Origin of the sequence: Ancylobacter koreensis, assembly GCF_023016525.1 — a bacterium.
GTDB lineage: Bacteria > Pseudomonadota > Alphaproteobacteria > Rhizobiales > Xanthobacteraceae > Ancylobacter > Ancylobacter koreensis.
Map to the genome: position 1 here is coordinate 284,298 of NZ_JALKCG010000001.1, position 907,709 is coordinate 1,192,006.

General features: G+C 69.6%; 823 protein-coding genes, 12 tRNA genes, 1 other RNA gene, 6 pseudogenes, 1 CRISPR repeat array and 2 riboswitches (2 of these 845 cut by a window edge). Of the genes and pseudogenes, 448 read left to right on the forward strand and 394 right to left on the reverse strand.

Features of this window, described 5'->3' with window-relative positions:
• Positions 1-3,565, forward strand: the 3' portion of a protein-coding gene (locus MWN33_RS01290; protein ID WP_247198266.1) for an autotransporter domain-containing protein. Its footprint begins 1,328 nt before the window's first position; only the last 3,565 of its 4,893 coding nucleotides appear in the window; its start codon lies beyond the left edge, outside the window; its stop codon occupies positions 3,563-3,565.
• Between the two features lie 162 nt (positions 3,566-3,727).
• Positions 3,728-4,513 (forward strand): annotated as a pseudogene (locus MWN33_RS01295) (recombinase family protein); the annotation flags it as partial.
• Between the two features lie 576 nt (positions 4,514-5,089).
• On the opposite strand, the gene MWN33_RS01300 reads toward MWN33_RS01295, so the two are convergent.
• Positions 5,090-5,179 (reverse strand) — tRNA-Ser (locus MWN33_RS01300).
• A gap of 338 nt (positions 5,180-5,517) precedes the next feature.
• Here MWN33_RS01300 and MWN33_RS01305 point away from each other — a divergent pair.
• On the forward strand, positions 5,518-7,863 hold the full coding sequence (locus MWN33_RS01305) for a putative bifunctional diguanylate cyclase/phosphodiesterase (RefSeq protein ID WP_247198267.1): 2,346 nt from the start codon (positions 5,518-5,520) through the stop codon (positions 7,861-7,863).
• 124 nt (positions 7,864-7,987) lie between these two features.
• On the opposite strand, the gene MWN33_RS01310 is transcribed toward MWN33_RS01305, so the two are convergent.
• Positions 7,988-8,064, reverse strand: a tRNA-Arg gene (locus MWN33_RS01310).
• A gap of 13 nt (positions 8,065-8,077) precedes the next feature.
• Here MWN33_RS01310 and MWN33_RS01315 point away from each other — a divergent pair.
• On the forward strand, positions 8,078-9,298 hold the full coding sequence (locus MWN33_RS01315) for a hypothetical protein (RefSeq protein ID WP_247198268.1): 1,221 nt from the start codon (positions 8,078-8,080) through the stop codon (positions 9,296-9,298).
• Positions 9,295-10,800, forward strand: a complete 1,506-nt coding sequence (locus MWN33_RS01320; protein WP_486187713.1) for a M48 family metalloprotease — start codon at positions 9,295-9,297, stop codon at positions 10,798-10,800. Before MWN33_RS01315 ends, MWN33_RS01320 begins: the two co-directional genes overlap by 4 nt.
• 99 nt (positions 10,801-10,899) lie before the next feature.
• Here MWN33_RS01320 and MWN33_RS01325 read toward each other — a convergent pair whose 3' ends face one another.
• From MWN33_RS01325 to MWN33_RS01350, 6 genes are all read right to left on the reverse strand, one after another.
• Complete coding sequence (locus MWN33_RS01325; RefSeq protein WP_247198269.1) at positions 10,900-11,778, reverse strand: RNA polymerase factor sigma-32; 879 nt, start codon at positions 11,776-11,778, stop codon at positions 10,900-10,902.
• Between the two features lie 211 nt (positions 11,779-11,989).
• The gene (locus MWN33_RS01330; RefSeq protein WP_343312264.1) at positions 11,990-12,586 is read right to left on the reverse strand and encodes a CarD family transcriptional regulator; all 597 of its coding nucleotides are present in this window, start codon (positions 12,584-12,586) and stop codon (positions 11,990-11,992) included.
• Between the two features lie 385 nt (positions 12,587-12,971).
• Entirely contained in the window at positions 12,972-13,307 is a 336-nt protein-coding gene (gene fdxA / locus MWN33_RS01335; RefSeq protein ID WP_247198270.1) for a ferredoxin FdxA, read from the reverse strand.
• 146 nt (positions 13,308-13,453) lie between these two features.
• Positions 13,454-13,789 carry an RNA-binding S4 domain-containing protein gene (locus MWN33_RS01340; protein ID WP_247198271.1) on the reverse strand — a complete coding sequence of 112 codons (336 nt, stop codon included), beginning with the start codon at positions 13,787-13,789 and terminating at the stop codon, positions 13,454-13,456.
• Between the two features lie 7 nt (positions 13,790-13,796).
• Entirely contained in the window at positions 13,797-17,246 is a 3,450-nt protein-coding gene (locus MWN33_RS01345) for a helicase-related protein (RefSeq protein ID WP_425531948.1), read from the reverse strand.
• Between the two features lie 127 nt (positions 17,247-17,373).
• The gene (locus MWN33_RS01350) at positions 17,374-18,216 is read right to left on the reverse strand and encodes a DUF3108 domain-containing protein (protein ID WP_247198272.1); all 843 of its coding nucleotides are present in this window, start codon (positions 18,214-18,216) and stop codon (positions 17,374-17,376) included.
• Positions 18,217-18,483: 267 nt separating this feature from the next.
• On the opposite strand from MWN33_RS01350, the gene rpmB reads away from it, so the two are divergent.
• Positions 18,484-18,777: a 50S ribosomal protein L28 gene (rpmB, locus tag MWN33_RS01355; RefSeq protein ID WP_247198273.1), complete on the forward strand. Its 294-nt coding sequence runs from the start codon at positions 18,484-18,486 to the stop codon at positions 18,775-18,777.
• 5 nt (positions 18,778-18,782) lie between these two features.
• Entirely contained in the window at positions 18,783-19,403 is a 621-nt protein-coding gene (locus tag MWN33_RS01360) for a queuosine precursor transporter (protein ID WP_247198274.1), read from the forward strand.
• Positions 19,404-19,416: 13 nt separating this feature from the next.
• Here the strand turns inward: MWN33_RS01360 and MWN33_RS01365 are convergent, their stop codons facing one another.
• Together MWN33_RS01365 and MWN33_RS01370 are read right to left on the reverse strand one after the other, a co-directional pair.
• Positions 19,417-20,421: an esterase-like activity of phytase family protein gene (locus tag MWN33_RS01365; RefSeq protein WP_247198275.1), complete on the reverse strand. Its 1,005-nt coding sequence runs from the start codon at positions 20,419-20,421 to the stop codon at positions 19,417-19,419.
• A 15-nt stretch (positions 20,422-20,436) separates the two neighbouring features.
• Positions 20,437-20,934, reverse strand: a complete 498-nt coding sequence (locus tag MWN33_RS01370) for a cytochrome b (RefSeq protein WP_247198276.1) — start codon at positions 20,932-20,934, stop codon at positions 20,437-20,439.
• Between the two features lie 306 nt (positions 20,935-21,240).
• Between MWN33_RS01370 and rutR the strand changes: the two genes are divergently transcribed.
• The gene (rutR, locus tag MWN33_RS01375; protein WP_281493599.1) at positions 21,241-21,918 is read left to right on the forward strand and encodes an HTH-type transcriptional regulator RutR; all 678 of its coding nucleotides are present in this window, start codon (positions 21,241-21,243) and stop codon (positions 21,916-21,918) included.
• A 28-nt stretch (positions 21,919-21,946) separates the two neighbouring features.
• Entirely contained in the window at positions 21,947-22,633 is a 687-nt protein-coding gene (locus MWN33_RS01380; protein ID WP_247198277.1) for a DsbA family protein, read from the forward strand.
• 12 nt (positions 22,634-22,645) lie between these two features.
• On the opposite strand, the gene MWN33_RS01385 is transcribed toward MWN33_RS01380, so the two are convergent.
• Positions 22,646-24,202, reverse strand: coding sequence for a bifunctional aminoglycoside phosphotransferase/ATP-binding protein (locus MWN33_RS01385; protein ID WP_247198278.1), 1,557 nt, complete (start codon positions 24,200-24,202; stop codon positions 22,646-22,648).
• A gap of 201 nt (positions 24,203-24,403) precedes the next feature.
• Here MWN33_RS01385 and MWN33_RS01390 point away from each other — a divergent pair, with 201 nt between their 5' ends.
• Positions 24,404-25,462: a threonine aldolase family protein gene (locus tag MWN33_RS01390; protein WP_247198279.1), complete on the forward strand. Its 1,059-nt coding sequence runs from the start codon at positions 24,404-24,406 to the stop codon at positions 25,460-25,462.
• 110 nt (positions 25,463-25,572) lie between these two features.
• Here MWN33_RS01390 and MWN33_RS01395 read toward each other — a convergent pair whose 3' ends face one another.
• Positions 25,573-26,958, reverse strand: coding sequence for an aminotransferase-like domain-containing protein (locus MWN33_RS01395; protein ID WP_247198280.1), 1,386 nt, complete (start codon positions 26,956-26,958; stop codon positions 25,573-25,575).
• A gap of 409 nt (positions 26,959-27,367) precedes the next feature.
• Between MWN33_RS01395 and MWN33_RS01400 the strand changes: the two genes are divergently transcribed.
• The 10 genes from MWN33_RS01400 (at position 27,368) to MWN33_RS01445 (ending at position 35,442) form a co-directional block, all read left to right on the forward strand.
• Complete coding sequence (locus tag MWN33_RS01400) at positions 27,368-27,850, forward strand: MSMEG_0572/Sll0783 family nitrogen starvation response protein (protein ID WP_247198281.1); 483 nt, start codon at positions 27,368-27,370, stop codon at positions 27,848-27,850.
• A gap of 65 nt (positions 27,851-27,915) precedes the next feature.
• Positions 27,916-28,974, forward strand: coding sequence for a Nit6803 family nitrilase (locus tag MWN33_RS01405; protein WP_247198282.1), 1,059 nt, complete (start codon positions 27,916-27,918; stop codon positions 28,972-28,974).
• Complete coding sequence (locus tag MWN33_RS01410) at positions 28,892-30,034, forward strand: MSMEG_0568 family radical SAM protein (RefSeq protein WP_247199757.1); 1,143 nt, start codon at positions 28,892-28,894, stop codon at positions 30,032-30,034. Before MWN33_RS01405 ends, MWN33_RS01410 begins: the two co-directional genes overlap by 83 nt.
• Complete coding sequence (locus MWN33_RS01415; RefSeq protein WP_247198283.1) at positions 30,031-30,585, forward strand: MSMEG_0567/Sll0786 family nitrogen starvation N-acetyltransferase; 555 nt, start codon at positions 30,031-30,033, stop codon at positions 30,583-30,585. Before MWN33_RS01410 ends, MWN33_RS01415 begins: the two co-directional genes overlap by 4 nt.
• A gap of 1 nt (position 30,586) precedes the next feature.
• Positions 30,587-31,606 carry a sll0787 family AIR synthase-like protein gene (locus MWN33_RS01420; protein WP_247198284.1) on the forward strand — a complete coding sequence of 340 codons (1,020 nt, stop codon included), beginning with the start codon at positions 30,587-30,589 and terminating at the stop codon, positions 31,604-31,606.
• On the forward strand, positions 31,603-32,772 hold the full coding sequence (locus MWN33_RS01425) for an MSMEG_0565 family glycosyltransferase (RefSeq protein ID WP_247198285.1): 1,170 nt from the start codon (positions 31,603-31,605) through the stop codon (positions 32,770-32,772). Before MWN33_RS01420 ends, MWN33_RS01425 begins: the two co-directional genes overlap by 4 nt.
• A complete protein-coding gene (locus MWN33_RS01430) occupies positions 32,765-33,052 on the forward strand; it encodes an MSMEG_0570 family nitrogen starvation response protein (protein ID WP_247198286.1) in 288 nt (95 codons plus the stop codon). The genes MWN33_RS01425 and MWN33_RS01430 overlap by 8 nt, the downstream gene beginning before the upstream one ends.
• A 16-nt stretch (positions 33,053-33,068) precedes the next feature.
• Positions 33,069-34,334 carry an MSMEG_0569 family flavin-dependent oxidoreductase gene (locus MWN33_RS01435; RefSeq protein ID WP_247198287.1) on the forward strand — a complete coding sequence of 422 codons (1,266 nt, stop codon included), beginning with the start codon at positions 33,069-33,071 and terminating at the stop codon, positions 34,332-34,334.
• Complete coding sequence (locus MWN33_RS01440; RefSeq protein ID WP_247198288.1) at positions 34,331-35,221, forward strand: Pnap_2097 family protein; 891 nt, start codon at positions 34,331-34,333, stop codon at positions 35,219-35,221. Before MWN33_RS01435 ends, MWN33_RS01440 begins: the two co-directional genes overlap by 4 nt.
• Positions 35,222-35,367: 146 nt before the next feature.
• Positions 35,368-35,442, forward strand: a tRNA-Gly gene (locus tag MWN33_RS01445).
• Positions 35,443-36,089: 647 nt separating this feature from the next.
• Positions 36,090-37,114: direct repeats of the CRISPR family, unit length 32 nt; unit sequence GTTTCGATCCACGCCCCTGCGTGAGGGGCGAC.
• A gap of 183 nt (positions 37,115-37,297) precedes the next feature.
• Here the strand turns inward: MWN33_RS01445 and cas2 are convergent.
• From cas2 to MWN33_RS01520, 16 genes and pseudogenes are all read right to left on the reverse strand, one after another.
• Complete coding sequence (cas2, locus tag MWN33_RS01450; protein ID WP_247198289.1) at positions 37,298-37,588, reverse strand: CRISPR-associated endonuclease Cas2; 291 nt, start codon at positions 37,586-37,588, stop codon at positions 37,298-37,300.
• A 3-nt stretch (positions 37,589-37,591) separates the two neighbouring features.
• Positions 37,592-38,233 carry a CRISPR-associated endonuclease Cas1 gene (gene cas1 / locus MWN33_RS18980; protein ID WP_343312670.1) on the reverse strand — a complete coding sequence of 214 codons (642 nt, stop codon included), beginning with the start codon at positions 38,231-38,233 and terminating at the stop codon, positions 37,592-37,594.
• A gap of 65 nt (positions 38,234-38,298) precedes the next feature.
• Positions 38,299-38,631: pseudogene (locus tag MWN33_RS18985) on the reverse strand (CRISPR-associated endonuclease Cas1); the annotation flags it as partial.
• Positions 38,632-38,638: 7 nt separating this feature from the next.
• Positions 38,639-39,292 carry a CRISPR-associated protein Cas4 gene (gene cas4 / locus MWN33_RS01460; protein WP_247198290.1) on the reverse strand — a complete coding sequence of 218 codons (654 nt, stop codon included), beginning with the start codon at positions 39,290-39,292 and terminating at the stop codon, positions 38,639-38,641.
• Between the two features lie 9 nt (positions 39,293-39,301).
• A complete protein-coding gene (gene cas7c / locus MWN33_RS01465; RefSeq protein ID WP_247198291.1) occupies positions 39,302-40,243 on the reverse strand; it encodes a type I-C CRISPR-associated protein Cas7/Csd2 in 942 nt (313 codons plus the stop codon).
• Positions 40,233-42,050 (reverse strand): type I-C CRISPR-associated protein Cas8c/Csd1, encoded by a 1,818-nt coding sequence (gene cas8c, locus MWN33_RS01470; protein ID WP_247198292.1) that lies wholly within the window; start codon positions 42,048-42,050, stop codon positions 40,233-40,235. The genes cas7c and cas8c overlap by 11 nt, the downstream gene beginning before the upstream one ends.
• Positions 42,047-42,724, reverse strand: a complete 678-nt coding sequence (cas5c, locus tag MWN33_RS01475) for a type I-C CRISPR-associated protein Cas5c (RefSeq protein WP_247198293.1) — start codon at positions 42,722-42,724, stop codon at positions 42,047-42,049. The genes cas8c and cas5c overlap by 4 nt, the downstream gene beginning before the upstream one ends.
• A 160-nt stretch (positions 42,725-42,884) precedes the next feature.
• Entirely contained in the window at positions 42,885-45,215 is a 2,331-nt protein-coding gene (locus MWN33_RS01480) for a CRISPR-associated endonuclease Cas3'' (protein WP_247198294.1), read from the reverse strand.
• Positions 45,216-45,352: 137 nt separating this feature from the next.
• Positions 45,353-46,312, reverse strand: a complete 960-nt coding sequence (locus tag MWN33_RS01485; protein WP_247198295.1) for a LysR substrate-binding domain-containing protein — start codon at positions 46,310-46,312, stop codon at positions 45,353-45,355.
• A 21-nt stretch (positions 46,313-46,333) separates the two neighbouring features.
• Positions 46,334-47,239: an HpcH/HpaI aldolase/citrate lyase family protein gene (locus tag MWN33_RS01490; RefSeq protein WP_247198296.1), complete on the reverse strand. Its 906-nt coding sequence runs from the start codon at positions 47,237-47,239 to the stop codon at positions 46,334-46,336.
• On the reverse strand, positions 47,239-48,438 hold the full coding sequence (locus MWN33_RS01495; protein WP_247198297.1) for a CaiB/BaiF CoA transferase family protein: 1,200 nt from the start codon (positions 48,436-48,438) through the stop codon (positions 47,239-47,241). Before MWN33_RS01495 ends, MWN33_RS01490 begins: the two co-directional genes overlap by 1 nt.
• An 11-nt stretch (positions 48,439-48,449) precedes the next feature.
• Positions 48,450-49,580, reverse strand: coding sequence for a zinc-binding dehydrogenase (locus MWN33_RS01500; protein ID WP_247198298.1), 1,131 nt, complete (start codon positions 49,578-49,580; stop codon positions 48,450-48,452).
• Between the two features lie 14 nt (positions 49,581-49,594).
• Positions 49,595-50,878 (reverse strand): TRAP transporter large permease, encoded by a 1,284-nt coding sequence (locus MWN33_RS01505; protein ID WP_247198299.1) that lies wholly within the window; start codon positions 50,876-50,878, stop codon positions 49,595-49,597.
• Positions 50,869-51,453, reverse strand: coding sequence for a TRAP transporter small permease (locus MWN33_RS01510; RefSeq protein ID WP_247198300.1), 585 nt, complete (start codon positions 51,451-51,453; stop codon positions 50,869-50,871). Before MWN33_RS01510 ends, MWN33_RS01505 begins: the two co-directional genes overlap by 10 nt.
• Before the next feature lie 6 nt (positions 51,454-51,459).
• Positions 51,460-52,464 (reverse strand): TRAP transporter substrate-binding protein, encoded by a 1,005-nt coding sequence (locus tag MWN33_RS01515; protein ID WP_247198301.1) that lies wholly within the window; start codon positions 52,462-52,464, stop codon positions 51,460-51,462.
• Positions 52,465-52,526: 62 nt separating this feature from the next.
• Positions 52,527-53,975 carry an aldehyde dehydrogenase family protein gene (locus MWN33_RS01520; protein WP_247198302.1) on the reverse strand — a complete coding sequence of 483 codons (1,449 nt, stop codon included), beginning with the start codon at positions 53,973-53,975 and terminating at the stop codon, positions 52,527-52,529.
• A 267-nt stretch (positions 53,976-54,242) separates the two neighbouring features.
• On the opposite strand from MWN33_RS01520, the gene MWN33_RS01525 reads away from it, so the two are divergent.
• Positions 54,243-56,264, forward strand: coding sequence for a glycosyltransferase family 39 protein (locus tag MWN33_RS01525; RefSeq protein WP_247198303.1), 2,022 nt, complete (start codon positions 54,243-54,245; stop codon positions 56,262-56,264).
• Between the two features lie 73 nt (positions 56,265-56,337).
• Here MWN33_RS01525 and MWN33_RS01530 read toward each other — a convergent pair whose 3' ends face one another.
• From MWN33_RS01530 to MWN33_RS01540, 3 genes are all read right to left on the reverse strand, one after another.
• The gene (locus tag MWN33_RS01530) at positions 56,338-61,113 is read right to left on the reverse strand and encodes a Calx-beta domain-containing protein (RefSeq protein WP_247198304.1); all 4,776 of its coding nucleotides are present in this window, start codon (positions 61,111-61,113) and stop codon (positions 56,338-56,340) included.
• Positions 61,114-61,271: 158 nt separating this feature from the next.
• Complete coding sequence (locus MWN33_RS01535) at positions 61,272-62,588, reverse strand: HlyD family type I secretion periplasmic adaptor subunit (protein ID WP_247198305.1); 1,317 nt, start codon at positions 62,586-62,588, stop codon at positions 61,272-61,274.
• Positions 62,585-64,315, reverse strand: coding sequence for a type I secretion system permease/ATPase (locus tag MWN33_RS01540; RefSeq protein ID WP_247198306.1), 1,731 nt, complete (start codon positions 64,313-64,315; stop codon positions 62,585-62,587). Before MWN33_RS01540 ends, MWN33_RS01535 begins: the two co-directional genes overlap by 4 nt.
• A 135-nt stretch (positions 64,316-64,450) precedes the next feature.
• Here MWN33_RS01540 and MWN33_RS01545 point away from each other — a divergent pair, with 135 nt between their 5' ends.
• Entirely contained in the window at positions 64,451-65,542 is a 1,092-nt protein-coding gene (locus MWN33_RS01545) for a sensor histidine kinase (protein ID WP_247198307.1), read from the forward strand.
• Complete coding sequence (locus tag MWN33_RS01550) at positions 65,527-66,237, forward strand: LytR/AlgR family response regulator transcription factor (protein ID WP_247198308.1); 711 nt, start codon at positions 65,527-65,529, stop codon at positions 66,235-66,237. The genes MWN33_RS01545 and MWN33_RS01550 overlap by 16 nt, the downstream gene beginning before the upstream one ends.
• A 9-nt stretch (positions 66,238-66,246) precedes the next feature.
• On the opposite strand, the gene MWN33_RS01555 is transcribed toward MWN33_RS01550, so the two are convergent.
• Positions 66,247-66,930 (reverse strand): YoaK family protein, encoded by a 684-nt coding sequence (locus MWN33_RS01555; protein WP_247198309.1) that lies wholly within the window; start codon positions 66,928-66,930, stop codon positions 66,247-66,249.
• A gap of 183 nt (positions 66,931-67,113) precedes the next feature.
• Here MWN33_RS01555 and MWN33_RS01560 point away from each other — a divergent pair, with 183 nt between their 5' ends.
• From MWN33_RS01560 to MWN33_RS01570, 3 genes are all read left to right on the forward strand, one after another.
• Positions 67,114-68,640 (forward strand): MFS transporter, encoded by a 1,527-nt coding sequence (locus MWN33_RS01560; protein ID WP_247198310.1) that lies wholly within the window; start codon positions 67,114-67,116, stop codon positions 68,638-68,640.
• Positions 68,641-68,796: 156 nt separating this feature from the next.
• Complete coding sequence (locus MWN33_RS01565; protein ID WP_247198311.1) at positions 68,797-69,942, forward strand: catalase family peroxidase; 1,146 nt, start codon at positions 68,797-68,799, stop codon at positions 69,940-69,942.
• Positions 69,943-69,944: 2 nt separating this feature from the next.
• The gene (locus tag MWN33_RS01570; protein WP_247198312.1) at positions 69,945-70,493 is read left to right on the forward strand and encodes a cytochrome b; all 549 of its coding nucleotides are present in this window, start codon (positions 69,945-69,947) and stop codon (positions 70,491-70,493) included.
• A gap of 111 nt (positions 70,494-70,604) precedes the next feature.
• On the opposite strand, the gene MWN33_RS01575 is transcribed toward MWN33_RS01570, so the two are convergent.
• Positions 70,605-71,486: an AraC family transcriptional regulator gene (locus MWN33_RS01575; protein ID WP_247198313.1), complete on the reverse strand. Its 882-nt coding sequence runs from the start codon at positions 71,484-71,486 to the stop codon at positions 70,605-70,607.
• 339 nt (positions 71,487-71,825) lie between these two features.
• Between MWN33_RS01575 and MWN33_RS01580 the strand changes: the two genes are divergently transcribed.
• The 6 genes from MWN33_RS01580 (at position 71,826) to MWN33_RS01605 (ending at position 77,952) form a co-directional block, all read left to right on the forward strand.
• Complete coding sequence (locus MWN33_RS01580) at positions 71,826-72,989, forward strand: HlyD family secretion protein (protein ID WP_247198314.1); 1,164 nt, start codon at positions 71,826-71,828, stop codon at positions 72,987-72,989.
• 11 nt (positions 72,990-73,000) lie between these two features.
• Positions 73,001-74,575 carry a DHA2 family efflux MFS transporter permease subunit gene (locus MWN33_RS01585; RefSeq protein WP_247198315.1) on the forward strand — a complete coding sequence of 525 codons (1,575 nt, stop codon included), beginning with the start codon at positions 73,001-73,003 and terminating at the stop codon, positions 74,573-74,575.
• A gap of 212 nt (positions 74,576-74,787) precedes the next feature.
• Positions 74,788-76,218: a sensor histidine kinase gene (locus MWN33_RS01590; protein WP_247198316.1), complete on the forward strand. Its 1,431-nt coding sequence runs from the start codon at positions 74,788-74,790 to the stop codon at positions 76,216-76,218.
• Positions 76,215-76,871 (forward strand): response regulator transcription factor, encoded by a 657-nt coding sequence (locus MWN33_RS01595; protein ID WP_247198317.1) that lies wholly within the window; start codon positions 76,215-76,217, stop codon positions 76,869-76,871. Before MWN33_RS01590 ends, MWN33_RS01595 begins: the two co-directional genes overlap by 4 nt.
• Positions 76,872-76,977: 106 nt before the next feature.
• The gene (locus MWN33_RS01600; protein WP_247198318.1) at positions 76,978-77,364 is read left to right on the forward strand and encodes a response regulator transcription factor; all 387 of its coding nucleotides are present in this window, start codon (positions 76,978-76,980) and stop codon (positions 77,362-77,364) included.
• 60 nt (positions 77,365-77,424) lie between these two features.
• Positions 77,425-77,952, forward strand: coding sequence for a hypothetical protein (locus MWN33_RS01605; protein ID WP_247198319.1), 528 nt, complete (start codon positions 77,425-77,427; stop codon positions 77,950-77,952).
• 5 nt (positions 77,953-77,957) lie between these two features.
• On the opposite strand, the gene MWN33_RS01610 is transcribed toward MWN33_RS01605, so the two are convergent.
• Positions 77,958-79,217, reverse strand: coding sequence for a lipase family protein (locus MWN33_RS01610; protein ID WP_247198320.1), 1,260 nt, complete (start codon positions 79,215-79,217; stop codon positions 77,958-77,960).
• A 336-nt stretch (positions 79,218-79,553) separates the two neighbouring features.
• On the opposite strand from MWN33_RS01610, the gene MWN33_RS01615 reads away from it, so the two are divergent.
• Positions 79,554-79,745, forward strand: a complete 192-nt coding sequence (locus MWN33_RS01615) for a hypothetical protein (protein ID WP_247198321.1) — start codon at positions 79,554-79,556, stop codon at positions 79,743-79,745.
• Positions 79,746-79,879: 134 nt separating this feature from the next.
• Here the strand turns inward: MWN33_RS01615 and MWN33_RS01620 are convergent, their stop codons facing one another.
• Entirely contained in the window at positions 79,880-80,953 is a 1,074-nt protein-coding gene (locus MWN33_RS01620; protein ID WP_281493554.1) for an AraC family transcriptional regulator, read from the reverse strand.
• 82 nt (positions 80,954-81,035) lie between these two features.
• Here MWN33_RS01620 and MWN33_RS01625 point away from each other — a divergent pair, with 82 nt between their 5' ends.
• Positions 81,036-82,304, forward strand: coding sequence for an MFS transporter (locus MWN33_RS01625; protein ID WP_247198322.1), 1,269 nt, complete (start codon positions 81,036-81,038; stop codon positions 82,302-82,304).
• 21 nt (positions 82,305-82,325) lie between these two features.
• On the opposite strand, the gene MWN33_RS01630 is transcribed toward MWN33_RS01625, so the two are convergent.
• Entirely contained in the window at positions 82,326-82,955 is a 630-nt protein-coding gene (locus MWN33_RS01630) for a TetR/AcrR family transcriptional regulator (RefSeq protein ID WP_247198323.1), read from the reverse strand.
• 117 nt (positions 82,956-83,072) lie between these two features.
• Between MWN33_RS01630 and MWN33_RS01635 the strand changes: the two genes are divergently transcribed.
• Complete coding sequence (locus tag MWN33_RS01635; RefSeq protein ID WP_247198324.1) at positions 83,073-84,044, forward strand: alpha/beta hydrolase family protein; 972 nt, start codon at positions 83,073-83,075, stop codon at positions 84,042-84,044.
• Here the strand turns inward: MWN33_RS01635 and MWN33_RS01640 are convergent.
• Positions 84,023-85,042: a GDP-mannose 4,6-dehydratase gene (locus MWN33_RS01640; protein ID WP_247198325.1), complete on the reverse strand. Its 1,020-nt coding sequence runs from the start codon at positions 85,040-85,042 to the stop codon at positions 84,023-84,025. The two genes, MWN33_RS01635 and MWN33_RS01640, sit on opposite strands and share 22 nt — an antisense overlap.
• 95 nt (positions 85,043-85,137) lie before the next feature.
• Positions 85,138-86,508, reverse strand: a complete 1,371-nt coding sequence (locus tag MWN33_RS01645; RefSeq protein ID WP_247198326.1) for a phosphohexomutase domain-containing protein — start codon at positions 86,506-86,508, stop codon at positions 85,138-85,140.
• Positions 86,509-86,641: 133 nt separating this feature from the next.
• Between MWN33_RS01645 and MWN33_RS01650 the strand changes: the two genes are divergently transcribed.
• Together MWN33_RS01650 and MWN33_RS01655 are read left to right on the forward strand one after the other, a co-directional pair.
• Positions 86,642-88,090, forward strand: a complete 1,449-nt coding sequence (locus tag MWN33_RS01650) for a mannose-1-phosphate guanylyltransferase/mannose-6-phosphate isomerase (protein ID WP_247198327.1) — start codon at positions 86,642-86,644, stop codon at positions 88,088-88,090.
• Positions 88,091-88,139: 49 nt separating this feature from the next.
• The gene (locus tag MWN33_RS01655; protein WP_247198328.1) at positions 88,140-89,294 is read left to right on the forward strand and encodes a glycosyltransferase family 4 protein; all 1,155 of its coding nucleotides are present in this window, start codon (positions 88,140-88,142) and stop codon (positions 89,292-89,294) included.
• A gap of 18 nt (positions 89,295-89,312) precedes the next feature.
• Here MWN33_RS01655 and atzF read toward each other — a convergent pair whose 3' ends face one another.
• Positions 89,313-91,070 carry an allophanate hydrolase gene (gene atzF, locus MWN33_RS01660; RefSeq protein ID WP_247198329.1) on the reverse strand — a complete coding sequence of 586 codons (1,758 nt, stop codon included), beginning with the start codon at positions 91,068-91,070 and terminating at the stop codon, positions 89,313-89,315.
• Positions 91,071-91,205: 135 nt separating this feature from the next.
• Here atzF and MWN33_RS01665 point away from each other — a divergent pair, with 135 nt between their 5' ends.
• Positions 91,206-92,117, forward strand: coding sequence for a LysR family transcriptional regulator (locus MWN33_RS01665; RefSeq protein ID WP_247198330.1), 912 nt, complete (start codon positions 91,206-91,208; stop codon positions 92,115-92,117).
• 2 nt (positions 92,118-92,119) lie between these two features.
• On the opposite strand, the gene MWN33_RS01670 is transcribed toward MWN33_RS01665, so the two are convergent.
• Positions 92,120-93,106, reverse strand: a complete 987-nt coding sequence (locus tag MWN33_RS01670; RefSeq protein ID WP_247198331.1) for a GlxA family transcriptional regulator — start codon at positions 93,104-93,106, stop codon at positions 92,120-92,122.
• A gap of 108 nt (positions 93,107-93,214) precedes the next feature.
• Here MWN33_RS01670 and MWN33_RS01675 point away from each other — a divergent pair, with 108 nt between their 5' ends.
• On the forward strand, positions 93,215-94,012 hold the full coding sequence (locus MWN33_RS01675; RefSeq protein ID WP_247198332.1) for an SDR family NAD(P)-dependent oxidoreductase: 798 nt from the start codon (positions 93,215-93,217) through the stop codon (positions 94,010-94,012).
• 48 nt (positions 94,013-94,060) lie between these two features.
• Here the strand turns inward: MWN33_RS01675 and MWN33_RS01680 are convergent, their stop codons facing one another.
• Positions 94,061-94,576 (reverse strand): flavin reductase family protein, encoded by a 516-nt coding sequence (locus MWN33_RS01680; RefSeq protein WP_247198333.1) that lies wholly within the window; start codon positions 94,574-94,576, stop codon positions 94,061-94,063.
• 364 nt (positions 94,577-94,940) lie between these two features.
• On the opposite strand from MWN33_RS01680, the gene MWN33_RS01685 reads away from it, so the two are divergent.
• Positions 94,941-96,428, forward strand: a complete 1,488-nt coding sequence (locus tag MWN33_RS01685) for an aldehyde dehydrogenase family protein (RefSeq protein ID WP_247198334.1) — start codon at positions 94,941-94,943, stop codon at positions 96,426-96,428.
• 75 nt (positions 96,429-96,503) lie between these two features.
• Here the strand turns inward: MWN33_RS01685 and MWN33_RS01690 are convergent, their stop codons facing one another.
• Positions 96,504-97,682, reverse strand: a complete 1,179-nt coding sequence (locus tag MWN33_RS01690; RefSeq protein ID WP_247198335.1) for an MFS transporter — start codon at positions 97,680-97,682, stop codon at positions 96,504-96,506.
• A 328-nt stretch (positions 97,683-98,010) separates the two neighbouring features.
• Between MWN33_RS01690 and MWN33_RS01695 the strand changes: the two genes are divergently transcribed.
• The 10 genes from MWN33_RS01695 (at position 98,011) to MWN33_RS01740 (ending at position 109,998) form a co-directional block, all read left to right on the forward strand.
• The gene (locus MWN33_RS01695; RefSeq protein ID WP_247198336.1) at positions 98,011-99,618 is read left to right on the forward strand and encodes a GMC family oxidoreductase; all 1,608 of its coding nucleotides are present in this window, start codon (positions 98,011-98,013) and stop codon (positions 99,616-99,618) included.
• Between the two features lie 205 nt (positions 99,619-99,823).
• A complete protein-coding gene (locus MWN33_RS01700; RefSeq protein ID WP_247198337.1) occupies positions 99,824-100,996 on the forward strand; it encodes an ABC transporter substrate-binding protein in 1,173 nt (390 codons plus the stop codon).
• A 34-nt stretch (positions 100,997-101,030) separates the two neighbouring features.
• Positions 101,031-101,903 carry an ABC transporter permease gene (locus MWN33_RS01705; protein WP_247198338.1) on the forward strand — a complete coding sequence of 291 codons (873 nt, stop codon included), beginning with the start codon at positions 101,031-101,033 and terminating at the stop codon, positions 101,901-101,903.
• 31 nt (positions 101,904-101,934) lie between these two features.
• The gene (locus tag MWN33_RS01710; RefSeq protein ID WP_247198339.1) at positions 101,935-102,729 is read left to right on the forward strand and encodes an ABC transporter permease; all 795 of its coding nucleotides are present in this window, start codon (positions 101,935-101,937) and stop codon (positions 102,727-102,729) included.
• Positions 102,726-103,820, forward strand: coding sequence for an ABC transporter ATP-binding protein (locus tag MWN33_RS01715; RefSeq protein WP_247198340.1), 1,095 nt, complete (start codon positions 102,726-102,728; stop codon positions 103,818-103,820). The genes MWN33_RS01710 and MWN33_RS01715 overlap by 4 nt, the downstream gene beginning before the upstream one ends.
• Before the next feature lie 269 nt (positions 103,821-104,089).
• Complete coding sequence (locus MWN33_RS01720) at positions 104,090-105,196, forward strand: LLM class flavin-dependent oxidoreductase (RefSeq protein WP_247198341.1); 1,107 nt, start codon at positions 104,090-104,092, stop codon at positions 105,194-105,196.
• Positions 105,197-105,276: 80 nt separating this feature from the next.
• Positions 105,277-105,639 (forward strand): RidA family protein, encoded by a 363-nt coding sequence (locus MWN33_RS01725; RefSeq protein ID WP_247198342.1) that lies wholly within the window; start codon positions 105,277-105,279, stop codon positions 105,637-105,639.
• 51 nt (positions 105,640-105,690) lie between these two features.
• The gene (locus MWN33_RS01730) at positions 105,691-107,133 is read left to right on the forward strand and encodes an NAD(P)/FAD-dependent oxidoreductase (protein WP_247198343.1); all 1,443 of its coding nucleotides are present in this window, start codon (positions 105,691-105,693) and stop codon (positions 107,131-107,133) included.
• Between the two features lie 10 nt (positions 107,134-107,143).
• Positions 107,144-108,736, forward strand: a complete 1,593-nt coding sequence (locus tag MWN33_RS01735; protein ID WP_247198344.1) for a GMC family oxidoreductase — start codon at positions 107,144-107,146, stop codon at positions 108,734-108,736.
• Positions 108,737-108,744: 8 nt separating this feature from the next.
• On the forward strand, positions 108,745-109,998 hold the full coding sequence (locus MWN33_RS01740) for an NAD(P)/FAD-dependent oxidoreductase (RefSeq protein WP_247198345.1): 1,254 nt from the start codon (positions 108,745-108,747) through the stop codon (positions 109,996-109,998).
• A 4-nt stretch (positions 109,999-110,002) separates the two neighbouring features.
• Here MWN33_RS01740 and MWN33_RS01745 read toward each other — a convergent pair whose 3' ends face one another.
• Positions 110,003-111,907: a sigma-54-dependent Fis family transcriptional regulator gene (locus MWN33_RS01745; protein ID WP_247198346.1), complete on the reverse strand. Its 1,905-nt coding sequence runs from the start codon at positions 111,905-111,907 to the stop codon at positions 110,003-110,005.
• A 570-nt stretch (positions 111,908-112,477) separates the two neighbouring features.
• On the opposite strand from MWN33_RS01745, the gene MWN33_RS01750 reads away from it, so the two are divergent.
• From MWN33_RS01750 to MWN33_RS01785, 8 genes are all read left to right on the forward strand, one after another.
• Complete coding sequence (locus MWN33_RS01750) at positions 112,478-114,061, forward strand: GMC family oxidoreductase (RefSeq protein WP_247198347.1); 1,584 nt, start codon at positions 112,478-112,480, stop codon at positions 114,059-114,061.
• Positions 114,062-114,063: 2 nt separating this feature from the next.
• Complete coding sequence (locus tag MWN33_RS01755) at positions 114,064-115,335, forward strand: NAD(P)/FAD-dependent oxidoreductase (RefSeq protein WP_247198348.1); 1,272 nt, start codon at positions 114,064-114,066, stop codon at positions 115,333-115,335.
• A 186-nt stretch (positions 115,336-115,521) separates the two neighbouring features.
• Positions 115,522-116,631, forward strand: a complete 1,110-nt coding sequence (locus tag MWN33_RS01760; RefSeq protein WP_247198349.1) for an LLM class flavin-dependent oxidoreductase — start codon at positions 115,522-115,524, stop codon at positions 116,629-116,631.
• A gap of 17 nt (positions 116,632-116,648) precedes the next feature.
• Positions 116,649-117,917: a D-arabinono-1,4-lactone oxidase gene (locus MWN33_RS01765; protein ID WP_247198350.1), complete on the forward strand. Its 1,269-nt coding sequence runs from the start codon at positions 116,649-116,651 to the stop codon at positions 117,915-117,917.
• 162 nt (positions 117,918-118,079) lie between these two features.
• Positions 118,080-120,167: a sigma-54-dependent Fis family transcriptional regulator gene (locus MWN33_RS01770; protein WP_247198351.1), complete on the forward strand. Its 2,088-nt coding sequence runs from the start codon at positions 118,080-118,082 to the stop codon at positions 120,165-120,167.
• Between the two features lie 371 nt (positions 120,168-120,538).
• On the forward strand, positions 120,539-121,642 hold the full coding sequence (locus MWN33_RS01775) for an ABC transporter substrate-binding protein (protein WP_247198352.1): 1,104 nt from the start codon (positions 120,539-120,541) through the stop codon (positions 121,640-121,642).
• 39 nt (positions 121,643-121,681) lie between these two features.
• Positions 121,682-122,761 carry an ABC transporter ATP-binding protein gene (locus tag MWN33_RS01780; protein WP_247198353.1) on the forward strand — a complete coding sequence of 360 codons (1,080 nt, stop codon included), beginning with the start codon at positions 121,682-121,684 and terminating at the stop codon, positions 122,759-122,761.
• Entirely contained in the window at positions 122,754-124,481 is a 1,728-nt protein-coding gene (locus MWN33_RS01785) for an ABC transporter permease subunit (protein WP_247198354.1), read from the forward strand. Before MWN33_RS01780 ends, MWN33_RS01785 begins: the two co-directional genes overlap by 8 nt.
• Before the next feature lie 25 nt (positions 124,482-124,506).
• On the opposite strand, the gene MWN33_RS01790 is transcribed toward MWN33_RS01785, so the two are convergent.
• A complete protein-coding gene (locus tag MWN33_RS01790) occupies positions 124,507-125,934 on the reverse strand; it encodes an aminotransferase-like domain-containing protein (protein WP_247198355.1) in 1,428 nt (475 codons plus the stop codon).
• Between the two features lie 129 nt (positions 125,935-126,063).
• Between MWN33_RS01790 and MWN33_RS01795 the strand changes: the two are divergent.
• Positions 126,064-126,921 (forward strand): annotated as a pseudogene (locus MWN33_RS01795) (DMT family transporter); the annotation flags it as partial.
• A gap of 38 nt (positions 126,922-126,959) precedes the next feature.
• Here the strand turns inward: MWN33_RS01795 and MWN33_RS01800 are convergent.
• From MWN33_RS01800 to MWN33_RS01810, 3 genes are all read right to left on the reverse strand, one after another.
• Positions 126,960-127,046: transfer RNA gene (locus MWN33_RS01800), tRNA-Leu, on the reverse strand.
• A 71-nt stretch (positions 127,047-127,117) separates the two neighbouring features.
• The gene (locus MWN33_RS01805) at positions 127,118-127,582 is read right to left on the reverse strand and encodes a hypothetical protein (RefSeq protein WP_247198356.1); all 465 of its coding nucleotides are present in this window, start codon (positions 127,580-127,582) and stop codon (positions 127,118-127,120) included.
• A 43-nt stretch (positions 127,583-127,625) separates the two neighbouring features.
• Entirely contained in the window at positions 127,626-127,925 is a 300-nt protein-coding gene (locus MWN33_RS01810; protein ID WP_247198357.1) for a hypothetical protein, read from the reverse strand.
• 320 nt (positions 127,926-128,245) lie between these two features.
• On the opposite strand from MWN33_RS01810, the gene MWN33_RS01815 reads away from it, so the two are divergent.
• On the forward strand, positions 128,246-128,578 hold the full coding sequence (locus MWN33_RS01815; protein WP_247198358.1) for a hypothetical protein: 333 nt from the start codon (positions 128,246-128,248) through the stop codon (positions 128,576-128,578).
• Between the two features lie 142 nt (positions 128,579-128,720).
• Here MWN33_RS01815 and MWN33_RS01820 read toward each other — a convergent pair.
• Both MWN33_RS01820 and htpX read right to left on the reverse strand, forming a co-directional pair.
• Positions 128,721-128,796, reverse strand: a tRNA-Thr gene (locus MWN33_RS01820).
• A 77-nt stretch (positions 128,797-128,873) separates the two neighbouring features.
• Positions 128,874-129,908: a zinc metalloprotease HtpX gene (gene htpX / locus MWN33_RS01825; RefSeq protein WP_247198359.1), complete on the reverse strand. Its 1,035-nt coding sequence runs from the start codon at positions 129,906-129,908 to the stop codon at positions 128,874-128,876.
• 168 nt (positions 129,909-130,076) lie between these two features.
• Between htpX and MWN33_RS01830 the strand changes: the two genes are divergently transcribed.
• Together MWN33_RS01830 and MWN33_RS01835 are read left to right on the forward strand one after the other, a co-directional pair.
• On the forward strand, positions 130,077-130,283 hold the full coding sequence (locus tag MWN33_RS01830; RefSeq protein ID WP_247198360.1) for a DUF1674 domain-containing protein: 207 nt from the start codon (positions 130,077-130,079) through the stop codon (positions 130,281-130,283).
• A gap of 132 nt (positions 130,284-130,415) precedes the next feature.
• Complete coding sequence (locus MWN33_RS01835; protein ID WP_247198361.1) at positions 130,416-131,147, forward strand: nucleoside deaminase; 732 nt, start codon at positions 130,416-130,418, stop codon at positions 131,145-131,147.
• Positions 131,148-131,149: 2 nt separating this feature from the next.
• Here the strand turns inward: MWN33_RS01835 and arfB are convergent, their stop codons facing one another.
• From arfB to MWN33_RS01850, 3 genes are read right to left on the reverse strand one after another with little or no spacing between them, the layout of a single operon-like run.
• Positions 131,150-131,578 (reverse strand): alternative ribosome rescue aminoacyl-tRNA hydrolase ArfB, encoded by a 429-nt coding sequence (arfB, locus tag MWN33_RS01840; protein ID WP_247198362.1) that lies wholly within the window; start codon positions 131,576-131,578, stop codon positions 131,150-131,152.
• Positions 131,579-131,602: 24 nt separating this feature from the next.
• On the reverse strand, positions 131,603-132,088 hold the full coding sequence (locus tag MWN33_RS01845) for a cyclic nucleotide-binding domain-containing protein (protein ID WP_247198363.1): 486 nt from the start codon (positions 132,086-132,088) through the stop codon (positions 131,603-131,605).
• Between the two features lie 42 nt (positions 132,089-132,130).
• Entirely contained in the window at positions 132,131-132,817 is a 687-nt protein-coding gene (locus MWN33_RS01850; protein WP_247198364.1) for a response regulator transcription factor, read from the reverse strand.
• Positions 132,818-132,999: 182 nt separating this feature from the next.
• Between MWN33_RS01850 and MWN33_RS01855 the strand changes: the two genes are divergently transcribed.
• Complete coding sequence (locus MWN33_RS01855) at positions 133,000-133,596, forward strand: L,D-transpeptidase family protein (RefSeq protein WP_425531963.1); 597 nt, start codon at positions 133,000-133,002, stop codon at positions 133,594-133,596.
• 6 nt (positions 133,597-133,602) lie between these two features.
• On the opposite strand, the gene MWN33_RS01860 is transcribed toward MWN33_RS01855, so the two are convergent.
• Positions 133,603-134,289, reverse strand: coding sequence for a YggS family pyridoxal phosphate-dependent enzyme (locus tag MWN33_RS01860; RefSeq protein WP_247198365.1), 687 nt, complete (start codon positions 134,287-134,289; stop codon positions 133,603-133,605).
• A 274-nt stretch (positions 134,290-134,563) separates the two neighbouring features.
• On the opposite strand from MWN33_RS01860, the gene MWN33_RS01865 reads away from it, so the two are divergent.
• The 4 genes from MWN33_RS01865 (at position 134,564) to holA (ending at position 140,524) form a co-directional block, all read left to right on the forward strand.
• Complete coding sequence (locus MWN33_RS01865; RefSeq protein WP_247198366.1) at positions 134,564-136,240, forward strand: sensor domain-containing diguanylate cyclase; 1,677 nt, start codon at positions 134,564-134,566, stop codon at positions 136,238-136,240.
• An 87-nt stretch (positions 136,241-136,327) separates the two neighbouring features.
• Positions 136,328-138,937, forward strand: coding sequence for a leucine--tRNA ligase (leuS, locus tag MWN33_RS01870; protein WP_247198367.1), 2,610 nt, complete (start codon positions 136,328-136,330; stop codon positions 138,935-138,937).
• Positions 138,924-139,490 (forward strand): LPS assembly lipoprotein LptE, encoded by a 567-nt coding sequence (locus MWN33_RS01875; protein WP_247198368.1) that lies wholly within the window; start codon positions 138,924-138,926, stop codon positions 139,488-139,490. The genes leuS and MWN33_RS01875 overlap by 14 nt, the downstream gene beginning before the upstream one ends.
• Before the next feature lie 8 nt (positions 139,491-139,498).
• A complete protein-coding gene (holA, locus tag MWN33_RS01880) occupies positions 139,499-140,524 on the forward strand; it encodes a DNA polymerase III subunit delta (protein ID WP_247198369.1) in 1,026 nt (341 codons plus the stop codon).
• Positions 140,525-140,536: 12 nt separating this feature from the next.
• Here holA and MWN33_RS01885 read toward each other — a convergent pair whose 3' ends face one another.
• The 5 genes from MWN33_RS01885 to mnmE form a co-directional block, all read right to left on the reverse strand.
• Positions 140,537-141,448, reverse strand: coding sequence for a ParB/RepB/Spo0J family partition protein (locus MWN33_RS01885; protein ID WP_247198370.1), 912 nt, complete (start codon positions 141,446-141,448; stop codon positions 140,537-140,539).
• Positions 141,449-141,458: 10 nt separating this feature from the next.
• Positions 141,459-142,310: a ParA family protein gene (locus MWN33_RS01890; RefSeq protein ID WP_281493556.1), complete on the reverse strand. Its 852-nt coding sequence runs from the start codon at positions 142,308-142,310 to the stop codon at positions 141,459-141,461.
• Positions 142,307-143,002, reverse strand: a complete 696-nt coding sequence (gene rsmG, locus MWN33_RS01895) for a 16S rRNA (guanine(527)-N(7))-methyltransferase RsmG (RefSeq protein ID WP_247198372.1) — start codon at positions 143,000-143,002, stop codon at positions 142,307-142,309. The genes MWN33_RS01890 and rsmG overlap by 4 nt, the downstream gene beginning before the upstream one ends.
• A 23-nt stretch (positions 143,003-143,025) precedes the next feature.
• Positions 143,026-144,882, reverse strand: a complete 1,857-nt coding sequence (gene mnmG, locus MWN33_RS01900; protein ID WP_247198373.1) for a tRNA uridine-5-carboxymethylaminomethyl(34) synthesis enzyme MnmG — start codon at positions 144,880-144,882, stop codon at positions 143,026-143,028.
• A gap of 252 nt (positions 144,883-145,134) precedes the next feature.
• Complete coding sequence (gene mnmE, locus MWN33_RS01905) at positions 145,135-146,514, reverse strand: tRNA uridine-5-carboxymethylaminomethyl(34) synthesis GTPase MnmE (RefSeq protein ID WP_247198374.1); 1,380 nt, start codon at positions 146,512-146,514, stop codon at positions 145,135-145,137.
• Positions 146,515-146,578: 64 nt separating this feature from the next.
• Between mnmE and MWN33_RS01910 the strand changes: the two genes are divergently transcribed.
• Positions 146,579-148,597: a thioredoxin domain-containing protein gene (locus tag MWN33_RS01910; RefSeq protein ID WP_247198375.1), complete on the forward strand. Its 2,019-nt coding sequence runs from the start codon at positions 146,579-146,581 to the stop codon at positions 148,595-148,597.
• 332 nt (positions 148,598-148,929) lie between these two features.
• Here MWN33_RS01910 and MWN33_RS01915 read toward each other — a convergent pair whose 3' ends face one another.
• The 4 genes from MWN33_RS01915 to hemE all read right to left on the reverse strand — a co-directional run bounded on the left by MWN33_RS01915 (position 148,930) and on the right by hemE (position 152,325).
• On the reverse strand, positions 148,930-149,298 hold the full coding sequence (locus MWN33_RS01915) for a hypothetical protein (protein WP_247198376.1): 369 nt from the start codon (positions 149,296-149,298) through the stop codon (positions 148,930-148,932).
• A 21-nt stretch (positions 149,299-149,319) separates the two neighbouring features.
• On the reverse strand, positions 149,320-150,585 hold the full coding sequence (rho, locus tag MWN33_RS01920; protein WP_247198377.1) for a transcription termination factor Rho: 1,266 nt from the start codon (positions 150,583-150,585) through the stop codon (positions 149,320-149,322).
• A 242-nt stretch (positions 150,586-150,827) separates the two neighbouring features.
• Positions 150,828-151,253: a protoporphyrinogen oxidase HemJ gene (hemJ, locus tag MWN33_RS01925; protein WP_247198378.1), complete on the reverse strand. Its 426-nt coding sequence runs from the start codon at positions 151,251-151,253 to the stop codon at positions 150,828-150,830.
• 16 nt (positions 151,254-151,269) lie between these two features.
• A complete protein-coding gene (gene hemE / locus MWN33_RS01930) occupies positions 151,270-152,325 on the reverse strand; it encodes a uroporphyrinogen decarboxylase (RefSeq protein ID WP_281493557.1) in 1,056 nt (351 codons plus the stop codon).
• Between the two features lie 302 nt (positions 152,326-152,627).
• Here hemE and MWN33_RS01935 point away from each other — a divergent pair, with 302 nt between their 5' ends.
• The 5 genes from MWN33_RS01935 to dnaQ are packed head-to-tail and all read left to right on the forward strand — an operon-like array spanning position 152,628 to position 156,291.
• The gene (locus MWN33_RS01935; RefSeq protein ID WP_247198379.1) at positions 152,628-153,494 is read left to right on the forward strand and encodes a pyruvate, water dikinase regulatory protein; all 867 of its coding nucleotides are present in this window, start codon (positions 152,628-152,630) and stop codon (positions 153,492-153,494) included.
• An 8-nt stretch (positions 153,495-153,502) separates the two neighbouring features.
• Positions 153,503-154,135 (forward strand): Maf family protein, encoded by a 633-nt coding sequence (locus MWN33_RS01940; protein WP_247198380.1) that lies wholly within the window; start codon positions 153,503-153,505, stop codon positions 154,133-154,135.
• Complete coding sequence (locus MWN33_RS01945) at positions 154,132-154,977, forward strand: shikimate dehydrogenase (protein WP_247198381.1); 846 nt, start codon at positions 154,132-154,134, stop codon at positions 154,975-154,977. Before MWN33_RS01940 ends, MWN33_RS01945 begins: the two co-directional genes overlap by 4 nt.
• The gene (gene coaE / locus MWN33_RS01950) at positions 154,974-155,600 is read left to right on the forward strand and encodes a dephospho-CoA kinase (protein WP_343312268.1); all 627 of its coding nucleotides are present in this window, start codon (positions 154,974-154,976) and stop codon (positions 155,598-155,600) included. The genes MWN33_RS01945 and coaE overlap by 4 nt, the downstream gene beginning before the upstream one ends.
• Positions 155,593-156,291: a DNA polymerase III subunit epsilon gene (gene dnaQ / locus MWN33_RS01955; protein ID WP_247198382.1), complete on the forward strand. Its 699-nt coding sequence runs from the start codon at positions 155,593-155,595 to the stop codon at positions 156,289-156,291. The genes coaE and dnaQ overlap by 8 nt, the downstream gene beginning before the upstream one ends.
• Before the next feature lie 56 nt (positions 156,292-156,347).
• Here the strand turns inward: dnaQ and secB are convergent, their stop codons facing one another.
• Positions 156,348-156,812: a protein-export chaperone SecB gene (gene secB, locus MWN33_RS01960; RefSeq protein ID WP_247198383.1), complete on the reverse strand. Its 465-nt coding sequence runs from the start codon at positions 156,810-156,812 to the stop codon at positions 156,348-156,350.
• Between the two features lie 391 nt (positions 156,813-157,203).
• Between secB and MWN33_RS01965 the strand changes: the two genes are divergently transcribed.
• From MWN33_RS01965 to MWN33_RS01980, 4 genes are read left to right on the forward strand one after another with little or no spacing between them, the layout of a single operon-like run.
• Positions 157,204-157,941, forward strand: a complete 738-nt coding sequence (locus tag MWN33_RS01965; RefSeq protein ID WP_247198384.1) for a Tim44/TimA family putative adaptor protein — start codon at positions 157,204-157,206, stop codon at positions 157,939-157,941.
• 12 nt (positions 157,942-157,953) lie between these two features.
• Positions 157,954-159,213, forward strand: coding sequence for a murein transglycosylase A (gene mltA, locus MWN33_RS01970; protein WP_247198385.1), 1,260 nt, complete (start codon positions 157,954-157,956; stop codon positions 159,211-159,213).
• Positions 159,210-159,803 (forward strand): Smr/MutS family protein, encoded by a 594-nt coding sequence (locus MWN33_RS01975; RefSeq protein ID WP_247198386.1) that lies wholly within the window; start codon positions 159,210-159,212, stop codon positions 159,801-159,803. Before mltA ends, MWN33_RS01975 begins: the two co-directional genes overlap by 4 nt.
• Positions 159,800-160,165 (forward strand): helix-turn-helix domain-containing protein, encoded by a 366-nt coding sequence (locus MWN33_RS01980; protein ID WP_247198387.1) that lies wholly within the window; start codon positions 159,800-159,802, stop codon positions 160,163-160,165. Before MWN33_RS01975 ends, MWN33_RS01980 begins: the two co-directional genes overlap by 4 nt.
• Before the next feature lie 216 nt (positions 160,166-160,381).
• Here MWN33_RS01980 and hslU read toward each other — a convergent pair whose 3' ends face one another.
• The 3 genes from hslU to MWN33_RS01995 all read right to left on the reverse strand — a co-directional run bounded on the left by hslU (position 160,382) and on the right by MWN33_RS01995 (position 163,234).
• Positions 160,382-161,692, reverse strand: a complete 1,311-nt coding sequence (gene hslU, locus MWN33_RS01985) for an ATP-dependent protease ATPase subunit HslU (protein ID WP_247198388.1) — start codon at positions 161,690-161,692, stop codon at positions 160,382-160,384.
• Between the two features lie 136 nt (positions 161,693-161,828).
• Entirely contained in the window at positions 161,829-162,374 is a 546-nt protein-coding gene (gene hslV / locus MWN33_RS01990; protein ID WP_247198389.1) for an ATP-dependent protease subunit HslV, read from the reverse strand.
• A gap of 107 nt (positions 162,375-162,481) precedes the next feature.
• A complete protein-coding gene (locus tag MWN33_RS01995) occupies positions 162,482-163,234 on the reverse strand; it encodes a sulfotransferase domain-containing protein (protein ID WP_247198391.1) in 753 nt (250 codons plus the stop codon).
• Between the two features lie 130 nt (positions 163,235-163,364).
• Here MWN33_RS01995 and hisB point away from each other — a divergent pair, with 130 nt between their 5' ends.
• The 9 genes from hisB (at position 163,365) to MWN33_RS02040 (ending at position 169,776) form a co-directional block, all read left to right on the forward strand.
• The gene (gene hisB, locus MWN33_RS02000; protein WP_247198392.1) at positions 163,365-163,958 is read left to right on the forward strand and encodes an imidazoleglycerol-phosphate dehydratase HisB; all 594 of its coding nucleotides are present in this window, start codon (positions 163,365-163,367) and stop codon (positions 163,956-163,958) included.
• 30 nt (positions 163,959-163,988) lie between these two features.
• On the forward strand, positions 163,989-164,483 hold the full coding sequence (locus tag MWN33_RS02005; RefSeq protein ID WP_247198394.1) for a DUF2628 domain-containing protein: 495 nt from the start codon (positions 163,989-163,991) through the stop codon (positions 164,481-164,483).
• Positions 164,483-165,142, forward strand: coding sequence for an imidazole glycerol phosphate synthase subunit HisH (hisH, locus tag MWN33_RS02010; protein WP_425531964.1), 660 nt, complete (start codon positions 164,483-164,485; stop codon positions 165,140-165,142). The genes MWN33_RS02005 and hisH overlap by 1 nt, the downstream gene beginning before the upstream one ends.
• The gene (gene hisA, locus MWN33_RS02015; RefSeq protein WP_247198404.1) at positions 165,139-165,873 is read left to right on the forward strand and encodes a 1-(5-phosphoribosyl)-5-[(5-phosphoribosylamino)methylideneamino]imidazole-4-carboxamide isomerase; all 735 of its coding nucleotides are present in this window, start codon (positions 165,139-165,141) and stop codon (positions 165,871-165,873) included. Before hisH ends, hisA begins: the two co-directional genes overlap by 4 nt.
• Positions 165,870-166,697: an imidazole glycerol phosphate synthase subunit HisF gene (gene hisF, locus MWN33_RS02020; RefSeq protein WP_247198406.1), complete on the forward strand. Its 828-nt coding sequence runs from the start codon at positions 165,870-165,872 to the stop codon at positions 166,695-166,697. The genes hisA and hisF overlap by 4 nt, the downstream gene beginning before the upstream one ends.
• Positions 166,697-167,044 carry a phosphoribosyl-ATP diphosphatase gene (locus tag MWN33_RS02025; protein WP_247198407.1) on the forward strand — a complete coding sequence of 116 codons (348 nt, stop codon included), beginning with the start codon at positions 166,697-166,699 and terminating at the stop codon, positions 167,042-167,044. Before hisF ends, MWN33_RS02025 begins: the two co-directional genes overlap by 1 nt.
• A gap of 120 nt (positions 167,045-167,164) precedes the next feature.
• On the forward strand, positions 167,165-168,124 hold the full coding sequence (gene coaA, locus MWN33_RS02030; RefSeq protein ID WP_247198409.1) for a type I pantothenate kinase: 960 nt from the start codon (positions 167,165-167,167) through the stop codon (positions 168,122-168,124).
• Positions 168,125-168,137: 13 nt separating this feature from the next.
• Positions 168,138-168,779, forward strand: coding sequence for an alpha-ketoglutarate-dependent dioxygenase AlkB family protein (locus MWN33_RS02035; RefSeq protein ID WP_247198411.1), 642 nt, complete (start codon positions 168,138-168,140; stop codon positions 168,777-168,779).
• Positions 168,780-168,831: 52 nt separating this feature from the next.
• Positions 168,832-169,776 carry a hypothetical protein gene (locus MWN33_RS02040; protein WP_247198412.1) on the forward strand — a complete coding sequence of 315 codons (945 nt, stop codon included), beginning with the start codon at positions 168,832-168,834 and terminating at the stop codon, positions 169,774-169,776.
• A 53-nt stretch (positions 169,777-169,829) separates the two neighbouring features.
• Here MWN33_RS02040 and grpE read toward each other — a convergent pair whose 3' ends face one another.
• Both grpE and hrcA read right to left on the reverse strand, forming a co-directional pair.
• Positions 169,830-170,450, reverse strand: a complete 621-nt coding sequence (gene grpE / locus MWN33_RS02045; RefSeq protein WP_247198414.1) for a nucleotide exchange factor GrpE — start codon at positions 170,448-170,450, stop codon at positions 169,830-169,832.
• Between the two features lie 93 nt (positions 170,451-170,543).
• Positions 170,544-171,644 (reverse strand): heat-inducible transcriptional repressor HrcA, encoded by a 1,101-nt coding sequence (gene hrcA / locus MWN33_RS02050; protein WP_247198416.1) that lies wholly within the window; start codon positions 171,642-171,644, stop codon positions 170,544-170,546.
• Positions 171,645-171,786: 142 nt separating this feature from the next.
• Between hrcA and rph the strand changes: the two genes are divergently transcribed.
• From rph to hemW, 3 genes are read left to right on the forward strand one after another with little or no spacing between them, the layout of a single operon-like run.
• Positions 171,787-172,500 carry a ribonuclease PH gene (gene rph, locus MWN33_RS02055; RefSeq protein WP_247198417.1) on the forward strand — a complete coding sequence of 238 codons (714 nt, stop codon included), beginning with the start codon at positions 171,787-171,789 and terminating at the stop codon, positions 172,498-172,500.
• A complete protein-coding gene (gene rdgB, locus MWN33_RS02060) occupies positions 172,497-173,150 on the forward strand; it encodes an RdgB/HAM1 family non-canonical purine NTP pyrophosphatase (RefSeq protein WP_247198418.1) in 654 nt (217 codons plus the stop codon). Before rph ends, rdgB begins: the two co-directional genes overlap by 4 nt.
• A complete protein-coding gene (gene hemW, locus MWN33_RS02065; protein WP_247198419.1) occupies positions 173,143-174,345 on the forward strand; it encodes a radical SAM family heme chaperone HemW in 1,203 nt (400 codons plus the stop codon). Before rdgB ends, hemW begins: the two co-directional genes overlap by 8 nt.
• Positions 174,346-174,502: 157 nt before the next feature.
• On the opposite strand, the gene MWN33_RS02070 is transcribed toward hemW, so the two are convergent.
• Entirely contained in the window at positions 174,503-175,723 is a 1,221-nt protein-coding gene (locus MWN33_RS02070; RefSeq protein WP_247198420.1) for a penicillin-binding protein activator, read from the reverse strand.
• 165 nt (positions 175,724-175,888) lie between these two features.
• Here MWN33_RS02070 and rsmI point away from each other — a divergent pair, with 165 nt between their 5' ends.
• The 3 genes from rsmI to gshB all read left to right on the forward strand — a co-directional run bounded on the left by rsmI (position 175,889) and on the right by gshB (position 178,337).
• Entirely contained in the window at positions 175,889-176,884 is a 996-nt protein-coding gene (gene rsmI / locus MWN33_RS02075) for a 16S rRNA (cytidine(1402)-2'-O)-methyltransferase (protein WP_247198421.1), read from the forward strand.
• Positions 176,877-177,263: a YraN family protein gene (locus MWN33_RS02080; RefSeq protein WP_247198423.1), complete on the forward strand. Its 387-nt coding sequence runs from the start codon at positions 176,877-176,879 to the stop codon at positions 177,261-177,263. The genes rsmI and MWN33_RS02080 overlap by 8 nt, the downstream gene beginning before the upstream one ends.
• 129 nt (positions 177,264-177,392) lie before the next feature.
• Positions 177,393-178,337, forward strand: a complete 945-nt coding sequence (gene gshB / locus MWN33_RS02085; RefSeq protein WP_247198425.1) for a glutathione synthase — start codon at positions 177,393-177,395, stop codon at positions 178,335-178,337.
• Between the two features lie 42 nt (positions 178,338-178,379).
• Here gshB and MWN33_RS02090 read toward each other — a convergent pair whose 3' ends face one another.
• From MWN33_RS02090 to MWN33_RS02110, 5 genes are all read right to left on the reverse strand, one after another.
• Entirely contained in the window at positions 178,380-179,030 is a 651-nt protein-coding gene (locus MWN33_RS02090) for a VOC family protein (protein ID WP_247198427.1), read from the reverse strand.
• A 101-nt stretch (positions 179,031-179,131) separates the two neighbouring features.
• Complete coding sequence (locus tag MWN33_RS02095) at positions 179,132-179,416, reverse strand: BQ00720 family protein (protein ID WP_247198428.1); 285 nt, start codon at positions 179,414-179,416, stop codon at positions 179,132-179,134.
• 46 nt (positions 179,417-179,462) lie between these two features.
• On the reverse strand, positions 179,463-179,885 hold the full coding sequence (locus MWN33_RS02100) for an Hsp20 family protein (protein ID WP_247198429.1): 423 nt from the start codon (positions 179,883-179,885) through the stop codon (positions 179,463-179,465).
• Positions 179,886-180,151: 266 nt separating this feature from the next.
• Positions 180,152-181,024 (reverse strand): l-ornithine N(alpha)-acyltransferase, encoded by an 873-nt coding sequence (olsB, locus tag MWN33_RS02105; RefSeq protein WP_425531965.1) that lies wholly within the window; start codon positions 181,022-181,024, stop codon positions 180,152-180,154.
• Between the two features lie 931 nt (positions 181,025-181,955).
• Entirely contained in the window at positions 181,956-183,488 is a 1,533-nt protein-coding gene (locus MWN33_RS02110; RefSeq protein ID WP_247198432.1) for a YifB family Mg chelatase-like AAA ATPase, read from the reverse strand.
• Between the two features lie 273 nt (positions 183,489-183,761).
• Here MWN33_RS02110 and MWN33_RS02115 point away from each other — a divergent pair, with 273 nt between their 5' ends.
• The 6 genes from MWN33_RS02115 to MWN33_RS02140 all read left to right on the forward strand — a co-directional run bounded on the left by MWN33_RS02115 (position 183,762) and on the right by MWN33_RS02140 (position 191,881).
• Positions 183,762-184,235 (forward strand): formate dehydrogenase subunit gamma, encoded by a 474-nt coding sequence (locus MWN33_RS02115; RefSeq protein WP_247198434.1) that lies wholly within the window; start codon positions 183,762-183,764, stop codon positions 184,233-184,235.
• The gene (locus MWN33_RS02120) at positions 184,232-185,794 is read left to right on the forward strand and encodes a formate dehydrogenase beta subunit (RefSeq protein WP_247198436.1); all 1,563 of its coding nucleotides are present in this window, start codon (positions 184,232-184,234) and stop codon (positions 185,792-185,794) included. The genes MWN33_RS02115 and MWN33_RS02120 overlap by 4 nt, the downstream gene beginning before the upstream one ends.
• Before the next feature lie 12 nt (positions 185,795-185,806).
• Positions 185,807-188,662 carry a formate dehydrogenase subunit alpha gene (gene fdhF / locus MWN33_RS02125; RefSeq protein ID WP_247198438.1) on the forward strand — a complete coding sequence of 952 codons (2,856 nt, stop codon included), beginning with the start codon at positions 185,807-185,809 and terminating at the stop codon, positions 188,660-188,662.
• A 12-nt stretch (positions 188,663-188,674) separates the two neighbouring features.
• Positions 188,675-189,523 carry a formate dehydrogenase accessory sulfurtransferase FdhD gene (fdhD, locus tag MWN33_RS02130; protein WP_247198439.1) on the forward strand — a complete coding sequence of 283 codons (849 nt, stop codon included), beginning with the start codon at positions 188,675-188,677 and terminating at the stop codon, positions 189,521-189,523.
• Positions 189,513-189,803 (forward strand): formate dehydrogenase subunit delta, encoded by a 291-nt coding sequence (locus MWN33_RS02135; protein ID WP_247198441.1) that lies wholly within the window; start codon positions 189,513-189,515, stop codon positions 189,801-189,803. Before fdhD ends, MWN33_RS02135 begins: the two co-directional genes overlap by 11 nt.
• Positions 189,804-190,051: 248 nt before the next feature.
• Positions 190,052-191,881, forward strand: a complete 1,830-nt coding sequence (locus MWN33_RS02140) for a monovalent cation:proton antiporter-2 (CPA2) family protein (protein WP_247198442.1) — start codon at positions 190,052-190,054, stop codon at positions 191,879-191,881.
• Positions 191,882-191,894: 13 nt separating this feature from the next.
• On the opposite strand, the gene MWN33_RS02145 is transcribed toward MWN33_RS02140, so the two are convergent.
• The 6 genes from MWN33_RS02145 to MWN33_RS02170 all read right to left on the reverse strand — a co-directional run bounded on the left by MWN33_RS02145 (position 191,895) and on the right by MWN33_RS02170 (position 200,204).
• Positions 191,895-192,767, reverse strand: a complete 873-nt coding sequence (locus MWN33_RS02145) for a Cof-type HAD-IIB family hydrolase (RefSeq protein WP_247198443.1) — start codon at positions 192,765-192,767, stop codon at positions 191,895-191,897.
• Entirely contained in the window at positions 192,764-194,308 is a 1,545-nt protein-coding gene (gene zwf / locus MWN33_RS02150; RefSeq protein ID WP_247198444.1) for a glucose-6-phosphate dehydrogenase, read from the reverse strand. The genes MWN33_RS02145 and zwf overlap by 4 nt, the downstream gene beginning before the upstream one ends.
• A gap of 18 nt (positions 194,309-194,326) precedes the next feature.
• Positions 194,327-195,376, reverse strand: a complete 1,050-nt coding sequence (gene gnd / locus MWN33_RS02155) for a phosphogluconate dehydrogenase (NAD(+)-dependent, decarboxylating) (protein ID WP_281493559.1) — start codon at positions 195,374-195,376, stop codon at positions 194,327-194,329.
• A 77-nt stretch (positions 195,377-195,453) separates the two neighbouring features.
• Positions 195,454-196,485 carry a cytochrome d ubiquinol oxidase subunit II gene (gene cydB, locus MWN33_RS02160; RefSeq protein ID WP_247198448.1) on the reverse strand — a complete coding sequence of 344 codons (1,032 nt, stop codon included), beginning with the start codon at positions 196,483-196,485 and terminating at the stop codon, positions 195,454-195,456.
• 2 nt (positions 196,486-196,487) lie between these two features.
• Positions 196,488-197,900: a cytochrome ubiquinol oxidase subunit I gene (locus MWN33_RS02165; protein WP_247198449.1), complete on the reverse strand. Its 1,413-nt coding sequence runs from the start codon at positions 197,898-197,900 to the stop codon at positions 196,488-196,490.
• Positions 197,901-197,903: 3 nt separating this feature from the next.
• The gene (locus MWN33_RS02170; RefSeq protein WP_247198451.1) at positions 197,904-200,204 is read right to left on the reverse strand and encodes an FdhF/YdeP family oxidoreductase; all 2,301 of its coding nucleotides are present in this window, start codon (positions 200,202-200,204) and stop codon (positions 197,904-197,906) included.
• 330 nt (positions 200,205-200,534) lie between these two features.
• Between MWN33_RS02170 and MWN33_RS02175 the strand changes: the two genes are divergently transcribed.
• Positions 200,535-201,683, forward strand: a complete 1,149-nt coding sequence (locus MWN33_RS02175) for an efflux RND transporter periplasmic adaptor subunit (RefSeq protein WP_247198453.1) — start codon at positions 200,535-200,537, stop codon at positions 201,681-201,683.
• Between the two features lie 17 nt (positions 201,684-201,700).
• Positions 201,701-204,868 carry an efflux RND transporter permease subunit gene (locus tag MWN33_RS02180; protein WP_281493609.1) on the forward strand — a complete coding sequence of 1,056 codons (3,168 nt, stop codon included), beginning with the start codon at positions 201,701-201,703 and terminating at the stop codon, positions 204,866-204,868.
• A gap of 8 nt (positions 204,869-204,876) precedes the next feature.
• Here MWN33_RS02180 and MWN33_RS02185 read toward each other — a convergent pair whose 3' ends face one another.
• A complete protein-coding gene (locus tag MWN33_RS02185; protein ID WP_247198454.1) occupies positions 204,877-206,550 on the reverse strand; it encodes a Na+/H+ antiporter in 1,674 nt (557 codons plus the stop codon).
• 362 nt (positions 206,551-206,912) lie between these two features.
• Here MWN33_RS02185 and MWN33_RS02190 point away from each other — a divergent pair, with 362 nt between their 5' ends.
• From MWN33_RS02190 to MWN33_RS02240, 11 genes are all read left to right on the forward strand, one after another.
• On the forward strand, positions 206,913-208,100 hold the full coding sequence (locus MWN33_RS02190) for a glutathionylspermidine synthase family protein (protein ID WP_247198455.1): 1,188 nt from the start codon (positions 206,913-206,915) through the stop codon (positions 208,098-208,100).
• 28 nt (positions 208,101-208,128) lie between these two features.
• Positions 208,129-208,755 carry a hypothetical protein gene (locus MWN33_RS02195; protein ID WP_247198457.1) on the forward strand — a complete coding sequence of 209 codons (627 nt, stop codon included), beginning with the start codon at positions 208,129-208,131 and terminating at the stop codon, positions 208,753-208,755.
• Positions 208,755-209,003: an acyl carrier protein gene (locus MWN33_RS02200; protein WP_247198458.1), complete on the forward strand. Its 249-nt coding sequence runs from the start codon at positions 208,755-208,757 to the stop codon at positions 209,001-209,003. The genes MWN33_RS02195 and MWN33_RS02200 overlap by 1 nt, the downstream gene beginning before the upstream one ends.
• Positions 209,004-209,046: 43 nt before the next feature.
• Entirely contained in the window at positions 209,047-209,967 is a 921-nt protein-coding gene (locus MWN33_RS02205) for an alpha/beta fold hydrolase (RefSeq protein WP_247198459.1), read from the forward strand.
• Positions 209,968-210,037: 70 nt separating this feature from the next.
• Entirely contained in the window at positions 210,038-210,994 is a 957-nt protein-coding gene (locus MWN33_RS02210) for a hypothetical protein (RefSeq protein WP_247198460.1), read from the forward strand.
• A 375-nt stretch (positions 210,995-211,369) separates the two neighbouring features.
• The gene (locus MWN33_RS02215; protein WP_247198461.1) at positions 211,370-212,749 is read left to right on the forward strand and encodes a site-specific integrase; all 1,380 of its coding nucleotides are present in this window, start codon (positions 211,370-211,372) and stop codon (positions 212,747-212,749) included.
• A 642-nt stretch (positions 212,750-213,391) separates the two neighbouring features.
• Entirely contained in the window at positions 213,392-214,210 is an 819-nt protein-coding gene (locus tag MWN33_RS02220; protein ID WP_247198463.1) for a helix-turn-helix domain-containing protein, read from the forward strand.
• 344 nt (positions 214,211-214,554) lie between these two features.
• Positions 214,555-215,031, forward strand: coding sequence for a hypothetical protein (locus MWN33_RS02225; protein WP_247198465.1), 477 nt, complete (start codon positions 214,555-214,557; stop codon positions 215,029-215,031).
• Positions 215,021-215,356, forward strand: coding sequence for a hypothetical protein (locus tag MWN33_RS02230; protein WP_247198466.1), 336 nt, complete (start codon positions 215,021-215,023; stop codon positions 215,354-215,356). The genes MWN33_RS02225 and MWN33_RS02230 overlap by 11 nt, the downstream gene beginning before the upstream one ends.
• On the forward strand, positions 215,349-216,008 hold the full coding sequence (locus tag MWN33_RS02235) for a hypothetical protein (protein WP_247198467.1): 660 nt from the start codon (positions 215,349-215,351) through the stop codon (positions 216,006-216,008). The genes MWN33_RS02230 and MWN33_RS02235 overlap by 8 nt, the downstream gene beginning before the upstream one ends.
• A complete protein-coding gene (locus tag MWN33_RS02240; RefSeq protein ID WP_247198468.1) occupies positions 216,005-216,691 on the forward strand; it encodes a hypothetical protein in 687 nt (228 codons plus the stop codon). Before MWN33_RS02235 ends, MWN33_RS02240 begins: the two co-directional genes overlap by 4 nt.
• Positions 216,692-216,935: 244 nt before the next feature.
• Here the strand turns inward: MWN33_RS02240 and MWN33_RS02245 are convergent, their stop codons facing one another.
• The 4 genes from MWN33_RS02245 to MWN33_RS02260 form a co-directional block, all read right to left on the reverse strand.
• Positions 216,936-217,178: a hypothetical protein gene (locus MWN33_RS02245; RefSeq protein WP_247198470.1), complete on the reverse strand. Its 243-nt coding sequence runs from the start codon at positions 217,176-217,178 to the stop codon at positions 216,936-216,938.
• Positions 217,165-220,509, reverse strand: a complete 3,345-nt coding sequence (locus MWN33_RS02250; protein ID WP_247198472.1) for a type ISP restriction/modification enzyme — start codon at positions 220,507-220,509, stop codon at positions 217,165-217,167. The genes MWN33_RS02245 and MWN33_RS02250 overlap by 14 nt, the downstream gene beginning before the upstream one ends.
• A gap of 265 nt (positions 220,510-220,774) precedes the next feature.
• Positions 220,775-220,850: transfer RNA gene (locus tag MWN33_RS02255), tRNA-Ala, on the reverse strand.
• Positions 220,851-221,004: 154 nt separating this feature from the next.
• Positions 221,005-221,409, reverse strand: a complete 405-nt coding sequence (locus tag MWN33_RS02260) for a TIGR02300 family protein (RefSeq protein ID WP_247198474.1) — start codon at positions 221,407-221,409, stop codon at positions 221,005-221,007.
• Between the two features lie 260 nt (positions 221,410-221,669).
• On the opposite strand from MWN33_RS02260, the gene aroA reads away from it, so the two are divergent.
• From aroA to rpsA, 6 genes are all read left to right on the forward strand, one after another.
• Positions 221,670-223,034 (forward strand): 3-phosphoshikimate 1-carboxyvinyltransferase, encoded by a 1,365-nt coding sequence (gene aroA, locus MWN33_RS02265; protein ID WP_247198476.1) that lies wholly within the window; start codon positions 221,670-221,672, stop codon positions 223,032-223,034.
• Positions 223,031-223,660, forward strand: coding sequence for a (d)CMP kinase (gene cmk / locus MWN33_RS02270; protein WP_247198478.1), 630 nt, complete (start codon positions 223,031-223,033; stop codon positions 223,658-223,660). Before aroA ends, cmk begins: the two co-directional genes overlap by 4 nt.
• Positions 223,661-223,669: 9 nt before the next feature.
• The gene (locus tag MWN33_RS02275; RefSeq protein WP_247198479.1) at positions 223,670-224,092 is read left to right on the forward strand and encodes a carboxymuconolactone decarboxylase family protein; all 423 of its coding nucleotides are present in this window, start codon (positions 223,670-223,672) and stop codon (positions 224,090-224,092) included.
• A gap of 11 nt (positions 224,093-224,103) precedes the next feature.
• Positions 224,104-224,907, forward strand: a complete 804-nt coding sequence (gene cobF, locus MWN33_RS02280; RefSeq protein ID WP_247198480.1) for a precorrin-6A synthase (deacetylating) — start codon at positions 224,104-224,106, stop codon at positions 224,905-224,907.
• A 136-nt stretch (positions 224,908-225,043) separates the two neighbouring features.
• Positions 225,044-226,447 (forward strand): hypothetical protein, encoded by a 1,404-nt coding sequence (locus MWN33_RS02285; protein WP_247198481.1) that lies wholly within the window; start codon positions 225,044-225,046, stop codon positions 226,445-226,447.
• 438 nt (positions 226,448-226,885) lie between these two features.
• Positions 226,886-228,592: a 30S ribosomal protein S1 gene (rpsA, locus tag MWN33_RS02290; RefSeq protein ID WP_247198483.1), complete on the forward strand. Its 1,707-nt coding sequence runs from the start codon at positions 226,886-226,888 to the stop codon at positions 228,590-228,592.
• Between the two features lie 132 nt (positions 228,593-228,724).
• On the opposite strand, the gene MWN33_RS02295 is transcribed toward rpsA, so the two are convergent.
• The 4 genes from MWN33_RS02295 to MWN33_RS02310 form a co-directional block, all read right to left on the reverse strand.
• The gene (locus tag MWN33_RS02295) at positions 228,725-229,309 is read right to left on the reverse strand and encodes a sugar O-acetyltransferase (RefSeq protein WP_247198484.1); all 585 of its coding nucleotides are present in this window, start codon (positions 229,307-229,309) and stop codon (positions 228,725-228,727) included.
• A gap of 153 nt (positions 229,310-229,462) precedes the next feature.
• Positions 229,463-230,551, reverse strand: coding sequence for a ferrochelatase (hemH, locus tag MWN33_RS02300; protein WP_247198486.1), 1,089 nt, complete (start codon positions 230,549-230,551; stop codon positions 229,463-229,465).
• Between the two features lie 136 nt (positions 230,552-230,687).
• Positions 230,688-231,392 carry a glutathione S-transferase N-terminal domain-containing protein gene (locus MWN33_RS02305; RefSeq protein WP_247198487.1) on the reverse strand — a complete coding sequence of 235 codons (705 nt, stop codon included), beginning with the start codon at positions 231,390-231,392 and terminating at the stop codon, positions 230,688-230,690.
• A 168-nt stretch (positions 231,393-231,560) separates the two neighbouring features.
• Entirely contained in the window at positions 231,561-232,988 is a 1,428-nt protein-coding gene (locus MWN33_RS02310) for a homospermidine synthase (RefSeq protein WP_247198488.1), read from the reverse strand.
• Positions 232,989-233,134: 146 nt separating this feature from the next.
• Between MWN33_RS02310 and MWN33_RS02315 the strand changes: the two genes are divergently transcribed.
• On the forward strand, positions 233,135-233,470 hold the full coding sequence (locus MWN33_RS02315) for a GIY-YIG nuclease family protein (RefSeq protein ID WP_247198489.1): 336 nt from the start codon (positions 233,135-233,137) through the stop codon (positions 233,468-233,470).
• A gap of 173 nt (positions 233,471-233,643) precedes the next feature.
• Here MWN33_RS02315 and MWN33_RS02320 read toward each other — a convergent pair whose 3' ends face one another.
• Positions 233,644-234,864, reverse strand: a complete 1,221-nt coding sequence (locus MWN33_RS02320; RefSeq protein ID WP_247198491.1) for a polyhydroxyalkanoate depolymerase — start codon at positions 234,862-234,864, stop codon at positions 233,644-233,646.
• Between the two features lie 255 nt (positions 234,865-235,119).
• Here MWN33_RS02320 and MWN33_RS02325 point away from each other — a divergent pair, with 255 nt between their 5' ends.
• Together MWN33_RS02325 and MWN33_RS02330 are read left to right on the forward strand one after the other, a co-directional pair.
• Positions 235,120-235,890, forward strand: coding sequence for a glutathione S-transferase (locus MWN33_RS02325; protein WP_247198493.1), 771 nt, complete (start codon positions 235,120-235,122; stop codon positions 235,888-235,890).
• 210 nt (positions 235,891-236,100) lie between these two features.
• Positions 236,101-237,735, forward strand: a complete 1,635-nt coding sequence (locus MWN33_RS02330; protein ID WP_247198495.1) for a hypothetical protein — start codon at positions 236,101-236,103, stop codon at positions 237,733-237,735.
• A 39-nt stretch (positions 237,736-237,774) separates the two neighbouring features.
• On the opposite strand, the gene polA is transcribed toward MWN33_RS02330, so the two are convergent.
• Positions 237,775-240,729: a DNA polymerase I gene (polA, locus tag MWN33_RS02335; RefSeq protein WP_247198497.1), complete on the reverse strand. Its 2,955-nt coding sequence runs from the start codon at positions 240,727-240,729 to the stop codon at positions 237,775-237,777.
• Positions 240,730-240,959: 230 nt separating this feature from the next.
• On the opposite strand from polA, the gene truA reads away from it, so the two are divergent.
• On the forward strand, positions 240,960-241,712 hold the full coding sequence (gene truA / locus MWN33_RS02340) for a tRNA pseudouridine(38-40) synthase TruA (protein ID WP_247198498.1): 753 nt from the start codon (positions 240,960-240,962) through the stop codon (positions 241,710-241,712).
• On the opposite strand, the gene MWN33_RS02345 is transcribed toward truA, so the two are convergent.
• The 3 genes from MWN33_RS02345 to MWN33_RS02355 all read right to left on the reverse strand — a co-directional run bounded on the left by MWN33_RS02345 (position 241,702) and on the right by MWN33_RS02355 (position 244,764).
• Positions 241,702-242,112 carry a RidA family protein gene (locus MWN33_RS02345; protein ID WP_247198499.1) on the reverse strand — a complete coding sequence of 137 codons (411 nt, stop codon included), beginning with the start codon at positions 242,110-242,112 and terminating at the stop codon, positions 241,702-241,704. The genes truA and MWN33_RS02345 overlap by 11 nt on opposite strands.
• A gap of 13 nt (positions 242,113-242,125) precedes the next feature.
• On the reverse strand, positions 242,126-243,499 hold the full coding sequence (locus MWN33_RS02350) for a dihydroorotase (protein WP_247198501.1): 1,374 nt from the start codon (positions 243,497-243,499) through the stop codon (positions 242,126-242,128).
• Positions 243,500-243,612: 113 nt separating this feature from the next.
• Complete coding sequence (locus MWN33_RS02355; RefSeq protein WP_247198503.1) at positions 243,613-244,764, reverse strand: sensor histidine kinase; 1,152 nt, start codon at positions 244,762-244,764, stop codon at positions 243,613-243,615.
• 204 nt (positions 244,765-244,968) lie between these two features.
• Here MWN33_RS02355 and MWN33_RS02360 point away from each other — a divergent pair, with 204 nt between their 5' ends.
• Entirely contained in the window at positions 244,969-245,787 is an 819-nt protein-coding gene (locus MWN33_RS02360) for a Crp/Fnr family transcriptional regulator (protein ID WP_247198504.1), read from the forward strand.
• A 14-nt stretch (positions 245,788-245,801) separates the two neighbouring features.
• Here the strand turns inward: MWN33_RS02360 and MWN33_RS02365 are convergent, their stop codons facing one another.
• Positions 245,802-246,434 carry a MarC family protein gene (locus tag MWN33_RS02365; RefSeq protein WP_247198505.1) on the reverse strand — a complete coding sequence of 211 codons (633 nt, stop codon included), beginning with the start codon at positions 246,432-246,434 and terminating at the stop codon, positions 245,802-245,804.
• A 203-nt stretch (positions 246,435-246,637) separates the two neighbouring features.
• Between MWN33_RS02365 and MWN33_RS02370 the strand changes: the two genes are divergently transcribed.
• The 8 genes from MWN33_RS02370 (at position 246,638) to MWN33_RS02405 (ending at position 257,629) form a co-directional block, all read left to right on the forward strand.
• Positions 246,638-247,531, forward strand: coding sequence for a TIGR01459 family HAD-type hydrolase (locus MWN33_RS02370; protein ID WP_247198506.1), 894 nt, complete (start codon positions 246,638-246,640; stop codon positions 247,529-247,531).
• Between the two features lie 106 nt (positions 247,532-247,637).
• A complete protein-coding gene (locus MWN33_RS02375) occupies positions 247,638-248,606 on the forward strand; it encodes a bifunctional riboflavin kinase/FAD synthetase (protein ID WP_247198507.1) in 969 nt (322 codons plus the stop codon).
• A 379-nt stretch (positions 248,607-248,985) separates the two neighbouring features.
• Positions 248,986-252,057 carry an isoleucine--tRNA ligase gene (ileS, locus tag MWN33_RS02380; RefSeq protein WP_247198509.1) on the forward strand — a complete coding sequence of 1,024 codons (3,072 nt, stop codon included), beginning with the start codon at positions 248,986-248,988 and terminating at the stop codon, positions 252,055-252,057.
• A 34-nt stretch (positions 252,058-252,091) separates the two neighbouring features.
• Positions 252,092-252,580, forward strand: a complete 489-nt coding sequence (lspA, locus tag MWN33_RS02385; RefSeq protein WP_247198510.1) for a signal peptidase II — start codon at positions 252,092-252,094, stop codon at positions 252,578-252,580.
• An 82-nt stretch (positions 252,581-252,662) separates the two neighbouring features.
• Positions 252,663-253,313, forward strand: coding sequence for a hypothetical protein (locus MWN33_RS02390; RefSeq protein WP_247198511.1), 651 nt, complete (start codon positions 252,663-252,665; stop codon positions 253,311-253,313).
• Positions 253,314-253,614: 301 nt separating this feature from the next.
• Positions 253,615-255,030: a M16 family metallopeptidase gene (locus MWN33_RS02395; RefSeq protein WP_247199763.1), complete on the forward strand. Its 1,416-nt coding sequence runs from the start codon at positions 253,615-253,617 to the stop codon at positions 255,028-255,030.
• Positions 255,031-255,134: 104 nt separating this feature from the next.
• Complete coding sequence (locus MWN33_RS02400) at positions 255,135-256,439, forward strand: M16 family metallopeptidase (protein ID WP_247198512.1); 1,305 nt, start codon at positions 255,135-255,137, stop codon at positions 256,437-256,439.
• Between the two features lie 197 nt (positions 256,440-256,636).
• Positions 256,637-257,629, forward strand: coding sequence for a hypothetical protein (locus MWN33_RS02405; RefSeq protein WP_247198513.1), 993 nt, complete (start codon positions 256,637-256,639; stop codon positions 257,627-257,629).
• 68 nt (positions 257,630-257,697) lie between these two features.
• Here the strand turns inward: MWN33_RS02405 and MWN33_RS02410 are convergent, their stop codons facing one another.
• Positions 257,698-259,023 carry a DUF3422 family protein gene (locus tag MWN33_RS02410; RefSeq protein ID WP_247198514.1) on the reverse strand — a complete coding sequence of 442 codons (1,326 nt, stop codon included), beginning with the start codon at positions 259,021-259,023 and terminating at the stop codon, positions 257,698-257,700.
• Positions 259,024-259,333: 310 nt separating this feature from the next.
• Between MWN33_RS02410 and MWN33_RS02415 the strand changes: the two genes are divergently transcribed.
• Entirely contained in the window at positions 259,334-260,158 is an 825-nt protein-coding gene (locus MWN33_RS02415; protein ID WP_247198515.1) for a hypothetical protein, read from the forward strand.
• Positions 260,159-260,274: 116 nt separating this feature from the next.
• Here MWN33_RS02415 and MWN33_RS02420 read toward each other — a convergent pair whose 3' ends face one another.
• Positions 260,275-260,685 carry a hypothetical protein gene (locus tag MWN33_RS02420; protein WP_247198516.1) on the reverse strand — a complete coding sequence of 137 codons (411 nt, stop codon included), beginning with the start codon at positions 260,683-260,685 and terminating at the stop codon, positions 260,275-260,277.
• 300 nt (positions 260,686-260,985) lie between these two features.
• Here MWN33_RS02420 and MWN33_RS02425 point away from each other — a divergent pair, with 300 nt between their 5' ends.
• The 6 genes from MWN33_RS02425 (at position 260,986) to MWN33_RS02450 (ending at position 268,019) form a co-directional block, all read left to right on the forward strand.
• Complete coding sequence (locus MWN33_RS02425; RefSeq protein WP_247198518.1) at positions 260,986-262,482, forward strand: FAD-linked oxidase C-terminal domain-containing protein; 1,497 nt, start codon at positions 260,986-260,988, stop codon at positions 262,480-262,482.
• Positions 262,483-262,505: 23 nt separating this feature from the next.
• Entirely contained in the window at positions 262,506-263,927 is a 1,422-nt protein-coding gene (locus tag MWN33_RS02430) for an 8-oxoguanine deaminase (RefSeq protein WP_247198520.1), read from the forward strand.
• Between the two features lies 1 nt (position 263,928).
• Positions 263,929-265,161 carry an FAD-binding protein gene (locus MWN33_RS02435; protein WP_247198523.1) on the forward strand — a complete coding sequence of 411 codons (1,233 nt, stop codon included), beginning with the start codon at positions 263,929-263,931 and terminating at the stop codon, positions 265,159-265,161.
• Between the two features lie 3 nt (positions 265,162-265,164).
• Positions 265,165-266,508 (forward strand): glycolate oxidase subunit GlcF, encoded by a 1,344-nt coding sequence (gene glcF / locus MWN33_RS02440; protein WP_247198525.1) that lies wholly within the window; start codon positions 265,165-265,167, stop codon positions 266,506-266,508.
• A gap of 31 nt (positions 266,509-266,539) precedes the next feature.
• Positions 266,540-266,893 (forward strand): antibiotic biosynthesis monooxygenase family protein, encoded by a 354-nt coding sequence (locus MWN33_RS02445; RefSeq protein ID WP_247198526.1) that lies wholly within the window; start codon positions 266,540-266,542, stop codon positions 266,891-266,893.
• Positions 266,894-267,017: 124 nt separating this feature from the next.
• Positions 267,018-268,019 carry an asparaginase gene (locus MWN33_RS02450; protein WP_247198527.1) on the forward strand — a complete coding sequence of 334 codons (1,002 nt, stop codon included), beginning with the start codon at positions 267,018-267,020 and terminating at the stop codon, positions 268,017-268,019.
• A 4-nt stretch (positions 268,020-268,023) separates the two neighbouring features.
• Here MWN33_RS02450 and mbfA read toward each other — a convergent pair whose 3' ends face one another.
• The 5 genes from mbfA to MWN33_RS02475 form a co-directional block, all read right to left on the reverse strand.
• Positions 268,024-268,980 carry an iron exporter MbfA gene (mbfA, locus tag MWN33_RS02455; protein WP_247198528.1) on the reverse strand — a complete coding sequence of 319 codons (957 nt, stop codon included), beginning with the start codon at positions 268,978-268,980 and terminating at the stop codon, positions 268,024-268,026.
• 154 nt (positions 268,981-269,134) lie between these two features.
• A complete protein-coding gene (gene pnp / locus MWN33_RS02460) occupies positions 269,135-271,291 on the reverse strand; it encodes a polyribonucleotide nucleotidyltransferase (protein ID WP_247198529.1) in 2,157 nt (718 codons plus the stop codon).
• 252 nt (positions 271,292-271,543) lie between these two features.
• The gene (gene rpsO / locus MWN33_RS02465) at positions 271,544-271,813 is read right to left on the reverse strand and encodes a 30S ribosomal protein S15 (protein ID WP_247198530.1); all 270 of its coding nucleotides are present in this window, start codon (positions 271,811-271,813) and stop codon (positions 271,544-271,546) included.
• 247 nt (positions 271,814-272,060) lie between these two features.
• The gene (locus MWN33_RS02470) at positions 272,061-272,843 is read right to left on the reverse strand and encodes an SDR family oxidoreductase (protein ID WP_247198531.1); all 783 of its coding nucleotides are present in this window, start codon (positions 272,841-272,843) and stop codon (positions 272,061-272,063) included.
• Positions 272,840-273,166: a nuclear transport factor 2 family protein gene (locus MWN33_RS02475; protein ID WP_247198532.1), complete on the reverse strand. Its 327-nt coding sequence runs from the start codon at positions 273,164-273,166 to the stop codon at positions 272,840-272,842. The genes MWN33_RS02470 and MWN33_RS02475 overlap by 4 nt, the downstream gene beginning before the upstream one ends.
• A gap of 81 nt (positions 273,167-273,247) precedes the next feature.
• Here MWN33_RS02475 and MWN33_RS02480 point away from each other — a divergent pair, with 81 nt between their 5' ends.
• Complete coding sequence (locus tag MWN33_RS02480; RefSeq protein ID WP_247198533.1) at positions 273,248-273,634, forward strand: winged helix-turn-helix transcriptional regulator; 387 nt, start codon at positions 273,248-273,250, stop codon at positions 273,632-273,634.
• Between the two features lie 77 nt (positions 273,635-273,711).
• On the opposite strand, the gene truB is transcribed toward MWN33_RS02480, so the two are convergent.
• The 6 genes from truB to rimP all read right to left on the reverse strand — a co-directional run bounded on the left by truB (position 273,712) and on the right by rimP (position 281,416).
• Entirely contained in the window at positions 273,712-274,707 is a 996-nt protein-coding gene (gene truB / locus MWN33_RS02485; RefSeq protein WP_247198534.1) for a tRNA pseudouridine(55) synthase TruB, read from the reverse strand.
• A complete protein-coding gene (rbfA, locus tag MWN33_RS02490; protein WP_247198535.1) occupies positions 274,704-275,129 on the reverse strand; it encodes a 30S ribosome-binding factor RbfA in 426 nt (141 codons plus the stop codon). The genes truB and rbfA overlap by 4 nt, the downstream gene beginning before the upstream one ends.
• 156 nt (positions 275,130-275,285) lie before the next feature.
• Positions 275,286-278,060 (reverse strand): translation initiation factor IF-2, encoded by a 2,775-nt coding sequence (gene infB / locus MWN33_RS02495; RefSeq protein ID WP_247198536.1) that lies wholly within the window; start codon positions 278,058-278,060, stop codon positions 275,286-275,288.
• Positions 278,061-278,183: 123 nt separating this feature from the next.
• Complete coding sequence (locus MWN33_RS02500; protein WP_247198537.1) at positions 278,184-278,900, reverse strand: RNA-binding protein; 717 nt, start codon at positions 278,898-278,900, stop codon at positions 278,184-278,186.
• A gap of 48 nt (positions 278,901-278,948) precedes the next feature.
• Entirely contained in the window at positions 278,949-280,565 is a 1,617-nt protein-coding gene (nusA, locus tag MWN33_RS02505; RefSeq protein WP_247198539.1) for a transcription termination factor NusA, read from the reverse strand.
• Positions 280,565-281,416, reverse strand: a complete 852-nt coding sequence (gene rimP / locus MWN33_RS02510; RefSeq protein WP_247198540.1) for a ribosome maturation factor RimP — start codon at positions 281,414-281,416, stop codon at positions 280,565-280,567. The genes nusA and rimP overlap by 1 nt, the downstream gene beginning before the upstream one ends.
• A 228-nt stretch (positions 281,417-281,644) precedes the next feature.
• Between rimP and MWN33_RS02515 the strand changes: the two genes are divergently transcribed.
• Positions 281,645-282,559, forward strand: a complete 915-nt coding sequence (locus tag MWN33_RS02515; RefSeq protein WP_247199764.1) for a 4-(cytidine 5'-diphospho)-2-C-methyl-D-erythritol kinase — start codon at positions 281,645-281,647, stop codon at positions 282,557-282,559.
• The gene (locus MWN33_RS02520) at positions 282,559-282,882 is read left to right on the forward strand and encodes a YnfA family protein (protein WP_247199765.1); all 324 of its coding nucleotides are present in this window, start codon (positions 282,559-282,561) and stop codon (positions 282,880-282,882) included. Before MWN33_RS02515 ends, MWN33_RS02520 begins: the two co-directional genes overlap by 1 nt.
• A gap of 13 nt (positions 282,883-282,895) precedes the next feature.
• Here the strand turns inward: MWN33_RS02520 and MWN33_RS02525 are convergent, their stop codons facing one another.
• Positions 282,896-283,882 carry a polyprenyl synthetase family protein gene (locus MWN33_RS02525; RefSeq protein WP_425531966.1) on the reverse strand — a complete coding sequence of 329 codons (987 nt, stop codon included), beginning with the start codon at positions 283,880-283,882 and terminating at the stop codon, positions 282,896-282,898.
• Between the two features lie 262 nt (positions 283,883-284,144).
• Here MWN33_RS02525 and MWN33_RS02530 point away from each other — a divergent pair, with 262 nt between their 5' ends.
• From MWN33_RS02530 to MWN33_RS02565, 8 genes are all read left to right on the forward strand, one after another.
• Complete coding sequence (locus MWN33_RS02530) at positions 284,145-284,369, forward strand: putative signal transducing protein (RefSeq protein WP_247198542.1); 225 nt, start codon at positions 284,145-284,147, stop codon at positions 284,367-284,369.
• A gap of 8 nt (positions 284,370-284,377) precedes the next feature.
• Positions 284,378-285,151: a tRNA1(Val) (adenine(37)-N6)-methyltransferase gene (locus MWN33_RS02535; RefSeq protein ID WP_247198543.1), complete on the forward strand. Its 774-nt coding sequence runs from the start codon at positions 284,378-284,380 to the stop codon at positions 285,149-285,151.
• Between the two features lie 33 nt (positions 285,152-285,184).
• Entirely contained in the window at positions 285,185-286,081 is an 897-nt protein-coding gene (locus MWN33_RS02540) for a S49 family peptidase (protein ID WP_247198545.1), read from the forward strand.
• Between the two features lie 34 nt (positions 286,082-286,115).
• Entirely contained in the window at positions 286,116-286,310 is a 195-nt protein-coding gene (locus MWN33_RS02545) for a hypothetical protein (RefSeq protein ID WP_247198546.1), read from the forward strand.
• Between the two features lie 144 nt (positions 286,311-286,454).
• Positions 286,455-287,654 carry an efflux RND transporter periplasmic adaptor subunit gene (locus MWN33_RS02550; protein ID WP_247198548.1) on the forward strand — a complete coding sequence of 400 codons (1,200 nt, stop codon included), beginning with the start codon at positions 286,455-286,457 and terminating at the stop codon, positions 287,652-287,654.
• Positions 287,655-287,663: 9 nt separating this feature from the next.
• A complete protein-coding gene (locus tag MWN33_RS02555; RefSeq protein ID WP_247198549.1) occupies positions 287,664-289,658 on the forward strand; it encodes a MacB family efflux pump subunit in 1,995 nt (664 codons plus the stop codon).
• A gap of 145 nt (positions 289,659-289,803) precedes the next feature.
• Positions 289,804-291,069, forward strand: a complete 1,266-nt coding sequence (gene purD / locus MWN33_RS02560) for a phosphoribosylamine--glycine ligase (RefSeq protein ID WP_247198550.1) — start codon at positions 289,804-289,806, stop codon at positions 291,067-291,069.
• 203 nt (positions 291,070-291,272) lie between these two features.
• Positions 291,273-292,190, forward strand: coding sequence for a patatin-like phospholipase family protein (locus MWN33_RS02565; protein WP_247198552.1), 918 nt, complete (start codon positions 291,273-291,275; stop codon positions 292,188-292,190).
• A gap of 11 nt (positions 292,191-292,201) precedes the next feature.
• Here the strand turns inward: MWN33_RS02565 and MWN33_RS02570 are convergent, their stop codons facing one another.
• A complete protein-coding gene (locus MWN33_RS02570; RefSeq protein WP_247199766.1) occupies positions 292,202-292,645 on the reverse strand; it encodes a nucleoside deaminase in 444 nt (147 codons plus the stop codon).
• A 141-nt stretch (positions 292,646-292,786) separates the two neighbouring features.
• On the opposite strand from MWN33_RS02570, the gene MWN33_RS02575 reads away from it, so the two are divergent.
• Positions 292,787-295,159, forward strand: coding sequence for a pseudouridine synthase (locus MWN33_RS02575; protein WP_247198553.1), 2,373 nt, complete (start codon positions 292,787-292,789; stop codon positions 295,157-295,159).
• A 13-nt stretch (positions 295,160-295,172) separates the two neighbouring features.
• Entirely contained in the window at positions 295,173-295,730 is a 558-nt protein-coding gene (gene rsmD, locus MWN33_RS02580; RefSeq protein WP_247198555.1) for a 16S rRNA (guanine(966)-N(2))-methyltransferase RsmD, read from the forward strand.
• 31 nt (positions 295,731-295,761) lie between these two features.
• Here rsmD and MWN33_RS02585 read toward each other — a convergent pair whose 3' ends face one another.
• The gene (locus tag MWN33_RS02585) at positions 295,762-296,565 is read right to left on the reverse strand and encodes an alpha/beta hydrolase (protein WP_247198557.1); all 804 of its coding nucleotides are present in this window, start codon (positions 296,563-296,565) and stop codon (positions 295,762-295,764) included.
• A gap of 300 nt (positions 296,566-296,865) precedes the next feature.
• On the opposite strand from MWN33_RS02585, the gene infC reads away from it, so the two are divergent.
• Together infC and MWN33_RS02595 are read left to right on the forward strand one after the other, a co-directional pair.
• The gene (infC, locus tag MWN33_RS02590; RefSeq protein WP_247198558.1) at positions 296,866-297,390 is read left to right on the forward strand and encodes a translation initiation factor IF-3; all 525 of its coding nucleotides are present in this window, start codon (positions 296,866-296,868) and stop codon (positions 297,388-297,390) included.
• A 199-nt stretch (positions 297,391-297,589) separates the two neighbouring features.
• Positions 297,590-298,375 (forward strand): hypothetical protein, encoded by a 786-nt coding sequence (locus MWN33_RS02595; protein ID WP_247198560.1) that lies wholly within the window; start codon positions 297,590-297,592, stop codon positions 298,373-298,375.
• A gap of 80 nt (positions 298,376-298,455) precedes the next feature.
• Here MWN33_RS02595 and MWN33_RS02600 read toward each other — a convergent pair whose 3' ends face one another.
• From MWN33_RS02600 to MWN33_RS02620, 5 genes are all read right to left on the reverse strand, one after another.
• The gene (locus MWN33_RS02600; RefSeq protein ID WP_247198561.1) at positions 298,456-299,805 is read right to left on the reverse strand and encodes a bifunctional folylpolyglutamate synthase/dihydrofolate synthase; all 1,350 of its coding nucleotides are present in this window, start codon (positions 299,803-299,805) and stop codon (positions 298,456-298,458) included.
• A 22-nt stretch (positions 299,806-299,827) separates the two neighbouring features.
• Positions 299,828-300,763 (reverse strand): acetyl-CoA carboxylase, carboxyltransferase subunit beta, encoded by a 936-nt coding sequence (gene accD / locus MWN33_RS02605; RefSeq protein ID WP_247198562.1) that lies wholly within the window; start codon positions 300,761-300,763, stop codon positions 299,828-299,830.
• Between the two features lie 176 nt (positions 300,764-300,939).
• Positions 300,940-301,779: a tryptophan synthase subunit alpha gene (gene trpA, locus MWN33_RS02610; RefSeq protein WP_247198563.1), complete on the reverse strand. Its 840-nt coding sequence runs from the start codon at positions 301,777-301,779 to the stop codon at positions 300,940-300,942.
• Positions 301,776-303,008 carry a tryptophan synthase subunit beta gene (gene trpB / locus MWN33_RS02615; RefSeq protein ID WP_247198564.1) on the reverse strand — a complete coding sequence of 411 codons (1,233 nt, stop codon included), beginning with the start codon at positions 303,006-303,008 and terminating at the stop codon, positions 301,776-301,778. Before trpB ends, trpA begins: the two co-directional genes overlap by 4 nt.
• The gene (locus tag MWN33_RS02620) at positions 303,005-303,718 is read right to left on the reverse strand and encodes a phosphoribosylanthranilate isomerase (protein WP_247198565.1); all 714 of its coding nucleotides are present in this window, start codon (positions 303,716-303,718) and stop codon (positions 303,005-303,007) included. The genes trpB and MWN33_RS02620 overlap by 4 nt, the downstream gene beginning before the upstream one ends.
• A 313-nt stretch (positions 303,719-304,031) precedes the next feature.
• Between MWN33_RS02620 and cysP the strand changes: the two genes are divergently transcribed.
• The 3 genes from cysP to cysW all read left to right on the forward strand — a co-directional run bounded on the left by cysP (position 304,032) and on the right by cysW (position 306,992).
• A complete protein-coding gene (gene cysP / locus MWN33_RS02625; RefSeq protein ID WP_247198566.1) occupies positions 304,032-305,066 on the forward strand; it encodes a thiosulfate ABC transporter substrate-binding protein CysP in 1,035 nt (344 codons plus the stop codon).
• A gap of 212 nt (positions 305,067-305,278) precedes the next feature.
• Complete coding sequence (gene cysT / locus MWN33_RS02630) at positions 305,279-306,100, forward strand: sulfate ABC transporter permease subunit CysT (protein WP_247198567.1); 822 nt, start codon at positions 305,279-305,281, stop codon at positions 306,098-306,100.
• A 4-nt stretch (positions 306,101-306,104) separates the two neighbouring features.
• Positions 306,105-306,992: a sulfate ABC transporter permease subunit CysW gene (gene cysW / locus MWN33_RS02635; protein WP_247198568.1), complete on the forward strand. Its 888-nt coding sequence runs from the start codon at positions 306,105-306,107 to the stop codon at positions 306,990-306,992.
• A gap of 40 nt (positions 306,993-307,032) precedes the next feature.
• Here cysW and lhpI read toward each other — a convergent pair whose 3' ends face one another.
• From lhpI to MWN33_RS02675, 8 genes are all read right to left on the reverse strand, one after another.
• A complete protein-coding gene (gene lhpI / locus MWN33_RS02640; protein ID WP_247198569.1) occupies positions 307,033-307,995 on the reverse strand; it encodes a bifunctional Delta(1)-pyrroline-2-carboxylate/Delta(1)-piperideine-2-carboxylate reductase in 963 nt (320 codons plus the stop codon).
• Between the two features lie 2 nt (positions 307,996-307,997).
• Entirely contained in the window at positions 307,998-308,363 is a 366-nt protein-coding gene (locus tag MWN33_RS02645) for a lipopolysaccharide assembly protein LapA domain-containing protein (protein WP_247198570.1), read from the reverse strand.
• Positions 308,364-308,382: 19 nt separating this feature from the next.
• Positions 308,383-308,676 (reverse strand): integration host factor subunit beta, encoded by a 294-nt coding sequence (gene ihfB, locus MWN33_RS02650; protein ID WP_091439795.1) that lies wholly within the window; start codon positions 308,674-308,676, stop codon positions 308,383-308,385.
• A gap of 76 nt (positions 308,677-308,752) precedes the next feature.
• A complete protein-coding gene (sppA, locus tag MWN33_RS02655) occupies positions 308,753-309,733 on the reverse strand; it encodes a signal peptide peptidase SppA (RefSeq protein ID WP_247198571.1) in 981 nt (326 codons plus the stop codon).
• Positions 309,734-309,829: 96 nt separating this feature from the next.
• Positions 309,830-310,447, reverse strand: a complete 618-nt coding sequence (locus MWN33_RS02660; protein ID WP_247198573.1) for a DapH/DapD/GlmU-related protein — start codon at positions 310,445-310,447, stop codon at positions 309,830-309,832.
• A gap of 2 nt (positions 310,448-310,449) precedes the next feature.
• Positions 310,450-311,151 (reverse strand): DUF1045 domain-containing protein, encoded by a 702-nt coding sequence (locus tag MWN33_RS02665; RefSeq protein WP_247198575.1) that lies wholly within the window; start codon positions 311,149-311,151, stop codon positions 310,450-310,452.
• Positions 311,151-312,290, reverse strand: coding sequence for an alpha-D-ribose 1-methylphosphonate 5-triphosphate diphosphatase (locus MWN33_RS02670; protein ID WP_247198577.1), 1,140 nt, complete (start codon positions 312,288-312,290; stop codon positions 311,151-311,153). Before MWN33_RS02670 ends, MWN33_RS02665 begins: the two co-directional genes overlap by 1 nt.
• A gap of 64 nt (positions 312,291-312,354) precedes the next feature.
• The gene (locus tag MWN33_RS02675) at positions 312,355-313,923 is read right to left on the reverse strand and encodes a gamma-glutamyltransferase family protein (RefSeq protein WP_247199767.1); all 1,569 of its coding nucleotides are present in this window, start codon (positions 313,921-313,923) and stop codon (positions 312,355-312,357) included.
• A 154-nt stretch (positions 313,924-314,077) separates the two neighbouring features.
• Between MWN33_RS02675 and MWN33_RS02680 the strand changes: the two genes are divergently transcribed.
• The 3 genes from MWN33_RS02680 to MWN33_RS02690 all read left to right on the forward strand — a co-directional run bounded on the left by MWN33_RS02680 (position 314,078) and on the right by MWN33_RS02690 (position 316,852).
• Positions 314,078-314,317, forward strand: coding sequence for a hypothetical protein (locus MWN33_RS02680; protein WP_247198579.1), 240 nt, complete (start codon positions 314,078-314,080; stop codon positions 314,315-314,317).
• Between the two features lie 633 nt (positions 314,318-314,950).
• Positions 314,951-316,081 carry a type III PLP-dependent enzyme gene (locus tag MWN33_RS02685; protein WP_247198580.1) on the forward strand — a complete coding sequence of 377 codons (1,131 nt, stop codon included), beginning with the start codon at positions 314,951-314,953 and terminating at the stop codon, positions 316,079-316,081.
• 174 nt (positions 316,082-316,255) lie between these two features.
• On the forward strand, positions 316,256-316,852 hold the full coding sequence (locus tag MWN33_RS02690) for a GNAT family N-acetyltransferase (protein WP_247198582.1): 597 nt from the start codon (positions 316,256-316,258) through the stop codon (positions 316,850-316,852).
• Between the two features lie 158 nt (positions 316,853-317,010).
• On the opposite strand, the gene MWN33_RS02695 is transcribed toward MWN33_RS02690, so the two are convergent.
• The gene (locus MWN33_RS02695) at positions 317,011-317,427 is read right to left on the reverse strand and encodes an Ohr family peroxiredoxin (protein WP_247198583.1); all 417 of its coding nucleotides are present in this window, start codon (positions 317,425-317,427) and stop codon (positions 317,011-317,013) included.
• Between the two features lie 232 nt (positions 317,428-317,659).
• Between MWN33_RS02695 and ygfZ the strand changes: the two genes are divergently transcribed.
• From ygfZ to MWN33_RS02715, 4 genes are read left to right on the forward strand one after another with little or no spacing between them, the layout of a single operon-like run.
• Positions 317,660-318,520 (forward strand): CAF17-like 4Fe-4S cluster assembly/insertion protein YgfZ, encoded by an 861-nt coding sequence (ygfZ, locus tag MWN33_RS02700; RefSeq protein WP_247198585.1) that lies wholly within the window; start codon positions 317,660-317,662, stop codon positions 318,518-318,520.
• Complete coding sequence (locus tag MWN33_RS02705; protein ID WP_247198586.1) at positions 318,517-319,101, forward strand: DNA-3-methyladenine glycosylase I; 585 nt, start codon at positions 318,517-318,519, stop codon at positions 319,099-319,101. The genes ygfZ and MWN33_RS02705 overlap by 4 nt, the downstream gene beginning before the upstream one ends.
• 10 nt (positions 319,102-319,111) lie before the next feature.
• Positions 319,112-319,798, forward strand: a complete 687-nt coding sequence (locus MWN33_RS02710; protein WP_247198588.1) for an HD family hydrolase — start codon at positions 319,112-319,114, stop codon at positions 319,796-319,798.
• A complete protein-coding gene (locus MWN33_RS02715; protein WP_247198589.1) occupies positions 319,795-320,301 on the forward strand; it encodes a tyrosine phosphatase family protein in 507 nt (168 codons plus the stop codon). Before MWN33_RS02710 ends, MWN33_RS02715 begins: the two co-directional genes overlap by 4 nt.
• A 16-nt stretch (positions 320,302-320,317) precedes the next feature.
• Here MWN33_RS02715 and MWN33_RS02720 read toward each other — a convergent pair whose 3' ends face one another.
• A complete protein-coding gene (locus MWN33_RS02720) occupies positions 320,318-320,995 on the reverse strand; it encodes a L,D-transpeptidase (protein WP_247198590.1) in 678 nt (225 codons plus the stop codon).
• A 315-nt stretch (positions 320,996-321,310) separates the two neighbouring features.
• On the opposite strand from MWN33_RS02720, the gene MWN33_RS02725 reads away from it, so the two are divergent.
• From MWN33_RS02725 to MWN33_RS02735, 3 genes are all read left to right on the forward strand, one after another.
• Entirely contained in the window at positions 321,311-322,549 is a 1,239-nt protein-coding gene (locus MWN33_RS02725; RefSeq protein ID WP_247198592.1) for an MFS transporter, read from the forward strand.
• A 213-nt stretch (positions 322,550-322,762) separates the two neighbouring features.
• Positions 322,763-323,269, forward strand: a complete 507-nt coding sequence (locus MWN33_RS02730) for a hypothetical protein (RefSeq protein ID WP_247198593.1) — start codon at positions 322,763-322,765, stop codon at positions 323,267-323,269.
• A gap of 237 nt (positions 323,270-323,506) precedes the next feature.
• Positions 323,507-323,932: a DoxX family protein gene (locus tag MWN33_RS02735; RefSeq protein WP_247198595.1), complete on the forward strand. Its 426-nt coding sequence runs from the start codon at positions 323,507-323,509 to the stop codon at positions 323,930-323,932.
• A 79-nt stretch (positions 323,933-324,011) separates the two neighbouring features.
• Here MWN33_RS02735 and MWN33_RS02740 read toward each other — a convergent pair whose 3' ends face one another.
• From MWN33_RS02740 to MWN33_RS02825, 18 genes and pseudogenes are all read right to left on the reverse strand, one after another.
• Positions 324,012-325,835 (reverse strand): tetratricopeptide repeat protein, encoded by a 1,824-nt coding sequence (locus MWN33_RS02740; RefSeq protein ID WP_247198596.1) that lies wholly within the window; start codon positions 325,833-325,835, stop codon positions 324,012-324,014.
• A gap of 146 nt (positions 325,836-325,981) precedes the next feature.
• A complete protein-coding gene (locus tag MWN33_RS02745) occupies positions 325,982-326,437 on the reverse strand; it encodes a hypothetical protein (protein ID WP_247198597.1) in 456 nt (151 codons plus the stop codon).
• Positions 326,437-326,784 (reverse strand): hypothetical protein, encoded by a 348-nt coding sequence (locus tag MWN33_RS02750; protein ID WP_247198598.1) that lies wholly within the window; start codon positions 326,782-326,784, stop codon positions 326,437-326,439. Before MWN33_RS02750 ends, MWN33_RS02745 begins: the two co-directional genes overlap by 1 nt.
• 84 nt (positions 326,785-326,868) lie before the next feature.
• Positions 326,869-327,606: a tRNA (guanine(46)-N(7))-methyltransferase TrmB gene (gene trmB / locus MWN33_RS02755; RefSeq protein WP_247198600.1), complete on the reverse strand. Its 738-nt coding sequence runs from the start codon at positions 327,604-327,606 to the stop codon at positions 326,869-326,871.
• Between the two features lie 95 nt (positions 327,607-327,701).
• Positions 327,702-328,892, reverse strand: a complete 1,191-nt coding sequence (gene metK, locus MWN33_RS02760) for a methionine adenosyltransferase (RefSeq protein WP_247198602.1) — start codon at positions 328,890-328,892, stop codon at positions 327,702-327,704.
• A 131-nt stretch (positions 328,893-329,023) separates the two neighbouring features.
• Positions 329,024-329,434, reverse strand: coding sequence for a helix-turn-helix domain-containing protein (locus tag MWN33_RS02765; protein WP_247198604.1), 411 nt, complete (start codon positions 329,432-329,434; stop codon positions 329,024-329,026).
• Between the two features lie 99 nt (positions 329,435-329,533).
• Entirely contained in the window at positions 329,534-331,135 is a 1,602-nt protein-coding gene (gene lnt / locus MWN33_RS02770; protein WP_247198606.1) for an apolipoprotein N-acyltransferase, read from the reverse strand.
• Positions 331,136-331,204: 69 nt separating this feature from the next.
• The gene (locus tag MWN33_RS02775) at positions 331,205-332,470 is read right to left on the reverse strand and encodes a hemolysin family protein (RefSeq protein ID WP_247198607.1); all 1,266 of its coding nucleotides are present in this window, start codon (positions 332,468-332,470) and stop codon (positions 331,205-331,207) included.
• Positions 332,471-332,477: 7 nt separating this feature from the next.
• Positions 332,478-332,999, reverse strand: a complete 522-nt coding sequence (gene ybeY / locus MWN33_RS02780; RefSeq protein ID WP_247198609.1) for an rRNA maturation RNase YbeY — start codon at positions 332,997-332,999, stop codon at positions 332,478-332,480.
• The gene (locus MWN33_RS02785) at positions 332,996-334,033 is read right to left on the reverse strand and encodes a PhoH family protein (RefSeq protein ID WP_247199768.1); all 1,038 of its coding nucleotides are present in this window, start codon (positions 334,031-334,033) and stop codon (positions 332,996-332,998) included. Before MWN33_RS02785 ends, ybeY begins: the two co-directional genes overlap by 4 nt.
• Before the next feature lie 116 nt (positions 334,034-334,149).
• Positions 334,150-335,586: a tRNA (N6-isopentenyl adenosine(37)-C2)-methylthiotransferase MiaB gene (gene miaB / locus MWN33_RS02790; protein WP_247198611.1), complete on the reverse strand. Its 1,437-nt coding sequence runs from the start codon at positions 335,584-335,586 to the stop codon at positions 334,150-334,152.
• Positions 335,587-335,849: 263 nt separating this feature from the next.
• Positions 335,850-336,629 (reverse strand): lyso-ornithine lipid O-acyltransferase, encoded by a 780-nt coding sequence (olsA, locus tag MWN33_RS02795; protein ID WP_247198613.1) that lies wholly within the window; start codon positions 336,627-336,629, stop codon positions 335,850-335,852.
• 4 nt (positions 336,630-336,633) lie between these two features.
• Positions 336,634-337,122: a Fur family transcriptional regulator gene (locus MWN33_RS02800; protein WP_247198615.1), complete on the reverse strand. Its 489-nt coding sequence runs from the start codon at positions 337,120-337,122 to the stop codon at positions 336,634-336,636.
• 92 nt (positions 337,123-337,214) lie between these two features.
• On the reverse strand, positions 337,215-337,724 hold the full coding sequence (locus MWN33_RS02805) for a GNAT family N-acetyltransferase (RefSeq protein WP_247198617.1): 510 nt from the start codon (positions 337,722-337,724) through the stop codon (positions 337,215-337,217).
• The gene (tsaB, locus tag MWN33_RS02810; protein WP_247198618.1) at positions 337,721-338,404 is read right to left on the reverse strand and encodes a tRNA (adenosine(37)-N6)-threonylcarbamoyltransferase complex dimerization subunit type 1 TsaB; all 684 of its coding nucleotides are present in this window, start codon (positions 338,402-338,404) and stop codon (positions 337,721-337,723) included. Before tsaB ends, MWN33_RS02805 begins: the two co-directional genes overlap by 4 nt.
• Positions 338,405-338,490: 86 nt before the next feature.
• The gene (locus MWN33_RS02815) at positions 338,491-339,045 is read right to left on the reverse strand and encodes a NifU family protein (protein ID WP_247198619.1); all 555 of its coding nucleotides are present in this window, start codon (positions 339,043-339,045) and stop codon (positions 338,491-338,493) included.
• A gap of 121 nt (positions 339,046-339,166) precedes the next feature.
• Positions 339,167-339,419 (reverse strand): annotated as a pseudogene (locus MWN33_RS02820) (hypothetical protein); the annotation flags it as partial.
• A complete protein-coding gene (locus MWN33_RS02825) occupies positions 339,416-339,937 on the reverse strand; it encodes a universal stress protein (RefSeq protein WP_247198620.1) in 522 nt (173 codons plus the stop codon). The pseudogene MWN33_RS02820 and the gene MWN33_RS02825, both read right to left, overlap by 4 nt.
• A 432-nt stretch (positions 339,938-340,369) precedes the next feature.
• Here MWN33_RS02825 and MWN33_RS02830 point away from each other — a divergent pair.
• Positions 340,370-341,478, forward strand: a pseudogene (locus MWN33_RS02830) (sensor domain-containing phosphodiesterase).
• Between the two features lie 11 nt (positions 341,479-341,489).
• On the opposite strand, the gene trpS reads toward MWN33_RS02830, so the two are convergent.
• Positions 341,490-342,521 carry a tryptophan--tRNA ligase gene (gene trpS / locus MWN33_RS02835; RefSeq protein ID WP_247198621.1) on the reverse strand — a complete coding sequence of 344 codons (1,032 nt, stop codon included), beginning with the start codon at positions 342,519-342,521 and terminating at the stop codon, positions 341,490-341,492.
• A gap of 96 nt (positions 342,522-342,617) precedes the next feature.
• Positions 342,618-344,153 carry a lipid II flippase MurJ gene (locus MWN33_RS02840; RefSeq protein WP_247198622.1) on the reverse strand — a complete coding sequence of 512 codons (1,536 nt, stop codon included), beginning with the start codon at positions 344,151-344,153 and terminating at the stop codon, positions 342,618-342,620.
• A 177-nt stretch (positions 344,154-344,330) separates the two neighbouring features.
• Between MWN33_RS02840 and MWN33_RS02845 the strand changes: the two genes are divergently transcribed.
• A complete protein-coding gene (locus MWN33_RS02845; RefSeq protein ID WP_247198623.1) occupies positions 344,331-345,329 on the forward strand; it encodes an adenosine kinase in 999 nt (332 codons plus the stop codon).
• A gap of 164 nt (positions 345,330-345,493) precedes the next feature.
• Here MWN33_RS02845 and MWN33_RS02850 read toward each other — a convergent pair whose 3' ends face one another.
• The 4 genes from MWN33_RS02850 to MWN33_RS02865 are packed head-to-tail and all read right to left on the reverse strand — an operon-like array spanning position 345,494 to position 348,429.
• The gene (locus tag MWN33_RS02850; RefSeq protein WP_247198624.1) at positions 345,494-346,291 is read right to left on the reverse strand and encodes a DUF2076 domain-containing protein; all 798 of its coding nucleotides are present in this window, start codon (positions 346,289-346,291) and stop codon (positions 345,494-345,496) included.
• Positions 346,292-346,320: 29 nt separating this feature from the next.
• Entirely contained in the window at positions 346,321-347,043 is a 723-nt protein-coding gene (locus tag MWN33_RS02855; protein WP_247198625.1) for a Bax inhibitor-1/YccA family protein, read from the reverse strand.
• A gap of 26 nt (positions 347,044-347,069) precedes the next feature.
• Entirely contained in the window at positions 347,070-347,876 is an 807-nt protein-coding gene (locus MWN33_RS02860) for an anti-sigma factor family protein (RefSeq protein ID WP_247198626.1), read from the reverse strand.
• Positions 347,860-348,429 (reverse strand): sigma-70 family RNA polymerase sigma factor, encoded by a 570-nt coding sequence (locus MWN33_RS02865; protein WP_247198627.1) that lies wholly within the window; start codon positions 348,427-348,429, stop codon positions 347,860-347,862. Before MWN33_RS02865 ends, MWN33_RS02860 begins: the two co-directional genes overlap by 17 nt.
• A gap of 155 nt (positions 348,430-348,584) precedes the next feature.
• On the opposite strand from MWN33_RS02865, the gene MWN33_RS02870 reads away from it, so the two are divergent.
• Positions 348,585-349,901, forward strand: a complete 1,317-nt coding sequence (locus tag MWN33_RS02870; RefSeq protein WP_247198628.1) for an ROK family protein — start codon at positions 348,585-348,587, stop codon at positions 349,899-349,901.
• A gap of 41 nt (positions 349,902-349,942) precedes the next feature.
• Here MWN33_RS02870 and MWN33_RS02875 read toward each other — a convergent pair whose 3' ends face one another.
• The 4 genes from MWN33_RS02875 to MWN33_RS02890 all read right to left on the reverse strand — a co-directional run bounded on the left by MWN33_RS02875 (position 349,943) and on the right by MWN33_RS02890 (position 351,955).
• Entirely contained in the window at positions 349,943-350,482 is a 540-nt protein-coding gene (locus MWN33_RS02875) for a low affinity iron permease family protein (protein WP_247198629.1), read from the reverse strand.
• Positions 350,483-350,563: 81 nt separating this feature from the next.
• The gene (locus MWN33_RS02880) at positions 350,564-350,755 is read right to left on the reverse strand and encodes a DUF3008 family protein (RefSeq protein WP_247198630.1); all 192 of its coding nucleotides are present in this window, start codon (positions 350,753-350,755) and stop codon (positions 350,564-350,566) included.
• 97 nt (positions 350,756-350,852) lie between these two features.
• On the reverse strand, positions 350,853-351,359 hold the full coding sequence (locus tag MWN33_RS02885) for a YciE/YciF ferroxidase family protein (RefSeq protein WP_247198631.1): 507 nt from the start codon (positions 351,357-351,359) through the stop codon (positions 350,853-350,855).
• A 140-nt stretch (positions 351,360-351,499) separates the two neighbouring features.
• Positions 351,500-351,955 carry a hypothetical protein gene (locus MWN33_RS02890; protein ID WP_247199813.1) on the reverse strand — a complete coding sequence of 152 codons (456 nt, stop codon included), beginning with the start codon at positions 351,953-351,955 and terminating at the stop codon, positions 351,500-351,502.
• Between the two features lie 220 nt (positions 351,956-352,175).
• On the opposite strand from MWN33_RS02890, the gene MWN33_RS02895 reads away from it, so the two are divergent.
• Positions 352,176-353,327 (forward strand): M20 aminoacylase family protein, encoded by a 1,152-nt coding sequence (locus MWN33_RS02895; protein WP_247199769.1) that lies wholly within the window; start codon positions 352,176-352,178, stop codon positions 353,325-353,327.
• A 1-nt stretch (position 353,328) separates the two neighbouring features.
• Positions 353,329-354,561 (forward strand): MFS transporter, encoded by a 1,233-nt coding sequence (locus tag MWN33_RS02900; RefSeq protein WP_247198632.1) that lies wholly within the window; start codon positions 353,329-353,331, stop codon positions 354,559-354,561.
• Here the strand turns inward: MWN33_RS02900 and MWN33_RS02905 are convergent, their stop codons facing one another.
• Together MWN33_RS02905 and tal are read right to left on the reverse strand one after the other, a co-directional pair.
• Entirely contained in the window at positions 354,562-355,320 is a 759-nt protein-coding gene (locus MWN33_RS02905; protein ID WP_247198633.1) for a sulfite exporter TauE/SafE family protein, read from the reverse strand.
• A 38-nt stretch (positions 355,321-355,358) separates the two neighbouring features.
• A complete protein-coding gene (tal, locus tag MWN33_RS02910; protein WP_247198634.1) occupies positions 355,359-356,330 on the reverse strand; it encodes a transaldolase in 972 nt (323 codons plus the stop codon).
• Positions 356,331-356,548: 218 nt separating this feature from the next.
• On the opposite strand from tal, the gene MWN33_RS02915 reads away from it, so the two are divergent.
• The 3 genes from MWN33_RS02915 to MWN33_RS02925 are packed head-to-tail and all read left to right on the forward strand — an operon-like array spanning position 356,549 to position 358,605.
• On the forward strand, positions 356,549-357,391 hold the full coding sequence (locus MWN33_RS02915; protein ID WP_247198635.1) for a hypothetical protein: 843 nt from the start codon (positions 356,549-356,551) through the stop codon (positions 357,389-357,391).
• 33 nt (positions 357,392-357,424) lie between these two features.
• A complete protein-coding gene (locus MWN33_RS02920; RefSeq protein ID WP_247198636.1) occupies positions 357,425-358,057 on the forward strand; it encodes a chromate transporter in 633 nt (210 codons plus the stop codon).
• A complete protein-coding gene (locus tag MWN33_RS02925; protein ID WP_247198637.1) occupies positions 358,054-358,605 on the forward strand; it encodes a chromate transporter in 552 nt (183 codons plus the stop codon). Before MWN33_RS02920 ends, MWN33_RS02925 begins: the two co-directional genes overlap by 4 nt.
• Before the next feature lie 6 nt (positions 358,606-358,611).
• On the opposite strand, the gene MWN33_RS02930 is transcribed toward MWN33_RS02925, so the two are convergent.
• A complete protein-coding gene (locus MWN33_RS02930; RefSeq protein WP_247198638.1) occupies positions 358,612-359,307 on the reverse strand; it encodes a TIGR00266 family protein in 696 nt (231 codons plus the stop codon).
• Positions 359,308-359,481: 174 nt separating this feature from the next.
• Between MWN33_RS02930 and MWN33_RS02935 the strand changes: the two genes are divergently transcribed.
• Positions 359,482-359,844 carry a hypothetical protein gene (locus MWN33_RS02935; RefSeq protein WP_247198639.1) on the forward strand — a complete coding sequence of 121 codons (363 nt, stop codon included), beginning with the start codon at positions 359,482-359,484 and terminating at the stop codon, positions 359,842-359,844.
• Positions 359,845-359,914: 70 nt separating this feature from the next.
• Here the strand turns inward: MWN33_RS02935 and MWN33_RS02940 are convergent, their stop codons facing one another.
• Entirely contained in the window at positions 359,915-360,262 is a 348-nt protein-coding gene (locus MWN33_RS02940; RefSeq protein ID WP_247198640.1) for a hypothetical protein, read from the reverse strand.
• 13 nt (positions 360,263-360,275) lie between these two features.
• The gene (locus MWN33_RS02945) at positions 360,276-360,866 is read right to left on the reverse strand and encodes a DUF6101 family protein (RefSeq protein ID WP_247198641.1); all 591 of its coding nucleotides are present in this window, start codon (positions 360,864-360,866) and stop codon (positions 360,276-360,278) included.
• Positions 360,867-361,107: 241 nt separating this feature from the next.
• Between MWN33_RS02945 and MWN33_RS02950 the strand changes: the two genes are divergently transcribed.
• The 5 genes from MWN33_RS02950 (at position 361,108) to lpxK (ending at position 365,349) form a co-directional block, all read left to right on the forward strand.
• Positions 361,108-361,944 (forward strand): 3'(2'),5'-bisphosphate nucleotidase CysQ, encoded by an 837-nt coding sequence (locus tag MWN33_RS02950; RefSeq protein WP_247198642.1) that lies wholly within the window; start codon positions 361,108-361,110, stop codon positions 361,942-361,944.
• Between the two features lie 71 nt (positions 361,945-362,015).
• Positions 362,016-362,264: a DUF4170 domain-containing protein gene (locus MWN33_RS02955; protein WP_247198643.1), complete on the forward strand. Its 249-nt coding sequence runs from the start codon at positions 362,016-362,018 to the stop codon at positions 362,262-362,264.
• A 9-nt stretch (positions 362,265-362,273) separates the two neighbouring features.
• Positions 362,274-363,020, forward strand: a complete 747-nt coding sequence (locus tag MWN33_RS02960; RefSeq protein WP_247198644.1) for a lysophospholipid acyltransferase family protein — start codon at positions 362,274-362,276, stop codon at positions 363,018-363,020.
• An 8-nt stretch (positions 363,021-363,028) separates the two neighbouring features.
• A complete protein-coding gene (locus MWN33_RS02965) occupies positions 363,029-364,324 on the forward strand; it encodes a 3-deoxy-D-manno-octulosonic acid transferase (protein ID WP_247198645.1) in 1,296 nt (431 codons plus the stop codon).
• Between the two features lie 5 nt (positions 364,325-364,329).
• Complete coding sequence (gene lpxK / locus MWN33_RS02970) at positions 364,330-365,349, forward strand: tetraacyldisaccharide 4'-kinase (protein WP_247198646.1); 1,020 nt, start codon at positions 364,330-364,332, stop codon at positions 365,347-365,349.
• Between the two features lie 14 nt (positions 365,350-365,363).
• On the opposite strand, the gene MWN33_RS02975 is transcribed toward lpxK, so the two are convergent.
• A complete protein-coding gene (locus MWN33_RS02975) occupies positions 365,364-365,582 on the reverse strand; it encodes a DUF2093 domain-containing protein (RefSeq protein WP_247198647.1) in 219 nt (72 codons plus the stop codon).
• A gap of 82 nt (positions 365,583-365,664) precedes the next feature.
• On the reverse strand, positions 365,665-367,236 hold the full coding sequence (gene xseA, locus MWN33_RS02980) for an exodeoxyribonuclease VII large subunit (protein ID WP_247198648.1): 1,572 nt from the start codon (positions 367,234-367,236) through the stop codon (positions 365,665-365,667).
• A gap of 233 nt (positions 367,237-367,469) precedes the next feature.
• Between xseA and MWN33_RS02985 the strand changes: the two genes are divergently transcribed.
• The 4 genes from MWN33_RS02985 to MWN33_RS03000 all read left to right on the forward strand — a co-directional run bounded on the left by MWN33_RS02985 (position 367,470) and on the right by MWN33_RS03000 (position 372,357).
• Positions 367,470-368,411: a glycine--tRNA ligase subunit alpha gene (locus MWN33_RS02985; protein ID WP_247198649.1), complete on the forward strand. Its 942-nt coding sequence runs from the start codon at positions 367,470-367,472 to the stop codon at positions 368,409-368,411.
• 82 nt (positions 368,412-368,493) lie between these two features.
• The gene (locus tag MWN33_RS02990; RefSeq protein ID WP_247198650.1) at positions 368,494-369,657 is read left to right on the forward strand and encodes a Fic family protein; all 1,164 of its coding nucleotides are present in this window, start codon (positions 368,494-368,496) and stop codon (positions 369,655-369,657) included.
• Positions 369,657-371,927 (forward strand): glycine--tRNA ligase subunit beta, encoded by a 2,271-nt coding sequence (gene glyS / locus MWN33_RS02995; protein WP_247198651.1) that lies wholly within the window; start codon positions 369,657-369,659, stop codon positions 371,925-371,927. Before MWN33_RS02990 ends, glyS begins: the two co-directional genes overlap by 1 nt.
• A 271-nt stretch (positions 371,928-372,198) precedes the next feature.
• Entirely contained in the window at positions 372,199-372,357 is a 159-nt protein-coding gene (locus MWN33_RS03000; RefSeq protein ID WP_247198652.1) for a DUF3096 domain-containing protein, read from the forward strand.
• Positions 372,358-372,435: 78 nt separating this feature from the next.
• On the opposite strand, the gene MWN33_RS03005 is transcribed toward MWN33_RS03000, so the two are convergent.
• Entirely contained in the window at positions 372,436-372,834 is a 399-nt protein-coding gene (locus MWN33_RS03005; protein WP_247198653.1) for a DoxX family protein, read from the reverse strand.
• 288 nt (positions 372,835-373,122) lie between these two features.
• Between MWN33_RS03005 and ppdK the strand changes: the two genes are divergently transcribed.
• Both ppdK and MWN33_RS03015 read left to right on the forward strand, forming a co-directional pair.
• A complete protein-coding gene (ppdK, locus tag MWN33_RS03010; RefSeq protein ID WP_247198654.1) occupies positions 373,123-375,801 on the forward strand; it encodes a pyruvate, phosphate dikinase in 2,679 nt (892 codons plus the stop codon).
• A 240-nt stretch (positions 375,802-376,041) separates the two neighbouring features.
• A complete protein-coding gene (locus tag MWN33_RS03015; RefSeq protein WP_247198655.1) occupies positions 376,042-376,377 on the forward strand; it encodes a GIY-YIG nuclease family protein in 336 nt (111 codons plus the stop codon).
• A 63-nt stretch (positions 376,378-376,440) separates the two neighbouring features.
• Here the strand turns inward: MWN33_RS03015 and mutS are convergent, their stop codons facing one another.
• The 3 genes from mutS to MWN33_RS03030 all read right to left on the reverse strand — a co-directional run bounded on the left by mutS (position 376,441) and on the right by MWN33_RS03030 (position 381,347).
• A complete protein-coding gene (gene mutS / locus MWN33_RS03020; protein ID WP_247199770.1) occupies positions 376,441-379,107 on the reverse strand; it encodes a DNA mismatch repair protein MutS in 2,667 nt (888 codons plus the stop codon).
• 174 nt (positions 379,108-379,281) lie between these two features.
• A complete protein-coding gene (locus tag MWN33_RS03025; RefSeq protein ID WP_247198656.1) occupies positions 379,282-379,782 on the reverse strand; it encodes an MmcB family DNA repair protein in 501 nt (166 codons plus the stop codon).
• A 56-nt stretch (positions 379,783-379,838) separates the two neighbouring features.
• Complete coding sequence (locus tag MWN33_RS03030) at positions 379,839-381,347, reverse strand: MATE family efflux transporter (RefSeq protein WP_425531950.1); 1,509 nt, start codon at positions 381,345-381,347, stop codon at positions 379,839-379,841.
• Positions 381,348-381,570: 223 nt separating this feature from the next.
• Here MWN33_RS03030 and argB point away from each other — a divergent pair, with 223 nt between their 5' ends.
• The 4 genes from argB to dapE all read left to right on the forward strand — a co-directional run bounded on the left by argB (position 381,571) and on the right by dapE (position 385,458).
• Complete coding sequence (argB, locus tag MWN33_RS03035) at positions 381,571-382,464, forward strand: acetylglutamate kinase (protein WP_247198658.1); 894 nt, start codon at positions 381,571-381,573, stop codon at positions 382,462-382,464.
• A 10-nt stretch (positions 382,465-382,474) separates the two neighbouring features.
• Entirely contained in the window at positions 382,475-383,188 is a 714-nt protein-coding gene (locus MWN33_RS03040) for a pyrimidine 5'-nucleotidase (protein WP_247198659.1), read from the forward strand.
• 66 nt (positions 383,189-383,254) lie between these two features.
• Positions 383,255-384,097, forward strand: coding sequence for a 2,3,4,5-tetrahydropyridine-2,6-dicarboxylate N-succinyltransferase (gene dapD, locus MWN33_RS03045; protein WP_247198660.1), 843 nt, complete (start codon positions 383,255-383,257; stop codon positions 384,095-384,097).
• Positions 384,098-384,261: 164 nt separating this feature from the next.
• Entirely contained in the window at positions 384,262-385,458 is a 1,197-nt protein-coding gene (gene dapE / locus MWN33_RS03050; RefSeq protein ID WP_247198661.1) for a succinyl-diaminopimelate desuccinylase, read from the forward strand.
• A gap of 16 nt (positions 385,459-385,474) precedes the next feature.
• Here dapE and MWN33_RS03055 read toward each other — a convergent pair whose 3' ends face one another.
• Complete coding sequence (locus MWN33_RS03055; protein WP_247198662.1) at positions 385,475-385,744, reverse strand: hypothetical protein; 270 nt, start codon at positions 385,742-385,744, stop codon at positions 385,475-385,477.
• Between the two features lie 143 nt (positions 385,745-385,887).
• Between MWN33_RS03055 and MWN33_RS03060 the strand changes: the two genes are divergently transcribed.
• The 3 genes from MWN33_RS03060 (at position 385,888) to MWN33_RS03070 (ending at position 387,281) form a co-directional block, all read left to right on the forward strand.
• Positions 385,888-386,340, forward strand: coding sequence for an NUDIX hydrolase (locus tag MWN33_RS03060; RefSeq protein ID WP_247198663.1), 453 nt, complete (start codon positions 385,888-385,890; stop codon positions 386,338-386,340).
• A 76-nt stretch (positions 386,341-386,416) separates the two neighbouring features.
• On the forward strand, positions 386,417-386,854 hold the full coding sequence (locus tag MWN33_RS03065) for a TIGR02301 family protein (RefSeq protein ID WP_247198664.1): 438 nt from the start codon (positions 386,417-386,419) through the stop codon (positions 386,852-386,854).
• A gap of 154 nt (positions 386,855-387,008) precedes the next feature.
• Positions 387,009-387,281: a hypothetical protein gene (locus MWN33_RS03070; RefSeq protein ID WP_247198665.1), complete on the forward strand. Its 273-nt coding sequence runs from the start codon at positions 387,009-387,011 to the stop codon at positions 387,279-387,281.
• Between the two features lie 204 nt (positions 387,282-387,485).
• On the opposite strand, the gene rpsU (MWN33_RS03075) is transcribed toward MWN33_RS03070, so the two are convergent.
• The 10 genes and pseudogenes from rpsU (MWN33_RS03075) to MWN33_RS03120 form a co-directional block, all read right to left on the reverse strand.
• Positions 387,486-387,725: a 30S ribosomal protein S21 gene (gene rpsU, locus MWN33_RS03075; RefSeq protein WP_247198666.1), complete on the reverse strand. Its 240-nt coding sequence runs from the start codon at positions 387,723-387,725 to the stop codon at positions 387,486-387,488.
• A gap of 158 nt (positions 387,726-387,883) precedes the next feature.
• Entirely contained in the window at positions 387,884-388,150 is a 267-nt protein-coding gene (locus MWN33_RS19190) for a DUF1330 domain-containing protein (protein WP_247199771.1), read from the reverse strand.
• Positions 388,151-388,201: 51 nt separating this feature from the next.
• Positions 388,202-388,504, reverse strand: a pseudogene (locus tag MWN33_RS19195) (DUF1330 domain-containing protein); the annotation flags it as partial.
• 20 nt (positions 388,505-388,524) lie between these two features.
• On the reverse strand, positions 388,525-389,241 hold the full coding sequence (pyrF, locus tag MWN33_RS03090; protein WP_247198667.1) for an orotidine-5'-phosphate decarboxylase: 717 nt from the start codon (positions 389,239-389,241) through the stop codon (positions 388,525-388,527).
• 17 nt (positions 389,242-389,258) lie between these two features.
• Positions 389,259-389,840, reverse strand: a complete 582-nt coding sequence (locus MWN33_RS03095) for an NADPH-dependent FMN reductase (RefSeq protein ID WP_247198668.1) — start codon at positions 389,838-389,840, stop codon at positions 389,259-389,261.
• Between the two features lie 50 nt (positions 389,841-389,890).
• The gene (locus MWN33_RS03100) at positions 389,891-390,532 is read right to left on the reverse strand and encodes a class I SAM-dependent methyltransferase (RefSeq protein ID WP_247198669.1); all 642 of its coding nucleotides are present in this window, start codon (positions 390,530-390,532) and stop codon (positions 389,891-389,893) included.
• 237 nt (positions 390,533-390,769) lie between these two features.
• On the reverse strand, positions 390,770-391,903 hold the full coding sequence (gene dnaJ / locus MWN33_RS03105) for a molecular chaperone DnaJ (RefSeq protein WP_247198670.1): 1,134 nt from the start codon (positions 391,901-391,903) through the stop codon (positions 390,770-390,772).
• A gap of 224 nt (positions 391,904-392,127) precedes the next feature.
• Positions 392,128-394,023, reverse strand: coding sequence for a molecular chaperone DnaK (gene dnaK, locus MWN33_RS03110; protein ID WP_247198671.1), 1,896 nt, complete (start codon positions 394,021-394,023; stop codon positions 392,128-392,130).
• 259 nt (positions 394,024-394,282) lie between these two features.
• Positions 394,283-395,224, reverse strand: a complete 942-nt coding sequence (locus MWN33_RS03115; RefSeq protein WP_247198673.1) for a sugar phosphate isomerase/epimerase family protein — start codon at positions 395,222-395,224, stop codon at positions 394,283-394,285.
• A gap of 157 nt (positions 395,225-395,381) precedes the next feature.
• Entirely contained in the window at positions 395,382-395,723 is a 342-nt protein-coding gene (locus tag MWN33_RS03120; protein ID WP_247198675.1) for a VOC family protein, read from the reverse strand.
• Positions 395,724-395,924: 201 nt separating this feature from the next.
• Here MWN33_RS03120 and MWN33_RS03125 point away from each other — a divergent pair, with 201 nt between their 5' ends.
• Genes MWN33_RS03125 through MWN33_RS03135 form a run of 3 tightly spaced genes read left to right on the forward strand, consistent with a single transcriptional unit; the run spans position 395,925 to position 398,646 of the window.
• A complete protein-coding gene (locus tag MWN33_RS03125) occupies positions 395,925-396,614 on the forward strand; it encodes a glutathione S-transferase family protein (protein ID WP_247198677.1) in 690 nt (229 codons plus the stop codon).
• Positions 396,590-397,774, forward strand: a complete 1,185-nt coding sequence (gene queG, locus MWN33_RS03130; protein ID WP_247198679.1) for a tRNA epoxyqueuosine(34) reductase QueG — start codon at positions 396,590-396,592, stop codon at positions 397,772-397,774. Before MWN33_RS03125 ends, queG begins: the two co-directional genes overlap by 25 nt.
• A complete protein-coding gene (locus tag MWN33_RS03135; protein ID WP_247198680.1) occupies positions 397,771-398,646 on the forward strand; it encodes an NAD-dependent epimerase/dehydratase family protein in 876 nt (291 codons plus the stop codon). Before queG ends, MWN33_RS03135 begins: the two co-directional genes overlap by 4 nt.
• On the opposite strand, the gene MWN33_RS03140 is transcribed toward MWN33_RS03135, so the two are convergent.
• Positions 398,643-399,305 (reverse strand): TetR/AcrR family transcriptional regulator, encoded by a 663-nt coding sequence (locus MWN33_RS03140; protein WP_247198682.1) that lies wholly within the window; start codon positions 399,303-399,305, stop codon positions 398,643-398,645. The two genes, MWN33_RS03135 and MWN33_RS03140, sit on opposite strands and share 4 nt — an antisense overlap.
• Positions 399,306-399,875: 570 nt before the next feature.
• On the opposite strand from MWN33_RS03140, the gene MWN33_RS03145 reads away from it, so the two are divergent.
• Entirely contained in the window at positions 399,876-401,759 is a 1,884-nt protein-coding gene (locus MWN33_RS03145) for a potassium transporter Kup (protein WP_247198684.1), read from the forward strand.
• 247 nt (positions 401,760-402,006) lie between these two features.
• Entirely contained in the window at positions 402,007-403,095 is a 1,089-nt protein-coding gene (locus tag MWN33_RS03150; protein ID WP_247198686.1) for a putative bifunctional lysylphosphatidylglycerol flippase/synthetase, read from the forward strand.
• A gap of 21 nt (positions 403,096-403,116) precedes the next feature.
• Here the strand turns inward: MWN33_RS03150 and MWN33_RS03155 are convergent, their stop codons facing one another.
• Together MWN33_RS03155 and ppk2 (MWN33_RS03160) are read right to left on the reverse strand one after the other, a co-directional pair.
• Positions 403,117-403,725, reverse strand: a complete 609-nt coding sequence (locus MWN33_RS03155) for a hypothetical protein (RefSeq protein WP_247198688.1) — start codon at positions 403,723-403,725, stop codon at positions 403,117-403,119.
• A 9-nt stretch (positions 403,726-403,734) separates the two neighbouring features.
• Positions 403,735-404,748 carry a polyphosphate kinase 2 gene (ppk2, locus tag MWN33_RS03160; RefSeq protein WP_247198689.1) on the reverse strand — a complete coding sequence of 338 codons (1,014 nt, stop codon included), beginning with the start codon at positions 404,746-404,748 and terminating at the stop codon, positions 403,735-403,737.
• 134 nt (positions 404,749-404,882) lie between these two features.
• Here ppk2 (MWN33_RS03160) and MWN33_RS03165 point away from each other — a divergent pair, with 134 nt between their 5' ends.
• The 7 genes from MWN33_RS03165 to phoB all read left to right on the forward strand — a co-directional run bounded on the left by MWN33_RS03165 (position 404,883) and on the right by phoB (position 411,717).
• Positions 404,883-406,181, forward strand: coding sequence for an ATP-binding protein (locus MWN33_RS03165; protein ID WP_247198691.1), 1,299 nt, complete (start codon positions 404,883-404,885; stop codon positions 406,179-406,181).
• A 165-nt stretch (positions 406,182-406,346) separates the two neighbouring features.
• The gene (gene pstS / locus MWN33_RS03170; RefSeq protein ID WP_247198693.1) at positions 406,347-407,387 is read left to right on the forward strand and encodes a phosphate ABC transporter substrate-binding protein PstS; all 1,041 of its coding nucleotides are present in this window, start codon (positions 406,347-406,349) and stop codon (positions 407,385-407,387) included.
• A 169-nt stretch (positions 407,388-407,556) separates the two neighbouring features.
• A complete protein-coding gene (gene pstC / locus MWN33_RS03175) occupies positions 407,557-408,525 on the forward strand; it encodes a phosphate ABC transporter permease subunit PstC (RefSeq protein WP_247198695.1) in 969 nt (322 codons plus the stop codon).
• Between the two features lie 17 nt (positions 408,526-408,542).
• Entirely contained in the window at positions 408,543-409,376 is an 834-nt protein-coding gene (gene pstA, locus MWN33_RS03180; protein ID WP_247198697.1) for a phosphate ABC transporter permease PstA, read from the forward strand.
• A gap of 8 nt (positions 409,377-409,384) precedes the next feature.
• Entirely contained in the window at positions 409,385-410,206 is an 822-nt protein-coding gene (pstB, locus tag MWN33_RS03185) for a phosphate ABC transporter ATP-binding protein PstB (RefSeq protein ID WP_247198699.1), read from the forward strand.
• Positions 410,207-410,231: 25 nt separating this feature from the next.
• Positions 410,232-410,945: a phosphate signaling complex protein PhoU gene (gene phoU / locus MWN33_RS03190; protein WP_247198700.1), complete on the forward strand. Its 714-nt coding sequence runs from the start codon at positions 410,232-410,234 to the stop codon at positions 410,943-410,945.
• Positions 410,946-411,015: 70 nt separating this feature from the next.
• A complete protein-coding gene (phoB, locus tag MWN33_RS03195; protein WP_247198702.1) occupies positions 411,016-411,717 on the forward strand; it encodes a phosphate regulon transcriptional regulator PhoB in 702 nt (233 codons plus the stop codon).
• 75 nt (positions 411,718-411,792) lie between these two features.
• Here the strand turns inward: phoB and MWN33_RS03200 are convergent, their stop codons facing one another.
• The gene (locus MWN33_RS03200) at positions 411,793-412,557 is read right to left on the reverse strand and encodes an SDR family oxidoreductase (RefSeq protein ID WP_247198704.1); all 765 of its coding nucleotides are present in this window, start codon (positions 412,555-412,557) and stop codon (positions 411,793-411,795) included.
• Positions 412,558-412,677: 120 nt separating this feature from the next.
• Between MWN33_RS03200 and MWN33_RS03205 the strand changes: the two genes are divergently transcribed.
• Complete coding sequence (locus MWN33_RS03205) at positions 412,678-413,580, forward strand: LysR family transcriptional regulator (protein WP_247198706.1); 903 nt, start codon at positions 412,678-412,680, stop codon at positions 413,578-413,580.
• Between the two features lie 9 nt (positions 413,581-413,589).
• Here the strand turns inward: MWN33_RS03205 and MWN33_RS03210 are convergent, their stop codons facing one another.
• Positions 413,590-414,942 (reverse strand): polyhydroxyalkanoate depolymerase, encoded by a 1,353-nt coding sequence (locus MWN33_RS03210; protein ID WP_281493563.1) that lies wholly within the window; start codon positions 414,940-414,942, stop codon positions 413,590-413,592.
• A 207-nt stretch (positions 414,943-415,149) separates the two neighbouring features.
• On the opposite strand from MWN33_RS03210, the gene MWN33_RS03215 reads away from it, so the two are divergent.
• From MWN33_RS03215 to MWN33_RS03225, 3 genes are all read left to right on the forward strand, one after another.
• The gene (locus tag MWN33_RS03215; protein WP_247198708.1) at positions 415,150-416,523 is read left to right on the forward strand and encodes an ActS/PrrB/RegB family redox-sensitive histidine kinase; all 1,374 of its coding nucleotides are present in this window, start codon (positions 415,150-415,152) and stop codon (positions 416,521-416,523) included.
• A gap of 189 nt (positions 416,524-416,712) precedes the next feature.
• Positions 416,713-417,261 carry an ActR/PrrA/RegA family redox response regulator transcription factor gene (locus MWN33_RS03220; RefSeq protein ID WP_281493564.1) on the forward strand — a complete coding sequence of 183 codons (549 nt, stop codon included), beginning with the start codon at positions 416,713-416,715 and terminating at the stop codon, positions 417,259-417,261.
• Positions 417,262-417,373: 112 nt separating this feature from the next.
• The gene (locus tag MWN33_RS03225; protein ID WP_247198711.1) at positions 417,374-420,103 is read left to right on the forward strand and encodes an HAD-IC family P-type ATPase; all 2,730 of its coding nucleotides are present in this window, start codon (positions 417,374-417,376) and stop codon (positions 420,101-420,103) included.
• 24 nt (positions 420,104-420,127) lie between these two features.
• On the opposite strand, the gene MWN33_RS03230 is transcribed toward MWN33_RS03225, so the two are convergent.
• Positions 420,128-421,387 (reverse strand): Zn-dependent hydrolase, encoded by a 1,260-nt coding sequence (locus MWN33_RS03230; RefSeq protein WP_247198713.1) that lies wholly within the window; start codon positions 421,385-421,387, stop codon positions 420,128-420,130.
• Between the two features lie 289 nt (positions 421,388-421,676).
• Here MWN33_RS03230 and hydA point away from each other — a divergent pair, with 289 nt between their 5' ends.
• Positions 421,677-423,128: a dihydropyrimidinase gene (gene hydA / locus MWN33_RS03235; protein WP_247198715.1), complete on the forward strand. Its 1,452-nt coding sequence runs from the start codon at positions 421,677-421,679 to the stop codon at positions 423,126-423,128.
• A gap of 2 nt (positions 423,129-423,130) precedes the next feature.
• Here hydA and MWN33_RS03240 read toward each other — a convergent pair whose 3' ends face one another.
• A complete protein-coding gene (locus MWN33_RS03240) occupies positions 423,131-423,886 on the reverse strand; it encodes a FadR/GntR family transcriptional regulator (RefSeq protein WP_247198717.1) in 756 nt (251 codons plus the stop codon).
• Positions 423,887-424,011: 125 nt separating this feature from the next.
• Here MWN33_RS03240 and MWN33_RS03245 point away from each other — a divergent pair, with 125 nt between their 5' ends.
• Positions 424,012-424,548, forward strand: a complete 537-nt coding sequence (locus MWN33_RS03245) for an ureidoglycolate lyase (RefSeq protein WP_247198719.1) — start codon at positions 424,012-424,014, stop codon at positions 424,546-424,548.
• 5 nt (positions 424,549-424,553) lie between these two features.
• On the opposite strand, the gene MWN33_RS03250 is transcribed toward MWN33_RS03245, so the two are convergent.
• Together MWN33_RS03250 and MWN33_RS03255 are read right to left on the reverse strand one after the other, a co-directional pair.
• A complete protein-coding gene (locus MWN33_RS03250) occupies positions 424,554-425,333 on the reverse strand; it encodes an aspartate/glutamate racemase family protein (protein ID WP_247198721.1) in 780 nt (259 codons plus the stop codon).
• 12 nt (positions 425,334-425,345) lie between these two features.
• Positions 425,346-426,092, reverse strand: a complete 747-nt coding sequence (locus MWN33_RS03255; RefSeq protein WP_343312311.1) for a GntR family transcriptional regulator — start codon at positions 426,090-426,092, stop codon at positions 425,346-425,348.
• Positions 426,093-426,674: 582 nt separating this feature from the next.
• Between MWN33_RS03255 and MWN33_RS03260 the strand changes: the two genes are divergently transcribed.
• The 5 genes from MWN33_RS03260 to MWN33_RS03280 all read left to right on the forward strand — a co-directional run bounded on the left by MWN33_RS03260 (position 426,675) and on the right by MWN33_RS03280 (position 431,931).
• The gene (locus tag MWN33_RS03260; RefSeq protein WP_247198723.1) at positions 426,675-427,733 is read left to right on the forward strand and encodes an ABC transporter substrate-binding protein; all 1,059 of its coding nucleotides are present in this window, start codon (positions 426,675-426,677) and stop codon (positions 427,731-427,733) included.
• 107 nt (positions 427,734-427,840) lie between these two features.
• Positions 427,841-428,746, forward strand: a complete 906-nt coding sequence (locus tag MWN33_RS03265) for an ABC transporter permease (protein ID WP_247198725.1) — start codon at positions 427,841-427,843, stop codon at positions 428,744-428,746.
• Positions 428,743-429,531, forward strand: coding sequence for an ABC transporter ATP-binding protein (locus tag MWN33_RS03270; protein ID WP_247198727.1), 789 nt, complete (start codon positions 428,743-428,745; stop codon positions 429,529-429,531). The genes MWN33_RS03265 and MWN33_RS03270 overlap by 4 nt, the downstream gene beginning before the upstream one ends.
• 6 nt (positions 429,532-429,537) lie before the next feature.
• On the forward strand, positions 429,538-430,380 hold the full coding sequence (locus MWN33_RS03275; protein ID WP_247198729.1) for a carbon-nitrogen hydrolase family protein: 843 nt from the start codon (positions 429,538-429,540) through the stop codon (positions 430,378-430,380).
• Positions 430,381-430,389: 9 nt separating this feature from the next.
• On the forward strand, positions 430,390-431,931 hold the full coding sequence (locus tag MWN33_RS03280; protein WP_247198731.1) for an amidohydrolase family protein: 1,542 nt from the start codon (positions 430,390-430,392) through the stop codon (positions 431,929-431,931).
• A 111-nt stretch (positions 431,932-432,042) separates the two neighbouring features.
• On the opposite strand, the gene MWN33_RS03285 is transcribed toward MWN33_RS03280, so the two are convergent.
• The 8 genes from MWN33_RS03285 to MWN33_RS03320 form a co-directional block, all read right to left on the reverse strand.
• Positions 432,043-433,356, reverse strand: coding sequence for an aspartate aminotransferase family protein (locus MWN33_RS03285; protein ID WP_247198733.1), 1,314 nt, complete (start codon positions 433,354-433,356; stop codon positions 432,043-432,045).
• On the reverse strand, positions 433,353-434,384 hold the full coding sequence (locus MWN33_RS03290) for a phosphotransferase enzyme family protein (RefSeq protein ID WP_247198735.1): 1,032 nt from the start codon (positions 434,382-434,384) through the stop codon (positions 433,353-433,355). The genes MWN33_RS03285 and MWN33_RS03290 overlap by 4 nt, the downstream gene beginning before the upstream one ends.
• Positions 434,381-435,274 (reverse strand): proline iminopeptidase-family hydrolase, encoded by an 894-nt coding sequence (locus MWN33_RS03295; protein WP_247198737.1) that lies wholly within the window; start codon positions 435,272-435,274, stop codon positions 434,381-434,383. Before MWN33_RS03295 ends, MWN33_RS03290 begins: the two co-directional genes overlap by 4 nt.
• A gap of 5 nt (positions 435,275-435,279) precedes the next feature.
• Entirely contained in the window at positions 435,280-436,089 is an 810-nt protein-coding gene (locus MWN33_RS03300; RefSeq protein ID WP_247198738.1) for a DeoR/GlpR family DNA-binding transcription regulator, read from the reverse strand.
• Positions 436,086-436,880, reverse strand: a complete 795-nt coding sequence (locus tag MWN33_RS03305) for an ABC transporter permease (RefSeq protein ID WP_247198740.1) — start codon at positions 436,878-436,880, stop codon at positions 436,086-436,088. The genes MWN33_RS03300 and MWN33_RS03305 overlap by 4 nt, the downstream gene beginning before the upstream one ends.
• A gap of 1 nt (position 436,881) precedes the next feature.
• Entirely contained in the window at positions 436,882-437,787 is a 906-nt protein-coding gene (locus MWN33_RS03310) for an ABC transporter permease (RefSeq protein ID WP_247198742.1), read from the reverse strand.
• A 3-nt stretch (positions 437,788-437,790) separates the two neighbouring features.
• A complete protein-coding gene (locus tag MWN33_RS03315) occupies positions 437,791-438,915 on the reverse strand; it encodes an ABC transporter ATP-binding protein (protein WP_247198744.1) in 1,125 nt (374 codons plus the stop codon).
• A gap of 67 nt (positions 438,916-438,982) precedes the next feature.
• The gene (locus tag MWN33_RS03320; protein ID WP_343312319.1) at positions 438,983-440,137 is read right to left on the reverse strand and encodes an ABC transporter substrate-binding protein; all 1,155 of its coding nucleotides are present in this window, start codon (positions 440,135-440,137) and stop codon (positions 438,983-438,985) included.
• A 259-nt stretch (positions 440,138-440,396) separates the two neighbouring features.
• On the opposite strand from MWN33_RS03320, the gene fabG reads away from it, so the two are divergent.
• Positions 440,397-441,176: a 3-oxoacyl-ACP reductase FabG gene (gene fabG / locus MWN33_RS03325; protein WP_247198747.1), complete on the forward strand. Its 780-nt coding sequence runs from the start codon at positions 440,397-440,399 to the stop codon at positions 441,174-441,176.
• Between the two features lie 13 nt (positions 441,177-441,189).
• On the opposite strand, the gene MWN33_RS03330 is transcribed toward fabG, so the two are convergent.
• The 10 genes from MWN33_RS03330 to MWN33_RS03375 all read right to left on the reverse strand — a co-directional run bounded on the left by MWN33_RS03330 (position 441,190) and on the right by MWN33_RS03375 (position 452,174).
• Positions 441,190-442,461, reverse strand: a complete 1,272-nt coding sequence (locus MWN33_RS03330; RefSeq protein WP_247198748.1) for a porin — start codon at positions 442,459-442,461, stop codon at positions 441,190-441,192.
• Positions 442,462-442,536: 75 nt separating this feature from the next.
• Entirely contained in the window at positions 442,537-444,258 is a 1,722-nt protein-coding gene (locus tag MWN33_RS03335) for a nitrilase-related carbon-nitrogen hydrolase (protein WP_247198750.1), read from the reverse strand.
• Between the two features lie 192 nt (positions 444,259-444,450).
• Complete coding sequence (locus MWN33_RS03340) at positions 444,451-445,443, reverse strand: acetamidase/formamidase family protein (RefSeq protein WP_247198751.1); 993 nt, start codon at positions 445,441-445,443, stop codon at positions 444,451-444,453.
• 26 nt (positions 445,444-445,469) lie between these two features.
• Positions 445,470-446,183, reverse strand: a complete 714-nt coding sequence (locus MWN33_RS03345; RefSeq protein ID WP_247198753.1) for an ABC transporter ATP-binding protein — start codon at positions 446,181-446,183, stop codon at positions 445,470-445,472.
• Positions 446,176-446,931, reverse strand: coding sequence for an ABC transporter ATP-binding protein (locus MWN33_RS03350; RefSeq protein ID WP_247198755.1), 756 nt, complete (start codon positions 446,929-446,931; stop codon positions 446,176-446,178). The genes MWN33_RS03345 and MWN33_RS03350 overlap by 8 nt, the downstream gene beginning before the upstream one ends.
• The gene (locus tag MWN33_RS03355) at positions 446,931-447,995 is read right to left on the reverse strand and encodes a branched-chain amino acid ABC transporter permease (protein ID WP_247198757.1); all 1,065 of its coding nucleotides are present in this window, start codon (positions 447,993-447,995) and stop codon (positions 446,931-446,933) included. Before MWN33_RS03355 ends, MWN33_RS03350 begins: the two co-directional genes overlap by 1 nt.
• A 20-nt stretch (positions 447,996-448,015) precedes the next feature.
• Positions 448,016-448,888, reverse strand: coding sequence for an ABC transporter permease subunit (locus MWN33_RS03360; protein WP_247198758.1), 873 nt, complete (start codon positions 448,886-448,888; stop codon positions 448,016-448,018).
• Between the two features lie 208 nt (positions 448,889-449,096).
• The gene (locus tag MWN33_RS03365) at positions 449,097-450,347 is read right to left on the reverse strand and encodes an urea ABC transporter substrate-binding protein (protein ID WP_247198760.1); all 1,251 of its coding nucleotides are present in this window, start codon (positions 450,345-450,347) and stop codon (positions 449,097-449,099) included.
• Positions 450,348-450,366: 19 nt separating this feature from the next.
• Complete coding sequence (locus MWN33_RS03370) at positions 450,367-451,023, reverse strand: ANTAR domain-containing response regulator (protein WP_247198762.1); 657 nt, start codon at positions 451,021-451,023, stop codon at positions 450,367-450,369.
• Positions 451,023-452,174, reverse strand: a complete 1,152-nt coding sequence (locus MWN33_RS03375; protein ID WP_247198763.1) for a transporter substrate-binding domain-containing protein — start codon at positions 452,172-452,174, stop codon at positions 451,023-451,025. Before MWN33_RS03375 ends, MWN33_RS03370 begins: the two co-directional genes overlap by 1 nt.
• 375 nt (positions 452,175-452,549) lie before the next feature.
• On the opposite strand from MWN33_RS03375, the gene MWN33_RS03380 reads away from it, so the two are divergent.
• Entirely contained in the window at positions 452,550-454,580 is a 2,031-nt protein-coding gene (locus tag MWN33_RS03380) for an NAD(+) synthase (protein ID WP_247198765.1), read from the forward strand.
• 125 nt (positions 454,581-454,705) lie between these two features.
• Positions 454,706-455,383 carry an LOG family protein gene (locus MWN33_RS03385; RefSeq protein WP_247199774.1) on the forward strand — a complete coding sequence of 226 codons (678 nt, stop codon included), beginning with the start codon at positions 454,706-454,708 and terminating at the stop codon, positions 455,381-455,383.
• Positions 455,384-455,389: 6 nt separating this feature from the next.
• On the opposite strand, the gene MWN33_RS03390 is transcribed toward MWN33_RS03385, so the two are convergent.
• The 5 genes from MWN33_RS03390 to alr all read right to left on the reverse strand — a co-directional run bounded on the left by MWN33_RS03390 (position 455,390) and on the right by alr (position 460,039).
• Positions 455,390-456,265 carry a PfkB family carbohydrate kinase gene (locus MWN33_RS03390; RefSeq protein WP_247198767.1) on the reverse strand — a complete coding sequence of 292 codons (876 nt, stop codon included), beginning with the start codon at positions 456,263-456,265 and terminating at the stop codon, positions 455,390-455,392.
• 33 nt (positions 456,266-456,298) lie between these two features.
• The gene (locus tag MWN33_RS03395) at positions 456,299-456,742 is read right to left on the reverse strand and encodes a DUF3775 domain-containing protein (protein WP_247198769.1); all 444 of its coding nucleotides are present in this window, start codon (positions 456,740-456,742) and stop codon (positions 456,299-456,301) included.
• Between the two features lie 74 nt (positions 456,743-456,816).
• Positions 456,817-457,485, reverse strand: a complete 669-nt coding sequence (gene pncA, locus MWN33_RS03400) for a bifunctional nicotinamidase/pyrazinamidase (protein WP_247198771.1) — start codon at positions 457,483-457,485, stop codon at positions 456,817-456,819.
• A gap of 139 nt (positions 457,486-457,624) precedes the next feature.
• Positions 457,625-458,878 carry a D-amino acid dehydrogenase gene (locus MWN33_RS03405; protein WP_247198773.1) on the reverse strand — a complete coding sequence of 418 codons (1,254 nt, stop codon included), beginning with the start codon at positions 458,876-458,878 and terminating at the stop codon, positions 457,625-457,627.
• A gap of 39 nt (positions 458,879-458,917) precedes the next feature.
• Complete coding sequence (alr, locus tag MWN33_RS03410; protein ID WP_247198775.1) at positions 458,918-460,039, reverse strand: alanine racemase; 1,122 nt, start codon at positions 460,037-460,039, stop codon at positions 458,918-458,920.
• Between the two features lie 145 nt (positions 460,040-460,184).
• Here alr and MWN33_RS03415 point away from each other — a divergent pair, with 145 nt between their 5' ends.
• Positions 460,185-460,643: an Lrp/AsnC family transcriptional regulator gene (locus tag MWN33_RS03415; protein ID WP_247198776.1), complete on the forward strand. Its 459-nt coding sequence runs from the start codon at positions 460,185-460,187 to the stop codon at positions 460,641-460,643.
• Between the two features lie 9 nt (positions 460,644-460,652).
• Here MWN33_RS03415 and MWN33_RS03420 read toward each other — a convergent pair whose 3' ends face one another.
• From MWN33_RS03420 to glpD, 10 genes are all read right to left on the reverse strand, one after another.
• Entirely contained in the window at positions 460,653-461,435 is a 783-nt protein-coding gene (locus tag MWN33_RS03420; RefSeq protein ID WP_247198778.1) for an SDR family NAD(P)-dependent oxidoreductase, read from the reverse strand.
• Position 461,436: 1 nt separating this feature from the next.
• Entirely contained in the window at positions 461,437-462,414 is a 978-nt protein-coding gene (speB, locus tag MWN33_RS03425) for an agmatinase (protein WP_247198780.1), read from the reverse strand.
• 115 nt (positions 462,415-462,529) lie between these two features.
• Positions 462,530-464,032, reverse strand: coding sequence for a glycerol kinase GlpK (gene glpK, locus MWN33_RS03430; RefSeq protein ID WP_247198782.1), 1,503 nt, complete (start codon positions 464,030-464,032; stop codon positions 462,530-462,532).
• Between the two features lie 346 nt (positions 464,033-464,378).
• On the reverse strand, positions 464,379-466,136 hold the full coding sequence (locus MWN33_RS03435; RefSeq protein ID WP_247198784.1) for a type 2 periplasmic-binding domain-containing protein: 1,758 nt from the start codon (positions 466,134-466,136) through the stop codon (positions 464,379-464,381).
• A gap of 57 nt (positions 466,137-466,193) precedes the next feature.
• Positions 466,194-466,499: a DUF2160 domain-containing protein gene (locus tag MWN33_RS03440; protein ID WP_247198785.1), complete on the reverse strand. Its 306-nt coding sequence runs from the start codon at positions 466,497-466,499 to the stop codon at positions 466,194-466,196.
• 11 nt (positions 466,500-466,510) lie between these two features.
• Positions 466,511-467,332, reverse strand: a complete 822-nt coding sequence (locus tag MWN33_RS03445) for a carbohydrate ABC transporter permease (RefSeq protein WP_247198787.1) — start codon at positions 467,330-467,332, stop codon at positions 466,511-466,513.
• Positions 467,329-468,231 carry a carbohydrate ABC transporter permease gene (locus MWN33_RS03450; RefSeq protein WP_247198789.1) on the reverse strand — a complete coding sequence of 301 codons (903 nt, stop codon included), beginning with the start codon at positions 468,229-468,231 and terminating at the stop codon, positions 467,329-467,331. Before MWN33_RS03450 ends, MWN33_RS03445 begins: the two co-directional genes overlap by 4 nt.
• Positions 468,231-469,319 carry an ABC transporter ATP-binding protein gene (locus MWN33_RS03455; RefSeq protein ID WP_247198791.1) on the reverse strand — a complete coding sequence of 363 codons (1,089 nt, stop codon included), beginning with the start codon at positions 469,317-469,319 and terminating at the stop codon, positions 468,231-468,233. Before MWN33_RS03455 ends, MWN33_RS03450 begins: the two co-directional genes overlap by 1 nt.
• 10 nt (positions 469,320-469,329) lie before the next feature.
• Positions 469,330-470,451, reverse strand: a complete 1,122-nt coding sequence (locus MWN33_RS03460) for an ABC transporter ATP-binding protein (RefSeq protein WP_247198792.1) — start codon at positions 470,449-470,451, stop codon at positions 469,330-469,332.
• Positions 470,448-472,010, reverse strand: coding sequence for a glycerol-3-phosphate dehydrogenase (gene glpD, locus MWN33_RS03465; RefSeq protein WP_247198793.1), 1,563 nt, complete (start codon positions 472,008-472,010; stop codon positions 470,448-470,450). Before glpD ends, MWN33_RS03460 begins: the two co-directional genes overlap by 4 nt.
• 461 nt (positions 472,011-472,471) lie before the next feature.
• Between glpD and MWN33_RS03470 the strand changes: the two genes are divergently transcribed.
• From MWN33_RS03470 to MWN33_RS03535, 14 genes are all read left to right on the forward strand, one after another.
• On the forward strand, positions 472,472-473,794 hold the full coding sequence (locus MWN33_RS03470; protein ID WP_247198795.1) for an ABC transporter substrate-binding protein: 1,323 nt from the start codon (positions 472,472-472,474) through the stop codon (positions 473,792-473,794).
• Between the two features lie 222 nt (positions 473,795-474,016).
• A complete protein-coding gene (locus MWN33_RS03475; RefSeq protein WP_247198797.1) occupies positions 474,017-474,985 on the forward strand; it encodes a carbohydrate ABC transporter permease in 969 nt (322 codons plus the stop codon).
• Complete coding sequence (locus MWN33_RS03480; protein WP_247198799.1) at positions 474,982-475,935, forward strand: carbohydrate ABC transporter permease; 954 nt, start codon at positions 474,982-474,984, stop codon at positions 475,933-475,935. The genes MWN33_RS03475 and MWN33_RS03480 overlap by 4 nt, the downstream gene beginning before the upstream one ends.
• Positions 475,932-476,162: a hypothetical protein gene (locus MWN33_RS03485; RefSeq protein ID WP_247198800.1), complete on the forward strand. Its 231-nt coding sequence runs from the start codon at positions 475,932-475,934 to the stop codon at positions 476,160-476,162. Before MWN33_RS03480 ends, MWN33_RS03485 begins: the two co-directional genes overlap by 4 nt.
• Before the next feature lie 4 nt (positions 476,163-476,166).
• Complete coding sequence (locus tag MWN33_RS03490) at positions 476,167-477,279, forward strand: ABC transporter ATP-binding protein (RefSeq protein WP_247198802.1); 1,113 nt, start codon at positions 476,167-476,169, stop codon at positions 477,277-477,279.
• Complete coding sequence (locus tag MWN33_RS03495; protein ID WP_247198804.1) at positions 477,272-478,279, forward strand: ABC transporter ATP-binding protein; 1,008 nt, start codon at positions 477,272-477,274, stop codon at positions 478,277-478,279. Before MWN33_RS03490 ends, MWN33_RS03495 begins: the two co-directional genes overlap by 8 nt.
• A 53-nt stretch (positions 478,280-478,332) precedes the next feature.
• Entirely contained in the window at positions 478,333-479,964 is a 1,632-nt protein-coding gene (locus tag MWN33_RS03500) for a dihydroxyacetone kinase subunit DhaK (RefSeq protein WP_247198806.1), read from the forward strand.
• A 45-nt stretch (positions 479,965-480,009) separates the two neighbouring features.
• On the forward strand, positions 480,010-480,624 hold the full coding sequence (dhaL, locus tag MWN33_RS03505) for a dihydroxyacetone kinase subunit DhaL (RefSeq protein WP_247198808.1): 615 nt from the start codon (positions 480,010-480,012) through the stop codon (positions 480,622-480,624).
• Entirely contained in the window at positions 480,621-481,031 is a 411-nt protein-coding gene (dhaM, locus tag MWN33_RS03510; RefSeq protein ID WP_247198809.1) for a dihydroxyacetone kinase phosphoryl donor subunit DhaM, read from the forward strand. Before dhaL ends, dhaM begins: the two co-directional genes overlap by 4 nt.
• On the forward strand, positions 481,031-481,399 hold the full coding sequence (locus MWN33_RS03515; protein WP_247198811.1) for an HPr family phosphocarrier protein: 369 nt from the start codon (positions 481,031-481,033) through the stop codon (positions 481,397-481,399). The genes dhaM and MWN33_RS03515 overlap by 1 nt, the downstream gene beginning before the upstream one ends.
• On the forward strand, positions 481,383-482,951 hold the full coding sequence (locus MWN33_RS03520) for a putative PEP-binding protein (protein ID WP_247198812.1): 1,569 nt from the start codon (positions 481,383-481,385) through the stop codon (positions 482,949-482,951). Before MWN33_RS03515 ends, MWN33_RS03520 begins: the two co-directional genes overlap by 17 nt.
• 1 nt (position 482,952) lies before the next feature.
• Positions 482,953-483,363: a hypothetical protein gene (locus tag MWN33_RS03525; RefSeq protein WP_247198814.1), complete on the forward strand. Its 411-nt coding sequence runs from the start codon at positions 482,953-482,955 to the stop codon at positions 483,361-483,363.
• Between the two features lie 114 nt (positions 483,364-483,477).
• A complete protein-coding gene (locus tag MWN33_RS03530) occupies positions 483,478-484,467 on the forward strand; it encodes a dihydroxyacetone kinase subunit DhaK (RefSeq protein ID WP_247198816.1) in 990 nt (329 codons plus the stop codon).
• Between the two features lie 70 nt (positions 484,468-484,537).
• Positions 484,538-485,776 (forward strand): CaiB/BaiF CoA transferase family protein, encoded by a 1,239-nt coding sequence (locus MWN33_RS03535; protein WP_247198818.1) that lies wholly within the window; start codon positions 484,538-484,540, stop codon positions 485,774-485,776.
• Between the two features lie 30 nt (positions 485,777-485,806).
• On the opposite strand, the gene MWN33_RS03540 is transcribed toward MWN33_RS03535, so the two are convergent.
• The 9 genes from MWN33_RS03540 to MWN33_RS03580 all read right to left on the reverse strand — a co-directional run bounded on the left by MWN33_RS03540 (position 485,807) and on the right by MWN33_RS03580 (position 496,471).
• Positions 485,807-486,688, reverse strand: coding sequence for an efflux RND transporter periplasmic adaptor subunit (locus MWN33_RS03540; protein WP_247198819.1), 882 nt, complete (start codon positions 486,686-486,688; stop codon positions 485,807-485,809).
• Positions 486,689-486,693: 5 nt separating this feature from the next.
• Positions 486,694-486,924: a DUF1656 domain-containing protein gene (locus MWN33_RS03545; protein WP_343312333.1), complete on the reverse strand. Its 231-nt coding sequence runs from the start codon at positions 486,922-486,924 to the stop codon at positions 486,694-486,696.
• Between the two features lie 2 nt (positions 486,925-486,926).
• Positions 486,927-489,071, reverse strand: coding sequence for an FUSC family protein (locus MWN33_RS03550; protein WP_247198821.1), 2,145 nt, complete (start codon positions 489,069-489,071; stop codon positions 486,927-486,929).
• A 208-nt stretch (positions 489,072-489,279) separates the two neighbouring features.
• Positions 489,280-490,245: an ABC transporter substrate-binding protein gene (locus MWN33_RS03555; protein ID WP_247198823.1), complete on the reverse strand. Its 966-nt coding sequence runs from the start codon at positions 490,243-490,245 to the stop codon at positions 489,280-489,282.
• A 25-nt stretch (positions 490,246-490,270) separates the two neighbouring features.
• Entirely contained in the window at positions 490,271-491,308 is a 1,038-nt protein-coding gene (locus tag MWN33_RS03560) for an ABC transporter permease (RefSeq protein ID WP_247198825.1), read from the reverse strand.
• Entirely contained in the window at positions 491,301-492,869 is a 1,569-nt protein-coding gene (locus MWN33_RS03565; RefSeq protein WP_247198827.1) for a sugar ABC transporter ATP-binding protein, read from the reverse strand. Before MWN33_RS03565 ends, MWN33_RS03560 begins: the two co-directional genes overlap by 8 nt.
• Positions 492,866-494,017 carry a Gfo/Idh/MocA family protein gene (locus MWN33_RS03570; RefSeq protein ID WP_247198829.1) on the reverse strand — a complete coding sequence of 384 codons (1,152 nt, stop codon included), beginning with the start codon at positions 494,015-494,017 and terminating at the stop codon, positions 492,866-492,868. Before MWN33_RS03570 ends, MWN33_RS03565 begins: the two co-directional genes overlap by 4 nt.
• A complete protein-coding gene (locus MWN33_RS03575; protein WP_247198830.1) occupies positions 494,014-495,072 on the reverse strand; it encodes a sugar phosphate isomerase/epimerase family protein in 1,059 nt (352 codons plus the stop codon). Before MWN33_RS03575 ends, MWN33_RS03570 begins: the two co-directional genes overlap by 4 nt.
• A gap of 385 nt (positions 495,073-495,457) precedes the next feature.
• The gene (locus MWN33_RS03580) at positions 495,458-496,471 is read right to left on the reverse strand and encodes a zinc-binding alcohol dehydrogenase family protein (protein WP_247198832.1); all 1,014 of its coding nucleotides are present in this window, start codon (positions 496,469-496,471) and stop codon (positions 495,458-495,460) included.
• A gap of 167 nt (positions 496,472-496,638) precedes the next feature.
• Here MWN33_RS03580 and MWN33_RS03585 point away from each other — a divergent pair, with 167 nt between their 5' ends.
• Positions 496,639-497,514 carry a LysR substrate-binding domain-containing protein gene (locus tag MWN33_RS03585; protein WP_247198834.1) on the forward strand — a complete coding sequence of 292 codons (876 nt, stop codon included), beginning with the start codon at positions 496,639-496,641 and terminating at the stop codon, positions 497,512-497,514.
• Positions 497,515-497,518: 4 nt separating this feature from the next.
• Here the strand turns inward: MWN33_RS03585 and MWN33_RS03590 are convergent, their stop codons facing one another.
• A complete protein-coding gene (locus MWN33_RS03590) occupies positions 497,519-498,586 on the reverse strand; it encodes a dipeptidase (RefSeq protein ID WP_247198835.1) in 1,068 nt (355 codons plus the stop codon).
• 251 nt (positions 498,587-498,837) lie between these two features.
• On the opposite strand from MWN33_RS03590, the gene rpsU (MWN33_RS03595) reads away from it, so the two are divergent.
• From rpsU (MWN33_RS03595) to MWN33_RS03605, 3 genes are all read left to right on the forward strand, one after another.
• The gene (gene rpsU / locus MWN33_RS03595) at positions 498,838-499,113 is read left to right on the forward strand and encodes a 30S ribosomal protein S21 (RefSeq protein ID WP_247198837.1); all 276 of its coding nucleotides are present in this window, start codon (positions 498,838-498,840) and stop codon (positions 499,111-499,113) included.
• A 191-nt stretch (positions 499,114-499,304) separates the two neighbouring features.
• Positions 499,305-499,514, forward strand: coding sequence for a cold-shock protein (locus MWN33_RS03600; RefSeq protein ID WP_247198839.1), 210 nt, complete (start codon positions 499,305-499,307; stop codon positions 499,512-499,514).
• 106 nt (positions 499,515-499,620) lie between these two features.
• Positions 499,621-499,881 carry a hypothetical protein gene (locus MWN33_RS03605; protein ID WP_247198840.1) on the forward strand — a complete coding sequence of 87 codons (261 nt, stop codon included), beginning with the start codon at positions 499,621-499,623 and terminating at the stop codon, positions 499,879-499,881.
• 163 nt (positions 499,882-500,044) lie between these two features.
• Here MWN33_RS03605 and MWN33_RS03610 read toward each other — a convergent pair whose 3' ends face one another.
• From MWN33_RS03610 to MWN33_RS03630, 5 genes are all read right to left on the reverse strand, one after another.
• Positions 500,045-500,968 (reverse strand): acetamidase/formamidase family protein, encoded by a 924-nt coding sequence (locus MWN33_RS03610; protein WP_247198841.1) that lies wholly within the window; start codon positions 500,966-500,968, stop codon positions 500,045-500,047.
• A 41-nt stretch (positions 500,969-501,009) separates the two neighbouring features.
• Positions 501,010-501,873, reverse strand: coding sequence for an ABC transporter permease (locus tag MWN33_RS03615; RefSeq protein ID WP_247198843.1), 864 nt, complete (start codon positions 501,871-501,873; stop codon positions 501,010-501,012).
• Between the two features lie 10 nt (positions 501,874-501,883).
• Entirely contained in the window at positions 501,884-502,666 is a 783-nt protein-coding gene (locus tag MWN33_RS03620) for an ABC transporter ATP-binding protein (protein WP_247199776.1), read from the reverse strand.
• Between the two features lie 41 nt (positions 502,667-502,707).
• Positions 502,708-503,730, reverse strand: a complete 1,023-nt coding sequence (locus tag MWN33_RS03625; RefSeq protein WP_247198845.1) for an ABC transporter substrate-binding protein — start codon at positions 503,728-503,730, stop codon at positions 502,708-502,710.
• 287 nt (positions 503,731-504,017) lie between these two features.
• The gene (locus MWN33_RS03630) at positions 504,018-504,392 is read right to left on the reverse strand and encodes a transposase (protein WP_247198846.1); all 375 of its coding nucleotides are present in this window, start codon (positions 504,390-504,392) and stop codon (positions 504,018-504,020) included.
• Positions 504,393-504,845: 453 nt separating this feature from the next.
• Here MWN33_RS03630 and MWN33_RS03635 point away from each other — a divergent pair, with 453 nt between their 5' ends.
• From MWN33_RS03635 to MWN33_RS03660, 6 genes are all read left to right on the forward strand, one after another.
• On the forward strand, positions 504,846-506,087 hold the full coding sequence (locus MWN33_RS03635; RefSeq protein WP_247198848.1) for a transporter substrate-binding protein: 1,242 nt from the start codon (positions 504,846-504,848) through the stop codon (positions 506,085-506,087).
• 73 nt (positions 506,088-506,160) lie between these two features.
• A complete protein-coding gene (gene urtB / locus MWN33_RS03640) occupies positions 506,161-507,783 on the forward strand; it encodes an urea ABC transporter permease subunit UrtB (RefSeq protein WP_247198850.1) in 1,623 nt (540 codons plus the stop codon).
• Entirely contained in the window at positions 507,780-508,877 is a 1,098-nt protein-coding gene (gene urtC, locus MWN33_RS03645; protein ID WP_247198852.1) for an urea ABC transporter permease subunit UrtC, read from the forward strand. Before urtB ends, urtC begins: the two co-directional genes overlap by 4 nt.
• Positions 508,874-509,602 carry an urea ABC transporter ATP-binding protein UrtD gene (urtD, locus tag MWN33_RS03650; RefSeq protein WP_247198854.1) on the forward strand — a complete coding sequence of 243 codons (729 nt, stop codon included), beginning with the start codon at positions 508,874-508,876 and terminating at the stop codon, positions 509,600-509,602. Before urtC ends, urtD begins: the two co-directional genes overlap by 4 nt.
• A gap of 1 nt (position 509,603) precedes the next feature.
• On the forward strand, positions 509,604-510,296 hold the full coding sequence (urtE, locus tag MWN33_RS03655; protein ID WP_247198856.1) for an urea ABC transporter ATP-binding subunit UrtE: 693 nt from the start codon (positions 509,604-509,606) through the stop codon (positions 510,294-510,296).
• Between the two features lie 35 nt (positions 510,297-510,331).
• Entirely contained in the window at positions 510,332-511,267 is a 936-nt protein-coding gene (locus tag MWN33_RS03660; protein WP_247198857.1) for an acetamidase/formamidase family protein, read from the forward strand.
• A 70-nt stretch (positions 511,268-511,337) separates the two neighbouring features.
• On the opposite strand, the gene MWN33_RS03665 is transcribed toward MWN33_RS03660, so the two are convergent.
• On the reverse strand, positions 511,338-511,961 hold the full coding sequence (locus MWN33_RS03665; RefSeq protein WP_247198859.1) for a pyridoxamine 5'-phosphate oxidase family protein: 624 nt from the start codon (positions 511,959-511,961) through the stop codon (positions 511,338-511,340).
• A gap of 227 nt (positions 511,962-512,188) precedes the next feature.
• On the opposite strand from MWN33_RS03665, the gene MWN33_RS03670 reads away from it, so the two are divergent.
• From MWN33_RS03670 to MWN33_RS03685, 4 genes are read left to right on the forward strand one after another with little or no spacing between them, the layout of a single operon-like run.
• Positions 512,189-515,665 (forward strand): response regulator, encoded by a 3,477-nt coding sequence (locus tag MWN33_RS03670; RefSeq protein ID WP_247198860.1) that lies wholly within the window; start codon positions 512,189-512,191, stop codon positions 515,663-515,665.
• Between the two features lie 13 nt (positions 515,666-515,678).
• Positions 515,679-516,518 (forward strand): CheR family methyltransferase, encoded by an 840-nt coding sequence (locus MWN33_RS03675; RefSeq protein WP_247198862.1) that lies wholly within the window; start codon positions 515,679-515,681, stop codon positions 516,516-516,518.
• The gene (locus MWN33_RS03680; protein ID WP_247198863.1) at positions 516,515-517,081 is read left to right on the forward strand and encodes a chemotaxis protein CheB; all 567 of its coding nucleotides are present in this window, start codon (positions 516,515-516,517) and stop codon (positions 517,079-517,081) included. The genes MWN33_RS03675 and MWN33_RS03680 overlap by 4 nt, the downstream gene beginning before the upstream one ends.
• A 6-nt stretch (positions 517,082-517,087) precedes the next feature.
• Positions 517,088-518,206, forward strand: coding sequence for a response regulator (locus MWN33_RS03685; protein WP_247198865.1), 1,119 nt, complete (start codon positions 517,088-517,090; stop codon positions 518,204-518,206).
• 40 nt (positions 518,207-518,246) lie between these two features.
• Here the strand turns inward: MWN33_RS03685 and bhcD are convergent, their stop codons facing one another.
• Genes bhcD through bhcB form a run of 3 tightly spaced genes read right to left on the reverse strand, consistent with a single transcriptional unit; the run spans position 518,247 to position 521,358 of the window.
• The gene (gene bhcD, locus MWN33_RS03690) at positions 518,247-519,209 is read right to left on the reverse strand and encodes an iminosuccinate reductase BhcD (RefSeq protein WP_247198867.1); all 963 of its coding nucleotides are present in this window, start codon (positions 519,207-519,209) and stop codon (positions 518,247-518,249) included.
• Positions 519,209-520,384: a 3-hydroxy-D-aspartate aldolase BhcC gene (gene bhcC, locus MWN33_RS03695; RefSeq protein WP_247198868.1), complete on the reverse strand. Its 1,176-nt coding sequence runs from the start codon at positions 520,382-520,384 to the stop codon at positions 519,209-519,211. Before bhcC ends, bhcD begins: the two co-directional genes overlap by 1 nt.
• A gap of 23 nt (positions 520,385-520,407) precedes the next feature.
• The gene (bhcB, locus tag MWN33_RS03700; protein ID WP_247198870.1) at positions 520,408-521,358 is read right to left on the reverse strand and encodes a beta-hydroxyaspartate dehydratase BhcB; all 951 of its coding nucleotides are present in this window, start codon (positions 521,356-521,358) and stop codon (positions 520,408-520,410) included.
• Positions 521,359-521,726: 368 nt separating this feature from the next.
• Between bhcB and MWN33_RS03705 the strand changes: the two genes are divergently transcribed.
• The 7 genes from MWN33_RS03705 (at position 521,727) to MWN33_RS03735 (ending at position 531,342) form a co-directional block, all read left to right on the forward strand.
• Complete coding sequence (locus MWN33_RS03705) at positions 521,727-523,118, forward strand: ABC transporter substrate-binding protein (protein ID WP_247198871.1); 1,392 nt, start codon at positions 521,727-521,729, stop codon at positions 523,116-523,118.
• Positions 523,115-525,061, forward strand: coding sequence for an ATP-binding protein (locus MWN33_RS03710; protein WP_247198873.1), 1,947 nt, complete (start codon positions 523,115-523,117; stop codon positions 525,059-525,061). Before MWN33_RS03705 ends, MWN33_RS03710 begins: the two co-directional genes overlap by 4 nt.
• The gene (locus MWN33_RS03715; protein ID WP_247198874.1) at positions 525,058-526,404 is read left to right on the forward strand and encodes a sigma-54-dependent transcriptional regulator; all 1,347 of its coding nucleotides are present in this window, start codon (positions 525,058-525,060) and stop codon (positions 526,402-526,404) included. The genes MWN33_RS03710 and MWN33_RS03715 overlap by 4 nt, the downstream gene beginning before the upstream one ends.
• Positions 526,405-526,598: 194 nt before the next feature.
• Positions 526,599-527,918, forward strand: a complete 1,320-nt coding sequence (locus MWN33_RS03720; protein WP_247198875.1) for an ABC transporter substrate-binding protein — start codon at positions 526,599-526,601, stop codon at positions 527,916-527,918.
• A gap of 84 nt (positions 527,919-528,002) precedes the next feature.
• Complete coding sequence (locus MWN33_RS03725; RefSeq protein ID WP_247198877.1) at positions 528,003-529,727, forward strand: ABC transporter permease; 1,725 nt, start codon at positions 528,003-528,005, stop codon at positions 529,725-529,727.
• On the forward strand, positions 529,727-530,848 hold the full coding sequence (locus tag MWN33_RS03730) for an ABC transporter ATP-binding protein (protein ID WP_247198878.1): 1,122 nt from the start codon (positions 529,727-529,729) through the stop codon (positions 530,846-530,848). Before MWN33_RS03725 ends, MWN33_RS03730 begins: the two co-directional genes overlap by 1 nt.
• Positions 530,849-530,886: 38 nt before the next feature.
• On the forward strand, positions 530,887-531,342 hold the full coding sequence (locus tag MWN33_RS03735; protein WP_247198880.1) for an NUDIX hydrolase: 456 nt from the start codon (positions 530,887-530,889) through the stop codon (positions 531,340-531,342).
• 30 nt (positions 531,343-531,372) lie between these two features.
• On the opposite strand, the gene tehA is transcribed toward MWN33_RS03735, so the two are convergent.
• The 5 genes from tehA to MWN33_RS03760 form a co-directional block, all read right to left on the reverse strand.
• Positions 531,373-532,326 (reverse strand): dicarboxylate transporter/tellurite-resistance protein TehA, encoded by a 954-nt coding sequence (gene tehA, locus MWN33_RS03740; protein WP_247198882.1) that lies wholly within the window; start codon positions 532,324-532,326, stop codon positions 531,373-531,375.
• A gap of 119 nt (positions 532,327-532,445) precedes the next feature.
• Complete coding sequence (locus tag MWN33_RS03745) at positions 532,446-533,495, reverse strand: XdhC family protein (RefSeq protein ID WP_247198884.1); 1,050 nt, start codon at positions 533,493-533,495, stop codon at positions 532,446-532,448.
• A complete protein-coding gene (locus MWN33_RS03750) occupies positions 533,488-535,713 on the reverse strand; it encodes a xanthine dehydrogenase family protein molybdopterin-binding subunit (protein WP_247199777.1) in 2,226 nt (741 codons plus the stop codon). The genes MWN33_RS03745 and MWN33_RS03750 overlap by 8 nt, the downstream gene beginning before the upstream one ends.
• Positions 535,714-535,775: 62 nt before the next feature.
• A complete protein-coding gene (locus MWN33_RS03755; protein ID WP_247198886.1) occupies positions 535,776-536,222 on the reverse strand; it encodes a (2Fe-2S)-binding protein in 447 nt (148 codons plus the stop codon).
• Between the two features lie 210 nt (positions 536,223-536,432).
• Positions 536,433-536,663 carry a hypothetical protein gene (locus tag MWN33_RS03760; protein WP_247198887.1) on the reverse strand — a complete coding sequence of 77 codons (231 nt, stop codon included), beginning with the start codon at positions 536,661-536,663 and terminating at the stop codon, positions 536,433-536,435.
• Between the two features lie 250 nt (positions 536,664-536,913).
• Between MWN33_RS03760 and MWN33_RS03765 the strand changes: the two genes are divergently transcribed.
• From MWN33_RS03765 to MWN33_RS03780, 4 genes are all read left to right on the forward strand, one after another.
• Positions 536,914-537,225, forward strand: a complete 312-nt coding sequence (locus MWN33_RS03765; RefSeq protein ID WP_343312350.1) for a hypothetical protein — start codon at positions 536,914-536,916, stop codon at positions 537,223-537,225.
• A gap of 4 nt (positions 537,226-537,229) precedes the next feature.
• A complete protein-coding gene (locus MWN33_RS03770; protein WP_247198889.1) occupies positions 537,230-538,354 on the forward strand; it encodes a metallophosphoesterase family protein in 1,125 nt (374 codons plus the stop codon).
• Positions 538,351-540,975, forward strand: a complete 2,625-nt coding sequence (locus MWN33_RS03775; protein ID WP_247198891.1) for an AAA family ATPase — start codon at positions 538,351-538,353, stop codon at positions 540,973-540,975. Before MWN33_RS03770 ends, MWN33_RS03775 begins: the two co-directional genes overlap by 4 nt.
• Before the next feature lie 300 nt (positions 540,976-541,275).
• Positions 541,276-542,946, forward strand: a complete 1,671-nt coding sequence (locus MWN33_RS03780; protein ID WP_247198893.1) for a diguanylate cyclase — start codon at positions 541,276-541,278, stop codon at positions 542,944-542,946.
• A gap of 51 nt (positions 542,947-542,997) precedes the next feature.
• Here the strand turns inward: MWN33_RS03780 and MWN33_RS03785 are convergent.
• Both MWN33_RS03785 and MWN33_RS03790 read right to left on the reverse strand, forming a co-directional pair.
• A tRNA-Ser gene (locus tag MWN33_RS03785) sits at positions 542,998-543,087 on the reverse strand.
• A gap of 327 nt (positions 543,088-543,414) precedes the next feature.
• Positions 543,415-543,783, reverse strand: a complete 369-nt coding sequence (locus MWN33_RS03790) for a hypothetical protein (RefSeq protein ID WP_247198895.1) — start codon at positions 543,781-543,783, stop codon at positions 543,415-543,417.
• Positions 543,784-544,272: 489 nt separating this feature from the next.
• On the opposite strand from MWN33_RS03790, the gene MWN33_RS03795 reads away from it, so the two are divergent.
• The 6 genes from MWN33_RS03795 (at position 544,273) to MWN33_RS03820 (ending at position 557,418) form a co-directional block, all read left to right on the forward strand.
• Positions 544,273-545,553 carry an efflux RND transporter periplasmic adaptor subunit gene (locus MWN33_RS03795; protein WP_486187714.1) on the forward strand — a complete coding sequence of 427 codons (1,281 nt, stop codon included), beginning with the start codon at positions 544,273-544,275 and terminating at the stop codon, positions 545,551-545,553.
• A 116-nt stretch (positions 545,554-545,669) separates the two neighbouring features.
• Positions 545,670-548,840 carry an efflux RND transporter permease subunit gene (locus tag MWN33_RS03800; RefSeq protein WP_247198897.1) on the forward strand — a complete coding sequence of 1,057 codons (3,171 nt, stop codon included), beginning with the start codon at positions 545,670-545,672 and terminating at the stop codon, positions 548,838-548,840.
• A 262-nt stretch (positions 548,841-549,102) separates the two neighbouring features.
• Complete coding sequence (locus MWN33_RS03805) at positions 549,103-552,414, forward strand: transglutaminase family protein (RefSeq protein WP_247198899.1); 3,312 nt, start codon at positions 549,103-549,105, stop codon at positions 552,412-552,414.
• A gap of 123 nt (positions 552,415-552,537) precedes the next feature.
• Positions 552,538-555,051 (forward strand): circularly permuted type 2 ATP-grasp protein, encoded by a 2,514-nt coding sequence (locus tag MWN33_RS03810; RefSeq protein WP_247198901.1) that lies wholly within the window; start codon positions 552,538-552,540, stop codon positions 555,049-555,051.
• A complete protein-coding gene (locus MWN33_RS03815) occupies positions 555,048-555,953 on the forward strand; it encodes a transglutaminase family protein (RefSeq protein WP_247198903.1) in 906 nt (301 codons plus the stop codon). Before MWN33_RS03810 ends, MWN33_RS03815 begins: the two co-directional genes overlap by 4 nt.
• Positions 555,954-556,050: 97 nt before the next feature.
• On the forward strand, positions 556,051-557,418 hold the full coding sequence (locus MWN33_RS03820) for an AmpG family muropeptide MFS transporter (protein ID WP_247198905.1): 1,368 nt from the start codon (positions 556,051-556,053) through the stop codon (positions 557,416-557,418).
• A 37-nt stretch (positions 557,419-557,455) separates the two neighbouring features.
• On the opposite strand, the gene recR is transcribed toward MWN33_RS03820, so the two are convergent.
• Positions 557,456-558,061, reverse strand: coding sequence for a recombination mediator RecR (gene recR, locus MWN33_RS03825; RefSeq protein ID WP_247198907.1), 606 nt, complete (start codon positions 558,059-558,061; stop codon positions 557,456-557,458).
• A gap of 207 nt (positions 558,062-558,268) precedes the next feature.
• Here recR and MWN33_RS03830 point away from each other — a divergent pair, with 207 nt between their 5' ends.
• Positions 558,269-559,699 carry a sodium:proton antiporter gene (locus MWN33_RS03830; protein ID WP_247198909.1) on the forward strand — a complete coding sequence of 477 codons (1,431 nt, stop codon included), beginning with the start codon at positions 558,269-558,271 and terminating at the stop codon, positions 559,697-559,699.
• A gap of 4 nt (positions 559,700-559,703) precedes the next feature.
• Here MWN33_RS03830 and MWN33_RS03835 read toward each other — a convergent pair whose 3' ends face one another.
• The 3 genes from MWN33_RS03835 to MWN33_RS03845 form a co-directional block, all read right to left on the reverse strand.
• The gene (locus tag MWN33_RS03835) at positions 559,704-560,225 is read right to left on the reverse strand and encodes a DUF3016 domain-containing protein (RefSeq protein WP_247198911.1); all 522 of its coding nucleotides are present in this window, start codon (positions 560,223-560,225) and stop codon (positions 559,704-559,706) included.
• Positions 560,226-560,267: 42 nt separating this feature from the next.
• A complete protein-coding gene (locus MWN33_RS03840) occupies positions 560,268-561,896 on the reverse strand; it encodes a phosphoenolpyruvate carboxykinase (ATP) (RefSeq protein WP_247198913.1) in 1,629 nt (542 codons plus the stop codon).
• Positions 561,897-562,024: 128 nt separating this feature from the next.
• Positions 562,025-562,777, reverse strand: coding sequence for a HugZ family pyridoxamine 5'-phosphate oxidase (locus tag MWN33_RS03845; protein ID WP_247198915.1), 753 nt, complete (start codon positions 562,775-562,777; stop codon positions 562,025-562,027).
• Positions 562,778-562,976: 199 nt separating this feature from the next.
• Here MWN33_RS03845 and MWN33_RS03850 point away from each other — a divergent pair, with 199 nt between their 5' ends.
• The 6 genes from MWN33_RS03850 to ahcY all read left to right on the forward strand — a co-directional run bounded on the left by MWN33_RS03850 (position 562,977) and on the right by ahcY (position 568,411).
• Positions 562,977-563,675 carry a response regulator transcription factor gene (locus MWN33_RS03850; RefSeq protein ID WP_247198917.1) on the forward strand — a complete coding sequence of 233 codons (699 nt, stop codon included), beginning with the start codon at positions 562,977-562,979 and terminating at the stop codon, positions 563,673-563,675.
• A 7-nt stretch (positions 563,676-563,682) separates the two neighbouring features.
• Entirely contained in the window at positions 563,683-565,515 is a 1,833-nt protein-coding gene (locus MWN33_RS03855; RefSeq protein WP_425531951.1) for a stimulus-sensing domain-containing protein, read from the forward strand.
• 2 nt (positions 565,516-565,517) lie between these two features.
• On the forward strand, positions 565,518-565,979 hold the full coding sequence (locus tag MWN33_RS03860; protein WP_247198919.1) for an HPr kinase/phosphorylase: 462 nt from the start codon (positions 565,518-565,520) through the stop codon (positions 565,977-565,979).
• Positions 565,980-566,177: 198 nt separating this feature from the next.
• On the forward strand, positions 566,178-566,579 hold the full coding sequence (locus tag MWN33_RS03865) for a PTS sugar transporter subunit IIA (RefSeq protein ID WP_247198921.1): 402 nt from the start codon (positions 566,178-566,180) through the stop codon (positions 566,577-566,579).
• The gene (locus MWN33_RS03870) at positions 566,576-566,860 is read left to right on the forward strand and encodes an HPr family phosphocarrier protein (RefSeq protein ID WP_247198923.1); all 285 of its coding nucleotides are present in this window, start codon (positions 566,576-566,578) and stop codon (positions 566,858-566,860) included. Before MWN33_RS03865 ends, MWN33_RS03870 begins: the two co-directional genes overlap by 4 nt.
• Before the next feature lie 144 nt (positions 566,861-567,004).
• Positions 567,005-568,411 carry an adenosylhomocysteinase gene (ahcY, locus tag MWN33_RS03875; RefSeq protein WP_247198925.1) on the forward strand — a complete coding sequence of 469 codons (1,407 nt, stop codon included), beginning with the start codon at positions 567,005-567,007 and terminating at the stop codon, positions 568,409-568,411.
• A 160-nt stretch (positions 568,412-568,571) separates the two neighbouring features.
• Here ahcY and MWN33_RS03880 read toward each other — a convergent pair whose 3' ends face one another.
• Positions 568,572-569,060, reverse strand: coding sequence for a GNAT family N-acetyltransferase (locus MWN33_RS03880; protein ID WP_247198927.1), 489 nt, complete (start codon positions 569,058-569,060; stop codon positions 568,572-568,574).
• Positions 569,061-569,177: 117 nt separating this feature from the next.
• Between MWN33_RS03880 and MWN33_RS03885 the strand changes: the two genes are divergently transcribed.
• Positions 569,178-569,489, forward strand: coding sequence for a hypothetical protein (locus MWN33_RS03885; RefSeq protein ID WP_247198929.1), 312 nt, complete (start codon positions 569,178-569,180; stop codon positions 569,487-569,489).
• Between the two features lie 24 nt (positions 569,490-569,513).
• On the opposite strand, the gene MWN33_RS03890 is transcribed toward MWN33_RS03885, so the two are convergent.
• Positions 569,514-570,287, reverse strand: coding sequence for a ferredoxin--NADP reductase (locus MWN33_RS03890; RefSeq protein ID WP_247198931.1), 774 nt, complete (start codon positions 570,285-570,287; stop codon positions 569,514-569,516).
• A gap of 177 nt (positions 570,288-570,464) precedes the next feature.
• Here MWN33_RS03890 and MWN33_RS03895 point away from each other — a divergent pair, with 177 nt between their 5' ends.
• Positions 570,465-570,890, forward strand: a complete 426-nt coding sequence (locus MWN33_RS03895; RefSeq protein WP_247198933.1) for a VOC family protein — start codon at positions 570,465-570,467, stop codon at positions 570,888-570,890.
• Positions 570,891-570,900: 10 nt separating this feature from the next.
• On the opposite strand, the gene MWN33_RS03900 is transcribed toward MWN33_RS03895, so the two are convergent.
• On the reverse strand, positions 570,901-572,373 hold the full coding sequence (locus MWN33_RS03900) for a sensor domain-containing diguanylate cyclase (protein ID WP_247198935.1): 1,473 nt from the start codon (positions 572,371-572,373) through the stop codon (positions 570,901-570,903).
• 19 nt (positions 572,374-572,392) lie between these two features.
• Between MWN33_RS03900 and MWN33_RS03905 the strand changes: the two genes are divergently transcribed.
• Both MWN33_RS03905 and MWN33_RS03910 read left to right on the forward strand, forming a co-directional pair.
• Entirely contained in the window at positions 572,393-572,635 is a 243-nt protein-coding gene (locus MWN33_RS03905; RefSeq protein ID WP_247198937.1) for a hypothetical protein, read from the forward strand.
• Between the two features lie 19 nt (positions 572,636-572,654).
• Entirely contained in the window at positions 572,655-574,040 is a 1,386-nt protein-coding gene (locus MWN33_RS03910) for an aldehyde dehydrogenase family protein (protein ID WP_247198939.1), read from the forward strand.
• On the opposite strand, the gene MWN33_RS03915 is transcribed toward MWN33_RS03910, so the two are convergent.
• Entirely contained in the window at positions 574,003-575,289 is a 1,287-nt protein-coding gene (locus MWN33_RS03915; protein WP_247198941.1) for an Hsp70 family protein, read from the reverse strand. The two genes, MWN33_RS03910 and MWN33_RS03915, sit on opposite strands and share 38 nt — an antisense overlap.
• A 450-nt stretch (positions 575,290-575,739) precedes the next feature.
• On the opposite strand from MWN33_RS03915, the gene MWN33_RS03920 reads away from it, so the two are divergent.
• Complete coding sequence (locus tag MWN33_RS03920) at positions 575,740-576,318, forward strand: exopolysaccharide biosynthesis protein (RefSeq protein ID WP_281493630.1); 579 nt, start codon at positions 575,740-575,742, stop codon at positions 576,316-576,318.
• Between the two features lie 26 nt (positions 576,319-576,344).
• Here MWN33_RS03920 and MWN33_RS03925 read toward each other — a convergent pair whose 3' ends face one another.
• Positions 576,345-576,557, reverse strand: coding sequence for a hypothetical protein (locus tag MWN33_RS03925; RefSeq protein ID WP_247198944.1), 213 nt, complete (start codon positions 576,555-576,557; stop codon positions 576,345-576,347).
• A 254-nt stretch (positions 576,558-576,811) separates the two neighbouring features.
• On the opposite strand from MWN33_RS03925, the gene MWN33_RS03930 reads away from it, so the two are divergent.
• Complete coding sequence (locus MWN33_RS03930) at positions 576,812-577,243, forward strand: DUF983 domain-containing protein (RefSeq protein ID WP_247198945.1); 432 nt, start codon at positions 576,812-576,814, stop codon at positions 577,241-577,243.
• A gap of 4 nt (positions 577,244-577,247) precedes the next feature.
• Here the strand turns inward: MWN33_RS03930 and MWN33_RS03935 are convergent, their stop codons facing one another.
• Positions 577,248-578,132: a ChbG/HpnK family deacetylase gene (locus tag MWN33_RS03935; protein ID WP_247198947.1), complete on the reverse strand. Its 885-nt coding sequence runs from the start codon at positions 578,130-578,132 to the stop codon at positions 577,248-577,250.
• A gap of 133 nt (positions 578,133-578,265) precedes the next feature.
• On the opposite strand from MWN33_RS03935, the gene MWN33_RS03940 reads away from it, so the two are divergent.
• The 7 genes from MWN33_RS03940 to MWN33_RS03970 all read left to right on the forward strand — a co-directional run bounded on the left by MWN33_RS03940 (position 578,266) and on the right by MWN33_RS03970 (position 588,338).
• On the forward strand, positions 578,266-579,336 hold the full coding sequence (locus tag MWN33_RS03940) for a glycosyltransferase family 2 protein (protein WP_247198949.1): 1,071 nt from the start codon (positions 578,266-578,268) through the stop codon (positions 579,334-579,336).
• Positions 579,333-581,093 carry an ArnT family glycosyltransferase gene (locus tag MWN33_RS03945; protein WP_247198951.1) on the forward strand — a complete coding sequence of 587 codons (1,761 nt, stop codon included), beginning with the start codon at positions 579,333-579,335 and terminating at the stop codon, positions 581,091-581,093. Before MWN33_RS03940 ends, MWN33_RS03945 begins: the two co-directional genes overlap by 4 nt.
• A 10-nt stretch (positions 581,094-581,103) precedes the next feature.
• Complete coding sequence (locus MWN33_RS03950) at positions 581,104-581,574, forward strand: GtrA family protein (RefSeq protein WP_247198953.1); 471 nt, start codon at positions 581,104-581,106, stop codon at positions 581,572-581,574.
• A 126-nt stretch (positions 581,575-581,700) separates the two neighbouring features.
• Positions 581,701-582,546, forward strand: coding sequence for an ImuA family protein (locus tag MWN33_RS03955; RefSeq protein WP_247198956.1), 846 nt, complete (start codon positions 581,701-581,703; stop codon positions 582,544-582,546).
• Between the two features lie 136 nt (positions 582,547-582,682).
• The gene (locus MWN33_RS03960) at positions 582,683-584,128 is read left to right on the forward strand and encodes a Y-family DNA polymerase (RefSeq protein WP_425531967.1); all 1,446 of its coding nucleotides are present in this window, start codon (positions 582,683-582,685) and stop codon (positions 584,126-584,128) included.
• A gap of 171 nt (positions 584,129-584,299) precedes the next feature.
• Entirely contained in the window at positions 584,300-587,761 is a 3,462-nt protein-coding gene (locus tag MWN33_RS03965) for an error-prone DNA polymerase (RefSeq protein ID WP_247198958.1), read from the forward strand.
• A 298-nt stretch (positions 587,762-588,059) separates the two neighbouring features.
• On the forward strand, positions 588,060-588,338 hold the full coding sequence (locus MWN33_RS03970) for a hypothetical protein (RefSeq protein ID WP_247198960.1): 279 nt from the start codon (positions 588,060-588,062) through the stop codon (positions 588,336-588,338).
• A 69-nt stretch (positions 588,339-588,407) separates the two neighbouring features.
• On the opposite strand, the gene MWN33_RS03975 is transcribed toward MWN33_RS03970, so the two are convergent.
• On the reverse strand, positions 588,408-588,920 hold the full coding sequence (locus MWN33_RS03975; protein WP_247198962.1) for a YidB family protein: 513 nt from the start codon (positions 588,918-588,920) through the stop codon (positions 588,408-588,410).
• 115 nt (positions 588,921-589,035) lie between these two features.
• On the opposite strand from MWN33_RS03975, the gene MWN33_RS03980 reads away from it, so the two are divergent.
• The gene (locus MWN33_RS03980; protein WP_247198964.1) at positions 589,036-589,290 is read left to right on the forward strand and encodes a GlsB/YeaQ/YmgE family stress response membrane protein; all 255 of its coding nucleotides are present in this window, start codon (positions 589,036-589,038) and stop codon (positions 589,288-589,290) included.
• A 13-nt stretch (positions 589,291-589,303) separates the two neighbouring features.
• Here the strand turns inward: MWN33_RS03980 and MWN33_RS03985 are convergent, their stop codons facing one another.
• Positions 589,304-590,638 carry an NAD(P)H-dependent oxidoreductase gene (locus tag MWN33_RS03985; protein WP_425531952.1) on the reverse strand — a complete coding sequence of 445 codons (1,335 nt, stop codon included), beginning with the start codon at positions 590,636-590,638 and terminating at the stop codon, positions 589,304-589,306.
• 125 nt (positions 590,639-590,763) lie between these two features.
• The gene (locus MWN33_RS03990) at positions 590,764-591,786 is read right to left on the reverse strand and encodes a sugar-binding transcriptional regulator (RefSeq protein ID WP_247198968.1); all 1,023 of its coding nucleotides are present in this window, start codon (positions 591,784-591,786) and stop codon (positions 590,764-590,766) included.
• A gap of 191 nt (positions 591,787-591,977) precedes the next feature.
• Between MWN33_RS03990 and MWN33_RS03995 the strand changes: the two genes are divergently transcribed.
• A complete protein-coding gene (locus MWN33_RS03995; protein ID WP_247198970.1) occupies positions 591,978-592,427 on the forward strand; it encodes a MarR family winged helix-turn-helix transcriptional regulator in 450 nt (149 codons plus the stop codon).
• On the opposite strand, the gene MWN33_RS04000 is transcribed toward MWN33_RS03995, so the two are convergent.
• Positions 592,417-593,397, reverse strand: a complete 981-nt coding sequence (locus tag MWN33_RS04000; protein WP_247198972.1) for a LysR family transcriptional regulator — start codon at positions 593,395-593,397, stop codon at positions 592,417-592,419. The genes MWN33_RS03995 and MWN33_RS04000 overlap by 11 nt on opposite strands.
• A 192-nt stretch (positions 593,398-593,589) precedes the next feature.
• Between MWN33_RS04000 and MWN33_RS04005 the strand changes: the two genes are divergently transcribed.
• From MWN33_RS04005 to moaB, 4 genes are all read left to right on the forward strand, one after another.
• Positions 593,590-594,522, forward strand: coding sequence for a ring-cleaving dioxygenase (locus tag MWN33_RS04005; RefSeq protein ID WP_247198974.1), 933 nt, complete (start codon positions 593,590-593,592; stop codon positions 594,520-594,522).
• 70 nt (positions 594,523-594,592) lie between these two features.
• Positions 594,593-595,225 (forward strand): alpha/beta hydrolase, encoded by a 633-nt coding sequence (locus MWN33_RS04010; RefSeq protein WP_247198976.1) that lies wholly within the window; start codon positions 594,593-594,595, stop codon positions 595,223-595,225.
• 91 nt (positions 595,226-595,316) lie between these two features.
• Positions 595,317-596,258, forward strand: a complete 942-nt coding sequence (gene ypfJ / locus MWN33_RS04015) for a KPN_02809 family neutral zinc metallopeptidase (protein ID WP_247198978.1) — start codon at positions 595,317-595,319, stop codon at positions 596,256-596,258.
• Positions 596,259-596,308: 50 nt separating this feature from the next.
• The gene (moaB, locus tag MWN33_RS04020) at positions 596,309-596,869 is read left to right on the forward strand and encodes a molybdenum cofactor biosynthesis protein B (protein WP_247198979.1); all 561 of its coding nucleotides are present in this window, start codon (positions 596,309-596,311) and stop codon (positions 596,867-596,869) included.
• Between the two features lie 15 nt (positions 596,870-596,884).
• Here the strand turns inward: moaB and MWN33_RS04025 are convergent, their stop codons facing one another.
• Positions 596,885-597,469, reverse strand: a complete 585-nt coding sequence (locus MWN33_RS04025) for a glycosyltransferase family protein (protein ID WP_247198981.1) — start codon at positions 597,467-597,469, stop codon at positions 596,885-596,887.
• Positions 597,470-597,822: 353 nt separating this feature from the next.
• Here MWN33_RS04025 and MWN33_RS04030 point away from each other — a divergent pair, with 353 nt between their 5' ends.
• Positions 597,823-598,902, forward strand: a complete 1,080-nt coding sequence (locus MWN33_RS04030; protein WP_247199781.1) for a PA0069 family radical SAM protein — start codon at positions 597,823-597,825, stop codon at positions 598,900-598,902.
• Positions 598,899-599,510: a VOC family protein gene (locus tag MWN33_RS04035; RefSeq protein ID WP_343312383.1), complete on the forward strand. Its 612-nt coding sequence runs from the start codon at positions 598,899-598,901 to the stop codon at positions 599,508-599,510. Before MWN33_RS04030 ends, MWN33_RS04035 begins: the two co-directional genes overlap by 4 nt.
• A gap of 1,511 nt (positions 599,511-601,021) precedes the next feature.
• Here the strand turns inward: MWN33_RS04035 and MWN33_RS04040 are convergent.
• Both MWN33_RS04040 and MWN33_RS04045 read right to left on the reverse strand, forming a co-directional pair.
• The gene (locus MWN33_RS04040; RefSeq protein ID WP_247198983.1) at positions 601,022-601,699 is read right to left on the reverse strand and encodes a DsbA family protein; all 678 of its coding nucleotides are present in this window, start codon (positions 601,697-601,699) and stop codon (positions 601,022-601,024) included.
• Between the two features lie 100 nt (positions 601,700-601,799).
• Positions 601,800-602,333 carry a DUF721 domain-containing protein gene (locus MWN33_RS04045; protein WP_247198984.1) on the reverse strand — a complete coding sequence of 178 codons (534 nt, stop codon included), beginning with the start codon at positions 602,331-602,333 and terminating at the stop codon, positions 601,800-601,802.
• A gap of 80 nt (positions 602,334-602,413) precedes the next feature.
• Here MWN33_RS04045 and mutY point away from each other — a divergent pair, with 80 nt between their 5' ends.
• On the forward strand, positions 602,414-603,493 hold the full coding sequence (gene mutY / locus MWN33_RS04050) for an A/G-specific adenine glycosylase (protein ID WP_247198986.1): 1,080 nt from the start codon (positions 602,414-602,416) through the stop codon (positions 603,491-603,493).
• A 70-nt stretch (positions 603,494-603,563) separates the two neighbouring features.
• A complete protein-coding gene (locus MWN33_RS04055; RefSeq protein ID WP_247198988.1) occupies positions 603,564-603,752 on the forward strand; it encodes a CsbD family protein in 189 nt (62 codons plus the stop codon).
• A 68-nt stretch (positions 603,753-603,820) separates the two neighbouring features.
• Here MWN33_RS04055 and MWN33_RS04060 read toward each other — a convergent pair whose 3' ends face one another.
• Positions 603,821-604,996 (reverse strand): site-specific DNA-methyltransferase, encoded by a 1,176-nt coding sequence (locus MWN33_RS04060; RefSeq protein WP_247198990.1) that lies wholly within the window; start codon positions 604,994-604,996, stop codon positions 603,821-603,823.
• A gap of 140 nt (positions 604,997-605,136) precedes the next feature.
• On the opposite strand from MWN33_RS04060, the gene MWN33_RS04065 reads away from it, so the two are divergent.
• Positions 605,137-606,213: an FUSC family protein gene (locus MWN33_RS04065; RefSeq protein ID WP_247198992.1), complete on the forward strand. Its 1,077-nt coding sequence runs from the start codon at positions 605,137-605,139 to the stop codon at positions 606,211-606,213.
• 7 nt (positions 606,214-606,220) lie between these two features.
• On the opposite strand, the gene MWN33_RS04070 is transcribed toward MWN33_RS04065, so the two are convergent.
• Positions 606,221-607,192: a DMT family transporter gene (locus tag MWN33_RS04070; protein WP_247198994.1), complete on the reverse strand. Its 972-nt coding sequence runs from the start codon at positions 607,190-607,192 to the stop codon at positions 606,221-606,223.
• Positions 607,193-607,320: 128 nt separating this feature from the next.
• A complete protein-coding gene (locus MWN33_RS04075) occupies positions 607,321-607,869 on the reverse strand; it encodes an Lrp/AsnC family transcriptional regulator (protein WP_247198996.1) in 549 nt (182 codons plus the stop codon).
• 195 nt (positions 607,870-608,064) lie between these two features.
• Between MWN33_RS04075 and smc the strand changes: the two genes are divergently transcribed.
• The 6 genes from smc to MWN33_RS04105 all read left to right on the forward strand — a co-directional run bounded on the left by smc (position 608,065) and on the right by MWN33_RS04105 (position 614,549).
• Complete coding sequence (gene smc, locus MWN33_RS04080) at positions 608,065-611,517, forward strand: chromosome segregation protein SMC (protein ID WP_247198998.1); 3,453 nt, start codon at positions 608,065-608,067, stop codon at positions 611,515-611,517.
• Positions 611,518-611,803: 286 nt separating this feature from the next.
• Positions 611,804-612,187, forward strand: a complete 384-nt coding sequence (locus tag MWN33_RS04085; RefSeq protein ID WP_247199000.1) for an AtpZ/AtpI family protein — start codon at positions 611,804-611,806, stop codon at positions 612,185-612,187.
• Positions 612,188-612,321: 134 nt separating this feature from the next.
• Complete coding sequence (locus MWN33_RS04090; protein WP_247199783.1) at positions 612,322-613,071, forward strand: F0F1 ATP synthase subunit A; 750 nt, start codon at positions 612,322-612,324, stop codon at positions 613,069-613,071.
• A 64-nt stretch (positions 613,072-613,135) separates the two neighbouring features.
• Positions 613,136-613,363, forward strand: coding sequence for a F0F1 ATP synthase subunit C (locus tag MWN33_RS04095; RefSeq protein WP_247199002.1), 228 nt, complete (start codon positions 613,136-613,138; stop codon positions 613,361-613,363).
• Positions 613,364-613,446: 83 nt separating this feature from the next.
• Complete coding sequence (locus MWN33_RS04100; RefSeq protein ID WP_247199003.1) at positions 613,447-614,055, forward strand: F0F1 ATP synthase subunit B; 609 nt, start codon at positions 613,447-613,449, stop codon at positions 614,053-614,055.
• 11 nt (positions 614,056-614,066) lie between these two features.
• A complete protein-coding gene (locus tag MWN33_RS04105; RefSeq protein WP_343312391.1) occupies positions 614,067-614,549 on the forward strand; it encodes a F0F1 ATP synthase subunit B family protein in 483 nt (160 codons plus the stop codon).
• A 600-nt stretch (positions 614,550-615,149) separates the two neighbouring features.
• Here the strand turns inward: MWN33_RS04105 and MWN33_RS04110 are convergent.
• Together MWN33_RS04110 and MWN33_RS04115 are read right to left on the reverse strand one after the other, a co-directional pair.
• The gene (locus tag MWN33_RS04110) at positions 615,150-616,451 is read right to left on the reverse strand and encodes a cell wall hydrolase (protein ID WP_247199005.1); all 1,302 of its coding nucleotides are present in this window, start codon (positions 616,449-616,451) and stop codon (positions 615,150-615,152) included.
• Between the two features lie 214 nt (positions 616,452-616,665).
• Complete coding sequence (locus MWN33_RS04115) at positions 616,666-617,658, reverse strand: L-threonylcarbamoyladenylate synthase (RefSeq protein ID WP_247199785.1); 993 nt, start codon at positions 617,656-617,658, stop codon at positions 616,666-616,668.
• 255 nt (positions 617,659-617,913) lie between these two features.
• On the opposite strand from MWN33_RS04115, the gene MWN33_RS04120 reads away from it, so the two are divergent.
• From MWN33_RS04120 to MWN33_RS04130, 3 genes are all read left to right on the forward strand, one after another.
• The gene (locus MWN33_RS04120) at positions 617,914-618,843 is read left to right on the forward strand and encodes a histone deacetylase family protein (RefSeq protein WP_247199007.1); all 930 of its coding nucleotides are present in this window, start codon (positions 617,914-617,916) and stop codon (positions 618,841-618,843) included.
• Between the two features lie 67 nt (positions 618,844-618,910).
• Entirely contained in the window at positions 618,911-619,156 is a 246-nt protein-coding gene (locus MWN33_RS04125) for an exodeoxyribonuclease VII small subunit (protein WP_247199009.1), read from the forward strand.
• A 28-nt stretch (positions 619,157-619,184) separates the two neighbouring features.
• Positions 619,185-619,607, forward strand: a complete 423-nt coding sequence (locus MWN33_RS04130) for a DUF1284 domain-containing protein (protein ID WP_247199010.1) — start codon at positions 619,185-619,187, stop codon at positions 619,605-619,607.
• Between the two features lie 3 nt (positions 619,608-619,610).
• On the opposite strand, the gene MWN33_RS04135 is transcribed toward MWN33_RS04130, so the two are convergent.
• The 3 genes from MWN33_RS04135 to MWN33_RS04145 are packed head-to-tail and all read right to left on the reverse strand — an operon-like array spanning position 619,611 to position 621,760.
• Positions 619,611-619,862 (reverse strand): DUF1272 domain-containing protein, encoded by a 252-nt coding sequence (locus tag MWN33_RS04135; RefSeq protein ID WP_247199012.1) that lies wholly within the window; start codon positions 619,860-619,862, stop codon positions 619,611-619,613.
• 32 nt (positions 619,863-619,894) lie between these two features.
• Positions 619,895-620,482: a protein-S-isoprenylcysteine O-methyltransferase gene (locus tag MWN33_RS04140; RefSeq protein ID WP_247199014.1), complete on the reverse strand. Its 588-nt coding sequence runs from the start codon at positions 620,480-620,482 to the stop codon at positions 619,895-619,897.
• A gap of 15 nt (positions 620,483-620,497) precedes the next feature.
• The gene (locus MWN33_RS04145; protein WP_247199016.1) at positions 620,498-621,760 is read right to left on the reverse strand and encodes a hypothetical protein; all 1,263 of its coding nucleotides are present in this window, start codon (positions 621,758-621,760) and stop codon (positions 620,498-620,500) included.
• A gap of 213 nt (positions 621,761-621,973) precedes the next feature.
• Here MWN33_RS04145 and dxs point away from each other — a divergent pair, with 213 nt between their 5' ends.
• Together dxs and MWN33_RS04155 are read left to right on the forward strand one after the other, a co-directional pair.
• On the forward strand, positions 621,974-623,896 hold the full coding sequence (gene dxs, locus MWN33_RS04150) for a 1-deoxy-D-xylulose-5-phosphate synthase (protein WP_247199018.1): 1,923 nt from the start codon (positions 621,974-621,976) through the stop codon (positions 623,894-623,896).
• Between the two features lie 18 nt (positions 623,897-623,914).
• Positions 623,915-624,667: a TlyA family RNA methyltransferase gene (locus MWN33_RS04155; RefSeq protein ID WP_343312398.1), complete on the forward strand. Its 753-nt coding sequence runs from the start codon at positions 623,915-623,917 to the stop codon at positions 624,665-624,667.
• A gap of 38 nt (positions 624,668-624,705) precedes the next feature.
• On the opposite strand, the gene MWN33_RS04160 is transcribed toward MWN33_RS04155, so the two are convergent.
• Positions 624,706-625,242 carry a DUF1097 domain-containing protein gene (locus MWN33_RS04160; protein ID WP_247199020.1) on the reverse strand — a complete coding sequence of 179 codons (537 nt, stop codon included), beginning with the start codon at positions 625,240-625,242 and terminating at the stop codon, positions 624,706-624,708.
• A 214-nt stretch (positions 625,243-625,456) separates the two neighbouring features.
• Between MWN33_RS04160 and MWN33_RS04165 the strand changes: the two genes are divergently transcribed.
• A complete protein-coding gene (locus MWN33_RS04165; RefSeq protein WP_425531968.1) occupies positions 625,457-626,707 on the forward strand; it encodes a class I SAM-dependent RNA methyltransferase in 1,251 nt (416 codons plus the stop codon).
• Positions 626,708-626,725: 18 nt separating this feature from the next.
• Here the strand turns inward: MWN33_RS04165 and MWN33_RS04170 are convergent, their stop codons facing one another.
• The 3 genes from MWN33_RS04170 to aroC form a co-directional block, all read right to left on the reverse strand.
• Positions 626,726-627,547 carry a DUF1194 domain-containing protein gene (locus MWN33_RS04170; RefSeq protein WP_247199024.1) on the reverse strand — a complete coding sequence of 274 codons (822 nt, stop codon included), beginning with the start codon at positions 627,545-627,547 and terminating at the stop codon, positions 626,726-626,728.
• A 148-nt stretch (positions 627,548-627,695) separates the two neighbouring features.
• On the reverse strand, positions 627,696-628,997 hold the full coding sequence (gene ribB, locus MWN33_RS04175) for a 3,4-dihydroxy-2-butanone-4-phosphate synthase (RefSeq protein WP_247199026.1): 1,302 nt from the start codon (positions 628,995-628,997) through the stop codon (positions 627,696-627,698).
• Between the two features lie 84 nt (positions 628,998-629,081).
• Positions 629,082-630,194, reverse strand: coding sequence for a chorismate synthase (gene aroC, locus MWN33_RS04180; protein ID WP_247199028.1), 1,113 nt, complete (start codon positions 630,192-630,194; stop codon positions 629,082-629,084).
• Positions 630,195-630,351: 157 nt separating this feature from the next.
• Here aroC and MWN33_RS04185 point away from each other — a divergent pair, with 157 nt between their 5' ends.
• Positions 630,352-631,671: a hemolysin family protein gene (locus tag MWN33_RS04185; RefSeq protein ID WP_247199031.1), complete on the forward strand. Its 1,320-nt coding sequence runs from the start codon at positions 630,352-630,354 to the stop codon at positions 631,669-631,671.
• 15 nt (positions 631,672-631,686) lie between these two features.
• On the opposite strand, the gene MWN33_RS04190 is transcribed toward MWN33_RS04185, so the two are convergent.
• The 3 genes from MWN33_RS04190 to aptA all read right to left on the reverse strand — a co-directional run bounded on the left by MWN33_RS04190 (position 631,687) and on the right by aptA (position 636,199).
• Positions 631,687-631,905 (reverse strand): hypothetical protein, encoded by a 219-nt coding sequence (locus MWN33_RS04190; RefSeq protein WP_247199032.1) that lies wholly within the window; start codon positions 631,903-631,905, stop codon positions 631,687-631,689.
• 201 nt (positions 631,906-632,106) lie between these two features.
• Positions 632,107-634,581, reverse strand: a complete 2,475-nt coding sequence (gene hrpB / locus MWN33_RS04195; protein ID WP_247199034.1) for an ATP-dependent helicase HrpB — start codon at positions 634,579-634,581, stop codon at positions 632,107-632,109.
• 283 nt (positions 634,582-634,864) lie between these two features.
• A complete protein-coding gene (gene aptA, locus MWN33_RS04200; RefSeq protein WP_247199036.1) occupies positions 634,865-636,199 on the reverse strand; it encodes an omega-aminotransferase AptA in 1,335 nt (444 codons plus the stop codon).
• A gap of 266 nt (positions 636,200-636,465) precedes the next feature.
• Here aptA and MWN33_RS04205 point away from each other — a divergent pair, with 266 nt between their 5' ends.
• From MWN33_RS04205 to hisG, 6 genes are all read left to right on the forward strand, one after another.
• The gene (locus MWN33_RS04205) at positions 636,466-638,403 is read left to right on the forward strand and encodes a tetratricopeptide repeat protein (RefSeq protein ID WP_247199038.1); all 1,938 of its coding nucleotides are present in this window, start codon (positions 636,466-636,468) and stop codon (positions 638,401-638,403) included.
• A 99-nt stretch (positions 638,404-638,502) separates the two neighbouring features.
• Positions 638,503-639,618, forward strand: a complete 1,116-nt coding sequence (locus tag MWN33_RS04210) for a TIGR03364 family FAD-dependent oxidoreductase (protein ID WP_247199040.1) — start codon at positions 638,503-638,505, stop codon at positions 639,616-639,618.
• Positions 639,619-639,838: 220 nt separating this feature from the next.
• A complete protein-coding gene (hisS, locus tag MWN33_RS04215) occupies positions 639,839-641,467 on the forward strand; it encodes a histidine--tRNA ligase (protein ID WP_247199042.1) in 1,629 nt (542 codons plus the stop codon).
• Between the two features lie 9 nt (positions 641,468-641,476).
• Positions 641,477-641,701 (forward strand): hypothetical protein, encoded by a 225-nt coding sequence (locus MWN33_RS04220; RefSeq protein WP_247199044.1) that lies wholly within the window; start codon positions 641,477-641,479, stop codon positions 641,699-641,701.
• Between the two features lie 816 nt (positions 641,702-642,517).
• Positions 642,518-643,636 carry an ATP phosphoribosyltransferase regulatory subunit gene (locus MWN33_RS04225; RefSeq protein ID WP_247199046.1) on the forward strand — a complete coding sequence of 373 codons (1,119 nt, stop codon included), beginning with the start codon at positions 642,518-642,520 and terminating at the stop codon, positions 643,634-643,636.
• Positions 643,633-644,619, forward strand: coding sequence for an ATP phosphoribosyltransferase (hisG, locus tag MWN33_RS04230; RefSeq protein ID WP_247199048.1), 987 nt, complete (start codon positions 643,633-643,635; stop codon positions 644,617-644,619). Before MWN33_RS04225 ends, hisG begins: the two co-directional genes overlap by 4 nt.
• A 163-nt stretch (positions 644,620-644,782) precedes the next feature.
• Here hisG and cysG read toward each other — a convergent pair whose 3' ends face one another.
• From cysG to MWN33_RS04255, 5 genes are all read right to left on the reverse strand, one after another.
• Positions 644,783-646,282, reverse strand: a complete 1,500-nt coding sequence (cysG, locus tag MWN33_RS04235; RefSeq protein WP_247199050.1) for a siroheme synthase CysG — start codon at positions 646,280-646,282, stop codon at positions 644,783-644,785.
• Positions 646,283-646,386: 104 nt separating this feature from the next.
• The gene (locus MWN33_RS04240; protein ID WP_247199052.1) at positions 646,387-646,884 is read right to left on the reverse strand and encodes a TIGR00645 family protein; all 498 of its coding nucleotides are present in this window, start codon (positions 646,882-646,884) and stop codon (positions 646,387-646,389) included.
• Between the two features lie 125 nt (positions 646,885-647,009).
• Positions 647,010-647,726, reverse strand: coding sequence for a hypothetical protein (locus MWN33_RS04245; RefSeq protein WP_247199054.1), 717 nt, complete (start codon positions 647,724-647,726; stop codon positions 647,010-647,012).
• 171 nt (positions 647,727-647,897) lie between these two features.
• Positions 647,898-648,551: a peptide-methionine (S)-S-oxide reductase MsrA gene (gene msrA, locus MWN33_RS04250; RefSeq protein ID WP_247199056.1), complete on the reverse strand. Its 654-nt coding sequence runs from the start codon at positions 648,549-648,551 to the stop codon at positions 647,898-647,900.
• 88 nt (positions 648,552-648,639) lie between these two features.
• Positions 648,640-648,939 (reverse strand): hypothetical protein, encoded by a 300-nt coding sequence (locus tag MWN33_RS04255; protein WP_247199058.1) that lies wholly within the window; start codon positions 648,937-648,939, stop codon positions 648,640-648,642.
• Positions 648,940-649,283: 344 nt separating this feature from the next.
• Between MWN33_RS04255 and ccoN the strand changes: the two genes are divergently transcribed.
• The 11 genes from ccoN (at position 649,284) to MWN33_RS04310 (ending at position 663,066) form a co-directional block, all read left to right on the forward strand.
• Complete coding sequence (gene ccoN, locus MWN33_RS04260) at positions 649,284-651,002, forward strand: cytochrome-c oxidase, cbb3-type subunit I (protein ID WP_247199060.1); 1,719 nt, start codon at positions 649,284-649,286, stop codon at positions 651,000-651,002.
• Positions 651,003-651,013: 11 nt separating this feature from the next.
• On the forward strand, positions 651,014-651,775 hold the full coding sequence (gene ccoO, locus MWN33_RS04265) for a cytochrome-c oxidase, cbb3-type subunit II (protein WP_247199061.1): 762 nt from the start codon (positions 651,014-651,016) through the stop codon (positions 651,773-651,775).
• A 10-nt stretch (positions 651,776-651,785) separates the two neighbouring features.
• On the forward strand, positions 651,786-651,941 hold the full coding sequence (locus tag MWN33_RS04270) for a cbb3-type cytochrome c oxidase subunit 3 (RefSeq protein ID WP_152304052.1): 156 nt from the start codon (positions 651,786-651,788) through the stop codon (positions 651,939-651,941).
• 4 nt (positions 651,942-651,945) lie between these two features.
• Positions 651,946-652,845, forward strand: coding sequence for a cytochrome-c oxidase, cbb3-type subunit III (ccoP, locus tag MWN33_RS04275; protein ID WP_247199064.1), 900 nt, complete (start codon positions 651,946-651,948; stop codon positions 652,843-652,845).
• Positions 652,846-653,027: 182 nt separating this feature from the next.
• Positions 653,028-654,494, forward strand: coding sequence for a cytochrome c oxidase accessory protein CcoG (ccoG, locus tag MWN33_RS04280; protein ID WP_247199066.1), 1,467 nt, complete (start codon positions 653,028-653,030; stop codon positions 654,492-654,494).
• A gap of 27 nt (positions 654,495-654,521) precedes the next feature.
• Positions 654,522-655,025, forward strand: coding sequence for a FixH family protein (locus tag MWN33_RS04285; protein WP_247199068.1), 504 nt, complete (start codon positions 654,522-654,524; stop codon positions 655,023-655,025).
• Positions 655,026-655,037: 12 nt separating this feature from the next.
• On the forward strand, positions 655,038-657,296 hold the full coding sequence (locus MWN33_RS04290) for a heavy metal translocating P-type ATPase (protein WP_247199070.1): 2,259 nt from the start codon (positions 655,038-655,040) through the stop codon (positions 657,294-657,296).
• Complete coding sequence (ccoS, locus tag MWN33_RS04295; protein ID WP_247199072.1) at positions 657,296-657,475, forward strand: cbb3-type cytochrome oxidase assembly protein CcoS; 180 nt, start codon at positions 657,296-657,298, stop codon at positions 657,473-657,475. Before MWN33_RS04290 ends, ccoS begins: the two co-directional genes overlap by 1 nt.
• Entirely contained in the window at positions 657,472-658,662 is a 1,191-nt protein-coding gene (locus MWN33_RS04300; protein ID WP_247199074.1) for a hypothetical protein, read from the forward strand. Before ccoS ends, MWN33_RS04300 begins: the two co-directional genes overlap by 4 nt.
• 391 nt (positions 658,663-659,053) lie before the next feature.
• Positions 659,054-662,464, forward strand: coding sequence for an acyl-[ACP]--phospholipid O-acyltransferase (locus tag MWN33_RS04305; protein ID WP_247199075.1), 3,411 nt, complete (start codon positions 659,054-659,056; stop codon positions 662,462-662,464).
• The gene (locus MWN33_RS04310; protein ID WP_247199077.1) at positions 662,461-663,066 is read left to right on the forward strand and encodes a TetR/AcrR family transcriptional regulator; all 606 of its coding nucleotides are present in this window, start codon (positions 662,461-662,463) and stop codon (positions 663,064-663,066) included. The genes MWN33_RS04305 and MWN33_RS04310 overlap by 4 nt, the downstream gene beginning before the upstream one ends.
• 261 nt (positions 663,067-663,327) lie before the next feature.
• On the opposite strand, the gene MWN33_RS04315 is transcribed toward MWN33_RS04310, so the two are convergent.
• The 6 genes from MWN33_RS04315 to MWN33_RS04340 all read right to left on the reverse strand — a co-directional run bounded on the left by MWN33_RS04315 (position 663,328) and on the right by MWN33_RS04340 (position 669,369).
• The gene (locus MWN33_RS04315; RefSeq protein ID WP_247199079.1) at positions 663,328-663,648 is read right to left on the reverse strand and encodes a YbaB/EbfC family nucleoid-associated protein; all 321 of its coding nucleotides are present in this window, start codon (positions 663,646-663,648) and stop codon (positions 663,328-663,330) included.
• A 13-nt stretch (positions 663,649-663,661) separates the two neighbouring features.
• A complete protein-coding gene (locus MWN33_RS04320; RefSeq protein WP_247199080.1) occupies positions 663,662-665,683 on the reverse strand; it encodes a DNA polymerase III subunit gamma/tau in 2,022 nt (673 codons plus the stop codon).
• Between the two features lie 135 nt (positions 665,684-665,818).
• Positions 665,819-665,916: signal recognition particle sRNA small type (ffs, locus tag MWN33_RS04325), an RNA gene on the reverse strand.
• A 56-nt stretch (positions 665,917-665,972) separates the two neighbouring features.
• A complete protein-coding gene (gene ampC / locus MWN33_RS04330; protein WP_247199082.1) occupies positions 665,973-667,145 on the reverse strand; it encodes a class C beta-lactamase in 1,173 nt (390 codons plus the stop codon).
• Between the two features lie 18 nt (positions 667,146-667,163).
• Positions 667,164-668,120, reverse strand: coding sequence for a prolyl aminopeptidase (gene pip, locus MWN33_RS04335; protein WP_247199084.1), 957 nt, complete (start codon positions 668,118-668,120; stop codon positions 667,164-667,166).
• Positions 668,121-668,154: 34 nt separating this feature from the next.
• Positions 668,155-669,369 carry an MFS transporter gene (locus tag MWN33_RS04340; protein ID WP_247199086.1) on the reverse strand — a complete coding sequence of 405 codons (1,215 nt, stop codon included), beginning with the start codon at positions 669,367-669,369 and terminating at the stop codon, positions 668,155-668,157.
• A 201-nt stretch (positions 669,370-669,570) separates the two neighbouring features.
• Between MWN33_RS04340 and MWN33_RS04345 the strand changes: the two genes are divergently transcribed.
• Both MWN33_RS04345 and nudC read left to right on the forward strand, forming a co-directional pair.
• Complete coding sequence (locus MWN33_RS04345; RefSeq protein ID WP_247199088.1) at positions 669,571-669,990, forward strand: HIT domain-containing protein; 420 nt, start codon at positions 669,571-669,573, stop codon at positions 669,988-669,990.
• Complete coding sequence (nudC, locus tag MWN33_RS04350; protein ID WP_247199090.1) at positions 669,990-670,952, forward strand: NAD(+) diphosphatase; 963 nt, start codon at positions 669,990-669,992, stop codon at positions 670,950-670,952. The genes MWN33_RS04345 and nudC overlap by 1 nt, the downstream gene beginning before the upstream one ends.
• 315 nt (positions 670,953-671,267) lie before the next feature.
• Here nudC and MWN33_RS04355 read toward each other — a convergent pair whose 3' ends face one another.
• Complete coding sequence (locus MWN33_RS04355) at positions 671,268-672,386, reverse strand: 2'-deoxycytidine 5'-triphosphate deaminase (protein ID WP_247199092.1); 1,119 nt, start codon at positions 672,384-672,386, stop codon at positions 671,268-671,270.
• A 104-nt stretch (positions 672,387-672,490) separates the two neighbouring features.
• Positions 672,491-672,571, forward strand: a riboswitch (SAM riboswitch).
• A 44-nt stretch (positions 672,572-672,615) separates the two neighbouring features.
• On the opposite strand from MWN33_RS04355, the gene MWN33_RS04360 reads away from it, so the two are divergent.
• From MWN33_RS04360 to argE, 4 genes are all read left to right on the forward strand, one after another.
• Entirely contained in the window at positions 672,616-673,824 is a 1,209-nt protein-coding gene (locus MWN33_RS04360) for an O-succinylhomoserine sulfhydrylase (RefSeq protein ID WP_247199094.1), read from the forward strand.
• A 155-nt stretch (positions 673,825-673,979) separates the two neighbouring features.
• Positions 673,980-674,372 carry a Co2+/Mg2+ efflux protein ApaG gene (gene apaG / locus MWN33_RS04365; RefSeq protein ID WP_247199096.1) on the forward strand — a complete coding sequence of 131 codons (393 nt, stop codon included), beginning with the start codon at positions 673,980-673,982 and terminating at the stop codon, positions 674,370-674,372.
• Positions 674,373-674,509: 137 nt separating this feature from the next.
• Positions 674,510-675,961 (forward strand): TrkH family potassium uptake protein, encoded by a 1,452-nt coding sequence (locus tag MWN33_RS04370; RefSeq protein ID WP_247199098.1) that lies wholly within the window; start codon positions 674,510-674,512, stop codon positions 675,959-675,961.
• A gap of 54 nt (positions 675,962-676,015) precedes the next feature.
• The gene (gene argE, locus MWN33_RS04375; RefSeq protein ID WP_247199100.1) at positions 676,016-677,179 is read left to right on the forward strand and encodes an acetylornithine deacetylase; all 1,164 of its coding nucleotides are present in this window, start codon (positions 676,016-676,018) and stop codon (positions 677,177-677,179) included.
• Between the two features lie 64 nt (positions 677,180-677,243).
• Here the strand turns inward: argE and MWN33_RS04380 are convergent, their stop codons facing one another.
• From MWN33_RS04380 to MWN33_RS04400, 5 genes are all read right to left on the reverse strand, one after another.
• On the reverse strand, positions 677,244-678,272 hold the full coding sequence (locus tag MWN33_RS04380; protein WP_247199102.1) for an Hsp33 family molecular chaperone: 1,029 nt from the start codon (positions 678,270-678,272) through the stop codon (positions 677,244-677,246).
• A 101-nt stretch (positions 678,273-678,373) separates the two neighbouring features.
• On the reverse strand, positions 678,374-679,288 hold the full coding sequence (gene argF, locus MWN33_RS04385; protein WP_247199104.1) for an ornithine carbamoyltransferase: 915 nt from the start codon (positions 679,286-679,288) through the stop codon (positions 678,374-678,376).
• A complete protein-coding gene (locus MWN33_RS04390; RefSeq protein ID WP_247199106.1) occupies positions 679,285-680,493 on the reverse strand; it encodes an aspartate aminotransferase family protein in 1,209 nt (402 codons plus the stop codon). The genes argF and MWN33_RS04390 overlap by 4 nt, the downstream gene beginning before the upstream one ends.
• A 194-nt stretch (positions 680,494-680,687) precedes the next feature.
• Positions 680,688-681,224: a Spy/CpxP family protein refolding chaperone gene (locus MWN33_RS04395; RefSeq protein WP_247199108.1), complete on the reverse strand. Its 537-nt coding sequence runs from the start codon at positions 681,222-681,224 to the stop codon at positions 680,688-680,690.
• 25 nt (positions 681,225-681,249) lie between these two features.
• Positions 681,250-681,567, reverse strand: a complete 318-nt coding sequence (locus MWN33_RS04400; protein WP_281493640.1) for a GCG_CRPN prefix-to-repeats domain-containing protein — start codon at positions 681,565-681,567, stop codon at positions 681,250-681,252.
• Between the two features lie 484 nt (positions 681,568-682,051).
• Here MWN33_RS04400 and MWN33_RS04405 point away from each other — a divergent pair, with 484 nt between their 5' ends.
• The gene (locus MWN33_RS04405) at positions 682,052-682,552 is read left to right on the forward strand and encodes a GcrA family cell cycle regulator (protein ID WP_247199111.1); all 501 of its coding nucleotides are present in this window, start codon (positions 682,052-682,054) and stop codon (positions 682,550-682,552) included.
• A gap of 94 nt (positions 682,553-682,646) precedes the next feature.
• Positions 682,647-683,411, forward strand: coding sequence for a M48 family metallopeptidase (locus MWN33_RS04410; RefSeq protein ID WP_247199113.1), 765 nt, complete (start codon positions 682,647-682,649; stop codon positions 683,409-683,411).
• 182 nt (positions 683,412-683,593) lie between these two features.
• Here the strand turns inward: MWN33_RS04410 and MWN33_RS04415 are convergent, their stop codons facing one another.
• The 7 genes from MWN33_RS04415 to MWN33_RS04450 form a co-directional block, all read right to left on the reverse strand.
• On the reverse strand, positions 683,594-685,834 hold the full coding sequence (locus MWN33_RS04415) for a transglycosylase domain-containing protein (protein ID WP_247199115.1): 2,241 nt from the start codon (positions 685,832-685,834) through the stop codon (positions 683,594-683,596).
• Between the two features lie 182 nt (positions 685,835-686,016).
• Entirely contained in the window at positions 686,017-686,442 is a 426-nt protein-coding gene (locus MWN33_RS04420; RefSeq protein ID WP_247199117.1) for a hypothetical protein, read from the reverse strand.
• 94 nt (positions 686,443-686,536) lie between these two features.
• Positions 686,537-689,329, reverse strand: a complete 2,793-nt coding sequence (locus MWN33_RS04425) for a [protein-PII] uridylyltransferase (RefSeq protein WP_247199119.1) — start codon at positions 689,327-689,329, stop codon at positions 686,537-686,539.
• A 291-nt stretch (positions 689,330-689,620) separates the two neighbouring features.
• Positions 689,621-690,193: a PRC-barrel domain-containing protein gene (locus tag MWN33_RS18990; protein WP_281493567.1), complete on the reverse strand. Its 573-nt coding sequence runs from the start codon at positions 690,191-690,193 to the stop codon at positions 689,621-689,623.
• 142 nt (positions 690,194-690,335) lie between these two features.
• Positions 690,336-690,779 (reverse strand): hypothetical protein, encoded by a 444-nt coding sequence (locus MWN33_RS04440; protein ID WP_247199121.1) that lies wholly within the window; start codon positions 690,777-690,779, stop codon positions 690,336-690,338.
• Positions 690,780-691,069: 290 nt separating this feature from the next.
• Entirely contained in the window at positions 691,070-692,395 is a 1,326-nt protein-coding gene (locus tag MWN33_RS04445; protein ID WP_247199123.1) for an HWE histidine kinase domain-containing protein, read from the reverse strand.
• A gap of 9 nt (positions 692,396-692,404) precedes the next feature.
• Positions 692,405-693,208, reverse strand: coding sequence for a response regulator (locus MWN33_RS04450; RefSeq protein WP_247199125.1), 804 nt, complete (start codon positions 693,206-693,208; stop codon positions 692,405-692,407).
• 200 nt (positions 693,209-693,408) lie between these two features.
• On the opposite strand from MWN33_RS04450, the gene MWN33_RS04455 reads away from it, so the two are divergent.
• Both MWN33_RS04455 and MWN33_RS04460 read left to right on the forward strand, forming a co-directional pair.
• The gene (locus MWN33_RS04455; RefSeq protein WP_247199127.1) at positions 693,409-693,648 is read left to right on the forward strand and encodes a NepR family anti-sigma factor; all 240 of its coding nucleotides are present in this window, start codon (positions 693,409-693,411) and stop codon (positions 693,646-693,648) included.
• A complete protein-coding gene (locus MWN33_RS04460; RefSeq protein WP_247199129.1) occupies positions 693,645-694,196 on the forward strand; it encodes a sigma-70 family RNA polymerase sigma factor in 552 nt (183 codons plus the stop codon). Before MWN33_RS04455 ends, MWN33_RS04460 begins: the two co-directional genes overlap by 4 nt.
• A 221-nt stretch (positions 694,197-694,417) precedes the next feature.
• Here the strand turns inward: MWN33_RS04460 and MWN33_RS04465 are convergent, their stop codons facing one another.
• The 3 genes from MWN33_RS04465 to MWN33_RS04475 all read right to left on the reverse strand — a co-directional run bounded on the left by MWN33_RS04465 (position 694,418) and on the right by MWN33_RS04475 (position 696,922).
• Positions 694,418-694,597, reverse strand: coding sequence for a DUF1328 domain-containing protein (locus MWN33_RS04465; RefSeq protein WP_247199130.1), 180 nt, complete (start codon positions 694,595-694,597; stop codon positions 694,418-694,420).
• 135 nt (positions 694,598-694,732) lie between these two features.
• Complete coding sequence (locus MWN33_RS04470; protein ID WP_247199132.1) at positions 694,733-695,632, reverse strand: LysR family transcriptional regulator; 900 nt, start codon at positions 695,630-695,632, stop codon at positions 694,733-694,735.
• A 96-nt stretch (positions 695,633-695,728) separates the two neighbouring features.
• Entirely contained in the window at positions 695,729-696,922 is a 1,194-nt protein-coding gene (locus MWN33_RS04475; protein ID WP_247199134.1) for a DNA recombination protein RmuC, read from the reverse strand.
• Positions 696,923-697,044: 122 nt separating this feature from the next.
• Here MWN33_RS04475 and def point away from each other — a divergent pair, with 122 nt between their 5' ends.
• Genes def through MWN33_RS04490 form a run of 3 tightly spaced genes read left to right on the forward strand, consistent with a single transcriptional unit; the run spans position 697,045 to position 699,017 of the window.
• Positions 697,045-697,599 (forward strand): peptide deformylase, encoded by a 555-nt coding sequence (def, locus tag MWN33_RS04480; protein WP_247199136.1) that lies wholly within the window; start codon positions 697,045-697,047, stop codon positions 697,597-697,599.
• A gap of 48 nt (positions 697,600-697,647) precedes the next feature.
• The gene (fmt, locus tag MWN33_RS04485; RefSeq protein WP_247199138.1) at positions 697,648-698,565 is read left to right on the forward strand and encodes a methionyl-tRNA formyltransferase; all 918 of its coding nucleotides are present in this window, start codon (positions 697,648-697,650) and stop codon (positions 698,563-698,565) included.
• The gene (locus MWN33_RS04490; protein ID WP_247199140.1) at positions 698,562-699,017 is read left to right on the forward strand and encodes a GNAT family N-acetyltransferase; all 456 of its coding nucleotides are present in this window, start codon (positions 698,562-698,564) and stop codon (positions 699,015-699,017) included. The genes fmt and MWN33_RS04490 overlap by 4 nt, the downstream gene beginning before the upstream one ends.
• A gap of 170 nt (positions 699,018-699,187) precedes the next feature.
• Here MWN33_RS04490 and MWN33_RS04495 read toward each other — a convergent pair whose 3' ends face one another.
• The gene (locus MWN33_RS04495; RefSeq protein ID WP_247199142.1) at positions 699,188-699,823 is read right to left on the reverse strand and encodes a peroxiredoxin; all 636 of its coding nucleotides are present in this window, start codon (positions 699,821-699,823) and stop codon (positions 699,188-699,190) included.
• 300 nt (positions 699,824-700,123) lie between these two features.
• On the opposite strand from MWN33_RS04495, the gene MWN33_RS04500 reads away from it, so the two are divergent.
• Positions 700,124-700,381, forward strand: coding sequence for a YMGG-like glycine zipper-containing protein (locus MWN33_RS04500; RefSeq protein WP_247199144.1), 258 nt, complete (start codon positions 700,124-700,126; stop codon positions 700,379-700,381).
• A gap of 74 nt (positions 700,382-700,455) precedes the next feature.
• Here the strand turns inward: MWN33_RS04500 and MWN33_RS04505 are convergent, their stop codons facing one another.
• The gene (locus tag MWN33_RS04505) at positions 700,456-701,082 is read right to left on the reverse strand and encodes a helix-turn-helix transcriptional regulator (protein ID WP_247199146.1); all 627 of its coding nucleotides are present in this window, start codon (positions 701,080-701,082) and stop codon (positions 700,456-700,458) included.
• Between the two features lie 152 nt (positions 701,083-701,234).
• Here MWN33_RS04505 and MWN33_RS04510 point away from each other — a divergent pair, with 152 nt between their 5' ends.
• The 3 genes from MWN33_RS04510 (at position 701,235) to MWN33_RS04520 (ending at position 704,180) form a co-directional block, all read left to right on the forward strand.
• On the forward strand, positions 701,235-702,677 hold the full coding sequence (locus tag MWN33_RS04510; protein ID WP_247199148.1) for a pyridoxal phosphate-dependent decarboxylase family protein: 1,443 nt from the start codon (positions 701,235-701,237) through the stop codon (positions 702,675-702,677).
• A gap of 69 nt (positions 702,678-702,746) precedes the next feature.
• Positions 702,747-703,097 carry a DUF952 domain-containing protein gene (locus MWN33_RS04515; protein ID WP_247199150.1) on the forward strand — a complete coding sequence of 117 codons (351 nt, stop codon included), beginning with the start codon at positions 702,747-702,749 and terminating at the stop codon, positions 703,095-703,097.
• A gap of 3 nt (positions 703,098-703,100) precedes the next feature.
• Positions 703,101-704,180, forward strand: a complete 1,080-nt coding sequence (locus MWN33_RS04520) for a quinone-dependent dihydroorotate dehydrogenase (protein WP_247199152.1) — start codon at positions 703,101-703,103, stop codon at positions 704,178-704,180.
• A 6-nt stretch (positions 704,181-704,186) separates the two neighbouring features.
• Here MWN33_RS04520 and MWN33_RS04525 read toward each other — a convergent pair whose 3' ends face one another.
• From MWN33_RS04525 to MWN33_RS04540, 4 genes are read right to left on the reverse strand one after another with little or no spacing between them, the layout of a single operon-like run.
• Positions 704,187-705,512, reverse strand: a complete 1,326-nt coding sequence (locus MWN33_RS04525; RefSeq protein WP_247199154.1) for an MATE family efflux transporter — start codon at positions 705,510-705,512, stop codon at positions 704,187-704,189.
• 4 nt (positions 705,513-705,516) lie between these two features.
• Positions 705,517-705,792: a DUF6460 domain-containing protein gene (locus MWN33_RS04530; protein WP_247199156.1), complete on the reverse strand. Its 276-nt coding sequence runs from the start codon at positions 705,790-705,792 to the stop codon at positions 705,517-705,519.
• 3 nt (positions 705,793-705,795) lie between these two features.
• On the reverse strand, positions 705,796-707,490 hold the full coding sequence (locus MWN33_RS04535; RefSeq protein WP_247199157.1) for a cisplatin damage response ATP-dependent DNA ligase: 1,695 nt from the start codon (positions 707,488-707,490) through the stop codon (positions 705,796-705,798).
• Positions 707,487-708,563 carry a ligase-associated DNA damage response exonuclease gene (locus MWN33_RS04540; protein ID WP_247199788.1) on the reverse strand — a complete coding sequence of 359 codons (1,077 nt, stop codon included), beginning with the start codon at positions 708,561-708,563 and terminating at the stop codon, positions 707,487-707,489. Before MWN33_RS04540 ends, MWN33_RS04535 begins: the two co-directional genes overlap by 4 nt.
• A gap of 73 nt (positions 708,564-708,636) precedes the next feature.
• Between MWN33_RS04540 and MWN33_RS04545 the strand changes: the two genes are divergently transcribed.
• The 3 genes from MWN33_RS04545 (at position 708,637) to pdeM (ending at position 712,981) form a co-directional block, all read left to right on the forward strand.
• Complete coding sequence (locus tag MWN33_RS04545) at positions 708,637-709,563, forward strand: class I SAM-dependent DNA methyltransferase (protein WP_247199159.1); 927 nt, start codon at positions 708,637-708,639, stop codon at positions 709,561-709,563.
• Positions 709,564-709,755: 192 nt separating this feature from the next.
• Positions 709,756-712,302, forward strand: coding sequence for a ligase-associated DNA damage response DEXH box helicase (locus tag MWN33_RS04550; protein WP_247199789.1), 2,547 nt, complete (start codon positions 709,756-709,758; stop codon positions 712,300-712,302).
• Positions 712,303-712,312: 10 nt separating this feature from the next.
• A complete protein-coding gene (pdeM, locus tag MWN33_RS04555; protein WP_247199161.1) occupies positions 712,313-712,981 on the forward strand; it encodes a ligase-associated DNA damage response endonuclease PdeM in 669 nt (222 codons plus the stop codon).
• A 51-nt stretch (positions 712,982-713,032) separates the two neighbouring features.
• On the opposite strand, the gene MWN33_RS18995 is transcribed toward pdeM, so the two are convergent.
• The gene (locus MWN33_RS18995; protein ID WP_281493569.1) at positions 713,033-716,440 is read right to left on the reverse strand and encodes a hypothetical protein; all 3,408 of its coding nucleotides are present in this window, start codon (positions 716,438-716,440) and stop codon (positions 713,033-713,035) included.
• 488 nt (positions 716,441-716,928) lie between these two features.
• Between MWN33_RS18995 and MWN33_RS04565 the strand changes: the two genes are divergently transcribed.
• From MWN33_RS04565 to MWN33_RS04575, 3 genes are all read left to right on the forward strand, one after another.
• Positions 716,929-717,360 (forward strand): MerR family transcriptional regulator, encoded by a 432-nt coding sequence (locus MWN33_RS04565; RefSeq protein ID WP_247199163.1) that lies wholly within the window; start codon positions 716,929-716,931, stop codon positions 717,358-717,360.
• A gap of 194 nt (positions 717,361-717,554) precedes the next feature.
• Positions 717,555-718,169 carry a 2-hydroxychromene-2-carboxylate isomerase gene (locus MWN33_RS04570; RefSeq protein ID WP_247199165.1) on the forward strand — a complete coding sequence of 205 codons (615 nt, stop codon included), beginning with the start codon at positions 717,555-717,557 and terminating at the stop codon, positions 718,167-718,169.
• A gap of 38 nt (positions 718,170-718,207) precedes the next feature.
• Positions 718,208-718,753, forward strand: a complete 546-nt coding sequence (locus MWN33_RS04575) for a hypothetical protein (protein ID WP_247199167.1) — start codon at positions 718,208-718,210, stop codon at positions 718,751-718,753.
• A gap of 12 nt (positions 718,754-718,765) precedes the next feature.
• Here MWN33_RS04575 and MWN33_RS04580 read toward each other — a convergent pair whose 3' ends face one another.
• A complete protein-coding gene (locus tag MWN33_RS04580) occupies positions 718,766-719,764 on the reverse strand; it encodes an alpha/beta hydrolase (RefSeq protein WP_247199169.1) in 999 nt (332 codons plus the stop codon).
• Between the two features lie 117 nt (positions 719,765-719,881).
• Between MWN33_RS04580 and MWN33_RS04585 the strand changes: the two genes are divergently transcribed.
• On the forward strand, positions 719,882-720,346 hold the full coding sequence (locus tag MWN33_RS04585) for a secondary thiamine-phosphate synthase enzyme YjbQ (protein WP_247199171.1): 465 nt from the start codon (positions 719,882-719,884) through the stop codon (positions 720,344-720,346).
• Between the two features lie 152 nt (positions 720,347-720,498).
• Positions 720,499-721,167, forward strand: a complete 669-nt coding sequence (locus MWN33_RS04590; protein ID WP_247199173.1) for a response regulator transcription factor — start codon at positions 720,499-720,501, stop codon at positions 721,165-721,167.
• A 341-nt stretch (positions 721,168-721,508) separates the two neighbouring features.
• On the opposite strand, the gene MWN33_RS04595 is transcribed toward MWN33_RS04590, so the two are convergent.
• Positions 721,509-725,048 (reverse strand): PAS domain-containing hybrid sensor histidine kinase/response regulator, encoded by a 3,540-nt coding sequence (locus MWN33_RS04595; RefSeq protein WP_247199175.1) that lies wholly within the window; start codon positions 725,046-725,048, stop codon positions 721,509-721,511.
• A 173-nt stretch (positions 725,049-725,221) separates the two neighbouring features.
• Here MWN33_RS04595 and mscL point away from each other — a divergent pair, with 173 nt between their 5' ends.
• The 10 genes from mscL (at position 725,222) to MWN33_RS04645 (ending at position 733,688) form a co-directional block, all read left to right on the forward strand.
• Positions 725,222-725,650 (forward strand): large conductance mechanosensitive channel protein MscL, encoded by a 429-nt coding sequence (gene mscL / locus MWN33_RS04600; protein WP_247199177.1) that lies wholly within the window; start codon positions 725,222-725,224, stop codon positions 725,648-725,650.
• 137 nt (positions 725,651-725,787) lie between these two features.
• Complete coding sequence (rfbC, locus tag MWN33_RS04605; RefSeq protein ID WP_247199178.1) at positions 725,788-726,363, forward strand: dTDP-4-dehydrorhamnose 3,5-epimerase; 576 nt, start codon at positions 725,788-725,790, stop codon at positions 726,361-726,363.
• 4 nt (positions 726,364-726,367) lie between these two features.
• Positions 726,368-727,459, forward strand: a complete 1,092-nt coding sequence (gene rfbB / locus MWN33_RS04610; RefSeq protein WP_247199180.1) for a dTDP-glucose 4,6-dehydratase — start codon at positions 726,368-726,370, stop codon at positions 727,457-727,459.
• Complete coding sequence (rfbD, locus tag MWN33_RS04615) at positions 727,456-728,364, forward strand: dTDP-4-dehydrorhamnose reductase (RefSeq protein WP_247199182.1); 909 nt, start codon at positions 727,456-727,458, stop codon at positions 728,362-728,364. The genes rfbB and rfbD overlap by 4 nt, the downstream gene beginning before the upstream one ends.
• Positions 728,361-729,233, forward strand: coding sequence for a glucose-1-phosphate thymidylyltransferase RfbA (gene rfbA, locus MWN33_RS04620; RefSeq protein ID WP_247199184.1), 873 nt, complete (start codon positions 728,361-728,363; stop codon positions 729,231-729,233). Before rfbD ends, rfbA begins: the two co-directional genes overlap by 4 nt.
• A gap of 129 nt (positions 729,234-729,362) precedes the next feature.
• Positions 729,363-730,571, forward strand: coding sequence for a pyridoxal phosphate-dependent aminotransferase (locus MWN33_RS04625; protein ID WP_247199186.1), 1,209 nt, complete (start codon positions 729,363-729,365; stop codon positions 730,569-730,571).
• 61 nt (positions 730,572-730,632) lie between these two features.
• The gene (locus MWN33_RS04630) at positions 730,633-731,784 is read left to right on the forward strand and encodes a two-component system sensor histidine kinase NtrB (RefSeq protein ID WP_247199188.1); all 1,152 of its coding nucleotides are present in this window, start codon (positions 730,633-730,635) and stop codon (positions 731,782-731,784) included.
• 11 nt (positions 731,785-731,795) lie between these two features.
• Entirely contained in the window at positions 731,796-732,413 is a 618-nt protein-coding gene (locus tag MWN33_RS04635; RefSeq protein ID WP_247199190.1) for a response regulator transcription factor, read from the forward strand.
• Between the two features lie 144 nt (positions 732,414-732,557).
• On the forward strand, positions 732,558-732,893 hold the full coding sequence (locus MWN33_RS04640; RefSeq protein WP_343312681.1) for a response regulator: 336 nt from the start codon (positions 732,558-732,560) through the stop codon (positions 732,891-732,893).
• A 153-nt stretch (positions 732,894-733,046) separates the two neighbouring features.
• Positions 733,047-733,688 carry a Crp/Fnr family transcriptional regulator gene (locus tag MWN33_RS04645; RefSeq protein ID WP_247199193.1) on the forward strand — a complete coding sequence of 214 codons (642 nt, stop codon included), beginning with the start codon at positions 733,047-733,049 and terminating at the stop codon, positions 733,686-733,688.
• 173 nt (positions 733,689-733,861) lie between these two features.
• Here the strand turns inward: MWN33_RS04645 and hemN are convergent, their stop codons facing one another.
• Positions 733,862-735,181: an oxygen-independent coproporphyrinogen III oxidase gene (hemN, locus tag MWN33_RS04650; RefSeq protein WP_247199194.1), complete on the reverse strand. Its 1,320-nt coding sequence runs from the start codon at positions 735,179-735,181 to the stop codon at positions 733,862-733,864.
• A gap of 189 nt (positions 735,182-735,370) precedes the next feature.
• Here hemN and MWN33_RS04655 point away from each other — a divergent pair, with 189 nt between their 5' ends.
• Positions 735,371-736,486: an AbrB family transcriptional regulator gene (locus MWN33_RS04655; protein WP_247199196.1), complete on the forward strand. Its 1,116-nt coding sequence runs from the start codon at positions 735,371-735,373 to the stop codon at positions 736,484-736,486.
• Positions 736,487-736,496: 10 nt separating this feature from the next.
• On the opposite strand, the gene hemA is transcribed toward MWN33_RS04655, so the two are convergent.
• The 4 genes from hemA to upp all read right to left on the reverse strand — a co-directional run bounded on the left by hemA (position 736,497) and on the right by upp (position 740,722).
• Positions 736,497-737,723, reverse strand: a complete 1,227-nt coding sequence (gene hemA, locus MWN33_RS04660; protein ID WP_247199197.1) for a 5-aminolevulinate synthase — start codon at positions 737,721-737,723, stop codon at positions 736,497-736,499.
• Positions 737,724-737,871: 148 nt separating this feature from the next.
• Positions 737,872-738,396, reverse strand: a complete 525-nt coding sequence (locus MWN33_RS04665) for a hypothetical protein (RefSeq protein ID WP_247199199.1) — start codon at positions 738,394-738,396, stop codon at positions 737,872-737,874.
• Between the two features lie 134 nt (positions 738,397-738,530).
• Positions 738,531-739,736: an agmatinase family protein gene (locus tag MWN33_RS04670; protein ID WP_247199201.1), complete on the reverse strand. Its 1,206-nt coding sequence runs from the start codon at positions 739,734-739,736 to the stop codon at positions 738,531-738,533.
• Positions 739,737-739,841: 105 nt separating this feature from the next.
• A riboswitch (guanidine-I (ykkC/yxkD leader) is annotated at positions 739,842-739,963 on the reverse strand.
• A 93-nt stretch (positions 739,964-740,056) separates the two neighbouring features.
• Positions 740,057-740,722 (reverse strand): uracil phosphoribosyltransferase, encoded by a 666-nt coding sequence (gene upp, locus MWN33_RS04675; RefSeq protein ID WP_247199203.1) that lies wholly within the window; start codon positions 740,720-740,722, stop codon positions 740,057-740,059.
• A 216-nt stretch (positions 740,723-740,938) separates the two neighbouring features.
• On the opposite strand from upp, the gene MWN33_RS04680 reads away from it, so the two are divergent.
• Both MWN33_RS04680 and MWN33_RS04685 read left to right on the forward strand, forming a co-directional pair.
• Entirely contained in the window at positions 740,939-742,207 is a 1,269-nt protein-coding gene (locus MWN33_RS04680; RefSeq protein WP_247199205.1) for a GTP cyclohydrolase II, read from the forward strand.
• Between the two features lie 168 nt (positions 742,208-742,375).
• Entirely contained in the window at positions 742,376-743,617 is a 1,242-nt protein-coding gene (locus MWN33_RS04685) for a URC4/urg3 family protein (RefSeq protein ID WP_247199207.1), read from the forward strand.
• A 17-nt stretch (positions 743,618-743,634) separates the two neighbouring features.
• On the opposite strand, the gene MWN33_RS04690 is transcribed toward MWN33_RS04685, so the two are convergent.
• The gene (locus tag MWN33_RS04690) at positions 743,635-744,600 is read right to left on the reverse strand and encodes a Bug family tripartite tricarboxylate transporter substrate binding protein (protein WP_247199209.1); all 966 of its coding nucleotides are present in this window, start codon (positions 744,598-744,600) and stop codon (positions 743,635-743,637) included.
• A 189-nt stretch (positions 744,601-744,789) separates the two neighbouring features.
• Entirely contained in the window at positions 744,790-745,764 is a 975-nt protein-coding gene (locus tag MWN33_RS04695; RefSeq protein ID WP_247199211.1) for a Bug family tripartite tricarboxylate transporter substrate binding protein, read from the reverse strand.
• A gap of 372 nt (positions 745,765-746,136) precedes the next feature.
• Between MWN33_RS04695 and MWN33_RS04700 the strand changes: the two genes are divergently transcribed.
• The 5 genes from MWN33_RS04700 (at position 746,137) to MWN33_RS04720 (ending at position 750,921) form a co-directional block, all read left to right on the forward strand.
• On the forward strand, positions 746,137-747,231 hold the full coding sequence (locus MWN33_RS04700; RefSeq protein WP_247199213.1) for an ABC transporter ATP-binding protein: 1,095 nt from the start codon (positions 746,137-746,139) through the stop codon (positions 747,229-747,231).
• A 78-nt stretch (positions 747,232-747,309) separates the two neighbouring features.
• Entirely contained in the window at positions 747,310-748,641 is a 1,332-nt protein-coding gene (locus tag MWN33_RS04705) for an ABC transporter substrate-binding protein (RefSeq protein ID WP_247199214.1), read from the forward strand.
• A 127-nt stretch (positions 748,642-748,768) separates the two neighbouring features.
• A complete protein-coding gene (locus MWN33_RS04710; protein ID WP_247199216.1) occupies positions 748,769-749,620 on the forward strand; it encodes an ABC transporter permease in 852 nt (283 codons plus the stop codon).
• 2 nt (positions 749,621-749,622) lie between these two features.
• The gene (locus tag MWN33_RS04715; RefSeq protein WP_247199218.1) at positions 749,623-750,453 is read left to right on the forward strand and encodes an ABC transporter permease; all 831 of its coding nucleotides are present in this window, start codon (positions 749,623-749,625) and stop codon (positions 750,451-750,453) included.
• A gap of 159 nt (positions 750,454-750,612) precedes the next feature.
• Entirely contained in the window at positions 750,613-750,921 is a 309-nt protein-coding gene (locus MWN33_RS04720) for a hypothetical protein (RefSeq protein ID WP_247199219.1), read from the forward strand.
• Between the two features lie 93 nt (positions 750,922-751,014).
• Here the strand turns inward: MWN33_RS04720 and MWN33_RS04725 are convergent.
• Positions 751,015-751,089: transfer RNA gene (locus MWN33_RS04725), tRNA-Thr, on the reverse strand.
• Between the two features lie 260 nt (positions 751,090-751,349).
• Between MWN33_RS04725 and MWN33_RS04730 the strand changes: the two genes are divergently transcribed.
• The 9 genes from MWN33_RS04730 (at position 751,350) to MWN33_RS04770 (ending at position 757,465) form a co-directional block, all read left to right on the forward strand.
• Positions 751,350-751,535, forward strand: coding sequence for a hypothetical protein (locus tag MWN33_RS04730; RefSeq protein ID WP_247199221.1), 186 nt, complete (start codon positions 751,350-751,352; stop codon positions 751,533-751,535).
• Between the two features lie 223 nt (positions 751,536-751,758).
• The gene (gene murA, locus MWN33_RS04735; RefSeq protein ID WP_247199223.1) at positions 751,759-753,048 is read left to right on the forward strand and encodes a UDP-N-acetylglucosamine 1-carboxyvinyltransferase; all 1,290 of its coding nucleotides are present in this window, start codon (positions 751,759-751,761) and stop codon (positions 753,046-753,048) included.
• A gap of 116 nt (positions 753,049-753,164) precedes the next feature.
• The gene (locus tag MWN33_RS04740) at positions 753,165-753,647 is read left to right on the forward strand and encodes a DUF2948 family protein (protein ID WP_247199224.1); all 483 of its coding nucleotides are present in this window, start codon (positions 753,165-753,167) and stop codon (positions 753,645-753,647) included.
• Positions 753,648-753,823: 176 nt separating this feature from the next.
• On the forward strand, positions 753,824-755,116 hold the full coding sequence (gene hisD, locus MWN33_RS04745; protein WP_247199226.1) for a histidinol dehydrogenase: 1,293 nt from the start codon (positions 753,824-753,826) through the stop codon (positions 755,114-755,116).
• Between the two features lie 10 nt (positions 755,117-755,126).
• Positions 755,127-755,621, forward strand: a complete 495-nt coding sequence (locus MWN33_RS04750; protein WP_247199228.1) for a UPF0262 family protein — start codon at positions 755,127-755,129, stop codon at positions 755,619-755,621.
• A gap of 83 nt (positions 755,622-755,704) precedes the next feature.
• Complete coding sequence (locus MWN33_RS04755) at positions 755,705-756,112, forward strand: arsenate-mycothiol transferase ArsC (RefSeq protein WP_247199791.1); 408 nt, start codon at positions 755,705-755,707, stop codon at positions 756,110-756,112.
• Between the two features lie 120 nt (positions 756,113-756,232).
• Entirely contained in the window at positions 756,233-756,856 is a 624-nt protein-coding gene (locus MWN33_RS04760) for a Maf-like protein (protein ID WP_247199230.1), read from the forward strand.
• Positions 756,853-757,068, forward strand: a complete 216-nt coding sequence (gene yacG / locus MWN33_RS04765) for a DNA gyrase inhibitor YacG (RefSeq protein WP_247199231.1) — start codon at positions 756,853-756,855, stop codon at positions 757,066-757,068. Before MWN33_RS04760 ends, yacG begins: the two co-directional genes overlap by 4 nt.
• A 321-nt stretch (positions 757,069-757,389) precedes the next feature.
• A tRNA-Phe gene (locus tag MWN33_RS04770) sits at positions 757,390-757,465 on the forward strand.
• A gap of 357 nt (positions 757,466-757,822) precedes the next feature.
• Here MWN33_RS04770 and MWN33_RS04775 read toward each other — a convergent pair.
• The gene (locus MWN33_RS04775) at positions 757,823-758,848 is read right to left on the reverse strand and encodes a 4-hydroxythreonine-4-phosphate dehydrogenase PdxA (protein ID WP_247199233.1); all 1,026 of its coding nucleotides are present in this window, start codon (positions 758,846-758,848) and stop codon (positions 757,823-757,825) included.
• Between the two features lie 12 nt (positions 758,849-758,860).
• A complete protein-coding gene (locus MWN33_RS04780; RefSeq protein WP_247199235.1) occupies positions 758,861-760,336 on the reverse strand; it encodes an NAD(P)H-dependent oxidoreductase in 1,476 nt (491 codons plus the stop codon).
• Positions 760,337-760,543: 207 nt separating this feature from the next.
• On the opposite strand from MWN33_RS04780, the gene MWN33_RS04785 reads away from it, so the two are divergent.
• Positions 760,544-761,257, forward strand: a complete 714-nt coding sequence (locus MWN33_RS04785) for a GntR family transcriptional regulator (RefSeq protein WP_247199237.1) — start codon at positions 760,544-760,546, stop codon at positions 761,255-761,257.
• Between the two features lie 6 nt (positions 761,258-761,263).
• Here MWN33_RS04785 and MWN33_RS04790 read toward each other — a convergent pair whose 3' ends face one another.
• From MWN33_RS04790 to MWN33_RS04825, 8 genes are all read right to left on the reverse strand, one after another.
• Positions 761,264-762,046: an enoyl-CoA hydratase gene (locus MWN33_RS04790; protein ID WP_247199239.1), complete on the reverse strand. Its 783-nt coding sequence runs from the start codon at positions 762,044-762,046 to the stop codon at positions 761,264-761,266.
• On the reverse strand, positions 762,046-763,233 hold the full coding sequence (locus tag MWN33_RS04795) for a CaiB/BaiF CoA transferase family protein (RefSeq protein WP_247199240.1): 1,188 nt from the start codon (positions 763,231-763,233) through the stop codon (positions 762,046-762,048). Before MWN33_RS04795 ends, MWN33_RS04790 begins: the two co-directional genes overlap by 1 nt.
• 219 nt (positions 763,234-763,452) lie before the next feature.
• A complete protein-coding gene (locus MWN33_RS04800; RefSeq protein WP_247199242.1) occupies positions 763,453-764,238 on the reverse strand; it encodes a GntR family transcriptional regulator in 786 nt (261 codons plus the stop codon).
• 127 nt (positions 764,239-764,365) lie between these two features.
• Positions 764,366-765,874 (reverse strand): NAD-dependent succinate-semialdehyde dehydrogenase, encoded by a 1,509-nt coding sequence (locus MWN33_RS04805; RefSeq protein WP_247199244.1) that lies wholly within the window; start codon positions 765,872-765,874, stop codon positions 764,366-764,368.
• Positions 765,875-765,892: 18 nt separating this feature from the next.
• Complete coding sequence (locus MWN33_RS04810) at positions 765,893-767,116, reverse strand: iron-containing alcohol dehydrogenase (protein WP_247199246.1); 1,224 nt, start codon at positions 767,114-767,116, stop codon at positions 765,893-765,895.
• A gap of 61 nt (positions 767,117-767,177) precedes the next feature.
• On the reverse strand, positions 767,178-768,707 hold the full coding sequence (locus MWN33_RS04815; RefSeq protein WP_247199247.1) for a tripartite tricarboxylate transporter permease: 1,530 nt from the start codon (positions 768,705-768,707) through the stop codon (positions 767,178-767,180).
• A 28-nt stretch (positions 768,708-768,735) separates the two neighbouring features.
• Positions 768,736-769,242 (reverse strand): tripartite tricarboxylate transporter TctB family protein, encoded by a 507-nt coding sequence (locus MWN33_RS04820; RefSeq protein WP_247199249.1) that lies wholly within the window; start codon positions 769,240-769,242, stop codon positions 768,736-768,738.
• A gap of 99 nt (positions 769,243-769,341) precedes the next feature.
• Positions 769,342-770,361: a Bug family tripartite tricarboxylate transporter substrate binding protein gene (locus MWN33_RS04825; protein WP_247199251.1), complete on the reverse strand. Its 1,020-nt coding sequence runs from the start codon at positions 770,359-770,361 to the stop codon at positions 769,342-769,344.
• Between the two features lie 435 nt (positions 770,362-770,796).
• Here MWN33_RS04825 and ytfQ point away from each other — a divergent pair, with 435 nt between their 5' ends.
• From ytfQ to mmsB, 16 genes are all read left to right on the forward strand, one after another.
• Positions 770,797-771,762, forward strand: a complete 966-nt coding sequence (gene ytfQ, locus MWN33_RS04830) for a galactofuranose ABC transporter, galactofuranose-binding protein YtfQ (protein ID WP_247199253.1) — start codon at positions 770,797-770,799, stop codon at positions 771,760-771,762.
• A 94-nt stretch (positions 771,763-771,856) separates the two neighbouring features.
• Positions 771,857-773,422 carry a sugar ABC transporter ATP-binding protein gene (locus MWN33_RS04835; protein ID WP_247199255.1) on the forward strand — a complete coding sequence of 522 codons (1,566 nt, stop codon included), beginning with the start codon at positions 771,857-771,859 and terminating at the stop codon, positions 773,420-773,422.
• An 11-nt stretch (positions 773,423-773,433) separates the two neighbouring features.
• Positions 773,434-774,438 (forward strand): ABC transporter permease, encoded by a 1,005-nt coding sequence (locus tag MWN33_RS04840; RefSeq protein ID WP_425531953.1) that lies wholly within the window; start codon positions 773,434-773,436, stop codon positions 774,436-774,438.
• Between the two features lie 49 nt (positions 774,439-774,487).
• Entirely contained in the window at positions 774,488-775,468 is a 981-nt protein-coding gene (gene yjfF / locus MWN33_RS04845; protein WP_247199792.1) for a galactofuranose ABC transporter, permease protein YjfF, read from the forward strand.
• A complete protein-coding gene (locus MWN33_RS04850) occupies positions 775,465-776,187 on the forward strand; it encodes a FadR/GntR family transcriptional regulator (RefSeq protein WP_247199259.1) in 723 nt (240 codons plus the stop codon). The genes yjfF and MWN33_RS04850 overlap by 4 nt, the downstream gene beginning before the upstream one ends.
• Positions 776,188-776,199: 12 nt before the next feature.
• Positions 776,200-777,966, forward strand: a complete 1,767-nt coding sequence (locus MWN33_RS04855) for an IlvD/Edd family dehydratase (protein WP_247199261.1) — start codon at positions 776,200-776,202, stop codon at positions 777,964-777,966.
• Between the two features lie 8 nt (positions 777,967-777,974).
• Positions 777,975-778,907: a dihydrodipicolinate synthase family protein gene (locus MWN33_RS04860; RefSeq protein WP_247199263.1), complete on the forward strand. Its 933-nt coding sequence runs from the start codon at positions 777,975-777,977 to the stop codon at positions 778,905-778,907.
• Between the two features lie 13 nt (positions 778,908-778,920).
• Complete coding sequence (locus tag MWN33_RS04865; protein WP_247199265.1) at positions 778,921-780,507, forward strand: aldehyde dehydrogenase (NADP(+)); 1,587 nt, start codon at positions 778,921-778,923, stop codon at positions 780,505-780,507.
• Positions 780,504-781,430, forward strand: coding sequence for a Gfo/Idh/MocA family protein (locus MWN33_RS04870; protein WP_247199267.1), 927 nt, complete (start codon positions 780,504-780,506; stop codon positions 781,428-781,430). Before MWN33_RS04865 ends, MWN33_RS04870 begins: the two co-directional genes overlap by 4 nt.
• Before the next feature lies 1 nt (position 781,431).
• On the forward strand, positions 781,432-783,246 hold the full coding sequence (locus MWN33_RS04875) for an IlvD/Edd family dehydratase (RefSeq protein WP_247199268.1): 1,815 nt from the start codon (positions 781,432-781,434) through the stop codon (positions 783,244-783,246).
• A 37-nt stretch (positions 783,247-783,283) separates the two neighbouring features.
• Positions 783,284-784,159, forward strand: a complete 876-nt coding sequence (locus MWN33_RS04880) for an SMP-30/gluconolactonase/LRE family protein (protein ID WP_247199269.1) — start codon at positions 783,284-783,286, stop codon at positions 784,157-784,159.
• Positions 784,159-785,088, forward strand: coding sequence for a 2-dehydro-3-deoxygalactonokinase (locus MWN33_RS04885; protein WP_247199270.1), 930 nt, complete (start codon positions 784,159-784,161; stop codon positions 785,086-785,088). The genes MWN33_RS04880 and MWN33_RS04885 overlap by 1 nt, the downstream gene beginning before the upstream one ends.
• Complete coding sequence (locus MWN33_RS04890; RefSeq protein WP_247199271.1) at positions 785,085-785,759, forward strand: 2-dehydro-3-deoxy-6-phosphogalactonate aldolase; 675 nt, start codon at positions 785,085-785,087, stop codon at positions 785,757-785,759. The genes MWN33_RS04885 and MWN33_RS04890 overlap by 4 nt, the downstream gene beginning before the upstream one ends.
• A 93-nt stretch (positions 785,760-785,852) precedes the next feature.
• Positions 785,853-786,923 (forward strand): multiple monosaccharide ABC transporter substrate-binding protein, encoded by a 1,071-nt coding sequence (gene chvE, locus MWN33_RS04895; RefSeq protein ID WP_247199272.1) that lies wholly within the window; start codon positions 785,853-785,855, stop codon positions 786,921-786,923.
• A gap of 79 nt (positions 786,924-787,002) precedes the next feature.
• The gene (gene mmsA, locus MWN33_RS04900; RefSeq protein ID WP_247199273.1) at positions 787,003-788,553 is read left to right on the forward strand and encodes a multiple monosaccharide ABC transporter ATP-binding protein; all 1,551 of its coding nucleotides are present in this window, start codon (positions 787,003-787,005) and stop codon (positions 788,551-788,553) included.
• Complete coding sequence (gene mmsB, locus MWN33_RS04905; RefSeq protein WP_247199274.1) at positions 788,550-789,743, forward strand: multiple monosaccharide ABC transporter permease; 1,194 nt, start codon at positions 788,550-788,552, stop codon at positions 789,741-789,743. Before mmsA ends, mmsB begins: the two co-directional genes overlap by 4 nt.
• A gap of 18 nt (positions 789,744-789,761) precedes the next feature.
• Here the strand turns inward: mmsB and MWN33_RS04910 are convergent, their stop codons facing one another.
• From MWN33_RS04910 to MWN33_RS04925, 4 genes are read right to left on the reverse strand one after another with little or no spacing between them, the layout of a single operon-like run.
• Positions 789,762-791,351 (reverse strand): gamma-glutamyltransferase family protein, encoded by a 1,590-nt coding sequence (locus tag MWN33_RS04910; RefSeq protein ID WP_247199275.1) that lies wholly within the window; start codon positions 791,349-791,351, stop codon positions 789,762-789,764.
• A 15-nt stretch (positions 791,352-791,366) separates the two neighbouring features.
• Positions 791,367-792,692, reverse strand: coding sequence for a TRAP transporter large permease (locus MWN33_RS04915; RefSeq protein ID WP_247199276.1), 1,326 nt, complete (start codon positions 792,690-792,692; stop codon positions 791,367-791,369).
• Positions 792,682-793,236 (reverse strand): TRAP transporter small permease subunit, encoded by a 555-nt coding sequence (locus tag MWN33_RS04920; RefSeq protein ID WP_247199277.1) that lies wholly within the window; start codon positions 793,234-793,236, stop codon positions 792,682-792,684. Before MWN33_RS04920 ends, MWN33_RS04915 begins: the two co-directional genes overlap by 11 nt.
• Positions 793,233-794,327 carry a TRAP transporter substrate-binding protein gene (locus tag MWN33_RS04925; protein ID WP_247199278.1) on the reverse strand — a complete coding sequence of 365 codons (1,095 nt, stop codon included), beginning with the start codon at positions 794,325-794,327 and terminating at the stop codon, positions 793,233-793,235. Before MWN33_RS04925 ends, MWN33_RS04920 begins: the two co-directional genes overlap by 4 nt.
• A 302-nt stretch (positions 794,328-794,629) precedes the next feature.
• Here MWN33_RS04925 and MWN33_RS04930 point away from each other — a divergent pair, with 302 nt between their 5' ends.
• From MWN33_RS04930 to MWN33_RS04965, 8 genes are all read left to right on the forward strand, one after another.
• Positions 794,630-796,978, forward strand: a complete 2,349-nt coding sequence (locus tag MWN33_RS04930; RefSeq protein ID WP_247199279.1) for an acetamidase/formamidase family protein — start codon at positions 794,630-794,632, stop codon at positions 796,976-796,978.
• Positions 796,979-797,154: 176 nt separating this feature from the next.
• The gene (locus tag MWN33_RS04935; RefSeq protein ID WP_247199280.1) at positions 797,155-799,662 is read left to right on the forward strand and encodes a glucan 1,4-alpha-glucosidase; all 2,508 of its coding nucleotides are present in this window, start codon (positions 797,155-797,157) and stop codon (positions 799,660-799,662) included.
• A 10-nt stretch (positions 799,663-799,672) separates the two neighbouring features.
• Positions 799,673-800,395 carry an ROK family protein gene (locus MWN33_RS04940; RefSeq protein WP_247199281.1) on the forward strand — a complete coding sequence of 241 codons (723 nt, stop codon included), beginning with the start codon at positions 799,673-799,675 and terminating at the stop codon, positions 800,393-800,395.
• Between the two features lie 127 nt (positions 800,396-800,522).
• Complete coding sequence (locus tag MWN33_RS04945; protein WP_247199282.1) at positions 800,523-801,014, forward strand: hypothetical protein; 492 nt, start codon at positions 800,523-800,525, stop codon at positions 801,012-801,014.
• A gap of 152 nt (positions 801,015-801,166) precedes the next feature.
• Positions 801,167-802,225, forward strand: a complete 1,059-nt coding sequence (locus tag MWN33_RS04950) for an Ldh family oxidoreductase (RefSeq protein ID WP_247199283.1) — start codon at positions 801,167-801,169, stop codon at positions 802,223-802,225.
• A gap of 79 nt (positions 802,226-802,304) precedes the next feature.
• Positions 802,305-803,060 carry a 5-oxoprolinase subunit PxpB gene (gene pxpB, locus MWN33_RS04955; RefSeq protein ID WP_247199284.1) on the forward strand — a complete coding sequence of 252 codons (756 nt, stop codon included), beginning with the start codon at positions 802,305-802,307 and terminating at the stop codon, positions 803,058-803,060.
• On the forward strand, positions 803,060-804,091 hold the full coding sequence (locus tag MWN33_RS04960) for a 5-oxoprolinase subunit C family protein (RefSeq protein ID WP_247199285.1): 1,032 nt from the start codon (positions 803,060-803,062) through the stop codon (positions 804,089-804,091). Before pxpB ends, MWN33_RS04960 begins: the two co-directional genes overlap by 1 nt.
• A 12-nt stretch (positions 804,092-804,103) precedes the next feature.
• Positions 804,104-804,874: a LamB/YcsF family protein gene (locus tag MWN33_RS04965; RefSeq protein ID WP_247199286.1), complete on the forward strand. Its 771-nt coding sequence runs from the start codon at positions 804,104-804,106 to the stop codon at positions 804,872-804,874.
• Between the two features lie 85 nt (positions 804,875-804,959).
• On the opposite strand, the gene MWN33_RS04970 is transcribed toward MWN33_RS04965, so the two are convergent.
• From MWN33_RS04970 to MWN33_RS04995, 6 genes are all read right to left on the reverse strand, one after another.
• Positions 804,960-806,354, reverse strand: coding sequence for an FGGY family carbohydrate kinase (locus MWN33_RS04970; protein WP_247199287.1), 1,395 nt, complete (start codon positions 806,352-806,354; stop codon positions 804,960-804,962).
• Positions 806,354-807,595, reverse strand: coding sequence for an NAD(P)/FAD-dependent oxidoreductase (locus tag MWN33_RS04975; protein WP_247199288.1), 1,242 nt, complete (start codon positions 807,593-807,595; stop codon positions 806,354-806,356). The genes MWN33_RS04970 and MWN33_RS04975 overlap by 1 nt, the downstream gene beginning before the upstream one ends.
• Positions 807,592-808,998: an NAD(P)/FAD-dependent oxidoreductase gene (locus tag MWN33_RS04980; RefSeq protein WP_425531954.1), complete on the reverse strand. Its 1,407-nt coding sequence runs from the start codon at positions 808,996-808,998 to the stop codon at positions 807,592-807,594. The genes MWN33_RS04975 and MWN33_RS04980 overlap by 4 nt, the downstream gene beginning before the upstream one ends.
• A 130-nt stretch (positions 808,999-809,128) precedes the next feature.
• Entirely contained in the window at positions 809,129-810,241 is a 1,113-nt protein-coding gene (locus MWN33_RS04985) for a type 2 periplasmic-binding domain-containing protein (RefSeq protein ID WP_247199290.1), read from the reverse strand.
• 38 nt (positions 810,242-810,279) lie between these two features.
• Positions 810,280-811,617, reverse strand: coding sequence for a TRAP transporter large permease (locus MWN33_RS04990; protein ID WP_247199291.1), 1,338 nt, complete (start codon positions 811,615-811,617; stop codon positions 810,280-810,282).
• Positions 811,617-812,165 carry a TRAP transporter small permease subunit gene (locus MWN33_RS04995; RefSeq protein ID WP_247199292.1) on the reverse strand — a complete coding sequence of 183 codons (549 nt, stop codon included), beginning with the start codon at positions 812,163-812,165 and terminating at the stop codon, positions 811,617-811,619. Before MWN33_RS04995 ends, MWN33_RS04990 begins: the two co-directional genes overlap by 1 nt.
• Before the next feature lie 628 nt (positions 812,166-812,793).
• Here MWN33_RS04995 and MWN33_RS05000 point away from each other — a divergent pair.
• The 4 genes from MWN33_RS05000 to MWN33_RS05015 all read left to right on the forward strand — a co-directional run bounded on the left by MWN33_RS05000 (position 812,794) and on the right by MWN33_RS05015 (position 815,786).
• Entirely contained in the window at positions 812,794-813,585 is a 792-nt protein-coding gene (locus MWN33_RS05000) for a DeoR/GlpR family DNA-binding transcription regulator (protein WP_247199293.1), read from the forward strand.
• A gap of 477 nt (positions 813,586-814,062) precedes the next feature.
• Positions 814,063-814,347 carry a PqqD family protein gene (locus MWN33_RS05005; RefSeq protein WP_247199294.1) on the forward strand — a complete coding sequence of 95 codons (285 nt, stop codon included), beginning with the start codon at positions 814,063-814,065 and terminating at the stop codon, positions 814,345-814,347.
• A gap of 7 nt (positions 814,348-814,354) precedes the next feature.
• The gene (locus MWN33_RS05010; RefSeq protein ID WP_247199295.1) at positions 814,355-814,789 is read left to right on the forward strand and encodes a lasso peptide biosynthesis B2 protein; all 435 of its coding nucleotides are present in this window, start codon (positions 814,355-814,357) and stop codon (positions 814,787-814,789) included.
• Positions 814,773-815,786, forward strand: coding sequence for a serine kinase (locus MWN33_RS05015; RefSeq protein WP_247199296.1), 1,014 nt, complete (start codon positions 814,773-814,775; stop codon positions 815,784-815,786). The genes MWN33_RS05010 and MWN33_RS05015 overlap by 17 nt, the downstream gene beginning before the upstream one ends.
• Here MWN33_RS05015 and MWN33_RS05020 read toward each other — a convergent pair.
• Together MWN33_RS05020 and MWN33_RS05025 are read right to left on the reverse strand one after the other, a co-directional pair.
• Positions 815,783-816,772 (reverse strand): nucleotidyltransferase family protein, encoded by a 990-nt coding sequence (locus MWN33_RS05020; RefSeq protein WP_343312684.1) that lies wholly within the window; start codon positions 816,770-816,772, stop codon positions 815,783-815,785. The two genes, MWN33_RS05015 and MWN33_RS05020, sit on opposite strands and share 4 nt — an antisense overlap.
• Positions 816,773-816,887: 115 nt before the next feature.
• The gene (locus MWN33_RS05025; RefSeq protein WP_247199298.1) at positions 816,888-817,925 is read right to left on the reverse strand and encodes a trans-3-hydroxy-L-proline dehydratase; all 1,038 of its coding nucleotides are present in this window, start codon (positions 817,923-817,925) and stop codon (positions 816,888-816,890) included.
• A 65-nt stretch (positions 817,926-817,990) separates the two neighbouring features.
• Here MWN33_RS05025 and MWN33_RS05030 point away from each other — a divergent pair, with 65 nt between their 5' ends.
• The gene (locus MWN33_RS05030; RefSeq protein ID WP_247199299.1) at positions 817,991-818,221 is read left to right on the forward strand and encodes a hypothetical protein; all 231 of its coding nucleotides are present in this window, start codon (positions 817,991-817,993) and stop codon (positions 818,219-818,221) included.
• Here the strand turns inward: MWN33_RS05030 and MWN33_RS05035 are convergent.
• From MWN33_RS05035 to MWN33_RS05070, 8 genes are all read right to left on the reverse strand, one after another.
• Entirely contained in the window at positions 818,218-819,318 is a 1,101-nt protein-coding gene (locus MWN33_RS05035) for a cis-3-hydroxy-L-proline dehydratase (RefSeq protein ID WP_247199300.1), read from the reverse strand. The genes MWN33_RS05030 and MWN33_RS05035 overlap by 4 nt on opposite strands.
• Positions 819,319-819,329: 11 nt before the next feature.
• Positions 819,330-820,331 (reverse strand): 4-hydroxyproline epimerase, encoded by a 1,002-nt coding sequence (locus MWN33_RS05040; protein ID WP_247199301.1) that lies wholly within the window; start codon positions 820,329-820,331, stop codon positions 819,330-819,332.
• Between the two features lie 29 nt (positions 820,332-820,360).
• The gene (locus MWN33_RS05045; protein WP_247199302.1) at positions 820,361-821,599 is read right to left on the reverse strand and encodes an NAD(P)/FAD-dependent oxidoreductase; all 1,239 of its coding nucleotides are present in this window, start codon (positions 821,597-821,599) and stop codon (positions 820,361-820,363) included.
• 149 nt (positions 821,600-821,748) lie between these two features.
• Entirely contained in the window at positions 821,749-822,645 is an 897-nt protein-coding gene (locus MWN33_RS05050; protein ID WP_247199303.1) for a dihydrodipicolinate synthase family protein, read from the reverse strand.
• A gap of 38 nt (positions 822,646-822,683) precedes the next feature.
• Complete coding sequence (locus MWN33_RS05055) at positions 822,684-823,409, reverse strand: amino acid ABC transporter ATP-binding protein (protein WP_247199304.1); 726 nt, start codon at positions 823,407-823,409, stop codon at positions 822,684-822,686.
• 9 nt (positions 823,410-823,418) lie between these two features.
• On the reverse strand, positions 823,419-824,072 hold the full coding sequence (locus MWN33_RS05060; protein WP_247199793.1) for an amino acid ABC transporter permease: 654 nt from the start codon (positions 824,070-824,072) through the stop codon (positions 823,419-823,421).
• Positions 824,073-824,095: 23 nt separating this feature from the next.
• Positions 824,096-824,758, reverse strand: coding sequence for an amino acid ABC transporter permease (locus tag MWN33_RS05065; protein ID WP_247199305.1), 663 nt, complete (start codon positions 824,756-824,758; stop codon positions 824,096-824,098).
• Positions 824,759-824,930: 172 nt separating this feature from the next.
• Positions 824,931-825,743, reverse strand: a complete 813-nt coding sequence (locus tag MWN33_RS05070) for an ABC transporter substrate-binding protein (RefSeq protein ID WP_247199306.1) — start codon at positions 825,741-825,743, stop codon at positions 824,931-824,933.
• Between the two features lie 289 nt (positions 825,744-826,032).
• Here MWN33_RS05070 and MWN33_RS05075 point away from each other — a divergent pair, with 289 nt between their 5' ends.
• From MWN33_RS05075 to MWN33_RS05110, 8 genes are all read left to right on the forward strand, one after another.
• Entirely contained in the window at positions 826,033-826,719 is a 687-nt protein-coding gene (locus tag MWN33_RS05075) for a GntR family transcriptional regulator (RefSeq protein WP_247199307.1), read from the forward strand.
• 398 nt (positions 826,720-827,117) lie between these two features.
• Complete coding sequence (ppk2, locus tag MWN33_RS05080) at positions 827,118-828,029, forward strand: polyphosphate kinase 2 (protein WP_247199308.1); 912 nt, start codon at positions 827,118-827,120, stop codon at positions 828,027-828,029.
• Positions 828,030-828,119: 90 nt separating this feature from the next.
• Entirely contained in the window at positions 828,120-829,076 is a 957-nt protein-coding gene (locus MWN33_RS05085) for a LysR family transcriptional regulator (RefSeq protein ID WP_247199309.1), read from the forward strand.
• A gap of 117 nt (positions 829,077-829,193) precedes the next feature.
• Positions 829,194-830,549 carry an aminotransferase family protein gene (locus MWN33_RS05090; RefSeq protein WP_247199310.1) on the forward strand — a complete coding sequence of 452 codons (1,356 nt, stop codon included), beginning with the start codon at positions 829,194-829,196 and terminating at the stop codon, positions 830,547-830,549.
• A complete protein-coding gene (kce, locus tag MWN33_RS05095) occupies positions 830,546-831,463 on the forward strand; it encodes a 3,5-dioxohexanoate:acetyl-CoA acetone transferase (protein ID WP_247199311.1) in 918 nt (305 codons plus the stop codon). Before MWN33_RS05090 ends, kce begins: the two co-directional genes overlap by 4 nt.
• Before the next feature lie 9 nt (positions 831,464-831,472).
• Positions 831,473-832,531 (forward strand): histone deacetylase family protein, encoded by a 1,059-nt coding sequence (locus MWN33_RS05100; protein ID WP_247199312.1) that lies wholly within the window; start codon positions 831,473-831,475, stop codon positions 832,529-832,531.
• Positions 832,528-832,947: an acyl-CoA thioesterase gene (locus MWN33_RS05105; protein ID WP_247199313.1), complete on the forward strand. Its 420-nt coding sequence runs from the start codon at positions 832,528-832,530 to the stop codon at positions 832,945-832,947. The genes MWN33_RS05100 and MWN33_RS05105 overlap by 4 nt, the downstream gene beginning before the upstream one ends.
• Positions 832,944-833,423, forward strand: a complete 480-nt coding sequence (locus MWN33_RS05110; protein WP_247199314.1) for a GNAT family N-acetyltransferase — start codon at positions 832,944-832,946, stop codon at positions 833,421-833,423. Before MWN33_RS05105 ends, MWN33_RS05110 begins: the two co-directional genes overlap by 4 nt.
• Positions 833,424-833,432: 9 nt before the next feature.
• On the opposite strand, the gene MWN33_RS05115 is transcribed toward MWN33_RS05110, so the two are convergent.
• Positions 833,433-834,509, reverse strand: coding sequence for a tartrate dehydrogenase (locus MWN33_RS05115; protein ID WP_247199315.1), 1,077 nt, complete (start codon positions 834,507-834,509; stop codon positions 833,433-833,435).
• A gap of 172 nt (positions 834,510-834,681) precedes the next feature.
• Here MWN33_RS05115 and MWN33_RS05120 point away from each other — a divergent pair, with 172 nt between their 5' ends.
• Positions 834,682-835,596: a LysR family transcriptional regulator gene (locus tag MWN33_RS05120; protein ID WP_247199316.1), complete on the forward strand. Its 915-nt coding sequence runs from the start codon at positions 834,682-834,684 to the stop codon at positions 835,594-835,596.
• Here the strand turns inward: MWN33_RS05120 and MWN33_RS05125 are convergent.
• From MWN33_RS05125 to MWN33_RS05180, 12 genes are all read right to left on the reverse strand, one after another.
• Positions 835,578-837,281, reverse strand: coding sequence for a SulP family inorganic anion transporter (locus MWN33_RS05125; RefSeq protein ID WP_247199317.1), 1,704 nt, complete (start codon positions 837,279-837,281; stop codon positions 835,578-835,580). The two genes, MWN33_RS05120 and MWN33_RS05125, sit on opposite strands and share 19 nt — an antisense overlap.
• 54 nt (positions 837,282-837,335) lie before the next feature.
• Positions 837,336-838,250, reverse strand: a complete 915-nt coding sequence (locus MWN33_RS05130; RefSeq protein WP_247199318.1) for a DUF2950 domain-containing protein — start codon at positions 838,248-838,250, stop codon at positions 837,336-837,338.
• 10 nt (positions 838,251-838,260) lie between these two features.
• The gene (locus tag MWN33_RS05135; RefSeq protein ID WP_247199319.1) at positions 838,261-839,661 is read right to left on the reverse strand and encodes a DUF3300 domain-containing protein; all 1,401 of its coding nucleotides are present in this window, start codon (positions 839,659-839,661) and stop codon (positions 838,261-838,263) included.
• A 92-nt stretch (positions 839,662-839,753) separates the two neighbouring features.
• The gene (locus MWN33_RS05140; RefSeq protein WP_247199320.1) at positions 839,754-840,989 is read right to left on the reverse strand and encodes an HlyD family secretion protein; all 1,236 of its coding nucleotides are present in this window, start codon (positions 840,987-840,989) and stop codon (positions 839,754-839,756) included.
• The gene (locus MWN33_RS05145) at positions 840,982-841,398 is read right to left on the reverse strand and encodes a hypothetical protein (protein ID WP_247199321.1); all 417 of its coding nucleotides are present in this window, start codon (positions 841,396-841,398) and stop codon (positions 840,982-840,984) included. Before MWN33_RS05145 ends, MWN33_RS05140 begins: the two co-directional genes overlap by 8 nt.
• A 73-nt stretch (positions 841,399-841,471) precedes the next feature.
• Positions 841,472-841,972, reverse strand: coding sequence for a hypothetical protein (locus tag MWN33_RS05150; RefSeq protein WP_247199322.1), 501 nt, complete (start codon positions 841,970-841,972; stop codon positions 841,472-841,474).
• A gap of 39 nt (positions 841,973-842,011) precedes the next feature.
• On the reverse strand, positions 842,012-842,869 hold the full coding sequence (ppk2, locus tag MWN33_RS05155; protein WP_247199323.1) for a polyphosphate kinase 2: 858 nt from the start codon (positions 842,867-842,869) through the stop codon (positions 842,012-842,014).
• A gap of 194 nt (positions 842,870-843,063) precedes the next feature.
• On the reverse strand, positions 843,064-843,696 hold the full coding sequence (gene otnC, locus MWN33_RS05160; protein ID WP_247199324.1) for a 3-oxo-tetronate 4-phosphate decarboxylase: 633 nt from the start codon (positions 843,694-843,696) through the stop codon (positions 843,064-843,066).
• Positions 843,693-844,979: a 3-oxo-tetronate kinase gene (gene otnK, locus MWN33_RS05165; protein ID WP_247199325.1), complete on the reverse strand. Its 1,287-nt coding sequence runs from the start codon at positions 844,977-844,979 to the stop codon at positions 843,693-843,695. The genes otnC and otnK overlap by 4 nt, the downstream gene beginning before the upstream one ends.
• A gap of 72 nt (positions 844,980-845,051) precedes the next feature.
• Positions 845,052-845,792, reverse strand: coding sequence for a GntR family transcriptional regulator (locus tag MWN33_RS05170; protein ID WP_247199326.1), 741 nt, complete (start codon positions 845,790-845,792; stop codon positions 845,052-845,054).
• 86 nt (positions 845,793-845,878) lie between these two features.
• A complete protein-coding gene (locus MWN33_RS05175) occupies positions 845,879-846,847 on the reverse strand; it encodes a D-2-hydroxyacid dehydrogenase (RefSeq protein ID WP_247199327.1) in 969 nt (322 codons plus the stop codon).
• A gap of 78 nt (positions 846,848-846,925) precedes the next feature.
• Entirely contained in the window at positions 846,926-847,747 is an 822-nt protein-coding gene (locus MWN33_RS05180) for a sugar phosphate isomerase/epimerase family protein (protein WP_247199328.1), read from the reverse strand.
• A gap of 295 nt (positions 847,748-848,042) precedes the next feature.
• On the opposite strand from MWN33_RS05180, the gene MWN33_RS05185 reads away from it, so the two are divergent.
• The 6 genes from MWN33_RS05185 (at position 848,043) to MWN33_RS05210 (ending at position 854,195) form a co-directional block, all read left to right on the forward strand.
• On the forward strand, positions 848,043-848,984 hold the full coding sequence (locus MWN33_RS05185; protein ID WP_247199329.1) for an NAD(P)-dependent oxidoreductase: 942 nt from the start codon (positions 848,043-848,045) through the stop codon (positions 848,982-848,984).
• 61 nt (positions 848,985-849,045) lie between these two features.
• Complete coding sequence (locus MWN33_RS05190) at positions 849,046-850,023, forward strand: tripartite tricarboxylate transporter substrate binding protein (RefSeq protein WP_247199330.1); 978 nt, start codon at positions 849,046-849,048, stop codon at positions 850,021-850,023.
• Between the two features lie 26 nt (positions 850,024-850,049).
• Positions 850,050-850,568, forward strand: a complete 519-nt coding sequence (locus MWN33_RS05195; protein ID WP_247199331.1) for a tripartite tricarboxylate transporter TctB family protein — start codon at positions 850,050-850,052, stop codon at positions 850,566-850,568.
• 19 nt (positions 850,569-850,587) lie between these two features.
• Entirely contained in the window at positions 850,588-852,096 is a 1,509-nt protein-coding gene (locus tag MWN33_RS05200; protein ID WP_247199332.1) for a tripartite tricarboxylate transporter permease, read from the forward strand.
• 20 nt (positions 852,097-852,116) lie between these two features.
• Positions 852,117-853,040 (forward strand): beta-keto acid cleavage family enzyme, encoded by a 924-nt coding sequence (locus MWN33_RS05205; RefSeq protein WP_247199333.1) that lies wholly within the window; start codon positions 852,117-852,119, stop codon positions 853,038-853,040.
• 69 nt (positions 853,041-853,109) lie between these two features.
• A complete protein-coding gene (locus tag MWN33_RS05210) occupies positions 853,110-854,195 on the forward strand; it encodes an AbrB family transcriptional regulator (RefSeq protein WP_247199334.1) in 1,086 nt (361 codons plus the stop codon).
• A 41-nt stretch (positions 854,196-854,236) separates the two neighbouring features.
• On the opposite strand, the gene MWN33_RS05215 is transcribed toward MWN33_RS05210, so the two are convergent.
• The gene (locus tag MWN33_RS05215; protein WP_247199335.1) at positions 854,237-855,235 is read right to left on the reverse strand and encodes a LacI family DNA-binding transcriptional regulator; all 999 of its coding nucleotides are present in this window, start codon (positions 855,233-855,235) and stop codon (positions 854,237-854,239) included.
• Between the two features lie 117 nt (positions 855,236-855,352).
• Here MWN33_RS05215 and ltnD point away from each other — a divergent pair, with 117 nt between their 5' ends.
• The 5 genes from ltnD (at position 855,353) to MWN33_RS05240 (ending at position 861,225) form a co-directional block, all read left to right on the forward strand.
• Positions 855,353-856,249 (forward strand): L-threonate dehydrogenase, encoded by an 897-nt coding sequence (ltnD, locus tag MWN33_RS05220; protein WP_247199336.1) that lies wholly within the window; start codon positions 855,353-855,355, stop codon positions 856,247-856,249.
• Positions 856,250-856,562: 313 nt separating this feature from the next.
• Positions 856,563-858,281, forward strand: coding sequence for a toll/interleukin-1 receptor domain-containing protein (locus MWN33_RS05225; RefSeq protein ID WP_247199337.1), 1,719 nt, complete (start codon positions 856,563-856,565; stop codon positions 858,279-858,281).
• A gap of 159 nt (positions 858,282-858,440) precedes the next feature.
• Complete coding sequence (locus MWN33_RS05230) at positions 858,441-859,304, forward strand: hypothetical protein (RefSeq protein ID WP_247199338.1); 864 nt, start codon at positions 858,441-858,443, stop codon at positions 859,302-859,304.
• Positions 859,305-859,312: 8 nt separating this feature from the next.
• Complete coding sequence (locus MWN33_RS05235; protein ID WP_247199339.1) at positions 859,313-859,708, forward strand: hypothetical protein; 396 nt, start codon at positions 859,313-859,315, stop codon at positions 859,706-859,708.
• A 308-nt stretch (positions 859,709-860,016) separates the two neighbouring features.
• Positions 860,017-861,225, forward strand: coding sequence for a tetratricopeptide repeat protein (locus tag MWN33_RS05240; protein WP_247199340.1), 1,209 nt, complete (start codon positions 860,017-860,019; stop codon positions 861,223-861,225).
• Positions 861,226-861,354: 129 nt separating this feature from the next.
• Here MWN33_RS05240 and MWN33_RS05245 read toward each other — a convergent pair whose 3' ends face one another.
• From MWN33_RS05245 to MWN33_RS05260, 4 genes are all read right to left on the reverse strand, one after another.
• A complete protein-coding gene (locus MWN33_RS05245) occupies positions 861,355-862,011 on the reverse strand; it encodes a Thoeris type III anti-phage system protein ThcA (protein WP_247199341.1) in 657 nt (218 codons plus the stop codon).
• A complete protein-coding gene (locus MWN33_RS05250) occupies positions 862,008-863,195 on the reverse strand; it encodes a Thoeris type III anti-phage system protein ThcB4 (protein WP_247199342.1) in 1,188 nt (395 codons plus the stop codon). Before MWN33_RS05250 ends, MWN33_RS05245 begins: the two co-directional genes overlap by 4 nt.
• 11 nt (positions 863,196-863,206) lie before the next feature.
• Positions 863,207-863,806: a TIR domain-containing protein gene (locus MWN33_RS05255; protein ID WP_247199343.1), complete on the reverse strand. Its 600-nt coding sequence runs from the start codon at positions 863,804-863,806 to the stop codon at positions 863,207-863,209.
• A 415-nt stretch (positions 863,807-864,221) separates the two neighbouring features.
• Positions 864,222-864,298 (reverse strand) — tRNA-Arg (locus tag MWN33_RS05260).
• 148 nt (positions 864,299-864,446) lie between these two features.
• Between MWN33_RS05260 and MWN33_RS05265 the strand changes: the two genes are divergently transcribed.
• Positions 864,447-865,304: a HesA/MoeB/ThiF family protein gene (locus MWN33_RS05265; protein ID WP_247199344.1), complete on the forward strand. Its 858-nt coding sequence runs from the start codon at positions 864,447-864,449 to the stop codon at positions 865,302-865,304.
• A 12-nt stretch (positions 865,305-865,316) separates the two neighbouring features.
• On the opposite strand, the gene MWN33_RS05270 is transcribed toward MWN33_RS05265, so the two are convergent.
• Entirely contained in the window at positions 865,317-866,318 is a 1,002-nt protein-coding gene (locus MWN33_RS05270; RefSeq protein WP_247199345.1) for a 2-hydroxyacid dehydrogenase, read from the reverse strand.
• 256 nt (positions 866,319-866,574) lie between these two features.
• Between MWN33_RS05270 and MWN33_RS05275 the strand changes: the two genes are divergently transcribed.
• Positions 866,575-867,120, forward strand: a complete 546-nt coding sequence (locus tag MWN33_RS05275) for an SH3 domain-containing protein (protein ID WP_247199347.1) — start codon at positions 866,575-866,577, stop codon at positions 867,118-867,120.
• A gap of 2 nt (positions 867,121-867,122) precedes the next feature.
• Here the strand turns inward: MWN33_RS05275 and MWN33_RS05280 are convergent, their stop codons facing one another.
• The gene (locus MWN33_RS05280) at positions 867,123-867,557 is read right to left on the reverse strand and encodes a tautomerase family protein (RefSeq protein ID WP_247199349.1); all 435 of its coding nucleotides are present in this window, start codon (positions 867,555-867,557) and stop codon (positions 867,123-867,125) included.
• Positions 867,558-867,651: 94 nt separating this feature from the next.
• Here MWN33_RS05280 and MWN33_RS05285 point away from each other — a divergent pair, with 94 nt between their 5' ends.
• Entirely contained in the window at positions 867,652-868,500 is an 849-nt protein-coding gene (locus MWN33_RS05285; protein ID WP_247199351.1) for a LysR family transcriptional regulator, read from the forward strand.
• 7 nt (positions 868,501-868,507) lie between these two features.
• Here the strand turns inward: MWN33_RS05285 and MWN33_RS05290 are convergent, their stop codons facing one another.
• The gene (locus MWN33_RS05290; protein ID WP_247199353.1) at positions 868,508-868,891 is read right to left on the reverse strand and encodes a hypothetical protein; all 384 of its coding nucleotides are present in this window, start codon (positions 868,889-868,891) and stop codon (positions 868,508-868,510) included.
• A gap of 188 nt (positions 868,892-869,079) precedes the next feature.
• Positions 869,080-869,610 (reverse strand): iron response transcriptional regulator IrrA, encoded by a 531-nt coding sequence (gene irrA / locus MWN33_RS05295; protein WP_281493571.1) that lies wholly within the window; start codon positions 869,608-869,610, stop codon positions 869,080-869,082.
• Between the two features lie 446 nt (positions 869,611-870,056).
• On the opposite strand from irrA, the gene fabA reads away from it, so the two are divergent.
• From fabA to fabI (MWN33_RS05310), 3 genes are all read left to right on the forward strand, one after another.
• Entirely contained in the window at positions 870,057-870,563 is a 507-nt protein-coding gene (gene fabA, locus MWN33_RS05300) for a 3-hydroxyacyl-[acyl-carrier-protein] dehydratase FabA (RefSeq protein WP_247199795.1), read from the forward strand.
• 90 nt (positions 870,564-870,653) lie between these two features.
• The gene (gene fabB / locus MWN33_RS05305) at positions 870,654-871,880 is read left to right on the forward strand and encodes a beta-ketoacyl-ACP synthase I (RefSeq protein ID WP_247199355.1); all 1,227 of its coding nucleotides are present in this window, start codon (positions 870,654-870,656) and stop codon (positions 871,878-871,880) included.
• 26 nt (positions 871,881-871,906) lie between these two features.
• A complete protein-coding gene (fabI, locus tag MWN33_RS05310; RefSeq protein WP_247199357.1) occupies positions 871,907-872,743 on the forward strand; it encodes an enoyl-ACP reductase FabI in 837 nt (278 codons plus the stop codon).
• 118 nt (positions 872,744-872,861) lie between these two features.
• Here fabI (MWN33_RS05310) and MWN33_RS05315 read toward each other — a convergent pair whose 3' ends face one another.
• Both MWN33_RS05315 and MWN33_RS05320 read right to left on the reverse strand, forming a co-directional pair.
• On the reverse strand, positions 872,862-873,713 hold the full coding sequence (locus tag MWN33_RS05315; protein WP_247199359.1) for a prephenate dehydratase: 852 nt from the start codon (positions 873,711-873,713) through the stop codon (positions 872,862-872,864).
• The gene (locus MWN33_RS05320; protein ID WP_247199361.1) at positions 873,710-874,474 is read right to left on the reverse strand and encodes a 3-deoxy-manno-octulosonate cytidylyltransferase; all 765 of its coding nucleotides are present in this window, start codon (positions 874,472-874,474) and stop codon (positions 873,710-873,712) included. Before MWN33_RS05320 ends, MWN33_RS05315 begins: the two co-directional genes overlap by 4 nt.
• Before the next feature lie 221 nt (positions 874,475-874,695).
• Here MWN33_RS05320 and MWN33_RS05325 point away from each other — a divergent pair, with 221 nt between their 5' ends.
• The 7 genes from MWN33_RS05325 (at position 874,696) to MWN33_RS05355 (ending at position 884,388) form a co-directional block, all read left to right on the forward strand.
• Positions 874,696-875,469: a c-type cytochrome gene (locus MWN33_RS05325; protein WP_247199363.1), complete on the forward strand. Its 774-nt coding sequence runs from the start codon at positions 874,696-874,698 to the stop codon at positions 875,467-875,469.
• A gap of 334 nt (positions 875,470-875,803) precedes the next feature.
• Positions 875,804-877,600 carry an extracellular solute-binding protein gene (locus tag MWN33_RS05330; protein ID WP_247199796.1) on the forward strand — a complete coding sequence of 599 codons (1,797 nt, stop codon included), beginning with the start codon at positions 875,804-875,806 and terminating at the stop codon, positions 877,598-877,600.
• Positions 877,601-877,716: 116 nt separating this feature from the next.
• Positions 877,717-879,618, forward strand: a complete 1,902-nt coding sequence (locus MWN33_RS05335; RefSeq protein WP_425531969.1) for an extracellular solute-binding protein — start codon at positions 877,717-877,719, stop codon at positions 879,616-879,618.
• 225 nt (positions 879,619-879,843) lie between these two features.
• Complete coding sequence (locus MWN33_RS05340; protein WP_247199367.1) at positions 879,844-880,950, forward strand: microcin C ABC transporter permease YejB; 1,107 nt, start codon at positions 879,844-879,846, stop codon at positions 880,948-880,950.
• A gap of 2 nt (positions 880,951-880,952) precedes the next feature.
• Positions 880,953-882,116: an ABC transporter permease gene (locus tag MWN33_RS05345; RefSeq protein ID WP_247199368.1), complete on the forward strand. Its 1,164-nt coding sequence runs from the start codon at positions 880,953-880,955 to the stop codon at positions 882,114-882,116.
• A gap of 11 nt (positions 882,117-882,127) precedes the next feature.
• Complete coding sequence (locus tag MWN33_RS05350) at positions 882,128-883,744, forward strand: ABC transporter ATP-binding protein (protein ID WP_247199370.1); 1,617 nt, start codon at positions 882,128-882,130, stop codon at positions 883,742-883,744.
• Entirely contained in the window at positions 883,741-884,388 is a 648-nt protein-coding gene (locus MWN33_RS05355; RefSeq protein WP_247199372.1) for an NUDIX domain-containing protein, read from the forward strand. The genes MWN33_RS05350 and MWN33_RS05355 overlap by 4 nt, the downstream gene beginning before the upstream one ends.
• On the opposite strand, the gene MWN33_RS05360 is transcribed toward MWN33_RS05355, so the two are convergent.
• The 8 genes from MWN33_RS05360 to MWN33_RS05395 form a co-directional block, all read right to left on the reverse strand.
• A complete protein-coding gene (locus tag MWN33_RS05360; protein WP_247199374.1) occupies positions 884,385-885,248 on the reverse strand; it encodes a C40 family peptidase in 864 nt (287 codons plus the stop codon). The two genes, MWN33_RS05355 and MWN33_RS05360, sit on opposite strands and share 4 nt — an antisense overlap.
• A gap of 37 nt (positions 885,249-885,285) precedes the next feature.
• Positions 885,286-885,636, reverse strand: a complete 351-nt coding sequence (locus MWN33_RS05365; RefSeq protein ID WP_247199375.1) for a MarR family transcriptional regulator — start codon at positions 885,634-885,636, stop codon at positions 885,286-885,288.
• 317 nt (positions 885,637-885,953) lie between these two features.
• The gene (locus MWN33_RS05370) at positions 885,954-887,330 is read right to left on the reverse strand and encodes a leucyl aminopeptidase family protein (RefSeq protein WP_247199377.1); all 1,377 of its coding nucleotides are present in this window, start codon (positions 887,328-887,330) and stop codon (positions 885,954-885,956) included.
• A 23-nt stretch (positions 887,331-887,353) separates the two neighbouring features.
• Entirely contained in the window at positions 887,354-887,941 is a 588-nt protein-coding gene (locus MWN33_RS05375; RefSeq protein ID WP_247199379.1) for a histidine phosphatase family protein, read from the reverse strand.
• Complete coding sequence (locus tag MWN33_RS05380; RefSeq protein ID WP_247199380.1) at positions 887,938-888,549, reverse strand: hypothetical protein; 612 nt, start codon at positions 888,547-888,549, stop codon at positions 887,938-887,940. The genes MWN33_RS05375 and MWN33_RS05380 overlap by 4 nt, the downstream gene beginning before the upstream one ends.
• A gap of 26 nt (positions 888,550-888,575) precedes the next feature.
• Positions 888,576-889,391 carry an enoyl-ACP reductase FabI gene (gene fabI, locus MWN33_RS05385; protein ID WP_247199797.1) on the reverse strand — a complete coding sequence of 272 codons (816 nt, stop codon included), beginning with the start codon at positions 889,389-889,391 and terminating at the stop codon, positions 888,576-888,578.
• 240 nt (positions 889,392-889,631) lie between these two features.
• Positions 889,632-890,579 (reverse strand): DnaJ C-terminal domain-containing protein, encoded by a 948-nt coding sequence (locus MWN33_RS05390; protein WP_247199382.1) that lies wholly within the window; start codon positions 890,577-890,579, stop codon positions 889,632-889,634.
• 87 nt (positions 890,580-890,666) lie between these two features.
• Positions 890,667-891,071, reverse strand: a complete 405-nt coding sequence (locus tag MWN33_RS05395) for an RT0821/Lpp0805 family surface protein (protein ID WP_247199384.1) — start codon at positions 891,069-891,071, stop codon at positions 890,667-890,669.
• Between the two features lie 144 nt (positions 891,072-891,215).
• On the opposite strand from MWN33_RS05395, the gene pdxH reads away from it, so the two are divergent.
• Both pdxH and MWN33_RS05405 read left to right on the forward strand, forming a co-directional pair.
• Positions 891,216-891,842, forward strand: a complete 627-nt coding sequence (pdxH, locus tag MWN33_RS05400) for a pyridoxamine 5'-phosphate oxidase (protein ID WP_247199385.1) — start codon at positions 891,216-891,218, stop codon at positions 891,840-891,842.
• A 70-nt stretch (positions 891,843-891,912) separates the two neighbouring features.
• Complete coding sequence (locus MWN33_RS05405; protein WP_247199387.1) at positions 891,913-892,656, forward strand: SDR family NAD(P)-dependent oxidoreductase; 744 nt, start codon at positions 891,913-891,915, stop codon at positions 892,654-892,656.
• A gap of 38 nt (positions 892,657-892,694) precedes the next feature.
• On the opposite strand, the gene MWN33_RS05410 is transcribed toward MWN33_RS05405, so the two are convergent.
• Positions 892,695-893,672 (reverse strand): magnesium transporter CorA family protein, encoded by a 978-nt coding sequence (locus MWN33_RS05410; protein ID WP_247199390.1) that lies wholly within the window; start codon positions 893,670-893,672, stop codon positions 892,695-892,697.
• 244 nt (positions 893,673-893,916) lie between these two features.
• Positions 893,917-894,150, reverse strand: a complete 234-nt coding sequence (locus MWN33_RS05415) for a hypothetical protein (RefSeq protein WP_247199391.1) — start codon at positions 894,148-894,150, stop codon at positions 893,917-893,919.
• A gap of 293 nt (positions 894,151-894,443) precedes the next feature.
• Here MWN33_RS05415 and MWN33_RS05420 point away from each other — a divergent pair, with 293 nt between their 5' ends.
• Complete coding sequence (locus MWN33_RS05420) at positions 894,444-895,046, forward strand: L,D-transpeptidase (protein ID WP_247199393.1); 603 nt, start codon at positions 894,444-894,446, stop codon at positions 895,044-895,046.
• A 195-nt stretch (positions 895,047-895,241) separates the two neighbouring features.
• Here MWN33_RS05420 and MWN33_RS05425 read toward each other — a convergent pair whose 3' ends face one another.
• Entirely contained in the window at positions 895,242-896,624 is a 1,383-nt protein-coding gene (locus tag MWN33_RS05425; protein ID WP_247199395.1) for an aminotransferase, read from the reverse strand.
• A gap of 91 nt (positions 896,625-896,715) precedes the next feature.
• Positions 896,716-898,074, reverse strand: a complete 1,359-nt coding sequence (locus MWN33_RS05430) for an extensin-like domain-containing protein (protein ID WP_247199397.1) — start codon at positions 898,072-898,074, stop codon at positions 896,716-896,718.
• Positions 898,075-898,119: 45 nt separating this feature from the next.
• Between MWN33_RS05430 and MWN33_RS05435 the strand changes: the two genes are divergently transcribed.
• Both MWN33_RS05435 and MWN33_RS05440 read left to right on the forward strand, forming a co-directional pair.
• Complete coding sequence (locus MWN33_RS05435) at positions 898,120-898,839, forward strand: HAD family hydrolase (protein WP_247199399.1); 720 nt, start codon at positions 898,120-898,122, stop codon at positions 898,837-898,839.
• Between the two features lie 28 nt (positions 898,840-898,867).
• Positions 898,868-899,653 (forward strand): DUF1499 domain-containing protein, encoded by a 786-nt coding sequence (locus tag MWN33_RS05440; RefSeq protein ID WP_247199401.1) that lies wholly within the window; start codon positions 898,868-898,870, stop codon positions 899,651-899,653.
• Positions 899,654-899,662: 9 nt separating this feature from the next.
• Here MWN33_RS05440 and MWN33_RS05445 read toward each other — a convergent pair whose 3' ends face one another.
• The gene (locus MWN33_RS05445; protein ID WP_247199403.1) at positions 899,663-900,589 is read right to left on the reverse strand and encodes an MBL fold metallo-hydrolase; all 927 of its coding nucleotides are present in this window, start codon (positions 900,587-900,589) and stop codon (positions 899,663-899,665) included.
• Between the two features lie 120 nt (positions 900,590-900,709).
• Here MWN33_RS05445 and MWN33_RS05450 point away from each other — a divergent pair, with 120 nt between their 5' ends.
• A complete protein-coding gene (locus tag MWN33_RS05450; RefSeq protein WP_247199405.1) occupies positions 900,710-901,324 on the forward strand; it encodes a carbonic anhydrase in 615 nt (204 codons plus the stop codon).
• Between the two features lie 82 nt (positions 901,325-901,406).
• On the opposite strand, the gene MWN33_RS05455 is transcribed toward MWN33_RS05450, so the two are convergent.
• Together MWN33_RS05455 and MWN33_RS05460 are read right to left on the reverse strand one after the other, a co-directional pair.
• Complete coding sequence (locus MWN33_RS05455) at positions 901,407-902,321, reverse strand: amidoligase family protein (RefSeq protein ID WP_247199407.1); 915 nt, start codon at positions 902,319-902,321, stop codon at positions 901,407-901,409.
• Between the two features lie 134 nt (positions 902,322-902,455).
• Positions 902,456-902,532: transfer RNA gene (locus tag MWN33_RS05460), tRNA-Pro, on the reverse strand.
• A 213-nt stretch (positions 902,533-902,745) separates the two neighbouring features.
• Here MWN33_RS05460 and MWN33_RS05465 point away from each other — a divergent pair.
• Together MWN33_RS05465 and MWN33_RS05470 are read left to right on the forward strand one after the other, a co-directional pair.
• Positions 902,746-902,820: transfer RNA gene (locus tag MWN33_RS05465), tRNA-Gln, on the forward strand.
• Between the two features lie 49 nt (positions 902,821-902,869).
• A complete protein-coding gene (locus tag MWN33_RS05470; RefSeq protein ID WP_247199409.1) occupies positions 902,870-903,610 on the forward strand; it encodes an aspartate/glutamate racemase family protein in 741 nt (246 codons plus the stop codon).
• Between the two features lie 11 nt (positions 903,611-903,621).
• On the opposite strand, the gene MWN33_RS05475 is transcribed toward MWN33_RS05470, so the two are convergent.
• From MWN33_RS05475 to MWN33_RS05495, 5 genes are all read right to left on the reverse strand, one after another.
• Complete coding sequence (locus tag MWN33_RS05475; protein WP_247199411.1) at positions 903,622-904,083, reverse strand: MarR family winged helix-turn-helix transcriptional regulator; 462 nt, start codon at positions 904,081-904,083, stop codon at positions 903,622-903,624.
• A gap of 92 nt (positions 904,084-904,175) precedes the next feature.
• On the reverse strand, positions 904,176-904,892 hold the full coding sequence (locus MWN33_RS05480; RefSeq protein ID WP_247199413.1) for an ABC transporter ATP-binding protein: 717 nt from the start codon (positions 904,890-904,892) through the stop codon (positions 904,176-904,178).
• Entirely contained in the window at positions 904,889-905,659 is a 771-nt protein-coding gene (locus tag MWN33_RS05485) for an ABC transporter ATP-binding protein (RefSeq protein ID WP_247199415.1), read from the reverse strand. The genes MWN33_RS05480 and MWN33_RS05485 overlap by 4 nt, the downstream gene beginning before the upstream one ends.
• On the reverse strand, positions 905,656-907,542 hold the full coding sequence (locus MWN33_RS05490) for an ABC transporter permease (protein ID WP_247199417.1): 1,887 nt from the start codon (positions 907,540-907,542) through the stop codon (positions 905,656-905,658). The genes MWN33_RS05485 and MWN33_RS05490 overlap by 4 nt, the downstream gene beginning before the upstream one ends.
• Before the next feature lie 30 nt (positions 907,543-907,572).
• Positions 907,573-907,709, reverse strand: partial view of an ABC transporter substrate-binding protein gene (locus MWN33_RS05495; protein ID WP_247199418.1) — the end only. It continues 1,102 nt past the right edge of the window; the window shows 137 of its 1,239 coding nt (coding positions 1,103-1,239); its start codon lies off the right edge, out of view — the gene reads right to left on this strand; its stop codon occupies positions 907,573-907,575.

Consider the following 907,709-nt stretch of genomic DNA (forward strand, 5'->3'; position numbering starts at 1 on the left):
CGGCGAACTGCCGACGCTGCAGGTAACCGGAGTGCTGTCTCTCAACCCCGGGACCGACAGGCCGATCGCGATCGGTGATGGGCAGGCCGGTACGATTCGCCTGGAAGGCGACGATGCCGCGCTGACCATGTTCGGCTTCCCCATCAGCGGAACCGACAGTGCCATCAAGGTCGGGAGCGGCGGCGTGCTCGATCTCGGCGTCGGCGAAGGCCAGGTTCTGGGCTATGTCTTCGCCGAGAACCACGCTGACACGGGAGGGGCGCTCTACAACGCATCCGGAACGGTGAGCATCGCCCACGCGAACTTCACCGGAAATTCGGCGGCGACTTCCAGCGGCGCCATCCTGAATACGGGCGTCATGACGCTGTCAGACAGTGCCTTCTCGGAGAACTCTGCTGACTATGGAGGGGCCATCGGCCAATTTGGCACCCTTCTGGTCGAACGCAGCACCTTCACGGACAATGACGTCCAGTCGGTGGGCGGGGCGATCTACATCTCGGGCGGATCCCCAACCACGGTTATTGCAAGCAGCTTCTCCGGCAACAGCGCGGGGGAGCAGGGCGGCGCGATCTCTGCTGAAGGGGCATATATTCCTGTCGTTTTGAGCGTCGTCGACAGCGATTTCACCGGCAACAGTGCGGGGTCGGTAGGCGGTGCGATCGCGCTGCAAGGCGGCACGCTTAACCTGACGGTCAGTGCTGGCTCCGGCAGCCTGTTTTCCGGCAATACGGCCGGCGGTCAGGCCTCGGCGATCCATGTGGGGACTGGCGTCCGCATGAACGTCTCTCCGTCGTATTTCGTCTACACGGCGTCCACGCTCAATGTCGACACGGGTACAGGGGCGCTGCTCGACATGCGCGACCCGATGAGCGGCTACGCCGACAACGTCACCAACACCGTGGCGAAGACCGGGGCCGGCACCTGGGCGCTGGGGGGCGGGAGTGTGCTCGCCGTATCCGGCACTGGCGCCACTGACTTCTCGGTCTCGGAAGGCCAACTCTATCTCTACGCCGCCGGCGAGGTCGACAACCCGACCACGGACGACGAGGACGCCGTGGTTGGCGCGGGCACGATCCAGCTCGACGGCGCGACGTCCACCTTCACGGTCGGGGCCGACGGCACGCTAGTCGCCGGCGGCGCGAACAGCGTCACGACGGCCGGCATCATCACCTTCGAGGATGGCGCCACGCTGCGCGGCGGCAATGCCGACACCGCCATGGGCGGCACCGATCCCACCTTCATGGAGAAGGGCGGCGCCACCTCGCTGAGCCTCACCGCCACCGGCGGCATCACGCTGGAGGGCACGCTCAACGTCGCGGCGCTCGGCGCCACCGACAGTTTCACCCTTGATGGCGCACTCGGCGGGGAGCACGGTGCGCTCACAAAAACCGGCGCCGGCACGGTGGTGCTGACAGGTGCCAACACCTATGCCGGCGGAACCAGGATCGAGGCCGGTACGCTCAGTGTCTCGTCCAACGCCAATCTTGGCGCGGCGGCGGGCGGTCTCGCCTTCGACGGCGGCACTCTGGCGACCACGGCCAGTTTCGACAGCGCTCGCGCTATCACCCTGCTCGCCAGCTCCAGCATCGACGTGGCCGCAAGTACCACGCTTGGCCTTTCGGGGGCGGTGACCGGCACGGGTACCCTTACCAAGCAGGGTGGCGGAATACTGGCGCTGTCGGGTGTCTCCTCGGTCGACTGGAGCGTCGAGGCGGGCCGGCTTTCGGCCGATGCCGCCGACTTCAGCGGCGCTGTCGCCCTGGCCGCCGGCGCGCAGTTGGATCTTACCGCCAGCAGCGCGTCCACCTATGCCGGCACGCTGTCGGGCGCCGGCACTTTTGTGAAGGATGGCGCGGCGCTGCTAACCTATTCGGGCAACGGCGCTGCCTTTACCGGCCTCACCGAGGTCGCCGAGGGACGCCTGGCGGTCGACGGCGTGCTCGGCGGACGCGTGGATGTGCTCTCGGGCGGCATACTCGGCGGCACAGGCACCGTCGGCGCGCTCGACGCCGCATCGGGTGGGCGGGTCGGGCCCGGCAATTCCGCCGGAACCCTCACCGTCACCGGCGACGCGAGCTTTGGCGCCGGTTCCGTGTACGAGGTGGAAATCCACGGCACTGGCGTGTCCGACCTGCTTGCCGTCCAGGGTACGGCCTATCTGAACGGCGGCCTCGTGGAACTGACGGCGCTCGATCCCGAAGGGAGCTACCGCACGGGCCAGATCTACACCATCCTCACGGCCCAGGACGGGGTTATCGGATCCTTTGACGGCCTTGAGGTGCTGTCGCCGTTCCTGCGTGCGAAGCTCGGCCAGAGTTCCAACGCGGTCGATGTGACCATCGCGGTGGAGCATGACTTCACGACCGTCGCCGTGACGCCCAATCAATACGCGACCGCGGCGGCGCTCGACACGCTGGGACACCGCGGGGCGTCGCTCGAGCTCTATAATGCGCTGCTGTTTCTGCCCACCGGCAGCCAGGCGCGCGGCGCCTTCGACCAGCTCTCGGGCGAAGTGCACGCCTCGGCGCAGAGTGTGTTCATGGAGCAGAGCGGGCTGATCCGCGGTGCGCTGAACGATCGCCTGCGGGCGGCGCAGGCTGGGGTCGGCGCGGCGGCGGGAAGCGTCGTCAGCGGCGTCGAGACGGCGGACGGCGCGCTCGCCTATGCCGTACCCTCGAAGGTGCAAATGGCGGCCGAGATGAGCCTGCCGCTCAAGGCGGCGCCCGCCCCGCTCCCGGCGGAAAGGTTCGCGCTGTGGACCACGGGCTTCGGCAATTGGGGCGCGTTCGACAGCACTGCCAACGCTACCGGCATTACCGACAGCACCGGCGGTTTTCTGATCGGTGCCGACACCCTCGTCGGCGATGTCTGGCGGGTCGGCATTGGCGGCGGCTACAGCTCCACCAGCTTCTCGGCGGCCGGCCGCGCCTCTTCCGGCAACAGCGACAACTGGCACGCCGCCCTCTATGCCGGCGGGAACTGGGACGCGCTCGCCGTGCGTACTGGCCTCGCCTATACGTGGCAGGACGTCGCCACCAGCCGCTCCGTCGCCTTCCCCGGTTTCGCCGACCGTCTCTCGGCCGACTACAGCGCCGGCACATTGCAGGCCTTCGGCGAACTCGGCTACCGGATCGACACGGCCTTTGCCGCCTTCGAGCCCTTCGCCAACCTCGCTTATGTCAGCCTCGACACATCGGGCTACACAGAGACCGGCGGGGCGGCGGCGCTGCAGTCGAATGGCGTCGACATGAACACCGGCTTCGCGACGCTGGGCGTGCGGGTGGCGAAGGAACTGACATCCGGCGTGCATGCGACAACGCTGCGCGGGGCCATCGGCTGGCGTCAGGCCTTCGGCGACATCACGCCGGCGATGAGCGAGGCGTTCCAGACCTCCAGCGTCTTCACCGTCACCGGCACGCCGATCGCTGAAACTGCGGCGGTGCTGGAGGCCGGGCTGGACATGCGCCTCGGCACCGGCGCGACGCTCGGCATCGCCTATACTGGCCAGTTCGGCGATGGCGTCGAACAGAACGGCTTCAACGCAACCCTCAAGGCCAGCTTCTGAAAGCCGCCCACACCGCACCCCGCGCCGGCCGCAGGGTCAAAACAGCCGCCTGAGTGTTGTCCTGCCCGAGGGACCACTCCATGCCCCACTCAGCCAGGGCGTTGAAACGCTCCAGGGTCATGCGTCGGAACGCTGAAGCCGGCGCCGTTCGATGTCGTCGTGGTGCACAGCTTCTCGCGCTTCTTCCGCGATCACTTCGAGCTGGAGTTCTATGTCAGGAAGCTCGCCCGTAACGGCGTGCGACTGGTGTCGATCACCCAGGAAATGGGCGACGATCCGATGCACGTCATGATGCGGCAGATCATGGCGCTGTTCGACGAGTACCAGTCCAAGGAGAACGCCAAGCACGTCCTGCGGGCCCAGAAGGAGAATGCACGGCAGGGCTTCTGGAACGGTGCTCGCCCGCCGATCGGCTATCGCGTGGTCGAGGCCGAGCAGCGCGGCGCCAAGGTTAAGAAGAAGCTGGAGATTGATCCGCTTCACGCCGACACCGTGCGGCTGATCTTCGATTTGGCCCTGAATGGCAACGGTCGCTCCGGCCCTATGGGTGTGAAGGCGATCGTCAGCCATCTTAACCGCAACCGGATTTACACCCGCGAGGGCGGGCGCTGGGGCATCGGTCAGCTGCACAGGGTGCTGACCCGCCGGACCTATGTCGGCGAGCACCAGTTCAACAGCCGCTCCAAGAGCAAGCAGAAGAAGCCGGAGAGCGAGGTAGTGGTGGTCGCCGTGCCGCCGCTCATCGACACGAAGGTCTTCGACGCCGTGCAGGAGCAGCTTCAGGCACGCAATCCCAAGATCGTCCCGCCGCGCGTGGTGAGCGGCCCGACGCTGCTGACTGGCATCTGCTATTGCGCGCAGTGCGGCGGGGCGATGACCATCCGCACCGGCAAGAGCGGGCGGTACCGCTACTATGCCTGCTCGATCAAGGCGCGACAGGGCGAGACTGGCTGCGCCGGCCGCGCCATCCCGATGGAGACACTCGACACGTTGGTGGCCAGCCACATCGAGCAGCGCCTTCTTCAGCCCGAGCGGCTGCAGGAAATCCTCGCTTCCATGCTCAGTCACCGCCAGGAGCGACTTGAGCGCCGCCGCGAGCACATTGCCGAACTCAACAAGCGCGGGACGGAGGCGGATCAGCGGCTGCGCCGTCTCTATGACGCGATCGAATCAGGCGTCGCCGATATCACCGATCCGGCGCTGAAAGAGCGTATCGACGGACTGAAGGCTATCCGCGATCAGGCGCAGGCCGATGTCGCCCGAGCTCAGACTTCTCTCGCGACGTCAGGCGAGGAATCCGTCACGCCCGCGATGGTGGCACGTTTTGCTGACATTGCCCGTAAGCGCATGCGCCTCGAAGGCGGCGGCTACCGGCGTGATCATTTGCGCGCCTTTGCTCAGCGTGTCGAGGTCGGAACGAAGGAAGTCCGCATCATCGGATCGAAGGGAGACCTGCTCCGAACGCTGGCTGCCGTCTCAGGAGGGAAATTGGCGGCGCGCGACGTGCCCAGTTCGGGACTGAAATGGCGGAGAGGGTGGGATTCGAACCCACGGTACGCTTGCACGCACAACGGTTTTCGAGACCGCCCCGATCGACCACTCCGGCACCTCTCCGCACGTGGCGCGGGGGTCAGCCGCGCCGGGAGCGGAGGGCTCAATAGCCGAGCGCGGGCGCCCGCACAAGTCCGCCCGTTCAATATTGGCACCGCGCCGGCTTCCGCCGCCGGTCGCCGGAGGCCGGCGCGAACCCGGCCGTCCGCCGCGCCGCCCCCTAGGGGCTCCCCACACCGGCGCCACACCGCCGCCAAGTGTCGCCTGGTAGGGAGAATAACGTATTCCCGGCTCAGCATAGTCATTGTGTTAAGCAGAATGGATGCTGAGCCGGCATCCGACCATTGTCTTTGCCTTCCGGCACCGGCGATACTGGGCAGCACGCTGGTGCGGGAGTCTTCATGTCGGCCGATGCGGTCCGCCATTCCGTTCGCGTCCTTGCCGATGGACTCGAACGCAACCTGCTGCTGCTCGTTCTCGCGGCGCTCATCATCGCGCTGTGCGGAAACGTGCTGCGGGCGATGCCGCCGCTGCGCCGCGCCCTTGCCGGCGGCACGCTGGTCGGCGGCACGGCGGCCGCCAGCCTCTTCTTTCCGATCTGGGAGAGCGGAGCGGAGCTGTTCGACCTCAAGATCGTCCCGCTGACGCTGGCCGCGCCCATTTTCGGGCCGCTCGCCGCGCTCCTCGCCGGCGCCATCGCCCTCGGCGCACGCGCCATGGCGCACAGCTTCGCAGTGCCCTGCGTGATCGGCGTCGGCGGCGCCGTGGCTGCCGGCACGCTGGTGGCCGGCCGACTGGGCTGGCGGCTCGACCCGCGGCGCGTGGCGGCGCGCCCGCTCACGGCCGGCCATGCGGTGGTGCTCGCCCTGCTGGCCCTGCTCGTCGCCGGCGCGACCTATGGCTACCGCTACGGCGAGACCTCATTGACCGGCGAGGGGGCCCTCGCGCCCTTCCTCTTCATCGTCCTGGCGGCGCCGGCGGTGACGCTGGTCTTCGCGTTGCTCTACGCCTTCGACGAGCAGCAGCGGCACACGCGGCTGACGCTGGCAGCCACGCAGGCGCGCCTCTCCACCATCGGCAACAACCTGCCCGGCGTGCTCTACCAGCGCGCCACCGGGCCGAATGGCGAGCTGGTCTTCACCTATGTGAGCGCGCGGGCGAAGGACGTGCTCGGCGTCCCGGCGGAGGAACTCGTCGCCAACCCCGCCCGGCTGCTGGAGCTGGTTCATCCCGACGACATCCACATCGTGCGGGCCGCGATGGCCCAGGCAAGACGCGGCGGCGCCGAAGCGCTGGAGAACGAATACCGCATCATCCGCCCGGACGGCGAGGTGCGCTGGCTGCATGTGCGCTCGCAGCGCACCCATCGCGACCAGCTTTCCGCCGATCACGGGATGGTCGCCGAGGGTATCGCCTTCGACGTCACCGCGCAGAAGGAGGCAGAGCAGGCGGCGCAGGAAGCGCGCCAGCGCCACGAATGGCTGTTGTCGCACGACATGATGACGGGCCTGCTCAACCGCCATGCCCTGCTGCAGATGATCGACGCGCATCTCGCCTCGCCCGCACCCGGCGCCGCCCTGCTGCTGATCGACCTCAGCCAGAGCGCGCTGGTGAATGAGTTCTTCGGCGCCGAGGCCGGCGACGAGCGCCTGAAGGAAGCGGCCAGCCGCCTCGCCGCCATCACGCCCGGCGGAGCCGCCGTGGCCCGCACCGGCGGCGACAGCTTCGCCGTCTTCGTCCCGGCATCCGACAGGGAAGCCGCCCGCCGGCTCGCCATGCGCATCGCCGCCGTCATGGCGACGCCGCTGGTACGGGACGGACAGGACATGCCGATGGCCGCGCGCGTCGGTATCTCCTATGGGCCGGAGCAGGGCGCGGACGGGCAGGGCCTCGTGCGCGCCGCGTCCGTCGCGCTGGAATCCGCGCGCGACGCGCCGGACCGCGTCGTGGCCGAGTTCACCCCCGACATGGCACGCCTGCGTGCCGAGCAACGCCATTATGACGAGGAGCTGCGCCGTGCTGTCACGGGCGGCGAGCTCACCCTTGTCTACCAGCCGGTGGTACGCACCGACGGGCGAATCCTCGTCGGCTTCGAAGCGCTGGTGCGCTGGAACCATCCGGTATTCGGCGACGTGCCCGCCGGTGAGTTCGTCGCCCGCGCCGAGGCGACCGGGCTGTGGGCGGCACTGGACCGCTTCGTGCTTCTGCGCGCCTGCACCGAGGCGCGCCACTGGGCGGGCGAGCCGTGGCTGTCGGTCAACCTGTCTGCCGCCTGGTTCCAGATCGGCGACGTCGTCGCGGCGATCCGGCAGGTGCTGGACGCCACCGGCTTTCCCGCGCGGCGGCTGCAGGTGGAAGTGACGGAGCGCATCCTCATCGAGCGGTACGACGCCGCCATCCGCATCATCGACGGGCTGCACGATCTCGGGGTCGCCGTATCCATCGACGATTTCGGCACCTTCTACTCCTCGCTCGGCTATCTGCACCGCCTGCCCATCGACAAGATCAAGCTCGACCGCAGCTTCGCGCTCGACGTCGACCATAGCGAGCGGGCGCAGGCGGTGGTGGAATCGGTGCTGGCGCTGTGCGCCCGGCTCAGGATCGAGGTGGTGGCCGAGGGCGTGGAGACCGAGGCGCAATATGCCTGGCTGGCCGCCCATGGCTGCCCGCTGGTGCAGGGCTTCCTCACCGGCCACCCCGGCCCCGCGCCGGCCGGCGAACGCGACGCCGACAAAAGAACCGCTTAGCCGTCGGCGCGCGCCTCGTCGCGGCTGCCCGAGGCAAAGACAGAACCGACCTTTGCCGCTTCGGGGCGCCCGAGAACGAGCCGACAAGACGAGCGAAAACGCTTCCATTTCAACGAAGCGGGCATGGCCTCCCGGAAGGGAATCGAACCCCTGACCCCAGGTTTAGGAAACCTGTGCTCTATCCTGCTGAGCTACCGGGAGTGACCGCGCGTACATGAACCCAATCGCCCGCCCGGATCAAGAGGGCCCGCCGGTGGACGAAGGAGGTCTGCCGCGCGGTCCGGCCCTCAACGGCTGTGGCAGGCCGGCGCCATCCCTCCGTCGCCGCACGCCACACCATGGCGCGGGTGGGCGGCGCGGCCGCTTTACGCTAGGATGGGCGACCACGATGATCAGCGATCGCGACGATCGGGAGCGCCGCGGCCCGGATGGAGGCTTCCGGGCAGAGGACGGTGCTTTCCGGTCCCGATGGCCGGAGACGATCATGCCGGGAAGCGTGAGCGTGCCGCCTGCCCTGTCCAGCATGCCGAGCCACGGCTTCCGGCATCGCCTGGCCGTGCGCATTTTTTGCGGGCCTATTGCCGCGCTTCTCCTTGTTGCCACCCTGCTGCCCGCCGCGCCGGCGAGTGCGGCGCCGGGCGATGATGTGGCGACGCCAGAGCCCTGTCCGGACGCCTTCGTCCCGGCGGGCCGGGTCGTCGCGGTGGAGGCCGCCGACCTCCGGCTTGCCGATGGCGGCGTCCTGCGCCTCGCCGGCGTCTCGCGCGCCGGGGAGGCGGAGACGCCGGCGTTCCGCGCCGCCCTGACGGAGGCGCTCGCCGGGCGCGAGGTCGCGTTCGCGCCCTCCGCTCCGCCCGACCGCTACGGCCGCCGCGCCGGCCTCGTGCGCGCCGCCGGCGACACCGCCGCGCTTCAGGAGGCCCTGATCGCGCGCGGCCTGCTTGCCTGGCGGCCGGAAGCCGGCGTGCGTGGATGTCTTGAGAAATGGCGCGCGGCGGAAGCCGGAGCGCGCCGTGCCCGGCTGGGAATCTGGCGCTCGCTACCGCTTGCCGCGCGCGATGTCGCCGCCATCCGGGCCCGGCAGGGCCTGTTCACGATTGTCGAAGGCCGGATTCTCTCGGTTGGAAACCGCCGCACGCTGGATTACCTCAATTTCGGCCCGGTTTGGCGGCAGGACTTGACCGGACAGGTGACGAGCGCCGCGCGCGCCGCGCTGGAGGCCGCCGGCACGCCCGCGACGGTTTTGGCGGGGCGGCGCGTGACGCTGCGCGGCACGGTGTTCGAGGCCGGCGGGCCGGCCATGGAGATCGTGCTGGCGGACCAGATCGTTCTGGCCGACCAGATCGGCCGTGGCGGGCCAGGCGGGGATTTGGGCGCCGTCATTCCGGGTGGACCATCCGGAGAGGCGGCGATGAGGCAGGCGGGAGACGAGTGAGCACGCGGACGGGCACAGGGGGCCGGCAGGGCATCGCGACGGGCACGTTCGCGGGCGCGCTGCTGCGCGCCTGCGCGCTCGGCGGCGCGCTGCTGCTCGGCGCCTGCGCCGCCCTCAACGAGCCCCGCAGCGCCAGCGCGCCGACGCCCCCGCCCCGACTGGAAGAGCAGCTCACCCCCGCCCAGCGCCAGGAGCATGAGCGGCTCGTCGCCTCCTATGGCGGCGCCTATACCGACCCCAAGCTGCAGAAGCAGATCGAGGAAGTGGTCGCGCGCCTGGTCGCCGCCTCCGAGCGGCCGGACCTGCATTACCGCGTCACCATCCTCAATTCGCCGGCGGTCAACGCCTTCGCCCTGCCGAACGGCTCGCTCTATGTGACGCGCGGCCTGCTGGCGCTCGCCTCGGACAATTCCGAGCTCGCCTCGGTGCTGGCGCATGAGATGGCGCACGTCATCGCCAACCACGCGGCGACCCGCGAGGACCAGATGAAGCAGGCGGTACTCGTCAGCCGCGTCATCTCCGATGTCGTCAACGATTCCGATCTCGGTGCGCTGGCGCTGGCCAAGAGCCGCATCTCGCTCGCCAGCTTCTCGCGCGGGCAGGAGCTGGAGGCCGACGCGATCGGCGTGGGCATCAGCGCCCGCGCCGGCTTCGACCCCTATGGCGCCGAGCGTTTCCTCACCACCATGGGCCGGCAGGCCTCGATCCGCTCCACCTCGATGAGCCAGAGCGCCGGTACCGAGGCGACGGATTTTCTCGCCAGCCATCCCGCGACGCCCGAGCGCATCTCCATCGTGATGGCCAATGCCCGCGAATACGCCGCCCCCAACAAGCCGGGCGAGCGCGAGCGCGGTCCGTATCTGACCGCCATAGACGGCCTCGTCTATGGCGACGACCCCAAGGAAGGCTTCGTGCGCGGGCGGCGCTTCTTCCATCCCAAGCTCGGCTTCACCTTCACCGCGCCGGAAGGCTTCACGCTGGAGAACACCTCGCAGGCGGTGCTCGGCGCCAGCGGCTCGGGACGCGAGGCGCTGCGCCTCGACGCGGTGCGCGTCGCCGGCGACCAGTCGCTGGCGCAGTATCTCTCCTCAGGCTGGATCGAGGGCGTCGAAATCTCGACGGTGGAGAGCCTGGTGCTGAACGGCTTCCCCGCCGCCACGGCGGTGGCGCGCGGCGAGCAATGGTCGTTCCGCATGTTCGCCATACGCTTCGGCAGCGACGTCTACCGGCTGATCTTCGCCGCCCGCCAGCTCACTCCCGAGCTCGACCGCTCCTTCCGCGAGGCGGCGGAAACCTTCCGCCGCGTCTCCATCGAGGAGGCGGACAATGTGAAGCCGCTGCGGCTTCGCGTCGTCACCGCCGGGCTGACCGACACGCCGGAAAAACTGGCCGGCAAGATGGACGTGCAGGACAAGGCGCTGGAGCGCTTCCTGATCCTCAACGGCCTCAGCCGCGGCGACAAGCTCGCCTATGGCGAGCGCTACAAGATCGTCGCGGAGTAAGGCGCCGGTATCGTGCCCGGTTGCGCGCGGACGATCCTGGATCGGCCTCTCGCGGCCGTCCGGGATGACGATCTGTCATTTGACGCCGGATCTGTCATTTCACGCCGAGAAGACGCCCGCCGGCACGTCCGGGCCGCGGGTCAGCGCGATGCGCAGCTTCTCGATGGCGCGGCTCTCGATCTGGCGCACGCGCTCCTTGGAGATGCCGAGCCGCGCGCCCAGCGTCTCCAGCGTCTCGCTCTCCTCGTCCAGACGGCGCGCCTTGATGATGCGGAACTCGCGCTCATTGAGCCCGCGCAGCGCGCCCGCCAGCCAGCGCCGGCGCCGCTCGCCGTCGATTTCGCGCGAGACCTCCTCGTCCGGCAGCGGCTGCTCGGCCACCAGCAGGTCCATCCGTTCGGCGCCCTCCTCGTCGTCGAATGCGAGCGGGGCGTTGAGCGAGAGATCGGGCACGCCGAGCCGGGCATCCATGCGCGCCACCTCGATGGCGCTGACGCCGAGGCGGGCGGCGATGGCGTGGTGCATCTCCTCGCGGCTCGTCGGCTCGCCGGCGCCGGCGCGTTCCAGCCGCGCGCGCACGCGACGCAGGTTGAAGAAAAGCGCCTTCTGGCCCGACGAGGTGCCGCCGCGCACGATGGACCAGTTGCGCAGCACATAATCCTGCACCGCAGCGCGGATCCACCAGGTGGCGTAGGTGGAGAAGCGCACCTCATGGGTGGTCTCGAAGCGCGAGGCCGCCTCCATCAGCCCGACATGCGCCTCCTGGGCGAGATCGGACATGGGCAGCCCGTAATTGCGGAAGCGGCGGGCAATGGCGATGGCGAGCCGCATATGCGCGTGGATGAGCTCGTGGAGCGCCTTCTCGTCGCCCTCGCGCGACCAGCGGCGCGCCAGCTCATATTCCTGCGCGCGGTCGAGGAGCGGCGCCGCCCTCGCGGCGCGCGACAGATGGGTGTAGCCGCCAGCCTCTTCGCTCATGCGCCATTCCCCCGGGACAGCAGCGGGAACCACGCGACGCATGCCTTGCGCATGTCTGCGCGGACCCGGACCGGAGAGAAACGCGATCGGGCGCGGAAAGTTCCGCGTGTGAAAGAGTATGGCCGCCGCCCGGACGGCAAACGGGCCTTTAAACGAAAAAGGCCCGGCTACGCGCCGGGCCTTTTCGTATTCGTCGAGGCGCATGCACCGCTCAGGCGGCGGCTTCCTCGGTGTCGGTCTCGTCCTCGGCGGCGACCGCCTCGTCATCGGCCTTGCCGGTGCGGCGCGGGCCCTTGAGCAGGTTCTGCTCGATCAGCTTGATCGCCTCGGTCTCGGTCAGGTTGTCGACGGCGGCGAGTTCGCGGGCCATGCGGTCGAGCGCGGCCTCGTAGAGCTGACGCTCGGAATAGGACTGCTCGGGCTGGGCCTCGGAGCGGTAGAGGTCACGCACCACCTCGGAGATGGCGACGAGGTCACCCGAGTTGATCTTGGCCTCATATTCCTGCGCGCGGCGGCTCCACATGGTGCGCTTCACCCGGGCGCGGCCCTTGAGGGTCTCCAGCGCCTTCTTGAGAATTGCGGGCTCGGAGAGCTTGCGCATGCCGACCGAGACGATCTTCGGGACAGGGACGCGCAGCGTCATCTTGTCCTTCTCGAAATGGATGACGAACAGCTCGAGCTTGAAGCCGGCGACCTCCTGTTCCTCGATCGCCATAATGCGTCCGACGCCGTGGGACGGATAGACGATGTGCTCGCCCGTCTTGAAACCCTGGCGGATATTGTTGGACGGCTTCTTGGTCGACGTCATGCTGTGCCTGCTCCTGGGTCTCGGTTCATCCGGCGCCGCGTCGCCCTCGGCGCGCTGCCGCCCGCGGCTCGGCCGCAGGGAAAAGAAACACCCCGGCTCCAACGGGTGAGGGAGCCGTACTTCAGCCGTCGACGGAAAACTCAGGGAAGCCCATCGCGCGGTTCTCGCGCGACGAACGAAGGCCCGACATAAATTCCGGGAGGGGCGCTCCGGTACGGGAGCGTTGCGCCATGGCAAACCCAATCGACTGCACGAAGGGCCTTATAGCACAAATCCTGTGAGAATCAAAATGCTGCCGCAATGCAGCGCAAACCGCGCCGCCGCCGCTGAATCGTTCAGCGGCCGGCGTCGGTTCCGATTCGGGCGTTCCCCAAGGGGACGCCGGTCAGTCCTGCTTACCCGGTTCGGGCGACAGATACTGTAGCTTGTCGGGCACACCGTCCCATTCCTTGGCCTCCGGCAGCGGATCCTTGCGGTCCGTGATGTTCGGCCAGACCTTGGCGTAGTCGGCGTTGAGGGTGAGCCACTTCTCCAGCCCCGGCTCGGTGTCCGGCTTGATGGCCTCGGCCGGGCATTCCGGCTCGCAGACGCCGCAGTCGATGCACTCGTCGGGGTGGATGACCAGGAAGTTCTCGCCTTCGTAGAAACAGTCCACCGGGCATACGGAGACGCAGTCCGTGTACTTGCACTTGATGCAATTATCCGTGACTACGTAGGTCATTCTTGCGATCTCCGTGCGGAACACGTGAATTAGGCGCAGACCAAGGCTTCCGCGAGGCTCCCGTAGCGCACCTGCCGCCGGGGCGCAACACGCATCGCGCCGGCGCGGGCCGCCTGACGCGCAGGGCTGCCTAACGTGAAGGCTGCCTAACGTGAAGGGCTGCCCGGCGCATCCGTCGGCCCGACCTCCACATAGGTGGCGGCAGCGGCGGCCGCATCCCCCCGCCGCTCGATAAAGCCGGTGACCCGCCAAAGGCGCACGCCGGCATTCAGCGCGAGGGTCAGCACGTCGCCGGGCCGCACCGGGTGGGCGGGCGACGTGAGGCGGACGCCGTTCACCCTGACATGGCCGGCCCGGATGAAATCGGCGGCGGCGGTGCGGGTGCGCACGCAGCGCGCATGCCAGAGCCAGACATCGAGCCGCTGCCGGGCGGGCGGCGCGGCAGAGTCCTCGGCGGGACCGCGCGTCGTGATGCGCGGCATGGCGCGCTCAGCCGCCGTTCTTCTCCGCCTCCATCCGCGCCTTCAGCGCGAGCAGGGCGGCGAAGGGCGAATCCGGGTCCACCGGCTTGTCGCGGCGCGGCTCGTTGCGGGGCTCGTGACGCGGCTCGTGGCGCGAATCCTGACGCTGGAAGCGTTCCTGCCGGTCGCCGCGCTCGGGACGCGGACGATTGCCGTGGCGGTTGTCACCGCGGCTCTCGCCACGATTGTCGTCGCGGCGCGGCGGGCGGGCGTCGCCTTCCGGTCGGTCGGCGCGCGGCGCGCGGGCGTTCTCGTCGCGGCGGTTCTCGTTCTGCGGACGGCCGCGCCCGCGCTCGCCCTCGGGACGGTCGCGGCGGGCATCCGGGCGGGCGCCCTCGGCCGGCGCGTCGCCGCGCGCGGCGGGACGGTTGCTGTCGCGCCCGGCGGGCGCGCCGCTGCGGCGGTTCTGGTGCGCGGGGCGATGCTGGCCCGGCGGACGGCCGGGACGCCAGATTTCGATCATCGCCGGCTCGGCGGGAGTCGCTTCGGCGGGAGTCGGTTCGGCTGCAGCCGTCTCGACGGCGGCTTCGACAGGCTCGGCCTCGGCAGTCACAGCCTCGGCTGCAATCTCGGTTTCACCGGCGCTCTCGGGCGCGGCGGCCTCTTCCAGCGCCGGCTCGACCGTGTGGTCGAACACCGGATCGGTGAACACCTCACCACTGACGGCGGAAACGTCGACCGCCACCGTCTCTGCCGGCATCGCCGGCGCGGGGGCGGGCACCTCCTCCAGCGCCGGCTCGACGGTCTGGTCGAAGGCGACATCGGTGCCGGTCGGCACGTCCACCGCGACGGCCTCAGCCGCCACAGCTTCGGCGGCAGAGGCGGCGTCGACGGGCGCGGCTTCCACCGGCGCAGTCTCAGCGGAGGTGGTCTCGGCGGAAGTAGTCTCCACCGGCGCGGGCCGGCGTTCCATGCGGTAGCCGAGCGAGCGCAGGATGGAGGCGAAGTCCTCGCCCGCGCAGCCGGCTAGCGAGGTCATCGCCACGGTGGCGACGAAGCCGGAGCCGTCGAAGGCGCCGGCCGGCTTTTCGCCCGACGTTCCCGGCCGCCAGGCCAGCGCCGGCCGGATCAGGTCGGCGAGGCGCTCCAGAATGTCGACGCGCACCGCGCGGTCGCCGGCGACGCGGAAACCCACGGCGCGATAGAGCCCCTTCTGGATCTCAGGGTCGACCGGGATCGAGGTGCGGCCCGAGGCGGCCAGATGCGGCAGCTCGTCGAGCCCCTTCTGCTGCAGCCCGCCATGCTTCAGCGCCCATAGCTGGGCCGCCAGCGAACGCGGCGCCGGCTTCAGCAGCGTCGGGATGTAGATGTGATGCGCGCCGAAGCGCACGCCGTGGCCGCGCAGCACGGCCCGTGCTTCCTGCGGAAGGCTCTTCATCTCCTCCGCCACCTTGTGGCGCTCCAGCACGCCGAGCGACTCGACGAGCTGGAAGGCGATGCCGCGCGCGATGCCGGAGACGTCCTCGGCCTTGCCGAGGGCCAGCAGCGCGCCGAGCAGCTTCTCGACATGCGACTTCAGCCAGAGGTCGATGCGGGCCTGCACGGAATCCCGTGCCGGGCCGGTGAGATGCTCGTCGGCGATGACCTTGAGGCGGGGGGTGAGCACCTCCTCGCCGGGGATCAGCTTGGCGACCGGATCGCCGATCCAGCGCAGCGTGCCGTCGGCCGAGAGCACGAAGGCATCGTCGCCCGCCTCGGAGAGCCGCGTGGCGCGCGCCTCGATCTCGCCGGCCAGCGCCTTCTGCGCCGTCGCGCGCAGCGCTTTCGCCTCGGGACCGCCGGCGGAAGCGTCCGCCGCGAACTGGAAGCCGAGCAGATGGCCGATCACGTGGCCTTCCACGACAACGTCGCCGGTCTTGGTGATTTCAGTTTCGAGCATCGCGTTCTCTCGCAGGCGCCTCATCAGCACGCTGGTCCGGCGATCGACGAAGCGGTGGGCCAACCGCTCGTGAAGCGCATCGGAAAGCCTGTCTTCCACACGTCGCGTGACGCCTTGCCAGTGTTCCGGGTCGTCGAGCCAGTCCGGCCGGTTCGCCGCGAAGGTCCAGGTGCGGATCTGCGCAATGCGTCCCGACAGCGTGTCTATGTCACCTTCCGCTCGGTCCGCCAAGGCCACTTGTTTGGCGAACCAGTCGGTGGAGAGCCTTCCGAGCCGCATCAGGTCGTCATAGACGGTCGAAACGAGGTCGGAATGGGAGGCCGGGGATACCTTCCGGTAGTCGGGAAGCTGGCACGCCTCCCACAACCGCTCCACCGCCCGCGCGCCAGTGGCGTGGCGCCGGATCGCCGGATCGTTGCCCACCCGCTCCAGCACCAGCACGTCGTCGGCGGTGGGCGCGCGGGTCAGCCCGTCCTCGCGCGGGGGCACGGCGAGCGAGCGGTGCAGCGTTTCGATCGAGGTGAAGTCGAGCGCGGAATTGCGCCATTGCAGCACGCGGTGCGGGTCGAAGGCATGCGCCTCCAGCCGCTCGACCAGCTCGGCGTCGAAGGGCGTGCAGCGCCCCGTGGTGCCGAAGGTGCCGTCGCGCTGGGCGCGGCCGGCGCGACCGGCGATCTGCGCCAGCTCGCCCGGATTGAGCTTGCGGAACTGCCAGCCATCGAACTTGGTGTCGCCGGCGAAGGCCACGTGGTCGACGTCGAGATTGAGACCCATGCCGATGGCGTCGGTGGCGACGAGGTAGTCGACGTCGCCGTTCTGGTACATCGCCACCTGCGCGTTGCGGGTGCGCGGGGAGAGCGCGCCGAGCACCACCGCCGCCCCGCCCTGCTGGCGGCGGATCAGCTCGGCGATCGCGTAGACCTCGTCCGCCGAGAAGGCGACGATGGCCGAGCGGCGCGGCAGGCGGGTGATCTTCTTCTCGCCGGCGAAGGTGAGGTTGGACAGGCGCGGGCGCACGAGAATGCTCACGCCCGGCAGCAGTTTCTCCACCAGCGGGCGCATGGTGGCGGCGCCCAGCAGCAGCGTCTCCTCCCGCCCGCGCCGGTTCAGCAGGCGGTCGGTGAAGACGTGGCCGCGGTCGAGATCGGCGGAGATCTGGATTTCGTCGAGCGCCACGAAGGCGACGTCGAGGTCGCGCGGCATGGCCTCGACGGTGGAGACCCAGTAGCGCGGATTGGCCGGCTTGATGCGCTCCTCGCCGGTGATCAGCGCCACATTGTGCTCGCCGGCGCGCTCCACCAGCTTGCCATAGACCTCGCGCGCCAGCAGGCGCAGCGGCAGGCCGATCAGCCCGGAGGAATGGCCCAGCATGCGCTCGATGGCGAGGCTCGTCTTGCCGGTATTGGTCGGCCCGAGCACGGCGGTGACGCCGCGCGCCCGCAGCGAGGGCGGCAACGGTCCGGAAGCGGCGCGGATTTCGGGACGGCCATCCGGGCGGCCATCGGGGCGGCTTGGGCCCGGCGGTGTGGCGATGTTCATGAGCCGATCAACGGGTGGGGCCGGCGGGGGACGGCCCTTGTAGCACAGGAAACCCCGATATGGGGACGCCGCCCGCACTTTGCCCGCGCCGCCGGGAAATGCCCGAGGGCGACTAGGGCACACCCGCCTATGGCACGCCGGCCTTGGAGGGGGTGGCGCGCCGGCCGATCATCGGCTCCGTCTCGAAGCTCTCGGCGTCGAGCCGGGCGACGCCGATGGCGGTGGTCACGGCGGCGCGGAACGGCACCATCACCTTGGTGCCGGCGACCGGCACCAGCCAGACGAACATGTCGCGGTTCTTCATCATGTACTTCACCGCGCTGCGGCTCGGCCGGTGGCCGGAGACCGGGCGGTAGGCGATGCGGCAGACCACGGAGGGGCCGCTATAGCCCTTCTCCGCCTTCACGTCCTCGACACGCTCGAAGCTGAGTTCGAGGTCGTAGCGCTGGCGCCCGTCATAGATGGAGAGCACGCGCTCGCAGGCCTTGGCCGAGAACGGGTCGGCCCCGGCCGGCACCGCGATCAGCGCCGCCGTCATCGGGTCGAGCACGCCCTTGCGGTCCTTGTCGGTGATCGGCACCCGGTCCGGCGCCGGGTTGATCGGCGGCTCAATGCGCGTGTCGGTGACGCCGGAGGCGTTCATGACGATGCGGATGGCCTCGGCCTTCTTGTCGGATTCGGCCTGCATGGCGAAGCTGCGCGGCGCCGGCGCCCCGCGTTCCATCACCCCGCGCGCGCCTGCCGTGCCCTTGCCCGGCGCCACCGCCTGCGCGACGCCGGTGAGGCGCCCGCTGCCCGAGGCGATATAGGACTTGTCGTCGATCTCGATGATCAGCGCCGCGCGGCCGAGTTCCAGCCCGCCGAGCGACATCAGGTAGCGCGCTTCGAGACGGCCATCCGCGCGGGCGTCCGTCATCGCCGCGCCCGCCCCGCCAAGCGCCAAAACCGCCGTGAGGCAGAACCTCAGCATGAAGGCAACAATCCCGAATCGCCTGCGCGCCATCGCAGGAGCGCCCTTTATCCGTGTTTTCGGATGAGCTTGGAAGGCGGCGGAACTGTGACTCGCTTCCCTCACGAAAACGCCAGCCCGGCGGCGCGCAGCCTGCGCCGGCAGCCTTGACGGCACGGGGGCGGTTCCTTATAGGAGCGCACTCTTAATTTCCACGGATGCCGCATGCGGGATCGTCGGGCACTTCGTCCTGCGACGCACCGGCTGCGAAGAATAAGGAAGTCCACGATGTCCCGTCGGTGTGAACTTACCGGGAAGGCGGTTCTGACCGGCAATCTCGTGAGCCACTCGAACCGCAAGACCCGTCGGCGCTTTCTGCCGAACCTGGTGAACGTCACGCTCACCAGCGACGTGCTGAAGCGGTCGGTGAAGCTGCGCGTGAGCGCCAACGCCCTGAAGACGGTCGACCATCGCGGCGGCCTCGATGCGTTCCTGATCAAGGCCCGCACCGAAGAGCTGTCGCCGAAGGCGGCCGAGCTGCGTCGCGCCCTCATCAAGGCGAACGAAGCCGCCGCCGCCTGAGCGCGATGAAGCTCGCCGGCACCGAGATCGCGATTTCGAGGCTCGCTCTCCCCGTCATCTCCATGATGGCGGTGGTGGCGGCCTCGAATGTGCTCGTGCAGTACCCGGTCGAGCATTTCGGCCTGCAGGAGGTGCTCACCTGGGGCGCCTTCACCTATCCGCTGGCCTTTCTCGTCAACGACCTGACCAACCGCCGCTTCGGCCCCGCCGTGGCGCGGCAGGTGGTCTATTTCGGCTTCGCGCTGGCGGTGCTGCTGTCGATCTATCTGGCGACCCCGCGCATCGCGCTCGCCTCCGGCACCGCCTTCCTGTTCGGCCAGCTGCTCGACATCGGCGTGTTCAGCCGTCTGCGCCGCAGGAGCTGGTGGCAGGCGCCGCTCGCCGGCAGCCTGATCGGCTCGGCGCTCGACACGGCGCTGTTCTTCTCGCTCGCCTTCGCGGGCGATGCCGACATGTCCTTCCCCGTCACCTACGCCTCGACCGGCATCACCGTGCCGCTCTGGATGGGCCTCGCCTGGTTCGACTTCCTGGTGAAGGTCGGCTGCGCGCTCCTTGCCCTGCTGCCCTATGGCGCGCTGATGGGCTGGCTGCGGCCCTGGACCACCACCGGCGCTACCGCGCGCTGACGCTTCCTTATTCCTATTCGACGACCACGAAGCGCAGCAGCAGCGTGCGCTGCAGGGCGGAGAAATTGTCGTCCGAGATCAGGGTGAGGATCAGCTCGCCCGCCGCGTTGCGGTGCAGGGCGAGCCCTTCCATGTTGTCGATGGCGGCGAGACGGTTGGCGGTGATCAGCACCTCGCCTTCGATCAGCGCGCCCGGCCGGATCTCGGCGAGCGGGAATCGGCGGATGCGCATGGCGACGCCGCGCAGCAGGTCGAAACGGCGCTCCAGCAGATAGACCCTGCCATCATCGGCGAGCGCCGCATCGGTGGCGCTGAATTCGTCGGTGCGGAGAAGCGCGAAGCGGCCGGTCAGTACCGGCTTCGTCAGCGGCGCGAACAGAAAGCCGGGCAGGCGCGCGGGGTCGGTCGGGCTTTCCTCGGCGATCACGATCACCGCCGCCGGGTCGCCGCCCGGCGGCGCCAGCATCGCTTCCGGCCCTTCATTGGAGCCGAGTTCGGCCAATGCCGGATCGGCAATCAGCCGCCGGCCGGCAGCCGCCGTGGGGTCCGGGCCGGGAAACAGCCAGACCTCCTGCCGCCGCTCGATGCCGACCAGAGTGCCCGCCGGGGTGCGCACCAGCGATTCGACGTCGCCGCGCCCGCGCGCCGCCAGCGTGCGCCCATCCGCCCCGCGCATCGGCAGCAGCCGGGCATCGGCGACGCCGGTCGGGCGGTCGCCCTCGGAGAGGAGGCGGCCGGTGAGCCAAAAGCCGCGGTCGGTCACGGCGAGGAAGCCGGCACCGTCCGGGTCGATGCTGAGGCCGGACAGGCCGCCGAAATCCGTCGCCGTCGAGTTCAGCACCAGCCCGCCACGAAATTCCAGCGGCCCGAACCGCGTCGCGCCACCGCCGTCGAAACGCTCGATGGGGGTCGCGGTGACGACGATGGAATCGGTGGGCGTGGAGGGGGTGGTCTGCGCGCCGGCCGTCACCGGGGCGAGCAGCACCAGGCACAGAAGGAGCGCGCGGCGGGAGACCATATCCGGGCGTTCCGTTCAGCGGCCGGGCGGCAACATGCGCGCCATCAGCCCGTCGCGCCGCACGAACTGGTGCCACAGCGCCGCCGCCACGTGGAGCACGACGATGCCGGCGATGACATAGGCGAGCGCGACATGCACCTTGCCGGTGCCCAGGCTCTTGCCAAGGGCCGTGGTGGTCACGGCGCCGAGGATCGGCTGCACGAGAATGGCAAGGTAGAGCAGCCCGTGCGTGGCGTGCGCGGCAATGGCGGTGAGCCGACCCATCCCCTCCGGCAGCGGCGGGGCGGCGTGGGTCAGCCGCCAGCCGATGCGCAGCACCGCCAGCGCCAGCACCGCATAGCCCGCGAAGAGATGGACGCGGAACAGGTAGAAGCGCGGCGGCGATCCGCGCTCGAAGAAGCCCCAGCTCCAGCCGGTCGCGAACTGCACCAGCACCAGCGCCGCCACCGACCAGTGCAGCAGGCGGGCGATGCGGTCGTAGCGGCTCGGCACGAGGGCGGCGGAAGCGGGCATGGTCGGCGGAACCTTTCGTCGGTCGAAACGCGATGTCGAATCGGACGGCGCGAGCACTGCGCATATTGCGGCGCGTTTCGTTTCCATGCCATGTCATTGATAGGGCGTTGACGGGACGAATGTCGGGAGCGGGCGTTGTCGCAGGCGGATTCCACCAGCCGACGCGCGGCCCGCGCGGGGCGCCCGGCTGAGCCGGGCGCGAAGGTTGCGAAGGCCGCCGTCATCAGGCCGGTCACTCCCAAACAGGTCACGGGCAAACAGATCGCGGGCAAACAGATCGCGGGCAAGCAGATCACCGGCAAGCGGTTGCCCGCGCCGGGCGGCGCGGCTGCCGAGGGCACGCGCCACGGCCGCGCCAAGACGCCGACGCGCCTCAAGCGCATCGAGGCCAAGCGCAACGCCATCCTCGACGCCGCGCTGTCGCTGTTCTCGCGCTACGGCCTGCACGGCACCACGGTGGAGGAGATCGCCCGCACCGCCGGCGTCTCCAAGACCAACCTGTTCTACTATTTCGCCTCCAAGGAGGAGGTCTATGTCGGCGTGCTGAGCCGCCTGCTCGACCAGTGGCTGGACCCGCTGCGCGAATTGCAGCTCGACACCGACCCGATCAAGGGCATCGGCGAGTATATCCGCCGCAAGATCCTGTTCTCGCGCACCCATCCGGAAGCCTCGCGGCTGTTCTGCCTGGAGATGGTGCAGGGGGCGCCGCTGCTGCGCCACGAGCTGGAGACCTCGCTGAAGGAGCTGGTCGACGCCAAGGCGCAGGTCATCCGCGCCTGGACCGCCGCCGGCAAGCTGGGGCCCATCGACCCGCACCACCTCATCTTCTCGATCTGGGCGACCACGCAACACTACGCGGATTTCGCCTCGCAGATCGACGCGCTGCTGAATACGGGGCTGGACGACGAGCGCTTTGTCGAGGAGGCTACGCGCAACGTGCAGCGGATCATCCTCGACGGGCTGCGCGTCAGGCAGGGCGGCTGAGCCTTCGCCGCCGATAAGGATACATCCTATGAAGCGCCGCGCGCTGCTCCTCTCCGCCGCCGGCCTTCCGCTTGCCGCCGCGCTGCTTTTCCTGAGCCTGCTTGCCGGCCCGTTTGCCGCCCCGCTGCGCGCGGCGACGCCCGACGTGCCGGCCGACACCATCCGCCAGCCGCGCCCGCTCGATGTCGAGGCTCTGCTGAACGACCCGCAGGCGCCGAACACCGGCAACCCGAAGGGCGACGTCACCATCGTCGCCTTCTTCGACTACAATTGCGGCTATTGCCGCAAGTCGATGCCCGCGCTGGAAAAGCTCGTCGCCGAGGACGGCAATATCCGCCTCGTCTACAAGGACTGGCCGATCCTGTCGAAAGGCTCGGTCACCGCCGCCCAGCTCGCCCTCGCCGCCGGCTACCAGGAGAAATATGTCGCGGCCCACAAGGCGCTGATGAAGGTGCCCGGCAACGCTTCCACCGAGCGCATGAGCGAGGCGCTGGCCGACGCGGGCATCGACCGCAAGCAGCTGGCGAAGGATCTGAAGACCCACGCCGCCGACATCGGCGCCCTGCTCGGCCGCAACAATGACCAGGCCGAGGCGCTCGGCCTGCCGGGCACGCCGGTCTATCTCGTCGGCCCCTACAAGGTCGCCGCCGCGCTGGATTACGAAGGCTTCAAGCAGGTGGTGCAGGACGCCCGCGAGCGCGCCGCCGGGCGCTAGCTTCCCGCACCTTCACCCTTCCGCGTCCAGCCGCGCCGCCGCCCGCGCCAGCACCGCCGCGCGCGGGCCGGAACTGTCGAGCGTCACCCAGTCGAGCGGGCCGATCTCGCGCCCGGCCTGCCAGCGCACCACCTCCGGCGTCGCGTCGGAGGCATCCCCCCGGCGTCCGGCCACCCGCTCCTCAAGCGCCGCGACGGGCGCCTCCAGCCAGAGCCCGAGAAAGTCCACCCCGCTCTCCCACGCCACCTCGGCGATGGCCGCGCGCTCGTCGGCGCGCTGGTGCACGGCGTCGACGATCACCCCGTGGCCGATGGCGAGGATCGCCTCGGCGCGCGCCCGAAGCGCCGCATAGACCGCCTGCGTCGCCTCCATGGAATAGGCATCGGGCGGCAGGCGCTCCAGCTCCGGCGTGCCGTGGAGCCGCTTGCGCTCGACATCCGAGCGCAGATGCACCGCGCCGGGCAGCGGCCCGACGCGCGGGGCAAGATGGGCCGCCAGCGTGCTCTTGCCGGTGCCGGAGAGCCCGCCCACCGCCACCAGCCGCACCGGGCGCGGCGCCAGCGCGGCCTCGGCATAGGCGAGATAGGCCCGCGCCTCCCGCGCGGCCTCTTCCCGCGCCGCGCCGGTCCGCTGCGCCCGCGCGGCGACCGTCACCTGCGCACGGATCGCCGCCCGCAGCGCGAGGAAGAGCGGCAGCGCGGCGAGCCCGTCATAGGGCGGGGTGTCGCCGCAGGCGATCAGGTAGCGGTTGAGCAGAAAATTCGCCTCGAAGGCGAGACCGCGCACGCCGATATCCATCAGCAGGAAGGCGAGGTCGTAGAGACGGTCGGTGGTGGCGAGAGCCTCGTCGAATTCCAGCGCGTCGAACAGCACCGGCCGGCCGTCGATGAGCGCGATGTTGCGCAGATGCAGGTCGCCATGGCAGCGCCGCACCTCGCCGGCCGCCGCCCGGCGGGCGAGCAGCGGCTCCAGCCGGTCGAACGCCTCGGCGAAGGCGGCGTCGAGCGCGGCCACGCGGGCGGGCGCCAGCACGTCGGGCGCCTCTTCCAGCCCCGCGATCACGTTGCGGACGACGGCGCGCAGCTCGCGCCCGGTCTGCCCCCGCGCCGGCACAGCCTGCCGGTGCGCCGCCTCGATGCTGGCCGCCAGCGCCGCCAGCAGCGACGGTGACAGCCCCCCGCGCGCAGATACATGGTCCAGCGTCGCGTTCTCGTCGAAGCGGGCCATATGCACCGCCCATTCGACGATTTCGCCCTCCCCGCCCAACGCCAGCACGCCGTCCCGGCGCGTCACCGGCACGAGGCCGAGATAGAGGCCGGGCGCGCTCGCCCGGTTCAGCTCAACCTCGCGCGCGCAGGCGTGCCGGCGTTTTTCGGGGGTGGAGAAATCCATGAAGGAGAAGCGCACCGCCCGCTTCACCTTGTAGACGTCCGGCCCCGCGAGGAAGACGGCGGCGCCGTGCGTGTCGATGCGCCGGACCTCGCCCTCCCCCAGCCCGTAGGTAGCGGGGTCGGCCAGCAGGCGGAACACCGGCTCCTGGTCGGCGACGACGTGATCTGCGGTAGTCATGCTGCGCACCTGTGTGCCGCCAATCTACAACAGCCCCGCCGCCCCGCCATACGGCAAGCAGCGGAGGCGGGCGTCATATTCGCGTCTCCGGGCAGGTAGCGGGCCGGCGCATTTGAGGATGGGAGCGCGCGCGGATTCGCCGTAAAGGGAAGCCTCAACAGGCATCCGCCGCCCCCTCCGCCGCCCCCGACAGGACATCCCGTGACCGCACCCGCGCCCCCCAACCGCCGCCCGCCCGGCTTCGGCAGCGACAATGTCGCCGGCGTCTCCCCCGCCATCCTCGCCGCGCTCGCGGCGGCCAATGAAGGACCGATGCCTTCCTATGGCGCCGACGAGATTTCCGCGCGCGTCGAGGCCCGGCTTTCCCAGCTGTTCGAGCGCGAGGTCGCCGTCTTCCTCGTCTCGACCGGCACGGCGGCCAACGCGCTGTCGCTCGCCGCGCTCACCCCGCCCTGGGGCGCCGTGCTGTGCCACGCGGAGAGCCATATCGAGAACGACGAATGCGGCGCGCCCGAATTCTTCAGCGGCGGGGCGAAGCTCATCCACGTGCCGGGCGCCGAGGCGAAGATCGACCCGCAGGCGCTGGCCGAGGCGGCCCGTCGCAATCGGGGCGACGTGCATTGCGTGCAGCCGGCGGCGGTGTCGATCACGCAGGCGAGCGAGCTCGGCACGCTCTATTCGGTGGCGGAGACCGCCGCCATCGGCGCGGTGTGCCGGCAGGCCGGCCTGCCGCTCCACATGGACGGCTCGCGCTTCGCCAACGCGGTGGCGGCGCTCAGTGCCAGCCCGGCGGAGATGACGTGGAAGGCGGGAGTGGATGTGCTCTCCTTCGGCGCCACCAAGAACGGCGCGCTCGGCGTCGAGGCCATCGTGCTGTTCGACCGCGAGCGCGCGGGCGAGCTTGCGTTCCGCCGCAAGCGGGCCGGCCACCTCTCCTCCAAGATGCGCTTCCTCGCCGCGCAGATGGAGGCCTATCTCGCGGACGACCTGTGGCTCGCCAATGCCCGGCAGGCCAATGCCATGGCGGCGCGGCTGGATGCCGGGCTGCGCGCGCTGCCCGGCGTCACGGTGCAGGGCCGGGTCGAGGCCAACATGCTGTTCGCTCAGCTGCCGCAGACGATGATCGAGGGCCTGCTGGCGCAGGGCTTCCGCTTCTACACCGACCGCTGGGGCGCGGGCGTGGTGCGCCTCGTCACCTCCTTCGCCACGCGCGAGGAGGACGTCGACCGGCTCCTCGAGGCGGCGGCGAAGCTGGGGTAGCTCCCATCGTCATCCCGGCCGAAGCGTAGCGGAGAGCCGGGATCGCTCGCCGACTTCACGCGATCCCGGATCGGCTTGCGGCCGTCCGGGATGACGGCTTGCGCGCGGCCTCACATCACCGAGGAGACCACCTCGGGCGATTCCTCCAGCGCGTGGGCAATGTAGTCGAGCGCCGAGCGGATCTGCGCGCGGCTCGACGGGCCGCCGAGGCACACGCGCACCGCCTCGCTCGCCGGCCCCGCCACGGTGAAGGCGTCGCTCGCCACCACGCCGATGCCCGTCGTGCGCATGTGGCCGACGAAGGCCGAGCGCGTCCACGGCGCGGGCAGCTCGATCCAGAGATTGAAGCTCAAGGGATCGGCGCGGAATGAGCCGGCGGGCAGCAGCTCGGAGGCCAGCGCCTGCCGCGCCGCCGTCTCGGCGCGGATGAAGCGCAGCAGCGTGTCGGCGGTGCCGTCCTCGATCCAGCGGGTGGCGAGCGCCGTGGTCAGCGGCGAGGCCATCACGCTCGCCGTGCGCAGCGCCGCCGCGAAGGGGTAGCCCGAGCGGGCATCCGGCACCACCACATAGGCGGCGCGCAGGCCCGCGCCGATGCATTTGGCGAGGCCGGCAATGTGCCAGGTCAGATCCGGCGCGATGGCGGCGAGCGGGGGCGGGCCATGCGCGGGAATGAAGCCGTAGGCGTCGTCCTCGACGATCGGCACGCCGAAGCGCCGCGCCACCGCCGCGATGGCCGCGCGCCGCCCCTCGGGGATTGTCAGCGTGGTCGGGTTCTGCAAGGTCGGGTTGAGGTAGAGCGCCTTGGGCGCGTGCGTGCGGCAGGCGTCGGCGAAGGCATCCGGGTCGATGCCGTCGGCGTCCATCGGCAGGCCGACCAGCTTCAGCCCCAGCTGGGCGGCGACGGCGCGCGCGCCGGGATAGGTGATCGCCTCGCTCAGCACCACATCGCCGGGCCGGGCCAGCAGGCCGAGAATGCCGAGCAGCGCGGGATGCGCGCCGGGCGTGACGAAGACGCGCTCCTGCGCCGGCACCAGCGCGCGCCGGCTCAGCCATGCGGTCGCCGCGTCCTTGTCGGCGCGGGTGCCGCCGAAGCCCTGGTAGCGCAGCAGGCCGACGAGATCGCGCCCGACCTCGGCGAGCCCCTCCTGCATGCGCTCGATCAGCGCCGGGTCGTCCGGCTCGGGCGGCAGGTTCATCGAAAGGTCGACGCCGCCGGCGCGCGGCGCGGTCGCCGGGCGCGGCCGGGCGCGCGGGGCGCCGGTGACGAAGGTGCCCTGCCCGACGCGCGATTCCACGAGGCCGCGCTTCTGCGCCTCGACATAGCCGCGCGCCACGGTGGTGAAGTCGATGTCGAGCTTCGCGGCCAGCTTGCGCTGCGGCGGCAGCCGGTCGCCCACGGTGAGCCGCCCGGCCCGTATGTCCTCGGCGATCAGATCGGCGATGGCGAGGTAGCGCGGCTTGTCCGAGCGGGCGAGGTCGGGAATCCAGTCGGCCATCGGTCGTCACTCTTCTCGTCGTCATCCCGGGCGGCCAAAGGCCGATCCGGGATCGTTCCCCACCCGGCACGCCGCCGCGCTTACCCCTGCTATAGCACGGCTGAATTGACTGTATAATGTTGCAAAGGTGGCGTGTCACCACTGGTCCACAAATTGCTGCATACGTTGTTGTGCGTAGGCCGGTGCGCCGCCTGCGCAGGAAGCGGGCATTTTCCTGCCCTTCGACTAAGCGTCAGCCTGTGTTTTCAACAGATCCGCAACGCTCTGACTCGTCTGATTGAATGTATTATTGAATGTAAAATGACTGTTTTGCTGATTCTTTGTTCATTCCATCAATTGGCACATTGATTGCAATTCCCTCTGGCACGGACCGGCACGCCGCCGGATCCATCCAGTCAAGGAGAGCGACATGGCCACCATCACCGTGCCGGCCCACCAGAAGGGCGACGTCCTGGTCGATTACGAGGACAAGAAGTTCGAGGACGTGAAGGCCGCACCCGGCGAGAAGGCGCTCGTCACCTTCCACACCGTCGCTTTCGAGGGCTCCATCGGCCTCGTCAACCTGCTGCAGGCCTCCCGCCTCATCCAGAAGGGCTTCGAGACCTCGGTGCTGCTCTACGGGCCCGGCGTCACGCTCGGCGTGCAGCGCGGCTTCCCCAAGATCGGCGACGAGGCTTTCCCCGGCCATCTCAACTTCAATGGCCGCATCGAGAAGATCATCAATGACGGCGGCAAGGTCTATGCCTGCCGCTTCGCCCTGCAGGCGCTCTACGGCCATGGCGAGGGCGCGCTGATCCCCGGCGTCATCCCGATCTCGCCGCTCGACGTGCTCGACATCGTGCTCGTCCACCGGCGCGACAACGCCTTCATGCTCCACACCTGGACGCTGTGACGGGCGCTCCCGGACCGGCGGCGCCGCCGCCGGCCGGGACGCGACCAAAGCCGACGGAGGCCGCCATGGCGGAAAAGAGAATTGTCCGTGTCGGCGCGGTGCAGATCGCGCCTGACCTCGACAGCCTGGAGGGCACGCTCACCCGCGTGCTCGCCGCGCTGGAGGAGGCCGCGGGCAAGGGGGCAAAGCTCGTGGCCTTCCCCGAGACCTTCCTGCCCTGGTACCCCTATTTCTCCTTCGTGCAGCCGCCGGTGCTCACCGGGGCCGAGCACATGCGGCTTTACGAGCAGGCGGTGATCGTGCCCGGCCCGGTGACGGAGGCGGTGTCCGCGAGCGCCCGCCGGCTCGGCGTGGTGGTGGTGCTCGGCGTCAACGAGCGCGACCACGGCTCGCTTTACAACGCCCAGCTCGTCTTCGACGCCGACGGCAGCCTCCTCCTCAAGCGCCGCAAGATCACCCCGACCTTCCATGAGCGGATGATCTGGGGCCAGGGCGACGGCGCCGGCATCCGCGCCGTCGACACCGCCGTCGGCCGGGTCGGAGCACTCGCCTGCTGGGAGCACTACAACCCGCTCGCCCGCTACGCGCTGATGACCCAGCACGAGGAGATCCACGTCGCCCAGTTCCCCGGCGCGCTGGTCGGGCCGATCTTCGCCGAGCAGATCGAGGTGACGATCCGCCACCACGCGCTGGAATCGGGCTGCTTCGTCGTCAACTCCACCGGCTGGCTCACCGAGGAACAGGTCGCCCGCCTCTCCCCCGACGAGCGGCTGCGCAAGGCGCTCACTGGCGGCTGCATGACCGCGATCGTCTCGCCGGAGGGCAGCCATGTCGTGCCTCCGCTCACCTCCGGCGAGGGCATCCTCATCGCCGATCTCGACATGGCGCTCATCACCAAGCGCAAGCGGATGATGGATTCGGTCGGCCACTACGCCCGCCCGGAACTGCTCAGCCTCAACCACGACACCCGGCCCGCCGTGCCCGTGCACATGCAGGCCGCTCCCTCCTTTGCCAGCTACGGGAGTGCTTCCGATGAAACCGATGGACCCGGCGACCGAGCTCAGGCCGCTGCCGACGGAGCACCTGATCAACGAGTTGCAGTCCTACGGGGTGCGGCTCGTTGATCCCCGCGCCGGCGCCGATTCGCGCCGTGGCGGGGCCGGTCCTTCCGACCACAAGGCGATGACCATCGACGGCATGACCGTCATGGTCCCCGTACACACGGCGCCGGCCTTCGAGAGCCCCTATCTCGTCGAGAAGCCGGACGCCTATGGCCGGAGCCGCATCAGCCGGGACGGGCTGGTGCTCGGCGAGGTGTCCTTTCCGCTCCAGCCGAAATTCTACGGCCTCTCCACGGCGGACGGCATTCCCTATTCCAAGATCGCCGTGCTGCACGGGCGCGACGTGCTGGCGACCACGGTGCTGCAGAGTTGCATCCGCTACCAGAGCCGCACCAAGACCTGCCAGTTCTGCGCCATCGGCCAGTCGCTGGCCGCCGGCCGCACCGTCGAGCGCAAGACGCCCTCCCAACTCGCCGAAGTGGCGAAGGCCGCCGTCGAGCTCGACGGCGTGAAGCACATGGTGATGACCACCGGCACCCCGCCCGGCAAGGATCGCGGCGCGGCCATCCTCGCGGAGAGCGCGCGGGCGGTGAAGGCGGCGGTGGACCTGCCCATCCAGGTGCAGTGCGAGCCGCCGGACGACGATGCGTGGTTCGCGAAGCTGCACGCCGCCGGCGCCGACGCGCTCGGCATGCATCTGGAGGCCTGCACCGAGCCAGTCCGCCAGAAGATCATGCCCGGCAAGGCGCAGGTCTCGGTGGAGCGTTATTTCGAAGCCTTCGCCGCCGCCGTGCCGGTGTTCGGGCGTGGGCAGGTCTCGACCTACATCCTCGCCGGCCTTGGCGACAGCGCGGAGGACATCCTCGCCGTGTGCGACCGGCTCACCCGCATGGGCGTCTATCCCTTCGTGGTGCCCTTCGTACCGATCTCCGGCACGCCGCTGGAAAGCCACCCCACGCCCTCGCCGGCCTTCATGAATTCCATCCTCGGCCCGCTGTCGGGAATGCTGCTGGCGACCGGGCTGAAATCCATCGAGGTGAAGGCGGGCTGCGCCAAATGCGGCGCCTGCTCGGCCCTGTCGACCTATGAGCGGCGCACCCGCGCGCCGGGGGGCTGCGCATGATCTTCGAGCCCTTCCGCCCCTTCCTCGCCTCCGACTTCCAGGTGAAATTCGCCACCCAGACCTGGGAGCGGCGCTGCGCGGGCGCGCTGCGCCGTCGGGTGTTCTGCGAAGAGCAGGGCCTGTTCGGCGGCGACGACCGCGACGGCATCGATGAGGTGGCGATCCCCATCGTCGCGGTCTCCATGCTCGGTCTGCTGGCCGACGACGTGGTCGGCACGGTGCGCGTCCACGAGGCCGAGCCGGGCGTGTGGTGGGGCTCGCGTCTCGCCGTGGCGGAGGAGTACCGCAAGGTCGGCGCGCTCGGCGCCGCGCTCATCCGCCTCGCCGTCTCCTCCGCCCATGCGCGCGGCTGCACACGCTTCCTCGCCCATGTGCAGGCGCAGAACGGCCTGCTGTTCCGCCGCCTCCACTGGCACATCGTCGAGGAAAAGGAGTTGCACGGCCGCCCGCATTATCTGATGCAGGCCGACCTCGCCCATTACCCCCCCATCCACGACGCCGAGACCGGGCTGCGCGCCTTCCCGCGCAGCGCCGCGCGGAAGGCGGCCTGACATGGCCGGGCTCGCCCTCCCCACCGCCGCCTTCGAACAGGTTGCAAGCCGGCTACGCGCCTCGGCGGGACTGGCGGCGAAGGCCGACATCGCGCGTGCCGCCGCCCGCCTCGGCCTCGACGGGCGCGAGGCGGTGCGCGTGGGCGACGACTGCGCGGCAATCCCGGACGGCGACGGCTTCCTGCTCCTCGCCATCGAAGGCTTCATGAACGAGTTCGTCGCCGGCGACCCGTGGTTCGCCGGCTGGTGCGGCGTGATGGTGAACCTCTCCGACATCGCCGCCATGGGCGGGCGCCCGACCGCTGTGGTCGACGCCGTCTGGGCGCATGGCGAGGCCGGCGCCGCGCCGGTGCTGGAAGGTCTGCGCGCCGCCTCGCAACGCTACGGCGTGCCCGTCGTCGGCGGCCACACCAATCTGACGTCCGACCGCAGCCAGCTCTCGGTCGCCGTGCTGGGCCGGGCGAAGCGGCTGCTCACCTCCTTCGACGCGCGCCCCGGCGAGACGCTGATCGCCGCCATCGACCTGCGCGGGCGCTACCGTGAGCCGTTCTCCAACTGGGAGGCGGCGACCGATGCCCCGGCCGCCCGGCTGCGCGGCGATCTCGACGTGCTGCCCTTCATCGCCGAGGCCGGCTTCGCGCGCGCGGCGAAGGACATCAGCCAGGGCGGGCTGGTCGGCACCGGCGCGATGCTGGCGGAAGGCTCCGGCGTCGGGCTGCGCATCGAGCTCGGCAAGGTGCCCGCCCCCGAGGGTGTCGACCCCGCGCGCTGGCTGATGAGTTTCCCGAGCTATGGCTACCTGCTGACCGCGACGCCAGAGGCGGTGCCGGCGGTGCTCGCCGCCTTCCTCGGCCGCGGCATCGCCGCCGCCGCCATCGGCTCGGTGACGGCCGACCGCCGGGTGCGCGTCGGCGCCGGCCCGCTGGAGGAGACGATCTGGGACTTTTCCCGCGCGCCGCTGATCGGCTGCGGCCCGCCCGCCCCGGCGGACATGACGGCAACGACGGAGGACGCGGCATGAGCCTCGCCCCGGATCGCCCGCTGCGCATCGCCGTCCTCGCCCATTCCACCAATCCGCGCGGCGGGGTGGTGCACGCGCTGGAACTCGGCGACGCCCTCGCCCGGCTCGGCCACGAGGCCGTGGTCCACGCGCCCGACCCGAAAGGCGCCGGCTTCTTCCGTCCGACCCTGTGCGCCACGAAAAGCGTGCCGGCCTCTCCGGTCGGCACGGACGTGGCCGAGATGGTGCGCATCCGCGCCGCCGATTACGTGAGCCATTTCGGGAACCCCTCGCATCGCCGTTTCGACGTCTTCCACGCGCAGGACGGCATTTCCGGCAATGCGCTGGCGACGCTGCGGGAGCGTGGGCTGATCGCCGGCTTCGCCCGCACCGTCCATCATGTCGACGCCTTCGCCGATCCGGCGCTTCAGGCGCTCCAGCGACGCGCCATCGTGAGCGCCGACCGGCATTTCGTGGTGAGCCGGATGTGGCGCGACCAGCTCGCGGCCGAATATGGGCTGGAGCCGGTCATCGTCGGCAACGGCGTCGACCGCGCCCGCTTCTCTCCCGTGCCGGACGGGCGCGAGGCGGGCCTGGCGCAGCGTCTCGGCCTCGGCCCGGGGCCCATCGTGCTGAGCGTCGGCGGGGTGGAGGAGCGCAAGAACACACGGCGCATCCTGGAGGCCTTCGTCCAGCTCCGCGCCCTGCATCCGCGCGCGCAGCTCGTCATCGCCGGCGGCGCCACCGTGCTGGATCACCATGTCTACCGGGCCGGCTTCGCCGCCGCGCTCGATGCCTCCGGCCTGCCCGCCGACGCGGTGGTCCGCACCGGCCCGCTGGCGCAGGAGGACATGCCCGCCCTCTACCGTCTCGCCGACGTGCTGGCCTTCGCCTCGGTGAAGGAAGGGTTCGGCCTCGTCGCGCTGGAGGCGATGGCCTGCGGCGTGCCGACCGTCGTCTCCGCCATCGCCCCCTTCACCGAGCATATCGGCGCCCGCGAGACGGTCTGGTGCGACCCGTTCCATGCCGCGTCCATCGCCGATGCGCTCGTGCTGGCGCTCAAGCCCGAGAACACGGCGCGGCTTGCCGCACGCGGCCCCAGGGTCGCTGCCCGCCACGGCTGGGCGGAGACCGCGGCCGCGCATCTGCCGACCTATCGATACCTCGCGGAGACCGTCCATGCCTGAAATGCGCTTCACCGTCCGCTGGCCGGACGGCACGCGTGAGGGCTGCTACTCGCCCTCACTCGTCATCAAGGACTATTTCCGGCCCGGCGAGAGCTACCCGCTGGCCGATTTCCTCACAATGAGCCGCGAGGCTCTGACCATCGCCAGCCAGCGCGTCGAGGCGCGCTACGGCTTCCCCTGCTCGCGCGCCATGGGCCAGCTCGCCCGCATCGAGGCCGTGGCCCGCACATTCTCAGCCTTTCCCAATGCCCGCGTCGCCGTCGAAACCTTCGACGCGTGAACCCCGGAGACACGACATGAACGAGAACCGCGTCCAGCACTACCCGGTGGTCATCGTCGGCGGCGGCCAGGCCGGCCTGTCGACCAGCTATCACCTCACGCAGCAGGGCATCGGCCATCTCGTGATCGAGAAGAACAAAGCGATGCACGCCTGGGCAACCCAGCGCTGGGACAATTTCTGCCTCGTCACGCCGAACTGGCAGTGCGACCTGCCCGGCCATCCCTATGACGGGCCGGAGCCGGACGGCTTCATGGTGAAGGAGCAGATCCTCGCCTATCTCGACGGCTTCCGCGCCAAGGTCGATCCGCCGATCCGCGAGGGCGTGGCGGTGCGCCGGGTGACGCCCCGCGCGGAAGGCGGTTTCCACGTCTCCACCACCTCGGGCGACATCAGCGCCGACCATGTGGTGGTGGCCTCCGGCGGCTATCACGAGCCGGTGGTGCCGCGCATGGCCGAGCGCCTGCCGCCCGCCATCGCGCAGATCCATTCGGCGCAATACCGCAATGCCGGTCAGCTTCCCGAAGGCGCGGTGCTCGTGGTGGGTTCGGGCCAGTCCGGCGCGCAGATCGCCGAGGACCTGCACCTCGCCGGCCGCAAGGTCTTCCTCGCCGTCGGCAACGCGCCGCGCTGCGCGCGCTTCTACCGTGGCCGCGACGTCGTCACCTGGCTCGCCGACATGGGCTATTACGACATGCCGGTGGAAGAACATCCCCTGCGCGAAGGCGTGCGCGACAACACCAACCATTACGTCACCGGCCGTGACGGCGGACGCGACATCGACCTGCGCAAGTTCGCGCGCGAGGGCATGGAGCTCTACGGCGTGCTGCGCGACTATGACGGGGCGAAGCTCGTCTTCGACACCAACCTGAACGCCGCGCTGGACGAGGCCGACCGCACCTATAACGGCATCAACGCCGCCATCGACAGGCACATCGCCGAGAAGGGCATCGAGGCGCCGCCGGCCTCGCGCTACGAGCCGGTCTGGCAGCCGGCCGGCGAACGTCCGACCCTCGACCTCGCCGCCTCCGGCATCGCCGCCATCGTCTGGTGCATCGGCTTCCGGCCGGATTTCCGCTGGCTCGACGCGCCGGTGTTCAACGGCGCCGGCCACCCCCAGCACCGGCGCGGCGTGACGGCGAGCACGGGCGTCTACTTCATCGGCCTGCCCTGGCTGCACACCTGGGGTTCCGGCCGCTTCGGCAGCGTCGGGCGCGACGCCGCCCACATCGTCGACCACATCGCCGCGCGCCTCGCCGGCGCCGGGCGGGAGAGCGCGGCATGAACATGGCCCTGCCCAATGCCGCCTTCGTGCCGGACCTGCCGCTCGACGGCGGGACGGTGCCGGCGATGGAAGGAACGGTCCGCCTCGGCATGCCGCAGCTCGCGCTCGGCGGCCTGTCGGAAAGCTGGCTGCTGAAGGAGCTCGGCGACCGCCACTGGATGCTGCTGGCCCGCATGGCAGGGCGCGACGTGCCCGATTTTCGCGATGCCGACGGCGCCCCGGTCTATGCCGCCTTCTCCGCACTCGCGGTGAAGGACGCCGATTTCGCCGCGCCCGGCGAGAACGACCGGCTCACCATCCGCTCCGACATCGCCCGCGTCTCGCGCACGCAATGCGCCAGCCGCCACGCCTTGAGCCTCGCCGGCCGCCCGGTGGGACAGGTCGAACTGGTCTCCGCCTTCGTGCGCCGCGCCACCGGCGGGGGCAACCACACAGTGGCGCGCGTCGCGCTGGAAGGCTTCCCCCCGCCCCCCGCGCCCGTGCCCGACGGGCTGGCGGGCCGGGCGGCAGCGCTGCGGGCCGGCCGGCTCGCCGTGCCGCCCGGCTTCGCGTTCGACAGCGCGGCGCAAGGGGGCAGCTTCGAGATCGACCCCTGCCCGGTGCAGGATTTCAACGGCGCCGGCTTTCTCTATTTCGCCAGCTTCGTCGCCTTCGTGGACCGCGCCGAATGGCACTTCGACGGACGGCGCGCGCCACGCGCGACAACGCTGCGTCGCGAGGTGTTCTTCTCCGGCAACATCGACCCCGGCGAGCGGCTGCGCGTGCGCTGGCTGGCGGCGCGGCGCGCGGAGGGGCGCGCGGAGGGGCGTCTTGCCCATCATTGCCGGCTGGAGCGCGCGGGCGACGGCGCCCGCCTCGCCGATGCCTTCACGCTGCGGGCGGTGTAGCGGCGCGGCAGCGAGAACGCCCGGCTATCGCCCGTGTCATCGAGCTGTGAGAAAAGCTGCGAAAGCCCGTTGCATTCCCCGCGAGGCTGGGGCATAGAGACGGCCCGTTCGGGAGCGGCTGTCAACGCCGCCCGGACATGGAGCGAGCGGGTGTAGCTCAGGGGTAGAGCACAACCTTGCCAAGGTTGGGGTCGTGGGTTCGAATCCCATCGCCCGCTCCAGATTTTCCCAGATGAAGACAGATTCCTTGCGCACCCCTTCTAGGGGCGGCGCACACCGTGCGATTGACGCCCCTACGTGAGGGGCGACGCTCCAGCGCCTCGCGAGTCGTCTCGATAGGCTGGTTTCGATCCACGCCCCCGCGTGAGGGGCGACCTGGCTTCCCCGGCGTCTTCGCGGAGCTTCAGGCGTTTCTATCCACGCCCCTGCGTGAGGGGCGATGTGGTGATAGCCGTAGAGCTTCATGGCGGCCTCAGTTTCGATCCACGCCCCTGCGTGAGGGGCGACGCTGCTGCTGCCGGGCAAGGTCGTCGAGGCCACGGTTTCGATCCACGCCCCTGCGTGAGGGGCGACATCGCGCCGGCCGAAGGCCGCGTCGTCCATGGCGTTTCGATCCACGCCTCTGCGTGAGGGGCGACCATCGAGGCAGCGGGCGGCGCCTGCCTCTGGCCGGTTTCGATCCACGTCCCTGCGTGAGGGGCGACCGCTGCCCGTACTCGCCGACGCGCCGACGAACAGGTTTCGATCCACGCCCCTGCGTGAGGGGCGACGACCGGGATGCAGCGTTGCTCGCCATCCCACAGGTTTCGATCCACGCCCCGCGTGAGGGGCGACTGGATGTCATAGCCGAGCGAGGCGAGGTTCGCCTGTTTCGATCCACGCCCCTGCGTGAGGGGCGACGTCGGCGCGGCCGTGGTGGACACGTAGCGCCGCACGTTTCGATCCACGCCCCTGCGTGAGGGGCGACGTGGCCGCGATCTGCTCCGAGCGGCTGGCCTTCCTGTTTCGATCCACGCCCCTGCGTGAGGGGCGACGGGCGACGTGGCTGCGGCAAGGGCGATGGGACGATGTTCGATCCACGCCCCTGCGTGAGGGGCGACATGGCGTCGCCTACATCCAGGCGGCATGGATTCGCGTTTCGATCCACGCCCCTGCGTGAGGGGCGACACTTCAGAGCGTCGCCGCCAACGCCGAAGCGCTCGTTTCGATCCACGCCCCTGCGTGAGGGGCGACACCTGCCGCTGCACCGCGCCGCCATATTGGCGTTCGTTTCGATCCACGCCCCTGCGTGAGGGGCGACATAATGACACCGCCGGTCGGAATGCGCGGCAGCTGTTTCGATCCACGCCCCTGCGTGAGGGGCGACGCCTCGTCCCCAAGGGCCTGCTCATAGGCCTCCATGTTTCGATCCACGCCCCTGCGTGAGGGGCGACTCGGAATACGCGGCAGCTGGATCGACATATCCACGTTTCGATCCACGCCCCTGCGTGAGGGGCGACGGCGTTCCTCGTCGGGTCGGTCCAAGCGCAACCCGTTTCGATCCACGCCCCTGCGTGAGGGGCGACAACCGACTGTGAAGGCCATCAGCTCCGGCCGCACGTTTCGATCCACGCCCCTGCGTGAGGGGCGACGTGCGCATCTGCTTCACTCCGCAGCAGCGCTGAAGTTTCGATCCACGCCCCTGCGTGAGGGGCGACCGGCGCCGGCACCGGCGGCGGTACGCTGCCGGGTGTTTCGATCCACGCCCCTGCGTGAGGGGCGACAAGAGCCGCGTGGCTCACATACTCGGACGTTCAGTTTCGATCCACGCCCCTGCGTGAGGGGCGACATCTACCGACGGTTCCCACGTGCCCCACTGCTTGTTTCGATCCACGCCACTGCGTGAGGGGCGACGGCTCCCTCACTAACACGCTGGCGATAAAAGGAGAAAACCGCTGATCGCGCGATCCTCGGCGCGTGGGGGGTGACGCCGGCGGCGGAACCGGGTTTTGAGGAGGGTTTTCGAGGGGCCGCAACGGTTTGCGGGCTGCGCGAACCGCCTGGGGCCGGCATGTGCGCTCGAGGTTCGCGCAGGGCTCAGAACAGCAGCGGCCCGTCGAGATCGAGGGTCCGCTTGGCCCCGACATGCTCGACGCGGCGCCTGCCGTCCGCGCCGAGCCGATAGAAGCGCAGGCTGTCGGTCGTCTCCTCGATCTCGGCGATGAGCCGCGCCCGCAGCGCCACCCATTGCGACGGGTCGACCTCGCATTCGAACACCGAACTCTGCACACGCTGGCCATAGTCGAGGCAGGCCCGCGCGACACGGCGGAGCCGGCGGCGGCCGGCAGCCGTCTCGGTCCGCACATCATAGGCGACCAGCATCAGCATGCATCATTTCCACACAAAGCCGGGATAGCCGTCGAGATCGCCGCGCAGATGGCGGGCCAGAAGCTGCGCCTGGGCGTGGGCCACAAGGCCGAGCGGCATCGTCTCGCCGAGGAAGGGGTGGGTAAGTTCGTCGCGCTTGCGCTCCTGCCAGGCGACGAGAACCTGCTTGCGGGCGGCGTCGGTCAGCCGGACCCCGCCCGCGTCCTCGACGATGAAATCGCCCGGCGCGAGCTGCCGGCGATTGATGAGGCTCAGCGCCAGCCGGTCCGCGAGGACGGAGCGCAGTTCCTCCATCAGGTCCAGCGCGAGGCTGGCGCGGCCCGGCCGGTCGGCGTGGAGGAAGCCGACCTGCGGGTCGAGGCCGTGCGCCTCCAGAGCGGAGCGGCAGTCATGCCCCAGCAGCGCGTAGAAGAACGACAGCAGCGCGTTCACCCGGTCCAGCGGCGGGCGGCGCGAGCGGCCGCCGAAGACGAAGGCGGGATCACCGGACCGCAGGAGATGGTTGAAGCAACCGAAATAGGCCTGCGCCGCCTCCCCCTCCAGCCCGCGCAGAAGCTCGACGCCCGGCGCGCCGAGGGTGCGGCGGGCGACATCGGTGAGGCGCCGTTCGGCGGCCTCCAGCGCCTCCCGGCCGGCGGCCGGCAGGGTGCGCCATGGTCGCGCAGCGCCCGGCGGATGACGGTGCGCTGGTTCGCGGCCTTGGCGGCGACGATGCCGCGCACGATGGGGACGCCGCGTGCGGGATCGTCGACGGCGCGAAACTTTGCGCGGCGCAGCAGGACATTGCCGGTGCGCGGCCCCTCGACGCGGGCGAGGAAACGTCCGTTGGGGTCGAGATGCGACAGCGTGATTCCGGCTTCCGCGCAGGCGGCGAGCAGCGCCGGCGAGGCACCCGGCCGGCCGAAGCTGACCACGCCCTCCAGCATGTGCAGCGGCGCGCGTCCGCGCTCCGTGCCGTCGACCTCGACGACCAGATTGGCGCCGTCCTTGCGCAGCCAGGCGTCTTCGCTGGTGACGTAGATGGTGTTGAGCATGCGCCGCATGGCCGCCTCACGATCCGATCTGCGCGGCGAGCCAGCGCGCCACCGAAGGCGGCCTTTCCAGCCGGGCCGGCTGGCACAGGGCTTCGAGCGAGCAGCGCCGGCAGGCCGGCATATGGACCGGCGGCGGCGTCACCTGGGCACCGATCATCGTGCGCGCGGCGGCAGCGGTCTGGAGCGTGAGCGACCGAAGCGCATCGTCGAAGAGCACCGGGAGGCGGCGGCGGGTTTCACCATAGAAGAGGGCGCCCTCCGTGACCGGCACGCCGAACGCCTCTTCAAGGCACATCGCCTGCGCGCAGAGCTGCACCTCGTCGGCGCGGTGCGCCTTGGGCTTGCCGCGCTTGTATTCGACCGGGAAGGGAATGCCGGGTTCGCCGCGCCGGCCGCCGTGGAATTCCACCACATCCGCCTTTCCGGTCACGCCGAGCGCCACGGAGCGCAGCGCCACGCCGCGTGCGGTGCGCACGCCCGGCCGGGCCTCGGCCCGACCGGAATCGGCCTTCTCGTGCAGCAGCCGGCCTTCGGCCGTGGCGACATCCTCAGCCCAGAGCTGCTCGACATGGATCAGCGCACATTGGCGCGGGCAGAACAGATAGTGCTGCAGCGCCGAAAGCGGGATCAGCGCCTCCTCCGTCTCGCGGTCGATCGGGGAGGCGGTCATGGCGCGGTCCTACCGCTCGATGATCTCGATGCCTTCGGGCAGGCCGTCCCGGTCGATGGTGATCGCGTAGTCCTCGAAGCTGCGGGCCGGCGGGGCGTTGTCGAGCCTCTCGTCGCCGGGCTTGTGCTGTTCTCCCCGGAACACCCGCCACGTCTTCACGCGATCGAACAGCTCGTTCGCCTTCGCGTTGCCCAGCGCCGACGCATGGCGGAAGACGATCAGCTTGCGCGTCGCCATCTCGCCGCGCGCGGCGGAGCGATCATGCTCGAACATGTTGGCGAGCGCTTCGAACAGGAGTTCGAGATCGGCGTCGGAGAAGCCGGTCCCCTTGGTCGGGTGCGAGGCGAGCGGCGCCGAGACATAGCCATGCGCGCGGTAGAGCCCGTAGGGCACGATGTGCTTGCGGCCCATGGTGCGCCCGCCCTTGGCGTCGGCATCGGCCTCCGTGGTCGCGGCGAGGCGGGTGATGGAGATTTCCAGCGGCAGGATCGGCTCGACCGAGCGGGCGAAATTGATCTGCACCGGGCCGCGCACCTGCCCGGCATTGACGCCGGTGGTCATCACCGCGCCGAAGCTGCGGATGTCCCAGAAATTGGCGCACATCCAGGCGGTGAGTTCGCGGGACTTCGCCTCGTCCTTCGGCCCCTTCTTGAGTTCGTCCGCCTTGGTGACGTCCGGCAGCACCGCCGCCCAGGCGCGCTTGTGCTCGTTGTTGAGCGTGGCGCCGTCGCGCATGTAGATCTCGTGGCCGGGCGCGTCGGGGCGGGCCAGCGCGACGTAATTGCGGATCTTGCGCTTCAGCGCGACGTCGGAGACGAGCCCCTGATTGGTCTCGGGATCGAGGCGCGGCATGTTGCCGGCATCGGGGTCGCCATTCGGGTTGCCGTTGACGACGTCAAAATACAGGACGAATTCGTGCCGGCGCGTGAGGGCGTTCGATTCACTCGTCATTGTCGTGTTCCTCTGCGTCGGCGGCGGCGAGTTCGGCCTCGGCTTCGCGGCTGACGAACTGGCCCTTGCGCTGGTGGTAATAGCCGAGCACGAAGCGGCCCTGCGCTTCGAGCGGGAGCGAACGCGGCAGGTGGTCGTCGAGGCGGTTGGTGATTTCCTCGATCTCGCGCTCCAGCCAGACGCCCTTGCCGCTCTTGCGCAGCTTGCCGAGATGGTTCTGCACGCCGCGCATGAGGATCGGGAAGACGCTGGCCGGCGTTGCCGAAGCGGCGCCGAAATAGCGGTCGCGAATGGTGGCGTTGACCTTGCCGAGCGCCATGCGCTGCGCCGTCTCGTAGGCGGCAAACAGGCGGCCGAGCTGATAGGCCGGGTCGGCATTCTCCCTGTGGAGACTCACGGGCAGTTCCTCCTTGGCGCGGTCATGGCTTTCGGGCGCGTGCGGGTCCGGCAGTTTCAGGCGGAAATCGCGGGCGAGCACCGCCCGGATGACTGCGGCGTGCCAGCCGGTGGCGGGGTCGTCGCCCGCGCGCAGCCGCATGATCGCCGCCGCCAGCAGCGAGCGCGGATAGCGCGTGCCTTCCAGCACCGCGCGGGCGACCTCACCGGCCAGCAGCGGCGGGATGTTGTCGTATTTCTCCAGCATGGCCGTGGTCTTGAGCAACAGCCAGGAGATGGAGGGCGGCCGCTCGCCCCAGGGCGTCGGCTCGATGGTGAGGTCGCGGTAATGCGCGGCCAGACGCTGCGCGAACGCGCCGAAATCGTCGCTCAGCCAGTAGCGTACCGAGAGGCGGGCAGCGTTGGGCGCGAGGCCGAGCACGTGGAAGCGGGTTCGCGCATGCAGCCGGGCATCGATAGCCTCGACCGGGCGCCCCTCCATGACGAGTTCCAATTGTTCGCGAATATTTCGCGCCTGATCGGCATCGTCGGGCGGCTCGATCGCCGTGGCGAAAAAGTTCTCCGCCGCCTGCGCCGCCGCCTCGTCGGCAACTTCCGAGGTGTCCGCCCAGAACACCACCGTCGCGTCGCCGATGCCGCGCGACAGGCGGTTGCGGCTGGCGCGCTCCAGCATACCGTTTAGCGCGGCGCCGTAGCGGAAAGCCGCAGCCTCGGAAGTCGGGGCGTTGTCGCCCTGCTCTTTGCCGTAGGAGGTGAAGGCGTCGAGATTGAACGACACCAGCGCGGCGCCCGAGGATTGCGCGCCATTGACGCCCTTGATGGTGGGGTGAAGTCGCCGCGCGACGGCCGTATTTCCGGTGACGAGGCAGGCCACGCGCGCCCCGTCGCCGCCTGTCCGTCCGTCCAGAAGGGTGCGCGCTGCCTCGCGCTCGTGAAGGAGGCGCATGTCTCCCCGCAGGCGGAAGACCAGGTTGGCATCGAGCATGTCGGGATGGAAGGGCGGGGCGTCGAAGCGTTCCGGCGTCCAGCCTTCCAGGAAGCGACGCAGCGCGACGAGGCCGGGATCGGAGGCGGCGGCGAGCAAGTCGAGATGTGCGGTCCTGAAGGCTTCGTGCTCCAGCGCCGTGCGGTTGCTCCCGCTCGCCGTGCGGCCGAGCACATAGGCGCTCTTGTCCCAGAACAGGTTGGGCAGGATACCGGCGGTCCGCTTGACGGCTGCCGGGACGGACAACAATTGCGGCACCAGCTTCTTGCCGCTCGACGCCCGCAGGTCGATGACCGCGAGGGGCGCGCCCTCTTCCGAAATTTCGATCGCGAAGCCGATCTTCTCGCGCGAGAAGCCCGGCGGCTCGGCCTCCCCCCGCGCGGCCATCCGTTCATAATAGGCGTCGAGCGACTGCAGGATCGTCACGCCACCGTCCCCCCGGCGAGGCAGGCGTTGACGTCCAGCACGCCGTCGGCCAGCCGGGCGTGGAAGAACCGCGAAGTATTGCCGTCGGAAAAGTCGATGTCGTGCAGCATCCAGCCGAGATCGCGGTTGCGCTGGTCCTCCGGCAGCCGACTCTCGGGCAACGGGGCGCCGGGGGCGATCAGCTCGAAGTCCGCCACGCATTCGCGGGTGCCGAGGCAGGGGCGGTGAAAGCACTGTCCGGCCGCCGCCCGGCGGTTGAACATGCTCAAATGCTTGGCCTCGCTGTCCTCCGGGCCCGCCTTTGCCGTCAGCTCGAAATGCGCCTCGATGACATAGGCGACGTCGTTGAGGAACATGGTGGCGCGCTGCTGGCGATTGTCCTCGACCACGAGGCCGAGGCCCGCCGTGCTGCCGGCGCGCATCGCCGTGCCGGCCGACGCCGCGCTGGCCTTGGCGCCGACCTCGTTGCGGCGGAAGGACTGGAACCGGATGGGTTTCAGCACATGAATGCGATCGATGACCCAGAGGATAGCCGGCTTCCAATGGATGGCTTCGAGAATGCCCCGCGCCGCCGAGGGGGTCATCACGTCATAGGAGACGCGCTCGACCTTCATTTCCGGCCGGGTGAAACACGCCCGCTCTCCCCAGACGTGAAGCCTTACCCCGTAGGACATCGACTAACCTCGGCTGGGACACGGAACCGGCTGTACCAAGGCACCTCAATCCAGATGACCGGGCGGCGCAATTGCCGCTAGGAAAGGCAGCAGACTTTTCCACCGATGATTGCAGTGTGAGGCCCAGCATTGTCGGCCGCGAGCTGTTGGTAGCGCCTATTCAGATGTCGTTCAGCGTGACATCCCGATACATCATATTGGCGAGGTCCACCCCCGTCTCCGGCCGGTAATGCGCATCATCGGCAAAGCGCAGCATCGCCTCGCCGAGCGAGCGGTGCACCGGCGTCAGCACGCCGCGCAGCAGCCATTCGTCGCGCGCCTTCTTCGGGATCGGCACCACATATTGCTGCAGGCGCCGCAGGTCGGCGGTGCGCGGCAGTTCCGCCGCCGCAATGCGCGCCAGCAGGCTTCTCGCATCGTCATCCTGCGGATCGGCCTTCCACGGCACCACCACCGGTTCCATCGCCTCCTCGTCGATCATGCGGAACGCTTCGGCGATGGAGCGGAAGGGAGAATCCAGGCCGCTGGCCGCGTCGCCGATGGCGGGAAGAATGCCGGGATAGGCCTCCACCTTCGCGGCGTCGAACGCCTTTGCAGCCTCGCCCTTCTGCCAGTACAGCTCGGCGAAATACTGCTTCACCGCATCGAGGCCGAGCGGGTCGGCGTGCTTGTCGAACACCGGCTGCGCCGCCTGCCAGCGCAGCCGGATGTCATGCTGCAGATGGCCCTCCGCCGGTTCGAACACCACGACGCGCCCCAGGCCGGGCGTGCCGGCGGCGTCCTTCAACTCGCCCTCGCGATTGCAGCGTCCGGCGGCCTGCGCGATGGCGTCGATTCCCGCTGCGGCACGCCACACCTCGGGAAAGCTGATGTCGACCCCCGCCTCGATCAGCGAGGTCGCGACCAGCCGCACGGGCTCGCGCGCCTTCAGCTTCGCCCGCAGATCGGCCAGCACCCGCCGGCGATGGCGGGCGCACATCAGCGTGGAAAGATGCACCGCGCCGGGCAGCGCGCGGATGGCGTCGAACAGCGCCCGCGCGTGCCCGCGCGTATTGACGATGCACAGCATCTGCGGCTGCTCGGCGAAGCGCGCGGCGATGGTCGCGTCCGGGACGGGGTCCGTCCGCCTTTCGACCGCCACGCGCCGCAGCCGGGCATAGAGTCCGGCCGGGTCGGGCGCCAGTTCGCGCGCTTCCGGCAGATCGAGCCCGAGGGGCACGCGCTTGGCGTCGAGCAGAGCGCCGTCGATCCTGCGCAACGCGGGCTGCGTTGCGGTGCAGAGGATCACGCTGGTGCGATAGTTCAGCGCCAGTTGCTCGATCGCCGCGAGGCTCGGCAGCAGCAACGGCAGGGGCAGGGTCTGCACCTCGTCCAGCACCACCACGCTGCCGGCGATGTTGTGCAGCTTGCGGCAGCGCGAGGTGCGGTTCGCGAACAGACTCTCGAAGAACTGCACCGCCGTGGTGACCACGATCGGCACGTCCCAGTTCTCCGCCGCCCGCTGCAGCTTGGCGAGTGCGTCGGGCGCTTCGTCGTCCGCCGCACGCCGCCCCCGCGCCGCCTCCCAGTCGAAGCTGGCGTGGTGTTCGAGGACGTCGTCCTGCGCACCGAGCGCCTCGCGGAACACCTGCGCGGACTGCTCGATGATCGATGTGTAGGGGATCACGAGAATGACCCGGCGCAGCCCGTGGCGGACCGCGTGCTCCAGCGCGAAGGAGAGCGAGGCGAGCGTCTTGCCGCCGCCGGTCGGCACGGTCAGGCTGAACAGGCCGGGCGGCAGCGCGGCCTTGGCCATGGCGTGGTCGAGAATGCCGGCACGCAGCGCGTTTAGCGGCGTGGACGGCGCGCTGGCGCGCTTCTCCGCCATGAAGGCGGCGAGCCGGTCGCGCAGCACGACGAGATCGGTGTGGTTGCCCCGCTCGATCCTCTCGCCCGTCGCTCGCGCATAAAAGCCTTCCGTCGCGATGAAGTCGGCATCGACGAGGCAGGAGAACAGCATCCGCAGCAGGAAGGCCCAGGCGAACCCCTTCGGCCCTCCCGCCGGCGGCGGCGCGCGCGGCGTCAGCGCTGCGGCGTCCGGCAGGGCCCCGGCATGATGCTGCCAGTCCGCCGGCACCAGATGATGAGCCGCCTCCATGCGGCGGTTCAGATCACTTCCGTCGGCGAGGCCCGCATGGTGGGCGGCGATGATGGCGGCGAGGAGCGTGCCGAGCGCCCGGCCGGGGCCCTTGCCATAATGGTCGAGCGCGATGCGTGCCCCGGCGGAGGAATGGTCGCCGCCGGAGAAGCGCTCGCCGGCGATATAGGCCTGGAACTCCGGCGACGCCTTGCCGATGTCGTGCAGGGTCGCGGCGAGTCGCAGGACCTCCGCCCATCCCAACGGCTCGGCGAAGCTGGCGGCCAGCGCGCCGACAGCCGCGCTGTGCTCGGCAAGCGTCTCCCACTCGTCGCGCGGGCGACCGGCAAGCGAGTGTGCGTGGACGGCGGCCATGCGCGGGACCCCCTGATGAAGCTCTCGACGGGCGCAGAGCCGACGCCGAGATGCTACCGCAAGGTGTACCGCATCGCCAGCGCCCGCCGGCCCTTCGGCGCGGGGATGAGGCCTTGCCGGCCCCGGAGACGGGCCGTCTACCGCAGGCGCCGCGCCTTCCACTCGTCGGTGGCGGCCAGCGACAGCAGGGTCTCCACCGCCGCCTCGGCCACCGCGATGGTGGCGCGGGAGGACGGCCGGTTGAGCGGCGTCGCCAGATAGACCGTCCGCCGGAATCCGGGGTCGACGATGCGGAAAGTATGGACCGGCGACTGACCGGCGAGGCTTGAGATCGAGCCGGGGTGACGCGCCGCCAGCGAGCAGATGGTGGCGCCGTGGCCGCGCCGCACCAGCTCGAAGATCTGCGGCGAGGCATCGACCTCTATGGCGATGTTGAGCGGGATGGCGTGGCGCCGCGCCGTCGCCTCCACCAGCACGCGCAGCCCGTGCTCGGGGCCGGGCATCACCAGCTTCAGCCGCTGCACGTCGCGCATGCGGATCTCGTCGCGCTCGTTCAGATAGGGCGCCACCACGGTCCGGTCATAGGTCGCGATGTAAAGCTCCTCCTCGGCGATGGGCCGCAGCGAGGCGGAACGGTCGGTGGCGGCGCCGCCGCCGAACACCACGGCCGCGTCCAGCGTGCCCTCGCGCAGCCAGCTCGCAATGTAGCCGGACATGCTCTCCACCACGCGCAGGCGCACCTGCGGGAAGCGGGCGAGACAGGTCTCGACCAGCTGGGCCGTCAGCAGGCCGACCAGCGAGCCGGGCACGCCGAAGCGCACCGTGCCGACCGGCGGCTTCTCGCGGCTCAGCATGCTCGCCTTGGCGTCCTCGGCCTGCTTGAGGATGGCATAGGCGTGGGAGAGGAACTCGCGCCCCTGCTCGGTGAGGATGAGCCCGCGCGCCCAGCGCTCGAACAGCGCGGTGCCGAGCTCGTCCTCAAGGTCCTTCAGCCGCGCGCTGAGCGAGGGCGGGCTGCTGTGCAGCACCTTCGCGGCGGCGGCCAGCGAGCCGGTCTCGGCAATCGCCACGAAGGCCCGCAGATCGCGAAGGTCCATCTCGCCCCAGCCCGTGTCGCGCTAGGCGACGCGCGCCCGCTGGGCCCTCATATCGGCCAGCTTGGCGGCGCGGGCAAGGATGGCGCGCGCCCGGTCGGCCACCGGCAGGTCGACCATGGCGCCGCGATAGGTGACGGCGCCGAGGCCCTGCGCCAGCGCCTGCTCGAACGCGCCGAGCGCGCCCTGCGCCCAGTCGATCTCGCCGGGCGAGGGGGCGAACACCTCGTTGAGGATCGGCACCTGGCTGGGATGGATGCAGAAGCCGCCGGTGAAGCCCATCTCGCGCGCCTGCTCGATGGTGCGGCGGAACTTCGCCTCGTCGGCATAGTCGGCCACCGTGCCCACAAAGCCGATCGGCTGGATGCCGGCGCTGCGGGCGGCGACGACCGCCTGCGCGTTGTGGATGTAGAGCGTGTCATAGGTCGGCGAGGCGCCGAGCGAGACCGCAAGATCCTCCGCCCCGACGATCATGCCGGCGACGCGCGGATGGGCGGCGGCGATGGCGGGCATGTTGAGCAGGCCCTCGGCGGTTTCGATCATCACCACGAAGCGCGTATGGCCGAGCTCCATGCCGCGCTCGCGCTCCAGCTCGTCGACGATCTCGGCGATGGCGCGCACATGCGAGGCGTCGGGCACCTTGGGCAGGGTCAGGCAGCACACCTGCGGGCAGACTGACGCCTCGATATCGGCCGTCGCCTGCCGCCAGGGCCGGTTGATGCGCACCACCACGTCGAGCCCCTGCGCCGCGAGCCGGGCGGCGGCGGAAGCGACCGCGCGGCGCGCCTCGTCCTTCTGGCCGGGCGGGATGGCGTCCTCCAGATCGAGCTGGATGCAGTCGGCATCGCGCTCGGCGGCGCGGGCGAGGAAGCGCTCGTTGAGCACGGGAATGAACAGCATGGAACGCCATGCCGGAGTGGGACGGGTCATCAGGAAACCTCTGCCGGCTGCGGATGCGCCATGCCGAGCTCACGGCGGAGCTCCTCCGTATGCTCGCCGAGCGCGGGAGCCGGGCGGCGGAACGGGGCGGGCGTGGCGGAAAAGCGCGGGATGATGTTGGGCATCGGCATCGAGCCGAGATCCTCGTCCGGCACCTCGACGATGGCCTGCCGGCCCTCCACGAAGGGATGGTCGAGCAGGTCGAGCACCGAGCAGACGGGTCCGACGGTGACGCCGGCCGCCTCGAACAGGGCGAGGTTGTCGGCCTGGCTGCGGGTGGCGATGAAGGCGCCGATGAGGGCGTCGAGCTCATCGCGATGGGCGACGCGCGCGGCGTTGTCGACGAAGCGCGGGTCGCTCTTCAGCTCCGGCCGGCCGATCGTGTCGAAGATGCGCTCGGCCATGGACTGCATGGAGCCGGACATGGCGACATAGGCGCCGTCCGCGCATTCATAGACGTTGCGCGGCGCGGTGTGCGAGGACTGGTTGCCCGCGCGCGGGGTGGGCGCGCCGGTGAGGCGGATCTGTGCCGCCTCGGCGCCGATCAGCGAGTGGATCGGCTCGAACAGCGAGAGGTCGAGCACCTGCCCCGGCGCGCCGCCCTGCTCCACCGCGCGCAGCGCCGCCAGCACGGCGGCCGCGCCGTAGAGCCCGGCCACCATGTCGGCCATGGCGAGCGGCGGCAGGGTCGGCGGCTTGTCGGCATGCCCGTTCATGAACGCCCAGCCGGACATCGCCTCGACCAGCGTGCCGAAGCCCGGGCGCAGCCGCCACGGGCCGCTCTGGCCCCAGCCGGAGACGCGCAGGATGACGAGGCGGGGATTGCGGGCCAGCAGCTCGTCCGGCCCCAGCCCCCAGCGCTCCAGCGTGCCGGGCACGAAGTTCTCGACCAGTACCTGCGCGCTGTCGACGAGGCGCAGCAGCAATTCGCGCCCCTCCGCGTCGTGAATGTCGACCGCCACGCTGCGCTTGTTGCGCGCATAGACCTTCCAGAACACCTCGACGCCCTCGACGCGCCAGCTCCGCAGGTCGTCGCCCTTGCCGGGCCGCTCGATCTTGATGACGTCCGCGCCGTAATCGGCGAGCACATGGGTCGTCATGTTGCCGGCCACGAGGCGGGACAGGTCGACGACGCGCACGCCGTCGAGCGGGCCGCGGCCATCGGGGGTGAAGGAGAGGGGATGGGGCATGGCGGGCCTCCTCATTCCATCACGATCAGCGGCTTGATCTCCTGCAGCGCGTGCATGCGCTCAAGCGCCGTGTTCACCTCGTCGAGGCTGAAGCGGCCGGTGATCATCTTGCCGAACGGGATGCGATCGATATGGGCGGAGGCGAATTGCAGCGCCTTCCAGTAGGATTTCACGTCGCCCGAGAACGAGCCGATGACGCGGATGTTCTTCTTGACGAGGGTGGAGGGCGAGAAGGTCGTCGTGCCGCTGCCGAGCTGGCCGACGGTGAGGTAGCGCCCGCCCCTGCGCACGATGTCGAGCCCCTCGCCGAAGGCGTCGGGGTGGCCGGTGAACTCCATCACGATGTCCGGCCCGCGCCCGTCGGTGATCTCGCGCAACGCGGCGAGGCGCTCCTCGTGGCGGGCGCCCTCAATGGAGAAGGTGTGCGTCGCGCCGAAGTCGCGGGCGAGTTCCAGCCGTGCCGCCGGCGCGCCGATGACGCTGACCGTGCGGGCGCCGTTGACGCGGGCGACCGCCGCCGCCAGCACGCCGAGCGGGCCGGCGCCCTGGATCGCGACATGCTCGGAGGGCTCGATGCCGCCCAGATTGTCGAAGGCGTTCATCACCGAGCGGAAGGCGCAGCTGCACAGGCTGGCGACGCCGTCGTCGAGATTGTCAGGCACCCGCACGCGGCCCGATTCCGGCAGCACATAGCCGTATTCGGAAAAGCCGCCGAGCAGATAGGGCGGCTTCTCGATGTTCTCGTACATATAGGCGCGGCGGTTCTCGCACAGCGTCGGCTGGCGCGCGACGGTGCAGAAGAAGCAGTGGCCGCACGCCGTGTGGGTCCACAGGATGCGGTCGCCGATGGCGAGCTTCTGGCCGGCGCTGTCGCGCTCGGCGCCCTCGCCGATGGCCACGACCCGGCCCACCATCTCGTGGCCGAGGATCACCGGCAGGTCGACGGCGAGCGAGAGGTTGCCGCGCGACAGATGCACGTCGGTGCCGCAGATCGAGCAGGCCGTCGTCTTGACGATCAGCGCGCCGGGCTCGGGGCCCGAAGGCACCGGCACGCATTCGATCTTCACCGGCTGGCCGAACTGGCGGACCACCGCCGCGCGGGAGAATTCGGGAAGCCTGACCTTGTCACCGGACATGAGCATGGAATTCGGGTCTTTCACAGGTAGCGGAACCAGAGGGTCGCGAACGGCACGAAGGTGATGATCGCCTGGCCGAGCAGGGCGGCGCCGAAGAACCAGCCGAGATAGGGCACCATGTCGGCGAGCCGGGCATTGGCGGCCCGCGCCGCCACGTAGAGATTGGCGGCCATCGGCGGGGTGAGCAGGCCGATTTCCAGATTGGTCGCGGTGATGATGCCGAAATGCACCGCGTCGATGCCGAATTTCTCCGCCGCCGGGGCCAGCAGCGGCCCCATCAGCAGGATGGAGGCGTTGGTCTCCATGAAGGTGCCGACCAGCAGCAGCACGATGTTGACCATCAGCAGGAAGGCGATGGGGCTGTCGATATAGGTCGCCACCCACAGGGCGATGTCCTGCGGCACCTGGTTCAGCACCATGGCGCGGTTGAACACGCCGGTCATGGCGATGACGATGAGGATGCCCGAGCCGGTGATCGCCGCCGAGCGGAAGGCGCGGGTGAAGTCGCCCGCGGTCATCAGCCGGCGCACCAGCGAGACGCCGACCGCGTAGAGACAGCCGATCGCCGCCGCTTCGGTCGGGGTCATGATGCCCCCGTAGATGCCGCCGAGGATGACGACCGGCAGCAGGAGCGCCGAGGAGGCCTCCAGCAGCACCAGCCGCTTCGGCTTGCCGGCGGCCACGAGGTCGGCGCCCTCGGGCCGGTTCTCCTGCCCGTCCTTCAGCAGGCGGCGGGAGAGCGCGTTGTGCACGACGAGGAACAGCACCGCCATCAGCACCGCCGGGATGAGCGTCGCGATGAAGAGCTGCGAGATCGAGACGCCCACCGTCGCGCCATAGAGGATGAGCGGGATGGAGGGCGGCACCAGCACGCCGAGCAGGCCGGCGGAGGAGGTGAGCGAGGCGATGTAGCCCTTGGGGTAGCCGCGCCGCGCCATGACCGGGCTGACGATGCCGCCGATGGCCGCGACGGTGGCCACCGAGGAGCCGGTGATGGCGCCCATCATGGCGGAGGCCGCGATGGTGATGTAGCCGAAGGCGGCGCGCACCCGGCGCAGCGCCAGCTCGGCCAGCGCGATCAGCTCGGCGGCCATGCCGCTGCGGTTCATCAGCTCGCCGGTGAGCATGAACAGCGGAATGGCGACGAGCGGATAGCTCGAAATCTCCTCATAGGGAATGTTGCTGAGACCGGCGATGGAGAGGCCGTAGGCGCCCATCTGCAGGAAGATCACGAGGCCGAAGGTGACGGCGAGCGGGGCGCCGAGCACAAGGAACAGGGCCATCAGGCCGAAGGTCAGCGCCATGGGTTGTAGCCTCCCGGTTCGCGCCCTTCCAGCGCGCGCCAGATGTCGAGCACCGCGTGGAAGGTCATCAGCGCCGCGCCGGCCAGCACGAAGCCGGCGGGGATGGCGATCGGCGTGCCGAGGTCGATGAGCCGTTCGCCCGAGGAGCGGGCATAGTCGAACAGGTCCCAGGCCAGCGCGATGAAGAACAGGCCGAAGACCAGGCAGAGCACCGCCGCCACCGCGTCGAGCGAGCGCCGCAGCCGCCCCGGCGGCAGCATCTCGACGATGTCCGCCGTCAGGTGCCGGTGCAGATGGCTGCACAGCGCGCCGCCGATGAAGGTGAGCGGCGACATGGCGACCATCGCCCATTCCCCGGTGTCGGGAATCGGCAGGTTGAAGAAGCGGATCGCCACCGACATCGCCACCGCGAGGATGGCGACCGCCATCGCCGCGATGACCACCGCGTTCTCCATCCGCGCCAGCACCAGCTCGACGCGCATCAGCGCATCGAGCACGGAGCCGGCGGCGCGGGCGGCCGCCGGGCCGCTCCGCGTCTCGTGGCCGTTCATGGGCGTGATCTCGTCAAGGGCCATGGCCGGTCACTCGCCGCGCGCGGCGGCGATTTCCTTCTTCAGCTCGGCGATACGCTCGGCGCCGTAGACGGATTCGAGCTTCTGCCAGCCGATCTGGCCGATGCGGGCGAACTCGGCCATCGCCTCGGGCGAGGGCACGATCACCTCGACGCCGCCGGCCTTGATCTTGTCGAGGAAGGCGGCATTGGCGGCGCGGTTGAGGGCGATGCCCTGGCTGGCGGCTTCCTCGGCGGCCTTCTTGACGATGGCGCGCTGGTCCTCGCCCAGCCCGTCCCAGAAGCGCTTGCTCACGGTGACGGCGCCCATGGCGTAGACGTGGTTCGTCAGCGTCATGTATTTCTGCGCCTCGAACAGGCGCGAATTGTAGGTGATGCTCGCCCCGTTATCCTGGCCGTCCACCGTCCCCTGCTGGAGGGCGACGAACAGGTTCGGCATCGGCATGGTGACGGCCTGCGAGCCCGCCGCCTCGAAGAAGGAGCGGATCGAGGCCGAGCCCGGCACGCGGATCTTCAGGTCCTTGAGGTCTTCGGCGTTGCGCACCGGATGCTTGGAATTGGTGACCGCGCGGAAGTCGAGCTCGAAATAGGCCAGCGCCACCATGTTGTGCTTGGCCAGCGTCTGCCCGAGCGTGCGCTGAAGAATGCCGTTCGGGTTGTAGAAGATCTTGTCCACCTCCTGATTGTTGGTCGCGATGTAGGGCAGGTAGTGGATGTCGAGCAGCGGATCGAGCCCGGTCAGCGAGCCGATGTTCAGGAAGGCGAATTCCACCGCGCCGCGGCTGAGATCGCGCCCGAGCGCCTCGTCGCCGCCGATCTGGCTGTTCGGGAACACGGTGATGTCGATCGCGCCGTTGGTGCGCTCCTTCACGAGTTTCGCGAAGATCTGGCTGGCCTCGTCGGCCGCGTTGCCCTGCGCGAAGACGTGGCCGAGGCGGGCCTTCTGCGCCACCGCCGGCTGCGCGATGGCCATGATCGAGACGGCCGCGAGCGCGGCCAGAATCAGCTTCTTCATGTTTTCCTCCCGGGGAAAGGGCCGTTCCCGTGTTTTTCTCGTTGGGGGAACGGCCGTTATCGTCAGTTGCTGTGGTCGATGACCACCGTCTTGGCGACGGTGTACTCCTTCAACGCTTCGAAACCTTTCTCGCGGCCATGGCCGCTCTTGCGGAACCCGCCGAAGGGCAGCTCGATGCCGCCGCCCGCGCCATAGCCGTTGATGTAGATCTGGCCGGCGCGGATGCCCTTGGCCATGCGCATCTGCCGCCCGCCGTCGCGCGTCCAGACACCGGCGATCAGCCCGTAATCGGTGCCGTTGGCGAGGCGCAGCACGTCGTCCTCGTCGTCGAAGGGCAGCGCCGCCAGCACCGGTCCGAACACTTCCTCGCGCGCCAGCTCATGCTCGCGCGGCACGAGACCGAACAGGGTCGGGGGCACGAAATAGCCGGCCTTGCTGGCGTCCGGATGGATTTTCCCCTGCGCCACCACCTCGACCTTGTCCTGCGCGGCACGTTCGAGAAAACTCATCACCCGGTCGCGCTGCACGGCGTTGATGACCGGCCCGGAATCGAGGTCCTGCTCGGGATAGCCCACCCTCATCGCGGCCATGCGGTCGGCAAGCCGGCGCATGAACGGCTCGTAGATCGCGCGCTCGATGAGCACGCGCGAGCCGGCCGAACAGGTCTGGCCGGCATTCTGCACGATGGCGCCGACGATCACCTCGCAGGCGCGGTCCTGATCGGCGTCGGCGAAGACGATCTGCGGCGACTTGCCCCCGAGCTCCAGCACACAGGGCACGTGGTTCTTGGCCGCCGCCATCTGCACCAGCGTGCCGACCTCCGGCGAGCCGGTGAAGGAGAGGAAATCGATGCCGGCATGGCTCGACAGCGCCGCGCCGGCCTCCTCGCCAAGCCCGGTGACCACGTTGACGACGCCCGGCGGGAAGCCGATCTCCTCGGTGAGTTCGGTGAAGCGCAGGCAGGAAAGCGAGGCCTCCTCGGCGGGTTTGAGAATGGCGGCGTTGCCGGCGGCGAGCGAGGCGCCGAGGGTGCGGCCGAACATGGAGGCGGGGTAGTTCCACGGGATGATGTGGCCGGTGACGCCGCGCGGCTCGCGCAGCACGATCACCTGATAGCCGGGCAGGAACGGAATGGTGTCGCCATGGATCTTGTCGGCGGCGCCGCCGTAATATTCGAAATAGCGGGCGGTCACGCGGATGTCGTTGCGCGCCAGCTTCATCGGCTTGCCGGTGTCGGCGGCCTCGATCTCGGCCAGCTCCTCCAGACGGTCGAGGATCAAGAGGCCGAGCCGGCTGAGGAGGCGGCCGCGCTCCAGCGCCGCCATCGCCCCCCACGCGCCCTCGAAGGCGTTGCGCGCGGCGCTGACGGCGCGCTCGACATCGGCGCTGCCGCCACGGGCGATGCGGCCAATGATCTCGCCGGTGCTGGGGTTCACCACCTCCAGCGTGGCGCCGCAGGCCGGCTTCACCCAGCTTCCGTCGATGAAAATCTCGTCGCGCCCCATCGGCATCCTCCGCACTCCTTTTTTGCGTTTGAGGAGATGCTCGTACGGGGGATTGCCCTTCGACAATGCCGAAAAAAGATAAGCTGCGTTCGGATTTCCCGAAGCCTGCACGCCTTCACCCGCGCCGGGGCGCCATTTGCCACCCATCCGGGGCGCCACTTGCCACCCGCCCGGGGCGCGACTTGCGGAGAGCGGGGGCGCCATGTCAGGTTCGCCGCCGCTCGCCGGCCCCCGGCCCGTCGCCGTGGGCGCGCGCGCACGAGACCTGTAGACATGCCCAACACCTTCCCGGACCGCGCCGGGGACCTGCCGAGCACGGCAACCGCGCGGGGACCGGCGCGGATGCGCCGCGGGCTGCTGCTCGCGGACGGCGCGCTGACGGCCGCCGGCACCGCCCGCTTCGTGAGCGTCGGCCTCGCCGGCCTGGCGGTCGATTTCCTTGCCTTCGAGGCACTCCGCTTCCTCGGCATCGGCACCACGCCCGCGCAGCTCGTGAGTTTCACCCTCGCCGCCGCGCTGACCTATCTGGCGAATGCGCGGTGGAGCTTTGCCGGCACGGCATTTCCCCGCGCGGGCGAGCACGTCACGCGCGTGATCATCGTCTATCTGCTGGCGGTCTCGCTGCGCAGCGGCGTGCTGGGCAGCCTCGCCCTGATCGGCGTGCCCGATCATGTGGCGATCCTGTTCGCCATTGGCGGCGCGGCGCTGGTCGCCGCCCTCGGCTCGGCCTTCTATGCCTTCCCGCCCGCCGGCGCGCAGGTCTCGGCGGCGCTGCGCTGGCGAACCGCGGCGGTCGCGATCGCCCTCTATACGGTGGTGCTGCGCCTCGCCTTCATCGGCGTCATCGACCTGATGCCGCAGGAGGCCTATTACTGGGACTACGCCCAGCATCTCGACATCGGCTATCTCGATCACCCGCCCATGGTGGCGTGGATGATCTGGGCCGGCACGCGGCTGTTCGGCGAGACCGAGTTCGGCGTGCGCGCCTTCGCCTGGGCCGGCTGGTTCGTCACCGCCTTCTTCAGCTTCGCACTCGCCAAGCAGCTCTTCGGCCGCACGGCCGCCTATGTCACCCTGGCGCTGGTGGCGGCGCTGCCGTTCTATTTCGCGACCGGAACGGTCGTCACGCCGGACGCCCCGCTCACCGCCTTCTGGGCCGGGGCGCTTTATTTCCTGGAGCGCGCGCTGCGCGGCGGGCAGCGGCGGGCTTGGTGGGGCGTCGGGCTGTTCATCGGCCTCGGCCTGCTGTCGAAATACACCATCGCGCTGCTCGGCCCGGCGGGGCTGCTCTACATGCTGCTGGACCGCCGCTCGCGCGCCTGGTTCGCCCGGCCCGAACCCTATCTCGCCGGCGCCGTCGCGCTCGCCGTGTTCTCCCCGGTCATCGTCTGGAATGTGCGCAACGGCTTTGCCTCCTTCGCCTTCCAGACCGCCGACCGCATCGCCGAGCCCTTCGCCTTCTCGCTGCCGGCGCTGATCGTCGGCGTCGCGGCCCTGCTCGCCCCCACCGGCCTCGCCGCCGTGCTCGTCTCGCCCTGGCTGCGCGGGCGCCCGCCTGCCGATATCCCCGGAGCTGCGGCGCGCGACGGGCATCGCGACACCGCGCGCTTCATCGCCATCTTCACGCTGGTGCCGCTCTCGGTCTTCGTCTTCTTCAGCCTGTCGCACAATGTGAAGCTGAACTGGACCGGCCCGCTCTGGCTCGCCACCCTGCCCGCGCTGTCGGCTTCCATATTGTGGGCGGGGGGGCAGGCGCCGGGAGCCATGGCAAGCATCCGCCGACGCGTGCGCGAGGCCTGGGCGCCGACGCTGGCGATCTGCCTCGCGGTCTACGGCCTCGGCTTCAACTATCTCGCCATCGGCGTGCCGGGGCTCGGCTATCCGCTCGGCCTGCCGGCCATGCCGGCCGGATGGGGCGCCTTCGGGCGCGAGATCGCCGACATCACCCGCGAGGTGCGCGACGCCACCGGCAAGGAGCCGGTGCTGGCGGGGCTCGACGACTACAAGATCACCAGCGAGCTCGCCTTCTATGGCAGCGGGGCGGAGGGCGTGCGCTCCGAGGCGGTCGGGCGCGGCGTGCTCGGCCAGCCGAGCCTGATGTATGGCTACTGGTACCCGCCCGAGCCGCTGAAGGGCCGGCCGGTGGTGATGGTCGGCTTCTCCCGCAACCAGCTCCTCAACCCGTTCCTCGCCTATCGCTTCGGCAGCCTCGGCGAGCCGATGGAGCGGGTGGTGACGAAGGACGGCCATGTCGTCGGCCGCATCCATTACCGCGTCGGCTACGACCTCAAGTGACGTCGAGGGGACGGCGCGGCGAACCGCGACCCGTCCCCTCCCGCCCCCCGTTCCGGGTGGCCCCGGACCCTCGCTAGATCACGAAGTGGAACTGCGAGGGATCGAAGCTGCCGAGCCCGACCAGTTCGAACTCCACCGTGCCGCCGGCCGCGAGCCCGGCATTGCCCGCAAGGTTGCGCACGACATAGCCGTCCTCGCTGCGCGAGACGATCTCCGCGCCGTGGATCTGCGCGATCTCGTAGGAGGTGTCGATCTCCAGCGTCCAGCCCTGCCGGGCGGGGCCATCATTATGCAGCACCACCTCGGCGGTGAAGCCGTCGGCATGGCTTTCGACCAGCGCGATCGAGGCGTCGATCACGTCGTCGGCAAGGACAGCGCGCGCACTCAGGAGCGAGGCGCCTGCATCGTCGCCGCCCACGGCGCGGCCATTGACGACGAAATCGTCGGCGACCACCGCCGCGCCGCCCGGCGAGGCCTGGAAGCCGAACTCCACCGTGCCGTTCGCGGCGACCTTGCCGTTCCACGCCGCGTTGCGGATCACATAGTGATCGCCGACATGGCTGACGATCTCGGCATTCCAGATGTTGGAGATGTCGAAGGACGCGTCGAACTCCACCGTCCAGCCGTTCAGCGCCGCCTCGGGCGTCAGCTTCATCGCGCCGACGAAACCGGCGCCCCAGTTGTCGTTGACCTTGAAGGCCACCTCGTCGCCGCCCGCCGGGGGTGCCGCGTCGTCGTTCTGGATCGTGCCGGTGGCGCGGCCATCCGCCAGCGTCGCGCCCGAGGGGCTGGAAAGGGCGAGCGTCAGCGTCTCGTTGCCTTCCAGCACGCTGTCGCCGATCAGCGCCACCTTGACGGTCTTGGCCGTCTCCCCTGCCGCGAAGGTGAGCGTGCCCGACAGCGCCTGGTAGTCCTGCCCGGCCACGGCGGAACCGTTGGCGGTGGCGTAGGCGACGCTCACCGGACCGTCGGCGGCCTCCGACAGGCTCACCGTGAAGGTGAGGAAGCCGGGCGCCGCAGTGCTGCCCTCGGCGGCGCTGGCATCCGCCACGCTGAGGGTGGGCAGGACCGGGGCGGGCACGTCGTCGTCCTCGATCACCGCCGCCGCCTGCGCCACCCCGAGCACGGCGCCCTGCGGGCTGGTGAGCAGCAGCGAGAACCGCTCGTCCGCCTCGGCGAGGTCGTCGCCGGTGATGGCGACGCGCACGGTCTTCACCGTCTCGCCGGGCTGGAAGGTCAGCGTGCCGCTCACCGCCGTGAAGTCGTCCGCGCCGGCCTCGCCCGCCACGGTCTGGAAGTTCACGCTCACCGCCTGCGTGGCGGCGGCCGAAAGGCTGATGGTGAACACCGCATAGGCCCCGCCGTCGCCTTCGACATCCCCTTCGAGATCGAACTGGATCGGTTCGAGATAGGCGAGCTTGTCGGTGTAGACCGTGCGCCAGTCGTCGGCGAGGATGCCGCCGGTATCGGTCGAGTTCGGGTTCCACGACCAGTAGGTCCAGCTTATCCCCTGCTGGCCCGGCGCGAGGTCGATGGTGCCGTCATTGTCGAAATCGCCGGCCATGTAGGAGGTCAGCGCCTCCAGCCACGGCGTGTCCTTGGGGTCCTGCAGCTTGGTGCCGAACTCGCCGATGAACACCGGGGCGATGCCTTCGCGGTAGATATAGCCCCACATCTCGTCGAACTTTGCCGGCAAATCATCGGCGAAGCCGGGGCTCTGGAACCAGGGCTGGGCATAGACCGAATTGCCGTAGTCATGCGCGGAGTAGACGAGCTTGTTCGGCACGTCGAGCGCGATGGGCCGGTCGCGCACGCCCATGAGGTTGCCGCCCCACCAGTAGTTCTCGCCCTGATAGGAGCCGACGCCCTCGACGAAGATCAGCCAGTTCGGGTTGACCTCGCCGATGGCGTTGCCCGCCCGCTCGGCCGCCGCCGCCCAATCGGTCGCCCCGCCGCCGCCCCAGGTGCCGGCATGCGGCTCGTTGTGCAGGTCGGCGCCGACCACAGTCGGATCGTCGGCATAGCGCTGCGCCAGCATCTGCCAGTCGTCGATCCACTGCGATTCGGGATGGGCGGAATCGTACCAGAGCCCGTTCTCCGAGGCGCCGCCGCCGAAGGAGGAGCGGTGATGGTCGAGGATCACCTTCAGCCCGATCTCGCCGGCATAGGCGATGATCCGGTCCATGATCTCAAGCGGCGTCAGGCCCTGAAGGTCCGGGTTCTGCGAATAGTCGATGCCGCCGGCGGTCGCGGCGTGCAGCATGTCGGTGGAGAAGGGCAGCCGGATGGTGTTGAAGCCGAGCTCCACCATCTGGTCCATCATGTCGGTGTAGGGGCGCGTCCACACGCCGTGCGGCGAGGCGTTGGAGGATTCGAAGCCGAACCAGTTCACCCCCGCGATCACCACCGGATTGCCGGCGGAATCGACGATCTGGTTGCCGGAGGTGGAGAACCAGCCCTCCGCCGCCCCGCCCGATCCGCCGCCCGCATCGCCCTCGATCACCGTGGTGCCCGACACCGACACCACCGGCGGCGGCGCCACGTCGTCGTTCAGAATCGTCCCCGTCGCCGCGCCGTCGGCGATGGTGGCGCCGGTCGGCGCCGAGAGGGTCAGCGTCAGCGTCTCGCTCGCCTCCACCACCGTGTCGCCGTTCACCGGCACGCGCACCACCTTGGTGGTCTCCCCGGCCGCGAAGGTGAGCGTGCCCGACAGCGCCTGATAGTCCGAGCCGGCGCTCGCCGTGCCGTTGGCGGTGGCGTATTGCACCGTCACCGGCCCGGCGGCGGCCTGCGAGAGCGTCACGGTGAAGTCGAGATAGGCGGTGCCGCCATTGCCCTCCGCCACGCTCGCATCGGCGACCGCGAGGGTCGGGACGATCGGCTCGGGCTCGCCCGGCTCGCCGACCGGGCGGCCGTTCACCGCGAAATCGTCGGCGACGATGGCCGCCCCGCCCGGCGAGGCCTGGAAGCCGAATTCCACCGTGCCGTCCGCCGCGACCTTGCCGTTCCACGCCGCGTTGCGGATCACATAGTGGTCGCCGACATGGCTGACGATCTCGGCATTCCAGATGTTGGAGATGTCGAAGGAGGCGTCGAACTCCACCGTCCAGCCGTTCAGCGCCGCCTCGGGTGTCAGCTTCATCGAGCCGACGAAGCCGGCACCCCAATTGTCGTTGACCGTGAAGACCACCTCGTCGCCGCCGGCGGGCGGGGCCGCCTCGTCGTCGTTGAGGATGGTGCCGGTGGCCTGCCCGTCGGCGATGGCGGCGCCCACCGGGTTCGAGAGCGTCACGGTGAAGCGCTCGTCCGCCTCGGCCACAAGATCGCCGACCACGTCGACATGGAGCTGCTTCGATGTCTCGCCCGGCGCGAAGGTGATCGTGCCGCTCGTCGCCGCGTAATCGGCGCCGGACAGCGCCGTGCCGTTTGCGGTCTGGTAGCTCACCGTCACCGGCACGGTGGAGGCCTTGTCGAGCGTCACCGCGAACATGAAGTGCACATGCGTGCCGTCGCCCTCGGCGATGGAAAGATCCGCGATGGAGACCGCCGGCAGCACGCCGGGCGCCTGCGCGTCGTCATTGAGGATGGTGCCGCTCGCCCGCTCATCCGCCAGCCGCGCGCCGGCGGGCGAGGACAATACGAGGTCGAAGCGTTCATCGAACTCGAAGCCGGTGTCGCCGTTCAACGCCACCTGAACGGTCTTCACCGTCTCGCCCGGCTGGAAGGTCAGCGTGCCGAGCGCCGCCTGATAGTCGGTGCCGGCCAGTGCCGCGCCGTTCAGCGTCGAATAGTCCACCGTCACCACGCCGGCGGCGGCACGCGACAGGGTGACGGTGAAGCTCATCAGCGCCTGCCCGCCATCGCCCTCGGCGAGGCTCGCATCGGCGACCGAGAGCGCAGGCTCGTCGACCTGCGCCGCCTCGATGAGGCCGCGCCATTTCTGGTAGGTCGCGTCCTCCACGGCAATGACATTGTTGTAGTCGAGCTCGCCCAGCGAGACGCCGCGCAGCGTGTAGGTCTGGTTCTGGCCGACGATGGCGATGACGACCGAGCCGTTCACCTCCGTCACGGTGAACTCCGCCGGGCGGAAATAGCGGAAGTCCAGCCGGTCGGTCGCGGGATCGAAGTCCAGCACGACATTGGCGCCATAATCCCAGTCGATCTCGTAGGTGGTGCCGGTCGCCCCGCTCGGCGGCGCGCCGGAGCCGGCGGCGGTCGGCCAGGCATTGGTGCCGACGGTGGGGATGTCGTCGCGACCGATTACCTGCGAATCCGGCACCTGGTCGAAGCCGAGCTGCAGCCACAGCCTGTCCTCGCGGGCCTGCGCGAAATGGAACAGGAAATTGTCGGGCGAAAGCTCGGCGATGCTCGTGTCGAGCAGGATCAGGGTCTGGCCGGTGGTGTAGTTGCCGATCACCACGCCCTCAGCGCCGTCGACCATGTAGAGCTGCTCGCGCGTGCCGTAATAGCGGAAGTCGACGACGTCCGTCGCCGGGTCGAAGGCCACGCGGTCGATCTGGCCGACCTCGTGCGAACGGGCATAGACCGTGTGCGGCGCCGTGACGATGCCGTGCTCCCAGGCCAGCGCCCCGCTCAGGTCCTGCCGCAGATGGTCGTTGGCGACGGGCACGAAGCTGTCGACGGTGAGCTGGCCGAGCGACACGCCGACGATCAGCGTCTGCTTGCCCGACCACGGGTCCATGAAGGCGACGCCCTCGGGCGTGTCCACCACGATGAAGGCATGCACCGAGTTGTCGCCGAGATCGAGCTTGTCCGTCGCGGGATCGAAGCCCTCGATCCGCCGCTGACCCGAAGAAGGCAGTTCCGCTGAATAAAGGGTGCCGGCCATGTCCTGTGCCTCACGCTGAGCGCCACGATCCACCCGTTGCCGGGCATAAAAGGGATGCCACGCAGCACCGTCATCATCACCTTGGGTGAGCGGCCAAGTCGATGAACCCGGCCGGGAAATCGACGAGCGCGGCGGCGGGCATGCGGGCCGGCACGCCGTCAGCGCTCGCGGAAGGCGCGGGCGACCTGATCGCGCAGCGGCTTGACGAGATATTCGAAGGGTGTGCGGTCCAGCGTGCGCACGAACACCTCCGCCTGCATGCCCGCGCTCACCTGCTGCGGGGCGAGGCGCGCCAGCTCCGCTGCGGGAAGCGCCACGCGGATCGTGTAGAACACTGCGCCGGTCTGCGGGTCGCGGCTGGTGTCGGCGGAGACGCGCGTCACGGTGCCGGCAAGCTGGGGCGTGGTGCGCTGGTTGAAGGCGTGGATGCGCACCTCGGCGGCGTGGCCGAGGACGATCTGGTCGATATCGGGCGGCAGCACCCGCGCCTCCACCTCCAGCGCTTCGCCGGCCGGCACGATCAGCATCACCGGCTCGGCCGGGGTGATGACGCCGCCGACCGTATGCACCGCGAGCTGGTGGACATGGCCGGCACTCGGCGCGCGTATGTCGACGCGCCGGAGCTGGTCCTGCGCGGCGACGCGGCGCTCGGCCAGTTCGGCGGCCTTCGCCCCGATCTCGGCCAGCTCCTTCATCGCCTCCTCGCGCAGCCCCTCGTCGATGCCGATGATCTGCAGCCGCGTCTCGGCGACGCGGCCCTCTGCCTGCGCCAGCGCGGCGACGAGGCGGCCCTTCTCGCCGTCGAGCTCGGCCGCCTCGCGCTCCAGCGCCGCCTTGCGGCTGAGCACCACGAGGTTCTTGGCATAGAGGTCGCGCACCCCCTCCAGCTCCTCGGCGATCAGCACCGCCTGCCGGTCGCGCGCCGCCTGCTGCGCCCGCAGCCCCGCCATCTCGTCCTCAAGCTGGCCGATCCGCGCGGAAAGCTGCGCCTTGCGGCCCTCACGGGCGGCGCGGCGGGCGCGGAACTGGTTCTCCTCGGTGCTGAGGAGGCCTTCCACCTCGCTCTCCCCGCGCCGCGAAGCGAATTCCGGCGCCGGCGCGATGACCGCACTGCCATCCCGCTCGGCGACCAGCCGGCCCCGGCGCGCGGCGAATTCGTCGAGCTGCCGGGCGATGACCTGGAGATTGGCGCGGGTGAGGGTGTCGTCGAGCCGCATCAGCACGTCGCCCGCCGCCACCGCGTCGCCCTCGCGCACATTGAGCTGGCCGACAATGCCGCCGGTGGCGTGCTGCACCTTCTTCACATTGCCGTCGACGACGAACTGGCCGGGGGCGACGACGGCCCCGCCCAAGGTGGCGCTCACCGCCCACACGCCCACCGTTCCGGCGAACAGCAGAACCGCAGAACCGCCCGCGAGGGCGAGCCGGCGCAGCGGCGCGGCGAAGGAGGAGGGCGTGTCCGCGCGCGCATTCATGACGCCACCGCCGGGCGCGGAATGCCGGGCAGGCCGTTCTGCCGCGCCAGCTTCGAGAGCACCTCCTCCTTCGGCCCGAACGCCTGGAGGCGTCCCTCCGACATCACCGCCACGCGGTCGAGCCCCGCCATCGCGCTCTGCCGGTGGGTGACGACCACCGCGATGCCGCCGCGTGCCCGAACGGCCTCGATGGCGCAGGTCAGGGCGGCGTCGCCCTCGCTGTCGAGATTGGCGTTCGGCTCGTCGAGCACGACGAGGAAGGGGTCGCGGTAGAGCGCCCGGGCCAGCGCCACGCGCTGGCGTTGGCCACCCGAGAGCGCCGCCCCTCCGGCACCGATGCGCGTGTCATAGCCCTCCGCCAGCCGCAGGATCAGCTCATGCGCGCCGGCCGCCTGCGCCGCCGCGACGATGGCATCGCCCGGCGCGCCGGGCTCGAAGCGGGCGATGTTCTCGCCCACCGTGCCGTCGAACAGTTCGACATCCTGCGGGAGATAGCCGACATGCCGGCCGAGCGCGTCCGGCGGCCACTGGTCCAGCGCGGCGCCGTCGAGCCGGACCTCTCCCTTGAGCGGGCGCCAGACCCCGACAAGGGCCCGCGCCAGCGTCGACTTGCCGGACGCGCTGGCGCCGATGACGGCAAGCCCCTGCCCGCGCTCCACCCGCAGCGTCACACCGTTGAGGATCGGCACCTGCAGGCCCGGCGCGGCGACGATCAGGTTCTCGGCGGCGAGCGCCTGCCGGGGTGCGGGGAGCGGAGTGAAGACGCGCTCGGCCAGCGCGGGCATGGCGAAGAGCTGGCGCAGCCGCCCGAGGCCGAGCCGGGCCGCCAGAAACCCCTTCCAGTTCGCCACCGCGATCTCGATGGGCGCCAGCGCGCGCGACGTCATGATGGAGGCGGCGATCATGGCGCCGCCGGAAATCTCGTTATGGATGGCGAGATAGGCGCCGAGCCCGAGCACCGCCGATTGCAGCACCATGCGCAGGATCTTGGCCACCGCGCCGCTGGTGCCGGTAACGTCGGCTCCCGCCAGCCAGTCGCGCAGATGGGCGAGATTGGCCTCCTGCCAGCGCGCACGCAGGGGATCGGCCATGCCCATCGCGGCCACCGCCTCGGCATTGTGCCGGCTGGCCTCGGCAATCGCCTCGCGGCGGGCACGGCTCGCCGCCTGCGCCCGACCCGCCGTCCGGCCCGCAAGCTCGGTGAGGCCGGTCAGGGCGAGGATCAGCACGCCCCCGCCGAGCGCCAGCCAGCCGAGCCAGGGGTGCAGCAGGAAGCAGCCGGCGAAGAACAGCGGCATCCACGGCATGTCGAACAGCGCGGTCGGCCCGAGCGAGGAGAGGAAGGCGCGGATCTGGTCGAGGTCGCGCAGCGGCTGCAGCGCCTGCTCCGGCCGCCAGCCAAGAAGCGGCAGGCGCTGGGCGGCGGCGAAGGCGGCGGGCGAGACCGCCTCATCGAAGCGCGCGCCGACCCGCGCCAGCATGCGCACGCGCACGGCGTCGAGAAAGCCCTGCAGCGCATAGGCGGCGAGCAGCAGCGCCGACAGGCCGACCAGCGTCGCCACGCTGCGCGAGCTCAGCACGCGGTCGTAGATCTGCAGCATGTAGAGCGAGCCCGACAGCATCAGAACGTTGATCACCGCCGAGAACGCACCGACGGCGAGAAGCGCGCCGCGGCAGGCGGACAGGGCACGCGCGACGGGCGAAGCGACGGAGGAGGCGACGGCCATCGGAAGAACCCTGCGGCGGGAGGCTTTGCGCGGCGCGCCCGGATTCGCATGGCAGCGCCGGGCGGGCGGCTAGGCACGACGGCGGAAAGATGCCATTGCCTAGCCTCCCCCTTCCCGCGCGGCAGCACCAACTCGATGAACGGGTCGCAGAAATCGACGAAGCCGGCGCAGCTCTGGTCCGGCCTCTCGCCGTTCCTGCGGCTGCAGATCGTCGGCTGGGCGATCTTCGCCCTGGTCGACCTCGTCAACCGCCAGCTCGCCTATCTCGATCTGTCGGTCGCGCTGGCGCTGACCGCCATCGTCTACCCCACGATGATCGCGCTTTCCCTCGCGCTGCGCCGCGTCTATGAGCGCCGCTTTCCCGGCAGCGGGCTCAATCCACGAGCGGTGCTGGCCATGGCGCTGCTCTCCTGCACCGGCGCGGCGATCGTCGTAGCGATCCTCGCGGCGGCGCGCGGCGCCTTCGGCTGGAGCGTCCCCAACTGGCGGCCGCTGGAGGAAGTGGCGCTGCCCTTCATCCACTACGCCATCTGCCTGTTCGGCTGGAGCCTGCTCTATTTCTGGATTCGCGCCGACCGGCTCCGGCGGGCGGAGCATGAGGCCGCCATCACCGCGCAGGCCGACGCGCTGCGCGCCGAGATCCAGCAGCTCCGGCTGCAGATCAACCCGCATTTCCTGTTCAACGTGCTCAACGGCATCGCCGAGGAGGTGCCCGAGCATCCGGCCATCGCGCTCGACATGCTGCGCGACCTCACCGCCTATCTGCGCCATGTGCTCGCCGGCATCCGCACGCCCGTCGTGACGGTCGAGGCGGAGGTCGAGGCGCTCGCCGCCTATCTCCGCATTCAGGAGGCGCGCTTCGGCGCGCGGCTGCGGGCGCAGGTGACGCTGGACCCCGCCGCCACCGGCCGGCGCATCGCCAACAGCCTGCTTCAGCCCCTGCTCGAGAACGCCGTCGAGCATGGCGACCGTTCGGAGATTCTCGAGGTGACGCTGCATATCGGGCAGGAGGACGGCGGGCTGCGAATCGCAGTGGAAAACACGGGGTCGCTGACGCCGGCCCATCGCAGCCGCTCCTCGCACGGCATCGGCCTCGCCAATCTGCGCCGCCGGCTCGCCGTGCACTATCCCGGCCGCCACAGTTTCCGTCTCGATGAGAGCACCGCCGGCCCCGGCCGCGTGGTGGCGAGCCTGCTGCTGGAGGGGGAGCCGTGCTCCGCATCCTGATCGCCGATGACGAGCCCCTGGCCCGCCGCGCCCTGCGCCGCCTGATGGAGCCGCATGCCGACCTCGCGCTGGCGGGCGAAGCCGAGAGCCTCGCCCAGACGCTCGACCTCGTCGCCCGGCTGCGTCCCGATCTGGTGCTGCTCGACATCGAGCTGAACGACGGCGACGGCTTCAAGCTGTTCGCCGGCACGCCGGCCCCGCCGCCGGTGATCTTCGTCACCGCCTATGCCGATTACGCGGTCGACGCCTTCGAGGTGGAGGCCATCGACTATCTGCTCAAGCCCGTCGCCCAGCCGCGCTTCGATCTGGCGCTTGAGCGCGCACGGCGCCTCATCGTGCGACCGGACCGGTCGAACGAGGTCATCGAGCTGCGGGCGCCCAGCCGTACCGTGCGCGTGCAGCCGGCCGACATTCTCGCCGTGCGCGCGGAGGGCGATTTCAGCCATGTCCATTTCGCCAGCCAGCCGCCGCTGATGATCCTGCGCAGCCTTGCGCAGTTCGAGGCGCAGCTTCCCTCCCCACCCTTCCTGCGGCTGGGGCGTTCGCTCATCGTCAATTGCGACCGCGTGCGCGCCATCGAGGCCCGCTCGCGCGACGCGACGCGGCTGACGCTGGACGGACTGGCCGAGCCCATCCCGCTCGGCCGCGCCGCCGCCCAGCGGCTGCGGCAGGCGCTGGCGGCGGGGCAAGGCTGAGCGGTCGTGTCAGCGTCCGGCCGGCGCCGGAGCCGGCGGCAAAGTCAGGATCTCGGCCAGCGCCACCAGCGGCGGCACGAGGAAGCACCACACGCCGGCGACGAGATAGAGCACGGCCGCCGCCGCGCAGCCCGCCGAGAAGCTGGCGAGGAACAGGCCGAAGCGCCGCAGCCGCTGGCGCACCATCGCCGGGTCGGCCCCGGCCTGCGGCTTCCAGACATGGGTGGCGTCGAGCAGGAGCTGGGTGATCGTGCCGGTCATCACGGTAGAGGGCGGCGCGTCCGCGAGATGGGTGCGGTGGAGGGCGTTCTGCAGCGCCATGGCGCTGACCAGCGTCATCCCCATCATCACCGCATCGGGCGAATCGGCGAGTTCCGGGACGCCGAGCTGGATCGCCACCAGCGCGGCATGGGCGAGCAGCACCAGCTTGGCCGCCATCAGTATGCGGAAATCGTCATAACCCCGCGCCGCCATGGCCTGCCCGAGCAGCCGTGCGCAGACCACCACGACGCAGAACACCGGCACCGCGACGATCTTGGAGAGGGAGGGCATGCGCCCTTCCGCGATGGCGGCGGCGAAGGTCACGAGGTTGCCGGTTACATGGGCGGTGAAAAGCCCGTGCAGCGTGACGAAGCCCGCCGTGTCCACGAAGCCCGCATTAAAGCAGAGCAGATTGGGCAGCAGGGGTTTCATGGCGAATCTACCGGTATCGGGACGCTGCGACTGCTTAGCCCGGATGCGCGATGTTGCAAGTTAGCCATGGGTCGGCCCCATAGTGCCGCATTCCGCACCCGAGGCTCGCCCGACCCGCCGGCATCCGCTATCCAGCCCTCCCGCTGCGGAATCCGCAGCAAGCGTGCGCAGGAGAGGCGGCAGATGCACACCGGATCGGAAGCCGCGACGATCTCCCACCTCCGCGCGACGCCGCGCGACTGGCTGGCCCTCGCCGTCATCGCGCTGCCCTGCCTGGTCTATGCGATGGACCTGACGGTGCTGAACCTCGCCGTGCCGCATCTGGCGCTCGATCTCGCGCCGTCGGCCTCGCAGCTCCTGTGGATCATCGACATCTACGGCTTCATGGTCGCCGGCACGCTGATGCTGATGGGCACGCTGGGCGACCGCATCGGCCGGCGAAAGCTGCTGCTGATCGGCGCGGCGGCGTTTGCCTGCGCCTCCGGGCTGGCCGCGCTCGCCCGCACGGCCGAGCAGCTCATCCTCGCCCGCGCCCTGCTCGGCATCGCCGGGGCGACGCTGGCGCCCTCGACGCTCTCGCTCATCCGCAACATCTTTCTCGACGACCGCCAGCGCACCTTCGCCATCGGCGTGTGGATCGCCTGCTTCTCCTCCGGCGCGGCGCTCGGGCCGCTGGTGGGCGGGGTGATCCTCACCTATTTCGCCTGGAACGTGGTGTTCCTCGCCGCCATCCCGGTCATGATCGGCCTGCTCGTGCTCGGCCCGGTCCTGCTGCCGGAATTCCGCGACGAGGAGGCCGGGCGGCTCGATCTCCTGAGCGCGGCGCAGTCCATCCTCGCCGCGCTGGCGCTGATCTACGGCATGAAGCACATCGCCGAGCATGGCGTCGGCGGGGAATCGCTCGCCGCCATCGCGCTCGGGCTGATCGTCGGCGCCTTCTTCGTCGCCCGCCAGAAGCGCCTCGCCGACCCGATGATCGACCTCGCCCTGTTCCGCAATCCCGGCCTCGGCGCGGCGCTCGGCATCAACGTGACGGCGATGCTCGGCGCCATGGGCATCTTCGTGTTCATCTCGCAATATCTCCAGCTCGTGCTCGGCATGTCGCCGATGGAGGCGGGGCTGTGGACCGCTCCGTCGGGCCTGTGCTTCGCCATGGGATCGATGGCCACCCCCGTGCTGGTGCGGCGCTGGCGGCCGGTCGACGTGCTCTCCACCGGGCTCATCCTCGCCACGCTCGGCTTCGCGCTGCTCACCCGGCTCGACGCCGGCGCACCCCTGCCGGTGCTCATGGGCGCCATCCCGCTGATCTGCCTCGGCCTCGCGCCCGTCGGCACCATCACCACCGACCTCGTGATGCGCCTCGCCCCGCCGGAACGGGCGGGCGCGGCCTCGGCGGTGTCGGAGACCAGCTTCGAGTTCGGCGGCGCGCTCGGCATCGCCGTGCTCGGCAGCCTCGTGGCGGCGAGCTACCGCGTCGCCATGCAGGATGTCGCGCCGCCCGGCATCCCGCCCGAGCTGCTCGACCCGGCACTGCGCACGCTGGACGCGGCCGTCATCAACGCGGCGAAGCTGCCGGAGGCCGTCGCCGCGCCGCTGCTGGAGGCCGCCCATGCCGCCTTCGGGCGGGCGCTCGACCATGCGGCGCTGGCCTGCGTGGCGGCGACGCTGTTCGCCCTGCTCATCGCCCGCGCCCGGCTGCGGCGCGCCTGAGCGAAGGCAAGCCCGACCGACGGGCGTTCAAAGCCGATAGACCCCGGCGGCGAACGAACCTTTCCTGTGACATCGTCGCGCCGGCCCTCGGCGCGGCGCGAGGGCCGGCGCCCGAGGCGTTCCCGGGCACGGCTTCTCCCACAGGAGTCCAAGTCCATGAACCCTCCCCTTCCCCCTTCCTCACGCTACCGGCTGTGGCCGCCGCGACCCGCCCTGCTCGCAGGGCTCGGCGCCACCGGCCTCGTGCTGGGCGTCACCGCCGGCGCCTTCGCCTATGCCGGCGGCTTTCTCTCGCCCGGCCGGCTGACGCAGACCCGCATCGTCGACCGCTTCGAGGCGATCAACGGCCTGCATCCCGGCTTTCGGCGCAACCACGCCAAGGGCGTGTGCGTCACCGGCACGTTCGAGAGCAACGGCGCGGGCGCCCGGCTGTCGCGCGCCGGCGTCTTCGCGCCCGGCACCGTTCCGGTGGTCGGTCGCTTCGCGGTCGGCATCGGCAAGCCCTTCCTGCCGGATAACGAGACCGAGGTCCGCAGCCTCGCGCTCAGCTTCCGCCCCGCTGGCGGCGAGGAGTGGCGCACCGGCATGAACGACATCCCGGTGTTTCCCGTGAACACGCCGCAGGGCTTCTACGCGCTGATGGCGGCTTCCGCCGCCGATCCGGCCACGGGCAAGCCCGATCCCGCACGGCTGAAGGCCTTTCTCGACGCGCACCCCGAAAGCGCCCGCGCGCTCGGCCTGATCAAGGCGCGCGCCGTCTCCTCCGGCTTCGCCGATGCGCGCTATAACGGGCTCGACGCCTTCCGGTTCATTGACGCCGCCGGCCGGTCGACGCCGGTGCGCTGGTCCATGGTGCCGCTGGACCCCGTCGTCGCGCAGGCCCCGCCGCCCGCCGGCGCACGCGATCCCAACTATCTCTTCGACGACCTCATCGCCCGCATGGCGACGGGCCCGCTGCGCTACCGGCTCGTCGTCACCGCCGCCGCGCCGGGCGACCCGACGGACGACGCCACCGTGGCCTGGCCGGAGGGCCGCGAGCAGGTCGATGCGGGCACGCTGACCCTCGACCATGTGGAGGCGGAAGGGCCGGGCAATTGCCGCGACATCAATTACGACCCGCTCGTGCTGCCCGACGGAATCGCGCCTTCCGACGACCCGCTGCCGGCCGCTCGCTCGGCGGCCTATTCGGTCTCCTTCACCCGCCGGGCCGGCGAGGAGAAGACGCCGAGCGAAGTGACGGTGCCGCCCCGCCCGCCGGGCGCGGCATCCTCCGAAACCCCTCGACCCGCCACGGGAGGCTGACCATGAACGCCCCGCGCTTCGCCTTTCTCTCGCGCCTTCTGCACTGGCTGATGGCGGCCATGATCCTCGCCATGCTGTTCATCGGCATCGGCATGGTGTCGTCGTTGGCCGATTATCACTGGCTGCTGTCCATCCACCGCCCGCTCGGCATCGCCATACTGGCGCTGGCGGCGCTGCGGCTGGTCAACCGCCAGCTCAACCCGCCCCCGCCGCTGCCGGCCGACATGCCCCGCGCCATCCGGCTTGCCGCGCACGCCTCCCATGTCGCGCTCTACGCGCTGATGTTCGCCGTGCCGCTGGTCGGCTGGGCGATGCTGTCGGCCGGCGGCTATCCGGTGGTGCTCTACGGGACGCTGCAGCTGCCGCCGATCCTGCCGCTGGACGTGGCGCTCTATGCGGTCCTGCGGACGGCGCACACGGTCCTCGCTTTCGCGCTGTTCGCCGTTTTCCTGCTGCACCTCGCCGCCGCGCTGATGCACGCCCTCGTCTTCCGCGACGGTGTGCTGGAGAGCATGGCCTCGCTGCGGCCGGGCCGGGGCGGGCAGGGCTGACGCGGCGCGCCAAAGAAAAAGACCCCGGCTCGCGGGAGCCGGGGTCGAGTGAGGCTCCGGGGAAAGAGCCTTGGGGAAGAGGGAGAAGGCCGAAGGAAGAAGGGCAACCGCTCAGTTGCGCGCGCGGTTGGCGCAGCGCCACTGGTAGGGCGTGTCGCCGACGAAGCGGCGGAACACCGTGGTGAAGTGCGCCTGCGTCTGGAAGCCGACCGCCAGCGCGATCTCGACCAGCGGGTCGCGGGTCTCCAGCAGCATCTGCTGGGCGCGCTCGATGCGCCGGCGAAGCAGGAATTCGTGCGGGCGCAGCCCGGTGGCGACGCGGAACTGGGCGGCGAAGTGCATGCGGCTGAGACCCGCCGCCTCCGCCATGCCGGCCAGCGTGACGCTCTCGCCCATATTCTCCTCGATATAGGCGAGCACGCGCTTGAACCGCCATTTCGGCAGGCCGGACTTGGGCCGGCGCGGCGCGGTGGCGGGCGTGTCGGCGGGGGCCTCGGCAGGCGCCTCGATCGGCGCGATATCGCCCACGGTGAAGGGGGCTTCGGGCAATTCGACATCGGCGAGAGCCGGCGTCGAAAGGAGGCGGGTGACGATGGCGAGGCGCAGCGCGTCGGCATAGAGGCCGCCGAATTCGCGCCCGTCATGCTCGGCCGCCTCAAGGGCACGGGAGAGCCGGCGGACCACCGGGTCGGCGGCCTGCGTCACCGCCTCGCGGCCCTTGCCGTCGAGCAGGTCGGCGCAGCGGCCGAGCCCGTGGCGGTCGGCGTCGAGGCGGATGGTCTCGCTGTCCTCGGGGAAGCGGACATCCGTGGCCGGGGCGGCGCCGATGGCGATGACGACGCCCATATGGCCGAGCCGCACCGAGAAGCCGTCGTCCGGCAGATCGGCCGTGCGGGTCTGGCGGGCCGGCGCGGCGAGCGAAAAGGCGGAAGCCGTCGGATCGGCACGGCGCGACTGGAAGCGGGCGGTGGTCGGCGAAACGTGGATCGACATGGCCTTGACTCCATCATCCTCGGAGCGGGAGCGAACCGGCCGGCGTTCCGTTCGAAGAAGTGTCCCGCCTGGGCCGGGCACCTTCTCCTGCGGCCCGTCCGGGCAGCGGCTGGTGATGGGGACAGAGTAGCGACGGCGGGGAATGCCTCCATTCTACGTGGGTTTCGCCCCTTATATGATGAGTTTGCACGGCCCATACCTTGGTATGCCGACGCCCCGGCGGCCGGGCCGGCCCGGTCCGCCGCCGATGCGAATTGGAAAGCCGCGTGGGGTTCGGGAAGATGCCCGGGCGGCAGCGGCGCAGCCTTTGGGGAGACACCGTCCCCAGGGAGCGCCCCGATGAACGCAGCGACCGATCCGGCAAAACTCGACGCCCGCCCGCTGGCGACCCCGCCCGCGGATCTGGCTGCCGCCATCTCCCCCCCGACCGCCGCGCCGCCGGCGCCACCCCGCCACCGGCTGCGGCGTGCCTTGACCGGCGTCGCCCTGCTGGCGCTGGTCGCGGGTGCCTCTTTCGCCGGCTATGAATACTGGACGAACTGGCGCTTCGAGGAATCGACCGACGACGCCTATGTCGAGGCGGACATCGTGCCGATCGCGCCGCAGGTCTCGGGCTACCTGACCACGGTGAACGTCACCGACAACCAGCCGGTGAAGAAGGGCGAGGTTCTCGCCGTGATCGACCCGCGCGACTATCAGGCGGCGGTCGATCAGGCGAGTGCCGACGTCGCCGAGGCCCGCGCCAGCATCGACGACCGCGCCGCCCAGCTCGACGAGCAGCAGGCGGTGATCGCGCAGGCCCGGGCGCAGATCGAATCCGACAAGGCGGCGCTCACCTTCGCGCAGCAGAACAACGAGCGTTTCACCAAGCTGGCCAGCGACGGCTTCGGGCCGGTCCAGACCGCGCAGCAGACGGTGGCGCAGATCGGGCAGGCACAGGCCCTGCTGGCCCGCGACACCGCCGCGCTGGACGCCGCGCAGAAGCAGATCGCGACGCTCGACGCCCAGCTCGCCGAAGCCCGCGCGACGCTCGCCCATAACCAGGCGGCGCTCGACACCGCGAAGCTGAACCTCGGCTACACCGTGCTGCGCGCCCCGGTCGACGGCGTGGTGGGCGCGCGCACGTTGCGCGTCGGCCAGTTCGTCGAACCCGGCAACCAGCTTCTCGCCGTGGTGCCGCTGCAGGCGACCTACATCGTCGCGAACTACAAGGAGACGCAGCTCACCGACGTGAAGCCGGGCCAAAAGGTGACCGTCTCGGTCGACACCTTCCCCGGCGTCGGCGTGCGCGGCTTCGTCACCAGCCTCGCCCCTGCCAGCGGGCAGGAATTCGCCCTGCTGCCGCCCGACAACGCCACCGGCAACTTCACCAAGATCGTGCAGCGCATTCCCGTGCGCGTCGACCTCGACCCGACCGACCCTCTGGCCGGGCGCCTGCGGCCCGGCATGTCGGTCACCACCACCATCCGCGTCGACGGTGCCCCCGCCGACCCCGCCGGCTGAGGAGGCCCGCCATGGCCAACGCCGTTGCCCTTCCCGCCGGCGCCGTGCCGGTGCCCGCCCGCCCGCAGGGCGCGAGCCTCACCACCTGGGTCGCCGTGTGCGGCTGCATGCTGGGCGCGCTGATCGCGGTGCTCGACATCCAGATCACCAATTCCTCGCTGCCGCAGATCGAGGGCGGCATCGGCACCGGCTCGGACAACGGCACCTGGATCTCGACCTCCTACCTGATCGGCGAGATCATCATGATCCCGCTGACCGACTATTTCACCCGGGTGTTCGGCTTCCGCCGCTTCATCCTCGGCGCGACGTGCCTGTTCCTTGTCTTCTCGGTGGCCTGCGCCTTCGCCACCACGCTCAACCAGATGATCGCCTCGCGCGGTCTGCAGGGCTTCTTCGGCGGCTGCCTCATCCCGCTCGCCTTCACCAGCGTGCTCACCCGCCTGCCGGCGCACCAGCGCCCCATCGGGCTGGCCGCCTTCGCACTCACCGCCACCTTCGGCCCGGCCATCGGCCCGACCATCGGCGGCTATCTCACCGAGCAATATGGCTGGCCGACCATCTTCTTCATCAACCTCATCCCCGGCGCGGTGATGCTGGGCCTGCTCATCCCCACGCTGGAGAAGAGCCCGATGCGGCTCTCTCTGCTGCGCGAGGGCGACTGGTGGGGCATCGCCTTCATGGCGGTGGGCCTCGCCTGCCTGCAGACCGTGCTGGACGAGGGCAACAAGGACGACTGGTTCGGCTCGCCGCTCATCGTGCGGCTGTCGGTCGTCGCCGCCCTGTGCCTCGCCATCTTCATCGTCATCGAGTTCAAGGTGGAAAAGCCGATCCTCCAGCTTCGCCTGCTGGCGCGGCGGAACTTCGCGCTCGGCATCGTCGCCAACACCATCGTCGGCTTCGCGCTGTTCGGCTCGGTCTATGTGCTGCCGACCTATCTCGACGCGGTGCAGGGCTACAGCGCGCAGCAGATCGGCGCCGTGCTGGGCTGGGTGGGGCTGCCGCAGCTCCTCATCATCCCCTTCGTGCCGGCGCTGATGAAGCGGATCGACGCCCGGCTCATGGTGATGATCGGCCTCGCCATCTTCGCCGCGAGCTGCTTCATGAACACCCATCTGAGCTTCGACGACGGCGGGGACCAGCTCATGACCACCAACATCGTGCGGGCGCTCGGCCAGGCCATCGTGCTCTCGCCGCTCGCCAACATCACCATGTCGGGCATGCCGGCGGAATTCTCCGGCCAGGCCTCGGGCCTGTTCAACATGATGCGGAGCCTCGGCGGCGCCATCGGCACCGCGATCCTCGCCACCATCATCACCAAGCGCGAGCAGTTCCACTCCAACATCATCGGCCAGTCTGTGACGCCCTATGGCGACACGGTGCGCGACTTCCTCGCGCGCACGCAGCATTATTTCATGAGCCGGGGCATGACCGACCCGGCGAGCGCCTACCACCAGGCGCAGGTCCTGCTCGGCCAGGAGGTGCACCAGCAGGCGCTGATCATGGGTTTCTCCGACACTTTCGCCGTGCTCGGCGCCGTGCTGCTGGTCGCCGCCCTCGCTGTCGCCTTCACGCGCCGTCCGGCCTGACGGCCGCCGCAGCGTCGGCACAGCGTGCGAAACCGCAATCGCACGGCGCTGCGGAAAGACCGCGCGATCCCCGGCCGGCAATCTCGCACCGTCGCCCGTGCTCGCCTAAAGTAACCCCTTCCGGAAACGCCGGAGAGGGCGCTCGCGCGGGGGAGGCGATGTTCAGCACGAGAGGCGTCAACGTGGACGACAGGCCGACGAACCGATGGTTGATGCCGGTCATCGCCGCCCTGCTTGCGGCGGCGATCTTCATCATCGACACCTTCTCCTCGCTCGACATGGCGATCGCCGTTCTCTACGTGGTCGTCGTGCTGCTGTCGGCGACCTATTCGGACCGGCGCGGGCTGCTGGTCATCGCCGGCCTGTGCGTCGGCCTCACCATCCTCAGCTTCCTCATCATGCACGCCGACGATGTCGATGTGGGATCGACCATGCGCGCGCTGGTGTCGATCTCCGCCATCACGGTGACGACGCTGCTGTGCCTGGAGAACCAGGCCGCCACCCAGTCGCTGCGGGCGCAGGCGGACCTGCTCGACCTTACCCATGACGGCATCTTCGTGCGCGACATGGCCGACACCGTGCAGTACTGGAGCCACGGCGCCGAGCAGCTCTATGGCTGGAGCCGGCAGGAAGCCCTTGGCCAGCCGGCGAGCGCGCTGCTGCGCACCATCTTTCCCGTTCCCGCCGAGGAGATCCGCGCCGAGCTTCTCGCCGCCGGCCGCTGGGAGGGCGAACTCCTGCACACCCGCAAATCCGGCGAGAAGGTCGCGGTGATGAGCCGCTGGTCGCTGCAGCGCGACGAGCGCGGCCGCCCGCTCGCCGTCATGGAAACCAACAGCGACATCACCGGGCGCAGGCAGGCCGAGAATGCACTCCACCAGACCCGCACCGAGCTCGCCCACGTCACCCGCGTCACCATGATGGGCGAGCTCACCGCCTCCATCGCCCATGAGGTGAACCAGCCTCTGGCCGCGGTGGTGACGAATGGCGAGGCGTGCCTGCGCTGGCTCGGCCGCGCCGAGCCCGATGTCGGCGAGGCCAGGGCCTCGGTCGAGCGCATGATCGCCAATGGCCGGCGCGCCAGCGAGGTGGTGGCGCGGCTGCGCGCGCTTGCCCGGCGCGACGAGCCGGAGAAATTCCCCGTCGACCTCAACGAGATGATCGACGAGGTGCTGCCGCTGCTGGAGCGCGAGCGCGCCGCGCAGGGCGTTGTGCTCGATCTCGCGCTCGGCGAGAAGCTGCCGCCCGCCCTCGGCGACCGCGTGCAGCTTCAGCAGGTCGTGCTCAACCTCGCGCTCAACGCGGTGCAGGCGATGGCCGCCGTGCCAGAGGCGCGACGCCGGCTCTTCGTCTGCACCCGCGCCGAGGAAGGGTCGGACAGGCCGGGCCTCCTCATCGAGGTGCGCGACAGCGGGCCAGGCGTCGACGCGGCGAACCTTTCCAGGCTTTTCGACGCGTTCTACAGCACCAAGAAGGACGGCATGGGGATGGGCCTTTCCATCTCCCGCTCGATCATCGAGGCGCATGGCGGGCGCATCTGCGCCATTTGCCCCGAGGAGGGCGGCATGCTCTTCACCATCACGCTTCCCGCGACCGGCGACGCTCCGGCGCAGGCAAGCCGGCCCAGGGAAGCCCTCACGTGAACAGCCGCGCGCCCGTCCGCCCCGCCCCGCCTTCGACGGATCCCCTCGTCATCGTCGTCGACGACGATCCCGGCCTGCGGGAGGCGCTCTCCAGCCTGTTCCGCTCGGTCGGCATGAAGGTCGAGACCTTCGCTTCCGCCGCCGAGCTGCTGGCCGCGCGCCTGCCGGAGGTGGCACGATGCCTCGTGCTCGACATAAGGCTTCCGGGCATGAGCGGCCTCGATTTCCAGGCGCAGCTCGAACGCTCCGACATGGACATGCCGATCATCTTCATGACCGGCCACGGCGATATCCCGATGACCGTGCGGGCGATGAAGGCGGGAGCGGTCGACTTCCTCACCAAGCCGTTCCGCGACCAGGACATGCTCGACGCGGTAGCCGCCGCCCTCGCCATCGACCGCGAGCGGCGCGAGGCACGCAAGGCAGTGTCCGGCGTGCAGGCGCTCTATGAGACGCTGAGCCCGCGCGAGAAGCAGGTCATGGCGCTCGTCACCTCGGGCCTGATGAACAAGCAGGTCGCCGCCGAGGTGGGGCTCAGCGAGATCACGGTGAAGATCCATCGCGGCCACGTCATGCGCAAGATGGGCGCCCCGTCGCTGGCCGATCTCGTGCGCATGGCCGAGACGTTGGGTCTTTCGAGCCCAAAGAAATAGGCATGCAAACCTGCGTATAATTCGAAAATCGGAATGTTGGGTCTATAGATCAGGACAGCCCGGCAGCGCAGCGTCGCCCCGGATATTCCAGACGAGGTAGGCTGAAGTGTCCTCCACCCCGATGATCACGATCATCGACGACGACGAGTCCGTACGGGTCGCCACCGAGAGCCTCGTGCGCTCGCTCGGCTTCGCGGCCCGCACCTTCGCCTCGGCCGAGGATTTCCTGGCGTCGGAGGCGAGGACGACGACGGACTGCGTGATCACCGACGTGCAGATGCCCGGCATGGGCGGCGTCGGGCTGCAGAGCCATCTGCGCGCGCAGGGCGACGCGACGCCGCTGATCTTCATCACCGCCTTCCCCGAGGAGCGCATCCGCCGTCAGGTCAGCGCGGGCGGCGCCATCGGCTTTCTCGCCAAGCCGTTCGACGGCACCGCGATGATCGACTGCATCGACCGCGCACTCGGCGCGCGCGACGGGGTGGACGCCTGAGCCGGATCCGTCGCGGCGGCGGATGACCGCGCCGCCCCGCCCGTGCATCATCGCCCCGACATGCCCGCTCCCCCCTTGCCTTCCCGCCCGCCCCGGCGGCGCCTGCTGCTGGCGGTGCCGGCCTTCCTGTTCCGGCTGGTCTGCGCCCTCGTCATCATCCTCGACGAGTTGGTGCGCCCGATCTATCGCCCCCTGCTCGCGCGGCTCGCGGCGCTGCGCCTCATGCAGGCCTTCGAGCGCCGGGTGGCGCGGCTGCACCCCTTCGCGGTGCTCGCCCTGCTGGTCATTCCCTATGCCCTCGTCGAGCCGCTGAAATTCGTCGGCCTCGTATGGATCGCCAATGGCTGGGAGAAGCGCGGCACGCTGCTTTTCCTGTGTGCCTATCTGGTCAGCTTCGTGGTGATCGAGCGCATCTTCACCGCCGGGCGAAGCCAGCTCATGACCATCGGCTGGATGGCCTGGGTGATCGATACCGGCGTCGCGGTGCGGCGGCGGATCTATGATCGGCTCCATCTCGACGCCATCAAGCGGCGGATCGCCCGGCAAGTCCGGCGCCTGCGCGCCAGGCTGCGCGCGCTTCGGCGCTGACGGCCTCAGCGCCCGGCCTCCATCCCGGCGCAATCGCTGACCGGCCGCGCACCCGACAGGCGCGCCCCGATCCAGCCCGCCGCCGCGCCGGCGCTGGCGGTCTCCGCGCCGCCATGCGAGGCAAAGGGCACCTCGCGATAGTCGAGCGCCACGCCGTCATGGCAGAGGGTCCGGGCGAAGTCGCGCGTCGCCGCCGGCGCGACGAGATCGTCCGCCTCGCCTTGGGCGAGGAACACCGGGGCAGGTTCGCGCGGGCGCACCGAATTGGCGGCGATCAGCCGGCTCCAGTCCGCCTTCTGCGCGGCGCCCGGCTCCAGCAGGCCGTTCGCGCCGCCGAAGGACAGCGCGGTCAGGCCGAGGCCGATGCGCTCGGGTTCGTCGAAGCTGCATTGCGAGGCGAGGCTGTCCAGGATCGCCAGCGCCTGCGGCCGGACGACCTCGGTCACCGGCAGGCGATAGGTCCGGCTCCAGGACTCGGCGGCGAAGGAGGCGACGACCTGCCCGGCCAGCGAGCCGATGTCGGCGTGCAGCAGCCGGCGCAGGTCGGTCGGCGCGGAGACGGCGGCGACGCCTTCCAGGCGGAGCTCCGGCGCATAGCGGTGCGCCAGCGCGCCGGCGAACAGCGCCGCCTGCCCGCCTTCCGAAAAGCCCCAGCTCGCGAAGCGGTTGCCGGCGTCGAGCCCCGGCAGATGGCGCGCGGCGCGCACCGCGTCGATCATCGCATGCGCCTCGCTGGCGCCGACGAGATAGGGATGCACCCGCCCGGCGCCGAGGCCCTGATAATCCGTGGCGACCACGACGTCGCCCTCGTCCAGCAGTTGCTTCAGCCCGGCAATGTCGGAGAAGTCGCGGGAGGGCGAACGCGAGGGCGCGCAGGCCGGGGCGATGCCCGTGGTGCCGTGGCCCCAGGTGACGACCGGGCGGGAGCCCGTGCCGGCCGCCGGGGCGGCGACGACGCCCGACACCGCGACCGGCTCGCCGGCGGCGCCGCGCGAGCGGTAAAGGATGCGGTAGGCGGCGGCCGCGCCCTCGGGCGGAGCGACCGGCTCGGCGCGGATCAGCGTGCCCGGGGGTCCAGCGATCTCGCGCGGCGCCACGCTGTAGAAATCGGGTGCAGCGTCCGCCGGCACCGTGCCTGCCGGCATCGCGTCCGCGAAGGCCTGCGCCGGAGCGGCGAAGGCGAGCGCTCCGGCACAGAGCAGGGCCAGCCCGGCGCGGGCGCGTCGGGAACAGGCTTGCGGGGAGAAGATCAGGTCGCGCGGCATGGCGTTTCCTCGCCTTGAGGTCGGCGGCATCGCGCCGGTCGCACCGCCCCATCGGCGGCGGGAGGATCGGACGTCATCGCCGGACGCACGTCTTTTCATTCCGCAGCGTCAGTATCGTGCCCGCCCGGCGGCGCCCGGAAACCGCCCGCATGCCTGCCGCATCGGAAGCAAAATCGGGCAAATCATCCAAAGATATGAGCCGGGCATCTCAATTCATCATCCGGCTAAGCATCCGGATAATGTCGCCGCCGGGGGTCGACGCCTAGCTTGGTGACACGACCGGGACGCCTTCCCACCCCCCAATCGCTGCGCCCCGGCGATGCACAGGAGACCATCATGAACAAGTTCGTCGCTCTCGCCATCGTGTCCGCCGCCGTCGCCACCGGCGCCCTGTCGGGCGTCGCCGAGGCCGCGACCTACCAGCCCGCGAAGGTCTATGAGGGCCGCAACGCGACCGTCGTCACCACCGACAACTCGGCGACCGCGATCCGCGAGCAGGTCGAGGGCAACGCCCGCTCGACCAAGTGACACCGACCGCGTGGCATCGCCACGCACGGTGACGCAGCTTCCCCGGCGCCCCCCCCCCCCGCGCCGGCGGCGGTCTATCGGCCCGGTCTCCCCCGACCGGGCCGATTGCGTTTCGGGGAATTGCGTTTCAGGCATCAGCCCGCCGCGACACCCGCCCGCAGCGCGCCGGGCGCGTGGCCGGTGACGCGCTTGAAGGCCCGGCTGAAGGCCGCCTGCGAGGCATAGCCCAGCCGGTGTGCCGCCACCTCGATCGGCACGCGGTCGCGCCCGATCCACTGCACGGCGAGGCGCATGCGCAGCTCGGTGAGATAGCGCAGCGGCGTCATGCCGGTGACGGCGAGGAAACGCTCGGCGAAGACCGAGCGCGAGGCGCCCATCTCGCCGGCCAGCTCGGCCACCGTCCAGTCGCGGCCGGGATCGCGGTGCACGGCGAGGATGACGCGTCCGAGGCGCGGGTCGCGCAGCGCCGACACCCAGCCCGCCGCGTCGCCGCAGCCGCATTCGACCCAGGCCCGCACGATGAAGGCCGACACCACATCGGCGAGCCGCGCCAATATGCCGGCAAAGCCCGCGCGCTCGCCGCGCGTCTCCCGCTCCATCGCCTCCAGCATCGGCAATATCTCGGGATAGCGCGCCAGCAGCGTGCCGGCGAACATCACCTCCGGCATCAGCCCGACCAGCGCGTGCATGCCGCCGAGGTCGAACTCCATGCCGCCGGTGAAGATCAGCACGCGCTCGGGGCAGGCGCCGTCGGCGCAGGCGGTGATCGCCTGCACGCTCGGGCAGAGCGGGGCGGCGGCGAACTCGGCGAGGTCGCGCCCCGGCAGATCCGGCCGCGAGACGAGATCATGCGCCCCGCCGCGCGGCAGCAGGACGGCATCGCCGGTCTCCAGCACATGCAGCCCGCCATCGGCCCGGCGCAGGAACACCGGGCCGCGCGCCACGAAATGAAAGCGCGCCCGTCCCGGCGCGGCGCCCAGATGCAGACCGAAGGGCGGGGAAAGCTCGATGCGGCGGTACTCCACCCCGATGAGACGCATGCCCAGCAGCAGCTCGCTCACCAGGTCGGGCGCGGGCGCCGGGTGTTGGGCCTCGCCCACTTCGCGCGCGGGCGTGCCGGCGGGTGCGAGCCCGGCCGAAACCGTGCAGCCCTCACTGGCGGGTAACTCGGCGGCTGGTGAATGGATATCGGACGAACGATCAATCATATCGGAGTTGATGACATGGATCGTCCGGCGAATCCAGCCTATCCATGGTGCAACGCACCATGCTCCTCCGAAAGGACCCCTGATGAGCGATACCCTGCCCTGGCAGGAGGACGCCGCCGAGGCGGGCGCCCTCGCCCTGCCGGCCGCCTTCGATGCCGCCTCCCCCGCCGTGCCGCCTCCTGCGGAGGCTTCCCCCGTCGCGCCCGCCTGGGCGGCCGTCGGCTCGCTGACGCTCGGCGTCTTCGGGCTGGTCACGGCCGAATTCCTGCCCGCCAGCCTGCTGACCCCGATGGCCGCCGATCTCGGCATCACCGAGGGCACCGCCGGCCAGGCGGTGACGGCCACCGCCATCGTCGCGCTGGTGGCGAGCCTTCTGGTCTCGGCGGCGACACGTGGCATCGACCGGCGGCTCGTGCTGTTCGCCTTCTCCGTGCTGCTGATCGTCTCGAACCTGATGGTCGCCTTCGCGCCGAACCTCACCCTGCTGCTGCTCGGGCGCGTGCTGCTCGGCGCCGCCATCGGCGGTTTCTGGGCGATGTCGGCGGCGCTCGCCATGCGCCTCGTGCCGGAGGAGCAGATCCCGCGCGCGCTGTCCTTCCTGTTCAGCGGCGTCTCGGCGGCGACCATCTTCGCCGCGCCGCTCGGCAGCTATCTCGGCCATCTCCTCGGCTGGCGCGCCGTGTTCCTGCTCGCCACCGGGCTCGGGGTGCTGGCGCTGGCGGTGCAGCTCGTGAGCCTGCCGCGCCTGCCGCCGACGGGCGAGGCGAAACTGCGCACGCTCATCGACGTGCTGCGCCGGCCGGGCATCGCCATCGGCATCGCCTGCGCCATGCTGGTCTTCGCAGGCCATTTCGCCTTCTTCACCTATATCCGTCCCTTCCTGGAGACGGTGACGGGCGTGGGCATCGGCGCCGTCTCGGCGATCCTGCTCGGTTTCGGCGTGGCGAACTTCGCCGGCACGCTGCTCGCCGGACCGCTGCTGGAGCGCGGGCTGCGCGCCACGCTGATCGCCATGCCGCTGCTGATGGGCGCGCTCGGCCTCGGCCTCGTGCTGATCGAGAGCACGCCGGCGGCGGACACCGCCATGGTGGCGCTGTGGGGCCTCGCCTTCGGCGCGGTGCCGGTGGCATGGTCGACCTGGCTCACCCGCACCGTGCCGGACCAGGCGGAAAGCGCCGGCGGCCTGCTGGTGGCCTCCGTCCAGCTCGCCATCTCGGTGGGCGCGGCCGGGGGCGGGCTGATCTTCGATCTCGACGGCGCCCCGGCCGTGTTCGCCGCCGCGAGCGCCGTGCTGCTGGCCGCTTCGCTCGTCATCCTCGTCGGCGTGCGCACCCGCCGCACCACCGCGTGACGGCAGCCCGGCGGGCGGGAATCACGCCGCCCGCCGGGCCGTTACCAGCGCCGCCCGCACCAGCGTGGCAGCCGCGCGGCCGGCGCTGTGCATATACTCCGTGTCCCGGTTGAGCAGCACGACCGCGAAGGCGCCGTCGATCAGCAGCATGACCTGCCGCGCCAGCTCGCGCGCCGCCTCGGGCGCAAGGCCCGCCTCCGGACCTTCGAAGACCTCGCCGAGCCACTCCTCCACCCGTCGCTTGTGCGCCCGTGCCGCGTGCAGGGCGGGATGGCCGGGCAGGTTCACCAGCTCCACCGAGGTGCGCAGGAAGCCGCATCCCTTCCAGCGCGCGTTGCGGGCGGCGACGGCCAGCGCGGCGAACAGCGCCTCGATGCGGGCGGGCGCGTCGCCTTCGGCCTGCGCGTAATGGCGGCGAAACCAGGCGAGGTTGGGCGGGTCGCGCGCCTCCAGATAGGCGGCGATCAGCTCGTCCTTGCTGCGGAAATGATAATAGAGCGTGCGCTTGGTGACGCCGGCCTTCGCCGCCACCGCGTCGACGCTCACCGCGCGGATGCCCTCGCCGTGAAAGAGCTTGGCCGCCGCGCCCAGGATGCGCTCACGGGTGGGGAGTGGGGCGGGGGCGGGGGCGGGGGCGGGGGCGGTTTCCATGCCCCATGATACCCGCATGTATACCGGCCAGTGAATATACAGCGGCGCGGCGCGGCTCTAGAGAGGAAGCCGCCCGGGACGGCGCGGATGCGCCGGCCGGCGGGGCGGGAGACGGCCATGGTCGCGCAGGCGCCCGAGCACATCGCGGTTGGCGAGATCGCCATTCCCTGCGCCGACGGCGTGGTGCTCGGCGGGCATTTCTGGCCGGGCGCGGGAAGCGTGAGCGCCGGCGCGGTGCTGGTCAACCCCGCCACCGGCGTGCTGGCGCGCTATTACCACCGCTATGCCCGCTTCCTCGCCGGCCACGGCTTCGACGTGCTGACCTTCGACTATCGCGGCATCGGCGCCTCGCGTCCGGCGCGCCTGCGCGGCAGCCCCTATCGCTGGCGCGACTGGGGCGAGCGCGACGTCGAGGCGGCGCTCGGGGCGCTCGCCGCCCGCGCCCGGCCGGGCCCTCTGATGGCGGTCGGCCACAGCATAGGCGGCTTCCTGCCGGGGCTGGCGCCCTCCGGCCGCCGGCTGGAGCGCCTCCTCACCATGGGCGCGCAATATGCGTGGTGGGCGGACTACGCGCCGCGCCGGCGGCTCGGCCTGTTCGCCCGCTGGCACCTCGTCATGCCGGCCGCCACGGCGCTGCTGGGCTATTTTCCCGGCCGCCGTCTCGGCTGGCTGGAGGATCTTCCCGCCGGTGTCGCCCGCGAATGGGCGTCTCGCGGCCCCCGCTTCGAAACGAGCCATCCTCCCGGGGAACGCGTGGCCGTCGTCGCGCGCATGGGCCGCGTGCGCGCGCCCATCCTGGCGGTCGGGGTGTCGGACGACCCCTTCGGCACGGTGCCGGCGCTCGCCCGAACGCTCGCCTATTACACCGGAGCGGAGCGCACGCAGGTCGAGATCGCCCCGGCCGATTACGGGCGCGATTCGATCGGCCATTTCAACCTGTTCCACGACAGCCACGCCGCCGGCTTCTGGCTCGACACGTTGATCTGGCTGCGCGACGGGCGCAACCCGTGGCCGGACCGCGTGGTGGCGCGGATGCCGGGCGCGAATCCTGCGCAGGAAGCCTCGGCTCAGCCGCGCCAGTCGTCGTAGTCGGCCTGCGCCATCATGGCGGCGAGCGCCTTGACGTCGACCTTCGGCGCCCAGCCGAGCTTTTCGCGCGCCTTGGAGGCGTCGCCGACGAGCAGGTCGACCTCGGCCGGGCGGTAGAAGGCGGGGTTCACCCGCACCACGACCTTGCCGCTGCGCCGGTCCACCGCCTGCTCGGAAAGTTCCTCGCCCGACCATTCCAGATCGAGCCCCAGCGCGGCGGCGGCGAAGCCGGCGAAATCGCGGATCGGCGTGGTGACGCCGGTGGCGAGCACATAGTCGTCCGCCGCCTCCTGCTGGAGCATGTGCCACATGCCCTCGACATAATCGCCGGCAAAGCCCCAGTCGCGCCGGGCGTTGAGGTTGCCCAGCTCCACCGGCACAGGCTCTCCGCGCGCGAAGCGGGCGAGGCCGAGCGTGATCTTGCGGGTGACGAACTCGTTCCCCCGCAGCGGGCTCTCGTGATTGAACAATATGCCCGAGGAGGCGTGCAGCTCGAAGGATTCGCGGTAGTTCACCGTGATGTAGTGGCCGTAGACCTTGGCCACGCCATAGGGCGAGCGCGGGTGGAACGGGGTCAGCTCGTTCTGCGGCACCGCGCGCACCAGCCCGAACATCTCCGAGGTCGAGGCCTGGTAGAAGCGGGTGTGCGGCGAATAGGTGCGGATGGCGTCGAGCAGCCGCACCACGCCGAGGCCGTTGACGTCGGCGACATAGACCGGCTGCTCCCAGGACGAACCGACGAAGCTCTGCGCCGCGAGGTTGTACACCTCGTCGAATGCGTTGCCGCGGATCAGCCGGGTGATGTTGTTCGGCTCGCTGAGGTCGAAGTCGACCGTGCGCAGCGCGGCGGCGATGCCAAGCTTTTCGAGCCGGATCATCTCCGGCTGCGAGTTGCGGCGGATGGCGCCGGTAACATCGTAGCCTTTTTCAAGAAGAAGCCTGGCGAGATAGGCGCCGTCCTGGCCGGTTGCGCCGGTAATCAACGCCGTCTTTGCCAATGCTTCCCCCAGACTCGCGCCCGTTTCGACGTCGCGATTGGTAAACACTGCGGCGATTCGTGTCCATGCACGCGCAGGCAGGCGGGATCGGGCCGTTATTGCGGCTCGCCCGCCCGGATGAGAGCGCTCAGTTCTTCCACCCGGCGGCCGATCTCGCCATTGCCGCCGCGCGCCTCCACGTTCAGCCGCAGCAGCGGTTCGGTGTTGGAACGGCGCAGGTTGAGCCGCCAGTCGGCGAAGACGAGCGACAGGCCGTCCATCTCGTCGCGCGACGGCGCCTCTCCCGCGAAGGCCGCCTCGACGCGGGCGATAGCGGCGGCCGGATCGACGAGGCGGAAATTGATCTCGCCCGAGGAGGGAAAGGCCGCCATCCGCTCGGAGACGAGTTCCGACAGGCTCGCCCCGGTGCGGCCCATCAGCTCGGCCACCAGCAGCCACGGGATCATGCCGGAATCGCAGGCCATGAAGTCGCGGAAATAATGGTGCGCCGACATCTCCCCGCCATAGACCGCGCCGGTGTCGCGCAGCGCCTGCTTGAGGAAGGCATGGCCGGTGCGCGCCTGCACGGCGTGTCCGCCGGCCTTTTCCACCACGTCCTGCGTGTTCCAGACCACGCGCGGGTCGTGCACGATGGTGGCGCCCGGCTCCTTGGAGAGGAACACCGCCGCCAGCAGGCCGACGATATACTCGCCGGGAATGAAGCGGCCGGACTGGTCGAACAGGAAGCAGCGGTCGAAATCGCCGTCCCAGGCGACGCCCATATCGGCGCCCGTCGCCACCACGGCCTCGCCGGTGACGGGCTGGTTCTCCGGCAGCAGCGGGTTGGGGATGCCGTTCGGGAAACTGCCGTCCGGCTCGTGGTGCAGCCGCACGAAGCGCAGCGGCGCGCCGCGCTGTTCGAGCGCGGAGGCGATGGCGTCGAAGGTCGGCCCGGCGGCCCCGTTGCCCGCATTGACGAGGATGGTGAGCGGTCGCAGCCGGGAGAGGTCGATGAAGGACAGAACGCGCTCGACATAGGCCGCGCGGGCGCCGGGCGCCGGGCGCACCGATCCGCCGGCGCGGGGGGCGGGCTCGTCGCCCTCCGCCAGCGCCTGCACCGCGGCGAGCCCCGTGGCGGTGTCGAGCGGCGCGGAGCCGGCGCGCACCAGCTTCATGCCGTTATAGTCCATCGGGTTATGCGAGGCGGTGACTTCGATGCCGCCGTCGGCGCCGAAATGGGTGACGGCGAAATACATCTCCTCGGTGCCGCACAGGCCGAGATCGAGCACCTCGACGCCGCCCGCCAGCAGCCCCTCGATGCAGGCCTGCGCCAACGCCTGCGAGGAGGCGCGGCAGTCGCGCCCGATCGCCACGCGTTTCGCGGAGAGCGCCTCGACGAAGGCGCGCCCGATGCGGCGGGCGATGTCCTCGCTCAGCTCGGCGCCGAGACGGCCCCTTATGTCATAGGCCTTGAAGCAGGTCAGCATCGCCCGATCCCCGATAGGCCCCAGCGGCTACCCCCGGCGGCGCGGCGCGGTCAAGCCAATTCGCGCGGCCCGCTTTTCCATTGCGGCGCGGCGCGTTAGCTTGCGGCTCCTTTTTCAGCCGGCGAATCCTCCCGTGAGCGTCTCCCATCTCTACCCGGTCATCCTGTGCGGCGGCTCCGGCACCCGGCTGTGGCCGCTGTCGCGCAAGAGCTTCCCCAAGCAGTTCGTCAAGCTCGGCGAGGGCGAGACGCTCTTCCAGGCGGCGGCGCGCCGCACCACCGGGCCGAAGACGCAGCCGCCGGTGATCATCACCAATTCCGATTTCCGCTTCATCGTCACCGAGCAGCTCGACGAGGCCGGCATCGAGCCGGGCGCCATCCTCATCGAGCCGAGCCCGCGCAACACCGCCCCCGCCATCCTCGCCGCCGTGCAGTATCTCGCGGCGCGCGATCCCGACGCGGCGCTCCTCGTGATCCCCTCCGACCAGGTGATGCCGGACCGCGCGGCCTTCGCCGCCGCCGTCGAGGCGGGGCTGGAGGCGGCGGCGCGCGGGCGCATCGTCACCTTCGGCATCCACCCGACCCGGCCCGAGACGGGCTATGGCTGGCTGGAGCTGGCGCACCCGCCCGAGGACGCGCGCCCGGCCGCCATCCCCCTCGCGCGCTTCGTCGAGAAGCCGCCGGCCGCGCGGGCCGAAGCCATGCTGGCGGACGGGCGCTATCTCTGGAACGCGGGCATCTTCCTCGTCACCGTGCGCACCGCGCTCGCCGCCTTCGAGGCGTACGCCCCCGGCATGCTCGCCCCGGTGCGGCAGGCGGTGGAGGAGGCGGGCGAGGATCTGGGCTTCCTGCGCCTCGCCGCCGGGCCGTGGCAGCGGGCGGACGAAATTTCGGTCGACTACGCCATCATGGAGCGGGCCGACAATCTCGACGTGGTGCCCTTCGCCGGGGCGTGGTCGGACCTCGGCGACTGGGCGTCGGTGCTGCGCGAGGGCGAGAGCGACGCGGCGGGGGTCGGGCGCTTCGGCCATGCGACGGCGATCGACTGCACGGGCACGCTGCTGCGCTCGGAGGCCGAGGGGCTGGAGCTGGTCGGCATCGGACTGAAGGACACGCTGGTGGTCGCCATGCCCGACGCCGTGCTGGTGGCCGATCGCAGCCGGGCGCAGGAGGTCAAGCAGGCGGTCGCCGCGCTGAAGGCGAAGGGCGCGCGGCAGGCCGAGCATTTTCCCCGCGACCACCGGCCCTGGGGCTGGTTCGAGACGCTGGCGCTCGGCGAGCGCTTCCAGGTCAAGCGCATCGTCGTGCATCCGGGCGCGGCGCTGTCGCTGCAGAGCCACTTCCACCGCGCCGAACACTGGATCGTGGTGTCGGGCACGGCGCGGGTGACGGTGAACGAGGAGGTGCGGCTCGTCGCCGAGAACCAGTCCATCTACGTGCCGCTCGGCGCCGTCCACCGCATGGAGAACCCCGGCAAGGTGCCGATGGTGCTGATCGAGGTGCAGACCGGCACCTATCTCGGCGAGGACGACATCGTACGCTACGAGGACGTCTACGCGCGCGGACAGGGAGCGAAGGGCTGATCGCGATGCCCGGCACCCGCGCACCGGCCGGGGGGCGCCGATGCGCAGGATGAGGCGACGCCTCGCCCGGCTGCTGTGCCGGCGCGCGAACTGCCCGCCGGGGCAGGTCGTGCCGTGCTGGCTCTACCGCCCGCGCCGGCCGGCCGGCCTCGACGTCGTCGGCTATCTGCGCTCCGAGATCGGGCTCGGTGAGGCCGCGAGGCTGATCGTCGGCGCACTCGACGCTGTGGCCATGCCCACGAGCCTCATCGACATCCCGCTGCCCGGCCGCGATTCGGAGCACGCGCTCGACGCCCGCATCGGCGCGCCGGAACGGCACGCGGCGGCGCTGTCGATCTCGGGCCTCAGCGAGATGCCCTCCTTCGCGGCGCGGCTGTGCCGGGCGCAGGCGAACATCCTCTACCCGTTCTGGGAATTGCCGACCTTTCCGCCGGAGTGGCTGCCGGCCTTTTCGCGTTTCGACGCGCTGTGGGCACCCTCGCGCTTCGTACGCGATGCGCTCGCCGCCGGCCAGCCGCGCCCCGTCGCGCTCGTGCCGCAGCCCGTGGCGCTGCCCGACGAGCCGCCGCCGCCAGCCGCTTTCAAGGGGCCGCTGCGTATATTGACCTTCTTCGACTACGAATCGGCAATGGTGCGCAAGAACCCGCAGGCCGCCATCGCCGCGTTCCGCCTCGCCTTTCCCGCCGGAACCGAGGATGTGCGGCTGATCGTCAAGACACGCGGCGCCTCCGAGCCGCAGCCGCGCGCCGAGCTGGCGGCGCTGGCGGCGCGCGATCCCCGCGTCGAGATCATCGACGGCACCATCGCGCGCGCGGCGATGGACGCGCTGCTCCACAGCTGCGACGTGTTTCTCTCGCTGCACCGCTCGGAAGGCTTCGGCCTCGGCGCGGCGGAGGCACTGGCGCGGGGCAAGGCGGTGGTGACGACCGATTTCGGCGGCACCTGCGATTTCATCACGCCGCAGACCGGCTATCCCGTGCAGTTCCGCACCATTCCCGTGCCGCCGGAGGCCTATTTCAGCACGCAGGGCAGCCACTGGGCCGACCCGTTCCCCGAGCATGCCGCGCAGACGCTGCGGGCCATCCACGACGACCCCGCCGCCGCCGCCGCCAAGGCGCGGGCCGGCTACGCGCTGCTGCGCGAGAACCACTCCTTCGCGGCGGTCGGCGCGCGCATCGACGCGCTGCTGAAAACGCTCGGCTGAGACCCCGCCCGGTTCCGTTCAGACGGCGGCTGCCAGCGCCGCCCGCCAGCCGCCCTCGCCGGTGATGTCGCGCGCGCCGACCAAGGCATGCGGCTCGCACAGGAAGCCCTTCACCATGCTGCCATCCTCCAGCGTCACCGTGCCGATGGCGAGCGGGGCGGGCACCCCGGCCATGAAATCGCCGAAGGCGGCACGCGGCAGCGCCCACACCTCCACCGCGATGGCGGCGCCCCCCTCATGCGCCCGCACCAGCCCCGGCCGCGCCGGCGGCCCGCCGGGCAGCGCGTAAAGACGGTAGCAGGGCGCCGTGCGGACGCTCGCCAGAAACCGCCCGCCGCGCGCGGAAAGCTCGTGATTGAGGGGCAGGCCGGACATGTGGGCGCCGCAGACGGCGAGGGCGATCTCGTCCGGCCCCGGCCCCTCGCTTTCCTCCCGTTCCGCCGTGCCACCCCTCTCTATGGCGCGTGCGAGGGCGGCGGCGCGGGCATCCTCGCCCGCGCGGGCCAGCACGGTGAGGCTGCCGGGACGCCCGTCGCCGCGCGGGCCGGTCGGCACGGCGATGCCGCACAGGTCGAGCAGGTTGACGAAATTGGTGTAGGTGCCGAGCCGGGCGTTCGGGCCGATGGGATCTGCGGCGATCTCCGCCAGCGTGACGAAGCAGGGCATGGTCGGCACGCAGACGAGCGAGGCCGCGCCCAGCACCCCCGCACACCGGCGCCGCAGTTCCTGCAGCCGGTAGAGGCCGCGAAAGGCGTCGACCGCGCTCTTCTTCACGCCGCCGGCAAGGATGGCGCGGGTGACGGGATGCAGCGTCTCCGGCGCGTCGAAGAACCGCTCGCCCACGGCGGCGAGGCGCTCGGCCACCCACGGGCCGGCATAGAGCATGTCGGCCACGGCATAGAAGGGCGCGAAGTCGACGCGGCGGACCTGCCCGCCGAGCGCCGCGACGCGCTCCAGCGTCTCCTCGAAATACGCCGCCTGCGCGGTGTCGCCGAAGGTGCGCAGGCTCGCCGCGTCGGGAGCGACGACCTCGAAGGCCGGCGGCAGCGGCGAGAGGCGCCGGCGCGGCAGCGGGCGCGACCACGGGTCGGCCGGATCGTAGCCGGCGGTGAGTTCGAACAGCTCCCACGCCTCCGCGACGCTGGGGGCGAAGATCGAGATCGTGTCGAGGGTCCGGCAGGCCGGCACCATGCCCGTGGAGGACAGCGCGCCGAGCGTGGGCTTCAGCCCGACAATGTCGTTCAGTGCGGCGGGCACGCGGCCGGAGCCCGCCGTGTCGGTGCCGAGCGCGAAGGCGACAAGGCCGCGCGCCACCGCCACCGCCGAGCCGGAGGAGGAGCCGCCCGGCACCAGCGCCGGGTCTATGGCGTTGCGCGGCACCGGATAGGGCGTGCGCACGCCGACGAGGCCGGTGGCGAACTGGTCGAGATTGGTCTTGCCCAGACAGATCGCCCCCGCCGCGCGCAGCCGCGCCACCGCCCCGGCGTCGGCTTCCGCGACATGGATGAAGTCCGGGCAGGCCGCCGTCGTCGGCATCAGTGCGACGTCGATATTGTCCTTCACCGCATAGGGAATGCCCCAGAGCGGACGGCCGTCGGGAGTGCCGAGGGCGCGCGCCTCGCCGAGCGCGGCATGGCGGGCCTCGTAGAGGAAGATGCCGGGATCGGCGAGAGCGTCCAGCCGGCGGAACGCCTCCTCCACCACCGCCTCGGGGGTGATGCCGCGCGCATAGGCGGCGCGCAGGGACTCCAGCGTGAAGGCGAGGTCGGCGAGCATGGCGGGCCTTGCGGGTTAGAGCCGGGGAGCGGGCGTATGAGGCCTCCCATCCTGCCCTTGCCGCTGCGTTCGCGAAAACTGCTATGATTTCACCGATGCGGTGCAGGAAATGCACCGGGCAACCGGGAGCCTCGCATGCGCCACCTCTACTCGCTGCGGCTGATCGAGGCGGTGGCCCGCGCCGGCTCCATGCGCCGGGCGGCGGAAGACGCCAACATCACCGCCTCGGCGCTGAACCGCCGCATCCGCCGCTTCGAGGCCGAGTTCGGCGCCGAACTGTTCGAACGCCTGCCCGGCGGCGTGAGGCTCAACCCGGCCGGCGAGCTGCTGCTGCAGCACTACCGCGCAACCCAATCGGACCTTGCCCGCGTGCAGGGGCAGGTGGCGGACCTCTCAGGCGAGCGGCGCGGCCATGTCTCGCTCGCCTGCTCGCAGGCGCTGCTGCCCTATTTCCTGCCCGAGCAGATCGCCGCCTACCGCGCCGACCATCCCGGCGTGACTTTTTCCGTCAAGGTGCGCGACCGCGCCGAGGCGGAGGCCGAGCTCGCCTCCTATGCAAGCGACCTCGCCCTCGTCTTCGAGCCGATCTATCTCGTCGACTTCGAGGTGATCGAGACCGTGCCGCAGCCGGTGCACGCCATCATGGCGGCCGACCATCCGCTGGCGGCCAAGGTCGAGCTCCGGCTGCGCGACTGCCTGGACGGGCCGCATGTGGCGCCGGCGGCGCGCTATGGCGTGCGGCATCTGCTCGACTTCGCCGCCCGCCGGGGCGCCCGAAGGGTGGCCCCCATCGTCGAGACGGAGAGCTTCGAGCTGATCCGCCACTACGTGCTGCACGAGCGGGCGGTGGGCTTCCAGATCCCCATCGGGCTGCGCGACACGCGCGACGGCACGCTGGTGTTCCGCCCCATCGCCGAGCGCGACGTCCCGGTGGGCAACCTCTTCCTCGGCCAGATGCGCGGGCGCGCGCTGCCGGTCGCCTCGGCGCGCTTCGCCCGCCGCCTTGCCGCCGCGCTGAAGGCGCTGCCGGAACCACCGGCCGGCTAGCCTCAGGCGTCCTCCATCTCCTCGCCGGCAGGGACGGGCGGCTCGCCCCTTTGCCCGCGCGCCTGCCGGCGGATCACCTGCGGCGGCTGGCCGAAGGCGCGCAGGAAGGCGCGGCGCATGCGGTCGCGGTCGGCGAAGCCGGTCTGGCGCGCCACCGTGTCGATCGGGTGGGAGGTGTCCTCCATCAGGGTGCGCGCCGCCTCCAGCCGCAGATTTTCCACCGCCTTGGCCGGCGACTGGCCGGTCTCGGCGTGGAAGGCGCGGCTGAACTGGCGCGGCGAGAGATGGGCGACCTCGGCGAGGTCCTCGACGGCGAGCCGGCTCGACAGGTTCCGCCGCGCGAAGGTGAGCACCTTCTGGATGCGGTCGGAGCTGGGCTCCAGCTCCAGCAGCGAGGAGAACTGCGACTGCCCGCCGGCGCGGCGATGATAGAGCACCAGCTTGCGGGCGATGCTGCGCGCCACTTCCGTGCCGAGGTCCTCCTCGATCAGCGCGAGGGCAAGGTCGATGCCCGCGCTCATGCCGGCGGAAGTCCACACCGGGCCGTCGGCGATGAAGATGCGGTCCTCCTCCACCTTCACGGCGGGATAGCGCTGCTGGAGCTCGCGCGCGCGCATCCAGTGCGTCGTGGCGCGCCGCCCGTCGAGCAGGCCGGCGGCGGCCAGCGTGAAGGCGCCGAGGCAGGGCCCGGCGAGGCGACGCGTCTGCCCCGCGAGGCGGCGCACGAATTCGACCGTCGCAACCTCCGCCTCCTCCATGCTGGCGCCGACGACGAGGAGATCGAAGCGTCCCTCGCCGGGCGGCGCGGTCATCACCGAGAAGCCCTGCGAGGTGAGCACCGGCCCGCCCTGCCCGGACACGAAGTCGAGCGCGTAGGGCGCGGGCTCGCCGCGGTAGGCGGCCTGCGCATTGGCGATCTCGAAGGCGGTGCTGATGGCGAAGCCCATCGGCGAGTAGCCCGCGCTGATGATGAAACCGACGCGGCGCATGGCACGCTCCCGAATGTCCTTAATTGCCGTATATATGACATTCGAGACGCGCTTCGGCAAGCCTATGTTCCCTGCAACGCCCGCTGGCGGGCCAGATGGAGAACGACCATGAGCATTCACAAGGGCATCGCCCTCGTCACCGGCGCCTCGGGCGGCATCGGCGCCCTCTATGCCGAGCGGCTGGCCCGGCGCGGCCACGACCTCATACTGGTGGCGCGCAATGTCGAGCGCCTTCAGGCGGTCGCCCGGCGCATCACCGACGACACCGGCCGGTCGGTCAATGTGATCGGCGCGGATCTCGGCAAGGCCGAGGATCTGGCCGGCATCGAGGCGCTGCTGCGCGAGAATGCCGGCATCGAAGTGCTGGTCAACAATGCCGGCTTCGGCTCGGCCGCCCCGCTGCTCGACGCCGACGTCGCGCGCATGCAGGAGATGATCGACCTCAACGTGACGGCGCTGACACGCCTCACCTATGCCGCCGTGCCCGGCTTCGTGGCGCGCGGCCATGGCGCGGTGATCAACATCTCTTCCATCGTGGCGATCGCCCCGGAACTGCTGAACGGCGTCTACGGTGCCAGCAAGGCCTATGTGCTGACGCTCACCCTCTCGCTCCAGCACGAGCTGGCGGGCAAGGGCGTGCGCGTGCAGGCCGTTCTGCCCGGCGCCACCGCCACCGAGTTCTGGGACGTCGCGGGCATTGGCGGCCATGGCAACCTGCCGCAGGACTGGGTGATGAGCGCGGCCGATCTCGTCGACGCGGCGCTGGCCGGCTTCGACGCCGGCGAGGTCGTCACCATCCCGCCGCTGCAGGACGGCGGCGAATGGGACGCCTATGAGGCGGCGCGCCGGGCGATGTCCGGCCATCTCAGCGTCGCCACCCCGGCGCCGCGCTACAAGGCGGCCTGACCCGTCTTCGATGAGGGGCGGATGCACGGGCACCCGCCCCGCCGGGATTTACGGCGCGCAGCCCTGCAGCGCCCGCGCCCGCGAGCCCAGCGTGTCGAACTGGCCGCCGGCATAGATCAGCGGGTGAAGCGGGCCCTCCGGCAGATGGATGGCCACCACCCGGCCGAGGAAGATGGTGTGGCTGTGCACGCTCACCTTCTCCGCCAGCTCGCAGTCGAAACTCGCCAGCGCCCCGACGAGGGCCGGCGCGCCGGTCGTGAGCGCGCGCCACTCATGGGTGCTGAAGCGCGCATGGCGCAGCGCCGAGGACGAGAACGCCTTGGCCAGCTCCACCTCCGGTTCGCCCAGCAGGTTGACGCAGAACGAGCCGGAACGGTCGATGACGTCGTGGCACGACACGCTGCGGTTCACGCAGACGAGCAGCGTCGGCGTCGGGTCGGCCGCGACCGACGTGACCGACGTGGCGACGAAGCCGTGCGGCTGGCCCTCGTCGAGGGTGGTGATCACGGACACGCCGGCCGCGAGGCGGCGCATGCCCTGTTTGAAATCGGCTGGATCGATCATGACGAACTCCACGTCGCGGCCCACCGGCCGCATTGGGGCCGTCCTGTGCGGTCGGCCCCGTGGCGGGTCCTTGCGCAAGTCGCGTGCCAGCGGCTCCGGCACGGGAAATCGCCCGTTTTCCGGCGCCGCGTCTCGCCGCCGGCTGCGACAATGTCGCTGATGTGAGACGCGCGGACCCGCTCGGCGGGCGCGCCGCGCGACCCCGGAGCCGCGCCGGAAGACGCCGCCGCGCGCGCGAATCCAGCGCCCATGCGGGCTCCCGCCCGCCCCGCTTCCCCGGGCCCACGCGGGCATGCTTCGCGCGGGCTGGTGGCATGGCTCTTGCGGTCTGTTCCCATCCCTTTCGTTTTCCGAAAGTACGGTCATGACCATCAACGTGAATCCCGTCGCCGACATCATCACGCCGCTTCCCAAGCAGCTGCTGATCGACGGCAAGTTCGTCCCCTCGCTCTCCGGCAAGACCTTCAAGACCTTCAACCCGGCCACCGGCCAGGTGCTGGCCGAGGTGTCCGAGGGCGACGCCGCCGACATCGACCTCGCGGTGGCCGCGGCGCAGCGCGCCTTCAACGGCCCGTGGAGCCGCTTCACCCCGTTCCAGCGCCAGGCGCTGCTGCTGCGCTTCGCCGATCTCGTCGAGAAGCACTTCGAGACGCTCGCCCATATCGACGTGCTCGACATGGGCGCGCCGATCACCTCCATGTATGCCCGCCGTCAGCGCGCGCTCGGCCTGCCGCGCTTCTATGCCGGCATGTGCACGGTCATCGCCGGCGGCACGCTGCCCAACTCCATGCCCGGAGAGGTGTTCACCTACACGCTGAAGGAGCCGGTCGGCGTGGTCGGCGCCATCACGCCGTGGAACGCCCCGCTCACCTCGACCATCTGGAAGATCGCCCCGGTGCTGGCCACGGGCTGCACCATGGTGCTCAAGCCCGCCGAGGACGCGCCGCTCACCGCGCTGCGGCTCGGCGAACTGCTGCTGGAGGCGGGCGTGCCGGAAGGCGTCGTCAACATCGTGCCGGGCTTCGGCCACATCGCCGGCGACGCGCTGGCCCGCCACATGGACGTCGACAAGGTGGCCTTCACCGGCTCGGACGTCACCGGCCGCAAGGTCATCGAGGCCTCCAAGAGCAACATCAAGCGGGTGACGCTGGAGCTCGGCGGCAAGTCGCCGGACATCATCTTCGCCGACTGCGACATGGACGCCGCCGTCGCCGGCGCCGGCATGGGCGTGTTCGCCAATACCGGGCAGATCTGCTGCGCCGGCACGCGCCTGCTGATCCAGCGGCCGATCTACGAGGAATTCGTCTCGCGGGTCGCCGACTACGCGAAGTCGCTCAAGGTCGGCAACGGCCTCGACCCGGCGACGCAGATCGGCCCGGTGGTCAACGCCAAGCAGCTCGACCGCGTGTCGGGCTATATGGAGATCGGCCTCGGCGAGGGCGTCACCGCCGCCACCGGCGGCAAGCGCATCACCGAGGGCGCGCTGAAGGACGGCTATTTCTTCGAGCCGACCGTGCTTTCGGGCGTCACCAACGACATGCGCATCGCGCAGGAGGAGATCTTCGGCCCGGTCGCCGCCGCCATCCCCTTCGACACGCTGGAGGAAGCCGCCGCCATCGCCAACGACACGGTGTTCGGCCTCGGCGGCGGGGTGTGGACCTCGAACGTCACCACCGCCCATCGCATCGCCAAGGCGATCCGCGCCGGCACGGTGTGGATCAACAATTATGGCGGGCTCGACCCGGTGGTGCCGTTCGGCGGCTACAAGACCAGCGGCTACGGGCGCGAATCCGGCGTCGAGCATCTCGACGCCTATCTCGAAACCAAGTCGGTGGTGCTGAAGCTGGGCTGAGCGCCCGGCGCACCGCCGTGGGACCGAAAGGCCCGGCAGGCGCGACGCCCTGCCGGGCCTTTCCATATCGAGACGTCAGTGGCGGACGCCGCGCGGGATGACGAAGCGCACCGCCGCCGCGATCAGCAGCGCGCCGACGGTGAGCATGAGGAAGGCGGTGCGCATGCCGTGCGCATGGGCCACGAAACCGATGACGGGTGGGCCGAACAGGCCGCCGCCATAGGCGATGGTCACGGTCATGGCGATGCCGGCATTGGGCGGGATGCCGGGCATGCGTCCGCTCAGCGAGAAGAAGATCGGCACGAGATTGGCGATGCCGAAGCCGGCAATGGCGAAGCCCGGCAGCGCCGCCAGCGTGGTCGGCGCCCAGACGACGATGCCGACGCCCACGAAGGCGATGACGCCGGAGATCTGGATCGTGGCCACCGCGCCGAGGCCGCGCACGATGCGGTCGCCGAACAGCCGGCCGATGGTCATCGCCACCGAGAAGGAGGCGACGCCATAGGCGGCGAGCGCCGGCGCCGTGGCGGTCGTCTGCACGAGATAGAGCGCGCCCCAGTCGATCAGCGCCAGCTCGATGACGAAGGACAATACGGTCAGGATGCCGATGCCCAGCATGGTGAGGTTGGGAAGCTGGAAGATCGTCCCGCCCGTCACCTCGCGCACATGCGCCTCCGGCAGCCAGAGCCACGGCACGGCGGCGAAGGCGAGCAGGCAGAGCACGAGGCTGGCGAGGCCGAGCCCGGCGGAAACGCTCAGCCCCAGCCCGATCAGCGCCCCGCCCGACAGCGCGCCGACCACGTTGCCGAGGCTGAAGAAGGCGTGCGCCGAGGACATGATCGGCCGGCCGAGCTCGCGCTCCAGCGCGGAGACGTGCGAGTTCATGCACACGTCGAGGAAGCCGAAGCACAGGCCGATGAAGAAGCCGGAGGCCGCCAGTATCGGCATGGTGACGCCGAGCGCCGGGCCGAAGGCGGCGGCGGCGAAGGCGACGCCCGACAGCGCGCCGGACCGCAGCGGCCCGAGGCGCGGGCGGAGCACCCCGGCCAGCGGCATGCCGCACAGGCAGCCGAGCGAGACGCACAGCAGCACGAGGCCGACCTGCGCGTCGTCGAGCCCGGCGCGGGCCTTGAGGATCGGGATATAGGTGGCCCAGACCGTCAGGCCGGAGCCGCCGACGAAGAAGATCAGGCTCACGGCAATCCGCGACGCGGCGAGCGCACGCTGCTCCCGCGCGGCGACCAGTTCACTCATTCTGCTTCCCAACCGACTGCGCGGGCGGCGATGCCGCCCCTTCTTCCGCCCGCACCGGCACAATGCATGCCAGCCCGGCGCCGACGCGGCGAGCGGCATGCCTACACCATCGCCGGCGCCGGGGAAGCCTGCGGAAACCCATGGGCGGGAGTTTCGTCTCGCCACGCGTCGCAGAATCTCAACCCGCGACGTGAGATCGGCCGGGGAATCGCGGAACGGCGCGGGCCCACCGGCACGGACCGGAACTTGCTACGGGCCGCCGCACCCGCTCCCCGGTCCCGTTGACGGGCGAGCGCGGACCTGACGGCGGTGCGTGGCGGAGAAGAAGATGCGTGAGCGCGGCTATGACTATGTGATCGTCGGCGGCGGCTCGGCCGGCTGCGTGCTCGCCGCAAGGCTGTCGGAGGACCCCGCCGTCTCGGTGCTGCTGCTGGAGGAGGGTCCCCGCGATCTCTCGCCCTACATCCACATCCCCGCCATGGTCTACAAGACCGCGACCGGCGCGCTGCTCCAGCGCGTGCCGTGGGAGCCGGCGAACGGCGCCTCGGGCGGCGTGGCGGCGCCGCACATGGTGCAGGCGCGCGTGCTCGGCGGCGGCTCCTCGGTCAACGGCATGGTCTATGTGCGCGGCATACCGGGCGATTTCGACGCCTGGGCGGCGCAGGGGGCGGAAGGCTGGGACTATGCCGGCGTGCTGCCCTACTTCAGGCGGGCGGAGAGCAATGACAGCTTCGGCGGCGCCGCCCACGGCACGGAAGGTCCGCTCTGGGTGTCGAGCCAGCCGGCGCCGCACCCGTTGACCAAGGCGTGGCTGAAGGCCTGCCAGGAATTCGGCATCCCGCCGGTGGTCGACTTCAATGGCGGCGTGCAGACCGGCTGCGGCGTCTACCAGATCACCGCCCGCAACGGCCGGCGCGCCTCCACCGCCGTCACCTATCTCAGGCCCGCGCGCCGACGGGCGAACCTCACCGTCCGCACCGGCTGCCGGGCGAGCCGCGTGCGGATCGAGAAGGGGCACGCCGCCGGGGTGGACTATGCGCGCGGCGCCCGGCGGGAGAGCGTGCGAGCGCGCGAGGTGATCCTCTGCGCCGGCGCCATCCAGTCGCCGCGCCTGCTGCTGCAATCGGGCATCGGCCCGGCCGATCATCTGCGCCGGGTGGGTGTCGAGGTGGCGCACGACCTGCCCGGCGTCGGGCGTGGTCTGCAGGACCATATGGACGTCTATCTCGTGCACGAACTCGCCGGCACGGAGAGCTACGACGTCTATCGCCGATTCCACCGCAAGATCGGCGCCGGGCTGCACTGGCTGCTGTTCCGGCGCGGGCCGCTGTGCTCGAACCTGATCGAGGGCGGCGCCTTCTGGTGGGGCGACCGGGAGCTGGCCGACCCGAACCTGCAGTTCCACTTCCTGCCCGGCACCGGCATCGAGGAGGGCGTGCAGCCGGCCGCCAGCGGCTGCGGCTCGACGCTGAACATCTGCCTGACGCGCCCGCGCTCGCGCGGCGTGGTGGAGCTGACGTCGAGCGACCCCTTCGCGCCGCTGCGGGTGGCGCCGAACTATTTCGGCGACCCCTACGACCTCGACTGCATGGCGGAAGGCATTCGGCTCGGTCAGGAGATCATGGCGCAGCCCTCCATCGCCCGCTTCGTCGCCCGCGAGCAGCTTCCCGGCGCGCCGCTGCGCACGGCCGAGGAGCGCCGCGCCTATGTGCTCTCCCGCGCGCAGGGCGCGCTGCACCCGGTCGGCACCTGCCGTGTCGGGGCGGACGCGATGGCGGTGGTCGATCCCGCCCTGCGGGTGCGCGGCATCGAGGGGCTGCGCGTGGCCGACGCCTCGATCATGCCCTCCACCCCCTCGGGCAACACCAATGCGGCCACCATCATGGTGGCGGAGAAGGCGGCCGACCTGATCCGCGGCCGGCAGCCGGCGGGCTGATGCGCGGCCGCCCGCGTTTCACGTCTGTCCGTCGCGCCGTGAGACTCCCCTGCGACAGCAATCTCAGCGGCGGCGGGGGGTAATATGCTAAGGCATTGATCCTGATATGAAATATATCGATGAGCGGCGCTGGCATGCCTCTTGCTGACCCATCACCCGAAAGTCGCGGCCCGAAATCACGCAGGCTCACAGCAAGGGGAACAGCATGGTCGACAAGCCTATCGCGCGCCCGTTCGGGAGTGCCAATATCCTTCGCAACGACATCCTGTCCCGCCGCGACTTCCTCGGAACGTCGCTGGCGCTCGGCGCGGGCGTCGCGGCCGGCGCCACGCTGGGCGCCTGGCCGGGACCGGCGGCGGCCGCCGGCGGCGACCTCAAGATCATGGCCTGGGAAGGCTTCACCCTCGACAACGAGCTCAAGGGCTGGCGCGAGAAGAACGGCGTGCAGGTGGACGCCGCCATCATCAGCACGCAGGACGACGTCCACGCCAAGCTGATCGGCTCCAACCCGGTGCGCCTCGACCTCGCCGAGTACTCGCAGGGCTTCGAGAAGTTCTATGTCGACGAGCTGAAGATCGTGAAGCCGGTCGACATTGCCAAGGTGCCGAACTTCACGCCCGCGAACATCTATCCCGAATTCTACGAGGCGCCGACCTGGTACTGGAACGGCACCCATTTCGCCGTGCCGTGGATCTGGGGCCTCAACGCCCTCGTCTACAACCCCGCGATGACCAAGCCGATCACCTCCTACAAGGACCTGCTGGCGCCGGAGCTGAAGGGCAAGCTGACCTTCTGCGACGACACCATCGCTACCTGGCCGATGATCGCCCGCCTCGCCGGCTTCGGGCCGAAATTCCCGAACCTGACCAAGGAAGAGTTCAAGACCGCCTTCGAGGGCCTCGGCCCCTATCGCGACCAGTGCCGCGTCTTCGGCTCGTCGAACGGCGACGTCATCTCGCTCTTCGCCTCCGGCGAGATCGCCGCCTGCTTCTCCGTGTGGAGCGGCACGCCGGTGGAGACCGCCAAGCGCGGCGTGAAGACGGTCTACACCGTCCCCGCCGAAGGCGCGGTGATGTGGTGCGACGCCTGGTTCATCCCGATCAGCGTTGGCAACCTCGACGCCGCCTACGGCTTCATGAACGAGGCGGTCGCCGCCAAGCCGCAGGCCGAGGTGGCAAAGGCGGTCAATGGCGGCGCCGTCAACAAGCACGCGCCGGCCCTGATGGATGCCGACACCAAGGCGCTGTTCGATTACAGCAACCTGCCGCAGGTCTTCGCCAAGTCGCCTCTGCAGGGCCAGCCGCCGCGCGTCTCGGACACCTACGCCACCTATGACGAGTGGACCCAGGCCTGGACCGACTTCAAGTCCTCGTTCTGACCCGCGCCGGCGCCTTTCGGAGATTGTGTTGGGAATGATGAAGATCAGCCGTCAAGAACGGATGGGGCTCGGCCTTGTGGCCCCGTCCTTCTTCTTCCTCCTCGTCTTCTTCATCATTCCCGCCATCCTTCTCTTCGTGTGCAGCTTCTGGATGGCGCAGGCGTTCCGGCTGATCCCGGCCTTCACCTTCGACAATTACGCCCGCGCGCTGTCCAACACGGGCTTCTATTTCCTGACGTGGAACGCGCTGAAGAACGGGCTGTGCACGGCGGTGCTCACCGTCGTGCTCAGCTTTCCCGCAGCCTATTTCATCGTCTACCGCACGCGCGGGAACCTGCTGTTCTACCTGATCCTGGTCTCGTGGTTCTCCAGCTACCTCGTGCGCATCTATGCCTGGCGGGTGATCCTCGGCTCCAACGGGCTGATCAACACCACGCTGATGCAGCTCGGGCTCATCGACCAGCCGCTCGAAATGCTGCTGTTCAGCCCCTTCGCGACCATCGTGACGCTGACCCACATCATGCTGCCCTTCGGCCTGCTGCTGCTGGTCTCGGCGCTGCGCGACGTGAAGAAGGAATATGTCGAGGCGGCGCGCGATCTCGGCGCCAGCCAGACCGAGGTGCTGACCCGGGTGATCCTGCCCATGTGCTACAAGGGCGTGGTCGGTGCCTTCATGTTCACCTTCGTGATCTCGGCGGGCGATTTCGTCACCCCCCAGTTGCTGGGCGGGCGCGACGGCATGACGACGGGCATTCTCATCGCCAACCAGTTCAGGACCGCCGGCAACTGGCCGTTCGGCGCCGCCATGGCCTTCCTGCTGCTGGCCGCCTTCCTCGTCGTCTATCTCGGCTTCGTGCGCCTGCTCGATCTTCTGCGGCTCGCCCCGGGCCGCCGGTTCCACGATTGAGACGCGCCGTCTCGCCGCGCACGGAGGTCTCATGCTGAGATTCTATGTCTGGCTCTATGTGGCGTTCCTCTACGCGCCCATCGCCATCATCACCCTGTTCAGCTTCCACTCCTCCGCCAGCCTCACCTTTCCCTTTGAGGGGGTGAGCCTGCGCTGGTACGCCAAGATCTTCTCCGACACGACCTTCCTGAACTCGCTGACCAACAGCCTGATCGTCGGGGCGAGCACGGCGGCCGTCACCACCGTGCTCGGCTCGCTGACCGCGCTCGGCCTCGCGCGGCTGAAGGGGCGCATCCAGACCGTGTTCGGCCTGCTCGCCTTCGGCCCGGTGGCGCTGCCGGGCCTGTTCCTCGGCATCGCGCTGGTCATGCTGTTCTCGCAGGTCGGGCTGCAGCGCTCGCTGGTCACGGTGACCATCGCGCATGTGCTGTTCACCCTGCCCTTCTTCATCGAGGCGGTGCGCTCGCGCATCGAATATTTCGACCTCTCGCTGGAAGAGGCCGCGCGCGATCTCGGTGCCACGCCCCTGCAGAGCTTCCGGCTGGTGACGCTGCCGATCATCGGCCCCACCATCGGCGGCGCGGCGATCCTCTCCTTCGCGCTCTCCTTCGACGAGTTCATCATCACCGTCTTCGTCAGCGGCAACGAGACCACCCTGCCGCTCACCATCTGGTCGATGATGCGCCGCGCCGTGAGCCCGGACATCAACGCCGCCTCCGTCATCTCCCTCGGCCTGTCGATCGGGCTGATCCTGATTGGCGGCCTGCTGGTCTGGTACCAGCGCCGCCTCGCCCTCAGCGCCCGCGCGAAGGACCTCGAAACATGAGCACCCCGAACATCGTCGAACTGTATGGAGTGACCAAGGCGTTCGGCGCGCTCACCGTCCTGCACGACATCGACCTCGGCATACGCGAGGGCGAGATCCTGACGCTGCTCGGCCCTTCCGGCTGCGGCAAGACCACGCTGATGCGCATCATCGCCGGCTTCGAGGCGACCACGCACGGGCGCGTCACCATCAAGGGCTCGGACGTCTCCTACCTGCCGCCGGACAAGCGGCCGGTGAACATGGTGTTCCAGCGCTACGCGTTGTTCCCCCATCTCGACGTGTTCGACAACGTGGCCTTCGGCCTGCGGCTGAAGAAATGGCCGAAGGAGCGGGTGCGCGAGGCGGTGCAGCACATGCTGCATCTCGTGCAGCTCGACGACTATGGCAGCCGCTGGATCCACGAGCTTTCCGGCGGGCAGGCGCAGCGCGTGGCGCTGGCGCGCGCGCTGGTCAACGCGCCTTCCGTGCTGCTGCTCGACGAGCCGCTGGCGGCGCTCGACCTGAAGATCCGCCACCACATGCTGGCCGAGCTCAAGCGCATCCACCAGGAGACCGGCACGACCTTCATCTACGTCACGCACGACCAGGACGAGGCGACCATCCTGTCCGACCGCATCGTGCTGATGAACAAGGGCTGCATCGAGCAGATCGGCACGCCGGAGGAGATGTACGCCCATCCCGGCTCGCTGTTCTGCGCCCGCTTTCTCGGCGAGACCAACATCCTCTCCGGCGCGGTGAGCGCCACCGATTCCGAGGCGACCTTCGTGAATGTCGGCCCCGGCACGGCCAAGGTGCCCGCCAACGGCACCGCCGTGCTGCTCGGCCAGTCGGTCTCGCTCGCCATCCGGCCGGAGGCGCTGCAGGTCGCCCGCATCGGCGCCGGGGAGGCCGCGCCCGAGGGGGTGAACGCGCTGGAGGGCGTGGTCGACGACGTCGTCTTCATGGGCAGCCGCGTCGTCTATTCGATCCGCACCCCCATCGAGACCATCAAGTACCAGGAAACCCGCTCGCTCGACGGCAGCATGCTGGCCAGAGGCGAGCGCGTGCGGGCGAGCTGGCGGCCGGAAGCGGCGGTGCTGCTCACGCGCTGAGTGCGCGCCGGGTCGCGACGGCCCGCGCGCTCGCGCGGTCTCACCGGCGCGAAAAATCTCACGCGCCGGACGTCTCAACGTCCCGGCGCCGGAAGCCTGACTATCCTGAAATATCGTTGATTCTAAAGATTTTTCGGCGCTGGCACGGCGATTGCGCAAACAGGAGGCGGCTTCACGAGCCGCAGGGCCGGCCAGCGGATCGGCCTTGGTGAAACAGCAGCGATACCGCCGTTCCCCTGATTCGGGCGGAACGCGCCAGGGAGAGACAGATGGACCTCGGCCTTTTTATGCAGCCGCTTCACAACCCGGAGCGGAGCATCACCGACATGCTGGAGGAGGATCGCCAGGCCGCCATCCTCGCCGACAAGCTGGGCTATGCCGAGGTCTGGGTCGGTGAGCATTACTCGTCCAGCATCGAACCCATCGTGAATCCGCTCCAGTTCTTCGCGACGCTGATCCACCAGACCGAGAAGATCAAGTTCGCCACCGGCGTTCTGGCGCTGCCGCAGCACCACCCCGCCAACGTCGCCGGCGACGTCGCGCAGTTCGACCATCTCAGCAAGGGCCGCTTCATAATGGGCATCGGCCCCGGTGGCCTCGCCAGCGATTTCGAGCTGTTCGACATCATGGACAAGAACCGCGCCGAGATGCTGGTCGATTCCATCGACCTCATTCACAAGATCTGGTCGTCGGACGCGCCCTACAACATCAAGGGCAAGTACTGGCACATCAAGATCGAGGACACGGTGATCCCGAAGCTCGGCTTCGGGCCGATGGCCAAGCCGTACCAGAAGCCGTTCCCCGAGGTCGCCATCTCGGCGATGACCCCCAATTCCGGCAGCGCCCGCCAGGCCGGCCTGCATGGCTGGGGCTTCGCCTCGGCGAACTTCATCCAGGAATGCTGGGTCAAGTCGCACTGGGAGCAGTACGCCATCGGCGCCGAGAAGGCCGGCCGCCGCCCCGACCGCAACAAGTGGCGCGTCGCCCGCTCGGTCTTCGTCGCCGAATCCGACGCCGCCGCGCAGGAGTATCTGGCGCGCGAGGGCAATTCCCACGCCTGGTACTACGACTTCGTGCTCGACGACATGCGCACCTACAACATCCTGCCCGTGCTGAAGCACGACCCCTCGGTCACGGACGACGAGGTCACGCTGAAATACTGCATGGACACGATGATCATCTCCGGCTCACCGAAGACCGTGCTCGACAGGCTCGTCGCCCTCGTCGACTACCTCGGCGGCCCGTTCGGCACGCTGCTGCAGACCTTCAAGGAATGGGACGACCCGGCGATCCAGCAGGGCTCCATGCGCCTGCTGGCGCAGGAGGTGATGCCCAAGCTCAACGCCTATTGCAGCACCAAGGTCGCCGCCGAGTGAGGCCCTGTCCCCGCGCAACGGCGCGCGGGGACATCTCCCCCTAGGCCGCCCGCGCGGCGGCAAGTGAACGCAGGACACACATGCCCTCCGACAGCTCCATCCAGCGCTACGAGTCCAACGGCCGTCTCACCCGCGTCGTCGTGCATGGCGGCGTCGCCTATCTCTCCGGCATCACCGCCAAGGAGAAGACGCCCGACGTCGCCGCCCAGACCGCCGACGTGCTGGCGCAGATCGACGCCCATCTCGCCAGGCTCGGCACCGACAAGAGCAAGCTGCTGCGCGTCAACATCTGGCTGCACGACATGGGCCATTTCGACGCCATGAACCGCGTCTGGGACGGCTGGGTCGACACCGACAACGCCCCGGCCCGCGCGACGGTGGAATCGCGCCTCGCCGGCCACGGCACCAACCTCGTGGAGATGATGGCCACCGCCGTCCTGTAAACCGAACCGCGGCGCCGCCCGTAAAAGGCAGGCGTCGTCGGGGAGCCCGCGATGACAGACGTTTCCGGCATCGGCGCCACCTCCTGGTGGCTGTCCGAGGCGCTCGCCAGCGAGGGGGAAGCCCGCCCAGCCCATCCCCTCGCTGGCGAGGTGCGCTCGCACATTGCCATTGTCGGCGGCGGCTTCACCGGACTGTGGACCGCGCTGTCGCTGCGCCGCCGCCGGCCCGACCTCACCGTCACCCTCATCGAGCGCGACATCTGCGGCGCCGGCGCCAGCGGCAAGAACGCCGGCAAGGTGCACGGCTACTGGACTTCGCTGCCGCGCCTCGCCCGCCTCCTCGGCCCGGATGCCGCCTGGGAGATGGCCCGGCTCGGCCAGCAGGCGCAGGCCGCGATCGCCGCCTTCGTCGCCCGGTGCGGGCGCGACGTCTGGTGGGCGGAGGGCGGCGGGCTCAAGGTCTCGGCCGCTCCGGCGCAGGACGCCGCCATCGACGCCGCCGCCCGCGCCATGATCGCGCTCGGCGCCGCCGACAAGGCGCAGCGCCTCTCGCGCGCCGAGGTCGCCTCCCTCTGCCGCTCGCCGGTCTTCCGCACCGGCATCCGCTATCCCGAGGAGGCGACGGTGCATCCTGCCCGCCTCGCCCGCGCCCTGCGCGAAGCGGCGATGGAGGCCGGCGTGCGCCTGCACGAACGCACGCCCATGCTGCGGCTCGCCGACGACGATGCCGGCGGCTGCCGCATCGCGACGCCCGAGGGCGCGCTCACCGCCCGCCACGTCGTGCTCGCCACCAATGTCGGGCAGATCGCCCTGAGCGGGACGAGCGGCGGCGCGATCGGCCGGCGCTTCATGGCCTTCTCCAGCTACGCGCTGATGAGCGAGCCGGCGCCCGAGCGCCTCGCCCGTATCGGCTGGACCTCGCCCACCAGCCTCGTCGACGCCCGCTCCTTCCTCCATTATGCCCGCCGCACGCCGGACGGGCGGGTGCTGATGGGCACGGGATCGGGGCCCATCGCCTATGGCGCGCGGGTCGAGACGCCGGCGATGACGCGCGATCCCGCCTCCTTCCGCCGCGCCGAGCGCGGGCTCGCCCGGCTGTTTCCCGTGCTGGCCGACACGCCGGTGGCGGGGCGCTGGGGCGGCGCCATCGACGTCTCCTCCGACCGCTTTCCCTATGCCAGCCTGCTGCCGGGCGGGCGCGTCGCCTATGCGCTCGGCTATTCCGGGCACGGCGTCAATCCGAGCTGGATCGTCGGCGAGTGCCTCGCCTCGCTGGTGCTGGGCGTGAAGGACGCGTTCACCCGCTCGCCCTTCTGCACCCGCACCCTGCCGGCGCTGCCGCCCGAGCCGGCGCGCTATCTCGGCGGCGCGGCGATCCGCAGCGCGATTCTTGCCTGCGAGGAGGCGGAGGAGAGAGGCGCGCGCGGCCCGGCCGCCGCCCGCGCGCTCGCCGCCCTGCCCGGCCTGCTCAATCTCACCATCGGAACGCGTTGACGGAGCCAAGATGACCATCAGCTCATGCGACTACATCGTCGTCGGAGGCGGCTCGGCGGGGTGCACCATCGCCGCGCGGCTCTCGGAGGATCAAGGCGCCTCGGTGGTGCTGTTCGAGTCCGGCCCCTCCGACCGCAACCCGTTCATCCACATGCCCGTCACCTACTACAAGACCCAGCGCATGCTGCGCCGGATCCAGCTCGAACCGCTGAAGCACCAGTTCAACATGGCGCCCGACACCGGGCAGGCGCGGGTGCTGGGCGGCGGCTCCTCGGTCAACGCCATGGTCTATATCCGCGGCAACCCGCAGGACTACGACCGCTGGCAGGAATCGGGGGCGGAGGGCTGGTCCTATCGCGACGTGCTGCCCTATTTCCGCAAGGCGGAATCCAATGAGAGCCTGTCCGGCGAGGCGCACGGTACCGAGGGCCCGCTCTCGGTCTCCGACCAGCGCTACACCAGCCCGCTGACCAAGGAATGGCTGAAGGCCTGCCAGGAGGCGGGGCTGCCCTACAATCCCGACTTCAATTCCGGCACGCAGGCCGGCTGCGGGCTCTATCAGGTGACGATGCGCGACGGGCGCCGGTGCAGCGCGGCGGTCGCCTATCTCAAGCCCGCGCGCGGGCGGAAGAACCTGACCGTGCACACGGCCAAGCCGGTCCTGCGCATCCTGATCGAGAACAATCGCGCCGTCGGCGTCGAATATCGCGAGGGGAGCGAACGGAAGATCCTGCGCGCCGAGCGCGAGGTGGTCGTCTCCTCCGGCGCCATCGGCTCGCCGCGCCTGCTGTTGCTCTCCGGCATCGGCCCGGCGGCCGATCTCAAGAGCGTCGGCGTCGAGGTGAAGCACGACCTGCCCGGCGTCGGCCAGAACCTGCAGGACCATACGGACTGCTTCCTGATCTACGACCTCAACGGCCCCTACAGCTACGACAAGTACAAGAAGCTGCACTGGCAGGCGGCGGCGGGGCTGGAATACGCCCTGTTCCGCTCCGGCCCGGTGGCCTCGAATGTCTGCGAGGGCGGCGCCTTCTGGTGGGGCGACGCCTCCGACCCGCTGCCGGACCTGCAATACCACTTCCTCGCGGGCGCGGGCGTCGAGGTCGGCGTCGACGGCACGCCGAGCGGCAATGGCTGCACGCTCAACGTCTATGGCTGCCGTCCCCGCTCGCGCGGCTATATCAGCCTGCGCTCGGCCGATCCTTCCGTGCCGCTGAAGATCGAGGCCAACTATCTCGCCGACCAGCACGATGTCGACGTGCTGATCGAGGGCGTGAAGAAGGGCGAGGAGATCATGTCGAAGCCCTCCATCGCCAAATACATCGCCGCCTCGCACAAGCCGTCCAAGCCTCTCAGGACCCGCGCCGACTACGACGAATATGTCCGGCGCGAGACGCAGGGCGCGCTGCATCTTTCCGGCGCCTGCAAGATGGGGACGGACGACATGGCGGTGGTCGACCCGCAGCTGCGCGTGCGCGGCGTCGACGGCCTGCGCGTCGCCGATTCCTCGATCATGCCCTACGTCGTCTCGGGCAATCTGAACGGCCCGACCATCATGATCGGCGAGCGGGCGGCGGACTTCATCCGCGGCAACAGGTTCTGAGGCGCGCCATGACCACAGGACCCGAGGCCGATATCGTCATCGTCGGCGCCGGCATCATCGGCCTTTCCGCCGGGCTGCTACTCCAGCGCGCCGGGCGCGCCGTCACCGTGATCGACGCGCTGCCGCCGGGCACCGCGACCTCGGCCGGCAATGCCGGGCTGCTCAGCGCCGGCACCAACATGCCGGTGGCCCTGCCCGGCTTCTGGCGCAACGTGCCGGGCTGGCTGACCAAGCCGGACGGCCCGCTGGCGCTGCGCTATTCGTATCTCCCGACCGCCGCACCCTGGCTGGCACGCTGGATCCTCGCCAGCCGCACCTCGACCGTCTACGCCGCCTCCGACGCGCTGCGCGCGCTCCACCGCGACACCATGGACGGCTATCGCGAGATGCTGGGGCCGGCGCCCTTCGCCGACCTGATCCGCACGCAGGGCAGCGTCAACGTCTTCTACAACGAGACGCCTGGCCGCAACGAACCGTTCATTCGCCACCTCATCGAGCGGCATTCCATCGTCGTCGAGGATCTCGACCGAAAGGCGCTGGTCGACCTGTTCCCCGGCATCGGCCCGATCGCCCAGCGCGGGCTGTTCTTCCCGCATAATGGCTGGACGGTGAATCCGGGCCGGCTGACGCAGGCGGTGGGGCGGCTCTTCGTCGAGGCGGGCGGTACCATCGACCATGAGCGCGTCCTGTCGGTCAGGCCCGTCTCCGGCGGCTTCGAGCTGTTCGGCAATCTCGGCGACCGGCGCGCCCGCACGGTGATCCTCGCCGCCGGGGCCTGGACCGGCCGGCTGCTCGCGCCGCTCGGCGTGAAGCTGCCGCTGGAGACCGAGCGGGGCTATCACCTGATGCTGGAGGACGCGAACATCAGCCCGACGCTGCCGCTGCTGCTGCGCGACGGCGGCATGGCGATCACCCCGATGGAGGAGGGCCTGCGCCTCGCCGGCACGGTGGAGATCGCCGGGCTGGACGCGCCGCCCGACGAGAAGCGGGCGCGGCAGCTGCTGGACCGCGCGCGGCTCGTGTTTCCGGAACTGCAGGCCACGCGCTGGCGCAAATGGCTCGGCTTCCGCCCCTCCCTGCCGGACAGCGTCGCCGCCATCGGCCCGGCGCCCGGCGTGCCGGGGCTCTATGTCGCCGCCGGGCACGGCCATACCGGCATGGTGGGGGCGAGCACGACGGCGCGACTCATCCGCGACCTGGTGACGGGCGCGCCGCCCGCCATCGACCCCGCGCCCTACAGCCTGTCGCGCTTCAACCGCTGAAGCCTCAGCGCCGGGTGATGCCGTGCGCCTTGAGCCGGCGGTAGAGCGTTGCTCGGCTCATGCCGAGATTGTGCGCGGCGGCGGCGATGTCGCCGTGGCAGGCCTCGATATTGTCGAGGATCGCCGCGCGCTCCACCGCGTCGACGCGGGCGCGCACGCCGGCGGGACCGACCCGCGCGGGCGCCTCGGCGGCCGGCGCCCAGCCCGACGACGCCGGCGTAACCGTCGGCGCCATGGCCACCGGCAGCAGCAGGTCGTGCGGCTCGATCACCCCGTTCTCGGCCAGCGAGGCGGCGCGGTTCACCACGAGATAGAGCTCGCGCAGATTGCCCGGCCAGTTGTGGCGCAGCAGCAGCGCGCGCGCCGCCGGCGCGACCTTCAGGCCGAGCCGCCCGGCGGTACGGGCGATGCAGGCATCGATCACCGCCTCCTTGTCGGCGCGCTCGCGCAGCGAGGGCACGTTGATGACCACGCCGGCCAGCCGGTAGTAGAGATCGGCGCGGAAGGCGCCCTGTGCGATGCGCGGCTCCAAGGGCTGGTTGGTGGCGGCGATCACCTGCACGTCGACACGCTGGATCTTGCCCGAGCCGAGCGGGGCGACCTCGCCCGATTCCAGCACGCGCAGCAGCCGCGTCTGCAGATGCAGCGGCATGTCGCCGATCTCGTCGAGAAAGAGCGTGCCGCCATGCGCCTGCACGAAGCGCCCGGCCGAGCCTTCCTTGCGCGCGCCGGTGAAGGCGCCGCCGGCATAGCCGAACAGCTCCGATTCGATCAGCGTCTCTGGCATGGCGGCGCAGTTGAGCGCCACGAAGGGCTGGGCCGCGCGCGGCGACTGGGCGTGGTAGGCGCGCGCCAGCGTGTCCTTTCCCACGCCCGTCTCGCCGAGCACCAGAATCGGCAGGCCGGTATGGGCGAGGCGGCGCAATATGTGAACGTTGCGCGTCATGCGCGGCTCGGCGCCGGCCCACTGGTCGAGGCCGACCGGGGCCGGCTCGCCCGCCACCGACACGGCAGGGGCGCTGCCGGGAGCGGCGGACGCCGAGGCCGCGCGGGCGCGCGGGGCGGCGGGCGCGATCTCGCGCTGGGGGCCGTAGGCGTAGCCGCGCAGCGGCGAACCGTCGAGCCGGATCAGCTCCAGAGGCAGGGTCGGGCCGGCGCGGTCGCGCAGGGCCGAGGGATCGCGGGTGAACAAGCGCCACAGCGAGAAGGGGGTGAAGTCGGTCTTCGGCAGGCTGAGGAGCTGGCGGGCGGCAAGGTCCGCGCCCACCACCGCGTGGTCGGCATCGATGGCGAGCAGGCAGGGCTGCCCGTCCGGCCGCCACAGCTTGAGGATGGTCCGGTTGGCATAGGTGCGGCGGAACACCGCTTCCGACAGGCGCTCGGCCGATTTGCGCACCACTTCCAGCGCGATCTGGTGCGTCTCGCGCTGGAGGTTGGGATTGCGCACGGTGATGTTCATCGCCGCCCAGAGCGAGCAGTCCGGCGCGAAGAGTGGCACCGCCGCGCAGGACATCTCGATGAAGTCCTCGAAGAAATGCTCGTCCTGGAACACCGAGGTCACGCCGGCGTCGCGCAGGCACGTGCCGACCCCGTTGGTGCCGGCATGGCGCTCGCTCCACACCGAGCCGGGGCGCTCCGTGTCGGAATAATAGCGCGAGGAGCGGTCGGCCCGCTCCGCCACCGTCACGCCGTCGGCATTGGTCAGCGTAACGCAGTATCCGATCCGGCCGACGATGGAATAGAGGAAGTCCACCTCCTCATAGGCGAAGATCAGCTTGTCTTCGAGGGCCTCGCGGGCGACGTTGATCTCGCGATGGCTGACATAGGGAATGGTGCCGCAGCGGCCCGGCTCCAGCCCGTATTCCTCGACGCAGCGGGACCAGGAGCGATAGGGGAACGCCTCCGCCACCGGGAGCACTCCCGGTCCGGACCGCACGGCGGACATTACCTTTCGACTATGCTCCAACATAGCGCGGGATCCCGTTCTTCATGTGAGACCGGCTCGATAACGGCACGCGCCGCGCGGCCGGCCGGCTCACTTCCGAATGCTGCACCACAAGCACATAACGCTTTGGCAGATAACTCGAAATTATCCAAGCGACGCCACGCGCGCCATCGAACTGATCCATGATGCGGCACGCCCATTTTTTTGGCAAGCCGTATTGTATCCGCCACTGAACCACACCGTGCCCTGTCGCCGGTGCCGGCAGGGTACGACGGCGACGCGACACCCGCCGGCACCGCCGCGGACAAGATCCCGGGTTCCGGAGGCGAACTGCCGGGCGACATCCCGGGCTGCTCCGCGCGCCCGGCGCGGCGGATGAGGGTGGCGCGCCAATTCTCAGCCGTGAGAATAGAATGTCTCACCTCTGAGAATTCGGCAAATATACATTTCAAACTATACTTCACGTGTCGGGTGCAATATGGAATCGACTGGCGAAAGCGATCCCCACCCTCGGTTTCGGACGACGTGCCCCCCATGCAATTCGATTATATCGTGATCGGCTCGGGTTCGGGCGGCAGCGCCGTCGCCGGGCGGCTCGCCGAGGACGGCCGGTCCCGCGTGCTGGTGCTGGAAGCCGGCGGTTCCGACCGCCGCCTGCCCGTGCTGATGCCGGCCGCCACCTATCTCTACGCCATCGGCAATCCGCGCTTCGACTGGCGGCTGAACTCGCAGCCCGACCCCTCGCGCGGTGGGCGCACCGACTACATGCCGCGCGGCAAGGTGCTCGGCGGCTCCTCCTCGATCAACGGCATGCTCTATGTGCGCGGCCAGCCGGAGGATTTCGACGGCTGGGCCATGCAGGGCTGCGCGGGCTGGGAATTCGAGCGCGTGCGCCCCTATTTCCGCCGCGCCGAGGACAATGAGAACGGCGCCGACGAGGACCACGGCACCGGCGGGCCGCTGAGCGTGCAGAACCTGCGCACCTCGCACCCGCTCTCCGACGCCTTCCTGCGCGCTGGCGTCGAGGCGGGGCTGGAGGCGACGCCCGATATCAACCGCCCGCCGCAGGGCGGCATCGGCTATCTCCAGGCGACGCAGAAGAACGGCTGGCGCTGCAGCGCGGCGCGCGCCTATCTCTGGCGCAGACGCCCGAACCTCACCGTGATGACGCACGCGCAGGCCCGCCGCATCCTGTTCGACGGCACCCGCGCCAGCGGCGTGACGTTCGACCATAAGGGCAAGACCGTCACCGCCCACGCCGCCAAGGCGGTGGTGCTGAGCGCCGGCGCCTTCGGCTCGCCCCAGCTCCTCATGCTGTCGGGCGTCGGCCCGCAGGCGCAGCTTCGCGAACACGGCATCGATGTGGTGCACGACCTGCCGGGCGTCGGCGAGAATTTCCACGACCACCCCGGCACCAGCCACATCGTCTGGGTCGACCAGCCGACCTACAACGTCCAGCACACGCTCCGGCACGCCCTGCTCTACGGAGCGATGTGGCTGTTCGCCGGTCGCGGGCCGGGCACCACGCCGGATGCCCATGTGATGGCGTTCACCCGTTCGTCGCCGGAGCTGGCGCGCTGCGACCTCGAATTCCACTTCACCCCGGTCGGCTACGACCTCACCGAGACCGGGCCGATCCTCTTCGACAAGCCGGCGGTGACGGCGCTCAACAACATCCACCGGCCCCATTCGCGCGGCCATGTGCGGCTCGCCTCGACCGATCCCTTCGCCGCCCCGGCGATCCAGCCCAACCTGCTGGGCGACGCCCGCGACGTCGACACGCTGGTCGCCGGCGCCAAGCGGCTGCGCGCCATCTTCGAGGCGCCGGCCATGGCGCGCCACGTGCTCGGCGAGTTCAAGCCGGGCCGCGAGGTGCAGACCGACGACGAGTGGGCCGGCTATGTCCGCGAAAGCGCGATCGGCATCTACCACCCCGCCGGCACCTGCAAGATGGGCGTCGACCCGATGGCGGTGGTCGATCCCACGCTGAAAGTGCGCGGCCTCGACAACCTCTATGTCGCCGACGCCTCGATCATGCCGGTCATCGTCAGCGGCAATCTCAACGCGAACTGCATCATGATCGGCGAGCGTTGCGCCGACTTCATCAAGGCGGCCTGAGCATGGCGACTTCTTCCACTCCCGCGCGGCGCACCGTCGCCGTCATCGGCGGCGGCGCGGTCGGCGTCGCCACGGCGAGCTTCCTGCTGCGCGACGGCCATGACGTGGTGCTGATCGAGCAATACGGCCTCGGCGAGGGCGCCTCCTTCGGCAATGCCGGCGTCTTCGCGCCCTCCTCCATCGTGCCGATGTCGATGCCGGGCACGCTGGCCAAGGTACCGGGCTATCTTCTCGACCCGCTCGGCCCGCTGTCGATCCGCTGGCGCTACGTGCCGACGCTGGCGCCGTGGCTCATGCGCTTCGTGAAGGCCGGCACGCAGGACGGCGTGCGCGCGCAGGCCCGCGCCCTCACCCCGCTGCTGCACGATTCCTACGGCGCCTGGCTGCCGCTGGTGCGCAATGCCGGCGGCGAGGACCTTGTGCGCCGCGACGGCTTCCTCGCCGTCTACCGCACGCAGGCCGATTTCGAGGGCGACGCGCTCGGCTACCAGCTGCGCCGCGACAACAACGTCGCCTTCGAGGTGATGCGCGAGGACGAGCTCTGGCAGTTCGAGCCGAGCGTCTCGCACGACTACACGATCGGCGTGCTGTTTCCGCAGGCCGGCAACACGGTGAATCCGAAGCGGCTGGTGCGCACGGTCGGCGAGCAGTTCCTGCGCGACGGCGGGCGGCTCGTGAAGGCGCAGGCACGCGGCTTCGCCCGCGAGGGGGCGCGCCTGAAGGGCGTCGAGACGGATGCCGGGCTCATTCCCGCCGACGCCGCCGTGGTGGCGGCGGGGGCCCATTCGCGCAACCTGTGCGCGGCGCTCGGCGACGACATCCCGCTCGACACGGAGCGCGGCTACCATGTGCTGATCGCCGATCCCGATACGATGCCGCGCCGGCCGATCCTCGACGCCAGCGCCAAATTCGTCTCGACGCCGATGGAGACCGGGCTGCGCATGGCCGGCACGGTCGAGTTCGCCGGGCTGGAGGCGCCGCCCAACTGGACGCGCGCCGACTACCTGCTGACCCTCGGCCGGCGGCTGTTCCCCGGCCTCGCGCCGGCCTATCCGGAATCGCGCGTGTCGCGCTGGATGGGCTTCCGCCCCTCCATGCCGGATTCGCTCCCCGTTATCGGGCGCGCGGGCGCGACGCCGGACGTGGTCTATGCCTTCGGGCACGGCCATGTCGGCCTCGCCTCGGCGGCGCGCACCGGCATGACGGTCGCCGACCTGATCGCCGGCCGGCCGCCCGCCTTCGACATCGCGCCCTTCGCGCCGACCCGCTTCTGAGGTCGCCGGACAAAGCGGGCGCGGGCGCCGTCTCGCGCCCTTTCTCCGCAATGAGACGGGCGGTCACGAGCGGACACCGAGCCTTGCGTTATTATCGTTCATTCACAAAGCGTTGAAGGTCTGGCACGGGCCTTGCCCAAGTCCCTTTGCCGGCGGCGCGCCGGTCGCAGTCTAGGGAGTCCGGTCGTGCTGCTTTCCTTCTTCATGATGCCGCTTCATTCGGTCAATCGACACTACCCCACCGCGCTGGCCGAGGACGTCGAGGCCTTCAAGCTGGCCGACGAGCTCGGTTTCGAGGAAGCGTGGATCGGCGAGCACTACTCCGCCGATATCGAGCAGATTTCCTCGCCGCTGATGTTCCTGGCGCACATGGCGCCGCAAACCAAGCGCATCAAGCTCGGCACCGGCGTGCTGCCGCTCCCGCTCTACCATCCGGTGATGGCCGCCTCGCACATCGCTCTGCTCGACCACCTCGCCCCCGGCCGCCTGCTGCTCGGCATCGGCACCGGCGGCCTCGGCTCGGACTTCGAGGTGTTCGGCATGGAGAACGCCGACCGCACCGCGATGATGCTCGATTCCATCGAGATCATGAAGAAGATCTGGGCCTCCGATCCGCCCTACGACATCCCCGGCAAGTTCTGGGACGTGAAGCTTTCCAAGAGCTACTGGCCCGATCTCGGCGTCGGTATCCTGCCGAAGACGCTGACCAAGCCACATCCGCCGCTCGCCGTCTCGGTGTCGAGCCCCTATTCCGGCTCGATGCGCGTCGCCGCGCGCAACGACTTCATGCCGATCTCGGCCAATTTCGTCGCCTCCTGGGTGGTGAAGACCCATTGGGAGACCTATTGCGACGAGCTCGCCAAGCTCGGCAAGACGCCGGACGGCTCCAAGTGGCGCGTCGCCCGCTCCATCCACGTCGCGGACACCGACGAGGAGGCCGAGCGCCTCGTGAAGACCGCCGGCGGCGCCTATGACTGGTACTATGACTACATGTACCAGGTGTATGAGCGCATGGGCGCCGGCGCCCTGCTCGCCCCGTTCCGCGACACCGATCCGGCCACCATCACCCATGAGATGGTGCGCGACAATTTCGTGATCTATGGCAGCCCGGAGACCGTGACCCGCAAGATTCTCGCGCTCCGCGAGGAAGTCGGCCCCTTCGGCACGCTGATGATGACCTCGCACGAATGGACGGACAAGCCGGCCATGCGCCGTTCGATGGAACTGCTTGCCAAGCGCGTCATGCCCGCCGTCAATGCGGCGCTGGGCGAGAACATGCCGGCGATGGCGGTCTGAGCGAGGGAAGAGCGAAGATGCTGAGCGTCGACAAGACGGGCGTGCTGCAGCCCGGCAAGCTGTGGTGGAACTGGTTCGGTGAACAGTATTTCGTGCCGCGCTACACGGCGCGCCCGACCAGCGAGGAGGAGGTCTGCGCCATCGTGCGCGAGGCCCGCAAGCTCGGCCTGCCGATCCGTGCCAGCGGCGCGGGCCATTCCAACCCGGCCATCGTGCCGACGCCCGGCGTCCATGTCGACTTCGACGATTTCAACCAGGTCGTCGCAGTCGACAAGGAGAAGCTGCAGGTCACCGTGCGCCCCGGCATGCGCATCAGCGCGCTGACCAAATATCTGCGCGAGCAGGGCATGTCGCTCAACAACCAGGGCGACATTGACCGGCAGGCGGTGATCGGCGCGATGATGACGGGCACCCATGGGGCGGGCAAGAAACTGCCCTGCCTCTCGGCGCAGCTCATCGGCGCGCGCATCGTCACGGCGGAGGGCGAGCTGCGCGACCTCTCGCCGGCCGATGGCGAGCTTTTCAAGGCGTTCCGCACTTCGATCGGCATGTTCGGGCTGGTGGTCTCGGTGACCCTCCAGGCGGTGCCGTCCTACAATATCTACAAGCGCTCGTGGAACACCGACGCGGAGGACTGCCTCGCGAACCTGCACGAACTGCTCGACGCCAACCGGACCTTCTGGTTCTTCTGGCTGCCGCGCAAGGAATCGGCCGATCTCTACGAACTGCCGGGCGGCAAGGTGCCCTCGAAGGCGACGCGCGACTACGACATCTGCCACATGCGCACCTACAACGCGGTGCCGGTGGCCGAGCCCGCGCCTGAGATCGGGCCGGGCGAGGAATTCGACCATTCCTCGATCATCTACCCCAACGACTACATCCCGAACTTCCGCGAGATCGAATACGCCGTGCCGTTCGGGCGCTTCGAGGAGTGCTTCGCCGAGGTGCGGCACATGTTCAAGACGAAGTACCCGGAGGCGATCTACCCGGTCGAGTGCCGGGCGGTGAAGGGCGACGACACCTACCTCTCCGCCTATTCCGAGCGCGACGGCTATGCGCTCTCCATCTCCGGCCCGCTGGAGGAATGGACCTGGGGCATGCTGCGCGACGCCGACGCGATCCTCGACCGCTACGACGCGCGCCCGCACTGGGGCAAGCACCACTTCATGACGCCGGAGCGGCTGGAGCGGATTTATCCTCGCTACGACGCCTTCCGGAAGCTGCGGCGGGAGATGGACCCCGACGGGGTCTTCCTCAACGACCATCTGCGCATGCTGTTCGCCTGAGGAAGCGGGCCGGCCCAGCCGGCCCGTTTTCGCAAGGCGTCCAAATTTTCGTAAGGCGTCCAAGAGTCCCGCGGAGCCGGGCCGGGCGGGAGGGAATTCGGGTTGACGACTAAAGTTTGTGCTGCGCAGAATTTCAGCGGGGGGCAGGAACCGGAGCCCGCGATGCTGGATCTTCGCAGTCATGTCTCGCGCATCGTGTCGAGCGCGAACCAGCTTGCGCTCTCCCCCGGCGACTTTCATTCCCCGCGGGCCGCCGACACCATGGCCGCCTCCTGGCGGCGCTGCATGGAGGGCTACCGCTTCGACCCCGCCGCGAAGTTCCGCATCGAGGCGGTGAGCGACGCCGAGCTGAAGCTCCAGCGTGAGGCGCATGACGAACTGATCCAGTTCGCCCGGCCGGAGATCGACGCCATGTTCGGCGCCGTCTCGCTGTCCGGCTTCTCGATCAGCCTCGGCAGCCTCGACGGCTACATCATCACCGAGCGCGCCAACTACAATCCCGAATTCTACAGCGAGGTCGAGCGCGCCGGCACCGCCTGGGCCGAGCAGTCGGCCGGCACCAACGCCATCGGCACCTGCCTCATCGAGCGCAAGCCGGTCGGCGTGTTCACCAACGACCATTTCTTCTACGAGTTCTCCGCGCTCTCCTGCGCCAGCGCGCCGCTGTTCAGCCCCGACGCGGAGCTGGTCGGCGCCATCAACATCTCGATCCGCAATCCCGAGCTCCAGCGCGAGACGCTCAAGGTCGTGCTGGGCCTGACCACCGGCCTTGCCGACCGCATCGGCGAGCGCATGTTCCGCCAGGCCTTTCGTCGCAACTACATCCTCAAATTCGCCATCGGCCCGGTCGATCACGGGCTGATCGCGGTGGACGAGGATTTCCAGCTCGTCGGCCTCAACCATGCCGCCCGCGAATTGCTGCGCGACCGGCTCCAGCTCGCCCGCGTGCGCAGCCTGTGGGCGGTGTTCGAGCGCGACCACCGGCTGATCGACCTCGCCCGGCTCGCCGGTGCCGAGCTGACGCTGCATCTGCAGAAGGGTGGCGACGCGCTCAGCGTCACCCTGTCCGCCCCGCTGGAAGGCCCGGCCACCGCGAGCCGCCATGCGGGCGCTTCCGCCGACGCCGCCCCCCAGTCCCCGCCGCGCGCCCGGCCCGCCGCGCCGACGCCGGCCGCTCCGCCGCGCCTGACCGCGCGCGGCCTCTCGCTCGACGACTGCGCCGGCGCCGACCCGCGCATGGCGACCAATGTGCGCTTCGTGCGCCGCGTGCTCGGCGGCTCGCTGCCGATCCTGCTGCTCGGCGAGACGGGTGTCGGCAAGGACGCCTTCGCCCGCGCCGTGCACGAGGAGAGCCCGCGCCGTGGCGGCCCCTTCGTCGCCTTCAACTGCGCCTCGGTGCCCGACACCCTGATCGACAGCGAGCTGTTCGGCTACGGCAGCGGCGCCTTCACCGGCGCGCGGCGCGAAGGCAGCCCCGGACGGCTGGTCGAGGCCGATGGCGGCACGCTGTTTCTCGACGAGATCGGCGACATGCCGATCAGCCAGCAGACGCGCCTGCTCCACGTGCTCGAATCCGGCGAGGTGATGCCGCTCGGCTCCGGCCGCCCGCGCCGCATCGACGTGCAGGTGGTCGCCGCCACGAATCAGGATCTCGAATCGCGCATCGGCCAGGGCCTGTTCCGGCAGGACCTCTTCTACCGTCTCGCCGGCGCCGTCATCGACATTCCGCCGCTGCGCGAGCGCGCCGACAGGCGCGAGCTGATCGAAGCGGTGCTCGCCCGCCTTGCCGAAGGCAAGCGGCTGGAGATCGCGCCGGACGCCATGGCGCTGCTCATGCAGCACGACTGGCCCGGCAATGTGCGCGAGCTGCGCCATGTGCTGAACCGGGCACTGCACATATGCGAGGGCAACGTTGTGACCGCGCGCGATATCGCCCTGCGCACCGGCGGGCGCATGCCGGGAAGCCAGGCCTCCTTCGGGCGCCCGCCCTTCGCGCCTGCTCCCGCCGCGTGCATGGCCGGGACGGGTGCCGCGCTCGGCGGGCCGCTCGACTCCGGCACGGCCGTCGGCGATACCGGCGCGGAAGTGGAGGCCGGCAGCGCGCGCCACGCCATCGCCTCGGCCGAGCGCGACGCCATCACCGCGACGCTGGCGCGCTGCGGCGGCAATGTGAAGGCGGCCGCAGCCGCCCTCCAGCTCAGCCGCGCCACCCTGTACCGCAAGCTCCAGCGCTACCAGATCGTCCACTGACATTACCGCGCGGCGATCTTTCCGGGGCGCCTGCGCCCCGGCCGCGTACGGGGCGAAGCCATGCCCGACGCGGTTCCGGGTCTTTCTGTCGCGCATCTGCGACAGGCTGTGGCTCAGTTGTGAAACTCCCCGGCCACGTCGCGACTGTCTCATCCATGTTCGTAGATGCGAACATGTCTCAGCGATGAGGCCGCAGATTTTCCACTCAAGGTAGTGTCTATAGTGACGGATATCATATGGAATATTTCATCTTCCGGATCGTTCATCCCCGGATGATCCGATATCATCTTGGAGGACAAGAATATCTTGGTCTGGCACGATAGTTGCCGAACCGGAGAACGGCCAGAAAGGTCCGAACACAGGGGATAAAAATGACCTTCCAGAATGGAACTCCGGCGCCGTCGCGGCGCAGCGTCATGAAAGGCATGGGCCTGGCGGCCGCCACGCTGGCGGCTCCCGGCGTGATCCGCCGCGCCTATGCCGAAGAGCCCATCGTGCTGCTCACCTGGGAGACCTATCACGACCCGGCATGGTGCAAGGAGTGGAGCGAAGCGAACGGCGTCGAGGTGAAGCCGGTGGTCATCGGCTCGGTCGACGAACTGTTCTCGCAGCCCTTCTCGGGCGCCGTGCAGCCCGACATCATGTACATCGAGACCGGCTCGCTGCCGCGCTTCAAGGAAGCCGGACTCATCGGACCGCTCGACATCTCGAAGTTGCCGAACATCAAGAACATCACGCCCAATCTCGACTGGAAGAAGTACACCAATGTCGGCGGCGAGGTGGTGGGCGTGCCCTACAACTGGGGCACCCAGCCGCTGATGTACAATGCCGACCTGATCAAGTCGCCGGACAGCTGGGCGGCGCTGTGGGACGAGAAGTACCGCGGCAAGGTCAATGTGTTCGACGACTGCACCATCGTCTTCCCGATGATCGCGCTCTATGTCGGCGCCAAGGACCCGTTCAACCTGACCGATTCCGACTTCGAGAAGTGCGAGAACGCGCTGCGCGAGCTGCGCAAGCAGGTGCGCACGATCGCCCGCGGCTTCGACGACGCCGTGACCATCTATGCCGCCGGCGACGCGGTGATCGGCTACTGCCAGAACATCGCCGTCGTCACCTCGTTGCAGGACAAGGGCAAGAACTTCAACTATTCGCTGCCCAAGGAAGGCACCCCGACCTGGATCGACTGCACTGGCGTCTCCAAGAAGGGCAATCGCGACATCGTCTACAAGTTCATCAACGACAACCTGTCGGTGAAGTGGCAGGCCCGCTTCATCGAGGCCTCGACCAATAACGGCGTGCTCGACCTCGCCGAGGCCAAGGCGGGCGGCGTGACCGAAGCGACGCTCAAGCGCACCAATATTCCCGATTCGCAGGCCGGCGATTTCTGGAACAAGCTCGTCATCCTGCAGAAGCCCGAGGACTTCGAGCGCCGCCTGCAGATCTGGAACGACTTCAAGGCCGGCACGCTCTGACGGGCGGGCCTGACTGATGCGATTATCGGAGCACGAGTGATGGCGAACGCTTCGCAGACGATTCTCACCGTCGCGGGGGTCGACAAGACCTATCCGGGAGCGACACGACCCGCCCTCGACCGGATTTCCCTGACGGTCGGGGCCGGCGAGTTCTTCTCCATCCTCGGCCCGAGCGGCTCGGGCAAGACGACGCTGCTGCGCATGATCGCGGGGTTCGAGCGGCCCGATGTCGGCCGCATCCTCATGGACGGCGAGGACATCACCCATGTCCCGCCGTTCCGCCGCGATGTGCGCACGGTGTTCCAGTCCTATGCGCTGTTTCCGCATATGAGCGTCATCGAGAACGTGGCCTATCCGCTGCGCATGGCGGGTAGCCGCAAGGCCGAGCGCCTCGCCAAGGCGCGCGAGTGCCTCGATCTGGTGAGCATGGGCGACTTCGCCGCCCGCCTGCCGCACCAGCTCTCCGGCGGCCAGCGCCAGCGCATCGCGCTGGCGCGCGCCATCGTCTGCCGGCCGCGCATCCTGCTGCTCGACGAGCCGCTGGGCGCGCTCGACCTGCGCCTGCGCCAGCAGATGCAGCACATGCTGGTCTCGCTCCAGCGCGAGCTCGGCATCGCCTTCGTCTATGTCACCCACGACCAGGGCGAGGCGCTCTCCATGTCCGACCGCGTCGCGGTGATGAGCGAGGGCCGCATCGCCCAGCTCGGCACGCCGCGCGAGATCTATTTCGACCCCTCCTCCGAATTCGTCGCCCAGTTCGTCGGCCGCTCCAACCTGCTGCCGATCGACTGCCAGACGCAGGGCGGCACGCTCACCGCCGTGCTCGGCGGCCAGCCGCTGCCCGGAGTTGCGGTACCGCGCTCGGGCCCGGCGCGCATGGCCATCCGCTTCGAATGCGTGCGCCTCGCCGATGCCGGCCAGCCCGCCGAGGGCGCCTGCAGCGTGCCCGGCACGGTGGAGGACGTGCTGTTCCTCGGCAACGCGCTGGAGGTGAATGTGCGCTGCGGCGGCCACAACATCATCGCCGCGGTGCCCGCCGCGGGAGGGGAGGGCTATGTGCCCGGCCGTCCCGTTCAAGTGCTGTTCGACGCGGGCCACGCGACGGTGTTCCATGGCTGACATCGCCTCCGACATGACGCTGCCCGCCACCCGCCCCGTCCGCCTGCGCTCCTTCAGCGTGCTCGGCTGGCCGGTCTATGCCTGGTTCATCGCCCTCGTTCTGGTGCCGAATCTGCTGCTCATCGGCACCAGCTTCCTGCGCACCTCGAACGGGTTGATCGTCTTCGATCCGAGCGTCGCTTCCTATCTCCGGCTGTGGAAGTCGGGCAGCTTCCAGTTCCTGCTCTTCAAGACGCTGGCGACCAGCTTTGGCGCCGCCGCCATCGGCTGCCTGATCGCCTATCCCATGGCCTATTACGCCGCGCGCGTGGTGCAGAAGAACCGCTCCATCCTCGTGCTGCTGGTCATCATCCCGCTGTGGATCAGCCTGCTGATGCGCGTCTTCGCCTGGCGCATGATCCTCGGCCAGAACGGCATACTGAACTCGACGCTGGTGGGCAGCGGCATTCTCGACCAGCCGAGCGAGGCGTTCCTCTACACCGGCTTCTCGGTGCTGCTGGCCTACACCTACATCTCCATCCCGTTCTGCTTCGTCGCCATCTTCACCGCGCTGGAGAAGATACCGCACGCGCTGATCGAGGCCTCGCAGGACAGCGGCGCCTCCTCCTGGCAGACCTTCCGCCATGTGGTGTGGCCGCTCTCGCGGCCGAGCGTCGCCATCGGCTTCTCGCTCGCCTTCCTGATGACGGTGGGCGACTACATCACCCCCTCCATGGTCGGCGGCATCGACGGCACGATGATCGGCATGGTGATCGCCTCGCAGTTCGGCATCGCCAACAACTGGCCCTACGGCTCGGCCATCGCGGTCTGCCTGATGGTGAGCGTCGGCCTCGTGCTGGCGCTCGTCATGTGGGCCGGCCAGACGAAGGGCGTGCTGATGGGGGACGAGGGCGCCCGCGCCCCGGTGCCGACGCACGCGCTCACCACCGGCCAGCGCCTGCTGCGGGCCGGGGCGGCGGCGGCCTTCGCCCTGCCCTATCTCTTCCTCTACGCGCCGCTCGCCATCATGGTGCTGATGTCGTTCAACGATTCCTCGGTGCAGGCCTTTCCCCTGCAGGGCGCGACGCTGCGCTGGTACACCGAGCTCGCCGACAACAGCGCCATGCTGGAGGCGGTGCAGCGCAGCCTGCTGGTCGGCTTCGGCGTGGTGCTGGTGTCGACCGTGGCGGCCATCGGCTTCGCCTTCGCGCTGCATTACGGGCGGGTGCGGCAGGCGCGCTTCTTCGAGTTCGCGCTTGCCATTCCGGTGGCCATACCCGGCGTCGTGCTCGGCATCGTCATGGTGCTGGCGACACAGCTCGTGCAGATCCCCTCCGGCATCGGCCGGGTGGTGATCGGCCAGGCGAGCTTCGTCATGCCGGTGATCCTGATGATCATCCTCGCCCGGCTGCGCCGGCTCGACGGGGCGCTGCTGGAAGCCTCGATGGACGCCGGCGCCAACCACTGGCAGAGCTTCGTCCACGTCATGTTCCCCTCGATCCGGGGCGCGGTGATCGGCGGCGCGCTGCTGGGCTTCACCCTGTCGGCCGACGACGTGATGGTGACGCTGTTCCTTTCCGGCACCTCGCCGACCCTGCCGATCTGGGTGTGGAACCAGATGCGCTTCGGCTTCACCCCCTCGGTCAACGCCATCTTCACGCTGGTCGGGGTCGGCTCGCTGCTGGTGATCCTGGTCTGCAACAAGCTGGTGTTCCGCGAGGCCCCACGCTCAGACGCCTGAAGACCGCCGGACGCCTGATCTCGCCCTACGCTGGCGCCCGCGACGGCGCCAGCGTGTCGAGCGCGCGCGCCAACACCTCGAAGAGGCGCGGCTCCAGCGACTGGGCGACGTTGAAGCGCATGAAGCCGCCGGCCGTGCCGGACGGGCTGAAGGCGTTGCCCGGCGCCAGCACCACGCCCTCGGCCAGCGCCGCGCGGGCGAGTGCCGCCGCGTCGATGCCCGCCGGCAGCCGGCACCACAGAAACATGCCGGCCCTCGGCTCCAGCCACGGTTCGATACCGAGTGGGCGCAGCCGCGCCGCCGTCGCCTCCATCGCCCGGGCGAGGCGCTGGCGCACGCCTTCCATGTGCCGGCGATAGCCGCCATCGGTGAGCGCCGCCTGCACCAGCGCGGCATCGAGCCGCCCGCCGCCGAAGGAGGTGGCGATCTTCAGATCCGTGAGGCTCTCCACCCAATCCGCCCGCGCGGCGATGTAGCCGCAGCGCGCGGCGGCCGAAAGCGACTTGGAGAAGCTGCCGATCTGCACGACGCGCGAGAGCCCGTCGAAGGCGGCGAGGCGCGGCGCCGGCACGGTCTCGAAATCGGCGAAGATGTCGTCCTCGACGATGACCAGCGCCGCCCGCTCGGCGAGTTGCAGCAACCGGTGCGCCACCGCCGGCGAGAGCGTGGCGCCGGTCGGATTCTGGATCGCCGAATTGGTGATGTAGAGGCGCGGGGCATGCCTCTCCAGCGCCGTCGCGAAGGCGTCGAGGTCGGGGCCTGTCGGCGTCCAGCGCACGCCGACGACCTTCGCTCGGTGCGCCTTCAGCAGAGCGTGGAAATTGAAGTAGCAGGGATCGTCGACCAGCACCGCGTCGCCCGGCTCCAGGAGGAAACGGCAGACGAGATCGATGGCGTGGGTGCCGGATTCGGTGAGCAGGAGGCGCTCGGGCGCCACCTCGACGCCATTGCCCGCGAGCCGGCGCGCCAGCACCGCGCGCAGCCCGGCAGGACCGCGCGGCGTGGCGTAGTCGGTGAGGTCCGGCGCCGGCGCGCGGGCGAGCGTCCGCAGCCCCCGGCGCAGCCCGGCCTCGAACATCCAGTCGGCCGGCAGCCAGCCGCAGCCGGGCTTCAGCGCCTCCCCTCCCGCCTCCAGCGACTGGCGCGAGATCCACAGCGGGTCGACGGCGCGGTCGAGCCGGGGCCCGATCTCGGCCAGCGCCAGCGGCGCCGGCGGACCGGCGACATAGAAGCCGGAGCCGGGACGCGCGCGGATGGCGCCCTCCGCCGCGAGCCGCTCATAGGCCTCGACCACGGTGGAAACCGAGACCCCCATCGCCTTTGCCTGCGCTCGCACCGAGGGCAGCCGCGCGCCGGCCGACAGCGCGCGTGAGGCAATGCGGGCGCGGACCGCCGCCATCACCGCCTCGATGCGGGTGGCGGGCTGGGTAGCGGTGAGGGCGCGAGTGTCCATCCGTATGGCTCATCCGGGCATAACAGTTACCACCAATTGTACTGGTCCGTATCTGGCGCGTCGAGCGGCGCCCGGCGAGAAGGTGGTTTCGCGTCGTGACGCATCCGGCGCGCCGATCGGAGGAAGCGGATGAACAGGTCGACAGGCGGCTGGATCAGCGGCTTCATCGGGGTGGCGATCTTTTCCGGCTCCCTGCCGGCGACGCGCGTCGCGGTGGCCGGTTTCTCACCGCTCTTCCTGACCGGCGCGCGTGCGAGCATCGCCGGCCTCATCGCCCTCGCGCTGCTCGCCCTGATGCGCCAGAAGCGGCCCGCGCGGGCGGACATCCTGCCGCTGATCGTCGTCAGCCTCGGCGTGGTGGTCGGCTTTCCGCTGCTCACCGCGCTGGCCTTGCAGCGCGTGACCTCGGCCCATTCCATCGTGTTCATCGGCCTGCTGCCGGTGGCGACGGCGATCTTCGGCGTGCTGCGCGGTGGCGAGCGCCCACCCATGGCGTTCTGGGTGTTCTCGCTGCTGGGTAGCGCGCTTGTGGTTGGCCACGCGCTCGGACAGGGGCTTGCCGCCTCGCCGGCGGGCGATCTCATGATGCTCGGCGCGGTGCTCGTCTGCGGGCTCGGCTATGCCGAGGGCGCGGTGCTGTCGCGCCGGCTCGGCGGCTGGCAGGTGATCTCATGGGCGCTGGTCATCGCGCTGCCCCTCATGGTGCCGCTGACGCTGCTGGTGCCCACCCCGCCGCTCGCGCAGGCGAGCCCGCCGGCCTGGACCGGCCTCGCCTATGTCTCGCTGTTCAGCATGCTGATCGGCTTCATGTTCTGGTATCGCGGCCTGGCGCGCGGCGGCATCGCGGCGGTCGGCCAGCTTCAGCTTCTGCAGCCCTTCCTCGGGCTCGGCATCGCGGCGCTGCTGCTGGGCGAGAGCGTGAGCGCGGCCATGCTGGCGGTGACGCTCGGCGTGGTCGCCTGCGTCGCCGGCGCGCGGCGCTTTTCCGCCCCGGCGGGCGGCGGCACGGGCGCGGTCGGGACAGATGGTGCGGGTGGTCGGACTCGAACCGACATATCCGTGAGGACGGCGGATTTTGAGTCCGCTGCGTCTACCAGTTCCGCCACACCCGCGCGGTGAGCCTGTCTATAACGGATGGAAGACGCCGCCAAGCCGGGACGCCAGGCGGGTGGGGCGCGCCCGCTCAGGGCGCCGGCGTGCAGGTGCCGAAGGCGCTCAGCGCCTTGCCTCCCGCCACCGTCATCAGCGTGGCGTCGGGCTTCGAGGCGGAGAGCTGGATCGCCCAGGCCGTCATGTTGTCGTTGCCGTCGATGACATAGCTCTCGCCGTCGCCGATCACGCTCTGGATCGAGCTGATATGGGGCAGCTTGTCGTCGGCCGTGCTGGCGATGATCTGCTCGCCGAAATGGACGAGTATCTTCGCCGGCAGGTCGATGGTGCCGAGCTCGGCGGAGGGCGCGCAGCCCTTGGCCTCGCAGACGAACACCTTGTCGAAGCTGCAGGCCAGCGGCGGGGGCAGCGTGTCGCCCGGACCGGCCTGTTCGGGCTGCGCGGCGGAAGGATTGGCCGCAGGGGCGGCGGCGTCCTGCGCCTGCGCGCCGGCGAGGCCCAGCATCAGGCAGAGCGCGGTGGCGGTGGTCTTCAGCATCGGTCGGGTCCTGGTGCTTGACCGGAAGGGATAAGGCGCGGGCTCAGTAGACCGGCGTGCGGCAGGGCGGGTAGGGCGGCGCGCCGCAATAGCCGGGGCCGTAGACCGGACGCGGCGGAGGCGGCGGCGGGTAGTAGGCCGGGGGCGGGGGCGGCGCGTAGTAATAGGTCTTGGGCTGGGTCGCGGCGGTGACCGCCGAACCGACCAGCGCGCCGGCCACAAGGCCGCCGATCAGGGCGCCGGTGGAATTCCCGGCCCTCGCGGGCAGGCTGGCAGCGGTGAGGGCCGGCAGGGCGATGGCCACGGCCAGCGCAAGGCGCAGCGGCGTTCGAAGAAGGCTCATCTTCCACCTCGTGCGAATCGACACACTGACTATCGCCCAGCCCGCACGGCCGGACAAGGTGGTGGAACCTTGGGCCCGCAGCCGACGAGCCGGCGAGGCAAAAATACGGCGCCGGCAGGGCAACGCGCTCCAGCATCCGCACAAGTATTTGTAATATAAAGTCTATTCGCTGCGCGCCAATATCGGGCGCCGCAAGGTAATGCGCCATTTTAGCCGCGTTCGCGCGCGATCATCGTCTCCGGTTGGCGAACCATACCGCGCGTGGTGCATTACCACGGCGGACCCGCCGCGCAGGCGAGCGGGAGACAGTGGAGGTTCTAGTGGACAGACGAGGTTTTCTGCTCGGTCTTGCCGGTGTCGCCGGTGCCGGTGCCGCCGCCAGCCTGATGCTCTCGCCGGCGCAGGCGACCGTTCTCGGCCGGCTGCGTGACCTGCCCCCCGCCGCGCGTCCGCCCATGCCGTCCGAGCCCGACGCCGATCTCGACACTCTGGCCGAGAACGGCGAAGGAGCGGCCGGCATGACGCCGGATGGCACGCCCGTCGACAGCGTGCAGTACTGGCGCCGTCCGCCCCGGCGTCGCCGGCGCGTCTGCGGCTGGCGCCGCAACCGCTGGGGCCGTCCGATCCGGCGCTGCTGGTATGTCTGGCGCTGACGCAGCCCGCCGCTGAACCGACGAAAGGGCGCGGATCATTTCCGCGCCCTTTTTCATCGGCGACCCTGTGGATGAGGCTTCGACGCCTGCGCCTTGGGAGAGGCGGGCGATGAGGTTCAGGGACAGCGCGGCGTGGAGGGGATGGTGCCGCTTGTCAGACTCGAACTGACGACCTCCGCATTACGAATGCGATGCTCTACCAACTGAGCTAAAGCGGCACGCGCGGCTCTGATAAACGCGAAGGCCCTTCATTTCAAGCATTGCCTCGAAGGAGCTGTGCAGCCGCCTCCCGGCCTCAGCCCCATGGCCCGCGCCGCGTGCCGCCCTCGCGCTCGCCTGGCCGGCCGCGACCCCAGACATTGCTGGAAGGACGCGCGCCCGCCACCGGGCCGCGATCCCACGCCCCGGAAGTCGCACCAGAAGTCGCCCCCGCGCTCGCGCCGGCAGCCGGAGCGGACGCGCCGCCGGCCCATCCGCCAGCCGCGCCCATCTCGCGGGCCAGCGCCTGCAGCGCGGCGATGCGGTTCTCGGTTGCCGGGTGGGTGGAGAACAGACTGTCCATCCGCTCGCCGGACAGGGGGTTGATGATGAACATGTGCGCCGTCGCCGGATTGTGCTCGGCCGGCATGTTAGGGATGGCGTGCGCGGCGTTCGAAATCTTGGCCAGCGCCGAGGCGAGCCAGAGCGGCTGGCCGCAGATCTCCGCGCCCGTGCGGTCGGCGACATATTCGCGCGAACGCGACACCGCCATCTGCACCACCATGGCGGCGAGCGGGGCGAGGATCATCATCGCGATGGTGCCGATGACGCCGAACGGATTGTTGTTGTTGCGCCCGCCGCCAAAGAACATGGCGAAATTCGCCAGCATCGAGATGGCGCCGGCCAGCGTCGCGGTGATCGTCATGGTCAGCGTGTCGTAATGCTTGATGTGGGCCAGCTCATGCGCCATCACGCCGGCCACTTCCTCGCGCGACAGCGAATTGATGAGGCCCGTGGTCGCCGCCACCGCCGCGTTCTCGGGGTTGCGACCGGTGGCGAAGGCGTTGGGCTGCGGGTTCTCGATGATGTAGACGCGCGGCATGGGAAGCTCCGCGCGGGCGGCCAGCGCCTCCACCATGCCGTAGAAATCCGGCGCGCTGGTCCGGTCGACCTCGCGGGCGCCGTACATGGACAGCACCATGCGGTCGGAATTCCAGTAGCTGAACAGGTTCATGCCGGCGGCGACCAGCAGCGCCACCACCATGCCGGTCTGGCCGCCCAGCATGAAGCCGACACCCATGAACAGCGCGGTCATGCCAGCCAGCAGGATCGCCGTGCGGAAATAGTTCATCGTTCCCTCGTGCCCGGCCGCGCCTGCGGCCTGTTCACGCTACGAAATGGGAAGCGGGTGCGGACCCTTCAAGTTCGCCGCGCGCACGCGGCGTGCCTGACCCGCGCCGCGCCGCCTTGACGGGCACGGCCGGGCGATGGTTCCAATGCGCAGATGACGAAGACGGACATGACCACCGCTGCGGGCACGCCGGCGCCTGCCACCACGTCCGGCCGCCCGCTCAGCCCGGCGGCCCAGCGGGCGCTCGCCGAAGCGGCCGAGCGCCGCGCCGCCAGCCAGCCCTTCGCCGGGCCGAAGGAGATCGACGGCCGCGACGGGCCCGAGCCGGTGCGCTACGGCGACTGGGAAGTGAAGGGCATCGCCTCGGATTTCTGATGGCGTGGCAGCTAATTACCTGTCTGGAGTCGCGAATCTTTTTGCGGGTTCTTCCCTTTGGCGTTCCGTGCTCTTCTGCGGCGGGTTCGCAGCCTCCGCTGGGTGGACGCGCGGTACCTAAGGGAGGGCAAGATGCCGACAAGGCTCGACTGCTGCTGCGCCACCGCGCATGAAGGCGACTGCAACGAAGCGCGGGGCATCAACCGGCGCCTGTTCATGGCCACGGCGGTCGCGGCCGGAGTGGCCGGCCCGGCCGGATTCTCCCTTTCCTCCGCCCAGGCGGCCACCGGCCTGCCCGAGGGCAAGGCCGCATTCATGGAGGAGGCGACGCGCCTTGCCATCGAATCGGTCGAGAAGGGATGGGGCGGTCCCTTCGGCGCCGTGATCGTCAAGGACGGCGAGATCATCGGCCGAGGCCAGAACCGCGTGCTGCTCACCGGCATTCCCGTCTTCCACGCCGAGATCACCGCCATCATGGACGCCTCGGCCCGCCTCAACCCCAAGGCGCTCCTGGGCAGCGACTATGGCGCCGGCACCATCCTGGAGATGATCCCCCGCGAGCCCGGCTCGCCCGACCCCGTGCCGGAGCGGGCACGCATGCTCAAGGGCTGCGAGATCTACATCAACGGCGCCCCCTGCCCGATGTGCATGAGCGCGATCTACTGGTCCCGCATCGACCACGTCTATTTCGCCGCGAGCCTGAAGGACACCAGCGCCATCGGCTTCGACGACGCCTTCCAGTACGAGGACTTCGCCAAGCCGTGGGGCGAGCGGCGCATCGCCGTCACCGAGAATTTCGAACGCGAGACCGGGCTGAAGGCCTACAAGGCCTGGATGGACAAGAAGGACCGGCACCCCTACTGAGCCTAGTCCTCGGGGGCGCCCGGCCTGTCCCGGCGCAGCGCCTTGACGCCGGAACGCTTGGCCTTGCCCTCCAGCCGCCGCAGCTTCGAGCCCAGCGTCGGGCGCGTCGGGCGGCGGACCACCGGCACGATGGCGGCCTCCTGCACCATCTCGACGAGGCGGGCGAGCGCGTCGGCGCGGTTCTGTTCCTGCGTGCGGTAGCGCTGCGCCACCAGCACGATGACGCCTTCCTTGGTGAGGCGGCGCCCGGCGATGCGCTCCAGCCGTTCCTTCACCGCCTCGGGCAGGGTCTTTGAGCCGCGCACGTCGAAGCGAAGCTGCACCGCGCTCGACACCTTGTTGACGTTCTGCCCGCCGGGGCCGGAGGCGCGCACGAAGCTTTCGACGATCTCCTCCTCGTCGAGCCAGAGGCGCGGCGTGACCGGGATCATGGCCGGCCTGTCACACGGGCGCGGTCATGGCGGCGCCCCGCCGTCGATGGCGTCGAGCCGCTCGCGCACGCGGTCGAGTTCGACCAGCGTCGCCGAGATCTGCGCGCTGAGCTCCTTCGTCAGCCGCCGCGCCGCGTCGGGATAGCTCTCCAGCGTGCGCAGGAACACGTTGCGCGGCACGCGCAGCACCTCGGCGGCGGTGATGGCGGTAGCGGTCGCCGGGCGGCGCGTCTCGGTCAGCAGCGCCATCTCGCCGAGCAGCGTCGCCGGGCCGACCCGCGCCGCCTGGCCGGTCCGGCGGGCGAGCCGGGGATCCTCGCGCCCGACCGCAAAGGCCCCGCTGCGCACGACATAGGCGCAATCGGCCACCTCGCCCTCGCGGAACAGGGTGTCACCCGAGCCGAGGTGGAAATGCTCCACGCTGATCGCGATGACGCGCAGCGCCTCACGGCCGATCAGGGCCAGAGTCGGTACACGTTCCAGGAAGGCGATATCGTCCTCGATGGACATTCGGCAGGCGAAACTCCACGGCGGGACGAATCATCGCCCCGCTCAGGGCAGCAATTTGTAGCCTCCGGCCTCCGTGGCAAGGAGGTTGGGATGCGAAGGGTCTTTCTCGATCTTCTGACGCAGGCGATAAATATGCGTCTCAAGCGTATGCGTCGTCACGCCCGAATTGTAGCCCCACACTTCCTGCAGAAGTATTTCCCGCGCGACCGGCTTCTTGCCAGCGCGATACAGGTAACGAAGTATGGCCGTCTCCTTCTCGGTGAGGCGTATCTTCGAGTTGCGCTCCGTCACCAGCAGCTTGGCGCCGGGGCGGAACGTGTAGGGCCCGATGGTGAACACCGCGTCCTCGCTCGCCTCGTGCGAGCGCAGCTGGGCGCGGATGCGCGCCAGCAGCACCGCGAAGCGGAAGGGCTTGGCCACATAATCGTTGGCGCCCGCCTCCAGCCCCATGATGGTGTCGCTGTCGGTGTCGTGGCCGGTCAGCATGATGACGGGGGCCTTGAAGCCGCCCTGCCGCATCACCCGCACCGCCTCGCGCCCGTCCCTGTCGGGCAGGCCGACATCCATCAGAACGAGGTCGACGCGCTGGCCGTCCACCGCCTGGATGGCGGCCTGCGCGGAATCGGCGGCCACCACCTCGAACTCGTCGTAGAGCGAGAGCTGCTCGACCAGCGCGTCGCGCAGGTCCTTGTCGTCGTCGACCACCAAAACCCGCTGAGCGTTCGCCATGTCGCCTTCCCGAATTACACTTCCGCCGATGCGCGGTCGCGAGGCACGTGATCCGTGATCCGCCCCGCGTCCACTCTCGCGCGGCGTTGGATGGAACTGCCGCGTGTCCCGGAGTAGGCAGGCGGGGCGCGTTCGGCAAGAGTCGGCGGAGCCGGGCGAAGAGATAGGTGCCGGTTCGTGACGTGATCGTGAATGGAAATCGCGTGAAGAAGAAGCCCTTTCCCGCCGGAGGCCGTGCGAAATCCCCCGGCCCGCGCGCGATGGCGGGCCGGCTGCGGGTGATCGCCCGCACCGGCGACCGCCGGCGCGGCTGGCTGATTCTGGACGGGCGCGCCATGCCGGTGGCGCTGGGACGCGGCGGAATCCGGGCCGACAAGCGCGAGGGCGACGGCGCCACGCCGCGCGGCATCTGGCATCCGCGCGAATTGCGCTACCGCGCCGACCACGGCCTGCGCCCGGCCACCCATCTGCCCGTGCGGCGCACGCGGCGCGAGGACGGCTGGTGCGACGACCCCGCCGACGGACGTTACAACCGCCCGGTGCGCCTGCCCTTCCGGGCCTCGCATGAGGAAATGTGGCGCGCGGACGCGCTCTACGACCTCGTCGTCGTGCTCGACCATAATGAGCGGCCCCGGCAGGCGAAGCGCGGCTCAGCCGTGTTCCTGCACCTCGCGCGCCCCGGCTTCGAGCCGACCGCCGGCTGCGTCGCCTTCCGCCGCGCCGACCTGCGCCGCCTGCTCGCGCGCCTCGGGCCGCGCACGCGGATCGAGATCGTCTAGGAAGGCTCAGCGCCCGCCGAAGATGGCGCTGCCGACCCTGACAAAGGTGGCACCGAGCGCGATGGCGGTCTCGTAGTCGCCACTCATGCCCATGGAGAGCACGTCGAGCCCGTTGCGACGGGCGATCTTGGCCAGCAGGGCGAAATGTGGCGCCGCCGGTTCGTCAGCGGGCGGGATGCACATCAGGCCTTCTATGACGAGCTTGTGCTCCTCGCGGCAGGTCGCGATGAAAGCGTCGGCCTCCTGCGGCACGACGCCGGCCTTCTGCGGTTCCTCGCCGGTGTTGACCTGCACGAGAAGGCGCGGCGGCCGGCGGGCGGGATCTCGCGCCAGCTCCTTCGCCAGCGCGGCGGCGAGCGAGGGCCGGTCCACCGTGTGGATGACGTCGAACAGCTCCAGCGCCTCGCGCAGCTTGTTGGTCTGCAGCGGGCCGATGAGATGCAGTTCGATATCGGGGAAGCGCTCCCGCAATGCCGGCCATTTGGCCTTCGATTCCTGCACCCGGTTCTCGCCGAACAGACGCTGCCCGGCCTCGATCGCCGGCAGGATGCTCTCCGGTCCGAAGGTCTTCGACACCGCGACGAGCTTTACCGAGGCGGGGTCGCGCCCGGCGTCGGCACAGGCCCGAGCAAGGTTGGCGCGCACCTGCGCGAGATGAGCGACCGTTCCGGCAAGAGGCTCCGAGAGTGTCATCGACGACCATTCCATTCCGGCATGCAACGGCATCAAGGACCAACCTTGGCTTGCACGCAGCTTGCAGCCCACTCCGATTTGAGCGTCCGCCGCCGCTCATTTCCTTGCGGCAGCCTTCGCCTTATGGCTAGTTGATGATCGAATACGACATTAGAGCTCCGTCGTGAACGACATCGTTGCCGGTGAGGGGCAGCCTGCGGCGCCACCCCCTCGAAATCCAAAGTTACAGACGGTCAGTCTGCGTGTCCGCCTTCTCGCCATCGCGACGCTGGCCATGGCGTTGCTGATTTCCGAGCGCACCATCAGCCTGGTTCATCTGCACTACGACAACATAGAAGCCGCCCGCGACCGGGTCATGCAGATGCTCGAGACGAGCGTCCAGCACTATGTGGCGACGATCGAAAACGCGCAGTCGGTCATGCAGACGCTCGTCATCGCGGATTCCATCGTCAACGATGTGCTCGTGACGGCCGATGCGCGCGCCACAGAGAACGGCTCCGACCCGAGGGAGGCCGATCCCTCGCTTACCCCCGCCCTGCCGGGCGGATGCCGCGGCTTCGGGCGGGTGACGGAGAGCATACCGGCGATCGATTCGCTGGCCATCGTCGCCCGCAACGGCGTCATCATCTGCGGCACGACACCGGGCAGCGCGGGTCTCGACCTCTCCAGCCGCGATTATTTCCGGATCGCCCTGCGCGGGCTACCCTCGGTGGAGCCGGTCCAGCGCAGCTTTGTCACCGACAGGCCGACCCTCTACGCCGCCCTCCCGATCACCTCGCCCGACGACACGGGCATATCGGGCGTCCTCGTCGCCCGGCTGGGCTCGGACGCGCTGTTCCCTGCGAGCGTCTTCGCCGAGCTCGGCACGGGGACGCAGGCGATCGTCGTCAGCCCGCAGGGCACCGTGGTACAATCCTATCCCGATGGGCTTTACGGGCTCGGGCTCGATCTCAGCAGCGCCACGCCGGTGGCGCGCGCGCTCTCGCGCACGCGCGGAACCGTGCTCGCGCCCGGCCCGGACGGCGTTCAGCGCATCTATGCCTATGCCCGTCTGCCCGGCACCAACATGCATCTGCTGATCGGACTTGATCAGACCCTCGTCCTAGGTCCGGTGGAACGCGCAACCTGGAGCGCCGGCCTGACCATGCTGGCCGCGAGCCTCATCATCCTGCTCGGCCTCGGCCTCGTCGGCGAACGGCTGATCGTGCGGCCGATCCAGTCGCTGTCCGAACGGCTGGTGCGTTTCGGGCGCGGGGAGACCGAGGAGCCCCCGGTGGGCCATTCGCTCATCGTCGAGCTCCAGCCGCTGGTGGCCGCTTTCGAGCATATGGCGCGCGAACTCACCCGGCGCGAGGCGGCGCTGCGCTACGCCAACCGCCGGCTGAACTCGCTCGCCAGTCTCGATCCGCTCACCGGCATACCCAACCGTCGCAGCTTCGACGCCGCGCTGTCGCTGCAATGGAACTCGAACGAGCGGCTGGCCATGCTGATGGTCGACATCGACCGCTTCAAGGCCTTCAACGACCTCTATGGCCATCAGGAGGGCGACCGCTGCCTGCGCCTCGTCGCCCAGGCCTTGAGCTCGACCGTGCGCGGCTCCGACATGGTGGCGCGGCTCGGCGGCGAGGAATTCGCCGTGCTGATGCCCGGCGCTACCCTGCGGGCGGCCGTCGACGTCGCCGAGCGGCTGCGGCAGGCGGTGGAGGGCCTCGCCGTGACGCACCGTGACGGGATGGCGGGCGTCGTCACTGTCAGCATAGGCGCCGCCACCGGCGAGCCAGGTGGCGCGCGTGCCGCCGCCGACCTGGTGGCCGCGGCCGACGACGCGCTCTACGCCGCCAAGCGCGCCGGCCGCAACACGGTGCGTCCGCTGTGCCCGCCCGCCGCCCTCATTGCCGACGCGGCCGAGCGAACGGCCGGCGCGCCTCGCCGCAGTGCAGCGGAAGGTTGACCGGACGCGCGACTTGGTGCCTAGTCCCGCGCCATCAATCCTTTCGCGGCCTCGCTTTCGACGTCCGCCTATCCAAGAAGCCTGTCCATGAGTACCGAGCGCTACAACGCCCGCGAGGCCGAGCCCCGCTGGCAGAAGATCTGGGACGAGCGCGGCATCTACCGCACGCGCAACGACGACACGCGTCCCAAATACTATGTGCTCGAGATGTTTCCCTACCCGTCCGGGCGCATCCACATCGGTCATGGCCGCAATTACGTGATGGGCGACGTAGTGGCGCGCTTCAAGCGGATGAAGGGCTTCAACGTCCTGCACCCGATGGGCTGGGACGCCTTCGGCCTGCCCGCCGAGAACGCCGCCATCGAGCGCAGGACGCATCCCGGCAAGTGGACCTACGAGAACATCGCCACCATGCGCGAGCAGCTCAAGCTGCTCGGCCTGTCGCTGGACTGGTCGCGCGAGATCGCCACCTGCGACCCCGATTATTACGGCGAGCAGCAGCGCATCTTCCTCGACTTCCTCAAGGGTGGCTTCGTCTACCGCCGCGAGAGCGAGGTGAACTGGGACCCGGTCGACAACACGGTGCTCGCCAATGAGCAGGTGATCGACGGGCGCGGCTGGCGCTCCGGCGCGCTGGTCGAACGGCGCAAGCTGGCGCAATGGTTCTTCCGCATCTCCGACGCCTCCGAAGAGCTGCTCGCCGGGCTCGACACGCTGGAGCGCTGGCCCGACAAGGTGCGCCTCATGCAGCGCAACTGGATCGGCCGCTCCGAAGGGCTGCATGTGCGCTTCACGCTGGCCGATGCGCCCGCGACGCTGCCGAGCGAGATCAAGGTCTACACCACCCGGCCGGACACGCTGTTCGGCGCCTCCTTCCTCGCCCTGTCGGCCGGACACCCGCTGACCGAGGCGCTCGCGGCTTCTAACCCGGCGCTCGCCGCCTTCGTCGAGGAATGCCGGCGCGGCGGCACCTCCACCGCCGAGATCGAGACGCAGGAGAAGATGGGCTTCGACACCGGGCTCAAGGTGCGCCACCCGCTCGGCGGGGCGGACCTGCCGGTCTACGTCGCCAATTTCGTGCTGATGGAATACGGCACCGGCGCCATCTTCGGCTGCCCGGCGCACGACCAGCGCGACCATGACTTCGCCAGCAAATACGGCCTTCCGATCACCCCGGTGGTGCTGCCGCCCGATGTCGATCCGGCCGCCTTCTCGGTTGCCGACGCGCCCTATGACGGCGACGGCGTGCTGTTCAACTCGCGCTTCCTCGACGGGCTCACGGTACCTGCCGCCAAGGAGAAGGTGGCGCTGACGCTGGAGAACCAGATCCTCGGCAATGCGCCGGTCGGCGAGCGGGCGGTGAATTACCGCCTGCGCGACTGGGGCATCTCCCGCCAGCGCTACTGGGGCTGCCCGATTCCAGTCATCCATTGCGACGGCTGCGGCCCGGTGCCGGTGCCGGAGGACCAACTCCCCGTGCGGCTGCCGGAGGACGTGACCTTCGACCAGCCCGGCAACCCGCTCGACCGCCATCCCACCTGGAAGCATGTCGACTGCCCGAAATGCGGGGCGCCCGCCCGGCGCGAGACGGATACCATGGACACCTTCGTGGATTCCTCCTGGTACTTCGCCCGCTTCGCCTCCGAGCCCGGCACCGCGCCGCTGCAGAAGACCGCCGCCGACCAGTGGCTGGCTGTCGACCAGTATATCGGCGGCATCGAGCACGCGATCCTGCACCTGCTCTATTCGCGCTTCTTCGTCCGCACGCTGAAGAAGCTCGGCCGCGTCTCGGTCGCCGAGCCCTTCGCCGGCCTGTTCACGCAGGGCATGATCGTCCACGAGACCTACAAGGACACGGAAGGCCGCTGGCTGTTCCCCGAGGAGGTCGAGCGCGACGGCGAGGGCCGCCCGGTCAAGGTCGGAACCGGCGAACCGGTGACCATCGGCGCGCCCGAGAAGATGTCGAAGTCCAAGAAGAACGTGGTGCCGCCGGAGATCGTCGCCGACACCTACGGCGTCGACTGCGCGCGCTGGTTCATGCTCGCTGACACCCCGCCCGAGCGCGACAGCGAGTGGACCAGCGCCGGCATCGAGGGCGCCTGGCGCTTCGTGCAGCGCATCTGGCGCCTCGTCGGCGAGACGGTCGCGCTGGCGCCGGAAACGGTGGCGCGCCCCGCTGATTTCGGACCCGAATCGACGGCTCTGCGCCGCGCCGCGCACCGCCTCGCCGCACAGGTGGAGGAGGATGTCGAGCGCCTGCGCTTCAATGTCGCCGTCGCCCGCGTGCACGCCTTCGCCAATGTGTTCGGCGACGCGCTGGTCGCCGCCCGAAAGGGCGAGGTGACACCCGATATCGCCTTCGCGCTGCGCGAGGCCGCGATTTTCCTCGTCGGGGTCGTGGCGCCCATGGTGCCGCATCTGGCGGAGGAATGCTGGACCGTGCTGGGCGGCGAGGGCCTTGTCGCCGAGGCACGTTGGCCCTCCGTCGAGCCGGATCTGCTCGCCGACGACACCGTTACGCTGCCGATTCAGATCAACGGCAAGCGGCGCGGCGAAATCGTGGTCCCGAAGGAAGCCAGCCCCGCCGAAGTCGAGAAGGCCGTGCTCGAACTCGAACTTGTGGCGCAGGCACTCGACGGACGCGCTCCAAAGCGTATCATCGTGGTGCCGCAGAGGATTGTGAATGTCGTCGCCTGACCGGATGAACCCGATGCACTCCCGCCGCCGCCTTCTCGGCCTCGCCTGCGCGGGGATGCTCGCCATCTCCACCGCCGGCTGCTTCCAGCCCATGTATGCGGAGACCACGCCGGGCGCGGGCCCGGTGCTGGATCAGCAGTTCAAGGACATGGAGATCGCCTTTGCCGAGGGACGCGTCGGCAACGAGGTCCGCAACGACCTGATCTTCGCCCTTACCGGCGGCTCCGGCAATCCGGTCGGCGCACCCTACCGGCTGCTGCTCAACGTCTCCAGCACCACCAGCGAAGCTGCGGTGGTGAGCCCGCTCACCGGCCTGCCGGAAGTCGAGCTCGTCACCGTCGATGTCGGCTGGCGGCTCTACGACGTCGGCAATCTCAAGACGCCGGTGGCGAGCGGCAAGGCGGTCGGCAAGGCCTCGCTCGACAGCGGCTATCAGCGCTTCGCCCGCGCCCGCGCCATTCGCGATGCGGAGAACCGCTCCTCCGGCGTGGTCGCCGAGCAGATCCGCACCCAGCTCGCCTCCTATTTCCTGACCCGCGCGCCGAAGAGCTGATCCGCGCCATGGTCGCGGTCCGGCCCGGCGACGTCGAGGCGACGCTCTCCCGCATCGACCCGCTGCGTCCGTTGCTGCTGCTGTTCGGCCCGGACAGCGGACTGGCGCGCGAGCGCGCCCGCGCCTATCTCGCGCGCGCCGCGCAAGGATCCGACGACCCGTTCGGCATCGTGCGGCTCGACGGCGACGAGATCGCCGGCGACCCCGGCCGCCTCGTCGACGAAGCCGCCACCCTGGCGCTGTTCGGCGGCCGGCGCGTCGTCTCGCTCCGGGTCGGCTCGCGCAATGTCGCCCCGGCGGTGGAGGCGCTGCTCGCCGCCCCGCCCTCCGGCGCCGTGGTGGTGATCGAGGCCGGCGACCTCAAGCGCGGACAGGGTCTGCGCGCCCTGTGCGAGAATTCGCCCCATGCGCTCGCCATCGCCTGCTACGCCGACACCGACCGCGACCTGACCCGGCTGATCGACACCATGACGGCGGAGGCCGGCATCGCCATCGACCGCGACGCGCGGGCCGAGCTGATGGGGCTGCTCGGCAGCGACCGCATGGCCTCGCGCGGCGAGATCGGCAAGCTGCTGCTCTATGCCGCCGGCGAGCCGCGCGTGACGCTGGAGCACGTACGCGCCATCGTCGGCGACGCCTCCAGCCTCGCTTTGGACGAGATCGCCGATGGCGCCTTCGCCGGCCAGCCGGAGGAGACGGCCGGCGCCTTCGCGAAAGCCACCGGGGAAGGCATGCGCGCCGACATTATCCTCGGCTCGGTGTGCCGGGCGGCGCAGACGCTGCACGTCATGCGGCTCGGCATCGAGGCCGGTGGAAGTGTCGAGCGGGCGATAGAAGGCACCCGCCCGGCGATCCATTTCCGGCGCAAGCCTTTGATTGAAAAAGCACTTCGGGGTTGGACGGCGGCCCGGCTGGAAACCGCCCTGCTGGCGCTCGACGACGCTCTGCTCGCCGCACGTCGCAACGCGACGCTGGGGCCGGCCATCGCCGAGCGGGCACTGCTGCAGGTCGCCGGGCAGGCGCGGCGCGGCTGAAACCCGAAAGCTTCAGGAACCCGCGAGCTTCCGACACACCTCGTCGAGCTGGTCGAGCGAGGAATAACGGATGCGCAGTTCGCCCGCCTCGCCCTCGTGCTTCAGCACGACCTGGAGGCCGAGCGCGTCGGAGAGCTTGCGCTGCAGCGCCGCCGTGTCGGCGTCGAGGGCGGCCGGCACCTTCGCCTTGCGCGCCGGCTTGCCGGCGGCTTCCGCCTTGGCGACGTTCAGCTCCTGCGCCAGCGCCTCGATGGCGCGCACATTCATGCCCTGCTCGACGATGGCGCGCGCCAGCGTCTCGGGATCGTCCTGGGTCAGCAGCGCGCGGGCGTGGCCGGCCGAGAGGCGGCCGTCGGCGAGATAGGTCTTCACCGTTTCCGGCAGGCGCAGCAGGCGCAGCGTGTTGGCGACATGGCTGCGGCTCTTGCCGATGACGCGGGCGAGGTCGTTCTGCGAATAGCCGAACTGGTCGGCCAGAGCCTGATAGCCGGCCGCCTCTTCCAGCGGATTGAGGTCGGCGCGCTGGACATTCTCGATGATGGCGATCTCGAGCGCCTCGCGGTCGTTGACCTCGACGACGACGATCGGCACCTCGTGGATGCCGGCGCGCTGGGCGGCGCGCCAGCGGCGCTCGCCGGCGACGATCTCATAGGCGTCGCGCTCGCCCGCCACCTGGCGCACGACGATGGGCTGGATGATGCCGCGCTCGTGGATGGACGCGGCGAGATCCTCGAGATCCTGCTCGCCGAAGCTGCGGCGCGGGTTGCGCGGATTGGCGCGCAGGAAGGCCAACGGCACCTTGCGGGCGCCGAAATTCGAGCGGCCGCGATCGTTGGCCGCCGAGCTATCCTCGCCCATGTCACCGATCAGCGCCGCCAGACCGCGCCCGAGCCGCGAACGTCCGCCATCTTCCGCCATCGCCATCACGGCTCCCTTATGCCGCCCGCAGCGCGCGCTCGCGCTGGATTATTTCGGATGCGAGACGAAGATAGGCCTGCGAGCCCACGCATTTGAGATCGTAAAGCAGCACCGGCTTGCCGTAGGACGGCGCCTCGGAGACGCGCACATTGCGCGGGATGATGGTCTCGTAGACCTTCTCGCCCATGAACTGGCGCACATCCTCCACCACCTGGGTGGAGAGGTTGTTGCGGGCGTCGAACATGGTCAGCACGATGCCATGGATGGAGAGCTGCGGATTCAGCGTGCTGCGCACCTGCTCGACGGTCTTGAGAAGCTGCGACAGACCCTCCAGCGCGAAGAACTCGCATTGCAGCGGCACGAGGATGGCGTTCGACGCCGCCATTGCGTTGACCGTGATCAGGTTCAGCGAAGGCGGACAGTCGATCAGAACGTAGGTGTAATCGATTTCATTCCGGTTCCGATCCGAACTCGGTGCGTTGAGTGCCCGGATGGCGTCGCGCAGCCGATAGGCGCGATCGCGCTCGCCGGCGAGTTCCAGCTCAAGGCCGGATAGGTCCATGGTGGACGGCGCGATATGCAGCCGGGGCACCGCCGTCTCGAGGATAGCCTGACGAAGGCTGACATCGCCGGTCAGCACGTCATAAGTCGAGACGCGCCGGCTGCGCCGGTCGATGCCGAGCCCGGTCGAGGCGTTGCCCTGCGGATCGAGGTCGACGATCAGCACGGTCTCGCCGATGGCGGCCAGCGCGGTGCCGAGATTGATCGCCGTCGTGGTCTTGCCGACGCCGCCCTTCTGGTTGGCGAGCGCGAGAACGCGGGGCACGGGCCGCGGCGCGTTCGGTACGAGCGAAGCCTCATCCGTCATGGTGTCGACCCTGCTGGGTTGGGCGTCGCGCCCGATGATGTCGGTCTCAGCGGCTCAGCCGCCCGAACGATCAGGACATGGCCGTTTCTGTCGGTCCAGCTGCCCTTGATCTCGGTTTGAATCTTCCAAGATTTAGAGGCTTCGGTCAATTCGTTATCAACATCTTGTCCCTTGAGGAACAGGCCCATTGCTCCCTGCGCAAGGAAAGGGGCGGCCAGTTCCAGCAGTCTGGGGAGAGGTGCAAGGGCGCGGGCGGAGACGATCTCGACACCTGCTGCGATCCGCGGCCCGACCTGCTCGATCCGTGCCGGCAGCACCGTCACCGGCAACTCCGCGATGCGCGCCGCCTCCCGCAGAAAGGCCGCCTTGCGGCTGTCGCTCTCCACCAGCGTGATGTCGGCGCCCGGCCGCTCGGCGAGCGCCGCCGCCACGACGAGACCGGGAAAGCCGCCGCCCGAGCCGAGATCGACCCAGCGCGTCGCCTCCCCCGCGAGCGGCACGAGCTGGAGCGAGTCGGCGACATGGCGCGTCCACAGCACCGGCAGCGTGGCGGGGGCCACCAGATTGATGGTGCGCTGCCATTTGCGCAGCAGGGCGACGATGGCGTCGAGCCGCTCCGCCGTTTCACGTGAAACAGGGGCGAGCTTCAGCGCTTGGGCGCGGTCTTCGGCAGACGAATCGGCGTCGGTCATGTCGCATCCTAGCGCGGCGCGGGTCAACGCGCGCGGCGGGCATGGGCGGCCAGAAGCGCCAGCGCGGCCGGCGTCATGCCGTCAATGCGGCTCGCCTGGCCAACGGTACGGGGCCGAATCGATTCCAGCTTCGCCTTGATCTCGTTCGAGATACCGGCGAGGTCGCGGTAATCGACCTCCGGCAACTCGGCCGCCTCATCCCGGCGGAAGGAAGCGATGTCGGCCTCCTGCCGATGCAGATAGACCGCATATTTGGCGTCGATCTCCACCTGCTCGCCGAGCCGCGCCTCTTCGCCCGCCACCTCCGGCCAGATACGGGAGATATCGGCCCAGCCGACATGCGGGTAGGACAACAGATCGAAGGCGGTGCGGCGCTGGCCGTCACGATTGAGCTTCAGCCCGTGCCGGTCGCCCTCGTCCGGCGTCAGCGATACCGAGCGCGCCCAGCCGCGCAGCCGCTCCAGCGACGCCCGCTTCTCGCCGAAGCGCCGCGCCCGCTCCGCCCCGACGAGGCCGAGCGCCTCGCCCTTCCCGGTGAGGCGCTGGTCGGCATTGTCGGCGCGCAGCGACAGGCGGTATTCGGCGCGCGAGGTGAACATGCGGTAGGGCTCGCTGACCCCGCGCGTGACAAGATCGTCGATCATTACGCCGATATAAGCCTGCGCCCGATCGAAGGTTGCGCCCTCCTGCCCGGCCGCCCGGCGTGCCGCGTTCAGCCCGGCGACCAGCCCCTGCGCCGCCGCCTCCTCGTAACCGGTAGTGCCGTTGATCTGGCCGGCGAGGAAAAGCCCCCTCGCCTTGCGCAGCTCCAGCGTCGGCTCCAGCTCTCGGGGATCGACGTGGTCGTACTCGATGGCGTAGCCTGGCCGCAGCATGCGCACCCGCTCCAGCCCGGGGATGGTGGCGAGCAGCGCGAGCTGCACCTCTTCCGGCAGCGAGGTGGAAATGCCGTTGGGATAGACGGTGGGGTCGTCGAGCCCCTCCGGTTCCAGGAAAATCTGGTGCCCCTCGCGCTCGCCGAAACGGACGATCTTGTCCTCGATAGACGGGCAGTAGCGCGGGCCGACGCTGCGGATGTTGCCGGAGTACATGGCCGAGCGTGCGATGTTGGCGCGGATCACCTCGTGCGTCGCGTCGGTCGTGCGGGTGATGCCGCACTTCACCTGCGGGTTGGTGATCGCCTCGGTCAAGGTCGAGAATGGTTCCGTCGGCGAATCGCCTTCCTGCATCTCCAGCCCGGCCCAGTCGATCGTGCGCCCATCGAGGCGCGGTGGCGTGCCGGTCTTGAGGCGCCCCAGCGAGAGGCCCAACGTGGCGAGCGAGCCGGACAGGCCCCGCGCCGGAGCCTCCCCCATCCGCCCCGCCGGCATCTGGCGGTCGCCAATATGGATCAGCCCATTGAGGAAGGTGCCAGTGGTAATGACCACGGCACCCACGAACACGACCCGCCCGTCCGCCAGCACAAGCCCGGTGACGCGGCCGCCGTCGAGAATCAGCCGGTCGGCCTCGCCCTCCAGCACCGACAGGTTCGGCTGCGAATCGATCTCCTGCTGCATCGCCTGCGCGTAGAGGCGCCGGTCTGCCTGGGCGCGCGGGCCGCGCACGGCCGGGCCCTTGCGCCGGTTCAGCACGCGGAACTGGATGCCTCCCCGGTCCGCGACGCGGCCCATCAGCCCGTCCAGCGCGTCGATCTCGCGCACGAGATGGCCCTTGCCGAGCCCGCCAATCGCCGGGTTGCACGACATCGCCCCGATGGTCGCGCGCGCGTGGGTGACGAGCACGGTGCGTGCACCCAGCCGCGCGGCGGCGGCGGCGGCTTCGGTGCCGGCATGGCCGCCGCCGATGACGGCGACATCGAAGGAAAGATCAGGTGTGCTCATGCGGAGGGCGGACCGGAAATGAGGGAGCGGGGGGCGCCGGCGCTTTACGATGCACGGGCGGCGCCCTGTTGAAGCCATCCTATCGCCGCCCCGTCAAGCGTCGCCGCCTCGGGCACGAAGAGGTCATCCCATCGGCAGACCCGCCGAGCCTGATTCACGTGAAACATTTCGTTTACGAATCGGAGCCCGCCGGTCCGATGTTTCACGTGAATCCTCCCTCGACGGACGGGCCGGCACGATCGGCGCGACGGTCTATTTGCCGATGCAGAATTCGCGGAACACCACGTCGAGCAGATCCTCGACGCCGATGCTGCCGGTCATCCGTCCGAGGGCCCGGCCGGCGAGACGCAGCTCCTCGGCGATGAGCTCGTCGTCGAGCGTCGCCCATTCGGCAAGCGCCGCGCGCAGATGGCCGGCCGCCTCCTGCGCGCTGGTCCGGTGCCGCTCGCGGATGAGCGCGGGATGCTCGGCACCCCGCGCACGCTCCGCCACGAAGACGGCGAGCGCTTCGGTGAGCCCTTCGAGCCCCAAGCCGTCGCGGGCCGAGACCGCGAAACGACGCGTCGCCCATTCGGCCTCCGGCGCGACGCCAGGTGAGGCCGCGTCGATCTTGTTCGCCAGCAGCCAGAGCCCGGCGCCCTCCCCCGCGTCGATATCCGGTCGCGCTTGAGGCGGCGCGCCGGTCGACACGTCGTGCACCCACAAAACGAGGTCCGCTTGCGCGATCCGGACGCGGGCGCGGCGGATGCCTTCGGCCTCGACCTTGCCCTCGGCCTCGCGCAGGCCGGCTGTGTCGATCAGCGTCACCTTCTGGCCTCCGAGATCGAGCGCCACTTCCAGCACGTCGCGCGTGGTGCCCGGTTCGTCCGAGACGATGGCGACGTCGCGCGCCGCGAGCGCATTGATGAGCGAGGACTTGCCGGCATTGGGACGCCCGGCGATGGCAATGGCCGCGCCCTCGCGCACCATCGCGCCGCGCCGGTCAGCCAGAGCCGCCTCGAGCGCGCCGAGCAGCGCCTCGACGTTCGGCCGCGCCAGCGCGCGGGCTTCCGCCGGCACGTCGTCCTCATCCGCGAAGTCGATCCCGGCCTCCACCAGCGCCATGGCGCGGATGAGCCGGGCGCGCCACCCCTCCACCTGCCGGCCGAGATGACCAAAGGCATGCGCGAAGGCGAGGCGGCGCTGCCCCTCCGTCTCGGCGGCGATGAGATCGGCAAGACCCTCGGCCTCCGTCAGGTCCATCCGCCCGTTAAGGAAAGCGCGCCGGGTGAATTCGCCCCGCTCGGCGGGACGAACCCCCGGCACCGCGAACAGCGCCGCCAGCACGGCGGCAACCGTGGCACGCCCGCCATGGATCTGCAGTTCCGCCATGTCCTCGCCGGTGGCACTGCGAGGTCCGGGAAACCAGAGCGCCAGGCCCTCATCCAGCCGCTCGCCCGTCCGGGGATCGGCGAGGCGGGCAAGGCTGGCGCGGCGCGGTTCCGGCAGCCGCCCGGTCAGCGCACGAACCGCCTCCCCCGCCGCCGGGCCGGAGATGCGGATCACCGCCACCGCCCCACCCGATCCGGAAGAGACCGCCGCTATGGTGGCGTCGGCGACGCGGGAGTTTGTGCTTTCCTGCTGCGAACTCACGAGCTACGCCCTATCTGCCTGTCGAGCCGCTTCGCCCGACCCGATCCCTCACCGGAGAGACGCCTTGACCAACCGCCTCGCCGACGCTGCCAGCCCCTATCTTCTCCAGCACAAGGACAACCCCGTCCACTGGTGGCAATGGGGTCCCGAGGCTTTCGAGGAGGCCCGGCGCAGCGGCCGGCCGGTGCTGCTCTCCATCGGCTATGCCGCCTGCCACTGGTGCCACGTGATGGCGCATGAGAGCTTCGAGGACGAGGCGACGGCCGCCGTGATGAACGAGCTGTTCGTGAACATCAAGGTGGATCGCGAGGAGCGGCCCGAGGTCGACCAGATCTACATGGCGGCGCTCCAGCAGCTCGGCGTGCAGGGCGGCTGGCCGATGACCATGTTCCTCGATGCCGAGGGCGCGCCCTTCTGGGGCGGCACCTATTTCCCGAACGAGGCGCGCTACGGCCAGCCGGCCTTCGCCGATGTGCTGAGGACGATGGCGAACGCCTACGCTTCGGGCGATCCGCGCATCGCGCAGAACCGCGTCGCCCTGCTCGACCGGCTGCGCCGCAAGGCCCGCCCGGAAGGCCAGGTGACCATCGGCATCAACGAGCTCGACGACGTCGCGGGCCGCATCCTCGGCATCATGGACACCGAGCATGGCGGGCTGCAGGGCTCGCCGAAATTCCCCAACACGCCCTTCCTCGAACTGCTGTGGCGCGGCTGGGAGCGCACCGGCCGCCAGCGCCTGCGCGACGCCGCCCTGCACGCGCTCGACGGCATGAGCGAGGGCGGCATCTACGACCATATCGGCGGCGGCTATTCCCGCTATTCCGTCGACGACCGCTGGCTGGTGCCGCATTTCGAGAAGATGCTCTACGACAATGCACAGATCCTGGAGCTGCTCGGCCTCGCCTATTCCGAGACGCTCGCCGACCTGTTCCGCGCCCGCGCCGAGGAAACGGTCGGCTGGCTGGAGCGCGAGATGCTCACGACAAGTGGCGCCTTCGCCGCCAGCCTCGACGCGGATTCGGAAGGGCATGAGGGCCGCTACTATGTCTGGACGCTGAAGCAGGTGCTCGACGCGCTGGGCGCCGAGGATGCCGAGTTCTTCGCCCGGCACTACGACATCGCCCCCTTCGGCAATTGGGAAGGCGTTTCGATCCCGAATCGACTCAAAGAAGTCGAGCGCTCCGGCGCCGACGAGATGCGCCTCGCCCTGCTGCGCGACAAGCTACTTGCCATTCGCGCCGCTCGGGTGCCGCCCGGCCGCGACGACAAGGTGCTGGCCGACTGGAACGGGCTGATGATCGCCGCCCTCGCCAACACCGCGCCCCGCTTCGGCCGGCCGGAATGGGTCGAGCTGGCGGCGCGCGCCTTCCATTTCATCGCCGAATCGATGACCCGCGACGGGCGGCTCGGCCATAGCTGGCGCGACGGGCGGCTGGTGTTTCCGGGCCTTGCCTCCGACTACGCCGCGATGATCGGCGCCGCGCTGGCGCTGCATCAGGCGACGGGCGAGGCGCCCTATCTCGAACGCGCGCGCGCCTGGCAGGAGAAGCTGGAGGCCCATCACACCGCAGACGATGGCGGCTACTATCTCACGGCGGATGACGCCGAAGGGCTGATCCTGCGCCCGGAGGCTACGGCCGACGACGCCGTGACCAACCCGAACGCGCTGATCGCCCGCAATCTCGTGCGCCTCGCCACGCTGACCGGCGACGAGGCGTGGCGCGCGCGGGCCGACCGGCTGTTCGATGGGTTGCTGCCGCGCGCGGCGCCGAGCCTCTACAGCCATGCCGGCCTGCTCAACGCGCTCGACAGCCGGCTGCGCGCGCCGGAGATCGTCATCGTCGGCGCGGGCGAGGTGGCAGACGCGCTGTTCGACGCCGCCCGCCGCCTGCCGCGGGTCGACGTGACGGTCCAGCGCGTCACCGATCCCGAGACTTTGCCCGCCGATCATCCCGCCCGTGCCAAGGCGCTGGCGGTCAAGGGCGCCGCCGCCTTCGTCTGCGCCGGCGCGGTGTGTTCGCTTCCTGTGACGGAATCGACGCAACTGGCCGAGACGATGCGTTCCTCGGTCGGGCCCAGCTAGCGGAGCGGTGGGATTTCCCTGTTCGACGGTCGGTGGACAACCCTGTGCGCCGTCCTGTGGATAAATAGGGGAGCAAAAAGGCCCAAGCCCATCCGGAGCCCAGAAATGCCCGCTGGCGGCCGCACGGCTTTTTATGACCAATGTATCGAGAGAGAGTCGAGATTGCCGCCCTGAGTCAATTCTGGAGGCCATCGTTTCGTGCACGAAATGACGCTATTTCCGGCGATTTCGCATATGAAATCCGCCGTGGGGAATATTTTTCCGGCAATTCCGCAAATAACAACGGCGAAGGCACGGCCCCGCCTCGTCCGAGCCTTTCCTGGCCTCGCCGCTCAATCCTTACGGCTGAACTGTATGTTCGCAAACATCAGCGGCACGACGAGCATCAGCGCGCCGGCAAGGTCCGCCTGGAAAATGTAGGTCAGGCCCAGCTCCTCGCGCACCGCCGGCCCAATGACCGGATCGGCGAAGTCGGCGACGAGGCTGGCGATGAAAAGCGCGGCCGGCAGCCAGACCGCCATGGGCAGCCACCAGCGCCGGCAGGCCATCACCCAGCTCAGCGCCGCGATGCCGATGACGAAGAGCCACAGCACGGCGGAAGGCGGCTCGCGCTCGGCCATGCCGGCATGAGCGGGCATGGCGAGCAGCAGCGCGGTCGCGGCGGCGGAGAGGAAGACCGGGAAGTGACGTCCTGCCTTCATGCCCGCCTCCCGCGGCCCGGTTCAGGTGTTCATCGAATCGAAGAAGTCGCCATTGGTCTTGGTCTGGCGCAGCTTGTCGACGAGGAACTCGATGGCGTCGACGGTGCCCATCGGGTTCAGGATGCGGCGCAGGACGTACATCTTCTTCAAAACGTCGGCCGGCACAAGCAGCTCTTCCTTGCGGGTGCCCGAACGGGTGATGTCGATCGCCGGGAAGACGCGCTTGTCCGAGACCTTGCGGTCGAGGATGACCTCGGAATTGCCGGTGCCCTTGAACTCCTCGAAGATCACCTCGTCCATGCGCGAGCCGGTCTCGATGAGCGCGGTCGCGATGATGGTGAGAGAGCCGCCTTCCTCGATGTTGCGTGCCGCGCCGAAGAAGCGCTTCGGCCGCTGGAGGGCGTTGGCGTCGACACCGCCGGTCAGCACCTTGCCGGAAGACGGCACCACCGTGTTGTAGGCGCGGCCGAGGCGGGTGATCGAATCAAGCAGGATGACGACGTCGCGCTTGTGCTCGACGAGGCGCTTGGCCTTCTCGATGACCATCTCGGCGACCTGCACGTGGCGCTGGGCCGGCTCGTCGAAGGTGGAGGACACCACCTCACCCTTCACCGAGCGCTGCATGTCGGTGACTTCCTCCGGCCGCTCGTCGATGAGCAGCACGATGAGATAGCACTCGGGATGGTTGGTGGTGATGGACTGCGCGATGTTCTGCAGCAGCACCGTCTTGCCGGTGCGCGGCGGCGCGACGATGAGGCCGCGCTGGCCCTTGCCGATCGGCGCCACGATGTCGATGACGCGGGCGGAAAAATCCTTGCGCGTCGGGTCTTCGATTTCGAGCTTCAGCCGCTCATCGGGATAGAGCGGCGTCAGGTTGTCGAAGTTGATCTTGTGCCGGATCTTGTCCGGGTCCTCGAAATTGATCGTGTTGACCTTGAGCAGCGCGAAGTAGCGTTCGCCATCCTTCGGGCTGCGGATCTGGCCTTCCACCGTGTCGCCCGTCCGCAGGCCGAAGCGGCGGATCTGGCTGGGCGACACATAGATGTCGTCGGGACCGGGCAGGTAGTTGGCATCCGGCGAGCGCAGGAAGCCGAAACCGTCGGAGAGGATCTCGACCACGCCCTCGCCGATGATGTCGGTGTCCTTGGCGGCGAGCTGCTTGAGAATGGCGAACATCAGCTCCTGCTTGCGCAGCGTGCTGGCGTTCTCGACCTCAAGTTCCTCCGCGAACACGAGAAGTTCGGCGGGATTCTTGGACTTGAGGTCCTGGAGCTTCATTTCCCCCATGGGAAAGGGCCTCGAATAGGAATTGGAGTGACCCGGCCAAGCCAATGAACCTGCCGGGACTGGATAAGGTGGGAAGCGCTGGTCTGCGGACCCGGCCGAAAGGATCGGTCGTTCGTCCGGCACACCGGGCGGCACCGGGGAGATGCCTGCCAAAGCGGAGCGTCAGCCAGCTTCGTGGAGTAGGCGCACCATAGGCAAAGCCACGATTCGGCGCAAGCCTGCCTAAGACAGCTTAAACACCCTCAAAACGGCTTAACGATGACCATGACGACGATGCCGATCATCAGCAGCGTCGGCACCTCGTTGGCGATCCGGTAGAAACGCGCCGGCCGGACGTTGCGGTCGGCCGCGAAGTCCTTCACCCAGGCCGACAGCGCGCCATGGAAGCCGCTCAGCAGCAGCACGAGCGCCAGTTTCACGTGGAACCAGGGCGCGGCATACCAGCTGCCCTGCCAGGCGAGCCACAGGCCCGCCAGCCAGGTCACAGCCATCGCCGGGTTGATGATCGCCTTCAAAAGGCGCCGTTCCATCACCTTGAAGGTCTCGGACTGGCGCGTGCCGGGCGGTGCGTCGCAGTGATAGACCATCAGGCGCGGCAGATAGAGCATGCCCGCCATCCACGAGATGACGGCGATGACGTGCAGCGCCTTGATCCAGTCATAGAGCATCGAAATTCCGCCCCGCTCACGAGCCCCGCACCCGTGCAATCATCCGCTCGACATGGGAAATCGGCGTCTCCGGCCGGATGCCATGGCCGAGATTGAAGATATGCGATGCGCCGCGAAAATCCTCCACGATGGAATCCACCGCCGCATCGAGCGCCGCGCCACCGGCGATCAGGGTGAGCGGGTCGAGATTGCCCTGCAAGGCACATTTCGCCCCTAGCGCGTAGCGCGTCGCCCGCCGTTCCGCCGTCCAGTCCAGCCCGACGCCGTTGACCCCGGTCGCCGCCACCAGCTCGGTGAGGCCGGACAGCGTCGCTCCCTTCGGGAAGGCGATGATGCGGGCGCCCGGCACCTGCGCCCGCACCCCGGCGACGATGCGGGCGATGGGCGCGATGCTCCAGCGCCTGAAGGCTTCCGGGTCGAGCACGCCGGCCCAGCTGTCGAAAATCTGCACCGCATCCGCCCCGGCGCGGAACTGGCCGACGAGATAGCCTATGGACGCCTCGACGATGCGGTCGATCAGCGCGCCGAAGAAGGCGGGATCGCGCAGCGAGGCGAGACGGGCCGGCGCCTGATCCGGCGTGCCACGCCCGGCGATCATATAGGTGGCGATGGTCCACGGCGCGCCGCAGAAGCCCAGAAGAGCCGTCTCCTCCGGCAGCTCGGCACGGATGCGCGTCACCGCCTCGAACACGCGGTCGATCTTCGAGGCATCGAGACCCTCGCGCAGCCCGGCAAGCTCATCGCCGTTCGTCACCGGACGCAGACGCGGCCCTTCGCCCGCTTCGAAGGTCAGCGGCACGCCCAGCGCATGGGGCACGACAAGAATGTCGGAGAACAGGATCGCCGCGTCGAAGCCGAAGCGGCGGATCGGCTGCAGCGTCACCTCCACCGTATAGTCGGGCGTGTAGCACAGGGTCAGGAAGTCTCCCGCCTTCTCGCGCACGGCGCGGTATTCCGGGAGATAACGCCCGGCCTGGCGCATCATCCAGATCGGCGTGCGTTTCGGCACATGCCCATCGAGCGCCTGCAGCACGATCGGCAGGCTTGCTGCCTTATCCCCCGGCCCATTCATACTTCTTTAATCTCTTTTGAAGGAGAGTCGTCTTTGTTTAGGCAAGGGCATTAGACGGGTTCCTCGCCCATCACAACCTGCCCCCAGGCAAGCCGCCGTGACGACGTTTGCGCGTTTGGCACAAGCCCTTGCCCATCAGTGGCTTGGGCGGGGCCGAGGCATTTATCCACGCTGTTCGGAAATGCCGCCTTGATTCGAATCACAGGCCGAGCCCTGTGGAGGACGCCGCCCGGTTTCAACAGGCGCCTCTTGCGAACGCCGGAATGGCGTGTCTTGTTCCACCCCTATGCACAGGCCTGTGGATGACCGGCGTGACTGACGCTTCCCGCCCGGCGGAGAGCTACTACCACCTCCATCTCGTCTCGGATTCCACCGGCGAGACGCTGATGAGCGTCGGCCGTGCGGCGGCGGCGCAGTACAATCTCAAGCCCATCGAGCACATCTATCCGCTGGTGCGCGCGCACAAGCAGCTCGACAAGGTCATCCAGGCCATCGAGGAATATCCCGGCATCGTGCTCTATACGCTGACCGACCGCGAACTGCGCAACCGGTTGAAGACCTATTGCCGCGACAACAGCATCCCCGTGCTCTCCGTGCTGGCGCCGGTGGTGCAGCTCTTTCAGGCCTATCTCGGCGGTGCGCCGGAGCCGCGCGTCGGCGGCCAGCACCAGCTCGACGGCGAGTATTTCCGCCGCATCGACGCGATGAACTTCACCGTCATGCACGATGACGGCCAGCATGTGGACGGGCTGGAGGCGGCAGACGTGGTGCTGCTCGGCATCTCGCGCTCCTCCAAGACCCCGACCAGCATTTATCTCGCCAATCGCGGCATCAAGACCGCGAACATTCCGCTGGTGCCCGGCCTGCCGGTGCCGCCGGGCCTCTCCGAGCTCAAGCGCCCGCTGGTCGTCGGTCTGCTCGCCAGCGCCGACCGTGTGGTGGAGATCCGCCGCAACCGGCTGCTGGGCCTCAACGCCGCCCAGCCGGCGGACGCCTATACGGACCGCGAGCGGGTGGCGGAGGAGATCGCCTTTTCCCGCCGGCTCTGCGCCCGCCATGGCTGGCCGATGATCGACGTCACCCGCCGCTCCATCGAGGAGACCGCGGCGGCCATCATCGGGCTTTTGCAGGAACATCGTCGCAAACTGGCCGAGCAGGCGCATGGTTGAAAAAGCTCGTGGCTGACAACGCTCGCGAAAACCCGCTCTGGCGCGGCAATGCCCCGCTCGTGCTGGCCTCGAAGAGCGCCGCCCGGCGCGCCCTGCTGGAAGCCGCCCGCCTGGCCTTCGAGGCGACAGGCGTCGATGTCGGCGAGCGCGCGCTGGAGGCGCAAGCCGTTGCCGCCGGCGCCGATCCGCGCGAGGTCGCCGCTATCCTTGCACGCGCCAAGGCGCGGACGGGCAGCGCCCTTCATCCCGGTCGGCTGGTAATCGGCGCCGACCAGACGTTGGCGCTTGGGGACGAGGCCTTCCACAAGCCGGCCGACCTCGGAGCGGCCCGCGCGCAGCTCACCCGGCTCGCCGGACGGACACACCACCTGCATTCCGCGTTGTGCGTGGCGCGCGACGGTGCCGTGCTGTTCGAGACGGTGGAGAGTGCGGCGCTCGCGATGCGCCCGCTCGCTGCGCCGGCACTCGACGCCTATCTGGCGGAGGCTGGCGAGGCCGTGCTGTCGAGTGTCGGCGGCTACCAGCTCGAAGGGCTGGGCATCCATCTGTTCGAGCGTGTCGAGGGCGACCATTCGGTAATCCTCGGCCTGCCGCTGCTGCCGCTTCTCGCCTTTCTGCGCCGCCAGGGAGTTCTGCTGTGACACGCCATGCCGCCGTGATCGGCCATCCCGTCGCCCATTCGCGCTCGCCGCTGATCCATGGCTACTGGCTGAAGCAGCACGGCATCGACGGCGAATACGGACTGCGCGACGTGGCGCCCGACGCCATCGAGGACTTTCTGGCCGATTTCCCCGCCGCCGGCCTCGTCGGTGCCAATGTCACCGTGCCGCACAAGGAAGCCGCCTTCCGTGCCGCCGCCTCTCGCGATCCCGTGGCGCAGGCGCTGGGGGCGGTCAACACGCTCTGGCTGGAAGACGGCCGGCTGCACGGCGCCAATACCGACGTTTACGGCTTCCTCGCCAATCTCGATGCGGCCGAGCCGGACTGGGCGCGGGCGCTGGGCGAGGCAGTGGTGCTCGGCGCCGGTGGCGCCGCGCGTGCCATCGTCTACGGGCTGATCAGCCGCGGCATCGACCGTGTGGTGGTGGCGAACCGCACCCGCGCGCGCGCCGAGGCGCTGCGCCACCAGTTCGGGCCTGCCGTGCTGCCGGTGGACTGGCGCGACCTCGCCGGTCGGCTCAATGGCTGCCGGCTGCTCGTCAACACCACATCGCTCGGCATGAAGGGCCAGCCGCCGCTCGACATCGACCTTGCCGCCCTCTCCCCGGACGCGCTGGTGACCGACATCGTCTATGTGCCGCTGGAGACGCCGCTGCTGAAGGCGGCGAAGGCGCGCGGCCTCGCCACCGTGGACGGGCTCGGCATGCTGCTGCATCAGGCGGTGCCGGGCTTCGAGCGCTGGTTCGGCGTGCGCCCGCAGGTGACGCCGGAGCTGCGGGCGCTGGCGCTCGCCGATCTCGCCGCCAAGGGGCAGCTGACGTGACGCCTCCCCGCCCCTTCCGGCTCGGCCTCACCGGCTCCATCGGCATGGGCAAGTCGACCACCGCCGCGATCTTCCGCGAATTCGGCGTGCCGGTGCACGATGCGGACGCGGCCGTGCACGCACTCTATGGCGCGGAGGGCGTTGCGTCGGTGGAAGCTGCTTTTCCCGGTGTGGCGGATGGCGGGCGGATCGACCGCGCGCGCCTTTCCGCACGCGTGCTCGGCGATGACGCCGCGATGAAGCGGCTGGAGGCCATCGTGCACCCGCTGGTGCGCGCCCGCGAGCAGGATTTCCTTGCCCGCGCGGCGGAGGCGGGCGAGGACATCGCCGTGCTCGACATACCGCTGCTGTTCGAGAACGGCCCGCAAGGCCGCGTCGACGCGGTGCTCGTCGTCACCGCGCCGGAAGCTGTGCAGCGCGCGCGCGTTCTGGCCCGACCGGGCATGACGGAGGAGAAATTCGCGGCGATTCTCTCCCGGCAGGTGCCCGATTCGGAAAAGCGCCGGCGCGCCGACTATGTGATCGACACCGGCCACGGGCTCGACCATGCCCGTGCCGAAGTGGCGGCTCTGCTTGCCGGGTTGCGCGACAGGATCGAAGACAGGGGGAAGCCGGATGCGTGAGATCGTTCTCGATACCGAGACCACGGGCCTCAACCCGCTGACCGGCGACCGGCTGGTCGAGATCGGATGCGTCGAGATCCTCAACCGCATCCCGACGGGTCAGGTCTACCACGTGTACCTGAACCCCGAGCGCGACATGCCGGTCGAGGCGTTCAACGTGCACGGCCTGTCCGCGGAATTCCTCGCCGACAAGCCGCTCTTCGCCCATGTGGTGGAGGATTTCCTCGCCTTTATCGGCGGCGATCCGCTGGTGATCCACAACGCGGCCTTCGATATCGGCTTCATCAATGCCGAGCTCGCCCGGGTTGCGCGTCCGGCGCTGACCTTCGACCGTGTGATCGATACGCTCTCGCTCGCCCGCCGGCGTCATCCGGGTGCGTCGAATCGTCTCGACGACCTGATGGCGCGCTACGGCATCGACAGCTCGCGCCGCACCAAGCACGGCGCGCTGCTGGATTCGGAGCTGCTGGCGGAGGTCTATGCCGAGCTGTGCGGCGGCAAGCAGACGGCGCTGAGCCTGACCGTCGCGGAAACCGCCGGGGCGATTGCCGCCGGCGGCGTCGCGGTGCCGCTTAGGCGTCCGCGCCCGCTGGCCCCGCGCGTCAGCGCGGAGGAGGCCGCCGCGCACGCGGCCTTCATCGCCACGCTGGGTGAAAACGCCATCTGGAAAGATTACGCGGCCGGAAGCTGAGGCTGCCGGCCGCGTCGGAATGCTTCGGTGTCGAAAGCGCCTTGGCGGCGCGCCGCTCAGGACGCGAGCACGCCGCTCGGCGCGGTCTGCGCCATGCGCTGGCGGTAGAGGCTCACGAAGTCCACCGGGTCGATCAGCAGCGGCGGGAAGCCACCGTTGCGCACGGTGTCGGAGACGATCTGCCGCGCGAAGGGGAACAGCATGCGCGGGCATTCGATCAGGATGAAGGGGTGGATGGTCTCCTGCGCCACGTTCTGGGCGCGGAAGATGCCGGCATAGGCCAGTTCGAGGGCGAACAGGGTCTTGTTGCCGAGCTCGGCCTTGGCCTCGATCTTCAGCTCGACCTCGTACTCGCTGCCCTCGCGCACCGGGCGGGCATTGACGTTGATCTGGATGCCGATCTGCGGCTGGCCCTTGACCACCAGCGATTCCGGTGCGCCCGGATTCTCGAAGGACAGGTCCTTGGTGTACTGCGTCAGCACCTGCAGCGTCGGCAGCGTGGCGTTCTCGGTCTCGGCCATTGAAATCTCCGTGGGGTCCGCCGGCCGGGCCCGTCGGGCGCCGGCATGGGGTGCCGCTGGGTCGGTCAGCCGCCTCAGACGGTCTTTGGCATTCGGGCGGGTGTCGCTAACACGGTTGATCGCCGCTCACAAGCGGAGCGCCCGGCGCGCCGCCGGGTTGGCGCTGCGCCGTCGCTTGCTCTACTGTTCACCTACGGTGATCGGCCGAACGCCGCCGGACGTGATGACCCTGCGTCATGGAACGGGGTGGCGAAATCGGCCGGACGTCGTAAATAGGTCATGCGGGGTGCGGGGCCGGGCCGTCTTGGAACGGGCGGCGCGCGCACCACATGTCAGTCAACGAAGCACCGGATGACGGTTCCGGCGGCGGTACAGAACGGCGAAGTGCGACGTGTTCGATATCTATACGATCATCTTCCTGGCCCTCGCCGTGTTCATCTTCATACGGCTGCGCAGCGTGCTGGGACAAAGGACGGGGCGGGAGCGGCCGCCCTACGATCCCTATTCGCGCCGTGACGCCGCCAAGGCGCCGGCCGGCGCCTCCGACAAGGTGGTGAATTTCCCCGGCACCGCCGAAAAGCCGGCGCTTCCCGAGCCGGTCGAGCCGGTGGAACCCGCTGCCGAGAGCGACGAGCCCGCGCCCGCGCGCTGGGCCGGCGTCGCCGAGGTGGGCTCGGCGGTCGCCAACGGGCTCGACGCCATCGCGGCGCAGGAGCGCGGCTTCGACGCCAGGCACTTCCTCACCGGCGCCCGCGCCGCCTATGAGATGATCGTCGTCGCCTTCGCCAATGGCGATCGCGCCAGCCTGCGCGACCTGCTGGCCCGGGACGTGTTCGACGGCTTCGCGGCCGCCATCGGCGAGCGTGAGCAGCGCGGCGAGACGATGACGACGCAGTTCGTCGGCATCGAGAAGGCGGAGATCGTCGAGGCCGGCGCCAAGGGCCGCTCTGCCCAGATCACCGTGCGCTTCCACTCGCAGCTCATCTCGGTGACGCGCGACCGCGCCGGCCGGGTGATCGACGGCGATGCCGAGCAGGTAGCCGACGTCACCGATGTGTGGACCTTCTCCCGCGAACTCGGCGCCCGCGACCCGAACTGGAAGCTGGTCGCCACCGAAGCGGCTTCGTGAGAAGATGACGGGGTGCGCGCTCCCCTCGTCATCCTCGCCTGTGCCGGTCTGCTGACCGGAACGCCCGGCCTTGCCGCGGCGGCCTCCGGGGCTTCCGCCGCGGCGGCGCTTTTCCCACAGGCGTCGCTCGAGCCCGTGAGCTTCGACGCCCTGCCGGGCTGGGCGGGCGACGACCATGCCAAGGCATTGGCGGTCTTCCGCAAAAGCTGCACGCGCATCCTCGCCCGGCCCGATCTCGTCGCCCCGCCCCGCCCGGTCTTCACGGCGCTGCGCGGCGTCTGCTCCCGCGCCGGGCATCTACCGGCGAAGCCCTCCGAACGGCAGGCCCGCGCCTTCTTCGAGAAGGAGTTCCGGCCTTTCCGCATCGCCGCGCTCGATCAGCCGACCGGTTTCCTCACCGGCTATTACGAGCCGGAGGTGGAGGGCGCCCGCACGCCCTCGGCGGAGTTCGCCACCCCGCTCTATGCTCGCCCATCCGATCTGATCGTCGAGGCGCCGCCAAAGGACGGGCCGCCCGCCAATAAGGGGCAGGCCTTCCGCAAGGTCGACGGCACGCTGGTGCCCTATTTCGACCGTGCCGCCATTGAGGACGGCGCGTTGGCCGGCAAGGGGCTGGAGGTGGCCTGGATCCGCGATCCCGCCGATGCCTTCTTCGCCCACATACAGGGCTCGGTTCGGGTTCGCCTGCCGGACGGCGAGGTGCTGCGCCTCAACTATGACGGCCATAACGGCCAGCCCTACACGCCGGTGGGGCGCCTGCTGATCGAACGCGGGCTGGTGCCGCGCGAGAAGATGTCGATGGACGCCATCCGCGCCTATATCGGGGCCCATCCCGACGAGGGGCGCGAGCTGATGCGGCAGAACCGCTCCTATGTGTTCTTTCGCGTCGCCCATGAGCTGAAGGGCGACGACGGCGCGGTGGGCGCGCAGGGCCTGCCGGTGACGGCGGGCCGCACCATCGCCGTCGACAAGGCGATCCATGTCTATGGCACGCCCTTCTTCATCGATGCCGCGCTGCCGACCGGCCCCGGCGGGGCGGTCGAGCCGTTCGAGCGGCTGATGATCGCGCAGGACACCGGCTCGGCCATCATCGGCCCGGCGCGCGCCGACATCTTCTTCGGCGCGGGGGCCGAAGCGGGCGCCATTGCCGGGCGCATCCAGAATCCCGGCGACTTCTTCGTCCTGCTGCCGCGCGCGCTCGATCCCTCGCGCCGGCACGTGCCGCCGCCCCCCGCGCGGCCGCCGCTGCCCGCTGCCGTGGCGACTCCATGACGGCGGGAGACGGCACCGGACGCCCGCGCCGCCGCCGCCCGCTTCATGCGGAGGAAAAGGCGCTGTGGGATCATGTCACGCGCTCGATCCGGCCGCTGCAGCCGCTGCCGCGCCTCGCCGAAGCGGCGGAGCCGCCGCCCGAACCCGCCCCGCCCGAGGCGGAGAAGCCCAAGCCCGCTCGCCCGCTCGCCGCGCCTCCCGCGCCGAAGCCGCGTCCCGGCCCGCCGGCGCTGGCGCCGCTGGAGCCGAAGCTGCGTCGCCGGCTCTCGCGCGGCGCCGAGGTGGATGCGCGGCTCGACCTGCACGGGCTGACGCAGGCCGCGGCGCATGGCCGGCTTATCGCTTTCCTGCGCGGGGCGCAGGGGGCGGGGCACTCGCTGGTGCTCGTCATCACCGGCAAAGGCGGCGAGGGCATGCAGGTGCTGGCGGGCGAAGGCGGGCGCGGCGTGCTGCGGCGGCTGGTGCCGCAATGGCTGGCGGCGCCGGAACTGCGGGCCGTCGTGGTCGGCTTCGAGACCGCCGGGCGCGGCCATGGCGGGGAGGGCGCGCTCTATGTGCGGGTGCGCCGCGTGCGCGAGGGGCGGCCATGACCCCCTTCGGCCGCCGCATGCGCGAGATGCGCGCCGAGCGCGGTGTGACGCTGTCGCAGATGGCCGAGCAGATCGGCGTCTCCGCCGCCTATCTCTCGGCGCTGGAGCACGGCAAGCGCGGCCAGCCCACCTTCATGCTGCTCCAGCGCATCATGGCCTATTTCAACGTGATCTGGGACGAGGCGGAGGCGCTGCGCCTGCTGGCGGAAATCTCCGACCCGCGCGTCGTGGTCGACACGTCGGGCCTCTCGCCGGAAGCGACCGAGCTCGCCAATTTGCTGGCCCGCGAGATCGGAACCCTGCCGCCCGAGGCGGTGGCCGAGCTGCTCGGCCGGCTCAAGATCCTCCGCCGGCCGGGCTGAGGCAGGGCGCTGAAGGATCGGTACTGCCGATCACAGACCGTCATGGCCGGGCTTGGCCCGGCCATCCATGTCTTTCGCGGGTGCCGGTGAGAATGAAGACGTGGATCCCCGGGTCGAGCCCGGGGATGACGGCATGCCGGCCAGGATGGCGGCCGTCCGGTCTTCCCGCGTTTCACGTGAAACCGTCAGCCGGCTCAGAATCGTTACGGAGCCGATTCAGAGAATGTAGCGGCTGAGATCCGTGTTGCCGGCGAGGTCCGCGACGCGCTCGCGCACATAGGCGCCGTCGACAACCACCATGTCGCCGGAACGGTCCGGCGCGGTGAAGGAAAGTTCGTCCAGCACCCGCTCGATCACCGTCTGCAACCGCCGCGCGCCGATGTTCTCGACGCTGGCATTCACCTGCACGGCAATGTCGGCGAGCGCCTCGATGGCGTCGTCGGTGAAGGAGAGCGTGACGCCCTCCGTGCCCATCAGCGCGACTGACTGCTTGACGAGGCTTGCCTCGGTCTCGGTGAGGATGCGCCTGAAATCCTCGCGAGTCAGCGCCTCTAGCTCGACACGGATCGGCAGCCGGCCCTGCAGCTCGGGCAGCAGGTCGGAGGGCTTGGAGACGTGGAAGGCGCCCGAGGCGATGAACAATATGTGGTCGGTCTTCACCGGCCCGTGCTTGGTGGAAACCGTGGTGCCCTCGATCAGCGGCAGCAGGTCGCGCTGCACGCCCTCGCGCGAGACGTCGGCGCCGCCGCGCCGCTCGGAGCCGGCGATCTTGTCGATCTCGTCGAGAAAGACGATGCCGTTCTCCTCCACGGAGCGGATCGCCTCCTGCACGATGGCGTCCTGGTCGATCAGCTTGTCGGCTTCCTCGGAGAGCAGCAGCGGGTGGGCGTCCTTCACCGTCACCCGGCGCGGCTTGGAGCGTCCGCCAAAGGCCTTGCCCAGCATGTCGCCAATGGAAATGGCGCCCATCTGCGCGCCGGGCATGCCAGGCACCTCGAACATCGGCATGCCCTGATTGCCGCCGCCGGAAACCTCGATCTCGATTTCCTTCTCGTCCATCAGCCCGTCGCGCAGCTTCTTGCGGAAGCTCTCGCGGGTGCCGGGCGAGGCGGTGGCGCCGACCAGCGCGTCGAGCACGCGCTCCTCGGCGGCCAGATGCGCCTTCGCCTCGACGCCCTTGCGCCGGACCTCGCGGACGAGCCCGATGCCGACCTCGACGAGATCGCGGATGATCTGCTCGACATCGCGCCCGACATAGCCGACCTCGGTGAACTTGGTGGCCTCGACCTTGAGGAAGGGCGCACCGGCGAGCCGCGCCAGTCGGCGCGAGATTTCCGTCTTGCCCACACCGGTGGGGCCGATCATCAGGATGTTCTTGGGCATCACCTCGTCGCGGAGCTGCCCTTCGAGCTGCTGGCGCCGCCAGCGGTTGCGCAGCGCGATGGCGACCGCCCGCTTGGCCTTGTGCTGGCCGACGATGTAGCGGTCGAGCTCGGAGACAATTTCGCGGGGCGAGAAGCTGGTCATCGGAACGGTCTTCTGGTTTGAGCCGTCATCCCGGCCGGAGCCCGAAGGGCGCAGAGCCGGGATCGTCTGAAGGGAAAGAGCATCACGCGGTCCCGGCTCGGCCCTGCGGCCCGTCCGGGACGACGGAGAGCGGAGCCTAGCCGATGGTTTCCACCACGACGTTCTGGTTGGTGTAGATGCAGATGTCGGCGGCGATGGAGAGGCTTTTGCGCACGATGGCCTCGGGCTCCTGCCCGCTGTCGGCGAGCGCGCGGGCGGCCGCCAGCGCATAGCCGCCGCCCGAACCGATGGCGGCAATGCCGGCCTCCGGCTCCAGCACGTCGCCGGTGCCGGTGAGCACCAGCGTGACGTTGGCGTCGGCAACGATCATCATCGCCTCCAGCCGGCGCAGATAGCGGTCGGTGCGCCAGTCCTTGGCAAGCTCGACAGCGGCGCGCTGGAGCTGGCCGGGATACTGCTCCAGCTTCGCCTCCAGCCGCTCGAACAAAGTGAAGGCGTCGGCGGTCGCGCCGGCGAAGCCGCCGATCACGTCGCCCTTGCCGAGCCGGCGCACCTTGCGCGCGTTCGACTTCATCACCGTGTTGCCGAGCGTCACCTGCCCGTCGCCGCCGATGGCGACGCGCCCGCCGGAGCGGACGGAGACGATGGTGGTGCCGTAGATCGTATCGGGGGAATGGCTCATGCGGGCTCTGATGTCGGGGCGATGAGGCTCGGAACGTTCGAGAGCGTTACTTAATCCCTCCCCGCCCCAGCGCAACCGAGCCGGCCCCGCCGAACCTGCGCGCGCCCTCAGGCGGGGCGCGATTCCGGGTAGTAGCGCTCCATCAGCGGGGTGAACTGCGCCCACACATACTCCACGACGGCCGGCGGCAGTTCGGCGCGCCAACCCTCGGCATCGCCCGAGCGGTAATGCGACGATTCGTTCACCTCGCCGACCCGATGCCCGGCGATCGCCTCGAAGCTGAACTCGTCGGCGGCCGGCAGGGTCAGATCGTCGCCCAGGCGCTCGCCCAGCAGCTTCAGGAAGCCGGGTATGTCCTTCACCATGTCCTCCATGCGCACCGTCGTGATGCGCGGATCGTCGAAGTTCCAGCTCCGCAGCCCGTGCAGGGGGCCAGGCGTATCGGGATAGAACTCGGCGGATTCGAGGAAAGCGAGGGTCAGCAGCATGCCGGTCGTCTTGTCGACCGACTGAAGAAGCGTCCGCTGCTTCTCCAGCACCTCCCAGCCATCGGTCGGGTGCGTCTTGCGGTGGGAGAAATAGGCTGAGGAGATGATGCTCAGCGGGTTGCGGATGATGTGGATCGAGGGCACGTCGAGATGCGGCGCGATGGTGGGATAAATCGCGTTGATCAGCAGCGAGATGTGATGCCTGCGCGAGGGAAGCGCCGAGCCGTGGTGCAGCGACACGTATTTGAGGCTGTTCTGTCGGGCGACACGGTCGACGAGGCCGAGAAGCCATGTGCTCGCGCATTTATGGTGCGTGAGAAGATTGATGCGGTGTTTCCGCACCAGGAGATCGTACTTCGTACGCAATCCCATAATACCACGAGCTCCCGGCCGGCTTCTCTATTTTACGATTGTTCTAAGTGATTCGGCGAGCCTCCTACAGCGATATGGCATCGCAACAGGTTAGCTGCTAAGACGCGCGCTCTTCCGGGAGCCTCTCGCCATGCGCACGGCCAGCATCACCCGCGCCACCAAGGAAACGCAGATCCGCCTCGCCATCGATCTCGACGGCACGGGAAAGGCGACGATTGCGACCGGGGTCGGTTTCTTCGATCACATGCTGGACCTGCTTGCCCGCCATTCGCGGATCGACATGGAGATCGAGGCGAAGGGCGACCTGCACATCGATTTCCACCACACGGTGGAGGATGTCGGCATCGCGCTCGGCCAGGCGGTGAAGACGGCGCTGGGCGACATGCGCGGCGTCACCCGCTATGCGAGCCTCCATTTGCCGATGGACGAGACGCTGACCCGCGTCGCGCTCGACATTTCCGGCCGGCCGTTCCTCGTCTTCCGCACCGAATTCGCCGCGCCCAAGATCGGCGCGTTCGACACCGAGCTGGTGCGCGAATTCTTCCAGGCCTTTGCGATCAACGCAGGGCTGACCCTGCATGTCGAGACGCTGTACGGCGTCAACGCGCACCATATAGCGGAGAGCTGCTTCAAGGGGCTCGCCCGCGCGCTGCGCGCGGCGGTGGCGATCGATCCGGCGGCGGCGGGCGAAATTCCCTCCACCAAGGGCAGCCTTGGTGGCTGATTCCAGCGGCTGAGAGCGGACGGGAACGACATGGCGGTCTGGACGGTCTTCGAGCCCCCGGGGGCGGACGAGGCGGCTACCACGCTTCGCTGGGCCGAGGGCTTCGTCTTCGTGCCCGAGCGGACGGCATGGAGCGCGCTTCTGCTCGCCCCGCTTGTGCTGCTGCGCCACCGGCTGTGGGCGGCGTTCATCGTCTACGCGCTCGTTCAGGCGGGGGTGGCCGCTGCCGTCTTCGCGCTCGATCTCGGCTCCAGCGCGCTTGCGCTGCTGCTCGTCGCCAATCTCGCGGTGGCGGTGCAGCTTGCCGGGCTGCGCTCCGCCAAGCTTGCCGCGCGCGGCTATGAGGAGGCCGGCACCGTGGTCGCGCCGCGTCTCGACGCCGCCGAGCAGCGTTATTTCGATGCCCGGCTCGCGGCCCCCCGCAGTACGGCATCGACCCACTCCACCGTCCGCGCGACAGGGTCCTATCCGCTGCGCCGAGCGGAGCCCGCCGTGCTCGGCCTGTTCCCGGAGGCCGGAAGATGATGCCGCCCGCCCCCGTCGCCCTCATCGACTACGGCTCCGGCAACCTGCACTCGGCGGGCAAGGCGCTGGAGCGCGCCGCCCGCGAGAGCGGCAGCGGCAAGACCGTGCTCGTGACCGCCGACCCCGAAGTGGTGCGCCGTGCCGACCGCATCGTGCTGCCCGGCGTCGGCGCTTATGCCGACTGTCGGCGCGGGCTCGACGCCGTGCCGGGCATGGTGGAGGCGCTGACCGAGGCGGTGATCGCGCGCGGCCAGCCCTTTCTCGGCATCTGCGTCGGCCTGCAGCTCATGGCGACGCGCGGGCTGGAGCATGGCGAGACCGCCGGCCTCGGCTGGATCGCCGGCGACGTGGTGAAGATCGCGCCCTCCGACCCCACGCTGAAGATCCCCCATATGGGCTGGAACGCGCTCGACGTGGCGCGCGCCCACCCGATCCTCGACGGCATACCGACGGGGCCCGGCGGGCTCGACGCCTATTTCGTCCACTCCTACCATCTCGACGCCGCCCATCCGGACGAAGTCATCGCGACCAGCGACTATGGCGGCAAGATCACCGCCGTGGTCGGGCGCGACAACCTTGCCGGCACGCAGTTCCATCCCGAGAAGAGCCAGCGCCTCGGCCTCGCGCTCCTCGCCAATTTCCTGAAGTGGACGCCGTGATCCTTTTTCCCGCCATCGACCTCAAGGAAGGCAAGTGCGTGCGCCTGGTGCAGGGCGACATGGCGCGCGCCACCGTCTTCAACCACGATCCCGCCCAGCAGGCCGCGCAGTTCGAGAGCCAGGGTTTCCGCTACCTGCACATCGTCGATCTCGACGGCGCCTTCGCCGGCAAGCCGGTGAACGCCCATGCGGTGGAGCGCATTCTGGAAGCGGTCGGCATGCCGGTGCAGCTCGGCGGCGGCATACGCGACCTCGCCGGCGTCGAGGCGTGGCTGGAGAAGGGCATCACCCGCGTCATTCTCGGCACGGCGGCGGTGCGCGACCCGGGCTTCGTGAAGGAAGCGGCGCGCCGCTTTCCGGGCCGCGTGGCGGTGGGCATCGACGCGCGCGACGGCCGCGTCGCGGTGGAAGGCTGGGCGGAAACCTCGGATCTGGAAGCCGCCGAACTCGCCCGCCGCTTCGAGGATGCCGGCGTCGCCGCCATCATCTACACCGACATCGCCCGCGACGGCCTGCTCAAGGGCCTCAATCTCGACGCCACCATCGCGCTGGCCGATGCCGTCTCCATCCCGGTCATCGCCTCGGGCGGGCTCGCCTCGCTCGACGATGTGAAGGCGCTGCTGGAGCCGCGCGCGCAGAAGCTGGAAGGCGCCATCACCGGCCGGGCGCTCTATGACGGGCGGCTCGATCCCCGCGCCGCGCTGGCGCTGGTGGCGGGGCTGCCGGCATGAAGGACGCATCCGCTCGCGGGGATTCCCGGCTCAAGGTCCGCGTCATCCCCTGCCTCGACGTCAAGGACGGCCGGGTCGTCAAGGGCGTGAAGTTCGTCGATCTGCGCGATGCCGGCGATCCCGTGGAGGCGGCCAAGGCCTATGACGCGGCGGGCGCCGATGAGCTTTGCTTCCTCGACATCACCGCCAGCGTCGAGGCCCGCTCCACGCTGATCGACGTGGTGAGCCGCACCGCCGAGCAGTGCTTCATGCCGCTCACCGTTGGCGGGGGCGTGCGCACGGTGGAGGACATCCGCACGCTGCTGAACGCGGGCGCCGACAAGGTGTCGATCAACACGGCGGCGGTGAACCGGCGGGAGTTCGTGCGCGAGGCGGCCTCGAAGTTCGGCGAGCAATGCATCGTCGTCGCCATCGACGCCAAGAAGGTGTCGGGCGAGGGCGAGCCCGACCGCTGGGAGATCTTCACCCATGGCGGGCGCAACCGCACCGGCATCGACGCGATCGAATACGCCAAGGAGGTTGTCGCGCTCGGCGCCGGCGAAATTCTCCTCACTTCGATGGACCGCGACGGCACCGGCGAAGGCTTCGACCTCGCGCTCACCCGTGCCATCTCCGATGCGGTGATCGTGCCGGTCATCGCCTCGGGCGGCGTGGGCACGCTCGACCATCTCGTCGAGGGCATTCGCGAGGGCGGCGCCACCGCCGTGCTGGCCGCCTCGATCTTCCATTTCGGCACCTTCACCATCGGCGAGGCCAAGCGGGCCATGGCCGAGGCCGGACTTCCCGTGCGTCTCGGCGGCAGCGATTTCGAGGAGAGGCCCTGATGGCGAAGGACGCGAAGCCGGACGCGGGCCGCATCGACCTCGACGAGCTCGCCGCCATCGTCGCCCGCCGCGCGGCCGGCGAGGGCGAGGCGTCCTATACCCGTTCGCTGATCGCCAAGGGCGTCGCCAAATGCGCGCAGAAGCTCGGCGAGGAGGCGGTGGAGACGGCGCTGGCGGCGGTCGGGCCCGATACCAAAGCCGTCGTATCGGAGGGCGCCGATCTTCTCTACCATTTCGTCGTGCTGCTCCAGGCGCGCGGCGTGTCGCTGGAAGACATCTATGCGGAACTGGGTCGCCGGACGAGCCGTTCCGGCCTCGAGGAAAAGGCGTCCCGTCCCAAGGGGTGAGGACGAAGCGGGTCGTCATCCGGTCTCATGGCCGGGCGGTATCACCGACGGCCGAAAAGTGGTATACGGTCGACCAACGCCGGGCGCCCATAATGTCCAGGCGAGCCGGGAAACGCTGCCATGGAACTGAAGCTCGACCGCGTGGGGCTGTCGCCCTTCCGCAATTTCAGCCGCGCCGAATGGGCCGCGCTGCGCGCCGACACGCCCCAGCCCCTCAAGCCGGAGGAAATCCAGCGCTTGCAGGGCCTGAACGACCGGCTGTCGCTGCCGGAAATCGAGGAAATCTACCTGCCCCTCTCGCGCCTGCTGTCGATCTATGTCGGCGCGACGCAGAAGCTGTTCCGGGCGATGGAGAAGTTCCTCGGCCCCGAGCAGGACGGCAAGATGCCCTACATCATCGGCGTCGCCGGCTCGGTGGCGGTGGGCAAGTCCACCACCTCGCGCGTGCTGCAGGCGTTGCTCGGGCGCTGGCCGAACACGCCCAAGGTGGCGCTGGTGACGACGGACGGCTTCCTGCTGCCCAACGCCGTGCTGGAGCAGGAAGGGCTGATGGGCCGCAAGGGTTTTCCCGAGAGCTACGACCTGCCGGCGCTGCTGCACTTCCTGACCGACATCAAGGCCGGGCGCCGGCCGGTGCGCGCGCCGGTCTACAGCCATTTCAACTATGACGTGACGCCGAACGCCTCGGTCGAGGTCGACCAGCCCGACATCCTCATCGTCGAGGGGCTGAACGTGCTGCAGACCAGCCGCCCGCCCAAGGACGGCCAGGGCATTCCCTTCGTCTCCGACTTCTTCGACTTCAAGATCTATATCGACGCCGACGAGGCGATCCTCGAGCGCTGGTATGTCCAGCGCTTCATGCGGCTGCGCGAGACCGCCTTCCGCGACCCGAAGGCCTATTTCCACCGCTATTCCAGCCTCTCCGACGCCGAGGCCGACGCCACGGCGCGCTCGATCTGGCGCTCGATCAACCTCGTCAACCTCACCGAGAACATCCTGCCCACCCGCCAGCGCGCCGACCTCATATTGCGCAAGGGCGGCGACCACGAGATCGAAGCGGTCTCGCTGCGCAAGCTCTGACGGCGTCAGCGGCATGAGCGCCCCCGTCGAGATCGTGCCCGGCTGCCTCTACTGGCCCGGCTGGCTGGACAGGGCGGGGCAGGAGGCGCTGGCGGAGGAGCTGCGCGTAGTGCTGGCGCGGGCGCCGCTCTTCGCCCCGCGCATGCCGCGCACCGGCAAGCCCTTCTCGGTGCGGATGTCCAATTGCGGGCCGCTCGGCTGGGTGTCGGATAGCGACGGCTATCGCTACCAGCCGACCCATCCCGAGACCGGCGAGCCGTGGCCCGCCATGCCGGACGTGCTGCTGAAGGCGTGGGACGCCCTCGCCGGCGCGTCGCTCGCTCCCGAGGCCTGCCTCATCAACTGGTACGGGCCCGGCGCGCGCATGGGGCTGCATCAGGACCGCGACGAGGAGGAGTTTTCCGCGCCCGTCCTTTCGCTGTCGCTGGGCGACACGGCCCTGTTCCGCATCGGCGGCACGGCGCGCAAGGACCCGACGCGCTCGGTCCGTCTCGCCTCCGGCGACGCGCTGCTGCTGTCGGGCCCGGCGCGGCTCGCCTTCCACGGCATCGACCGCATCCTGCCCGATACGTCGACGCTGTTGCGCCAGCCGGGGCGGATCAATCTGACGTTACGCCGGGTGCGTCCGGGCGGCGCCAGCGAAATTCCGCCTTGATGGCCCCGCAGAAAAGGCCAAGTTGCGGTTTGTGAAACCTGAAGGATTGCGAATGCGCCGTTTGCTGCCCGTTGCCTTTGCCGCCCTGTCGCTCTCGCTGATGCCGCTTCCCGCCGCCGCGCAGGCCGTGTTCCCCGGCCAGGGCACGATCGGTCTCGTGCCCCCGCCGGGAATGGAGGAGATTCCGGGCGTTCCCGGTTTCCAGGACCGTTCCACCCGCGCCTCCATCCTCGTGCGCGAAATGCCCAAGCCCGCCTATCAGGAGATCGTTTCCACCTATGCGCCGGAGGAGCTGCAGAGCCAGGGCGTGACGGTGGAGGAGCGGCGCGACATCGATCTCGCCGACGGCGTCAAGGCGATCGTGCTCAAGGGCTACCAGACGGTGGGCGCCGCAGCGCTGAAAAAGTGGATTCTCATTGCCGGCGGCAAGGAGCAGACCGGCATGGTGACGGTGCAGTTCCCCGAGGCGGCCTCCAGCCGCTATCCCGACGCGACCGTCGAGGCCGCGCTGCGCAGCGTCGTCTTCCGCGCCCCGCCCACCACGCAGGAGCTGCTGGCCCGCCTGCCCTTCCAGCTTGAGGAGCTGGAGGGCTACCGTGTGCTCAAGGTGCTCGGCGCCAGCGCCGTGCTGCTCACCCGCTCGGACTCCGGCAAGCCGGAGCTGGGCGACGACCCCTTCTTCATCGTCGCCGCCGCGCAGGGCGAGATTCGCGAGGACGACCGCGAGAGCATCGCCAAGCGCGCCATCGCCTCGGTGCCGGGCATCAAGGAGCTGCGCGTCGACCGCGGCGGCCCGCTGCGCATCGGTGGCCAGCCGGGCTTCGAGCTGGTCGGCAGCGCGGTGGACGCGCGTTCGGACAAGCCGGTGAAGGTGGTGCAGTGGCTGCGCTTCGGGCGCACCGGCTATCTGCGCATGGTCGGCGTGGCGCCGGCGGACAGCTTCGAGGCCGAGTTCGGCCCGATGCGCGGCCTGCGCGACGGCATCGAACTGCGCTGAGCCATCGAAGCTTTCCGGCGGAGGTCTCCTCCGCCGGCTTTTGGTCGCGAGCCTCAGCCCTCAGTGGCGGGCGTCTCGGCGGGGGCCGCCTTCGGCCCGCCTTTCGACACCCCGACCAGCGCCGGGCGCAGCACGCGCTCGCCGATCTTGTAGCCCGGCTGGATCACCTGCACGACCGTGCCCGAGGGGAGCTCGGCATTGGGCACCTCGAACATCGCCTGATGCAGGTTCGGGTCGAATTTCGAGCCCTCCGCCTCGATGCGCGCGACGCCGTGCTTGGAGAGCGTCTGCGTCAGCGCGCGGGCGGTGATGTCGATGCCGTCCAGCACCGTCTTCAGCACGCCCTCGGCCTTCGCGCTTGCCTCCTCGTCGACGGCGCCGAGCGCCCGCTCGAAATCGTCGGCCACGTTGAGGATGTCGCGGGCAAAGCCGGTGATGCCGTAGACCTTGGCGTCGGCCACCTCGCGCTCGGCGCGGCGGCGCACATTGTCTGCCTCGGCGAAGGCACGCAGGAACTTGTCCTTCAGGCTGGCGATCTCGGCCTCCAGCCGCTCCTTTTCGGCCGCGAACTGGGCGGCGAGGTCGTCCGGCGCGGCCGCGGCGCCGGAGGCGGCGTCGACAGTCTGATCGGCCGTTTCGGGCTGGTCAGCCGGAGTGCGGTTCTCGTCGCTCATGAATACCTCGTCGAAGAATGGATTTGCCATGCTGGGCGCCCCGTGGGGCACACCGCGCGGACGCCCGCCATATCGGGTCGCGCGGCGGAAAAATCAAGCCGCGTCAATCCCCGGGCCGGCCAGCACGCGGCTCACCACGCGCGCGGTGAAGTCGACCATCGGCACGATGCGGGCATAGTTCAGCCGGGTCGGGCCGATCACCCCGAGCACTCCCACCACACGGCCCTGCCCGTCGCGATAGGGCGCGACGATGGTGGAGGAGCCCGACAGCGAGAACAGCTTGTTCTCGGAGCCGATGAAGATGCGCAGGCCCTGCGCGTCCTCGGCGCGTCCCAGAAGGTCGACCACTTCCTGCTTGGCTTCGAGGTCGTCGAACAGCAGGCGCACCCGCTCCAGATCCTCTATGGCGCGCAAATCGTGCAGCAGCCGCGTCTGGCCGCGCACGATGAGCCGCCGCTCGGCCTTGTCGCCGCCCGACCAGCTCGCCAGCCCGGTCTCCACCACGCGGGCGGTGATCTCGTCGAGCTCGGCGCGGCGTGCGCTGAGCGTGCGCTCCACCTCGCTGCGCAGCTCGGCGATGGTGCGGCCTCTCGTGAGCGAACCGAGAAAGTTCGTCGCCTCGGTCAGCGCCGAGGCCGGCAGCCCCTTCGGCAGCGGGACGAGGCGGTTCTCCACCTCGCCATCGTCTGAAACGAGGATGAGCAGCGCGCGGCTGGCGTCGAGCGGCACGAATTCGATGTGCTTGAGCCGCACATCGGTCTTGCCGGCGGTGACGACGCCGGCGCCGCGCGACAGGCCGGAGAGCAGGTTGGAGGCTTCCGCCAGCACGCCGTCGACCGTCTGGGCGCGGGCGGCGGCGCGCACCTGCGTCTCGATCGAGTTGCGCTCGTCCTCCGAGACGTCGCCGATCTCCAGTAGCGCATCGACGAAGAAGCGCAGCCCCCGCTCGGTCGGCAGGCGGCCGGCGCTGGTGTGCGGCGCGAAGATGAGCCCGGCGGCTTCGAGGTCCGCCATCACGTTGCGCACGGAAGCGGGCGAGAGCGTCATCGGAATGAGGCGCGAGATATTGCGCGAGCCGGCCGGCTCGCCGGTCGCCAGATAGGTCTCGACGATCTGCCGGAAAATCTCGCGCGAACGCTCGTCGAGCCGCGCGAGCGAGGGGGCGGTGGAAGCGAGCAGGGAATCGAATGCCATCGGAAGCCTGTCTCTCCTGTGGTCCGCGTCGGACCGGCCTCCATTATCTCGGCAACCGCGCCCCATGTTCAAGCGACCCCGCCGATTGCGCCCTTGGCGCCCGCCCCTTACAAGGGCGCACCCTGTCGTTCCGGAGATTTCCATGCGCCCTTCCCGCCGCCAGCCCGACGAGATGCGTGCCGTCAGCTTCGAGCGCGGCGTGCTGCGCCACGCGGAAGGCTCCTGCCTCGTGAAGTTCGGCGAGACCCATGTGCTGGTCGCCGCCACGCTGGAAGAGCGCCTGCCGCCGTGGCTGAAGGGGCAGGGCCGTGGCTGGGTGACGGCCGAATACGGCATGCTGCCGCGCGCCACCCATGAGCGCACCCGGCGCGAGGTGACGTCCGGCAAGCCTTCCGGCCGCACGCAGGAAATCCAGCGCCTGATCGGCCGCTCGCTGCGCGCGGTGGTCGATCTCGAAAAGCTCGGCGAGCGCCAGATCACCGTCGATTGCGACGTGATCCAGGCCGATGGCGGCACCCGCACCGCCTCCGTCACCGGCGCGTGGATCGCGCTGCACGACTGCCTGAGCTGGATGAAGTCGCGCGGCATGATCCCGACCGTTCCGCTGCGCGATCAGCTCGCCGCCGTCTCCTGCGGCATCATCGACGGCGAGCCGCGCCTCGACCTCGACTACGCCGAGGATTCCGAGGCCCATACCGACGTGAACTTCGTGATGACCGGCTCCGGCGGCTTCGTCGAGGTGCAGGGCACCGCCGAGAAGACGCCCTTCAGCGAGGACGAGTTCAACGCCATGCTCTCCCTTGCCCGCAAGGGCATCGGCAAGCTGGTCGACCTGCAGAAGCTCGCCGTAGCATGACGACGCCCGCGCCCCGGCGGCTGGAAGGCCGCATCGTCATCGCCACGCACAATCCCGGCAAGCTGGAGGAGATGCGGGGCCTGCTCGCGCCTTATGGCGTCGAGGCGGTCTCGGCCGGCGATCTCGGCCTGCCGGAGCCTGAGGAGACGGGGCTCACCTTCGGCGAGAACGCCCGCATCAAGGCGCTGGCGGCGGCGACCGCCTCCGGCCTGCCGGCCTTCGCCGACGATTCGGGCCTCTGCGTCGAGGCGCTGGGCGGCGCGCCGGGCCTCTATACCGCCCGCTGGGCGGGGCCGGAGAAGGACTTCATGGCGGCGATGACCCGCGTGGAGGAGGAGCTGCGCGCCGCCGGCGCCGAGCTGCCGGACCTGCGGCGCGGCTTCTTCATCTCCGCCCTGTGCCTCGCCTGGCCGGACGGCCATACGGAGGATTTCGAGGGCGTGGTGAACGGCACGCTGGTCTGGCCGCCGCGCGGTCCGGCCGGCTTCGGCTACGACCCTATGTTCCAGCCCGATGGGCACGAGCGCACCTTCGGCGAGATGACCGGCGCCGAGAAGCACGGCCTGCCGCCGCTCGGCGACGGCCTGTCGCACCGTGCCCGCGCCTTCATGGCGCTGGCGAAGGCCTGCCTCGGGGCGACGTTTGACTGACGGCGCCCATAGAACGGCCGGGCGGACCGCCCTCGCGGCGCCCCCGCCGGCCGATCCCGGCTTCGGCGTCTATGTCCATTGGCCGTTCTGCAAGGCCAAGTGCCCCTATTGCGACTTCAACTCGCATGTCCGCCATTCCCCGCCGGATCAGGCCCGCTTCGTCGCCGCGTTCAGGGCGGAGATCGCGCACACCCGCGAACGCATCGGCCAGCGGCGGACGCAGAGCGTGTTCTTCGGCGGCGGCACGCCCTCGCTGATGGAGCCCGGCACGGTTGGCGCTATTCTCGACGCCATCGACGCCGCCTGGCCGCTCGACGCACGCGCCGAGGTGACGCTGGAGGCCAACCCGACCAGCGTCGAGGCCGGGCGTTTCCGCGGCTACCGTGCGGCGGGCGTCAACCGGGTCTCGCTCGGCGTTCAGGCGCTGGACGATGCGGCGCTGAAGGCGCTGGGGCGCATGCACACGGCGGAGGAGGCGCTGGGCGCGGTGGCGGTCGCCCGCGCGGCCTTCGAGCGCGTGTCCTTCGACCTCATCTATGCCCGCCCGGACCAGAAGCCGGAGGACTGGGCGCGCGAGCTTTCCCGTGCCATCGGCGAGGGCTGCGAGCACCTCTCGCTCTACCAGCTCACCATCGAGGAGGGCACGCCCTTCGCCGCCCTGCACCGCGCCGGCCGCCTCATCGTGCCGGAGGGCGAGGTCGCCCGCGCGCTGTGGGACGTGACGCAGGAGACGACGGCCGCCGCCGGCCTCCCGGCCTACGAGATTTCCAACCATGCGAGGCCGGGAGCGGAGAGCCGTCACAACCTGCTCTACTGGCGCTATGGCGAATATGCCGGGATCGGCCCCGGCGCCCATGGGCGGCTCGACACGCCGGAAGGCCGCGTCGCCACCTCCACCGAGCGCGGGCCGGAGGAATGGGTGGCTCGCGTCGAGGCGGCCGGCCACGGCGTCATCGCCGACGAGGCGCTGACGCGCGCCGAACAGGCCGACGAATACCTCCTGATGGGGCTTCGCCTTTCCGAAGGCATCGACCGCGCCCGCTTCGCCCGCCTCGCCGGGCGGGATTTCGACGCCGCGCGGCTGGCGGCGTTGCTGGCGGAAGGCATGGTGGAGGCGCTGCCCGGCGAGCGCCTGCGCGCCACCGAGGCCGGGCTGCCGGTGCTCGACGCCATCGTCGCCGATCTGGCGGCGTAGACACCCCGACTCTGCCGGCACCGCCCTCACACCGTCATGGCCGGGCTTGACCCGGCCATCCACGTCTTCCGGCCGGACACCGGTGGGGGTGAGGTCATGGATCCCCGGGTCGAGCCGGGGATGACGTTCTGAAGGTCGGAGCGATCGCGCCCGCCCCTCACCCCTGCGCGAAGCTGCGCGGAGCCGGGCTGACGATGCTGGTCGTGCCGCCGGAAATCTGCATCACCGCGAGGCCGCGCTGGTTGGTGCCGTCGGCGCGGAAGCGGAAGATGCCGTCGACGCCCGAGAAGCCCGACGGGTTCTGGATCGCCGCGTCGGTGATGCCGGCCTCGCCGAAGGAATTCACCAGCGCCGCCATCAGCGACACCGCGTCGTGCGAGAGCGTCGCGGTGCGCACCGGCTCGCGGCCAAAGCGGGCGCGGTAGCGGGCGGCGAAGGCACGGAAGCCGGCCGGGTCGGGCGCGGCGAAGATGCCCCCGTTCACCGCCGGATTGGCGAACAGCGTGGGCGAATCCCACAGGCCGGTGCCGATGAGCTGCTTGCCGTTGAGGTTCACCCCGGCGGCGGTCATCGCCTGCAGCACCTGCGGCACGGCATCGGCGGCGTCCGGCAGGAAAACCGCATCCGCCTGCACCAGCGAGCCCGCGACCCGCCGCGCGGCTTCGGCATATTGCCCGGCGGCATAGCGCTCCAGCCCGACGACGCGCCCGCCGGCCTGCGGCACGGTCTCGCGGAAGGCGGCTTCCACCACCGAGCCATAGGCATTGTCCGGCACCAGCCCGACGAAGGAGCGATGGCCGGTGGAGGCGGCGTAGCGCACGGCGCGCTCGACATCGGTCTGCGGCAGGAAGCTCAGCAGATAGACGCCCTGCGTCGCCACATTGGTGTCGGTGGAGAAGCCGACGAGCGGCACGTTGCGCTGGCGCGCGACCTGGCCGGCGGCGGCGACGGAATGGGCGAAGAGCGGGCCGATGATGGCACGCGCGCCCTCGTCCAGCGCCTGGCCGGCGGCGGCCTGCGCGCCCGGCCCGGTGCCGCCATCGTCCTTGACGATCAGGCGTATGCGCGCGCCGGAGAATTCGGTGAGCGCCATCTCGGCGGAATTGCGCAGCGCCTGCGCCACGGCGGCGGCATTGCCGCTGGCGCCGAGCGGCAGGATCAGCGCGATGGGCGTGCCGTTGGCGGCGACCGGCGCGCCCTCGGGCGGCATCTGAGGGGCCGGCAGGCCTGCCTGTGGGGGCCCGAGATCGCTGCCGCCCGAGCAGGCCGCCAGCGTCGCCGAGCCGGCCAGCGCGAGAAAGCCGCGCCGCGTGGCGCGCAGTGCATGGCGCGGCGGGCGGGCGAGGTCGGTCGGCGCGGAAGGGTTCCTGTCGCTCATCGCGGCGGTTCGGCCCGGAATCTGCGCCGGCCACCCCGGCCGGCATCGTTCCTTTTTAGGACGCGGGCGGCGGCGCTGTCACCTCGCGCCGCCGTGCGGGGCGGTGAAAGCCCGACATATCCACGCGATAGGCCGCGCGGCACGTGGACCGGGCGGTGTCGAGGCATGACGGCGGCGCCGGCCGGCTCTACACTGTCGGCCATGAACGCCTCATCCTCCGCTACCTCGCCGGCCTCTTCCGCCCTTCCCGCCGGGACGGCGCGCCCGCGCGGCTTTCGCATCGGCGCGCATGCGCTCCCCGCCGCCCGGCCGGAAGGCGGGCTCTACATCGTCGCCACGCCGATCGGCCATCTCGGCGACGTGACGCTGCGGGCGCTGGAAACGCTGGCGGGCGCGGACGTCATCGCCTGCGAGGACACCCGCGTGACACGGCGGCTGCTGGATCGTTACGGCATCGAAACGCCGCTCGTCGCCTATCACGATCACAATGCCGGGCAGATGCGCCCACGCCTTCTGGCGCGCCTCGCGGAAGGAGCGGTGGTGGCGCAGGTGTCGGATGCCGGCACGCCGCTGGTCTCCGATCCCGGCTTCAAGCTGGTGGAGGCGGCCATCGCCGCCGGCCATCGCGTGGTGCCGCTGCCGGGCGCCTCGGCCAGCCTCGCCGCGCTGGTCGCCGCCGGTCTGCCGACCGATCGCTTCTTCTTCGAGGGCTTCCTGCCGCCGAAAAGCGGCGCCCGGCGCACCCGCATCGCCGAGCTGAAAAGCCTGCCGGCGACGTTGGTGGTCTATGAGAGCGGGCCGCGCCTGCCGGAAAGCCTCGCCGACCTCGCGGCGGGGCTGGGACCGCGCCCGGCGGCGGTGTGCCGCGAACTCACCAAGACCTTCGAGGAGGTCCGCCGCGACCGGCTCGATGCCTTGGCCGCCCATTACGCGGAAAGCGGCCCCCCGCGCGGCGAGATCGTGCTGGTGATCGGCCCGCCGCAGGCGGAGGAGGCGAGCGAAGCCGATCTCGACGCCGCGCTGCGCGCTGCGCTGGCCAGCCTTTCGGTCAAGGACGCGGCGGCGGCGGTGGCCACCGCCACCGGCCTGCCGCGCCGCGCCGTCTATGCCCGCGCGCTGGCGCTGCAGGCCGGCGCTGCGGACCGGACGGGCGATGACTGAGCGGCCGCGCCGCGCCCCCAGCCCGGCCCGCCGGGCGGCCTTCGCGCGCGGCGTCGATGCGGAAGCCGCCGCCGCCGCGCTTTTCGAGGCGCAGGGCTTCGCCATCCTGGCCCGTCGCGTGCGCACGCCGCGTGGCGAGATCGACCTGGTGGCGCGGCGTGGCGATCTGCTCGTCTTCATCGAGGTGAAGGCGCGCGCCTCGCTTCGTTCCGCTGCCGAATCGATCCTGCCGCGCCAACGCAAACGCATCGCCGGCGCGGCGGAGATCTTCCTCGCCGATCACCCCGAGCTCGCCCAGCTCGACATGCGGCTCGACGTGGTGCTGGTGGCGCCGGACGGCCCGCCCGTGCATCTGGCCGGCGCCTTCGAGGCGGAGTGAGGGGCAGCTGGCGGCCGGCGGTTCGCGCCGCGGTTCCTGCGCAATGGCGCGGTGCCGCGCGAGGGATTAAGAAGAGGCCAACGCCGCCGCGCGCGCCCGCGCGGCCCCCTCTTGCCTGAGACGGATTCCATGAGCCTCACCATCGCCGTCCAGATGGACCCGATCGACCGCATCAACATCGCGGGCGATTCCGGCTTCGCCCTGCTGCTGGAAGCGCAGGCGCGCGGCCACGCGATCTCCTATTACACCACCGACCGCCTCGCCATGCGCGACGGCGAGGTGTTCGCCACCGTCGAGCCGCTGGAAGTGCGCGACGTGAAGGGCGACCACTACACGCTCGGCGAGCCCCGCCGCGTGCGACTCGACAGCTTCGACGTGATCCTGATGCGGCAGGACCCGCCCTTCGACCTCAACTACATCACCGCCACGCATCTTCTGGAGCGCATCCACCCCAGGACGCTGGTGGTGAACGACCCCGCCCATGTGCGCAACGCGCCGGAGAAGATCTTCGTCACCCATTTCCCGGACCTGATGCCGCCGACGCTGATCACCCGCGACCTCGCCGAGATCAAGGCGTTCCGCGAGGAGTTCGGCGACATCGTGGTGAAGCCGCTCTACGGCCATGGCGGCGCCTCGGTGTTCCGCCTCACCCGCGACGACCTGAATTTCGGCTCGCTCTACGACCTGTTCGCCACCACGATGCGCGAGCCCTGGGTGGTGCAGCGCTTCATTCCTGAGGTGAAGCACGGCGACAAGCGCATCATCCTGGTCGACGGCCTGTTCGCCGGCGCGGTCAACCGCGTGCCGAGCGAGGGCGACCTGCGCTCCAACATGGTGCGCGGCGGCGCGGCGGCCGAGACCGATCTCACCGCGCGCGAACGCGAGATCTGCGAGCGGCTCGGCCCGGCGCTGCGCGAGCGCGGCCTGTTGCTCACCGGCATCGACGTGATCGACGGCAACCTCACCGAGATCAACGTGACGGCGCCGACCGGCATCCGGGCCATCCGCCGGCTCGGCGGGCCGGACATTGCCGCCACCGTGTGGGACGTGATCGAGGCCAAGCGGCGGGGTTGAGACGAGGGGGTTCGAGACGGCGGCGGGCTGGCCGGCGCGCCGTCAGGTCAGCTCGCGCAGGCCGTCCGCCGTCTCGATGAGCGCCCGGTAATGGACCTTCGGCCCGTGGACGATGGCCGGCGGGCGGTCGATCTCCAGCCTGCGGTAGAGCGCGCCGATGCCGTCGGGATCGGGATGTTCGAGCACAAGCGCGTGAAGCTGCGCCCCGAGATCGGGGATCGACGCGATGTAGCCGGCATCGCCCCGATGGTCGATCAGCGAGGGGACGGCGCCGTCCAGCGGCAATGAGCCGTCCGCCGGAATGGAAAAAGCAAAGCTCGGCTCATCCTGGGGCAATGCGATCTTCTCGCCGAAGAGCGAACCCGCCGGTCCCCTCGCAAGGTCGAGCGAAGCGTCCATCGCCTCGGTGCCGGCGACCCAGCCGCGCAGGCGCCGGCCCTCCTCCCAGTCGGCCCGGACCTGCGCGTGGTCGTCAAGGCCGAACCAGCGCGGACGGCCGGGATCGATGCCCTCAGGGTCCAGCGCCACGATTTCCAGATAGACCTGTTCGCCCAGCCGAAGCCGGTGGTTATGGGTGCCCATATAGAGGTGGCGCATGCCGAAGGGCACCTCGATGCCGAGGCAGGCGCGGACATGAGCGACCCCTTCCGCGAGCGAGGGGGCGATCACGGTGAGATGATCGAGCTTCAGCATGCGCGGTCCCCGTTCGTGGCCGATGGCGTTCCAGTATGCGGCAAGGAAAAGGCCCGGCCGTTGCCGACCGGGCCTTCTCGATTCATGCGCGAGGCGCGCGTTCAGTGAACGCTGAGCGTCACGAGCTCGTTCTGCTGCGCGCTGGCGATGGCCGCCTCGCGACTGTCGGTCAGCATCATCGGCGTGCCGTCGGCCGAATGCAGCGTGTAGAGCTTCAGCCCCGGCGCGAGGCGGGCCTGCGGGAACATCTCCGCCGCCTCCTCCGAGCGGATCGAGCGGACATAGGCGATGTGGCCGTCGCCGAGGCTGGCGAAGGCTTCCGGCGAGAGACCCTCGGCCAGCGCCACGCCGGCCGGGCCGGTATCGATGTTGAATTCGTTGGTCATGTCGAACACTCCTCGAATGCGCCGTCGAGACCGGCTTCGGGTTTCGTCATTCCTCGGTCGCTATGGCGATACGCCGGACGATGCGTTCCGGTTCCGGCCGGACCAGATCGACCGACAATAGCCCGTTCTTCAGCTCCGCGCCGAGTACCCGCATCCCGTCGGCCAGCACGAAGGTGCGCTGGAACTGGCGGGCGGCGATGCCCCGGTGGAGATAGAGCCGCTCGGGCTCCTCGCCCTGCCGACCCCGTATGACAAGTTCCTTCTCCTCCACGGTCACGTCGAGCTGCTCACGGGTGAAGCCCGCGACGGCAAGCGTGATGCGGAGGCGCTCCGGCTGGCCCGCCTCGGCCACCCTCTCCACATTGTAGGGGGGATAGCCGTCCGAGCCTTTCATGACGCGATCGAGCGCCCGCTCGATCTCGTCGAAGCCGAGCAGGAAGGGGCTCGACAGCGAGGGAATGCGCGACATGTTCCCAAAGTCCTCGTCCAGAAGCGACTTTGCGTGATGGGACCCTGTGAAGGCATCCCGTTGCATCAGCATATGGGCGGGCGGGGGGAGCAGCGCAAGACGGGCTTTGCCGGGCGAGGGCGTGCCAGCGCCCCAAGGCGACGCCGGCAGATGAGGCCGGCGCTCGCGGGCCGGAGGCCGTGGTTCTTCGGACGATGACGGCACGCGCGGGGGCGCGGACCGGAACGACCGCGAAAGCAGCGGCCGGACCCTGCGCGCGGCCGTTCTCAGGCGGCGTGGCGCTCGCCGTTGACGCCGAAATGGTCGAGATAGCGCGGGTTGATCTTCTCGACCGGCAGCACGATCAGCACGTCGGTGGTGCCGAACTGGTGGTCCACCACCGCGCCGCGTCCGATCTGCGCACCGAGCCGCAGATAGCCCTTGATGAGCGGGGGCAGCTCTATGAGGGCGGCCTTGGGGTCGACCGCCTCGGCCGGCATCAGGTCCATGCCGGCGGCGTGGGCCGGCAGCGCGCTCGCCGCCCATTCCGGGTCGGTGGGCGCGAAATGATGCAGGAAGGCGAGCGGCCGGGCGAGGCGGGCGGGATCGGTGCCCTCGATGCTGGCGCAGCCGAACATCACGTCGATGCCGTGCCGGCGCACATAGGCCCAGATGCCGTGCCAGAGCAGCTCCACCGTGCGCTTGTTGCGGTAGGAGGCGAGCACGCAGGAGCGTCCGAGCTCCAGGAAGCGCCGGTGCGGGTGGCGCGCCAGCAGCGGGGCGATGTCGAACTCGCTCGCCGTGTAGAAGCCGCCATGGCGGGCGGCGATCTCCTGCCGCAGCAGCCGGTAGGTGCCGACCACACGCGGCACGCGGCGCCCGCGCACCGTGCGCACGCTGTCATGGTCGAGCACGAGAAGATGGTCGCAGAAGCCGTCGAAGGCGTCGAAGTCGCGGCGGGCGAGGCGCATGGCGGCGGCGGGGGCGGCCGACATTTCCTCGTAGAACACCTCGTAGCGCAGGCGCTGGGCGCGGCGCACATCGGCCGCCGTGACGGCAAGGCGCACCTCCAGCGACCCGATGCGCCCGAGCGTGACCGGGCCGGGCTCGCCCCGGCTCTCGCGGTGGCGCAGGCCGGAGTAGGAGCGCAGCGCCGGCATGAATCGCGAGGGCGCGAAGGCGGCCGGCACCAGACGCAGCGGCGCGTCGGGTTTCGGCACGAAGGGCCGGCCGGCGAACGGCATGAACGGCATGGAGAATACGGGCTTGAGGAAGCTGCGCAGCGCGGAGACGCCGCCGGCCGGAGGCGATTCGACAGTCCTGTCGGCGAGCAGATGCGTCATGGCCGGCCCCTCACGAAGTCGCATTATAGCCTTTTGTGACAAGAATCACATTTCTCGGACGCCCATGTGACAGCGCGAATGCACGGCGGAACCGCCAAGTGACTTTACGGCAGGTCGCGGCTGTGCGTGAGGGGGGCGTCGCTAGAGGGGCGTCGTTAGAAGGGCCTGGGGCGTGGAGAAGGCGTCTTGCCGATCCATTCGGACGAGGTGTCGCCACCCCGCGCCTGTTCCACGAGCTATGGCGCCAAGTAATGTCGGCCAAGAGACCTGCCCGAATGGACCTGCCCGTATGGGACCTGCCCGAAGCGATCTGCCCGAAGCGATCTGCCCGAATTGATCTGAACCAAGATGAGCGCGAAGCGATCCCGGCCGCTCTCTCTCTCTCTCGTTCCCGAATGACCCACTCATCTGCTCGCCCGCTCCGCTGGACCCTCCCGCGTGACCCCGTCCGTGGTCGGACGCGACTCCACGTTCTCTCGCGGCCGCGCAGGCGAGGCGTCTCGTCAACTCGTTCGGGGAGTGGGGGGAGGAGGCACCTCCACCACAAACCATTCCGCCAACCGATAGCGGCCGCCCTCGCTTGTGGGCCCGAACGGTCCCCGGATCCGCTCGACCACCCGGCCGGACGGGCTTTCCGGTTGGCACGTGGCCTCCTCGCCTGTTCCCTCCGTCCGGGCCTGGGGCTAACGGACGTGCGCGCCAATGCCCGCCTGCCGAACGCCCCGCTCCGCCGCCGCGCTCCCGCCCTTCAGGCGGCGGCCGCCGCACGGTCGGCGGCGGCGCGGTAGGCGAGCGCTTCGGCCAAATGCGCGCGGCCGACCGATTCGGCGCCGGCGAGATCGGCCAGCGTGCGCGCCACCCGCAGCACCCGGTGATAGCCGCGTGCCGAGAGCCGCATCAGCCGGGCCGCATCCGCCAGCAGCGCGGTGCCGGCGGCGTCCGGTGAGGCGATGTCCACCAGTATGGGCCCGCTGGCCTCGGCATTGGCATAGAGGTCCGGTCGGCCGAGCGCCAGGAAACGCTCGCGCTGGAGCTGGCGGGCCTGCGCCACCCGGGCGGCGACCACGGCGCTCGGCTCGGAAGGGCCGGGGCGCACCAGATCGACCGCCGCCACGGCCGGCACGTCGAGATGCAGGTCGATGCGGTCGAGGAAGGGGCCCGACAGCCGGGCCTGGTATTCGGCCGCGCAGCGCGGGCCGCGCCGGCACGTATGGCCGGGTTCGCCCGCCCGCCCGCAGCGGCAGGGGTTCATGGCGGCGATGAGCTGGAAGCGGGCGGGGTAGGAGATGCGGTGATTGGCGCGGGCGATCACCGCCTCCCCGGTCTCCAGCGGCTGGCGCAGCGAATCGAGCACGGCGGGGGCGAATTCCGGCAGCTCGTCGAGGAACAGCACGCCATTATGGGCCAGCGAGACCTCGCCCGGCCGGGCGCGCATGCCCCCGCCCACCATGGCCGCCATGCTGGCGGAATGGTGCGGCGCGCGGAACGGCCGGCGGCTGGTGAGCGCGCCGCCCTGCAGCGTGCCGGCCACCGAAGCAATCATCGACACCTCAAGCAATTCGGCGGGCGTGAGCGCGGGCAGGATCGACGGCAGGCGCTGCGCCAGCATGGACTTGCCCGCGCCCGGCGGGCCGCTGAGCAGCAGATTGTGGCGGCCCGCGGCGGCGATCTCCAGCGCGCGCTTGGCGGTCTCCTGCCCCTTCACCTCGGCGAGGTCGGGCAGGGCGGCGGCGCCGCTCTCCAGACGCGGCTCGGGCCGGCCGAGCGCCTGCCGGCCGGCGAAATGGTTGACCAGCTGGATCAGCGAAAGCGGCGCCAGCACCGGCATGTCCGGGCTCGCCCAGGCGGCTTCCGGCCCGCAGGCCGCCGGGCAGATGAGGCCGTGGCCGCGCGCATTCGCCCCCATGGCGGCCGGCAGCACGCCGGCGACCGGGGCGATTCGCCCGTCGAGCGCCAGCTCGCCCACCACGGTGAAGCCTTCCAGCGCGTCGGCCGGCAGGGCGCCGATCGCCGCCATCAGCCCCAGCGCGATCGGCAGGTCGTAATGGCTGCCCTCCTTGGGCAGATCGGCGGGGGCGAGGTTGACGGTGATGCGGCGCGCCGGCAGCGCGAGGCCGGAGGCGATCAGCGCGGCGCGCACGCGCTCCTTCGCCTCGGTGACGGCCTTGTCGGCAAGGCCGACGAGGTTGAAGGCCGGCAGGCCCGGGCTCACCTGAACTTGAACGTCGACGGGGCGGGCTTCCACGCCCTCGAACGCCACCGTTGCCACGCGCTGGACCATGCCGCCCCCCGACGATCCGTTCCGCCGATACCGTCCGCGATGCCGACTGCGTGCGGCGCCGCACGCGCCACGGCACCAGATTACGGTGCCGGCGCGGCACGTCAAGAACATTTAGAGAACGAACGGCCGGAATGTGCCCTTGGGGCAGGAGGCGATGCCGGATGAATCTGATGATAGAAAAATTCTATCAAGGCACGAAACACCGGAATTGATTTCAATGGTCCCGCATACCATCCTTCTCTTTGGAAAAGTCTAAAAGAAGGTTCGGGAGAAATGCCGCATTACGAGCCCTGGAGCGAGGAGCGCGCCCGCGCGGTGATCGGGGAGTATTCGCACCTCGAAGGCCCGCTGATGCCGATGCTCCACGCGGTGCAGGAGACCTTCGGCCATGTGCCGGATGCGGTCGTGCCGATGCTCGCCGAGCTTCTGAACGTGTCGCGCGCCGAAGTTCACGGCGTGGTGACGTTCTATCATGATTTCCGCCACGAGCCTGCCGGCCGCCACGTGCTGAAGCTGTGCCGCGCCGAAGCCTGCCAGGCGGCGGGCGGCGACGCGCTGGCCGACCATGCCGAGCACAGGCTCGGCTGCAAGCTGGGCGAGACCACGGCGGACGGGCGCGTCACCGTTGAGCCGATCTACTGCCTCGGCCTGTGCGCCACCGCGCCTTCCGCCATGCTGGACGGCAGGATCGTGGCCCGCCTCACCGAGCGTCGCCTCGACGCGCTGATCGCGGAGGCCCAGTCGTGAGCACCGTTCGCATCTACGTTCCCAAGGACGCCTGCGCCATCGCCTGCGGCGCCGACGAGGTGGTCGCCGCCATCGAGGCCGCCGCCCTGAAGCGCCGCCAGCCGGTCGAGATCGTGCGCAACGGCTCGCGCGGCATGCTGTGGCTGGAGCCGCTGGTCGAGGTGGTGACGCCGGAAGGCCGCATCGGCTACGGCCCGGTGGCGGAAGACGATGTCGAGGCCCTGTTCGAGGCCGGCCTGCTCACCGGCGGCGACCATGCGCTGCGCATCGGCAAGCCGGAAGAGCATCCTTTCATGGCCAAGCAGACGCGCCTCACCTTCGCGCGCTGCGGCATCGTCGATCCCGCCTCGCTCGCCGACTATCGCGCCCATGGCGGCTATCGCGGCCTCGAGCGTGCGCTGCAGCTCGGTCCGGATGCGATCATCGAGGAAGTGAAGAAGTCGGGCCTGCGCGGGCGCGGCGGCGCGGGCTTTCCGACGGCCATCAAGTGGAAGACCGTGGCCGATGCCAAGGCCGACCGCAAATACATCGTCTGCAACGCGGACGAGGGCGATTCGGGCACCTTTGCCGACCGCATGATCATGGAGGGCGATCCCTTCGAGTTGATCGAGGGCATGACCATCGCCGGCATCGCGGTGGGCGCCACCAAGGGCTACGTCTACACCCGCTCGGAATACCCGCACGCCATCTGGGCGATGGAGAAGGCGATCGAGGTGGCCCGCGCCGGCGGCATGCTCGGCGCGAACATCTCCGGATCGCCCTACAGCTTCGACCTCGAAGTACGCATGGGCGCGGGCGCCTATGTGTGCGGCGAGGAGACGGCGCTGCTCGACAGCCTGGAAGGCAAGCGCGGCACGGTGCGCGCCAAGCCGCCGCTGCCGGCGCACAAGGGCCTGTTCCAGAAGCCGACGGTCATCAACAACGTGCTCTCGCTGACCGCCGTGCCGCATATCCTGGCCGATGGCGGCGAGTTCTACGCCAATTTCGGCATGGGCCGCTCGCGCGGCACGATGCCGATCCAGATCGCCGGCAATGTGAAGTTCGGCGGCCTGTTCGAGACCGCCTTCGGCATCACGCTGGGCGAGCTGGTCAACGACATCGGCGGCGGCACCGTCACCGGCAAGCCGGTCAAGGCGGCCCAGGTCGGCGGCCCGCTCGGCGCCTATGTGCCGACCTGGCAGTTCGACCTGCCCTTCGACTACGAGGCCTTCGCGGCCAAGGACGCGCTGATCGGCCATGGCGGCATCGTCGTGTTCGACGAGAACGCGGACATGGCCAAGATGGCGCGCTTCGCGATGGAGTTCTGCTCCGTCGAGAGCTGCGGCAAGTGCACGCCCTGCCGCATCGGCTCCACGCGCGGCGTCGAGCTGATGGACCGCATCATCGCCGGCGAGCGGGTGGAATCGAACCTCGCGACGCTGACCGACCTCTGCCAGACCATGAAGCTTGGATCGCTTTGCGCCCTTGGCGGGTTTACCCCCTATCCGGTGCTGAGCGCGATGAACCATTTCCCCGAAGAGTTCGGTGCGCCGCCGCGCCGTCTCGAAGCCGCCGAATGAGGAGGACGCATCATGTCACTCGTCCATGAGATCGACTACGGTACGCCCGCTCCCAGGACCGACAAGATGGTGACGCTCACCATCGACGGGATGGAAGTCTCTGTGCCGGAAGGCACCTCCATCATGCGCGCGGCCATGGAGATGGGGACGCAGATCCCCAAGCTCTGCGCCACCGATTCGCTGGAGGCCTTCGGCTCCTGCCGCCTCTGCCTCGTCGAGATCGAGGGCCGCAACGGCACCCCGGCCTCGTGCACGACGCCGGTGGCGCCGGGCATCAAGGTGCACACCCAGACCCAGCGCCTCGCGCAGCTGCGCAAGGGCGTGATGGAGCTCTACATCTCCGACCATCCGCTGGACTGCCTGACCTGCGCGGCCAACGGCGACTGCGAGCTGCAGGACATGGCGGGCGCCGTCGGCCTGCGCGAAGTGCGCTACGGCATGGAGGGCAAGAACCACTTCGCTCCGTCCTCCGAGCTGGTGATGCCGAAGGACGAATCGAACCCCTATTTCACCTACGACCCGGCCAAGTGCATCGTCTGTAACCGCTGCGTGCGCGCCTGCGAGGAAGTGCAGGGCACCTTCGCGCTGACGATCTCGGGCCGCGGCTTCGATTCGCGCGTCTCGCCCGGCCAGTCCGAGCCGTTCCTTACCTCGGAGTGCGTGTCCTGCGGCGCCTGCGTTCAGGCCTGCCCGACCGCCACCCTCTCCGAGAAGCGCCTCATCGAGATCGGCACGCCCGAGCATTCGGTGGTGACGACCTGCGCCTATTGCGGCGTCGGCTGCACCTTCAAGGCGGAGATGCGCGGCCAGGAAGTGGTGCGCATGGTGCCCTGGAAGGACGGCAAGGCCAATCGCGGCCATAGCTGCGTCAAGGGCCGCTTCGCCTGGGGCTACGCCACCCATCGCGACCGCATCATGAAGCCGATGATTCGTGCCAAGGTCACCGACCCGTGGCGTGAGGTGTCGTGGGAGGAGGCGATCTCCTACACGGCTTCCGAGCTCAAGCGCATCCAGGACACCTATGGCCGCAAGTCGGTCGGCGGCATCACCTCTTCGCGCTGCACCAACGAGGAAGCCTACCTCGTCCAGAAGATCATCCGCGCCGGCTTCGGCACCAACAATGTCGATACCTGCGCGCGAGTCTGCCACTCGCCGACCGGCTACGGCCTGAACCAGGCCTTCGGCACCTCGGCGGGCACGCAGGACTTCGATTCGGTCGAGGATTCCGACGTCATCCTGGTCATCGGCGCCAACCCGACCGACGGCCACCCGGTGTTCGGCTCGCGCATGAAGAAGCGCCTGCGCCAGGGCGCCAAGCTGATCGTCGTCGATCCGCGCCGCATCGACCTCGTGCGCTCGCCGCACGTCCAGGCCGATTTCCACCTGCCGCTGCAGCCGGGCACCAACGTCGCCATCGTCACCGCGCTGGCCCATGTCGTCGTCACCGAGGGTCTGGTGAACGAGGAATATGTGCGCCAGTTCTGCGACTGGGACGAGTTCCAGGACTGGGCCGAGTTCGTCGCCGACGCGCGCCACTCGCCCGAGGAAGTCGAGAAGCTTTCCGGCGTGTCGGCCGAGCTGATCCGCGGCGCCGCCCGCCTCTACGCCACCGGCGGCAACGCGGCCATCTATTACGGCCTCGGCGTCACCGAGCACTCGCAGGGCTCGACCACCGTCATGGCGATCGCCAACCTCGCCATGGCGACCGGCAATATCGGCCGCCGCGGCGTCGGCGTGAACCCGCTGCGCGGCCAGAACAACGTGCAGGGCTCGTGCGACATGGGCTCGTTCCCGCACGAGCTGCCCGGCTACCGCCACATCTCGGATGATGCCACCCGCGCGACGTTCGAGGCCATGTGGGGCCGCCCGCTCGATGCCGAGCCGGGCCTGCGCATTCCCAACATGCTGGACGCCGCCGTCGACGGCACCTTCAAGGCGATCTACATCCAGGGCGAGGACATTCTCCAGTCCGACCCGGACACCCACCACGTCGCCTCGGGCCTCGCGGCGATGGAGCTGGTCATCGTGCAGGACCTGTTCCTGAACGAGACCGCCGCCTACGCCCATGTGTTCCTGCCGGGCTGCACCTTCCTTGAGAAGGACGGCACCTTCACCAATGCCGAGCGCCGCATCCAGCTCGTGCGCAAGGTGATGGCGCCGAAGAACGGCTATGGCGACTGGGAAGTCACCCAGCTCCTCGCCCGCGCCATCGGCCTCGACTGGAACTACACGCATCCCTCGCAGATCATGGACGAGATCGCGGCGCTGACCCCGACCTTCGCCGGCGTGTCCTTCAAGCGGCTCGACGAGATGGGCTCGGTGCAGTGGCCCTGCAACGACGCCAATCCCGAAGGCATGCCGATCATGCACATCAACGGGTTCGCGCGCGGCAAGGGCAAGTTCGTCGTCACCGAATACGTGCCGACCGACGAGCGCACCGGCGCCCGCTTCCCGCTGCTGCTCACCACCGGCCGCATCCTCAGCCACTACAATGTCGGCGCGCAGACCCGCCGCACGGAGAACGTGGCCTGGCATCCGGAAGACGTGCTGGAGATCCACCCGCACGACGCCGAGCAGCGCGGCGTGCGCGACGGCGACTGGGTGCGCATCGACAGCCGCGCCGGCTCGACCACGCTGCGCGCGGAGATCACCGACCGCGTGGCGCCGGGCGTCGTCTACACCACCTTCCACCACCCGACGACGCAGGCCAACGTCGTGACCACCGACTTCTCGGACTGGGCGACCAACTGCCCCGAGTTCAAGGTCACGGCCGTGCAGATCGCACGTTCGAACGGCCCGTCGGAATGGCAGGAGGACTATGACGAGTTCACCCGCCAGAGCCGCCGCATCGCCGTCGCGGCGGAGTGATCGGGGGCCGCGATGATCCCGCCCGTCGCCCGGGTCGCGCGTGTCGCCGTCACCCCTTCGGGGGCGGCGGCGGGCGAGCGGGCCATCCCCGAGGAGACGCCGGTCGCCATCGTTCATAACGGCTCCACCTATGCCGTGATGATGGCGACGCCGGCCGATCTCGAGGATTTCGGCTACGGCTTCAGCCTGACTGAGGGTGTCATCGGCGCGCTTTCCGACGTCGAGCAGATCGAGACGCTGGAATTCGACGAGGCGGACGGCGCGGTCGGGGTCGAGATTCGCCTCTGGCTCAACGAGGCGCGCGCCGGCGAGCAGATCACGCGCCGCCGCCAGATCGCCGGCCCCACCGGCTGCGGCCTGTGCGGGGTGGAGAGCCTGGAGCTGGCGGTGAAGCCGGCCCGCGCGGTGCCGGAAGGCCGGCGCTTCACGGCGGCGGAGATTTCCCGCGCGGTCGCCTCCCTCCCGCCGGCGCAGCGTCTCAATCATGAGACGCGCGCCGTGCACGCCGCGGCCTTCTGGACTCCGGCGGACGGGCTGGTGGCAGTGCGCGAGGATGTCGGCCGCCACAACGCGCTCGACAAGCTGGTCGGCCATCTGGTTCGCGGCGGGCGCGATGCCGGCCAGGGACTCGTGCTGCTGACCAGCCGCGTGTCGATCGAGATGGTTCAGAAGACCGCCATGCTCGGCGCTTCGGTGCTGGTGGCGGTGTCCGCCCCCACGGCGCTCGCGGTGCGCACGGCGGAAAAGGCGGGCGTCACCCTGGTGGCCATCGCGCGCGACGATGGATTCGAAGTGTTTACCCATCCCCATCGCATCGAGTTCGGCGGGGCAGAACAGGAGCTAGTCGCCCATGTCGGCTAACACGATGGACCGGCTCGTCTACATGGCGAACCAGATCGGCACGTTCTTCTCGTCGCAGAAGCACGACAAGGCGGTGGTCGGCATCGCCAAGCACATCAAGGATTTCTGGGACCCGCGCATGCGCGCGCGGATGGAAGACCATCTCGCGGCGGGCGGCGCGGGTCTTCTGCCCATCGTGTTCGAGGCGCTGAAGACCCTGCCGCCGGTCAAGCGCGACACCATCCCCGCCGCGCACCCGACGCTTCACCCGCCCGGCCCGACGGCTTCGCACCAGCACTGATGAGCGACCTGCCATCTCGAACGGACGGGGCCGGAGCCGGTGCGTCGGCCCCGTCCCTGTTCCCGGCAGAAACTTCCCCAACGGCACCTGCTGCCAACGATTTCAGGCACGGAAAATTCTTCGCAATCGCCCGCCAATGGCGCGATTCTTTTGCGTGCGATCACGCTTCCGCCACGTGGCGGCGGCATCCGATCCTGTAGCATGGTCCCGGCGCGGGACCTCTCTCGCGGGCAGGAGGCGGCCGGTCGATGCACGAGGACGGACACGGATTGCTGCTCGGGGCGCTGGTGTTCCTCGCCACCGCCGTCATCGCCGTCCCCATCGCGCGCCGTCTCGGCCTGTCACCCATCGTCGGCTACATTCTCGCCGGCATCGCCATCGGCCCGTCCGGCATCGCCGTCTTCGACGATCCCGAACGCATCATCACCGTCGCCGAGATCGGCGTGGTGCTGCTGCTGTTCATCATCGGGCTGGAGCTGCAGTTCAGCCGCCTGCTCGCCCTGCGCCGCGCCATCTTCGGGCTGGGCACGGCGCAGCTCGTCTTCAGCGGCGGCGCCATCGCGGTGCTCACCCATTACGCCGGCAACGGCTTCGACTGGCGCGCCTCGCTGGTTGCCGGCCTGGCGCTCGCCCTGTCGGCGACCTCCATCGCGCTGCAATTGCTGGAGGAGAAGAGCGGCCTCACCCAGCCCTATGGCCAGCGTGCCTTCGGCGTCCTGCTGTTCCAGGACATGGCCATCGTGCCGCTGCTCGCCCTGCTGCCGCTGCTGGCGCCGAGCGGCCATGCCGAGAGCACCTTCCTCGAATCGGTGCGCCACGTGGCGCTGATCATCGGGGCGCTGGTGCTCATCGTCGCCATCGGGCGCTACATGCTCACGCCCTTCTTCCGCATCCTCGCCCATTCCGGCGCGCGCGAGGTGATGACCGCCGCCGCGCTGCTCGTGGTGCTGGGCGCCGGCACGCTGATGGCGGCGGCCGGCATGTCGATGGCGCTCGGCGCCTTCCTCGCCGGCGTGCTGCTGTCGGAATCGAATTTCCGCCACGAGCTGGAAGCCAATATCGACGCCTTTCGCGGCCTGCTGATCGCGCTGTTCTTCATGGGCGTCGGCATGTCGATGAATCTCGACGTGGTGCTCGCCAACGCACCGCTGCTGATCGCCGGCACGCTGCTGGTCACGGTGGTGAAGGCGGTTTCGGTCTGGGCGGTGTTCCGCTTCTCGGATGGCACGCGGGCGGACGCCATCCGCTCGGCCTCGGTGCTGACGCCGGCCGGCGAATTCTCCTTCGTGCTGTTTCCGCTGGCGCTCGGCCTCGGGCTGATCGACGCGCGCCAGTCCGACATGCTGGCGGCCTGCGCGGCGATGACCATGCTGCTCGGCCCGCCCATCGCGCTGGTCGGCGAGCGCCTTGCCCGCCGGGTCGACCGCCGCCCCGCCAGCCTGCCGATGGACGATTTCAGCGACGCTAAGGGCTCCGTGCTGGTGGTCGGGTTCGGCCGCTTCGGCCAGATCGCCTCGCAATGCCTGCTGGCGCAGGGGCTCGACGTCACCATCATCGACAATGACGTGGAGATGATCCAGAGCGCCGGCCGCTTCGGCTTCCGCATCTATTACGGCGACGGCACGCGGCTCGACGTGCTGCGGGCGGCCGGCGCCGAGCGGGCGCGGGTGGTCGCCATCTGCGTCGACCGGGCCGAGACGGCGGACCGCATCGTCGACATCATCCGCGCCAACATGCCGGACGTGCGCCTGCATGTGCGGGCCTATGACCGCAACCACGCGGTCGGGCTGCGGGCGCGCGGCGTCGATTACGAGATTCGCGAGACCTTCGAGTCGGCCCTCGCCTTCGGAGAAGCGACCCTGCGCGCCAACGGCTTCGACGCCGCCACCGCGCAGGCGACCATCGACGACGTGCGCGCGCGCGATCTTGAGCGCCTGCTGCGCCAGCTCGCGGAGGGCGAGGATCGCGGCCCCCTGCCGCTCGAGCCCGAGCCGCTCATGGTGCCCGGACGCACCGCCCGCCCGCTCAATCCCGAGGCGGAGGACGCGCTCAAGCACGAGACCGAGTTCTCGTCCTGAGCGCGCCCGGCGCTCAGGCGCCGGCGGCGCGCGGCAGCACGAAGCGCTCGATGGCGGCAGCGACGCCGTCCTCGACATTGCTTAGCGTCTCGAAATGCGCCCGCGCCTTCACCTCGTCGGCGGCATTGCCCATGGCGACGGAGAGCCCCGCCACCTCGAACATGGGCAGGTCGTTCGCCATGTCGCCGATCACCGCCACCTCGTCGAGCGCCACGCCATAGAGCCGGGCGAAGGCGCGCACCGCATAGCCCTTGTCGGTGCCGGGAGGGGTGAGGTCGAGATACTTCGCCTGGCTGCGCCGCGCCGTGGCGCCCGCGCCGACCAGCGCCTGCAGTTCCGGCTCGCTCGCCGCCAGCATGTCGAAATCGGTGGAGGAGAACACGATCTTGCCGGCGCGGGTGATGTGGTCGCCGAAATCGCTCACCACGGTCGGCTCGAAGGCGACGGTGCGGGTCTCGCGCGCGACATAGGGATTGTCGGGATTGGCGATGTACCACTCATTATCGGCGAACACCCACACATCGGCGCCGCGCGGGGTCATCATGGCAATGCCCGCGCGCACCGCATCGGTGGCGATCAGGTGTTCCTCCAGCAGCGTGAAGTCGCCGCGCAGGATCGAGCCGCCATTGAAGCCGCCGAACAGGTCGAGCCCCAGCGCATCGACGATCAGCTTCATGCCGCGCGGCGGGCGCGCCGAGACGGCGGCGAAGGCGACGCCGGCCGCGTGCAGGCGGCGCACCGCCTCCACCGTGGCCGGGGCGACCTGCTTCTCGCCGTTGACCAGCGTGCCGTCGACATCCGACACCATCAGCCGGATGCGCGAGGCGGGTGCCGCTTTCGCGGGAGTGGCGGCGGGGGGGGCGGCTTGGGAAACGGTGTCGGTCATCGCGCGCGGTCCCTTTCGAGCGGCAGCCACTGGAAGCCGTCCTGCGCCAGCATGACGTCGGCCATGGCCGGGCCGCTGGAGCCGGCGGAATAGAACTGCACCTCGTCCTCGCCGCCGCTGACCGCCTCCAGGATCGGCTCCACCGCCTCCCAGCCGGCCTCGATGGTGTCGGCGCGCTGGAACAGCGTCGGGTCGCCGCACAGGCAGTCATAGATCAGCGTCTCGTAGCCGGTGCTCGGCGCCGCCTTGAAGTAGTCGGCATATTTGAAGTCCATCTCGACGTCGGAAAGCCGCACCTTGCGGCCGGGCACCTTGGCGGCGAAGCGCAGCGAGACGCCCTCGTCCGGCTGCACGTGGATGACCATCAGGTTCGGCTTGAGCGCGGTCGGCAGGTGGCGGAACAGCACGCCGGGCGCCCGCTTGAACTGGATGGCGATCTCGGTGCGGCGCACGGCGAGCGCCTTGCCGGTGCGCACATAGAAGGGCACGCCGTTCCAGCGCCACGAATCGACGAAGCACTTCAGCGCCACATAGGTCTCGGTGCGGCTGTCGGGGGCGACGTCCTTCTCGTCGCGATAGTCCTTCACCGGCTGGCCGTTGACGAAGCCGGCGCGGTACTGGCCGCGCACCGCCGCGCCGATGGCGTCGTTCGGCTTCATGTGGCGGATGGCCTCGATCACCTTGGTCTTCTCGGTGCGCACCGCGTCGGCGTCGAAGGAGTTGGGCGGCTCCATCGCGGTCATGGCGAGGAGCTGGAACATGTGGTTCGGCACCATGTCGCGCAGCGCGCCGGTGGCGTCGTAGAAGCGCCCGCGCTGCTCCACCGTCACCGTCTCGGCGGCGGTGATCTGGATATGGTCGATGTACTCCTTGGTCCAGATCGGCTCGAAGATGCCGTTGCCGAAGCGCAGCGCCATCATGTTCTGCACCGTTTCCTTGCCGAGGAAATGGTCGATCCGGTAGATCTGCCGCTCGTCCGCCACCGCCAGCAGGCGGCGGTTCAGCGCCCTGGCGGAGGGCAGGTCGGTGCCGAAGGGCTTTTCCACCACCACATGGCGGAAGGCCGAGTCTTCTTCCTTCAGCAGCCCGGCGGCGCCGAGCTGCTCGGAGATGGTGGCGAAGAAGCGCGGCGACACGGCGAGATAGAACACCGCGTTGCGGGTCTGCTGCGCGCGGGCGCCGAGCCGCTCGCGGATCCGCCCGTAGGTGGCGGGATCCTCGAAATCGCCCGCGACATAGCCGATGCGGTCCATCAGCCAGCGCCAGGTCGGGCCCGACGTGTCGAGCGAGCCGGGAAGCTTCGACACCTCGTCGGTGAGATAGGCCCGATAATCCTCCTCGCTCTGCTCGATATGGTCGACGCCCACGATGGCGAAGGCGTCGTCGAGCACGCCCTCATGGGCGAGGTTGTAGAGCGAGGGCAGCAGCAGGCGCTTGGTCAGGTCGCCGGAGGCGCCGAAGATGAAGAAGGTGGAGGCCGGTGCGGGCGCCGTATCGGGCGCCAGCACCTTCTGGCCGAGGACGACGGTCTCGCTTCCCATGGAACGCTGGCCCGCCCGTCACTTGTTCTTGAATTCGGTGTGGCCGCCGAACTGGAAGCGCATCGCCGAGAGCAGCTTCTCGCCGAACGTATGGTCCTGGCGCGAGCGGAAGCGGGTGTAGAGGGCGGCGGAGAGCACCTCGGCCGAGACCGCCTCCTCGATCGCCGCCATCACCGTCCAGCGGCCTTCGCCCGAATCGGCGACCTCGCCGGGGAAGTCGCTCAGGCTCTCGTCCTTGGTGAGCGCGATGGCGGAGAGGTCTAGCAGCCAGGAGGAGACCACGCTGCCGCGCCGCCACACTTCCGCGATGTCGGCCATGTCGAGGGTGAAGCGCTCATTCTCCGGCAGCGCCTCGGAATTCTTCTTCTTCAGGATCTCGAAGCCCTCGGCATAGGCCTGCATCAGCCCGTATTCGATGCCGTTATGGACCATCTTGACGAAGTGGCCCGAACCGGCCGGGCCGCAGTGCAGATAGCCCTGCTCGGCGCGCGGGTCGCGGCCCTCGCGGCCGGGGGTGCGCGGGATCTCGCCGATTCCGGGCGCCAGCGCGGAAAGGATCGGGTCGATGCGGTCGACCGCCTCCTTCGTGCCGCCGATCATCATGCAGTAGCCGCGCTCAAGGCCCCACACGCCGCCGGAGGTGCCGACGTCAACATAATGGATGCCCTTCGGCTCCAGCTCGGCGGCGCGGCGGATGTCGTCCTTGTAGAAGGTGTTGCCGCCGTCGATGACGATGTCGCCCGGCGAGAGCAGGCCGGCGAGGGTGGCGATAGTGCTCTCGGTCGGGCCGCCGGCGGGAAGCATGACCCACACGGCGCGCGGCGCGTCGAGCTTGGCCACGAGGTCGGCGAGGTCGCCGGCCGGTCGGTTGCCCTCCGCGCCGAGTTCCTTCACCGCGGCCTCGTTGCGGTCCCACACCACGCAGTCGTGGCCGGCCTTGGTGAGGCGGCGCGCGATGTTTCCACCCATGCGGCCGAGGCCGATGATTCCGAGCTGCATCAGTTCTCTCCCGAACCCGCGCCGGCGGCGTGGGACGGGAGCGTCCCTGCCGGCGTCCGTTGCATTCATGCGAATGTCTACGCCAAGCCTATGCCGGGCATGCGACAATTGGAACGGGTCGTGAGCGGCCTATTCGCACCGCGCTGTCAGTGCGGGGCGCCGTAGCCGGAGGCGTGCACCGTCGTCTTGCCGCGGAACACCCAGTAGGCATGCGCCTGATAGGACAGCACGACCGGCAGGATGATGACGAGGCCGACGGCGATGAAGGCAAGCGTCTGCGGATCGGCGGCGCCGTCCCACACCTTCACTGTGCGGGGCACCACATAGGGCCACAGGCTGACGACGAGCCCGACCAGCCCCAGCGCGAAGACGGCGAGCGCCAGCAGCAAGGTGCGTGGCTCGGGCCCCTCCCAGATGCCGCGCCATAGCGCGACGAGCACGAAGGCGGTGAGCAGCGGCACGGGCGCGAGCAAGGCGAGGTTCGGCAGCGCGAACCAGCGCGCGGCGACCTCCGGCACGGCGAGCGGGCTCCACGCGCTCACCAGCGCCATCATCACGGCGGTGAGGATCACCGCCGCATGGGCGATCTCACGGGCGAAGACCTGCGTCGGCCCCTGCGTCTTCCAGATCAGCCAGCCGGCGCCGATCAGCGCGTAGCCGCCGACGAGCCCGACGCCGCACAGCAGGCCCAGCACGCTGAAGAAGCTGAACGGCCCGCCGGCGAACAGCCCGTCCTTCACGGGCACGCCCTCGATGAGCCCGCCGAGGATCAGCCCCTGGCAGAGCGTCGCGAGGAGGGAGCCCGCCGAGAAGGCGATGTCCCACAGGAAGCGGAAGCGCGTCGCCTGCAGGCGAAACTCGAAGGCGATGCCGCGGAAGATCAGCGCGAACAGCATGAACATGATCGGGAGGTAGAAGGCCGGCAGCAGCACGTAGTAGCCGGCCGGGAAGGCGGCGAGCAGCAGCGTGCCGCCCATCACCAGCCAGGTCTCGTTGCCGTCCCACACCGGCTCGATGCTGGCCATCATCAGGTCGCGGTCCTCCTCGCGCGGGGCGGCGAGGAAGACGATGCCGACGCCGAGGTCGAGGCCGTCGGCGAGCACGTAGACGGTGACGCAGAAGGCGGCCACCGCGGCGAAGACGAGCGGCACGTGCGGGCCCTGCATGAGCTCGATCATGGTCAGGCTCCCGCCTGTTCGAAGGCGCCGGCGGCGCGGGGAAGGGATTCGACATTGGTGCGGTCGAGGCCGCGATGCTCGCGGGTCGGCGGCGAGGTATCGGCCGGACCCTTCAGCGCCACGCGGGCGGCGAACCACAGGAAGGCGAGCAGCAGGATGTTGTAGACGGCGAAGAAGATAAGGAGGCTCGCCGTCACCGCCCCGGCGCTCACCGGCGACACGGCGTCGGCGGTGCGCAGATGGCCGTAGACGATCCAGGGCTGGCGCCCCGCCTCTGTCACCGTCCAGCCGGCCAGAACGGCGAGGAAGCCGAGCGGCGTGGTGGCCATGGTGAGGAACTGGAACCACCGCGCCGCGTAGAGCCGGCCGCGCAGCCGCAGCACCAGCCCGGTCAGGGCGGTGGCGAGCAGCACCATGCCGATGCCGACCATGATGCGGAAGGCGAAGAAAACCACCGGCACGTTGGGCTGGTCGGCCGGCGACACGGCCTTCAAGCCCTGCACCTCGCCGTTCCAGGAATGGGTGAGGTAGAGGCTGGCGAGATGGGGGATGTCGAGCGCGTAGAGGTTCTTCTGCGCGTCCTGATCCGGCCAGGCGATCACCGTCATCGCGGGGCCCTTCGTGGTGTCCCACAGGCCCTCCATGGCGGCGAGCTTGACCGGCTGCTCCTTCAGCGTGTTGCGCCCGTGCAGGTCGCCGAGCGCGATCTGCGTCGGCGCCAGCACCAGCGCCAGCCATAGGGCCAGCGAGAAGGCAGTGCGCGAGGCGATGAGGTGCTGCCCGCGCCAGAGATGGAAGGCGGAGACCCCCGCCACCACGAAGGCGCCGGTGAGGAAGCTCGCGCACACCATATGGGCGAGCCGGTAGGGGAAGGAGGCGGTGAACACCGCCTGCCACCAGTCGGTGACGTGGAAGATGCCCCGTGCGTCGGCCACCGCCCCGCCCGGCGTCTGCATCCAGCTGTTGGCGGCGATGATCCAGGTGGCGCTGAACAGCGCGCCGCAGGCGACCATCAGGCAGGCGAAGCTGTGCGCGCCCTTCGACACGCGCCCCTCGCCGAACAGCATGATGCCGACGAAGCCGGCCTCGAGGAAAAAGGCGGTCAGCGCCTCGTACATGAACATCGGCCCGAGCACGTTGCTCACCGCCCGGGAATACAGCGCCCAGTTGGCGCCGATCTCGTAGCTCAGCACGATGCCGGTGATGACGCCCATGCCGAAGCCGAGCGCGAACAGGCGCATCCAGAAGCGCATCAGGTCGCGATAAACCGGCTTGCCGGTGCGCCACCACAGCACGGACAGCAGGGCGACGAACCAGGCGAGGCCGATGGAGAGCGTCGGCCACAATATGTGGAAGCCGACGGTGAAGGCGAATTGCGCGCGGGCGAGGCCGACGGCGAGAGCGGAGGTTTCCATGGCTCAGAGCGCCCCCGTCGCGACGCTGGAGCGGGTGAGGCGTACCGGCACCGCCTTGTAGGAGGGGGTGAAGCTGTCCGGGTCGTGGGCATAGAGCGGCACCAGAGGGTTCACCTCGGGGTAATAGGCGGCGCAGCTCCCTTCCGGGAAGGCGTGCGACACCACGCGGAAGCCGCGCACCACGCGCTCCACCCCGTCGGTGGCGAGGGTGGAGATGTCCACCCGGTCGCCGTCCGCGAGGCCGCGCCGCGCCATCTCGGCCTCGTCGAGGAACAGCACGTCGCGCTGGCCATAGACGCCGCGATAGCGGTCGGAGAGCGAATAGAGCGTGGTGTTGTACTGGTCGTGGCTGCGCACCGAGGTGAGCCACAGCACGTCGGGATCGGCGATGGCGGGGTCTTCGCACAGGCCCTCGCAGACGAGGAAATTGGCCTTGCCGGTCGGCGTCGCCCAGATGCGCTCGCGCGCCAGCGAGGTGAGGTGGAAGCCGCCGGGCTCCCTGATGCGTTGATTGTAGCCGGCGAAGATCGGGAACACCGCCTCGATGTCCTCGCGGATGAGCGCGTAATCGGCGATGCGGGCCTCCCAGTCCACCGTCGAGCGCGCGCCGAGCGTCGCCCGCGCCATGCCGGCGATGATCGCCGGCTCGCTCATCAGCTGGTCGGAGGCGGGGGCGTTGTGGCCGGTCGAGGCGTGCACCATCGACATGGAATCCTCCACCGTCACCGCTTGCGGGCCGTCCGCCTGCAGGTCGATCTCGGTGCGCCCGAGACAGGGCAGGATCAGCGCCTCGCGGCCGTGCACGAGGTGACTGCGGTTGAGCTTGGTGGCGATGTGAACGGTGAGGTCGAGCCGGCGCAGCGCCGCCTGCGTCGTCTCCCAGTCGGGGATGGCGGCGGCGAAATTGCCGCCCAGCCCGATGAAGACGCGCACCTCGCCGCGCACCATCGCCTCCAGCGCGGTGACGACGTTGTGGCCGGGCCTGCGCGGCGGCTCGAAGCCGAAGCGCGCCTTCAGGCCGTCGAGCAGCGCGTCGTTGGGCACCTCGGTGATGCCGACCGTGCGGTCGCCCTGCACGTTGGAATGGCCGCGCACCGGACACAGGCCGGTGCCCTCGCGCCCGACATTGCCGCGCAGCAGCGCGAGATTGGCGAGCTGCTGCACGTTGAGGGCGCCGTGCCGGTGCTGGGTCAGCCCCATGCCGAAGACGAGAATGGCGCGCTCGGCCCGCGCATAGGCCTGCGCGGCGAATTCGATGTCGGCGCGGGCAAGTCCGGACCTGCGCTCGATATCCTCCCATCGCGTGGCGTCGAGATCGGCGGCCAGCTCTTCGAAGCCGTGGGTGTGGCCGCGGATGAAGTCGCGGTCGAGCACCGGCCCGCCATGGTCGCGCGCGGCGGCGCGGTCGGCCTCGACGAGCCACTTCATCATGCCCTTGATGACGGCGACGTCGCCGCCGACCTTGAGCTGGAACAGGCGGGAGGAAATCGGCGTCGAGGTCAGCGTCGCCATCTCGACCGGATTCTGCGGCGCCTGGAAGCGCTCCAGCGCCCGCTCGCGGAACGGGTTGAAGGAGAGGATGGTGGCGCCGCGCCGCGAGGCGTTGCGCAGGTCCGTCATCATGCGCGGCGAATTGGTGCCGGGGTTCTGGCCGAAGATGAGGATGGCGTCGGCCTTCTCGAAATCCTCCAGCAGCACCGTGCCCTTGCCGACGCCGAGCGCGGGCGGCAGGCCGACGCTGGTGGCCTCGTGGCACATGTTGGAGCAGTCGGGAAAATTGTTGGTGCCGTATTCGCGGGCGAAGAGCTGATAGAGGAAGGCCGCCTCGTTGGAGGCGCGGCCGGAGGTGTAGAACTCCGCCATGTCGGGGTCGGGCAGCGCGTTGAGATGGCGCGCCACGGTGGCGAAGGCCTCGTCCCAGCTCACCGGCAGATAGCGGTCGGAGGCCGCGTCGTAGCGCACCGGGTGGGTGAGGCGGCCGATCATTTCCAGATCGAAATCGCCCATCGCCGCCAGCTCGCTCACCGTATGGGCGGCGAGGAATTCCGGCGTGCAGCGCTTCGCGGTCATTTCCCACGCCACCGCCTTGCCGCCGTTCTCGCAATATTCGAAAGGCGAGGTGTGCTTCGGGTCGGCCCAGCCGCAGCCGGGGCAGTCGAAGCCGCCGGGCTGGTTCATCCGCGCCAGCGTCGCCATGCCGGACATGAGCACCTCCTGCCCGGCGAGCGCCGTGCCCATGGCTTTGAGCGCCCCCCAGCCGCCGGCCGGCGCGTGATAGGGGCGGATCGACTTGAGGACGGTCATGTCAGGCTCCCGAGATGTTCCGGTGACGGTCGAGGCATGGCCGCCGCATGCCGGTGGGTCCGGGCATCGCGGGCGTCGATCACAGGATAAGGAGCGGGTGGCGGGCCACCATTCTACGTCGGTGTGCCCGGCTGTATGATGGGTTTGGGAGCGGCATACCTTTGTATTGCGGACCGGCCACCGGCGGCTGGCATTCGCGAAAGACGCCGGCCCGGCGCGGGCGGAAGCTGAGGCAGACATGTCACTCCGGAGGCCGCCATGACGCGCCCCAGCCTTCCCGCACGCGATCCGCTCCCCGCTCCCCTTCCCGGCCCACCGGGAGGCCGCGCCGTGCGCCGTCGTCTCCCCGTGCTGGCGCTGGCCCTTACCGTTGCGCTGTGCGCCGGGGTGGCGGGCGCCTATGTGCTGCATGGCCGGCCGGCATCCGCCACCTCGCCCGCCTCCGCCGGTCTTTCGCAATCGCCCGTCGCCGTCCCGGTCGGCATCGCCGTGGCGAGGGCGCGCGATGTGCCGGTGCGCGTCACCGGCATCGGCACGGTGACGCCGTTCAATACGGTGACGGTGCGCTCGCGCGTCGACGGCGAATTGCAGCAGGTGCTGTTCCACGAAGGGCAGGACATCCACAAGGGCGACCTGCTGGCCGTCATCGATCCGCGCACCTTCCAGGCGGCGCTCGACGAGGCCAAGGCGCGGCTGCAGCAGGACCAGGCCGGCCTCGCCAATGCGCGGCTGATCCTCGACCGCGATTCGCGGCTGGGCAAGGACGCCTTCGCCAGCCAGGAGACCGTGGACACGCAGGCCAGCACGGTCGCCGGGCTGGAGGCGCAGGTCGCGCAGGACGAGGCGCAGATCGCCAGCGCGCAGACCGAGCTCTCCTACACCCGCATCGTCTCGCCCATCGACGGGCGCGCCGGGCTGCGCCTCGTCGACGAGGGCAACATCGTGCATGCGAGCGATGCCGGCGGGCTGGTGGTGATCAACCAGATCCACCCGATCAGCGTGCTCTCCACCGTGCCGCAATCCGACGTGCCGGCGATCCGCCGGGCCCTCGCCGCGGGCACGGTGGAGGCGCGGGCGATCTCGCGCGAAGATTCCAGCGTGCTCGACACCGGTACGCTGGAGCTGATGGACAACCGCATCGACCCGCAGAGCGGCACGCTGGAGCTGAAATCCGTGTTCGCCAATTCGCAGGACCGGCTCTGGCCCGGCCAGTCGCTGCGCGTCGACGTGACCACGCAGACGCTGCATGACGCGCTCACCGTGCCCTCCGGCGCCGTGCAGCGCGGGCCGGACGGCGCTTTCGTCTACACGGTCGGCGGCGACGACAAGGTCGCGGTCACGCCGGTGAGGCTGGGGCCGATCGCCTCCGGCTTCGCGGTGGTGGAAAGCGGCCTGGCCGCCGGCCAGCGCGTCGTCACCGACGGCCAGTATCGCCTCGCGCCCGGCGTGCGGGCCGCCGCCGCCACGCCGGCCGGTTGAAGGCCATCCCCATGCCGATGCCCGTTCCTCCCGCCGCCCCGCCGGTCGCCTCCCCGCTCGCGCCTTCGGTGTCGCTGTCCTCCTGGTTCATCCGCCATCCCGTCGGCACCTCGCTGCTGATGGCGGGGCTGCTGGCGCTCGGCCTCGCCTGCCTGCCGCTGCTGCCGGTGGCGCCGCTGCCCGAAGTGGACTTCCCCACGCTTCAGGTGTCGACCCAGCTTCCCGGCGCCAGCCCGCAGATCATCGCCTCCTCGGTGACGCAGCCGCTGGAGCGGCAATTCGGCGAGATTCCCGGCCTGGCGCAAATGACCTCGGTGTCGACGCAGGGCAATTCCTCGATCACCCTGCAATTCGACCTCGCCACCAATATCGACGCCGCCGCGCTCGACGTGCAGACGGCGATCAACGCCGCCGGCGGGCAACTGCCGACCAACCTGCCGGCCCCGCCCACCTACCGGAAGGTGAACCCGGCCGATCCGCCCATCCTCGTGCTGGCCCTCACCTCGCAGACCCTGCCGATCACGCAGGTCGACGATTTCGCCGAGAACGTGCTGGAGCAGCATGTCAGCCAGATCGACGGCGTCGGGCAGGTCTCGGTGTTCGGCCAGCAGAAGCCGGCCGTGCGCATTCAGGTCGATCCGGCGCGGGTGGCCACTCTCGGCCTGTCGCTGGAGGACATCAGGCAGGCCATCGTCTCCACCACGGTGAACGGGCCGAAGGGCGCGGTGCAGGGCGGCCGGCGCACCTTCACCCTCTACGACAACGACCAGCTCACCGCCGCCGGCCCGTGGCTCGACGCCATCCTTGCCTGGCGCAACGGCGCGCCGGTGCGCGTGCGCGACATCGGCACCGCGCTCGACGCGCCGGAGAACGCCCAGCTCGCCGCCTGGGCGAACGGAAAGCGGGCGATCCTGCTGCCGGTGTTCAAGCTGCCGGGCGCCAACGTCATCGACACGGTGGACCAGATCAAGGCGCAGCTCCCCGGCCTGATGGCGAGCGCGCCGGCGGGCCTCGCACTGGAAGTGGTCAGCGACCGCACCGGCACCATCCGCGCGTCGGTGGACGATGTGGAGAAGACGCTCGTCATCACCGTCGTGCTGGTGGTGGCGGTGATCTTCGTCTTCCTGCGCAACCTGTGGGCGACGCTCATCCCCTCCATCGCCGTGCCGCTCGCCATCATCGGCACCTTCGCCGCCATGTACGCCTTCGGCTTCAGCCTCGACAACCTGTCGCTGATGGGGCTCTCCATCGCGGTGGGCTTCGTGGTCGACGACGCCATCGTGATGCTGGAGAACATCGAGCGGCATCTGGAGATGGGCAAGACGCCGCTGCAGGCGGCGCTCGACGGCTCGGCCGAGATCGGCTTCACCATCCTTTCCATCAGCCTGTCGCTCGTCGCCGTCTTCATCCCGCTGCTGCTGATGGGCGGCCTGGTGGGCCGGCTGTTCCGCGAATTCGCCATCACGGTGACGATCACCATCGCGGTTTCCGCCTTCGTCTCGCTGACGCTGACCCCGATGCTCTGCGCGCTGTTCCTGAAGGCCAAGCCGCGCGACGGCGCGAGCGAGGAGCGCCACGGCGCGCTCTACCGCCTCTCCGAGCGCGGCTTCGAGGCGCTGCTGGCGGGCTACCGGGTGACGCTCGACCTCGCGCTGGACCATGCCCGCATCACGCTCGCGGTGTTCCTCGCCTGCGTGCTGGCGACCGGGGCGCTGTTCTACTTCATTCCCAAGGGCTTCTTCCCCTTGCAGGACACCGGCCTCATCGTCGGCGTGTCGGAGGCGGCGCAGGACATCTCCTTCGCGCAGATGGTGAAGCGGCAGGAAGCGCTCGGTGCCATCGTCGCCGCCGACCCGGATGTGGCGAGCGTCGGCATGGGGGTGGGCGCCGGCGCCGGGCAGACGGTGAACAACGGGCGCATGTTCATCACCCTCAAGCCGCGCGACGAGCGCGAGGCCTCGGTCTTCGAAGTCATCGCCCGGCTGCAGAAGAAACTCGCCAGCGTGGAGGGCGCCGCCCTGTTCCTGCAGGCGGCACAGGACCTCAATGTCGGCGGGCGCGTGGCGCGCACGCAGTTCCAGTACACGCTGCAGGACGCCGACATCGGCGAGCTGGAGAGTTGGGCGCCGAATCTGCTGGCCAAGCTCAAGTCGCTGCCAGAGCTTACCGGCCTCGCCTCGGACCAACAGCAGGGCGGCGCGACGCTGACGCTCACCATCGACCGCGAGCAGGCCTCCCGCCTTGGCGTCAGCCCCGCCGACATCGACGCCGTGCTCTACGACGCCTTCGGGCAGCGGCAGGTGACGCAGTACTTCACGCAGCTCAACAGCTACCACGTCATCCTCGAAGTGCTGCCGGCGCTGCAGAATTCGCCGGCCGCGCTCGACCAGCTCTATGTGAAGTCGGCGAGCGGCACGCAGGTGCCGCTGAGCGTGGTGGCGAAATGGACGAGCCTGCCGACCGGCGTGCTCTCCATCAACCACCAGTCCCAGTTCCCCTCGGTGACGCTCTCCTTCAACCTCGCGCCCGGTGTCGCGCTGGGCGAAGCGGTGGCGGCGATCCACCGCGCGGAGGCGGATCTGGGCACGCCGAAGACGCTGGTCGGCAGCTTCCAGGGCAATGCGCAGGCCTTCCAGTCCTCGCTCGCCAGCGAGCCGGCGCTGGTGCTGGCGGCGCTCCTCGTCATCTATGTGATCCTCGGCGTGCTCTACGAGAGCTACATCCACCCCATCACCATTCTCTCGACACTCCCGTCGGCGGGGCTCGGCGCGCTCATCATGCTGTGGCTGTTCGGCTTCGACTTCTCGATCATCGCGCTGGTCGGCGTGCTGCTGCTGATCGGCATCGTGAAGAAGAACGGCATCATGATCGTCGACTTCGCCATCGAGCGGGAGCGCGTCGAGGGCCTGCCGGCGCATGAGGCGATCCGGCAGGCGAGCCTGCTGCGCTTCCGGCCGATCCTGATGACCACCTTCGCGGCGCTGCTGGCCGGCGTGCCGCTGATGCTGGGCACCGGCACCGGCGCGGAGCTGCGCCAGCCGCTCGGCTACGCCATCGTCGGCGGGCTCCTCGTCAGCCAGGTCCTGACCCTCTACACCACGCCGGTGATCTATCTCTATCTCGACCGGCTGGGCGCGCGCCTCGGCCGCCGGCGTCGGGCGGAAGCCGCCCGGGCTCCGGTCTGAATGCCGGGCTATCCCTGCTTGGCGGCCTCGAAGGCGGTCTCGGCGAAGTCGATCTCGCGCAGCAGCTTGTGGGCGAGGTCGGTGGACAGGCGCCGGCCCCGCGTCAGCGACACGATGGCGCCCCGCTCGGCGCGCAGCGCGGCGATGTGCAGCTTCTCCTCGCCATGGGGAATCGCCGGGGCCGGCGAGGCGTCCGTCGACGTGGCCTTGCCCGCCGTCGCGGCATCGGGCGTCGGCGGCTGGAGCTGCGCCAGACGGTGCTCGTACTGGCCGGCGACCAGCACATAGGTGTCGAGGTCGACGCCACCCTTCTCGCGTGCCTTGTCCAGCGCGGCGATGGCCGCCTTCGTCGCGGCGATGCGGGCGGCGATCTCCTGCGCCTCGCGCGCCGGCGCGGGCGGCAGGCGGATGCCGGCCAGCAGCCGGGGCAGGGCGAGGTTGGCGATGGCGAGCGAGAGCAGGATCACCCCCGCCGCCAGACAGATCACCAGATCGCGCGAGGGGAAGGGGGCGCCGTCCGGCAGGAACAGCGGCAGGCTGAGCGCGCCGGCCAGCGTCACCGCCCCGCGCACGCCGGCGACCGACAGCGCGCTCACCAGCCGCCACTCCGGCAGGCGGCGGCCGTCGGGCGCGGCGGGGTGACGGCGCAGCCAGATCATGGCCGACACCCACACCCAGCCGAAGCGGAAGGCGGCGAGCGCGAGGAGGAGGACGAGCGTGTAGAGCGCCAGCCAGCCGAGAGCCGCCGGCCCGCCTTGATGGCCGCTCTCCGCCGCCCCGGCATGCACCGCCCGCAGAATGTCGGGGAGCTGTTCACCGAGCAGCAGGAAGATCGAACCGTTGAGCGCGAATTGCAGCGTCTCCCACACCGCGTTGCGGCGGATGCGGGTAACCGCCAGCGTCTCGCCGCCGACCTCGATCCAGCTCATCGTCATGCCGGCCGCCACCGCCGCCAGCACGGCCGAGGTGCCGGCCGCGTCGGCGAGCAGATAGGCGCCATAGGGGGTGAGCAGGCTGATGAGGATCTGCGAGGAGGTGTCCTCGCCGATGCGCCGCGCCACCTGCCGCTTCACCGCCGAGATCGCAAAGCTGAGGGCGATGCCGAGCGCGATGCCGCCGCAGGCGCCCCAGGCGAGCCCGGCCAGCGCCGGCCCCGGTGAAAAGGCGCCGGTCATCGTCGCGGTGACGGCGAGCCGCAGGCAGACCAGCCCGGAGGCGTCGTTGAACAGCGCCTCGCCCTCCAGCACGCCGAGCAGGCGCGGGGGAATGCGGCTGCCGGTCGTGATCGAGGTCGCCGCCACCACGTCGGTCGGCGAGAGCACGGCGGCGAGCGCGAAGCACACGCCGAGCGGCGTCGCCGGCAGCAAGATGTGCAGCAGCAGGCCGAGTCCCAGAACGGTGAAGAACACGAGCCCGAAGGCCAGCGACAATATGGTCGCGGCATTGTCCTGCAGGGCGCGCTTGGGCACGCGCCAGCCGTCGAGGAACAGCAGCGGCGGCAGGAAGAGCAGGAAGAACAGTTCCGGTTCGAGCCGCACGCCGAAGCCGGTGGTCATGCCGATCGCCGCGCCGGCCGCCACCTGCAACAGTGGCAGCGCGATGCGCCCGCCCAGCGCGCGCGAGGCCCAATGCGTCGCCACGACGCCGGCCAGCAGGACGAGGATGATGGAAAGCGTGTTCATGGGGCGCATCCGTTCGGCGGCGCCGGCCGCCGGCGCCATCGGGCCATGCCGGGGCCGCCGCCTCTTTCCGATCCGCACCCGGGCTGCGCGAAGGCCCGGTGGCGGCGCCGCACCCCTGACCCGGAGGCAACTGGACTTGTGATGAGAGTCATTCTAAACCAGTTGTCGCGGGTAGCATTATGGGGCATGGGTGGGTGCAGGCCGGGCTGAGCGGTCGCACCTTGCGTTCGTAGACATACGAACGACTTGCGGTTTCGACAGGCCGAACGACGCTCATCTTGCCTCATCAGGCGCGACCCGCGCCGGTCTGCCGGTTTTTCAGGGTCCAAGATCGTTTTTCTTAAGGTCATCGAAGGCCTTCCATGCGCCGCCATGCCTGTGCTGAACATCCGGCGCTGAACGCCCTGCTTCCCACGATCATCGAGCAGCACTCCGCCAATCGGGACTATTGGGGCGTCGACCATTACTACGAGCTCGACGGCGAAGCGGTGGAGACGGTGCTTTCTCCCGCCGCCGAAGAGCTCTGGGCGTTGTGCCTCGACTTCGTCGCCCGCGCGGTGGACGACGAGCGCATCCTCGAGTCGCTCGGCATTCCCGGCCTCGCCTGGGACGCCGTGCGGGCAAGCTGGCGCCGCGCCGACCCGCTGCTGTTCGCCCGTTTTGACCTGAGCTTCGACGGGCATACCCCGCCCAAGCTGCACGAGTGCAATGTCGACGTCGTCGGCCTGCTCTATGAGACGGCGGTGTACCAGGCCAACTGGCTGCGCCGGCAGCAGGCCGAGGCGCGCCTCACCGCCTCGGCGCGCCAGATGGCGGATCTCGAAGGCGCCGCCGGGCGCATGGCCGCGCGCCGGTTCGGCGATCGCCCGGTCGAGCTGGTCTCGCTGGACGACGACCCCTATGACGAGCTCTGGCAGTACACGCTGTTCCGGATTCTCGACGGCGCCGGCATCGCCTGCGATGTGCGCAACTACACCTCGCTGGAAGCCTTCCTCGCCTCCCTGCCCGCGTCGGCGGGCAGCGCTGTGGCGCCCTATGTGGTGAAGGGCTTTCGCTGGGATCATCTCATCCGGGACAGCGCGCTCGCCTTGCATGTCGGCGCCCTTCCCGCCGGCATTGCCGCGCCGCTCTGGTCTGCGCTGCTCAGTTCGAAAGGCTCGCTCGCCTGGCTGTGGCACTTCAACCGGGGCCATCCCAATCTGCTGGCCAGCTTCTTCGAACCGGCCCGGCTCGACGATGCCGACGGCTATGTCGCCAAGCCGCTCTTCTCCATCCAGGGCCAGGGCATCGAGCTGCGCGACCGCCGCGCCCCCGGCCGCAATTGCGTCACCCGCGCGCCCGGCCCCGTCTGCGGGCGGGTCTATCAGGACCTGCACTATCTCCCGCGTCCCGCCGGACCGGTTCACGCCAATGGCGGGGCGGGCGGCCCCTGGGCCTCGACCGGCGTCTGGATGGTCGAGGGCAGGGCGGTCGCCCTCGGCATGAGCGAATGCGACAGCCCGATCATCACCGACGACGCCATGCGCTTCGTTCCCCATGTTCTCGCCTGACACCATGATGCTGCCTGACACCACGTCCTTGCCTGACGACACGATCCCTCTCGCCGCCTCCCTCGTGCTGCGCCCGCCGCTCAGCGACCTGCGCGCCTATATCCACGCCGCCGACCTGTTCGACGCGCTGGCCGTGGCGACGGGCGCCGCCGGGCCGACCTTTCTGCGCCTCAGCCGCATTTCCGACGAGGCGGTCGAGCTGCGCCACGACGCCCCGCGCCCGGGCGATCCCGATTTCTGCGGCCTGTTCGGCCATGCCGCGCCCGGCCGCCCGCTGTCCGGCTGGCTGCGCCGCCTGCCGGGCGAGGTGGTGCGCGCGCGGGCGCCGCTGATGGATGCCGAGGTGATTCCCGGCGCCGAGTTCGGCATGGATGGCGCCCGCGTGCGCCGCCGTCCCGGCTGCAGCGTCGCGCGCACCGCCGTCCTGCTGGCGGTGGCGCTGCTGGAAGAGCTTTTTCCCGACGACACCTGGAACCTCGCCGAGATCACCGCCGAGCGCGGCGAGGAGACGGGCGCCGATATCGGGGGCGAGCCGGTCGCGGTGCGCATCGCCCGGCAGATGAGCCGTTTCCTCGTCGTCGAGGTGACGGCAGACGAGCGTTACTGGGGCCGGTTCACCCTGGCCGCCACACCCCTCCGGAGCGGAACAGTCTGATGGACGATCTCGACGCGCGGATCCTCGCCGTGGCGCGCGGCGCCAACGCCAAGCTGGGCAATGTCGACATCGACCCGTTCGAGGATTTCTACACGCAGGGTCTCGATTCGCTCGACCATGTGCAGATTCTGATGCGGGTCGAGGAAGCCTTCGGCGTGACCATCGCCGACAGCGATTACGACCTGTGCACATCGCTCGCGCGAATCCGCGACTTCATCCTGCGCGAGCGCCACGGCGCGGCGGCCTGACGCGTCGCCCGCCCTTGATATCGTGCCCGATCAGGACATGCCGATGGACAGCGAAGAGCCGTTCCGCCACCTCGCCGCCGCCTTCGCGCGGGCGGTACAGCACGGTGGCCGGCCGACCCCGCAGAAGGGCAACATCTTCCAGCATCTCTCGGTGCTCAACCAGCTGGCCCGCAGCCATCCTCTGGAGGCGGCCCGGCTCTATGCGGCCTCCGCCGAGATCCCGTGGGGACGCTTCGCCTCGCTCGACGCGCTGCGCCAGGTGATCGTGCAGGCCCCGAGCAGCGGCGACGACGCTGTGGACGGTTTTCCGCCCCTGCGCCCCGATATCGACTATGTGACCCTTCCCTATCCGGGCGCACGCAAGGTGCTGTTCGTCTTCACCGGCGCCGCCCACCAGTTCGGCGCGCCGCTGCGCGTGATGCACCAGTGGTTCCGGCGGCTCGGCGTCTCGCTGGTCTATGTTTTCGACATGGACTGGAACTACTATCTCGGCACGGTGCGCGGGCTCGGCGGCAGCGTCGGGGAGACCGCCGCCGCCCTTGCCGCGATCCGGGACGAGCTGGGCGCCACCTCCTGCTACTGCGCCGGCAATTCCGGCGGCGGCTTCGGCGCGCTGCTCTACGCGCCGCGGCTGGGGGCGCGGCGCAGCCTCGCCTTCTCCCCGCCGACCGCCATCCGCGAATCGCTGGAGAGCGTGCGCCGCAAGGGCGCCCGGCTCGACGGGCTGGTCTCGCCGCGCGGCGAGGTGGAGCTGCGCGCCTTCTATCTCGACGCCGCCGAGGCCCCGCCCGCGCGGGTCCATTTCGCCGCCAACAACGCACATGACCGCGACGAGGCGGAAAACCTCGCCGGCCTGCCGGGCATCGAGCTGCTGCCGCTGCCCGACACCAACCACAATCTGATCCCCTCCTTCATCGCGCGCGGCCTGTTCATGCCGGCGCTGGAGTGGCTGGTGGCGGACTGAAGCGTTGTGGACTGACGTGTGCCGTGCCGATCCGACCCCGCCCCGCGCCCCTTTCCAGGAGGATGGCCCTATGAATGCCCTCATGAACGGCCCCGCGCGCTGCCTTGCCCGTGCCCTCCTGCGCCTTCCCGCCGCGCTCGCGGCGGCCTTGATTGCCGCCGCCCTCGCCTCGCCTGCGGCGGCAGATGCGCTGGCCGACTACGTCGCCGCGCGCGACAGCGCCATCGCCGAATCGCTGGCCGCGGCCAAAGCGGGGACGGGCGGCGAGGAGGCGGTGATCAAGCGGGAGGACGCCGCGCTGGAGGACCTGTCCAGGCGTCTCTCCGCCGCGCTCGGACCGCTGAAGGTCAAGGGCCTCGGTGCGCCGGGCTACTCGCTTTACGGCTTCACCTATGACGAGAACACGCCGACGCGCCAGCTCGACGGCCTCGCCTTCGCCAACAAGGACCTGACGATCCGCCTCGTCGTCACCCCCGAGCCGGTCTTCCAGTCCTGGCTCGCCGCGCGCGGGAAGGACGAGGGCGCGCCGGCCGCGCTCGCGGGCGGCATCGAGGCGGCGATGACGACGAATGAATTCTACGGCAGCGCGCTTCTCGTCGAGGGCGGTTTCTTCCAGCCCTACATGACATTGCCGGTTACCGCCGTGCCGGGGGAGACCGCCTTCGCCGTGCTCGGCGTTCTGGCCGACGAGCCGCCGGGCAACACCCCGCCGGACCAGATCGTCATCGTCCGCCTCGCCGGCGGCAAGGCGATGGTGGGCGGGACGCTGGTGAAGCTGCCGATCAAGCCCATCGCCGCCTGCGACGCGCTGTGGAAGCCCTTCAAGCAGAAGGCCGACGCGCTGGCCGCCGAGATCGAGAAGGCGGGCAATATCGAGGATCCGCGCTGGGAGTCGCTCTATGCCGGCCTCGACGCGGGCGGGGCGGCCTACCGTGCCTGCTTCGCCAGGGAGGCGCCGAACCAGCCCTTCTTCGCCGCTGCCCTCAAGCGCGCCGAAGCCTTCCTTCAGACCGCGCGCGGAAACTGAGGGCGCCGCCGATTCGGCTGCAGGCTTTTCGCTGCAGGCCTTTCGCGGTGGGCCGGCGACGGCCTCGCGGCCGGCGTATGGCCTGCGCGGAACGCACGCGTCGCTCTGCGGCGCCGCTCGGCGGGGAAGAAGATGCAGGAGAGAATTGGTGGAGCCAGGCGGAATCGAACCGCCGACCTCTTGAATGCCATTTAGGGGAAATGGCTTGCCTCGGCTTTCCTCGACTTGCCGCTAGTTTCCTAACTCGTTGATATCGCGTCGTATGGCGTAGTAGGGCGGTTCCTTTCGTGGCGTCAAGTTTCCGTTCTCGTGCTTCCTATGTGCTTCCGGTCCTGCTATCCGTGCTTCCGGTCGAGAAAACAACCGGGTCGTGCCATGGCAGCAAAGCTCACGAAGAGGATCGTCGACGCGGCAAAGCCGAAGGCGAGCGAATATTTCATTTGGGACGCAGGTGATGGGTCTCTGAAGGGCTTCGGACTGAGGGTGTGGCCTTCCGGCAAGAAGACGTACGTTGCGCAGTTCCGAATTGGCGGCGGACGCGGCGCTAAAAGTCGGCGCGTCACCATTGCGGCCTGGGGCGGCGGATGGACCGTTGAACAGGCCCGCGCGGAAGCCGAGCGGCTGATCCGTGAAGCCGACAAGGGCATCGACGAGAAGGCCCTTCAGGAAGCCGCCGAGGCGGCCCATAGAGCCGCTCAGGAGGCCGCAGAGGCCGAACAGCGCCGCGCCGCCGAGATGCGCCTGTCGGTTCTCGCAGAACGCTTCATGTCTGAGCACGTTGCTCTCAAGCGCAAGGGAACCACAGAGGCGTTTTATCGGATCGTGCTCGACAGGCACATTCTCCCAGCCCTCGGCGACAAGGATGCGCGGCACATTACCCGCCAGGACGTGGCGAGGATGCACGCACGCCTCGCCGATAAAGCAACCATGGCGAACCGCGCCGTTGCGGTCCTTGGCGCGATCTATGGATGGGCGGAGCGGCTGGAAATTCTGCCGGAGGGCACGAGGAACCCGACTACGAAAATCGAGAAATTCCGAGAGCAGGGCCGCGAGCGATACCTCACCGTCGAGGAGCTTGCCCGGCTGGGCGAGGCGATTCGTATTGCTGAGACTGTCGGTATCGAATGGGCGCCACGCGAGGGGGCAAATGCCAAGCATGCGCCAAAGGCCGAGCACCGCCGCGTCGTCATCGCGCCTGAGACTGCCGCCGCTCTGCGGCTGCTCATATTCACCGGCGCTCGCCTTCGGGAAATCCTTCACCTTGAGTGGAGCGCCGTCGACGTGGAGCGCGGTCTACTCCGCCTTAGAGACAGCAAAACCGGTCCGAAGGTTATCGTTTTGAATGCACCGGCTCGCGCAGTGCTCGTCGGTTTGCCGAGAGTTGGGCGCTACGTGATCCCCGGCGATATCAGCACCGGACCGGATGGCAGAACTATCGAGAAGCCGCGCGCAGACCTCAAGCGGCCTTGGGCGCTGGTATGCAAGGCGGCGGGCCTCTCCGGGCTTCGTATCCATGACTTGAGGCATTCCTTCGCCTCGGTCGGAGCTGGCGAAGGTCATGGTCTCGCGATCGTCGGCAAACTATTGGGCCACGCGCAAGCTAGGACAACCCAGAGATATGCCCACCTTGACAATGATCCGCTTCGAAAGGCGAGTGATGCAATCGCGTCTCGGATCGCGGCGGCGATGGGCGAAGCGCAGCGGGAGAGCACGGCGGAGGTTATCGAGATCGCAAAAGGGCGCATCGGCCGATGATGCGCGTCCAACGCTGTGCCACGTCATTTTGTCACTTTGGCGTGAAGAGAGCCCGAAATTCGTCTGTCATTTCAATGCCGCTCCCGCTTCGTTTGAACTTTCTCGATTGACGGGGGGCACAAATTCATGCGTTTCTTCGCATGAGGTGGCTGCAAATGCGCTCAGTTGCGCGGAGCGACCTCTTCTCACCTCCCGTGTGATATCGAACCCGGTCCATTGGCCGGGTTTTGGTTTTCTGCTTCATGACCCGCCCGCCAGCATGGCCGGCGGGTTTTTCATTTTATCAACCCAGCAACGTCGACAGAGCCCGCCGTAAGGCGGGCTTTTTGCGTTGTCAAAGAGGACTGAAAGATGAGCTCTAGCGACGACGAGTACGTGAATGTAAAGGGCGCGTCGGCAATCTGCGGCCTGAGTGTGTCGAGCTTGAACAAATATCGCGTGCATGGTGGTGGCCCTAAGTTCTGCCGGGCAGGCCGCCTTGTTCGCTATCGGGTGAGCGATGTTCGCGCTTGGCTCGAAAGCAGCCGTGTCTCCTCGACCTCTGAATACCGTAAAGCTGGGTGAGCTATGCTTGCCCGATACAAGGCCGTAGGGGCCGCTGACGTGTCCGCGTCAGCGGCATTTTTTATAGCACGCGCCGGCTTGCACCAACTCCGCCGCGAGCCCGCACCGCCATCGCCGGCCATCAAAACCGGATCGATCCGCGCGCGAGCGTTGGATACGATCCCGGATCGGGGCAGGTATCGGCCGCCGATCGTGCCGCCTGAGCGTCCCGCTGCGCGCCTGTTCGGCGGAAAGCTGCGTGGTGCACGGCGCCTCGTGGAGCTGGCGCAACTCGCCCGCCTTCGGCGTCGCCTGGGCGCGCCGCTGCACGCGGGTGCTGCCCTCTCGGTGGCGTCCGACGCGCTGTGGGTGCTCGACGGCGCCGGATGGCTCGATGCGAACGTCGACCACCTCAGTCGACAGTTGCCCCCCGGCATCGAAGCCGAGGAGCCGTATATCGCGGCGGTGCTGAACGCCCGGTCGGGTCGCCGGAACCGATTGAGCTTTTCGCCGGGAGTTGCGGGCGACCTGCTCGACTTCACGGCTGAAGAGCGCGACCTGCTAGCCGCTGATGGCTTCGCTTTCGTCACCCTGACGCCGTGCGATGAAAGCGCCGAAGACCGGTTGACGCGGCGCGCAGAGCGCCGCCGCGAGGCGAACGGGCGGCAGTCTGCAAACGTGACATCGAAGGCTGGCAGCTTATTTAAAAATAAAGCCGCCAGCGAAAATGTCACAAACTCCGGGCGGCTTCTCGACGCCATCGCAGCAGGGCTTTCGTCGGCTCACGACATCGCCGAACGGCTGGGCATGTCGAGCGCGGCCGCGCGACAAGCTCTCAAGCGACTTGTCGACGCTGGGCTAGTGCGCCGGATCGGCCGAGGGCGCTATGCGCCCGTATCTCGCGAGGGCGAGCCGTGACGCCGTTCGAGCCCGCGCCACCTCCGCCGCCTATCCGCGCTGATAGCATCCGAGCACGCGCCCTGGCGCTCATAGACGTACCGATCGGCCTCGAAGGCCGGATGGTCGATATCATCGAAGGCCGCGGGGGGCGTCAGCACGGCGCCCAACGGGCGCCGCGCCATCGGCAGCCGGCACGCCGCACCGCCGCGTGGCTCGCCGACGCGAGATAGCGACATGCCCCCTCCCCCCTTTGGGTCCTTCGGGAGGGGTGGCGGGCTGTACGGCGCGCGGCTCCGCGCAAAAAGAGCGTTTTCCTGTCCGTGAAAATCCAGTTTCAATTTCCAATATGGAGATGTGAAATAATGAAGACCGTTGTGCCGGAGGCGGCATCCGCCGACGAGATCAGCAACCTCCTCGGCTGCACTGCGCGACGCGCTCGCCAGATCGCCGCTGAAGCGAATATCAGGCCCGCCGGTCGTGGTGCGTTCCCCGTCGCCCTTGTCGTCCAGGCCGCCCTCGCTGCCGCACGCCGCGAGCGCGGCGGAAGCGACGAAAGCCGCGCCCGCGCGGAATTTGCGAAGACGCGGACTGCCGAAATCGCGCAGCGGCGCGCCGAGCGCGCCCGCGAACTGATCCCCGTCGAAGACGCTATCGCAGCCGTCGAGCACGTCGTCGCCGTGGCTGTTTCCGAATTGGTGGGTCTGCCCGCCCGCCTGTCGCGTGACCGGGCCGAGCGGCGGCGGATCGATGATGAGTGTCGCGGAGTGCGGTCGCGGATCGCCAAACGCCTTGCCGCCGAAACGGTGCGGCTAAAGACAGGAGATAGCGATGAACAGTGAAACGCTCGCGGCGCTGCTGGCGCGCGCCGCCGACACCCTCGCCGTGCCGCTCGATTTCCCTGATGACGCTGAGATGGCGGCGGCCGAAGCGGCTGCCGCGATCGATCGCTTGAGCCGCGCTCTCGATCAGCTCGACGAGAACGGCCGCGCGCCCGCATCGCTCGTGATCCGTGTTCGCGATGCTGTCCGCAACCTCGCGTCAGCTATGGAGGCGCTGCGGGCACTCGACGATGCCGCATGGCGCGAAGCCCTGGCGGCCGAGGGTCGAATGTTTGCCCGCGCCGCCACGTCGGCAGCAGAGCGGAGGCGTCGGCTCCATGGGTGAGTTGTTCGCCGTCGTGAGATGCCCGGCCGAGCTATGTGGCGAAGGAACTGGCTTCATTGAGCCTGTCGCCCTGCCGGCCGGGTGCGAGACCATGGCGCGCTCGACGGTTCAGCGCATCGTCGAGATGCCGCCCCCGCCGCGCGAACGCGCGCGGGCGGTGCATGAAGCAGCGCACGCCGTCACTCATCACATGGCGGGCGAGCGGATCGAATTCGTGCGCGTTGATGCACCCGCCATGGTCCGGATCACGCCCGGCCGGATCAGCAATGCGACCCGGCTGCTCTCCTTAATGGTCGGCGTCGCGGCGGAACAGCGCCTCGTTCGGATGACCTACCGGACCCCAGACGCCGCACTGACGCCATATGTCGAAGCGGTCAAGGCCCTCGCCATGGGAGGGTGCGACAAGTGTCGCGCGTTGACGATCATAGCGGCGGAGATCGGTGTTGATGCCGCTGCTGAAACATACGCCACGCGGTTTCGCAAAGAAGAAGATCGGGCGGAAACGTTCGTTCGTGAACCCGTCGTCTGGTCCTCGATCGTGGAGATCGCGGATGAACTCATGAAACACGGCCGGATCGACGGTGAACGCGCGCATGAAATCGCTGCGCGTCACGTGCCGTTCGGGTCGATTGAAATCGGAAACTTGAAATGATCTCGGACATCCTTAAAAAACTGAAGAGCCGCAAGGCGCCGACTTCGCAGGAACTCGAAGCCGCGATTGCCGCGATCGATCTCGACGCGGCGGGTGAGCGCGTGCGCGCCGCTGAGAGCGTGCGTCGCGCTGCCCTTCTCGATGGCGCGGATGATGCGACCCTTGCGCGGCTCGAAGGGGCCACTGCCACCGCTCGCCGTGATCAGGAGCGGGCCGAAGTGGCGCTGGGCGCTCTTCGCGCCCGGCTCGCAGAGACCATCGAACGGGAGGCTCGCGCCGCTCTCGACGCCGCCCGTGACGAGGCGGAGCGTGAAGCCTCGGCCGTCGCGGCGGTGCTGCGGGCGGAATGGCCGGACGCGCAGCGCCGTCTCCTCGATCTCCTCGCCCGCCTTGCGGCTGCCGAGAGCAAGGTGTCGGTCGTGAATGCCCGCCTCGCTGAAGCCGGGCGCGATGATCTCGTGAAGAATGTGGAGTTCGGCCGCGCGAGGCCGGTTCCGCAATTCGTGCTTGAGGCCGCCGTGGCCTTGCGCACGACGGTGGTGCTGCCCGCCGTTCCCGAATGGAACGTGGAAGGCCATGGCGTGGTGGCGATGCCCGCCGCCTTCTGGGCTGGCGGCGCGCCTGCGGCGCCGCCGGCTGAGCCCCGGCCGCACGCAATCGGCAGTGGCGTCGTCTGGTCCTAGCAAGCTTCCGCGCGCATCTCCGAGCGGTCGCCTAGTCGCGAAGCCCATTTGGAAGCGCGCGGACATTCTTCGGACCAAATGAGCAAAGGCCGTGTACCGCAGCGTCATCGCGGGAGGTGAGATCGACACCGAGCGCCGCCCTCGTCAAACGGTGGGCGGCGCCTTCCTTTACAATGAAATTTTGCCCTTCAAGGGTGATGGTGAGGCGCAACTCAGGTCCTTCCGCGCCACTTAGCGACTTCAGTCAGTCCGACAATGCGTCGAGGAAGTCGCGCTGAACACGGCTTGCCTCGTCATCCGGCAGCCAGCGCGTCATCTGCGGCACCAGCGTTTCGATGAGACGGCGACGGCCGTAGGGAAGGCCCTCAGCCCCCGCTTCCTGCGCTTCGCTCAGGAGCGCGCCGAGCTTGCGGCGCACCCGGTCCGGATCGGCGGCAATGCTCGGCTCCGGCAAGGAATCCGCCGCGAACATGTCAAGTTGCGCCATCGTCGCCCTCCTTGCTCGAATCGCCGCCATTGTCCGGGGCAAGGCCGAGATCAGCAATGCCGAGCAGAGGTTGTCCCATGATCTCCTCCAGGAGCGCCGCCTGACGCGGTTCCAGCAGCACCAGCCGCCCGAGCACATGGAGAAGGTTCATCAGATCGGTGGTGTATTCGCCGAGCCAATGGTCGGGCTGGATGGAATCGAGGGGGGAAGGGGGGCGGCGATCGCCGATCACAGGCTTGGTCCGGTTGCGGCGGCGAGAGCTGAACCATTGCCAGACGACCTTCTTGCCCGAGACCTCGTAGTTCCAGACCTCGGGCATGACATTGTCGACATGCCCCTTGCCGACGGTGAGACGCCGCGTCGCCGGGTCATAATCCATCGTCTCCGGCAGGGGCTCCGGCGCGCCGGGGATCGCACCGCCGACGGGAATGGTGGGCGCGTGTGCCTTGTCGAGCCGGGGGGCCTGGCGCGGCCGGCCGGCGGCAGCATCGTGGAAGCGGTCGCCATAGGTATGCAGCGAGATCACCTCGCGCCCGATCTCGACGGCCTTGGCGAACAGCCCCGCATCGGCCGTCACCGGCACACGTAAGCCAGGCTGCTTGAGGTCCTTGGCGAAACGCGCCGTGAAGGCGGGGTGCGCCAGAACCGCAGCGATATAGGCCATCAGGTCAGGCGGTGAGACAGCATGGCCATAAAGGTCGGCGAGATTGGCGAGGACATGGGGATTGATGTTGGGTTGAGTCGCCACTGCGTCCGCCCACAGCGGGAAGACGCGGCCGCCGAAGGAACCTTTGTAATGGTGCTGATCCGGAACGTGTGCCGAAAACGTAACGGCAGGCCCATTTGTCGGGGAGTGAGCTTCGAGATTGGTTAGGTATATTTGCTCTTGGCTATTTGATGCCCAAAGTTTTTGTCTAGGATCGTTAATTAAACGAGCGTCCGCAATTATCCATTGCGGATCAAATGATCGAAAACCAAATTTAACTAAATTAACATCCAATGATTTTACTGAAATGATAGGCTCCAAGTTGGGTTGAATTGCTCCAATGCCCTCCTTCACAATCTTTCTGATATGGCGGCTCGCAACGTTTCCATCGCGAAGCTGCGGATGAAACAACTGTTCTTTCTTATTCAGGTCGACTTCTTCAATGAGCCGCCGCCAGCGAGCTTCCAAGGAACTCCTGTCCGGCGCAATAACCCAGGTTCTTCCGGGCATGACGCCGGGACCGCTGAAGTTGAAAAAGCGATTAAGCGACGGAAACTCGGCCCACGCGCCCGACGCTTCCGGCAGGAACGGCCCCCTCCACTCATCTGGGCCGTTAGCCCACTCGGAATCATAGAGATTGAGGGTTGTCAAAGCCTTGAACTTCTCCTCCCGCCGTCCCTCCGGCAAGGCGCGGAAACGCACCCGGCCCGGCTTTGCGACGTCCTTCCCCTTGCGACGCGCGGCCAGCACAATGCAGACGGGCTGCTGCACGCCCTGAAAGATACGCGTGGCGACTTCCGGTTGGTGCCCTTCCGGCGAACAGTCGATGATCCAGATTTCCGAGCAGCTTGCGCGCAGGTCCGCCCGCATCTTCTCGAAGCCCGGCCCGTTCAGGAAGCCGGCCACCGTGATGAAGCAGACGATGCCTTCCTCGTCGCCATCGGCCAAACCGGTCGCTGCATGCCAGCCCGCGCCGAACACCTTCAGGCTCGCCCAACGCCAGAAATAGACGTAGAGGTTCTTGAGGTGCTTGGCATGTGCGCCCACCCGCCAAGCCGCCGGCGGACGCCAGCGTTCAAGTGGCGCAGGACGGCCGTTGGAGCCATGCTCGATCCAGCCGCCGCGTCCTTCGGCTTTCTCCTTATAGGGCGGATTTCCGATGACGACGGTGATCTTCTCGTTCTTCTTGATCTGGTTGGCCGCCCGGCGCGACTGCGCCACCGGCTGCATGATCGCGGGAATGTACTCGTCCTCGACGAACGGGTTGCCCAGCGTGTCCGTGATGAAGAGCCTGAGCGCGGGCAGCGCGCCGGCCGCCCCGGCATCGTCCATCAACTCGCGATATTCCGCGAGAAGGCGAAGCTGAGCCACAGCGAACGGGCCGAACTGTAGCTCGAAGCCGATCATGCGGCTCGCCGCGCTTTCCAGCGCGCCCGGTACGCTGCCGGGACCGAGGTCGTCGCCGACGCTCCGGGCAATCTTGCGCAGGACGCCGAGCAGAAATGTGCCGGTGCCCACCGCCGGGTCGGCGATGGTCACATCCTGCGCCGCGAGCCCGTCCGGTCTGCCAAACAGCGGCCCGCGCAAGGCCTCGTCCACCAGACGGACCATCGAGGTGACGACTTCCGGCGGGGTGTAATAAGAGCCGGTGCGCTTGCGCAGGGTGTTGTCGTAGACCTCCAGGAAGTGTTCATAGAAATACAGCCACGCGTCGGCGTCCCCTTTGGTCAGCTTCGTCCAGTCGACCGCATCGAACACGCGCGTCATGGTCCCGAGCGACGTTTCCAGCGCCTTCATGTTGGCGGTATCGTCGGTGAGCAGACGAAGCGCCGTGCCAATGAGTGAGTTCGACTGACGCAGGAGGTTGGCCGCCTGGTCGATGCCCTTGTCGAGCGGAATGTTGCGGGCGCGTGCGATTAGAAGCCCGAAAGTGACCGCCTGCGCGTAGCCGTCGGCGAAGCTCTCGTCGCTCGCATCCGGGAACAGGAGCTTGCGCCAGTCATTGGCAAGATCGGTCAGGCCAGCGTTGCCCTTGGCCAACTGCTCCGTCACCTCCTCGCGTAGCAGCCGGCACAGGCGTGCGCTGACCTCGGCGAGACGCTTGGGATTCTTCGGCGAAATTGGCTGCCAGGAAAGAAAATCCTCAACCAGTGCCAAGAGCGCGGGAGGCGAGGTCAGGGCGGCGCCGGAGCTTTCGACATCGCCGATCAGGCGAACGACATCGCCGACCCTCTCGCCGTCCCGCCACAGCGCGAAACTGTTGCCGTCGGTGTAGAGAAGGTTGGGAAGCGATTTAAGCCGCTCCCATTGGGCCTTGTCGTGCTTGTCCTTGAACAGCCGAGGATTGGCGCCCTTGCCCGGTGCCTTGACCTCGACAAACCCCACCAGCGCGTTGTTGATCGAGACGGCATAGTCCGGCCGCGTGCGGTCTTCAGCGAGAGTGGTTTCGCCAACCAGCTCAACGCTATCCTTCGCGTGGCCGACAAGGAGCGCCAGCTCGCCGATGAAAATTTCGAGAGGCCCGCGCAGCTGATCCTCGGGAGCGCCGGTGATGGCGACATTCGAGAGCTTCGCAGCGGTGCGTTTGCCAAACGCCGAGACGACGTCATCAAAAATTGCTGCCACGACGCCCGCCCTCAATCAGAGATTCGCTGACTTCATCAAGGGGTACCGGGAGGCGTGGCACTCCACAACCGGTGTGGCGAACGGGACATGCGTGTCATCTGACAGAAGTGTCGCGCGAACGATGAGATCGCCAGCAGGCGGAGCGCCAGCAGCGAAATGGCGTTCCGTGCTTCCGATGTGCTTCCGAATGGGAGAATGATGACACGTCGAGTTAGCGTCCGACCGCTTCCTCACGTCTATCTATTTGATTTTATTAGGAGAGAATTGGTGGAGCCAGGCGGAATCGAACCGCCGACCTCTTGAATGCCATTCAAGCGCTCTCCCAACTGAGCTATGGCCCCACCGGGGGTGCCGGATGCGCGGGACGCCGGGGCGCCTCGCCTTGGGTTCTCATCCGGTCTTCCGCCCCAGGCAACCGGGGCGGACGGTCGTAAAGCACATGGCGGAACGGACTGCAAGCCTCGACTTCACATCGGGCGATCTGTCCCCAGGGCTTTAGCCTTCCTCGTCATCCTCGAGGCCGTCGCCGATCAGGTCGGAGACGTCGTCGTCGCCGTCCTCGTCCTCTTCGAGGAACACGTCCTCGTCATCGTCGGTCGCGACATCCTCGTCGTCGATGTCGATATCGTCGTCGGCGGCGGCGGTCTTCGAGGTGCCGGCGGCTTCCTCGTCGGCGTCCTCCAGCGAGACCAGCTCGACCTCGGCGTTCTCCTCCAGCTCCGCATCCGGCTCGACCGGCGCGGGCCGGGGAGCCTCGACGCGGCCGCGCGAGGAGACGGGGGCGGTGATCGGCACGATCTGACCCGTATAGGGCGAGATCACCGGATCCTTGTTCAGGTCGTAGAACTTCCGCCCGGTGACGGGGCAGATGCGCTTGGTGCCCAAGTCAGGTTTGACCACGGTTTCAAGCCTCGGGTGGTGATGGAAAGGGTGCTCCCATTGAACCGCTGGCGAAGCGGAGTCAAGCCGCATCTGCGTGCGTGGCGGCCGGCGAATGGCCAGCCGACGGCCTCCACCGTGGCGGGGCGTGCGCCCGCGTGCTAGGACGGGCGCCCGTCGCGGCGGCGCGCGCCGGGTCCCGCGCCCTCCACGCGCCCCGCGTCCGATACCGCAGCCCCCGCCGCGCCGCGCGGCGCCACGTACGACAAGGCCTTTCCGTCATGAGCAGCCATGGTGCCACCCCCGTTCCCGCCCTCGCCCGCCGCTCGGCGGCGCTGAAGGGACGGGTGCGCGTGCCGGGCGACAAGTCGGTCTCGCACCGCTCGCTGATCTTCGGCGCGCTCGCCGTGGGCGAGACCCGCATCTCCGGCCTGCTGGAAGGCGAGGACGTGCTCAACACCGCGAAGGCCTGCGCCGCGCTCGGCGCCAGCGTCACCCGCCTCGGCGAGGGCGAGTGGAGCGTGCACGGCGTCGGCGTCGGCGGCCTGCGCGCGCCCGAGGGCGTGCTCGACTTCGGCAATGCCGGTACCGGCTCGCGGCTGATGATGGGCATGGTGGCGGGCAACCCGATCGCCGCCACTTTCGACGGCGACGCCAGCCTGCGCCGCCGGCCGATGCGCCGCATCCTCGATCCGCTGGAGAAGATGGGCGTCGAGGTGCTCGACGCCGCCGAGGGCGGGCGCCTGCCGCTGACCCTGAAGGGCCCGCAGGAACTGGTGCCGATCACCTATGAGAGCCCGGTCGCCTCGGCGCAGATCAAGTCCGCCGTGCTGCTCGCCGGCCTCGGCGCGCCCGGCGAGACCACGGTGATCGAGAAGGAGGCGAGCCGCGACCACACGGAGCGCATGCTCGCCCATTTCGGCGCCGAGGTGAGCGTCGAGCCCTATGGCGCGCACGGCCGCAAGGTGACGCTGAAGGGCCGGCCGGAGCTGAAGCCGGCGCCGATCCACGTGCCGGCCGACCCGTCCTCCGCCGCCTTCCCACTGGTGGCGGCGCTCATCGTGCCGGGCTCGGACGTTCTCATCGAGGGCGTGATGACCAACCCGCTGCGCACTGGGCTGCTCATCACGCTGAAGGAGATGGGCGCCGACATCGCCTTCGAGAACGAGCGCGTCGAGGGCGGCGAGAGCGTCGCCGACATCCGCGTGCGCGCCTCCACGTTGACGGGCGTCGACGTGCCCGCCGAGCGCGCGCCCTCGATGATCGACGAATATCCCGTGCTGGCGGTCGCCGCCACCTTCGCCACCGGCGAGACGCGGATGAACGGGCTCTCCGAGCTGCGGGTGAAGGAATCCGACCGGCTGCAGGCGGTGGCCGACGGCCTGGCGCAGGCCGGTGCCCGCTACCGCATCGAGGGCGACGACCTCATCGTCACCGGCACCGGCACCGGCGGCGCGGCGGGCGGCGGCACGGTCGCCACCCATATGGACCACCGCATCGCCATGAGCTTCCTCGTCATGGGGCTCGCCACCGACACGCCGCTGAAGGTGGACGACATCTCCTTCATCGCCACCAGCTTCCCGAGCTTCCTGGCCCAGATGCGCGACCTCGGCGCCCTCATCGAGACCGAGGCCGTGCCGGCATGATCATCGCGATCGACGGGCCGGCCGCCTCGGGCAAGGGCACCATCGCCCGCCGCCTCGCCACGCATTACGGCCTGCCGCATCTCGACACCGGCCTGCTCTACCGGGCGGTCGGCGCCGCCGCGCTGGAGCGGGGCGTCGATTTTGCCGACGAAGCCGCCCTCGCCGGCATTGCCGCCTCCCTCGACGTTGCCGCTCTCGATGCCGAGGCGCTGAAATCCGGCGCGGTAGGGGAAGCCGCCTCGCGCGTTGCGGCGCTGCCGGCCGTGCGCGCGGCGCTGCTCAGGCTCCAGCAGGATTTCGCCCGCCAGCCCGGCGGTGCGGTGCTCGACGGGCGCGACATCGGCACCGTCATCGCCCCGGAGGCGCCGGTGAAGCTGTTCGTCACCGCGACGCCGGAAGCGCGGGCCGTCCGCCGCCACCGCGAGCTGGCGGCGCGCGGCGAGGCGGTGGGCTTCGAGGAGGTGCTGGCCGACATCCGCCGCCGCGACGAACGCGACAGCGGCCGCGCCAGCGCCCCGCTGGTGCAGGCGGCGGACGCGCAGGTGCTGGACAATACGACGCTCGGCGTCGAGGAAAGCTGGCAGGCGGCGCTGGCGCTGGCCGAGCGGGCGCGGGCGGGCAGATAGGGGGCAGGCATGGCGGACGAGGAATCGCAGAACGGGAACCCCGACTCCGACCGCCTCGCGCGCGGCAAGGCGCGGCTTGCCGAGATCACCGGCCGCTCCGGCGCCGAAGTGATGGCGGCGCTGGGCGAGATCGCGCCCGATTTCGCCCGCTACATCTTCGAGTTCGGCTATGGCGACATCTATTCGCGCCCCGGCCTCGACCTGCGCACCCGCATGCTCTCCACCGTCGCCGGCCTCGTTGCGCTGGGTCATGCGGAGCGCGAGCTCGAAGTGCATATCGGCTCGGCGCTGAATGTCGGCGCCACCCGCGAGGAGGTGGTGGAGGTCATCATGCAGATGGCGCTCTATGCCGGCTTCCCCGCCGCGCTCGACGCGCTGTTCATCGCCCGCAAGGTGTTCGCCGAACGCGGGCTCACCCCGCCGCAGGGCTAGCGGACGCCGCCATGCGCAGCGTGCTCGTCATCGGCATCGGCATGGGCGAGCCCGACGGGCTCACCGCCCGCGCGGCGGCGGCCATCGGCCAGGCTGAGGTGTTCTTCCTGCTCGACAAGGGCGAGGGCGCGGCCGAGCTCGTCGCCGCCCGCGAGGCGCTGATCGCCCGTTTCGGCAGGCCCGGCCACCGCGTGGTGCGCGCGCCCAGCCCGCCGCGCCGTCCCGCATCCCTCGCGGCAGCCTGCGACGACGGCGCCCGCGCGCTCTACGAGGCTGCGGTGGCCGACTGGCACGCGGCGCGGGCCGCGCTGCTGGCCGGGCTCATCGCCACGCGGATCGGGGAAGACGGCACCGGCGCGCTGCTCGTCTGGGGCGACCCGATGCTCTACGATTCGACGCTGCGCGTGCTCGACGCCGCGCGCGCCCATGCGCAGGCGGCCGGCGGGCCGGGCTTCGCCGTGCGCGTCGTGCCCGGCATCACCGCGCTGCAGGCGCTGTGCGCGGCGCACGCCATCCCGCTCAACGCCATCGGCGAGGCGGTGACGCTCACCACCGGCCGCAATGTCGCGCAGGCAAAGCCGGGCTCGCTGCCGGCCACCTTCGCAGTGCTGCTCGACGACGGCACGGGGCTCGCCGCGCTGCTGGCGCAGGGCTGGCCCGGCCATGTCTGGTGGGGCGCCAGCCTCGGCACCCCGGCCGAGAAGCTGCTGGCCGGCCCGCTCGCCGAGGTCGGCGCGGAAATCCTGCGTGCGCGGGCAGAGGTGAAGGCGGCGCGGGGCTGGGTAATGGATGTGTGGGTGGGTTGTTACAACTAGTGACTACGTGATTGGGATTTGTTCCAATAATAGGGGGACATTGATTCCATCCCACCAGCGGTCCTGTTGCTCTTCAGTCTTCGAGGGGTATCGGATCGCGACATGACGCACTTAGGACCCAACCGTCGGGCTAGCCATGCTGTCTTTCGCGACCGAGTTTCCTGTTTCGCCTGATGGCGTTGAGACGATTTTTGTCGACACGGTCCGGAGGTGGGTGCTCGATTCGCCATATACCGTCTTTTCCGAAGCTGATTTGGCGCATTTTTGTCTAGACGGTGAATTCAATACCAAATTGAACGGCCAGTTTCTGTCGTCTGTATACATACGTCAATCAGAAGAAGTGGTATTGGGCGCGCAGCTTATCACAATCGATAAGGATATTGAGTGGAACACAAGTATAGTTTTATCAAAAAACTCAGATGATTGTTGGATAGGCATAAGAACTTCTAGAGAAGCGGTAAGCCCGGCAGTCAATCTACCGAAGGCAAAAAAGCCTGTGGTTGTTCGATCAATTCTCGGTGCGCTGAGCGGATCTTTAGATGGAGATTTCGAAGTTCAAGACAAGCCTCATTTTCTTACCAATAATGATATTATATTGGCATCAAGAATTATTTCCGGAGATACGGGTTCACGGCTCCCGATTGTTTACATAAGCGTTTCCTACAATGGAAGATTATTAGTGGACGCTGGATCGTTAGCTCAGAAGTTATCGGGCATGGCTCATGTGGTTGTCGAGCCAAACCGACCTTTCTCACAGCGATTACAAATTGAGGTTAATTCATCAAACGTTTATGGAGGAGCACTTGGTGTTTACTGGCCGGATGCTGCTGCGCGCAGAATGGTTATTATACCTACAGATTATGACAGAGTCTCTGAGTTACGCGATGATATATTTGAATCGATAAGAAGCGCTCTACTGAATAGACAGCCGTTGTACCGTTGCACATGGGCGGCGGTTAGAGAGGCATTATCTAGGAAGATTATTGAAGATCTTAAATCTAGCGGATCCAAAGAAATTAATGATTACATAGAACAATTTGATCAAGAACAATTATCTATTAAACAAAATCTGTCAGATGCGGAAAGAGAAATCGCTAGATTAAGAAGTGAAATCAAAAAATACAACGCTATTAGCGCTCCTGGCGCAGGAATAAGTATAAAAAACGTTGCAGAGCAAGAATTATACCCAGGTGAAATATTTGATGTTATTATAGAGTCCCTCGAAGACGCCATTAATAACACAGTTCCTAATAGTCGAAAAGTACATATTTTGAGTTCGTTGGTAAAATCGAATAGTGTTTCATCTCATAGAGGTGATGATAGATCACGATTGAAGGCTGTTTTGCGCGATTACAAGAGAATGGATGGAAAAACACGATCAGAACTATTAGATTTGGGATTTTCCATCACCGAAGATGGTAAGCACTACAAGCTTATATATAAAAATGATCCGAGATATACATTTGCGTTATCAAAGACGGGTAGTGATGTGAGGGGCGGACTTAATTCTGCGAGCGACATCGCTAAGCGCCTTTTCTGATATCAGGCGCTGCAACGGCCCGGGGCCACACACCAATAAGCTACGGACCCCCCACCGCTTGCCCTTCCCCGCCCCATGCGCTATTGCACGCGGCGTTCGGGACACCATTTATCGAGGCGGTCCATCGGGAGGGCCGGGGATGCGGGATGCGCGTCTCCGTTGCTTGGAGGCCAGCCCTCCGGTCCCGCCTCGCGGCAGAGCCCGCTCATTCGCATCATTCGTGCGTGTCGTGCCCGATTCCGTGCCGGCTCCCTCAAGGGGTGGCCCGCGGCCTCGGGCGCGTGGCGTTTAAAGAGTTCCGACAGTCTCGTCCGTCACGGCCAGCGCGCCGGGCCCGTTCGTGAGAGCGGGCAGCGCCGGGCCCGCCAGTCCCGGCGCCCGTGGTGGAGAAGAGGCTCACATCAACCCGTCCGGCGCAGATCCTGGCAAGGAGCATACATGTCCGCTACTCAAACCCTTTCCGCCGCGCGAGACGATTTCGCCGCGATGCTGGAAGAGAGCTTCGGCCAGTCCGAGCTCGCCGAAGGTTCCGTCGTCAAGGGTATCGTGGTCGCGATCGAGAAGGATCTCGCGATCATCGACATCGGCCTGAAGACCGAAGGCCGCGTGGCCCTGCGCGAGTTCGCCGGCCCCGGCCGCGACCAGCAGATCAAGGTCGGCGACGAGGTCGAGGTCTATCTCGAGCGTGTCGAGAACGCGCTCGGCGAAGCCGTGCTGTCGCGCGACAAGGCCCGCCGCGAAGAGAGCTGGGTCCGCCTCGAAAAGGCGTTCAACGCGCAGGAGAAGGTCACGGGCGTGATCTTCAACCAGGTCAAGGGCGGCTTCACCGTCGACCTCGACGGCGCCGTGGCGTTCCTGCCGCGCAGCCAGGTCGACATCCGTCCGATCCGCGACGTCGGCCCGCTGATGCACAACCCGCAGCCGTTCCAGATCCTCAAGATGGATCGCCGTCGCGGCAACATCGTCGTCTCGCGCCGCACGGTCCTCGAAGAGACCCGCGCCGAGCAGCGCCACGAGCTGGTGCAGAACCTCGAAGAGGGTCAGGTCATCGACGGCGTGGTCAAGAACATCACCGATTACGGTGCGTTCGTCGACCTCGGCGGCATTGACGGCCTGCTGCACGTCACCGACATCGCCTGGCGCCGCGTGAACCACCCGACCGAGGTGCTGAACATCGGCCAGACGGTCAAGGTGAAGATCATCAAGATCAACCACGAGACGCACCGCATCTCGCTGGGCATGAAGCAGCTCCTCGGCGATCCGTGGGAGGGCATCGAGGCCAAGTACCCGGTGCAGGCCCGCTTCAAGGGCCGTGTGACCAACATCACCGACTACGGCGCGTTCGTCGAGCTGGAGCCGGGCATCGAAGGCCTCATCCACGTCTCCGAGATGAGCTGGACCAAGAAGAACGTCCACCCCGGCAAGATCGTCGCCACCTCGCAGGAAGTGGAAGTGGCGATCCTCGAGGTGGATCCGGTCAAGCGCCGCATCTCGCTGGGCCTCAAGCAGACCCTGCAGAACCCCTGGGAAGCCTTCGCCGAGAAGTACCCGGCCGGCTCCGCGGTCGAGGGCGAGGTCAAGAACAAGACCGAGTTCGGCCTGTTCCTGGGCCTCGACGGCGACGTCGACGGCATGGTGCACCTGTCCGACCTCGACTGGAACCGTCCGGGCGAGCAGGTCATCGACGAGTTCAAGAAGGGCGACGTCATCAAGGCGGTCGTGCTCGACGTGGACGTCGACAAGGAGCGCATCTCGCTCGGCGTGAAGCAGCTCGGCGGCGACCCCTTCCAGGATTCGGGCGAGCTCAAGAAGGGCGCGATCGTCACCTGCGAAGTGATCGACGTGAAGGATGGCGGCGTCGACGTGAAGATCGCCGGCACCGACATGACCACCTTCGTGAAGCGCTCGGAACTGGCCCGCGACCGCGGCGACCAGCGTCCGGACCGCTTCGCGGTCGGCGAGAAGTTCGACGCCCGCGTCATCCTGTTCGACCGCAAGGCGCGCAAGGTGCAGGTGTCGATCAAGGCGCTGGAGATCGCCGAGGAGAAGGAAGCCGTGGCCCAGTTCGGCTCGCAGGATTCCGGCGCCTCGCTGGGCGACATCCTGGGCGCCGCGCTGAAGAAGGCGTCCGAGAAGGCCGAGTGATCGGCCTCTCCGGGGAAGGCCGGCCGAGGGCTCGCGCCCTCGCCGCCTGAACGGCGACAATAAGAACGGCCGGCGTGGCGACACGCCGGCCGTTTTGTTTTTTGGCGATGCTCGCGGCCCGGCGCGGGCCGCCTACCGCACCCGCGCCGGGTTGCCGACCGCCGTGGCACCCGCCGGCACGTCGCGTGTCACCACCGCGCCGGCGCCGATCACCGCGTCGTCGCCGATGGTGACGCCCGGCAGGATGATCGCCTTGCCGCCGATCCAGACATTGCGGCCGATGCGCACCGGCCGGCCATATTCGAGGCCGGCGCGGCGCACCTCCGGGTCGCGCGGGTGGTCGGCAGTGTAGATGTGGGTGCCCGGCCCGATTTCGGTGCCGTCGCCGATATGCACCGGCATCACGTCGAGGATCACGCAGTCGAAATTGAGGAACACGCCGGTTCCGAGGTGGATGTTGAAGCCGTAGTCGCAATGGAAGGGCGGGCGGATGCCGGTACGCGCCCCGGCCGACCCGACGCCCTCGCGCACCAGCTCGCGGCGCTCCTCGCGCGAGAGGGTGAGCGAGGCGTTGAAGCGGGCGAGCCAGGCGAAATTGGCGCGCTGCGCCGCCTGTATCTCGGGATCGCCGGCGCGGTAATAGTCGCCCGCGAGCATCTTCTGCATCTCGCTGCGGGCGTCGGCGGCGATGGGGTGTGCGGGGGTCGGGTCGGACATGAAGACGGCTCCGAGGATCGGGACCGCCCTTCCATCGGCGAGACGCGGCGCGCGCGCAAAACACGTTCGGTTTCGCGCGTGACAGGTCGACGCCCGGTGGCGCGCGCTCCCGGGATCGGCCTATGGCCGTCCGGGATGACGGGGTGGCCCGTGTCAGCCCAACTCCGCCCAGCCCTTCAGCTCGCGGCGGATCACCGCCTCCAGCACCTTGATGCCGTCCGGCGTGTCGTTGAGGCATTCGATGAAGTGGAACTTCTCGCCGCCATTGTGGTGGAAGATCTCGGCATTCTCGCCGCCGATCTCCTCCAGCGTCTCCAGGCAGTCGGCGACGAAGCCGGGGGTGATCACCGCGAGCCGCTTCACGCCGGATTTTGCCAGCGCCTCCACCGTCTTGTCGGTGTAGGGCTGCAGCCATTCCGCCTTGCCGAAGCGTGACTGGAAAGTGAGCTTCAGCCTGCCCTCCGGCCAGCCGAGCCGCTCGCGCAGCAGGCGCACCGTCTTGTAGCAGTAGCAGTGATAGGGATCGCCCTTCTCGAAATACTCCTTCGGGATGCCGTGGAAGGAGGCGAGCACCAGCTCCGGCTCCCAGTCGAGCGAGGCGAGGCTGCGCTCGATGGAACTGGCCAGCGCCTCGATATAGGCGGGCTCGTCCGGCCAGTGCGGGGCGACGCGCAGCACCGGCTGCCAGCGCATCTTCTTCAGCGCGTCGAAGGCGGCGTCGCAGACGGTCGCCGAGGTGGCGGCGGCATATTGCGGATAGAGCGGCACCAGCAGGATGCGCTCACAACCCTGCGCCTGCAGCGCCTCGATGCGCGAGGCAACGGACGGATTGCCGTAGCGCATCGCCCAGTCGATCACGAGCCGGTCGTCCAGCGGGCCAAGGCTCTGACCGAGCTTTTCCGACTGCGCGCGGGTGATGGTGCGCAGCGGGCCCTCATTGCGCTCCTTGTTCCAGATCGTCGCGTAGTCCTTGCCCTTGGCCTGCGGGCGGCGGGAGAGGATGATGACGTTGAGCAGGAACCACCACAGCACGCGGTTCACCTCGATGACGCGGCGGTCGGAGAGGAACTCCTTGAGGTAGCGGCGCATCGACCAGTAGTCGGTGCCGTCGGGCGTGCCGAGATTGACGATGAGCACGCCGATCCTGCCATGGGGGACCGGCGGGTGACCGGCCGGCAACCCGCCGCCGGGCCCGGGGCTGAGCGCCACGGACGCCTCGTTGACCATGACGGCCTTGTTCATCGCCCTGCCTCGCCTGCCCACATGTCGGATAGCGCCGAGCTTATAGGCGAATTCCGCCCGCCTGCCAGCGCGTTGCCCTTGTCGCAGGCGGGGGCGGCGCACGGCGCGCCGCATCCCCGCCCGCGCCTTGTACGGATCAGGGACGCGCCGGGATCTCCAGCCCGCGCTGCACCGCCGGGCGAGCGAGGCCGCGCTCCAGCCAGGCCGGCACATGCGTCAGCTCGTCATAGCCCACCAGAGGGCCGGCGCCGTAGAAGCCGACGAGGTTGCGCACCCAGCCGAGCGTGGCGATGTCGGCGATGGTGTAGTCCGCGCCCATGATCCAGTCGCGCCCGTCGAGCCGGTCCTCCAACACGCGCAGCAGCCGGGCGCTCTCCTTCGCGTAGCGGTCGCGCGGGCGTTTGTCCTCATAGTCCTTGCCGGCGAATTTATGGAAGAAGCCGAGCTGGCCGAACATCGGCCCGATGCCGCCCATCTGGAACATCACCCACTGGATCGCCTCGTAGCGCCCGGCCGGGTCGGCCGGCAGGAACTTGCCGGTCTTCTCGGCGAGATAGATCAGTATGGCGCCGGATTCGAACAGGCCGAGCGGCGCACCGCCGGGGCCGTCCGGATCGAGGATCGCCGGGATCTTGCCGTTCGGGTTGAGGGCGAGGAATTCCGGCGTCCAGCTCTCGTCCTTGCCGATATTGACGGTGTGCGCCTCATAGGGGAGGCCGGTCTCCTCCAGCATGATCGACACCTTCACCCCGTTGGGCGTGGGGAAGGAATAGAGCTGGAGACGGTCGGGGTGCTGCGCCGGCCAGCGGCGGGCGATGGGGAAGGCGGAAAGATCGGTCACGCGGGGGCTCCGGATGGCAGGGTTTGGCTCCTAGTTATGAAGCCGCGCCCGCATTGCCAGAGCGGCGCCGGACATAAGAGCCCCGGAAGCAATGGCCGACGGTAGGGCTGCGGCGCGCGGACGATCCGCCCGCGCGCCGCAGCCCGCCTCAGAGGGGAAGCGAAAGTCTCAACGCACCAGTATGTTGCGGAATTGCCAGGGGTCGCTTTCGTCGATGTCCTCGGGGAACAGGCCTGGCCGGCCGTCGAGCGGCGTCCAGTCCGTGTAGTAGCCCTTCAGCGTGCCCAGATACGGCCGCTGGATTTCGAGGCAGCGGCGGTAGTCCATCTCGTCGGTCTCGACGATGCCGGCCTGCGGGTTCTCCAGCGCCCACACCATGCCGGCGAGCACGGCGGAGGTCACCTGAAGTCCGGTCGCGGTCTGGTAGGGGGCGAGGTTGCGCGCCTCCTCGATGGTGAGCCGCGAGCCGAACCAGTAGGCGTTCTTCTCATGGCCGAACAGCAGCACGCCCAGCTCGTCGCGCCCGTCGACGATCTCGTGCTCGGTCAGGATCGACCAGTCGCCGAGCGGCTTGCCCTCGGTGCCGAACATCTCGTGCCACGACAGCAGCGCGTCGTTGCAGGGGTGGTAGGCGTAGTGGCAGGTCGGACGGAAGGCGACCTGCGCGCCGCTGCGCACCGTGTAGTAGTCGGCGATCGAGATCGACTCGTTATGGGTGACGAGGAAGCCGTGCTGCGGGCCGAGGCTCGGGCACCAGGTGCGCACCTTGGTCGCCGCGCCCGCCTGCATCAGGTAGATCGCCGCGCCGGAGCCGAAATTATGGGTGTGGCCGTTGGCCGGCATCCATTTCTCATGCGTGCCCCAGCCGAGCTCGGCCGGCTGCAGCCCCTCCGAGACGAAGCCCTCCACCGACCAGGTGTTGACGAAGGTGCCGAAGGGGCGCGGGTCGCGCGCCCGCTGGGTGTCGCGCTCGGCGATGTGGATGCCCTTGACGCCGACGCGGCTCATCAGCTCGGCCCACCCCTCGCGGGTGGCGGGCTCCTCGAAATCGAGCCCGGTGTCGGTGGCGAGGTCGACCAGCGCCTGCTTGACGAACCACGACACCATGCCCGGATTGGCGCCGCAGCAGGAGACGGCGGTCGGCCCGCCCGGATTCTCGCGCTTGGCCTTCAGCATGGATTCGCGCAGCGCGTAGTTGGAGCGGCTGGCGGGGCTGGCGTCCTTGTCGAAATAGAAGCCGAGCCAGGGCTCGACCACCGTGTCGATATAGAGCGCGCCGCAGTCGCGGGCGAAATTCATCAGGTCGACCGAGCCGGTGTCGACCGACAGGTTCACCACGAAGCCGCGCCCGCCGGAGGTGAGCAGGGGCCCGAGCACCTCGCGGTAGTTCTCCGTCGTGATGGCGAGCTGGAGGAAGGCGATGCCGCGCTCGTCCAGCAGGGCGCGATGGTCGTCCACCGGATCGATGACGGTGAACCGGTCCTTGTCGAAATCGAAGTGGCGCTCCAGCAGGGGAAGCGTGCCGCGACCGATCGAGCCGAAGCCGATCATCACGATGGGACCGTCGATTTTTCCATAGATCGGCCATACCGACATTCTCGGGGACACTCCTTTGGTTCCGAAGGGAAAAGTTGCGCGGGCACCATGGGCCGCGCCAGCCTGCCGCGTCAATGATGACGTGTGCGTGACGGGGCGGGCGGAGGGGCGCCGCTCTCGTCCACCTCCTCTCGCCGTCCGTCGTCATGGCCGGGCTTGTCCCGGCCATCCACGACTGCCAGGCTTCCGCAATGAGAGGCGGCTTCGTCTACATCCTGACCAACCGGCCCAACGGCACGCTCTATGTCGGTGTAACGTCTGATCTCCTGCGTCGAGTCTGGGAGCACCGGGAGGGAGCCGTCGACGGGTTCACCCGGCGGTATGGGCTGAAATCGCGGGCCCATTTCGAGAGTCACGACGCGATCGCCGCCGCAATCCAGCGCGAGAAGACCATCAAGCACTGGCCGCGCGCGTGGAAGGTGCGGCTCATTCACGCCGACAATCCTGAATGGCGAGACCTTTACGACCAGATCACGCGCTGACGGGGCACGCGCGACGTCGTGGATGCCCGGCCCAAGGCCGGGCATGACGGCGGTCCTTATGACGCAATGTCCCAAGGCGCGTCGTGGCAGGGCTTGTCGTGGCAGGACTTGTCTTGGCCGGGCTCGTCACGGCCTTCCCTGTCCTTGTCCGGGCCGCTGCCCTGCGATCCCGCTCAGGCGTCGCTGGCGAGGATGTGGTTGCGCACGAGGGGGTAAACCTGCCCCTTCCAGCGCCGGCCCGAAAACACGCCGTAATGGCCCACCCCGGCCTGCATGTGGTGGCGGCGCAGATGCGGGCGCAGCGAGGCGCAGATGTCCTGCGCCGCCACGGTCTGGCCGACCGCGCAGATGTCGTCGCGCTCGCCCTCGACGGTCAGCAGCGCGGTGCGCCGCACGGCGCGGAAGTCGATCGTCTCGCCCCGGAAGGTCAGCACGCCGCGCGGCAGCTCGTGCTCCTGGAACACCTTGGCGATGGTCTCCAGATAGAATTCGGCCGCAAGGTCGAGCACGGCGAAATACTCGTCGTAGAAATGCTTGGTCGTGCGCGCCTTCTCGTGCTCGCCCATGGCGAGGTTCTCGAACAGCTCCATATGCGCCTTCACATGGCGCTCCATGTTCATCGCCATGAAGGCGCCGACCTGCACGAAGCCGGGATAGACCCGCCGCCCCGCGCCGGCAAAGCCGGGCGGCACGGTGGCGATGAGGTTCTGCTCGAACCATTCGATGGGTTTCGAGGTGGCGAGCTCGTTCACCTTGGTCGGGTTGACGCGGGTGTCGACCGGCCCGGCCATCAGCGTGACGGAGAGCGGCTGGGCGGGATCGTCGCGCTGCGCCATCACGGCGGTGGCGGCGAGCACCTGCACGCAGGGCTGGCAGACGGCGAGCAGGTGCCCGCCCGGCCCCATGGCGCGGGTGAAGGCGATGACGTGCTCCACATAATCGTCGAAGCCGAAGGCGCCGTCGGCGAGCGGCACGTCGCGGGCATTGTGCCAGTCGGTGATGTAGACGTCGTTCTCCGGCAGCAGGGTCTTCACCGTGTCCAGCAGCAGCGTGGCGAAGTGGCCCGACAGCGGGGCGACGACGAGCACGCGCGGCTGCGGCTGGTCGATGTCCTTGGCGAAGTGCAGCAGCGAGCCGAAGGGCAGCGCCAGCGCCACCTCCTCGCGCACCTCGACCTCGCGGTTGCCGACCGTCACCCGGTCGATGTCGAAGGCGGGACGCCGGTGGCTGAGCCCGGCGCGCTCGATCATCTCGCAGGCGGCGGCGAGGTTGCGCAGCATCGCGCTGTCGCCAAAGCCGGCCTGCGCCGTGCCGATCATCCGGCGCGAGAAGCGGGCCGCCATGCGGACGGGATCGAACAGGTCGGCCTGGGCCTGGTACGCGGCATAGATCATCGGCGGCGGAGGGCCCAATGGGAAAGGCGGGAGAGGCGGGACGGAAGCGCGGGCGCGCCGGGGAACCGGAGGCGCAAGGAGTGAGCGTATGCGCCCGCGCCCGGCTTTGCCAAGCGAAGAGATGGCGGTTGCGTGACGGCGCGCCGGCATTGGCCCGGAAAGGCGCGCGCGGGCGGCTCATCGGGGATGGCACGAATAGTGTTTGCTCCGGCCCGACCGATCATCATCGCCTTCCGCACCACAGGACGCATGGCCATGCCCGCCCCGACCTCGAAGTCCACATCCGCGTCGTCCCGCACGGCGTCCGGCTCGGGGACGAAGAAGGCCGCCAGACCGGCGGCGGCCGGTTCGGCGAGCCCACCGGCCACGAAGGCCGAGGCGGTCCTCACCCTCAGTAGCAAGAACTATTCCTCGTGGTCGCTGCGCGGTTTCCTGCTGTGCCGGCTGGCGGGGCTCGACATCGAGGAGGCACGCGTCTCGGCGGACGATCCCTCGATCCGCGCCGAGCTGCTGCTGCAGTCCTCCTCCTTCCTGGTGCCGCGGCTCGACCATGCGGGCCTGCGCATCTGGGACACGCTGGCCATCGCCGAATACCTGCACGAATTGAAGCCAGAGGCCGGGCTTCTGCCCAAGGACAGTGCAGCGCGCGCGCATTGCCGCTCGATCTGCGGCGAGATGCATTCGGGCTTCGCCAATCTGCGCTCGGCGCTGCCGATGAACATCAAGGCCAGCCACCCCGGCTTCAAGGTGTGGACCGGCGCGATGGGCGACATCGAGCGCATCCTCGCCATCTGGCGCGACTGCCTGAAGACCTATGGCGGCCCCTACCTGTTCGGCGCCGCCCCGACCATGGCCGACGCCATGTACGCCCCGGTCTGCTCGCGCTTCACCACCTATGACGTGAAACTGGAAGCGCCGCTGCGCGCCTATGCGAAGACCGTGCTCGCGCTTCCCGCCATGAAGGAATGGACCGCCGCCGCGCTGACCGAGCCCGACGAGATGGAGGAACTCGACGTCGAGTTCTGAGGGGGGCACATACGCCGCGCGGCGAGCCGCTCCACGCCCATCGCCAGAAGATGTTTCTTCTGACAATACAATCTTGACGCGAATACCGTTTCGGCGGGATGATGGCCGGGCGTAGGGCACGCAGGCTGTTTCTGCGTCGGCCGGGCGGGCGGGCGAGCAGAAATCCGGTCCGCCGCGCAAGCGTTCCGCCTTGCGTCAGGGGGGCCGGCGATGTCGGGCATCTTCAGGGAAAGCAGCGCACCCTACGTGCTGGCAATACTTGTCGGCGCGCTGAGCTGGCTGTTGAACTCGGCCATCTCCGAGCTGAAGAACACGCGCTACATCGAATACTCCATCTCCTACACCGGTACGGGGAAGGACCGCGAGGCGACCGTGACCTTGCTGAACAGGTCCATGAGCCAGCCAATCGACTTTGGTTTCTTCGGCTTCGAATGTCTGCGCGCAACGGATGCCGCCGGCCCGTGTTTCCGGCCGCTGCCGGAATCGGGGCAGATGGTCGAGTTCGTACGAAGCGGCTCGATCTGGATGAATTCCCAGCCAAGAAGCGTGGCAACCGATACCTTCAACGTCGATGCGGTCATCCCGCCCCAAGCTCAGGTGAGCTATCTCATGGGTCTCACCGGCGACGATGCACATGTTCGCGTGGGCTACGACCTGACAAGCCTCAAAATCGAGGAGGTACGTTCGTTGAAAGCGACCATTCTTGTGCGTGGCCCGACATTGGAAGGGTTCATTCTCGCGAATTACCTGAAGATTATCATAATAGCGACCATTGCGTCCGCCGGTCTATTCGGTCTTTGGCTTCTTCTGGAAATTGTCGGGAGCTTGCCGCAACGAATTGCCACTGCAATAAAAGACAAGACGATCAAGCTGATCGGATATCTGCGCGAGAAAATAGCGACGTATCGTTGGAAAAACGGGCGTCGGACATTCGCTTTCCCATTTGCATTCCTTCTAACGTCGATGACTGTTTTGGCATCGCTCCCGACGGAGGCCGGGGCAGAGGAAATCGAGATAATTACCAAGACAAATCGAAATATACCTGTCGAAGCAGCGATATTTAGACGAATACAAGGCAGCGACTGGCATCCGATAAGTGAATATCGGCGTGATTCGACAGGAATATATAAAGTCAAGGAGCCTATTTGTAACGAGTCCGTCGAATACAGAGTCGATGTCATACAGGAAAGCGCCTACGTCGTAATGAATGAATCCGTTTCAAAAACATGCACGACACCGCAGGTCGTATTTACGAATTTCCGAATGGTCAAATTCGTTACGGTTAAAATTCTGAACCATAAAAGAGAGCCGGCAGACGAGAAACGTATTGATCTTGAAAAGTTCACCGAGAAGGACATCTGGTTGACGGCGTTCGGTTCCTCGAACGAGGCGGAAATTAATGCCGAACGCTTTTCCGCTCAGCTTGCCAGCGCGATTGGCAATGCCGACTACGGCAAGATCGCCATCCTCGGGAGCGAGATCGCAAGCCAGTTGAGGGATGCCGGGAAGCCACAGGATGCCGAGGTCTTCGCGGCCCTGTCCTTCGACGCCACGGCCCGAGGCGCCGCCATTCGCCAGAATGTGGATACGAGCTCGGTCGAGTTCCTCGTCTTCGATCCCTTGAGGGGCAGCGTCGTTCTTTCCGAGCAGGGGAAGGCCCTTGTCCGCGACTATCAGGCGGGCCAGCTCGGCTTCGAAGCATCGAGTCCTGCGCTCGGCAAGGCGGATTGGAAGACGATGCGCAGCCTGGATGGCGGGCAAGACGTGGTCAGTTCCCGGGTGCGCCTGCCGGAGGGAGCGGTCACCGAGTTCCGGACCGAACCCTTCCTGTCCGGCATGAAATAGCGCGGTCGCGGCGGCGTCTGGAACGCCGCCGTCCCCCGCTCAGTGCGCCTCGTCCCAGTTCTCCGCCGCGCGGGCGTCGACCTTCAGCGGCACCTTCAGCGCCACGGCGGGGAAGGGCGCCAGCTCCATCACCTCGCGCACCACGGGGATGGTGGCGGCGACCTCCTCGTCCGGCACCTCGAAGATCAGCTCGTCATGCACCTGCAGCAGCATGCGGGCGGAGAGCCTCGCCTTCTCCAGCGCCCCGTCCATGCGCGCCATGGCGCGGCGGATGATGTCGGCAGCCGAGCCCTGCAGCCGCGCATTGATCGCCGCGCGTTCGTTGAAGGCCCGGATCGAGGGGTTCTTGGCGTTGATATCAGGGTAGTGGCAGCGCCGGCCGAACAGCGTCTCCACATAGCCGTGCTCGCGCGCGAAGTTGCGCGTCTCGTCCATATAGGCGCGGATGCCGGGGAAGCGCTCGAAATAGCGCTTGATGTAGGCGCCCGCCTCCTCGCGCGGGATCGAGAGCTGGTTGGCGAGGCCGAAGGCCGAGATGCCGTAGATGATGCCGAAATTGATCGCCTTGGCGCGCCGGCGCACCTCGCCCGGCATGCCTTCGATCGGCACGCCGAACATCTCCGAGGCCGTCATGGCGTGGATGTCCAGCCCGTCCTGGAAGGCCTGGCGCAGCGAGGGCGTGTCGGCGATCTCGGCGAGCAGGCGCAGTTCGATCTGCGAATAGTCGGCCGAGATCAGCTTGTGCCCGCGCGCGGCGATGAACGCCTTGCGGATGCGCCGCCCCTCCTCGGTGCGCACCGGGATGTTCTGCAGGTTCGGCTCGGAGGAGGAGAGCCGGCCCGTCGTGGTGGCGGCCAGCGCGAAGGAGGTGTGCACGCGCCCGGTCTCGGGGTGCACATAGGTCGGGAGCGCATCGGCATAGGTCGATTTCAGCTTCTGGAGCTGGCGCCAGTCGAGGATGCGGCGGGGCAGCGCATGGCCCTGCTCGGCCAGCTCCTCCAGCACGTCGGCGCCGGTCGACCAGGCCCCCGTCGGTGTCTTGCGCCCGCCGGGGATCTGCATCTTGCCGAACAATATGTCGCCGAGCTGCTTGGGCGAGCCGGGGTTGAAGGTCTCGCCGGCCATTTCGGAGATTTCCGCCTCCAGACGGCCCATCCCTTGAGCGAACTCGCCGGAGAGGCGCGAGAGCATCTGCCGGTCGATCATGATGCCGCGCGCTTCCATCCGCGCCAGCACGGCGACGAGCGGGCGCTCCAGCGTCTCGTAGACATTGGTCTTGCCCTCCGCTGCGAGGCGGGGCTTGAGCACCTGCCACAGGCGCAGCGTGACGTCGGCATCCTCGGCGGCGTATTCGCTTGCCTTGTCGATGGCGGCGCGGTCGAAGCAGATCTGCCCCTTGCCCTTGCCGCAGACCTCCTCGTACTTGATCGGCGTGTGGCCGAGCCAGCGCATGGAGAGCGGGTCCATGCCGTGCGGCGAGGCGCCCGCGTCCAGCACGTAGGAAATCAGCATCGTGTCGTCATAGGGCGCGACCTCGATGCCGAGCCGGCGGAACACCAGCCAGTCATATTTCAGGTTCTGCCCGATCTTCAGCACGGAAGCGTCTTCGAGCAGCGGCTTCAGCGCGGCCACCGCCTCATTGAGGGGGATCTGGTCCGGCAGCAACCCCTCGCTGAACAGGCCCTCGTCGCCGCCCTTGTGGGCGAGCGGCACGTAGCAGGCCTCGTTCGGCGCGGTGGCGAGCGAGAAGCCGACGATTTCCGCCTGCATCGGGTCGAGGCCCGTCGTCTCGGTGTCGACCGCCACGATACCGAGGTCGATGGCGCGGGCGATCCATTCCCGCAGCCGCGCCGGCGTCGTCACGGTCTCGTAGCGCGAGCGGTCCACCGGGGTGGCGGTGGCGTGCGCGATGCGGGCCGCCGAGAGCGCCTGCGGGGTGAGCGCGGCCTCGCCGTCGGGCGTCGAATCGACGTCGCCCGGCGCGGCGGGCTGGCGGGTCTCGGGGTCGAGCCCGGCGGTCAGCAGCGCGGTCTCCTCGCCGCCCGCCTTCAGGCCCGGATCGGGCTCGACGGCGGCGATGTCGATCTCATAGGCCTCGCCCACGCGGCGGGTCAGCGTGGTGAATTCCATCGCCTTGAGGAAGGCGACGAGGCGCTTTCCCTCGGGCTCCACCACCGCGATGTCGTCGAGCGGCACGTCGAGCGGCACGTCGCGCTTGAGCGTGACGAGCTGGCGCGACAGCCGGGCCTGATCGGCGAATTCGATCAGGTTCTCGCGCCGCTTGGTCTGCTTGATCTCCTCGGCGCGGGCGAGCAGCGTGTCGAGGTTGCCATACTCGGCCAGCAACTGGGCGGCGGTCTTGATGCCGATGCCCGGCACGCCCGGCACGTTGTCCACGGAATCGCCGGCCAGCGACTGCACGTCGACCACCTTTTCAGGCGCGACGCCGAACTTCTCGAACACCTCCTCGGCGCCGATGGCGCGGTCCTTCATCGGGTCGTACATACGCACGAGGTCGTCGACGAGCTGCATCAGGTCCTTGTCGGAGGAGATGACGGTGACGCGCGCGCCCTTGGCCTTGGCCTGCTCGGCATAGGTGGCGATCAGGTCGTCGGCTTCGAAGCCGGCCTGCTCGACGCAGGCGAGGTCGAAGGCGCGCGTCGCCTCGCGGATCAGCGGGAACTGCGGGCGCAAATCCTCCGGCAGCTCCGGGCGCTGCGCCTTGTAGAGCGGGTAGATGTCCTTGCGGAAGGTCTGCTCGGACTTGTCGAACACCACGGCGAGATGGGTGGGCTTCGGCTCAAAACCCTGCGCACGCACGAGCTTCCACAGCATGTTGCAGAAACCGGCCACCGCGCCGACCGGCAGCTTGTCGGAGCTGCGGGTGAGCGGGGGCAGCGCGTGGTAGGCGCGGAAGATATAGGCCGAGCCGTCGATCAGGACGACATGGTCGCCGGCATCCACGGTGTCGTGATGGGGGTCGTTCGCGGGCATTGCAGGCTCCGGTGAGGCGCGCACGATGCCCCCGGCGCCCGGCGGGGGCAAGGGGGCGGGAGCGGTCGGAGGCCCGTTGCGGGTCGTCATCCTGGCCGAGCGCAGCGAGAGCCGGGATCGTCCTCCAAACCGGCGTGGCGGTCCCGGATCGGCCTGCGGCCGTCCGGGATGACGAACACGATGCGTGACGCCGCGCCCGTCCGGCGCTAGAGAGCCGGCAGGAAACCCCCATGCCCCGCTACAAGCTCACCATCGAATATGACGGCACCCCCTTCATCGGCTGGCAGATCCAGGCGGCGGGGGAGAGCGTGCAGGGCGTGCTGGCGCGGGCGGTCACCGCCTTTTCCGGCGAGGAGGCCGCCGTGCACGGCGCCGGGCGGACGGATGCGGGCGTGCACGCCTCGGGCCAGGTTGCCCATGTCGAACTCTCCCGCGACTGGAAGCCCGACACGGTGCGCGACGCGATGAACGCGCATCTGCGCCCGCACCCCGTCGCCGTGCTCTCCGCCGAGCGGGCAGCGGACGATTTCCACGCCCGGTTCTCGGCGACGGGGCGGCGCTATCTCTACCGCATCATCGCCCGCCGGCCGGACCTCGTGCTGGAGCGCAACCGCGCCTGGCGGGTGCTGCGCCCGCTCGACGCCGCGGCGATGGCGGAAGGCGCCGCGCGGCTCGTCGGCCGGCACGACTTCACCACCTTCCGCGCCATAGGCTGCCAGGCCGCCTCGCCGGTGAAGACGCTGGACCGGCTGGAGGTCGAGCAGGTGCCGCTGGAAGGGCCCGGAATGGAGATTCGCGTGCATGCGCAGGCGCGGTCCTTCCTGCACCATCAGGTGCGCTCCATGGTCGGCACGCTGGTGAAGGTCGGCGAGGGCGCGTGGACGCCGGACGACGTGTCGGCCGCGCTGGAGGCCGCCGACCGCACGCGCTGCGGCCCGATGGCGCCCTCGGCCGGGCTCTATCTGGCGGAAGTCACGTATTAGGGACGACCGCCACCGCGTCGACCTCGACGAGATATTCCGGCTGGGCGAGCGCCTGCACGCCGAGCCATGTCGAACTCGGCGGGTTCTCGCGGCCGAAGGTCTCCACCAGCACCCGCCCGACGAGATCCGCCTCGGTGCCCGGCTCGAAGCCCGGCATGTAGAGGCGCAGCATCTGGATGTCGTCGGCATTGCCGCCGGCGGCTTCCACGGCGAGGATGACCTGCGCCAGCACCTGCCGAAGCTGCGCCTCGCGCCCGACGGCGCTCACCCGGCCCTCGGCGTCCCACGCCACCTGCCCGGCCACGTGGACGATGGCGCCGGGTGGCGAGACGCTGACCTGCGAGAAGCCCCAGGGGCGGCTGTCGAAGAGTTGCGGCGGCTGAAGCGTGCGGCGCGGCATGGCGGCACAGGCCCTAGCCCAGCCGCTCGAACAGCGTTGGCGTGCGGGTCGGCGCCGGGGCCTTAAGCGCGTCCATGAAACGCACCGGGGCGCCCTGCGCGGGCGTCGTCAGCTCGCCCTCCCACATCACCTTGCGGCCGCGCACCAAGGTTCCCACCGGCCAGCCCGTCACTTCCACCCCGTCATAGGGCGTCCAGCCGGCCTTGGAGGCGATCCATTCATTGCGGATGGTCTCGCGCCGCTTGAGGTCGACGACGGTGAAATCGGCGTCGTAGCCCACTGCGATGCGGCCCTTGGTGGCGATGTTGAAGATGCGGGCCGGCCCGGCGCTGGCGAGGTCGACGAAGCGCTCCAGCGTCAGCCGGCCGGCATTCACATGGTCGAGCATGGTGGGCACCAGCGTCTGCACGCCGGTCATGCCCGAGGGGCTGGCGGGATAGGTCTTGGCCTTCTCCTCCAGCGTGTGGGGGGCATGGTCGGAGCCGAGCACGTCGACCACGCCCTCGGCGAGGCCACGCCACAGCGCGTCGCGGTGGCGGGCGGCGCGCACCGGCGGGTTCATCTGCACCAGCGAGCCGAGCCGGCCGTACCAGCTCTCGTCCATGGTGAGGTGATGCGGCGTCACCTCCACCGTGGCGACGTCCTTCTGGGTGCGCAGATACTCGATCTCCTCCTGCGAGGTGATATGCAGCACGTGGACGCGCTTGCCCTCCTCGCGGGCGAGGTTGACGAGGCGGGTGGTGGCGGTGAGCGCGGCGACCTCGTCGCGCCAGACCGGGTGCGAGGAGGGGTCACCCTCCACGCGCAGGCCCTTGCGCTCGTCGAGGCGGGGCTCGTGCTCGCAATGGAACGAGGCGCGCCGGCGGATCACCTTGAGGATGGCGCGCACGCCTGGGTCGTCCGCTACCAGCAGCGAGCCGGTGGAGGAGCCGATGAACACCTTGATGCCGGCCGCGCCCGGCAGCATCTCCAGCTCCGGCAGGTCCTTCACATTCTCATGCGTGCCGCCGACGAAGAAGGCGAAGTCGCAATGCATGCGCCCGCTGGCGCGGCGCACCTTGTCGGCCAACGCGTCGCCCGAAGTGGTGAGCGGGTTGGTGTTGGGCATCTCGAACACGGCGGTGACGCCGCCCATGACCGCCGCGCGGGACCCCGATTCCAGGTCTTCCTTGTGCTCCAGGCCGGGCTCGCGGAAATGTACCTGCGTGTCGATCACGCCGGGCAGGATGTGCAGCCCGGTGCAGTCGATCGTCTCGCCGGCCTGTTCGGGCGCGAAGCTGCCGATGCCGGCGATGCGGCCCTCGCGCACGCCGACGTCGCGGGCGCCGATGCCGTCCTGGTTCACCACCGTGCCGCCCTTGAGGAGAAGATCGAACGTCTGCGCCATGTGCTGTCCTCCGCCGGGTGGCTTTGCTCCGTTGCCCCGCTCTTACGCCATATGGGGCGGCAGGCAAGCGGGCAAAGCCGACGTCGAAAGCCGTTCTCGAAAGCCCCGCGCGTTCAGCCGACGCTCATCACCACCCGCACCGCCGTGCCGTGCCCCTGCGAGGGGGCGAGCTCGGCCTGCCCGCCGAGCTGGGCGGCGAGGCCCTGTATGATGCGCCAGCCGAGCCCGCGCGAGCGGCTGAGGTCGAGATCGGCCGGCAGGCCGCGCCCGTCATCGGCCACGGTGATCTCGTAGCGGCGCTCGCCGGCCGGGCGTACCGTCACCGCGATGGTGCCCGCCTGGCCGGGCCCAAAGGCGTGCTTGAGGGAATTCGTCACGATTTCGGCCACCAGCATGGAGAGGGTGGTGAGCTGCGTCACGTTCAGCGGCAGGTCGGGCGCCGAGACCGCGCAGGCGATGCCCTCCGCCCCCGAGGCCTCGACCAGATCGCTGCACAATTCGCTGAGATAGCCCTCGGTTGGCATGTCGAGCCGCTCGGGCGCATGCAACCGCCGGTGGATGCGGGCGATGGTGTCGAGCCGGTCGCGCGCCTCGTCGAGCGCGGCCACGGCGAGGGCCGGCTCGTTCTCCGCCTTGCGCTTCTGCAGCGTCAGCAGCGCGGCGACGAACTGCATGTTGTTGGCGACGCGGTGCTGCAGCTCCTGGAACATGGTGCGCTGGCACTCGTAGAGCCGGGCGGTCGTCTCCTTCTCCGCCCGCAGCCGGTCGGCCGCGCTGAAGGTGAAGTGGATCAGCACGATGTCGATCGCCGCGATGGCCACGAAGAAGGCGAGCGCCAGCAGGGCCTGCCCGGTCAGCCGCATGCCGGAGGCCGGGCCGATGAAGAAATACCACGCGGCGGCGGTGGACAGCACCGCGCAGGTGATGCCGGGCCGCAGCCCGCAGAAGAAGGTGGAGAGGATCACCACCGGAAAGAAGGTGAGGAAGGGAAAGCCCGGGGGCAGCACCTCGTCGACCGCGAAGCGCAGGGCGAGCGCGGCGGCGAACATCGCCACCCCCACCGCATCGGCCAGCCAGGGGTGCCGGCGCAGCGGCTCGGCCGCCTGCACCAGCCGCCAGAAGGAGAGGCCGCCGAGCGCCTTGTCGCCGCCGGTGGGGGAGGGATCGCCCGAGGCGGCGTATGCCGGCCGGCCGGCGTCCGCAGGCTCGCGCGCAGCGCGCCCGGGGGCGGCCGGGGGGCCCGCCTGTGCCGAAGGCTCAGCCATGGAAGGCGATGGGTGCGGGCGTGGCAGGCCGGACGGGGTTTCCTCGCGCATCCGTGGCGGTCGCATCCGTCACACCAACTCCTGGCCGCCGCGGCTCACACCATTGTGAGTGTGCCCTGTTGTAGGCAAACCGTCACGTCCGTTCTGTCCGCTTGTGAACATTTGGCCGCCTGCCGCGTTGCCTGCCGGGAAAGGGAGGATGCGATGGGTTTCGAGGGCGGTGGAGAGCGCGAGCAGACGGGCGTTGACGAGGAGACCTCGTCGGGCGGCAACAACCTTCTCGGCGCCTTGCGCCCCGCCGATTTCGGCCTCCTGCGCGCGCATCTGCGGCGCACCGACCGTGCCGCCGGATCGGTGCTCTACGAGCCCGGCGACGATGTGCGCCACGTCTATTTCCCCTGCGGGCAGGCGCTGGTCTCCTTCATGGTCCCGCTCGACGACGGGCGGCAGGTCGAGATCACCACCATCGGCCGCGAGGGCGCGGTGGGCGGCATCGTCAGCCAGGGCCGGCTGCCCGCCTTCGCCCGCGCCGTGGTGCAGGTGAGCGGGCCGCTCCTGCGGCTCGAATGCGCCGAACTCGACCGCGCCAAGGCGGCCTCGCCGCCTTTGCGCAACCTGTTCGCCCGCTATGCGGACTGCCTGCTGGCGCAGGTGTTCCAGTCGGTCGCCTGCAACGCCATCCACGACATCGAGCAGCGCACCGCCAAATGGTTGATCGCCGCAAGGGAGCGCACCGGCGAGCAGGACCTGCGGCTCACCCAGGAGCAGCTTGCCGGCATGATGGGCGTGGGACGCTCCTATATCAGCCGGGTCATCCGCCAGATGCAGCAGGCAGGCGCCATCGAGCCGCACCGGGGCCGGCTGCGCATCGCGGATGGCGAGAAGCTGGGTGCGATGAGCTGCAGCTGCCACCAATCCGTGCGGCGCCACTACGACGACGTACTCGCCGGCGTCTATCCCAATGGCAACGAGGTGGTCGGCCACGGCGCCATCGTCACCAACGGCCCGTATTTCCGTCCCTGACGGCCCAAGCGCCGTCAGACGAGCCCCGGAAACAGCGAACGCAGGCTCGCCACCAGCATCTCCATGGCGATGGCGGCCAGCACCATGCCCATCAGGCGCTTGGTGACGCTCATCACCGTGGGCGAGAGGATGCGGGAGATGAAGGGGGCGCCGATCAGCGTGACGGCGAGCAGCGCCAGGAAGGCGGCCATGCCGGCGCCGAGGGCGAGATAGCCGCCGGTGCCGGACGCGTCGTGGGAATAGACGATCAGCGCCGAGATGGTGCCGGGCCCGAGCAGGATCGGGATCGCCATCGGGTAGAAGGCGACGTTGCTCGCGTTGTTGAAGCCGGCCTTCTCCTCGCCCGAGCCGCCATGCGTCGCGCTCTCCCCGCCATGCAGCATGGACAGCGCGATCAGCAGCACGATCAGCCCGCCGGCGAGGCGGAAATGATCCACGTCGAGGCCGAAGAAGGCGAGGATGGCGCTGCCGGCCACCGCCGACACGAAGCAGCCGACCGACACGGTGGCGACGACGAGCACGCCGGTGCGGCGCTGCTCCTGCTGGCTCATGCCGGAAGTCAGCGACAGGAAGATCGGCAGGTTGGCGATCGGGTTCATGATCGCGAACAGGGCGGCGAACACCTTGGCGGCGAAGGCGAAATCCATTCCGGTGCGGTCTCCCTCTCGGCGCGACGGCTCCCCTGTCCGCTCCGCCGCCCCGTTGTAGCAGGAACCGCGCCGCCGGGAACCGTGGCCGCCGACCGCAGGCCGGGAACGCCGCGCGCCGCCGCCTGCGCAGGGCGCGCCTGCATGCCATGTCCGCCCGTGCGGGCCTTGTGCGGCGCGCGCAGGCGTGGCAAGCCCCGGCTATGTCCCGTGATGCCGCGCTCCTCGCCGCCCTGCCGCCCCTCGCGCCCTCCTTCGCCGCGCTCGCGCCGCGCTACGACCTTGTACTCTGCGACGTCTGGGGCGTGCTGCACAATGGCGTCGCCGGCGCGCCGGCCGCCGCCGATGCGCTGGTTCGCGCCCGCGCCGGCGGCGCCACCGTCATCCTCGTCTCCAACGCTCCCCGCGAGCCCGAAGGCGTGGCGCGCATCCTCGACGGCTTCGGCATCCCGCGCGAGGCCTATGACGCCATCGTCACCTCGGGCATGGTGACGAGCGCGCTGCTGGCGAAGCGGCCGGGCGTGAAGATGTGGCATCTCGGCCCCGAGCGCGACCTCGGCATCTACGCCGGGCTCGACCTGACGCTCACCGGCCTCGAGGAGGCCGAACTCATCGTCTGCACCGGCCTGTTCGACGACACGGTGGAGACCCCGGCCGACTATGCCGACACGCTGAAGACTGCCCGCGCCCGCGCCCTGCCCTTCATCTGCGCCAACCCCGATATCGTGGTGGAGCGCGGCGGCGAGCTGATCTGGTGCGCCGGCGCCATTGCCGAGGCCTATGTCGAACTCGGCGGCGAGGCGGTGTTCTGCGGCAAGCCGCACCGCCCGATCTACGAGACCGCCTTCGCCACCGCCGGAACGCTGCGCGGCGCGCCCGTCGATCCCTCCCGCGTGCTCGCCATCGGCGACGCCCTGCGCACCGATCTGGCCGGGGCGCTGGGCATGGGCATCGACTGCCTGTTCGTGGCGGCCGGCATCCATGCCGGCGAGCTTGGGCTGGAGCATGGCGCCGACGTCGATCCCGCCGCGCTGGCCCGCCTGCTGGAAGACGGCCCCGGCCGTCCGGCGGCGGTGACGACGCGCCTCGCCTGGTGAGCGATAACCCCGATTGACGCCGCGCCGGGGCGGGGCCACTTAAGTGCCGCGCCGGCCTGCGGCGTCGCCCCATTGTCCCGCGTCCCATCGTCCCGCGTTTGGTGACATGACCCACGCCGCTGCCTCCCCCGACACCGCTCCTCCTTCCTTCGCCGTGCTGCGCAACGGCGACGCGCTTCGCCCCGCCTTTGCCGGGCCGGTGGTTGCCATCGGCAATTTCGACGGCGTGCATCGCGGCCATCGCGCCGTGATCGCCATCGCCGTGGAACGCGCCCGCGCGCTGGGCCGGCCGGCGCTGGCCGTGACCTTCGAGCCGCATCCGCGCGCCTTCTTCCGCCCCGACGAGCCGATCTTCCGCCTCACCCCCGAGCCGATGAAGCTGAAGCGCCTTTCCGAGACCGGGCTCGACGGCGCGGCGGTGCTGGCCTTCGACGCCGCGCTCGCCGCCAAGGACGCCGAGAGCTTCGTCGCCGACATTCTCGTCGGCCGGCTCGGCGTCTCCATGGTGGTGGCGGGCTACGATTTCCATTTCGGCAAGGGGCGCGGCGGCTCGCCGCTGTTCCTGCGCGAGGCCGGTGCCCGGCACGGCTTCGCGGTGGAGATCGTGCCCCCGCTGCTCGACGAGGGGGCGCAGGTCTCCTCCAGCGTCATCCGCGCCGCGCTGGCGCAGGGCCGCGTCGAGCAGGCCGCCCATATGCTCGGCGCGCCCTTCGAGATCGCCGCCGAGGTGATCCATGGCGACAAGCGCGGGCGCGACCTCGGCTACCCCACGGCGAACATGCGGCTCGACCCGGCGGTGACGCTGGCGCATGGCATCTACGCGGTGACGGTGGAGATCGACGGCGTGCGCCACAAGGGCGTGGCCAGCTTCGGCCGCCGCCCGACTTTTGATGACGGCGCGCCGCGTCTGGAGACCTTCGTCTTCGACTATGCCGGCGACCTCTACGGGCGAACGCTCACCGTCGCCTTCCACGCCTGGCTGCGCCCGGAGCTGAAATTCGACGGCATCGACGCGCTGGTCGCGCAGATGGACATCGACAGCGCCAACGCGCGGGCGGCGCTGGCGGGCGCGTAGGGCGCCCGGCCTGTCGGGTGCGCACTTTACGCCTCGCGCACTGTCATGGCCGGGCCTGACCCGGCCATCCACGACCTGGCTCCGAGATGGCATGTCAGCGGGTTGAAGAAGGTCTTTGCAGAAGGGTTTTCGCTGGGTCCCGGAGCGGCGCCGCGCGCTGCGCGCCTTGTCCGGGAAAAGCACGCGTGTGTCCCGGACAAGCGAGGCCGCAGGCGGAGCGCCGATCCGGGACCCAGGAGACACCCGCGAAGCGGCCGCACATGCTCCGGCGTGCCGTGACTCCCGCCCAGCCCTGCTCTTCAAAGCCCCGCCTTCCCCGCCCATCCCTTGCACCCGCCTGCCGCTGCGCTTAAACCGGGCGCGAGCGAAGGAGCGCGTGATGACGAGCCGCAACAGCGATGGTCGCAACGAGAACGGGGCCGCCGGGGATGGCGCGGGCGCGGGCGCCGCGCATGATTATTCCTCGACCCTGTTCCTGCCGCAGACCGAGTTCCCCATGCGCGCCGGCCTGCCGCAGCGCGAGCCGGAACTGCTGGCACGCTGGGAGCGCATCGACCTCTATGGCCAGCAGCGCAAGGCCGGAGCCGGGCGCCCGCGTTTCGTGCTGCATGACGGCCCGCCCTACGCCAATGGCAACATCCATATCGGCCACGCGCTCAACAAGATCCTGAAGGACGTGGTGGTGCGCTCGCAGGGCGCGCTCGGCCACGATTCCAACTACGTGCCGGGCTGGGACTGCCACGGCCTGCCGATCGAATGGAAGATCGAGGAACAGTATCGCGCCAAGGGCCGCAACAAGGACGAGGTGCCGGTCGTCGAGTTCCGCCAGGAATGCCGCACCTTCGCCGAAGGCTGGATCGACGTGCAGCGCGCCGAGTTCAAGCGGCTCGGTGTCGAGGGCGACTGGTCGCACCCCTATGTGACCATGAGCTACGACGCGGAAGCGCAGATCGCCCGCGAGATCATGAAATTCGCGGGCAACGGCCTGCTCTATCGCGGCTCCAAGCCGGTCATGTGGTCGGTGGTCGAGCGCACCGCGCTGGCCGAGGCCGAGGTCGAGTATCACGACCACCAGTCGACCACGATCTATGTGAAGTTCCCCGTCACCGGCTACCGCAAGAGCGCGGCCACCGCCGGCGGGCTGCCCAAGGGGCTGGAGCCGGCCAGCGAGGCCGCCGACATCCATTTGTTCCCTTCCTATGAGGGCGCCTCCATCGTCATCTGGACGACGACGCCCTGGACCATCCCCGGCAACCGCGCCATCGCCTTCTCGCCGGACGTGACCTATGCGGTCTACGAGGTGACGGAGGCCCCGCACGACAACTGGGCGAAGGTGGGCGAACATTTCATCGTCGCCGACAAGCTGGCGGAAGAGGTGTTCAAGGCCGCCCGCGTCACGGCTTACGAGCGCCACAAGGAGGTGGACCCCACCCATCTCGTCTGCGCCCATCCGTTCAAGGGCGTGGAGGGTGCGCAGGGCTATTTCGACTTCCCCGTGCCTGTCGTGGCCGGCGACTTCGTGACCGACGACACCGGCACCGGCTTCGTCCACATGGCGCCCGGCCACGGCGCGGACGACTTCAACCTGTTCATCGCCGAGAAACTCGGCGAGGTGCCCCACACGGTCGGCCCGGACGGGCGCTATTACGACCATGTGCCGCTCTTCGCCGGCCATCGCGTGATGGACGACAAGGGCAAGGACGGCGACGCCAACGACGTGGTGATCAAGGCGCTGATGGCGGCCGACAAGATCATCGCGCGCGGCCGGCTGAAGCATCAGTACCCGCATAGCTGGCGCTCCAAGGCGCCGGTGATCTTCCGCAACACGCCGCAATGGTTCATCGCGATGGACAGGGACATCGCAGCGGCGGACGGCTCATCGACCAAGGGCGACACGCTGCGCGCCCGCGCGCTCGGCGGCATCGCCGGCGTCGACTGGGTGCCGGCCTCGGGCCAGAACCGCATCACCGGCATGATCGAGAACCGCCCGGACTGGGTGGTCTCGCGCCAGCGCGCCTGGGGCGTGCCGATTGCGGTCTTCGTGCGCGACAAGGGCGACGGCACGGTCGAGATCCTGCGCGACGAACAGGTCAACGCGCGCATCGCCGCCGCCTTCGAGGCCGAGGGCGCCGATGCCTGGTACAAGGAAGGCGCGAGCGCCCGCTTCCTCGGCAACGACTACGACCCCGCCGAGTGGCGCAAGATCGACGACATTCTCGACGTGTGGTTCGACAGCGGCTCCACCCACGCCTTCACGCTGGAGGTGCGAGAGGACCTGAAGGTCAACCGCGCCTTCTCCGGCGGGCCGGACCGGGTGATGTATCTGGAAGGCTCGGACCAGCACCGCGGCTGGTTCCATTCCTCGCTGCTGGAGAGCTGCGGCACGCGCGGGCGCCCGCCCTATGACGTGGTGCTGACCCACGGCTTCGTGCTCGACGAGCAGGGCCGCAAGATGTCGAAGTCCATCGGCAACGTGGTCGCCCCGCAGGAGGTCATCAAGTCCTCCGGCGCCGATATCCTGCGCCTGTGGGTCTGCGCCTCCGACTATTCCGACGATTTGCGCATCGGGCCGGAAATCCTCAAGACCACGGTCGAGACCTACCGCAAGCTGCGCAACACGCTGCGCTGGCTGCTGGGCTCGCTGCACCATTACCGCGAGGCCGAGCGCGTTGCCTATGCCGACATGCCGGCGCTGGAGCGCATGGTGCTGCATCGCCTCGCCGAGCTCGACGCCACGGTGCGCGAGGCCTATGCCGCCTTCGACTTCAAGCGCGTCAACGCGGCGCTGACCGCGTTCATGACCAGCGAGCTCTCCGCCTTCTACTTCGACGTGCGCAAGGACGCGCTCTATTGCGACCCGCTCTCCTCGGTGACGCGCCGCGCCTGCCTGACCGTGCTCGACGAGGTGTTCGCCCGCCTCGTGGTGTGGCTGGCGCCGATCCTGCCCTTCACGGCGGAGGAAACCTGGCTCGCCCGCTTCCCCTCCGAGACCGGCTCGGTGCATCTCGAGACCTTCCCGGAGACGCCCGCCAAATGGCGCGACGCGGCGCTGGCCGACGAGTGGCGCAAGATCCGCCTCGTGCGGCGCGTCGTGCTCGGTGCGCTGGAGATCGAGCGCGCCGCCAAGCGCATCGGCTCCAGCCTGGAGGCGGCGCCGGTGATCCATGTCAGCGACCCCGCCTTGTTCGCGGCGGTGAGCGCGGTGGACCTCGCGGAAGTCTGCATCACCTCCGACGCGCATCTGATGCCGGACGAGGGTCCCTCGGGCGCCTTCCGCCTGCCGGAAGTGCCGGGCGTCGCCGTCGTGCCGGCGCGCGCGGTCGGCGAGAAATGCGCCCGCTCGTGGAAGATCTCGCCGCTGGTCGGCACCGACCCCGACTATCCCGACGTGACGCCGCGCGACGCGCGCGCGCTGCGCGAGCTCGCCAGCGCCCGCCGGGCGGCCGAGTGAGCGGGTACGCGACGAGGAGAGGGCCGCCGCGCCGATGAAACTGCGTCTCGCCGGCCCGCTCACCCTCTATGGCGGCCTCTACGCGCTCGCCGCGCTGGTCGTCGACCAGGGCTCCAAGCTCGCCGTGCTGCATGGCGTCGATTTCGGCGACAGCGGCTTCGTCACCGTGCTGCCCTTCCTCGATCTGGTGCGCATCTGGAACACCGGCATCAGCTACGGCCTGTTCTCGCAGGGGTTGGACGGCTGGTGGCTGCTCGGCGGCTTCAAGCTGGTGGCGGCGCTGTTCTTCTGGTTCTGGCTGGCGCGCGTGGACCGGCGGCTGGAGGCGGCCGCGCTCGGCCTCCTGATCGGCGGGGCGCTCGGCAACGCGGTCGACCGGCTCGCCTATGGCGCGGTGTTCGACTTCGTGTCGCTGCACGCCTTCGGCTTCTACTGGTACGTGTTCAACCTCTCCGACGTCGCCATTGTTGCCGGCGTGGGACTGCTTTTGTATGATTCATTTTTGGGCGGCGCCGCAAAATAGCCGCCCTCCAATGACATCGGACCTTCCGCACGCTTGAGCGGAGCCCGTCCCTCGCGCCGGGCAGACCGCAGGAGACGACCGGATGACGACAAAGCCCCGTTCGACCCGCGCCGCGATCCTCGCCGGCGCCGCGCTGTGCGCCCTCGCGCTGGCCGCGCCGGCCTCCGCGCAGGAAGACATGAACCTCACCGGCCAGCTCCTCACCGGCCTCGGCCTGGTGGCGCCGATGACGCCGGACATCGACTATCGCGAGCGTGCCCCGCTGGTGGTGCCGCCCACCGGCGACGTGCTGCCCCCCCCGCGCGACGCGTCCGCCATCTCGCAGAACCCGGCCTGGCCGAAGGACCACGACGTGGTGGCGCGCGAGAAGGAGAAGGCGACCACGGTGGTCGACATGCGCACGCTCAAGGACACCGCCTCGCGCAAGCTGACCCCCGCCGAGCTGGAGCGCGGCGGCAAGGCCGGCGCCTATGCGCCCGGCGCGCGTGCCTCCGGCCGCAGGAACGACGACAACCGCCTGTCGCTGAACCAGCTCGATTTCTTCGGCTGGGGCAACAAGAAGGACACGGCGCTCAAGTTCGAGGGCGAGCCCGAGCGCGAGGCGCTGATCCAGCCGCCGCCGGGCTACCAGACCCCGGCGCCCGGCGCCGCCTACGGCGTGGTCGCCGACCGCGCCGAGGAAAAGGAATGGAAGCTCAAGAGCTGGTTCGACCGTACCCAGTCGAACAAGTGAGCACCGGCCCGGAGCCGGCGTTTGCGCACGATTCCCGCTCGGTGCGTGAGCCGCCCCGGCGGGACGAAGCCCCGGCTTAACGTCCCGTAATGTCTCACTTCGCGGTGATAGGGCCTCGCCGCGCTTCGCATCGGCGCCGCCCCGTCGCTACATTGCGCCTGAACGTTCCGCTCCGCGCCGTCCGATCCCGGCGGCGCTCCCGATGCCCGAGACGCCCCGACGCTTCCAGCGTTCACCGGGCGTGCCTGCGGTGCCGGGCCGGACGGACGCCGAAACGGATGCCGCTGTGACTGGAAGAATGATGCCCGCTCTGATGCTGATCGCCGGCGCCGCCGCCGGCCTCGCCACCGCCCCCTCGCGGGCCGATGCCGCCGACGTGTCCGAGTTCACCCTCGACAACGGCATGCAGGTCGTGGTGGTGCCCGACCATCGCGCCCCGGTCGTCACCCACATGGTGTGGTACCGCGTCGGCTCGGCGGACGAGCAGCCCGGCAAGTCCGGCATCGCCCATTTCCTTGAACACCTGATGTTCAAGGGTACGGACAAGCATCCCGCCGGCGAGTTCTCGCAGGTCGTGGCCAAGCTCGGCGGGCAGGAGAACGCCTTCACCTCGCAGGACTACACCGCCTATTTCCAGCGCGTCGCCAAGCAGAACCTCGCCACGGTGATGGGCTTCGAGGCCGACCGCATGACCGGCCTCGTTCTGACCGACGAGGTGGTGCTGCCCGAGCGCGACGTGGTGCTGGAAGAGCGCCGCATGCGCACCGACAACGACCCCGCCTCCCAGCTCTCCGAGGCGGCGCAGGCGGCGATGTATGTCAACCATCCCTACGGCCATCCGATCATCGGCTGGGAAGACGAGATCAAGAAGCTGAACCGCGAGGACGCGCTCGCCTTCTACCGCCGCTTCTACACGCCGAACAACGCGATCCTCGTGGTCGCCGGCGATGTCGAGCCGGAGGAGGTGAGGAAGCTCGCGCAGGAGACCTATGGCAAGGTGGCCCGCCGCGCCGAGACCGCCGAGCGCGTGCGTCCGGCCGAGCCGGCCCCGCGCGCCGAGCGCCGCCTCGTGCTGGCGGATGCCCGCGTCGGCCAGCCCAGCCTGTCGCGCAGCTATCTCGTGCCCGCCTACCGCGCCGACCCGAAGGAGAGCGTCGCCCTCGACGTGCTCGCCCAGGTGCTGGGCGGCGGCTCGACCTCGCGCCTCTACCGCACGCTGGTGGCGCAGAAGGGCGTCGCTGCCAGTGCCGGCGCCTGGTACCAGTCGACCTCGCTCGACGACACCCGCTTCGGCATTTCGGTGACGCCGCGTCCGCAGGTGACGATGGAGGCGCTGGAGGCCGCGCTCGACGAGGTGATCGCCGACTTCGCCGCCAACGGCCCGGACGCCGCCGAGCTGGAGCGCGCCAAGACCCGCCTCGTCGCCGAGGCGATCTACGCGCAGGACAACCAGGCGACGCTGGCGCGCATCTACGGCGCGGCTCTGGCCACCGGCTCCACCGCCGAGGACGTGCGCATCTGGCCGGACCTCGTGAAGAAGGTCACCGCCGACGAGGTGCGTGAGGCCGCCCGCCGCTGGCTGGTGCCCGCGCGTGCCGTGACCAGCCAGCTTCTGCCGGCCAAGCCCGCCGCTGTTGCCCCTGTCGCGGCGCCGGCCGCCGCGCCCGTTTCTGCCCCCGCCGCCGCCGGCGCCAACCGCCCGGAGGACCGCTCGTGAGCGGCGGGCGCTGCGCGTCGCGGCCCGCGCGCCGCTTCAACCCCTTTGCGTCCCTCGCTGCCGGTTCTATTGCCGCCCTTCCTCTTGCCGTTCTGGCCACGCTCATGACCATTGCCCTCGCTCCCGTTTCCCCCGCCCAGTCCGAGACCACGCGCATCCAGCGCGTCGTCAGCCCCGGCGGCATCGAGGCCTGGCTGGTGCACGACACCACGCTGCCGCTGGTGGCGGTGGAGATCGCCTTCCTCGGCGGCGCCGCGCAGGACCCGGTGGAACGGCCCGGCGTCGCCAACCTCGCCGCCTCGCTGCTCGACGAGGGCGCCGGCCCGCTCGACGCCACCGCCTTCCAGGACCGGATGGCAGAGAAGGCGATCGAGCTGCGCTTCGACGCCTCGCGCGACATGGTGGGCGGCTCGCTGCGCACTTTGTCGGAGAATGTCGACGACGCCTTCGAGCTGCTGCGCCTTTCGGTGAACGAACCGCGCTTCGACGACGAGGCGGTGGAGCGCATCCGGCAGGCCCAGCTCGCCGCCCTGCGCCGCCGGCAGAACGATCCCTCCTCGCTCGCCAGCCTCAACTGGTCGGCGCGCGCCTTCCCCGGCCATCCCTATGGCCGCCCGGTCTCCGGCACGCTGGAGAGCGTCGCCGCCATCGGCCCGGCCGACCTGCGGACGTTCGTCGACCGCAACCTCGCCCGCGACAATCTGAAGATCGCGGTGGTCGGCGACATCACGCCGGAGAAGCTCGGCCCTGCGCTCGACCGCGTATTCGGCGCGCTGCCGGCGAAGGCGCAGCTCACCCCGGTGCCGGATGTCGAGCCGCAGGGCCTCGGCACCGACGTGGTGCAGCAGCTCGATGTGCCGCAGACCTCCATCGTGTTCGGCGGCATCGGCCTCAAGCGCGACGACAAGGACTTCATCCCCGCCTTCGTGCTCAACCACATGCTGGGCGGCTCGGCCTTCTCCTCGCGGCTGTTTAGGGAAGTGCGCGAGAAGCGGGGGCTGGCCTATTCGGTCTACAGCCACCTCGCCCCGCTCGACCATGCGGCGCTGATCCTCGGCGGCACCGCCACCAAGAACGACCGCGCCGGCGAGTCCATCGAGCTGATCCGCGCCGAATATGCCCGCCTGCTGAAGGAGGGTCCGAGCGCCGAGGAGCTGGAGGACGCCAAGAGCTATCTCATCGGCTCCTTCGCGCTGCGCTTCGACAGCTCGGCCAAGGTGGCGAGCCAGCTCCTGCAGATCCAGATCGACAATCTCGGCATCGACTATATCGACGTGCGCAACGATCTGGTGGCGGCGGTGACGCTCGGCGACATAAGGCGCGTGGCGGCGCGGCTCGACGCCCATCCCGCGCTGCTGTTCAGCCTCGTCGGCAAGCCGGCCGGCCTCCCCCAGGGCAATGGCGGCTGAGTTCGGGCCCCATTGTGCCGGCGCGGCGGCGATCGCCACAGGCCATGTTCCCTGCCGGCCATCGCCTGCTATAAGAGCGTCCGGGAATTTTACCGGAATTTCACCGCCGGAGCGCAATCTGGCGGGGCCATTCGGCGTGCCGGTGCATGGAGATCGACGGGGCGGGCCGGCCGGCCGGTGAGGCGTGGGAGTTGCGTATGGGTATCGGGGACGTGTGGAACGGGACGGAAAGCTTTGCCGGGCGGCGCCTTCGCGCGCCCGCGCTGGCGCTCGTTCCCATGCTCGCGCTGCTTCTGGCGGGCTGTGCCGGCAACGGCATCGGCGGCGGCAACGGAAATGAAGGCCCAATGGGCGTCGGCAATGCCGACGGGCAGGGCGCCTTCGGCTCCTCGATGGAGACCACCACGGTGGCGGCGCCCTCGGGCGGCGATTCCGCGGCCGATTTCACCTGTCCGCCGATCCAGGTGCGCGGTGGCGCCGCCGCCTGGCAGGTCACCGATCCCGGCGACGGGCGCGTGCGCTACCAGGCGACGCTCGGCCAGTTCTCGCGCGAATGCCACTTCACCGCGCCCGACATGAGCATGCGCATCGGCATTCAGGGCCGCGTGCTGCTCGGCCCCAGCGGCGGTCCCGGCAAGCTCACCGTGCCGATCCGCCTCGCCGTGGTCGAGGAAGGCCCGGTGCCGAAGTCGGTATGGACCAAGTTCTATTCGGTGCCGGTGGAAGTCGGCGCGGGCGTGATGCAGGTGGATTTCGGCCTCGTCGCCACCGACGTCGTGTTCCCGCGTCCCAGCCCGGCGGCGTCCGAGCGCTACATCGTCTATGTCGGGTTCGATCCGCAGGGCAGCGAGGAGAAGCCGCAGCGCCAGCGTCCGCCAGCGCAGGCGGCCCGTCCGCGCCCGCAGACGCCGGCAGCCCAGTCTTCCGCTCAGCAGGCGCCGAAACCGCGCCAGACGGCGCCGGCCGCTGCCGCGCCCGCCGCCACCTCGCCTGCCGCGTCGAGCCCGGCCCCGCGCGCCGCAACCGCCGCCCCGACCCCCGCCGTGCAGGCGGCGCCCGCCACCCCCGCGCCGGCGCCGGCCGCTCCGGCCCCTGCGGTGGTGCGCACCCAGCCGGCCCCGGCCCCGGACGATACCCAGACCCAGTGGATCGGCGCCCCGGCCCCGAGCACCGGCACCTTCGCGCAGTAGCGCATCTTCTCGCGATCGATTTCCTGCGGCGCGCCCGTTACGCGCGCCGCGCCGGACAGGCCGCGGGCTCAGCCCTCGTCGAAATGGCCCTTGCGGATGCGCCGCACCACCGCCCAGATGGTGAGCGCCACCACCGGCACGGAGAGCGCCGTGGTCACGCCGACATCGTAATGGAGGCCCGCCGCCTCGGCGCGCCCGTGCAGCCCCTCCAGCGCGTAGTGCAGCAGGCTGATCACGTAGTAGGAGATCGCCGCGACGGAGAGGCCCTCGACCGTCTGCTGGAGGCGCAGCTGCATGCGCGCGCGCTTGTTCATGCTGCTCAGCAGGTCGCGGTTCTGCTGTTCCAGCTCGACGTCGACGCGTGTGCGCAGCAGGTTGGCGGCGCTGGTCAGCTTGACCGAGAGATTGGCCTGCCGCTGCTCGATGGCCTGGCAGGTGCGCATGGCCGGCTGGAGACGGCGCAGCAGGAATTGCTGCCAGGTCGGATAGCCCGACACCGCCCGCTCCCCCACCGCCCGCAGCCGGGCGGCGACGATCTCCTCATAGGCGCGGGTGGCGCCGAAGCGGAACAGCGAGGCGGCGGCGTCCGCCTCCAGCTGCGCGGCGAGGGTGGTGAGGGCGTCCAGCAGCTTGTTGTTGGCGGCGAGCCCCTCGGTCTGGCGCATCTCCTCGGTCAGCGCCGACAGCTCGGTCTCGATATGGGCGACGGTGGGGGCGAGGCGCTGGGCTTCCGGCAGGCCGAGCAGGGCGAGGGTTCGGTAGGTCTCGACCTCCATCACGCGCTGCACCAGCGCGCCGGCGGCGTCCGGCGCCATGCCGCGGTCGCGCACGAGGATGCGCACGAAGCCGGCGGGGTCGGGCTGGAAATCGGTGGCGATCTCGGCGAGGCCGTCCTCGACATCCGAGCGGGCGAGGCTGGCGCGGTCGAACAGCCGGTCGAGCGGCAGGCCGTCGGCGGTGTCGGTCACGAGATGCAGGTCGACGGCGACCAGCAGCGGGCCGGGCTGCGGCACCTCGGCCAGCACGCCGGCGAGGCTCGCGGAGGAGGGCTGGAAGGGCAGGCCGCCCTCCGTCACATCCTCGGCCGGCAGCTCCCACGTATAGGTGGTGAATTCCGCGTGGCGCTCCCAGCGCAGCACGGCGCCGCCGAAGCCGACGCGGTGCTGCTTGGCGTCGCGCGCCGGCTCCGGCTGGCCGCGCGCCGCGCACAGGGCGGCGAAGGCGGCGCGGTCGGCGAGCGCCTGCCCGCGATCGACCAGAAAGGCGACGTGCAGGATGCGCGCGGGCGTCGAGACGGGCGCGAATGGCCGGGCATGCAACTCGGCCAGCACCGCCGCGCGCAGCGGGTGATCGTAGAAGGCCCGTCCGGGCTTTGCGTTCTCGATGGCTGTCACCGGCCCTCTCCTTCAGCGCCGCCCGCCGGGGCCGGCCGGGCGACGGAACTCCGCGCGGTCGAAGCGGTTGCATGATGACGGTGCGCTGGCAAGTGCCGCGTGCCGGCCGGGAAGCGGGCAGGTGCGGCGTGTTGGCCTTATCGGGATGTTCGCCTGCGAACGAAAGATCCGCGCCACGGATCGCAGGACGGTGCGTCACCTGTTGCGCCTGAGCATCAGAGCACGGGCAAAGCAGGAACGATCTAGAATCTGTTTGCAAGGGTTGAGGGCCAAGAGCATGAAGTTAGATGGTCATTTCGGGAAATGTGACATGAAATTCGCGCGGGTCTGGGCCCTCTGCCTCACCGTCATTGCCGTGTTTGCCGTCGCCCTCGCCGCTCCGGCCCAGGCTCAGTCCTCCAAGTCGCAGCAGCCGCGCGTCTACCTGCTGCGCGGCCTCGCCAACATCTTCTCGCTCGGCATGGACGACCTCGCCGCCAAGCTCAATGCGCGCGGCATCAAGGCCAGCGTGCACTCCTATGTCGACTGGGAGGCGCTGAGCGGCTACGCCGTCGAGCAGGCCGCGACCGGCAAGCGCCCGACCCCGGTGATCATCATCGGCCATTCGCTCGGCGCCGACGCCGCCATCTATATGGGCAACAAGGTGAGCGCCGCCGGCGTCCCGGTGCCGCTGGTGGTGACGTTCGACCCCGTCAACATGACCACCGCCTCGGCCAAGATCGGCAAGGTGGTGAACTATTATCAGGCCGGCGGCTCGGGCAAGCCGGTCTCTGGTCCGCGCGTCGACAATATCGACCTCACCGGCTCGGGCCAGCTCAGCCATTTCAACATCGAGAAGGCGGTCGACCTGCATAACCGCGTGATCGCGATGATCGTGCGCCCCGCGGCCCGCCCGGTCGCCGCCAAGCCCAAGCCCAAGCCGGTGGAAAGCACCGCGGGCGCGGATGCGGCCGCCAGCCCCGCCGCCGCCCCCACGGTGACGCCGGCCGCCACCCCGGTCTCGGCCCCCGTTCCGGCCCCGGCCGCGACGCCCGCCTCTTCCTCCTCCAGCTCGGCCGCGCCGGCGAGCGCCGGCACCGAGACGGCGGCCGCCAGTGCGGCGTCGAGCCCGGCGGGTTCCGGCACCTCGAACTGATCCTCCCGCCGGACGAGTGTCCGGTGCGGCTATACGCATGACAGAAAGGCGCGGAACCTTGCGGTTGCCGCGCCTTTCGCTTGTCGGGGGCCGGGGGACCGCCGTGCGGCGGCCCGTCAGGCCGGAAGCACGGAGAACACGATGAAGGTGTGCATCTCGCCGTCCTCGTCGCGCAGTGAGACATATTCGCCCGGCGCGAAGACGTGATCGCCGAAGCGGTAGCCGGTCTCGTCGTCCTCGCTGGCGCCCGCCTCGTAATCGAACACCCAGCTCGCCCCGGCGACGCCGCCGGCGCGGTGTACCAGCAGCCCGTGTTCGGGTGCGTCATTGCCCCAGAAGCGGGTGACGTCCGTCCGCTCGCGCACCGCCTTCCAGGCCTCGGCGTCGATGCGCCCGTCCGCGTCGAGGGGAGCGACGAATTCATAGCCGTGCCGGGCGCTTCCCTCGGGAAATTCCTTCGAGCGGGCGAGGTGCAGCCGGATGCGCTGAAGATTTGCGGACGGCGCGTCGTCGCGGGTCTCGGTCATGGGTGTCTCCCTCGATGTTGGTCCGCGCGGGCGGACGGCGGTCATTCTACGCGACGCCGGCCGGCGTCGTCTCTTCCATGCGGAGGACTTAGAAGGCGACGCGGCGCACGGCCTTGATCCGCCGCAAGGCGGGGATTGGTGCCGTGCCGGCACCGGGTTTCGCGCGGCCACGCAGCGAGCGGAATTCTTCTTGGTCTAGTTTTTTTACCATAGGCGCGCGCGGCGCTTTTCCCTAGAATGGCTCGAAAGCAAGAAACGTCACAAAGCAAGAAACGTCACCGGGTCTCAAGGAGGAACGCCATGTCCGGTCTCGTCATGCCGGCGCCGAACGCCGACGTGCTCGCGCGCCGCGCCCAGATCGTCGCGGACCTGCGCGCCATCGTGCCGGGCGAGGGGGTCATCGACACCGAGACGGAGATGCGTCCCTTCGAGAGCGACGGCGTCACCGCCTATCGCCAGATGCCGCTCGCCGTGGTGCTGCCCTCCACCACCGAACAGGTCTCCAAGGTGCTGGCCTATGCCAATGCCAACGGCATTCCCGTGGTGCCGCGCGGGGCGGGCACCTCGCTGTCGGGCGGCGCGCTGCCGCTCGCCGACGGCATCCTGCTCGGCATGGGCAAGTTCAACCGCATCCTCGACATCGACTTCGAGAACCGCGCTGTCGTCACCCAGCCCGGCGTCACCAATCTCGGCATCACCACGGCGGTGGCGCATAACGGCTTCTATTACGCGCCCGACCCGTCCTCGCAGATCGCCTGTACCATCGGCGGCAATGTCGGCGAGAATTCGGGCGGCGTGCACTGCCTGAAATACGGCCTTACCACCAACAACGTGCTCGGCGTCGAGATGGTGCTGATCACGGGCGAGATCATCCGCCTCGGCGGCAAGCACCTGGATTCCGGCGGGCTCGACCTGCTCGGCCTCATCGTCGGCTCGGAGGGGCTGCTCGGCGTGGTGACGGAAGTCACCGTGCGCATCCTCAAGAAGCCGGAAACCGCGCGCGCCGTGCTGCTCGGCTTCCCCTCCTCGGAGGCGGCGGGCGCGTGCGTGGCCGCCATCATCGCCGCCGGCATCATCCCCGGCGGCATGGAGATGATGGACCGCATGATGGTCCACGCCGCCGAGGCTTTCCTCGGCGCCGGCTATCCGCTCGACGTCGAGGCGCTGCTGATCGTCGAGCTGGACGGGCCGGAGGCGGAGGTGAACCACCTCATCGAGCGCGTCGCCGAGATCGGCAACGGGCTCGGCTGCATGACGCTGCGCGCCTCCACCAGCGAGGAGGAGCGCGTCGCCTTCTGGGCCGGCCGCAAGGCCGCCTTCCCGGCGGTCGGCCGCATCTCGCCCGACTATCTCTGCATGGACGGCACCATTCCGCGCAAGGCGCTGCCGCTGGTGCTGAGCCGCATGGAGGAGATGTCCGAGAAATACGGCCTGCGCTGCGGCAACGTCTTCCACGCCGGCGACGGCAACCTGCACCCGCTGATCTGCTACGACGCCAACAAGCCGGGCGAGCTGGAGAAGGCCGAAGCCTTCGGCGCCGATATATTGCTGCTCTGCGTCGAGGTGGGCGGCGTGCTCACCGGCGAGCATGGCGTGGGCGTCGAGAAGCGCGACCTCATGCCCTCCATGTTCGACGAGACCGACCTCGCTCACCAGCAGCGGCTGAAATGCGCCTTCGATCCCGACGCGCTGCTCAACCCCGGCAAGGTGTTCCCGGTGCTGCACCGCTGCGCCGAGCTGGGCCGCATGCATGTGTCGGGCGGCAAGCTGCCCTTCCCGGACATTCCCCGGTTCTGAGGCGAGGTGTCGAGCGTCCGCCGATGACCACATTGCTCGTCCGAAACGCCACGGTGCTCGTCACCATGGACGGCGCGCGCCGCGAGATCGCCGGCGGCGGCCTGTTCGCGCGCGACGGGATGATCGTTGAGGTCGGGCCGAGCGAGAGCCTGCCGGCTTCCGCCGACACAGTGCTCGACCTGTCCGGCCATGTGGCGCTGCCCGGCCTGGTCAACGCCCACCACCATCTCGACCAGACGCTGACCCGCAGCCTGCCCGCAGCGCAGAACGTCAACCTGTTCCGCTGGCTCCGGGCGCATTACCGGCTCTGGGCGGCGCGCACGCCGGAAGCCTCGCGCACGGCGACGCTGGTGGGTCTCGCCGAACTCGCTTTGTCCGGCTGCACCACCTGCTTCGACCACGCCTATGTGTTCCGCAACGGCTGCGCGGTCGACGACCAGATCGGCGCCGCGCGCGAGATCGGGATGCGCTTCATGGTATCGCGCGGGTCGATGTCGCTCGGCGAATCGAAAGGCGGCCTGCCGCCGGACGACTGCGTCGAGGAGGAGGACGCCATTCTCGCCGACAGCGAGCGCGTCATCGCCCGCTATCACGACGCCGCACCCGGCTCGATGTTGCAGATCGCGCTTGCCCCCTGCTCGCCTTTCTCGGTGACGCCGGGACTGATGCGCGACAGCGCGGCGCTGGCGCGGGCGAAGGGGGTGCGCCTGCACACCCATCTCGCCGAGACCATCGACGAGGAGCGCTTCACGCTGGCGCGCTTCGGCAAGCGCCCGGTCGCCTATATGGACGAGCTCGGCTGGCTGGGCGAGGACGTGTGGTTCGCCCATGCGGTGCATGTGAACGCGCACGAGATTTCCTGCTTTGCCGGCGCCGGGGTGGGCGTGTGCCATTGCCCCTCCTCCAATATGCGCCTCGCCTCCGGCATCGCGCCGGTGAAGGCCTATCGGCGTGCCGGCGTGAAGGTCGGGCTCGGGGTGGACGGCTCGGCCTCCAACGACGGCAACAACCTGCTCGCCGAGGCGCGCCAGGCCATGCTGCTCGCCCGGTTGCAGATGTCGCTGCGCCCGCCCGAGGGGCCGGACACCGAACTCTCCACTTCCGATCCCTCGCGCGACGTCGAATGGATGACCGCGCGCGAGGCGCTGGAGCTGGCGACGCTCGGCGGCGCGGCGGTGCTCGGGCGCACCGACATCGGTTCGCTGGAGCCGGGCAAATGCGCCGATTTCTTCGCCCTGCGGCTGGATGAGGTCGCCTTCGCCGGCGGCCTGTCGGACCCGGTCGCCGCCGCCCTGTTCTGCACGCCGGGGCGCGCCGCCTGGACGGTGGTGAACGGCCGCCCGGTCGTGGCGGCGGGCGAGGTCGTCACCATCGATCTGCCGGCGGCAATCGCCGAGCACAACAAGCATGCCGCGCGGCTCGCCGCGCTTTCGGGAGGCGTCTGAAATGAGCGAGAGGCTGTGTCCGCGCGACGAGGCCGAGGTGGTGGAGGCCGTGCGCTGGGCGGTGTCGAACGAGCGCACGCTCGACGTCGCCGGCACCGGCTCGAAGGCCGCGCTCGGGCGCCACATCCAGACCGACCTCACGCTCGACCTCGCCGCGCTCGCGGGCGTGACCCTCTATGAGCCGGAAGAGCTGGTGCTGAGCGCGAAAGCCGGCACGCCGGTGGCCGAGATCGAGGCGCTGATCGCCGCCTCGAACCAGATGATGGCCTTCGAACCGATGGATTTCGGCCCGCTGCTCGGCGTCGCGCCCGGCGGCGGCACGCTGGGCGGGCTGATGGCGACCAATCTCGCCGGGCCGCGCCGCCCGAGCGCAGGCGCGGCGCGCGACCATGCGCTCGGCGTGCGCGCCGTGTCGGGGCGCGGCGAGGCCTTCAAGGCCGGCGGGCGCGTGGTGAAGAACGTCACCGGCTACGACCTGCCGCGCGGCCTCGCCGGCTCCTACGGCACGCTGGCCGCCTTCACCGAGCTGACCATCAAGGTGCTGCCGCGCCCGGAGACGGTGGAGACGCTGCTCGTGCTCGGCCTCGACGACGCGTCGGCGGCGGGTGCCATGAGCGCGGCGGTCGGCTCCTATTACGACGTCTCGGGCGCCGCCCATGTGCCGGCCGACATCGCCGCCCGCATACCCGCCGTGGCGGGGGCGGGACGCGCCGTCACCGCCCTGCGGCTGGAGGGCGTGAAGCCCTCCATCGTGCACCGGCGTGGCAAGCTCGAAGAAATTCTTCGCGCGCGGGGCGCGCTGTCCTTCCTGGGAGAAGCGGATTCGCTCGCCTTCTGGCAGGCGGTGCGCGACGTCGCGCCCTTCGCGCTGCCGGAGGGCGGCAGCGTCGACACCGCCCGCGCGGTGTGGCGCGTCTCGGCGGCGCCGATGGCGGGCGCGCAGATCGGCGCCGCGCTGCGCGAGGCGGGCGCCGCCAGCTTCTACGACTGGGCCGGCGGCCTCGTCTGGAGCGAGATGGCGGATGGCGAACCGCACACCGCGCTGGTGCGCGAGGCGGTGGCCCGCGCCGGCGGCGGCCACGCCACGCTGATCCGCGCCGCCGCGCCGGTGCGCGCGGCCGAGGAGGTGTTCCAGCCGCTCGACGCCATAACCGGCGGGCTGATCCGGCGGATGAAGAGCGGTTTCGATCCCGGGCGCGTGCTGAGCCCCGGGCGCATGTATGCGGGAGTGTGAGCGATGCAGACCAATTTCTCCCTGGCGCAGCTCGCCGACCCGCAGACCGCCCGCTCCGAGCAGGTTCTGCGTGCGTGCGTCCATTGCGGCTTCTGCACCGCCACCTGCCCCACCTATGTGCTGCTGGGGGATGAACTGGATTCCCCGCGCGGAAGAATCTACCTGATCAAGGACATGCTGGAGAACGACCGTCCCGCGACAGTGGAAGTCGCAAAGCATGTCGACCGCTGCCTGTCGTGCCTCTCCTGCATGTCGACCTGTCCCTCGGGCGTGCACTACATGCACCTGATCGACCATGCGCGCGATCACGTGGAGAAGACCTACCATCGCCCGCTGATGGACCGGCTGACCCGCGCGCTGCTGGCCCGCGTGCTGCCGAACCGGGCGCTGTTCCGCCTCGCCATCGGCGGCGCCATGCTGGCGCGGCCCTTCGCCGGCCTGTTCGAGGCCATTCCGGGCATGAAGCCCGTCGCCGCCATGCTCCGTCTGGCGCCCGCGCGTCCTGCCACGCGCTCGGCCAACGAGAAGGTGCGCCGCTTCGCGCCGCAGGGCACCCGCCGCGCCCGCGTCGCGCTGCTCGACGGCTGTGCCCAGCCGGTGCTGCGGCCGGAGATCGACGAGGCGGCGATCCGCCTGCTCACCCGCCTCGGCGTCGAGATCGTGCGTCCGGTCGGCGGCGGCTGCTGCGGCTCGCTCACCCACCACATGGGCAAGGAGGAGCCCGCGCTCGCCAACGCCCGTGCCAATGTCGACGCGTGGTGGCGCGAGATCGAGGGCGAGGGCGGAGACGGTCAAGGTCTTGACGCCATCATCATCACCACCTCGGGCTGCGGCACGACGATCAAGGATTACGGCCACATGCTGCGCAGCGAGCCGGCCTATGCCGAGCGCGCGGCCAAGGTCTCGGCGCTGGCGAAGGATGTCAGCGAGTTCCTCGCGGAGCGCGAGCTGCCGGTGCCGGTGATCCCGGCGGGCATCCGCGTCGCCTATCACTCGGCCTGCTCGCTGCAGCACGGCCAGCGCGTGCGCACCGCGCCGAAGACGCTGCTCGCCAGCGTCGGCTTCACCGTGCTGGAACCGGCGGAGGGGCATCTGTGCTGCGGATCGGCCGGCACCTACAATATCCTGCAGCCGGAGATCGCCGGGCGCCTGCGCGCCCGCAAGGTCGCCAATATCGAGCGCACCGACCCGCAGATCGTCGCCGCCGGCAATATCGGCTGCATGACGCAGATCGGCGGCGGCACGGCGCTGCCGGTGGTGCACACGGTCGAGCTGCTGGACTGGGCGACCGGCGGCCCGAGTCCGGCGGGACTGGAGCGCCTGAGCTTCGCCGTCGCGGCGGAGTGACGAAGGACAGACGCGGCAGAGGAGGCGCGGGATGATCGCCGTCATCTTCGAGGTGTGGCCCGCCGAGGGCGAGCGCCAGCATTATCTCGACCTCGCCGCCGCGCTGAAGGCCGACCTCGAAGGGCGCGACGGCTTCGTCTCGGTGGAGCGCTTCGAGAGCCTCACCGAGCCGGGCAAGCTGCTGTCGCTCTCCATCTGGCGCGACGAGGAAGCCGTGCGCGCCTGGCGCGGGCTGGACACGCATCGCGTCGCCCAGGCCAGGGGGCGCGGCGGCGTCTTCGCCGATTACCGGTTGCGCGTGGCGAGCATCCTGCGCGACTACGGCATGGAGGCGCGCGAGGAGGCCCCTGCCGACAGCCGCGCGGTGCATCCCGCGCGCGACTGATGCCGGCGGATGCCGCGCCGCCGGATGCCTGCCGAGGGTCTGCCGGGTGGTGGTCGCGTCATGGGCGCCGCGATAGGATCGGCGCCCCACCATGCCTCACCATGTCCCACCCGCCGGATATTTCATGTCTCACACCGCCCTTCCCCGCCTCCTCATCCTGTCTCTCGGCGGCACCATCACCATGACGGCGTCGCCGGACGGCGGCATCGCGCCGACGCTTGGCGCCGCCGAGCTGGTGGCGGCGGTGCCGGGACTGGAGAAGGTGGCGCTGATCGAGGCGCGCTCGCCCTTCCGGCTCGGCAGTTCCTCGCTCACGCCCGAGCACATCGCCGGCATCGCCGAAGACATCCGCGCGGGGTTCGAGGCCGGCTTCGACGGCGCCGTGGTGATCCAGGGCACCGACACCATCGAGGAGACCGCCTTCATCCTCGACCTTCTGGTGCGCGACGCGCGCCCGGTGGTGGTGACGGGCGCCATGCGCGGGCCCCAGCAGCCGGGCGCTGACGGGCCGGCGAACCTGTTCGCCGCCGCAACCGTCGCCGTCTCGCCTGCCGCGCGCGGGCTCGGCACGCTGGTGGTGCTGAACGACGAGATTCACGCCGCGCGCTTCGTGCGCAAGGCGCATACGGCGCTGACCTCCGCTTTCGTCTCCGACACCGCCGGCCCGCTCGGTCTGGTGGCGGAGGGGAGCGTGCGCCTGTTCTCCCGCGTCGACCCCGCGGAACTGCCCGCCTCGCTGGCCATGTCGGGCAGCGACGTGCCGAAGGTGGCGCTTCTCAAGATCGCCATGGGCGACGACGGCCGGATGATCGAGGCGGTGCCCGGCCTCGGCTTCGCCGGTCTGGTGATCGAGGGCGCCGGCGCCGGCCATGTGCCGGGCGTCGTCGCCGAGACGGTGGGCGCGGTGGCGGCGCGCATCCCCGTCGTGCTGGCGAGCCGCACGCTGGCGGGGCCGGTCTTTGAGGCGACCTATGGCTATCCCGGCTCGGAGATCGATCTGATCGGGCGCGGGCTGATCCCGGCCGGCCTGCTCACCGGCGTCAAGGCGCGGCTGCTGCTCGCCTTCGCCCTGCGCGCGGGATGGGACGGCGCGGCGATCCGCGCGGGGCTTGCCGCCTACGGCTGAGCCGTCACGAACTGCCGATGAAGATGCCGGTGGCGAGCACGAGCAGCCCGCCGAGCACCACCTGCACGATTGCCGAGCCGAACGGCGTCTCCATGTAGCGCATGCGCACATAGGCGATGGCGGCGAGCTCGATGGCGACCACCGCCCCGGCGACCGCCGTCGCGGTCCAGAAATCGGGAATGAGGTAAGGCAGGGTGTGGCCGAGCCCGCCCAGCATGGTCATCACACCACAGGCGATGCCGCGCGGCCACGGGCTGCCGCGCCCGGTGATGGCGCCGTCGTCCGAGAGGCCCTCGGTGAGGCCCATGGAGATGCCGGCGCCGATGGAGGCGGCGAGGCCGACGAGGAACGCGGCCCAGCTATCCTGCGTGGCGAAGGCGGCGGCGAAGATCGGCGCCAGCGTCGAGATCGAGCCGTCGATCAGTCCGGCGAGGCCCGGCTGGACGATCTGCAGTACGAAGATGCGGTGGGCGGCGTCCTCCTCCGCCTCGCGGGCACCGCTGGCGACGATCTGGCCGCCCAGCTCCTGTGCCAGCGTCTCGTGCGCGCTCTCGGCCTCGGCGAGGTCGGAGAGAAGCTGGCGCGTGTCGGCGTCGCGGGCGCGGGCGGCGGCCTTGATGTAGAATTGCTGCGCCTCGACCTCCATTACCTCCGCCTGCCGGCGCACGGCGTCGATGCGCAGCGTCTCCAGGAGCCAGATGGGGTTGCGCCGGAGGAAGCCCCTCACGTCCTGCCGGGTGATGTAGGGCAGCTCCCCGCCGAATTTGCGCGTGAACATCTCGTGGAGCGCGTGGCGGTGGCCGTGCTCCTCCTGTGCCATGCGCTCGAACATCGCCGCCGTGGCGGGATAGTCGGCCCTCAGCCGGCCGGCGAACTGGAGGTAGATGCGCGCATCCTCCTCCTCGTTGGAGATCGCGAGCGCGAGGATTTCCGGCTCGGTGAGATCGTCGAAGCGTTTCATGCCCGTCGCCCGAAGAATTTAGATCGGTTCTAAATTACTGGGACGTAGCTGTCGATTGGCTGACAGGTCCGGTCAGCCATGTGCCGATGACGGGGGCCCGAAACGAAACGGGGCGCCCGAAGGCGCCCCGCTGGATAGTAGGAAAAGCGGCCGATCACTCGGCGGTGCCGGCCTCGGCGTCCTCACCCTTGGCCCTGGCTTCCAGGTCCTCGCCGGTCGCCTGGTCGACGACCTTCATGGACAGGCGGGTCTTGCCGCGCTCGTCGAAGCCGAGCAGCTTGACCTTTACCTTGTCGCCTTCCTTGACGACGTCGGAGGGCTTGGCCACGCGCTCCTTGGCGAGCTGCGAGACGTGCACGAGGCCGTCCTTGGCGCCGAAGAAGTTCACGAAGGCGCCGAAATCGACGACCTTCACCACCGTGCCCTCGTAGATCTGGCCGACTTCCGGCTCGGAAGCGATCGACTTGATCCAGTTCAGCGCCGCCTTGATCGACTCGCCCGACGCCGAGGCCACCTTCACGGTGCCGTCGTCCTCGATGTTGATCTTGGCGCCGGTCTTCTCGACGATCTCGCGGATGACCTTGCCGCCCGAGCCGATCACTTCACGGATCTTGTCGACCGGGATCTGGATCACCTCGATGCGCGGGGCATGCTCGCCAAGTTCGGCGCGGGCGCCGGTCAGCGCCTTGCTCATTTCGCCGAGAATGTGGAGACGGCCTTCCTGAGCCTGGGTCAGGGCGACCTTCATGATCTCCTCGGTGATGCCGGCGATCTTGATGTCCATCTGAAGGGCGGTGACGCCCTTGTCGGTGCCGGCCACCTTGAAGTCCATGTCGCCGAGATGGTCCTCGTCGCCGAGGATGTCGGAGAGCACGGCGAACTTCTCACCCTCGAGGATGAGGCCCATGGCGATGCCCGCCACCGGACGGCGCAGCGGTACGCCGGCATCCATCAGCGCCAGTGAGGTACCGCAGACGGTGGCCATGGAGGAGGAGCCGTTCGACTCCAGGATCTCCGAGACGGCGCGCAGCGTGTAGGGGAACTCGTGTGCCGGCGGCAGGACCGGGTGCACGGCGCGCCAGGCGAGCTTGCCGTGGCCGATCTCGCGGCGGCCGGGCGAACCCATGCGCCCGGTCTCGCCGACCGAGAAGGGGGGGAAGTTGTAGTGCAGCAGGAAGCGCTCCTTGTAGGTGCCTTCCAGGCTGTCGATGTACTGCTCGTCCTCGCCGGTGCCGAGGGTGGCGACCACGAGGGCCTGCGTCTCGCCGCGGGTGAACAGCGCCGAGCCGTGGGTGCGCGGCAGCACGCCGACCTGCGAGAGGATCGGGCGGACGGTGCGGGTGTCGCGGCCGTCGATGCGCACGCCGTCGTCGAGGATGGTCCAGCGGACGATCTTCGCTTCCAGCTCCTTGAGCACCTCGCCGAGCACCTGCGCGTCCGGCACGTCCTTGCCCTCGGCGGCGAGCGCGGCGTAGTGCGCCTTGGCCTTGGCCTTGGCATTGCCGACCGCCTCGTAGCGGTCCTGCTTGCGGACGATCTTGTAGGCGGCGCGCAGATCGGCGTCGATCAGGGCGCGCACCTCGGCCTCAAGCGCCGAATGGTCGGGAGCGGCGAAGTCGCGCGGCTCCTTGGCAGCCTTCTCGGCGAGGCGGATGATCGCGTCGATGACCGGCTGGAAGTGGCGGTGGCCGAACATGACGGCGCCCAGCATCACTTCCTCGGAGAGCTCCTTGGCTTCCGATTCGACCATCAGCACGGCGTCGGCGGTGCCGGCGACCACGAGGTCGAGGGCGGATTCCTTCACCTCGTCGACGGTCGGGTTCAGCACGTACTCATTGTCGATGAAGCCGACGCGGGCGGCGCCGACCGGGCCGAGGAACGGCACGCCCGACAGGGTGAGCGCGGCCGAGGCGGCGACCAGCGACACGATGTCGGGATCGTTCTCGAGGTCGTGCGAGAGCACGGTGACGACGACCTGGGTGTCGTTCTTGTAGCCGTCCGCGAAGAGCGGGCGGATCGGGCGGTCGATGAGGCGGGAGACCAGCGTCTCCTTCTCGGACGGACGGCCCTCGCGCTTGAAATAGCCGCCGGGGATGCGGCCGGCCGCGTAGGCCTTTTCCTGGTAGTTGACGGTCAGCGGGAAGAAGTCCTGGCCGGGCTTCGGCGCCTTGGCGGAGACGGCGGTGGCGAGCACCGTGGTGTCGCCATAGGAGGCGAAAACGGCGCCGTCGGCCTGGCGCGCCATGCGGCCGGTCTCGAGGACGAGCGTGCGCCCGCCCCAGTCGAGTTCCTCGCGGTGGATGTCGAACATGTCTGTCTCTGGCTTTCCGAAGCGGGGAGCCATGGGCAAGACGGCGAGAGGTTCGGGCCGGAGCGCCTCAGGCGAGGCGGCGTCGCGGACCCCGAGCCCCCGGCGATCCTGCCATGGCGCGCCGCTTCTCGTCGGTCGCGGCGAGCCCCATGCCCGCCGCCTTGCGGTATCGGCGCTGCAGACCATCCGCGCGCGCCGTCTTCGAAACGGCAAAGGCCCGCACCGTGCCGGCGCGGGCCTCCACCACGTGGATCAGCGGCGGATGCCCAGCCGCTCGATCAGGGACTTGTAGCGCGACTCCTCGGTCTTCTTGAGATAGTCGAGGAGGCCACGGCGCTGGGACACCAGCTTGAGCAGGCCGCGCCGGGAATGGTTGTCCTTGGCGTGGCTCTTGAAGTGCCCGGTCAGGTTCACGATGCGCTCGGTCAGGATCGCGACCTGCACCTCGGCCGAGCCGGTATCGCCCGGCTTGGTGGCGTATTCGGTGATGAGCGCCTGCTTGCGCTCGGCAGTGATCGACATCGGACGGTCCTTTCGTCATGGTCGGTGGGTGCGGCGCGGGGCTCCGGCCTTCTCGGCCGTCCGCCACAGTGCTCGCCGGTTCCGCAGTTCGGCCGGGCCGGGATGTCGTCCAGCGCGGTCGAATGGCTGCGGGTCGCGCGGACAGGGGTCCGCGACGCGGGCGCAACATACACGAAAACGCCAGCCTGGCTAGCGCGATGATCCGCCCCTGGATACGGCGCGCCACGCGGCGCGAGGGGGCGCCCGTTCAGGCTGTCGGCACAGTGCCGCCGTCGATGCGGAATTCGGCGCCGGTGATCGCGCCGGCGCGCGGCGAGGCGAGAAAGGCGATCAGCTCGGCGACCTCGCGCGGCCGGGCCGGGCGGCCGAGCGGGATGCCGCCCAGTGCGCGCATGACGATCGCCTCGCCGCCCTCATAGTCGGTGCCGGCCTCCGCCGCGAGCCGTTCCGCCAGCGCGACGGATGCCTCGGTCTCGACCCAGCCGGGCGAAACGCGCACGACGCGCACGCCCTTCGGCGCTACTTCCTTCGACAGGCTCTTGGAATAGGTCGACAGCGCCGCCTTGGCCGCCGCATAGGCTGTGGTGGCATCGGGCAGCGGCAGTTCGCGCTGGATCGAGGTGACGTGGATCACCACGCCGGAAGCCTGCGCGATCATGCCCGGCACGAGGGCGCGGTCGAGCCGCACCGAAGGCATCAAGTTGAGGTTCAGCTCGCGGAACCATTGCTCGTCGCCGAGCGCGGCGAAGCCACCGGCGGGCGCGGACGATCCGCCGAGCACGTTGACGAGGATATCGACGCCGCCGAGACGGGCCTGCCCCTCGTCGGCCACGGCAGCGCAGCCCTCCGCCGTGGTGATGTCGGCGGCGATGTAGTGGACCCCCATGATCCGCGCTCCAGGCACGGAGCGCGCCGTGGCGGCGACACGGGCACCCGCTTCAATCAGGGTCGCCACCACTGCGGCGCCGACGCCCTTGGTGCCGCCGGTGACGAGAGCCCGCTTGCCCGAAAGGCCGAGATCGAAGCTCATGGCACGATCTCCAGCGCGGCAATCCTGTCGCCGTCGAGCGTGAAGGCGTAGCGCAGCTGTACCGGGCTGCCGGGAAAGTCGCCGGCGACGCGGGCGGTCACGAGGATGCGCCCGTCCTCCCCGACGAACGAGACCGGTTCGCTGGTGTAGCGGTACTTCGCTGAGGCCATCGCCTTCCATCTGCGGATGGCGTCGTGGCCGGCATGACGAGACTTTTCGTCCGTCACCGTGCCGTCCGGCGTGAAGCAGCGGGCGACGGCGTCGGGGCCGAGCCGGTCGGCCTGGAAATAGGCGGCGACGGGGCCGGGGAGATCGGGAATCATCTTTCTATCCTGAAGCGGTAAAGTCAGCCGGAAGGCGGCGTCCACATTGTCCGCAAGCATAGATCGTCCTATCGTCGCGCCATGACAAGAACGCACGAAGATGTAAGCCGCTTACCAGAAGGTAAGCCTGCCGATGAGGGGCAGGCCTATACGCGCGAGACCGGCGCAGTCGCGGTGGCGCAGGCGCTGGAATTGCTGGGAGGGCGCTGGAAGCTGGAAATCCTTTTCCAGCTCTTCGGCGGGAGGGTACGGCGCTTCTCGGACCTCGAACGCGCGATTCCCGCCGTGTCGCAGAAGATGCTGGCCCAGCAGCTCCGCCAGCTGGAGCGCGACGGGCTGGTGCATCGGGTCGTCCACCCGCAGGTGCCGCCCCGCGTCGACTACGCGCTGACCGAGTGGGGGCAGGCGCTGTGTCCGGTGCTCGACGCGCTGCTGCGCTGGCAGGCGGGGCGGAAGGTGGAGCGGTAAGGCCGCCTACGCTCATCCCGGCCGGAGGGCTGTCCGGGATGAGCGATGCGGGGCGTCGGGATGAGTGTCGCGTGGCGTCACTTGCCCGAATGGAAGATCCGCTTGGGGTGGATTTCTCCTGCTTCGGCCTCGCCGAGCGCGACGAGGCGCCCGCCGGCGGTGATGGCCACCGGGCCTTCGAGGATCGGCGCGTCGCGCCCGCGCAGGATGATCGGCTGGCCATGGGCGAGACGCGAGGCCTCGGCCGGGCTGACCCGCAGCGAGGGCAGCGTGTCGAGGCCGATCTCCACCGGGCGCAGCGCGTACAGGGGCGGAGCGTCGTCCATCGCCTCGGACACCTCGCGCAGCTTGGCGAGCGGGATCAGCTCCTCCTCGGCGAAGGTGCCGACGCGGGTGCGGCGCAGCGCCGAGATGTGGCCGCGCGCGCCGAGTGCCCGGCCGAAGTCGCGGGCGAGCGAACGCACATAGGTGCCCTTGCCGCATTCCGCCTCGAACACCGCATGGTCGGCGTCGGGCTGCTCGACGAGTTCGAGCGAATGGATGATGACGGTGCGGGCCGCGAGTTCTACCTCGATGCCGTCGCGGGCGAGGTCGTAGGCGCGCTCGCCATTGATCTTGAGCGCCGAGTAGGCCGGTGGCACCTGCTCGATCTCGCCGCGGAAGCCCGGCAGGAGGGCGAGGATATCCTCGCGCGTCGGGCGGGTCTCGGAGGTGACGACCGGCTGGCCCTCGCTGTCGTCCGTGTCGGTCTCGATGCCCCAGCGCACGGTGAAGCGGTAGACCTTGCGCCCGTCCATGACGAAGGGCACGGTCTTGGTTGCCTCGCCCAGCGCGATCGGCAGGCAGCCGGAGGCGAGCGGGTCGAGCGTGCCGGCATGGCCCGCTTTCTTGGCCTGGAACAGCCACTTCACAGCGCCGACCGCCTGCGTCGAGGTCATGCCGACCGGCTTGTCGAGCAGCACCCAGCCGTCGACGTCGCGCTTGGGGCGGCGCTTCCTCGGCGCCTCCCTGGGCGCCTCCTGCTCGGTCCTGTCGGCCTGGCGGAGCGCGTCCTGATCGAGCGGGGCGTTCATGTCTCGTCCTCTTGGTCGTGATCGGTGTCGTCGCTGTCGAGGTCGCGCTGGACCTGCGGCGAGCGCAGCAGCGCGTCGATGCGCGCGCCTTCCTCGAAGGAGGTGTCGATGCGGAAGCGCAGCTCGGGGACGTATTTCAGCTCGACCCGGCGGGCGATCTCGCCGCGCAGCGGCTTGGCGTTGGTGGCCAGCGCGTCGATCGCTGCCTTCGGGTCCTTGCCGCCGAGCGGCATGACGAAGCAGGTGGCGATCTTGAGGTCCGGGCTCATGCGGACCTCAGGCACGGTGATCAGCACCTTGGCCAGCGCCGGATCGGACAGGTCCCCGCGCGCGAGAATGTCGGCGAGGGCGTGGCGCACCAGTTCGCCCACGCGAAGCTGGCGCTGGCTCGGGCCGGAGCCCGAGGCCGCTTTGTTCTTCATGATGTACAAACCTTCATGGCCCCCGCCGGCGAACCGGGGCGAAGGGGCCGGCCTCGACCGGAGCGAGCGGGCTTGGACCGCTCGTTCCCGTGGATGGGCGTCCCGCATGCGGGCGCCCGAAACGTTCCGGCTCCCCGCAGCGGGGAGCCGGCTCGATCACAGCGTGCGCTGCACGACCTCGACGCGGTAGCACTCGATGACGTCGCCCGCGCGCATGTCCTGGTAGTTTTCGAAGGACATGCCGCATTCCTGGCCGGCGCGCACCTCGTTGACCGCATCCTTGAAGCGATTGAGCGTGGCGAGCTTGCCCTCGTGGATCACGACGTTGTCGCGGATCAGGCGGACATGCTGGCCGCGCTCCACGGTGCCGTCGGTGACGAGGCAGCCGGCGACCTTGCCGACCTTGGAGACCGCGAAGATCTCCTTGATGACGGCATTGCCGAGCATGGTCTCGCGGTTCACCGGGGCGAGCAGGCCGCCCATCGCCGCCTTCACGTCATCCACCAGGTCGTAGATGATGTTGTAGTAGCGGATCTCGATGCCGGCACGGTCGGCCGCGTCGCGCGCTTCCTTGTTGGCGCGCACGTTGAACGCGATGATCGCCGCGCCGGCCGTCTCGGCCAGCGTCACGTCGCTCTCGTTCACGCCGCCCGCGCCGGAGTGGATGATGCGGGCCTGCACCTCGTCGGTGCCGAGCTTCTCCAGCGAGGAGATGATGGCCTCGACCGAACCCGACACGTCGCCCTTGATGATGAGCGGGAATTCCTTCCGGCCGGCCGTCTTGGCCTGGCTCATCATCTGCTCCAGCGAGCCGCGGACGGTGGCGGAACGGGCCGCCGCCTTCTCGCGCTTCTGGCGCTGGCGGTAGTCGGTGATCTCGCGGGCGCGGGCTTCGCTCTCGACCACCGCGAGACGGTCGCCCGCCTCCGGCGTGCCGTTGAAGCCGAGCACCTCGACCGGGAAGGACGGACCGGCCTCGGTGACATTGGCGCCCTTGTCGTCGATCAGCGCGCGCACGCGGCCGAACTCGGCGCCGGCCACCACGATGTCGCCGACATGCAGCGTGCCGCGCTGGACCAGCACGGTCGCCACCGGGCCGCGGCCGCGGTCGAGCTTGGCCTCGATGACGGTGCCTTCCGCGACGCGGTCGGGGTTCGCCTTGAGGTCGAGCACTTCGGCCTGCAGGGTGATCGCCTCGAGCAGCTTGTCGAGATTGGTCTGGGCCTTGGCCGAGACCTCGACCTCCAGCGTGTCGCCGCCCAGGCTTTCGACCTGAACCTCGTACTGCAGCAGCTCGCTGCGCACGCGCTCGGGCTTGGCGTCGGGCTTGTCGATCTTGTTGATCGCCACGATCAGCGGCACCTTGGCGGCGCGGGCGTGGTTGATGGCCTCGATGGTCTGGGGCATCACGCCGTCATCGGCCGCCACCACCAGCACCACGATGTCCGTCACCTTGGCGCCACGGGCGCGCATGGCGGTGAACGCCGCGTGGCCGGGCGTGTCGATGAAGGTGATCTTGCCGCCGAGCGGCGAGGTCACCTGATAGGCGCCGATGTGCTGGGTGATGCCGCCGGCCTCGCCGGAAACGACATTCGCCTTGCGGATGGCGTCGAGCAGCGAGGTCTTGCCGTGGTCGACATGGCCCATGATGGTCACGACCGGCGGGCGCGAGACCAGCTCCTCGGCGGTATCGGCCGTGTCGAACAGGCCTTCCTCGACGTCGGATTCGGCGACGCGGCGCACGCTGTGGCCGAGTTCCTCGGCGATGAGCTGGGCGGTGTCGGCGTCGATCACGTCGGTGATCTTCACCATCTGGCCCTGCTTCATCAGCAGGCGGATGACGTCCACCGCGCGCTCGGCCATGCGGTTGGCGAGCTCCTGGATGGAGATCGTCTCCGGGACCGTGACCTCGCGGGCGATCTTTTCCTTGGTCTCGACCTGGCGATGGCCGCTCATGCGCTGGGTACGGCGGCGGAACGAGGCTACCGAACGCTGGCGTTCGTCGTCGCCCGACTGGGCGGTGACGACGGTGAGGCGGCCGCGATTCTTCTCGGCGCCGGCCGGCGGGCGGGTCGGCTTGGCCGGTGCGGCCGGGCGCGCCGGCGCACCGCCGGGACCACGACGGACGGGACGGCGATCGTCCTCTTCCGTATCCATCTGCGCGCTGCGCGGTGTCGCCACGCGCGGCGCGCCGGGGGCGGCGGCCGTCGTCGCGGCGGGAGCGGCCGCGGCGGGCTGGGCCGGACGGGACGGCGCGGGGCTGGCGGCGGAGGAGGCAGCAGCGGCGTCCTCGCCGAAGCGCTTGCGCGCCTCCTGCTCGGATTTGCGCTTGGCTTCCTCGTCGAAGGCGCGGCGCGCGTCTTCCTCGCGCTTGCGGGCTTCGGCGGCCTCGCGCTCGACCTTTTCGCGCGCCTCGCGCTCGGCGCGGCGGCGGCCTTCTTCCTCGGCGATGCGGCGTTCCTCGGCCTCGCGCAGGCGGGCGTCCTGCAGCGCGGCGGTGCGGGCGCGTGCTTCCTCTTCGGTGAGGGTGCGCAGCACCACGCCGCCGGGGCGCGAGCCCTGCGGAGCGGGTCGGGGCGAGGAGAGATTGGCGCCCGGCGAAGGCTGGGTGCGCAGCGGCGGGCGGCCTCCCTGCGGCTGCGGCTGCGGCTGGGCGGGACGCGCGGGCTGGGCCGGGCGCGGCGCCTGCGGGGCGGCGGGAGCGGATGCCTGCGGGGCGGCGGGCGCGGCAGCCGGCGCCTCGGGCTTGTCGCCCGGGCCGAGCACGCGGCGCTTCACCTTCTCGACCACGACGGACTTGGACCGTCCATGGCTGAAGCTCTGGCGGACGACGCCCTGCTCGACAGGTCGCTTGAGCGTGAGGGTCTTGCCCCCCTGGCCACCCTGGCCAACGCCCACCGTCTTCTCGCCCGGGTTCTTCGTATCGGTCATTCGATATCCGTTTCTGTGCCTCCCCGCCTCATGCGGAAAAGCGTCACTTCCGTGCGCCAGATCCCTGAATCTGAAGCACTTTCCCGTCGGTCGCGCATGGCCTCCGATCGACGGGGAAGGGCTTCAGCCGGCAGCCCAGCCTTCCAGTCGTTTCATGCGCGCGAGGAACCCCGCGCTCGTCGGATGCGCAAGCAGCGCAGCATGTACCACATTTGACCGCCCGAGCGCCAAGTCCAATTGCACCCCGGCGAACCCATCGACGCGGGCGATCTCGCGACCTCCCGCCTCGCCTATCCGCCGCGCCAGAGCATCAAGCTTGGCCACCCCGTCGGGGGCGGCGTCGGCCGCATGCACGAGCACGGCGACATTTCCGGCCTGCAACGCCTCGATCACCTTGGCATTGCCGGTCACAAGCCGCCCCGCCTTGTTGGCGAGGGCGAGCGCGGCGAGCGCGTCCTTCTCCAGCAGCTGCCCGACCAGATCGGCCAGCGCCGGCTCGGCGCGGGCCGGATCGAGCCGGACCTTGCCGCGAAAGGCGCGCGCGAACGCCTTCCGCTTGATCGCTTCGGCGAGCGCCGGCCGGTTGGCCGTCACCCAGGCGCCGCGCCCGGGAAGCCGGGCATGAATGTCCGGCACCACCGAGCCGTCCGGCCCCACGACGAAGCGCATCAGCTCACCGACCGGCCGCACGGTGCGGCTGGCGATGCACTGGCGGGCCGGCGCGCGGCCCGCATCGGCGAGCCCCGCATCGGTGAGGCCATCCTCCGCGCCGGCCTCGTCCGCGCCGGCGTCCCCGGCGACGGCCTCAGCCGCCGCCTCGGTTGCCGTCTCGTCCTGCACCGGCGCGTCCTCCCCTTCAGCCTGCGGCGTAGAGCCCACCGAACCCGGTCAGCCCTGCGCCTCGTCGGCTTCCGTTTCTTCGGCCGCCTCGTCGCCGTCGCCGGCGGCGAGATCCTCGGCGGTGATCCAGCCGGCCTTGACGCGAGCCTGCATGATCAGCGCCTCGGCGTCCTCGCGGGAGAGCTGGAAGCCCTCCAGCGCGCCGGCGACGCGCACCACCTCGCCGTCCTTGCGCTCGGTCCAGCCGGTGAGGTCGTCCGTCGCGCAGCCGGCGAGATCCTCGACCGTCTTGATGTCGTTCTCGCCGAAGGCGACCAGCATCGGCGAGGTGACGCCCGGCACTTCGCGCAGCGCGTCCTCGACACCGAGTTCGCGACGACGGGCGTCGAGATCAGCCTCGACCTGCGCGAGATAGCCCAGCGCGCGGTTCTGCAGTTCCTGCGCCGTATCCTCGTCGAGGCCCTCGATGCCGGCGAGCTCGTTCAGGGGCACATAGGCGATTTCCTCGACCGTGGCGAAGCCTTCGGAGGCGAGGAGCTGGCCCATCATCTCGTCGAGATCGAGCGCCTCGGCGAAGATCTTCGAGCGCTCGGCGAATTCCTTCTGCCGCCGCTCGCTCTCTTCCGCCTCGGTCATGATGTCGATGTCCCAGCCGGTGAGCTGGGAGGCGAGGCGCACATTCTGGCCGCGGCGGCCGATGGCGAGGCTAAGCTGGGCATCGGGAACCACAACTTCAATACGCTCGCGGTCCTCGTCGAGCACGACCTTGACGACTTCCGCCGGGGCCAGCGCATTGACGATGAAGGTCGCCACGTCCGGCGACCACGGGATGATGTCGATCTTCTCGCCCTGCAGCTCGTTCACCACGGCCTGCACGCGCGAGCCGCGCATGCCGACGCAGGCGCCCACCGGGTCGACCGAGGAATCGCGCGAGGTGACGGCGATCTTGGCACGCGAACCGGGGTCGCGGGCGACCGCCTTGATCTCGACGATGCCGTCATAGATCTCCGGCACTTCCTGCGCGAACAGCTTCGCCATGAAGTGGGGATGCGTGCGCGAGAGGAAAATCTGCGGGCCGCGCTGTTCGCGGCGCACGTCGTAGACATAGGCGCGGATGCGGTCGCCGGTCTTGAACACTTCGCGCGGCAGCAGCTCGTCGCGGCGCAGCGAGGCCTCGCCGCGGCCGAGGTCGACGACCACATTGCCGTATTCGACGCGCTTGACCGCGCCGTTGACGATCTCGCCGATGCGGTCCTTGTACTCGTCGTACTGGCGGTCGCGCTCGGCCTCGCGCACCTTCTGCACGATCACCTGCTTGGCGCTCTGCGCGGCGATGCGGCCGAAGTCGAAGGGCGGCAGCGTGTCGGCGATGGAATCGCCGATCTGCGCCGCCGGGTTCAGGCGGCGGGCGCCGTCGAGGTCGATCTCGATCGCCGGATTCTCGATCTGGTCCACCACCAGAAGGTGGCGGGCGAGCCGCAGCTCGCCGGTGCGCGGGTTGATCTCCGCATGGATGTCGGTCTCGGCGCCGTAGCGCGAGCGCGCCGCCTTGGCGATCGCGTCCTCCATGGCGGCGATGACGATGCTCCGGTCGATGGATTTCTCGCGCGCGACCGCGTCGGCGATCTGCAGGAGTTCGAGCCGGTTTGCGCTGACCACGGCCATCAGAGGGTCTCCTTCGCGGTGGATTTGCGTTTGGCGTTGGATTTCTTGCCGGGCTTGGCGGCGCCCTTGGGCTTCAGCATCGGCTTGGCCTTCGGTTTGCTGCGCACCGGCATCTTCTTCGGCGGGATGACGCGCAGGGCCTCGCCCGCCGCGTCCGCACCCGCCGCCTCTTCCTCGTCGTCGCCGGACAGCTCGTCGCTGAAGTCGGCGGTGTCGATCTCGTCCTCGTCGAGCCCGGCGCCCTCGCGCAGGGCCTTGTCGCGGCGCAGCGCGTCGCGGATCAGCGCATCGGTCATCACGAGGCGGGCGTCGCCGATATCGGCGATGGGCAGGGCGACCGTATCAGGCGCGCCGGCCGGGGCGTCGGGCAGGCGCACCAGCGCTTCCACGTCCGCGCCGTCCCCGCCCTGCGTGCCGACGAGGATGCCGCGGAAGCGCTTGCGCCCGTCCAGCGGCACGGCCATCTCGACCTTGAGGTCGTGGCCCGCCCAGCGCTCGAAATCGGACACGCGCACCAGCGGCCGGTCAATGCCGGGCGAGGACATTTCCAGATTATAGGCGCCGGAGATCGGGTCCTCGACGTCGAGCACCGGCGAAATGGCGCGGCTGGCCGCCTCGCACTCGTCAATGCCGAAGGAGCCGTCCGGCCGCTCGGCCATGATCTGCAGGGTCGGCGGGCTGCCGCCGGAGATCTTCACGCGGACGAGGCGGAAGCCGAGGCCCTCCAGCACCGGGCCGACGATGCCGGCGACGCGCGCGGCCGGTCCCGCCTCGGTGACGAGGCGCGGTTCATCGAGCCGGCCTTCCGGCGCGCTGCTGGCGGGTGTGGTGTTAGCGTCGTGTTCGCTCATCGTCCTCGTCGGATCGCGCGCGATCCGCAATGCAAAAAGAGCGGGCTCCGGCGGCGGAACCCACTCTCAACCGACCAGATCGTCGTTTGTGAGATCGTGAATGGGGCGCTTATACAGCCAAACCGCCTTTTGGCGCAAGCGGCGGCCTGTGTGCCCGCCGCGCCGTCCCTTGCCGGCCGGGCGCCGCCAGCGCATAAGCGCCGCATGCCCGACGGCCCGATCTCCCATATGCCGCCCACTGCCGCCGATCCTGCGCCCGTCGGGGTGCTGCGCGAGCGCGCGTCCGCCAAGATCAACCTCACGCTGCGGGTGCTCGGCCGCCGCGCGGACGGCTATCACGATTTGTCGAGCCTCGTCGCCTTCGCCGGCACCGGCGATCGGCTGACGCTCGAACCGGGCGAAAAGCTCGCGCTGGCCCTCGCGGGACCGGGCGCATCGGTGCTGGCCGCCGATGCCGACAATCTGGTGCTGCGCGCCGCGCGCCATCTCGCCGCGCGTGTGCCGGGCCTCGTGCTCGGGCGCTTCACGCTCGACAAGCGGCTGCCCGTCGCCTCCGGCATCGGCGGCGGCTCGGCGGACGCGGCGGCGGCGCTCCGTCTGCTGGCGCGTGCCAACGGTCTCGCGCCCGGCGATGCCCGGCTGTTCGAGGCCGCGCTCGCCACCGGCTCCGACGTGCCGGCCTGTCTGCAGGGCCGCTCCTGCCTGATGGCGGGACGCGGCGAAAAACTCGTGCCGGTCGCGCTGCCGCGCTTCGGGGCGGTGCTGGTCAATCCGCGCCTGCCGGTGGCGACGGCCGACGTCTTCCGTGCCTTGTCGCTGGCGCCCGGTACGCGGCGCAGCGAGCCCTCGCCTTTCCCCGCCAATCTCTCGCGCGAACAGCTTCTCGACTGGCTGCGCGGCGAGCCGAACGAATTGGAGGCGCCGGCCCGCGCGCTGGTGCCGGTTCTCGACGCCGTGGAGGCGGCGCTGAACGCGACGCCGGGCGTCTTCCTGACGCGCATGTCGGGCTCGGGCGCCACCATGTTCGCGCTCTATGACGACTGCCGCGCTGCCGCCGCCGCCGCGCGGATCGTCGCTGGCGCCCATCCTGCATGGTGGGTGAAGCCGACCGTGCTGGGCGGCGACGCGCGGATGGAGGCGTGATGCGCACCGCCCTGTTTTTCGTCCTCGCGGCTTTCTTCGAGATCGCCGGCTGCTTCGCCTTCTGGGCGGTGGTGCGCAACGGCGCGAGCGCGCTGTGGCTGGCGCCGGGGGCGGTGAGCCTCGTCGCCTTCGGCGCACTGCTCACCCAGGTCGACGCCAGCGCGGCGGGGCGGGCCTTCGCGGCTTATGGCGGCGTCTATGTCGCGGCTTCGCTGGTGTGGCTCTGGGCGGTGGAGGGCTTCCGGCCCGACCGCTGGGACCTGATGGGCGGGGCAGTGTGCCTCGCCGGCGCCGCTCTCGTCGTGTTCGGCCCGCGCGGTTGAGGCACTCCGACCGTCAGCGGATACGGGCGATGCAGAAATCCACCACGTCGATCAGCGCGGCCTTTGCCGGGCTGTCGGGGAAGACCTCCAGCGCCTGCTTGGCGGCGGCGCCATAGGCGCGTGCCCGCTCGATGGTCTCCGTCAATGCGCCGTGGCGGGTGAGCAAGGCGAGCGCCCGCTCCAGATCGCCCTCGCCGATCTCGCCCTCTTCGAGGCAGCGGCGCCAGAAGCCGCGCTCCTCCTCGTCCGCCGAGCGCACCGCCAGCACGATGGGCAGGGTGATCTTGCCCTCACGGAAATCGTCGCCGACATTCTTGCCGAGCGCAGCCTTGGAGCCGCCATAGTCCAGCACGTCGTCGACGAGCTGGAAGGCGATGCCGAGATTCATGCCGTAGTCGCGGCAGGCGGCCTGCTCGGCCGGTGCGCGCCCGGCGAGAACCGGGCCGACCTCGCAGGCGGCGGCGAACAGTTCGGCCGTCTTGCCGCGGATGACGGCGAGATAGGCCTCCTCGTCGGTGGCGATGTTCTTGGCGGCGGCGAGCTGGGCGACCTCGCCCTCGGCGATCACCACGGCGGCGTTCGACAAGATGTCGAGCGCGCGCATGTTGCCGACCTCGATCATCATGCGGAACGCCTGGCCGAGCAGGAAGTCGCCGACCAGCACGCTGGCCTCGTTGCCCCACAGCATGCGGGCGGCGAGCTTCCCCCGGCGCATTTCGCTGTCGTCCACCACGTCGTCATGCAGCAGCGTGGCGGTGTGCATGAACTCGACCGAGGCGGCGAGCTTGACCGCGCCTTCGCCCTCATAGCCCGCCAGCGTGCCGGTCGCGACGGTGAGCATCGGGCGCAGCCGCTTGCCGCCGGACGAGATCAGGTGCTGCGCGACCTCCGGTATCATCGTCACCTGCGAGCCCGTGCGCGACAGGATCAGCGCGTTGACGCGATCCATGTCCGCGCGGACGAGGTTGACGATGCCTTCGATGGAAGGCTCGGCCGCCACCTCGGCGGCCGGATTGAAGGAGTAGGCGACGGACACAGGGGCGCTTCCCTCAGCTATGGCCACGGCGTACGCCGGCGCGCGCGACGTTCACCCGAAGGGTTCTCATAGCTTACCCCGCACGCAGGCGAAAGTTCATCCGCCACCTCTGCGCGCATCGCACGCACGCCGCGCGGCGCCGTTACGCCGGGCCGGCGGGTTCGAGGAAAGCGGTATCGAGCGGTGGCGTATTGCCTTGCGGCAGCGTTGCGGTCTCAATGCGGGCATGCGCGAACTCCTCCGCACCAATGACATCGTGCTGATCTCGGCTGTCGGGGCGCTGCTCGACAGCGCCGGCATCGGCCATCTCGTGCTCGACCAGCATATGAGCGTGCTGGAGGGCTCCATCGGACTGCTGCCGCGCCGGCTGCTGGTGGAGGAGGACGATGTTGCGCGCGCCCGCCGGCTGCTGGACGAGGCCGGCTTCGGCGCGGCGCTGGTCGCGGAATAGGGGCGGCGATGGAGACTGGCCTCGCGCCCGCGCCCGATGAACTCACCGACGACGCCTTCCTCGGCGGGCGGCTGAACCTCTTGCAGCCCGCGCGCGGGCATCGCGCCGGGCATGACGCGATGCTGCTGGCGGCGAGCGCGCCCGGCGACGCCCGCCATGCCGTCGATCTCGGCGCCGGCGTCGGCGCGGCGGGCCTCGCCTTCGCGGTCCGCGTGCCGGAGGCCGGGGTGACGCTCGTCGAGATCGACCCCGTCACCGCCGCGCTGGCGGCGCGCAACGCCGCGCGCCAGACGCCGGACATGGGCGCGCGCGCGCGGGTGGTGGTCGCGGACATCGCCGCGCTCGCCCGTCCCGCCGGCCCGTCGGAACCGGCGGCCCGCGCGGCCGATCTCGTTCTGATGAACCCGCCCTTCAACGATCCCGCCCGCCACCGCGTCTCGCCGCATGAGCGGCGCGCCCTCGCCCACAGCGTGGCGGATGCCGGGCTCGACATGTGGCTGCGCGCCGCCGAGAGGCTGCTGGCGCCCGGCGGCCGGCTGGCGCTGATCCACCGCCCCGAGGCGGTGGAGGCGATACTGGCCGGGCTGAAGGGGCGTTTCGGGGCCGTGACGATCCGCCCGGTGCATCCCGCCCCGGGCGCGCCGGCGCATCGCCTGCTGGTCGGCGCGGTGAAGGGGCGGCGCACGCCGCCCGCCCTCCTGACCTCGCTGGTGCTGGCCGGCGAGGACGGCCGGCCGAGCGAAGACGCCGAGCGCCTGTTGCGCCGCGGCGAGGCCATCTAGCGGCGGGCGCGGGGGCGCCCTATTTTGCTTTTCATGGCCACAGCACCCTTCTTCGCCGAATTCCGCCGCCGTCTCGATCCCGTCCTGCCCGCCGCCTGGCGCGGCGACAGGCCGGTCGTGCCGGTCGTCCGCCTCTCCGGCGCCATCGGCATGGCGAGCCCGTTCCGGCCCGGCATCACCTTCGCCAACACCGCCCGCGCGCTGGAGCGCGCCTTCTCGGTGAAGGGCGCCAAGGCCGTCGCCCTGGTGATCAATTCGCCCGGCGGCTCGCCGGCGCAGTCGCATCTCGTGTACCGGCGCATCCGCGCGCTGGCGCAGGAGAAGGAACTGCCCGTCATCGCCTTCGTGGAGGATGTGGCCGCGTCGGGCGGCTACATGCTCGCCTGCGCCGCCGACGAGATCGTCGCCGACACCTTCTCCATCGTCGGCTCGATCGGCGTGGTGAGCGCCGGCTTCGGTTTTCCCGAGGCGCTGGCGCGGCTCGGCGTCGAGCGGCGCGTCTACACCGCCGGCACCCGCAAGGTGATGCTCGATCCGTTCCAGCCGGAGAAGCCCGAGGACGTCGAGCGGCTCAAGGCGATCCAGCAGGAGATCCACGGCGCCTTCGTCGGGCTGGTGAAGGAGCGGCGCGGCGACGTGCTGACACCCGACGACGAGACGCTGTTCTCCGGCGAGTTCTGGACGGCGGCGCAGGCGCAGGGCCTCGGCCTCGTCGACGCCATCGGCGACATGCGCTCCTTCCTGCGCGCCCGCTATGGCGAGAAGCTGCGCACGCCGCTGATCGAATCGAAGCCCGGACTGTTCGGCCGGCGTTCGCCCGGCGTGATGGGGACGATGGGCGGGCTGGCCGGCGAGGCCGGCGCGGGGGCTGCGCAAGCCCTCATTTCCGCCGCAGAGGAGCGCGCATTATGGGCGCGCTTCGGCCTCTGAGGCCGTCCGCGACGTCCCGCCGGAGCTCCCCGCCATGCCGCCTGTCTTCGTCGTCGCCCTCGGTGCCCTCGGCGTCGCCGCCCTGGCGAAGGTGCTCGCGCGTGAATCGCGCCGGGTGAATGCCGAACTCGCCGCGCTGCGCCGCGACGAGGCCGCCGGCCGCGATCCCCGCCACGGCACGCTGCGCCGCGACCCCGCGAGCGGCGAGTACCGGCCGAGCGACGGCTGACCTCCGCGCGAGGCCCAGGGAGCGCCAGCGGTATCTGGAACCGCTCCAATTTGCCTGAGATATCCGATCATTACCGCGAATTCACTTGGTCGGGCGCGGGGAGCGCCGTATCCCGTTCGAGACGGTTTGCGACGGGACGAGGCGATGCTGCAGCGAGCGGAAGGCGATTGGACGGGCGAGGGCAGGGTGCGCCGCCGCAGGCGTTCGCGCTGGCCGCTCTGGGTCGCCCTTCTCGCCCTCGCCGGCGCGGGCGCCTATGGCTATTCGCGCTATGGCCATGTCGCCGAGCCGGCGACGCCGGCCGTGCAGACCGCCGCCGTCGAGATCGGCGACATAGAGGCGACGGTGAACGCCATCGCCAAGATGCAGCCCAAGACCTATGTCGACGTCGGCACGCAGGTTTCCGGCCAGCTCCGTACCATCCGCCCGGATGTCGGCGACGTCGTGAAGAAGGGCGACCTGCTCGCCGATATCGACCCCACCGTCTACCAGACCCGGGTGGCCGGCGACCGCGCCAGCCTCGACAATCTGCGCGCCCAGCTCGCGCAGGCGCAGGCGCAGCTGACCCTCGACCGGCTGCGCAACGACCGCGCCCAGCAGCTCCTGAAGAACCAGTCCGGCAGCAAGGACGCCGCCGACGCCGCCGAGGCGACGGAGCGCATCAGCGAGGCCAAGATCGACGCGCTGAAGGCGCAGATCGCCCAGACGCAGGCCACCCTCGACGGCGACCTCGCCAATCTCGGCTACACCAAGATCTATGCGCCGATGGACGGCACGGTGGTCTCCATCACCGCCCGCGAAGGGCAGACGCTGAACGCCAACCAGTCCGCCCCCATCGTGCTGCGCATCGCGGACCTGCAGACCATGACCGTCACCGCGCAGGTGGCGGAGGGCGATATCCCGAAGATCCAGGTCGGCACGCCGGCCTCCTTCTCCACCCTCGGCCTGCCCGACCGGCGCTGGCGCGGCACGGTGCGGCAGATCGAGCCCACGCCGACCATCGTCAACGACGTGGTGCTCTACAACGTGCTGATCGACGTGCCGAACGACGACCTCACCCTGATGACCGACATGACGGCGCAGGTGTTCTTCCGGCTCGGCGAGGCGAAGGGCGTGCCGCTGGTGCCCAGCGCCGCCGTGCGCACCGCCCGCGACGGCACCCAGAGCGTGCGCGTGATGACCCCGCAGGGGCCGAAGGACCGCACGGTGAAGACCGGCCTTTCCAACCGCTCCATGACGCAGGTCGTCGAAGGGCTGTCGCCCGGCGAAACGGTGGTCCTCGGGGCCGGCGGGACGCCCGCGCAGCGCCCGAGCGGCCCGCGCATGCCCCCGCGCCTCGGCTGAGGACCGGGCATGAGCGAGGTCGCCCCCCGCATCGATGATACCGGCGCGGCTTCCGGCGTGGCGCCGGGGCGCGCCATCGTCGAGCTGGTCGACGTCAGCCGCATCTATCCCAATGGCGACACGGTGGTGCGCGCGCTCGACCGCGTGTCGCTGGCGATCCATCCCGGCGAGTTCGTTGCCATCATGGGCCAGTCCGGCTCGGGCAAGTCGACGCTGATGAACATCGTCGGCTGCCTCGACCGGCCCTCCTCCGGTGTCTACCGGGTGAACGGCGTCGATGTCGAAGACCTCGATGCGGATGCGCTGGCGGAACTGCGCTGCTCGACCTTCGGCTTCGTGTTCCAGCGCTACAATCTGCTGCCGAGCCTGACGGCGGCGGAGAACGTCGCCATTCCCGCCATCTATGCCGGCACGGGGCGCGAGGCGCGCGAGGAGCGTGCCCACGCCCTGCTCGCCCGCCTGGGCCTGGGCGAGCGTGCCGAGCACCGGCCGAGCCAGCTCTCCGGCGGCCAGCAGCAGCGCGTCTCCATCGCCCGCGCATTGATGAACGCGGCGCCGGTGATCCTCGCCGACGAGCCGACCGGCGCGCTCGACAGCCGTTCGGGCGAGGACGTGCTCGCCCTGCTCTCCGAGCTGAACGCCGAGGGCCACACGGTCATCCTCATTACCCACGACCCCGATGTCGCGGCGCATGCGCGGCGCGTGGTGCGCTTTCAGGACGGGCGCATCGTGGCCGACGAACGGCGCGAGGCCGAGCCGGCGCGTCCACCGCTTCCCGCTATGGGCCCCGCCCGGCGTGGCGGGCTGGTACGCTTCCTCCCGGATCTGGCGGAGGCGGTGCGCATGGCGCTGGCCTCGATGGTTGCCAACATCTTCCGCACCGCGCTGACGCTGCTCGGCATCGTCATCGGCGTCGCCTCGGTCATCACCATGCTGGCGGTGGGCGACGGCGGCAAGCAGAGCGTGCTGGAGCGCATCTCGCAGATCGGCACCAATCTTCTGATTGTGCGTCCCGGCGCGCCGGGCATACGTTCGTCCGGCGACAACGCCACGCTGCTGCCGGAGGACGCGAACGCGCTCGCCGCCATTCCCGGCATCGGCGCCATCGCGCCCGAGCGTTCCTCCCGCTACACCATCCGCTACGGCTCGGCCGACTATTTCACCTCGGTGAGCGGCACGGCGCCGGACTATCTCGTCGCCCGCGACTGGCCGATGGCCGAGGGCGTGATGTTCAACGCCGCCGACGTGAAGGCCTATGCGCCCGTGGTGGTGCTGGGCGAGACGGTGCGGCGCAACCTGTTCGGCGAAAGCAGCCCGATCGGCCGCTATGTGCTGGTCAAGAACGTTCCCTATGAGGTGATCGGCGTGCTGGCCCCGCGCGGCGCCAACGCCTTCGGGCAGGACCAGGACGATGTGGCGCTGGTGCCGCTCACGACCGGTTTCGTGCGGGTGTTCGGCCGCCAGTTCCTCAACTCGGTGACGGTGAAGGTCGACGACGCCGGCAACATCCCTGCCGTCGAGGCCGCCATCACCCGCATCCTTACCGAGCGCCACCAGGCCGAGGATTTCCAGGTGCGCAACACCGCGCAGTTCCTGGAGACGGCGGTGGAGACGCAGAACACGCTGACCCTCGTGCTCGGCTGCGTCGCCGCCATCTCGCTGCTGGTGGCCGGCATCGGGGTGATGAACATCATGCTGGTGAGCGTGACCGAGCGCACCCGCGAGATCGGCATCCGCATGGCGACCGGGGCGCGGATGAGCAACATCATGCTGCAGTTCAACACCGAGGCGCTGGTGGTGTGCTCGGTCGGCGGCGCGGTCGGCGTCGGGCTCGGCCTTGCCGCCGCGCTGGGGGTGGAGTGGATGGGCGCGACCATCCTGCTCTCGCTGATGCCGCCGCTGCTCGCCTTCGCCTGTGCCTTCCTCACCGGTCTCGTCTTCGGCTATCTCCCCGCGCGCAAGGCGGCCGGGCTCGATCCGGTGGTAGCGCTGGCTTACGAGTAGGGACGGTCAGTCCCGTCATCCCGGAGTCATGCGCGACGTTTCTGCGGCCGGGATGACGGGTGCACGGCAGTCCATGGCCCTTGCCCGTCGCCGCCCGAACGTTTAGGCGGAAACGACGAGACTGGCGCATCAGGGGGCATCGCGCATGAACGTTCTTCTGCTCGGCTCGGGGGGCCGCGAGCATGCCCTCGCCTGGAAGCTGGCGCAGAGCCCGCTGATCGCGAAATTCCTCGCCGTGCCCGGCAATCCGGGCATCGCGGAATACGCGACCTGCATCGACACCCTCCCGCTCACCGACCATGACGCCCTCGTCACCCTGTGCCTCGCCGAGGGTATCGACCTCGTGGTGGTCGGCCCGGAGGCGCCGCTGGTCGAGGGCATCGCCGACCGGCTGATCGCCGAGGGCATTCCGGTGTTCGGCCCGCGCCGTGTGGCGGCGCAGCTGGAGGGCTCCAAGCTCTTCACCAAGGAACTGTGCAAGGCGCACGCCATTCCGACCGCCGCCTTCGGCCGCTTCACCGAGCCGGACGAGGCACGCGCCTTCGTCGAGCGCCACGGCGCGCCCATCGTGCTGAAGGCCGACGGGCTGATGGCCGGCAAGGGCGTGATCGTCGCCATGACGGTCGCCGAGGCGCTCGCCGGGGTCGATGAGGTGTTCGCCATGGGCGGGCTCGGCACCGAGATACTCATCGAGGAGTTCCTCGAAGGCGAGGAGGTCTCCTTCTTCTGCCTCGTCGACGGGGAGACCGTGCTGCCCTTCGGCTCGGCGCAGGACCACAAGCGGGCCTTCGACGGCGACGAGGGGCCGAACACCGGCGGCATGGGCGCCTATTCGCCCGCCCCGGTCTTCACCCCGGAACTGGAGCGCCGCACGCTGCACGAGATCATCAAGCCGACCGTGCGCGCCCTTGCCGACGCCGCCAGCGCCTATCGCGGCGTGTTGTTCGCCGGGCTGATGATCACCCGCGAGGGACCCCAGCTCATCGAATACAATGTCCGTTTCGGCGATCCCGAGTGCCAGGTGCTGATGATGCGGCTGGAGGGCGACCTGCTGCCGCTGCTGCACGCCGTCGCCACCGGCCGGCTGGAGGAGCAGGCGGTGCCGCTCAAGCCCGACGCCGCCATCGCGGTCGTGATGGCGACGCGCGGCTATCCCGGCGACTACCCCAAGGGCTCGCGCATCGGCGGGCTGGAGGCCGCCGGCGCCATACCGGGCGTCAAGGTGTTCCATGCCGGCACGGTGCGGGCGGGCGACGCCATCCTCGCCAATGGCGGGCGCGTGCTCAACGTCGCGGCCGTGGGTGCCAATGTCGCGGAAGCGCGCGAGCGCGCCTATGACGCGGTGGCGCGCATCGACTGGCCGGAAGGCTTCTGCCGCCACGACATCGCCTGGCGCGCGCTCGGCGACTGACGGGGCTGCCGCGCGGCTGCGCTTTTCGCGTTCGTCACTGGCAGCCCTCCCACAGCGTGCCCATGTTCAAAGAAATGCCGCGCTGATGTGGCATGGGCGACGCCATGGACAATTCCACCACTGGATTGCGGCATCGCGGCCCCACGGGGCGGCGACACCCGCATGAGGACGAACCGCAGCCGGTCGCTCACGGACCGGAGGAAATGCGCGGGCGCGAGGCGCCGGCGCAGGGGCCGCGCCGTGCCCGCCTCCCGGTGCCGACCGGCGAGGCGCCTCTGCCGGTGCCGCCGGGACAGGGCGCGCCGCGCATCGCGGTGGCGCTCGGCTCGGGCGGCGCGCGCGGGCTCTCGCACATCCTCGTGCTGGAGGCGCTGGACGAGCTCGGCGTGCGGCCCACCGCCATGGCCGGCGCCTCCATCGGCGCCCTGTTCGCCGCCGTCTATTCCGCCGGCATGCCGGCGCGCGACATCCGCCATCTGGTCAGCCACACGCTGCGCAACCGCGGCGAGGTGATGAAGCGCCTGCTCGCCGCGCGGGTCGGTCGCCTCGCCGACCTGTTCGGCGCCGGGCTCGGCAATCCCGTGCTCATCGACGCCGAGCGCTTCATTCAGGGTTTCCTGCCGGCGAACGTGCCGGAGAATTTCGAAGAACTGTCGATCCCGCTTCAGGTGGTGGCGACCGATTACTGGGAGCGTTGCGAGCGCACCTTCTGCGCCGGGCCGATCCGCCCGGCGATTGCCGCCTCGCTCGCCATTCCCGGTCTCATCCGACCGGTGCAGCATGACGGCCATACGCTGGTCGACGGCGGCGCGGTGAACCCGCTGCCCTTCGACCTGCTGCGCGGGCAGGCCGACATCGTGGTGGCGGTCGATATCACCGGCGGTCATGGCGGGGAGACGCGCGGCGTGCCCGCGCCCTTCGACGCGATGTTCGCCACGTTGCAGATCATGGCGAGCGCCATCGTCGGCGAGAAGCTCAAGGCCGGCGCGCCGGACATGCTGGTGCGCCCGAACGTGCACGATTTCCGCGTGCTCGACTTCTTCCGTGCCGCCGCCATCCTGAAGGCGGCCGAGCCGGTGAAGGACGAGGTGAAGCGCCGGCTGGAGGCCGTGCTGGGCTGAGCGGCGCGCGCCTACAGTTTGCCCGGCCAGCGGCGCTCGGCGAAGAACTCGCGCAGCAGCTCCGCCGATTCGCGCTCGCCCAACCCCCCATAGGTGTCGGGCCGATGATGGCAGGTCGGCTGGGCGAAGAAGCGCACGCCGTTCTCCACCGCCCCGCCCTTGGGGTCCGGCGCGCCGTAATAGACGCGGCGCAGCCGCGCGAAGGAGATGGCGCCCGCGCACATGGTGCAGGGCTCCAGCGTGACGTAAAGGTCGCATTCCGCCAGCCGGTCATTGCCGAGCACCGAGGCGGCGGCGCGGATCACCACCATTTCCGCGTGGGCGGTGGGATCGGCCAGTTCGCGCATGCGGTTGCCCTCGGCGGCGAGCGCGATACCGTTGCGCACCAGCACGGCGCCGACCGGCACCTCGCCGCGCGCGCCGGCCTTGGCCGCCTCGGCCAGCGCCAGAAGCATGAAATCGGTGCGCGCCCGCGCCGCGCCGGCATCGCCCGGCCGGTCCGCTCTGTTCGTCGTCACGGCTCTCTACTCGCCAAAAGCTCGCTTCCCCACGCAGGACATGGTAGCACCCGCCGCCCGGAGACCGGATCAATCCCCATGCCGAAAAACACGCCGCCCCGCAAGGATCACAACCGCGTCCCGCGCGCGCCCCGCAGCCTCGAACCGGCGGAGCCGCGCGAGGCCGAGCGCGTCGCCAAGGTCGTCGCCCGCGCCGGGCTCGGCTCGCGCCGCGAGATCGAGGAATGGATTCTCGCCGGGCGCGTCGCGGTGAATGGCGAGGTGCTCGCCAGCCCCGCCCGCACCGTGACCGCCGAGGACGCGATCACCGTGGACGGCGTGCCGCTGCCCGACAGGGAGCGCACCCGGCTTTTCCTCTACCACAAGCCCAAGGGCGTGGTGACGACCAATTACGATCCGGAAGGGCGCCCGACCCTGTTCGAGATCCTGCCCCCTGGCCTGCCGCGTCTCGTCTCGGTCGGCCGGCTCGACCTCACGACCGAGGGGCTGATCCTGCTCACCAATGATGGCGGGCTGTCGCGCGTGCTGGAGCTGCCGGAGACCGGCTGGCTGCGGCGCTACCGCGTGCGCGCCAAGGGCGAGATCACCCAGGACAAGCTCGACGCGCTGATCGGCGGCATCACCGTCGACGGCGTGCATTACGGGCCCATCGAGGCCAAGCTCGACCGCGTGCAGGGCGCCAATTCCTGGCTGACGCTGGCGCTGCGCGAGGGCAAGAACCGCGAAGTCCGCAATGTGCTGGGCAGCCTCGGCCTCGACGTGAACCGGCTGATCCGCCTCTCCTACGGGCCCTTCCAGCTCGGCGAGCTGCCGCAGGGCGAAGTCGAGGAAGTGAAGACCCGCGTGCTGGCCGACCAGCTCGGCGAGGCACTGTCCGCCGCCGCCGGCGCGGATTTCGAGGGTCCGCTGTTCAACCATGGCGAGGACGAGGCGCCGCACAAGCCCTCCAAGGCCCGCTATGCCAAGGCCGAGGGTGCCGAGGACCGCCACCGCCGCCGTCCCATCGACACCGAGCCCGGAGAGGGCCGCAGCATCAGCGCCGGCCTCGTCGCCGACCGCAAGGGCCGCAAGGTGCTGGTGCAGCGCGTGCGCTCCACCGAAGCCGAGCCGGAGCCCGAGGCGCCGCGCGGGCGGCCCGCGCGTGGCGACGCCCGCGACGATGTGCGCGGCGGCGAGCGTACCTTCCGCAAACGGCCCGAGCGCGCCCTCGGCGTCGACAGTGAGGCCGGGTCCGATGAGAGGGTCCGCGAAGAGCGTCCCGCCCGGGCGCGTGCCGCCACCAGCCGCGACCGCAAGGCGGCAGGTCCGCGTCCGGCGCGCCCGCGCGTCGACGGGCCGCGCACCGAACGCGAGGGCGAGACGGCCGAGCGCCCCTTCCGTGCCCGCGAGGAGCGCCGTCCGATGGGGCGGGATTTCACCCGCGACGAGCGGCCCCGTCAGGAGCGTCCTCGCGACGACCGCCCCCGTGAGGAGCGCGGCGAGCGCCCGTTCCGCTCCAGCACCCCGCGCGGGGAACGCCCGGAACGTCCGTTCCGCGAACGTGCGCCACGTCCGGAAGGGGATCGTCCGTTCCGCGAGCGGGCGCCGCGCGTCGAAGGCGACCGTCCGTTCCGTGAGCGGGCGCCGCGTCCTGAAGGCGCGCGCCCCTATCGCGGCGAGGCGACCGACCGGCCCTATACCGGCCGGGTCAAGTCCGAGCAGTCGCGTCACCGCTCGCCCCGCCGCTTCGAGGAGGGCGAGGGCCGCGCCGGTTCGGATGAGCGGCCCGAGCGCGGCTTCCGCCCGCGCCGCGAGGGCGACGAGCGTCCCGCGCGTTCGGGCGGCGACCGTCCGTTCCGCGAGCGTGCGCCCCGTTCGGAGGGGGATCGTCCGTTCCGCGAACGTGCGCCCCGGCCCGAGGGTGACCGCCCCTTCCGTGAGCGCGCGCCCCGTCCCGAGGGCGATCGTCCGTTCCGGCAGGAGCGCGGCCCGCGCGAGGATCGTCCGCGCTCCGACCGGCCGTTCCGGGAACGTGCCCCGCGTCCCGAGGGCGAGGGCTCGTTCCGCTCCCGTGACGACCGCGGTCCGCGGCCGGATCGCGCCCCTCGCGAAGATCGGGCGCCGCGCGGCGAGAGGCCATTCCGCGACAAGCCTTTCCGTGAGAGGTCCGGCGCTCCCGAGCGCAAGGGCGCCGAGCGTCCGCGCCGCCCGGAAGGCGCAGGCAAGACGTATGGCAACAAGAACTTCGGCGACAAGCGCGCCGGCGGCGGGGGTTTCGGCCGCCCTTCCGGCGACAGGCCGGGCGGCGATCGTCCCTCGGGTGGCAAACCGTTCGGCGCCAAGCCGGGCGGGCGTGCTGGCAAACCCGGTGGTGGCAAACCCGGTGGTGGCAAGCCTTTCGGTGGCAGGCCGGGCGGAAAGCCCTCGGGCGGCAAGCCCGGCGGGCGGCCGCCCCGCGCGCCGCGCGGCTGAGGACGCCTGAGCGATGCGCATCGTCGGCGGGCGTTTCCGGGGGCGGGCGCTGCAGGGCCCTTCCTCCAGCGCCACGCGGCCGACCTCGGACCGGCTGCGCGAGGCGCTGTTCAACGTGCTCGCCCATGCCTATGGCGATGCCGCCGATGGTGCGCGCGTGCTCGACCTTTTCGCCGGCACCGGCGCGCTGGGGCTGGAGGCGCTCTCGCGCGGGGCGAAGTTCGCCGTCTTCGTCGAGGAGGCGCCCGAGCCGCGCGGGCTGATCCGCGCCAATGTCGAGGCGCTGGGCGTCGGCGGCATCACCCGCATCTTCCGCCGCGACGCGACCAAGCTGGGCGCCGCGCTGGCCAGCGATTCCTTCGATCTCGTCTTCTGCGACCCGCCCTATGGCCGGGGCCTCGCCGAGAAGGCGCTCACGAGTGCGCGCGAGGGCAACTGGCTGGCGCCGGCGGCTCTGGTCGTGGTGGAGGAATCGGTCGAGGCCGCCTTCGCCGCGCCGGAGGGCTTCGAGGAGCTGGAGCGCCGCCGCTACGACGCCAGCGAGATCGTCATAATGCGTGGGCCGAGCTGACGTTCGCCGGGCGACGCCGGTGCCGGGAGCGTCACCCCACTTCTTCCACCGCCGCGAGAATGCGCTCTATGTCCTCCGGGCGGGAGAGCCGGTGATCGCCGTCCTTGATGAGGGTGAGCACCACATCGTCCTCGGCGAGGCAGGTGACGAGGCGCAGCGCCTGCTGCCACGGCACGTCGGGGTCGGCGACGCCCTGCAGGATGCGCACGCGGCAACCCACCGCGAAAGGCGCGCCGAGCACGAGATTGCGCCGCCCGTCCTCGATCAACGCGCGGGTGATCGGCTGGCCGGGGCCGTATTGCGAGGGGCGCACCCAGCGCCCGTCATGCAGTATGGCGGCGCGCACGTCGTCCGGCATCGCCTTCCACATCAGCTCTTCGGTGAAGTCCGGCGCCGGGGCGATCAGCACCAGCGCCGCCAGCCGGGCACTTTCGCCGCGTGCCGCCAGCGCGCGGGCGACGAGCAGCGCGATCCAGCCGCCCATGGACGAGCCGACGACGATCTGCGGGCCCTGCGTCTCGCGGTCGAACACGGCGAGCGCATCCTCGGCCCAGCGCGAGATGGTGCCCTCCTCGAAAGCGCCGGCCGATTCGCCGTGGCCGGAATAGTCGAAGCGCACGACCTGCCGCCCCGTGCGCGCGCCCCAGGCCGCAAGTTCCTCCGCCTTCGTGCCGCGCATGTCGGAGAGGAAGCCGCCGAACCAGATCACGCCCGGCTTCTCCCGCGTCGAGACGCCCGGCGTCACCCGTATTGCGATGGCGCGGTCGTCGTCGCCGACGGTGATGAAGCGGGGCTCGGGGGCGGCAGCGCGGGCGGGTTCGGCGATGTCGGTCATGCGTGCGGCTCCCTCTTGTCGCGGCCGCCGGCTTGCGATTCGGAGGCCGGCGCGCCATCTGGATTACAGGCGGCGCTCGCGCGCGAACAGGGCGAAGCGCCGCCTGCGGCGGACATGGACGCAACCGAATTCGGGAATTGCGCCGCTTCGTCGCGCCGCGCCGTTGACTTCTGGCGGGTTTGTCACGATCTTCTGCGACCGTTTTACGCGCGCGGAAAACAGCCGGCCGGCGACCCTTCGAGGCGCGGTGAAACGCCTATTTCTGAAATGGCAGAGGAGAAGACCGCCATTCGCCGCCCCATGAGACCCGTCGCGCCGGAGAAGGAAGGCCCGCGCGTCAACGAAGACATCCGTATCCGCGAGGTGCAGCTCATCGACCAGGATGGGCAGAATCTCGGTGTCGTGCCGACGCGCGACGCCATTCTGCGCGCGCAGGAAGCGGGCCTCGATCTCGTCGAGATCGCCCCCAATTCCGTGCCGCCGGTCTGCAAGATCCTCGATTATGGCCGCTTCAAGTACCAGAACCAGAAGAAGGCCAACGAGGCGCGCAAGAAGCAGCACATCGTCGAGATCAAGGAAATCAAGCTGCGCCCCGGCATCGACACCCATGATTACGAGGTGAAGATGAAGGCGATCCATCGCTTCTTCGAGGAAGGCGACAAGGTGAAGATCACCCTGCGCTTCCGCGGCCGCGAGATGGCGCATCAGGAGCTTGGCTACAAGCTGCTGAACAAGGTCAAGGAAGAGCTGGCGCCCATCGCCAAGGTCGAGGCCGAGCCCTCGCTTGAAGGTCGCCAGATGATCATGGTGCTGGCGCCGCGCTGAGAAAACCGCCGCCCTATGGCGGCGGTTCCGCTCGCCCATCCATGCCGTGGCCATCAATCGTGGGTGCTGTGCATCCCGTATGATCCCGGTACGGCCCCGACGCTGGGGATCGTCGCGATCGTGGCATGTTGCTCCATCCATCATTGCACTCGACCCGGCGCCGAGATAGCTTTTCGCGGTACACGCGGAAGCTGCGGATATGGGTTGCCGACTGCGGACTCTTTCTGGTCTTGCCGTGGCCCTGGCAGTTGCCACTGCCGGGTCGGTCTCCGTCCCAGCGCCTGCACGAGCGGATTTTTTCGTCGTCCCTCCCAACAGGACCGCGACGAAGATCATCCTCTACTCGCGCGCCCTGAACGGCTTCCGGAAGGCCGTCGAGAGCGTGCAGAAGGCCTATGCCTCGAAAGCTTCCCTGAGCACCGAGATCGCGCAGGCACGGACTGAGTTCTGGAGCCGCGTCGGGGAGCCGGACGGCTATGAGGAGCGCTACGCGGAATATCTGCGGCTGCTGCTGGCGAAAGACTATGTCTATATGGCAGCAGGCTTTCCCGAAGGGCCCAATTCTCAGCGTGGACAGATTTTCGCGCGCTTCGGCGGCGATGTGGATGGCGGGATTCCAAAGGAAGCCTCGGTAGCGTTCGACGGGTGGATCTCGGCCATCCGCCAGCTTCACCGCCGCGTCGAAGGCCAATTGCTGGTGCTCAGTCCGAGCCAATTGCTCGATACCCTCGCCAATCCCGAAGTCGTTGCTGCGTATCGCCGTTACCAGACGCTCCGCGACCGCGCGGAGTACGACCGGGCGGGGTATCTGGCCTATTTCGACGCAAGGGCCGCGGATGCGATCCCCGAAGAGAATGCGCGGCAGGATGTCGTGGTGACATTGCTGAAGGGAAGCGATCCGGAGGATAAGCGGCGATGGTATAGATACACGCAGGTTCCGGAAATGTTCGTGCCGGATGTGACGGCCGACATGGCGTACTCCTGATGGTCGATACCGGCCCCGCCCAGCCCGTCGGGGCGGCCACGGCCACGCCCGGCGAGCCCAAGATCAGGTTTTGACGGGGCCTATTCCGGCAGGCTGCCATTCTCCGCCAGCACGGCGCCGGCAAGATAGAGCGAGCCGGCGATCAGCACGCGCGGCGGCGGATCGACCGGAAAGGCGGAGAGCCCGTCCAGCGCCGCCGGCACGTCCGGCGCGGTCGAGGCGTCGAGGCCGTAGGCGCGCGCGATCGCCGCCAGCGCCTCGGGGGCCGCCCCCTTGTGCTCGCCCGGCACCGGCACCGCGATCAGTTCGCGGGCGAGGCCGGCAAACGGCGTCAGGAAGGCGTCCGCGTCCTTGTTGCCCAGCATGCCGACGATCAGCACCAGCGGGCGCGACACACGATCCTCCAGATCGGCCAGCGCGGCGGCGATCGCCTGCCCGCCGGCGGCGTTGTGCCCGCCGTCGAGCCAGACGTCGACGCCTTCCGGCGCGCGCGCGACGAGCGGGCCGGGTCCCAGGCGCTGCAGCCGCGCCGGCCACTGCGCCGCCCGCATGCCCTCTTCGAAGGCGGCGGCCGGCAGGCCGAGATCGGCCACCCGCAGCGCCTCTATGGCGAGGCCGGCATTGCCGATCTGGTGCGGGCCGACGAGGCGCGGGCGCGGCAGGTCCATGAGCCCGGCCTCGTCGGAGACGACGAGCCGCCCGCCCTCCTCGTAAGCCTGGTACTGCTCGCCCATGATGGAGAGCGGCGCGCCGAGCCGGGCGGCCAGCCGCTCGATCACGGCCAGCGCCTCGCGCGGCTGCCGGCCGAGCACGGCGGGCACGCCGCGCTTGAGGATGCCGGCCTTCTCGCCGGCGATTTCCGCCACCGTTTCGCCGAGGAAATCGACATGGTCGATGGAGACCGGCGTGATGACGCTGACGAGCGGCTTCTCGACCACATTGGTGGCGTCGAGCCGGCCGCCGAGGCCCACTTCCAGCAGCAATATGTCGGCCGGCACTTCCGAGAATAGCAGCAGCGCGGCGGCGGTGGTGATCTCGAAGAAGGTGATCGGCTCGCCGCCATTGGCCTCTTCGGCCCGCGCCAGCGCGTCGGTCAGGCGCGCGTCGTCGACCAGCGTGCCGGCGAGACGGATGCGCTCGTTGAAGCGCACCAGATGGGGCGAGGTGTAGACATGCACGCGGCGTCCGGCGGCTTCCAGCACCGCGCGCATGAAGGCGACGGTGGAGCCCTTGCCGTTGGTGCCGGCGACATGGATCACCGGCGGCAGGCGGCGCTCGGGATGGCCGAGCCGCTCCAGCAGCCGCCACATGCGCTCCAGCGACAGGTCGATCAGCTTCGGGTGCAGCGCGAGCAGGCGGTCGAAAATGTCGTCGACCGGCCGCCGGTTCTCCCCGGCAGGGTCGGAGCCGGCCGCAGGCAAAGCGGACATGGCGGGCCTCACAGGAAGAGGGTCAGGCGGTGGCCGGCGCCGGCAGCGCCGCCGTCTCGGCGACGGGCTCGGCCGGGGCCTTGCCGTTGCCCTCCGCCCGCGCGGCGGCCGGGGCGCGCATCATCAGGCGGGACAGGCGCGCCAGCGTCGGGCGCATCTCGTGGCGGTGCACGACGAGGTCGATCATGCCGTGGTCGCGCAGATATTCGGCGCGCTGGAAACCCTCGGGCAGCTTCTCGCGGATGGTCTGCTCGATGACGCGCGGGCCGGCAAAGCCGATCAGCGCACCCGGCTCGGCGATCTGGATGTCGCCCAGCATGGCGTAGGAGGCGGTGACGCCGCCGGTGGTGGGGTTGGTCAGCACCACGATGTAGGGCAGTCGCGCCTCGCGCAGTTCCTGGATGGCGCAGGTTGTGCGCGGCATCTGCATGAGGGAGAGGATGCCCTCCTGCATGCGCGCGCCGCCCGAGCCGGCGAACATGATGAAGGGGGTGCCGCGCGAGGCGGCGGTCTCAAGGCCGGTGACGATGGCCTCGCCCGCCGCCATGCCGAGCGAGCCGCCCATGAAGCCGAAATCCTGCACGGCGACGGTGACGGGCAGGCCTTCCAGCTTGCCGTAGCCGACCTTCACCGCGTCCTGCGCGCCGGTCTTGGCGCGGGCGTCGCGCAGGCGGTCGGCGTAGCGCTTCTCGTCGCGGAACTTCAGCGGATCGGCCGGCACCGCCGGCAGCGCCACGTCGTACCATTTGCCGCCGTCGAACACCGAGCGCAGGCGCTCGGTCGGGTCCATGCGCATATGATAGCCGGAGCCCGGAATGACGTGGAGATTGGCCTCCAGGTCCTTGTGGAACACGAGCTGTCCGGTCTCGGGGCACTTCACCCAGAGATTCTCAGGCACTTCCCGACGGTTCAGGAAGGAATTGAGCTTCGGGCGGACGACGTTCGAGATCCAGTTCAACGGCTCGGCTCCAGCATCAAGGCCAGCATTCTGGGTCCACCGGTCGGTACCGGCGGCGGGCGGCTGTGCGGCCACCGGGCCTTCATCTAATGCGCCACGAGGGCAATGAAAAGGCAGGGACGCGATGAGCGGCCCTGCCCCCGGTCTTCCCCGGCCCCTGGCGAGGCTCCGGGGGGCTACTCGGCCGCCTGCCGGCGCACGCCGCGCACCGCTTCGGCGAGCGCGCCGACGAGGCCGGTGACGGCAGGCACGGTGGCGGGCGTCGCGTGGCCCTCGGCGTCGAGCGTGCCGCGCAGCGCGTCGATCAATGCCGAGCCGACCACCACGCCGTCCGCGCCGGCGGCGATGGCGGCGGCCTGCTCGGGCGTCTTTACGCCGAAGCCGACCGCGACCGGCAGGCCGGTGTGGCGCTTGATGCGCGCCACCGCCTGCCCGACCGCCTGCGGATCGGCCGTCGCCGCGCCGGTGATGCCGGTGATCGAGACGTAGTAGACGAAGCCCGCCGTGTTCGCGAGCACGGCCGGCAGGCGCTTGTCGTCGGTCGTCGGCGTGGCGAGGCGGATGAAATCGAGCCCCGCCCGCAGCGCCGGCAGGCACAGCTCCTCGTCCTCTTCCGGCGGCAGGTCGACGACGATGAGGCCGTCGACGCCGGCCGTCAGCGCGTCGACGAGGAAGCGGTCGACGCCATAGATGTAGATCGGATTGTAATAGCCCATCAGAACGATGGGCGTCGTCGCGTCGCCTTCGCGGAAGGCGCGCACCATGGCGAGCGTCTTCTTCAGCGTCTGGCCGGCCTTGAGCGCGCGCAGGCCCGCCGCCTGGATCGCCGGGCCGTCGGCCATCGGGTCGGTGAAGGGCACGCCGAGCTCGATCACGTCCGAGCCCGCCGCCGGCAGTGCCTTGAGCAAGCTGAGCGAGGTGTCGAAGTCCGGGTCGCCGGCGGTGATGAAGGTGACGAGGGCGGCGCGGCCCTGCGCGGCGCAGTCCCTGAAGCGGGCTTCCAGACGCGTGCTCATAGGCGGGTCCCCAGAATCTCGGCTACCTGCGGGATGTCCTTATCGCCGCGACCGGACAGGTTGACCACCATCAGGTGATGCTCAGGGAAGCTCGGCGCCAGCTCCGTCACCTTGGCGAGCGCATGGGCCGGCTCCAGCGCCGGGATGATGCCTTCGAGCTTGGCGACGAGCTGGAAGGCGGCGAGCGCCTCCTGGTCGGTGGCGGAGATATAGGTGGCGCGGCCGACATCGTGCAGCCACGAATGCTCCGGCCCGATGCCGGGATAGTCGAGGCCGGCGGAGATGGAATGCGCCTCGGCGATCTGGCCGTCATCGTCCATCAGCAGGTAGGTGCGGTTGCCGTGCAGCACGCCCGGGCGCCCGCCGGTGAGCGAGGCAGCATGCTCGCCGGAGGGAATGCCGTGGCCGGCCGCCTCGACGCCGAAGATCTTCACGCTCGGGTCATCGAGGAAGGGATGGAACAGGCCCATGGCGTTGGAGCCGCCGCCGATGCAGGCGACAAGGCTGTCCGGCAGGCGGCCTTCCAGCTCCAGCATCTGGGCGCGCGTTTCGTGGCCGATCACGCTCTGAAAGTCGCGCACCATGGCCGGATAAGGATGCGGACCGGCGACGGTGCCGATGCAATAGAAGGTGTCGTGGACGTTCGTCACCCAGTCGCGCAGCGCCTCGTTCATCGCGTCCTTCAGCGTCTTCGAGCCGGACTGGACGGGAACGACGGTGGCGCCGAGCATCTTCATGCGGAACACGTTGGGCGCCTGACGGGCGACGTCGACCGCGCCCATATAGACGACGCATTCCAGCCCGTAGCGCGCGCAGAGCGTGGCGGTGGCGACGCCGTGCTGGCCCGCGCCCGTCTCGGCGATGATCCGCTTCTTGCCCATGCGGCGGGCGAGCAGGATCTGGCCGAGCACGTTGTTCACCTTGTGCGAGCCGGTGTGGTTCAGCTCCTCGCGCTTGAAATAGATCTTCGCGCCCATGCCGGGCTCCGCGCTCTCGCGCAGGTGCTCGGTCAGCCGCTCGGCGTAATAGAGCGGGCTCGGCCGACCGACATAGTGCTTCAGCCCCGCATCGGTCTCGGCCTTGTAGGCGGGGTCCGCCTTCGCCTCGTTATAGGCGGTCTCAAGGTCGAGGATGAGCGGCATGAGCGTTTCGGCAACGAAACGCCCGCCGAACAGGCCGAAATGCCCGTTCTCGTCGGGGCCGGTGCGGAAGGAATTGGGAGCGTTCACGAGGGGCTCGTCTCTCTGGATGAAGTGTGCGCCGGCTTGCCGCCGGTCGGATGTTCGGCTCCCGCCGCTTCGGCCGCCCGGGCGGCGCGCAGGAAGGCGGCGATGCGCTCGGGGTCCTTGATGCCGGCGGCGCGCTCGACCCCCGAGGATACGTCGACGCCGGGCGGCCGGATCAGCCGCACGGCGTCCGCCACGTTATCGGGATCGAGCCCGCCTGACAGCATGAAGGGCCGGGAAAGGTCAAGGCCGGCGATGAGGGTCCAGTCGAAGGCCACGCCGTTGCCGCCGGGAAGCGCAGCGCCCTTCGGCGGCTTGGCGTCGAGCAGCAGCCGGTCAGCGACCGCCTCGAAGGCGGGGAGCGTGGCAAGATCGGCGGCGGTGGCGATGCCAATCGCCTTCATGACCGGCAGGCCGAAGCGGGCGCGGATGGCGGCGACGCGCTGCGGGCTTTCCTTGCCGTGAAGCTGCAGCATGTCCGGGCGCGCCGCATCGACGATGGCGGCCAGCGTCGCATCGTCGGCATCGACGGTCAGCGCGACAATGCCCGCCTTACCGCGCGCGCGCGCCACGAGCGTGACGGCGGTGGCGAGATCGACATGGCGCGGCGAGGGCGCGAAGAACACCATGCCGATCATGTCGGCTCCCGCGCCGAGCGCCGCATCCAGCGTCTCGGGGGTGCTCAGCCCGCAGATTTTCACCTCAAGCGCCACGGCCATCTCCTCGAAGAGAGCCACCTAGCACGGAATGGGGCGGCGAGGCGAGTTTCGGCCGCCTTCGGCCGGTCCCGATCCACTCTCTGCGGCAGCCTCCGGTCCGATCGCTGGCAAAGGCCGCCTGATGCCTGCAGTAAATATCACGAGATGATGACGTGGTTTGAGGTGCGAGGCTTGAATTTATCCCTTCCGTCACGACATCCCGCGTGCTACTCAAACTTCTCTGTGAAATTATAGATTTCACTAAAATTTTCTGCATAAGGTGGGTTTGCGCTGCCGGCGCGCCGCACCGCGAGACCGGAGAATGCCCATGCGCCCGTCGCGCCGCCTCATCCTGACCTCGACCCTCGCCGCGCTGCTGGCGCCGGCGCTCGCGTCCGGCTTCGCCCCCGCCGCGCAGGCGCAGGAGCAGCCGAACCAGATCCTCAACGCCTCCTACGACGTGGCCCGGGAACTGTTCGAGGCTGAGAACAAGCAGTTCGAGCCGACCTACAAGGCCAAGACCGGCAAGGAGATCAAGGTCAACCAGAGCCACGCCGGCACGTCCAAGCAGGCCCGCTCGATCGTCGAGGGCCTCGAGGCCGACGTGGTGACCTTCAACCAGATCACCGACATCACCTTCCTCGCCGACAAGGGCTATGTGGCCAAGGACTGGCAGAGCCGTCTGCCGAACAACGCCTCGCCCTGGTACTCCTTCCCCGCCTTCCTGGTGCGGGCCGGCAACCCGAAGAACGTGAAGAACTGGGACGACCTCGTCCGCGACGACGTGAAGCTGGTCTTCCCCAACCCGAAGACCTCGGGCAATGCCCGCTACACCTATCTCGCCGCCTATGCCTTCGCGCTGGAGAAGTTCAACGGCGACGTCGCCAAGGCTGACGCTTTCGCCCGCAAGCTGCTCTCCAACGTCGTGGTGTTCGACACCGGCGGGCGCGGCGCCACCACCTCCTTCGTGGAGCGCGAGCAGGGCGACGTGCTCATCACCTTCGAGGCCGAGGTGATCGGCGTGAAGGACGCCTACAAGGACAAGAACTTCCAGGTGGTGGTGCCTGAGGTGAGCCTGCTCGCCGAGTTCCCCGTAGCGGTCGTGGACAAGGTGGTCGACAAGCGCGGCTCGCGGCAGGTGGCGACCGACTATCTGAATTTCCTCTACTCGCCGGAAGGCCAGAAGATCGCTGCCGAGTACAATAACCGCGTCTTCGATCCCAAGGTCGCCGAGGAGTACAAGGCCAAGTTCGCCCCGGTGCGTCTCGTCAAGGTCGAGGATGTGTTCGGCGGCTGGGCTAATGTGCAGAAGACGCATTTCGCCTCGGGTGGCAAGCTGGACGAACTCTTCGTCGCGCCGTGAGGCAGGGAAATCGTCATCCTGGAATTGCCGTCAGGCAATATCCGGGATCGCGTGACACCCGAAGCTGCCTGCGATCCCGGCTCTGCGCTGCGCTTCGGCCGGGATGACGGTCCAATGGAGATGATATTGGGCCGCCTTGCGGCTGGACATAGCGCGCATATTGCGCCATGGCCGGATGTGTCCCGGCCATGGCCTTTGCGAGGAGCCGCCCGTTGAACCGTGTCGTACCGGGCTTTCCCCTCTCGCTCGGCATCACCCTGTTCTATCTCAGCCTCATCGTGCTGCTGCCGCTCGGGGCGCTGCTCTGGCAGGCCGCCGATGTCGGCTGGGACCGCTATCTTGCGATCATGGCCGGCACGCGCACGCAGGCCGCCTTCCGCCTGACGCTCACCACGGCGGCCGTCGCGACGGTCTTCAACGGCATTTACGGGCTGGCGCTGGCCTGGGTGCTGGTGCGTTACGAGTTCCCCGGCAAGCGGTTGCTCGACGCCCTCGTCGACGTGCCCTTCGCCCTGCCGACGGCGGTGGCGGGCCTCGCCCTGTCGGCGCTGTTCGTCAAGAACGGCTGGTTCGGCGGGCCGCTTTCGGTCTTCGGCATCGAGGTCGCCTACACCCCGCTCGGCATCGCCGTGGCGATGGCCTTCACCTCCATCCCCTTCGTGGTCCGTACGGTGCAGCCGGTGCTGGAGGACCTCGCCACCGATGTGGAGGAGGCGGCCGCCACGCTCGGCGCCTCGGATGCGCGCATCTTCGCCCGCGTCATCTTCCCCGCCATCTTCCCGGCCTTCCTCACCGGCGCCTCGCTCTGCTTCGCCCGCTCGCTCGGCGAGTTCGGCGCCATCATCTTCATCGCCGGCAACCTGCCGCTGAAGACCGAGGTGGTGTCGCTGCTCGCCTTCATCCGCATCGAGGAATACGAATATCCCGCCGCCGCGGCGATCGCCGCCACCCTGCTGGCCATCGCCTTCGTCATGCTGTTCGTCGTCAACATGATCCAGCTCTGGCAGCAGCGCCGGATCGGCACGGGGGACTGAGGCGATGGCGCGTGAACCGCACCCCCCCGAGAAGGCGCACCCGCCCCGTCGCATCCGCGTCGGCGACGGCCCGCTCACCCGCCGGCTGCTGATCGGCGGCGTGCTGCTCGTCACCGCACTGATACTGGTGGCGCCGCTCGCGGCGATCTTCGCCGAGGCGTTCCGCAAGGGCGTCGGGGCCTATGCCGCCGCCTTCGCCGCGCCGGACACGCAATACGCCATCGGTCTGACCCTGTTCACCGCGATGATCGTGGTGCCGATCAATGTGTGCTTCGGCATCGCGGCAGCGTGGTGCATCGCCAAGTTCCGCTTTCCCGGCCGCAATCTTCTGGTCGCGCTGGTGGAACTGCCCTTCTCGATCTCGCCGATCATCGCCGGCATCGCCTATCTCTTCGTCTATGGCGCGCAGGGCCTGTTGGGGCCGTGGCTGGAAGCCCACGACATCAAGATCATGTTCGCCGTGCCGGCGATCATCCTCGCCAGCCTGTTCGTCACCGCCCCCTTCGTCGCCCGCGAGCTGATCCCGCTGATGATCGCGCAGGGCTCGGAGGAGGAAGAAGCGGCGGTGACGCTGGGCGCCGGCGGCTGGCGCATATTGCGCCTCGTCACCCTCCCCAATGTGCGCTTCGCCCTTCTCTACGGCGCGGCGCTGTGCAATGCGCGGGTGATGGGCGAGTTCGGCGCCGTCTCCATCGTGTCGGGCAACATACGCGGCCAGACCAACACGCTGCCGCTGCAGATCGAGCTGCTCTATCAGGACAACAACGCCATCGCCGCCTTCGCGGTGGCGACGCTGCTCACGCTCGTGGCGCTGGTGACGCTGGTCGCCAAGGCGATCATCGAGCGGCTCGACGCCGCGCGGGTGAAGGCGCAGGCCCGGCCGGGGCACTGATCGCCGGCGTTCGCGATGACGTCGGTAATGGCAAACGCCGTCAGCCGGCGTTCAGCGCCTTCCACACCAGCTCTGCGGCGGCGAGATCCTCGATGGCGGTGCCGACCGACTTGAACAGCGTGATGTCGTCGGCGCGGGCCCGGCCCGGCGCCGTGCCGGCGGCGAGCTCGAACAGGTCGCCAAGGATGGCGTCCGGCGCCAGCACGCCGGTCGCCAGCGGCACCACGATGTCGCCGGCCTCCTTGCCCGCTCCGACACGGGTATCGACATAGACCCGCGCCCGGCGGATCGCCTCGTCATCGGCCTCGCGCATGGTGGGCGTGAAGCCGCCGACGAGATCCACATGCTGGCCGGGATTGAGGTAGCGCCCCTCGACGAGCGGCTGCGGTGAGAGCGTCGCCGAGGTCACGATGTCGGCCCCGGCAATGGCGGCGCCCCGGTCGACCTCGGCGCGCGCATCGAAGCCTTCCGCGCGCAGTTCGCCCGCGAGCGCTTCGGCCTTGGCCAGCGTACGGTTCCAGACGACGATGGAACGGATCGGCCGCACGCTCGCATGGGCGCGGGCGAGATGGGGCGCCAGCGCCCCGGCGCCGATCACCGCGAGGCGGCTCGCATCCTCGCGCGCCAGATAGCGCGCGGCCAGCGCGGAGGCTGCCGCCGTGCGCCAGACCGTGAGCGCGCGCGCATCGAGAATGGCGAGCGGCACGCCGGTGGCACCGGAATTGAGGATGTAGAGCCCGTTGATGGTGTCGATGCCGCGCGCGGCATTGCCCGGCTGCACCGTCACCAGCTTGGTGCCGACCACATCCTCCTCGGTGCCGGCGGCGGTCCAGGCCGGCATCAGCAGCAGCGTGGCGTCGCCGTCCGGGCGGGCAATTGTGTGGTGATGGCGCACCGGCGTGACGATGGGCCGGCGGAATGCCGCGTCCAGCGCGTCGATGAGGGCGGGAAAGCCGAGCAGGCCGGCGATCTCGCCCGCCGTGACGAAACGCGGCGCGCTCATGGTCAGGCCGCGTCGCGCCGGTCCGCGAGCGCCGGCCGGGCGGGCGGGCTGGCCGGCGCGGTGCGGGCGGCGAGCGTCGCGCGCAGGTCCTCCGCCTCGGCCCGCGCCTGGCGGGCCTCGCGCGCCGCGCTGCGGGCGGCATGGCGCCAGCGGCCCTGGCCGAGCCACACCGCAATGCCGCCGAACAACACGCCGACAATGGCCGCGCCGGAGACGACGAGGAACAGCGGCAGCTCGAAGGACAGCCCGCCGGCCCCGGCGAACGGGTCGAGCACCAGCGGCACCGCGTGGCGGTTGGCCACGGCTAGCAGGACGAGCCCCACCGACACCGGCAGGACGATGAGAATCAGCAGAAGGCGACGCAGCATTGGGTCCCTCTCGGGCGGCTCATTCAAGGTCGACGCCGTCGTTCAGGCGCTCGCGCATTTCCTTGCCCGTCTTGAAATAGGGCACGGCCTTGCCGTCGACATCAACATGGGCGCCGGTGCGCGGGTTGCGACCGGTGCGCGCGGGACGCGCCTTCACCGAGAAGGCGCCGAAGCCCCGCAGTTCCACCCGGTCGCCGCGCGCCAGCGCCGCGACGATCTCGTCGAGAATCGCGTTCACGATGTTCTCGACGTCGCGCTGATAAAGGTGCGGATTCGCTTCCGCAATCCGCTGCACAAGTTCGGACTTGATCATCGACGCCCCGGCCCCTCTTTCCGTTCGGCTCGTCGGAAATCCAAAAACATCTTATTTTGGAAAATCTTGGCCCCGTCTAGCCTCCGCGAGGGTGCCAGAGGGCCAGAAGACCGTCAAGGCGCGCCTGCGTCGCCGCCCCGCTCGCCACGCCGATCAGCACATTGGCGAGATCGTCGAGCCCGATCAAGGACATAAACCGTATCGAAGCACCTTTGAGCCAGCCGAACTCGTCGCCCGTGCGGCCCGTGTGCCAGTCCCGTACGGGAAGGTCCTTGGAGATGCCGCGCTCGCGCTCCAGCCAGTCGCGCGCGGTGCGCTCGTCGCCGATCTCGTCGATGAGGCGCAGCGGCAGGGCCTGATGGCCGGTGAACACCCGCCCGTCCGAGGCCAGCGCCAGCTTGTCGCCGGTGAGCAGGCGCCGCTCAGAGACCAGGGTGCGGAACCAGTCGTAACTGTCCTCGACCAGCGAACGCACGGCGGCGCGGGCGTCCTCGGTCGGCGGGTCGAACATATTGGGCGCGGCCTTGAGCGGGCTCGACTTGATCTCCTCATAGGAGATGCCGACCGTCTTCATCAGCTCGGCGAAATTGGGGAACTGGAAGATCACGCCGATGGAGCCGACCAGCGCGTTGCGCGGCGCGACGATATGGTCGGCACCCATGGCGGCGAGATAGGCGCCGGAGGCCGCGATGCCGTCGACCACTGCGACGATGGGCTTTTTCTCGGCGAGGCGGCGCAGCCCGTCATAGAGCGCGGCCGAGCCGACCACCGTGCCGCCGGGGCTGTCGATGGACAGGATCACCGCCCGCGCGCCGGAGCGGCCGATGGAATCGAGCAGCTCCAGCCGCTCGCGCTCGTTGCGGATGACGCCGCCGATGGTGAGCCGCGCGACATGGGCGGAGGCGCGCGGCAGCAGCCCGCCATCGTTCCACCAGGTGAAGGCGCCGAAGCCGGCGAGCAGCACGACGATGAGCGCCAGCACGCGCCAGAAGGCGAGTTTGCGGCGCAGGCGCCGGCGCGCGAGCAGCTCGTCGACATCCAGTGCGCTTGCGGCCATCCGGCATCCCCTTCCCGCGAGAGCTTCAGGGGTAGCGGCCGAGTGTGGCGGGCGCAAGGGCGCCGAGGTTGCGCCGACGTCGCGCCGCTGCGCGGGCTACCCGCCGTGCCTGTCGAGGAAGGCCTCGACCGGGAGCGCGCGGAAATCATCGAGCGCGGCGCGCAGGCGCGCATGCTGCCAGTCCCACCAGCCAAGCTTCTGCAAGCGCGCGGCGATAGCGGCAGGGAACCGCTCGCGCACCGGCTTCGCCGGCACGCCGGCGACGATGGTGTAGGGCGCGACGTCCTTCGTCACCACGGCGCCGGCGGCAATCACCGCGCCGTCGCCGATGGTGCGGCCGGGCAGCACGATGGCGCCATGGCCGATCCATACGTCATGGCCGATGGTGACGGGCTGCGCGCGCCGCCAGGCGAAGAAGTCCGGCTCGTCCTGCGCGTCGTCGAAATAGGCCGAGGCGCGGTAGGTGAAATGCGCCTGGCTGGCCCGTTCCATCGGATGGTTGCCGGGGTTGATACGGGTCATCGCGGCGATGGAAGTGAACCGGCCGATCTTCGCATAGGCGATGTCGGAATCGTTGACGACATAGGAATAGTCGCCGAGCTCGACCTCCAGCAGCTTCGTCCGGGCGCCGACCTCGGTGTAGCGCCCGAGCGTCGAGGCGGTGACGGAGGCGGTCGGGTCGACTATCGCCTGCGGGCCGAGCCTGTGCACCATCGTCAGGTGCCAAAGGGAAAGCGGGCGATCAGCCGGAACGGGCCGGCCTCCTGCCGGTAGAGCGCGATCTCGCGCACGATGAGCGGGCCGTCGGCGCCGCTCAGGGCGAAATGCTCGGCGAGCTCGGCTTCCGCCAGCACGCGCTCCTCGTCCTCCAGAGGCCCGGTGAGCGTCATGTGGAAGCGGAAATCCTCCAGCACATAGGGATAGCCCCAGCGCGCCAGATGGTCCTGCTGGCGCGGTGACAGCGGGGCACGCAGGCGCTTCTCGCGCTCCGCCGCGCTCATCGGCGCGCGGAAGCCGTCGAAATGCGCAACGGCGGCGGCGGCCAGCCGGTCGAGCGCAGCGCTCGGCGCGGCGAGGCGCAGGGCGAGGAAGCGGCCGAGGGAGGCGAGGGTGACGCCGGGACAGGCGAAGCCCGCCCGCTCGGCAGCGAACGCGGCGCAGGCCTCGCGCAGTTCCGCCTCGTTGCGGCCGGGCGCCAGGCGGAACGGCGCCTTCAGCGTGCCGTGGAAACCGTAGCGGCGCGGCTCGGCGGTGATCTCGCGCCAGCGTTCGCCGTCGAAGCGGCGCAGCGGCTGCAACTGTGCCTCCGCCCCGGTCTCCGCGTCATAACCGACGGCGGCCGAGCCGAAGCGCCAGAGCGGGCTCTGGGCGGGCGGGGCGTAGTAGAGCGCGTAGCGCGGCTCGGATGCGTTCGGCATCAGAAGACGCGCCGCCCGGCAAGGAACACCTCGCCGACCACCGGAGTGTCGTCGGCGAGCCGGAACAGCACGAGATCGGCGCGCAGCCCTTCCGCCAGCCGGCCGCGGTCCTCCAGCCGGGCGAGGCGGGCGGGCGCGGCGGTGACGAGGGCAAGCGCCTGCGCCACCGACAGGCCGGCGGTGCGCGTCAGGGCGAGGGCGGCCTGCAGCAGGCTCGCGGGCACATAGTCGGAGGCCAGCGCGTCGAGCAGCCCCTCGCGCGCGAGGTCGCGCATCGAGACGCCGCCCGAATGCGAGCCGCCGCGCACCACGTTTGGCGCGCCGCCGATGGTGGCGAGCCCGCCCGCCTTTGCCGCGCGCGCCGCCTCCAGCGTGGTGGGGAATTCGGAGATGGTGCAGCCCGCCGCCAGCGCCTCGTCGACATGGGCGGGCGTGGTGTCGTCATGGCTCGCCAGCACGAGGCCGGAGGCCGAGAACAGCGCGACCATCCTCTCGTAATTGCCGGCGACGGCGCCGCGCGCGCGCTCGATGCGGTCGGCGACCTCGGCGTCGATGTCCGCCCCGCCCTTGCCGATGCCGGTGAGGTAGACCTTGAGGTGCTCGACATTGCGCCACTGCCGCGTGCCGGGGGTGTGGTCCATCAGCGAGGCGAGCGCCAGCGTCGGGCGGCCGAGCGCGGCATCGACCAGATCGGGCAACGTGCGGTCGGTCAGTTCGCAGCGCAGATGGATGCGGTGGTCGACGCGGAACAGGCTGCGCGCCGTGCCCTCGTCCACCGCGTCGAGCATGGTCTCGTAGAGCGCGCGCCGGTCCGCCTTGGCCTGGTCGAAGCCGCCGGCGCAGATCGCGTCATAGACGGTGGTGACGCCGGAAGCCGCCATCTGCGCGTCATGCGCCAGCGCGGCGGCGCGCGCATCCGGCCAGATCACCTTGGGGCGGGGGATGAAGTGGCCTTCCAGCGCGTCGGTGTGCAGGTCGATCAGCCCCGGCGCGAGATAGGCACCGGCGCCGTCGATGGCGGCGGCAAGGTTCGAGCGGCCTTCGTCGATGGCGCGGATGGTGCCCTTCTCATGGACCAGCGTGCCGTCGACGATGCGGTCCTCGAGCACGAGGCGGATATTGGTCAGAACGGATTCCATGGCCGCGCGTCTCGCATGTAGATGTGACCGTTCGATGAAGCCCCGCGCCTTCCGTCAGGGGAGGCTAGACCCCCAGCGCGCAGCCGTCGGAGCGGGGATCGTGTGCGCCTTCCAGCCCGGCGCGGCCGGGATGCAGGATCACCGCGCCGGCATGGCCCATCATGTCGGCGAAGGGCTCGGGGATGATCTCCACAACGTGGCCGGCGCTGGCGAGCTGGTCGGCGACGTCGCTGTCGAAGGCGCCTTCCAGCCGCAGGTTCACTTTGTCCGAGCCCCAGGTGCGCCCCAGCACCCAGCGCGGCCGGGCAATGGCCTCGCCGAGCGGCGCGCCGAACATGGCGTAGCGGCTCATCACCGCCGCATTGGTCTGCGGCTGGCCTTCGCCGCCCATGGTGCCGAAGGCCATGAAGCGCCCGTCCGGGAACTGCGCCATGCAGGGATTGAGCGTGTGGAAGGGCCGGCGGCCGGAATGCAGCGGGTTCTTCGCGCGCGGATCGAGCGAGAAGGAGGTGCCCCGGTTCTGCATCAGCACGCCGGTCGAGGGCAGCACGAGGCCGGAGCCGAACTCCCAGTAGATCGACTGGATATAGGAGACGGCGAGCCCGCTCTTGTCGGCCGCGCCGAGCCAGACCGTGTCGCCCGGCGCGGCCTTCTGCGGCCAGGGCAGGGCGCGGCGCGGGTCGATGGCGGCCGCTTCGCGGGCGAGCGCCGCCGGGGTGAGGAAGGCGGCGGGATCGTGCGTGAGGTGGTCGAAATCCGTCACCACGCGGTCGCGGATCATGAAGGCCCGCTTGGTCGCCTCGATCAGCCCATGGACATGGGCGAAGCCCTCCGGCCGGGCGACGCCGAGCTTCTCGAAGATGGAGAGGATCAGCAGCGTCGCCAGCCCCTGTGTGGGCGGAGGCGAGGACCACAATTCCATGTTGGACAGCTTGACCCGCAGGGGCGCACGGGTCGCGGCGCGGAAGGCCTCAATGTCCGCGCGCGTCACCGGGCTGCCGGCGCGCTCCAGGTCGGTGGCGATCTCGCGGCCGACATCGCCCCGGTAGTAATCGTCGAGCCCGGCGGCCGCGAGCTGCGCCAGCGTATCGGCGAGCCGCTCGAAGCGGCGCACCGTGCCGATGGCGGGAACGCCGCCGTCGGCGTCGAGGAAGGCGCCCGCGAAGCCGGGCACGTCGGCCAGCTCGGCGCGCTTGTCGGCGGTCAGCCGGTTCTGCGAGCCGGAGACCGGGACGCCGGCGCGGGCATGGCCGATGGCGGGCTCCAGCAGGCGGCGCAGCGGCATTTTTCCGCCGAAGGCCCGCGCCGCCTCCTGCGCCAGCATCCAGCCGCCGATCTGGCCGGGGACGGTGAGGGCGGCGAGCGGGCCACGCGGGGGAATCGCGTCGTAGCCCTGCTCGCGGTAGAAGGGGATGGTCGCCTTCGCGCCGGCGAAGCCCGTCGCCTCGATGTAGCTGACACGGCCGGCCGGATCGCGGATCAGCCAGAAGCCGTCGCCGCCCATCTGCGTCATGTGGGGATAGACCACCGCGATGGTCGCCGCCGCGGCAAGCGCGGCCTCGACCGCGTTGCCGCCCTCTTCCAGCACTGCGCGGCCCGCCTCGCTGGCGAGCCAATGGGGCGTCGCCACCATGCCGGAACCGGCCCGTGCGCTCTCATGCGCGCCTTCCTGAACGAAACCGTGACCCACTTCTAACTCCGTCTCATGCCCGGCGCGGCGCGGCGACCTTGACCCGCGCGGCCGGGCATAGCAGTTTGCGCGCCGCCGAATAAGACGGAAGCAACAGATGACGACGGGCCGACGCATTCGCTGGGACCATGTGAGCACGGTGGTGAGCGCCGCCATCCTGCTCGGCGCCGAGCTCATCGGCGCGGGCCTCGCCGCCGGCTGGGCGATCGCCGCCCTGTTCGACGCGAGCTGGGTTTGGGAGCTCATCTTCGAGGGCACCTTCGCCCTGCTCGCCGTCTACGGCATCTACCGCTTCGTGATGAAGGCGAAGTCGGTGGAGCCCTTCGTCGAGGGCTGATCCTCGCGCGCGGTGCGATTCGCGTCCCGAAGCGTCCGCAGGCCGGCAGGGCGATGCTTTGCCGGCTTTTTTCGTTTTTGAACGCCGCCGCCGGTATGTCGCTGGGCGATTTGGGCGCAAACGACAAAAATCCGCAAAACCCGCTTGCATGTGACGGGATAAATCCATACATCGCGTCTCGCCCAATTTCGCACGTGCCTGTGGTCGCGTGCCGGTCGGCGGAGTTCCGGACAAGAGGCCGGAGTATCGCCAGCAAGACTGGTAGCCGGAGGCGAAACCGGCGCACCCCGCTCTCAGCGGGGAACGTGACTTGAAGCAACGACGTAGCGGGCTTTTTTGGTCTCTGTCGGCCCTCCAAAGGTCGGGAAACTGAAGAGGCACTACTTCTTGCCGGGCGTGCGGTCGGGTCTCCCGTACCAAGCGAAGGCATCGAACGAACGCTAGCGCTCTCCACACGCGCCAGCGATCGCATTCGTGCCACGGCTCCATTCCATCCGGCCAACCGGCAAAAGCCGTGCGGTCGGCGAACGGATGCGCATTCTCGCCACGAGCGCGGCTCAATGACGCCGCGGGCGGGTGTTCGCATCGGTTCGCATCTCTTGGGTCGAAGCTTCGGGTCTGTGGGAGAGCGCCATGACCGACCGTATCCGCGAATTCCTGCGCAACCGACGTGAGGATGGTCCTTGCGTCGTTGTCGATCTCGACGTGGTGCGCGCCAATTATGCCGCCTTCGCCCGGGCGCTGCCGGACACCCGTGTGTTCTACGCGGTGAAGGCCAACCCGGACGCGGCGATCCTCTCCGCGCTCGCCGAGTTGGGCTCCTGCTTCGACTGCGCCTCGGTCGCCGAGATCATGATGGCGCTGACTGCCGGCGCCACGGCGGACCGCATCTCCTTCGGCAACACCATCAAGAAGGAGCGCGACATCGCGCGTGCCTTCGAGCTTGGCGTGCGCCTGTTCGCGGTCGACAGCACCGAGGAAGTCGAGAAGGTCGCCCGCGTCGCCGCCGGCGCCAAGGTGTTCTGCCGCATCCTGTGCGACGGCGCCGGCGCCGAATGGCCGCTCTCGCGCAAGTTCGGCTGCGAGCCCGACATGGCCGTCGACGTGCTGGAGCATGCCCACCGGCTCGGGCTGGAGGCGCATGGCGTCTCCTTCCATGTCGGGTCGCAGCAGAAGAACGTCGAAGCCTGGGATTCCGCGCTGGCCTCGGCGAGCGCGATCTTCCAGGAGTGCGCCCTGCGCGGCTTCTCGCTCTCGCTGGTCAATCTCGGCGGCGGCTTCCCGGCCAAGTACCTGCAGGACGTGCCGGCGGCCGAGGCCTATGGCGAGGCGATCTTCCGCGCCCTGTCGCGTCACTTCGGCAACGCCATCCCGCAGACCATCATCGAGCCGGGCCGCGGCATGGTCGGCGCGGCCGGCATGATCGAGGCCGAGGTCGTGCTGATCTCGAAGAAGTCCGACGCCGACACGATGCGCTGGGTCTATCTCGACATCGGCAAGTTCGGCGGCCTCGCCGAAACGATGGAGGAGGCGATCCGCTACCCGATCGTTACCCCGCGCGATGGCGACGCGACCGAGCCCTGCGTGCTCGCCGGCCCGACCTGCGATTCGGCCGACGTGCTCTACGAGAAGACCCCGGTGATGCTGCCCGTGTCGCTCGCCATCGGCGACAAGGTGCTCATCGAGGCCACCGGCGCCTACACCACCACCTATTCGGCGGTGGCGTTCAACGGCTTCGACCCGCTGCGATCCTACGTGATCTGAGGCGGCTCTACCCCGGAAACCCTCATGGCCGGGGCCTGACCCGGCCATCCAGTCTCTGCGCGACGGGATGGATCCCGGGTCACGCTCGGGGATGGGGGCGGAAGGGGGTGGCCCACGTCTTTCACAATTCCCTGTTCCTCTTTTGCCCGGCGCACCCGGGTGTTGGAGGCCGTCATGACCGCTCTTTCGCTCGCCGCCGCTCCCGTCATCTCGCTTGAGACGCAGGCCGATATCGCCCAGCGCGAGGCCCTGCTCGATCTCGCCTTCGGCCGCGCCGCGCGCCTCGCCAAGACCAGCGAGCGCCTGCGCGAAGGCCGCAAGCCCGCCGAGGGCCTCGCCTTCGCCGCGCATGGCCCGGACGGGCGCGTGGTCGCGACGCTGCGCCTGTGGCATGTCGCGGCCGGCCCGTCCCGCCCGGCGCTGCTGCTCGGCCCGCTGGCGGTGCATCCGTGGTTCCGCGACCGCGGGCTGGGCGGCGCCATGATGACGACCGCCATCTGCGAGGCGAGCCGCCTCGGCCACGGCGCCATCCTGCTGGTGGGCGACGCGCCCTACTACGCGCGCTTCGGCTTCGACGCCGGGCTGACGAAGGATCTGTGGCTGCCGGGCGCCTTCGACCGCAGCCGCTTCCTCGGGCTGGAACTGGCCCCCGGCGGCCTGAAGGACGCGCGCGGCCTCGTCAGCCCGACCGGCGCGCCGGTCGACCTGCCGAGCCTGGGCGAACTGGTGGCGCAGACCGGCGGCACGGGCGAGATGCGCCGCTCGGCGTGAGGAGGGGCCGGAGCGTCCGGCCCTTTACCGTCATCCCGGCCGGAGGCGAAGCCGGAGAGCCGGGATCGGCTTCAGAATCGCGAACGGCCCGCGATCCCGGATCGGCCTATGGCCGTCCGGGATGACGTCATTGTAAAGGCGTCGCGCTCGCTGGGATTTCACCCCACGCTGAGTTCGACCGGGATGTTGCCGCGCGTCGCCTTGGAATAGGGGCACATCTGGTGTGCCGCCTCGAGCACTTCCTTCACCTGCTCGGGCGAAAGGGCGGGCGCCTTGAGCGAGAGCTTGGCAGCGAGGCTGAAGCCGTCGTCGCCCTTCACCAGCGAGACCGCGACGGTCACGGCGGCGCCGGTGACGTCGAGCTTCTTCTGGTGCCCGACCGCCTCGACGGCGGAGCCGAAGCAGGCGGCATAGCCAGTGGCGAACAGGTGCTCGGGCGTCGTCTTGCCCGAATCGAGCACGCCGTTCTTCGGCATGCCGAGATCGACGGAGACTGAGCCGTCGCTGGTCTGGGAATGGCCGTTGCGCCCGCCGATGGCGGTGGCGGTGCCGGTGAAAAGCACGGTGCCGGACATGGAGCTCTCCTTGGTACGGGGCCGGCCGAGCGGCCCACCTCTAGAGATGGGGCGTGCGGGGCGACGGGCAACCGCGCCCGCGCAGACGGCTTGCCAGTGCGCACGACGGCTGCATTGGCCGGCCGCGCTGTTCCTGTTTCGTTTCTTTGCGCTTGCCGCCGGCGCCGACAGGGCTTACCTCTCGCTCGACCCCGCCCGCACGCCGGGCTTCCCCGCACCGGGAGCGCGCCCCATGCCAATCGCGATCCTCAAGGAGCGCGCCGTCGCCCGCATCGCCGGGCCGGACGCCGCGCCTTTTCTCGACAATCTCCTCACCGCCCGCACGCCGGCGCCGGGCGAGGCACGCTACGCCGCGCTGCTGACCCCGCAGGGCAAGATCGTCGCCGACATGATCGTGCTGGCGACCGAGGGCGGCTTCCGCCTCGACGTGCCGCGCCTTGCCGCCGCCGACCTCCTGAAGCGGCTGCAGCTCTACCGGCTGCGGGCCAAGGTGGAGATCGGCCTGCTCGATGACCTCGCCGTCGCCGTCGCCTGGGGCGGCGCGAGCCCGCTGGTCGACACGCTCGCCTATGACGATCCGCGCCTGCCCGCGCTCGGCCGGCGCTTCCTGCTGCCGGCGGGCGAAGCCAGCCAGATCGCCATGGTGCCGGAGAGCGAATGGCACGCCCACCGCGTCGGCCTCGGCGTGCCGGAGGGCGGGCAGGATTTCCTCTATGGCGACGCCTTTCCGCATGAGGCGGACATGGACCAGCTCGGCGGCATCGACTTCGACAAGGGCTGCTATGTCGGGCAGGAGATCGTCAGCCGCATGCAGCATCGCGGCACGGCGCGCACCCGCATCATCCCGGTGGCGCTGTGCGGCCCGCCCCCCGCCGAGGGCACGCCGATCACCGCCGGCGGCAAGAGCATCGGCCGCATCGGCTCGGGCGTCGACGGGCGCGCGCTCGCCCTCGTGCGGCTGGACCGGCTGGAGGAGGCGCGCGCCGGCGGCCATGTGATCGAGGCCGAGGGCGCGGCGCTGGTGCCGGAGCGCCCCGGCTGGGTGCGCTTCTCCATCCCCGGGACCGAGGATGCGCGGGAGGCCTCGGCGTGAACGTCCACACCCATGAGGACGGCCTCACGCGCTGCGCCTGGTGCGGGCAGCACCCGCTCTATGTCGCCTATCACGACAGCGAATGGGGCGTGCCCGAGTATGACGACCGCGCGCTGTTCGAGAAACTGATCCTCGACGGCTTCCAGGCCGGCCTCGCCTGGATCACCATCCTGCGCAAGCGCGAGGGGTTTCGCGCGGCGTTCGACGGCTTCAGGCCGGAGATCGTCGCTCGTTACGGACCCGAAAAGGTTGAGACACTGATGCAGGATGCCGGCATCGTGCGCAACCGTTCCAAGATCGAATCGACCATCCGCTCGGCGCAGGTCTGGCTCGACATTCAGGAGCGCGGGCCGGGCTTCTCGAAGCTGTTGTGGGAGATCAACGGCCCGGTGCAGGAAAATCGCCGCCAGCCGGGGGACGCGCCCATCGTCACCTCGCCGGTGGCGGTCGCCATGTCGAAGGAACTGAAGAAGCGCGGCTTCAACTTCGTCGGCCCGACCATCGTCTACGCCTTCATGCAGGCGGTGGGCATGGTTGACGACCATGCCGTCACCTGCCACCGGCACGGCAAGGGACGATGAGGCGACACGGATGAGCTCGGCCGACCGCTCCGGCCGCGCCTGGCAGCGCATGCTGTCCGGCCGCCGGCTCGACCTCATCAATCCCTCGCCGCTCGACATCGAGATCGAGGACATCGCCCACGGCCTCGCCCGCGTTGCCCGCTGGAACGGGCAGACCCATGGCGAGCACATCTTCTCGGTCGCCCAGCATTCGGTGCTGGTGGAGCTGATTGCCCGCCGGCAGGCGGCCGCGCGCGGTGTCTACCTCGACCGGCGCTGGCGGCTCGCCACCCTGCTGCACGACGCGCCGGAATATGTGGTCGGCGACATGATCAGCCCGTTCAAGGCGGTGATCGGCGGCGACTACAAGAGCGTGGAGGCGCGGCTTCTGGCGGCGGTGAGCCTGCGCTTCGGCCTGCCGGCGCACTGGCCGGCCGCCCTCGTCCAGCGCGTCAAGGCGGCCGACCGCGCCAGCGCCTTCCTGGAGGCGACGCGGCTCGCCGGCTTCGGCATCGCCGAGGCGCGGCGCTTCTTCGGCACGCCCTTCCCGCTCGACATGGCGACGGAGCGGGACTATCTCGCCCCCTGGAGCGCGGAGGAGGCCAAGGCGCGCTTCCTCACCCGCTTCCGCGAGCTCGACGCCGAGCGGGTGGCGGATGCGTGCGGCGGCGACGCCTTGGCCGAACCGTCGGGAAGAATGCCGGGAGAAACGTCATGATCCATGTCTGCCCGCTGTCGCGCCTCGACGAGACCGTGACCCGCACCGGCGCCGCCCATGTGCTGAGCGTGATCAATCTCGGCACGCCGGTGGCGCTGCCGGCGAGCGTGGCGCGCGACAATCACCTCTTCGTCGGCTTCAACGACATCGTGGCGCCGCAGGACGGGCTGATCCATCCGGCAGCCGAGCATGTCGACGCCATTCTCGGCTTCGTGCGCCGCTGGCCGCGCGAGGCGCCGCTGGTGGTGCACTGCTTCGCCGGCATCAGCCGCTCGACCGCCTCGGCCTATATCGCCGCCTGCGCGCTCAGCCCCTACCGCGACGAGGCGGCCATTGCGCAGGCGCTGCGTGTCTCTTCGCCCGTCGCCACGCCCAACGCGCTGCTGGTGGCGCTGGCCGATGCGGCGCTCGGCCGGCAGGGGCGCATGGTCGCCGCCGTCGCCGCCATCGGGCGCGGCCGCGAGGCCATGGAGAACGAACCCTTCGAGATCGTGCTCGACTAAGCGGGCTTTACCCGCCTTAGCTTATCGCCGGGGCGCGGGTCGGCAGCACGACGACGCGGGTGCCGACCGGGGCGCGGCGGTACAGGTCGATGATGTCCTGGTTGATGAAGCGCACGCAGCCCGAAGACACCTGCGTGCCGATGGTCGAGGGCTCGGTGGTGCCGTGCAGGCGGTACAGCGTGTCCTGCCCGTCCTTGTAGAGATAGAGCGCGCGGGGGCCCAGCGGGTTGTCGGCGCCGCCCGCCATGCCGCCGGCATAGGGGCCGTAGCGCTCGGGCTCGCGGGCGATCATGGTCGGGGTCGGCGTCCAGCGCGGCCAGACCGCCTTGCGGGCGATGACGCCCTCGCCGCGGAAATTATAGCCTTCCTCCTTGCCCACCCCGACGCCGTAGCGCAGCGCGCGGCCATTGGGAAGGACGAGATAAGCGAAGCGCGCGCCGGGATCGACCACGATGGTGCCAGGCTGGTAGCGGGTCGAATAGGCCACTTCCTGCCGCAGGAACTGCGGGTCGATCTGGCTGAGGTCGACCGCCGGCACCGGGAAGGGCTCGTCGGTGATCGCCCCATACATGCTCAGATACTGCGGATCCATCGACGGCGGCAGCACCCGGCCGATGCGGGGCGACTGGGTGGTGGCGCAGCCGGCGAGGGCGAGCGGGGCGGAAATCAGGAACAGGCGACGGTCGAGTTGCATGATGAACGCGGACACGCTGAAGGGGGAAATGGGGGAAGGACAGTTGTTCTCACCTATAAGCCGATCTCTGGCGAATTCGTTGCGTGCCGCTTCACGGAGGCGTTAGGCAGGCTCATTGGCGCCGCGCTGTGGCCGGAGAGCCGCACCGGGCGGTGCCGAGATGGGGAGGGCGCCGCCAAGCGGCTCGCGCACTCGCGACGCATTCATTTTCATGATAGTCGTCCTGAAAATTATTCGTTATCCGCGCTGGACGCCCGGCCCTAGATTTCAGTTCCCCAAAGCCGGCGGCGCCGGCACCGCTTCGCCGAGGCCCCCATGTCTGCAGCCATCGACCCGCCCCGCCCCAGCCTCGCGGCCCGTGCGCCGCTCCTCGTGGTGCTGTGCGGCTGCCTCATCGCCATGCTCAGCTTCGGGCCGCGCGCCTCCTCGGGCATCTTCCTGCTGCCGATGACCGGCGAGTTCGGCTGGGGTCGCGACACGTTCGGTCTCGCCATCGCCATCCAGAACCTGCTCTGGGGCGTCGGCACTCCCTTCGCCGGCGCCGTGGCCGACCGCTTCGGCGTCACCCGCGTGCTGTGCGCGGGCGCCGTGGTCTATGCCGCCGGCCTGGCGCTGATGGCCTATTCCTCCACGCCCGGCCTCTTGCACCTGTCGGCCGGCGTGCTGATCGGCTTCGGTCTTTCCGGCTGCTCCTTCAACATCGTCCTCGCCGCTTTCGGCAAGATGCTGCCGGAGAAGTGGCGCCCGCTCTCCTTCGGCGCCGGCACCGCCGCCGGCTCCTTCGGCCAGTTCCTGTTTCCGCCGCTGGCGGCCGGGCTGAACACCACCATCGGCTGGCAGGAGACGCTGATCATCTTCGGCCTCGCCATGCTGCTGATCATGCCGTTCTCGCTGGCGCTGGCGGGCTCGCGCGCGCCGGCCCGCACGCAGGAGCCGCAGCAGACCATCGGCGCGGCGCTGGGCGAGGCGTTCCGCCATCGCTCCTATGTGCTCTTGGTGATCGGCTTCTTCACCTGCGGCTTCCAGCTCGCCTTCGTGACCACCCATCTGCCGGCCTATCTGACGGATCGGGGCCTGTCGCTGGCGGTGGGCGGCTGGACGCTGGCGGCCATCGGCCTCGCCAACATGGTGGGTTCGCTCGGCTCGGGCTGGCTGTCGAGCCGGATGCCGCGCCGCTACCTGCTGGCGGCGATCTATTTCGCGCGGGGTGTCGTCATCGCCGGTTTCGTGCTGCTGCCGGCCTCGCCCGCCATCTCCATCGGCTTCGGCGTGCTGCTGGGGCTGCTGTGGCTTTCCACCGTGCCGCCGACCTCCGGGCTGGTGATGCTGATGTTCGGCACGCGCTATCTCGCCATGCTGTACGGTTTCGCCTTCTTCAGCCACCAGGTCGGCGGCTTCCTCGGCGTATGGCTCGGCGGCCTGTTCTACGAGAAGCTTGGCTCCTACGATTTCGTCTGGTGGCTCTCGGTGGCGCTCAGCTTCGCCTCGGCGGTCATCAACCTGCCCATCGTCGAGCGGCCGGTGGAGCGCGCGCCGGCGCCGCAGCCGGCGTGAGGCACCCGCGCGCCGGCGCCTTTTACCGGCGCGCGTTTGCGCGACATTAACCATCGTCCTTCACCATGGTGGCGTGGTGCCGAAAGGCGTTGCGGCGGCGCCACAGTGCGGCAGGCATGTGCCCCGGCAGGCGGGCGTGGCCGGCCGCCGCGCCTTGACAAGTCAGGGTCCTCGCGGCGCATCGTAAACCTGTCCCGAGAGATGGAAGCCTCGATGTCCCTGCGTTCCGCGCTTATGTCCGCCGCCCTGCTCGCCGCCGGTCTTCTGGCGCCGCTCGCGCCGGCGTCGGCCGACACGCTGTCGGCGGCCGAGGCACAGCGCTTCGTCATGGGCCGCACCTTCTCCTACACCTGCTATGAGGGCACGGTCGGCTCCGGCCGCATCATGCCGGACGGCTCGGTGGCGGGCACGATCCAGATGCACGGCAAGGGCAATGCGCGCTTCGTGACGCTGCCGGCAGGCACCATCATGGTGCGCGGGGAGAGCGTCTGCGCCAAGCTCAAGGGCATGGCCTTCCAGCCCTGCTTCGATCTGGAGAAGACCAGCGAGGTCAGCTTCCGCGGCAATCTCGCGGGGGCCAATCGTCTGTGGTGCGAGTTCAAGCGCGGCGGCAGCGGCCGCACGCGCCTTGCCGACCGCAGCGCGCCCCGCAAGCCCGCGCGCACCGAGACCGCGCAGGTCGAGGCCCTTCCGCTCGAGGCGCCCGCCGACGGTCGCTGAACGGTTTCCCGCGACGCTGCGGGCGACCCCTCCGAAGCTGCAATCGCCCGCTCCGCACGCGCCGCCCCGAGCGGGCGTCCCGCCGCCATGCGCCGGATGGGTCAGTATCGATTGCAACGTTGCAATATCGGTCGGTTGATTTCGTCTATCGCGTTGCGCAAGCGGGCGAGCTACCTCGTGGGTCACGACGGGCCGGTCGTTCCGGTCCCGCTTCAATCCTGACCCAAGAGACCTGACATGATCGATTCCCGCTCTGCCCCCTACGGCGTCTTCATCCTGCGCGCCGCGCTCGGCGTCATGTGGATTTCCCATGCGCTGCTGAAATATGTCGTCTTCAGCATTCCCGGCTTTGCCGGCTATCTCGGCAGCCTCGGCCTGCCGGAAGGCCTTGCCTGGCCGATCTTCCTTGCCGAGCTTGGCGGCGGACTGCTGATCCTGCTCGGCGTCTATGCCCGCCACGTCGCGCTGCTGCTCATCCCGCTGATGGCTGCGGCGATGAGCGTGCACATCCCCAATGGCTGGCTGTTCTCGGTGGCCGGCGGCGGCTGGGAATACCCCGCCTTCCTGATCGCCAGTTCCTTCGCGCTCTGGCTGATCGGTGACGGCGCCTTCGCGCTGCGCTCGCGTCCGCTGTTCTTCGTCGGGCGCCCCTCGGTCGCCTGAGCCGCTATCGCCGGCATGAAAAAGGGCGGGTCCTCGCGGGCCCGCCCTTTGGCTTGTCGATGCGTCCGTCAGGGGCGGATCAGCCGCCGCCGTCCTGCCGGACATTCTCCTGCGTCTTGTCGACCGCCGCCTTCTGAGGCTCGGCAGGCGTGGCCGGGGTGACCTCGGTCTTCTGCACCTCGGCCTTGCCCGCCTTCACCCGCTCGGCCTCGTCGAGGCCGACGGCGATCTTGCGCTCGATGTCGACCAGTTCGTCCGGCTCGGGCTTGAGGTCGCGCGCATGGTTCCACTTGAAGCGGGCTTCCAGCTTGCGGCCGACCTTCCAGTAGGCGTCGCCGAGATGGTCGTTGATGACCGCCTCGTTCGGCTTCAGCTCGACCGCGCGCTCCAGCTCGCGCACCGCGTCGTCGTAATGGCCGGTGCGGTAATAGGCCCAGCCGAGGCTGTCGATGAAGAAGCCGTCGTCGGGGCGCAGCGACACGGCCTTGCGGATCATCTCCGTGCCCTGGTCGAGGTTCACGCCCTGGTCGATCCAGCTGTAGCCGAGATAGTTCAGCACATGCGGCTGGTCGGGCTTGAGCGCCAGTGCCTTCTTGAGGTCGGCTTCCGACTTGTCCCAGTGCTTGGTGCGCTCGTAGCAGGTGCCGCGGAAGTAGAAGAGCATCCAGTCGGCGGCGGCCGGCGTCTGAAGCTGGTCGATCGCCTTGGTATAGACGGCCGCCGCCTCGGCGAACTGCTCGTTCGAGCGCAGCACGTCGCCCAGCGCCATGATCGAGCGCTGGTCCTTCGGGTTGTCGGCGACCACCTTCTCCAGCACGGCGCGCGCGTCGTCGAACTTGCCGACGGCGTCGAGGTTGAGGGCGCGCTGCACCTCGGCGTTGATCTTGAAGGGCGAGGAGGCCGGCACCTGCTCGTACAGCGCGATGGCGTCCTCATGCCGCTTCATCGATTCGAACAGGTCGGCCAGCGTGATGTCGATCAGCGCGTGCGAGGGATCGAGCCAGCGGCCGAGCTGGAGATAGACGAGGGCGAGATCCTCGCCGCCCTGCCGGCCAAGCGCGGCACCGATGGAGTAGAGCGCCTCGGCCGCGCCGCCGGCGGGCGTCGTCACCAGCGGGGGCAGGGTCTTGCCGGCCTTGAGCTGCTCGATGGAGCGCGACACCAGCGGATCGTTCGGCACCAGCCGGTCGAACGCCTCGAAGGTCTCGATGGCGACATCCTTGCCGGCGTTGCGCGAAGCCCAGCGGGCATAGCCATCGACGACGCGCAGGGTACGAGGGTCGATCTTCAGCGCGCTTTCCAGCCGCTGCCCGGCTTCCTTCTTCACGCCGGCGGCGTCGAGGATGAGGCCGGCGTGGAAATCCTTGAAGCCGGCATACCATTCCGGGCCCTGCAGCGCGTCGATGGCGGCGACGCCGGCGCGCGCATTGCCCGAGCCGAACTGGCTCCAGGCGGTCAGCAGCGTCGAGTTGAGCTCGGCGATGGCGCCCTGGCCGGAGCGGCGCAGATTGCTGCGCGCGGTGACGTACTGCTTGCCCTTGATCGCCTTCACGCCGAGCACCAGCCGGGCCAGCGTGTGTTCGGGGTCGATGCGCACGATGCGCTGGGCGAGGTCCACCGCCTCGTCGATCGAGCCCTCGGCGAGCAGGGTGAGGAAGGCGCGCTCGAGCAGTTCGCCGCTGCGCGGGAAGATGCGCACCAGCTCACGGTAATAGGCGGCGGCGGCGGATGTGTCGCGCTCGGCGATGGCGAGGCGCGCGGCGAGGTAGTTGCCGGCCGGCGCTGAGCGGGCGATGAACTCCGCCGAAGGCGCGTCCGCCAGCACGGGCGAAGCCGCGCCGAGCGCAGTGAGCGTTGCGAGAATGGCCGCTCCCGGCCGCAGCGACAAGCGTCGGAACGTCAAGTGTGAACCTCCTGCGGCAAGCCGCGCGACCACGATGCCGTGGCGCGCGGCTTCGGCCTTTCTGGCAGATTGGTCCTTTTTAGCCGCCCCTGCAATAACGAGAGGCTAATGGGGACCGGACCCCACGAGGTCCGAGGATCACATTTTCAGATACGTCGGCCAAGAATAAGGCCGACCAGTGCGGCGCCGGCGGCGATGGCGATGACGCTGGAGGCGCTGGCCGGTGGGGCCGCGCCGGGGACGCTTCCCGGCGGCACGCCGAGCCCCGCCGCCGGCGTGACGGCGGGCGGCGCGACGGGCGCCGCCGCCGCCGCATAGGCGCCGAAGGAACGCGCCGGCCGGCGGCGCGCGCGCAGCAGCGCGCAGAGAAGGAAGATGAGCCCGATCAGCAGGGTAAAGGCCGCGATGACAAGCGCCGCCGTCACCGGGTCGTAGCGCGCGGCCAGCATCAGGAACGCGCCGACGAGGAAGGCGAGCAGCGACACGCCGACCAGAATCGCGCCGATGCCGAACAGCAGTGCCGTCACCGCCGCCCGGCGCGCGGCATGGCGTACGACGTGGCGCAGCTCGGCGCCGAAAAGGGCCAGCAGGAGGCGGAACATCAACGTCCCCGCGTCAGCAGGCCGAACACGAAGCCGACGCCGAGCGCGGCGAGCACCGCGCCGTAGGGGTTACGCTCGATGGCCGCGCCGACATCCCCGCCGAGCGCCTGGGCGCGGCCCTTGGCGTCCTCATAGACGGCATAACCCTCGTCGGCGAGATTGGCGGCGGCCGCCTCGGCCCGCGCCTTGCCCGCCCGTACCCGGCTGGCGACCGCCTCGGCGGCGGATTCGCCTTCCGCCTTGGCGATGGACGCGAGCGTCTCGGTCAGCTTGGCGACATCGGCCCGCAGCGTGGCGAGGTCGTCGGAGAGCTTGGCGAAGTCTTCCTGGGCGTTCGGCTGGGCCATGTCGGGTGCTCCTGAAACGGGCGAGGTGACGGTCGTCTTTCAACGCGGACGCCGTTACCGAAGTTCCGTGAGCTTAAGCGGTATTCAGAGCCGCCGGAACTCGTAATATCCCGGCCGCCGCCCCTCGCGCAGCGCCTTCGCCTCGTAGCGCGTTCCCGGCCAGCCGTCCCACGGCAGGCGCCAGTCGTCGGCGCGCGTGGCGGTCCATTCGAAACGCGGATCGGTCAGCAGAAGCCGCAGCGTCCATGCCGCGTAGTGCTCGATGTCGGTGGCGAAGCGGAAATGCCCGCCCGGCGCCAGCAGGCGGGCGAAGCGCTCGATATTGTCCGGCCGCACGAAGCGGCGCTTCCAGTGGCGGCGTTTGGGCCAGGGGTCGGGATAGAGCAGGTCGATGCGCTCCAGCGAGGCGTCGGGCAGGCGGTCGAGCAGCGGCACCACGTCGTCGCCATAGAGCCGGACATTGCTCAGCCCGCGTGCGGCCAGCGCCGAGGTGGCGCTGGCGATGCCGTTCACGAAGGCTTCCGCGCCGATATAGCCGATATCCGGGTGCCGGCCGGCCTCATGCACCAGATGCTCGCCGCCGCCGAAGCCGATCTCCAGTCGCACGGAGGCCACGGGATGCGGGAACAGCGCCGCGAGCGGGCGCGCGCCAAGCGCATCGAGGGGGATGGCGAGCTGGGGCAGGTCCCGAACGAGATGGGCCTCCTGCCCGGCGCGCAGCTTCTTGCCCTTGCGCCGGCCATAGAAGGCGGCGCTGCGCGGGTCGCGCGTCGTGCCAGGCTCGGCCGGCTCGGGAGCGTCGGGAAGATCGTCGGCGGTCATGCGGCACTCGAAACGGAACGGGGCAGGCCTTGCAGCCCGCCCCGCATAATCACACTGCCCCCCCAGCGCAATGCCGGCGGGCGGGACGCCCCGCCTCAGAACGCCGACCGGAGGGCATCGACGAGGTCGGTGCGCTCCCAGGAGAAGCCGCCATCAGCGTCCGGCACGCGGCCGAAATGGCCATAGGCGGAGGAGCGCGCATAGATCGGCTTGTTGAGGTCGAGATGCTCGCGGATGCCGCGCGGGCGCAGGTTCATCACCTCGCGCAGCACGGTCTCCAGCTTGGCTTCCTCCACCTTGCCGGTGCCGTAGAGGTCGACATAGACCGCCAGCGGGTCCGACACGCCGATGGCGTAGGCCAGCTGGATGGTGCAGCGGTCGGCGAGATCGGCGGCAACCACGTTCTTGGCGAGGTAGCGCGCGGCATAGGCGGCCGAGCGGTCGACCTTGGTCGGGTCCTTGCCGGAGAAGGCGCCGCCGCCATGCGGGGCCGCGCCGCCATAGGTGTCGACGATGATCTTGCGGCCGGTGAGGCCGGTGTCGCCGTCCGGCCCGCCGATGACGAACTTGCCGGTCGGGTTGACGTGCCATTCGGTGGCCGGCGTCACCCAGCTCTCCGGCAGCGCCTGCCGGATATAGGGTTCGACGATGGCGCGCACGTCGGCGGAGGACAGGTCGGGGTCGAGATGCTGGGTGGAGAGCACAATCTGCGTGACCTCGACCGGCTGGCCGCCCTCGTAGCGCACCGTGACCTGACTTTTGGCATCCGGCCCCAGCATCCCGGCCGCGCCGGAATGGCGGGCATCGGCGAGGATCTTGAGGATCTTGTGCGCGTAGTAGATCGGCGCGGGCATCAGCTCCGGAGTCTCGCGGCAGGCATAGCCGAACATGATGCCCTGGTCGCCCGCGCCCTCGTCCTTGTTGGAGCTGGAATCGACGCCCTGCGCGATATCGACCGACTGCGCGTGCAGCAGCACGTCGACCTGCGCCTTCTGCCAGTGGAAGCCGTCCTGCTCGTAGCCGATCTGCTTGATGGCGCCGCGCGCCAGCTCGGTGATCAGCTCATGGGTGATCTGTTCCGGGCCGCGGGTCTCGCCGGCGATCACCACCCGGTTGGTGGTGGCCAGCGTTTCCGCCGCCACGCGCAGGTTGGACGGATCCCAGCCATGCTGCGGGCCGAGCCGGAAGAAGGCGTCGACGATCTCGTCGGAGATGCGGTCGCAGACCTTGTCCGGATGGCCTTCGGAGACGGATTCGCTGGTGAAGAGATAGGCTTGGCGGGACACGCGTCGGCTCCTCGATTCTCGCAGGCGCATGAGCGGCGCCCGGCCGCGCATCTTTTGCAACTGCGTCCGGGCCGGTCAAGGATTTAACGGCGGAATCGTTCGGAAAAAAGAACGATCCGCCGACCTCCCGCCTAGCTGGCGGGGGCCTCCTCGGCGAGCGCTTCCACGAGGTCGACGATTCGCCGGCGCACCTTGACGTCCGCGATCTTCAGGAAGGCGCGGGTGAGGGCGAGGCCTTCGGAGGAGGCGAGAAAGTCGGAGACATAGGCCGGCGAGGCATCTTCGGCGAAGCCGCCGGCCGGGCCGTTGAGATTGGGCGCGCCGTCGAAGAAGAAAGATACCGGAACGGCCAGCACCTGCGAGATATGCTGCAGCCGGCTCGCGCCTATACGGTTCGTCCCTTTTTCGTATTTCTGTATCTGCTGGAAGGTGATACCGAGACTTTCGCCCAGCTTCTCCTGGCTCATGCCAATCATCATGCGTCGCATGCGGACCCGGCTGCCTACATGCTTGTCGATTGGATTGGGCGACTTCTTGGTCATCGGCTTCCCCAGACTGCGAACAAAAAAATACCTCCCTCCCCCGATCAGGAGGAGAGAAGCAGCGCCCGAGCCCGGCAGCAGTCTAGGGCAAAGCCGGTGCTATCGTCGATCAATTACAGCGTGCATATCTCGCCGGTGCAGCATAAACGCCACCATTGCGGCGCAAAATAGCAAGATCCAAGGTATTTTATTGCCATAACTGGCATATATCGTTGTGGGCAGTGCCTCCGGCAGTGCTCCGTCGAGCACGCCGCGTGCACCCAGAGGTAGCATTCCGATGATCCGCCCGAGCGGATCGACGATGGCGGAAATACCGTTATTGGTGACGCGGATCAGCGGCAGTCCCTGCTCCACCGCACGCAGGCGCGCCTGCTCGAAATGCTGGTAGGGGCCGGGCGTGAGGCCGAACCACGCATCGTTGGACACGTTGAGCAGGAAGCCGGGGCGCGCCGCGCCGCCCGTCGCGGCAGGCATGATCTCGTCCGGGAAGATCGCCTCGTAGCAGATCAGCGGCACGGCCGGCGGCAGGCCGGGGATGGCGAGCAGGCTGCGCTCGCGCGCCGAGGCGAACCCGCCACGCTGGCGGGTGAGCGCCTCCAGCCCGAGCGTCTCGAGCGTTTCCTGAAACGGCAGGTATTCGCCGAAAGGAACGAGGTGCACCTTGTCGGCATTGCCCACGGCGGTCGCGGTCGAATCGAAGACCCGCAGGCTGTTGAACACGTCGGGCCGCGCCCGTCCCGCCACCGGCTCGGCGCGGGCGGCGCCCGTCACCAGCACCGTGCCCGGCGGCAGCAGCGCGGCGAGCCGGCTCAGCGCCTCGGGCTCGCGGTCGACGAAGAAGGGAAAGGCCGATTCCGGCCAGAACAGATGGGTGACGCCGGCGAGCCCGCCCTGGCTTTCGCTGGTCTCGATGTAGCGGTCCATCACCGTGCGGCGGGCGTCGTAGCGGAACTTCTGGTCCTGCGCGAGGTCCGGCTGCATCAGGCGCAGACGGGCGCCGGGCACGGTGCCGATCTCGGTGCTGGCGAGACGGTACTGGCCCCAGCCCCACAGGCCGGCGAGCACGGCCACGGCAAGAATCAGCGGGCCGTAGCGTCGTGCGGCCGGCATGGGATCGAACAGTGCCGCCGGGCTCGCCAGCGCCGCCAGCGTCAGCGCGCACAGACCCGGCATGCCGATCACCGAGGCCGCCTGTGCAAAGCGCAGATCGGTGGCGAGCGCGTAGCCGAAATCGTTCCAGGGGAAGCCGGTCAGCAGCGTGCCGCGCAGCCACTCGCTCAAGGTGAGGGCGAGAGCGAGGACGAGAATCCGCGCCGGCCCCGGCGACCAGAGAAGCCGCGCCAGCGCGCAGCCCAGCCCGGTATAGAGCGCGAGATAGGCCGGCAGGCCGATCACCGCGAAGGGCATCAGCCACAGGAAGGCATCGGCCTGGACGAGGAAGGCCATGCCGATCCACCACAGGCCGGCGACGAAATAGCCCATGCCGAACAGCCAGCCGGTCGTGAAGGCCGCGAGTGCGGCGCGGCGCGGCGGCAGCGCTCGGCTGGCATCGATGAGAAAGACCAGCGCCGGCAGGGTGAGCGCCAGCACCGGCCACAGGTCGAAGGGCGGCAAGGCGAGCGCGGACAGCGCACCGGCGAGGAGCGCGGCGAGGGCGCGCCAGCGCGCCGGCGCCTGCCGCAGGGGGACGGGATTCAGCATGCCCGCCCGCATCCGGCAGCGCGCGCCGGCCCGCCCCAGTCTGGCGGCATTGGCTCAGGCCGGATCGGTTCAGGCGGCATCTGAGCCGTGCGCCCGCCCGGGATGAGCCTTGTCGCGGGCCTGTTCGGCAGGCGGCGGCAGGCTGCTGCCGGCCGGCCGTTCGGCCGAGTGTCGCTCGCCCCCGTCCGGTTTGCCGGTCTCCCGCTTGCCCGTTTCCGCCCGGCCGGCGTCCTCGCCGCGCCCGGGAGTGAGGCGCAGGCGCTTCACCCGGCGCGGATCGGCGTCGAGCACCTCGATCTCGAAATTGCCCGGGCCGAGCACGATTTCGCCGCGCACCGGCACCCGGCCGGCGAGCGTGACCAGCAGGCCGCCCAGCGTGTCGACCTCCTCGGCCTCCTCGCCGAGCGCGAAGGCGGGGTCGACGATCTCGGCGACGTCCTCGAGGCCGGCGCGGGCGTCGGCGATGAAGCTGCCGTCGGCCTGCCGGGCGATGGAGGGCGTCTCGTCCTCGTCGTGCTCGTCCTCGATGTCGCCGACGATCTCCTCGACGAGGTCCTCCATCGAGACGATGCCGTCCGTGCCGCCATATTCGTCGATGACGAGTGCCAGATGGATGCGGCTCGCCTGCATGCTCGCCAGCAGCTCGATGGACGGCATGGAGGGCGGCACGAAGAGCAGGCGGCGGATCAGCTTGGCCGCGCTCAGCGGCATGCCGAGATCGATGGCCTTGAGGTTGAAGGCGGGCACCGGCTTGACGGTCCGGCCTTCGCGGCCTTCGCCCGACGACGGCTCGGGCGTTCCGGGGAACGTGCCGGCGGCGCGCGCGGCGCCGGGGCGCTGGGTCATCGCCCGCTGGGTGAGATGGGTGACGAGGTCGCGGATGTGGACCATGCCGACCGGATCGTCGAGCGTGTCGTCATAGACCACGAGGCGGGAATGGCCGGCCTCGGCGAAAACGGTGAGCAGTTCGCCCAGCGAAATGTCCTTCTGCACCGCGACGATATCGGCGCGCGGCACCATCAGGTCGCCGATCCTCAGCTCGCGCAGCTCAAGGATGCCCTTGAGCATCGAACGCTCGGTGGCGGTCAGGTCCGCACCGGCTTCCGTCCCGGCGGAGGAGAGCACTTCGGCGAGATCGCTGCGCAGCGATCCGCTGGTTCGCCAGCCGCCGACCAGGGCGCGCAGGCGGTCGAAGATGCCGGCGCGCGGCTCGCTGGCGCGCGCGTCGGCCGTGCTTCGCTGCCCGGCGCTCGACGAACTGCCGCCCGAAGCGGCACCGGAGGAGTCCTCGCCGCCGCCGGCGGAGGAGGACGGGGATGAAACTGGGTCGGACATCTCTTCTTCAGTCAGGTTGCGGAACAGGTTCGGTTTCGGAATAGGGGTCGGGCACGCCCAGACCCGCGAGGACGTGGCGTTCCATCGCCTCCATCTCCTCGGCCTCCTCGGCGACCTCGTGGTCGTAGCCGAGAAGATGCAGCGTACCATGGACGGCGAGATGCGCGAGGTGGTCGGCCAGCGCCTTGCCCTCCTCGCGCGCCTCGCGTTCCAGCGTGCCGAAGGCGATGGCGATGTCGCCGAGATGGGGGTCGCCCCCGGCGCGCGCCATCTCGGGGGTGGGAAAGGACAGCACGTTGGTCGCGTAGTCCTTGCCGCGCCAGTCGCGGTTCAGCGCGCGGATGGCGTCGTCGTCGGTGAGCTTCACCGCGATCTCGGCGCCCTCGATGTCGATCTCGTACTCTTCCAGCGCCCCGGCGCAGGCGGCGAGGACGGCGCGCGCGACGAGGCCGGCGGCGTCGGGCACGCCCTCCCAGGGGCCGGCCTCGACGAGCACGTCGACCTCGACGGTACTGGGGCCGTCGCTCATCGCGGCGGCGCTCCCGCGCCCGCCTCGCCCTCGCGGGCGCGGGCGGCGGCCGCAGCCTTGTTGTCGTAGGCGGCGACGATGCGCCCGACCAGCTCGTGGCGCACCACGTCGGCGGCGTTGAAGTGGCACACCTCGACGCCTTCGACGTTCTTCAGCAGCCCGACCGCCTCGGCCAGCCCCGAGGTCTGGCCCGGCGGCAGGTCGATCTGGCTGGGATCGCCGGTGATGATCATGTGCGAGTTCTCGCCCAGGCGGGTGAGGAACATCTTCATCTGCATCGAGGTGGTGTTCTGCGCCTCGTCGAGGATGACGCAGGCATTGGCCAGCGTGCGCCCGCGCATGAAGGCGAGCGGGGCGATCTCGATCTCGCCGGAGGTCATGGCGCGCTCGACGAAGGCGCGGTCCATCAGGTCGTGCAGCGCGTCGTAGATCGGGCGCAGATAGGGGTCGACCTTCTCCTTCATGTCGCCGGGCAGGAAGCCGAGCCGCTCGCCCGCTTCCACCGCCGGGCGCGAGAGGATGATGCGGTCGACGACGCGGCGCTCCAGCAGGTGCACGGCATAGGCGACCGCCAGCCAGGTCTTGCCGGTGCCGGCCGGGCCGACGCCGAACACCAGCGTCTGGCGCTTGAGCGCGCGGATATAGGCGTCCTGCGCGGCGGTGCGCGCGCGCACCGGGCGCCGGCGCAGCTGGATCTCGTCGAAGCTCTGCTTCTTGGTCGCGGCGTCGAACTCGAACAGGATTCCCTGTGCGGCGGCCTCGCGCAGCACGCCCTCGACATCGCCGGGCAGCAGTTCGCCACCCTTCTTCAGCCGGGCGTAAAGCGTCTCAAGCACATGGCGGGCCTGTTCGCAGGCCTCACGCGGGCCTTCCAGCGTGACATGGTTGCCGCGCTGCTCGGCGACGATTTCGAGGCGGCGCTCGATGGTGGCGAGGTTCTGCCCGTAATGGCCGAAGAGCTGGCTAGCGAGCCGGTTGTCGTCGAAGGCGAGCACGATCTGCCCGGCCTCGTCGTCGGTCTCGATCCAGCGCACGGCGGGCGGCCGGCTGGCGGGCGCGGAGCCCTGGGCGGGGGGGCGGGATCCGGCGGGCGAACCCGCACGGGCGGCAACCAAGGCACGTTCCGTATCAGATCCACCTCGACGCACGCTCACGCCTCCAGTTTCTCGCCAACAATCTCGTCCTGCCCGATCAAACGCGATTCGCCCGCCGGGCGCGCGGAGAAAAACTCCCCGTCCAGTATGTCGCCCGCAAGACTCTTGGTGCTCACCTCGCGGATCTCAACCCGCGCCAGCGTGCCAATGGCCTCCTTGGGGGCCTCGACCACCACCGACTGGAGATAGGGCGAGCGGCCGATGAGCTGGCCCGGGAAGCGTCCGGGCTTCTCCAGCAATATGTCGAAGCGCTTGCCCCGGCAGGCTTCGTCGAAGGCCGCCTTCTGCCGGTCGAGCAGCGCCTGCAGCGCGTGGATGCGGGCTGATTTCACGTCTTCGGGAAGCTGCGCCTCAAGGCTGGCCGCCGGTGTGCCGGGGCGCGGCGAATATTTGAACGAGAAGGCCGAGGCGAAGCCGACCTTCGCCACGAGGTCCAGCGTGTCGGCGAAATCCTCGTCGGTCTCGCCGGGGAAGCCGACGATGAAGTCCGAGGAGAAGGCGGTGTCCGGCCGGGCGGCGCGCACGCGCTCGACGATGTCGAAGAACAGCTCGCGGTCGTGCCGGCGGTTCATCGCGGCGAGGATGCGGTTGGAGCCCGACTGCACCGGCAGGTGCAGATAGGGCATGAGCGCGGGCATGTCGCGATGGGCGGCGATCAACTCGTCGTCCATGTCGCGGGGATGGCTGGTGGTGTAGCGCACGCGGGCGATACCCGGCACCTGCGCCACCCGGCGCACCAGCTCGGCGAGGTTGGCGGCACCCCCGGTCGAATCGATGCCGTGATAGGCATTGACGTTCTGGCCGATCAGCGTGACCTCGCGCACCCCGCCCTCGGCGAGGCGGATCACCTCGTCGAGGATCTTGGCGAGCGGGCGCGACACCTCGGCGCCGCGCGTATAGGGCACGACGCAGAAGGTGCAGAACTTGTCGCAGCCTTCCTGCACCGTGACGAAGGCAGTGGGTCCGCGCCTGGCGATGGCGGCCGGCGTCGGGGCCGGCAGGAAGTCGAACTTGTCCTCGAGCGGGAACTCGGTCTCGACGATGCCGGCGCGACGGTTCGAGCCGCGCGCCTCAGCCTGCGCGATCAGCTCAGGCAACTTGTGATAGCTCTGCGGGCCGACCACGAGGTCAACCGCGCGGGCGCGCTTGATGATCTCGGCGCCTTCCGCCTGCGCCACGCAGCCGGCGACGGCGATCATCTGCCGGCGGCCGGCCTCCTCCTGTGCCTTCTTCAGCCGGCCGAGCTCGGAATAGACCTTCTCGGCGGCCTTCTCGCGGATATGGCAGGTGTTGAGGATGACGAGATCGGCGTCGTCCGGAGTCTCGGTCTCGACATAGCCTTCCCTGGCCAGCGTGTCCGTCATGCGCTGGGCGTCATAGACGTTCATCTGGCAGCCGAAGGAGCGGACGTAAAGCTTGCGCGGTTCACTCATTGCGTGTCGATCGACCCGGCCATGGCCTCGCTACGCGAGGCGCGGCCCATTCCCTTCGAAATCCGGGCGCGAGCCATCTGCGCCCCATGACAGGCGCCCCCGCATATCGCCGCTCGTTCGCAGGTCGAGATCGTCTATGTCTCCACGGATGACACCTGTGGCCTGTGTAGCCGGATTCCCGCCAAAAGGGAATGCGGCGAGGGGCGGCGCAGGTGCGGGACGCTCACCCTTTCCTCTCCCGCCGGGGAGAGGGGCCCCCGAGTTCACAGTGCGGGAGGCCGTCCCGTCAGTGCCGCGCCCAGCATGGCGCGGGCGGCGCGTTCGGCCTCCAGCGCCGCGGCCTTGCGCCCGCCGGCCGCGAGCGGAGCGCCGAAATGCAGTTCCACATCGACGCCGCCGCGCCGCAGCACCTCCAGGAGATGCGGCGCCAGCTCCATGTCGCCATACCAGGCCAGCAGCGGTCGGCGCGTCCGCCCGAGCGGCAGGCCGCCGAGCCCGACATAGGCGATGGCGAGCGGCTGGATGGTGGCGCCCTCCGCTCCTTCGGCGCCCATGCTCGCGCGCGCCGCGCCGATCAGCGCCGAGCGGAAGGGAAGGACCCGGTTGCCGTCGCTCGACGTGCCCTCGGCGAACAGCACCACCGGATCGCCGTCGTTCATCCGCGCCGCCATCTCGCCGGCCACCTTGCCGGTGGCGCTGCGCGAGGCGCGGTCGACGAAGATGGTGCGCTGGAGCTTCGCCAGCAGCCCGATGCCGGGCCAGCGCGCCACCTCGCTCTTGGCGACGAAGCACAGCGGCAGGCGCGAGCCGAGCACGGGGATGTCGAGCCAGGAGACGTGATTGGAGACGATCAGCAGCGGGCGGGCCGGCGACGGCGTCCCGACCGTACTCACCCGCACTCCCACCAGCGCCAGCACGAGGCGGTGATAGAGCACGGGGATGGTGCGCCGGCTCGGCAGGCGCAGCGCGACCGACAGCCATTGCAGGGGAATGCCGACCAGCGTCACCAGCACGACCGGCACGATCACCAGCCACGCCCGCACGATATCAGCCCTTGTCGGCGGGATCGGCGGGGGTCTCGCCCGACGTCTTGGCCGACATATTGGCCGACGTCTTGGCCTTGTCGAGCGGCACGCCGTAGAGCTCCAGCCGGTGGCCGACGAGGCGGAAGCCGAGCCTGCGGGCGATCTCCTCCTGCAGCTGCTCGATCTCCTCGGAGCGGAACTCCACCACCGTGCCGTTGCGCAGGTCGATCAGATGGTCGTGGTGCTCGTCCGGCACCGGTTCATAGCGCGAGCGGCCGTCGCGGAAATCGTGGCGCTCGATGATGCCGGCATCCTCGAACAGCTTCACCGTGCGGTAGACGGTCGAGATGGAGATGCGGTCGTCCACCTCGACGGCGCGGCGGTGCAACTCCTCCACATCGGGATGGTCCTGCGCGTCGGCGATGATGCGCGCGATCACGCGCCGCTGGTCGGTCATGCGCAGACCCAGCGTGACGCAGGCTTCCTCGATCGCGGTCGGCTTCTCGCTCATCCCAGGGTCCGTGTCCTTCGCGCGTCCCACCCTGCCCGCTTATGGCGCAGGCGGCCGGCCGAGGGCAATGGGGTGCGTGGCGTCGGCTTGTCTCAGGCGATGTCCCGCCGCATGGCGATGGCCGCCACCGGCTCGCCCGCAGGCCCCCGGTAATAGCCGGGCCGGCGGCCGATCTCGTGGAACCCGGCGCGCTCATAAAGGCGCAGCGCCGGCCGGTTGCCCTCCTCCACCTCCAGGAACACGGTGCGGAAGCCCTCCGCCGCCAGCGTGCCGAAGGCGGTGTCGAGAAGGCGTCGGCCGATGCCCTCGCCGCGCCGGGCACCCGACACGGCGACGGAGAGAATCTCGGTCTCCGGCACCACGCCGCTCAGCAGGATGAAGCCGATGGGCGCGCCGCCCGGCCCGTCGGCCGCCACCAGACAGCGGGTGAGCCGGTTGGCCAGCAGCCGGTCGAACTCGGCCGCGTCCCAGCCGATGCGGAAGGCGGCGGCGTGGAGGACGGCGAGCGCCGGGGCATCGCCAGAGCGGGCGGGGCGCAGCGCGACCGGCCTGCGGCGCAGGCCGAGCCCCGCGAGCAGCCGGTCGAGGCCTTGCGCGATCATCGCCGCGCGATCCGTCCGCCGGTCTGCGGCTTGGCGTCGGCCTCGCGCAGATAGAGCGGGCGCGCCTCGGAACGGGCCGGGTCGGCGACGCCGGCAAGCCGCGCCAGCCAGACCGGATCGGGGGTGAGGTCGCCCAGCAGCACGATGGGCGCCCGCTCGCCGGAGGGCCACGCATCGGCGATCAGCGGGGCGCCGGAGCCGACGAGGCGCACCGGCCCGTTGGCGACCGAGCGGGCGGCGTCGCGCACTGCCATGGCGCGCGGCGTCACCAGCACCCGGCCGGCGGCGCCGATCACCTGCAGGTAGACATTGCCGTGCCGGGCGTCGATGGCGGCGGCCACCGGCACGCTGTCGTCGCGCGCCAGCAGGGGCGCGGCCAGCACGGCGAGGGTGGAGAGGCCGATCACCGGCTTGCCGGTGGCGAGGGCAAAGCCGCGCGCCGCCGCGATACCGACGCGCAGCCCGGTGAAACTGCCGGGGCCGACGGTGACGGCGAAGGCATCGATGTCGGACATGCTCTGGCCGGCGCGCTCCAGCACGCGGGCCACCATGGGGATCAGCGCCTCGGCATGGCCGCGCGTCATCGGCTCGCGCAGCACCGCCAGCGTCGTATCGGCGCCAGTGTCGTGCAGCGCCGTCGAGCAGGCTTCCAGTGCGGTGTCGATGGCGAGGATCAGCATGCGGGTTCCGGGGCGCGCCCGGCGCGAGACGCGCCGGGAGGAGGGAGGCGCCCGGGCCGGGCTTCAGCTCTGGTGTGCCGGACGGCTCAGACCGGGCGGACTTCCACCACGTCGGGCACGAAGTGGCGCAGCAGGTTCTCGATGCCGTTCTTCAGCGTCGCGGTGGAGGAGGGGCAGCCCGCGCACGAGCCCTTCATCGCGAGGAACACCACGCCGTCCTTGTAGCCGCGGAAGGTGATGTCGCCGCCGTCATTGGCGACCGCCGGGCGCACGCGGGTGTCGATCAGCTCGCGGATGGTGTCGACGACGCCCGCATCCTTCGCCTCGAAGAAGGCGTCGTCCGCCACATGCTCGTGGTCCTCGGGCAGCAGCGGCTGGCCGGAGACGAAATGCTCCATGATGGCGCCGAGGATGGCGGGCTTGAGATGCGCCCACTCGCCCTTCTCCTTCGTCACGGTCACGAAGTCGGAGCCGAAGAACACGCCGGCGACACCGGGCACCTCGAACAGGCGCGAGGCGAGCGGCGAGCGGCCGGCCTCGTCGGCGTCGCGGGCCTCGAACGTGCCCTGGCCGAGCACGGTGCGGCCGGGCAGGAACTTCAGCGTGGCGGGGTTCGGGGTGGGCTCGGTCTGGATGAACATCTGGGGTCTCCTTGCCGACCGGGGTTCAAGGCCGCGGCGACGGGGGAATTTGGAATTTAGATAAGCCCTCCGGCGCCGCGGGGGAAGGGGCGTCCCCAGGGAAGACGGCGCCGAACGCCGCTCACAGCCAGTCGAGCACCGGGCCCACGGGCACGATGGCGTTCGGGTTCAGCGCCTTGATCGAGTAGTAGCCGCGCTTGATGTGGTCGATGTTCACCCTCGGCGAGCCGCGCCTCCAGTTCGTCCAGCATGGCGACCAGCTCGGCGAAGGCTTCCTCATGGACGCCCTGCGTGTTGGCGAAGCCGGCGCGGCGGACGCAGTCATTGAGGCGCGGACAGGCCGCCGCGGTCAGCGCGTCGAGATGTTCTCTCAGGCGAGGGCGTCGATCTCGGCATCCGAGAGGCCGCCGGGAACGATGGTGACGGGAATGTGCAGGCCCGCCCAGACACCCTTGGCCAGCGAGGCGATGAGCGGGCCGGGCCCCGGCGAACCCGCACTTTCGTGGCCGGTGCCGGCGGCCAGCACGAGGATGGCGATATCCTCGTCGGCCTCGATGACCTTGAGGATCTCGGCGGCGAGCTCCCCTTCGCGCAGCACCTGCTCGGGGTCATGGGCGCCGGCGCCGGAGACCGCCCGCGCGCGGGCGGCGAGCTGGCCGAGCCGCGCCTCAGCCTTGTCGGTTGCTTCCGCGCGCATCAGCTCGGCGACGCCGAGCCATTGGCTGGAGGCGTCGGCCAGTTCCAGCACGCCGAGCAGCACCACGCCGCCATGGGTGCGGGCGGCACGGCGGGCGGCGTAATAGAGCGCGCGGTCGCATTCCGCCGTGTCGTCGGCGATGACGAGGAACTTGCGGTAATGGCCGGGCTCGTGGCTCTGGCGCCTGCGCGACATCGGTCTTTTCCGTCACTCGGGGCGGTGGCCGCTACCGCCACTCGCCTTCCTCATAGCACGACCTGCTGGCGCCACCTCATGGCTCCACCTCATGGCTCCACCTCATGGCTCCACCTCATGGCGCACCCCATGCAGCTGCCCCATCGGGGCGATACTGCCGTCGCCCCCTCCGGTGCAACCGCTGCCCACGTCACTGCAGCCTAAGATTGTTTGTCGACAAGGCGTCATGCTATGGTTGAGACGTCTGTCCGTGCTGGCCGGACGAGCCCGTCGGGAGGGCTGCGGACGACCGGGACGATCCTCGCCAGGGGAGCCATGAACCGCGTCATCGTCCCGCCCGAGCGCACCGACCCGCTGTCCGATGCGCTCCAGCACGAAGTGGTGCGCGCCGGCCTCGACCGCGTGCTGCGCATGGTGCGCGAGCACCTCGACATGGACGTCGCCTTCATCGCCCGCTTCAGGCGCCGCGACCGCGTGTTCGAGCATGTCGACGCGGCGGGGGAGGCGCCCATCGTGCGCGGACAGGCGCTCTCGCTGGAGGAGGGGTACTGCCTCAAGGTGGTTCGCGGGGAAATGCCCTCCTGCATTCCAGACACCTCGGCGGTGCCGGCGGCACGCGACCTTGCGGCTACCCATGCGCTGCCGATCGGGGCGCATCTGAGCGTGCCGATCCGGGTCGACACCGGCGCGGTGTACGGCACGTTGTGCTGCTTCCACCATCGCAGCGATCCCTCGCTCGGCGAGCGCGAGATGCGCATCATGCACGCCTTCGCCGATGTGATCGCCGCCCGCATCGAGGAAGCCGCGCTTGCCGACTGCGGGCGGCGGCACGAGAGGCGCGAGCTGCGGTTCGCCATGTCGGCGGGCGCACCGCGCATGGTGTTCCAGCCCATTGCCGGCGTCGACGGAAGCGGCGTGAAAGGGGTTGAGGCGCTGGCCCGCTTCGATCGCCCGCCGATGCGGGGGCCGGACATCTGGTTCGACATGGCGCGGCGGGTCGGGCTCGATCACGCGCTGGAGATGCAAGCGGTGCTCAACGCGCTGCCGGCGCTGGACCGGCTGCCGGCCTCCGTCTTCCTCGCCATCAACGTCTCGCCCGGCCTCATACTCTCCGGCCGGCTGCTGCCGCTGCTGGAGATTGCCGCCACCTTGCGCCTCGTGCTGGAGGTGACGGAGCACGCATCGTCGCCGACTACGAGGCGCTGCTCGCGGCGCTCGAGCCGCTGCGGCGGGGCGGGCTGCGCCTGGCGGTGGACGATGCCGGCGCCGGATTTGCCTCCATGCGGCACATCCTCAATCTCGCCCCGAACACGATCAAGCTCGACATCAGCCTGACGCGCGACATCGACACGGACTGGCGGCGACGGGCGCTGGCGCGCGGGCTCATCGCCTTCGCGCATGACATCGGCTCCTCCATCATCGCCGAGGGCGTCGAGACCGCGAGCGAGCTCGACATGCTGCGCGACCTCGGCGCCGATCTGGCGCAGGGCTATTTCCTGCAACGGCCCGTGCCGATCGAGGAGATCGCCGGCACGCCGTAAGGCTGAGGCCGTCAGCGCACGAAGCCGACAATGTCCTTCACATGCGCCATGGTCCGATCCGCGAGCACGCGGGCGCGCGCCGCGCCGTCGCGCAGGATGGCGTCGATATGGTCGGGATCGGCGACGAGGCGCTTCATCTCCGCGCCGATGGGACCGAGCTTCGCCACCGAGAGGTCGACCAGCGCCGCCTTGAAGGTGGAGAACTGGCCGCCGCCGAACTGCGCCAGCACCGCGTCCTTCGGCAGCTCCGCCAGCGCGGCATAGATGCCGACGAGGTTCTCCGCCTCGGGGCGGCCCTTCAGCCCCTCCGCCTCGGAGGGCAGCGGCTCGGGGTCGGTCTTGGCCTTGCGGATCTTCGAGGCGACGGTGTCGGCGTCGTCGGTCAGGTTGATGCGCGAGAGGTCGGAGGGGTCCGACTTCGACATCTTCTTCGCACCGTCGCGCAGGCTCATCACCCGCGCCGCCGGCCCGCCGATCAGCGGCTCGGGCAAGGGGAAGAACGTCTCGCCCAGCCCATTGGCGGCGATGGAGGGGCCGAAATCATTGTTGAACTTCTGCGCGATGTCGCGGGCGAGCTCCAGATGCTGCTTCTGGTCCTCGCCGACCGGCACATGGGTGGCGCGGTAGAGCAATATGTCGGCGGCCATCAGGTTCGGGTAGGCGTAGAGGCCGACCGAGGCGTTCTCGCGGTCCTTGCCGGCTTTCTCCTTGAACTGGGTCATGCGGTTGAGCCAGCCCAGGCGCGCGACGCAGTTGAACACCCAGGCGAGCTCGGCATGGCCGGAGACCTGGCTCTGGTTGAACACGATGTGGCGCGCGGGGTCGATGCCGGAGGCGATGAAGGCCGCCGTGACCTCGCGGATGCAGCGCTTCAGCTCCGCCGGGTCCTGCCAGACCGTGATGGCGTGCAGGTCGACCACGCAATAGAGGCAGTCATGGCTCTCCTGCAGCGCCACGAAGCGCTGGATGGCGCCGAGATAATTGCCGAGATGCAGGTTTCCGGTCGGCTGGACGCCGGAAAACACGAGCTGCGGAAAGGCCATGTCGGAACGTCCTGTGGTCTGCGCCCCGCGATGCGCCGCGCGCGCGAGGGCGCTATGGCACGCCTCGCCCGGCGCCGCAACTGCGGGCCGGCGGGCTCACCGCCTCGGGCCTGCGCCCAGCAGGGCGGGCGCGATGCCGCCCAGTACCCACGCGGCGGCGCCGTAGACGCCGACACCCGCCAGCACGAGCGCGCCGAGCATGCCGGTCGCGCCGAGCCCGCCCGCCGCCAGCACCGGCTGGGCGATGTATCGGCCGAGACCGACAGCGACGGCCATGGCCAGCGCCGCAAGGACGAGCCGCGCCAGGCGAGTGCGGCTCGGCGCCGGCACCACCAGAAGGCCACGCCGGCCGAGCCCGATGGCGAGGCCGGCGAGCGCGACGAGGCTGGAGACCAGCACGCCGAGCGCCGCGCCCGCCATGCCGAGCGGCCCGACGGCGAGGAAGCCGGCAACCGCGCCCGCCGGCAGGGCCACGAGGCCGGAAAGGCTCACCAGCCGTCCGAGCCCGCTGGCGAAGGCGAGCGCGATCAGGATTTTTTCCAGCGCCTGCACCGGCAGGGTGAGCGCCAGCAGGGCGAGGGCGGCGGCGGTGAGTTCGCTTGCCGCCGGGTCGAAGGCGCCGCGCTCGAACAGCACCACCACGATGGGATGGGCAAGCACGGCAAGGCCCAGCGCCGCCGGCAGGGACAGCGCCAGCGCCGCCTCGATGCCGCCAGCGCCGATACCTGTCCTGCCGCCGCTTTGCGCCTCGCTCCCCGCGAGCGCCGGCAGCAGCACCGCTCCCGCGCTGGCGCCGACGAGCCCGAGCGGCAGCTCGACCAGCCTTGTGGCGTAGAACAGCGCCGCGACCCCGCCCGCAATGCCGGAGGCGGCGGCCGCCGCGATGAGGAAGCGCAGCTGCGGCAGGGCGGCGGCGAACAGGGTCGGCACGGCGGCGGCCAGCATGGGCAGCGCGGCCCGTAACGCCGCCACGTCGACGCGCAGGCGGAAGAAGCCGCGCGGCACGGCGAGGAGGTTCAGCGCGAACTGGGTGAACGCGCCCGCCACCGCTCCGGCAGCCAGCCAGCCGAGCGCCGCCTCCACGCTTATGGTGTGCGCCCCGGCGAGCCACAGCAGCAGCAGCAGGGCCAGCACGACGAGATTGGCGGCGGCCGGCGCCAGGGACGGCCGGGCGAAGCGCCCTGCCGCATTGGCGAAGGCGGCCAGCACGCCGGCCAGGATCGCCAGCGGGATCGCCGCCACCGAGAGCCGGCCGGCCAGCACCGCGCCGGCCTCGCGCGGGCCGTCCGAGGGAAAGCCGGGCGCCAGCAGGGCGACCAACTGCGGCATGAAGAGAAGACACAGCGCCGCCAGCCCCAGAGCGGCGAGGGCAAAGAGCATGAGCGCCGCCCCGGCGCGGGCCGCGCGCTCCTCGGCGTCGGCGCGCGCGAGGCCCGGCAGGATCGCCGCGTTGAGCGCCCCCTCGCCCAGCAGCCGGCGGGCGATCTGCGGCAGGGCAAGGCCTGCAACGGAGGCGTCCGCCACCACGCCGGTGCCGAACAGCGCCGCCACGCCGGCGTCGCGCGCGAAGCCGAGCACCCGCGAGGCGAGTGTGGCGAGGGCGACGGTGGAGGCGTGCCGGAGAAGGGCCATGATGTCCGCGCGTGAGGATCGACCCTAGCAATAGAAGGGAAGCCGGCGTCACGAAAGCGGGGCGCCCTGCCGGCTCGCATCGGGCGGCACGCGGTTCCGGGCGTTGCGGCGGGGCGGCGCGTCTGCTACCGGCTGGACCGCCTTCCTTCCCGCCCGAACGACAAGGGAAATCCGTCCATGTCCGCCCAGCACCTCGATGTGATCGGCTTCGGCAACGCCATCGTCGACGTGATCTCCCGCGCCGAGGAAGCGTTCCTCGACCGCCACGACATGCGCAAGGGCGGCATGACGCTGATCGACGAGGCGCGCGCCGAAGCAGTCTACGCCGCCATGGGGCCGGGCGTGGAGATTTCCGGCGGCTCGGCCGCCAACACCATGGTCGGCGTCGCCACGCTCGGCGGGCGCTCCGGCTTTGTCGGCAAGGTGCGCGACGACGAACTGGGCGGCATCTTCGCCCACGATATCCGCGCGGCGGGCGTCGCCTATGCCACCCCGCCCGCCGGCAGCGGTCCGGCGACGGCGCGCTGCCTCATTCTGGTGACGCCCGACGGCGAGCGCACGATGAACACCTTCCTCGGCGCGGCGCAGGATCTGTCGCCGGCCGATGTCGACGAGGCGGCGGTGGCCGGCGCGGCCGTGACCTATCTCGAAGGCTATCTCTGGGACCCGCCGGCGGCGAAGGAGGCCTTCCTCAAGGCGGCCGGCATTGCCCACAAGGCGCGGCGCACCGTGGCGCTCACCCTGTCGGACGCCTTCTGCGTCGGGCGCTACCGCGCCGAGTTCCTCGACCTGATCCGCACCGGCACCGTCGATCTCGTCTTCGCCAACGAGGCCGAGCTGACCTCGCTCTACGAGACCGGCTTCGACGAGGCGCTGGCGCAGCTGCGCGGCGAGGCGAAGCGTGCCGTCGTCACCCGCAGCGAGAAGGGCGCGCTCTGCGTGGCCGGCGCGGAGACGGCTGCGGTGCCGGCCTTTCCGGTGGCGCGCGTGGTCGACACCACGGGCGCGGGCGACCTGTTCGCCGCCGGCTTCCTGCACGGCTTCGCGCGCGGCTTCGCGGCGGAGGAGAGCCTGAAGCTCGGTGCGCTGGCGGCCTCCGAGATCATCAGCCATATCGGCGCCCGGCCGGAACGCAAGCTGAGGGATTTCGCGCTGGAGAACGGCCTGCGCGTCTGAGCACGACAGGCTTTCGCGTAAGTCCCCCTTCGCGCAAAAAAAGAGACAGGCCAGCGGAACCGGCCTGTCCAGGTGAGGGGCAGTCAGCGCCGCGCGGGAGCCCGTGGGAAGGCTTCGGGTCGTCCCCGCAAGGCGCAAGCTGGAGACCGGCGGCAGGCCGCCGGTCAGATATCCTCGCCGCTGTCGAACCAGCCGCCGCCGAAAAAGCCGCCATCGTCGGCCGCGCCGATATCCTGTGCGCCGAAGTCCTGATCGGCCGCGCTGCTATCCTGAGCGCTGGCATCTTGCGCGCTGGCATCCTGCGCGCCGGTGTCCGCCGCCGGCTCGGCCGGTGCTTCCGCCGCCTTGGCCTCGCTGCCGCCGAACATGCCGGCGATGGCGTTGCCCAGCAGCACGCCGCCGGCGACGCCCATCGCGGTCTGCGCCGCACCGGCCAGGAACCCGCCGCCGCCGAAGCCGGGACGGCCGAAGCCGCCGGGCTGCATGCCGGGCTGACCCGGCTGGCCGCCGAACGGCCCGGACGGGGCCCCGCCAGCGATCGGCGCGCCCGCCACCGCCCCCGAGCGCCAGGCCGGCGAGGCGTCGGCGGGAATGGCCCCGGCCTGCGGGCCGCCGGCCGGACGCGGCACGGAAGGCACCGGGCTGCGCCGCGCCGGGGTCTGGCCGGAGCCGAACAGGCTGCCGAACAGCCCCCCGCCGCCGGCGGGACGGGCTTCTTCCTCGGACGCCTGCCGGGCCTCTTCGGCCTGCCGCTCCAGCTCCGCGATGCGGGCCTGCGCCTGGTTGAGGGCGTAGTCCTGCATCACGATGGTCTGCGCCATCAGGTACGGAGCCGCCGGCTGGCCGGCGATGCGCTCGGCGATGAAGCCTTCCGCCTGCGGGTCGCGCGGACCCGACAGACGCTCGGCTTCGGCGAGCTTGGCGAAGAGGCCGTCAATGGCCTGGCGATCCTGGTCGTTCATGACGAGATTCCCTTGGGGTTCGGGCTCCGTCACTCCCGCTCGCCGGTGAAATTGAGCAGGAGCTGGAAGATGTTGATGAAGTTCAGGTAGAGCGAGAAGGCGCCGAAGACGGCGAGCTTCTGCTGCGATTCGGCGTCGAAATGGTCGGCGTACTGCTCCTTGATCGACTGCGTGTCCCACGCCGTCAGGCCCACGAAGACGAGGATGCCGACCACCGAGACGATGAACTGCAGCATCGTCGAGCCGAGGAAGATGTTGACGACGCTGGCGATCACCACGCCGATCAGGCCCATGATGAGGAAGGAGCCGAACTGCGAGAGGTCGCGCTTGGTCGTGTAGCCATAGAGGCTGGTGGCGCCGAACATGGTCGCCGCGATGAAGAAGGTGCGCGCGATCGAGGTGCCGGTGAACACCAGGAAGATGGACGCCATGGACAGGCCCATCACCGCGCAGAACGCCCAGAACATCGTCTGCGCCGCACTGCCGGACATGGACTGCATGCGGAACGAGAAGAACAGCACGAAGGCGAGCGGGGCCAGCATCACCACCCACTTCAGCGGGGTGGAGAAGATCGGCACATAGAGCGCCGGCGTGGTACCGACGATGAAGGCGACGGCGCCGGTCAGCACGAGGCCGAGCGCCATGTAGTTGTAGACGCGCAGCATGTGGCGGCGCAGGCCCTCGTCGAAGACGGCCCGGTCGACGCCGCGAGCGCCGGTCTGCCACTGGAAGCCGTAATTGGGCGTGTTCATCACGATCTCCTTGACATGATGTGGGTTCAGTAGAGCGAGCGGGCAAGCCGGCTCGCGGTACGGTCGATCTCGCGAGCACTCGCGGCGCCCTGTTCGGCGTCGTTCGGCGCGACGAGCGCGTAGGCGACTTCGCCGACCTGCCAGTAGGCGGCGGTCAGCCCGTCTTTCGGCACGGTGGTGGCCGGCACGACGTCGAAGGTGCCGGGCCGCACCGCGAAGAGCGAGACGGCACCGTGCTCATGGGTACGCACGGCGAGTTCGAGGCTCGGCCCGAAAGCGGAGGGGAAGACCTGCACATCCTCCACCTTCCAGTCCTCCGGCAGCGCCGGCAGCACGATGGCGGTGGCGGCGCGGATCTCGGCGGGGTCGTAGGAGGCGCCCGGCTGCGAGCGCATGCCGGCGCGAAGCTGCGCCGTGCGATGGGCGCGCACCGCGTCCTCGACATAGGCCGGCGGCAGGCCGGAGGCGACCACGCGGCTGACCCCGAGCGGGCCGAACTGGGCATGGGCGAACCAGCCCGCGCCGATGAGCAGCGCCACCGTGGCGGCGATGCGCATCCGGCGCAGCCAGCGCTCGCGCGACAGTGCCCCTTCCAGCCGGCGGGCGGCCTCGGCGGTGGCGAGCCGCGCCGTGGCGGCGGAGGCGGCGCGCGGCGTCTCGGCGAGCGCGAGGCGAAGCTCGTCGCGGGTGCGCAGGTCCGCCATCACCCGCGAAGCGGCGGCGGGGTTGGCGCTCAGATACGCCTCGACGTCGATGCGTCGGGCGACGTCGAGCTGGTCGTCGACATAGGCCTGCAGGTCGTCGTCGGAGACCGGATCAACGGGACGGGTCATCCGCACCTCCCACAATGCGCAGACGGCTGGAACGCCCGGCGCCGGCGCCGTCCTCGACGGCGCGCAGCGCGGCGCGGGCGCGCGACAGGCGCGACATCAGCGTCCCCTGCGGGATGCCGAGTGCGCTCGCGGCCTCGGCATAGCCAAGGCCCTCGATCGCCACGAGATGCAGCGCCGCGCGCTGCTCCTCGGGAAGCTCCATGAAGGCGTCGCGCACCTGGGCGAGGCGCAGGCTGTGTTCCTGCGCGGGCGCTGCCACGGTGTCCGCAAGTTCGCCCGCCTGCGCCTCGCGGCGGGTGCGGGCGGCGTTCAGCCTTCGGCGGTCGATGAAGACATTGTGCAGCACGGAGAGCAGCCAGCCGCGCAGGCCGCCGGCGGCACCGCCGCGCTCGGCATCGAAGCTGCCGCGCCGCTCATAGGCGCGCACCAGCGCGTCGTGCACAAGGTCTTCGGCATCGGTGTCGTCGCGGGTCAGCGAGCGCGCATAGCGGCGCATGACGGGGAGCTGCCCCATCACGTCGAACCTTATGCCGCCTGTCTTCTCGCGCCTCATGATCCGTATACGGAGCCGCCCGCCCGCCTATTCCCGCCACCTGCGAATTTTCGTCGCCGGCCGGGCGAAGGGAACGCGGAGCCGCCCTGGCCCGTTCTCCTGCGCCGATGCCGATACCGCCGTCGGCCATCGTGAGGGAGGTTTCCGGCTGCGCCATGACAACGAGCGAGAAGACGACCAGCGAAAAGAACAAGGGCGCGAAGAAGTCCGAAACGCGGGCGAAGGAGACGCCGCCGGCGCTGGGCGTGCACGGGGCGGCGACGCTCGCCTCCGTCACCGTCGACGCCTGCAACAGCCAGCTGCGCGAGGAGGACGGATTCCTCGGCGACCGCGCCCGCCGCGCCGCCTTCTTTGAGGGGCTGGAGCGCTGGCGCGTCCTCGCCGACGGCGAGGGGAAGGGCCGCAAGGACCGCGGCAAGGACGATGACGGCAAGGATGGGGACGGCAAGGATGGGGACGGCAAGGACGACAACGGCAAGGACGAGGACGTCTCGCCCCGCTTCGGCGACACGCCGACGCCTGAGCTGTCCAAGAGCCTGATCGACGATGTGCTGATCAAGGGCGAGCCGCGCGAGCAGGCCGTGGTGCATTCCGCCATGGAGGATTACGCGCAGGACCTCGCCGCCGTGCTGCGCCGCCTGCTGCGCACCAAGGACTGGCGCGACACCGAGCGCGTCGCGGTCGGCGGCGGGCTCACCTCCGGCCGCTTCGCCGCCCTCGCCATCGCCCGTGCGGAGCTGCTGCTGCGCGCCGACGAGGTGAAGGTGGAGCTGCAGCCGATCCGCAATCATCCCGACGAAGCCGGGCTGATCGGCGCCGCGCATCTGGCGCCGAGCTGGATGTTCGGCAGCTTCGACGACATCCTTGCCGTCGACATCGGCGGCACCAATATCCGCGCCGGCATCGTCAAGCTCAATCTCGGCAAGGCGGACGACCTGTCGAAGGCGCGGGTGCGCACGCTGGAGCTGTGGCGCCACCGTGACGACGAGACCCATCGCGACGACGCGGTGGAGCGCCTCGTCGACATGCTGCGCGGGCTGATCGACAAGGCCGGCAAAGAGGGACTGAAGCTCGCCCCTTTCATTGGCGTCGCCTGTCCCGGCGCCATCGATGCGGACGGCTCCATCGAGGCCGGCGCGCAGAACCTGCCGGGCAACTGGGAGAGCCAGCGCTTCAACCTGCCGGCGGCACTGTGGGACGCGATTCCCGAGATCGACGGCCACGAGACGGCGGTGGTGATGCACAACGACGCCGTGGTGCAGGGGCTGAGCGAGACGCCCTTCATGCAGGATGTGGAACGCTGGGGCGTGCTGACCATCGGCACCGGGCTGGGCAATGCCCGCTTCACCAACCGCGCGCGCCCGGGCGGCGCCGGCGAGAAGGACCGCAAGGCGAAGGACGCCAAGGGAGGGGACGCCAAGGGCAAGGGCCGCAAGGACGGAGACAAGAAGGGCGACGGCGGCAAGGGGTGACGCCGCCGTCCCGCAGCCCTGCGACCATCAAGGCGGACCGCCTAGGAGGCGGGTTTCCGGGGCGTGGAAGCGCCGGACGCGGTCTTTTCGGAGGCTGTTTTACGCGGGGTCGGGCGGCGGGAAGTCTTCGGCGCCGGCTCGCGGGCCGGCCTCGCCTCTCCCCCGCCCTCCTTGCCGCCGCCGTCGCCCTCCCGCTCGCGGCGGGCAAGCTCCTCATATTCCGCGCGGATCTTCTCCAGCGCGGTATCGTCCAACTCCTCGAGGTCCAGCAGCACACGCCGCGTGCCCTCGGTGCGGGCAATCAGTTCGTCCAGCTTGATGTGCAGGGCGGCGGTGTCGCGGTTCTGGCTGTTCTGGATCACGAACACCATCAGGAAGGTGATGATCGTGGTCGAGGTGTTGATGATGAGCTGCCAGGTGTCGCCGAAACCGACAAAGGGGCCGCTGAGGCCCCAGAGTACGATCAGCGCCGCCGCACCGACGAAGGTCGCCGGCTTCCCGGCGGCGGCCGATATTTTCTGGGCGAAACGGGTAAAGAGCGACTGGTTCGGTCTTCCCGTCTGCGTGCTGCCCGGCGCCATGAACATTCCCCACACTGTTGCGGGGGCATGAACGCGGTGCCGGGCGTCATCGTTCCCGCCCGCAGCGCGGACCTGCGCAGATCAGCGGGGGTTCTCGACGTGATCGGGCTTGCCCTTGCGCGAGGTCGAGGCGAGCTCCTCCAGCTCCTTCTCGGTCATCGAGCCGGCCATTTCTTTCGACGCGCCGCGCAGCGAGCTCTTGCTCGCCTCGCCGCGCTTGGCGGCGAGCGCCGCGCCGGCCGCCTTCTGCTGTGCCTTGGATTTTGCGGGCATGACTGCCTCCCTTGGGGTGAAAAACGACCGGCCACCGGCCCGGACAGGGGAGGATCCGGGCCGGCGCCGGCATCGCGCGTCGTCTCCGCGCGCCGCCTTACTCGGCGGCGTGCAGGTTGACGCGGGATTCCGCGAGCTTGGTCAGCTTGGTGTCGGCGTTCTTCTCCTCGGCGAGGTTCTTCGTCAGCACGCCGGCGCAGTCGGGCCTGCCGAGCAGCTTGGCCCAGGCGATGAGCGTGCCGTAGCGGGTCATCTCGTAATGCTCCACCGCCTGCGCGGCAGCGATCAGCGCCGCGTCGAGCACCTGCTTGTCGGCGACATCGCCGGCGATCTCCTCGGCCTCGTCGATGATGCCGTCGATCGCCGGGCAGTTGACCGCCTTCGGCTCGATGCCGTGCATGCGGAAGACTTCCTCGACGCGCAGTATGTGGTTCTCGGTCTCGCCGAGATGGTTCTGGAAATCCGCCTTCAGCTGCGCATCGCTCGCCTTGTCGATCATGGTCGGCAGCGACTTGGCGATCTTCTTCTCCGCGTAATAGATGTCCTGCAGCGTGTGCACGAATAGATCGTCCATCGTCTTGATGTCTTTCGAGAACAGACCCATGGTGAATTCCTCCTGACAGAGCCGGTAATCATTTAGGGTTTTGTGGTATTCGGCCGCGCGGATACATTTCCGTCCGCAGCCGGATATCGGGAAAACAGGTTCGCGGCGGGAACGTTCCCGGCCGCAGGAGCAAAGACGCCTCAGAGCAGCGTGCCCGGCGCCGGCTGTCCGGGGTCGCGCGGCGGCAGGTCGATGGGCGCCGGACCCGGCTCGTCGCCGGGTTCCTCTACGTCCGGCACGATATCCGGGTCGGGGTCGGGCGGCGTCACCGGGTCGTCGATGGCCGGCGGCGGCCGCTCGGACGGCTCGCGAGGGCCGGCCGCCCGCAGCTCCGTGCCGGTGCCCGGGCGCTGCGGCGGCGGCGCCGGCGGCGGATCGCTGATGATCGGCTCCTCGGGATCGCGCACCGGCGTAATCTCCGGGTCGCGCACCGGCGCCGGACCGGGAGCGGGACCCGGCGCGGGACCGGGCGTCGGCCGCGGATCGGGGGTCGGCGCAGGCCCCGGCATGGGCGGCACGCCGGGCACCGGCGCATCGGGCTGGCCGGGCACGGCGGCATATGGCGTCGGCTCAGGGGTTGTCAGCATGGCGTTCATGGCCGGTTCCTCCGTTTGGACCGTGTCGGGACCAACGTCCCCTCGACCGGGGGGTTCCTCGTCCTCGCGGCGCGCCGGAGCTTGCCGGCCGCTTCCGCCCGCGATAAGCCCGGCCCACCGGCACGCCAGCAAAGGTGGACGCGATATGGCCAAGGACGCGCAGCAGGACGGCCCGGACAGACTCTATGGCGCCGGCGTCAGCCCCGGTGTCCTTCCCGCCCTGGCGGCGCAGGCGGACGAACTCGCCGGCTGGCGCCACACGCTGCACGCCATGCCGGAGACCGCCTTCGAGGAGACGCGCACCGGCGCCTTCGTCGCGCAGAAGCTGGAGAGCTTCGGCCTGCCCGTGCATCGGGGGCTGGCCGGCACCGGGCTGGTGGCGACGCTGACGGGAAAAGCTGGTGAGGGCCCCGCCATCGGCCTGCGCGCCGACATGGACGCGCTCGACATCCATGAGGCGACCAATCTGCCGTGGCGCTCCGACACGCCCGGCAAGATGCACGCCTGCGGCCATGACGGGCACATGACCATGCTGCTCGCCGCTGCGCGCCACCTCAGCCGGAATCCCGACTTCGCCGGCACGGTGCACTTCATCTTCCAGCCGGCCGAGGAGAACGAGGGCGGCGGCAAGGTCATGGTCGAGCAGGGCCTGTTCGACCTGTTTCCGATGCAGGCGGTGTATGGGCTGCACAACTGGCCGAACGCGCCCTTCGGCACCTTTCTCGGCCGGCCCGACGCCATGTTCGCCGCCTTCGACATCTTCGAGGTGAAGGTGATCGGGCGTGGCGCCCATGCCGCCATGCCCCAGCGCGGCATCGACCCGGTGCTGGCGGCCTCCCACCTCGTCGCCCAGCTTCAGTCCATCGTCTCGCGCTCGGTGAGCCCGCAGGAGGCGGTGGTGGTCACCGTCACCCAGATTCATGGCGGCGATACCTGGAACGTGATCCCCGACGAGGTGCTGCTGCGCGGCACGGTGCGCAGCTTCTCGCGCGAGGTGCGCGACCTCGCCGAGACGCGCTTCCGCGCCATCGTGGAAGGCGTGTGCGCGGCGCAGGGCGCGCGTGCCGAGATCCGCTACGACCGGCGCTACCCCTCGCTGGTCAATCACGCTCACGAATTCGGGCTGGCGCTGGCCGCCGCGCGGGCGACGGTGGGCGAGGCCATCGTGCCCGATTTCGAGCCGATCATGGCGGCGGAGGATTTCGCCTACATGCTGGAGGCGGTGCCGGGCGCCTATCTGTGCCTCGCCAGCGGCCCGGGACCCAACCTGCACAACGCCCATTACGACTTCAACGACGCGTTGCTGCCGGTGGGCGCCAGCTACTGGGTCAATCTGGTGAGCGACGTGCTTGCGCCGGCGCGGCCTGCCTGACGTGGATGCCGCAGCGCCCGAGGCGCGTCACCGGCCGCCGGACGGGCGCTCGCCCTTCATCATCGGGCTGGGCGTCGCCCAGCTCTGTTCCTGGGGCTCGCTCTATTACAGCTTTCCCCAGATCGCGCAGGCGATGAGCGTCGAACTCGGCTGGTCGAAGGCCGAGCTCTACGGCGCGGCGACGCTCGGTCTCGCGCTGGCAGGTCTTGCCGCCTATCCCGCCGGCCTCGCCATCGACCGCGGCCATGGCCGACCGGTCATGGCGGGCGGCTCGGCGCTGGCGGGGCTGTTGTTCCTGCTGTGGTCGCAGGCGGGGAGCCTGATGCTGTTCTATGCCGCCGTCGCTGGGCTCGGCGTGGTGCAGGCGGCGACGCTCTACGAGCCTGCCTTCGCCGTCGTCGCCCGCCGTGCCGGCCCGCTCAACGCCCGCCCCGGCATCACCGCGCTGACCCTGTGGGGCGGCTTCGCCTCCACCGTCTTCATCCCGCTCATCCAGTTCCTCATCGAGGCGGTGGGCTGGCGGGACACGCTGCTGGTGCTCGGCGCGGTGAACGTGCTGGTCTGCGCAAGCGCCAACTACCTCGCCATCGACCCCTCCCGCGACGCCCTGCCGCCGCGCGTGCCGGACGACGCGCTGCCGCGCCGCTCGCCCGTGGCGCAGGCGCTGCGCCAGCCGGCCTTCTGGGCGCTGGCGCTCGCCTTCACCGCCTATTCCGCGATGTTCTCGGGCTTCACCTTTCACGTCTACCCGCTGCTGGTGGAGCGCGGCTTCGACATTGCCAGCGTGGTCGGCGCCCTCGCCATCATCGGCCCGGCGCAGGTCGCCGGCCGGGTGGTGGTGTCGGTGTTCGCCCCGCGCGCGCCGGTGCGGGCGGTTGGTGCGGTGATCGTGGCTGTGTTCCCGCTCGCCTTCCTGGCGCTGGAGTTCATGCCGCCGCATTTCGAATGGGTGGCGCTGTTCGCCGTCGGCTACGGCGCGGTGAACGGCATCATCACCATCGTGCGCGGGCTGGCGGTGCCCGAGCTGATCACGCGGCGGGCCTATGGCGCGGTGAACGGGGTTCTCTCGCTGCCGGCGACCTTCTCGCGCGCGCTCGCCCCGGCGGGTCTCGCGGCGTTGTGGACGGCGACGGGTTCCTACGACGCGGTGCTCTTCGCCATCATCGCGCTGGCGCTGGTGCTCGCCCTCGGCTTCTGGACCGCCGCGCTCGTCGCCCGGCCGGCCGAGGACTGATCAGGCCCCCAGCATCAGCCGCGCGCCGTCCCAGGTCAGCTTGAGCGAGATCAGGAACAGCGCGCCCATCACCAGCCGGTAGAACAGCTTCTCCGGCAGGATGCGTGTCAGCTTCACCCCGACGAAGGTGGCCGCGACCGCCACCGGCATCAGCAGCGCCGTGACAGTGAGGTTGGCCGGGTTGAGCTGGCCGAGCGACCAGTAGGGAATGAGCTTGATGGCGTTGACGGCGGCGAAGGTCAGCGTCGTGGTGCCGGCATAGACCATCTTCGGCAGCTTCTGCGGCACCACATACATCTGGTAGGGCGGCGCCCCGCCATGACTGACGAAGCTGGTAAAGCCCGACACCGCGCCCCAGAACAGCCCGCGCGGCAGGTCCGCCGGCCGCGCCGCCTGCCCCGCCCCGCCGAGCCAGCGTATGAGGCAGAAGGCGAGGCCGATCAGTCCGACGATGAGCATCACCTCGGCGTCGGTGACGATGGAGGCGGTGGCCCAGCCGATGCCGATGCCGACCGTGGCGGCGGGAATGAGGATGGCGAGGTTGCGGGTGGAGAATTCGCGCCGGTAGGCCCACACGCCGAACATGTCGCTGACGACATAGACCGGCAGCAGCAGGCCGGCCGCCGTCACCGGCGACATGAACAGCGCCATGGTAGGCACGGCGAGGGAGCCGATCATCGGCACCCCGCCCTTGCTCATGCCGACGAAGACGGCGGCAAGGCCTGCGGCCAGCGCAAAGCCGATTTCGGGAGGGATCATGCGTACGCCATCGAAAAAGGAGGCCGGAGCCTCCTCTATCAGGCCGCCTTGGCGCCTTCCAGCCGCTTGGCGACCATGCCGCGCAGCGTGCGCAGGTCCTTCACGAAGAGCCGGATGCCTTCCGAGAGCTTCTCGGTGGCCATCTGGTCCTCGTTGAGCGCGAAGCGGAACGCCTTCTCGTCGAGATGAAGCCGCTCCGGCGCGCCCGTCGTGTCGGCCGGATCGAGGCGGCGCTCCAGCACGCCCTCGTCGGCGGCGAGCTGGTCGAGCAGCGCCGGGCCGATGGTGAGCCGGTCGCAGCCGGCCAGCGCCTCGATCTCGCCGGTGTTGCGGAAGGAGGCGCCCATCACCACGGTCGGGATGCCGTGCTTCTTGTAGTAGGCGTAGATCTGGCGGACCGACACGACGCCCGGATCGGTCTCGGCGGTGAACGGGCCTTCGCCCGCCTTCACGTGCCAGTCGAGGATGCGCCCGACGAAGGGCGAGATGAGGAAGGCGCCGGCATCCGCCCCGGCCGCCGCCTGGGCGAGCGAGAACAGCAGGGTCAGGTTGCAGTCGATGCCTTCCTTCTGAAGGATCTCCGCAGCGCGGATGCCTTCCCAGGTCGAGGCCAGCTTGATGAGGATGCGCTCGCGCCCGACGCCGCGCTCCTCATAGGACTTGATGAAGGAGCGGGCCTTGGCCAGCGAGGCCTCGGTGTCGAAGGAGAGGTCGGCATCCACTTCCGTGGAGACGCGGCCGGGCACGATTTTGGAGAGCTCGGCGCCGAAGTTCAGCGCCAGCCGGTCGCAGGTGGCGTCCACCACCGCTTGCGAGGCGCCGCCCTGCCGGCGGCCCCACTCGATCGCCTCGTCGACGAGGAAGGCATAGGCCGGCATCTCGGCGGCCTTGAGCAGCAGGGTCGGGTTGGTGGTGCAGTCCTGCGGCTTCAGCCGGCGCACCGTCTCGATGTCGCCGGTGTCGGAGACGACGACGGTCATGGCACGCAGTTGGTCGAGCTTGGAGGGCATGGCGCTGTCTCTTTCTCGCCGGAGCGGCCGTCGCGGCCGCGTCCGCAGGGGCTGTTCGTGATCCGCATGGTTGGACCACATTTGGGTGGCCTCGTTCAAGGTGCGCGCCGGCATGACGCGCGTGTGACGAGGCTTGATCGATCCGCTTGTCGCGCTGGCGTCGGCGGCGTAAATCTTCTGCTTCTGCATGCGGCGGGCCGCGAGGCGGCGGAGCTTCCATGGACGATATCCACTACCGTGAATACAAGATCCTGCTTCGCCCGGAACGGTTCTTCGACCCGCATCAGTTCGAGGTGTACTGGCACAAGCTGTGCCTGATCGCGCCCGAGTTCAAGGTCGGCGTCACCACCAACAAGGACGGCTTCAAGCGCCAGGTCCGCGAGGTGCTGTTCTACGACACGCCCGATTACGACCTCTACCGCAACGCCTTCATCCTGCGTAAGCGCACCTTCTACACCGATGGCTGGCCCGATTCCGAGCATGAGCTGACGCTCAAGTTCCGCCACCCCGATCTGGCGACCGCCGCGGGCGTCGACGTGGTGCCGCATATGAGCGGGCGCGCCGACATCAAGTTCAAGGAAGAGCTGCTGCCGCTCAAGGACGAGCTCGGAGGCATGCGCTCGCTCTACTCGCACAATTGCGTGCTGCTGACGCCCGGCCTCGTGCTCGACGAGGGGCTGGGGCGCATCACCTCGGTCTTCCCCGAACTCGCGGAGCACTGCCCGGCCGATACCGGCGCCAAGGTGTCGCTGGTCAACAACCTGCCGGTCGAGGAGGTGCAGGTGAATGTCGGTTCCTTTGACTTCGGCCACGGCCTCATTGCCAAGGCGACCATCGCGGTCTGGCGCGAGCGCGCCACCGAGACCTCGATCATCGGCGAATTCGCCTTCCAGGCGAAGTTCGACCGCTACGACGCGCTGCACGCCAAAGCGGTGGCGCGCTCGGAGGAGTTCTTCAAGGCGGCGCAGACCCACGCACCGGAATGGGTGAAGCTCGGCGCCACCAAGACGGCGCTGGTCTACAATTTCGGCAAGCAGCTCGTGGCGAGCCACGAGGGCTGAGCGCGGACGACGACGCACACGGGACCGCCCGCCATGACTTCCCCCATCCCGCCCGGCACCGGTAGCGCCGACGCGCCGGCACCCTACGCCGTGCCGCGCGACGTGCCGCTGTGGAGCATCTTCCTCACCTTCCTGTTCATCGGCGCCATCAGCTTCGGCGGCGGCGTGGTGGCCTATCTGCGCTCCAGCCTCGTCCTCCAGAAGCGCTGGCTCGACGAGGAGCATTTTCTCTCCGCCCTCGGCATCGCGCAGGCGTTGCCGGGCCTCAACGCCACCAATATGAGCATCATCGTCGGCGACCGGCTGCGCGGTGTGGCCGGCGCCATCGTCGCCTTCGCCGGCATGACGCTGCCCGGCGGCACCATGGTTCTGGTGCTCGGCGTGCTCTACGCCGCCAACGCCCATAACCCTTACGTGAACGCCGCCCTCGTCGGCGTCGGCGCCGCAGCGGTGGGCATGCTCTCGGCGGTGACGCTGCAGATCGGGCGCAGGCAGCTCGGCGAGATCGTCAACGTCACCATCATCGTGGTGACGGTGCTGATGGTGAGCTTCCTGCACATCTCGCTGGTCTGGGTGCTGCTCACCGTCGGGCCGGTGGCGGTCTTCCTGTTCCGTCCGAAAAAGGGCGACGCGCCGGTCGAGCGCGGGCCGGGAGGCGTGTCGTGAACGAGAATCTCTCCGTCTTCGCGGTCTTCTCGTTGCTCTCCGTGCTGGCGGTCGGCGGGGGCGCCGCCGTGCTGCCGGAGACCAAGGAGCTCGTCGTCGGCAGCTATCACTGGCTCAGCGACGACCAGTTCCGAGACATTTACGGCCTCGGGCAGGTGGTGCCGGGCCCGAACATGCTGATGGTGATCGTGATCGGCTATCACGTCACCGGCTTCACGGGTGCGCTGCTGGCCTTTCTCGGCTTCTTCCTGCCCGCCGGGGCGATCTCCTGGGCGGCCTCGCGGGTGTGGGACCATTTCGAGGGCTCGCCCTGGCGCCGCTCGCTTCAGCAGGGGCTCGCCCCGCTGGTGGTCGGGCTGATGGCGGCGGGCACCATCTCCATCGCACGCACCGCCATCGACGGCACGCTGACCATCCTCATCGCCATCGGCGTGTTCGCCGGGGTCTACTTCATGAAGAAGGTGAACCCGGCGATCCTCGTGCTCGGCGGCGGCCTCGTCGGGCTGGTGCTGCTCAGCGGCACCGGCGCCGGCATGCCCCCAGGCTGAGCGCCCTCAGCCCTGCTTGCCCGGCAGGTAGGGGGCGAGGGCGTGGGCGAGGCTCGGCGCGGTGAGCGACTGCAGCCACACCTTGCCCGGCCCGGAAAGCCGCACGAGGAACAGCCCGTCGCCGCCGAACAGCGCGTTGCGTATGCCGCGCATCGTCGTCAGCTCGAAGGCGACGCTCTCCTCGAACATGCCGACATGGCCGGGATGCACCAGCAGCGACTGGCCGGGCTGGAGTTCATACGTGACGAGCTCGCCGCTCAGCTCGACGAAGGCGCTGGCCTGGCCGGCCAGCTTCTGCAGCATGAAGCCCTCGCCGCCGAACACTGCCCCGCCCAGCGTCTGCTGGAAGGCGGTGGTCACCTCGATGCCGGGCGAGCCGCAGACGAAGCCGTGCCGGTGCACGATGTAGCCGCCCCCCGGCGCGATCTCAACCGGCACGAAACTGCCCGGCAGCTTGGCGGCGAAGGCGACATTGCCCGGCCCGCGCTCGGCGTGGAACTCGGTCATGAACAGTCCGCCGCCGGACACCGCCCGGCTCACCAGCCCGAACAGCCCGCCCGCGCCGCCGCCGGCGGTCGAGGTGGTGAGCGTGACGTCGCCCGACATCCAGGAGAGCTGGTCCGGCACGCCGACGATGCGGTCGCCGGCGTCGAGCTGGATTTCGAGCACGGGAAGGGTGGTGCCGATGATCTTGGAGCGCATGGGAGGTCTCCGGGTATGGCCTCGGGGAGCGGGTGGCGCGGAGCATAGCAAGGCCGCCCCGAAAGTCGCCGGTGGGCCGGGAATTTTTTCGCCGCCGCATGGGGTTACGGCTGGCGCGGGCAGGCGGCCGTGCTATCGTCCGCCGCATTGATAACAACATTCGGGAGTGCCTTGATGACTGGCCGTTCCGTGATGTCTTCCCTCGTTGCCCGCCCCCTGCGCCATCTGCGCCGGGCGGTGCTCGCTGTCGCTCTCGTGCTCGGAGCATTCTCCGCCGCCGGCCTCGCCTCCGGCGGCGCGGAGGCCGCTGTCGCCTCTCCGACGCTCGGCGCCGCCGTGCCGGCGCTGCCCGGCACCGCCTCCACCCTGCCGGTGGAGAATGTGCGCTGGGTCTGCGGCCCGTGGCGCTGCGTGTGGCGGCCGAACTGGAACTACTGGTACGTACCGCCTTACGCGCGCGGCTGGGGCCCGCCGGTGCGTCCCGGCTGCTTCTGGCGGCGCAACTGGGGCGGCGCCTGGGTGCATGTCTGCCCCTGAGCCGTCCTGCGGCCGAAAAGACGAAGGGCGCCCTCGGGCGCCCTTTTTCATGCGGCGGACCCGTGAGCGACTATTTGAGCCCGATCAGGCTCCGCGCCTTCGCCACCTCGGCGAGGCACTTGGCCTCCTCGCCCGCCGCCTGTGCCGCACGGGCCTCGTCGAGGGCCTTCTGCGCACGCATCGGCACGGTGCCGTCGCCGATCGCCGCCTCGCTCCTGGCGAGGCCCGCTGGGCTGGGGTCATGGTCGAGCAGGGCGCCGGTGCTCTCGTCCGCGGTCGCGCCTTTCGCGGCGACCGCCTCGATATAGGTGTCGAGCGCCGCCTGCGTGGGCTCCAGCATCGCCGCGCAGGAGGCGGCGGAAGCGGCGGCCGGCGCGGCGAGCAGCAGCGCGGCGGCGAGCGGGGTCAGCAATTTCATTGGCGGCGCTCCTTCAGTCCCGCGCGAACATCTCGCGCTCGCCGCGATGCACGGCGGGTTCGCCAAACGGGCGGCCGGCGGCGCGGCGGCGATAGACGCTCGGGCGCCGGTGCTTGAGCGGACCGCGACGCGGACGGCGCCCGCGCGCCTCGCCGACCACCAGCCGGCCGAGCGTGGCATAGGCCGGGCGGCGGGAGCCATCGGCTTCCGTCACCAGCATGGGCAGGCCGAGGGTCTCGCTCCAGCCGCGCCATTCCGCCACCACATCGTCGATATGCGGCGCGCTGTAGAGCGTCACCGACAGGGCGCTGTCGGCATGCACGAGAACGATGGCGACGCCTTCGCCCTCGCCCTCCGGGTCGAGCAGGGCGACCGCCAGCCCGTCATAGTCGCGCAGCGGCCGCGTCGCCTTCATCGGCACGCCGGCGACGCGCCGGCGCAGCACCACGCGCTCGATTCCCAGCTCCACCAGCCGCACGCCGTCGTCCGCGCCCTCGTCGAGCGACTGGAACACCAGCGGCCAGCCCTCGCCGGCCGGACGTTCCAGCGCGACATAAGGATAAGTCACCTGCAGAGGCCGCGCCTCCGCCCCCATCTGACGCATCTTGCCGCTCCCGCCGATGTTCCGGCTGTTGTTTGGCCATTACCGAGCCCGCAGGCTCCCTGTCATGGCGGCACGCTAGGCGAGGGCTCCCCCGCATCGGCTTAAGGGAAATGGTTGACCGTTTCTTCGCGGCCCTGCGGGGCCCGCGAATGGCTCCTATGCTTGACGAAAGCTTGTCGGAATCGCTCGCAATGCCGATATCGCCGTTGCGGGCACCTCGCCTTCGCCCTAATCCCTCTTGATGGACATCACCCCCATTCCGCACCCCGCATCCCCCGATTCCGCCGCCGTCCCCGCCGTCGATCCTCTCGCCGATCCCGCCATCGCCGCGCGCCATCTGGCAGACGCGGTGGTGGCCGCCGGCGCAGTCGCGGTGGCGATGTTCCGCGAGGGGGTGAAGAGTTGGTCCAAGCACAATGATTCCCCCGTCACCGAGGCGGACCTCGCCGTCGACCTGATGCTGCGCGAGCGCCTCAGCCTGATCGGTCCCGGCTATGGCTGGCTATCGGAGGAAACCGCCGACGAGCCCTCGCGCCTCTCGCGCCGGCGGGTGTGGATCGTGGATCCCATCGACGGCACCCGCGCCTATATGGCGGGCGGGCAGGACTGGTGCGTCGAGGCGGCGCTGGTGGAGGACGGCCGTCCGATCGCCGGCGCGCTGTTCGCGCCTGTCACTGACGAGCTGTTCGTCGCCGTGCTCGGCGGCGGGGCTACGCGAAACGGCCAGGCCATCGAGGTCTCGCGCACGCACGCGCTCGGCGGCGCGGTGGTGGATGGCCCGGCGCCCTGGCTCAACCACATCGACCGTGCAGGCCCGCTACGCCGGGTGACGCGCATCCGCTCGCTGGCGCTGCGGATCGCCCGCGTGGCGACGGGCGAGCTGGATGCGGCACTGGCGTCACCCAATGGCAATGATTGGGACCTTGCCGCAGCGGACCTTTTGGTGCACGAAGCAGGAGGACGCCTGACCACGCTCGACGGCCATCCTCTCGCCTATAATGCGCCGGTGCCGCGGCATGGCGCGCTGGTTTCCGCCGGCAGCGTGCTGCACCCGGCCCTGGTGGCGGCGGCACGCTGAGCGGACACGGGCGCGGGCTTCCGGCACGGGACCCACCCGGCACTGACGAAACCGGCACAGGACCAACCGGAATGACCGAGACCTCCTCACCCGCGCAGCTTCTGCATCTCGTCTTCGGCGGCGAGCTGGAGAACATCGACGGCGTCACCTTCAAGGACCTCGCCGGGCTCGACATCGTCGGTATCTACCCCAATTACGCCACCGCCCACGCCGCCTGGAAGGCCAAGGCGCAGCAGACGGTCGACAACGCGCAGATGCGCTATTTCATCGTCCATCTCCACCGCCTGCTGGATCCGGAAACCAGCACCAAGAGCAGCTGACCCTTCCTCATGTGGCGTCGACTGCGCACTTCACCGGCGGTCCGCTCCGCGCTCGGCCGCGGCATGGCCTCCTATCTGCGCCTCGTCTGGCGCACGCAGCGCGTGGTGATGGAGCCGGCCAATCTCTATGAGCTGGCCGACGCGCAGCTCCCGATGATCCTCACCTTCTGGCACGGCCAGCATTTCCTCACCCCCTTCCTGGTGAAGCCCTATCACCGGGCGCGGGTGATGATCTCGCGCAGCGCCGACGCCGACGTGAACGCCATCGCCGCCGAGGCGCTGGGCATCGGCACGGTGCGCGGCTCGGGCGCGCAGGGGCGCGACTTCCGCACCAAGGGCGGCTTCAACGCCACGCTGGAGATGATCCGCCATCTCGGCGAGGGCACCAACGTGGCGATGACCGCCGACGTGCCGAAGATCTCGCGCGTCGCCGGGCTCGGCGTCGTCACCATCGCCAAGCATTCCGGCCGGCCGATCTACCCGGTCGCCATCGCCACCTCGCGCCGCATCGTGGCGCGCAGCTGGGACAAGTCGGCGATCCATCTGCCCTTCGGCCGTGCCGCCGTGGTCGCCGGCGACGGTGTGCGTGTCGCCGCCGATGCCGGCCCCGAGGAACTGGAGGCCGCCCGCCGCGAATTGCAGCGCCAACTCGAGGTCGCCACCGCACGCGCCGAGGAACTGGTCGGCCGCCCGGCGGCGCCGGTGCGCGCGAGCGCGCGCGAGGGGGCTTCCCCCGCACAGGCGCCCGAGGGCTAGGACGCGCGATGGCGAAGGCGCGCACCTCCCTCCTCATCCGCCTCTACCGGGCGGCGACCTGGCTGGCGACGCCCTTCATCGGCCTGCTGCTGGCGCGCCGGCTCAAGCGCGGCAAGGAGGACGGCACCCGTCTGCGCGAGCGCTACGGCCATGCCGGCGCCCCCCGCCCGCGCGGCCCGCTGGTCTGGCTGCACGGGGCGAGCGTCGGCGAGATGATCGCCGTTCTGCCGCTGATCGACCGGCTGCGGGCGCGCGGCTTCCAGGTTCTGTTCACCTCGGGCACGCTGACCTCGGCGAAGCTCGCCACGGCGCGCCTGCCGCCTGACGTGCCGCACCAGTTCGTGCCGCTCGATTCGCCGCTCTTCCTGCGGCGCTTCCTCAAGCACTGGCGGCCGGACCTCGTGCTGCTGGTGGAATCCGAGCTGTGGCCCAACCTCATCTGCGAGGTGAGCGCGCGCGGCACGCCATTGGTGCTGGTGAACGCCCGCATGTCGCCGCGCTCCTTCGCGAGCTGGCAGCGCATCGCCGGCTCGGTCGGCGCGCTGCTGTCGCAGGTCGATCTGTGCCTTGCGCAGGGCGCGGAGGATGGCGGGCGTCTGCGCCGGCTCGGCGCGCCGCGCGTCACCGTCACCGGCAACCTGAAATTCGACGCGCCCCCGCCCCCGGTCGACCTTGCCGCCTTCGACGCGCTGGCGACCGCCGTGACCGGGCGCGAGGTGTTCGTCGCCGCCTCAACCCATCCGGGCGAGGAGGAGATCATCGTCGAGGCGCATCAGCGGCTCGCCAAGGAGATGCCCGGCCTGCTCACCGTCATCGCCCCGCGCCATCCCGAGCGCGGACCTGCGGTGGTGAAGCTCGCCACCGAGGCGGGCTGCCCGGCGGTGCTGCGCTCGGACGGCTATCTCCCCGATCGGGGCACCGGCATCTATGTCGCCGACACGATCGGCGAGCTCGGCATCTTCTACCGGCTGGGCGGGGTGGCGCTGCTGGGCGGCTCGCTGGCGCGCAAGGGCGGGCAGAACCCGATCGAGCCGATCAAGCTCGACACGGCGATCCTGCACGGCCCGCATGTGACGAATTTCGCCGAACTCTACGCCCGGCTCGACGAGGCGCGCGGGGCGGCGCCGGTGACGGACGCCCGTTCGCTCGCCGCCAGCGCCTACATGCTGCTCGCCGATGCCGCCTCGCGCCGGCGCATGGTCGGCGCCGGCCAGACGACGGTCGAGAGCTTCGGCGGCGCGCTGGAGCGAACGCTCGCGGCCATCGACCCCTATCTGGTACAGATAAGGCTGGAGAGGCACTGAGCGAGATGCGGGCGCCGGCTTTCTGGTGGCGGACGGAGCGCAGCGCGGCGGCGCGGCTGCTGTCGCCGCTCGGCGCGCTGGTGGGCGGCGCCACGCTGGCGCGCATGCGCCGGCCGGGCGCCGAGGTGGGCCTGCCGGTCGTGTGCATCGGTAACCCCACGGTGGGCGGCGCCGGCAAGACGCCGACCGTCATCGAGGTGGCGCGCCGGCTCGGCCTGCGCGGCCTCAGGCCCGCCGTGCTGTCGCGCGGCTATGGCGGGCGGCTTATCGGCCCGGTGCGGGTCGATCCGCTGCTGCACAGTGCCGAGGATGTGGGTGACGAGCCGCTGCTGCACGCGCGCGCCGTGCCGACCTTCGTCGCCCGCGACCGGCTGGCCGGCGCGCAGGCCGCCGCCCAGGCCGGCGCCGACATCCTCATCATGGATGACGGCTTCCAGAGCCCGACGCTCGCCAAGGCGCTGTCCATCCTCGTGGTCGACGCGGGCGTCGGCGTCGGCAACGGGCTGTGCCTGCCGGCGGGGCCCCTGCGCGCGCCGCTCGCCCCGCAGCTCGAACAGGCGCAGGCGCTCCTCGTGATCGGCGAGGGCGCGGGCGGCGAGCGGGTGGCGCGCGACGGCTACGCCGCCGGCACGGTGGTGCTGCGCGGACGCCTTGCCCCGGAAGCGCAGGCGGTGGCGCGGCTGTTCGGCAAGCGGGTGCTCGCCTATGCCGGCATCGGCCGTCCCGCCAAGTTCTTCGAGACGCTGCGCGGGCTCGGCGTGCTCACCACGCTGACGCGCGCCTTCCCCGACCATCACGTCTACACGGCGGCCGAGGTCGAGGAACTGCGCGCGCTGGCGGAGGAGAAGGACCTGGTGCTGGTCACGACGGAGAAGGACGCGATGCGCCTTGCCGGCAGCGATATCGGCCAGCATCTGCTCGACGTGTCGGACGTATTGCCGGTGCGCATGGCACTGGAGCCGCAGAGCGCGCGGGCGCTGGAGCGCATGCTGGCGGGACTGGGCAAGCGGCTCGAAGGCGGCTGACGCCGCTCCGGCCTCTAGCGCGCCCGCTCCGGGTGCAGCCGGGCGATCACCGCCTGCGGCGTGGCATAGGCTTCCTGCAGGTCGACGCTCCAGTAGCGCAGTTCGTCGAGCGGGATCGGCTCGCCGGTCACGGCGCAGCGCACGAAGGTGCCCGGACGCACGACCCGGAAGTCGCCGTCGAGATAGCGCAGCTCGGCTTCGCCGGAGGCTGAGAAACGTTCGAAGCGGTTCATGGTCCCGCTGATCCTGCTGTTCGTCCGGCCCCGACAATAGAGAACCGGGGCACCCCGCCGCAACCCCGACCGGCGTCGAGGCCTATCCGCCGAACAAGGTGGGTTGGCTGTCCTCGTCCGGCAAGGGACGCGCGCGCGGCGCGGCCGAGGATTTTCGCGGCGCCCGGGGCGGCTGTGCCGGGCCGCTCGGCGGAGGCGGCGAGCCGCCGCCCGCCACCGCCTCGACCCGCCCGTCGCGGAACTCGATCTGCAGCGCGTCGCCCGCCGTGATGCCTGCCGCCGCGTGCACCGGGACGCCGGACGCGTCGCGGACGAGGGCAAATCCACGCGCGAGCACGCCCTTGTAGGACAGCGCCTGCATGAGCTGTTCGAGCGCGCGCAGGCGGCGGGCGCGCTCCTGCTGGGAGCGCAGCAGCGCCGGCTTCAGCCGCGCATGCAGCCCCTCCGAGCGCTCGCGGGCACGGGAAATCCGCTCGCGATGCGCACCGGCATTGGCGCGCAGGGCCGAGGCGAGCCGGCCGGCGAACAGGTCGAAGCGCTCGCGCCGCCGCTCCACCAGACCGGCGAGGCGCTGTGGCGTGAAGCGGCCCTCGATGCGTGTCAGCGCCAGACGGTGCGCGCCGGCATTGGCCTTTAGCGCGCGCGGCAGCCGCTGGCCGGCAATGTCGAGCCGTTGGCGGGGCGAAGCGAGCAGCGCGTCGGCGCTCGGCAGCAGGCGGGCAAGGCCGCGCAGGTCGGCGCGCCGCCGGTCGAGCCCGCGCGCGAAGCTGGCGCGCAGCCGCGCATGCAGGCCCGCCACCTCGGCGACGAGATCGGCACGCACCGGCACCGTCATCTCGGCGGCGGCGGTCGGTGTGGGGGCGCGCACATCCGCCGCGAAGTCGATCAGCGTCACGTCGGTCTCGTGGCCGACGGCCGAGATCAGCGGAATCGCACTCTCCGCCGCCGCCCGCACTACGCTCTCCTCGGAAAAGCCGAGCAGGTCTTCCAGCGAGCCGCCGCCCCGCGCCACGATCAGCACGTCCGGGCGGGGAATCGGCCCGCCGACGGGGAGCGCGTTGAAGCCGCGTATGGCCGCGCTCACCTCGGCCCCCGAGGTGTCGCCCTGCACGCGCACCGGCCAGACCAGCACGTGGCGCGGGAAGCGGTCCTGAAGCCGGTGCAGGATGTCGCGGATCACCGCGCCGGTCGGCGAGGTGACGACGCCGACGACGCGCGGCAGGAAGGGCGGGCGGCGCTTGCGCTCGGGCGCGAACAGGCCCTCGGCGGCGAGGCGGCGCTTGCGCTCCTCCAGCATCGCCATGATGGCGCCGGCGCCGGCGAATTCGAGCTGCTCGATGACGATCTGGTAGGAGGACTTGCCGGGGAAGGTGGTGATGCGCCCGACGGCGACCACCTCCAGCCCTTCCTCGGGCTTCAGCCGCAGCCGGCCGAAATTGCCCTTCCACACCACGGCGTCGATACGCGCGTTCTGGTCCTTCAGGCTGAAATAGGCGTGGCCCGAGGAGTGCGGCCCGCGATAGCCGGAAATTTCGCCGCGCACCCGCACATGGCCGAAGGCGTCCTCCACCGTGCGCTTGAGCGCGCCGGAGAGTTCCGAGACGGTCCAGTCGGGGGCGTTGGAGGTCGGCGATTCGGGCGCGAGGTCGGACATGAGGGAGTGATAGTCGGATTTGGCTGAGGCGGAAACCGTGCGGCGGGGGGTGACGGCCCCCCACACGCCGTCATGGCCGGGCTTGACCCGGCCATCCTCGTGTTGCTGCCGCGCCGAAGGCGTGGATGCCCGGCCCAAGGCCAGGCATGACGGTGCATCCGCCTCCCCACCTTGATCCCCGCCCCGCCGCGCCTTAGGTTGCGCCGCCTTTCCCGCCCAACCGCCGAGCCTCCATGATCGATCCCGCTCTGCCGCCGCACATGCGCCCCGACAAGTCGTTCCAGGGGCTCATCCTTGCGCTCCATGCCTTCTGGGCAGACAAGGGCTGCGTCGTGCTCCAGCCCTACGACATGGAAGTCGGCGCCGGCACCTTCCACCCGGCGACCACGCTGCGCGCGCTGGGACCGCTGCCGTGGAAGGCGGCCTATGTGCAGCCCTCGCGCCGGCCCAAGGACGGGCGCTACGGCGAGAACCCGAACCGGCTGCAGCATTATTACCAGTATCAGGTCATCCTGAAGCCCTCGCCGACCGACCTGCAGGACCTCTACCTCGCCTCGCTCTCGGCCATCGGCATCGACCTGAACCTGCACGATGTGCGCTTCGTCGAGGACGACTGGGAGAGCCCGACGCTCGGGGCCTGGGGGCTCGGCTGGGAATGCTGGTGCGACGGCATGGAGGTGAGCCAGTTCACTTACTTTCAGCAGGTCGCCGGCTTCGAATGCGCCCCGGTCGCGGGCGAGCTGACCTACGGGCTTGAGCGCCTCGCCATGTATGTGCAGGGGGTCGAGAACGTCTACGACCTCAATTTCAACGGCCGCGAGGGCGACGAGAAGGTCACCTATGGCGACGTGTTCCTGCAGGCCGAGCAGGAATATTCGCGGCACAATTTCGAGCATGCCGACACGGCGATGCTGTTCGAGCAGTTCCGCATGGCCGAAAGCGCGGCGTCAAAATATCTCGAAGCCGGCTGGAGCGACGACCGCAGCCGCCATCTGATGGCGCAGCCGGCCTATGACCAGTGCATCAAGGCGAGCCACGTTTTCAATCTGCTGGACGCGCGCGGGGTGATTTCCGTCACCGAGCGGCAGAGCTACATCCTGCGGGTGCGTGAACTGGCCAAAGCCTGCGGCGCCGCCTGGCTCGCCACGGCCGCAGGCGGCACGCCCGCGGGGTGATGATCACGCCTTTCAATAACGCGCACATGGATTATAACAAAAGCGCCTTTTGTTATAATCTTGGTCCGAGTGATTGCACCAAATGAAACCGGACGATTTCGCGGGCACGCCGAGCGGCACGTTGGTGCCTACAGACCGTTCGCAGTGGGCTTTCGTGCCCAACCGCTTGCCGCCGCCGCTCGACCTCAGCTCACTTGCGGAACCCCTGGCGCGCACCTCGCAGCTTCTCGGCGAATTGAACGGCATTGGCCGAACCCTGGCCGACCCGCTGCTGCTGATCCGTCCGCTTCAGGCCCGCGAGGCCCTCACATCGTCAAGCATGGAAGGCACCTACACGACGCTCGACGAACTCCTCCTCGTTGATGCCGGCGGCCCCGAAACGGAGGCTCTCCACGACACGCGGGAGGTTGTGAACTACCGGCGCGCGCTGGCAAATGCCATCGAGAGCCTGGAGAGGCTCCCGCTGTCGCTTCGGACCATGCGGGATGCTCATCGGACCCTTCTCGCCGGCGTCCGGCGGCACCGGGGCTCATCCGCCCAACCCGGCGAATTCAAGGTCCACCAGAACTTTATCGGTGCTCGCGAGATCGAGGCGGCGCGCTTCGTTCCGCCGCCGCCCGTGGAGGCCGCCGCCTGTCTCGGCGAACTGGAAAAATACATCCACCGCGAGAATCGGGGTGGCATTCCCGATCTCGTCGACGCCGCGCTTATTCACTATCAGTTCGAAACCATTCACCCCTTCGCGGACGGAAACGGCCGGGTCGGGCGCATGCTCATACCGTTGCATCTGTTCGTTCGAAGGGCACTTCGGGAGCCGATCCTGTATCTCAGCTCGACCCTTGAGGCGCGCAAGGACGAGTATATCGACCTGATGTTCGCCGTTTCGCAGCGCGGCGAGTGGCTCGAATGGATCGCCTTTTTCCTTGAAGTCGTCGCCGACGCCTGTACCAGTGCAATCGCTACGGCGGACGCTCTGCTGGCCTTGCAACGCGATTACCGCAGACGTGCGACAGGCGCGGGACGCTCCTCGAACCTGCTCGCGATCATCGACCACCTGTTCCGCAGCCAGATCGTCACGATACCGTCCGTTGCCAGTCTGCTGGGGGTCCAGTATCGCTCCGCGCAACTGAACATCGAAGCCCTGGTCTCGGTCGGCATATTGTCCGAGATCCCCGGCACCTCTAACCCGAAATACTTCATGGCGCGCGAAATCCGTGACGTCATCAATCAGAGCTTGGCCCGCTGATGCCCGATCTCCTGCTCGAACTGTTCTGCGAAGAAATCCCCGCCCGCATGCAGGCCGGCGCGGCGGAGAGCCTGCGCAAGCTCGTCACCGACGCGCTGGTGGAGCGGGGACTCGTCTATGAGGGCGCCAAGGCTTTCGTCACCCCGCGCCGGCTGGCGCTGGCGGTGCACGGCCTGCCGGCCCAGCAGCCGGACACCCATGAGGAGCGCAAGGGCCCGCGCGTCGGCGCCCCGCAGGGCGCCATCGACGGCTTCCTCAAGGCGGCGGGGCTTTCCTCGCTCGATCAGGCCAGCATCGAGACCGATCCGAAGAAGGGCGAGTTCTACGTCGCCCGCCTGCACCGGCACGGCCGGCCGACGCCGGAGGTGATCGCGCAGATCGTGCCGGAGATCGTGCGCGCCTTCCCCTGGCCGAAGTCGATGCGCTGGGGCAAGGCCTCCGCCCAGCCCGGCGCGCTGCGCTGGGTGCGCCCACTGCAGTCCATCCTGTGCACCTTCGGTCCCGAGACCGAGGAGCCGGAAATCGTGCGCTTCGACGTCGACGGCATCCAGTCCGGCGACACCACGCGCGGCCACCGCTTCCTCTCCGAGGGCACGATCCGCGTGCGCCGGCTGGAAGACTGGATGGCGAAGCTCGAAGCCGCCTTCGTGGTCGTCGACCGCGAGCGGCGCAAGGACATCATCCTCAATGACGCCAAGGACCTCGCTTTGGCGCAGGGACTGGAGCTGGTCGAGGATGCCGGCCTGCTCGACGAGATCGCCGGCCTGGTGGAGTGGCCGGTGGTGCTGATGGGCGCCTTCGAGCAGAGCTTCCTCGATGTGCCGGACGAGGTGATCCGCGCCACCATCCGCGCGAACCAGAAGTGCTTCGTACTCAAGGACCCCAGGACCGGCCGCCTCGCCAACCGCTTCATCCTCGTCTCGAATCTGGCGGCGAGTGACGGCGGCAAGGCCATCGTGGCCGGCAATGAGCGCGTCATCCGCGCCCGCCTGTCGGACGCCAAGTTCTTCTGGGAGACGGACAAGCGCACCAACGCCACCGTGCCGCTGGAGGAGCGGCTGGACAAATTCGCCAACGTGACCTTCCACGAGAAGCTCGGCTCGCAGCTGGAGCGCATCAAGCGCATCGCCGCGCTGGCGCATCTTCTAGCGCGCGAGGTCGGTGCCAATCCAGACCTCGCTGAGCGCGCCGCGCTCTACGCCAAGAGCGACCTGCGCACGGAAGTCGTCGGCGAGTTCCCCGAGGTGCAGGGGCTGATGGGCAAATATTACGCCCGCCTCGAAGGCCTGCCCGAGGAAATCGCCCTCGCGGCTGAAGAACATTACAAGCCGCAGGGCCCGACCGACTTTGTTCCAACCGCGCCGGTTTCGGTGGCGGTGGCGCTAGCCGACAAGCTGGACACGTTGGTGGGCTTCTGGGCTATCGACGAGAAGCCGACCGGCTCGAAAGACCCCTATGCTCTACGTCGTGCGGCGTTGGGCGTGGTGCGCATCGTCCTGGAGAACAACCTTCGGCTCGAACTACTCGGAGTTATCGCCTTTGGCCTGATGGGCGTGGCGGGAGCGGCAGCCACCGCATCTGAGAATACGATATTGCGTCAGAACTTGAGTTCTATTCTCGACGATCAATTGACGGCCGGCGCAGCGCTGGAGAAAGCTGAAAATCAGGTCGATCTTTTCGCGCAAGCGGTTGGGATTTTTAAGGATCCGGTGAAAGGACGCCACGATAAGGCGCTTTCTATCACAATCGACCTCCTCTCCTTCTTCGCCGATCGCCTGAAGGTCCATCTCCGCGAAGCCGGTGCCCGGCACGATCTCGTCGACGCCGTCTTCGCGCTTCCAGGTCAGGACGACCTCCTCCTCATCGTCAAACGCGTCGAGGCGCTCGGGCGGTTCCTCGCCACGGAAGACGGCAGGAACCTGCTCGCCGGCACCAAGCGCGCGGCGAACATCCTGCGCATCGAGGAGAAGAAGGACGGCGTCTCCTATGAGGGCGGCGTCGACATGGTGCTGCTGCACGAGCCGGAGGAGCGCGCGCTGGCCGACGCCATCGCCGCGCTCGGCCCGCAGATCGAGGCCGCACTGGAGCGGGAGGATTTCGAGGCCGCCATGGGCTTCATCGCCCGGCTGCGCGCGCCGGTGGACGCCTTCTTCGACAAGGTGACGGTGAACGCGCCCGAGCCGGAGCTGCGCGCCAACCGCCTGCGCCTGCTCGCGGACATCCGCCGCACCACCCGCGCCATCGCCGATTTCGACCGCATCGAGGGGTAGGGTCTCCCCCCGCTCTCTCCTGCGGACCGCTGCGTTCCCAAACGCCGTCATCCCCGGGCTTGGCCCGGGGATCCACGACTTCGGATCCGCATGCGCCCGGCAAAAGACGTGGAGGACCGGGTCAAGCCCGGCCATGACGATGTCCTTTTCGCCGACGCCAAAGGGCGGAAGAGGGGAGTTGCCGAGCCGCCCGCGCGGGCCGTCCCACGGTTTCGCTGGAACTTCCCGCGCGGCTCAGGCTTATTGAGCTACCGCTCCGGGGAGACCGCACATGGAAATCAACGTCGTCACCATCCAGCCCATCGTCGCGCTGATCGCCGGGATCCTCATCCTGGTGATGCCGCGCCTGCTCAACTACATCGTGGCGCTCTACCTGATCTTCATCGGCGTGGTCGGCCTGCTCGGCCGCAACGGCCATTTGCCGTTCTGAGCCACGCCCGCGTCAGCCCGGAACGGCCGCAAGCCGTCCGGGATGACGCCGCTCGGCGCGTGCGGTCAGCGCTTGCTGTCAGCGCTTGGCGGAACCGCGGAAATTGTCGACCGCCCATGGGCCGGGGCCGGCGAAGAAGAGATAGAGGAACACGAAGGAATACAGCGCCGCCAGCTCGCCGCCATTGACGATGGGGAAGAAGTCCTGCGGCGCGTGGACGTAGAAATAGGCGACCGCCGTCATGCCGGAGAGGATGAAGGCGGTGGGGCGCGAGAACAGCCCGATCAGCAGCAGCACGCCGCCGACCAGCTCGATCACGCCGGCGAAGCCCGGCGGCGTGAAGATGTTGATGCCGCTCGCCTGCGTGGCCGGGAAATGCAGAATCTTGGTGGTGCCATGCTGCAGCAGCAGCAGCGAGGACGCGACCCGCAGCAGGCTGAGCACATGCGGGGAAAGCCGGTTCAACATTGCGATCATGGAAAGCCCCTCGCGGCTGGTTGATACGCCCATGCAATACCATCCTTCCTTCCCTGCCGTCACAATGCATTGGCGCCCGGATACCCGTGCAGGGCAGCAATCCGTGCCGCATGTGCGAATGACGGATTGAAGGAAACCCCTCAAGACGCTAGATCAACATTGGGAAAAGGCACGGCGCCGTCGCTCGGCATCCGTCCAACCCGTTGACAGTGCATATATTTCAGCCGTGGCTGAATTTCCATCATGGTGGCGGGCCCTCCCGGCTGCCACCGAACGGGGCTCTGCGAAATGACGAAATGGGTCTACACCTTCGGCGACGGCACTGCGGAAGGTGCGGCGGAACTGCGCAACCTGCTCGGCGGCAAGGGCGCGAATCTCGCGGAAATGTCGAATCTCGGCCTGCCGGTGCCCCCCGGCTTCACCATCTCGACCGAGGTGTGCACCTATTATTACGCCAACGGCAACGCCTATCCGCCCGAGCTGAAGGGCACCGTCGACGCCGCGCTGGCCCATGTCGGCCAGCTTGCCGGCCGCAGCTTCGGCGATCCCGCCAACCCGCTGCTCGTCTCGGTCCGCTCGGGGGCGCGCGCCTCGATGCCGGGCATGATGGACACGGTGCTCAATCTCGGCCTCAACGACGTCACCGTCGAGGCGCTGGCCCGCTCCTCGGGCGATGCGCGCTTCGCCTATGACAGCTATCGCCGCTTCATCCAGATGTACTCGAACGTGGTGCTGGACTTCCCGCACCATCATTTCGAGGAGGTGCTGGACGGCTTCAAGGGCGACCAGGGCTATACGCTCGACACCGATCTTCACGCCGGCGACTGGCGCGAGATCGTCGCCCGCTACAAGGCGCTGGTGGAGCATGAGCTCGGCCGCGCCTTCCCGCAGGACCCGCACGACCAGCTCTGGGGCGCCATCGGCGCCGTTTTCGGTTCGTGGATGAACCAGCGCGCCATCGTCTACCGCCGCCTGCACCAGATCCCGGAGAGCTGGGGCACGGCGGTGAACGTGCAGGCCATGGTGTTCGGCAATATGGGCGAGACCTCGGCCACCGGCGTCGCCTTCACCCGCAACCCCTCCACCGGCGAGAACGCGCTCTATGGCGAGTTCCTGATCAACGCGCAGGGCGAGGATGTGGTGGCGGGCATTCGCACGCCGCAGAACATCACCGAGGCCGCGCGCATCGAGGCGGGCTCCGACAAGCCCTCCATGGAGAAGGCGCTGCCGGAGGTGTTCACCGAGTTCAACCGCATCGCGGGCGTGCTGGAGAGCCACTACCGCGACATGCAGGACCTCGAATTCACCGTCGAGCGCGGCAAGCTGTGGATGCTGCAGACCCGCTCAGGCAAGCGCACCGCCAAGGCCTCGCTGCGCATCGCGGTCGAGCTCGCCAATGACGGCGTGATCACCCGCGACGAGGCCATCGCCCGCGTCGACCCCGCCGCGCTCGACCAGCTCCTGCACCCGATGCTCGACCCCAAGGCCGACAAGAAGGTGATCGGCACCGGCCTGCCGGCATCCCCGGGCGCCGCCTCGGGCGAGATCGTGTTCTCCGCCGACGAGGCGGAACTGCTGAAGACGCAGGGCCGCAAGGTCATTCTCGTGCGCATCGAGACGAGCCCTGAGGACATTCACGGCATGCACGCCGCGCAAGGCATTCTCACCACGCGCGGCGGCATGACCTCGCACGCGGCGGTGGTGGCGCGCGGCATGGGCAAGCCCTGCGTCTGCGGCGCCGGCACCATCCGCGTCGATTATGCCGCCGGCACGCTCACCTCCGGCGGCGTCACGCTGAAGAAGGGCGACATCCTCACCATCGACGGCGCCACCGGGCAGGTGATCGCCGGCGCGGTGCCCACCCTCCAGCCGGAGCTCTCCGGCGAGTTCGCCACCCTGATGGGCTGGGCCGACGGCGTGCGCCGCCTCAAGGTTCGCGCCAATGCGGAGACCCCGCTCGACGCGCGCACGGCGAAGAATTTCGGCGCCGAGGGCATCGGCCTCTCGCGCACCGAACACATGTTCTTCGACGGCGACCGCATCCGTTCCGTGCGCGAAATGATCCTCGCCGACGACGAGAAGGGCCGCCGCGCCGCGCTGGCCAAGCTGCTCGCCGCGCAGCGCTCGGACTTCCAGGAGCTGTTCGAGATCATGGACGGGCTGCCCGTCACGATCCGCCTGCTCGACCCGCCGCTGCACGAGTTCCTGCCCCACACCGACGCGGAGATCGCCGAGGTGGCGGAGGGGCTCGGCGTGTCCGCAGCCAAGCTCGCCGCCCGCAAGCGCGAGTTCGACGAGTTCAACCCGATGCTCGGCTTCCGCGGTTGTCGTCTGGCCATCGCCTTCCCGGAGATCGCCGAGATGCAGGCGCGCGCCATCTTCGAGGCGGCGGTGGCCGCGCAGAAGTCGACCGGCAAGCCGGTGGTGCCGGAGATCATGGTGCCGCTGATCACCGGCAAGCGCGAGTTCGACCTCGTGAAGCACGACATCGACACGGTGGCGAAGAAGGTGGAGGCCGAGACCGGGGTGACGCTCGACTATCAGGTCGGCACCATGATCGAGCTGCCGCGCGCGGCGCTGAAGGCGGGCGAGATTGCCGAGACGGCGGAGTTCTTCTCCTACGGCACCAACGACCTCACCCAGACCACCTACGGCATCTCCCGCGACGATGCCGGCACGTTCCTGGGCACCTACATCGCCAAGGGCATCTTCGAGGTGGACCCCTTCGTGTCGATCGACACCGAGGGCGTGGGCGAGCTGGTGAAGATCGCCACCGAGCGCGGCCGCGCGGTGCGGCCCACGCTCAAGCTCGGCATTTGCGGCGAGCATGGCGGCGACCCTGCCTCGGTCGCCTTCTGCGAGGAAGTGGGGCTCGACTACGTCTCCTGCTCGCCCTTCCGCGTGCCGATCGCCCGGCTGGCGGCGGCGCAGGCCGCGCTGAGGACGCAGGCGGCCAGCCAGGCGTGAGGGCGCATTGAGCCGTCATCCCGGCCAAGCGAAGCGCGAGCCGGGATCGCTTATCATGTCCGCCCCCTACCGTCATGCCCGGGCCTGGTCCGGGCATCCACGCCTTTCTTCTTGCTCGCCACCTAGGCGAATCGTGGATCCCCGGGTCAAGCCCGGGGATGACGTTGCTGTGCGTGGCGTGCAGGCGCGTGAACCCACAGCGCTCCCGGGCCCGTACGGGCACCCGGAATAAACCCCGTCATGCCCGGGCTTGACCCGGGCATCCACGTCCCCGACGCTTTCCTCATGCGGGGCGGCTTCGTCTATATCCTCACAAACCGGCCGAACGGCACGCTCTATGTCGGCGTGACCTCGGATATCGTCCGGCGCGTCTTCGAGCACCGCGAGGGTCTGGCCGATGGCTTCACCGCGCGGTATGGGCTGAAGACCCTCATTCATCTCGAACGCTTCGATGACATCGCGAGCGCCATCCAGCGCGAGAAGACACTCAAGCACTGGTCGCGGGCATGGAAGGTCGCGCTGATCCTTGAGGGCAACCCCGCATGGCGCGACCTCTACGACGAGATTGTCCGCTGAAGCGAGGACGTGGATCCCCGGGTCAAGCCCGGGGAGGACGTCGTGAAGGTGCCCTGTGCCCCCTCACCCGCCCTTCGCCATCCCCTTCAGCTTGTACAGCGCCTCCAGCGCCTCGCGCGGGGTCATCTCGTCGGGGTGGAAGCTGTCCAGCGCGCCCTTCACCGCCGCCGCCACCGGGTCGGCCTTGGCCGCCGGCGCGGCCGGGGCGGGGGCGCGGTTCAGCGCGGCGAAGAGCGGCAGGTCGTCGAGAATGCGCTGCGTCGGAGCGGCGCGGTCGGCGCTCTCCAACTCGGTCAGCACGGCCCGGGCGCGTTCGACCACCGCCGGGGGCAGGCCGGCGAGCTTGGCGACCTGGATGCCGTAGGAGCGGTCGGCCGCGCCCGGCACCACCTCGTGCAGGAAGATCACCTCGCCCTCCCACTCCTTCACCTTCACCGTCGCGTTGACGAGGCGTGAGAGGCGCTGCGACAGCGCGGTCAATTCGTGGAAATGGGTGGCGAACAGGCCGCGGCAGCGGTTGGCCTCGTGCAGGTGCTCAAGGCTCGCCCAGGCGATGGAGAGGCCGTCGAAGGTGGCGGTGCCGCGCCCGATCTCGTCGAGGATGACCAGCGAGCGCTCGGTCGCCTGGTTGAGGATGGCGGCGGTCTCGACCATCTCGACCATGAAGGTCGAGCGCCCGCGCGCCAGATCGTCCGCCGCGCCGACGCGCGAGAACAGCCGGTCCACCACCCCGATGCGCGCCGCCCGCGCCGGCACGAAGGCGCCGGCCTGCGCGAGGATGGCGATCAGCGCGTTCTGCCGCAGGAAGGTGGACTTGCCCGCCATGTTCGGGCCGGTGACGAGCCAGATGCGGCCGGAGCGCGCCTTCTCGGGCGGGGAAAGCTCGCAGTCATTGGCGACGAAAGGTCCTCCGTCGCGGCGCAACGCCTGCTCGACCACGGGATGGCGGCCGGCTTCGATCGCGAAGTCGAGCCCGCCATCGACCTCCGGGCGCACCTGCATCTCGTCGACGGCGAGCTTGGCGAGGCCGGCGGTGACGTCGATGACGGCGAGCGCCTCGGCGCAGGCGCGGATCGCCTCGGCATGGGCCATCACGGTGGCGACGAGTTCGTCGAAGACGCGCTGCTCCAGCCCCAGCGCCCGTTCGCCGGCGCTGGCGATCTTCGCCTCCAGTTCGGCGAGTTCGGTCGAGGTGAAGCGCATCGCCCCCGCCATGGTCTGGCGGTGCACGAAGACGACGTCGAAGGGCGGCTCCCGCAGCCGGTCGGCGTTCTGCTGGCTGACCTCGACATAATAGCCGAGCACCGCGTTGTGGCGGATCTTGAGCGCGCGCACGCCGGTCTCCTCGACATAGCGGCGCTCCAGGTTGGCGACGACGCGCCGGCTCTCGTCGCGCAGCGCACGGGTGGCGTCGAGATCGGCGCTGTAGCCGGCCCGCACGAAGCCGCCGTCGCGCCGGTTGAGCGGCAGTTCGTCGGCGAGCGCGGCGCCGAGCATTGCCGCCAGCTCCGGGTCGACGCCCGCCAGCACGCCCGCCGCCTGCGTCAGTTCCTCCGGCGCGGGGGAGGCGGCGATCAGCCCGGCGATGGTTGCGCCCTCGGCGAGCCCGCGCCCGATGGCGGCGAGGTCGCGCGGGCCGGAGCGCCCGAGCGCGACGCGCGAGAGCGCGCGGGCAAGGTCCGGCGCGCCGGCGAGGCGCTCGCGCAGCTCGGCGCGCAGCCCGGCTTCGTCGACGAGATGCTCTACCGCGTCGAGCCGGCGGGCGATGCGGGCGGGGTCGGTCAGCGGCTCGGCAAGCCGGCGGGCGAGCAGCCGCGCCCCGGCCGAGGTGACGGTACGGTCCACCGCCGCGCACAGGCTGCCCGTGCGCTCGCCGGTGGTGGTGCGCAGGATTTCGAGATTGGCCCGCGTCGCCGGGTCGATCACCATGGCCTCGCTGGAGGCCTCGCGCTGGGGCCGGCTCAGCGGCGGGCGGGCACCGAGCTGGGTGCGCTCGATATAGGCGACGATGGCGGCGGCGGCGGTGATCTCGGCGCGCGAGAAGCTGCCGAAGGAATCGAGCGTCGCCACGCCGTAGAAGCCGGCGATGCGCCGCTCCGCCGCCGCGCCGTCGAAGCTCTCGCGTGGCAGCGGCGTGACGGCGGGCAGCGCGCGCCAGAGCGGGCGCAGCGCCGGCTCGTCATAGATGGCGTCGGCAACCAGCAGTTCGGCCGGCTCGATGCGGGCGAGGTCGGCGGGCAGGCGGCCGGCCTCCGTCTCGGCGACGCGGAAGGAGCCGGTGGAGATGTCGGCGAAGGCGAGCGCATAGACATAGCCGTCCTCGCCTTCCCCGCCCTTCACGCGGGCGAGGCTCGCCAGCACGTTCTCGCGCCGCGCATCGAGCAGCGCGTCCTCGGTCAGCGTGCCGGGGGTGACGAGGCGGATGACGTCGCGCTTCACCACGCTCTTGGGGCCACGCCTCTTCGCCTCGGCGGGGTCCTCCACCTGCTCGCAGACGGCGACGCGGTGGCCGGCCGCGATGAGCCGGTTGAGATATTCCTCGGCGCGCTCCACCGGCACGCCGCACATCGGGATGTCCTCGCCCAGGTGCTTGCCGCGCTTGGTGAGCACGATGCCGAGCGTGCGGGAGGCCAGCTCGGCATCCTCGAAGAACAGCTCGTAGAAATCGCCCATCCGGTAGAACAGCAGGCTGCCGGGATTGGCGGTCTTGATCTCGATGTACTGCGCCATCATCGGCGTGACGCGCTCAGTGTCGCCTGCCGCCTTGGGCGTGACGCGCTCGGCATCGCCTGCCGTCTTGGGGGCGGCGGCCTCGTCGGGACCCGCGTTCTTCAGGGGAGCGTTCATGGGCCGACGCTGGCAGAGGCGGGGGCGGCGACGCAAGCGCGCTCGCCCGTTATCCCCTCAAAGCTCGATGCCGCGCAGCGCCTCGGGGTCCATCAATCCCATCAGCCGGCCGGCGGCGGCGCGGGCGAAGCGAAGAGTGAGCGCCTTGCGGGTGGCGCCCGGCATCGGGTGGTGCGGCGCCTCGCGCACAAGCCCGGCGCCGAACGGATCGGCGACCAGTATGCCTGTATCGTCAGGCAATATGTCGAGCGGGAAGTCCGGTCCGACGGCGAAGAACAGCCGGTCGCAGTGCAGACGGTAGTCTCTCCACTTGCGGTCGGTGCGGAAGTCGATGATCGAGGATTTGATCTCGACCACCCAGACCTGCCCGCGCGCATCCAGCGCGGCGATATCCGCCCGCCGTCCGGAGGCGAGGCAGAATTCCGGCACGCCGACCATGCCGCAGGCCGCGAGATAGCGCAGAGCGCCGCGCTGTATGCCGCGCGCGGTTTCCGATTGCCGGCCGTCGGCGGGAAACACGAGGCCGGCGAGAGGGTCGTGGAATGAGGTGTCGCTCATCCGGTGTACCCTATCCGTTCTCGTCGCCGGACGGAAGCAAATGGCGCGCGAGGCGTCTAGCGCCGGTGTCCCGCCTCGTCCGCCGGCATCACCTCCACCGGCGCCGCCTCGATGGCGGAAGCATCCTCGCCGCGCGAGAAGGCGGGAAGCTCGGCGCCGGCGAGCGGGGTGGCGGGCGCGGGCGGGCGCGCCCCGGCATGCAGGCGCCGCACCACCGCAAAGGCGCAGATCAGCGCCGCCACGCCGAAGGCGACGGAGCCGAGCGCCTGCCCGGCGATGACGCCCTCGGCGCCGAACCAGTGCCCGCCGAGCCAGACGAAGGGAATGGTGCCAAGGCTCGCCCGGCCCCAGTTGAACAGGGTGGACAGCAGCGGTGCGCCGAGATTGTTGAAGGCCGCGTTGGCGACGAACAGCGCGCCGAAGAACACATAGGCGCCGGCCGCGTAGAGGCAGAAGAAGGCGACGAGATGCACGCCTTCCGCCGACAGGCCAAACACGCCGGCGACGAGGTTGCGCGAGAGCGCTAGCACCGCCCAGACCGCCAGCACATAGACGAGGGTCAGCATCAGGCTGTCGCGGATCGACTGCCGCACGCGGTCGTAGCGCCCGGCGCCGACATTCTGGCCGATCACCGGGCCGATGGCGCCGGTGAGGGCAAAGAGCGGGCCGAAGGCGACCGGGATCAGCCGGCCGATCACCGCCCAGGCCGCCACCGCCGCATCGCCATGCGGCGCGAGCGCATAGGTGACATAGGCGTTGCCGACAGGGGTGGCGACATTGGTGAGGATGGCCGGCACGGCGATGGCCGAGAGCGGGCCGAGATCGTTCATCAGCGCGGCGAGGCTCGGGCGTTCCGCCAGCCTGTGCACCCGCACCACGGCATTGAGCCCGTAAGCCGCCATGACGATGCGCGCCAGCACCGAGGCGATGGCGGCGCCCTCGACGCCCCATCCGAGGCCAAGGATCAGCAGCGGGTCCAGCACGGCGGTGGCGAGCCCGCCCGACAGCGTGACCCACATGGAGCGGCGCGCGTCGCCGATGCCGCGCAGCGTGCCGGACGCCGCCATGCCGAGGCCGAGCAGCGGCGTCGAGGGCAGCACGATGAGCAGGAAATTCCGCGCCAGCTCCAGCGTGCGCCCGCTCGCGCCGAGGAGGGTCAGCAGCGGCGTGAGCGCCGGCAGCATGGCGAGCGAGATCGCGGCCGTGGCGAGGCCCATATAGATGAGCGAGGAGGTGGAAAGCCGCCGGCCGGCCTCGATATCGGCGCGTCCGACAGCGCGCGAGACCAGCGCCGAACCCGCGATCATCACGCCGATGCCGACCGAGGTGATGAAGAACATCACCGTGCCGGCATAGCCGATGGCCGCCGCCAGTTCCTCCTCGCCGAGCAGCGAGATGTAGAACAGGTTCAGCAGGTCGACGACGAACACCGCCATCAGCCCGATCGAGCCCGCCGCCGTCATCGTCGCAACGTGGCGCAGGGTCGAGCCTTGGACGAAGCGCGCCGTCATCGGGCGGGAACCTTCGGGGCGGGCGGGAGCGGATGGGGAGTTCATGCAGGGCATATGGCACGCGCGGGGAGCTTCGCACAGGTTGCGGTACGCAAGCGGCGTCTTGCACCGGTGCCCGCGCGCATGCCGGGCCGACCGCCGGTGCAATTGCCCGCGAGCGTCGCGCGCGAGCGATTGAGAAGCGTCATCGAAATCGGCTAGAAGGGCACGCCCCGCACGGGCCCGCGCCGTGCCGGCTCCCGATTCACCGCCTCCCGCCCGCGCCAACGGATCCGCCATGACCGCTGACATTATCGACGACCACGCCAAGGCCCGCGTGCTGGTGCAGGCGCTGCCGCACATGCAGCGCTACGACGACGCGGTCATCGTGGTGAAATATGGCGGCCACGCCATGGGCGACGAGCAGGTGGCGCGCGACTTCGCGCAGGATATCGTGCTGCTCGAACAGTCCGGCGTGAACCCGGTCGTGGTGCATGGCGGCGGCCCGCAGATCGGCGCCATGCTGGCCAAGCTCGGCATCAAGTCGGAATTCGCTGCGGGCCTGCGCATCACCGACAAGGCCACCGTCGAGATCGTCGAGATGGTGCTGGCCGGCTCGATCAACAAATCCCTTGTCGGCTTCATCAACGAGGCGGGCGGCAAGGCGCTCGGCCTGTCCGGCAAGGACGGCAACATGGTGATCGCCTCCAAGGTCACGCGCTCGGTGCGCGATCCGGCGTCGAACGCCGAGCAGGAGATCGACCTCGGCTTCGTCGGCGAGCCGGAGACGGTGGACACCACGGTGCTCGACCAGATCCTCGGCCGCGAGCTGATCCCGGTGCTCGCCCCCGTCGCCACCGGCAAGGACGGTGGCACCTTCAACGTCAACGCCGACACTTTCGCGGGCGCCATCGCCGGCGCGCTCGGCGCCAAGCGGCTGCTGCTGCTGACCGACGTGCCCGGCGTGCTCGACGCGAACAAGCAGCTCATCAAGGAGCTGACCATCGCGCAGGCGCGCGCGCTGATCGCCGACGGCACCATCTCCGGCGGCATGATTCCGAAGGTGGAGACCTGCATCTACGCGCTGGAGCAGGGTGTCGAGGGGGTGGTGATCCTCGACGGCAAGGTGCCCCATTCCGTGCTGCTGGAGCTGCTGACCGACCACGGCGCCGGCACGCTGATCCGGCCCTGAGGCGCGCGCCGTGACCTCATTGCCGGCACCGCGCCCGGTCGATTTCACCCGGGTGGATACCTGGGTGTTCGACCTCGACAACACGCTCTACCCGCCGGGCCTCGACCTGTGGCGGCAGATCGACCTGCGCATGCGCAGCTACATCGCCGACTATCTCGGGGTCTCGCTGGACGAGGCTTTCGCGCTGCAGAAGGGTTATTACCGCAAATACGGCACCTCGCTGCGCGGGCTGATGATCGAGCACGGCATGGACCCGGACCCGTTCCTCGCCCATGCGCACGCCATCGACCTCGTCTCGCTCGATCCGGCGCCGGAACTGGGCGAGGCGCTCGGCGCGCTGCCCGGCCGCAAGCTCGTCTACACCAACGGCTCGCGCGGCCATGCCGCGCAGGTGCTCGACAAGCTCGGTATTTCCGGCCATTTCGCAGATGTGCACGACATCGTCGCCGCCGAGTTCCACCCCAAGCCGCACGAGACCGCCTATCGCGGCTTCCTCGCCCGCTTCGACGTCGATCCGGCCCGCGCGGCGATGTTCGAAGACCTCGCGCGCAATCTCGAAGTGCCCGCTCAGCTCGGCATGCGCACCGTGCTCGTGGTGCCGCAGGGCGAGGCGGTCAGCCCGGCCGACCGCGAGGCATGGGAGCATGAGGGCCGCGACGGGGACCATATCGACGTGGTGACGGACGACCTGACGGCGTTCCTGAATTCGCTGCGCGCCACCTGAGCCACATCCCCGTTGACAGAAGCCGCCCGCGACCGGACAAGACGCCCCGGACAGCGGGAGAATGACATGTCGAGCCAGCTTCAGAGCATCGTCGAGAACGCCTTCGAGAACCGGGCCGAGATCACTTTCGAGACCGGCGGCGAGGTGCGCCACGCGGTGAACGAGGCGCTGGCGCTGCTCGATGCCGGCAAGGCGCGCGTCGCCGAGCCCGGCGCCGACGGCAACTGGAACGTCAACCAGTGGCTCAAGAAGGCGGTGCTGCTCTCCTTCCGCCTCAACGACATGAGCGCGATCCCCGGCGCGCCGGGCGGCGCCCACTGGTGGGACAAGGTGCCCTCCAAGTTCGAGGGCTGGGGCGAGGGCGAATTCCGCGCCGCCGGCTTCCGCGCCGTGCCGGGCGCCATCGTCCGCCGCTCGGCCTTCATCGCGCCGAACGTCGTGCTGATGCCCTCCTTCGTGAATCTGGGCGCCCGCGTCGATGCCGGCTCCATGGTCGACACCTGGGCGACGGTCGGCTCCTGCGCGCAGATCGGCAAGAACGTTCACCTCTCGGGCGGCGTCGGCATCGGCGGCGTGCTGGAGCCGCTGCAGGCCGGCCCGGTCATCATCGAGGACGACTGCTTCATCGGTGCGCGTTCGGAAGTGGTCGAGGGCGTCATCGTGCGCCGCGGTTCGGTGCTCTCCATGGGCGTATTCATCTCGGCGACCACCAAGATCGTCGACCGCGCCACCGGCGAGGTGTTCGTCGGCGAGGTGCCGGCCTATTCCGTGGTGGTGCCCGGCTCCCTGCCCGGCAAGCCGCTGCCGGATGGCACGCCCGGCCCGTCGCTCTACTGCGCGGTGATCGTCAAGCGCGTCGACGAGCAGACCCGCTCCAAGACCTCGATCAACGACCTGCTGCGGGACTGAGCGCCGGTTCCGCACGCTCCCGCTTGACCGTCATCCCGGCCGAAGCGTAGCGAAGAGCCGGGATCGCTTGCGGCATCCGGACATGCCACCGGCACGCGATCCCGGATCGGCCTGCGGCCGTCCGGGATGACGACGGCAGAAGGGCTGGACAGAGGAGACGAGGCATGCCCGAGGCGATCAAGGCCGATCCCGTCGAGATCCTGCGCAACCTCATACGCTGCCCCTCGGTGACGCCGGAGGAGGGCGGCGCGCTCGCCCTGCTCGACGCCCTGCTTTCCAATGCCGGCTTCACCACCCACCGGGTGAAGCTGACCGCGCCCGACACGTCCGATGTCGAGAACCTCTACGCCCGCTTCGGCACGCGGGGCCCCAATCTGTGCTTCGCCGGCCATACCGACGTGGTGCCGCCCGGCGACCCCGCGCACTGGCGCTTTCCTCCTTTTGAAGGCGCCATCCAGGACGGGCTGATCTACGGGCGCGGCGCGGTCGACATGAAGGGCGGGGTCGCGGCCTTCATCGCCGCCGGCCTCGATTTCGCGGCGGCGCACGACAACGACCCCGAAAATGCCGTCCTGCCGGGCTCCATCTCCTTCCTGATCACCGGCGACGAGGAAGGCCCGGCCATCAACGGCACCGAGAAGCTGCTGCGCTGGCTCGCCGACCGCGACGAGCGCATCGACCATTGCGTGCTGGGGGAGCCGTCCTCGCGCGCGGCGCTGGGCGACATGGTGAAGATCGGCCGGCGCGGCTCGCTTTCGGGCACGCTCACCGTGCACGGCAAGCAGGGCCATGTCGGCTACCCCCACCTCGCCGAGAACCCGATCCCCGGCATGGTGCGGCTGCTCGCCGGGCTGAAGGCCGAGCCGCTGGACGGCGGCAACGCGCATTTCCAGGCGTCGAATCTCGAAGTCGTCTCCGTCGATGTCGGCAATCCCGCCTTCAACGTCATCCCGGCGCAGGCGCAGGCGCGCTTCAACATCCGCTTCAACGATCTGTGGACGCCGGCGACGCTTGCCGCCGAGATCGAGCGCCGGCTGACGGCGGCGGCCGGCAACGAGGTGCGCTTCAGCGTCGCCTTCGAGGCGCGCTCCTCCGACAGCTTCCTCACCGCGCCGGGCGAGTTCGTCGATCTGGTGGTGGATGCCATCGCCGGGGCGACGGGCCGGCGGCCGGAGCTGTCCACCACCGGCGGCACGTCGGACGCGCGCTTCATCAAGGATTACTGCCCGGTGATCGAGTTCGGGCTGGTCGGCACCACCATGCATGCGGTGGACGAATCGACCCCCGTCGACGAGGTGCGCGCGCTCGCCCGCGTCTATGCCGGCATGATCGGGCGCTACTTCGCCGCCTTCGGACGCTGAGGGTTCGCGCGGCGCCCTATTTCGGCGCCGGCGCGCCCGAGCGCGTGCCGGAGACATTGGTCGAGTAGAGGTCCGTCTGCACCCCGCCGCTCACCTTCACGCAGGTCGAGCCGCCCGCCACGCGGGCAAAGCCCGGACCGAAGGACGCGCAGAACGGATCGGGCTTGGGCGGGTTGGACGGCGGCGGCGGATTGCCGGCGAAGGCCGGTGCGGCGCCCGCCAGCAGGGTGACGAGAAGCGCCGCGCCGGCGGCTCTGGACAAAGTGCGGTGCGTTGCGGCCTGCATGCGCGTCTCCCGTGCCGAGGTTGCGGAATCGGGCGTCGAAATCTCGGGTGCCGAAATCTCGGTTCCGATTGCGGCTCCAATCGGGCGGCGCCTGTTCTACACTCCCCGCGCCCTCGTGCCGATCACTTCATGGAGCCCGCCAAATGGAGCCCGCGACGTCCGCGATCCGCCCCGTCCTTGCGGCCAGCACCGCCGTCTTCCATGAGGGGCGCGTGCTGCTGGCGCGGCGCGGCAAGGCGCCCTCGCTCGGCCTGTGGACCCTGCCGGGCGGGCGCGTCGAGCCGGGCGAGACGCTGGCGGACGCCGCCGCCCGCGAGGTGCGCGAGGAGGTGGGCGTCGACTGCGCCGTGCTCGGCGTGGCCGGCGCGCTCGACATCATCCAGCACGACGCGGCGGGCGCACTCGCCGCCCATTTCGTCGTGGTGAGCCATGCCGCGCGCTGGATCGTCGGCGAGCCCGCCACCGGGCCGGAGGCGGCCGAGGTCGGCTGGTTCGAGCCGGACGCCCTGCCAGCGGAGACCACGCCGGGCCTTCAAGGCATCGTCGACGCGGCCGTGCTGGTCGTTCAGGCGATGGAGGGGCCGGACGCGATGTGATCTGTCCGCGCGGCGTTTTCGCGCCCGCACGCGGGACCTCTTGACGCCCGCGCGGGCGCGGCGCACCACAGCGGCCATGATGCTCGCGGTTCTCAGGCTTCAGTCGTTCCGGCGCGGCGTGCGCGCGGCGCTCCTGCTTGGCCTTGTCGCCGGGGTGCCGGCCGTCGCTTTTGCCCCCCCCGCCGCCGCACAGTCGACGCAGGGCGGCGCCCCGCCCTATGAGGGCGACCTGCTGCGGCTCTCCGAAATCCTCGGCGCGCTGCATTATCTGCGCCCGCTCTGCGGGGCGGGCGAGGCGACGCGCTGGCGCGACGAGATGCAGGGCCTGGTGGACCTCGAAGCGCCCTCCGGCGACCGGCGCGGCCAGCTCATCAGCGCCTTCAACAACGGCTATGACAGCTACAAGCAGGTCTACCGGAGCTGCACGCCCTCGGCCGAGCTCGCCAGCCAGCGTTATCTCGAAACGGGCGCCAAGCTCTCGCGTGACATCGCCGCCCGCTACGGCAGCAACTAGTCGGACGGGGCGGCCGCGTGGCGCGGTACGATTGCGCGCCGCTGTCACTTTTTTGCCGCGGCATATTAACCGTCCTTCAATTCTTGGGCGGACCGGGCGAATCCTCGTGTTAATGTCTTTTCAAGGCGCGTCGCCCGCACGCGGAGGATCCGTTTTGTCCCAGCTTCCCGAAACGCTCGACATCGACGACAAGGCCGACCAGGCCCATGAGGACGAGCGTCACGCGGCGCTCGCCTATCTCGACGAGGCGTGGAACGAGGCGGTCTATGACGGTCTCGACGAGGATTGCCTGGCGCAGGCGGCGCTGTTCACCGCCATCCGCTCCATGGTCGCCACCTATGGCGAGGAAGCCGCCGCCGGCTTTGCCGAGCGTCTGGCCGGGCGCATCCGCGCCGGCGAATATACCGTGCCCTTCAACCGCCAGTAAGACGGCGGTACGGCTCGTTTCCCGACATTCGGCCTGATGCGGCGCCTGAACGGGCGACCGCGCGAGTTGCGCCCGCCAGAGCGGGTTCGACGCGCCGGCCTTCGCGCACGCCACCTCGCAACGGCAAAAGGCGCGGCGACTTCCGTCACCGCGCCTTGCCAATCGCCGTGCCTTGAGGGGTTCCGCGTGCGGAACCGTCGCCTCTCAGCGGGCGCCCATCACCGGCTTGGGCTTGGAGGGGATCAGACCCTCGCGCTGGGCGCGCTTGCGGGCCAGCTTGCGGGCGCGGCGGACAGCCTCGGCCTCTTCGCGGGCGCGCTTCTCGGAGGGCTTCTCGTAGTGACCGCGCAGCTTCATCTCGCGGAAAATGCCCTCGCGCTGCATCTTCTTCTTCAGCGCCTTCAGGGCCTGATCGACATTGTTGTCCCGAACGAGAACCTGCACGTGTAACCCTCTTCGTGCTTCGCGGTGCCGCGCATGCGTTGAATTCTGGCGACCGGTGCGGCCCCCTGCGCGGGCGCAGGATGGCGGGCTGCCGGTCAAGGTGAGCGCACTTAGCAGAATGCGGCCGGCTTGTCCACCGTGCGCACGGCCGGGGCGGCCTACAGGCCCTGTATGATGATCGCCTCGGCCACCGCCGCCTTCTGGCGGATGGCGAGCGCCGCCTGATATTCGGGCGAGCGATAGGCGGCGAGCGCGGTCTCATAGTCCTTGAAAGCGAGCACGACATTGCGCGAACGCGCCGGCCCGTACACCGCTTCATGGCGCCCGCCGCGCACCAGGAACCAGCCCTGATATTTGCGCACCGCCAGCGCGTCGGCGGTGATGTAGCCCTTGTAGGTTTCCGGGTCGTGCACGTCGATGCGCATCACCCAGTAGGCGGCGCCCGGCCCTTCCGGCGGGCCGGAGACGAGGCCGGCGGCCGGCTGGTCGCCCTCATAGCCCTCGATCACCAGATGGTCGCCCTCGGAATGGGCGACGCGGTGGGTGTAGGCGGCCTGATATTCGGGCGAATGGAAGCAGGCGAGGGCGGTCTCGTAATCTTTGAATTCCACGACAACGTTGCGCGAGCGCGAGACCCCTTCCACCGCCTCGAAGGCGCCGCCCTGCGCCAGCATGCGGCCGCCGAAAGCGGCGATGGTCGGCAGCGCGCCCTGCAGATACGGCTTGTAGCCGTCGGCATCGGTCACATCGAGGCGGCTGATCCAGTAGCCCTTGGCCATTCGTCTTTCCTTCGTGTCGTTCAGGACGTGGCGAGCGCCCGCGCGATCTCGGCCTGCACGGCCCGCGCGGCCGCCGCCGGGTCGGGCGAGGCGACGATCGGGCGGCCGACCACGAGATGGTCGGCGCCGGCGCGGATGGCGGCGAAGGGCGTGGCGATGCGCTTCTGGTCGCCCGCCGCCGCCCCGTCCGGCCGCACACCGGGCGTCACGATGGCGCCCTTCGCTCCCAGCGCGGCGCGCACCGATGCCGCGTCGGTCGGCGCGCAGACGATGCCGTCTATGCCGATCTCGCGCGCCAACGCCACACGGCGCGCCACGGTGGAGGCGACGTCGCCGCGATAGCCGGCTTCGTCGAGGTCGGCGTCGTCATAGGAGGTGAGGACGGTGACGGCGAGGATGCGCAGCGGGCTGGCGCCCTTGCCTTCCATCGCCGCACGCATGGTCTGGGGATAGGCGTGCACCGTGGCGAAGGACGCGCCGAGCGCGGCGAGGCTCGCCACCCCGCGCGCCACCGTGTTGCCGATGTCGTGCAGCTTGAAGTCGATGAACACCTTCTTGCCGTCGCCGATCAGTTCGCGGGCGAAGCCCAGCCCTCCGGCGAAGCCGAGCTCGTAGCCGATCTTGTAGAAGCTCACCGTGTCGCCGAGGCGTGCAACGACGCTTTCCGCCGCCCCGACCGAGGCGAGGTCGAGCGCGACGATCAGCCGGTCTCGCGGATCGGGAAGGGGCGCGCTCATCGAGAGGTCTCCGCGGCTCAGGCGCGCAGACCAGCCCTGAGCGCCGCCTGCTCGATAAGCGTAGTCAGCACGGCGCGCAACCTCTCCAGCGCCCGGCCGTCCTTGAAGCCGCCATCGGAATCGAAGGCGCCGGCGGCACCCGCCACCATCACCTGCTCGGCGAGCACGAGGCTGTTGAGCCCGAGCGCCAGCGTCTGGCGCAGCGACATCGAGGCGCGGTAGCCCCCGAGCCCGCCCGGCGAGGTGGAGCCGATGGCGTAGACCGGGCCCTTGAACGGGTCGCCCTCGCCCTTGGCGCGGCTTGCCCAGTCGATGGCGTTCTTCAGCAGCGGCGGCAGGCCGGCATTGTATTCCGGGGTCACGAGGAACACGCCGTCGGCGCGCGCGAGCTGGTCGCGCAGCTTGCGCGCCGCCTCGGGCACGCCCTCTTCGGCTTCCAGATCGCCGTCATAGATCGGCATCGGGTAGTCGGCGAGCGAGAGCAGCACCGGCTCGCATTCCATCAGCGCGAGCTCGCGGGCGGCGAGCGCGGCGAGGGCGGCCGAGAAGGAGCCGGTCCTTATGGAGCCGGCAAAGGTCACGATCCTCGGGGGTCGCATCTTTTCCTCCGCGTGTGGGGCCGCGTGGGGGGCGCCGGTGAGCGCGTTGCCTATTCGGCGGCGACGGCGCTCGGCGCGGTGCCGTCCAGCCCGCGATAGACCCAGACGCGGGCCGGCGGCAGGTTGGCCCAGATCCGCTGGCTGACATGGGCGTCGAAACGCTCCGGCGCCAGCGGCATGGGCGAGACCACCGCATAGGTGAACTGGATGAAGGGCGCGCGCGGATGCGACAGCTCGAACGCCTGGTCGAGCAGGCTGTAGCGCTCTTCCACCGGCCGGGTGAACAGCGGCAGGCTGGAGACCACGGCGACCGCGCGATCGGCCAGCGCTCCGCCGATGGTCGCCTTCATGTTGTAGGCGTCACCCTGGATCACGGTGGCGGCGGGAAAGCGCGCCCGGAGCATGTTGCAGAATTCCGGATTGTACTCGATCAGTACCAGCCGCTCGGGTGCGATGCCGCGTTCCACCAGCGCCGTGGTGACCGGGCCGGTGCCCGGCCCGAGCTCGATGACCGGGCCGTCCTGCGCGGGATCGACATAATTGGCCATGGTGCGCGCCAGCGCCCGGCCGGAGGGCGACACCGCGCCGGTGCGCAGCGGGTCCTGAAGCCAGGAGCGGAGGAAATGGACCTCGTCGGGACGGGGTTTGGTGGCACAGCGCCGCGAGGCGCGGGAAGCGGGACGGTGCAGCATGCCAGCGAAGTTCCGATGAGGGCCCGAGAAGGACTACCGAGGCGGGGACGATCTCCGGCAGGGTGGGCCCGACCGGAAGTCGAAGCGAATTCAAGACGCCGAGCCCCGCCAGCCCGGTCCGGCACTCCGGTCCGAAAGGCGAGGGCTCTGGCCGGCGAGTCGATGTCCGCGACTCTAGAGTGCTTGGCCGGGCATGTTAAGTCCCCGCGATGACAGCGCGATTACGTGCCGCGCGGCTCATTCGGCGTCGCCGGCGAAGAAATCCTTCACCCTGGCGAAGAAGCCGCTCGATTCCGGGTGCGTGTCCTTTGAACATTCGGCGTCGAATTCGGCCAGAAGTTCACGCTGACGGCGCGTCAGATTCTGCGGCGTCTCGACGACGACCTGCACATACATGTCGCCTCGCGTGCGGCTCCGCAGCACCGGCATACCCTTGCCGCCGAGGCGGAAGCGCTTGCCTGACTGCGTGCCCTCCGGCACCTTCACCTTGGTGGTCTCGCCGTCGATGGTCGGCACCTCGAAGGAGCCGCCGAGCGCCGCCGCGACCATGGAGATCGGCGCGCGGCAGAACAGGTCCGCGCCATCGCGCTGGAAGAAATCGTGCGGGGCGAGCGACAGGAAGATGTAGAGGTCGCCCGGCGGGCCGCCGCGCACGCCGGCTTCGCCCTCATTGCCGAGGCGGATGCGGGTGCCGTCCTCGACACCGGCGGGAATGGCGACCTGGAGCGTGCGCTCCCGCGTCGTGCGCCCGGCGCCCGCGCAGGCCGGGCAGGGGTCCTCGATCACCTGGCCGCGGCCCTGGCAGCTCGGGCAGGTGCGCTCCAGCGTGAAGAAGCCCTGCGCCTGGCGGATGCGCCCGCTGCCCGAGCAGGTGCGGCAGGTGGTGGGCTGGGTGCCGACCTTGGCGCCGGTGCCCGAGCAGGCCTCGCAGGTGATGGAGGTCGGCAGCCGGATGGTGGCATCCTTGCCGGCGAAGGCCTCCTCCAGCGTGATTTCCATGTTGTAGCGCAGGTCCGCCCCGCGCTCGCGCCCGCCGCGCCCGCCCCCGCCGCCCCGGCGGTTACCGGCCATGCCGAACAGGTCATCGAAAATGTCGGAGAAGGTCGAGGCGAAATCGGCGCCGAAGCCGGGACCGCCGCCCCCGCCCTCGAAGGCGGCATGGCCGAAGCGGTCATAGGCGGCGCGCTTCTGCGGGTCCTTCAGGCAGTCATAGGCCTCGCTGATCTCCTTGAAACGGAGCTCGGCCTCTTCATTGCCGGGGTTCTTGTCCGGATGCCACTTCATGGCGAGCTTGCGGTACGAGCTCTTCAGCTCGCCGTCGCTGCAGGTCTTCGTGACCTCAAGAAGTTCGTAATAGTCGCGTTTGGACATGGGTCGGTGTGCCGTCGCATCCTCTGGCGCCGCCGGCGACCCGGCGCGATGGGCCGGCGCGGCGGGCGCGCGGTCCGGTCCGGCATGCAGGAAACCTGCCGCTTCGCGTCCGGGCGGGGTCTCGCCCCGGGTCGCCGCGTGGCGGCCCGGGGTCGGCCCATGCCGGAATGCCGTACAGAAATCCGCCGCCGGAACGAATCCCGGCGGCGGCGTTGGGGCTCAGCTCAGGCCGACTTCTTCTTGTCGTCGTCGACCTCGGTGAACTCGGCGTCCACCACGTCGTCCTTCGGCGCCTCGCCGGCGTCGTCGCCGCCCTGCTGGGAGGCGTACATGGCTTCGCCCAGCTTGAGCGAGGCCTGCGCCAGCGTGTTGGTCTTGGCGGCGATCGATTCGGCGTCGTCACCTTCCAGCGCGCTCTTCAGCTCGGCGATGGCGGTCTCGATGGCGGCCTTCTCGGGCGCGCCGACCTTGTCGCCATGCTCGGAGAGCGCCTTCTCGGTCGAGTGCACCAGCGCCTCGGCGTGGTTCTTGGCTTCCGCCAGCGCCCGGCGCTGCTTGTCCTCGGCGGCGTGCGCCTCGGCGTCCTTCACCATCTTGTCGATGTCGGTGTCGGACAGGCCGCCGGAGGCCTGGATGCGGATCTGCTGCTCCTTGCCGGTGCCCTTGTCCTTGGCCGACACGTTGACGATGCCGTTGGCGTCGATGTCGAAGGCGACCTCGATCTGCGGCACGCCGCGCGGCGCCGGGGGAATGCCGACGAGGTCGAACTGGCCGAGGATCTTGTTGTCCGCCGCCATCTCGCGCTCGCCCTGGAAGACGCGGATGGTGACCGCGGTCTGCCCGTCCTCGGCGGTGGAGAAGGTCTGGCTCTTCTTGGTCGGGATGGTCGTGTTGCGGTCGATCAGGCGCGTGAACACGCCGCCCAGCGTCTCGATGCCGAGCGAGAGCGGGGTCACGTCGAGCAGCAGCACGTCCTTCACGTCGCCCTGAAGCACGCCGGCCTGGATGGCGGCGCCGATGGCGACGACCTCATCCGGGTTGACGCCCTTGTGGGGCTCCTTGCCGAAGAACTGCTTCACCGCTTCCTGCACCTTGGGCATGCGGGTCATGCCGCCGACGAGAACGACCTCGTCGATCTGCCCGGCGGTGAGGCCGGCGTCCTTGAGCGCCTTCTTGCAGGGCTCGACGGTGCGCTGGATCAGGTCGTCCACCAGCGCCTCGAACTTGGCGCGGGTGAGCTTGAGGGTGAGGTGCTTCGGGCCGGTCGCGTCCGCCGTGATGAAGGGCAGGTTGATCTCGGTCTGCGTCGCGCTCGATAGCTCGATCTTGGCCTTCTCGGCCGCTTCCTTCAGGCGCTGAAGGGCGAGCTTGTCGCCGCGCAGGTCGATGCCCTGCTCCTTTTTGAACTCGTCGGCGAGATAGTTGACGAGCCGCATGTCGAAGTCTTCGCCACCCAGGAAGGTGTCGCCATTGGTGGACTTCACCTCGAACACGCCGTCGCCGATCTCCAGGATCGAGACGTCGAAGGTACCGCCGCCGAGGTCGTAGACCGCGATGATGCCGGCCGACTTCTTGTCGAGGCCGTAGGCGAGCGCGGCCGCCGTCGGCTCGTTGATGATGCGCAGCACCTCAAGGCCGGCGATGCGGCCGGCGTCCTTGGTGGCCTGGCGCTGGGCGTCGTTGAAATAGGCCGGGACGGTGATGACCGCCTTATCGACCTTGGCGCCGAGATAGGCCTCCGCGGTCTCCTTCATCTTCTGCAGCGTGAAGGCGGAGATCTGCGAGGGCGAATACTTCTTGCCGTCCGACTCCACCCACGCGTCGCCATTGTCGGCGCGCACGATCTGGTAGGGGACGAGATCCTTGTCCTTGGCGACCGTCGGGTCGTCGTAGCGGCGGCCGATCAGGCGCTTCACCGCGAAGAAGGTGCGCTCGGGGTTCGTTACCGCCTGGCGCTTGGCCGGCTGGCCGACGAGGCGCTCGCCATCCTCGGTGAAGGCGACGATGGAGGGCGTGGTGCGCGCGCCTTCCGCGTTCTCGATCACCTTGGGCGTCGAGCCTTCCATGACGGCCACGCAGCTATTGGTCGTGCCGAGGTCGATACCGATGACTTTAGACATATTGTTTCTCCTTCCGGCAGGCCGGCCGGACCTTCTCGAAGCGTCCTGTGAAGAGTGTCGGGCGATGCCCGCCGCTCCCCCTTGAACCGGCCCCCAAACAATAGGGTACGGCGCTCAGCGCGCCGTTCGAGGCCGATATAGGGGGCGGCCGTTTCCGCCGCAAGAAGCTGCATGCGCTTTAACAGGGCAAGGCGGGGAGGCGGGCGCGGGGCGTGCACAAAGCGGCGCGCCGCCGGCCCTTTTGCGCCCGGGGCAGGCTTCAGCCGGCCGCCACCGGCGCGGCCTGGAAGCGGGCGGCGAGCGCGCGCACCACGGGGACCTGGTTCTTCAGCGCGCGCCAGTGCACCGGGTTCAGCTCCAGTATGGCGACGGCGCCCGCCGGCGGGCGCACCGCCGCCACCACGGCGTCCCAGTCGATGCCGCCCCAGCCGACCGGCAGGTGCAGGTCGCCCTCGCCGAAGGCCACCGCCTCGGCCGGGTGGTAGTACCACATCTCGCCGGCCCGGCTCTGGTTCGGGCGCCCGAAGGAATCGTGCAGGTGGAAATGCGCGACATGGGGCGCCAGCGCGGCGATCTCGGCGATCGGATCGAGGCGCGACTCGGTGCAGCGTATATAGGCGTGGCTCACGTCGAGCGTCGCCTTCACCGCCGGATGGTCGATGGCCGCCAGCTCGCCGGCGAGCTTGGCCGGGGTCGCGGTCTCGCGCACGTCACGGAAGCGGAAGATGTTCTCCACGCACAGCCGCACGCCGCGCGCCGCCGCGAGGTCCCCGGCGCGGTTGAGGGCGTCGCGCTGGCGCGAATAGGCGACTTCGAGGTCGTCCTCGGGGTGGCGCACGAAGCCGGTATGGATGACGAGATGTTCGGCGCCAAGGGCGGCGGCGATCTCGATATTGGCCGCCAGCACCTGCTCGTGTCGCGGCAGGCGCTCGGGCAGGTCCATCAGATTGATGGCAAGCGCGCCATGCGCGCTGTAGCCGAAGCTGCGGCCGGCGACGAGGTTCTGCAGATCCTTGAGCCGGTCGCCGAGGACGCGGCCCTCGACCATCAGATGCCAGGCATAGATCGGCAGCTCGACGATATCGACGCCCAGCGCCTCCGCCTCGTCGAGCCCGGCTCCGACATCGTCGAATTCGGGGCTGCCGTCCTGCAACGCATAGCCGGAGGCACGAATGGCGGGAGGCTGGATGTGGAGCTGCATCGTGTCGATCTTCCCTTGGGAGAGGAGGGGCGGGAGGACGAGGCGTCCGGCGAGCGCCGCAACGCCCATTACGCCCACTTTATGGCATACACGTTACAGCTGGGCCGAATCTCTAATGGAACCGGATAGTTAGCGGGCGCATCGAGCCCCCGGACGCTCACATTGCCGGCGTGATCCAGCCCGAAACGGCCCCTTGCGAATCGCGCAGCACCGCCCCGCCGGCACTGTCGACGGCCGCTGCGCGGGCGTCGACGTCATCCACCGCGATGTAGGAGAACCAGTGCTCGGGTACGCCGTCGAATTCCGGTCCCCCCAGAACGAAGATGCCGCCGACGCGTGTGTCGCCCTGGCGGATGATGCAGTAGTCGGCGCGGCCTTCGATCGGCATGGGCTCGAAGCTCCAGCCGAGGGTCGCGCCATAGAAGGCCTTGGCGGCGGCGATGTCGCGGGTGTTCAGCTCGTTCCAGACGAAGATGCCGTGCGGGCGGACGTCGCTCATGACCGCTTTCCCTCCTGTTGCCGGGCCTGCGGCCGGCGCGGCATTAACCCGGCGGATACCATAGCGCGAAATCCTCCGGGGTGCCGGCGGCCAAGCACGGCCCGCCATGCCATGTTGCCGCCGCTAAACCTTGCGATGACGCCCGATCCCTTCTAGACCGTTCTCCAGCGCCCGCTGGCGGCTCGCCGAACCTCCCGGAAAATGCAGCTTTATCACCACCCCTTCTGCGCCCATTCGCGTCTCGTGCGCCTCGCCCTCGGCGAGCTCGGCGTCGAGCCGGAGCTGATCGAGGAGCGTGTGTGGGAGCGCCGGCCCGAATTCCTGATGCTCGACCCCGCCGGGACCACGCCGGTGCTGGTGGAGGATGACGGGCTGGTGGTGCCGGGTATCGACGCCATCACCGAGTATCTCGACGAGACGCGCGGCGCCGGGCTCGGCGACCGGCGCCTGCTGCCGGTCGACAGCGTCGCCCGCGTCGAGGTGCGCCGGCTCTCGGCCTGGTTCAACCACAAATTCTTCGCCGAGGTCTCCGAGCCGCTTGTGCGCGAGAAGGTCTACAAGCGCTACACGCCGCGCGAACTGGGCGGCGGCCCGCCGGACATGGCGACGATCCGCGCCGCCCGCGCCAATATCCGCTATCATCTGCAATATATCGGCTGGCTGCTGAAGGCGCGGAACTGGCTCGCCGGCGAGCGCATGACCTATGCCGACCTCGCCGCCGCCGCGCATATCTCCAGCGTCGACTATCTCGGCGACGTGCCGTGGGACGAGGATGAGGGAGCCAAGATCTGGTACGCGCGCATCAAGTCGCGTCCGGCCTTCCGGCCGCTGCTCGCGCTGACCATGGCGGGCATGCCGCCGGCGCCGTGCTACGCGGACCTCGATTTCTGACGCCCGGGGCGGCGAAGGCGCTGCTCTTCGCCCTCGCCCGCGAGGAAGGCTTCGACGCCATGGGCATCGCCCGCGCCGACGCCATTCCCGAGGCCGCCCCGCGCCTGCGCCAATGGATCGCCGAGGGCGCCCATGGCGACATGGACTGGATGCCTGAGACTGCCGAGCGCCGCGCCGCCCCTGCCAATATGTGGCCGCAGGTCCGCTCGCTTGTAATGCTCGGGCTGAATTACGGGCCGGACGAGGATCCCCGCGCGGCGCTGGCCGAGCGCGGGCGCGGCGCCATCTCGGTCTATGCGCGCGGCGACGACTATCACGAGCTGATCAAGGGCAAGCTGAAGCGCATCGCCTCGCGCTTCGTGCCGCGCGCCGGCGGGCCGGAACATGTGCAGGTGAAGGTGTTCGTCGACACCGCGCCGCTGATGGAAAAGCCGCTCGCCGCCGCCGCCGGCCTCGGCTGGCAGGGCAAGCACACCAATCTCGTCTCCCGCGAAAAGGGATCGTGGCTGTTCCTCGGCGCCATCGCCACCGATCTCGACCTGCCGCCCGATGCGCCCGAGCGCGACCATTGCGGAAGCTGCCGCGCCTGTCTCGACGCCTGCCCGACCAACGCCTTCCCCGCACCCTACCGCATCGATGCCCGGCGCTGCGTCTCCTACCTCACCATCGAGCATCGCGGGCCGATCCCGCGCGAGCTGCGCGCGGCTGTCGGCAACCGCATCTATGGTTGCGATGACTGCCTCGCCGCCTGCCCGTGGAACAAGTTCGCCGTGCTCGGCCGCGAGGCGCGGCTCGCCGCCCGCGACGAGAACCGGGCGCCGGAACTCGCGGAACTCGCCCGGCTCGACGAGGCTCAGTTCCGCGCACGCTTCGCGAAAAGCCCGATCAAGCGCAGCGGGCGTACGCGCTTCCTGCGCAACGTGCTGGTCGCCATCGGCAATTCGGGCGAGGCCGGCCTCGCGCCGGAAGCCGGGCGGCTGCTCGCCCATGAGGACGCGACGGTGCGCGGCGCCGCAGTGTGGGCGCTTGCGCGGCTGCTCGCGCCGGCCGAGTTCGCGCGGCTCGCCGCCACCCATGCGGGCGATCCCGATGCCGGGGTCGCCGAGGAATGGCGGCTCGCCCTCACCGATGTTTCGCCAGTGCCGGAGACCCACGCGTGAACGCCACCCTGCTCTGCCTCGGCCATGGCTACTGCGCGCAGCACTTCGTCGCCCGCCACGGCGAGGCCTTCGCCCGCCGCATCGGCACCAGCCGCGACGGCGCGCCTCGCGCCGGGATGGAGATGCTGCGCTTCGACGGCACGCCCACCGACGCCCTGGTCGCGGCGGCGCGGGCGGCCGATGTCGTGCTCTCCTCCGCCGCGCCCGGCGAGGAGGGCGATCCCTTCCTCGGCGTGCTGGGCAAGGCGCTGGCGGCGTCGGGCGGGACGGGCCCGCTGGTCTATCTCTCGACCATCGGCGTCTATGGCGATTCCGGTGGCGCCTGGATCGACGAGGAGGCCCCGCTCGCCGCCGCCGCGCCGCGTGCGCGCCGGCGCATCGCTGCGGAGGACGCGTGGAGGCAGCTTGGCGCGGCAACAGGGCGGCCCGTCGCGGTGTTGCGGCTCGGCGGCATTTACGGCCCCGGCCGCAACGCGCTGGACGACGTTGCCGCCGGCACCGCCCGCTGCATCGAGCGCGCCGGGCAGGTGTTCAACCGCATCCATGTCGACGACATCGCCGGCGCGATAGGCGCGTCGGTCGCCAAGGGGTTTTCGGGCGCGGTGAACGTCGTCGACGACGAACCCTCGCCCTCCTGCGCGCCCGTGCGCTTCGCCGCCGGCCTGCTCGGGGTCGATCCTCCGCCCCCCGAACCCTTCGAGGTCGCGGCGCTCAGCATGTCGGCGATGGCCCTCTCCTTCTGGGCCGACAATCGCCGGGTCCGCAACCGCCGGTTCCACGAGCTTCTGGGCGGCGGGCTGCTCTATCCCAGCTATCGCGAGGGACTGACGGCGCTGTTCGCCGCGCGCGAAAGCCAGCCGCGCAAAAGCTAGCCGCGCGGCGCGAAGGCGCGCAGGAAGGCGTCGACCGTGTGGCCGACCACGCGCTCGACACTCGCCGCGCCGGGCTGCGTCTCATCGCCGAACACCATGGGCATGACCAGCTTGGCGTGGCAGCCGATGATGAACTGCCACGCGGCGAGCTCCACATCGTCTATGGCGAGTTCGCCGCGCGCCATCTTCAGGCGCAGCCAGTCGCCGAGCTGGCGGACGCCCGCCTCCTGCCCGGCCTGGACATAGGTGCGGCCGATCTCCGGCAGCTTCTCCGCCACCCCGATGACCATCCGCACGGTGCGGATATGGGCCGGCTCCATCATGGCGCGGATGTAGCGATGGCCGACCTGAAGCAGCGCGGCGCGCACATCCGCGCCGGGGTCCATGTCGAAGCAGGCTTCCGCCGTGCGCTGGCACTCCTCGGTCACGAGGGCGGCGAAAAGCTCCTCCTTGGAGGGGAAATAGACATAGAGCGTGCCCTTGGAGACGCCGGCGCTGCGCGCGATCTCGCCCATGCTGGCGCCGTCGAACCCGCAGCTCAGGAACACCTGACGGGCGCCGCCGAGGATCTGGCGGCGCTTGTCCGGCGAGGCGCCCGTGGCCGCCGGGAGCCGGGAAGGGGGTGTCGCGGCGCGGTCGATGTCGGGCGCATACGCCATGGGGCAGTCCGACGGTCCGGCGAGGGTGAAAAAGGATCGAAAACAGAAGCAGCTTGCGGCAATCGCCCCGCGCTTGCAACGCGGTGTGCCTGAAAAGCGCGGCATTTGGGCCGCGAATTGACTGAACCGTTCGGTTTTGGTTGATTGTTTTCAACGGCACCGATAATGAATCTGCCACACCGGCCGCCGTCGCCGGAGGGAACCCGCAAGCCCTTCGGCACGTACGGCAGTTGGTAGAGGGAGGAGGGTTATCCGCCCCCCAATCCTCCTCCCTCGTCCCAACGCTGCGTTCGCCTCGTCGCCCTGCCAAAAGCGCCCTTGATGCGCGCCGCCGCCGGAGGTCGCACGCCATCCGGGATTGTCTGTGCTTGGCGGCGCTCACGTGCCGGAGTATTGCTGCGGTGCCGGGTGCACCGGCGAGTCCAGCACGAATCCGGCCAGTCATGCCACGTCCCGCCGCGTCCTCCTGCCTCGTGCCTCGCCGCCCGCCGGCGCGCTTCGTCCCGGTTTCTCCTTTCGCCGCCTCGCGGCGCGCCGGGCTTCGCCGCCTGCCGCTCGGCCGGAACCGTCATGGCTGAACATCGCGCCGCCGGTCGCCGGTCCCTGCCCTTCGCCGCCGAGATCGCTGCCCTCGGCGTGGTCTTCGGCGATATCGGCACCAGCCCGCTCTACGCCTTCAAGCAGGGCCTGCTCGCCGTCGGCGGGGGAGGTGTGAGCGATGCCGACGTGCTCGGCCTGCTCTCGCTCATCACCTGGGCCATCATCCTCTCCGTCACCATCAAATACGTCATGCTCGTGCTGCGGGCGGACAATGACGGCGAAGGCGGCATCCTCGCGCTCGTCACCCTGCTCGACCTGCATCGCTCGGCCACCGGCGGGCGGCTCGTCCTGCTGGTCGCCGGCCTCGTCGGCGGCGCCATGCTGATCGGCGACGGCGTGCTGACCCCGGCCATCTCCGTGCTCTCGGCCATTGAGGGGCTTGAGGTCGTGGCGCCCGCGCTCGACCACTGGATCGTCGCCGTCACCGTGCTGGTGATCATCGCCGTCTTCGTCTCGCAGCGCGCCGGCACCGACCGCATCGGCGCGCTGTACGGGCCGGTGATGCTCGTGTGGTTCCTCTCGCTGGCAGCGATCGGCCTCTATGGCATCGTGGCGGCGCCGCAGGTGCTCGCCGCGCTCGACCCGCGCCACGGGCTGATGCTGCTGGCCGACCACCCGCTGCTGTCCGGCGCCATCCTCGGCGCGGCCTTCCTCGCCATCACCGGCGGCGAGGCGCTCTATGCCGATCTCGGCCATTTCGGCCGGCCGGTGATCACCCGCGCCTGGCTGGCCGTCGCCATGCCGGCGCTGCTGCTCAACTATTACGGCCAGGGCGCCATCGTGCTGGTAAACCGGGAAGCGGTGCGCAACCCGTTCTACGACCTGTGCCCCGACCTGTTCGACGTGCCGCTGCTGGTGCTGGCCACCTGCGCCACCGTCATCGCCTCGCAGGCGATCATCACCGGCGTGTTCTCGCTGGCCAAGCAGGCCATCGAGCTCGGCTATCTCCCGCCCATGCGCATCCGCTACACCAGCGAGCGCAACGACCAGCACATCTATGTCGGGCGGCTGAACTGGATCATGATGATGGCCTGCGCCGCCATCGTCGTCTCCTTCGGCTCCTCCGACCGCCTCGCCTCGGCCTATGGCATCGCCGTCGCCATGGCGATGGTGGCGACCACCATCCTGTTCGTCGCCTATGTCCGGCGCAGCTGGCGCTGGCCGCTGCCGGCGCTGATCGGGCTGGCCGGCGGCCTCGCGGTCATCGACGTCTCCTTCGCCCTCGCCAACCTGACCAAGCTGCACGATGGCGGCTGGCTGCCCGTCGCCATCGCCAGCATCGTGCTGATCGTCATGGTGTCGTGGCGGCGCGGGCTGGAAGGGCTGAGCCTGCAGCAGCGCCGCTTCACCGAGCCGCTGGAGGAGTTCGTCGCGCGCGGCCGCCCGCCGGCCTGCGCGGTCAGCCCGCGCACCGCCATCTTCCTCGCGCGCGGCGGCGCGGTCACGCCGGTGGCGCTGGGGCGGCTGTCGGAGCTGCTCAATGTGCAGTTCACCAAGGCGGTGATCGTCTCGGTGTGGATCGCCGCCCGCCCGCGCGTGCCGGTGGACGAGAGGGTGCGCGTGCTGCCCCTCGACGCCACCCATCTGCGGGTCGATGTGCGCTTCGGCTACATGCAGCAGATCGACGTGCCGGCGGTGCTGGGCCCGGCGCTCTACGCGCAGGGCGTCGACCCCGACGAGGCGGTCTACGTCATCGGCCACGAACGGGTCATGCCGCCGGACGACATTCTCGGCGTGCGCGACGTGCTGGCCCACGTCTTCGCCTTCCTCGCCCGCAATGCCGAGCGCTCGGTCGACCGTTTCGGCCTGCCGCGCCCGCGCACCATCGAGATCGGCTACCCGGTCCGGCTGTGAGGTCTGGCGCCGTCATCCCGCCATCACGCTCGCGCGAATATCATCGCCGCGCCATGACCTTGCCGCGGGGAGGGCGCACAAGCCGCGTGCTTTGCACGGCAAGGGGCGGGCCGGCGCCTGCCGGGTCGGCGACAGGCAAGCGGCCCGTGCGGTAATGCGCCGCCATCGCCGGGAACGTGTTCCGTAAGGCGGCGAGGTCTGCTAGGGCTGCCGGGCAATCCGGCACGATCGGGAGGATGAAGGCGCGATGAAAGGGCTGAAGCTGATTACCGGCTGGTTGCGCGAGCGCATCGGCTGGCACACGCTCGGCCTCGTCGCCAGCCTCGTCATCATCGGCATCGCCGTCACCGTCCTCTACGAGATGCTGCGCAACATCCGCCCGGACGAGGTGTGGGAGGCGATCTCCGGCACCGCGCCGTGGCGCATCGGGCTCGCCGCCCTGTTCGTCGCCGGTGCCTATTCCACCCTGACCTTCTACGACTGGTTCGCGCTGCGCACGATCGGCAAGCCGCATGTGCCCTACCGCACGGCGGCGCTGGCCTCGTTCACTTCCTACGCCATCGGCCACAATGTCGGCTTCTCCGCCTTCACCGGCGGCACGGTGCGCTACCGCATCTATTCGGCGCACGGGCTCGGCGCGGTGGACGTCGCCAAGCTGTGCTTCGTCACCGGGCTGACCTTCTGGCTCGGCAATATCGCGATCCTCGGCCTCGGCATCACGGTGGAGCCCTGGGCGGCGAGCGCCGTCGACCAGCTGCCGCCCTGGGTCAACCGGCTGATCGGCCTCGCGCTCCTGACGGGGCTTGCCGGCTACGTAGTCTGGGTCGGGCTGAAGCCGCGCCGCATCGGCGTGGGCGAGGGGCACTGGACGGTCACGCTGCCGGGATCGCGGCTGACGCTGATGCAGATCGTCATCGGCATCGTCGACCTCTCCTTCTGCGCGGCGGCCATGTATGTGCTGATGCCGCAGGCCCCGTTCATCGACCCCATCGCGCTCGGCGTGGTGTTCATCTCGGCGACGCTGCTCGGCTTCGCCAGCCACGCGCCGGGCGGCCTCGGCGTGTTCGACGCCGCCATGCTGGTGGCGCTGCCGCAGTTCGAGAAGGAGCCGCTGCTCGGCGCCCTGCTCCTGCTGCGCCTGCTCTATTACGTGACGCCCTTCGCGCTGGCGCTGATCATCATGGGCGCGCGTGAGCTGCTGCTCAGCCGCCGCCGTCTCGCCACCCGCAAGGGCATCTCGCCCGATCCGCTGGCGGCATTGCCGGTGATCGAGCCGGAAGAGGGCGCACCGGAAACCGGGGCGGAGGGCGATACGCGCCGCCGCGCGGCCGGCTAGGTTTCCCCACCGCCCGCGCCGCTAGCGCGAGAAGCCCGGCAGCAGGCCGAGCATGCTGGCGGGGAGCTTGTTCACCTTCACGCCCTTGGGCAGCGCGAAGCGGGCCGGGTCCTGCGCGGCGCGCTCCAGTTCCAGCGCCTCGAAGATCACCGTCGGCTTGCCGTCGACGACCGCCGTGCTGCGCAGCACGATGCCGTCCGAGGTGATGCAGCTCTCCAGCGGCCCCTGGCCCGCCTTCACGGCGACCTGCCAGAGATCGCAGGGTTCGCCCGCCACTTTGTCGGCTCCCGCGCGCGTGCCCTCGCGCGCCGCGTCGGCGAAGGAATAGCCGGTCGGCAGCGTCGTGCGCACGGCGATGGTGTCCATGCCCGGCACGGCGACGATGAAGACCACCTCGCTCTGGCCGAGATCGACCAGCCCGGTCATGGTGCCGAGCAGCACCTCGTTGCTCACGTCCATCCGCAGGCGCCCCTCGTGATGGGCGACGTCGATCTGCGAGCCCTGCGGCGCCTTGGCCCGCACGCGATAGTCCACCGCCGGCAGCGGCAGCGGCTCGGCCGCCGTCGCGGCGAGGGCGTCGAAGGACATTCCGACGCCGAGCACCAGTGCCGCGATTTCGAGGCTGCGCATCAATCAGGCCTATGGTTCAGAAGCCGCCATGGACGGACGTCCAAGGAAATCCCGTGCGTCCAGCACGATCGCCGGGTCAGGAATGCCGACCACCCGGTCGTCCCTGCCCTCATACGGTATCTGGGCAAGAATTTGACGTATGACACCAAGTCGCGTCCGCATTTTGTCGTTGGCGAGCACGACGGTCCAGGGCGCGGGTTCCTGGCTGGCGAGGAACATGGCGTCGCGGGCGGCGGAGATGGCGCCCCAGCGGGCGGGCGCCGCGAAGTCGACCGGCGACAGTTTCCAGCGCTTGAGCGGGTCGCGGTAGCGCGCATGCAGGCGCTTGAGCTGCATCTCACGCCCGACATCCAGCCAGATCTTGAACAGGCGGATGCCGTCATCCATCAGGATCTTCTCGAAGGCCGGCACCTGTTCGAGGAAATGCGCGCTCTCCGCCGGGGTGCAGAAGCCCATCACCGGCTCGATGACGGCGCGGTTGTACCAGGAGCGGTCGAAGATCGCGATCTCGCCGCGCGGCGGCATGTGGGCGACATAGCGCTGGAAATACCATTGCGCGCTCTCGATGCTGCTCGGCTTGTCGAGCGCCACGACGCGCGCGAAGCGCGGGTTGAGGTGCTGGGTGAGGCGCTGGATGGTGCCGCCCTTGCCGGCCGCGTCCCGCCCCTCGAACACGATCACCACCCGCTCATGGGTGGCCTTCACCCATTCCTGCAGCTTGAGCAGCTCGATCTGCAGCGCGTGCAGCTCCTTCTCGTAGCTCTTGCGCTTGGGCCGGTCGGCATAGGGATAGGCCCCGCTCGCATAGGCACGGGCGTCGATCAGCGGCGAAAGCGGTTCGTCGACCCGGAAGGACGCGATGGCGGCGGCGAGAGCGCGGTCGGCGGCATTGCCGGTCTTGGCCCTGGCGGCCTTGGCTTTCGGCTTCTTGCCCGGCCGGGCCTCCGCTCCCGCTTCCTTGTCGGCGGAGACATTCTCGGCACGCCCGGATGTCGCGGCGGCGCGGGCTGGCTTCTTCGTCATATGGAAGCCTCTCGACTGTAACATAAGGGGCGATGTGCCGCCCGTCCTCGATTCGCGCCCGGGGGACCGAATCCCCTTCCCGCGCGGGGCGGAAACAGCATATCCAGAGAAGCGGTTCGCAGGAAACGTCGGGCATGGCCCTCGGGGATTCGACGCGTTTGACGGAAGACACGCTGCGCGAGCGCCTGATGGGCGCGCGCTGGATTCTGTCGGCCGCGGCGGCGGGGCTGGCCGTCGCCAGCTGGTTCGGCGCCATCGAGCCGAGCGCCGCCTTCCTCATCGCCGCGCTGGTTGCCTCGGCCGCGCTTCTGCCGGCACGCCGGAGGCCGGTGGCGGCCGCGCTCGCCCGTTTCAGTGGCGAGCCCAGGCCCGCCCCGCGCCAGGAGGAGCGCCTGCCGGCGCTGGTGCGCGCGCTGCCCGACCCGGCGCTGCTGCTCGACGCGCGCGGCACGGTGCTGGCCGCCAATGCCGGCGCGGTGGGGCTGCTGGCGAGCGTGCGGGTGGGCGACCCGGTGTCCTTCGCCGTGCGCGTGCCCGAGGTGCTGGAGGCGCTGCGGGCAGCGGCGGCCGACGGGCGCCCGCGCCGCATCGAATTCGCCGAGCGGGTGCCGATCGACCGCTGGCTGCGCGCCGACATCGTGCCGATCCGCCCCGGCCTGGTGCGCGAGGGCGCCCCGACCGAGGCGGTGCTGCTCGGCTTCGTCGACCTCACGCCGCAGCGCCGCGTCGAGCAGATGCGGGTCGACTTCATCGCCAATGCCAGCCATGAGCTGCGCACGCCGCTCGCCTCACTCTCCGGCTTCATCGAGACGCTGCAGGGCCCGGCGCGAAACGACGCCAATGCCCGCGAGCGCTTTCTCAAGATCATGGGCGAGCAGGCCCGGCGCATGTCGCGCCTCATCGACGACCTGCTCTCGCTTTCGCGCATCGAGCTGAACGCACATCTGCGCCCCGAGGCGGAGGTCGACCTCGTCTCCGTCATCAGCCATGTGCGCGACGCGCTGGGCCCGCTGGGCCGCGAGCGCGGGGTGGAGATCTCGTTCGACCATCCCGCCCCGCCGGTGAATGTGCGCGGCGACCGCGACGAGCTGATCCGCGTCTTCGAGAACCTCGTCGAGAACGCGCTGAAATATGGCGGCTCGGGCGGGCGCATCGAGATCGGCATTGCGCGCGAGGGCGCGGATGCGGTCGTCGCGGTGCGCGATTACGGGCCCGGCATCGCGCCCGAACATGTGCCGCGCCTCACGGAACGCTTCTACCGGGTCGACACCGCGCATTCGCGCGAGCAGGGCGGCACGGGCCTCGGCCTCGCCATCGTCAAGCACATCGTCGCCCGGCACCGCGGCCGCCTCGGCATAGAGAGCGTGCCGGGCGCGGGCTCGACATTCTCCGTGCGGCTTGCTTCGGCTGCCGCCGACGACAAGAAAAAGTGATATTTTTCAGTTATTTGGGATGTCATCAAGGCTTCATCCAAGGGTCATAGAACCTTGGCGACGGGGCGCTAAGAGTCCTGTGTACCTCATCCGCCCTCCGGCCAATCGCGCATCCGGGTGCGTCTTCCGCGATGCAGCCGGTCTCCCGACCTAAGGAGAAGATCCTTGAAATTCACCCATATTCTCGGCGCTGCGGCGCTCTCGCTCGGCGCCGCTTTTTCGGGCGCCGCCTCCGCCGCCGACATCAACGGCGCCGGCGCCTCCTTCCCGGCCCCGGTCTATCAGGCCTGGGCTGCGGCCTATAAGGAGAAGACCGGCACGGGCCTGAACTACCAGTCCATCGGCTCGGGCGGCGGTCAGAACCAGATCGTCAACCGCACCGTCGACTTCGGCGCCTCCGATGCGCCGATGAAGGACGACAAGCTGGAATCCGCCAGCCTGCTGCAGTTCCCCACCGTGATCGGCTCGGTGGTCGCCATCGTCAACCTCGACGGCGTCGAGGGTCTGGTGCTGAACGGCGCCGTGCTCGCCGACATCTACCAGGGCAAGATCACCAAGTGGAACGACGCCAAGATCGAGGCGCTGAACAAGGGCAAGAAGCTGCCTGACGTCGCCATCGTCCCGGTCTACCGTTCGGACTCCTCGGGCACGTCGTTCGTGTTCACTTCCTACCTCGCCGCCACCAATGCGGACTGGAAGGCCAATGTCGGCGCCGCCACCTCGGTCCAGTGGCCGACGGGCGCGGGCGCCAAGGGCAATGAAGGCGTTGCCGGCACCGTGAAGAACACCAAGGGCGCGGTCGGCTACGTCGAGTTCATCTACGCTGCCGCCAACAAGCTCGCCACCACCGACCTCGTGAACAAGGCCGGCAAGGTCGTGACGCCGAGCGTCAAGGCGTTCATGGAAGCTGCCGAGGCGGCGGACTGGACCCACGCCAAGAACTTCGCCGCCTCGATGATCGACACCGCCGGCGACGGCGCCTGGCCGATCACCTCGGCGACCTACATCCTGCTGCCGAAGAACCCGACCAGCGCCGCCCAGTCGGCCGAAGTCATCAAGTTCTTCGACTGGGCCTACGGTGCGGAAGGCGACGCCATCGCCGAGAAGCTGCACTACATCCCGCTGCCGGGTCCGGTGGTCGAGGAGATCAAGAAGGCTTGGGCGAGCGAAGTGAAGGCCGACGGCAAGGCCGTCTGGACGAACTGACCCTCTCTCCGATGCGGAAGGGGCGACCGCGACTGCGGCCGCCCCTTCTCGTCCTGCCGGCTGCCGCGTAGGCTGGCGCCGTCGCTTCACCACCGCCCGAGCCTCCTGTGTCATGCTTCCGGCCGGCTGCCCTGCGGCGCGGGTCGGGGACGCCCGAAGGACCACATAAATGGACGCCACTATAAGCGGAGCGCAGGCGACCGGCCTCGTCACCGCGCACAAGCCGACCGGCCGTATCAGCGATCCGGTGTTCGTCGGGCTCCTGTGGGGCTGCGGCATCTTCGTTCTCATCCTGCTCGGCCTGATCATCGCGATGCTTTTCGAGGGCGGCCTTCCCGCCCTGCGCGAGTTCGGCATCAGCTTCCTGTGGTCCACCACCTGGAACCCGGTCACCGAGCGCTTCGGCGCCGGCGTCATGGTGTTCGGCACGCTGTTCAGCGCGGTCATCGCGGTGATCGTGGCGCTGCCGCTGTCCTTCGGCATCGCCTTCTTCCTCACCGAGATCGCCCCCGGCCCGCTGCGCCGGCCGATCGGCGTGGCGATCCAGCTCCTCGCCGCCGTGCCCTCGATCATCTACGGCATGTGGGGTTTCTTCATCATCGTCCCGCTGATGGCCGCCTATGTGCAGCCGCCGCTGATCGACTGGCTCAGCCCGATCCCGGTGATCGGCGCGCTGTTCCAGGGCCCGCCGCTCGGTGCCGGCATGCTGACCGCCGGCCTCATTATGGCGATCATGATCCTGCCCTTCATCACCGCGATGTTCGTCGAGGTGCTGGAATCGGTGCCGCCGATGATCAAGGAATCCGCCTATGGCGTCGGCGCCACGACCTATGAGGTCTACCGCAACGTCTCGGTGCCCTATGGCCGTACCGCCATGGTCGGCGCCGTCATGCTGGGCCTGGGCCGCGCGCTCGGCGAGACGATGGCCGTGACCTTCGTCATCGGCAACGCCACGCGCATGTCGGCCTCGCTCTTCGCGCCGGGCGCCACCATTGCCTCGACCATCGCCAACGAATTTCCCGAGGCCTCGACCGGCTCGCTCAAGCTGCAGGCTCTGCTGCAGCTCGGCTTCATCCTGTTCGTCATCTCCTTCATCGTGCTGGCGCTCTCGCGCCTGCTGGTGCGGACCAAGGGCTGAGCGGAGGACACATCATCATGGCATCGCTCGCCCGCCGTCGCGCCACCGACTACACCGTGAAGCTGATCTCGACCGGCTTCGCCGCGCTGTCGCTCGTCTTCCTCGCCTGGATCCTGTGGACCCTCCTGGCCCGCGGACTGCCGGCCCTCGGCCCGCACGTCTTCACCAAGATCACCGCTCCGCCCGGCGCCGGCGGTGGTCTGCTGAACGCCATCGTCGGCTCGCTGATCCAGATCGGCGTCGCGCTGGCGATCGGTACGCCGGTCGGGCTGCTCTGCGGCACCTTCCTCGCCGAGAACGGGCGCGGTACCTCGGTCGGCAATGCCGTGCGCTTCGTCAACGACGTGCTGCTCTCCGCGCCCTCGATCCTCATCGGCCTGTTCGTCTACCAGCTCCTTGTCGTGCCCTTCGGCGGCTTCTCCGGCTGGGCCGGCGCCATGGCGCTGGCGATCATCGTGATCCCGGTGGTGGTGCGCACCACCGAGGACATGCTGAACCTGGTGCCGATCGGCCTGCGCGAGGCGGCCTTCGCGCTCGGCGCGCCGCAGTGGAAGGTCGTCACCTTCGTGACCTGGCGCGCCGCCCGCGCCGGCATCGTCACCGGCATCCTGCTGGCGGTCGCCCGCGCCGCCGGCGAGACCGCGCCGCTGCTGTTCACCTCGCTCGGCAATAATGGCTGGTCGATCAGCCTCAACGCCCCGATGGCGAGCCTGCCGATCGCCATCTACCAATATGCTGCCAGCCCCTTCGAGGACTGGGTCGCGCTCGCCTGGGCGGGTGCCCTCATCATCACCGTCGGGGTCCTGACCCTGAACATCCTTTCCCGCCTCGTCCTGGCGAAGATGAAGTGAGACGGACCATGAACTTCGCTCCCGAAACGTCGATCGACATCGCTTCCGCCGTCAACCGCGCCACCGCGCCCTCGGCAGAGCCCAAGCTCAAGGTCGAGAAGCTGAACTTCTTCTACGGCGACAACCACGCGCTGAAAAACATCAATTTCGACATCCCCGAGAAGCGCGTCACCGCGATGATCGGCCCGTCCGGCTGCGGCAAGTCCACGCTGCTGCGCATCTTCAACCGCATGTACCAGCTTTATCCGGGCCAGCGCGCGGAAGGGAAGATCCTGCTCGACGGCGCCGACCTGCTGGGCAAGCAGCTCGACTCCACCGTCGTGCGCTCGCGCATCGGCATGGTGTTCCAGAAGCCGACGCCCTTCCCCATGTCGATCTACGACAACATTGCGTTCGGCGTGAAGCTGCACGAGAGCCTCTCCAAGTCGCAGATGGACGAGCGCGTCGAGTGGTGCCTGCGCAAGGCGGCGATCTGGGAAGAGACCAAGGACCGCCTGCACACCTCGGCGCTCGGCATGTCCGGCGGCCAGCAGCAGCGTCTGTGCATCGCGCGCACCATCGCGGTGCGCCCGGAAGTGATCCTGCTCGACGAGCCCACCTCGGCGCTCGACCCGATCTCGACCTCGAAGATCGAGGATCTGATCGACGAGCTGAAGCAGGAATTCACCATCGTCATCGTGACGCACAACATGCAGCAGGCGGCGCGCTGCGCCGACATCACCTCCTTCTTCTACCTCGGCGAACTGATCGAGGCCGGTCCTTCGGCCGAGATCTTCACCAATCCGCGCGAAGCCCGCACCCGCGACTACATCACCGGCCGCTTCGGCTGATCCGGCGACGAGAGAGGCTAGACCCATGACCGACCATATCGTCTCGTCGTTCGACACCGACCTCAAGGAACTCGGCCGCCGCGTCGTCGAGATGGGCGGCCAGTCCGAGCGTCTCGTGGCCGACAGCGTGCAGGCGCTGGTGAAGCGCGACGCCGAGCTCGCCCAGAAGGTGATCGTGCTCGACGGCCCGGTCGACCTGCTGCAGCGGGAGATCGAGGAGAAGGCGGTGCTCACCATCGCCCGCCGCCAGCCGCTGGCCGGCGATCTGCGCGAGATCGTCGCCGCCATGCGCGTGGCCAACGATCTGGAGCGTATCGGCGACCTCGCCAAGAACACCGCCAAGCGCGTGCTGGCGCTCACCGGCGAGTTTCACCCGCAGAAGCTGGTGCGCGGCGTCGAACACATGTCGGGCATCGTGCTCGAACAGCTCAAGGTGGTGCTCGACTCCTACGCCAGCCGCGATGCGGCGCGCGCGCTCGACGTGTGGCAGCGCGACGGCGAGGTCGACGTGCTCTACACCTCGCTGTTCCGCGAACTCCTCACCTACATGATGGAAGACCCGCGCAACATCTCGCTGTGCACGCACCTGCTGTTCTGCGCCAAGAACATCGAGCGCATCGGCGACCACGCGACCAACATCGCCGAGACCGTGCACTACCTGACCACCGGCCAGCTTCTCACCGAGGAGCGTCCGAAGCAGGACACCAGCAGCCTGACCAGCGTGGCCTTCCCGGCTTGAGCCCCGTCCCGGGCCGGCCCTTGCCATACGCTGGGCCGGCGCGGGGCGACGAGCGATCGGACAGCAGACGATGCCGACCAATATTCTGATCGTGGAGGACGAGGAGCCCCTCACCCTCCTGCTGCGCTACAATCTGGAATCGGAAGGCTACGCGGTCGACAGCGTCCCGCGCGGTGACGAGGCGGAGACCCGGTTGCGCGAGAGCGTGCCGGACCTGCTCATCCTCGACTGGATGCTGCCCGGCCTCTCCGGCATCGAGCTGTGCCGGCGCCTGCGGGCGCGGCCGGAGACCGAGCGCATGCCGATCCTCATGCTCACCGCCCGCGGCGAGGAGACCGAGCGCGTGCGGGGCCTTGCCACCGGCGCCGACGACTATGTGGTGAAGCCGTTCTCGGTGCCCGAGCTGGTGGCGCGCGTGCGCGCCCTGCTGCGCCGGGCCAAGCCCGAGCACATCTCGACCCTGCTGCGCGCCGGGGACATCGAACTGGACCGCGAGACCAAGCGCGTGCATCGCGCCGGGCGCGAGCTGCATCTCGGCCCGACCGAGTTCCGGCTGCTGGAATTCCTCATGCAGTCGCCCGGCCGCGTCTATTCGCGCGAGCAGCTTCTCGACGGCGTGTGGGGGCAGGACGTCTATATCGACGAGCGCACGGTCGACGTGCATGTCGGGCGCCTGCGCAAGGCGTTGAACCGCCCGCGCCAGCCCGACCCCATCCGCACCGTGCGCGGCTCCGGCTATTCGTTCAACGAGATGTTCGCAAGAGCTCATTGAGCCCGCGCGCTAAGCCGGCGCACCGAGCCGGCATTGAGCGGGCGGCGATGCCGGCAAGGCACCGCCGCCGTCCCCTCAGGTGCGGGTGATCGACAGCCCGCCATCCACCAGATGCGCGGTGCCCGACACGAAGGACGAATCGTCCGAGGCGAGATAGAGCACCGAGCGCGCCAGCTCCTCCGGCGCGCCGACCCGCTTCAGCGCGTGCAGGCCGGTGATGAAGGACTGCGCCTCCGGCGTGTCGTTGGCCTCGCGGTACATCTCCGTCTCGACCGCGCCGGGCAGCACGGCGTTGACCCGTATGCCCTGCGGCCCGAACTCGGATGCCAGCGCCTGGGTGAGCCCGATCAGCCCGGATTTCGAGGCCGCATAGGCGGCAAGACCGGGAAACGCCGTGGTGTAGCCGACGAAGGTGGAGGTGAAGATCACCGAGCCGCCGCCGGTCTTCAGCATGGCGCCGATCTGGTGCTTGGCGCCGAAGAAGGCGCCCGTCAGGTTCACCGCCAGCGTGTCGGCCCAGCCCTGCGCCGAGACGCCGGTGCTCGGCCCCTTCTCGCCCAGCGTGCCGGCATTGTTGAAGGCGATGTCGAGCCGGCCGAAGCGGTCGAGCGCCAGTGCCGTCAGGGTTCGGGCATAGTCCTCGTCGCGCACGTCGCCGGCCAGAACCGCCGCCGTGCCGCCGGCCGCGCCGATCTCGGCCGCCAGCGCGTCCAGCTCGGCCTGCCGCCGGGCGCCGAGCACCAGCTTCGCGCCCTCGCGCGCGAACAGCGTTGCCGTCGCCCGGCCGATGCCGGAACTGGCGCCGGCGATCAGCGCTACCTTTCCATCAAGACGTCCCATCGATGTCTCCTCGCAATGTCCAAGACCGCTCATGGCGGCGTGTCGGCAAGGAGTATGGTGATAACGTCGCGTTCGGATTAGCCTGCGCGTATCGGAAACCCGGTCCGGAAAAGCCGAACGATGAAACTGGACGGCATCGCCGCCTTTGTCGCCATCGCCGAGGCCGGCTCGATCAGCGAGGCGGCACGGCGGCTGCGGCTGGCGAAGTCGGTGGTGAGCGACCGGCTGGCCCAGCTCGAACGCGAGCTGGGCGCGCGGCTGGTGCACCGCTCGACACGCCGGCTGACGCTGACCGAGGACGGGCTCATCTTCCTCGAACTGGCGTCGAGTTCGCTGCGCGGGCTGGAGACGGCGGCGGCCACGCTTTCCGAGCGGCGCGGCACGCTGTCAGGCCCGCTGCGCATTTCAGCCCCGGTGACGCTGACGGCCTTGCATCTCGGCCCGGCCCTCTACCCTTTCCTGCGTCGGCATCCGCAGATCGACCTGACCATCGAGCTCGACGACAGGCGCGTCGACGCGCAGGCGGAAGGCTATGACGGCGTGGTGCGGCACGGGCCGATGCGCGACAGTCCGCTCACCGCCTGGCGCCTCGCGCGCAGCCGCCGCGTGCTGGTCGCCTCGCCCGACTATCTCGAACGCAACGGCGCACCGCGCAACCTCGACGAGCTGGAGGGCCATCGCGGCATCTTCTACACGCATCGCGGCATCGCCGACTGGCGCTTCGAGGTCGGGGAGAAAGCGGTGCAGGTGCGCGGTCGTCCCGGCTTGCGGGTCAATAACGGCGTCGTCATGTGCGACGCCGCGAAAGCCGGGCTCGGCATCACGCTGCTGCCGCTGTTCATCGCCGGACCGGACATAAGGGCCGGGGCGCTGCGCGTGCTCGACGTCGGCGCAGAGCCGGAAGCCGAATTTATCTATGTCGCGCATCCCGAGGGGCGCCGCCCCTCGGCCAAGCTGCGCGCGCTGGCGGATTGCCTGCGCGAGGCCTTCGGCGATCCGCCCTATTGGGAGGCCGGCCTGTAGGCCGCTGTTTCATTCCGGCCGGTTGTGGCCCTTGCGCGGCCAGTTGTGCGAGAGCACGAAATCCGCGATGCGGGGAGCGATCTCGGCGCGGAAGCGCGAGCCGTTGAACACGCCGTAATGGCCGACCGTCGGCTGGAGATAGTGCGCCTTCTTGTCGTCCGACAGGTTGGGGCAGAGCCGGTGCGCCGCCCGCGTCTGGCCGACGCCGGAGATGTCGTCGTTCTCGCCCTCGACGGTCAGCAGGGCGACGTTGCGGATCTTCGAGGTGTCGACCGGCTCGCCGCGATGGGTCATCTCGCCCTTCGGCAGCGAATGGTCGATGAACACGGTTTCCAGCGTCTGGAGGTAATATTCCGCCGGCAGGTCCATCACCGAGAGATACTCGTCGTAGAACTCGCGATGCTTGGCGGCGGAATCGCCGTCGCCCTTCACGAGATGGCCGAACATCTCGGCATGCGCCTGCAGATGGCGCTCGATGTTCATCGACATGAAGCCGTGCAGCTGCAGGAAGCCGGGATAGACCTGGCGCATCACGCCGGCATGGGGCCACGGCACGGTGGCGATGACGTTGCGGCGGAACCAGTCGATTTCGCGCTCCTGCGCGAAGCGGTTCACCGCCGTCGGGCTCTCGCGCGTGTCGATCGGCCCGCCCATCAGCACCATGGAGGCGGGCACATCGGGGTCGTCCATCGCCTCCATGCGTGCCACCGCGGCGAGCACCGGCACCGCCGGCTGGCACACCGCCAGCGCGTGCACGCCGCCGCCGAGATGGCGGAACATCTCGATGAGGTAGTCGATATAGTCGTCGAGGTCGAAGCGCCCCTCGGCCATCGGCACGTTGCGGGCGTCTTCCCAGTCGGTGATGTAGATGTCGTGGGTCGGCAGCAGGGTCTGCACCGTGCCGCGCAGCAGCGTGGCGTAATGGCCGGAAAGCGGCGCGACGATCAGCATGCGCGGCTGCGGCCGGCGCGGCGCGTGCGGGAACAGGCGCTTGAAATGCAGCAGCCGGCAGAAGGGCCGCTGCCACACCGTCTCGATCTCGACCGGCACATGGGTGGCGCCGACCACGGTCTCGTCGATGCCCCAGTCCGGCTTGCCGTAGCGCCGCGTGGTGCGCTCGAACATCTCGAAGGAGGCCGACATGGTCTTGCCGAAGCCGGTATGGGCGAGCGGGTTGGCCGGGTTGCGGTAGAACAGCTTGCCGGCATCGGCCATCACCCGCAGCGGGTCGAGCGCGGCGTGGCCCATCTCGAACATCCAGTACAGCGGCTTGGACAGCGCCGAGACCGTCTCAAGTGTCGAGGGCGGGGTCGCCACCACGTCGACCGCGTCGGGCACGTCACCGAATACGCCGATTGCCATGCAATCCTCCTGCGTCGGCCCGGCCTGAAGTCCCTCGCCGGGGCCGCTCTTTCCTGCCACGTTGGGCGCCGCACTTCTTGTGCGTTGCAGCATAGATAGGCTCTTTCGCGCCGCCGTCAACGCGCGCACGCTCTCGCGCTTGCGCCGGCTCTGCGTCTATAGAGGGTCTGGCGGCGCCCGCACCGGCGCCCGGACGGGGCCCACCTCATGTCGCTCTCGCTCGACCATCCCATTGGCGAACGCTTTTTCGGGCTGCGGCTCGACACGCTCATCCGCCTGCGCTGGCTGGCGATTTCCGGCCAGACGCTGGCCATCGTCGTCGTGCAGTGGCTGCTGGGCCTGCCGCTGCCGATCGGCGCCTGCCTCGCCGTTGTGGCGCTGTCGGCTTGGCTGAACCTTGCGCTGCGGCTGCGCAATCCGGGCGCCCGGCGGCTGTCGGATGCGGAGGCCGCATGGCTCCTGGCCTATGACATCCTCCAGCTTGCCGCCTTGCTGTTCCTCACCGGCGGCCTCGCCAACCCCTTCGCCCTGCTGTTCCTCGCCCCCGTGCTGATCTCGGCGACCGCGCTGTCGCCACGCACCACCGTGCTGCTCGGCGTGCTGGCGGCGGTGTGCGCGGCGCTGGTCGGGCTGTGGCAGATGCCGCTGCCCTGGTCGGCGGACGGGGCCATTGGCGCGCCGCCGGTGCTGCCGCCGATCTATCTGGTGGCGATCTGGCTGGCGCTCGCCATCGCCATCGCCTTCATCGGCGTGCATGCCTGGCGGGTCGCGGAGGAGACGCGCGAGCTCTCCGAGGCGCTGGCCGCCACCGAGCTCGTGCTGGCGCGCGAGCAGCATCTCTCCGCGCTCGACGGGCTGGCCGCCGCCGCCGCCCATGAGCTCGGCACCCCGCTCGCCACCATCACCGTGGTCGCCAAGGAACTCGGCCGCTCGCTCCCTTCCGACAGCCCCTTGAGCGACGATATCCGTCTGGTGAGCGAACAGGCCGACCGCTGCCGCGCCATACTGCGCACGCTGACCTCGCTCGGCGCCGGCGACGCGCCCTTCGACCGCATGCCGATCTCCCACATCATTGAGGACGTGGTGGCGCCGCACCGTAATTTCGGCATCTCCATCGAGGTGACGCTGCCCTCGCGCTCCGGTGACGAGCCGATCATCGCGCGCAATCCCGGCCTGCTCTACGGTCTCGGCAACATCGTCGAGAACGCCGTCGACTTCGCGCAGGGCCAGGTCAACATCGTCGCGGGCTGGACCGAGCTCGACGTTACCATCACCGTCACCGATGACGGCCCCGGCTTTCCCCCCGAACTGGTCGACAGCATCGGCGCCCCCTATGTGACGAGCCGCGGCCGCCACCGCTGGCGGCGCGACGCGGTGACTGAGGGCGAGGAAGGGCAGGAGGGCCTCGGGCTCGGCGTGTTCATCGCCAAGACGCTGCTGGAGCGCTCCGGCGCCGAGCTCGCCTTCGTCAACCGTCCCCCGCCCGCGCATGGCGCCATGGTCAGTGTGCGCTGGCTGCGGCAGGTGATCGACATTTCCGGCGAGCGCGAGGCGCGCGACGACGAATCCGCGTCGGCGTGAGGTTCGGGCATGTAGGGCGCGAGGCGCTTGGCGTCGCCTCAGGGCGGCGTGTTTTGCGCTTGCCGCGCGCGGAGTATAAACTCGCCGCAAAATCGAACGGGAAAGACGTCGCCCGCCCTGCCTGTGGATTTCCGCCCAGCCGTCGAAAGGCTGCGCGAACGGCACGGAGGGCCTCTGGGAATGCTCGAAATGCTTGATGCCACGTCGGAAATGCAGGATCGCACGCTGCTGATCGTCGATGACGACCGCCCGTTCCTGCAGCGTCTCGCCCGCGCCATGGAATCGCGCGGCTTCACCGTTACCACGGCCGAGACGGTGGCGGACGGGCTCGCCAGCGTGGAAGGCGGCGCGCCGGCCTTCGCGGTGGTCGACATGCGGCTGGGCGACGGCAACGGCCTTGACGTGATCTCGGCGCTCAAGCGCCGCCGGCCCGAGGCGCGGGGCATCATCCTCACCGGCTACGGCAACATCGCGACCGCCGTGAATGCGGTGAAGATGGGCGCGGTGGACTACCTCGCCAAGCCGGCCGACGCCGACGATATCTGCGCCGCGCTCAATGCGCAGGGCGACTACAAGCCCCAGCTCCCCGAGAACCCGATGTCGGCCGACCGGGTGCGCTGGGAGCACATACAGCGCGTCTACGAGCTGTGCGGGCGCAACGTATCCGAGACGGCGCGCCGCCTCTCCATGCACCGCCGCACGCTCCAGCGTATCCTCGCCAAGCGCGCCCCGCGTTGAAATCAACCTGCCCCGCCCGAATCGGCAGGTAGGGGAAAGTCCGGAAGGCGGGTGGGCCTCATCCGCCTAGGCTGACGAGATCACGCAACGTCAGCCGAGCGTTCCCGGACCGATGAACGATGCCGCCGCCACGCCTGCCGCTCACCCGGCTTACGACACCGCGCCGGTCGTCCCGGCTGCCGAATGGCACGCGCTGACCCATGAGGAGGTTGCCGGCCGCCTTGCCGTCGCTGCATCGGGGCTGAGCGTCGAGGAAGCCGCCGCCCGCCTCGCGCGGCACGGGCCGAACGCGCTGCCCGAGCCGCCTGGCCGGCATCCGCTGCTGCGCTTTTTCACGCAGTTCAACAGCGCGCTGATCTATTTCCTGCTGGCCGGCGCGGCCGCGGCGCTGGCGCTCGGACACCATATCGACGCCGGGGTGATCCTCGCCGTCGTGCTCATCAATGCCGCTGTCGGCTTCGTGCAGGAGGGCAAGGCCGAGCAGGCGCTGCGGGCCATCCGCAGCATGATCGCCCCGCACGCCAGTGTGATGCGCGCCAGCCGGCGCGTCAGCGTCCACGCCCACCAACTGGTGCCGGGCGACATCGTGCTGCTGGAGGCAGGCGACCGCGTGCCGGCCGATACGCGGCTCATCCGCGCGCGCGGCATGCTGATCGACGAGGCGATCCTCACCGGCGAATCGGTCGCGGCCGCCAAACGCGAAGAGCCCGCCGCCTCCGGCGCTCCGCTCGGCGACCGGCACTCCATGGCCTTCTCGGGCACCACGGTAGCGGCCGGGCAGGGGACCGGCATTGTCGTCTCCACCGGGCCGCACACCGAGATTGGGCGCATCGGCCGGCTGATCGCCGAGGTGGAGCCGCTGGCGACGCCGCTGCTGCGGCAGGTCGATGCCTTCGCCCGCCGCTTCACCTGGCTGGCGATCGGAGGTGCGGCGGCGCTGTTCCTGTTCGCCGTCGGGGTGCGCGACTATGGATGGACGGATGCGCTCATCGCCGTGGTGGCGCTCGCCGTCGGCGTGGTGCCGGAGGGGCTGCCGGCGGTCATCACCATCACGCTGGCCATCGGCGTCCGGCGCATGGCGGCGCGCAACGCGGTGATCCGGCGTCTGCCGGCGGTGGAGACGCTGGGCGCCACCTCGGTCATCTGCTCGGACAAGACCGGCACGCTGACCCGCAACGAGATGACCGCGCGGCGCCTGATCCTGGCGCGCGGAGGCGACATCGTGGAGATCGAGGTCTCCGGCACCGGCTACGCCCCCGAGGGCGAGCTCGCCTGGCAGGGCGCCGGCGATCCCGCCATTGAGGCCGACGAGCTGCTGCGCTGCGGGCTGCTGTGCAACGACGCCCATCTGCACAATGAGAAAGGCATCTGGCGCGTCGAGGGCGACCCGATGGAGGGCGCGCTGGTGTCGCTGGCGGTCAAGGCGGGCCTGAGCCCGGCGGTCGAGCGCGGAAGCTGGGGGCGGCTCGACGAGATTCCCTTCGACGCCGCCTACCGCTTCATGGCGAGCCTGCACCGGGGCCCGCAGGGCGAGGCCGCCATCTTCGTCAAGGGCGCACCGGAGGATGTGCTGGCGATCTGCTACGAACCCGGCGGCCTGTGGGAAGCCGCCATCGCCCGCGCGGCGGCGCAGGGCGAGCGCCTGCTGGGCTTCGCGGCGAAGCGTCTCGATGCGCCGCCGGCCCGGCTCGACTTCCCGGATGTGAGCGAGGGCTGCGACTTCCTCGGACTGATCGGCTTCATCGATCCGCCGCGTCCGGAGGCGGTGGCCGCCATCGCCGAATGCCGCAGCGCCGGCATCGCGGTGACGATGATCACCGGCGACCACGCCGCCACCGCCGGCGCCATCGCGCGGCAGCTCGGCCTCGCCGACGATCCCGTCGTGGTGACGGGCGCGCAGGTCGACGCCGCCTCCGACGCCGATCTCGTCGGCATCGCCGCGCGCACGGCGGTGTTCGCCCGCACCAGCCCGGAGAACAAGCTGCGCATCGTACGGGCGCTGCAATCGACCGGTGCGGTGGTGGCGATGACCGGCGACGGGGTGAACGACGCGCCCTCGCTCAGGCAGGCCGATGTCGGCATCGCCATGGGGCGCAAGGGCACCGAGGCCGCCAAGCAGGCGGCGGAAGTGGTGCTGCTCGACGACAATTTTGCCTCCATCGTCGCGGCGGTGAAGGAGGGGCGCACCGTCTATGACAACATCCGCAAGATGATCGCCTGGACGCTGCCGACCAATGGCGGCGAGGTGCTGGCGGTCATCGCCGCCATCCTGCTCGGCATCACCATGCCGATGTCGCCGGCCCAGATCCTCTGGATCAACCTCATCCTCTCGGCGACGCTCGGCCTCGCACTGGCTTTCGAACCGACCGAGCCCGGCATCATGGCGCGCCCGCCGCGCCCTTCCCGCACCGGTCTGCTGACCCGCTTCATGCTCTGGCGGGTGGTGCTGGTCTCGCTGCTGTTCACCCTGGTTGCCTTCGCCATGTTCGCGCTGTCGCTGTGGCGCGGGCAGGGGCTGGAGATGGCGCGCACCATCGTGGTCAACACGCTGGTGGTGATGGAGATCTTCTACCTGTTCAATGTGCGCTTCCTGCACATGAACTCGATCACCTGGCGCGGCGCGCTCGGCACGCCGGCGGTGCTGGTCGCACTAGTGGCGGTGGTTGCCGGGCAGTTCGCCTTCACCTATCTCCCGGTCATGCAGGCGATCTTCGACACCCGCCCGATCGCCTTCCTTGACGGGGTGATGATCGTCGCGGTCGGCGTCGGGCTGATGGTGGTGCTGGAGTTGGAGAAGGCGCTGCTGCGGCGGCTCGGCGTCTTCACCGCCGCGCAGATGTGAGGGCGGCCGGCCGAGGTGCCGGGCTCACTCTTCCGCGTCGGCGACCCCGGCGGTGGCGAGCACGGCGTGCAGCAGCACGTCCGTGCCGGCGCTCGCCCATTCCGGCGTGATGGTCTCGTCCTCATTGTGGCTGAGTCCGTCGACGCAGGGGCAGAAGATCATGGCGGCCGGCGCCACCTTATTCACCCAGCAGGCATCGTGCCCGGCGCCGGAGACGATGTCGCGGTGGGAATAGCCGAGCCGTTCCGCCGCCTCGCGTACCCGACCGACCAGAACGGGATCGAAGGCGACGGGATCGAAGGCGTTCACCTCCTCGATGGAAAGGCCGAGACCCATCTTCTCGGCGATGGCCGCCGCGCCGGTGCGCAGCTCGTCCGTCATGGCGGTGAGCACGGCAAGGTCCGGCGAGCGGAAGTCGATGGTGAACACCGCCTTGCCGGCGACGATGTTGCGCGAATTGGGGTAGACGTTGAGCTGCCCGACGGCGCCGACCGCGTGCGGGGCGTGGGCCCATGCGATCTGGTCCACCAGCTCGACGACGCGCGCGGCGCCGAGCCCGGCGTTCAGCCGGCGGCCCATCGGCGTCGAGCCGGTATGGGCATCGCGGCCGGTCAGCGTCACCTCCAGCCAGCGCACGCCCTGCCCGTGGGTGACGACGCCGATGTCGACGCCTTCGTCCTCCAGGATCGGGCCCTGCTCGATATGCAGCTCGAAATAGGCGTGGGGACGGCGCTGGCCGACCGGCTCCTCGCCCTTGAAGCCGATGCGCTCCAGCTCCGCGCCGAGCGCGAGTCCCTCGGCGTCGCGCCGCGCATAGGCCTCCTCAAGCCCGAGCACGCCGGCGAACACGGCCGAGGCGACCATGGCCGGAGCGAAGCGCGAGCCCTCCTCATTGGTCCAGTTCACCACCTCGACGGGATGGCGGGTGCGGATGCCGAGATCGTTCAGCGTGCGCACCACCTCCAGCGCGCCGAGCACGCCGAGCACGCCGTCGAACTTGCCGCCCGTCGGCTGGGTGTCGAGATGCGAGCCGATCATGACCGGCGCGGCGTCCGGGTCGGTGCCCTCGCGGCGGGCGAAGACGGTGCCCATGGTGTCGACGCCGAGGGTGAGGCCGGCCGCCTCGCACCAGCGCATGAACAGCAGGCGGCCTTCCCGGTCGGCATCGGTGAGCGCCTGCCGGTTGTTGCCGCCGCGCACTCCCGGCCCGATCCGCGCCATGTCCATGAGGCTGTCCCACAGGCGGGAGCCGTCGATGCGCAGATTGTCGGTGGGGGCGGGCATGGCGGGCTCCTGTGGAGTGGCGGGCGTGTGCACGGACTATAGCCGGCTCGCGCGCCGATGGGGAATGCGGTCTGACCAGTTTACCGCACTCGCGAGGCCGATGGCGCGAGCGTTGAGTGCCGCGCGGATACGCGGATTGCCTATTCGGCAGGCGTTGCGACGCCCGAAATTTGGAATTGCCGGCCGCGCCCGGCCGCGCGATCCTCGCAACTGGTCAGACCACAGACGGGCGCCGACCGGAACGGACGGGCGGCGTGCTTCCTTCGGAACAACCCTCCAGCGAGGCGCCATGAGCGAGTTCGATACAATCATCCGCGGCGGCACCGTCGTCACCGCCTCCGACACGGTGCGGGCGGATGTCGGCATTCGCGGCGGGCGCATCGTCGCGGTGGCCGAGAGCCTGACCGGCGGGGCGAAGGAGATCGACGCCTCGGGCCTGCTGGTCATGCCCGGTGGCATCGACAGCCATGTCCATCTCGCCCAGCCGGCCTTTGGCGGTCCCGCCATGGCGGATGATTTCGAGAGTGGCACGCGCTCGGCCATCGCGGGCGGCAACACCACCGTGCTGCCCTTCGCCCTCCAGCCGCGCGGAGCGAGCCTGCGCCAGAGCGTGATGGACTATCACAAGGAGGCGGAGGGCAAGTGTTATTGCGACTACGGCTTCCACCTCATCATCTCCGACCCGACGGCGAGCGTGCTGGGACAGGAACTGCCGGCGCTGGTGGAGGACGGCTACACCTCGTTCAAGGTCTTCATGACCTATGACGACCTGGTGCTGAACGACCGCCAGCTGCTCGACGTGTTCGACTGCGCACGCGGCTGCGGCGCCCTCGTCATGGTCCATTGCGAGGGTTACGACGCCATCCGCTTCATGACGCAGAAGCTGGAGGCCGCCGGCAAGACGGCGCCCTATTATCACGGCACCTCCCGTCCCCAGTCGGTGGAGCGGGAGGCGACGCACCGCGCCATCAGCCATGCCGAGCTGACCGACGTGCCGATCATGGTCGTACACGTCTCCGGCCGCGAGCCGATGGAGCAGATCCGCTGGGCGCAGCAGAAGGGCCTCAAGGTCTATGGCGAGACCTGCCCGCAATATGTGGCGCTGACCGCCGAGGACATGAAGGGCCTCAACATGGACGAGAGCGGCGGCAAATATGTCTGCTCGCCGCCGCCGCGCGACCACGCCAGCTGGGACGCCATCTGGGAAGGCATCCGCACCGGCGTGTTCCAGACCTTCTCCTCCGACCATTGCGCCTTCTATTACGAGGGCGAGATGGGCAAGCTGAACCCGAAGGCGCGCACCTCCTTTCGCTGGGTGCCGAACGGCATTCCCGGCGTCGAGACGCGCATGCAGATCCTGTTCTCCAAGGGCGTGGTGGAAGGGCGCATCACGCTCAACGAGTTCGTGGCGCTCACCTCGACCAACCATGCGAAGATCTACGGCCTCTACCCGAAGAAGGGCTCCATCGCCCCCGGCTTCGACGCCGACATCGTGCTGTGGGACGCGAACCGGAAGGAGACGATCACCCAGTCTCTCATGCACCACGCCGCCGACTACACGCCCTATGAGGGCATGGTGGTGACCGGCTGGCCGGTGATGACCCTGCTGCGGGGCAAGGTGATGGCCGAGGACCGGCGCATCGTCGGCGCGCCGGGCGATGGCGGGTTCCTGAAGCGCGAGCTCTCCCCCTACGCGGTACCCGCAGGTTCCGGCGGGGCGATGGGGATGGCGGGCGCGTGAGCTTAGACAAGTTCCGCCAGTGCGATGCCCGCGCGATCGGCGGTGCGGGTGATGTGGTGGCGCATGTAATAGCCGGCGCCTTCGGGGTCGCCCATGGTGAGCGCTTCGAGGATGCGCTCGTGCTCGCGCACCGGCTCCCACAGCCGGTCGCGGCGGGCCGGCAAGCGCGAGCTTTCCAGCAGCACGCGGCCGAAGCTCGCATGCATGTCGGCGAGCAGCCGGTTGCGCGAGAAGCGCATGATGAGGCGGTGGAACTCGAAGTCGATCTGCGCGAAGGCGGCGAGGTCGGTGGCCTGTGCAGCCGCGCGCAGGCGGGCGAGATTGTCCCGAAGCTCGGCGATCTCGGTCGCGGAATGTGTCATCGCGGCGAGCTGGGCGGCGTGGCTCTCGGCAATGTAGCGGAACTGGTAGACCTCGGCCGGCGAATAGCGGGCGGCGAAACGCCAGGAGGGCGCGGGTTGGTGCTCGGGGGTCTCGTCCGCAGTCGCCCGCACATAGGTGCCGCGTCCCGGCTCGATGGAGACGAGGCCGAGCGTGGCGAGGATGGAGAGCGCCTCGCGCAGCGTCGCGCGGCTGATGTCGAGCGTGGCGGCAAGCGCGCGCTGCGGCGGCAGCGGGCCGCCCGGGGCGAAATCGCCACCCGCGATCATCCTCTGCAGCGCCGTCACGGCGAGCTGCGTAGCGCCCGGCGTGCCGGATCGCCGTGCGGCCGTTCCGGTCTGACCGCCCGCCGGCTCACCTTCGGTCTCCGGGTCCATCTAAGCCGCCACCGCCCCCTGATCCGAGCTTTCGAGGACAGGATGACATTGCCGGCGGTGGTCTGACCAGTTCAAACATGGACCTCCGGGCGGTCCGTCGGGCGCCATTCCACAGGAGACGATAGGTGAGCGTGACGGCCGGATTGGCGGAGCTTTCCCTGCAGGCGCTGACGCCGGACCTCTTCCGCCCGTTCGGCCATGTGGTGGCGACGGGGGCTGGCGCGCCGGTGGCGGCCAATGCCGGCACGGCGTGGCGGCACGATGTGGCGGCGTTCGCGGGTGATGTCCGGCCCGGCAGCCGGCTCGTCGTCTCGCTGTTCGAGACCGCGCCGCAGGCGCTTCCCGCCGCTGTCACCCTGCTCGAGCGCCATCCCCATTCGCTGCAGATGATCGTCGCGCTTGAGGTCTCGCACGCTCTGCTCGCGGTCTGCGGCAGCGGCGCGGATGGCGCGCCGGACCTCTCGACGCTACGCGCCTTCCACTGCCGGCCGGGCGAGGGAGTGATCTACGCGCCCGGCGTCTGGCATGCGCCGCTGATCGGCATCGGCGGGCCGGGCCGCTTCCTCGTGCAGTCCTGGCAGGATGGCACGGCGGCGGACTGCGAGGAGATTGCTATTCCCCCGTGGGCCGTGCGGGCGCCAGCGGGGGAGGCGGCAAGATGAGGGCGCTACTGCGCCGCCGGGGCGAGCGCAACTCTATTCTCGTCGAGATGTTCGATGCGCGCGGCGAGCGGGGCGGCGAGCCCGTGGGTCGGCTTGGCCGGCGGGCGGCTGAAGGTGCCGGCCTGCGCCTTGCGCGGCGCCAGCGTTACCAGCGTCTCGGCCATCTTCACCGCCGCGACGATGGGATCGACGATCGGCACTGGCACCTGTGCGCGCAGGCGCCCCGCCATGCCGGCGAGCGGCGCGCCGCCGAGGATCACCACATCCGCCCCGTCGATCTCCACCGCCTCGCGCGACAGCTCGGCGATGGCCTGCTCGCGCTCGGCCTGCACGTTCTCGATGGAAGAGAAGGCGAGGCTGCGCGCGCGGATGCCGGCGCAGCGGGCGCCGAGGCGATAGGTGTCTACCGTATCTTGATACCAGTTTCCCATGGTGGTGGTGAAGGTGACGATGCCGAAGCGCTGGCCCAGCGTGCAGGCGGTGAGCATCGCCGCCTCCGCCATGCCGATTATGGGGATGTCGAACAGTTCGCGCGCCGGCAGCAGGCCCGGATCGCCGAAGGCGGCGAGCACCACGGCGTCGTAGTCGCGATGATGTTCGGCCAGCATCTCCAGCGTGATGGCGCCGGCGATCTGCGCTTCCGAGCGCGAGGCGATGTAGGGCACGCCGCGCGCGGCGGTGAGGCCGGTCAGTTCCGTGCCCACCGCTGCCGCCGGGCGCGCGGCGGCGAGCAGCATCTGGGTGACGGCGTCGGTCATGTTCGGGTTGAGAACGAGAATGCGCAAGACGGCCCCCTGTCAGGCAGCGGCGCCCGCGCGCTCGCCGGCGGCGAGCAGCGCCAGCACGCCGGTGCCCGTATGCATGACATGGGCGGCGAGAAGCCGCCCGGCGGTGTCGGGCTCGCGCGCTTCGAGCGCGGCGAGGATGTCCCGGTGTTCCTGGATGGATTCGACCCAGCGAGAATGGGCGCCGAGGGCGAAATAGCGCGCGCGCTCGGCGCGGGCGAACAGCCAGCGGTGCATTTCCACCAGCGTCGCATTGTGCGCGCCGGCAAGGATGGCGCTGTGGATCGCCTGGTTGACTTCAAAATAGGCAGAAAGGTCGCCTGCTTCGTAATGGCGCTCCATCGTCGCCTGCATGTCGCGCAGCGCGGCGATCTCGGACGCGGTGAGGCGACGCGCGGCATATTCGGCGGCGATGCGCTCGACGTTGGACAGCGCCTCGAACAGCTCGGTGATGTGCACGGCGTCCATCGGCGCGATGCGGGTGCTGCGGTTCGGGCGCAACTCCACCAGCCCCTGCGCCGCCAGCATCTTCACCGCCTCGCGCAGGGGCGTGCGGGAAATGCCGAGTTGCTCGCAAAGCTCGATCTCTACTATCGGGGCACCGGGTGGAAGCTTGCCGGTGACGATCATATGGCGAAGCTGGCGGGCCGCGCGCTCATGCAGGCCCGCACGCGCCAGCCGCTCGCCTGCCTCGGTGTCCGCCGGGCGCGGCTTGCGCGGCCGCCCGCGCTTGCGAGGTATGTCTGTCTGTTCCGCCACGTTTCGACCCTAGCACGGCGGGGCGCTGCCACCAGCCCCTTATGGCGCTGCAATTATAATCAGTTTCTGCCTTGGTTCTAGCCTTTTAGAGTAAATTGTATTCAACATACAAAAAATTGTTGCACGGCTTTCCCAGCGGGCTTTAACTGGCTGCGTTGCCTCCGCCGGACACTAGTCGGGTGCGTCCGATGGAGCATCGTGAAGTGCCGAATTCCGGTCCCGGCGAGATTGCGTTCTGCGCTGGCGGCGTCGACAGCGGATGGTGGCGCGCGAGAACCGGCGCAAAGGAAAGGTGAGTAAGCACGGCAGTGCGGGCTTATTTTTTGGTCAAGATGCGGTCGTCTTGATGCTAATTTGCGCTTTATGGGCGGTATTGGCTGAGTATAGTGCGGATGTTTTCGCCGCACCGTTGGTGTAGCGCAGGGCGAAAATGCTCTTTCGGGTTGGCGTGCCCATCATCGTGATCCCGTCTGCGGATCCCGCTGTTGCGGCACGTGGCCGTCGCGGCGCGATCCTGCGGTTCGACAACGATCGGGCTGTTCAGGACGGGGTCGTATCGGTTCTCAAGATCCGGAGGGGATCATGTGTGATCGTGACGGCACCTTCTTTCGCAATTTCTCGCGTCGCAGCTTCCTGAAGTCGTCCGTGGCCGGCGCCGCGGCGACCATCGCGCTGCCCGCCTCGCTGGCAAGCCTGCTGGCGCCGAACGCGGCGCGTGCCGCCGGCACAACCATCAAGGCGACGCACGGCTCCGGCTTCTGCAACATGGGCATCTTCCTCGCCAAGGAGCGGGAGCTGACCAAGGCCGACGGCGTCGATCTCGAATTCGTGGTGACGCCCTCGAACACCGAGATCACCACCATGTTCGGCGCGGGCCTCGTCGACATGTCGATGATCCCCTACTCGAACTTCATGACCCTCTACGATGCCGGCGCGCCGGTGAAGATCGTCGCCGGCGGTGGCGTCGAGGGCTGCATCATCGTCGCCAAGGAAGGCATCAACTCGGCCGCCGACCTGAAGGGCAAGACCTTCGGCACCTTCCAGGCCGACACGCTGGAAGTGCTGCCCTACGACTATCTCAAGAAGGCCGGCCTCTCCTTCAAGGATGTCGAGATCAAGTATCTCGACACCTCGCCCGAGCTCGCCCAGGCCTTCATGGCCGGCGCCATCGACGCCATCTGCCACATCGAGCCCTACGCCTCCCAGTGCGTGATCGGCCGCAAGGGCGCCAAGGTGCTCTCCAACGGCACCGACGTTTACGGCAAGGGCTATTCGGACTGCGTGCTCGCCGTGCGCACCCCGCTGCTCGAAAGCAATCCCGAGGCGGTGAAGGCGGTCATCAAGGCGCTGTTCGTCGCCCAGTCGCAGGCCGAGGCCGACAAGGAGGCCGCGCTCAAGGACACGGTCGGCAAGTACTACAAGACCAGCATGGAGGCGGCCAAGGACGCCTCCTCGAAGCAGCCGATCGTCGTCGACCAGCGCAACCAGACGCAGTTCATCATCGATCGTGGCCAGTCGATGATGGAACTCGGCTACGTCAAGAAGATGCCCGACCAGAATGCCTTCGACTGGAGCCTGATGGAGGCGGTGATCGCCGCCAACAAGCCGCTCTATGACAGCCTGAAGCTGAAGTCAGCCTGAGGCCGGCCCCGGCCCGGCCACGGGCCCCAGATCTGCCGCCGTCCGGCCCGCCCAAGCCTGCGGGCGGCGGCAGGTCCTGATCCAGCCAGCAGCCACGGAAGGACGCCATGACAATGAGCGCAGACGCCGGCCGTCCCGCCCGCGGGGGAGCGCCGCTCGAACCGCCCCGCCTCTCGCTGTCGCCCGCCTGGCGCCGCCGTCTGGCGGCCATCGGCTGGGGCATCGTCTCGCTCGGCCTGTTCGCCGGCGTATGGGAAGCGCTGTGGTTCCTTGGCATGCTGAACCCGCTGCTGCTGCCGCCGCCGCACATGTTCCTCGCCGACATTCCCGGCACGCTGCAGTTCTTCGACCGCTCCAACCGCATCGGCTCGGTGGCCACGGGCGGCGGCGTCGGCGCGCTGCTGTTCACCATGGCCTCAACGACGCTGCGCGTGGTCATCGGCCTGTCGCTCGGCTTTTCCTGCGGCGTCGCGGTGGGCGCGGCGATCCATTACGTGAAGCTGCTGCGCAACCTGCTGCTGCCCACCATCCTCATGCTGGCGCCGATCTCGCCGGTGGCCTGGCTGCCGGTCGCCATCTTCGTCTTCGGCATCGGTGACGTGCCGGCGATCTTTCTCGTCTTCATCACGGTGTTCTTCGCTATCGTGTTGTCGACCGGGGCGCAGATCGAGAGCGTGCCGAAGAACTACATCCACGTCGCCCGCATCATGGGCGCCACCCAACGCCAGACCTTCTGGAAGGTGATCCTGCCCTCCATCCTGCCGAGCCTGTTCATGACGCTGCGGCTCAACCTCTTCGCCGCCTGGATGGTGGTGCTGATCGCCGAGACCGTCGGCGTCGGCACCGGCCTCGGCCAGATCACGTCCATGGCGCGCTCGACCTTCAACGCCAAGCTCGTCTTCTTCACCATGGCGATCATCGGCCTGCTCGGCTTCCTCTCGGACTTCGCCCTGCGGCAGGTCCAGCGCAAGATGCTGTGGTGGATCGCCCCCAATCAGGGAGGCGCGCGATGAGCCGTCCCGCCGTTTCGATCCAGTCCGTCTCCAAGCGCTGGACCCCTGAGGGCCGCGCGCCGGTGCAGGCGCTCAAGGACCTCAGCTTCGACGTCGAGCCGGGCGAGTTCATCGTGCTGCTCGGCCCCTCGGGCTGCGGCAAGTCCACCCTTCTCTACATGATCGCGGGGCTGGAGGAGGTCTCGGGCGGTACTATCGCCTGCGATGGCGAGCCCGTCACCGAACCCTCCGCCGAGCGCGGGCTGATCTTCCAGGAAGCCTCGCTGTTCCCCTGGCTGACCATCGCCGACAACGTCGCCTTCGGCCTCTCCGTGCAGCATGTCCAACCGGTGCGCCGGCGCGAGATCGCGATCGAGATGCTCAAGCGCGTCGGCCTCGGCGACATGCTGGACAAGAAGCCGGACGAGCTGTCCGGCGGCATGCGCCAGCGCGCCGCCTGCGCCCGTGCGCTCGCCATGCGGCCCAAGGTGCTGATGATGGACGAGCCCTTCGCCGCGCTCGACGTGCAGACCCGCGCGCGCATGCAGGACTTCCTGCTGCAAATCTGGCGCGACAGCGGCGCCTCGATCCTGCTCGTCACCCATTCCATCGACGAGGCGATTTCGCTGGCCGACCGCGTGGTGGTGTTCACCGCCCGGCCCGGCCAGGTGAAGACCATCGTCCCCATCGACCTGCCGCGCCCGCGCCAGAGCCGCGATCCGCGCTACCACGCCTATCGCGACATGTTCGCCGAATTGCTGGCGGACGAGGTGGATCGGGCCTTCGCCGAGCAGGAAGCGGTGTAGCGCGCCATGTCCGCCTCGTTTGCGCTTGCCGCCGTGCCGATCGGCCCGGCCGGCCGGGACCCCGCGCCCTGCTGGCGCGAGGCGGAGACCGGCATCGCCGCCGCCGCCGCGTCCGGCGCCGGCCTCGCCGTGCTGCCGGAACTGTTCGCGCTCCCCTACATAGCCGGCGAAGCACCTGCAGCATGGGCGCATCTGGCGGAGGATGAGGACGGGCCGACCAGCCGGCGCATGAGCGCGGCGGCGCAGGCCAGCGGCACCGCCGTGCTGTTCGGGCTTGCCCTGCGCGCGGGCGACGGCGCCCCTCTCAATGCCGCCCGCCTCGCCCGGCCGGACGGGAGGGTCGAGACGGTGGCAGTGAAGATCCATCTGCCGCCCCCCGGCCCCGGCGAACCCTATGGCGAGGCCCACCATTTCGCGCCGGGCGCGCCGCGCATCGCCACCTTCGATGTGGGACCGGTGCGTGTGGCAACGCTCATCTGCTATGACCGCCGCTTTCCCGAATGCTGGCGGGCAGCGGCGCAGGCCGGTGCCGATGTCGTCGCCGTCCTCGTCGGCGGCCCGGCGCCCGGCGATCCGGAGGGGCTGTTCGCGGCGGAGCTTCAGGCAGGGGCGCGCTCCAACGCGGTCTATGCGGTGGCGGCCTCGCGCTACGGCACCGAGACCGTCAGCGGACGCCCGGTGCGCCACGATGGCGAGACCCTCGCCGTCGGGCCGGATGGCGGGATGATCGCCCGCATGCCGCGCGGCGGCCCTCGCCGGCTCATCGTTCCCATCGACCCCGGACGTCTCGCCCACGCCCGGGAGACCAATGCCACGGCACGGCGCCTGCGCCTGCCTCTTGCGAGTTGAGGAAGCATCATGGCTGAACTGATCGTCCAGGCCCGCTGGGTCGTCACCGGGATCGCGGACCGCTTCACCCCGAACGTCATCGACGAAGGCGCCGTGCTCTCGCGCGACGGCGTCGTCGTCGCGGCGGGCACGCTGGAGGAGATGCAGAAGCTCGCGCCCTCGGCGGAGCTGCGCAAATACCCCGACCACGCGATGCTGCCGGGCTTCGTCAACAGCCACCACCATGTCGGCATGACCCCGCTCCAGCTCGGCTCGCCCGACCATGCGCTGGAGCTGTGGTTCGCCAGCCGCATGCCGGCGCGGCGGCTCGACCTGACGCTCGACACGCTCTACTCGGCCTTCGAGATGATCGCGTCGGGCATCACCACGGTGCAGCACATCCATGGCTGGATGCCGGGCGGCTACCCGGCGATCCACGGCGCTGCCAGCAAGGTGCTGGACGCCTACCGCTCGCTCGGCATGCGCGCCTCCTATTGCTACGCGGTGCGCGAGCAGAACCGGCTGGTCTATGAGGCGGACGAGGAGTTCTGCGCCCGCCTGCCGGCAGAGCTCGGCGAGAAGCTGGCGAAGCATCTGAAGTCGCAGGCCATGCCCTTCGACGATTTCCTCAAGCTGTTCGACCAGCTCACCGCCGAGAACGAGGGCCAGAGCCTCACCCGCGTCCAGCTCGCGCCGGCCAATCTGCACTGGTGCACCGACGAGGGCCTTCAGGCACTGAACGCCAAGTCGAAGGCGGCCGGCGTGCCGATGCACATGCACCTGCTGGAGACCATCTACCAGAAGGCATATGCCCGCCGCCGCACCGGCAAGACGGCGCTGCGCCACCTCCACGACCTCGGCGTGCTCGGCCCGCACATGACGCTCGGCCATGGCGTGTGGCTGAACGAGGAGGATATCGACATCGTCGCCGATACCGGCACCTGCATCTGCCACAACTGCTCCTCCAATTTCCGCCTGCGCTCGGGCCTCGCGCCGCTGAACCGCTGGGAGGCCAAGGGCATCAATGTCGGCATGGGCCTCGACGAGGCCGGCATCAACGACGACCGCGACATGCTCTCCGAGCTGCGCCTCGCATTGCGCGTGCACCGCGTGCCGGGCATGGACGACGCCGACGTGCCGACCTGCCCACAGGTGGTGAAGATGGCGACCGAGGCCGGCGCCATGACCACCGCCTTTGGCGCCTCCATCGGCCGGCTCGACGAGGGCCGCTTCTTCGACGCGGTGCTGATCAACTGGAACAAGGCGACCTATCCCTACCAGGACCCGGACATCCCGATGCTCGACACGCTGGTGCAGCGCGCCAAGACGGGGGCGGTGGACGCCGTCTTCGTCAATGGCGAGGTGGTCTATGAGGACGGCCGCTTCACAAAGATCGACCGCGAGGCGGTGCTGGCGGAGATAGCCGACACGCTGGGCAAGCCGCGCAGCGAGGAAGAGGTCGCCCGCCGGGAACTCGGCCACGCCGTGTTCCCCTATGTGAAGAAGTTCTACGAGGGCTATCTCCCCGAGGCCGAGCCGACCCCCTTCTACGCCAACTCGGCCCGGATCTGATCCGGCGGGCGATGCCCCGGAAGCCGGCGCGTCAGCGCCGGCTTTTCCATGTCGGCCCTGCCGGGCAGCTCTCGCGGTCCCGGTTGGCGCCGGCACCGTATCGGCTCCGGCTCAGCCGAGAACCGCCTCCATCGCGTCGACCAGTTCGTCGGCATGGGCGGTGGTGACGCAGAGCGGCGGGCGGATCTTCAGCACGTTGCCGAAGCGGCCGGCGGCCCCGATGAGAATGCCGCGCTGGCGCAGGCCGTTGATCAGCCCGCGCGCGATCTGCGGCGCCGGCCCGTCCTGCGTGCCGAATTCGACGCCGAGATAAAGCCCCGCGCCGCGCACCGCCGTGATCGGCGCGCGCCCCTGCAGGCGCTTGAGCCGGGCGGTGAGGTGGCGGCCGACGCGGGCGGCGTTGGCGATGAGATCGTCCTCCTCCAGCGCCTCCAGCACGGCGAGCGCGGCGGCGCAGGCCACCGGACTGCCGGCGAAGGTGTTGAAATAGCCGAAATCGTTGCAGAAGGCGCTCAGCAGTTCGGGCCGGGTGACGAGGCCGGCGATCGGGTAGCCATTGCCCATCGGCTTGCCCATCGTCACGATGTCCGGCACCACGCCATGGCGCGAGAAACCCCACATTCCCTCGCCCGTGCGCCCGAAGCCGGGCTGCACCTCGTCGGCGATGAACAGCCCGCCGGCGGCGTGCACGACATCGACCGCCGCCTTGAGGAAACCGGGCGGGTTGGCATAGACGCCGTCCGAGGAGAAGATGGTGTCGACCAGCAACCCGGCGAAACGGATGCCGTCCGCCTCCATCGCGGCGATGGCGTCCTTCACCGCATCCGCGAAGCCCTGCGCGACGTCGTTGCCGAACAGCGCGGGGTCGGGCGCCGGCACCATGCGCACGCGCGGCGGCGGGGCGCCGTTCTTGTAGGAAGAGGGAGAGACCTCGGTTACGGTGGAGGTGTTGCCGTGATAGGCGGTCTGGGTGACGACGATGCCCTCCCCCCCGCTCACCTTGCGGGCGAGGCGAAGCGCCAGGTCGTTACTTTCGCTGCCGGTGCAGGTCAGCACGACGTTGGAGAGCGGCGCCGGGAAGGTGGCGAGCAGCTTCTCGGCATAGTCGTGCGCGACGTCGAACAGGTAGCGTGAGTGGATGTTGAGCTCGCCTACCTGCCGGCGCACCGCCTCCACCACCTTGGGGTGGCAGTGCCCGACGGTCGGCACGTTGTTGTAGAAGTCGAGATAAGCCCGCCCGTCCGAGGCGTAGAGATGGGCGCCCTCGGCACGCAGCATGCGCAGCGGTTCGTCGTAGAACAGCACCGAGCCGGCGCCGAAGCTGCGCCGCCGGCGCTCGATCAGCGCCGCGACGTCCGGCGGCACGGCGCTCGGCCCGCCGGGGAAGGCGTTCAGCGCGAGGATCTGCAGTTCCTGGCTTTTCACGATGCCACCCTCCCGGCGTCGGTGTCGTCCGCGTCGTAGCGGGCGAGGAAGGCGCGGGCGAGCGCGACCGTGCCGTGCGTGTAGCCCTCGCCAAGCGCCTGCGCGGTCGGGGTCTCCGCATGGGAGGCGATCCAGGCGGTCAGCAGCATGCGGCGGAGCATGACGAAGATGGGGAGCATCGCGCAGTCGGCTTCGGACAGCGGCGCGACGCTGCGGTAGCCCTCGACCCAAGCGGCCTGAAGCTGCGGGATATAGGGCTCGTGCTCGCTGAAGCTGACGGCGGCGGCGAAGTCGTAGAGATACCAGCTGAAGCCGCAATCGTCGAAGTCGATCACCGAGAGCGTGTCGCCGTCGACCAGCAGATTGGCGAGGCGCATGTCGGCGTGGACGAGGCCGAAGCGGTCCTCGCCGGTCCCATAATCGGCGAGAATGTCGCGCAGCACCGCGCTGGTTCGCTCCAGCACCGCAAGCCCCTGCGCATCGAGCCCGGCCCCGGCGCGCCAGTCGCCCCAGAGCCGCACATTGCCGAGCATCGCCTCATAGTCCCAGCGCTTGCGCACGAAGCCCTCCGGCCGTGCCCAGCCGCGCGCATGGGCGTGGAGCCGCGCATTGACGGCGCCGAGTTCGCGATACCAGCGAGCAAGGTCGTCGCCTTCATCCGGCTCCTTGCCGGCGAGCAGCCCGAAGGCGACGGCGTGGCGGGTGGTGCCGTCGTCGTCGAGATCGGCGATCAGGCTGCCGTCGGTCTGCGGGATGGGGGTGAGTGTGGCGACGAAATCCTCCGCGCCGAGCGCGGTGAGCCAGGCGAGCTCGGATTCGATCTCGTCGCGCGTGTGGTAGCCGGGTCGATGGACCCGGATCACGACCTCGCGTCCGCTCGCCGGGTCGCTCGCGCGAAAGGTGGCGTTCTCCGAAATGGTGAGAAGTCGCAATTCGGCGGCCTCGGACAGACCCCAGCGGGGCAGCGCCGCGCGCAGCCCCGCCTCCAGCCGGCCGAGAAAGCCCTCGTCATAGACCGGTGCGCTCATGCCGCCCCCCGATGCTTGCCCAGGAAGGCGAGGAGCACGGCATCGTAGTCGGCGGGCTCCTCATAGAAGGGCATGTGGCTGGAGTTCTGGAACACGGTGAGTTCGGCCTGCGGCAGGTGCTGCTTCATGCGCAGTGCGCAGGCGGGCGTGATCTCGTCGTGTCGCCCGACTGTGATGAGCACCGGCACCTCGATGCGATGCAGGTCGGGCACGCGGTTCCAGTCCTTCAGATTGCCGATGTAGAGGAATTCGTTGGGCCCCTGCATCGCCATGTAGGGCGCCATGTTCCAGTCCTCCAGCGAGGCGAGGAGCGGCGCCGGCCAGTCTTGCAGGCGGCAGACATGACGGTAGTTCAGCAGGGTGATCGCCGCCTGGTACTCGGGATGGCCGTAGGAGCCGTCCGCCTCGTGGGCGAGCAGCATCTCCACCGTCTCCGGGCCGAGCGAGGCGCGCAGCCGGTGCATCTCGGCCATCAGATGCGGCAGGTCGGCCGCGGTGTCCTCAAGGATCAGCGTCTTCAGCGCGCCAGGATAGGCGAGCGCGTAGTCGATGGCGAGCCAGCCGCCCCAACTATGGCCGAGAAGATGCACCCGGCCGAGCCCGAGCGCGCGGCGCACCGCTTCGGTTTCCTCGACGTAGCGGGCGATCGACCACAGGGCAGGGTCGTCCGGCCGGTCGGAGGCGCCGCAGCCGAGCTGGTCGAAGGCGACCACACGGTAGCCGTGGCCGGCGAGGAAGGAATGGGCGTCGCGCAGATAATCGCAGGGAAGGCCCGGCCCGCCATTGAGCAGGAAGACCGTCTCCTCGCCCGCGCCATAGGAATAGGCGACGACCCGGTGGCCGTCGACCTCGACCTCGATGCGCTCGTCCGCCGGCTTGATCTGCCACATGGAACCTACCTGCTGGCGACCGTCACCTCGACCCGGGCGCGCTCCAGCGCCCGCGCCAGAGTGCCGGCCGGCGCCGCGTCGACGACGAGGCGCTGGATGTCGGGAATACGCGCCCAGATGGCGAGCGACTGCACATGGAATTTCTTGTGGTCGGACACCACGATGGTCTCGGCGGCGCGGTTCATCATCGCCTTGTAGACACGGGCGGCGGGCGCCTCGGCGTCGGCCAGCCCGTCGGGTGTGATGCCGGAAACGCCGAGAATGGCGCGGTTGACGTTGTAGTTCTGGAGGAAATCGACCGTCTCGACCCCGACCATCATGCCCTCGCGGGCATTGTAGCTGCCGGGGCACATGATGACGTCGATGGTCGGGTTGGCCGACACGACCGTCGCCACCGAGAAGGAATGGGTGATCACCGTGAGGTCCCGGCACTCGGCGGCCATGCGCCGGGCGACGTGGGTGGTGGTTGCCCCCGCGCCGATGGCGATAACTTCCTGCGGCTCGATGAACCTCACCGTCGCGGCGGCGATGGCCTCGCGCTCGGCCACCATCAGCCGATGGCGCTCCGTCACCGACGGCTCGGAGGCGAAGGGGCGCACCGCGCCGCCATAGGTCCGGCTCAGCAGTCCCTTCTCCTGCAGGTCGAACAGGTCGCGCCGGATCGTCTCGGTGGAGACGTCGAGCTCGGCGGCGAGATCGCCGACGCGCAGCGTCGCCGAGGCGCGCATCTCGGCGAGGATGCGGTCCTGCCGCGCCGCCTTGTCGAGGCGCGGGCGGCGCCGCTCGCCGGCGGGGGCGGTGTCGTCCGCGCTCATGCTGCGGCCCGCCGGCGCACGAGCAGACCCACCAGGCCGCCGGTGAGCAGCAGGGCGGCGGCCCCGAGCGTCGCCATGGTGCCGAGCGCGGGTACCATCGGCGTGTAGCCGGCGACCATCTTGGCGTAGAGCCATTCGGGAATCGTCGAGTCGGCACCCGTCGTGTAGAGCGACAGCGGGAAGTTGCTCCAGGAGAGCAGGAAGGCGAACAGCATGCCCGACCAGATGCCCGGCCACAGCAAAGGCAGCGTCACTTCCCGGAACACCTGCACGCGCGAGCAGCCGAGGTCGAAGGCCGCTTCCTCCAGCGAGGCGTCGAAGCCATAGACCTGAATGGCGATCACCAGCGTCACGACGGGCACGATCCACACCATGTGGGCGAACACCGCCGTCATCCAGCTGGTCTGGATGCCGACCGCGTTGAAGCCGAGCAGCATGGCAAGGCCGAGCACCGGCTGGGGGAAGAAGATCGGCAGCAGGATCAGCTTCTGGTAGAGCCGCCGGCCCTTCCAGTCATAGCGGGCGAAGGCGAGCGCGCCGAAGGTGGCGATGACGACCGAGAACAACGTGACCAGCAGGGCGACGCTGATCGAAGTCTTCACGATCATGCCGATCTCGATGGAATCGATGGTCTTCGACCACCATTCCGTCGAGTAGACCTTGATGGGAAAGCCGAAATAACGGCTCTTGTTGAAGCTCGCGAGCGCGCCGCAGACAATCGGCAGGTAGATCGCCACGAGGACGAACAGCGTCCAGCCCCAGATCAGCGCGTTGGTGCGTCTGGCCTTCATCTCAGCGCCTCCCCAGCATGCGGTCGAGGTCGAGCTTCGACAGGGCGAACAGTGTCAGCCCGCCGATGAAGAAGGTCACGACCACCGCCATGGCGGAGCCGAGCGGCCAGTTCTGCGAATAGGTGAAGGCGATCTCGATGTCGTGCGAGATGACGATGATCGATTGGCCGCCGAGGATCTTCGCCTCCGCCGTGGCGCCGATGGCGAGCACGAAGGTGAGCAGCATGCCGATGAGGATGCCGGGCATGGCGAGCGGCAGCTCGATCTCGCGCCAGATGAACAGCCGCCCGGCGCCGAGGTCGCGCGCCGCGTCGATCAGGTCGCGCGGCACCAGCGCGAGGCCGAGCGTCATCGGGAACAGCATGAAGGGCAGATAGGTGTAGACCATGCCGAACAGGGTGATGCCCGGCGTGAACAGCACTTCCGGCCCGCCCGACAGGCCCAGCCATTTCAGCGTGCCGTCAAGCACGCCGTTCTTGATGTAGAACAGCACCCAGCCATAGAGCCGGACGTTCTCCGACACGAAGAGGGGGAACACGAACAGCACGCTGATGAAGGGCGACCAGCGGCCGAACACCACGTTCAGCCCGTAGGCGATCGGGTAGGCGACCACGGCCAGGATGGCGACTGTGGTGAGCGCCAGCCCGCAGGACCACACGAAGGACACCCACACCGTGTTGGCGGGGTCGAACAGCGTCGCGAAGTTCTCCAGCGTGAAGCTGCGGAACACGTCGAAGCTGCGCGGCGTGGCGAAGGCATAGCCGAAGATGGCCATGAGCGGCGCGAGGAAGCCGATGCCGAGCAGCAGCGCGACGGGGATCGCGCAACGCGCCCCGGCCGAGAGGCGGCGGGCGAGCCGGAGCTGCGCGGGCGATTCCGCGGCAGGCGCGAGGGCGATGTCTGCCATCGCTCAGCTTCCCAGCGTGAAGGCGTCGGCGGCGTCCCAGCCGAGCGTCACGGCGCGGTCGGTGCCGGGCGGCAGGGCGCGCGAGCGCGACAGCTCGACGAGGAACACCTTCTCGCCGGCGGCGCCGGCATCGACGCGAATCTGGTACTGGATGCGCGAGCCGAGCGAGTACTCGTTGTAGACGATGCCCTCCAGCCGGTTGTCGGCGCTGTCGCCGGGGCCGAGGAAGCGCATGAATTCCGGGCGCACGACGACGAAAGCCTCGTCGAGCGCGGTGCCGTCGCGCGGCGGGGCGAGGGTGAAGCGACCGGGTACGTCGACCCCGGCCCAGCCTCCGTCCGCCTCGCGCTTCACCCGGATGGTGTTCACCTCGCCGACAAACTCCGACACGAAGCGGTCGACCGGCGCGCCGTAGATCTCCTCCGGCGTGCCCACCTGCACGAGCCTTCCTGCGCGCATGACGCCGATGCGGTCGCTCATCACCATCGCTTCTTCCAGCGAGTGGGTGATGTAGATGAAGGTCTTGCCGGTCTCGCGGTGGAGGTCCTTCAGTTCCTTCTCCAGCGCCTTCTTGAGCTTGTAGTCGAGCGCGGAGAGCGGCTCGTCGAAGAACAGCACTTCGGGGTCGTAGGCGAAAGCGCGGGCGAGCGCGACGCGCTGGCGCTCGCCGCCCGAGCACTTCATGACGTTCTTGTCGAAATAATCCTCCGGCAGCCGCACGACGCGCATCAGTTCCAGCGCGCGGGCCTTGCGGGCGGCCGCATCCACGCCCTTCACCTTGAGCGGGAAGGCGATGTTCTCGCCGACGCTCTTGTGCGGGAACAGTGCCAGGGACTGGAAGACCAGGCAGGTTGGGCGCCGGTTGGGCGGGATGTCGTTGATCAGCTCGCCATGCAGCGTGATGTTGCCCTCGCTCGGCGTGTCCATGCCGGCGAGCATGCGCAACAGCGTGGTCTTTCCCGAGCCGGAGGGGCCGACGATGGTGAGGAATTCGCCCTCGCGCACGTCGAGGTCGATGCCCTGCACGGCGGTGAAGCCGCCGAAGGTCTTTCGCACGCCCACGAGCTGCAGGATGGGCGCGGCGGGCGTCTCGGCGCCGGGGGCGCCGGCGGGCAGGGTCTGGAGCATCTCGTCTTCCGTGTGAGCCCGGCGGCGGGGGCGCCGCCGGGTCGGGTGCCGGTGGGGCGGGCCTGCGTCAGCCGCGCATGCGCTTGGCGGCGTTCATCAGGTCGAGCGCCTTGTCGTAGTCGGGCACGATGTCGTACTCGACCGAGCGGGCCATCTCCTCCTCGAGGCTGTCCCACTGAATGGCGTCGAGCTCATCCTTGGTGAACAGGTCGAAGCAGGCCTTGTTGCCCATCTGCGCGACGGGGTTGAAGGTGCCCTCGGCGAAGGCCACCGTGTGAGCGACGTCCGGCGCCTGCACGTATTTCAGGAACTCCACCGCCAGCGGCGACAGGTTCGGGTTGTTCACGGTGGAGGTCACCTCGATCCACGAAATGCCGCCCTTGCCGCCGGCCAGCGGGCCCTTGAGCGGGGTGATGGCGCGCAGGTTCGGATGACCGTCGGCGCGGGCGGGCGAGACCGAGTAGGTGCCGCCGGTGAGATGCAGGTCGATCTCGCCGGAAATCAGCGCCTGGTTCATCGAGGCGATATCGCCGATCAACTTGGCACCCTTGAAGACGCGCTTGGCGGTCTCCTCGAACTTGGTCATCTCCTCGGGCGTGTGCACCTTGAAGGGGTCGATGCCGGCGACGATGAAGATGTTGAAGACGTTCCAGTCATCGGATTCGAGAATGCCGTACTTGCCGGCCAGGGCGGGGTCGTTGAACAGGTCCCAGCCGGTGTCCTCGGCAGTCTTGCGGCTTATCTTGTCGGTGTTGACGACGAAGCTGTAGGGCCCGAAGCGCTGGACCATGCCGATCAGGTCCTTGCCGTCTTCGCTCATCGCCCACTTATAGGGCGCCTTGAACTGCGGCAGCATGTTCGCGAAGAAGGGCTCGAACTCGGCCTTGGGCAGCGGCTTGATCAGCTTCTCGGGAAGCATGACCTTGCGGGCCCACGGGTTGTTGACGTTGATCAGGTCCCAGGTGTTGATCTCGCCGGCGCGCAGACGGTTGATCATGGTGGGATCGTTGGTGAGGCTCTCCGCCTTCACCGTCGCGCCCGTCTTGGAGCGGAACGGGTCGAGCACCTGCGCGGAGTTGTAGCCCTCCCAGCACAGGATGTTCAGCTCCTTCTCGCGCGCGGCGAACGCCTTGTTGGCGTTCAGCAGCGGCCCGGCGGCGGCGAGCGCGCCGAGTCCGGTTCCCATGCCCTTCAGCAGCGACCTTCTGGATATGCCTGCCATCTCGATTCCCTCTGGATTGTTGGCGCGGAGCGGGACGTCGCCGCGCGGATGACGCCACCTCCGAAGGGCTTCGGATGTGGGACTTATGTTGGACTGTGTGTGATCCTAAACAGTCTGATTTGGGCTTTACAACACCAATTTAGCAGCGCAACGTGATGAAAAGGGAGGCAGCCCAATCCGGCGGCATGTCTTTGCGCCCCCAATGGTTGGCTCCCCGTAACTATCTGATAGAAAACATATTCCGGGGAATGGCCTCACCATGTTCACGTCACTCGAAGGCAAGACCGTCATCGTCACCGGGGCTAGCAAGGGCATAGGACGCGGCATCGCGCTGCGCTTCGGCCAGGCCGGCCTCAACGTGCTGGTGGTCAGCCGCAAGCTGGCCGAGGCCGAGGCGGTGGCGGCCGAGATCGGCCCGAGCGCCTCGGGCTTCGCCGCCGACGTGACGAGCGTCGAGGATACGCAGGCAATGGCGGCCGCGGCGTTGCAGCGCTACGGCGCAATCGACGTGCTGTGCGCCAATGCCGGGATCTTTCCCGCCGCCAAGCTCGGCGCCATGACGGTGGAGGATTTCGACCACGTCATCGGCACCAATCTGAAGGGCACCTTCCTCTCGGTCTCCGCCGTGCTGCCGGCGATGAAGGCGGCGAAGAAGGGCCGCATCGTCATCACCTCCTCCATCACCGGGCCGATCACCGGCTTTCCCGGCTGGACCCATTACGGCGCCTCCAAGGCCGGCCAGATGGGCTTCATGCGCACCGCCGCCATTGAGCTCGCGCCGTGGAACATCACGGTCAACGCCGTGATGCCGGGCAACATCCTGACCGAGGGCATGGAGGGCATGGGCGAGGCCTACATCGCCTCGACCGCCGCCAGCGTGCCGATGAAGAAGCTCGGCAGCGTGTTCGACATCGCCAACACGGCGCTGTTCTTCGCCAGCGAGGAGGCCGGCTACATCACCGGGCAGGGCATGGTGATCGACGGCGGGCAGGTGCTGCCGGAATCGCCGATGGCGCTCGACGAGATGGGCGTCGCCTGAGCGCGCCGCCTCGTCAGAAAGTGCGCGCGACCAGCAGCATGAGCTGATGCGCCTGCTGCGAGGCGACGGGCAAGCCATCGGCCGTCGCGCGCCAGTCCTGCGCTCGGTAGAGATTGTAGTCGTATTGCAGGGTGATCGCGAGCGGGTCGACCGGGCTCCAGGTCAGGTTGACGCCGGCATTGATATTGTCGACCCCGTTCGCCCCGTAGGTCCCGCGGGCGAGCGGGTCGGTGATGTCGAAGGTGCCATAGCCGCCGAAGAGCGCCGAGTTCCAGTCGTCGTTCCAGTTGTGCAGATACTGGCCGACGACACTCCAGCCGCGCGCCCGCGCCAGCCGGCCGTCGCCGCGCACGAAGGCATCGGGCGCGGCGAAGTCGCCGCTCGGGTCGATCAGCCCGAGATAGGAGATCGCCCCGTCGGCATAGGCGGCCTGCAGGTACAGCGTGTCGCCGGTGGCGATGTGCGGCAGGTTGAACATCACGCCGGCCTGCAGCGCATAGCCCCACTCACGGCTGGACGTGCCGATGGTGTCGTCGCTGCCGACACCGGCGGCGATCTGGTGCAACGCGCCGGAAAGCTGGAACTGCCCCCAGTCGGCAGTCTGGCCGAAGGTGGCGACGACATCGGGAAGCCGCGTCGCCGCAAGGAAGGCGTCGGGAGAGATGGTGGCGTCGGCCGAAAGCAGTCCCGCGTCGCGGGTTGCCGAATCCTCGATCGACAGGCGTGCGGTGTAGCCGTTGCCGAGCGACCAGGTGTAGCCCAGCAGCGGAAGCTGGGTCTGGTCGCCGATGGTGGCGGGGTCCGTCCCCAGCACATTGGCGTTGGCGTAGAAGTCGAAGAAGGACTGGGTAAGGCCGGCGGTGAGCCCGCCGAACTCGATATGCATGTCCCAGGGCTGAAAGAACGGCTCGCTCGCACCGTCCGAATAGGGATCGGCCGTGCGCCAGATCATGCGCAGCTCCATGTAGGAGCGCAGCGTGCCGTAGTCGGTCCGGGTGCGCGCGTCCATCTCGAAGCCATAGGTGGCGACCCAATAAAGCCGGTCGTCCTGCGCGGGGTAGTCGGTGTAGCTGTTGTAGTAGGTCTCCGCCCAGAGATAGCCGCCGAGCCGCAGGCAGGTGTCGGAGCCGGCGATGTAATAGAAGCCGGCGCCTTCGGCCGCGCATTGGCGCAGGCGGGCGGAAGGCGCGGGCGCGGGCGCGTCGCCGGCCATGGCCGGCGCGGCGCCGCAGAGCGCCAGCGCCAGCGCTGCCCCTGTTCGGCTCCCCCCGTATCGGCCCCGCACAAGCTGCTCCCGTCGCAAATCGCCGGGCGGCATACTAGCCGCGCCGGCCGGGCTACGGAAAGCGCGGCCGGCGGTTCAGCGCACCAGCGGCCGGTAGTGGTGCGGCAGGCGCATGATCATCATGTCCTTGCGGCGCACGACGTTGGTGGGGTAGCGCGTGTCGAGATTGGTGGTGTCGATTTCGGTGGCGACGACGCCCTCGCCGATGCCGAGAATGACCTCGCGGCGCGGGAACTCGAAGGTGTCGGGGCCGAACACGCCGCTCTTGCCGCCATAGCCGGCGGCCTCGTCCAGCACGTTGGCGAAGGCGAGGAACACGTTGTTCTCGCCGGCGCGCGCCCGCATCAGGTGCCAGTGATGGGGATCGGCACCGGTCGGGATGGGATAGTTCTGCGCGACCTTCGAGCCGGCATGGGCGCCGGTGAAGGTGCCGCGCAGCGCCGCCGGGCAGACGATGAGATCGCAGCCGCGCAGCGCCTGCACCCGCCCCGCCTCGGGGAAGGTCGCGTCATGGCCGATCAGCAGGCCGAAGCGCCCGAATTTGGTGTCGAACACGCCCCACTCGTCGCCGGCGGTCGCCCAGTTGTGGTCGGAGGCGTCGAGATGGGTCTTGCGGTAGCGCCCGACGACGCCCTGCGGACCGACCAGCACGGCGCTGTTGTAAAGCGTGCCGCCCGCCTCCTCGGCAAGGCCGGCCACGAGGTGCACGCCGTGGCGCGCCGCGATGGCGACGAGGCGTGCCACGGCTTCGCCGTCAAGCGGCACGGCGGCGGGGGCGTCGAGGCCGGTCACCGCGCGCTCGGGGAAGACGACGAGTTCGGCACCTTCCTCGCGGGCGGCGCGGGCGGTCAGTTCCTCGATGCGGGCGAGATTGGCGGCGAGGTCGCCGGTCGGCGCGAACTGGGCGACGGCGACGCGCGAGCGCCGGCCCGGCGGCAGCGGGCGGTGGCCGTACAGGCTGAAGAAGTCGAGCGGGTTCCAGGAATGGGTGTTGGTCGGCAGCTCCATGTAGAGTTCGGGCCGGCGCTGCGCGAAAACCTCCTCGCCGAGCACGCGGCGGGCGCGGGCGCGCTCAAGGTCGAGCTCGGCATAGGCGATGCCGTCGCCGCTATCGATCACCGCCTCGACAGCACCGTCCGGCCCGATGACGCAGCTGCCGCCGGAGAACTGCACCGTGCGCTCCAGCCCCCAGCGGTTGGATTCGATGAGGTAGCAGCCATTCTCCATCGCCCTTGTGATCCAGTAGGGCGCGGGCGTACGCTCGGCCAGCCAGTTGGAGATGTGGCAGATGATGTCGGCGCCCTGCAGCCCGGCGAGGCGCGCGGTCTCGACGAAATGGATGTCCATGCAGACCAGCAGCGCGATGCGCCCGACCGGCGTATCGAACACCTTGTGGCCGAGATCGCCCGGCACCGACCATTTCGGCTCGGCGATATAGGGGTGTGTCTTGCGGTGGGTTCCGACGACACCCTCCGGCCCGATCAGCACGGCGGCGTTGTAATAGAGGTTCGTTTCAGGATCGACCTCGGGCATGCCGATGACGATGTGCACGCCCAGCGCGCGCGCGGCCTCGGCGAAACGCTCCGTGGTCGGGCCGAGGATCGGCTCGACGAAAGGGGCGACCTCGGCGCGGTCGAACCAGCAATAGCCGGTCGTGCCCATTTCCGGCGTCACGATCAGCTTCGCGCCCGCCTCGGCGGCTTCGCGCACCAGCTCCAGAAGGCGGGCGACGTTGCGCTCCTTCTCGGCAAGGGTCGGCTCGAACTGGACGGCGGCGACCTTCACGGGCGTGGACATCGGCACTCTCCGGTACAGCAGGGGGCGTTCGGCGCCCCGCCGTTCGGCGGGGTCCGCGAGATGGATGAAAGGGGTGGTTCGGTGCTCACCGTCAGGACCGGGTGCCACCCGGTCATCCACGTCTTCGGACTGTTCCGCGCCGAAGTCGTGGATGCCCGGCCCTCGGGCCGGGCATGACGGTGCCGGTTACGCTCAGGGCGTGAGGTACGACTTCTGGATCGAGGCGCCCAGCGTGTATTTCGGGTCCACCATGTTGCCGAGGCGCACGCGGCCGCACTGGGTCAGCAGCATATAGGCCTCGATCTCGTCGAAGCCGTAATCGGCCGCCATCCAGCGGATGAGGTCGCGATAGGCCATGCGGGCGGCATCCTCCATCGGGCGGGTCGAGCCGATGGACATGATGAAGTCCTTGGTCTCCAGACGCGGCGTGCGGATGGTCCAGCCCTTGATCAGGTCGATCTGGATGGTGGTGACGGTGGGGTGCTCCAGGGCGACGCCGCACAGCTCGCCGTCGCCCTGCGTGGCGTGGCAGTCGCCGAGATAGAGCAGGCCGCCCTTGGCGTTCACCGGCAGGTAGATCACCGAATCCATGCCGACATCGGGCAGATCCATGTTGCCGCCGTAATAGTCCGGCTGCAGCGAGGTGATCGCCTCGATCTCCGGCGAGGTGCCGATGGTGCCGATGAAGGGCACGTAGGGCAGGGTGATCTTGTCGCTCCACTTGGTGCCGGTTTCGGCATCGACGTGCAGCTTCTTGACCTTGATCGGCAGCGGCGCGTTCAGCATGGCGGTGTCGGCGGTCGGCACGAGGCCGCCGAATTCCGGCATGATCAGCGTGGTTCCGCGCGGCTGCTCGCCGCGGGGCACGATGGACTTGATGTAGACCGCCAGCGTGTCGCCCTTCTCCGCCCCGTTGACGAAGATCGGGCCGTTCTGCGGGTTGAGATAGGGGAAGTTGAGGATTTCGAGCGGGTTGTCGGTCTCGTTCTTGATGGCGCCTTCGAAGGCGTCGTGCGTCTCGGCGGAGACGACCGCGCCGGGATCGACCTTGATCACCGGCTCCACATAGGGGCCGTAGACATAGTGGTACTTGCCCTGCACCGCTTCGGTGATCTCGTGGGTGGCGCCCGCCTTGCCTTTGGCGAGGCCTTTGCGAGCCAGGATGGAGTTCTCGAGCCAGGACATGATGTTCTCCTTGGGAATACTGGCTGTCAGACGGCGAGATGGCGACGCATGGCCTCGCCATCGGCGAGGTCGTCGTGGGTGAGTTCGGCGACGACGCGGCCCTTGTCCATGACGTAGCAGCGCTGGGCCATCGCGCGGATCATGTCGATGTTCTGCTCCACGAGGACGACGGTGACGCCGGTGTCCTTGTTGAGCTGGACCATGATGCGGGCGATGTCCTGCACGATGTTGGGCTGGATGCCCTCGGACGGCTCGTCGAGCAGCACCAGCGAGGGATTGGCGACCAGCACGCGGCCGATGGCGAGCTGCTGCTGCTGGCCGCCCGACATGGTGCCGGCGCGCTGGCCCCAGCGCTCCTTCAGGATCGGGAAGTAGCCCAGCACGCGCTCGCGGTCCGCTTCGCTCACCCCGCCCTGCCGCATGCCGCCGACCGCGATGTTCTCCGCCACGGTGAGGCGCGGGAACACGTCGCGGCCCTGCGGCACATAGCCGATGCCGAGACGGGCGCGGCGGAAGGCGGTGAGCTGCTCGACCGGCTTGTCGCGGTAGACGATGGAGCCTTCCATCGTCGGCACGAGGCCGATCAGGCTTTTCATCAGCGTCGACTTGCCGACGCCGTTGCGCCCGATCACGGCGACGATCTCGCCCTCGCGCACGTCAAGGTCGAGGCCCTGCAGCACCGGCTTGCCGCCATAGCCGGCGCGCAGGCCGAGCGTGGAGAGCATGGTTTCCTTACGCATGGACGTCTCCCGCCGCCTCGTGAGCGGTCTCGTGCGCGGTGGTCTGGCCGAGATAGATGGCCGCGACCTCCTCATTGGCGACGATCTCGTCGATGGACCCTTGTGCGAACACGCGGCCCAGATGCAGCACCGTGACCTTGTGGGCGACCTGCCGCACGAAGGCCATGTCATGCTCTACCGCCAGCACCGTCATGCCCTCGGCGTTGAGGCGCTGGACCATCTCGCCGGTCGCAAAGGTCTCCTCCGGCGACATGCCGGCGGTCGGCTCGTCGAGCAGGAGGAGGCGCGGCTTGAGGCTGATCGCCATGCCGATCTCCAGCCACTGCTTCTGGCCGTGCGAGAGATTGCCGGCGAGCCGCTTGGCGTCGGCGGAGAGGTTGAGGAAGGCGAGCAGCTTGTCGATCTCCTCCGCCAGCGAGGCGGGAGGATAGTGGTGCTGCATCGCGATTTCGAGGTTCTGCCGCACGCTCAGCGCCTTGAAGATGCCGGGCACCTGGAACTTCACGCTCATGCCGCGGCGGATGCGCTGGAACGGCTTGAGGGCGGTGATGTCCTCGCCGGCGAATAGGATCGCCCCGCTGCTGGGGGAATGCTCGCCGAGGATCAGGCGGAACAGCGTCGACTTGCCGGCGCCGTTCGGCCCGATCAGACAGTGCACTTCGCCGGCTTCCAGCGCGAGGTCGACATTGTTGGTGACGTGCAGGCCGCCGAAGCGCTTGTTGAGGGCGCGGGTTTCGATGAGGGGCATCAGGCGTCTCCCGGCTGCCGCTTGGAGAAGGGTCGGGCGATCAGCCGGGCGAGGGCGAAGATGAGGCCCGAGGGCGCCAGCAGCACGGTGAGCACCAGCATCGCCCCCATCGCCACCAGCGCGTACTGGCTGCCATGGATGGTAAGCGCCTGGAACACGGCGAGCACGGTGACGGTGCCGACCAGCGTGGTGGTGAGGTCTGAGCGCCCGCCGACCGCGACCCATACGATGGGCAGCGCCGCCGCCGTCATGCCCATGGAGGACGGCGTGATGTACTGGCCCCAGCTCGTGTAGAGCACGCCCGACAGACCGGCCAGCGCCGCGCCGATGACGAAGGTGCCGAGCTGGTACTTGCGGATGTCGTAGCCCAGCATCTCGGCACGCTCAGGGTTCTCGCGGATGGCGACGAGTATGTTGCCGAAGGGCGAGTTCACCAGGATGCGCAGGCCCAGATAGACGACGACCAGCAGCCCGAGCACGACGTAGTAGAGCTCGACGTCGGGGAACAGCACGATATCGCCGCCGGGCCAGGGAAGGGTGAGCGGGGGCATGTTGCTCATGCCGTTGAAGCCGTTCAGCCGCGCCGCGCCGATCCTCCATTCCGGGCCGGCGGTCTGCGCCATGAAGCGTTCCAGCACCAGCGTCACCGACAGGGTGACGATACCGAGGAAGACGCCCGAGATGCGGCCGAAGAACAGGAAGTAGCCGAGCAGCGCCGCGAAGAGCGCGCCGATCGCCACCGCCAGCAGCAAGGCGACGAAGGTGAAGCCATAGGCGGCGCCGAAATTGATGGTGAGGATGCCGTAGCTGTAGCCGGCAATGCCGAAGAAGGCGGTCTGGCCGAAGCTCAGCGAGCCGCCATAGCCCCAGATCAGGCACAGGCCGAGCGCCATGAAGATCCAGGTGAAGAAGTACACCGTGTTGCCGACCGTGTAGCCGTCCGAGAACTGCGGATAGGCGCAGGCGGCGGCCAGCACGAGGACGAAGCCGACCCAGAAGGCCGGGCCACGGCCCAGCGTCTGCGGGCCTTCGAGGCGGCGGAAGAAGCGGGAGAGCGCGTTCATGAGAATGTTCCGTGTCCCGATCAGGCGCGCTCGCGCAGGAGAAAGCCGGAGATGCCGCGCGGAAGCACGCGGATCACCACGATGACGGCGAGCAGCAGGCCGATCTGGCCGAAGAGCTGGCCGTACCAGGAGGTCATGGTCGCCTTGACCACCGCCAGCACCGCCGCCGCCGGCGCCGTGCCGAGGAACACGTCGGCGCCGCCGACCACCACCGTCACGAAGGCTTCCATGATGAAGGTGGTGCCCATGGTCGGCACCAGCGTCATGGTCGGGGCGTAGAGCCCGCCGGCGAGGCCGGCCAGCCCAGCGCCCAGCGCGAAGGTCAGGCTGTAGACGAGGCGGGTGTCGACGCCGAGCGCGGCCGCCATGTGGGGCACCTGGATGGTGGCGCGGGCCATCACCCCGAAGCGCGTCCAGTTGAACAGCGCGTAGAGGCCGGCGAGCACCGTCACCGCCGCCGCGAACAGCACCAGACGGTAGACCGAGTAGGAATAGTCGCCGACCTGGAAGCTGCCGAAGGGCGTGCCCACGCCCGCCATGGTGGAGCCGAGCAGGATCAGCGTGCCCTGCGTGCCAATGAGGCTGAGGCCCCATGTGGCGACGATGGTGTCGAGCGGGCGCGAATAGAGATGGCGGATGACCAGCACCTCGACCACCGCGCCGACCAGCGCCGAGACCAGCGCGCCGATGAGGATGGCGAGCGGCAGCGGCACCCCGGCATGGGCGGCGGAGACGGTGACATAGGCCCCGCACATGATGAACTCGCCATGGGCGAGGTTGATGACGCCCATCATGCCGAAGATGACGGCGAGGCCGCAGGCGGACAGGACCAGAAAGGCGAAGGCGTCGCCGAACTGGTAGAGCGCGGAGAAGAGGAAGGTTCCGACATCCATGTGCGGCGGGGCCTCGTGAGATCTCGACGTCGAAGGGGCGCGCCGCCGGTCGGTCCGTCGGCGGCGGGCGGGAGGAGCGATCGCCCCGGCTCAGGCTAGGGGGGCACAGCCGGGGCGATGCTTGCGGATGCCGCCGAAGGGAACGGGGCGGCACCCGCGAGGGGATGGGCCTTCTATGTCCTCTCCCCGAGGGGGAGAGGAAGACCGCTCAGTTCTTCGGCGGCGGGTTCGAGGGCGTGTACTGCGCGCTCGGGTCGCTCTTGGTCAGGTCGCAGCCCGCCTCGCCCAGCCAGTACGGCTTGATGTCTTCCCAGACCTTCGGGAAGGAGATCGAGTGATCCGCGCCCACCTTGGCGAGATAGATGGTGTGCGACATGTGCTGGCTCTTCGGGTCGAGGCAGACCTTGCCTTCCGGCGCGTCCATGCAGACGTCGCCCTTGGCGATCTCCTTGCGCAGGTCGTCGCGCTTGGTCGACTTCGCGCGCTCAACCATCTGCTTGTAGAGATAGACGGCGAGATAGGAGTTCTCGGCTTCCTGGTTGACGTAGGGCTCGTCGGGGAACTTGGCCTTGAACTTGGCGAAGAAGGCCTTCGACGCCGGCGTGTCGACTTCCTCGATGTAGTTGGTGGTGACGTACATGTCCTTGAGGGATGGCGGCTTGAAGCGCTTGTGCTCATAGCCCTGGCCGACGTTGACCGAGGAGGCCATCGGCAGGTTCACATTGGCGGCAGCGGCCTGCTCGTAATAGGAGGCCTGGGCAGTGCCGACCAGCAGCGTCACCACGAAATCGGGCTTGGCCTTCTGGATGTTCTGGATGTTCTGGGAGAACTGCGACACGCCGAGCGGGATGAAGTCCTCGCCGACCATCTCGCCGCCATTCTCCTTGACGATATTGCGCACCCACTCGGCCGAGATCTGGCCGAAATTATAGTCGGCAGCGAGCGTGTAGACCTTCTTGCCGTACTTCTCCATCATCCACGGGATGAGGGTGGAGAACTGCTGTTCGGGCACCGCGCCGGTGACGATCATGTTGGCGTCGCAGACGCCGCCTTCATACTGGTTGTTGTAGAAGGCGAGGCCGTCGAACTGGTTGACGATCGGGCGGTAGGCCTCGCGCGAGGCGGAGGAGAAGCCGGCGAACACGGCGTCCACCTTGTCGCGCTGGAGCACGCGGCGCATGAATTCCTGGTAGCGGGTGTTGTCGGACTGGGTGTCGTAGATCACCAGCTCCAGCGGGCGGCCGTCGATGCCGCCGGCCTTGTTGATCTCCTCGGCGGCGAGCTGGATGGCGTGCACCTTGCCGATGGTCGCGGCGGCGAAGTCGCCGGACTGATCCTCGAGAACGCCGAGCTTGATCGGATCGGCGGCGTAGGCGGGCGTGAAGCTGTGGGCAACGCTGAGCAAAAGCGTCCCCGTGAGGGCCGCGGCGCGCAGCCCCCGCATGGTCTTCCCAGTCATTTTATTCTCCTGTGAAAGGTTATCGTGTTTCCGCGCTGCGGCTCTCGGGGAGACGTCTCGTCGGTTTGTCGAGGGCTTCGGCCCTCGCCTTCATGAAAGCCTCGCAGAAGTCCTCAAGAACCTGCCGCGAGCGCATGCTTTCGCGCCGAAGCCATTCATAGGCCTCGTCGTCATCGACGCCCGCATCGTGCATCCGGGCGATGATGGCCTTCACCACCGCGCGACGTCCGCGCCGGCGGCGATCCATGTCGTCGAGCCGCGACCTGAGGTCGCCGCGCAACAGGAACTGGTTGATGCCGAGGAACAGCGCGGTGTAGACGGCCGCGCCCTGCACGGGCTTGCGCAGGAAGGCCGTGGCGCCGAGGTTCACCAGCTGCTTCAGCCGGCTCGGCGCCTCCACGCCGACAAGCCCGATGATCGGCACCGGCGGCTGGCGCGAGCCGGCGTCGGTGTCGAGGGCGACGGGATTGTCGAGGTCGCCGTCGATGAAGAGGATGTCGCGCTCGGCCTGCATGGCGCCGATATCGAGCTCGGCGCGCCCGTCGGTGAGCGGCGGGCAGATGGAGGTGACGCCCAGCTTGCCCAGCGTGGTCTGCAGCGCCTCCACGGCCGTGAGGTTGGACGTGACGATATACGCCCGGCCGCCATTGAAGTTCTGGAGCAGTCGAGGAGCCATCACTTTACCACTCTCAGTGAAGAGTTGCGGGAAGCGACCGCGTAGCGCGGCGACGACTGGACGAGATAGGGGTCGGGACGGACCGGCCCGGGCGCCTCGACGAGTATGTCGAAGCGCGCGGAAGCGTTTGAAACGCCAATTCGTGGCGTCAGATAGGCGTGCAGGGTCTGCGGGTCGATATGCACATCGCCCTGCGGCGCGGCGAGGCGCTGGCGGGTGACCGCCGCCTTCACCGCCTCGACATCGTCGGTCCCCGCCTCGGCGAGCGCAAGCTGCAGCAGCTTCATCGCGATGTAGGAGGCTTCCGCATCCGCCGAGGTCGAGGGTCCTTCCGGGAAGGTCTCGCGATAGGCGCGGGTGAAGGCGGCGTTGGTCGGCGAGGGCAGCGAGGAGAAATAGACGCTGGAGCTCAGATGCCCGTCCACCGCCGGCCCGCCGATCTCCTCCAGCTCCGGCTCCGACAGCGTGCAGCTCGCCACCGGGATGACGCGCGGCTGGTCGATGCCGCGCTTCAGGCAGGCGGCGCGGAAGGCGCGGAAGAAGGCGTAGTTGCTCGTGCCGATGAGGTTGTTGAACACGAAGGCCGGGCGCGCCTCAATAATGGCCTCGACCACCTGGTCGAGCTCGGTATCGCCGACGGCGACATAGCGCTCGGCCATCACGCGGGCGCCGCGCGCCATCATCGCCTCGCGGAAGATGCGGGTGTTCTCCCAGGCCCAGATGTAGTTCGAGCCGACGCAGAAGGCGCTGGCGCCGACATGGGCCAGCATGTGGTCGACGAGGGGCAGCACGTGCTGGTTCGGCGAGGCGCCGGTGTAGATCACGTTGTTGGAGCTCTCGAAGCCCTCATAATGCGAGGGATACCAGAGCAGCGCGTCATGCTTCTCGAAGCAGGGGATCACCTCCTTGCGGCTGGAGGAGGTGTAGCAGCCGACCACGTGGCGGATGCCGGCGTTCAGCAGGTCGCGGCTCAGCGCGGCGTAGCGCACGAGATCGCCGCCGGGATTGACGACGACCGGCTCCACCGAAACGCCCTCCGCCGGCCGCTCCGCCACCGCGAGCAGGGCGCCGTTCAGCATGGAGCGCGCCACCACGTCGTACGGACCCGTGGTGGAGAACATCACTCCGATGCGGTAATGCTTCGACGCCATCGTTCAGCCCAAAACAAAAAACGCCCGCCGGTCGCTCGACCGTGGGCGTCGTTGCCACCAACCCTCGGCACGTCGTGCCGTCGTTGGAAATGTTCACCGAAATTTGCCGCGACATTGGGCATCTTTGCCCGCCGCTCGTTTCTTAGGCTTGCGTGAAGCCGCGCCTTTGTCAAGCGGTTTTGCGCGAAGACGGTATCCATGCACAACTCGGCTCCTGCGGCAGCAGCCGCTTTCCCCGCTTCGGCCAGGATCGGCGGCCGAAAGCGCAGGAATCGCACATGGATGGCGCGTGCGGCTTTCCTCGCGCCGCCCGGCGGGTAAATATCGCGCCGTTTCGGGCGGCTCCGTAAGCCGCCGCGTGCCCGCGAGGTAGGGATGGCCGACACCGAGTGCCTGTACCGTCACGGCTTCCTGCGCGTCGGCGTCTGCGTGCCGCGCGGGAGGGTCGCCGATCCGGCCTTCGCGGCCGAGGCGCATCTGGAGCAGGCGCGCGAGGGCGACCGGCGCGGCGCCGCGGTGCTGCTGTTTCCCGAGCTCGGCCTGTCCTCCTACGCCATCGACGACCTGCTGTTCCAGGACGCGCTGCTCGACGCCGTGGAGGCCGCACTTGCGCGCCTCGTGGAGGCCTCGCGCACGCTCCATCCCGTGCTGGTGGTAGGCGCGCCGCTGCGTCGGGAAGGCCAGCTCTTCAACACGGCGGTGGTGATCCATCGTGGCGCGGTGCTCGGGGTTGTGCCCAAGAGCTATCTGCCGAACTACCGCGAATTCTATGAGCGCCGGCACTTCGCCCCCGGCCTCGGCACGGGCGGCGCGATTTCCATTGCCGGCGTCGAGGCGCCGTTCGGCGACGACCTGCTGTTCCGCGCGCAGGGCGGGATCGACGTCGCCTTCCATGCCGAGATCTGCGAGGACATCTGGGTACCGCTGCCGCCGTCCACGCGGGCGGCGCTGGCAGGGGCGGAACTGCTGCTCAACCTCTCCGCCAGCAACATCACCATCGGCAAGGCACGCCATCGCCGGCTGCTCTGCGCCAGCCATTCCGCGCGGTGCATAGCCGCCTATGCATATTCCGCCGCCGGCCCCGGCGAATCGACTACCGACCTCGCCTGGGACGGACAGGCGGCGATTTTCGAGAATGGCGAGGAGCTTGCCGAGAGCGAGCGCTTCCCCGCAGGGCCGACGCTCGTGACGGCCGACATCGACCTTGAGCGTTTGCGCCAGGAGCGCCGGCGCACCAACAGCTTCGGCGACAGCGTGCGCCATGAGGGTGGCCGCCTGTTCCGCACGATCGCCTTCACGCTGGACCGGCCGCAGGCGCCGGTGGCGCTGGAGCGCGTGATCGAGCGCTTCCCCTATGTGCCGGCCGAACCTGCGCGGCTCGCCGAGGATTGCTACGAGGCCTACAACATCCAGGTGCAGGGCCTCGCTCAGCGCCTCGTCGCGACCGGCCTGCGCCATGCCGTGATCGGCGTCTCCGGCGGCCTCGATTCGACGCAGGCGCTGATCGTGGCGGCGCGTGCCATGGACCTGATCGGCCGCCCGCGCTCGGATATCCTCGCCTTTACCCTGCCGGGCTTCGCCACCTCCGACGGCACCCGCTCCAACGCGCTGGCGCTGATCGAGGCGATCGGCGCGACCGCCAGCGAGATCGACATCCGCCCGGCGGCCCGGCAGATGCTGGCCGATCTCGGCCATCCCTTCGCGGCCGGCGAGCCGGTCTATGACGTCACCTTCGAGAACGTGCAGGCGGGGCTGCGCACCGACTATCTGTTCCGTCTCGCCAACCAGCGCGGCGGGCTGGTGGTCGGCACCGGCGACCTTTCCGAACTCGGGCTGGGCTGGTGCACCTATGGCGTGGGCGACCACATGTCCCATTACAACGTCAACGCCTCGGTGCCGAAGACGCTGATCCAGCACCTGATCCGCTTCGTCGCCGCCTCGGGAGACGTGTCGCCCGCCACGGTGAGCGTGCTGGAAGCGGTGCTGGCGACGGAAATCTCGCCCGAGCTGGTGCCCGCACATGAGGGCGCCACCATCCAGTCGACGCAGCAGATCGTCGGCCCCTACGCGCTGCAGGACTTCAATCTCTACTACCTCACGCGCTACGGCTTCCGCCCCTCGCGTATCGCCTATCTCGCCGAGCAGGCGTGGAGCGATGCCGCGCGCGGGCGCTGGCCGGCCAATACGCCGGCCGAGGACCGGCGCGCCTATACGCGCACCGAGATCCGCCACTGGCTGCGCGTGTTCCTGAAGCGGTTCTTCGCGAACCAGTTCAAGCGCTCGGCGCTGCCCAACGGGCCGAAGATCACCTCCGGCGGCTCGCTCTCGCCGCGCGGCGACTGGCGCGCGCCTTCGGACGCGCAGGCGCGCCTCTGGCTCGATGAACTCGACGGCGCACAGGACTGACGACAGACGGGAAGACGCACGTGACCTATGAGAACGAGGCCGGCCAGACGTCCGCCGACGGCCGGCTTGCCAATCCGAGCTACCGCCTGCCGGCGGCGGATCAGGATTTCATCCTCGGCGATTCCATGCGCGGCGTGCGCTTCCTTCTGGAATACGCCAAGGCCGAGGAGGAGCTGCGCCGCTGGCGCATCCGCTCCACCCTCGTCGTGTTCGGCTCGGCGCGGGTGCGCGAGGACGGGCCGGGACGCCAGCCCTTCCTCTATGAGCAGGCGCGCGCCTTCGGGCGCATCGCCTCCGAGCGCGGCGGCGCGCTCGATCTCGCCGAGGGAGGCTTCCGCGACAACGTCATCACCACCGGCGGCGGGCCGGGTCTGATGGAGGCGGCCAATCGCGGCGCCTTCGAGGTGGCCGCGCCCAGCATCGGCTTCAACATCTCGCTGCCGCACGAGCAGGCGCCGAACCCCTACACGACGCCGCAGCTCACCTTCCGCTTCCACTATTTCGCGATGCGCAAGATGCACCTCGCCATGCGGGCGAACGCGCTGGTGGTGTTTCCCGGCGGCTTCGGCACGCTCGATGAGCTGTTCGAGATCCTCAACCTGCGCATCACCGGCAAGGCGCCGCCGGTCGGCATCGTGCTGTTCGACGAGGCCTACTGGCGCTCGGTCATCAACTTCCAGGCGATGATCGACGCCGGCATGGTGAGCGAGCAGGATTGCCGCGAATTCCAGTTTGCCGATACGGCGGAGGAGATCTGGGAGAAGCTGGTGGCGGGCGGCCTGCACAGCCATCGGCGCGCGTAAGCGCCGCTACGGCCCGGCTGCGCTCCGCAGCGACATGTCCAGCGCAAGCGCGGCATCACCCCACAAGGCCTTGCGGTCGGCGAGGAAGCGGGCGGCGATCTCGCTGCCGCGCTGCGCGCAGGCGGCATAGGGCTCCCCGCGCAGGCACCCGTCGATGAAGCCGGCGGCGAACACGTCGCCGGCGCCGGTGCTGTCGCGCGGGCCGCCCTCCGGCAACTCGACGGGTGCGAGCGGCACCTGCATGCGGCCGTGGGCTTCGCTCAGATGCACCGGGCGCGCGCCATCGGTCGCCACCAACACCTTCAGCCCGTCCCCGCCGATCCGCCGGGCATGGTCGAAGGCGCCTTCGCCGAGCGCGAAGGCATGGTCCGAGGCGGAGGCGATCAGTGCCTCGGCGGGTCGACGCTCGCCCGCCTCCAGCGGCACCTGCGCGACCACGCGACAGCGCCCCGCCAGCGCGTCGAGCACGCCGGCCTCGGCGCGGCGGACATTGATGTAGGCGAGGTCGGCGGCGAGAGCCGGCAGGGTGGTGAGCCGGCGCGCCTCGCTCGCGGCGGGCGCGACTATGGTGCGCTCGCCGGCGGGATCGACGAAGATTTCCAGCGGCACGGTGGGTGCCTCGCTTGCCGCGAGATATCGCAGGTCGAAGCCGAGCTGGGCCAGCACGGCGCGGCAGGCCTCGCCGGCGGCGTCGGCCGAGAGCGTGGCGACGAGGCTCACGCGGTGGCCGAGTGCCAGCAGCGCGGCCCCGGTCGCGAAGCCCCCGCCGCCGCAACGCCAGTGCGCACCGAGAACGCTCACGCGCCCGCCCGCGCCCAATGGGCGGGCGATGCGGACGATGCGGTCGACATTCACGCTGCCGACGACGAGGACGTGACCCATTCAGCAACGCTCGGAAGCAAGGCCCATCGGCGGCTAGAGCCGGCCTTCGTCATATTCCTGGCAGGAATAGCCGAGCAGCGACAGCCCCTCCTCAAGGAAGTCGCCGAGCAGCGGCAGGCCAAGAAGATAGGCGGCGGTACGCCGGTTATGTGCCTGCGCCGCCTCCTCGCGGACCTCCGGCCAGTCGTCGGCGTCGTAATCGTCGCGCCCGAGCCAGGCGAGCGCCACGAGGTCGATCTGCTCGTCCTCGGTCAGCGCGCCGATGAAGCCGGCGATCTCCTGCTGGACGGGATCGTCGCCATGATCCTCCAGCACCTCGATGGCGTTGTCGTCCGAAGGATTGGAGGCAGGATCGGGCTCCGTCACCTCGTCCTTGGCGTCGAACTCGCGCGCCTTGACGATGATGAAGCACACCTTCTCCGGCGAGATGGTGAGCGGGGAATCGTCGCCGCTCGTGGTGTCGATGGATTCCGCCATATGTCCCTCCTGCGCGTGCCGGGTCTGCCTCACAAGAACGGCCGGGGCGGCAAAAGGATGCCTGCCGTTTGCGGCTATCCTCCCGCGTAGCGGCTCGCCCCGGTGACGACGGCGTGCGGCCGGCAAGCGATGCCGAGCGCGTGGAAGGCGTCGCGCGTGGCGTCGGCCGAGCCGGCGACATCGATGGCGCGGCAGGCATCGTCGAATACCACGACCTCGAAGCCGACGCGGCGGGCATCCTCGGCCGAGTAGCGCACGCAGAAATCGAAGGCGAGGCCGGCGAGAAACACCCGCCTGATGCCACGCTCGCGCAGATAGCTGGCGAGCCCGGTCGCGGTGCGCCGGTCGTTCTCGTAAAAGGTCGAATAGGAATCGATGCCGCGATGATAGCCCTTGCGCAGCACCAGCTCGGCATGCGGCACGTCGAGTTCGTCGCGGAAGGCGGCGCCGCGCGTGCCCTGCACGCAATGGTCCGGCCACAGGATCTGCGCGCCGTAGTCGACGTCGATGGTCTCGAAGGGCCGGGCACCGGGATGCGAGGAGGCGAAGGAGAGATGGCCCGGCGGGTGCCAGTCCTGCGTCAGCACAACATGGGGAAAATGTCGCGCCAGAAGGTTGATCGCCGGAATGATCTCGTCGCCCTTCGGCACGGCGAGCGCGCCGCCCGGACAGAAATCGTGCTGAACATCGACCACCAGCAGCACGTCGCTACCGCCGGGGACGTAGTCATACGACACGGGCATGGTACCGTCATTGTGCCTGGCGGCTGAGCCGCGCAGGCGAGTTTTCCCGAATCGGGACTTTGCGGAGGAAGCGCGGCGGGATCAAGAGGGCATCGCCAAAGAGCTGTGGTTTGCTGCCCCGCCTGGCGGCATCCGGCCGTCAGCCATAGCGCGCGATGCCGAGATCCTCGCTGGCGATGGCAGGCCGGCGCCCGCTCATCAGGTCCGCCAGCACCTGCGCGGAACCGCAGGACATGGTCCAGCCCAGAGTGCCGTGTCCCCCGTTCAGGAACAGGTTGGCGTAGCGGGTCGGGCCGATGACCGGCGTGCCGTCCGGCGTCATGGGCCGCAGGCCGGTCCAGAACTGCGCCTTCTCCCAGTCGCCGGCGGCGCCGAACAGGTCGCGCGCCGAGCGCTCCAGCGTGGCGTGCCGGGCGGGCGGCAGGGAGAGGTCGAAGCCGGCGATCTCGGCCAGCCCGCCCACGCGGATGCGGTCGCCGAGACGGGTGATGGCGACCTTGTAGGTCTCGTCCATCACGGTGGAGACCGGCGCGGTGGAGGTGTCGACGATCGGCACGGTGAGCGAATAGCCCTTCACCGGACAGACCGGCAGGTTGAGGCCGAGCGGGGCCAGAAGCGCCGGCGCGTAGCTGCCCAGCGCCGCCACATAGGCGTCGGCGGTAACCTCACCCGTCGCGGTCGCAACGCCGGCGATGCGGCCGGCCTCGACCTTGAGCCGCCGAATATCGGTGTTGTAGCGGAAGACGACGCCCAGCTCCTCGGCGAGCGTGGCGAGCGCGCCGGTGAACTTGAAGCAGTCGCCGGTCTCGTCCGTCGGCAGGCGCAGGCCCCCGAGGATGTGGTCGGCCGCCGCCGCGAGGCCGGGCTCGACGGCGACGCAGCCGGCGCGGTCGAGCACCTCGAAGGGCACGCCGTCGGCGGCCAGCACCTCGATGTCCTTGCCGATGGCGTCGAGCTGCTTGCGGCTGCGGAAGACCTGCAGCGTGCCCTGCATGCGCGCGTCATAGGCGATGCCGGTCTCCTCGCGCAGCGCGATCAGGCAGTCGCGGCTGTATTGCGCGATACGCACCATGCGGCCCTTGTTCACCGCGTAGCGCGCCGCCGTGCAATTGGCCAGCATGGCCGCCATCCAGCGCAGCGTGCCGGTGTCCATGGTGGGGTGCAGCACCAGCGGGGCATGTTTCATGAACAGCCACTTCAGCGCCTTCAACGGGACGCCGGGCGCCGCCCAGGGCGAGGAGTAGCCGGGCGAGACCTCGCCGGCATTGGCGAAGCTGGTCTCCAGCGCCGGGCCGGGCTGGCGGTCGAGCACCACCACCTCATGGCCGGCGCGGGCGAGGCAATAGGCCGAGGTGACGCCGATCACGCCGGCGCCGAGAACGACGATCTTCATGAGACGACTTCCAGATGGGACGACTTCCGGCCGTGCGGTTCAGCGGTAGACGCGATGGTAACGTGTTCCGAGGCCAGTGAGGATTTCATAAGCGATGGTGCCGGCGTCGGCGGCGAGCGCCTCCAGCGTCTGGTGCGGGCCGATCAGCTCGACGGGCGAACCGGGCTTCAGCGTGCCGGGCGGCAGGGCGGTGATGTCGAGGGTCAGGCTGTCCATCGAGACCCGCCCGGCGATCGGCAGGCGCGTCGTGCCGTGATAGGCGGCGCCTCTGTCGCCCAGCGCGCGCGGCAGTCCGTCGGCATAGCCGGCGGCGATGGTGGCGAGACGGCGCTCGCCCGCCGTCACATGGGTGCCGCCATAGCCGACCCGCGCGCCCGCCGGCACGGTGCGGATCTGGACCACGCGCACGTCGAGCCGCACCACCGGCAGCATGGGATTGGCGACGCCGGGGGTCGGCGCGCCGCCATAGAGCGCGATGCCCGGCCGCACGAGGGCGCCGTGATAGGCGGGCCCGAGGAAGATGCCGCCGGAATTGGCGAAGCTCAAGGGCACGCCGGGAAAGCCTTCGGCGAAGCGGGCCATCGCCGCGAGCTGATCCGCGTTCTGGCCGCAGCCCGGCTCGTCAGCGCAGGCGAGATGGCTCATCACATGCAGAAGCCGCACACCGGAGAGCCGCGCCAGCTCGGCGGTGAGAAGGGCGGCGTCCTCGGGCGAGAGGCCGAAGCGCGACATGCCGGTGTCGAACTGCAGCAGCGCCGGCAGCTCGACGCCGCGCGCACGGGCGAGCCGAGACCAGGCGGCGACCTGTTCGAGACTGTTGAGCACGGGGATGATCCCGGCCTGCGCGCAGGCGGGCTCCGCGCCGGGCAGCAGGCCGCCGAGCACGTAGAGCCGGCTACCGGCATTCAACAGTGGCTTGAGGATAAGAGCCTCGGAAAGCTGGGCGACGAAGAAGTCGCGGCAGCCGGCAGCCTCCAGCGCCGGGGCCACGCGGGCGGCGCCGAGGCCGTAGGCGTCCGCCTTGACCACACCGGCCACCCTTGCCGGTGCCACACGTGCGGCGAGTGCACGGTAATTGGCCGCGAGCGCCTTGAGGTCGATGGTCAGGAGGCCAGGCGCGATGTCGCCCGCCACACGCTGCTCAGAGATTTCACCGAACATCGCCCGCCCTTGAGGTCTCGCGCCACCTGTCGAATGGGTCTCGATGATAGTGCAGGGATCGTGCAGAAGCCGGTCGATCCGCGCGGCGAATTTTCAACGAATACGTTTTCATGCAAGGATCATCGAAATTATCGAAGGAATCGTCATGAGCGCGCTCGACGCCATCGACCGCAACATTCTGCGTCTGCTGCGTCTCGACGCGCGCATGAGTACGGCGAAGATCGCCGAGGAGGTGGGGCTGTCCGCCTCCACCTGCCTGCGCCGCATCAAACTGATGGAGCATGGCGGCGTCATTCGGGGCTACACCGCGCTGGTCGACCATTCCGCGCGCGACGCGGCGATGGCGGTGATCATCAACATCACGCTGGAGCGGCAGACCGAGGATTACCTCAACCGCTTCGAGACGGCCGTGCGCCGGCACCCTGAGATCCAGGAATGCTACCTGATGACCGGCGGTTCGGATTATCTGCTGCGGGTCGAGGTGGAGAACGCCGCCGAGTTCGAGCGCATCCACACCGAGATCCTCTCGACCCTGCCGGGCGTGCTGCGCATCCACTCCTCCTTCTCGATCCGCAACGTGCTGGCCACGCGCCGCCGCAAATAGGCGCCGGGGTCAGGCCATCACCTCGCCGCGGTCGAGCGTGAAGGCCTGCCCGGTGATGTCGCGGGCGCCGTCGGAGGCGAGGAAGAGATAGAGCAGGGTGAGGTCGCCCGGCTCCAGAAGGCCCGGCAGAACCTGCGCGCCGACGATCTCGTCGAGCAGCTCCTGCTCGGGGCGCCCGGTGCGCCGCGCCATGTCGGCAAGCGAACGCATCGCCGCCTCGGTGCGCACCCAGCCGGGGCAGACGGCGTTGACGCGGATGCCGCGCGGGCCGAGCTCATGGGCGATGGAGCGGGTGAAGCCGAGCGTCGCGTGCTTGGAGGCGACATAGGCGGAGAACTCGCCGACCGCCGTGCGGCTCCAGATCGAGGCGGTAAGCACGATGCGCCCGCCCGCGCTCATGAGCGCCGCCGCGCGCCGCGTGACGTTCCAGGTGCCGACGACGTTGATGTCGACGATGCGCCGGAACGTCTCCTCGGTCTCCGGCCGCCCGTCGAGCAGAGGGGTGATGCGTTCCAGCCCGGCATTGTTGACGAGAACGTCGAGCGGGCCGAGGCCGGCAAGTGCCGCCTCGACGGCGCCCGCGTCGGTGATGTCGCACAGGATTGCCCGGCAGTCGGCGCCGGTGGCGGCGGTAATCGCTGCGGCGGTGTCGTGCACTGCCGGGTCGTCGGCGAGGATATGCACGCGCGCCCCGGCGCTGGCGAAGCCCTCCGCGACGGCACGGCCGATGCCCCGGCTCGCCCCGGTGACGAGCACGTTCTCGCCGGCGAAATCGAAGCGGACGCGGCCCATCTCAGGCGCCCGCCTGCCGGCGGTGCATCACGCGGCCGATGAAGTTGAGCAGGATCTGCGCGGCGAGGATCGCCGTCGTGCCGGTGTGGTCGTAGTCCGGCGCGACTTCCACCAGATCGATGCCGACCACGCTGCCGCGCCTCGTCAGTCCGTCGAGCAGCTCCAGCCCCTCGTAATAGGTGAAGCCGCCATGGCTCGGCGTCCCGGTGCCCGGCGCGATGGAGGGGTCGAAGCCGTCAATGTCGATGGTGACGTAATAGCGCGCGCCGGCCGGGATGCGTGCCAATGTCTCCTCGATGCCCAGCCTGCGGATCTGGCGCACGGAGAGGATGTCCGCCCCCATGGCCCGCGCGGCCTCGTAGCCTTCGCGGGGGGTGGAGGAGACGTTGCGGATGCCGAGCTGTGTGAGACCCGTCACATAGGGCTTCTCGGCGGCGCGGCGCATCGGGTTGCCGTGGCCGAAGCGCACGCCGTGGCGCTCGTCGACGAAATCGAGATGGGCGTCGAGCTGCACGATGTGGATCGGGCCGTTCTTCGCGCAGTCCTGCGCGAAGGCCTCGACGCAGGGGATGTTGATCGAGTGGTCGCCGCCGAGAACCACCGGCAGGGCGCCGGCGGCGAGGATCTTGCGCACGCCGTGGGCGATGTTGGCGTGGCTGGTGATCGTGTCGGTATGCACGATGTCGGCGTCGCCGATGTCGAGGATGCGCACCTTGTCCGCCGGCAGGTAGACGACGTCGTCCTCGTGGTCGTAAGCCCCTCCATGGCCGAAGGAAAACAGCGTCGAGGCCTCGCGTATGGCGCGCGGCCCGAAGCGCGTGCCGGCCCGCCATTGCGTGCCGAGATCGAAGGGCGCGCCGAGCACGGCGACATCGGCGTCGATGGCGTCCCAGTCCGGCTGGTAGGGGTTCTTGCCGAAGGTGGAGATACCGACGAAGGGCAGGTCGAGCCTGCCTTTCTCGTAGCCATGCGCCGACATGAGGGCGTTCCCGATTCCGTTGGAGGCGGAACGAGACTAGCGGCGCGCGATACATTGAGGAATCACGTTGATCCAAGGTTCACATCGACCGTTCTCGATGTGAAGCGCTGCGCGGTCAGGGCTGTGTGAGACGTCTCACCGCATCCCGCCAGCCGGCGAGCTTGGACTCGCGCGTCTCGCCCGGCATGGAGGGGTCGAAGCGCCGGTCGAGCCGCCAGGAATCGGCGAAGCGGCCCGGCGCCGGCATGATGCCCGCGTGCAGCCCGGCGAGATAGGCCGCGCCCAGCGCCGTGGTCTCGCGGATCACCGGCCGGTCGACCGGCGCGGCCAGCAGGTCGGCGAGGCGCTGCATGGCGAAGTTGGAGGCGACCATGCCGCCGTCGACGCGCAGCACCGGCGTGCCGTGGCGGTGGCCGCCCGAGCTCGCCCAGTCCGCGTTCATCGCGTCGATCAGGTCGGCGGTCTGGTAGCAGACGCTCTCCAGCGCCGCGAGGGCGAACTCGGCCGGCCCGGAATTGCGGGTGAGGCCGAACATCGCCCCGCGCACGTCGGGGTTCCAGTGCGGCGCGCCGAGGCCGACGAAGGCGGGCACCAGATAGACCTGCTGGGCGGGATCGGCGGCCTCCGCCAGCGCCTCGCTCTCGGCGGAGTTCTTTATTATGCCGAGCCCGTCGCGCAGCCACTGCACCGCCGCGCCCGCGACGAAGATCGAGCCTTCCAGCGCGTAGCTGCGCCTGCCGGCGATCTGGTAGGCGATGGTGGTGAGCAGCCGGTTCTGCGAGACCACGGCGGTGTGGCCGGTGTTGAGCAGCGCGAAGCAGCCGGTGCCGTAGGTCGACTTGATCATGCCCGGCTGGAAGCAGGCCTGGCCGACGGTGGCGGCCTGCTGGTCGCCGGCGATGCCGCCGATGGCGATGGCCCCGCCGAACAGCTCCGGCTGCGTCGTGCCGAAATCGGCGGCGCAGTCGCGGACCTCGGGAAGCAGCGAGCGCGGCACGCGCAGCAGCGCCAGCAGGTCCTCGTCCCATTCGCCGGTGTGGATGTTGAACAGCAGGGTGCGCGCCGCATTGGTGGCGTCGGTGGCGTGGACCTGCCCGCCGGTGAGCTTCCACAGCAGCCAGGAATCCACCGTGCCGAAGGCGAGCTCGCCGCGTTCGGCGCGGGCCCGCGCGCCCGGCACCTCGTCGAGTATCCAGCCGATCTTGGTGCCGGAGAAATAGGGATCGAGGATCAGCCCGGTGCGCTCGCGCACCAGCGGCTCGTGGCCCTCGGCGCGCAGCCGCGCGCACAGGTCGGCGGTGCGCCGGTCCTGCCAGACGATGGCGCGGTGGATGGCGGCGCCGGTCTTGCGATCCCACACGACGGTGGTCTCGCGCTGGTTGGTGATGCCGATGGCGGCGATGTCGGCGGCGCGGATGCCGGCCTGCTCGATCACCGCGCGGCAGGTGGCGAGCGTGGTGCGCCACAGGTCCTCGGCCTCGTGCTCGACCCAGCCGGAGGCGGGGAAGTGCTGGGGGAATTCCTTCTGCGCCTGCGCCGCGACGGAGGTGTCGGGCCGGAACAATATGGCGCGCGAGGAGGTGGTGCCCTGGTCGATGGCGAGGAGATAGGCAGGCATGCGAAGCTTCCGGATTGGGGGCGGCGACCGTCACGTTCCTCATCCCGAGAGCCGGCTCGCCGACGCCTGGGAAGCCGTCATCCCGGCCGGAGTGCGACGCAGGGCCGGGATCGTGCGAAGGCGAAGAGCTCCACGCGATCCCGGATCGGCCTTCGGCCGTCCGGGACGACGGCTTGCTGGGGGCCGCCAGACTCTCGGAATGGGAGCATTCGCAAATCTATCGCAGGACACGCCGCCCCGGAAATCGCTTCCCGGGGCGGCGGGGACAGAAGGTCGTTCCGGAGGCGGGGCATCCGGGACGAAGTGCCGGGGCGGTCTGCGAACCCCGGTGCGGAGTTTCGGCCGATCAGTTCTTCTTCGGCGGGGTCGCCGGCCAGCTCTTGATCAGCGTGTCGTAGTCGATGGTCTCGCCCTGCGGCTTCTCGTTGGCGAGCTTGGGCTGCGGCGCGAGGTTGCCTTCCTTCTTGGCGAGCTCGACCCAGTACTCCATCGGGTGCTTGGCGTTCAGCTTCGGCCCGCACTCGCCCTGCACGCCGGAACGCTCAAGGCGCTCCAGCACCGAGTCCTGCGCGGCGGCGAGGCTGTCCATCGCGGCCTGCGGGGTCTTGGCGCCCGAGGAGGCGTCGCCGATGTTCTGCCACCAGAGCTGCGCCAGCTTCGGGTAGTCCGGGATGTTCACGCCGGTCGGCGACCACTGGACGCGGGCGGGCGAGCGGTAGAACTCGACGAGGCCGCCGAGCTGCGGCGCGCGCTCGGTGAAGCTCTTGTCCCAGATGTCGCTCTCGCGGATGAAGGTGAGGCCGACATGGCTCTTCTTCAGCGAGACGGTCTTGGAGGTGACGAACTGGGCGTAGAGCCAGGCGGCCTTGCGGCGGTCCACCGGGGTGGACTTCAGCAGCGTCCAGGAGCCGACGTCCTGGTAGCCGAGCTTCATGCCGTCCTTCCAGTAGGCGCCCTTGGGCGAGGGGGCCATGCGCCACTTGGGCGTGCCGTCGGCGTTCATCACCGGCAGGCCGGGCTTCACCATGTCGGCGGTGAAGGCGGTGTACCAGAACATCTGCTGGGCGATGTTGCCCTGCGCGGGCACCGGGCCGGCTTCCGAGAAGGTCATGCCGTTGGCGGCGGCGGGCGTGTAGTTCTTCAGCCACTCGATGTACTTGACGATCGAGTAGACGGCCGCCGGGCCGTTGGTGTCGCCGCCGCGCTCGACCGAGGAGCCGGTCGGGCGGCAGCCTTCCATGCGGATGCCCCATTCGTCGACCGGCTTGCCGTTGGGCAGGCCGCGGTCGCCGTTGCCGGCCATGGAGAGCCACGCATCGGTGAAGCGCCAGCCGAGCGAGGGGTCCTTCTTGCCGTAGTCCATGTTGCCATAGACCTTGACGCCGTCGATCTCCTTCACGTCGTTGGTGAAGAACTCGGCGATGTCCTCATAGGCCGACCAGTTGACCGGCACGCCGAGCTCGTAGCCGTACTTGGCCTTGAACCTGGCCTTGATGTCCGGGTTGGTGAACCAGTCGTAGCGGAACCAGTAGAGGTTGGCGAACTGCTGGTCGGGAAGCTGGTAGACCTTGCCGTCCGGCGCGGTGGTGAAGGAGATGCCGATGAAGTCGCCGAGGTCGAGGGTCGGCGAGGTGACGTCCTTGCCCTCGCCGGCCATGAAGTCGGTCAGCGCGATGGCCTGCTTGTAGCGGAAATGGGTACCGATGAGGTCGGAATCGTTCACCCACGCATCGTAGATGTTCTTGCCCGACTGCATCTGCGTCTGGATCTTCTCCACCACGTCGCCCTCCTGGATGAGGTCGTGGGTGAGCTTGATGCCGGTGATCTCGGAAAACGCCTTGGCGAGGACCTTGGCCTCGTATTCATGGGTGGTGATGGTCTCGGAGACGACGTTGATCTCCATGCCCTTGAAGGGCTCGGCCGCCTTGATGAACCATTCCATCTCCTTCATCTGCTCGTCCTTGGAGAGCGTGGAGGGCTGGAATTCGCTGTCGATCCACTTCTTGGCGGCGGCTTCGTCGGCACGGACCGGCGCGGCGAAGGCGATCAGCGCCGCGGCGCTGGCGGCCAGCAGGAGCCGGCCTCGACTCAGTGATTTGGACATGGGGTCTTCCTCCCGTTTCTTCCCAGAATCGCGCGGCTTTGTGCCGCTTAGGCAAGTTCACACGAGGCGGAACACCGCCAGTGCGTAGACAAGGCAGAGCGCGAGCGCCCAGCCGAGCTCGGGTCCCACCAGGCCGAGCCAGGCGAGATTGATGAAGGCGCTGCCGAGCAGCGTGATGAACAGCCGGTCGCCGCGCGTGGTCGGGATGCCGAGCACGCCGACGCGGGCGCGCTCGGGCCGCCACACGGCGAGCAGGGTGAAGAAGACGAGCAGCCCGGCGACGACCGCGAAGAACAGCCCGGTCTGCCAGGTCCACGCCATCCAGGCGAGGTTTTGGGCGAAAGAGGAGGCGGTGTCTTCCATCGCGCCCTCCCTCACACCCGCCCGAGGGCGAAGCCCTTGGCGATGTAGTTGCGCACGAACCAGATGACGAGCGCGCCGGGGATGATGGTGAGCACGCCCGCCGCCGCCAGCAGGCCCCAGTCCATGCCGGCGGCCGAGACGGTGCGGGTCATCGTCACCGCGATGGGCTTGGCGTTGGTGGCGGTCAGCGTGCGGGCGAGCAAGAGCTCGACCCAGGAGAACATGAAGCAGAAGAAGGCGGCGACGCCGATGCCCGACGCGATCAGCGGCATGAAGATCCTCACGAAGAAGCGCGGGAAGGAGTAGCCGTCGATCGCCGCCGTCTCGTCGATCTCGCGCGGCACGCCGGACATGAAGCCCTCGAGGATCCACACCGCGAGCGGCACGTTGAACAGGCAATGCGCCAGCGCCACCGCCCACGGCGTGTCGAATAGGCCGATGGCGGAGTAGAGATTGAAGAAGGGCAGGGCGAACACCGCCGGCGGCGCCATGCGGTTCGACAGCAGCCAGAAGAACAGGTGCTTCTCGCCGACGAAGCGGTAGCGCGAGAAGGCATAGGCCGCCGGCAGCGCCAGCGTGATCGAGATGACGGTGTTCAGCACCACATAGGTGAGCGAGTTGACGTAGCCCGAATACCAGCTCGAATCGGTGAAGATCTTGATATAGTGCTCGAAGGTCAGCGCCTGCGGCCAGAGCGTGACGCCGGAATTGATCTCGAAATTGGTCTTCAGGCTCATGTTGACGAGCCAGTAGATCGGCAGCAGCAGGAAGATCAGGTACACCGCCATGACGACGGTGCTGCCGCGCGAGGAGCGGTTGGCGGGCGTGCTCATGCCGGCGTCTCCCCCTGCTGGCGCTCGGCGCCGGTATTGGTCATCACCGTGTAGAAGACCCAGCACAGCGCCAGCACGATGAGGTTGTAGACGAGGCTCATGGCCGCCGCCTTGCCGAGGTCGAACTGGCCGAGGGCGAGCTTCACGAGGTCGATGGACAGGAAGGTCGTCGCGTTGCCGGGGCCGCCGCCGGTGAGCACGAAGGGCTCGGTGTAGATCATGAAGCTGTCCATGAAGCGCAGCAGCACGGCGATCAGCAGCACGCGCTTCATCTTCGGCAGCTGGATGGTGGTGAACACCGCCCAGCGCGAGGCGCCGTCGATGCGCGCGGCCTGGTAATAGGCATCGGGGATCGACTTGAGGCCGGCATAGCACAGCAGCGCGACGAGGCTGGTCCAGTGCCAGACGTCCATCACCACGATGGTAATCCAGGCGGCGAGCGAGTCGCCCGTGTAGTTGTAGTCGATGCCGAGCGCATTGATGGCCCAGCCGGCGAGGCCGATATCGGCGCGGGCGAAGACCTGCCAGATGGTGCCGACGACGTTCCACGGGATCAGCAGCGGCAGCGCCATCACCACCAGCGTGGCGGCGACCTTCCAGCCCTCGCGCGGCATGGAGAGCGCGACGAGGATGCCGAGCGGCACCTCGATGGCGAGGATGATCGCGGAGAACAGCAGGTTGCGCCACAGCGCGTCGAAGAAGCGCCCGCCGAGCTCCGTGGTGGGGTCGAGCAACTCCTGGAACCAGCCCAGCCCGTTCCAGAAGAACTGGTTGTTGCCGAAGGTGTCCTGCACCGAATAGTTCACCACCGTCATGATCGGCACGATGGCCGAGAAGGCGACGATGAGGAAAACCGGCGCGACCAGCAGCCAGGCGCGGTTGTTGAGGGGCTTCTCCATCACAGGGCTCCCTCGCCGTTCACCAGCACGCCGCCGGCATAGATGTGGATCTGGCGCGGATCGAGCGTCAGCCCGGCCTCGTCGCCATGCAGCGAAAGCCCTTCCGGCATCAGCGCGGCGGCGGGCTGGCCGCCGATCTCGATGCGGGCGATGCGGGCGCGGCCGATGTCGTCGACCCGCTGCACCTTCACCGGCACGCCGGTGCCGGCCGGCGCCAGCGTGGCGAATTCCGGCCGCACGCCGAGCTCGATCTTCTCCCCCGCCGGCAGGGCGGGATAGGCGCGCGTGAGCCCGATGGCGACGCCGCCGACATGGGCGGTGCGGCCCTCCACGGCGGCCGGCAGCACGTTCATGCCCGGCGAGCCGATGAAATGGCCGACGAAGGTGTGCGCCGGGCGCTCGAACAGCTCTTCCGGCGTGCCGGTCTGCACCACGGCGCCGTCATGCATCACCACCACCGTGTCGGCGAAGGTCAGCGCCTCGGTCTGGTCGTGGGTGACGTAGATCATGGTGAGGTCGAGCGCGCGGTGCAGCTCCTTCAGCGTCGAACGCAGCTGCCATTTCAGATGCGGGTCGATGACGGTGAGCGGCTCGTCGAACAGGATGGCGGCGACGTCCTCGCGCACCAGCCCGCGTCCGAGCGAGATTTTCTGCTTGGCGTCGGCGGTGAGGTTCGAGGCCTTGCGGTCGAGCACCGACGACATGTCGAGACGGGAAGCGATCTCCTCCACGCGCCGCGCGATGGCCTCGCGCGGCATATGCCGGTTCTTCAGCGGGAAGGCGAGGTTCTCGCGCACCGTCATGGTGTCGTAGACGACCGGGAACTGGAACACCTGCGCGATGTTGCGCGCCTCGGTGGGCAGCCGCGTCACGTCCCGCCCGTCGAACAGGATTTTTCCGCGCGTCGGCACCACAAGGCCCGAGATGATGTTGAGCAGGGTGGTCTTGCCGCAGCCCGAGGGGCCGAGCAGGGCATAGGCGCCGCCCTGCCGCCAGACATGGTTGATCTCTTTGAGCGCATAGTCCTGCGGGCCGCGCGGATCGGGCCGGTAGGCGTGGGCGAGACCGTCGAGGGTGATGCTGGCCATCGTCTCCTCCTCACGCCGCCGCGTCGAGCGCGCGGCCGGCCCGGCGGCCGTCGGCACCGAACAGCAGGATGTGGTCGGGGTCGATCAGCACCTCGACCGCCGCGCCGGGTTCCAGACGGCGCACGCCCGGCACCAGAGCGGTGAGGCGCTGTTCGCCCATGTCCATGTGCAGGAAGCTCTCCGAGCCTGTCACCTCGGTGACGGCGACGGTGGCGGCGAGGCGGATCAGCCGGCCGCCGCCGGCGCCGGTATCGGAACGGCGTTCGGCGCTCGCCACGTCTTCGACCTCAAGGTGATGCGCGCGCACGCCGATCGTGTAGGCGCCGTCCGGCGCGTCCGCCAGCACGCCGCTGGCGGGCAGCACGGCGCCGCCGTCGAGCAGCACGGTGTGGCCCGACTTGTTGGCGCGCAGCGCGTTGAGCGGCGGATCGGAGAACACCCGCGCGGTGGCGAGGTCGCCCGGCCGGCGATAGACCTGCGCGGTGGGGCCGAACTGGGTGAGCCGGCCCTCCATCAGGCAGGCGGTGCTGCCGCCGAGCAGCAGCGCTTCGGTCGGTTCGGTGGTGGCGTAGACGAAGACGGCGCCGGTCGAGGCGAAGATGCGCGGCAGTTCCTCGCGCAACTCCTCGCGCAGCTTGTAGTCGAGATTGGCCAGCGGCTCGTCGAGCAGCACCAGATCGGCACGCTTCACCAGCGCGCGGGCGATGGCGGTGCGCTGCTGCTGGCCGCCGGAAAGCGCCAGCGGCGTGCGCTCCAGATAGGGCTCCAGCTTGAGCAGCCGGGCTGCCTCGGACACCCGCGCGGCGATCTCCGCCTTCGGCAGGCGCTGCACGCGCAGCGGCGAGGCGATGTTCTCGTACACGCTCAGCGAGGGGTAATTGATGAACTGCTGGTAGACCATGGCGACGCTGCGCTTCTTCACCGGCTGCCCGGTGACGTCGCGCCCGTCGACCAGCACCCGGCCGGAGGTCGGCGCGTCGAGCCCGGCCATCAGCCGCATGAGGCTGGTCTTGCCCGCCAGCGTGGCGCCGAGCAGCACGTTGAGGCTACCGCGCTCCAGCTTCAGCGAGATGTCGTCGATATAGGGAACGCCGGAGACGGTGCGGCTGACGCGGTCAAGTTCGAGGGTCATTGCGCGGCCCCCTTCAAAGGCGTGGATGCGGCACGGTGCGGGGCGCCCTGCGCCATGAAGGCGTCGAGCGCGGCGGTCTCCTCCGCGGTGAAGCGCAGGCCGAGCTTGGAGCGGCGCCACAGCACGTCCTCGGCGGTGCGCGCCCATTCCTCGCGCATGAGATAGCGCACCTCGGCCTCGGTGAGATCGGCGCCGAAGACGCGGCCGAGATCGCCGGCCGAGCGGGCGCCGTCGAGAATGCGCATCGCCCGTGTGCCATAGGCGACGACGAGGCGGCGGGCGAGCCGCTCGTCCAGCCAGGGATGCGCGCGCAGGATCTGGCCGACCACGCGCGGCTGGTCTGTCACCGCGAAATCGCCGCCGGGCAGCGGCGCGGTGCCGGTCCACGAGGCCTTGCCGGCGGCCGGCAGATAGGGCGCGAGCTTCTGCACCGCGTGCTCGGCGAGGCGGCGATAGGTGGTGATCTTGCCGCCGAACACCGAGAGCACCGGCACGCGGCCGTCCACGTCGTCGAGCTCCAGCACGTAGTCGCGCGTGGCTTCCTGCGCCTTGGAGGCGCCGTCGTCATAGAGCGGGCGCACGCCGGAATAGGTCCATACCACCTGATCGGGCGTCACCGGCGCCTTGAAATACTCGCTCGCCGCCGCGCAGAGATAGGCGATCTCCTCGGCGCTGGCGACCGGCTTGCCCGGCGTGCTGCCATAGTCGCGGTCGGTGGTGCCGATCAGCGTGAAGTCGTGCTCGTAGGGTATGGCGAAGATGATGCGCCCGTCCGCGTTCTGGAAGATATAGGCGCGGTCGTGCTCGTAGAGGCGCGGCACCACGATGTGGCTGCCCTGAACGAGACGAACATTAGCCGGCGAATTGGCGCGCAGCACATGGGCAAGCACCTCGTGCACCCAGGGGCCTGCGGCGTTGACCAGGGCGCGGGCATGGACGAGGTGGCGCGCGCCGTCCTCCTCCACCTCAATGCGCCAGAATTCCGGCTCGCGCTGGGCGGAGACGACGCGGGCGCCGCGGCGTATGTCGGCGCCGCGCTCGGCGGCGTCGAGCGCGTTCAGCACGACGAGGCGGCTGTCCTCGACCCAGCAGTCGGAATATTCGAAGCCGCGCCGGTAGCCTTCGCGCAGCGGCCGGCCGGCGGGGTCGCGCGTCAGGTCCAGCGCGCGGGTCGCGGGCAGGCGCCTGCGCCCGCCGAGGTGGTCGTAGAGGAACAGGCCGAGCCGCAGCAGCCAGGCCGGGCGCAGCCCCGCATGGTGAGGCAGCACGAAGCGCAGCGGGCGGACGATGTGCGGGGCGATGCCCCAGAGAACCTCGCGCTCGGCCAGCGCCTCGTGGACGAGGCGGAACTCGTAATGTTCGAGATAGCGCAGGCCGCCATGGATCAGCTTGGTCGAGGCGGAGGAAGTGGCGCCGGCGAAGTCGCCCTGCTCCAGCAGTACCACGGAAGCGCCGCGCCCGGCCGCGTCGCGGGCGATGCCGCAGCCGTTCACCCCCCCGCCGATGATGGCGAGGTCATAGATTTCGTCCCGGATCCCGTCCCGCGCGCGAGCGTCCAATTGGCGCCTCCCGGATGCGCTCCCTTACGTTGGGGGCGCTTTCGTTTTTATCTTCGTATGGACGCTATCTGAAACTCAATTTGGTCGCAATGGGCAAAATCCGAAAGAGTCGAACGTTCGTTTAGGTGCGGCGCAGCATTCCGGTGGTTTCGCGCGAGCCCTGCGGCGCATCGCTTCGGGAAAGGGAGTGCTACGGGCGCCGGATGGGGCGGGAAAGCTGCCGATGCCGGCTTAGAGGCCGGCGGCAGGGCAGGGTGCGGCGCAGCGACGAATACCTCTTGCGCTGTTGAGCAAATCGTATCTAACTAAACACATCACTAAATCCTGCCGGTGCACGCCACGCCGGTGGAGCGTGCCGATACGTCCGTGCCGACACCGCAGCCTCACGCGAACTGACGACCACAAGCCGACAAGGCCAAGGAGGGGGCGGGACGCCCACCTTCGTTCTCTGGGAGGAGAGCATGCTGAAGAAGTGGGTACCCCTTTTCGGGGCGGCCGCGCTGTGCGCCGCCATGACCGCCCCGCAGGCCGCGAAGGCCGAACAGCTGACCCTGTGCTGGGCGGCGTGGGATCCGGCCAATGCGCTGGTCGAGCTGTCGAAGGACTTCACCGCCAAGTCCGGCATCGACATGAAGTTCGAGTTCGTGCCGTGGACCAGCTACGCCGACCGGTTCCTCAACGAGCTGAACTCGCGCGGCAAGCTGTGCGACCTCATCATCGGCGACAGCCAGTGGATCGGCGGCGCCGCCGAGAACGGCCATTACGTGAAGCTGAACGACTTCTTCGCCAAGGAAGGCATCAAGATGGATGACTTCGTGCCGGCGACGGTGGTCGGCTATTCCGAATGGCCGAAGAACACGCCGAATTACTGGGCGCTGCCGGCCATGGGCGACGTGGTGGGCTGGACCTACCGGAAGGACTGGTTCGAGCGGCCCGAGCTGCAGAAGGAGTTCAAGGCCAAGTACGGCCGGGACCTCGTCGCGCCCAAGACCTATGACGAGCTGAAGCAGATCGCCGAGTTCTTCCAGAAGCGCCAGATCGACGGCAAGACCGTCTACGGCGCCTCGATCTATACCGAGCGCGGCTCGGAAGGCATCACCATGGGCGTGACCAACGTCCTGTACGACTGGGGCTTCATGTACGAGAACCCCAAGAAGCCCTACGACATGCAGGGCTATGTGAACTCGCCGGACGCCATCAAGGGCCTCGAATTCTACAAGTCGCTCTATGATTGCTGCACGCCGCCGGGCTCCTCCAACGTCTACATGGTGGAATCGGCCGACGCCTTCAAATCCGGTCAGGTGGCGATGCAGATGAACTTCGCCTTCACCTGGCCCGGCCTCTACAAGGACGAGAAGGTCGGCGGCGACCGCATCGGATTCTTCGCCAACCCGGCCGAGAAGTACCATTTCGCCCAGCTCGGCGGACAGGGCATCTCGGTGGTGGCCTATTCCGACAAGCGCGACGCCGCGCTCCAGTACATCAAGTGGTTCGCCCAGCCCGACGTGCAGGCCAAGTGGTGGAAGCTCGGCGGCTATTCCTGCCTGAAGGCGGTGGTCGACGCCCCCGACTTCAAGACCAGCCAGCCCTATGCCCCGGCCTTCCTCGAATCCATGGCGATCGTGAAGGATTTCTGGGCCGAGCCGAGCTACGCCGAGCTGCTGCAGGCCATGCAGAAGCGGGTGCATGACTATGTCATCGCCGGCAAGGGCACGGCCAAGGAGGCGCTGGACGGGCTGGTCGTCGACTGGACCGAGATCTTCAAGGAAGACGGCAAGATCTGAGGGATGGCCTTTGCTTTCCTCTCTCCATTGGGGAGAGGCGGCCCCCCTGCGGGGCCGGTGAAGGATAAGGCGCTCGCGAAGCGTCGAAATACCCTCTCCCCACCCTCTCCCTGCGGGGAGAGGGAGAACGCCCCTCCGTTTCCTCCCGACGGCGATCCGGTTCGACTTCATGTCAGAGCCGGCCGGGTCGCCCCTTTTCCGCCGACACCAGCGAGTGCGCGCGTGACGACATCCGATCACACCTATGCCGACAAGGCCGCCGAGGCGGCGGTGCGTGCCACCCCGGAGCCCGTGGCGCGGCGCCTGCGCTCGCTCTCGGACAAGGCCATCGCCTGGCTGTTCATCGCCCCGACCATCGTGCTGCTGCTGGCGATCAACATCTTTCCGCTGTTCTGGGCGGTCTACCTGTCCTTCACCAATTACCGGGCCAACCGGCCCAATGCGGTGGTGCAGAATGTCGGGCTCGGCAATTACTCGCGCGTGCTGAACGACCCCGACATCTGGGCGTCGATGCAGACCACGGCGCATTTCGTGTTCTGGACCATCCTCTTGCAGACGGTGATCGGCTTCGGCCTCGCCTATCTGATCGACCGCAAGTTCCGCGGCCACGCCTTCTGGACCACGCTGATCCTCATCCCGATGATGCTGTCGCCGGCGGTCGTGGGCAATTTCTGGCGCTTCCTCTACGAGCCGCAGATCGGCCTGTTCGCCTACGCGGTCTCGTTCCTGACCGGCATCCCGACCTCCGAGATCCAGATGCTGGGCAATGTCCATCTGGCACCCTGGGCGATCATCATCGTCGATACCTGGATGTGGACGCCCTATGTGATGCTGATCTGCCTCGCCGGGCTGCGCTCGATCCCGGACTACATCTACGAGGCGGCCGAGGTCGACCGGGCCTCCAACTGGCGGCAGTTCTGGTCGATCACCGTGCCGATGGCGCTGCCCTTCATCATGCTGGCGGTGCTGTTCCGGGGCATCGAGAACTTCAAGATGTTCGACATGGTGAACCTGCTCACCGGCGGCGGGCCCGGCTCGACGACGGAGGTGGCCTCCATCGCGCTCAAGCGCGACGCCTTCGAGGCCTGGGCGACCGGGCGCTCCTCGGCCTTCGCCATCGTCCTCTTCGTCGCGGTGTTCGGCCTCGCCAACATCTATGTCAAGGCACTCAACAGGGTGAAGCAGAGATGAGCGCCGCCAATTCTGCCCATTCGGTCGTCGAGCCGGGCGCTGCCTCCAAGCGCATCGCCGCCACGCTGGTCATCCTCTACGCGGTGATCACCCTGGTGCCGCTGGTGTGGATCTTCCTCACCTCGATCAAGTCGCCGCCCGACTCGATCTCCTATCCCCCGAAGATCCTGTTCACCCCCTCGCTGGAGGGCTACTGCAACCTCTTCACCACCCGCACGCGGCAGACGCCGGAATACATCGCCGCCCTTCCCGAGCCGGACGGCATCTGCGACGCGGTGACCCGCAAGCGCAACATGGTGATCGCCGGTCCATCCAACTTCCTGCCACGCTTCGCCAATTCGCTGATCATCGCCTTCGGCTCGACCTTCCTCGCGGTCGGGCTCGGCACGCTGGCGGCCTATGGCTTCTCGCGCTTCAAGGTGCCGCTGGCCGACGACCTGCTGTTCTTCATCCTGTCGACCCGGATGATGCCGCCCATCGCGGTGGCGATCCCGATCTACCTGATGTACCGCCAGCTCGGCCTCTCCGACACCGCCATCGGCATGATGCTGCTCTACACGGCGGTCAACGTCTCCCTCGCCGTCTGGCTGCTCAAGGGCTTCATCGACGAGATCCCGCGCGAGTACGAGGAGGCCGCGATGATCGACGGCTATTCGCGCCTGCAGGCGTTCCGCAAGGTGGTGCTGCCGCAGGCAACCACCGGCATCGCGGCGACAGCGATCTTCTGCCTGATCTTCGCCTGGAACGAATATGCCTTCGCCTCGCTGCTGACCTCCGGCAGCGCGCAGACGGCGCCGCCCTTCATCCCCACCATCATCGGCGAGGGCGGGCAGGACTGGCCGGCGGTGGCGGCGGGCACCACCATCTTCCTGGTGCCGATCCTCGTCTTCACCATCCTGCTGCGCAAGCAGCTGCTGCGCGGCATCACCTTCGGAGCGGTGCGCAAATGACCGATATTCGCCATGTGGCCGCGCCTCCCGCCACTCCCGCCGCCGGCAAGCCCCGCCGCCCCATCTTCCTGCGGCGGGGACCCATGGAGGCGCTCGCCGTCGCCGTCATCGGCCTCGGTTTCCTCATGCTGTTCCAGCCCTTCGCGCTGGTTCTCTACACCTATTCGCTCATCACCCTTCTGACCGGCACCTTCATGTTCATGATCGTGTCGAAGTTCCCGGAGTAGGCCGATGGCCGAGATCAGGGTCGATCACCTGCGCAAGGCGTTCGGCGAGTTCGTCGCGGTGCAGGATTCGAGCTTCACCGTCGAGGACGGCGCCTTCCTCGCGCTGCTCGGCCCGTCGGGCTGCGGCAAGACCACGACGCTGCGCATGATCGCCGGGCTGGAGCTGCCGACCGGCGGCACCATCTCCCTCGCCGGCGAAGACGTGACCTACAAGCGCGCCAGCGAGCGCGACATTGCCTTCGTGTTCCAGCTCTTCGCGCTCTACCCGCACATGAATGTGCGCCGGAACATCGGTTTCCCGCTGCTGGCGCAGGGCGTGCCCAAGGCCGAGATCCGGACGCGGGTGGAGGAGACGGCGCGCCTTCTCCAGATCGACCACATACTCGACCGTCCGGTCTCGGGCCTTGCCGGCGGCGACCGCCAGCGCGTGGCGCTCGGGCGGGCCATCGTGCGCCGGCCGAAATGCTTCCTGATGGACGAGCCGCTCGGCACGCTTGACGCCGAGTTCCGCGAGGTGATGGTCCGCGAGCTGCGCGAGCTGCACAACCGTATCCACGCCACCACGGTCTATGTCACCCACGACCAGATCGAGGCGATGGCGATGGCCGACCGCATCGCGGTGATGAATCATGGCGTGATCGAGCAGTTCGGCACGCCGCAGCAAATCTATGACCGCCCGGCCTCCATGTATGTCGCCGACTTCATCGGCTCGCCGCCGATGAACTTCATCCGCTTCGACGCCGGCCTGCCCAAGGGCGCGCGCACGGCGCGCATCGGGGCGGCCGAGATCGAGATGCCGGCGCTGCGCGCCGAGGTGGCGCCGGGCGCGCTGGCGCTCGGCGTGCGGCCCGAGCACATCCGTTTTTCCGACGCCTCGCCGCTGCGCGGAGCGATCTACGGCACCGAATATCTCGGCACCAACCAGATCGTCACGGTGGAGACGCAGGGCGGGCTGGTGCGCGCGCGCCTGCCGGCCGGCCAGAGCTACCGTATCGGCGAGCCGGTCGGCCTCTCCTTCAAGAGCGAGCGGCTGTCGCTGTTCGACGCCCGCTCGGGGCGCGTCATCCCCTCCGTACTGCATGAGGGCGCACTGCGCCGGGAGGCCCGCCATGGCTGACGTGACCTTGAAGGGCGTCTCCAAGAGTTTCGGCGACAAGCGCGCCGTCGAAGGGGTGGACCTGCACATCAAGGACGGCGAGTTCGTCGTGCTGCTCGGCCCCACGGGGGCAGGCAAGACGACGACGCTGCGCCTCATCGCCGGGCTGGAGAAGCCGGACGCCGGCACGATTTCGATCGGCGGGCGGCCGATGGAGGGGCTGGCGCCGGCCGGTCGCGACGTCGCCTTCGTGTTCCAGCAATATTCGCTCTACCCGCATCTCACCGTCTACGAGAACCTCGCCTTCCCGCTGCGCTCGCCGGCCCGCCGCATGGATGCGGCGGCGGTCGACGCGCGGGTGCGCCAGGTGGCGAAGATGGTGCGCATCGACCACAAGCTGGAGAACCGCTCGACGCGGCTTTCCGGCGGCGAGATGCAGCGTGTCGCCATCGGCCGCGCGCTGGTGCGCCGCCCGGCGATCTACCTGATGGACGAGCCGCTCTCCTCGCTCGACGCCAAGCTGCGCGGCGAGCTGCGCCTCGAACTCAAGCGCATCCAGAAGGAACTCGGCGCCACGCTGCTCTACGTCACCCACGACCAGATCGAGGCGATGACCATGGCCGACCGCATCGGCATCCTCGCCGAGGGCCGCCTGGTGCAGATCGGCACGCCGCGCGAGATCTACGCCGACCCCGCCAATCTCCACGTCGCCGCGCGCCTCGGCCAGCCGCACATCAACATCGTGCCGGTCGACCTGCTGCCGGGCGCGACGCCCCCGCGCGGGGCCACCGCCATCGGCGCGCGTACCGAGCACATCGCCATCGCCGCCTCCGAGGGCGGCAATGCCCGCGTCGACTGGATCGAGCATCTGGGCGACCAGAACCACCTGCACATCCGGGTCGGCGCGCACAAGCTCGTCACGCTGGCCGACCCGGACATGCCGGTGAACCCAGGCGACCGGATCGACCTGACCTTGAAGAACCCGCTCTATTTCGGCCAGGACGGCCAGCGGCTCGTGTGATGCGTAGCGGCCGCCGGAGCGATCCGGTGGGCCGAACGGATGGGAAGGCAGCCATGAAACATTTCTTCAACCGCCGGGACAGCATCGTCACCGAGGCGCTGGACGGGCTCCTGCGCACGACGCCGCCCGGCCGGCTGGCGCGGCTCGACACCTATCCAGACATCAAGGTCGTGCTGCGCGCGGACTGGGACAAATCGAAGGTCGCCGTGGTCTCCGGCGGCGGCGCCGGGCACGAGCCCTCCCATGCCGGCTTCGTCGGCCGGGGCCTGCTGACCGCCGCCGTCTCCGGCGAGATCTTCGCCTCGCCCAGCGTCGAGGCCGCGCTTACCGCCATCCGCACTGTTACCGGCGAGCCGGGCTGCCTGCTCGTCGTGAAGAACTACACCGGCGACCGGCTGAACTTCGGCCTCGCCGCCGAGCGCGCCCGCGCCGAGGGCTTCAAGGTGGAGATGGTGATCGTCGCCGACGACATCGCCCTGCCGGACATTCCCCAGCCGCGCGGCGTCGCCGGCACGCTCTTCGTCCACAAGATCGCCGGCCACCACGCCGAAGCCGGGGCCGACCTCGCCGCCGTCGCGCAAGCCGCCCGCGCCGCCGCCGCCGACATCGTCTCGCTCGGCGTCTCTCTGTCCTCCTGCTCGATCCCCGGCCAGCCCTTCGAGGCGCGGCTCGGCCCCGACGAGGGTGAGCTCGGCCTCGGCATCCATGGCGAGCCCGGCGTCGAGCGCATCGCCCTGCGCCCGGCCGGCGAGATCGTCGCGCTGATGGCCGAGCGGCTCGGCGCGCGGCTTCAGGAGGGCGCCGATTACGCGCTGCTCGTCAACAATCTCGGCGCCGTGCCGCCGCTGGAGATGAGCCTGATCGCCGAGGCGCTGCTGGCCTCCCCTCTCGGGCGGGATGTGCGGCTCGTCATCGGCCCGGCGGCGCTGATGACCGCGCTCAACATGAACGGCTTCTCGCTCTCCTTCCTGCGCCTCGACGCCGCCCGCGCGGCCGCGCTCACTTCGCCCGCCGAGCCGCTCGCCTGGCGTCCGGCGGCGGCGACGGGCGAGGTCGCCGTCCTGCCGGCGCCTGCCGCGCCCGCCGGCCTCGCCACGACGGCGAGTGCCAACGCCTCGGCGGAAGCGCTGATCCGCGCCGCCTGCGCCACCCTCGCCGGGCTGGAGGAGGAGCTGAACCGGCTCGACGCCCGCGCCGGCGACGGCGACACCGGCTCGACGGTGGCGACAGGCGCGCGTGCCATCGAGGCGCGGCTGGCGCAGATGCCGCTTGCCGACGCCGCCGGCACGCTCAACGCCATCGGCGCCGAGCTCGGCACCGCCATGGGCGGGTCGAGCGGCGTGCTGCTCTCCATCTTCTTCACCGCCGCCGCCAAGGCGTCCGCCGAGGGCGGCGACCTGCCGGCCGCTCTGCAGGCCGGGCTGGACCGGATGATCTTCTATGGCGGAGCGACCCCCGGTGACCGTACCATGGTCGACGCGCTGGCCCCGGCACTGGCCGCGCTCGCTCGCGAGGGCCTCGCCGCCGCCGCCGCTGCGGCGACGGCGGGCGCGGAGGCGACGCAGGCCATGACCAGCGCGCGCGCCGGCCGCGCCGCCTATGTCGGCGCGCGGGATCTGGAAGGTTCGCCCGATCCGGGCGCGGTCGCGGTGGCGCGGCTGTTCGAGGCGCTGGCCGCCCGTTGAGGCGCGGGGAAGGCGGGAGAAAAGCTTGGGCGGGAGGAGAGGACGATGCCGTTCGACGCCGCCGACCTGACCGCGCTGATCGCGCTGTGCCGCGCCGAGATCGACCGGCATGGCGAGCGCCTGTCCTTCCTCGACAGCGCCATCGGCGACGGGGACCATGGCGCGAACATGCGCCGGGGGCTGGAGGCGGTGTATCGCGAGCGCGAGGTCATCGCCGCCCTGCCGCTGCCGGCGGCGCTGGAGCGCATCGGCCTCGTTCTGGTGATGAACATAGGCGGCGCGGCCGGCCCGCTCTACGGCACGCTGATGATGGAGCTGGGGCGCGGCCTGCCGCCCGATGCCGACATGGCCGACTTCGCCACCACGCTCGCCCGCGCGGTCGAGGCGGTGGCCCGGCGCGGGCGCTCCGGCCCCGGCGACAAGACGCTGCTCGACGTGCTCTACCCCGTGCAGGCCGAGGTCGCGGGCCGCGCCGCCCCCGCCCGCATCGCCGAATGCGCGCAGTCGGCGGCCCGCGCCACCGAAATGATGCTGGCGCGGCGCGGCCGGGCGTCCTATCTCGGCGCGCGCTCGGTCGGTCACGAGGACCCCGGCGCGTCGAGCTGCGCCCTGCTCACCGCGACCATCTGCCAGTATCTCAAGGAGCACGCCGCGCCATGACGGCCGTTCCCCCGCCCCGGCCCGCCACTGTGGGCATCGTGATCGTCTCGCACTCGCCGCTGGTGGCGCGGGGCGCGGCCGACATGGTGCGCCAGATGGTGGGCGACGGCGTGCCGCTGGCCTGGACCGGCGGCAATGCGGAAGGCGGGCTCGGCACCCATGTCGCCGGCATTGAGGCGGCGATCGAGGCGGCGTGGTCGGAGGCGGGCGTCGCCGTCTTCGTCGATCTCGGCGGCGCGGAGACCAACAGCGAGATGGCGGTGGAACGGCTCGACCCCGCACGCGCGGCAAAGGTCGCCATCTGCAACGCGCCCATCGTCGAGGGCGCGGTGGTGGCGGCGGCGGAAGCCTCCGGCGGCTCCTCGCTCGCCCGCGTCGTGGCGACGGCGGAAGAGTTGTCGTCCTGATGAGCGAAACCGCCCCCTCCCACGCCTTCACGCGCATCGCCGCCTCCCACCGCTCGCAGGTGGAGGTGGAGGTGACGCACGGCGTCGGCCTGCATGCGCGGCCTTCCGTCGCCTTCACCCGCCTCGCCAAGAGCTTCCCCTGCACCGTCGAGGTGGCGGTGGACGGCTCGGGCGAGTGGCTGAACGGCAAGAGCATCGTGAAGATCATCGGCGCCCGCATAAGGCGCGGCACAAGGCTGCGCATCCGCGCCGAGGGCGCGCGCGCCGAGGAGGCCGTTGCCGCGCTGAGCGAGCTGGTGCGCCGCGATTTCGACGAGGACCGCCGGCACGGCCGGGCGGACGGGCGCGCCGATGGCCGCCCCGCGTGACCTTCCCGGCCGCCCGGCGGCGCCCGGCCGCGCCATCGGCCCCGCCTTCCGCGCCGAGGAGCGCCCCGTCCCGGCGCCCGGCGCGCCGGGCGAGGGCGACGCCCGCGCCGCGCTGGAGGCGGCGGTGGCGCTTGCCGTGGCCGAGCTGGGCGAACTCGCCGCCCGTTCGGACGCCGAGAGCGCCGGCATACTCGACTTCCAGATCGAACTGCTGCTCGACGGCGAGCTGACGGCGCCCGCCTTCGCCCGGATCGAACGCGGCGAGGCGGCGGCGCTGGCCTGGGCCGGGGCGATGGGCGCCCATATCGACACGCTCGCCACCGACGGCGACGCCTTCGCCTTGCGCGCCGCCGACCTCGCGGACCTCAGGAGCCGCGTGCTGGACGCGTTGGCCGGGCGCACGCGCGCCGACTTTCCCGACGGCGCGGTCTATGTGGGGCGGGACATGCCGCCCAGCGTTTTCCTCGCGCATGACTGGTCGAAGGGCGGGGCGGTCGCGCTTGCCGCCGGCAGCCCGGCGAGCCATGTCGCGATCCTGGCGCGGGCGAGGGGCGTGCCGATGGTGGTCGGGCTCGGCGGGCTGTCGGTCGGCAACGGCGACAGGCTGCTCGTCGACGGCACGCAGGGCGTGGTGCGGCTGCACCCGGAAGAGCGCCTCGACGCCCCGCCGCCCGACCTCGCCGTGCGCGCGCCGGCCGCCCTTCTCGGAGGGCAGGCGGGCGGGGCGCGGCTCTTCGCCAATATCGACACGCTGGCCGATCTCGACGCGCTCGACCCGGCGAGCGTCGCCGGCATCGGGCTGGTGCGCACCGAGTTCCTGCTGGCGGAGGCCGCCGAGGCGCTGGACGAGGAACGCCATCTCGCCGCCTACCGCCGCATCGTCGAACGGATGGACGGGCGGCCGGTGACGCTGCGCATGCTCGATCTCGGCGGCGACAAGGCGCTGCCCGGCCTCGTCGCGGGCGATCCCGGCTCGGTGCTCGGCGCGCGCGGCGTGCGCTTCCTGCTCGCCCATCCCGATCTCGCGCGGCTGCAGGCGCGCGCGCTCATCCGCGCCGCCGCGCTGGGGCCGGTGAGCGTGCTGCTGCCCATGGTGACGCTGCCGCAGGAACTCTCCGCCATGGCGGCGCTGTTCGACGAGGAGGCCGCCCGCCTCGCCCGGCAGGGCGTGCCGGGGCGGCGCCCGCCGCTCGGCATCATGGTGGAGGTGCCCGCGGCCGCGCTGACGCTTGACCTGTTCGCGGAGGCCGCCTTTTTTTCCGTGGGCACCAACGATCTGGTGCAGTATCTCGCGGCAGCGGCGCGCGACAATCCGGCGGTCGCCCATCTCCACGCGGGAGCGGAGGCCGCCATGTTCCGGCTGCTCGACACGATCGCCACCGCCGCCCGCGCCGCCGGCCGGCCGGTGTCGGTCTGCGGCGACCTCGCCGGCGATCCGGCCGCCGTCGGACGCCTCGTCGCGCTCGGCCTGCGCGAGCTTTCCCTCGCCCCCTCGCGGCTCGGTGCCGTGCGCGCGGCGCTCCAAGGGCTCACCGGCGGGGCGCCGGGCTGAGATGGCGCGCGAGCCCAGCGACGAGGCGGTGATCGCCTACAAGACGATCCTCGCGGGCCTGCTCGACAACCGGCCCTCCGGCACGCGCCAGCGGCTGGCGGCCGCGCTCGGCAAGCACCGCAGCTTCGTCACCCAGGTGACGAGCCCGACCTACGACACGCCGCTGCCCGCGCGCCACCTGCCGACCATCTTCCGGGTCTGCCATTTCAGCCCGGCCGAGCAGGAGCGCTTCCTCGCCGCCTATGAGGCCGCCCATCCCGGACGGTTGCCCGAGAGCGGCGGAGGGGAGAAGCTGCGCACGCTTTCCATCATGGCGCCGGACCTCGGCGACGAGAAGAAGAACCGCATGTTCGACGACGCCGTCGCGGAGTTCGTCCGCAGCATGGCGTCCCTGCTCAACGGAGGCGACTGATGCCCGCAACGACGCCAGGAATGACGCCAAGAATGACGCGAGGAATGACGCCCTGCCGCGAACGCTCCTTCCACGCCCATCGCCCGGGCGGCTGAGGCGGACGGACCGGAGCGGATGAAGCGGATCATGAACGCGCCCGGCACGCTGGTGGCCGAGAGCCTCGCCGGCTTCGTGGCCGCGCATGAGGATCTCGTCGCCTTCGGCGGCGAGGGCCGTTTCGTGCGCCGGCGCGCGCTCGTGCCCGGCAAGGTCGCGCTGATCTCCGGCGGCGGGGCGGGGCACGAGCCGCTGCATTGCGGCTTCATCGGGCAGGGCATGCTGGACGCCGCCTGCACCGGCCATGTCTTCACCTCGCCGACCCCCGACCAGATCCTCGCCGCGATGGACGAGACCGACACCGGCGCCGGCTGCCTGCTGGTGGTGAAGAACTACGACGGCGACGTGATGAATTTCGAGATGGCCGCCGAGATGGCGGCCGGCCGCCACCGCGTCGAGATGGTGGTGGTGGAGGACGACGCCGCCTCCGGCCCTTCAGTGCGCAGCCGCGGCCGGCGCGGTGTCGCGGGCACGGTGGTGGTGGAGAAGATACTCGGCGCGGCGGCCGAGCGCGGGGACGATCTGTCTTCGCTCAAGGCGCTCGGCGAGGGGCTGTCGGGCCGGATGCGCTCCATGGGCGTCGCGCTGCGCGGCGTCACCGTGCCGGACAATGCCCGCGAGACCTTCGCCCTCGGCCCGGAGGAGATGGAGATCGGCGTCGGCATCCATGGCGAGCCGGGCCTCTACCGCGCCCGCATGGCCGGCGCCGACGAGATCGTGCGGCTGATCTGCGAGCCGATCCTCGACCAGCTCGGTCCGCTCGCGAGCGCCCGGCCGCTGCTCATCGTCAACGGCTTCGGCGGCACGCCGCCCATCGAGCTGCACCTCGCCTATGGCCTCGCGCGGCGCTATCTCGCCGGACGCGGCGTCGCCCCGGCCCGCTCGCTGGTCGGCACCTTCGTCACCTCGCTGGACATGGCCGGCCTGTCGGTGACGCTCGCCTTGCTGAGCGAGGCGGAGTTCGCCCTGTGGTGCGCGCCGGTGGCGACGCCGGTGCTCGCGTGGTGAGGTGAAACAACGCGGGTGAGGGTGTAGAAGGCTCCCGCCTCCCCACCTCCGCACCTGCCGCGAGACGTCCATGACCGAGCCTTCCGCGAGCCCTTCCCCGGCGCAGGCGCTGTCCGGCCTCCGCGTGCTCGACCTTTCCCGCGTGCTCGCCGGCCCCTGGGCGACGCAGACGCTGGGCGATCTCGGCGCCGAGGTGATCAAGGTCGAGAAGCCCGGCGCGGGCGACGACACGCGCGGCTGGGGACCGCCCTGGCTGAAGGACGGCACGGGAAACGACACGCGCGAGAGCGCCTATTTCCTCACCGCCAACCGCAACAAGCGCTCCGTCACCATCGACATGGCGACGACGGAAGGGCAGGGGCTGATCCGCCGGCTGGCGGCGACCAGCGACGTGCTGGTGGAGAACTTCAAGGTCGGGGGGCTGGAGCGCTACGGCCTCGATTATGCGAGCCTTTCCGCGCTCAATCCGCGCCTCGTCTATTGCTCGATCACCGGCTTCGGGCAGGACGGCCCGGAGGCGCAGCGCGCCGGCTACGACTTCATGATCCAGGGCATGTCCGGGCTGATGTCGGTGACGGGAAGCCCGGACACCGAGCCGCAGAAGGTCGGCGTGGCGCTCGTCGACGTGCTTACCGGGCTGAACGCGGCCATCGCTGTGCTGGCGGCGCTGGAGCAGCGCCACCGCACCGGGCGCGGCCAGCACATCGACCTCGCCCTGTTCGACGTCGCCATGGCGAGCCTCGCCAACCAGGCGCTTAACTTCCTCGTCGGCGGCACCGCGCCGCGCCGGCTCGGGAACGCCCATCCCAACATCGTGCCCTATCAGGCCTTCGCGACGGCGGATGGCCATCTCATCCTCGCGGTCGGCAACGACGCGCAGTTCGCCCGCTTCTGCCGCCTCGCCGATCTCGCGGAGCTGGCCGCCGACCCGCGCTTTTCCACCAATCGCGAGCGGGTGGCCAACCGGGCAATGTTGCTGCCGGCGATCGAGGCGGCGCTGAAGCGGCAGGCCACGGGCGAATGGCTCGCCATGCTGGACGCCGCCGGGATTCCCGCCGGACCGATCAACACCATCGCGCAGGCCTTCGCCGAGCCGCAGGCGCTCGCGCGCGGGCTGGCTATGAGCCTTCCCCATGCCAGCGGGGGTGCGGCGCCGGGTGTGCGCAGCCCGCTGCGGCTGGGGGATTCGCCCATCGGCGCGCCGCTCGCCCCCCCGCTGCTCGGCCAGCACACCGACGAGGTGCTGGCGCAGGTGCTGGGCCTAGGCGCCGAGGAGCGCGCCGCCTTGCGCGCCGCCGGCGTGATCTGAGCCGCGTGCCGGAGCCGCCGGCGCCGCGCGTCAGTGCTCCGCCTGCGGATGCACCACCACCGTCGCCGACATGCCCGCCGACAGCAGGAGATCGTCCGGCAGGTTCTTCAGCGCGATGCGCACCGGGATGCGCTGGGCGAGGCGGATCCACTCGAAATTGGGGTCGACCGTGGCGAGCAGCCGGCCGCTGCCGTCGGTGATGTTGGCGATGGCGCGGCTCAGGCCCTGCACCGTGCCCTCCAGCACCCGCCCGCCCGCCATCAGCCGCACCTCGGCCGGGTCGCCGATGCGGATGGCCGGCAGCTTGGTCTCCATGAAATAGGCGTAGATGTAGAAGGAATCGCGGTCGACCACCGCCATCACGCCATTGCCCGTGGTTGCATAGTCGCCGACCGTCGCGGTGAGGTTGGTGACGTAGCCGTTGACCGGCGCGCGCACCGTGCTGCGCTCCAGGTTGAGCTTCGCCGTGCCGAGCTGTGCCTGCGCGAGCTGCAGCGCGGCGCCGGCCTCGTTGGCCCGCGTGCGCGAGGTCTCGACGGCCACGGCGGTGATGGCGCTGGAATCCTCCGCCAGCACGCGGGCGTCGCGGTCGGCGTCGTCCTGCGCCAGCTTGAGCGCGCTCTGGGACTGCACAACGCTGGCCTGCGCCTGTTCCAGCGCGAGGGTGAAGCGCTTCTGGTCGATGACGAACAGCACGTCGCCTTTGTTCACCATCTGGTTGTCAACGACGTTGATCGAATCGACGAGGCCCGACACGTCGGGCGCCACCTCGACCACATTGGCCTGCACCTGCGCGTCCCGCGTCCATGGCGCGAGCGTGTAAAACTGCCACAGCCACCAGCCGGCGGCGATGGCCGCGACGACGGCGACGAGGGTGACGAGGTAGCGCAGGGCCGGCCGGAGTGCGTGCATCGTTCCTACATTCCCACGCGGTTGCCGAGGATGACCAGCCCGCCGAGGCTCAGCACATAGAGGGCGAGGTTGAACAGGGAGCGGTGCCAGACATAGCGGTAAAGACCGAACGCTCCCAAGGCCCAGCGCGCCAGCGCGTAGGGCAGCAGCGCCACCCCCGCCCAGAGCAGCATGGGCGGCAGATAGAAGCCGAGGACATTGACGGTGTGCAGTATGGCGAGGTTCGGCTCGTTCACGCTCAGCCCTCCGCGAAGCTGCGCAGCAGATAGGGGCGGTCTATGTCGAAACGGTCGGCGATGAAGCGCAGCGAGGCCCCCGCGCGCAGCACCGCGCGCGCTTCCTCGCCCGGCGCCGAAGGCATCTGCGCAGCGAGCGCCGCGCGGGCTTCGGCGACCAGCGCCTCCGCCTCGGCGACGCGGGCCGGGCGGTCGGCGCGGCTCGCCGCCAGCCTTTCCAGCGCGCCGGCGAAGGCTCCCAGAAAGCCGGCGAGCGTGTGCGCGGTCTCGGGTGGCGTCGCGCGGTCGGCGGCGACGCCGATCAGCCGGCCGAGCTCCACCGCGCAGGAGGAGGTGCCGAGCGTGCCGCGGAAGAAGTCCTCGTCGCGCAGGCGGTCGAGCGAGAGGCGCGGCAGCAGGCCGGCCAGCATGGTCACGATCTCGCCGGCGGCGCGGCGGGGCTGGACTTTTCCGCGCGCGACCGCCGGCAGCAGCTCGCCGATGGCGCGCTGCCAGCACTGGCCGCGCCGGGCGCGCGAATTCACCGGCATCGCCGCCAGCAAAGCGAGGCAGACCACCATGCCGAGCAGCAAGGCCAGCGCGTTGTTGAAGAAGGCGAGCTCGTCCGGCGTGAAGACGTTGCCGGTGCCGGCCTGCGAGATGGTAAAGCCGCCGAGCGCGATGCCGCCCCAGGCCCGGCTCGGCGTGCCGGCCATCAGCCCGGCCGGCAGCAGGACCAGCATCAGCGCGGCGGCGAGCGCCTCGAAGCCTTCGAGCGCGGGTAGCACCAGCACCATGAGGGCATAGGCCGCCGCGATGCCCGCCATCGACCAGACGAGGAAGGTGCGGGCGGCGGGGATCGGGTTGTCCTGGTTGACCGCGAAGAACAGCATGATCGCCCCGCCCGCCACGAAGCTGAAGCCCGAGGACCAGGCGGTGGCCATCCAGATCGCGCTGAGCGTGACGATGGCGAGGGCGGCGCGCAGCGCGATCAGCAGCGCCTCGCCGCGGCCCTCGGCCGGCATCGCGGCCCGCCGCGCGGCGGGCGCGCGGGCGTCGCGGCGCAGGCTCGCGGCCTCGGTGACGACGACCATGGAGAGGCCGTGCAGCAGGTCGCCGGCGCGGCGCATGATCAGCACCCCGTTGGCGAGCGGCTCGAAGGGCGCCTGCCCGGCCATGGCCTCCAGCTCGCCCGCCGTGGCGGCGATCTGCGCGCGCGCGGCCAGCAGTTCGCGGCGTGTATGGTGCGGGTCCGACAGGGCGGCTGGATCGGCGGCGATGGCCTCCAGCCGGGCGACGGCGCCGTCCAGTGCGGGGCGCATGCGCTCCAGCACGGCCTGGCCGTCCTTCTGGAAGGCATCGAGGCGGAAATAGACGCCGCGCGCCACGGCGAGCACCACGAGGAATTCGCGTACCGAGCGGGCGAGCGCCGGGCCGTTGGCCCGCATCTCCGGCGCCTCGAACAGCGCGTAGGAGCGCAGCGCGTCGAAGGAGACGACCCCCGCCACCATGCGCTGGCGCAGCGCGGCGAACACCGCCGGCGGCTCGGACAGCCGCATCGCCGTCGCCACATAGCGGGCGAGGCCGGAAAAGGTGCCGGCCAGCCCCTCGCGCAGCGCGTCGCCGGCATAGCGCGGCACGACGATGGTGCTGGCGGCGGTGATGCAGGCGATGCCGATCAGGATCTCGCCCGTGCGGTCGGCCGCGACGGTCCAGGCGTTGAGCGGGTCGAGCGACCCCTCATAGGCGACCAGCAGCATCGTGTAGCCGGCCAGCATCACCGCGTAGGCGGCATAGTTGCGCAGCCGCGCGCCGACATAGAAGCAGGTGCCGATGGCGAGCGCGGTGACGCCGACCATCAGCTCCGCCGCCTGCGAGAACAGCGCGACGATGACGAGCCCGGCGAGGCCGCCGGCGAGTGTTCCCAGCGTGCGCCAGGCGCCCTTGGCGACGGCGGCGCCGACGGTGGGCTGGGCCAGCAGATAGACGGTCAGCGTCGCCCATTGCGGGTCGCTGAGCTCCATCCAGTAGGCGATGGCGAGTGCGGCGAGCGCGGCGGCGGCGGTGCGCAGCGCGAAGACGACATTGCGCCAGCCGAGATCGACCGGCGAGGAGGGAAACCACGGGCCGGCCCGGGTCTCCTCGGCGGGCGGGCGCGGCGCGCTCACCGCCTCCGTCCGAACCGTCGTCCGGGATACGCCCATCGCCCTCTCGTCTCCCGGCACCTCGCCGTCCGCGTGCCGATGATGGAGAGGCGGCTCGCGCTTGGCAACGCGGCGCGATGCCCGCCGGTAGGGATTGCCGGCAAGCTCTGCCGGGATGTCCGGCGCCGGGGTGTGTCCCGGCGCCGGACAAGGCGGTGTTGGCGCGGAACGATCAGAACGGGCTGTCGGGGAAGTAGAACTGCGCCGCGTTCTCCGCGGTGATCAGCGTCGAGCCGATGATGAAGCGGCCATAGACCGGCGTGTTGGAGACGAACTTCAGCGCGGTGACCTCGATGGCGGTGGAGATCTGCGCCGGCGTGTAGGACACGTCGACCGGGATCTGCGGGTCCTTGTCCATTACGCGCTTGATGATCTCCTTCATGCCGGCGCCGCCGACGATCCACATCTCCTTCTGGCGGCCGGCCTGCGAGATGGCCTCCATCACGCCGATCGCCATGTCGTCGTCGGCCGCCCACACCGCGTCGATCTTCTTGTGCTTGGACAGGTAGTCCTGCATCACCGAGAAGGCCTTGTCGCGGTTCCAGTTGCCGTGCTGCATGTCGAGGATCTCGATGCCCGAGCCCTCGATGGCGGCCTTGAAGGCGTCGACCCGCTCATTGTCGAGCGTGGTCGGGATGCCGCGCAGCACGACGATCTTGGCGCCGGGCTTGAGGTTGGCCTTGAAGTATTCGCCCGAGACGCGGCCGAAGGCGATGTTGTCGCCGGCGACATAGAGGTCCTCGATGCCGGGCTGCGAGAGGCCGCGGTCGACCACCGTCACCCATTTGCCGGCGTCCTTCACCGCCTTCACCGGGCTGGTGAGCGGCTCGGATTCGAAGGGCAGTACGACGAGCGCGTCGATGTTGCGGGTCGCCACCATGTCCTCGATGTCGTTGACCTGCTTGCCGACCGCGCCGGCGGTGGCGAGCACGAATTCGAGGTTGGGATAGGTGGCCTTCAGCCGCTTGATGGTCTCCTGCGCGTGCCAGTTCAGCCCGCCCATGAAGCCGTGCGTGGCGGAGGGGATCGAGACGCCGATCACCGCCTTCTTGCCCTGCGCCATGGCCGGTACCGAGACGCCGGCCGCAGCGGTGGCGGCGCCGATGGCGGCGGTGGTGAGGAATGTCCTGCGTTCCATAGTGTTTCCTCCCGTTGCTCCGCTCTCAGGCGGATGATGATTTGCCGCGCTGGAGAACCACCGCGAGCACGATGATGACGCCCTGGATCGTCCCGTTGAGATAGGGGGAGACGAGGTCCGCCAGAATGAGGATGTTGTCGATCAGGCTGAGGATCAGCACGCCGATCACCGTGCCCCAGACGCGGCCGTAGCCGCCCTTGAGCGCGGTGCCGCCGATGATGACGGCGGCGATGGCCTCCAACTCCCACAGCATGCCGGTGGAGCCCGAGGCCGAGCCGAGGCGCGGCACGTACATGATGGTGGCAAGGCCGACCAGCAGGCCGAGCAGCACATAGGTCATGAGCCTGATGCGCTCGACATTCACCGCTGAGTAGAGCGCCACCTTGTCGTTGGAGCCGATGGCCTCGCAATAGCGCCCGAAGCGGGTGTGCCGCATGGCGATCTGCCCGGCGACGGCGACGATGGCGAAGACGATGATCGGCCAGGAGATGCCGAACAGGCCGGAATAGAACACCGGCCGGTAGAGTTGCCGGACGCCGAAGTCGAGGCTGATCGTGCCGCCGTCGGCCAGCCACGTCACCAGCGAGCGGAAGATGCCCATGGTGCCGAGCGTGACGATGAAGGGCTCGATGCGCGCCTTGGTCACCAGCAACCCGTTGCCGAGCCCGGCGAGGAACCCCGCCCCGAGCGCGATGGCCATGCCGGCGAGGATGAGCGGCACGCCGACGCCCATGGAGGGCAGCAGCGCGTTCATGGCGAGGATCATCACCCCGGCGATGAAGGCGGCCATGGAGCCGACGGAGAGGTCGAGCCCGCCCGAGGTGATGACGAAGGTCATGCCCACCGCGATCATGCCGATGAAGGCCGAGCGCGCCAGCACGTTGGTGATGTTGCCGGCGGAGAGGAAATTGTCGTTGAGATAGGCGCCGAGCGCGACGAGCAGGATCAGCGCCAGCAACGGGCCAAGCGCGGAAAGGCCCGGCAGTCGCAGGCGGGAGGCGGGGCCGCCGGGGGCCGCGCCGGCGGGGAGCGCTCCGGCGGGGCGCTGCGTGGTATCAGACATGAGGGGCGCTCCCGTGGGCATTGCTGTGTCCGGCCCCCTGCGTGCCGGCCATCAGCGTGCCGGTTTCCTGCGTCCCCATCACGAGCCGCACCACGTCGGTCTCGGTGACGCGGGCGCCGTCGAGCTCGCCGGCAAGGCGGCCATGGCGCATCACCAGAACCCGGTCGGACAGGCCGAGGATTTCCGGCATGTCGGAGGAGATGACGATGACGCTGCGCCCCTCGGCGGCCAGCGCGTCGATGAAGGCGTAGATCTGGCTCTTGGTGCCGACGTCGATGCCGCGCGTCGGTTCGTCGATGATGACGATCTGCGGGTCGCCCAGCATGGTCTTGGCCAGCAGCAGCTTCTGCTGGTTGCCGCCCGAGAGGTTGCCGACCCGCATGTCGCGGCGCGGGGCCCGGATGTCGAAATCGGCGATGGCCTGCGTCAGCGCCGCTTCTTCCTTCTCGCGCGAGATGAAGGGGCTGCCGAAGCGCGGCAGGGTCGAGAGGGTGAGGTTCTCGGTGAGGCTCTTGTCGAGCAAGAGGCCGCGTTCCTTGCGGTCCTCGGTGAGGTAGGCCATGCCGTGGCCGGCCGCCTGCTCGACCGAGCCGATATGGACGGGCACGCCGTGGCAGTGGATCTCGCCCGAGGAGGGGCGCAGCCCGACCAGCCCTTCGGCCAGCTCCGTGCGGCCCGAGCCGACGAGGCCGGAAATGCCCAGCACCTCGCCGCGCCGCAGCGTGAAGGAGACGTCGCGCACCAGCGGCGGCACGGAAAGGCCGCGCACCTCCAGCACCACCTCGCCGGCATGGTGGCGCTTGGGCGGGTAGATGTCCTGCAGGTCGCGCCCGACCATGGCGGTCGCCATGCCGTCCTCGGTCAGTTCGCCGCGCAACGCCCGGCGCACCACGGCGCCGTCGCGCAGCACGGTGATGCGGTCGGCGAGGTGGGTGACTTCCTCCAGCCGGTGCGAGGTGTAGAGCAGGGCGACGCCCTGCGCGCGCAGCCGCTCGATCTGGCGGAACAGCACCTCCACTTCCTTGTGCGTGAGCACGGCAGAGGGCTCGTCCATGATCAGCACCCGCGCCTTGCGCGAGAGGGCCTTGGCGATCTCCACCATCTGCCGGTCGGAGACGGGCAGGTCGCGGATGCGCGCTTCCGGGCGGATCGGGCTGTCCAGCTCGTCGAGCAGCGCCTGCGCGCCTGCCCGCATTGCCCGGTGATCGAGGAAGACGCGGCCCAGCTCGCGCCCGAGCCAGATGTTCTCGGCGACGGTGAGGTCGGGGGCGAGGTTGAATTCCTGGTGGATGACGACGACGCCCGCCGCCTCGGCCGCCGGGCCGCTGGCGAAGGGGGCGCGCGCGCCGTCGACCCGCACCTCGCCGGAGGAGGGCGGCAGGAAGCCGCCGAGGATCTTCATGATGGTCGACTTGCCGGCGCCGTTCTCGCCGATCAGCGCATGCACCTCGCCGGCACGCAGCGCGAAGTCGACGCCGTGCAGCACCTCGATCGGGCCGAAGCTGCGGCGCACATCCACCAGCTCCAGCACCGGGGCGGCGCGCGCGGCGTCCGCCCTCACAGCTTCACCCAGGCGGCGTCACGGCGCGAGGACTGCACGCAGGCCTCGACGAAGCGCATGCCGGCGAGACCGTCCGCCAGCGTCGGGAAGATCACTCCCGCCGGCGCCTTCTCGCCCGCCTGATGGGCGCGGATGGCGCGGGCGGCCTCGGCATAGATGTTGGCGAAGCCTTCCAGATAGCCCTCGGGGTGGCCGGGCGGGATGCGCGAGACGCGGCCCGCCTCCGGCCCCGCGCCCGCGCCGTTGCGGGTGATGCGGCGCCTCGGCTCGCCGAAGGGGGCGTGCCAGAGATAGTTCGGGTCTTCCTGCGCCCATTCCAGCCCGCCCTTCTCGCCATAGACGCGCAGGCGCAGCCCGTTCTCGTTGCCGGGCGCCACCTGGCTCGCCCACAGCATGCCCTTCGCCCCGCCCTCGAAGCGCAGCAGCACATGGGCGTTGTCGTCGAGCGCGCGGCCCGGCACGAAGACCGAGAGGTCGGCGGCGAGCGCCTGCGGTGTCAGGCCGGAGACGAAGCAGGCGAGGTTGTAGGCATGGGTGCCGATGTCGCCGGTCGCGCCGCCCGCGCCGGAGCGCTCGGGGTCGGTGCGCCATTCCGCCTGCTTGGAGCCGGATTTCTCCGCCGCCTCGGTCAGCCAGTCCTGCACATATTCCACCTGCACCAGCCGGATGCGGCCGAGCGCGCCCGCCTCCACCATGGCGCGGGCCTGCCGGATCATCGGGTAGCCGGTGTAGTTGTGGGTGAGCACGAACAGCGCGTCCGCCTTTTCGGCGGCCTTGGCGAGCTGCTTGGCCTGCGCCATCGTCGCGGTCAGCGGCTTGTCGCAGATGACGTGGATGCCGCGCTTGAGGAAGGCGATGGCGGGAGCGGCGTGCATGTGGTTGGGCGTCACGATGGCGACCGCCTCGATGCCGTCCTTGCGGCGCGCCTCGGCCTTCGCCATCGCCTCGAAGTCGTCATAGGAGCGGGCGAGGCCGAGCGCCTGCGCCGACTCCCGCGACTTCTCCGGCGTCGAGGACAGCGCGCCGGCGACGAGGGTGAAGTCGCCGTCGAGCCGGGCGGCGATGCGGTGCACGGCGCCGATGAAGGCGCCCGCCCCGCCGCCCACCATGCCGAGCCGCAGCGGCCGGTTCGGAACGGGGGCGCTCATCGGTCAAGCCCCAGCAAGGCGCGGTTGGCGTCGCGGTCTGTGGCGCCGGCGGCGAAATCGTCGAACGCCTTCTCGGTGACGCGGATGATGTGGCTCTTCACGAAGGCCGCGCCCTCGCGCGCGCCGTCCTCGGGGTGCTTGAGGCAGCATTCCCACTCGACCACCGCCCAGCCGTCGAAATCCATCGCGGCGAATTTCGAGAAGATGGCGCCGAAATCGACCTGCCCGTCGCCCGGGCTGCGGAAGCGCCCGGCGCGCTTCAGCCAGGGCTGGTAGCCGCCATAGACGCCCTTGCGGCCGGTCGGGTTGAACTCGGCGTCCTTGACGTGGAACATGCCGATGCGCTCGGCATAGATGTCGAGATGGTCGAGATAGTCGAGCTGCTGCAGCACGTAGTGCGAGGGGTCGTAGAGCATCTTGGCGCGGGGATAGTTGTCCACCCGCTCCAGAAACATCTCGAAGGTGTCTCCGTCGTGCAGATCCTCGCCCGGATGGATCTCGAAGCACAGATCGACGCCGCATTCATCCGCGTAATCGAGCAGCGGGCGCCAGCGGCGGGCAAGCTCGTCGAACGCCTCCTCCACCAGCCCGGCCGGGCGCTGCGGCCACGGGTAGACATAGGGCCAGGCCAGCGCGCCGGAGAAGGTGACCATGGCGGTGAGGCCGAGATGCTTGGAGGCGGTGAGCGCCTTCTTCATCTGGTCGACCGCCCATTCCTGCCGCGCCTTCGGGTTGCCGCGCACCTGCGGCGCCGCGAAGCCGTCGAACATGGCGTCATAGGCGGGATGCACGGCGATGAGCTGGCCCTGCAGATGGGTCGACAGCTCGGTGACGACGACGCCGTTCTCCGAGGCCTTGCCCGCCCAGTCGGCGCACCAGTCGCGCGAGGCGGCGGCCTGGTCGAGGTCGAGGATGCGCGGGTCGTTGGTCGGCACCTGCACGCCCTCATAGCCGCATTCGGCGGCCCAGCGCGTGATGTTGTGCCAGCTGTCGAAAGGCGCGTCGGCGCCGATGAACTGGGCCAGAAACAGGCCCGGCCCCTTGATGGTCCGCATGTTTTCCTCCCGACCGGACGTTGCCGGCCATTATTCGTTCTTGGATCTTTGGTCCGTAACGTAACGGCGTTCGGCGACCGGCTTCAAGGGAAATTTGATGTACGTACATCATAAGGCCGTCAGACCCCTCGCGGCGCCGGCGGGGAGCGGGCGTCGCGAGGGGCGCTCCTGTCCGGCCGGCGGGAGGCGGATTTCGTGATCGCCGGGAGATTCCGCCTCTGCGCCGTGTCGCCCGATGGCGGACGCGCCGCGCCGGCCGGCGCCGATGCCGCCGGCGCCGGAATTCGTTGAGGTAATTTGATGTGCGCACGTCATCCATTCGTCGCATGACGGGCGTGGCGGAACGGGCGCCCGCGCCGGACGGGCACCCGTTCCGCGCGGGGCGCTAGAAGCCTTCCAGCACCACCTTGCCGATGCTGCGTCCGCTTTCGAGCAGCGCGTGCGCCTCGCGCAGATTGGCGGCATTGATGGTGCCGAGGTTCCGCCGCAGCGTGGTGCGCAGCAGGCCGGCATCGACGAGATCGGCCACCTCGTTCAGCAGTTCGTGCTGCCGGATCATGTCGGGCGTGCCGAAGAGCGGGCGGGTGAACATCAGCTCCCAGTGCACCGACAGGCTCTTGCGCTTGAGCGGGGCGATGTCGAGCGTCGCGGGATCGTCGATCAGCGCCAGCGCGCCCTGCGGCGCCAGCGCGCGCACGATCGCCGGCAGATGCCGCTCGGTGCCGGTGAGGCCGGCGACATACTGCACCTCAGGGATGCCGATGCGCGCGATCTCCTCGTCGAGCGGCCGGTGATGGTCGATGACGTGGTGCGCGCCCATCTGGCGGCACCAGTCGATGCTCTCGGGCCGCGAGGCGGTGGCGATGACGGTGAGGCCGGTGAGCCGGCGGGCGAGCTGGGTGAGGATGGAGCCGACGCCGCCGGCGCCATTGACGACGAGCAGCGCGCCCCCGCCCGTCTTCACGCCATAGGGCACCTTCAGCCGGTCGAACAGCAGTTCCCACGCGGTGATGGCGGTGAGCGGCAGCGCCGCCGCCTCGGCGACACTGAGCGAGGCGGGCTTGCGCCCGACGATGCGCTCGTCGACCGCCTGCAATTCGGCATTGCTGCCGGGCCGGTCGATGGCACCGGCATAGAACACGGCATCGCCCGGCTTGAACAGGCGCGCCTCCGGCCCGACCGCCTCGACGACGCCGACCGCGTCGAAGCCGAGGATGCGGGTCACTCCCTCGGCCGGGGCGGCGCCGGCACGCTGCTTCACATCCACCGGATTGACGGCGACGGCACCGACACGCACCAGCAGGTCGCGCGGGCGCAGCTCGGGCACCGGGGCTTCGAAATCGACGAGGGACTCGGCGGCGGTGACGGGTAGGGGCTTGGCGTAGCCGACGGCTTTCATGGGGATGGTCTCGCAATGGGCGGGCGACGGGCCCGCGATGGGGAGGGGCCGGGGCTGGCGGGCGCGCGGAGCGCGTCGCCTCCGGTCTGTGGAGGCAGGATGGGCGGTTGCCGTCCAGAAGAAAAGCGCATAGTTTTAATATCATTCAGCGGACATACGAATAGGCCATGCGCTATCCCGATCTGGAAATCGATCTGCTCCGGGCCTTCGTCGCGGTGGCCGAGGCCGGCGGTTTCACCGCCGCCGCCGATGTCGTCGGCCGCTCGCAATCGGCGGTGAGCCAGAAGATCCTGCGGCTGGAGGATTTGCTCGGCTGCCGCGTCTTCGAGCGCACGAGCCGCTCGCTCACCCTGACGGCGGAGGGCGAGAAGCTGCTGGTCAGCGCCCGCCGCATGCTGGAGCTGAACGATGTCGCGGTGCGCGCGCTGCTGGAGCCGCGCGTCGGCAGCCTGCGGCTCGGGGTGAGCGAGGATTTCGTGCCCGGCCTGCTGCCGGGCATGCTGGCGCGCTTCCAGCGGCTCTATCCCGGCCTGCATCTGGAACTGCGCACCGGGCTGAGCTGCGACCTGCTCGCCGCCTTCGAGGCCGGCCAGCTCGACGCGGTGATCGCCAAGAAGGACGGCACGGCGCAGCGCGGGCGCGTCATCTGGCGCGAGCAACTGGTCTGGATGGCGGCGCAGGACTACCGCCCAGATTTTGCCCGGCCGGCGCCGCTGGTGCTGCTGCCGCCGCCCTGCACCTATCGCGACGTGATGATCCGCGCCCTCGATTCCGTGCGGCGCGACTGGTTCGCCGCCTGCACCGCCTCCAGCCTCGCCGGCATACGCGCGGCGGTGGCGGGCGGGCTCGGCGTCACCGTGCTGGGGCGCTCCTTCATCGGCCCCGAGATGACGGAGCTGCGCGCGCCCGAGCACTGGCCGGCGCTGCCGATGACCGAGATCGTGCTGCTCGGCGAGGAGCGCGCCGAGGCGGAGTTCGTCCGCCCGCTGGTCGCCTTCCTCACCGAGAGCCTGTCGGCCGCGCCGGGTGTAGCGGCGGCCTGAGGTCTTACGCCGTCTCGCCCCACGCCTGCGCCAGTATCCGCAGCCAGTTGTCGTGGCAGATGGCGGCGATCTCCTCCGCCGCGAAGCCGTCCGCCGCCAGCGCCGCGACCAGCGCCGGCAGGCCGGCCGCGTCGCCGATGCCGGCGGGAATGGTGGCGCCGTCGAAATCCGAGCCCAGCGCGACATGGGCGACGCCCATGCGCTCCACGAGATAGCGGATGTGCGCCACCATGTCGGAAAGCGGGGTCTGCGCGTCCTCGCGCCCGTCCGCCCGCAGCATGGTGGTGGCGAAGTTCAGCCCGACGAGGCCGCCGCTCTCGCGCACCGCGTCGAGCTGGCGGTCGGTGAGGTTTCTCGCCACCGGCGTGAGGGCATGGGCGTTGGAATGGCTGACCACCAGCGGCTGGTCGGTGGTCTTCGCCACGTCCCAGAACCCCTTCTCGGTGATGTGGGCGAGATCGACCGCGATGCGCAGCCGGTTGCAGGCGCGGATCAGCGCGAAACCGGCCTCCGTCAGGCCCGGCCCGGTGTCCGGACCCATCGGATAGGCGAAGGGCACGCCGTGGCCGAAAATGTTGTTGCGGCTCCACACCGGGCCGAGCGAGCGCAGGCCGGCGGCATGGAAGGTCTCCAGCGCCGCCAGATCCGCGTCGAGCGGCTCGCAGCCCTCCAGGTGCAGCACGGCCGCGAACACGCCCTCGGCCCGCGCGGCGCGGATGTCGGCGGTGGAGCGGCACAGCCGCCACGCCCCGGCGCGCTCCAGCCGGAAGGCGATGGCCGCCATCTCCAGCGCGATGTCGAGCGAGGGCGCGCGCTCCAGCGGCGCGGCGAGCTCGGTGGCGTAATGGCCCCGCGCATCGGCCTGCTTGAGCACCAGCGCGCCGGAGGGGATGTAGATCGCGCACAGCCCGCCGATCAGCCCGCCGGCCCGCGCCCGCGGCGCGTCGAGATGGCCGCGCGCCATGCCGTCGAGGAAGTCGCGCACCGGGTCGGCGCCGGCCTTCGCGCGGTTCCACAGCCGCAGCAGCACGTCGTTATGGCCGTCGAAGACGGGTTGGGTCGGTTGGGGCATGGTGGGGCAAGGCTCCTCGCGGCGGGGTGCGCGCGGCGATTCGGGACGGGCGGCGGGCGCGAATCCTACTGGCATTGCGGTCCGCTGTGGCAATTTTGCGCCGGAAGGCCTATCTGTGTGGCCACGCCCGCCGGTTCACGCCGGCTGCCTGCGTTTCATTATCGGGCGAAAGGGCGCATAATCCGCCGTTTCCGGCAATGCCGCCGGGTGGTCGAGCCGGCTTCCGTGCGAAGCCCATGATAGGAAAAGTTTTGCAGGTTCTAGTTCGAGACAACAATGTCGAGCAGGCGCTCCGCGTCCTGAAGAAGAAGATGCAGCGCGAAGGCGTCTTCCGCGAGATGAAGGCCCGCCGCTCCTACGAGAAGCCCTCCGAGCGCCGTGCCCGCGAGCAGGCCGAGGCCGTGCGCCGCGCCCGCAAGCAGGCGCGCAAGCAGGCCATCAAGGAAGGGCTGATCGCCGCTCCGAAGAAGAAGCCGATGGCCCCGCGCCCCGGCGCGCGCCCGACCGATGCGGCGGCGGCGAGATAATTTCGGAAATAAATTTCTTTCAGCTTGTGATTATGTCACAGCGGCTGTAAAGTACACGCATCGATCTTGGACGTTGAACTTTGTTTCGCGCCTCGTGCGCCCTGGCGAACTTCCTCTCAAATCGATGCTCAAAGTGGCGCTCACGGATTCGTGGGCGTCGGTATTTCTATATCGACTGAAAGGATATCGCGATGGCGATCGGTACTGTGAAGTGGTTCAACGGCCAGAAGGGCTTTGGTTTCATTCAGCCGGACAACGGCGGCCCGGACGTGTTCGTCCACATTTCGGCCGTTGAGCGCGCCGGCCTGTCGACCCTCAACGAGGGCCAGAAGATCTCCTACGAGATCGAGACCGACCGCCGCAGCGGCAAGAGCTCGGCCGGCCAGCTCAAGGCTGCGTGACGAGATCGCCTTCGATCTTCGACCACGGATGTACTGGCTTAGATCGTCGAGGCATGGGAGAGGCCGGGGCAACCCGGCCTTTTTTGTTTTCAGGGAGTCGGATGCGATGGCGAAGATCAACCGCGACACGCTCTTCAAGCCGAACCTCAGCAAGGCGGAAAGCAAGGCCGAATCGGTCTCGCGCATCGCCATGTCGATGATCGGGCAGGAGATGGCCGCGCGCGACGCCAAGATGGCGCGGCTGCGCGAGGCACGGCTCGCCGACGAGGCGGCCAGGCAGGCCGCCAAGGCCCCGCCCAAGGCGGTGGGCAAGGCGGGCGCCAAGACGGCTGGCAAGACGGCCGTGAAGCGCCGCGCCGGCAACTGACCTTTCCGTATCGGCACCCGACCCGCGCCGGCGACCGACGCTCTGGCGCCTGCGCGCCTCCCCCGCCGGGCCGCGCTCGGCCGCCACCTCCCGGCGCACCAAAGGCGCGCGCGGCACGATGCCGGCGAAGGGCCGCCGGCGGCTCTCCGATCAGGCGCCCCTTTCAGGACGCGAACTGCGCCAGCAGGGCTTTGTCGACCTTGCAGATATAGGTGTATTTCGGGTTCACCACCTGGGTGCAGCGCGCCTCCGCGATCTGCCCGAGCAGCATGTAGCCCTCGGCGGCGGGGATTCCGTACTCATCCTCCAGCCAGTAGATCATCTCCTGGAAGGCGATGCGCATCGCGTCCTCCAGCGGACGGGCGCAGCCGAGCGTGCAGATATGCGTCGGCGTCTCGATGCGGGGATGACCCAGCCGGGCCGGCGCCGCCTTCAGCGAGACCTTTACGGTGAGCGTCGCCGCCACCTCGATAGCGCCCATGCCGTTGGCCTCGCCGTCGCCCTGCAGCGCATGGCAATCGCCGAGGAAGAGATGGGCGCCCTCGTGGTTCACCCGGAACATCACGATGTTGCCGTCGGTGATCTCCTGCACGTCGAGATTGCCGCCATGGGTGCCGTTGTCGACGGTGAGCACCGCCCCATGGACCGGGGCGACGCCCGCCACCCCGATCATCGGGCGGACGGGGAGCTTCACCTTGTCGCTCCAGTGCACCACGCCGTCACCGATCGCGACGACGCGGGTCTGCATGCCGAATTCCTTCTGCCGCACCCAGTCCGGGAACATGCCGATGCCGGGCCACAGTGCGGTGAAGCCGAGCGTGTCGACCTCCATCTTCACGATCTCCAGCACCAGCATGTCGCCGGGCTTCGCGCCCTTTACCTCGATGGGGCCGGTGGCGCCGTTCACATAGGGAAGCGTGACGTCGGCGGCCGTGAGCTGCTGGCCCACATGACGGATCGTGCCGTCATTGGCGTTGATCGCGCATTCGACGACGAAGGTCTCGCCGGGCGCGACGCTGGCGACGAAGGCGTCGTTCGCCGACAGGGCATATTTGATGTTGCCGGCTTTCGAGACACGCTGGTTCATGGTCACTCCATTGGGCACTGAAACGCGGAAGGTCGGGTTGCTCAGCTAAGACGCCGCCAGGGCATGAGCAGCTTTTCCACCTTGCCGACGATGAAGGTGAGGACGAGGGCGAGCGCGATGGTGGCCACCAGCGCGGCGAACACCTTGGGGATGATGTAGAGCGAGCCGGCCTTGAAGATGGCGTGGCCGAGCCCTTCCGAGGACGACATGAACTCGCCGACGATGGCGCCGATCAGCGCGAAGCCGACGGTGAGCTTCAGCCCGGCGAAGATGTCGGCGAGCGAGGCCGGCACCACCAGCTTGCGGAAGATCTGGAACTTCGAGGCGCCCAGCGTGCGCATCAGGTTGATCTGGTCCTCGTCGACCCCGACCGCGCCCTTGTAGGAGGTGACGAGCGCGACGATCACCACCGAGAGCGTCGACATGGCGATCTTCGAGGTCAGCCCGGTGCCGAACCAGATGATGATGATCGGCGCCAGCGCGATGATCGGGATTGAGCCCAGCGCGATGACGAAGGGCTCGATGACCCGCGAGACGAAGCGCGAGTACCAGAGCGACAGCCCGATCAGCGTGCCGATGACGTTGCCGACCGCGAAGCCCAGCAGCGTCTCGACGCCGGTGACATAGGTGTCGCGCCACAGGCTGCCGTCCTTCGCCATCGTCATCAGGAAGCCGGCGATGGCCGAGGGCGAGCCGAACATGAAGGCCGTCTGCTTGTCGAAGACGGTCATGTATTCCCAGAACGCCAGGAAGGCGGCGAGCAGGGCGACCTGCGAGAGGATGACAAGCGCGGTGGCGCGCCGGCGTGCACGCCGGTGGGCGGCAAGGCGGGCCGCCGCGCGATCGGCGGCCTCATCGGCGGCCGCGTCGGGTTTGGCGGGGGTGAAGGTGGCGGAAGCGTCCATGCCGCTCCTCCTATTGCCGCGTCACGTCGAGATCGGCCCAGATGCGCCGGACATAGTCGACGAATCCCGCGCTCTCGCGGGCGGCGATCATGTCGGTGCGCTCGGTGCCGAGCGCGATGTCGTAGACCGCCTTCACCCGCGTCGGCCGCTTGGTCAGCACGATCACCCGGTCGGCGATGGAGACCGCCTCCTCGATGTCGTGGGTGATCAGCAGCACCGAGCGGCGGCTCTCGCGCACCAGCCGGGCGGTGTCGCTCTCGATCAGCAGCTTGGTCTGGAAGTCGAGCGCGGCGAAGGGTTCGTCGAGCAGCAGCACGTCCGGCTCGTTGACGAGGGTGCGCGCGAGCGCCACGCGCTGGCGCATGCCGCCCGACAGCGTGGTGGGGTAGTGCTCGGCGAAGCCGTGCAGGCCGAGCTTGTCGAGCACCACATGGCTGCGCTCCTCGGCGTCGGACAGCGAGACGCCGCGTATCTCCAGCCCGAGCATCACGTTGCGCAGCGCCGTGCGCCACGGCAGCAGCAGGTCCTTCTGCAGCATGTAGCCGACGCCGGAGGGCTGGCCGGAAATCTCCCGGCCGTGCCAGCGTATGCGGCCGGAATCGGCGCCGATGAGCCCGCACAGCGTGTTGAGCAGCGTGGTCTTGCCGCAGCCGGAGGGGCCGACGATGGCGACGATCTCGCCCTCGTTCAGCGTCAGCGACAGGTCGCCGATGACGGGCACGATGCGCCCGTCCGCGTCGTAGCTCTTGGCCACGTGCTCGACGACGAGGGGCGGCGTGCCGGCCGGAGCCATGCCCACCGCCCCTGCCGCGATGGCGGGGGTGTCCACCGCGTTCACCCGAGCTGCTTGATGGCCTTCTCGGCGAAGGAGTTGTCGATGATCTCCTCGAACTTCACCGTGCCCTTGGCGTTGCCGAGATAGACCTGCATGTCCATCAGGTTCGCCCACTGGTCCGGCTTGGTGATCACCGACTGCGCCGGGATGAGGTACTTCAGCTCGGCGTCGATGGCCTTGTCGACGACCTCGCCCGGCAGGTCCGGGAATTCGAGGCGGGCCACCTTCTTGGCGAAGGCGGGGTCGGCATAGGTCTTGCGCGAGGCCTCCTCGAAGGAGGTCACGAGCGCCTGCACCATGGCCGGGTCCTTCTCGATGGTCGAGGGCAGCACCATGATGCCGGTGTTGCAGAACGGGCCGATATAGTTCGAGAAGTCGAACACGACCTTGGAGCCCTGTGCCTCGGCGGCGGCGACGCTCGGCTGGTAGGCCACCGCCATGTCGGCCTGACCGGCGAGCATGGCGCCGATCTCGGTGCCGGGGTTGACCGGCACGATGGTCACATCCGTGCCGAGCTTCATGCCGGCCTTCTCCACCATGCGCTTGGTGACGGAGAAATTGGTGTTCGGCTCCGGCGAGGTGACGACCTTCTTGCCCATGAGGTCCTTCGGGTCGGTGAAGGGCTCCATGGTCTTGGAGACGCCGAAATAATGGGCGCGCTGCACGACGGTGCCGACGACGACGCCCGGCCCGCCATTCTCGCGCGAGATCTGCGCCATGGTGGCGTCGCCGATGGCGAAGTCGGCCGAGCCGCCGAGCACGGCGGCGAAGGTCTGGGTGTCGCCGCCGGCGGCGGAGACCTTCATGTCCAGCCCGTTCTTCTCGAAGATGCCGGCATGCATGCCGACATAGAGGTTGATGTAGCCGAGGTTGTGCACGGCCTCGCTGAAGTTGACCGTCTTCAGCGTGGCGGCGCGGGCGCTCCCGCCGAGATAGGGCGCGGCGACGAGGCCGCCGGCCACCAGCGCGGAGGTCTTCAGGAAACCGCGACGATCGAAACCCTTGCTCACGATATTGGACATGACGTGCTCTCCGCTTCCCGATGTGGCCTGCCCGATCCGGCGGGCGCCCTGGCAAGGAGGAGAAGACCCCCGGCGGGCGCACACAAGGCAAAATAGAGCGCAGGAAAATGCCGCCGGCGGGGGCAGAAAGCCCCTGCGCCGGTTTGGTGGCATGTTTGACATTACCCGTGCGTGATTCGCGCACCCCGCCCTGCACAGGGGGACGGCATGCCGGCTATTCGTTTCGCGCGCCCATTTCCATTATGGCGCTTTTGACATTTACGCCGCCTAACAAACGCGCAGCCCGCTCACCGCGCGACGCGCACCGAGGCGAAGCGGCCCACGACGGCGCCGCCGCAGCGGTCCGCCGCCAGCACGGAGGCGCGGTGCGGCTGGAGGGGGCCGGCGCCGCGCACGAGATGGGGCTGCTCGCCGGGCAAGGGCGGGTGGTGCAGGCGCTGGGAGAGGTTGCTCACCAGCGCGCGCAGGCGGCGGTTCTCCGCCTCCAGCTCCTTCATCTGCATCACGGCCGGGGCGCTCAGCCCGCCGAAGCGGCGGCGCCAGCGGTAGAAGGTGCGCAGCGAGACCTGCGCGGTGCGGCAGATCTCGTCCACCGGCACGCCCGCATCGGCTTCCTGGATGAGATGGATGATCTCGCTTTCGGTGAACTGCGAACGTCGCATCGGATCGTCCTCATGAAAGTTGACGGATCGGATAACGGTCGGATGTCTCCCTTGCGGCCCGCCGGGCCCCATGCCCGGAAAGCCCGTCGTCGCCCCTGCGCCGCCGGATGAGGCGACGGCCGTCAGCCGCCCATCGGATAAGCATGCGCTTAATATGAGCACACTATAGACGATCGGCCCGCGAGGTGAACGACTTTATTGCGTTGCAGCGCAAGGCCGCCGCCGGGTGAGCGATGGTGACTGCCGGTACCGGGCGCCGCGCCTGCCCGGCACGCCTCCCGAGGCGCCGACACGCGGCGCGGACGCACCCGCACAAGTGGCAATCGTGCCAGAAACCGTGACGGCGCCGGCCTTATGACGCGCCATTGGGCAGGGCTGAACAATATATGAAGTTGTAAGGGAGCCGCCGCTCGACAGAATTCCGGCATCTTGCGAACACTCGAGGTGTCGAACATGGTCAAGTTCTCCCGGCGTTCCTTCCTGCAGGCGAGCGGCCTCGCCGCCGCCGGCATCGCCTCTCCCGCCGTCCTGCGCAGCGCGATGGCGCAGTCCGGCCCCGTCAAACTCGGCTGCCTCTTCTCCTCCTCCGGCACCATGGCCAATCTCGAAGGCCGGCTGAACTATGTGGTGAAGATGGCCGCCGACGAGATCAACGCGAAGGGCGGCGTCAACGGGCGCACCATCGACGTGCTGGTCTCCGATCCCGCTTCCGACTGGCCGCTCTACGCCCAGACCGCCAAGCAGATGCTGCAGCAGGAGAAGGTCTCCGCGCTGTTCGGCTGCTGGACCTCGGTCTCGCGCAAGACCGTGCTGCCGGTGGTCGAGCAGGAGAACGGCCTGCTCTACTATCCGCTGCACTTCGAGGGCGACGAGAACTCCAAGAACGTCGTCTACGCCAACTCGCCGCCGGCCAGCTCCGTGCTGCCCGCCGTCGACTATCTGATGGGCGAGGAAGGCGTCTCGGCCAAGCGCTTCTTCATGCTTGGCTCGGATTATGTGTGGCCGCGCACCATCAACAAGCAGCTCAAGGGCTACTTCAAGTCGAAGGGCATTCCCGAGACCGCCTGGAAGGAGGAATACGTTCCCTTCGGCTTCTCCAACTTCCAGACGCTGGTCAACCAGATCCGCGCCTTCGCGGACCAGGGCGGCGGCCAGCCGGTGGTCATCCTCACCGTGGTCGGAAACTCGATCCCGGACTTCATGCGCGAATTCGCCAACCAGGGCATCCTCGCCACCGATATCCCGGTGCTCGGCCTCGACATGGTGGAGGCCGACCTCGAAGGCCTCGACACCTCCAAGCTGGTCGGCCACCTCAATTGCTGGGCCTATCTGCAGAACGCCAAGGGCCCCGCGAACGAGGCGTTCCTGAAGAACTGGGCGGCCTATGTGAAGGCCAAGAACGTGCCCTTCAGCGGCGACGTCTCCATCGACCCGATGGTCTCGGCCTATGATTCGGTGCATCTGTGGGCGATGGCGGCGGCGAAGGCCGGCTCCTTCGACGTGCCGGAGGTCTCCAAGGCCTTCGCCGGCCTGACCTTCGACTGCCCGTCGGGCTACAAGATCTCGATGACCGGCGAAAACAACTACGTCGCCCGCGGCGTGTTCATCGGCTCGGTCAACGACAAACAGGGCTTCGACATCCTCTGGCAGTCCAAGGACACGCCGAAGCCCGTGCCGTTCAGCCCCTATGGCTGAGCACGGCACGCAACCTTCCTGACCCCTCAAGGGACGGCCGTTCCCCGCCGGGAGCGGCCGTCTTGAGTTCCCGATGACGCAGAAAGTCCCGCCGCTCCTCCTTCTCGGCCTGCTGGCCGGCGCGCTGCTGGCGCCGGCTTCCCCGGTGCGCGCGGACAGTCTCGACCGCGCGGCGCTGGTGCAGGAGCTGTGCGGCGATGCCGGCGCGATGGGCAAGGCCGGCGCCACCCTGGTCACCACCGCCGCCGCCGGCAGCGCGGAGGACCGGGAGTGGGCCGCCCCGCTCGCCCGCGCCGCCATCGACCGCAAGCTCGCCTGCGACGAGGCCGGTGCCATGCTCGACGAGGGCGGTCTCGACGCGGTGACGCGGGCGCCCCGCGCGGCTGCCGGCACGCCGCGCTCGCCGCTGCTGAGCCTGAAGAACCGCCCGGTCTTCGAACTGGCGGACGCCGCCTTCGCGCTGCGCGGCTCCCCCGCCGTCGCCCAGCGCACCGCCGCGCTGAAGACGCTGGAGCGCCGCCCGGCGCTGATCCCCGAAGGTCTTCTGGAAGGCGCCGCCGCCGCCGAGAGCGACGCCGGGCTGAGGGAGCAGATCGACACCCTTTCCCAGACCGCGGCGCTCAACGCCTCGGACCCGGCCGCCCGCATCCGCGCCATCGGCCGGGTGGCGGAAAACCCCAGCCGGCGCGCGCTCACCCGCATCTCGGCGCTGACCGCCGATCCCGCCTACGCGGCGAACCCCGACTTCCGCACAGCGGTGGACGACGCCACGCGCCGCATCGAGCGCGGCATCGCCATCGGCGACACGCTGGCTACGCTGTATAATGGACTGAGCTTCGCCTCGATCCTGTTCATGGCCGCCATCGGCCTCGCCATCATCTTCGGGCTGATGGGCGTCATCAACCTCGCCCAGGGCGAGCTGATCATGATCGGCGCCTATGTCACCTGGCTGGTGCAGCAGGGCCTGCGCCATGCCGCGCCCGGCCTGCTCGACTGGTATCTCGTCCTCGCCATCCCTGTCGCCTTCCTCGCCACGGCGGGGATCGGCATCGCGCTGGAGACGCTGCTGCTGCGCCATCTCTACAAGCGCCCGCTGATGAGCCTGCTCGCCACCTGGGCGGTGAGCCTGTTCCTCGTCAACATCGTGCGCGTGGTGTTCGGCACCCAGAACATGCAGTTCGAGACGCCGTTCTACGTCTCCGGCGGCGTGCCCGTCATCGGCGACTTCATCTTCACCTGGAACCGCATGTTCGCCATTGCCTTCGCCGCGGTGACGCTGGCGCTGACATGGCTGGTGGTGCGCAAGACGCCGCTCGGGCTCAACATCCGCGCGGTGACGCAGAACCGCGACATGGCGGCCTGCATCGGCATCCCGACGCGGCGGGTCGACATGATGGCGTTCGGCCTCGGCTCGGGCCTCGCAGGGCTCGCGGGACTGGCGCTTTCGCCGATCTACAGCGTGAACCCGCAGATGGGGCAGAACTTCATCATCGACAGCTTCATGGTCGTGGTGCTCGGCGGCGTCGGCACCATCGCCGGCACGGTGGTCGCCGCGCTCGGCATCGGCCAGATCAACGTGCTGATCGAGCCGCTCTGGGGTGCCGTCGCCGCCAAGGTCATCGTGCTCCTGATGATCATCGCCTTCCTGCAATGGCGGCCGGAAGGGCTGTTCGCCGTGAAGGGGCGCCGCAAATGAGCCGCACCAGCGCAAATCTGCCCTTCACCCTGCTGATCGCCGTCATCGTTGTCGCGGCGGGCGCCATGCCGGCGCTGTCGGGCACCTCGTTCGAACTGTCGCGCTACCTCACCAACGCCATCGGCCAGCTCGCCGCCTTCGCGGTGCTGGCGATCTCGCTGGACCTCATCTGGGGGTATCTCGGCATCCTGTCGCTCGGCCACGGGCTGTTCTTCGCCATCGGCGGCTATGTGATGGCGATGTACCTGCTCAAGCATTCCTTCGTGGTGACGGGCACGGTGCCGGATTTCCTCCAGTTCATGGGCTGGAAGGAGTTCCCCTTCTACTGGGCGGGCTTCGACGTCTTCCCCTATGCGTTCGCCGTGGCGGTGGCGGTCACGCTGCTGATCTCCGGCATCTTCGGCTATGTGTCGTTCCGCTCGCGGGTGGGCGGTGTCTATTTCGCCATCATCACGCAGGCGCTGGTCTATGTCGCCATGCTGCTGATGTTCCGCAACGACACCGGCTTCGGCGGCAATAACGGCATGACCGGGTTTTCCGTGCTGTTCGGCTGGCCGATGGGCACATCAGGCATGATCACCGCGCTGGCGGTCGCCTCCCTGCTGGCGCTGGCGCTGGTGCTGGTGGCGTGCCGCCGGCTGGTCGGCAGCCGCTTCGGCGCGCTGATGCTGGCGACGCGCGACGACGAGACCCGCCTGCGCACGCTCGGCTACGAGACGCTGCGGCTCAAGCTCATCGTCTGGTGCCTTTCGGCGCTGATCGCCATGCTGGCCGGCATGCTCTACGTGCCGCAGGTCGGCATCATCAATCCGCGCGTGCTCTCGCCGGAACTGTCGCTGGAGATCGCGGTCTGGGTCGCCATCGGCGGGCGCGGGCATCTGGTGGGCGCGGTGATCGGTGCGCTGCTGGTCAATGCGGTGAAGTTCTGGCTGTCCTCGGCGGCGCCGGACATCTGGCCCTTCATCCTCTCGGGGCTGATCGTGCTCGTCGTGCTGGTCTTCCCCAACGGGCTGATGGACCTCGCCAAGCTCCGGCTGACCCGGCCGATGGGCCCCAGGCGCATGGCCACCGAGCTTGAGGAGGCGCGCCCGTGAGCCTCACCGCCATCCTCGTCGACGGCCTGACCGTGCGCTTCGGCAGCTTCCGCGCCATTGACGACCTGTCGCTCGCCATCGATTATGGCGAGGTGCGCGCGGTGATCGGACCCAACGGCGCCGGCAAGACCACGCTGCTCGACGTCATCTCCGGCATCACCCGGCCGAAGCAGGGCCGCGTGCTGTTCGACGGCGGGCTCGACCTGACGCAGGCGAGCGAATCCGCCATCGCCCGCGCCGGGCTGCGCCGCAAGTTCCAGAAGCCGAGCGTGTTCGAGGGGCTGAGCGTGCGCCGGCACATCGCCATCGGCGCCGATGTCGGCTTCCGTTCCCGCCTCGACGCGCCGGCGCTGGAGGACCGCGTGAGCGAGGTGCTGGAGACGGTCGGGCTCACCGATCAGGCGGACCGGCTCGCCGGCGAGCTCAGCCACGGCCAGAAGCAGTGGCTGGAGATCGGCATGGTGCTGGCCTCCGACCCCAAGGTGCTGATGCTCGACGAGCCGGTCGCCGGCCTCACCGACGAGGAGACCGAGCGCACCGCGCATCTGGTGCGCGCGCTGGTGCGGCCGGACCGCGCCATCGTGGTCGTCGAGCACGACATGGATTTCGTCGAGCGCATCGCCGACCGCGTGACCGTGCTGCACGAAGGCCGCACCCTGTTCGAGGGCTCGATGGACCGTGTGCGCGCCGACGCGGCGGTCGTCGACGTCTATCTGGGGCGCTGACATGCAGTTCCGTGTGGAAGCCCTCGACCAGCATTACGGCTCGGCGCAGGTGCTGCGGCAGGTCGGCTTCGAGATCGCGCCGGGGGAGTGCCTCGCCGTGCTCGGCCGCAACGGCGCCGGCAAGTCGACCCTGCTGAAATGCCTGATGGGCGTCATCGCCCCCAGCGCCGGGCGTGTGCTCATCGACGGGGCGGACGCCACCTCCTGGTCGCCCGCCCGTCGCTCGCGCGCCGGCCTCGCCTATGTGCCGCAGGGCCGCGAGATCTTCTCCGAGCTCACCGTCGGCGAGAACGTCGAGGCGGCGGCACGCGCGCACGGCACCTTCGGCACGCCGGCCATGGAGGAGGCGCTCGACCTCTTCCCGGTGCTGCGCGAGATGTGGAAGCGCCCCGGCGGCGCGCTCTCCGGCGGCCAGCAGCAGCAGCTCGCTCTCGCCCGCGCGCTGGTCACGCAGCCGCAGCTCCTCATCCTCGACGAGCCGACCGAAGGCATCCAGCCCAACATCGTGGCGCTGATCGGCGAGGTGCTGCGCGCCCTCAAGGGACGGATCTCGATCCTGCTGGTGGAGCAGTATCTCGACTTCGCCATCGAGACCGCTGACGCCTTCGTCATCCTCTCGCGCGGCGCGGTCGTCGAGACCGGCCGCGCCAGCACGATGAGCCGGGAGCACCTCACCCGCTTCATCGCCGTCTGACCCGCCTTTCCGCGTTATCCATCAGGAGTTCCAGCATGTCGCGCCGCTTCGAAATTCCCGCCACGCCGGAAAACATGGTCTGGGGCTATCTCGACAGCACGACCCCGCCCATTCTCGAAGTGACCTCCGGCGACGTGGTGACGCTGCATTCCTTCCCCGCCGGCGGCAAGGAGACGCTGCCCGACACATTGGCGGTGCCGGAGGACTACGCGCTTGCGCTCGACACGTTGCCGCAGGGCGCCGGCCCGCATTTCATCACCGGCCCGGTCTATGTGAAGGACGCCAGGCCCGGCGATACGCTGCAGGTCGACATTCTCGACGTGAAGGTGCGCCAGGACTGGGGCTTCGTCTCCATCCTGCCGCTGCTCGGCACGCTGCCCGACGAGTTCACCGACTACGAGACCATCCACCCCGTGGTGGACCACGAGAAGAATGTCTGCGTCATGCCGTGGGGCGCCGAGATCCCGCTCGACCCGTTCTTCGGCATCATCGCCACCGCCCCGCCGCCGGCCTGGGGCCGCTGCGGCTCGCCGGTGCCGCGCGCCTTCGGCGGCAACATGGACAACAAGGAGCTGCGCGCCGGCACCACGCTCTATCTGCCGGTGTTCAACGAGGGCGCGCTGTTCTTCGCCGGCGACGGCCACGGCGTGCAGGGCGACGGCGAGGTGTGCATCACCGCGCTGGAGACCGGCGTCACCGGCACGTTCCGGCTCACCCTGCGCAAGGACATGCAGCTCGACTGGCCCTTCGCCGAGAGCGCGACGCACCTCATCTCGATCGGCCTCGACGAGGATCTCGACGACGCCGCCAAGCAGGCGACGCGCGAGATGGTCAAGCATGTGTGCGAGCGCACCAACCTGTCTCGCAACCAGGCTTACATGCTGTGCTCGCTGGCCGGGAACCTGCGGGTGACGCAGATGGTGGACGGCAACAAGGGCGTCCACATGATGCTGCGCAAATCGCTGCTCTGAGCAACCACTGCTCCGACGCTTTCCCGGCGGTTGCCGCCGAACGGGGCGGCTCCCGCCGGCGGGCGCCCCGTCACCCGCGCGCGGCGAGCGCGGCCTTGAGCGCCGCGTTCTCCTTCTCCAGCTCGTCGAGGCGCTGGCGCAGCGGGGCGACGGCGCGGGCGACCTCACCTTCGGTGAAGCGCGGCGTGATGTGCTGCGGGCAGTTCCAGTCGAAGGCGGCCAGCCGGATCTTGAGGATGCGCTCGGGCCGCGCCTTCTGCGTGGGCTCGCCGACGCGTTCCGTCAGCGCCGGGTCGGCGTCGAGCGCCACCGCCTCGATATGGCCGTAGATCTTGAGCCGGGCGCGGCGCGGATAGTCCATCAGGATGAGCGACACGCGGTCGTCGGCGCGCAGATTGCCGAGGCTGATATATTGCCGGTTGCCGCGATAGTCGGCGAGGGCGAGGGTCCTGTCGTCGATGACCTTGATGAAGCCCGGCGCCCCGCCGCGATGCTGCACATAGGGCCAGCCGGTCTCGGAGACCGTCGCCATGTAGAAGCTGTCGCGCGCCGCGATGAAGGCCGCCTCGTCCGGGGTGAAGCGGTCGGAGGTGCGGTCGCCCTGGAAGTCCTCCCACAGATGGTTCGCCCCCATCTCCTCCTGTGCCGCGCGCACGCTGGGCGTCACCGCGATATCCAGGAACCCGTAGGACATGGCCTTCTCCCTTGCCGATGGCGGCGCGCCCGCCGGCTGAAGATGGGTGGTCCGGCGGCCGGGCACAATCGGGCGGCGCCGGGCCGCCGCGGCTCGTCATCCGGCCCCGATGGAGGCACCGTCACCCTTGCGACACAGGCCGGCGACGTTTGATGCTGCGGTGTTGCCATTTCGCGGGCGCGAACTAGCTCCTTGCGCGCCCGCCTCTTCCTCCCGCGAGACCCTTCATGAACCAGCGCCCCCTGCCGGACCGTGCCACGCGAACGCTGGGGCTCGACCCTGCGGTCGCCTTCGCTCTCGCGGGCGCCTTCGTCTTCTTCCTGGTGAGCGGCGCCATCGCCTACATGAACCTGCGCGCGCTGCGCGAGGGCAACGAGAAGATCATCCAGTCCTATGAGGTGATGATCGCGCTGGACGAGCTGCTGTCCAACGCGCAGGACGCGGAGACCGGCCAGCGCGGCTTTCTCCTGACGAACAACGAGAACTATCTGCAGCCCTACAACGCGGCGCTGCGCGCCATGCCCCGCAAGCTCGACGAGATCGAGGCGGCCACCCGCGACAATCCCGTCCAGCACCCCAAGGTCAACGCGCTGCGCCAGCATGTTGACGCCAAGCTCGCGGAACTGAGGGACACCATCGAGATCCGCCGCGCGCGCGGGCTCGACGCCGTTCTCGACATCGTCAATTCCGACCGCGGCAAGGTCGAGATGGACGCCATCCGCACACAGCTCGCCGCCCTCGGGCAGGAAGAGATCGCCCTGCGCTCGCGTCGTCTGGAGGAGATGGCCGGCGCGCAGAGGACCGCGCTGGTCAGCGGCTTCCTCTCGGCCTTTCTCGGCATATTGCTGACGGTGACCATCGCCTTACTGATCCGCCGGGCGACGCTCGCGCGCCGGCGCGAGGAATGGCTCCAGTCCGGCCAGGTGGGGCTGACCACCGCGGTGATCGGCGATCAGCCCATCGACCAGCTCGGCAACAGCGTGCTCGATTTCCTCGCGCGCTATGTCGGCGCAGTGGCGGGAGCGCTCTTCGTCGGCGGGGGAGGGGTCTACCGGCGGGCCTCGACCTATGGCGTGCGCGACACCGCCGACGTTCCCGAGCAGTTCCGCCGGCGCGAGGGCCTGCTGGGGCAGGCGGCGGTGGACGGGCGCCCGCTGCTGGTGGACGACGTGCCGGACGGCTATCTCGCCTTCGGCTCCTCGCTGGGGCACGACAAGCCGAAGCACCTTGTCATTCTGCCGGCAGGTGTCGACGGCGTGGTGAATTCGGTGGTCGAGCTCGGCTTTCTGCGCCCGGTCGAGCCCGCCGTGGTCGCTCTTCTCCAGCAGGCTTCCGCCTCCATCGCCATCGCCGTGCGCTCGGCCAATTACCGTGGCGAGCTCCAGAACCTGCTGGAGGAAACCCAGCGTCAGGCGGAGGAAATGCAGACGCAGAGCGAGGAGCTGCGGGTCTCGAACGAGGAACTGGAGGAGCAGGGCCGGGCGCTGCGTGAATCGCAGGCGCGGCTCGAACAGCAGCAGGTCGAGCTCGAACAGACCAATTCGCAGCTCTCCCAGCAGGCCCAGCAATTGGAGGCGCAGCGCGACGATCTGGAGCGCGCCCACGCCTCGGTGGAACTCAAGGCCAAGGAGCTGGAACAGGCGAGCCGCTACAAGTCGGACTTCCTCGCCAACATGTCGCACGAGCTGCGCACGCCGCTTAATTCCTCGCTGATCCTCTCCAAGCTGCTGGCCGACAATCCCGACGAGAATCTCACGCAGGAGCAGGTCAAATACGCCCAGACCATCCAGGCCTCCGGCAACGATCTCCTCAACCTGATCAACGACATACTCGACCTCTCCAAGATCGAGGCCGGGCATGTGGAGATGCGCCCCGAAACGGTCGTGATGGAGCGGCTCGTCGGCAATATCCGCCAGCTCTTCCAGCCGCTGGCGCAGGACCGGAAGCTCGACTTCAGCATCGAGGTCGCGCCGGGCGGCCCGGAGAGCCTCGAGACCGATCTGCAGCGCCTCGAACAGGTGCTGAAGAACCTTTTGTCCAACGCCTTCAAGTTCACCGAGAAGGGCCAGGTCTCGCTCGCCATCCGGCCCGCCGGCGAGGGGTATGTCGCCTTCTCGGTCACCGATACCGGCATCGGCATCGCCGAGGAACAGCAGCGCAGCGTGTTCGCGGCCTTCCATCAGGCGGACAGCACGATCAGCCGCAAATATGGCGGCACCGGCCTCGGGCTTTCCATCTCCCGCCAGCTCGTGCGCCTGCTCGGCGGCACCATCGAGCTGCGCAGCCGCCCGGGCGAGGGCAGCACCTTCACCGTCACGGTGCCCATCGTCTACGACCCGGCGAAGGTGGCGCCCCGCGACGTGCCCGACGGCGCCCCGGTGATCGCGGCCCAGGGTTTCGCTTCCCCGGGCACCGCTTTCCCGGGTTTGGCCTCTCCCAACGCGGTGCCGGCGTCGCTGGCCGCGTCCGCGCCGGCACGGCGGCTCGACGATGACCGCGACGCCCCCTCCGACGAGAAGCGCGTGCTGCTGGTGATCGAGGATGACGAGAGCTTCGCGACCATCCTGCGCGACCTGTCGCGCGAGATGGGCTTCCGCTCGCTGGTGGCGGGAACCGCCGCGGAGGCGCTGCAGCTCGCCAAGCAGTTCATGCCCAACGCCGTGGTGCTCGACGTCGGCCTGCCCGACCAGTCCGGCCTGTCGGTGCTCGACCGCCTCAAGCGGGATGTCCAGACGCGGCACATTCCCGTGCACATCGTCTCGGCCGGCGACCACATCGAGACCGCGCTCACGCTCGGCGCGGTCGGCTATGCGCTGAAGCCGGTGAAGCGCGAGCAGCTTGTCGACGTGCTGAAGAAGCTCGAAGCCCGGCTCTCCCAGCGCGTCCACCGGGTGCTGATCGTCGAGGACGACCGCGTGCAGCGCGAGGCGGTCGCCAAGCTCCTGACCTCGCACGACGTCGAGACGGTCACGGCCGGCACGGCGGCCGAATGCCTGCAACTGCTGAAGGACGGCACCTTCGACTGCATGGTGCTCGACCTCTCGCTGCCCGACGCCTCGGGCTACTCGCTGCTGGAGACGCTGAGCCAGGAGAGCGCTTATTCCTTCCCGCCGGTGATCGTCTATACCGGCCGCGAGCTTTCGGCCGACGACGAGCAGCGGCTGCGCCGCTATTCCAAGTCGATCATCATCAAGGGCGCGAAGTCGCCCGAGCGCCTGCTCGACGAGGTGAGCCTGTTCCTGCACCAAGTCATTTCGGAACTGCCCGCCGAGCAGCAGAAGATGATCCGCAAGGCGCGCAACCGGGACGCCCTCGTGGAAGGCCGCCGCATCCTCATCGTCGAGGACGACGTGCGCAACGTCTATGCCCTGACGAACATACTGGAGAAGCAGGGCGCCGTCGTCGAGATCGCCCGCAACGGCCGCGAGGCGCTGGACATCCTCGAAGCCACCGCGCAGCAGCCGGCCGGTGCGGTCGACCTCGTGCTGATGGATGTGATGATGCCGGTCATGGACGGCCTGACGGCGACGCGGGAAATCCGCCGCAACCCGGCCTGGAAGAAGCTGCCCATCATCGCGCTGACCGCCAAGGCGATGCCGGACGACCAGCAGCGCTGCATCGACGCGGGCGCCAATGACTACATGGCCAAGCCTCTCGACGTCGAAAAACTCCTGTCCCTCGTGCGCGTGTGGATACCCAAGTGATGGGGAGATCCACATGAACGGCGATCCGGGATCCGAGAAGGTCGAGGATATCGAGATACGGTTGCTGCTCGAAGCGATCTATTCTCAATATCACTACGACTTCCGCAGCTACGCGATGGCCTCGATCAAGCGGCGCCTGCGGCAGGCCCGCGAGCATCTGGGCTTCCCGACCTTCTCGGCCATGCAGGAAAGCCTGCTGCGCGACCCCGCTTTGCTGCCGCGCCTGCTGGGCTATCTGACCGTTCAGGTCAGCGAGATGTTCCGCGATCCCAGCTATTTCAGGGCCCTGCGCGAGAAGGTGGTGCCGCATCTGCGCACCTATCCCTCGCTGAAAGTGTGGGTTGCGGGGTGCAGCACGGGCGAGGAGCTCTATTCTCTGGCCATACTGTTCCGCGAGGAAGGGCTGGAGGAGCGCACGATCTTCTACGCGACCGATATCAACCAGGACGCGCTGCACGCCGCCGAGGCCGGTATCTTCGGCGTCGACCGCATCCCGCTGTTCACCGAGAACCACCGCAAGTCCGGCGGGAAGTCGTCGCTGTCGGACTATTATCAGGCGGCCTATGGGCGGGTGGCGTTCGACAAGACCCTGCGGCGCAACGTCGTGTTCTCCGACCACAGCCTGGTGACGGACGCCGTGTTCGGCGAGATGCAGCTTATCTCGTGCCGGAACGTGATGATCTATTTCGACCGGGCGCTTCAGGACCGGGCGCTCGGCCTGTTCAGGGACTCGCTGGCGCGCAAGGGCTTCCTCGGGCTCGGCGCCAAGGAAAGTCTTCGCTTTTCCAAACACGCGGACGCCTTCGCGGATTTTGTGCGCGAGGAGCGGATCTACCAGAGGCGGTTCGAATGAGCGCGCCGCGAGCCGAAGCCGTGGTCATCGGCGCCTCCGCCGGCGCGTTGGAGGCGCTGTCGGCGATCCTGCCCGCGCTGCCGGCGCGGTTCCCGCTGCCGGTGATGGTGGTGGTGCACATCCCGCCCGACCGGCGCAGCCTGCTGGCCGAGCTTTTCCAGGCCAAATGCCGCGTCATCGTGATGGAAGCCGAGGACAAGGAGCCGATCAGCCCCGGCACGGTCTATTTCGCGCCCGCCGACTATCACCTGCTGATCGAGCACGACCGGACGCTGTCGCTCTCCAGCGACGAGCCGGTGCTGTTCTCGCGGCCTTCCATCGACGTGCTGTTCGAAAGCGCGGCCGACGCCTATGGCGATGCCCTCGTCGCCATCGTGCTCACCGGCGCGAACGACGACGGCGCGAAGGGGATGCGCGCCGTCGTCGAGGCCGGCGGGAGGGCGCTTGTCCAGACCCCGGAGAGCGCCTTCGCCTCCGCCATGCCCCGCGCCGCGATCGACCTGTGCCCGGTGGCCCGCGTCATGCCGCTCGCGGCCATCGCCGCCTATCTCCTGGAGGTCTGACCGCGCATGGGGCCTGTCTCGTTTCTCCTTGTGGACGATCTTGAGGAAAATCTCCTGTCGCTCGAAGCGCTGCTGCGCCGCGACGGGCTTGTGCTTCTGAAGGCCCGGTCGGGAGACCAGGCGCTTGAAATCCTGCTGCGCAACGAGGTGGCGCTGGCGCTGGTCGACGTGCAGATGCCGGGACTCAACGGCTTCGATCTGGCGGAACTGATGCGCGGAAGCGACCGGACGCGGCGCATCCCGATCATCTTCATCACCGCCGGCACCGCCGACAGCCAGCGGCGCTTCCGGGGCTACGAGGCGGGGGCGGTGGATTTCATCCAGAAGCCTATCGAGCCGGACATTCTGCGCAGCAAGACCGACGTCTTCTTCGATCTCTACCGGCAGCGCCAGCAGATCGCCGCGCAGCGCGACACGCTGGAGGCGCAGGCGGAGGCGCTGAGGGAAGCGGGGCTGCGCAAGGACGAATTCCTCGCCTCGCTGACGCTCGACATCACGCAGCACAAACATGCGCGCGCCCAGCAGGACATCCTGCTGCGCGAGATCAATCACCGCATCAAGAACCTGTTCAGCGTCACGGCCGGGCTCATCGCGCTCAGTGCCCGCTCGGCGACGAGCGTGGACGCGTTCGCCGCCGATCTCGGCGCGCGTCTGCAGGCGCTGGCGCGCGCGCACGACCTGACCCTGCCGGACCTGGGCGCGAAGCCGTCGGCGGAAGCGACCACGACGGTCGCCACCCTGATGAAGGCGATCGTGGCGCCGCACGAGCAGGCGGGGCGCCCGCGCGTGTCGATCACCGGCTCGGACGCGCCGCTTTCGGGCAGCGCGCTGACCTCGCTCGCCCTGCTGCTGCACGAACTCACGACCAATGCCGCGAAATACGGCGCGCTGTCCTCCCCGCAGGGCGAGCTGATCGTCGACATCGAGGCCGACGGCGACGTCCTGCGCCTCGACTGGGAAGAGCGCGGCGCGGCGGTCGCAATCGAGGCGCCGGCCCGCGAAGGATTCGGGACCGTTCTGGAGAAGGCGGTGCTGCGCGGGCTGAGCGGCACGCTGTCGCGCGACTGGAGGCCCGCCGGGCTTTCGCTGTCCCTCCAGATTCCGCTCGGGCGTCTGGTGGGCTGAGCGTCCCGGCCCGGCGGGGCCGTGATCCGGGCGGGCCGGATCAGATCTCGACGTGCTGGGCGATACCCTTCCGCCGGGCGATCTCCACCACGGCGGCGGCGACGGCGAGGTCCTGAAGCCCGACACCGGTACCGTCGAACAGCGTGACCTCGGCATCCCCGCGGCCGGGCGAATCCCCGTTCACCACGGCGCCGAGCTCGCCGATGGCCTCCCGTGCGATCAGGCCCTGCGCGATGGCGTGCTGGGTCTCGCCGATGGAGACCGACTGGGCGATCTCGTCGGTGAAGACGCGCGCCCGCGCCACCAGCGCGGGATCGAGCTCCTGCTTGCCCTGGGTGTCGGTGCCCATCGCCGCAATATGGGTCGGGCCCTTGACGTGGGCGTCCATCAGCAGCGGCCCGAAGGACGAGGTGATGGAGATGATCACGTCGGCCTCGGCGCCGAGGCGTTCCAGCTCCACCGCCTCGAAGGGCAGGCCGATCTCGGCGGCGGTGTCCTTCAGCCGGCCCAGCATCTCGGGATGCGGGTTCCAGCCGATCACCTTCTCGAAGGCGTGCACCTTCGCCGCCGCCCGCATCTGGAACGCCGACTGGTGGCCGGCGCCGATCATGCCCAGCACCTTCGCGCCCTTCGGCGCCAGATACTTGATCGAGACCGCGCTCGCCGCCGCCGTGCGCAGGGCGGTGAGAAGGTTGCCGCCCACCGCCGCGCTGACGCGCCCCGTATCGGGATCGAAGAGGAACACCGTCGACTGGTGGTTGATCAGGCCGTGGTCCTGATTGTGCGGCCAGTAGCCGCCGGCCTTCAGCCCGAGCGCGAGGCCCTGCCCGTCGAACCCGCCCTTGAAGCCGTAGAGCGCGTCCGCGTGGCCGATCGCCTCGCGGATGACGGGGAAATTATAGGCCTTGCGCCGCGCCATGGCCGCGAACACCGCCTCGATGGCGGTGAACGCGGCTTCCGGCGTCATCAGGCCGGCAATGTCCTTTTCGGCGACGACGTACATCAGTAGCCCTTTCCGCGCGCCGAGACCGGCCACACCGCCTCGACCTTGCCGCCGCGCACGCCGACATACCAGTCATGGACGTTGCAGGTCGGGTCGCAATGGCCGGGCACGAGGCGCAGCTTCTCGTTGACCTTGAGGACGTGATCCTTGTCCTCGATCACCCCGTGCTCGTCGGAGCACTTGATGTATTTCACGTCGTCGCGGCCATAGACGAAGGGAAGGCCGGAATCGACCGACTGCGCCTTCAGGCCGGCATCGCACACCGCCAGATGCGGCTTGGCGTGGCTCATCACCGAGGTGAGGATGAACAGCGCGTTCTCCCACTCGCCCTTGTCTATGCGCTTGCCGTCCTTGTCGTGGATGCGCCCGTAATCGGCGTCCATGAAGGCGTAGGAGCCGCACTGGAGCTCGTTGTAGACGTTGGAATTCGACTCGAAATAATACGAACCGGTGCCGCCGCCGGAGACGAATTCCGGCTTCAGCCCCGCCGCTTCCAGCGCCTCGACAGCCTCCCTCACCTGGTTGATGGCGGCGTCGAGCTTCTCCTTGCGCGCCTCGTAGCTGTCGATGTGTTGCATCGCGCCCTGATAGGCCTGGATGCCCTTGAAGACGAGGTTCGGCGAGGCGGCGGCCGCCTTGGCGATCTCGACCACGGCTTCCTTGGTGGTGACGCCGCAGCGGCCGGCGCCGCAGTCGATCTCGACGAAGATGCCGAGCTGCGTGCCGTGCTTCTGCGCGGCGGCGGAGATGTCGGCGACATTGGCCACGTCGTCCACGCAGACCGTGACGGTGGAGCCGAACTTCGGCAGCCGGGCGAGGCGGTCGATCTTGGCGGGGTCGCGCACCTCGTTGGTGACGAGGATGTCCTTGATGCCGCCGCGCGCGAACACTTCCGCCTCGGCCACCTTCTGGCAGCATACGCCGACCGAGCCGCCGAGTTCTTCCTGCAGCTTCTGCACGTCGACCGACTTGTGCATCTTGCCGTGGCTGCGGTGGCGCATGCCGTGCGCCTTTGCGTAGTCGCCCATCTTCTTGATGTTGCGCTCGAGCGCGTCGAGATCGAGGATCAGGCACGGGGTCTGGATGTCCGCCTCGCTCATGCCCGGAACGGCGGGAATGTCGTAGCCGACTTCGAAGCCGGAGAAGTCCGGGGAGATGTCCGTCTTGGCGTTCATGGGTGTCTCCTCAGTTCCAAAGGTCACGAGTTCCACGGCAGCTTGTCGAGGTCGACATTGCCGCCGGTGATGATGACGCCGACGCGCTTGCCGGCGAAGACGTTCGGATTCTTGATGATGGTGGCCAGCGGCACGGCGCTGGAGGGCTCCATCACGATCTTCAGGCGCTTCCAGGTCAGCTTCATGGCGTCGACGATCTCCTCCTCGGTGGCGGTGAGAATGTCGGCGACGTGGTTCTGCACGAAATGCCAGGTGAGCTCCTTCAGCGGCACCTTCAGCCCGTCCGCCACCGTCTCCGGCGCATCGTCGGCGATGATGTGCCCGGCGCGGAAGCTGCGCGCCGCGTCGTCGGCGTTGAGCGGCTCGGCGGCGTAGATCTTCACGGACGGGGCAAGGTTGGAGAGCGTGAGGCAGGTGCCCGATACCATGCCGCCGCCGCCGATGGGGGCGATCACCGCGTCGAGATTGTCCACCTGCTCGATCATCTCGGCCGAGCAGGTCGCCTGCCCGGCGATCACGCGCGGGTCGTTATAGGGGTGGACGAACTCGGCGCCGGTCTCGGCCACCACCTCGGCGAACACCGCCTCGCGCGAGGAGGTGGAGGGCTCGCATTCCACCACGCGCGCACCGTAGCCGCGCACGGCATCCTTCTTCGCCTGCGGCGCCGTGCGCGGCATCACCACCGTGCAGGGAATGCCCCGGCGCCCCGCCGCATAGCTCAGGCAGGAACCGTGATTGCCGCTGGAATGGGTGGCGACGCCCTTGGCCGCCTGCGCGTCCGACAGGCCGAACACCGCGTTGGAGGCGCCGCGCGCCTTGAAGGCACCGGCCTTCTGCAGGTTCTCGCACTTGAAGAACAGCTCCGCTCCGGTGAGCTCGTTGAGCATGCGGGAGGTGAGAACCGGCGTGCGGTGAATATGCGGCGCGATGCGTTCGCGCGCCGCGATCATGTCGTCCAGTGTGGGAATATACATCGTCCTGCCTCCCGGAACCGGTCACGCGTCCGGCGCGCCGGTGTGATGTGCGAGCATTGCCAGCGCCTTGGCAAGGGCCAAGTGGTCCCGTGCGGAAACCGCTCCTGCCATGTGGACAGCGCCGGGTCGGGGATGGCCCGCAGCGCCTTCCACGCCGGTGGAAGGCGGGCGCGTCCGAGGTGTGGTTCTGCCTGTTCCGTCGCCGGTCATGTGCGGCGATGAGATGCCCTTGCCGGCGCAGCGTCAACCGATCGCTGGTGGTGCGATGGCGCTCCCGCGTGTCCGCGTCGGCACGGCTCCGCGTCTGCCGGCTGGCGGAGCCGATCCCGCCGGCGGTAAGGTGCTCACAGGACTGCCGGAGCGGAAATGTGGCTGGAGATCGCGTCAGGAAGGGGCTGCTCGCCGTCGCGCTGTGCGTCGTCGCGCTGTGCGTCGCCGGCTGGGCGACGGCGTGCGAGGCGCGTCCGCTGCGGGTCGTAACGTCGTTTCCCCCCTCGATGATCGAGGTCTATCGCAAGGGCTTCCAGTCCGCGCACCCGGACATCGAGGTCGAGTTCGTCCAGCGCAAGACCACCGCCGCCGTGGCCCAACTCGCCGGCGGCGACCGGCTCGACGCCGACCTGTTCTGGGCCTCGGCGCCCGACGCCTTCGAGCTGCTGAAGCTGGAGGGCCGGCTCTCGCCGCTCGCCCCGCGCACCACCGGCGCGCCCGCCACCGTCGCCGGCTACCCCGTGAACGACCCGGACGGCCATTATCTCGGCTTCGCCCTCTCGGCCTATGGGCTCGCGGTGAACGAGGCCTATCTGGCGCGCCATCGCCTGCCGGTGCCGCGCGGCTGGCGGGACCTGACGGCGCCGGTCTATGCCGGCCATGTCGGCGTGTCCTCGCCCTCGCGCTCGGGGACGACGCATCTCGTCGTCGAGGCGCTGCTGCAGTCGGAAGGCTGGGAGCCAGGCTGGCGCACCTGGCGGCAGATCGGCGGCAACCTCGCCACCGTCACCGCGCGCAGCTTCGGCGTCTCGGCCGGCGTGGCGCGCGGGCGTTTCGGCATCGGCGTCACCATCGACTTCCTCGCCCAGCCGACGGGGCTCGACGCTGACCCGGTGCGCTTCACCGCGCCGGACCCGGAAATCTTCGCGCCCGCCAGCATCGCCCTGCTGCGGGAGGCGCGGAACCCCGAGGCCGCCGACGCCTTCGTCGACTTCCTGCTGTCGGTTCCCGGCCAGCTCCTGCTGCTCGACCCGACGGTGGGCCGCCAGCCGATCCGGCCGGAATTCTACGCCGAGGGGCGGATCGAGGGACCGAATCCGTTCCAGACCGCCGAGAGCGGCGACGGCTGGCGCTTCGACGCCGGCCGCTCGGCGGCGCGCTACGAACTGATCAATCTGATGTTCGACGAGCTCGTCACCCTGCGTCTCGCCGAGACCGCGGCGATCTGGCGGACGGTGAACGAGGTGGAGGCGAGCCTGACGCTGGCGCCGGACGAGACGGCCGCCAAGGCGGCGACGCAGGCGCGTAGCCTGCTCGGCGCCGTACCCTTCGGCGAAGAGGAGGCGAGCCGCATCGTGGAGGCGACGAAGCTGGCGCGCGTGCCGCGCGGGCTGCAGCCGCCGGAGGCGCAGGCGCGGCTGATGGCGCGGCTGCGCGACTGGATCGGCGACAATCTCGCCGCCGCCAGGCAGGCGGCCGAAACGGCACGCGCGCGGCTGGTCTCGCTCGGGCGGCTGCCGGAACCGGCGACGGGGAGCGCGTCGCCGTGAGCCTCCCGGACATGACGGGCGGAATGGGGGAAACCCTCTCGCGCGGCCTGCGCCTCGGCATTGGCGGGCGGCTGCTCGTCGCGTTCATCGGCGTCGGCGCGCTGGCGGTCGTCGCCTGCGTCGTCGGCTGGCTGTCCTATGCCCGGCTCAGCGCCGAGCTGGAATCCACCGCGCGCGGCCATGTGCCGGCGCTGGTCTTCGCGGCGCGGCTGTCGGAGGCCGGTGGCAGGCTCACCGCCGCCGCCGCGGAACTTGCCACCGCCGAGCGGCGCGAGGCGCATGCCGGCGCCATGGCGCGGGCGCGGGCGCGGCTCGACGATCTGCGCGGCCTGCTCGACACCGCGCCCGCCGCCGGCGCGGCGACCGGCTTCGGCGCCCTGCGCCGGCAGGCGCAGGCGCTCGCCGCCAATCTCGACGCGGTGGACCGGCTGGCGTCGCAGCGCTTCGACATCGAGGCGCGCACCCGCACCATCGTCGAGGAGCTGCGCTGGCTGCAGGCCGACCTCGTCGACGAGGTCGAGCCGCTGGTCGACGATGCCCGCTTCAACATCCACGCCGCGCTGGATAGGGTCGGCGAGCCGGGCGCGGCCGCCGCCGCGCAGGAGGTGCTGCGCAGCGAGAACGCCAAGACCGAGGCGATCCTCGTGCTCAACGCGCAGGCCCATCTCACCATCGGCATACTCGGCCGCGTCGCCACGGTGCGCGCGGTGGACGACCTCCGGCAGACCAGCCATTTCCTCGGCGAGGCGGCGGACGAGCTCGCCGTCGAGGGGCGGCGGCTGGAGAGCTGGCCCGACAGCATCACCGTGCGCCAGATCGTCGAGCGGCTCGTCGCGCTCTCCGGCATCGAGGAGGGCCTGCCGGGCCTGCGCGCCGCCGAGATCGCCGCCGCCGACGACGGCCAGCGCCTGCTGGCGGAGAATCGCGAGATCGTCGGCGAGGTCGGCCGCACCATCGCCGAGGTGGCGCGGCGCATCGAGGGCGAAGCGCGCGACGCCGCTGCCCGGGCGGCGGAAGCGATCGAGATCGGCCGCAGCCTGCTGCTCGCCATCGCGCTGCTGTCACTGCTCGGCGCGGTGCTGGTCGGCTGGTTCTATGTCCGCCGCAGCCTGATCGCGCGGCTGGAGCGCCTCACCGTCGCCGCCGGCGCCATCGCCGAGGGCGGCCCGGTGGAGCTTCCGCCGGCGCGCAGCGGCGGCGACGAGCTCGACCGGCTCTCCCATGCACTCGCCGTGTTCCGCCAGACCCGCGACGAGCTGGTGCAGGCGGCCAAGCTCGCCGCGCTCGGACAGATGGCGGCGGGCATCGGCCATGAGCTGAACCAGCCGCTCGCCGCCATCCGCTCGCACGCCCACAATGCGAGCGTGCTGCTGTCGCGCGCGCGGGCCGACGAGGCGGGGGAGAGTCTCGCGCGCATCGAGGCGCTGACGGCGCGCATGGCGCAGAGCATCAGCCATCTCAAGCGCTTCGCCCGCCGTCCCGAGCCGGCCATCGGCCCGGTCGATCTCGGCGCGGCGGTGGAAGGGGCGCTCTCCCTCTTTGCCCGGCGTATCGACGACGAGGCCGTCACCGTCGCGCTCGACATGGCGCCGGGGGTGCGGGTGCTGGCCGAGGAGGTGCGGCTGGAGCAGGTGCTGGTCAACCTCATCTCGAATGCGCTCGACGCGCTGGACGGCGCGCGCGAACGCCGCCTCGCCATCGCCGTCCGACGCGAGGGCGCGCATGTCGTGGTGGAGATGCGCGACACCGGGGCCGGCGTGGCCGACGGGATGCGGGAGGCGATGTTCGATCCCTTCGTGACCAGCAAGCCGCCCGGCGCGGGGCTCGGTCTCGGCCTGTCGCTGTCCTTCAACATCGTGCGCGACTTCGGCGGGCGGCTTATGCTGGTCGAAAGCTCGCCCCAGGGCAGCACTTTCGCCATCGAGCTGCGCGAGGCCGCATGAACGCTTCTGCTTCGAACGATGTCCTGCTGGTCGACGATGACGACGAGGTGCGCCTCGCCTATGCGCAGACGCTGCGCCTCGACGGGCTCGACACGGCGACCTTTTCCGGTGCCGGCGAGGCCCTGCGGCACATCACGCGGGACTTCGCCGGGGCGGTGGTCAGCGATGTGCGCATGGCCGGCATGGACGGACTCTCCTTGCTGGAAGCCGTGGCGCGGATCGACCGCGAAATTCCCGTCGTGCTCGTTACCGGCCATGCCGACGTGCCGATGGCGCTGCGCGCCATGCGCGGCGGGGCGTGGGACTTCGTGGAGAAGCCGGCCGATCCGGTGCTGCTGATCGAGACGGTGCGCCGCGCCCTGCAACACCGCGCGCTCGTTCTGGAGAACCGCGCCCTGCGCGCGCCGGCCGAGCCGGACGACGCCTGGGCGGGCCGGCTGATCGGCCGCTCCGAGGCGATGCAGCGGGTGCGGCGCACCCTCGCCGTGCTTTCCGACGCGCCGACCGACGTGCTGCTGTTCGGCGAGACCGGCACCGGCAAGGAACTTGCCGCCCGCGCGCTGCACGATTTCGGCCGGCGGCGCGGCGCGCGCTTCGTCCCGGTGAACTGCGCGGCGCTGCCGGAGAATATGATCGAGAGCGAACTCTTCGGCCACGAGGCCGGGGCCTTCACCGGCGCGCGGGAGCGGCGCATCGGCAAGATCGAGCATGCCCATCGCGGGACGCTGTTCCTCGACGAGATCGAATCCATGCCGCTGGGCGCGCAGACGCGCCTGCTGCGCGCGCTGCAGGAGCGCTCCATCGAGCGGCTCGGTTCCAATGCCGAGATCCCGGTCGATATCCGCGTGGTGGCGGCGACCAAGGTCGATCTGGTGGCGCGCGCCGCCGAGGGCGGTTTTCGGGAGGACCTCGTCTATCGCCTCAACACGGTGACGGTGCGCCTGCCGCCGCTGCGCGACCGGCGCGAGGACGTGCCGATGCTGTTCCGCCATTTCCTGGTGAAGCTCGCCGAGCGGCACGGCGCCGCCCCCGGCGCGCCTTCGGCCGCCGTGCTGGCGGGGCTGATGGAGCGGCCCTGGCCGGGCAATGTGCGCGAACTGCGCAACGAGGTGGAGCGCTTCGTGCTGGGGCTGGAGGATCTTCCCGGCCTTACCTCGGGCGAGGCGCCGGTCGCCCCGCTGGAGGCGGCGGTCGACGCGGCCGAGCGGCAGGCGATCCTCACCGCGCTGGCCCGCCATGGCGGCCGGGTGGGGCAGAGCGCCGACGCGCTCGGCGTCTCGCGCAAGACGCTGTACCTCAAGATGCGCAAGCACGGGCTGGAACGCGTCGGCATCGAGGACTGATGTTACCGTTCTGACCCATCGGAGCAGGGCACGTGTTACCCGCTCGACCGGCGCCGGCCCGCATGCGTGACCGGCACTCTTGCCTACGCCTTTGAACATCAACGGGTTTCCTCCACGCCCCGACAGTGGCACGGGCGTTGCCAAACAGGGCGCAGCAGCCCTCGGGCCGCCAAGAACCTTTGGGAGTAAACGCCATGATCCGCTCCGCCGCCTTCGCGGCCACCCTCGCGCTCGCCTCGTTCGCCGCCACGGGCGCCTTCGCCCAGGGCAAGGTGACCGTCGTCACCTCCTTCTCCAAGGACGTGACCGACCCGATCAAGGGCGCGTTCGAGAAGGCCAATCCGGGCATCACGCTGGACGTCCAGAACCGCAACACCAATGCGGGCGTGAAATATCTCGACGAGACCAAGTCCAACCCGCAGGTCGACCTGTTCTGGGCCTCCGCGCCGGACGCCTTCGAGGTGCTGAAGGGCAAGGGCCTCCTGCAGAAGTACACGCCCAAGGCCGAGGGCATCCCGGCCAAGATCGGCGCCTATCCGATCAACGATCCGGAGGGCTATTACTTCGGCTTCGCCGCCTCCGGCTACGGCATCATGTGGAACACCCGCTACCAGCAGGCCAACGACCTGCCGGAGCCGAAGGAATGGGGCGACCTCGCCACCGCGCCCTATTACGACCACGTCGCCATCGCCTCGCCGGCGCGTTCGGGCACCACGCACCTGACCGTCGAGACGATCCTGCAGGGCGAGGGCTGGGACAAGGGCTGGGCCACCATCAAGAGCGTGGCCGGCAACTTCCAGACCATCACCGAGCGCTCCTTCGGCGTGCCGGAGGCGGTCAATTCCGGCCAGGTCGGCTATGGCATCGTCATCGACTTCTTCGCCTTCTCGGCGCAGGGCTCGGGCTTCCCGGTCAAGTTCGTCTACCCGACCGTGACCACCGTCGTGCCGGCCAACGTCGCCATCGTTGCCAACGCGCCGAACACCAAGAACGCGCAGGCCTTCGTCGACTTCCTGCTCTCGCCCGCCGGTCAGGAAGTGCTGCTTGAGCCGGCCATCCGCCGCCTGCCTGTGAATCCGGCGGTCTATGCCAAGGCGCCGGAGGGCTATCCCAACCCGTTCAAGGACCCGCGCTTCGCCGCGATGACGCTGTTCGACGTCGACAAGTCCGGCGCGCGTACCGATGTCGTCGACACGCTGTTCGACCAGCTCATCTCCTTCCAGCTCGACAACCTCAAGGGCGTCACGAAGGCGATCCACGAGGTCGAGGGCAAGCTCGCCAAGAAGGACAACCCGCAGGCCCGCGCCCTGCTCAGCGAGGCGCGCGGCCTCATCGCCGCCATGCCGGTCTCCGAGGCCGAGGCGTCGAGCGAGGCGATCCGCGGCGCCTTCACCGGCTCCAAGGAGAAGGGCGCGCGGCAGGCCGAGCTGGAGCAGAAATGGGCCGGCTTCGCCAAGGAGCACTACGCCAAGGCCAAGGCCAAGGTGGACGAGGCGGCGAAGCTCGCCAACTGACGTCCACCTGAGCCGGGGGCGCGGCCGCCGCGAGGCCGCGTCCCCACCCCGCCTGACCCTTCCGCACAGATTGGAGCGCCGTCCATGTCGCTCGCCCTCTCCGGGGCTGCCCGCACGCCCGCGCGGCGCTGGCGCCTGCCCGGCACGCCGGGCCAGATCGCCCTCGCGCTTGGCATCGGCGCGTTCCTCGTCGCCTTTCTCATCGTGCCCGTGGGGTCGGTGATCTATGTCGCATTCACCGAGAAGGGGTCGGGCACCTTCACGCTGGTGAATTTCGCCGATTTCTTCCGCACCGACCTGTTCCTGCGCTCCTTCTGGAACTCGTTCTACGTGTCGGCGGCCACCGTCGTGCTGGCCTCGGTCTTCGCGCTGCCGCTCGCCTACATCACCACGCGCTTCGATTTCCGCGGCGCGGTGATCGTGCAGACGCTCGGCTTCCTGCCGCTCATCATGCCGCCCTTCGTCGGCGCGGTGTCGATGCAGCTGCTGTTCGGGCGCAACGGCACGGTCAACCTGCTGATGATGGACTGGTTCGGCATCCGCATTCCGTTCATGGAGGGGCTGAACGGCGTCATCTTCGTGCAGGCCATCCACTATTTCCCGTTCATTCTCATCAACCTGTCGGCGGCGCTGCGCAACATCGACCGGGCGATGGAGGAGGCGGCGCAGAATCTCGGCTCGTCCGGCATTCGGCTGTTCCGGCGCATCGTGCTGCCGCTCGCCATGCCCGGCTACATCGCCGGCGCCTCGCTGGTCTTCGTGAAGGTGTTCGACGACCTCGCGACGCCGCTGCTGCTGAACGTGAAGGACATGCTGGCGCCGCAGGCCTATCTGCGCGTCACCTCCATCGGCATCGCCGACCCGATGGGCTACGTCATCGCCGTGGTGCTGATCGTCGTCTCGGTCGCCGCCATGTGGATCTCGGCACTGGCGCTGAAGGGTCGCGATTACGCCACCACCCAGCGCGGCGGCGGCGGGCTTGCGCGCCGCAAGATGCGGGGCTGGGAAAGCGCGCTCGCCTATGGCGTCGTCGGGCTGATCCTGCTGCTGGTGCTGGCGCCGCATATCGGGCTGCTGCTGCTTTCCTTCGCCACCATCTGGTCCTACAGCCCGCTGCCGGACGGCTTCACGCTCGCCCATTACGGACGGGTGTTCGGCGAGAGTTCGCTCTACATCAAGAACACGCTGATCTACGCCACCCTCGCCGGCGGCATCGACGTGGTGCTCGGCGTCGCCATCGCCTATCTCGTGCTGCGCACCAAGCTCGTCGGCCGGCAATGGCTCGACTGGGCGGCGATGGCCGCGCTGGCGGTGCCGGGCGTGGTGCTCGGCATCGGTTATCTCCGCACCTTCTTCGGCGTGCACCTGCCGGACGGCACGCCGCTGGCCACGCTGTGGATCGTCATCGTGCTGGCGCTCGCCATACGGCGCCTGCCCTATGCGCTGCGCGCCTGCTACGCCGCGCTCCAGCAGATCTCCGAATCGCTGGAGGAGGCGGCCGAGAATCTCGGCGCCACCAAGGCCCGCACGGTGCGCCGCATCGTGGTGCCGCTGATGACGGGCGGCATCCTCGCCGGCTTCGTCACCAGCTTCGCCACGGCGGCGGTGGAGCTCTCCGCCACGCTGATGCTGGTGCAGTCCAATGCCGACGCGCCGCTGGCCTACGGGCTCTACGTGTTCATGCAGTCCGCCGCCGGCCGCGGGCCGGGCGCGGCGCTCGGCGTCATCGCCGTGCTGCTCGTCGCCGCCTGCACGCTGCTGTCGCAATACATCCTCGACCGTAACCAGAAGAACCGGGGAGCCTCCTGATGACCGCCACCGCCCAGAAGATGGCCCGGCCGACCGCTGCCCCCGAGGCCGCGCTGCACACCGAGGCGCTCGACGTGCGCATCGAGGGGATCAACCTCTCCTACGGCAGCAACCATGTGCTGAAGGACATCGACCTCGACATCCATGCCGGCGAGTTCTTCGCCTTTCTCGGGCCCTCCGGCTGCGGGAAGACCACGCTGCTGCGGCTGATCGCCGGCTTCAACACCGCCGACACCGGCACCGTGAGCGTCGGTGGGCGCGACATAGGCCGCCTGCCGCCGTGGAAGCGCGACGTCGGCCTCGTCTTCCAGAGCTACGCGCTGTGGCCGCATATGAACGTGGCGCAGAACGTCGCCTTCGGGCTGGAGGAGCGCGGCGTCGCCCGCGCCGAGATCCGGCGGCGCGTGGGGGCGGCGCTGGAGATCGTCGGCCTTTCCCATCTTGCTGACCGGCGTCCCTCGCAGCTCTCCGGCGGCCAGCAGCAGCGCGTGGCGCTCGCCCGCACCGTGGTCATCGAGCCCAAGGTGCTGCTGCTGGACGAGCCGCTCTCCAACCTCGACGCCAAGATGCGCGTGCAGGTGCGCCGCGAGCTGCGCGACCTGCAGCAGCGGCTCGGCCTCACTACCATCTTCGTCACCCACGACCAGGAGGAGGCCAACACGGTCTGCGACCGCATCGCGGTGATGAGCGACGGCATCGTCCAGCAGGTCGGTACGCCGATGGAGCTTTATGAGCGGCCGGCCAACCTGTTCGTGGCGAACTTCCTCGGTACCGCCAATGTGGTGGAGGGTGTCGTTTGCGGCAGCGGCACGGCGCGCGTCTTCGAGACGACGGGCGGCTGGCGCCTGCCGGTGGCGAGCGGGGCCGAGGTGCCGGCGGGCGCCCGGCTCGTCTTCCGGCCGCAGGTCGCCCGCATCGTCGAGGGGCAGGCGGGCGTTCCCGCGCTGATGGGCGAGGTCGTGCGCCGCGAGTTCCTCGGCAGCCTCGTCCGCTACGGCGTCGCCTCCGGCGGGCAGGAGATCACGGTGGACGAGCCGTTCCGGCCCGGACAGGGCCAGCACGAGATCGGCGCGCGCGTCGCCGTCGAGGTCCCGATGTCTGCCGTGCTCTGGCTGGCATGAGGCCGATCCGGGCCTCATGAACGGAACGTCCAGAGGGCATGTCCAAGAAGAAAGCCAAAGCCGCCGATAGCGGCCGTCCGGGCGCGCAGGTCGCGGCGCTACCCTTTCGGGTCGCCGGCGGGCAGCTCGAAATCCTCGTGCTGACCTCGCGCCAGACCCGGCGCGCCGTCGTGCCGAAGGGCTGGCCGATGAAGAACCGCAAGCCCTGGAAGGCCGCGCAGATCGAGGCCCGGCAGGAAGCGGGCCTCGTCGGCAAGATCAGCCGCAAGCCGATCGGCAAGTACAGATACTGGAAGCGGCTGCGACGGACGTTCCAGCTCATCGAGGTCGCCGTGTTCCCGCTGGCGGCGACGCGCCAGCTCGACGATTGGCCCGAGCGCAACGAGCGCGCCCATCTCTGGCTGTCAGCGCCGGATGCCGCCCTGCTGGTCGACGAGCCGGAACTCGCCTCGCTCATCCTCGGCTTCGCGGCCTCGGATCACTGGCGGAAATAGCGCCGCGCGCCGGCCCGCTGCCGCGGACGATCAACCCGCCCGCGGGCGCCGGCCGAGGAAGCGGTAAAGCGTGCCCGCCGCGACGGCCAGCACGACGGCATTGGCGAAGACGAACAGGACGGGCGCGAGATAGAGGGCGGCGCCGTCGTCACCGAGCACGACGAGCCGGATGGGCGCGGTGGCGAGCGCGGTGATGCCGAAGGTGAAGGCCCAATAGGAGGGCGCGAAGGGCTCGCGCAGGATCCAGGGCAGCAGCCGCAGGACGATGAGCGTCTGCATCACCCCGTAGCCGATCAGCGCATGGGCGAACAGGAAAGGCGCCTGCGGCGCCACCGCGATCAGCGAGACCGCGCCGACGACGGGCGGCGCGAGCTGGATGCCGAGCGTCGGCCGCAGGGCGCTCGCCAGGGTCGGCGCGGTGAGCATCCGGTGAAGCAGCACGGATTCGATGGCGAGCCAGCCGAAGAGGCCCATGCCGAAGAAATACTGGCCGAGATCGGCGAAGCCGAGCGCACCACCCACCGTGCCGATGACGAAACTGCCGGCGACGGTCGGCAGATAGAGCACCGGTGTCGTGTGGTTGTGGTCGCGCTCGCCGAGCCACAGCCCTCCCGTGCGCCAGATGGCGAAGCCGAGGGTGAACAGCGCGCCGGCGCCATAGAGCACGAGGGCGGCAGGGCGGGAGTAGGGAAGCACTCCCCCCGCCACCAGCATGGTGGCGACCCCCGCGAGGCCGATGAAGCAGCATTGGATCGGGTGCGCCGCCTCGGTAAGCGCCGCCTCGCGCGCCACGAGCCATTTGAGGGCGTAGAGAACGGTGACCGTGACCCAAACCAGCCCGCCGATGAGCATCACGATTTCGCCGACGAGGGCCGGCAGGCCCCAGGCCAGATGGGCGGCGCGCCAGGTGCCGCCGAGGCCGGCGAGGCCGAGGACCATGCCGAAATAGGAGGCCGGCACGACGGGGATGCGGGGAGCTGGCATGAAGGTTTCCCTCGGTTGGAAGGCCGGGCGACGGCCATCGGTCCGGAATGGCGCCCGGCGGCAGATGAGGCGAAGCTGCCATGTTGGCGGCCGTCACTCCATGGCCCGCAGCCTCGCGACTAGTCGCAGGCGATGGCGCGTCGAAGCTCATCGGCTTCGAGGAGCAGCATTTCGCCTTCCGACATCATGATCTCCATGATCTCCGCGAGAATGGCGACCGCGATGGCCGGCGCGCTCCTGGCGCCGGCGAAGAGCCCCGCCGGGCCGTGGATTCGCCGCAGGCTCTCTTCGCCCACCCCCGCCTCGCGCAGGGCGGCCAGCCGGGCCTCGTGCGCGCGGCGGCTTCCCATGGCGCCGATGTAGAAGCTCTCGCTCCGCAGGATCGGCGGGAGCAGCGTCGTCTCCCATTCATGATCGTGGAACATGAGAACGACCGCCGCGTCGCGGTCCATCCGGATCTCCGGCATCCGGTCGGCACGGCTCATGGCGAAGGTCGCGAGGCCCTCGCCTTCGCCCGCCTGCCGCGTGGCGGTATCGGGCGAGAACAGAAGAACGTCGAAGCCGGCGGTTTCCGCCATCCTGCCGAGGCAGACGGGCGCGGGGCCGATGCCCAGAATGATCAGCCGCCGACGCGGGGGATAGTGGCGGATGAGGGCCGGCTCCGCCGCATCGGGCAGCGCCTCGCCGACATTCAGAGAGGCGTATTGCCGGTCCTTCATCCTGCGCTCGACGGCTTCGAGCTCGGCTGCGGATACCTCCACATCGAAATGCAGGTCAATGGCGCTGCCGCAGGGCAGCCGGATGTCGAGATATCTTGAGCCCCGGCCATAGCGCACCCGGCGGTTCTGCCCGTCTCGGATCGCCTCGATCGCCTCGGCGATGACGGCCTGCTCGACACAGCCGCCCGAGAGATAGCCGACCCATCGTCCACTTTCGGCAATGGCCATCTGCGCTCCCAGGGGGCGGGGCGACGCCCCCTCGATGGCGACCAGCGTCACGAGGCAGATGCGCTCCCCGGCCCGCAGGGCGGCAAGGGCGAAATCGACGACATAATCGTCGAAGGGGTCCCATGCCTCGTCAAATCTACGCCTCCGGCTCCGCCCCTGCCGCAAGGGCGCGGGGGCGGAGCCATCGTCGAGGCGAGGGATCGTTCTGGCCGGGCTAGGCACCGAACTTCGCTTTGGCCAGCGGCAGGCTGCGCACGCGGGTGCCGGTCAGCGCGGCCACGGCGTTCACAACCGCCGGACCGATGCCCGGCAGGCCCGGCTCGCCCACTCCGCCCATCGGGGCGCCGCTCTCGACGATCTCCACATGCACGGCCGGCATGTGGTCGCGGGCGAGGATCGGGTAGCTGTCGAAATTGGATGACTGGCGAACGCCGTCGGCATAGGCGAGCTCCTCGAACAGCGTCGACGAGAGGCCGAGCGCGGCGGCGGATTCGACCTGCGACTTCACGATCGCCGGGTTGACGATGCTGCCGGGATCGAAGGCGATCCACAGATCGTGCACCCTGACCTCGCCATCCTTCAGCGACACTTCCGCGACGGTCGCGGTCTCCGATCCGAAAGGCGAGGCCATGGAGACGCCGCGCGCCCGCTTGCCGCCTTCCGCCTCATAAGGCCCGCGTTTCCAGCCGCCCGACAGGGCGCCCACGGTCTGCAGCAGCTTGAGGTGGCGCGGCTTGTCCTTCAGCAGTTCGAGGCGCAGCGCATAGGGGTCGTGGCCGCCGGCGTCGGCGATCTCGTCGAGGAAGCTCTCGTAGAAATAGTCGTTCATGGAATGACCGACCGAGCGCCAGAACGCGATGGTCACGGGATGGGGGAACTTGACGAATTCCATCGAGCGGTTCGCGATCGCATAGGGCTTCTCGACGATGCCCTCCACGGCCGACGAATCGACCGGCCCGCCGAAAATCGCGCCGAACCAGCGCCCCGTAGGTCCCTCTCCCACGGTGCGCACCTGCAGCGCGGTCGGCCGGCCATCCTTGTCGAGTGCCGCCTTGAACCGGCTGAAGCTCAGCGGCCGCAAGGCGTCCATGCGGAACTCCTCCTCGCGCGACCACAGCACCTTGACCGGGCGGCTCGTGGCCTTCGCGAGCAGGATGGACTGGATGAAGGGGTTGGAGGAACCGTAGGCGAAGTGCCGGCCGAAGAAGCCCCCGAGGATCGGCGAGTGCAGGACCACTTTCTCCGCCGGCAAGTCGGCGGTCTTGGCGGCAATGGACTGGAACAGTTCGGGCATCTGGTTCTGCAGCCACAGTTCCAGCGTCCCGTCCGCATTGAAGCGGGCGATCGCGGAGGGCGGCTCGAGCTGGCCATGAGCGAGGTAAGGTGCGTCGTAATCCGCCTCGACGATCTTCGCTGCCGTGGCGAAGGCCGCCGCGACATCGCCGGCCTTCTCCGCTTCGACCCCAGTGCTCGTCTCGGCCTTCAGCGCGTCCAGCAGGCCCTGCGAGGAATAATCGGCCGCAACCGTGGCGAAGCCCGAGGGCGCCGGCGCGCTCCACGTCACCTCCAGCGCTTCCACTGCCTTGCGGGCGCGGAACCAGCTGTCGGCCGTCACCGCCACCGCGCCCGGCAGCTTGTGGATGGAATGCACGCCGGGCATCGCCTTGACGGCGGCCTCGTTCGCAAGGCTCAGCGGTTCGGTGCCAAGATGCGGCGTATGCTGGACGGCGGCGTAGAGCATGCCCTCGACCTTCTGGTCGATGGCGTAGACCGCCTTGCCCGTGGATTTGTCGCGGGCGTCCAGCCTCGGCACCGGCTGGCGGATATAGCGGAACGTGGCGGGGTCGCGCAGCGGCACATTCTCTGCCGGCTCCAGCGCCAGAGCCTCCGCAGCGATGTCGCCATAGGGCAGACGGCGGCCGCTGGCGGCGTGGATGACGACGCCGTCCTGCGTGGTCAGCGTGTCCGTGGCGACGTTCAGCTTCGCGGCGGCGGCGCGGATGAACATGTCGCGCGCGGTGGCGCCGAGACGGCGCAGCACATCGTAGCTCGACCGCGTGGAGAAGCTGCCGCCCGTGAGGCGCAGACCGTTGATGACGGCATAGTCCGGGCCGGGTGGCGCGCATTCCACCGTGAATCGGCTCGGGTTCACATCCAGCTCCTCGCCGACGATCTGGGCCTGGCCGGTGCTGACGCCCTGGCCGCCCTCGACGAAGGGGCTGAGCAGCTTGACGGAATTGTCGGCCCCGATCACGAGGAAGGCTGGCACCCGCGTGCCGGGCTTCACCGCATTGGCCGTCGCCTGGGCGAAGACGCGGCTCGGCAGGGCCGGCAGGAGCACGCCCAGCACCAGCGCCCCGGCGCCGAGCCCAAGCAGGCGGCGTCGGGACAGGTTGGCGATCCCCTCCGCCGGTATCGAGGCAAGGGCTTGTTCGGCCATGGGCGAGGCGAGCAGGTCTTTGGCGCCGCGTTTCGTGGCGAGGATGTTCATGGCTGTGCTCCTCACCCGGCGGCGTGGTTTATGGCGTCGGCGATGCGATTATAGGTGCCGCAACGGCACAGATTGGTCATCGCGTCGAGAATGTCGGCATCGGTGGGATGGGGATTGTGCGTCAGCAGCGCGGTGGCCGCCATTACCTGGCCGGACTGGCAATAGCCGCATTGCGGCACCTGCTGCTCGACCCAGGCCTCCACGACCTTCCGCCCGACCTCATCCTCGGCGATCGCTTCGATGGTGCGGATTTTCGCTGTGCCGATGCTGTCGAGCTGCACCTGGCAGGAGCGGGTGGCCTGCCCGTCCATCAGCACGGTGCAGGCGCCGCACATGGCGATGCCGCAGCCATATTTCGTGCCCGTCAGCCCCAGCGTGTCGCGCAGCACCCACAGCAGCGGCGTGTCGGCTTCGGCGGCGACATCGTAGTCCCGGCCATTGACGTTGATGCGCGGCATGGCGGCGTTCTCCGATTGCGATCGGCGGAATCTAGAACCGCTCCGGGATGCCCCGTAGGACATAGAAACGTCGTTTCCGGCCATAGTTGCGAAGTCGCACGCCGCTCATCGCCGGCCGTGGCGGCGGCGATCCCGGAATAAAGCAGTACGGCCGACCCGGAGGCGCTCCGGGCCGGCCCGTATTCGCGACGTTCGTGGAAGAACTCTCGCTCAGTGCGTGGAGCGGGAATTGCCCTCGATCTGCAGGCGGATGGCGGCGCCCTCGTCGCTGACCGTGCTGCGGTCGAGCGTCACGGCGGCGTTCCGGCCCTCTACTACGGTGCCCTGCAGGGTCTGATGGCCGTAGAGCGAGGGGTCGCGGCCATCGGCGGCCTTGGCGGACAGGACACCGGCAGCGAGGAAGCCGGACAGGGCGACAACGGTCATCATCTTCGCGTTCATCTTGGTTCTCCTTGGCAGCGAGGGCATAAGTGCCCCGCGATCCGATGAGAAGAACTTAGGCGCCGGAGATGGGCGTTGTAATTATCCAGGTGGTTGGGTCGTCTCGCCGCGAAGGCAGGTTCTTAATACCTTGGTTTCGGCAAGCATCGCCCGACGGCCTGCGTGGCGGCGGGATTGGGCAGCGGATGTGCAGGCCTGGTGGCAGGGCGCCCGCACTTCCCGCCCCCGGCCTCAACGCCGGGTCTGCCACTTGCATCTCGGCCATCTGGACCGGGCGCAGGAATCCAGCGGCGAATTCATCTGGCAGAAGGGGACGGTCTGCGACATCCTTGCCTATCGCCCTCCCGACGGCGAGGCCGCCCGCCGGTCCATCGCCGATATCCCGCTCGCCGAACTCGGAGCCGTCGTGCTCGACAACATGAATCTCCTGCACAGGCCCGATCCCGCCCGCGAACTGGCGGGTCTTATTGGCGTGGAGCGCCTTGTCGCAGTGTCGCGCGCCCGTCTGGAGGAGGCGATCGCGCGCGTCCGCCCGCCGGCGGCCGACCGGGGCCCCGGCTAGCCCGATGTTCCGCTTCCTCCATTCGAGCGACCTTCACCTGGGCAAGCGATTCGGCAATTTCGCCGGCGACCTTCCCGGCCGGCTGCGCGAGGCGCGGCACGCGGTCATCGCCCGGCTGGCGCAGCACGCGCGCGAGCAGGGCGCCGACACCATCCTGCTGGCCGGCGATACTTTCGACACCGAGACGCCCGCACCGGAGGTGCGCCGGCAGGCGCTCGCCGAGATGCGCCACCACGCCCCGCTGCGCTGGGTGATCCTGCCGGGCAACCACGACAGTCTGCAGGCCGCGCCGCTCTGGGCCGCGCTCCGGGCCGAGGCGCCGGAGAACCTCGTCCTCGCCACCTCTCCCGCCCCGCTGGCGCTGGCACCCGACGTCTTCCTGCTCCCCGCACCCTGCACCACGCGCCGGCCGGGCCGCGACCTGACGGAATGGATGGACGGGGCCGCGACGCCCGAGGGCGCGCTGCGCCTCGGTCTCGCCCATGGCGCGATCCGCAGCTTCTCCGAGGACACCGCCGCCGGCGACGTGATCGCGCCGGACCGGGCGCAGCGGGCGGGCCTCGCCTATCTCGCGCTTGGTGACTGGCACGGCCCTCTCGAAATCGACGCCCGCACCCGCTACTGCGGCACGCCCGAGCCCGACCGCTTCAAGCATGAGGCCCCCGGCGCGGCGCTGCTGGTCGATCTCGCCGCCCCCGGCGCGCCGCCGCAGGTGACGCCGCTGCCCACGGCGAGCTTCGCCTGGCGCGCGCTGGCGCTCGATCTGCTGGAAGGCGACGCCGCGCTCCCGGCGCTGGAGGCGCAGCTTCCCGACCTGCGGGCGCGCCGCCAGACGCTCGCCCGCGTGGTGGCGCGCGGCCGTACCCGGCTGTCGGAACAGGCGGCGCTGGTGCGGGCGGTGGCGGAGGCGGCGCCCGATTTCGCGTTCCTCGCCCTCGACGAGACCGGGCTCGCCGTTGCCTGCGAGGTGGACGACCTCGACCGCATCGACCAGGGCGGGGCGCTGCGCGAGGCGGCGAATGCGCTGCTCGCCGAGGCGCGCGATCCCGCCCGCTCGGCCGGCGAGCGCGAGGTCGCCGGCGCGGCGCTGGCGCGGCTCTATTCCTACGCGCAGACGGTGCGTCCATGAAGATCGAGGCGCTGCGCCTGTTCAACGTCAAGCGTTTCGCCAATCGCGGCGTCGCCATCGAGGGCATCGGCGGCGGCGTGAACGTGCTGTGCGCGGCCAACGAGTTCGGCAAGTCGACCAGCTTCGAGGCGCTGCACGCGCTGTTCTTCCAGCCGCACTCCGGCACGCCGGGCGAGGTGCAGCGGCTGCGTCCCTACAGCGGCGGCAATCCGCTTGTGGAGGCTGACATCTCCACCGCCGAGGGCCGCTTCCGCCTCACCAAGCAGTATTATGGCGGGCGCTCGGCGCGCGTCGCCGACCTCACCACCGGGCGGCTGGTGGCGCAGGCCGACGAGGCGGAGAACTTCATCGCCGGCCTCATCCGTGGCGGCACGGCGGGCCCGGCGGGCCTGCTCTGGGTGCGGCAGGGCATCACCGGCATCGAGAAGCGCAGCAAAACGGAAGAGGACGGCGAGAAGCAGGTGCGCGCGAGCCTGCTGGAATCCGTGCAGGGCGAGGTCGAGGCCGTGACCGGCGGACGGCGCATGGCCGAGATCATGGCGGCCGTGCAGGAGGCGCTGTCCGAACTCGTCACCGCCACCGGCCGGCCGAAGACCGGCGGCCGCTACGCCGCAGCTATCGAGACGCGCGACAGGCTCGCCGCCGAGGAGCAGCGGCTGGCGGGCGACGTCCGCGCCCTGCGCGAGGCGCTGGATCGGCGCGCGGTCGCCGTCCGGCGGCGCGCCGAACTTGAGAACGCCGAGGAGCGGCAGGCGCGACGCGCCGCCGTCGAGACGGCGCAGGCCGCCTTCGACGCGGCGAAGGCGGGCGGCGAGGCGGTGAAGACCGTCGAGGCGGAACTCCGGCTGGCGCAGGAACGGCGGGACGCCGCCCGCGACCAGCGCGACGCCTTCCGCGAGGCCCTGGCGGCAGCGCGTGAGCAGGACGTCGCGCTGCGGGACGCCGCGCAGCAGCGCGAGGAGGCCGTGGCAAAGCGGCACGGCGCCATCGCGACCATCGAGCAGGCGCGGGCGGAGGATGACGCTGCGGAGGCGGCGGAGCGGGAGGCACGCGCCCTGCTGGCCCGCCTCGACGCCGCGATGAAGGCCCGCGCGGCGTGGGAACGGCGCGCCGCGCTCGCCCAGAGGCTGGCCGACGCCGAGCTCGCGCGTCAGGCGATAGAGGCCGCCGAGGCGCGACGGGCGGTCGAGGCGCTGCCCCCGGCGGCCATCGACGAGGTGCAGGCGCTCGAAATCGAGATCGCCAAGTTGCGTGCCGTCGAGGTGGCGGCGCGCCCGTCGGTGAGCGTTGCCTATGAGCCGGGCGCCCTCGTGCCCGTGACGATGGACGGCATGCCGCTGCGCGAGGGCGAGGAGCGCGGCTATGACGGGCAGGCGCAGCTTGTCGTTCCCGGCCTCGGCGCGATCACGCTGCGCGCCAACCGTGCCGCCCCTAATGACGACCGCCGGGAAAAGGCGGAAGCCCGGCGCCGCGCGCTCCTCGCGGCGATGGGGGTCGAGACTCTCGCCGCCGCCCGCGAAAGGCAGGTGCGGACCCAGCAGATCGACGCCGAGCTGCGCGAAGCGCAGGCACGCCTTGCCTTGCTGGCGCCCGAAGGGATTGCCCGGCTGCGGGAGGAGATGGCGGCGCAGGGCGCGGTGGACCCCGCGACGCTCGAACTGAAGGGCGACCCCGACGGGCTCGCCGCCTCGCTCGCCATGGCCGAGCGTCGGCGCGCCGAGGCGCGGCAGGCCTTGCGCGAGGCCGAACCCCGGCGGAGCCGCGCCGACGAGGCCTTCGTCCGGTCGGAGACGCTCCTCGCCTCGCTGAAGGCGGAGCGGGCGCAGGTGGAGGCGATTCTCGGTCCCCCCGAGGCGCGCGCCGCGCGCGAGCGCGCCCTGTCGGAGCGCCTCGACGCGCTTGAGAGGGTGTGCGTCGAGGCGCAGGCGCGGGCCGAGCGGCTGCGCGCGGTGGCGGGCGATCTTGAGACCGCCGGTGCGGCGCTGTCGCGCGCGCGCTCCGTCGAGGAGGCCGCCGAAAAGGAGCTGGCCGTGCTGCGCGAGAGCGTCGCCGCGCTAAACGCGGAGATCGGTGCGCGCAGCGACGAGGCGGTCGAGGAAGCCTGGGTCGAGGCCCGCGAGGCGCTGTCGGCGACCGAGACGCGCGTCGAGGCGTTCGCCGGCGAGGTGCGCGTGCTCCAGCGGCTGGCCGCCGCGCTGGAAGCTGCCCGCTCGCAAGCCCGCGACCTCTATCTCACGCCTGTGATGACCGAGCTGCGGCCGCTGCTCGCCCTGCTGTTCGACGACGTCTCGATCACCTTCGATGAGAAGACGCTGCTGCCGCAGAAAATCCTACGCAACGGCCATGAGGAGGATGTCGAGCGCCTCAGCGGGGGCATGCGCGAGCAGCTTTCGGTGCTCACCCGCCTTGCCTTCGCGCGCCTGCTCGCCCGCGACGGGCGGCCGGCGCCCGTCATACTGGACGATGCCCTCGTCTATTCCGACGACGACCGCATCGAGAAGATGTTCGACGCGCTCCACCGCCAGTCGCGCGACCAGCAGATCATCGTCTTCTCCTGCCGCCAGCGCGCTTTCCAGAGGCTTGGCGGGAACGTTCTGCAGATGACGGACTGGCAGCCCTAGACGCACGCGCCGGCCATCCCGCCGGGAAGATGGCCGGTCAGACCACTCTGCCCTGCGCTGCGCGCCCCTGAATTGAGGCGGCGTTTCGTCGATCTCTGCCCGCATTGAGCGATGCGGAGGTAAGAATTGCCGCCTGAGATTTCGGCGGAACATTTGGGTACCGTTCGACGTTCTCGCATTGTCCTAACGGAGGCGTTGTCGGTGCACGCGGCTCCGGATTTTCGTATAAGCTGGGCTTCTCCTTGTCTCCGGTCGGAGCGGGCGCGCCGCAATTTGCCCTCTCGATGGAAAAACGTCGACATGCGTAGACCGGACGCCGGGCAGATTGCGATAGCAATCACAGCTCTATTTTTTGCAATGAATGCGATTGTCTTCTATGTCAACGTTACATCGCTGTTTTATTTGAATATACGTATCAATGACACTCTGAGGACAGAGGCGGCAATATCGAGCGTGACGCAGGCCATGCTGGACGCCGAGACCGGCCAGCGCGGATTCCTGTTAACTTCCAATCGATTGTATCTCGCGCCCTATTTCAGGTCGCTGGGCGCGATCAATGCGGGTATGGCCCGCCTCACCAAGTCGATTGGAGATGATGCCCTGCAAAAAGACTTGCTCGATCACCTTAACATGCTGATCGAGCAAAAACTGTCGGAACTCGAAGAATCCATCAGCATCCACGAGAGGTACGGTGCCGAGGCGTCGAAGGAGTATGTCATTCGCAGCTCTGGCATTGCGACGATGGACGATCTCCGCGCGACGCTGCAGGCGATGTCGCGCCAGGAGGCGGTCGATCTTCAGGGCATACAGAGCCTCTATAACGGGCACCGGCAGTGGGCGATCATCGCCATGCTTGGCTTTTTCGCGACCTGCCTCGGCCTTATCGGCGGGTTGGTGGTGATGGCGCGGCGGGAAATCCATGCCCGGCGGCAGGCCGAAGAAGACCACAGCCGCTACGCCGCCACGATTGCCGAGAAAGCGGCCGAGATCGAAGCGGAGCGCAACGAGGTCGCCAGCCTGAACGAGATGGCCAGTTTCCTGCAGAGCTGCAACTCGGTGCGGGAACTCAGCGCGATGGTCGGCGGATTTCTGGCCCGCTCCTTTCCGGGCATGTCGGGCGGTCTCTATATTTTCGCTTCCTCGCGCAACAGGCTCGACCGGATCGCGCAGTTCGGCGGCGCCGACATAGCCGAGGCTGCGGCTCCGGACGCCTGCTGGGGACTTCGGCGCGGCGGCCCCCACAAATTCGCCGCAGGCACGGGAATCCCCCGCTGCGAACACCTTGAGGTCAGCAGCGGTCCGTGCAGCCTTTGCCACCCGCTGATCGCCCATGGCGAGACGGTCGGCCTGCTGACGCTGGAAGGTGCGGGGGAGGCCAAGGGCATGGACCGGCTCGCGTATGCGGCCAGCCAGCATCTCGCCCTCGCCATCGCCCTCGCCAATCTGCGGCTGCGCGACACGCTGAGGGAACAGTCGATACGCGACCCGCTCACCGGGGCCTTCAATCGTCGCTATTTCGATGCCGTCGCGGAGAAGGAGATCGCCCAGAGCCGCCGCTTCGACCGCCCGTTCGCGATCCTGATGATCGATATCGACAACTTCAAGCGCTACAACGACGTTCATGGCCATGCGGCGGGCGACGCCGTGCTGGTCGCCTTCTGCGAGTATCTGCGGACGCAGACACGCGCGAGCGACTGGCTGTTTCGCGTCGGTGGCGAGGAGTTCGCGCTGCTGCTGCGCGAGACCGACTGCAGGGCGGCCGAGCGCAAGGCCGAGCACCTGCGCGAAGGCATTGCCGCGCTGCGCGTCGAGGCGAACGGGACGGCGCTTCCGGCCATCACCGTCTCGATGGGAATTGCCCTGCCGCAAGCCGACGACGAGCGCTTCGAGGATGTCATGGCCCGTGCCGACAGGGCGCTCTACGCCTCGAAGACGTCCGGCCGGAACCGCGTGACGGTCGAGGCGGTCTAGCCGTCCGGTCCCGAGAGCGGGCGAGCCGGGACGTTCATCGGGACCGGTCGATGGCGGAGGGAGCGGGATTCGAACCCGCGATACGGTTTCCCGTATACACACTTTCCAGGCGTGCGCCTTCAACCACTCGGCCACCCCTCCGTCCGCGGGCTGGGCCCGGCGGCTTCGAGGCGCGTCCGGCCGGGGCGGGACGATCCGTCGAAGAGGCGCGGAATATAGCGAAGCGCGCCGTGCTGGCAAGACGCCGCGGGACGCCATCCTCAACTGCGGCGCATTCGCGTGTCGAGGCGCCCGCAAATGGCCTGCCGCACCTGCACGGGGAAGGCTGGCGGCGCAGTCCTACACGTGTGAGGGGCGCCGCCGTGCGTTGCAGGACGGAAGCCGCAGATCCCGTGTGGGCCGCTGCCGCCGCTTTCCGTCGCAGGGGGCTCGGCTGAGACGGACGGGAAAAGCGAACGCGGCCGGCGTTCAGGGCGCCGGCGGGGTGGTGCCGGTGATCGAGCAGGTGGCGCCGTCCGCCTTGGGGCCGAGCAGGTGCACCTGGTCCTGCCCCTTCTCGCCAGCGACGATGTTGAAGATGATCACCCCGGCCGAGCCGACCGGCTTGCCCTTGGCGGTGAAGGCGCACTGCACCCCGACCGAGCCGACCGTATTCGGCGTGTCGTTCACCACCGCCACGTTCAGCACGCTGCCGACATCGTTGGTGAACAGGTCGCCCTGCACGAGCTTGAGTCCGGCATCGTCGGCCAGCGCGGCACCCGCGCCGGAAAGCGGCGCGGCGAGAAGCGCGGCCAGAATCGTGGCGAGGAGGAAGGCGTGCTGTCGCGTCGGATACATGAAGGGCCCCGGCACGGTCCGGGGCGGCGCGCGGACCGTCTTACTGGCTGTGAGGTCGCCGCGCGCGGCAGCCTAGAGCAAGCGCGGGAAATGTCGAGCCGGGGCCGGCGGGCGAGGTCCCGGCATGCCTCGATGCCCTTGGCTTCGATTCGCGCAGGGCCATGGCGGCGCCGGTACCCCAGGTGAGGCTCGCCCGCGCCATGTCATGAAGCCGGGCGTGGGGGCGGCCTCTTCGGATTGCGGAGGTATAATCGCGCCGGCTTCGACGCGCCCCGCACTAAGATAGCCGGCTTCTCCGCCGCTCCGGAAAGCTTCCGGGCGGCTTCACGCGCGAACAACCATGGATATGTTCCGCACGGTTCGGTTCATCATGTCATCGTCCTGACATGGCGGCGTTTCTAAACGTAAATACATTCAAATAGTTACGTCTGGACAACGCTTCCGCCGACTGTATAGTCCGGCTGCGGGGATCGACGTCGGAGGGGAAGAATGGGTCCGAGCGCTTATCTGGCCGGTCGGCGTCGTATGACGGCGGGTCTCGCCGGGGTCGGGATGGCGGCCCTGCTGCTCGCGGCCTGCTCGGAGGAGAACAAATACGTCGCTCCTCCCCCGCCCAAGGTCACGGTGGCGGCGCCGCTCCAGCAGGAAGTGACGCGCTATCTCAACTTCACCGGCAACACCGCCTCGATCAACTCGATCGACCTGGTGGCCCGGGTGGAGGGCTTCCTCGACGCGATCGACTACAAGGACGGCTCGGTGGTCAAGAAGGGCGACCGGCTGTTCCTGATCCAGCAGGACACCTATCAGGCCGATCTCGACCAGGCGAAGGCGCAGCTCGCCTCGGCCCAGGCTCAGCTCACCAACAATCAGGCCGAGTATCAGCGCCAGTCGACGCTCGGCCAGCAGGACTTCTCCTCGCAGGCGACGGTCGACAAGGCGCGCGCCGCCATGGAGCAGGCGCAGGCCTCGGTCGATGCCGCCAAGGCCAATATCGAGATCGCCACCATCAATCTCGGCTACACCACGGTGACGGCGCCCTTCGACGGCATCGCCACCCGCCACCTTGCCGATGTCGGCCAGCTTGTCGGCCATGGCGAGCCGACCAAGCTCGCCACGCTGGTGCAGATGAACCCGATCTACGCCTATTTCAACATCGGCGAGAACGAGGTGCTGCGCATCAAGGATGCACTGGCGGCGCAGGGGCGCACCATCGAGCAGGTCAAGGAGATCGAGATCGATATCGGCCTGCAGAACGAGGGCGAGGACTACCCCCACAAGGGCAGGCTCGACTACGTGTCGCCGGAAGTCGATCCTGCGACCGGCACGCTGCTGGTGCGCGGCGTGTTCGACAACGCGAAGCTGGAGCTGCTGCCCGGGCTGTTCGTGCGGGTGCGCATCCCGGCGAAGAAGATCCCGGACGCCTACCTGGTGCCGGACACCGCCATCGGCTCGGCGCAGCAGGGCAAATATGTGCTGGTGGTCAACAAGGACAACGAGGTCGAGCAGAAGATCGTCACCACCGGCCAGCAGGTCGGCGAGCTGCGTGTGGTCGAGAGCGGCCTCGCGGCGGGCGACCGGGTGGTGATCGGCGGCATCCAGCGCGCCACGCCGGGCTCCAAGGTCGATCCGGTCGCCGGCTCGCTGGAGACGACGGCCGCGCCCGCCGCCTCCACCCCCGCAGCGGCGCCCGCCGCCTCCACCCCCGCAGCGGCGCCCGCCGGCACGGCTCCGGCGGCGGCTCCTGCGGCTCCGGCCAAGACCGGCAACTGAGTGCGTGAGCGCCGGCGCCGTGGGCGCCGGCCGGCCTGCCCGACCTGCGCTTTCCGAACGGCGCTTCCGATCTCCGCTTTCCAACGCCCGGCCCGTCCGAACCGAAGGCCCGTATCATGATCTCACGCTTCTTCATCGAACGGCCGGTTCTCGCCAACGTGCTGGCGCTCGTCTTCGTGCTGATCGGCAGCGTGGCGCTGCTCACGCTGCCGGTCGCGCAATATCCCAATGTGGTTCCGCCGACGATCCAGGTCACGACGCTCTATCCCGGCGCCAGCGCCCGCACGCTGGTCGACACGGTGGCGCTGCCCATCGAACAGCAGGTCAACGGCGTCGAGGGCATGCTCTACATGCAGTCGACGAGCGCCTCCGACGGCAGCTACACGCTGACCGTGACCTTCGCCATCGGCACCGATCCGAACATGGCGCAGGTGCTGGTGCAGAACCGCGTCGCCATCGCGCTCGCCTCGCTGCCGCAGGCGGTGCAGGTGCAGGGCGTGACGACGCAGATCAAGTCGACGGCGATCCTGCAGTTCGTGAACCTCTATTCGCCGGACGGGAGCTACGACAGCCTGTTCCTCGCCAATTACGGCGTCATCAACCTGCAGAACGAGATCGCCCGCCTCGACGGCGTGGGCAATGTCGCGGTGTTCGGGGCCGGCCAGTACGCGATGCGCGTCTGGCTGAACCCGGACGAGCTCCAGGCCCGCCAGCTCACCCCGCAGGATGTGGTCGACGCGATCCAGCAGCAGAGCCAGGAAGTGGCCTCCGGCGTCGTCGGCATGCCGCCGGTGCCGAAGGACCAGAACTTCCAGTTCACCCTGACGATGGACGGCCGGCTCAACGACGCCGCCGATTACGAGAACATCATCGTCAAGGTGTCGAACGCCGATGGCGGGCGCATTACAAGGCTGCGCGACGTGGCGCGGGTCGAGATCGGCGCGCAGACCTACAGCCAGATCTTCACCTATAACGACAAGCCGGCGGCGGCGCTGGGCATCTACCAGCTTCCCGAGGCGAACTCGCTCCAGGTGGCGACCGAGGTGCGCGCCAAGATGGAGCTGCTCGCCAAGAACTTCCCGCCCGGCCTCGCCTACGCCATTCCCTTCGACACCACCGTCTTCGTCAACGCCTCGGTCACCGAGGTTTACAAGACGCTGTTCGAGGCCGGCATCCTCGTGCTCATCGTCATCCTCGTCTTCCTGCAGGACTGGCGGGCGACGCTGGTGCCGGCGACCACCGTGCCGGTGACGATCATCGGCACCTTCGCGGCCATGGCGGCGATGGGCTTCACGGTGAACCTCTCGACGCTGTTCGCCATCGTCCTCGCCATCGGCATCGTGGTGGACGACGCCATCGTCATCGTCGAGGGCGTGGCGCGCCACATCGAGCGCGGCCTGCCCGGAAGGCTTGCCGCCGAGAAGGCGATGGACGAGCTGCTCGGCCCGATCATCGGCATCACGCTGGTGCTGATGGCGGTGTTCCTGCCGGCTGCCTTCATGCCCGGCCTTACCGGCCAGATGTACAAGCAATTCGCGCTGGTCATCGCCGCCACCGCCTTCATCTCGGCGATCAACGCCATGACGCTGAAGCCGACGCAGTGCGCGCTGTGGCTGCGCCCGCCGGTGCCGGAGGAGAAGCGCAACTTCTTCTACCGGGGCTTCAACGCCGTCTACAACAGGGCCGAGCACTGGTACGCCGGCCTGATCCACCACATGGTCAAGGCGAGCTACATCGTGGTCTCGGTCGGCCTCGTGCTGATCGGCCTCGCCATCTGGGGCATCACCCGGGTGCCGACCGGCTTCCTGCCGACCGAGGACCAGGGCTATGTGCTGATCGGCGCGCAGCTGCCCGACGCCGCCTCGCTGGGCCGCACCGCCGACGTGATGGACAAGATCTCCAAGATCGTCGGTGCCACGCCGGGCGTGAAGGACGTTATCGCCATTTCCGGCGTCTCGGTGCTCGACAACAACGCTACCCTGCCGAATGCCGGCGTCGCCTATGTCATGCTCCAGCCCTGGGACGAGCGCGACAAGGCCGGCCAGGGCCTGCTCTGGATGTACGAGACGCTGAACAAGCAGCTGGCGCAGATCGAGGAGGCCCGCACCTTCGTGCTGGTGCCGCCGGCGATCCAGGGCGTGGGCAACGCCTCCGGCTTCACCATGATGCTGCAGCAGAAGGACGGCAGCTTCGATTTCCCCGAGCTGCAGGGCGCGACGCAGCAGGTGGTGGCCAACGCCTCCACCCAGTCGGCGCTGCAGCGCCTGTCCACCTCGTTCCGCGCCAACGTTCCCCAGCTCTATCTCAAGATCGACCGCATCAAGGCGGAGACCCTCGGCGTCACGGTCGGGCAGGTGTTCTCCACCGTGCAGGGCTTCGTCGGGTCGAGCTACGTGACCCAGTTCAACGAGTTCGGCCAGACCTTCCAGGCCTATATCCAGGCCGAGGCCGATTTCCGGCGCACGCCGGAGGAAATCCTCAACCTGAAGATCCGCACGCCGGAAGGCGTCATGGTGCCGCTCGGCACGCTGGCCACGGTGGAGCCCTCGTTCGGACCGCCGCTGATCACGCTCTATAACCTCTATCCCGCGACCACGGTGCAGGGCGCGCCGGCCACCGGCTTCTCTTCCGGCCAGGCGCTGCAGATCATGGATCAGGTCGCCGACGCGACGTTGCCGCCGGGCATGGGCTATGACTGGACGGCCATGTCCTATCAGGAAGTGATCGTCGGCAACGAGGTCTATTACGTCTTCGGCCTCGCCATCCTGCTGGTCTACTTCGTCCTCGCCGGCCAGTACGAGAGCTGGATCCTGCCCTTCTCGGTGCTGCTCGCCGTGCCGCTGGCGCTGCTCGGCACCGTGGCGGCGCTGACCGGGCTCGGCGTCTCCAACAATCTCTACACGCAGATCGGCCTCATCCTGCTGATCGCCCTCTCGGCCAAGAACGCCATCCTCATCGTCGAGTTCGCGCGCGAAAAACGGGCGGAGGGCATGGAGATCATCGAGGCGGCGACCGAGGCCGCGCGGCTGCGTTTCCGGCCGATCCTGATGACCTCCTTCGCCTTCATTCTAGGCGTTCTGCCGCTGGTGCTCGCCACCGGCGCGGGTGCCGCCTCGCGCAAGTCGATCGGCATCGCCGTGTTCTCCGGCATGCTCGCCTCGACCTGCCTCGCCGTGCTGTTCGTGCCGTCCTTCTACACGGTGCTGCAGCGCTTCGAGGAATGGCGCACGCGCGGCAAGCCGGCTGCCGGCACGGTCGCTCCCGGCGCCCCGACGGCGGCGGGCTGAGCGCGCCGGGGCGGGCGGCGCCCGCCTCAATTCGCGCCGTGATGGCGCTTCTCTAGGCGCCCGCCATGGCGGCGGCGTCAGGGCCAGGGTGCCGCGCCGTGCCGCCTGCGGGTGGGCCTCCTGCGGCCGCGCCGCCAAAGGCCCATGCGGACAGTGTGGCGCGATTGCGGCACGATTCATGCGTTCTGTCGGACTGTTCCGTCCGGTCCGGCCCGTCTAGGATCGCCGGTGCCGGTGGTCTTCGGTCTTTCAGTTGGTGCCTATGACAATCTTCGCCAGCCTGCATCACGTCACGGCCTACAAGTACGACCGCCCGGTCGCGCTCGGCCCTCAGATCATCAGGCTGCGCCCGGCGCCGCATTGCCGCACGCCGGTGAAGAGCTACTCGCTCAAGGTCACGCCCTCGAACCATTTCGTGAACTGGCAACAGGACCCGTTCGGAAACTGGATGGCGCGCTTCGTCTTCCCGGAGAAGACGACGGAGTTCCGGGTCGAGGTCGACCTGATCGCCGACATGACGGTCTACAACCCGTTCGACTTCTTCATCGAGGAATATGCCGAGACGCTGCCCTTCGCCTACCCGCCCGAGCTCGCCAAGGAGCTGGTGCCCTATCTGGAGCAGGAGCAGGACGGCCCGCTGATCGACGCCTTCGTCGACGAGGTGCGCCCGGCCGACGGCGACAAGACGGTGGACTACCTCGTCAACCTCAACCAGATGCTTCAGCAGCGCGTCGGCTATCTCATCCGCATGGAGCCGGGCGTGCAGGCGCCCGACGAGACGCTCTCGCTCGCCTCCGGCTCGTGCCGCGATTCCGGCTGGCTGCTGGTTCAGGTGCTGCGCCGGCTCGGCTTCGCCGCCCGCTTCGTCTCCGGCTACCTGATCCAGCTCAAGCCGGATGTGAAGGCGCTCGACGGCCCGACCGGCACGGAGGTCGACTTCACGGACCTGCACGCCTGGTGCGAGGTCTATCTGCCCGGCGCCGGCTGGATCGGCTTCGACCCGACCTCCGGCCTGCTGTGCGGCGAGAGCCACCTGCCGCTCTGCGCCACGCCGAACCCGCAATCCGCCGCGCCGATCACCGGCGGCTTCACGGCGGAGGAGGGCACGACGACCACCTTCGACTTCGACATGCGGGTGACCCGTGTCGCCGAGAAGCCGCGCGTGACGTTGCCCTTCGCCGACGAGGCCTGGGCCGCGCTCGACGCGCTGGGCGACCGGGTCGACGCCGACCTCGCCGCGCAGGACGTGCGCCTCACCATGGGCGGCGAGCCGACCTTCATCTCCATCGACGACTACCAGAGCGCGGAGTGGAACACCTCCGCCGTCGGTCCCACCAAGCGCATCCGCGCCGACGACCTGATCCGCCGCCTGCGCCGGCGCTTCGCCCCCGGCGGCATGATGCATTACGGCCAGGGCAAGTGGTATCCGGGCGAGAGCCTGCCGCGCTGGACCTTCTCGCTCTACTGGCGCAAGGACGGCAAGCCGATCTGGCGCGACCCCGAACTCATCGCCAATGAAGGGCTGACCAGCGCCAATGTCGAGGACGCCCGCGTCTTCACCGAGGGACTGGCCGACCGGCTCGGCGTCGGCGCCGGCTTCGTCTCGCCCGCTTTCGAGGACCCCGCCCACTGGATCCTCAAGGAAGCGGACCTGCCCGACAATGTCGACCCGCTCGATTCCAAGCTGGAGGACCCTGAGGAGCGCTCGCGCATGGTGCGGGTGTTCGAGCGCGGGCTCGGCCGGCCGAGCGGCTATGTGCTGCCGGTGCAGCGCTGGCAGGCGCGCTCCTCGCGCGGCTGGGTGAGCGAGAAATGGCATTTCCGGCGCGGCAAGCTGTTCCTCGTGCCCGGCGATTCCCCGGTCGGCTTCCGCCTGCCGCTCGCCGCGCTGCCCTGGGTGCCGCCGGCGGCCTACCCCTATGTCAACCCGGCCGACCCGATGGCGATCTCCGGCGAACTGCCGGATGCCGAGACGCTGCACCAGCTCTACCGCCGCACCTCGGTCGAGGACGACAGCCAGCAGCGCGTCGACCAGGTGCTGACCGGCACCGGCTCGGTGCGCACCGCACTCGCCATCGAGCCGCGCAACGGCCGGCTCTGCGTGTTCATGCCGCCGACCGAGCGGCTGGAGGATTATCTGGAACTGCTCGCCGCGATCGAGGTCACGGCGGCCGAGCTCAAGCTGCCGGTGCATATCGAGGGCTATACCCCGCCGGTCGATCCGCGCCTGAACGTCATCCGCGTCGCCCCCGATCCGGGCGTGATCGAGGTGAACGTTCACCCGGCCTCGAACTGGAAGACCTGCGTCGAGATCACCCGCGACCTCTATGAGGAGGCGCGCCTTTCACGCCTCGGCACCGAGAAGTTCATGGTCGACGGGCGCCACACCGGCACGGGGGGCGGCAACCATGTGGTGGTCGGCGGCGCCATGCCGGCGGACAGCCCGTTCCTGCGCCGGCCCGACCTGCTCAAGAGCCTCATCACCTACTGGCAGCGCCATCCCTCGCTGTCCTATCTGTTCTCCGGCCTGTTCATCGGCCCGACCAGCCAGGCGCCGCGCGTCGACGAGGCCCGCCACGACGTGCTCTACGAGCTCGAAATCGCCATGGCGAACGTGCCGGCGCCCGGCAAGGGCCAGGCGCCGCCGCCCTGGCTGGTCGACCGGCTGTTCCGCAACCTGCTGACCGACGTCACCGGCAACACGCACCGCTCGGAAATCTGCATCGACAAGCTGTTCTCGCCGGACGGGCCGACCGGCCGGCTCGGCCTCGTCGAGTTCCGGTCCTTCGAGATGCCGCCGGACTGGCGCATGTCGCTCGCCCAGCAGCTGCTGCTGCGCGCGCTCATCGCGTGGTTCTGGCGCGAGCCGCAGGAAGGCCCGCTCGCCCGCTGGGGCACCGCGCTGGCCGACCGTTTCATGCTGCCGCACTTCGTGTGGGCCGACTTCAAGGACGTGCTGAACGATCTCGGCCGGGCCGGCTACGCGTTCGATCCGCTGTGGTTCGAGGCGCAGCGCGAGTTCCGCTTCCCCTATTTCGGGCAGGTCGAGCATGGCGGCGTGTCGCTGGAGCTGCGGCAGGCGCTGGAGCCCTGGCATGTGATGGGCGAAGAGGGCGCGGTCGGCGGCACGGTCCGTTTCGTCGATTCCTCGGTCGAGCGCCTGCAGGTGCGCGTCGAGGGGCTGAACCCGATCCGCCACATCGTGGCCTGCAACGGGCGGCGCCTGCCGCTGCTCGGTACCGGCCGCTTCGGCGAATATGTGGCGGGTGTGCGCTTCAAGGCGTGGCAGCCGGCCTCCGGCCTGCACCCGACGATTCCCGTGCACGCGCCGCTGACCTTCGATATTGTGGACCTGTGGTCGAACCGCTCGCTGGGCGGCTGCGTCTACCATGTCGCGCATCCGGGCGGCCGAAACTACGAAACATTTCCGGTGAATTCGTACGAGGCGCAGGCGCGACGTCTGGCGCGCTTCCAGGATTACGGCCACACTCCCGGCTACCTGTTCGTGCCGCCGGAAGAGGCGTCCGCCGAATTCCCGGCGACGCTCGACCTGCGCCGCCCGGCGCGGATCTGACGCGGCGCATGGCGAGCGCGTGCCAGAGGCCGCGGCCCGTGCGTGCGTTCACGCGCGCGCAGCCACGGACGTCGCGGGCAGGCGGAATGCGTTCCCTTTCGTCGGGCGCGCCGAGGAACGGACATGGCCGGACGCGGTGAGGCGAAGGCCCGGACCCGCCGCTTCGAGGAAGCGGCGGTCGAGGCACTGCTGGCGGATTACAAGCCCTTGCCCGGCGTGCACGACGAGCTCGTGGACGCGGAGGGGCGTCCGCGCGCGCACTGGACGCCGCTGCTCGCGGCGCTGGCCGAGATGGGGGCGGAGGAGGTGCAGCGCCGCTTCAGCGCCGCCGACCGCCACCTCTACCGTTCCGGCGTGTTCTACCGCGTCTATGACGACCCGAACGGCGGCGAGCGGCCCTGGCCGATCTCGCACCTGCCACTCGTCATCGACGCCACCGAATGGCAGGCGCTGGAGCGCGGGCTGATCCAGCGCGCGCAGCTCATGGAGTCTGTGCTTTCCGACGTCTACGGCGCCGGCCATCTATTGCGTTCGGGCGCGCTGCCGGCGGCGGCGGTGGCCGGAAGCCCGGATTTCCTGCGCCCCATGGTGGGCGTCGACCCCCATGGCGGCAGCTTCCTGAAGATCTACGCCGCCGATATCGGGCGCGGCCCGGACGGGCACTGGTGGGTGATCTCCGACCGCACCCAGTCGCCCTCCGGCGCGGGCTATGCACTGGAAAACCGCATCGCCATCGCCCGCGCCATGCCGGACCTCGCGCGCTCGCTGAACGTGCGACGGCTGGCCGGCTATTTCCAGGCGCTGCGCGCCGGCCTCACCCGGCTCGACCGCTCCGGCGAGGGGAGGGTGGGGCTGCTCACTCCGGGCCCGCTGAACGAGACCTATTTCGAGCACGCCTATCTCGCCCGCTATCTCGGCTTCGTGCTGCTGGAGGGCGACGATCTCACGGTGCGCGACAATGTGGTCTATGTCCGCACCGTCGCCGGGCTGAAGCGGGTCGACGTGCTGCTGCGCCGCCTCGACGCCGATTATGCCGACCCGCTGGAGCTGAACCCCGGCTCGCGGCTCGGCGTGCCCGGCCTCATGCAGGCCGTGCGCGCCGGCGGGGTGGCGCTGGCCAACGCGCTCGGCTCCGGCGTCGTCGAGGCTCCCGCCATGATGGGCTTCCTGCCCAAGCTCGGCATGCCCGTGCTCGGCGAGGCGCCGATCCTGCCCAACGTCGCGACCTGGTGGTGCGGCCAGGCGGCCGAGCGCGAGCGCGTGCTGGACGGTCTCGACGATCTCGTCATCGCCCCGGCCTTCCGCCGCACCCTGCCGGGCCTGCTCGACGAGGGCGCGGTGATCGGCGCCGATCTCGATCCCGCCCGTCGGGCCGCCGTCGAGACGGCGATCCGTACGCGCGGCGTCGACATTGTCGGCCAGGAGGCGGTGCGCATGTCGACCATGCCGGTCTGGCGCGAGGGCCGGCTGGAGCCGCACCCCTTCATCCTGCGCATCTTCGTGGCGGCGACGGAGTCGGGCTGGACGGTGATGCCCGGCGGCTTCGCCCGCGTTTCCGAGAGCCTCGACCCGCGCGCGGTGAGCATGCAGGGCGGCGGGCGCTCGGCGGATGTCTGGGTGCTCGACGCCGCTCCCGTCGAGCAGACGACGCTGCTGCCGGCCGCCGGCCATGTCGAGATCAAGCGCCAGACCGGGCCGCTGCCGAGCCGGGCGGCCGACAATTTCTTCTGGCTCGGGCGTTATGTGGAGCGCGCCGAATGCACGCTGCGCCTGCTGCGCACGCTGGCCGGCCGGCTGTCCTCGACCGCCGACGGGGGCGGCGGTTCGGTGCCCAAGCTGCTCGACCTGCTGCAATATTGGGGCGCCGCGCCGGACGACGTGACGCGCGTGCGGCCCGTCCGCCATGTGCTGGCCGCGCTGTCGCGGCGCGACCTGCCGGGCGCGCTGCCCAATCTCATCGAGGCGGCGCGCCACACCGCCTCGGTGATCCGCGACCGGCTGTCGCCGGATGCCTGGCGCACGCTGGCCGACCTCGCGCTGATGATGGACGAGCCCGTGCCGGCCACCAGCGCCGAGCCCGACGCCTATGAGCGCACCGACCGGGCGCTGCGCGCGCTCGCCGCCTTCTCCGGCCTCGCCTCGGAGAACATGAACCGGCTCGCCGGCTGGCATTTCCTCGATCTCGGCCGGCGCATCGAGCGCGCCATCGCCACCTGCCGCTTCGCCTCGACCCTGGTCGGCGAGACGCCCTCCGCCAGCGCGCTCGACGTGCTGCTGGAGCTGTGCGACAGCCAGATCACCTACCGCTCGCGTTATGTGATGGTGGAGAGTCGCGCGCCGGTGCTCGATCTCGTGCTGCTCGACCCGGTCAATCCGCGCTCGCTCGCCTTCCAGATCGAGGCCATCGTCGCCCATATCGCGGCGCTGCCCGGCCATGTCGGCGACGAGCCGCCCCCGCCCGAGGAGCGGCTCGCCGCCCGGCTTTCCGCCTCGATGAAGGCGTTCAGTGCCGCCGAATTCGACGATGCGCGGCTGTGGCAGGTCGAATCCGAGCTGATGGAGCTCTCCAACGACGTCGCCGAGCGCTACTTCATCCAGAACCAGCCGGTGGAGACGCCGTGGGAGCTTCTGGCGTGAAGTACGACATCCACCAGACCACGGCCTATGCCTACGACTCGCCGGTGCCGGTGGCGCGCCACGTCGTGCGCATGGCGCCGGTGGACCGGCCGAACCAGCGCGTCGTCGCCAGCCATTTCACGGTCGAGCCCGAGCCGGTGGAATGGACCGAGACGCGCGACTTCTTCGGCAACAAGGTCGTCCATATCCGCATCGAGACCGCGCATAAGAGCTTCACCGTGCGGACGCGTGCCCGCGTCGAGGTGGAGGAGCCGCCGCCCGTCGATGCCGAGAGCGGGCCGAGCTGGGAGGAGGTGCGCGAGGCGGCCGATGCCAGCGCCGACCTCTCCGGGGCCTCGCCGGCGCATCATCTGTTCCCGAGCCCGGCCGTGCCGCTGAGCGAGGACATCACGGCGTGGGCGGGGGAGAGCTTTCCGCCCGGCCGGCCCATGCTGGCCGGCGCCATCGACCTGATGAACCGGCTGCATGCCGAATTCACCTACGACCCGCGCGCCACCGACGTCTCGACGCCGCCGCTGGAGGCGTTCGGCATGCGGCGCGGCGTGTGCCAGGACTTCGCGCACATCATGATCGCCGGCCTGCGCGGGCTCGGCCTGCCGGCGGCCTATGTCTCCGGCTTCCTGCGCACCGAGCCGCCGCCCGGCCGGGAGCGCCTCCAGGGCGCCGATGCCACCCATGCCTGGGTATCGGTCTGGTGCGGCGAGGATATCGGCTGGCAGGGGCTGGACCCCACCAACGCGCTCATCGTCGCGACCGATCACGTGGTGCTGGCGGTCGGGCGCGACTACACCGACGTGGCGCCGATCGGCGGCGTGGTCTTCGGCTCGGGCGGGCAGGAGCTGACGGTGGAGGTCGACGTCATCCCGATCCCGCCGGAGAAGGAAGTGGCCGCGAAGGGATAGCGCGCGCCGGGCCGCCTCGCGGCCTGCGGGACAGAGGGCGCCGGGCGGGGTAGACAGGGGGACCGCGCCGTCCCGAATCGCTCCGCATGGACGCTTCATGACCGATACCGCCAATCCCCGTACCGCCCGCCCCGATGCGCCGCCTGCCCGCGAGGATGACGGCTTTCTCGCCAGCCTCGCGGTCTATCTGCGCCCGCGCGTGCTCATCGTCATCCTGCTCGGCTTCTCCTCCGGCCTGCCGCTGGCGCTGTCGGGAGCGACGCTGACCATCTGGATGGCCGAGGCGAAGGTGAACCTCGCCACCATCGGACTCTTCGCGCTGGTCGGCGTGCCCTATAATTTCAAGTTCGTCTGGGCCCCGCTGGTCGATGCGCTCGACGTGCCGCTGCTCGGGCGCTGGCTCGGCCGGCGGCGGGGCTGGCTGGTGTTCACCCAGCTCCTGCTCGCGGTCGCCATCGTCTGGCTCGGCTTCCAGGATCCGGTCACGGGGCCCTGGCACGTGGCGCTCGGCGCGCTGCTGGTGGCGGCGGCTTCGGCGACGCAGGACATCGTGGTCGACGCCTTCCGCGTCGAGAGCCTGGAGACCCGCGAACAGGCCGCCGGCATGGCCGGCTATGTCGCTGCCTACCGGGTCGGCATGCTGGCCTCGGGTGCCGGCGTGGTGCTGCTGGTGGCCTGGTTCGAGGTGCTCGGCGTGCCGCGCGCCGATGTGTGGCGCTGGGGCTATCTCGCCGCCGCCCTCATGGTCGGCGTCGGCCTCGTCGCCTCGCTGCTCGCGAAGGAGCCGGCGGGCGAGCCCGTCGTCAAGCACGAGGAGAACGTGCTCCGCCGCGTCGGCCAGACGGCGGTCGGGGCTTTCGGCGCCTTCCTGACCCGCAACAACGCGGTGGCGATCCTGCTGTTCGTGGTGCTGTTCAAGTTCTGCGATGCCTTCGCCGGCGCGCTGACCGGCGCCTTCGTCATCGACATCGGCTTCGATAAAGCGACCTATGCCGGCGTGGTGAAGGGCGTCGGCTTCGCGGCGGCGCTGATCGGCGGCTTCGCCGGCGGGGTGATCGCCCGCGCCCTGCCGCTCGCCACGGCGCTGTGGGTGGCGGGCATCCTCCAGATGCTGTCCAACCTCGCCTTTTCCTGGCAGGCGTGGATGGGGGTGGACGTCGCGGCGCTGACGGCGACCATCGTGATCGAGAACTTCACCGGCGCCATCGGCACGGTGATCTTCGTCGCCTACATCTCCGCGCTCTGCGGCGACCGCGCGCATACCGCGACCCAATACGCGCTGCTGACCGCGCTGGCCGCGGTGGGGCGCACCTTCCTCGCCTCCTCCGCCGGCTTCGTGGCGCAGGAGACGGGATGGATGGCGTTCTTCGCCGTGACCTCGCTGGCGGCGATCCCCGGCCTCGCCCTGCTCGGCTGGCTGCAGGCGCGCGGCCATTTCCGCGAGCTGGCGGCGACGAAAGCGTAGCGGGCGCGCCGAGCGGCACAGCTTCGCGGCGCGATCTTCAGAAGCTCGTGCGCGCCCGGATCGCCGCCGCCAGCGTGCCCTCGTCGAGATAGTCGAGCTCGCCGCCGACCGGCACACCATGGGCGAGCCGCGTGACCTTCACGCCGCAATCGCGCAGGAGTTCGGTGACGTAATGGGCGGTGGTCTGCCCGTCCACCGTGGCGCCCAGCGCCAGCAGCACCTCCTTGACGGTGCCGCCGTGCACGCGCGCCACCAGCGTCTTGAGGTTCAGCTCGTCCGGCCCGATGCCGTCGAGCGGCGAGAGCGTGCCGCCGAGCACGTGGTACTTCGCGTTCAGCGCCCCCGCCCGCTCCAGCGCCCAGAGGTCGGAGACGTCGGCGACGACGACCAGAAGCGTCTCGTCGCGCGTCTCGTCGATGCACACCGAGCAGGGGTCGCGCACGTCGAGATTGCCGCAGACGCGGCAGGTCGAGACCTTGCCGAGCACCTCCCCGAACGCGCCCGCCAGCGGCGCCATGAGCTGCTCGCGCTTCTTGATGAGGTGCAGCGCCGCCCGCCGCGCCGAGCGCGGGCCGAGGCCCGGCACACGGGCGAGCAACTGGATCAGGCGTTCGATCTCGGGACCGGCGACGGAGCGGGGCATGGGCATCCTCGGAGCCGGCGGAAGGGTGCACCGGCGGTGTCGCTCCCGGTCTAGCGCAGCGCGCGCCGCCGCGCCAAGGCCGCGTGAGCGCGCGGCGATGGCGGGCGATCACATCGGCGGTGAGCGGGTCCGGTTTTGCTCGACACTGCGGGAGGGGGTTGATACCCCGGAACGACAACAATGACACAGACGGGAGGACCGATGCCGATGACGAGAGCCGCCTTTTCCGCCGCGCCGCTGGCCCTTCTCGGCCTCGCGCTGACAGCGATGCCGGCACTGGCGGCGGAAGGTGGCATAGACGGCGCGACGCTGCCGCTTATCTGGGGCATTCCCTTCGTCGGCATGCTGCTCTCCATCGCCGTCATCCCGCTTCTGGCGGGCCATTTCTGGCATCACCATTACGGCAAGGTCGCGCTGTTCTGGGGGCTGGCCTTCCTCGTGCCCTTCATCGCCGTCTTCGGCGCGGGACTGACCGTCTACGAGGTCGCGCACGCCGCGCTGCTGGAATACATCCCGTTCATCATCCTCCTGTTCTCGCTGTTCACCATCTCCGGCGGCATCCTGCTGACCGGCAATCTGCACGGCAGCCCGGGGGTGAACACGGCGCTGCTCGCCATCGGCACGGTGCTCGCCAGCGTCATCGGCACCACGGGCGCCTCCATGGTGCTGATCCGCCCGCTGCTGCGCGCCAATGACGAGCGGCGTCACAATGTCCACACCGTCATCTTCTTCATCTTCCTCGTCTCGAACATCGGCGGCTCGCTGACCCCGCTCGGCGATCCCCCGCTCTTCCTCGGCTTCCTCAAGGGCGTGTCCTTCTTCTGGACCACGGAGCATCTGTTCCACGACACGGCGCTGATCGCGGCCATCCTGCTCGTCGTGTTCTACCTGCTGGACCGCCATTTCTACGCCAAGGAGGAGAACCTGCCGCACAAGCCCGACCCGACGCCGGACACCGAGCGGCTGGGCCTGCGCGGGCTGCGCAACATCCCGCTGCTGGCCGGCGTCATCGCCGCGATCCTGATGAGCGCGCTGTGGCAGCCGGGCATCGAATTCGACATCCTCGGCACCCATGTGCCGCTGCCGTCCATCGCCCGCGACGTGGCGCTGCTGGTGCTGGCCTACATCTCGATCCGCATCACGCCGGCCTTCATCCGCGAGCGCAACGGCTTCGACTGGGAGCCGATCCGCGAGGTGGCCAAGCTCTTCGCGGCGATCTTCCTCACCATCATCCCGGTCATCGCCATCCTCAAGGCGGGGGCGAGCGGTGCGCTGTCGCCGCTGGTGGCGCTGGTGACGGACGAGGCCGGCGGGCCGGTGAATGCCGGCTATTTCTGGATGACCGGCCTGCTTTCCGGCTTCCTCGACAACGCGCCGACCTATCTCGTCTTCTTCAACCTCGCCGGCGGCGACGCGCAGGAGCTGATGGCGAAATACGCGGTGACGCTGGAGGCGATCTCGGCCGGCGCCGTGTTCATGGGCGCGCTCACCTATATCGGCAACGCGCCGAATTTCATGGTGCTGGCCATCGCCAAAAGCCGCGGCGTCGCCATGCCGAGCTTCTTCGGCTACATGGCGTGGTCGGGCCTGTTCCTGCTGCCCTGCTTCGCGCTGCTGACCTGGCTGTATTTCCTGTAGGCGCTCACGTCGCCGGGCGCGCGGCGTCGAGCCCGGCGAAGCGGGTGCGGAACCAGTCGTTCACCATCGCCTTCTCGAAGCGCAGCGGCTCGGTGGAGCGGATCGCCACCGGGTCCATGAGGTAGTTCATCGCGCGCAGCGTCTCCTCGCCGCGCACGATGACCTTGCCGCCCCGGCGCAGCGTGTAGCGCAGCGTCATCGAGGGCCATGTGTCCTGCCGCATGACGCGCAATTCGCCGGTGCGCGCGCGCACTGGGTCGATCTTGCCGGCGAGATCGACGTCGAGCACCGCGACGTCGATCTCGTAGCCCGCCGGCAGCCGCTTGGCGGCGGCGTTGCGGAAGATGCGCTCCAGCCCTTCCAGCGTCAGGCGCTGGTCGACCGGCCCCCAGCCGAGATTGCCGTCCCGGTAGTTCTGTGGCGCCACGAAGGTGACGGCGCCCGCCGCCTGCGCGGCCGGCGCCAGAAGCAGGACAGCGCCGAGGATGAGTCCGGCGCGGGCGCGGCGGGCAGCACGGGCGGGCATGTCTTCCTCCACAGCTTTCGGCGAGCGGGAACGAGTGTCGCGCTATTCCGCCGCGATGGCCACACCCGGCTGGGCGCCGCGCACCTCCTCGTCGACCGCGCTCTCGAAGCGGGCGAAATTCGCGGTGAACAGGCCGACCAGCCGGCGGGCGGTCATCGAATAGTCGATGCGCGTCGGCCAGGCGCGGGCGGGGTCGAGCAGGGCGCGCTCTACACCTTCCACCTCGACCGGCACCGCGAAGCCGAAATTCGGGTCGGTGCGCGTCTCGCCTGCGTCAAGCGCGCCCGACAGCGCCGCCTCGACCAGCCGGCGGGTGACGGCGAGCGGCACGCGTCTGCCGGTGCCGGCGCGCGAGCCGAGCCAGCCGGTGTTCACCAGCCAGCAGCCGGGCGCGTCGCGGGCCAGCAGCTCGCGTAGCAGGCGGCTCTCCGTGGAAGGCGGAGTCGGCAGCGCGATGGCCGCTCCACCCGGCGCGAAGCGGGCCTGCGGCGCCTCGGCCCCGCTCTCCGTGCTCGTCACGTCGCCCTGGTAGCCCGACAGGAAATGATACAGGGCCTGCGACGGGGTGAGCCGGGCGATGGGCGGCAGCACGCCGAACGCGTCGTGGACGAGCAGGAAGACATGCCGGGGCCGGCCGGCCATCGGCGCGCCGCCGCCGGGCAGGAAGTCGAGCGGGAAGGCGGCGCGGCCTTCCCCGGCCGGCGCGTCGTCGTCGAAGTCCGGCGCCCGTCCCTCGGGATCGAGCCCGACATTGGCCAGCACCGCGCCGAAGCGGCGGGCGGCGGCATGAAAGGCGGGCGCGTTGTCCGGGGACAGGCCGCGCGTGCGCGGATGGCAGCCGGCGCCGACCGGCTCGATGCCGTCCTGCCCCCAGGCCAGCAGCCCGTCGGCGCACAGGGTCCGCGCCGGGCCGGCCGCCAGCGTGGTCGCTCCCGCGCCGGACCGGCCGAGGAACAGCGCGAGATCGCCCGTCGTCCCGGTGCTTCCCTCTTCGACACTTGCCGCGCCTGACAGCACCAGCCGGCCGCGCTCGGCGGGCGAATGGGCAGGCATATGGGCGAGCCCGGCGGCGAGCGCCGCCTCCATCTCTTCGGCGTGCAGCGTGCCGGCGATCAGCACGAGGCCCTGCGCGAGATCGCAGGCGACCGCGCCGGTGCCGCGCACGCCGTGCTTCTCCGGCTCGGCGCGGAAGCCGGGCGTACTGAGAATGGTGAGCTGCGGCACGAAGCCGGCGAGCGCGGAAGGCTCCGGCCGGCGCAGCAGGTTGCGGACGAACAGCGCCTGCCAGGCGTGCTCGGTCAGCACGCGCACGGGCACGGGGTCGGCGCCGGCGTAAAGATCCTGCCCGAACAGGGTGCGCCCGCCGGCATAGGCCAGCATGTCGGCCTTCAGCGTCTCGAAGGACGCGCGCGGCAGCGGATTGGCGCCCTCCCATCGGGCGCCGTCCTCCACGGCCTCGTCGCGGACGACATAGCGGTCCTGCTCGTCGAGGGTGGGCGGGGGCACGGTCGCCACCACCAGAGCGCCGGTGTCGGACAGCCGACCCTCGGCGCGGGCGACGGCGCGCTCGCACAGGGCGGCCTCGCGCAGGTTCCAAAACACCCGTCCGGTGCCGGAAAGGCCGATGGCCTCGGCGCCGTGATCCTCGTTGTGCGTGCCGGTCTGGTTCAAGCTCGGCCTCCTCTTACGCATGACAGGAGGCGGCACCATGGGTGGCCAGTCAGGCCATTTGTCTGAAATTCCGCGCCGAATTCGTGGCTAAACGAGGCCGAAGCGGTGGTTTTCCACCGCGCCCGGTATCATTGGACCAGTGCGGCGCGGGCCCTTTCGGCAAGCTCGACCAGCACGGCGCGCATCTGCCGCGCATCGGTGACGCGCCGTCCGAAGGCCAGCCGGCGCACCTCGGTGCCGCTCATCAGGTCGCAGCCCTCGGGGTCCAGCCCGACCAGCTTCCAGTGGCCGGGACCGGTGCCGAGCAGGTGCATGGCATAGAGCTGGATGGCGTCGGCATGGTCCGCGTTCATGTGCTCGACCGCGCCGGCTTCGGCCGCCAGCACCTCGCCGGCATCCGCGGTCGCGGTGGCGAGCGCCGCGCCTTCCACATCGACAATGCGGCCGAAGCCGGCGACGAGATGCGCGCTGTCGAGCGCGATCCGGTAGAAGGCGAAATCGGAAAAGCCGGCGAATCCCGCCGCGTCCGGGTGGCGGGCGAGGAAGCGCCGGCGGGCGGTGGCGAGGCTTGCCTCGTCGGGGAGCTTCGCGATGCGCCCTTTAAGTCCCGCGCGGGCGCCCTGCAGTTCGTCGCCGGTGCGGCGCTCGTCCACCAGCAGAGAAACGCGCGCGTCGCGGGCGATGTTGCGGGTGTGGCGCGCGAGGCCGGACAGCAGCAGCAGCGGCGCGCCGTCCGGCAGGGTGGCGAGCTGGACCAGCGAGGCATAGGGGCCGCCATCCTCGTCGAGCGTGGCGAGCGCGCCGGTCTGGGCCTCGCGCAGGAGGCGGCGCACCGTGGCGGCGGCGTCGAATTCCTGTTCGGGCGGCTGTTTCGCGGACATGGAGACCCCTCCGTCGGACGTGACTGGACGTGTGCGCGGCACCGTGCTCCGTCACGCCGCAGGATGGCCCTGCGGCGTGTGATTGGCTATGTGCCTTCAGACGCGCTATTTTCAGATGAATCAGGTTGCGTGTCACATTGTGGCCACGCCGGCGCGGTTCACCGCTTCGTGTACCGCTGCCGAACAGGAAAGTGTGCAGATGCCGACCATCGCTCTCGTCGACGACGATCGCAACATCCTGACCTCCGTCTCCATCGCCCTGGAATCGGAAGGCTACAGGATCCAGACCTACACCGACGGCGCGACGGCTCTCGACGGCTTCAAGTCGAACCCGCCGGATCTGGCGATCTTCGACATCAAGATGCCGCGCATGGACGGGATGGAGCTGCTGCGCCGCCTGCGCCAGAAATCCGACATGCCGGTGATCTTCCTCACCTCCAAGGACGACGAGATCGACGAATTGTTCGGCCTCAAGATGGGCGCCGACGATTTCATAAAGAAGCCGTTCTCCCAGCGCCTGCTGGTCGAGCGGGTGAAGGCGGTGCTGCGCCGCTTCGCGCCCAAGGACGGCACGCTGCCGCGCGAGACCGACAGCGCCAAGGTGCTGGAGCGCGGGCTGCTGCGCATGGACCCCGAGCGCCACACCTGCACCTGGAAGGGCGAGAACGTCGTCCTCACCGTGACCGAGTTCCTCATCCTGCAGGCGCTCGCCACCCGCCCCGGCGTGGTGAAGAGCCGCAACGCGCTGATGGACGCGGCCTATGACGATCAGGTCTATGTCGACGACCGCACCATCGACAGCCACATCAAGCGGCTGCGCAAGAAGTTCAAGGTGACGGACGACAATTTCGAGATGATCGAGACGCTGTACGGCGTCGGCTACCGCTTCAAGGAGTAGCGGCTCTTTGCTCGATCCCGAATCGACGCGCTCCGCCGCCGGCGAGGATCGGCCCGAGGCGGAGGCGGCAGAAACGGCGGCGTCCCCCGGCGCGGCCCGAGGCGGTCTGCTCGGCGCGCTGCGCCGGGCCCGCAACTTCGTGGCCTTCAAGAGCTTCTCCAGCCTCACCCGCCGCATCGTGCTGCTCAACCTCGCGGGCATGTGCGTGCTGGTGTCGGGCATCCTCTACCTCTCCGAGTTCCGCGCCGGGCTGATCGACGCGCGCGTGCAGAGCCTGCTGGTGCAGGGCGAGATCATCGCCAGCGCCATTGCCGCCTCCGCGCAGGTCGAGACCAACGCCATCACCATCGACCCCGAGCGGCTGCTGGAACTGCAGGCGGGCGAGAGCTACGGGCCGGGCGAGGAGGGCTTCGCCCCGCTCGAATTCCCCATCAATCCCGAACGCGTCGCCCCCGTGCTGAAACGCCTCGTCGAGCCGACCGGCACGCGCGCGCGCATCTACGACCGCGACGGCGCGCTGCTGCTCGATTCCCGCTCGCTCTATTCGCGCGGCGAGATCCTGCGCTTCGACATGCCCTCGCCCACCACGCCCCGGCCCAACTGGATGGAGCGCGGCTGGAACAGCATGAAGGTGTGGTTCGAGCGCGGCGACCTGCCGCTCTACAAGGAGCTCGGCCCCAATAACGGCAAGGGCTATCAGGAAGTCGTCGAGGCGCTGCAGGGCCAGAAGGCCAGCGCCGTGCAGGTCAACAGCCGCGGGCAGGTCATCGTCTCGGTCGCCGTGCCGGTGCAGCGCTTCCGCGCCATTCTCGGCGTGCTGCTGCTTTCCACCCAGGGTGGCGAGATCGACGGGGCGGTGGCGGCCGAGCGTCTTGTGATCGTGCGCGTCTTCCTCGTCGCCATGGCGGTCATGGTGGTGCTCTCGCTGCTGCTGGCGGGCACCATTGCGGGGCCAGTCCGCAAGCTGGCGGACGCCGCCGAGCGCGTGCGCCGGCGCACCCGCCAGCGCGTCGAGATTCCCGATTTCACCAGCCGCTCGGACGAGATCGGCCATCTCTCCGGCGCGCTGCGCGACATGACCGACGCGCTCTATTCGCGCATCGAGGCGATCGAGAGCTTCGCCGCCGACGTCTCGCACGAACTGAAGAACCCGCTCACCTCCCTGCGTTCCGCCGTGGAGACGCTGCCGCTGGCGAAGTCGGACAGCTCGCGCGAGCGGCTGCTGGAGGTGATCCAGCACGATGTGCGCCGGCTCGACCGGCTGATCACCGACATTTCCGACGCCAGCCGCCTCGACGGCGAATTGCAGCGCGAGGAGGCGGAGCCGGTCGACCTCGTGCGCCTGCTCAACACCGTCACCGGCGTGCAGAACGACGTGGTGCGCGGCGACGGGGTGAGCGTCTCGCTGACGTTTGAGGACGCGGCGGGCGCCGCCGACAGCTTCATCGTGCCGGGTCATGATTCGCGCCTCGGGCAGGTCATCAACAACCTGATCGACAATGCCCGCTCCTTCTCCGCCAAGGGCGGGGAGGTACGCGTCACCTGCCGGCGCAGCCGCGACGCGGTGGAGATCGTGGTCGACGACGACGGGCCGGGCATCCCGCCGCACGCGCTCGGCCGCATCTTCGAGCGCTTCTACACCGACCGGCCGGAAGAGCAGGGCTTCGGCCAGAACTCCGGCCTCGGCCTGTCGATCTCGCGGCAGATCGTCGAGGCGCATGGCGGGCGCATATGGGCGGAGAACCGCCCGGCGGTGGCGGCCCGCAAGGGCAAGGGCACCCGCGCGGCGGCGGCCCGGCCCGGCGGGGCCCGCTTCATCGTCCGCCTGCCGGCGAACTGAGCATGCCGTCCTCCCAGCCCCCCGGTACGGTTCACGCCTCCTGCGTGCGGGTCGGCACGAAGGGCGTGCTGATCCGCGGCGCCTCCGGCGCGGGCAAGTCGCATCTCGCCTTCGCGCTGGTCCTCGCCGGCGGCAGCGGGCTCGTTCCCCCGGTGACGCTGGTCGCCGACGACCGGGTGATTCTGACCGCGCGCGAGGGCGCGCTTTTCGCCGCCGCGCCGCACCATCTCGCAGGGCTGATCGAGATACGCGGGGCGGGGCTGCGGCGGCTGCCTTTCGCTGGGGAAGCGCGCGTCGATCTGGTGGTGGATCTCGGGGCAGACGACGCGGCCCGGCTGCCCGCGCCCGAGGCGCTCGAAACCGTCCTCGAAGGGGTTGAAATCCAGCGCCTGCCGGTGTTTGCCGGCGGCGATCCGGTGCAGCAGGTGCTCGCCCTTCTGCTCGCCGCGCCGGGGTCCGATTAAGTCCTCGTGACCGCCGCGCGGCGGTGCGGAAGACGGGATCCGATTTTACCGGACGGCACTTGCCATTCATGTGCGGCGCAACGATGATGTGCGCCCCATCGAGGCGGGCGCCGGAAAGCTCTACCTCGGACGCCCTACCTTGGACGCCCACCGGGCGGAAGCATTGCAGTCGCGCCGACGGGCGCGCGGCGGAGCAGGATGATAGGTCTCGTACTCGTCACGCACGGACGCCTTGCCAGCGAGTTCCGCGCCGCACTCGAACACGTCATGGGTCCCCAGTCGCAGATCGAGGCGATCACGATCGGCCCGGACGACGATATCGAGCAGCGCCGCAAGGACATTGTGGACGCCGTCGAGGCGGTGAATGCCGGCGAGGGCGTGGTGATCCTGACCGATATGTTCGGCGGCACGCCCTCCAACCTCGCCATCTCGGTCATGACCTCGCCCGATATCGAGGTGGTGGCCGGCATCAACCTGCCCATGCTGGTCAAGCTCGCCACCGTGCGCGGCGAGGTGCCGATGGGCGAGGCGGTGGCGCAGGCGCAGGAGGCCGGCCGCAAATACATCAACATCGCCAGCCGCGTCCTGGCCGGGAAGTGACCGTGACCACGGCCATCCAGCGCGAGCTTGCCATCGTCAACAAGCGCGGCCTGCACGCGCGCGCCTCCGCCAAGTTCGTCCAGACCGTCGAGCGCTTCGACGCCGATGTGCGCGTCACCCGCGCCGGCGAGACCGTGGGCGGCACCTCGATCATGGGGCTGATGATGCTGGCCGCCGCGCCGGGCACCACCATTCTCGTCGAGGCGAGCGGGCCGGAGGCAGAGGCGGCGGTCGAGGCGCTCGACGCGCTGGTTTCCGACCGCTTCGGCGAAGGCGAGTAGCCCGCGCCCGCTTTCCTGTCGGACCTGTCATATAAAGATATCTTTATATCATTATTGTCTTCCCTAGGGCGGGCTGCTATCACGCGGCAGCCCCGCCGCATAAACCGCGCGTCTCATCCGCGTCAGGCAGAAGGAAGCCACGTCATGGCCGTCGCCAGCGAATACATCGTCAAGGATCTCAGCCTGGCCGATTTCGGCCGCAAGGAGATCGAGCTCGCCGAAACCGAGATGCCGGGCCTGATGGCCATCCGCGCGGAATACGGCCCGGCGCAGCCGCTCAAGGGCGCGCGCATCGCCGGATCGCTGCACATGACCATCCAGACCGCCGTGCTGATCGAGACCCTGAAGGCGCTCGGTGCCGACGTGCGCTGGGTCTCCTGCAACATCTTCTCGACGCAGGACCACGCCGCCGCCGCCATCGCCGCCGCCGGCACGCCGGTCTTCGCCTTCAAAGGCGAGACGCTGACCGAGTACTGGGACTTCACCGCCCGCCTGTTCGACTGGCATGGGGGTGGCGTGCCGAACATGATCCTCGACGATGGCGGCGACGCCACCATGCTGGTGCATCACGGCCTGCGCGCCGAGAACGGCGACACCGCCTTCCTCGACAAGCCCGATTCCGAGGAAGAGGTGATCTTCTTCGCCCTCATCAAGAAGCTGCTGGCCGAGAAGCCGAAGGGCTGGTTCGCCGAGGTCGCGAAATCCATCAAGGGCGTCTCGGAAGAGACCACCACGGGCGTGCACCGCCTCTACAAGCTCGCCGAGCAGGGCAAGCTGCTGTTCCCGGCGATCAACGTGAACGACAGCGTCACCAAGTCGAAGTTCGACAATCTCTATGGCTGCCGTGAATCGCTGGTCGACGCCATCCGCCGCGGCACCGACGTGATGCTGGCCGGCAAGGTCGCCTTCGTCGCCGGCTTCGGCGATGTCGGCAAGGGCTCGGCGGCCTCGCTGCGGCAGGCCGGCGCGCGCGTCATCGTCTCCGAGGTCGATCCGATTTGCGCCCTGCAGGCGTCGATGGAAGGCTATGAGGTGACGACCATCGAGAACGCCTTCGAGCGTGCGGACATCTATGTCACCGCCACCGGCAACCGCGACATCATCACCGTCGACCACATGCGGCAGATGAAGGACCGGGCGATCGTCTGCAACATCGGTCACTTCGACAACGAGATCCAGGTCGCGGGCCTGAAGAACTTCAAGTGGACCAACATCAAGCCGCAGGTGGACGAGATCGAGTTCCCCGCCGGCAACCGCATCATCCTGCTGTCGGAAGGCCGGCTGGTGAACCTCGGCAACGCCATGGGTCACCCTTCCTTCGTGATGTCGTCCTCCTTCTCCAACCAGACGCTGGCTCAGATCGAGCTGTGGGCCAACCCCGGCAAGTATGACAAGCAGGTCTATACCCTGCCGAAGTTCCTCGACGAGAAGGTCGCGGCGCTGCATCTCGAAAAGCTCGGCGTGAAGCTCACCACGCTCAGCCCCGAGCAGGCCGACTATATCGGCGTGCCGCAGGCCGGCCCCTTCAAGCCGGATCACTACCGCTACTGAGCCCGTTGCTCGCCGCAGAAGACGTCATCCCGGACGGCCGCAGGCCGATCCGGGATCGTTCTCCGTCGCGGGAGCGGCATGCGATCCCGGCTCTGCGCTGCGCTTCGGCCGGGATGACGGCTTGGCGGGATGACGATGAGGAGGGCGGCGGCGCCCGCCTTCACAGTTCCTTCTGCACGAAGACGAGATCGAGCCGCCGGCCGAACTTGGTGCCGATGCCCGGCAAATGGCCGGTCTCGACAAAGCCGAGGCGCGCGTGCAGGGCGAGCGAGGCCGCGTTGCCGGCGGTGATGCCGCCGATCATCACCTTCTTGCCCAGCGCCCGGGCCGGTTCGAACAGCGCCTCCACCAGCGCACGCCCCAGCCCGCGCCCGCGCGCCGCCTCCGCCACATAGACCGAATGCTCGACGCTGATGCGGAAGCCCTCGAAGGGGCGGAAATCGCTGAAGCTCGCATAGCCCAGCACTTCGCCCTCCTCCTCCGCCACGATGACCGGATAGGACTTCGCCTGACGGTCGCGCAGCCAGGCGAGGCGGTTGGCGAGGTCGGTCGGCGTGTCGTTCCAGATCGCCGTCGAGTTCAGCACCGCGTGATTATAGATGGCGAGGATGCCGGGCAGGTCGGCTTCCACGGCGGAACGTAGCATCATGGGGAACAGCCTATGCGCGAGCCGGGCGAATTTCCACGCCCGCCGCTGGCGGGGAGGGCCCGGCTCTCCCATATCAGCTTTTCGCGGCCCCGCCGCTTCAGGAGGAAAGATCCCGGGATGAGCTCGACCGATCCGTTCGATCGAATCCGTTTCACCGTCAGGCGCGTGAGCTGGTGGCAGATCGCCATCGTCGTCGCCGTGGCGCTGGCGCTCGGCACCGCGCTCGCGCTCGTCGCGGCGAGCGTGTTCCTGGTGGTCTTTCCCATCGTCGTCATCGCCGGCCTCGCCTACCGCGTGTTCGGCGGGCGCAAGCGCGCGACCGGCGCCGGCGGCCCGACCGTCATCGAGGCCGAATATCGCGTGCTTTCGCCCGAGGAGGCGGCGCGCGCCGACGCGGAGCGCTGGGACAAGGACCGGCGCCTGCGCTGAGGCACCGGCCGCCGGCCTTCCGGATCACTTCTCGACGAAGGCCTTCTCGATCACGAAGTCGCCGGGCTCGGTGGTCGAGCCTTCCTCGAAGCCGCGCTCCTTCAGGATGACGCGCATGTCGTCGAGCAGCTGCGGGCTGCCGCACAGCATGACGCGGTCGTCCTCCTTGTCGAGCGCCGGCAGGCCGAGATCGGCGAACAGCTTGCCCGAGGTGATGAGGTCCGTGATGCGGCCCTGGTTGCGATAGGGCTCGCGCGTCACGGTGGGGTAGTAGACCAGCTTTTCCTGCACCAGCTCGCCGAAATATTCGTTCTGCGGCAGCTCGTTCTCGATGAAGTCCTGATAGGCGAGCTCGCCCACCGTCCGCACGCCGTGGACGAGGATGACCTTCTCGTAGTTCTCGTAGGTCTCCGGGTCCTTGATCAGGCTCATGAACGGGGCGAGGCCGGTGCCGGTGGCCAGCAGATAGAGTCGGCGGCCGGGCACGAGATAGTCGACGAGCAGCGTGCCGGTGGGCTTGCGGCCGACGATCACCTCGTCGCCGACCTTGAGGTGCTGCAGCCGCGAGGTCAGCGGGCCGTTCGCCACCTTGATGGAGAAGAACTCCAGCGTTTCCTCGTAATTGGCACTGGCGATGGAATAGGCGCGCAGCAGCGGCTTGCCCTCGACCGTCAGGCCGATCATCACGAACTGCCCGTTCTTGAAGCGCAGCGCCGGATCGCGCGTGGTGGTGAAGGTGAACAGGTTGTCCGTCCAGTGGTGGACCGACAGCACGCGCTCGTGATGCAGGTTGCTCATTTACAAACCGTCTAAGTGAAAACTTCCAACAAACCGGAAGCTGATGTAATTCGTCGTTCCGTTTACTGCGCATTGGCCGCGCTGTCGACCCTTGCCGTGCACGGCCGTGCGACCCTTGCCGTGTGCGCCCGATGCGAGACAATCGCCCGACCCGCCCGCCTTCCATGAGCGCGATCAATGTTCAGCCATATCATCCTCGGCGCGCGCGACCTTGCGCGTCTGACCGTCTTCTACGACGCCGTTCTGGCGCCGCTCGGCCTCGTGCAGGTCGACGAACCGGGCGATGGCGGCCCGCCCGGCTCCCTGTGGGCGCGGCCCGGCCGGCCCTGGCCGCAATTCTACGTGCAGCTTCCCTTCAACGGGCTGCCCGCCACCTGGGGCAACGGCACGCAGGTGAGCTTCGCCGCACCCTCGCGGGCGGCGGTGGACGCCGCGTGGCGTGCGCTGGTGGCGGAGGGCGGTATCGACGAAGGCGCGCCGGGCCTGCGTCCCGCCTATGGCACGGATTATTACGGCGCCTATGGCCGCGACCCCGAGGGCAACAAGCTGTGCTTCGTGCACTGCGCCGCGCTGGAGCCGCTGACGGGTTCGGCAGGCGGCTAGGCGCCGCCGCTCAGCGGCCGGTGTCGCTTTCCCGCTTGGCCGCGTACATCTGCGCGTCAGCCCGCTTGACCACCGATTCCAGCCGTTCGCCGGCAACGCTGGTCGCCATGCCGAGCGACAGGCCCAGCGTGCTGGCGGAATAGAACTGGTTGTTGAGCGACACCAGCTCGCGGATGTTCTCCATCATCGCAGCGCCGCCTTCCTCATCGACGCCCGGCAGCAGCACGGCGAACTCGTCGCCGCCGATGCGCGCGGCGCATTGCGGCTCCTCCACCGCCTTGCCGAGGATCTCGCCGGCGCGCCGCAGCAGCATGTCGCCGGCGGCGTGGCCGAGCTGGTCGTTCACCTGCTTGAGGTTGTTGAGGTCGACCACGATCACCGTGACCGGGAAGGGCCCGCGCCGCTCCAGCCGGTTCAGCTCGTCGACATAGAAGGAGCGGTTGTAGAGCTTGGTCAGCACGTCGTGCTTGCCGAGATATTCGAGATAGGCCTCGGCCTTCTTGCGCGCGGTGATGTCGGTCAGCGCCACCTGCACCAGCGACCAGTCCTGCTCGTGGCCGGGCAGCACGGAGAACTGCAGATGCACGTGCAGCGCGTCGCCGGCCAGCGTGTAGTTCACCACCTCGCGGGTGTGGAACAGCTTGCCGTTCCACAGGTCGATGAGCTGCTCGCGGAAATGGCGCAGCATGTCCTCCCGGAACACGTTCGCCGCGTTGGCGACCAGCTCGGTCTTGGAGGCGGCGCCGAACATCTCCAGCGTGTGGGCGTTCACGTCGAGGATGCGGATCTCGCTGATGCAGCGCTGCACGAATTCGGGGTGCACGTCGGTGAAGACGCGGAAGTCCTCGATGCCCCGCAGGCGCACATCGTCCATGAGCTGCTTGATGGTGGAGAAATCCTCCACCCACAGCGAGACCGGCGAATTCTCGAACAGGCCGCGCGCATAAATCTCCGACTGCGCCGCCTGGCGGCGGGCGACCTCGCGCTCGGACACGTCCTCGATGGCGAGCAGCACCCGCGCAAAGGTCTCCTCGTGCCCGGGCAGGATGGTGCCCTTGAGCTGGATGTCGAGGCGCTGGCCGGCGAGCGTGTAGTTGACCGTGTTGCTGACGAAGGTGGTCGCCCCGCTCCAGAGCTGGCACAATTCGTCGACGAAGGTCTTCAGCATGTCGGCGCGGAACACCTGGCCGAGATTGGCGACGAGGTGCTCCTGGCTGTCGGCGTCATACAGCGAGAGGGTGTGCCGGTTCACCTTGAGGACGCGGATGCATTCCGCGCACCGGACCACCTCGTCGGGATTCTCGGTGAGGTAGTCGCGCAGCGCGGTGACGCCCTGGTCGCGCCAGGCATCGAACTGCGCCTTGAGCTGGGTATAGTCCTCCAGCCAGAGCGAGATCGGCGCGAGCTCGAACATCTCCGCATCGTCGGCGGCGCTGCCTGCCAGGGCGGCATTGGCCGGCACGTCGAGACCGTACGATGTCATTCTGGATTTGCTCGGCTTCATGGCGGAGAACACCGGTCATGCGCTTGGGGGCGACGGGCTCGATCGGCTGATGGATGCCTGCCGCACGCGGCAAGGCGCAACGGCGGCACCGCCCGAAGAAAAAGGACCATTTGGTCTCAATTCTCTTGAAATTACGGAAGAATCACACCGGCGGCAATGCCATATGTCGGGCGGGATCGGCAGGTTGCACGAAGTTATCCGCCACCTATTGCGTTTTCGTAGCATCTCGGCGACCTCTTGAGGAGCCCCGCAGGTGCGACATGAGCGATATCGTCTGCATTTCCCCCATCGACGGCTCCGAGCTTGCCCGCCGCCCGGCGGCCAGCGATGCAGCGCTTGCCCGCGCGGTCGCCGAGGCCCGAGCCGCCCAGCGCGACTGGCGCCACGTGCCGCTCGCCGAGCGGTCGGCGGCGGTGCTGCGCTTCCTCGACGCCATGCTGGCGATGAACCAGGAGATCGTGCCCGAGCTTGCCCAGCAGATGGGGCGGCCGGTGCGCTTCGGCGGCGAGTTCGGCGGCTTCGAGGAGCGCGTGCGCTACGTCGCCCGCCTCGCCCCCGAAGCTCTGGCGCCGGTGGTGCCCCCCGACGAGCGGCCGGGCTTCCGCCGCTATATCAGGCGCGACCCGCTCGGCATCGTGCTGGTGGTGGCGCCGTGGAACTACCCCTATCTCACCGCGGTCAACACCATCGCCCCGGCGCTGATCGCCGGCAATGCGGTGCTGCTCAAGCACGCTGCGCAGACCCTCCTCGTCGGAGAACGCTTCCAGCTGGCGATGGACCGCGCCGGCCTGCCGAAGGGCCTGTTCACCAATCTCGTGCTGACCCATGAGCAGACCTCGAAGCTCATCGGCGCGGGGGCGGTGGATTTCGTCAATTTCACCGGCTCGGTGGAGGGCGGGCGCGCCATCGAGCGGGCGGCGGCCGGCACCTTCACCCCGCTGGGGCTGGAACTCGGCGGCAAGGACCCGGCCTATGTGCGCGCCGACGCCGATCTCGATTTCGCGGTCGAGAACCTCGTCGACGGCGCCTTCTACAATGCCGGCCAGTGCTGCTGCGGCATCGAGCGCATCTATGTCCACGAGAGCCTGTACGACCGCTTCGTCGACGGCTTCGTCGAGCTGACCGCGCGCTACCGGCTCGGCAACCCGCTGGACGAGGACACCACGCTCGGCCCCATGGCGCAGGGCCGCTTCGCCGGGACGATCCGCCAGCAGATCGCCGAGGCGGTGGGCAAGGGCGCGAAGGCCCATCTCGACCCTGCCGCCTTTCCGGCCAATCGCGAGGGCACGCCCTATCTCGCCCCGCAGGTGCTGACCGGCGTCGACCACTCCATGTCGGTGATGACGCAGGAGAGCTTCGGTCCGGTGGTCGGCATCATGAAGGTGAAGGACGACGAGGAGGCGCTGGCGTTGATGAACGACAGCGTCTACGGCCTCACCGCCTCGATCTGGACCGCCGATCTCGACGCGGCGGAGGAACTCGGACAGGAGATCGAGACCGGCACCGTGTTCATGAACCGCTGCGACTATCTCGATCCCGGCCTTGCCTGGACCGGCGTGAAGGAAACCGGGCGCGGCGCCTCGCTCTCGCGCATCGGCTTCGAGATGCTCACGCGGCCGAAATCCTTCCACCTGCGCCACGGCTGAGTTCGCCGTAGCGGCGCGCCGCCTCGACGGCGAGGCCGGTGCCGACCGAGCCGAAGGTGTCGCCTTCCACCACCCGCGCGCCGGGCGCAGCGGCGAGGATGGCCGCGCGCACATGGGCGAGCCGCGTGGAACCGCCGGTGAGGAACAGTGCGTCGATGTCGCCGCTCTTCAGCCCGGCCTGATCGAGGCAGATGCCGACGCGCCGGGCGATGCGGGCGGCGAGCGTGTCGGTGTGCGCCACCAGCTCCGCCGGCGTGATGCCTACCGACAGCCCGGCCTCCAGCCAGCCCAGCTCCACCTCGGCGCGCGCGGCCTCGGCCAGGGCGATCTTGGCCGCCTCCGCCTCCATGGCCAGCGTGTGGCCGCGCTGTTCCTCGATCACCTTGATGAGCCGCTCCACCAGCTCCGGGCGGGCCGCCTCGCGCCGCACCTCGTGCAGTTCGCGCACGGTGCGCGAGGTGTAGAGCCGGTTGATGCTCGACCAGGTGGCGAGCTCGTGGAAATAGCCGCTCGGCACGTCGCGGCCGGGGCGCTTCATCGGGCTGCGGAAGCCGAGCAGCGGCATCAGCGCGCCGAGCGAGAGATGGCGGTCGAAATCCGTGCCGCCGATGCGCACGCCGTCATTGGCGAGAATGTCGGCGCTGCGGTCGGGCCGGGCGCGCCGCGCCGGGCCGAGGCGCACGATGGAGAAGTCGGAGGTGCCGCCGCCGATGTCGGCGATCAGCGCGATCTCCTCGCCGCGCACCTGCCGCTCATAGTCGAGCGCGGCGGCGATGGGCTCGAACTGGGTGGACACCTCGGTGAAGCCGATGCCGGCGGCGATGGCGCGCAGCGTGTCCTCGGCCTTGGCGTTGGCGGCCGCGTCGTCGTCGACGAAGAACACCGGCCGGCCGAGAACCACCGCGTCGAGCGGGGCATCCGCGCTTTCCTCGGCCCGCGCCTTCACCACGCGCAGATAATCGGCGATCACGTCGCGGAAGCCGATGGCGCGCCGGCCGATCTGCGTCTTCTCCTCGATCAGCGCGCTGCCCAGCACCGCCTTGAGGCTGCGCATCAGGCGGCCATCCTCGCCCTCGACATAGCGCGCCATGGCGGCGCGGCCGATGGAGAGCATGCCGGCGCGGTCGTAGAACACGGCGCTCGGCACCGTGACCTTGCCGTCTTCCAGCGTCGCCAGCTCGGGCGAATCGCCGCGCCAGAAGGCCAGCGTGGTGTTGGAGGTGCCGAAATCGAGGCCGCAGAACGCCATGCCGTCGCTCCCGTGGAAAGGTGCCGAAGGGGCGCCTTCCTAAAGGCTCCTTGTGACATCATCAATGGACATGATGTTGACGGCCCGTGCGCGAGGCGCCACAGCTTGGCGGCCGCCACCGGGGCGGCCACAGGGGGAACGTGCCGTGACGCTGCATAACTGGACGATGAAGCACTCGATCGCCGTCGTGGTGATCACCCTCCTGGCGGTCGGCGCCTTCCTGTTCAGCTGGACCTGACGCAGCGCCGGGGCGGGCAAGCGCTCTGTCATTCTGGTCAACGTCACAATCCATCCCTATCTGAAGGCCGAGGGTTGGCGACGCATGAAGCGCGGCCCGGGAGGAGTGACGCCCGCGTGCCCTGCGAACCGCCGAGCGAACAGATCGACCGCGAGACGCGCGAAAGCGCCGCCGCGCCGGCGAGCGAGGAGACGGTGCGTCTCTCCGACGTGCTGCGCCGCATCGCCGCCGATTCGCGGCACGAGCGCATCGCGGTCGGCGACCTGTTGAAGGCGATGCGGGAGCGCGCCTTCGGGCCGCTGATGCTGATCTTCGCGCTGCCCAACGTGCTGCCGACGCCGCCGGGCACCTCCTCGGTGCTGGGCGCCCCGCTGATCTTCCTTGCCGCGCAGCTCGCGCTGGGGCGTTCGCCCTGGTTGCCGCCGCTGATCGCCCGCCGCTCCATCGCCCGCAAGGATTTCGCCGCCTTCGTCGACAAGGCGACGCCATGGCTCGCCAAGGCCGAGCGCCTGCTGCGCCCGCGCCTCGGCGTGCTGGCTCACCCGCCGGCGGAATATGTGGTGGGGGCGGTGTGCTTCGTGCTGGCGGTGGTGCTGGTGCTGCCGATCCCGCTCGGCAACATGCTGCCGGCGCTCGCCATCTGCATCTTGGCGCTCGGCATATTGGAGCGCGACGGGCTGTGGATCCTCGTCGGCGTCGCGCTGGCGGCGCTGTCGCTCTTCGTCGTGTCCGGCGTGGTCTGGGCCTTCGTGAAGGCCGGGCTGTTCCTGCTCCACAGCCTGATCGGCTGAGCGGCGAGCCGTCTCAGCCGCGTGTTTCAGCCGTGCATTTCAGCCATGCGCGCGTTTTCCAGCGCGCGGGTGAGCATGTCGAGGCAGTCCTGCGCCTGCTCGTGCCCGGTGGCGTCGCCGCGCAGCCGGAAAGCGAGGTCGCGCAGGTCGCGTATGGCGACATCGACGGCGGTCAGGAGATCAATGTCCAGCTCGTCTTCGGAGGCGGCGCGGACGGGGAACGGAATGACGTTACTCATCGAACGAAACTCATGAAAAGGGCACTCGCTTTCGGCGAATCGGCCGGGCCTGCTCGTGGAACGATGCCCCGAATTGGTTAACGTCCTCCTCCCGCTACCGTGGATGTACCTTGGCGGGCCTGTCGTCGGTCAGGATTGAATGCAGTCAATATACGGTCATATCATAATTGTATTGACATTGACTGCTGTCATTCCTAGCTAATGATCGTATCGCTCCGGGGCGGTTCGGTCCCGGCGCCGCAGGAGGAACTGCCATGTCCGCCCGTCTTCCCTCCGTTCCGGACCCTCTGGAGGGCTCCTATCCCCGGCTGTCGCCCTTCACCTGCGGCATGCGGGCCTGCTGCCCGCGCTGTGGTCAGGGCAAGCTGTTCGACGGTTTCCTGAAGCTGGCGCCGCGCTGCGAATCCTGCGGGCTCGACTATTCCTTCGCCGATCCGGCGGACGGTCCGGCCTTTTTCGTCATCTGCTTCGTCTGCGTTCCGGCCGTGATCTTCGGCCTGTGGCTGGAGGTGGCGTTCCAGGCGCCCTACTGGGTGCACCTGTTCACCACATTGCCGGTGCTGCTGCTGACCTGCATCCCGCCGCTGCGTCCGCTCAAGGGCTGGCTGGTGGCGAGCCAGTACTATTACAAGGCCGAGGAGGGTCGCCTCGTGGCCGCCGCGCCGCGCCCGGTATCGCAGCCCTGAACCTCTAGGCGCCCGTTTCGCGGAAGCGGGCGGGGCGCAGCCCGGCGGCGGCGAGGTCCTCGCCGCAGGCCCCCGACGCCAGATAGGCGAATTCGCGCTCGCGCGGCTCCAGCAGCGGGTCGAGCCGGCGCAGTTCCTCGTCCACCGTGCCGGGGTGGCAGTGCACCAGCGCGCGCGCGCCCGGCCCCGCCAGCGCGGCGCGGAACACCTCGCGATAGGGCGGGTCCGGCGTGAAGTTGTAGAGCCCGCGAAAGCTGTCGTTCACGGGGAAGCCCGCGCGGGCCGCCGCGCCCGCCGCGCCCGCCGCCAGCGCGCCGATCACCATCGCCTTGCGCCGGCCGATGCGGCGTTGCCGCATCCCGGCGGCGGGTTCGGTGCAGTTGCGCAGCCAGGGCAGGCGCCCGGAATAGCGCGCCGACAGCTCCTCCACCACGATGGCGCGGATGCCGGGCAGCGCATGGGCGTGCTGGTGGCCGTCGAGGAAGTCCGGCGGCGCATCCCACATGTCCTCGAAGGCGTCGAGCTGGGCCCGCAATTCGTCGCGAATCGCCGCGCGCGGAAGCGCTCCGGCAAGCGCGCGCAGGATCAGCGGGCCGATCTCCGGCAGCCGCCCGTCGCGCGCCAGCCCGCGCGCCGGCGAGAGCGGGCGTTGGCCGGTGAGCGTGAAATGCAGGCCGATATCGGCGGGATGCTGGCGCACCAGCGCCTTGAGATCGCCCGCCCGCCGCTTCCAGCCGGGCAGGCCGGTCATGGCGCCGGTGGCGGAAAGCCGCCTCTGCTCGATCAGCGCCTCGATGGCCTCGCTGACGCCGGCGCTCAGTCCGTAATCGTCGGCGCATACTACTATGGGCTTCAGGTTCTCATTCCTTCGAATGCCGCTGACAAACAAAGATCACAATCCGCTCATACGCCAAGGCAAGTTTCGCGCAAGTCGGAAGCCCTTAATTAAACGGGGCGGGACTCGCGTCGCGACGGCCACGCCTTACGTCAAGGCAACCCTCAAGTAAAAACCGATCAAATTCATGGCGAACACTTTCAAGCGCCTGCCCGGCCTGATCTCGATCGTGGTGCCGGTCTACAACGAGGCGCGCTGCCTGGAGGCGCTGCATCGGCGCCTGTGCGCGGCGCTCGACGCCTATCCCGGCATGCGGCGCGAATTCGTGTTCGTCGACGACGGCAGCCGCGACGGCAGCTTCGACCTGTTGGCCGAGATGGGCGCGCGCGATCCCTCGATCAAGGCGCTGCGCTTCGCCCGCAATTTCGGCAAGGAATCGGCGATGGCCGCCGGCCTGCGCGCGGCGGTGGGCGACATCGTCGTGCTGATGGATTCGGACCTGCAGCACCCCCCGGAGGTCATCCCGGCGATGATCGAGAGCTGGGTGCGCGGCGCGCAGATGGTGATCGCGGTGCGCCGCTCGCGCAGCACCGATCCGCTCGGCCGGCGGCTGTTCACCAAGGGTTTCTACGGCTTCTTCCACGCGCTGTGCGAGGTAGACATCCCGGAAGGGGCGGGCGATTTCCGCCTGTTCGACCGCCGCGTGGTGGACGCCATCAACGCGCTGCCCGAGCGCAACCGCTTCATGAAGGGCATCACGAGCTGGGTCGGCTTCCGGCAGGAGGAGATCGAGTTCGAGGTGGCCGAGCGGGCGGGCGGCGAGAGCTCCTTCTCGACGCTGCGCCTGCTGCGCTACGCCATTGACGGGCTGTCCTCCTTCTCCATGGTGCCGCTGCGCGTATGGTCGCTGGCCGGCGTCGTGCTGGCCGGCCTGTCGGGGCTCTACGGGCTCTACCTCATCGGCGAGGCGATGGTCTTCGGCGTGCGCACGCCGGGCTTCCCCACCATCATGGTCAGCATGCTGTTCGTCTCCGGCGTGCAGCTCATCAGCCTCGGCGTGATCGGCGAATATGTCGGGCGCATCTTCACCGAGGTGAAACGCCGCCCGCTCTATCTCGTCGCCGACGAGATCGGCTTCGCGCCGCCGGCCGGGCTGCCGCTGGCCGATCCGGCCCAGGCCGAGCTGAACCTCGCCGCTTCGACCTATGCCGCCCCGCGGCATGTCCCCTCGCTCGTGCCGGACGGTCCCCTCCCGTGAGTCTCCAGAGTTCGGAATTTCCCGCCGCAGCGGCCGCGCCTGCGGCGCATGGCCGGCGCGCGCTGACCCTCACCCGCGTGGTCAGCCTCGCCGTGTTCGCCGCCATTGCGGCCTGGATCGTGCTGACCTTCCGCGATTACGGCATCAGCAATGACGAGTATGTCCAGCACACCTACGGGCAGCTCCTCGTCGCCTGGTATGCGAGCGGCTTCACCGACGACCGCGCTTTCCACTACATCAACCTCTATCTCTATGGCGGCCTGTTCGACCTGGTGGCGGCGGGCCTCGAACATTATGTCCCGCTGCCGGTCTATGAATGGCGGCACCTGCTCTCGGCGAGTTGCGGCTTTGTCGGGCTGATCGGCGTGTGGCGCCTCGCCCGGCTGCTCGGCGGCGAGAAGGCCGGCATCCTCGCCGTGCTGATGCTCGCCTTCACGGGCATGTATGGCGGGGCGATGTTCACCCACACCAAGGACGTGCCCTTCGCGGCGGCGATGGTGTGGAGCCTGTATTTCGTCACCGTCTGCGCGGTGCAGTTCCCGCGCGCGCCGGGCTGGCGCAGCGTGCTCGGCCTCGGCCTCGCCATCGGCAGCGCCTTCGGGCTGCGGGTGGGCGGTGTGTTCGCCGTTTTCTATCTCGTGCTGGCGGTGGCGACGGGAATGGTGCTGCTGCGCGACTGGCGGCTGCCGCTGCGCCTCGCCCCGCGCATCGCGGTGGCGGCGGCGATTGCGCTCGCCATCACGGCGGCGACCTGGCCGTGGTCGATGCTGCCGCCCACCAACCTGTTCAAGGCGATGGGCGCGTTCAGCAATTTCGCCTTCGACATGACGACGCTGTTCAACGGGCAGGAATACCCGATCGACCACATCCCGCCGAGCTACATGCCGGAATATCTCGCCATCAAGCTGCCGGAGATCACCCTGCTCGGCCTCATGGCCGCGCTGGCGGCGGTGCTGGTGGCGGGCTTTGCCCTGCTGCGCCGGGGTGGCGCGCTGGCGGCGCTGCGCCACGCGCTCGCCGCCCATCCGCGCCGGGTGCTCGGCTTCCTGCCGCTGGTGCTCGCCATCCTCGTGCCGATGGCCTTCGCGGTGCTGGACGATCCCCCGCTCTATAACGGCATCCGGCATTTCCTCTTCGTGCTGCCGCCGGTGACGGTGCTCGCCGCGCTTGGCCTGCAGGCCGCCTGGCGGGGGCTGAGCGCCCGCTCGCGCGTCGCCGGGGCGGGTTTCGCGCTCGCCGCGCTGGCGCTGTTCGCCTTCAACGCGGTCTCCTTCCTGCGGATGCACCCTTACGAATATGTCGCCTACAACCAGCTCGTGGGCGGCACCGCCGGCGCCTGGGGCCGCTTCGAGGGCGACTACTGGTCGACGAGCCTGCGCGAGGCGGCGTTGAAGCTGCGGCAGGGTGTCGAGCACGAAGGCCCCGCCGGCCGGCGCTACACCGTCTCGGTCTGCGCCGAAGATGTGCAGGCCTCCACCTATCTCGGGCCGAATTTCGATCTGGTGGAGGAGTGGGACGATGCCGACTTCCTGCTCGCCGCCCGCCATGTCGGCTGCGACGGCGCGCCGGGGCTTCCCTATGCCAGCGTGAGCCGGGAGGGCATCCCGCTTGCGGCCATCGTCGACATGCGCATGCACCGCAAGTCGATCGTTCCGCCGGGCGTCACGCCGTCGGAGGATGACGAAGGCTTCGACCTCGCCCCGCCTGTCGCCACGCTGAAGGACGGCACGGCGCAGGTCGCCAAGGCCAAGCCGTGAGGCGCGCGCGGTGAGCGGAGCGGCGGAGAGCGGGCATATGGAGGCGCTGCTGGCCCGGCTGCGCCACATCGCCCTGTTCGCCGCGCTCGGCGCGCTGGGCACGCTCGCCCATTACACGGTGCTGATCGCGCTGGTGCAGGGCGGTGCGGCGGGGCCGGTGGCGGGCTCGACGGCCGGCTTCCTCGTCGGCGGCTTCGTGAATTACCAGCTCAGCCGCCGCGTGGTGTTCCGCTCGTCCAAGCCGCACCGCGAGGCGATGTCGAAATTCTTCACTGTTGCCGGCATCGGGCTGGTGCTGAACGCGCTGCTGATGGCGCTGCTCACCGGCCCGCTCGGCGCGCCCTACCTGCCGGCGCAGCTTCTCGTCACCGGGCTGCTGGTGCTCTGGCACTATGCCGGCAACGCCGTCTGGACGTTTCGCGAGAGACGCCATGAGGGCCCCCACGGGCGGCGCGACGAGGCCCCCCGCACGTCCGGCTGAGGTGCTCCCTTCCGCTTCCGGAGATCGCCCGCCGCGCCCGCCTTGACTCCCGGCCCGGAACGAGTCGTGTATAGAACAAAGCATGAACACGCCGGGTGCGTGGGCAGGGTGTTTTGGACACGGATCATGGACACGGTTTCCGACATCGCCGCGCTGAGGCGGATGCTCGCCGGGCTGGAGGCCGAGCGGCTGCCCGGCGCCGTCTCGGGCTTTACTCTCGACATGGAGGGAGAAGCGGCGCCCGGCGTCACCCTGGCGCATGGCGCGCTGCACGAGGTGCAGGCGGTCCGCGCCGCCGACCTGCCGGCCGCCACCGGCTTCGCGCTGGCGCTGGCGCTGCGCGCCGCCGCCGGGGAGAGGGCGCGGCCGATCCTGTGGATACGGCAGGACCTCGCCGATGCCGAACTCGGCCGGCTCGACGCGCCGGGGCTGGCGAGCCTCGGCCTCGACCCGGCACGGCTGATTCTGGTGCGGGCCCCCGATGCGGGGGCGGTGCTGCGCGCGGCGGGCGACGCGGTGCGCTGTCCGGGCCTCGGCGGCCTCGTCATCGAGCCCTGGGGCGAGCCGAAGGCGCTCGACCTCACCGCCACCCGGCGCCTCTCGCTGCGCGCGGCGTCCTCCGGCGTGACCTGCTTCCTGCTGCACGCCGTGGCGCGCGCCTCGCCCGGCGCGGTGGCGACGCGCTGGCAGGTGGCGCCGGCCGCCTCCGCCCCTTCCGCGCTGGAGCAGGCGGCCGGCGCGCCCGGCCACCCCGCCTTCGCCGTGACCTTGCTGCGCCACCGGGGCGGGGAGGGCGCCCGCCCGGTGGAGGGCGGCACCTGGAATCTGGAGTGGGACCATGAGACATGTTCCTTCCGCGACATCGCCACGCTACCTCGCGCTGTGGTTCCCGTTCCTGCCGGCCGACCGGCAGGCACGGCTGCGGCGGGCGAGGGGGGCGGGGAGGTCGCCGCGCTCCGCCGCGCCGGCTGAGGCGGCCGGGGCGGGCCATGCGGGGAAGGGCGAGGCCCTCGCGCCGCTGGTCTTCGTCGAGAAGGCGCAGAACGCGCTGCGCCTCGCCGCCGTCGACCGCGCGGCGCGCCGGCTCGGCCTCGCTCCCGGCCTGACGCTGGCGGATGCCCGCGCCCGCGTGCCCGATCTCGCCGTCATCGACCATGACCCGACCGCCGACGCCGCCTTCCTTGAGAAGATCGCCGACGATTGCGACCGCTGGACCCCGCTGGTGGCGCTCGACGGGGCGGACGGGCTGGTGCTCGACATCACCGGCTGCGCGCATCTGTTCGGCGGCGAGCCCGACATGCGCGCGCGCCTGCTCGCCCATCTCAAGGCCCATGACGTGGGCGCCATCGCCGTCGTCGCCGGCACGCCGGACGCGGCGCGGGCGCTGGCGCGCGCGGGTGCCGGGGGCATCGTGCCGCCGGGCGGTGAGGCGGCGGCGGTGGCCGGGCTGCCGGTCGCCCGGCTCGACGTCGATGCGGAGATCGTGACGGGCCTGTCGCGCGCCGGGCTCAGGACCATCGGCGACCTTGCCGCGCGCCCGCCCACCCCGCTCGCCGCCCGTTTCGGCATGGAGCTTCTGACCCGGCTGGCCCGCACGCTGGGGCGCGAGGACGTGCGCATCGTGCCGCGCCGTCCGCTGCCGGCCGCCATTGCCGAGCGGCGCTTTCCCGAGCCCATCGCCCGCGCGGAGGACATCGAGGCGACGCTCGGCCTGCTGGCCGACGACCTCGCGCTCATGCTGGAGGCGCGCGGCGCGGGCGGGCGCGCCTTCGAGGCGAGCTTTTTCCGCGCCGACGGGGCGGTGCGCCGGCTCACCGTCGAGACCGCGCGCCCCTCGCGCGATTCCCGCGCCCTGCGCCGGCTCTATCGCGAGCGCCTCGACGCGCTGGCCGATCCGGTGGACCCCGGCTTCGGCTTCGATCTGGTGCGCCTCGCCGTGCTGCGCGCCGAGCCGCTCACCCCGGCGCAGGTCAGCCTCGACGGCCGTGCGGTGGAAGAGGAGGAGGTGGCCGCGCTGATCGACCGGCTCGCCGTGCGGCTCGGCCGTGCGCGGGTGCTGCGCTTCCTCGAACGCGACACCCACGACCCCGAGCGCGCCAGCGTTCTGGTGCCGGCCGCCGATCCGCGGGTCCCTCGTCTGGCTTCCCCGCATCCGCCGGCGCGGGCGCCTGCGCTGGCCCGCCCGCTCACTCTGTTCGAGCCGCCGCAGCCGGTCGAGGCGCTGGCCGAGGTGCCGGACGGTCCGCCGCTGCGCTTCCGCTGGCGGCGCGTGGTGCATGAGGTGGCCCGCGCCGAGGGACCCGAGCGCATCGCTCCGGAATGGTGGCGCGACGCGCGCCCGGACGGCACGCCGACGCGCGACTATTACCGGGTGGAGAACCGCGAGGGCCGGCGCTTCTGGCTGTTCCGCGCCGGCCTCTACGAGCGTGCCGGGGAGGGCTGGCACGCCGGCGGATGGCGGGAGCGGGCGGGGCAGGCGAGCGTCGGGCAGGCGAGCGTCGCGACGGGTTGGACCGAGGCGCCGCGCTGGTTCCTGCACGGGCTGTTTCCATGAGGCCCGCCATGAAACATGTGACGACGCCCGCGAGGGAATGCGTCACGAGGTTCACCCCCGGCTCGCCCCAAGGTGCGCCCCGCGCGATGCGTGGGCGCGGCAGGTGGTCGGGGCGCGCGGCTTGCCGCGCGAAAGAGTCCGTTATGAGAGCCGCCCATGAGAAAGCCGCCCATGAGAAAGCCGCCTCCCTTCTTCGCGGAGATGGTCGCCGCCTCCAATTTCTCCTTCCTGCGCGGCGCATCGAGGGCGGAGGAACTGGTGCTGCAAGCGTTGCTGCTCGGCCATGCGGGGCTGGGCATCGCCGACCGCAACAGCGTGGCCGGCGTGGTGCGGGCCTATGCGGCGCTGAGAGACATCAGGGAGCGTTTTTCCGGCTTCTGGAGCGTACCGAAGCCGGAGAGGAGACCGCCGGGACAGGGCGAGGAGGACGCGGCCACGCGCCTCCTGCGCCAATGGGCGGAGGCGGCTGCCGATGCCGGCCTTCCCGGCGAGCTGCCGCCCTTCACCCTGGCGGTGGGGGCGCGGCTCGCCTTCGCCGACGGCACGCCGGACATCGTCGCCCATGCACAGGATCGCGACGGCTGGGGCCGGCTGTGTCGCCTGCTCACCACGGGCAATCTGCGCGGCGCCAAGGGTACCTGCCGGCTCTTCCTTGACGACCTGCTCGCCGATGCGCGCGGCCTCTCGCTTATCCTGATGCCGCCGAACGATATGCCGGCTAAAAATATGACCACGCTCGCCCCGCCGCTCGCCCGCCTCGATGAGGCGGCGCCCGGCTCGCTCTGGCTCGGCGCCAGCATGGGCCGGCGCGGCGACGACCGCCGCCGGCTGGCGGCGCTGAAGGTGCTCGCCGCCGGGGCCGGCGTGCCGCTCCTCGCCACCAACGACGTGCTCTACCACCACCCCGACGCGCGCGACCTGCAGGACGTGCTCAGCTGCATCCGCGAGGGCGTGACGATCGAGACGGCCGGGCGGCTGCTGGAGGCCAATGCCGAGCGCCACCTCAAGCCTCCCGGGGAGATGGCCCGCCTGTTCCGTGACGCGCCCGAGGCGGTGGAAGAGACGCGCAACTTCCTCGCCCGCATCGATTTCTCGCTGGACCAGCTGAAATACGAATATCCCGAGGAACCGGTGCCGCCGGGCCATACCGCGCAGTCCCGGCTGGAGGAGCTGACCTGGCAGCGCGCCCTCGTCCGTTATCCCGACGGCGTACCCGACAAGGTGGCGGCCCAGCTCATGACGGAGCTCAAGCTCATCGGCGAGCTGGGCTACGCCTCCTATTTCCTCACCATCCGCGACATTGTCGATTTCGCGGAGAAGGAGGGCATCCTGTGCCAGGGGCGCGGCTCGGCGGCGAATTCCGCCGTCTGCTACGTGCTCGGCATCACCGCGGTGGACCCGGCGAGCAGCAACCTGCTGTTCTCCCGCTTCCTCTCGCGGGACCGCGGCGAGCCGCCCGACATCGACGTCGATTTCGAACATTCCCGGCGCGAGGAGGTGATCCAGTACATCTATGAGCGCTACGGCCGGCACCGCGCCGGCATCGTGGCCACCGTCATCTCCTACCGTCCGAAAAGCGCGATGCGCGATGTCGGCAAGGCGCTCGGCCTCACCGAGGATGTCACCGCGCGCCTCGCCGGCACGGTGTGGGGAAGCTGGGGCCGCGACATCGAGGACAGTCAGGCCCGCGAGGCCGGGCTCGATCCCGGCAACCCGACCGTGGCGCGCGCCCTCGCGCTCGCGTCCCGCCTGCTCGGCTATCCCCGCCACCTCTCTCAGCATGTCGGCGGCTTCGTGCTTACCCAGAACCGGCTCGACGAGACGGTGCCGATCGGCAATGCGGCGATGAAAGACCGCACCTTCATCGAATGGGACAAGGACGATATCGACACGCTCGGCCTGCTCAAGGTCGATGTGCTGGCGCTCGGCATGCTGACCTGCATCCGCAGGTCGCTCGATCTGCTGAAGCAGCACGAGGAGACCGACTGGGGCCTCGCCGAGGTGCCGCGCGAGCAGCCGGACGTCTACGACATGCTGTGCGCGGGCGATTCCATCGGCGTGTTCCAGGTGGAGAGCCGGGCGCAGATCAACATGCTGCCGCGCCTCAAGCCGCGCGAGTTGTACGATCTCGTCATCCAGGTCGCCATCGTCCGGCCCGGCCCGATCCAGGGCAACATGGTGCATCCCTATCTGCGCCGGCGCGACGGCAGCGAGAAGGAGACCTATCCCTCGCCCAGGCCGCCGCATGATCCCGACGAACTGCGCGAGGTGCTCTCGCGCACAAAGGGCGTGCCGCTGTTCCAGGAGCAGGCGATGCAGCTCGCCATGACGGCGGCGAAGTTCACCTCGGAGGAGGCCAACCAGCTGCGCCGCGCCATGGCGACCTTCCGCAATCCCGGCACCATCGGCGGATTCCGCAGCAAGCTGGTCGAGGGCATGGTGGCGCGCGGCTATGAGCGCGCCTTCGCCGAGCGCTGCTTCGAGCAGATCAAGGGCTTCGGCGAATATGGCTTCCCGGAGAGCCACGCCGCCTCCTTCGCCAAGCTGGTCTACATCTCCGCCTTCATCAAATGCCGCTTCCCCGCCATCTTTGCGGCGGCGTTGCTCAACTCTCAGCCCATGGGCTTCTACGCCCCGGCGCAGATCGTGCGCGACGCCGCCGAACATGGGGTGGAGATCCGCCCGCCGGACGTCAATTACAGCCTGCACGACTGCACGCTGGAGCGCGACGCGCCCGGCGTGCCGCTGGCGCTGCGGCTCGGCCTGCGCCAGCTCGACGGTTTCAGCGAGGCGTGGAGCGAGCAACTCGCCCTCGCGCGGGCGGGGGGCTTCTTCGCCGACATCGAGACGCTCGCCCGCCGCACCCGCCTGCCGGCGGCGGCGCTGCGCAAGCTCGCCGATGCCGACGCCTTCGGCTCCATGGGGCTCGACCGGCGCGCGGCGGCCTGGGCCATGCGCCGGCTGCCGGACGACGCGCCGCTGCCGCTCTTCGTCGCCGCCGATGCGCGCGAACTGGGCGAGGATGCCGACGCGCATCTGCCGCTGATGCCGCTGCCCGAGCAGATCGCCGTCGACTACCAGACCACGCGGCTGTCGCTGAAGGGCCACCCGATGGGCATGCTGCGCGCGCTCTTCGCGGCGGAGGGCGTCGCCTCCAGCGCGCAGGTGGCGGCGCTGCGCGACGGTGCCTATGTGCGCGCGGCCGGGGTGGTGCTGGTGCGCCAACGCCCGGGCAAGGGCAACGCCATCTTCATGACGCTGGAGGACGAGACCGGCATCGTCAACGTGCTGCTGTGGACCCGGCAGTTCGAGCGCTACCGCGCGCAGGTGATGGGCGCCCGCCTCGTCGTCGTCGAGGGCCGGGTGCAGAAGAGCCGCGAAGGCGTCGTGCATGTGATGGGCGAGCGGGTGATCGACCGCACGGCCGAGCTGGGCCGGCTGTTCGAGGATCCGCGCCATCTACCCTCGCCGCAGGCCGATCCGGGCGAGGACCCGCGCCTGCGGAAGGCGCGCGCCGGGCAGGGGGGCGCCGTGTCCGCCCCGGCGGCCGGCCATATGCTGGCGGGCCGCCGCTCCGGCCAGGGCCACCCCCGGCAGGTACGCATCCTGCCGAAGTCGCGCGACTTCCACTGAGGGGGAAGGTCATTGAAGGGCAAGCCCATGCGAAGGGCAAGCCCATGCGGGTTCGCGATAGCCACCTTCCCGCCCTCATGGCCGGGCCTGACCCCGCCACGCGGACGTATCGCCGGCGCAGCGGGCAGAGTGCACGGGGCAGATGGGTCCACCGGGCAGGTGGGTCCCGAGGCAAGCCCGGCGCCGGGGAAGGTGAGGTTTCGGGCCGGTCTCAGGAGTGCCCTGTCGCGCTTCCCGTTTTCGGTGTTAGTGATGCGCCGAAATGGCGCGGCGCGCCTTGAGCAACGAGGAGACATCCATGGTCGGCCGTTTCGACGACTGGGAAAAGGACGAGAAGGGTCATCTGAAGGTGTGGCCGATGCTGGCCTTCACCACGGCGCTGTTCGGCGCGGAGAAGGTGGGGCTGCGCGTCGAGATCGGCACCCAGCAGCCCAAGCCCGGCGAGCCGGTGCCCGCATTGCAGCTCGTGCTTGATCCCGCGCAGGTGCGCCAGCTCGCCGAGGCGCTGGCCGAGGCCGAGGCGCGCCTTGCCGACGTCCGCTTCTCCTCGGCCAGCCCGGTCGCGGGCAAGGCATAGCTCCGCTCTCGCACGGACGGCGCCGTCGGCAGCGGGTCCGCCGCGCCGGCGCCCTCCGAGGGCGGGTGGCTACGCGTCCTCCAACCGGCCGTTCGGCGTATAGGCATCAACCGCCTTCGGCAGGGTGCGCGACAGTCGCGCCAGCAGTTCCTCGCGCGACAGGCCGGTCTGTTCCGAGAGCGTCTGCAGCACGTCCGGGCCGATGGCATGCTCCAGATTGCGGTCATCGATCTCCCGGTTCTCGCCGGTGCCGACCCAGGAATCGGCCTCGTCATGGCCGTTCTGGCGGAAGCGGTCGAGCAGTTCCGAAAGTCCGTTCTGCAGCAGGTTGCCGGAGGCGGCGCCGCCGAACAGTCCGCCGAGGCCGCCAAGCAGCCCGCCGAGCCCGCCGCCGCCTTCTTCAGGCTGGGGCTGGCGGGTCTGGCCCGGCAAGCCGGACTGGTTGGGCAAGCCCGCCTCGTCTGGCCTCCCGCCCTGGGTGGCGCCTTTGATCATCTCGGCGATCTTGTCGCGGTTCTGGTAGCCGGCCATCGCCAGCAGGGCGAGAAGCGCCGTCATCGAGGGAAATGCACGGTTGCTCATGATCGTCCTCCGCTGCGTCAGTCCGGGCTTTGCGCCGGTCCAGCTCTACGTCAGTCTCAGGAACCAAATCGGGACGAGACGGTTCCCCTTGCCGGCAGCCAAAAGGAGAAGGGTCATGGGGTTTATCTGGACGATCATCATCGGCTTCGTCGCCGGCGTCGTCGCCAAGTTCATCATGCCGGGCGACAATGAGCCGTCGGGATTCATCCTGACGACCATTCTGGGGATCGTCGGCGCGTTCGTCGCCACCTATCTCGGGCAGGCGCTCGGCTGGTACGGGCCGGACGAGGGCGCGGGCTTCATCGGCGCCGTGGTCGGTGCGCTGATCGTGCTGTTCGCCTACGGCGCTCTGGCGCGCCGCCGCGCCTGACGCGCGGCACGGGTCAGGCCGCGAGGAACTGCGCGTCGGACTGGTCGAGCCTGCGGCGGATCTGGGTGACGATGAGCTGCTCGTCGGGCAGGCAGTTGTCATAGGTCAGCCGCTCGCCGGCCTTGACGGGCTTGAGCACCTTCGCCCGCTCGGCGAGGCCCAGCGGCAGGGCGAAGCTGTCGCGGGCGTCGCGCCAGCTCATGGTGAAGCCGCGATAGTCGTATTCGCCGATCTTGCCCAGCGTCTGGCCCGGCTGCAGATCGCGCTTGGCCACCGCCGTGCACTCGGCGACCGGATGGTCCAGCACCTCCATGTCCGGCGTGCCGTGCAGCACGGCGCGGATCGCCGACAGCGGCACTTCCAGGCTGGTGAGGTGATAGGGGCGGATCAGCGCGAAGCACGGGCCGGGACCGACCTTGAGGTCGGCCATGCGCTCCAGCACGCGCGGATGACGCGGCTTGACGATGCAGAACACGCCCGGCGCCACGCCCTTGCCGAGGGTGAAGTCGACCACGCCCGGGCGCGAGAGGATGCCGCCATCCTCCTTCGTGCAGAGCACCTGTGCCAGCACGTCCTTGTCGGCCGCCGGCCCATGCATGCCCGGCACGTCGGGCACAAGCCCGGTGGCGTTGGCCAGCGCCGTCATCTCCACCATGGTCTTCGAGCCGTCGACGAACTCGACCAGCATGCGCGGGTTCATGTTGCGCGCCTTCGCCTCCTCGACGAACTCGTCGGGGATGGCGTCGGGCTTGAAGGCGTTGTTCTTGGCCTTCCCGGCGCAGACGATCTCGAAGCCGAGCGCCTGGGCGAAGCCGATCAGTTCCACCGTGGCGGCGGGCTCGTCGCCGGCCGCGCCGGTCAGCACCACGCCGGCGGCGCGCGCCTCCTGCTTGAGGAAGCGGCCGATGGTGATGTCCGCCTCCACGCTCAGCAGCACCACGTGCTTGCCGTTGCGGATCGCCTCCAGCGAGACCAGCGTGCCGATGTTCGGGCTGCCGGTGGCGTCGATCACCACGTCGATGCGCCCGCTCGCGCACATGGAGCGGTAGTCGTCGGTGATGACGAAGTGCCCCGCCTCGATGGCGCGGTCGATCTGGCTGGTGGAGGAGGCGGAAACGATGTCCTCGCGCCGGTGGCCGGCCATCAGCGCGGCGTCGATGGCGGCCTGCGCGTTGAGCTCGGTGACGGCGCCGATGCGCACGCCGGGCATGAGGGCGGCCTGCACGATGAGGTCGGTGCCCATCTGGCCGGCGCCGGCGAGGCCGATCGTCACCGGCCCGTGCGTGGCGGTCCACTGCGCCAGTTCGGCCGCGATCCCCGTCCGCACCATCCCGCTTGCACCGAGCATACGCTCAACCCTTCCCTGGCCTTCCGCAGCGCCCGCATCGCCGGCGCCGCCATTGTTCTTCTTCGGTACTCGACATTCGGCCGGAGGCAAATAGCGGCGATGCGTCCCTCCCGCCATTCCGGCGGTCAGTAGTCGGCGCCGACCTCTTCCAGTACCGCGGCCGCCGTCACCTCGTCGGTGATGAACACGGTCGGACGCAGCATGCGCAGCGCGGCGACCACGGCGTGGGTCTTGTCCGGCCCGCCGGAGGTCAGGATGCGCTCGGGCGTCGCCTGCAGCGTCTCGATCGGGATCGACATGACGCGGGTATTGATCGGGTGGTCGACCGGCCGCCCTTCGATGTCGATGAAATTGTAGCACACGTCGCCCACCGCGCCGGCGGCGATCAGCGAGGCCCAGTCGGCGTCGGAGAAGAAGCCGAAGCGCAGCGAGGTGCTCTCCGACTGCATCTCGCCGACGCTGAGCACCACCGCGTCCATCTCGCGGGCGAGGGTGTAGACGGTGCCGAGCCCGCAGCGCTCGATCAGCGCGCGCTTGGTCTCGATGCTGTCGACGACGGCGGGGGCGGCGATCAGGTGGCAGTCGGCCTGGAACAGGCGCGAGAGCTGCCAGGCGAATTCGGAGGGGTTGTACTGCTTGGCCTTGGTGATGCCGCCCAGCAGCGAGATGACGGAGAGGTTAGAGACCGTCTTCTCGTCGATGAAGCCGAGCGCGCGCATCAGCGTGCGGCCCCAGCCGAAGCCGATCTTCATGTCGGAGCGGATGAGGTCGGAGATGAACTGGCCGGTCGCCGCGCCGATGGCGCTGGTCGGGTCGGCGAGCGGGCCGGAGAGCGGCGCCACCACCGCCTCGCGCAGGCCGAACGCCTTCTGCAGCCCCATTTCGAGGCGCGGCAGCTCGGCGATCTCGCGGCTGAGCGAGATCTTCACCTCGTTCAGCGCGCGCGCATCGGCCAGCAGGCGCACCACGGTGACGCGGCCGATGTCCAGCGCGTCCGCGATGGCGCTCTGCGTCATGCCCTCGACATAGTACATCCACGCCGCACGCAGCCGCAGCCGTGCCGAGCGCCGTCCGGTCGGGCTCAGGTCGGCGAGCGTCTCCGGCTCGCTCAGGCCGCCCGGCCTGGTCGTCGCGGCTCCTCCCGACATCAGCACTTCCCCCGAATGACGCGCACGCGCTGCTATAGAGGAGCGCGGCGCCAATTCAAACAATCCCGACGCACCCCGAGCACCGCCCGGCCGGGCCGGGGCAGGCGGGGCGGCGGAGTTTACGCAAAAACCCGCTTGTCGTCGCGTCACGCACGGGGCACGGTGCCCGCACAGGCACTCTTGGTCCCGGCATGTCCAGCACCGACGAAACACTGAAGCTCGAGGATTTCCTCTGCTTCGCCGTCTATTCCGCCAACCACGCCTTCAACCGCGTCTACAAGCCGCTGCTGGACCGGCTCGGCCTGACCTATCCGCAATATGTCGCCATGGTCACGCTGTGGGCGCAGGATGGCATCACCGTCGGGCAGATCGGCGAGCGGATGCTGCTGGAGACCAACACGCTGACCCCGCTGCTCAAGCGGCTGGAGGCGGCCGGGCTGGTGCGCCGCGTGCGCGATTCCACGGACGAGCGGCAGGTGCGCATCCACCTCACCGAGAAGGGCCGCGCCTTACGCGCGGAAGCCGGCAGCATCCCGCAGGAGATGGGCCAGTGCCTCGGCCGCGACCCGGCCGCCATCGGGGAACTGACGGGCGAGCTGACCCGCATCCGCGACCAGCTCCTCACCCACCTCAAGCCGTAGTCGTCTCCTCGCCGCCGCCGGCGGCCGGACCGGGTTCCGGTGCGGCGGGCGGATTCTCCACGAGCTGGCCCTCGATGAAGCGTCGGTGGCGGGCGATCTCCGTCGCGAGGAAATCGAGGAAGGCGCGCACGCGCGGGGAGTGCCGCAGGTCCGGATGGGTCAGCAGCCACAGATCGGCGGCGTAATCATTGTCGGGCGGGCCGAGCCGGACCAGCGAGGGCCGCGCGTCGCCGATGAAGCACGGTATGTGGCCGATGCCGATGCCGTTCTCGACGGCCTCGGCAAGCCCGAGCACGCTGTTGATCTTGTAGGCCACCTTGTCCGGCGCGACGTGCTCCTGCACGAACTTCACCGTCTTCAGCGAGCCGAGGCTGTCGCCGAGCGACACCCAGTCGCGCGCGTCGAGCTGCTCGGGCGAGACGCTGCCGGGCTCGGGAAAGTCGATGGCGCGCCCGTAAAGCGCCCAGGCGATGCGGGCGACGCGCCGCCCGACGAGGTTCTCCGGCGGGTTGTCGGTGGCGCGCACGGCGACGTCGGCGTCGCGCTTGGAGAGGTTCAGCGGCTGGTTGCTCAGCACGATGTCGAGCCGCACCTCGGGATATTTCTCGCGGAAGGTGGCGAGGATCGGCATCAGAAGGTGGATCAGCAGGGAATCGGGCGTCGTCACCCGCAACTCGCCCGAGGGGGCGGGCTCGCGCCCGGCGAGCTTGCGCCCGACGGCGGTGATCTCCTCGTCGAGCCGATTGGCCAGCGCCACCATCTCCTCGCCCGCCGGGGTGAGCGCGTAGCCGGTGCGGTGGCGCTCGAACAGCGGCGTGCCGAGCTGCTCCTCGATCTGCTTGAGGCGGCGGAACACGGTGGAGTGGTTCACCCCGATGGCGGCGGCCGCCGCCGGCAGGCCCTTGGCGTCCGCCACCGCCTTGATGAGCCGGAAGTCGTCCCAGGCGAGGTTCTTGAAAGGTTCGGCCATGCTGCTCCCCGGTCGCCCCCGACGAATTAAGTGCCTGCATGAGCAGCGAATTTGCCACCTGATGCAGGAGGCCACGATAACAGCAGAAGAGAGATTGCGTCAACGCAATTAAGTTGGAGTGGCATTGCGTCCGTGCCGGGCTATCTCTTGTCGCAGACAGAGCGCCGGTCGCGCTCGAAAGAGGGCAGGACAATGAACCGCAACGGCATCCATCATGTGACGGCGATCGCTGGCAATGCGCGTCGCAACGTCGAATTCTACACCCGGACGCTCGGTCTTCGGCTGGTCAAGAAGACCGTCAATTTCGACGATCCGGGCACGTATCACTTCTACTACGGCGACGAGGCCGGCTCCCCCGGCACGATCCTCACCTTCTTTCCGTGGGACCACGTTGCCCCCGGTCGCCTCGGCATCGGCGAGACGCAGGAAACCTCCTTCCGCGTGCCGGAAGGTTCCATCGGCTACTGGACGCAGCGCTTCGTCGAGAAGGGCGTGGCGCACAGCGCGCCGGTGAAGCGCTTCGGCGAGACCGTGCTGGCCTTCAAGGACCCGCACGGCATGCGTCTTGCGCTGGTCGGCGTTCCCGGCATCGAGAACCAGCCGGCCTGGATCGGCACCGACGTGCCCGCCGAGAACGCCATTCGCGGCTTCCACGGCGTGAACCTTCTGCTCGCCGAGGCGGCGCCCACCGGCGCCATCCTCACCGACGTGTTCGGTTTCACGCAGATCGGCCGCGAGGGGTCGCTGGTGCGCTTCAAGGCCGAAGGCACGGATATCGGCTCCATCGTCGACATCCACGAGGCCGGCGGCTTCCTGCCTGCCCGCATGGGCGGCGGCTCGGTGCACCACATCGCCTTCCGGGCGGCGGACGATGCGGCCGAGTTCGATATGGTCCGGAAGCTGACCGAGAACCACGGCATCCGCACCACGGAGCAGAAGGACCGCAACTACTTCCGGTCCGTCTATTTCCGCGAGCCCGGCCACGTGCTGTTCGAGATCGCCACCGACGTTCCCGGCTTCGCCGCGGACGAGCCGCTGGCGAGCCTCGGCGAGGCGCTGAAGCTGCCCGGCTTCCTCGAAGGACGCCGTGGCCAGATCGAGGCGGTTCTCCCCGAGATCGCCTGAACCTAACCCGCCTGAACCCAAGGTGCCGCCCCGCGTGGGCGGCACCTCCCATTCCAACGAGGAGGCCGCCATGACCGCTCCCGCGCTTTCCTTCGTGCATCGTTTCGAGCCCGCCCGCGAGGCGGGCGCGCCTCCGCTGCTGCTGCTGCACGGCACGGGCGGCGACGAGAACGACCTTCTCCAGCTCGGCCGCATGATCTCCCCGGGCTCGGCGCTGCTCTCCCCGCGCGGCAAGGTGCTGGAAGGCGGCATGCCCCGCTTCTTCCGCCGCCTGCGCGAAGGCGTGTTCGACGAGAACGACGTGCGCGCCCGCGCCGCCGAGCTCGCCGGCTTCATCGCCGAGGCGCGCGAGGCCTATGGGCTCGCCGCCCCGGTGGCGGTCGGCTTCTCCAACGGTGCCAACATCGCCGCCGCGCTGCTTTTGACGCAGCCTGACGCGCTCGCCGGCGCCGTGCTGCTGCGCGCCATGGTGCCGCTCGCCGATCCCCCGGCGGCCGACTTGGCCGGGCGTGGCGTGCTGCTGCTCTCCGGCGGCATGGATCCCATCGTGCCGGAGGAAAACGCCGCCCGGCTCGCCGGGCAGCTCCGCGCCGCCGGCGCGTCGGTCGACCACCGCACGCTGCCGGCCGGGCACGGCCTGTCGCAGGCGGATATCGCGCTGGCGCGCCAGTGGATTTCGGCGCCCCGGCAGGTCGCCGCCTGATCGCAGGGGAACCCGACGCCACTTCCCGCATTGCCGCCACGGCGCGACTGCTTAAGTATCGCCGTGGCGGTCATGGTTCGGGGAGACGCAGATGCGTTGGGAGGATTTTCGGCGCAGCAAGAATGTCGAGGACCGTCGCGGCGAGGGCGGCGGCCTCGGCGGGGGATTTGGCGGCGGGCTCGGAGGCGGGCTCGGGCGCGGCGGCCGCATTGGCGGGCGCGGCGGGCTGGGCATTGGCGGGCTCATCGTCATCGGCCTCATCGCCTGGGCCACCGGCATCAACCCGGCCGTGCTGATCGGCGGCGCCGAGATACTGCTCGGCGACGGCGACAGCAGCGGCTATTCGCAGCCGCAGGGCCAGAGCGCCCCGCCGCGCAATCTCAGCGCCGAGGACAAGAAGCTGGGCGATTTCGCCGCTGTCATCCTTGCGCAGACCGAGGACGTCTGGACGCCGATCTTCAAGGCGGAGGGCGCGACCTACCAGGAGCCCGGCCTCGTTCTGTTCGAGGGCGCGACGGGCTCGGCCTGCGGCAACGCCGATTCGGCGGTCGGGCCGTTCTATTGCCCGCGCGACCAGAAGGTCTATCTCGACACATCGTTCTTCAATGAGATGAGCCAGCGCTTCCGGGCGCCGGGCGACTTCGCCGCCGCCTATGTCATCGCGCATGAGGTCGGCCACCATGTCGAGAACCAGATGGGCCTGCTCGCCAAGGTGCAGGCGGCGCAGCGCGGGGCCTCCCGCGCCGAGGCCAACGCGCTCTCGGTGAAGGTGGAGCTGATGGCCGACTGCCTCGCCGGTGTCTGGGCGCATCATGCCGACGCCAAATGGCGCATATTGCAGGACGGCGATATCCAGGAGGCGATGAACGCGGCCTCCGCCATCGGCGACGACCGGCTGCAGAAGCAGTCGCAGGGCTATGTCGTGCCCGACAGTTTCACCCACGGCACCTCGGCGCAGCGGATGAAATGGTTCAAGCTGGGACTGGACAACGGCTCCGCGCAGCGCTGCAACACCTTCCAGAGCAACATCTGACCCGCGCATATCCCAACGGGCGGCAACCCGCCGCCCCCACCGAGGCCGCGATGACCACCCAGCCCGACCCGCCGCCCTTCGTGCCGCTCGCCATCGCCGTGCTGACGGTGTCCGACACCCGCACCCCGGCCGACGACCGCTCGGGCAACACGCTGGTGGAGCGGCTGGAGGCGGCCGGCCACCGGCTCGCCGCGCGCGATATCGTGACCGACGACGTGGAGGCGATCCGCGCGCGCGTCGCCGGCTGGATCGCCGACCCGGCGGTGGATGTCGTCATCACCACCGGCGGCACCGGCTTCACCGGCCGCGACGTGACGCCGGAGGCGGTGGAGCCCCTGTTCGAGAAGCGCATGGAAGGCTTCTCGACCGTGTTCCACATGGTGTCGTTCAAGAAGATCGGCACCTCGACCTTGCAAAGCCGCGCCACCGCCGGCGTCGCCAATTCGACCTACGTCTTCTGCCTGCCCGGCTCGCCCGGCGCCTGCCGTGACGGCTGGGACGAGATCCTCGTCCACCAGCTCGATATCCGCCACAAGCCGTGCAATTTCGTCGAGATCCTGCCGCGCCTCGATGAGCACCTCAAGCGCGGCAAGCTGCGCGCACCGGCCTGAGGCGGCGAGGGGGGCTCAGCCCTCGGGCAGCAGCATCTGCGAGCGCAGCAGAACCAGCCTCCGCCGGCCGATGCGGGCGAACATGCGCCGTGCGGTGTTCGTCCCCGGCGCGTGCCCGCCCAGCGCCTCGTAGAAGCGGCGGTGAATCAGCAGCCCCTGCTCCGGGCGCGGCCGGCCGGTGAGCGCGTGGCCGAGCACGGCCGCCGCCTCCCTGAGGCGCGGCGCCACGCCGAAACCGTCCAGCGCGAGGCGGAAGGTTGCCGCCCGCGCGCCCATGGCGCCGCTGCGCTCGGCCTGGTCGGTGAAGCTGCGCACCTCGCGCGTCCAGCCGTCCTGCAGCAGCCCCATCGGTTCGAGGAACAGCAGCCAGGGCGCCCGCGCCGCCTGGGCACCGGCGGCGAGCCGCGCGCCGGCATCGGCAGGGCCTTCCAGATATTCGCAGCCCGCCGCGTCGGCGATCTCGGCCACCTCCGGCCGTCCCCCCGAATCGACCAGCAGCACCTCGCGCACGATGCCGGCGGCGGCACCGGGCACCAGCGAGGCGAGCGTGGGAATAAGGAGCCTGGAGGTCTCACCGGTGGGAATGACGACCGAGATCACGCGCGGAGGCACCCTCGACGATGTCGCTGGAACAGGCGGGAAGGCCTGATGGGGGAAGCGTTTCCCTGCCTATCGCACCGATCCGCGCGCGTACAGCCCGGTGGTCGCAATTCAGTCAATGTTCTTGCTATGTTCTCATTGTCCGGTTAGAGATTCACGCCATGGAACGCCGCAGCACCGAGTCCGGATCGACCACCCCGCGCGCGGGCGCCGCCCCCGCCGTGCCGCGCCATGTCGGCCGGCTGGCGCAGGAGCGCCGGGCCCGGCGGGCGGAGGAGGCGGAAGCCGCCGCGCGCGACACCTCCACCCTGTCGGAGCTGGACGCGGCGCCCCCGCCCCCCGTCCCCGGCTGGATGGTGGAGGGCGAACGCCGGCGCGGGCGCGGCGCGCTCTCCAACGCCGCCGGCCGCTTCGAGCCGCATGCGCGCGAGGCGTTCGACGATGGCTGGCAGAGCCTCGACGACCTGCCCCCCTTCCGCACCAGCGTGACGGTGGAGAAGCCGCGCACCATCATCAACCGCAACGATTCGCCCGATGTCGGCTTCGACCGCTCGATCAACCCCTATCGCGGCTGCGAGCATGGCTGCGTCTACTGCTTCGCGCGGCCGACCCACGCCTATCAGGGCCTCTCCGCCGGGCTCGACTTCGAGACGCAGCTCTTCGCCAAGCCGGACGCGCCGGAGCTTCTGGAGAAGGAGCTGTCGAAGCCGGGCTACGAGCCGCGCACCATCGCGCTCGGCATCAACACGGACGGCTACCAGCCGATCGAGCGCGACTGGCGGCTGACCCGGCGCATCCTCGAAGTGCTGAACGCCTTCGGCCACCCCGTCGGCATCGTCACCAAATCGGCGCTGGTGCTGCGCGACCTCGACATTCTGGCTCCGATGGCGGAGCGTGGGCTGGTGAAGGTGGCGCTTTCCGTCACCTCGCTCGACCACAAGCTCGCCCGCGTGATGGAGCCGCGCGCCGCCACCCCGCAGCGCCGGCTCGACACCATCCGGCGCCTCAGCGAGGCCGGGGTGCCGACGGCCGTGCTGGTGGCTCCTGTGGTGCCGGCCGTCACCGACGCGGAGATGGAGCGCATCCTCGACGCCGCTGCGGCGGCCGGGGCATCCGAAGCCGGCTATGTCATGCTGCGGGTGCCGCTGGAGATCCGCGACCTGTTCCGCGAATGGCTGCTGGCGCATTTCCCGGACCGCTACCGCCACGTACTCTCGCTTCTGAAGGAGATGCATGGCGGGCGCGAATATGATTCCACCTTCGGCCAGCGCATGACCGGCTCGGGGCCCTATGCCTGGACCATGGCGCGGCGCTTCGAGATCGCGGCCGAGCGGCTCGGGCTCAACAAGCGCCACACGCGCCTGACCACCCGCCATTTTCGCCGCCCTCCGCGCAAGGGCGAGCAATTGTCGCTGTTCGGGGAGGAGACATGAGCATCGTGGCTATCGAGAATCCGCCGGATGGGAGCGACGCTTCGCCCGACGGACCGGCGGGCACGCAGGCGGAGCCGGCGAGCGGCGGCAGCGAGGAAATCGGGGCGGGCGGGGAAGTCTCGGCCGGCCCGGCTGACGAGGCGGGCGCGTTGCGCCGCCGTGCCGCCGCCCGCGAAGTGCCGCCGCTCCGGCTCTGCCTGGTGACGCTCGGCGTCGCCGATCTGCCCCGCTCGGTCGCCTTCTACGAGGCGCTGGGGCTGGAGCGTCGCATGCCGCAGGCGCAGGGCGTCGCCTTCTTCGACGCCGGCGGCGCCGTGCTCTCGCTGTATCCCCGCCACGAGCTGGCGGCGGATGCGGGCGTGCTGCCGGGCCGCGCGGGACAGTTCGGCGGCGTCGCGCTTGCCTGCAACCGGGCGAGCCGCGCCGAGGTGGACGCCACGCTGATCCGCGCCGTCGCGTCCGGCGGGCGGGCGCTGCGGCCGGCGCAGGCGACCTTCTGGGGCGGCTATTCCGGCTATGTCGCCGACCCGGACGGCCATCCCTGGGAAATCGCCCACAACCCCGGCTTCGGCCTCGACGCCGAGGGGCGGATCGTCCTGCCGGCGTGAGGGGGCTGACCGGACAAGGCGAGGAGAAGCCGGCGAAGAAAGGCGCAAGGTGAGAGGCGGAGAGGCAAGAGTTCGGGTAGTGTCTCAGTTTGAAATCTCGCGCCGTTGACGAGCCTGTCGTCACCGCGCCCAGCGCCCTATATGCTTAGCGAGAAGCATTGGAGCAGCCGATGGCATTTTACAATTCCCACATGTCTCCCGTGAAGCGCGCACGAATTCACAAAGGGACGTGTGTCCATTGCCGTGACGGCAAAGGGCAAGAGAACTAGATAGAACATTCGATAGGTAAATCGAAATGGTAATGAAAAACTTTTATTCATTTTTATTTTATATATTATACAAACTATTAAATCAGTATAGATTTGTATTTTGGTGGTGCTTTGGAATTTTTGCGTTAAATTTAATTCGAGTGTCAATTTGGGAGGCGGGAAATATAATATATGCAATTGTTTGTTCGGTAATGGCTGCGTTGTCTCTTATTCTCTGGTTTGTATTGTTGGCCATTTTTGTGTCCGTATATTACCTTTCTTGGTCGCATGCGCTGCGAGCTGAGATGCAGTTGCGGACATTTAGCCCTTCTCAGGCAGCGGAGAGATATTTCGGAACAGGCGGTCGCCCGAGGTGAGGGCTAGGAATTTAGCGAAAGCCTGAAAGCCATTACTCATTACAGTAGCGTGTCTCTCTTCGAATTTTTATGGCGGCTTAATAACTCACTGGCGTCGCCAACCTAGTTTACATAGGGCGTATACGCGGTCTCACCCGACGGCGCGAAAGAATAGCTCGGGAGCCACAGGATGCTCGGAACCATTCGATACCTCGTCGAGGCTAAAGCCTATATGGCATCTCAGTTCGGCAAATACACAGACACTGGGTTATGCCAGCACTGCAAGCCCGGAGTTGACTGAATGCCTAGAGGTCGCAAAGGCGAGAAGCGCCCCACTGACGTGATCGGCAACGCCGTCCACGGCATGCGCATCGCCACCGGCGAGGATTGACGAGTCCGCCACGGCGCCTATGCCACGGCCGTCACTCCGGCGGTCCATCCAGCCGTCATCCCGGACGGCCCGCAGGGACGATCCGGGATCACATACGTCGCTTGCAGGACGGCGGGCGACTCGGCTCCGTCGCTTACAGGATGGCAGGGATCACAGCCGCTCCACGGCGGCCATCCTGTGGCCGGTGCTCCACGGTCGCCATCGCACAGTCGCACAGCCGTCATCTCGGACGGCCCGCCGGGGCGATCCGGGATCGCACTGTCGCTTGCAGGCCGGCCGGCGACCCGGCTCTGTCGCTTACAGGATGGCCGGGGCCGCGGCTCCGCGCCTCAGGGAATATCGCTTTTCGCCAAGTCTGCTTCTCGCCAGACCTACTTCGCCAGACCTGCCCTCCCGGCGCCTGCCCTGCGCGAACCCGCGCAGCGCCGGCGCCTCGTAGCACCGGCCCTCGGGTCAAACGTAAGCCGGCCCCAAGGCGGGATGTCGTCCCGCTCCCGGCAGCGTCCGCGCGCCCGCTCAGTTGCCGAGCAGCGGCGCCAGTTCCTTGTCGAGATCGGCCGGGCTCATGGCGCCGGACACTTTCTTGCCATTGATGAAGAAGGTGGGCGTCGAATCGACGCCGAGCTGCGAGCCGAGCTTGGCGACCTCGTCGATCTGGCCGGCCAGCTTGGTGTCGTTCAGGCAGGCGTTGAACTGCTGCTCGCTCATGCCGCTCTGCTTGGCGATGGCGAGCAGCGCCTGCGCCGGGTTGTTGCCGAAGGCCCAGCTCTTCTGGGTCTCGAACAGCGTGTCGGTCAGCGGGTAGTATTTGCCCTCGCCGCCGCAGCGCGCCAGCATGAAGCCGGCCTTGGCCACGATGTCGAGCGGGAATTCGCGCAGGATGAAGCGCACCTTGCCGGTGTCGATGTATTTCTCCTTGAGCACCGGATAGGTGGTCTCGTGGAAATGCGCGCAGTGGCCGCAGGTCAGCGAGGCGTATTCGACGATCGTCACCGGCGCGTCGGCCTTGCCGAGCACCTGATCGGGCAGGGCGCCCGGCGCCATCAGCTTGGCGGCATCCACCGTCTGCGCCTCGGCGCGGCCGATCAGGCCCAGCCCGCCGGCCAGCCCGCCGGAGGAGGCGAGGGCGACGAGGGCGCCGGCCGTGAGCGCGGCGGTGCCGATACCTTCGAGGAAGCGACGGCGGTCGATCATGGTTTTCTCCACAGCAAGGCCGGGCGTCGCCGGCCCCAGAATGCATTAGCGCCTACAGCCAGCGCGCGGACATGGCAACGGGCGCGCGCCATACGCAGCGTCACCGCTGCGTGAAGCGCGGGCCGGCGCGGCCGGGCGCGCGCGGCGGCTTGCGCATGTCGCGGGCGACGAGAACGCGGAGCCGGGCGAGCGCGTCGGCCAGCGCGGGGTCCTCGAAGGTGCCGACCTCGCGGTCGAGCCGGCGTCGCGCCTCGGCGCAGGCCCGCGCGTCCGGCTCGACGAAGGCCGCGCGGATGCGCGGGCGCGGCACCGGCCCCTGCCGCAGCGCGATGCGGCCGATGCAGCGCCAGCCGAAATAGCGGTTCACCCGCTCGATCACCACGGGCGCGTCGTGCTGCAACTCGATGGCGAATCCGCCCTCGACCCGCACATGAAGCACGCCCGGCTCCTCGCTGTCGGCGCGTGCCGGCCAGGCGAGCTTGATGGGCACGGCCCGCGCGGCCAGCATCTCGCCGACGATGTCCGCCCAGCGGGTGACGATCTCCACCGAGGCGAGGCCGCGCTGGCGGCAGCTCTCGGCGATGGTGGCGTCGATCAGGTCGGCGAGCGGGCGCGGGTGCGAGCGTGGGGCCATGGGTCGGGAGCTGCGGAAAGCGGATGTCTTGCCGTAGGCGGCCGATGCGGCCACCTTGCGGATTCTTCGCAGAGGATCGCATGCAAGCCGCCGCCAATCCAGCCGCGTTTCCGACTGAACCATCGCCCGCCGCGCTGCTCGCCTGGTACGACCGTCACCGCCGCCGCCTGCCCTGGCGCGCCGAGGGCGGCGCGCGGCAGGAGCCCTACCGCGTGTTTCTGTCGGAGATCATGCTGCAGCAGACCACGGTCGTGACGGTGGCGCCCTATTATGCCGCCTTCCTCGCCCGCTGGCCGGATGTGGCGGCGCTGGCGGCAGCGCCGCTGGAGGAGGTGCTCTCGGCCTGGGCGGGGCTCGGCTATTACGCCCGCGCCCGCAACCTGCACGCCTGCGCCCGCGCCGTGGTGGAGCGCCATGGCGGGCGTTTCCCCGAGACGGAAGAGGCGCTGCTCGCGCTGCCGGGCATCGGCCCCTATACGGCGGCGGCCATCGCTTCCATTGCCTTCGAGCGCCGCGCCGCGCCGGTGGACGGCAATTGGGAGCGGGTCGTCGCCCGTCTCTTCGCGGTGAAAGCGGCGCTGCCCCGCGCGCGGCCGGCCCTGCGCGCGCTGGCGCTCACCCTGCTGCCCCCGGCGCGCTTTGGCGATTTCGCGCAGGCGATGATGGACTTGGGCGCTACCATCTGCACGCCGCGCAAGCCCGCCTGCGCGCTCTGCCCGTGGACCGAGGCCTGCGCGGCGCGGGCTTCCGGTGCGCCGGAGCGCTATCCCGTGAAGGCGGCCAAGGCCGCGAAGCCGACGCGGCGCGGCGTCGCCTTTCTCGCCGTGCGGGCGGACGGGGCGGTGCTGGTGCGCTCGCGGCCCCCGCGTGGCCTGCTCGGCGGCATGAGCGAGGTGCCCTCGACACCGTGGGAGGAGGAGCAGCCCGCCAAACCCGTCGTCCATGCCCCGCTCAGAGCTTCATGGACCGCGCTGAACGCGCCGGTGACGCATGTGTTCAGCCATTTCGCGCTGGAGCTGGAAGTCTGGCGCGCCGCGCTCCCGGCGGCCACGCCTGCACCCGACGGCCATCGCTGGGTTGTGCCCGACGGTTTCGACGCGGAGGCGTTTCCGAGCGTGATGCGCAAGGTTCTTCGCCACGCCGGCTCCGGCGGCGAATGAACCTTCCCGCTCGTGGATCGTTATTCCTGCAACCCGCGCTTACGCGGACGGAAATCAGGAGATGACCACCATGGGCAGCACGATGGACAAGGCCAAGGGCCACGCCAACGAGGCCATCGGCAATGTGAAGCAGGCGGCCGGCAAGGCCACCGGCTCGGAGAAGCTTCAGGTCGAGGGCAAGGCCCAGGAGCTGAAGGGCGAGGGCCAGAAGGCCAAGGGCGAGATCAAGGATGCGGTGAAGAAGGCCGGCAATCTCTGAGGCTTTCCCGCAGAATGTCGAAAGGCCGCCCCGACGGGCGGCCTTTTTTCATGCGTACCGCGCGAGGCCTATTCGGCGGCCAGCGCCATCTCGGAGCGCACGGTGGCGCGCAGGCTGTCGATGGGCCTCAGCCCCTCGCGGGTGGCGATGTGCCAGAAGGTCCAGCCATTGCAGGCCTCGATGCCCTGCGCGAGGGCGCCGGCGCGGTGGATCGAGCCGATCTGGCCGAGGCCCGGCGCGGTCTCCAGCGACAGCGTGCCGTCGGCGCGCACCAGCGCCCGGAAGCGCGAGCGGGCATCGGTGAGCAGCGTGCCGGGCGCGATCAGCCCGCGCTCCAGCAGCGCACCGAAGGCGATGCGCGGCGCCTCGCGAGCCGTCGGCGCGGCGGCCAGCGTCAGTTCCGGCAGCGGCTCCACCGCGTCGATGCGCGCCTGCGCGGCGTCGGCATAGTCGGGATCGCGCTCGATGCCGACGAAATGCCGGCCGAGCCGCTTGGCGACCGCCGCCGTGGTGCCGGAGCCGAGGAAGGGGTCGAGCACCACATCGCCAGGCTTCGAAGCGGAGAGGATCACCCGCGCCAGCAGAGCTTCCGGCTTCTGGGTGGGGTGGACCTTGCGGCCGTCGCCGCCCTTCAGCCGCTCGGTGCCCGAGCAGATCGGGAACAGCCAGTCGGAGCGCATCTGCACGTCCTCATTGGCCGCCTTCATCGCCTCGTAATTGAAGGTGTAGCCCTTGCCGCCCGGCTCGCGCGCGGCCCAGATCAGCGTCTCATGCGCATTGGTGAAGCGCCGGCCGCGGAAATTCGGCATCGGGTTGGTCTTGCGCCAGACGATGTCGTTGAGGATCCAGAAGTCGAGGTCCTGCAGCATGGCGCCGACGCGGAAGATGTTGTGGTAGGAGCCGATCACCCACAGCGTGCCGGTGGGCTTGAGCACGCGGCGCGCCGCCAGCAGCCAGGCGCGTGTGAAGGCGTCATACGCCTCGAAGCTCTCGAACTTGTCCCAGGCATCGTCCACCGCGTCGACGCGGCTGTCGTCGGGGCGCTTCAGCTCGCCCTGGAGCTGGAGATTATAGGGCGGGTCGGCGAAGATCAGGTCGACCGAGGCCGCCGGCAGCCGCGACAGGGCGGCGACACAATCGCCGCGCACGATGGTGTCGAGGGGGAGGTCGGCGGACGGGCCGGGACGACGCGCCGCGCCGGATCGGGATGCCGTGCGGGCCTCCCCGTTACGAACCACCTTCATGGACGCTCAACCCTACTCGCTACCGGACGCAACACTCACGCGGCCGCCGCCGGACCCGAGGGATGCGCGGCGGCGCCTGTCCACAATCTCCGTCGCGCAGGGTAAAGACCGGGTAAAGGTAATCACCGGGGGAACGCGACATGGTCGAAACCATCGGTAAACCATCGCCACCGCCCGAAACGCCGCCCCCCGCAGCGCCGCTGCCGGCCGCCGGCGATCTGCCGCGCTGGCATGGCGACGGGCTGATCGCCCGCTCCGTGCGTTTCGCCCTCACGGTGATGGCGCCGATCGTTTGCGGCCTCGTCGTCGGCGTCGATACCTGGATGATCTACGCCATGCTCACCTGCATCCTCGGCTTTACCCTCGACAAGGGCGGGCCGGTGCTGGAGCGGCTCGTCTGGATCGGCGCGGCGGGTGTTGTGGTGCTCGCCGGCACCGGCATCGGCACGCTTGTGGCGCACCATACCGGCCTCGTCATCCTGGCCTTCGCACTCGCCGGGGCGCTCTACGCTCTGGTGGAGAGCATCGACGCCGGCGCCGCCGCCGCGGCCCGCTTCCTGTGCCTGACGCTCGCCGTCGGCGCGCTCTATGCGCCGGTGCAGCCGCTCGACCTGCCCGTGGTGGCCGGCTTCGTGCTTTATGCGTGGCTGGTGTCGCTCGGATGGGACGTGGCGGTGCGCCTGTGGCGGCCCTCGGCGGCGCCGGACCCGCGCGCGCTGCTGGCGCGGCTGCGCGCCACCGAGCGCGAGCGCTGGATTTTCGCGGGGGCGGTGGCGATCTCGGTGCCGCTCGCCCTGTTCACCAGCCTCGCCCTCGGCCTGCACCGGCCCTATTGGGCGCTGATCGCCATCGTGCTGGTGCTTCGGGCGGATTCGCTGGCGAGCCGGCAGCTCATGCGCCAGCAGATCCTCGGCACCCTGCTCGGCATCCTCGCGGCGCTGGCCTTCGGCTTCCTGTTCACCGCCCATGCCGCACTGCTCACCGGCATGGCGGTGGCGGCGCTGCTGCGCTGGCCGGCGCAGCAGCTCAACGGTACGCTCGGCGCGGCGGCGCTCACCGCCTTCATCATGCTGCTGCTGGAAGTGGTCGCCGGCGGGGTCGGCGGGGCCGCCCGCGATATCGTCGAGCGGCTGGTCGACGTCATGGTGGGCTGCGTCTTCGCCTTCGTCGCGCTGGAGCTCGACCGGCTCGGTCAGCGCCTGCTGCGCCGCCGCTAGGCGTGTGTCAGGCCCCGCCTTCCGGCAGGCGGCGGTCGCGCAGGGCGAGGCCGGCCAGCACCAGCGCGAAGCCGAGGCCGTGATAGAGCTGCATCGCCTCGCCGATCAGCCCGATGCCGAGCGCGCCGCCGAATACCGGCATGAGCTGCAGGAACTGGCCCGCCCGCGTCGGGCCCAGCGTTGCGACCCCGCGGGCCCACAGGATGAAGCCGAGCGTCGGCAGGCTGCCGACATAGAGCACCAGCAACACGATGGCGCCGGGCCGCGCGGCGTCCGCCCCGAGCGTCGCGATCTCCCACAGCGCCACTGGCGCCAGCGCGACGAGGCCGAAGGGAATGCTCACGGTGAGTGCAGCAGCTGGCGAGAGCGTGGTGGGGAAGCGCTTCAACAGCACGGCATAGAGCGCGAAGGCGGCGATGCCGAGGAAGAGCAGCACGTCGCCGCCATGCAGGTCGAGCCGCGCCAGCGTGGCGATGTCGCCGCGCAGCACGATCAGCCCGACCCCGGCGGTGGAGACGGCGAGCGCCAGCCGCGAGCGGGCCGAGGTGCGCTCGCCGAGCAGCAGCCAGCCGAACAGGCCGACAAGGATCGGCGCCGCCGCCCCGATGATCGAGCCATTGACGAGGCTGGTATGGGCGAGGCCGGCATAGATCAGCACGGTGAAGACGCCGATGTTCAGTACGCCGCAGGCGAGCCAGAACGGCCAGCGCCGGGCGATCTCGCCGCGTTTGGCCAGAATCTCAGGGCCGGTGAAAGGCAGCAGCAGGGCGAAGGCCAGCGCCCAGCGGGCGGCGGAGAGGGCTGCCGGCGGCACGATGTCGGCGGCCAGCCGCCCGGCGAGGAAATTGCCCGACCACAGCAGGGCGGCGCCCGCCAGCGCCAGCGCGGCGAGATTGGCCGGCGTGCCGAGCCCGGCGGTGCGGAACGAGCCGGCCGTACGGGAGACCAGCGGGGTAAACGTGTCTGCCACCAATGCCACGACGCGCCTCCCGTGAGTGCCGAGCGGAACAGGGAAAGATGCCTGATTAGGTCAGTGTAATTGACCTAGTTCGGCATGTCCTTGCGTTCTCGGGCGCTTGGAGCCCTGACGGCGGCAGATTCTGCCGTTCAGGCGGGCTTTTTCGGTCGCGTCATCTCGCTGCCTGTCTTTTCGGCAGCGGAATCGGTCGTCGCGACGGGGCGCAGATGGTCGAGCGGCAGATGCCCGCTTTCCTTCACCCGCTTGAGCGCCAGCGAGGAGCGCACGCCGCGCACGCCGGGCAGGCCCATCAATATGTCATGGGCGAAATGGGCGAAGCCGTCGAGGTCCTCGCACACCACATGCAGCATGTAGTCGCTGTCGCCCGTCACGCTGTAGCAGGCGACGACCTGTGGCAGCGCGAGCACCGCCGCCTCGAACGCGCGGGCGGCCTCCTCGACCTGCCGTTCCAGATGCACATGGATGAAGGCGAGCACGCCCAGCCCCAGCCGTCCCGGCTCCAGCCGCGCCTGATAGGAGGCGATCAGCCCCTCCTCCTCCAGCCGGCGTGTGCGCCTGAGGCACGGCGAGGGCGACAGGCCGATGCGCTCGGAAAGCTCGGCATTGGTCAGCCTGCCGTCCTGCTGCAGTTCACGCAGGATGCGCAGATCGAACATGTCGAGCGCTGGAGCGCGCATGATCTGTCTCCATAAGGCCATTTCGCGGCAGAATCGGGCGGCAAGGCGCAGTGTGACGGCAGGAGCCGCGCGGCCGCAATAGGCCATTGGTCAGGCCGCCGGCAGGCGGTCGTGCAGCTCGCAAGCCGCAACATGTCGTGGATCGCCACCCGCCATCCACTTGAACTTGTGGTTGGCCGGCGTCACCCTAGGGCCATGAAGTTCACCCGCCTCCGCCTCGTCGGCTTCAAGACCTTCGTCGAGCCGACCGACATGCTGATCGAGCCCGGCCTCACCGGCGTCGTGGGCCCGAACGGCTGCGGCAAGTCGAACCTCGTCGAGGCGATGCGCTGGGTGATGGGTGAGAGCTCCTACAAGGCGATGCGCGCCGAGGGGATGGACGACGTCATCTTCGGCGGCTCCACCACGCGCCCGTCCCGCAACACCGCCGAGGTGGTGCTCACCGTCGACAACGCCGACCGCTCCGCCCCGGCGGTGTTCAACGACGCCGACTTCCTGGAGATTTCCCGCCGCATCGAACGCGAGGCCGGCTCCTCCTACCGCATCAACGGGCGCGAGGTGCGCGCGCGCGACGTGCAGATACTGTTCGCCGACGCCTCCTCCGGTTCGCGCTCGCCCTCCATGGTGCGGCAGGGCCAGATCGGCGAGATCGTCGGTGCCAAGCCCTCGGCGCGTCGCCGGCTGCTGGAGGAGGCGGCGGGCGTCGCCGGCCTGCATGCGCGGCGGCAGGAGGCGGAGATGCGCCTGCGCGCCGCCGAGACCAACCTCACCCGCCTTGAGGACGTGATCGGCCAGATCGCCGGCCAGCTCGACGCGCTGCGCCGCCAGTCGCGTCAGGCGGTGCGTTACCGCGTTCTCTCGACCGACATCCGCAAAGGGGAAGCCGCGCTGCTCTGGCTGCGCTGGCTGGAGGCGAATGGCGGGCTCAGCGAGGCGACCCGCGCGCTCGACCTCGCCGTGCGCGAGGTCGCCGCGCGCACGCTGGCACAGGGCGAGGCCGCCCGCGCGGCCGGTGTCGCCGCGCACGGATTGCCGGCGTTGCGCGAGGCCGATGCCGCCGCCGCCGCCGCCCTGCAAAGGCTGACGCTGGCGCGCGGCGAGCTGGAGCGCGAGGAGACCCGCGCGGGCGCCCGCCGCGAAGAACTCGACCGCCGCCTGACCCAGCTCGCCGGCGACATGGAGCGCGAACGGGCGCTCGCCGCCGATGCCGGTGCCATGCTGGAGCGCCTTGTCGAGGAGGCGGAGGAACTCGCCTTCGCGCAGGAGCAGGTGGCCGAGCTTGAAGCCGAGGCTGTGGCGCTGCGCGAGGAGGCCGCCGCTCGGCTGGCCGATTCCGAGCGGGACTTCGCCGAGGCGACCGCCGCCAATGCCGAGAGCGCCGCCCGGCGCGGGGCGCTGGAGCGCGCGCTGCGCGAGGAAGGCGAGCGCCTCGCCCGTCTCCAGCGCGAGACGCAGGCATTGGCCGGCGAACGTCGCCAGCTTGAGGAGGCCATCGGCGCCGCCCGGCTCGACGAGCGCCGCGAGGTCGCCGACATGGCGCAGGAGGCCTTCTCCGGCGCCGAGGCCGCCGCGCTCGACGCCGAGAACGCCCACGCGGCCGCCCGCGCCGCGCTCGATCAGGCCCGCCGCCCGCTCGCCGAGGCCGAGCGCGCGGCGCAGCGCCTTGAGACCGAGGCGCGCACCCTCGCCAAGCTGCTCGACGTCGGCGCGCACCGGCAATGGCCGCCGGTGCTCGATTCCATCCGTGTCGCGCGCGGCTTCGAGAGCGCGCTCGGCGCGGCGCTGGGCGACGATCTCGACGCTCCGGCGGATGCCGAGGCGCCCGTGCACTGGGCGCTGGTCGACGCCACGGGCGACGCGTCGCTGCCCGAGGGGGTCGAGGCACTGGCGCTCCATGTCGAGGCGCCGCCGGAACTGGCCCGCCGTCTCGCCCAGATCGGCGTGGTGCTGGCCCATGACGGCCCCCGGCTTTCCGCGCTTCTCAAGCCCGGCCAGCGCCTCGTCTCGCGCGAGGGCGACCTGTGGCGCTGGGACGGGCTGACCGCCGCCGCCGACGCGCCGACCGCCGCTGCCCGGCGCCTAGCCGAGCGCAACCGCCTCGCCGATATCGAGGCCGAGCTGGAGGGCGCGCGCGCCGAGGTGACGATCCACCGCGCCGCGCTGGAGATGGCGGAAGCCTCGCTGCGTGCCGCCGGCGCCCGCGAGAACGCTGCCCGCGAGGGCCGCCGCGCCGCGCTGCGCACCATGGAGGCCGCGCGCGAGGAACTCTCCCGCGCCGAGCGGGCCGCCGGGGAGCAGAATGCCCGCCTCGCCGCGCTCGCCGCCAATCTGGTGCGGCTCGATGTCGAGCGCGAGAAGGCGGAAGCCGCGCTTGCCGAGGCGAGCGAGGCCGTCGCCGCCCAGCCGCCCGCCGCCGAGGGCGAGGCGTGGCTCGCCGAGATTCGCGCCCGCGTGGCGCAGGACCGCGCCGTGCTGGCGGAGGTGCGCGCCCGCGCCGAGGCGCAGCTCCGCGAGCGCGAGCAGCGCGCCCGCCGCCTCTCCGCCATCGCCGCCGAGCGGGCCTCGTGGGAGGGACGCGCGGGCGGCACCGGCGAGCGCGTGGCGGCGCTGGAGACGCGTATCGTCGAGGCTGCCGGCGAGCGCGACGGCCTGCTGGATGCGCCGGCCCATTTCGCGACGCGTCGCCGCGCGCTTTTCGACGAGATCGCCCGTGCCGAGGAGGCGCGCCGCGCCGCCTCCGACGCGCTCACGGCCGCCGAATCGGGGCAGGCCGAGACCGAGAAGGCCGCCCGCGCCGCGCTCGACGCGCTGGCCACCGCCCGCGAGGAGAGCGCGCGCGCCGAGGCGCGCGTGGAGGCCGCCCGCCAGCGCCGGCAGGATCTGGAGCGCGAGATCGGCGAGGTGCTGGACGGCAACCCGGAGGATGCGCGCGAGATCGCCGGGCTGGCGCCCGACGCCGCCCTGCCGGCGGTGGCCGATGTGGAGACCGAGCTCGGGCGCCTCAAGGCCGACCGCGAGCGGCTCGGCGCGGTCAATCTGCGCGCCGAGGAAGAGCTCACGCAGATCGAGGGCCAGCACAAGGGCCTCGCTTCCGAGCGCGACGACCTGACCGAGGCGATCAAGCGGCTGCGACAGGGCATTTACGGGCTCAACCGCGAGGCGCGCGAGCGCCTCCAGGCGAGCTTCATCGTCGTCGACGGCCATTTCCGGCAGCTCTTCTCGACGCTGTTCGGCGGCGGCGAGGCGCAGCTGGTGCTCACCGATTCGGACGATCCGCTGGAAGCCGGGCTCGACATCATCGCCAAGCCGCCGGGCAAGAAGCCGCAGTCGCTCTCGCTGCTGTCGGGCGGCGAGCAGGCGCTGACCGCCATGGCGCTCATCTTCGCCGTCTTCCTCACCAACCCGGCGCCGATCTGCGTGCTCGACGAGGTGGACGCGCCGCTCGACGATTCGAATGTCGAGCGCTTCTGCAACCTTCTCGACGAGATGCGCCGGCTCACCGAGACGCGCTTCGTCACCATCACCCACAACCCGATCACCATGAGCCGGATGAACCGGCTGTTCGGCGTGACCATGGCGGAACGGGGCGTGTCGAAGCTGGTCTCCGTCGACCTCGCCACCGCCGAGAGCTACCGCGAGGCGAGCTGAGCGCGCCCCCGGCCGGCCGCCGGCCGGCTCCTCCATCCGGCGTCATGGGGCGTTCGCCGTATTCCCGCGCCGGCTCTGGCATGCCAAAAACCCGCGAGCGGCTTCCCTTGGTGCGAAACAGGGCCTCCAGCGCCTGCGACAGAGCGTCCACGTCTCCCATTTTCTGTGTCATTTCAATGACTTGAAAGATGTGTTCACATCCTTGACACCCCATGGGGCGAACACTATGGTGCGCCCGGCTTTGGGGGTGGAGAAATCCTTCTCCTGTCAGGCTTGAGCGTGGACGATGGGCGACCGGGACAAGGCGGACGACCAGAAGAGCTCGGGGCTGCCGGAGGCCTCCGAGGCCGAGCTTTCCGGCCGGCTTCACGGCCTCGGCAGTGCGCTGGACAAGGTGCAGGCCGAGCGCAGGGCCGAAGAAAAGGCGTCCAAGGTCGTCGACCGGACGTCCTCGTCGGCCGGCATGACGCTCGCTTTCCGGCTGGGGAGCGAGTTCGTCGCAGGGGTTCTGGTCGGTGCCGGCCTCGGCTGGGGGCTCGACCGCCTTCTCGGCATCGCGCCGTGGGGAATGATCGTGTTCATGCTGCTCGGTTTCGGCGCCGGGATTGTGAACATGATGCGCGCCGCCGGCGAGGGTGGCCGCAAGACGCCGCCGAAGGGCGGCGCATAGGATTTTCGGCGCCGGCCCTCGTGGCGGGCGCCCGGACGACAAGGCGGCGCCGGTTCACGGTGTCTTGGAATGGGGATGCGGTGCCTGCGGGCGCCGCGTGTTGAGGGCAGCGACCGGCGATGGCCAGCGGCAGCGTGATCGATCCGATCCATCAGTTCCAGATCCACAAGATCGTGGAATTGGGGCAGCCCGGCGGCATCGAGCTCGCCTTCACCAATTCCGCCGCGTTCATGTTCGGCATCGTGGCGCTGGTGTTCTTTTTCCTCACCTTCGCCACCCGCGGGCGCACGCTGGTCCCCGGCCGGCTGCAGTCGCTGGCGGAGCTCTCCTACGAGTTCGTCGCCAACACCGTGCGCAGCTCGGCGGGCAATGAGGGGATGAAGTTCTTCCCCCTCGTCTTCTCGCTCTTCATCTTCGTGCTGACGGCGAATTTCGTGGGCATGATCCCCTATGCCTTCACCGTCACCAGCCACCTGATCGTCACCGCCGCCCTGGCGCTGCTGGTGATCCTCACGGTCATCATCTACGGCTTCGTGCGCCACGGCACCCACTTCCTGCACCTGTTCGTGCCGTCGGGCGTGCCGGCCTTCCTGCTGCCCTTCATGGTCGTGATCGAGGTCATCTCCTTCCTCTCGCGGCCGATCAGCCTCTCGCTGCGTCTGTTCGCCAACATGCTGGCCGGCCACATCGCCATGAAGGTGTTCGCCGGCTTCATCGTGATGATGACCGCCTCGGGCGTCGCCGGCTGGTTTGGCGCCGTGCTGCCGCTGGCGATGGTCGTGGCGCTCACCGCCCTCGAATTCCTGGTCGCCGCCCTGCAGGCTTACGTCTTCGCGGTGCTGACCTGCATCTATCTCAACGACGCGCTGCATCCGGGCCACTGATCGGCGCGTCGCGGGACCTCATCCAGCCATTCAACCAGTCTGACTAATCCAACAGGAGAAGATCATGGAAGCGGAAGCCGCCAAGTTCCTCGGCGCCGGTATCGCCACGCTCGGCATGGGCCTCGCCGGCATCGGCGTCGGCACCATCTTCGGCAACTTCCTCTCGGGCGCCCTGCGCAACCCGTCGGCGGCCGACGGCCAGTTCGCCCGCGCCTTCATCGGCGCGGCGCTCGCGGAAGGTCTCGGCATCTTCTCGCTCGTCGTCGCCCTCGTCCTGCTCTTCGTGGTCTGACGCTTTCCGGTCGCGGGCGCACCCTTTCGGTGCGCCCGCGCCGCGCTGAGCCGACGTCCGCATCGATCGAGGAAGCCTGAACCATGTCCGAGACCCAGGGTCCGGCCGGTATCATCGTCGTCGCGCAGGCGACGCCCGCCGGCTCGCCGCCGGCGGCAAACGGCGTGGAGATTGCGGTGCCACCAGCCGAGGCGCACGGCGGCGGCTTCCCGCCCTTCGACGTCCACACCTTCCCCTCGCAGCTCATCTGGCTGGTGATCGCGTTCGGCGCGCTCTACGTGCTGATGAGCCGCGTCGCTCTGCCGCGCATCGCCAACATCCTCGAAGAGCGGCACGACCGCATCGCCGACGACATCGAGGAAGCGGGCAAGCTGAAGGCCGAGAGCGAGGCCGCGGCGGTCGCCTATGAAAAGGCGCTCGCCTCCGCCCGCAACAAGGCGCACGGCATCGCCACCGAGACGCGCGACACGCTGGCGGCCAAGGCCGAGGCGAGCCGCAAGTCGCTGGAGGCCGAGCTTTCCGCCAAGCTTCACGCGGCCGAACAGCAGATCGCGGCGACCAAGACCGCGGCGCTCACCAATGTCCGCGGCATTGCCGTCGACGCGGCCGGCGCCATCGTCCAGACGCTCGTCGGTTCCACGCCCGCCCAGCCGGCGGTCGAGGCGGCGGTCGACGCCGCCATCAAGAACTGAGGGAGCGCACCGTGGGTAGCGATACTTTCTGGGTTGCCGTCGCCTTCGTCATCTTCATGGGGCTGCTGGCCAAGGCCGGCGCCTTCTCCGGCATTCTCGGCCAGCTCGACGCGCGCGGCGACCGCATCCGCAAGGAGCTGGAAGAGGCGCGCCGCCTGAAGGAAGAGGCGCAGAAGCTGGTCGCCGAATTCAAGCGCCGCCAGCGCGAGGCCGAGGAAGAGGCCGAGGCGATCGTCAGCACGGCGAAGGCCGAAGCGGAGCGTCTCGCCGCCGAGGCGAAGCAGAAGCTCGAGGACCTCATCGTCCGCCGCACCAAGATGGCCGAGCAGAAGATCGCCCAGGCCGAGGCGCAGGCGCTGGCCGAGGTGAAGGCCGCCGCCGCCGACGCAGCGGTGAAGGCTTCCGAAACCCTGCTCGCCGCGCATGTCGTCGGCGAGACCGCCGACCGGCTGCTCAACGAGGCCGTCAGCGAGGTGAAGTCGAAGCTCAACTGAGCGAGTTCGCGATACTACGCTATCAAAAGGCCGGGCGATGCCCGGCCTTTTTTTGTGCCGACTATCAGGGGCAATCATCTCGCTGAGCTGTCGATTCGCACCAACAGTCGACGTTGATTGCGCCAAACTTCTCCCGTTGAAGCGTCGGCTGTCGTCGGGCAACTTCCCATTGCCGAGCGAGGCATTTCTTGGAATGAGACCTAACGGGATTGAATTCTTGACTACGAAGATGATCGGCAAGGAGCACTGCGTCGCAGTCAGCGACGGCTAAGTGATAAGCCCCTTGCCGGAACGCTATGATCGCGTGGCTCATAGCGTTGCTTCCCCATCCGTCCAATTCCTTGCCTTGCAGTTCCTGGAAGACGGATGAAATCAAACTCTCCGCATCCGCCCTGGCCTGCTCGGTACGAATACTAGCTTCGTCAGTCCGCATGCACCACATCCTTCGAGGCGCCCAAAGATGCGCGCCAAATGGGATGTCTGTAGAAGAAATCAATACTCATAGCCGATTATCATGCCCACACTCGGCTTGAGTTCGCACAGTCTTCAATTAATCCGCTTTGCCTGAGGTTCTCGTCTAATTTGACCAGATCCCCTACGTCAGCTCGTCCAGCGGCGCGGGCGGTAGAAGGTGTGCTCGCCGATGCGGTCGAGCTTGCGCATCTCGCGGATCCAGTTCGGCCGCACGGAACGCGCATGATAATGCGTCGCCCGCCCGACCTTCTCGTCCCACACCCGCCCGTCGAGCATGTCGGAGGCGATCTCCTTCGCCTGGTCCCACAGGCGCGGCTCGGTCACCACGTCGCGTATGTTGTCGCAGGCGAAGGTGAACTGGCAGGCGAAGCGCCGCTTGGCGTTCTGGTAGACGGCGCGGCAGATGTCGGAGGGGTAGTAGCCCGAGAACACCCGGTTCATCACCACCTGCGCCACCGCGATCTGGCCGCGCCTGGGCTCGCCACGGCTCTCGAAATAGACCGCCTCGGCGAGGCACTTCTCGGCGCGCTCGCGCCGTTTGCCGGAAAGCCCGAGGCGCTCGGCGGGGCTCGGCCCCTCGGCGAGGCGGGCGGCGTCGCCGCTGTCGGATTTCGGCGCCGTCGTGGTGCCGCTGTCGCCCGGTGCGGCGGAGGCGGAAGGCGCGCCGGGGGAGAGGTGGAGGAAAGGCTGCGGCGGCAGCGCCGACTGGTCGAGCCCGAAGATGAAGGCGTTCTGCCGGTAGAGCGGCAGCTCGGGGTCGGTCTCGTAATAGCTGCGGCCGGGCTCGTCCTCATCCTCGTCCATGGCGGCGAGGGCGCCGTCGCCCGGCACGTTGATGTCCACGAAGGGACCCTCGGCGCCCATCGCCTGCGCGGCCTGTTCGAGCTGCGTCGGGTCGCCCGTGGGGTCGCCGGCCGGCACCGAATAGAGGCCGTTGGCCTCCACGCTCGCCATGTCGGTGGTGTCCGCCTCGTCGCTGTCCTCATAAGGGTCCGTGCCGGCGCCGGCGGTGCCGTCCATGCTACCGGTACCCATACCGAACGCCGCTGTCGTCGTCGCGCCGGCGAGGCTGGCAGTACCCGCTCCCGCGAGGTTGCCGGGGGTCATGTCGCCGGCTGTGCCGTCGAGCGGATCGGCGTCGATCGGCTCGATGGAAGCGGGGGCGAGCCGGTCCGCCTTGCCGTCGCGGTTGACGTCGACGGCAAGGGCGGCGACCGGCGGGGCGGGAATGGCCGAGCCGGACATCAGCGCCGAGGCCGAGGGCCAGACGAAGGTGGCGGCCTTCAGCGTGTGCACGGGCCCCCCGAGGATGGAGAGCCGCGCCCGCTCGGCGACGCCGGGCTGGTGGGCCATGCGGCCGAGAATGTCCTGGTAGCCGATGGTGGCGCTGCCGCCCGCCAGCATCACCAGCAGGAGCCCACCCTTCATCCCCCAGCTTCGAACGCGCGTAGAGACCCGCATCCCGCTCCGACGCCCACGCAAACGCAACCACACATTCTGCGGCGTGCCCTGTCGGTGACAGGCAAGGCCCGCGCGCCCCAGCACCATGGTTGTCGCAAATTAACCTTGCGCGACCGTTAATTCCGCACCGTCAAGCGGCGGGAAGCGCGTCTTTTCCGTGGGAAGGTGCGGGTGCCGAGGTTCAGCGCGGCGCGGCAGCCCGGCGCAGGCGGTCGGCGATGGCCTCGCCGAGCCCGTGGCCGGGCAGCGGCACGACGGCGATGCCGCGCGCGCCCGCGCCGTCCAGCAGGCGCAGATACGCGTAGAGATTGGCTGCCGCCTCGACGAGATCGCCCGCCGGGCTGAGGTCGCGCTGCGCCACTGCCTGCCCGAAGCCGGGCGGGCGGGCGCCGGCAAAGGTGAGCAGCGCCTCGCCCGGCCGCACCTCGCGCGCGTCCAGCCGCACCGGGACGGAGGGCGCGTAATGCGAGGCGAGCATGCCGGGCGCCAGCGGAGCGGGATCGTCGTCATCCGTGCCGGCTAACGGCGGTGCGGCGCTGTCCAGCCGCGCACCGAGCACCGCCTCGATGGCCTCGCGCGCCAGCCCGCCGGGCCGCAGCAGCACGGGGGAGGGGCCGGTGCAGTCGAGAATGGTCGATTCTACCCCGACCGCGCTGGGTCCGGCATCGAGGATGAGGTCGATGCGTCCGTCAAGATCGGCGAGCACATGCGCGGCGCTGGTCGGCGAGACGTGGCCGGAGCGGTTGGCGCTCGGCGCCGCGATGGGACGCCCGGCCGCGCGCAGCACCGCCTGCGCCACCTCATGGGCGGGCACGCGGATGGCGACGCTGGCGAGCCCGGCACGGGCGAGCTCGCTGGTCGCCTCCGCGATGGCCGGCACCACGAGCGTCAGCGGGCCGGGCCAGAAGGCGGCGGCCAGCGCCTCGGCGGCGGGGGTGAGGCGCCCAACACCGCGCGCGGCGGCGACGTCAGGGACATGGGCGATCAGCGGGTTGAAGCTCGGCCGGCCCTTGGCGGCGTAGAGGCTGGCGACGGCGTGCGCATCGGTGGCGTCGCAGCCGAGCCCGTAGACCGTCTCGGTCGGTATCGCCACCAGCCCGCCGCCCGCGAGCAGGCGCGCAGCCTCGGCGATGCCGGCGGCGTCCGCCGCGAGCACCCGTGTCTTTCGCGTCATTGCGGGCCGCTGGCTCACGCGCTTTCCCTCATCCGGCGGGCTCGGATAGGATGTCCGCGCCGGCGGGTCAACGGCGCGCGCGCAAGCCGGGCATGAAGGACGGGCGTGAGCGTTGGGCGTGCGGGAAAACGGCGCCGAGGATGCGTGCCATGCTGGCTCCGGGTGGAAACGTGGCATATCGTCCACCATCTCACCTCCAATCAGAAGAACACGCGCCAAGAAAATGCGCTCGCCCCGATCGACCGAAGGAACGCCATGACCACGCTGCTCATCGCCCACGATTCCTGTCTCGAACACCTCACCCCCTCCGGCCACCCGGAGCGACCGGATCGCGTGCGGGTGCTCAACCGGGTGTTCGAGGGCGAGGCCTTCGCGACGCTCGCCCGCGAGCAGGCCCCGGTCGCCGAACGCGCCGATATTGTGCGCGTGCATCCCGAGGATTTCGTCGCGGCGCTGGAAGAGGCGATGCCGACCGAGGGGCTGGTGCGCATCGACGGCGACACGGTGATGTCGCCGGGCACGGGCGAGGCGATCTGGCGCGGCGTCGGCGGCTCGGTGCTGGCGGTCGACGAGGTGCTGTCGGGCAAGGTGGAGAATGCCTTCGTCTCCATGCGCCCGCCCGGCCACCATGCCGAGACGCGCACGCCCATGGGCTTCTGCCTGTTCAACAACGTCGCCATCGCCGCCCGCCACGCCCAGAAGGTGCACGGCATCGGGCGCGTCGCCATCGTCGATTTCGACGTGCATCACGGCAACGGCACGCAGGAGATCTTCTGGTCCGACCCGAGCGTGATGTACGCCTCCACCCACCAGATACCGCTGTTCCCCGGCACCGGCTCGGCCGGCGAGCGCGGCACCAGCGACAACATCGTGAACGCGCCGCTGCGCTCGGGCGACGATGGCGAGCATTTCCGCGCCGCCTTCGAGAGCCGCATCCTGCCGCGCCTCAACGCCTTCGGCCCGGAGCTGCTGATCATCTCGGCCGGCTTCGACGCCCATGCGCGCGACCCGCTCGCCAACATCAACCTGCTGGAAGACGACTTCACCTGGGTCACGCAGCAGCTCATGGAGGTCGCCGACAAGCATTGCGGCGGCAAGATCGTCTCCGTTCTGGAGGGCGGCTACGACCTCGAAGGGCTGGCGCGCTCGGCCTCCGCTCACGTGAAGGCGCTGATGCACGGCTGAGAACCCGCGGGGTGGGCACCGACCGCCGACGCGCTATAAGGGGCGCGACACAGGACCGGAGGATGCGATGAGCGATGCGGCGGATGTGAATGCGCTGAGCTTCGAGAGGGCGCTGGCGGAGCTTGAGGCCATCGTCGGCAAGCTCGAGAAGGGCGATGTTCCGCTTGAGGAATCGATCACGCTCTACGCGCGCGGCGAGGCGCTGAAGGCGCGCTGCGACGCGCTGCTGAAGGACGCCGAGGCGCGCGTGGAAAAGATCACGCTCAGCGCCGACGGCCGTCCGGCCGGCACCCAGCCGCTCGACGGCGAGTGATTCTTTTTCGCGCCGCCGGCTTCCTCCCGTGACCGTCCGGCTGCGCGCGCATCACCTGCTCTGCCTGCTGACCTATGTCGGCAAGGGCTACACGCCCGCCTTCGTCGCCAATTACGGGCGTGTGGTGGCGCGGCTGAACGCCGGGGCGCCGGTCGTACTGGTCGAGGGGCCGGACGAGATCTGCGCCCCGATGCTGGGCGAGCCAGACTGCCATTGCCGCAATGCGAGCGTCGTCGCCCGCGACGCGCAGGCGCTGGCGGACGTCGCCGCGCTGCTTGGCCTCCATCTGTCGGCGGGGTGCGAGGTACGGCTCGACGCCGTCCGCCTCGCGACGCTGCGGGCGGCTTTCGCCGCCGGCACGATCCGCGCCGCCTGCGCGAGCTGTCAGTGGTCGGGCCTCTGCACGGGCATCGCGGCTTCCAGCTTCGCGGGTGTCCGACTGACCGGATAGCGGTCAGCCGGCCTTGCGGGCCGCGCAGTCCGGATTGAACACGCGCGTCGTCGACGCCGGGTGACGCGCCAGCGCTGCCGGCGGGCGCACCGGTCGCCGCACCAGCTCGCCGCCGCAGTTCGGGCAGACGCCGTGCAGCACCTCGGCCGCGCAGGCGGCGCAGAAGGTGCACTCGAAGGTGCAGATCATCGCGTCGCGCGAATCGGGCGGCAGGTCGCGGTCGCAGCATTCGCAGCCGGGGCGCAGTTCCAGCATGGTCTCTCCTCCTGCCGCCCGGCTCGTGCGCCTCAGTAGACGCCGGGGATGAGGCGGGCCGTGCGCGCGCTGTAGGCGCGGTACTCGTCGCCGAAGGTGTCGAGCATCATCTTCTCCTCGCGGCCGATGCGGAAGAGATAGAGGATGCCGAAGCCGACGATGCCGGCGGGACCGGCGATCCAGTTGGGTATGAGGATGAGCTGCGCCAGCGCCCACAGGAAGAAGGCGGAGTACATCGGGTGGCGCACATAGCGATAGACGCCGCCGGTGATCAGCCTGTGGCTGTCCTTGATCTCCAGCGTCACCGACCAGTTCTTGCCAAGGTCCTTGTGGGTGCGGCGGAACAGCCAGAGCGAGAAGATGAAGGTGAGCGTGCCGAGCGCGAACTGCACCGGCGAATAGGGATAATTGGCGAAGTTGAACACCCTGGACGTCGCCCAGAGCAGCGGCGTGATGCCGAGCCCCAGCGTCGAGCAGGACAGCAGGATGAGCTCGCGCAGCCGGTCGCGCGCGTCCACCACCCGCTCGCGCTTCACCTTGCGCTCGAAGGGCAGGCGGATGAGGTACCAGCCGATGACACCGGCGGCCCAGACGATCTTGGCGGCGACGAGAAGCGACATGAAGGGTCCGTTGGTTCAGGCGATCAGGGAGCCGTCCGGCGCGAAGCGGCCGACCGGCCCGTCGGGCCGTGAGGAGAGATCGGGGAAGCTGAGCGGGCCGAGCACGAACATGAAATAGTCGTAGGCGGCTGGCCGCTCATTCGCCAGCAGGAACTGATAGTGGAGCCGCATGGCGTGCCAGCGCAGCTTCCTGAGCTTCTCGTGGCTCAGCATCTGCTTGATGCTGGCCTTGCGCAGAAGCGGCGCGGTGCCGGGCTGGTCGAAATCGGCCCGGCGCAGCGTCACGGGGTGGAAGCGGTAGAAATTGATGGCGTCGTGACGGGCCTGGTATTCGACCCAGGTGAGGCCCGGGGTCGAGGCGGCCCGTGCCGCCTGCCGGCGCACCTTGTCGCCCCGCCGGTGCAAGGCCAGCTTGGGGATGGTGGCGCCGCAGGTGAGCAGGCTGACCTGCGTGCGGCCGGCCGCCAGCCCCGGCTCGCGGTCCAGCGCGCGGTCGATGACGCCGAGCATCAGCGTCGCCCCGAGGCTGTGGCCGACCAGGATCACTTCGTCGTGCCGGCCCGAGCGCACCTCCTCCGCCAGCACGTCGGCGAAGCGGTCGAGCCGGGCGTCGAGCGCGGGCGTGCGGTCGGCGAGATAGTCGCGCGCCAGATCCCAGTCGTCGAGCGCCTGATGCAGCCGCCAGTCTCGCCCGGGATGGCGGAACAGCACGAAGAAGACGGCGACGGCTGCGAGCAGGCCGGCGGGCAAGGCCGCCCATTCCGGCAGGAAGAGGCTCGCGCCCCAATGGACGAGCCAGCCGGCGAGCGCGCCGGCGGCGGCGAACAGCGCGAAGATCACGTAGGGAAAGAAAAAGAAGAAGCCGTAGCGCGGGCTGGCGCGGAAATAGCCGCGCGCCGCGCCGCCGCGCAGAAACTCCCACAGCCCGCCATAGCCGCGCCACAGCCGCACGGGGTCGGGGCGCTCGTCGAGCTCGACCACGAGGTCTTCCCAGCGCAGGATGCGGTAGTCGGTATGGGTCGCCCAGTTGGCGCCCTGCGTGTCGACCTCCCAGCGTGCATAGGGCTGGCGGCCATCGTCGAGGCGTTCGCTCACGGCGGTCCCGACATGCCACAGATCGGCGTAGCGGCCGGCCTGGTTGGCGAAGCGGCCGTGATGGTAGTCCATATCCGTCGGGTCGTGGCCCGGCAGGAACAGCGCCAGCCGCCGCCACGCCGGGCGGGCGGGGGAATGCTCCGCGGGGGCCGCTGCGGTCGCGGCGTCGGGCTGTTTCTCCATGATGTTTTTCTAGAGGAAGCCGGGGCGCGAGGCCAACGCTCCCTCGTCTGCGGGGTGTTGTCTCCACATTCTGTTGCGTCCGGTATCCCGTTGCGGGCGGCGGGTTGTGCTTGCGTTGCGCCATGGCAAGCCTTTGTGTATGCCGTTGAACTTCGTCCGGGTCTGTCCGTTGGCCTGTACGTTGCCCGGACGACTGAGTTTTCGGAGCCCTGATTGACCCGTCCCTCGACGCCGCTACTCGACACGATCCGCGAACCCGCCGATCTGCGTCGCCTGCCCGAGGAGCAGCTTCGCCAGCTCGCCGCCGAGCTGCGCGAGGAGATGATCGACGCGGTCTCCGTCACCGGCGGGCATCTGGGCGCCGGGCTCGGCGTCGTCGAGCTCACCGTGGCGCTGCATCACGTCTTCGACACGCCGGAAGACCGGCTGATCTGGGATGTCGGCCACCAGTGCTACCCCCACAAGATCCTCACCGGCCGGCGCGAGCGCATCCGCACGCTGCGCCAGGGCGGCGGCCTGTCCGGCTTCACCAACCGGGCCGAGAGCGTCTACGACCCCTTCGGCGCCGGCCATTCCTCGACCTCGATCTCCGCCGGCCTCGGCATGGCGGTGGCGCGCGACCTCGAAGGGACGGCGCGCAACGTGGTGTGCGTGATCGGCGACGGCGCCATGTCGGCGGGCATGGCCTATGAGGCGATGAACAATGCGGGTGCGATGGATTCCCGCCTCATCGTCATCCTCAACGATAACGACATGTCGATCGCCCCGCCGGTGGGCGCCATGTCGGCCTATCTCGCCCGGCTGATCTCCGGGCCGACCTACCGCACGCTGCGCGAGACGGCGAAGCAGCTCACCCGTGGCCTGCCACGCTTCCTCGGCAAGAAGGCGGCGCAGGCCGAGGAATTCGCGCGGGGCTTCTGGACCGGCGGCACGCTGTTCGAGGAACTCGGCTTCTACTATGTCGGGCCGATCGACGGGCACAATCTCGACCATCTCCTGCCGGTGCTGCGCAATGTGCGCGACGCGCCGACCGGGCCGGTGCTGGTGCATGTCGTCACCCAGAAGGGAAAGGGCTATCCGCCGGCCGAGGCCTCCGCCGACAAGTATCACGGCGTGCAGCGCTTCGATGTCGCGACCGGCACGCAGAAGAAGGCCGTCTCCAACGCGCCGACCTACACCAGCGTCTTCGCCGAGGCGCTGATCGAGGAGGCGCGGCACGACCCGAAGATCGTCGCCATCAATGCCGCCATGCCGGCTGGCACCGGGCTCGACCTGTTCGCCGACGTCTTTCCCGAGCGCAGCTTCGATGTCGGCATCGCCGAGCAGCATGCCGTGACCTTCGCGGCCGGCCTCGCCACCGAGGGCTTCAAGCCGTTCTGCGCGCTCTACTCGACCTTCCTGCAGCGCGCCTATGACCAGGTGGTGCACGACGTCGCCATCCAGCGCCTGCCGGTTCGCTTCGCCATCGACCGGGCGGGCCTCGTGGGAGCGGACGGGGCGACCCATGTCGGTGCCTTCGACGTGCCGATGCTGGCCACCCTGCCCGGCATGGTGGTGATGGCGGCGGCCGACGAGGCGGAACTCGTCCACATGGTCGCCACCGCCGCCGCCTATGACGAGGGGCCCATCGCCTTCCGCTACCCGCGCGGCGAGGGTGTCGGCGTCGAGCGTCCCGAACGCGGCGTGCCGCTGGAGATCGGGCGCGGGCGCGTGGTGCGCGAGGGGTCCAAGATCGCGCTGCTGTCGCTCGGCACCCGCCTCACCCCCTGCCTCGCCGCCGCCGACCAGCTTGCGGGCTTCGGCCTGTCGACGACGGTGGCCGATGCGCGCTTCGCCAAGCCCATCGACCGTGATCTCGTGCTGCGGCTCGCCCGCGAGCACGAGGTGCTGGTCGTGGTGGAGGAAGGCGCGGTCGGCGGCTTCGGCAGCCATGTGCTGACCCTTCTCGCTGAAGCCGGCGCGCTCGACCGGGGCCTGAAGGTGCGCACGCTCGCTTTGCCGGACCGCTTCATCGAACAGGATGCGCCGGCCGGGCAGCTGCGCGAGGCCGGGCTCGATGTCGACGGCATCGTGGCCGGCGTGTTCGCCGCGCTGGGCCGCACGCAGGACGCCACGCCCGCCCTGCGGCGCGGCTGAGCGCCGCCGGGCGCGCCCGTGAAGCCGGATTCCCCTTCCACGGGACGAGGACGCGCCGACCGCGTGCTGGTGGAGCGCGGGCTGTTCGACAGCCGCGCGCGGGCGCAGGCGGCGATCGCGGCCGGCCTCGTCGTCGCCGACGGGCGAAAGGTCGCCAAGCCCTCCGACATGATCGCCGCCGATGCCGCCATCGAGGCGCGCGAGGCCTATGAATGGGTTTCCCGCGCCGGGCTCAAGCTGGAGGCGGCGCTCGATGCCGCCGGCCTGTCGGTCGAGCGGCTGGAGGCGCTCGATGTCGGGGCCTCGACCGGCGGGTTCACGCAGGTGCTGCTGGCGCGCGGCGCCGCGCGGGTACATGCGGTGGATGTCGGGCGCGACCAGCTTCACGCGCGGCTGCGCGGCGATCCGCGCGTCGTCTCGCTGGAGGCGACGGACATACGAGACCTCGCGCCCGGCGCGCTGCCGGCGGCCGGCATCGTCACCATCGACGTCTCCTTCATCGCGCTGGAGCAGGTGCTGCCGGCGGCGCTCGCCCACGCCGCACCGGGCGCGCATCTGGTGGCGCTGGTGAAGCCGCAATTCGAGGTGGGCCGCGACAAGCTTTCCAAGGGTGGCATCGTGAAGGATGCCGCCGCGCGGGAAGCGGCCGCCGACCGCATCGCGAGCTGGCTGGCGGGGAACGGCTGGCCTGTGTCGCACCGGCTCGCCTCGCCGATCCTCGGCGGCGACGGCAATGAGGAGTTCCTGCTCGTGGCGGCGCGGGCGGAATAGCTCCGTCCGCGCCGGTCGTCCTCTCCGATAAGGCGGCGTCAGGCGCGGCGGGCCGCGCCGTCGCTGGCGACGAGCGCCCCGGCGACCTTTTCGGAGATGTAGCCGAAGGCGGCGCCGACGATCATCGACAGCACGATGGTCACCAGCGGGTTGGCGAGGCTCGGCGCGGTTAGCAGCGCGAGCCCGTCCGTGGCCAGCAGCGCGTAGCCGGCGGTGGCCGCGTAGCCATAGACCATCGCCGGAATGGCGGCGAAGGCCGGCAGGTGGCCGAGCAGGATCATTACCAGCACGCCGACGCCGACGCAGATGCCGGCCCACAGGGGCAGGCCGAGCGCCTCACCGAGGCCGCCGCGGCTGACCGCGAGCAGCGTGAGTGCCGCCATGACGGCGCCGGCGATGTTGGCGAGCATGGTGGCCTTGAGGCCGGCCTCCTTGCCACCGCAGTGGAAGAAGCAGGCCCAGGCGATGAAGGCGGCCCAGATCTGCAGGCCGCCGGCGAGAGGTCCGAGGAAGAGCCAGGTGGCGACGCCCCCCAGTACACCGACACTTATGGCAAGAGCCGAAACAAGTGACATTCTTTCCCCCATTGCGTGCGCTTCAAGACTTATTATTATGTGCGCTTGCTAAGTAAACGAAGCTGACCCTTTGAAAAAAGAGGAATCAGCTTCGCCGTCACTATAACAAGTCCCGTGGTTCGGCGTGAGTGTGAAGGTTAGGTGATAAATTGACGCAGAGTATTGCTTCATCAATACATAATATTGCATGGCGTATGACGATCGCGTGCCGGCGATGAGCGTCTCGCGGCTGGACATCGGGCATATTGGCCACCGGGGCGACGGCGTGGCCGACACGCCGCAAGGTCCCGTCTTCGTGCCGCTGACCCTGCCCGGCGAGGCGGTCGAGGCCGAGCGCGAGCACGATCGCGCGCGCCTCGTCGCCGTGCTGGAGCCGAGCGCCGAGCGCATCGAACCGGTGTGCCGGTATTTCGGCGTCTGCGGCGGTTGCGCGTTGCAGCATTGGGCGAGCGCGCCCTATGAGGCGTGGAAGCGCGAGCTGGTGGTCGACGCGCTGGCCCGCGCCGGGGTGGAGGCGCCGGTCGCGCCGCTGTTGCCCGCCCATGGCGAAGGCCGCCGGCGCGCCGTGTTCCACGCGCGCGGCACCGGCGGCGGCGCGCCGAAAGGCCGCGACCTGCTGAGCGTCGGCTTCGCCGGCCGGCGCAGCCATGCCATTGTCGCCATCGACAGCTGCCCGATCCTCGCTCCCGGCCTCGACGGCGCGCTGAAGGCGGCGTGGGAGGTGGCGCAGATGCTCGCCCCGCTCGCCAAGCCGCTCGATATTCAGGTGACCGCCACCGAGACCGGGCTCGACATGGATGTGCGCGGCAGCGGACCCTTGAAGCCGGACCGCGTCGCCGCGCTGGCCGAGATTGCCGGCGCGCATCGTCTCGCCCGGCTTACCCGCCATGGCGAGCTGGTGCTCCAGCGCGAGCCGCCGCTCGTCACCATGGGCCGCGCCCGTGTCACGCTGCCGCCCGGCTCCTTCCTGCAGGCGACCGCCGAGGGCGAGGCGCGGCTGGCGGCTTTGGTGGGCGAGGCCGTGGGGAAGGCCGGGCGCGTCGCCGACCTGTTCTCCGGCGTCGGCACCTTCGCGCTGCGGCTCGCCGAGCGGGCGCGGGTCGCGGCTTATGAGAGTTCCGCGCCGGCGATCGAGGCGCTGGTGAAGGCGACGCGGGGCGTGGCCGGCCTGAAGCCGGTGACGGGCGAGGCGCGCGACCTGTTCCGCCGCCCGCTGCTGCCGCTGGAGCTGAAGGCGTTCGACGCGGTGGTGTTCGATCCGCCCCGGCAGGGCGCGCAGGCGCAGGCCGAACAGCTCGCCGCCAGCAAGGTGCCGCTGGTAGTCGGCGTGTCGTGCGATCCCGTCACTTTCGCGCGCGACGCGGCCATCCTCCTCACGGGCGGCTACCGCCTCGAAAAGGTGACGCCGGTCGACCAGTTCCTCTATTCCGCCCATGTCGAACTGGTGGGCGTGTTCCGGCGCTAGCGAGCGGCTGGGGCGAGGCTAGTTGCCCCAGCGCTCCGTCCACATGCGCTCGCCGATGGCGCACGACATGCGCGGCGCCTCGGCATTGGCGGGGCGCACCAGCGCGGGTTTCGGCGGCACCACGCCGGCGATCTCCAGCACCAGCTTGGTCTTGATGGCGTCGGCGAATTCATGGGTGCCGCGCACCGGGATGACAAAGGCGCCGGGTCCGCCGATCACGCAGTCCTCGTAATAGATGTCGAGCTGGCCGATATCGAGCATCGAGCCGGCCGTCTCCTTGAGCATCAGCGGCAGGCCGTTGATGGTGATGCCGCGCGCCACCACGGCGTCGCGCGTCGCGTCCACCAGCGGGCCCTGATTGTTGGTGCCGTCGCCGGAAATGTCGATGACGCGGCGCAGGCCCCGTATGGCGTTCTGCTCGATGAGGCCGGCGCTGAATTCCATCGCGCCCGAGATCGAGGTGCGGTAGACGCGGCGCAGCGGCGCGCTGCCGATCGCCTGCGCGAAGCGCTCGGCATCGCGCGGGCCGCTGATGAAGGTCCAGTCCACCACCAGCTTCTGCTCGTCGATGCCCGCCCATTCGACATAGGCGATGGCGACCCGGCCATTGGGGCCGAGCTTGAGGGCGTTGAGGAACTCGGGCGACGTCACGGCCTTCATGTAGCCCTCGCGCTGCAGCGCGAGCTCGTCGAGGTCCATGGAGTAGGAGACGTCGACCGCCAGCACCAGCTCGACGTCGACCTGTTCGCCCGCCTTCGAGGCACTCGCAGCGGAGAGGGCGCCGGGAAGAAGCCCGAGGCAGAGGGCCGCAAGGGCCAGCCACGCACGCACGCACGACATCGCGACCTCCGTCGGTGACGGGACCTCGACGTGTCAGAGACGCGTCACAATCATCGTGACACGCCCGGCGGGGGGTCAGAAGTCGAAATTGCAGGCAGGCCCGCCCACGCAATGCCGTTCGCGTGAGCGGCCGCTACCGGGGTAGAGATCAGCCGTCCAGCGTCTCTGTGCCGGTTATCTCGATGCCGAAGCCGGCGACGCCGACATAGGTGCGTGCCCGCGAGGCGAGCAGGCGAATCGAGGAAATGCCGAGATCGCGCAATATCTGCGCGCCGAGGCCGACCTCGCGCCAGTTCTCGTCGCGCAGCTTTGCGGTCTCGATCTTCTCTTCGCCGACGGCGGAGACCGGTACGCCGGTGGTGCCGTCGCGCAGATAGACCAGCACGCCGCGCCCTTCCGCCTTGATGCGCTCCAGCGAGGCGCGGATCGCCTTGCCGCCGGTAAAGACATCGCCGATCGGATCGGCCCGGTGCAGGCGCACCAGTACATCGCGCCCGTCGCCGATCTTGCCGTGGACGAGCGCGATATGGTTCACCGGCTCGAAGGGCGTGACATAGGAGATGCCGTGCATCTCGCCGACCACGGTCGGGGCGGCGAATTCGGCGGCGCGCGTCACCAGCTTCTCGCGGAGCTGGCGGTAGGCGATGAGGTCGGCGACCGAAATGCGCGTCAGCTTGTGGGTGGCGGCGAAGTCGGCGACCTTCGGGCCGCGCATCACCGTGCCGTCGTCATTGACCAGCTCGCAAATGACGCCGACCGGCTCCAGATTGGCGAGCCGGCACAGGTCGACCGCCGCTTCCGTATGGCCCGAGCGCATGAGCACGCCGCCCTCGCGGGCGATGAGTGGGAAGATGTGGCCGGGACGCACGAAGTCGACCGCCCCGGCATTGGGGTTGGCGAGCCCGCGCACCGTGGCGGTGCGGTCCTCGGCCGAGATGCCGGTGGTGGTGCCGTGCCGGTAGTCCACCGAGATGGTGAAGGCGGTGGCGTGCGGGGCGTCGTTGTCCGTCACCATCGGGTTGAGCCGCAGGCGCTTGGCGTGTTCGGCGGTCAGCGGCGTGCAGACGATGCCGGAGGTGTGGCGCACGATGAAGGCCAGCTTCTCGGGCGTGGCGAACTGGGCGGCGACGATGAGGTCGCCCTCGTTCTCGCGGTCGTCATCGTCGGTGACGACCAGCATGTCGCCGCGGGCGAAGGCTTCGATCGCCGCTTCGACGCGGCCCTGCAGATTGTCGGTCATGAATGCCACCTCGGCGCTTTCCAGGCCCAGGAAGTCATTGGGCGTGACCGCCCCGCCGGTGGCGGAGGCGATGCGCGCGCCGGCTTCCCGGGAGATCCAGGCTTGCTCGTCCTTGCACAATGCGGTGATGCTGGCAGGCGACAGGCCGACGGCGCGCGCGAAGGCGCTGCGGGTCGTGCCGGTCATGGTGAGCCAGTCGGCGAGTTTCATGACGGAACGATAAAACCGCCCGCCTTCGGTGGCAATGAAAATCGCGACGATATTTCAGTAATACTGAAAGTTGTGGCGATGCGCTCAGCGCGCGAACGGCCACATCGGCGGCGTGCCGACCTGTCCGCGATGGCGCAGGAAATGGTCCGCCAGCACGCAGGCCACCATGGCCTCGCCCACCGGCACGGCGCGAATGCCCACGCACGGGTCGTGCCGGCCCTTCGTCACCACGTCGGCGTCCTCGCCATGGCGCGTCACCGTGTGGCGCGGGGTGAGGATGGAGGAGGTCGGCTTCACCGCGAAGCGCGCCACTACCGGCTGGCCGGTGGAGATGCCGCCGAGTATGCCGCCGGCATGATTGGCGAGGAAGACCGGGCGGCCGTCATTGCCCATGCGCATCTCGTCGGCATTGCTCTCGCCGGTGAGCGCGGCGCTGGCGAAGCCCTCGCCGATCTCCACGCCCTTCACCGCGTTGATGCTCATCAGCGCGCCTGCAAGGTCAGCGTCGAGCTTGCCGCAGATCGGCGCGCCGAGGCCCGGCGGCACGCCCTCGGCCACCACCTCGATCACCGCACCGACCGAGGAGCCCGCCTTGCGGATGCCGTCGAGATAGTCCGCCATGCGCGCGGCGGCCTGCGCGTCGGGGCAGAAGAACGGGTTGCGGCCGATTTCGGCGTCGTCCCAGTTGGCCCGGTCGATGCTGATCTCGCCCATCTGCACCAGCGCGCCGGTGACGGTGACGCCGGGCAGCACCTTCGCCGCGATGGCGCCGGCGGCAACGCGCACCGCCGTCTCGCGCGCCGAGGAGCGACCGCCGCCGCGATGGTCGCGCAGGCCGTATTTCACGTCATAGGCGTAGTCGGCATGGCCGGGGCGGTAGCTCTCCGAAATCGCCGAATAATCCTTGGAGCGCTGGTCGACATTCTCGATCAGGAAGCCGATCGGCGTTCCCGTCGAAACCAGCGTGCCGTCCTCTTCCGCGAGCGTGCCGGAGAGGATCTTTACCTCGTCCGGCTCGCGGCGCTGGGTGGTGAAGCGCGACTGGCCGGGGCGGCGGCGGTCGAGCGCGCCCTGCACTTCCTCCAGCCGGAAGCGGATGCCGGGGGGGCAGCCGTCGATGACGCCGCCAATGGCCGGGCCGTGGCTCTCGCCGAAGGTGGTGACGCGGAAGAGCTGGCCGAAAGTGTTGAAGGACATTGCGGTTCCGCTGCCGGAAATAAAGGGCCCGCGCGGCTTCTAGGCGCCCGCGCGGCGGGCGTCAAACGCCGTCCGCCCGGCCAATCTTGCCACAGGCCGTGGAGAATGGCGGCATTCGTGCTACATAGCACCAGCCAAGAGGCTTATCCCATCACCCATGCCATTATTTGAAATCGCTGTCGTAATCCTGCTCGTGCTCATCAACGGCGTCCTCGCCATGGCCGAGCTCTCCGTCGTCTCCGCCCGTCCGGCGCGCCTGCGCGCCATGGCCGACAACGGCACGCGCGGCGCGCGTCTCGCGCTGCAGCTTGCCGCCGATCCGGGGCGCTTCCTTTCCACGGTCCAGATCGGCATCACGCTGATCGGCATTCTCGCCGGCGCCTTCTCGGGCGCCACGCTCGGCGAGATGCTGGGCCGCTGGCTCGAAACCCAGGGCGTTTCGCACGGCCTCTCCGATGGACTGGGCTACGCCATCGTCGTCGCGGCGATCACCTATATCTCGCTGATCATCGGCGAACTCATCCCCAAGCGTCTGGCGCTGCAGAACCCGGAGAAGCTGGCGAGCCTCATCGCCCCGTTGATGATGCTGCTCTCGCGGGTCGCCGCACCGGCGGTGTGGCTGCTCGACATCTCCTCCCGCCTCGTGCTGCGCCTTCTCGGCGAGCATGGCCGCGCCGGCGAGAACAACGTCACCGACGAGGAGATCCGCGCCATCGTCGCCGAGGCGGAGACCGCCGGGGTGATCGACCCGGACGAGCGGCGGATGATCGCCGGCGTCATGCGCCTCGCCGACCGGCCGGTGCGCGCGGTCATGACACCGCGCACCGACGTCGACTGGATCGACCTCACCGACGATCCCGATGCGGTGCGCAAGACCATCCGCGAGACGCGCCACACCCGCATGCCCGCCTGCGAGGGCACGCCGGAGGAGAGCGTCGGCGTCATCGACATACGCGACCTGCTGGAAGCCTATCTCGACGGCGAGATGCCGGACCCCCGCCGCTTCGTGAAGCCCGCCGCCGTGCTGGTGGAGACGGCCGGCGCGCTCGACGCCATGAAGCTGCTGCGCCACGCGGAATCGCCGCTGGCGCTGGTGGTCGACGAATATGGCTCGATGGTCGGCATCCTCACCCCGGCGGACCTGCTCGACGCCATCGCCGGCTCGGTGGTGCTCGACGAGGCCGGGCAGGCCAAGCCCGACATGCTGGAGCGCGCGGACGGTTCCTATCTCATCGCCGGCTCGACGCCGATCGACGAGATGGGCGACCTGCTCGGCATCCGCATCCCCGCCGACGCCGATTTCCACACGGCGGCGGGCTTCGTGCTGCACGAGCTCAAGGCGCTGCCGCAGGAAGGCACCGTCTTCGAGACGATGGGCTGGCGTTTCGAGGTCGTCGACATGGACGGCCGCCGCGTCGACAAGCTGCTGGTAAGCCGCGCCGTGACGCCGCGGCGTCACGCGCCGCTGATGGGCTGACCGGCGCGGTGCCTCTCAGCGCAGCGTCGCCTCGCCGGTGACGATCGGGGCGGGAGCCGGCACGCCGCCATAGCGCGTGCCGACCCCGACCACAACGGTGACGATGGCGACCGCGAGGGCGGCGGCGATGAGCCCGTATTCGAGCCCGGTGCCGTGCGAGCGGCGGGCGACGGCGGCGCGGCGCCGCGACGCCAGCCCCCGTCCCGCCAGATCCCGTTCCACCATTTCTCTCATGGTCTGTCTCTGCCTGAACTCATCCGCAGGGCATCTGTCTGAACAGATTTTCTTGTGCGGCCACCGTGCGCCGCAGACCTTGCCCACGCGTTAAAACCCGCGCTCCCGACGGGGCGCGGCGTCCTGTGCTTCGGCCTGTGGTTAATGTTTGCCGCGCCGGAATGGTTAATGCTTCGCGGCGGCGCCAGCGCCTGAGGCGCGTCAGCCGCGCGGCTTGGCGCGACGGGTCGGTTCGGCCTCGGCCGGGTTTTCCGGCCAGGGATGGCGGGGATAGCGCCCGCGCATGTCGGCGCGCACGTCGCGCCACGAGCCGGACCAGAAGGCCGGCAGATCGCGGGTGAGCTGGATTGGCCGGTGCGCGGGAGAGAGCAAGGCGAGAGTGAGAGGCACGCGTCCGCCCGCGATGGCTGGGTGCGTCTTGAGGCCGAACAGTTCCTGAACGCGCACGCTCAGGCTGGGCCCGCCCTCGGCGGCGTAGTCGATGGGCAGGCGCGAGCCGGTCGGCACCTCGAAATGGCTCGGCGCCTCCTCCGCCATGCGCCGCGCCAGTTCCCACGGCACCAGCCCGGACAGCGCGCGGCCCAGTACCTCGGCGTCGATCTGGCCAAGCGCGGTGAGCCCGTCGAGCTGCGGCGCCAGCCAGCCTTCCACCTGCGCGGCGAGGGCGGGCCAGGAGAGGTCCGGCCAGAGATCGGGCGTGCTCGCATGGAGAAAACGGGCGCGGTCGAGCCACTGGCGCTGGTGATCCGACCAGTCCAGCCGTTCCAGCCCTCGCGCGGCCGCGGCGCGCGCGAGGGCGCGCGAGGTTTCGGGACCGGGCTTCAGCGCGGCGGTGCGCTCGGCGAGCACCAGCGAGCCCAGCCGGCGCACATGGCGCGCGCGCAGGGCGCCGGAGGCGGCATCGAAGCCGGTCTCGACGCCCTCGGCGATGGCGCCGCCGAATTCCGTCTCCAGCTCGGCCTCCGCGAGTTCCGCGGCGAGCAGGATGCGCGCCTCATCCGCCGTTCCGGTGAGTTCGGCGACGGCGAGAGTGCGTGCGCGGGCGAGCGGCGAGGCGGGGTCGAGCGCCGCGCCGCGCCCGTTGGCCAGCACGAAACGCCGCCCGTCGCCGCGCCCCCGCGCGATGCGGTCGGGGAAGGCCAGCGCCAGCAAAACGGCCGGCGAGGGGCGTGGGCCTCCCGCGCGGCCGGCGGTCAGCCGCTCCGCTTCGGCTGCCCAGCGTTCCGCCAGCCGGCGGGCCTCCTCGGCGCGGCGCGAGCGGTCGCGGGCGAAATCGTCGAGCCGGTGGGCGAGGTCGGGCGCGTCGCCGCCGAGTCCGCGCTCGGAGACGAGGGCGGCGATCCGGGCCGCCTCCTCGCCGGCACCGCGCCGGGCACCCTCGATCACCATGCGGGCGAGGCGCGGCTCCAGCGGCAGGCGGGCCATGGCGCGCCCGTCCGCGCTCACCTGTCCGTCCGGCTCCAGCGCGCCAAGCGCGACGAGGAGCGCGCGGGCCTCCTTCACCGCCGCGTCGGGCGGGGGATCGAGGAAGGCGAGCGTCGCGGGATCGCGCGCGCCCCAGACCGCGAGGTCGAGCACGAGGCGGGAGAGGTCGGCAGCGAGGATCTCGGGCGTGGCGAAAGCCGGCAGGCTCGCCGTCTCCGGTTCGCTCCACAGGCGCAGGCACACGCCGGGCTCGGTGCGGCCGGCGCGGCCGCGCCGCTGGTCGGCGGCGGCGCGGGACACCCGTACGGTCTCCAGCCGGGTCAGCCCGACGCCCGGCTCGAAGCGCGGTACGCGTGCGAACCCGCTGTCGACGACGAGGCGCACGCCCTCGATGGTCAGGCTGGTCTCGGCGATGGAGGTGGCGAGGACCACCTTGCGCCGTCCGGCGGGCGCCGGAGCGATGGCACGGTCCTGCTCGACGGGGGGAAGCGCGCCGTAGAGCGGGGCGATGTCGACGGCGGGGTCCGCGACGGCCTCGCGCAGCAGCCGCTCGGCACGGCGAATCTCGCCGGCACCGGGCAGGAAGGCGAGGACGGAGCCGCTCTCGCTTCGCAGCGCCCGCAGCACCGCCTCGACGATCTGCCGCTCGACCGGCGCGCGCGGGTCGCGGCCGAGATAGCGCGTCTCGACCGGATAGGCCCGGCCCAGACTCTCGATCACCGGCGCGCCCGCGAGCAGGGCGGCGACGCGGGCGCCGTCGAGCGTGGCGGACATGACGAGAAGGCGCAGGTCCTCGCGCAGCGCGCCCTGCGCATCAAGGGCCAAAGCGAGGCCGAGATCGGCGTCGAGGCTGCGCTCGTGGAACTCGTCGAACAGCACGGCGGCGACGCCGGAAAGCTCCGGGTCGTCCAGCATCATGCGGGTGAAGATGCCCTCGGTGATCAGCTCGATGCGAGTGTTCCGCCCGACCTTCGAGCCGAAGCGGGCGCGGTAGCCGACGCTCTGGCCGGCGGCCTCACCCAGCGTTGCCGCCATGCGCTCGGCCGCCGCGCGGGCGGCGAGGCGGCGCGGTTCCAGCACGAGGATCTTGCGTCCCGCCACCCATGGCTCGCCGAGGAGGGCGAGCGGCACGCGCGTCGTCTTGCCCGCGCCTGGCGGGGCGACCAGCACGGCGGCATTGCCCGCACGCAGGGCGGCAGTCAGTTCCGGCAGGGCGTCGTCGATGGGGAGGGGGGCGAGTGGCGCGGGCATGGCGCAGGGCTATACAGCCGGCTGGCCGATTGCGGAACTGTCGGGCGGGAACGTCATCCCGGAACGGCCTCGGCCGTATCGGGATCTTCCGCGAATTCGGCGCGCGATCCCGGACATTGCCTGCGGCAATTCCGGGATGACGATCTGAGCTTTCTAAGACGTCATCCCCGGGCTTGACCCGGGGATCCATGAGTTTCGGTCAAGCTGTGGACGGCCGGGCCAAGCCCGGCCATGACGGCGTGCCGCCGGAGAAGCTCCGCCGGGCGGCGTTTAGCCGGTCCGCTCAGAAGATCTTGTCGAGCACCCGGCCCATCTTCTCGACGATCTCGCCCATCTGGCTCTCGCTGACGATGAGCGGGGGGCTGACGGCGAAGGTGTCGCCGGCGGTGCGCACCATCATGCCTTCCTCGTGGAACAGGCGCTCCATGCCTTCATAGGCGCGCCGGCCGACGCCGTCCGCGCGCGACTCGAAATCCACCGCGCCGACGAGGCCGACGGTGCGGATGTCGAGCACGCCGGGCTTGGAGCGCAGCGTGTGGAAGGCGTCCGCCCAGATCGGCTCCATCTGGCGGGCGCGCTCGAACAGGCCTTCCTCGCGGTAGAGGTCGAGCGTGGCGAGCGAGGCGGCGCAGGCCAGCGGATGCGCCGAATAGGTGTAGCCGTGGAACAGGTCGATGACCGGATCGTCGCTCTTCACGAAGGTGTCGTAGATGTGCTTGCGCACCAGCACGCCGCCCATCGGCACCGCGCCCGAGGTGACGCCCTTGGCGAAGGTGATCATGTCGGGCACCACGCCGTAGCGCTCGGCGGCGAAGGCATAGCCGAGGCGGCCGAAGCCGGTGATGACCTCGTCGAAGATCAGCAGGATGCCGTACTTGTCGCAGATCTCGCGCAGGCGCTTGAGATAGCCGACCGGGGCGGGGATGGCGCCGGTGGAGCCGGCCATCGGCTCGACGATGACGGCGGCGATGGTCGAGGCGTCGTGCAGGGCGACGAGGTTCTCCAGCGCATCGGCGCGCTCGGCGCCCCACTCCGGCTCGCCCTTCGAGAAGGCCTGCTTCTCGCGGTTATAGGTGTGCGGCAGGTGGTCGATGCCGGGAAGCAGCGAGCCGAACAGCTTGCGGTTCGGCGACATGCCGCCGACCGAGATGCCGCCGAAGCCGACGCCGTGATAGCCGCGCTCGCGGCCGATGAGGCGGGTGCGCGTCGCGTTGCCCTTGGTGGCGTGGTAGGCGAGGGCGATCTTCAGCGCGGTGTCGCCGGCTTCCGAGCCCGAATTGCACAGGAACACGTGGTCGAGATCGCCCGGCGCCAGCGCGGCGATGCGGGCGGAGACCGCAAAGGCCTTGGGATGGCCGTACTGGAAGGGCGGGGCGAAGTCCATCTCGGCTGCCTGCGCCTGGATCGCCGCGACGATCGGGTCGCGGTTATGGCCGGCATTCGCGCACCACAGGCCCGCGGTGGCGTCGAGCACGGCCCGGCCTTCCGGCGTGTAGTAGTGCATGTCCTTCGACCGCGACAGCAGACGCGGGCGCGCCTTGAACGCCCGGTTGGGCGTAAAGGGCATGAAGAAGGCTTCCAGATCGTTCGGGCTGGCGGCGGACGAGTAAGCGGACATGGAGAACTCCGGCTGAAACGGCTGGTGGGACGGGCCGCGCTTTTTTAGTCATGTATAATGCGTGAGCATCGGACGCTCACGAGAAATAATCATGATGTGATCACTTTCCCTTCTGCCGTGTCGCAGGGCGCCTTGACCGCGCACCCCCTTCACGGCCATCAACTCGCCGCAAGCCGTGATAAAGTCACCTTGCGTCAGGATTCCCCGCCTCGCGGAGAAGGCCGCCGGTGCCCGTTCCGGGACCGGACCCAGCACAGGACCGCGCAGTGCCCGAGAGCACGACCGCCGGCAGCGCCGACACCGCCACGGTAACGGCCGCAGTCCCCGTCAGCGTCCCGCCCGAGACGGTGCGGCGGGCGCTCGCGCATGTGCTCGATTCCGAGGAACTGCGCTCCTCGCCCCAGCTCTCCAACATATTGCGCTTCGTGGTCGAGGCGACGCTTGAGGGGCGCAGCGAGGCCATCAAGGGCTACACCATCGCCGTCGAGGCGCTGGGCCGCGACGCCTCCTTCGATCCGCAGGCCGACCCCATCGTGCGGGTGGAAGCCACCCGGCTGCGGCGCGCGCTGGAGCGCTATTACGCCGGCGCCGGCGCGGCGGACGAGATCGAGATCGTGGTGCCGCGCGGCAGCTATGTCCCGCAATTCGTGCCGCGCGGGCTGGCCGCCGGGGAGCCCGTCGCCGAGCTTCCGATCGTGGAAGAGGGGCCGTCCGCCGAGGCGGTGCCCTTGCCGCCGCGCGGGTCCGCCCCATCTCCCGCCGCTCCCGTGCCGCCCGCCGCGCCGCGCCGCCGGCGTCCGCTGCGTGCCGCCGCGCTCGGCCTGTTCGCGCTGCTGGCGCTGATGTTCGTCGCCGGGCTGGCGGCGGAGACCTTCGACCCGCCGGGCTGGCGCGCGCTGATCACCAGCGCCGCCTGGCAGCCCATCGAGCGGGCCAACCGGCTGGGCATCCCGCTGGTCGAGGTGCGCGCCTTCGACGCCACGGGCGGCGCGCCGCTGCCGCCGAGCGAGATCGCCCGCAGCGCCGGCGCGGTGAGCAGCGGCGATTTCACCGCGCGCGCCATCGAGGTGCGGGTGCGCGACGCTCTCGCCCGCTTCGACCTGCTCGACGTGCTGGCGAGCCCGGATGCGCGCCCCTCGCTGCGCTGCAGTGCCGAGGGCACCTCGCCCCATTCGGTGTTCGCGCTCGGCGGGCTGGTGGAGAATCATGACGACGGCAGCCTCTCGCTGCTGCTGCGCCTCTCGGACCTGTGCGACGGCACCATCGTGTGGTCGCACGAATTCGACAGCCTGCGGCGCGGCGGCGACCCGAGCGCGGCCGAGGTGGCGCTGGTGCGCGACATCATGGCCGCCATAGCCGAGCCCTACGGCATCATCCAGGCCCGCGCCCGTGCCCGCGTCACCGCCGCCGGCGGGCCGGCCGTCGCCGGGCCCTATGGCTGCGTGCTGATGGCCTATTCCTACTGGCGCTCCTATGCGCCGGGCGAGCACGACCAGGCGCGCGACTGTCTGGAGAAGGCGGTGCGCGCCGACGCGACCTTCGCGCTCGGCTATGCGCTGCTGGCCGAACTCTATCTCGACGAGGTGCGCGCCGGCGCCAATCCGCGCGCCGACGCGCCGGCGCTGAACCGGGCGCTCGCCGCCGCCGAGCAGGCGGTCGAGCTGGCGCCGACCAGCGCCTATGCGCGCCGCGTGCTGATGGACGTGCATTTCTTCCGCGGCGAGCGCGGCGCCACCGTCGCGGCCGGCGAGGCGGCGCTGGAGCTGAACCCCTACGACGTCGACATCGTGGCCGATTTCGGCGGCCGGCTGGTGGCGCTGGGCGAGGTCACGCGCGGCGAGGCGATGCTGGCGGGAGCGACGCAGGCGGCGCCCGGCATGCCGCCCTGGGTGGACTATCACCGCGTCATCGCCGCCTATCTCAAGGGTGACGCCCCGGCGGCGGCGGCGGCGGCCGACCAACTGATGGGCGAGGGCTATGCGCCGGGCCTGCTCGCCCGTGCGCTGGCCAGCCATATGTCCGGCGAGGACGAGGCGGCACGCACGGACCTGCGCAAGCTGGTCGCCGTCGCACCGGCGTGGAAGGACGAGCCGGAGGCGATGATCCACCGCTTCTTCCCCGATCCGGCGATCGCCCGGCGGGTGCGGGCGGACCTTGCCGCCATCGGCCTGCCCCTGCCGGGCACGGCGGCGGCAGCGAACTGACGCCGCGCCGGCTCCGACGCCGCGTGGCGGGCCGGCGGCGAAGCGGTTATAGCTGTCTGCGCCTTTCCCCGCCTGACATTCGCTACTCGGGACCTTTCCATGTCGGACAGCTTCGATCTCGCCATCATCGGTGCGGGCGTCGTCGGCCTCGGCCACGCCATCGCGGCGCGCCGGCGCGGCCTGCGCACCGTGGTGATCGACCGCGACGCGCAGGCCAACGGCGCCTCGGTGCGCAATTTCGGCTTCGTCACCGTCACCGGCCAGCAGCGGGGCGAGTGCTGGCGGCGCGCCCGGCGTTCGCGCGACATCTGGGCCGAGGTGGCGCCCGCCGCCGGCATCGGGGTGGTTCATCAGGGGCTTCTCGTCGCCGCCCGCCGGCCGGAGGCGGTGGCGGTGCTCGACGCCTTCCTCGCCACCGAGATGGGGGAGGACTGCACGCTGCTCTCCCCCGCCGAGGCGCGCGAACGCCTGCCGGGGCTGACCGGCGACGTTCGGGGTGCGCTGTGGAGCCCGCACGACCTGCGCGTCGAATCCCGCGAGGCGATCCCCAAGCTCGCCGCCTGGCTCGCCGCGCAGGGCGTCGCCTTCCGCCGCGAGACGGCGGTGACGGGCGTCGAACCGGGGTGCGTACACACCTCGTCCGGCAGCATCGACGCCGCCCGCATCGTGGTGGCGCCGGGCGACGATTTCCACACGCTGCTGGGCGAGCGCTTCGCACCCTACGGCCTCACCCGCTGCAAGCTGCACATGATGCGCGTCGCCGACCCCGCGCTCGGCCGGCTTCCCGGCGCCGTGATGACCGACCTCTCGCTGGGGCGCTATCTCGGCTATGCGGAACTCCCCGAGGCCGAGCCGCTCAAGCGCCTTCTGGCCGCCGAGCAGGCCGAGCACCTCGCCCATGGCGTCCACCTCATCGTGGTGCAGTCGGCCGACGGCTCGCTGGTGGTCGGCGACAGCCATCATTACGGCGCGACGCCCGACCCCTTCGCGCCGGAATTCGTCGACGCGCTGATCCTCGACGAATATGCCGCGCTGTTCGGCCGCCGCCCTGCGGTGGTGGAACGCTGGACCGGCACCTATGCCTCGGCACCCGACCGTCTCGCCTTCATCGACCGGCCGCACCCGCATATCCGCCTCGTGGTGGTGACGAGCGGCACCGGCGCCTCCACCGGCTTCGCGCTGGCGGAAGAAGCGGTGGCCGAACTGTTCGACTGAGGCGCTTTTGCCGAAGGGTTTCTCCCGGGTCCCGGATCGGCGCTGCATTTCATGCAGCTTGTCCGGGAAACCCGTGCCCCGGACCAGTGACGCCGCAGGCGGAGCGCCGCTCCGGGACCCAGCGAAGACTCTTCCGCCGTGCCGGTTCCCCCGCGCGGCCATTGCCGCGCCGCGCCCCATCCTCTAAACCCGCGCCGACATTCGTGAAGGACGGCGCCACATGGCCAAGGACAAGCCCACCAAGCTCCGCGCCCGCATGCCGCGCGGCTTCGCCGACCGCGGCCCGGCAGAGCTTGCCCCGACGCGGGCGATGCTGGAGACCATCCGCAAGGTCTATGAGCTTTACGGCTTCGAGGCGCTGGAGACCCCGTTCATCGAATATACCGATGCGCTCGGCAAGTTCCTGCCGGATCAGGACCGGCCGAACGAGGGCGTGTTCTCCTTCCAGGACGATGACGAGCAGTGGTTGTCGCTGCGCTACGACCTGACCGCCCCGCTCGCCCGCCATGTCGCGGAGAATTTCGACCGGCTGCCCAAGCCTTTCCGCAGCTACCGCGCCGGCTGGGTGTTTCGCAACGAGAAGCCCGGCCCCGGCCGCTTCCGCCAGTTCATGCAGTTCGACGCCGACACGGTGGGCGCCCCGACCGTGGCGGCCGATGCCGAGATCTGCATGATGATGGCCGACACGCTGGAGGCGCTGGGCATCGCGCGCGGCGACTACGTGATCAAGGTCAACAACCGCAAGGTGCTCGACGGCGTGCTGGAGGCCATCGGGCTCGGCGGCGACGAGAATGCCGGGCGCCGGCTCACCGTGCTGCGCGCCATCGACAAGTTCGACAAGGTTGGCATTGCCGGCGTGCGCGACCTGCTGGGTGAAGGCCGCTGGGAGAACCCCGAGGCCAAGAGCGGCGACTTCACCAAGGGCGCGGGGCTGGATGAAAATCAGAGTCTTAAGGTTCTTGCCTTCGTTTCTCTTCAAGCCGGATCGGTAGAACTCCAGAACGTGACGTCGAGTGTTCAGGCTGGACTCGCTGTTGAGGGCGAAGTTCTGACGTTTCGCTCTGACGCCGGAAGAGAGTCGTACTTTATCGAGACCAGCAGGGGCGTGCTCGATGGCTTGATGGGGCACTTCGGCGACAACCTCACCTCTCGCGAAGGTATCGAAGAGTTGGCGGAGATCGCTCGACTTACCGAGTCGGCGGGCTATGACCGTGACCGCATCCGCATTGACCCCTCCGTCGTCCGTGGCCTCGAATATTACACCGGGCCAGTCTTCGAGGCCGAGCTGACCTTTGAGATTCCCGACGAGAAGGGCCGTCCCATGCGCTTCGGCTCGGTGGGCGGCGGCGGGCGTTATGACGGGCTCGTCGGGCGCTTCCGGGGGGAAGCCGTGCCGGCGACGGGTTTCTCCATCGGCGTCTCGCGCCTCGCCTCGGCGCTTTCCCGTCTCCAGACCGAGGCAACGCCGGAGTTCGGCCCGGTCGTCGTCGTCGTCATGGACCGCGACCAGACCGCCCATTACATGGGCCTCGTGGCGAAGCTCCGTCAGGCGGGCATCCGCGCCGAGATGTATCTCGGCAACCCGAAGAATCTCGGCAACCAGTTCAAATACGCCGACCGCCGCAACTCGCCTTGCGTCGTCATCCAGGGTTCGGACGAGCGCGCCGCCGGTCAGGTGCAGATCAAGGACCTGATCGAGGGCGCCAGGGCCGCCGCCGCCATCACCGACAATGCCGAGTGGCGCGAAAGCCGCCCGGCGCAGTTCGCCTGCACCGAGGGCGAACTGGTGGAAAAGGTGCGCGAGCTGCTCGACCATCACGGCGTCCCGCACGGCGCCAAGCTGGCCTGAGACAGGGCGATGGCCGGCCGATTTCCCCTCAGCCGCCGGACGCGCGGGGCGATCGCCGGCGGTGCCGGCGCCGTCGCCGGCCTGCTCACGGCGAATGCGCTGAAGGGCGCCTATGCCGATGTGCGCGACAGCGCGGTGCTCTACGCGCTGATCATGTTCCTCGCCTCCTTCTTCTTCATCTGGCTGCTGCGCGCCCTGCTGGACCGGCTGGACGCGGAAGATCGGCATCGCTGACCGGCCGGGCGGGCGCGGGATCGTCCTCCCTACCGGACAGGGCGTCATCCCGGACGGCCGGCAAGGCCGATGCGGGATCGCATGCCGACCGTAGCGCCTCGCGCGCGATTTCATCGAAGGTGCCGGCGCCTTCGGCGGAAGGGTTTTCGCTGGGTCCCGGCGCGGCGCTCCGCCTCCGGCGTCGCTGAGCCGGGACACGGGGAAGCGCGCCCCAGCGCGAAAGGCCCCGCGCCGTTGCCGGCCGGGGGCATGCGCCGTTTGCCTCGCCCGGTGAAGGGCGCGCGGGGCGCCGGGGCGGAAAGCTCCGGCGGTCGCCTGCACCGTGTGGGAAAAGGTGGTGCAAGCATTCAGTCAACCGTCCGACGCGCCGCCTCCGGCGCCCCGCACGCGGTGTTTGAGGCTTGCTCCGCACGCCCCCCGGAGGACTTACCGTTTCTATCCTCCGCTGCGGGAGCGGGCACCGGCGGACCGGCACCCCTCTCCCAGTGAACCGCGGTGAGCGGCCCGGGAACGCACGGCTTGGGCCGCCGCGGGCGCGGGTGCGTTATCCCCCGTCCACGGCCACCGCCCCTTCTCCCGCGCGAGCCGGCCGCTCCGGTTGCGCCCCCTCATCGGGAAAAGGTGCGCCCATTGTCGCCCCGCCGGCCGGGGGTGCGGATAAACTTTTTCCGGGAAAGCGCCGCGCGCCCGCCGGGGACTCTCCGGCACCATGCCGGCAACCATGCCGGCAACCATGTCATGCCCCGTGCATGGACCACGCCGCCCCCCTTTGCTAGAAGCGCGAAACCCGCCGCCCCGCAGACCGGACGCACCCGCATGCCCGCCGCCAACAGCCACGCCGAGGAACTGCTCGCGCTCTATGCGCGCGCCGGCTTCGCGCGCGTGGAGCCGCCCGTGCTCCAGCCGGCCGACGCCTTTCTCGACCTGTCGGGCGAGGAGATGCGGCGCACCATGTTCATCACCACGGACCCGGACGGGCGCGAGCTGTGCCTGCGGCCGGACCTGACGCTGCCGGTGTGCCGCCTCTACATCGCCGACGGCGCCGCGCAGCCGCGCGACTTCGCCTATCTCGGCCCGGTGTTCCGCTCCGACGTGGCGCAGGGCGAGCTCTTGCAGGCGGGCGTCGAATCCTTCGGCCGTCCCGACCGCGAGGCGGCGGACGCCGAGCTGCTGGCGCTGGGGCTGGAGACGGCGGCGCTGTGGGGCGCGATCGACCCGACGATCCGGCTCGGCGACGCCGGGCTGTTCGCCGCGCTGCTCGACGCGCTCGACCTGCCGCCCGGCTGGCGGCGGCGGCTGATCAAGGATTTCGCCCGTTCCGGCGACCTCGGCGCCGACCTCGCCATGCTCAAGCGCGCCCCGGAGGCCGGCGGCGTCACCGCCCATGCCGGTGTGCTCTCGGCGCTGGCCGGCTCCGACCCGGCGGCGGCGCGCGCGCTGGTGACCGACCTGCTCTCCATCGCCGGCATCTCGACGGTGGGCGGGCGCTCGGTCTCCGAGATCGCCGAGCGCTTCCTCGAGCAGGCGGCGCCCGGCGACGCCGAGGGGCTGGCGCCTTCCAAGGTCGCGGTGCTGGAGCGCTACCTCGCCATTCAGGGCAACCCCGACGTTGCCGCGAGCGCGCTGCGGAGGCTGGCCGACGAGGCGGGGCTGGACCTTGCCGCCGCGCTCGATTCCTTCGAGAGCCGCACCAATTTCATCGCCGCGCAGGGCATCGAGCCGGAGCGGCTCTCCTTCGCCGCCGCCTTCGGCCGCCCGCTCGACTATTACTCGGGCATGGTGTTCGAGCTGCACGAGAACGGGGCCGGTGCCCCGCTGGTCGCCGGCGGGCGCTATGACGGGCTGCTGGCGCGGCTGGGCGCGGCCGAGCCGATCCCCGCGGTCGGCTTCGCGGTCTGGCTCGACCGGCTCGACGCGGTGGAGGCACGGCTATGAGTTTCCCTTCCGCTTCCCCGCTCATCGTCGCCGTGCCCTCCAAGGGCCGGCTGCAGGAGAACGCCACCGCCTTCTTCGGCCGCGCCGGCATGTCGCTGAACCAGTCGCGCGGGGCGCGCGACTATCGCGGCACGCTGTCGGGCGTCGAGGGGGTGGAGGTCGCCTATCTCTCGGCTTCCGAGATCGCCAGCCAGCTTGCACAGGGCGCGGTGCATCTGGGCGTCACCGGCGAGGATCTGGTGCGCGAGAGCATACCGGACGCCGATTCCAAGGTGCTGCTGGTCGAGGGGCTGGGCTTCGGCCACGCCAATGTGGTGGTGGCGGTGCCGCAGGCCTGGATCGACGTGCGCACCATGCGCGACCTCGACGACGTGGCGACGCATTTCCACGCCACGCGCGGCCGGCGCGTGCGGGTGGCGACCAAGTACCTGAACCTCACGCGGGCCTTCTTTGCCCGCCACGGCATCGTCGACTACCGTATCGTCGAGAGCCTCGGGGCCACCGAGGGCACCCCGGCGGCCGGCACGGCGGAGCTGATCGTCGACATCACCACGACCGGCTCGACGCTGGCGGCCAACGCGCTGAAGGTGATCGACGACGGCGTGATGCTGCGCTCGGAGGCCAATCTCGTTGCCTCGCTCAATGCGGACTGGAACGAGGGCGCGCGGGCGAGTGCGCGGGCGCTGCTCGACCGGGTGACGGCGGCCAAGCGCGCGGCGACCATGCGCGAGGTGAAGACGCGCTTTGCCGCCTGCGACGTGCGCGTGGTCGACGAGGCGGTCGCCCGCTTCCGCGCCGTGGCGCCCTTCGGCGCGCCGACCTCGTCCGGCATGGTGACGCTGCACTGCCCGCCGGACACGCTGCACGGGCTCGCCGTGTTCCTGCGCGAGCAGGGCGCGGCGACGGTCTCGGTCGGCCCGCTCGACTATGTGTTCGCCGCCGAGAACCCGCTCTACGAGAAGCTGGCGGCGCGGATCGGGTAGGCCTCGCTGTCCCGGCCCAGCGGAGCCGAAGGCGAAGCGCCGCGCCGGGGCCCAGCGTGAAACCCTTTTGCCGTTCTCTCCGGAAGGTTCAGTCGCTGCGCGGAATCTTTCCTGGGTCCCGGATCGGCGCCGCGCGAGGCACGGCTTGTCCGGGAAACGGGTTTCACCCCCGCGCGGCCTGCGGGTCGTCGTCCTCGGCGGGCAGGGCGAACGCCGCCGCCTCGCCCATCGCATGGCCGAACAGGATGAGGCAGGGGCCGGAGGCTCCTTCCGCCACCGCGCGCTCCAGCGCCCCTGCCAGCGTGCCGACGGTGGCGGGGACCTGCCGCTCCTCCGGCCGTGTGGCGGAAAAGACGGCGATGGCCGGCGTCGCCGGATCGAGCCCGGCCGCCATCGCCTTGCCGGCAAGCTCGCCCCAGGTGCGCTGGGGCATGTAGACCACCGTCGTCGCTGCCCGGTCGGCCAGCGCCTGCCAATCGAGGTCGCGCGGCAGCTTGCCATCGCGGGCGTGGGCGGTGATGAATTGCAGCCGGCGGGCATGGTCGCGATGGGTGAGCGAGACGCCGAGCCGGCTCGACGCGCCCTGCGCCGCCGAGATGCCGGGCACCACCTCCACCGGCAGGCCGGCGGCACGGGCGGCGGCGATCTCCTCGCCGGCGCGGCCGAACACCATCGGGTCGCCGCCCTTGAGGCGGACCACGCGCTTGCCCTGCTTCGCCAGCGAGACCATCAGCGCGTTGATGTCGTCCTGCTTGCAGGAGGGGCGGTAGCCGGTCTTGCCGACCAGCATCCTGCGCGCCTCGCGGCGGGCGACATCCAGCACGGCGGGGGCGACAAGGTCGTCATAGAGCACGACGTCGGCCGATTGCAGCACGCGCACGGCCTTCAGCGTCAGCAGTTCCGGGTCGCCCGGCCCGGCGCCCACCAGCGCCACCGAGCCGCGCGGCGCATCGGTGCGCTCGGCCTCGGCGCGGGCGAGAAGGGTTTCGCGAAGCGCGTCGGACGGCGCGGCCTCCGGCGTCTCCAGCGCGGCCTGGGTGAAGCGCTCCCAGAAGCGGCGGCGGCCCTGATAGGAGAGGGCGAGGGCGGCGACGGAGGGGCGCCAGCCGCGCGCGGCCTCGGCCCAGCGCTTGAAGCCCTGCGGGATCACCGCCTCGATCTTGGCGCGCACCGCCTGCCCGAAGACCGGGGCGGCGCCGTCGGTGGAGATGCCGACCACCAGCGGCGAGCGGTTGACGATGGCGCCGAAGGCGAAGTCGCAGAAGGCGGGCTTGTCGACCACGTTGACCGGCACGCCGGCAGCACGCGCGGCGGCGGCGAAGCGCGCGCCTTCCTCGTCCTCCTCGACGGCGCCGATGGCCAGTGCCGCGCCGGCGAGATCGGCCGGGGTCCAGTCGCGGGCAATGAGCGTGAGCGTGCCGTCGGGCGGGGCGGCGGCGAGTGCGGCGAGGTCCTCGCAGAAGGCGGGGGCGAACACCTCCACCCGCGCCCCGGCGGCGCAGAGCAGCTCCGCCTTCCACGCCGCCGCCTCCGAGCCGCCGGCCAGCACGACACGGCGGCCGCTGAGCGCGAAGAACACCGGCAGCCGGGCGAGCGGCGCCATGCGCGCGGCGGCATCGGCGGCGCGGCGGTCGGCGGAGGGGAAGGAAGCGTCTTGGGTCATCGCGAGCAGGGGGGTGAGGCGGACGATCTTGTCCTTATCACATGATTTAAACGTCTAATGAAGTCAATAAACGGAGATCGTGCGGAAAATGGGTCGGCGCCCGTTCAGTGGGTCTTTTCCGACAGCCGGTCGGTCCAGGCCAGCACCACGCCGGAGAGCACGAAGACGACGTGGATGATGACCAGCCACATGAGCTGCTTCTCGTCCACGCCGCGGTCGAGATTCATGAAGGCCTTCAGCAGCGCGATGGCGGAGATGGCGACGATCGAGGCGAGCAGCTTCTGCTTGAGGCCGGAGAAATCGACCTTGGTCATCCATTCCGGCCAGTCCGAATGGCCCGACGCGTCGATCTTGGAGACGAAGTTCTCGTAGCCCGAGAAGATGACGATGATGACCAGGCTGCCGGTAAAGGTGAGGTCGATCAGCGCGAGGATGCCGAGGATGGTGTCGCTCTCGTCGAACTGCGTCGCGTGGGTGACGAAGTGGAAGAGTTCGTTGGCGAATTTGAACAGCAGCACCAGCAGCGCGATCACCAGCCCGATGTAGAACGGCGCCATGATCCAGCGGCTGATGAAGATGAAGCGTTCGATGAGCTTTTCCATGCCGCCCCCGTCCCGGTCCGCCGCATCTCGCGGCTGCGAGATGGGTGGCACGCCGGCACGAGGACGGCAAGGGGGGCGCCGCGCGGCGCCGGCGGCAGGGCGCGGGCAGCGACGGCCCGGCGCGCCTAGGGGGGCGGCAGCTTCTGGTAGGTGTTCTTGAGATCGTCCTGGATGACGATGGCGGTGCCGGAGGCGACCGCCAGCAGGTCCTGCGCCGGCGTCACGACCGAATAGCGCCAGCCGGCGGGCAGCTTCAGCCGCGCGCCCAGCGCCGGCAGGTCGGCATAGGCGAGCGCGGGATCGACGATCTGCGCGTAGGACTGCATGACATAGGCGGCGCCGTCCGGCGCGATGAGCCGGAAGGTCGGCTTGCCGGCGTCGAAGCGATAGGTGGTGTCGCGCTCGATGGTCTGTTCGGTATAGGCCGGCCCGGTCGCCTGATGCAGCGAGAGGCCGACTTCGGCGCGCTTGGCCATGGTGATGCCGCCGACCGTGATGATCTCGCCGGTCTTCGTCTCGCCGCCGGCGACGATGCCGTCCATGATGAAATGGCGCGGGCCGTTCATCACCACGGCGAGGGTGTCGAACTCCCGGAACAGGTCGCGGCGGGTCAGCGCCTCCCATTTGTCGGCGGGGCAGTCGTCGAATCCGAGCGTGTTGAAGACGTCGGCCTTCAGCCCGTCCAGCGTCACGTGGATCGCCACCAGCTCGCAATAGCGCGCGTCGCGCAGCACCGCCGGGAGGTGCGGCGTCGGCGTCTGCGCAGGGGCGGCGAAGGGGAACAGGACGGCGAGGAGGGGGAGAAGCGGCGCAAGGCGGCGGGCGGGGCGCGGCAGGGTCATGGCGGGGCACCGGCGGGTGAAGGAGAACGCTACGCTAGCGCCGCTCGCTTCCCCACCGGAAGACGAAAAGCCGATGCGACCAGGAATAGACGGGGCGGGGAACAGGCAGGAGCGGCGGCCGGCGCCACCCCGCCAGCGAACCCGCCCCGTCGCCGGGGCGGGAGGGACGGCTCAGGCCGCGACGCCGGTGCCGATGGGGCAGGAAACGCCGGTGCCGCCGAGGCCGCAATAGCCGTTCGGGTTCTTGGCGAGGTACTGCTGGTGATAGCCCTCGGCGAAGTAGAAGGTCGGGGCGTCGACGATCTCGGTGGTGATCGCGGAGAAGCCCTTGGCCTTCAGCGCCGCCTCATAGGCCGCCTTGCTCGCCTGCGCCGGCGCGCGCTGCTCCGGCGAGGTCAGGTAGACGCCGGAGCGGTAGGTGGTGCCGACGTCGTTGCCCTGCCGCATGCCCTGCGTCGGGTCGTGGCTTTCCCAGAACAGCTTCAGCAGCGCGTCGTAGCTGACGACCGCCGGATCGAAGACCACCAGCACCGCCTCGGCATGGCCGGTGAGGCCGGTGCAGGTCTCCTCATAGGTCGGGTTCGGCGTGATGCCGTTGATGTAGCCGACCGCCGTCACCCACACGCCGGGGGTCTGCCAGAACTTGCGCTCGGCGCCCCAGAAGCAGCCGAGGCCGAAGATCGCGGTCTGGAAGCCTTCCGGATAGGGCCCCTTGAGCGCGTGGCCGTTGACGAAATGGCGCTCGGCCGTCGGCAGCGGCTGCGCGCGGCCCGGCAGCGCCTGCTCGGGCGTGGGCAGGTCGGCACTCTTCTTGAAGAAGAACATGGGGAACATCCCTTTATCTGGATGGCCCCAATGTAGGTATCGCGCGCGACATTTGCGAGGGGAGCGGCCTTTGGCGCGCCGGCCCGCCCTATTGCGCCTTCGGCCGGCCGATCAGCAGCAGCACGATGCCGACGACGCCGAGCACGGCGAAGAGCGGGGCGCCGAGCACCGGCACGGCGAGATGCTCCCACACCGCGTTCGACAGGTTCGTCTCGACGGTGGACTGGAAGCGGGCGAGCGTGTCGGGGCTGGTGGCGAGCCAGGTGACGCCGAGCGGGGTGGTGACGATCTCCGAGGCGGCGATGGAGCGAACGCCGTCGAGCACCAGGGCCACGAAGGCGCCGGCCAGTACCCACAGCCCGACGAAGCGGAAGAGAAAACGGATCATGAATGCCGGTCTCCTGACCCCGCCGCGCCTGCGGCGTGCCCCCTCTTAGACGCCATCGCGGAACGGCCGCAAGGGGGCGCTGGTGGGGCGCGGGTGGGACGAGGCCTGTCCGCCGGTCTCGTCCCGGAGGGACAGCGATCCCGGTTCTCAACTGCGCCCCGGCCGGGATGACGACCTTGCGTGGAGGGCGGCCGGCCCATGCGCGTCATTGCGCCGCCGCCTCGCGGGTCCGTGAGAACCCGTGCCCTTGATGCAGATCAAGGTTGCGAGGCCCCCGCGGCGCAAAAGCTCCCGCCACAGCATGGAGTCGTTCCAGATCGGGCGATCGGAGCGTGGAGGATCGCATGTCGCAACCAAACACCCCCGGGGCGGAGTTCAGCGGTTCGGGCGCCACCGAGCCGGGCGTGGACCAGTCGGGCCGCAAGAAGCTGACCTTCGGCGAAGGCGGCCTCGCCATCGTCTTCGCGTTCCTGACGGTGTCGTGCATCACCGTCGCGGCCAAGGCGACGGACCCGGCCTATGCCTTCCACGCCTATCTCTCGGCCTTCGCGAGCCTGGCGACGGTGTTCGTGATCTTCAACCGCTATTTCGACCGGCCGGCGGCGCTGCCGCCGCTCGAAATCGACGGCAAGCCGAACTACAATTTCGGCCCGGTGAAGTTCGCCACGCTCGCGGCGATGTTCTGGGGCATCGCCGGCTTCCTCGTCGGCGTGGTGATCGCCTTCCAGCTCGCCTTCCCGGTGCTGAACCTCGATCTGCCCTGGACCGCCTTCGGCCGGCTGCGCCCGCTGCACACCTCGGCGGTGATCTTCGCCTTCGGCGGCAACGTGCTGCTGGCGACCTCGTTCTATGTGGTTCAGCGCACCTCGCGGGCCCGCCTCGCCGGCTATCTGGCGCCGTGGTTCGTGGTGCTGGGCTACAATTTCTTCATCGTCATCGCCGGCACGGGCTATCTGCTCGGCATCACCCAGGGCAAGGAATACGCCGAGCCGGAATGGTACGCCGACCTGTGGCTGACCGTGGTGTGGGTGACGTATCTGCTGGTGTTCCTCGCCACGCTCTGGCGCCGCCGCGAACCGCACATCTATGTGGCGAACTGGTTCTACCTGGCCTTCATCGTCACCATCGCGATGCTGCACCTCGGCAACAACGCCAGCATCCCGGTCTCGGTGTTCTCGCCCAAGTCCTACATCGTCTGGTCGGGCGTGCAGGACGCCATGGTGCAGTGGTGGTACGGCCATAACGCGGTCGGCTTCTTCCTGACCGCCGGCTTCCTCGCCATCATGTACTACTTCATCCCCAAGCGCGCCGACCGGCCGGTCTATTCCTACCGGCTGTCCATCGTGCACTTCTGGGCGCTGATCTTCATCTACATCTGGGCCGGCCCGCACCACCTGCACTACACCGCGCTGCCGGACTGGGCGCAGACGCTCGGCATGACCTTCTCGATCATCCTGTGGATGCCGAGCTGGGGCGGCATGATCAACGGCCTGATGACGCTCTCGGGCGCGTGGGACAAGCTGCGCACCGACCCGGTGCTGCGCATCATGGTGGTGTCCGTCGCCTTCTACGGCATGTCGACCTTCGAGGGTCCGCTGATGTCGGTGAAGTCGGTGAACTCGCTCTCCCACTACACCGACTGGACCATCGGCCACGTGCATTCGGGCGCGCTGGGCTGGGTCGCCTACATCTCCTTCGGCGCCATCTACTGCCTGGTGCCGTGGCTGTGGAAGAAGCGCGAGCTCTACTCGCTGCGCCTCGTCAACTGGCACTTCTGGATCTCCACCATCGGCATCGTCTTCTACATCTCGTCGATGTGGGTGGCGGGCATCCTGCAGGGCCTGATGTGGCGCGCCTACACCTCGCTCGGCTTCCTCGAATACTCCTTCATCGAGACCGTCGAGGCGATGCACCCCTTCTACCTCATCCGCGCGGTGGGCGGCGTGCTGTTCCTCGTCGGCGCCCTGCTGATGGCCTTCAATCTCTACATGACGATCCGCGAGCCGGGCGCCGCCGAGGCGGACAGCGGCGTGCGCAACCCTTCCCTCGTGCCGGCTGAGTGAGGACGCGAACCATGGCCGACGCAGCCGCTACCAAGAAGTCCACCTCGATCTGGGCCAGGCACGCGTTCTTCGAGAGGAACTCGATCTGGCTCCTGATCGGCATCCTGCTCGTCGTCGCGATCGGCGGTCTCGTCGAGATCGTGCCGCTGTTCTACCTCAAGAGCACCATCGAGAAGGTCTCCGGCGTGCGTCCCTGGACGCCGCTGGAGCTGGCCGGGCGCAACATCTATGTCCGCGAGGGCTGCTACAACTGCCACTCGCAGATGATCCGCCCGCTGCGCGACGAGGTGGAGCGCTACGGCCACTACTCGCTGGCGGCCGAGAGCATGTATGACCGCCCGTTCCAGTGGGGCTCCAAGCGCACCGGGCCGGACCTCGCCCGCGTCGGCAACAAATATTCCGACGAATGGCAGCGCCAGCACCTCGCCGATCCGCGCTCGGTGGTGCCGGGCTCGATCATGCCGGGCTACCCCTTCCTGGCGCAGACCCGGCTGAAGACCGGCGAGATCGCCGCCGACCTGAAGGTGAACGCCGTGCTCGGCGTGCCCTACAGCGAGGAGATGATCGCCGACGCGCTGGCCGACCTGCACGCCCAGGCCGATCCCAATGCCGACGCCGCGGCGCTGCAGAAGCGCTACCCCGGCGCCCAGCAGCGCGACTTCGACGGCAATCCGAAGGAGCTCACCGAGGCCGACGCGCTGATCGCCTATCTGCAGGCGCTCGGCACCATGGTCGACTTCAAGCTCTACGACGACAAGGCAAACATCCGCTGAGGAGGCCGGGATGAACGAGACCTATCGCGCCCTCGCCGAGTTCGCCCAGACCTGGGGGCTCCTGTACTTCGTCGGCCTTTTTGCCTGCGTGCTGTTCTACGCGCTGTCGCCGAAGAACAAGAAGCAGTTCGAAGACGCCGCCCGCCTGCCTCTGAGCGAGGACTGAGACCATGGCCGACACCAATGCGCATGGCGCGCACAAGCATGACGTGGACGCCGTCAGCGGCGTCGCCACCACCGGCCACGAGTGGGACGGCATACGCGAGCTGAACAACCCGCTGCCGCGCTGGTGGCTGTGGACCTTCTATGCCTGCATCGTCTGGGCGGTGATCTACTGGATCGTCTATCCCGCCTGGCCGCTGGTGACGGGTTACACCTCCGGCGTGCTCGGCTGGAAGTCGCGCGAGGCGATCCAGGTGCAGCTCGCGGACCTGCGCACCCAGCGCGCGGCCTTCGCCGACAAGCTGCAGGCCGCCTCGCTGGAGGAGATCGAGGCCAGTCCCGAGCTGCTGGCCTTCGCCCGCGCCCAGGGCCGCGCCGCCTTCGGCGACAATTGCGCGCCCTGCCACGGCGCCGGCGCCGCCGGCTCGCGCGGCTACCCGAACCTGAACGACGACGACTGGCTGTGGGGCGGCTCGCTGGAGCAGGTGCAGCAGACCATCCTGCACGGCATCCGCTCCACCGACGCGGACGCCCATGTCGGCGACATGCCCGCCTTCGGCCGCGACGCCATGTTGCAGCGGCCCGAGATCGTGGCGGCGGCGGACTATGTGCGCTCGCTCTCCGGCCTGCCGGTGCCGCAGGGCGTGACGCCCGACCTCGCCAAGGGCAAGGACGTGTTCGAGGCCAACTGCGCCGCCTGCCACGGGCCGGACGGCAAGGGCAATCCCGAGCTCGGCGCACCCAACCTGACGGACGGCATCTGGCTCTACGGCTCCAGCCGCGACAACGTGATCGCCTCCGTCACCAATGGGCGCGCCGGCATCATGCCGGCCTGGGCGGGCCGTCTCGATCCGACCACCATCAAGGCGCTGACGGTCTACGTCCACGCGCTCGGCGGAGGCCGGTAACAGGGCAGGCCGGGCGCGGCCGGACCGCCGGGTGGGGCGGGACGGCTGCGACATCGGCTCGCATGCGGCGGGACGTTCCAGCGACGTCCCGCCGCATAAGCATTTTCCCGCCCGGCATGGACCGGATCAACGGGCCAGAGTGGCGGCATTAGAAAGCCTCCAGCAAGGTCTCGGGGATTCTCATGAACATGGCGACCAAGGTGGAGACGGCGGTCGAGGAGAGCATCGACGACGTTCCCCTCTACGAGGCGCGGCGCAAGATCTACCCGATCGCCGTGCACGGCACCTTCCGGCGCATCAAGTGGACGCTGCTGATCGTCACGCTGGGCATCTACTACCTGCTGCCCTTCGTGCGCTGGGATCGCGGCCCGAACGCACCCTCGCAGGCCGTGCTGGTCGACCTCGCCAACGGGCGGTTCTATTTCTTCTTCATCGAGATCTGGCCGCAGGAAATCTATTACGTCACCGGCCTGCTCATCCTCGCCGCGCTGGTGCTGTTCCTGATGAACGCGGTCGCCGGGCGGGTCTGGTGCGGCTATCTCTGCCCGCAGACCGTGTGGACCGACCTGTTCCAGGCCATCGAGCGCATGGTCGAGGGCGACCCGCGCCAGCGCCGCGAGAAGCTGAAGAACGCCTCGCGCGGCCAGCGCGCCTTCGAGGCTGCCGCCAAGCATTTCCTCTGGCTGATGGTGGCGTGGTGGACCGGCGGCGCGTGGGTGCTCTATTTTGCCGACGCGCCGACGCTGGTCTGGCAGCTCTTCACCGGCACCGCGCCGCTGGTCGCCTATGCCTGGATCGGCATCCTCACCTTCACGACCTATGTGCTGGCCGGCCACATGCGCGAGCAGGTGTGCACCTATATGTGCCCCTGGCCGCGCATCCAGGCCGCGCTCACCGACGAATACGCCTTCAACGTCACCTATCGCTACGACCGCGGCGAGCCGCGCGGCTCGCTCAAGAAGACCGAGGCGCTCAAGCGCGAGGGCCTGCCGGCGGGCGACTGCGTGGACTGCCGGCAATGCGTCGCTGCCTGCCCGACGGGGGTCGACATCAGGCTCGGCGCGCAGCTCGCCTGCGTGCAGTGCGGCCTGTGCATCGACGCCTGCGACACGGTGATGGCGAAGGTCGGCCGGCCCGCCGGGCTGATCGCCTACGACACCGAGATGAATGTCGAGCGCCGCCAGCAGGGCCTGCCGCCGGTGACGAAGGTGCTGCGCGCCCGCACCGTGCTCTATGCCGGGCTGATCCTCCTCGTCGGCGGCATCATGGTGGCCAGCCTGGCGACGCGCGGCTCGGAGGGCGTGGCGGTGATCCACGACCGCAACCCGCTCTTCGTGCAGCTCTCGGACGGCGCGATCCGCAACGCCTACACGCTGCGCATCGTCAACAAGCAGCCGCAGCCGCGCCGCTTCGCCATCGCGGTGGACGGGGTGCCGGAGGCGCGGCTCGAAATCGCCGGCGGCATCTCGCAGGCCGAGAACGGCCAGCCCGTGGTCGAGGTCGGGCCGGACCAGACCTATGAGCTGCGCGTGCTGGTCTCGACCCACGCGAAGCTGCCGGCCGAGGCCTCGCTGCCCGTCACCTTCCGCATCACCGACGTGGCCGGCGGCGAGACCTCCTCCGCCCCCGACCATTTCAAGGGCCCCTGAGCCCGCCGCACCCCGGAGAGGACGATCATGCCGACCCGCGCGACCTCCCTCGACGACAGCCCTCCCGCCGGCCGGCCGCTGACCGGCCGTGCCGTGCTGCTGTGCTTCGTCGGCTTCTTCGGCGTCGTCTTTACGGCGAATTTCTTCCTCGTCCGCGCGGCGGTGACGAGCTTCGGCGGGGTGGAGACCGAGAGCTCCTACCAGGCGGGCCTCGTCTTCCGGCAGGAGAGCGAGGCGGCGGCGGCGCAGGAGGCGCGCCACTGGCAGGTCGCCGCCCATATCGGCGACGGCCGGGTGGAGATGAGCGCCCGCGACGCGCAGGGGCTGCCGCTCGCCGGGCTCGACGTGGCGATGCGCTTCCACCACCCCACTGACCGGCGCTTCGACGTTACGCTCGCGCCCGAGCCGGCGGGCGCCGGCACGTGGCAGGCGCGCGAGAGCGTGCCGCCGGGCCAGTGGGATCTCGTCATCGAGCTGAGCCGCGACGGCACGCGCCTGTTCCGCTCCACCAACCGCGTGATCGTCCACTAGGGAGGGCTCGCCATGGGTGCGCAGGTCATCGCCTTGCCCGCCGCCGCCCGGCGCGCGCCGGTCGCCGCCCCCGCCGGCGAGGCGACGCAGGACTATTCGCTGTTCCTGCGCCACGATCCGGGCGGGGAGACCGAGATGGCCTTCGCCGTCGAGGGCATCGACTGCGCCGCCTGCATCGACGAGATCGAGGACGGCGCCGAGGCGCTGCCCGGGGTGGCCCGCGCGCGGCTTAACTACACGACGCACCGGCTGACCGTCGGCTGGCAGGCCGGCGCGGAGGCGAAGCCCGCCGAGCTGCTCGCCGCGCTGGCGCGCCTCGGCTACCGCGCCTATCCCTTCGAGGCCGACCGGCTGGAGGAGATCGAGAACGCCACCTCCCGCCATCTGCTGCGGTGCCTCGCGGTCGCCGGCTTCGCCATGATGAACATCATGCTGCTGTCGGTGTCGGTATGGTCGGGCAACGTCACCGACATCACGCCGGAGACGCGCGACTTCTTCCACTGGCTCTCCGCGCTGATCGCCCTGCCGGCCGCCGCCTATGCCGGCCAGCCCTTCTTCCAGAGCGCGTTCCGGGCGCTGAAGGCGCGCTCGCTCAACATGGACGTACCGATCACGCTCGGCGTGCTGCTGGCGCTCGGCGTCTCCGTATTCGAAACGCTGAACAGCGCCCAGCACGCCTATTTCGATTCGGCGGTGATGCTGCTCTTCTTCCTGCTCACCGGCCGCTATCTCGACCACGCCATGCGCCGGAAGACCCGCGCGGAGGCCGGCAACCTCGCCGCGCTGAAGGCGACGCGCGCCAACCGCATCGAGCCCGACGGCTCGCTCGTCACCGTGCCGGCCGCCGCCATACGGCCCGGCGACGAGGTGATGCTGCGCGCCGGCGAGCGCGCGCCGGTGGACGGGGTCGTGCTGTCGGGCGCCGCCGCCGTCGACGAGAGCCTCGTCACCGGCGAGACGCTTCCCCGTGCCGTCGCGGCCGGCGAGAGCGTGCATGCGGGCAGCCTCGTGCACGACGGGGTGCTGCGCCTGCGCACCACGGCGGTGGGCGAGGACACCTTCCTCGACGAGATCGAGCGGCTGCTCGACAGGGCCTCGACGGCACGCGGGCGCTATATCCGCCTCGCCGACCGGGCGGCACGGCTCTATGCGCCGATGGTGCACACGACGGCGCTGCTGTCCCTCATCGGCTGGCTCGTCGCCGGCGCCTCGGTGCACCATGCGGTGCTGATCGCGGTGGCGGTGCTCATCATCACCTGCCCCTGCGCGCTGGCGCTCGCCGTGCCGGCGGTGCAGGTGGTGGCGGCCGGGGCGCTGATGCGGGCCGGCGTGCTGCTCAATTCCGGCGACACGTTCGAGCGGCTGGCCGAAGTCGACACGGTGGCGTTCGACAAGACCGGCACGCTGACCCTGCCCGAGCCGCGCCTCGCCAATGAGGACGCCGTGCCCGCCCATCTCCTCGACGTCGCCGCCCGGCTGGCGCTGGCAAGCACCCACCCGCTGGCCCGCGCGGTGGCGCTGGCCCGGCCCGGCGCGGTGGCCCCGGCGGAGCTTGCCGAAGTGCCCGGCGCCGGCGTCGAGGGCGAGATCGACGGCGTGCCGGCCCGGCTCGGCAGCCCCGTCTTCTGCCGCTGCGAGGCGCTGGCGGCGCGCATCGCCGCAGGTGCGCCCGATGCCTCGCTGGTGGCCGTGCGGCTCGGCGAGGAATGCGCGGTGCTGAAGGTGCGCCAAGCCCTGCGGCCCGACGCCCGGGCGGTGATCGACACGCTGCGCCGCGCAGGCCGCCATGTCGTGCTCATCTCCGGCGACCGCCGCGAGGCGGTGGCGCCGGTGGCGGCGGAACTGAGTATCGAGGACTGGTGGGCGGAAGCCCGGCCGGCCGACAAGATCGCCGTGCTGGACAGCCTTTCCGCCGCCCGCCGCCGCGTGCTGATGGTGGGCGACGGGCTGAACGACGCGCCCTCGCTGGCGAGCGCCCATGTCTCGTTGTCGCCGATCACCGCGGCGGACGTGACGCGCGCCCATGCCGACGCGGTGTTCCTCGGCGAGAGGCTGGCGCCGGTGCTGACCGCGCTCGCCGTCTCGGCCCGCGCGCGGCACCTGATGCGGCAGAACCTGATGATCGCCGTGATCTACAATTTCATCGCCGTGCCGCTGGCCATAGCCGGCTACGTGACGCCGCTGGTGGCGGCGCTCGCCATGTCCGGCTCCTCGGTCATCGTCACGCTGAACGCGCTGCGTGCCCGGCTCGGCACGCGGGGAGGAAACTGATGGGCGTGCTGCTCTATCTCGTGCCGGCGGCGCTCACGCTGGGCCTGCTCGGCCTTGGCGCCTTCATGTGGTCGCTACGCTCGGGCCAGTATGAGGATCTGGACGGCGCCGCCGTGCGCGTGCTGGCCGATGACGACCTCGCCGACGGCGAGCCCGCCGTCGGGGCCGGCCGGCGATGAGCGCGGGCGAGGTTTTCGACGAGGGCGTCGGCGCGGCGCGGGCGGGCCGTCTCGGCTGCGCCTGCCCGGAAGATGCCGGCCCGCTGCGCCGTCCGCTCGGCGCCGGGCGGCTTGCCACCGGCTTCGCGCTGGTGGTGCTGGCGCAGGCGCTCACCCTCGGCGTGCTGCCGCTGGCCGGCGCCATGCTGGCGCCGCCCGCCTCGGCGGTATCCCTCCTCCCGATGGCGCATCTTCCCCTTGCCGCCTTCCTCGCCGGCGCGGCGCTCGCCAGCCTGCCGGCAAGTTTTTTGCTCGACAGTTTCGGCCGGCGCGCCGGCTTCGCGCTGGGCGCGAGCCTGGGCTTCGCCGGCGGGCTGCTGGCGGCCTATGCGCTGCTGCTCGCCAGCTTCCCCATGCTGGTGGTCGGCGCGCTGTGGCTCGGCGCGGCGCAGGGCTTCGGCCTGTTCTACCGCCACGCGGCGGCCTTCGGCGCCGGGGCGGGGGACGGGCAGGGGAACGCGCAAGGGGCCGCACAAGGGACTGCGGTGGCGCGGCTGATCGGCGCCGGCGCGCTGGCCGGGCTCGTCGGGCCGCTGCTGGCCGGCTTGGCCGAGGAGGCCCTCGCGCCCTACACCTTCGCCGGCACGCTGGGGCTCGCCGCGCTCGCCCAGCTCGGCGTGCTGGCCTTCGCCGTGCTGCTGCCGGAGGCGCGCGCCTCGCACGCCGCCTTCACCGTCGAGGCGATGAAGACTTCCGCGCCGGCCGCGCGGCTGCCGTGGCGGGCGATGACCATGCCGACCGCGCTCGCCGCGCTCGCCTGGGGCGCGATGACCGCCACCATGGCCGGGGCGCCGCTGGCCCTCGCCGGCTGCGGCATCGGTGTGCCCGCGATCTCCGGCGTGGTCGCCTGGCATGTGGTGGCGATGTATGCCCCCGCGCTCGCCGCCGGCCGGCTGGCGGCCCGCCTCGGGGCCGGCACGCTGGCGCTCGCCGCGCTGGCGCTGTGCCTCGGCGCGGCGGCGACGGTGAGCCTGTCGGGCGAGGCGCTGCCGATCTCGCTCGCCTTTCTCGGCGTCGGCGCCGGCTGGTCGCTCGCCACCGCCGCTACGACGCTGATGCTGCACGGGCGCGGCGTGCCCTCACGCCTCCAGCTTGGCCTTCACGACGGCGCCCTGCTGCTCGCGGCCCTGGCGGGCGTGCTGGTCTAGCGGCGGCGGGCGGCGTCCCGGGTATCGCGGCGTCGGGTCGATGTGCCTGCGCCCCTCATATCCCGGCCCGTTTCTCGCCGTCATCCCGGACGGCCGCAGGCCGATCCGGGATCGCGGGCCATCGGCGGATGACGATCCCGGCTCTCCGCTTCGCGGAGCCTGCCCTTGGGCTTGCCAATGGCAAGACCCGAGGCGCCGGGATGACGGCTTTCGTCCGGCCGTGATGACGGCGTCGCCGGCGGGATGACAGCTGCGCTCCGGCCGGGATGACGGACTATGGCTCCGACGCCCGCTTTCCCTTACGCTCTATCCGCCCTGCCGCTTCCTTGACGCCCTTCCGATTTTATGTAAGTGATCGCTCACTAACAGAGATGGATGGGGAGAAACGGCGATGTTCACGCGGCTCATGTCGGCACGGCGCTTCGCCCCGCTGTTCTGGTGCCAGTTCTTCGCCGCCTTCAACGACAATTTCGTGAAGAACGCGATGGCGCTGCTGATCCTCTACGGCATCGCCCATGAGAATGGCGGCGCGCTGGTGACGCTGGCCGGCGGCGTGTTCATCCTGCCCTTCTTCCTGTTCTCCAGCCTCGGCGGCCAGCTCGCCGACCGCTACGACAAGTCGCTGATCGCCCGGCGGGTGAAGTTCGCCGAGATCTGGATCGTGCTGGTGGCGAGCGCCGGCTTCGTGCTGCAGTCCATCCCCATGCTGTTCGCCGGCCTGTTCCTGATGGGCGTGCTCAGCGCGCTGTTCGGCCCGGTGAAATACGGCATCCTGCCCGACCATCTCGCCAAGGACGAACTGGTCGCCGGCAATGCGCTGATCGAGACCGCGACCTTCGCCGCCATTCTCGGCGGCACGGTGGGCGGCGCGCTCGCCTTCACCCATACCGGCGACTGGGCGGTGGCCGGCCTTACCTTCGTGCTGGCGGTGATCGCCTGGCTTTCCGCACGCGCCATTCCGCGCACCCTGCCGGGCGCGCCGGACTTGGTGATCGACCGTAACATCTGGCGCAGCACCATGACGCTGCTCAGCGAATTGAGGGCGGAGCGGCCGATCTGGCGCGGCGCCCTCATCGTCTCCTGGTTCTGGCTGGTCGGCGCCGTGGTGCTCTCGCTGCTGCCGACGCTGGTGAAGGAGAATATCGGCGGGCACGAGGGGGTGGTGACGCTGTTCCTCGTGCTGTTCACCGTCGGCGTCGCCCTCGGCTCGACCCTCGCCGCCAAGTTGTCGGAGGGGCGCATCCTCATGGCGCTGGTGCCGGCCGCCGGCATCGCCATGGGCGTCTTCGCGCTCGACCTCGCGCTGATGATGGGTTCGGCCACGCCCGGCGCCGTGCCGGTCGGCTGGTACGACTTCCTCACCTCGGGCCTCGGCATTCACGCCGCCATCGGGCTGATCGGGCTCGCGGCGGCGGGCGGCGCCTTCGTGGTGCCGACCTTCGCCTTCATCCAGGCCGAGGCCGGCGAGGACCGCCGCGCCCGCGTGATCGCCGGCAACAACGTGCTGAACGCCGCCTTCATGGTGGCCGGCGCCGTGGTGGTCGCCGGGCTGCAGATGGCGGGCGTCGGCGCGCCGGCGCTGCTGGGGCTCATCGGCGGCTGCTGCTTCGTGGCGGCGATCCTCGCCGGGCGCGCCTTCCAGGGGCAGGTGCTGCGCGACCTGATCCAGATCGTGTTCCGCGTGCTGTTCCGCGTCGAGGTGACGGGCGCCGAGCACCTCAAGGCCGCCGGCCCCGGCTCGGTGATCGCCATCAACCATGTGAGCTTCCTCGACGCGCCGCTGATCATGGCGTTGCTCGACAACGACCCGGTCTTCGCGGTCGACCGCGCCATCGCCGAGAAATGGTGGGTGAAGCCCTTTCTCAAGCTGGTGCGCGCCTTCCCGCTCGACCCGACCAAGCCCATGGCGACGCGCGACCTGATCCGCCAGGTGCAGCAGGGCGAGCAGCTGGTGATCTTCCCCGAGGGGCGCATCACCGTCACCGGCTCGATCATGAAGATCTATGACGGCTCGGCGCTGGTCGCCGACAAGGCCGACGCGCCGGTCGTGCCGGTGCGCATCGAGGGGCTGGAGCAGACCTATTTCTCCCGGCTCGACAGCCACCAGACCCGCAAGCGCCTGTTCCCCAAGGTGCGCGTCACCATCCTGCCGCCGCGCAAGCTGGCGGTCGACAAGGAGCTGCTCGGCCGCAAGCGCCGGCGCGCGGCGGGCGCGGCGCTCTACGACGTGATGAGCGACCTCGTCTTCGAGACGAGCCACACCGGCATGACGATCTATCAGGCGGTGGAGGAGGCGGCGGTGCGCCTCGGCAAGCACCGCATCGTGCTGGAGGACCCGCTCGGCACCATCCTCTCCTACCGCAAGCTGCTGCTCGGCGTGAACATCCTCGGCGACAAGCTGGCGCGCGAGACGGCGCGCGGCGAGAAGGTCGGCGTGCTGCTGCCCAACGCGGCGGGCATCGCCGTGGTGTTGCTTGGCCTGTCGCGCCACGGCCGCGTGCCGGTCATGCTCAACTACACCGCCGGCGCCCACAATCTCGTGCTGGCCTGCAAGGCGGCGCAGGTGAAGCTGGTCGTCGCCTCACGCGCCTTTGTCGAGAAGGCGCGGCTGGAGGCGGAGGTGGCCGAACTCGAAAAGCACGTGCGCGTGCTGATGAGCGAGGACATCCGCGCCAGCGTCGGCACCGCCGACAAGATCAAGGCGCTGCTGCCGCTGCCCGCGCCGAAGCCGGCCGATCCGGACGAGCCGGCCTTCGTGCTGTTCACCTCCGGCTCGGAAGGCACGCCCAAGGGCGTCGTGCTCTCCCACCGCAACATATTGACCAATGTCGCGCAGGTGGCGGCGCGCATCGACTTCTCGCCCGCCGACATCATGTTCAACGTGCTGCCGGTGTTCCATTCCTTCGGGCTCACCGGCGGGCTGGTGCTGCCGATGGTGTCGGGGCTGAAGACCTATCTCTACCCCTCGCCGCTGCATTACCGGATCATCCCGGAGCTGGTCTACGCCACCAACGCCACGGCCATCGTCGGCACCGACACCTTCCTCATGGGCTATGCCCGCACCGCCAATCCTTATGACTTCCGCTCGCTGCGCTTCGTGGTGGCGGGCGCCGAGCCGGTGAAGGCGGAGACGCGGCGCGTGTGGATGGAGAAGTTCGGCCACCGCATACTGGAGGGCTACGGCGTTACCGAATGCTCGCCGGTGCTGGCGGTGAACACGCCGATGTTCAACCGCGTCGGCACGGTGGGTCGCATGCTGCCGGGCCTCCACCACCGGCTGGAGACCGTCACGGGCATCGAGGAGGGCGGGCGCCTGCAGGTGCGCGGGCCGAACGTGATGCTCGGCTATATCAGGGCCGAGGCGCCGGGCGTGCTGGAGCCGCCCGAGCACGGCTGGTACGACACCGGCGACATCGTGGCGCTCGACGAGGAAGGCTTCGTCGCCATTCGCGGCCGGGTGAAGCGCTTCGCCAAGATCGCCGGCGAGATGATCTCGCTGGCCGCCGTCGACGCCATGGCGGCGGCGCTGCGGCCGGACGGCCAGCATGTCGCGGTGGCGGTGCCCGATCCCCGGCGCGGCGAGCGCGTCATCCTGATGACCACCACGCCCGACCTGTCGCGCGCGGCGATGCAGGAGCTCGGCCGCGAGAGCGGGGCGAGCGAGCTGATGATCCCCACCGAGATCATGGCGATGGACGAGCTGCCGCTGCTCGGCTCCGGCAAGGTCGACTTCACCCGCGCCCGCGTCCTCGCGCTTGAGGCCATCGCCGCGCATGGCGCGGCGGCGGGAGCCGGCGCATGAAGACGGCGCCGCGCGCCGCCGCGCGTCCCCGCCGGGGCCGCACCGGCGACACGCGCGCGCGCATCGAAGCGGCGGCGGTGGCGCTGTTCGCGCGCAAGGGTGTCGACGGCACCTCGGTGCGCGACATCGCCGAACAGGTCGGGGTGAGCGAGGGCGCGCTCTACCGCCATTTCCCTTCCAAGGAGGAGCTGGCGCGCGAGCTGTTCCTCACCCGCTACGCCGCGCTGGCCGGCGAGATCTGCGCCGTCGAGGCGGGGCAGGGGTCGCGGGAGGCGAAGATCGCGGCGGTGGTGGGGCTCGCCTGCCGGCTGTTCGACGCCGAGCCGGCGCTGTTCGCCTATCTCCTCATCCACCAGCACGCCCATCTCGCCCATGTGCCCGACGAGGCCGAGGCCAATGTGGTGGAGGCGGTGGCGCGTCTGCTGCGCGGCGCCGGCGTGCCGGCGGAACGGCTCGGTCTCGCCAGCGCGCTGGCGCTCGGCTGCGTGGTTCAGCCGGCGGTGTTCGCGCTGTACGGGCGCATCGACGGCCCCCTCGCCGCGCAGGCCGACGCCATCGCGGCGGCGGTGACGGGGATCGTCGAGCGCGCGCGCGGACGCTGATCACTGTCATGCCCGGCCTTGGGCCGGGCATCCACGACGTGGTCGGGACAAGAAGGGAAGACGTGGATGGCCGGGCCAGGCCCGGCCATGACGGCGCCTTGCCTGAAGGAGCGTCATCCCGGACGGCCGGAGGCCGATCCGGGATCGTTTTTCAATCGGGAGCGGCACGCGATCCCAGCTCTCGCTACGCTCGGCCGGGATGACGGTGATGGGGGCCGGACGAGGCCCTTTATCCCCCTGCGAGAGGCGGCGGGCGCCCGCTCAGAACAGCTTCATGCCGGGCGGGATGGGCAGGCCGGCGGTCAGCGCCTGCGTCTTTTCCTGCACGAGCCGCTCGCCCTTGGCGCGGGCCTCGGCATGGGCGGCGACGATGAGGTCCTCGACGATCTCGGCCTCGTCGGGGTTGAGCAGGCTCGGGTCGATGCGCACCGATTTCAGCGCGCCCTTGGCGGTGAGGCGCACGGTGACGAGACCGCCGCCGGAGGCGCCGTCGACCTCGATGGTCTCCAGCTCCGCCTGGAGCTGCTCCATCTTGGACTGCATCTCCTTGACCTTGGACATGATGCCGAGAAGGTCTTTCATTCGGGTCTCCTGTTCAGAACTCGATCTCGTCGTCCGCGCCGGGGCCGTCGTCGCGCGCGGCCATCAGCTCGGCATCGCTGGCGAAGGCGGCGTCCGGCTCGTCGGACGCCTGCGTGCGCACATCGACGATGGAGGCGCCGGGAAAGCGCGCCAGCGCGGCGGCGACCAGCGGGTCCGCGCGGATGCCGGTCATCATGGCGTCGCGCTGGGCGGCCGCCTTCTCGGCGAGGGTGGGTTCGCCCTCCTCGCGCGACAGCGCCACCAGCCAGCGCCGGCCGGTCCATTCCGAGAGCTTGGACTGCAGCTCCTGCACGAGATTGGCCGAGCCGCCCGGGGCGAGCGCCAGCTCCAGCCTTCCGTCCTCGAAGGCGACGAGGCGGACATGGTTTTCCAGCGCGAACTTCATGCGCAGGTCGCGCCGCGCCGCCGCCAGCGCCACCAGATCCTCGAAGGTGGCGACGCCGACGCCGGGCGTGGCCTCGGGCGCAGGGGTCGGGGCGGGACGCGGCGTGCCGCGCGCGGCGAGCGAGAGATGGCTGGCGGCTGTGGGCGCCGATAGCGGCGCGGCGCTCGGCGCGCCCTGCGGGGCGGAGAAGGCGCGCGGCGCGGTCGCCGCCATGGCGCTGCCGCCCGATCCGCTGCCGCCCGATCCGCTGCCGCCCGATCCTGCGCCCCCCGAGCTTCCGCCCGAGGCGGTGGGTGCGCGCGCGGCCGGCGCGGCGCCTCCGGGCGCGGGAGTCGTGCCCTCGCTTGCACCCTCGCGCAGGCGGCGCAGCGCCTCGTCGGGGGTCGGCAGATCGCTGGCATAGGCGAGGCGCACCAGCACCATCTCGGCCGCCTGCATGGGCTTGGCCGCCTGCTGCACCTCGGCGAGCCCCTTGGTGAGCATCTGCCACGCCCGCGCCAGCACCCGCATGGACAGGCCCTTGGCGAAGTCCCGCCCGCGCGTGCGCTCGGCCTCGACGAGGGCGGGGTCGTCGGCCGTCTCGGGCAGGATCTTCAGCTTGGTGACGAGATGGGTGAACTCGGCGAGGTCGGTGATGACCACCGCCGGGTCGGCGCCGGAATCGTACTGCTCGCGCAGCTCGGTCAGCGCCTGGCCGATATCGCCCTTCATCACCGCCTCGAACAGGTCGATGACGCGGCCGCGATCGGCGAGGCCCAGCAGCGCGCGCACCTGCTCGCCATGCACGGTGTTGCCGGAGGACTGTCCCCCCGCATGCGCGATGGCCTGGTCGAGCAGGGAGAGCGCGTCGCGCACCGAGCCTTCCGCCGCGCGGGCGACGAGACTTAGCGCCTCGCCGTCGATGCCGACGCCCTCGGCGTCGCAGATGGCGCGCAGGTGCCGCGCCAGCGTGCCGGCCTCGACGCGCCGCAGGTCGAAGCGCTGGGTGCGCGAAAGCACCGTCACCGGCACCTTGCGGATTTCCGTGGTGGCGAAGATGAACTTCACATGCTCGGGCGGCTCCTCCAGCGTCTTCAACAGGCCGTTGAAGGCAGCGGTGGAGAGCATGTGCACTTCGTCGATGATGAAGACCTTGTAGCGCGCCAGCACCGGCTTGTAGCGCGCCGCCTCGATGATCTCGCGTATGTCGCCGATGCCGGTGTTGGAGGCGGCGTCCATCTCCTGAACGTCGACGTGGCGGCTCTCGATGATGTCGCGGCAGTGGCGGCCGAGCACCGGCATGTCGAGCGTCGGGGCGCCGCCACCGGCCGGCCCGTCCGCCGGCTCGTAATTGAGCGCGCGGGCGAGGATGCGGGCGGTGGTGGTCTTGCCGACGCCGCGCACGCCGGTGAGGATATAGGCCTGCGCGATGCGCCCGGAGGTGAAGGCGTTGGAGAGCGTGCGGACCATCGCCTCCTGGCCGATCAGGTCGGCGAAGGTCTGCGGCCGGTATTTTCGCGCCAGCACGCGGTAGGGGGTATTCGACGCGGGGGCTGCAGCCGGCACGGTCGGCAGCGGGCCGAGGTCGAGGCCCGGCCCGTCATCGGCCGCGTGCGTCAGGTCGTCGGTGTCCGGGCTGTCGGCGCTCATGGCCCCTTCATAGCATCGCCGGGCGCGAAGGGCGCAACGCCGCGACGACGCGGGCGGGAATTTTCCGGGGATGGCGCGCACCGCCGCGCCCGCCCCAGAGGACGGGGCGCGGTGCCGGCGGCGATGTCGGGAAAGGGTGGGAGGCTGGACAGAGACCCGATCCGGGCTCGTTGGGGCTGCTTCCTTCCGGACCTGACCCGGTTGGCGAGTGGCTCGTCCACCGCCAACCTCCCGGCGCCTATATCGGTCAGAAGGGCGCGCGATGCAAGGGGGAGGGGCTGCGTCCCGGTCAGCCCGCCGCCAGCTTGTCCAGCAGCGCGTAGACCGTCTTCACCCGCTCGCCATTGGGATAGTTGCGGTTGGCGAGCAGCACGATGCCGAGGCGCTTCGCCGGCAGCATCACGGCATAGGCGCCGAAGCCCGAGGTCGAGCCGGTCTTGTTGACGAAGGAGTCCGCCACCGGTGCCAGCGGCGGGTCGAGCCGTCGGGCGGGCTGCGGCTTCAGCGCCATGTCGAGCGAATTGCCCGCCAGCAGCCGGTCGAGCCCGACCGGCCAAGGGTAGCGCTCCCAGATCATCTCCTGCACGTAATTCGCCGTCTCGACATAGCCGGTGTGGGTGGCGGCCAGCGCGCGGGCCAGCTCCGCCGGCACGGTGGCGGCGCCGAGCTGGGCGTCGAGAAAGGTCAGCATGTCGGCGGCGGTGGACTTCACGCCATAGGCTTCCGGCTCCAGCAGCGCCGGGGTGACGCGCACCGGCGCGTTGGCCTTGTTGTAACCCATGGCGTAGCGCGCCTTCGCGCCCGCCGGCACCTCGATGAAGGTGCTCTTCAGCCCCAGCGGGGCGAAAAGCTCGGCCTCGGCGGCGCGGGCGAAGGAGGTGCCGAAGGCCCGCGCAGCGATGAGGCCGAGCACGCCGATGCTGACATTGGAATAGGCGCGCCGCGTCTGCGGCGGCGCCGGTGGGCGCCATTCCCGGAGCCAGCCGAACAGCGCTTCTTCGCTACCGATGCCCTCGGGAAGCTGCAGCGGCATGCCGCCGGTGGAATGGGTGGCGAGGTCGATGGGCGTGAGGGCGCCGAAGGGCGTGCCCGCCACCTCCGGCAGCGCCGTGCCGAGCGGGCCGGAAAGATCGAGCTTGCCGCGCAGCGCGGCCAGCGTCGCCAGCGCGGCGGCGAAGGTCTTGCTCACCGAGCCCAGCTCGAACAACGTGTCGGCCTCGACCGGGCGGCCCTGCTGGCGCGCGGTGACGCCCAGCGACACCGTGGCGTGCCGCCCCTCGCGGGTGACGCCGAGCACGAGGCCGGGAATGTCGTTGGCCTTCATCAGCGCGCGCAGCAGCGGACCGGCGAGGCGTTCCAGCTCGGCATCCTCCGCCGCCCGCGCGGGGGCGGGGCGCAGCGCGGCGGCGCCGAGCGGCAGCAGGGCGCCCGCGAGCAGGGCGCGGCGCGAAAGACGGGTCATGGACGGCCTCTCGGTATTTTATTTGCCGGCGAACTTGTCGGTCGCTCGGATCAGGCGGTCGAGAATGCCGGGCTCGGAATAGGCGTGCCCGGCGCCCTCGATGAGATGGAACTCGGCGTCCGGCCACGCCTTGTGCAGCTCCCAGGCGTAGCGGGCCGGGCAGGGCATGTCGTAGCGCCCGTGCACAATGGCGCCGGGAATGCCGGCCAGCCGGTGCGCGTCGTCGAGCAGCTGGCGGTCCTTCAGCCAAGCGTCGTGGAAGAAATAATGGTTCTCGATGCGGGCGAAGGCCAGCGCGTAGTGCCCGTCATGGAAGGCGTCGGCGGTGGCGGGCTCGGGCAGCAGGGTGATGGTCTCGCCTTCCCAGATCGACCACGCCTTGGCCGCTTCCAGCTTCTTCGCCTCGTCCGTGCCGGTGAGCAGGGCGCGATAGGCGCGCACCGGGTCGGCGCGCTCCTCCAGCGTCGCCAGCGGGGCGAGGAAGCCCTCCCATTTGTCGGGGAACATTTCCGACACGCCGAAGCGGTAGTACCAGTCGAGCTCGGCGCGGGTGACGGTGTAGACGCCGCGCAGGATCAGCTCCGACACCCGCTCCGGATGGGCCTCCGCATAGGCGAGCGCCAGCGTCGAACCCCAGGAGCCGCCGAAGACCTGCCATTTCCCGAAGCCGAATTTCTCGCGCAGCCGCTCGATGTCGGCGACGAGGTGCCAGGTGGTGTTGGCCTCGAGCTCGGCATAGGGGGTGGAGCGCCCGCAGCCGCGCTGGTCGAACAGGATGACGTCGTAGCGCGCGGGATCGAACAGGCGGCGCTGGTTGGGCATCAGCCCGCCGCCCGGCCCGCCATGCAGGAACACGGCGGGCTTGGCGCCCCTGGTGCCGACGCGCTCCCAGTAGATGGAGTGCCCGTCGCCCACATCGAGCATGCCGCTCTCGAAGGGTTCGATCTCGGGATAGAAGCTGCGCAGCGCGCTCATGTCGAAGGTTCCGTGATGGAGGGCTGGGGCGGGCTCAGGCCGCCCGCGACCCGCGCAGGCTCGGCAGGAAGAAGGCGAGCAGGCCGAAGGCCGGCAGGAAGGCGCAGACCTCATACACCGCATCGATGCCGTGGCTGTCGGCGAACAGGCCGAGCGCGGCTGCCGCCAGCCCGCCGAGGCCGAACACCAGCCCGTAGAAGAAGCCGCCGATCAGGCCGATGCGATGGGGCATCAGCTCGATGGCGTAGACCAGGATGGCGGCGAAGGCGCTCGACATGACGAGGTTGATGACGATGGTGAGCACGCCGGTCCACACCAGCCCGACATGGGGCAGCAGGATGGTGAAGGGCAGGGCGCCGAGGATCGAGAACCAGATGATCTTGTTGCGCCCGATGCGGTCGCCCAGCATGCCGCCGAACAGCACGCCCGCCGCCGAGGAGACGAGGAACAGAAACAGCATCACCTGCGAGGTCTGCACCGACACCTCGAAGCGCTCGATCAGGTAGAAGGTGTAGAAGGAGGTGAAGCTCGCGGTGTAGGCGGTCTTCGAGCACAGCAGCACGATGAGAATGGCGAGCGGGAACGCGACCTCGCGGAACGGGCGGTGGGCGATCTCCGGCTCATGCGCGTGGCCGCCCGTCTGGCCCGGCCGGCGGGTCGGCGTCGCCAGCGCGTGGTGGCTGGCGGTCCAGCCGAGCAGCGGCATGGCGATGAGCGCGGCGGCGCAGAACCAGGCAAGGCTCGACTGGCCGTTCGGCACGATGATGAAGGCGGCCAGCAGCGGGCCGATGGAGCCGCCGAACTGCCCGCCGACCTGGAACAGGCCCTGCGCGAAGCCGTGCCGCCCGCCGGAGGCCTTTCGCGCCATGCGCGTCGCCTCGGGGTGGAAGATCGAGGAGCCGATGCCCACGCACGCCGCTGCCACCAGCAGCAGCGGGTAGGAGCCGGCATAGGCGAGCCCGACCAGCCCGACCAGCGTGAAGCCCATGCCCGCCACGGTGGAATAGGGCAGGGGGTAGCGGTCGGTATACATGCCGATGAGCGGCTGCAGCAGCGAGGCGGAAATCTGGAAGGCCAGCGTGATGATGCCGATCTGGCCGAAATCCAGCGCATAGGCCTGCTTGATGATCGGGTAGATCGCCGGGATCAGCGACTGGATCATGTCGTTCAGGAAATGCGCGAGGCTGAGCGCCACCAGCACCGGCATGGCGGCGCGGCGCGCGGTATCGGCCGGAATGTTCAGGCTCATGGCTGTCACTTCACCAACGCGGCGCCGGGGGGAGCGCCTCGCCCATCACTAGGCCAAGGCGGCGCTGTCGACAATCGTCCCGCAGGGGGAGGCTGCCCAGCAGCGTCGGCATTGCCGGGCATTGGCGGGAAGGCCGGGGCGGCGCTATAGCTTCACCGCGCCCGCCGCGTCGTGGCGGCGGCAGGGAGGCCGGAAGGACGAATGGGCGACAGCGAATTTCTCCTCGATCCGCGTCTGGAAGCTGACACCTTCCCGGTGACGGAGCTCGACCTCGCCACCGTGCGGCTGATGGATGATGCCCGCTTTCCCTGGGCGATCCTCGTGCCGCGCCGGCCGGGCCTTTCCGAGCTGATCGAACTGGAAGGCGAGCCGCGCGCCACGCTGACCGCCGAGATCGACCGGGTGAGCCGGGCGCTGAAAACGCTGACCGGCTGCGACAAGCTGAACGTCGCGGCGCTCGGCAATCAGGTTCGCCAGCTTCATATCCATGTCATCGCGCGCTTTGCCGGCGATCCCGCCTGGCCCGGCCCGGTCTGGGGCGTGGGCGAACGCAGGACCTATGCGGCGCCGCAGGCCATGCTGACCGTGGCGCGGCTTCGCGCCGCGCTGGACGCCGCGTGATGGCGACGCACACGCTGGGGGAATGGCCGCATCTGGGCTATGTCGGCTCGCGGCTCGACCGGGGCAGCCTGCGGCGCGGCGAGGCGGCGGCGCTGCTCGCCGATCCGCGTGCCCGCGCCTGCCTTATCGCCGGCGAGAGCCTCGTCCTGAAGCGCCGGCCGGGGATGGCCGAGGGAAAGGGCGCGTTCGAGGCGCTGTTCCCGCTTGAGGAGGCCGTGGCGCTCGGCGGGCGCACGGGCGAGGCCTGCCTGCTCGGGCTCGACGGCGAGACCCCGCATTTCGTGCTGCCGCTGCACGCCGCCGCCCTCGCCCTGCTGGCCGAGCGCGCGGATCTGTTCGTCACCGATCTGCGCGCCATCGCCGTGCAGGAGCTGGTGAGCGCCGAGGAGATCGGCCAGCTCGCCACCGCCAAGGCGATGATCGCCTGGCACGCGCGGCGCAGCTTCTGCTCGAACTGCGGCGAGCGGCTGGTGGTGGGCGATGCCGGCTGGCGGCGCGAATGCCCGCATTGCGGTTCGCAGCATTTTCCGCGCACCGACCCGGTGGTAATCATGCTGACGGTGGACGGCGACGACTGCCTGCTCGGCCGCTCCGCCCGCTTCGCGCCGGGCGTGTGGTCGTGCCTTGCCGGCTTCGTCGAGCCGGGCGAGACCTTCGAACAGGCGGTGCGCCGCGAGACGCAGGAGGAGGCGGGCATCGCCACCGGCGCGGTGCGCTACCTCTGCTGCCAGCCCTGGCCGTTCCCGATGTCGGTGATGATCGGCTTCCACGCGCAGGCGATTTCGCGCGAGATCGTCATCGACCCGAACGAGCTGGAGGGCGCGCGCTGGTTCTCCCGCGAGGAGGCGGCGCTGCTGCTTACCCGCACCCATCCCGATGGGCTGATCGCGCCGCCGCCCATGGCGATCGCGCACCATCTGCTGCGCGCCTTCGTCGAGGGAAGGGACCCGCCGGCGGGGTGAGGGGGCAAACTCCCTCTCCCCGTCGGGGAGAGGGCTGGGGTGAGGGGGACGCCGTTTCGAGGCCGGGTGGCCCCTCACCGACCCGCTGCGCGGGCCACCTCTCCCCCGCGGGGAGAGGGAAGGAGGATGCCCTCAATCGGCCGTCCGGGATGACGGCTGGAGCGATGATGAACGTCATGGCCGGGCTTGACCCGGCCATCCACGCCTTAACCTGCTCGCTCTTACCAACCTCATGGATCCCCGGGTCGAGCCCGTGGATGACGGTGAGCCTGCGGCCGACCGTGCGACCTCGCCGGGAGCCGAATGCCCCCGGCCTCAGTCCCGCGTCCAGGGCCGGAAATGCTTCGAGAGCTTGAGCCCCTGCGCCTGGTAGTTCGAGCCGAGGCCCTCGCCATAGAGCGTGCGCGGGCGCTCCTGCATGCGCTCATAGACGAGGCGGCCGACGATCTGGCCGTCTTCCAGAATGAACGGTACCTCGCGCGAGCGCACCTCCAGCACGGCGCGCGCACCCGATCCGCCGGCCGCGTCATGGCCGAAGCCGGGGTCGAAGAAGCCGGCATAATGCACGCGGAACTCGCCGACCAGCGGGTCGAATGGCACCATCTCGGCGGCGAAGCCGGGGGGCACGTGGACGGCCTCCTTTGAGGCGAGGATGTAGAAGGCGTCCGGGTCCAGCACCAGCTCGCGCCGGCCGCGGGTGAACAGCGGCTCCCAATAGTCCTCGACATCGCAGGCGGCGCGGCGGTCGACGTCGATCAGCCCGGTATGGTGCTTGGCGCGAAAGCCGAGCAGGCCGCCGAAGCCGGCGCCCGACAGGTCCACGCTCACCGCGATGCCGCCGCCCGCCGTGTCCGGCGTCGGTGCGTCGACCAGCTTCTCGGCAAGGTTGAGCGCGCGCAGCCCCGCCTCGTCGAGCCGCGCATCGCCGCGCCGGAAGCGGATCTGCGACAGGCGCGAGCCGCGCCGGGCCAGGATAGGGAAGGTGCGCGGGCTGATCTCCAGATAGAGCTTGCCGCGATAGCCGGCGGGCACCACGTCGAAGGCGCGCGAGCGGTCGGCGATGACGCGCGTGAACACGTCGAGACGGCCGGTGGAGCTCTTCGGATTGGCCGAGGCGGCGATGTCGCCCGGCAGCGCCAGCGCCTCCTCCAGCTCGACGAGATAGACGCAGCCGGTCTCCAGTACCTCGCCGGAGGTGAGGTCGAGCGTGTGCAGGGCAAGGCGCTCCAGGCGGTCGGCGACGCTCTCGCCGGGGCCGGGCAGGAAGCTGGCGCGGATGCGCCACGCCGTCGGTCCGAGCCGGAGATCGAGGCTGGCCGGCTGCACCTGGTCGGCATCGAAGGGTCGCGCGGCGGCGATGGCGCCGGCCCCCGCCAGCGCCTCGATGGCATGGCCCGGCAGGATGCCCTCGCCCTTCAGACCCGAATCCGCCACGCCCGTCGCTCCGCTGCCGAAAAGGAAGGCTCCGGCCGGGGCCGCAGCTCCGTTCGGTTTAACGGACGCGCCCCTTGACGCCAAGCCGGGTGCGGGAGTAATCCCGCCGGGAACGTGGTCATTTGAGCCGGCCGGCTTGCCGCCACGCTAAACAAGGTTGCTAAACAGGCCGGGGCCGCGCAGCATTGCGCGAGCGACCCCGGTTATGCGCGAGAGACCGGAGCCGCGAATGTCCCAGAACGACAAGCTCACCCCCGCCGAGATCGCCCAGCTGCGCCCCGACACCCGGCTCGTGCAGGGCGGCATTCTGCGCTCGCCCTTCGGCGAGACCTCCGAGGCGCTGTTCCTCACCCAGGGCTATGTCTACGACACCGCCGAGCAGGCCGAGGCCCGCTTCAAGGGCGAGGATCCCGGCTTCATCTACACGCGTTACTCGAACCCCACGGCGTCGATGTTCGAGACGCGGCTCGCGCTGCTGGAAGGCGCGGAGGTCGCCCGCGCCACCGCCTCGGGCATGGCGGCGGTGACGGCGGCGCTGCTGTGCCAGCTCAAGACCGGCGACCACGTGGTGGCGGCGCGCGCGCTGTTCGGCTCCTGCCGCTATGTGATCGAGGAACTGCTGCCGCGCTTCGGCATCGCCGCGACGCTGGTCGACGGCACCGACATCGCGGCGTGGCAGGCGGCGGTGCGGCCGCAGACCAAGGTGTTCTTCCTGGAGAGCCCGACCAACCCGACGCTGGAGCTGATCGACATTGCGGCGGTGGCGCAGGTGGCGAAGGCGGCGGGCGCGCTGCTCGTGGTCGACAACGTGTTCGCCACGCCGATGCTGCAGAGCCCGCTGGCGCTGGGCGCCGACATCGTCGTCTATTCCGCCACCAAGCATATTGACGGGCAGGGCCGCTGCCTCGCCGGCGTCATCCTGTGCTCGGAGAAGTTCCTCGCCGATCATCTGCAGGTGTTCCTGCGCCAGACCGGGCCCTCGGTCTCGCCCTTCAACGCCTGGGTGATGCTCAAGGGGCTGGAGACGCTGCCGCTGCGCGTCGAGCGCTCGCAGGCGAGCGCGGCGGCGCTGGCGGACCGCTTTGCCGGCCTGCCGGGCATCGGCAAGGTGATCTACCCGTATCGCGCCGACCATCCCCAGTATGAGCTCGCCAAGCGCCAGATGCGCGGCGGCGGCACGCTCGTCACCTTCGAGATCGCGGGCGGCAAGGCCGGCGCCTTCCGTTTCCTCAACGAACTCAAGGTGGTGCGCATCTCCAACAATCTGGGCGATGCCAAGAGCCTGATCACCCATCCCGCGACCACGACACACCAGCGCTTCACCCCGGAGGCGCGCGCCGAAATGGGCATTTCCGACGGCATGGTGCGGCTCTCGGTCGGTCTGGAGCATGTCGACGACCTGACCGACGACGTGACCCGCGCGCTGAAGGCGGTGTGAGCGGACGCGCCGCTGCTGGCCTCCCGATACCGTCAAAACAGGGGAAAAGCGGCGGCGCCAACGTCCTCGTGAAGCGCTACCGCCTTGATCTCGCGCGGCAAACGCCCTTCATTGGACATGACGGGGCCGATGCGCGGGGCGCCGGGAGGCAGGCGATGTATCGGGCCACCACGAGAGGCGTACAGGTGACGGTGACGCCGCGCTTCGCGCCGGAGCGCTCGGACCCGGACGCCAGCCAGTATTTCTGGGCCTATACGATCGAGATCGTGAATCTCGGCGCCGACACGGTGCAGCTCAGGTCGCGGCACTGGATCATCACCGACGCGCTGGGCCGGGTGCAGGAGGTGCGCGGCGCCGGCGTGGTGGGCGAGCAGCCCGTGCTGCCGCCGGGCGCGCATTTCGAATACACCAGCGGCGTGCCGCTGCCGACCTCCACCGGCATCATGGAAGGCAGCTACAGCCTCTCGACCGACCGGGGCGAGACCTTCGACGCCGAGGTGCCGGCCTTCTCGCTCGACGTGCCGGGCGAGGCGCGCACGCTGAACTAGCCACCGGACAGGGCCGGCGCCCGCTTTCGGCGCTCCGGCGAAGCGGCTATGGTGATTTGCCCCGCCGGGCCTCCATCTTCCGCGCGTCCTCCTCCTGCCGCCGAGCGTCCCGCCGTGCTGAACGGTTGCCTCATCCCGTGATCGACCTGCGCCCGATCGCCGCCATCATCGGCGTTCTGCTCGCCATTCTCGGCACGACCATGATGATTCCGGCGCTGGTGGACCTCGTGGCCGGCCAGCCCGACTTCGTCGTCTATGCCGCCGCCGCCGTCATCACCTGCTTCGTCGGCCTGTCGCTGTGGCTGGCGGGCCGTTCGGGCGAGGTGCAGCGGCTCGACCTGCGGCAGGCCTTCGTGCTGACCACGGCGAGCTGGGTGATGCTTTCCGCCTTCGCGGCGATCCCCTTCATGTGGGCGCAGACCGACCTGCCCTTCGTCGACGCCTATTTCGAGGCGATGAGCGGGCTCACCACCACCGGCGCCACCGTCATCACCGATCTCGACCACCGCCCGCCCGGCGTACTGATCTGGCGCGCCTTCCTGCACTGGTATGGCGGCATCGGCATCATCGTGCTGGCGATCGCGCTGCTGCCGATGATGCGGATCGGCGGCATGCAGCTCTTCCGCGCCGAATCCTCCGACAAGTCGGAGAAGATGCTGCCGCGCGCTGCGCAGATGGCGAAGGGCATCCTCGGCACCTACCTCATCCTCTCGCTCGCCTGCGCCGTGGCCTATGCCGCGCTCGGCATGAGCGTGTTCGACGCGGTGGCCTATGCCATGGCGACCATCTCGACCGGCGGCTTCGCCACGCATGACGCCTCGATCGGCTATTTCAACAGCCCGGCCATCGAATATGCCGCGGTGTTCTTCATGCTCGCGGGCTCGCTGCCCTTCGTGCTCTATGTGCGGGTGCTGGCCGGCGATTTCAGCCGGCTCTTCGCCAACGCCGAGGTGCGGCTGTTCCTGACGCTGGTCGGCCTGTTCACCCTGATCTCGACGCTGCAGCAGGTGCTGGGCGGCATCGCGCAGGGCGAGACGGCGCTGCGGCAGGCGCTGTTCAACGTCGTCTCGATCATGTCGACCACCGGCTTCGTGGCGGCCGACTTCACCAATTGGGGCCCGCCGACCGACGCGCTCTACTTCATCCTGCTGTTCCTCGGCGCCTGCACGGGCTCGACCGCCGGCGGCATGAAGAGCTTCCGCATCGCCATTCTCGGCTCGGCGCTGGTGCAGCACCTCAAGCGGGTGATCTACCCCAACGGCGTGTTCCCGGTGCTCTATGGCGGCAAGCCGATCGGCGACGACGTGGTCGCCTCGGTGCTGTCCTTCGCCTTCCTCTACCTCGCCAGCTTCATGGTGATCGGCATCGTCATCAACGGGCTCGGATTCGACATGATCACCGCCTTCTCCGCCTCGATCACGGCGGTGGCGAATGTCGGGCCGGGCCTCGGCACGGTGATCGGCCCGGCGCAGAACTTCGCCGCGCTGCCCGACCACGTGATCTGGCTGCTCTCCTTCGGCATGCTGGTGGGGCGGCTGGAGCTGTTCACCGTGCTCGTGCTTTTCCTGCCGAGCTTCTGGCGGCGCTAGCCGCCGCCCGCTATTCCCCCTTATGCTGACGCGACGACGCGAAGAGGATTTTCCATGCTGGCCGGACCGACGACGACCGAGGAACTGCTCGCCTATCTGGTCGCCTTCGACACCACCAGCCGGAATTCGAACCTCGAACTTATCGGCTTCGTGCGCGACTATCTCGCTGCCTTCGGCATTGAGAGCACGCTCGTGCCGAACGAGACCGGCGAGAAGGCGAGCCTGTTCGCCACCCTCGGCCCGGCCGGTGTGGGCGGGGTGTGCCTGTCCGGCCATTCCGATGTGGTGCCGGTGGACGGCCAGCCCTGGACCAGCGAGCCCTTCACCCTGACGCCGAGGGACGACCGGCTCTACGGGCGCGGCTCCTGCGACATGAAGGGCTTCATTGCCGCCTGCCTCGCCATGGTGCCGGAGATGAAGGCGGCGCGGCTGGCGACGCCGATCCATCTCCTGGTCTCCTATGACGAGGAGATCGGCTGCATGGGCGTGGTGCCGGCGGTGCGCAAGCTGGGGGTCGATCTTCCCTTGCCCCGCGCCTGCATCGTCGGCGAGCCGACCTCGATGCGGGTGGTGGACGCGCACAAATCCGGCATGGCCTATGTGACGACGGTGCGCGGGCGCGAGGCGCATTCCTCCATGCCGCAGCTCGGCGCCAACGCCATCTTCGCGGCAGCTGAGCTGGTCGGCGAACTCGACCGCGCCCGCGCCGAGCTGGTGGCGGCGGGCGACCCCTCCGGCCGCTTCGATCCGCCCAGCTCCACCGTGCAGGTCACGGTGATCCAGGGTGGCACGGCGGGCAACATCGTGCCGCGCGAATGCGCCCTGCGCTGGAATGTGCGCGGCCTGCCCGGCTTCGACGAGGACGCGCTGCTGGAGCGCTTCGACCGTTTCGCGCAGGCGGTGGTGCTGCCGAAGCTCAAGGCGAGCGCGCCGGAGGCCGAGATCGTCACCGATTTCATCTACAAGGTGCCCCCGCTGGCGCCGCAGACCGGCTCGGAGGCCGAATTGCTGGCGCTGCGCCTCGCCGGCCAGAACCGCACCTTCGCGGTGTCCTACGCCACCGAGGGCGGGCATTTCCAGGCGCAGGGCATCCCGACCGTGATCTGCGGGCCCGGCTCCATCGATCAGGCGCACAAGCCGGACGAATATATCGAAGTTAGCCAGCTAAGGGCCTGCGAGCGCTTCCTGCGCGGCCTGATCGCGGAATGCGTGGGGTAGTTGCTCCGGCGGGCGATCCCGGATCGGCCTGCGGCCGTCCGGGATGACGTCGTGAAGGCGCCGCTCAGGCGCCGGCGGAATCCGGCGCGCCGGCGTCCACGATCTCCTCGGCCTTGAACGCATAGGTCCGGCCGCAGAATTCGCAGGTGACGCCGATCCGGCCGTCCTCGACGAGGCTGGCCCGCTCCTCCTGCGAGAAGTTGGCGAGCACGCCCATCACCCGCTCGCGCGAGCAGGAGCATTTGGCGACCACCGCAGCGGCGTCGAACACCCGCACGCCGCGCTCGTGGAACAGGCGGTACAGCAGCCGCTCGCTGGAGAGATCGGCGTCAACCAGCTCGACATCCTCCAGCGTGCCCACCAGCGACTGGGTTTCCGTCCACGCATCGTCCTCGTCCGCCACCGGCAGCTCGGTGCCTTCCGGTGCGTCGCCCGGATGCAGGTCGACCGGGCGCACCCGGCCGCCTTCCGACGGCAGGAACTGTACCATCAGCCCGCCGGCCCGCCAGGAGGAGGCGGCGCCGCCCGGATGCATCTCCTCGGCCACCGCGAGGCGCACGCGCGTGGGGATCTGCTCGGACTGGGTGAAATACTGGTGCGCGGCGGCTTCAAGCCCGCCACCCTCCAGCGCCACCACGCCCTGATAGCGGTTGACGCTCAGGCCCTGGTCGATGGTCATGGCGAGATGGCCGTGGCCGAGCAGCGCGCCGCTGTCGAAGGCGGCGCCCGCCAGCAGGGACGCCTGCAGCGCGGCGAGCTTTTCCGCGTCGAAGCGGGCATAGGCGCGCACGTCCTGCGGGGCAGCGAAGTCCACCACCAGCAGGTCGACCGGCCCGTCCGTGCGGGTCTGCAGGATGAAGCGGCCCTCGATCTTCAGCGTGGAGCCCAACAGCACGGTGAGCGCCACCGCCTCGCCGAGCAGGCGCTTCACCGGCGCGGGATAGTCGTGATGGGCCAGGACCGCGTCGAGGCTGGCGCCGAGGCGCACAACGCGCCCGCGCGCGTCCAGCGCGTCGACGTGGAAGGGGGTGACGCGATCGTCCACCGCATGGGCGTCGGGCGCGCGGCTCTGGGAGTGAGGATGTGATGTCATGTCGCCCGCCCATATAGGAGCGCGTGTCGGATTGCGCGAGGGGGGCGCACAAGGGCCCCCTCGAACGAAAAGGCCCGCGCGCGGCGGGCCTTGGAAGAACGTCAGGCGCCCGCGCTTTCGAGGCACCAGGCGAGGATGCCCTTCTGCGCGTGCAGGCGGTTCTCCGCCTCGTCGAACACCACGGACTGCGGGCCGTCCATCACCTCGTCGGTGACTTCCTCGCCGCGATGGGCGGGCAGGCAGTGCATGAAGATGGCGTCCGGCGCGGCGCGGCGCATCAGCGGGCCGTTGACCTGATAGGGGCGCAGCAGATTGTGCCGGCGCTCATACTCGGCGTCGCCCATGGACACCCAGGTGTCGGTGACGACGCAGTCCGCGCCCTCGACCGCCGCCTCGGCATCGTGGCCGAACTGCACCTTCGCGCCGTGCTTGCGCACCCAGTCGACCAGTGCCGGGCGCGGCGCCAGCTCGGGCGGGGTCGCGACGTTGAGCGCAAAGTCGAAGCGCTGGGCGGCATGCACCCAGGAGACCAGCACATTGTTGGCGTCACCCGTCCAGGCGACGGTGCGCCCGGCGATCGGACCCTTGTGCTCCTCGAAGGTGAGCACGTCGGCCATGATCTGGCAGGGGTGGGAATCGCGCGTCAGCCCGTTGATGACCGGCACGGTGGCGTGCGCGGCCAGTTCCTCGAGCGCCGCATGGTCGAGGATGCGGATCATGATCGCGTCGACATAGCGCGAGAGCACCTTGGCGGTGTCGGCGATGGTCTCGCCGCGCCCGAGCTGCATCTCCGCGCCGGTCAGCATGAGGGTCTCGCCGCCGAGCTGGCGCATGGCGAGGTCGAAGGAGATGCGCGTGCGCGTCGAGGGCTGGTCGAACACCATGGCCAGCGCCTTGCCGGCGAAGGGCTTCTCCAGCGCGATCTCGCGGCGGCGGCTCTTGAGGTCCTTCGACAGCTCAAGAACGGCGCGCAGTTCGTCCGGCGGCAGCAGGTCGATGTCGAGGAAGTGCTTCATGCCGCCGCTCCCTTGCTGGCGGCGGCCCGCAGGCCCTCCTCGATGCGCGCGCAGGCGGCGTCGAGCTTGTCGAAGGCGGCGTCGATCTCGGCCGCGCCGATGGTGAGCGGGGGCAGCAGCCGCACCACGTTCTCGGCCGCCGAGGGGGCGAGCATGTGCTCCTCGCGCATGGCGGCGATCAGCTCGGTGTTCGGCACCACGGTGCGCAGGCCGAGCAGCAGGCCCTCGCCGCGCACTTCCGCGATGACCGCCGGGTGGCGGTCCTTCAGCTCGGCGAGCTTCTGGCGCAGCCGGGTGGAGGTGGCGAGCACCTGATCGAGGAATCCATCGGCCAGCACCACGTCCAGCACGCCATTGGCGACGCTCATGGCGAGCGGGTTGCCGCCATAGGTGGAGCCATGCGTGCCGGCGGTCATGCCCTTGGCGGCCTCTTGCGTGGCGAGGCAGGCGCCGACGGGGAAGCCGCCGCCGATGCCCTTGGCCACCGCCATGATGTCCGGCGTGATGCCGGCCCATTCATGGGCGAAGAGCTTGCCGGTGCGCCCGACGCCGCACTGCACCTCGTCGAGGATGAGCAGCAGGCCATGCGCGTCGCACAGCGCGCGAAGCTCGCGCAGGAAGCTCCACGGCGCCGAGCGCACGCCGCCCTCGCCCTGCACGGGCTCGATGAGGATGGCGCCGGTCTCCGGGCCGATCGCCGCCTTCACCGCGTCGAGATCGCCGAACGGCACCTGGTCGAAGCCCGGCATGGCGGGGCCGAAGCCCTCAAGGTACTTCGGGTTGCCGCCGGCGGCGATGGTCGCCAGCGTGCGCCCGTGGAAGGCGCCCTCGAAGGTCACGATGCGGTAGCGCTCGGGAGCGCCGTTCGCGGAATGGTACTTGCGGGCCATCTTGATGGCGCATTCCAGCGCCTCGGCGCCGGAATTGGTGAAGAACATCGTGTCGGCGAAGGTCGCGGCGACCAGGCGCGCGGCAAGGCGCTCGCCGCCCTCGATGCGGAACAGGTTGGACAGGTGCCAGAGCTTGCCGGCCTGCTCGGTCAGCGCCGCCACGAGATGGGGATGGGCATGGCCGAGCACGTTCACCGCGATGCCGGCAGTGAAGTCGAGATATCGCTGCCCGTCGCGGGTGAACAGCCAGGCACCCTCGCCCCGCTCGAAAACCAGGTCGACGCGATTATAGGTCGGCAGGATGGGGGTGATCACCTCGCCCCTCCCTCTCTCAGCTTTCGGCACTGCGCCAGGCGCACGCCGGCCCCAAAACGAAACGTGCCGCCCTTGCGGGGGCGGCACCCGATGCTGTGGATTTTATCGAATAGGGGATTGCGGTCAATATTGCAGGGCCCGGCGGGCGCGAATTGCCGCCGGGCCGTGCCGCCCGCGCGGCTGTTCCCGTTCGGCTATTCCTGCTCGGCCTCGAAGATCCAGAGCTCCAGCGTCGGCTGCGGCCGGCCGGCCTCGTCGCTCATACCGAGAAAGGCCGGGATGCGGCGCTGCTGCTCAAGGCTGAGCGAGGCGACCAGCGGCCTGGCGGCGGCGATCACGGTCTTGAGGTCGGCCGCGCGCGCGGCCTCCGCATCGGCGAGGCGCTCCAGCACGTCGAGGAAATCCTGCGCCGGCTCGGCCTTGACGCGCTCGGCCGCGCGGCCTTCGGCGTTCTTGGCCGCCTGCCGGATTGCCGCTTCGAGCGGCGTCCAGAGCTTCTCCTGCTCCGGGGTGAGGCGGATGACGGTCTTCAGCGCGATGAGCCGGGCGTCGAGCGCGGCCTGCGCGTCCTCCGCCGTGTAGAGGTCGACCATCGCCGGGGGCGGCTCGTCGCTCGCCGGCGAGGCGCCCTGCGCCGAAGCGGGTGCGGCCAGCAGGCAAATGCCGAGCAGGCCTGTGGCGAACAGGGCCGCCGGGGCGAGGGCGGCAAGGCGGGTGAGGGGGCGTGTCATGTCGGATCTCCGCTCGTACCGGGGCTCACTGCCAGCCGCCATTGGGCAGGCGGCCATGATAGGGCGTGTCGCGGCAATGGCCCCACGGGCCGCGCCACCAGCCGGGCGGGCAGCCATTGCCGTAATAGACCGGCGCGCCGGGCGGGGCGGCATAGCCGCCGCCGGGCAGCGGCCCGTAATAAGGCGTGCTGCGGCAACCGCCCCACGGGCCGCGCCAGGCGCCGGGCCCGCAGCCCTGGGCGACCGGGGTGACGAGCGGGCGGCTGGCCTCGGCAGCCTGCGTCGCCAGCCCGGTGGCGGCGAGCGGGGAGGCGGCGGCCGGCACGGCGAGGAGGGCAAGCAGGCTGAGGGCGAGAAGGGCCGGGCGCGGGCGTCGGCGTCGGCCGGCGAGCGGCGTGGTGGAGGGTGTCGCGTATGCGTTCACGGGCGTCTCCCATCGCGGCGAAGGATGTCGGCCTATCCTCGTCCGCGTGGAGACGAGGGGCAATGTATTCAGCGTTGCGGGATGAAAATCGGAACGATTCCAGCAGGAAGGGTATTCTTTGCCGGTTGCGCGCGATTGGGGGCCGGGTGCAAGTGCTTGATCCGACTCAGCTTGCTTGCGCAGTGTTGCAGCACGGACTCTAGCTGGGGAAAACGATCGTTTCGGACGTGAACCTACTCGCCGCGAGTCTGTGCATATTGTAGCCTCTGTTCAGTCAGATACGACATCTCGTGCGGCGGCAATTCCCTGGTGGTGTTTGCAGCGTTCAATCCGGTCGGCAGTGCCCGGCCGGAGCGATGAGGGATTCCGTCTTCCCGGTGGGCAGCGCGAAGGAGGCAGAGCGATGAACTGGACGGACGAGCGCGTCGAGCTGCTCAAGAAACTCTGGGCGGATGGGCTCTCGGCCAGCCAGATCGCCGCCGAGCTCGGCGGCGTTACCCGCAACGCGGTGATCGGCAAGGTGCACCGGCTCGGCCTGTCCGGCCGGGCCAAGGCGGTGGCTTCCACCACGCCGCGCCCGCGCAAGCCGCGCCCGGTGCCGAGCGCGGGTTCCCGCCCGGTGGTGGTCGGCAACACGGCGCTCGCCCAGGTGATGCGCCCGATGGTCGAGCCCGAGCCGGTCGAGCTTCCCGATCCGGTCGCCAACGTCGTTCCGATGGCCGAGCGCTGCACCATTCTGGACCTCACCGAGTTCACCTGCCGCTGGCCGGTGGGCGAGCCGGGCAAGTCCGACTTCTTCTACTGTGGCAGCCGCACCAAGACCGGCATGCCCTATTGCGCCTATCACGCGCGCATCGCCTACCAGCCGGTGCAGGACCGCAACCGCCGCCGCGTGGCGCGCTGAGAGCGGGCCGTCCGTCCCTTTCCGGGGCGGGGCGTTGATGGCGGCGGTTGTCCGGCGCCATAATTGGGACCCACTTTCCCGGCCCGCTCGCTCCATGTTGTTCCGAGCTTTCCAGCCCTCGCGACGCCAGACCCAGGCCGAAGCCGAGCCGGGGCATTTCGTGCTGCGCATCGCCGGCGCCGAGGTGTCGGTGCAACTGCGCCGCAACGCCCGCGCCCGGCGCTATACGTTGCGGGTGCGCGCGCCGACCCGCGACGTCGTTCTCACCATTCCCGCCCGCGGCACGCTGCGCGAGGCCTATGACTTCGCCCAACGCCATGCCGGCTGGGTGGAGACCCGGCTCGCCCGCCTGCCCGAGATCGTCGCCTTCGCGCCCGGCGCGCTGATCCCGCTGCGCGGCGCGCCGCACCGCGTGGTCCACCGCCCCGGCGCGCGCGGCACGGTGTGGACCGGGACCGAGGAGGGGGAAGCGGCGCTCTATGTCGCCGGCGAGGCGGCGCATGTGGGGCGGCGGCTCGGCGACTATCTGCGCCGCGAGGCGCGCCGCGATCTCGTCGAGGCGGCGCAGCGCCATGCCGGCGCGCTCGGCGTCTCCATCGCCCGCGTCACCCTGCGCGACACGGCGAGCCGCTGGGGCTCCTGCTCGTCGGGCGGGGCGCTGTCCTTCTCCTGGCGTCTGATCCTCGCCCCGCCTTCGGTGCTCGACTATCTCGCCGCCCATGAGGTGGCGCACCGGCGCGAGATGAACCACGGCCCGCGCTTCTGGGCGACGGTGGACGGGCTTTTCCCCGAACGCGCGGCGGCCGAGCTGTGGCTGAAGAAGCACGGCGCCAGCCTGCACCGCTACGGCGCGGAATAGGGCGGGCGGGAAGACCCGGTACACCGTCATGGCCGGGCTTGGCCCGGCCTCCACGTCTTCAATTGGTTGCTCGGCAATTCGTGGATCCCCGGGTCAAGCCCGGGGATGACGGGGTTCTTTCAGTTTACCGTCATCCCGGATCGACCTGCGGCCGATCCGGGATGACGATGAAGGCCGAGCACTCACCCCCGACCGAACAGCTTGTCGAGCAGCCAGTTGTCGAGACCGGGGCGCGGGGCGGGGGCGCGCTGCGGGCCGCCGGTGACCACCGGGTCCTCCGGTACGTCGGCGGGCGGAAGCTGGCCGGGCGGGGCCGCGTCGAAGCCGGCGCCGGGCAGCGCGATGACCGGCTGGTCCTTGTGCGCCGCCTTCATCAACTGGCTCCAGATCTCGACCGGCAGGCCGGAGCCACCGGCCTTCTTGGTGGGCGATGAATCGTCATTACCCAGCCACACGCCGGCGACGTAGCGGCCGGTATAGCCGATGAACCAGGCGTCGCGGTAATCCTGGCTGGTGCCCGTCTTGCCCGCCGCGGGCCAGCCCGGCAGGTCGGCGCGGCGCGCCGTGCCGGTGAGCAGCGTCTCGCGCAGCATGCGGTTGATCATGGCGACGTGCGGCGGCGCCATCACCATGCCGCGGCCGGGCTCGGCATAGGCGTAGAGCACCTTGCCGTCCTTGTCGCGCACCCGCTCGATGACGTGGGGGGTGACGCCGACGCCGCCATTGGCGAAGGGCGCATAGGCGTCCGCCATTTCCAGCACCGAGACCTCGGAGGTGCCGAGCGCGATGGAGGCGTTGGGCTCCAGCTTGGAGGTGATGCCGAGCCGGTGCGCCGTCTTCACCACCTCGTCCGGGCCGACCTCCAGCGCGAGGCGCACCGCCACCGTGTTGAGCGAGAGGGCGAGCGCGGTCTTCAGGTCCACCGCGCCGCGATATTCCCGCGAGAAGTTCTCCGGCTTCCAGCCCTTGATCTGGATCGGCGCGTCGTCGCGAATGGTCTCCGGGGTGAGGCCGCGCTCCATGGCGGTGAGGTAGACGAAGGGCTTGAAGGAGGAGCCGGGCTGGCGCCGCGCGGTGACGGCGCGGTTGTACTGGCTCTCCTCATAGGAGCGCCCGCCGACCAGTGCGTGGACGCCGCCCATCGGGTCCATCAGCACGACGGCGCCCTGCTCGACGCCGAGCTTCTTGCCCGACTTCGCCAGCGCGTCCTTCAGCGCCTTGTCGGCGGCGGCCTGCAGGGCAGGGTCGACGGTGGTCTGGACGACCAGATCCTGCGTGACCGGGCCGACGAGGGTCTTGAGCTGTTCCATCACCCAGTCGGCGACATAGCCGTAGGAATCCGCGCCCTGCGCCTTCGCCACCGTCGCCGGGCGGGCCAGCGCGGTCTGGCGCATCTCCGGCGTGATGAAGCCGGCATCCAGCATCGCCGCCAGCACCACCTCGGCGCGGGCCTGCGCGCCCTCCAGATTGCGGGTCGGCGCGAGCGCGGAGGGCGATTTGACGAGGCCGGCCAGCATGGCGGCTTCCGACAGCGTGACCTGCCGGGCCGACTTGCCGAAATAACGCTGCGCCGCCGCCTCGACGCCATAGGCGCCGGCGCCGAAATAGACGCGGTTCATGTAGAGTTCGAGGATCTCGTTCTTGCTGTACTTGGCTTCCAGCCAGAGCGAGAGGATGAGCTCCTGCACCTTGCGCGAGAGCGTACGTTCCTGCGTGAGGAACAAGTTCTTGGCGAGCTGCTGGGTGAGCGTCGAGCCGCCCTCGCGCAGCCGGCCGCGCGTCAGGTTGACGAAGACCGCGCGGGCGAGGCCGAGCGGGTCGAGGCCGAAATGCGAGTAGAAGCGCCGGTCCTCGATGGCCACAAAAGCCTGCGGCAGATAGGGCGGCAGCGCGCGCAGCGGCACGTTGGTGCCGCCCATCTCGCCGCGCGTAGCGATCGCCTTGCCGTCCGCGCCCTGGATGACGACGGTGGGCGGGCGCTCGGGAATGGCGAGGTTCTGGATCGGGGGAAGCTGGCTCGCCTCATAGAAGATCAGCCCGGCAAGGCCGATGACGCCCCACAGGCCGAGCACGAAGGCCCAGTAGACCAGCCGGCCGAAGCCGCCGCGCCGGGCCATTCCACGCCGGCGGCCGTTGCGGCCGTTGCGGTCCTCGTCGGACCGGCGACCCTTAGGGCGCGCGCGTTCGCGCCGGCTCTGGCGCGGCTCGTCCTCATAATCGGCATCCTCGGCCTCATCCCATGCGTCGTTGCGGCGACGGCGGGGCGGGGCGTTGGCGGCGCTGCGGGTGGCGGCGCGCTCGCGCGCCAGCGGGGCGGGCGCATAGGCGGGGCGGTCGTCGGGGCCGAGGCGCAGGTCGACGAAGCTGCCGGGTGCCTCAAGCACCGGCTCGCGCCGCTCCCCCCTGCCTCGCCGTCCGAACATCCCGTCCCCAGACCCGGGCGCGTGCGCACCCTCTAACCGCCGGTAAACGAACCCTAAATCAGGGCTTTTAAGGGGGCGTTAAGGGGAGAGATTGGGGCGGGGGCGCCGTGTTCACCAGCGTGGGCGACAGCCGGCGCGGCCGGGGGCCGGAGGCGCCGCGCGGACGCCCCCGGCCCCGTCGGTCAGCCCTTCATGAGCTGCTCGGCCTCGTCGAGCGCCTTCGAGCAGGCGGCGGCATCGCCGGAGGTGTCGGCGGCCTTGGCCCGGCTCATGGCGGCGCTGACCTGCATGGCGGACGAGGCGCCACCCTGCGCGGCGGTGGCGCCGCCCGAGGTTTGCGCGCGCACGTCGGCGGGCGAGGTCGCCTTGTCGCCGACCGTGGCGTTCATGCCGGCGGTGCCGCCGGTGCCGGGCGTCTCGCCGGCCTTCGGCACGCCGGCATCGGGCGCGGTGGTGCGGGCGGCGGTCGAATTGGTCGGGCCAGAACCGGCATCGCTGGTGGAGAGGGTTTTCTCCAGCGTGGCGATGCGGTCCGTGCAGGGGCCGGCGAAGGCGCTGGCGCTGACGAGCGACAGCGCGGCACCGAGGATGAGGGCACTTTTCTTCATGACATTTCCTCCTGGCCGATGGGTCGGCTCAGGGAGAACGGCCCGAACGCGCGCTGCGTTCCCTTACGGTAAGTGGCGGCAGGCGCGGTTGCGTCTACGCCGCGTTGGCCTCGTCGTCGGCGTCGAGTACCTGCAGCAGCGCCCGGCGGATGGCGGAATGGCGCGCGGCGCCCATGATCTTCGCGCCCATCAGGTCGGTGACGTAGAACACGTCCACCGCCCGCTCGCCGAAGGTCGCGATATGCGCGGAGGCGATGTTGAGGTTGAGCCGCGAGAGGGTCTGGGTGAGCCCGTAGAGCAGGCCCGGCCGGTCAAGGCCGGAGACCTCCACCACGGTGTGGCGGTTGGACCACGAATTGTTGAGCGTGACCTCGGGCTCCACCGTGAAGGCGCGCGGGCGCTTGGGGATCTTCTTCGCCACCACCTCGGGCAGCCGGATTTCGCCCGACAGCGACTTCTGGATCGCGCCCGCGATGCGCTCGGCCCGGCGCATCTCGTCCTCGTCCTGCTCGAAGGCGCGGGTGAGCGAGATGGTGTCGAGCGCGCGCCCGTCCGTCGTGGTGCTGATCTGCGCGTCGACGATGTGCGCCCCCGCGCTGGCGCAGGCGCCCGCGATCACCGCCAGCAGCTTTGGGTGATCGGGTGCGAAGACGGTGAGCTCGGTGATGCCGCGCTTCGGGTCGGTGCGCGAGGTGGTCGCCAGCGCCCGGCCTTCCGCCTCGGCGGCGAGGATGAAGCGGGCATGGGCGAGCTGGTGGGCGAGGTCCGTCTGCAGCCAGTAGGTGGGGTAGTGGCGGGCGAGATAGGCGTCGAGCGCCGCGCCGTCCCATTCCTTCAGCTCGGCACGGAAGGCGGCCTGCGCGCGGCCGACGCGCAGGTTGCGGTTGCTCTCGGAGAAGCCGCCGGTGATGACCGGCTCGGTCTCGTAATAGAGCGTGCGCAGGAGCTGGCTCTTCCAGTTGTTCCACACGCCCGGCCCGACCGCGCGGATGTCAGCGGTGGTGAGGATGAGCAGCAGCTTCATCCGCTCCAGGTTCTGCACGACGGCGGCGAAGTTCTCGATCGTCTTACGGTCGGAGAGGTCGCGCGACTGGGCGATGGTGGACATGGTGAGGTGCTGCTCGATCAGCCACGCCACGGTGTCGGTGTCGACTGCCGAGAGGCCGAAGCGCGGGCACAGCTTGCGGGCGACGCGCGCGCCGGCAATCGAGTGATCTTCCGGCCGGCCCTTGGCGATGTCGTGGAGGAACACCGCGACATAGAGGAGCTGCCGGTTCTTGATCTGCTGCATCACCTCGTTGGCGATGCCGTATTCCGGCCGGTCGCCGCGCTCGATCTGCGAGAGCACGCCGATGGAGCGGATGAGGTGCTCGTCCACCGTGTAGGAATGGTACATGTTGAACTGCATCATCGCGACGATGCGGCCGAATTCCGGGATGAAGCGACCGAGCACGCCGGTCTCGTTCATTCGCCGCAGCACGATCTCCGGGCTTTCCTTCGAGCACAGCAGTTCCAGGAACAGCCGGTTCGCCTCCGGATTGTCGCGCACCTTGGCGTCGATCAGCTTGAGCGAGCGGGTCGCGAGGCGCATCGCGTCCGGGTGGAAGGCGAGGCCGTGCTTGCCGGCGAGCTGGAAGATGCGGATCAGGTTGACCGGATCGCGCTGGAAGGCTTCCGGATCGGCGACGTTGATCCGGTCATTGTCGAGGATGAAGTCGGCGCTTTCCTTCAGCGTGCGCCGGCCCGAGCGGCGCAGCCGGGCGATCATGCGGTCGAGCCGGGGCACCGGCTTGTCGTGGCGCTCCTCCAGCGCGGCCGAGACGATGGCGGTGAGGTCGCCGACATCCTTCGCCACGAGGAAATAGTGCTTCATGAAGCGCTCGACATCCTTCAAGCCGGGATGGGCCATGTAGCCCAGCCGCTCGGCCATCTCGCGCTGGAGATCGAAGGACAGGCGCTCCTCGGCCTTGCCGGTGAGGAAGTGCAGGTGGCAGCGCACCGACCAGAGGAAATCCTCGCAGCGGCGGAAGATCTTGGCTTCCTCCGGCGTGAACACACCCTTGGCGACGAGATCGCGCGTCTCGTGCACGCGGTAGACATATTTGGCGATCCAGAACAGCGTGTGCAGGTCGCGCAACCCGCCCTTGCCGTCCTTCACATTGGGCTCGACGACGTAGCGCGACTGGCCGGCGCGCTTGAGCCGGTCCTCGCGCTCGGCGAGCTTGGCGGCGACGAACTCGACCGCCGTGCCCTGCACCACCTCGGCGTCGAAGCGCCGGGTCAGTTCGTCGAACAGCGACTTCTCGCCAAGCAGCAGCCGCGCCTCCAGCAGCGCGGTGCGGATCGTCATGTCGCCGCGCGCCTGACGGATGCACTCGTCGACCGAGCGGGTGGCGTGGCCGACCTTCAGCCCCATGTCCCACAGCACATAAAGGATCGCCTCGGCGACGCTCTCGCCCCAGGCGGTCTGCTTGTAGGGCAGCAGGAACAGAATGTCGGTGTCCGAGCCCGGCGCCATCAGCCCGCGCCCGTAGCCGCCCACCGCGACGATGGCCATGCGCTCGGAGGTGGAAGGGTTGTCGGAGCGGTAGAGGAACTTCACCGCCAGCTCGTGGACGAGCGCGATGATCTCGTCCTGCAGCCGCGAGAGACGCTCGGCGCAGCGCCGGCCGGAGCCTTCCTCCATGAGCCAGCGCTCGGCGGTCTTGTGGCCGTGCTGGTAGGCGGCCTTCAGCCTTTTGGCGAGTTGGCTGCGCAGCTCGATCTCGCGCCCGGCCTTGCCGTCGTCGAGCACCTGCCGGGCGAGGGCTTCGAGCTCCTCGCGCTGGGCGTCGATGTCGAACAGTTCCTTGAAGGGATGGTCGGTGCGGCGGCGGGGTTCGGTCATGTCACGGTCCGGCTGGTCGGATATCCGATGTAGCCGATCCCGTCCGCCCCGTCATCGTGCGGCGCGGCGCAATCGCCGCAAAACGCGACATGCCGAATATGGCGCCAGTTCACGCTGCCGAAAGAGAGCGACGGCGCGAAACCGAACCCCATAACGTGACATGCCCGGCGCGAGGGCCGGGCATGTCCATCCTGACGGCGGGCAAGGCCCAGCCCGTCGCTACGCGTGCCGGCAATGCCGGAGCGACGGGCGGCGAACCGCCCGCGCATCAGGTGCCGGAAATCAGAGGCGTCAGTTGGTCTTCGCCTCGGAGGTCTCGGTGCGGAGCTGCTCCAGCGTCTTGAACTCCGGCGCGTTGTTCAGCTCTTCCTTCGAAAGGGCGACCACGATCTTCTGACCGTTGTCGGTCGGGGTCGGGGTCAGCGAATCGAAGGACACCGCGACCGGCTTGGCGCCGATGCCGAGGAAGCCGCCGACATCGATCACCGCAGCGATGATGCTGCCGTCACGCTCGACCACCACGTCGCTGATCGAGCCGAGCTTCTCGTCGGTCGAGGTCACGACATCGGTGCCGACGAGGTCGGAGCCGAGCCACTGACCGGTGGTCTGGGCGTTCACGAACTTGGGCGTCGAGGGCACCGGGGTGGCCGCCGCGCTGTCCGCCGGGGCGGGGGTGGTGCTCGGCGTGGCCGCGGGGGTGTTCGGCATCTCGGAGGCCGGGGCCTGCGGCGCGCCGGCGTCCGGCTGGGCCGGGCTGGCGGCGGGCGGGGTGGTGGTTTCCGGAGCGGGGCTCTGGCCGAAGGCGACGGCCGGCGCGATCGCCAGGGCGGCGGCGGCGGTCAGGGTCGCAAGCTTGCTGGTCATCGTCATCTCCCGTAACGTGTTTCGTTCATGTGAAGTGATGAAGAACCGATCAGGCGATCGTCTGTACAAGTAACGCGCCTGTATTGTCCTGGTTCCCGCCTCTGAACGAATTCTTCAATTCTGGTAATGAGATAGTGCGATCTCAGTAGATGCGGGCGATGGTCGAGGCGTCCGTCACGCACACCGTCAGTTCTTCGGTGGCGAGATTGGCCCGCGTCACGCCGATGGAGGACAGGCAGCCCTTTGGGGTGCGCATGACCCGCGGCGGCGTGGTGGAAGCGGGGATGGAAGGCGTCGCGTTCTCGACCACCGGATTGACGCCCGGCGCCGCCGGGGCTGCCGGGATTTGGGTGGCCGTGGCGGGAGCGATGTCGAGGCGCGGACCCTTGGCGGCGCGGTTGACCACCGGCGCGGGAACCAAGCTGGCCGGGCCGATCACATCGATGGCCAGCGGCTGGGGGGCGAGGCGGACGAAGCTGCCGCTGCTCACTGCGGCGGCGGTGATCGGCACCATGAGGATCGCGCCGGTGGCGGCACCGAGCAGATAGGCGACGCCGCGCGAGGGCGCGGTCGGGGCCGTGTGCACGACCGGCGCCGCCTTGCGGCGGAGGGTGATTCTGGCGGCAAACCTGCGCGCGGTCCTTTCCATGGCCTGTCCCCTTCGTCTGTCCTTCGCGAGCGTCGCGGGCCGATGGGCACAGGAGCGCCCATGCGGCAGGGATGAACGTCCCCGCCGCGAAAATCTTCCGCGCGCGCATGCTGATGAGAGTGAACGTGGCGGCATTGCCGCCGTCCTATGCTTAACGCACGGAAAGGAATCTGGTTCCCGGCCGCTCTGCGGCCGGTGTCGCGCGCGCTGCCGGGCCTTCGGCGCGGCTAGCGTTCGGCGGTGAGGTGGTGCTCGGGGACGGAGACGTTGCACACCACGCCGGCGACGTCGAAGTTCAGCTCCACCGTGCCGTCGAGGGCGCGGGCGAGGTTGCGCTCGATGACCAGCGAGCCGAAGCCGCGCGAGGTGGGGCGGGCGACCGGCGGGCCGCCGCTCTCGCGCCAGGCAAGCTCGAAGCCGCCCCCCGCCTCGGCGAGACGGCGCGCCCAACGGATCTCCACCCGCCCGGCCGGCACCGACAGCGCGCCGTACTTCACCGCATTGGTGGAGAGTTCGTGCAAAGCGAGGCCGATATTCTGCGCCGCCTCGGGCTTGAGGAAGATGTTGGGCCCGTTCATGGCGACCTGGCCGTTCTCGTTGTCGAGATGGTGGCCGAGCTGCGAGCGCACCATGTCGTTGAGCGAGGCGCCGTGCCAGCTCTCCTGGACCAGCAGGTCGTGCGAACGCGACAGGGCCTGCAGGCGGGCGCTGAAGAACTCGACGAAATCGTCGATCGAGCCGGCATGACGGGCGGTCTGCCGCGCCATGGCCTGGATCACCGCCAGTAGGTTCTTCGAGCGGTGGGTGAGCTCGCGCATCAGCAGCCGCAGATGCTGCTCGTTTTCCTTGCGCTCGGTGATGTCCACAGCGGCGCCGGTAAGGCCGACCGTCGTGCCGGAGAGGTCGCGCAGCGGCTCGATATGGATGTCGTACCAGCGCTTGACACCGTCCTCCTCGACCTCGGTCTCGCCCTTGCGAGCGGCCGAGGCGCCGAACGATTCCCGCTTGAGGAGCGTGACGGGCTGCGCGCGGGCCTCGCCCAGAAGCTCGGCATCGGTGGAACCGAGCACCTGCTCGACGGGATAGCCGAAGAGCGGCTTGCTGATCGAGGTGTAGCGCAGTGCGGCGTCCTGCGTGAAGATCGCCACATTGGAGCCGCGCAGCGCCATCTCGTAGCGCTGCAGCGCGGTGGCGAGCTCAAGCGTCAGACGGCGCTGTTCCTGCGCCACATGGCCGGGTGAGGGCATGTTGATCAGCGCCCGGAAGTTCGCCCAGAGCGCGACGGCGCCGACGGCGTTGAGCGCGGCGATGCCGATGCGCACGCCGGTCTGCAGCCAGGGGACGCTCCGCGTATCGTCCAGGACGACGAGCAACGACAGCAGCCCGAACATCGCCACCAGCGCCACCAGAAGCCAGCCGAGAAGCCGGGCGCGCCCGCTGAGGTCCGGCCGGAGCCGAAGCAGGCGGGCGAGGCCGATGGCAATGGCCAGGGACGACACGATCGTCACCCATCGAGCGGAATCGTCGATGAGGTCGATTGACAGAGACAGCATCTCTTATGCTCAGGCGGTGGCGCGCTGCTCCCGGGGACGCGCCCGCCGCTCGAAGAAGAGCGCCTGGCTGATCACGGCGGCGACGGTGGAAGGCTGGAAGGGCTTGGCGATGAGGAAGGCCGGCTCGGGCCGAACGCCGGTGAGGAAGCGCTCGGGATAGGCGGTGATGAAGATCACCGGAACCTCGACCTTCTCGATCAGCTCGTTGACCGCGTCGAGACCCGAGGAGCCGTCGGCGAGCTGGATATCGGCGAGGATGAGGCCGGGGGCCTTGCGCCGGGCGAGCTCGACCGCCTCGGTATGGGTGCGCGCGATGCCGGTGACGCGGTGGCCGAGGCTTTCCACCAGGCCTTCGAGGTCCAGCGCGATGAAGGGCTCGTCCTCGATGATGAGCACATCGGTGGCGATCTCGGCGGCGAGTTCGCGGCCGGCATCCTCGACCAGGTGGCGCAGGGTCGGCACGTCGACGTCGAGAATGGTCGCCGCGTCTTCCTCGGTGAAGCCTTCGAGGGAGACCAGAAGGAAGGCCTGACGCACCACCGGGGTGATGTGGCCGAGGCGTCGCTCACCCTGCACCTGCAGCGGCACGGGCTCGGTCTGCGCGTTGAGCGTCACCGAATCCCACAGCCGCGTGAGAAGGCGGAACAGCGCCACGCGGGGCTCGAGGTCACGGTCGAGGGTGCCGGGGTCGGCGATGAGGGTTTCGAGCATGGCGGTGACATAGGCGTCCCCCGCCGTCTGGCTGCCGCTCAGCGCGCGCGCATAGCGGCGCAGGAACGGTAGATGCTGCGCGACAAGTTGTGAAATGCTCACTCGCATCTCCCCAATACTGCAAGACTGAAGCGACCGATAACGCACGATCACGATACCGGTTCCGGACGGCCGAAAAAAAATGTCAAAATTTTCGTCGTTTCTGGAACCGTTGTTCCCCGGCGCCGTTATCGCCGGGCAAGGAGCGACGGAGCCGTCACCGCACTCTGACATCTGGGGGCTCAATGTCGGGAAAGAAGACTATGAACGACGATCAGTCCGAGGGCCAGTCCGCCACGGCGGAAGCCTTCATGAATACGCCCAGCCGGGGCGGCGGTACGGCCCTGGGAACCGATATCCAGGCCAAGATCGGGCAGCATTTGCGGGCCATGTATGACGATGTGGTGCGCCAGGGCGTGCCGGATCGCTTCATGGATCTGCTCGCGCAGCTCGACAAGGCCGGTGGCAAGACGCCGGAAGAGGATGGCGGAGGTCGCACGTGAGCACGGTCGATCCGTCGCTGCGCGACGATATCATCGCCGCCATCCCCAATCTGCGCGCCTTCGCCATCTCGCTCAGCGGCAGCGTCGACCGCGCCGACGATCTGGTGCAGGAGACGCTGCTGCGGGCCTTCGCCAATATTTCGAGCTTCCGGCCGGGCACCAACCTGCCGGCGTGGCTGTTCACCATCCTGCGCAACCTGTTCCGCTCGGAATACCGCAAGCGGCGCCGGGAAGTGCCGGATTCCGACGGCGCCTTCGCCGCCACGCTGACCACCAATCCCGACCAGACGACGCATCTGGATTTCGAGGATTTCCGCACGGCGCTCGACAAGCTGCCGTCGGACCAGCGCGAGGCTCTCGTGCTCGTGGGCGCTTCCGGCTTCTCCTATGAGGAGGCGGCCGACATTTGCGAATGCGCGGTCGGCACCATCAAGAGCCGCGTCAACCGCGCGCGCAAGCGTCTCGGCGAACTGCTCGCCATCGAGGACGGGGACGATTTCGGCCCCGACAAGACCACCCGCGCCGTGCTGGCCGCCGAGCGGGCCTGAACGCCTAATCCTTCTTTCCGAATACGTTCCCCCAACCTGAAAATGTCGCCTCGCCGCTGGCTTCCAGCGTCTGCGGGAAAGCGCTCTGCTGCCGGGCCGCCGCCGGCTTCGGCGATTTCATGCTGAGGCGAACCCGGTCGCGGCCCACGGCCACAAACGCGAACGCCCCCGGCAGTGCCGGGGGCGTTTTGCTTCGCCGGTGCGGACGGCGCGATCCGGGTTCAGGGAACCCGGCCGGGACGGCCGCGGAGCAGGCCCACGACGGCCGATACCAGAAACAGGATGATGGCGACGAAAAAGATGATCTTCGCGATCTCGATCGCCGTTCCCGCGATGCCGCCGAAACCGAGAACGGCAGCGATCAGCGCGACGACGAGGAAGGTGACGGCCCAACCCAGCATGTTTGCCTCCGTTTGAGGTGCGGCAGACGCGGCCAGCGCCGCCGCTTCGCGAAGACAACCGCCAAGCCGGCTCAGGGTTCCCGGCTCAGGGTTCCACCGTACCCCCGACGGCGCGACGGGGCTGCCCAGGCGGTGTCATATCCGCCCGGCCAGCGCCGGCGCGATGGCCCGCGCTTCCGCCAGCAGCGCGGTGACGATCGGCGTCATCGGCTCGCGGTCCAGCACCACGAGGCCCATCTGGTGCGAGACCTCGGGCTCCTCGATCGGGATGGAGCGGATGCTGCTGGGAAAGGCGAAGACATCGGCCAGCGTGTTGGCGACGACGCTCGCCCATTTGCCGGTGCGCACATGCGAGAGCAGGGCGATGGTGGAGTTGGCCTCCAGCATCGGCGTCACCGCGTGGCCGGATTCGGCGAGCTGCTTGTCGACGATGCGCCGGTTCTGCATGTCCGGCGTGAGCAGGCACAGGGGCACCTGTCCGATCTCCTTCCACGTCACGCGCGCGCGGTCGCCGAGCGGGGAATCCACCGAGGTGAGGAAGCGGTAGCCCTCGCGGTAGAGCGGCACGGTCTTCACCCGGCCCAGCGGATCGTTGTCGAGATAGGTGACGCCGGCGTCCGCCTCCAGATTCTCGATCAGCCGCAGCACCTCGTTGGAGCTGGCCGAGATCAGCGTGAAGCGCACGTCGGCGTGCTTCTCGTGGAAGGGGGTGGTGAGCTCGGAGAGCATCGGCATGGCGGTCGGGATGGCGGCGATGCGCAGATGGCCGGTGAGGCCCCGGCGCATGCCGGCGATTTCCTGCCGCATGGCACGCACGTCGCCGATCACCCGCCGCGCCCATTGCAGCGCGCGCTCGCCCTCCGGGGTGAAGCCGATGAAGCGCGAGCCGCGCTCGACGAGCCGCACGCCGAGCTGTTCCTCCAGCTGCTTCAGCCCCGCCGAGAGGGTGGGCTGGGTGACGCCGCAGGCCTCGGCGGCGCGGCCGAAATGGCGTTCCTTCGCGAGGGCAAGCAGAAGTTCGAAACGGTCGATCACGCGGGAGGCTTTCTGAGGCGGGTACGATAGAAGGATTCTATCAGACTATCAGAGAAAGCGGTTCCTGCGAATTGGAGTGAAGAGAAGCCGGCAGCGCTATTCCGCCGCGCCGCGCAGGCCGAGCGGGGTGGGCAGGAGCTCCGGCAGCTCCGCCTGTGCGGGCACGGCCTCGCCGAATTCGAGCTGTTCGATGCGCTCGCCGCGCCGGGCTATCTTGTCGGCCGAGGTCAGCGCCTGCGCCACATCCTCGTTCACCTGTCCGAAATGCTTCTGGAGATTGCCCACGCGATCGCGTAGCCGCTTCACATCGTCGACCAGCCGGCCGCATTCGAGCCGGATGAGGTCGGCCTGCTCGCGCATGCGGGCGTCCTTGCAGATCGCCTGCACCACCTGCACCGCCAGCATCAGCAGCGAGGGCGAGACGATGACGACGCGGGCGCGGAAGGCCTGCTGGATCACCTCGTCGAAATGCTCGTGCAGCTCGGCATAGACCGACTCGGAGGGCACGAACATCAGCGCGATATCCTGCGTCTCGCCGCTGACGAGATAGCGCTCGGCAATGTCCTTCACATGCTTGCCGACATCGCCCCTGAGCCGCGCCTGCGCCTGCTTGCGCGCTTCTTCCGTCTGCGCCTCGCGGAAGGCCGTGACGGCTTCCAGCGGGAATTTGGAATCGACCAGCAGCGGGCGCTTGTCGCCCGGCAGGAAGATGGCGCAGTCGGCGCGCCGGCCACTGGCCAGCGTGTGCTGGAAGGCGAAGCTGTCGCGCGGCAGGCCGTCGGCGACCAGCGCCTGCAGCCTTCCCTCGCCGAAGGCGCCGCGCGCCTGCTTGTTGGACAGCGTCTCGCGCAGGCTCATCACCTGACCGGAGAGTTCGCCCAGCGAGGCGCGTGCCTGATCCACCAGCGCGAGGCGCTCGTTCAGCTTCGTCAGGTTCTCGTGCGTCGCCTCGGCCGAGCGGGCGAGGCTCTCGCCCATGCGGTGGGTCGTGGCGTCGAGCCGCTCCGCCACCGCGCGGGCGAGCTCGCCCTGGCGCTGCGCCAGCACCTCGGCCATGGACTGCACGCGCCCGATGGTCTCCGCCTGCGTGCGGGCGAGGTCGGCGAGGCGGAGCTCCAGCTCATCGGCCCGGCGGGCCTGCTCGTCCGCCTCCTCGGCGTTCTGCCGGGCGCCGCGCGAGACCGCGCGCAGCACCGCGAGGAGAAGGAGGAAGGCGAGCGCGCCCGCGCCGGCGAGCGCCTGCACGAGCGTCACCGGGTGGCTGCCGAGAGCGAAGAGCACCTGATCCATGCGCCGCTTCTAGCAGATTCGAAATCGCGATGCGAACGGAGCGGGAACATCGCCCGTTTTCCCCTGTCACGGAAGCAGGGCACGGCGTTGACCGGGGCCGGGCTGTCTACTATCTGAACGGCATGTCGATACGCCCTCTCGTCATCCTTCCCGATTCCCGCCTGCGGCTGATTTCCGATCCCGTCGTGCGGGTGGACGCGCGCGTGCGCGCCATCGTCGAGGATATGTTCGAGACCATGTACGACGCGCCCGGCATCGGGCTGGCGGCGATCCAGGTCGGCATTCCCGAGCGCATCATCACCGTCGATGTCGGCCCGCGCGAGGCCGAGGGCAAGGAAGGCGACGAGGCGAGCGAGGAGAAGCGCCCCATCGCGCTGATCAACCCGGAGATCGTCGCCGCCTCGGACGACATTTCGGTCTATTCCGAGGGTTGCCTGTCGATCCCGGAATATTACGCCGACGTCGAGCGCCCCGCGAGCGTGCGCGTGCGCTACATGGACCTCAACGGCGAGACGCAGGAGATCGATGCCGACGGGCTGCTCGCCACCTGCGTGCAGCACGAGATCGACCATCTCAACGGCGTGCTGTTCATCGACCACATCTCCAAGCTCAAGCGCGACCGGGTGGTGAAGAAGTTCACCAAGCTCGCCCGCGACAAGGAGCGCGACGGGGTCTGATCCCGCCGCCGCGGCTCTAACTTTCCTTTCCATCCGCCGGGAGCCCGCATGCGCATCGTCTTCATGGGCACGCCCGATTTCGCCGTGCCGACGCTGGTCGAGATCGTCGGCGCCGGCCACGAGGTGGTCGCTGCCTATTCACGCGCGCCGGCGCAGGCCGGGCGGCGCGGGCTGGAGCTGGTGCCCTCGCCCGTGCACCGCACCGCCGAGCGGCTCGGCATCCCCGTTCTGACGCCGGCGACACTGCGCGGCGCGGAGGCGGCGCAGACCTTCGCCGCGCATGAGGCGGATGTCGCGGTGGTGGTCGCCTATGGCCGTATATTGCCGCAGGACATACTTGACCTGCCGAGGCTCGGCTGCCTCAACCTGCACGCCTCTCTGCTGCCGCGCTGGCGCGGCGCCGCGCCGATCCAGCGCGCCATCATGGCCGGGGACGCCGAGACCGGCGTCGCCGTCATGAAGATGGAGGCCGGGCTCGACACCGGGCCGGTCGGCCTCGTCGAGCGCGTCGCCATCGGGGCGGATATGACGGCGGGCGAGTTGCACGACCGGCTTATGGTCGTCGGCGGCGACCTGATGGGCCGGGCGCTGGCGGCGCTGGAGCGCGGCGCGCTTTCCTTCGCGCCGCAGCCGGCCGAGGGCGTCACCTACGCCGCCAAGATCGACAAGGCCGAGACCCGCATCGACTGGGGCAAGCCGGCGCAGGCGGTGCACGACCATCTGCGCGGCCTCTCGCCTTTTCCCGGCGCGTGGTTCGAATTCGAGGGCGCGCGGGTGAAGGTGCTGCGCTCGACGCGGGCCGCGGGTTCGGGTTCTCCCGGCACGGTGCTGGACGAGGCGCTGACCATCGCCTGCGGCGAGGGCGCGGTGCGGCTCGTCGAGGTGCAGAAGGCCGGCAGCCGGGCGATGGCGGCGCAGGATTTCCTGCGCGGCACCGATCTCGTGGCCGGCACGGTGCTGGCATGAGCGCGCCGTCGATCCGGGGGCTGACGGCGCAGGATCACGCGCTCTGGCTGCCGCTCTGGCAGGGCTACCTCACCTTCTACGAGGCGTCGCTGCCCGAGGAGGTGACGGCCACCACCTGGGCCCGCCTGCTCGATCCCGCCGCGCCGGTGCACGGCGCGCTCGCCTTCGACGGCGAGGGGCGGTCGGTCGGGCTGGTGCACTGGATCTTCCATCGCTCGACATGGTCGGTCGGGCCGGCCTGCTATCTCAACGATTTGTTCGTGGAGCCCGGCCAGCGCGGCGGTGGGTTCGGGCGCGCGCTCATCGCCCATGTGACGGGCGAGGCGCGGGCGCAGGGCGCCGCCAAGCTCTACTGGCTCACCCACGAGACCAACGCGACGGCGCAGCGGCTCTACAACGCGGTGGCCGAGCGCACGGGCTTCATCCAGTACCGCAAGACGCTGGATTTTTGAGGCGCGCGCGCCGGTGCACGGGCGCTGCGATTGCCGCCGCGCTCCGTCATGGCCGGGCTTGACCCGGCCATCCACGTCTTGGCTACTAAGGGAAATCGTGGATCCCCGGGTCAAGCCCGGGGATGACGTTGTTCCGGCAGGAAAACGGTTCTCCGGCCGGCCGCTGCGCCTCACTTGCCCGGCTGCGGGACCAGGCGCAGATAGGGCTTCAGCGTCTTCCAGCCGCCGGGGAATTTCTCCTTCGCCGCCTCGTCGCTCACCGAAGGAACGATGATCACGTCGTCGCCGTCCTTCCAGTTCGCCGGGGTGGCGACGGCGTGCTGGGCGGTGAGCTGGAGCGAGTCGATCACGCGCAGGATCTCGTCGAAGTTGCGCCCGGCGCTCGCGGGATAGGTGAGCGAGAGCTTCAGCTTCTTGTCCGGCCCGACGATGAACACCGAGCGCACCGTCATGGTGTCGGAGGCGTTCGGGTGGATCATGTCGTAGAGGTCGGCGACCTTGCGGTCCTGATCGGCGATCAGCGGGAAGTTCGGCGCGTAGCCCTGCGTCTCCGCGATGTCGTCCGACCATTTGGCGTGCGCGTCGAGCGGATCGACGGAGAGGCCGATCACCTTGACGTTGCGGCGGTCGAATTCCGGCTTCAGCCGCGCGACCTGGCCGAGCTCGGTGGTGCAGACCGGGGTGAAGTTCTTCGGGTGCGAGAACAGCACGCCCCAGGAAGAGCCGAGCCACTCGTGGAAGCGGATCGGGCCTTCGGTGGTCTCGGCCTCGAAATCGGGGACGACGTCCCCCAGACGGATGGTCATGACAGGCTCCCGGAAGCGGTGAACGAGAATTCTATAATTTTTATATCTTACTGCGCACGACGGCGCGGTGGAAGCGCGATCCTGCGCCTGCCACCGCGCCGATCGTGCGCCCAATCGGGCGCGGATGGAACCGACGGGCCACGCACACGTTACAGCACGGGCGGCCGGACGGCTCTGTGACGACAAGCGGGCGCCCGTGCTTTTCGCGGAAACGCGCGCCGCAGGGCCGCGTTCCGCTTACGCCACGCGAAACGGGCGCCGGACCGCATCGGCCGGGGCCGCCACATCTGGAGGGGATCCATGCTCAAGATCGTTGCGATTTCGGCCGTCGCGCTCAGCCTCGCGGCCTGCACCACCACCGAGCGCCGGGCGACCGGCGGCGCGCTCATCGGCGGCGGCACGGGCGCGGTGATCGGCGGCATCGCCGGCGGCGGCACCGGGGCCGCGATCGGCGCGGGCATCGGCGCCGGCACGGGCGCGCTGATCGGCGCGGCGACCTCGCCGGGCGACTGCTACGCCTATGACGCCTATGGCCGCCGCGTGGCGGTGCGCTGCTGATAGCGCAGCCCCTCGAACGGACCTTAAGGAACGGCCCCCCAGCGGGGCCGTTTTCCTTATGACGGCCGGCAACGCTACTGGCTGGCCCACAGCACGCGGGCGATCCAGGCGATCTCGCCCTCCTGCAGCAGCCGGTCGGGATGCTCGGGGTTGAGCGAGCGCAGCTCGACCGTGCGTGCGGTGCGGCGCTTGAGCTCCTTGGCGAGCACCTCGCCCTCGCGCGTCTTGACGATCACCCGGTCGCCACGGCGCACCGGCGCGGCGGGCGAGACCACCACAAGATCGCCGTCGCGGTACAGCGGCAGCATGGAATCCCCTGAAATCTCCAGCGCATAGGCGTGCTCGTCGCCGACGGCGGGGAAGGCGATCTCGTCCCAGGCACCGCCCACCGGAAAGCCGGCATCGTCGAAATAGCCGCCGGCGCCCGCCTGCGCGAAGCCGATCAGCGGAATGGCGCGCCGCGCCCCGCTTGTGCCGTCCACCATCGCCATGAAGTCGTCGAGGCCGGTGCCGGTGGCGGCGAGGATCTTGGCGATGCTCTCGGTGGAGGGCCAGCGCGCGCGCCCGTCCGCCGCCTCGCGCTTGGAGCGGTTGAAGGTGGTGGCGTCGAGCCCGGCCCGCTTGGCAAGCGCGGAGACGCTCATTCCGTGGCGCTCGGCCAGCCGGTCGACGGCCCGCCAGATCTGGGCATGGGTGAGCATGGGGGCGGCTCGGAATATGGTCGGATGAACAGGAATTATACCCTATTTCGGTCCGCGTCCAGTCCCGTTGCGGCCCCATTCCCGCCCGTGTCCGACGGTCTGGACACGCCGGGAGCGCGGTCTAGAGTGCGCGCCCCCGAGGGAGACACGCCATGGCCGAGCCGAGCGAACACCGCGACAGCGCCACCCGCGCGCTGCTGATGGAGGCCGCCCGGCGCGCCGCCGACTATCGGGACGGCGACGCCGTGCGCGGCCGCCCCTCCATGGGCTATGGCGAGGCGGTGGAGGCCTTCGAGGGCGAACTCCCCGTCGAGGGCGAGGAGGCGCAGGCCGTGCTCGACGCTCTCGTGCGCGCGGCCGAGCCGGGGCTGCATCCCGCCACCGGGCCGCGCTTCTTCGGCTGGGTGATCGGCAATTCCCACCCCATGGGCGTCGCGGCGGACTGGCTGGCCTCGGCCTGGGGCCAGAACACCGCCAACCATGTGGCGGCGCCCGCCGCCGCCGCCGCCGAGACCGTGGCGGCGCGCTGGCTGCTGGAGCTGCTGGCGCTGCCGGCTCAGTGCTCCGTCGGCTTTGTCACCGGGGCGACCATGGCGAATTTCGTCGGCCTTGCCGCCGCGCGCGGCGAGGTGCTGCGCCGCGCCGGCTGGGACGTCGCCGCGCACGGCCTGTTCGGTGCGCCGTGCGTGCGCGTGCTCATCGGCGCCGACGCGCACAGCACCGTTCCCTCCGTGCTCGGCCATCTCGGCTTCGGCCGCGAGAGCATCGTGAGAGTGCCGACCGATACGCAGGGCGCCATCTGTCCCGAGGCCTTCGAGCGGGCGCTGGCCGAGAGCGGCGAAGGGCCGCTGATCGTGGCGACGCAGGCCGGCCAGCTCAACACCGGCGCCTTCGACCCGCACGACGTCCTCGTGCCGATGGCGCAGGCGCGCGGCGCCTGGGTGCATGTCGACGGCGCCTTCGGCCTGTGGGCGCGTGCGTGCCCCTCCCGCGCCGGGCTGGCGCACGGCGTCGAGCTGGCGGATTCCTGGGCGAGCGACGGCCATAAATGGCTGCAGACGCCGTTCGATTCCGGCTACGCCATCGTGCGCGACGGTGAGGCGCACCGGCGCGCCATGACCATCGCCGCAAGCTATCTGCCGCCGGTGCGGGAGGCCGAGCGCGACCCCTCCCATCTGGTGCCGGAGCTGTCGCGCCGCGCGCGCGGCTTCGCGACGTGGGCCCTGCTGCGCCATTTCGGCCGCGACGGCATGGCGGCGATGGTGGAGCGCCATTGCGCGCTGGCCCGCCGCCTCGCCGACCGGCTGGCCGCCGAGCCCGGCATCGCGGTGCTCAATGAGGTGGTGCTCAACCAGATCCTCGTGCGCTTCGGCGACGGGGCGGGCGTCGAGGCGGACGACGCGGCCACGCTCGCCACCATCGCCGCGATCCAGGCGGACGGCACCTGCTTCGCCGGCGGGGCGAAATGGCGCGGGCGCTGGGCGATGCGGGTCTCGGTGATCGGCTATTCGACGACCGAAGAAGACATCGACCGCTCGGCGCGGGCGATGATCGCGGCGTGGAGGTCCGTTGCCAGCGCCGCCGCGCAGGGCTAGAGCCTGAGCCGCGGCTGAACTGCGTCATTGAACTGTGACGTGCGCCGCGTCGACAGCGGGGGCTCCGACTTGACCGAATTCATCTACAAGATCGCGCCGCGCGCGCTCTGGCTGGAAGCCGAGGCGGCCGGCCGCTTCGAGGGCGCGCCGGTCGACATCGCCGACGGCTACATCCATTTCTCGACGCTCGCGCAGGTGGCGGAGACCGCGCGCCGGCACTTCGCCGGGCAGGACGACCTCGTGGTCGTCACCGTCCGCATCGACGCGCTCGACCCGGCGGAACTGCGCTGGGAACCCTCGCGCGGCGGCGCGCTGTTCCCCCATCTCTACGCCCCGCTCGATCTCGGCGCGGTGGTCTCGGTGCAGGCGCTGCGGCTCGGGCCGGACGGGCGGCATGTGTTTCCCGAGCTGGAGGGCTAGGCGATGCGCGCGCTTCTCGATCTCGCTCTGCCGGCGGCCCGCCTGCTCGACCCGGAGACGGCGCACGGCCTCGCCATACGCGCGCTGTCCACCCTGCCGGCCGGCCCGGCGCCGGTCGACGATCCGCGCCTCGGCGTGACGCTGTTCGGGCTTTCCTTCCCCAACCCCGTGGGGCTGGCGGCAGGCTTCGACAAGGAAGCCGAGGTGCCCGACGCGATGCTCGCCGCCGGCTTCGGCTTCGTCGAGGTCGGCACCCTCACGCCGCGCCCGCAGCCGGGAAATCCGCGACCGCGCAATTTCCGCCTCACCGAGGACCGCGCGGTGATCAACCGCTACGGCTTCAACAGCGGCGGCCACGGCCCGGCCCGCGCGCGGCTGACCGCCCGCAAGGGGCGGCCCGGCATCGTCGGGGTGAATGTCGGGGCCAACAAGGATTCGGCCGACCGCGCCGCCGATTACGTCGCCGGCATCGAGGCCTTCGCCGGCCTCGCCAGCTATTTCACCGCCAATGTCTCCTCGCCCAACACGCCGGGCCTGCGCGACCTGCAGGAGGAGAAGGCGCTCGACGAGCTGCTGGCGCGGCTGATGGAGACGCGCGAGCGCGTGGCGCCCGGCGTGCCGCTGCTGCTGAAGATCGCGCCGGATCTCGCGCTGGCCCATCTCGACGGGGTGATCGAGGTGGTGCGCCGGCGCCGCGTCGACGGGTTGATCGTCTCCAACACCACGATCTCGCGTCCGGCGGGGCTGCGCTCGCGCCACAGCATTGAGACCGGCGGCCTCTCCGGCCGGCCGCTCTTCGCGCTCTCGACCCGCATGCTGGCGGAAGCCTATGTGCGCGCCGACGGCGCCTTTCCGCTGATCGGCGTGGGCGGCATCGACAGCCCGGAGACGGCGCTGGCCAAGATCGAGGCCGGCGCCAGCCTGATCCAGCTCTATTCCGGCCTCGTCTATGAGGGGCTCGGGCTGGCCGCGCGCATCAAGCAGGGGCTGCTCGCCCGCCTGACGCGCGAGGGCACGACGCTTCCCGCGCTCACCGGCCGGCGCGCCCGCGAGCGGGTGGCGGAACGCTTTCCCGGCACGTGAGCCGGTTCAGGCGAAGCTGCGCCGTTCCAGCGCCGGCAGGCGGAGGGCGAGGAACACGCCGCGCCCGGCCATGAAGGCGAGATAGGCGATCCACAGCCCCTCATTGCCGAGCGGCAGGGTGAGCCACCAGACGAGGAAGAACAGCGCCACCGCCGGGAACATGAGGTTGCGCATGTCGCGCGCCCAGGTCGAGCCGGCATAGATGCCGTCATAGGCGAAGGCGGCGACGCCGAGCAGCGGGGTCAGCGCCGCCAGCGGCAGGAAGGCGCGGCCGACCCCGCGCACCTGTTCATTCGCCGCCAGAAGGTCGATCAGCGCGCCGCCGCCGACGATCAGCAGCCCGGTGGCCGGGGCGGCGAAGCCAAAGCCCCACAGGAGGACGAGGCGCACCGCGCGCCGGAAGCCCGCCCGGTCCTTCGCGCCGATGCTCTGGCCGCAGATCTGTTCGGCGGCGGTCGAGAAGCCGTCGAGGAAGAAGGCCGTCACCATGACGATGTTGTAGAGCACCGCATTGGCGGCGAGCGTCACGTCGTCATGGCGCGCGCCCTGCGCGGTGAAGAACAGCAGCACGCTCATGATCAGCGCGGTGCGGATCATTATGTCGCCGTTCACCGCCACGGTCTCGAACAGCCGGGCGCGGTCGAGCACGACGCGCCAGGGCAGGCGCCAGTCGCGCCCGATGAGCCTTGCCGCCGCACCGAGCCCGGCCAGCGTGCCGACGACCTCTGCCAGCACATTCGCTGCCGCCGCGCCGGCGATGCCGAAATCCCAGTGCAGCACGAGCAGCAGCGTCGCCACCGCGTTGACCGCGGCGATGAGGATCTGCAGCCCGAGGCCGATATCGGTGCGGGCGATGCCGACCAGCCAGCCGAGCAGGGCGAAATTGCCGATGGCGAAGGGCGCGGAGAGGATGCGCACCGCGAAATAGAGCGCCGCCGCCTCGTGCACGCTTTCGCTGGCGCCCATGGCGAGGAAGGCGAGGTGGGACAGCGGCAGGTGCAGCACGATGAGCGCGAGGCCGACGACGAGCGCGATCAGCAGCGAGCGCAGCAGCACGGCGCGCAGTTCGACACTGTCACCGCGCCCGAGCGCCTGCGCGGTAAGGCCCGCCGTGCCCATGCGGATGGAGCCGAACACCCAGAACACGAAATCGAACAGCAGCGCCCCGACCGCCACGGCGCCGAGCAGCGCCGCATCGCCCAGCCGGCCGATGGCGCCCGTGGCGACCAGCCCGAGCACGGGCGTCGTCATCTGCGCCAGCGTCGCCGGCAGGGCGATGACGAGGAAGCGCCGGGAGGTGACCTCCTCCCGGCCGCCGGACGCGATGTTCACGGTGTCAGCGTCCGCGGCTGGCGATGCGGGTGATGAACCAGAGCGGGATGACGATGACCGCGCCGAGCAGGAAATAGCGCCACAGCCGCTCGACCGTCTCGAAGCCGAAATTGAACAGATGGCGGATCAGGCTTTCGAGGCTGGACAGGATGTTCAGCGGGTCGAGCCCCAGCGCGGCGAGGATGACGCCGACCACCACCGACAGCGCGATGAGGCGCAGCAGCACCCAGAAGGGCGAGCCGCCCATCCAGCGGCCGAGACTGTTGTGGTGGTCGGACATGAATCACGCTCCTTGGGCGGGCGAACGGCCCTTCCCTAGCACGCCGGAGGCACGGCGGGGAGCGTGTCCCTCATCGCCGATCATGCGCTCCAGCGTTTCCAGCCGGTCCGCCTCGCCGGGGGGCTTGTCCCAGCGCAGACGCGCGATGCGGGGAAAGCGCATGGCGAGGCCCGAGCGGTGGCGGGTGGAGCGCGCCAGCCCCTCAAAGGCGACTTCCAGCACCAGCCCCTCGGTCGGCGTGTGGACGACCTCGCGCACCGGGCCGAAGCGGTTGACGGTGTGGCGGCGCACGAAGCGGTCGATCTCGATCAGCTCGGCGTCGGTGAAGCCGAAATAGGCCTTGCCGACCGGCACCAGTTCGCCGGCTTCCGTCCAGACCCCGAAGGTGTAGTCGGAATAATAGGAGGAGCGCTTGCCGTGGCCGCGCTGGGCATACATCAGCACGGCGTCGACGCTGTGCGGGTCGCGCTTCCATTTCCACCACGGCCCTTTCGGCCGGCCGGGGAGATAGAAGCTGTCAGCGCGCTTGAGCATGACGCCCTCGACCGCCTCGGCCTCGGATTGCGCGCCATGCGCCGCCGGATCGGCGCGGGCGGCGGCCAGCTCCTCCCATGACGCGAAGGGCACGAGCGGGGAGAGGTCGAGCCGGCCCGCCTCGGGATGGGCGGCGACCAGCGCCTCAAGCCGGGCGCGGCGGGCGTCGAAGGGCAGCTCGCGCAGGTCCTCGCCCTTCTCGGCGAGCAGGTCGTAGGCGCGGATATGGGCCGGGAACTCGCCCAGCATCTTCGGCGTGACAGCCTTCCGGTTGAGCCGCTGCTGCAGCACGTTGAAGGACTGCACCCGCCCCTCGCGCAGCACCAGCAACTCGCCGTCGACCGCCCCGTCGAAGGCGAGCGCCTCGGCAAGATCGGGGAAGGCGCCGGAGATGTCCTCGCCGGTGCGGCTATAGAGGCGCGTCACGTGCCGCCCGTCCGCGCCGGGCGCCCGCACCGCCTGCACGCGGATGCCGTCCCATTTCCATTCCGCGCGGAAGGCGGCGGGGTCCAGCGCCGCGAAATCGGCGTCCTCGACCGGATGGGACAGCATCACCGGGCGGAAAGGGGCGGGATCGTCGGTCTCGGGCCGCGCGCCATGCCCTTCCGCCCAGGCGAACAGCGCCTCATAGGGCGGGGAGAGGCCGGGCCAGACTAGCTCGATATCGTCCGGCGTCAGCTCGCCAAGCGCGGCCACCGCCGTCTTGGCGAGGCGGGCCGAGACGCCGATGCGCAGGCCGCCGGTGATCAGCTTGAGCAGCGCCCAGCGGCCGGTCTCGTCCAGTCGGTCGAGCAGGCCCGCGAGCACGGCCGGCATTTCGGCGCGGCCCATATGGGTGAAGGCGTGGACGATGGCGGAAAGGGGCGGCGGCTCGGTGTCGTTGCGCCCGTGCGGCGCCGGCCACATCAGCGCCACCGTCTCGGAGAGGTCGCCGACATAATCGTAGGAAAGAGCGAACAGCACCGGGTCGGTGCGCTCGGAGATCAGCTGGCGGATCAGCCCCGGCTTGGCGTTGCGGAACGACAGCGCCCCGGTGAGCGCGGCGAGCGCCCAGCCACGCTCCGGGTCTGGCGTGTGCTTCAGATAGTCGGCTATCAACCTGATCTTGCCGTTGCGGCGCGGCTCATAGGCGAGGCGGTCGAGCAGGGCGGCGAAGCGGTTCACGGCGCGGCCTCCGGCGGGGAGGCTTCCGGCCCCGCGGTCTCTGGCGCCGTGCCTTCCGGCGGCGCGCCTTCCGCCTCCTCCTCGCCATAGCCGACCATGTGCAGCGGCCGCGCCTCCAGCCCGGCGAGGCGCGCCCAGTGCACCAGCGCGTCCTCCTGGCCGTGCGTGACCCACAGTTCCTGGCAGCCGGTGGCGAGGATCGAGGCCTGCAAATCGTCCCAGTCGGCATGGTCGGAGAGGATGAGCGGCAGCTCGACGCCGTTCTGCCGGGCGCGGGCGCGAATGCGCATCCAGCCTGAGGCGAAGGCGGTGACCGGATCGGGGAAGCGGCGCGACCAGACGTCGGTCATCGCGCTGGGCGGGCAGATCACCACCGCGCCGGCGCGCTTGGCCGCCGGGGCGTCGCGGGCGGGGCGGATGTCGCCGAGGTCGATGCCCTGCGCGCGGTAATACTCGGTCAGCCGCTCCATCGCGCCATGGATGAGGATGGGCCGTTCATGCCCGGCGGCGCGCAGCAGCGCCATGACCCGCTGCGCCTTGCCGAGCGCATAGGCGCCGACGAGATGCGCGCGCTCGGGGAACAAAGCGAGCGAGGCGGTGAGCCTGGCGATCTCGCGCGCCGGCGCGGGATGGCGGAACACCGGCAGGCCGAAGGTCGCCTCCGAGATGAAGACGTGGCAGGGCACCGGGGCGAAGGGCTCGGCGGTCGGGTCGGCGCCCGGCTTGTAGTCGCCCGAGGCGACGATGGTGCAGCCGCGCCAGTCGAGTGCGATCTGCGCGCTGCCCAGTATGTGGCCGGCGGGATGGAAGGTGACGCCGACGCCGTTCACCTCGACGCGCGCGCCATAGGCCGCCGCCTGCGTCGTGCCCGCGAAATCCTCGCCATAGCGGATCGCCATGATGTCGAGCGTGCGCCGGGTCGCCAGGACGGCGCCATGGCCGGCGCGGGCATGGTCGGAATGGCCGTGGGTGACGAGCGCCCGCGCCACCGGCCGCGTCGGGTCGATGAAGAAGTCGCCGGCCGGGGAATAGAGCCCCTGCGGCGTGGAGTGGAGAAGCTCTTCCGGACGCATCGCGGAAGATATATAGGGCGGCGCCCCGGTTTTCCGCGAGAGGCCTCGCGGCGGTGTCCAGAGAACCACCCGCATGAATGCAGGCAGGCTCATCCTCTCCTCCGGCGACCCGACCGTGGATCGCCGGATCGACTGGGCGCGCGCGCTGATGGAGGAGGGCAACCCCGCCGACGCCGCCGAACTGCTCGCCGAGGCGACCGCGCGCGCCGGCCATTACGCGCCCGGCTGGTTCCTGCTCGGCGAGGCCCGCGAGGCGGCGGGCGATGCGGCCGGCGCGCGGGCCGCCTTCGAGGGCGCGCTGGCGCAGGATGCCGGCGACACGCTGGGTGCCGCGCTGCGCCTCGCCCGGCTCGACGGCGCGGTGGCGGAGATGAGCGAAGCCTATGTGCGCGCGCTGTTCGACCAGTATGCCGACCGCTTCGACACCGCGCTGGCGCGGCTTTCCTATCGCGGGCCGGAGGTGATCGACGCCGCGCTGGAGGCGGCCTGCGCCGGGCTCGGCCGGCCCTATGCCTTCGCACGCGGGCTGGATCTGGGCTGCGGCACCGGGCTGGTGGCGCTGCGCATCGAGGCGCGGCTCGGCGCGATCGAGGGCGTCGACCTCTCGCCCAACATGATCGACCGCGCGGCAAGGCGCGGCGTCTATGAGCGGCTGACGGCCGGCGAGATGCTGGCCTTCCTTAAGGCGCGGCCGGCGTGCGACGTCGACCTGATCTTTGCCGGCGACGCCTTCTGCTACCTCGCCGAGCTCGGCCCTATCCTCATGGAGAGCCGCCGCGTGCTGGAGCCGGGCGGGCTTCTCGCCTTCACCACCGAGACGCATGAGGGCGAGAGCGTGTTGCTGCGCGACACGCTGCGCTACGCCCACGCGGTGGACCATGTGCATGCCGGGCTGGCGGCCGCCGGGCTGGGGCTGGTGCATCTGGCGGATGAATGGGTGCGCAAGGAGCACCAGACCCCGGTGCCGGGTATCGTCGTGGTGGCGCAGCGCGCGGAGTGAGCGTGCGCCCCCCGCTTCCGCGTCATCCCGGCCGAAGCGAAGCGGAGAGCCGGGATCGCGCCCCGACACTGCTTCTTCCTGCCCGCGATCCCGGATCGGCCTGCGGCCGTCCGGGATGACGACCGAGGGAAGCTCTGCAAAGACGCGCCCCCTCGCAATTCGCCGCCGAGGCATTAGCTTCTCGCCGTGCCGATGGATGCCGCGCCTGCCCCCGACCTGCCCGACGATCTGCTGCCCGAGCCGTTCCGGCGCTGGTTCGCCGGGCGGGGCTGGGCGCCGCGCGCGCACCAGCTCGAACTGCTCGCCAAGGCGCGCGCGGGCCGCTCGGCCCTGCTGATCGCCCCGACGGGAGCGGGCAAGACGCTGGCCGGCTTCCTGCCGAGCCTCGTCGAGCTGTCGCAGCGGGCCCGTGCCCGCAACAGCGTGCGCCCGCCCGGCGTGCACACGCTCTACATCTCCCCGCTCAAGGCGCTGGCCGTCGACGTCGCCCGCAATCTGGAGCGGCCGGCGGCGGAGATGGACTTGGCCGTCCGCATCGAGACCCGAACCGGCGACACGCCGGCCTCGCGCCGCCAGCGCCAGCGGCGTGACCCGCCCGACATATTGCTCACCACGCCGGAACAGATCGCCCTTCTGCTGGCTTCGGGCGACGGCGAGGCGCTGTTCGGCGATCTCCGCCGCATCGTGCTCGACGAACTGCACGCGCTGGCCGGCTCGAAGCGCGGCGACCTGCTCTCGCTCGGCCTCGCCCGGCTGCGGGCGCTCGCGCCGCAGGCGCAGACGGTCGGCCTCTCGGCGACGGTGGCCGATCCCGACACGCTGCGCCGCTGGTTGGTGCCGCAGGCTCGCGAGGGCGAGATGGGCGATGTGGTGATCGCGCAGGCCGGCGCGGCGCCGGAACTCTCCATGCTGGACAGCGTCGCCCATGTGCCCTGGGCCGGCCACACGGCGCGCCATTCGCTGAAGGAGATCTACGCGCTGATCGCGGCCAACACGACGACGCTGGTCTTCGTGAACACCCGCATGCAGGCCGAGCTGCTGTTCCAGGAGCTGTGGCACATCAACGACGCCAATCTGCCGATCGCCCTGCACCACGGCTCGCTCGATGTCTCGCAGCGCCGGCGGGTGGAGGCGGCGATGGGCGAGGGCCGGCTGAAGGCGGTGGTGTGCACCTCCTCGCTGGATCTGGGCATCGACTGGGGCGCGGTCGACCTCGTGGTGAATGTTGGCGCGCCGAAGGGTTCCTCGCGGCTGATGCAGCGCATCGGGCGCGCCAATCATCGGCTGGACGAGCCGAGCCGCGCCGTGCTGGTGCCGGCGAACCGCTTCGAGGTTCTGGAATGCCGCGCCGCGCTGGAAGCGGTGCGGGCGGGCGCGCAGGACAGCGCGGTCATCCGCACCGGCGCGCTCGACGTGCTGGCGCAGCACGTGCTCGGCATGGCCTGCGCCGGCCCCTTCGCCGCCGACGACCTCTATGCCGAGGTGATTTCGGCCGAGCCCTATGCGGGTCTCGTCCGGCAGGATTTCGACGACGTGCTCGATTTCGTCGCGACGGGGGGCTACGCGCTGCGCGCCTATGAGCGCTTCGCCCGCATCCGCCGCATGAAGGACGGGCGCTGGCGCGTCGCCAACCCGGAGGTGGCGCAGCAATACCGGCTGAATGTCGGCACCATCGTCGAGGCGAGCATGCTGAAGGTGCGGCTCGCCGGCGCCAAGTCGCGCTTCGGCGGCCGGGTGCTCGGCGAGGTGGAGGAATATTTCGTCGAGACGATGAGCCCCGGCGACACCTTCGTCTTCGCCGGCGAGGTGCTGGAGTATCTTGCCATCGTCGACGAGGAGGTGCGCGTCGCCCGCAGCAACGCGAAGGAGCCGAAGGTGCCCTCCTACGCCGGCGGCAAGTTCCCGCTCTCCACCTTCCTCGCCGCGCGGGTGCGCGCGCTGCTCGCCGATCCCGCCGGCTGGTCCGCCCTGCCGGGGCAGGTGCATGAATGGCTGGAGCTGCAGAAGCTGCGCTCGCGCCTGCCGGGCCGGGAGGACCTGCTGGTCGAGACCTTTCCGCGTGGCGGGCGCTACCACCTCGTCGCCTATCCCTTCGAGGGCCGGCTGGCGCACCAGACGCTCGGCATGCTGCTGACCCGCCGGCTCGACCGCGCCGGGCTGCACCCGCTCGGCTTCATGGCCAACGACTACGCGCTGGTGATCTACGGCGCGCGCGACATGTCGCTCGCTATTCAACAGGGGCGGCTCTCGCTCGACGCGCTGTTCGACGCCGACATGCTGGGCGACGACCTTGAGGACTGGCTCGCCGAATCTGCGCTGATGAAGCGCACCTTCCGGCAATGTGCCGTCATCGGCGGGCTGATCGAGCGGCGCTTTCCCGGCCGGGAGAAGAACGCGCGGCAGGTGACGATGTCGACCGATCTCGTCTATGACGTGCTGCGCCGGCACGAGCCGGGCCACGTTCTGCTGCGCGCGGCCCGCGCCGATGCGGCCACCGGGCTTCTGGACATTCGCCGCCTCTCCGACATGCTCACCCGCATCCGGGGGCGAATCGACCATGTGGCGCTGGAGCGGGTCTCCCCGCTCGCCGTGCCGGTCATGCTGGAGATCGGCCGCGAGATGGTGGCGGGCGGCGCCTCCGAGGCGCTGCTGGCGGAAGCCGAGGACGAACTGATCAGGGAGGCGATGGACGGTGCATCGGACGGCGGAAACGGCGCGGGAGACGGATGGCGGGCATGATGGTACGGCGGTGGCCCTGGCCGGCGTCGCGCTCGTGCTCGACGCCGCCGGCGCGCTGTGGTGGCCGGCCGAGCGCATGCTCATTGTCGCCGACCTGCATCTGGAGAAGGGCTCCTCCTTCGCCGCGCGCGGCGTGCCGCTGCCGCCCTATGACAGCCGGGCGACGCTGACGCTGCTCGCCCGCATCGTCGAGCGCCGGCGCCCGCGCACCCTCGTCGCGCTCGGCGACAGCTTCCACGATCGTGGCGGCGCCGATCGGCTGGCCGGCGAGGAACGCGCGACGCTGGCCGCGCTGATGCGCGGGTGCGAGATGGTGTGGATCGCCGGCAACCACGATCCCGATCCGGTGCCGGGGTTCGGGGGCATCTGCGCGGAGGAACTGCGTATCGGCCCGCTGACCCTGCGCCACGAGCCTGCCGTGGAGCCGGGGGAGGGCGAGATCGCCGGCCATTTCCACCCTGTGGCGCGGGTGGTGGTGCGCGGGCGCAGCCTGCGCCGGCGCTGCTTCGCCACCGACGGGCGGCGGCTCGTCATGCCTGCCCTCGGCGCCTATGCCGGCGGGCTCAATGTGCGCGACGCCGCGCTGGCCCGCCTGTTCGCGCCCGCCTATGAGGCGCATCTGGTCGGCGCCGCGCGCACCTACCGCATCGCCCACCACGCCTGCCTGCCGGACCGGTAGAACGCAAAATGCCCGGCCGGAGCCGGGCATCGCGACACTTAGGGGATTGGTTCAGCGCGAGGCGGTCTGGCGCGGGGCGCCGTTGCTCCAGTCGGCCAGCGCGGTGTCGTTGGCCTTGGCGTCGACGGTGAGCGGCGCCCAGTGCTCGACGGCCTGCCGGGCGGCGGCGAGGCTGCGCGCGTCGAGCCGCGCCGCCATCTCGTCGCGCTTGGCGGCGGCCTCGCCGTCCCCGCGCGCGGCGGCCAGCGCAAACCAGCGCCACGCTTCCGAGGGGCTCGCCGCGACGCCGAAGCCGCGGGCATAGAGCACGGCGAGATTGTACTGGCTGTCGCGGACGCCGCGCTCGGCGGCGCGGGTGAACCAGATCGCCGCCGTGCGGTAGTCGGGCTGGCCGTCGACGCCGGAGGCGAGCATCACGCCGAGATTGTGCATGGCGGCGACATTGCCGGCGGCGGCGGCCTGCTCATAGAGCTGGCGCGCCCGGCCGGCGTCGCGCGGCACGCCTTCCATGCCCTTCTCGTAGATGGTGCCGAGCCGATAGGTCGCCGGCACTGAACCATTGGCTGAGGCATAGCTGAACCATTCGGCGGCGCGCGCCGCGTTGGGGGCGACGCCTTCGCCCTCCATGAAGCGGCGGGCGATCTCGAAGGCGGCGGTCGGGTCGCCGGCCAGCGCGGCGGCGCGCAGCGTCTGGCTGGCGATGCCGCCAGGCAGCTCGCTCGGCAGCGACATGCTGGAAGGGCCGATGGGCGCTTCGGATTCCGGCGAAGCGGCCGGCGGGGTGGCCGGGGCCGCGGCGGGCGGGGCCACCTCGGGAGCGGGGGCGATCTGCGGTCGCGTGCCGCCCACCGAGCCGGTGATGTCCTCCGGCGCCGGGGTCGCGTTCGGCAGGGCCGGGCGCGCGCTCGGCGGCAGGACGGCGGTGGAGGAGAGCGCGGGCACGCCGGCGCGCAGCTGCCCCTCGCGCATCTGGGCGAGCAGGTGCCAGGAACCATAGGCCAGCGCCGAGCCGCACAGGCCGATCAGCAGCATGGCGCGGATGCGGGCGAGCCAGCGGCCGGGCTTGCGGCGGTTGCGTTCGGCGATGTGGCTGCGCATCTCCGGCGGCACGGCGCCGGAAGGCTGCGCGGCGCGGCGGGCCTGCGCGATGAAGGCGGTGCGGGTCGGGGTGCCGGCGGCCGCGCGCGGCGCCTCGCCGGAAGCCGGCTTGCGGGTCGCGGCCTCGGCGTCGAGATCGACCGGGTGGAAATCGACATCGTCGTCGAAGGCGGTGACGACGCGCGGGCCGTCATGGCGCGCCACCGGGCGGGCGGCGGGTGCCGGTGCGGCGGCGTCCTGAGCCGGCGCGGCGGCGTGGGCGCGCAGGGCGACGGCGGCGTCGGTGGAGCGGCTGAGCTCCTCAAGCGCCGCGCGCATGAGCTGCGGCTCGAAGGGGCGCGGGATCGAGGCCGGCGGCGGGGCGAAGGCCACTTCCGGCGTCGGTGCGGGCACTTCCGGTTCCGGGGCGGGCTCCGGCGCAGGGACGGGCGCGGGCGCGAAGCTCGCCGGGGCGGCGGCCTCGGGCACGGAGACCGGCGCAGGCAATGGCGCCGCCGCCTCATGCGCGGCTTCGATGCCCGCCATCTCGCGCCGGATGCGGGCGGAGGGACCGTTCGGGCTGCCGCCCGGCGGGCGGGCGCGGGGGCCGGCGGCGAGGAAGGTGGCGCGGGTCTCTTCCATCTGGATGAAGAGGTCGTTCACCGCGCGCTCGATGCTGGAGAGCTGGCCAGCGATCTCGGCGCCGGCGACGGCCTTTTCGATGCGCTGCGTCAGTTCGCCGATCTGCCGGCCGAGCGCGTCGAAGCGCGGGGCTTCGTCGGGCATCGCCACCGGGCGCTCGATGCGCTCGATGCGTTCGGAGAGGCCACGGATCAACGTCTCCATGCCAGCCGGCAGCTCGCGGCGGGCGCTGGCGAGGCCGTTCTGGATGGTGTCGAGGCGGCTGACCAGATCGTCCAGCGGAACAGGACCGGGCTGGCTGACGATCTTGTCGGCCAGCGTGTCGATGCGGCGCTCCAGCGAGCCGAAGGCGGTGCGGATCGCGCGCTCCTCATTAGCGGCGATCTCGGAGACCTTTACCGCCAGCATGGAGACCTGCTCGGCCAGCAGGCGTACCGAATCCGAGGAGAGGGTGCGGGCCAGCAGGTCGCGGATCTCGGTCGCCTGCGCCTGCAGCCGGGCGATGGTGGCGCCGTCCGCCGACTTGGCGCTGACGACATCGACCTTGCGCTCCAGCGTGTCGATGCGGCTGAGCAGCAGCGCGGGATGCTCGGGCAGCTTGAGCCCGCCGATCATGTCGCGCAGCGCCAGCAGCGTGGCGCGCAGCTCCTCGTCGCGCACGCCGGCGCGCTCCACCCGCTCGGCGAGCTGCTGCACGACGCGCTGGAGATCGTCCACCGCGCGGCGCGGCGCCACCGAGGCGAGCGACTGGCGCATCACGCCGAGCTCACCCTGTATCGCGACGAGCGTGTCGTTGGCCGGCCCCGGACGGGGAGTCGACGGTGCGGCCGCGTGGGCGGCGGGGGCGGGCGGAACGGGCGCGGGCTGGGCCGGCGCGGCAGGTGCCGCCGCGAGAGGTGCCGCTGCGAGAGGCGCCGCTGTAACCGGCGTGTGTGCCATCGGCGCTGGCGCGGCGGCGCGGGTGGGGAAGGGGCCGCCGGCGAAGGGATCGCGTACGAAGCGCTCGCTGATGGCGTCGCGCACCGGGGGACGCGCCTCGCGGGCCGGCATTTCGCGCGGCGTCTCGCGGTAGGCCGGTTCGCGAGGGGGCTCGCGGTAGGTGTGCTCGCGATAGGCCGGCTCCCGCGCGGATTCGTGGTGGCGCTGCCCGGCGTCGCGGTCGAGCTCGCTCTGGCGCGCGGCGATCTCCGCCACGGCGGCCTCGATGGCGTTCGGCGAGGGGGCAAAGCCGGGCGGGGCAAAGGGGGGCGGGGGAGCGAAGGCGGGACGGGCGGGCTCCGCAGGCGCCGGCTCATGCCGGGCCATCTCGGCACGGGCGGCCTCGCGCGGGGCGATGAGATGCATCGCCTCCAGCCGCTGGTCGATCTCGCGGATGGCCGCCTGCAGCCGCTGGTCGGCATAGGTCGAGCCGGTGGAGGCCGGGGCCGGAGCGGGGGCGACGACGGGCGCCGGCTGCGGTTCGCTGAAGGGAGCGGGCTGGAGCGGGGCGGCGGGCGGCGCGCCGAAGGGCGCCTGGAGAAGGTCGGCGGCGCTGGGAATGGCGGGGGCCGCAGGAGCGTGCGGCGGCGCCACGGCGCCGAGCTGGTCGATCTTGCCGGCGAGCTGCTCGATGCGGCGCTGCAGCTCGGCGACGCTGCCCGGGCTTTCCCCACCCGGCGCGGAATTGCCGGCGGTGCCGATGAGCTGGCTGCGCAGCCATTGTTCCAGCGGCATGCCGGCGCGCTGCGCGGCTTCGCTCATGGCGCGCCAGGCTTCCGGAGCGATCTGCCCGGCCGTCGAAGGGGCCCCTTGCCTCACCGTTCTCTCCGTCGCGTCGGCACCATGAGCGGCGGGAATCGCCGCGCCAGCTCTTCCGGCTGCCGGCGCAACTGTTTCGAATCTTGGTAAATGGCCAGTTAATGGGTACCGCCGGTCAGCCTTGGCGGCCCGGCGAGGCGCTTCCGAAACCGGAAATCCGGGCGGTAACGGAGCCCGCCGACACGGCCTTACATTGCCGGCAAGCGGATTGTGGGGGCGTGCCGGCCGGCTTTCCCTGCCGCCGGCCGTCTCGCATCATGACAGGGAATATCCTGATGGATCAGCCGGTTGACTGTCGGTTTAACAGTAAGTTGCCCTAACGTCGGGTGTGACTTTCTCCCCTAGCGGCAACCGCTCTGCGACAGTGCGTCAACATCGCTGACGCGCTGCACCAATTCACCCGGACCAGATCCCCACCCGGAGTTGCCGACATGGACTTCACCTCCTTCGAAGCCGATCGCACTGCCGACGCCCACATCGCCCCCGCGGGCGAGCCGGCCTTCTTCACCATCGGCGACCTCGCCCGTGAGTTCGACGTGACGCTGCGCGCCCTGCGCTTCTACGAGGACAAGGGCCTGCTGGCGCCGCGCCGCGAGGGCCTGACCCGGCTCTACAGCGCCGCCGAGCGCGCCCGCCTCGCCATCATCCTCAAGGGCAAGAAGCTCGGCTTCACCCTCGCCGAGATCAAGGCGATGGTCGCGCTGCGCGAAGGCGGCGTGGTGCCTCCGGGCGGCCTCGCCCTCACCCGCGAGAAGTGCGTCGAGCAGCTTGCGCTGCTCGAGCAGCAGAAGACCGAGATCGAGGAAGCGATCGGCGAGCTCCGCCAGATGGTCGCCGCCTTCACCACCCGCACGGCGGCCTGACCAGCCGCGCGCGGCCTTCCAACTCTCTCCTCCCCCGACCACCACCGGCGGCGCCCTCTGGGCGCCGTTGGCGTTTGGGGAGGTCGAATCCCGGCGGGACGATTCCCCGGCACGGCAAAACGAACTAGCGTGCGAGCGGCGCCCCGCGCCGGATTCGCATCCGCCGTTCCCGTTTCGCTTGCCGAGTTGTCCGCATGTCCCGCTCCATCGACTATTTCTTCTCGATCGCCAGTCCCTGGACCTTCATCGGTCACGCGCCCTTTCTCGACGTAGCGCGGCGGCACGGCGCGCGGGTGAATTTCCGCCCCGTCTTCCTCGGTGAGCTGTTCGCCGAGACCGGCGGCCTGCCGCTGGCCCGGCGTCACCCGGCGCGCCAGCGCTACCGGCTGGTGGAGCTGAAGCGCTGGCGCGAGGCGCGCGGCATCGACTTCCATGTCAGCCCGGCGCACTGGCCCTTCGACGCCAGCCATGGCGACCGCCTGATCATCGCCGCGCAGATCGACGGGCACGACGTGGCGCCGCTCGTCACGCGGCTCACCTCCGGCGTCTGGCAGCGGGAGGAAAACCTCGCCGATCCGGCCGTGCTGGCCGCCATCCTCGCCGAGCTCGGTCTGCCCGAGACGCTGCTGGAGGCCGCCGCCAGCGACCGCGCGGCCATCATCTACAAGGCCAACGAGGCCGATGCGGTGGAGGCCGACGTGTTCGGCGCGCCGGCCTATGTGCTCGACGGCGAGGTGTTCTGGGGGCAGGATCGCATCGAACTCATCGACCGCGCACTGGCGAGCGGGCGGGCGCCCTTCACGCCCTGAGCGTCGCGCCCCGCGCGCCCGACCCGAGGAGGCCGACCATGCGGCTGACCGTACCCGAGGTTCCCGCCCTGCTGGCGGGCGCCCTGCTGCTCGCGGGCCCCGCTGCTGCCCAGACCCGCGCCCAGCCTTCCGCCGAGTCGCGAATCGAAAGCCCGCGCTTCACCATGCTGCCGGTCGAGGACGGGCTGATGAAGCTCGACACACATACGGGCACGCTCTCCTTCTGCTCGATGAGGTCCGACGCCTGGGTGTGCGAGGCGGTGCCGGAGGACCGCGCCGCGCTGGAAGCCGAGATCGGCCGTCTGCACGCGCGGATCGCCGCGCTGGAGAAGGGTGGCGCGGGGGGCGGAACCGGCGGCGTGCCCGATATCATGGCGCCGCCCGAGGCCGCCCGTCCGGGCGAACCGCCCGCAGCCTCGCCGCCCGTCACCCCGCCGCCGGCGGCGGATGAGGACAGGCTGCCGCCGGAAGCGGAGAAGCGGCTCGACCAGGCGATGGACATGGCCGAGCGCGTGTTCCGCCGCTTCTTCGAGATGGTCGACAGGCTGCGCGGCGATCCGCCCGCGCAGGGCCAGAGCCTCTAGCGGCGGCTGCTCTCAATAGGCCGTCACGAAGGCGTGGCTGCGCGCCAGCGCCTGATCGGTCAGCGTGCCGGGGAAGCCGATGAAGACGTGGCAGCCGCCGGGATAGACGGCGAGTTCCGCGCCATTGCCGGCGGCGAGCCAGCGCGGCGCCAGGAACAGCGTGTCGTCGAGCAGCGCGTCGCGCGTGCCGATGGAGAACAGTGCCGGCGGCAGGCCCTTGAGGTCGGCGTGCAGCGGCGAGATGTCGGGCAAGGCGAGGTCGCCGCCCTCGCGCAGATAATGGCCGACGAAGACGTTGATGTCGTTCGTGTTGAGCACCAGCGGCTCGTCGCCCCACATCCGCGCGCTGGGGGTCAGCGCGAGATCGTAGCAGCCGGCGGTGAGGTTGGCGCAGCGGAACGGGGCGCGACCGTGCCGGTCGCGCAGCCGCAGCAGCGTGGAGACCGCCAGATTTCCGCCGGCCGATTCGCCGCCGATGGCGTAGCGCTCCGTGCCGAAGCGGGCCGGCCCCTCGCGCAGCAGCCACAGTGCGGCCGCCTCGCAATCGTCCGGCGCCGCCGGCCAGGGATGCTCGGGGGCGAGCCGGTAGTCGACCGAGACGACGGCGAAGCCGGTGCGCTCGACGAAGCGGTGGTTCAGCCCGTCATTCTCGCGCGCCGAGCCGAGGCACCAGCCCCCGCCATGGATGTGGAGATAGACGCCCTTCGCCGGCTCCGGCGGGGTGAGGATGCGCAGCGGCACCGGGCCGTGCGGGCCCTCGATCTCGATCACCTGCGCATAGGGGCTTTCCGGGCTGAGCGGGAAGGGGCCCTTGCCGTCCAGCCGCAGCTTGCGCAGCACCGCCATCGGGAACACCCAGCGGTCCGGGATGGCGCCGAGCGCCTTGACGATGGCGGCGTTCACCGCCCGCGTGTCGGGTGCGATGGCGGCCGGATCGAACAGGGCGGGGTCGATGGTGAGCGGGCCGGACGAGATTGCGGGCGCGGGTGAAGTCGACGGCAGGGAAGTCATGGGGCGGCGACGCTCCGTCAATGGCGGGGGAACGGTTTGTCATCGGGGATGGATCGGCCTATCCAAACCCAGCCGGCCCGCTTCGTCCAGCGCGCGGGCCGAAAAGAGGACGGCTCGATGGCGCGAATCCGGCAAGGCGAGGTGCGCGAAAGCGGCGTGACGCGGCGCTTTGCGGGCTCTCTCACCGTGGACACGGACGGGCGCGGTTTTGTCGAGATCACCCGTGCGGTGGCCGGCTTTCTGGAGGGCATCGGCGCCCGCGAGGGCGAGGTCTCGCTGTTCTGCCGCCACACCTCGGCCTCGCTCACCATCCAGGAAAACGCCGATCCTGACGTGCGGGTCGACCTTTTGACCGCGCTCGACCGGCTGGCGCCCGAGCGTGCCGGCTGGGTGCACGACATGGAAGGGCCGGACGACATGCCCGCCCACATCAAGGCGGTGCTCACCGGGGTGAGCGTCGCCGTGCCCGTGATGGGCGGGCGGATGGCGCTCGGCACCTGGCAGGGGATCTATCTCGTGGAGCACCGGACGCGGCCGCATCGGCGCGAATTGGTGGTGGCGTTTGTCGGCGAGGCCAACTAAAGGTCTTGAAACCCAGCGATGGGGCCGCCGCGAGGCGCCTGAGCGCCGCCCGCCAACCCGCCGGCGCCGCGCTTGCCGTTACGGCTCCACCGCACCATGATCGCGGCGCGGATGTGTGCAGGGCGCATGTTCGCGCGGGAGGGCCGCTGCGCGTGGACACGACGACGAGCTTCCGGCTGGTGATCGCCGACGATCATCCGCTGTTCCGGGGTGCGCTGCGCGAGGCGGTGGCGCGCCAGTTTAGCCAGGTGGAACTGTTCGAGGCCGGCGGCTTCGAGGAATTGCAGACGCTGCTGGAGCGCGAGAGCGACATCGACCTCGTGCTGCTCGACCTCACCATGCCGGGCGTGCGCGGCTTCTCCGGCCTCATGTATCTGCGGGCGCAATATCCCGGCATCCCGGTCGTGGTGGTCTCGGCCAATGAGGAGGCCGGCGTCATCCGCAACTGCATGGAATTCGGCGCCTCGGGCTTCATCCCCAAGACCAGCGCGGTCGAGACCATGCGCGAGGCGGTCGCCGCCGTGCTGGAAGGCCGCACCTGGACGCCGGCCGATGTCGACCTTTCCGGCGGCGCCGACAAGGAGACGCAGGCGCTGGTCTCCCGCCTCGCCACCCTGACGCCGCAGCAGGTGCGCGTGCTGATGATGCTGTCCGAGGGGCTGCTCAACAAGCAGATCGCCTATGAGCTCGGCGTCTCCGAGGCGACGGTGAAGGCGCATGTCTCTGCCATTCTCCAGAAACTCGGCGTCGAGAGCCGCACCCAGGCGGTGATCGCCGCCTCCAAGATCGAGGGCGGCACCTGGGCGCAGGCGGCGGGCTAAGACCGGGCCGCCCCGTCCAGCTCTTTCGTCATCGCGGCGGGCAGCAGGAGCCAAATCGCTCCCCACTCTCGGCACGATCCCGGATCGGCCTTCGGCCGTCCGGGATGACGGGCTTTCTTTCGGGCCGCCCGATTGAAGGAGAACGCCGTCATCCCCGGGCTTGACCCGGAGATCCACGACTTCGTTGGCACTTGTACCCGGACCAAGACGTGGATGGCCGGGTCAAGCCCGGCCATGACGGTGGTCGGGAGGGGCAGACTGGACCTCTTCGCCGTCCGATCCGGCACGCGATCCCGGTCCCGGCCTTCGGCCGTCCGGGATGACGGGGGATTGAGGAGCGCCTACTCCGCCGCCGCGCGCGTGGCGCGGCACTGGGCGAGCAGGGCGCGCAGCGCGGCCGGGCGCACCGGCTTGTTCAGCACCTCCATCTCGGTCGCGCGGGCGGTGTCGCGCACGCGCTTGGTGCGGTCGGCGGTGATCAGCACGGCCGGCAGCGACGGACCGAGCTTCCAGCGCAGCTGCTTGGCGGCGTCGATGCCGTCGCCCTTGTCGAGATGGTAGTCGACCAGCAGGATATCCGGGCTGACGCGCTTCTCGCGGAGCATGGCCAGCGCCTCGCTGACACCCGGCGCCTTCAGCACCGTGCAGCCCCAGCCCGACAGCAGCGTCTCCATGCCGTCGAGAATGGCGGGGTCGTTGTCGATGCACATCACGGTGAGGCCGGCGAGCGTCGCCGCCGCCACCGCCGGGCGCTGCGAGGGCTCCTCGCGCGCCGGCATGGGCGGGGCGGCCGGCAGCTCGACCGAGAAGGCGGTGCCCCGGCCGGGCGTCGAGGCGAGTTGGAGCGGATGGTCGAGCACGCGGGCGATGCGCTCGACGATGGACAGCCCCAGCCCCAGCCCGCGCGCCGCCTTGGCGCCCTCGTCGAGCCGCTGGAATTCCTTGAAGATCAGCTTCTGCTTGGCGGGGGGCACGCCGATGCCGGTGTCGAACACCTGTACCAGAAGCCTGCCGCGCCGGTGCCGCACACCGACCAGCACGCGGCCCTTGGGCGTGTATTTGATGGCGTTGGAGACGAGGTTCTGCAACAGCCGGCGCAACAGCCGGCGGTCCGAGCGCACCGCCGCCGAGCTCGGCACGAAGATGAGCCGCAGGTTCTTCTCCTTCGCCAGCGGGGCGAATTCGAGTTCGAGCTGGCGGAAGATCTCGTCGATGCGCAGCGGGGCGATGTCGGGCTTGAGCGCGCCGGCATCGAGCCGGGAGATGTCGAGCAGCGCGCCGAGGATCTCCTCCACCGCCTCCAGCGAGGCGTCGACATTATGGGCGAGGCGGGTCTCCTCGCCCGCCTGCGCGCGCTCGACGAGGCTGGTGGCGTAGAGCCGGGCGGCGTTCAGCGGCTGAAGGATGTCGTGGCTGGCGGCGGCGAGGAAGCGCGTCTTGGAGATGTTGGCCTCGTCGGCCTCGGATTTCGCCTGGGCGAGCTGGGTGTTGAGCTTCTCCAGCGCCTTGGTGCGCTCACGCACGCGCCGCTCCAGCGTCTCGTTGGCGCGCTCCAGCGCCTCGGCGGCCTCCACGGTCGGGGTGATGTCGGTGAAGGTCACGACGACGCCGCCGTCCGGCATGGTGTTGACGCGCACCTCCATCACCACGCCGCGCGGGGCGAGGCGCTCCTGGAAGGCGACGTTGCGGCGGGCGTAGCGCGCCAGCTTCTCGCGCACGATCTCCTCCACCGGCCCCGGCCCGAACTGGCCGCCGGCGGCGTTGAAGCGGATGATCTGGTCGATGCCGACGCCGATGCGCAAGATTTCCGGCGGCAGGTCCAGCATCTCGCCGAACTGCCGGTTCCAGGTGACGAGGCGCAGGTCGCGGTCGAACACCGCGATGCCCTGGCGCACATGGTCGAGCGCGGTCTGCAGGATCTCGCGATTGTACTGGATGGCGGCGGAGGCGTCGTCGAGCAGCTTCAGCGCCGCCTTGGTGGAGACGGTGCGCTTCCTCAGCATCAGCGACAGCACGAGCCGCGAGGAGGCGGCGCCGATGGCCGAGGCGAGCAGGTGCTCGGCATAGCGGATGAGCTGGAAATCCGCCTCGCGGCCGGAATCCAGCGTCACGCCGCGCATCGCCGAGATGCTCTCGAAGGAGGCACGGGTGCGCTCCTCCCCGAGATAGCGCGAGACGGTGGCGACGAGCTCGCCCACCGTGACCGGCGAGCGCCACAGCCGGAAGCTGGGCGCGGAGGGCGCATGGTCGCTCTCGACGAAGACGCTCGCCTGAAGACGCTCGATGGGGGTCGGCCGGCGCATCAGCGAGACGGCGAAGAACACCAGCACGTTGAGGGTGAGGCTCCACATCACGCCGTGCACCAGCGGGCTCGCCTGCACGCCGAGCAGCGCCTGCGGCCGCAGCGAGGCGAGGCCGAACGGGCCCTCGTGCAGCAGGGTGGTGTCGAACAGGCCGGCATCGGCGAGGTTGGGCAGCAGCAGCGTGTAGGCCCACAGGGCGATGCCGGCGGCGATGCCGGCCAGCGCGCCGAGCGCCGTGCCGCGCCGCCAGATGAGGCCGATGAACAGCGCCGGGCCGAACTGCGCCACCGCCGCGAAGGAGAGCAGGCCGATCTGCGCAAGCTGCGCCTCGCCGGTGACGCGGTAATAGAGATAGGCCGCGAGCAGTATGGCGAAGATGGCGATGCGGCGCACCGTGAGCAGGCGGTGGCCCATGTCCACATGGTCGGTCGGAGCGCCGGCGCGGCCGGCCTCGTCGCCCTCGCGCAGCCGCCGGCCGCGCACCATCAGCGGCATGAAGATGTCGTTCGACACCATCACCGCCAGTGCCACCGTCTCGACGATGACCATGGCGGTGGCGGCGGAGAGCCCGCCGACGAAGGCGACCAGCGCCATCGCGTGGGCGCCGACCGACAGCGGCAGGGTGACGACATACATGTCGCCGTCGATGAAGCCGGGAGGGAAGGCGACGAGGCCGGCCACCGCGATGGGGATGACGAACAGGTTGATCAGCACGAGGTAGAGCGGGAACAGCCAGCGCGCCTTGCGGATTTCCTCCTCGGAAGTGTTCTCCACCACCGCGACGTGGAACTGGCGCGGCAGCAGCAGGATGGCGAGCGCCGAGAGCAGCGTCATCGCCCCCCAGCTTCCCACCGAGAAGCCGTCGGTCAGCACCGGCAGCACGCCTCTCTCGGCGGCCTGCGCGAACAGGTCGAACGGGCCGGAGAACATGCCGAAGACGATGAACAGGCCGACCGCGATGAAGCTGACCAGCTTGACGATGGATTCGGTCGCCACCGCCAGCATCATGCCTTCCTGATGCTCGGTGGCGTCGATGTGGCGGGTGCCGAACAGCACGGCGAAGACGGCCATCGCCACGGCGATGGTGAGCGCGAGGTCGCCGACCAGCGGGTAGTGCAGACCCAGCCCCTCGAAATCGCCGAGCATGGCGAGCAGCGAGGCGGACACCGCCTTCAGCTGGAGCGCGATATAGGGCAGCGAGCCGACGATGGCGACGCACGCCACCAGCGCGGCGACGCCCTGGCTCTTGCCGTAGCGCGCCGCCACGAAGTCGGCGATGGAGGTGATGTTCTGCGCCTTGGCGAGCCGCACCATGCGCAGCAGGAACGGCGTGCCGAAGCCGAAGACGAGGATCGGCCCGATATAGATGGTGAGGAAGTTGATGCCCTGGGTGGTGGCGAGGCCCACCGAGCCGAAGAAGGTCCAGGAGGTGCAGTAGACCGCCAGCGACAGCGAATAGATGTAGGGCCGCCCCTGCCGCCGGCGCGGCGGCAGCCGCCGGTCGCCGAAGCTCGCCACGGCAAACAGGAAGCCGATATAGACGAGCGCGACGGCGATGATGGTCCATGCCTGAAGCATGAGAACTCCGGGCGGCATGAGGCCGCGCCGCTTTTATGCGCCGCCCCGGCGCGGCTCGGCAAGTTGGGCGGCAGCTGGAGCGGCAAGCCGGTGCGGGCGGGGAGCGGGAGGGTTGCCGTCGGGCGCGGCGCGTATAACAGTGGCGCTACGGAAGTGCTCACAGGGGTATGGCGATGAGCAAGGTTCTGAAGGAGTTCCGCGAGTTCGCGGTGAAGGGCAATGTCGTCGATCTCGCCATCGGCGTGATCATCGGCGCCGCCTTCGGCCAGATCGTGACCTCGATCGTCACCGACCTGTTCATGCCGATGGTCGGCGCAGTGTTCGGCGGGCTCGACTTCTCGAACTACTTCGTCGGCCTGTCCGCCAACGTGACCGCCAATTCGCTGGCAGCGGCGCGCGAACAGGGCGCGGTGTTCGCCTATGGCCACTTCCTCACCGTGGTGATCAACTTCCTGATCATCGCCTGGATCCTGTTCATGGTGGTCAAGGGCATCAACCGGCTGCGCCGCAACGCCGCCTCCGAGCCGCCGCCGCCCGCGCCGCCCACCAAGGAGGAAGTGCTGCTGACCGAGATCCGCGACATCCTCGCCCGCAAGCCTTGAGACGTGAGCCGTGAGCCTCGCGGCGTGAGGCTTGCTGCGTGCAGCGGGCGGATGCCGCCGGCATAGACCAACAGAAGGGTGGGACAGGCGCGCAAGAACGGCTAGAAGCGCGCAGGCCCCGCCGAGTGCATCGCGACATGACGACCTTCACCCGCCTCGCCATTCCCGAAATCGTGCTCGTCCAGCCGGTCCGGCACGGCGATGCGCGCGGCTATTTCTGCGAGACCTACAAGAAGCCGGAATTCGACGCCTTCGGCATCGACATCGCCTTCGTGCAGGACAATGAATCGCTCTCGCGCGAGGTGGGCGTGGTGCGCGGCCTGCATTTCCAGACCCCGCCGCAGGCGCAGGCCAAGCTGGTGCGCGCGGTGCGCGGGTCGATCTTCGACGTCGCCGTCGACATCCGCACCGGCTCGCCGACCTTCGGCAAATGGGTCGGCGTGACGCTGACGGCTGCGAGCGGCGACCAGCTCTTCGTGCCGCACGGTTTCGCGCACGGATTCTGCACGCTGGAGCCCGACACCATCGTCGCCTACAAGGTCGACGCGCCCTATTCGCCCGCACATGACGCCGGCATTCGCTGGGACGACCCGGCCATCGGCGTCGACTGGCCGGTGGAAGCGGGCCGGGCGGTGCTCTCGGGCAAGGACCAGAAGGCACCGCTTCTGGCCGACTACGCCTCGCCCTTCGTCTATGTCGCGGCGGGCGCGTGATCCCATGAGCGAGATCGGCCACACCCGCGAAGTCGACGCGCCCGCGCAGCGCATCCTCGTCACCGGCGGCGCCGGCTTCATCGGCTCGGCGGTGGTGCGCCGTCTGGTGCGGCAGGGCCGGCAGGTGCTGACCTATGACAAGCTGACCTATGCCGGCAACCTCGCCTCGCTGGCCGAGGTGCACAATCTGCCGGGTCATCGCTTCGTGCAGGCCGACATCTGCGACGGGCAGGCGTTTCGCGCGGCGCTGGACGCGTTCCGTCCCGACCTCGTGATGCACTTGGCGGCCGAATCCCATGTCGACCGTTCGATCGACGGGCCGGGCGAGTTCATCCGTACCAATGTGCTGGGCACCTACACGCTGCTGGAAGAGGCGCTGCGCTACTGGCGCGCGCTCGACGCCCCGGAGCGCGGGCGCTTCCGCTTCCACCATATCTCGACCGACGAGGTGTACGGCACGCTCGGCGACGAGGGGCTGTTCCGCGAGGACACGCCCTACCAGCCGAACTCGCCCTATTCGGCCTCCAAGGCCTCCTCCGACCATCTGGTGCGGGCGTGGTTCCACACCTACGGGCTGCCGGTGGTGATGTCGAACTGCTCGAACAATTACGGGCCGTACCATTTCCCGGAGAAGCTGATCCCGCTCACCATCCTCAACGCGCTGGAGGGCAAGCCGCTGCCGGTCTACGGCCGGGGCGAGAATGTGCGGGACTGGCTCTATGTCGACGACCACGCCGCCGCGCTGGAGCTGATCGCCACGCGCGGCCGGCTCGGCGAGAGCTACAATGTCGGCGGCAACAATGAGCGCCGGAACATCGACGTGGTGCGCACCATCTGCGCCATCATGGACCGCGTGGTGCCCGATGCGAAGATCGGGCCGCGCGAAAAGCTGATCACCTTCGTCACCGACCGACCGGGCCACGACGCGCGCTACGCCATCGACGCGACCAAGCTGAAGGATGAGCTCGGCTGGGTGCCGACGCATGATTTCGAGAGCGGCATCGAGGCGACGGTGCGCTGGTATCTCGACAATGCCGCCTGGTGGGAGCCGCTGAAGGCGCGCTACGACCGCCAGCGCATCGGGCTCGCGCCATGACGCGCGTGCTGCTGCTGGGCGCCGGCGGGCAGGTCGGGCGCGAGATCGCGGCGCTGGCGCCGGGGCGCGTCGCGGGGCTGACCGCCTTTGACCGCGCCGGGCTCGACATCACCGACCCCGAGGCGCTCGGCGCCGCGCTGGCCGCCCATCGTCCCGACGTCGTGATCAACGCCGCCGCCTATACCGCCGTCGACAGGGCCGAGAGCGAGCCCGAGGCGGCGAACCTCATCAATGCCGAGGCGCCGGGCCTCATCGCGCAGGCCTGCGCGGCGCATGGCGCGCGGCTGATCCATCTCTCCACCGACTATGTGTTCGACGGCACGAAGGCCGGCGCCTATGTCGAGGACGATGCCGTGGCGCCGCTCGGCGTCTACGGCGCCTCGAAGGAAGCCGGCGAGCGCGCGGTGCGCGCGCGGCTGGAGGCGCATCTGATCGTGCGCACCTCCTGGGTCTACGGCATCTACGGCACCAATTTCCTCAAGACCATGCTGCGCCTCGCGGAAACGCGCGACCGCCTGACCGTCGTCGCCGACCAGCAGGGCTGCCCGACCGCGACGCGCGACATCGCCGAGGGGCTGCTCGCCGGCGCGGCGGCGCTGCATGAGGGGCGGCTGGGTCCGGGCACCTATCATCTCGCCGGCACCGGGATGACGACGTGGCACGGCTTCGCCAGCGTCATCCTCGCCCATGCCGCGACCCATACCGGCCGCCGCCCGGAGGTTGCGCCGATCACGACGGCCGACTATCCCACCCCGGCGCGCCGGCCGGCCAATTCGCAGCTTTCGAGCGAGAAGCTGGCGGGCGCGCTCGGCTTCCGCGCCGCGCCCTGGCAGCGGCGCGCCGTCGAGGTGGTGGACGCGCTGCTCGGCGCGACGGCGCCGCAAGGATCGGGAAGGACCACATGAAGGGCATCATCCTCGCCGGCGGCTCGGGCACCCGGCTCCACCCGATCACGCTGGTGGTGTCGAAGCAGCTTCTGCCGGTCTACGACAAGCCGATGATCTACTACCCGCTGACCACGCTGATGATGGCGGGGATACGCGATATTCTGATCATCACCACGCCGCACGACAGCGGGCTGTTCCAGAAGCTGCTGGGCGACGGCACGCAGTTCGGCATCGCCCTCTCCTACGCCGTGCAGGACAGCCCGCGTGGCCTCGCCGACGCCTTCATCGTCGGGCGCGATTTCATCGGCGCCGACAAGGTGGCGCTGGTGCTCGGCGACAATCTGTTCTTCGGCCATGGCCTTCCCGAACTGCTCGGCAGCGCGGCGGCACGCGAGACTGGCGCCACCGTGTTCGGCTATCCCGTGAAGGACCCCGAGCGCTACGGCGTCGTCGAGATGGGCGCGGGCGGCAAGGTGCTCTCCATCGAGGAGAAGCCGCTGAAGCCGAAGTCGAACCTCGCGGTGACGGGGTTGTATTTCTACGACAACCGGGTGGTGGAGATCGCCGCGGGCCTCACGCCCTCGCCGCGCGGCGAGATCGAGATCACCGACGTCAACCGCGCCTATATGGAGCGCGGCGAACTGGACGTGCTGATGATGGGGCGCGGCTTCGCCTGGCTCGACACCGGCACGCCGGAATCGCTTATCGAGGCCGCGCAGTTCGTGCAGATCCTGGAGAGCCGGCAGGGCCTGCGCATCGCCTCGCCCGAGGAGGTCGCCTTCCGCGCCGGTTTCATCGACGCCGAACAGCTCGGCCGGCTCGGCGCGGCGCAGAGCAAGTCGCAATACGGCGCCTATCTGCTCAACCTGGCGCGCGGCGAGCACTGAGCGCGCCGTACGCTTTCATCGTTTGCGCATCCATCGATTGCGCTCATCCCCGTCTCACGTCTTTTGATGAATGGCGGGCGCCGGCTCGGCTATAGACTGGCGGTCCCTCGCTTCCTCACAGGTCCTTCCATGTCCGCCGAATCCGCGCCCTTCGTCCCCTCTCCCTCGCTGCTCGACCACATCCGCCCGCAGGCGCTCTCGCTGCCGGAGAGCGGCATCGTCGAGGTGATGAATTACGGGCGCGGCCGCGAGGGGCTGATCCCGCTCTGGGCGGGCGAGGGCGACCTGCCGACGCCCTCCTTCATCAGCGAGGCGGCAACGCGCTCGCTGGCGGCGGGCGAGACCTTCTACACCTGGCAGCGCGGCATTCCCGAGCTGCGCGCGGCGATCGCCGGCTACATGCACCGCCTCTACGGCGTCACGGAGGATCCCGAGCGCTACTACGTCACCGGCTCGGGCATGCAGTCGATCCAGATCGCGCTGCAACTCACCCTTTCCGCCGGCGAGGAGATCCTCATCCCCTCGCCGTCCTGGCCCAATGCGGCGGCGGCGGCCGAGGTGATCGGCGCGCGGCCGGTCTATGTGCCCTTCGCCTTCGACGAGGCGCGCGGCTTCTGGCTCGACCTCGACCGGCTGGAGAGCGCGGTGACGCCGCGCACGCGTGTGATCTTCATCAACTCGCCGGCCAATCCCACCGGCTTCGTCGCCCCGCTCGACACGCTGCGCGGCGTGCTGGACATCGCCCGCCGGCACGGGCTGTGGATCGTCGCCGACGAGATCTATGGCCGCTTCTTCTTCGAGGAGGGCGGCAGCGGGCTGGCGCCGTCCTTCCACGACATCATGGAGCCGGAGGACCGCATCCTCTTCGTCCAGACCTTCTCGAAGAACTGGGCGATGACGGGCTGGCGACTCGGCTGGATCGAGGCGCATCCCGCGCTCGGCCCGGTGCTGGAGAACCTGATCCAGTATTCGACCTCGGGTGTCGCCGCCTTCATGCAGCGTGCCGGCGTGGCGGCGCTGGAGCGCGGCGAGAGCTTCGTCGCCCACCAGATCGAGCGGGCGCGGCGCGGTCGCGACATCGTGGCGGCGGGGCTTTCCACCTCCAACCGCGTACGCTTCGCCTCGCCGCCCGGCGCCTTCTACATGTTCTTCGGCGTCGATGGCGAAGCGGACATGCGGGCGCTGGCGCTGAAGCTGGTGGACGAGGCCAATATCGGGCTGGCGCCCGGCACGGCCTTCGGCCCCGGCGGCGAAAACTACATCCGCATGTGCTTCGCGCGCGGCGAGGCGCAGATCAGCGAGGCCACCGCGCGCCTCGTGGGCTGGCTCAAGCGCTGAGCGCGAGCCCCGCGTGCAAAGGTAACTTGCGGCCGGCGGCCGGGCGACGCAAACTGGAATCATGAAAGATTTCAGCGCCTCGCCCGAGCCGCACGGTGCCCCGACGGTTTCCGAAGCCCGGCTGCTGTCGGTGCTCGACACGGCGGCCGACGGCATCATCGTCATCGACGAGCGCGCGCGCATCCTCATCTTCAACAAGGCCTGCGAGCAGATGTTCGGCATTCGCGCCGCCGAGGCGGTGGGGCAGAACGTCAAGATCGTCATGCCGATCGAATACGCCGCCGATCACGACGAATATGTCGGCAGCTATATCCGCACCGGCGTGAAGAAGATCATCGGCATCGGCCGCGAGGTGCGCGGGCGCCACGCCGACGGAACGGTGTTCCCGCTCGAATTGTCGGTGGGCGAGGCGGCGACGCCGGATGGGCGCCAGTTCATCGGCATCCTGCGCGACCTGCGCCCGCGCAAGGAGAGCGAGCAGCGCCTCGCCGACCTGCAGAGCGAGCTGGTGCACCTCGCCCGCGTCTCCGCCATCGACGAGATGGGCGCCGCCATCGCCCATGAGCTGAACCAGCCGCTGACCGCGCTGATGCTCTATCTGCAGGCGATCCGGCGCGCGCACAGCCGCGGCATCGACATCGTCACAGTGGCGGGCGACATCCTCGACAAGGCGGCCGGCGAGGCCGAGCGGGCCGGCCACATCATCCAGCGCATGCGCCAGTTCGTGGAGAAGCGCGATCCCGAGCGCCATGTGCGCCAGCTCGATCCGCTGATCGACGAGGCGATCGACCTGACCTTGCTCGGCCAGCGCCACCGCATCCGCATCGACCGCCAGCAGGCCCCTCGCCTGCCGCCGGTGTCGGTCGACCCGGTGCAGGTCCAGCAGATCGTCGTCAACCTCGTGCGCAACGCCATCGAGGCGGCGGCCGGCACCGGCGATCCGGCGATCGTCATCCGCACCCGGGAGCACGAGGGCAGCGTGATCCTCGAAGTCGAGGATAACGGGCCGGGCATCGCGCCGGAGGCACTCGCCAAGCTGTTCGAGGCCTTCGCCAGCTCAAAACGTCGCGGCATGGGTCTTGGCCTTGCGATTTCGCGGACGATCGCACAGAACCATGGCGGGGATCTTCTCGTCGATCCGGGCGGCCATGGCCGGGGCGCATGCTTCTCGCTCGTCCTGCCGGCGGTGACGGCATCGTCGGAGATCGGGTGAGGGAGCTGGGCATGGCGCAGTTGGGAGAGGTCTTCATCGTCGACGACGATGCCGCGGTGCGCGACGCGCTGTCGCTGGTGCTGAGCCTCGAAGGCTACCATGTGCGCGGCTTCTCGGACGGGGCAGCGTTCCTCTCCGTCGCCCGCACCCACGTTCCCTCCTGCATCGTGCTCGACGTGCACATGCCCGGCCGCTCGGGCCTCGACATCCTGAAAGAGCTGGAGGCCGACCGCTACCCCGCGCCGATCTTCATCATCTCGGGCCAGGGCGATATCCCGATGGCGGTCGACGCCATCCGCCACGGCGCGCTCGACTTCATCGAGAAGCCGTTCGACGCCGACACGGTGGTGGAACGGGTGCGCGAGGCCATCGAGGCGCACAGCCGGCGCGGCTCCGCCGAGCCGGGCGACCTCTTGACCGCGCATTTCCCCGGCCACGACCTGCTGACCCCGCGCGAGCGCGAGGTGCTGGTGCAGATCGCCTCCGGCGCTTCCAACAAGGAGGCCGGGCGTACGCTGGCCATCAGCCCGCGCACCATCGAGGTGCACCGCGCGCGCATCATGGAGAAGCTCGGCGCCAAGAACGCCGCCGATCTCGTGCGCATCGTGCTCAAGGACATGCGGGGCTGAACCGCCACGCGTCTGGCGCGGCCCCGCGCGACGCGCATGCCATGCTGCCGCGCCTCGCGCCCTACGCATCCCTACGAATTGCTGCCGCCGCCGGTCTTTTCCACTTTCGACCGTAAAGGCGGGAGAGATTCAGTGCGCGTTCACGTGGTTGAGGACGATGCCGGGGTGAGCGATTCCCTCGCGCTGATCCTCCGAAATCTCGGTCACGAGGTGATCTCCTATTCCGATGCCGAGAGCCTGTTCAGGGCCGGCATGCCGGAGCCGGCGGATGCCGTCATCGTCGATCTCAGCCTGCCCGGCATACCGGGCGCCCAGCTCGTGCGCTGGCTGCTCGGCCTCGCCGCGCCGCCGCGCGTGGTGGTCATCACCGGCCAGTCGCAGGGCTTCATCGACCACCAGCTGCGCGGCCTCAAGCCGAGCTGGCTGGTGCGCAAGCCGCTCGACGTCGAGGCGATCACCCGCGCTTTGCCGGTGGGGTGAGCCCGCCGCGCGAGAAGCCGCGCGCCGGCGCGCGGCTCTCCCGCATCACCGTTTCCCCGCCCGCTTCCGGAAAGACACTTACGCAGCCCACCGAACTGCGCGGCGCGCGGGGGCGAACTAACGTCGCCTCAGGTTCAAGAGGTGGAGCGACAGATGCGCCAGAACATTGACGAACGCACCGGCAGCCCGACGCGGCAGCCGTCCTTTGTCGAGAGCCACGTCCAGAACCTGCGGGTTGCCGCCCACGTCACCGTGCTGCACGAGGGCGATCCCGCCCGACGCATCATGGAAGTGGTCGAGGGTGCCGTGATGCTCACCAAGCTGCTGCCCGACGGGCGCCGCCAGGTGGTCGAGCTGCTCGGCCCCGGCGACGTGTTCGGCCTCGCCCATGACGAGGCCTATGCCTGCTCCGCCGAGACGCTGACCCCCGCCACCATCACCACCCATGAGCGCAATGCGCTTGAACGCGATCCCGCGCTGGCCGCCCGGCTGCTGCGGCGCTTCGAGGCGCAGCTCTGCGTCATGCATTCGCACGCTCTCGTGCTCGGGCGCATGTCGGCGCTGGAGCGGGTCGCCTTCTTCCTGCTGCGCCTGATGCCGGACGGCATGGTGGGCGGTACGCTGCGCCTTGCCATGACCCGGCAGGAAATCGCCGATTTTCTCGGCCTGACGCTGGAGACGGTGAGCCGGGCCTTTTCCGAACTCAAGCGGCGCGGCCTCGTCGTGCTGCAGCGCGCCGACGAGGTGCGCATTCAGGATCGCAGCAGCATGCGCCGGCTCGCCGGCGCCGCCTGAGGCGAAGGCCCGGCATCGATGCCGGGTGACGTGACGTCCCGAGTGGTCGGTCGACCAATCCCCTCCGAGGCACCCGTCCCGCGTGGACATGGCGGCTCAAGACTGGCGCCCCGCTCACGCTGGGCGCCTTTTCTTTTGGGCATCCGTCCTTCCCGGCGGCCCCGGACCCCGCTTCACACCGCTGCCGAATGGCGTGCCGTCGCGGCTTGCAGACGGTGGTCGAGCGCTGCGGCGGCGAGGCGCACGAAGGGGCGGCCGACCGGCGTCATGGCGACGTGGCGGCCCTCTATGGTCAAGAGCCCGTCCGCCACGAGGTCGGCGAGCCGGGGCGCGGCGTCGGCCAGCGTCGGCGGGTCCAAGTCGACCTCGAGGTCGCACATCAGCCGCTCGATGAAGGCGCCGCGCTTGACGTCGTCGGCGGTGAAGGCGATGCCGCGCACGCTGGCGAAGCCGCCGGCGTCGATGGCGCGCTGGTAGGAGGCGATGTCCGGCGCGTTCTGGGTGAAGCCCTGCGGGAAGCGGCTGATCGCCGAGGCGCCCATGCCGATCAGCACGTCGGCGCGGTCGGCGGTGTAGCCCTGGAAATTGCGCCTGAGCCGGCGCGCGGCGGCAGCCTGTGCCAGCGGGTCATCGGGCCGGGCGAAATGGTCGAGGCCGATCCCGACATAGCCGTTCGCCAGCAGCACCTGCCGCGCCGCCTCGGACTGCTCCAGCCGCTCGGCCGGACCGGGCAGGCCGGCCTCGGCGATCATCTTCTGGTTCGGGCGCATCCACGGCACATGGGCATAGCCGAACAGGGCAAGCCGCTCGGGCGCGAGCAGGGCGGCGAGGCGCGTGGTGCGGCGCATGTCGCGCTCGCTCTGGTGCGGCAGGCCGTACATCAGGTCGAGATTGATCGAGGAGATGCCGGCCTCGCGCAGCAGGCGCATGGCGCGCTCCACCGTGGCGAAGGGCTGCACGCGGCCGATGGCGCGCTGCACATGGGCGCTGAAATCCTGCACGCCGAGGCTCACCCGGTCGACGCCGATGGCGGCCAGCGCGTCGGCGATCTCCGAATCGGTCTCGCGCGGGTCGAGCTCGAAGGCGTATTCGGCGAGCGCGTCGAGATTGAACGCCTCCGCCAGCCGGCCGCCGATCCGGCGCAGCGCATCCGCGCCGAGCAGGCTCGGCGTGCCGCCGCCGAAAGCGATATGGGTGACGGCGCGCCCGCCGACGGCGGCGGCCACCCGGTCGATCTCGCGCTCCAGCCGTTCGGCATAGGCCGCCACCGGCTCGTGCCGGCGCGTCGCCTTGGTGGTGCAGCCGCAATAGAAGCAGAGCGCCGGGCAGAAGGGCACGTGCAGGTAGAGCGAGAGCGTCGCCTCGCGCGGCAGCGAGGCCAGCCAGGCCGCGTGCTGCTCCCGGCCCACCTCCGCCGTGAAGTGCGGCGCGGTGGGGAAGGAGGTGTAGCGGGGCACGGCCCGCTCTGCGTGAATGAGGGTTGAACTATGCATGCAGATGGTTTGACCCGGGCCGGCATTCGTCGCATTGATCCCGCGCAAACCCCGCGCCACCTTTGCTTCGCGCAACCGGACACGGGCACCAGCGACGCCGTCTCCGCCTCTGCCTTCTGCCGCCTCCCGGCCTCCGCCTGTCGTCCCCGCCTCTTGCCCCCGCCTCTTGCCTGCGATGCTTCCTTTCCCATGCCGCTGCCGTCCTTCCTGACCAAGTTCGCTGCCTCGCGCCGGCGAATCGCCTGGTATGCCGCCACGCTCGCGCTCGCCTTTGCCGGCGGCGGGCTGTTCGCCGGGCTGGCCATGCCGGCCGGCTGGCTCTCGGGATCGCTGGTGGCGACGGCGATCGCCGCCCTGCTCGGCGCGCCCATCGATATCGAGCCGCGCATGCGGCACGGGGTCTACATCCTGCTCGGCACCGCCATGGGCTCGACCATCACGCCGGACACGGTGCGGGGCATCACCACATGGCCGACGACGATGGCGGTGCTGGTCGCCTCGGTGCCGGTGATGATGGTCGCGGTGGTCGCCTATCTGGAAAAGGTCGCGGGCTGGGACCGGCGCAGCGCCTTCTTCGCCGCGACGCCGGGCGCGCTTTCCACCGTGCTGGCGATGGCGGAGAGTTCCGGCGCCGACACGCGGCGTGTGGTGTTCGGCCAGTCGCTGCGGCTCTTCGTGCTGGTGGCGCTGCTGCCGGCGGCGCTGGGCGGGCTCGGCCACCAGCCGGCCGGCACGCTGCCGGTGGACCCCGTGGTGCCGGACCTGACGACCTTCCTGCTCTCGGTCGGCGTCGGCATCGCCGGGGCGTTTCTGGCCGAGCGGGCGCGCTTTCCCGGCGGCGCCATGGTGGGATCCATGCTGGCGAGCGGTGTGGTGCACGGCGCCGGCCTCATCGAGGGGCGGCTGCCCGATCTCGTGCTCATCGTCGGCTTCGTCGTGCTGGGCGCCAATACGGGTAGCCGCTTCGCCGGCACGAAGCTCGCCACGCTGCGCCGCTTCCTCGTCGATTCGCTGGTGGCGCTGGCCATCGCCACGGCGGTGTCCTTCGCCTTCGCGGCGCTGGGCGCCTGGCTGTCCGGGGAGCCGCTGGCGAAGGTGCTGATCGCCTATGTGCCGGGCGCGCTGGAGGCGATGACCATCATGGCCTTCGTGCTCGGCATCGACCCCGCCTTCGTGGCGGCGCACCACATTATGCGTTTCCTCGGGCTGGCGCTGCTGATCCCGCTGCTGGCGCGGCTGTTCTTCGGCCGGGCGCCGGTGCCCTCCGAGCGGGTCGAGATCGACCGCACCGAGCCGAAGGACTGAGGGGCGGCGCCTATTCCGCCGCCTGCGCGCGGGTGACGAAGGGCAGGCCGAGCCGGCTCCACACGTCGCTGAGCGCGGCGGCGAGCTGGGCGACCAGCGCGTCGTCGTGGAACGGGCCGGGCGTAATGCGCAGCCGCTCGGTGCCGCGCGGCACGGTGGGGTAGTTGATCGGCTGGATATAGATGCCGTGCTCGGCGAGCAGCATGTCGCTCGCCGCCTTGCAGGCTTCCGCGTCGCCGACCATGACCGGCACGATGTGCGTCTGCGTCACGATCTGCGGCAGGCCGGCGAGATCGAGCGCGCGCTTCACCTTGGCGACCTGCGCCTGCTGGCGGGTACGCTCGGCGGCGGACGCCTTGAGATGGCGGACCGAGGCGGCGGCCGCCGCCGCGACGGCGGGCGGCAGGGCGGTGGTGAAGATGAAGCCGGGCGCATAGGAGCGCACGGCGTCCATCACCGCGCGCTTGCCGGCGATGTAGCCGCCGACCACGCCGAACGCCTTGCCCAGCGTGCCCTCGATCACGTCGACGCGGTGCATCACCCCGTCGCGCTCGGCAACGCCGGCTCCGCGCGGGCCGTACATGCCGACCGCGTGCACCTCGTCGAGATAGGTCATCGCGCCGTAGCGCTCGGCAAGATCGCAGATGGCGCCGATGGGCGCGACGTCGCCGTCCATGGAATAGACGCTCTCGAAGACGATCAGCTTGGGCCGGTCGCCGGCCTCGCGCAGCAGCTCTTCGAGATGGGCGAGGTCGTTATGGCGGAACACCTTCTTGTCCCGCCCGGCCTGCCGCACGCCCTCGATCATCGAATTGTGGTTGAGCGCGTCGGAGAGGATCACGCAATCGGGGATAAGCCTCGCCAGCGTGGCGATGCCGGTCTGGTTCGACACATAGCCCGAGGTGAAGACCAGCGCCGCGTCCTTGCCGTGCAGGTCGGCGAGTTCGGATTCCAGCGCGACGATGGCGTGGCTGTTGCCGGAAATGTTGCGCGTGCCGCCCGCGCCGGCGCCGGCCTGACGGGCGGTCTCGCACATCGCCTCGACCACGCTCGCATGGCAACCCATGCCGAGATAGTCGTTCGAGCACCAGATGACGATGTCGCGCTCGCCCTGCGGCGAGTGCCAGACGGCATGCGGGAAGCGCGCGGTGTCGCGTTCGATTTCGGCGAAGGTGCGGTAGCGACGCTCGTTCCTGAGCGTGTCGACGGCATCCTGGAAGAAACGTGCGTAGTCCATGGCGCATCCCGACTGTGGCCGCCACCTGCGATGGGGATCCGCATCGGGGTGGGGCACTGGGGCGCAACATGAACTTTGGAGGGGTTCCGATCAACCCGGCAAAGTCCCGACGCGGCGATCGGGCGCGCCTATCGGAAAAAGCCGCCGCTCACGTCTGCGCGAGCGCGCGCACCTGCGCCAGCGTCATCGGCAGGCTGGCGCGGCCGTCGAAATAGACGAAGCGCAGCGTGCGCCGACGCGAGACCATGGCGGCGGGCAGCGGGTCGTAGCGGAAGCTGCCGCCGCCCAGATGCGGCATCACCGCGCCGACATCGGTGGTCTCGCCGGTCTCCACCCGCAGCAGGCTGACTCTTGTGCCCTCGGCCGTCGCCGCGTCGAAGGGGATGCGGGCGAGGCGCAGGAAGCTGGTCGGGTCGCTCGCCGAAGCGAAGCCCTCGACGAAGGCCTTCTCGACGAGATCGAGATCGGGCTCGCCGTGCGAGGGCTCCTCCGGCTCCGGCCCGTGCGGCAGATGCGGGGTCTGCCACTGCGCCGCCGGGCGCGGCGAATGGCCGTGATTATGGCCGTGGGAATGAGCGTGCGAATGGGAATGCGCATGCGCGTGCGGGGCATCGTGGCCATGCGAATGCCCGCCCGCGCCGTGGTCGTGAGAATGGTCGTGGCCGCGGTGCATCGCGGTGCCTCCAATTTTCGCCGTCGTCATCCCCGGGCTTGACCCGGGGATCCACTTTTTCCCTGGCCGGTCCAAGACGTGGATGGCCGGGTCAAGCCCGGCCATGACGACCAACAGATGCCTGCGACAATGGCTCAGTAGCTCACCGGCTTGTCGATGATGTGCTTGTGGCTGCCGAGCTTGCCGTGCGCCACCATGGAGCCGAGCGCCTCGACGACGACGCGCAGGCCAAACAGCGCCGTGATGTCGGAGGTGTCGTAGGGCGGCGAGACCTCGACCACTTCCAGCCCACACAGGCCTTCGGCGGCTACCAACCCGAGGATCTTCAGCGCCTCGCGCGGCAGGAAGCCGCCTGGCTCCGGCCAGCCGGTGCCCGGCACGAAGCCGCAGTCGATGCTGTCGACGTCGAAGGAGATGTAGACCGCGTCGGCGTCCTTCCAGGCGAGCTCCAGCGCGATCTCGGCGGTCTTCTCCAGCCCGATCTTCTCGATGTCGTCGATGGTCAGCACGTTGGTGCCGCGCTTGCGCGCCTCCTGCACGCCGTAGCGCGGAACCTGCCAGCCGCCGATGCCGAGCTGGACGAGGTTCTTGGGCGAGACGTTCGGCAGGTTCGTCGCCCAGTACCAGGGCGTGGTGTGCATGCGCTCGTCGAGATCCTTTTCCTGGATGTCGATGTGGCGGTCGAAATGGATGATGCCGATGCGCTTGGAGGTGCATTCGGCGATTCCGCGCACGCAGGGAAAGCCGATGGAATGATCGCCGCCCAGCATGATCGGCAGCGCGCCGGAGGAGAAGACGTGGCTGACGCCCTTCGAGATCTGGTCGAAGCTCTTTTCGAGGTTCGCCGGAATGGTGAACACGTCGCCGGCGTCGCACAGCGTCATCTGCTCGCGCAGGTCGACGCCGAGCTCGTAATTATAGGGCGTGTAGAGCGCGGAGATGCGGCGGATGCCCTGCGGCCCGAAGCGCGTGCCGGGGCGGTAGGTGGTGCCGCTGTCGAAGGGAATGCCCAGCACGGCGGCGTCGTATTTGCCGACATCGCGCACATTCTCGACATAGGGCGCCTTGAGGAAGGTGTTGATGCCCGCGAAGTGGGGCAGCTCGCCGCGCGCGAAGGTCGGGATCGACTTGTCGTTGATGGAATCGGCGCCGGGCAGGCCCATGTCGAGCGCCCATTGCTGCTCCTTGCGCCAGCCATTCTCGGAGAGGCCTTCCTCGGCCTCCAGCGCCTTCCAGCCCTGCATCCCCTTGATCTCGAAATTGGGATGGTGGCGGCGCAGGCGGCGGGGGGCGGGGACGAGGCCCGCAAAGCGGGTGGAACGCTGGGGGAAGTGACGCATGCCGTGTCTCCATGGGCCCCTAAGTGGGCCGAAGGGTCCTTCGACGGCGCTGCGGCAGACCCCGGTTCGCGCCGGAAGATCTGCGCCGCGACCGCCGCCGCGCGAGCCTCCCGGGCTTTTGTCCCGCCGTGGACCCGGCGCAGGGAGCGACCGCCGGGCTGCCCCTCTCGGACCAGACGCGCCGCGCAGCCAAGGCCGCAGGCGCCGGAACCCTAGGGACATTTGCCCCAAACTAGAGCGGGCCGGCGCGAACGGGAAGCCCTGATATGCGGCAGCACGGGGCATCGCCGCCGAAAACTTCGGCGGCGTCCGGCACGCGGCTATTTGGTGCCGAAGATGCGGTCGCCAGCGTCGCCGATGCCCGGCACGATGTAGCCGTGGTCGTTCAGATGGCTGTCGACCGCCGCCGTGTAGACCGGCACGTCGGGATGGGCTTCCTGCATCGCCTTGATCCCTTCCGGCGCGGCGATGAGGCAGACGAACTTGATCGACTGGCAGCCCGCCGCCTTCACCTCGGACACCGCCGCCGCCGCCGAATTGCCGGTCGCCAGCATCGGGTCGAGCACGATGGCGGTGCGCTCGGAGATGTCGCGCGGCAGCTTGAGATAATATTCGACCGCCGCCAGCGAGACCGGATCGCGGTAGAGGCCGATATGGCCGACCCGCGCCGCCGGCAGGATGTCCAGCATGCCTTCGAGGATGCCCCCGCCGGCGCGCAGCACCGAGACGAGGCAGAGCTTCTTGCCCGCCAGCATCGGCGCCTGCATCGTCGTCAGCGGGGTGTCTATCTCGACCAGTTCGGTCGGCATGTCGCGCGTCACCTCATAGGCGAGCAGCATGCTGATCTCGCGCAGGAGCTGGCGGAACTCGTTGGCCGGGGTGCGCGAGCGGCGCATCAGGGTGAGCTTGTGCTGGATCAGCGGGTGGTCGACCACCACGGTGTTGGCGGTCGGGGCGGCCTCTGTCGGGACGGTGGGCGCGTTCATGGTCGCGGCTCTCTCAGGTCTGTGGCGCGGCGTGCGGCGACGGCCGACGCCCTCCTCCGGGGCAGGATAGCGCGAATTGCGATACAAGAAATGGACCATTCCGTCCGAAATTTCGCTTCCCGCCGCCCGCCCCCCTTGCGGAGCGGGGGAATTCGCGCTCACATCCGTTGCTTGCAGCACGCCGGCAACGGTGCCGGATGCAGAAGCGAGCCAGACATGTCCGTCAATGCCAATGCAGGCGGTCGTTCCCGCAACCATATCGTCCTTACCTCGCACGGGGCGTCGACCGGCGTAAATGCCGATGCTCCGGCGCTAAACTGGGGTGCGCCGAACCCGGCCGAGCGCGGGCCGGTGGTCGCCACCCTCACCGATACGCAGCGCCGCAACGCCATCGGCGCCCATGCCGGCGGCTATTCGGTCTACCGCGCACTCGCCATCGCGGCCGGCGCGTTGCCGGCCGACTTCAAGGCGGACCTGACCAACACCGCGCCGTCCGATCCGATAGGCCCGCACCCGCAATGGGGCGACCCGAGGCGCATCGTCTCGCTCGACCCCTATGGCCACATTGCCGGGCAGGTGTTCGCCGACGCCATCGCCGCCGGGCTCGACGTGCGCCCGAGCATCGCCATCACCCGCGCCCATATCGACATGCCGGAAATCCGCGACGCCATCCGCGCCGGCCGGCTGCGCATCGACGGCGACATCATCTCCTCCAGGGGCGACGTGCGCGTCACCAAGGCGGCGATCGATCCGGTGTGGTACCTGCCGGGCATCGCCGAGCGCTTCGGCGTCTCCGAGGGCGCGCTGCGGCGGGCGCTGTTCGAGCACACTGGCGGCATGTTCCCGGAGCTGGTGACGCGCGGGGACCTCAAGGTCTTCCTGCCGCCCATCGGCGGCATGACGCTCTACATGTTCGGCGACGTGGCCAAGATCGGCGACGGCGTGACCCCGCTCGCCTGCCGCGTGCATGACGAGTGCAACGGCTCGGACGTGTTCTCCTCCGACATCTGCACCTGCCGGCCCTATCTCGCCCACGGCATCGAGATGTGCGTGGAGATGGCGCAGCAGGGCGGCGTCGGCCTCGTGGTCTACAACCGCAAGGAAGGCCGCGCGCTCGGCGAGGTGACCAAGTTCCTCGTCTACAACGCCCGCAAGCGGCAGGAGGGCGGCGACCTGCCCGAAACCTATTTCAAGCGCACCGAATGCGTCGCCGGGGTGCAGGACATGCGTTTCCAGGAGCTGATGCCGGACGTGTTCCACTGGCTCGGCATCGCCAAGATCGACCGCTTCGCCTCGATGAGCGACATGAAGTTCAACGCGCTGGCCCGGGCCGGCATCGAGGTGGTGGAGCGCGTGCCGATCCCCGACGAGCTGATCCCGCAGGATGCGCGCGTCGAGATGGAGGCGAAGGTCTCGGCCGGCTATTACGGCGTCGGCTTCCGCAGCCAGTACGACGAGACGCAGGGCCGTGCGCTGAAGGAATAGGGTCTTCTTGCCCCCTTAGCACCGTCATGGCCGGGCTTGACCCGGCCATCCACGTCTTGGTGCTGGCGCGGCGCTGCAAAGTCGTGGATCCCCGGGTCAAGCCCGGGGATGACGGTTGGTCTCTCTTCGCCGGGGAGAGGCCTTTTTTCACCGAGGATGCTGCCCGACATGACCGTGCCCGAACTCGCCGCCGAACTCGCCGCCCTGCGCTCGCCCGCCGCCGTCCGCGCCCGCAGCCATCAGGTGCTCGACCATGTGCGCGCGGGGAAGTCGCCGCATTTCGCGCTCGACGAGGCGGCGCTGGACGCGGTGGCGGACTATGTGGCGCAGGTGACGCGGCAGGACTATCCCGCGCTCGACATCCCCTATCACAGCCGCTGGCGCCATTTCGACGCCGGCGGGGTCGCCCGCTGGGACGCGCTGAAGGCGCGGCTCGGCGCGGTCGGGCGGGACGACCTCGCCCGCCTGATGATCGATCTCGCCGTGGTGAGCGTGCTGCTCGACGCCGGGGCGGGCGATGCCTGGCGCTACCACGAGGAAGCGACCGGCCTCACCCTCGGCCGCTCCGAGGGGCTGGCGGTGGCGAGCCTGCGCATGTTCGAGGCGGGAGGCTTCTCGTCCGATCCGGCGCAGCCGCTGCGCGCCGACGCGGCCGCGCTGATCGCTCTCGATGCGGGCACGCTCGCCCGGCATTTCCAGGTCTCCGACGCCAACCCGCTGGTTGGCCTCTCCGGCCGCGTGGCGTTGCTCAACCGGCTCGGCGCGGCGCTGGCCGCGCGTCCCGACCTGTTCGGCAGCGCGCCGGCGCGGCCGGGCGGGCTCTATGACGCGCTGGTGCCGCAGGCGCGGATCGGCCGGCTGCCGGCCGAGCGCATCCTGAGCGCGCTGCTCGACGGCATGTCGGTGATCTGGCCGTCCGGGCTGGAGGTGGCGGGCGTCTCGCTCGGCGATGTCGGCCGGCACCCGGCGGTGCGCGTCGCCGATCTCTCCGACCAGCTCGTACCGTTCCACAAGCTCTCGCAGTGGCTGACCTATTCGCTGCTGGAGCCGTTCGAGGCGGCCGGGCTTGCCGTCACCGATCTCGACGCTCTCACCGCGCTGCCGGAATACCGCAATGGCGGGCTGCTGGTCGATCTCGGCGCCATCGTGCCGCGCGCGCCCGTCGATCCCGCGCAGAAGCAGGCGGTGTCGTCCGAGCTGGTGGTGGAGTGGCGCGCGCTCACCGTCGCGCTGATGGACCTCCTCGCCGACCGGGTGCGCGCGCGGCTCGGCCTCGATGCCTCGCAGTTTCCGCTCGCCAAGCTGCTGCAGGGCGGCACCTGGACGGCGGGCCGCCGCATCGCCGCCGAGCGCCGCCCGCCCGCCGGCCCGCCCCCCATCGCCATCGACGCCGACGGCACGGTGTTCTGAGGGACGAGGCGCGCCGTTCAATCCAGCCGCGCGCCGGACGCCTTCACGATCGGCGCCCATTTGGCGACTTCGCGCTTCACATGCTCGGCGAGCGCCTGCGGCGTCGAGCCGACGGTGACGGCGCTGAAATCGGCAAGGCGCGCCTGCACCTTCGGCTCGGCCAGCGCCTTGAGCGCGGCGGCGTTCAGCGTGTCGACGATGGCCGGCGGCGTTCCGGCCGGGGCGAACAGCGCGTTCCAGCTATAGGTCTCGTAGCCCGGCAGCGTCTCGGCGACGGCGGGCAGGTCGGGGAAGGAGGGCGCGCGGGTCAGCGTCGTCACGCCCAGCGCCTTCAGCTTTCCGCTCCTGATATAGCCCGAGGCGGTCGGCAGGTTGTCGAACATGATCGGCACCTGGCCGGAGATCACGTCGACCAGCGCCGGCCCGGCGCCCTGATAGGGAATGTGCTGCATGTCCACGCCGGCCATCGACTTGAACAGCTCGCCGGAGAGATGGCCCGGCGTGCCGTTGCCGGCCGAGGCGTAGCTGTATTTGCCGGGATTGGCCTTCAGCTCGGCGATGAACTCCGCCAGCGTATTGGCGGGAAAGCCGGGATGCACCACCAGCGCGTTCGGGACGATGACCAGCAGCGAGACCGGCGCGAAGCCCGTGACCGGATCGTAGGGCAGGTTGCGGTAGAGCGCGGGGTTGAGCGCGTGGGTCGACACCGTGCCCATCATCACCGCGTAGCCGTCCGGCGGCTGCTTGGCGAGATGCGCGGTGCCGAGGCTGCCCCCGCCGCCGCCGCGATTTTCCACCACCACCGGCTGGCCGAGCGCCTTGGCCATGCCCTCGGCGACGAGCCTTCCGACCAGATCGGTCGAGCCGCCGGCGGGGAAGGGAATGTCGAGCGTCACCGGCCGCGTGGGGAAGACGACCTGCCCGGCGGCGGGGGAGACGGCGAGAAGCACGGCGAGCGCCGCGGCGAAGAACAGGCGATGCATGGCGGGGCCCCCGGAACCTTCGCCATGATCCGCGATCCCGGGATGTCTGCAAGCCCGATCAGGGGGCGGGATGACGGCGTTCCCCTGATACATCGCCATCCCGGACGGCCGCAGGCCGATCCGGGATCGCGTGACGTCGCCGAGGGCGATCCCGGCTCGCGCGGTGCTCGGCCGGGAGGACCGTTCAGCTCAGTCGAGCTGCGCGCCGGACGCCTTCACGATGGGCGCCCATTTGGCGATTTCCTTCTTCACGTGCTCGCCCAGCTCCTCCGGCGTCGAGCCGACCGGCGTGGCGCTGAAGTCGTTGAAGCGCGCGAGCACCTTCGGGTCCGTCAGCGCCTTGTTGGCGGCGGCGTTCAGCTTGGCCACCACCTCCGGCGGCGTGCCGGCCGGGGCGAAGATGGCGTTCCACGTATAGGTCTCGTAGCCCGGCACCACCTCGGCGATGGCCGGCAGGTCCGGGAAGGAGGCCACGCGCTTGGCGGTGGTCACGCCCAGCGCCCGCAGCTTGCCGCTCTTGATGTGGCCGGAGGAGGACGGGAGGTTGTCGAACATGATCGGCACCTGGCCGGAGATGACGTCGACCAGCGCCGGGCCGGCGCCCTGATAGGGAATGTGCTGCATGTCGACGCCGGCCATCGACTTGAACAACTCGCCCGACAGATGCAGCGGCGTGCCGTTGCCGGAGGAGGCGTAGGAATACTTGCCCGGCTCCTTCTTGAGCAGGGCGATCAGTTCCTCGGTGGTCTTGGCGGGGAAGTCGGGATTGACCACCAGCACGTTCGGCACGATGGCGAGCAGCGAGACGGGGGCGAAGCTCGTCACCGGGTCGTAGGGCATCTTCTTGTAGAGCGCCGGGTTCAGCGCGTGGGTGGCGACCGTGCCCATGAGGATGGTGTAGCCGTCCGGCGTGGCCTTGGCGACCTGCGCGGCACCGAGATTGCCGCCCGCGCCGCCCTTGTTCTCGACGACGACGGGCTGACCCAGCTCGGCGCTCATGCGCTCGGCGATGAGGCGGCCGACCAGATCGGTGGAGCCGCCGGCGGCGAAGGGGATGACCAGCGTGACCGGCCGGGTGGGGAAATCCTGCGCGGCGGCGGGCGCGAGCGCCAGCGCGGAAGCCAGGAGCGGCCCTGCGGCGGCGGCGAGAAGCGTGCGGAACATGAAGTGACCTCCCAATGGTGATACGCTGGAGCGCGTGATGCGCAACGCGCGGGGACCTCTGCGGGTCCTTGTCGATGTGGCACAGTGCGGCATCGGGGCGGCCGGCTCAATGCTTCCTTGGTTGCCCCTGCGGCAGATCGGTCGTCAGGCCGACGATTGTATGTAATCCTCCGCCGGATTGTACCCGATCTGGGCAACGCAGGGTGGAGCTGCCCAATTCATGGGCGTCTTCGCCGAAGGGGGCGGAAACGGCGCGGCGCCGGGCGGTATCCGGCGCGGGCTTGGGCGGCGAGTGCGCGCCATTGCTCGACTGGCATATCGCTTGCGTTCCTTGACGTGCATCCGCAGCAGCAGGGGAGCTGTGCCGCCGACATGTCCAAGGGCGCCGACATCGAGCTCATCCATGTCACCAAGCGCTACGGCGCGGCCCTCGCGGTCGATGCCGTGTCGCTGAAGATCCCGGCCGGCACCTATTGCTGCCTGCTCGGCCCGTCCGGCTGCGGCAAGACCACGACGCTGCGCATGATCGCCGGCCATGAGAGCATCACCGAAGGCGATGTGCGCCTCGGCCCGACGGTCGTCACCGACCTGCCGCCGGCCCGGCGTGGCACGGCGATGATGTTCCAGAGCTACGCCCTGTTCCCCCATCTCGACATCGTCGACAATGTCGCCTTCTCGCTGAAGATGAAGGGCGAGGAGAAGGCGAGCCGCCGGGCGAAGGCGATGGAGATGCTCAAGCTGGTGCAGCTCGACCATCTGGCCGAGCGGCGCCCCGCACAGCTTTCCGGCGGCCAGCAGCAGCGCGTCGCGCTCGCCCGCGCGCTGATTACCGATCCGCAGGCGCTCCTCCTCGACGAGCCGCTCTCCGCGCTCGACCCGTTCCTCAAGATCAAGGTGCGGCAGGAGCTGAAGAAGCTGCAGCTTCAGCTCGGCATCTCCTTCATCCACGTCACCCACAGTCAGGAAGAAGCGATGGCGCTCTCCGACCTGGTGGTGGTGATGAATGGCGGGCGCATCGAGCAGGCGGCCACCCCGCGCGAGGTGTTCAACCGGCCGGCCACCGCCTTCGTCGCCCGCTTCATGGGCGACCACAACGTGCTGGCGGGCCGCGTCACCGATGTGGCGGACGATGCCGTGACCTTCGAAGTGCCGGGCGGCGCCTCCTTCCGTGCCCCCGCCGGGCCGGGGCTGGAGCCGGGCGCGCCGGTGGAGATCGCCGTGCGCACCGACCGGGTGCGGCTCGGCGCCGGCGCCATGGCCGGCTGCGGGCTGACCGGGCTCGTGCAGAACATCGAGTATCACGGCCAGAAGGTGCAGGTGGCCCTCGCCGCGCCGGGCGTCGACGAGTTCTCCGTGCAGGTGTCGGAGACCGCCTTCTTCGAGGCGCCGCTCGCCGTGGGCGACGCGGTGCCGATCGCCTGGACGCCGCAGGACGTGCACATACTGGAGGCCTCGCCCTCGGCCTGAGCCGGCCGCCGCAAGCCTATGCCGACGCCTTCGTCCCTCACAGACGCAACACCGACCAGAGACGCTCGGGAGACACCAATGAGCCAGAAGACCACGGATCGCACCGGCGCCGCGGGCGCCAACAAGGCAGCGGGCAAGCAGGCGAAGGGCCTGAGCCGCCGCTCCGTGCTGAAGGGCGCCGCCGCGCTCGGCGGCCTCGCCGCCGGCAGCGGCGCCGTCACCGGCTTCCCCACCATCTGGGCGCAGAACCCGATCACGCTGCGCCAGTTCGGCACCGGCGTCTCGAACCTCAACGCCATCGCCGAGAAGTGCAAGGCGGACCTCGGCATCACGCTGCAGATGACCGCGCTGGATTCCGACGCGGTCTCCCAGCGCGTCGTCACCCAGGCCAATTCCTTCGACGTCGCCGACATCGAGTACTGGATCTGCAAGAAGGTGTTCCCGGCCGGCACGCTGCAGCCGATGGATGTCAAGAAGATCAAGTTCTACGACCAGATCGTGCCGATCTTCACCACCGGCAAGCTCACCCCCGAATCCAAGATCGCGCAGGGCACCGCGCCCAACACGGTGAGCTTCGTCGAGGGTGCGGACTCCAAGAAGTTCTCGCCCACCCCGACCCAGTGGATGACGCTGATCCCGACCATCTACAACGCCGACACGCTCGGCATCCGCCCGGACCTCGTCGGCCGTCCGATCAAGAACTGGAAGGACATTCTGGATCCCGCCTTCAAGGGCAAGACCTCGATCCTGAACATCCCGTCCATCGGCATCATGGATGCGGCGATGATCTGCGAGAGCGCGGGCATCGCCAAATATGCCGACAAGGGCAACATGACGAAGGCGGAGATCGATACCACCATCGATTTCCTCATCAAGACCAAGAAGGCCGGCCAGTTCCGCGCCTTCTGGAAGACCTTCGACGAGAGCGTAAACCTGATGGCCTCGGGCGAGGTGGTCATCCAGTCCATGTGGTCGCCGGCGGTGGCGGCGGTGCGCTCCAAGGGCATTCCCTGCGTCTACCAGCCGCTGGAAGAGGGCTATCGCGCCTGGGGCGGCGGCCTCGGCCTCGCCAAGCACCTCAAGGGCGCGCAGCTCGACGCCGCCTATGAATACATCAACTGGTATCTCTCCGGCTGGGTCGGCGCCTACCTCAACCGGCAGGGCTACTACTCCGCCGTGCTGTCCACCGCCGAGAAGTACATGACGCCGGACGAATGGGCGTTCTGGATGCTTGGCCAGCCGGCCAAGACGGACATTCTCTCGCCGGAAGGCAAGGTGATGTACACGGCCGGCGCGGTGCGCGACGGCGGCTCCTTCCAGGACCGCATGGGTGCAGTGGCGTGCTGGAACTCGGTGATGGACGAGGACCGCTACATGGTTCGCCGCTGGAACGAGTTCATCGCCGCGTGAGGCGGGTCCGCTTTTGCGACGTCATCCCCGGGCTTGACCCGGGGATCCACGTCTTTCCGCCGGAAGCCGGCGTGGATGGCCGGGTCAAGCCCGGCCATGACGAACAGTTCGAGGTTCGAGGCCCCGCATGACCCTCTCCCGGATCGCTCCCTATCTGCAGGCGACGCCGCTCACGGCGATCCTGGCGGCGTTCCTCGTGCTGCCGATCGCCACCATCGTGATGGTGAGCTTCTGGGATTACGATTCGATCCAGATCTTCCCGGCCTTCGTCTTCACCAATTACGAGGAGACGATCACCTCGCCGGTGACGTGGAGCATCTATCTCAACACGCTGAAATACACCGTCATCGTCTGGGCGGTGACGCTCGTCATCGGCTTCTGGGTCGCCTACTACCTCGCCTTCCACATACGCTCGGCGACGGCGCAGATGGTGCTGTTCCTCGTCTGCACCGTGCCGTTCCTGACCTCGAACATCATCCGCATGATCTCGTGGATCCCCTTCCTCGGGCGCAACGGGCTGCTCAACCAGTCGCTCATGCAGATGGGGCTGATCGACCAGCCGCTGGAATTCCTGCTGTTCTCCGACTTCGCGGTGGTGCTCGCCATGGTGCACCTCTACACGCTGTTCATGGTGACGCCGATCTTCAACACGCTGATGCGGATCGACCGCGCGCTGATCGAGGCGGCGCGCGATGCCGGGGCGAACGCCTTCCAGATCCTCACCAACGTCATCATCCCGCTGGCCAAGCCCGGCATCGCCATCGGCTCGATCTTCGTCGTCACGCTGGTCATGGGCGACTTCATCACCGTGCGCTTCATGTCGGGCGGCCAGTCCGCCTCGGTCGGGCTGATGATGGCGAACCAGATCGCGCTGCTGCAATACCCGGCGGCGGCGGCCAACGCGGTGATCCTGCTCATCCTCGTGCTGCTGCTGGTCGGCGGCATCCTGCGCATCGTCAACATCCGCAAGGAGCTGTGAGGATGAACTCCGAACGCCGCGGCCTCGGCTTCTACGTGCTCACGGCCTTCTTCGTGCTGTTCGTGCTGTTCCTCTACGGCCCGATGACGACGATCTTCATCCTCTCCTTCCAGGGCCCGAATGGCGGCCTCACCTTCCCGATGAACGGCGTCTCGCTGCGCTGGTTCGAGAACCTGCTGTTCGAGCAGCAGGCGGTGGGCGATTTCGGGGGCGCCTTCGCGCGCTCGCTCATCCTCGGCGTCATGACCATGCTGACCACGGTGGTCGTCTCGCTGCTGGCGGGCCTCGCCTTCCGCCGCCGCTTTCTCGGCTCGGGGCCGCTCTTCTACCTCACCATCGCCAGCCTGATCGTGCCCTCGATCCTGATCTCGCTCGGCATCGGCCTTGCCTTCCAGGTCGTCGGGCTGGAGCCCGCCTGGTACACTTCCGGCTTCGGCGCGCACCTCACCTGGACGCTGCCCTTCGGCCTCCTGATCATGTTTGCGGTCTTCAACCGCTTCAATCCAGCCTATGAGGAGGCCGCGCGCGACCTCGGCGCCACGCCCTGGCAGACCTTCGCCCATGTGGTGCTGCCGATCATCCTGCCGAGCCTGATCGGCGTCGGCCTGTTCGGCTTCACCCTCTCCTATGACGAGTTCGCCCGCACGCTGATGACCGCCGGCACCTTCAACACCCTGCCGCTGGAGATCTACGGCATGACCACCAACGTCACGACCCCGGTGCTCTACGCGCTGGGCACGGTGACGACGGTGTTCTCCATGGCCGTCATCCTCGTCTCTCTCGCCGCCATCGCGGTGCTGCGCAAGCGCCGCGCCCGCCGCATCGCCGGCTGACGCGCGGGCCTTCCGCCCCGTCCGCGCCGGCGCGTGGATGTGATCGCGCGGACCGGCGATCAACGCCGCCGGATTTGCTAGGATGGCGCGCCGTCCCGGCCGGGGCGGCCGTCGCCGGCCCTTCGGGAGAGCCGGCGCTCAATGCGGGGGAGCCCAGTCATGCGCCACATCCTTCTTTCCACCGTCCTGACCCTGTCCGTCGTCGCCCTGTCCGCCGCCTCCGTCCCGGCTGCCGCCCAGGAGACGCCGCGCTCCACCGGCATGAGTTGCTCGGCGGTGAGCGCGCTGGTGCAGCAGCGTGGCCAGGTGGTGTTCGACACCGGCGGCGGCGATCTGCGCCGCGTGGTGAACAATCCCAGCCTGTGCAGCGCCCAGGACGGCGGCGCGCCGGTCTGGATTCCCTCGCAGGACCAGAGCCAGTGCCTCGCCGGCTATCGCTGCGAGGAACGCGAAGGCCACGGCAACTGAGCGCTGGCCAAAGGCGGGCCGCCCGCGCGGCCCGCAGGGGGGCGTTGTGCGAAGCTGGGGTCTTTTGCGGGATACCGTGAAGTGCCGGAACGATGGTGCTGCGAGAGAGGATTGAACTCTCGACCTCTCCCTTACCAAGGGAGTGCTCTACCACTGAGCTACCGCAGCGCCGGCCGTCGGGCGGGCTGTGCCGCCAAGGCGCCGGACGTTTGCCACAGCGCGGCGGCGGGTGCAAGAGTCGGCGCCGCAATTCCCTCGTCCCTGTGCACGCCTTCCCGCCTCGCGTCCCTCCGTAGCGGCCCCGGTACCGCCGGTTCGCCGTGCCGCCCGGCCATCCGCGCGGAGGAGGGGGCACTCTTCCCTGGGGCGCGGGCCTTCTCTATGGCTGGAACGATGCGGATGCGTTGGCGGCAGGTGGGGAGAGCGGGATGAGCGGTTCCGGGGACGATGCGCGCGCCGAGCGCCTTGCCGCCGCGTTGCGCGAAAACCTCAAGCGCCGCAAGCAGCAGGCGCGCGGCCGGCAGGCCGAGGACCGGGTTGCTCCCGCCGGCGGCGCGGCGGACCGGAGCCCCGCTGCCGGGCCGGGCGAACCGCCCCGCGACGGCGGGGATTGAGCCCGCCCGGCGGTTTTCGCACGCACGCTTCGGCGGCGGAGCCCGGCGCACGCGTTGTCCCGCCCCGCGACACGCGCTAGACCTGTGGGGAACAAGGGCGGCGGCGCCACGAATCGGCCCCATCGACCCGTCATGCCGCATCCGACGGCGACGGACCCGGCCGGCGCGCCCTGCGCGGCGGGGGCCCTGCGCGCCTCCCGGGCTGGAAGGAGACGACACTCTCATGGACCGCATCCGCATCGTCGGCGGCAACCCCCTCAACGGGTCGATCCCGATTTCCGGCGCCAAGAACGCCGCCCTGCCGCTGATGATCGCGGGCCTGCTCACCGACGAGAAGCTGGTGCTGGAGAATGTGCCGCGCCTCGCCGACGTCTCGCTGCTCCAGCGCATCCTCGGCAATCACGGCATCGACATCACCGTCGCCGGCAAGCGGCGCGGCGACGACGCCTATGCCGGCCAGACGCTGGAGATCGACGCCCGCGTCATCGTCGACACCACGGCGCCCTATGAACTGGTTTCCAAGATGCGGGCGAGCTTCTGGGTCATCGGCCCGCTGCTGGCGCGCATGGGCGAGGCCAAGGTGTCGCTGCCGGGCGGCTGCGCCATCGGCACCCGGCCGGTCGACCTGCACATCGCCGCGCTGGAGGCGCTAGGCGCGCAGATCGACATCGACGGCGGCTATGTGCTGGCCCGCGCCCCCAAGGGGCTGAAGGGCGGGCGCATCGTGTTCCCGAAGGTCACGGTCGGCGCCACCCATGTGGCGCTGATGGCGGCGAGCCTGGCGGATGGCGAGACCATCATCGAGAACGCCGCGCGCGAGCCGGAGATCGTCGACGTCGCCGACTGCATCAACGCGATGGGCGGGCGCATCGAGGGCGCTGGCACCTCGACCGTCCGCGTCGTCGGCGTGCCGCGCCTCAAGGGCGCGCGCCACTCCGTGCTGCCCGACCGCATCGAGACCGGCACCTATGCGATGGCGGTGGCAATGACGGGCGGCGACGTGCTGCTCTCCGGCGCACGGGCGGACCTGCTCAGCACGGCGCTCGACACGCTGCGCGCGGCGGGCGCGGAGATCACCGTCTCCAACGAGGGCCTGCGGGTGAAGCGCAACGGCGCCGGCATCGCCCCCGTCGAGGTGACGACCGAGCCCTTCCCCGGCTTCCCGACCGATCTGCAGGCGCAGCTCATGGCGCTGACGACGCGCGCCGGCGGCACTTCGCGGATCACCGAGACGATCTTCGAGAACCGCTTCATGCATGTGCAGGAGCTTGCCCGCCTCGGCGCGCGCATCCATCTCGACGGCGAGACCGCCACCATCGAGGGCGTCGAGCGGCTGAAGGGCGCGCCGGTCATGGCGACCGACTTGCGCGCCTCGGTCTCGCTGGTGATCGGAGCGCTCGCGGCCGAGGGCGAGAGCATGATCCACCGGGTCTACCATCTCGATCGCGGCTTCGAGCGGCTGGAGGAGAAGCTCTCCGCCTGCGGCGCCGAGATCGAGCGCCTCGCCGGCTGATCGCGAGGGCCGGCAGGTCGCGTTCTAGGTACTGTTACGCGTCTGCTTCGCGCCCCCTTGCCGCAGCGGCGGGAAGGCGCCATCTGGGCGGCATAAGGCGTTGCGGAGATGAGAACATGGCCGGACTGAAGCTGGTCGCGCTCGATGGCGAGGACCTCGCGGTCCTCTCGGTGCATTTGCAGGACGCGGTGGTGGCGGTGGGCGAGATGACCTACCTGCCGAAGGAGCGGCGCTTCGTGCTGCTCGCCAACCGCTTCGACTGGGAGAAGGCGATACAGGCCGAGGCGATGGCGGATGCCGACGCCCCGCTCGGTGCCGCTGCAGCGGCCGTCGGCCCCTGCGTGCGCCGCCGCGCGGGCCTGCGCTTCGAGCGGGTGCTGGGCGCGCGGGTGCGCGGCATCGACCTCACGAAGAAGCAGGGCATGCTCAACCTGCTGGCTCTGACCTATGAAGAAATCGACGCGCCCTCGGGTACCGTCACCTTCCTGTTCTCCGGGGGCGGCGAGGTGCAGCTCGATGTCGAGTGCCTCGAAGCCGGGCTGGAGGATCTGGGACCCGCCTGGGACGCGCGCGGCACGCCCTGCCACGAGGTGGAGTGAGCCGGACCTGCGCCGCCGCCCGCGCCCGGCGCGCAAAGTCACGGCGCGCAAAGGCTCTTGTGTTCGGCGGTGCCGGTTGCGATAGGACGGGCTGACGGTCGCCCGCTCCGGCGCGCGGCGACGCGATGCCCCCGCGACCGCCATCACGCCCTTCAAGGCCGCCCGCAGGACACGACATGCCGATCCGCCTCGACACCCGCACCCCCGATTTCACGGAACGCTTCCGCGCCTTCCTCGGCACCAAGCGCGAGGTCTCGCAGGATGTGGCGCAGGCGGTGGCGCGCATCGTCGAGGAGGTGCGCCAGCGCGGCGACGCGGCGCTCATCGCGTTCTCCAGGACCTTCGACCGCGTGGACCTTGCCACGCTCGGCATCCGGGTGACGCCGCAGGAGGTCGCGGCGGCGGTGACGCAATGCGATGCCGCGACGCTGGAGGCGCTCGCCTTCGCGCACGGGCGCATCCGTTCCCATCACGAGCGGCAGTTGCCAGAGAGCGGGCGCTATGTCGACGCGGCCGGCGTGGAGCTCGGCCATCGCTGGACGGCGGTGGACGCGGTGGGGCTCTACGTGCCGGGCGGCACGGCGGCCTATCCTTCCTCGGTGCTGATGAACGCGGTGCCGGCCAAGGTGGCCGGCGTCGAGCGCATCGCCATGGTGGTGCCGGCGCCCGACGGCGTGCTGAACCCGCTGGTGCTCGCCGCCGCCGATCTTGCCGGCGTCGACGAGATCTACCGCGTCGGCGGCGCGCAGGCCGTGGCCGCGCTGGCGTATGGCACCGAGACCATCGCCCCGGTGGCCAAGATCGTCGGCCCCGGCAACGCCTATGTCGCCGCCGCCAAGCGCCATGTCTTCGGCACGGTCGGCATCGACATGGTGGCCGGCCCCTCCGAGGTGCTGGTGATTGCCGACGGGGCGCAGAACCCGGACTGGATCGCCGCCGATCTTCTGGCGCAGGCCGAGCACGACACCGCCGCGCAGTCGATACTGATGACGGACGATGCGGGCTTCGCCGATGCGGTGATCGCCGCCGTCGAGCGCCAGCTCGCGAGCCTGCCGCGCCGCGAGATCGCCACCGAGAGCTGGGACGAGTTCGGCGCGGTCATCACCATGGCCAGCCTCGACGAGGCGCCCGCGCTGTCCGACCGCATCGCCCCCGAGCATCTCGAAATCATCACGGAAGACGCCGAGGCGCTGGTGGCCCGCATCCGCCATGCCGGGGCGATCTTCATCGGCGCGCACACGCCGGAGGCCATCGGCGATTATGTCGGCGGCTCCAACCATGTGCTGCCGACGGCGCGCTCGGCGCGCTTCTCCTCCGGGCTCGGCGTGCTCGACTTCATGAAGCGCACCTCGATCCTCAAATGCGGGCCGGAGCAGCTTCGCGCGCTCGGCCCCGCGGCCATCGCGCTGGGCGAGGCGGAAGGGCTCGGCGCCCATGCCCGTTCGGTGGCGATCCGCCTGAACCTCTGACGGATACGCCATGGGCGAGGCCGATCCGCACGCCGCGACCCGCCGCCTGATCGCGGTGACGCTGGACAGTGCGTCCATCGGCCGTTCGAACAGCGATGTCGAGCACGAGCGGGCGATCGCGATCTACGACCTCATCGAGGACAACAGCTTCGCCCCGCTCGGCGACCCGCAACCCGGCCCGTACTGCCTCGCCATCGCGCTGATCGAAGGGCGCCTGAGGCTCGACGTCACGCGCGAGGATGGCGCGCCGGTGGTGCAGCATTATCTCTCGCTCAGCCCGCTACGCCGGGTGGTGCGCGACTATTTCCTCGTCTGCGAGAGCTATTATTCCGCCATCCGTACTGCGAGCCCCTCGCAGATCGAGGCCATCGACATGGGCCGGCGCGGCCTGCACAACGAGGGCTCCGAGCTGCTGCGCGAGCGGCTGAAGGACAAGGTGACCCTCGATTTCGGCACCGCCCGGCGTCTGTTCACGCTGGTCTGCGCCCTGCACTGGAAGGGCTGAGCGTGGAGTCCCCAGGGGCGCCCCTCACCGCCCACGCGCCGGGCGCCACCCGGCGCACCGAGCGGCCGCAATCGGTGCTGTTCATGTGCGGTCAGAACAGCGTGCGCTCGCCCATGGCCGCCGTGCTGGCGCGGCACCTGTTCGGCCGCTCGCTCTATGTCGGCTCGGCCGGCGTCATCAGGGGCGAGGTCGACCCCTTCGTCACCGCCGCCATCGACGAGGTGGGGCTCGACCTCTCCCGCCACCGTCCGCAGACGCTGGAGGAGCTGGAGGAGAATGAGGGGCTGGCCTTCGACCTCGTCATCACCTTGTCCCCCGATGCCCATCACCGCGCGCTGGAGCTGACCCGCACCAACGCCATCGACATCGAATACTGGCCGACGCCCGACCCGACGCTCGTCACCGGCAATCGCGAGCAGCGGCTCGACGCCTACCGCGCGGTGCGCGACGAGCTGGAGATGCGCATCCGCACGCGCTTCCGCCCGCGCTGAGCCTGCGCGATGCTGCCTGCGCGATGGGCGCCCGCAAAAACCGTTCAACTTTTCCGGCACATGCTCTAGCTTGCCGGCCGAAACGCACCGCCGGGCCGCCGGCGGAAGAGGAGTGACCGCGTGAGCGCCCGCCCGAAACTGGTGCTGGCCTCGGGCTCGCCGCGCCGCCTGGCGCTGCTGGCCCAGGCCGGAATCGAACCCGACGCCCTGCTGCCCGCCGACATCGACGAGACGCCCGAGCGCGGCGAGCTGCCCCGCCGCCTCGCCCTGCGTCTGGCGCGCGAGAAGCTCCTTGCCTCCGACGCGCGCCGCAAGGCCGCCGGCGAGCACGAGGGCGCCTATCTCATCGCCGCCGACACGGTGGTGGCGGTCGGCCGGCGCATCCTGCCCAAGCCCGAGGTCGCCGAGGAGGCCGAAGACTGCCTGCGCCTGCTCTCCGGCCGCGCCCACCGTGTCTATACCGGCCTCGCCCTGATGACGCCGAAGGGCGGCGTGCGCACCCGCCTCGTCGAGACCCGCGTGCGCTTCAAGCGGCTCTCCGGCGAGGAGATGACGGCCTACATCGCCGCCCGCGAATGGCAGGGCAAGGCGGGCGGCTACGCCATTCAGGGCATCGCCGGGGCCTTCGTGGTGAAGCTGGTCGGCTCCTATACCAATGTGGTCGGCCTGCCGCTCACCGAGGCGGTGGCGCTGCTCGCCGGCGAGCGCTTCCCCGTGCACCAGCGCTGGGGCAACCCCGAGTGAGCGCGGACGAGAAGGTGCCGGCCGGCGGGAAACCGTGCCCGATCTGCGGCAAGCCGCCGGCGGAGAAGTACAAGCCCTTCTGCTCCAGCCGCTGCGCCGATATCGACCTGCACCGCTGGCTCACCGGCGCCTACGCCATCCCCGTAACCGAGGACGACGACGAGGACGGCGAGGAGCCCTCGCTCGCCCCGAAGCCCCCACGCGAGGGCTGACCGGGGCGGTCTGCGTGGGGGAGGGGGCTGCTGCTGTGGCACAGCGAGAGGTACTCCCCGGGCTGTGGGTGTGGGCCGAGCCCCTGGCTCCGGCCACGGAGATGAGGCTCGGCGGAACATCCCTTCAGGCTGGCGTGCGAGGGCTGAAAAAGGTGTACGGCGTCGGGTTTCGGTGCGGCGTCGCGCTCGCCGATGCCGCTCGGATGTCTGTTGATCCCGCTGGGGACAGGCGCGATTTTCCGGTTTCCGGCATATGGACAGGGGGCGAGCGAGACTCTATAACCCGCCCGCTCCGCACGGCCCAAGGCCGATGCCGGCTACGCCCAGGTAGCTCAGTTGGTAGAGCATGCGACTGAAAATCGCAGTGTCGGCGGTTCGACTCCGTCCCTGGGCACCATTTCCCCGCTTTAGGTGGCTCTAGAAAGCTCAAAAAAGCGGGAAATTTCCTCAACTGAGCTGAATTCGAAGCTCGCGGCGGCTCGCCGGGGCTCGTTGGCATTCGCGGATGCCAAAAATCGCGATGCCAGGAAGGCCGGCTTCGATACCGTTGACCGGCTTTGCAATCCGCCGGCCCAGAGCGTGGAGCAGCCGTTCAAGCCGCCACATGGAGGCCTTCGGCGAAGGACGTCTTGGCTGTGCTGTCGGCCCGTGCGGCCGGGCAAGTGTCGATTTCCGGCCAGCTCAGATCGCGGCCGAAAATCGACACTGTCGCAAGGTCCCGTCCGAGCCGGCCGTCCGTTTGGCCGGTTGCCCGTCAGGCGCTCGCCAGCGCACTCGGCGCGTTCGCGCTGCGGCGCGGCGCGGCGGCCAGGACGCGCATCACGTCGAAAGCCGCCTGAATGGCGCCGGGGTTCGCCTTGCCCTGCCCGTAGATGTCGTAGCCGGTGCCGTGTGCCGGCGTGGCGATCGGGATCGGCATGCCCCCATGCACCGTGACGCCGCGCGAGAAGCCCATCAGCTTCATCGCGATCTGCCCCTGGTCGTGGTACATGGTGACGATGGCGTCGACATCCTTCGCCCTGAGAAAGATGGTGTCGGCCGGGTACATGCCGACCACGGGCAGGCCAAGCGCGCGGGCCTTCTCCACCGTCGGGCCGATGATGTCGAGCTCCTCGCGGCCGAAGCTGCCATTCTCGCCATTATGCGGGTTGAGGCCGCACACGGCGATGCGCGGGGCGGCGACGCCGGCGCGGATCAGCGTCCCATGCACGAGGCGGATGGCGTCGAGGATGCGCTCCTCGGTGATGAGGCCGGAAACATCCTTCAGCGGCACATGGCTGGTGACGCGGCTGGTCCACAACCCGTCCAGCGTGTTGATCTCGCCGACCGGCCCGGGGGCCTTGAGCAACTCGGCGAACCAGTGGGTCTCGTCGGAATGGCCGATACCGGCCAGGTGCAGCCCATGCTTGTTCAGCGGCGCGAAGCACATGCCGTCGGTGATGCCGGCCATGGTGAGTTCGGCGGCCTTGCGCAGCGTGTCCAGCGCATAGCGCCCGCCCTTGGCGGTGGCGACGGCTCGCTCGAAAGGCGGCTCCGTCGCGCCGCGATAGTCAAGCAGCACCGGCACGCCGGGGGTGAAGGTCGGATGCCCATCCCCGTCGGCGAGGCGGTAGTCGAGGCGGACCCCCGCGATCCGAAGTCCCTCTTCCAGTTCGCCGCGGTCGGCGACAAGCAATATGTCGGCGGCCATGCGGTTTTCTTCGCGGGAGAGCAGGCGGGCGACGATCTCGGGGCCAATGCCGGCGGGATCGCCGAGAACGAGGGCGATGCGGGGCTTCATGGAGCTTCTCCTTCAGACGGCGTGCTGGGACGGTTCACCGCCGCCCACGATGTGCGATTTCGCAGATGATGGGGCGTCCGCGGCGACCGGGTGGCTGGCTGCCACGCCGAAGAAGGCCGCGTCCTGGTAGCGGCGCAGGGTCAGCAGTTCGGAGCCTTCCTCCACCGCGATATCGGCCATGGTGACGAGTTGCCCGGCCGTCACGGGCCGGACCAGCGCGCGGTTGGCCGCGAGATAGAACGGCGCCGGCGCCTCCGGCGTCAGCGGCGCGGCCGGCACAAGCTCGGCCGAGGTGCCCTCGATCGTGTGGTGATGTCCGCCCATGGCGAGGGTGCCGCCCGCGGGCAGGTCCACCAGTGCCCGGGCGACCAGGTCGAGATGCGGGCACGGGTCCATGCCGCCGCCGGAGGCGCCGTGCAGCGCCGCGTCGAGGATCGTGGTCGCCGCTTCCAGCCCGAGCAGGTGGCGCGGCAGATAGAGCATGGCGGTGGCCCCGGAGCGGCTGACCACGTGGCCCTTCTCCGCCAGCATCTCCCAGGTCGCCCGGTCGGTGCAGCGCACCACCACGAACACGCCGCCGGCAAAGCTCGGCTCATGCGGCGCGCGCAGGCAATGGAACACGTCTATCCGCTCCTCGCCGGCGAGCAGGCCGCCTTCCTCGCGCCGCGCGAAGAGGTCCGGCACCTCGCCGATGCGGGCGATGGGGGCATGCAGGTCCGGCCGGTCGGGCCGGAAGCCGGTGGCGTTGCCGACGATGAGAAGTTCGCACAGATCCGGCACGGCGCGCTGCGGCAGCATGGCGGCAACCGACGCACGGGCGGCGACGGTCTCGGTCACCGGACGGGCACCGAGGGCGAGATGTGCGGCCATTCCGGGGGCGGCGATGGAGCGGCCATTGCTGGTCAGTTCCTCGCCCGCCGCGTCGTACACGAAGTCGTATTCGCTCGACTTGCCGGCGGCGACGATCTCGAAGCCGAGCGTCTGCGCCCAGGTGACGAGACCGATCAGGAGGCTCGGCTGATCGCCATCCACCGGCGTCGCCACGACGCCGCGCTCCGCGGCCATGCGGGCGAGGCCGGGGCCGACGACGCTGTCGAGTTCCTTGGAAACCACGGCGAGGTGCTTGCCGGCCTCGATGGCGAGGCGGGCATGGCGTGCACCCGCCTCGGGATGGCCGGTCGCCTCCACCACCACCTCGACGGGCAGGTCGAGCACGATGGCGAGGTCTCCCGCCGCCACGAAGTCGCCGGCGGCGAAGGCGGCCTTTGCCTCGTCCGGGGTCGTGCAGACGTGGATGCGCGACGGCTCGATGCCGACCGAGGCGAGCGCTTCCGCCGCGATGGCGGCCTCCCGGTCCACCGCCACCCGGCAGCGCATCAGCGGCACGCGCAGCCCCTGTGCGAGGAAGCTGCGGCCGAAGCCGCCGGTGCCGATGACGCAGGTTTCGACCGGGGCCCGGTCGGCGGCGAAATAGCGATGGAAGTTCATGCCTGATCTCTCCGCCGGCGGGGCATCGCCGGGACGGGATGAAGGCAGGCGGCGCACGGCGCGGCGCCGGCAGCTTGCCCTCGCTCCATTTCCTCGTTTGCGCCGCCTCTGCATCAGGCAGCTTCAATCACTCGTCTAATTGCATGCAATAATGCGATGAAGTCAAGGGATATGGACGGCGAACGCAGGAGGTGCAACTGTAGTTGCATGCAATATGCTCCTGATCCGCATCCCGACGAATCCCCGCTTGTGCCGGCGGCCGGCCTGCGCGGCCGCAGTGCCGCCCATGTCGCGGAACGGCTGCGCGACATGATCCTGGCCGGCGAACTGCCGCCGGGCGAGCGCCTGTCCGAGCGCATGCTGACCGAGGGGATGGGCGTTACCCGCACGCCGCTGCGCGAGGCGTTCAAGATACTGGAGGCCGAGGGCCTACTCGTCATTGCGCCCAATCGCGGGGCGCAGGTGGTCAAGCTCTCCCCCGCCGATGTCGACATGGCGATGGAACTGCTCGCGGGGCTGGAAAGCGTGGCGGCGGAACTTGCCTGCGCCCGCGGCACGGCGGAACAGTTCGCGCAGGTCGCGGCGCTTCATGCGCGCATGGTGGCCTGCCAGCGCGCGGGCGATCTGGTCGGCTATTTCCGCATCAACCAGAACATCCACCAGAACATCGTCGACTGCGCCCATAATCCGGCACTGTCGCGCGTCTACCGAGCCGAGAGCGCGCGTGTGCGGCTCTATCGCTTTGCCGGCAACCGGGTGAGCGCGCGCTGGAGCCGGGCGGTGATGGAGCACGAACAAATCCTGCTCGCCTTGCAGCAGCGGCAGGGCCCGCTGCTGCGCGAGTTGCTCCGTGTCCACCATCTCAATGGCTGGCGCGTCACCCGCCTTGTGCTGGAGAACGAGGTGCAGCCCGACCTCTGAGCCGCTCTACTTCCCCTGCCACTTCGGCAGCGCCTTGGTACGGGCGAGGAAGGTCTCCACACCGAGGCGGAAATCCTCGCTGCCATAGACCTCGGAGACGATGTCCTCGATGTCCGGCAGATTTTCCAGCGCCAGCTTGCGTATGGTCGCCTTGCTGGCGCGCGTGGTCAGCGGGGCATTCTCCGCCGCCCGGCGGCACAGCGCGTCGAGTTCGGCATCCATCGCCTCAGGCTCGACGATCTTCAGCAGGAAGCCGCTGTCGCGCATTTCCTCGGCGGTGACGATCTCGCCCAGCAGCACCATGCGCTTGGCGACCGGGATGCCGATGGCGCCGCCGATCCGCGCCATGGAGAGCGCGGAGAGGCAGTTGCCCAGCGTGCGGCCGATCGGCGAGCCGAAGCGCGCGCCGGGCGTCGCGAGGCGGAAATCGCAGGCCGAGGCGATGTTGAGCCCGCCGCCCACCGCCCAGCCGTCCACCACGGCGACGGTCGTCACCGGAATGGCGTCGACCGCCGCCATGCACTCGTCGATCCGGTGCTCATAGGCGATGCCGTCGGCGCCGCTGGTGAACTTGGTGAAGCCGGAAATGTCGGTGCCCGAGACGAAGGCCTTGCCGCCGACGCCCCGGAACACTGCGACGCGGATCGAGGGATCGGCGGCGATGGCGAGCGCGGCGTCGCGCAGGCCGAGCCACATCTCGGTGGTCAGCGCATTGTGCGCGCCCGGATTGTTGAAGCGAACGAAAGCGGTCTCGCCGACCTTCTCGAAATCAATGCACGGAGGGCTCATCACGCGGTCTCTTTCGTGGTGGCGGGCGCCAGAAGGCCCTTTTCCGTCAGTTCGCGGCGGATTTCGTCGCCATGCTCGTTCAGCAGCGGCGGCGGCAGGCGGATTTCCTGCGGCGTGGCGCTCAGCTTCACCGGGAAGCCGAGCGCACGGAACTCGCCCTCGACAGGGTGCGGCACCATCTGCACCATCTCGCGAGCCTTCGCCTGCTCGCTGACCACCGCCTCGCCATAGTCGAGGATGGGGGCCGTGGGTACGCCGGCCTCCATCAGCAGGTCGATCCATTCCTGCCGCGTGCGGGTGAGGAAGGTCGGCGCCAGCGTCTCCATCAGCGCGATGCGGTTCTGCACGCGCCCCGCATTGGTGGAGAAGCGTGCATCCTGCTGCAGTTCCTCGCGCCCGAGCACCTTGAGGAAGGTGAGCCACAGCCCCTGATTGGCGGCGCCGATGACGAACCAGCCGTCGGAAGCTTCGACCGCCTGGTAGGGCGCCGACATGCGGTTGGCCGAGCCGATGGGGGTCGGCGACGCGCCGGTGCCCCACAATTCGGTGGTCTCCCAGACCGACAGCGCAAGTGCCGCCTCGAACAGCGAGGCGTCGACATACTGTCCCTCGCCCGAGGCCTGCCGGCCGATCACCGCGCTCAGCACGGCGTAGGCGGTGAACAGGCCGGCGCCGAGATCGGCCACGGCGATGGAGTTCTTTGCCGGCTCCATACCGGGGAAGCCGTTCGAGGAAAGGACGCCCGAGACGGCCTGCGCGATCAGGTCGAAGCCCGGCCGCTGCGACCATGGCCCGGTCTGGCCGAAGCCGGAGATGCTGGCATAGACGAGGCGCGGGTTGAGCGCCTTCAGCGTTGCGTAGTCCATGCCCAGCCGCGCCGCGACGCCGGGGCGGGCGTTCTCGATCAGCACGTCGGCGGTCTTCACCAGTGCGTAGAGCACCTCGCGGTCCTCGGAGGACTTGAGGTCGAGGGTGATGGAACGCTTGTTGCGGTTCAGCGCGAGGAAGCCGGGGCTGTCGGAGCCCTTCAACCGGAAGCCCATGGAATGGCGGGTGGAATCGCCGGTGCCCGGGGGCTCGATCTTGATGACGTCGGCGCCCATATCCGCCAGCAGCATGCAGCAGAACGGCCCGGCCATTACCTGCGAAATGTCGAGCACCCTTATGCCCGCAAGAGGCAACGCCATGATCGAAACCCTCCGTTCTTCCCTGACTTCTGAATTTCCGGGGGCCGGCATGCGCGCCTTCGCGACACCGGAACCCAGGAGCGTGGCGTCTTGTCCTGGCGGGAGACGGGCCTGTCGCCCTCCACGCCGCCGGGCGCCTATGTCTATATCATATATGATCTTGACGTTGACACTGTCAAACGCCGGGTTGGCGAAACCCATGCGGCGAGAGGCGTTTTTTCAGCGCCGCCGGCGGCCGCGGCCGCCGCGTGCGGCCCGTCCGTCGTCCACCGGGTCCGTGGCGGGCTGGCGTTCCTGCTCCGCAAAGGCCGCGTCCATCCGCTTCTGCGAAGCGACCAGATGCGCGCGCATCGCTTCCTCGGCAGCCGTCGGGTCGCGGGCGAGCAGCGCGTTGATGATGGTCTCGTGCTCCTTCACCGCCTCGGTCTGCGCGTTCGTCTTGTAGAGGAAGCGGAAGATGTGGAGGTGGACATGCAGGCCCTCGATCGTCTCCGCGACGAAGCGGTTACCGCTCGCCCGGGCGACGAGGTCATGCAGCCGGGCATCGCCCTCGGCGAACTGGGCATAGGCGAGCTCGTCGCCGTTCTGCACGCGCTCCATCTCCTCGGCGAGCTTGGCGAGCGCGCGCAACGCGTTTGCGTCGGCGCTCTCGGCGGCCCAGGCGGCGGCCTTCGGCTCGATCAGCTGGCGCAGCGCGAAAAGCGCGTTGATTTCCTGCCGCGTCAGAAGGTCGGCGGCGCGGAAGCCGACATTGGGCGTCTTGTAGGCGAGCTTCTGCGCCTCAAGGAGCGTCAGCGCCTCGCGGATAGGCGTCTGGGAGATCTGCAGCTCCCGCGCCAGCGCTTCGATGCCGATATGCTGGCCGGGCGCGATCTTCATCGTCACGAGCATCGAGAGAAGCTGCTCATAGGCCAGTTCGACCAGCGTCTGCGGATAGACGGGACGCCTCTCGTCGAGCGCGACCAGCCGGGCGAAGGAGAGCGGCTCCTGATTATTGGCAACCATTAGAATCAGCCCCAGCTTGTAACGATATAGGATATACAATCCTTTCGTCGGCGAAGCGAAGGATCGGAGCCGCAGGCCGGCCGCTTCGCCCCGACGCCGGCTCGCGCCGGGGCCGGGGCGGGAACGGCTACCAGCTCACCGCGATGTACTTGGCCTCGGTGAATTCGAGCAGGCCGTGATGGGCGCCCTCGCGCCCGAGACCGCTCTGCTTCACGCCGCCGAAGGGCGCCGCGGGGTCGGAGACGAGGCCGCGATTGAGCGCGACCATGCCGTACTCCAGCCGCTCGGAAATCTGCATGCCGACCTTGAGGTCGCCGGTATAGACATAGGCGGAAAGGCCGTACTCGGTGTCGTTGGCCATGCGGATGGCGTCCTCGACATCCTTAAAGGGCACCACGGCGGCGACCGGGCCGAAGATTTCCTCGCGGATCAGCGTGGCGTTCAGCGGCACGTCGGCCAGCACGGACGGCGGATAGAAGAAGCCCGCACCCTCGGCCGCCTTGCCGCCGAGCTTCACCTTGGCGCCCTTGGCCACGGCGTCGTCGACCAGCGAAGTGATCTTCTCGATCGCCGCGCGGTTGATCATGGCGCCGCACTGGGTGGTGCTGTCGGTGCCGGCGCCGAGCTTGAGCGCGCCCATCTTCTCCACCAGCTTCTCGACGAAGGCCGGGTAGATGCCTTCCTGCACATAGAAGCGGTTGGCGGCGGTGCAGGCCTCGCCCGCATTGCGCATCTTGGCGATCATCGCGCCCTCGATCGCCGCGTCGAGGTCGGCGTCGTCGAGCACCAGGAACGGGGCGTTGCCGCCGAGCTCCATCGAGGAGTTGATGACGTTGTGCGAGGCCTCGCGCAGCAGGATCTTGCCGACCTCGGTGGAGCCGGTGAAGGAGAGCTTGCGCACGCGCATGTCGCGCAGGATGGCGCTGCACAGCGGGCCGGGATCGGAGGTGTTGACGATGTTGACGACGCCGGCCGGCACGCCGGCGCGGCGCAGGATCTCGCCCACCGCCAGCGCGGTCAGCGGCGTCTCCTCGGCCGGCTTCAGGATGCAGGTGCAGCCCGCCGCCAGCGCCGGGGCGATCTTGCGGGTCGCCATCGCCGCCGGGAAGTTCCACGGCGTGATCAGGAGCGAGATGCCGATCGGCTGGTACTGCACGACGATGCGGTTGCCGCCGGCCGGCGCGATGGCGAGGTCGCCATTGATGCGCACGGCTTCCTCCGCGTACCAGCGGAAGAACTCGGCGGCGTAGAGCACCTCGCCGCGCGCGTCCGGCAGCGCCTTGCCATTCTCCAGCGAGATGATCTGCGCCAGCCAGTCCGCGTGCTCCAGCATCGCCTGAAAGCAGCGATGGAGCACATTGGCGCGGGCGCGCGGAGGCGTCGCGGCCCAGGAGGCGGCGGCTGCTGCGGCGGCGTCGACGGCGGCGAGGCCGTCCGCCACGGTCGCGTCGGCGACCGAGGTCAGCACGTCGCCGGTGGAGGGGTTGAGGACGTCGATCCGCTTGCCGCCGGTGCCGGCGGTCCACTTGTCCGCGATGAGCAGGTCGGTCGGGATGGCAAATCCGCCCTTGGCGTCCGGCACCGTGAAGGTGTGGCCGGCGTCGATCGGGTTGAGGCTCGCAGTGCTGCTAGACATGTCGTTCCGTCCTGGTGATCAAAGGTCGCGCAACGCGGCGCGCTGGCCGGTGAAGGCGGCCTGGGTGATGTGGAGCATCGCGGCGAGGTCGAGCGGGCGCGGGTTGTTCTTGACCAGCCGCTCGGCCTTGAGGGCACCGGCGGCGACGTCGTTCTCATGGCCTTCGCCCAGGCCCAGCGCCTGCAGCGAGCGCGGAATGCCGATCTCGGCGAAGAGCTGCGCCACCTCGTCGATGAAGAGCTGCGAGCGCGTCTCGACGCTCATCGAAGCGGTGCCCAGCCCGACGACCTCGGCGAGCTCGGCGAATGCCTGCGGGTTGGCGGAGCGGTTGAACTGCATGACGAAGGGCAGCAGCGCGCCGACGCCGTCGCCATGCGAGGTGTGGGTAAGATTGCCGACCGGATATTGCAGCGCGTGCGCCGCCGCCGTGCCGGCCGTGCCGAAGGCGCAGCCCGCCGCCAGCGACGCGAGCATGAGCCCTTCGCGCGCCTCGATGTCGCTGCCGTCCTTGCAGGCGCGGGCGAGGTAGGCGAACACGTTGACCACCGCCAGCTTGGCGAAATGGTCGGAGAGCAGGTTCTTGCCGATGAAGACATGCTGCTCGGTGAGCAGCGGCTCGGCCGGGCGGGTCTTGCTGGTGAAGGCCTCGACCGCATGGGCGAGGGCGTCGGCGCCGGAGCAGGCGGTCAGCCCGCGCGGGCAGGTGAGCGTCAGCTCGGGATCGCAGACCGCCATGTAGGGGATGATGTAGGGGCTGGCGACGCCGATCTTGGTGCCGCGCACCTTGTCGAGCACCACGGCCACGGGGGTGACCTCCGAGCCGGTGCCCGAGGTGGTCGGCACGGCGATCAGCGGGACCACCGGGCCGGGCACGGCGAACTCGCCATAATATTTGCTGACCTCGCCGCCATGGGTGATCAGCACCGAGACCACCTTGGCGAGGTCGATGCAGCTGCCGCCGCCGATGCCGATGACGACGTCCGGCTTGAAGTCGGCGACGCTCGCCACGCAATCGTCGATACAGTCGAGCGGCAGGTCGGCGATGGTGCGGTCATACACCCGCGACTCCACGCCGTGCGCCGTCAGGTCCTCGATGAGGGCGGCGAACTCGGGGAGCTGCGAAAGCCGCGCATCGGTGCACACCAGGGCACGCCGCCCGATGCGCGCCGCCGCCGTGCCTATGGCGTGGCGCTGACCGTTGCCGAAGAGGATGGTGTGGGGCAGGCGCAGGGCTCCGAACATGGCTCACTCGTTCGTTCAAGGTGGGACGGCGGCGCGGCCGCCGCCGATGATGTCGCCGGTCTCAGGCGTGCCGGCCGTCGCCCGCCTCGGCTGCGTTCCCCTTGCCGAGGACCGCGCCGGCGAAGCGGCTGATGAAGGGCAGAAGCAGCAGCAGGATGCCGATGGCCATCATCGTCGCCACCAGCGGCGTCTCGAAGAAGACGCTGAGCGAGCCGCCGGAGGAGAGCATCGACTGGCGGAACGCGTCCTCCGCCTTGTCGCCGAGCACCACCGCCAGCACGAAGGGGGCGAGCGGGTAGTCGAGCTTCTTGAAGGCGTAGCCGACGATGCCGAAGGCCAGCGCCAGCCAGATGTCGAACATGTGGTTCGCCACCGTATAGGCACCGATCACGCAGATGATGGCGATCAGCGGCCCGACCACGGTGAAGGGCGCGCGCAGGATGAAGGCGAACAGCGGAACGGTGGCGAGTACGAGCACCACGGCGATCAGGTTGCCCATATACATCGAGGCGATCAGTCCCCACACGAAGTCCGGGCGGGTGGAGAACAGCATCGGGCCGGGGTTGAGACCCCAGATCATCAGGCCGCCCATCATCACCGCGGCGGTCGCCGACCCCGGCACGCCGAGAGCCAGCATGGGCAGCAGGGCGCAGGAGCCGGCCGAGTGGTCGGCGGTCTCCGGGGCGACGATGCCCTCGGGCTCGCCCTTGCCGAAATACTTGCCGCGGCGCGAGAAACGGCGGCCGAGCGCGTAGCTCATGAAGGAGGCGGCGGTCGGGCCGCCCGGCGTGATGCCCATCCAGCAGCCGATCAGCGCGCTGCGCACGATCGTCACCCAGTAGCGCGGCATCTCCGCCACCGTGCGGAAGATGGTGGACAGCTTGAGCTTGGCCTTCACGCCCTCGAACTTGTAGCCCTCGTCGATGGTGAGCAGCAGCTCGCCGATGCCGAACAGGCCGATGACGACGACCAGGAAGGAGATGCCGTTCGACAGTTCGCGAAGGCCGAAGGTCAGGCGACCCTCGCCGGAGATCGTGTCCATGCCCACCGTCGCCACCGCGAAGCCGAGCATGATCGAGACCAGCGTCTTGAAGGGCGAGCCGCCGGCCATGCCGATGAAGCTGGCGAAGGCCATGAAATAGACGGCGAAATATTCCGGCGAACCGAAGCGCAGGGCGAAGTTCGCCACCCAGCTCGACAGCAGCGTGATGACCAGCACGCCCACCAGCGCGCCGATGCCGGCGGAGGTGAAGGCGAGGGTGAGGGCGCGCACCGCCTCGCCCTGCTTGGCCATGGGATGGCCGTCGAAGGTGGTGGCGACGGAAGAGGGCTCGCCGGGAATGTTGAACAGGATGGAGGTGGTCGAGCCGCCGAACAGCGCGCCCCAGTACATCGACGTCAGCAGGATGATCGCCGAGATCGGGTCCATGGTGAAGGTCAGCGGCAGCAGCAGCGACACGCCGTTGGGCGCGCCGAGCCCCGGCAGCACGCCGACGACGAGGCCGAGCAGAACGCCCAGCACCATGATCATGACGTGGTGGGTGGTGAGGGCGATGGCGAAGCCATCCATCAACTGGCCGAAGTTACCCATGGCGCGTCTCCCGTTTTTCTTTTCTTGTTCAGTAGATGCCGAAATATTCGAGGATCGGCCCCTTGAGCAGCGGAACCATGAACAGCTTCTCGAAGACGATGAAGTTGGCCGCGACCACGATCACCGTAGTGAGCAGGCTGCTGTAGAGACGGAAGCCGGCTGCGAAATACATGGCGTAGAAGATGTAGAGCGCCATACCGATGTAGAGGCCGAGCCACGCGGAGATGGCGGTCATGGCGACGATCGGCAGGAAGAAGGCGGCGAGCGTGCGCAGGCCCGGCCCGTTGATGAAGGAGTCGGCATGACCGGACTCGCCGGCAGGGCCGGCGGCCAGGCTCTTCCAGGCGACCTGGCCCAGCGTGGCCGTGCTGCCGATCAGGATCAGGCAGCCGATGGCGAAGGGGAAATAGCCGGGCTTGGGGCCGCTTTCGGTCCAGCCGATGCCGTTCTCCATGGCGCCGTAGCACACGGCGGCGCCTGCCAGCGCGGTCACCAGGGCTGTCGCGACTTCCATGGCATTGCGCGAGATATTCATACCAGCTGCTCCACCAGGCCAACTGCTTCACCGGTCGAGACGCGGGGTCAGGCCCCGCGTCCCGCACGTGCTTAAGGGCGAGTTCTCAACAGCGACGCGTCACTGGCTCGGGAGGAGCCAGCCATTCGCCTTGTAGATCTCGTTGTAGTTGGCAATCTGCTGGTCGAGGAACGCCTTATACTTGTCGCCGGTCTGAAAATCGACGATCTGGACGTTGCGCGCCGCGTATTCCTTGAACTCCGGCGTATCCATGACCTTCTTCATCAGGTCGGTGTAGTAGGCAGCAGCCTCGGCGGGAGCGTCCTTGCCCATCCACACGGTGCGCGGCTGGAGGAAGTTCTTCACGTCGATACCCGCCTCGACGCAGGTCGGGATGTCGGCCCAGCTCATGCCGTCAGCGACGACGGTCTTGTCGGCAAGGCGCTCGCTGGTGAAGACGCAGAGCGGCTTCTGGTTGCCGGCCTTCCACTGCTCGAGGCTCTCGCTCGGGTTGTTGGTGTTGGCCTCGATATGGCCGCCGGCGACCTGGATCGCCGCTTCGCTGCCGCTCTTGTAGGGGATGTAGGCGATGTCGGTGCCGGTGGCGCGCTCGATCAGCGTGACCACGGTCTCGTCGGCGTCCTTCGCCTTGGCGCCCGCCGCGCGGATCTTGCCCGGGGCGGCCTTGGCCTTGTCGACGAACTCCTTGGCGGTGTTGATGCCGGAAGCCTTCGGGTTCGACCACAGGATGAAGACGTCGGACACCATGGCGGCGAGCGGCTTCAGGTCGCTATAGGCGTAGTTCACCTTGGTGGTGAGCGGCAGGACGTAGGCATCCTGCGTGCCGAAATAGACCTTGTAGGCGCTGTCCGGATTGTCCTTGGCGTAGGCGAAGGCTTCCGAGCCGCTGCCGCCGGGCTTGTTGACCACGAGGAGCGGGACCTTCACCAGGTTGTTCTTGGTGATCGCGGCCTGTACGACGCGGGTGAAGATGTCCGAGCCGCCGCCCGGACCGGCCGAGACGACCAGCTCCACGGGACGGTCCGGCTGCCATTCTGCAAGGGCTGCCCCCGGCATGGCGAAGCCGCAGCCCAGCGCCAAAGCCACCATGGCGCCTGCATGAGAAATGCGAATTGTCATGTCTTCTCCTCCCAGATTCCTGCGTGGCGCAAACATTGCCCAAGCGGTTTTCGTGAGCCGGAAAGTGCCCGCCGCCCGTGGATCGGACGCCTGGCGGGTCTCCGGCTCAATTCCCCTGATGGCGATCGGGCTTGCGGCCGTCCTGGCCGAAGTTCCGGCGCTCCAAGGATTGTTGTTGGCGAGGCTCGAAAGCGCCGCAGATCGTTCAACCAGGCCGGTTCGCCCTGCTCGCGGGGCCAACCGGCATCCGTGTATCATATATGATCTATGATAATTTGCACGGAAAGATCAAGCCCTGTGCGGCGGTCTTTGCCCGTGCCCTTGGCGCAAAAAGTCAAACAGTATGACTATTCAGCCGCGGTCTCTTGTGCCATAGATTCCCCCGTCCAGAAGCGTCCGAGACGTGGCGCGCAGACGACTTCACGGGAGAACGCCATGAAATTCAAAGCTTTGCTGCTTGCGACCGCCTTGTCCGGCACGCTGTTCTCCGTCGGCGCCCATGCCGCGGAGCTGACGGTCGGCTTTTCGCAGATCGGTTCGGAATCGGGCTGGCGCGCCGCGGAGACCACGGTCTCCAAGGCCGAGGCCAAGAAGCGGAACATCAATTTCAAGATCGCCGACGCCCAGCAGAAGCAGGAGAACCAGATCAAGGCCATCCGCTCCTTCATCGCGCAGGGCGTGGATGCGATCTTCCTCGCGCCGGTCGTGGCGACCGGCTGGGACTCGGTGCTGAAGGAGGCCAAGGAGGCCAATATCCCGGTCGTGCTGCTCGACCGCGACATCGACCCCTCGGGCAAGGAACTTTACCTGACCGCCGTGACGTCCGACAGCGTCGCCGAGGGCAAGGTCGCCGGCGAATGGCTGGTGAAGGCCGCGGCCGGCAAGCCGTGCAACGTGGTCGAGCTCCAGGGCACGGTCGGCGCCTCGGTCGCGACCAACCGCAAGAAGGGCTTCGAGGACGGCATCGCCGGCGCCTCGAACGTCAAGATCGTGCGCAGCCAGACCGGCGACTTCACTCGTGCCAAGGGCAAGGAGGTGATGGAGAGCTTCATCAAGGCCGAAGGCGGCGGCAAGAACATCTGCGCGGTCTATGCGCATAATGACGACATGATGGTCGGCGCCATCCAGGCGATGAAGGAAGCCGGCCTCAAGCCGGGCACCGACGTGCTCACCGTGTCGATCGACGCGGTGCCGGACATCTTCAAGGCCATGGCGGCGGGCGAGGCCAACGCCACGGTCGAGCTGACGCCGAACATGGCCGGCCCGGCCTTCGATGCCGTCGTCGCCTACAAGGCCAAGGGCACGGTTCCCCCGAAGTGGATCCAGACGGAATCGAAGCTCTACACCCAGTCGGACAACCCGATGGCGGTCTACGAATCCAAGAAGGACCTCGGCTACTGAGCCGACCGCGCCGGGCGCCACGGCGCCCGGCCCTGCTCGGCCGTGGCGCGTCCTCGCCGGCGCGCCACGGCTGAAGGTTCCCTTGGAGGCCCCCATGCAGTCCCCCGATCCGCTCGCCGCGCCGGCCGCGACCGCCGATCCCTCGCCGCCGCTTCTCGACGTTGCCGGCTTCAGCAAGTCCTTCGCCGGCTTCGTTGCGCTCGATGGCGTGAACTTCACCCTCCGGCACGGGGAAATCCACGCCCTGCTGGGCGAGAACGGCGCCGGCAAGTCGACCCTGATCAAGGCGATGACCGGCGTCGTGCAGCGTGACGGCGGAACCCTGCACCTCGAAGGCGAGGAGATCGCCCCGCGCTCGGCCGCCGAGGCGCTCAAGGCGGGTATCGCCACCGTCTATCAGGAGGTGAACCTCGCCCCGAACCTCTCGGTGGCGCAGAACCTGTTCCTCGGCCGCCAGCCCACCCGCTTCGGCCTGGTGCGCGAGCGCGAGATGCGCCGGCGCGCGGAGGCACTGCTGTACGAATTCGGCCTTGCCATCGATGTCGGCGCGCCGCTGGAAAGCTATTCCGTCGCCATCCAGCATATCGTCGCCATCGCCCGCGCGGTCGACCAGTCGGCGCGCGTGCTGATACTGGACGAGCCGACCGCCAGCCTTGACGCCCATGAGGTGGAGGTGCTGTTCGCCGTCATGCGCCAGCTCACGGCGCGCGGCATCGGCATCGTCTTCGTCACCCATTTCCTCGATCAGGTCTACGCTGTCTGCGACCGCATCACCGTGCTGCGCAACGGGCGTCTGGCGGGGACCGCCCCCATTGCCGCGCTGCCACGGATCGAGCTGGTCAAGCTGATGCTGGGCCGCGAACTGAGCCGGGCGACTTCCGCGCGCCCCATGGCCTCCGCCGCGTCCGTGGAGCCGCCCGTCGCGGTCTTCGAGGGCTACGGCAAGGCGGGCTATGTCGCGCCCTTCGATCTTTCGCTGCATGCCGGCCATGTCGTCGGCCTCGCCGGGCTGCTCGGCTCGGGCCGCACCGAGACGGTCCGCCTGGTGTTCGGCGCCGAGAAGGCCGATTGCGGCACCGCGCGGGCGGGGGAGGGGGCGGTGGCGGTCGGCTCTCCGCGCGAGGCGATGCGGCTGGGCTTCGGCTACTGCCCCGAGGAGCGCAAGACCGAGGGCATCGTCGCCGAGCTGTCGGTGCGCGAGAACATCGTGCTGGCGCTTCAGGCCCGGCGCGGGCCGCTGAGGCCGCTGTCGCGCCGCGAACAGGACGAGATCGCGGCGAAGTTCATCCGGCTGCTCGACATCCGCCCGCCCGACCCCTCGCGCCCGATCGGCCTGCTCTCGGGCGGCAACCAGCAGAAGGCGCTGCTCGCCCGCTGGCTCGCCACCGTGCCGCGCCTGCTGATCCTGGACGAGCCGACGCGCGGCATCGATGTCGGCGCCCATGCCGAGATCATCAAGCTGATCCGCGACCTGTGCGCCGAGGGCATGGCGATGCTGGTGGTCTCCTCGGAGCTGGAGGAACTCGTCACCTATGCCGACGAGGTGGTGGTGCTGCGCGACCGCGCCCATGTCGCCCGGCTGCGCGGCGAGGAGATTTCGGTGCCGTCCATCCTTGCCGCCATCGCCGAGGCGCCGGCTTCCGCCGCGCTGCCGGCATGAGGGCAAGCAGCATGAGGGTGAACGGATTGGCACGGCGCCTTCCCTCCATCGGCACCTCGCAGATCGTGGCACTGCTGGTGATCCTCGCGGCGAACTGGATCGTGTCGCCGCAGTTCTTCGACATCCGCATGCAGGACGGGCGGCTGTTCGGCAGCCTCATCGACGTGCTCAACCGCGGCGCGCCGGTGGCGCTGCTGTCCATCGGCATGGTTCTCGTCATCGCCATGCGGGGGATCGACCTGTCGGTCGGCGCGGTGATGGCGATCTGCGGCGCCATCGCGGCCAGCCTCGCCGACAGCCACGCGCTCCCGGTGGTGCTGGCGGCGGCGCTGGGCGCTGGGCTCGCCTGCGGCCTGTGGAACGGCTTCCTCGTCGCCGTGCTCGGCATCCAGCCCATCGTTGCGACGCTCATCCTCATGGTGGCAGGCCGGGGCATCGCCCAGCTCATCACCGAAGGGCGCATCGTCACCTTCACCTCGCCCGACCTCGCCTTTCTCGGCGGCGGCTCGGTGCTCGGCCTGCCCACGCCGGTGGTGCTCACGCTCGGCATGCTGGTGCTGACATTGCTCATCGTCCGCGGCACCGCGCTCTGCCTGATGATCGAGGCGACCGGCGGCAATCCGCGCGCCGCCGCGCTGGCCGGCATCGGGACGAAGCTGATCACGGTCGCCGTCTATATGTGGAGCGGGCTGTGCGCCGCGCTCGCAGGCATCGTCGCCAGCGCCGACATTCTCGGCGCCGACGCCAACAATGCCGGGCTGTGGCTGGAGCTCGATGCCATCCTCGCCGTGGTGATCGGCGGCACCTCGCTGTTCGGCGGGCGCTTCTCCATCATCCTGGCGGTGGTCGGCGCGCTGATCATCCAGGCGATGAACACCGGCATCCTGCTCTCCGGCTTCCCGCCCGAGACCAATCTGGTGGTGAAGGCGGTCGTCGTGCTCACCGTGCTGCTGGCGCAGTCGCCCCGGCTCGGCGGCTATTTCGCCGGCCTGCCCTTCAACCGCCCGAAGCCGTGAGGAGGCCGCCGTGAAGCGTTCGCCCGCCGCCTCACTTCTTGCCCGGCTCATGCCGGTGCTGGCGACCACCGCCGTCTTCATCGCCGGCTTCCTGATCTGTTCGGCGGCCTATCCGAACTTCGCGTCGCTGCGCGTGGTCATGAACCTGCTCACCGACAATGCCTTCCTCGGCATCGTCGCCGTGGGCATGACGTTCGTCATCATCTCGGGCGGCATCGACCTGTCGGTCGGCTCGGTCATCGGATTCACCACCGTGTTCCTGGCGCTGGCGATCGAGCGGTGGGGTTTTCCGCCGCTGCTTGCCTTCCTGGTCATCCTGGCGGTGTGCGCCATCTTCGGCGCCGCCATGGGCGCGGTGATCCAGTATTTCGAGCTGCCCCCCTTCATCGTCACGCTGGCCGGCATGTTCCTGGCGCGCGGGGTGAGCTTCCTGCTGTCGACCGAATCGATCCCGATCACCGCCGATCTCTATTCCCATCTCGCCGACCATGCCGTGCGGCTCGGCGGCGGGGCGCGGCTCACCGTGCCGGCCATGATCATGCTCGCCGTGGTCCTCGGCGGCATGGTGCTGCTGCACCTCACCCGCTTCGGCGCCAATGTCTATGCGCTCGGCGGCTCGCGCACGGCCACCGGCCTGATGGGCATCAACGTTCCCCGCACCACGGTGGCGATCTACACGCTCTCCAGCGTGTTGGCCGGGCTCGCGGGTATCGTGTTCTCGCTCTACACCTCGTCGGGCTACTCGCTCTCCGCCGTCGGCGTCGAACTCGACGCCATCGCGGCGGTGGTGATCGGCGGCACGCTGCTGTCGGGCGGCTACGGCTTCGTCTTCGGCTCCTTCCTCGGCGTGCTGATCCAGGGCCTCATCCAGACCTACATCAGCTTCGACGGCTCGCTGTCGAGCTGGTGGGCGAAGATCGCCACCGGGCTGCTGCTCTTCGCCTTCATCGCGTTCCAGCAGCTCACACTCCATCTCGCCCGCCGCCCGAGGCGCCGCCCGCGCCTCGCCACCGCAGGAGCCGCGCCGTGACTTCGCAGATCATCGTCATCCCGGCCCGCCGCTCCCATTCCAACCATGCGGAAGTGGCCCGCACCATCGGCATCGACATCATCGCCGGCCGTTATAGTGAAGGCGCCAAGCTGCCGGGCGATGCCGAACTGACGCTGATCTTCGGCGTGTCGCGGCCGGTGCTGCGCGAGAGCGTGAAGACGCTGGTGGCCAAGGGCCTGCTCTCGACCAAGGCGCGCGTCGGCACGGTGGTGCGCGAGCGTGCCGCCTGGAACATGTTCGACGCCGACGTGCTGGCCTGGCATCTCGATGCCGGCATCGACAAGCGCTTCCTGCGCGACCTCTCGGAAATCCGCCTCGCGGTGGAGCCGCGCGCCGCCGCGCTCGCCGCCGAGCGCCGCAGCGAGGACCAGCTCGCGCTGATGCGCCGCGCCGTCGCCCGGATGAAGGACGAGCCCGGCGCCTCCGAAGGCTTCGCCGAAGCCGACCTGACGCTGCATGTGGAGGTCGCCGCCGCCTCGGGCAATCCATTCATGCGCTCGGTCGGCGCGGTCATCGAGGCGGCGCTGCGCGCTTCCTTCGTGCTCTCCGCCCCGGGCGACGCGCGCGAGCACGACATCGCGGTTGCCGCCCATGAGCGCATCGTCGAGGCCATCGCTGATGCCGATGGCGAGGCCGCCGCCGCCGCCATGACCAATGTGATTTTCAACGGCCTGCGCCGCCACGGCGCGGCCGGCTGAACGGGTGCCGATATGAGCGATGACGGAACGAGCAACGACGACAGGAAGACGCTGCGCAGCCAGAAGCCTTTGCGCAGCCAGGCCTGGTTCGGCCGTCAGGACAAGATGGGCTTCTACTATCGCTCGTTCCTGAAGAATTCCGGCCAGCCGCAGGACCGTTTCGACGGACGCCCGGTGATCGGCATCTGCAACACCTGGTCCGAGCTCACCCCCTGCAACATCCATTTCCGCGACCTTGCCGAGCATGTGCGGCGCGGCGTGCTGGACGCGGGCGGCTATCCCCTGGAGTTCCCTGTCTCCTCGCTCGGCGAGGTGACGATGCGCCCCACCGCCATGCTGTTCCGCAACCTCGCCTCGATGGATGTGGAGGAAGCGATCCGTGCGCACCCGCTCGACGGCGTGGTGCTGCTGATGGGCTGCGACAAGACCACGCCGGCCCTGCTGATGGGCGCGGCCTCGGCCGATCTGCCGGCCATCGGCGTCTCCGGCGGTCCGCAGCTGCGCGGAAATTATCGCGGGCAGATCATCGGCTCGGGCACCAACATCATCTCGATGAGCGAGCAACTGCGCGCCGGCGAGATCACCATGGCCGAGTTTCACGAGGCGGAAGCGGGCATGAACCGCTCCTCCGGCTCCTGCATGACCATGGGCACCGCCTCCACCATGGCCTCGATGGTGGAAGCGCTCGGCATCGGCCTGCCGGAGAACGCCGCCATTCCGGCGGTGGACGCCCGCCGCAACCTGCTGGCCCGCATGGCCGGCCGGCGCATCGTCGAGATGGTGCAGGAGGACCTGAAACCCTCCGACATCCTCACCCGCGCCGCCTTCGAGAACGCCATCCGCACGCTGGCGGCCATCGGCGGTTCCACCAATGCGGTGGTGCATCTGCTCGCCATCGCCGGCCGGGTCGGCATCGAGCTGACGCTGGCCGATTTCGATCGGCTGGGGCGCGACATCCACTGCCTCGTCGACCTGATGCCGTCCGGCCGCTTCCTGATGGAGGATTTCTACTATGCCGGCGGCCTGCCGGCGGTGCTGCGCGTGCTCGGCGAGCGCGGCCTGCTCAACAAGGACGCCCGCACGGTGAACGGCCGCACGATCTGGGAGAATGTCGAAAAGGCGCCGAACTGGAACCCGGAGGTCATCACCCCCTTCGAGGCGCCGTTCAAGCCGGAAGCCGGCATCGCCATCCTCACCGGCAACCTCGCCCCGGACGGCGCCGTCATCAAGCCGTCCGCCGCTTCGCCCGAGCTGATGCAGCACACCGGCCGGGCCGTGGTGTTCGAGAGCGTCGAGGAGATGCACCATGCGGTAAACGACGAGACGCTCGACATCGACGCCTCCTGCATCATGGTGCTGAAGCATTGCGGGCCGAAGGGCTACCCCGGCATGGCGGAAGTCGGCAACATGCCGCTGCCCGCCAAGCTCTTGCGCGAGGGCGTGCGCGACATGATCCGCATTTCCGATGCCCGCATGTCCGGCACCGCCTATGGCACCGTGGTGCTGCATGTCGCGCCGGAGGCCACCGCCGGCGGGCCGCTGGCGCTGGTGAAGAACGGCGATCTCATCACGCTCGACGTGCCCGCCCGCTCGCTGCACCTGCATGTGAGCGCCGAAGACCTAGCCGCCCGCCGCGCCGCCTGGGTGGCGCCGGCCCCGCACGCCACGCGCGGCTACCAGCGGCTCTACATCGACCATGTGCTGCAGGCCGATCGCGGCGCGGATTTCGACTTTCTGGTCGGGCGTTCGGGTTCGCCCGTTCCCCGCGACAATCACTGAGGTGCAGGATGACCAGCCTTTCCGCCGCCGGCCCATATAAGGGCGTGTTTCCGGTCGCGCCGACCGTGTTCGACGCCGAGGGCCGGCTCGACCTCGCCGGCCAGCAGCGCGCCATCGACTTCATGATCGATGCCGGCTCGCACGGCCTGTGCATCCTCGCCAATTTCTCCGAGCAGTTCGTGCTGGCGGACGACGAGCGCGATCTCGTCATGACCACGGTGCTGGAACATGTGGCCGGCCGGGTGCCGGTCATCGTCACCACCACCCATTTCGCCACCCATATCTGCGCCGAGCGCTCGCGCCGGGCACAGGAGGCGGGGGCGGCGATGGTGATGATCATGCCGCCCTATCACGGCGCCACCTTCCGCGTGCCGGAGCCGGCGATCTACGATTTCTACCGCGCGGTTTCCGACGCCATCGACATCCCGATCATGGTGCAGGACGCCCCCGTCGCCGGCACGCCGCTCTCCGTGGCGTTCCTCGCCCGGATGGCGAAGGAGATCGAGCACCTCGCCTATTTCAAGATCGAGGTGCCGCAGGCGGCGAACAAGCTGCGCGCGCTGATCGAGGCCGGCGGCGATTCCATCGTCGGCCCGTGGGACGGCGAGGAGGCGATCACCCTGATGGCCGACCTCGATGCGGGGGCCACCGGCGCCATGACCGGCGGCGGCTATCCCGACGGCATCCGGCAGATCCTCGACCCCTATGTCGCGGGCGACCGCGAGGCGGCGATCGACGCCTATATGCGCTGGCTGCCGCTGATCAATTACGAGAACCGGCAGGCCGGCATCGCCACCGCCAAGGTGCTGATGAAGGAGGGCGGCGTGATCGCACACGACACCATGCGCGCGCCGCTCGCCGGGCCGCACCCCGCGACCCGCGCCGGGCTGATCGAGATCGCCCGCCGCCTCGATCCGCTCGTGCTGCGCTGGGGCAAGTGAGAGGGGAAGTGAGATGATCACCGGCGAAACCCTCATCGGTTCGCGCGACGTCACCGCACCGGCGACGTTCCGCGCCGTCGATCCCGCGCGCAACGTCGCGATCGAGCCGGCCTTCAGCGAGGCGGGGCCGGCCGAGGTCGACGTCGCCGCCGGCCTCGCGGCCGAGGCCTTTCCGGCCTATCGCGCGACCTCGCCGGAGGTGCGCGCGGCCTTCCTCGATCTGATCGCCTTGAGGATCGAGACCCTCGGCGACGCGCTGATCGAGCGCGCCATGCTGGAAACCGGCCTGCCGGCCGCGCGGCTCGCCGGCGAGCGTGCCCGCACCACCGGCCAGCTTCGGCTGTTCGCCAGCTGGGTGCGGGCCGGCGGGGCCGACGAGCCGCGCCTCGACAGCCCGCTGCCGGATCGCATGCCACTGCCGCGCGTCGATCTGCGCCTGCGCCATATCGGCATCGGGCCGGTGGCGGTGTTCGGCGCCTCGAATTTCCCGCTCGCCTTCTCCGTCGCCGGGGGAGACACCGCCTCGGCGCTGGCGGCCGGCTGTCCGGTCATCGTCAAGGGCCATCCCGCCCATCCCGGCACCTCGGAGCTGGTGGGCCGGGCGATCCGCGACGCGGTTCAGGAGAGCGGCCTGCCGGAAGGCGTGTTCTCGCTCCTCACCGGCCGCTCGAACGAATTGGGCGGCGCGCTGGTGGCCGATCCCCGCATCAAGGCGGTGGGCTTCACCGGCTCGCGCGCCGGCGGGCTGGCGCTGTGCCGCATCGCCGCGAACCGGCCCGAGCCGATCCCGGTCTTCGCCGAGATGAGCAGCATCAACCCGGTGTTCCTGCTGCCCGCCGCGCTGGCGGAGCGGGCCGAGGCGCTGGCCGCCGGTTTCGTTTCCTCGCTGACGCTGGGCGCCGGGCAGTTCTGCACCAATCCCGGCCTCGTCATCGCGATTGCCGGCGCGGGCCTCGACCGCTTCCTCGCCGCCGCCGGCAAGGCGGTGGAGGCGGCACCGGCCGCGACCATGCTCACGCCCGGCATTGCGGACGCCTATGGCAAGGGCGTCGCGACGCTGGAGGGGAGCGCGGAGGTGACGGAAGTCGCGCGCGGTGCCGAGGGCGGACCGAACGGCTGCCGGCCGGCCCTCTTCGTCACCGAGGCGGCCGCGTTCCTGCGCGAGCCGGTTCTCTCCCATGAGGTGTTCGGCGCCTCGTCGCTGGTCATACGCTGCGCCGCCGCCGACGAAATGCTTGCCGTCGCCCGCGCGCTGGAAGGCCAGCTCACCGCGACGCTGCATCTGACGCCGGCGGATCACACCCTCGCGGCGCGCCTGCTGCCGGTGCTGGAGGAAAAGGCGGGGCGCATCCTCGCCAATGGCTGGCCGACCGGCGTCGAGGTCTGCCACGCCATGGTGCATGGCGGCCCGTTCCCCGCCACCTCCGACCCGCGCTCGACCTCGGTCGGCACGCTCGCCATCCGGCGCTTCCTGCGACCCGTCTGTTACCAGGACCTGCCGGAGAACCTGCTGCCCGCCGCCGTGCAGGCGGGAAATCCGCTGCGCCTGCCGCGCCTCGTCGACGGCGCGCCCGAAACCTCCGGGGAGGCCCGCCCGTGAGCCCGATCCGCCTCGCCCTTGTCGGCCTCGGCAAGATCGCCCGCGACCAGCACCTTCCCGCCATCGCCGCGACGGAAGGTATCGAGCTGGTGGCCGTGGCAAGCCGCAACGCGACCCTCGACGGCGTCGCCCATTTCGCCACGCTGGCCGATCTGCTGGCGAGCGGCGAGGCAATCGACGCGGTGGCGCTGTGCACCCCGCCGCAGGGCCGGCACGAGCTTGCCGCGCTGGCGCTCAAGGCCGGCAAGCATGTGCTGCTGGAAAAGCCGCCCGGCGCCACGGTGAGCGAGCTCGGCCCGCTGATCGCGGCGGCGCAGGCGACGGGGCGCACCCTGTTCGCGACCTGGCATTCGCGCTTCGCGCCGGCGGTGGAGCCGGCCCGCGCCTTCCTCGCCGCGCGCGACATCCGCTCCGTGGCCATCGAGTGGAAGGAGGATGTGCGCGTCTGGCATCCGGGGCAGGAATGGATCTGGGAGCCCGGCGGGCTCGGCGTCTTCGATCCCGCGATCAACGCGCTGTCGATCCTCACCCGCATCCTGCCGCGCCCGGTGTTCCTCACCGGCGCGAATCTCGCCTTTCCCACCAACCGGGCGGCGCCGGTCGCGGCTGAGCTGGACATGGCCGACACGGCCGGCGTGCCGATCCGCGCCGAGCTCGATTTCCTGCAGACGGGCCCGCAAACCTGGGACATACGCGTCGAGACCGATGCGGGCGACCTCACTTTGTCCTCCGGCGGCGCGAAGCTGTTCCACGACGGACGGCCGCTGATCGACGAGCGGGACGCCGAATATGCCGGCATCTACCGGCATTTCGTCGAGCTGATCGCGGGCGGTGCCAGCGATGTCGACGTCACCCCGCTCGCCCTCGTCGCCGACGCCTTTCTCCTCGGGCGGCGCAGCATCGTCGCTCCCTTCGAGTACTGACATGAGCACCCCGCACGGCAAGCCTCCCGCATCCGAGCGCCCGCTCCGCTCCCGCGCCTGGTTCGACAACCCCGATAACATCGACATGACGGCGCTCTATCTGGAGCGCTACCTGAATTTCGGCCTCAGCCAGGAGGAATTGCAGAGCGGGCGGCCGATCATCGGCATCGCCCAGACCGGCTCCGACCTCTCGCCTTGCAACCGGCACCACCTCGAACTCGCCAAGCGGGTTCGCGAGGGCATTCGCGAGGCGGGCGGCATCGCCATCGAGTTTCCGGTGCATCCCATTCAGGAAACCGGCAAGCGGCCGACCGCCGGGCTCGACCGCAACCTCGCCTATCTCGGCCTCGTCGAGGTGCTCTACGGCTACCCGCTCGACGGCGTGGTGCTGACCATCGGCTGCGACAAGACCACGCCGGCCTGCCTGATGGCGGCGGCGACCGTCAACATTCCCGCGATCGCGCTCTCGGTCGGGCCGATGCTCAATGGCTGGTACAAGGGCGCGCGCACCGGCTCGGGCACCATCGTGTGGAAAGCCCGCGAGCTGCTCGCCACCGGGGAGATCGACTATCAGGGCTTCGTAAAGCTGGTCGCCTCCTCGGCGCCGTCCACCGGCTACTGCAACACCATGGGCACGGCGACGACGATGAACTCGCTCGCCGAGGCGCTGGGCATGCAACTGCCCGGTTCCGCCGCCATTCCCGCGCCCTATCGCGACCGCCAGGAAGTCGCCTACCGCACCGGCCTGCGCATCGTCGAGATGGTCCACGAGGACCTGAAGCCCTCGGACATCCTGACCCGCGACGCCTTCCTCAACGCCATCCGGGTCAACTCCGCCATCGGCGGCTCGACCAACGCGCCGATCCACCTCAACGCCCTCGCGCGCCATGTCGGGGTGGAGCTCTCCATCGACGATTGGCAGACCTATGGCGAGGACGTGCCGCTGCTGGTGAACCTCCAGCCGGCCGGGGAGTATCTCGGCGAGGACTATTACCATGCCGGCGGCGTGCCGGCGGTGGTGAACCAGCTCATGGCACAGGGCCTGATCGCCGAGGACGCGATCACCGCCAATGGCCGCACGCTGGGCGACAATTGCCGGGCCGCGCGCATCGAGGACGAGGCGGTCATCCGTCCCTATGAGCGGCCGCTGAAGGAGAAGGCCGGCTTCCGCGTGCTGCGGGGAAACCTGTTCTCCTCCGCCATCATGAAGACCAGCGTGATCTCTCCGGAGTTCCGCGCCCGCTATCTCTCCAACCCGGACGACCCCGAAGCCTTCGAGGGCCGGGCCGTGGTGTTCGACGGGCCGGAGGACTACCACGCCCGCATCGACGACCCCACGCTGGCCATCGACGAGACGACCGTCCTGTTCATGCGCGGCGCCGGCCCGGTGGGCTATCCCGGCGCGGCCGAGGTGGTGAACATGCGGGCGCCGGACTACCTCATCAAGGCGGGCGTGAACGCGCTGCCCTGCATCGGCGACGGCCGGCAGTCGGGCACCTCCGGCTCGCCCTCCATCCTCAACGCCGCGCCCGAGGCGGCGGCGGGCGGCGGGCTCGCTGTGCTGCGCACCGGCGACCGGGTGCGCATCGACCTGAGGCGCAACAGCGCCAACATGCTGGTGCCGGAGGAGGAGCTGGAGCGGCGCCGGCAGGAACTGGCGGCGGCGGGCGGCTACGCCTACCCCGAAAGCCAGACGCCGTGGCAGGAGATCCAACGCCGCTTCGTCGGCCAGCTCGACACCGGCGCGGTGCTGGAGCCGGCGGTGCGCTACCAGCGCATCGCCCAGACCAAGGGGATGCCGCGTGACAATCACTAGCGCATCACCCTCTGCCATCCTCCCGGCGCCTGAGACCGTGCCCGTCACGGTGCTGTGCGACGAGCGCTGCCATCTCGGCGAAGGACCGGCCTATGATGCCGCCAGCGACACCGCCTGGTGGTTCGACATTATCGAGCGCCGCCTGTTCGAGGCGCGGCTCGGCACCGGCGAGATCGTGGTGCACGCGCTGCCGCTGATGGCGAGCGCGCTCGCTACGGTCGACGACGGCCGCCAGATGCTGGCCACCGAACAGGGCCTGATGCTGCGCGACATCGCAACCGGAGCGCTGGAGATGCTGGCGCCTGTCGAGGCCGCCACGCCCGCCACGCGCTCCAACGACGCGCGGGTGCATCCGAGCGGCACCTTCTGGTTCAGCACCATGGGCCGGCAGGCCGAGCCCGGCGCCGGGACGATCTACGCCTATCGCGCCGGCACCGTGCAGGCGCTGTTCCCCGGCATCACCATTCCCAACGCCATCTGCTTCTCGGCCGATGGCGCGACCGGCTATTTCGCCGATACGGCGGCGAACGCGCTCTACCGCGTGCGCCTTGACCCGGCGACCGGCCTGCCGCTGGAGGCGCCGGCCGTTATCCATCGCCATCGCGATGAAGGTGGCCTCGACGGCGCCGTGGTCGATGCCGAGGGCCTGCTCTGGTGCGCCATATGGGGCGGCGCCCGGCTCAATGCCTATTCGCCCGAGGGCGATCCCGTGCGCAGCGTCGCTGTTCCCGCGCGGCAGGCGAGCTGCCCGGTCTTCGTGGGCCCCGCCTTCGACAGGGTGCTCGTGACGTCGGCCTGGCAGCATATGGACGAGGCGGACCGGGCCGCCGACCCGCATCACGGAAAGACGTTCCTCCTCGACATCGGGGCGCGCGGGCGGGCAGAGCCGCGCGCCCGGCTGGGGGCGATGTGATGGCGGGCGTCGCGCATGTGGTCGTCGACTGGGGAACCTCTTCCTTCCGCCTATGGGCGCTTGATGGCGATGGCCGCGTGCTGGGGGAACGGCGCAGCGCGCAGGGGCTCGCCGCCTCCGGGGCCGAGGGGTTCGAGGCCGTGCTGGAGGATCACCTCGCCGCGCTCGGCATCGGCGAGGGCGTGCCGGTGATGATGTGCGGCATGGTCGGCTCGCGCGCGGGCTGGGTCGAGGCGGCCTATGTGGATACCCCGACCCGGCTCGACGATCTCGTGCGGCGGGCCGTCACCGTGCCCTCGGCGAGCCGCCGCATCTGCATCCTGCCCGGCCTCGCGCAGCGCGACCCGTCGCAGCCCGATGTGATGCGCGGCGAGGAGACGCAGCTACTGGCGCTCGCGCAGGAGAGCTTCGACGGCATCGCCTGCCTGCCCGGCACCCACAGCAAATGGGTGGCGATGGACGGGGGCGATGTTACGCGCTTCGCCACCTTCATCACCGGCGAACTGTTCCAGCTGCTGCGCAGCGGCTCGGTGATCGCGCCGGCCGTCGCCGGGGCGGGGGATGCCAATCCTCTCGACGCTGCTTTCGCGCTGGGCGTGGGCGAGGGGCTCGGCAGTCCCGAGACCCTGAGTGCCGCGCTGTTCCGGCTGCGGGCGTCGTGGCTTCTGGCCGCGACGGCGCCCTCAGCCGGCCTGTCGCGCCTCTCCGGCCTGCTGATCGGCGCGGAACTGGCGGGTGCCGCGCGGCTCTTCGGCGATCTGCGCGCCGTGGCGCTGGTGGCGTCTGGACCGCTGGCGCGCGCCTATCGCGTGGCCTTCGAAACGGCCGGAATTGCCGACCCGGTTCTGTTCGAAGCCGAGGGCTGCGCGCGCGCGGGACTGCACGCCGCCGCGCTCGCCGCTTTCTCCAGGGAAAGGAGCGTCGCATGAACTCGGCCACGCCAGTCCGCATTCCCTGGCCGGCGCTGCGGCGCCCGCTGGTGGCGATCCTGCGCGGCCTGCGGCCGGACGAGGCGGAGGGCGTCGTCGGTGCCCTGATCGAGGAAGGCTTCGAGGCGATCGAGATTCCGCTGAATTCGCCGGACCCGTTCGCCTCCATCGAGGCCGCCGCCCGCCTCGCCCCGCCGGGCGTGCTGATCGGCGCCGGCACGGTGCTGACGGTGGAGCAGGTCGACCTGCTGAACTATGCCGGCGGGCAATTGATGGTGAGCCCGAATGTCGATGCGCAGGTGATCGGCCGCGCCAGCCGGCACGGCATGGTGACCATGCCCGGTGTGATGACCCCGACCGAGGCCCTCGCCGCGGTGAAGGCGGGCGCGTCTGCGCTGAAGTTCTTTCCGGCAAACCTGCTCGGTCCCGCCCTCATTCAGGCCATCGCGGTGGTCCTGCCGCCCGGCACCGTCGTCGGCGCGGTGGGCGGCGTGGGCGAGAGTGAATTCGCCGCCTATGCGGGCGCCGGCATCCGCACCTTCGGGCTCGGCTCCAGCCTCTACCGCCCCGGCGCGACCGCCGGCGAGGTGAAGGCGAAGGCCCGCGCCGTCATCGCGGCCTATGACGCCGCCATCGACCTTTCACAGGAGACACAGCGCGCCGGCCGGTGAGGCGCGCCCCCGGATGCGGCCTGTCCGCCAACAACCCGGCACGCCAAAGGCGGCCAAGGAAACGCAGAACATGGAACGCTCAAGGAGCTGACGATGACACGCCTCACGACGCTTTTCTCCGCCGCTGCGCTCGCGCTCGGCGCCGTCTCCCTCGCCCTTCCGGCCTCGGCCCAGGACAAGGGCACGGTCGGCATCGCCATGCCGACCAAATCCTCCGCGCGCTGGATCGCCGACGGCGACAATATGGTGAAGGTGCTGAAGGAGCGCGGCTACACCACCGACCTGCAATATGCCGAGGACGACATTCCCAACCAGCTCTCGCAGATCGAGAACATGGTGACGAAGGGCGCGAAGGTGCTGGTGATCGCCTCCATCGACGGCACCACGCTCTCGGACGTCCTCAAGCAGGCGCACGCCCAGGGCATCAAGGTCATTGCCTATGACCGGCTCATCCGCGATACGCCCAACGTCGACTACTACGCGACCTTCGACAATTTCCAGGTCGGCGTGCTGCAGGCGGAATCGCTGCTGAAGGGCCTCGGCTATCCCCAGAACAAGGGGCCGTTCAACGTCGAGCTGTTCGGCGGCTCGCCGGACGACAACAACGCCTACTTCTTCTACGACGGCGCCATGTCGGTGCTGAAGCCGCTGATCGACAACGGCACGCTGAAGGTCGCCTCCGGCCAGATGGGCATGGACAAGGTGTCGACCCTGCGCTGGGACGGCGCCACCGCCCAGGCCCGCATGGATAACCTGCTCAGCGCCTACTACACCGACAAGAAGCTCGACGGCGTGCTCTCGCCCTATGACGGCTTGTCCATCGGCATCCTGTCGTCGCTGAAGGGCGTCGGCTACGGCTCGGGCGGCCAGAAGATGCCGGTCGTGACCGGGCAGGACGCCGAAGTGCCCTCGGTCAAGTCGATCCTGGCCGGCGAACAGTACTCCACCATCTTCAAGGACACGCGCGACCTCGCCAAGGTGACCGCCGACATGGTCGACGCCACCCTGTCGGGCAAGCAGCCCACGGTCAACGATACCAAGACCTACAATAACGGGGTCAAGGTGGTGCCGTCCTATCTCCTCAAGCCCGTCGTGGTCGACAAGGGCAATTGGGAGCAGGTGCTGATCGGCTCCGGCTACTACAAGCCGGGCCAGGTCAACTGAGGTCTGAACTGACGTCGCGTACGGGCGTCGACGTCCGCGCCGGCCGGTGGCCGGCGCGGGTTCGGCGCGGGAGAACCGCATGAACGCGCTTCTGGAAATGCAGGGCATCAGCAAGCACTTCGCCGGCGTCAGGGCGCTGAGCGAGGTGACCTTCACCGTCGAGCCCGGCGAAATCCACGCCCTTGTCGGCGAGAACGGCGCGGGCAAGTCGACGCTGATGAAGGTGCTGAGCGGGGTCTACCCGCACGGCTCCTATGACGGCGCCATCGTCTTCGACGGCGAGGAGCGCCGCTTCGGCGACATTACCGACAGCGAACGCCTCGGCATCATCATCATCCATCAGGAACTGGCGCTCATCCCGCTGATGTCGATCGCCGAGAACATCTTCATCGCCAATCCGCCCGGGCGCTTCGGCGTCATCGACCGCGGCGCGGTGCACCAGCGCACGAAGGCGCTGCTCGCCAAGGTCGGGCTCGACGAGGCGCCCGACACGCTGGTGACCGATATCGGGGTGGGCAAGCAGCAACTGGTCGAGATCGCCAAGGCGCTGTCCAAGCAGGTCCGCCTTCTCATCCTCGACGAGCCGACCGCCAGCCTCTCGGAGAAGGACAGCGCGGCGCTGCTCGACCTGCTGCTGGAATTCAAGGCGCAGGGCATCGCCTCCATCCTCATCTCGCACAAGTTGAACGAGGTCTCGAAGGTCGCCGACCGCATCACCGTGCTGCGCGACGGCCGCACCGTCGACACGCTCGACTGCCGGGATGGCGCGGTCGAGGAGGACCGCATCATCGTGAAGATGGTCGACCGCGACCTGGAGCACCGCTACCCCAGACGCGAGCCCCAGAGCGAAGAGCCCGGCATCGGCGAGCCGATCTTCAAGGTTTCGGACTGGTCGGCCTATCATCCGCTGCATGGCGAGCGGCAGGTGATCCGCCATGTCGACTTCGAAGTCCGGCGCGGCGAGATCGTCGGCATTGCCGGTCTGATGGGGTCGGGGCGAACGGAATTCGCCATGAGCATTTTCGGCCGCTCCTGGGGGCAGAAGATCAGCGGCCGCGCCGAGATCGAAGGCCGGGAGGCGGACCTCTCCACCGTGCGCCGCGCCATCGACGCCGGCCTTGCCTATGTCACCGAAGACCGCAAGCAACTCGGCCTGCTGCTGGCCGAGGACATCCGCAAGAACGTCACGCTCGCCAATCTGCCGGCGGTCGCTTCCTCGCAGGTCATCGACGATCTGCAGGAGCTGCGCGTCGCTTCGGATTACCGCAGCCGCATGCGCATCCGCAGCCACAGCATCTATCAGGAGACCGGCAAGCTCTCCGGCGGCAACCAGCAGAAGGTGGTGCTGTCGAAATGGCTGTTCACCGACCCGAAGGTGCTGATCCTCGACGAGCCGACGCGTGGCATCGATGTCGGCGCCAAGTATGAAATCTACTGCATCATCAACGAACTGGCCGATGCCGGTAAAGGCGTGGTGGTGATCTCCTCCGAAATGCCGGAACTGCTCGGCATCTGCGACCGCATCTGCGTGATGGCCGAGGGCGCCTTCGTCGGCGAATTCCCGGCCGCCGAGGCGACTCAGGAGCGGATCATGCGCGCCATCATGCGCAAGGGAGAGCAACGTTCATGAGCGAGACCAGCGAGAGCGCGCTGAAGAAGCCGCACCATGCCGGCTTCCTGAAGAACAATCTGCGCGAATACGGCATGCTGATCTCGCTCTGCGCGATCATGGTGTTCTTCGAGGTGGTGACCGGCGGCACGCTGATGCGTCCGCTCAACCTGACCAATCTCGTGCTGCAGAACAGCTACATCGTTATCATGGCGCTGGGCATGCTGCTGATCATCGTCACCGGCCATATCGACCTGTCGGTCGGCTCGGTGGCGGGCTTCATCGGCGCGGTGGCGGCGGTATTGATGGTGCGGTTCGACCTGCATCCCATTCCCGCCGTGGTGATCTGCCTGGCGCTCGGCGGGCTGATCGGCGCGGCGCAGGGCTATTGGGTGGCCTATTTCAAGATCCCGTCCTTCATCGTGACCCTCGCCGGCATGCTGGTGTTCAAGGGGCTCGCGCTCGCCATCCTCGCCGGCCAGTCCGTCGGCCCTTTCCCCACCGGGTTCCAGCGGCTCTCCTCCGGCTTCATTCCCGAATTCGTCCCCGATGCCGGCGCGCTCTACCCCACCTCGCTGGCGCTCGGCGCGGTGCTGGCCGTCTCGCTGGTCTGGCTCAATTTTCGCGGCCGCGCCCGGCAAGAGGCGCATCACATCGAGACCGAGCCCTACGGCTTCTTCCTGGCCAAGAACGCGGTGCTGTTCGCCATCATCGTCTATTTCGCCTACCTCATCGCTTCGCATCGCGGCCTGCCCAACGTGCTGGTGATCATGGCGGCGCTGATCGCGCTCTATGCCTTCGTGACGACGCGCACGACCATCGGCCGGCAGATCTACGCCGTCGGCGGCAATGAGAAGGCGGCGAAGCTCTCGGGCATCAAGACCGAGCGGCTCACCTTCCTCACCTTCGTGAACATGGGCGTGCTAGCCGCGCTCGCCGGCCTGATCTTCGCCGCCCGGCTGAACACCGCGACGCCGAAGGCCGGTCTCGGCTTCGAGCTGGACGTCATCGCCGCCTGCTTCATCGGCGGCGCCTCGGCCTATGGCGGCGTCGGGCGGGTGGGCGGCGCCGTCATCGGTGCGCTGATCATGGGCGTGATGAACAACGGCATGTCGATCCTCGGCATCGGCATCGACTACCAGCAGGTCATCAAGGGCCTGGTCCTGCTCGGCGCGGTCTGCCTCGACGTCTACAACCAGAAGCGGGCCTAGCCGGGCGCGGCGATCGGCTCAGAAGCCCATCGCCGCGCCGTCGCTGCGGGGGTCCCCGGCGCCTTCGAGCGTTCCGTCGGGGCGCCGGACGATGGCGCCGGCATGTCCCATCATCGCGTCGAAGGCCGGCACCATCTCGACATCGTGGCCCGCCGCGCGAAGCGCCGCGACGAGCTCCGGCGGGAAGCGGTCTTCGAGCTTCAGCGAGACGGTCTCCGCCCCCCAGGTCCGCCCGAGCAGCCAGCGCGGCGCGGTGATCGCCGCCTGCAGCTCCTGCCCGAAGAAGGCGTAGCGCGAGAACAGCGCGGCCTGCGTCTGCGGCTGGCCCTCGCCGCCCATCGTGCCATAGACCATGTGCCGCCCGTCGGCGAAGCTGGCCATGGCGGGGTTCAGCGTGTGGAACGGCTTGCGGCCCGGCGCGAGGACGCGCGGCCCGGTGCCGGCGAGGGCGAAGCTGGAGCCGCGATTCTGCCAGACGATGCCGGTCTGCGGCAGCACGACGCCCGATCCGAACTCGAAATAGATGCTCTGGATGAAGCTGGCGGCGAGGCCCTCGCCGTCGATGGCACCGAGCCACACCGTGTCGCCGGCGGAGGGCGGCACCGGCCAGGGCAGGGCACGGGCGGGGTCGATGCGGGCGGCGAGACGGTCGAGGACAGCCGGGTCGAGGAAGGTGCGCGGGTCCTCGCTCATGGCGTCGGGATCGCCGACCACGCGGTCACGCACCAGAAAGGCCTGCTTGGTAGCCTCGACCAGCCCGTGCAGATGCGCGAAGCCCTCCGCCTCGCGCACGCCGAGCCGGCTGAACAGAGCGAGGATCATCAGCGAGGCCAGCCCCTGCGTCGGCGGCGGGAAGTTGAACAGCCGGACGCCGGGCAGATCGACCTGAAGCGGCGCCACGCGCGTGGCGCGGCAGCCGGCCAGATCGTCTTGCGTCACCGGCGAGCCGGCGGCGGCGAGATCGTGGGCGATGTCGCGGGCGAGCGGGCCGCGATAGAAGCTCTCGGTGCCCTCCCGGCCGAGGCGCTCCAGCGTGTCCGCCAGCGCGGGGAGCTTCATCGTCGCGCCGGTGGCGGGCGCGGCGCCGTCCGCCAGAAAGGTGTCGGCGAAGCCCGGCACGTCGGCGAGTTCCGGCCGCTTCTCGGCGGTCAGCTGGCTCTGGCTGGCGGTGACGGCGAAGCCGTTGCGGGCATGCCAGGCGGCATCCTCAAGGAGGCGGGAGAGCGGCAGCCGCCCGCCGCGCCCGGCGCTGAGCGCCAGCGCCTCCCCCCAGCCGGCGACGGTGCCGGCGGTCGTATTGGCCGCCAGCGGCCCGCGCTGGGGTATCGCCGACAGGCCCGACCGCGCATAGAGCTCCGGCGTCGCGGCGGCCGCAGCGCGGCTGCAGGCATCGATGCCGACCGGGGTCTCTCCCGGCGCACCGATCAGCCAGAAGCCGTCGCCGCCGATGGCGGTCATGTGCGGATAGACCACGGCCAGCGCCGCCGCCATGGCGAGCGTCGCCTCCACGGCGTTGCCGCCCTCGCGCAGGACGCGCAGCCCCGCCTCGCTGGCGAGATGGTGCGGGGACGTCACCATGCCGCGACGGGCGCGAACAGTATTCAGCATCTGGATGGACTCCGGCTACCAGCCGATCGCCTTCGGCAGCCAGGTCGCCACCGAGGGGAAGGTGAAGAGCAGCGCCACGGCCAAGATCTGCAGCCCGATGAACGGAACGACGCCGCGATAGATGTCGCCGGTCGATACTTCCGGCGGCGCCACCCCGCGCAGGTAGAACAGCGCCCAGCCGAACGGCGGGGTCAGGAAGGAGGTCTGCAGCACGGTGGCGATGAGCGCCGCCGCCCAGACGAGGTCGACATGCGCGTTGATCATCAGCGGCAGGAACATCGGCACCACGATGTAGCTGATCTCGATCCACTCGATGAAGAAGCCGAGGATGAAGATGATCAGCAGCATGAAGATGAGGATGCCGTCCGTGCCGCCCGGCACCAGCGCGAAAGCGTCGTGCACCAGCCTCTCGCCGCCGAGCCCGCGAAAGGCGAGGGCGAAGACCTGCGAGCAGATGAGCACGAAGAACATCATCGCGGTGATGCGCGCCGTGCTCTGCACCGTCGCCACCAGCGTCTTCACGGTGAAGCGGCCGGAGACGGCGGCGACCAGTATGGAGCCGAGCGCGCCCATGCTGGCGGCCTCCGTCGGCGCCGCGACGCCGCCGATGATGGACCCGAGAACGGCAAGGACAAGGCCGATCGGCGGCAGGCCGACCTTCAGTGCCTTCAGCCACAACTCCTTGCGCGGCATGGCGCGCCGCTCTTCCAGCGGAATGGCGGGCACTTTTTCGGGCCAGACGATGCCGACCACGATCATGTAGATGCAGAAGATGCCGGTCAGCATCAGGCCCGGCATCAGCGCGGCGGCGAACAGCGTGCCGACGGATTCGCCGAGAATGTCGGCGAGCAGGATCAGGATGGTCGAGGGCGGGATGAGCTGGCCCAGCGTGCCGGAGGCGCAGATGGCGCCGCAGGACAGGCTCTTGTCGTAGCCGCGCCGCAGCAGGGTCGGCAGGGTGAGCAGGCCGAGCGTGACGATGGTGGCGCCGACGATGCCGGTAGTGGCGCCCATCAGCATGCCCACCAGCACGATGCCGAGTCCCATGCCGCCGCGCAGCCCGCCCGAGAGATGGCCGATCACCTCCATCAGCTCGTCGGCGAGGCGCGACTTCTCCAGCATCACGCCCATGAACACGAAGAGCGGGATGGCGATCAGCGTGTAATTGGCGGTGACGCCGTAGATGCGCGCCGGCAGCAGGCCGAACAGCGTCGTGCCGAAGCCCAGCCAGCCGAAGAAGAAGCCGCTGATCGCCAGCGTGAGCGCCACCGGCACGCCGATGATCAGCATGACGAAGAAGGAGGCGATGCAGGCGATCGCCAGAATCTCGTTATAGGGCATGGGAAGGCACCGGCTCCGAGGGCGCCGCCGGCGGCGCGATCGGGTTGAGGAGGGCGGCGAGCGCGCGCGCCGTGGCGGCGAGGCTCTGCAGCAGAAGCAGCACGAAACCTGCCGGGATCATCGCCTTGAGGATGAAGCGGTAGGGCAGGCCGCCGGGATCGGGCGAGCCCTCCCCGATGTTGTAGGACTGCATCACGTAGCGCCAGGACAGCAGGATGATGATGACCGACAGCGCGACCACCGCCAGCGCCGAGAACAGGTCGATTGCCTGCTGCACGCGCGCCGGCAGGCGGGCGAACAATATGTCTACCCGCACATGGCCTTCATGCTTGATGGTGTAGGCGATGCACAGCAGGGTGAGCGGGCTCATCAGGTGCCATTCCAGCTCCTGCATCGCCACCGATCCGGTGTTGAAGGCGTAGCGCAACAGAACATTGCCGGCCATGACGAGGACGAGCGCGAGGCCCGTCCACGCCGCGATCCAGCCGCAGACCTCGACGACGAGGTCGAGAGCGCGGGCAAAGCTTTCGAGAACGCGGTTCATGCGCCCCTGCGGATCTGGGTCTGGTAGACGGCCTCCGACAGGCCGGCCCACTGGCTGTGCTTGGCCGCGAAGGAGGTGAAGCTGTCATAGACCTTCTTGATCTTCGGGTCGGAGTCGGCGAGCTGCTGCAGCGTGGTGGCGGTGACGTCGCGCAGCTTGTCGACCACCGGCTTCGGATAGGGGCCGGCGATGACGCCCTGGTTCTGCACGAGGTCGGCCATGGCCTCGCCATTGGTCGCTTCGCACCAGGTGTGGCTGATGACGTTGCAGGCCGCCGCGGCGGCGCGGACAATCTCCTTGAGGTCGTCGGGCAGCGAATTCCACGCCGTCTTGTTGACGATCAGCTCGGTGACGTTGTTGGGCTCGTGCCAGCCGGTGGTGTAGTAATACTTGGCCGCCTTCTGCAGGCCGAGGCGCCGGTCCTGATAGGGGCCGACGAACTCCGCGGCGTCGATCACGCCGCGCTCCAGCGCGGGGAAGATTTCACCGCCGGGCAGCAGCTTCACGTCGACGCCGAGCTGCGCATAGACCTTTCCGGCAAGGCCGGGGATGCGCATCTTCAGGCCCTTGAAATCCTCGACCTTCTCGATCGGCTTGCGGAACCAGCCGGACATCTGCACGCCGGTATTGCCCAGCGGCATCGGCACGAGGTTGAAGGGGTCGTACAGCTCCTCCCAGAGCTGGAGGCCGCCGCCATGGTAGATCCAGGCGTTCTGGCCCTGGAAGTTGAGGCCGAAGGGCACGCAGGTGAAGAACTGCGCCGCCGGCACCTTGCCCGCCCAGAAATAGGAATTGGCGGCGTTCATCTCGACCGTGCCGGAGGACACGGCATCGAAGCCTTCCAGCGCCGGGATCAGTTCGCCGGCCGCGAAATGCTGGATGGTCAGCCGCCCGCCGGACATCTTGCCGACGAGTTCGCAGAAATAGGTCGGGCTGCCGGGACCGGTGACGTAGAAGGGAGCGCCCGGCCCGTAGGCATTGGTCATCTTCCAGCTGAAGCTCTGCTGGGCGCGCGCGACATGCGGCGCGGCGATGGTGGCGACGGCGGCCGTACCCGCCAGCCCGGCGCCCAGGAATCCACGACGATCCATTGTTGTTCCCCTTTGGTCCGGATAGCGCCCGCTGCGGCGCCTCGATCAGGCGCCACTAAGCCGCCGTCGCCCGGCAGGGGCAATGCCCCCAAAGAGGCAAACCGTCCACAGAGCCTCAACGTCTTTGGCGGACTATAAGATGAATATGATATTTTTATCAGATACTTATGTGATCATGACGATGATTTGTGCAGCGCGGGGCCTTGGGCCCGCGACAAGTTTTTGTGCGCCATTCGTCAAAGTGCTTCACTGGCGATCCGGCGTGCCCCGGTCCATTCCTTCGCCACCGTGAGCTGGCTGCCATGAACCGCACCGTACCCATTTCGATAAACGCGTTCCCCGCCTCCAAGCAGGAGGCGGCATGGCGGGAGACGCTCGCCTCGCTCGGGCTTGCCGCGGAGCTCTCCGATGCCGATGCCTTTCATTTCGGCGAGGTCTCCATCAAGCGCTCGCCGACGCAGGCGACCTTCGCCCTGCTGCGCTCGACGACCCAGAAGCTCACCGCGTCGGGGCCGGCCTCGCCGAAGGCTCGGGAGCCGGGGAGGAGCGAGGCGCCGATCCTCATCGGCTTCGTCACCTACGGGCGCGGGCATCTCACCGATTCCGGCCGCCGCGCCGCCGAATTCGCCGATGGCGACCTCTGGGTCTGCGATCCGGCGACTCCCTTCTCCGTGCAGTTCCGCAACGATTTCGAGCTGCTGCTGCTGTGCCTGCCGCGCGAGCGGCTGGCGGGCCGTTTCGGCCGCGCCGCCACCGTGCCGACGCTGGTGCTCGGCGAGACCGTCTCGGCGGCGGCGGCCCGTCCGCTGATGCGGGCGCTGGCCTCGCATTTCGCCTTCATGGAGGATGGCGACGTGATGGCCGCCGAGCCGGCGGTGACGGAACTCGTGCTTTCCGCCCTGCTCGTCGGCGCCCGGCCGGAGGAGGACAGCGCGACGCAGGTGCAGGCGGCGCATTTCGCCCGCATCTGCGCGCAGATCGAGGCGCGTCTGCGCGAGCCCGACCTGTCGGTGAACGATATCGCGAGCGCCGAGGGTCTCTCGGCCCGCTATATCCAGCGGCTGTTCGAGGGACAGGACCGCTCCTTCTCCGATTACGTTCGTCATCGCCGGCTGGAACAGTGCCGGCTCGATCTCGTGAACCCGCAGCACGCCGACCGTTCCATCGCCGAGATCGGCTTTCGCTGGGGCTTTGCCGATCAGGCGCATTTCAGCCGGGTGTTCAGCGCCGCCTATGCCATCTCCCCGCGCGACTACCGCAAATCCTCCGGCGCGACGGTGGAGACGCGCTGGACCCGTGGCCGCCCGATGCATTCGGGTGCGCGCCCTGTGCGGCCGGCTCCCGCAGCAACGGCGACCACCGAAGCTACCGACCTGCCCGCGCCGGTGCGCCCGCGCGAGGTGATCGAGCCCGGTCATCATCACCTGCCGGTTTCCCGCGATACGGTGCATTGGGGCTACCTCTCGCGCAGCATCGCGCCCGCCCTGAGGGTGCGCTCGGGGGCGCGGGTGACGGTTGAGACACTGACGCAGCACGCCTATGACGACCATGAGCGGATGATCGCGGGCGATCCGGGCGCGGAGAGCGTGTTTCGCTGGACCGCCGACTACAAGGCGGTGGACCGCCGCGGCGCCGGGCCGGTCAACGCCTCCATCTTCGGGCGCGGGGCGGGGGAGGGCTTCGGCGTGCATATCTGCACCGGCCCGATCTTCGTCCACGGTGCCGAGCCCGGCGATGTGCTGGAAGTCGAGATTCTCGACCTGAAGCCGCGCCCCAGCGCCAACCCGGCCCATGCCGGCTACGCCTTCGGCTCCAACGCCGCCGCAGCGTGGGGCTTCCACCATGACGACATTCTGGACGAGCCGCGCAAGCGCGAGGTCATCACCATCTATCGCACCGACGCCGCCGGGGAGAGCGGGTTTGCGGAGGCGGTCTATTCCTTCCGCTGGGCGCCGCAGACCGATCCGTTCGGTGTCGTGCACGAGACCATCGACTATCCCGGCGTTCCCGTCGATCACCGGCTGATCGAAAAGCGCGAGGGCGTGCTGGCCGGCGCCCGCATTCCGGTGCGTCCGCATTTCGGCTTCATCGCCGTGGCCCCGCGCGAGAGCGACATGGTGGATTCGGTGCCTCCCGGCTATTTCGGCGGCAACATCGACAATTGGCGCGCCGGCAAGGGCTCCTCCGTCTATCTGCCCGTGGCCGTGCCCGGCGCGCTGCTTTCCGTCGGCGACCCCCATCTCGCGCAGGGCGACGGCGAAATCAGCGGCACGGGGCTGGAATGCTCGCTGACCGGCGAGATACGCCTCGTGCTGCACAGGCGCGGAGAGACCGACAAGAGCTTCCTGAACGGGCTGAACGCCCCGCTCATCGAGACGCCCGAGGCCTGGCTGCTGCACGGTTTCAGCTACACCAACTATCTGCGCGAACTCGGCCGCAACGCGCAGTCCGAAGTGTTCAAGCGCTCGTCCCTGAGCCGCGCCCTGCGAAGCGCCACGCGCGAGGCCCGCAAGTTCCTGATGGGGCGCTACGGCCTGGACGAGGACGAGGCGATCTCGCTGATGTCGGTGGCGGTCGATTTCGGCGTGACGCAGGTCGCCGACGGCAATTGGGGCGTCCACGCACGGATCAGCAAGAGCATTTTTCCGTAAAGCCCACGGCGTCTCGTCCGGCGACGCCCCGCTCTCGCTCCTCGCCCGCGCGGCCGGCGATTCATCCCGGTCGGTAAATTGATCCCTCGGCGGGCTTGGCAGGCGGCTCGTGTGGTTTCAGGTTATCTCCCGGCCGCGCCGATGAGCGCGGTCCAATGAAAGTGGGGAAACCGTCCATGAACGAGGACAACGCCATCACACCGCCGGGAGGGCCCGGCGGGCCGGCCCGCTGGACGTCGAGCGCCAAGGTGGGTGTCGGCACCGCCCGCACGGCGGCGAGCCGCCTGTGGTTCACGCTGAGCCACGGCATTCTCAACGAAATCTACTATCCGCGCGTCGATGCTGCCTGCACGCGCGACTTCGGCTTCCTCGTCACCGGGCCGGACGGCTATTTCACCGAGGAGAAGCGCGACGCCGAGCATGAGGTCGGCGTGCTGGAGCACGGCGCGCCGGCCTATCACCTGCTCAATACCGCGCGCGACGGGCGCTGGCGCATCCAGAAGCAGATTCTTGCCGATCCGCGCCGCGAGGTGCTGTTGCAGCAGGTGACCTTCGAGGCGCTGGCCGGCGATATCTCCGACTACCGTCTGTTCGGCCTGCTGGCACCGCACATCATCAATGCGGGCGCCGACAACACGGCCTGGGTCGACGACTACAAGGGCACGCCGATGCTGTTCGCCTCCGGCCGGCGCGGCGTGTCGCTGGCGCTGGCCTGCTCGGTGCCGTGGAAGGCGCGCTCGGTCGGCTATGTCGGCGCCTCCGACGGCTGGCGCCAGCTGAACGAGGCGGGTTGCCTCGACGAGCGCTACCAGCGCGCCGCCGACGGCAATGTCGCGCTCAGCGCCGAGCTCGACCTCGCCGCCGGCGACGGCACGATGCTGATCGCGCTCGGCTTCGGCGCCCGCCCGGAGGAGGCGGGATTCCGCGCCGTCTCTAGCCTGCAGGAGGGCTTCGAGGAACTGCGCCGCACCTATGTGCAGGGCTGGCGGGCCTGGCAGGGCACGCTGCTGCCGCTGGACCATCCGCAGAACCGCTCGAACATCAACACCTACCGCGCCAGCACCATCGTGCTTGCTACCCACCAGCCGCCTTCCGTGCCCGGCGCCATCATCGCCAGCCTCTCGATTCCCTGGGGCTTCAACAAGGGCGACGAGGACCTCGGCGGCTATCACCTCGTCTGGCCGCGCGACCTGGTAGAGAATGCCGGCGGCCTGCTCGCCGCCGGCGCCATCGACGACGCCAAGGCGGTGCTCGGCTATCTCCGCGCCATACAGGAAGCGGACGGCCACTGGTCGCAGAATGTCTGGCTGGACGGCTCCGCCTATTGGGGCGGGGTGCAGATGGACGAGTGCGCCTTCCCGATCCTGCTCACCGACATGATCCGGCGCGGCGGCCATTTCGCCCATGGCGAACTGGCGTCCTATATGGACATGGTGGAGCGCGCGGCGGCCTTCATCCTGCGCAACGGCCCCGTCACCGGGCAGGACCGCTGGGAGGAGGATGCCGGCTATTCGCCCTTCACGCTGGCGGTCGAGATCGCCGCGCTGCTCGCCGCCGCCGACATGATGGAGATCGCCGGCCGCCGGGACGAGGCCACCTATCTGCGCGAGACCGCCGATGCGTGGAACGATTCGGTCGAGCGCTGGACCTTCGCCACCAACACCGAGCTGGCCGAGAAGCTCGGCGTCGAGGGCTATTATGTGCGCATCGCGCCGGTGGAGACGGCGGATGCCGCCTCGCCGCTCGACGGCTTCGTGCCGGTGAAGAACCGGCCGCCGGCCGACACCGACCGGCCGGCCGCGCAGCTCATCTCGCCCGACGCGCTGGCACTGGTGCGCTTCGGCCTGCGGGCGCCGGACGACCCGCGCATCCTCGGCACGCTCAAAGCGATCGACGCGCTCCTGAAGGTGGAGCTGCCGCAGGGCCCGCTCTGGTATCGCTACAATGGCGACGGCTATGGCGAGCATGAGGACGGCGCGCCCTTCGACGGCACCGGCATCGGTCGCGCCTGGCCGCTGCTGACCGGCGAGCGCGCGCATTACGAGATCGCCGCCGGCAACCTCGTGCGCGCCGGCCAGCTGCTCGTCACACTGGAGGATTCCGCCGGCCCCGGCGGGCTGCTGCCGGAACAGGTGTGGGACGGCGAGGACATACCCGAGCGCGAGCTGTTCAAGGGGCGCCCCTCCGGCAGCGCCATGCCGCTGGTGTGGGCGCATTCCGAGCACATCAAGCTGATGCGCTCGCTGCGCGACGGCAAGGTCTTCGACATGCCGCCGCAGACCGTGCAGCGCTACCTCAAGGACAAGGTGACGTCGCCGCGCCGGCTCTGGCGCTTCAACGAGAAGCTGCGCTCCATTCCCGCCGGCCTGACCCTGCGTATCGAGCTGCCGGCGCCGGCGCTGATCCACTGGTCGCTCGACGGCTGGGCGACCACGCACGACACCCCCACCGCCGCCAACGCCTTCGGCCTGCACGTCGCCGACCTGCCCACGGCAGGCGCGGCCCATGGCCGGCATCTGCGCTTCACCTTCTACTGGCCTGACGCGGATAAATGGGAGGGGGAGGATTTCGCGGTCGCCGTCGACGGCGACGAATCGATGTTCCACGGCAGCCAGGACCCGGCGGCGCCCGACGCCTCGCGCCGCGTCGCCGAGCCTGCCGAGACCGCCGAGCCGGCGAAGTGAGGGGAAGACGATGAACGAAAAGACGGCCGGCACCACGCCGGCGGGTATCCTCGCGGTCGATGTCGGCGGCACCGGGCTGAAATGCGCTGTCATCGACGACCACGGCACCATGATCTCCGAGCGCGAGCGGGTCGACACGCCCCATCCCTGCCCGCCGCAGGCATTGCTCGACGCCTATGCCGGCATGGCGCCGAAGCTGCCGGCCTTCGACCGGATCGCCATCGGCTTTCCCGGCGTGGTGCGCAACGGCACCGTGCTGACCGCGCCCAATCTCGGCGCCGAGGCCTGGGCCGGCTTCGCGCTGGCCGACGCCATGGCCTCGCGCCTCGGCGCGCCGGCACGGCTGATCAACGATGCCGAGATGCAGGGGCTCGGCATCATCTCGGGCAAGGGACTGGAAATGGTGCTCACCCTCGGCACCGGCGCGGGCACGGCACTGTTCCGCGATGGCGTGCTGATGCCGCATATGGAACTGGCGCATCATCCCGTGCACGACAACCTGACCTATGACGAGTATCTCGGCGTCGCGGCTTACGAGAAGCACGGGCGCAAGCACTGGAACCACCATGTGGGCCGTGTCATCGAGCTGCTCTACGTCCTGCTGCATTACGACCGGCTCTATCTCGGCGGCGGCAATTCCAAGCATGTCGACCTCGACCTGCCCGGAAATGTCGTCATCGCCTCGAACGATGCCGGCCTCACCGGCGGCGCCGCGCTCTGGCGCGGCGGCTGACCGCGAAACGTCCACGCGCCGCGTCGCCACGTCCTCGTGACGCTCCCGCCGGCTGTGGTAAGCATCGGCGGCGGCGTGCGCTGCGCGCCCCTCAGTTTCACGCTTACGGCGAATGGAGAAGCCTCGCATGACCCTTGCTCGCGTAATTCCGGCGGCGGCCCTGACCCTCGCTCTGGCCATCGGCATGGCGCAGCCCTCGCACGCCGCCGGCGCCTTCGAGTGCCCCGCCAAGCCGCTTGAGGCCAAGCAGGCGGCCGCCATCAAGGCCGTGCTGCCGACGGGCGACGCCTTCGACAATGTCGGGCAGCTCAATGCCGCCGTCACCGAGCTGAAGGCGAGCGGCGTCGGCCCGGTGCTGATCATCGACAACCTGATCGCCGCCTATTGCCCGACGGTGGCCGCGCAGGGTGAATTGAGCGACGCGAAGAAGGCCTCGCTGGTCAACCGCTTCGCCGCGCGCATCACCCGCGTGGTGTATTCGCTCGAAGGCGCCGACGAGGTCATCCTCGACGTTTCCTTCCCGCCGGCCATCGTCGACGCCATCAATGTGAAGGCGCAGGCCGCCGGCGTCTCGCAGCAGGCCTTTATTCGCGGCGCCGTCGACAATGCGCTGAAGTGAGCCCGGCGGCGGGCGGGGCATCGGCTCCGCCCGCCCTCCGGCCCCGCCCGGGGGCGGGGACGAAAGACGAGCCTGTGCCCTATGGGGCAGGCCGGGACGAAACGGCAAGCGGGTCGCTCCGATGCCGTTGCCCGAGCTTAGGAACCCCGCCCATGTCCGATAGCGCCGCCTCCGCCACTTCCGCCGCTGTGGAGCCCGGCATGGTGCGCCTGTCGCTCGCCGAAGTGCACGCGCTCGCCCGCGACACGCTGGTCGGCGCGGGGCTCGGCGTGCCGCATGCGGAAGCCATCGCCCGCTCCATCGCCCGTGCCGAGGCGGATGAGTGCCATTCGCACGGGCTCTACCGGCTGATCGGCTATGTCGCCTCGGTGCGCAGCGGCAAGGCGGAGCGCACGGCGCTGCCGGTGCTGACCCGCGCCACCTCCGCCGTGCTGCGCGTCGACGCCAGGCGCGGCTTCGCCCCGCTCGCCATCGAGACCGGCGTTCCGGCGCTGATCGAGGCGGCACGCACCTATGGCATCGCGGCGCTGGCGATCCATGACTGCTACCATTTCTCGGCGCTGTGGGCCGATATCGAGCCGGCTGTGGAAGCCGGGCTGGCCGCCTGGTGCTTCACCGTCGGCCAGTGCTGCGTCGCCCCCGCCGGCGGCGCGCGCCCGCTGCTCGGCACCAACCCGATGGCCTTCGGCTGGCCGGTGCCGCAGGGCCAGCCCTTCATCTTCGACTTCGCCACCAGCGCCGCCGCGCGCGGCGAGATCGAGCTGAAGCGCCGGGCCGGCGCGACGCTCCCGCCCGGCTGGGCGGTGGGGCCGGAGGGCGCGCCGACCACGGACCCGGCGAGCGCGCTGGCGGGCGCGCTGCTGCCCTTCGGCGGCCACAAGGGCTCGGCGCTCTCCATGATGGTGGAGCTGATCGCCGGCCCGCTGATCGGCGACCTCACCAGCCGGCAGGCGCTGGCGGCGGAGAACGGCGATGGCGGCCCGCCGCTCGGCGGCGAGCTGTTCGTCGCCATCGACCCGGCGGTGTTCGGCACTGAGAGCCTCGCCTCCCGGCTGGCGGAAGGCGAGGCGCTGTTCGCCGCTGCCCGCGAACAGCCCGGCGTGCGCCTGCCGGGCGAGCGCCGCTACGCCGCCCGTGCGCGCAGCGGCAACGGCGTGCTGGTGCCGGCGACGCTTTACGCCGAGCTCAAGGCGCTGGGCCGGCCCGCCTGAATGTGCCGAGCCGGCGAAGGAGTGGCGGGCCGGCGCACCGCATGGTCTATGTCGAGGGGCGAATGAGGGAGAAACGCGCATGCCGGACGCTGCCGATGCGCCCGCTGCCCCGCGCCTGCTCGATGCCGGCGAGGCGGGGCTCGTCGTCGAGTTCGGCGACGCCATCGACGAGGCGCTGAACCGGCGGGTGATCGCGCTCGCCGACGCGCTGGAGGCGCGTGCGCTGGAAGGCGTGCGCGAGCTGGTGCCGACCTATCGCTCGCTTCTCGTGATGTTCGATCCGTTGGTGCTGGCCAAGGCGCGGCTGCGCGAGGAGATCGCCGCTCTATGGGCGACCGGCGAGGATCGCGCGGGGGAGGACGCGCCGCGCGGCGTCTGGCATGTCCCGGTGCTCTATGGCGGTGTGCACGGCGTCGATCTCGACGCGGTGGCGCGGCTGCACGGGCTCACCACGGACGAGGTCATCGCGCTGCATGCGGGCGCCACCTACCGCGTCTACATGATCGGCTTCGCGCCGGGCTTCGCCTATCTCGGCGGGCTGCCGGAGGCGATCCACACCAGCCGGCGCAGCGACCCCAGGCTGAAGACGCCGCCGCGCTCCATCTCCATCGGCGGCAGACAGGCGGCGGTGGCGCCGCCGCTGGAGATACCGAGCGGCTGGCATCTGCTCGGCCAGACGCCGGTGCGCTCCTACGATCCCGCGCGCACCGCACGCCCCTTCCTGTTCACGGCCGGCGATGCGCTGCGCTTCGTGCCGGTTTCGCCGGCCGAATATGAGGCACTGTGCCGGGCGGTCGAGGCGGGCGAGGCCGTCGCCGAGCGGAAGGAGGCGTGATGGGCGCGCATCTCGTCATCGAGCGGCCCGGCCTGTTCTCCACCCTTCAGGACGCCGGCCGCTTCGGCTATCAGCGCTTCGGCATCTCGGCCTCGGGGGCGATGGACCCCTTCGCGCTGGCGCTCGCCAATGCGCTGGTCGGCAATCCGCGCGGCATGGCGGCGGTCGAGCTGACCATGCTGGGCCTTTCCGCCACCGTCGAAGGCGGGCCGCTGCGCCTCGCGCTGGCCGGCGCCGACATGGCGCTTACCATCGACGGCCGGCCGGCGGAGGGCTGGCGCGCTTATGCGCTGCAGCCGGGCGCGCGCATCGAGATCGGCCCCGCACGTGCCGGCATGCGGGCCTATCTCGCCATCGCCGGCGGCTTCGCGGTTCCGCCGACGCTGGGCAGCCTGTCCACCCATTCGCGCTCCGGCATCGGCGGGTTGGAGGGCCGCGCGCTGCGCGCCGGCGACCGGCTGGCGCTCAACGGAGCGCCGGCCGGCCCGCTGCTCGCCCTCCCGCCGTCGCATCGGCCGGCCGCGCGCGGGCCGTTCCGCGTGCTGCTTGGCCCGCAGGACGACCATTTCACGCCGGAGGGCGTCGCCACTTTCCTGTCGTCGGACTACCGCGTCTCCGACAAGGCCGATCGCATGGGCGCACAGCTCGACGGGCCGCAGATCGCCCATCGCGACGGCTTCAACATCGTTTCGGACGGCATCGTCAACGGCGCCATACAGGTGCCCGGCCACGGTCGACCGGTGGTGCTGCTGGCCGACCGGCAGACGACCGGTGGCTACCCCAAGATCGCCACCGTGATCGGGCCGGACCTGTGGCGGCTCGGGCAGGCGCGGCCGGGCGATGTGCTGCGCCTTTCCGCCGTCACCGCCGAAGAGGCCGAGGCGGCGTCGCGCGCGCACGAGGCGGAACTCGCGGCCCTCATTGCGGCGATGGTCGAGGAGGCCGGGCCGGCAGGGCTTTCCAGCGAGCGCCTGCTGTCGCACAACCTTGTCGGCGGCGTCTGCTCGGCGCTCGATACGGACCACGCGTGAACGGAGCCCGGCATGAAGCGGATCGACCTCAATTGCGACATGGGCGAGAGCTTCGGCGTCTATGAGCTGGGCGACGATGCCGGGATGCTGGAGATCGTCACCTCCGCCAACATCGCCTGCGGCTTCCATGCCGGCGATCCCTCGGTGATGGCGGCGACGCTGGCCAAGGCCAAGGCGCGCGGCGTCGCCTGCGGTGCGCATCCCGGCTTTCTCGACCTGTGGGGTTTCGGCCGCCGGCAGATCCTCGGCCAGAGCCCGGCCGAGATCGAGGCGCAGCTCATCTACCAGATCGGCGCGCTGCAGGCGCTCGCCCATGCGCAGGGGCTGCGTCTGGAGCATGTGAAGGCGCATGGCGCGCTCGGCAACATGGCCAATGACGACATCGAGCTCGCCCGCACCGTGGCGCGGGCGGTGCGCGCGGTCGACCGCGAACTCATCCTCGTGGTGATGCCGGGCCTGCCGAGCGAACGGGCCGGCGAGGAGGCGGGGCTGCGGCTGGCGCGCGAGATCTATGCCGACCGCGCCTATGCCGCGAGCGGCAATCTCGCCCCGCGCAAGCTGCCCGGCGCGGTGTTGCACGACGCGCAGGAGGCGGCCGCGCGGGTGCTCTCCATCCTCGATACCGGTGAGGTGACGGCGCTCGACGGCACGAGCATCCCGGTGCGCGCGGATACCGTGTGCGTGCACGGCGACACGCCGGACGCGGTGGCGATGGCGCGCGCGGTCCGCGCGACGCTCAAGGGCGCCGGCTACGCCGTGCTGCCGATGGAGGAGTTTCTCTGAAGCGTTTTCGAGCGAAGGGACATCCGGTTCGCGTGAAGAAAACGCGTGAAACAACCAGCTGGAGCAATCCCGCAACCGGAATGCTCTAGCCCCGCCAGCCACGGCTGCGGGCGACGGCTTCCGCGAAGCGCGCGCGCTGCTCGCCCGTGACCGAGCCGTCCGGCGTAAAGTGGCGGGCCTCCGCGCGGGCGTCGGCGACATCGGCGCCGCACAGCTCGGCGAGGCCGAGCGCGGTCATCTCGTGCAGCGCCGGCACGCGCACGCTGCGCCCGCTGGCGGCGGCGAGGAAGCCGGCGAAAGAGGCGCTCTGCGACAGGCCGCCGTCTATGGCGATCTCGCTTATGCTCCCCACCTGCGCGGCGGCCGCCTCGATCAGCCCGACGGTGAGCAGGGCGATGCCCTCCAGCGCCGCGCGCACCATATCGCGCCGGCCGGTCGCCGCGTCCATGCCGATGAAGAGCGGCGCGGCGGCGCGGTCCCAGTGGGGCGCGGCAAGGCCGGACAGGGCGGGCACGAAGACGAGGCCGCGACTGAGCGCGGACGGGCCCTCGAAGCCGTCGAGTTCGTCCGTTCCCGTGAACAGGCCGAGCCGGCGCAGCCATTCGAGCGCCGAGCCGGCATCGTAGACCCCGCCTTCCAGCGCGAAGACCGGCGCCTCGCCCGCGCGTTGCCAGCCGACCGTCGGCAGAAGTCCGCCGCCGGCCAGCCGCTCGTCTCCCGTCACCGCCAGCAGGAAGGCGCCGGTGCCGAAGGTGATCTTGGCGTCGCCCGGCCGGCGGCAGCCATGCCCGTAGAGCGCGGCCTGCTGGTCGACGATGGAGGCCTTCACCGACACGCCGCCGATAGTGCCGAAGTCGGTATCGACCGGGACGACGGGCGGCAGGCAGGCGAGCGGCACGCCGTGCAGCGCGCACAGCTCCTCGCTCCACGTGCCGGTCGAGAGGTCGAGCAGCCCGGTGCGCGAGGCGGTGGCGCTATCGGTCGCGAAGGTGCCGGCGAGCCGGTCGAGGAAGAAGGCGTCGGTGGTGCCGAGCCGCAGCCGCCCGGCCGCCTGCGCGCTGGCGACGGCCGGGATGTTGCGCAGCAGCCAGGCGAGCTTGGAGGCGGAGAAATAGGGATCGAGCGGCAGGCCGCAGATCGCGGAGGAACGCGCCCGCGCGTCCGGCCCCAGCGCGGCGAGCGCCTGCGCGGTGCGGGCGTCCTGCCAGACGATGACGGGGGAGAGCGCCTCGCCTGTGAGCGCGTCCCAGGCGAGGCAGCTTTCGCCCTGATTGGCGAGGCCGATGGCGTCGACCGGCCCGGCCGCCGCCAGCACGGCTGCGACATTGGCGACAAGCTCCTCCGGGTCATGCTCGACCCGGCCGGGGGCGGGATAGGACTGTGCATGGGTGCGGCTCGCCGCCACCCGCGCCTGCCCGCCGCTTTCCACGACGAGGCAACGTGTCGAGGTGGTGCCCTGGTCGATGGCGGCGACGCGCATCAGCCGGTCTCCCGGAAGCGGAAGCGCACGGAGCCCGCCCTCGCGGCGCCCGGTGGGATGGGCACGAGGATGCGCCGTTCCGGCCGCCATGTGCCCGCGCGCGCCCATACCTCGCGGCCGTCGATCTCCAGCGACAGGCGTCCGGATGCGGTGCGGGAGAAGCGGAGCTGGAAATCGGGCAAGGCCGGCACGGCATTGGCGCCGGCGCGCAGCAGGCTCGGCACGACGAGCTTGATCGGCGCCTCGAATCCGACCGGGATCGGGACGCCGGCCTCGGCATCGCGGGCCAGATCCTCCGCGATGGCCATGCCCACGGCACGTCCCTCGCGGAAGGCCCAGCCGCCGGTTTCCACCGCGCGCAGAAGGTTGCCGCCAGCGAAGACGAGGGGATCGCGGCTGCGTCCGTCCTGGTCGACGGCCGGGCCGGCGCTACCGGGCTCGACGCCGACGGCGGACTGGCGGAACAGCGCCGATTCCGGGGTGAAGCGGCCGGTGAGCAGCACGCCGTCGCAGGCGAGCGTGTGGGCGGTGCCGTCGGCGAGGCGGATCGTGACCTCCTCGACGCGAGCGGTGCCGCGAATGTCGGCGATGTCGGCACCCAGATGAAAGGGTACGCCGACGAGGCGCGGGAACCAGTTGAACGGCGCGCGGGCGAGGGGATGCGGGCCGGGCTCGATCATCGCCACGGGGCGGGCGCCATGGGTCAGGCAGGTGAACAGCGCCGACTGGCTCACCAGTTCCGAGCCGACGATGAGCGGGCGGCGGAACGGCATCAGGCCGTGAAAGGCGGCATAGGATTGCAGCGTGCCGGTGGTGACGATGCCGAGCGGACGGTCGCCGGGGATCAGCCGGGCCGAGCGCGGCGTCTCGCGCGCGCCGGTGGCGATCAGGATGCGGCGGGCGGATAGGGTGACGACGCCGGAAGAGGAGGCGACCTCCAGCCTTCCGCCGGGCTCCAGCCGCACCACGGAATGGCCGGTGCGCACCTCGACGCCCGCCTGCGCGGCTTCTGCCGCCAGACGGCGGCCATAGGCGGCGCCGAGATAGACCCGGCCGAATTCGCGCATGCCGAAGGGCGAATGGGCGCAATGCCGGGTGGCGCCGCCGAGCTCGTCCTCGCGGTCCAGCAGCACGACGTGGGCGACGCCCTGCCGGCGCAACTCCACCGCCGCCGCGACTCCGGCCGGGCCGCCGCCGACCACGATGACGTCGGCGGTTGCGCTCTCGAAGGGGCCGCTCATTCCTCGCGCTCCCCGACGGCGAGCGGTGGCGCGAGGCGGCCCTGCGTCATCTCAGCCAGCCGGGCGTTGCAGTAGAAGCCCTGGCAGCGGCCCATGCCGGCGCGTGTGCGCCGCCGCAGCCCGCCGAAATCGCCGGGCGGAATCGCGCTGTCGAAGGTCGCCTCGATCTCGCGCCGCGTCACCAGTTCGCAATGGCAAACGATCTCGCCATGGTCCGGCCGCTGCCAGTCGCGCTCGCGCGTCTGCGCGAGGTTGGGCAGGCAGACGGCCGGCGGCTCGGCGGGAACGGTCGCCGGCAGGCCGAAATCCTCATGCAGCTTCAGCGCATGGCTGGCGAGGCCGAGCGCGGCGGAAAGCCCTGTCGAGCGTATGCCGCCCAGCGTGATGGCGCGCCGCTCCGGCCGGGCGATCACCCGATAGGCCTTGCTCTCTGTCGCCGGGCGCAGCCCGGCATAGACCGCCGTCACCGGAATGCCGGCCAGCGCCGGCACGATCTCCGCGCCGCGCGCCAGCAGGGCCTCCAGCGCGCCGGTCTCCACCGTCGCGCGGGTGCGGTCCTCCTGCTCCTCGGCGGTCGGGCCGATCAGCACATTGCCGAAGGCGGTGGGGCAGACGACGACGCCCTTGGTGATCTCGGTCGGCACCGGCAGCACGATGCGCGGCACATGGGCGAAGGCCGCCTTGTCGAGCACGACGAACTGGCCCTTGCGGGGGCGAATCTCGAATTCCGGTTTGAGGCCGAGGCGGGCGTCGACGAGATCGCCGTAAAGGCCGGCGGCGTTGACGACGGCGGCGGCGCGCAGCGTGCCGGCGGAGGTTTCCAGAATCCAGTCGTCCTCGAAGCGCCCCCCGATCAGCTCCGCATCGCGCAGCAGACGGGCGCCGAGCGCCACCGCCTGCGTCAGATAGGCGAGCGGGGCGCTCCACGGGTCGATGACGTGCTCGCCCGCCACCTCGATGGCGGCGACGAGGCGTTCGGACAGGCCGGGGCAGGTGGCGCGGGCCTCCGTGCCGGAGAGCAGGCGCAACTCGTTGACGCCGTTGGCGCGGCCCTGCGCGGCGATGGCGTCGAGCTTGTCGGCCTCCAGCGCGTTCCAGGCGCAGACCAGCGCGCCGGTCTCGACGAGCGGCAGGCCGAGGCTGTCGCGGATGGCGAGATATTCCGCGCGACCGGCCTGCACCAGCTCCAGTTCGAGACTGCCGGGCGGGGCGTCGAAGCCGGTGTGCAATATGGCGCTGTTGGCCTTGGACGCCCCGGAGAGGATGTCCGCGCCCTTCTCGATCACCACCACCCGGGCGCCGGCAAGCGCGAAGCGGCGCGCCACCGCGCAGCCGACCACGCCCGCGCCGATGACGGCGAGGTCGTAAGGTCCGGCGAAGTCGGGGGAGGGGGTATGGAGCACGGGCGCTCCCTTCCAATCAAACATCGCGCGGGCATCTGGCCCGCCGCGTCACGCGAACGGCCCGCCGGGGGCGGGGAGGCGGCCCCGCCCGGAGGGCGGAGCCGCAATGTCGAAGGTCGGCCGCCGCCGCTCAGCGGTAGGGGTAGCCGGCCTTCTGCATGGTCTCGTCGTACTTCTTGAAAGCCGCGACGACCTTGCCCGCGCGCGGGCTGGAGGCGGCGACCTCGTCCCAGAAGCCCTTGGAATCGGCGACGACCTGCGCCCATTCGGCCGGCGGCAGCGACGTCAGTTCCATTTTCTGGCCTTCGACGCGCAGCTTGGCCTCGCCGCCCCAGTACCAGACATCGCGATAATAGTGGGACTGGTCGATGCTCATCAGGAACAGCTCCTTAAGATGAGCCGGCACCTTCTCCCAGCTCGGCGTGTTGGCGAAGTAGCTGCCGAACCAGGCGCCGGTGACCGAGTTGGTGAGCGCGTAGTTGCACACATCCGCCCAGCCCACCTCATAGGCCTCGGTGAAGCCGCACCAGGCGACGCCGTCAAGCTCGCCGGTCTGCAGCGCGACTTCCACATTGTCCCACGGGATCGTCACCGGCACGAGGCCGTATTTGGAGAGGAACTTGCCGGCGGTCGGCACGCCGAAGACGCGCAGGCCCGCCATGTCGGCAAGGCTCTTGATCGGCTTGTTGACGGTGAAGATGTGCAGCGGGTCCCAGGCGCCGGTGGACAGCCAGGTGACGTTCGGCACCTCGGCATAGGCTTCCGCCCAGATGTCCTTGAGGCCGTAGTAGCGGAACAGCGCCGGCACATCGAGGCTGTAGCGGGTGGCGAAGGGGAAGTAGCCGCCGAACACGGCGATGTCGACCGGCGAGGCCATGGTGGCCTCGTCCGACTGCACCGCGTCGAGCGTGCCGGTCTGCAAGGCGCGGAACAGGTCGGAGGTCGGCACGAGCTGGTCGGCGTAATAGAGCTCAATCTCCATCGCGCCGTTGGCCGCCGCGTTGAAGGCGTCGATCTGCGGCTTGATGACATGGGCGCCGAGCGGGGCGCCCGAATAGGTCTGCAGGCGCCACTTGATGGTGCCGGCCTGGGCGATGACGGCGGGCGCGGCCAGCGTCGAGCCGGCCAGCGCGGCGCCGGTGCCGAGCGCCGCCTTGCCGAGGAAGCTGCGGCGGGTGGCGAGAATGGCGTCGGCGGCGGGGTCGATCTTCTTGGGGAAGGGCTTCTTGGTCTCGTCAGTCATCTTTTTCTCCTCTGGAAGGGGGAAGGATGGGCTGTTGCTCAGCCCTTGACGTTCATGTGCTCGGGCAGCCAGAGCGCGATCTGCGGGAAGACCATCAGGATGACGATGGTGAACATCATGATCGCGGCGAACGGCCAGATCGACCGATAGATGTCGACCAGCGAAATCTCCTTCGGCGCCAGCGAGCGCATCAGGAACAGGTTGTAGCCGAAGGGTGGGGTTATGTAGGCGATCTGGCAGGTGATCGTGTAGAGGATGCCGTACCAGATCAGCTGGTTGTTGAAGCCAAGGTCGAGCGCCTTCACCAGCGGGATGTAGAGCGGCGCGACGATGACCAGCATCGCGGTGTCGTCGAGGAACATGCCCATCACGATGAAGCTGAGCTGCATCATGATGATGATGGTCCAGGGGTTCAGGTCCCACTGCTTGACGAACAGGAACTCGATCGCCTTCACCGCGCCGAGCCCGTCGAACACCGTGCCGAAGGCAAGGGCGGCGAGGATCAGCCACATGAACATGCAGGATACGTTCAGCGTCTTCAGCGAGGTGTCGCGCACCACCGGCCAGTTGAACCGTCGCTTGTAGATCGCCGCCAGCGTCGCCGTGGTGGCGCCGACCGCCGAGCTCTCGACGAGGCTGGTGACGCCGAAGACGAAGAGGCCGGTCATGAAGAAGAAGATAGCGAAGGGGATGACGCCCGCCCGCGCCAGCGCCAGCTTCTCGCGAAGCGGCATGTTCAGCTCTTCGTCGGTGAGCTTGGGCGCCAGCTTCGGGTTCAGCTTCACGCGGACATAGATGTAGATGATGAACAGCGCGGCCATCAGCAGGCCGGGGCCGACGCCGGCGAACCAGAGCTTGGAGACCGGCTGGCGGGCGATCATGCCGTAGAGCACCAGCACCACCGATGGCGGGATGAGGATGCCGAGCGAGGAGCCGCCCTGGATGACCCCGGAGATCAGCACCTTGTCGTAGCCGCGGCGGATCATTTCCGGCAGCGCGATGGTGGCGCCGATCGCCATGCCGGCGACGGAGAGGCCGTTCATCGCCGAGATGATGACCATCAGGAAGATGGTGCCGATGGCGAGGCCGCCGGTGAAGCGCCCGAACCAGACATGCAGCGCTCGGTACAAATCCTCCGCGATCCCGGATTCCGCGAGGATGTAGCCCATGTAGATGAACATGGGCAGGGTGAGCATCGCGTACCAGTTGAACAGCTTGAAGACCTGGTTGAACGGCAGGTCCATGGCGCCGGGGCCGTAGAGCAGCAGCGCGGCGGCGGAGGCGACGAAGCCGATGCCGGCGAAGACGAGCTGCCCGCTGATGAGCGCCAGCACCATCGAGGCGAACATCAGCAGCGCGATCAACTCATAAGACATCAGAACTTCTCCCCGCGCAGCGTGGCGATGTGCTTGAAGACGAGGGAGAAGGCCTGCAGCAGCATCAGCACGAGGCAGGCGGTGAGCAATGCCTTGATCGGGATCACCGAGGGGTTCCAGATCGAGAAGCGCTTCTCGTTGGTGGCGATGGCGTATTGCAGGCTGGAGATCGAGCCCGTCAGCATGACGCCGAGATAGAAGATCAGGCACCAGACGGTGGCGAGATCAGCCTTGGCCTTGCCGCGCTCGGAGAGCGAGGAATACCAGAGGTCCATGCGGACATGTTCGTTGTTCTTCAGGGTGAACGGGCCGCCCATGAAGTAATAGGCGGCGAGCGTGAACTGCGTGAGTTCCACCGCCCAGTGCACCGGCATCTTCAGCAGGTTGCGGGTCACCGCGTCGAAGATCAGCACGCCGCCCATCATGAAGATGAGCGAGGCGGCGAGATAGCCGACATAGTCCGAGATGCGGTCGATGAAGCGCACATAGTGGCCGATGGCCCCCCAGATGCCTCCCGGCCTCGCCGGCGCCGCCTGTTCCACGTTCACGCTGTCGCTCCGTTGACGGTCGATCGGATGCGCCGGCGGCCGAAGGGCCGGTTGGCGGCGCGCGGACGCACCGGACCCGTCGCGAGCGGGCCGTCAGCCCCGCTCGCGGGTGCGCGATGCGGATGGTTGGATAGCCTTGCGGAGGAAGCTTCCGGGTCCGGCGGCGCGCTGCACGCCCGGCCCGTTTCCGGCAGCCGCCCCGGTCGGGCTATGCGGCCGGCGTCGGAATGGTGGTCATCTGCAATCCCCTCGTGCGCGGTCTTGCACCTCTTATGTGCATGCTCGCTTTTTTCGCACTTTCGGCACTCTAGCCGGTTTTTTCCGGAAGGGAAGTCCGAAATTCGCCCATTTCGCCCAAACGGTCAATGTATCTTCGCTCGAAGTGACCGTTTGGGAAGTTGCCGTGCCTTAAAGTTGACCGTTCGGTCATATTCTGGTCTTCTTATCCCAAGGTCGGGGGTGGGCGGTCTCGTGCTGCGGGCGATGTCTGCCGTTGCGGGACGATTGACCGCCCTTGCCGCACCACTTAACCGACCGGTCGGGAGCGGCGGCGCCTGTCAGGCGCCGGCCGGTGTCGCCGGTTGTCCCTCAAGACCCGGGGCCGCGCCCGGTACGGCAGGATGACGACGTGCAGCCCACCTCGCGCCATGAACAGATCGTCGCGCTCGTCGCCCGTTCGGGCGAGGTGAGCGTGGAGGCGCTCGCCGAAGCGCTCGACGTCTCGCGCGAGACCGTCCGGCGCGATCTCGCCCGGCTCGACGCCGACGGGCAGCTCCGCCGATTCCACGGCGGCGCCCGCGCGCTCGGCGTGCGGGCGGCGCCGTCCGCCGCCGTGACCGAGAAGGAGTGGCCCTTCGCCCAGCGCATGGCGCAGAACGCCGCCGGCAAGGCGCGCATCGCCGCCGCCGCCTGTGGTCTGTTCCAGCCGGACGATTCGCTCTTCGTCGACACCGGCAGCACGACGGTCGCCTTCGCCGAGGCGCTGGCGGCCTGCCCGCCGCTGGTGGTGATCACCAATGCGCCGCGCATCGCCTCCACCCTCGCGCAGGGGGGCGGGCACAAGGTGTTCCTGATCGGCGGCGCCTATGGCGCGGATGCCGGCGAGAGCCTCGGCCCGCTGGCGCTGGAGCAGATCGGCAAGTTCCGCGCCCGCCACGCCGTGCTCACCGTCGGCGCGGTGGACCAGGCCTGCGTGATGGATTTCGACGTGCAGGAGGCCGAGGTCGCCAAGGCGATGATCGAGCGCGCCGACCGCGTCACCGTGCTGGCCGACCACAGCAAGTTCGACCGCCGCGCCGTTTTCGAGGTGGCGCCGCTGGCCGGCATCGACACGCTCGTGACCGATGTGACGCCTTCCGAGACCATGGCGCGCGCGCTCGCCGCCGCCGGCGTCGAGGTTATCGTCGCCGATCCCGCTTGAGCGATGCGTGCGGACGGACGCTGCGCAGGCGGGCTCTTTCCGGAGGATATTTGCCGGCGATGCTTGCCATTGCCGCATCGGTGGCTAGGCTAGGTGGCCTGGAGTGACGTCGGCCGAAAACAGGGCCGGCGGTTGAGGGAAGTTCGGAAATGCGCAAGGCCTATGTTACGCCGGCACTCGTGAAGGTGCAGTCCCTGTCCGCGATCACGGCGGCTCCTGCGCCGGTAACTTCGGGCTATACCCCTCCCGTCACCTGATCCTCCGCGACCTACCGGTTTGCCGGCACAGCATTTCCGTGGCGTGATCCTTACCCTGCGGAAGGGTCGCGCCGCGCCGGTCGCCTGATCGAGCGCTTTCGCGGCGCGGGCTGCTATCGCCCTGCGTCGCAGCTCCGGCTTGCGGGTCGTTTACGGCTTGAAAAGCGGGCGCTGCCTTGGCAGGGTCCGTCCGGGATCGCGCGCGTGAGCATGGAAGAACATGTCGGCCATTGAATCGACCACCGTCCTCGTGCTGGCGCCGATGGCGTCGGTGCAGTCGGTCGGGGAGGGCGCCGTCGTGCTGCTCGCCGACAGCGGCCAGCTCTTCACCTGCAACGAGACCACCGAGGCCTTTCTCGGCAAGCTCGACGGCCGGCGCAGCTTCGCCGAGGTGATCGAGCTGATCGGCGGCGAGTTCGAGGCCGATTCCGATACGCTGAACGCCGATTTCGCCGCCCTCGCGCTCCAGCTCCTCGACGAGCGGGTGATCGAGCGGGCCGGCTGAGGGCGCCATGGCGCCCGCCTCCCGCGCATCCTCCCCCGGTTCGCTGTGGCGCCGGCTGCGCTTCCGCGCCGATGTCTGGCTGGCGGCGCGGCTGCTGCCCCTGCGGCTGCGCGGACGCCGTTTCGAGGAGGTGCTTCACACGGTGCCGGTGAAGCCGTGCCCGCGCTATGCCGGACTTTCCGCCGAGTTCATCAGCCGCACCGTGTTCCGCGTCACGCGCCGCCCGCTGCTGATGCGCGACCGGCGCTGCCTGCGGCAGGGCCTGCTCGGCTTCGGCTACATGGCGCAGGCGGGGCTGAAGCCGGAGCTGCATTTCGCGGTGGCGCGCGATTCCGTTCCCACCGGCCGGCTCGCCGCCCATTGCTGGGTGTGCATCGACGGGCAGCCGGTGTTGAGCGACCGCACGCCGGACATGGTGACGATCTATGTCCACCGCCTCTGAGCCCGGCGCTCCGGCCCTCGGCGCTTTCCTCGCGCAGTACGATATCGGCGGCCATCTTCTGGCGCTGGAGGCGCAGACCGCTGCGCTGCTTCAGCCCCTCGATCTCTTCCTCGCCCCCTTGCGGGTCGAGCCCGACCGCACGCCCGATTTCCGCCTCCTGCTGCGGCACGGGCCGCATCCGGCCGTGCAGGCGGGCGACGTCCCGCTCTTCGCGGGGCCGCTCCTTACCGAGGGCGAGTTCGAAGGCTTCCGCCGCAGCGAGGGGCTGCTGCTGCGCGGGCCGGACGTTTCCGCGCTGATCGAGCCGGCCCGGCGGCGGGCGGTGATCGTCACCGCACCGGGCGCCGAATTCCGCACGGCAAGCTCGGCCGGGCTGATCGCGCTGGAGATGGTGGTCGACGCCTTCGGGCAGGCGCTCGTCCATGCCGCCGGGCTGACCCTGCCGGACCGCGACGCGCTGGTGCTGCTGCACGCGCCGAGCGGCACCGGCAAGACGACGACGGCGCTGGCGCTGGCGGGCGCCGGCTTCGGCCTGTGCGCGGATGACGCCATCGTGCTTCGCGACGGCGAGGCGGGAATTTCCGCCTGGGGCCTGCCGCGCTTCGTGAAGATCCATCGCCGCACGGCGGCGTTGCTGCCCTGGCTCGCCCCGGCGCTCGGCCCGGTCTGGGACGCGGGTGGCGAGCAGGCGGTGCCGCTCGCGGCGCTCTCCCGCCATGCCCGCATCGAGGACCGGCGCCCGCGCGCTGTCGCTGCCCTGTTCATGGTCACGCGCGGCGAAGGACCGACGCAGGTGCATGCGCAGCCACGGGTCGACGCGCTGGCGGCGCTGGCGGCGGACAATGTGCGGGGCGGCATCGCCGGGCTGGAAGCGCATCAGGCGCGGCGCTGGGCGCTGCTGGCGCGGCTGGTCTCGGCGACGCCGGTGTTCGAGTTGCGCGTCGGGCCGGATGTCGGGGAGATCGCCGCGCGGGTGCGCGAGGCGCTCGCGCTCTAGTCGAGAAGTTGCAGCCAGCGAAAGCCGTGGCGGCGCAGATGCGAGGCGCGCGAGGTGCGCGGGGCGGCCTCGAGCACCGCGTCGACGCCGAGCAGCCGCCGGCCGAGGGCGCCACGGCGGCCGGCGGGAAAGCGGGCGGCCAGCGCGGCGGTGCGCCCGTCCCCGAACAGCGCCGCCGTCACATGCAGTGCGGCACCGACTTCCAGCTCCGCGCCGACGCGCCCGACCGCCTGCACCAGCGCGTCCTCGTCGGTGACATGGCGGGCCGCCTGCAGCAGGTCGACGGCGAATTGCAGCCGGTGGAACTTGTGGCCGCCCAGCGCATGGATCGCCGCGACGAGAAGCATCCCGGCCGGGCTCGGCTCGGTGTCCGGGCTCACCGCCTTGAGCTGGGTGTAGCCAAAGGACAGGCGCCGGCGCAGCGCGGGGTAGTGCACGAGGTCGCCCTGCGCCTCGACCATGAGGTTCGGATTGCCCTTCAGGAACCATTTATATTCGAGGTAGCGGGCCGAATTGTCCCAGACCTTCTCGTGCAACTCGAAGCCGCAATCGGCCAGCGCCGCGCCGATGCCGTCGAGGTCGGAGGGGTCGGCGAGGAGGTCGATGTCGGTGAAGGTGCGGTCGGAGGTGTGCGCGTAGAGCCTGTCGGCGAAGACCGGGCCCTTGACGATTTCGGCGGGGATGGCGCGTTCTCGCAGCCGCTCGCCGATCCGTGCCGCATGGTGGCGCAGCAGCATGGCGCGTCCGACCGTGAAGGTGTGCTCGGTTTCCAGCCGCTCGACCTCGGCGCGGAACGTTTCGCCGCGCCCCTCGCGCCGCGCGGCACCGCGCAGCTTGCGCCAGACGATGGCAAGCACGCCATGGCCGCGGGCGTGCTCGAAGATCGCCCCCAGCCGCGCATCGGGCCAGTCCGCCGCCTCGGGCGCGGGGGCCTGGGGATCGGCGAGCCGGCAAAGGACGCGCTTCTCCTCATTATCCAGTGACAGGGGCGCGGCCTCCGGTGCGGCGGGAGGCGAGGCTTATCACGCCGTCCGCCGGGCCGACCAGCCCGGCCGACAGACGGACCTCGTTCCTGCTTCCAGACCGGCCGGCAGGCGGATGTCAGTCCGCCATCCAGACAGGCCACGTGTCGGAGAGCCGGTAGCCGGTCGGCCACGGATCTTCCGGATCGAGCATGAGCTGGGCGGTATGCGTCACCCAGGCGCGCCCCATGATGGAGGGGAAGATCGCCGGCCGGCCGCCGACGCTCGTCTCGCCCTCGATCCGGCACTCGAAGCGCGAATCGATGATGGAGCGGCCGATGAAGGTCTCGCCGACCTTGAGCTGGCCCTTGGCGTGCAGCACCGCCATGCGGGCCGAGCAGCCGGTGCCGGTGGGCGAGCGGTCGATCTTGCCGGGGCGGATGGCGACCGCGTTGGCGCCGGTCTTAACGCCGTTCTCCTCCACCACGGGGGCGGCGAACTGGCAGAAGGAGATGTGGTTCCAGTCGGCATTCTCGGGGTGCTTGAAGCCGAGCTGGCGGTTGGCCGCCTTGACGATCTTCATGCCGGCCTCGGCGAGGTCCCTGGCTTCATCCGGGCGGATGGAGAAGCCCAGCGCATGGGCGTCGACGATGACGAAGCTGTCGCCGCCATAGGCGGTGTCGACGGTCAGCGTGCCGAGCCCCTCGACCTCCAGCTTTGCGTCGAGCTTGTCGGCGAAGGAGGGATGGTTGCGCACCTTGATGCGCTCGGCCTTGCCGTCGCGGCAATAGGCGGTGGCCTCGATGAGACCGCCCGGCGCCTCCAAAACCATGTGGGTCTCCGGCTCGACCATCGGCACGATGCCGGTGTCGAGCAGCACGGTCGACACGCAGATCGAGTTGGAGCCGGACATGGGCGGGGTGTCTTCCGGCTCCATGATAATCCAGGCGGCGACGGCACGCGGGTCCTTCGGCGGCACCAGCAGGTTCACATGGCGGAAGACACCCCCACGGGGCTCCTGCAGCACGAAATTGCGCAGCGTGTTGTCGGAGGCGATAAAGCGCGACTGCGCCCACACCGTGTCGCCGGGCGGCGGGGCGACCCCGCCGACGATGACGTCGCCGACCTCGCCCTCGGCATGGCAGCCGACGACGTGGATGATTTTGCTGGTGCGCATGGAGGGCAGCCTCGTCGGTTGGGCCTATGTTACGCTTACCGGAATCGGTCACTGGGACAACTCAGATGCGCCCCGACGACATCCAATATGCAGACGATGAAATGCCGAAGCGTTTCGTTGTATATCGACTCGATATCGACAATCGGCCGTCCTCTGTCGAAGGCGAGTACGATACAATCGAAGAGGTGTTAGCTCATAAGTGGCGGCTAGATCGCAGCTACTCGATACGTGTCGACCGGATACACATGAACCGAATTGAGTTCGACCGCTGGGTGTTGCTTCAGAAGAAGCACTAGATCACCACCACCGGGTCGCCGAGCACGTCGAACAGCGGCGCGATGCCGAGGCCCGGCGCGTCGGAGGCGGTCATGAAGCCGTTCACGCGCTTCGGCGCGCCGCTCGCGATGTCGACCGTGCCGTAGCTGTTGAAGTCGGTGGCGGAGAAGGAGAACTCCTCCGGCGTCGAGCGTGCGAGGTGGGCGATGGTGGCGGTCACGATGTCGCCGCCCCAGGTGTCCTCGATGGTCATCGGCGTGCCGGAGGCGACGCAGATGTCGCGCATCAGCCGCGCCTTGGTGAGGCCGCCGACCTTGGAGATCTTCAGGTTGATGATGTCCATCGCATCGTCCGCCAGCGCCTTCATCAGCGTGCCGACGCCGTCGATCACCTCGTCCAGCACGAAGGGCCGGGCGGTGCGGGCGCGCACCGAGAGGCATTCCTCATAGGTCGGGCAGGGCTGCTCGATATAGACGTCGAGATCGGCGACGGCGGCGGCGATGCGCGCGGCTTCCGCCCGCGTCCAGCCGGTATTGGCGTCGGCCACCAGAATGTCGGAGGCGTCCAGAATCTCACGGGTGGCGCGGATGCGGTCGATGTCCTGATCCGCGTCACCGCCGACCTTGAGCTGGAACTTGGTGTAGCCCTCGGCCTTGTAGCCGGCGATCTTCTTCGCCATCGCCTCGGGCGCCTCCTGCGAGATGGCGCGGTAGAGCGCGACCTTTTCCTGCGCCGCGCCGCCGAGCAGCTTGTAGACCGGCAGCCCCGTGACCTTGCCGAGAATGTCCCAGCAGGCGATGTCGATCGGCGCCTTCACATAGGGATGACCGCGCAGCACCGAATCCATGTGCCGGTTCAGCACGTTGAGGTCGGTCGGGTCGAGGCCGATCACCTTCGGGCCGATTTCCTCAAGTCCCGCACGCACGCCATGGGCATAGGCGGGCAGATAGGCCGAGCCGAGCGGGCAGCACTCGGCATAGCCGGTGATGCCGGCGTCGGTCTCCACCGCGACGACGGTGGAATCGAACACCTCGACGAAATTGCCGTTCGACCAGTTGTAGCGGCCTTCCTTGAGCGGGAGGCCGACCTTGTAGGCCTTGATGCCGGTGATCTTCACGTCGTTTCTCCTCAGACCACCACGAAGCCGTGCGCGAAGGGGTCACGGTCGTCGATGAAGATGGTGTTGTAGCCGGTCATGCGGGCCCAGCCGCCGATGGAGGGGATGATCGCGTCGCGATCCCCCACCTTCACCGCCGCTTCCACCCGGCCCTTGAACAGCGAGCCGATGATGCTCTCATGCACGAAGTCGTCGCCGACCTTCAGCCTGCCGAGCGCGGCGAGCTGGGCCATGCGCGAGGAGGTGCCGGTGCCGCAGGGCGAGCGGTCGATGGCCTTGTCGCCGTAGAACACGGCGTTGCGCGCATGCGCCTGCGGATCGCGGGCGGCGCCGGTCCAGAGGATGTGCGAGAGGCCGCGGATTTCCGGCTTCTCGGGGTGCACGAACGTGTATTTCTCGTTGAGCGCGCGGCGCAGGCCCGGGCTCATGCCGACGAGCTGGCCGGCGGTGAAGTCCGCCATGTCGCGGAAATTCGGCTGCGGTTCGACGATGGCGTAGAAATTGCCGCCATAGGCGACGTCGACGGTGATCTCGCCGAGCTCCGGGCACTGCGCGGTCAGGCCCTGCGCGTAGAGGAAGCCCGGCACGTTGGTGATGCGCACCTCTTCCACATATTGGCCGACCTGCTTGTACTCGGCCTTCACCACGCCAGCGGGCGTGTCGAGCATCAAGACGCCCGGCGTCTTCGGGGTGACGAGCCCGTGCTCGATGGCCATGGTCACGGTGCCGATGGTGCCGTGCCCGCACATGGGCAGGCAGCCCGAGGTTTCGATGAACAGGATGGCGACGTCGCAGTCCGGCCGGGTCGGGGGGTAGAGGATCGAGCCGGACATCATGTCGTGGCCGCGCGGCTCGAACATGAGACCGGTCCTGATCCAGTCGTACTCCGCGAGGAAGTGCGCCCGCTTCTCGATCATGTTCGAGCCGACGAGGTTCGGCCCGCCGCCGGCCACCAGCCGCACGGGATTGCCGCAGGTGTGGCCGTCTATGCAGAAGAAGCTGTGTCGCGCCATGGGTCTACTCGTGAAAAGGGCTTTGATCGTCAGAAGCGGTCGGGACGGAAGGGGTCGAGAGGGATGGAGGGTGTCCGGCCGGCGACGAAGTCGGCGACCAGCTTGCCCGTCGCCGCGCTTTGCGTGAGGCCGAGATGGCCGTGGCCGAAGGCATAGAGGACGCGCGGGCTCGCGCGCGAGGCGCCGATCACCGGCAGGCTGTCCGGCAGCGAGGGGCGGAAGCCCATCCACTGCGTGCCGCCCCCGGTGCGCAGGCCGGGCAGGAAGGCGGCGGCCTTCTTCAGCATGGCCTCGGAGCGCTGGAAATTCGGCTTCAGCTTCAGCCCGCCGAGCTCGACGGCGCCGCCGACGCGGATGCCGGTGACGAGCGGCGTGACCACGAAGCCGTGGCCGCCAAAGGTGAGCTGGCGGCGCAGGTCGAAGGCGCCGGGCGGCAGTGTGGTGTTGTAGCCGCGCTCGGTTTCCAGCGGGATGGCATCGCCGAGCGCGCGGGCCAGCGGGCGCGACCAGGCGCCGCCCGTCAGCACGGCGCGGCCGGCCTTCAGCACCGTCCCATCGGCGAGGCGCAGATGGACACCCTCCGCGTCGGGTTCGATGGCGCGCACCTCGCCATGGGTGAGTGCGGCGCCGCGCTCCATCGCCGCGCGGAACAGCGCGAGTGCGAAACGGTAGGGGTCGTTGACCGTCTGCCAGTGCGGGGTGAAGGTGCCGGCGATGAAGCGCGGGGAGAGGCCGGGCTGAAGTTCGGCGAGGCGCGCGCCGCGCACATGCTCGAAGGCGATGCCCTCCCGCGCCCGCGCGTCCCAGCCGGGCTGGGAGGCGGCAAGCTCGGCCTCGCTCTCATAAAGCTGGAGATTGCCGTCGTGCCGCACATGGCTGGACAGGCCGGCGGCGTCGATCATAGCGCCCATGGCGGGGGCGGCGAAGCGCATCAGGTTGCCCTGTGCTTCGAGCGAGGCGCGGTAGCGGTCCGGCAGGCTGGCGCGCCAGAAGCGCACGAGCCAGGGCGTGATCTGCGGCAAATAGGAGGGCGGGATGGCGAGCGGACCCAGCGGGTCCAGCAGCCATTTCGGCGCTTTGCGCAATATGCCGGGCGAGGCGAGGGGAAGGATATCGGTGAAGGCGAGCGCTCCGGCATTGCCGAAGGTCGCCCCCTCCGCCACGCCGCCACGCTCGACGAGGCGCACGCGATGGCCCTCCGCCAGCAGATGGAAGGCGGTGGCGAGGCCGACGATGCCGGCGCCGATGACGGCGACGTCTTCACTCATTCTGTTCTGCTCGTGTAACGGAACATTCGTACCGGCCCGCCCCTGCGACCGTCATCCCGGAACGGCCGCAAGGCCGTATCCGGGATCGCATGCCAATGGAAAGCGATCCCGGCTCGGCGGATTGGCCTTGGCGGTATGACGCGAACGTATCAGGCCGCCTTGGCGAGGGCCGGACGGCGGGCGAGGGCGTCGGCGACGATCTTCTCGACCTTGGCGCGCATCTCGCCTTCCAGCGGCAGGCGGGGCGCGCGCACGCGCTCGGTGGTGCCGGTGACCAGCGCCTCGACCAGCTTCAGGTTCTGAACGAGATAGGTCGACACGTCGAGGTCGAGCAGGGGGCGGAACCAGCGGTAGATCGCCAGCGCCTCGTCGTAGCGCTTGGCCTTCATCAGCCGGTAGATGGCGACCGTCTCGTGCGGGAAGGCGATGACGAGGCCGGCGACCCAGCCGACCGCGCCGACGGCGAGCGCCTCATAGGCGAGATTGTCGACGCCGGTGAACACGTCGTAGCGGTCGCCCAGCGCGTTGAAGATCTCGATGGTGCGGCGGATGTCGTCCGAGGATTCCTTGATCGCGACGAAGCGCTTGTCCTTGGCGAGATCGGCCATCACCTCGACGGTGACGTCGACGCGGTAGGCGACGCGGTTCGAATAGATCATCACCGGCAGGTCGGCGGCCTCGGCAATGGAGGAGAGGGTGGCCACCGTCTCCTTGTGGTTGGTGTGGTAGACGAGGCTCGGCACCACCATCAGGCCGTCGGCGCCGGCCTGCGCGGCGCGCTTGGCGAGGCTCGCGCAGTCGCGCGTGGCGGAATCGGCGATGGTCATTAGCACCGGACGCTTGCCGGCCACGGACTTCGCGGTCTTCAGCACCGCGAGGCGCTCGTCATGCGAGAGCATCGGGCCCTCGCCGAGCGAGCCGTTGACGATGAGGCCGTCGACGCCGGCCTCGATCTGGAAGGCGAAGCTCTTCTCCATCTCCTTGTGGTCGAGGCTGTCGTCTTCGTTGAACTTCGCGGTAACGGCGGGATAGACGCCCTGCCACATGGAACTGCTCCTTGGTGCTCGATCTGAACGGGTTCGTCTCAGAGGACGGATTTGAGGAAGTCGATGGTTTCCGGCTGCTGCGGGTTGCCGATGACCTGCGAGGGCGGGCCGATCTCGTGGATCCGGCCCTTGTGGAAGAAGGCGACGCGGTTCGACACCTCGCGGGCGAAGGCGATCTCATGGGTGACGACAATCATCGTCATGCCCTCGGAGGAGAGCAGGCGCATCGTGTCCAGCACCTCGCCGACGAGCTGCGGGTCGAGTGCCGAGGTCACCTCGTCGAAAAGCATGTAGTCCGGCGACATGGCGAGCGCGCGGGCGATGGCCATGCGCTGTTGCTGGCCGCCGGAGAGCTTGGAGGGATAGACCTTCAGCTTTTCGGCGAGGCCGACATGGGAGAGCTTCTCCACCGCGATGGCCTCGGCTTCGGCCTTCGACTTGCCGAGCACCTTGCGGGGGGCGAGCATCACGTTCTCCAGCACGGTGAGGTGCGGGAAGGCGTTCCACTGCTGGAAGACGATGCCGATCTTCTGGCGGAGCCTGTTCAGGTCGGTGCCGCGGGCGTGCACGTCGGTGCCGTCGACGAGGATGCGGCCGGAATTGATCGGCTCCAGCCCGTTGATGCACATGAGCAGGGTCGACTTTCCCGAGCCGGAGCCGCCGATGACGGAGACCACCTCACCCTTCTCGACGGTCATGGTGACGCCCTTGACGACTTCGAGCGAGCCGAAGGATTTGTGGACGTCCTGGATATCGATCGACATGTCTGGTCCTCACTCGTTCTCGCGCCAGCGCTTCTCAAGCCGGGCGCCGAGGCGGGCGATGGGGAAGCTCATCAGGAAATAGATGAGTCCGGCGATGGAGAGTACGAAGAGCGGCTCCTGGATGCGGGTGACGATCACCTGCGAGGAGCGCAGCAGTTCGACGATGCCGATCCACCAGACCATGGCGGTGTCCTTCATCACGCCGAGCGTCAGGCCGATCCAGCTCGGCAGGGCGACGCGCAGTGCGATGGGGAAGACGATGAAGCTGAGGTCCTGCCAGTAGCTCATGCCGAGCGAGCGGGCGGCGCGGCGCGTCGTCGTCGGGACGGCGAGGAAGCCCGAGCGCACGATCTCCGTGCAGTAGGCGGACATGTACAGCGCCAGCACCACGCAGCCGACCGTGAAGGGCGGCCAGTTGATGCCGACGATGGTCTTGAACGAGTTGGCGACCACGAGCTGGATCAGCAGCGGCACCGAGCGGAACACGTCGAGCACCGCGCCGAGCGGGGCGTTGATCCACCAGGGCGAGACCGCGCGCACCACGCCGAAGACGACGCCGAGCAGCGTGCCGCCGATCACCGCCCAGAAGGTGAGCGCGAGGGTGACGCCGGCGCCCTTCAGCATGAACCACAGGTCGTTCAGCGAGAAGGAGGTGTCGAGCAGGGAGGAGAACATCGCGCGTCTCCTCAGTAGCGGAACAGGCGCCACGCCATCAGGCGGGCGGAGACGGTGACGAGCTTGGCGAGCAGGTAGTAGATCACGGCCGCGAGGGCGAAATATTCGAAGGTGCGGAAGGAGCGCACGTTCAGCTCCTGCGTCACGCCGGTGAGGTCGCTGTTCAGGCCGACGACGACGCCGAGCGACGTCATCAGGATCGCCCACACCATCTGGTTGGTGAGGGGATAGAAGACGATGCGGAACATCTGCGGCATCACCACCAGCCGGAACGCCTGCACCTGCCCCATGCCGAGCGAGCGCGCCGCGCGCATTTGCGTCGCCGGCACGGCGCGCAGGCCGCCACGGAAGGTCTCGGCGAGGTAGCCGGCATTGTTGAAGGTGATGCCGGCGAGCAGCGCGACGAAGCTGTCGAGATGAATGCCGAGCGAGCCGAGGCCGAAATAGGCCATGTAGATCTGGAACAGCGCCGGCGTGTTGCGGGCGAGCTCGACCCAGCTGGCCGCCGCCCCACGCAGCGCGCGGTAGGGCGAGTTGCTCGCGACCGCCAGCACCACGGCGAAGAACACGCCGAGCAGCATGGAGAGGAGGGCGATCTCAAGCGTCACCAGCGCGCCCCACAGCATGTCGGGCAGGGCGCGGAAGGCGGGCAGCCAATGGAAGGTGTAGTGCATGGTTCGCTCGTCGCCCGGCGGAAGCTGCAACCTGTCGTCGTCATATCACGGCCGTCATCCCGGCCGGAGCCGCAGGCGGAGAGCCGGGATCGTCGTTTCAATTCCGGTCAGAAGCCCGCGCGATCCCGGATACGGCCTGACGGCCGTTCCGGGATGACGGTGTCGTGGACGATCAGCGATAGACGCCGGGCACCGTCAGGTCGGGCGCCTCGCCGAGGCCGATCCACTTGTCGTAGAGCGCCTTGTAGCGGCCGGTGCGGACCTGCTGGTTGACGAACAGGTTGAGGTAGTTGATCAGGCCCTGCTCGTTGCGCAGCGCGATCAGCGCGACGTAGTCGATGTCGTAGGGGGCATCGCCGCCCATCATCAGGCCCTTGTACTTGCCTTCCTTCACGATCGCGGCGGCGACGGTGGAGGTGACGACGGTGGCCTCGATCTGGCCCTGCGAGAGGGCGAGGAACACGTCGGCCTGCGTCTGGTAGCCACGGAACGAGCCCGTGCCCCACGCCTTCACGTCCTTCTCAAGCGCCAGCGCCTCGAAGGTGCCGGAGACCGAGCCGGTCTTCTTGCCCTTCAGGCTGGCGTAATCCTTGATGCCGAGGCCGTCCTTGGTGAGCACGACCATCTTGAAGGCGAAGTAGGGGATGGTGAAGCCGGCGGTCTTGGCGCGCTCCAGCGTGTCGGAGGTCGAGGCGACGCCGACATCGACGCGGCCGGAGACCAGCGCCGGGATACGGTCGGGGAACGGCGTCTCGACGATCTCGGCCTTCACGCCGAGCACCTTGGCGAGGTCGTTGCAGTAATCGACGTCGAAGCCGATCGGCTCGTTGTTCGCGTCGCGCGAGCCCATCGGCGGGAAGTCCAGCACCACGGCGCAGCGCAGCGTGCCGGAGGCGATGATGTCGTCGAGCTTGTCGGCCTGCGCGGGCATGGCGGCGGCGAGCGTCAGCACAGCAGCGGCGAGAATGCCGATTCCCTTAGCCATTACGGCTCTCCTCTGAGGAAGGTTTGATTGGCTGTTAGTGGCCGGCAGCATCGGCGGTCGAACGCCGTCCGGCGACAGGGAAAGCTTCCGATTTTTGGATCCAAGTTTCAATATCCTTTTTGCGCTCACTGTGCGAATTTATGCGGCAACGGGTGCCCTCTGGTGCGCAGGCTGGCGAAAAGGCAGTCTGTACGGGATGTTCGGCACCCCGAATCGGCACCAAGGCCGGCCGGGCCGGCGGCGTCGCAGGGGGTATGAAGTGAAGGTGAAGGCCACGGACATCGCGCAGATGGCATCCGCTTCGGACGTCATTTTCGATGCCCTGCGCGAGGCGATCGCCAAGGGCGACATCGCCGAGGGCCAGACCCTGCGGCAGGACCATATCGCCCGCATGTTCAACGTCAGCCGCATCCCGGTGCGCGAGGCGCTGACCCGGCTGGAGGAGCAGGGCCTCGTCTCGACGCAGCGCTATCGCGGCGCGGTGGTGACGACGCTCTCCACCGACGAGATCCGCGAGATCTTCGAGTTCCGCGCCGTGCTGGAGCCGGAGGTGCTGCGTTATTCCGTCGAGCGTATCACCGAGGCGGGGCTGGAAGTCGCCAAGCGCTTCGCCGACGCCTTCTGGACCGAGACGGATTCCTCGCACTGGGGCGAGCTGAACCGGCGCTTCCACTACAGCCTCTACGAACCCTCCGGCCGGCCCTATTACCTCCAGACCATCAGCGCCGCGCTCGACCGGGTGGACCGCTATTTGCGCGCCCAGCTCGTGCTGACCTCCGGCATGGCGCGCGCCCGGCGCGAGCATCAGGGCATTCTCGACGCCTGCATCCGGCGCGACGCCGACGAGGCGGCACGGCTCACCCGCGAGCACATACTGGGCGCCAGCGTCTCGCTCATCAGTTTCCTTGAACGTACGCGCGCCGAACAGGCGGGCGAGGCGGGCGGCGCGAATGGGGCCGCGCGCCCGCGCGACTGACGGTCCCGACGGACTGGCGCGATCCGGAGCACCGGCGGCCGGGAAGTGCCTCTCCCGGTCCAGCCGAGACGGATACCCCGATATCGCCCCGTTCGAGCAACGGTCGGAAACATTCGGACGTAAGACCGCAATCCGGGGGGGGGCGAATTTGGCGGTGTCCGGGCGGCGGGCGTCGCGCCCGTGCCCCCCACTAAACGCATGCGCGTCGTCCGGGCACCCTTCCAGCATCGCCGTCGACGCCATCCGGCCGGCCGCCTCGTCCGGGCGGCATCCGCGTGTCGTGGAACTGTCACAGCTTCGTCGTGTTGGCCGGCTTAAACAGGTCGCCGGCAGTGTTTGCCGCAGGTGCGCAAGGCCCCCCGCGCCTGTCCTTCCGCAAGCCAGATCAGGGACGCCCCATGTCCAGCGACACCAAAGACCAGTTCGCCCGCATCCGCGAAGAGATCGCCGACAGCTTTGACGAGGAGCTGGAGACCCAGCTCGACGAGGACCGGCTGGACGAACTCGTCGCCGAAGGCATGGGGCTGGGAGCGGCCACGCTCGACCGCCGCATCTATTTCCGCGAGCTGTTCCGTCTCCAGCATGAGCTGATCCGCCTGCAGGACTGGGTGCAGCACAAGAAGCTCAAGGTCGCCGTGCTGTTCGAGGGGCGCGATTCCGCCGGCAAGGGCGGCGCCATCAAGCGCGTGACCCAGCGCCTCAACCCGCGCGTCTGCCGCGTCGTCGCGCTGCCCGCGCCGACCGAGCGCGAGCGCACCCAGTGGTATTTCCAGCGCTACGTGCAGCACCTGCCGGCCGGCGGCGAGATCGTGCTGTTCGACCGGAGCTGGTACAACCGCGCCGGCGTCGAGCGCGTCATGGGCTTCTGCACGCCGGACGAGCTGGAGGAGTTCTTCCGCTCCGTGCCGGATTTTGAGCGCATGCTGGTGCGCTCGGGCATCATCCTGATCAAGTACTGGTTCTCGATCACCGACGAGGAGCAGGAATTCCGCTTCCGCATGCGCATCGAGGACCCGCTCAAGCAGTGGAAGCTCTCGCCCATGGACCTGCAGAGCCGCGTCCACTGGGAGGAGTACACCAAGGCGAAGGAGGAGATGCTGGAGCGCACCCACACCGGCGACGCCCCCTGGTGGGTGGTGCAGGCGGTGGACAAGAAGCGCGCGCGCCTCAACTGCATCCAGCACCTCCTGGACCAGATCCCCTACGAGACCGTGCCGCGTCCGGAGATCGTGCTGCCCGAGCGCGTGCGCAACGCCGACTATCTGCGCCACCCGGTGCCGCCGGAGATGTATGTGCCGGAGGTCTACTAAGCGTCGCCCGAAAGCCCCGGCGACCCGGCGCTCGACATTCCATAGGCCGGCACGATAATCGCCCGTTCGATCATCGCGCCGGTCTATGCCATGAAGCCTTATGAGCAGCGCCTGCCCTTCCATCTCGACTGGAACCTGCTGCGCACCTTCATGGTGGTGATCGAGCAGGGCGGCATCACCCGCGCCGCCGAATTCCTCGGCCTGCGCCAGCCCACCGTGTCGAGCGCCCTCAAGCGGCTGGAAGAGACGGTCGGCAAACGACTCCTCGACCGAGGGCCCAGCCATTTCGCCGTCACCGAGGCGGGCCGCATCCTCTATCGCGAGGCCCGCTCGATGTTCGAGGCGGTGACGCAGATCCCCGGCCTGATGAGCGCCGCCGAGGGGCGGGTGAGCGGACATGTCGCCATCGCCATGACCAGCCACGTCGTCTCGCCCCATTTCGACGCGCTGCTGGCGCGCTTCAATGCCGCCCATCCCGACGTGACCTATTCCATCGTCGTCACCGAGAGCGCCGAGGTGCTGAACCGGCTGCGCCAGAACCGCGCCACGCTCGGCCTGTGCCTGATGAGCCGGCCCGATCCGGCGCTGGCGGCCCGCGTGCTGTTCCGCGAATATTTCGGCCTGTTCTGCGGCCCCGGCCATCGGCTGTTCGGCCGCGAGGAGCTGGTGCTCGCCGATCTCGAAGGCGAGGAATCGGTCTCCTTCCAGACCGACATCGAGGGCGGCTCGCTGCATTCGGTCACGCAGCTGCGCGAGCTCGCTCTGCTGCGCCCCAAGCTCAAGGGCGTCTCGGCCAACCTGCCGGAGGTGCTGCGCATGATCGTCGCCGGCATCGGCATCGGCGCGCTGCCCGTCCATGTCGCCCGCCGCGAGGTGGAGGACGGCCGGCTCTGGCCGCTGCCGCCCCGCGACGGCCTGCCGGCGGTCGACGTGTTCCTCGTCGCCAACCCCCAGCGCAGCCTGAACCCGGCCGAGCGTCTCCTCGTCGAATGGCTCGGCGCGATGCTGGACGAGGTGCCGCTGGAGGAGCGCAGCTACGCGCAATGACATAGCCGTGCTCTATGCTCGGCATGGCTATTATCTATTTGCGCGATGACGGCGGGCCGGCCACGCTTCTCCTACCGGGCTCCGCTCTTGCGGACGGCCGAACGCAGCGAGCGTGCGATGAGCAATCCTCCTCCGTCCAACCTGTTCTACCAGACCCGCCTGCGCCGCCCGGTGCTGGCGCGCGGCGAGGGCGTCTATCTCTGGGACAGCGCGGGGCGGCGCTATCTCGACGGATCGAGCGGCGCCATGGTCTCCAATATCGGCCATTCCAACCCGGCCGTGCTGGCGGCGATGCGCCGGCAGATGGACCTCTCCACCTTCGGTTATCGCCTGCATTTCGAGAACGAGCCGGCCGAGGCGCTCGCCACCCGCATCGCGCAGCGTATGCCGGAGGGGCTGGACCGCGTGTTCTTCGTCTCCGGCGGCTCGGAGGCGGTGGAGAGCTGCCTCAAGCTCGCCCGGCAATATAAGCTGGCGCGCGGCGAGGGGCAGCGCTGGAAGGTGATCTCGCGCTTCCCCTCCTATCACGGCTCCACGCTGGGGGCGCTCGCCGTCACCGGCATGTCGCTGATGAGCGCGCCCTTCGCGCCCATGCTGCGCGAGATGCCGAAGATCCCCGCGCCGACCTGCTATCTCGACCGCGACGGGCTGAGCCATGAGGCGCGCGGCCTGCGCTACGCCCGCCTTTTGCGCGAGGAGATACTGGCGCAGGGGCCGGAGACCGTGCTCGCTTTCATCATGGAGCCGGTCGGCGGCGCCTCGACCGGAGCGCTTGTGGCGCCCGACAGCTACTATTCCGAGATCCGCGCCATCTGTGACGAATTCGGCATCCTGCTGATCAGCGACGAGGTGATGAGCGGGGCCGGGCGCACCGGGCGCTACCTCGCCGGCGAGCACTGGGGGCTGCGGCCCGATATCGTGGCGCTCTCGAAAGGCTTCGGCGCCGGCTATGTGCCGCTAGGCGCCATGGTGGCGGACCGTCTCATCGCCGAGACGGTGATCGACGCCGGCGGCTTCGTGCACGGCCACACCTATGCCGGCAACCCGCTGGCCTGCGCGGCGGGCCTTGCCGTGCTCGACGAGATCGACCGGCTGGACCTCATCGCCGCCGCCGCCCGGCAGGGCGCGGCGCTGAAGGGGCGGCTGGAAGGGCTGATGGCCTGCTACCCCTTCATCGGCGACGTGCGCGGCAAGGGGCTGCTGCTCGCCTTCGAGCTGGTGGCCGACCGCGAGACCATGGAGCCTCTGCCGACGGGGCTGAACGCGCATCTGCGCCTCGTCGACATCGCCTATGAAGCGGGGCTGATCATCTATTCGCGCCGCACGCGCGGCGGGCGGATCGGCGACCATTTCCTCGTCTGCCCCCCGCTCATCGTCAGCGACAGCGAGATCGACGAGATCATGGAGAAGCTCGACCGCGCCCTCGCTCTCTTCGCCGCCGAGGCCGGCCTGCCCGTGGAGGCCCGCCCATGAGCCGTCCGGTCATTATCACCTGCGCCGTCACCGGGTCGATCCACACCCCGACCATGAGTCCCTATCTGCCGCTCACGCCGCAGGCCATCGCCGATCAGGCGGTGGAGGCGGCGCAGGCGGGCGCGGCGATCCTGCACCTGCACGCGCGCGATCCTGCGACCGGCCTGCCCTCATCCGATCCGGCGCTGTTCGAGGAGATCGTCGGGCGCATCGGCGCGCGGTGCGACGCGGTGCTGAACCTCTCGACGGGCGGCTCCTCGCGCATGACGCTGGACGAGCGCCTCGCCGCCGCCCGCCGCCTGCGCCCGCAAATGTGCTCGCTCAACATGGGCTCGATGAATTTCGGCCTGTTCCCGCTCGCCGGCCGCTACACCGACTGGAAGCACGACTGGGAGCCGGGCTTCCTGGAGGCCACCCGCTCGGTGATCTTCAGGAACAGCTTCGAGGATATCGAGACCATTCTGGGCGACCTCGGCGGCGCGGGCGGCGCCCGGTTCGAGCTGGAATGCTACGATGTCGGCCATCTCCAGACGGTTGCCTTCTATCTGGAGAAGGGGCTCATCAAGGCGCCTGTCTTCGTGCAGTTCGTGTTCGGTGTGCTCGGCGGCATCGATGCGGCACCCGAACAGCTCATGCACATGAAGGCGACCGCCGACCGGCTGCTGGGCACGAACTACCGCTTTTCCGTGCTGGCCGCCGGCCGCCACCAGATGCCGCTCGGCACGATGGGTGTCATTCTCGGTGGCCATGTTCGCGTCGGGCTGGAGGACAATCTCTCCATCGCGCGCGGCCGGCTCGCCACCAGCAATGCCGAGCAGGTCGCCAAGATCCGGCGCATCGTCGAGGAACTGGGCCACCGGATCGCCACGCCCGACGAGGCGCGGGCGGAGCTCGGTATCGGCACGGGCGGGTAGGGGAGCGCGATGAAGGTCATCTATGACGAGGTGCAGAAGCGCCACCATCCCGGCTTCTTCCTCACCAGCGGGGCGCGGGCGCCCAATCCCGAGACGCCGGCACGGGCGGACATGCTGTTCGCCGCCGCCACCAAGGCCGGGCTGATCCACGAGGTGCCGCCCGATCTCGGCCTCGCCCCGGCGGCGTCGGTGCACACGCCGGAATATCTCGCCTTCCTCGCCACCATCTACACGCGCTGGCAGCGCATCGAGCTTGCTTCCGAGGAGGTCATCCCGAACATCCACCCGGACCGGCGGGACGGCGCCTATCCGCTCTCGGCGGTGGGGCAGGCCGGCTATCACATGGCCGACACTTCCTGCCCCATCGGCGCCGATACCTATGAATGCGCCCTGCGCAGCGCCCATGCCGCCGCGCAGGCGGCGCGGCTTGTGAGCGCCGGCGATCCGGCGGCCTATGCGCTGTGCCGCCCGCCCGGCCACCACGCCTTCGCCGACCTCGCCGGCGGCTTCTGCTACCTCAACAACGCCGCCATCGCCGCGCAGGCGCTGCGCGCGACGGCGGATCGGGTGACGATCCTCGATGTCGACCTGCATCACGGTAACGGCACGCAGGGCATCTTCTACGCCCGCCCGGACGTGCTCACCGTCTCGATCCATGCCGATCCGGCGCGCTTCTACCCCTTCTTCTGGGGCCATGCGGACGAGCGCGGCCGCGACGCCGGGCTCGGCTACAATCTCAACCTGCCGCTGGAGCGCAAGACCGGCGACGAGGGCTTCCTCGCCGCGCTCGACCGCGCGCTGGAGCGCATCGCCGCCTTCGCGCCGGGCGCGCTGGTGGTGGCGCTCGGGCTCGACGCCTATGAAGGCGACCCCTTCGCCGGGCTCGCCGTCACCACGCCCGGCTTCGGGCGCATCGGCGCGCGCATCGCCCAGCTCGCACTGCCGACCGTCATCGTGCAGGAGGGCGGCTATGCCTGCGAGGCGCTGGGGGCGAACCTGGTATCTTTTCTCGACGGTTTCCGCGCCGGCCATCGCGTGGGTGTCGCGCTTGGCGGAGAACGGCCGTGACGATCCGGACCTTCCAGGGCGTGGTCTATCCCGCCCAGTGCGACGCCATGGGGCACATGAACGTGCAGCATTATGTCGGCGTGTTCGACCAGGCGACATGGCACCTCTTCGCCGCCTGCGGCTACGATTCCGGCTGGATCGAGACGCGCCGCGAGGGCTGGGCCGATGTGCGCCACGAGATCGACTACCGCCAGGAGGTGCGGGCGGGCGAGCTCTTCGTCATCGACAGCGCCGTGCGGCGGGTGGGCACCACATCGCTCACCACCTGGCACCGGCTTTCCACCGCGCGCGGGGTTAGCGCCGAGATGCTGGCGGTGACGGTCTATTTCGATCTCGCGGCGCGGCGCGCCCGCGAGTTGCCGGAGGGCGTGCGCGCGGGCGCGCGGGCGCTGCTCGAACCGGGCGAGGGCGCATGAGCCTCCTCATCCGTCCGGTGGAGCGGGAGGACCTGCCTGCCGTCGCCACCCTGCTGGCGCGGCTCGCCGACCATGTGCAGCCCGGCAAGGTGCCGCGCGCGGGCGTCGCCGAGCTCGAACGCTACGGGCCGGCCGGGCTTGGGCTCTTCGAGGCGCTGGTGGCGTGGCGCGGGGAGGCGGCGGTGGGGCTGTGCCTCTATACCTACACCTTCTCCGGCTGGCGCGGCCGTCCCGGCCTGCGGGTCGAGGACCTCTATGTCGAGCCCTCCGAGCGCGGCGGCGGGCTCGGCCGGGCGCTGCTTGCCGCCGCGCTCGGGCGCGAGGCGGACAAGGGCTGCGCCTATGTGAAGCTTGCCGTCGACCGGAGCAACGAGAGCGGGCTCGGCTTCTACCGCCGGCTCGGCTTCACGCTGGAGGAGCACGACCACGAGATGCTGATCGAGGGCGCCGCGCTGGCGGCGCTCCTCGATCCGTAGGGGCGAGCCTCAGGCGTTCTCGCTCTCGATGGCCTCGATCACGCCGGCGGTCACGTCCGCCGTGCGGGCGGTGCCGCCGAGGTCGGGCGTGTGGAAGCGCGTATCGCCCGTCACCCGCTCGATCGCCTTCATCAGCCGCGCCGCAGCGGGCTTCTCGCCGAGATGCTCCAGCAGCATCACCGACGACCAGAAGGTGCCAACCGGATTGGCGATGCCCTTGCCGATGATGTCGAAGGCCGAGCCGTGGATGGGCTCGAACATGGAGGGGAAGTTCCGCTCCGGGTTGAGGTTTGCCGTCGGCGCGATGCCGAGCGAGCCGGCCAGCGCCGCCGCGAGGTCCGACAGGATGTCGGCGTGCAGGTTGGTGGCCACGATGGTGTCGAGGCTTTCCGGCTTCATCACCATGCGCACGGTCATGGCGTCGACCAGCATCTTGTCCCAGGTCACATCGGGGAAGCCGGCGGCGACCTGCGCCGCCACCTCGTCCCACATCACCATGGCGTGGCGCTGGGCGTTCGACTTGGTGACGACGGTGAGGTGCTTGCGCGGGCGCGAGCGGGCCAGCTCGAAGGCGAAGCGGATGATGCGCTCGACGCCGGCGCGGGTGAACATGGCGACGTCCGTCGCGACCTCGATCGGCTGGCCCTGATGGGCGCGCCCGCCGACGCCGGCATATTCGCCCTCCGAGTTCTCGCGCACGATCACCCAGTCGAGTTCGGGCCCGTCGACCTTGCGCAGCGGCGAGGTGATGCCGGGCAGGATGCGGGTCGGGCGCACATTGGCGTACTGGTCGAAGGGCTGGCAGATGTTGAGCCGCAGGCCCCATAGCGTGATGTGGTCCGGGATTTCCGGGTGGCCGGCCGAGCCGAACAGGATGGCGTCGTGGTGGCGGATCTCGTCGCGCCCGTTCTCCGGCATCATGCGGCCGTGCTTCTTGTAGTACTCGCCGCCCCAGTCGAACGTGTCGACGGCGAAGGAGAAGCCGCCGTCGCGGCGGGCGAGGGCGTGCAGCACCTCGACGCCGGCCGAAATCACCTCGTCGCCGATGCCGTCGCCGGGGATGGCGGCGATCCTGTAGGTCTTCATGGGGTCTCCTCCGGCACGAGCCGTTCGCTGCGGCGCCTGAACGGCGCTCATCGGGGCGCGGAGACTGGGCCGCTCTCCCGCGAAGCTCAATGCGGTTTTAATTGTACAATTAAATGAAATAATATCGTTCGCCATGGCGCCCCTGCGGCGCATGGCGGAGCCGGACGGCCTCATGGACCTTCATCAGTTGCGCTGCTTCGTGGCGGTGGCGGACGAGCTGCATTTCGGCCGTGCCGCGCGGCGGCTGGAACTGATGCCCTCGGCGCTCGGCCGGCAGGTGAAGCTGCTGGAGGAATCGCTCGGCGCCGCCCTGCTCAGCCGCACCACCCGCTCGGTCGCCCTCACCGCCGAGGGCGCGGCGCTGATCGAGGAGGCGCGCGCCCTGCTGGCGGAGGCGGACGCCATGGCGGCGCGCTTTCGGGCACGGGCCCGGACGCGGGCAACCACGCTGCGGCTGGGCGCGGTCGACACCGCCGCCGCCGGGCTGGTGCCGCTGCTGCTGCACGATTTCCGCGAGCGACATCCCGATATCGCCGTCGAGCTGGTGGAGGACAAGACCATCCGCCTGCTGCCGCGCCTGCTGTCCGGCCGGCTCGACCTCGTCTTCATCCGCCCGCCGGCGGTGCTCGGGCGGCAGATCGAGGCGCGCATGCTGTTCCGCGAGAGCGTAGTCGTCGCGATGCGCAGCGACCACCGGCTGGCGCGCCGGCGCTCGGTCACGGTGGCGGCGCTGGCCGATGAGCCGCTGATCGTGCCGGACCGGCGCTCGCGCCCGCACAGCCACGATCTCACCACCAAGCTGTTCGCGCAGGCCGGGCTGCGCCCGGCGGTGGCGCAGGTCGCCGGCGAGAAGCAGACCATTGTCGGCCTCGTCGCCGCCGGGCTCGGCGTCGCGCTGGTGCCGCGCTGGACCGCGCGCCTCTCGCTCGCCGGGGTGCGCTACGTGCCGCTGGCCTTCGAGGGCGCCGAGGCTTTGAACATATTGCCGCTGGCCGCCGCCTGGGCGCGGGGCTCGCGCGATCCCGCCCGCGAGGCGATGCTCGCCCTGTTGGCCGAACGCCTGCCGGACTACTCCCGCGAGGCGTGAGCGCCCGCGTGCCCGAAGGCGGGAATGACTTCTTCCAGATCGTCGAAGATCATGCCGGCGCCGATGGTTTCCAGCGTGCCGGCGCGCTCCAGTATCTCCATCGGGTCGCGGTGCAGTTCGGCGATGCCGAGCGCCACGCCCTGGGCGGCGAATTCCGCCTGCACCTCGGCCAGCATGGTGGCGGCGGTTGAATCCACCTGCGCGATGGCGCTGGCATCGATGACGAACCAGCGGGTGCCCGCCGGCAGCGCGCCGAGATGCGCCTTCAGCAGTGCGCGCACATAGTCCACATTGAAGAACAGCAGGCTGCCCTGGATCATGCACACCGCGAGCCCCGGCACCGGCCGGGCGCGTGGCTCGCGGTGCAGCTTGTAGAAGCCGGGATGGCCGGGAAGGCGCCCGAGCATCGCCTCGCGCGGGCGCATCTCCTTGAGCAGCACATAGGCGAGCGTGGCGGCCACGGCGATCATCACCCCGTTCAGCACGCCGAGGGTGAGCGCCCCCCACAAGCTGATCAGCGCGAAGGCGAACTCCATGCGGCTGATGCGCCAGAGCTCGGCGAAGCCGCGCAGGTCGATCAGGCTCAGCGCGGCGGCGCCGAGGATGGCGCCGAGCGCAGGCACGGGCAGGAGGCGCAGCGCGTCGTTGAGATAGAGCAGCAGCACCGCGAGGCTCAGCGCCGCCACCAGACCGGCAAGCTGCGAGCGCCCGCCGACCGACAGGTTCACGGCGGTGCGCGAATCCGACACCGTGACCGGGAAGCCGCTGAACAGGCCGGCGGCGATGTTGGCGGCCCCCAGCCCGGTCAGCTCGGCATTGGGGTCCACCTCGAACCGGCCGCGCGCGCCGAAGCTGCGGGCGGCGACGATGCCGGAGCCGAAGCTGACCAGCCACACGGCGGCGGCGCCGAGCAGCACCTCCTTCAGCGGCAGGCCGGCTTCGAGCGGCAGGGAGAGGGCGGGAAAACCCTGCGGGATCGGCCCGACCACCTTCATCCCCAGCGCCTCGAAGCCGAAGGCCCAGGAGGCGAGGATGGCGAGGGTGACCGCCGCCAGCGGACCCGGGATCGGCGATTTCCAGCGGTTGAGCAGCAGGAGCAGGACGAGCAGCCCGCCGCCCAGCGCCGCCGAGGGCCAGTGTATGCCGCCGGCCTTGCGCGCCAGCTCGATGAGCGGGGAAATCAGCCCGTCGCTCTCGATCCTCAGCCCGGTGAAGCGGCCGATCTGGCCGACGAGGATGGACAGCGCCACGCCGCTGATGAAGCCGAGCAGGATCGGCCGCGAGAGGAAGGCGGCGACCACCCCGAAGCGTAGCCGCCCGGCGATGAGGCACATCACGCCGACGGTGAGGGCGAGGAGCGCGCTCGCCGCCACGCGGTCGGCCGGCGTCGCGGCCGTCAGGCTGGCCAGCACGCCGGCGAGCACCGTCATGGTCGGCGCGTCGGGTCCCACGATGAGCTGGCGCGAGGGACCGAACAGCGCGTAGCCGATGAGCGGGAAGAGGCTGGCATAGAGGCCCACCTCCGGCGGGAGGCCGGCAATGGCGGGATAGGCGATGGCGCTCGGCACGGCGACGGTGGCGATGGCGAGGCCGGCGGGGACGTCGGCGCGGATCCAGCCGGGCGTGAAGCCGGCGAAGCCTTTCAGGATGGGAAGCCTGTCCAGCATGGGAAGCCTGTCCATCATGGCAGTCCTCTCGCTGCGGGCTCTGCCGCCGGCGGGCGCGGGGTGCGCGCCGCGTCAGCGGTCGACCACGCTCCAGTCCGGTCCCGGATCGAAGCGCCTGATGCCGGGCGCCAGCTTCGCCGTGTCGGGCCCGAGATTGCGCTCGAAGACTCCGCCGCGCTGGTCGCACAGGAAGGTCATCACGCCGGTCTCCTGCCAGCGTTCGGGGTAGGCGAGCATGGCGAAGCCCGCCAGTAGCCGGCCCTTGACGAGGTAGCTGTAGGCGCCGCCCGGCGCGTTCGGCCCCTGCGCGGTGAGGATGCGGTAGACATAGCCCTCATAGGCGCGCGGGCCGGTGCCGCGCGCCACCTTCTCCCGCGCGGCGGCGGCGAGGCGCGCGCCGAGCGGGCTGCGGTCATTGGCGTTCTCGGGCGGCCAGTAGAGGCCGTCGTGACGGCCGGGCGTGCTGATGAAGCGCCGGGCATATTGCTGCACCGGCTCGTCATCGTGCAGCGCGCCGAAATACTCGTTCTGCGCCGCCACGAAATCGGCGCAGGCAGCGATGGCGGCATATTCGTTGCGTCCGATCGTCCGGTCGGTGATCTCCTGCCGGCCTGCGGCGAGGTCGAAGGACCACGTGCCGTCCTTCTGCGCCAGCGGAATGGGAAAGCGCCAGCCGATGCGCCCGAGCACGACGACCTTCTCGCCCTCCGGCCCGTCGGCAATATTGACGGAGCCGGCGGCGAGGCCGAGGAACATGTCGCGGCGCCGTGCATCGATGTCGGCGTCGCCGCTCCCCAGCACGTCACGGGCGCCGGCGCCGAAAAGCGCGTCGAGCCGGGCGGCGTCGCCCGCCCGCACGCCCTCGACGAGGGCGGAGGCCGCCGCCTCGGGCGAGGGGAAGCTTTCCTGCGCACGGGTCGGAGAGGTGAGGGCGAAGCCGACGAGGGCCGCGAGAAGCGGCAGCGTACGGCGAGGGCGATGATCCATCACGTTCTCCTCACCGCCGGCCGCCAGGACCGCCACCGCCGCCACCACCACCACCGCCGCCCGGCCGGCCGGCGCGCGGCGGCACGGGCGGACGGGACACCGACTGCCGGCTGGAGGCGCCGCGCTTGGCGAGGCCCGCCGCATTGCCGCCGGCGCCGATGTCGCCGAAGGCGGAAGGACGCTGCGGGCTCGCCGGCCGTCCCGTCGCCGGGCGATCGGGCCGCGGTGCCGGCTTGGTCGCGGGCTGTGTCGCAGGCTTGGTCGAGGGTTTGGCCGACGGTCCGGTCGACGGCATGCCGCCGGGCGCCCCGCCCGGCTTGCCCGGTCCGCCAACATTCGGGCCTCCCGGCCCGGCGGGTTTTCCCGGTCCGCCAAAGTTCGGTCCGCCGGCACCGCCAACCCCGCCCGGGCCCGGATTCCCGGGTCCACCGGCATTCGGGCCTCCGGGACCAGCGGGTCCGCCGGGCCTTCCGGGACCGCCGACATTGGGTCCACCCGGTCCGCCCGGCCGGCCGGGTCCGCCGATGCCCGGCTTGGTGCCCTGGCCGGGGCGGTAGCGGTCCGCGTCCGGGCGCCAGGGGCGGGTATTGCCGCCACCGATGTTGATCTCGTTGCCGATATTGATGTTGCCGTTGTTGATGCCGCCGGGACGGTAGGCGGGATAGCCGGGCCAACGCGGCGGGTAGACCCAGCCATAGCGCCAGTCCCACGGATCGCTGACCGCCGCGCCGACCGCGACGCCGAGCCCGAAGCCGATCAGCCCGGCGGCGACCGCCGCGCTGCTGTCATAGACCGTCGCCGGATTATAGGTCGGCACATAGATGACGCCCGGCTCGGCGGGCTCGATGATGACGTAGCTCGTCGTGCCCTGCGTCTCGGTCACGACGCGCTGCTGCGGCGTGGTCTTGAGGGAGCCCGACTTCTGCGCCCGCCGCCGCAGGTCCTGGATCGCCGCCGCGATGTCCTGCGGCTGGTAGACGAAGGCGTCGCCGAGATCGGAGGTGGCGTCGAGGTCCTCGTTCAGACGGGCGATCACGTCGGGAAAGCGCGCGAGAGCCTTGACCTCGGGGGTCCAGCTCTGCGCGTCGATGCCGCTGAAATCGCCCTTCGCGACCACCTCCTTGTTCTTCTCCAGCCAGCGTGCCGCCTGCACGATCTCGATCGGGTAGGCACTGGCCGGCAGGAGCTGGGCAAGGAGGTCGTCGGGATAGAGCGCGTAGGGCGCCACCAGCTTGGCGATCTCTTCCTGCGAGAAGCGGACGACGTTGGCGTCGTCCGGCGCCGGCGCGGGGGGAGGCTGGACTGGCGCCGGCGCCGGCACGGTGGCGGTGGGATCGCCGGCGGAGGGCGGCGCCGTCTGCGCCCGCGCGGGGCCGGGCGCGCCGGCGACCAGCACGGCGAGGGTCAGCATCGATACCGTCGCCCGCAGCCCCGTCGGTTTCAGTCCCGTGGCCTTTAGCCCTCGCGTCATGCGTTCCCCGTACGTGCCGCCGGCATTGGGCATCAATGGCCTCCCGAGAAGACGAGGGTCTGCACCGGCAGGATCAGCGCCTGGATGCGCAGCAACAGGGCATGGACCAGCGCCACCGCATCGACGCCGTGCAGATAGAGCGCGGTCAGCCCGCCCACCTTGCCGGAGGCGATCAGTTCGTGATTGCTGGAATAGGCATTGGCGACGCAGCTCGATCCCGGCGGCACGCCATCGAGCCCGTCCTCGTAGAGCGGTTCGAGGAAGACGGTGATCGTACCGGGGGCGGCGAGCTGCTGCGCGTCGACCAGCGTCTCGCTGGCGCGCAACTGGCCGGCGGCGATGACGTCCTGCACGCTGGTGACGACCATCGGGATGATGGCGAAGGGCTTCGAGAAGCAGGTCGCCTCCGCCACCATGCCGACCTTCATCACCTGCGCCTCGATCTGGCCGAAGCCGGCGATCAGCCGTTCGCGGCCGGCCCCGTCCGGGATCAGCACGCCGGCCGGGCGCATCAGCGGGTTGACGAGGTCGCCCACGCGCAGGGTGAACTGCTCGACCCGGCCGGCGACCCCGGCGCGGATCACGGTCTTGGCGAGCGCCACCTCGGCCTCGGCCAGGGCGGCCTCGGCGCTGGCCTTCTGGGCGGGCAGCAGCGTCTGCGCGCGCAGCAATGCGCCCTCCTTGGCCGCCAGCACGGCATCGAGCGTGCCCTGCCGGCCGTCGACCACGGTCTGAAGCCGCTCCAGTTCGCGGCGCGAGACGACGTCGGCATTGCGCCGGTTCAGCTCGGCCTTGGTGTCGAGCTCGTCGCGCGCCTGCTGCAGCGCCTTCTCGGCCTGGACGATCTGGCCCTCGGCAGCGGCGACCTCGGTGCGCGCAACCACGATGGACGCCTCGGTCTCGGCGATGCGCCGGCGCGCGCTTTCCACCGCCGCTTGCTGGGCGGCGTCGTCGAGCCGGAAGATGACGGCGCCCTTCTCGACGTGATCGCTGACGCCTACTTCGATCTGCGCCACCCGGCCGATGGTCTCGGGCACGATGGGCACGGTGCGGAAATAGGCGGTGACATTGCCGGAGGATGGGTGGTTGTAGAAAATGATGGTGATCAGCGCCACCGTCAGCATGAGGCAGGTGGTGATGCCCCAGCGCAGCTCGAACCACACCGAATAGAGCGTGATCTCCCGACCGATCCGCTTGCCCTGCGCATAGCGGCGGTAGAGGTAGTCGGGAAGGATGGTCAGCACGGAGCACAGCAGCAGCTCAAGCATGGCCGTGGCTCCCGCTCTTGGCCGCTTCCGCCTCGGCCGGCGTGGGCGGCTCGGGTTCGGGTGGCGGCAACCCGGCGATCTTCTCCGAGGCGCGGGCGATGCGGTTCATCGGCGCCAGGAAATCCGGCAGGTCGATGAAGGCCAGCAGCAGCGCCGCCACCCACAGCACATGGGCGTGGGTGAACAGCGCCAGCAGGCACATGACCGCGACGATCTCGAACTGCAGCTTCTGGCCCTTGTGGGCCAGCCGCTCGGGCAGCGAATGGATGTGCAGGAAGAGCACGCCCGCCAGCAGCACCGTCGCCACCAGCGTGACGGCGGCGACGCCCAGCAAGATGTCGGAATGTCCCGGCGCGGTGATGAAGAAGGGCAGATGCTCGGGGGCGAGCGGGTGCGGCAACGGGCTCATGCCCTTACTCCTGGAACATGCAAGGCGGCAGGCACGGCATGGACGGGCCGCACCGGCGTCGGTGAGGTCGGGATTATTTCTTGCCCCAGGTGAGGAACAGGCCGACGTCGCCGGGCATGCCGTTCGGCCATTCGACGATCATCGCGGCGAGGCCGTAGCCGGCGGCCCTGAGATGGTCGCGCCACAGCTCATAGGCCTGACGGGGGCGGCCGGTCAGCGTCTCCGGCCAGCCTTCCTCGGTGTTGTTGATGGCCCGCCCGTGATCGGTGCACAGGCTGTTGGGGAAGCGCATCACCATGATCTCGGTTTCGCCGCGCTCGGCGGCGGCGCGCAGCTTCACCAGCAGGCCCTGGGTGATCTCGTGCAGCTTGGCCGGGGTCAGGTCGATCGGCTCGGCCAGCGTCTTGGCCAGCGCGTCCTTGGCGTGGCGGGCGCGGTCCATCGCCTCCACCGCTTCCTCGGCGCGGGCGGCTTCCAGCTTGTCCATGTAGCCGCGCAGCTCTGTGGCGGACATGAAGCTCTCGTCGCCGAGCTGGTGTTCCTTTTCGGGGGTCTGGCGGGCGCTCTCGCTCATGGGCGTTCCCTCGTCGATGTGGCTGACGGCCAACGGGTATCAGAACAGTTCAGGCACGTGATGACGCAGATCATCGGGCTCCACATAGCCGTCCGCCTTCTGGCGCTTGGGCAGCTTCACCTTCTCGCGCCTGGGCGCGACATAGGGCACCTTCGACAGGAAATGGGAGATGATGTTGAGGCGGGCGCGCTTCTTGTCGTTGGAATCGACGACGTACCAGGGCGCCCAGCCGCTGTCGGAAGCGGCGAACATGGCGTCGCGGGCACGCGAATAATCGTACCAGCGCCCGTAGGACTTCAGGTCCATGGGCGAGAGCTTCCAGGTCTTGCGCGGATCGTGGATGCGCTGCTCGATGCGCCGGGTCTGCTCTTCCGGGCTGACTTCCAGCCAGTATTTCAGCAGGATGACGCCGGAATCGATGACCGCCTTCTCCACCGCCGAGATGGTCGAGAGGAACTTCTCGGCCTGCTCCTCGGTGCAGAAGCCCATCACCCGCTCGACGCCGGCGCGGTTGTACCAGGAGCGGTCGAAGATCACGACCTCGCCCGCCGCCGGCAGGTGCGGCAGGTAGCGCTGGGCGAACATCTGCGATTTCTCGCGGTCGGTCGGGGCGGGCAGGGCAACGACGCGGAACACGCGCGGGCTCACCCGCTCGGTCAGCGCCTTGATGACGCCGCCCTTGCCGGCGGTGTCGCGCCCTTCGAACAAGATGCAGACCTTGGCGCCGGTCTCCTTCGCCCATTCCTGCAGATGCACCAGCTCGCCGTGCAGCCGCTTCAGCTCGGCCTCATAGGCCTTGCGCGAGAACTTCTCGCGCGGCGCCGGGGCTGCCGTCTCTTCGACCGCCGTTGAATCCGCGGCGTGATGACGGTTCTTCCTGTGATCCTTCGTGCCCATGGCCCGACCCGCAAACCTTCCCGACACCTTCCCGGCCTCAGGTGGATTTGCCACCCTGCCAGCCGGACAGGCGACAGCCGCCCCCGCAGCCGTCCGGGCGCATGATACCGCAGCCGGTCGCGCCGCGCTGCATGCCGCCGACCCTGCTTCGTTGTTTTTCTTTGGTGCGCCGCGGCAAAGGCGCGCGAGCCCCCTCAGCGGGAGAAGACGCGCCCGAGTTCCTCGATCTGCCCGGCGGTGAGCAGCTGAGGGCGGCTGTCGCGCAGCAGGAACAGCAGCTTGGCGGTTTCCTCCAGCTCTTCGGCGGCATAGACGGCGGAGGCGAGGTCGGGACCGGCGACGACGGGGCCATGATTGGCCAGCAGCACCGCCGCGCAGGCCCCGCCCAGCGCGCGGATCATGTCGCCCATGGCGGGGTCGCCGGGCCGGACATAGGGCAGCAGCCGCACCCGCCCCACGCGCATCACCACATAGGGCGTCAGCGCGGCGATGCAGTCGTCCGGGTCGAGGTCCGGCAGGCAGGACAGCGCGGTGGCGTAGGTGGAGTGCAGATGCACCACCGCGCCGGTGCCGGGCCGTGTCTCGTAGAGGGCGCGGTGCAGGAAGACCTCCTTGGAGGGCGCGTCGCCCGACACGTGCCGCCCGTCCCGGTCGAGCTTGCAGATGCGCGCCTCGTCGAGGAAGCCGAGGCAGGAATTGGTCGGGGTGATCAGCCAGCCATCGTCGAGCGCGACGCTGATATTGCCGGCCGAGCCGACGCAGTAGCCGCGCTCGAACAGCGAGCGGGCGAGGCGGACGATCTGCGCGCGGGCCGCCTCTTCGCTCACGCCGCCACCCTCCCGGCACCGGCGAGCGCGTCGAGGGCGCGAGCGAAGAAGTCCTCCCCGCCGAAATTCCCCGATTTCAGCGCCACGCCGAGGCCGCTGCCGTCCTCCGCGACCAGCACCGGCACGCCGGGGTCGATTTCCGGCCCGATGCGGAACGAGGTGACTCCGAGCGCGGTGACCACGGCGCCCGAAGTCTCGCCGCCGCCGACGACGATGCGCCGCGTGCCAGCCGCGACGAGCACGCGCGCGGCCTCGCCGAACAGCGCGTCGAGCGCGTGGGCGACCGGCTCGCGGCCATAGGTCTCCTGCAGCGCGGCGACCCGGTCGGGGTCGGAGGAGGAATAGACCAATGGGCCGGCGCCGCGATGGGCGTCGACGAAGGCGACGATATCGGCGGGGCCGAGGCGCCCTTCCATCACGGCGTCGACGTCGACCGCCAGCACCGGATGGCCGGCGCGGTGGCGCTCGATCTGCGCGCGGGTGGCGCGCGAGCAGCTTCCCACCAGCACCGCCTCGGCGCCGTCGACACCGTCCACGGCCGGCCGTCCGCCGCGCGCCAGCCCGGCGCGGATGAGGTTGCGCGGCAGGCCGCGCGCGATGCCGGAGCCGCCGGTGATCAGCCGTGCCTCGGCGCAGGCCTGCGCCAGCACCAGCAGGTCGTCATTGGAGATCGCGTCGGCGATGACGAGGCGCTCGCCCCGTCCGGCGGCTTCGGCCAGCGCGTCGCGCGTCGCCCCGGCGCCCTGCCGGATGACCGGCCAGCCGACCAGCCCGACCGGATCGGTGCTCTGGCGGGTGAGCCAGCGGCGCAGGTCCGGGTCGGTCATCGGGTTGAGCGGGTGGTGCTCCATGCCGGAATCGTTCAGCAGCCGGTCGCCGACGAACAGGTGGCCCATATAGACCGAGCGGCCGGCATCCGGGAAAGCCGGACAGGCGACGACGCCGAGCACGCCGAGCCGGCGCGCCAGCGCCTCGGCCACCGGCCCGATATTGCCTTCCGGCGTCGAATCGAAGGTCGAGCAGTATTTGAAGACGATCTGCCGGCAGCCCTGCGCCAGCAGCCAGTCGAGCGCGGCGAGCGACTGGGCGACCGCTTCGCCTGCCGGGATGGAGCGGCTCTTCAGCGCGATCACCCCCGCCTCGACGTCCGGCGCGGCCGGGTGCGGCGGCACGTTGAGGTACTGCACCGTGCGCAGCCCGCCTTCCGGCTCGACGCCCTTGGCGATGGTGTTGGCGATGTCGCTCGCCCCGGTGAAGTCGTCCGCAATGACGCCGATGATCATCTCAATGCTCCGGTAGGCAGGTTCGTGTCGGCCTGCCGCGCCGGGCAGGGACATGCCACCGGCGCGCGCGGCTCACATGTCGGTCCTCTTCTGGAGCACGTCAACCATCTCCTTCAGGTCGCGCAGCATGGCCGGCACGCGGGCACCGCCCGCCGGGACCTGCTCCTCGCCCTCGGTGTGCACGAGGCGGTTGCGGGCGGCGACGATGTGGCGGCGCATCAGGATTTCCGCCATCTGCCCGTCGCGCTCGCAGATCGCCTCGATGATGCGGATATGGTCGCGATAGGCCGGCACCTGATCGGGGCCGGTGGTGCGGTAGCGGCACAGCCGGATCAGCGAATAGAGATCGCCGCACAGCAGCCGCTTCAGCAGGTAGGAGCCGGCGCCCTTGGCGATTCGGTAATGAATATCCTCGTCGCCGAAGGCCTGCGGGTAGATCCGCCCCTCATGGCTGGCGAGGTCGAGATGGTCCTGCAGCAGCGCCTTGAGGCGGACCAGTTCCTCCTCGCTCATGCGCTCGGCGGCGAGCCGGGCCGCCAGCCCTTCGAGCACCTCGCGGATCTCGTAGATCTCGGCGAGGTCGGAGTTGGAAAGCTCGACCACGCGCACGCCGAGATGGGGCAGGCGCACCACGAGGCTGCCGCCCTCCAGCCGGCGCAGCGCCTCGCGCAGCGGGCCGCGGCTCACTCCGAAGCGGGCCGCCAGCGTCTCCTCGCCGAGCTTGGTCCCCATCGGGAGCTTGCCGCTGACGATTTCGAATTCCAGCTCGCGGAAGATGCGGTCGGAGCGCGTCGTGTTGTCTGGCGTGAGCATGGGTACGGTATCCGAGCTTGCTGTCAGCAATCTAGAGGCCCGGTCCATACGGTCAAAGCGTCCCTTTGGCGGCAGGGTGCGCGTGTTCATGTCACGACATTCCGCGGCGCGCCGCGCCAGAAGAGGTTGATATTCTCGACGAGCTGGTCGGCGAGGCTCTGGATCGCCTCGCGGCTCGACCAGGCGACGTGCGGCGTCAGGATGAAATTGTCATGCGCCAGCAGGCGCATCATCACATGTTCGCGCGGAGGCGGCTCGACGGTGGCGACGTCGAAACCGGCACCGGCGATGCGGCCGCTCTCCAGCGCATCGGCGAGCGCCTCCTCGTCCACGAGGCCGCCGCGCGCGGTGTTGATGATGAGCGGGCGGCATTCCATCAGCGCGAATTCGGCCGGGCCGATCATGTTGCGCGTCGCCGGCGTCAGCGGCGCGTGCAGGGTGAGGATGTCGGCGCGCCGCAGCACCTCCTCGAAGGGGGTGTAGAGCGGCCCCATGCCCTCGACGCCCTTGTAGGACGCATAGAGCGGGATCATGCCGAAGGCCCGCCCGATGGCGGCCACCGCCTGGCCGATCACCCCGTCGCCGAGGATGCCGAGCACCGCGCCGGAGAGGTCGTGCACGGGATAGTCGAAATAGGAGAACTGGTTGGTCTCGATCCAGCGGCCCCGGGCGACGGAGCCGCGATAGGCCAGCAGGCTGCGGCGCAGCGCGAGGATGAGCGCGAAAGTGTGCTCGGGCACCGTGTTGATCGCGTAGTTGCGGATGTTGGAGACGACGATCCCGCGTGCCCGGCAGGCGGCGAGGTCCACCACGTCGTAGCCCGTCGCCGCGACGGCGACGCATTTCAGCCGGTCGGCACCCTCGATGACATGGGCCGGCAGCCGCACCTTGTTGGTGACGACGATGTCGGCCCCGGCGATGCGCCCGGCCACCTCGGCATCCGTCGTGGAATCGTAGCTGCGCCATTCATGCTCGAAATCGAGCCTGGGCAGGATGATCTCGGGCGGCAGGGTCTCGCGGTCGAGAAAGACGACCACCGGCGTGTGGTGTGACAAGGAAGTCTCCGCAAAAAGACGCGACGGCAGAGAGGATCAACCGTCGCGCTGAAAGTTGAGCCGGAAAGGCCGCTGGGCTCAGGCGACGGCTTCGCCGAGCTCGGCCAGCTTCTCGCGCCCCTCGATCATGTCCTGAAGGGTGCCGAAGGCGTTCATGTAGTGGCCCTGGAAGCCGAGCTCGTCGAGCCGGCGGAACAGGTAGGGGAAGTCGAAGTCGCCCTCGCCCGGCCGCAGGTGCTCTTCCTTGCCGTTGCGCCAGCAGTCGGCGAGGCGCACCTCGTCGCAGCGCTTGATGTCGAAAGCTTCGAGGAAGGCGTCGACACCGTCCTCGACGATGTGGGCGTGGTTGGCGGTGAAGGCCCAGCGCAGCTTCGGCGAGTCGAGCCGGTCGAAATAGTAGCGGGTCTCCTCGACATTGTGGGCGAGGTAGTGGACCTCGGCGTCGTCCGGCTCCCAGTTCATGTTCTCGAACAGCAGCGTGAGGTCGATCTTTTCGGCATAGTCGGCCAGGCGCTTGATGCGCTCGACGCCGGCTTCCATGCGCAGCTTGACGTCGGAGGTGAAGTGATAGCCGGCATGGATGACCATCCATTCGCCGCCGAGCCGCTTGCACGCGTCCATGTGGGTGATGAGATAGCGCTCCACGCCATCGCGCACGTCCGGCGCGTATTCGGCCATGTTGACGGCGGACATGGTGTGGATGCCGACATGGATGCCGTGCGCGTCGCAGGTGTCGCGAATGCCCTTGACCCGCTCCGCGGTCAGCGTCTCGATCGCGTTGGGCGCCACGTCGATCTTGAGGTCGAGATACTTGATGCCGTGCTGGACGGCGGCGGCGAGCCCATCCTCGATCTTGTTGCGCTGGCCGAGGTCGACTCCGATCCGATCCCGCAAGTTCATGTCTGCTCTCCCTTTGTCGAGCCGACTGCTGTCCACGACGGCCCGTTGTTGACAATGACCGGGAAAAAAGCACCGACCTTCCGACATGTCAACAATGGCACCGCTGCCATTCTGCGCTGCGCCGCAAAAACGGTCGAACGTCGCTAAAAATCGTCATCTTCCGAAATTCGTTGTTGACAATGAGACTGAGGGTGCGAGGCTTGGCTCCGGAAACGCACGTCCGGTGCAAACAGGCGCCGGCATCGCCATAGGGCTCGGCAGGCGACGTCAGATCGCTGCGGCCCGGGGAGGAGCAATGAAGGTCGGTTTCGCCGGCCTCGGCGCCATGGGCGCGCCGATGGCACATAATCTCATCAAGGCCGGTTTCTCGCTGACGGTGCATTCGCGTCGCCGCGAATCCGCCGAGCCGCTGCTGGCCAAAGGCGCCGAATGGGCCTCGACGCCGCAGGAACTCGCCCAGCAGTCCGACATCGTGCTCACCAGCCTGCCCGACCCCGCGACCGTCGATGCGGTGATGGACGGCGAGACGGGCCTGCTCGCCGGGCTGCGGCACGGGAGCTGCTTCATCGACCTGTCGACCAATGCGCCCGCCTCGGTGCGCAGCCTGTCGCAGAGACTGGAGGCGCATGGCATCGGCATGCTGGACGCCCCGGTCAGCGGCGGCCCGAAGGGCGCGGCCTCCGGCAAGCTGGCGATCTGGGCCAGCGGCAGCCTCGCCGCCTTCGAGACCAGCCGGCCGGTGCTGGAAGCCATGGGCGACCAGGTGCGCTTCCTCGGCGAGATCGGCAACGCAACCGTCGCCAAGCTGGTGCACAACTGCGCCAACTACACGATCAACCTCGTGCTGGCGGAGGTGTTCACCCTCGGCGTGAAGGCCGGCGTGCCGCCGCTCGAACTTTTCGCGGCCGTACGGCAGGGCTCCCTCGGTCGCCAGAGCACCATCGACCGGCTGGCCGACCACTTCTTGCCGGCGCTTTTCGAGACGCCCTCCTTCGCGCTGAACCTCGCGCACAAGGACGTGGCGCTCGCCACCGGGCTGGCGCGCGACGTCGGCGTGCCGATGCGGCTGGCCAATCTCGCCTACGCCGAAATGACGGAAGCCCTCAACCGCGGTTGGGGCGCCAATGATTCACGCTCGGCCATGAAGCTCCAGACGGAGCGGGCCGGGGTGGAGATCGAGGTGCCGCAGGAGAGCCTGCGGGCCCTGATCAAGAACGAGCCGCTCGACCGGCGCTGACGCCGGACGGAGGAAATGACCGGCGAAAAAACAACAGCCGGATTGGAGGAGGAAAAGACCCATGGCAACTCGCATTGCGTGCACTTTTGCAGCTCTCGCCTCGCTCGCGGCTGTCGCCGCGGCCGGGCCGGCCCTCGCCGCCGACAAGATCGCCTATCCCGTCACGACAGGCACGATGATCATGCAGTCGAGCCCCGGCTCCGGCGGCGACCTGTTCCTGCGCGCGGTGGCCGACGCTGCGAACCGCCAGATCGGCGCGAACTTCGCGGTCGAGAACGTGACCGGCGGTTCCGGCGCCAAGGCGATGGCGCTGCTCGGCAAGAGTCCCGGCGACGGCAGCATGCTGATGGGCGTCTCGCCCACCTATGTGAACACCTCGCTGCTCAGCAAGCCGCCGGTGAGCTACACCGACCTGCAGCCCATTGTCCGCCTGTTCCTCGACTCGGTCATCGTCGTGGTGCGTGAGGACAGCCCCTACAAAACGCTGAAGGACGTGATCGAGGCGGCGAAGAAGGCGCCGCATTCGGTGAAGGTCGCGGTGGGCGAGCCGGGCGGGCTCGAAACCCAGACGATGATCGAGCTGATGCAGAAGACCGGCACCCAGCTCACCGTCATCAGCCATGACGGCGGCGGCGACGCGCTGCTGAGCGTGCTCAACGGCACCGGTGACATGGCCATCGGCGAGGCGGCCGAGCTGAAGAGCCAGCTCGACGCCAAGCAGATCCGCCCCATCGCCGCCTATACCGAGGCGCGCATCGCCACCTTCCCCGACCTGCCGACCGCGCGCGAGCAGGGCATCGACATGGTGGTGCAGAAGTTCCGCGGCATCATCGGCCCGAAGAACGTCTCTCCCGAAGTCATCAAGGCGTGGGAGGCCGCCGTTCCCAAGATGCTGAACGATCCGGCGTTCAAGAAATGGTACGAGGAAGGCGCTCTCATCCCGGCGTTCCAGCCTCATGACCAGTTCGAGGCGTTCATCGACAATTTCGGCGCCAAGCAGAAGCAGTTCTTCCTCGACAACAACATGATCAAGGGCTGACGCCCGGACGTCGGGAGGAGTACGACATGCTCACGAGAATCGTCACCGGCCTCGCGCTGATCGTCCTGTCGGGTCTCTACTGGCTGCAGGCGGACGCCATACCCCAGAGCCCGATGAGCGGAAGCGTCGGCGCCGACGGACTGCCCAAGCTGCTGGCTCTGGTGCTCTGCGGGCTGTCGCTCATCTTCGTCGTGCAATCGATCCTGGTGCGGCAGCCCCTTGCCGCACCAGGCATCCCCGAAGACGACCAGGACGAGGACGACGCCGCCTTCACGCGGCGGGGCCACGTGCTGGCGGGGGCGCTGCTCGCCATCTCCATCGTCTACTCGGTGATCCTGCCCTATGCCGGCTACACCGTGGCGATGGGCTTCCTGCTGCTGGCGGTCGGCGTCTTCTACCACCGCCGCATGAGCGCGGGGATCGCGACCTTCGCCATCCTCGGTGCCGTCGTCTTCCACCTCATCTTCATCACGCTGCTCGGCGTGCGGATGCCCGAGGGCATCTGGCCGAACGTCCTTGCTTTCCTTCACGCCCACACCGCGTGACCGGACGGAGAGACCGCAAGTGACCAATCTCTATTACATCTGGGAGGGGCTCACCTCCCTGCCGATCCTGCTCGCCGCCATGGCCGGCGTGCTGTGGGGCATGTGCGGGGGTGCCCTGCCGGGCATCTCGACGGCGATCGCCATGTCGCTGGTGCTGCCCTTCACCTATGGCATGGACCCCTCGGCGGCGCTGGTGCTGCTGGGCGCCATCTATATCGGCTCGGAATATGGTGGCTCGATCCCGGCCATCCTGATCCGCACCCCGGCATCGGGCTCTTCCGCCGCCACTGTCGTCGACGGCTATGCCATGCAGCGCCAGGGGCGGGGCGGCGAGGCGCTTGGCCTGTCGCTGGTCGGCGGCACCATCGGCGGCTTCGTCGGCCTTCTGCTGCTCAGCCTGCTGACCCAGCAGCTTTCCAAGGTGGCGCTGTGGTTCACGCCGCCGGCCTATTTCGCGCTCGGCATCCTCGGCATCAGCGTGATCGCCTCGCTGTCGGAGCGCAACGTGATCCGGGGGCTGATCGCCGGCGTGCTCGGCCTCATGGTGGCGACCATCGGCACCGACCCGGTGTCCGGCGTGATGCGCTTCACCTTCGGCTATCCCGAGCTGATGGGCGGCGTGCCGGTCATCATCGTGATGATGGGCGTGTTCGCTGTCACCGAGCTGATGATCCAGGCGCGCGAGCGCGACTACTCGGAAGACGTCACCGAACGCTCGACGCGGCTCAAGCTGCCGAGCCTGAAGAAGCTGTGGAGCCTGCGCGTCCCGCAGATCATTGCCATCGTCTTCGGCACCATTGAGGGCCTGACGCCGGGCGGTGGCGGCTCCATCGCGGCCTTCATGTCCTACAACGAGGCCAAACGCTGGTCGAAGGAGCCGGAGAAGTTCGGCAAGGGCTCCGAAGAAGGCGTCATCGCGCCCGAGACCGCCAACAATGTGGTGGCCCTGACCGCGCTCATCCCGACGCTGAGCTTCGGCATTCCCGGCACGGCGACCGCGGCCATCCTGCTCGCCGCGCTGCTGATCCACGGCCTGCATCCCGGCCCGAACCTGTTCACCAGCCATCCCGAAGTCGTCTACCAGCTCTTCAGCGGGCTCTTTCTCGCCAATCTCGGCATGTTCGTGTTCGGCCTCATCATCCTCAGCCCGATCATCTGGCTGGTGAACCGCCCGCGCGCCTATCTGCGCGCCGGCATCTTCGGGCTGATCTTCTCCGGCATCTATTCGGTCAATGGCAGCGAGTTCGACCTCTATCTCGTGATGGCCATCGGCGTGGTCGGCTACCTGCTGCGCTCGCTGCGCTTCCCCTTCCTGCCTTTCGTCCTCGCCGTGGTGCTTGGCTACATGATCGAGGCCAATTACCGCCGGTCGCTTCTCATCACCAATGGCGACCACATCGTGTTCCTGCAGAACCCGATCAGCGTCTGCCTGCTCGCGCTCTCCGCCCTCTTCATCGTGCTTCCGCTCTACCGGCAGTTCCGGCAGCGGCGCCGGTCGTCACAAGCCGCCCATCCTCAGCAGCCGTGAATACAAGGAAAGGAAACCCTATGGTCCCCGCGATCTCCAACAAGAAGTTCATCATTCTGGCGCGCGTCAACGAGTACAAGATGCGCGACAAGAACCCTCACATCCCCTTCACCCCCGACGAGATCGCCGACGCGGCGGTGGAGTGCGAGGCAGCGGGCGCGGCGATCATCCATTTCCACGCCCGCACCCCGGACGGCGGCAAATGCTACGATCCCGAAGTGTATCTGGAGATCGCCCGCAAGATCCGCGAACGCACCAGCCTCATCATCGATTCGACGCTGGGCCAAAACACGATCAAGGGCGACGAGGCGCGCTCGGCGCATATCGTGAAGATGGGCGAGGACCCCGATGCGCGCGCCGACATGGCGGCGATCGACGTGGGCAGCACCAATCTCGACGTCTACGACTACGAGACGAAGCAGTTCGAGACCACGGACCACACCTATGTGAACACGGTGAAGACCACCATGTTCCTGGCCGAGCGCATGCACGCCAACGGCATCCGCCCGCATCTGTCGTGCTGGACCATCCCGTTCCTGCGCCAGACCGACGCGCTGCTCGACATGGGCGTGTTCAAGGAGCCGGGCTTCATCCAGCTCTGCTTCTGCGAGGGTGGCATCGTCGGCGGCCACCGCTGCACCACGGACGAGGCCATGGCCTATATCCGCGCCATGCCGACCAGCAAGAAGGTCGAGTGGACCTGCAACTGCAAGGAAGGCAACCTGCTGCCGGCCGCCACCCTCGCCATGGAACTGGGCGGCCACATCTCCATCGGCATCGGCGACTACGAATATCCCGAGCTCGGCTACCCCACCAACGGCCAGCTTGTTAAGTTCTTCGCCGATCTCGCCCGTGGCTACGGGCGTCCGATCGCGACGCCGGCCGAGGCGCGCGAGATGCTCGGCCTGCCGGCGCAGGAGAAGCGCATCACCCGCGCCGCCTGAAGCCTTCCCGAGTGCCTTGGGCCGGAGCGCTTGCGGGCGCTCCGGCATCCGCCAACGAATACAGTTGCAATGACCCGCTCAGACTTCGGGCGAAGTGCCCTCGACACCGCTGTCGCGCTCGCCATAGGCGGGGCCGGCGGGACGCTGTTCTTCGTGCTGCATTCGCCGCTTCCCTGGACGCTCGGCTCGCTCTTCGCCACGGCGCTCGTCACCGGTTTCGGCGGCAGATGGTTCCTGCCGCGCTTCGCCTGGGCCTTCGCGCGCCCCTTCGTCGGCGTGCTGGCGGGCAGCGCCTTCACCCTGCCGGTGATCTTGAGCATGCCCGGCTGGTGGGACTCCATACTGGCGCTCGTCGTCTATTCCGGCGTCATCACCGTGCTCGGCTGGCTGCTCTTCACCCGCGTCTGCAAATATGACGACGTGACGGCGTTCTTCGCCTCGGCGCCCGGCGGGCTCGGCGAGCTGTCGCTGCTCGGCAGCACGCTCGGCGGCAAGGTGCGCACCATCGTGCTCATCCATGCGGTGCGTATCGTGGTTGTCGTGTTCACCGTGCCCTTCCTCGTGCAGTGGCTGATCTGGCCGACCGTGCTGCCCTCGGGCGGCGCGGCGGCGAACCATGCCTCGGTCGGGCTGGAGCTTTCCGACTGGCTGGTGATGACGGCCTGCGGCGTCGCCGGCTATTTCATCGGCCGCCCGTTCCGCAGCTTTGGCGGCGTGATGCTGGTGCCGATGGCGCTGAGCGCCGCCGTGCACATCGCCGGCCTCACCGCCGTCTCGCCACCCTACTGGCTGGTCGCGGCGGTGCAGGTGGTGATCGGCGCCATTTCCGGCGCGCGCTTCGCCGGCACCACCTGGAACGAGCTGCGCACCACCGCCTTCTTCGCCTTCGTCTGGGCGATCGTCATCCTCGTCACCGCGCTGTTCGCCGCCTGGCTGTGCACCTTCTTCTCCGACGCGCCGCTGGTCGCGCTGGTGCTTGCCTTCTCGCCGGGCGGCATCGTCGAGGTGACGGTGATGGCCTATGCCATCGGCCTGCACGTCGCCTTCATCGTCACCTGCCAGATTTGCCGCACCACCCTCGTGCTGCTGATCACGCCGGCGCTGTTCCGGCTGGCGCGCATAACCGGGCGCCTGCACGGCGACGAGATGGATTGACGCCCATGCCGCATTCCATCCCAGGCCGCGCCGCTCCCCTCTCAGGCCGTCGCGCCCTCGATCAGGATGAAGCCGAGGTCGACCGTCGCGGCGGGCTCGTCCGCAAGCGCGAGGCGTGCCGCCTCGCGGCCGATCTCCACGCGCGGTGTCAGTATGGTGGCAAGCGGCTGCGGCGCGAGGCGCGCCACGTCCAGCCCGTTGAAGCCGAACAAAGCGAGGCGTTCGGGAATGGCGATGCCGCGCGCGACGCAGTGGAAGTAGCCGCCGATCGCCATGTCGTCATTGGAGAAATAGACCGCGTCGAGCGCCGGCGCGCGCGCCAGCAGCCGCTCCAGCCCGTCGCGCCCGGCGCCGATGGAGGAGGGGCCGGCGTGCAGCTCGCGCGCGACCAGCGCGAGGCCGTGCCGCGCCAGCTCCGCCTCGAAGCCGGCCAGCCGCTTGCCCGCGCGCGTGTCGCGGGAAATCTCGTGGCCGACATAGCCGATGCGCCGGTAGCCGCGGCCGATGAGATGGCGGGCGCTCGCCTCCGCCGCCGCGCGGTTCGAATAGCCGACAACAATGTCGAGCCCCTCGCCGTCGACATCGAGCATCTCGACCACCCGCGCGCCGGAGGAGCGCAGCCTGTCCGGCGTCGCCCGCTCATGCTCCAGCCCGGTGATCATCACCGCGGCCGGGCGCCAGGCGAGCATGGAAGCGACAAGCTCGGCCTCGCGCGCGCCGTCATAGTCGCTCACCCCGATCACCGCCTGGTAGCCCATCAGGTCGAGCTGGCCGGCGGCGCCGCGCAGCAGATCGGGAAACACGATGTTGGTCAGCGAAGGCACCACGATGCCGACCACGCGCGAGCCGGCCGCCGCCAGCGTGCCCGCGATGCGGTTCGGCACATAGCCGAGCGCCGCCACCACCTGCCGCACGCGCGCGCGCGTCTCCTCCGACACCGAGCCGCTGTTGCGCAGCACGCGCGACACCGTGCTCTCGCCGACGCCCGCGGCGGCGGCGATGTCCGACAGGCGAAGTGATGGAAAGTCCTTCCGGGTCATGGCCGGGTCTTACCACGCGCCCCTGCCGGCGGGGAGGGGAGGGGCCGTCATGGGTGTTGGCAGCGCTGCCAATGCGTGCAAACCTTCATCATCGACACGCGTAAGGGCGGCCCGCACATGGAAATCGCAGTCATCGGTCTCGGCTCCATGGGGCTCGGCATGGCGTGCTCGCTGCTGCGCGCGGGGTTTTCCGTCACGGGTTGCGATCCCGTCGCCGCGCAGGGCGAGCGGCTGGCGGGCGAGGGCGGGCGGGTCGCCGCGACGCCAGCGCAGGCCTGCGCGGGGGCGGATCTGGCGGTTCTCGCCGTCATCAACGCCGCGCAGACCGAGGCCGTGCTGTTCGGCGAGGAAGGGGCGCTGACGGCGCTGGCCGAGGGCGGCGTGGTGATCTCCTGCGCCACCATGGCGCCGGAGGCGGCGCGCCGGCTCGCCGAGCGCACGGCGGCGGCCGGCTGCCACTATCTCGACGCACCGATGAGCGGGGGCGCGGCCCGCGCGGGCAGCGGCGAGCTGACCTTCCTCGTCTCCGGCGGCGGGGCGGGGCTGGACAAGGCGCGGCCGGCGCTGGAGGCGATGTCCGCGCGCATCTACGAGCTTGGGGAGGAGCCCGGTACGGGGGCGGCGTTCAAGATGATCAACCAGCTGCTTGCCGGCGTGCATATCGCGGCGGCCTGCGAGGCGATGGCCTTCGCCGCCCGGCAGGGGCTCGATCTGGCGCAGGTCTATGAGGTCATCTCCAACTCGGCCGGCAATTCCTGGATGTTCGGCAACCGCGTGCCGCACATATTGGCGGGCGACTACACGCCGCTGAGCGCGGTCGACATCTTCGTGAAGGATCTCGGCATCGTGCAGGAGATGGCGCAGTCGGCACGTTTCCCGGTGCCGGTGAGCGCGGCGGCGCTGCAGATGTTCCTCGCCACCTCCGGCGCCGGCATGGGCCGCGACGACGATGCCTCCCTCGCCCGCCTCTACGCCCAGATCGCCGGCGTCGAGTTGCCCGAAGCGATGCCGTGAGCTGAGCCCGGCGGTATCCATCCCGGCAACGCCGCGATGCGAGGGTCGAGATGGCGTGGCAATGGCCGGCGATGCGCGGGCGGCTTGTCTATGGCGGCGCCCTCCGCGCCGGCGGCCGATGCTCGTCTTCGCGAACAATGCGCGGGTCTGGGCCGCGCCGTCGACGGGCAGGCGGCGGGGAAGCCAGCCCGGCATGATCCTTGCGTTCCCGTAGATTCACAAAGGCGCGCGCTGAACCCTGCAACATTGAGTTGAGTCTGACAAAAACTTGTCGCTATAGTGATGGGAATGGGGCTTTGCGGATATTGCCGACATGCCGGATTTGTTTATTTGTTATTCGGCCAAGGACAGAGAGCAAATACGCCCCATCGTCGCAGCATACCGACGTGCCGGCCTCGATGTTTGGTGGGACCAGTGCCTGGAGGAAGGGGATTGGGGCCCGCAAATCGAAGCAGCCCTGAAGGGTGCGCGGCGTGTGCTGGCCTTTATCACGCCCTATGCTGTCCGTTCTGAAAATCATTTCATTGTAGCCGAAATCGCTCAGGCGCATCTCGCCGGCAAGCTCATACCGGTGAAGGTCGGCGAATTCGAGATTCCCTATATCATCCAGGGATACGTTTTCGGCAAGCAGATGGCGCTCGTGAGCGATTTCGAGGCTTTCGTTCGCGGGCCGGATTTCGAGCGGGTATCCAGCATTTTATCGAGGGTGAGCGGAGCAGCCGCTGCGCCCGAAGCGAATCCAGCGAGCGAACTGGTCGATCAATATGCCGACCCCGCGAGCCTCGCCCTGGCCCTCGCAGTGGCGGTTGCGGAGAACGCGCCCCTCGCGGCGATCACTGAAATTGCGGAAGATCTGGAGCGGCGGTTCACCAAGCTGATCGCCCCTGCCCCGACAGAGACCGGGGGGCAGCCTTTCTCGGCGTTTCTGCAGAGTAACGCGCGGCGCTTGCAGGGCATCAGCGCCGAAATCCATTATCGCAAGCACCGGCGCTACAACACGAATGTCGAATGCGTCCGTTTCACGGATTCCGAGCGTGCGGCAAAGCTGCTGGAGCGTGTCTGGCGCGAGCTTGACGGGTTACGTCCTACGCTGATCGAGTGGCTGGACCATCTGTCCCACACGGCCAGTGCGCCGTTGCGCCAGCGCATTGCACTGGTGCTCGGCGTCTTGGCGCGGACGCCGGCGACCTTCGGCTCGGTCTATGATGGGCTGTTTGATCGATGGATCGTCCATGAGGGAGCCGCCGCCCGCGAACTTGTGGATCTGGCCCTGTGCTTCGTGGTGCTCGACAAGCGGTTGGAAGCGACCATAAGCCAGCGTGTCCGCGAGTATGCGAGAAGCCAACGTCCCGATCGGTTGCGCGCGGCGATCGAGCTGGCCTGCGGCTTCACCGGCTCGCGCATTCAGGGGCTTCCGGTCGAAATCCTCAAGACGGTCGCCCAATCTCGGCACAAGGACTTCAAGGTGCTGAAAGCCATGGACGACGCGATCACCTTCATGATCGCGTCGAGCGGCGAGAGGGACGATGCGAGCCTGCTCGACTGGCCCCGGCTCATCAACGACCTGTCGGACTGGGCGCGGAGCCCGGATCAGCGGACTCCGCAACGTCTGCCAATGTATCTTTTCCTCAGCCTGATGGGAAAGATGTCGCTCCGTTCCCACCCGAGCGTTGCCGGGGTTCTCTCGCTTGAGGCTCTGGTCGAGGCAGATGCGCAGTCGTTCGAGCGGTCTGTGTCGGTGCTTGAGCCGACCGCGAGAGTCTTCGAGGCGGCGCTCCGTGATCCGGGAGACGAAGAGTTCCGGCCGCGCGACGCCGCTCTCGCGATCCTCAAGGACTGGATCGCAACGAAGCCAACGGCGACCGCCGTCGATCCGCTTCTTACCCTGCTTCGAGAGATCCATGCCGCTTGCCCAACGACGCGGGACCGAGATCGCCTGATCTACGCCGTGCGCAGCCGATATGAGCGGGAGCAGATTTCCGTAGGTGGCAGGGCGCCGGCTCCGGCTATCGTCGAAAGGGGCGTCGCGTGACGGAGTGCCTCGATTCGATGGTCGAGCCGTCGGCCGTGCCGTCTCGTTTCGGTGGCGCAGAAAGTGTGGCGGATCCGCCCGCCGTCGGGGTGCCTCTGCCGACCACAGCTCTGCTTTGCAGCAGTATGGTTCACGTCCCGCGCAAGATTTGAGGCGAGCATGGCGCTTTTCGAAGGACCGGATTCCAGACTTCCCAGCTTTCGTGCCGGTTTCGTCGTGGTCGCGGCGGGTCCGAAGGGAATTCGATCGCTCGCCAATGGAGCACGTCTCACCTGGGGTGAACGCGTCTTCGGTGGGTATAATGCGTTCTATTATGTCGATATCGGCGTCAATTCATACACCAAGTCAATCAAGTGCTCTTCAAAGGCGATTGGGATCGACTTCGACGTGGTGGTTCGCCTCAGCTTCACAGTCGAGGAACCAACACGCGTCGTTCAGTTCGGCCTCGGTGATCCGGAGGCGCTTTTCGGCGCACCGGTGCATCGCCTCGTCGCCGATGCGGTCAGCCGCTTCACCGTCGACCAGTCCGCCGACGCCAAGAAGGCTGTCGACATCGCCTTTAAGAAGCTGGCGGCCGACCCGGCCGTGAAAGTGCTCAACGCCACCTCGGAGGTGAAGGCGGATGCTGCTGCGCTCCCATTGCTGCGGACCATCGCGGAGGAGGGCATCTCAACGATGGCACACCAAGCCACCGCACGCCTCGACAAGGCGCGACGGGACGAAATTCTGGCGCTGCTGGATTCACCGAACCATCTGCTCGCCCAGAGTATGATCACGCGGGATCCCGCCTTCCGCGAGGCGCTGAACTACAAACTCACGGAACTCAACAGCGACCGCCAGCGGCAGATCGATCTGCTGAAGATGCTGATCGCTGAGAAGATCATCGAGCCGCACGATTTCGAAGGCAGATACCGCCCGCTCATCGAAGCGGCGATGGCAACCTTACGCGGCCCTATCCTCCCGGCACCGGAGCCCCCCGTCGCCAGTATCGCCGCGCCTCCAGGCAACCGAACGCCGGACTGACAGGCAAGATGCTTGACTACATAGCTCCGCCTTTTCTCGCATTGTCCATACGGCAGCTGGTTGAGGCGATCCCCAATCCGTATCAGGCCGCAGCCTTTGCTTTCATCTTGTCTCTGTATGTCTACGTCGTCGTGCGGGTCGCGGCCTTGGGATATTGCTACGCCGACTACGCGATCGCGACCTGGCTTCGGCAGCGGAATGGCCGCCCCTCGGCAGTCCAGTACTGGCTCGGGGATCGGATCGAGGTGGTCCATAACTATGTCGCGCTGGCAGGAACCCTGCTGACGCTGGCCGCAGTCGCTTACGAGGTCGTAGCGTTCGGTGTTCAGCCGAGAGAAGGCACGTTTCTGTTCCAGTTCAAGACGCTTGTCTTGGATTTCATCATGTTTCTCTGGAAGGCGTGAGCCGATGCTGACCGATCTTCGAAGGTCGGAAGCCTTTCTTTTTTCATTTGAATCGACGGGTGCCTGAATCTCGACCGATACGCGCGACGGCAAACCGTCCGCCATTCCTCTGGGTCTTGGCTTCGCAGTGGCCTGAACGTGGGGTTGGACAGATGATGTACTCTAATGATCTCCATCCGTCGGCGGGGCGATGCGTCCGGGCGCTGGCTCTCACGCTTTTCTTTTCCGTGCCCGCCGAGGCCCAGACGAGTTCCGTCGGCCAACCGCAGGCTGCGGCTGCGGAAAAGTTTCAGGGGGAGTGCGAAAGGGTGCAGAATGTCTCCCTTACGATCCGCGAACCGCTCCCTGTTTTCTCCGAGTATGGCCACGTCCGCCAGCAGGCGGTCTCTCGGGCCAGAAAGCAGGCGATCGAGCGGGCGATGGACCTTGAGGCCGCCTCGTCCAGCGACATCAGGAACGCGCTGAGCAACGAGCTGGTCGACAGCGCGCCCGCCGACAGCACCTCCGGCGGGTCGAGCGGCCTGGTGCGGCCGCGCATCGAATCCGAGAAGGTCAGGCAGATCGACGGCGGCAATGTCATGGAACTCGCGGTCCTGGTTTCAATCTGTATCCCCAGGACGCTGAAGGTTCCTCCGCGCCGGATCGCCGATCCGCCCGGCAACTTCTTCGACCCTCTGTCCGGTGCGGCCACCGTCTGGTACTGGCGCTCTGCCGAGGGCGACTTTGAATTCTACGACAATCAGGGCTTTCACCCCGGAACCGGTGACGCGCTCAAGCCGATGACGCGCGAATTGGTCGCCGAATGGCGGGAGCAGGAACAGCGCAGGATCGAGAAGGGGCGGCAGCAAAAGGAGCAGGAATTCCGCGAGGCGCAATCGCTGACGCGCTGCGACGAGTTGGCGGCCAACCCTCATGATCTTCAACGCCCGAATACGATACCCGGCGCCGAATACGCATTTCTCAAGCTTAACGGCCGGGAGGCGGTTGACGCCTGCCGGGACGCGCTGAAGCGGAACCCCAGGGATGGAAGAATTTCTTACCAGCTAGGCCGCGCGCTGCAGGCCCAGCGCGATCTGCGTGCGGCCGTGAAATCCCTCACGGTCGCGATCCAGCTCGATCACGTCGTCGCGTATGACAATCTCGGTTGGATCCTGCTTGGGCAGGGAAAGCTCGCCGAGGCTCGCTCGATGTTTGTCAAGGGGGCCGCTGCGGGCGATCCCTCCTGTATGGTCAGCCTTGCGGGCCTGTATGAAGAGCAGGCGAGGTCAGGCAGCTATGACGCCATGATGACCCAGGCAATCCGTCTCTACGAACAGGCGGCGGCGCTCGGCAACAGCGTGGCGCAACGCCGTCTTGTCGAATTGCCGGCCGAGATGCGGGCTCGCAAAGAGGAGGAGAATCGTCTGGCACAGGAACAGGCCAGACAGCGGGAAATGGAAATTGAGCGCAACCGGCGGGCGATGGAGTTGATGAACCATATGATCGGTACATTCTCGCGTGGCATTGGGGTGCGCTGACGCTCGTCTACACGGAAGGTATCCGGTGCGTGCCGGGGCGCGTGCTTTCACGATAGTGGAGCGTTGATCTAGCGACGCATCTACGCCAAGCGTGCAGGACGGGTGCGGTACGAGGGTGCCGATCGGTGCTCACGATCGGTCGCCGGGTCGCCAGTATCGCTCGGTGACTTCTGCCGGCTGCAGGTCCGGCCGCTCAAAGCGACGCTCACGCACCGAAATGCCCAGTTGGCGATGAAACAGAGCGACGAAGTCGCGATCACCAGCCAGATCGGTGGAAGCACCGCCGAGCGCCTCGACAATCTTGAGTGCGGCTCCTCCCGTCAGACTGATCGGCACGATCTTCGCCTTCGGTTGTTGACGGCTGAACAGTTCGTATTCTTCGAGAACGCCGTCCATGCCACCGATGAACACTGCGGAAGAGAACTGGACTTCGCTGAACATGCGCTCGCGCATGTGTCGAAGGCTCGCCTGCCGATCGTTCGGCGTCGCCTCGGTAAAGGTGACGTTGGCGAAGCGCTCATTGTCCTTTGGGAATTCGTCCTCGAAGAATCGCGACTGATAGAGGCGAACCCATCGGCCATAGTCGACGCCGATGTCCTCGGCGAATACGAGGATCATCGGTGTGATCGCAGGCTGGCCACCCCAGACCAAAGGGCGGCGGCCAAGCACGACATGGATCAAGGCCGAGACGGCAGCGGTGATGGCGACCGTATCGGCGGTGGCCGCGTATTCAGGCCCGCGCCGCGGATCGGGCACGCCGGCGGAGAGGAAGATGGCGTCTTTCATGCCTCGGGCTCCCAGCCGGCCAATCTCCATCCTGCCTCCGCCACCTTGAGTGCGCGCACCGATTTGATCTCGTTGTCGAGCCAGCTCAAGTGGTTGCCCCAGGCCGCATGGATGCCGATGTGATCATAGACGAGCACCGGCGTCTCCAGCTGGTCCGCCATTCGTGCCTTGACGGCGATATCGTTCAGGGTTTCAGCAGTCGGTACGCCGACGACAGGGTAGGCCCAAAAGCGTCGACCGTCGAACAGTCGCACGGAGATCGCTCGATGAGCACCGATCGCCTCGATCGTTCCGCCGATTTTCTCGACATCTGCGCGCAGCTTGCCTGTAATCGCCATGTAGCGGGCGGAGATGCTCCGGCTGCGCAGCCGCTCGACCTGGAGGGCGATTGCGTAGACCTTGTTCTCGACGATCGGGCCGTCGGGGTCTTTCAGATCGGCGGAGTCGAGATGCAGCGTCTCGGAGAGGTCGGTCATCCTGCTCGGCGTGTGGGCGGGCCAGACCACGCGCAACACCTGAATGTCCTTCGCCCGCGCCCTGCCGATCTCCTCCCGTGTCCAACGGCTTTCGAAATAGGTTGGCGTGTCGAGCATCACCAACACGTCGGAATCCACCAGGCGGTGCCATAATACATCCTGAAAGGGGTCGCCGGGGCGGATGCGGTGGGTGTCAAGGAAGACGTCGAACCCTCGCGCACTGAGCAGGTCGTGCAACTGGACGGCAGCGGCGCGTGCCTCGGTGCGACGATAGCTGACGAAGACCCGTCGCTGGCGGTGGAGAAGACCAACGCATTCCAGAAGCGCACTGGCGAGCTCGACCATCTTCGGATCGTCGAGGCGGCGCTTGAGGCCATTGGCCGCCTGGAGCATTGCCGGGACCTGAGCGAAGCTGCCGCTCGCCGCGATGGTCGGAATAATTGGCATGCTTGCCGAGATGAGACTGCCGACCGCGCCGATATCGGCATTGCCACCGGCCGCGAAATACGCCGCAGCGAACGCCACGCGAGGATCTCTGTCGCCGACCGTGGCGGCGTCGAGAAGGTTCACGTCGGTGCCGAGTTCAAGTTCGAAGTCGGCGATCATCTCGCGGAGCGTATCCGCCAGGATTTGTCGTTCCACGGCGTCGATGTCGCCGAGGATGGCCAACTGATAGACGCCATAAGCAGCGGGAGGCGGGCTGTTCATCGTTCGGTCCTTCAACGCCCGGCCAGACCGGCTGCCGTCTCGATCCAGCCGGCGATGTTCTGCTGTCCGTTCTGTGTGGCGAAGTCGTAGCGCATGCAATGTGCCGACAGCGGAATGACGGAGGCCGAACTTGGCGGATCGAACCACAGGCACGTGGCGGGAACGGCGCTCGTGTAGTCGCCATATTTAATCCATTCACCGTTCGAGACTTCTGCGAAGAACATGCCGTTGTCCGTCTTATAGAGTCCGACGCAGCTCAAAGGATCGCGCCCTTTGTCCGCAACGTAGCCGCCTTCGTTCTTGACCCCGTCGATATCGATGGTGAGAAGACCGTTGCCTTTCAGAATCGCGCGCACGATTTCGTAGCGGACCCAGCGGCGTTCCGAGGTGCGGGCACCTGACAGCACGCAGGTTACGGAGGAGCTCTTCATGCCGTCGCGGAGGAAAGCTTTGAGGCTGGCTTCGCTCTCGCGCTTCGATGCTTCAAACACGCTGTTGTCGAAGAAGCCGTCGACGGCCTCTTCGGGCATGAATTTCAGGCACTTGCGGACATTCATCGCCCGCCAGACATCGGGCAGGTAGTGAAAGGAGAAGAAGGTACGGCGGGCCATCTATGTGTCCTCGAGCGGCAGGGCGAACCCTGCACGGGAGACGTGCCATCCGCGTATGCTGGCATATGGGAGCATCCCGTATATACCATTCCGTGCACCCCTCCGCGCCGCGTCAAGGCCATGCCAACGTCGACATGGACAAGGTGAGGAAGAACGTCGTTGCTGGCCGGCGCGCCTATAGTCGCGATGTACCACGGTCGTTTCCTACCGCAGCATTGAAGCCTCCCTCGCAGCGCAGATCCTCAACAAGGTGTTGGGGGGCAGCGTGAGGGTAGCGGTGCATGCGCGAATCTCGTCGCCGCCCGCTTTGCGCGACGGTCCGCTGCCACAGGCTGCAGTCAGCTTCCGCAGCAAGTCAGAGGCGTATAGCCCCGAAAGGGCGCTTTGATAAAGCCCTGATTTTACAATAGAAAATTGGCGCACCCGGCACGATTCGAACGTGCGACCTTTGCCTTCGGAGGGCAACGCTCTATCCAGCTGAGCTACGGGTGCGTGCGGCGCGCGGAGCACCGATGCAGCGTCTTCATAGTCGAACGGCCCGGTGTGGGCAACCGGCTCCGGTCAGCCTCGGCAGGCGTCGGCGCCGCAGAGGCCGCCTGCGCGTGGCGCGGCGATGGATCGTTGCTATATAGCGGCGGTGATGAGCACCAATGCCCCCGCCGACATCAGCAACCCTGCCACCGCGCGCAAGCCCTTCTTCTCGGCCGAGGAGGTGGAACGCTACGCCCGCCATCTCGTGCTCGGCGAGATTGGCGGGCCGGGCCAGCAGAAGCTGAAGAAGGCGAGCATGCTGGTGGTAGGGGCCGGTGGCCTCGGCGCGCCCGCGCTGGTCTATCTCGCCGCCGCCGGTGTCGGCCGGCTGGTGGTGGTCGATGACGACGTGGTGTCGCTGTCGAACCTGCAGCGGCAGGTCGTCCACACCACGGCGGATATCGGCCGGCCGAAGATCGAGAGCGCCGCCGACTTCATCGCCGCGCTCAACCCGCATGTGATCGTCGAGGGCATTGCCGGGCGCATCGATGCCGGCAACGCGCTGGAAATGGTCGCGGGCGTCGATGTGGTGATCGACGGCTCGGACAATTTCTCCACGCGCTATCTCGTCTCGGACGCCTGCGCGCTCGCCGGGCGGCCGCTGGTGACGGCGGCGCTCGGGCGCTTCGACGCCACGGTGACGACGCTGCGCCCGCACGAGAAGGGCGCCGACGGCACGCCGAACCCGACCTATCGCTGCCTGTTCCCCGAACCGCCGCCGGCCGGCACGGTGCCGAGCTGCGCGGAGGCGGGCATTCTGGGCGCGGTGGCCGGGGTGGCCGGTTCGCTGGTGGCGCTGGAGGCGATCCGCGCCGTCGTGCCCTTCGGCGAGGGGCTGGTGGGGCGGCTCTTGATGATTGACACCCGCTCCATGCGCTTCGAGACGCTGAGCTATGGCTGGGACCCGGACAATCCGCTGACCGGCGAGAACCCGACGATCAGGGATCTATCGGGGCACCCGCGCTGAGGCCCCGCCGCCTCACAGCATCGCGGGCAGCACGCGGTCGGGGAGGCGGTGGCCGTCCATGAAGGCGCGGATGTTCACGATCACCTTCTCGCCGGTGTCGATGCGCGCCTCGACGGTCGCCGAGCCCATATGCGGCAGCAGCACGACCTTGCCGGAGCGGGCGAGCTTGAGCAGCTTCGGGCTCACCGCCGGCTCGCGCTCGAACACGTCGAGCCCCGCGCCGGCAATCTCGCCGGCCTCGATCATGCGGATCAGCGCGTGCTCGTCGATCACCTCGCCGCGGGCGGTGTTGACGATGTAGGCGTCGGGCCGCACCAGCTTGAGCCGGCGCGCCGAGAGCAGGTGGAAAGTCGCCGGCGTGTGCGGGCAGTTGACGGACAAGATGTCCATGCGCGCCAGCATCTGGTCGAGGCTGTCCCAGTAGGTCGCCTCAAGTTCCTCCTCGATATGGGCGGGGAGGGGGCGGCGGTTGTGGTAGTGGATCTGCAGGCCGAAGGCGCGCGCGCGGCGGGCCACCGCCTGGCCGATGCGGCCCATGCCGATGATGCCGAGCCGCTTGCCCCAGATGCGGTGGCCGAGCATCCAGGTCGGCGACCAGCCGGGCCAGTTGCCGTCGCCATTGGTGATGAGCGCAGCGCCCTCGGTGAGCCGGCGCGGCACGGCGAGGATCAGCGCCATGGTGAGGTCGGCGGTGTCCTCGGTCAGCACGCCGGGCGTGTTGGTGATGGCGATGCCGCGCTGGGTGGCGGCGGCGACGTCGATATGATCGACGCCATTGCCGAAATTGGCGATCAGCTTGAAGTTCGGGCCGGCGGCCTCGATCACCCGGGCGTCGATGCGGTCGGTCAGCGCCGGCACCAGCACGTCGGCGGTGGCGGCGGCCTCGATCAGCGCGGCCTGGCTCATGGGAACGTCATCGACGTTCAGCCGGGCGTCGAACAGCTCGCGCATGCGGGTTTCGATCTTGTCGGGCAACCGGCGCGTCACAACCACCAGCGGCTTCTTGCGGGCCATGTCGCTCCCCGTACAAATCCGCCCGCGGTCAAGCTCCCGTTAACGCTACGGGCCCACACTCGCGCCGACCGGGCGAAGCGTTCCTTAGCAGACGGGTCGGTGAAACACAAAAATGCACCGATTCAGCGTGCAGGCGTGTGGCCCGGCGTGTCTGGGCATGTGTGGATCTGTCCGGAAAACGTGCCGTGCCGGTGGACGAATGGGTGAACGGGTGATGCGTAAGGACTGGCTTCGAGGCCGGGCGAAGCTGCGGAATATGAAGCTGCGAAATATACTGGGCGTTCTAACGCTGGGCGGGCTCCTCGTCGGAGTGCCGGGCGGCGCGCGCGCGCAAGAGGCCGCCCCGGAAGAGGCGAGCGGCCCGGTGGGGCGCACCAGCGGGTTGCCGGTGCCGCGCTTCGTCAGCATCAAGGCCGACAAGGTGAATGTGCGCTCCGGCCCGACCCGCGACCATGCGGTGGCCTGGGTGTTCACCCGCGCCGGACTGCCGGTCGAGATCACCGCCGAGTTCGAGAACTGGCGGCGCATCCGCGACGCGGATGGCGCCGAGGGCTGGGTCTACCATTCGATGCTGTCGGGCCGGCGCACCGCGCTGGTGAGCCCCTGGAAGGGCGGCGAGCCGACCGCCCTCTATGCCGAGCCCAACCGCTCCGCCAGCATGCGCGCCCGGCTGGAGCCGGGCGTTCTGGGCAAGGTCGAGCATTGCGACGGGCGCTGGTGCCACTTCTTCGAGAGCGGCTTCGACGGCTTCGTCGAGCAGGAGCGCCTTTGGGGCGTCTATCCCGGCGAGAAGGTGGAATAGCCCTAGCTGCGGGGTCTGGCGCTGTCGGGCGCGGGGCGGGCGGCGATGTAGCGGCGCTCCTGGGTGAGCCCGCCATAGCCGTAGGCATCCGCCCGCGCCTCCACCACATGGACATAGCTTTCCGGGTGCAGCGGGCCGAGCAGTTCGGCCATCGCCGCGAAGGTCGCTGCGACGAAGGCGGCCTTCTCGTCCTTGGTGTTGGTACCCTCGGTCACGCGGATATCGAGCCAGGAGGCGGCGAGGCCCTCCTGCGCGAGGGAGCGGCCGCCCACAAACCAGTGATGTGCCTCGGCCCGCTCGACCAGCACGGCGGTGACGGTGGGATCCTTTCCCAGCCATTGCGCGGCGAGCGCGGCGGCTCGGGCGGCGATGCCGGCCTCAAGCCCGGTCGCAGGGGAAGAGGCAGGGGCGGCGAATCTGATCTGGATCATCGGCATGTCGGCCTCCTTCATCGGTTGAGGAGGATTGCCTACGACGTTCCCTTAGATAAGATAATCATATCATTTTATCTATCAGTGATAATGAACGGATATGATCGAGCGGCCACTGGACCTCGAACTTGTGCAGGCCTTCGTGCGGGTGGCGGAACTGGCGAGCTTTACCCGCGCCGCCGAGACGCTGGGCACCACGCAGGCAGCGGTGAGCCTGCGGCTGCGCAGGCTGGAGGAGCGGCTCGGTCGCCCGCTGCTGGAGCGTTCGCCGCGCCATGTCCGCCTCACCGCCGACGGCGCCGCCTTTCTGGAGCGGGCGCGGCGGCTGCTGGCCGCCGACCGCGAGGCGCGGGTGTGGCAGGCGGCGGGGCCGGCGCGGCTGCGCCTCGGCATTTCCGATCACACCACCGGCGACACGCTGCCCGCCCTGCTGCGCCGGGTGGCGGCGGCGAGCCCGGAGGTGGTGTTCGAGGTGCGCATGGGTTTTTCGCGCACGCTGCTCGACGCCTATGACGCCGGCGAGCTCGACGCCGTGCTGGTGCGCCGCGAGGGCGACCGGCGCGACGGCGAAGAGGTGCGGCGCGACGCCTATGGCTGGTTTGCGCTGCCGGGCGCGCTGCCGCCTAAGGGCGCCCCGCTGCCGCTCGCCCTGCTTGCCCACCCCTGCGGCGTGCGGGCCACGGCGATACGCGCGCTGGATGGCGCCGGCATCGGCTGGCGGGAGGCTTTCGTCGGCGGCAGCGTTTCCTCGGTATCGGCGGCGGTGACGGCCGGGCTGGCGGTGGCGCCGCTCGCCGCCCATCTCGCCCCGCCCGGCAGCGCCGATGCCGGCCCGCGTCTCGGCCTGCCCGGCCTGCCACCGGCGCGTGTGGTGCTGATCGGGCGGGCCGGGGAGCCGGCCGCGAGCGGCGCGTTGCGTGCCCTCGCGGCCTTCCTGCGGGCGGGCTGACGCCGCCCTACTGCTTCTTCAGCGTGAAGCAGGAGACGACCTTGTTCTTGGGGTAGAGGTGGTCGTAGCAGACGTCGATGGTGCCGGCGTCGCGCACGCTCACGCTGTAGCGCCCGTCATCGTCGAGCATGGTGCCGGAGGTGAAAGCCGGCGCCTGCAGCGCACCGATCAGCGTTTCCTTGCCGCTGCCCGAGCTCATATTGCCGATGAAGCGCGCGCCGTGCTGCTCGGTGATCGTGTAGGTGAACTCCATCTCCTTGTCGAAGAATACCGGCCCCGGCCCGTCGGGCAGGCGATAGGGCGTCGGGCCGATGCCGACGGCCTGCGCCATGCCCTTCCACGTTCCGACCAGATTCGGCGGCTCCTGCGCCTGCGAGAGTCCTGTCGACATCAACAGCAACGCGGACGCGATGACATAGGCACGCATGAGAGTCCCCCCAACTATATGGCGGGCGGACGATAGCACCGGCGATGGGGTCGGCAAGGGGGTAGGGCAGCGAGGCGGGCTCAAACGAAACGCCCCGGCGAAGGACCGGGGCGTGAATTCGGGGCAGGCTGGCGCGGGATCGGTCGCGGGGATCAGCCCCGGCGCTTGGGGCGCAGGCGCACCACCACGTCGACGCGGGCGATCTCGTAGCCTTCCGGCGGCTCGGGCACGCGCTCGACTTCCACCGCCGCGCTCGGGATGTCGACGAGGTTGTTCTCGCCCTCGAGGAAGAAGTGGTGGTGGTCGGAGGGGTTGGTGTCGAAATAGGTCTTCGAGCCGTCGACCGCCAGTTCGCGCAGCAGCCCGACCTCGGTGAACTGGTGCAGCGTGTTGTAGACGGTGGCCAGCGAGACCGGGAAGCGCGCCTTGATCGCCTCCTCGTGCAGGATTTCCGCCGACACATGGCGGTCGCCCTTGGCGAAGAGCAGCCAGCCGAGCGCAAGGCGCTGGCGGGTCGGGCGCAGGCCGACGTCGCGGAGCATGTGGCGCACGTCGTGGAACGGGCAGCCGGTGCGGCTCGTGCCGGCGCCGTCGCGCAGCCGGGCGACCGGAAGCACGGGCTCGTCATCCTCGATGAGGACGCGGGAGACGGCAATGTTGTGAGGGCGGACGCCTTCAGTCATCTTGCATTCCGAACCATTGTAAACCGGCCGTCCGGCGCGCCATCGGGCTCCGGCGCGGCCGATCCGCAACATACCTGCACCGTCGCCGGCCGCCGGACCGAGGTCCCCACGTGGCCGCGCCGATGCGTTTTTCATCGGGGATTATATCTGCACGCCAAGCGCAGGGGCAATATCGCGGCGGATAATCGTAATCGTTCCAATCTGTGCCGGTATCCCGGCGCGCGGGGGGCATGTGCCCTCTTCGTGCCGGCTCCGTCACACCCGTGACATTTTGATTGGCGCGCCCGCCGCGCCGACGGCTTTGATGGGGCAGGACGCTGTGATAGGAAGCGCCGAGCGATCGGCGGCCGGCCGGGGCGTTGCCCCCGCGACCGCTGCCGGGAGGGGAGCCGGCGGCGAGGCCGCTCAAAGCAAAGAAAGTGGCAAGCGTGGGTAACACCGATACGATGGTCGAGCGGCAGACGAGCTTCACTTACGAGGAACTGCTGGCGTGCGGGCGCGGCGAGCTTTTCGGGCCGGGCAACGCGCAGCTTCCCGCGCCGCCGATGCTGATGTTCGACCGCATCACCGAGATTTCCGAGACCGGCGGGCCGAACGGCAAGGGCCATGTGCGCGCCGAGCTCGACGTGAAGCCGGAGCTCTGGTTCTTCGGCTGCCACTTCATCGGCGATCCCGTCATGCCGGGCTGCCTGGGCCTCGACGCGCTGTGGCAGCTCGTCGGCTTCCATCTCGGCTGGCTCGGTGCCCCGGGGCGCGGGCGCGCGCTCGGCGCCGGTGAGATCAAGTTTTCCGGTCAGGTGCTGCCCAGCGTGAAGAAGGTGGTCTACGGCATCGACTTCAAGCGCGTCATGCGCTCGAAGCTGGTGCTTGGCATTGCCGATGGCTGGCTGGAGGCCGATGGCGAAGTGATCTACCGCGCGAGCGATCTCAAGGTCGGTCTGTTCCAGGCCTGAGCCGCGCGTCACCTGCGGCCCTTGCGGGGCGCCCTTCGCGGTGCCATCTCGCGCGGTGCCATCTCGCCTGCACTGAAGGAAAGGAAGCCTATGCGCCGCGTTGTCGTAACCGGAATGGGCATCGTCTCGTCGATCGGCAACTCCACGCAGGAGGTGCTCGCCTCGCTGCGCGAGGGCAAGAGCGGCATCACCCGCAGCGAGAGCTACGCCGAACTCGGCTTCCGCAGCCAGGTCTTCGGCGCGCCCCAGCTCGACGCCAGCGAGATCGTCGACCGCCGCGCCATGCGCTTCCACGGCGGCGGCACAGCGTGGAACCATGTCGCCATGGATCAGGCGATCCGCGACGCGGGGCTTGAGGAGCATGAGGTTTCCAACGAGCGCACCGGCCTCATCATGGGCTCGGGCGGTTCCTCGACCCGCACCATCGTCGAAGCGGCGGACATCACCCGCAAGAACAATAGCCCCAAGCGCGTCGGCCCCTTCGCGGTGCCCAAGGCCATGGGCTCGACGGCGTCCGCCACCCTCTCGACCTGGTTCAAGATCAAGGGCGCGAGCTATTCCATCTCGGCCGCCTGCGCGACGACCAACATCTGCATCGGCAACGCCGCCGAGCAGATTCGCTGGGGCAAGCAGGACATCATCTTCGCCGGCGGCTGCGAGGATCTCGACTGGACGCTGTCCTGCCTGTTCGACGCCATGGGCGCCATGTCGTCCGACTATAATGACCGCCCGGCGGTCGCCTCGCGCCCCTATGACAAGAATCGCGACGGCTTCGTGATCTCCGGCGGCGCGGGCGTGCTGGTGCTCGAGGAACTGGAGCATGCGAAGGCGCGCGGCGCGCGCATCTATGCCGAGGTCGTCGGCTATGGCGCGACCTCGGACGGCGCCGACATGGTGGCCCCTTCGGGCGAGGGCGCGGCCCGCGCCATGCGCCTCGCGCTGCAGGAGGCCGGCGGCGCCGGCATCGACTACATCAACCCGCACGCCACCTCGACCCCGATCGGCGATCTCAAGGAGATCGAGGCGATCCGTGCCGTGTTTGGTGACAAGGCGCCGCCGATCTCGGCCACCAAGTCGCTCACCGGCCATTCGCAGGGCGCGACCGGCGTGCATGAGGCGATCTATTCGATCCTGATGATGCAGAACGGCTTCATCGCCGCCAGCGCCCATATCGACGAAATCGACCCCGCCTTCGCCGACATGCCGATCGTGCGCGAGCGCGTCGACAATGCGAATCTCGGTCGCGTGCTCTCCAACGGCTTCGGCTTCGGCGGCACCAACGCCGTGCTGGTGCTGCAGCATCCCGAAGCGGCGTGAGCGCCCGAGCGGAAGGAACATCGAGCATGAGCCTGATGCAGGGCAAGCGCGGCCTGATCATGGGCGTCGCGAACGATCACTCGATCGCCTGGGGCATCGCCAAGTCGCTGGCCGCTCAGGGCGCCGAGCTCGCCTTCACCTATCAGGGCGAGGCGCTCGGCCGCCGGGTGAAGCCGCTCGCCGAGCAGCTCGGCAGCGACACGGTGCTCGCCTGCGACGTCGAGGACATCGCCTCGGTCGACGTCACCTTCGAGGCGCTGAAGGAGAAGTGGGGCACGCTGGACTTCCTCGTCCACGCCATTGGCTTCTCCGACAAGAACGAGCTGAAGGGCCGCTACGCCGACACCACGCGCGCCAATTTCACCCGCACCATGGTGATCTCCTGCTTCTCCTTCACCGAGCTCGCCAAGCGCGCTGCGGCCCTGATGCCGGATGGCGGCTCGCTGATCACGCTGACCTATGGCGGCTCCACCCGCGTCATGCCGAACTACAACGTCATGGGTGTGGCCAAGGCGGCGCTGGAGGCGAGCGTGCGTTATCTCGCGGCCGATTACGGCCCGCAGGGCGTCCGCGTGAACGCGATCTCGGCCGGTCCGATCCGCACGCTGGCGGGGGCGGGCATCGCCGATGCGCGGCTGATGTTCAATTACCAGAAGCGCCACGCCCCGCTGCGCCGCACCGTCACCATCGACGAGGTGGGCGGCGCCGCGCTCTATCTGCTGTCCGACCTGTCGACGGGCGTCACCGGCGAGGTGCACTTTGTCGATTCCGGCTACAACATCATCTCGATGCCGCACCCCGACGCGCTGAAGACCATCGAGGACGCCGAGGAGCGCGCCGCCGGCAGCGCCGCGGCGGAATAGCCTCCGGAGGGTGGGTCATCCCGGACGGCCGCAGGCCGATCCGGGATCGCATGACGTCATGGAGGCCGATCCCGGCTCTCGCTACGCTCGGCCGGGATGACGTGAACAATGGGCGGGACTACGCCCGCAGCGCGACGCGGTAGGCGTGCGCGGGGTAGACGCCCAGAATCCGCACTTCCTTCGAAAAGAACGACAGTTCCTCCAGCGCCAGCTTCAGGCCGGGATCGTCCGGGTGGCCGTCGACATCGGCGTAGAACTGGGTGGCGAAGAACTCGCCGTCGAGCTGGTAGGATTCCAGCTTCGTCATGTTCACGCCATTGGTGGCGAAGCCGCCCAGCGCCTTGTAGAGCGCCGCCGGTACGTTGCGCACGCGGAACACGAAGGTGGTCACCGTCGGCCCGTTATTGGCCGGCGCCCAGTCGCCCTCCTTGGCGAGGATGATGAAGCGCGTGGTGTTGTGCGCCTCGTCCTCGATGTTCTCGGCGATGATGTCGAGCCCGTAGATCTCCGCCGCCAGCCGTGAGGCGATGGCCGCGCGGGTGGGGTCCTGCGCCTCGGCGACGAGGCGGGCCGAGCCGGCGGTGTCGGCGCCGACGATGGCCTTGAGCCCCAGCTTGCGGATGATGTTGCGGCACTGGCCGAGCGCCATGACATGGCTTTCCGCCGACTTCACCGTCGCCAGCGTGGCGCCGGGAATCGCCATCAGCTGGTGCGACAGCGGCAGGAAGAACTCGCCGATGATGGTGAGCCCGGAGGTCGGCATCAGGTGGTGGATGTCCGCCACCCGGCCGGCGACCGAATTCTCGATCGGGATCATGCCGAGATCGGCCTCGCCATTCTGCAGCTGCGCGAAGGCGTCTTCGAAAGTGGGGCAGGGCACCACCTCGTGGTCGGGATAGACCTCGCGGCAGGCGATGTGCGAGTTCGCGCCCGGCTCGCCCTGGAAGACGATGGTGCGGCGGCTGGTCATGACGGCGTTCCTGTCAGGCTCGTTTCACGCGCGAGAAAAGCGCGCGCCTTGTCCAGATCCTCCGGCGTGTCGACGCCGAGCGGGACGGTATCGACGATGGCGACGTCGATCCGCATGCCGGCCTCCAGCGCGCGAAGCTGCTCCAGCTTCTCGCGGCTCTCCAGCGGCGAAGGCGGCAGCGCGACGAATCGCTCCAGCGCCGCCCGCCGGTAGGCATAAAGGCCGATATGGTGGAACAGCGGGCCCTCGCCATGCGGGGCAGTGGCGCGGGAGAAATACAGCGCGCGCAGCCGGCGGGGCGCGACCGGGCTGCCGATCACCTTCACCACGTTGGGGTTGGTGCGTTCGTGCGGGTCGGTGATCTCGGCGGTCAGCGTGCCGATATCCACCATCGGATCGTCGATGAGGTCGACGGCGGCGCGGATCAGCGCCGGGTCGATGGTCGGCAGGTCGCCCTGCACGTTGACGATGCGCGTGGCGCGGCCATCCGGGTCGACATGGCCAAGCGCCTCGAAGATGCGGTCGGAGCCCGAGGCGTGGTCGGGGCGGGTCATGACGACGGCGAATCCGGCGTTTTCCACCGCTTTGCGCACGTCCTCGTCGTCGGTCGCCACCACCACGCGGCCGATCTGCGCCGCGGCGGAACGCCGCGCCACCTCGACGATCATCGGCCGGCCGCCGAGGTCGGCGAGCGGCTTTCCCGGCAGCCGGGTTGAGGCCATGCGGGCTGGAATAAGAATAAGTGTGTCCTGGGCGGACATTTCAGGGCCTTGTCACCGTCACATAGCGCGCCCGCGCGCCGGCCCTCAGGGTGGCGAAACGTAGCACCGCGGCGCGCTTATACGGGTTGCACGGCAACCGTCAAAATGATTAGTTCCGCCGCGCCATTGGCGGTCGACGCAGGCGGCTGTTACATTTGCGCGCGGGGCGTTGGCGGGCCAGCCGGATGGTCGCCGCGTCGGGTGAGGGAGCTAATATTTCGATGGACAGCTTCGAGCTGAACAAGATTGCTGGTGCGGTTCTGGGTGTGCTCACCTTCACGCTCGGCCTGAACGTGTTCGCCGACATCCTGTTCTCCAGCCATGCGCCTGAGAAGGCCGGTTTCGAGATCGCCGTGCAGGAGGAACTGACGGGCCAGGCCGAGGCCGCCCCGTCCGTCGTGCCGCTTCCCCTGCTGCTCGCCTCCGCGAGCCCCGAGAAGGGCGCGGCCGTCGCCAAGAAGTGCGCCGCCTGCCACAACTTCGTCGAAGGCGCCGGCGCCAAGGTCGGTCCGGACCTCTACGGAGTCGTTGGCCGCCCGGTCGCCAGCGCGGAAGGTTTCGCCTATTCCGCCGCGCTGAAGGCGCATGGCGGCAACTGGACCTTCCAGGACCTGTCCGACTTCATCAAGAACCCGAAGGCCGATGTTCCCGGCACCGCGATGGGCTTCGCCGGCATCGCCAAGGACACCGAGCGCGCCGACCTTCTGGTCTATCTGAACACGCTCTCGCACAGCCCGCAGCCGCTGCCCAAGCCCGAGGAGGCCGCCCCGGCCGCCGCTCCTGCGGCTGCCGAGCCGGCGCCCGCCGCTCCCGCGCCGGCGGCTGCTCCGGCTCCTGCCGCCCCGGCTCCGGAAGCCCCTGCCGTTGCCCCGGCGCCCGCGCCCGAGGCCACTCCGGCTCCCGCGCCGGAAGCACCTGCGGCTCCGGCTCCCGAGGCGGCGCCCCCCGCGCCGGCTCCCGAGACGCCGGCTCCGGCAGCGCCCACGACTCCCTGAGAAAAGGCGCGCCGCAGGGCGCGCTTTTTTCACGATCACGTCAGGCCGGCGACGCAATGCGTCGCCGGCCTTATTCTTTTCCGAAGCGCGCCCTTCATAGTTGCCGTTCCCGATCGTCGCCAAAGCGTCGGCGATCGGTATTGTGGAACGGATGCGCCCGCATCGACGTGCAAGGACGTGCAAGAGGGATATGTGCATGCAGAACCGGCCCCGTCGCCCCGACATCTCCGCTTCCGCCCCCGCCGCCCGGCGTCCGGCGGGGAGGCTGCCGGCGGGGAGGCTGCCCGCGCTCGCCGCCGTTCTGCTCGGCCTGTGCCTGACGGCTGCGCCGTTGATGGCGCAGGAGGGCACGGCGCCGTCGGCGCCGCAGTGGCGGCACGGCCTGTCACTGATGGGGCAGCCGAAATACCCGGCCGATTTCAAGCATTTCGACTATGTGAACCCGCAGGCGCCGAAGGCCGGCCTGCTGCGTCTCTCGGTCGACGGCACCTTCGATTCGCTGAACGACATCGTGCCGCGCGGCACGCCGGCGTCCGGGCTCCAGCTTATCTACGACACGCTGATGACCACCGCCTATGACGAGGTGGCGACCGAATATGGCCTGCTCGCCGAGGCGGTCAGCTACCCCGCCGACTTCTCCTCCGTCACCTACCGTCTGCGCCCCGAGGCAAAGTGGCACGACGGCCAGCCGGTGACGGCGGACGACGTGGTGTGGTCTTTCGAGCAACTGACCAAGAACAACCCGCGTCAGGCCTATTACTACAGCCATGTGAAGTCGGCGGCGAAGACGGGCGAGCGCGAGGTGACCTTCACCTTCGACCAGGCGGGGAACCGCGAGCTGCCGCAGATCGTCGGCCAGATCCGCGTCATGCCCAAGCACTGGTGGACCGGCACGGACGCCAACGGCAAGCCGCGCGACATCAGCCAGGGCACGCTGGAGATCCCGCTCGGCTCCGGCCCCTACAAGGTGAAGCAGGTCACCCCCGGCCGTTCGATCTCTTTCGAGCGGGTGCCGGACTACTGGGGCGCCGATCTGCCCGTGAACATCGGCACGAACAATTTCGCCGAGCAGCGCTACGAGTATTTCCGCGACAACACGGTAGAGCTCGAAGCCTTCAAGGGCGACCAGTACGATTTCCGCGTCGAGACGTCGGCCAAGGATTGGGCGACCGCGTATGATTTCCCGGCGGTAAAGGCTGGCAAGGTGGTGCTCGAAGAGTTCCCCGACCGTGCCTCGGGCTCCATGCAGGCCTTCGTGCCGAACCTGCGCCGCGAGAAGTTCCAGGACCAGCGCGTGCGCCGGGCGCTGAACTACGCGCTCGATTTCGACGGCATGAACCGCACCCTGTTCTTCGGCCAGTACAAGCGCACGTCGAGCTATTTCCAGAACACCGAGCTCGCCTCCTCTGGTCTGCCGACCGGCAAGGAGCTGGAAATCCTTCAGAGCGTGAAGGACCAGGTGCCCGCCAGCGTCTTTACCCAGCCCTACGAAAATCCCCCCGCCGGCGGCGAGGATGTGCGCCGCGCCAATCTGCGCGAAGCGGCGAAGCTGCTTCGCGAGGCCGGCTACGAGATCAAGGGCGGCAAGCTGGTGAACGCCAAGGGCGAGCCCTTCACCATCGAGTTCCTGCTGGCCAGCCCCGCCTTCGAGCGTGTCGCACTGTTCTACAAGCCGACTCTGGAGCGCCTCGGCATCACCGTGAACGTCCGCCAGGTCGACATCTCGCAATACATCAACCGGCTGCGCGCCCGCGACTTCGACATCATCATCACCGGCTGGGGCCAGTCGCTCTCGCCCGGCAACGAGCAGCGCGATTTCTGGGGTTCGGCGGCGGCCGACCGCGAGGGCTCGTCCAATTATGCCGGCATCAAGGATCCCGGTATCGACGCGCTGATCGAGAAGGTGATTTACGCCAAGGACCGCGAGGAACTGGTCGCTGCCACCCACGCGCTCGACCGCGTGCTGCTGGCGCATGACTATGTGATCCCGAGCTGGAACTACCCGGCCACCCGCACCGCCCGCTGGAACCGCTTCGGCCGCCCGGAGAAGCTGCCCGAATATTCCTTCGGCTTCCCGGACATCTGGTGGTGGGACGCGGCGCTCGCTGCCAAGACCGGGGGTACGCAGTGAGCGGCGCGGGAAGGGGCTCGTCGTCATCCCGGCCGCAACCGGAGAGCCGGGACCGCCCGCTCTGTCTGTCGTCGGAGCGCGATCCCGGATCGGTCGTTCCGGCCGTCCGGGATGACATCCTTTTCATCTCCCGCCGCACGTTGCTCGCGCTGGCGGCCGGAGCCGGGTCCGCCCTCGCCCTGCCGCGCGGCGCCTCCGCGCAGGATGCGGCGCCCGTCGATGCGGTGCCCGGAGTGCCGACCTCCGCATCGGCCGAGCGTCACGGCCTCTCCGTCTTCGGCGACCTGAAATACCCCGCCGACTTCACCCATTTCGATTATGTTGACCCCGCCGCGCCCAAGGGCGGCACCTTCTCGCAGATCGGCTCGACGGCGGCGTTCAACCAGTCCTTCCAGACCTTCAACTCGCTGAATGGCTACATCCTCAGGGGCGACGGCGCGCAGGGCATCGACCTGACCTTCGACACGCTGATGACACGCGCCTTCGACGAGCCGGACGCGATCTACGGCCTGGTGGCCCGCAGCGTTTCCGTCTCGCCCGATGGCACACTCTACCGCTTCCGCCTGCGCCCGGAGGCCCGCTTCCACGATGGCTCGAAGCTGACCGCGCAGGACGTCGCGTTCTCGCTGAACCTGCTCAAGGAAAAGGGCCACCCGATCATCGCGCAGAACCTGCGCGACCTGACCGGCGCCGAGGCCGAGGGCGAGGAGGTCGCGGTGCTGCGCTTCGCCCCGACGCGGGCGCGCGACGTGCCGCTCTTCGCTGCTTCGCTGCCGATCTTCTCCAGGGCCTATTACAGCGTGAAGCCGTTCGAGGAGAGCACGCTGGAGCCGCCGCTCGGCTCGGGCCCCTACAAGGTCGGGCGCTTCGAGCCCGGCCGCTACATCGAGTACCAGCGCGATGCCGGCTACTGGGGGAACACGCTGCCGGTGAATGCCGGCGTGAACAATTTCGATGTGCTGCGCTACGAATATTTCCGCGACCGCGAGGTCGGGTTCGAGGCGTTCAAGGCGCGGACCTATCTGTTCCGGCAGGAATTCACCGCCCGCACCTGGGCGACCGGCTACGATTTCCCCGCGCTGCGCGAGGGCCGGGTGAAGCAGGCCGTGCTGCCTGACCGCACGCCCTCCGGCGCGCAGGGCTGGTTCCTCAACCTGCGCCGACCGCATTTCGCCGATCCGCGCGTGCGCGAGGCATTGTCCTATGCTTTCGACTTCGAGTGGACCAACAAGAATCTGATGTTCGATGCGTATAAGCGCACGACCTCCTTCTTCGAGAATTCCGACCTCAAGGCGGAAGGCGAGGCGGGGCCGGACGAGGTGGCGCTGATCGACGCGCTGGGCAGCGCCGTCACGCCGGTGGAAATCGCGGTGCTGAAGGCACCGCCCTGGAGCCCGCCGGTTTCCGACGGTTCGGGGCAGGACCGCGCTTTGCTGCGCAAGGGCACCCAGCTTCTGCGCGAGGCCGGCTGGACGATCCGCGACGGGCGCCTCGTCGGCCCCGACGGCAAGGGCCTGACCATCGAGTTCCTCGACGACGAGGGCTCGCTGGAACGCCACACCGCGCCCTTCATCAAGAATCTGCGGCTGCTGGGCATCGAGGCGAATTTCCGGCTCGTCGACCCCCCGCAATATCAGCGCCGGCTCAACGAGTTCGACTTCGACACCACGGTGCGGCGCTTCTCCGTTTCCACCGTCCCGGGCGAGTCGCTGCGCAACTATTTCGGCTCCGCCTCGGCAAAGATTTCCGGCTCGAACAACCTGTCGGGCATCGCCGATCCGCTCATCGACCTGCTGATCGAGAAGGTGATCGCCGCGCCGGACCGCGCGCAATTGCGCACCGCCTGCCGGGTGCTCGACCGGCGTCTGCGGGCTGGGCGCTACTGGGTGCCGCAATGGTACTCGGCCGAGTTCCGCATCGCCTTCTGGGACGAGTTCTCATGGCCCACCGCCGAGCGCCCGACCTATGCCCGCGCCATTCCCGAGATCTGGTCGGCGCGCACCCGTTCGGCGGGGTGAGGCATGTTCGCCGGTCGGCCTTGGTGGACCGTCATCCCCGGGCCTGGCCCGGCGATCCATGCCTCCGGTTCGCGAGGCGAGTCGTGGATGGCCGGGTCAAGCCCGGCCATGACGGCAAAGAGCGCAACCGCATCGCCGCGCATGAACGGACGTTAAGTTGACGCGGCTGCGGCCGCCCGCCACCTTGAGCGCCATGGCCGGAAAGGCCGGAGGAAGCCAGATCGCATGCTCGCCTATATCGTCCGACGCCTCGCGCTGATGGTGCCGACCGTCATCGGCATCATGCTGGTCTCCTTCCTGGTGGTTCAGTTCGCTCCCGGCGGCCCCGTCGAGCGGGTGATCGCCGAATTGACCGGGCAGGGCACCTCCGCCACCGCCCGCATCTCCGGCGGCGGCGGCGATTTCGGCGGCATGCCGCAGAATTCTCCGGCCGGCGATCCGGTTTCCTCCAAATATCGCGGCGCGCAGGGGCTCGACCCCGCCTTCATCCAGCAACTGGAGAAGCAGTTCGGCTTCGACCGGCCGGCCCATGAGCGTTTCCTGAAGATGATGTGGGACTATGCCCGCTTCGACTTCGGCCGCTCCTATTTCCGCGACATCTCGGTCATCGACCTGATCGCCGAGAAGATGCCGGTTTCCATCTCGCTCGGCCTGTGGATGACGCTGATCACCTACGCGATCTCGATCCCGCTGGGCATCGCCAAGGCGGTGCGCGACGGCTCGCGCTTCGACATGTGGACCTCGGCGATCATCATTGTCGGCTATGCGATACCGAGCTTCCTGTTCGCGGTGCTGCTCATCATCCTGTTCGCCGGTGGCTCGTTCTTCTCGTGGTTCCCCTTGCGAGGACTGACCTCGGACAATTGGGACCAGCTCTCGCTCGGCGCCAAGATCCTCGATTATTTCTGGCATCTCGCCCTGCCGATCACCTCCATGGTGCTGGGCGCCTTTGCCACCATGGCGCTGCTGACCAAGAATTCCTTCCTCGACGAGATCCGCAAGCAGTATGTCGTCACCGCGCGGATGAAGGGCCTCTCCGAACGGGCGGTGCTCTACCGCCACGTCTTCCGCAACGCGATGCTCATCATCATCGCCGGCTTTCCCGGAGCGTTCGTGGCCGCCTTCTTCTCGGGCTCGCTGCTGATCGAGACCATCTTCTCGCTCGACGGGCTCGGCCTGCTGGGCTTCGAGAGCGTGCTCAACCGCGACTATCCCGTGGTGTTCGCCAATCTCTACATCTTCTCGCTGGTCGGGCTGGTGGTGAACCTGATCTCCGACCTCACCTATACCTGGGTCGATCCGCGCATCGACTTCGACACGCGGGACGTCTGACGATGGACGCCGCGAACGCCACCCTGCCGCCGACCGCCCCGGCCACGTCCGCGACGCCCGCCCGCCCGCGCCTGTCGCCGCTCAACCAGCGCCGCTGGGCGAACTTCAAGCGCAACCGGCGTGGCTGGTGGAGCTTCTGGATCTTTTCTGTGCTCTTCATCCTGAGCCTGGGCGCCGAGTTCATCGCCAACGACAAGCCGTTCCTCGTCGAATATGACGGCGGCTATTATTTCCCGGGGCTCAAGGCCTATCCCGAGACGACCTTCGGCGGCGATTTCGAGACCGAGGCGGACTATCGCGATCCCTACCTACAGAAGCTCATCGCGTCGAGCGGCGGCTGGATGATCTGGCCGCCGATCCGCTATTCCTATTCGACGCATAATCTGGACCTTCCCACCCCCGCGCCGTCGCCTCCGACCTGGATGCTGACGGACGCGCAATGCGCGCCGGTGGTGGAGCGGCTGGGCCGCACCGGCGGCTGCGGCGCGCTGGAGTGGAACTGGCTCGGCACCGACGATCAGGGCCGCGACGTGCTGGCCCGGCTCATCTACGGCTTCCGCTTGTCGGTGCTGTTCGGCCTCGTGCTCACCATCATCTCCTCGGTGATCGGCGTGGCGGCGGGGGCAGTGCAGGGCTATTTCGGCGGCTGGACCGACCTTATCTTCCAGCGCGTCATCGAGATCTGGACCTCGATTCCCGCGCTCTACCTGCTGCTGATCATCTCCTCGATCCTCGCTCCCGGCTTCTGGGTGCTGCTCGGCATATTGCTGCTGTTCTCCTGGGTGTCGCTGGTCGGACTGGTGCGGGCCGAATTCCTGCGTGCGCGCAACTTCGAATATGTACAGGCGGCGCGCGCGCTGGGCGTGTCGAACCCGGTCATCATGTGGCGGCACCTGCTGCCCAACGCGATGGTGGCGACACTGACCATGCTGCCCTTCATCGTCTCGTCCTCGGTGATGACGCTGACCGCGCTGGACTTCCTCGGCTTCGGCCTGCCGCCCGGCTCGCCCTCGCTCGGCGAATTGCTGGCGCAGGGAAAATCCAACGTGCAGGCCCCCTGGCTTGGCCTCACCGGCTTCTTCACCGTGGCGATCATGCTGAGCCTGCTGATCTTCATCGGCGAGGCCGTGCGCGACGCCTTCGACCCCAGGAAGACCTTCCAGTGAGCGAGGCGCCGTTGACTGACACCCCCCTCCTCTCCGTCCAGGACCTCTCCGTCGCCTTCACCCAGGGCGGGCGGACGAGCGTCGCGGTCGATCGCGTGTCGTTCGAGGTACATCGCGGGGAGACCGTGGCGCTGGTCGGCGAGAGCGGGTCGGGCAAGTCCGTCACTGCGCTCTCAGTGCTGAAGCTGCTGCAATACCCGGCCGCCAGCCACCCCTCCGGCGCCATCGTCTTCAATGGCGAGAATCTGCTCGCCCTGCCGGAGCACGAGATACGCCGGGTGCGCGGCAACGACATCACCATGGTGTTCCAGGAGCCGATGACCTCGCTCAATCCGTTGCACACGGTCGAGCAGCAGGTCGCCGAAATCCTGTTCCTGCATCGCGGCATGCGCGGCCCGGCGGCGCGGGCACGGGTGATCGAGCTTCTGACCGAGGTCGGCATCCCGGAGCCGGAGACCCGCCTCGGCTCCTACCCGCACCAGCTCTCCGGCGGGCAGCGCCAGCGCGTGATGATCGCCATGGCGCTCGCCAATGAGCCCAAGCTCCTCATCGCCGACGAGCCGACCACGGCGCTGGATGTGACCGTGCAGGCGCAGATCCTCACGCTTCTGAAGGATCTTCAGCGCCGGCTCGGCATGGCGATGCTGTTCATCACCCATGACCTCGGCATCGTGCGCCGCATCGCCGACCGGGTCTGCGTGATGAACCATGGCAAGATCGTCGAGGCCGGCCCGGTGGCGGACATCTTCGCCCGGCCGGAGCATCCTTATACCAAGGCGCTCATCGCCGCCCAGCCGCGCGGCAACCCCGCTCCGCCGCACCCGGAAGCGCCGGTGGTGCTGGAAGCGAAGGACCTCAAGGTCTGGTTCCCGATCAAGGCCGGCGTGCTGCGCAAGACGGTCGGCCACATCAAGGCGGTGGACGGCATTTCGGTGGAGATACGGCGCGGCGAGACGCTTGGCGTCGTCGGCGAGAGCGGGTCGGGCAAGACCACGCTCGGCCTCGCCCTGCTGCGGCTCATCTCGAGCGACGGGCCCATCGTCTTCATGGGCCGGCAGATCGACGTGCTGAACTTCAAGCAGATGCGCGGCCAGCGGCGCGAAATGCAGGTGGTGTTCCAGGACCCGTTCGGCTCGCTCTCCCCGCGCATGTCGGTGTCCGACATCATCGGCGAGGGGCTGCGCGTCCACCAGCCGGGGCTCAGCGACGAGGAGCGCGAGGCCCGCGTCATCGCCGCGCTCAACGATGTCGGGCTCGATCCCGAGGCGCGCCACCGCTACCCCCACGAATTCTCCGGCGGCCAGCGCCAGCGCATCGCCATCGCCCGCGCCATCGTGCTGGAGCCGTCCTTCGTGGTGCTCGACGAGCCGACCAGCGCGCTGGACATGATCGTCCAGGCCCAGATCGTCGACCTGCTGCGCGACCTGCAGAACAAGCGCGGCCTGACCTATCTGTTCATCAGCCACGATCTGCGCGTCGTCGCCGCGCTGGCCTCGCAGGTCATGGTCATGAAGGGCGGCGTGGTGGTGGAGAAGGGGCCGGCCTCCGAACTCTTCGCGGCGCCGAAGACCGACTACACCCGCGCCCTGTTCGCCGCCGCCTTCAATATCGAGACTGCCGCGTCATGAGCGCACGCGCACGGCCGGAGCCGCTGGCCGACCGCGCGATTCCCGTCGAGACCAGCGCGCCGGAATCGGTCGGTACGGGCTTCCGCCCCTATCACCGCTTCCGGGCGACCTTTGCGGGTGCCGGCGGCGCGCCGCTCTCCCAGCAGCGCGACATATTGCGGGTCGGCCCGGTGGTCGGCGTGCTGGCCTACGATCCGGCCAAGGACTGCTTCGTGTTGATCCGCCAGTTCCGCCTCGGCGCCGAACTCGCCACCGGCAGCGGCGAACTGGTCGAGATCGCTGCCGGACTGATCGAGCCGGGCGAGGATGCCGCCGTGGCGGCCGGGCGGGAATGCCGAGAAGAGATCGGCGTCGCCCCGCGCGCGCTGCTGCCCATGCTCAGCTTCCTGCCGTCGCCCGGCGTCACCGACGAATTCGCCACGCTCTATCTCGGCCTCGTCGATTCGCGCGACGTGCCGGCCGAGGCCGGCGAGCCCGGCGAGACCGAGCACACGCGGCCGTTCCTCGTGCCGGTGGACGAGGCGATGGCGGAACTGGCCGCGCCGTTTCCCGCGCGCGTCGCCAATGGTTTCGTGCTGATCGCGCTGCAATGGTTCGCGCTGAACCGGGCGCGGGTGGCCGCCTTCGTGGCGGAGGCCGGCTAAAGACGGCGCACGCTGCGCAGCTTCGTGCCGCCGGCCTCGATGCGGGCGAGGGCGGCGGCGAGCGGCTCGTGTACCACCGACATGGTGAAGGCGGTGGCGTGCAGCAGGGTCGCGCCGTCCTGGACGATGCCGACATGGCCGGGCCAGAACAGCAGGTCGCCGCGTTGCAGCGCGTCGAGGTCGCCCGAGAAGTCGACCGACCGGCCGACCGCCTTTTCCTGCATGTCGGTGTCGCGCGGCGCCGCGATGCCCGCGGCGGCGAGCGCGACCTGCACGAGGCCCGAACAGTCCAGCCCGAGGCTGGAGCGGCCGCCCCAGAGATAGGCGGCGCCGAGGAAGCGCGCGGCGACCTCGACGAAATCGGCCTCCTGCGTCTCCAGCGGGGCGAGGTGGTCGGCGAAGATGAAGCCGCCTGCCTCCGTCACCGCGAAGCGCTCGCGCGTGCCGGTGATCGCCAGCCGACTGCCAAGCGAGAGGAGTTCTGTCGGCGGCAGCTTTATCGACGGGCCGGGGAAGACCGGCGTTCGCAGCGCCCGCACGCGATGGGTCGCCGACGCGCCGGGCGGGAAGAGCGCTTCGGCGGGCAGCCAGCCGACATAGGCGTCACCGTCGAGCTGGCCCCAGGCCCAGCCTTCCATCGTGGTCTCGTAGACCGTGACGGTCTCGCCGAAGAGGGCTTCCGTCGCCAGCGGCGCCAGCGGATCGGGCTCCTTGCGCACCGGCACGCCGGGCCGGCTGACCAAGCGCCGCTCGCCGGCGACGAAGCTTTCCGCCTCGACGAGGCCCTTGAGGTGGAGGGCGGCAACGTCCGGGCGGGCCGGGGTCAGTCGCGGGTCGAGGCCGTCGGGCAGAGAGGTCATCGGGTAGTCACTCGGTAGGAAGATCAGACGCGGAAGGTCAGCGCGGCAGCGCGCGGGCGGTGGCGACCACGAGATCGCCGAGCCGCTCCACGAAGAGCGCGCCTTCCACCGTACGCTGGATGATGACGTTCCGTCGATCCGCCTCGTCGCGGCGGCGCGACAGCAGCCCGAGATGGCCCATCGTGTCGAGGGCGCGGGTGATCACCGGCTTGGTGACGCCGAGCCGGGCGGCCAGGCCGCGCACCGTGTGCGGCGGGGCTTCCAGATAGACGCCGAGCAGAATGGCGAGCTGGCGCGGGCTGAGGTCGGGCGCGTCGTCGCGCACCTGCGCGAGCGAGAGCTCGTGCAGGAGGCGCAATGCCTGCGATGGTCGCAGCTCGACCGCCATGATGGCCCGTCCCCGGCCCCTGAACCGCGCCGCAATCGTTACGGCTACGGATTGTTCGCCGGAATATGCGGCGCGCGCGCCGAAGAAATCCTTAACAGGCGAGGGAGATGACGCAGCGTCTGCGGGGCGCACGCCATGGGGGCAACAGAGCCGAAGGCGGCGCGCGGTCTCCTCCCATCACACCGTCATCCCCGGGCTTGACCCGGGGATCCACGACTTGAGGCGCCGCCACGCCGCGAGAAGGCGTGGATGGCCGGGTCAAGCCCGGCCATGACGGTGCTTATTGCCCCCCGCGCGGCTCGCGAGCGGCTGTCCCGTCAGCCAAAGCGCTCCGCAATCAGCGCGTCGAGGGCGCGGATGGTCTGCGCTTCCCCGCCTTCCGGCCGGCCGGGGCGGGAGGAGGGGTTCCAGGCATAGATGTCGAGATGCAGCCAGGCGCCGGCGCGCTCGACGAAGCGCTGGAGGAACAGCGCGGCGGTGATCGAGCCGGCGAAGCCCCCGCCCGGCGCGTTGTTGAGGTCGGCGATCTTGCTGTCGAGCATGGAGGCATAGGGCTGCCAGAGCGGCAGCCGCCAGGAGGGGTCGGCCTCGGCAGCGCCGTGGCGGGCGAGGTCGGCGGCGAGGCCGTCATCCTCGGTATAGGCGGGCGGAAGCTGCGGCCCGAGCGCCACGCGCGCCGCGCCGGTGAGCGTCGCGAAGTCGATCAGCAGTTCGGGCGCCTCCTCGTCGGCGAGGCTGAGCGCGTCGGCGAGGATCAGCCGGCCCTCGGCGTCGGTATTGCCGATCTCGACGGTGAGGCCCTTGCGCGAGGGGAACACGTCGCCGGGGCGGAAGGCCGAGCCGTCGATGGCGTTCTCCACCGCCGCGATGATGAGGCGCAGGCGCACGGGAAGCCCGCGGCCCATGATCATCTGCGCGAGGCCGAGCGCATTGGCCGCCCCGCCCATGTCCTTCTTCATCAGCAGCATGCCGCTCGACGGCTTGATGTCGAGCCCGCCCGTGTCGAAGGCGACGCCCTTGCCGACCAGCGTCACCTTGCGCGCGTTCGGGTCGCCCCAGCTCAGGTCGATGAGGCGCGGGGCGCGCGGCGAGGCGCGCCCGACCGCGTGGATCAGCGGGAAATTGGCGGCGAGCAGGTCCTCGCCGGCCGTCACATTGATCTCGGCGCCGAAGCGGGCGGCGAGTGCGCGGGCCGCCGCCTCGATCTCGGCCGGGCCGAGGTCGTTGGCGGGGGTGTTGACAAGGTCGCGGGTCAGCGTCACCGCCTCCGCCGTGCGCCGCACATAGGCCTCGTCCACGCCGTCGGGAACCACGAGGCGTACATCGTTGCCTGGCCGCTTGCCGTAGCGGGTGAAGCGGTAGCCGCCGAGCAGGAAGCCAAGCGCGGCAAGGCGCGGATCGGCCGGGGGATGAGCGACGGCGTAGTCGCCGGCCGGCAGGGCGGTGGCGAGCTTGCCGAAGGCGAGCGGATCGCGTGGAGCAGCCTCGGTGCCGAACAGCACGCCGGCGATGGAGCCGTCGGCGGCGGGCAGCACCAGCAGCGCGCCGGGCTCGGCCTTGTAACCCGATGCCTCGGCGAAGGCGAGCGCGGGGGCGGCCAACAGGCCCGCGACCTCGCGCCAGTTCTGCGGCCTCACGCACCAGATCGGGCGGGGATTGGCGGCCTCCTCGGCCCGGATCAGCGCGGCAGCCATGGCGACATCTCCCTCAGGCGGCGTCAGGCGACGGCCAGCTCGAACGCCCCGTTCTCGATCAGGTAGACCGCGCCCTGGCGCACGGGCAGCTCCACCGCCTCGGCGGCCGGCATGCCGGCGAAGGCGTGCAGCATCGCCCGCACCACCCCGCCATGTGTCACCACCACGCTGTCGCCGGTCAGCTCGGCGATGGCGGCGAGCACGCGGGTGGAAAGGTCGACATAGTTCTCGCCGCCCGGCGGGGTGTAGTTCCACGGATCGGCGTCGCGGGCGGCGAGGTTTGCCGGGTCGCGCCGGCGCAGCTCCGGCCAGGTGGAACCCTCCCAGCGGCCGAAGCTGATCTCGCGCAGGCGCGGGTCGCGGCGGAAGCCGTCCGGCGGCAGGCCGAGCTCGCCGCGCAGGATCGCCATGGTCTGCGAGGCGCGGCTCAGCGGGCTCGCCACGAAGTCGAGGCCGCGCGCGCCGCGGCTCAGCCGCTCCACCACGCGCGCTGCATCGGCCGCCTGCTCGCGTCCGAGATCGTTGAGCGGGATGTCGTGCGTGCCCTGCAGCCGGCCGGCAAGGTTCCAGTCGGTCTCGCCATGCCGGACGAGGAAGATGCGTCTCATCATTTCGAGGGGAGCGCCACGACGTGCGTGTAGCTGGGGCCGTTCAGCGGGTAAGTGACGCGCAGCGTCACGCTCGACCCGCGCGGTGCACGGCCGGTGGCGAAGACGCGCGCGCCGCCCGCCATGCGGCCGACGCAGCGGCGCGCGCCGGCATCGGTGCCGGTGGCGAGGAAGGAGCCGATATCCTGCGTGATCTTCACGCCGGCCGGCGCGCTCATCACGCGGATGCGGGGGGTCTGCGTCATCTGGCACAGCCGGTCGGCGGTGCCGGCGGCGAAGATCATGCGGCCCTGGCCGCCGCCGGTGAGGAAGGCGACCCGGTCGCGGTCATTGCGCCCGTTGCTGGGGCTTACATAGCCGGGAAAGATCGCGCCGCCGAAGCCGAAGATGCGGTCGAGCAGCGGGTATTGCTGGAAGTTGGGCGGGACGCCGCGATCCTGCGCGTCCGGGCCCGGCACGAAGGGCAGACCCGAGCCCGGCGGCGGGCCGATGACGATGGAGCCGTCCTGCTGCGCGCGCGCGGGCGCGACGAAGGCGGGCATCGCCAGCGCGGCCAGCGCGGCGGCAGTCAGCAGAAAACGCGATATCCGGGAAAGGCCGGCCTTCGACATGACGCCATGCTCCGCGATTGGGCGCTTCACTCGCGATCGAGGGTGAGGTCGGGCGCCTCGGGGTTCTTCATCCCGACGATATGATAGCCGGCGTCGACATGATGTACCTCGCCGGTCACAGCGCGGCCGAGATCGGAAAGGAAATAGACGCCGGCATCGCCGACCTCGTCCACCGTCACCGTGCGGCGCAGCGGCGCGTTCAGCTCGTTCCACTTCAGTATGTAGCGGAAATCGCCGATGCCGGAGGCGGCCAGCGTCTTGATCGGGCCGGCCGAGATGGCGTTGACGCGGATGTTCTTCGGGCCGAGATCGGCGGCGAGGTAGCGCACGCTCGCCTCCAGCGCCGCCTTGGCGACGCCCATGACGTTGTAGTGGGGCATCCACTTCTCGGCGCCGTAATAGGTGAGCGTCAGCATGGAGCCGCCCTCCGTCATCAGCTTCTCGGCGCGCTGGGCGACGGCGGTGAAGCTGTAGCAGGAGATCAGCATGGTCTTGCTGAAATTGTCGGCCGTGGTGTCGACATAGCGCCCGTCCAGCTCGTTCTTGTCCGAGAAGGCGATGGCGTGGACGAGGAAGTCGAGCCCCCCGAGCTGGCGCTGGGTCTCTTCGAACACCGCGTCGATGGTCGCGGGGTCGGTGACGTCGCAATGGCCGACGACGGCGGCGTCGAGCTCGGCCGCCAAAGGCTCGACCCGCTTCTTCAGCGGTTCGCCCTGATAGGTGAAGGCGAGCTTCGCGCCCTGCGCATGGGCGGCCTTGGCTATGCCCCAGGCGATGGAGCGGTTGTTCGCCACTCCCATCACCAGGCCGCGCTTTCCGCTCATCAATCCGCCCGATGCCATGCTCACGCCATGCTCCGTCCACGTTACCCACCTTGCGGTGGCGCTGGTTCCTATCGCACAGCAGCAACACCCGCTCAAGCGAGCGCTGGAGAAGCGTTGCGGGCGGCTCACCGGCCGCGGCCGGCAAAGGTAGCGGGCGCCCGCTCAGGCGCCGCCACGGCGGTGTCCTCGTTTCGGTCAGGCGCCGCCGTCGCGGCAAGAGTTCTCAGTCAGGCACCGCGTCGCGGCGAGGTATTCCAGTCAGGCGCCGCTGTCGCGGCGCCGGCGCATCAGTTCTTCAAGCTCCGGGTCGGCCGTCTCGGACAGCACGATGCGGGTGGTGGCCAGCAGGTCGCCGGACGAACCGTCGGCCTTGGGCAGGCCCTTGCCGCGCAGCCGGAAGGTACGCCCCGAACTGGTGCGGGCGGGCACCGAGAGTTCCACCTCGCCGGCGAGCGTGGGCACGCGCACCTTGCCGCCGAGCACCGCCTCGGTGAGCGGCAGCGACACATCGGTGCGCAGGTCCGCGCCCTCGACACGAAAATGGCGGTGGGGCGCGTAGGCAACGATCACATAGGCGTCGCCCGGCGCGCCGCCGAAGGCGCTCGGCTCGCCCTGGCCCTTCATCCGCATGCGGTGGCCCTCGGCCACCCGGGCGGGAATCTTGACCTCGACGGTGCGCCCGTTCGGCAGGTGGACCTTGACCGGCCCGCCTTCGATCACGCGCTCCAGCGCCACCGGCACGGTGATCTCCACATCGTTGCCGCGCGGCGCCTCTCCGCCGCCACGGGCGCGTCCGCGGCCGCCGAGGCCGCCGAGAATATCGGCGATCACGTCGTCGAAGCCGCCGGCCTCGTGAGGGCCGTGGCCGGAGCGGCGCGCGCCCTCAGGGCCATAGGAGAAGCTCTCGAAGATGGTTTCGCCGCGCGGGCCGCGCCGGAAGCCGCCCGGCCCGCCACCGCCGGGGAAGCCCTCGAAGCCGCGCGGTTTGCCCTCGGCGTCGATCTCGCCCCGGTCGTACTGGCCGCGCTTCTCGACGTCGGACAGGATCTCGTGGGCCGAATTCAGCTCGGCGAATTTCTCCTGCGCCTTCGGATCGTCCTTGTTGGCGTCCGGGTGCAGCTTCTTGGCGAGCTTTCGGAAAGCCCGCTTGATCTCGTTCTGGTCGGCGTTGCGGGCAACGCCGAGAATGTCATAGGGATCGCGCATGGATGACCGTTCTCGTCCGGCAGTTCCGGCTCTCCGTCCATGTAGGCACGGTGTTGCCGCAATGCAACGGTCGGACCGTACCGGAGGTCAGCTTCGCTCCAGCATCCGCGCCTGATCGACCTTCCAGGCCCCCTTGGCAGCCTTGCACGCTTCGCCCTGCAGCCATTCCTCGCGCTCCTCGCGCACGAAGCTCATGAGGAATTCGCGGCATTTGCCCCCGCCGTCGGCGGTGCGTTCGGCGAGCGGGGTGACGGTGCCGCGCGTCGAACCGGCGAGGTTCTCCCACGGCACGCTGGGCGCGGAAGCCTTGGTTCCCAAGGCTTCGGTGAGCGCGCCGCGCGCGGCGGTCCAGTCCTCGGTGGCGATGCCCTTGGGGATCGGCTCGCGGGCATAGGCGCTGGTGCGTACCGGCACGGAGCCGGTCGCCATGGTGTCGACGGGCGGCAAGGAGGAGCAGCCCGCGAGCAGCAGCGCGCAGGCGGGCAGGCTCATTGTCGATGCTGCTGTGCGGAACGACGCCGCACGCTTATATGGAGTGTCGCGGTGCGTCGAGGCATCGCCCGTCCGCCCCGCCGTCGTCCGCCGCCTGTGGAACATGCCCATGGGTTCCGTGGTCCAACCGCCGAAGATGCCGCTATGGAAGCCCCCGAAGAGTTAAAATCCGGTGATTTCACCGCCGCCTCCGAGCCGTTTCGTCTGTTTGAGGAATGGTTTGCCGAGGCGAAGGAAAGCGAGCCCAACGATCCCAACGCCATGGCGCTCGCCACCGTCGACGCCGACGGGCTGCCGGATGTGCGCATGGTGCTGCTGAACGCGCGCGACGAGCGGGGTTTCGTCTTCTTCACCAACACCGACAGCGCCAAGGGGCGCGAGCTTGCCGCCGTGCCAAAGGCGGCCGTCGTGTTCCACTGGAAGTCGCTGCGCCGGCAAATTCGGGTGCGCGGCCCGGTCGAGACAGTGAGCGACGCCGAGGCGGACGCCTATTTCGCCACCCGCCCGCGCCTGTCGCAGATCGGCGCCTGGGCGAGCCAGCAGTCGCGCCCGCTGGAAGGGCGCTTCGCGCTGGAGGGGGCCATCGCCAAGGTGACGGCGCAATATGCGCTGGGCAGCGTGCCGCGCCCCCCGCACTGGACCGGCTTCCGCATCCGCCCGCTGCAGGTCGAGTTCTGGCACGACCGGCCGTTCCGGCTGCATGACCGCGTGGTGTTCCGCCGCGAGGCGCCCGGCGAGGGCGAATGGATCCGCACCCGGCTCTTCCCGTGACGGCGACGTCACGCCCTTCCGCTACGCTTTGCCCCTGACACCACCCCCGCGCTGAGCTAAGACAACCGCCATGAACTCCAATCAGCCCCGCCGCACCCTGCTGCTCACCGGCGCCTCGCGCGGCATCGGCCACGCGACCGTCAAGCGCTTCTCGGCCGCCGGCTGGCGCGTCATCACCTGCTCGCGCCATGCCTTCCCGGAGAACTGCCCGTGGGAGATGGGGCCGGAGGATCACATCCAGGTCGACCTTTCCGACCCGCAGGACACGCTGCGCGCGGTGGACGAGATCAAGAGCCGGCTGCCCGAGGGCGAGCTGCACGCGCTGGTGAACAATGCCGGCATATCGCCAAAGGGCACGGGCGGCACGCGCCTCGGCACGCTCAACACGCCGGAGGAAGACTGGCGGCGGGTGTTCCAGGTGAATTTCTTCGCGCCGATCCTGCTCGCCCGCGGCTTGCTCGAAGAGCTGAAGAAGACGCATGGCGCGGTGGTGAATGTCACCTCCATCGCCGGCTCGCGGGTGCACCCTTTCGCGGGCGCCGCCTACGCCACCTCCAAGGCGGCGCTGGCCGGGCTGACGCGCGAGATGGCGGCCGATTTCGGCCGTCTCGGCGTGCGCGTCAACGCCATCGCGCCGGGCGAGATCGACACCTCGATCCTCTCCCCCGGCACCGAGAAGATCGTCGAGCAGATCCCCATGCAGCGCCTCGGCACGCCCGACGAGGTGGCCAAGATCATCTATGTGCTGTGCACCGAGACGTCCTCCTACCTCAACGGGTCGGAGATCCACATCAATGGCGGCCAGCACGTGTGAAGGTGCCTGCGATCATCCCGATGGGATGACCGCGCGCCTCACAGCCATTTCTTCCATTTGAAGAACAGGTAGGGAAGCACCGCCGCCAGCGCCATGGCGCCGAGCGCCAGCGGGTAGCCCCAGCGCTCGTCGAGTTCCGGCATGTGCTGGAAGTTCATGCCGTAGACCGAGGCGATCAGCGTCGGCGGCATCAGCACCACCGACAGCACCGCGAAGATCTTGATGATGTTGTTCTGCTCGATGCCGACCATGCCGAGGGTGGCGTCGAGCAGGAAGGTGATCTTGCCGCCGAGATAGGTGAGGTGGTCGCTCAGCGAGGCGACGTCCCGCTGCATGCTCTTCAAGAGCGCGCGCTGCTCCTTGTCGAAGCGCTGTGCCTCCCCCTCGGTGGCGAGGAAGGTGACGAGCCGCCCGATGGAGACGAGGCTCTCACGCGCCTTGGACGCGAGGTCGCCGCGCCGGCCGAGCTGCTTGAGGATGACGCGGAAGCGCTGGCTGTCGCCGGCGCGGGCGCTTTCGCGCTCGAACACCTGATGCGACACCGCGTCGATTTCCTGCGACAGCCGTTCGATGATGTCGGCGGCGCGGTCGATGATGGTGTCGAGCATGACCAGCAGCAGCCGGTCGCCCTTCATGCCGTCCGGGCAGGTGCGGTCGAGCGTGGCGACCACGACCTTGAAGGGCTTGGGCTCGTCATAGCGCACCGTGGCGAGGCGGCCGCCGGCGAGGATGAAGGTGACCTCGGCGAGGGCGGGAAGCTCGCCCTCGCTGTTGCAGATGACGGAGGCGGTCATGTAGCGCGCGCCGTTCTCGACCCGCAGGCGGCTCGACGGCTCGATCTCGACCATCTCCTCGCGCGTCGGCACGCTGATGCCGAGCGCGGCCTCGACGATGCGGTCCTCACCCTCGCCGGGCTTGAACAGGTCGAGCCACACCGCATCCGGCGGCAGCGCCTCGTCGGGGCCGAGCCGATGGGGCACGAGCGCGCCGGCGCGCACGCTGTAGGCGGTGATCATGCGGTCTCCGAGGCTCCCTCGCTGGCGCCGAACATGCGACGGAACCGGGCGGACCGCCAGCCGGCACGGCGCCGCGCAGGACCGCAACGATTCCCGCGCCTTGCCGTTCCCGACAACGGAACGAGCGCCCGGACGACGGCCTGCGCGCGGATGCGCGCAGGCGGCACCCGGCGAGGGGCGCACCGTCTTCCTTCAGCTCAGGGAGATGAGGCGGCTGTGCGGCACGGCCCTGCGGCCGGCGGCGTCAGGCCGCGAAATATTCGACGTCGCGAAGCGTGACGATTTTGGCTTCCGCGTCTTCGGTCCGCGCCGCGCCCGTCGCAACGGGGGCATCGGATACCGTCTTGGTGGGGCCGGCATAGCGGGCTGCGGCGGCAACCGCGGAAATTCCGATCTCGCGCCATTGGCTGGCTTGCTGCGAACGCTCCCAGCGCTCGCTCGGCCGGCTCGGCTGAGCCGGGGATTCTTCGGTCGACATGTCTTCCTCCGGTGTCTGCTGTCCCGATGAACGGGCAACTGCCGATGAAATGATCGGCGAGTGCGTCGAAAATAAGCAGAATCGCGGTCCCGGATAAGGCCTCGCAGCGCTCTGGAGCGGTTTTCGGCGGGTTTTCGACCTCTTCCAACGTAACTGAGGTATTTCCGCAACAAGTTGCGCCGACAAACTCATGGCGACGTCGTGGCCCCTTCAAGGCCGCACCCACATCGGCTAATCGACATATGGGCTGAGAGACACGCATCCAGGCGTGCAGGCGATTCGGAGCATCGAAAATGGTTTTGCGCGGGGCGGTGGTTGTCCTGTTGGCGGTTCTGCTGGGCGCGTGCAGCAATGCGCAGCGTCAGCCCGCACCGGAGGCGTCGCTGACGCCGCGTGACAAGCAGCTTCTGGCGAATGCGCCCTACAAAAAGGTGCTGCCGCCGGAGATGTACCAGCGCTCGCTCGTCGACTATGCCGGTACCGAGAAGCCGGGCACCATCGTCGTCGATACCGAGAAGAAGTATCTCTATTACGTGCAGGACGGCGGCAAGGCGATCCGCTACGGCGTGACCGTCGGCGAGGAAGGCCTGGCGTTCAAGGGCGAGGCCAAGGTGGGCCGCAAGGCCGAGTGGCCGACCTGGACCCCGACCGCTGAGATCAAGGAGCGCCTGACCGGCGTGCCGAACTTCGTCGGCCCCGGCCCGCACAACCCGATGGGTGCCCGCGCGCTCTACCTCTATCAGGGCAACAAGGACACGCTGTTCCGCATCCACGGCACCAACCAGCCCGAATATATCGGTCAGGCCATCTCCTCCGGCTGCATCCGCATGCTCAACGAGGACGTGATCGACCTCTACACCCGCGTGCCGGCCGGCACCAACGTGGTCGTGCTCTGAGCCGACCCGACGGGTTCCGATACGACAAGGGCGCTGCTGACGGCAGCGCCCTTTTTGTTTGTGCGGTCGTGTTTGTTTATGCGCTCCTGCGCCGTTATCCCGGACGGCCGCAGGCCGATCCGGGATCGTCGCCGGAATGGGGAGCGATCCCGGCTCCCGCCTGCTGGACCGGGATGACGACGATCCCGGCGCGGCTCACGCCGCCAGCAGCTTCTCGCGCACGGCCCAGTCGAGTGTCCTGTCGAGCGCGCGGGTGAGGCGATCGAACAGTTCGTCGATTTCCGCCGGCGAGATCACCAGCGGCGGGCAGATGGTGACGGCATCGCCGAACACGTTGCGCAGGATCAGCCCCTCCTGCTGGCAGAACGCCACCGTCTTGGCGGCCACCCCCAGCTTGGGGTCGAACTGGTGCTTGGTCTTCTTGTCGGCCACCAGCTCGATGCCGGCGACGAGCCCGGCGCCGCGCGCCTCGCCCACCAGCGGATGGTCTTCCAGCGCCGCGCGGCGGGCGGCGAACTGCGGGATCTTGGCCCGCACCCGCTCGAAGATGCTCTCGCGCTCGTAGATTTCCAGCGTCTTCACCGCCACGGCGGCGGCCACCGGATGGCCGGAATAGGTGTAGCCGTGGCCGAAGCTGCCGAGCTTGGCGCTCTCCGTCAGCAGCGCCTCGTACATGATCTCCGGGATCATCACCGCGCCGATGGGCTGGTAGGCCGAGGACAGTGCCTTGGCGATCGAGATCGAGTCCGGCTTCATCTCCATGGCCTCGGAACCGAAAGTGGTGCCGAGCCGGCCGAAGCCGCAGATGACCTCGTCGGCGATGAAGAAGACGTCGTACTTCTCAAGCACCGCCTGGATCTTCGGGTAGTAGGTCTTCGGCGGCACGATGACGCCGCCCGCGCCCATCACCGGCTCGGCGATGAAGGCGGCGACCGTCTCCGGCCCCTCGGCGAGGATCAGCGCCTCAAGGTCGGCGGCGAGGCGGGTGGCGAAATCTTCCTCGCTCTCCCCGGCCTCGGCGAGGCGGTAGTGGTGCGGGCAGGTGGTGTGGCGCACGCCGGCGATGGGCAGGTCGAAATCATTGTGGTTGCCGGCGAGGCCGGTGAGCGAGGCCGAGGCGATGGTAACGCCGTGATAGGCCCGCATGCGCGAGATGATCTTCTTCTTCTTCGGCCGGCCGAGCGCGTTGTTCATGTACCAGACGAGCTTCATCTGGGTGTCGTTGGCTTCCGAGCCCGAGCAGGTGAAGAACACCTTGGAGATCGGCACCGGGGCCATCTCCTTCAGCTTCTCCGCAAGCTCGATGGCCGGGTCGTGGCTCTTGCCGCCGAAGATGTGGGTGAAGGGCAGCTTGCGCATCTGCTCCGCCGCCGCCTCGACCAGCTCCTCATTGCCGTAGCCGAGCGCGGTGCACCACAGGCCGGCCATGCCTTCGAGATAGGGCTTGCCGTCGACATCCGTCACCCACACGCCCTTGCCGCGCTCAAGGATGAGCGGGCCCGTCTCGCGCACCGCGACGAGATTCGTGTAGGGATGGATCAGGGTCTCGACGTCGCGAGCCTGAAGATTGGTGAGCATGGCCGTAACTCCGCCGGCAGGGGTGTCGTAGGCGCTCACCCTAGATCGCCGGAGCCCATGCCGGAAGCGCACCCTTGGTCGGAGCGGGGCGCTATCGACCGGAATCGCCGCCCGACGCTGCGGTATCGGGCGCGGGAGCATCCTCCGGCGCGTCCTCCGCAGCCTCCGGCGTCTCAGCGGCGGCGGGCGTTTGCGGCGGTTTGGCGGTCGGCTTGGGCACCCGCGCCACGGCCGGGCCGGTCGCCCAGCGGCAGAGCACCGCACCCGAGCGCCGCTCCGCGCGGTCGACATGCAGGTGCTCCTCGTGGAAGCCGTCCGAGCCGGGGCCGAGAATGGTGGTGAAGCCGGCGCAGGCGCTGGTCTTCAGCCGTTCCTGGAAGGCGACCGGCATCGCCGTCTCGCCGCTGCCGGCCCGGGGCGCGCCGATGACGAAGCGCCGCCCGTCCGTCAGCACATAGCCGCGCGTGTCGAGCGCGTTGCCGCGCCCGTGCTCGCTGATCTTCGCGCCGGCAACGCGGTTGCGCGGCCGGCACTGCTGGGAGGCGGCCACCAGCACCTTGTCGAGCGGCGCGCCGAGCGTGGCGACCGCCGGCTCGACCTCGTCGCGCAGCCAGTTCGCCACGGAGGCGGCCATCTCGCAGCGGAGCACGGCGGCCGGCTCCAGCGTGACGAGGCGCCCGTCCTTCATGCGCACGGCGGAAAGGCTCACGCCCCGGTCGACCGTGCACGCGCTCTTGGTCGCCGTCACGGTGACGGTGGTGAAGACGCCGATATCCTCGTTCGAGAGTTCGGGGCAGACGGTAGGCACCGGCTCCTTGGCCTCGGCAGCCATCTCGGTGGAGGGCTGTACGGCTGCCGGGGGCAGCGCAGCGAGGCGCTCCGGCGCCGGGGGCGGCAGCGGCACGGTTCGCGTCGCCGGCGGCGCGGCAATGGCGGGAGCGGAAGCGGCGGCCTGGGGCGGGACAGGCCCGGTCGCGGCCGGCGCCGTTGCGACGGGTTTCTCGGGCGCTGGCGCGCGGGCGGCCGTCTCTGTCGCCGGGCGGGGCTCGGGACGCGGGGCCACGGGCGCTGGCGATGGCGCGGCCGCCTGACGGTCGGCGGCCGGCGGGGGAACGACCTGCGGGGCGGCGATCTCCGGCGCGGGCAAGGATGCCGGCGCCGCCTCGACATCCGGCGCGGCGGCGGCCTGCTCTTTCGCCTCAATCGGCCGGCGCGGCGGCAGCGGCATGGCCGCGGCGCTCGCGGCCGGCTTCTTGGCGCGCGTGGAGGGCTTGCGCGGCGTCGCATTCTGCGGCCCGACCCCGAGCCAGTCGCCGAGCTGGCGGTTGATCGCGGTGCCGGTCTGGTCGATCGACTGACGCAGTTCCTCTCCCTGGGCAGGGCCCGTGAGGGCGAGCCCGAGAGCGACGAGGGCGGCCCAGGGCCGCAATGGGAGGCTGTGGAATTTCATGCTATCAGGCCCCCTCGAACGACTGCAAAACGGCTGCACCCACATATGAACGCCCCGCGCGCCATTCTGTTCGACAAGGACGGAACTCTTGTCGATTTCGACCGTACCTGGGGCCCGGCTGCCGGTGAGGTGATGCGCCGGCTGGCGGACGGCGACGGCGCGGCGCTGAAGGCGCTCCAGCAGGTCAGCCACTACCTGCCGGAGGAGCGGCGCTTTCTCCAGACTTCGCCGCTCATCGCCGGCTCCTCGCGGCAGTACGGCCCGCTCTGGGCCGACGTGCTCGACCGGGTGGCGGACCTCGATTTCTACCGCGAGGTCGACCGCCTGTTCCGCGAGGAAGGCGAGCGCCATCTCACCCCGCTCGGCCAGCCGGCGCAGTCCCTCGCCCGGCTGCATGCGCTCGGAATGCCGCTCGGCATCGCCACCAACGACGCCGAGCGCGGCGCGCGGCTGCAGGCCGGGCGGCTCGGCCTCGATACCTATCTGAGCGCCATTTACGGCCATGATTCCGGCTACGGCTCCAAGCCCGCGCCGGGCATGGTCGAGGCGTTCTGCCGCTTCACCGGCCTGCCGCCCGGCGACATCGCGCTGGTCGGGGACACCCGCCATGATCTCGATACCGCCCGCGCTGCCGGTGCCCGTGCCATCCTCGTGCGCTGCGGCCCCGGTCCGGTCGATGCCTTCGCCCATGAGGCCGACCTCGTCGTTGACACGGTGGAGGAGCTGGCCGACATCATCGTCGCGCGCGCCGAGGCTGCGGCGTGACGAGAGGCAAGGGAAGGAGCGCGGCCCGATGATCCGCCGGCGGCTCTATGTCGAGGAACGCATGTCGCGGCTCGCGGTCTGGAGCCTGCGCACGGCGGTCTTCGCCTTTCCCGTGACCTTCATCGGGGCGGTGCTGTTCGCCACCGAGACGCTGGATTTCCGCAGCGCCGCCTACACCGTGCTGGCCGGCGTCGGCGTTTCCGTAGTGGCGCTGCTGCTCGCCTTCGCCGGCTTCGTCGTCATCTGGAACGAGGGGCTCAAGGGCCTTGGCCGGGTGCTCGGCGCCGCCGCGCTGGCGCTGATGCTGATCATGCCGACCGCGACCATCGCCGCGCTGGGCATCGGCAAGCGCACCCTGCCGGATGTGACCACCGACACCGAGGATCCCCCGGATTTCGTCACCCTCGGCGCGGTGCGCTCGCGCGCTTCCAACGCTCTCGCCTATCCCGGCGAGGCGCTTTCCGGACGCCAGCTCGACCTCTATCCCGGCATCAAGCCGCTGAGCTTCGATGCGCCGCCGGAAGAGATCTACCGCGCCATGCTGGCGCTGGTAACGCGGCACAAATGGCTCGTCGTCGACGCCGTGCCGCCGCGCGGCGAGCGCGACGGGCGCATCGAGGCGGTGGCGCGCAGCCTGCCCTTCGGCCTGCGCGACGACCTCGTGGTGCGGGTGCGCCGCACCGCCGGCGGCGCGCGCGTCGACATCCGCTCGGTGGCGCGCAATGGCGAGCGCGATTTCGGCTCGAACGCCCGGCGCGTCGACCAGATGCTGTCGGAGATCGCCGACCAGCAGGGCCGCCCGCGCCGCCAGTGAGCGCGGCTCTCACGGCAGCCGGTAGAGACCGCCGAGCACGGCCGGGCCGTCGGTGAGCACGTCGCCGCGCTCCGTCAGGTCTTCCATATGCGCAAGCGTCGACAGGCCCGCCGCATGGGCGAGGCGCGGATCGAGCCCGAAATAGATCGCCCGCACGATATCGGGTATCGCCATCGGCCCGCGCTCCAGCGCGCGCAGGATCGCGCGCTCGCGCGACTGGCGGTGGCGCAGGAAGCGCTCGACGAAGGCCGGCCCCTGCCGGATCGGCCCGCCATGGCCGGGCAGGTAGAAGCTTTCGGGCCGCGCGTGCAGCCGGCGCAGCGAATCCATATAGGCGCTCATCGAGCCGTCGGGCGGGGCCACGATGGTGGTGGACCAGCCCATCACATGGTCGCCGACGAAGATGACGCCTTCGGATCGCGCCGCATCGGCTTCGAGGACGAACGCCATGTGATTGGCGGTATGGCCCGGCGTGGCCAGTGCCGTCAGCGCCCAGCCGGCGCCTTCCACGCGCGCGCCATCGGCCAGCGCGACATCGGGCAGGAAGGAGCGGTCGCCGGAGGCGTCGAGCGTGTTCACCTCCTGCGCGTGCAGCCTCCGCGCGGCGCGGTGCGGCCCCTCGGCATAGGTCGGCGCGCCGGTCGCCGCCTTCAGCGCCGCCAGCGCGCCGCTGTGGTCGCGATGGGTGTGGGTGAGGAAGATGTGGGTCACGCTCTCGCCGGGAATGGCCGCGAGCACGGCGGCCAGGTGATCGGCATTGTCCGGGCCGGGGTCGATGATCGCAACCTCGCCTTCGCCGACGATATAGGTGCAGGTGCCGGTGAAGGTGAACGGTCCGGGATTGGGCGCCAGCACGCGCCGCACGCCGGGTGCCACCATTTCGACCGCGCCGGGCACGGCATCGAAGCGCCGCTCGAAGGGAATGTCCTCAGCCATGGTCTCTTCTTCCCCAGCGTAAGTATCGGCGGGCGCAGCCGGATCGCGCGCGGCCGTTTGCGTGCCGGCCCCGGCACGGTTATTCACTAATGCGCGGCGTGCCTATCGCAAGGGTGACGGATGGACAAACTACTGGACGGCTATCGCCGGTTTCGCGCCACCTCCTGGCCGGACCGCAAGGCGCTGTTCGAAAGGCTTGCGGCTCTCGGCCAGAAGCCGCAGACGCTGGTGATCGCCTGCTCGGACAGCCGGGTCGATCCCAGCATGATCTTCGACGCCGGGCCGGGCGAGCTCTTCGTCGTGCGCAACGTCGCCAATCTGGTGCCGCCCTACACCGCCCCCGACAACGCCCATCACGGCACCAGCGCGGCGATCGAGTTCGCCGTGCGGGTGCTGGAGGTGCGCCAGATCGTCGTGCTCGGCCACGCCCTGTGCGGCGGCGCCGGGGCGCTGATCGACGGGGCGCCGGAACAGGCGCAGGACTTCCTGCCGGACTGGATCAAGATTGCCGGCCCGGCGCGCGATATCGCGCTGAACCTCAGCGACGATCCCGCCGAGCAGCGCCGCATCCTGGAGCACCAGTGCGTCAAGCTCTCGCTGCGCAATCTGGAGACCTTCCCCTGGCTGCGCGAGCGTCTGGAAGACGGTCGCCTGACGTTGCAGGGCGCCTATTTCGCGGTGGCGACGGGTGTGCTGGAGCGCCTGAAGCCGGACGGCACCTTCGCGCCGGCCTGACGCAGCGGCGCCGCGCGGGCGAGGGGCCGCGCGGAATGCACGCAGCCGGCTAAACGGCCGGGGTTAAAACCCTTTGCCGGCGTCAGGTGGCACGTGCGTCGGCCCCGTCGCGCAGTGCCGCCGCTAGCCGTTCCGGGTCGGCGGCGAACTGCTCGACCTCGACCCAGCGGTTCCAGTCCGGCGCCAACGACCAGCCGGGCCGGCCGACATGGGCGACTGGAAGCCGGTAATGCAGCACGGCGCGCGGCTTGGCCTTGCCGCGTATGCGCGGAGCGACGTGTTCGGGAAACAGGTGCAGGAACAGCGGCAGCAGGTCCAGCGCGCGATGGCGCGTCGGGTTGGCGAGAACATAGTCGTCCGCGAGCTGCCGCAGGTCCGGCCGGTAGGCAGGCGAGAGTACCCGCGCCGCATAGCCGGCGGGGTAGGGCGCCGGCGCGTGCCAGCGCGCCGCCGGGCTGGTCAGGCTCTGCGCCCGCAGCCGCGCCTCCAGCAGCAGGAAGGCCTGCAGCACGGTCAGCACGCGGGCCGCGTCGGGCGCCGCCGCTGCGATGTTGAAATGCAGCCCCAGCGAGCCGAAGGCGTTGGCGCCGTCCCCTGCAGCGCCGGCCCGGCGCAACGGCTCCAGGGCGGCATCGAGCGCAGGCAGCGATTCCGGTAACAGCGGCCCCGTCACCAGCTCGCGCGGGACGAAAGGGTGCACGGCGGCGCCGAGCCAGCCGGCAACGGGACGAAGCCACGGCAGCGGATAGTCGGCGCGCTGGGGATGCACATGGCGCATGTCGAGCTCGACTCCAAGGCTGCCGAGCCGCGAGCCGTCCACGCGAAAGGCGTGCGGCCCCTCCTCGACCACTACGCCGCCCAGCGCGCCGGCGAGGCAGAGCGCCGCCGCGCACTCGGAAAGACGGGTGAACTCGATCTCGACGCCGATGCGGCGCGGCACGCCGTCCGGCCCGAGCGGGACCGGAAGGGGCTGGAAGCGGTAGGGAGAATCTTTCAAGCGCGGAGCGGACCTAAGGGAAGCATCATCCGCATATGGGAGCGCCGGCCGCCTTGTCCAGACGCCGTCCGCAGCGGGCGCCCGAGGGCGTACGCTTCGCTTCGGCAGACAGCTGGAAAATCTCGGGAAATTAGTGGTCGGAGTGGCAGGATTTGAACCTGCGACCCCCTCGTCCCGAACGAGGTGCGCTACCAGGCTGCGCTACACTCCGGCATGGCGCGAGCCTCTAGCATGCCCCCGCGCAGCCCCGCAAGGGGCGGGTGAAGATGTCGGTGGATGATTGTGCACAAGCATGCCGCTCCTCGACGGCGGCATGTTGCCGATGCGGCCCCCCGCGGCGGTTCCATGCGGTGCCGAGGTTGAAAGGCGCGGCAAGCTGTGGCTATGTCCGCGCCCACGGCCGGCGCCGGCGCGCCCGGCCCGTTGGGGCGTCGCCAAGCGGTAAGGCAGGGGATTTTGATTCCCCCATGCGGAGGTTCGAATCCTCCCGCCCCAGCCAGCGCCCGTGCTAGAAGCGCACACGTCCCCTCCACGCGGCAGGCCGTCCCTTGCGCATCCATCTCGTCAATCCCAACACCACCCGTTCGATGACCGACAAGATCGCCGCCGCCGCGCGCGCCGTGGCCGCGCCGGGGACCGAGATCGTGGCGGCGACCTCCGTCATGGGGCCGGCCTCGATCGAGGGCCATTATGACGACGCGCTGGCGCTGCCCGGCCTGCTGGCGGCGATCGGCGAGGCCGAGGCGGCCGGCGTGGATGCCCATATCATCGCCTGTTTCGACGATACCGGGCTCGACGCCGCCCGCACGCTGGCGCGCGCGCCGGTGGTCGGCATCGGTGAAGCCGGCTTCCACATGGCGAGCCTGATCGCGCATCGCTTCTCGGTGGTGACGACGCTTTCGCGCTCGATCCCTGTGATCGAGGCCAATCTGATGCGTTCCGGGCTCGACCGGCGCTGCGCCGCCGTGCGCGCCTCGGAAGTCGCGGTGCTGGAACTGGAGGCCCCCGCCTCCGACGCACGCGCCCGCATCTCCGCCGAGATCGGCCGCGCGGTGCGCGAGGATCGCGCGGAGGCGGTGGTGCTTGGCTGTGCCGGCATGGCGGACCTTGCCCGCGCGCTGGGCGAGGAGCATGGCGTTCCCGTCATTGACGGCGTGGCGAGCGCGGTGGCGCTGGCCGAGGGGCTGGTGAGGGTGGGGCTTTCCACCTCCAAGGCCGGCGCCTATGCGTCGCCGCGCCCGAAGCCCTATGCGGGGATACTCGCGGCCTTCGCGCCGCGCGGCGGCTGACCGGCGCGCACTCAGCCGAGCTTGCGCAGCAGGCGCACAACCTGGAGGCGCTCTTCCTCCGTGAGCGGCTCCAGCGTCGCGTCGGTGATCTCCTCGGCCACCACGATGGCGGCGTCGGCAACCGCACGGCCGCGCTCCGACAGGCCGACGGCGCGCCGGCGCCGGTCCAGCGGGTCGTCGGCGGTCAGCACGAAGCCGCGCGCGCGCAGGCGGTCGACAACGCCCTTGATGGTGGCCGCGTCGAGATAGACGAGCCGGCCGAGCCGGTTCTGCGAACACGGGCCGATCTCGCGCAGCTTGGCGAGCGTAGCGAATTGCGGCGGCGTCAGGCCCTCGATCATCCGCGCCGCGAACAGCGCCGTATGGCGCTGGCTGGCGACACGCATGAGAAAGCCCACCTGCTCGCCGAGCCGGTACGAATCAATCGCCGAAGCCGTGACGTCCGCAACCTCGTCAGGGCTGTCCGGATCCATTGGCCCTCTTCCCCCCGAAGACAACCGTTATCGCCGCCATCAGAGCACAATTGAGCCGGCTCGCAAACGCAAGAGTCGGAAAGAGGATAAAACTACTTCAGCTTAGTGAATAAACCGACGGAATCGCTTCCGGCCGGAAGCGCATCAATCCCGCCCTGCCATCGCATCTCGCCCTGCTCCATGACATAGGCGCGGTTACATATCGCCTCGCAGAGCAAAGAATTCTGTTCCGAGATCAGGAAGGACATTCCGCTTGCCTTGAGACGCAGCAGCGCCCCGATCATTTGTTCTACAATGATCGGCGCAACTCCTTCCGAGGGTTCATCGAGGATTAGCAACTCAGGATTGCCAACAAGAGATCTCGCGACCGCCAACATCTGCTGCTCGCCGCCCGACATGCTTCCCCCCGCCCGCGCGCGCAGCCCCGCCAGATGCGGGAACAGCTCGAAGATGGCGGCGTCGGTCCAGAGCGAGGCGGCGCCCGGGCGGCGGCCGAGGTCGAGATTTTCCGCCACGGTCAGATCGGTGAAGATGCGCCGGTCCTCCGGCACGTAGCCGATGCCGAGCCGCGCCACCTCATGGGTCGGCAGGGCGGCGATGTCGCGGCCGGCAAAGGCCATACGGCGGGCGCGGCGCCGGACCAGCCCCATCAGCGCTTTCATCGTGGTGGACTTGCCGGCGCCGTTGCGCCCGACCAGCGCTACGGCCTCGCCGCGCCCTACGGTGAAGGACAGGTCGAACAGGATCTGCGCCTCGCCGTACCAGGCGGCGAGGCCCTCGATGTCGAGCAGCGTCGGCACCGACCTCATGGCCGTGCCTCCGTCGGAGCGCCGCCGAGATAGACCTCGCGCACCAGCGGGTCGCGGCGCACCTCATCGACGCCTCCGTTCGCAATGAGGCGCCCGCGCGCCAGCACGATCACCCGGTCGGCATGGCCGAACACCACATCCATGGAATGCTCGGTGAACAGCACGGCGAGGCCGCGCGCGCGGGTGAGTGCCTGCACCAGCGCGATCATCTCGCGCCGCTCGGTGCCCGCCATGCCGGCGGTCGGCTCGTCCATCAGCAGCAGGCGCGGTTCGCCGGCCAGCGCCATGGCAAGCTCCAGCCGTTTGACGTCGCCATAGGCCAGCGTGCTGGCCGGGCGGTCGGCCTGCGCCGCCATGCCGGTCTGGGCCAGCAGGTCGAGCGCCTGTTCCCGCCCCAGCCGGCGCGCGGGGCGCCAGAGGTCGAAGGTGCCGCCCCGTGCGGCGGCGAGCGCGGTCTGCACATTCTGCGCCGCCGTCATCGAGCCGAACACGGCCGCGACCTGAAAGGTGCGCCCCACCCCCAACGCGGCGATGCGACGGGGCGGCAGGCCGGTGATGACGCGCCCGCCGAGGCGCACCGCGCCGGCATCCGGCCGAAGCTGGCCGTTGACGATGTTGAAACAGGTCGACTTGCCCGCCCCGTTCGGCCCGATCAGCGCCAGCAATTCGCCGGCGGCGACGTCGAAGCTCACCCCGTCAACCGCGCGCACGCCGCCATAGCTCTTGGTCAGGTCGCGTACTTCGAGCACGGGGGCGCCGGCGTTCATCGGGCATTCCCGGCGCGCCGCAGGCCGCCGGCGATGCCGGAGGGAAACAGCAGCACGACGGCGAGGATGACGGCGCCGAGCAAGGCACGCCAGTAATCGGTCTCGCGCATCACCATGTCCTGCAGCAGGGTGAAGCCGCCGGCGCCGAGCACGGGACCCATCAGGCTCTGAACGCCACCGAGCAGCACCATCACCAGCCCATCGATCGAGCGCCCGACCGAGATCGCCTCCGGCGAGATCGAGCCCTTGGCGAAGGCGAACAGCGCCCCGGCGGCGCCGCACAGCGTGCCGGCGAGCGCGAAGGCGAGCCAGCGCACCCGCGCCACGGGAATGCCGGAGGCTTCCGCCCGTAGGCTCGAATCGCGCCCCGCCCGCAGCGCGAAGCCGAAGGGGGCGAAGACGACGCGGCGTATCAGGAAAAGGCCGGCGAGCGTCACCGCCAGCGCGGCGAGGTAGAGGCCGGCCGGCTCGTCGAACGGCGCCTGCGGCCAGACGCCGAACATGCCGTTCGAGCCGCCCGTGACCTCCTCCCACTGATAGACGATGGACCAGACGATCTGCGCGAAGGCGAGCGTCAGCATGGCGAAATAGACGCCCTCCAGCCGCACGCAGAACCAGCCGAACAGCGTCGCGCCCATCGCCGCCGTGCCGATCCCCATCGCGAAGGCCAGCGGGGTCGGGGCGCCGAGCCGGGTGGCCGCGAAGGCCGCTCCATAGGCGCCGAGGCCGAAATAGGCGGCGTGGCCGAAGGAGGCCATGCCGCCCGGCCCCATGATGAAGTGCAGCGAGGCGGCGAACAGCGCCGCGATCACCATGTCGAGCGCCAGCACCGGCGCATAGGCGAAGAACTGGCCGATCAGCGGCACGGCAGCGAACAGCGCGACGGCAACGAGCACGAGGACAGCGCCGCGCCTGCCGAGCGGGGCGGGCGCCGGCTCGGCACGGGCGCGCGTGGTGGCCGGCGGCTGCGGGCGGCCGAACAGGCCGTGCGGGCGCAGGATAAGCACCAGTGCCATGACGAGGAACTCGGCCACCAGCGTGAGGCGCGACATGTTGAAGGCGTAGCCGGCGATGTCGACGACGCCGAGCGCGGTGCACAGCGCCTTCACCTCGGCCACCAGCACGGCGGCGAGATAGGCGCCGCTGATCGAGCCCATGCCGCCGACCACCACCACGACGAACGCGTCGCCCAGCACGGAAAGGTCGATGGCGAGATTGGCCGGTTCGCGCGCCATCTGCAGCGCGCCGCCGAGCCCGGCGACGCCGGCACCGAGCGCGAAGACGGCGGTGAACAGCAGCGCCTCGTTGATGCCGAGTGCGGCGACCATCTCGCGGTCCTGCGTGGCGGCACGGATCAGCCGCCCGAAGCGCGTGCGCCTCAGCAGCAGGTGCAGCCCGAGAAGCACCGCCGGGCCGGCGAGCGCGAGGAAAAGGTCATATTGCGGCAGGCGGCGGCCGAGGAGATCGACAGCCCCGGAGAGGCCGGGCGCGCGCGGCCCCAGAATGTCCTCCGGTCCCCACAGGAACAGCACCGCGTCGCTGATGACGAGCAGCAGCGCGAAGGTGGCGAGGAGCTGGTAGAGCTCGGGCGCGCGATAGAGCCGGCGCAGCAGCACCATCTCGACGAGCGCGCCGAGCAGCGCCACCGCCAGCGTCGCGACGAGGATGCCGCCCCAGAAGCCGGCCGCGCCGCCGATCCACGGCGAGAGGGCGGGGGCGAGCGTGACGGCGAGGTACAGCCCCAGCATGTAGAAGGAGCCATGCGCCATGTTCACGATGCGGGTGACGCCGAAGATGATCGACAGGCCGGCGGCGACGAGGAACAGGCCGGAGGCCGAGGCGAGGCCGTTGACCGCCTGGAACAGAAGTGAATCGAGCGACATAAGCCGTTTCCGACCCTCGGCCTTGCGCGCTCAGTCGGCCGCCGGGCGCAGCTTTGCGGTCTCGGCGTCGGAGGGCAGCACGCTCGCGCCGTCGACATAGACGGGATCGAGCATCACGCCGCGTCCCTCCTTCACCCCCAGCGTGCCGACATAGGCCCCAAGCGTCG

Coding starts and splice junctions, on each gene's coding strand:
- MWN33_RS01305 (WP_247198267.1), top strand. CDS start 5,518: ATGTCGGCCGATGCGGTCCGCCATTCCGTTCGCGTCCTTGCCGATGGA.
- MWN33_RS01315 (WP_247198268.1), top strand. CDS start 8,078: ATGAACCCAATCGCCCGCCCGGATCAAGAGGGCCCGCCGGTGGACGAA.
- MWN33_RS01325 (WP_247198269.1), bottom strand. CDS start 11,778: ATGAGCGAAGAGGCTGGCGGCTACACCCATCTGTCGCGCGCCGCGAGG.
- MWN33_RS01330 (WP_343312264.1), bottom strand. CDS start 12,586: ATGACGTCGACCAAGAAGCCGTCCAACAATATCCGCCAGGGTTTCAAG.
- fdxA (WP_247198270.1), bottom strand. CDS start 13,307: ATGACCTACGTAGTCACGGATAATTGCATCAAGTGCAAGTACACGGAC.
- MWN33_RS01340 (WP_247198271.1), bottom strand. CDS start 13,789: ATGCCGCGCATCACGACGCGCGGTCCCGCCGAGGACTCTGCCGCGCCG.
- MWN33_RS01345 (WP_425531948.1), bottom strand. CDS start 17,246: ATGAACATCGCCACACCGCCGGGCCCAAGCCGCCCCGATGGCCGCCCG.
- MWN33_RS01350 (WP_247198272.1), bottom strand. CDS start 18,216: ATGCTGAGGTTCTGCCTCACGGCGGTTTTGGCGCTTGGCGGGGCGGGC.
- rpmB (WP_247198273.1), top strand. CDS start 18,484: ATGTCCCGTCGGTGTGAACTTACCGGGAAGGCGGTTCTGACCGGCAAT.
- MWN33_RS01360 (WP_247198274.1), top strand. CDS start 18,783: ATGAAGCTCGCCGGCACCGAGATCGCGATTTCGAGGCTCGCTCTCCCC.
- MWN33_RS01365 (WP_247198275.1), bottom strand. CDS start 20,421: ATGGTCTCCCGCCGCGCGCTCCTTCTGTGCCTGGTGCTGCTCGCCCCG.
- MWN33_RS01370 (WP_247198276.1), bottom strand. CDS start 20,934: ATGCCCGCTTCCGCCGCCCTCGTGCCGAGCCGCTACGACCGCATCGCC.
- MWN33_RS01380 (WP_247198277.1), top strand. CDS start 21,947: ATGAAGCGCCGCGCGCTGCTCCTCTCCGCCGCCGGCCTTCCGCTTGCC.
- MWN33_RS01385 (WP_247198278.1), bottom strand. CDS start 24,202: ATGACTACCGCAGATCACGTCGTCGCCGACCAGGAGCCGGTGTTCCGC.
- MWN33_RS01395 (WP_247198280.1), bottom strand. CDS start 26,958: ATGGCCGACTGGATTCCCGACCTCGCCCGCTCGGACAAGCCGCGCTAC.
- MWN33_RS01400 (WP_247198281.1), top strand. CDS start 27,368: ATGGCCACCATCACCGTGCCGGCCCACCAGAAGGGCGACGTCCTGGTC.
- MWN33_RS01405 (WP_247198282.1), top strand. CDS start 27,916: ATGGCGGAAAAGAGAATTGTCCGTGTCGGCGCGGTGCAGATCGCGCCT.
- MWN33_RS01410 (WP_247199757.1), top strand. CDS start 28,892: ATGGACCCGGCGACCGAGCTCAGGCCGCTGCCGACGGAGCACCTGATC.
- MWN33_RS01415 (WP_247198283.1), top strand. CDS start 30,031: ATGATCTTCGAGCCCTTCCGCCCCTTCCTCGCCTCCGACTTCCAGGTG.
- MWN33_RS01420 (WP_247198284.1), top strand. CDS start 30,587: ATGGCCGGGCTCGCCCTCCCCACCGCCGCCTTCGAACAGGTTGCAAGC.
- MWN33_RS01425 (WP_247198285.1), top strand. CDS start 31,603: ATGAGCCTCGCCCCGGATCGCCCGCTGCGCATCGCCGTCCTCGCCCAT.
- MWN33_RS01430 (WP_247198286.1), top strand. CDS start 32,765: ATGCCTGAAATGCGCTTCACCGTCCGCTGGCCGGACGGCACGCGTGAG.
- MWN33_RS01435 (WP_247198287.1), top strand. CDS start 33,069: ATGAACGAGAACCGCGTCCAGCACTACCCGGTGGTCATCGTCGGCGGC.
- MWN33_RS01440 (WP_247198288.1), top strand. CDS start 34,331: ATGAACATGGCCCTGCCCAATGCCGCCTTCGTGCCGGACCTGCCGCTC.
- cas2 (WP_247198289.1), bottom strand. CDS start 37,588: ATGCTGATGCTGGTCGCCTATGATGTGCGGACCGAGACGGCTGCCGGC.
- cas4 (WP_247198290.1), bottom strand. CDS start 39,292: ATGACCGCCTCCCCGATCGACCGCGAGACGGAGGAGGCGCTGATCCCG.
- cas7c (WP_247198291.1), bottom strand. CDS start 40,243: ATGACGAGTGAATCGAACGCCCTCACGCGCCGGCACGAATTCGTCCTG.
- cas5c (WP_247198293.1), bottom strand. CDS start 42,724: ATGTCCTACGGGGTAAGGCTTCACGTCTGGGGAGAGCGGGCGTGTTTC.
- MWN33_RS01480 (WP_247198294.1), bottom strand. CDS start 45,215: ATGGCCGCCGTCCACGCACACTCGCTTGCCGGTCGCCCGCGCGACGAG.
- MWN33_RS01485 (WP_247198295.1), bottom strand. CDS start 46,312: ATGGACCTTCGCGATCTGCGGGCCTTCGTGGCGATTGCCGAGACCGGC.
- MWN33_RS01490 (WP_247198296.1), bottom strand. CDS start 47,239: ATGACCCGTCCCACTCCGGCATGGCGTTCCATGCTGTTCATTCCCGTG.
- MWN33_RS01495 (WP_247198297.1), bottom strand. CDS start 48,438: ATGCCCCATCCCCTCTCCTTCACCCCCGATGGCCGCGGCCCGCTCGAC.
- MWN33_RS01500 (WP_247198298.1), bottom strand. CDS start 49,580: ATGCTCATGTCCGGTGACAAGGTCAGGCTTCCCGAATTCTCCCGCGCG.
- MWN33_RS01505 (WP_247198299.1), bottom strand. CDS start 50,878: ATGGCGCTGACCTTCGGCCTGATGGCCCTGTTCCTTGTGCTCGGCGCC.
- MWN33_RS01510 (WP_247198300.1), bottom strand. CDS start 51,453: ATGGCCCTTGACGAGATCACGCCCATGAACGGCCACGAGACGCGGAGC.
- MWN33_RS01515 (WP_247198301.1), bottom strand. CDS start 52,464: ATGAAGAAGCTGATTCTGGCCGCGCTCGCGGCCGTCTCGATCATGGCC.
- MWN33_RS01520 (WP_247198302.1), bottom strand. CDS start 53,975: ATGCCGATGGGGCGCGACGAGATTTTCATCGACGGAAGCTGGGTGAAG.
- MWN33_RS01525 (WP_247198303.1), top strand. CDS start 54,243: ATGCCCAACACCTTCCCGGACCGCGCCGGGGACCTGCCGAGCACGGCA.
- MWN33_RS01530 (WP_247198304.1), bottom strand. CDS start 61,113: ATGGCCGGCACCCTTTATTCAGCGGAACTGCCTTCTTCGGGTCAGCGG.
- MWN33_RS01535 (WP_247198305.1), bottom strand. CDS start 62,588: ATGAATGCGCGCGCGGACACGCCCTCCTCCTTCGCCGCGCCGCTGCGC.
- MWN33_RS01540 (WP_247198306.1), bottom strand. CDS start 64,315: ATGGCCGTCGCCTCCTCCGTCGCTTCGCCCGTCGCGCGTGCCCTGTCC.
- MWN33_RS01545 (WP_247198307.1), top strand. CDS start 64,451: ATGAACGGGTCGCAGAAATCGACGAAGCCGGCGCAGCTCTGGTCCGGC.
- MWN33_RS01555 (WP_247198309.1), bottom strand. CDS start 66,930: ATGAAACCCCTGCTGCCCAATCTGCTCTGCTTTAATGCGGGCTTCGTG.
- MWN33_RS01560 (WP_247198310.1), top strand. CDS start 67,114: ATGCACACCGGATCGGAAGCCGCGACGATCTCCCACCTCCGCGCGACG.
- MWN33_RS01565 (WP_247198311.1), top strand. CDS start 68,797: ATGAACCCTCCCCTTCCCCCTTCCTCACGCTACCGGCTGTGGCCGCCG.
- MWN33_RS01570 (WP_247198312.1), top strand. CDS start 69,945: ATGAACGCCCCGCGCTTCGCCTTTCTCTCGCGCCTTCTGCACTGGCTG.
- MWN33_RS01575 (WP_247198313.1), bottom strand. CDS start 71,486: ATGTCGATCCACGTTTCGCCGACCACCGCCCGCTTCCAGTCGCGCCGT.
- MWN33_RS01580 (WP_247198314.1), top strand. CDS start 71,826: ATGAACGCAGCGACCGATCCGGCAAAACTCGACGCCCGCCCGCTGGCG.
- MWN33_RS01585 (WP_247198315.1), top strand. CDS start 73,001: ATGGCCAACGCCGTTGCCCTTCCCGCCGGCGCCGTGCCGGTGCCCGCC.
- MWN33_RS01590 (WP_247198316.1), top strand. CDS start 74,788: ATGCCGGTCATCGCCGCCCTGCTTGCGGCGGCGATCTTCATCATCGAC.
- MWN33_RS01605 (WP_247198319.1), top strand. CDS start 77,425: ATGCCCGCTCCCCCCTTGCCTTCCCGCCCGCCCCGGCGGCGCCTGCTG.
- MWN33_RS01610 (WP_247198320.1), bottom strand. CDS start 79,217: ATGCCGCGCGACCTGATCTTCTCCCCGCAAGCCTGTTCCCGACGCGCC.
- MWN33_RS01615 (WP_247198321.1), top strand. CDS start 79,554: ATGAACAAGTTCGTCGCTCTCGCCATCGTGTCCGCCGCCGTCGCCACC.
- MWN33_RS01620 (WP_281493554.1), bottom strand. CDS start 80,953: ATGATTGATCGTTCGTCCGATATCCATTCACCAGCCGCCGAGTTACCC.
- MWN33_RS01625 (WP_247198322.1), top strand. CDS start 81,036: ATGAGCGATACCCTGCCCTGGCAGGAGGACGCCGCCGAGGCGGGCGCC.
- MWN33_RS01630 (WP_247198323.1), bottom strand. CDS start 82,955: ATGGAAACCGCCCCCGCCCCCGCCCCCGCCCCCGCCCCACTCCCCACC.
- MWN33_RS01635 (WP_247198324.1), top strand. CDS start 83,073: ATGGTCGCGCAGGCGCCCGAGCACATCGCGGTTGGCGAGATCGCCATT.
- MWN33_RS01645 (WP_247198326.1), bottom strand. CDS start 86,508: ATGCTGACCTGCTTCAAGGCCTATGACATAAGGGGCCGTCTCGGCGCC.
- MWN33_RS01655 (WP_247198328.1), top strand. CDS start 88,140: ATGAGGCGACGCCTCGCCCGGCTGCTGTGCCGGCGCGCGAACTGCCCG.
- atzF (WP_247198329.1), bottom strand. CDS start 91,070: ATGCTCGCCGACCTCGCCTTCACGCTGGAGTCCCTGCGCGCCGCCTAT.
- MWN33_RS01665 (WP_247198330.1), top strand. CDS start 91,206: ATGCGCCACCTCTACTCGCTGCGGCTGATCGAGGCGGTGGCCCGCGCC.
- MWN33_RS01670 (WP_247198331.1), bottom strand. CDS start 93,106: ATGCGCCGCGTCGGTTTCATCATCAGCGCGGGCTACTCGCCGATGGGC.
- MWN33_RS01675 (WP_247198332.1), top strand. CDS start 93,215: ATGAGCATTCACAAGGGCATCGCCCTCGTCACCGGCGCCTCGGGCGGC.
- MWN33_RS01680 (WP_247198333.1), bottom strand. CDS start 94,576: ATGATCGATCCAGCCGATTTCAAACAGGGCATGCGCCGCCTCGCGGCC.
- MWN33_RS01685 (WP_247198334.1), top strand. CDS start 94,941: ATGACCATCAACGTGAATCCCGTCGCCGACATCATCACGCCGCTTCCC.
- MWN33_RS01690 (WP_247198335.1), bottom strand. CDS start 97,682: ATGAGTGAACTGGTCGCCGCGCGGGAGCAGCGTGCGCTCGCCGCGTCG.
- MWN33_RS01695 (WP_247198336.1), top strand. CDS start 98,011: ATGCGTGAGCGCGGCTATGACTATGTGATCGTCGGCGGCGGCTCGGCC.
- MWN33_RS01700 (WP_247198337.1), top strand. CDS start 99,824: ATGGTCGACAAGCCTATCGCGCGCCCGTTCGGGAGTGCCAATATCCTT.
- MWN33_RS01705 (WP_247198338.1), top strand. CDS start 101,031: ATGATGAAGATCAGCCGTCAAGAACGGATGGGGCTCGGCCTTGTGGCC.
- MWN33_RS01710 (WP_247198339.1), top strand. CDS start 101,935: ATGCTGAGATTCTATGTCTGGCTCTATGTGGCGTTCCTCTACGCGCCC.
- MWN33_RS01715 (WP_247198340.1), top strand. CDS start 102,726: ATGAGCACCCCGAACATCGTCGAACTGTATGGAGTGACCAAGGCGTTC.
- MWN33_RS01720 (WP_247198341.1), top strand. CDS start 104,090: ATGGACCTCGGCCTTTTTATGCAGCCGCTTCACAACCCGGAGCGGAGC.
- MWN33_RS01725 (WP_247198342.1), top strand. CDS start 105,277: ATGCCCTCCGACAGCTCCATCCAGCGCTACGAGTCCAACGGCCGTCTC.
- MWN33_RS01730 (WP_247198343.1), top strand. CDS start 105,691: ATGACAGACGTTTCCGGCATCGGCGCCACCTCCTGGTGGCTGTCCGAG.
- MWN33_RS01735 (WP_247198344.1), top strand. CDS start 107,144: ATGACCATCAGCTCATGCGACTACATCGTCGTCGGAGGCGGCTCGGCG.
- MWN33_RS01740 (WP_247198345.1), top strand. CDS start 108,745: ATGACCACAGGACCCGAGGCCGATATCGTCATCGTCGGCGCCGGCATC.
- MWN33_RS01750 (WP_247198347.1), top strand. CDS start 112,478: ATGCAATTCGATTATATCGTGATCGGCTCGGGTTCGGGCGGCAGCGCC.
- MWN33_RS01755 (WP_247198348.1), top strand. CDS start 114,064: ATGGCGACTTCTTCCACTCCCGCGCGGCGCACCGTCGCCGTCATCGGC.
- MWN33_RS01765 (WP_247198350.1), top strand. CDS start 116,649: ATGCTGAGCGTCGACAAGACGGGCGTGCTGCAGCCCGGCAAGCTGTGG.
- MWN33_RS01770 (WP_247198351.1), top strand. CDS start 118,080: ATGCTGGATCTTCGCAGTCATGTCTCGCGCATCGTGTCGAGCGCGAAC.
- MWN33_RS01775 (WP_247198352.1), top strand. CDS start 120,539: ATGACCTTCCAGAATGGAACTCCGGCGCCGTCGCGGCGCAGCGTCATG.
- MWN33_RS01780 (WP_247198353.1), top strand. CDS start 121,682: ATGGCGAACGCTTCGCAGACGATTCTCACCGTCGCGGGGGTCGACAAG.
- MWN33_RS01785 (WP_247198354.1), top strand. CDS start 122,754: ATGGCTGACATCGCCTCCGACATGACGCTGCCCGCCACCCGCCCCGTC.
- MWN33_RS01790 (WP_247198355.1), bottom strand. CDS start 125,934: ATGGACACTCGCGCCCTCACCGCTACCCAGCCCGCCACCCGCATCGAG.
- MWN33_RS01805 (WP_247198356.1), bottom strand. CDS start 127,582: ATGCTGAAGACCACCGCCACCGCGCTCTGCCTGATGCTGGGCCTCGCC.
- MWN33_RS01810 (WP_247198357.1), bottom strand. CDS start 127,925: ATGAGCCTTCTTCGAACGCCGCTGCGCCTTGCGCTGGCCGTGGCCATC.
- htpX (WP_247198359.1), bottom strand. CDS start 129,908: ATGAACTATTTCCGCACGGCGATCCTGCTGGCTGGCATGACCGCGCTG.
- MWN33_RS01830 (WP_247198360.1), top strand. CDS start 130,077: ATGACCACCGCTGCGGGCACGCCGGCGCCTGCCACCACGTCCGGCCGC.
- MWN33_RS01835 (WP_247198361.1), top strand. CDS start 130,416: ATGCCGACAAGGCTCGACTGCTGCTGCGCCACCGCGCATGAAGGCGAC.
- arfB (WP_247198362.1), bottom strand. CDS start 131,578: ATGATCCCGGTCACGCCGCGCCTCTGGCTCGACGAGGAGGAGATCGTC.
- MWN33_RS01845 (WP_247198363.1), bottom strand. CDS start 132,088: ATGTCCATCGAGGACGATATCGCCTTCCTGGAACGTGTACCGACTCTG.
- MWN33_RS01850 (WP_247198364.1), bottom strand. CDS start 132,817: ATGGCGAACGCTCAGCGGGTTTTGGTGGTCGACGACGACAAGGACCTG.
- MWN33_RS01860 (WP_247198365.1), bottom strand. CDS start 134,289: ATGACACTCTCGGAGCCTCTTGCCGGAACGGTCGCTCATCTCGCGCAG.
- MWN33_RS01865 (WP_247198366.1), top strand. CDS start 134,564: ATGGCGTTGCTGATTTCCGAGCGCACCATCAGCCTGGTTCATCTGCAC.
- leuS (WP_247198367.1), top strand. CDS start 136,328: ATGAGTACCGAGCGCTACAACGCCCGCGAGGCCGAGCCCCGCTGGCAG.
- MWN33_RS01875 (WP_247198368.1), top strand. CDS start 138,924: ATGTCGTCGCCTGACCGGATGAACCCGATGCACTCCCGCCGCCGCCTT.
- holA (WP_247198369.1), top strand. CDS start 139,499: ATGGTCGCGGTCCGGCCCGGCGACGTCGAGGCGACGCTCTCCCGCATC.
- MWN33_RS01885 (WP_247198370.1), bottom strand. CDS start 141,448: ATGGCGATGGCGGAAGATGGCGGACGTTCGCGGCTCGGGCGCGGTCTG.
- MWN33_RS01890 (WP_281493556.1), bottom strand. CDS start 142,310: ATGACGGATGAGGCTTCGCTCGTACCGAACGCGCCGCGGCCCGTGCCC.
- rsmG (WP_247198372.1), bottom strand. CDS start 143,002: ATGACCGACGCCGATTCGTCTGCCGAAGACCGCGCCCAAGCGCTGAAG.
- mnmG (WP_247198373.1), bottom strand. CDS start 144,882: ATGAGCACACCTGATCTTTCCTTCGATGTCGCCGTCATCGGCGGCGGC.
- MWN33_RS01915 (WP_247198376.1), bottom strand. CDS start 149,298: ATGAAGGCAGGACGTCACTTCCCGGTCTTCCTCTCCGCCGCCGCGACC.
- rho (WP_247198377.1), bottom strand. CDS start 150,585: ATGGGGGAAATGAAGCTCCAGGACCTCAAGTCCAAGAATCCCGCCGAA.
- hemJ (WP_247198378.1), bottom strand. CDS start 151,253: ATGCTCTATGACTGGATCAAGGCGCTGCACGTCATCGCCGTCATCTCG.
- hemE (WP_281493557.1), bottom strand. CDS start 152,325: ATGAATGGGCCGGGGGATAAGGCAGCAAGCCTGCCGATCGTGCTGCAG.
- MWN33_RS01935 (WP_247198379.1), top strand. CDS start 152,628: ATGACCGGCGTGACTGACGCTTCCCGCCCGGCGGAGAGCTACTACCAC.
- dnaQ (WP_247198382.1), top strand. CDS start 155,593: ATGCGTGAGATCGTTCTCGATACCGAGACCACGGGCCTCAACCCGCTG.
- secB (WP_247198383.1), bottom strand. CDS start 156,812: ATGGCCGAGACCGAGAACGCCACGCTGCCGACGCTGCAGGTGCTGACG.
- MWN33_RS01975 (WP_247198386.1), top strand. CDS start 159,210: ATGACGGCGGGAGACGGCACCGGACGCCCGCGCCGCCGCCGCCCGCTT.
- MWN33_RS01980 (WP_247198387.1), top strand. CDS start 159,800: ATGACCCCCTTCGGCCGCCGCATGCGCGAGATGCGCGCCGAGCGCGGT.
- hslU (WP_247198388.1), bottom strand. CDS start 161,692: ATGACCAGCTTCTCGCCCCGCGAAATTGTCTCCGAGCTCGACCGCTAC.
- hslV (WP_247198389.1), bottom strand. CDS start 162,374: ATGAGCCATTCCCCCGATACGATCTACGGCACCACCATCGTCTCCGTC.
- MWN33_RS01995 (WP_247198391.1), bottom strand. CDS start 163,234: ATGGGATTGCGTACGAAGTACGATCTCCTGGTGCGGAAACACCGCATC.
- hisB (WP_247198392.1), top strand. CDS start 163,365: ATGCGCACGGCCAGCATCACCCGCGCCACCAAGGAAACGCAGATCCGC.
- MWN33_RS02005 (WP_247198394.1), top strand. CDS start 163,989: ATGGCGGTCTGGACGGTCTTCGAGCCCCCGGGGGCGGACGAGGCGGCT.
- hisH (WP_425531964.1), top strand. CDS start 164,483: ATGCCGCCCGCCCCCGTCGCCCTCATCGACTACGGCTCCGGCAACCTG.
- hisF (WP_247198406.1), top strand. CDS start 165,870: ATGAAGGACGCATCCGCTCGCGGGGATTCCCGGCTCAAGGTCCGCGTC.
- MWN33_RS02025 (WP_247198407.1), top strand. CDS start 166,697: ATGGCGAAGGACGCGAAGCCGGACGCGGGCCGCATCGACCTCGACGAG.
- coaA (WP_247198409.1), top strand. CDS start 167,165: ATGGAACTGAAGCTCGACCGCGTGGGGCTGTCGCCCTTCCGCAATTTC.
- MWN33_RS02035 (WP_247198411.1), top strand. CDS start 168,138: ATGAGCGCCCCCGTCGAGATCGTGCCCGGCTGCCTCTACTGGCCCGGC.
- MWN33_RS02040 (WP_247198412.1), top strand. CDS start 168,832: ATGCGCCGTTTGCTGCCCGTTGCCTTTGCCGCCCTGTCGCTCTCGCTG.
- grpE (WP_247198414.1), bottom strand. CDS start 170,450: ATGAGCGACGAGAACCGCACTCCGGCTGACCAGCCCGAAACGGCCGAT.
- hrcA (WP_247198416.1), bottom strand. CDS start 171,644: ATGGCATTCGATTCCCTGCTCGCTTCCACCGCCCCCTCGCTCGCGCGG.
- rph (WP_247198417.1), top strand. CDS start 171,787: ATGCGCCCTTCCCGCCGCCAGCCCGACGAGATGCGTGCCGTCAGCTTC.
- rdgB (WP_247198418.1), top strand. CDS start 172,497: ATGACGACGCCCGCGCCCCGGCGGCTGGAAGGCCGCATCGTCATCGCC.
- MWN33_RS02070 (WP_247198420.1), bottom strand. CDS start 175,723: ATGAGCGACAGGAACCCTTCCGCGCCGACCGACCTCGCCCGCCCGCCG.
- rsmI (WP_247198421.1), top strand. CDS start 175,889: ATGACGGCGGCGCCGGCCGGCTCTACACTGTCGGCCATGAACGCCTCA.
- MWN33_RS02080 (WP_247198423.1), top strand. CDS start 176,877: ATGACTGAGCGGCCGCGCCGCGCCCCCAGCCCGGCCCGCCGGGCGGCC.
- gshB (WP_247198425.1), top strand. CDS start 177,393: ATGAGCCTCACCATCGCCGTCCAGATGGACCCGATCGACCGCATCAAC.
- MWN33_RS02090 (WP_247198427.1), bottom strand. CDS start 179,030: ATGCTGAAGCTCGATCATCTCACCGTGATCGCCCCCTCGCTCGCGGAA.
- MWN33_RS02095 (WP_247198428.1), bottom strand. CDS start 179,416: ATGACCAACGAATTCAACATCGATACCGGCCCGGCCGGCGTGGCGCTG.
- MWN33_RS02100 (WP_247198429.1), bottom strand. CDS start 179,885: ATGTCGCGCATTCCCTCGCTGTCGAGCCCCTTCCTGCTCGGCTTCGAC.
- olsB (WP_425531965.1), bottom strand. CDS start 181,024: ATGCCGGCGCTGCGCTCCTACTCCGGCCTGCGCCACCGCGAGAGCCGG.
- MWN33_RS02110 (WP_247198432.1), bottom strand. CDS start 183,488: ATGGTCCAGCGCGTGGCAACGGTGGCGTTCGAGGGCGTGGAAGCCCGC.
- MWN33_RS02115 (WP_247198434.1), top strand. CDS start 183,762: ATGCCGCATTACGAGCCCTGGAGCGAGGAGCGCGCCCGCGCGGTGATC.
- fdhF (WP_247198438.1), top strand. CDS start 185,807: ATGTCACTCGTCCATGAGATCGACTACGGTACGCCCGCTCCCAGGACC.
- fdhD (WP_247198439.1), top strand. CDS start 188,675: ATGATCCCGCCCGTCGCCCGGGTCGCGCGTGTCGCCGTCACCCCTTCG.
- MWN33_RS02135 (WP_247198441.1), top strand. CDS start 189,513: ATGTCGGCTAACACGATGGACCGGCTCGTCTACATGGCGAACCAGATC.
- MWN33_RS02140 (WP_247198442.1), top strand. CDS start 190,052: ATGCACGAGGACGGACACGGATTGCTGCTCGGGGCGCTGGTGTTCCTC.
- MWN33_RS02145 (WP_247198443.1), bottom strand. CDS start 192,767: ATGACCGACACCGTTTCCCAAGCCGCCCCCCCCGCCGCCACTCCCGCG.
- zwf (WP_247198444.1), bottom strand. CDS start 194,308: ATGGGAAGCGAGACCGTCGTCCTCGGCCAGAAGGTGCTGGCGCCCGAT.
- gnd (WP_281493559.1), bottom strand. CDS start 195,376: ATGAATGCAACGGACGCCGGCAGGGACGCTCCCGTCCCACGCCGCCGG.
- cydB (WP_247198448.1), bottom strand. CDS start 196,485: ATGATCGAGCTCATGCAGGGCCCGCACGTGCCGCTCGTCTTCGCCGCG.
- MWN33_RS02165 (WP_247198449.1), bottom strand. CDS start 197,900: ATGGAAACCTCCGCTCTCGCCGTCGGCCTCGCCCGCGCGCAATTCGCC.
- MWN33_RS02170 (WP_247198451.1), bottom strand. CDS start 200,204: ATGACCGTCCTCAAGTCGATCCGCCCCTATCACGCGCCGGCCGGCGGC.
- MWN33_RS02180 (WP_281493609.1), top strand. CDS start 201,701: ATGCCCGTTCCTCCCGCCGCCCCGCCGGTCGCCTCCCCGCTCGCGCCT.
- MWN33_RS02185 (WP_247198454.1), bottom strand. CDS start 206,550: ATGAACACGCTTTCCATCATCCTCGTCCTGCTGGCCGGCGTCGTGGCG.
- MWN33_RS02190 (WP_247198455.1), top strand. CDS start 206,913: ATGCGCCGCCATGCCTGTGCTGAACATCCGGCGCTGAACGCCCTGCTT.
- MWN33_RS02200 (WP_247198458.1), top strand. CDS start 208,755: ATGGACGATCTCGACGCGCGGATCCTCGCCGTGGCGCGCGGCGCCAAC.
- MWN33_RS02205 (WP_247198459.1), top strand. CDS start 209,047: ATGGACAGCGAAGAGCCGTTCCGCCACCTCGCCGCCGCCTTCGCGCGG.
- MWN33_RS02210 (WP_247198460.1), top strand. CDS start 210,038: ATGAATGCCCTCATGAACGGCCCCGCGCGCTGCCTTGCCCGTGCCCTC.
- MWN33_RS02215 (WP_247198461.1), top strand. CDS start 211,370: ATGGCAGCAAAGCTCACGAAGAGGATCGTCGACGCGGCAAAGCCGAAG.
- MWN33_RS02225 (WP_247198465.1), top strand. CDS start 214,555: ATGAAGACCGTTGTGCCGGAGGCGGCATCCGCCGACGAGATCAGCAAC.
- MWN33_RS02230 (WP_247198466.1), top strand. CDS start 215,021: ATGAACAGTGAAACGCTCGCGGCGCTGCTGGCGCGCGCCGCCGACACC.
- MWN33_RS02235 (WP_247198467.1), top strand. CDS start 215,349: ATGGGTGAGTTGTTCGCCGTCGTGAGATGCCCGGCCGAGCTATGTGGC.
- MWN33_RS02240 (WP_247198468.1), top strand. CDS start 216,005: ATGATCTCGGACATCCTTAAAAAACTGAAGAGCCGCAAGGCGCCGACT.
- MWN33_RS02245 (WP_247198470.1), bottom strand. CDS start 217,178: ATGGCGCAACTTGACATGTTCGCGGCGGATTCCTTGCCGGAGCCGAGC.
- aroA (WP_247198476.1), top strand. CDS start 221,670: ATGAGCAGCCATGGTGCCACCCCCGTTCCCGCCCTCGCCCGCCGCTCG.
- cmk (WP_247198478.1), top strand. CDS start 223,031: ATGATCATCGCGATCGACGGGCCGGCCGCCTCGGGCAAGGGCACCATC.
- MWN33_RS02275 (WP_247198479.1), top strand. CDS start 223,670: ATGGCGGACGAGGAATCGCAGAACGGGAACCCCGACTCCGACCGCCTC.
- cobF (WP_247198480.1), top strand. CDS start 224,104: ATGCGCAGCGTGCTCGTCATCGGCATCGGCATGGGCGAGCCCGACGGG.
- MWN33_RS02285 (WP_247198481.1), top strand. CDS start 225,044: ATGCTGTCTTTCGCGACCGAGTTTCCTGTTTCGCCTGATGGCGTTGAG.
- rpsA (WP_247198483.1), top strand. CDS start 226,886: ATGTCCGCTACTCAAACCCTTTCCGCCGCGCGAGACGATTTCGCCGCG.
- MWN33_RS02295 (WP_247198484.1), bottom strand. CDS start 229,309: ATGTCCGACCCGACCCCCGCACACCCCATCGCCGCCGACGCCCGCAGC.
- hemH (WP_247198486.1), bottom strand. CDS start 230,551: ATGAACAAGGCCGTCATGGTCAACGAGGCGTCCGTGGCGCTCAGCCCC.
- MWN33_RS02310 (WP_247198488.1), bottom strand. CDS start 232,988: ATGTCGGTATGGCCGATCTATGGAAAAATCGACGGTCCCATCGTGATG.
- MWN33_RS02315 (WP_247198489.1), top strand. CDS start 233,135: ATGGCCGGGCTTGTCCCGGCCATCCACGACTGCCAGGCTTCCGCAATG.
- MWN33_RS02320 (WP_247198491.1), bottom strand. CDS start 234,864: ATGATCTATGCCGCGTACCAGGCCCAGGCCGACCTGTTCGATCCCGTC.
- MWN33_RS02325 (WP_247198493.1), top strand. CDS start 235,120: ATGCCCGCCCCGACCTCGAAGTCCACATCCGCGTCGTCCCGCACGGCG.
- MWN33_RS02330 (WP_247198495.1), top strand. CDS start 236,101: ATGTCGGGCATCTTCAGGGAAAGCAGCGCACCCTACGTGCTGGCAATA.
- polA (WP_247198497.1), bottom strand. CDS start 240,729: ATGCCCGCGAACGACCCCCATCACGACACCGTGGATGCCGGCGACCAT.
- truA (WP_247198498.1), top strand. CDS start 240,960: ATGCCCCGCTACAAGCTCACCATCGAATATGACGGCACCCCCTTCATC.
- MWN33_RS02345 (WP_247198499.1), bottom strand. CDS start 242,112: ATGCCGCGCCGCACGCTTCAGCCGCCGCAACTCTTCGACAGCCGCCCC.
- MWN33_RS02350 (WP_247198501.1), bottom strand. CDS start 243,499: ATGGCGCAGACGTTCGATCTTCTCCTCAAGGGCGGCACGGTGGTGAAC.
- MWN33_RS02355 (WP_247198503.1), bottom strand. CDS start 244,764: ATGGCTGAGCCTTCGGCACAGGCGGGCCCCCCGGCCGCCCCCGGGCGC.
- MWN33_RS02360 (WP_247198504.1), top strand. CDS start 244,969: ATGGGTTTCGAGGGCGGTGGAGAGCGCGAGCAGACGGGCGTTGACGAG.
- MWN33_RS02365 (WP_247198505.1), bottom strand. CDS start 246,434: ATGGATTTCGCCTTCGCCGCCAAGGTGTTCGCCGCCCTGTTCGCGATC.
- MWN33_RS02370 (WP_247198506.1), top strand. CDS start 246,638: ATGTCCCGTGATGCCGCGCTCCTCGCCGCCCTGCCGCCCCTCGCGCCC.
- MWN33_RS02375 (WP_247198507.1), top strand. CDS start 247,638: ATGACCCACGCCGCTGCCTCCCCCGACACCGCTCCTCCTTCCTTCGCC.
- ileS (WP_247198509.1), top strand. CDS start 248,986: ATGACGAGCCGCAACAGCGATGGTCGCAACGAGAACGGGGCCGCCGGG.
- lspA (WP_247198510.1), top strand. CDS start 252,092: ATGAAACTGCGTCTCGCCGGCCCGCTCACCCTCTATGGCGGCCTCTAC.
- MWN33_RS02390 (WP_247198511.1), top strand. CDS start 252,663: ATGACGACAAAGCCCCGTTCGACCCGCGCCGCGATCCTCGCCGGCGCC.
- MWN33_RS02395 (WP_247199763.1), top strand. CDS start 253,615: ATGCCCGCTCTGATGCTGATCGCCGGCGCCGCCGCCGGCCTCGCCACC.
- MWN33_RS02400 (WP_247198512.1), top strand. CDS start 255,135: ATGACCATTGCCCTCGCTCCCGTTTCCCCCGCCCAGTCCGAGACCACG.
- MWN33_RS02405 (WP_247198513.1), top strand. CDS start 256,637: ATGGGTATCGGGGACGTGTGGAACGGGACGGAAAGCTTTGCCGGGCGG.
- MWN33_RS02415 (WP_247198515.1), top strand. CDS start 259,334: ATGAAATTCGCGCGGGTCTGGGCCCTCTGCCTCACCGTCATTGCCGTG.
- MWN33_RS02420 (WP_247198516.1), bottom strand. CDS start 260,685: ATGACCGAGACCCGCGACGACGCGCCGTCCGCAAATCTTCAGCGCATC.
- MWN33_RS02425 (WP_247198518.1), top strand. CDS start 260,986: ATGTCCGGTCTCGTCATGCCGGCGCCGAACGCCGACGTGCTCGCGCGC.
- MWN33_RS02430 (WP_247198520.1), top strand. CDS start 262,506: ATGACCACATTGCTCGTCCGAAACGCCACGGTGCTCGTCACCATGGAC.
- MWN33_RS02435 (WP_247198523.1), top strand. CDS start 263,929: ATGAGCGAGAGGCTGTGTCCGCGCGACGAGGCCGAGGTGGTGGAGGCC.
- glcF (WP_247198525.1), top strand. CDS start 265,165: ATGCAGACCAATTTCTCCCTGGCGCAGCTCGCCGACCCGCAGACCGCC.
- MWN33_RS02445 (WP_247198526.1), top strand. CDS start 266,540: ATGATCGCCGTCATCTTCGAGGTGTGGCCCGCCGAGGGCGAGCGCCAG.
- MWN33_RS02450 (WP_247198527.1), top strand. CDS start 267,018: ATGTCTCACACCGCCCTTCCCCGCCTCCTCATCCTGTCTCTCGGCGGC.
- mbfA (WP_247198528.1), bottom strand. CDS start 268,980: ATGAAACGCTTCGACGATCTCACCGAGCCGGAAATCCTCGCGCTCGCG.
- pnp (WP_247198529.1), bottom strand. CDS start 271,291: ATGTTCGACATCCACCGCGAGGAACTCGACTGGGGCGGGCGCACGCTC.
- rpsO (WP_247198530.1), bottom strand. CDS start 271,813: ATGTCGATCACTGCCGAGCGCAAGCAGGCGCTCATCACCGAATACGCC.
- MWN33_RS02470 (WP_247198531.1), bottom strand. CDS start 272,843: ATGAGCTTCGATCTCGGCCTTTCGGGCAAGCGGGCTCTCGTCACCGGC.
- MWN33_RS02475 (WP_247198532.1), bottom strand. CDS start 273,166: ATGATTCCCGATCTCCCCGGCCCCGTCGCCGCCTATTTCCAGGCCGAC.
- MWN33_RS02480 (WP_247198533.1), top strand. CDS start 273,248: ATGACAAGAACGCACGAAGATGTAAGCCGCTTACCAGAAGGTAAGCCT.
- truB (WP_247198534.1), bottom strand. CDS start 274,707: ATGAACGCCCCGCTCGATCAGGACGCGCTCCGCCAGGCCGACAGGACC.
- rbfA (WP_247198535.1), bottom strand. CDS start 275,129: ATGAAGAACAAAGCGGCCTCGGGCTCCGGCCCGAGCCAGCGCCAGCTT.
- infB (WP_247198536.1), bottom strand. CDS start 278,060: ATGACCGATACGAAGAACCCGGGCGAGAAGACGGTGGGCGTTGGCCAG.
- nusA (WP_247198539.1), bottom strand. CDS start 280,565: ATGGCCGTGGTCAGCGCAAACCGGCTCGAACTCCTGCAGATCGCCGAC.
- rimP (WP_247198540.1), bottom strand. CDS start 281,416: ATGAGCGAACACGACGCTAACACCACACCCGCCAGCAGCGCGCCGGAA.
- MWN33_RS02515 (WP_247199764.1), top strand. CDS start 281,645: ATGCCGCCCACTGCCGCCGATCCTGCGCCCGTCGGGGTGCTGCGCGAG.
- MWN33_RS02520 (WP_247199765.1), top strand. CDS start 282,559: ATGCGCACCGCCCTGTTTTTCGTCCTCGCGGCTTTCTTCGAGATCGCC.
- MWN33_RS02530 (WP_247198542.1), top strand. CDS start 284,145: ATGCGCGAACTCCTCCGCACCAATGACATCGTGCTGATCTCGGCTGTC.
- MWN33_RS02535 (WP_247198543.1), top strand. CDS start 284,378: ATGGAGACTGGCCTCGCGCCCGCGCCCGATGAACTCACCGACGACGCC.
- MWN33_RS02540 (WP_247198545.1), top strand. CDS start 285,185: ATGGCCACAGCACCCTTCTTCGCCGAATTCCGCCGCCGTCTCGATCCC.
- MWN33_RS02545 (WP_247198546.1), top strand. CDS start 286,116: ATGCCGCCTGTCTTCGTCGTCGCCCTCGGTGCCCTCGGCGTCGCCGCC.
- MWN33_RS02550 (WP_247198548.1), top strand. CDS start 286,455: ATGCTGCAGCGAGCGGAAGGCGATTGGACGGGCGAGGGCAGGGTGCGC.
- MWN33_RS02555 (WP_247198549.1), top strand. CDS start 287,664: ATGAGCGAGGTCGCCCCCCGCATCGATGATACCGGCGCGGCTTCCGGC.
- purD (WP_247198550.1), top strand. CDS start 289,804: ATGAACGTTCTTCTGCTCGGCTCGGGGGGCCGCGAGCATGCCCTCGCC.
- MWN33_RS02565 (WP_247198552.1), top strand. CDS start 291,273: ATGCGCGGGCGCGAGGCGCCGGCGCAGGGGCCGCGCCGTGCCCGCCTC.
- MWN33_RS02570 (WP_247199766.1), bottom strand. CDS start 292,645: ATGCTTCTGGCGCTGGCCGAGGCGGCCAAGGCCGGCGCGCGCGGCGAG.
- MWN33_RS02575 (WP_247198553.1), top strand. CDS start 292,787: ATGCCGAAAAACACGCCGCCCCGCAAGGATCACAACCGCGTCCCGCGC.
- rsmD (WP_247198555.1), top strand. CDS start 295,173: ATGCGCATCGTCGGCGGGCGTTTCCGGGGGCGGGCGCTGCAGGGCCCT.
- MWN33_RS02585 (WP_247198557.1), bottom strand. CDS start 296,565: ATGACCGACATCGCCGAACCCGCCCGCGCTGCCGCCCCCGAGCCCCGC.
- infC (WP_247198558.1), top strand. CDS start 296,866: ATGAGACCCGTCGCGCCGGAGAAGGAAGGCCCGCGCGTCAACGAAGAC.
- MWN33_RS02595 (WP_247198560.1), top strand. CDS start 297,590: ATGGGTTGCCGACTGCGGACTCTTTCTGGTCTTGCCGTGGCCCTGGCA.
- MWN33_RS02600 (WP_247198561.1), bottom strand. CDS start 299,805: ATGTCCGCTTTGCCTGCGGCCGGCTCCGACCCTGCCGGGGAGAACCGG.
- trpA (WP_247198563.1), bottom strand. CDS start 301,779: ATGAGCACGCGTCTGGAAGCCCGCTTCAGGGACTGCGCCGCGCAGGGC.
- cysP (WP_247198566.1), top strand. CDS start 304,032: ATGCGCCCGTCGCGCCGCCTCATCCTGACCTCGACCCTCGCCGCGCTG.
- cysW (WP_247198568.1), top strand. CDS start 306,105: ATGGCGCGTGAACCGCACCCCCCCGAGAAGGCGCACCCGCCCCGTCGC.
- lhpI (WP_247198569.1), bottom strand. CDS start 307,995: ATGAGCGCGCCGCGTTTCGTCACGGCGGGCGAGATCGCCGGCCTGCTC.
- MWN33_RS02645 (WP_247198570.1), bottom strand. CDS start 308,363: ATGCTGCGTCGCCTTCTGCTGATTCTCATCGTCCTGCCGGTGTCGGTG.
- ihfB (WP_091439795.1), bottom strand. CDS start 308,676: ATGATCAAGTCCGAACTTGTGCAGCGGATTGCGGAAGCGAATCCGCAC.
- sppA (WP_247198571.1), bottom strand. CDS start 309,733: ATGGCCGCAAGCGCACTGGATGTCGACGAGCTGCTCGCGCGCCGGCGC.
- MWN33_RS02660 (WP_247198573.1), bottom strand. CDS start 310,447: ATGGTGCACAGGCTCGGCCCGCAGGCGATAGTCGACCCGACCGCCTCC.
- MWN33_RS02665 (WP_247198575.1), bottom strand. CDS start 311,151: ATGCCGAACGCATCCGAGCCGCGCTACGCGCTCTACTACGCCCCGCCC.
- MWN33_RS02670 (WP_247198577.1), bottom strand. CDS start 312,290: ATGGAATCCGTTCTGACCAATATCCGCCTCGTGCTCGAGGACCGCATC.
- MWN33_RS02675 (WP_247199767.1), bottom strand. CDS start 313,923: ATGGTGGCGACGCCCCATTGGCTCGCCAGCGAGGCGGGCCGCGCAGTG.
- MWN33_RS02680 (WP_247198579.1), top strand. CDS start 314,078: ATGACGACGGGCCGACGCATTCGCTGGGACCATGTGAGCACGGTGGTG.
- MWN33_RS02685 (WP_247198580.1), top strand. CDS start 314,951: ATGACCGACCGTATCCGCGAATTCCTGCGCAACCGACGTGAGGATGGT.
- MWN33_RS02690 (WP_247198582.1), top strand. CDS start 316,256: ATGACCGCTCTTTCGCTCGCCGCCGCTCCCGTCATCTCGCTTGAGACG.
- MWN33_RS02695 (WP_247198583.1), bottom strand. CDS start 317,427: ATGTCCGGCACCGTGCTTTTCACCGGCACCGCCACCGCCATCGGCGGG.
- ygfZ (WP_247198585.1), top strand. CDS start 317,660: ATGCCAATCGCGATCCTCAAGGAGCGCGCCGTCGCCCGCATCGCCGGG.
- MWN33_RS02710 (WP_247198588.1), top strand. CDS start 319,112: ATGAGCTCGGCCGACCGCTCCGGCCGCGCCTGGCAGCGCATGCTGTCC.
- MWN33_RS02715 (WP_247198589.1), top strand. CDS start 319,795: ATGATCCATGTCTGCCCGCTGTCGCGCCTCGACGAGACCGTGACCCGC.
- MWN33_RS02720 (WP_247198590.1), bottom strand. CDS start 320,995: ATGCAACTCGACCGTCGCCTGTTCCTGATTTCCGCCCCGCTCGCCCTC.
- MWN33_RS02725 (WP_247198592.1), top strand. CDS start 321,311: ATGTCTGCAGCCATCGACCCGCCCCGCCCCAGCCTCGCGGCCCGTGCG.
- MWN33_RS02730 (WP_247198593.1), top strand. CDS start 322,763: ATGTCCCTGCGTTCCGCGCTTATGTCCGCCGCCCTGCTCGCCGCCGGT.
- MWN33_RS02735 (WP_247198595.1), top strand. CDS start 323,507: ATGATCGATTCCCGCTCTGCCCCCTACGGCGTCTTCATCCTGCGCGCC.
- MWN33_RS02745 (WP_247198597.1), bottom strand. CDS start 326,437: ATGTTCCGCCTCCTGCTGGCCCTTTTCGGCGCCGAGCTGCGCCACGTC.
- MWN33_RS02750 (WP_247198598.1), bottom strand. CDS start 326,784: ATGGCCCAGCCGAACGCCCAGGAAGACTTCGCCAAGCTCTCCGACGAC.
- trmB (WP_247198600.1), bottom strand. CDS start 327,606: ATGACCGCCGACGATCTTCCCGACGCTCCCGAGCCGGCCGAGCCTGGC.
- MWN33_RS02765 (WP_247198604.1), bottom strand. CDS start 329,434: ATGACCAAGAAGTCGCCCAATCCAATCGACAAGCATGTAGGCAGCCGG.
- lnt (WP_247198606.1), bottom strand. CDS start 331,135: ATGCTGAATCCCGTCCCCCTGCGGCAGGCGCCGGCGCGCTGGCGCGCC.
- MWN33_RS02775 (WP_247198607.1), bottom strand. CDS start 332,470: ATGTCCGACCCAGTTTCATCCCCGTCCTCCTCCGCCGGCGGCGGCGAG.
- ybeY (WP_247198609.1), bottom strand. CDS start 332,999: ATGAGCGACGGCCCCAGTACCGTCGAGGTCGACGTGCTCGTCGAGGCC.
- miaB (WP_247198611.1), bottom strand. CDS start 335,586: ATGAGTGAACCGCGCAAGCTTTACGTCCGCTCCTTCGGCTGCCAGATG.
- MWN33_RS02800 (WP_247198615.1), bottom strand. CDS start 337,122: ATGAGCGAGAAGCCGACCGCGATCGAGGAAGCCTGCGTCACGCTGGGT.
- MWN33_RS02805 (WP_247198617.1), bottom strand. CDS start 337,724: ATGATCGCGCAAGGCCTCGACCGGCTGCTCGCGGGGCTCGGCCTGCGC.
- tsaB (WP_247198618.1), bottom strand. CDS start 338,404: ATGCTGATCCTCGCCATCGACACCGCACTGGAAGCCTGCTCGACGGCG.
- MWN33_RS02815 (WP_247198619.1), bottom strand. CDS start 339,045: ATGTTCATCCAGACCGAGCCCACCCCGAACCCCGCCACGCTGAAGTTC.
- MWN33_RS02825 (WP_247198620.1), bottom strand. CDS start 339,937: ATGTCGCGCAGGCGCCAGAGCCACGAGCCCGGCCATTACCGCAAGTTC.
- trpS (WP_247198621.1), bottom strand. CDS start 342,521: ATGGCCTTTCCGCAGCTCGTGTTTTCCGGCGTCCAGCCGACCGGAAAC.
- MWN33_RS02840 (WP_247198622.1), bottom strand. CDS start 344,153: ATGGCCCTTCTCCGGCACGCCTCCACCGTCGCCCTCGCCACACTCGCC.
- MWN33_RS02845 (WP_247198623.1), top strand. CDS start 344,331: ATGTCCGCCCAGCACCTCGATGTGATCGGCTTCGGCAACGCCATCGTC.
- MWN33_RS02850 (WP_247198624.1), bottom strand. CDS start 346,291: ATGAACGACCAGGATCGCCAGGCCATTGACGGCCTCTTCGCCAAGCTC.
- MWN33_RS02855 (WP_247198625.1), bottom strand. CDS start 347,043: ATGAACACGCCCAATTACGGCTTCCAGTGGCAGACCGGCGCTCGCGGC.
- MWN33_RS02860 (WP_247198626.1), bottom strand. CDS start 347,876: ATGACCCGTCCCGTTGATCCGGTCTCCGACGACGACCTGCAGGCCTAT.
- MWN33_RS02865 (WP_247198627.1), bottom strand. CDS start 348,429: ATGAGGCGCGAGAAGACAGGCGGCATAAGGTTCGACGTGATGGGGCAG.
- MWN33_RS02870 (WP_247198628.1), top strand. CDS start 348,585: ATGACAACGAGCGAGAAGACGACCAGCGAAAAGAACAAGGGCGCGAAG.
- MWN33_RS02875 (WP_247198629.1), bottom strand. CDS start 350,482: ATGGCGCCGGGCAGCACGCAGACGGGAAGACCGAACCAGTCGCTCTTT.
- MWN33_RS02880 (WP_247198630.1), bottom strand. CDS start 350,755: ATGCCCGCAAAATCCAAGGCACAGCAGAAGGCGGCCGGCGCGGCGCTC.
- MWN33_RS02885 (WP_247198631.1), bottom strand. CDS start 351,359: ATGGGTCTGTTCTCGAAAGACATCAAGACGATGGACGATCTATTCGTG.
- MWN33_RS02890 (WP_247199813.1), bottom strand. CDS start 351,955: ATGAACGCCATGCTGACAACCCCTGAGCCGACGCCATATGCCGCCGTG.
- MWN33_RS02905 (WP_247198633.1), bottom strand. CDS start 355,320: ATGATCCCTCCCGAAATCGGCTTTGCGCTGGCCGCAGGCCTTGCCGCC.
- tal (WP_247198634.1), bottom strand. CDS start 356,330: ATGCCCTCCAAGCTCGACCAACTGCGTGCCATGACCGTCGTCGTCTCC.
- MWN33_RS02915 (WP_247198635.1), top strand. CDS start 356,549: ATGGACGATATCCACTACCGTGAATACAAGATCCTGCTTCGCCCGGAA.
- MWN33_RS02920 (WP_247198636.1), top strand. CDS start 357,425: ATGACTTCCCCCATCCCGCCCGGCACCGGTAGCGCCGACGCGCCGGCA.
- MWN33_RS02930 (WP_247198638.1), bottom strand. CDS start 359,307: ATGCGCTCCAAGATCATCGGCACCACCCTTCCCGTGCTCGAAATCCAG.
- MWN33_RS02935 (WP_247198639.1), top strand. CDS start 359,482: ATGACTGGCCGTTCCGTGATGTCTTCCCTCGTTGCCCGCCCCCTGCGC.
- MWN33_RS02940 (WP_247198640.1), bottom strand. CDS start 360,262: ATGAAATTGCTGACCCCGCTCGCCGCCGCGCTGCTGCTCGCCGCGCCG.
- MWN33_RS02945 (WP_247198641.1), bottom strand. CDS start 360,866: ATGCGTCAGATGGGGGCGGAGGCGCGGCCTCTGCAGGTGACTTATCCT.
- MWN33_RS02950 (WP_247198642.1), top strand. CDS start 361,108: ATGGACATCACCCCCATTCCGCACCCCGCATCCCCCGATTCCGCCGCC.
- MWN33_RS02955 (WP_247198643.1), top strand. CDS start 362,016: ATGACCGAGACCTCCTCACCCGCGCAGCTTCTGCATCTCGTCTTCGGC.
- MWN33_RS02960 (WP_247198644.1), top strand. CDS start 362,274: ATGTGGCGTCGACTGCGCACTTCACCGGCGGTCCGCTCCGCGCTCGGC.
- MWN33_RS02965 (WP_247198645.1), top strand. CDS start 363,029: ATGGCGAAGGCGCGCACCTCCCTCCTCATCCGCCTCTACCGGGCGGCG.
- lpxK (WP_247198646.1), top strand. CDS start 364,330: ATGCGGGCGCCGGCTTTCTGGTGGCGGACGGAGCGCAGCGCGGCGGCG.
- MWN33_RS02975 (WP_247198647.1), bottom strand. CDS start 365,582: ATGAACCGCTTCGAACGTTTCTCAGCCTCCGGCGAAGCCGAGCTGCGC.
- xseA (WP_247198648.1), bottom strand. CDS start 367,236: ATGTCCGACCTCGCGCCCGAATCGCCGACCTCCAACGCCCCCGACTGG.
- MWN33_RS02985 (WP_247198649.1), top strand. CDS start 367,470: ATGATCGATCCCGCTCTGCCGCCGCACATGCGCCCCGACAAGTCGTTC.
- MWN33_RS02990 (WP_247198650.1), top strand. CDS start 368,494: ATGAAACCGGACGATTTCGCGGGCACGCCGAGCGGCACGTTGGTGCCT.
- glyS (WP_247198651.1), top strand. CDS start 369,657: ATGCCCGATCTCCTGCTCGAACTGTTCTGCGAAGAAATCCCCGCCCGC.
- MWN33_RS03000 (WP_247198652.1), top strand. CDS start 372,199: ATGGAAATCAACGTCGTCACCATCCAGCCCATCGTCGCGCTGATCGCC.
- MWN33_RS03005 (WP_247198653.1), bottom strand. CDS start 372,834: ATGATCGCAATGTTGAACCGGCTTTCCCCGCATGTGCTCAGCCTGCTG.
- ppdK (WP_247198654.1), top strand. CDS start 373,123: ATGACGAAATGGGTCTACACCTTCGGCGACGGCACTGCGGAAGGTGCG.
- MWN33_RS03015 (WP_247198655.1), top strand. CDS start 376,042: ATGCCCGGGCTTGACCCGGGCATCCACGTCCCCGACGCTTTCCTCATG.
- mutS (WP_247199770.1), bottom strand. CDS start 379,107: ATGGCGCAGTACATCGAGATCAAGACCGCCAATCCCGGCAGCCTGCTG.
- MWN33_RS03025 (WP_247198656.1), bottom strand. CDS start 379,782: ATGAGCGACACCTCATTCCACGACCCTCTCGCCGGCCTCGTGTTTCCC.
- MWN33_RS03030 (WP_425531950.1), bottom strand. CDS start 381,347: ATGCCCTGCATGAACTCCCCATCCGCTCCCGCCCGCCCCGAAGGTTCC.
- argB (WP_247198658.1), top strand. CDS start 381,571: ATGACCGCTGACATTATCGACGACCACGCCAAGGCCCGCGTGCTGGTG.
- dapD (WP_247198660.1), top strand. CDS start 383,255: ATGTCGAGCCAGCTTCAGAGCATCGTCGAGAACGCCTTCGAGAACCGG.
- dapE (WP_247198661.1), top strand. CDS start 384,262: ATGCCCGAGGCGATCAAGGCCGATCCCGTCGAGATCCTGCGCAACCTC.
- MWN33_RS03055 (WP_247198662.1), bottom strand. CDS start 385,744: ATGCAGGCCGCAACGCACCGCACTTTGTCCAGAGCCGCCGGCGCGGCG.
- MWN33_RS03060 (WP_247198663.1), top strand. CDS start 385,888: ATGGAGCCCGCGACGTCCGCGATCCGCCCCGTCCTTGCGGCCAGCACC.
- MWN33_RS03065 (WP_247198664.1), top strand. CDS start 386,417: ATGATGCTCGCGGTTCTCAGGCTTCAGTCGTTCCGGCGCGGCGTGCGC.
- MWN33_RS19190 (WP_247199771.1), bottom strand. CDS start 388,150: ATGCGCATCGACGTGCACGACCCGGAAACCTACAAGGGCTACATCACC.
- pyrF (WP_247198667.1), bottom strand. CDS start 389,241: ATGAGCGCGCCCCTTCCCGATCCGCGAGACCGGCTGATCGTCGCGCTC.
- MWN33_RS03095 (WP_247198668.1), bottom strand. CDS start 389,840: ATGCGACCCCCGAGGATCGTGACCTTTGCCGGCTCCATAAGGACCGGC.
- MWN33_RS03100 (WP_247198669.1), bottom strand. CDS start 390,532: ATGCTGCACCGTCCCGCTTCCCGCGCCTCGCGGCGCTGTGCCACCAAA.
- dnaJ (WP_247198670.1), bottom strand. CDS start 391,903: ATGTCCAAACGCGACTATTACGAACTTCTTGAGGTCACGAAGACCTGC.
- dnaK (WP_247198671.1), bottom strand. CDS start 394,023: ATGTCTAAAGTCATCGGTATCGACCTCGGCACGACCAATAGCTGCGTG.
- MWN33_RS03115 (WP_247198673.1), bottom strand. CDS start 395,224: ATGCAGCTCCACATCCAGCCTCCCGCCATTCGTGCCTCCGGCTATGCG.
- MWN33_RS03120 (WP_247198675.1), bottom strand. CDS start 395,723: ATGAGCGACGTCCGCCCGCACGGCATCTTCGTCTGGAACGAGCTGAAC.
- MWN33_RS03125 (WP_247198677.1), top strand. CDS start 395,925: ATGCAGCTTTATCACCACCCCTTCTGCGCCCATTCGCGTCTCGTGCGC.
- MWN33_RS03140 (WP_247198682.1), bottom strand. CDS start 399,305: ATGGCGTATGCGCCCGACATCGACCGCGCCGCGACACCCCCTTCCCGG.
- MWN33_RS03145 (WP_247198684.1), top strand. CDS start 399,876: ATGGCTGAACATCGCGCCGCCGGTCGCCGGTCCCTGCCCTTCGCCGCC.
- MWN33_RS03150 (WP_247198686.1), top strand. CDS start 402,007: ATGAAAGGGCTGAAGCTGATTACCGGCTGGTTGCGCGAGCGCATCGGC.
- MWN33_RS03155 (WP_247198688.1), bottom strand. CDS start 403,725: ATGCGCAGCCTCGAAATCGCGGCACTGGTGCTCGGCGTCGGAATGTCC.
- ppk2 (WP_247198689.1), bottom strand. CDS start 404,748: ATGACGAAGAAGCCAGCCCGCGCCGCCGCGACATCCGGGCGTGCCGAG.
- MWN33_RS03165 (WP_247198691.1), top strand. CDS start 404,883: ATGGCCCTCGGGGATTCGACGCGTTTGACGGAAGACACGCTGCGCGAG.
- pstC (WP_247198695.1), top strand. CDS start 407,557: ATGGACGCCACTATAAGCGGAGCGCAGGCGACCGGCCTCGTCACCGCG.
- pstA (WP_247198697.1), top strand. CDS start 408,543: ATGGCATCGCTCGCCCGCCGTCGCGCCACCGACTACACCGTGAAGCTG.
- pstB (WP_247198699.1), top strand. CDS start 409,385: ATGAACTTCGCTCCCGAAACGTCGATCGACATCGCTTCCGCCGTCAAC.
- phoU (WP_247198700.1), top strand. CDS start 410,232: ATGACCGACCATATCGTCTCGTCGTTCGACACCGACCTCAAGGAACTC.
- phoB (WP_247198702.1), top strand. CDS start 411,016: ATGCCGACCAATATTCTGATCGTGGAGGACGAGGAGCCCCTCACCCTC.
- MWN33_RS03200 (WP_247198704.1), bottom strand. CDS start 412,557: ATGGGACGTCTTGATGGAAAGGTAGCGCTGATCGCCGGCGCCAGTTCC.
- MWN33_RS03205 (WP_247198706.1), top strand. CDS start 412,678: ATGAAACTGGACGGCATCGCCGCCTTTGTCGCCATCGCCGAGGCCGGC.
- MWN33_RS03210 (WP_281493563.1), bottom strand. CDS start 414,942: ATGGCAATCGGCGTATTCGGTGACGTGCCCGACGCGGTCGACGTGGTG.
- MWN33_RS03215 (WP_247198708.1), top strand. CDS start 415,150: ATGTCGCTCTCGCTCGACCATCCCATTGGCGAACGCTTTTTCGGGCTG.
- MWN33_RS03220 (WP_281493564.1), top strand. CDS start 416,713: ATGCTTGATGCCACGTCGGAAATGCAGGATCGCACGCTGCTGATCGTC.
- MWN33_RS03225 (WP_247198711.1), top strand. CDS start 417,374: ATGAACGATGCCGCCGCCACGCCTGCCGCTCACCCGGCTTACGACACC.
- MWN33_RS03230 (WP_247198713.1), bottom strand. CDS start 421,387: ATGCCCGCCCCCACCGACAATCTGCGCATCGACGGCTCCCGCCTGTGG.
- hydA (WP_247198715.1), top strand. CDS start 421,677: ATGAGCGAGTTCGATACAATCATCCGCGGCGGCACCGTCGTCACCGCC.
- MWN33_RS03240 (WP_247198717.1), bottom strand. CDS start 423,886: ATGGACCCGGAGACCGAAGGTGAGCCGGCGGGCGGTCAGACCGGAACG.
- MWN33_RS03260 (WP_247198723.1), top strand. CDS start 426,675: ATGTGTGATCGTGACGGCACCTTCTTTCGCAATTTCTCGCGTCGCAGC.
- MWN33_RS03265 (WP_247198725.1), top strand. CDS start 427,841: ATGACAATGAGCGCAGACGCCGGCCGTCCCGCCCGCGGGGGAGCGCCG.
- MWN33_RS03270 (WP_247198727.1), top strand. CDS start 428,743: ATGAGCCGTCCCGCCGTTTCGATCCAGTCCGTCTCCAAGCGCTGGACC.
- MWN33_RS03275 (WP_247198729.1), top strand. CDS start 429,538: ATGTCCGCCTCGTTTGCGCTTGCCGCCGTGCCGATCGGCCCGGCCGGC.
- MWN33_RS03280 (WP_247198731.1), top strand. CDS start 430,390: ATGGCTGAACTGATCGTCCAGGCCCGCTGGGTCGTCACCGGGATCGCG.
- MWN33_RS03290 (WP_247198735.1), bottom strand. CDS start 434,384: ATGAGCGCACCGGTCTATGACGAGGGCTTTCTCGGCCGGCTGGAGGCG.
- MWN33_RS03295 (WP_247198737.1), bottom strand. CDS start 435,274: ATGTGGCAGATCAAGCCGGCGGACGAGCGCATCGAGGTCGAGGTCGAC.
- MWN33_RS03300 (WP_247198738.1), bottom strand. CDS start 436,089: ATGAGCGCGGACGACACCGCCCCCGCCGGCGAGCGGCGCCGCCCGCGC.
- MWN33_RS03305 (WP_247198740.1), bottom strand. CDS start 436,880: ATGAAGGCCAGACGCACCAACGCGCTGATCTGGGGCTGGACGCTGTTC.
- MWN33_RS03310 (WP_247198742.1), bottom strand. CDS start 437,787: ATGGCAGACATCGCCCTCGCGCCTGCCGCGGAATCGCCCGCGCAGCTC.
- MWN33_RS03315 (WP_247198744.1), bottom strand. CDS start 438,915: ATGCTCCAGACCCTGCCCGCCGGCGCCCCCGGCGCCGAGACGCCCGCC.
- MWN33_RS03320 (WP_343312319.1), bottom strand. CDS start 440,137: ATGGCAGGCATATCCAGAAGGTCGCTGCTGAAGGGCATGGGAACCGGA.
- fabG (WP_247198747.1), top strand. CDS start 440,397: ATGTTCACGTCACTCGAAGGCAAGACCGTCATCGTCACCGGGGCTAGC.
- MWN33_RS03335 (WP_247198750.1), bottom strand. CDS start 444,258: ATGTCCACGCCCGTGAAGGTCGCCGCCGTCCAGTTCGAGCCGACCCTT.
- MWN33_RS03340 (WP_247198751.1), bottom strand. CDS start 445,443: ATGTCCTGGCTCGAGAACTCCATCCTGGCTCGCAAAGGCCTCGCCAAA.
- MWN33_RS03345 (WP_247198753.1), bottom strand. CDS start 446,183: ATGCGTAAGGAAACCATGCTCTCCACGCTCGGCCTGCGCGCCGGCTAT.
- MWN33_RS03350 (WP_247198755.1), bottom strand. CDS start 446,931: ATGCCCCTCATCGAAACCCGCGCCCTCAACAAGCGCTTCGGCGGCCTG.
- MWN33_RS03355 (WP_247198757.1), bottom strand. CDS start 447,995: ATGAACGCGCTCTCCCGCTTCTTCCGCCGCCTCGAAGGCCCGCAGACG.
- MWN33_RS03360 (WP_247198758.1), bottom strand. CDS start 448,888: ATGGATGTCGGAACCTTCCTCTTCTCCGCGCTCTACCAGTTCGGCGAC.
- MWN33_RS03365 (WP_247198760.1), bottom strand. CDS start 450,347: ATGACTGGGAAGACCATGCGGGGGCTGCGCGCCGCGGCCCTCACGGGG.
- MWN33_RS03370 (WP_247198762.1), bottom strand. CDS start 451,023: ATGGCTCCTCGACTGCTCCAGAACTTCAATGGCGGCCGGGCGTATATC.
- MWN33_RS03375 (WP_247198763.1), bottom strand. CDS start 452,174: ATGGCGTCGAAGCATTACCGCATCGGAGTGATGTTCTCCACCACGGGT.
- MWN33_RS03380 (WP_247198765.1), top strand. CDS start 452,550: ATGGCCGACACCGAGTGCCTGTACCGTCACGGCTTCCTGCGCGTCGGC.
- MWN33_RS03385 (WP_247199774.1), top strand. CDS start 454,706: ATGCGCGGCGTGCGCTTCCTTCTGGAATACGCCAAGGCCGAGGAGGAG.
- MWN33_RS03390 (WP_247198767.1), bottom strand. CDS start 456,265: ATGGGTCACGTCCTCGTCGTCGGCAGCGTGAATGTCGACCGCATCGTC.
- MWN33_RS03395 (WP_247198769.1), bottom strand. CDS start 456,742: ATGGCGGAATCCATCGACACCACGAGCGGCGACGATTCCCCGCTCACC.
- pncA (WP_247198771.1), bottom strand. CDS start 457,485: ATGCCCGTGTCGTATGACTACGTCCCCGGCGGTAGCGACGTGCTGCTG.
- MWN33_RS03405 (WP_247198773.1), bottom strand. CDS start 458,878: ATGAAGATCGTCGTTCTCGGCGCCGGCGTGATCGGCGTCACCTCGGCC.
- alr (WP_247198775.1), bottom strand. CDS start 460,039: ATGTTCGGTGAAATCTCTGAGCAGCGTGTGGCGGGCGACATCGCGCCT.
- MWN33_RS03415 (WP_247198776.1), top strand. CDS start 460,185: ATGAGCGCGCTCGACGCCATCGACCGCAACATTCTGCGTCTGCTGCGT.
- MWN33_RS03420 (WP_247198778.1), bottom strand. CDS start 461,435: ATGGGCCGCGTCCGCTTCGATTTCGCCGGCGAGAACGTGCTCGTCACC.
- speB (WP_247198780.1), bottom strand. CDS start 462,414: ATGTCGGCGCATGGCTACGAGAAAGGCAGGCTCGACCTGCCCTTCGTC.
- glpK (WP_247198782.1), bottom strand. CDS start 464,032: ATGCCTGCCTATCTCCTCGCCATCGACCAGGGCACCACCTCCTCGCGC.
- MWN33_RS03435 (WP_247198784.1), bottom strand. CDS start 466,136: ATGTCCAAATCACTGAGTCGAGGCCGGCTCCTGCTGGCCGCCAGCGCC.
- MWN33_RS03440 (WP_247198785.1), bottom strand. CDS start 466,499: ATGGAAGACACCGCCTCCTCTTTCGCCCAAAACCTCGCCTGGATGGCG.
- MWN33_RS03445 (WP_247198787.1), bottom strand. CDS start 467,332: ATGAGCACGCCCGCCAACCGCTCCTCGCGCGGCAGCACCGTCGTCATG.
- MWN33_RS03450 (WP_247198789.1), bottom strand. CDS start 468,231: ATGGAGAAGCCCCTCAACAACCGCGCCTGGCTGCTGGTCGCGCCGGTT.
- MWN33_RS03455 (WP_247198791.1), bottom strand. CDS start 469,319: ATGGCCAGCATCACCCTCGACGGTCTCGCCCACGCCTACCGGCCCGAT.
- MWN33_RS03460 (WP_247198792.1), bottom strand. CDS start 470,451: ATGACCCTCGAACTTGACCGCGTCAGCCGCACCGTCTCCGGCGTTCCC.
- MWN33_RS03470 (WP_247198795.1), top strand. CDS start 472,472: ATGCTGAAGAAGTGGGTACCCCTTTTCGGGGCGGCCGCGCTGTGCGCC.
- MWN33_RS03480 (WP_247198799.1), top strand. CDS start 474,982: ATGAGCGCCGCCAATTCTGCCCATTCGGTCGTCGAGCCGGGCGCTGCC.
- MWN33_RS03485 (WP_247198800.1), top strand. CDS start 475,932: ATGACCGATATTCGCCATGTGGCCGCGCCTCCCGCCACTCCCGCCGCC.
- MWN33_RS03490 (WP_247198802.1), top strand. CDS start 476,167: ATGGCCGAGATCAGGGTCGATCACCTGCGCAAGGCGTTCGGCGAGTTC.
- MWN33_RS03495 (WP_247198804.1), top strand. CDS start 477,272: ATGGCTGACGTGACCTTGAAGGGCGTCTCCAAGAGTTTCGGCGACAAG.
- MWN33_RS03500 (WP_247198806.1), top strand. CDS start 478,333: ATGAAACATTTCTTCAACCGCCGGGACAGCATCGTCACCGAGGCGCTG.
- dhaL (WP_247198808.1), top strand. CDS start 480,010: ATGCCGTTCGACGCCGCCGACCTGACCGCGCTGATCGCGCTGTGCCGC.
- dhaM (WP_247198809.1), top strand. CDS start 480,621: ATGACGGCCGTTCCCCCGCCCCGGCCCGCCACTGTGGGCATCGTGATC.
- MWN33_RS03515 (WP_247198811.1), top strand. CDS start 481,031: ATGAGCGAAACCGCCCCCTCCCACGCCTTCACGCGCATCGCCGCCTCC.
- MWN33_RS03520 (WP_247198812.1), top strand. CDS start 481,383: ATGGCCGCCCCGCGTGACCTTCCCGGCCGCCCGGCGGCGCCCGGCCGC.
- MWN33_RS03525 (WP_247198814.1), top strand. CDS start 482,953: ATGGCGCGCGAGCCCAGCGACGAGGCGGTGATCGCCTACAAGACGATC.
- MWN33_RS03530 (WP_247198816.1), top strand. CDS start 483,478: ATGAAGCGGATCATGAACGCGCCCGGCACGCTGGTGGCCGAGAGCCTC.
- MWN33_RS03535 (WP_247198818.1), top strand. CDS start 484,538: ATGACCGAGCCTTCCGCGAGCCCTTCCCCGGCGCAGGCGCTGTCCGGC.
- MWN33_RS03540 (WP_247198819.1), bottom strand. CDS start 486,688: ATGCACGCACTCCGGCCGGCCCTGCGCTACCTCGTCACCCTCGTCGCC.
- MWN33_RS03555 (WP_247198823.1), bottom strand. CDS start 490,245: ATGGAACGCAGGACATTCCTCACCACCGCCGCCATCGGCGCCGCCACC.
- MWN33_RS03560 (WP_247198825.1), bottom strand. CDS start 491,308: ATGTCTGATACCACGCAGCGCCCCGCCGGAGCGCTCCCCGCCGGCGCG.
- MWN33_RS03570 (WP_247198829.1), bottom strand. CDS start 494,017: ATGAGCGCCCCCGTTCCGAACCGGCCGCTGCGGCTCGGCATGGTGGGC.
- MWN33_RS03575 (WP_247198830.1), bottom strand. CDS start 495,072: ATGCGGACCATCAAGGGGCCGGGCCTGTTTCTGGCCCAGTTCATCGGC.
- MWN33_RS03580 (WP_247198832.1), bottom strand. CDS start 496,471: ATGAAAGCCGTCGGCTACGCCAAGCCCCTACCCGTCACCGCCGCCGAG.
- MWN33_RS03585 (WP_247198834.1), top strand. CDS start 496,639: ATGCGCTATCCCGATCTGGAAATCGATCTGCTCCGGGCCTTCGTCGCG.
- MWN33_RS03590 (WP_247198835.1), bottom strand. CDS start 498,586: ATGCCCCAACCGACCCAACCCGTCTTCGACGGCCATAACGACGTGCTG.
- MWN33_RS03600 (WP_247198839.1), top strand. CDS start 499,305: ATGGCGATCGGTACTGTGAAGTGGTTCAACGGCCAGAAGGGCTTTGGT.
- MWN33_RS03605 (WP_247198840.1), top strand. CDS start 499,621: ATGGCGAAGATCAACCGCGACACGCTCTTCAAGCCGAACCTCAGCAAG.
- MWN33_RS03610 (WP_247198841.1), bottom strand. CDS start 500,968: ATGAACCAGCGTGTCTCGAAAGCCGGCAACATCAAATATGCCCTGTCG.
- MWN33_RS03615 (WP_247198843.1), bottom strand. CDS start 501,873: ATGGACGCTTCCGCCACCTTCACCCCCGCCAAACCCGACGCGGCCGCC.
- MWN33_RS03620 (WP_247199776.1), bottom strand. CDS start 502,666: ATGGCTCCGGCCGGCACGCCGCCCCTCGTCGTCGAGCACGTGGCCAAG.
- MWN33_RS03625 (WP_247198845.1), bottom strand. CDS start 503,730: ATGTCCAATATCGTGAGCAAGGGTTTCGATCGTCGCGGTTTCCTGAAG.
- MWN33_RS03630 (WP_247198846.1), bottom strand. CDS start 504,392: ATGCGACGTTCGCAGTTCACCGAAAGCGAGATCATCCATCTCATCCAG.
- MWN33_RS03635 (WP_247198848.1), top strand. CDS start 504,846: ATGGTCAAGTTCTCCCGGCGTTCCTTCCTGCAGGCGAGCGGCCTCGCC.
- urtB (WP_247198850.1), top strand. CDS start 506,161: ATGACGCAGAAAGTCCCGCCGCTCCTCCTTCTCGGCCTGCTGGCCGGC.
- urtC (WP_247198852.1), top strand. CDS start 507,780: ATGAGCCGCACCAGCGCAAATCTGCCCTTCACCCTGCTGATCGCCGTC.
- urtE (WP_247198856.1), top strand. CDS start 509,604: ATGCAGTTCCGTGTGGAAGCCCTCGACCAGCATTACGGCTCGGCGCAG.
- MWN33_RS03660 (WP_247198857.1), top strand. CDS start 510,332: ATGTCGCGCCGCTTCGAAATTCCCGCCACGCCGGAAAACATGGTCTGG.
- MWN33_RS03665 (WP_247198859.1), bottom strand. CDS start 511,961: ATGTCCTACGGGTTCCTGGATATCGCGGTGACGCCCAGCGTGCGCGCG.
- MWN33_RS03670 (WP_247198860.1), top strand. CDS start 512,189: ATGAACCAGCGCCCCCTGCCGGACCGTGCCACGCGAACGCTGGGGCTC.
- MWN33_RS03675 (WP_247198862.1), top strand. CDS start 515,679: ATGAACGGCGATCCGGGATCCGAGAAGGTCGAGGATATCGAGATACGG.
- MWN33_RS03680 (WP_247198863.1), top strand. CDS start 516,515: ATGAGCGCGCCGCGAGCCGAAGCCGTGGTCATCGGCGCCTCCGCCGGC.
- MWN33_RS03685 (WP_247198865.1), top strand. CDS start 517,088: ATGGGGCCTGTCTCGTTTCTCCTTGTGGACGATCTTGAGGAAAATCTC.
- bhcD (WP_247198867.1), bottom strand. CDS start 519,209: ATGTACGTCGTCGCCGAAAAGGACATTGCCGGCCTGATGACGCCGGAA.
- bhcC (WP_247198868.1), bottom strand. CDS start 520,384: ATGAACGCCAAGACGGACATCTCCCCGGACTTCTCCGGCTTCGAAGTC.
- bhcB (WP_247198870.1), bottom strand. CDS start 521,358: ATGTATATTCCCACACTGGACGACATGATCGCGGCGCGCGAACGCATC.
- MWN33_RS03715 (WP_247198874.1), top strand. CDS start 525,058: ATGAACGCTTCTGCTTCGAACGATGTCCTGCTGGTCGACGATGACGAC.
- MWN33_RS03720 (WP_247198875.1), top strand. CDS start 526,599: ATGATCCGCTCCGCCGCCTTCGCGGCCACCCTCGCGCTCGCCTCGTTC.
- MWN33_RS03725 (WP_247198877.1), top strand. CDS start 528,003: ATGTCGCTCGCCCTCTCCGGGGCTGCCCGCACGCCCGCGCGGCGCTGG.
- MWN33_RS03730 (WP_247198878.1), top strand. CDS start 529,727: ATGACCGCCACCGCCCAGAAGATGGCCCGGCCGACCGCTGCCCCCGAG.
- MWN33_RS03735 (WP_247198880.1), top strand. CDS start 530,887: ATGTCCAAGAAGAAAGCCAAAGCCGCCGATAGCGGCCGTCCGGGCGCG.
- tehA (WP_247198882.1), bottom strand. CDS start 532,326: ATGCCAGCTCCCCGCATCCCCGTCGTGCCGGCCTCCTATTTCGGCATG.
- MWN33_RS03750 (WP_247199777.1), bottom strand. CDS start 535,713: ATGGCCGAACAAGCCCTTGCCTCGATACCGGCGGAGGGGATCGCCAAC.
- MWN33_RS03755 (WP_247198886.1), bottom strand. CDS start 536,222: ATGCCGCGCATCAACGTCAATGGCCGGGACTACGATGTCGCCGCCGAA.
- MWN33_RS03760 (WP_247198887.1), bottom strand. CDS start 536,663: ATGAACGCGAAGATGATGACCGTTGTCGCCCTGTCCGGCTTCCTCGCT.
- MWN33_RS03770 (WP_247198889.1), top strand. CDS start 537,230: ATGTTCCGCTTCCTCCATTCGAGCGACCTTCACCTGGGCAAGCGATTC.
- MWN33_RS03775 (WP_247198891.1), top strand. CDS start 538,351: ATGAAGATCGAGGCGCTGCGCCTGTTCAACGTCAAGCGTTTCGCCAAT.
- MWN33_RS03780 (WP_247198893.1), top strand. CDS start 541,276: ATGCGTAGACCGGACGCCGGGCAGATTGCGATAGCAATCACAGCTCTA.
- MWN33_RS03790 (WP_247198895.1), bottom strand. CDS start 543,783: ATGTATCCGACGCGACAGCACGCCTTCCTCCTCGCCACGATTCTGGCC.
- MWN33_RS03795 (WP_486187714.1), top strand. CDS start 544,273: ATGGGTCCGAGCGCTTATCTGGCCGGTCGGCGTCGTATGACGGCGGGT.
- MWN33_RS03800 (WP_247198897.1), top strand. CDS start 545,670: ATGATCTCACGCTTCTTCATCGAACGGCCGGTTCTCGCCAACGTGCTG.
- MWN33_RS03805 (WP_247198899.1), top strand. CDS start 549,103: ATGACAATCTTCGCCAGCCTGCATCACGTCACGGCCTACAAGTACGAC.
- MWN33_RS03810 (WP_247198901.1), top strand. CDS start 552,538: ATGGCCGGACGCGGTGAGGCGAAGGCCCGGACCCGCCGCTTCGAGGAA.
- MWN33_RS03820 (WP_247198905.1), top strand. CDS start 556,051: ATGACCGATACCGCCAATCCCCGTACCGCCCGCCCCGATGCGCCGCCT.
- recR (WP_247198907.1), bottom strand. CDS start 558,061: ATGCCCCGCTCCGTCGCCGGTCCCGAGATCGAACGCCTGATCCAGTTG.
- MWN33_RS03830 (WP_247198909.1), top strand. CDS start 558,269: ATGACGAGAGCCGCCTTTTCCGCCGCGCCGCTGGCCCTTCTCGGCCTC.
- MWN33_RS03835 (WP_247198911.1), bottom strand. CDS start 560,225: ATGCCCGCCCGTGCTGCCCGCCGCGCCCGCGCCGGACTCATCCTCGGC.
- MWN33_RS03845 (WP_247198915.1), bottom strand. CDS start 562,777: ATGTCCGCGAAACAGCCGCCCGAACAGGAATTCGACGCCGCCGCCACG.
- MWN33_RS03850 (WP_247198917.1), top strand. CDS start 562,977: ATGCCGACCATCGCTCTCGTCGACGACGATCGCAACATCCTGACCTCC.
- MWN33_RS03860 (WP_247198919.1), top strand. CDS start 565,518: ATGCCGTCCTCCCAGCCCCCCGGTACGGTTCACGCCTCCTGCGTGCGG.
- MWN33_RS03865 (WP_247198921.1), top strand. CDS start 566,178: ATGATAGGTCTCGTACTCGTCACGCACGGACGCCTTGCCAGCGAGTTC.
- ahcY (WP_247198925.1), top strand. CDS start 567,005: ATGGCCGTCGCCAGCGAATACATCGTCAAGGATCTCAGCCTGGCCGAT.
- MWN33_RS03880 (WP_247198927.1), bottom strand. CDS start 569,060: ATGATGCTACGTTCCGCCGTGGAAGCCGACCTGCCCGGCATCCTCGCC.
- MWN33_RS03885 (WP_247198929.1), top strand. CDS start 569,178: ATGAGCTCGACCGATCCGTTCGATCGAATCCGTTTCACCGTCAGGCGC.
- MWN33_RS03890 (WP_247198931.1), bottom strand. CDS start 570,287: ATGAGCAACCTGCATCACGAGCGCGTGCTGTCGGTCCACCACTGGACG.
- MWN33_RS03895 (WP_247198933.1), top strand. CDS start 570,465: ATGTTCAGCCATATCATCCTCGGCGCGCGCGACCTTGCGCGTCTGACC.
- MWN33_RS03900 (WP_247198935.1), bottom strand. CDS start 572,373: ATGACATCGTACGGTCTCGACGTGCCGGCCAATGCCGCCCTGGCAGGC.
- MWN33_RS03905 (WP_247198937.1), top strand. CDS start 572,393: ATGGCGGAGAACACCGGTCATGCGCTTGGGGGCGACGGGCTCGATCGG.
- MWN33_RS03910 (WP_247198939.1), top strand. CDS start 572,655: ATGAGCGATATCGTCTGCATTTCCCCCATCGACGGCTCCGAGCTTGCC.
- MWN33_RS03915 (WP_247198941.1), bottom strand. CDS start 575,289: ATGGCGTTCTGCGGCCTCGATTTCGGCACCTCCAACACCACGCTGGCC.
- MWN33_RS03925 (WP_247198944.1), bottom strand. CDS start 576,557: ATGAGTAACGTCATTCCGTTCCCCGTCCGCGCCGCCTCCGAAGACGAG.
- MWN33_RS03930 (WP_247198945.1), top strand. CDS start 576,812: ATGTCCGCCCGTCTTCCCTCCGTTCCGGACCCTCTGGAGGGCTCCTAT.
- MWN33_RS03940 (WP_247198949.1), top strand. CDS start 578,266: ATGGCGAACACTTTCAAGCGCCTGCCCGGCCTGATCTCGATCGTGGTG.
- MWN33_RS03955 (WP_247198956.1), top strand. CDS start 581,701: ATGGACACGGTTTCCGACATCGCCGCGCTGAGGCGGATGCTCGCCGGG.
- MWN33_RS03965 (WP_247198958.1), top strand. CDS start 584,300: ATGAGAAAGCCGCCTCCCTTCTTCGCGGAGATGGTCGCCGCCTCCAAT.
- MWN33_RS03970 (WP_247198960.1), top strand. CDS start 588,060: ATGGTCGGCCGTTTCGACGACTGGGAAAAGGACGAGAAGGGTCATCTG.
- MWN33_RS03975 (WP_247198962.1), bottom strand. CDS start 588,920: ATGAGCAACCGTGCATTTCCCTCGATGACGGCGCTTCTCGCCCTGCTG.
- MWN33_RS03980 (WP_247198964.1), top strand. CDS start 589,036: ATGGGGTTTATCTGGACGATCATCATCGGCTTCGTCGCCGGCGTCGTC.
- MWN33_RS03985 (WP_425531952.1), bottom strand. CDS start 590,638: ATGCTCGGTGCAAGCGGGATGGTGCGGACGGGGATCGCGGCCGAACTG.
- MWN33_RS03990 (WP_247198968.1), bottom strand. CDS start 591,786: ATGTCGGGAGGAGCCGCGACGACCAGGCCGGGCGGCCTGAGCGAGCCG.
- MWN33_RS03995 (WP_247198970.1), top strand. CDS start 591,978: ATGTCCAGCACCGACGAAACACTGAAGCTCGAGGATTTCCTCTGCTTC.
- MWN33_RS04000 (WP_247198972.1), bottom strand. CDS start 593,397: ATGGCCGAACCTTTCAAGAACCTCGCCTGGGACGACTTCCGGCTCATC.
- MWN33_RS04005 (WP_247198974.1), top strand. CDS start 593,590: ATGAACCGCAACGGCATCCATCATGTGACGGCGATCGCTGGCAATGCG.
- MWN33_RS04010 (WP_247198976.1), top strand. CDS start 594,593: ATGACCGCTCCCGCGCTTTCCTTCGTGCATCGTTTCGAGCCCGCCCGC.
- ypfJ (WP_247198978.1), top strand. CDS start 595,317: ATGCGTTGGGAGGATTTTCGGCGCAGCAAGAATGTCGAGGACCGTCGC.
- moaB (WP_247198979.1), top strand. CDS start 596,309: ATGACCACCCAGCCCGACCCGCCGCCCTTCGTGCCGCTCGCCATCGCC.
- MWN33_RS04030 (WP_247199781.1), top strand. CDS start 597,823: ATGGTGGAGGGCGAACGCCGGCGCGGGCGCGGCGCGCTCTCCAACGCC.
- MWN33_RS04035 (WP_343312383.1), top strand. CDS start 598,899: ATGAGCATCGTGGCTATCGAGAATCCGCCGGATGGGAGCGACGCTTCG.
- MWN33_RS04040 (WP_247198983.1), bottom strand. CDS start 601,699: ATGATCGACCGCCGTCGCTTCCTCGAAGGTATCGGCACCGCCGCGCTC.
- MWN33_RS04045 (WP_247198984.1), bottom strand. CDS start 602,333: ATGGCCCCACGCTCGCACCCGCGCCCGCTCGCCGACCTGATCGACGCC.
- mutY (WP_247198986.1), top strand. CDS start 602,414: ATGCAAGCCGCCGCCAATCCAGCCGCGTTTCCGACTGAACCATCGCCC.
- MWN33_RS04055 (WP_247198988.1), top strand. CDS start 603,564: ATGGGCAGCACGATGGACAAGGCCAAGGGCCACGCCAACGAGGCCATC.
- MWN33_RS04060 (WP_247198990.1), bottom strand. CDS start 604,996: ATGAAGGTGGTTCGTAACGGGGAGGCCCGCACGGCATCCCGATCCGGC.
- MWN33_RS04065 (WP_247198992.1), top strand. CDS start 605,137: ATGGTCGAAACCATCGGTAAACCATCGCCACCGCCCGAAACGCCGCCC.
- MWN33_RS04075 (WP_247198996.1), bottom strand. CDS start 607,869: ATGCGCGCTCCAGCGCTCGACATGTTCGATCTGCGCATCCTGCGTGAA.
- smc (WP_247198998.1), top strand. CDS start 608,065: ATGAAGTTCACCCGCCTCCGCCTCGTCGGCTTCAAGACCTTCGTCGAG.
- MWN33_RS04085 (WP_247199000.1), top strand. CDS start 611,804: ATGGGCGACCGGGACAAGGCGGACGACCAGAAGAGCTCGGGGCTGCCG.
- MWN33_RS04095 (WP_247199002.1), top strand. CDS start 613,136: ATGGAAGCGGAAGCCGCCAAGTTCCTCGGCGCCGGTATCGCCACGCTC.
- MWN33_RS04100 (WP_247199003.1), top strand. CDS start 613,447: ATGTCCGAGACCCAGGGTCCGGCCGGTATCATCGTCGTCGCGCAGGCG.
- MWN33_RS04110 (WP_247199005.1), bottom strand. CDS start 616,451: ATGAAGGGTGGGCTCCTGCTGGTGATGCTGGCGGGCGGCAGCGCCACC.
- MWN33_RS04115 (WP_247199785.1), bottom strand. CDS start 617,658: ATGACGCGAAAGACACGGGTGCTCGCGGCGGACGCCGCCGGCATCGCC.
- MWN33_RS04120 (WP_247199007.1), top strand. CDS start 617,914: ATGACCACGCTGCTCATCGCCCACGATTCCTGTCTCGAACACCTCACC.
- MWN33_RS04125 (WP_247199009.1), top strand. CDS start 618,911: ATGAGCGATGCGGCGGATGTGAATGCGCTGAGCTTCGAGAGGGCGCTG.
- MWN33_RS04135 (WP_247199012.1), bottom strand. CDS start 619,862: ATGCTGGAACTGCGCCCCGGCTGCGAATGCTGCGACCGCGACCTGCCG.
- MWN33_RS04140 (WP_247199014.1), bottom strand. CDS start 620,482: ATGTCGCTTCTCGTCGCCGCCAAGATCGTCTGGGCCGCCGGTGTCATC.
- MWN33_RS04145 (WP_247199016.1), bottom strand. CDS start 621,760: ATGGAGAAACAGCCCGACGCCGCGACCGCAGCGGCCCCCGCGGAGCAT.
- MWN33_RS04160 (WP_247199020.1), bottom strand. CDS start 625,242: ATGTCACTTGTTTCGGCTCTTGCCATAAGTGTCGGTGTACTGGGGGGC.
- MWN33_RS04165 (WP_425531968.1), top strand. CDS start 625,457: ATGAGCGTCTCGCGGCTGGACATCGGGCATATTGGCCACCGGGGCGAC.
- MWN33_RS04170 (WP_247199024.1), bottom strand. CDS start 627,547: ATGTCGTGCGTGCGTGCGTGGCTGGCCCTTGCGGCCCTCTGCCTCGGG.
- ribB (WP_247199026.1), bottom strand. CDS start 628,997: ATGAAACTCGCCGACTGGCTCACCATGACCGGCACGACCCGCAGCGCC.
- aroC (WP_247199028.1), bottom strand. CDS start 630,194: ATGTCCTTCAACACTTTCGGCCAGCTCTTCCGCGTCACCACCTTCGGC.
- MWN33_RS04185 (WP_247199031.1), top strand. CDS start 630,352: ATGCCATTATTTGAAATCGCTGTCGTAATCCTGCTCGTGCTCATCAAC.
- MWN33_RS04190 (WP_247199032.1), bottom strand. CDS start 631,905: ATGAGAGAAATGGTGGAACGGGATCTGGCGGGACGGGGGCTGGCGTCG.
- hrpB (WP_247199034.1), bottom strand. CDS start 634,581: ATGCCCGCGCCACTCGCCCCCCTCCCCATCGACGACGCCCTGCCGGAA.
- aptA (WP_247199036.1), bottom strand. CDS start 636,199: ATGTCCGCTTACTCGTCCGCCGCCAGCCCGAACGATCTGGAAGCCTTC.
- MWN33_RS04210 (WP_247199040.1), top strand. CDS start 638,503: ATGTCGGACAGCTTCGATCTCGCCATCATCGGTGCGGGCGTCGTCGGC.
- hisS (WP_247199042.1), top strand. CDS start 639,839: ATGGCCAAGGACAAGCCCACCAAGCTCCGCGCCCGCATGCCGCGCGGC.
- MWN33_RS04220 (WP_247199044.1), top strand. CDS start 641,477: ATGGCCGGCCGATTTCCCCTCAGCCGCCGGACGCGCGGGGCGATCGCC.
- MWN33_RS04225 (WP_247199046.1), top strand. CDS start 642,518: ATGCCCGCCGCCAACAGCCACGCCGAGGAACTGCTCGCGCTCTATGCG.
- hisG (WP_247199048.1), top strand. CDS start 643,633: ATGAGTTTCCCTTCCGCTTCCCCGCTCATCGTCGCCGTGCCCTCCAAG.
- cysG (WP_247199050.1), bottom strand. CDS start 646,282: ATGACCCAAGACGCTTCCTTCCCCTCCGCCGACCGCCGCGCCGCCGAT.
- MWN33_RS04240 (WP_247199052.1), bottom strand. CDS start 646,884: ATGGAAAAGCTCATCGAACGCTTCATCTTCATCAGCCGCTGGATCATG.
- MWN33_RS04245 (WP_247199054.1), bottom strand. CDS start 647,726: ATGACCCTGCCGCGCCCCGCCCGCCGCCTTGCGCCGCTTCTCCCCCTC.
- msrA (WP_247199056.1), bottom strand. CDS start 648,551: ATGTTCTTCTTCAAGAAGAGTGCCGACCTGCCCACGCCCGAGCAGGCG.
- MWN33_RS04255 (WP_247199058.1), bottom strand. CDS start 648,939: ATGATCCGTTTTCTCTTCCGCTTCGTCGGGCTGTGGGTACTGGCCGGC.
- ccoN (WP_247199060.1), top strand. CDS start 649,284: ATGTCGCAACCAAACACCCCCGGGGCGGAGTTCAGCGGTTCGGGCGCC.
- ccoO (WP_247199061.1), top strand. CDS start 651,014: ATGGCCGACGCAGCCGCTACCAAGAAGTCCACCTCGATCTGGGCCAGG.
- MWN33_RS04270 (WP_152304052.1), top strand. CDS start 651,786: ATGAACGAGACCTATCGCGCCCTCGCCGAGTTCGCCCAGACCTGGGGG.
- ccoP (WP_247199064.1), top strand. CDS start 651,946: ATGGCCGACACCAATGCGCATGGCGCGCACAAGCATGACGTGGACGCC.
- ccoG (WP_247199066.1), top strand. CDS start 653,028: ATGAACATGGCGACCAAGGTGGAGACGGCGGTCGAGGAGAGCATCGAC.
- MWN33_RS04285 (WP_247199068.1), top strand. CDS start 654,522: ATGCCGACCCGCGCGACCTCCCTCGACGACAGCCCTCCCGCCGGCCGG.
- MWN33_RS04290 (WP_247199070.1), top strand. CDS start 655,038: ATGGGTGCGCAGGTCATCGCCTTGCCCGCCGCCGCCCGGCGCGCGCCG.
- ccoS (WP_247199072.1), top strand. CDS start 657,296: ATGGGCGTGCTGCTCTATCTCGTGCCGGCGGCGCTCACGCTGGGCCTG.
- MWN33_RS04300 (WP_247199074.1), top strand. CDS start 657,472: ATGAGCGCGGGCGAGGTTTTCGACGAGGGCGTCGGCGCGGCGCGGGCG.
- MWN33_RS04305 (WP_247199075.1), top strand. CDS start 659,054: ATGTTCACGCGGCTCATGTCGGCACGGCGCTTCGCCCCGCTGTTCTGG.
- MWN33_RS04310 (WP_247199077.1), top strand. CDS start 662,461: ATGAAGACGGCGCCGCGCGCCGCCGCGCGTCCCCGCCGGGGCCGCACC.
- MWN33_RS04315 (WP_247199079.1), bottom strand. CDS start 663,648: ATGAAAGACCTTCTCGGCATCATGTCCAAGGTCAAGGAGATGCAGTCC.
- MWN33_RS04320 (WP_247199080.1), bottom strand. CDS start 665,683: ATGAGCGCCGACAGCCCGGACACCGACGACCTGACGCACGCGGCCGAT.
- ampC (WP_247199082.1), bottom strand. CDS start 667,145: ATGACCCGTCTTTCGCGCCGCGCCCTGCTCGCGGGCGCCCTGCTGCCG.
- pip (WP_247199084.1), bottom strand. CDS start 668,120: ATGAGCGCGCTGCGCAGCTTCTATCCCGAGATCGAACCCTTCGAGAGC.
- MWN33_RS04340 (WP_247199086.1), bottom strand. CDS start 669,369: ATGAGCCTGAACATTCCGGCCGATACCGCGCGCCGCGCCGCCATGCCG.
- MWN33_RS04345 (WP_247199088.1), top strand. CDS start 669,571: ATGGGCGACAGCGAATTTCTCCTCGATCCGCGTCTGGAAGCTGACACC.
- nudC (WP_247199090.1), top strand. CDS start 669,990: ATGGCGACGCACACGCTGGGGGAATGGCCGCATCTGGGCTATGTCGGC.
- MWN33_RS04360 (WP_247199094.1), top strand. CDS start 672,616: ATGTCCCAGAACGACAAGCTCACCCCCGCCGAGATCGCCCAGCTGCGC.
- apaG (WP_247199096.1), top strand. CDS start 673,980: ATGTATCGGGCCACCACGAGAGGCGTACAGGTGACGGTGACGCCGCGC.
- argE (WP_247199100.1), top strand. CDS start 676,016: ATGCTGGCCGGACCGACGACGACCGAGGAACTGCTCGCCTATCTGGTC.
- MWN33_RS04380 (WP_247199102.1), bottom strand. CDS start 678,272: ATGACATCACATCCTCACTCCCAGAGCCGCGCGCCCGACGCCCATGCG.
- argF (WP_247199104.1), bottom strand. CDS start 679,288: ATGAAGCACTTCCTCGACATCGACCTGCTGCCGCCGGACGAACTGCGC.
- MWN33_RS04395 (WP_247199108.1), bottom strand. CDS start 681,224: ATGACACGCCCCCTCACCCGCCTTGCCGCCCTCGCCCCGGCGGCCCTG.
- MWN33_RS04405 (WP_247199111.1), top strand. CDS start 682,052: ATGAACTGGACGGACGAGCGCGTCGAGCTGCTCAAGAAACTCTGGGCG.
- MWN33_RS04410 (WP_247199113.1), top strand. CDS start 682,647: ATGTTGTTCCGAGCTTTCCAGCCCTCGCGACGCCAGACCCAGGCCGAA.
- MWN33_RS04415 (WP_247199115.1), bottom strand. CDS start 685,834: ATGTTCGGACGGCGAGGCAGGGGGGAGCGGCGCGAGCCGGTGCTTGAG.
- MWN33_RS04420 (WP_247199117.1), bottom strand. CDS start 686,442: ATGAAGAAAAGTGCCCTCATCCTCGGTGCCGCGCTGTCGCTCGTCAGC.
- MWN33_RS04425 (WP_247199119.1), bottom strand. CDS start 689,329: ATGACCGAACCCCGCCGCCGCACCGACCATCCCTTCAAGGAACTGTTC.
- MWN33_RS18990 (WP_281493567.1), bottom strand. CDS start 690,193: ATGACCAGCAAGCTTGCGACCCTGACCGCCGCCGCCGCCCTGGCGATC.
- MWN33_RS04445 (WP_247199123.1), bottom strand. CDS start 692,395: ATGCTGTCTCTGTCAATCGACCTCATCGACGATTCCGCTCGATGGGTG.
- MWN33_RS04455 (WP_247199127.1), top strand. CDS start 693,409: ATGAACGACGATCAGTCCGAGGGCCAGTCCGCCACGGCGGAAGCCTTC.
- MWN33_RS04465 (WP_247199130.1), bottom strand. CDS start 694,597: ATGCTGGGTTGGGCCGTCACCTTCCTCGTCGTCGCGCTGATCGCTGCC.
- MWN33_RS04475 (WP_247199134.1), bottom strand. CDS start 696,922: ATGGATCAGGTGCTCTTCGCTCTCGGCAGCCACCCGGTGACGCTCGTG.
- def (WP_247199136.1), top strand. CDS start 697,045: ATGTCGATACGCCCTCTCGTCATCCTTCCCGATTCCCGCCTGCGGCTG.
- fmt (WP_247199138.1), top strand. CDS start 697,648: ATGCGCATCGTCTTCATGGGCACGCCCGATTTCGCCGTGCCGACGCTG.
- MWN33_RS04490 (WP_247199140.1), top strand. CDS start 698,562: ATGAGCGCGCCGTCGATCCGGGGGCTGACGGCGCAGGATCACGCGCTC.
- MWN33_RS04495 (WP_247199142.1), bottom strand. CDS start 699,823: ATGACCATCCGTCTGGGGGACGTCGTCCCCGATTTCGAGGCCGAGACC.
- MWN33_RS04500 (WP_247199144.1), top strand. CDS start 700,124: ATGCTCAAGATCGTTGCGATTTCGGCCGTCGCGCTCAGCCTCGCGGCC.
- MWN33_RS04505 (WP_247199146.1), bottom strand. CDS start 701,082: ATGCTCACCCATGCCCAGATCTGGCGGGCCGTCGACCGGCTGGCCGAG.
- MWN33_RS04510 (WP_247199148.1), top strand. CDS start 701,235: ATGGCCGAGCCGAGCGAACACCGCGACAGCGCCACCCGCGCGCTGCTG.
- MWN33_RS04520 (WP_247199152.1), top strand. CDS start 703,101: ATGCGCGCGCTTCTCGATCTCGCTCTGCCGGCGGCCCGCCTGCTCGAC.
- MWN33_RS04530 (WP_247199156.1), bottom strand. CDS start 705,792: ATGTCCGACCACCACAACAGTCTCGGCCGCTGGATGGGCGGCTCGCCC.
- MWN33_RS04540 (WP_247199788.1), bottom strand. CDS start 708,563: ATGCGTCCGGAAGAGCTTCTCCACTCCACGCCGCAGGGGCTCTATTCC.
- MWN33_RS04545 (WP_247199159.1), top strand. CDS start 708,637: ATGAATGCAGGCAGGCTCATCCTCTCCTCCGGCGACCCGACCGTGGAT.
- MWN33_RS04550 (WP_247199789.1), top strand. CDS start 709,756: ATGGATGCCGCGCCTGCCCCCGACCTGCCCGACGATCTGCTGCCCGAG.
- MWN33_RS18995 (WP_281493569.1), bottom strand. CDS start 716,440: ATGAGCGAAGCCGCGCAGCGCGCCGGCATGCCGCTGGAACAATGGCTG.
- MWN33_RS04565 (WP_247199163.1), top strand. CDS start 716,929: ATGGACTTCACCTCCTTCGAAGCCGATCGCACTGCCGACGCCCACATC.
- MWN33_RS04570 (WP_247199165.1), top strand. CDS start 717,555: ATGTCCCGCTCCATCGACTATTTCTTCTCGATCGCCAGTCCCTGGACC.
- MWN33_RS04575 (WP_247199167.1), top strand. CDS start 718,208: ATGCGGCTGACCGTACCCGAGGTTCCCGCCCTGCTGGCGGGCGCCCTG.
- MWN33_RS04580 (WP_247199169.1), bottom strand. CDS start 719,764: ATGACTTCCCTGCCGTCGACTTCACCCGCGCCCGCAATCTCGTCCGGC.
- MWN33_RS04585 (WP_247199171.1), top strand. CDS start 719,882: ATGGCGCGAATCCGGCAAGGCGAGGTGCGCGAAAGCGGCGTGACGCGG.
- MWN33_RS04595 (WP_247199175.1), bottom strand. CDS start 725,048: ATGCTTCAGGCATGGACCATCATCGCCGTCGCGCTCGTCTATATCGGC.
- mscL (WP_247199177.1), top strand. CDS start 725,222: ATGAGCAAGGTTCTGAAGGAGTTCCGCGAGTTCGCGGTGAAGGGCAAT.
- rfbC (WP_247199178.1), top strand. CDS start 725,788: ATGACGACCTTCACCCGCCTCGCCATTCCCGAAATCGTGCTCGTCCAG.
- rfbB (WP_247199180.1), top strand. CDS start 726,368: ATGAGCGAGATCGGCCACACCCGCGAAGTCGACGCGCCCGCGCAGCGC.
- rfbD (WP_247199182.1), top strand. CDS start 727,456: ATGACGCGCGTGCTGCTGCTGGGCGCCGGCGGGCAGGTCGGGCGCGAG.
- rfbA (WP_247199184.1), top strand. CDS start 728,361: ATGAAGGGCATCATCCTCGCCGGCGGCTCGGGCACCCGGCTCCACCCG.
- MWN33_RS04625 (WP_247199186.1), top strand. CDS start 729,363: ATGTCCGCCGAATCCGCGCCCTTCGTCCCCTCTCCCTCGCTGCTCGAC.
- MWN33_RS04630 (WP_247199188.1), top strand. CDS start 730,633: ATGAAAGATTTCAGCGCCTCGCCCGAGCCGCACGGTGCCCCGACGGTT.
- MWN33_RS04635 (WP_247199190.1), top strand. CDS start 731,796: ATGGCGCAGTTGGGAGAGGTCTTCATCGTCGACGACGATGCCGCGGTG.
- MWN33_RS04645 (WP_247199193.1), top strand. CDS start 733,047: ATGCGCCAGAACATTGACGAACGCACCGGCAGCCCGACGCGGCAGCCG.
- hemN (WP_247199194.1), bottom strand. CDS start 735,181: ATGCATAGTTCAACCCTCATTCACGCAGAGCGGGCCGTGCCCCGCTAC.
- MWN33_RS04655 (WP_247199196.1), top strand. CDS start 735,371: ATGCCGCTGCCGTCCTTCCTGACCAAGTTCGCTGCCTCGCGCCGGCGA.
- hemA (WP_247199197.1), bottom strand. CDS start 737,723: ATGGACTACGCACGTTTCTTCCAGGATGCCGTCGACACGCTCAGGAAC.
- MWN33_RS04665 (WP_247199199.1), bottom strand. CDS start 738,396: ATGCACCGCGGCCACGACCATTCTCACGACCACGGCGCGGGCGGGCAT.
- MWN33_RS04670 (WP_247199201.1), bottom strand. CDS start 739,736: ATGCGTCACTTCCCCCAGCGTTCCACCCGCTTTGCGGGCCTCGTCCCC.
- upp (WP_247199203.1), bottom strand. CDS start 740,722: ATGAACGCGCCCACCGTCCCGACAGAGGCCGCCCCGACCGCCAACACC.
- MWN33_RS04680 (WP_247199205.1), top strand. CDS start 740,939: ATGTCCGTCAATGCCAATGCAGGCGGTCGTTCCCGCAACCATATCGTC.
- MWN33_RS04685 (WP_247199207.1), top strand. CDS start 742,376: ATGACCGTGCCCGAACTCGCCGCCGAACTCGCCGCCCTGCGCTCGCCC.
- MWN33_RS04690 (WP_247199209.1), bottom strand. CDS start 744,600: ATGCATCGCCTGTTCTTCGCCGCGGCGCTCGCCGTGCTTCTCGCCGTC.
- MWN33_RS04695 (WP_247199211.1), bottom strand. CDS start 745,764: ATGTTCCGCACGCTTCTCGCCGCCGCCGCAGGGCCGCTCCTGGCTTCC.
- MWN33_RS04700 (WP_247199213.1), top strand. CDS start 746,137: ATGTCCAAGGGCGCCGACATCGAGCTCATCCATGTCACCAAGCGCTAC.
- MWN33_RS04705 (WP_247199214.1), top strand. CDS start 747,310: ATGAGCCAGAAGACCACGGATCGCACCGGCGCCGCGGGCGCCAACAAG.
- MWN33_RS04710 (WP_247199216.1), top strand. CDS start 748,769: ATGACCCTCTCCCGGATCGCTCCCTATCTGCAGGCGACGCCGCTCACG.
- MWN33_RS04715 (WP_247199218.1), top strand. CDS start 749,623: ATGAACTCCGAACGCCGCGGCCTCGGCTTCTACGTGCTCACGGCCTTC.
- MWN33_RS04720 (WP_247199219.1), top strand. CDS start 750,613: ATGCGCCACATCCTTCTTTCCACCGTCCTGACCCTGTCCGTCGTCGCC.
- MWN33_RS04730 (WP_247199221.1), top strand. CDS start 751,350: ATGAGCGGTTCCGGGGACGATGCGCGCGCCGAGCGCCTTGCCGCCGCG.
- murA (WP_247199223.1), top strand. CDS start 751,759: ATGGACCGCATCCGCATCGTCGGCGGCAACCCCCTCAACGGGTCGATC.
- MWN33_RS04740 (WP_247199224.1), top strand. CDS start 753,165: ATGGCCGGACTGAAGCTGGTCGCGCTCGATGGCGAGGACCTCGCGGTC.
- hisD (WP_247199226.1), top strand. CDS start 753,824: ATGCCGATCCGCCTCGACACCCGCACCCCCGATTTCACGGAACGCTTC.
- MWN33_RS04750 (WP_247199228.1), top strand. CDS start 755,127: ATGGGCGAGGCCGATCCGCACGCCGCGACCCGCCGCCTGATCGCGGTG.
- MWN33_RS04755 (WP_247199791.1), top strand. CDS start 755,705: ATGTGCGGTCAGAACAGCGTGCGCTCGCCCATGGCCGCCGTGCTGGCG.
- MWN33_RS04775 (WP_247199233.1), bottom strand. CDS start 758,848: ATGAAGCCCCGCATCGCCCTCGTTCTCGGCGATCCCGCCGGCATTGGC.
- MWN33_RS04780 (WP_247199235.1), bottom strand. CDS start 760,336: ATGAACTTCCATCGCTATTTCGCCGCCGACCGGGCCCCGGTCGAAACC.
- MWN33_RS04785 (WP_247199237.1), top strand. CDS start 760,544: ATGCAATATGCTCCTGATCCGCATCCCGACGAATCCCCGCTTGTGCCG.
- MWN33_RS04790 (WP_247199239.1), bottom strand. CDS start 762,046: ATGAGCCCTCCGTGCATTGATTTCGAGAAGGTCGGCGAGACCGCTTTC.
- MWN33_RS04795 (WP_247199240.1), bottom strand. CDS start 763,233: ATGGCGTTGCCTCTTGCGGGCATAAGGGTGCTCGACATTTCGCAGGTA.
- MWN33_RS04800 (WP_247199242.1), bottom strand. CDS start 764,238: ATGGTTGCCAATAATCAGGAGCCGCTCTCCTTCGCCCGGCTGGTCGCG.
- MWN33_RS04805 (WP_247199244.1), bottom strand. CDS start 765,874: ATGTCTAGCAGCACTGCGAGCCTCAACCCGATCGACGCCGGCCACACC.
- MWN33_RS04810 (WP_247199246.1), bottom strand. CDS start 767,116: ATGTTCGGAGCCCTGCGCCTGCCCCACACCATCCTCTTCGGCAACGGT.
- MWN33_RS04815 (WP_247199247.1), bottom strand. CDS start 768,707: ATGGGTAACTTCGGCCAGTTGATGGATGGCTTCGCCATCGCCCTCACC.
- MWN33_RS04820 (WP_247199249.1), bottom strand. CDS start 769,242: ATGAATATCTCGCGCAATGCCATGGAAGTCGCGACAGCCCTGGTGACC.
- MWN33_RS04825 (WP_247199251.1), bottom strand. CDS start 770,361: ATGACAATTCGCATTTCTCATGCAGGCGCCATGGTGGCTTTGGCGCTG.
- ytfQ (WP_247199253.1), top strand. CDS start 770,797: ATGAAATTCAAAGCTTTGCTGCTTGCGACCGCCTTGTCCGGCACGCTG.
- MWN33_RS04835 (WP_247199255.1), top strand. CDS start 771,857: ATGCAGTCCCCCGATCCGCTCGCCGCGCCGGCCGCGACCGCCGATCCC.
- MWN33_RS04840 (WP_425531953.1), top strand. CDS start 773,434: ATGAGGGTGAACGGATTGGCACGGCGCCTTCCCTCCATCGGCACCTCG.
- yjfF (WP_247199792.1), top strand. CDS start 774,488: ATGCCGGTGCTGGCGACCACCGCCGTCTTCATCGCCGGCTTCCTGATC.
- MWN33_RS04855 (WP_247199261.1), top strand. CDS start 776,200: ATGAGCGATGACGGAACGAGCAACGACGACAGGAAGACGCTGCGCAGC.
- MWN33_RS04860 (WP_247199263.1), top strand. CDS start 777,975: ATGACCAGCCTTTCCGCCGCCGGCCCATATAAGGGCGTGTTTCCGGTC.
- MWN33_RS04865 (WP_247199265.1), top strand. CDS start 778,921: ATGATCACCGGCGAAACCCTCATCGGTTCGCGCGACGTCACCGCACCG.
- MWN33_RS04875 (WP_247199268.1), top strand. CDS start 781,432: ATGAGCACCCCGCACGGCAAGCCTCCCGCATCCGAGCGCCCGCTCCGC.
- MWN33_RS04885 (WP_247199270.1), top strand. CDS start 784,159: ATGGCGGGCGTCGCGCATGTGGTCGTCGACTGGGGAACCTCTTCCTTC.
- MWN33_RS04890 (WP_247199271.1), top strand. CDS start 785,085: ATGAACTCGGCCACGCCAGTCCGCATTCCCTGGCCGGCGCTGCGGCGC.
- chvE (WP_247199272.1), top strand. CDS start 785,853: ATGACACGCCTCACGACGCTTTTCTCCGCCGCTGCGCTCGCGCTCGGC.
- mmsA (WP_247199273.1), top strand. CDS start 787,003: ATGAACGCGCTTCTGGAAATGCAGGGCATCAGCAAGCACTTCGCCGGC.
- mmsB (WP_247199274.1), top strand. CDS start 788,550: ATGAGCGAGACCAGCGAGAGCGCGCTGAAGAAGCCGCACCATGCCGGC.
- MWN33_RS04910 (WP_247199275.1), bottom strand. CDS start 791,351: ATGCTGAATACTGTTCGCGCCCGTCGCGGCATGGTGACGTCCCCGCAC.
- MWN33_RS04915 (WP_247199276.1), bottom strand. CDS start 792,692: ATGCCCTATAACGAGATTCTGGCGATCGCCTGCATCGCCTCCTTCTTC.
- MWN33_RS04920 (WP_247199277.1), bottom strand. CDS start 793,236: ATGAACCGCGTTCTCGAAAGCTTTGCCCGCGCTCTCGACCTCGTCGTC.
- MWN33_RS04925 (WP_247199278.1), bottom strand. CDS start 794,327: ATGGATCGTCGTGGATTCCTGGGCGCCGGGCTGGCGGGTACGGCCGCC.
- MWN33_RS04930 (WP_247199279.1), top strand. CDS start 794,630: ATGAACCGCACCGTACCCATTTCGATAAACGCGTTCCCCGCCTCCAAG.
- MWN33_RS04935 (WP_247199280.1), top strand. CDS start 797,155: ATGAACGAGGACAACGCCATCACACCGCCGGGAGGGCCCGGCGGGCCG.
- MWN33_RS04940 (WP_247199281.1), top strand. CDS start 799,673: ATGAACGAAAAGACGGCCGGCACCACGCCGGCGGGTATCCTCGCGGTC.
- MWN33_RS04945 (WP_247199282.1), top strand. CDS start 800,523: ATGACCCTTGCTCGCGTAATTCCGGCGGCGGCCCTGACCCTCGCTCTG.
- MWN33_RS04950 (WP_247199283.1), top strand. CDS start 801,167: ATGTCCGATAGCGCCGCCTCCGCCACTTCCGCCGCTGTGGAGCCCGGC.
- pxpB (WP_247199284.1), top strand. CDS start 802,305: ATGCCGGACGCTGCCGATGCGCCCGCTGCCCCGCGCCTGCTCGATGCC.
- MWN33_RS04960 (WP_247199285.1), top strand. CDS start 803,060: ATGGGCGCGCATCTCGTCATCGAGCGGCCCGGCCTGTTCTCCACCCTT.
- MWN33_RS04965 (WP_247199286.1), top strand. CDS start 804,104: ATGAAGCGGATCGACCTCAATTGCGACATGGGCGAGAGCTTCGGCGTC.
- MWN33_RS04970 (WP_247199287.1), bottom strand. CDS start 806,354: ATGCGCGTCGCCGCCATCGACCAGGGCACCACCTCGACACGTTGCCTC.
- MWN33_RS04975 (WP_247199288.1), bottom strand. CDS start 807,595: ATGAGCGGCCCCTTCGAGAGCGCAACCGCCGACGTCATCGTGGTCGGC.
- MWN33_RS04985 (WP_247199290.1), bottom strand. CDS start 810,241: ATGACTGACGAGACCAAGAAGCCCTTCCCCAAGAAGATCGACCCCGCC.
- MWN33_RS04990 (WP_247199291.1), bottom strand. CDS start 811,617: ATGTCTTATGAGTTGATCGCGCTGCTGATGTTCGCCTCGATGGTGCTG.
- MWN33_RS05005 (WP_247199294.1), top strand. CDS start 814,063: ATGTCGGCCATTGAATCGACCACCGTCCTCGTGCTGGCGCCGATGGCG.
- MWN33_RS05010 (WP_247199295.1), top strand. CDS start 814,355: ATGGCGCCCGCCTCCCGCGCATCCTCCCCCGGTTCGCTGTGGCGCCGG.
- MWN33_RS05015 (WP_247199296.1), top strand. CDS start 814,773: ATGTCCACCGCCTCTGAGCCCGGCGCTCCGGCCCTCGGCGCTTTCCTC.
- MWN33_RS05025 (WP_247199298.1), bottom strand. CDS start 817,925: ATGCGCACCAGCAAAATCATCCACGTCGTCGGCTGCCATGCCGAGGGC.
- MWN33_RS05030 (WP_247199299.1), top strand. CDS start 817,991: ATGCGCCCCGACGACATCCAATATGCAGACGATGAAATGCCGAAGCGT.
- MWN33_RS05040 (WP_247199301.1), bottom strand. CDS start 820,331: ATGGCGCGACACAGCTTCTTCTGCATAGACGGCCACACCTGCGGCAAT.
- MWN33_RS05045 (WP_247199302.1), bottom strand. CDS start 821,599: ATGAGTGAAGACGTCGCCGTCATCGGCGCCGGCATCGTCGGCCTCGCC.
- MWN33_RS05050 (WP_247199303.1), bottom strand. CDS start 822,645: ATGTGGCAGGGCGTCTATCCCGCCGTTACCGCGAAGTTCAACGAAGAC.
- MWN33_RS05055 (WP_247199304.1), bottom strand. CDS start 823,409: ATGTCGATCGATATCCAGGACGTCCACAAATCCTTCGGCTCGCTCGAA.
- MWN33_RS05065 (WP_247199305.1), bottom strand. CDS start 824,758: ATGCACTACACCTTCCATTGGCTGCCCGCCTTCCGCGCCCTGCCCGAC.
- MWN33_RS05070 (WP_247199306.1), bottom strand. CDS start 825,743: ATGGCTAAGGGAATCGGCATTCTCGCCGCTGCTGTGCTGACGCTCGCC.
- MWN33_RS05075 (WP_247199307.1), top strand. CDS start 826,033: ATGGCATCCGCTTCGGACGTCATTTTCGATGCCCTGCGCGAGGCGATC.
- ppk2 (WP_247199308.1), top strand. CDS start 827,118: ATGTCCAGCGACACCAAAGACCAGTTCGCCCGCATCCGCGAAGAGATC.
- MWN33_RS05085 (WP_247199309.1), top strand. CDS start 828,120: ATGAAGCCTTATGAGCAGCGCCTGCCCTTCCATCTCGACTGGAACCTG.
- MWN33_RS05090 (WP_247199310.1), top strand. CDS start 829,194: ATGAGCAATCCTCCTCCGTCCAACCTGTTCTACCAGACCCGCCTGCGC.
- kce (WP_247199311.1), top strand. CDS start 830,546: ATGAGCCGTCCGGTCATTATCACCTGCGCCGTCACCGGGTCGATCCAC.
- MWN33_RS05100 (WP_247199312.1), top strand. CDS start 831,473: ATGAAGGTCATCTATGACGAGGTGCAGAAGCGCCACCATCCCGGCTTC.
- MWN33_RS05110 (WP_247199314.1), top strand. CDS start 832,944: ATGAGCCTCCTCATCCGTCCGGTGGAGCGGGAGGACCTGCCTGCCGTC.
- MWN33_RS05115 (WP_247199315.1), bottom strand. CDS start 834,509: ATGAAGACCTACAGGATCGCCGCCATCCCCGGCGACGGCATCGGCGAC.
- MWN33_RS05120 (WP_247199316.1), top strand. CDS start 834,682: ATGGACCTTCATCAGTTGCGCTGCTTCGTGGCGGTGGCGGACGAGCTG.
- MWN33_RS05125 (WP_247199317.1), bottom strand. CDS start 837,281: ATGATGGACAGGCTTCCCATGCTGGACAGGCTTCCCATCCTGAAAGGC.
- MWN33_RS05130 (WP_247199318.1), bottom strand. CDS start 838,250: ATGGATCATCGCCCTCGCCGTACGCTGCCGCTTCTCGCGGCCCTCGTC.
- MWN33_RS05135 (WP_247199319.1), bottom strand. CDS start 839,661: ATGCTGACCCTCGCCGTGCTGGTCGCCGGCGCGCCCGGCCCCGCGCGG.
- MWN33_RS05140 (WP_247199320.1), bottom strand. CDS start 840,989: ATGCTTGAGCTGCTGCTGTGCTCCGTGCTGACCATCCTTCCCGACTAC.
- MWN33_RS05145 (WP_247199321.1), bottom strand. CDS start 841,398: ATGAGCCCGTTGCCGCACCCGCTCGCCCCCGAGCATCTGCCCTTCTTC.
- MWN33_RS05150 (WP_247199322.1), bottom strand. CDS start 841,972: ATGAGCGAGAGCGCCCGCCAGACCCCCGAAAAGGAACACCAGCTCGGC.
- ppk2 (WP_247199323.1), bottom strand. CDS start 842,869: ATGGGCACGAAGGATCACAGGAAGAACCGTCATCACGCCGCGGATTCA.
- otnK (WP_247199325.1), bottom strand. CDS start 844,979: ATGATCATCGGCGTCATTGCGGACGACTTCACCGGGGCGAGCGACATC.
- MWN33_RS05170 (WP_247199326.1), bottom strand. CDS start 845,792: ATGCTCACGCCAGACAACACGACGCGCTCCGACCGCATCTTCCGCGAG.
- MWN33_RS05180 (WP_247199328.1), bottom strand. CDS start 847,747: ATGAACTTGCGGGATCGGATCGGAGTCGACCTCGGCCAGCGCAACAAG.
- MWN33_RS05185 (WP_247199329.1), top strand. CDS start 848,043: ATGAAGGTCGGTTTCGCCGGCCTCGGCGCCATGGGCGCGCCGATGGCA.
- MWN33_RS05190 (WP_247199330.1), top strand. CDS start 849,046: ATGGCAACTCGCATTGCGTGCACTTTTGCAGCTCTCGCCTCGCTCGCG.
- MWN33_RS05195 (WP_247199331.1), top strand. CDS start 850,050: ATGCTCACGAGAATCGTCACCGGCCTCGCGCTGATCGTCCTGTCGGGT.
- MWN33_RS05205 (WP_247199333.1), top strand. CDS start 852,117: ATGGTCCCCGCGATCTCCAACAAGAAGTTCATCATTCTGGCGCGCGTC.
- MWN33_RS05210 (WP_247199334.1), top strand. CDS start 853,110: ATGACCCGCTCAGACTTCGGGCGAAGTGCCCTCGACACCGCTGTCGCG.
- MWN33_RS05215 (WP_247199335.1), bottom strand. CDS start 855,235: ATGACCCGGAAGGACTTTCCATCACTTCGCCTGTCGGACATCGCCGCC.
- ltnD (WP_247199336.1), top strand. CDS start 855,353: ATGGAAATCGCAGTCATCGGTCTCGGCTCCATGGGGCTCGGCATGGCG.
- MWN33_RS05225 (WP_247199337.1), top strand. CDS start 856,563: ATGCCGGATTTGTTTATTTGTTATTCGGCCAAGGACAGAGAGCAAATA.
- MWN33_RS05230 (WP_247199338.1), top strand. CDS start 858,441: ATGGCGCTTTTCGAAGGACCGGATTCCAGACTTCCCAGCTTTCGTGCC.
- MWN33_RS05235 (WP_247199339.1), top strand. CDS start 859,313: ATGCTTGACTACATAGCTCCGCCTTTTCTCGCATTGTCCATACGGCAG.
- MWN33_RS05245 (WP_247199341.1), bottom strand. CDS start 862,011: ATGAAAGACGCCATCTTCCTCTCCGCCGGCGTGCCCGATCCGCGGCGC.
- MWN33_RS05250 (WP_247199342.1), bottom strand. CDS start 863,195: ATGAACAGCCCGCCTCCCGCTGCTTATGGCGTCTATCAGTTGGCCATC.
- MWN33_RS05255 (WP_247199343.1), bottom strand. CDS start 863,806: ATGGCCCGCCGTACCTTCTTCTCCTTTCACTACCTGCCCGATGTCTGG.
- MWN33_RS05265 (WP_247199344.1), top strand. CDS start 864,447: ATGAGCACCAATGCCCCCGCCGACATCAGCAACCCTGCCACCGCGCGC.
- MWN33_RS05270 (WP_247199345.1), bottom strand. CDS start 866,318: ATGGCCCGCAAGAAGCCGCTGGTGGTTGTGACGCGCCGGTTGCCCGAC.
- MWN33_RS05275 (WP_247199347.1), top strand. CDS start 866,575: ATGAAGCTGCGAAATATACTGGGCGTTCTAACGCTGGGCGGGCTCCTC.
- MWN33_RS05280 (WP_247199349.1), bottom strand. CDS start 867,557: ATGCCGATGATCCAGATCAGATTCGCCGCCCCTGCCTCTTCCCCTGCG.
- MWN33_RS05285 (WP_247199351.1), top strand. CDS start 867,652: ATGATCGAGCGGCCACTGGACCTCGAACTTGTGCAGGCCTTCGTGCGG.
- MWN33_RS05290 (WP_247199353.1), bottom strand. CDS start 868,891: ATGTCGACAGGACTCTCGCAGGCGCAGGAGCCGCCGAATCTGGTCGGA.
- irrA (WP_281493571.1), bottom strand. CDS start 869,610: ATGACTGAAGGCGTCCGCCCTCACAACATTGCCGTCTCCCGCGTCCTC.
- fabA (WP_247199795.1), top strand. CDS start 870,057: ATGGTCGAGCGGCAGACGAGCTTCACTTACGAGGAACTGCTGGCGTGC.
- fabB (WP_247199355.1), top strand. CDS start 870,654: ATGCGCCGCGTTGTCGTAACCGGAATGGGCATCGTCTCGTCGATCGGC.
- fabI (WP_247199357.1), top strand. CDS start 871,907: ATGAGCCTGATGCAGGGCAAGCGCGGCCTGATCATGGGCGTCGCGAAC.
- MWN33_RS05315 (WP_247199359.1), bottom strand. CDS start 873,713: ATGACCAGCCGCCGCACCATCGTCTTCCAGGGCGAGCCGGGCGCGAAC.
- MWN33_RS05320 (WP_247199361.1), bottom strand. CDS start 874,474: ATGTCCGCCCAGGACACACTTATTCTTATTCCAGCCCGCATGGCCTCA.
- MWN33_RS05325 (WP_247199363.1), top strand. CDS start 874,696: ATGGACAGCTTCGAGCTGAACAAGATTGCTGGTGCGGTTCTGGGTGTG.
- MWN33_RS05330 (WP_247199796.1), top strand. CDS start 875,804: ATGGCGCAGGAGGGCACGGCGCCGTCGGCGCCGCAGTGGCGGCACGGC.
- MWN33_RS05340 (WP_247199367.1), top strand. CDS start 879,844: ATGCTCGCCTATATCGTCCGACGCCTCGCGCTGATGGTGCCGACCGTC.
- MWN33_RS05345 (WP_247199368.1), top strand. CDS start 880,953: ATGGACGCCGCGAACGCCACCCTGCCGCCGACCGCCCCGGCCACGTCC.
- MWN33_RS05355 (WP_247199372.1), top strand. CDS start 883,741: ATGAGCGCACGCGCACGGCCGGAGCCGCTGGCCGACCGCGCGATTCCC.
- MWN33_RS05360 (WP_247199374.1), bottom strand. CDS start 885,248: ATGACCTCTCTGCCCGACGGCCTCGACCCGCGACTGACCCCGGCCCGC.
- MWN33_RS05365 (WP_247199375.1), bottom strand. CDS start 885,636: ATGGCGGTCGAGCTGCGACCATCGCAGGCATTGCGCCTCCTGCACGAG.
- MWN33_RS05370 (WP_247199377.1), bottom strand. CDS start 887,330: ATGGCTGCCGCGCTGATCCGGGCCGAGGAGGCCGCCAATCCCCGCCCG.
- MWN33_RS05375 (WP_247199379.1), bottom strand. CDS start 887,941: ATGATGAGACGCATCTTCCTCGTCCGGCATGGCGAGACCGACTGGAAC.
- MWN33_RS05380 (WP_247199380.1), bottom strand. CDS start 888,549: ATGTCGAAGGCCGGCCTTTCCCGGATATCGCGTTTTCTGCTGACTGCC.
- fabI (WP_247199797.1), bottom strand. CDS start 889,391: ATGGCATCGGGCGGATTGATGAGCGGAAAGCGCGGCCTGGTGATGGGA.
- MWN33_RS05390 (WP_247199382.1), bottom strand. CDS start 890,579: ATGCGCGATCCCTATGACATTCTCGGCGTTGCCCGCAACGCCGACCAG.
- MWN33_RS05395 (WP_247199384.1), bottom strand. CDS start 891,071: ATGAGCCTGCCCGCCTGCGCGCTGCTGCTCGCGGGCTGCTCCTCCTTG.
- pdxH (WP_247199385.1), top strand. CDS start 891,216: ATGGAAGCCCCCGAAGAGTTAAAATCCGGTGATTTCACCGCCGCCTCC.
- MWN33_RS05405 (WP_247199387.1), top strand. CDS start 891,913: ATGAACTCCAATCAGCCCCGCCGCACCCTGCTGCTCACCGGCGCCTCG.
- MWN33_RS05410 (WP_247199390.1), bottom strand. CDS start 893,672: ATGATCACCGCCTACAGCGTGCGCGCCGGCGCGCTCGTGCCCCATCGG.
- MWN33_RS05415 (WP_247199391.1), bottom strand. CDS start 894,150: ATGTCGACCGAAGAATCCCCGGCTCAGCCGAGCCGGCCGAGCGAGCGC.
- MWN33_RS05420 (WP_247199393.1), top strand. CDS start 894,444: ATGGTTTTGCGCGGGGCGGTGGTTGTCCTGTTGGCGGTTCTGCTGGGC.
- MWN33_RS05425 (WP_247199395.1), bottom strand. CDS start 896,624: ATGCTCACCAATCTTCAGGCTCGCGACGTCGAGACCCTGATCCATCCC.
- MWN33_RS05430 (WP_247199397.1), bottom strand. CDS start 898,074: ATGAAATTCCACAGCCTCCCATTGCGGCCCTGGGCCGCCCTCGTCGCT.
- MWN33_RS05435 (WP_247199399.1), top strand. CDS start 898,120: ATGAACGCCCCGCGCGCCATTCTGTTCGACAAGGACGGAACTCTTGTC.
- MWN33_RS05440 (WP_247199401.1), top strand. CDS start 898,868: ATGATCCGCCGGCGGCTCTATGTCGAGGAACGCATGTCGCGGCTCGCG.
- MWN33_RS05445 (WP_247199403.1), bottom strand. CDS start 900,589: ATGGCTGAGGACATTCCCTTCGAGCGGCGCTTCGATGCCGTGCCCGGC.
- MWN33_RS05450 (WP_247199405.1), top strand. CDS start 900,710: ATGGACAAACTACTGGACGGCTATCGCCGGTTTCGCGCCACCTCCTGG.
- MWN33_RS05475 (WP_247199411.1), bottom strand. CDS start 904,083: ATGGATCCGGACAGCCCTGACGAGGTTGCGGACGTCACGGCTTCGGCG.
- MWN33_RS05480 (WP_247199413.1), bottom strand. CDS start 904,892: ATGAGGTCGGTGCCGACGCTGCTCGACATCGAGGGCCTCGCCGCCTGG.
- MWN33_RS05485 (WP_247199415.1), bottom strand. CDS start 905,659: ATGAACGCCGGCGCCCCCGTGCTCGAAGTACGCGACCTGACCAAGAGC.
- MWN33_RS05490 (WP_247199417.1), bottom strand. CDS start 907,542: ATGTCGCTCGATTCACTTCTGTTCCAGGCGGTCAACGGCCTCGCCTCG.